This is a genomic window from Eubacterium sulci ATCC 35585, assembly GCA_001189495.1.
GTDB classification, from domain to species: Bacteria; Bacillota; Clostridia; order Peptostreptococcales; family Anaerovoracaceae; genus Eubacterium_B; species Eubacterium_B sulci.
The window spans coordinates 346,028-1,268,773 of the sequence record CP012068.1 but is presented as its reverse complement, the minus strand read 5'-3'; the positions used below and the strand labels follow the sequence as shown (position 1 = coordinate 1,268,773).

747 protein-coding genes, 34 tRNA genes, 3 rRNA genes, 1 other RNA gene, 62 pseudogenes and 1 other annotated feature are annotated in these 922,746 nt (G+C 39.4%); of the genes and pseudogenes, 353 read left to right on the top strand and 494 right to left on the bottom strand.

The genetic code is table 11. The annotated features are described in order from the left end of the window. The first annotated feature begins 139 nt into the window (after positions 1-139). The 56 genes and pseudogenes from ADJ67_05875 to ADJ67_05600 all read left to right on the top strand — a co-directional run bounded on the left by ADJ67_05875 (position 140) and on the right by ADJ67_05600 (position 58,201). Positions 140-1,039 (top strand): hypothetical protein, encoded by a 900-nt coding sequence (locus ADJ67_05875; GenBank protein AKT47210.1) that lies wholly within the window; start codon positions 140-142, stop codon positions 1,037-1,039. Between the two features lie 162 nt (positions 1,040-1,201). Next, positions 1,202-2,221, top strand: a complete 1,020-nt coding sequence (locus ADJ67_05870) for a hypothetical protein (protein ID AKT47209.1) — start codon at positions 1,202-1,204, stop codon at positions 2,219-2,221. 79 nt (positions 2,222-2,300) lie between these two features. Beyond that, the gene (locus tag ADJ67_05865; GenBank protein AKT47208.1) at positions 2,301-3,113 is read left to right on the top strand and encodes a DNA-binding protein; all 813 of its coding nucleotides are present in this window, start codon (positions 2,301-2,303) and stop codon (positions 3,111-3,113) included. 52 nt (positions 3,114-3,165) lie between these two features. Then, positions 3,166-3,280: a binding site (FMN riboswitch), on the top strand. 189 nt (positions 3,281-3,469) lie between these two features. Further along, positions 3,470-4,594, top strand: coding sequence for a riboflavin biosynthesis protein RibD (locus tag ADJ67_05860; protein AKT47207.1), 1,125 nt, complete (start codon positions 3,470-3,472; stop codon positions 4,592-4,594). Next, entirely contained in the window at positions 4,576-5,229 is a 654-nt protein-coding gene (locus ADJ67_05855) for a riboflavin synthase subunit alpha (GenBank protein ID AKT47206.1), read from the top strand. The genes ADJ67_05860 and ADJ67_05855 overlap by 19 nt, the downstream gene beginning before the upstream one ends. Positions 5,230-5,247: 18 nt before the next feature. Next, positions 5,248-6,465, top strand: a complete 1,218-nt coding sequence (locus ADJ67_05850; protein AKT47205.1) for a GTP cyclohydrolase — start codon at positions 5,248-5,250, stop codon at positions 6,463-6,465. A 29-nt stretch (positions 6,466-6,494) separates the two neighbouring features. Further along, positions 6,495-6,968 carry a 6,7-dimethyl-8-ribityllumazine synthase gene (ribH, locus tag ADJ67_05845; GenBank protein AKT47204.1) on the top strand — a complete coding sequence of 158 codons (474 nt, stop codon included), beginning with the start codon at positions 6,495-6,497 and terminating at the stop codon, positions 6,966-6,968. 28 nt (positions 6,969-6,996) lie between these two features. Next, entirely contained in the window at positions 6,997-7,647 is a 651-nt protein-coding gene (locus tag ADJ67_05840) for a haloacid dehalogenase (protein ID AKT47203.1), read from the top strand. Between the two features lie 162 nt (positions 7,648-7,809). After that, positions 7,810-8,790 (top strand): membrane protein, encoded by a 981-nt coding sequence (locus ADJ67_05835; protein ID AKT47202.1) that lies wholly within the window; start codon positions 7,810-7,812, stop codon positions 8,788-8,790. 163 nt (positions 8,791-8,953) lie between these two features. Beyond that, positions 8,954-10,231, top strand: a pseudogene (locus tag ADJ67_05830) (hypothetical protein). A gap of 236 nt (positions 10,232-10,467) precedes the next feature. Further along, complete coding sequence (locus ADJ67_05825; GenBank protein AKT47201.1) at positions 10,468-11,631, top strand: hypothetical protein; 1,164 nt, start codon at positions 10,468-10,470, stop codon at positions 11,629-11,631. 1 nt (position 11,632) lies between these two features. Beyond that, complete coding sequence (locus ADJ67_05820) at positions 11,633-12,970, top strand: hypothetical protein (protein AKT47200.1); 1,338 nt, start codon at positions 11,633-11,635, stop codon at positions 12,968-12,970. Further along, a complete protein-coding gene (locus ADJ67_05815; GenBank protein AKT47199.1) occupies positions 12,967-13,536 on the top strand; it encodes a nuclease in 570 nt (189 codons plus the stop codon). The genes ADJ67_05820 and ADJ67_05815 overlap by 4 nt, the downstream gene beginning before the upstream one ends. A 98-nt stretch (positions 13,537-13,634) precedes the next feature. After that, positions 13,635-14,360, top strand: coding sequence for a 2-C-methyl-D-erythritol 4-phosphate cytidylyltransferase (locus tag ADJ67_05810; protein ID AKT47198.1), 726 nt, complete (start codon positions 13,635-13,637; stop codon positions 14,358-14,360). Continuing rightward, positions 14,354-15,379, top strand: coding sequence for a ribitol-5-phosphate dehydrogenase (locus ADJ67_05805; protein AKT47197.1), 1,026 nt, complete (start codon positions 14,354-14,356; stop codon positions 15,377-15,379). Before ADJ67_05810 ends, ADJ67_05805 begins: the two co-directional genes overlap by 7 nt. 18 nt (positions 15,380-15,397) lie before the next feature. Further along, positions 15,398-15,970, top strand: a pseudogene (locus ADJ67_05800) (hypothetical protein). 1,159 nt (positions 15,971-17,129) lie between these two features. Further along, positions 17,130-18,188, top strand: a pseudogene (locus ADJ67_05795) (hypothetical protein). A gap of 156 nt (positions 18,189-18,344) precedes the next feature. Continuing rightward, positions 18,345-19,262, top strand: coding sequence for a thioredoxin reductase (locus ADJ67_05790; protein AKT47196.1), 918 nt, complete (start codon positions 18,345-18,347; stop codon positions 19,260-19,262). Positions 19,263-19,342: 80 nt separating this feature from the next. Continuing rightward, positions 19,343-20,047 carry a uridylate kinase gene (pyrH, locus tag ADJ67_05785; protein ID AKT47195.1) on the top strand — a complete coding sequence of 235 codons (705 nt, stop codon included), beginning with the start codon at positions 19,343-19,345 and terminating at the stop codon, positions 20,045-20,047. An 18-nt stretch (positions 20,048-20,065) separates the two neighbouring features. Next, a complete protein-coding gene (locus ADJ67_05780) occupies positions 20,066-20,614 on the top strand; it encodes a ribosome recycling factor (GenBank protein AKT47194.1) in 549 nt (182 codons plus the stop codon). Between the two features lie 56 nt (positions 20,615-20,670). After that, on the top strand, positions 20,671-21,408 hold the full coding sequence (locus ADJ67_05775; protein AKT47193.1) for a UDP pyrophosphate synthase: 738 nt from the start codon (positions 20,671-20,673) through the stop codon (positions 21,406-21,408). Positions 21,409-21,423: 15 nt separating this feature from the next. After that, positions 21,424-22,209 (top strand): phosphatidate cytidylyltransferase, encoded by a 786-nt coding sequence (locus ADJ67_05770; GenBank protein AKT47192.1) that lies wholly within the window; start codon positions 21,424-21,426, stop codon positions 22,207-22,209. 25 nt (positions 22,210-22,234) lie between these two features. After that, complete coding sequence (locus tag ADJ67_05765; protein AKT47191.1) at positions 22,235-23,398, top strand: 1-deoxy-D-xylulose 5-phosphate reductoisomerase; 1,164 nt, start codon at positions 22,235-22,237, stop codon at positions 23,396-23,398. Beyond that, positions 23,399-24,412 carry a hypothetical protein gene (locus ADJ67_05760; protein AKT47190.1) on the top strand — a complete coding sequence of 338 codons (1,014 nt, stop codon included), beginning with the start codon at positions 23,399-23,401 and terminating at the stop codon, positions 24,410-24,412. Further along, entirely contained in the window at positions 24,409-25,473 is a 1,065-nt protein-coding gene (locus ADJ67_05755; protein AKT47189.1) for a 4-hydroxy-3-methylbut-2-en-1-yl diphosphate synthase, read from the top strand. The genes ADJ67_05760 and ADJ67_05755 overlap by 4 nt, the downstream gene beginning before the upstream one ends. Then, a pseudogene (locus ADJ67_05750) lies at positions 25,470-29,260 on the top strand (DNA polymerase III subunit alpha). The gene ADJ67_05755 and the pseudogene ADJ67_05750 overlap by 4 nt, the downstream one beginning before the upstream one ends. A 243-nt stretch (positions 29,261-29,503) precedes the next feature. Beyond that, a complete protein-coding gene (locus ADJ67_05745; protein AKT47188.1) occupies positions 29,504-29,842 on the top strand; it encodes a hypothetical protein in 339 nt (112 codons plus the stop codon). Between the two features lie 124 nt (positions 29,843-29,966). Continuing rightward, positions 29,967-30,362: a mechanosensitive ion channel protein MscL gene (locus ADJ67_05740; protein ID AKT47187.1), complete on the top strand. Its 396-nt coding sequence runs from the start codon at positions 29,967-29,969 to the stop codon at positions 30,360-30,362. 127 nt (positions 30,363-30,489) lie between these two features. Next, positions 30,490-30,954 (top strand): hypothetical protein, encoded by a 465-nt coding sequence (locus ADJ67_05735; protein AKT47186.1) that lies wholly within the window; start codon positions 30,490-30,492, stop codon positions 30,952-30,954. A 28-nt stretch (positions 30,955-30,982) separates the two neighbouring features. Then, the gene (gene nusA, locus ADJ67_05730) at positions 30,983-32,122 is read left to right on the top strand and encodes a transcription elongation factor NusA (GenBank protein ID AKT47185.1); all 1,140 of its coding nucleotides are present in this window, start codon (positions 30,983-30,985) and stop codon (positions 32,120-32,122) included. Continuing rightward, positions 32,115-32,384, top strand: coding sequence for a hypothetical protein (locus ADJ67_05725; GenBank protein ID AKT47184.1), 270 nt, complete (start codon positions 32,115-32,117; stop codon positions 32,382-32,384). The genes nusA and ADJ67_05725 overlap by 8 nt, the downstream gene beginning before the upstream one ends. Beyond that, the gene (locus ADJ67_05720; protein ID AKT47183.1) at positions 32,365-32,712 is read left to right on the top strand and encodes a hypothetical protein; all 348 of its coding nucleotides are present in this window, start codon (positions 32,365-32,367) and stop codon (positions 32,710-32,712) included. The genes ADJ67_05725 and ADJ67_05720 overlap by 20 nt, the downstream gene beginning before the upstream one ends. Beyond that, positions 32,693-35,470 carry a translation initiation factor IF-2 gene (locus ADJ67_05715; protein ID AKT47182.1) on the top strand — a complete coding sequence of 926 codons (2,778 nt, stop codon included), beginning with the start codon at positions 32,693-32,695 and terminating at the stop codon, positions 35,468-35,470. Before ADJ67_05720 ends, ADJ67_05715 begins: the two co-directional genes overlap by 20 nt. Positions 35,471-35,521: 51 nt before the next feature. Continuing rightward, positions 35,522-35,929 (top strand): ribosome-binding factor A, encoded by a 408-nt coding sequence (locus ADJ67_05710; GenBank protein AKT47181.1) that lies wholly within the window; start codon positions 35,522-35,524, stop codon positions 35,927-35,929. Then, positions 35,919-36,881, top strand: coding sequence for a hypothetical protein (locus tag ADJ67_05705; protein ID AKT47180.1), 963 nt, complete (start codon positions 35,919-35,921; stop codon positions 36,879-36,881). Before ADJ67_05710 ends, ADJ67_05705 begins: the two co-directional genes overlap by 11 nt. 1 nt (position 36,882) lies before the next feature. After that, a complete protein-coding gene (locus ADJ67_05700; GenBank protein ID AKT47179.1) occupies positions 36,883-37,821 on the top strand; it encodes a hypothetical protein in 939 nt (312 codons plus the stop codon). Next, positions 37,808-38,743, top strand: coding sequence for a hypothetical protein (locus ADJ67_05695; protein ID AKT47178.1), 936 nt, complete (start codon positions 37,808-37,810; stop codon positions 38,741-38,743). The genes ADJ67_05700 and ADJ67_05695 overlap by 14 nt, the downstream gene beginning before the upstream one ends. A gap of 417 nt (positions 38,744-39,160) precedes the next feature. Next, positions 39,161-40,636, top strand: coding sequence for a hypothetical protein (locus ADJ67_05690; GenBank protein AKT47177.1), 1,476 nt, complete (start codon positions 39,161-39,163; stop codon positions 40,634-40,636). Beyond that, entirely contained in the window at positions 40,636-41,469 is an 834-nt protein-coding gene (locus ADJ67_05685) for a sortase (GenBank protein ID AKT47176.1), read from the top strand. The genes ADJ67_05690 and ADJ67_05685 overlap by 1 nt, the downstream gene beginning before the upstream one ends. Further along, positions 41,466-42,119 (top strand): hypothetical protein, encoded by a 654-nt coding sequence (locus tag ADJ67_05680; protein ID AKT47175.1) that lies wholly within the window; start codon positions 41,466-41,468, stop codon positions 42,117-42,119. Before ADJ67_05685 ends, ADJ67_05680 begins: the two co-directional genes overlap by 4 nt. Further along, complete coding sequence (locus ADJ67_05675) at positions 42,116-44,833, top strand: hypothetical protein (protein ID AKT47174.1); 2,718 nt, start codon at positions 42,116-42,118, stop codon at positions 44,831-44,833. Before ADJ67_05680 ends, ADJ67_05675 begins: the two co-directional genes overlap by 4 nt. Before the next feature lie 227 nt (positions 44,834-45,060). Continuing rightward, on the top strand, positions 45,061-45,630 hold the full coding sequence (locus ADJ67_05670; GenBank protein AKT47690.1) for a translation initiation factor IF-3: 570 nt from the start codon (positions 45,061-45,063) through the stop codon (positions 45,628-45,630). A gap of 77 nt (positions 45,631-45,707) precedes the next feature. Next, positions 45,708-45,908 carry a 50S ribosomal protein L35 gene (gene rpmI, locus ADJ67_05665; protein AKT47173.1) on the top strand — a complete coding sequence of 67 codons (201 nt, stop codon included), beginning with the start codon at positions 45,708-45,710 and terminating at the stop codon, positions 45,906-45,908. Between the two features lie 21 nt (positions 45,909-45,929). Further along, on the top strand, positions 45,930-46,289 hold the full coding sequence (locus ADJ67_05660; GenBank protein AKT47172.1) for a 50S ribosomal protein L20: 360 nt from the start codon (positions 45,930-45,932) through the stop codon (positions 46,287-46,289). Between the two features lie 65 nt (positions 46,290-46,354). Beyond that, positions 46,355-47,266, top strand: coding sequence for a hypothetical protein (locus tag ADJ67_05655; GenBank protein AKT47171.1), 912 nt, complete (start codon positions 46,355-46,357; stop codon positions 47,264-47,266). Between the two features lie 15 nt (positions 47,267-47,281). Further along, positions 47,282-48,472: a phosphopantothenoylcysteine decarboxylase gene (locus ADJ67_05650; protein ID AKT47170.1), complete on the top strand. Its 1,191-nt coding sequence runs from the start codon at positions 47,282-47,284 to the stop codon at positions 48,470-48,472. A 100-nt stretch (positions 48,473-48,572) separates the two neighbouring features. Continuing rightward, entirely contained in the window at positions 48,573-48,788 is a 216-nt protein-coding gene (locus ADJ67_05645; GenBank protein ID AKT47169.1) for a hypothetical protein, read from the top strand. A 199-nt stretch (positions 48,789-48,987) separates the two neighbouring features. Beyond that, on the top strand, positions 48,988-50,160 hold the full coding sequence (locus ADJ67_05640) for a hypothetical protein (protein AKT47168.1): 1,173 nt from the start codon (positions 48,988-48,990) through the stop codon (positions 50,158-50,160). 166 nt (positions 50,161-50,326) lie between these two features. Continuing rightward, a complete protein-coding gene (locus ADJ67_05635) occupies positions 50,327-50,788 on the top strand; it encodes an NrdR family transcriptional regulator (protein ID AKT47167.1) in 462 nt (153 codons plus the stop codon). Positions 50,789-50,817: 29 nt separating this feature from the next. Beyond that, on the top strand, positions 50,818-51,468 hold the full coding sequence (locus tag ADJ67_05630; GenBank protein ID AKT47166.1) for a cytidylate kinase: 651 nt from the start codon (positions 50,818-50,820) through the stop codon (positions 51,466-51,468). 160 nt (positions 51,469-51,628) lie between these two features. Continuing rightward, entirely contained in the window at positions 51,629-52,267 is a 639-nt protein-coding gene (locus ADJ67_05625; protein AKT47165.1) for a hypothetical protein, read from the top strand. Positions 52,268-52,310: 43 nt separating this feature from the next. Further along, positions 52,311-53,351: a rod shape-determining protein MreB gene (locus ADJ67_05620; protein AKT47164.1), complete on the top strand. Its 1,041-nt coding sequence runs from the start codon at positions 52,311-52,313 to the stop codon at positions 53,349-53,351. A gap of 20 nt (positions 53,352-53,371) precedes the next feature. Continuing rightward, on the top strand, positions 53,372-54,181 hold the full coding sequence (locus tag ADJ67_05615) for a hypothetical protein (protein ID AKT47163.1): 810 nt from the start codon (positions 53,372-53,374) through the stop codon (positions 54,179-54,181). Beyond that, positions 54,178-54,681 carry a hypothetical protein gene (locus ADJ67_05610; protein AKT47162.1) on the top strand — a complete coding sequence of 168 codons (504 nt, stop codon included), beginning with the start codon at positions 54,178-54,180 and terminating at the stop codon, positions 54,679-54,681. Before ADJ67_05615 ends, ADJ67_05610 begins: the two co-directional genes overlap by 4 nt. Then, complete coding sequence (locus ADJ67_05605) at positions 54,678-57,416, top strand: hypothetical protein (GenBank protein ID AKT47161.1); 2,739 nt, start codon at positions 54,678-54,680, stop codon at positions 57,414-57,416. The genes ADJ67_05610 and ADJ67_05605 overlap by 4 nt, the downstream gene beginning before the upstream one ends. A 29-nt stretch (positions 57,417-57,445) precedes the next feature. After that, the gene (locus ADJ67_05600) at positions 57,446-58,201 is read left to right on the top strand and encodes a hypothetical protein (protein ID AKT47160.1); all 756 of its coding nucleotides are present in this window, start codon (positions 57,446-57,448) and stop codon (positions 58,199-58,201) included. Positions 58,202-58,289: 88 nt separating this feature from the next. Here ADJ67_05600 and ADJ67_05595 read toward each other — a convergent pair whose 3' ends face one another. Then, positions 58,290-59,393, bottom strand: a complete 1,104-nt coding sequence (locus ADJ67_05595; GenBank protein AKT47159.1) for a hypothetical protein — start codon at positions 59,391-59,393, stop codon at positions 58,290-58,292. Between the two features lie 135 nt (positions 59,394-59,528). Between ADJ67_05595 and ADJ67_05590 the strand changes: the two genes are divergently transcribed. The 10 genes from ADJ67_05590 to ADJ67_05545 all read left to right on the top strand — a co-directional run bounded on the left by ADJ67_05590 (position 59,529) and on the right by ADJ67_05545 (position 70,820). Beyond that, entirely contained in the window at positions 59,529-61,079 is a 1,551-nt protein-coding gene (locus ADJ67_05590) for a ribonuclease (protein ID AKT47158.1), read from the top strand. A gap of 106 nt (positions 61,080-61,185) precedes the next feature. Beyond that, the gene (locus ADJ67_05585; GenBank protein AKT47157.1) at positions 61,186-62,547 is read left to right on the top strand and encodes a hypothetical protein; all 1,362 of its coding nucleotides are present in this window, start codon (positions 61,186-61,188) and stop codon (positions 62,545-62,547) included. Between the two features lie 21 nt (positions 62,548-62,568). Further along, the gene (locus ADJ67_05580; GenBank protein ID AKT47156.1) at positions 62,569-63,708 is read left to right on the top strand and encodes a hypothetical protein; all 1,140 of its coding nucleotides are present in this window, start codon (positions 62,569-62,571) and stop codon (positions 63,706-63,708) included. 21 nt (positions 63,709-63,729) lie between these two features. After that, complete coding sequence (locus tag ADJ67_05575; protein ID AKT47155.1) at positions 63,730-64,917, top strand: thiamine biosynthesis protein ThiI; 1,188 nt, start codon at positions 63,730-63,732, stop codon at positions 64,915-64,917. 219 nt (positions 64,918-65,136) lie between these two features. Then, positions 65,137-66,276: an acyl-CoA dehydrogenase gene (locus ADJ67_05570; protein AKT47154.1), complete on the top strand. Its 1,140-nt coding sequence runs from the start codon at positions 65,137-65,139 to the stop codon at positions 66,274-66,276. Between the two features lie 23 nt (positions 66,277-66,299). Next, positions 66,300-67,100, top strand: a complete 801-nt coding sequence (locus ADJ67_05565; protein ID AKT47153.1) for an electron transfer flavoprotein subunit beta — start codon at positions 66,300-66,302, stop codon at positions 67,098-67,100. Positions 67,101-67,113: 13 nt separating this feature from the next. Further along, positions 67,114-68,220 carry an electron transfer flavoprotein subunit alpha gene (locus ADJ67_05560; protein AKT47152.1) on the top strand — a complete coding sequence of 369 codons (1,107 nt, stop codon included), beginning with the start codon at positions 67,114-67,116 and terminating at the stop codon, positions 68,218-68,220. Positions 68,221-68,328: 108 nt separating this feature from the next. Then, positions 68,329-69,681 (top strand): hypothetical protein, encoded by a 1,353-nt coding sequence (locus ADJ67_05555; GenBank protein AKT47151.1) that lies wholly within the window; start codon positions 68,329-68,331, stop codon positions 69,679-69,681. Between the two features lie 48 nt (positions 69,682-69,729). Next, positions 69,730-70,263: a phosphopentomutase gene (locus ADJ67_05550; GenBank protein AKT47150.1), complete on the top strand. Its 534-nt coding sequence runs from the start codon at positions 69,730-69,732 to the stop codon at positions 70,261-70,263. Between the two features lie 50 nt (positions 70,264-70,313). Then, a complete protein-coding gene (locus tag ADJ67_05545) occupies positions 70,314-70,820 on the top strand; it encodes a hypothetical protein (protein AKT47149.1) in 507 nt (168 codons plus the stop codon). Between the two features lie 65 nt (positions 70,821-70,885). On the opposite strand, the gene ADJ67_05540 is transcribed toward ADJ67_05545, so the two are convergent. Both ADJ67_05540 and ADJ67_05535 read right to left on the bottom strand, forming a co-directional pair. Beyond that, entirely contained in the window at positions 70,886-71,239 is a 354-nt protein-coding gene (locus ADJ67_05540) for a hypothetical protein (protein ID AKT47148.1), read from the bottom strand. After that, a complete protein-coding gene (locus ADJ67_05535; GenBank protein AKT47147.1) occupies positions 71,233-71,838 on the bottom strand; it encodes a hypothetical protein in 606 nt (201 codons plus the stop codon). The genes ADJ67_05540 and ADJ67_05535 overlap by 7 nt, the downstream gene beginning before the upstream one ends. Positions 71,839-71,965: 127 nt before the next feature. On the opposite strand from ADJ67_05535, the gene ADJ67_05530 reads away from it, so the two are divergent. Beyond that, positions 71,966-73,318, top strand: coding sequence for a hypothetical protein (locus tag ADJ67_05530; GenBank protein AKT47146.1), 1,353 nt, complete (start codon positions 71,966-71,968; stop codon positions 73,316-73,318). 58 nt (positions 73,319-73,376) lie between these two features. Here ADJ67_05530 and ADJ67_05525 read toward each other — a convergent pair whose 3' ends face one another. Further along, on the bottom strand, positions 73,377-74,048 hold the full coding sequence (locus ADJ67_05525) for a deoxyribose-phosphate aldolase (GenBank protein ID AKT47145.1): 672 nt from the start codon (positions 74,046-74,048) through the stop codon (positions 73,377-73,379). Positions 74,049-74,164: 116 nt separating this feature from the next. On the opposite strand from ADJ67_05525, the gene ADJ67_05520 reads away from it, so the two are divergent. The 21 genes and pseudogenes from ADJ67_05520 to ADJ67_05420 all read left to right on the top strand — a co-directional run bounded on the left by ADJ67_05520 (position 74,165) and on the right by ADJ67_05420 (position 93,898). Beyond that, on the top strand, positions 74,165-74,797 hold the full coding sequence (locus tag ADJ67_05520; GenBank protein AKT47144.1) for a hypothetical protein: 633 nt from the start codon (positions 74,165-74,167) through the stop codon (positions 74,795-74,797). 116 nt (positions 74,798-74,913) lie between these two features. Further along, positions 74,914-76,263 carry a trigger factor gene (gene tig / locus ADJ67_05515; protein ID AKT47143.1) on the top strand — a complete coding sequence of 450 codons (1,350 nt, stop codon included), beginning with the start codon at positions 74,914-74,916 and terminating at the stop codon, positions 76,261-76,263. Between the two features lie 2 nt (positions 76,264-76,265). Beyond that, positions 76,266-76,844 carry a Clp protease gene (locus ADJ67_05510; GenBank protein AKT47142.1) on the top strand — a complete coding sequence of 193 codons (579 nt, stop codon included), beginning with the start codon at positions 76,266-76,268 and terminating at the stop codon, positions 76,842-76,844. A 12-nt stretch (positions 76,845-76,856) separates the two neighbouring features. Further along, positions 76,857-78,110: an ATP-dependent protease gene (locus ADJ67_05505; GenBank protein ID AKT47141.1), complete on the top strand. Its 1,254-nt coding sequence runs from the start codon at positions 76,857-76,859 to the stop codon at positions 78,108-78,110. A 137-nt stretch (positions 78,111-78,247) separates the two neighbouring features. Continuing rightward, entirely contained in the window at positions 78,248-80,581 is a 2,334-nt protein-coding gene (locus ADJ67_05500) for a peptidase (protein ID AKT47689.1), read from the top strand. Then, positions 80,581-81,171 (top strand): GTP-binding protein, encoded by a 591-nt coding sequence (locus ADJ67_05495; GenBank protein ID AKT47140.1) that lies wholly within the window; start codon positions 80,581-80,583, stop codon positions 81,169-81,171. Before ADJ67_05500 ends, ADJ67_05495 begins: the two co-directional genes overlap by 1 nt. A gap of 78 nt (positions 81,172-81,249) precedes the next feature. Beyond that, a complete protein-coding gene (locus tag ADJ67_05490) occupies positions 81,250-81,783 on the top strand; it encodes a hypoxanthine phosphoribosyltransferase (protein ID AKT47139.1) in 534 nt (177 codons plus the stop codon). Positions 81,784-81,842: 59 nt separating this feature from the next. Continuing rightward, positions 81,843-82,505, top strand: coding sequence for a hypothetical protein (locus tag ADJ67_05485; protein ID AKT47138.1), 663 nt, complete (start codon positions 81,843-81,845; stop codon positions 82,503-82,505). A gap of 9 nt (positions 82,506-82,514) precedes the next feature. Continuing rightward, positions 82,515-83,060: a hypothetical protein gene (locus tag ADJ67_05480; protein ID AKT47137.1), complete on the top strand. Its 546-nt coding sequence runs from the start codon at positions 82,515-82,517 to the stop codon at positions 83,058-83,060. 101 nt (positions 83,061-83,161) lie between these two features. Beyond that, the gene (locus ADJ67_05475; GenBank protein ID AKT47136.1) at positions 83,162-84,538 is read left to right on the top strand and encodes a hypothetical protein; all 1,377 of its coding nucleotides are present in this window, start codon (positions 83,162-83,164) and stop codon (positions 84,536-84,538) included. Positions 84,539-84,551: 13 nt separating this feature from the next. Beyond that, entirely contained in the window at positions 84,552-85,289 is a 738-nt protein-coding gene (locus ADJ67_05470; protein AKT47135.1) for a hypothetical protein, read from the top strand. Between the two features lie 12 nt (positions 85,290-85,301). After that, positions 85,302-86,057, top strand: a pseudogene (locus ADJ67_05465) (hypothetical protein). Positions 86,058-86,109: 52 nt separating this feature from the next. Beyond that, positions 86,110-86,667: a hypothetical protein gene (locus ADJ67_05460; protein ID AKT47134.1), complete on the top strand. Its 558-nt coding sequence runs from the start codon at positions 86,110-86,112 to the stop codon at positions 86,665-86,667. Between the two features lie 23 nt (positions 86,668-86,690). Then, entirely contained in the window at positions 86,691-88,361 is a 1,671-nt protein-coding gene (locus ADJ67_05455) for a metallo-beta-lactamase (GenBank protein ID AKT47133.1), read from the top strand. 230 nt (positions 88,362-88,591) lie between these two features. Beyond that, on the top strand, positions 88,592-88,996 hold the full coding sequence (locus ADJ67_05450) for a hypothetical protein (GenBank protein AKT47132.1): 405 nt from the start codon (positions 88,592-88,594) through the stop codon (positions 88,994-88,996). A gap of 6 nt (positions 88,997-89,002) precedes the next feature. Next, on the top strand, positions 89,003-89,545 hold the full coding sequence (locus ADJ67_05445) for a hypothetical protein (GenBank protein ID AKT47131.1): 543 nt from the start codon (positions 89,003-89,005) through the stop codon (positions 89,543-89,545). Beyond that, entirely contained in the window at positions 89,546-90,259 is a 714-nt protein-coding gene (locus ADJ67_05440; protein AKT47130.1) for a hypothetical protein, read from the top strand. Next, positions 90,249-91,682, top strand: coding sequence for a hypothetical protein (locus tag ADJ67_05435; GenBank protein ID AKT47129.1), 1,434 nt, complete (start codon positions 90,249-90,251; stop codon positions 91,680-91,682). Before ADJ67_05440 ends, ADJ67_05435 begins: the two co-directional genes overlap by 11 nt. Positions 91,683-91,688: 6 nt before the next feature. Next, positions 91,689-92,636, top strand: coding sequence for a hypothetical protein (locus ADJ67_05430; protein AKT47128.1), 948 nt, complete (start codon positions 91,689-91,691; stop codon positions 92,634-92,636). Positions 92,637-92,797: 161 nt separating this feature from the next. After that, on the top strand, positions 92,798-93,226 hold the full coding sequence (locus ADJ67_05425) for a hypothetical protein (protein AKT47127.1): 429 nt from the start codon (positions 92,798-92,800) through the stop codon (positions 93,224-93,226). A 384-nt stretch (positions 93,227-93,610) separates the two neighbouring features. Continuing rightward, complete coding sequence (locus ADJ67_05420; GenBank protein AKT47126.1) at positions 93,611-93,898, top strand: hypothetical protein; 288 nt, start codon at positions 93,611-93,613, stop codon at positions 93,896-93,898. A gap of 216 nt (positions 93,899-94,114) precedes the next feature. On the opposite strand, the gene ADJ67_05415 is transcribed toward ADJ67_05420, so the two are convergent. Both ADJ67_05415 and ADJ67_05410 read right to left on the bottom strand, forming a co-directional pair. Then, positions 94,115-95,209 carry a GTP-binding protein gene (locus tag ADJ67_05415; protein AKT47125.1) on the bottom strand — a complete coding sequence of 365 codons (1,095 nt, stop codon included), beginning with the start codon at positions 95,207-95,209 and terminating at the stop codon, positions 94,115-94,117. Positions 95,210-95,230: 21 nt separating this feature from the next. Beyond that, complete coding sequence (locus ADJ67_05410; GenBank protein ID AKT47124.1) at positions 95,231-95,974, bottom strand: diacylglyceryl transferase; 744 nt, start codon at positions 95,972-95,974, stop codon at positions 95,231-95,233. Positions 95,975-96,197: 223 nt separating this feature from the next. On the opposite strand from ADJ67_05410, the gene ADJ67_05405 reads away from it, so the two are divergent. The 6 genes from ADJ67_05405 to ADJ67_05380 all read left to right on the top strand — a co-directional run bounded on the left by ADJ67_05405 (position 96,198) and on the right by ADJ67_05380 (position 96,702). Then, positions 96,198-96,274, top strand: a tRNA-Met gene (locus tag ADJ67_05405). A 4-nt stretch (positions 96,275-96,278) separates the two neighbouring features. Continuing rightward, a tRNA-Val gene (locus ADJ67_05400) sits at positions 96,279-96,354 on the top strand. 7 nt (positions 96,355-96,361) lie between these two features. Beyond that, positions 96,362-96,438: transfer RNA gene (locus tag ADJ67_05395), tRNA-Asp, on the top strand. Between the two features lie 25 nt (positions 96,439-96,463). Next, positions 96,464-96,539, top strand: a tRNA-His gene (locus ADJ67_05390). Between the two features lie 8 nt (positions 96,540-96,547). Next, a tRNA-Cys gene (locus tag ADJ67_05385) sits at positions 96,548-96,622 on the top strand. 5 nt (positions 96,623-96,627) lie between these two features. Then, positions 96,628-96,702 (top strand) — tRNA-Gln (locus tag ADJ67_05380). A gap of 96 nt (positions 96,703-96,798) precedes the next feature. Here ADJ67_05380 and ADJ67_05375 read toward each other — a convergent pair. Further along, a complete protein-coding gene (locus tag ADJ67_05375; protein AKT47123.1) occupies positions 96,799-97,005 on the bottom strand; it encodes a hypothetical protein in 207 nt (68 codons plus the stop codon). Positions 97,006-97,206: 201 nt separating this feature from the next. Between ADJ67_05375 and ADJ67_05370 the strand changes: the two genes are divergently transcribed. Beyond that, complete coding sequence (locus ADJ67_05370) at positions 97,207-98,640, top strand: pyruvate kinase (protein ID AKT47122.1); 1,434 nt, start codon at positions 97,207-97,209, stop codon at positions 98,638-98,640. 152 nt (positions 98,641-98,792) lie between these two features. Here ADJ67_05370 and ADJ67_05365 read toward each other — a convergent pair whose 3' ends face one another. Beyond that, positions 98,793-99,074, bottom strand: a complete 282-nt coding sequence (locus ADJ67_05365) for a septation protein spoVG (GenBank protein ID AKT47121.1) — start codon at positions 99,072-99,074, stop codon at positions 98,793-98,795. 78 nt (positions 99,075-99,152) lie between these two features. Continuing rightward, the gene (locus tag ADJ67_05360; protein AKT47120.1) at positions 99,153-99,968 is read right to left on the bottom strand and encodes a pur operon repressor; all 816 of its coding nucleotides are present in this window, start codon (positions 99,966-99,968) and stop codon (positions 99,153-99,155) included. Positions 99,969-100,077: 109 nt separating this feature from the next. On the opposite strand from ADJ67_05360, the gene ADJ67_05355 reads away from it, so the two are divergent. From ADJ67_05355 to ADJ67_05230, 26 genes and pseudogenes are all read left to right on the top strand, one after another. Beyond that, positions 100,078-101,463, top strand: a complete 1,386-nt coding sequence (locus ADJ67_05355) for a UDP-N-acetylmuramate--alanine ligase (protein ID AKT47119.1) — start codon at positions 100,078-100,080, stop codon at positions 101,461-101,463. A 43-nt stretch (positions 101,464-101,506) separates the two neighbouring features. Continuing rightward, positions 101,507-102,157: pseudogene (locus tag ADJ67_05350) on the top strand (hypothetical protein). Positions 102,158-102,206: 49 nt separating this feature from the next. Continuing rightward, positions 102,207-103,175 carry a ribose-phosphate pyrophosphokinase gene (locus ADJ67_05345; GenBank protein ID AKT47118.1) on the top strand — a complete coding sequence of 323 codons (969 nt, stop codon included), beginning with the start codon at positions 102,207-102,209 and terminating at the stop codon, positions 103,173-103,175. A 16-nt stretch (positions 103,176-103,191) separates the two neighbouring features. Continuing rightward, positions 103,192-103,764 (top strand): peptidyl-tRNA hydrolase, encoded by a 573-nt coding sequence (locus tag ADJ67_05340; GenBank protein ID AKT47117.1) that lies wholly within the window; start codon positions 103,192-103,194, stop codon positions 103,762-103,764. Between the two features lie 11 nt (positions 103,765-103,775). Next, the gene (locus ADJ67_05335; GenBank protein AKT47116.1) at positions 103,776-107,210 is read left to right on the top strand and encodes a hypothetical protein; all 3,435 of its coding nucleotides are present in this window, start codon (positions 103,776-103,778) and stop codon (positions 107,208-107,210) included. 39 nt (positions 107,211-107,249) lie between these two features. Continuing rightward, positions 107,250-108,542, top strand: a complete 1,293-nt coding sequence (locus tag ADJ67_05330; GenBank protein AKT47688.1) for a hypothetical protein — start codon at positions 107,250-107,252, stop codon at positions 108,540-108,542. Between the two features lie 17 nt (positions 108,543-108,559). After that, on the top strand, positions 108,560-110,158 hold the full coding sequence (locus ADJ67_05325; protein ID AKT47115.1) for a hypothetical protein: 1,599 nt from the start codon (positions 108,560-108,562) through the stop codon (positions 110,156-110,158). Between the two features lie 36 nt (positions 110,159-110,194). Further along, on the top strand, positions 110,195-110,926 hold the full coding sequence (locus ADJ67_05320; protein AKT47687.1) for a hypothetical protein: 732 nt from the start codon (positions 110,195-110,197) through the stop codon (positions 110,924-110,926). A gap of 78 nt (positions 110,927-111,004) precedes the next feature. Next, positions 111,005-111,283, top strand: coding sequence for a DNA-binding protein (locus ADJ67_05315; GenBank protein AKT47114.1), 279 nt, complete (start codon positions 111,005-111,007; stop codon positions 111,281-111,283). A gap of 66 nt (positions 111,284-111,349) precedes the next feature. Further along, a complete protein-coding gene (locus tag ADJ67_05310; GenBank protein ID AKT47113.1) occupies positions 111,350-111,592 on the top strand; it encodes an RNA-binding protein S4 in 243 nt (80 codons plus the stop codon). Positions 111,593-112,051: 459 nt separating this feature from the next. Beyond that, positions 112,052-113,570, top strand: a 16S ribosomal RNA gene (locus tag ADJ67_05305). A 43-nt stretch (positions 113,571-113,613) separates the two neighbouring features. Continuing rightward, positions 113,614-113,690 (top strand) — tRNA-Ile (locus ADJ67_05300). 220 nt (positions 113,691-113,910) lie between these two features. After that, positions 113,911-116,799, top strand: a 23S ribosomal RNA gene (locus ADJ67_05295). A gap of 53 nt (positions 116,800-116,852) precedes the next feature. Continuing rightward, positions 116,853-116,969: ribosomal RNA gene (locus ADJ67_05290) — 5S ribosomal RNA — on the top strand. Together the 16S, 23S and 5S rRNA genes with 3 tRNA genes alongside form the textbook arrangement of a ribosomal RNA operon. Before the next feature lie 39 nt (positions 116,970-117,008). Next, positions 117,009-117,083: transfer RNA gene (locus ADJ67_05285), tRNA-Glu, on the top strand. 6 nt (positions 117,084-117,089) lie between these two features. Beyond that, positions 117,090-117,172 (top strand) — tRNA-Leu (locus tag ADJ67_05280). A 204-nt stretch (positions 117,173-117,376) separates the two neighbouring features. Then, a complete protein-coding gene (locus ADJ67_05275; GenBank protein AKT47112.1) occupies positions 117,377-118,786 on the top strand; it encodes an ACGS family amino acid carrier protein in 1,410 nt (469 codons plus the stop codon). Positions 118,787-118,910: 124 nt separating this feature from the next. Continuing rightward, positions 118,911-119,744, top strand: coding sequence for a hypothetical protein (locus ADJ67_05270; GenBank protein AKT47111.1), 834 nt, complete (start codon positions 118,911-118,913; stop codon positions 119,742-119,744). A 239-nt stretch (positions 119,745-119,983) separates the two neighbouring features. Beyond that, positions 119,984-123,211 carry a hypothetical protein gene (locus ADJ67_05265; protein AKT47110.1) on the top strand — a complete coding sequence of 1,076 codons (3,228 nt, stop codon included), beginning with the start codon at positions 119,984-119,986 and terminating at the stop codon, positions 123,209-123,211. A 95-nt stretch (positions 123,212-123,306) separates the two neighbouring features. Continuing rightward, positions 123,307-124,131 carry a hypothetical protein gene (locus tag ADJ67_05260; GenBank protein ID AKT47109.1) on the top strand — a complete coding sequence of 275 codons (825 nt, stop codon included), beginning with the start codon at positions 123,307-123,309 and terminating at the stop codon, positions 124,129-124,131. A gap of 12 nt (positions 124,132-124,143) precedes the next feature. Beyond that, positions 124,144-125,016, top strand: coding sequence for an ABC transporter substrate-binding protein (locus ADJ67_05255; GenBank protein ID AKT47108.1), 873 nt, complete (start codon positions 124,144-124,146; stop codon positions 125,014-125,016). A gap of 22 nt (positions 125,017-125,038) precedes the next feature. Beyond that, complete coding sequence (locus tag ADJ67_05250; GenBank protein ID AKT47107.1) at positions 125,039-126,037, top strand: ABC transporter permease; 999 nt, start codon at positions 125,039-125,041, stop codon at positions 126,035-126,037. Continuing rightward, the gene (locus ADJ67_05245) at positions 126,027-126,803 is read left to right on the top strand and encodes an iron ABC transporter ATP-binding protein (GenBank protein AKT47106.1); all 777 of its coding nucleotides are present in this window, start codon (positions 126,027-126,029) and stop codon (positions 126,801-126,803) included. Before ADJ67_05250 ends, ADJ67_05245 begins: the two co-directional genes overlap by 11 nt. A gap of 17 nt (positions 126,804-126,820) precedes the next feature. After that, positions 126,821-128,545, top strand: a complete 1,725-nt coding sequence (locus tag ADJ67_05240) for a cysteine ABC transporter ATP-binding protein (protein AKT47105.1) — start codon at positions 126,821-126,823, stop codon at positions 128,543-128,545. Positions 128,546-128,557: 12 nt separating this feature from the next. Then, positions 128,558-130,195 (top strand): ABC transporter ATP-binding protein, encoded by a 1,638-nt coding sequence (locus ADJ67_05235; GenBank protein AKT47686.1) that lies wholly within the window; start codon positions 128,558-128,560, stop codon positions 130,193-130,195. Positions 130,196-130,204: 9 nt separating this feature from the next. Further along, positions 130,205-130,576 (top strand): membrane protein, encoded by a 372-nt coding sequence (locus ADJ67_05230; protein AKT47104.1) that lies wholly within the window; start codon positions 130,205-130,207, stop codon positions 130,574-130,576. Between the two features lie 44 nt (positions 130,577-130,620). Here the strand turns inward: ADJ67_05230 and ADJ67_05225 are convergent, their stop codons facing one another. Continuing rightward, a complete protein-coding gene (locus tag ADJ67_05225; protein ID AKT47103.1) occupies positions 130,621-131,571 on the bottom strand; it encodes a hypothetical protein in 951 nt (316 codons plus the stop codon). A gap of 122 nt (positions 131,572-131,693) precedes the next feature. On the opposite strand from ADJ67_05225, the gene ADJ67_05220 reads away from it, so the two are divergent. From ADJ67_05220 to ADJ67_05165, 12 genes and pseudogenes are all read left to right on the top strand, one after another. After that, the gene (locus tag ADJ67_05220; protein AKT47685.1) at positions 131,694-132,317 is read left to right on the top strand and encodes a recombinase; all 624 of its coding nucleotides are present in this window, start codon (positions 131,694-131,696) and stop codon (positions 132,315-132,317) included. Between the two features lie 27 nt (positions 132,318-132,344). Beyond that, the gene (locus ADJ67_05215) at positions 132,345-133,355 is read left to right on the top strand and encodes an asparagine synthase (protein AKT47102.1); all 1,011 of its coding nucleotides are present in this window, start codon (positions 132,345-132,347) and stop codon (positions 133,353-133,355) included. Then, positions 133,355-135,364 carry a hypothetical protein gene (locus tag ADJ67_05210; protein ID AKT47101.1) on the top strand — a complete coding sequence of 670 codons (2,010 nt, stop codon included), beginning with the start codon at positions 133,355-133,357 and terminating at the stop codon, positions 135,362-135,364. Before ADJ67_05215 ends, ADJ67_05210 begins: the two co-directional genes overlap by 1 nt. Before the next feature lie 8 nt (positions 135,365-135,372). Then, a complete protein-coding gene (locus ADJ67_05205; protein ID AKT47100.1) occupies positions 135,373-135,849 on the top strand; it encodes a peptide deformylase in 477 nt (158 codons plus the stop codon). 5 nt (positions 135,850-135,854) lie between these two features. After that, entirely contained in the window at positions 135,855-136,796 is a 942-nt protein-coding gene (locus tag ADJ67_05200) for a hypothetical protein (protein ID AKT47099.1), read from the top strand. A 3-nt stretch (positions 136,797-136,799) separates the two neighbouring features. Continuing rightward, entirely contained in the window at positions 136,800-137,507 is a 708-nt protein-coding gene (locus ADJ67_05195) for a peptidase (protein ID AKT47098.1), read from the top strand. After that, positions 137,504-138,910: a hypothetical protein gene (locus ADJ67_05190; GenBank protein ID AKT47097.1), complete on the top strand. Its 1,407-nt coding sequence runs from the start codon at positions 137,504-137,506 to the stop codon at positions 138,908-138,910. The genes ADJ67_05195 and ADJ67_05190 overlap by 4 nt, the downstream gene beginning before the upstream one ends. Next, positions 138,894-139,628 carry a hypothetical protein gene (locus tag ADJ67_05185; protein AKT47096.1) on the top strand — a complete coding sequence of 245 codons (735 nt, stop codon included), beginning with the start codon at positions 138,894-138,896 and terminating at the stop codon, positions 139,626-139,628. The genes ADJ67_05190 and ADJ67_05185 overlap by 17 nt, the downstream gene beginning before the upstream one ends. Further along, positions 139,612-141,318: pseudogene (locus tag ADJ67_05180) on the top strand (hypothetical protein). The gene ADJ67_05185 and the pseudogene ADJ67_05180 overlap by 17 nt, the downstream one beginning before the upstream one ends. Positions 141,319-141,537: 219 nt before the next feature. Further along, the gene (locus tag ADJ67_05175; GenBank protein AKT47095.1) at positions 141,538-142,407 is read left to right on the top strand and encodes a hypothetical protein; all 870 of its coding nucleotides are present in this window, start codon (positions 141,538-141,540) and stop codon (positions 142,405-142,407) included. A gap of 14 nt (positions 142,408-142,421) precedes the next feature. After that, a complete protein-coding gene (locus ADJ67_05170) occupies positions 142,422-143,075 on the top strand; it encodes a ribulose-phosphate 3-epimerase (protein ID AKT47094.1) in 654 nt (217 codons plus the stop codon). 29 nt (positions 143,076-143,104) lie between these two features. Beyond that, positions 143,105-144,004 carry a hypothetical protein gene (locus ADJ67_05165; GenBank protein AKT47093.1) on the top strand — a complete coding sequence of 300 codons (900 nt, stop codon included), beginning with the start codon at positions 143,105-143,107 and terminating at the stop codon, positions 144,002-144,004. Positions 144,005-144,064: 60 nt separating this feature from the next. Here the strand turns inward: ADJ67_05165 and ADJ67_05160 are convergent, their stop codons facing one another. After that, positions 144,065-146,911: a hypothetical protein gene (locus ADJ67_05160; protein AKT47092.1), complete on the bottom strand. Its 2,847-nt coding sequence runs from the start codon at positions 146,909-146,911 to the stop codon at positions 144,065-144,067. 231 nt (positions 146,912-147,142) lie between these two features. Here ADJ67_05160 and ADJ67_05155 point away from each other — a divergent pair, with 231 nt between their 5' ends. Both ADJ67_05155 and ADJ67_05150 read left to right on the top strand, forming a co-directional pair. After that, a complete protein-coding gene (locus ADJ67_05155; GenBank protein AKT47091.1) occupies positions 147,143-148,636 on the top strand; it encodes a hypothetical protein in 1,494 nt (497 codons plus the stop codon). A 213-nt stretch (positions 148,637-148,849) separates the two neighbouring features. Next, positions 148,850-149,311, top strand: a complete 462-nt coding sequence (locus ADJ67_05150) for a transposase (GenBank protein ID AKT47090.1) — start codon at positions 148,850-148,852, stop codon at positions 149,309-149,311. 128 nt (positions 149,312-149,439) lie between these two features. On the opposite strand, the gene ADJ67_05145 is transcribed toward ADJ67_05150, so the two are convergent. Continuing rightward, positions 149,440-150,060, bottom strand: a complete 621-nt coding sequence (locus ADJ67_05145) for a hypothetical protein (GenBank protein AKT47089.1) — start codon at positions 150,058-150,060, stop codon at positions 149,440-149,442. Positions 150,061-150,266: 206 nt separating this feature from the next. On the opposite strand from ADJ67_05145, the gene ADJ67_05140 reads away from it, so the two are divergent. The 8 genes and pseudogenes from ADJ67_05140 to ADJ67_05105 all read left to right on the top strand — a co-directional run bounded on the left by ADJ67_05140 (position 150,267) and on the right by ADJ67_05105 (position 161,502). Next, positions 150,267-151,982 (top strand): hypothetical protein, encoded by a 1,716-nt coding sequence (locus ADJ67_05140; GenBank protein ID AKT47088.1) that lies wholly within the window; start codon positions 150,267-150,269, stop codon positions 151,980-151,982. 226 nt (positions 151,983-152,208) lie between these two features. After that, positions 152,209-152,916 (top strand): annotated as a pseudogene (locus tag ADJ67_05135) (hypothetical protein). 73 nt (positions 152,917-152,989) lie between these two features. Continuing rightward, on the top strand, positions 152,990-153,910 hold the full coding sequence (locus ADJ67_05130; protein ID AKT47684.1) for a hypothetical protein: 921 nt from the start codon (positions 152,990-152,992) through the stop codon (positions 153,908-153,910). 1 nt (position 153,911) lies between these two features. Continuing rightward, positions 153,912-154,364, top strand: a complete 453-nt coding sequence (locus tag ADJ67_05125; GenBank protein ID AKT47087.1) for a hypothetical protein — start codon at positions 153,912-153,914, stop codon at positions 154,362-154,364. An 83-nt stretch (positions 154,365-154,447) separates the two neighbouring features. After that, positions 154,448-155,500 (top strand): hypothetical protein, encoded by a 1,053-nt coding sequence (locus tag ADJ67_05120; GenBank protein ID AKT47086.1) that lies wholly within the window; start codon positions 154,448-154,450, stop codon positions 155,498-155,500. Positions 155,501-155,709: 209 nt separating this feature from the next. Then, on the top strand, positions 155,710-156,225 hold the full coding sequence (locus ADJ67_05115; protein AKT47085.1) for an NADH dehydrogenase: 516 nt from the start codon (positions 155,710-155,712) through the stop codon (positions 156,223-156,225). Next, positions 156,225-157,973, top strand: a complete 1,749-nt coding sequence (locus ADJ67_05110) for an NADH dehydrogenase (protein ID AKT47084.1) — start codon at positions 156,225-156,227, stop codon at positions 157,971-157,973. Before ADJ67_05115 ends, ADJ67_05110 begins: the two co-directional genes overlap by 1 nt. A gap of 16 nt (positions 157,974-157,989) precedes the next feature. Next, on the top strand, positions 157,990-161,502 hold the full coding sequence (locus tag ADJ67_05105; GenBank protein ID AKT47083.1) for a molybdopterin oxidoreductase: 3,513 nt from the start codon (positions 157,990-157,992) through the stop codon (positions 161,500-161,502). Between the two features lie 110 nt (positions 161,503-161,612). Here the strand turns inward: ADJ67_05105 and ADJ67_05100 are convergent, their stop codons facing one another. Both ADJ67_05100 and ADJ67_05095 read right to left on the bottom strand, forming a co-directional pair. Further along, entirely contained in the window at positions 161,613-163,235 is a 1,623-nt protein-coding gene (locus ADJ67_05100; GenBank protein ID AKT47082.1) for a hypothetical protein, read from the bottom strand. Beyond that, positions 163,235-163,699 carry an ArgR family transcriptional regulator gene (locus tag ADJ67_05095; GenBank protein ID AKT47683.1) on the bottom strand — a complete coding sequence of 155 codons (465 nt, stop codon included), beginning with the start codon at positions 163,697-163,699 and terminating at the stop codon, positions 163,235-163,237. The genes ADJ67_05100 and ADJ67_05095 overlap by 1 nt, the downstream gene beginning before the upstream one ends. A 176-nt stretch (positions 163,700-163,875) precedes the next feature. Between ADJ67_05095 and ADJ67_05090 the strand changes: the two genes are divergently transcribed. The 8 genes and pseudogenes from ADJ67_05090 (at position 163,876) to ADJ67_05055 (ending at position 170,739) form a co-directional block, all read left to right on the top strand. Beyond that, positions 163,876-164,361, top strand: coding sequence for a Holliday junction resolvase (locus tag ADJ67_05090; protein AKT47081.1), 486 nt, complete (start codon positions 163,876-163,878; stop codon positions 164,359-164,361). 32 nt (positions 164,362-164,393) lie between these two features. Next, complete coding sequence (locus ADJ67_05085; protein ID AKT47682.1) at positions 164,394-164,954, top strand: hypothetical protein; 561 nt, start codon at positions 164,394-164,396, stop codon at positions 164,952-164,954. 9 nt (positions 164,955-164,963) lie between these two features. Beyond that, positions 164,964-165,998, top strand: a complete 1,035-nt coding sequence (locus ADJ67_05080) for an ATP-dependent DNA helicase RuvB (protein AKT47080.1) — start codon at positions 164,964-164,966, stop codon at positions 165,996-165,998. 13 nt (positions 165,999-166,011) lie between these two features. Then, positions 166,012-167,067, top strand: a complete 1,056-nt coding sequence (locus tag ADJ67_05075; protein AKT47079.1) for an S-adenosylmethionine tRNA ribosyltransferase — start codon at positions 166,012-166,014, stop codon at positions 167,065-167,067. An 11-nt stretch (positions 167,068-167,078) separates the two neighbouring features. Next, entirely contained in the window at positions 167,079-167,684 is a 606-nt protein-coding gene (locus tag ADJ67_05070) for a hypothetical protein (protein AKT47078.1), read from the top strand. Between the two features lie 14 nt (positions 167,685-167,698). Next, on the top strand, positions 167,699-168,820 hold the full coding sequence (locus tag ADJ67_05065; GenBank protein ID AKT47077.1) for a queuine tRNA-ribosyltransferase: 1,122 nt from the start codon (positions 167,699-167,701) through the stop codon (positions 168,818-168,820). Positions 168,821-168,947: 127 nt separating this feature from the next. Continuing rightward, positions 168,948-169,976: pseudogene (locus tag ADJ67_05060) on the top strand (RNA methyltransferase). A gap of 316 nt (positions 169,977-170,292) precedes the next feature. After that, positions 170,293-170,739 (top strand): hypothetical protein, encoded by a 447-nt coding sequence (locus tag ADJ67_05055; protein AKT47076.1) that lies wholly within the window; start codon positions 170,293-170,295, stop codon positions 170,737-170,739. 19 nt (positions 170,740-170,758) lie between these two features. Here the strand turns inward: ADJ67_05055 and ADJ67_05050 are convergent, their stop codons facing one another. Continuing rightward, positions 170,759-171,679, bottom strand: a complete 921-nt coding sequence (locus ADJ67_05050) for a cell filamentation protein Fic (protein ID AKT47075.1) — start codon at positions 171,677-171,679, stop codon at positions 170,759-170,761. Between the two features lie 190 nt (positions 171,680-171,869). On the opposite strand from ADJ67_05050, the gene ADJ67_05045 reads away from it, so the two are divergent. The 10 genes from ADJ67_05045 (at position 171,870) to ADJ67_05000 (ending at position 179,017) form a co-directional block, all read left to right on the top strand. Continuing rightward, complete coding sequence (locus ADJ67_05045) at positions 171,870-172,316, top strand: hypothetical protein (GenBank protein AKT47074.1); 447 nt, start codon at positions 171,870-171,872, stop codon at positions 172,314-172,316. A 230-nt stretch (positions 172,317-172,546) separates the two neighbouring features. Beyond that, the gene (locus tag ADJ67_05040) at positions 172,547-172,756 is read left to right on the top strand and encodes a Cro/Cl family transcriptional regulator (GenBank protein ID AKT47073.1); all 210 of its coding nucleotides are present in this window, start codon (positions 172,547-172,549) and stop codon (positions 172,754-172,756) included. Between the two features lie 3 nt (positions 172,757-172,759). After that, positions 172,760-173,230: a hypothetical protein gene (locus ADJ67_05035; GenBank protein ID AKT47072.1), complete on the top strand. Its 471-nt coding sequence runs from the start codon at positions 172,760-172,762 to the stop codon at positions 173,228-173,230. 164 nt (positions 173,231-173,394) lie between these two features. Continuing rightward, positions 173,395-173,859 carry a phosphotyrosine protein phosphatase gene (locus ADJ67_05030; protein AKT47071.1) on the top strand — a complete coding sequence of 155 codons (465 nt, stop codon included), beginning with the start codon at positions 173,395-173,397 and terminating at the stop codon, positions 173,857-173,859. Between the two features lie 31 nt (positions 173,860-173,890). Continuing rightward, positions 173,891-174,742, top strand: coding sequence for a colicin E2 tolerance protein CbrC-like protein (locus ADJ67_05025; GenBank protein AKT47070.1), 852 nt, complete (start codon positions 173,891-173,893; stop codon positions 174,740-174,742). Positions 174,743-175,156: 414 nt separating this feature from the next. Beyond that, entirely contained in the window at positions 175,157-176,878 is a 1,722-nt protein-coding gene (locus ADJ67_05020; GenBank protein AKT47069.1) for a sortase, read from the top strand. A 189-nt stretch (positions 176,879-177,067) separates the two neighbouring features. Next, positions 177,068-177,289, top strand: coding sequence for a hypothetical protein (locus ADJ67_05015; protein ID AKT47068.1), 222 nt, complete (start codon positions 177,068-177,070; stop codon positions 177,287-177,289). Positions 177,290-177,309: 20 nt separating this feature from the next. Further along, complete coding sequence (locus tag ADJ67_05010) at positions 177,310-177,603, top strand: hypothetical protein (GenBank protein ID AKT47067.1); 294 nt, start codon at positions 177,310-177,312, stop codon at positions 177,601-177,603. A 27-nt stretch (positions 177,604-177,630) separates the two neighbouring features. Beyond that, complete coding sequence (locus ADJ67_05005; GenBank protein ID AKT47681.1) at positions 177,631-177,984, top strand: hypothetical protein; 354 nt, start codon at positions 177,631-177,633, stop codon at positions 177,982-177,984. Further along, positions 177,971-179,017 carry a carboxypeptidase gene (locus ADJ67_05000; protein ID AKT47066.1) on the top strand — a complete coding sequence of 349 codons (1,047 nt, stop codon included), beginning with the start codon at positions 177,971-177,973 and terminating at the stop codon, positions 179,015-179,017. Before ADJ67_05005 ends, ADJ67_05000 begins: the two co-directional genes overlap by 14 nt. A gap of 10 nt (positions 179,018-179,027) precedes the next feature. Here ADJ67_05000 and ADJ67_04995 read toward each other — a convergent pair whose 3' ends face one another. Continuing rightward, a complete protein-coding gene (locus tag ADJ67_04995; protein ID AKT47065.1) occupies positions 179,028-179,861 on the bottom strand; it encodes a CAAX protease in 834 nt (277 codons plus the stop codon). A 137-nt stretch (positions 179,862-179,998) separates the two neighbouring features. Here ADJ67_04995 and ADJ67_04990 point away from each other — a divergent pair, with 137 nt between their 5' ends. The 37 genes and pseudogenes from ADJ67_04990 (at position 179,999) to ADJ67_04810 (ending at position 221,711) form a co-directional block, all read left to right on the top strand. Continuing rightward, a complete protein-coding gene (locus tag ADJ67_04990; GenBank protein ID AKT47064.1) occupies positions 179,999-180,478 on the top strand; it encodes a methionine sulfoxide reductase A in 480 nt (159 codons plus the stop codon). A 252-nt stretch (positions 180,479-180,730) separates the two neighbouring features. Next, on the top strand, positions 180,731-184,516 hold the full coding sequence (locus ADJ67_04985; GenBank protein AKT47063.1) for a hypothetical protein: 3,786 nt from the start codon (positions 180,731-180,733) through the stop codon (positions 184,514-184,516). A gap of 1 nt (position 184,517) precedes the next feature. Continuing rightward, on the top strand, positions 184,518-185,012 hold the full coding sequence (locus ADJ67_04980; GenBank protein AKT47062.1) for a hypothetical protein: 495 nt from the start codon (positions 184,518-184,520) through the stop codon (positions 185,010-185,012). A gap of 129 nt (positions 185,013-185,141) precedes the next feature. After that, complete coding sequence (locus ADJ67_04975; GenBank protein AKT47061.1) at positions 185,142-185,582, top strand: transcriptional regulator; 441 nt, start codon at positions 185,142-185,144, stop codon at positions 185,580-185,582. A gap of 44 nt (positions 185,583-185,626) precedes the next feature. Continuing rightward, positions 185,627-186,433 carry a macro domain protein gene (locus tag ADJ67_04970; GenBank protein ID AKT47060.1) on the top strand — a complete coding sequence of 269 codons (807 nt, stop codon included), beginning with the start codon at positions 185,627-185,629 and terminating at the stop codon, positions 186,431-186,433. A 99-nt stretch (positions 186,434-186,532) separates the two neighbouring features. Next, a complete protein-coding gene (locus ADJ67_04965) occupies positions 186,533-187,399 on the top strand; it encodes a hypothetical protein (GenBank protein AKT47059.1) in 867 nt (288 codons plus the stop codon). 44 nt (positions 187,400-187,443) lie between these two features. Beyond that, on the top strand, positions 187,444-188,172 hold the full coding sequence (locus ADJ67_04960) for a glycine/betaine ABC transporter ATP-binding protein (protein ID AKT47058.1): 729 nt from the start codon (positions 187,444-187,446) through the stop codon (positions 188,170-188,172). Beyond that, positions 188,165-189,685, top strand: coding sequence for a glycine/betaine ABC transporter permease (locus tag ADJ67_04955; GenBank protein AKT47057.1), 1,521 nt, complete (start codon positions 188,165-188,167; stop codon positions 189,683-189,685). Before ADJ67_04960 ends, ADJ67_04955 begins: the two co-directional genes overlap by 8 nt. 132 nt (positions 189,686-189,817) lie before the next feature. Further along, entirely contained in the window at positions 189,818-190,564 is a 747-nt protein-coding gene (locus ADJ67_04950; GenBank protein ID AKT47056.1) for an alpha/beta hydrolase, read from the top strand. A gap of 41 nt (positions 190,565-190,605) precedes the next feature. Further along, positions 190,606-191,415 carry a metallo-beta-lactamase gene (locus ADJ67_04945; protein AKT47055.1) on the top strand — a complete coding sequence of 270 codons (810 nt, stop codon included), beginning with the start codon at positions 190,606-190,608 and terminating at the stop codon, positions 191,413-191,415. 117 nt (positions 191,416-191,532) lie between these two features. Continuing rightward, positions 191,533-191,874, top strand: a complete 342-nt coding sequence (locus ADJ67_04940) for a nitrous oxide-stimulated promoter (GenBank protein AKT47054.1) — start codon at positions 191,533-191,535, stop codon at positions 191,872-191,874. Between the two features lie 443 nt (positions 191,875-192,317). Continuing rightward, a pseudogene (locus ADJ67_04935) lies at positions 192,318-192,647 on the top strand (hypothetical protein). Positions 192,648-193,637: 990 nt separating this feature from the next. Beyond that, a pseudogene (locus ADJ67_04930) lies at positions 193,638-195,317 on the top strand (hypothetical protein). Between the two features lie 840 nt (positions 195,318-196,157). After that, the gene (locus ADJ67_04925) at positions 196,158-197,492 is read left to right on the top strand and encodes a hypothetical protein (protein ID AKT47053.1); all 1,335 of its coding nucleotides are present in this window, start codon (positions 196,158-196,160) and stop codon (positions 197,490-197,492) included. Between the two features lie 174 nt (positions 197,493-197,666). Further along, entirely contained in the window at positions 197,667-199,472 is a 1,806-nt protein-coding gene (locus ADJ67_04920) for a hypothetical protein (GenBank protein AKT47052.1), read from the top strand. A 277-nt stretch (positions 199,473-199,749) separates the two neighbouring features. After that, complete coding sequence (locus ADJ67_04915; protein ID AKT47051.1) at positions 199,750-200,931, top strand: seryl-tRNA synthetase; 1,182 nt, start codon at positions 199,750-199,752, stop codon at positions 200,929-200,931. Between the two features lie 14 nt (positions 200,932-200,945). Then, entirely contained in the window at positions 200,946-201,959 is a 1,014-nt protein-coding gene (locus ADJ67_04910; protein ID AKT47050.1) for a hypothetical protein, read from the top strand. Between the two features lie 20 nt (positions 201,960-201,979). Next, on the top strand, positions 201,980-203,809 hold the full coding sequence (locus ADJ67_04905; protein ID AKT47049.1) for a hypothetical protein: 1,830 nt from the start codon (positions 201,980-201,982) through the stop codon (positions 203,807-203,809). A 1-nt stretch (position 203,810) separates the two neighbouring features. Continuing rightward, positions 203,811-204,047 carry a hypothetical protein gene (locus ADJ67_04900; GenBank protein AKT47048.1) on the top strand — a complete coding sequence of 79 codons (237 nt, stop codon included), beginning with the start codon at positions 203,811-203,813 and terminating at the stop codon, positions 204,045-204,047. A 5-nt stretch (positions 204,048-204,052) separates the two neighbouring features. Next, on the top strand, positions 204,053-205,051 hold the full coding sequence (locus ADJ67_04895) for a hypothetical protein (protein AKT47047.1): 999 nt from the start codon (positions 204,053-204,055) through the stop codon (positions 205,049-205,051). Continuing rightward, on the top strand, positions 205,044-206,042 hold the full coding sequence (locus ADJ67_04890) for a hypothetical protein (GenBank protein AKT47046.1): 999 nt from the start codon (positions 205,044-205,046) through the stop codon (positions 206,040-206,042). Before ADJ67_04895 ends, ADJ67_04890 begins: the two co-directional genes overlap by 8 nt. 23 nt (positions 206,043-206,065) lie before the next feature. Then, positions 206,066-206,764, top strand: a complete 699-nt coding sequence (locus tag ADJ67_04885; GenBank protein ID AKT47045.1) for a macrolide ABC transporter ATP-binding protein — start codon at positions 206,066-206,068, stop codon at positions 206,762-206,764. Continuing rightward, complete coding sequence (locus tag ADJ67_04880; GenBank protein ID AKT47044.1) at positions 206,764-209,043, top strand: hypothetical protein; 2,280 nt, start codon at positions 206,764-206,766, stop codon at positions 209,041-209,043. The genes ADJ67_04885 and ADJ67_04880 overlap by 1 nt, the downstream gene beginning before the upstream one ends. 25 nt (positions 209,044-209,068) lie before the next feature. After that, complete coding sequence (locus tag ADJ67_04875; GenBank protein ID AKT47043.1) at positions 209,069-210,472, top strand: hypothetical protein; 1,404 nt, start codon at positions 209,069-209,071, stop codon at positions 210,470-210,472. Further along, the gene (locus ADJ67_04870) at positions 210,465-210,692 is read left to right on the top strand and encodes a hypothetical protein (protein ID AKT47042.1); all 228 of its coding nucleotides are present in this window, start codon (positions 210,465-210,467) and stop codon (positions 210,690-210,692) included. The genes ADJ67_04875 and ADJ67_04870 overlap by 8 nt, the downstream gene beginning before the upstream one ends. Positions 210,693-210,872: 180 nt before the next feature. Further along, complete coding sequence (locus tag ADJ67_04865) at positions 210,873-211,349, top strand: 5-nitroimidazole antibiotic resistance protein (protein AKT47041.1); 477 nt, start codon at positions 210,873-210,875, stop codon at positions 211,347-211,349. A 40-nt stretch (positions 211,350-211,389) separates the two neighbouring features. Further along, complete coding sequence (locus ADJ67_04860) at positions 211,390-211,809, top strand: hypothetical protein (protein AKT47040.1); 420 nt, start codon at positions 211,390-211,392, stop codon at positions 211,807-211,809. 6 nt (positions 211,810-211,815) lie between these two features. After that, positions 211,816-212,838 carry a hypothetical protein gene (locus tag ADJ67_04855; protein AKT47039.1) on the top strand — a complete coding sequence of 341 codons (1,023 nt, stop codon included), beginning with the start codon at positions 211,816-211,818 and terminating at the stop codon, positions 212,836-212,838. Positions 212,839-212,854: 16 nt separating this feature from the next. Continuing rightward, a complete protein-coding gene (locus tag ADJ67_04850) occupies positions 212,855-213,259 on the top strand; it encodes a hypothetical protein (protein ID AKT47038.1) in 405 nt (134 codons plus the stop codon). Beyond that, entirely contained in the window at positions 213,246-213,476 is a 231-nt protein-coding gene (locus ADJ67_04845; GenBank protein ID AKT47037.1) for a hypothetical protein, read from the top strand. Before ADJ67_04850 ends, ADJ67_04845 begins: the two co-directional genes overlap by 14 nt. After that, complete coding sequence (locus ADJ67_04840; GenBank protein ID AKT47036.1) at positions 213,473-214,321, top strand: hypothetical protein; 849 nt, start codon at positions 213,473-213,475, stop codon at positions 214,319-214,321. Before ADJ67_04845 ends, ADJ67_04840 begins: the two co-directional genes overlap by 4 nt. A gap of 14 nt (positions 214,322-214,335) precedes the next feature. Next, entirely contained in the window at positions 214,336-216,309 is a 1,974-nt protein-coding gene (locus ADJ67_04835) for a membrane protein (protein ID AKT47035.1), read from the top strand. 66 nt (positions 216,310-216,375) lie between these two features. Further along, positions 216,376-218,436, top strand: coding sequence for a hypothetical protein (locus ADJ67_04830; protein ID AKT47034.1), 2,061 nt, complete (start codon positions 216,376-216,378; stop codon positions 218,434-218,436). A gap of 117 nt (positions 218,437-218,553) precedes the next feature. Next, positions 218,554-219,105 (top strand): membrane protein, encoded by a 552-nt coding sequence (locus tag ADJ67_04825; protein ID AKT47033.1) that lies wholly within the window; start codon positions 218,554-218,556, stop codon positions 219,103-219,105. Positions 219,106-219,136: 31 nt separating this feature from the next. Then, positions 219,137-220,210 carry an ankyrin gene (locus ADJ67_04820; protein AKT47032.1) on the top strand — a complete coding sequence of 358 codons (1,074 nt, stop codon included), beginning with the start codon at positions 219,137-219,139 and terminating at the stop codon, positions 220,208-220,210. A 13-nt stretch (positions 220,211-220,223) separates the two neighbouring features. Then, positions 220,224-220,808, top strand: a complete 585-nt coding sequence (locus tag ADJ67_04815; protein AKT47031.1) for an SMI1 / KNR4 family protein — start codon at positions 220,224-220,226, stop codon at positions 220,806-220,808. 6 nt (positions 220,809-220,814) lie between these two features. Beyond that, entirely contained in the window at positions 220,815-221,711 is an 897-nt protein-coding gene (locus tag ADJ67_04810) for a hypothetical protein (protein ID AKT47030.1), read from the top strand. 22 nt (positions 221,712-221,733) lie between these two features. On the opposite strand, the gene ADJ67_04805 is transcribed toward ADJ67_04810, so the two are convergent. Then, positions 221,734-222,753, bottom strand: a complete 1,020-nt coding sequence (locus ADJ67_04805) for a hypothetical protein (protein ID AKT47029.1) — start codon at positions 222,751-222,753, stop codon at positions 221,734-221,736. A 430-nt stretch (positions 222,754-223,183) separates the two neighbouring features. Between ADJ67_04805 and ADJ67_04800 the strand changes: the two are divergent. The 11 genes and pseudogenes from ADJ67_04800 (at position 223,184) to ADJ67_04750 (ending at position 238,165) form a co-directional block, all read left to right on the top strand. Next, positions 223,184-224,860: pseudogene (locus ADJ67_04800) on the top strand (hypothetical protein). Positions 224,861-225,211: 351 nt separating this feature from the next. Further along, complete coding sequence (locus tag ADJ67_04795) at positions 225,212-225,655, top strand: hypothetical protein (GenBank protein AKT47028.1); 444 nt, start codon at positions 225,212-225,214, stop codon at positions 225,653-225,655. Positions 225,656-225,679: 24 nt separating this feature from the next. Beyond that, entirely contained in the window at positions 225,680-226,402 is a 723-nt protein-coding gene (locus tag ADJ67_04790; protein ID AKT47027.1) for a hypothetical protein, read from the top strand. Between the two features lie 10 nt (positions 226,403-226,412). Further along, positions 226,413-226,964, top strand: coding sequence for a 1,3-beta-glucan synthase regulator (locus tag ADJ67_04785; protein AKT47026.1), 552 nt, complete (start codon positions 226,413-226,415; stop codon positions 226,962-226,964). Between the two features lie 17 nt (positions 226,965-226,981). Further along, the gene (locus tag ADJ67_04780) at positions 226,982-227,806 is read left to right on the top strand and encodes a hypothetical protein (GenBank protein AKT47025.1); all 825 of its coding nucleotides are present in this window, start codon (positions 226,982-226,984) and stop codon (positions 227,804-227,806) included. A 90-nt stretch (positions 227,807-227,896) separates the two neighbouring features. Then, the gene (locus tag ADJ67_04775; protein ID AKT47680.1) at positions 227,897-228,619 is read left to right on the top strand and encodes a hypothetical protein; all 723 of its coding nucleotides are present in this window, start codon (positions 227,897-227,899) and stop codon (positions 228,617-228,619) included. Positions 228,620-228,675: 56 nt separating this feature from the next. After that, positions 228,676-229,482 carry a 4Fe-4S ferredoxin gene (locus ADJ67_04770; GenBank protein ID AKT47679.1) on the top strand — a complete coding sequence of 269 codons (807 nt, stop codon included), beginning with the start codon at positions 228,676-228,678 and terminating at the stop codon, positions 229,480-229,482. A gap of 173 nt (positions 229,483-229,655) precedes the next feature. Next, positions 229,656-236,483 (top strand): hypothetical protein, encoded by a 6,828-nt coding sequence (locus tag ADJ67_04765; protein ID AKT47024.1) that lies wholly within the window; start codon positions 229,656-229,658, stop codon positions 236,481-236,483. Between the two features lie 212 nt (positions 236,484-236,695). Beyond that, positions 236,696-237,007, top strand: coding sequence for a hypothetical protein (locus ADJ67_04760; GenBank protein ID AKT47023.1), 312 nt, complete (start codon positions 236,696-236,698; stop codon positions 237,005-237,007). 120 nt (positions 237,008-237,127) lie between these two features. Further along, the gene (locus ADJ67_04755) at positions 237,128-237,526 is read left to right on the top strand and encodes a NimC/NimA family protein (protein AKT47678.1); all 399 of its coding nucleotides are present in this window, start codon (positions 237,128-237,130) and stop codon (positions 237,524-237,526) included. A gap of 63 nt (positions 237,527-237,589) precedes the next feature. Then, positions 237,590-238,165: a uracil-DNA glycosylase gene (locus ADJ67_04750; GenBank protein AKT47022.1), complete on the top strand. Its 576-nt coding sequence runs from the start codon at positions 237,590-237,592 to the stop codon at positions 238,163-238,165. A gap of 44 nt (positions 238,166-238,209) precedes the next feature. Here the strand turns inward: ADJ67_04750 and ADJ67_04745 are convergent, their stop codons facing one another. Further along, positions 238,210-239,355 carry a hypothetical protein gene (locus tag ADJ67_04745; GenBank protein AKT47021.1) on the bottom strand — a complete coding sequence of 382 codons (1,146 nt, stop codon included), beginning with the start codon at positions 239,353-239,355 and terminating at the stop codon, positions 238,210-238,212. Between the two features lie 450 nt (positions 239,356-239,805). Here ADJ67_04745 and ADJ67_04740 point away from each other — a divergent pair, with 450 nt between their 5' ends. The 8 genes from ADJ67_04740 (at position 239,806) to ADJ67_04705 (ending at position 250,165) form a co-directional block, all read left to right on the top strand. Continuing rightward, the gene (locus tag ADJ67_04740; GenBank protein AKT47020.1) at positions 239,806-241,944 is read left to right on the top strand and encodes a hypothetical protein; all 2,139 of its coding nucleotides are present in this window, start codon (positions 239,806-239,808) and stop codon (positions 241,942-241,944) included. 126 nt (positions 241,945-242,070) lie between these two features. Continuing rightward, a complete protein-coding gene (locus tag ADJ67_04735) occupies positions 242,071-242,562 on the top strand; it encodes an MFS transporter (GenBank protein ID AKT47019.1) in 492 nt (163 codons plus the stop codon). Beyond that, positions 242,559-243,449, top strand: a complete 891-nt coding sequence (locus ADJ67_04730) for a hypothetical protein (GenBank protein ID AKT47018.1) — start codon at positions 242,559-242,561, stop codon at positions 243,447-243,449. Before ADJ67_04735 ends, ADJ67_04730 begins: the two co-directional genes overlap by 4 nt. Before the next feature lie 18 nt (positions 243,450-243,467). Next, positions 243,468-244,016, top strand: a complete 549-nt coding sequence (locus ADJ67_04725; GenBank protein AKT47017.1) for a chromate transporter — start codon at positions 243,468-243,470, stop codon at positions 244,014-244,016. Beyond that, positions 244,017-244,574, top strand: a complete 558-nt coding sequence (locus tag ADJ67_04720; protein ID AKT47016.1) for a chromate transporter — start codon at positions 244,017-244,019, stop codon at positions 244,572-244,574. 36 nt (positions 244,575-244,610) lie between these two features. After that, entirely contained in the window at positions 244,611-246,377 is a 1,767-nt protein-coding gene (locus tag ADJ67_04715) for a 1-deoxy-D-xylulose-5-phosphate synthase (protein ID AKT47015.1), read from the top strand. A gap of 176 nt (positions 246,378-246,553) precedes the next feature. Beyond that, positions 246,554-249,067 (top strand): response regulator SirA, encoded by a 2,514-nt coding sequence (locus ADJ67_04710; GenBank protein AKT47014.1) that lies wholly within the window; start codon positions 246,554-246,556, stop codon positions 249,065-249,067. A 51-nt stretch (positions 249,068-249,118) separates the two neighbouring features. Continuing rightward, positions 249,119-250,165 carry a ribonucleotide-diphosphate reductase subunit beta gene (locus ADJ67_04705; protein AKT47013.1) on the top strand — a complete coding sequence of 349 codons (1,047 nt, stop codon included), beginning with the start codon at positions 249,119-249,121 and terminating at the stop codon, positions 250,163-250,165. Between the two features lie 72 nt (positions 250,166-250,237). Here ADJ67_04705 and ADJ67_04700 read toward each other — a convergent pair whose 3' ends face one another. After that, positions 250,238-250,849, bottom strand: coding sequence for a flavin reductase (locus tag ADJ67_04700; protein AKT47012.1), 612 nt, complete (start codon positions 250,847-250,849; stop codon positions 250,238-250,240). A gap of 177 nt (positions 250,850-251,026) precedes the next feature. On the opposite strand from ADJ67_04700, the gene ADJ67_04695 reads away from it, so the two are divergent. From ADJ67_04695 to ADJ67_04680, 4 genes are all read left to right on the top strand, one after another. Beyond that, on the top strand, positions 251,027-252,097 hold the full coding sequence (locus tag ADJ67_04695) for a hypothetical protein (GenBank protein AKT47011.1): 1,071 nt from the start codon (positions 251,027-251,029) through the stop codon (positions 252,095-252,097). After that, complete coding sequence (locus tag ADJ67_04690; GenBank protein ID AKT47010.1) at positions 252,094-252,864, top strand: hypothetical protein; 771 nt, start codon at positions 252,094-252,096, stop codon at positions 252,862-252,864. The genes ADJ67_04695 and ADJ67_04690 overlap by 4 nt, the downstream gene beginning before the upstream one ends. A gap of 89 nt (positions 252,865-252,953) precedes the next feature. Next, entirely contained in the window at positions 252,954-253,793 is an 840-nt protein-coding gene (locus ADJ67_04685; protein ID AKT47009.1) for a pirin, read from the top strand. Between the two features lie 171 nt (positions 253,794-253,964). Further along, complete coding sequence (locus ADJ67_04680) at positions 253,965-254,447, top strand: hypothetical protein (GenBank protein AKT47008.1); 483 nt, start codon at positions 253,965-253,967, stop codon at positions 254,445-254,447. Here the strand turns inward: ADJ67_04680 and ADJ67_04675 are convergent. Further along, positions 254,431-254,931, bottom strand: coding sequence for a hypothetical protein (locus tag ADJ67_04675; protein ID AKT47007.1), 501 nt, complete (start codon positions 254,929-254,931; stop codon positions 254,431-254,433). The genes ADJ67_04680 and ADJ67_04675 overlap by 17 nt on opposite strands. 80 nt (positions 254,932-255,011) lie before the next feature. On the opposite strand from ADJ67_04675, the gene ADJ67_04670 reads away from it, so the two are divergent. Genes ADJ67_04670 through ADJ67_04660 form a run of 3 tightly spaced genes read left to right on the top strand, consistent with a single transcriptional unit; the run spans position 255,012 to position 258,225 of the window. Then, positions 255,012-255,887, top strand: a complete 876-nt coding sequence (locus tag ADJ67_04670) for a hypothetical protein (protein ID AKT47006.1) — start codon at positions 255,012-255,014, stop codon at positions 255,885-255,887. 39 nt (positions 255,888-255,926) lie between these two features. Continuing rightward, the gene (locus ADJ67_04665) at positions 255,927-256,640 is read left to right on the top strand and encodes an ABC transporter (protein AKT47005.1); all 714 of its coding nucleotides are present in this window, start codon (positions 255,927-255,929) and stop codon (positions 256,638-256,640) included. Continuing rightward, positions 256,633-258,225, top strand: coding sequence for a hypothetical protein (locus ADJ67_04660; GenBank protein AKT47004.1), 1,593 nt, complete (start codon positions 256,633-256,635; stop codon positions 258,223-258,225). Before ADJ67_04665 ends, ADJ67_04660 begins: the two co-directional genes overlap by 8 nt. Positions 258,226-258,303: 78 nt before the next feature. On the opposite strand, the gene ADJ67_04655 is transcribed toward ADJ67_04660, so the two are convergent. Further along, a complete protein-coding gene (locus ADJ67_04655; protein ID AKT47003.1) occupies positions 258,304-260,235 on the bottom strand; it encodes a chaperone protein HtpG in 1,932 nt (643 codons plus the stop codon). Positions 260,236-260,602: 367 nt separating this feature from the next. Here ADJ67_04655 and ADJ67_04650 point away from each other — a divergent pair. Next, positions 260,603-261,208 (top strand): annotated as a pseudogene (locus tag ADJ67_04650) (hypothetical protein). Between the two features lie 49 nt (positions 261,209-261,257). Here ADJ67_04650 and ADJ67_04645 read toward each other — a convergent pair. Further along, positions 261,258-262,706, bottom strand: a complete 1,449-nt coding sequence (locus ADJ67_04645; GenBank protein ID AKT47002.1) for a hypothetical protein — start codon at positions 262,704-262,706, stop codon at positions 261,258-261,260. Positions 262,707-262,807: 101 nt separating this feature from the next. Between ADJ67_04645 and ADJ67_04640 the strand changes: the two genes are divergently transcribed. From ADJ67_04640 to ADJ67_04365, 56 genes and pseudogenes are all read left to right on the top strand, one after another. Further along, the gene (locus ADJ67_04640; GenBank protein AKT47001.1) at positions 262,808-263,350 is read left to right on the top strand and encodes a hypothetical protein; all 543 of its coding nucleotides are present in this window, start codon (positions 262,808-262,810) and stop codon (positions 263,348-263,350) included. A 152-nt stretch (positions 263,351-263,502) separates the two neighbouring features. Further along, positions 263,503-263,694 (top strand): 50S ribosomal protein L28, encoded by a 192-nt coding sequence (locus ADJ67_04635; GenBank protein ID AKT47000.1) that lies wholly within the window; start codon positions 263,503-263,505, stop codon positions 263,692-263,694. A 63-nt stretch (positions 263,695-263,757) separates the two neighbouring features. Next, positions 263,758-264,168: a hypothetical protein gene (locus ADJ67_04630; GenBank protein AKT46999.1), complete on the top strand. Its 411-nt coding sequence runs from the start codon at positions 263,758-263,760 to the stop codon at positions 264,166-264,168. Next, positions 264,155-266,194, top strand: coding sequence for a hypothetical protein (locus tag ADJ67_04625; protein AKT46998.1), 2,040 nt, complete (start codon positions 264,155-264,157; stop codon positions 266,192-266,194). Before ADJ67_04630 ends, ADJ67_04625 begins: the two co-directional genes overlap by 14 nt. Before the next feature lie 8 nt (positions 266,195-266,202). Then, positions 266,203-266,787, top strand: coding sequence for a hypothetical protein (locus tag ADJ67_04620; protein AKT46997.1), 585 nt, complete (start codon positions 266,203-266,205; stop codon positions 266,785-266,787). A gap of 28 nt (positions 266,788-266,815) precedes the next feature. Then, positions 266,816-267,262 carry a phosphopantetheine adenylyltransferase gene (gene coaD, locus ADJ67_04615; GenBank protein AKT47677.1) on the top strand — a complete coding sequence of 149 codons (447 nt, stop codon included), beginning with the start codon at positions 266,816-266,818 and terminating at the stop codon, positions 267,260-267,262. Positions 267,263-267,278: 16 nt separating this feature from the next. Next, positions 267,279-267,857 carry a hypothetical protein gene (locus ADJ67_04610; GenBank protein ID AKT46996.1) on the top strand — a complete coding sequence of 193 codons (579 nt, stop codon included), beginning with the start codon at positions 267,279-267,281 and terminating at the stop codon, positions 267,855-267,857. A 5-nt stretch (positions 267,858-267,862) separates the two neighbouring features. Beyond that, on the top strand, positions 267,863-268,969 hold the full coding sequence (locus ADJ67_04605; protein ID AKT46995.1) for a hypothetical protein: 1,107 nt from the start codon (positions 267,863-267,865) through the stop codon (positions 268,967-268,969). A 136-nt stretch (positions 268,970-269,105) separates the two neighbouring features. Then, positions 269,106-270,311, top strand: coding sequence for an acetate kinase (locus ADJ67_04600; GenBank protein AKT46994.1), 1,206 nt, complete (start codon positions 269,106-269,108; stop codon positions 270,309-270,311). A 98-nt stretch (positions 270,312-270,409) separates the two neighbouring features. Next, entirely contained in the window at positions 270,410-270,595 is a 186-nt protein-coding gene (locus ADJ67_04595; protein ID AKT46993.1) for a 50S ribosomal protein L32, read from the top strand. A gap of 132 nt (positions 270,596-270,727) precedes the next feature. Then, positions 270,728-272,332 carry a peptide transporter gene (locus ADJ67_04590; GenBank protein ID AKT46992.1) on the top strand — a complete coding sequence of 535 codons (1,605 nt, stop codon included), beginning with the start codon at positions 270,728-270,730 and terminating at the stop codon, positions 272,330-272,332. Between the two features lie 32 nt (positions 272,333-272,364). Further along, the gene (locus tag ADJ67_04585) at positions 272,365-273,333 is read left to right on the top strand and encodes a peptidase (GenBank protein AKT47676.1); all 969 of its coding nucleotides are present in this window, start codon (positions 272,365-272,367) and stop codon (positions 273,331-273,333) included. 19 nt (positions 273,334-273,352) lie between these two features. Then, the gene (locus ADJ67_04580; GenBank protein AKT46991.1) at positions 273,353-274,201 is read left to right on the top strand and encodes an FdhC protein; all 849 of its coding nucleotides are present in this window, start codon (positions 273,353-273,355) and stop codon (positions 274,199-274,201) included. A gap of 442 nt (positions 274,202-274,643) precedes the next feature. Then, complete coding sequence (locus tag ADJ67_04575; protein ID AKT46990.1) at positions 274,644-278,102, top strand: hypothetical protein; 3,459 nt, start codon at positions 274,644-274,646, stop codon at positions 278,100-278,102. A gap of 213 nt (positions 278,103-278,315) precedes the next feature. Then, positions 278,316-279,410 carry an aspartate-semialdehyde dehydrogenase gene (locus tag ADJ67_04570; GenBank protein AKT46989.1) on the top strand — a complete coding sequence of 365 codons (1,095 nt, stop codon included), beginning with the start codon at positions 278,316-278,318 and terminating at the stop codon, positions 279,408-279,410. Positions 279,411-279,518: 108 nt separating this feature from the next. After that, positions 279,519-282,164 carry a hypothetical protein gene (locus ADJ67_04565; GenBank protein AKT47675.1) on the top strand — a complete coding sequence of 882 codons (2,646 nt, stop codon included), beginning with the start codon at positions 279,519-279,521 and terminating at the stop codon, positions 282,162-282,164. Continuing rightward, the gene (locus ADJ67_04560; protein AKT46988.1) at positions 282,154-283,470 is read left to right on the top strand and encodes a ribosomal protein S12 methylthiotransferase; all 1,317 of its coding nucleotides are present in this window, start codon (positions 282,154-282,156) and stop codon (positions 283,468-283,470) included. The genes ADJ67_04565 and ADJ67_04560 overlap by 11 nt, the downstream gene beginning before the upstream one ends. A 17-nt stretch (positions 283,471-283,487) precedes the next feature. Further along, a complete protein-coding gene (locus ADJ67_04555) occupies positions 283,488-286,142 on the top strand; it encodes a hypothetical protein (GenBank protein AKT46987.1) in 2,655 nt (884 codons plus the stop codon). An 8-nt stretch (positions 286,143-286,150) separates the two neighbouring features. Continuing rightward, positions 286,151-286,747, top strand: coding sequence for a hypothetical protein (locus tag ADJ67_04550; GenBank protein AKT46986.1), 597 nt, complete (start codon positions 286,151-286,153; stop codon positions 286,745-286,747). Continuing rightward, complete coding sequence (locus tag ADJ67_04545) at positions 286,734-288,362, top strand: hypothetical protein (protein AKT46985.1); 1,629 nt, start codon at positions 286,734-286,736, stop codon at positions 288,360-288,362. Before ADJ67_04550 ends, ADJ67_04545 begins: the two co-directional genes overlap by 14 nt. A 67-nt stretch (positions 288,363-288,429) precedes the next feature. Then, positions 288,430-288,511 (top strand) — tRNA-Leu (locus ADJ67_04540). An 86-nt stretch (positions 288,512-288,597) separates the two neighbouring features. After that, positions 288,598-288,684, top strand: a tRNA-Leu gene (locus ADJ67_04535). Positions 288,685-288,712: 28 nt separating this feature from the next. Beyond that, positions 288,713-288,982, top strand: a pseudogene (locus ADJ67_04530) (preprotein translocase subunit YajC). Positions 288,983-289,305: 323 nt separating this feature from the next. Further along, positions 289,306-291,528, top strand: a complete 2,223-nt coding sequence (locus ADJ67_04525) for an export membrane protein SecF (GenBank protein ID AKT46984.1) — start codon at positions 289,306-289,308, stop codon at positions 291,526-291,528. A 24-nt stretch (positions 291,529-291,552) separates the two neighbouring features. Further along, positions 291,553-293,754, top strand: a complete 2,202-nt coding sequence (locus tag ADJ67_04520) for a (p)ppGpp synthetase (protein AKT46983.1) — start codon at positions 291,553-291,555, stop codon at positions 293,752-293,754. A 42-nt stretch (positions 293,755-293,796) separates the two neighbouring features. Then, entirely contained in the window at positions 293,797-294,420 is a 624-nt protein-coding gene (locus ADJ67_04515; protein ID AKT46982.1) for a hypothetical protein, read from the top strand. Positions 294,421-294,526: 106 nt separating this feature from the next. Then, positions 294,527-295,789 (top strand): annotated as a pseudogene (locus ADJ67_04510) (hypothetical protein). Then, positions 295,783-297,036 (top strand): histidyl-tRNA synthetase, encoded by a 1,254-nt coding sequence (locus tag ADJ67_04505; protein AKT46981.1) that lies wholly within the window; start codon positions 295,783-295,785, stop codon positions 297,034-297,036. Before ADJ67_04510 ends, ADJ67_04505 begins: the two are co-directional and overlap by 7 nt. A gap of 9 nt (positions 297,037-297,045) precedes the next feature. Beyond that, a complete protein-coding gene (locus tag ADJ67_04500) occupies positions 297,046-298,821 on the top strand; it encodes an aspartyl-tRNA synthetase (protein ID AKT46980.1) in 1,776 nt (591 codons plus the stop codon). Continuing rightward, positions 298,821-299,423 carry a hypothetical protein gene (locus ADJ67_04495; protein AKT46979.1) on the top strand — a complete coding sequence of 201 codons (603 nt, stop codon included), beginning with the start codon at positions 298,821-298,823 and terminating at the stop codon, positions 299,421-299,423. Before ADJ67_04500 ends, ADJ67_04495 begins: the two co-directional genes overlap by 1 nt. Further along, positions 299,401-299,958: a hypothetical protein gene (locus ADJ67_04490; GenBank protein ID AKT46978.1), complete on the top strand. Its 558-nt coding sequence runs from the start codon at positions 299,401-299,403 to the stop codon at positions 299,956-299,958. The genes ADJ67_04495 and ADJ67_04490 overlap by 23 nt, the downstream gene beginning before the upstream one ends. 5 nt (positions 299,959-299,963) lie before the next feature. Continuing rightward, complete coding sequence (locus ADJ67_04485; GenBank protein AKT46977.1) at positions 299,964-300,308, top strand: ribosome-associated protein IOJAP; 345 nt, start codon at positions 299,964-299,966, stop codon at positions 300,306-300,308. Between the two features lies 1 nt (position 300,309). Beyond that, positions 300,310-302,787: a leucine--tRNA ligase gene (gene leuS, locus ADJ67_04480; GenBank protein AKT46976.1), complete on the top strand. Its 2,478-nt coding sequence runs from the start codon at positions 300,310-300,312 to the stop codon at positions 302,785-302,787. A 372-nt stretch (positions 302,788-303,159) separates the two neighbouring features. Beyond that, complete coding sequence (locus ADJ67_04475) at positions 303,160-304,797, top strand: ribonuclease J (protein ID AKT47674.1); 1,638 nt, start codon at positions 303,160-303,162, stop codon at positions 304,795-304,797. Between the two features lie 72 nt (positions 304,798-304,869). After that, on the top strand, positions 304,870-305,430 hold the full coding sequence (locus ADJ67_04470; GenBank protein ID AKT46975.1) for an elongation factor P: 561 nt from the start codon (positions 304,870-304,872) through the stop codon (positions 305,428-305,430). Between the two features lie 60 nt (positions 305,431-305,490). Continuing rightward, positions 305,491-306,525 (top strand): hypothetical protein, encoded by a 1,035-nt coding sequence (locus tag ADJ67_04465; protein ID AKT47673.1) that lies wholly within the window; start codon positions 305,491-305,493, stop codon positions 306,523-306,525. A 2-nt stretch (positions 306,526-306,527) separates the two neighbouring features. Then, a complete protein-coding gene (locus tag ADJ67_04460; protein AKT46974.1) occupies positions 306,528-307,199 on the top strand; it encodes a hypothetical protein in 672 nt (223 codons plus the stop codon). Next, positions 307,187-308,416: a peptidase U32 gene (locus tag ADJ67_04455; GenBank protein AKT46973.1), complete on the top strand. Its 1,230-nt coding sequence runs from the start codon at positions 307,187-307,189 to the stop codon at positions 308,414-308,416. Before ADJ67_04460 ends, ADJ67_04455 begins: the two co-directional genes overlap by 13 nt. Before the next feature lie 10 nt (positions 308,417-308,426). Next, positions 308,427-309,719: a hemolysin gene (locus tag ADJ67_04450; GenBank protein ID AKT46972.1), complete on the top strand. Its 1,293-nt coding sequence runs from the start codon at positions 308,427-308,429 to the stop codon at positions 309,717-309,719. Beyond that, positions 309,706-312,228 carry a hypothetical protein gene (locus tag ADJ67_04445; protein AKT46971.1) on the top strand — a complete coding sequence of 841 codons (2,523 nt, stop codon included), beginning with the start codon at positions 309,706-309,708 and terminating at the stop codon, positions 312,226-312,228. The genes ADJ67_04450 and ADJ67_04445 overlap by 14 nt, the downstream gene beginning before the upstream one ends. Positions 312,229-312,394: 166 nt before the next feature. Continuing rightward, positions 312,395-312,634 (top strand): annotated as a pseudogene (locus ADJ67_04440) (hypothetical protein). Then, on the top strand, positions 312,631-313,032 hold the full coding sequence (locus ADJ67_04435; GenBank protein ID AKT46970.1) for a hypothetical protein: 402 nt from the start codon (positions 312,631-312,633) through the stop codon (positions 313,030-313,032). The pseudogene ADJ67_04440 and the gene ADJ67_04435 overlap by 4 nt, the downstream one beginning before the upstream one ends. A gap of 6 nt (positions 313,033-313,038) precedes the next feature. Continuing rightward, on the top strand, positions 313,039-313,998 hold the full coding sequence (locus tag ADJ67_04430; protein AKT46969.1) for a hypothetical protein: 960 nt from the start codon (positions 313,039-313,041) through the stop codon (positions 313,996-313,998). Beyond that, positions 313,989-315,134, top strand: a complete 1,146-nt coding sequence (locus tag ADJ67_04425; protein ID AKT46968.1) for a hypothetical protein — start codon at positions 313,989-313,991, stop codon at positions 315,132-315,134. Before ADJ67_04430 ends, ADJ67_04425 begins: the two co-directional genes overlap by 10 nt. Position 315,135: 1 nt before the next feature. After that, positions 315,136-315,333, top strand: coding sequence for a hypothetical protein (locus tag ADJ67_04420; GenBank protein AKT46967.1), 198 nt, complete (start codon positions 315,136-315,138; stop codon positions 315,331-315,333). A 2-nt stretch (positions 315,334-315,335) separates the two neighbouring features. Further along, positions 315,336-316,229: a farnesyl-diphosphate synthase gene (locus ADJ67_04415; GenBank protein AKT46966.1), complete on the top strand. Its 894-nt coding sequence runs from the start codon at positions 315,336-315,338 to the stop codon at positions 316,227-316,229. Between the two features lie 12 nt (positions 316,230-316,241). Beyond that, a complete protein-coding gene (locus ADJ67_04410) occupies positions 316,242-318,086 on the top strand; it encodes a 1-deoxy-D-xylulose-5-phosphate synthase (protein AKT46965.1) in 1,845 nt (614 codons plus the stop codon). After that, positions 318,070-318,882: an RNA methyltransferase gene (locus ADJ67_04405; protein ID AKT46964.1), complete on the top strand. Its 813-nt coding sequence runs from the start codon at positions 318,070-318,072 to the stop codon at positions 318,880-318,882. Before ADJ67_04410 ends, ADJ67_04405 begins: the two co-directional genes overlap by 17 nt. A gap of 33 nt (positions 318,883-318,915) precedes the next feature. After that, a complete protein-coding gene (locus tag ADJ67_04400; GenBank protein AKT46963.1) occupies positions 318,916-320,115 on the top strand; it encodes an aspartate aminotransferase in 1,200 nt (399 codons plus the stop codon). 73 nt (positions 320,116-320,188) lie between these two features. Continuing rightward, the gene (locus tag ADJ67_04395; GenBank protein AKT46962.1) at positions 320,189-322,795 is read left to right on the top strand and encodes a DNA mismatch repair protein MutS; all 2,607 of its coding nucleotides are present in this window, start codon (positions 320,189-320,191) and stop codon (positions 322,793-322,795) included. 41 nt (positions 322,796-322,836) lie between these two features. Next, entirely contained in the window at positions 322,837-324,756 is a 1,920-nt protein-coding gene (locus ADJ67_04390) for a hypothetical protein (protein AKT46961.1), read from the top strand. Between the two features lie 9 nt (positions 324,757-324,765). Beyond that, positions 324,766-325,692 carry a tRNA delta(2)-isopentenylpyrophosphate transferase gene (locus tag ADJ67_04385; protein ID AKT46960.1) on the top strand — a complete coding sequence of 309 codons (927 nt, stop codon included), beginning with the start codon at positions 324,766-324,768 and terminating at the stop codon, positions 325,690-325,692. After that, the gene (locus ADJ67_04380; GenBank protein AKT46959.1) at positions 325,671-326,828 is read left to right on the top strand and encodes a recombinase; all 1,158 of its coding nucleotides are present in this window, start codon (positions 325,671-325,673) and stop codon (positions 326,826-326,828) included. The genes ADJ67_04385 and ADJ67_04380 overlap by 22 nt, the downstream gene beginning before the upstream one ends. An 18-nt stretch (positions 326,829-326,846) precedes the next feature. Beyond that, the gene (locus ADJ67_04375) at positions 326,847-328,142 is read left to right on the top strand and encodes a hypothetical protein (GenBank protein ID AKT46958.1); all 1,296 of its coding nucleotides are present in this window, start codon (positions 326,847-326,849) and stop codon (positions 328,140-328,142) included. Then, the gene (locus ADJ67_04370; protein AKT46957.1) at positions 328,142-328,855 is read left to right on the top strand and encodes a hypothetical protein; all 714 of its coding nucleotides are present in this window, start codon (positions 328,142-328,144) and stop codon (positions 328,853-328,855) included. Before ADJ67_04375 ends, ADJ67_04370 begins: the two co-directional genes overlap by 1 nt. A gap of 190 nt (positions 328,856-329,045) precedes the next feature. Beyond that, positions 329,046-329,252 (top strand): hypothetical protein, encoded by a 207-nt coding sequence (locus ADJ67_04365; GenBank protein AKT47672.1) that lies wholly within the window; start codon positions 329,046-329,048, stop codon positions 329,250-329,252. A 614-nt stretch (positions 329,253-329,866) separates the two neighbouring features. Here ADJ67_04365 and ADJ67_04360 read toward each other — a convergent pair. The 42 genes and pseudogenes from ADJ67_04360 to ADJ67_04160 form a co-directional block, all read right to left on the bottom strand. Further along, a complete protein-coding gene (locus ADJ67_04360; protein ID AKT46956.1) occupies positions 329,867-333,568 on the bottom strand; it encodes a phosphoribosylformylglycinamidine synthase in 3,702 nt (1,233 codons plus the stop codon). A gap of 1 nt (position 333,569) precedes the next feature. Next, on the bottom strand, positions 333,570-334,835 hold the full coding sequence (locus ADJ67_04355) for a phosphoribosylamine--glycine ligase (protein AKT46955.1): 1,266 nt from the start codon (positions 334,833-334,835) through the stop codon (positions 333,570-333,572). Positions 334,836-334,848: 13 nt separating this feature from the next. Further along, complete coding sequence (locus ADJ67_04350) at positions 334,849-336,033, bottom strand: 5-aminoimidazole-4-carboxamide ribonucleotide transformylase (protein ID AKT46954.1); 1,185 nt, start codon at positions 336,031-336,033, stop codon at positions 334,849-334,851. A gap of 3 nt (positions 336,034-336,036) precedes the next feature. Next, the gene (locus tag ADJ67_04345; protein ID AKT46953.1) at positions 336,037-336,747 is read right to left on the bottom strand and encodes an inosine monophosphate cyclohydrolase; all 711 of its coding nucleotides are present in this window, start codon (positions 336,745-336,747) and stop codon (positions 336,037-336,039) included. A 1-nt stretch (position 336,748) separates the two neighbouring features. Further along, positions 336,749-337,336 (bottom strand): phosphoribosylglycinamide formyltransferase, encoded by a 588-nt coding sequence (locus ADJ67_04340; protein AKT46952.1) that lies wholly within the window; start codon positions 337,334-337,336, stop codon positions 336,749-336,751. Beyond that, entirely contained in the window at positions 337,330-338,370 is a 1,041-nt protein-coding gene (locus ADJ67_04335) for a phosphoribosylaminoimidazole synthetase (protein AKT46951.1), read from the bottom strand. Before ADJ67_04335 ends, ADJ67_04340 begins: the two co-directional genes overlap by 7 nt. A gap of 24 nt (positions 338,371-338,394) precedes the next feature. Continuing rightward, the gene (locus ADJ67_04330) at positions 338,395-339,834 is read right to left on the bottom strand and encodes an amidophosphoribosyltransferase (protein AKT46950.1); all 1,440 of its coding nucleotides are present in this window, start codon (positions 339,832-339,834) and stop codon (positions 338,395-338,397) included. After that, entirely contained in the window at positions 339,835-340,332 is a 498-nt protein-coding gene (locus tag ADJ67_04325) for a N5-carboxyaminoimidazole ribonucleotide mutase (protein AKT46949.1), read from the bottom strand. Between the two features lie 201 nt (positions 340,333-340,533). After that, entirely contained in the window at positions 340,534-340,974 is a 441-nt protein-coding gene (locus ADJ67_04320; protein ID AKT46948.1) for a Holliday junction resolvase, read from the bottom strand. A gap of 60 nt (positions 340,975-341,034) precedes the next feature. After that, the gene (locus ADJ67_04315) at positions 341,035-341,280 is read right to left on the bottom strand and encodes a hypothetical protein (GenBank protein ID AKT46947.1); all 246 of its coding nucleotides are present in this window, start codon (positions 341,278-341,280) and stop codon (positions 341,035-341,037) included. Positions 341,281-341,321: 41 nt separating this feature from the next. Beyond that, positions 341,322-343,943 carry an alanyl-tRNA synthetase gene (locus tag ADJ67_04310; GenBank protein AKT46946.1) on the bottom strand — a complete coding sequence of 874 codons (2,622 nt, stop codon included), beginning with the start codon at positions 343,941-343,943 and terminating at the stop codon, positions 341,322-341,324. A gap of 52 nt (positions 343,944-343,995) precedes the next feature. Then, a complete protein-coding gene (locus tag ADJ67_04305; GenBank protein AKT46945.1) occupies positions 343,996-345,639 on the bottom strand; it encodes a hypothetical protein in 1,644 nt (547 codons plus the stop codon). Positions 345,640-345,700: 61 nt separating this feature from the next. Continuing rightward, complete coding sequence (locus tag ADJ67_04300) at positions 345,701-346,153, bottom strand: nitrogen fixation protein NifU (protein ID AKT46944.1); 453 nt, start codon at positions 346,151-346,153, stop codon at positions 345,701-345,703. Between the two features lie 2 nt (positions 346,154-346,155). After that, complete coding sequence (locus ADJ67_04295; protein ID AKT46943.1) at positions 346,156-347,325, bottom strand: cysteine desulfurase; 1,170 nt, start codon at positions 347,323-347,325, stop codon at positions 346,156-346,158. 110 nt (positions 347,326-347,435) lie between these two features. Further along, entirely contained in the window at positions 347,436-347,627 is a 192-nt protein-coding gene (locus tag ADJ67_04290) for a hypothetical protein (protein AKT46942.1), read from the bottom strand. A gap of 59 nt (positions 347,628-347,686) precedes the next feature. Further along, positions 347,687-348,136 (bottom strand): annotated as a pseudogene (locus tag ADJ67_04285) (hypothetical protein). 310 nt (positions 348,137-348,446) lie between these two features. Continuing rightward, positions 348,447-349,160: a hypothetical protein gene (locus ADJ67_04280; GenBank protein AKT46941.1), complete on the bottom strand. Its 714-nt coding sequence runs from the start codon at positions 349,158-349,160 to the stop codon at positions 348,447-348,449. After that, entirely contained in the window at positions 349,153-351,027 is a 1,875-nt protein-coding gene (locus ADJ67_04275) for a Fe-S oxidoreductase (protein ID AKT47671.1), read from the bottom strand. The genes ADJ67_04280 and ADJ67_04275 overlap by 8 nt, the downstream gene beginning before the upstream one ends. Positions 351,028-351,523: 496 nt before the next feature. Then, positions 351,524-352,825 carry a GTPase gene (locus tag ADJ67_04270; protein AKT46940.1) on the bottom strand — a complete coding sequence of 434 codons (1,302 nt, stop codon included), beginning with the start codon at positions 352,823-352,825 and terminating at the stop codon, positions 351,524-351,526. Between the two features lie 55 nt (positions 352,826-352,880). Continuing rightward, positions 352,881-353,141 (bottom strand): 50S ribosomal protein L27, encoded by a 261-nt coding sequence (locus tag ADJ67_04265; GenBank protein ID AKT46939.1) that lies wholly within the window; start codon positions 353,139-353,141, stop codon positions 352,881-352,883. A gap of 31 nt (positions 353,142-353,172) precedes the next feature. Further along, entirely contained in the window at positions 353,173-353,652 is a 480-nt protein-coding gene (locus ADJ67_04260; GenBank protein AKT46938.1) for a diaminopimelate epimerase, read from the bottom strand. A gap of 183 nt (positions 353,653-353,835) precedes the next feature. Beyond that, complete coding sequence (locus ADJ67_04255) at positions 353,836-354,927, bottom strand: recombinase RecA (GenBank protein ID AKT46937.1); 1,092 nt, start codon at positions 354,925-354,927, stop codon at positions 353,836-353,838. A 131-nt stretch (positions 354,928-355,058) separates the two neighbouring features. Next, positions 355,059-356,303, bottom strand: a complete 1,245-nt coding sequence (locus ADJ67_04250; protein ID AKT46936.1) for a hypothetical protein — start codon at positions 356,301-356,303, stop codon at positions 355,059-355,061. Between the two features lie 71 nt (positions 356,304-356,374). Continuing rightward, positions 356,375-356,914 (bottom strand): CDP-diacylglycerol--glycerol-3-phosphate 3-phosphatidyltransferase, encoded by a 540-nt coding sequence (locus tag ADJ67_04245; protein ID AKT46935.1) that lies wholly within the window; start codon positions 356,912-356,914, stop codon positions 356,375-356,377. Positions 356,915-357,177: 263 nt separating this feature from the next. Further along, the gene (locus ADJ67_04240; protein AKT46934.1) at positions 357,178-357,900 is read right to left on the bottom strand and encodes a transcriptional regulator; all 723 of its coding nucleotides are present in this window, start codon (positions 357,898-357,900) and stop codon (positions 357,178-357,180) included. Positions 357,901-357,966: 66 nt separating this feature from the next. Continuing rightward, the gene (locus tag ADJ67_04235) at positions 357,967-362,190 is read right to left on the bottom strand and encodes a 2-hydroxyglutaryl-CoA dehydratase (protein AKT46933.1); all 4,224 of its coding nucleotides are present in this window, start codon (positions 362,188-362,190) and stop codon (positions 357,967-357,969) included. Positions 362,191-362,238: 48 nt separating this feature from the next. Next, positions 362,239-363,615 (bottom strand): multidrug transporter MatE, encoded by a 1,377-nt coding sequence (locus tag ADJ67_04230; protein AKT46932.1) that lies wholly within the window; start codon positions 363,613-363,615, stop codon positions 362,239-362,241. 18 nt (positions 363,616-363,633) lie between these two features. Beyond that, an RNA gene (locus ADJ67_08210) (bacterial RNase P) lies at positions 363,634-363,979 on the bottom strand. A gap of 143 nt (positions 363,980-364,122) precedes the next feature. Further along, positions 364,123-364,497, bottom strand: a complete 375-nt coding sequence (locus tag ADJ67_04225; GenBank protein AKT46931.1) for an endoribonuclease L-PSP — start codon at positions 364,495-364,497, stop codon at positions 364,123-364,125. A gap of 381 nt (positions 364,498-364,878) precedes the next feature. Continuing rightward, positions 364,879-365,382, bottom strand: a pseudogene (locus ADJ67_04220) (hypothetical protein). A gap of 255 nt (positions 365,383-365,637) precedes the next feature. After that, complete coding sequence (locus ADJ67_04215; GenBank protein AKT46930.1) at positions 365,638-366,012, bottom strand: endoribonuclease L-PSP; 375 nt, start codon at positions 366,010-366,012, stop codon at positions 365,638-365,640. 56 nt (positions 366,013-366,068) lie between these two features. Next, positions 366,069-366,833, bottom strand: coding sequence for a hypothetical protein (locus ADJ67_04210; protein AKT46929.1), 765 nt, complete (start codon positions 366,831-366,833; stop codon positions 366,069-366,071). A 283-nt stretch (positions 366,834-367,116) separates the two neighbouring features. Continuing rightward, a pseudogene (locus ADJ67_04205) lies at positions 367,117-367,575 on the bottom strand (hypothetical protein). Positions 367,576-367,581: 6 nt separating this feature from the next. Then, positions 367,582-368,772: an RNA polymerase sigma factor RpoD gene (locus tag ADJ67_04200; protein ID AKT47670.1), complete on the bottom strand. Its 1,191-nt coding sequence runs from the start codon at positions 368,770-368,772 to the stop codon at positions 367,582-367,584. Between the two features lie 16 nt (positions 368,773-368,788). After that, on the bottom strand, positions 368,789-370,525 hold the full coding sequence (locus ADJ67_04195; protein AKT46928.1) for a hypothetical protein: 1,737 nt from the start codon (positions 370,523-370,525) through the stop codon (positions 368,789-368,791). Between the two features lie 60 nt (positions 370,526-370,585). Next, entirely contained in the window at positions 370,586-371,584 is a 999-nt protein-coding gene (locus ADJ67_04190; GenBank protein AKT46927.1) for a deoxyguanosinetriphosphate triphosphohydrolase, read from the bottom strand. 1 nt (position 371,585) lies between these two features. After that, on the bottom strand, positions 371,586-372,017 hold the full coding sequence (locus ADJ67_04185) for a deoxyuridine 5'-triphosphate nucleotidohydrolase (protein ID AKT46926.1): 432 nt from the start codon (positions 372,015-372,017) through the stop codon (positions 371,586-371,588). Further along, positions 372,014-373,270: a hypothetical protein gene (locus ADJ67_04180; protein ID AKT46925.1), complete on the bottom strand. Its 1,257-nt coding sequence runs from the start codon at positions 373,268-373,270 to the stop codon at positions 372,014-372,016. Before ADJ67_04180 ends, ADJ67_04185 begins: the two co-directional genes overlap by 4 nt. Position 373,271: 1 nt before the next feature. Beyond that, positions 373,272-374,219 carry a hypothetical protein gene (locus ADJ67_04175; protein ID AKT46924.1) on the bottom strand — a complete coding sequence of 316 codons (948 nt, stop codon included), beginning with the start codon at positions 374,217-374,219 and terminating at the stop codon, positions 373,272-373,274. 10 nt (positions 374,220-374,229) lie between these two features. Further along, complete coding sequence (locus ADJ67_04170; GenBank protein ID AKT46923.1) at positions 374,230-375,276, bottom strand: hypothetical protein; 1,047 nt, start codon at positions 375,274-375,276, stop codon at positions 374,230-374,232. Then, positions 375,273-375,794, bottom strand: a complete 522-nt coding sequence (locus ADJ67_04165) for a hypothetical protein (GenBank protein ID AKT46922.1) — start codon at positions 375,792-375,794, stop codon at positions 375,273-375,275. The genes ADJ67_04170 and ADJ67_04165 overlap by 4 nt, the downstream gene beginning before the upstream one ends. Positions 375,795-375,834: 40 nt before the next feature. Further along, a complete protein-coding gene (locus ADJ67_04160) occupies positions 375,835-376,647 on the bottom strand; it encodes a glutamate racemase (GenBank protein ID AKT46921.1) in 813 nt (270 codons plus the stop codon). A 68-nt stretch (positions 376,648-376,715) separates the two neighbouring features. Here ADJ67_04160 and ADJ67_04155 point away from each other — a divergent pair, with 68 nt between their 5' ends. From ADJ67_04155 to ADJ67_04145, 3 genes are read left to right on the top strand one after another with little or no spacing between them, the layout of a single operon-like run. Continuing rightward, complete coding sequence (locus tag ADJ67_04155) at positions 376,716-378,515, top strand: oligopeptidase PepB (protein ID AKT46920.1); 1,800 nt, start codon at positions 376,716-376,718, stop codon at positions 378,513-378,515. A 19-nt stretch (positions 378,516-378,534) separates the two neighbouring features. Further along, positions 378,535-379,344 (top strand): inorganic polyphosphate kinase, encoded by an 810-nt coding sequence (locus tag ADJ67_04150; protein ID AKT46919.1) that lies wholly within the window; start codon positions 378,535-378,537, stop codon positions 379,342-379,344. Between the two features lie 23 nt (positions 379,345-379,367). Beyond that, complete coding sequence (locus ADJ67_04145; GenBank protein ID AKT46918.1) at positions 379,368-380,276, top strand: pseudouridine synthase; 909 nt, start codon at positions 379,368-379,370, stop codon at positions 380,274-380,276. Positions 380,277-380,520: 244 nt separating this feature from the next. Here the strand turns inward: ADJ67_04145 and ADJ67_04140 are convergent. After that, positions 380,521-380,868: pseudogene (locus ADJ67_04140) on the bottom strand (hypothetical protein). A gap of 728 nt (positions 380,869-381,596) precedes the next feature. Then, positions 381,597-381,884: pseudogene (locus ADJ67_04135) on the bottom strand (membrane protein). A 561-nt stretch (positions 381,885-382,445) separates the two neighbouring features. On the opposite strand from ADJ67_04135, the pseudogene ADJ67_04130 reads away from it, so the two are divergent. After that, positions 382,446-382,895, top strand: a pseudogene (locus tag ADJ67_04130) (hypothetical protein). Positions 382,896-382,984: 89 nt separating this feature from the next. Then, a complete protein-coding gene (locus ADJ67_04125; protein ID AKT46917.1) occupies positions 382,985-383,761 on the top strand; it encodes a crotonase in 777 nt (258 codons plus the stop codon). Positions 383,762-383,911: 150 nt separating this feature from the next. Here the strand turns inward: ADJ67_04125 and ADJ67_04120 are convergent, their stop codons facing one another. From ADJ67_04120 to ADJ67_04085, 8 genes are all read right to left on the bottom strand, one after another. After that, complete coding sequence (locus tag ADJ67_04120; protein AKT46916.1) at positions 383,912-385,909, bottom strand: potassium transporter; 1,998 nt, start codon at positions 385,907-385,909, stop codon at positions 383,912-383,914. A 79-nt stretch (positions 385,910-385,988) separates the two neighbouring features. Next, a complete protein-coding gene (locus ADJ67_04115; GenBank protein AKT46915.1) occupies positions 385,989-386,222 on the bottom strand; it encodes a preprotein translocase subunit SecG in 234 nt (77 codons plus the stop codon). Positions 386,223-386,291: 69 nt separating this feature from the next. Next, positions 386,292-387,041: a triosephosphate isomerase gene (gene tpiA, locus ADJ67_04110; protein ID AKT47669.1), complete on the bottom strand. Its 750-nt coding sequence runs from the start codon at positions 387,039-387,041 to the stop codon at positions 386,292-386,294. A gap of 4 nt (positions 387,042-387,045) precedes the next feature. Then, positions 387,046-388,233 (bottom strand): phosphoglycerate kinase, encoded by a 1,188-nt coding sequence (gene pgk, locus ADJ67_04105; GenBank protein ID AKT46914.1) that lies wholly within the window; start codon positions 388,231-388,233, stop codon positions 387,046-387,048. 2 nt (positions 388,234-388,235) lie between these two features. Beyond that, a complete protein-coding gene (locus tag ADJ67_04100; GenBank protein ID AKT46913.1) occupies positions 388,236-389,255 on the bottom strand; it encodes a glyceraldehyde-3-phosphate dehydrogenase in 1,020 nt (339 codons plus the stop codon). 63 nt (positions 389,256-389,318) lie between these two features. Beyond that, positions 389,319-390,689 carry a hypothetical protein gene (locus ADJ67_04095; GenBank protein AKT46912.1) on the bottom strand — a complete coding sequence of 457 codons (1,371 nt, stop codon included), beginning with the start codon at positions 390,687-390,689 and terminating at the stop codon, positions 389,319-389,321. Between the two features lie 67 nt (positions 390,690-390,756). Beyond that, the gene (locus tag ADJ67_04090) at positions 390,757-391,227 is read right to left on the bottom strand and encodes a tRNA methyltransferase (protein AKT46911.1); all 471 of its coding nucleotides are present in this window, start codon (positions 391,225-391,227) and stop codon (positions 390,757-390,759) included. Then, entirely contained in the window at positions 391,227-392,174 is a 948-nt protein-coding gene (locus tag ADJ67_04085; GenBank protein AKT47668.1) for a hypothetical protein, read from the bottom strand. The genes ADJ67_04090 and ADJ67_04085 overlap by 1 nt, the downstream gene beginning before the upstream one ends. A gap of 157 nt (positions 392,175-392,331) precedes the next feature. Here ADJ67_04085 and ADJ67_04080 point away from each other — a divergent pair, with 157 nt between their 5' ends. After that, positions 392,332-393,297 (top strand): homoserine dehydrogenase, encoded by a 966-nt coding sequence (locus ADJ67_04080; GenBank protein ID AKT46910.1) that lies wholly within the window; start codon positions 392,332-392,334, stop codon positions 393,295-393,297. A gap of 31 nt (positions 393,298-393,328) precedes the next feature. Further along, positions 393,329-393,829, top strand: a complete 501-nt coding sequence (locus tag ADJ67_04075; GenBank protein AKT46909.1) for a hypothetical protein — start codon at positions 393,329-393,331, stop codon at positions 393,827-393,829. A gap of 106 nt (positions 393,830-393,935) precedes the next feature. On the opposite strand, the pseudogene ADJ67_04070 reads toward ADJ67_04075, so the two are convergent. Continuing rightward, positions 393,936-394,448, bottom strand: a pseudogene (locus tag ADJ67_04070) (hypothetical protein). A 19-nt stretch (positions 394,449-394,467) separates the two neighbouring features. Further along, on the bottom strand, positions 394,468-395,091 hold the full coding sequence (locus ADJ67_04065; protein ID AKT46908.1) for an endonuclease III: 624 nt from the start codon (positions 395,089-395,091) through the stop codon (positions 394,468-394,470). 48 nt (positions 395,092-395,139) lie between these two features. Between ADJ67_04065 and ADJ67_04060 the strand changes: the two genes are divergently transcribed. Then, a complete protein-coding gene (locus tag ADJ67_04060) occupies positions 395,140-395,829 on the top strand; it encodes a hypothetical protein (GenBank protein ID AKT46907.1) in 690 nt (229 codons plus the stop codon). A 67-nt stretch (positions 395,830-395,896) separates the two neighbouring features. Here the strand turns inward: ADJ67_04060 and ADJ67_04055 are convergent, their stop codons facing one another. The 17 genes and pseudogenes from ADJ67_04055 to ADJ67_03975 form a co-directional block, all read right to left on the bottom strand. Further along, on the bottom strand, positions 395,897-396,880 hold the full coding sequence (locus ADJ67_04055) for a hypothetical protein (protein AKT46906.1): 984 nt from the start codon (positions 396,878-396,880) through the stop codon (positions 395,897-395,899). A gap of 278 nt (positions 396,881-397,158) precedes the next feature. Further along, on the bottom strand, positions 397,159-397,953 hold the full coding sequence (locus ADJ67_04050) for a transposase (GenBank protein ID AKT47667.1): 795 nt from the start codon (positions 397,951-397,953) through the stop codon (positions 397,159-397,161). 23 nt (positions 397,954-397,976) lie between these two features. Beyond that, a complete protein-coding gene (locus tag ADJ67_04045; GenBank protein ID AKT46905.1) occupies positions 397,977-398,540 on the bottom strand; it encodes a transposase in 564 nt (187 codons plus the stop codon). Positions 398,541-398,619: 79 nt separating this feature from the next. Then, positions 398,620-401,205, bottom strand: a complete 2,586-nt coding sequence (locus ADJ67_04040; GenBank protein AKT46904.1) for a protein disaggregation chaperone — start codon at positions 401,203-401,205, stop codon at positions 398,620-398,622. A gap of 149 nt (positions 401,206-401,354) precedes the next feature. Next, positions 401,355-401,972: a hypothetical protein gene (locus ADJ67_04035; GenBank protein ID AKT47666.1), complete on the bottom strand. Its 618-nt coding sequence runs from the start codon at positions 401,970-401,972 to the stop codon at positions 401,355-401,357. A gap of 114 nt (positions 401,973-402,086) precedes the next feature. Then, on the bottom strand, positions 402,087-403,400 hold the full coding sequence (locus tag ADJ67_04030) for a (dimethylallyl)adenosine tRNA methylthiotransferase (GenBank protein AKT46903.1): 1,314 nt from the start codon (positions 403,398-403,400) through the stop codon (positions 402,087-402,089). A 13-nt stretch (positions 403,401-403,413) separates the two neighbouring features. After that, the gene (gene gpsA, locus ADJ67_04025; protein AKT47665.1) at positions 403,414-404,412 is read right to left on the bottom strand and encodes a glycerol-3-phosphate dehydrogenase; all 999 of its coding nucleotides are present in this window, start codon (positions 404,410-404,412) and stop codon (positions 403,414-403,416) included. Between the two features lie 4 nt (positions 404,413-404,416). Next, positions 404,417-405,022, bottom strand: a complete 606-nt coding sequence (locus ADJ67_04020; protein AKT46902.1) for a hypothetical protein — start codon at positions 405,020-405,022, stop codon at positions 404,417-404,419. A gap of 2 nt (positions 405,023-405,024) precedes the next feature. Then, a complete protein-coding gene (locus ADJ67_04015) occupies positions 405,025-406,344 on the bottom strand; it encodes a GTP-binding protein Der (protein ID AKT46901.1) in 1,320 nt (439 codons plus the stop codon). After that, the gene (locus tag ADJ67_04010; protein AKT46900.1) at positions 406,337-407,239 is read right to left on the bottom strand and encodes a cell division protein FtsY; all 903 of its coding nucleotides are present in this window, start codon (positions 407,237-407,239) and stop codon (positions 406,337-406,339) included. Before ADJ67_04010 ends, ADJ67_04015 begins: the two co-directional genes overlap by 8 nt. 9 nt (positions 407,240-407,248) lie before the next feature. Further along, positions 407,249-410,794: a hypothetical protein gene (locus ADJ67_04005; protein AKT46899.1), complete on the bottom strand. Its 3,546-nt coding sequence runs from the start codon at positions 410,792-410,794 to the stop codon at positions 407,249-407,251. Continuing rightward, positions 410,794-411,477, bottom strand: coding sequence for a hypothetical protein (locus tag ADJ67_04000; GenBank protein AKT46898.1), 684 nt, complete (start codon positions 411,475-411,477; stop codon positions 410,794-410,796). Before ADJ67_04000 ends, ADJ67_04005 begins: the two co-directional genes overlap by 1 nt. A gap of 3 nt (positions 411,478-411,480) precedes the next feature. Beyond that, a complete protein-coding gene (locus ADJ67_03995) occupies positions 411,481-412,494 on the bottom strand; it encodes a phosphate acyltransferase (protein AKT46897.1) in 1,014 nt (337 codons plus the stop codon). A 4-nt stretch (positions 412,495-412,498) separates the two neighbouring features. Next, complete coding sequence (glyA, locus tag ADJ67_03990; protein ID AKT46896.1) at positions 412,499-413,740, bottom strand: serine hydroxymethyltransferase; 1,242 nt, start codon at positions 413,738-413,740, stop codon at positions 412,499-412,501. Next, a pseudogene (locus ADJ67_03985) lies at positions 413,733-414,934 on the bottom strand (hypothetical protein). The gene glyA and the pseudogene ADJ67_03985 overlap by 8 nt, the downstream one beginning before the upstream one ends. A 49-nt stretch (positions 414,935-414,983) precedes the next feature. Continuing rightward, a complete protein-coding gene (locus ADJ67_03980) occupies positions 414,984-415,850 on the bottom strand; it encodes a hypothetical protein (protein AKT47664.1) in 867 nt (288 codons plus the stop codon). A gap of 83 nt (positions 415,851-415,933) precedes the next feature. Continuing rightward, entirely contained in the window at positions 415,934-418,624 is a 2,691-nt protein-coding gene (locus ADJ67_03975) for a valyl-tRNA synthetase (protein ID AKT46895.1), read from the bottom strand. 633 nt (positions 418,625-419,257) lie between these two features. Here ADJ67_03975 and ADJ67_03970 point away from each other — a divergent pair. The 4 genes and pseudogenes from ADJ67_03970 to ADJ67_03955 all read left to right on the top strand — a co-directional run bounded on the left by ADJ67_03970 (position 419,258) and on the right by ADJ67_03955 (position 422,651). Next, positions 419,258-419,641, top strand: a pseudogene (locus ADJ67_03970) (hypothetical protein). A gap of 1 nt (position 419,642) precedes the next feature. After that, positions 419,643-420,104, top strand: a complete 462-nt coding sequence (locus tag ADJ67_03965) for a hypothetical protein (protein ID AKT46894.1) — start codon at positions 419,643-419,645, stop codon at positions 420,102-420,104. After that, positions 420,091-421,476 (top strand): alginate regulatory protein, encoded by a 1,386-nt coding sequence (locus tag ADJ67_03960; GenBank protein AKT46893.1) that lies wholly within the window; start codon positions 420,091-420,093, stop codon positions 421,474-421,476. The genes ADJ67_03965 and ADJ67_03960 overlap by 14 nt, the downstream gene beginning before the upstream one ends. Before the next feature lie 11 nt (positions 421,477-421,487). Beyond that, positions 421,488-422,651 carry a DHHW domain protein gene (locus tag ADJ67_03955; protein ID AKT46892.1) on the top strand — a complete coding sequence of 388 codons (1,164 nt, stop codon included), beginning with the start codon at positions 421,488-421,490 and terminating at the stop codon, positions 422,649-422,651. Positions 422,652-422,683: 32 nt separating this feature from the next. Here the strand turns inward: ADJ67_03955 and ADJ67_03950 are convergent, their stop codons facing one another. The 9 genes from ADJ67_03950 to ADJ67_03910 form a co-directional block, all read right to left on the bottom strand. Beyond that, entirely contained in the window at positions 422,684-423,835 is a 1,152-nt protein-coding gene (locus ADJ67_03950) for an isocitrate dehydrogenase (GenBank protein AKT46891.1), read from the bottom strand. Positions 423,836-423,839: 4 nt separating this feature from the next. Further along, a complete protein-coding gene (locus tag ADJ67_03945; GenBank protein ID AKT46890.1) occupies positions 423,840-425,786 on the bottom strand; it encodes an aconitate hydratase in 1,947 nt (648 codons plus the stop codon). Beyond that, the gene (locus tag ADJ67_03940; protein ID AKT46889.1) at positions 425,755-426,429 is read right to left on the bottom strand and encodes a hypothetical protein; all 675 of its coding nucleotides are present in this window, start codon (positions 426,427-426,429) and stop codon (positions 425,755-425,757) included. Before ADJ67_03940 ends, ADJ67_03945 begins: the two co-directional genes overlap by 32 nt. After that, on the bottom strand, positions 426,416-427,783 hold the full coding sequence (locus tag ADJ67_03935; protein AKT46888.1) for a 2-isopropylmalate synthase: 1,368 nt from the start codon (positions 427,781-427,783) through the stop codon (positions 426,416-426,418). The genes ADJ67_03940 and ADJ67_03935 overlap by 14 nt, the downstream gene beginning before the upstream one ends. A 161-nt stretch (positions 427,784-427,944) precedes the next feature. Then, positions 427,945-428,613, bottom strand: coding sequence for a ribonuclease HII (locus ADJ67_03930; GenBank protein AKT46887.1), 669 nt, complete (start codon positions 428,611-428,613; stop codon positions 427,945-427,947). 1 nt (position 428,614) lies between these two features. After that, on the bottom strand, positions 428,615-429,457 hold the full coding sequence (locus ADJ67_03925) for a GTPase (protein AKT46886.1): 843 nt from the start codon (positions 429,455-429,457) through the stop codon (positions 428,615-428,617). 81 nt (positions 429,458-429,538) lie between these two features. Then, the gene (locus ADJ67_03920) at positions 429,539-429,877 is read right to left on the bottom strand and encodes a 50S ribosomal protein L19 (protein ID AKT46885.1); all 339 of its coding nucleotides are present in this window, start codon (positions 429,875-429,877) and stop codon (positions 429,539-429,541) included. A gap of 152 nt (positions 429,878-430,029) precedes the next feature. Further along, positions 430,030-430,917 carry a recombinase gene (locus ADJ67_03915; GenBank protein ID AKT46884.1) on the bottom strand — a complete coding sequence of 296 codons (888 nt, stop codon included), beginning with the start codon at positions 430,915-430,917 and terminating at the stop codon, positions 430,030-430,032. Next, positions 430,910-431,455, bottom strand: a complete 546-nt coding sequence (locus tag ADJ67_03910; GenBank protein ID AKT46883.1) for an ADP-ribose pyrophosphatase — start codon at positions 431,453-431,455, stop codon at positions 430,910-430,912. Before ADJ67_03910 ends, ADJ67_03915 begins: the two co-directional genes overlap by 8 nt. A gap of 430 nt (positions 431,456-431,885) precedes the next feature. Here ADJ67_03910 and ADJ67_03905 point away from each other — a divergent pair, with 430 nt between their 5' ends. Continuing rightward, positions 431,886-432,884, top strand: coding sequence for a hypothetical protein (locus tag ADJ67_03905; GenBank protein ID AKT46882.1), 999 nt, complete (start codon positions 431,886-431,888; stop codon positions 432,882-432,884). Between the two features lie 8 nt (positions 432,885-432,892). Next, on the top strand, positions 432,893-434,014 hold the full coding sequence (locus tag ADJ67_03900) for an alanine racemase (protein ID AKT46881.1): 1,122 nt from the start codon (positions 432,893-432,895) through the stop codon (positions 434,012-434,014). 53 nt (positions 434,015-434,067) lie between these two features. Here the strand turns inward: ADJ67_03900 and ADJ67_03895 are convergent, their stop codons facing one another. Next, positions 434,068-434,652 (bottom strand): thymidine kinase, encoded by a 585-nt coding sequence (locus ADJ67_03895; GenBank protein ID AKT46880.1) that lies wholly within the window; start codon positions 434,650-434,652, stop codon positions 434,068-434,070. 108 nt (positions 434,653-434,760) lie between these two features. On the opposite strand from ADJ67_03895, the gene ADJ67_03890 reads away from it, so the two are divergent. Next, entirely contained in the window at positions 434,761-434,988 is a 228-nt protein-coding gene (locus ADJ67_03890) for a hypothetical protein (protein ID AKT46879.1), read from the top strand. 141 nt (positions 434,989-435,129) lie between these two features. Here the strand turns inward: ADJ67_03890 and ADJ67_03885 are convergent. The 41 genes and pseudogenes from ADJ67_03885 to ADJ67_03685 form a co-directional block, all read right to left on the bottom strand. Continuing rightward, positions 435,130-435,205 (bottom strand) — tRNA-Phe (locus tag ADJ67_03885). A gap of 17 nt (positions 435,206-435,222) precedes the next feature. Beyond that, a tRNA-Met gene (locus tag ADJ67_03880) sits at positions 435,223-435,299 on the bottom strand. 13 nt (positions 435,300-435,312) lie between these two features. Next, a tRNA-Pro gene (locus tag ADJ67_03875) sits at positions 435,313-435,389 on the bottom strand. A 15-nt stretch (positions 435,390-435,404) separates the two neighbouring features. After that, a tRNA-Trp gene (locus ADJ67_03870) sits at positions 435,405-435,480 on the bottom strand. Positions 435,481-435,489: 9 nt separating this feature from the next. Next, positions 435,490-435,582: transfer RNA gene (locus ADJ67_03865), tRNA-Ser, on the bottom strand. A gap of 28 nt (positions 435,583-435,610) precedes the next feature. Next, a tRNA-Ser gene (locus ADJ67_03860) sits at positions 435,611-435,699 on the bottom strand. 36 nt (positions 435,700-435,735) lie between these two features. Further along, positions 435,736-435,811 (bottom strand) — tRNA-Lys (locus ADJ67_03855). A gap of 8 nt (positions 435,812-435,819) precedes the next feature. Next, positions 435,820-435,894: transfer RNA gene (locus tag ADJ67_03850), tRNA-Gln, on the bottom strand. 18 nt (positions 435,895-435,912) lie between these two features. Continuing rightward, positions 435,913-435,989: transfer RNA gene (locus tag ADJ67_03845), tRNA-Arg, on the bottom strand. Between the two features lie 18 nt (positions 435,990-436,007). Further along, positions 436,008-436,081 (bottom strand) — tRNA-Gly (locus ADJ67_03840). A 6-nt stretch (positions 436,082-436,087) separates the two neighbouring features. Then, positions 436,088-436,162 (bottom strand) — tRNA-Gly (locus ADJ67_03835). A gap of 17 nt (positions 436,163-436,179) precedes the next feature. Further along, positions 436,180-436,264: transfer RNA gene (locus ADJ67_03830), tRNA-Tyr, on the bottom strand. 81 nt (positions 436,265-436,345) lie between these two features. Further along, positions 436,346-436,420, bottom strand: a tRNA-Thr gene (locus ADJ67_03825). A 51-nt stretch (positions 436,421-436,471) separates the two neighbouring features. Beyond that, positions 436,472-436,548: transfer RNA gene (locus ADJ67_03820), tRNA-Asp, on the bottom strand. A gap of 7 nt (positions 436,549-436,555) precedes the next feature. Next, a tRNA-Val gene (locus tag ADJ67_03815) sits at positions 436,556-436,631 on the bottom strand. A gap of 216 nt (positions 436,632-436,847) precedes the next feature. Beyond that, positions 436,848-437,486: a hypothetical protein gene (locus tag ADJ67_03810; protein AKT46878.1), complete on the bottom strand. Its 639-nt coding sequence runs from the start codon at positions 437,484-437,486 to the stop codon at positions 436,848-436,850. Positions 437,487-437,554: 68 nt separating this feature from the next. Continuing rightward, entirely contained in the window at positions 437,555-438,331 is a 777-nt protein-coding gene (locus ADJ67_03805) for a hypothetical protein (protein ID AKT46877.1), read from the bottom strand. Between the two features lie 51 nt (positions 438,332-438,382). Then, on the bottom strand, positions 438,383-439,774 hold the full coding sequence (locus ADJ67_03800) for an ATP-dependent protease (GenBank protein AKT47663.1): 1,392 nt from the start codon (positions 439,772-439,774) through the stop codon (positions 438,383-438,385). Positions 439,775-439,804: 30 nt separating this feature from the next. Next, positions 439,805-440,350 (bottom strand): peptidase, encoded by a 546-nt coding sequence (locus tag ADJ67_03795; GenBank protein ID AKT46876.1) that lies wholly within the window; start codon positions 440,348-440,350, stop codon positions 439,805-439,807. Between the two features lie 15 nt (positions 440,351-440,365). Beyond that, the gene (locus ADJ67_03790) at positions 440,366-442,462 is read right to left on the bottom strand and encodes a DNA topoisomerase I (GenBank protein ID AKT46875.1); all 2,097 of its coding nucleotides are present in this window, start codon (positions 442,460-442,462) and stop codon (positions 440,366-440,368) included. A gap of 85 nt (positions 442,463-442,547) precedes the next feature. Beyond that, positions 442,548-443,333 (bottom strand): annotated as a pseudogene (locus tag ADJ67_03785) (hypothetical protein). A gap of 75 nt (positions 443,334-443,408) precedes the next feature. Beyond that, positions 443,409-444,914 carry a hypothetical protein gene (locus ADJ67_03780; GenBank protein AKT46874.1) on the bottom strand — a complete coding sequence of 502 codons (1,506 nt, stop codon included), beginning with the start codon at positions 444,912-444,914 and terminating at the stop codon, positions 443,409-443,411. Next, positions 444,911-445,240 carry a hypothetical protein gene (locus tag ADJ67_03775; GenBank protein AKT46873.1) on the bottom strand — a complete coding sequence of 110 codons (330 nt, stop codon included), beginning with the start codon at positions 445,238-445,240 and terminating at the stop codon, positions 444,911-444,913. Before ADJ67_03775 ends, ADJ67_03780 begins: the two co-directional genes overlap by 4 nt. 149 nt (positions 445,241-445,389) lie before the next feature. Then, complete coding sequence (locus ADJ67_03770) at positions 445,390-446,631, bottom strand: membrane protein (GenBank protein ID AKT46872.1); 1,242 nt, start codon at positions 446,629-446,631, stop codon at positions 445,390-445,392. Positions 446,632-446,707: 76 nt separating this feature from the next. Then, the gene (locus ADJ67_03765) at positions 446,708-447,325 is read right to left on the bottom strand and encodes a hypothetical protein (GenBank protein ID AKT47662.1); all 618 of its coding nucleotides are present in this window, start codon (positions 447,323-447,325) and stop codon (positions 446,708-446,710) included. Between the two features lie 357 nt (positions 447,326-447,682). Beyond that, a pseudogene (locus tag ADJ67_03760) lies at positions 447,683-447,967 on the bottom strand (hypothetical protein). A 535-nt stretch (positions 447,968-448,502) separates the two neighbouring features. Then, positions 448,503-449,111 carry a hypothetical protein gene (locus tag ADJ67_03755; protein ID AKT46871.1) on the bottom strand — a complete coding sequence of 203 codons (609 nt, stop codon included), beginning with the start codon at positions 449,109-449,111 and terminating at the stop codon, positions 448,503-448,505. A 70-nt stretch (positions 449,112-449,181) separates the two neighbouring features. Beyond that, complete coding sequence (locus tag ADJ67_03750) at positions 449,182-451,137, bottom strand: 4-hydroxy-3-methylbut-2-enyl diphosphate reductase (protein AKT46870.1); 1,956 nt, start codon at positions 451,135-451,137, stop codon at positions 449,182-449,184. Then, the gene (locus tag ADJ67_03745; GenBank protein AKT46869.1) at positions 451,124-452,407 is read right to left on the bottom strand and encodes an ATPase AAA; all 1,284 of its coding nucleotides are present in this window, start codon (positions 452,405-452,407) and stop codon (positions 451,124-451,126) included. Before ADJ67_03745 ends, ADJ67_03750 begins: the two co-directional genes overlap by 14 nt. Positions 452,408-452,431: 24 nt before the next feature. After that, the gene (locus ADJ67_03740; protein AKT46868.1) at positions 452,432-453,025 is read right to left on the bottom strand and encodes a hypothetical protein; all 594 of its coding nucleotides are present in this window, start codon (positions 453,023-453,025) and stop codon (positions 452,432-452,434) included. A 1-nt stretch (position 453,026) separates the two neighbouring features. Further along, entirely contained in the window at positions 453,027-453,836 is an 810-nt protein-coding gene (locus ADJ67_03735) for a hypothetical protein (GenBank protein AKT46867.1), read from the bottom strand. Then, on the bottom strand, positions 453,802-455,001 hold the full coding sequence (locus ADJ67_03730; protein AKT46866.1) for a hypothetical protein: 1,200 nt from the start codon (positions 454,999-455,001) through the stop codon (positions 453,802-453,804). The genes ADJ67_03735 and ADJ67_03730 overlap by 35 nt, the downstream gene beginning before the upstream one ends. Before the next feature lies 1 nt (position 455,002). Next, positions 455,003-455,332 (bottom strand): hypothetical protein, encoded by a 330-nt coding sequence (locus ADJ67_03725; protein ID AKT46865.1) that lies wholly within the window; start codon positions 455,330-455,332, stop codon positions 455,003-455,005. A 159-nt stretch (positions 455,333-455,491) separates the two neighbouring features. Continuing rightward, positions 455,492-456,487 carry a hypothetical protein gene (locus tag ADJ67_03720; protein AKT46864.1) on the bottom strand — a complete coding sequence of 332 codons (996 nt, stop codon included), beginning with the start codon at positions 456,485-456,487 and terminating at the stop codon, positions 455,492-455,494. After that, positions 456,477-457,223 carry a hypothetical protein gene (locus tag ADJ67_03715; protein ID AKT46863.1) on the bottom strand — a complete coding sequence of 249 codons (747 nt, stop codon included), beginning with the start codon at positions 457,221-457,223 and terminating at the stop codon, positions 456,477-456,479. Before ADJ67_03715 ends, ADJ67_03720 begins: the two co-directional genes overlap by 11 nt. Next, positions 457,186-458,418, bottom strand: coding sequence for a pilus assembly protein (locus tag ADJ67_03710; protein ID AKT46862.1), 1,233 nt, complete (start codon positions 458,416-458,418; stop codon positions 457,186-457,188). Before ADJ67_03710 ends, ADJ67_03715 begins: the two co-directional genes overlap by 38 nt. Next, positions 458,419-459,399 (bottom strand): hypothetical protein, encoded by a 981-nt coding sequence (locus ADJ67_03705; protein AKT46861.1) that lies wholly within the window; start codon positions 459,397-459,399, stop codon positions 458,419-458,421. Beyond that, the gene (locus ADJ67_03700) at positions 459,374-459,634 is read right to left on the bottom strand and encodes a hypothetical protein (GenBank protein ID AKT46860.1); all 261 of its coding nucleotides are present in this window, start codon (positions 459,632-459,634) and stop codon (positions 459,374-459,376) included. The genes ADJ67_03705 and ADJ67_03700 overlap by 26 nt, the downstream gene beginning before the upstream one ends. A 46-nt stretch (positions 459,635-459,680) precedes the next feature. Next, the gene (locus ADJ67_03695; GenBank protein AKT46859.1) at positions 459,681-460,616 is read right to left on the bottom strand and encodes a peptidase; all 936 of its coding nucleotides are present in this window, start codon (positions 460,614-460,616) and stop codon (positions 459,681-459,683) included. A gap of 9 nt (positions 460,617-460,625) precedes the next feature. Continuing rightward, a complete protein-coding gene (locus ADJ67_03690) occupies positions 460,626-461,084 on the bottom strand; it encodes a hypothetical protein (protein AKT46858.1) in 459 nt (152 codons plus the stop codon). A 15-nt stretch (positions 461,085-461,099) separates the two neighbouring features. Next, a complete protein-coding gene (locus ADJ67_03685; GenBank protein AKT47661.1) occupies positions 461,100-462,845 on the bottom strand; it encodes a hypothetical protein in 1,746 nt (581 codons plus the stop codon). A 158-nt stretch (positions 462,846-463,003) separates the two neighbouring features. On the opposite strand from ADJ67_03685, the gene ADJ67_03680 reads away from it, so the two are divergent. After that, positions 463,004-463,990 carry a tryptophanyl-tRNA synthetase gene (locus ADJ67_03680; GenBank protein AKT46857.1) on the top strand — a complete coding sequence of 329 codons (987 nt, stop codon included), beginning with the start codon at positions 463,004-463,006 and terminating at the stop codon, positions 463,988-463,990. A gap of 81 nt (positions 463,991-464,071) precedes the next feature. On the opposite strand, the gene ADJ67_03675 is transcribed toward ADJ67_03680, so the two are convergent. The 5 genes and pseudogenes from ADJ67_03675 to ADJ67_03655 all read right to left on the bottom strand — a co-directional run bounded on the left by ADJ67_03675 (position 464,072) and on the right by ADJ67_03655 (position 467,645). After that, a complete protein-coding gene (locus tag ADJ67_03675) occupies positions 464,072-464,404 on the bottom strand; it encodes a hypothetical protein (protein AKT46856.1) in 333 nt (110 codons plus the stop codon). Positions 464,405-464,424: 20 nt separating this feature from the next. Next, positions 464,425-464,499 (bottom strand) — tRNA-Arg (locus tag ADJ67_03670). Between the two features lie 496 nt (positions 464,500-464,995). Next, a pseudogene (locus ADJ67_03665) lies at positions 464,996-465,904 on the bottom strand (hypothetical protein). 21 nt (positions 465,905-465,925) lie between these two features. Continuing rightward, positions 465,926-467,044 carry a thiouridylase gene (locus ADJ67_03660; GenBank protein AKT46855.1) on the bottom strand — a complete coding sequence of 373 codons (1,119 nt, stop codon included), beginning with the start codon at positions 467,042-467,044 and terminating at the stop codon, positions 465,926-465,928. Beyond that, positions 467,016-467,645 carry a hypothetical protein gene (locus ADJ67_03655; GenBank protein ID AKT47660.1) on the bottom strand — a complete coding sequence of 210 codons (630 nt, stop codon included), beginning with the start codon at positions 467,643-467,645 and terminating at the stop codon, positions 467,016-467,018. The genes ADJ67_03660 and ADJ67_03655 overlap by 29 nt, the downstream gene beginning before the upstream one ends. Positions 467,646-467,881: 236 nt before the next feature. On the opposite strand from ADJ67_03655, the gene ADJ67_03650 reads away from it, so the two are divergent. Then, on the top strand, positions 467,882-469,318 hold the full coding sequence (locus ADJ67_03650; protein AKT46854.1) for a hypothetical protein: 1,437 nt from the start codon (positions 467,882-467,884) through the stop codon (positions 469,316-469,318). Between the two features lie 173 nt (positions 469,319-469,491). Here the strand turns inward: ADJ67_03650 and ADJ67_03645 are convergent, their stop codons facing one another. From ADJ67_03645 to ADJ67_03615, 7 genes are all read right to left on the bottom strand, one after another. Next, positions 469,492-469,914: a hypothetical protein gene (locus ADJ67_03645; GenBank protein ID AKT46853.1), complete on the bottom strand. Its 423-nt coding sequence runs from the start codon at positions 469,912-469,914 to the stop codon at positions 469,492-469,494. A 167-nt stretch (positions 469,915-470,081) separates the two neighbouring features. Next, positions 470,082-470,816, bottom strand: a complete 735-nt coding sequence (locus ADJ67_03640) for a hypothetical protein (protein AKT46852.1) — start codon at positions 470,814-470,816, stop codon at positions 470,082-470,084. Continuing rightward, complete coding sequence (locus ADJ67_03635) at positions 470,809-471,837, bottom strand: ribosomal RNA large subunit methyltransferase N (GenBank protein ID AKT46851.1); 1,029 nt, start codon at positions 471,835-471,837, stop codon at positions 470,809-470,811. The genes ADJ67_03640 and ADJ67_03635 overlap by 8 nt, the downstream gene beginning before the upstream one ends. A gap of 1 nt (position 471,838) precedes the next feature. Further along, positions 471,839-474,955 (bottom strand): isoleucyl-tRNA synthase, encoded by a 3,117-nt coding sequence (locus tag ADJ67_03630; GenBank protein ID AKT46850.1) that lies wholly within the window; start codon positions 474,953-474,955, stop codon positions 471,839-471,841. A gap of 400 nt (positions 474,956-475,355) precedes the next feature. After that, on the bottom strand, positions 475,356-477,458 hold the full coding sequence (locus ADJ67_03625; protein ID AKT46849.1) for a hypothetical protein: 2,103 nt from the start codon (positions 477,456-477,458) through the stop codon (positions 475,356-475,358). Between the two features lie 121 nt (positions 477,459-477,579). Continuing rightward, the gene (locus tag ADJ67_03620) at positions 477,580-477,846 is read right to left on the bottom strand and encodes a 30S ribosomal protein S15 (GenBank protein ID AKT46848.1); all 267 of its coding nucleotides are present in this window, start codon (positions 477,844-477,846) and stop codon (positions 477,580-477,582) included. 136 nt (positions 477,847-477,982) lie between these two features. Continuing rightward, positions 477,983-478,639 (bottom strand): hypothetical protein, encoded by a 657-nt coding sequence (locus tag ADJ67_03615; GenBank protein AKT46847.1) that lies wholly within the window; start codon positions 478,637-478,639, stop codon positions 477,983-477,985. 193 nt (positions 478,640-478,832) lie between these two features. Between ADJ67_03615 and ADJ67_03610 the strand changes: the two genes are divergently transcribed. Beyond that, positions 478,833-480,254, top strand: a complete 1,422-nt coding sequence (locus tag ADJ67_03610) for a hypothetical protein (GenBank protein ID AKT46846.1) — start codon at positions 478,833-478,835, stop codon at positions 480,252-480,254. A gap of 56 nt (positions 480,255-480,310) precedes the next feature. Here ADJ67_03610 and ADJ67_03605 read toward each other — a convergent pair whose 3' ends face one another. After that, on the bottom strand, positions 480,311-481,624 hold the full coding sequence (locus ADJ67_03605) for an ABC transporter permease (protein ID AKT46845.1): 1,314 nt from the start codon (positions 481,622-481,624) through the stop codon (positions 480,311-480,313). Positions 481,625-481,667: 43 nt separating this feature from the next. Then, positions 481,668-482,207 carry a bifunctional pyrimidine regulatory protein PyrR uracil phosphoribosyltransferase gene (locus ADJ67_03600; GenBank protein AKT46844.1) on the bottom strand — a complete coding sequence of 180 codons (540 nt, stop codon included), beginning with the start codon at positions 482,205-482,207 and terminating at the stop codon, positions 481,668-481,670. 716 nt (positions 482,208-482,923) lie between these two features. Here ADJ67_03600 and ADJ67_03595 point away from each other — a divergent pair. Further along, a pseudogene (locus ADJ67_03595) lies at positions 482,924-483,745 on the top strand (hypothetical protein). Positions 483,746-483,860: 115 nt separating this feature from the next. On the opposite strand, the gene ADJ67_03590 reads toward ADJ67_03595, so the two are convergent. The 11 genes from ADJ67_03590 to ADJ67_03540 all read right to left on the bottom strand — a co-directional run bounded on the left by ADJ67_03590 (position 483,861) and on the right by ADJ67_03540 (position 498,493). Further along, positions 483,861-484,577, bottom strand: coding sequence for an ABC transporter (locus ADJ67_03590; GenBank protein AKT46843.1), 717 nt, complete (start codon positions 484,575-484,577; stop codon positions 483,861-483,863). Between the two features lie 2 nt (positions 484,578-484,579). Next, on the bottom strand, positions 484,580-485,251 hold the full coding sequence (locus ADJ67_03585; protein ID AKT46842.1) for an ABC transporter: 672 nt from the start codon (positions 485,249-485,251) through the stop codon (positions 484,580-484,582). Between the two features lie 134 nt (positions 485,252-485,385). Beyond that, complete coding sequence (locus ADJ67_03580) at positions 485,386-486,705, bottom strand: histidine kinase (GenBank protein ID AKT46841.1); 1,320 nt, start codon at positions 486,703-486,705, stop codon at positions 485,386-485,388. Further along, on the bottom strand, positions 486,702-487,358 hold the full coding sequence (locus ADJ67_03575) for a transcriptional regulator (GenBank protein AKT46840.1): 657 nt from the start codon (positions 487,356-487,358) through the stop codon (positions 486,702-486,704). The genes ADJ67_03580 and ADJ67_03575 overlap by 4 nt, the downstream gene beginning before the upstream one ends. 96 nt (positions 487,359-487,454) lie before the next feature. Continuing rightward, entirely contained in the window at positions 487,455-488,831 is a 1,377-nt protein-coding gene (locus tag ADJ67_03570) for a peptide ABC transporter permease (protein AKT46839.1), read from the bottom strand. A 14-nt stretch (positions 488,832-488,845) separates the two neighbouring features. Further along, the gene (locus ADJ67_03565; GenBank protein AKT46838.1) at positions 488,846-489,478 is read right to left on the bottom strand and encodes a multidrug ABC transporter ATP-binding protein; all 633 of its coding nucleotides are present in this window, start codon (positions 489,476-489,478) and stop codon (positions 488,846-488,848) included. 8 nt (positions 489,479-489,486) lie between these two features. After that, positions 489,487-490,767 (bottom strand): ABC transporter permease, encoded by a 1,281-nt coding sequence (locus tag ADJ67_03560; GenBank protein AKT46837.1) that lies wholly within the window; start codon positions 490,765-490,767, stop codon positions 489,487-489,489. Between the two features lie 159 nt (positions 490,768-490,926). Beyond that, positions 490,927-493,254: a macrolide ABC transporter ATP-binding protein gene (locus tag ADJ67_03555; GenBank protein ID AKT46836.1), complete on the bottom strand. Its 2,328-nt coding sequence runs from the start codon at positions 493,252-493,254 to the stop codon at positions 490,927-490,929. A gap of 30 nt (positions 493,255-493,284) precedes the next feature. Next, on the bottom strand, positions 493,285-495,816 hold the full coding sequence (locus ADJ67_03550) for a membrane protein (protein ID AKT46835.1): 2,532 nt from the start codon (positions 495,814-495,816) through the stop codon (positions 493,285-493,287). A gap of 9 nt (positions 495,817-495,825) precedes the next feature. Further along, positions 495,826-496,773 (bottom strand): malate permease, encoded by a 948-nt coding sequence (locus tag ADJ67_03545; GenBank protein AKT46834.1) that lies wholly within the window; start codon positions 496,771-496,773, stop codon positions 495,826-495,828. Positions 496,774-496,867: 94 nt separating this feature from the next. Then, positions 496,868-498,493 (bottom strand): malate dehydrogenase, encoded by a 1,626-nt coding sequence (locus tag ADJ67_03540; GenBank protein ID AKT46833.1) that lies wholly within the window; start codon positions 498,491-498,493, stop codon positions 496,868-496,870. Positions 498,494-498,727: 234 nt separating this feature from the next. Here ADJ67_03540 and ADJ67_03535 point away from each other — a divergent pair, with 234 nt between their 5' ends. Beyond that, positions 498,728-499,756, top strand: coding sequence for a 1-aminocyclopropane-1-carboxylate deaminase (locus ADJ67_03535; protein ID AKT46832.1), 1,029 nt, complete (start codon positions 498,728-498,730; stop codon positions 499,754-499,756). Positions 499,757-499,835: 79 nt separating this feature from the next. Here the strand turns inward: ADJ67_03535 and ADJ67_03530 are convergent, their stop codons facing one another. From ADJ67_03530 to ADJ67_03500, 7 genes are all read right to left on the bottom strand, one after another. After that, on the bottom strand, positions 499,836-500,903 hold the full coding sequence (locus tag ADJ67_03530) for a hypothetical protein (GenBank protein AKT46831.1): 1,068 nt from the start codon (positions 500,901-500,903) through the stop codon (positions 499,836-499,838). After that, positions 500,900-501,679: a putrescine aminotransferase gene (locus ADJ67_03525; protein ID AKT46830.1), complete on the bottom strand. Its 780-nt coding sequence runs from the start codon at positions 501,677-501,679 to the stop codon at positions 500,900-500,902. Before ADJ67_03525 ends, ADJ67_03530 begins: the two co-directional genes overlap by 4 nt. Then, complete coding sequence (locus tag ADJ67_03520; GenBank protein AKT46829.1) at positions 501,676-502,488, bottom strand: ABC transporter permease; 813 nt, start codon at positions 502,486-502,488, stop codon at positions 501,676-501,678. The genes ADJ67_03525 and ADJ67_03520 overlap by 4 nt, the downstream gene beginning before the upstream one ends. Continuing rightward, the gene (locus ADJ67_03515) at positions 502,481-503,551 is read right to left on the bottom strand and encodes a spermidine/putrescine ABC transporter ATP-binding protein (protein ID AKT46828.1); all 1,071 of its coding nucleotides are present in this window, start codon (positions 503,549-503,551) and stop codon (positions 502,481-502,483) included. Before ADJ67_03515 ends, ADJ67_03520 begins: the two co-directional genes overlap by 8 nt. An 8-nt stretch (positions 503,552-503,559) precedes the next feature. Then, a complete protein-coding gene (locus ADJ67_03510; GenBank protein ID AKT47659.1) occupies positions 503,560-504,093 on the bottom strand; it encodes a Cro/Cl family transcriptional regulator in 534 nt (177 codons plus the stop codon). Between the two features lie 187 nt (positions 504,094-504,280). Further along, positions 504,281-504,793, bottom strand: a complete 513-nt coding sequence (locus tag ADJ67_03505; GenBank protein AKT46827.1) for a hypothetical protein — start codon at positions 504,791-504,793, stop codon at positions 504,281-504,283. A 162-nt stretch (positions 504,794-504,955) separates the two neighbouring features. Beyond that, the gene (locus ADJ67_03500) at positions 504,956-506,566 is read right to left on the bottom strand and encodes a sodium:proton antiporter (GenBank protein ID AKT46826.1); all 1,611 of its coding nucleotides are present in this window, start codon (positions 506,564-506,566) and stop codon (positions 504,956-504,958) included. Positions 506,567-506,783: 217 nt separating this feature from the next. Between ADJ67_03500 and ADJ67_03495 the strand changes: the two genes are divergently transcribed. Then, a tRNA-Ser gene (locus ADJ67_03495) sits at positions 506,784-506,871 on the top strand. Positions 506,872-507,151: 280 nt separating this feature from the next. Here ADJ67_03495 and ADJ67_03490 read toward each other — a convergent pair. Both ADJ67_03490 and ADJ67_03485 read right to left on the bottom strand, forming a co-directional pair. Next, a complete protein-coding gene (locus ADJ67_03490; GenBank protein ID AKT46825.1) occupies positions 507,152-507,712 on the bottom strand; it encodes a membrane protein in 561 nt (186 codons plus the stop codon). Then, a complete protein-coding gene (locus ADJ67_03485) occupies positions 507,703-509,187 on the bottom strand; it encodes a threonine synthase (GenBank protein ID AKT46824.1) in 1,485 nt (494 codons plus the stop codon). Before ADJ67_03485 ends, ADJ67_03490 begins: the two co-directional genes overlap by 10 nt. A gap of 105 nt (positions 509,188-509,292) precedes the next feature. Between ADJ67_03485 and ADJ67_03480 the strand changes: the two genes are divergently transcribed. Next, positions 509,293-509,367: transfer RNA gene (locus tag ADJ67_03480), tRNA-Glu, on the top strand. A 218-nt stretch (positions 509,368-509,585) separates the two neighbouring features. On the opposite strand, the gene ADJ67_03475 is transcribed toward ADJ67_03480, so the two are convergent. The 9 genes from ADJ67_03475 to ADJ67_03435 form a co-directional block, all read right to left on the bottom strand. Then, on the bottom strand, positions 509,586-509,834 hold the full coding sequence (locus ADJ67_03475) for a hypothetical protein (protein ID AKT46823.1): 249 nt from the start codon (positions 509,832-509,834) through the stop codon (positions 509,586-509,588). A gap of 461 nt (positions 509,835-510,295) precedes the next feature. Continuing rightward, the gene (locus tag ADJ67_03470; GenBank protein AKT46822.1) at positions 510,296-510,688 is read right to left on the bottom strand and encodes an antitoxin HicB; all 393 of its coding nucleotides are present in this window, start codon (positions 510,686-510,688) and stop codon (positions 510,296-510,298) included. 288 nt (positions 510,689-510,976) lie between these two features. Then, complete coding sequence (locus tag ADJ67_03465) at positions 510,977-511,738, bottom strand: nuclease (GenBank protein AKT47658.1); 762 nt, start codon at positions 511,736-511,738, stop codon at positions 510,977-510,979. A gap of 17 nt (positions 511,739-511,755) precedes the next feature. After that, positions 511,756-512,991: a peptidase T gene (locus tag ADJ67_03460; protein AKT46821.1), complete on the bottom strand. Its 1,236-nt coding sequence runs from the start codon at positions 512,989-512,991 to the stop codon at positions 511,756-511,758. Between the two features lie 55 nt (positions 512,992-513,046). Further along, positions 513,047-516,490 (bottom strand): pyruvate carboxylase, encoded by a 3,444-nt coding sequence (locus tag ADJ67_03455; protein ID AKT46820.1) that lies wholly within the window; start codon positions 516,488-516,490, stop codon positions 513,047-513,049. Positions 516,491-516,550: 60 nt separating this feature from the next. After that, positions 516,551-517,345 (bottom strand): hypothetical protein, encoded by a 795-nt coding sequence (locus ADJ67_03450; GenBank protein ID AKT46819.1) that lies wholly within the window; start codon positions 517,343-517,345, stop codon positions 516,551-516,553. 72 nt (positions 517,346-517,417) lie between these two features. Next, complete coding sequence (locus ADJ67_03445; GenBank protein ID AKT46818.1) at positions 517,418-519,286, bottom strand: GTP-binding protein TypA; 1,869 nt, start codon at positions 519,284-519,286, stop codon at positions 517,418-517,420. Positions 519,287-519,341: 55 nt separating this feature from the next. Next, complete coding sequence (locus tag ADJ67_03440; protein AKT46817.1) at positions 519,342-520,025, bottom strand: uracil-DNA glycosylase; 684 nt, start codon at positions 520,023-520,025, stop codon at positions 519,342-519,344. Positions 520,026-520,105: 80 nt separating this feature from the next. Continuing rightward, a complete protein-coding gene (locus ADJ67_03435; protein AKT46816.1) occupies positions 520,106-521,758 on the bottom strand; it encodes a glutamyl-tRNA synthetase in 1,653 nt (550 codons plus the stop codon). Positions 521,759-522,027: 269 nt separating this feature from the next. Between ADJ67_03435 and ADJ67_03430 the strand changes: the two are divergent. The 4 genes and pseudogenes from ADJ67_03430 to ADJ67_03415 all read left to right on the top strand — a co-directional run bounded on the left by ADJ67_03430 (position 522,028) and on the right by ADJ67_03415 (position 525,306). Then, positions 522,028-522,483, top strand: a pseudogene (locus ADJ67_03430) (hypothetical protein). Between the two features lie 32 nt (positions 522,484-522,515). Further along, positions 522,516-523,640, top strand: a complete 1,125-nt coding sequence (locus tag ADJ67_03425; protein ID AKT46815.1) for a radical SAM protein — start codon at positions 522,516-522,518, stop codon at positions 523,638-523,640. Positions 523,641-523,664: 24 nt separating this feature from the next. Beyond that, on the top strand, positions 523,665-523,931 hold the full coding sequence (locus ADJ67_03420) for a hypothetical protein (GenBank protein AKT47657.1): 267 nt from the start codon (positions 523,665-523,667) through the stop codon (positions 523,929-523,931). A gap of 16 nt (positions 523,932-523,947) precedes the next feature. Beyond that, positions 523,948-525,306, top strand: coding sequence for a hypothetical protein (locus tag ADJ67_03415; protein ID AKT46814.1), 1,359 nt, complete (start codon positions 523,948-523,950; stop codon positions 525,304-525,306). A 60-nt stretch (positions 525,307-525,366) separates the two neighbouring features. Here the strand turns inward: ADJ67_03415 and ADJ67_03410 are convergent, their stop codons facing one another. The 21 genes and pseudogenes from ADJ67_03410 to ADJ67_03310 all read right to left on the bottom strand — a co-directional run bounded on the left by ADJ67_03410 (position 525,367) and on the right by ADJ67_03310 (position 555,351). Beyond that, a complete protein-coding gene (locus ADJ67_03410; protein ID AKT46813.1) occupies positions 525,367-527,103 on the bottom strand; it encodes a thiamine ABC transporter permease in 1,737 nt (578 codons plus the stop codon). 140 nt (positions 527,104-527,243) lie between these two features. Next, positions 527,244-527,444 carry a hypothetical protein gene (locus tag ADJ67_03405; protein ID AKT46812.1) on the bottom strand — a complete coding sequence of 67 codons (201 nt, stop codon included), beginning with the start codon at positions 527,442-527,444 and terminating at the stop codon, positions 527,244-527,246. 27 nt (positions 527,445-527,471) lie between these two features. Then, positions 527,472-530,099: a pyruvate phosphate dikinase gene (locus ADJ67_03400; protein ID AKT46811.1), complete on the bottom strand. Its 2,628-nt coding sequence runs from the start codon at positions 530,097-530,099 to the stop codon at positions 527,472-527,474. 24 nt (positions 530,100-530,123) lie between these two features. Continuing rightward, positions 530,124-531,533 (bottom strand): glycyl-tRNA ligase, encoded by a 1,410-nt coding sequence (locus ADJ67_03395; GenBank protein AKT46810.1) that lies wholly within the window; start codon positions 531,531-531,533, stop codon positions 530,124-530,126. Between the two features lie 387 nt (positions 531,534-531,920). Then, positions 531,921-532,313 (bottom strand): annotated as a pseudogene (locus tag ADJ67_03390) (hypothetical protein). 10 nt (positions 532,314-532,323) lie between these two features. Continuing rightward, positions 532,324-533,118 (bottom strand): hypothetical protein, encoded by a 795-nt coding sequence (locus ADJ67_03385; GenBank protein AKT46809.1) that lies wholly within the window; start codon positions 533,116-533,118, stop codon positions 532,324-532,326. Between the two features lie 4 nt (positions 533,119-533,122). Next, complete coding sequence (era, locus tag ADJ67_03380; GenBank protein AKT46808.1) at positions 533,123-534,022, bottom strand: GTPase Era; 900 nt, start codon at positions 534,020-534,022, stop codon at positions 533,123-533,125. After that, entirely contained in the window at positions 534,019-534,399 is a 381-nt protein-coding gene (locus ADJ67_03375) for a cytidine deaminase (protein ID AKT47656.1), read from the bottom strand. Before ADJ67_03375 ends, era begins: the two co-directional genes overlap by 4 nt. A gap of 37 nt (positions 534,400-534,436) precedes the next feature. Beyond that, positions 534,437-534,892, bottom strand: a complete 456-nt coding sequence (locus ADJ67_03370; GenBank protein AKT46807.1) for a heat-shock protein — start codon at positions 534,890-534,892, stop codon at positions 534,437-534,439. Beyond that, complete coding sequence (locus tag ADJ67_03365) at positions 534,892-535,851, bottom strand: phosphate starvation protein PhoH (GenBank protein AKT47655.1); 960 nt, start codon at positions 535,849-535,851, stop codon at positions 534,892-534,894. The genes ADJ67_03370 and ADJ67_03365 overlap by 1 nt, the downstream gene beginning before the upstream one ends. Before the next feature lie 235 nt (positions 535,852-536,086). Continuing rightward, on the bottom strand, positions 536,087-540,286 hold the full coding sequence (locus ADJ67_03360) for a collagen-binding protein (protein AKT46806.1): 4,200 nt from the start codon (positions 540,284-540,286) through the stop codon (positions 536,087-536,089). Positions 540,287-540,658: 372 nt separating this feature from the next. Then, the gene (locus ADJ67_03355) at positions 540,659-540,928 is read right to left on the bottom strand and encodes a hypothetical protein (protein AKT46805.1); all 270 of its coding nucleotides are present in this window, start codon (positions 540,926-540,928) and stop codon (positions 540,659-540,661) included. Positions 540,929-540,940: 12 nt separating this feature from the next. Next, entirely contained in the window at positions 540,941-543,868 is a 2,928-nt protein-coding gene (locus ADJ67_03350) for a hypothetical protein (GenBank protein ID AKT46804.1), read from the bottom strand. Positions 543,869-544,091: 223 nt separating this feature from the next. Continuing rightward, positions 544,092-544,736, bottom strand: a complete 645-nt coding sequence (locus ADJ67_03345) for a hypothetical protein (protein ID AKT46803.1) — start codon at positions 544,734-544,736, stop codon at positions 544,092-544,094. A 39-nt stretch (positions 544,737-544,775) separates the two neighbouring features. Continuing rightward, entirely contained in the window at positions 544,776-546,080 is a 1,305-nt protein-coding gene (locus ADJ67_03340) for a diaminopimelate decarboxylase (GenBank protein AKT46802.1), read from the bottom strand. A 128-nt stretch (positions 546,081-546,208) separates the two neighbouring features. Beyond that, positions 546,209-547,075 carry a diaminopimelate epimerase gene (locus ADJ67_03335; GenBank protein AKT46801.1) on the bottom strand — a complete coding sequence of 289 codons (867 nt, stop codon included), beginning with the start codon at positions 547,073-547,075 and terminating at the stop codon, positions 546,209-546,211. A gap of 59 nt (positions 547,076-547,134) precedes the next feature. Then, positions 547,135-548,991 (bottom strand): hypothetical protein, encoded by a 1,857-nt coding sequence (locus ADJ67_03330; protein AKT46800.1) that lies wholly within the window; start codon positions 548,989-548,991, stop codon positions 547,135-547,137. A gap of 74 nt (positions 548,992-549,065) precedes the next feature. Beyond that, entirely contained in the window at positions 549,066-549,803 is a 738-nt protein-coding gene (locus ADJ67_03325; GenBank protein AKT47654.1) for a conjugal transfer protein TraX, read from the bottom strand. Between the two features lie 311 nt (positions 549,804-550,114). Next, positions 550,115-554,209 carry a restriction endonuclease Eco57I gene (locus tag ADJ67_03320; GenBank protein AKT46799.1) on the bottom strand — a complete coding sequence of 1,365 codons (4,095 nt, stop codon included), beginning with the start codon at positions 554,207-554,209 and terminating at the stop codon, positions 550,115-550,117. Between the two features lie 2 nt (positions 554,210-554,211). Continuing rightward, positions 554,212-555,132, bottom strand: a complete 921-nt coding sequence (locus tag ADJ67_03315) for a restriction endonuclease subunit M (GenBank protein AKT46798.1) — start codon at positions 555,130-555,132, stop codon at positions 554,212-554,214. After that, complete coding sequence (locus ADJ67_03310; protein AKT46797.1) at positions 555,133-555,351, bottom strand: XRE family transcriptional regulator; 219 nt, start codon at positions 555,349-555,351, stop codon at positions 555,133-555,135. Positions 555,352-555,842: 491 nt separating this feature from the next. Here ADJ67_03310 and ADJ67_03305 point away from each other — a divergent pair, with 491 nt between their 5' ends. Next, positions 555,843-556,385, top strand: a complete 543-nt coding sequence (locus ADJ67_03305; protein AKT46796.1) for a hypothetical protein — start codon at positions 555,843-555,845, stop codon at positions 556,383-556,385. A gap of 124 nt (positions 556,386-556,509) precedes the next feature. On the opposite strand, the gene ADJ67_03300 is transcribed toward ADJ67_03305, so the two are convergent. The 11 genes and pseudogenes from ADJ67_03300 to ADJ67_03250 all read right to left on the bottom strand — a co-directional run bounded on the left by ADJ67_03300 (position 556,510) and on the right by ADJ67_03250 (position 572,253). Beyond that, complete coding sequence (locus ADJ67_03300; GenBank protein AKT46795.1) at positions 556,510-557,598, bottom strand: hypothetical protein; 1,089 nt, start codon at positions 557,596-557,598, stop codon at positions 556,510-556,512. A 125-nt stretch (positions 557,599-557,723) separates the two neighbouring features. Then, on the bottom strand, positions 557,724-560,096 hold the full coding sequence (locus tag ADJ67_03295; protein ID AKT46794.1) for a hypothetical protein: 2,373 nt from the start codon (positions 560,094-560,096) through the stop codon (positions 557,724-557,726). 210 nt (positions 560,097-560,306) lie between these two features. Then, entirely contained in the window at positions 560,307-560,537 is a 231-nt protein-coding gene (locus ADJ67_03290; GenBank protein AKT46793.1) for a hypothetical protein, read from the bottom strand. Between the two features lie 20 nt (positions 560,538-560,557). Then, the gene (locus ADJ67_03285; GenBank protein ID AKT46792.1) at positions 560,558-561,778 is read right to left on the bottom strand and encodes a hypothetical protein; all 1,221 of its coding nucleotides are present in this window, start codon (positions 561,776-561,778) and stop codon (positions 560,558-560,560) included. A 13-nt stretch (positions 561,779-561,791) separates the two neighbouring features. Further along, complete coding sequence (locus tag ADJ67_03280) at positions 561,792-563,261, bottom strand: hypothetical protein (protein ID AKT46791.1); 1,470 nt, start codon at positions 563,259-563,261, stop codon at positions 561,792-561,794. 784 nt (positions 563,262-564,045) lie between these two features. Further along, positions 564,046-564,516 (bottom strand): annotated as a pseudogene (locus tag ADJ67_03275) (hypothetical protein). Positions 564,517-565,492: 976 nt separating this feature from the next. Then, positions 565,493-566,221 (bottom strand): hypothetical protein, encoded by a 729-nt coding sequence (locus tag ADJ67_03270; GenBank protein ID AKT46790.1) that lies wholly within the window; start codon positions 566,219-566,221, stop codon positions 565,493-565,495. A 256-nt stretch (positions 566,222-566,477) separates the two neighbouring features. After that, positions 566,478-567,395 (bottom strand): hypothetical protein, encoded by a 918-nt coding sequence (locus ADJ67_03265; protein AKT46789.1) that lies wholly within the window; start codon positions 567,393-567,395, stop codon positions 566,478-566,480. Between the two features lie 3 nt (positions 567,396-567,398). After that, entirely contained in the window at positions 567,399-568,760 is a 1,362-nt protein-coding gene (locus ADJ67_03260) for an ATP/GTP-binding protein (protein AKT47653.1), read from the bottom strand. A gap of 609 nt (positions 568,761-569,369) precedes the next feature. Continuing rightward, positions 569,370-570,287, bottom strand: a pseudogene (locus ADJ67_03255) (GMP synthase). 322 nt (positions 570,288-570,609) lie between these two features. Next, positions 570,610-572,253: a hydroxylamine reductase gene (locus ADJ67_03250; protein AKT46788.1), complete on the bottom strand. Its 1,644-nt coding sequence runs from the start codon at positions 572,251-572,253 to the stop codon at positions 570,610-570,612. Between the two features lie 230 nt (positions 572,254-572,483). Between ADJ67_03250 and ADJ67_03245 the strand changes: the two genes are divergently transcribed. The 5 genes and pseudogenes from ADJ67_03245 (at position 572,484) to ADJ67_03225 (ending at position 576,211) form a co-directional block, all read left to right on the top strand. After that, positions 572,484-572,900 carry a Fe2+/Zn2+ uptake regulation protein gene (locus tag ADJ67_03245; GenBank protein ID AKT46787.1) on the top strand — a complete coding sequence of 139 codons (417 nt, stop codon included), beginning with the start codon at positions 572,484-572,486 and terminating at the stop codon, positions 572,898-572,900. Between the two features lie 90 nt (positions 572,901-572,990). After that, positions 572,991-573,989, top strand: coding sequence for an ABC transporter substrate-binding protein (locus ADJ67_03240; GenBank protein ID AKT46786.1), 999 nt, complete (start codon positions 572,991-572,993; stop codon positions 573,987-573,989). An 18-nt stretch (positions 573,990-574,007) separates the two neighbouring features. Further along, complete coding sequence (locus tag ADJ67_03235; GenBank protein ID AKT46785.1) at positions 574,008-574,718, top strand: ABC transporter; 711 nt, start codon at positions 574,008-574,010, stop codon at positions 574,716-574,718. Then, a complete protein-coding gene (locus tag ADJ67_03230) occupies positions 574,711-575,562 on the top strand; it encodes an ABC transporter (protein AKT46784.1) in 852 nt (283 codons plus the stop codon). The genes ADJ67_03235 and ADJ67_03230 overlap by 8 nt, the downstream gene beginning before the upstream one ends. Positions 575,563-575,857: 295 nt before the next feature. Next, positions 575,858-576,211, top strand: a pseudogene (locus tag ADJ67_03225) (hypothetical protein). A gap of 98 nt (positions 576,212-576,309) precedes the next feature. On the opposite strand, the gene ADJ67_03220 reads toward ADJ67_03225, so the two are convergent. From ADJ67_03220 to ADJ67_03110, 23 genes are all read right to left on the bottom strand, one after another. Then, the gene (locus ADJ67_03220) at positions 576,310-578,391 is read right to left on the bottom strand and encodes a cation transporter (protein ID AKT46783.1); all 2,082 of its coding nucleotides are present in this window, start codon (positions 578,389-578,391) and stop codon (positions 576,310-576,312) included. Positions 578,392-578,424: 33 nt separating this feature from the next. Continuing rightward, positions 578,425-578,727: a hypothetical protein gene (locus ADJ67_03215; protein ID AKT46782.1), complete on the bottom strand. Its 303-nt coding sequence runs from the start codon at positions 578,725-578,727 to the stop codon at positions 578,425-578,427. A gap of 234 nt (positions 578,728-578,961) precedes the next feature. Continuing rightward, positions 578,962-579,474 carry a ferritin gene (locus ADJ67_03210; protein AKT46781.1) on the bottom strand — a complete coding sequence of 171 codons (513 nt, stop codon included), beginning with the start codon at positions 579,472-579,474 and terminating at the stop codon, positions 578,962-578,964. Between the two features lie 165 nt (positions 579,475-579,639). Continuing rightward, positions 579,640-581,565, bottom strand: coding sequence for a hypothetical protein (locus tag ADJ67_03205; protein ID AKT47652.1), 1,926 nt, complete (start codon positions 581,563-581,565; stop codon positions 579,640-579,642). 82 nt (positions 581,566-581,647) lie between these two features. After that, on the bottom strand, positions 581,648-582,415 hold the full coding sequence (locus ADJ67_03200) for a bacteriocin ABC transporter ATP-binding protein (GenBank protein ID AKT46780.1): 768 nt from the start codon (positions 582,413-582,415) through the stop codon (positions 581,648-581,650). A 74-nt stretch (positions 582,416-582,489) separates the two neighbouring features. Beyond that, positions 582,490-583,485, bottom strand: a complete 996-nt coding sequence (locus ADJ67_03195; protein AKT46779.1) for a hypothetical protein — start codon at positions 583,483-583,485, stop codon at positions 582,490-582,492. Then, the gene (locus ADJ67_03190) at positions 583,482-584,159 is read right to left on the bottom strand and encodes a PhoB family transcriptional regulator (GenBank protein AKT46778.1); all 678 of its coding nucleotides are present in this window, start codon (positions 584,157-584,159) and stop codon (positions 583,482-583,484) included. Before ADJ67_03190 ends, ADJ67_03195 begins: the two co-directional genes overlap by 4 nt. Before the next feature lie 9 nt (positions 584,160-584,168). Continuing rightward, on the bottom strand, positions 584,169-585,272 hold the full coding sequence (locus tag ADJ67_03185) for a cation diffusion facilitator family transporter (protein AKT46777.1): 1,104 nt from the start codon (positions 585,270-585,272) through the stop codon (positions 584,169-584,171). A 53-nt stretch (positions 585,273-585,325) separates the two neighbouring features. Next, positions 585,326-586,639, bottom strand: a complete 1,314-nt coding sequence (locus ADJ67_03180) for a thiamine biosynthesis protein ThiC (GenBank protein ID AKT46776.1) — start codon at positions 586,637-586,639, stop codon at positions 585,326-585,328. Between the two features lie 93 nt (positions 586,640-586,732). After that, positions 586,733-587,527 carry a phosphomethylpyrimidine kinase gene (locus ADJ67_03175; GenBank protein AKT46775.1) on the bottom strand — a complete coding sequence of 265 codons (795 nt, stop codon included), beginning with the start codon at positions 587,525-587,527 and terminating at the stop codon, positions 586,733-586,735. 9 nt (positions 587,528-587,536) lie between these two features. Then, positions 587,537-588,055 (bottom strand): thiW protein, encoded by a 519-nt coding sequence (locus tag ADJ67_03170; GenBank protein AKT47651.1) that lies wholly within the window; start codon positions 588,053-588,055, stop codon positions 587,537-587,539. 13 nt (positions 588,056-588,068) lie between these two features. After that, positions 588,069-588,710, bottom strand: coding sequence for a hypothetical protein (locus ADJ67_03165; protein AKT46774.1), 642 nt, complete (start codon positions 588,708-588,710; stop codon positions 588,069-588,071). Continuing rightward, positions 588,700-589,467, bottom strand: coding sequence for a hypothetical protein (locus tag ADJ67_03160; protein AKT46773.1), 768 nt, complete (start codon positions 589,465-589,467; stop codon positions 588,700-588,702). Before ADJ67_03160 ends, ADJ67_03165 begins: the two co-directional genes overlap by 11 nt. Before the next feature lie 258 nt (positions 589,468-589,725). Further along, a complete protein-coding gene (locus ADJ67_03155) occupies positions 589,726-590,043 on the bottom strand; it encodes a hypothetical protein (protein AKT46772.1) in 318 nt (105 codons plus the stop codon). Positions 590,044-590,061: 18 nt separating this feature from the next. Continuing rightward, positions 590,062-590,328, bottom strand: a complete 267-nt coding sequence (locus ADJ67_03150; protein ID AKT46771.1) for a hypothetical protein — start codon at positions 590,326-590,328, stop codon at positions 590,062-590,064. Between the two features lie 2 nt (positions 590,329-590,330). After that, a complete protein-coding gene (locus tag ADJ67_03145) occupies positions 590,331-592,967 on the bottom strand; it encodes an ATPase (GenBank protein AKT46770.1) in 2,637 nt (878 codons plus the stop codon). 51 nt (positions 592,968-593,018) lie between these two features. Further along, positions 593,019-593,687, bottom strand: coding sequence for a nitroreductase (locus ADJ67_03140; GenBank protein ID AKT46769.1), 669 nt, complete (start codon positions 593,685-593,687; stop codon positions 593,019-593,021). 91 nt (positions 593,688-593,778) lie between these two features. Beyond that, the gene (locus tag ADJ67_03135; GenBank protein ID AKT46768.1) at positions 593,779-594,837 is read right to left on the bottom strand and encodes a hypothetical protein; all 1,059 of its coding nucleotides are present in this window, start codon (positions 594,835-594,837) and stop codon (positions 593,779-593,781) included. A 23-nt stretch (positions 594,838-594,860) separates the two neighbouring features. Further along, the gene (locus tag ADJ67_03130; GenBank protein ID AKT47650.1) at positions 594,861-595,307 is read right to left on the bottom strand and encodes a hypothetical protein; all 447 of its coding nucleotides are present in this window, start codon (positions 595,305-595,307) and stop codon (positions 594,861-594,863) included. Between the two features lie 109 nt (positions 595,308-595,416). After that, a complete protein-coding gene (locus tag ADJ67_03125) occupies positions 595,417-595,863 on the bottom strand; it encodes an aspartyl-tRNA amidotransferase (GenBank protein ID AKT46767.1) in 447 nt (148 codons plus the stop codon). Positions 595,864-595,887: 24 nt separating this feature from the next. Then, complete coding sequence (locus ADJ67_03120; GenBank protein ID AKT46766.1) at positions 595,888-596,067, bottom strand: 30S ribosomal protein S21; 180 nt, start codon at positions 596,065-596,067, stop codon at positions 595,888-595,890. 100 nt (positions 596,068-596,167) lie between these two features. Beyond that, a complete protein-coding gene (locus tag ADJ67_03115) occupies positions 596,168-596,509 on the bottom strand; it encodes a zinc-binding protein (protein AKT46765.1) in 342 nt (113 codons plus the stop codon). Next, a complete protein-coding gene (locus ADJ67_03110) occupies positions 596,502-597,812 on the bottom strand; it encodes a hypothetical protein (protein ID AKT47649.1) in 1,311 nt (436 codons plus the stop codon). Before ADJ67_03110 ends, ADJ67_03115 begins: the two co-directional genes overlap by 8 nt. Before the next feature lie 198 nt (positions 597,813-598,010). On the opposite strand from ADJ67_03110, the gene ADJ67_03105 reads away from it, so the two are divergent. The 6 genes and pseudogenes from ADJ67_03105 (at position 598,011) to ADJ67_03080 (ending at position 601,362) form a co-directional block, all read left to right on the top strand. Then, positions 598,011-598,487, top strand: a complete 477-nt coding sequence (locus ADJ67_03105; GenBank protein AKT46764.1) for a glutathione peroxidase — start codon at positions 598,011-598,013, stop codon at positions 598,485-598,487. 9 nt (positions 598,488-598,496) lie between these two features. After that, positions 598,497-598,931 (top strand): MarR family transcriptional regulator, encoded by a 435-nt coding sequence (locus tag ADJ67_03100; protein AKT46763.1) that lies wholly within the window; start codon positions 598,497-598,499, stop codon positions 598,929-598,931. 48 nt (positions 598,932-598,979) lie between these two features. Continuing rightward, positions 598,980-599,288, top strand: a complete 309-nt coding sequence (locus tag ADJ67_03095) for a thiol-disulfide isomerase (protein AKT46762.1) — start codon at positions 598,980-598,982, stop codon at positions 599,286-599,288. Positions 599,289-599,395: 107 nt separating this feature from the next. Continuing rightward, on the top strand, positions 599,396-599,974 hold the full coding sequence (locus ADJ67_03090; GenBank protein ID AKT46761.1) for a transposase: 579 nt from the start codon (positions 599,396-599,398) through the stop codon (positions 599,972-599,974). A 41-nt stretch (positions 599,975-600,015) separates the two neighbouring features. Next, positions 600,016-600,816, top strand: a complete 801-nt coding sequence (locus tag ADJ67_03085; protein ID AKT47648.1) for an integrase — start codon at positions 600,016-600,018, stop codon at positions 600,814-600,816. Positions 600,817-600,963: 147 nt separating this feature from the next. Beyond that, positions 600,964-601,362 (top strand): annotated as a pseudogene (locus ADJ67_03080) (hypothetical protein). A 245-nt stretch (positions 601,363-601,607) separates the two neighbouring features. On the opposite strand, the gene ADJ67_03075 reads toward ADJ67_03080, so the two are convergent. The 14 genes and pseudogenes from ADJ67_03075 to ADJ67_03010 form a co-directional block, all read right to left on the bottom strand. Next, complete coding sequence (locus ADJ67_03075; protein ID AKT46760.1) at positions 601,608-602,051, bottom strand: hypothetical protein; 444 nt, start codon at positions 602,049-602,051, stop codon at positions 601,608-601,610. Between the two features lie 83 nt (positions 602,052-602,134). Then, a complete protein-coding gene (locus tag ADJ67_03070; GenBank protein AKT46759.1) occupies positions 602,135-604,435 on the bottom strand; it encodes a hypothetical protein in 2,301 nt (766 codons plus the stop codon). Positions 604,436-604,852: 417 nt separating this feature from the next. After that, positions 604,853-606,895: pseudogene (locus tag ADJ67_03065) on the bottom strand (hypothetical protein). A 162-nt stretch (positions 606,896-607,057) separates the two neighbouring features. Beyond that, positions 607,058-609,259: a hypothetical protein gene (locus tag ADJ67_03060; protein AKT46758.1), complete on the bottom strand. Its 2,202-nt coding sequence runs from the start codon at positions 609,257-609,259 to the stop codon at positions 607,058-607,060. Positions 609,260-609,484: 225 nt separating this feature from the next. After that, positions 609,485-610,075: a hypothetical protein gene (locus ADJ67_03055; GenBank protein AKT46757.1), complete on the bottom strand. Its 591-nt coding sequence runs from the start codon at positions 610,073-610,075 to the stop codon at positions 609,485-609,487. 22 nt (positions 610,076-610,097) lie between these two features. After that, positions 610,098-610,604 (bottom strand): DNA mismatch repair protein MutT, encoded by a 507-nt coding sequence (locus tag ADJ67_03050; protein ID AKT46756.1) that lies wholly within the window; start codon positions 610,602-610,604, stop codon positions 610,098-610,100. 41 nt (positions 610,605-610,645) lie between these two features. Continuing rightward, positions 610,646-611,113 (bottom strand): small multidrug export protein, encoded by a 468-nt coding sequence (locus ADJ67_03045; GenBank protein AKT46755.1) that lies wholly within the window; start codon positions 611,111-611,113, stop codon positions 610,646-610,648. A 57-nt stretch (positions 611,114-611,170) separates the two neighbouring features. Then, the gene (locus ADJ67_03040; GenBank protein ID AKT46754.1) at positions 611,171-612,298 is read right to left on the bottom strand and encodes a serine-pyruvate aminotransferase/archaeal aspartate aminotransferase; all 1,128 of its coding nucleotides are present in this window, start codon (positions 612,296-612,298) and stop codon (positions 611,171-611,173) included. After that, positions 612,286-612,831 (bottom strand): membrane protein, encoded by a 546-nt coding sequence (locus ADJ67_03035; protein AKT46753.1) that lies wholly within the window; start codon positions 612,829-612,831, stop codon positions 612,286-612,288. Before ADJ67_03035 ends, ADJ67_03040 begins: the two co-directional genes overlap by 13 nt. 280 nt (positions 612,832-613,111) lie before the next feature. After that, positions 613,112-613,306 carry an ABC transporter substrate-binding protein gene (locus ADJ67_03030; GenBank protein AKT46752.1) on the bottom strand — a complete coding sequence of 65 codons (195 nt, stop codon included), beginning with the start codon at positions 613,304-613,306 and terminating at the stop codon, positions 613,112-613,114. Further along, positions 613,303-613,635 carry a hypothetical protein gene (locus tag ADJ67_03025; protein AKT46751.1) on the bottom strand — a complete coding sequence of 111 codons (333 nt, stop codon included), beginning with the start codon at positions 613,633-613,635 and terminating at the stop codon, positions 613,303-613,305. Before ADJ67_03025 ends, ADJ67_03030 begins: the two co-directional genes overlap by 4 nt. Before the next feature lie 116 nt (positions 613,636-613,751). Then, positions 613,752-615,503: a hypothetical protein gene (locus ADJ67_03020; protein ID AKT46750.1), complete on the bottom strand. Its 1,752-nt coding sequence runs from the start codon at positions 615,501-615,503 to the stop codon at positions 613,752-613,754. A gap of 27 nt (positions 615,504-615,530) precedes the next feature. Further along, positions 615,531-617,096 (bottom strand): NAD(FAD)-utilizing dehydrogenase, encoded by a 1,566-nt coding sequence (locus tag ADJ67_03015; protein AKT46749.1) that lies wholly within the window; start codon positions 617,094-617,096, stop codon positions 615,531-615,533. A gap of 28 nt (positions 617,097-617,124) precedes the next feature. After that, on the bottom strand, positions 617,125-618,414 hold the full coding sequence (locus ADJ67_03010) for a hypothetical protein (GenBank protein ID AKT46748.1): 1,290 nt from the start codon (positions 618,412-618,414) through the stop codon (positions 617,125-617,127). Positions 618,415-618,784: 370 nt separating this feature from the next. Here ADJ67_03010 and ADJ67_03005 point away from each other — a divergent pair, with 370 nt between their 5' ends. After that, entirely contained in the window at positions 618,785-620,260 is a 1,476-nt protein-coding gene (locus tag ADJ67_03005) for a carbon starvation protein CstA (protein AKT46747.1), read from the top strand. Between the two features lie 214 nt (positions 620,261-620,474). On the opposite strand, the gene ADJ67_03000 is transcribed toward ADJ67_03005, so the two are convergent. The 27 genes from ADJ67_03000 to ADJ67_02870 form a co-directional block, all read right to left on the bottom strand. Then, complete coding sequence (locus tag ADJ67_03000; protein ID AKT46746.1) at positions 620,475-620,957, bottom strand: hypothetical protein; 483 nt, start codon at positions 620,955-620,957, stop codon at positions 620,475-620,477. Positions 620,958-620,969: 12 nt separating this feature from the next. Then, on the bottom strand, positions 620,970-621,395 hold the full coding sequence (locus ADJ67_02995; protein AKT46745.1) for a 3-hydroxyacyl-ACP dehydratase: 426 nt from the start codon (positions 621,393-621,395) through the stop codon (positions 620,970-620,972). Positions 621,396-621,416: 21 nt separating this feature from the next. Next, positions 621,417-622,652 (bottom strand): 3-oxoacyl-ACP synthase, encoded by a 1,236-nt coding sequence (locus tag ADJ67_02990; protein ID AKT46744.1) that lies wholly within the window; start codon positions 622,650-622,652, stop codon positions 621,417-621,419. A gap of 6 nt (positions 622,653-622,658) precedes the next feature. Continuing rightward, on the bottom strand, positions 622,659-623,402 hold the full coding sequence (locus ADJ67_02985; GenBank protein ID AKT46743.1) for a 3-ketoacyl-ACP reductase: 744 nt from the start codon (positions 623,400-623,402) through the stop codon (positions 622,659-622,661). Further along, positions 623,402-624,325: a malonyl-CoA--acyl carrier protein transacylase gene (locus ADJ67_02980; GenBank protein ID AKT46742.1), complete on the bottom strand. Its 924-nt coding sequence runs from the start codon at positions 624,323-624,325 to the stop codon at positions 623,402-623,404. Before ADJ67_02980 ends, ADJ67_02985 begins: the two co-directional genes overlap by 1 nt. A 21-nt stretch (positions 624,326-624,346) precedes the next feature. Beyond that, positions 624,347-625,402, bottom strand: a complete 1,056-nt coding sequence (locus ADJ67_02975) for a 2-nitropropane dioxygenase (protein AKT46741.1) — start codon at positions 625,400-625,402, stop codon at positions 624,347-624,349. Then, positions 625,386-626,312 carry a 2-nitropropane dioxygenase gene (locus ADJ67_02970; GenBank protein ID AKT46740.1) on the bottom strand — a complete coding sequence of 309 codons (927 nt, stop codon included), beginning with the start codon at positions 626,310-626,312 and terminating at the stop codon, positions 625,386-625,388. Before ADJ67_02970 ends, ADJ67_02975 begins: the two co-directional genes overlap by 17 nt. Positions 626,313-626,323: 11 nt before the next feature. Continuing rightward, positions 626,324-627,244, bottom strand: coding sequence for a hypothetical protein (locus ADJ67_02965; protein AKT47647.1), 921 nt, complete (start codon positions 627,242-627,244; stop codon positions 626,324-626,326). Positions 627,245-627,266: 22 nt separating this feature from the next. Further along, positions 627,267-628,910: an acetyl-CoA carboxyl transferase gene (locus ADJ67_02960; protein AKT47646.1), complete on the bottom strand. Its 1,644-nt coding sequence runs from the start codon at positions 628,908-628,910 to the stop codon at positions 627,267-627,269. Positions 628,911-628,990: 80 nt separating this feature from the next. Further along, positions 628,991-630,376, bottom strand: coding sequence for an acetyl-CoA carboxylase (locus tag ADJ67_02955; protein AKT46739.1), 1,386 nt, complete (start codon positions 630,374-630,376; stop codon positions 628,991-628,993). Next, positions 630,370-630,822, bottom strand: coding sequence for a hypothetical protein (locus ADJ67_02950; GenBank protein ID AKT46738.1), 453 nt, complete (start codon positions 630,820-630,822; stop codon positions 630,370-630,372). Before ADJ67_02950 ends, ADJ67_02955 begins: the two co-directional genes overlap by 7 nt. Positions 630,823-630,824: 2 nt before the next feature. Beyond that, a complete protein-coding gene (locus ADJ67_02945; GenBank protein ID AKT46737.1) occupies positions 630,825-631,055 on the bottom strand; it encodes an acyl carrier protein in 231 nt (76 codons plus the stop codon). Positions 631,056-631,390: 335 nt separating this feature from the next. After that, the gene (locus tag ADJ67_02940) at positions 631,391-632,362 is read right to left on the bottom strand and encodes a hypothetical protein (GenBank protein ID AKT46736.1); all 972 of its coding nucleotides are present in this window, start codon (positions 632,360-632,362) and stop codon (positions 631,391-631,393) included. A gap of 116 nt (positions 632,363-632,478) precedes the next feature. Continuing rightward, on the bottom strand, positions 632,479-633,045 hold the full coding sequence (locus ADJ67_02935; protein ID AKT46735.1) for a biotin biosynthesis protein BioY: 567 nt from the start codon (positions 633,043-633,045) through the stop codon (positions 632,479-632,481). A 137-nt stretch (positions 633,046-633,182) separates the two neighbouring features. Next, complete coding sequence (locus tag ADJ67_02930) at positions 633,183-634,313, bottom strand: molecular chaperone DnaJ (protein AKT46734.1); 1,131 nt, start codon at positions 634,311-634,313, stop codon at positions 633,183-633,185. 76 nt (positions 634,314-634,389) lie between these two features. Further along, on the bottom strand, positions 634,390-636,255 hold the full coding sequence (gene dnaK / locus ADJ67_02925; GenBank protein ID AKT46733.1) for a molecular chaperone DnaK: 1,866 nt from the start codon (positions 636,253-636,255) through the stop codon (positions 634,390-634,392). 43 nt (positions 636,256-636,298) lie between these two features. Further along, entirely contained in the window at positions 636,299-636,832 is a 534-nt protein-coding gene (locus tag ADJ67_02920; protein AKT47645.1) for a hypothetical protein, read from the bottom strand. Between the two features lie 7 nt (positions 636,833-636,839). Further along, a complete protein-coding gene (locus tag ADJ67_02915; protein ID AKT47644.1) occupies positions 636,840-637,889 on the bottom strand; it encodes an HrcA family transcriptional regulator in 1,050 nt (349 codons plus the stop codon). A gap of 287 nt (positions 637,890-638,176) precedes the next feature. Beyond that, a complete protein-coding gene (glpK, locus tag ADJ67_02910; protein ID AKT46732.1) occupies positions 638,177-639,670 on the bottom strand; it encodes a glycerol kinase in 1,494 nt (497 codons plus the stop codon). Between the two features lie 30 nt (positions 639,671-639,700). Further along, positions 639,701-640,924: a hypothetical protein gene (locus ADJ67_02905; GenBank protein ID AKT46731.1), complete on the bottom strand. Its 1,224-nt coding sequence runs from the start codon at positions 640,922-640,924 to the stop codon at positions 639,701-639,703. Further along, positions 640,908-642,725, bottom strand: coding sequence for a GTP-binding protein LepA (locus ADJ67_02900; GenBank protein AKT46730.1), 1,818 nt, complete (start codon positions 642,723-642,725; stop codon positions 640,908-640,910). Before ADJ67_02900 ends, ADJ67_02905 begins: the two co-directional genes overlap by 17 nt. A gap of 111 nt (positions 642,726-642,836) precedes the next feature. Then, the gene (locus tag ADJ67_02895; GenBank protein AKT46729.1) at positions 642,837-643,238 is read right to left on the bottom strand and encodes a hypothetical protein; all 402 of its coding nucleotides are present in this window, start codon (positions 643,236-643,238) and stop codon (positions 642,837-642,839) included. A 139-nt stretch (positions 643,239-643,377) separates the two neighbouring features. Beyond that, entirely contained in the window at positions 643,378-644,643 is a 1,266-nt protein-coding gene (locus tag ADJ67_02890) for an O-acetylhomoserine aminocarboxypropyltransferase (protein ID AKT46728.1), read from the bottom strand. 66 nt (positions 644,644-644,709) lie between these two features. Further along, positions 644,710-646,041 carry a hypothetical protein gene (locus tag ADJ67_02885; protein ID AKT46727.1) on the bottom strand — a complete coding sequence of 444 codons (1,332 nt, stop codon included), beginning with the start codon at positions 646,039-646,041 and terminating at the stop codon, positions 644,710-644,712. Continuing rightward, on the bottom strand, positions 646,038-647,747 hold the full coding sequence (locus tag ADJ67_02880; GenBank protein AKT47643.1) for a hypothetical protein: 1,710 nt from the start codon (positions 647,745-647,747) through the stop codon (positions 646,038-646,040). Before ADJ67_02880 ends, ADJ67_02885 begins: the two co-directional genes overlap by 4 nt. 86 nt (positions 647,748-647,833) lie before the next feature. Then, positions 647,834-648,559 carry a hypothetical protein gene (locus ADJ67_02875; protein AKT46726.1) on the bottom strand — a complete coding sequence of 242 codons (726 nt, stop codon included), beginning with the start codon at positions 648,557-648,559 and terminating at the stop codon, positions 647,834-647,836. Then, entirely contained in the window at positions 648,560-649,399 is an 840-nt protein-coding gene (locus ADJ67_02870; protein AKT46725.1) for a purine nucleoside phosphorylase, read from the bottom strand. It lies immediately after the preceding gene. A 154-nt stretch (positions 649,400-649,553) separates the two neighbouring features. Between ADJ67_02870 and ADJ67_02865 the strand changes: the two genes are divergently transcribed. Further along, positions 649,554-650,966 carry an aminopeptidase 1 gene (locus tag ADJ67_02865; protein ID AKT46724.1) on the top strand — a complete coding sequence of 471 codons (1,413 nt, stop codon included), beginning with the start codon at positions 649,554-649,556 and terminating at the stop codon, positions 650,964-650,966. 134 nt (positions 650,967-651,100) lie between these two features. Here the strand turns inward: ADJ67_02865 and ADJ67_02860 are convergent. Next, a pseudogene (locus ADJ67_02860) lies at positions 651,101-652,984 on the bottom strand (hypothetical protein). Positions 652,985-653,193: 209 nt separating this feature from the next. Here ADJ67_02860 and ADJ67_02855 point away from each other — a divergent pair. Both ADJ67_02855 and ADJ67_02850 read left to right on the top strand, forming a co-directional pair. Further along, positions 653,194-653,436, top strand: coding sequence for a prevent-host-death protein (locus tag ADJ67_02855; protein AKT46723.1), 243 nt, complete (start codon positions 653,194-653,196; stop codon positions 653,434-653,436). Continuing rightward, positions 653,433-653,609, top strand: a pseudogene (locus tag ADJ67_02850) (death-on-curing protein). Before ADJ67_02855 ends, ADJ67_02850 begins: the two are co-directional and overlap by 4 nt. Positions 653,610-653,681: 72 nt before the next feature. On the opposite strand, the gene ADJ67_02845 reads toward ADJ67_02850, so the two are convergent. Genes ADJ67_02845 through dnaE form a run of 5 tightly spaced genes read right to left on the bottom strand, consistent with a single transcriptional unit; the run spans position 653,682 to position 661,615 of the window. Then, entirely contained in the window at positions 653,682-654,686 is a 1,005-nt protein-coding gene (locus ADJ67_02845) for a lysophospholipase (GenBank protein ID AKT46722.1), read from the bottom strand. Then, positions 654,679-655,440: a glycerophosphodiester phosphodiesterase gene (locus tag ADJ67_02840; protein AKT46721.1), complete on the bottom strand. Its 762-nt coding sequence runs from the start codon at positions 655,438-655,440 to the stop codon at positions 654,679-654,681. Before ADJ67_02840 ends, ADJ67_02845 begins: the two co-directional genes overlap by 8 nt. A gap of 11 nt (positions 655,441-655,451) precedes the next feature. Next, a complete protein-coding gene (locus ADJ67_02835; GenBank protein ID AKT46720.1) occupies positions 655,452-656,921 on the bottom strand; it encodes an MFS transporter in 1,470 nt (489 codons plus the stop codon). 39 nt (positions 656,922-656,960) lie between these two features. Then, positions 656,961-657,920 (bottom strand): 6-phosphofructokinase, encoded by a 960-nt coding sequence (locus ADJ67_02830; GenBank protein AKT46719.1) that lies wholly within the window; start codon positions 657,918-657,920, stop codon positions 656,961-656,963. Between the two features lie 17 nt (positions 657,921-657,937). Next, the gene (gene dnaE / locus ADJ67_02825) at positions 657,938-661,615 is read right to left on the bottom strand and encodes a DNA polymerase III subunit alpha (protein ID AKT46718.1); all 3,678 of its coding nucleotides are present in this window, start codon (positions 661,613-661,615) and stop codon (positions 657,938-657,940) included. A gap of 75 nt (positions 661,616-661,690) precedes the next feature. Here dnaE and ADJ67_02820 point away from each other — a divergent pair, with 75 nt between their 5' ends. The 4 genes from ADJ67_02820 (at position 661,691) to ADJ67_02805 (ending at position 667,416) form a co-directional block, all read left to right on the top strand. Beyond that, positions 661,691-661,987: a metal-binding protein gene (locus tag ADJ67_02820; GenBank protein AKT46717.1), complete on the top strand. Its 297-nt coding sequence runs from the start codon at positions 661,691-661,693 to the stop codon at positions 661,985-661,987. A 66-nt stretch (positions 661,988-662,053) separates the two neighbouring features. Further along, on the top strand, positions 662,054-664,330 hold the full coding sequence (locus ADJ67_02815) for a NifH/frxC-family protein (GenBank protein ID AKT46716.1): 2,277 nt from the start codon (positions 662,054-662,056) through the stop codon (positions 664,328-664,330). Beyond that, positions 664,293-665,621 carry an oxidoreductase gene (locus ADJ67_02810; GenBank protein AKT46715.1) on the top strand — a complete coding sequence of 443 codons (1,329 nt, stop codon included), beginning with the start codon at positions 664,293-664,295 and terminating at the stop codon, positions 665,619-665,621. The genes ADJ67_02815 and ADJ67_02810 overlap by 38 nt, the downstream gene beginning before the upstream one ends. Before the next feature lie 406 nt (positions 665,622-666,027). After that, a complete protein-coding gene (locus ADJ67_02805) occupies positions 666,028-667,416 on the top strand; it encodes a tryptophan synthase subunit beta (protein ID AKT46714.1) in 1,389 nt (462 codons plus the stop codon). Positions 667,417-667,510: 94 nt separating this feature from the next. Here the strand turns inward: ADJ67_02805 and ADJ67_02800 are convergent, their stop codons facing one another. Continuing rightward, entirely contained in the window at positions 667,511-667,978 is a 468-nt protein-coding gene (locus tag ADJ67_02800) for a hypothetical protein (protein AKT46713.1), read from the bottom strand. A gap of 281 nt (positions 667,979-668,259) precedes the next feature. Here ADJ67_02800 and ADJ67_02795 point away from each other — a divergent pair, with 281 nt between their 5' ends. The 3 genes from ADJ67_02795 to ADJ67_02785 all read left to right on the top strand — a co-directional run bounded on the left by ADJ67_02795 (position 668,260) and on the right by ADJ67_02785 (position 671,274). Further along, a complete protein-coding gene (locus ADJ67_02795; GenBank protein ID AKT46712.1) occupies positions 668,260-669,798 on the top strand; it encodes an internalin in 1,539 nt (512 codons plus the stop codon). Between the two features lie 94 nt (positions 669,799-669,892). Then, positions 669,893-670,456, top strand: a complete 564-nt coding sequence (locus ADJ67_02790) for a transposase (GenBank protein ID AKT46711.1) — start codon at positions 669,893-669,895, stop codon at positions 670,454-670,456. A 23-nt stretch (positions 670,457-670,479) separates the two neighbouring features. Next, positions 670,480-671,274 carry a transposase gene (locus ADJ67_02785; protein AKT47642.1) on the top strand — a complete coding sequence of 265 codons (795 nt, stop codon included), beginning with the start codon at positions 670,480-670,482 and terminating at the stop codon, positions 671,272-671,274. Between the two features lie 73 nt (positions 671,275-671,347). Here ADJ67_02785 and ADJ67_02780 read toward each other — a convergent pair whose 3' ends face one another. The 17 genes and pseudogenes from ADJ67_02780 to ADJ67_02700 form a co-directional block, all read right to left on the bottom strand. Then, complete coding sequence (locus ADJ67_02780; protein AKT46710.1) at positions 671,348-672,478, bottom strand: hypothetical protein; 1,131 nt, start codon at positions 672,476-672,478, stop codon at positions 671,348-671,350. After that, on the bottom strand, positions 672,478-672,930 hold the full coding sequence (locus tag ADJ67_02775; GenBank protein AKT46709.1) for a hypothetical protein: 453 nt from the start codon (positions 672,928-672,930) through the stop codon (positions 672,478-672,480). Before ADJ67_02775 ends, ADJ67_02780 begins: the two co-directional genes overlap by 1 nt. 18 nt (positions 672,931-672,948) lie before the next feature. Then, positions 672,949-673,665: a hypothetical protein gene (locus ADJ67_02770; GenBank protein ID AKT46708.1), complete on the bottom strand. Its 717-nt coding sequence runs from the start codon at positions 673,663-673,665 to the stop codon at positions 672,949-672,951. A gap of 145 nt (positions 673,666-673,810) precedes the next feature. Continuing rightward, positions 673,811-673,899 (bottom strand) — tRNA-Ser (locus ADJ67_02765). Between the two features lie 62 nt (positions 673,900-673,961). Next, on the bottom strand, positions 673,962-674,909 hold the full coding sequence (locus ADJ67_02760) for a hypothetical protein (protein ID AKT46707.1): 948 nt from the start codon (positions 674,907-674,909) through the stop codon (positions 673,962-673,964). Between the two features lie 25 nt (positions 674,910-674,934). Further along, a complete protein-coding gene (gene deoA, locus ADJ67_02755; protein ID AKT46706.1) occupies positions 674,935-676,242 on the bottom strand; it encodes a thymidine phosphorylase in 1,308 nt (435 codons plus the stop codon). Between the two features lie 8 nt (positions 676,243-676,250). Continuing rightward, positions 676,251-677,435: a phosphopentomutase gene (locus ADJ67_02750; GenBank protein AKT46705.1), complete on the bottom strand. Its 1,185-nt coding sequence runs from the start codon at positions 677,433-677,435 to the stop codon at positions 676,251-676,253. 22 nt (positions 677,436-677,457) lie between these two features. Beyond that, positions 677,458-678,165: a serine/threonine protein phosphatase gene (locus tag ADJ67_02745; protein AKT46704.1), complete on the bottom strand. Its 708-nt coding sequence runs from the start codon at positions 678,163-678,165 to the stop codon at positions 677,458-677,460. A 3-nt stretch (positions 678,166-678,168) separates the two neighbouring features. After that, the gene (locus tag ADJ67_02740; GenBank protein ID AKT46703.1) at positions 678,169-679,452 is read right to left on the bottom strand and encodes a DNA recombination protein RmuC; all 1,284 of its coding nucleotides are present in this window, start codon (positions 679,450-679,452) and stop codon (positions 678,169-678,171) included. Positions 679,453-679,632: 180 nt separating this feature from the next. Then, positions 679,633-679,920: a hypothetical protein gene (locus ADJ67_02735; GenBank protein ID AKT46702.1), complete on the bottom strand. Its 288-nt coding sequence runs from the start codon at positions 679,918-679,920 to the stop codon at positions 679,633-679,635. Positions 679,921-680,005: 85 nt separating this feature from the next. Continuing rightward, a complete protein-coding gene (locus ADJ67_02730) occupies positions 680,006-680,431 on the bottom strand; it encodes a 3-dehydroquinate dehydratase (protein ID AKT46701.1) in 426 nt (141 codons plus the stop codon). 2 nt (positions 680,432-680,433) lie between these two features. Beyond that, positions 680,434-680,703: a hypothetical protein gene (locus ADJ67_02725; protein AKT46700.1), complete on the bottom strand. Its 270-nt coding sequence runs from the start codon at positions 680,701-680,703 to the stop codon at positions 680,434-680,436. Next, positions 680,696-681,718 carry a chorismate synthase gene (locus tag ADJ67_02720; protein AKT46699.1) on the bottom strand — a complete coding sequence of 341 codons (1,023 nt, stop codon included), beginning with the start codon at positions 681,716-681,718 and terminating at the stop codon, positions 680,696-680,698. The genes ADJ67_02725 and ADJ67_02720 overlap by 8 nt, the downstream gene beginning before the upstream one ends. Before the next feature lie 9 nt (positions 681,719-681,727). Beyond that, positions 681,728-682,789, bottom strand: a pseudogene (locus ADJ67_02715) (hypothetical protein). Positions 682,790-683,010: 221 nt separating this feature from the next. Further along, positions 683,011-684,048: a hypothetical protein gene (locus tag ADJ67_02710; GenBank protein ID AKT46698.1), complete on the bottom strand. Its 1,038-nt coding sequence runs from the start codon at positions 684,046-684,048 to the stop codon at positions 683,011-683,013. After that, positions 684,045-684,848 (bottom strand): annotated as a pseudogene (locus tag ADJ67_02705) (3-deoxy-7-phosphoheptulonate synthase). The gene ADJ67_02710 and the pseudogene ADJ67_02705 overlap by 4 nt, the downstream one beginning before the upstream one ends. Positions 684,849-684,901: 53 nt before the next feature. Beyond that, positions 684,902-685,663: a hypothetical protein gene (locus tag ADJ67_02700; GenBank protein ID AKT46697.1), complete on the bottom strand. Its 762-nt coding sequence runs from the start codon at positions 685,661-685,663 to the stop codon at positions 684,902-684,904. A gap of 101 nt (positions 685,664-685,764) precedes the next feature. Between ADJ67_02700 and ADJ67_02695 the strand changes: the two genes are divergently transcribed. The 3 genes from ADJ67_02695 (at position 685,765) to ADJ67_02685 (ending at position 689,010) form a co-directional block, all read left to right on the top strand. Continuing rightward, positions 685,765-686,538, top strand: coding sequence for an isoleucyl-tRNA synthetase (locus tag ADJ67_02695; protein ID AKT46696.1), 774 nt, complete (start codon positions 685,765-685,767; stop codon positions 686,536-686,538). 93 nt (positions 686,539-686,631) lie between these two features. Then, a complete protein-coding gene (locus tag ADJ67_02690) occupies positions 686,632-687,927 on the top strand; it encodes a sodium:proton antiporter (protein ID AKT46695.1) in 1,296 nt (431 codons plus the stop codon). Continuing rightward, on the top strand, positions 687,928-689,010 hold the full coding sequence (locus ADJ67_02685) for an oxidoreductase (protein ID AKT46694.1): 1,083 nt from the start codon (positions 687,928-687,930) through the stop codon (positions 689,008-689,010). 92 nt (positions 689,011-689,102) lie between these two features. Here ADJ67_02685 and ADJ67_02680 read toward each other — a convergent pair whose 3' ends face one another. The 12 genes and pseudogenes from ADJ67_02680 to ADJ67_02625 all read right to left on the bottom strand — a co-directional run bounded on the left by ADJ67_02680 (position 689,103) and on the right by ADJ67_02625 (position 705,595). Beyond that, a complete protein-coding gene (locus ADJ67_02680; protein ID AKT46693.1) occupies positions 689,103-692,642 on the bottom strand; it encodes a pyruvate-flavodoxin oxidoreductase in 3,540 nt (1,179 codons plus the stop codon). Positions 692,643-692,907: 265 nt separating this feature from the next. Next, positions 692,908-693,567 carry an acetate CoA-transferase gene (locus ADJ67_02675; protein ID AKT46692.1) on the bottom strand — a complete coding sequence of 220 codons (660 nt, stop codon included), beginning with the start codon at positions 693,565-693,567 and terminating at the stop codon, positions 692,908-692,910. Beyond that, positions 693,555-694,274 (bottom strand): branched-chain amino acid dehydrogenase, encoded by a 720-nt coding sequence (locus ADJ67_02670; GenBank protein AKT47641.1) that lies wholly within the window; start codon positions 694,272-694,274, stop codon positions 693,555-693,557. The genes ADJ67_02675 and ADJ67_02670 overlap by 13 nt, the downstream gene beginning before the upstream one ends. A 130-nt stretch (positions 694,275-694,404) precedes the next feature. Then, positions 694,405-695,772, bottom strand: coding sequence for a short-chain fatty acid transporter (locus tag ADJ67_02665; protein AKT46691.1), 1,368 nt, complete (start codon positions 695,770-695,772; stop codon positions 694,405-694,407). 284 nt (positions 695,773-696,056) lie between these two features. Beyond that, on the bottom strand, positions 696,057-696,518 hold the full coding sequence (locus tag ADJ67_02660) for a transposase (protein ID AKT46690.1): 462 nt from the start codon (positions 696,516-696,518) through the stop codon (positions 696,057-696,059). Between the two features lie 236 nt (positions 696,519-696,754). Further along, a complete protein-coding gene (locus ADJ67_02655; protein AKT46689.1) occupies positions 696,755-697,546 on the bottom strand; it encodes a dioxygenase in 792 nt (263 codons plus the stop codon). A gap of 19 nt (positions 697,547-697,565) precedes the next feature. Then, positions 697,566-699,119 (bottom strand): dioxygenase, encoded by a 1,554-nt coding sequence (locus ADJ67_02650; GenBank protein AKT46688.1) that lies wholly within the window; start codon positions 699,117-699,119, stop codon positions 697,566-697,568. Beyond that, positions 699,097-700,077, bottom strand: a pseudogene (locus ADJ67_02645) (hypothetical protein). Before ADJ67_02645 ends, ADJ67_02650 begins: the two are co-directional and overlap by 23 nt. Positions 700,078-700,880: 803 nt before the next feature. Continuing rightward, positions 700,881-701,900, bottom strand: coding sequence for a hypothetical protein (locus tag ADJ67_02640; GenBank protein AKT46687.1), 1,020 nt, complete (start codon positions 701,898-701,900; stop codon positions 700,881-700,883). 69 nt (positions 701,901-701,969) lie between these two features. Further along, positions 701,970-703,229, bottom strand: coding sequence for a lysine 2,3-aminomutase (locus ADJ67_02635; protein AKT46686.1), 1,260 nt, complete (start codon positions 703,227-703,229; stop codon positions 701,970-701,972). 152 nt (positions 703,230-703,381) lie between these two features. Further along, positions 703,382-704,443 (bottom strand): L-erythro-3,5-diaminohexanoate dehydrogenase, encoded by a 1,062-nt coding sequence (locus tag ADJ67_02630; GenBank protein ID AKT46685.1) that lies wholly within the window; start codon positions 704,441-704,443, stop codon positions 703,382-703,384. A 258-nt stretch (positions 704,444-704,701) separates the two neighbouring features. After that, a pseudogene (locus ADJ67_02625) lies at positions 704,702-705,595 on the bottom strand (hypothetical protein). Positions 705,596-706,913: 1,318 nt separating this feature from the next. Here ADJ67_02625 and ADJ67_02620 point away from each other — a divergent pair. Next, the gene (locus ADJ67_02620; protein AKT47640.1) at positions 706,914-707,333 is read left to right on the top strand and encodes a 3-aminobutyryl-CoA ammonia lyase; all 420 of its coding nucleotides are present in this window, start codon (positions 706,914-706,916) and stop codon (positions 707,331-707,333) included. Positions 707,334-707,440: 107 nt separating this feature from the next. On the opposite strand, the gene ADJ67_02615 is transcribed toward ADJ67_02620, so the two are convergent. From ADJ67_02615 to ADJ67_02455, 33 genes are all read right to left on the bottom strand, one after another. Beyond that, on the bottom strand, positions 707,441-708,283 hold the full coding sequence (locus ADJ67_02615) for a hypothetical protein (GenBank protein ID AKT46684.1): 843 nt from the start codon (positions 708,281-708,283) through the stop codon (positions 707,441-707,443). A gap of 162 nt (positions 708,284-708,445) precedes the next feature. Further along, positions 708,446-709,147, bottom strand: coding sequence for a pseudouridine synthase (locus ADJ67_02610; GenBank protein AKT46683.1), 702 nt, complete (start codon positions 709,145-709,147; stop codon positions 708,446-708,448). Positions 709,148-709,193: 46 nt separating this feature from the next. Then, positions 709,194-710,567: a radical SAM protein gene (locus ADJ67_02605; protein ID AKT46682.1), complete on the bottom strand. Its 1,374-nt coding sequence runs from the start codon at positions 710,565-710,567 to the stop codon at positions 709,194-709,196. A 1-nt stretch (position 710,568) separates the two neighbouring features. Next, positions 710,569-710,712 (bottom strand): rSAM-modified six-cysteine peptide SCIFF, encoded by a 144-nt coding sequence (locus tag ADJ67_02600; protein ID AKT46681.1) that lies wholly within the window; start codon positions 710,710-710,712, stop codon positions 710,569-710,571. Between the two features lie 142 nt (positions 710,713-710,854). Next, positions 710,855-712,498, bottom strand: a complete 1,644-nt coding sequence (locus tag ADJ67_02595; GenBank protein ID AKT46680.1) for a glutamate--tRNA ligase — start codon at positions 712,496-712,498, stop codon at positions 710,855-710,857. A 102-nt stretch (positions 712,499-712,600) separates the two neighbouring features. Beyond that, on the bottom strand, positions 712,601-712,966 hold the full coding sequence (locus ADJ67_02590; GenBank protein ID AKT46679.1) for a hypothetical protein: 366 nt from the start codon (positions 712,964-712,966) through the stop codon (positions 712,601-712,603). 10 nt (positions 712,967-712,976) lie between these two features. After that, entirely contained in the window at positions 712,977-714,224 is a 1,248-nt protein-coding gene (locus tag ADJ67_02585) for a pyridine nucleotide-disulfide oxidoreductase (GenBank protein AKT46678.1), read from the bottom strand. Position 714,225: 1 nt separating this feature from the next. Then, positions 714,226-715,656: an FAD-dependent oxidoreductase gene (locus tag ADJ67_02580; protein AKT46677.1), complete on the bottom strand. Its 1,431-nt coding sequence runs from the start codon at positions 715,654-715,656 to the stop codon at positions 714,226-714,228. A gap of 14 nt (positions 715,657-715,670) precedes the next feature. Continuing rightward, a complete protein-coding gene (locus ADJ67_02575) occupies positions 715,671-717,560 on the bottom strand; it encodes a hypothetical protein (protein ID AKT46676.1) in 1,890 nt (629 codons plus the stop codon). Beyond that, positions 717,550-718,584: a hypothetical protein gene (locus ADJ67_02570; GenBank protein AKT46675.1), complete on the bottom strand. Its 1,035-nt coding sequence runs from the start codon at positions 718,582-718,584 to the stop codon at positions 717,550-717,552. The genes ADJ67_02575 and ADJ67_02570 overlap by 11 nt, the downstream gene beginning before the upstream one ends. Before the next feature lie 159 nt (positions 718,585-718,743). Next, the gene (locus ADJ67_02565) at positions 718,744-721,386 is read right to left on the bottom strand and encodes a hypothetical protein (GenBank protein ID AKT46674.1); all 2,643 of its coding nucleotides are present in this window, start codon (positions 721,384-721,386) and stop codon (positions 718,744-718,746) included. 1 nt (position 721,387) lies between these two features. Further along, positions 721,388-722,830 (bottom strand): hypothetical protein, encoded by a 1,443-nt coding sequence (locus ADJ67_02560; protein AKT46673.1) that lies wholly within the window; start codon positions 722,828-722,830, stop codon positions 721,388-721,390. 2 nt (positions 722,831-722,832) lie between these two features. Beyond that, entirely contained in the window at positions 722,833-723,894 is a 1,062-nt protein-coding gene (locus ADJ67_02555) for a hypothetical protein (protein ID AKT46672.1), read from the bottom strand. A gap of 41 nt (positions 723,895-723,935) precedes the next feature. Then, positions 723,936-725,018: a hypothetical protein gene (locus tag ADJ67_02550; GenBank protein AKT46671.1), complete on the bottom strand. Its 1,083-nt coding sequence runs from the start codon at positions 725,016-725,018 to the stop codon at positions 723,936-723,938. Between the two features lie 8 nt (positions 725,019-725,026). After that, positions 725,027-725,932 (bottom strand): hypothetical protein, encoded by a 906-nt coding sequence (locus tag ADJ67_02545; GenBank protein ID AKT46670.1) that lies wholly within the window; start codon positions 725,930-725,932, stop codon positions 725,027-725,029. 39 nt (positions 725,933-725,971) lie between these two features. Then, positions 725,972-726,877, bottom strand: coding sequence for a hypothetical protein (locus ADJ67_02540; GenBank protein AKT46669.1), 906 nt, complete (start codon positions 726,875-726,877; stop codon positions 725,972-725,974). 30 nt (positions 726,878-726,907) lie between these two features. Beyond that, entirely contained in the window at positions 726,908-727,648 is a 741-nt protein-coding gene (locus ADJ67_02535; protein ID AKT46668.1) for a hypothetical protein, read from the bottom strand. A gap of 16 nt (positions 727,649-727,664) precedes the next feature. Further along, positions 727,665-728,900 carry a hypothetical protein gene (locus ADJ67_02530; GenBank protein ID AKT46667.1) on the bottom strand — a complete coding sequence of 412 codons (1,236 nt, stop codon included), beginning with the start codon at positions 728,898-728,900 and terminating at the stop codon, positions 727,665-727,667. Between the two features lie 5 nt (positions 728,901-728,905). Next, complete coding sequence (locus ADJ67_02525; GenBank protein AKT46666.1) at positions 728,906-730,024, bottom strand: aminotransferase DegT; 1,119 nt, start codon at positions 730,022-730,024, stop codon at positions 728,906-728,908. Between the two features lie 51 nt (positions 730,025-730,075). Further along, positions 730,076-731,062, bottom strand: a complete 987-nt coding sequence (locus tag ADJ67_02520) for a hypothetical protein (protein ID AKT46665.1) — start codon at positions 731,060-731,062, stop codon at positions 730,076-730,078. Positions 731,063-731,100: 38 nt separating this feature from the next. Further along, positions 731,101-732,003, bottom strand: coding sequence for a hypothetical protein (locus ADJ67_02515; protein AKT46664.1), 903 nt, complete (start codon positions 732,001-732,003; stop codon positions 731,101-731,103). Between the two features lie 9 nt (positions 732,004-732,012). Beyond that, positions 732,013-732,447, bottom strand: a complete 435-nt coding sequence (locus ADJ67_02510; protein ID AKT47639.1) for a pilin glycosylation protein — start codon at positions 732,445-732,447, stop codon at positions 732,013-732,015. A gap of 231 nt (positions 732,448-732,678) precedes the next feature. Beyond that, positions 732,679-733,305 carry a sugar transferase gene (locus ADJ67_02505; protein AKT46663.1) on the bottom strand — a complete coding sequence of 209 codons (627 nt, stop codon included), beginning with the start codon at positions 733,303-733,305 and terminating at the stop codon, positions 732,679-732,681. A 42-nt stretch (positions 733,306-733,347) separates the two neighbouring features. Beyond that, positions 733,348-734,403, bottom strand: coding sequence for a hypothetical protein (locus ADJ67_02500; protein ID AKT46662.1), 1,056 nt, complete (start codon positions 734,401-734,403; stop codon positions 733,348-733,350). A 51-nt stretch (positions 734,404-734,454) separates the two neighbouring features. Beyond that, on the bottom strand, positions 734,455-735,768 hold the full coding sequence (locus ADJ67_02495) for a UDP-N-acetyl-D-glucosamine dehydrogenase (GenBank protein AKT47638.1): 1,314 nt from the start codon (positions 735,766-735,768) through the stop codon (positions 734,455-734,457). A 149-nt stretch (positions 735,769-735,917) separates the two neighbouring features. Continuing rightward, a complete protein-coding gene (locus tag ADJ67_02490; GenBank protein ID AKT46661.1) occupies positions 735,918-737,192 on the bottom strand; it encodes an aminotransferase DegT in 1,275 nt (424 codons plus the stop codon). A 61-nt stretch (positions 737,193-737,253) separates the two neighbouring features. Beyond that, entirely contained in the window at positions 737,254-738,591 is a 1,338-nt protein-coding gene (locus tag ADJ67_02485) for a hypothetical protein (GenBank protein AKT46660.1), read from the bottom strand. A 60-nt stretch (positions 738,592-738,651) separates the two neighbouring features. Further along, on the bottom strand, positions 738,652-739,923 hold the full coding sequence (locus tag ADJ67_02480; protein AKT46659.1) for a hypothetical protein: 1,272 nt from the start codon (positions 739,921-739,923) through the stop codon (positions 738,652-738,654). A 19-nt stretch (positions 739,924-739,942) separates the two neighbouring features. Continuing rightward, the gene (locus ADJ67_02475; protein ID AKT46658.1) at positions 739,943-741,070 is read right to left on the bottom strand and encodes a hypothetical protein; all 1,128 of its coding nucleotides are present in this window, start codon (positions 741,068-741,070) and stop codon (positions 739,943-739,945) included. 13 nt (positions 741,071-741,083) lie between these two features. Then, positions 741,084-742,895, bottom strand: coding sequence for a UDP-N-acetylglucosamine 4,6-dehydratase (locus ADJ67_02470; protein AKT47637.1), 1,812 nt, complete (start codon positions 742,893-742,895; stop codon positions 741,084-741,086). A gap of 158 nt (positions 742,896-743,053) precedes the next feature. Further along, on the bottom strand, positions 743,054-744,127 hold the full coding sequence (locus ADJ67_02465; protein ID AKT46657.1) for an oxidoreductase: 1,074 nt from the start codon (positions 744,125-744,127) through the stop codon (positions 743,054-743,056). A 274-nt stretch (positions 744,128-744,401) separates the two neighbouring features. Then, positions 744,402-744,486: transfer RNA gene (locus tag ADJ67_02460), tRNA-Leu, on the bottom strand. 129 nt (positions 744,487-744,615) lie between these two features. Beyond that, positions 744,616-746,397, bottom strand: a complete 1,782-nt coding sequence (locus ADJ67_02455) for a hypothetical protein (GenBank protein AKT46656.1) — start codon at positions 746,395-746,397, stop codon at positions 744,616-744,618. Positions 746,398-746,572: 175 nt separating this feature from the next. Between ADJ67_02455 and ADJ67_02450 the strand changes: the two genes are divergently transcribed. Further along, complete coding sequence (locus tag ADJ67_02450) at positions 746,573-749,656, top strand: hypothetical protein (protein ID AKT46655.1); 3,084 nt, start codon at positions 746,573-746,575, stop codon at positions 749,654-749,656. 59 nt (positions 749,657-749,715) lie between these two features. On the opposite strand, the gene ADJ67_02445 is transcribed toward ADJ67_02450, so the two are convergent. From ADJ67_02445 to ADJ67_02380, 14 genes and pseudogenes are all read right to left on the bottom strand, one after another. After that, positions 749,716-750,846 carry a hypothetical protein gene (locus tag ADJ67_02445; GenBank protein AKT46654.1) on the bottom strand — a complete coding sequence of 377 codons (1,131 nt, stop codon included), beginning with the start codon at positions 750,844-750,846 and terminating at the stop codon, positions 749,716-749,718. A 2-nt stretch (positions 750,847-750,848) separates the two neighbouring features. Continuing rightward, positions 750,849-751,568, bottom strand: coding sequence for an RNA methyltransferase (locus ADJ67_02440; protein AKT46653.1), 720 nt, complete (start codon positions 751,566-751,568; stop codon positions 750,849-750,851). Next, positions 751,568-751,846: an acetyltransferase gene (locus tag ADJ67_02435; GenBank protein ID AKT46652.1), complete on the bottom strand. Its 279-nt coding sequence runs from the start codon at positions 751,844-751,846 to the stop codon at positions 751,568-751,570. Before ADJ67_02435 ends, ADJ67_02440 begins: the two co-directional genes overlap by 1 nt. Before the next feature lie 170 nt (positions 751,847-752,016). Further along, entirely contained in the window at positions 752,017-752,577 is a 561-nt protein-coding gene (locus tag ADJ67_02430) for a hypothetical protein (GenBank protein AKT46651.1), read from the bottom strand. Beyond that, a complete protein-coding gene (locus ADJ67_02425) occupies positions 752,558-753,742 on the bottom strand; it encodes a thiamine biosynthesis protein ThiH (GenBank protein AKT46650.1) in 1,185 nt (394 codons plus the stop codon). The genes ADJ67_02430 and ADJ67_02425 overlap by 20 nt, the downstream gene beginning before the upstream one ends. 16 nt (positions 753,743-753,758) lie before the next feature. Continuing rightward, positions 753,759-754,526, bottom strand: coding sequence for a thiazole synthase (locus ADJ67_02420; protein ID AKT47636.1), 768 nt, complete (start codon positions 754,524-754,526; stop codon positions 753,759-753,761). A gap of 26 nt (positions 754,527-754,552) precedes the next feature. Further along, positions 754,553-755,185 carry a thiamine biosynthesis protein ThiF gene (locus ADJ67_02415; GenBank protein ID AKT47635.1) on the bottom strand — a complete coding sequence of 211 codons (633 nt, stop codon included), beginning with the start codon at positions 755,183-755,185 and terminating at the stop codon, positions 754,553-754,555. Positions 755,186-755,235: 50 nt separating this feature from the next. Then, positions 755,236-755,430 (bottom strand): thiamine biosynthesis protein ThiS, encoded by a 195-nt coding sequence (locus tag ADJ67_02410; protein ID AKT46649.1) that lies wholly within the window; start codon positions 755,428-755,430, stop codon positions 755,236-755,238. A gap of 174 nt (positions 755,431-755,604) precedes the next feature. Continuing rightward, a pseudogene (locus ADJ67_02405) lies at positions 755,605-757,314 on the bottom strand (hypothetical protein). 188 nt (positions 757,315-757,502) lie between these two features. After that, the gene (locus ADJ67_02400) at positions 757,503-758,495 is read right to left on the bottom strand and encodes a peptide ABC transporter ATP-binding protein (GenBank protein AKT46648.1); all 993 of its coding nucleotides are present in this window, start codon (positions 758,493-758,495) and stop codon (positions 757,503-757,505) included. Next, a complete protein-coding gene (locus tag ADJ67_02395; GenBank protein ID AKT46647.1) occupies positions 758,488-759,531 on the bottom strand; it encodes a peptide ABC transporter ATP-binding protein in 1,044 nt (347 codons plus the stop codon). Before ADJ67_02395 ends, ADJ67_02400 begins: the two co-directional genes overlap by 8 nt. A 14-nt stretch (positions 759,532-759,545) precedes the next feature. Next, complete coding sequence (locus ADJ67_02390; protein AKT46646.1) at positions 759,546-760,610, bottom strand: peptide ABC transporter permease; 1,065 nt, start codon at positions 760,608-760,610, stop codon at positions 759,546-759,548. Positions 760,611-760,620: 10 nt separating this feature from the next. Next, positions 760,621-761,550 carry a peptide ABC transporter permease gene (locus ADJ67_02385; protein AKT46645.1) on the bottom strand — a complete coding sequence of 310 codons (930 nt, stop codon included), beginning with the start codon at positions 761,548-761,550 and terminating at the stop codon, positions 760,621-760,623. An 820-nt stretch (positions 761,551-762,370) separates the two neighbouring features. Beyond that, a pseudogene (locus ADJ67_02380) lies at positions 762,371-763,099 on the bottom strand (hypothetical protein). 168 nt (positions 763,100-763,267) lie between these two features. Between ADJ67_02380 and ADJ67_02375 the strand changes: the two are divergent. After that, the gene (locus tag ADJ67_02375) at positions 763,268-764,119 is read left to right on the top strand and encodes a hypothetical protein (GenBank protein AKT46644.1); all 852 of its coding nucleotides are present in this window, start codon (positions 763,268-763,270) and stop codon (positions 764,117-764,119) included. Between the two features lie 90 nt (positions 764,120-764,209). Here the strand turns inward: ADJ67_02375 and ADJ67_02370 are convergent, their stop codons facing one another. Next, positions 764,210-764,593, bottom strand: a complete 384-nt coding sequence (locus ADJ67_02370; protein ID AKT46643.1) for a thioesterase — start codon at positions 764,591-764,593, stop codon at positions 764,210-764,212. Positions 764,594-765,355: 762 nt separating this feature from the next. Between ADJ67_02370 and ADJ67_02365 the strand changes: the two are divergent. Further along, a pseudogene (locus tag ADJ67_02365) lies at positions 765,356-766,459 on the top strand (hypothetical protein). A gap of 75 nt (positions 766,460-766,534) precedes the next feature. Here the strand turns inward: ADJ67_02365 and ADJ67_02360 are convergent. The 7 genes and pseudogenes from ADJ67_02360 to ADJ67_02330 all read right to left on the bottom strand — a co-directional run bounded on the left by ADJ67_02360 (position 766,535) and on the right by ADJ67_02330 (position 774,607). Further along, positions 766,535-767,452 (bottom strand): hypothetical protein, encoded by a 918-nt coding sequence (locus ADJ67_02360; protein ID AKT46642.1) that lies wholly within the window; start codon positions 767,450-767,452, stop codon positions 766,535-766,537. A 1-nt stretch (position 767,453) separates the two neighbouring features. Further along, positions 767,454-768,269 (bottom strand): hypothetical protein, encoded by an 816-nt coding sequence (locus ADJ67_02355; protein ID AKT46641.1) that lies wholly within the window; start codon positions 768,267-768,269, stop codon positions 767,454-767,456. Positions 768,270-768,473: 204 nt separating this feature from the next. Then, positions 768,474-768,752 carry a hypothetical protein gene (locus ADJ67_02350; GenBank protein ID AKT46640.1) on the bottom strand — a complete coding sequence of 93 codons (279 nt, stop codon included), beginning with the start codon at positions 768,750-768,752 and terminating at the stop codon, positions 768,474-768,476. A gap of 119 nt (positions 768,753-768,871) precedes the next feature. Further along, the gene (locus ADJ67_02345) at positions 768,872-770,710 is read right to left on the bottom strand and encodes an excinuclease ABC subunit C (GenBank protein AKT46639.1); all 1,839 of its coding nucleotides are present in this window, start codon (positions 770,708-770,710) and stop codon (positions 768,872-768,874) included. 688 nt (positions 770,711-771,398) lie between these two features. After that, positions 771,399-772,043: pseudogene (locus ADJ67_02340) on the bottom strand (hypothetical protein). Positions 772,044-772,298: 255 nt separating this feature from the next. Next, positions 772,299-773,522: a phosphoglycerate mutase gene (locus ADJ67_02335; protein AKT46638.1), complete on the bottom strand. Its 1,224-nt coding sequence runs from the start codon at positions 773,520-773,522 to the stop codon at positions 772,299-772,301. Positions 773,523-773,524: 2 nt separating this feature from the next. Beyond that, entirely contained in the window at positions 773,525-774,607 is a 1,083-nt protein-coding gene (locus ADJ67_02330) for an MFS transporter (protein AKT46637.1), read from the bottom strand. A gap of 189 nt (positions 774,608-774,796) precedes the next feature. Here ADJ67_02330 and ADJ67_02325 point away from each other — a divergent pair, with 189 nt between their 5' ends. After that, a complete protein-coding gene (locus ADJ67_02325) occupies positions 774,797-775,960 on the top strand; it encodes a 3-phosphoglycerate dehydrogenase (GenBank protein AKT46636.1) in 1,164 nt (387 codons plus the stop codon). A 105-nt stretch (positions 775,961-776,065) separates the two neighbouring features. On the opposite strand, the gene ADJ67_02320 is transcribed toward ADJ67_02325, so the two are convergent. The 5 genes from ADJ67_02320 to ADJ67_02300 all read right to left on the bottom strand — a co-directional run bounded on the left by ADJ67_02320 (position 776,066) and on the right by ADJ67_02300 (position 780,518). Then, positions 776,066-777,478 carry a glutamate decarboxylase gene (locus ADJ67_02320; GenBank protein ID AKT47634.1) on the bottom strand — a complete coding sequence of 471 codons (1,413 nt, stop codon included), beginning with the start codon at positions 777,476-777,478 and terminating at the stop codon, positions 776,066-776,068. A 101-nt stretch (positions 777,479-777,579) separates the two neighbouring features. Next, complete coding sequence (locus ADJ67_02315; GenBank protein AKT46635.1) at positions 777,580-778,431, bottom strand: hypothetical protein; 852 nt, start codon at positions 778,429-778,431, stop codon at positions 777,580-777,582. Further along, positions 778,412-779,014, bottom strand: coding sequence for a nucleoside-triphosphate diphosphatase (locus ADJ67_02310; GenBank protein ID AKT46634.1), 603 nt, complete (start codon positions 779,012-779,014; stop codon positions 778,412-778,414). The genes ADJ67_02315 and ADJ67_02310 overlap by 20 nt, the downstream gene beginning before the upstream one ends. A 16-nt stretch (positions 779,015-779,030) precedes the next feature. Then, complete coding sequence (locus tag ADJ67_02305) at positions 779,031-780,014, bottom strand: (S)-2-hydroxy-acid oxidase (GenBank protein ID AKT46633.1); 984 nt, start codon at positions 780,012-780,014, stop codon at positions 779,031-779,033. Positions 780,015-780,077: 63 nt separating this feature from the next. Further along, on the bottom strand, positions 780,078-780,518 hold the full coding sequence (locus tag ADJ67_02300; GenBank protein ID AKT46632.1) for a hypothetical protein: 441 nt from the start codon (positions 780,516-780,518) through the stop codon (positions 780,078-780,080). Between the two features lie 112 nt (positions 780,519-780,630). Here ADJ67_02300 and ADJ67_02295 point away from each other — a divergent pair, with 112 nt between their 5' ends. Then, positions 780,631-780,933: a hypothetical protein gene (locus tag ADJ67_02295; GenBank protein ID AKT46631.1), complete on the top strand. Its 303-nt coding sequence runs from the start codon at positions 780,631-780,633 to the stop codon at positions 780,931-780,933. 36 nt (positions 780,934-780,969) lie between these two features. On the opposite strand, the gene ADJ67_02290 is transcribed toward ADJ67_02295, so the two are convergent. Beyond that, a complete protein-coding gene (locus ADJ67_02290) occupies positions 780,970-781,764 on the bottom strand; it encodes a transposase (GenBank protein AKT47633.1) in 795 nt (264 codons plus the stop codon). A gap of 23 nt (positions 781,765-781,787) precedes the next feature. Next, complete coding sequence (locus ADJ67_02285; GenBank protein ID AKT46630.1) at positions 781,788-782,351, bottom strand: transposase; 564 nt, start codon at positions 782,349-782,351, stop codon at positions 781,788-781,790. A 54-nt stretch (positions 782,352-782,405) separates the two neighbouring features. Between ADJ67_02285 and ADJ67_02280 the strand changes: the two genes are divergently transcribed. Beyond that, positions 782,406-783,047 (top strand): hypothetical protein, encoded by a 642-nt coding sequence (locus ADJ67_02280; protein ID AKT46629.1) that lies wholly within the window; start codon positions 782,406-782,408, stop codon positions 783,045-783,047. A 101-nt stretch (positions 783,048-783,148) separates the two neighbouring features. On the opposite strand, the gene ADJ67_02275 is transcribed toward ADJ67_02280, so the two are convergent. The 5 genes from ADJ67_02275 to ADJ67_02255 all read right to left on the bottom strand — a co-directional run bounded on the left by ADJ67_02275 (position 783,149) and on the right by ADJ67_02255 (position 788,332). Next, positions 783,149-783,430, bottom strand: a complete 282-nt coding sequence (locus tag ADJ67_02275; GenBank protein AKT46628.1) for a hypothetical protein — start codon at positions 783,428-783,430, stop codon at positions 783,149-783,151. Positions 783,431-783,668: 238 nt separating this feature from the next. Beyond that, a complete protein-coding gene (locus ADJ67_02270) occupies positions 783,669-784,490 on the bottom strand; it encodes an ATP-binding protein (protein AKT46627.1) in 822 nt (273 codons plus the stop codon). 53 nt (positions 784,491-784,543) lie between these two features. After that, complete coding sequence (locus ADJ67_02265) at positions 784,544-785,485, bottom strand: transporter (protein AKT46626.1); 942 nt, start codon at positions 785,483-785,485, stop codon at positions 784,544-784,546. A gap of 13 nt (positions 785,486-785,498) precedes the next feature. After that, positions 785,499-785,933 carry a hypothetical protein gene (locus tag ADJ67_02260; protein ID AKT46625.1) on the bottom strand — a complete coding sequence of 145 codons (435 nt, stop codon included), beginning with the start codon at positions 785,931-785,933 and terminating at the stop codon, positions 785,499-785,501. A 95-nt stretch (positions 785,934-786,028) separates the two neighbouring features. Next, positions 786,029-788,332: a homoserine O-succinyltransferase gene (locus ADJ67_02255; GenBank protein AKT46624.1), complete on the bottom strand. Its 2,304-nt coding sequence runs from the start codon at positions 788,330-788,332 to the stop codon at positions 786,029-786,031. A 221-nt stretch (positions 788,333-788,553) separates the two neighbouring features. Here ADJ67_02255 and ADJ67_02250 point away from each other — a divergent pair, with 221 nt between their 5' ends. Further along, positions 788,554-788,826 (top strand): 30S ribosomal protein S20, encoded by a 273-nt coding sequence (locus ADJ67_02250; protein AKT46623.1) that lies wholly within the window; start codon positions 788,554-788,556, stop codon positions 788,824-788,826. A 201-nt stretch (positions 788,827-789,027) separates the two neighbouring features. On the opposite strand, the gene ADJ67_02245 is transcribed toward ADJ67_02250, so the two are convergent. Next, positions 789,028-789,786 carry a hypothetical protein gene (locus ADJ67_02245; protein ID AKT46622.1) on the bottom strand — a complete coding sequence of 253 codons (759 nt, stop codon included), beginning with the start codon at positions 789,784-789,786 and terminating at the stop codon, positions 789,028-789,030. A gap of 232 nt (positions 789,787-790,018) precedes the next feature. Between ADJ67_02245 and ADJ67_02240 the strand changes: the two genes are divergently transcribed. Next, the gene (locus ADJ67_02240; protein AKT46621.1) at positions 790,019-791,125 is read left to right on the top strand and encodes an endonuclease; all 1,107 of its coding nucleotides are present in this window, start codon (positions 790,019-790,021) and stop codon (positions 791,123-791,125) included. 49 nt (positions 791,126-791,174) lie between these two features. Here ADJ67_02240 and ADJ67_02235 read toward each other — a convergent pair whose 3' ends face one another. The 16 genes from ADJ67_02235 to ADJ67_02160 all read right to left on the bottom strand — a co-directional run bounded on the left by ADJ67_02235 (position 791,175) and on the right by ADJ67_02160 (position 810,753). Then, a complete protein-coding gene (locus ADJ67_02235; protein ID AKT46620.1) occupies positions 791,175-792,659 on the bottom strand; it encodes a hypothetical protein in 1,485 nt (494 codons plus the stop codon). Positions 792,660-792,665: 6 nt separating this feature from the next. Beyond that, positions 792,666-793,439 (bottom strand): NAD synthetase, encoded by a 774-nt coding sequence (locus tag ADJ67_02230; protein ID AKT46619.1) that lies wholly within the window; start codon positions 793,437-793,439, stop codon positions 792,666-792,668. Positions 793,440-793,456: 17 nt separating this feature from the next. Beyond that, positions 793,457-794,026 carry a hypothetical protein gene (locus tag ADJ67_02225; GenBank protein AKT46618.1) on the bottom strand — a complete coding sequence of 190 codons (570 nt, stop codon included), beginning with the start codon at positions 794,024-794,026 and terminating at the stop codon, positions 793,457-793,459. A gap of 9 nt (positions 794,027-794,035) precedes the next feature. Next, the gene (locus ADJ67_02220; GenBank protein ID AKT46617.1) at positions 794,036-795,874 is read right to left on the bottom strand and encodes a glutamine--fructose-6-phosphate aminotransferase; all 1,839 of its coding nucleotides are present in this window, start codon (positions 795,872-795,874) and stop codon (positions 794,036-794,038) included. A 57-nt stretch (positions 795,875-795,931) separates the two neighbouring features. Next, entirely contained in the window at positions 795,932-797,284 is a 1,353-nt protein-coding gene (locus tag ADJ67_02215; protein AKT46616.1) for a phosphoglucosamine mutase, read from the bottom strand. A 32-nt stretch (positions 797,285-797,316) separates the two neighbouring features. Then, positions 797,317-798,519, bottom strand: coding sequence for a hypothetical protein (locus ADJ67_02210; GenBank protein AKT46615.1), 1,203 nt, complete (start codon positions 798,517-798,519; stop codon positions 797,317-797,319). Next, entirely contained in the window at positions 798,506-799,354 is an 849-nt protein-coding gene (locus tag ADJ67_02205) for a membrane protein (protein ID AKT46614.1), read from the bottom strand. Before ADJ67_02205 ends, ADJ67_02210 begins: the two co-directional genes overlap by 14 nt. Before the next feature lie 220 nt (positions 799,355-799,574). Beyond that, entirely contained in the window at positions 799,575-800,105 is a 531-nt protein-coding gene (locus ADJ67_02200; protein ID AKT46613.1) for a hypothetical protein, read from the bottom strand. A gap of 93 nt (positions 800,106-800,198) precedes the next feature. Continuing rightward, positions 800,199-800,396, bottom strand: a complete 198-nt coding sequence (locus tag ADJ67_02195) for a hypothetical protein (protein AKT46612.1) — start codon at positions 800,394-800,396, stop codon at positions 800,199-800,201. Positions 800,397-800,515: 119 nt separating this feature from the next. Further along, positions 800,516-803,176, bottom strand: coding sequence for a hypothetical protein (locus tag ADJ67_02190; protein ID AKT46611.1), 2,661 nt, complete (start codon positions 803,174-803,176; stop codon positions 800,516-800,518). A 320-nt stretch (positions 803,177-803,496) separates the two neighbouring features. Further along, the gene (locus ADJ67_02185; GenBank protein ID AKT46610.1) at positions 803,497-804,201 is read right to left on the bottom strand and encodes a hypothetical protein; all 705 of its coding nucleotides are present in this window, start codon (positions 804,199-804,201) and stop codon (positions 803,497-803,499) included. Then, positions 804,201-806,453, bottom strand: coding sequence for an ATPase AAA (locus tag ADJ67_02180; protein AKT46609.1), 2,253 nt, complete (start codon positions 806,451-806,453; stop codon positions 804,201-804,203). The genes ADJ67_02185 and ADJ67_02180 overlap by 1 nt, the downstream gene beginning before the upstream one ends. 51 nt (positions 806,454-806,504) lie before the next feature. Further along, a complete protein-coding gene (locus tag ADJ67_02175) occupies positions 806,505-807,479 on the bottom strand; it encodes a CMP-binding protein (GenBank protein AKT46608.1) in 975 nt (324 codons plus the stop codon). A gap of 182 nt (positions 807,480-807,661) precedes the next feature. Beyond that, the gene (locus tag ADJ67_02170; GenBank protein AKT46607.1) at positions 807,662-808,357 is read right to left on the bottom strand and encodes a PhoB family transcriptional regulator; all 696 of its coding nucleotides are present in this window, start codon (positions 808,355-808,357) and stop codon (positions 807,662-807,664) included. A 61-nt stretch (positions 808,358-808,418) separates the two neighbouring features. Further along, positions 808,419-810,038, bottom strand: a complete 1,620-nt coding sequence (locus ADJ67_02165) for a hypothetical protein (protein ID AKT46606.1) — start codon at positions 810,036-810,038, stop codon at positions 808,419-808,421. A gap of 1 nt (position 810,039) precedes the next feature. Further along, positions 810,040-810,753, bottom strand: a complete 714-nt coding sequence (locus ADJ67_02160; protein ID AKT46605.1) for an ABC transporter ATP-binding protein — start codon at positions 810,751-810,753, stop codon at positions 810,040-810,042. A gap of 232 nt (positions 810,754-810,985) precedes the next feature. Between ADJ67_02160 and ADJ67_02155 the strand changes: the two are divergent. Beyond that, positions 810,986-811,831, top strand: a pseudogene (locus ADJ67_02155) (hypothetical protein). Positions 811,832-811,989: 158 nt separating this feature from the next. Here the strand turns inward: ADJ67_02155 and ADJ67_02150 are convergent. The 3 genes and pseudogenes from ADJ67_02150 to ADJ67_02140 all read right to left on the bottom strand — a co-directional run bounded on the left by ADJ67_02150 (position 811,990) and on the right by ADJ67_02140 (position 814,560). Then, a complete protein-coding gene (locus ADJ67_02150) occupies positions 811,990-812,502 on the bottom strand; it encodes a hypothetical protein (protein ID AKT46604.1) in 513 nt (170 codons plus the stop codon). A 1,140-nt stretch (positions 812,503-813,642) separates the two neighbouring features. Continuing rightward, positions 813,643-814,137 (bottom strand): annotated as a pseudogene (locus ADJ67_02145) (hypothetical protein). Between the two features lie 9 nt (positions 814,138-814,146). Then, positions 814,147-814,560, bottom strand: a complete 414-nt coding sequence (locus ADJ67_02140; protein ID AKT46603.1) for a hypothetical protein — start codon at positions 814,558-814,560, stop codon at positions 814,147-814,149. Positions 814,561-814,644: 84 nt separating this feature from the next. On the opposite strand from ADJ67_02140, the gene ADJ67_02135 reads away from it, so the two are divergent. Together ADJ67_02135 and ADJ67_02130 are read left to right on the top strand one after the other, a co-directional pair. Further along, positions 814,645-814,917 (top strand): prevent-host-death protein, encoded by a 273-nt coding sequence (locus ADJ67_02135; GenBank protein AKT46602.1) that lies wholly within the window; start codon positions 814,645-814,647, stop codon positions 814,915-814,917. Beyond that, a complete protein-coding gene (locus ADJ67_02130) occupies positions 814,904-815,218 on the top strand; it encodes an addiction module toxin, RelE/StbE family protein (protein ID AKT46601.1) in 315 nt (104 codons plus the stop codon). The genes ADJ67_02135 and ADJ67_02130 overlap by 14 nt, the downstream gene beginning before the upstream one ends. On the opposite strand, the gene ADJ67_02125 is transcribed toward ADJ67_02130, so the two are convergent. The 5 genes from ADJ67_02125 to ADJ67_02105 are packed head-to-tail and all read right to left on the bottom strand — an operon-like array spanning position 815,211 to position 819,697. Then, a complete protein-coding gene (locus ADJ67_02125; protein AKT46600.1) occupies positions 815,211-815,864 on the bottom strand; it encodes a hypothetical protein in 654 nt (217 codons plus the stop codon). The genes ADJ67_02130 and ADJ67_02125 overlap by 8 nt on opposite strands. 30 nt (positions 815,865-815,894) lie before the next feature. After that, on the bottom strand, positions 815,895-817,301 hold the full coding sequence (locus tag ADJ67_02120; protein ID AKT46599.1) for an aldehyde dehydrogenase: 1,407 nt from the start codon (positions 817,299-817,301) through the stop codon (positions 815,895-815,897). 15 nt (positions 817,302-817,316) lie between these two features. After that, entirely contained in the window at positions 817,317-818,033 is a 717-nt protein-coding gene (locus ADJ67_02115) for a hypothetical protein (protein AKT46598.1), read from the bottom strand. Between the two features lie 2 nt (positions 818,034-818,035). Beyond that, positions 818,036-818,548 (bottom strand): hypothetical protein, encoded by a 513-nt coding sequence (locus ADJ67_02110; GenBank protein AKT46597.1) that lies wholly within the window; start codon positions 818,546-818,548, stop codon positions 818,036-818,038. 36 nt (positions 818,549-818,584) lie between these two features. Further along, on the bottom strand, positions 818,585-819,697 hold the full coding sequence (locus ADJ67_02105; protein AKT46596.1) for a hypothetical protein: 1,113 nt from the start codon (positions 819,695-819,697) through the stop codon (positions 818,585-818,587). Between the two features lie 370 nt (positions 819,698-820,067). Between ADJ67_02105 and ADJ67_02100 the strand changes: the two genes are divergently transcribed. The 4 genes from ADJ67_02100 (at position 820,068) to ADJ67_02085 (ending at position 821,147) form a co-directional block, all read left to right on the top strand. Next, positions 820,068-820,142: transfer RNA gene (locus ADJ67_02100), tRNA-Asn, on the top strand. An 8-nt stretch (positions 820,143-820,150) separates the two neighbouring features. Continuing rightward, positions 820,151-820,239: transfer RNA gene (locus tag ADJ67_02095), tRNA-Leu, on the top strand. A gap of 27 nt (positions 820,240-820,266) precedes the next feature. Then, positions 820,267-820,342, top strand: a tRNA-Met gene (locus ADJ67_02090). Between the two features lie 199 nt (positions 820,343-820,541). After that, the gene (locus ADJ67_02085; GenBank protein AKT46595.1) at positions 820,542-821,147 is read left to right on the top strand and encodes a hypothetical protein; all 606 of its coding nucleotides are present in this window, start codon (positions 820,542-820,544) and stop codon (positions 821,145-821,147) included. A gap of 331 nt (positions 821,148-821,478) precedes the next feature. Here the strand turns inward: ADJ67_02085 and ADJ67_02080 are convergent, their stop codons facing one another. The 40 genes and pseudogenes from ADJ67_02080 to ADJ67_01885 form a co-directional block, all read right to left on the bottom strand. Further along, positions 821,479-822,600: a transposase gene (locus tag ADJ67_02080; GenBank protein AKT46594.1), complete on the bottom strand. Its 1,122-nt coding sequence runs from the start codon at positions 822,598-822,600 to the stop codon at positions 821,479-821,481. Positions 822,601-823,447: 847 nt separating this feature from the next. After that, a complete protein-coding gene (locus tag ADJ67_02075) occupies positions 823,448-825,097 on the bottom strand; it encodes a hypothetical protein (GenBank protein AKT46593.1) in 1,650 nt (549 codons plus the stop codon). A gap of 131 nt (positions 825,098-825,228) precedes the next feature. After that, a pseudogene (locus ADJ67_02070) lies at positions 825,229-825,678 on the bottom strand (hypothetical protein). Between the two features lie 823 nt (positions 825,679-826,501). Continuing rightward, positions 826,502-827,716 (bottom strand): 5-methylcytosine methyltransferase, encoded by a 1,215-nt coding sequence (locus ADJ67_02065; protein ID AKT46592.1) that lies wholly within the window; start codon positions 827,714-827,716, stop codon positions 826,502-826,504. 129 nt (positions 827,717-827,845) lie between these two features. Beyond that, positions 827,846-829,252: a restriction endonuclease gene (locus ADJ67_02060; GenBank protein ID AKT46591.1), complete on the bottom strand. Its 1,407-nt coding sequence runs from the start codon at positions 829,250-829,252 to the stop codon at positions 827,846-827,848. Between the two features lie 108 nt (positions 829,253-829,360). Further along, positions 829,361-829,567: pseudogene (locus tag ADJ67_02055) on the bottom strand (hypothetical protein). A gap of 292 nt (positions 829,568-829,859) precedes the next feature. Continuing rightward, the gene (locus tag ADJ67_02050; GenBank protein ID AKT46590.1) at positions 829,860-830,438 is read right to left on the bottom strand and encodes a hypothetical protein; all 579 of its coding nucleotides are present in this window, start codon (positions 830,436-830,438) and stop codon (positions 829,860-829,862) included. Continuing rightward, complete coding sequence (locus tag ADJ67_02045) at positions 830,431-830,904, bottom strand: hypothetical protein (GenBank protein AKT46589.1); 474 nt, start codon at positions 830,902-830,904, stop codon at positions 830,431-830,433. Before ADJ67_02045 ends, ADJ67_02050 begins: the two co-directional genes overlap by 8 nt. A gap of 66 nt (positions 830,905-830,970) precedes the next feature. Then, positions 830,971-832,062, bottom strand: a complete 1,092-nt coding sequence (locus ADJ67_02040; GenBank protein ID AKT46588.1) for a hypothetical protein — start codon at positions 832,060-832,062, stop codon at positions 830,971-830,973. A gap of 103 nt (positions 832,063-832,165) precedes the next feature. Further along, positions 832,166-833,596 (bottom strand): annotated as a pseudogene (locus tag ADJ67_02035) (hypothetical protein). A 17-nt stretch (positions 833,597-833,613) separates the two neighbouring features. Continuing rightward, positions 833,614-834,486 (bottom strand): methyltransferase, encoded by an 873-nt coding sequence (locus tag ADJ67_02030; protein AKT46587.1) that lies wholly within the window; start codon positions 834,484-834,486, stop codon positions 833,614-833,616. Beyond that, a complete protein-coding gene (locus ADJ67_02025) occupies positions 834,487-836,208 on the bottom strand; it encodes an arginyl-tRNA synthetase (protein ID AKT46586.1) in 1,722 nt (573 codons plus the stop codon). A gap of 79 nt (positions 836,209-836,287) precedes the next feature. After that, on the bottom strand, positions 836,288-838,675 hold the full coding sequence (locus ADJ67_02020) for a hypothetical protein (protein AKT46585.1): 2,388 nt from the start codon (positions 838,673-838,675) through the stop codon (positions 836,288-836,290). A gap of 206 nt (positions 838,676-838,881) precedes the next feature. Next, positions 838,882-839,133 (bottom strand): annotated as a pseudogene (locus ADJ67_02015) (hypothetical protein). A gap of 30 nt (positions 839,134-839,163) precedes the next feature. Continuing rightward, a complete protein-coding gene (locus ADJ67_02010; GenBank protein AKT46584.1) occupies positions 839,164-841,617 on the bottom strand; it encodes a hypothetical protein in 2,454 nt (817 codons plus the stop codon). A gap of 9 nt (positions 841,618-841,626) precedes the next feature. Further along, positions 841,627-842,649 (bottom strand): phenylalanine--tRNA ligase, encoded by a 1,023-nt coding sequence (pheS, locus tag ADJ67_02005; GenBank protein ID AKT46583.1) that lies wholly within the window; start codon positions 842,647-842,649, stop codon positions 841,627-841,629. Between the two features lie 33 nt (positions 842,650-842,682). After that, a pseudogene (locus ADJ67_02000) lies at positions 842,683-843,135 on the bottom strand (hypothetical protein). A 502-nt stretch (positions 843,136-843,637) separates the two neighbouring features. After that, on the bottom strand, positions 843,638-844,771 hold the full coding sequence (locus ADJ67_01995) for a cell division protein FtsZ (GenBank protein AKT46582.1): 1,134 nt from the start codon (positions 844,769-844,771) through the stop codon (positions 843,638-843,640). Between the two features lie 104 nt (positions 844,772-844,875). Then, the gene (locus ADJ67_01990) at positions 844,876-845,916 is read right to left on the bottom strand and encodes a hypothetical protein (protein AKT46581.1); all 1,041 of its coding nucleotides are present in this window, start codon (positions 845,914-845,916) and stop codon (positions 844,876-844,878) included. Next, complete coding sequence (locus tag ADJ67_01985) at positions 845,916-847,067, bottom strand: hypothetical protein (GenBank protein AKT46580.1); 1,152 nt, start codon at positions 847,065-847,067, stop codon at positions 845,916-845,918. The genes ADJ67_01990 and ADJ67_01985 overlap by 1 nt, the downstream gene beginning before the upstream one ends. Beyond that, positions 847,067-848,164 carry a cell division protein FtsW gene (locus ADJ67_01980; protein ID AKT47632.1) on the bottom strand — a complete coding sequence of 366 codons (1,098 nt, stop codon included), beginning with the start codon at positions 848,162-848,164 and terminating at the stop codon, positions 847,067-847,069. Before ADJ67_01980 ends, ADJ67_01985 begins: the two co-directional genes overlap by 1 nt. A 46-nt stretch (positions 848,165-848,210) precedes the next feature. Then, on the bottom strand, positions 848,211-849,575 hold the full coding sequence (locus tag ADJ67_01975; GenBank protein ID AKT46579.1) for a UDP-N-acetylmuramoylalanine ligase: 1,365 nt from the start codon (positions 849,573-849,575) through the stop codon (positions 848,211-848,213). Positions 849,576-849,582: 7 nt separating this feature from the next. Beyond that, positions 849,583-850,539: a phospho-N-acetylmuramoyl-pentapeptide-transferase gene (locus tag ADJ67_01970; GenBank protein ID AKT46578.1), complete on the bottom strand. Its 957-nt coding sequence runs from the start codon at positions 850,537-850,539 to the stop codon at positions 849,583-849,585. 35 nt (positions 850,540-850,574) lie between these two features. Then, on the bottom strand, positions 850,575-851,957 hold the full coding sequence (locus ADJ67_01965) for a hypothetical protein (protein AKT46577.1): 1,383 nt from the start codon (positions 851,955-851,957) through the stop codon (positions 850,575-850,577). Positions 851,958-851,966: 9 nt separating this feature from the next. After that, a complete protein-coding gene (locus ADJ67_01960) occupies positions 851,967-853,910 on the bottom strand; it encodes a hypothetical protein (GenBank protein ID AKT47631.1) in 1,944 nt (647 codons plus the stop codon). Positions 853,911-854,060: 150 nt separating this feature from the next. Next, a complete protein-coding gene (locus ADJ67_01955; GenBank protein AKT46576.1) occupies positions 854,061-854,408 on the bottom strand; it encodes a hypothetical protein in 348 nt (115 codons plus the stop codon). A gap of 21 nt (positions 854,409-854,429) precedes the next feature. After that, positions 854,430-855,374, bottom strand: a complete 945-nt coding sequence (locus tag ADJ67_01950) for a 16S rRNA methyltransferase (GenBank protein AKT46575.1) — start codon at positions 855,372-855,374, stop codon at positions 854,430-854,432. An 8-nt stretch (positions 855,375-855,382) separates the two neighbouring features. Further along, entirely contained in the window at positions 855,383-855,814 is a 432-nt protein-coding gene (locus ADJ67_01945; GenBank protein ID AKT46574.1) for a protein MraZ, read from the bottom strand. A gap of 181 nt (positions 855,815-855,995) precedes the next feature. Next, on the bottom strand, positions 855,996-856,253 hold the full coding sequence (locus ADJ67_01940) for a hypothetical protein (protein AKT46573.1): 258 nt from the start codon (positions 856,251-856,253) through the stop codon (positions 855,996-855,998). Between the two features lie 48 nt (positions 856,254-856,301). Then, on the bottom strand, positions 856,302-856,754 hold the full coding sequence (locus ADJ67_01935) for a hypothetical protein (GenBank protein AKT46572.1): 453 nt from the start codon (positions 856,752-856,754) through the stop codon (positions 856,302-856,304). A 12-nt stretch (positions 856,755-856,766) separates the two neighbouring features. After that, positions 856,767-857,993 (bottom strand): membrane protein, encoded by a 1,227-nt coding sequence (locus ADJ67_01930; protein ID AKT47630.1) that lies wholly within the window; start codon positions 857,991-857,993, stop codon positions 856,767-856,769. 101 nt (positions 857,994-858,094) lie between these two features. After that, the gene (locus ADJ67_01925) at positions 858,095-859,357 is read right to left on the bottom strand and encodes a membrane protein (GenBank protein AKT46571.1); all 1,263 of its coding nucleotides are present in this window, start codon (positions 859,355-859,357) and stop codon (positions 858,095-858,097) included. Positions 859,358-859,588: 231 nt separating this feature from the next. Then, a complete protein-coding gene (locus ADJ67_01920) occupies positions 859,589-860,950 on the bottom strand; it encodes a hypothetical protein (protein AKT46570.1) in 1,362 nt (453 codons plus the stop codon). Positions 860,951-860,955: 5 nt separating this feature from the next. Continuing rightward, a complete protein-coding gene (locus ADJ67_01915; GenBank protein ID AKT46569.1) occupies positions 860,956-863,247 on the bottom strand; it encodes a hypothetical protein in 2,292 nt (763 codons plus the stop codon). 140 nt (positions 863,248-863,387) lie between these two features. Beyond that, complete coding sequence (locus tag ADJ67_01910) at positions 863,388-864,770, bottom strand: amino acid permease (GenBank protein AKT46568.1); 1,383 nt, start codon at positions 864,768-864,770, stop codon at positions 863,388-863,390. 14 nt (positions 864,771-864,784) lie between these two features. Then, the gene (locus tag ADJ67_01905; protein ID AKT46567.1) at positions 864,785-865,486 is read right to left on the bottom strand and encodes an isochorismatase; all 702 of its coding nucleotides are present in this window, start codon (positions 865,484-865,486) and stop codon (positions 864,785-864,787) included. 270 nt (positions 865,487-865,756) lie between these two features. Next, a complete protein-coding gene (locus tag ADJ67_01900; GenBank protein AKT46566.1) occupies positions 865,757-866,509 on the bottom strand; it encodes a hypothetical protein in 753 nt (250 codons plus the stop codon). A 41-nt stretch (positions 866,510-866,550) separates the two neighbouring features. After that, complete coding sequence (locus tag ADJ67_01895) at positions 866,551-867,492, bottom strand: hypothetical protein (protein ID AKT46565.1); 942 nt, start codon at positions 867,490-867,492, stop codon at positions 866,551-866,553. Between the two features lie 22 nt (positions 867,493-867,514). Further along, complete coding sequence (locus ADJ67_01890; protein AKT46564.1) at positions 867,515-868,708, bottom strand: cobalamin biosynthesis protein CobW; 1,194 nt, start codon at positions 868,706-868,708, stop codon at positions 867,515-867,517. Positions 868,709-868,832: 124 nt separating this feature from the next. Beyond that, positions 868,833-869,066, bottom strand: coding sequence for a hypothetical protein (locus ADJ67_01885; GenBank protein ID AKT46563.1), 234 nt, complete (start codon positions 869,064-869,066; stop codon positions 868,833-868,835). 54 nt (positions 869,067-869,120) lie between these two features. On the opposite strand from ADJ67_01885, the gene ADJ67_01880 reads away from it, so the two are divergent. Next, on the top strand, positions 869,121-870,011 hold the full coding sequence (locus ADJ67_01880; GenBank protein ID AKT46562.1) for a hypothetical protein: 891 nt from the start codon (positions 869,121-869,123) through the stop codon (positions 870,009-870,011). Between the two features lie 265 nt (positions 870,012-870,276). Here ADJ67_01880 and ADJ67_01875 read toward each other — a convergent pair. From ADJ67_01875 to ADJ67_01780, 20 genes and pseudogenes are all read right to left on the bottom strand, one after another. Next, positions 870,277-870,543: pseudogene (locus ADJ67_01875) on the bottom strand (hypothetical protein). Then, positions 870,540-871,121 (bottom strand): hypothetical protein, encoded by a 582-nt coding sequence (locus ADJ67_01870; GenBank protein AKT46561.1) that lies wholly within the window; start codon positions 871,119-871,121, stop codon positions 870,540-870,542. Before ADJ67_01870 ends, ADJ67_01875 begins: the two are co-directional and overlap by 4 nt. An 82-nt stretch (positions 871,122-871,203) precedes the next feature. Next, entirely contained in the window at positions 871,204-871,506 is a 303-nt protein-coding gene (locus tag ADJ67_01865) for a TrpR-like protein YerC/YecD (GenBank protein AKT46560.1), read from the bottom strand. 85 nt (positions 871,507-871,591) lie between these two features. Continuing rightward, positions 871,592-872,500, bottom strand: a pseudogene (locus tag ADJ67_01860) (hypothetical protein). A gap of 497 nt (positions 872,501-872,997) precedes the next feature. Next, positions 872,998-874,401: pseudogene (locus ADJ67_01855) on the bottom strand (hypothetical protein). Positions 874,402-874,406: 5 nt separating this feature from the next. Beyond that, a pseudogene (locus ADJ67_01850) lies at positions 874,407-874,865 on the bottom strand (hypothetical protein). Positions 874,866-875,597: 732 nt separating this feature from the next. Beyond that, positions 875,598-876,491, bottom strand: coding sequence for a cell division protein (locus ADJ67_01845; GenBank protein ID AKT46559.1), 894 nt, complete (start codon positions 876,489-876,491; stop codon positions 875,598-875,600). Beyond that, positions 876,472-877,185 (bottom strand): cell division protein FtsE, encoded by a 714-nt coding sequence (locus ADJ67_01840; GenBank protein ID AKT46558.1) that lies wholly within the window; start codon positions 877,183-877,185, stop codon positions 876,472-876,474. The genes ADJ67_01845 and ADJ67_01840 overlap by 20 nt, the downstream gene beginning before the upstream one ends. Before the next feature lie 89 nt (positions 877,186-877,274). After that, the gene (locus ADJ67_01835; protein AKT46557.1) at positions 877,275-878,147 is read right to left on the bottom strand and encodes a hypothetical protein; all 873 of its coding nucleotides are present in this window, start codon (positions 878,145-878,147) and stop codon (positions 877,275-877,277) included. A 752-nt stretch (positions 878,148-878,899) separates the two neighbouring features. Next, on the bottom strand, positions 878,900-879,523 hold the full coding sequence (locus ADJ67_01830; GenBank protein AKT46556.1) for a hypothetical protein: 624 nt from the start codon (positions 879,521-879,523) through the stop codon (positions 878,900-878,902). A gap of 2 nt (positions 879,524-879,525) precedes the next feature. Further along, a complete protein-coding gene (locus ADJ67_01825; protein ID AKT46555.1) occupies positions 879,526-881,511 on the bottom strand; it encodes a hypothetical protein in 1,986 nt (661 codons plus the stop codon). 88 nt (positions 881,512-881,599) lie between these two features. Further along, positions 881,600-881,926, bottom strand: coding sequence for a hypothetical protein (locus ADJ67_01820; GenBank protein AKT47629.1), 327 nt, complete (start codon positions 881,924-881,926; stop codon positions 881,600-881,602). A 197-nt stretch (positions 881,927-882,123) separates the two neighbouring features. Next, positions 882,124-882,357: a DNA-binding protein gene (locus ADJ67_01815; protein ID AKT46554.1), complete on the bottom strand. Its 234-nt coding sequence runs from the start codon at positions 882,355-882,357 to the stop codon at positions 882,124-882,126. 25 nt (positions 882,358-882,382) lie between these two features. Beyond that, positions 882,383-882,631 carry a hypothetical protein gene (locus tag ADJ67_01810; protein ID AKT46553.1) on the bottom strand — a complete coding sequence of 83 codons (249 nt, stop codon included), beginning with the start codon at positions 882,629-882,631 and terminating at the stop codon, positions 882,383-882,385. Positions 882,632-882,685: 54 nt separating this feature from the next. After that, positions 882,686-882,877: pseudogene (locus tag ADJ67_01805) on the bottom strand (transposase). A gap of 72 nt (positions 882,878-882,949) precedes the next feature. Further along, positions 882,950-883,882 carry a transketolase gene (locus ADJ67_01800; protein AKT46552.1) on the bottom strand — a complete coding sequence of 311 codons (933 nt, stop codon included), beginning with the start codon at positions 883,880-883,882 and terminating at the stop codon, positions 882,950-882,952. Next, positions 883,882-884,700, bottom strand: coding sequence for a transketolase (locus ADJ67_01795; GenBank protein ID AKT46551.1), 819 nt, complete (start codon positions 884,698-884,700; stop codon positions 883,882-883,884). The genes ADJ67_01800 and ADJ67_01795 overlap by 1 nt, the downstream gene beginning before the upstream one ends. Positions 884,701-884,757: 57 nt before the next feature. Then, a pseudogene (locus ADJ67_01790) lies at positions 884,758-885,570 on the bottom strand (hypothetical protein). A gap of 75 nt (positions 885,571-885,645) precedes the next feature. Beyond that, on the bottom strand, positions 885,646-887,043 hold the full coding sequence (locus ADJ67_01785; GenBank protein AKT46550.1) for a magnesium transporter: 1,398 nt from the start codon (positions 887,041-887,043) through the stop codon (positions 885,646-885,648). Positions 887,044-887,097: 54 nt separating this feature from the next. Further along, complete coding sequence (locus tag ADJ67_01780; protein AKT46549.1) at positions 887,098-888,303, bottom strand: hypothetical protein; 1,206 nt, start codon at positions 888,301-888,303, stop codon at positions 887,098-887,100. A gap of 305 nt (positions 888,304-888,608) precedes the next feature. On the opposite strand from ADJ67_01780, the gene ADJ67_01775 reads away from it, so the two are divergent. After that, on the top strand, positions 888,609-889,979 hold the full coding sequence (locus ADJ67_01775) for a glutamate dehydrogenase (protein AKT47628.1): 1,371 nt from the start codon (positions 888,609-888,611) through the stop codon (positions 889,977-889,979). Between the two features lie 192 nt (positions 889,980-890,171). Here the strand turns inward: ADJ67_01775 and ADJ67_01770 are convergent, their stop codons facing one another. The 4 genes and pseudogenes from ADJ67_01770 to ADJ67_01755 form a co-directional block, all read right to left on the bottom strand. Next, positions 890,172-892,112 (bottom strand): hypothetical protein, encoded by a 1,941-nt coding sequence (locus ADJ67_01770; protein ID AKT46548.1) that lies wholly within the window; start codon positions 892,110-892,112, stop codon positions 890,172-890,174. 529 nt (positions 892,113-892,641) lie between these two features. Next, positions 892,642-894,054, bottom strand: a pseudogene (locus ADJ67_01765) (hypothetical protein). A 368-nt stretch (positions 894,055-894,422) separates the two neighbouring features. Further along, positions 894,423-894,860: pseudogene (locus tag ADJ67_01760) on the bottom strand (hypothetical protein). Positions 894,861-896,054: 1,194 nt separating this feature from the next. After that, the gene (locus ADJ67_01755) at positions 896,055-899,636 is read right to left on the bottom strand and encodes a hypothetical protein (GenBank protein ID AKT46547.1); all 3,582 of its coding nucleotides are present in this window, start codon (positions 899,634-899,636) and stop codon (positions 896,055-896,057) included. Positions 899,637-899,735: 99 nt separating this feature from the next. Between ADJ67_01755 and ADJ67_01750 the strand changes: the two genes are divergently transcribed. Further along, positions 899,736-901,292, top strand: a complete 1,557-nt coding sequence (locus ADJ67_01750) for a phosphoglyceromutase (protein AKT46546.1) — start codon at positions 899,736-899,738, stop codon at positions 901,290-901,292. A gap of 295 nt (positions 901,293-901,587) precedes the next feature. On the opposite strand, the gene ADJ67_01745 is transcribed toward ADJ67_01750, so the two are convergent. From ADJ67_01745 to ADJ67_01685, 13 genes and pseudogenes are all read right to left on the bottom strand, one after another. Continuing rightward, complete coding sequence (locus tag ADJ67_01745; GenBank protein ID AKT46545.1) at positions 901,588-901,815, bottom strand: hypothetical protein; 228 nt, start codon at positions 901,813-901,815, stop codon at positions 901,588-901,590. 548 nt (positions 901,816-902,363) lie between these two features. After that, positions 902,364-903,050 (bottom strand): hypothetical protein, encoded by a 687-nt coding sequence (locus ADJ67_01740; protein AKT46544.1) that lies wholly within the window; start codon positions 903,048-903,050, stop codon positions 902,364-902,366. Positions 903,051-903,054: 4 nt separating this feature from the next. Next, positions 903,055-903,540 carry a hypothetical protein gene (locus ADJ67_01735; protein AKT46543.1) on the bottom strand — a complete coding sequence of 162 codons (486 nt, stop codon included), beginning with the start codon at positions 903,538-903,540 and terminating at the stop codon, positions 903,055-903,057. A 20-nt stretch (positions 903,541-903,560) separates the two neighbouring features. Continuing rightward, positions 903,561-904,787: a hypothetical protein gene (locus ADJ67_01730; protein ID AKT46542.1), complete on the bottom strand. Its 1,227-nt coding sequence runs from the start codon at positions 904,785-904,787 to the stop codon at positions 903,561-903,563. Between the two features lie 20 nt (positions 904,788-904,807). Further along, a complete protein-coding gene (locus ADJ67_01725; protein ID AKT46541.1) occupies positions 904,808-905,191 on the bottom strand; it encodes a hypothetical protein in 384 nt (127 codons plus the stop codon). A gap of 44 nt (positions 905,192-905,235) precedes the next feature. After that, positions 905,236-906,096: a phosphoribosylaminoimidazole-succinocarboxamide synthase gene (locus ADJ67_01720; GenBank protein AKT46540.1), complete on the bottom strand. Its 861-nt coding sequence runs from the start codon at positions 906,094-906,096 to the stop codon at positions 905,236-905,238. A 33-nt stretch (positions 906,097-906,129) separates the two neighbouring features. Then, a complete protein-coding gene (locus tag ADJ67_01715) occupies positions 906,130-906,411 on the bottom strand; it encodes a glutaredoxin (protein AKT46539.1) in 282 nt (93 codons plus the stop codon). 164 nt (positions 906,412-906,575) lie between these two features. Then, positions 906,576-906,893, bottom strand: a complete 318-nt coding sequence (locus ADJ67_01710; protein ID AKT46538.1) for a hypothetical protein — start codon at positions 906,891-906,893, stop codon at positions 906,576-906,578. 10 nt (positions 906,894-906,903) lie between these two features. Continuing rightward, on the bottom strand, positions 906,904-908,145 hold the full coding sequence (gene proA, locus ADJ67_01705) for a gamma-glutamyl phosphate reductase (protein ID AKT46537.1): 1,242 nt from the start codon (positions 908,143-908,145) through the stop codon (positions 906,904-906,906). 12 nt (positions 908,146-908,157) lie between these two features. Further along, positions 908,158-909,006 (bottom strand): gamma-glutamyl kinase, encoded by an 849-nt coding sequence (locus tag ADJ67_01700; GenBank protein ID AKT46536.1) that lies wholly within the window; start codon positions 909,004-909,006, stop codon positions 908,158-908,160. Between the two features lie 6 nt (positions 909,007-909,012). Continuing rightward, positions 909,013-909,714 (bottom strand): hypothetical protein, encoded by a 702-nt coding sequence (locus ADJ67_01695; GenBank protein ID AKT47627.1) that lies wholly within the window; start codon positions 909,712-909,714, stop codon positions 909,013-909,015. 300 nt (positions 909,715-910,014) lie between these two features. Next, complete coding sequence (locus ADJ67_01690) at positions 910,015-911,223, bottom strand: beta-lactamase (protein AKT46535.1); 1,209 nt, start codon at positions 911,221-911,223, stop codon at positions 910,015-910,017. 770 nt (positions 911,224-911,993) lie between these two features. Beyond that, positions 911,994-913,145: pseudogene (locus tag ADJ67_01685) on the bottom strand (acyl-CoA dehydrogenase). Positions 913,146-913,281: 136 nt separating this feature from the next. Between ADJ67_01685 and ADJ67_01680 the strand changes: the two are divergent. After that, on the top strand, positions 913,282-914,007 hold the full coding sequence (locus ADJ67_01680; protein AKT46534.1) for a hypothetical protein: 726 nt from the start codon (positions 913,282-913,284) through the stop codon (positions 914,005-914,007). Positions 914,008-914,043: 36 nt separating this feature from the next. Here ADJ67_01680 and ADJ67_01675 read toward each other — a convergent pair whose 3' ends face one another. The 6 genes from ADJ67_01675 to ADJ67_01650 all read right to left on the bottom strand — a co-directional run bounded on the left by ADJ67_01675 (position 914,044) and on the right by ADJ67_01650 (position 922,349). After that, positions 914,044-914,640 (bottom strand): segregation protein A, encoded by a 597-nt coding sequence (locus ADJ67_01675; GenBank protein ID AKT46533.1) that lies wholly within the window; start codon positions 914,638-914,640, stop codon positions 914,044-914,046. Continuing rightward, the gene (locus ADJ67_01670; protein ID AKT46532.1) at positions 914,609-915,385 is read right to left on the bottom strand and encodes a chromosome segregation protein ScpA; all 777 of its coding nucleotides are present in this window, start codon (positions 915,383-915,385) and stop codon (positions 914,609-914,611) included. The genes ADJ67_01675 and ADJ67_01670 overlap by 32 nt, the downstream gene beginning before the upstream one ends. Beyond that, the gene (locus ADJ67_01665; GenBank protein ID AKT46531.1) at positions 915,385-916,470 is read right to left on the bottom strand and encodes a methylthioribose-1-phosphate isomerase; all 1,086 of its coding nucleotides are present in this window, start codon (positions 916,468-916,470) and stop codon (positions 915,385-915,387) included. The genes ADJ67_01670 and ADJ67_01665 overlap by 1 nt, the downstream gene beginning before the upstream one ends. An 18-nt stretch (positions 916,471-916,488) precedes the next feature. Further along, on the bottom strand, positions 916,489-917,079 hold the full coding sequence (locus ADJ67_01660) for a hypothetical protein (protein AKT47626.1): 591 nt from the start codon (positions 917,077-917,079) through the stop codon (positions 916,489-916,491). A 1-nt stretch (position 917,080) separates the two neighbouring features. Beyond that, positions 917,081-917,602: a transporter gene (locus ADJ67_01655; GenBank protein ID AKT46530.1), complete on the bottom strand. Its 522-nt coding sequence runs from the start codon at positions 917,600-917,602 to the stop codon at positions 917,081-917,083. A gap of 157 nt (positions 917,603-917,759) precedes the next feature. Then, complete coding sequence (locus tag ADJ67_01650; protein ID AKT46529.1) at positions 917,760-922,349, bottom strand: hypothetical protein; 4,590 nt, start codon at positions 922,347-922,349, stop codon at positions 917,760-917,762. Between the last annotated feature and the right edge of the window lie 397 nt (positions 922,350-922,746).

Here is a 922,746-nt window from a genome sequence, read left to right as displayed (position 1 = left end):
GCTTTGAATTTTATCTATTGATTTGTTAAAGCAAAAGAATTATAATTTGGGATATACAATTAGTAAAGCACTGTTTTATTATCAAAATAATTAGCTTAACTAATTTAATTTAGAATTTAGCGTATATTTGGAGGTTTTAATGAGTATTTCGCAATATCAGGCTTTCTTGAAGACAATTGAACTCGGAAATCTTACTCGTGCAGCTGAGGATTTGGGATATACTCAGTCAGGAATAACACATCTGCTTAATTCACTTGAGTCAGACTGCAACCTTAAGCTTCTTGTAAGAGAGAAGAGCGGTGCATATGCAACTGCTGATGGAGAGGAGTTAATGCCTTATTTTGAGGAGATATGCCAGTCATACGACAATCTTTATCGCAAGCTTAATGACATACATAGACTTGAGTCAGGGCTAATTAGAATTTCAACTTTTACAAGCGTATCTGTTCAGTGGCTTCCTAGCATAATTGCTAAGTTTGAGAAGGATTATCCGCTAGTTCGCTTTGAGCTTCTTCATGGCTCAGATGTAGAGAGCGAGGACTGGGTTCGCAGTGGCAGGGTTGACTGTGCATTTATGAGCCTTTCAGAGGAAACTCCATTTGTTACATATCCGCTACACAAGGATCCTATGGTTGCTGTAGTTCCAGCAGACCATCCGCTTGCTTCAGAGGAGAAAATTGCTATTGATGATCTAGTTAAGTATGATTATATCAAGCTTAATGACAGTTCCTTCAGCGATGTTAGCGAGATTGCTGAGGTGTTCAACAAGCATAAGGTTAAGCCAAATGTAAGATTTGCTGAGATGAACGACTATGCTGTTGTAGCAATGGTTGAGAAGGGACTTGGCGTTACACTGCTTCCGCAGATGATAGTTGAGAAGACATCAAGAAACATTGCGATTAGACCTCTTGTTTCTGGAGAACAGAGAACTCTAGGAATTGCAGTTAAGAACCAAAATCACCTTACGGCGTCTACCAAGGAGTTCATCAAATACACTCAGGAGTGGGTTTCTGAGAAGTATCCAAAGGAAGAACTATAGAATAAGGTTAATACGGACCAATTTGCTTTGCAGATTGGTCTTTTTTGGTTATATTAGAAACTAATAATTTAACATGAGTAAAGGGAAATCACGACCGTCGTTGACTTAAACTTATATAAAAAGTATAATGGACAAAATATTAGTGGCTAATCGGAGAGCGAAATGGAACAGATAAAGCGCCTTATTAACCTTGGTGACGGAATATTAGACACAGTCAACTCAGCGGTACAGAGTGAAAACTATAGGACGCTGAGCAAGGATATAAAGGAACAAATCGATTTATCCCTTGGTAAGGAAACAACATACACAAACTATAGTAGAAGCTATAGTAATCTTGATAGGTCGAAAACAACATATTTCTGTATGAAGAAACCAAGTTCAGGACTTGTGACCATAGCAATAGCGGTTTTTCTTGTGATTGCAGTACTTTCATCAATTTCTTGTATCGCGATAGGTCTTACGGGTTTTCTTCTAGGCGTAATGATGCTGGTTGTACTTTCGATGCTTCTAATAGTTGTAGCAGCAGCTTGCCTCTATTTCTTCGCAGTCGGAATGAGGAAACTAAAGCTTATAGAAACCTTTGATAAGTATGCCAAAATAATAGGCCCAGAGGAGTATTACGGAGTCAATGAACTAGCTGAGTATGCAGGCGAAAGATACGAGGAGACCTTGCTGAATCTGCACAATATGATAGATGATGGAATGCTTCCTTATGCAAGGTTTGATGATGGGTTTAAAACTCTGATTTTGACGGATGAAATGTACAGCAGATACTCATATATCAAAAGGTATAGGAATAGCCCTAATGTATCAGTTGATGTCAAAGATGAGAAGCTACAGGCTCAGATGGCAGTAGCTATAAGAGAGGATGGAGAGGCATTTCTAAAGGATGTAGATATATGTAAAAATCTTGCTGGTGATGAATTCGATATTAAAACGGAGTGCTTTAATAGGATAATAGAAAAGATTTTCAATTATCTTGACGAAGTTCCATCTAGTGCAAACGAGTTATATATTTTGATGAATTCATATATCAAAGCTATTAGAAAGCTCCTGTTTGCATATACGAATTTAGAGAAGGATGATGCTTCGAATACATGGAGCATAAAGCTTGAAATTTCAGAGGCAATAGACGAAATTAACGATGTCTTTGAAACAAATATAGATAAACTTTATAAATAAATAGCGAATTTCAATATTGACATATGTCGAAAATAGTATATTATAGACATATGTCAATAATTATTTTTGGGAGAAAATCATGGCAAGACCAAGAAGAAGTAGAAAGATAGGCGTCATTCCAGAATATAGGTGCTTTGCACCAGAGGATGTTAGAAATGATGATAGTGTGGATATCACTCTAGATGAATACGAAGCTATGCGATTAATCGATAGCTGCGGACTAAATCAGGAGGAAGCTGCGAAACAAATGGATGTTTCTAGGACTACGGTAACAGCTATCTATGAATCTGTGCGTAAGAAGATTGCAGATTCCATAGTCTATGGAAAGACTGTTTATATAGTTTCAGACGATTCCTGCTGTAGTAAGGATGCTCGTTATTTAAACGAGGATGCGCACAGGGAAATTGCTCTTGCATATGAGAATTTTGATAAGAAAGGTGAAAATACAATGAGAATAGCAGTAACATTTGAGGATGGTAAGATTTTTAGACATTTTGGACACAGCAAAGCTTTTAAGGTTTACGATGTGAACGAGGGCAAGATTCAGGAGTCAAAGCTAGTTGAAGTAGCTGAGGGTGGACATGGTGCAATTGCTGGACTGCTAAAGGAATCAGAAGTAGATGCAGTCATCTGTAGTGGAATTGGAGAGGGCGCTCAGATTGCTCTAGCAGAAGCAGGAATTGAGCTATACGCAGGTGTAAGCGGTGACTGTGATGAGGCTGTAGAAAAGCTCCTAGCTAAAACACTAGAGTATAGCAAAGGCGCTAACTGTAGCCACCATGGCGGTGAACATAAGTGCGGACACCACAAGGGTGAGCACAGTGGCGAGCATAAGTGCGGACACCATAAGGGCGAGCATAGTGGTGAGCATAAGTGCAAGCACCACAAATAAATTTTTAACTAGTACTTTACAAACCAAAAATAAAGTATTATGATTAAAAAAAAGATATCTTCAGGGCAGGGTGTAATTCCCTACCGGCGGTAAAGCCCGCGAGCCGAAAGGCATGATCCGGTTAGATTCCGGAGCCGACAGTATAGTCTGGATGGAAGAAGATGATGGTACAATTATTTTTGTGATAATGATGTAGTATCTTTGCTCTGAGATGGGATTCCATTTCAGAGCTTTTATTTTACAAGATTATCATAGGTGTATGAGATTTTTGTTTGTACATTAGAGATTGCACTACCCCTGTAGATATATTGCAGGGGTTTTTGTTTGTCCCAAAACGAAAGAAAGAAGGCATATAGGTGATAGAACAAAAGTATATGCAAAGAGCAATTCAGCTAGCTAGGCAAGGCGAAGGCTGGACAAATCCAAATCCTATGGTAGGTGCAGTAATAGTAAAGGATGGTCAAATCATAGGAGAAGGATATCATGAAAAATGCGGTATGCTTCATGCTGAGCGCAATGCGATTGCTTCGCTTACAGAATCTGCAGATGGAGCGACTATGTATGTTACGCTTGAACCTTGCTGTCACCACGGCAAGACTCCGCCGTGCACAGAGGCTATCATAGAGCAAAAGATTGCAAGAGTAATCATAGGCTCAAGAGACCCAAATCCAAAGGTTGCAGGAAAGGGTGTAGCGATATTAAGAGCAGCAGGAATCGTTGTAGTCGAGGACTATATGAGGGATGAATGTGACAAGTTAAACCCAATATTCTTCCACTATATTAGAACTAAAAAACCATATGTGATTATGAAATACGCGATGACTTTAGATGGGAAGATTGCAACAAAGATAGGTGCATCAAAGTGGATTACAGGAGAAGAAGCAAGAAAAGAAGTTCAGTATATGCGGCATAGATATATGGGCATAATGGTCGGAATTGGAACTGTGCTTGCGGATGATCCGATGTTAAACACTAGGGTAGAAAATCTAAAAAGTCCAGTCAGAATAATATGTGACAGCAAGTTAAGAATTCCTCTCGATAGCCAGATTGTAAAGAGCGCAAAAAAGCAGCAAACAATAATTGCATATTCAGATATTACATATGCAGAAGAGAAACTGAAGATACTTCAGGATGCGGGTATAGAGACGGTTTGCTGCCTGGGTGATGATAAGCGAATAGACCTTAATAAGCTGATGTCATTCATTGGAGATAAAGGAATAGATAGCATACTCCTTGAGGGAGGAGGAACTTTGAACGACAGTGCTCTAAGGGCAGGCATAGTAAATGAAGTTCAAGCCTTTATTGCACCAAAGATATTTGGTGGAGCAAGTAGCAAGAGTCCAGTTGAAGGCATAGGAGTAGAAGTGCCAAGAGATGCATTTAAGCTAAGATGCTTAGAAGTTCAACAGATAGGCGAAGATATCAAAATAAGATATAAGGTATGCATGAAAGAGGAGGAGCAATGTTTACAGGGATTGTAGAAGAAAAAGGAAAAGTCTCTCACATGCAGCTTAGTGGTGAATCGGGAGTCATAGCGGTAAAAGCTAGGAAGGTTTTGGAAGGAACAAAAATCGGAGATAGCATTGCAGTAAATGGAGTGTGCCTAACGGTTACATCTCTTCAGCCTGACGGATTCACAGCAGATGTAATGGCAGAGACTATTAGGAGAAGCAGTCTGGGAAGCTGCAAGGCAGGAAGTCAGGTAAACCTAGAGCGTGCAATGGCTGCAGATGGAAGGTTTGGCGGACATATAGTAAGCGGACATATAGATGGAACTGGGGTTATTAAATCCATGATTCGCGAAGAAAATGCTATATGGGTAAGGATTGAAACCTCAAAGGACATCCTGCATTTGATAGTGGAAAAGGGCTCGATTTGCATAGATGGAATAAGCCTTACGGTTGCAAAATTAGATGAATCCAGCTTTGCTGTATCGGTCATACCACATACAGGAGAAGAAACTACGCTGCTTGGAAAAAATGCAGGGGATATAGTTAACTTAGAAAACGATGTTATAGGCAAGTATGTAGAGCGCTTACTAGGCATCAAAACGAGTAAACCCGAAAAACAGGAATCAAAAATTACTATGGAATTTCTTGAGACATTTGGATTTTAGAATAGGAGGATATGTCTTATGTCACAAAAATATAATTACAACACAATAGAAGAAGCACTTCAGGATTTGAGAGACGGAAAAGTAATTTTAGTTACCGATGACCCAGATAGAGAAAATGAAGGAGATTTCATATGTGCTGCAGAGTTTGCAACGCAAGAGAATATAAACTTCATGGCTGTACATGGAAAAGGTCTTATCTGCACGCCAATGAGTGAGGAACTTGCTGCAAGGTTAAATTTCCCTCCTATGGTAGCAGAAAACACCGATAACCATAGCACTGCATTTACAGTTGCAGTAGACCATGTCGACACGACTACTGGAATATCGGCAGCGGAGCGCTCGCATACAATAATGAAGTGTGTCGATGAAACATCAAAGCCAGAGGATTTTAGAAGGCCAGGACATGTATTTCCACTGGTTGCAAGAAGAGGTGGGGTTCTAGTTCGCAACGGTCATACAGAGGCAACGATAGACCTAATGAGGCTTGCAGGGCTAAAAGAATGTGGAGTTTGCTGTGAAATCATGAAGGAAGATGGAACCATGATGCGCACACCTCAGCTTTGGGAACTCGCAAAGGAGCATAAGCTTTGCTTCATCACAATAAGCGACTTACAGGACTATGTGAGAATTCACGAAAGACATGTGAGAGAGGAAGCAGTTGCAGACCTTCCAACACAGTATGGCGATTTCAAGGTACATGGATATATCAACGATATTACAGGAGAGCACCACGTGGCTTTAGTTAAAGGGGATATCGGAGATGGAGAGAATGTGCTTTGCAGAGTTCACTCAGAATGCCTCACAGGTGATGCATTTGGCTCGCTAAGATGTGACTGCGGTCTTCAGCTTCAGACAGCAATGCGCCAAGTTGAGGAAGAGGGTAGAGGAATAATCCTATATATGAGACAAGAAGGAAGAGGAATAGGGTTAATTAACAAAATCAAAGCTTATGCGCTTCAGCAGCAGGGCTATGACACAGTAGAAGCCAATGTAAGGCTTGGATTTGCGCCAGACCTTAGAGAGTACTGGGTAGGAGCACAGATATTATCTGACCTAGGTGTAAAGTCACTTAGACTTCTTACAAATAACCCTGAGAAGGTTTATGGACTAGGCGGTTTTGGACTGAAGATCAAAGAAAGAGTTCCGCTAGAAATTCAGCCGCAGAAATACGATTTTCTATATATGAAGACAAAGCAAGATAAGATGGGACATATTTTTAAGGAAATTAATTTATAAAAGAACATAATCAAAATAGGAGGATGAAAATGAAGCAGATCAATTTGGTAGAAGGAAAAGTTATAGCACCTGAGGGAATGAGAGTGGGCATAGTTGCTGCAAGATTCAATGAGATTATTGTAAATAAGTTATCTGGTGGAGCAATCGATGGTCTAGTTAGACATGGTGTAGAAGAGGATAATATCACAGTTGTTTGGGTGCCTGGAGCATTTGAAATTCCGCTTACAGCTCAGAAGATGGCTAAGTCAGGAAACTATGATGCAGTAATCTGTGTTGGCGCCGTTATACGCGGAGATACTTCTCACTACGACCTAGTTTGCAACGAGTCCGCAAAGGGAATTGCACAGGTTGAGCTAGCTACAGGAATCCCAGTACTATTTGGAATCATTACAACGGAAAACATTGAGCAGGCTATCACGAGAGCCGGAAGCAAGGCAGGAAACAAGGGCTATGACTGCGCACTGTCAGCAATTGAGATGGTAAACCTTCTAAAGCAGCTATAATGCATGTTTTGATAGATTAAAAGGTAATATGATGATAAAGACAATCATATTTGATTATGATGGTACCATACACAACACGCTGAGAATATATGAACCGGCATTTCGCAAGGCATATAAGTGGCTTGTAGATCAAAATCTTGCAGAAGAGAGAATCATAGAATCATCTGAAATTGCAAGCTGGCTAGGCCTAAATAGCAAGGAGATGTGGGATAAGTTTTTGCCTGAGCTTGCTCAAACTTATAAGGATGAGGCGAGTGCTATGATTGGAGCCATGATGGTTGAGCAAATCGAAAGACATGAGGCTCTTTGGTATGAAGGTGCAGGGGATGTACTGACAAAGTTAAAGCAAGCTGGATATAAGCTCTTAATCCTCAGCAATTGCAAGATATCTTACCGAAAAGCACATTGGAAAGAGTTTGAAATGCAGCGCTGGTTTGACCGTTTTTATGACTGCGAATCTTATGGATTTAAGCCAAAGACTGAGATAGTAAAGCAGATTACAGAGGAGTTTGAAGGACCTTATCTTGTAGTCGGTGATAGATATCATGATTTTGAGTGTGCAAAGTCATGTGGAGGAAGCTTTGCTGCCTGCCTTTATGGCTACGGACAAATGGCGGAATTTGAGGGCGCAGACTACCTTGTAAATGACATAAGAGATATTCTTGAAGTAGTCAAGTGATTATTAACCGGGGAAACCCGGTTTTTAATTGGATAATTTCCTATTTGCACCTTCCTTAAATTTGCTTTTAGCTTTATTAAAAGCTTCAAAAATGGTAGAATATATGGGATATTATTTTGATGAATTTAAGAATGAAAAGAAAGAACAGCTTAGGAGAATTCAATGCGTGATTTGATTATCTATGTCATTCTTGCAGCCATAGGATATTTTACCGGTAGCAAGCTTAGACATAAGAAGGAGAAACTTGCGTGGACGGGCAAGTTTCAGACGGTAGCTATAGTTCTACTTGTTTTAACTATGGGCTCAAGAATGGGCGCTAACGATGAGGTTATCGAAAATCTCGGAAGTATAGGTGTGTATTCGCTTGTAGTAACAGTGGTCATACTCGTATTTTCAATTATAGCTGTATTCCTTGCTAGGAAGGTTCTAAGAATAGATAGGCATGGTCTTCTTATTTCAGCTGATAAACCAATGGATGCTGTGAATAAGGAGGAAAATTCTAATGTTGATGGCGGAAAGATTGACAAGATGACTCTTATTATAATAGCTTCTGTCATCCTCGGTCTAATATGTGGATATGCTCTTGTAGATAAGGTATTTGATAGTTATGATACCTTTAATACAATGGCAGGACACGCTATTCAGATAGGGCTTTGCATACTGCTTTCACTAGTTGGACTAGATCTTGGCCTTGATGGTACAGTTATAGATAATTTCCGCAAGGTAGGACTTCGCGTTTTGATCTTCCCATTTGCAATTGCAATCGGAAGCCTTGCAGGAGCCTTCATATGCGGACTGATACTTCCGCTTTCAGTTAAAGAAATGCTCGCTGTTGGCGCTGGATTTGGTTGGTATTCACTGGCTCCAGGAATAATACTAGAGGCAGGGCTAGCTCAAGCAAGTGCAGTTGCTTTCATGCACAATGTTATGAGAGAAATACTAGGAATCATATTTATTCCACTTGTTGCTAAGAAAATTGGATATGTTGAGACTATTGCACTACCTGGCGCTGCAGCCATGGATGTATGCCTTCCAATCGTAGAAAAATCAACGAGTGGAAACATCGCGGTATACTCGTTTATATCAGGCCTTGTGCTTTCAGCATTAGTACCGATATTTGTTCCGCTAATCCTTGCACTTTAAATGCGTAAAATAGCTTTAACAGGCTGCCACATTTGACGCAAAAGTACAATTGAAATATAATTTAATAGATATTTGTGATGTTCGGAAAACACCCTTACATAGACGAAAATGAAGGCTTAACTATCTAGTCACATTTTCAAAATCAAGGTGATAAAGGAAAATCATGCGTATAGAAAAGTCGACCAAAAATATCAAGATAGCATGGATTTTACAACTGGTACACATCTTGTGCCAGTTTTTTTCCCGTACAGCAATTATTTATATACTATCAAATGAGTACGTCGGACTTTCAGGGCTTTTCAGCAATGTGTTAATGATTCTTTCACTAGCTGAACTAGGTATAGGTGAAGCTATAGTGTTTAGCCTTTATTCACCGATTGCCAAAAACGAGATAAGTAAGATCAAGTCAATAATGAGGTTCTACAAGAGGATCTACATCGGAGTAGGGGGATTTGTCCTATTCGCTGGCCTTTTGATGACACCTTTTATTGATTTTTTTATAAAGGAAAAACCAGATATTCCAAATCTACATTTGATATATGTTCTATATGTTGTTAATACTGCAGTTTCATATTTCTTCTCGTATAAGTCCGCCTATGTTTCAGCAAGGCAGAATAACTATATAGTTGCGCTAAATAACGGAATTTGCGAGATTCTCATGGTTATTGTGCAGGTGCTTATCCTAGTGATGAGTAGAAACTACATAGGCTTTATGCTGGTGGGAATATTATTTGTTTTGATACAGAACATATCAATCACACGCATTGCAGATAAGCGCTATCCTTACCTAAAGGAAAAGGATGTAATTGACCTTCCTAGAGATATCTTTGCTGAGATTAAGAAGAATACTCTAGCCATGGTATTCCACAAGATTGGAACCATTATAGTATTTGCAACTGACTATCTGATTATATCAAAGTTCATAGGCCTTGTTATATCAGGAATATACGCTAACTACACGATGATAGTTAACGCGGTTACTGTATTTATCAGCAAGTTCTTCACAGCGATTTCTGCAAGCGTTGGAAATCTTGCTGCTCTAGAGGATGTTGAAACTCAGGAGAAGGCACTTAAGAGAGTTTTCTTCATAAACTTCTGGCTATATAGCTTTGCATGCTGCTGCCTGTTTAACCTGCTAAATCCATTTATCAACGATATCTGGGTCAAAAAGGATACTGTATTTGGAACGGGTGTAGTTCTTCTCATAGTTATGAAGACATATTTTACTGGGATGCGTAGCAGTGCTCAAACCTTCAAAAACGCAAAGGGCCTATATTGGTATAACAAGTATATGCCAATATATGAGTCGCTCATAAATCTAGGTGTTTCGCTTGTGCTAGTTAAGCCGCTTGGGGTATCTGGAGTTTTGCTTGGAACCATAGTTAGCACGGTGACAACATGTGCTTGGATAGAGCCTTATGTGCTTTATAAATACGGATTCCATAAGAGTGTTATGCCTTATTACAAAAACTACCTAAAGCTCAGCCTGGTTTTCTTTGCAATACTAGGTGTTTGCTACGGAGCAGTGAGCCTAGTGCCAGGGCATAGTTTTATTGCATTCTTGATAAAGCTAGTTATTAGTGTGATACTACCTAATATCTTGCTATATATCATTTTCAGAGATAGTGACGAGTTTGCCTTCCTGAAGAGTATAATCAAAGAGAGGTTTTTACATAGATGAGCATGCGAAAGATTAGAAAAGCCTTAGCGCTGACATATTTTTATATATATAATCGCATAGCTTCTGCTTTTTTAAAGCTAGACGATAAGGGCGTAGTGTTTCTAACTGACGCACACGAAAGCCTAGATGGAAACCTAAAGGCGATTAAAGACTATATAGAAGCGGAAAAATTTGACCTTAGAATACAGAGTTTCTGCAGAGGAGATAGGAGAAAAGCAATCAGCTTTTCTGAATTTAAAGCTATCTGCAGGGCTATGAGTAGTTGCAAGTACATAATTTTAGATGATTTTTATGGACTTACAAGCACGATGAAGCTTAGAGATGGACAAAAGCTGATTCAGCTTTGGCATGGAAGCGGGGCTTTTAAGAAGTTTGGATATAGCAGGTTAGAGGCAGATATGAATCCTCGAGTAGTTCATAGCGGATATCGTAAGTATACGGGAGCACTCGTGAGTGCTGAGGGAGTTCGCAAGTGTTTTGCTGAGGCATTTGGAATTTCCGTAGATAAGGTTAAGGCTCTTGGAAGTCCGCGAAGCGATATGCTCTTTGATGATGAATTTAAGACTGAATCAAAATCAAAGCTAATAAGCGCATTTCCTGAGCTAAAAGGGAAGAAGATAATTCTCTTTGCGCCTACATATAGGGGGGACCGCATCGAAGCAGCAAATTATGATTTTGATAAGCTTTCGCCTAAGCAATTTATGAGTGAAATCGGAGATGAGTACAGAGTCCTACTAAGATGGCATCCTGCTTTGCTTGCGAATGTAAAAGCTGGAAGGCTTAACTTTGATCTTCCTGAAGGTATGATTGACGTATCAGAATACCCAGATGTGAACGAGCTAATTGCAGCTTCTGATATTTTGATAACAGATTATTCATCGATAATCTTTGACTGGTATATAACGGGAAGACCAGTGATTTTCTTCATGTATGATCTTGAAGAATATAAAGGCGGAAGAGGCCTTTATTTTGAACTAGATGAATATCTCTACGGAAGACTTGCAAGGAACAAGGACGAGCTTGTAACTGCAGTGCGTGAAGAAGACCTTTGCGCAGAGAAGCGAGCTGCTTTTGGAGAGAAGTTTATGTCGGCTTGCGATGGTCACTCGAGAGAAAAGGTAAGCAAGTGGATCTTTGACGAAGATGATGAGAGGAAATAAGATGGAAAATTTAAAGCTTACATCACCCTGTAAAGATAAGAGATTTTCGAGCATTGTAATTAGTGCTCTTGTTACTATATACTCCCTGCTTTTTATTCTGTTTAACACACTTGCAGCAAAGCCTTTTATCAACTGGTTTGAACGACTTGAGGTTGTAGTAGGAGGTCTTCTTCTAATTGCAGCATTGTATAAGTTCTTTGCCTGCAAGGCTGAGAGAGCATACCTTAAGCCAAGACCATTTATTATTATTGGGATATATCTTGCTTCAAGGCTTATAGGCTGGTGGAGCGTTGGCTTTGATTACAGCACAATAAGAACTGTTTTCTTTGAAGTAGTCTATCTAATTGCAATTAATGAGATGATTATATCAAAGAGCTATTTAAGACGATTTCTAGCTCCTATGATTATTTTGATAAACCTAGCGCTCAACCTGCTAGAAGCATTTTGCCATATTGTTTATAAGCTCTCGCCAGAAAGCGGAATTGCTGATTTTCTGATAAGACATAGCTACAATGACGGCAAGATGAACTTTACATATCTATATACAAATCCAAATACCATGGGAATTATGACGGCACTTTCATTGGTTTTACTTTTTATAATTATGCCTAAGCCTTTGTCTAAGGCTAAGCTTACTATGCTAAGCCTTTACAGTATCTTTTCCCTTGTTGTTGTATTTAAGTCCGAATGCAGAAGCGCTCAGCTTGCTTTGATTGTAATATTAATTTCGTACAGCATTGTAAGACTAATAAAGCCTATAACAGGTAAAAGATTGACTCTGCTTGCCCTTTTAGCATCGCTGTTTGCAACATGTGCGGTATATGGCCTTATGTATTCTCATCAAGATACAGGCGTTGCCTTTGAGTGGGAAAACAGCTACGGAAATATAGAATACAAGTTAAACAGAGCTAGTAGTGCAAGATATAATATCTGGAAGACTGCAATGCTTGCACATATGGATAAGAAAGCATTTGGCACGGGAAGTTTAAAGAATGAGATGGCTTCTAGAAATGAGTATATAAAAGGTTTCTGGGAGCAGCGATATCATGGAAGCTATCATTTTAGACCGACTATATTAGGACCTCATAGTGGCTACTTTGCTATGATATACACGACTGGATTTACAGGATTCTTCATATATATATCACTTTTGTTTTATATGATAAGAAGAGCAGACCTAATGCAAAGGGGAAACTGGTACCTAGCGATAATTTTTACATTAGTTGTCAGTCATTTAGAAAGCGTATTCATAGTCAGCAGATTTTTCCTATGTCTTGTGATGATGATGGTTTTGTCAGCTTATGACGATGAGGCTAATGAAGAGGGAATCAATATATGAAATTATTCACGATAGATGAGACTATATCCTCGATTCTCGAAGAAACAGAGGGTCTTGATGAGGAAATAACTGAAGGAATTATACTTAGAAAAAAAGAAATTTCTGCGATAGAAATTGAAAAGCTAAAGTCTAAACTTGAAATAGAGTATTTGGACTCTGTATTTACAGAGGATATTCTAAGCTATAACTGGGGTAATTTGGGTTTTCTCAGCTATCAGTTTGGATATGGAGATGAAACTAGCCTTAGCTGGCTAATAAATCGTAATCTAGAATACGAGGATTATCCGGTACTACACAAAAGAGATTTAATTATAATTGCAAATGGAGATCCATATACAATTTTATTAGAATGCAGGTCCGGAAAAATATACGCATTTACAAGTGATATGAGCTACGATGACATAATACCTATTGCATCGGATTTTAGAAAATTTGTAAGAGCGATGGGCACAGCTCAATATGCTGTATGGAAAAATGCAGAAAAAGAATTCGTGGAATTGATGAGTAAGGAGCTCACTGGTAGAAGCCTTGAGTTTTGGAAAGTGTTGGTATCAGAATTTAGCTGATAAAAATTCAGGATACGCAGCATCTGAATAATTATAACCAAAATTATAAAGAAAGGAATAATTGATAATTAGCTTGCTAATTGTCATACAGGAGTGAAATGGAATCTATGAATGTTTATGGAGTAATTTTAGCTGGTGGCGTAGGAAGTCGCATGGGTGATGCCAAGCTACCTAAGCAGTATATGAACATAGGTGGAAAGCCGATTATTATTCACACAATAGAAAAGTTTTGCCTATATGATAGCTTTGAGGAAATTGTAATAGCCTGCCCTAAACAGTGGCTACAGCATACTAAAGACCTTATCGCTAAATACATAGATGATAATGAAAAGATTACGGTTATTGAGGGTGGCAAGGTCAGAAATGAAACCATTGTAAACTCAATTGACTTTATAGACAAAAAATATGGAATAGATGAAAACACTATTGTGGTAACTCATGATGCAGTTAGACCTTTCGTAACATATAGGATGATAAGGGATAATATCGAGATGGCAAAACGCTTTGGTGCATGCGATACAGTGATTCCTGCTACAGACACCATAGTCGTAAGCGAGGATGGTGAGATAATCAGCGCTATTCCTGATAGAACAAAGGTATATCAGGGTCAAACACCACAGAGCTTTAAAGCTAAAAGCTTCATGGAGCTATATGAGGGACTTGACGAGGACACAAAGAAAATACTTACAGATGCTGCCAAGGTATTCTTGATAAATGGTGAAGAGGTTCACCTAGTAAAGGGTGAGAACTACAACATCAAGATAACCTATCCATACGATATTGCAGTTGCAGAAGCTCTATTAAAGGGAGAAGTAGAATGCTAAATACGGTTTATCGATTGACAGGGCCGCGCAAAATCGAGGTTCAGTTCAGCGATATAAATCTTGCGGATAATAAAATAATTGTAAGACCTGAGGCTCTCAGTATCTGCCATGCAGATCAAAGGTATTATCAGGGACTTAGACCTTCTGAGATAATGGAAAAGAAACTTCCTATGGCTCTTGTACACGAGTCTTGCGGACGAGTTGTATTCTCAAATTCAAAGAATATCCCAAAGGGAAGCAGGGTAGTTATGATTCCTAACACGCCTGTTGAAAAGGATGAGTTCATAGAGGAAAACTATCTCGGAAGCAGTATGTTCAGAGCAAGCGGAAGCGATGGCTTCATGCAGGACCTTATTGCTCTTGATGAGGATAGGGTTGTAGTTGCACCAGAGGATATCGATCTTGACGTGCTTGCATTTACAGAATTTGTGAGCATATCATACCATACGATTCAAAGATTCGAGAGGTTCAGTCACGGAAGAAGAAATGCGCTAGGCATATGGGGAGACGGAAATCTAGCATACTGCACGGCACTACTACTTAGATACGTGTATCCAGATTCAAAGATATATGTGTTTGGAACTCATGAAGGCAAGCTTTCGAGGTTTAGTTTTGTGGATGAGACTTACAAAATCCGTCACATTCCAGAAACACTTAAGCTTGACCACGCCTTTGAGTGCGTCGGTGGAGAAAACTCTGGAGATGCTATAAATCAAATCATCGATTACATAAACCCTGAAGGTGCAATTGCTTTGATGGGTGTAAGTGAAAGAAATGTCCCTATAAACACCAGAATGGTGCTTGAGAAAGGACTTAGAATATTTGGTAACAGCAGAAGTGGAAGAGCGGACTTCCTAGGTGTTCTTAAGATGTACGCAAAGCACCCTGAGATTCCACGCTACCTTGATACACTCATAGGAAATGTAGTCGAGATTTCGAGCCTTGATGACATGGCAGAGGCCTTTGATGTAGATGCAAAGAGTAGATGTGGAAAGACTATAATGCATTGGAACATTTAATTTTGATAGGAGTTATATATGGCACCTAAGGTTTCGGTAATTGTGCCAATTTATAATGTAAAACAGTATCTTGCAAACTCGCTTGACTCTATTGCAGGGCAGAAGTTTGATGAGCTTGAGGTACTTCTTATAGATGATGGCAGCAGCGACGGATCAGCTGAAATAGCAAAGGCTTATGCTGCAAAGGATAGAAGATATAGATATATAAGACAGGAAAATGCAGGTGTTTCGGCGGCAAGAAATCGCGGAATTGAAGAGGCAAAAGGAGATTACCTGGCCTTTTATGATGCAGATGATATAGTTCCAGAAAAAGCGCTTATCTCCATGTACAAGGTGGGAGAAACTCGCAAGGCAGATATTGTAATAGGCATTATGGAAGAGAAGAGCCTTGGAGAATCACTGCTTTATATGCATTCTGTAAAGCTTTCTTCTCAAAGAAATATCAGTCCGCTAGATAAGAATCTATTCGGAGCTTGGTCGATTTGCAATAAGCTGTTTAGGCGTGAATTCATAATAAAGAATAATTTAAGACTAGAACCACTCAAAAACGCAGAGGACGGTGTCTTCACTTTTTGTGCTTTGCAGAAGGCAAAGAGAATCTGTGGATGCAGGGTCGTAGCCTATAACTACATAAAAAGACCTTTCTGGGAGAGCGCATCTGCAACACAGACCATAAGTAGGAGCTATATGGAAAGCCTCCTAAAGTCGCATGAGAGGATTCTTGCAGAGGCGAACAAGCTTGCTGAAAGTAACATTAAGAGCAATAGATCAAAGATAAACATATATCTTAGACCTCTATATATCAGATTTATAGAAGGTGAACTGCTAAATGGATACTATAGAGGTATTTGGCGCGCTGATGAGGATTTGACTGAGAGAATCAACGAAAAGCTTGCAGAATACAAAAAGCATATACAGGTTTCTGACTGGAAGGCTCTATGCAAGAGACATAGAGACCTAAATTTAGAGGAGGGCCTAATTCCGCTAGATGAACTTGCTGGTAGGCCTTTGGTGTCTATTATTTTGACATCGGAGTCATCTCCAAAGTACCTGAATTTACAGGTGGCAAGCCTTTACAATCAGCTGTTTCCACGCTTTGAAATAATTCTATCAAAACGAATCAAGGATGATATCTCAGATAATTATGCAAGCAAAGCTAATATCAAAATATGCGACGATGAAGGACTTGGTAAGGATGAGTTTATAAAGAAGGCCTTTGATATGTCACTAGGCGAATATGTAATATTTGCAGATGAGAGGCTTCTCTTCACCAAGAACACCATTAGAAATATGTGGAGTATGCTAGAGACTAAGAAGACAGGATGTGCATCGGTGATGGTGAAGAGCTTTGATGGAGAAAGCTATTCTTACATAGATAGAATTAACTCTGCTTACGGTTACGGGACTTTTAGAAATATGTTTATTTCTAGAGACTACTTTGTATCAAACAAGATGATAAGAAAGTCTGTTTTGATGGCTGAACCTAAGTTTCCAATCGTATGCGATGAGAAGAGTGGGGCAGTTAAGCTGTTTGAGAGAAGCATTTCATGCTCAGGAACACGTAAATCTACAATGATTGCGCCGCTAGATGAGGCTCATATAAAGAGACTTATAGATGAAAATCCAGCAAGTGCATTTGACCTCTTTAGAGCGCGCGTGAACGCTATGCTAGATAGATTTATGAATCATCTAAAGAAGTATTTAACTAAAGACGATGTTAATAAGATAAGAAAAAGGTTTAAGAAATAGTATGACTTTTGCTATTGCGATATTTCGTGGATTTTTAAACTTAATATATGCATTATTTAAGCTTTTACCAGTTAGAGATAAGGTCACTTTGATAAGCAGGCAGTCCGACTCAGCAAGCGAGGATTTTTTGATGCTCAAATCAGAGATAGAAAAGCAAAGCCCTAAAACAGAGGTCAAGATCTTATCAAAGAAGCTTAGAAAAAGCCCTGGTGCATTGATTTCGTACATAGGACATATCTTTGTACAGATGTATCATATCGCAACAAGCAAAACTGTTGTAATCGATTCATACTGCATTGCAGTGAGCGTGCTAAAACAGAGAAGAAGTCTTAGAGTAGTTCAGATATGGCATGCCATGGGAGCACTCAAAAGATTTGGTCTAAGCATATGTGGCGAAGAAGAGGGTAGCAGCCCTAAACTAGCGAAGGCGATGAGAATGCACAGAAACTATACCCATGTCTTAGCGAGTGGAAAGGCGTGCGTTAAACCTTTTGCAGAGGCTTTTGGATGCATAGAGAAAAGGATTGTAATTGGCTCACTTCCAAGGGTTGATAGACTTATGTCTGAGGATATTAAGCAGCATACAATAGATAAAATCTTTGGCAAATATCAAGAGCTTAAGCAAGCTAAAGATTGCGATAAAAAGATTATCGTTTATGCACCGACATTTAGAAAACATAAGGATATTTCTGTTGAAATTGAAGATTTAATAAATAAAATAAGTTCAGAGGACCGTATAATAGTAATCAAAAAACATCCGCTGATGAAGCTTTGTATTGAAGATAGACCGGGTGTAATTTTAGACGATACCTTCTCTACTGAAGAGATGCTCTATATTGCAGACTGCGTTATAGCTGACTACTCAGCCATAGTGTTTGAGGCAGCACTTCTCAACAAGCCTATGTGCTTTTATGCATTTGACCTTGATGAGTATATGGCGAGTAGGAGTTTTTATCTTGATTATGAGAAAGATATGCCTGGAGCTATTTGCAAGGATGTCGATGAAGTTGAGACGGTGCTAAAAGATTTTCGCTTTGACCTTGAGGCAGTAAGAAATTTTGCACATAACTATGTCGAGAAGACTGAGGGCGTGACGAAGGAACTTGCTAATCTTGTTTTGATGGATAATTAATGAGAGTTTAATTTAGATTTAACAAAATCTAACAGGGTATATATAAAACTAACAAATTAGAAGATAAGTGGTAAGGAGGATATTATGTACGACATTATCATAGTAGGAGCAGGCCCTGCGGGATTGACTTCAGCAATTTACGGAGTGCGCGGTGGAAGAAGCGTTTTGATGATAGAAAAACTAAGCTATGGCGGACAGATTATAAATACACCAGAGGTTGAAAACTATCCTGGAACAGGAATCGTTTCAGGTTTTCAACTTGCGAGCGATATGTATGAGCAGGCAACAAAGCTAGGTGCGGAGATGGCATTTGGTGAGGTTGTTTCTCTCGAAAAGAATGCAGATGGAATCTTCAAGATTGCTACAGATGGTGGCGAGGAATTTGAGGCTAAGAGCGTTATACTTGCGACTGGTGTTAAGAGCAGACCTCTTGGAATAGATAGAGAGGAAGAGCTCACAGGCATGGGCGTTTCATACTGTGCAACCTGCGACGGAGCTTTCTTTAGAGGAAAAGATGTTGCAATAATGGGCGGTGGAAACACTGCACTTGAGGATGCTGAATATATGTCAACTATTGCCAATAAGGTTTACCTTGTTCACAGAAGAGATAAATTCAGAGGTGACCAAGTTACTGTTGATAGACTAAGCAAGAAGGAGAATGTTGAGTTCATTCTAAACAGTGTACCTAAGGAACTTAAGGGTAGCCCTAAGCTAGAGACTCTAGTAATCGAAAACACAGAAAATGGAGAGCTAAGAGAGCTTGAAGTTCAGGGAGTATTCGTTGCTTATGGACACATAGCTCAGAATGCTGCTTTTGATAAGCTAACAGAGCTAGATAAGGCTGGATTCTTCGCATCAGCTGAGGACTGCATGACAAAGACAGAGGGAATTTTTGTTGCTGGCGACTGCAGATCAAAGGCACGCAGACAGCTTGTTACAGCTACATCTGATGGTGCAACAGCTGCCATGAATGCAATAGACTATTTAAACGCTCAGGAATAGTTTTTCAGAGTAAAAATCAATTCCAATAGACCGCGTGATATGTTATAATAGTTGTAATAAAATTTAATAAGGAGCTATATATGGAACCAATTTATAAGCGCGTACTTCTAAAGATTAGCGGAGAAGCACTTGCCGGTGACCAAAAGTTTGGAATATCTGACGAGACTACTAATACTGTTGCAAAACAAATTAAAGAACTTTGTGACCTAGGTGTAGAGACTGCAATTGTAGTTGGCGGTGGAAACTTCTGGAGAGGCCGTAGCAGTGAGAATATGGACCGTGCGACAGCAGACTATATGGGAATGCTTGCAACGGTAATGAATGCTTTAGCTTTGGAATCCGCACTTAACATACATGGGGTAAAGGCGAGAGTACAGACTGCCATAGAGATGAGAGAAATAGCTGAGCCTTATGCAAGAATGAAGGCTATCAGCAGGCTCGAACGCAAGGAGGTAGTAATCTTCGGAGCAGGAACGGGTAATCCTTTCTTCTCAACTGATACTACTGCAGCACTCAGAGCAGCTGAGATGGATGCAGAGGTAATTCTTCTAGCAAAGAATGTTGACGCAGTTTACTCTGATGATCCAGAGACAAACCCAAATGCTGAGAGATATGATTCACTCACATTCAAGGAAGTCGTTGATCAGGACCTTAAGGTTATGGACCTTACAGCAGCAACTCTTTGTAGAGATAACGGTATAGCTATTCATGTATTTGGTGTTGCTGGAGAAGGCAATATCATGAAGGCAGTATGTGGCGAAAAAATTGGAACTATAATTAAATAGTCATTTTAGGAGGAAGAGATGAGCCATCTAAGTTTACAAGAAAGAATTGAGAAGAGTAAGCAGGTTTTGAAGTCAGATTTGAATACAGTAAGAGCAGGAAGAGCTAACGCTTCACTACTCGATAAGGTTTTGGTTGATTATTATGGAACACCATCACCACTAAAGAACCTTTCAAACATATCAACACCTGATCCTAGAACTCTTTTGATTGCACCATTTGACCCTTCTTCACTTCCTGAGATAGAGAAGGCAATCAATAAGTCAGAGCTAGGCATCACACCGTCAAACGATGGTAAGTGCATCAGACTGGTAGTTCCTCAGCTAACAGAGGAGCGCAGAAAAGAGCTCGCCAAGATCATCAAGAAGATGGGTGAGGATTGCAAGATTGCAGTAAGAAACATGAGACGTGACGAGAACGATCACTTAAAGAAGCAGCAGAAGGGCGGAGAGCTATCTGAGGATGAGCTAGCAAAGGAACTCGATAACGTACAGAAGACTATCGAAGCTGCAATTAAGGAAATTGACCAGATTATAGCGGAAAAAGACAAGGAACTTATGGAAGTTTAAGGCTTTCATAGATTGCAAACTATAGAAATTTATTACGGGCTGTTTCGCTTTGCGGGATAGCCCTATGTTATGAGGAAAATATGGGAGAAAATAAACTGCCAAGGCATGTTGCCATTATAATGGACGGAAACGGAAGATGGGCGAAAAAGAGGCTTCTTCCAAGAGTTGCAGGACACAATGCCGGAATGAAAAGCATGCAGGAGATAGTAAGACGAGCTTCTGATTTAGGAATAGAGCATTTAACTGTATACGCTTTTTCGACAGAGAATTGGAAGAGAACTAGTGAAGAAGTAAGCGGTATCTTTGGCCTTTTGGTTAAGTACGTTGCTTCTGAGCTTGCTGAAATCTGCGAAAAGAACGTAAAGATATGTGTCTTAGGAGACTATGAGGCTCTACCTGAGGCAGCAAGAAACAGTATGCAAAAGGCACTAGATGATACCAAAGACAATACGGGCATGCAGTTTAACATAGCCCTAAACTACGGCAGTAGAGCTGAGATTTTAAGAGCGGCAAATAGAATTGTGGCTGAGCATGGAGCTACAGTAGAATTTACTGAGGAGCTGCTTTCAAGGTATCTATATACAGGCGATGAGAACGGAAATATTCCAGATCCTGATTTGATTATCAGAACTAGTGGAGAGGAACGTCTTTCTAACTTCTTGCTATGGCAATGTGCTTATAGTGAATTCGCATTTACTGATACGCTTTGGCCAGATTTTTCACCGGAAGAGTTTCAGCAGATAGTGGAATCCTTTGGTACTCGTGAGAGAAGATTTGGCGGAAGACTGAAGTAAGAGGAGGAACGGTAAATGAAGGTAAGAATAATTTCAGGAATAGCAATGCTACCTCTAGTAGCATTAATAGTCATCGGAGGATATCCTCTTCTTGCAGCATGCTTTTTGATAGGTCTAGTGGGCGTAAAAGAGCTGTTTAACGGATTTAAGGCTATGGACATAAATCCTAACTACGGCGTTGCAGTTGCTTCACTAGTGGCTTTGTACACACTTCACTTAGTATTTCCATCAAAGGATGAATATCTTTTAGCATGGCTTGTTGCATCTGTTATGGCTTCTTGTATATCGATATTTAGAATAGATAAGCATAAGGTAGAGGATGCTCTTGCAACAATACTTGGAATTGTTTATGTAGAGTTCTTTTCCTTCCATGTAGCTATGGTTGATGGAATGGCTCATCATAGAATACTTATTTACTTGATTTTTATATCTGCTTTTGGAAGCGATATATGCGCGTATTTTACGGGATTTGCAATTGGAAAGCACAAGCTATGTCCTCATCTAAGTCCAAAGAAGACTATAGAGGGAGCGGTAGGAGGAGTTGTTGGAGCAGCGCTTCTTTGCCTTCTATTCTCAGTAATTTTTGCACCACAGTATATGCTTCATAGCTTTATAATAGGCGTGATAGGAGCAATTCTTTCTCAGTGTGGCGACCTAACTGCGTCAGCATTTAAGAGAAAGATGGGTATAAAGGACTATGGAAATCTAATCCCAGGACATGGCGGAATCATGGATAGATTCGATAGCATTTTGTTTACAGCACCTGTTGTATACCACTATATAACACTTGTTCTAATGTAATTTACTTTGATTTGGAGACTTTGAGATGAAGGGAATCAGCATCTTAGGAAGTACAGGGTCTATAGGAACTCAGGCACTTGATGTCATAAGGGAAAATCGTGATAAATTTGCAGTTAAGGCGCTAAGCTGCGGAAGAAACATAGAGCTTATGAAGGCGCAAATCTCAGAGTTTGAGCCAGAGCTTGTTGTGACTGAAACAGCTGATGATGCAAAGCTTCTTAGAGCGTACTTTAAGGACAAGACTAGGAATATAGAATTTGCATACGGAGAAGAAGGGCTTCTTGAGCTAGCTAGATACGATGCGGATTTGCTCCTGAATTCACTTAGTGGAATGAGGGGAATGCTTCCAACATATGAGGCAATCAAAGCAGGAAGAAATATTGCCCTTGCAAACAAGGAAAGTCTTGTTGCAGGCGGTGGGGTGATTATGAGTTCGGCTGCCGAAATGGGAGTAAAAATTCTTCCTGTAGACAGCGAGCACAGTGCAATATTTCAGTGTATGCAAGGGAACCTAAACCGTGAGATTAAGAAGATTTATCTTACTGCTTCGGGCGGTCCTTTTAGGGGATATAGCAGGGATGAACTTGCAGGTGTTAGTGTAGAGCAGGCCCTCAATCATCCTAAGTGGAGCATGGGGAAAAAGATAACTATAGATTCTGCAACATTGATGAATAAAGGCCTAGAGCTGATAGAAGCAAAGTGGCTTTTCAATATAAATGTTGACGATATAGAAATTCTCGTCCACCCACAGAGCATAGTGCATTCAGGAGTTGAATTTAAGGATACTGCGGTGATTGCACAACTAGGAATCCCAGATATGAGGATACCTATTGCAGTTGCCTTCTCATATCCAGATAGACTAAAGATGGATGTTCCATCGCTTAACTTCTTTGATGAAGGTGCAAAGCTGACATTTGAAAAACCTGATTTAGAAAGCTTCAAATGCCTAAAGCTTGCGATAGAGGCAGCAAAACTTGGCAAGCTTTACCCTGCTGCCATGAACGGTGCAAATGAGGTTCTTGTGGAGAGCTTCCTAAATGGTGAAATTGGATTTAATCAGATAGGTGACTTCATAGAGGAAATTCTAAACGAAGGAGATTTTTCTAAGAAACCTGAGCTTGATTCAATTTTAGAAACTGATAAAATTGCCAGAAGCATGGCATACGATTTAATAAAAGGAAATAAATAGATGACGATTTTTCTAGTAATACTACTTTTTGTAATACTTATTTTTCCACACGAACTTGGACATTTTGTTGCAGCAAAGCTATGTGGCGTACAGGTTAATGAGTTCGCTTTTGGTATGGGTCCAGTTATCCTAAAGAAGCAGGGCAAGGAAACCTTGTATTCTGTAAGAGCGTTTCCTATTGGTGGATTTTGCGCTATGGAAGGAGAAGATACCGAGGAGGCAACGGAAAATCCTAGAGCTTTTAATAACAAGAGCTGGTGGAAGAAAATCATAATTCTAGTTGCAGGGGCTGCTATGAATATATTAATCGCGTTTCTCGTGATGATATTTGCAGCAATTTATGCTGGAACACCTACTACGACGATAAATAATGTCACAGATGGTGGCGCAGCATCCTTATCTGGAATCCAAGCAGACGATAAGATCGTTAGGGTTTCTGACAGCAGGGTAGATAGCTGGGAAGAGTTTGCTAGCAGTTTGCAGAAAGAAATCAAAGCTGATAGGCCTATATCCATAACCATCGAAAGAAACGGCAAGGAGAAGACTTTTACCCTTAGTCCGCAAAAGCAAAAGGATGGAAGGTATGCAATAGGTGTAGTATCAAAGAAAAGCCATAATGTATTTACGGGAATCAAGAATGGAAGCATATCAACTGTCAAGATGACCAAAGCTCTGTTTGAATCCTTTAAAATGCTATTTACATCAAAGGGAGCAATAAATCAGGTTTCCGGTCCAGTTGGAATGGTGAAGATAGTTAGCGATGCTGCTGGACTTGGCATATTCTACTACTTATATCTTGTAGCACTGATAAGCCTTAACCTTGCGATTTTTAATCTTCTGCCGCTTCCGGCGCTAGATGGAGGAAGAATAATCTTTGTAATAATAAGGATGTTTACGGGCAAGGCGATAAGCGATAAGGTCGAAGCAAGAGTTCACATGATAGGCATGGCTCTTTTGCTGACGCTTACGGTATTTGTGACCTGGAATGACATTATGAGGTTGATAAGACGATGAGTTTAAAATCAGTAATGATAAGAAATATCAAAGTAGGAGGCGGTGCGCCAGTAAGCATTCAGTCTATGACTAATGTAGATGCACATGACGAGGGACTTTTGCTAAGTCAAATCTCAGAGTTAGAAAATGCTGGCTGCGAGATTGTAAGGCTTGCTATTCCGGATATTGAGGCTGCAAATACGTTAAAGAAGCTTAGGAATAAGACAAACATGCCTATAGTTGCTGATATTCACTTTGATTATAAGCTCGCTCTTGCAGCGATAGATGCTGGGGCAGATAAGATTAGAATTAACCCAGGAAATATAGGAAGTATAGAGAGAGTAAGAGCTGTCGTTAATGAAGCAAAGATGGCTCATATACCTATTAGAGTAGGTGTAAACTCAGGATCTTTAGAAAAGGATATCCTTGAGAAGTACGGCAAAGTTACAGCAAGAGGCCTTTGCGATAGCGCACTTAGGAATGTTGCTATCATAGAGGACATGGGCTTTGATGATATAGTCGTGTCGCTAAAATCATCTGATGTGAGGATGAACTATGAGGCACACAGGCTAATTGCACAAGAGACAGATCACCCTATACATATTGGAATTACAGAGGCTGGTACAGTCAAAAGAGGAAAGCTTAAGTCTGCAATAGGAATTGGAAGCCTGCTTCTTGACGGTGTTGGCGACACCATGAGAGTATCATTGACAGCAAATCCGGTAGAAGAGGTTCTGTTTGCTAGAGAAATTTTAGAGACCATTGGACTTAGAGAAGCTAACTATGATTTAGTATCATGTCCTACATGTGGACGAACATCTGTTAATCTCGAGGAACTTGCCGAAAAAATTGACAGAAGACTTGCTGATGAGAATGTCAGAGAAGGAATAAAGGTAGCGGTCATGGGCTGTGTCGTAAACGGACCAGGAGAAGCTAAGGGCGCTGATTATGGCGTTGCTGGCGGAATGCATAAGGGCGTTATATTCGAAAAAGGAGAGGTCGTAAAGACAGTAAAGGAAGAGGACATCATAGATGAGCTCTTCAATCTAATTTATGAGCGCGAGGGGAAAACTATTCGATGAAGGAGTTGTTTTACAACTATATAGATTGGGATAATGTTGGCGAAGAATATAGGGACAGAGCCGTTGCAAAGGTTGACGACGCTGTTATTTTGAGTGAGAAAAATATACTAAAGCTCTCTGTAAGGCTAAACTATGTTGTTCCAGCAAAAGATGAGGATAAGATAAAAGGTATCATCCTTAACTCGGTAGGTGACCTTAAGGATGTCGAATTTGAATACACATATGTAAATCTTATTCTTTCAGATGCTGATGCTCTTAGAATAATACTTCCTAAGGTTTTGCGAAAGCTTAACGAGAAAAACCACTATGTGGCAGGAAGCATAGACATTTCTTCGCTAAAGATAGAGGGAAAAAGAGTAATAATAAGCACAGTTGGTGAGCTAGCTTGTAAGAATCTAAACGGTAAGGCATCAAGCCAGATTGCTTTGATGATAAAAAATGAAATAGGTCTTGAATATGAAATCGTCTTCGAAAACGACGATAAGCTTTACGCAGAGGCCCATGAGTCCTTGCAGAAGAGAAGCGACGACGAAATAAAAGAGCTAAATGAGAAGACAAAGGAAGCTGCAAAGGCGGCAGCATCAAAACCTAAGGCTGAGGAACAGAAGTTCCAAGGCGGCGGAAACAGCGGATTTAGACGTAAGAAAAATACCAAGGATCTTCCGGCAAAGGGAAATATCATAATGGGTGAAAAAGCTATCACGCTTGAGATTACTCCTCTGGCAGAACTTTCACCGGAGCAGAAGCAGGTTGCGGTTGCGGGAATACTCTTTGATAAGAATGCGAGAACTGTAAGACACGAGAATGTTTTGATGTCTCTTTCAATTACAGACAGAAAAACTAGCACATGTCTAAAGACCTTTGTTAGCAAGCAGAAGTGGGATGAAATCAATAGCCTTCTGAAAGAAGGAACATATATCAAAGCAATAGGTGCACCTGAATGGGATACCTATGAAAATGCCATAACTGTGAGAATTGACGGCATAGAGAAGAGTAGTATCAAGCTTCGTGAGGATAACTACGACGGACAAAAGAGAGTCGAGCTTCATTGTCACACAAAGATGAGTGCTATGGACGGACTAAACGATGTCGAAACCATAGTTAAGACTGCAGCAAGATGGGGACATCCAGCCGTTGCAATTACAGACCACGGCGTAGTACAGAGTTTTCCAGATGCAGCGAGTGCTGCTGCAAAGCTTGCTAAGGACGATATAAATATCAAAATCATTTACGGTATGGAGGGCTATGTCTTTGATGATAGCGACTGCGTAAATGAGGACGGAAGCATAGACTACAAGAAGAAGGGAACTAACCACATAATTCTTCTTGCAGCAACTCAGGAGGGACTTAAAAACATATATAAGATGGTTTCTATGTCTCATATAGAGTATTTCTACAGAAAGCCTAGACTTCCTAAATCTGTAATCAGTAAGTATAGGGATGGTGTAATTATTGGCTCAGCCTGCGAGGCAGGTGAGGTATATAGAGCGGTCTCAAATAATTTAAGCGATGCGGAGCTTGATGAAATTGCAAGCTTCTATGACTATCTAGAGATTCAACCTTTGATTAACAATCAGTTCATGATAGAAAAGCGCATGGTCGAGTCAAGGGAAGATCTTAGAAACTTTAACCGCAGAGTTTTGGAATGCGGAAGAAGGCTAGGCAAGATGGTAGTTGCAACAACCGACGCGCACTATGATGAGCCAGAGTCAGCTATTTTTAGAAATATAATCATGGCAGGCATGGGATATAAGGATGCCGAAAATGGTCAGGGTCTATATATGAGAACAACCGAGGAGATGCTCGAAGAGTTTTCGTATCTTGGTGATGATACAGCTTACGAAATAGTTGTTGAAAACCCTAATAAGATTGCTGATATGATTTCTCCAGAAATTCTGCCAGTTCCTAAGGGCAAGTATCCTCCTAAGATTGAGGGGGCTGAAGAGACTCTTCGTAAGACCTGCATGGATAAGGTCCATGAGATGTACGGAGAGAATGTTCCGTCAGAAATAGAAGAAAGACTCAATAAGGAACTTGATTCCATCATAGGAAATGGCTATGCGGTCATGTATGTTTCTGCACAGATGCTAGTTAACAAGTCACTGGAGGATGGTTACCTTGTAGGATCGCGAGGTTCGGTAGGGTCTTCACTTGCTGCGACAATGGCTGGAATCACAGAGGTTAATCCACTTGAGCCACATTATGTATGCCCTAATTGCAAGCACCTAGAGTGGGGAGATATGAATCTCTACGACTGTGGAATAGATATGCCTGTAAAGGCATGCCCAAAGTGCGGTACTGAGATGAAGAGGGATGGCTTTACTATTCCGTTTGCAACCTTCCTCGGATTTAACGGAGATAAGGAGCCTGATATAGACCTTAACTTCGCTGGAGAATACCAGGCGAGAGCACACAGCTATGTCGGAGAAATCTTCGGTGAAAAAAACGTATACAAGGCTGGTACTGTAAGTACTGTGGCTGACAAGACTGCTTATGGATATGTACTTAAGTTTGCAGAGGAAAAGAACTTTCCGATAAACAAATTTGATACATTAAGGCTTGCGAAGGGATGTACAGGGGTTAAGAAGACGACGGGACAGCATCCAGGCGGAATTGTAATAGTTCCAGAAGATCACGAAATCTATGAGTTCTGTCCGGTTCAAAGACCCGCAAATGATGCTAAGTCAGATGTTGTAACAACGCACTTTGATTATCACAAGATAGATCAAAACCTACTAAAACTTGACATCCTAGGACACAACGTACCTTCGATGATAAGGCAACTTCAGGATATGACAGGAGTTGACCCGCTACAAATAGACCTGACAGATAGAAAAGTGCTCAGCATTTTCAACGGCACAGAAGCGCTAGATATAAAGGACGAAAACTATAAGTTCACGCATGGAAGCTATGCGATACCTGAGTTTGGCACATCTTTTGTACGTCAGATGCTCGATGATACTAAGCCTGACAAGTTCGCTGACCTAGTCAGAATATCAGGGTTTTCACACGGTACAGATGTTTGGCTAAACAATGCGCAGGACTACATCAAAGATGGAACTGCAACCATGAGAGAGGTAATATCTACTCGAGATGACATCATGAACTACCTCATTCCAAGGGTATCGAAAACAAGACATCCTTTGATATCATGGAGAAGGTAAGAAAGAATAAGCCGCTCAGTGACGAGCTTCTAGGAATCATGAAGGATCATGGAGTACCTGATTGGTATATTGATTCATGTATCAAAATTCAGTACATGTTCCCTAGAGCCCACGCTGTTGCTTATACAATGATGTCATTTAGAATGGCATGGTATAAGGTTTATTATCCGCAGGAGTTTTATGCAACGCACTTTACTTCAGTAGCTGCTGACTTTAATGCATCAGTAATCCTTCAGGGACCATCAGCTTGTCTCAACAAGATAGAGGAAACCATAACCAAGGGTAAGAATGCTTCACCTAAGGAAATGGCAGAAATTCTTGTCTACGAGGTTGCCTATGAGATGTATGCTAGGGGATTTAAGTTCCGCATGCCTAAACTTGGACACTCCAAGGCTCTTAAATTCTGGGTCGAGGATGGTGAGGTTCTGCTTCCATTTGTAGTCATAGATGGAATGGGAGGTTCTGCTGCAACATCATTTGTTGAGGCATACGAGGAGAAGCCTTTTGATACGGTAGAAGATGCTGTGATAAGATCAAAGGTAAATCGCACAGCTCTAGAGTCACTTAGAGCATACGGAATCTTTGATGGTCTTCCAGAGACAGATCAGCTAAGCTTCTTCTAAGGCTGTTTAAATATACGCATAAAGGGAGTTAATGCTGGATAAAGTCTAATTTTCATGTATAAATGACACAAAAACTGTATAAATGTATGAAATCCTGTCAAATTGACGGGATTTCATACATTATGTCTAAATTTACGTCAAAATGACGGAATTTTAGACAAAATGACGGAAAAACATACATATATTCTACTCGAAACCAATATATAATCTATTTAAAGATGTTATGTATTAGGGGAGAGTGTTATGGAAGGTAGATATATCGTTTATAAGACGAATAAGGTTGTAAGGCGTGTTAACTTTGATGAGATACTCTATGTAGAGAGCGATGGAAGGCAGATTAAACTTGAGACAGAATGCGGAACATTATCGTATTATGAGAAAATCTCAGCGATTGCACCTAGTTTTGATGATAGCTTTTGCAGGGCCATGTCATATTGCTATATCAACTTATCGAAAGTGAGACTCATGTCAGGCGGAATAGTTAACTTTGGCTGCGGCAAGGCGCTGGTTTTAGGAAGAGATAGTTTTTTGAGAACCAAAAGGGAATACTACAATTACCTACGTAGGAGCATACAATCCTAAAAATAATATTGCATTTCGAAAAATTTTTGGTAATATATACACAATCAGGGTATACCCATATAGACAATTTAATTTTATGATTTTAGTTTGTAAGGTAATTTTGGGGAATTGAAAGGAGAGCTTAATGAAGAGCTTTATTAAGGAATTTAAGGAGTTTATCAGCAACGGCAACGTTATGAGCATGGCAATTGGTATCATCATCGGTGGTGCATTTACTGCTATCGTTAACTCACTCGTAGCAGATATCATCACACCGCTAATCGGAATGATTCTAGGAGGAATCAACTTCTCAGGCATTTCTATCACAGTTGGAAGCGCTCAGCTAATGGTTGGTAACTTCATCCAGGCTGTAATCATGTTCGTACTAACTGCACTTGTAATCTTCGTAATGATGAAGGGACTAAATAAGCTAGCTGCTAAGAAGAAGGCAGCAGATGATGCAGAGGAAGCTGCTGCACCAGCTGAGCCATCAGATGAGGTTAAGCTTCTTATGGAAATTAGAGACGCTCTTAATAAGTAGTAGCGACATCTGAGTAAAGTGTCGATTATTTGACATTGTATAAAATTTATGGTACTATAATTGTAATCGATAATTCTTTTGTTAAAGAGTGGGCCTTCCCACTCTTTAAGTTTTGTATAGGGTGAAAATGGCAAAGAAAAAGATTACAGAAGTGACAGAGGAGCTTATCAGGGATTTCCTTGATGAGAGAAAGCTTAGTCTCTGGGCATGTGAATTTGTTAAAGAAGGACCTGATTACTTTCTTAGAGTATACATTGACAAAGAGGAAGGATATGTAGGTACTCAGGAATGCGAAGAGGTCAGCAGATTTCTTTCAGATAAGCTCGATGAGCAGGATTTGATAGAAAGGGAATACTACCTTGAGGTTAGCTCGCCAGGAATGGATAGAGAGCTTATTACTCAGGAGCATTTTGACAGATATGTTGGCAGTGAAATAGAAATCAAGCTTTACAAGGCTATTGATAAGAAGAAGCAGCTTGTTGGAACGCTTGTTTCGCTTAATGATGGTATTGTAAAGATTACAGTAGATGGTAAGGATATGGAACTACCTAGAGATCAGATTGCTAAGGCTAATCTAGCAGTTATATTCTAGGGACTAAATATAAATAGGAGGGTCAGAAATGAACAGAGAGTTTATAGACGCGCTCGAACAGCTTGAGGAAGAAAAACATATAGAAAAAGGAGTTCTTCTAGAGGCAATTGAGTCAGCATTGTTAGCTGCATATAGGCGCAACTATAGCACCACAGGTAATATCAATGTCGATAATGTAAGAGTTGACATCGATTCAGAGACGGGAGATATTTCCGTTTTATCAAGACTTGAGGTTGTCGAAGAAGTTATGGACGAAAATCGTGAAATAAGCCTTGATGATGCACGCGAGATTGATGCAAGATACGAAATCGGCGATGCGATAGAGTTTGCGGTTACACCAGAGGACTTTGGTAGAATCGCTGCACAGACAGCAAAGCAGGTAGTAGTGCAGAGAATCAGAGAAGCCGAGCGCTCAAAGGTATACGACGATTTCAAGAATCGCCTATATGAGATTGTTACAGGTGTTGTGCACAGAAAGAGCGGAGCAACACTCTTTGTTGACCTAGGACATACAGAGGCAATACTTCCACCTAGGGAGCAGGTACCAGGAGAACGTTTTGAGGTAAATGATAGACTAAAGGCTTACATCATGGATGTTAAGCACAGCCTAAAGGGACCTCAGATATATCTTTCAAGATCGCATCCAGGCCTTGTAAAGAAGCTATTTGAGCTAGAAGTCCCAGAACTTACAGATGGAACGGTTGAGATTAAGGCTATCGCAAGAGAAGCTGGTTCAAGAACAAAGATGACAGTTTACACTGAGTTTGAGAACGTTGACCCAGTAGGTTCATGCGTTGGTAACCGCGGAGCAAGAGTTCAGTCTGTGGTAAATGAGCTTGATGGAGAGAAGATTGACGTAATTCCATGGAGCGATGAACCAGAAGAACTTATCGCTAACGTACTTAGCCCAGCTAAGGTTGAGGACGTATTCATCGTTTCCGATAGCGATGAAGAAAAGGCTGCACTTGTAGTAGTACCTGATTACCAGCTTTCACTAGCAATAGGTAAGGAAGGTCAGAACGTAAGACTAGCAGCAAAGGTTAGCGGTTGGAAGATAGATATAAAGAGCCATAGCCAGTACTATCAGGATGAAGATGCTGATGGAGTTTGCGATGAGGATATGAGCTATGAAGATTCAGCTGATGCGGAGGTCGTAGAAGTTGAGTAAAGAAAAACCAATGCGCAGATGCATAGGTTGCATGGAATCAAAGTCTCAGGATGAGCTGTTTAGACTTGTAGACGAAGGTGATAACATCAGCTTTGACTTTACGCGAAGGAAGGATGGCAGGGGTGCCTATGTGTGCAAGAGCATTGAATGCTTTGATAATGCATGCAAGAAGAGGGCGTTTGCAAGAGTCTTCAGACGCAAGGTTGATCAAGAGAATATAGATAAGCTAAGAGGAGAATTTGATGGAAAAATCCAAGTTTAGAAGCTACATGGGTTTTGCCGCAAGGTCAAAGAATATCCAGGTTGGGTATAACACCGCACTTATGCTAATCGCAAAGAGGCGCGTAAAACTTTTGATAATAGCTACGGATGTTGGAGACAATACAAAGAGTAAATTGACGCAGAAATGTGTCACTAACAATATAAAATACAGGGTTTTCGGAGAAGCTAGTGAGCTTTCACACATGACCGGGAATGTGGATAAGGGTGTATTCGCAATCGTGGACAAGGGTTTTGCCGAAAGCATATGTAAGGAGATTGACCTGATTCAATCAGAAAGGGAGGTGTCTAATGGCAGTGAAAGTATTTGAACTTGCCCGTGAACTAGAAGTTCAAAGCAAGGAGCTACTCGAAAAGGCTTCAGGACTGGGTATAGAGCTAAAGAGTCATATGAGCACATTATCCGAGGGTGATATTGCAAAGCTTAAGTCGGCATACGGCAAAGGTGAGTCTAAGAGCAATGATAGTGAAACAACAAAGCCAGCAGCTGGTAGAAAGCGTTTGCCTATTGGAAGACCGATAGTTGACGATTCCTACTTTGCAAATAGAAATAAAGCAGAGGAAAGCGATAAGAAAGCAAAACCTGAAGTTAAGAAAGAAAAAGAAGAGAATAAAGCAGTGGCAAGCAGCAAAGACGTGACATCAAAGGAACACTCGAAGACTAAAGAGGCATCAAAGGCTAGCGAGATGCCAAAGGAAGAGTCAAAGAAGCCTGTTAAGAAGGAAGAGAAGAAGCCTGAACCAGCAAAGCAGGAAACTACAGCTGATCAGAACGCTTCAGGAAGAAGACCTATCGGTGTTAAGATTATAAAGACAGCTGATGAGGTTAAGGCAGAGGAAAAGAAGCGTGTAGAAAGAGCAGCAAAGCCTGCATCATCTGAGGCAAAGAAGTCTGACGACAGAAGAAATACAAGACCAAGCAGAGATGCAAAGTCAGGCGAGGCTAGAGGCGAAAGACGCGATAGAAACGACAGAAATAACAGAACCGATCGTAACGATAGAAACGACAGAAACAACTCTAGAAACGGCCGTGACTCCGAGAATAAGTTTAGCAAGGATGATCGCAGGCAGGGTGGAAACTCAAGATATCAGGACAAGGACAATAAGAGAACAACTTCTGCAGGTAGAATCGAAGGCAAGCCAGACTCAGCAAAGAGAGACGACAAGAAGAAGTCATTCGATAAGAAGGAGAAACACAGCAAGTTCGATAAGTTCGAGAGAAAGTCACTTGAGAAGCAGGTTAGAAATAAGCACACCAAGTATAAGAACAACAACGTAGACGTAGAGCCACAGATTGAAGAAGAAGTATTACCAGAAGGCACAATAGTTCTTACAGTACCTATCACAGTTGCAGGCTTCTGTGAGCAGACAGAGGTTTCAACATCAAAGGTTATCATGTCTTTGATGAAGCTAGGTATAATGGCAAATATCAACCAGAACATCGATGAGGACACAGTTATGATTCTTGCAGAAGAAATTGGAATCAGTGTTCATATCGGCAAGGTTGAGGAAGAAAATGAAGAGACAGGAATCGAAGTATTCGAGGACGATGATAAGGATCTAAAGCCAAGACCACCTATTATCACTGTAATGGGCCACGTTGACCACGGTAAGACATCGCTACTTGATGCAATCAGGAAGACTAACGTTACTTCAAGCGAGTCAGGTGGAATTACTCAGCACATCGGTGCATCTGAGGTTAAGGTAAATGGGCAGAAAATCGTATTCCTAGATACACCAGGACACGAAGCATTTACAGCGATGAGAGCAAGAGGTGCTCACGTTACTGATATAGCAGTTTTAGTTGTTGCTGCAGATGACGGTGTAATGCCACAGACGATAGAGTCAATAAGCCATGCTAAGGCAGCCGGAGTTCCTATCATAGTTGCAATCAACAAGATGGATAAGCCAGCAGCTAACCCTGATAGAGTTAAGCAGGAGCTTTCAGAGCACAATGTACTAGTCGAAGATTGGGGTGGAGATGTAATCACAGTTCCAGTTTCAGCAAAGTCAGGCGAAGGAATAATGAACCTGCTTGAGATGATTCTGCTTCAGGCAGAGGTTCTTGAGCTCAAGGCTAACCCAAGTAGACTAGCTATGGGTTCAGTAATAGAGGCTAGACTAGATAAGTCAAAGGGCCCTGTAGCTACACTTCTTGTTACAAATGGTACACTTGAGAGCGGACAGAGCATCGTTGCAGGTACATCTGCAGGTAGAATCCGTCTGATGACAGACTTCAGAGGAAAGACTATAAAGAAGGCTGGTCCAGCTACTGCTGTTGAAATTCTTGGACTTACAGACGTTCCTCAGGCAGGTGATGAGTTCAATGCAGTTAAGGAAGACAAGATTGCAAGAGACATCGCTGAGAAGCGTAAAGAGAAGCTAAGAGAAGAAGTTCTCGCAAAGAATTCAAGTACAACACTAGAGAAGCTATTTAGCCAGATTCAGGAGGGTGACGTTAAGGAACTCAACCTAATCATCAAGGGAGACGTTCAGGGTTCAATCGGTGCCCTAGTCGCTTCACTAGAAAAGCTAAATAATGACGAGGTTAAGGTTAATATCATCCACACAGGTGTAGGTACAGTTACTGAATCAGATATCATGCTTGCAGGTACATCAGGTGCCGTAATCATCGGATTTAATGTAAGACCAAGCACAGCTGTGCAGACTCTAGCAGATAGAGAGAGCATAGAAATCAGAACATATAGAGTAATCTACGACGTAATTGACGATGTAGAAAACGCTATGAAGGGTATGCTCGATCCAGAGTACAAGGAAGAAATCCTTGGTAAGGTTGAAATCAGAAATACCTTCAAGGTACCAAATGTTGGAATCATCGGTGGTGCTTACGTTATTGAGGGTAAGGTTCAGCGTAACGCAGAGGTTAGACTTGTAAGAGATGGAATTGTTATTCACGAAGGAAAGATTTCATCACTTAAGAGATTTAAGGATGATGCAAAGGAAGTTGCTCAGGGATATGAGTGCGGTATCGGAATCGAAAACTATAACGATATCAAAGATGGCGATTTGATCGAGTGCTTCCACATGGTAGAGATAGAGCGAAAGTAATATAAAAAGCTTAAGTCGCCTATGGCGGCTTAAGTGCTATCTGGAGAAAGTATGGGAAAAGGATATAGAACAAAGAGACTCGGTGAAGAAATCAAAAGAATAATAAGCCAGCTTTTGCTTACCGAGATTAAAGACCCACGTCTAGCCGGAAAGTTTATCAGCATCACAGATGTTGAAGTTACTTCAGACGGCAGCTATGCAACCTGCTATGTGACAGTTATGTCATGTACTCAGGGAGATAGGAATATAGATATAGACGATGAGCAGAAAAGCAAAGACGAAAAGACTGAAGTTATAGACGGTCTAAAGCATGCAGCTGGACTTATGCGAACTGAGATTAGCAAGAAGCTTAGCATAAGACACGTGCCAGAGCTTATTTTCAAGATTGATAGCTCGATGGAATATGGAAATCACATAGAAAAGGTGATAAGAGAGCTTGGAGAAAAGAATGGGAAATAATAGCTTTAGGGAAATCGCAGAAGCAATCAAAGCGAATCAAAGCTTTGCACTCTATCCACACACTAATATGGATGGAGATGCGATAGGCTCAAGTGCAGCTATTTGCCTAGCGCTTAGGCAGCTTGGTAAGGAAGCGTGGATAATCATAGATGAAGAAGTTCCAGATAATCTAATGTTTCTAGCTGAAGGCTTAGTTACAGAAGATAAGGAATTTGCATGCTCGGTAGACATGGCGTTTTGCGTGGATTCAGGAGCACTAGATAGAATAGGTGAAAGAGCTTCTTTATTTCAGGCAGCAAAGCTAAGTGTATGCATAGACCACCACTCGACGAGCACGCATTTCTGTGACTATAACTACATAGATCCTAAGTCTGCAGCTACGGGGCAGCTTGCCTTTCTTTTAATAAAGGAACTAGAAATAGTCCCTGATAAGAGAATTGCAAACTCGGTCTTTGCAGCGATTACAACGGACACAGGAAATTTTCAGTATTCTAACACTCAGAAAATTACACATGAGATAGTTGCTGAGCTATATGACTGGGGAGTTTCTGCAAATGAAGTTAGCATAGAGATATACGAAAGTGATAGATTCGAAAGACTTAAAGTTGAAGCCCTTGCAATAGCAAGGATGAGAAGTGAGTTTGATGGCAAGCTTTTGATAACTTATGTTAGTCAGGAAATGCTAAAAGAGAGCGGCGCCTTCATGTATGAGACAGATAGAATCGTAAATCTTATGAGAGCGATAAAGGGAACCGAGGTTTCCGTTCTTGTCAAGGAGTACGAAAAAGATGTAATCAAGCTCAGCATGAGGTCAAAGCAGTATTTTGATGTAGCAAAGCTATGTGCTAGTCTAGGCGGAGGCGGACATGCAAGAGCAGCTGGTGCCACACTTAGATGCAGCCTAGATGAAGCTATTGAAAGAGTAATTGAAGCCTTTGGCAGAGAAATGTAGTATGGATGGAATAATCAATATAAACAAGCCTAAGGACATGACTTCTTTTGATGTTGTAGCCATAGTAAGACGTGCTTGCTGCACTAAGCGAGTTGGACATCTTGGAACACTTGATCCAATGGCAGAGGGCGTACTTCCTGTAACCATTGGAAGAGCTGGAAGAGTCATGGATTATCTGGATGCGGATATCAAAGTTTACAGAGGTAGTGCAAGACTAGGTCTTGAGACAGATACGCTTGATATTTGGGGAAATACTGTCAGAACCTGTGAAGATTTTAGCATAGATAGAAAGATGCTTGAGAAGGCTGTAGAAGCTTTTAGAGGTGTGATTAGCCAGGTTCCACCTATGTATTCTGCGCTTAAGGTGGGTGGCAAAAAGCTATATGAATATGCACGTGAAGGCAAGACTATAGATGTAAAGAGTCGTAAGGCTTATATAGAAAAGGCTGATATTATATCTTTTGATGGATGTGAATTTGAGTTTGAAATCGCATGTTCAAAGGGTACTTACATAAGAAGCATATGTGCAGATATAGGAAGGGCGCTCGGCTGCGGAGCAGCAATGAGCAGTCTGACTAGGATTAAATCAGGATGCTTTGATATTGCAGATGCAATAGACATAGAAAAGATAAGGAATATGAGTCCAGAGGAAATAGGGAAAATGCTTACCCCTATAGATAAACCTCTGGAGCACTTTGGCTTAGCAGAGCTAGAGGACTGGGAAAAGCACCTTTTTGTAAACGGAGTTGAGCTAAGAGAGGACCAGTGGTCTCTTTTGGAAAAGCCTAAGTTCTCAGAGGAGAAGTTTCCACTCACGCTCAAGGATGATTTTGCAAGACTATATAGAGTTTACGGCAAGGCTGGAGAATTTTTGGGAACAGCCAAAGAAAATAAGGGCTTAATAAAAGCAGACAAGGTATTTTATAATGCAAATATTTGATAGTTTAGATGAAATAAAGAGCATAGAGGAGACATCGATTGCGCTTGGTAACTTTGATGGAGTACACCTAGGGCACCAGAAGCTTATCAAGAAGACGATTGAAATTGCGAAGGAACGCGGACTTAAATCTGCCGTGTTTACTTTTTCGAATCACCCTAGGGACCTTCTTCCAAATGTCCCTAAGATAAAGAACATACTTTATAAACATGAAAAAGAAGAACTCATGGAGGATTTGGGAGTTGACTACCTCATAAACATTCCATTTACAAGGGAAATCATGGAGATGCCGCCAGAAGAATACGTAAAGAAGATTATCGTAGATAAGCTTCGCGCAAAATCTGTTGTCTGTGGATTCAACCATAACTTCGGATACAAAGCAAGCGGAAATGTAGACACTCTTTACGAGCTGAGCCTTGAGCTGGGTTTCAGCCTTAAGGTAATAGATGCTTTTGTCATAAATGAGCAGGTAGTGAGTTCGACTTTGATTAGAAATCTAATTGCTACGGGCAAGGTCGATGAGTGTGAAACGTATATGGGACGTCCTTATGCTATATCAGGTGAAGTCGTTGTCGGTAATAGGCTAGGCAGAAAACTTGGATTCCCAACATCAAATCTTGTTATAGACGATAGCATGGTTACACCGCCAAACGGCGTTTATGTGACATTTTGTGTCTATAACGGAAAGAGATATCCTAGTGTAACAAATGTCGGGGTTAAGCCAACGATAGGTAATTACGGAAAAAATGTCGAAACACATATCTTTGACTTTGATAAAATCCTTTATGGAAAGGGCATTACAGTAGAGTTTTTGGAAATGCTAAGGGATGAAATAAAGTTTGATAATGTTGAAGAATTATCTGAGCAGATAATTAGCGACTGCGCTACGGCGAAAGAATTTCATAAAAAGAATGGATTTTTATAAATCGCGATTTAATGAGTGAAAAATTTGAGCACTTTTGGCTAGGCAAGCCAATGGTGCTTTTTTGATTGTACAATGTCTATAAATGGCTAAATATAGCCATTTTTGATGGATAAAGCAGAAGGCAAAAAGCTTGAAAAACACAGTTAATTGTGATAAAATGTACTACAATTAATTAATTTGCAATATCTTTACAAGTGTATAATTTTTTCTTATTGCTAAATTTTATACAGCATACAAATTTGTTCATGTGAACAAACAAATTAATCTATGGGGGCAAACTGGGATAAATCTAAAATCAAAAAGGGGGAAAAAATACAATAAATCGATTTATTTAAGAACAAATTTCTTTACCTAGTGCGCAATCATGTTTTGGTTTGTTCAAATATATTTATTTAACGTATTAACAAGGGGGTTAAAATGCGAAACTTAATTAACAAACAGAAGAACTGCCTAGTAGCAGTACTGATGCTCGTAGCTATGTCAGTTTCTCTAGTAATGCCAGCTAAGGTATTCGCTGCAGAAAACTACACACTTACACTCAAGAATGATGGTAAGACAGAGCATGAATTCGAAGTATATCAGATCTTTAAGGGAGAGCTTTCAGGAAGCACTCTTTCCAACATCCAGTGGGGTGACGGAATCAAGGCTTCATCAAAGGCAGGTCTAGGAGATGCAAATGCAAAGGCTAAGACTCTAACTGACACAGATAAGGCTCAGGCTTTTGCTAACACTCTTCAGGCACATCTAGATCCTGCAAAGAAAAAGACAAAGACGGTAGCTGCTGGTGCAACAGACACTCTAACAAATCTAGAGCCAGGTTACTACCTAATCAAGGATAAAGCAGGTTCACAGACTGGAAATAACTCAGCTTATACACTTTACATGCTAAAGATTGTTAAGAACACAGAAGCAAGAACAAAGCTCGATGTTCCAACAGTTGTAAAGAAGGTTCAGGAGAACAGCGACGGCGTATGGCAGGATGCTGCAGACTATGGAATTGGAGATACAATCCCATACAAGCTAACAGGTACACTTCCAGCAAACTATGACAAGTATGAGAAATACACATATAAGTTCCACGATGAGATGTCAGCTGGTCTAACACTAAAGGCTGATTCAATCAATGTTAAGATCGACGGAGTTCTAATTCCAGCTAGCAGATATACTGTAACAACAAATGCAGCAACTAACGGATTTACAGTTGCTTTTGATGACCTAAAGACAATTACAGAAACACCTGTAACTAAGGACAGCAAGATCGTTGTAGAGTATTCATGCACACTTAACAATAACGCAGTTATAGGTTCAGGTGGTAACCCAAATACAGTTTACCTTGAGTACTCAAACAACCCAAACAAGGGTGGCGAAGGTGACCACGGAACAACTCCTAAGGATAAGAACATCGTATTCACATACAAGGTTGTTGTAAACAAGAAGGACGATGCAAACAATCCACTTCAGGGAGCTGAGTTCGAACTTTACAAGAAGGTTGGAACTAACGAAGTTAAGATGGCAACATTCACACTAGATGGTACTAAGACAGTATTTACATTCAAGGGACTAGATGCTGGTTCATATGTACTTAAGGAGACAAAGACTCCAAGTGGATATAACACAATCAAGCCAATCGAATTCACAATCACTGCAACATATGACAAGGAATCAGATGACCCTAAGCTAACTAAGCTAGAAGGTACAACTGACCTTGGAACTATCACATTTACTGCAGATAAAACTGCTGGTTCAGTTGCAACAGATGTAATAAATAACAAGGGATTCGTTCTACCAGAGACAGGTGGTATGGGTAGAATACTCATCTACGGTCTAGGTTCAATCTTTGTATTAGGTGCTTTAGGATATTTAGGTTACAAGAAGCGCGAAGCTGCTAAATAATGAAAAAAGTAAAAAAAATCATACCAAATATATTGGTGGCTTTAATACTGATAACGGGAATAGGTTTTTTAGCCTACCCGACAATCAGCGATTTACTTAACGAACTGCACTCTTCAAAAGCAATAGCAAGCTATGTGGAAAGATCCAAGGACATGTCCAAGGAGGAGAAGGAGAGGCTCTTAACAGAAGCAAAGGAATACAATCAGAGCTTGGTTCATAGAAACAACAGGTATTCATTGAGCAAGGATGAGTTAAGCAGATACGAACAGATTATGGACGTGACAGACACCGGCATAATGGGATACATAGAGATTCCAAAGATAAATGTGTATATGCCTATTTATCACAATGTCGATGAGGGCACACTGCAAATTGCAGTAGGTCATATACCGGGATCATCGGTTCCAGTAGGTGGCGAAAGTACTCACAGTCTTTTGTCAGGTCATACAGGTCTGCCATCTGCGAAGCTATTCACAAACATAGATCAGCTAAAGGTCGGAGATATGTTTTTCATACATGTATTTGACGAAGTGCTGGCCTATAGAGTCGACCAGATCAACACAGTTCTACCAGATGAGGTAGAAAAGCTAGATATTGAAGAAGGTAAGGACTATGTGACTTTGATTACATGCACGCCTTATGGGGTTAATTCCCACAGACTTCTAATCCGTGGAGAGCGCACGCAGTACAACAAGCCAACAAAGAATATAGAAGAAGTTATAAACCACACATGGCTAAAATTCGTAGCAATTATAGCTGCTGGTGTAGGACTAATTCTAATCATAATATTGGTATACCTAATAAAGCGAAGAAAAAAGAAGGAAATTAAATGAAAAGTAATAGAATGAGTTTAATTCTAGTTTTATGCTTTAGCTTTGTATTTTTCATTCTACCTTCCAATTTCGTATATGCAGACGAAAGCCCAAGCTTAGATATAGTTTTCACTGACAATAACAAAGGTATCAGTGGCTCAGAGTTTTCAATTTATCAGGTTGCTGAGCTAAAAGCTGATAGGACAGGCTATACAGTAACATCACCATTCCAGTGGAGCGGAGATTTGATTACTATAAGGTCTTCTGAAGATCAGCTAAAACTAGCGCAGAACCTAGAAAGACAGAGCCTTGGTGCAAATCCAGTGATGACACAGACAACAGGAGCAGATGGGGTGGTACACTTCACAGGCCTAAATAACGGTATATATCTTGTTGTTCAAACTAAGCAGACAGGTGTAGCTGCAGAATATTCGACAATGCAACCATTTTTGGTTATGGTTCCACAGTGGCAAAACGGAGTTTGGAGAAACCACGTGAGCGCAAAACCAAAACCAGTGGTACGTAAACCTATCGTCCCACCGCACACACCACCAGATACTAGAGACAGTAACAATGCTTACTGGTGGAGCGGACTATGGATGATAAGCACAGGGATGCTAGTACTTCTTGTGATCAATAGAAAAAATAAGATAGGAGAGATGGTTAGATGACAAAGAAAAAACTATCAATCAAGCTTTTAACCTTGCTTATGCTCCTGTCTATGCTGATGCAGGTGATACCTGCTTATGCCTATGCGCAGGAAGATGAAGGCAAGATTCAAAAGCTTTCCGACTTTAAGACGGATAAAGAAATCCTAGAAGCAAAGCTTAACGAAGACCAATCTACAGATGAAAAGACGGTAATAGATATATCAAGTAAAAATGATATAAAGGAATTCATCGTCGTATATCAGAAGACTCTAGCCCTAAATGAAAAGAGCCTAAAGTCAGCTGAAATAGAAGTAGATAAGGAGTATCGTGACAGCGGGGTATACGGAGTAAACTATACTTCGGCACGCCTAAAGCTAAAGGATGCTAAAGAATCAGCACCAGAAAATAGCAACAAGGTGTTAGTAGAAAACAGTAACTCAAGCGATGGCAAAGATGCTAAGCTTAATAAGATTTCTATAACATTTGATGTAAAGGCTAAGCCTAAAAAGGGCGAGCTATTTGCAACTATCCTTGGTGAAAATGTATCAGTGCTTGAGGTTGCAAAGAAAGATGAAAGTACTAATATAAAAACTGCGAAAACTGAGAAAATCAATAATGTAGCAGAGAATGTACTGAAAGAACCTGAAAATCAGCCACGTACTAGAAGAACTAGAGCACTTGCGATAACCTACGCAAAGTTCAAAATTGTAGCAAATACTGGAAGTCCTATAACAGGGCCTATTGGATATAAGTTAGTTGAAGTAAATGGAACACGAGAAACTATCTTTAAGCAAGGTACTCTAAATACATCAGACAAAGAAGTAGAATTCACAGGCATGAAGCTCGGACCTAGATATAAGCTTTATATAACAAGTGTTCCTGGTGGATATGACAGACCAGTAACTCCAATTTCTGAATTTTACTTTGATGCTGCTGGAATCCATTATGTTCAAGGTGGAGGTGTGGTATATATCACACAGAATACTTTGACAGGCTTAACTTTCTTTGCAGAGGATTCTTCAGGGAAGGCTGTAAACCGCAGTGCAGTTAAATTTGAACTTAAAAGGGTCGTACCAGGTGGAGAGGTAAACATAAATATAAATCAGAAACTATCTGACTATTATCCAAGCGGTATCGCTATAGAAATGAATAAGCGAGATGTATATCTTGGTGATACTTATAGACTCTATATAACTCAGGTTCCTAATGGTTTTGTTAAGCCTACTAAACCGGTATCAGAGTTTAAGTTCTCATATGAGGATGGCAAACTATTTATGAGGTTTGACAGAGGTGGTACGGTAACTACGTTATTAAGAAATGGCGAAGCAGAAAAACCGCTAGGCGAAAACGAATACTATGGATTTGTGTCTGTTAATGGTAAGGTAAAGATATCAAAGGATGTTGACAATTCATCAGGTGTGGATGCCTTTTGTTTTAGGGCGGAGGACACGTTCCCATCATTTGGTGACAGAGCCGTTTATACAAAGCTAGAATCGAATGCAGATGCTTTATATAGTATGGCTCAGGAACCAAGAGTTGGTAAGAAGGAACTATACGACATAGTAAGAAAGATTTACTTCTACTGTGAAACTCATAAAAAAGAACTTCTAGAAAACTATGGACTCAATAATGAGCTGTTTTGGAAGGATACACAAGGCAATGACCCTGACCATGGATACTATGCAGCACTTCAGCAGGCTCTTTGGTACTATTCAAATACATTAAACTATATGAAGCAGTATCAGGGTGCACTTGTGGAAGGCGTTCTACAAACGGCAGTTAACCATATACTTGCAGAAAGTGCAAAGATATCCGAAAAGGACATGCAGTCTGTGAAAGTTAATGTGTTTAGACCACCTGCACGCAGAAATGGTAAACCATATCAGGCCCTTGTAAGCTTTGAACTAAAGCGTAGTACAGAGATCAATATAGTTAAGCTAGATGAGACTAATTCCTACCTAAACGGAGCTGTATTTAAGCTAGAAAAGCTAAACGATGCAGCATTTACACCTGTAACAGAAGGTAGAGGAAAGAATATATCACAGTTTAAATTCACTGATCTAGAGGCTGGAGAGTATCGTCTAACTGAGGTTGAGGCTCCGAAGAACCATGTAGGGCTAACAGCTCCTATAGACTTCAAAATTGAGGACAAAGCCGGTAAATTTACCGTGACAATGACTTCAAGTAACCCATTAGTAACACTAGATGGCTCAAGTTTGACTTTTACGGTTAAGAACAAGAGACCTAAGACTAATATCAATGTAACCAAGAAGTGGTTTGATGATAATGGGCAGGAAGTGCAGGTTCAAAACGGTTCAATCACCTACGATCTAATGCAGGTTGCTATAACTGATAACGGTAGAACTTCAGAGAAGGTTTACCTGGCAGGTGAAAGGCTGACGAAGGCAGATAACTGGACAAAAAGCTATGGCGACTTACCTTTGACGGGTAAAAACCAAAATGGCGAAGAAGTTACATTTAGTTACTATGTAGTGGAAAATCCAGTTTCAGACTATAAGATTAGCTACAGCAATAACAATGGTACAGAGTCAAAGACGGCTTCAGGTGTTGCGGTTTCTAAAGGTACACTTATAATTAAAAATACGAAAATAGCGAGATACACACTTCCGGAAACTGGTGGTACAGGCACAAAAGTTTTGTATTTCGCGGGAATGGCAATGATAGCAATTTCGATATCTACATTGATGATTAGAAGAGCTAAGAAATCAAAGTAAGTATTAAGCTAGAAAGCTAATTAAAAACGGCCAAAGGGAAGTAAGCGTGCTTACAAACCTAGGCCGTTTTGTTTTGATATAAAATATGCTAAAAGACTGGAATTTTAACAAAAATTATGTTGACATATGCTGGACATAATGGTAAAGTATATGGGTATCAAGAAGAAGTTGTCCGCTTCTCACCTAATGAATTTCGTTTCTATGGGTTAATAAAGACTATGTTTTTTATGACATATTTTGATGCGGGCTCTTCAGGTGTCCGTTTTTTATTTATATTTGGAGGTACTGACATCAAAGAGAACAGAATAAACGAGGAAATACGCGAAGAACAACTTAGAGTTATAGACGAGGATGGCAACATGCTTGGAGTCATGAGCAGAGAGGATGCTCTTAAGCTTGCTGACGAGCACAAGCTAGATTTGGTGAACATCTCACCTAATGCTGTGCCACCGGTTTGTAAGATTTTGGACTACGGTAAGTTCCGCTACGAAGCGCAGAAGCGCGAAAAAGAAGCGAAGAAGAAACAGAAGACCACACAGGTTAAGGAAATCAGATTGAGCACTTTCATTGAGGCTCACGACATACAGGTTAAGGCAAGCACAGCATCTAAGTTCCTTAAGGCTGGAGACAAGGTTAAGGTAAGCCTTCGTTTCAGAGGAAGAGAACTTGGACATACTTCACTGGGTAGAGAAGTTATGGACAAATTTGCAGAGCTATGCGAGGATGTAGCAGTGGTTGATAAGCGCCCTGTTATGGAAGGTCGTAGCTTGGTGATGTTCTTAGCACCAAAAAATTAGTATTCAATTTGATTGACATGTAAATTCAACACGAGTAGGGCACGCAGGGTGCTATTCATAATAAGGAGGTTCCAGCAATGGCAAAGAATAAGATGAAGTCTCACAGAGGAGCATGCAAGAGACTTAAACTTACAGGAAGCGGCAAGATAAAGAGAAATAAGGCATTTAAGGCGCACAAGCTTACAAAGAAGACAGCTAAGAGAAAGAGAGGCCTTCGTAAGGCTACTTTGGCATCAAGCGCTGATCTTAAGAGAATGCTAAGATCAATGGCTAAATAATCAGGATCGGGAGGAAGTAAAATGGCAAGAGTAAAAAAGGGTGTAACTGCACACCGCAGACATAAAAAAATCTTAAAGTTAGCTAAGGGATATTACGGTTCCAAGAGCAAGACATTTAGAGCAGCCAATCCTGCTGTAATGAGAGCTCTTAGATCTGCATATGTTGGTAGAAAGCTAAAGAAGAGACAGTATCGTCAGATGTGGATTGCAAGAATCAATGCAGCTGCTAGACAGAACGATCTTTCATACAGCCGTTTGATGGATGGTCTCAAGAAGAGCGGAATCGAAATCAATCGTAAGATGCTATCAGAGATGGCTATTTATGATGCAGCAGCATTCACACAGCTATGTGAAACAGCAAAGAAAGCTTGCGCAAAATAAATTTTTAATATCCAGATCCGGTGAGAATTCTCCCGGGTCTTTTTTGCAATTATCGAGGTAATTTTATGGCAAATATAATTGCGGTAGTATGGGACTTTGATAAGACGCTCCTAAATGGATACATGCAGGAGCCAATATTTAAGTACTACGGAATAGACGAAAAGAGCTTCTGGGGTGAGGTTGGATCGCTTCCAGCAAAGTATATGAGCGAGCAGGGAGTAAGGGTAAATCCTGAGACAATCTACCTCAACCAGTTTATCAGAGATGCAAGAGATGGCCGTATGCAGGGCCTAAATAACGAAAAGCTAAAGAGTTTCGGCAAGGAACTGAAGTTTTATCCAGGCATACCTGAACTATTTACAAAAACCAAAGACTTTATTGACCAGAATGAGGACTATCGAGAGTGCGGTATTAAGCTAGAGCACTATATAGTAAGTACGGGAATGGCAGCTATAATACAGGGTAGTGAAATTGCTGAATATGTTGACGGTATTTGGGGCTGTGAGTTCATAGAAGATGAGCAAAATGGCGTAAGACGAATCGCAGAAATAGGTTACACTGTTGATAATACGACAAAGACGAGAGCAATCTTTGAGATAAACAAGGGTGTTAACAAGCACCCAGAGATAGATGTAAATATCGCCATGCCAGAGGATGCTAGAAGAGTCAAACTAAAGAACATGATTTATATTGCAGATGGGCCAAGTGATATCCCTGCATTTTCTGTTGTAAGAGGGAACGGTGGATCGACGTATGCAATCTACCCTAAGGGCGATATAAATGCTTTTAAGCAGGTAGATATACTGCATAAGAACGATAGAATAGACGGTTACTCAGAAGCTGACTATAGCGAAGGTTCACAGACCTATCTTTGGATAATGAACAGAATTGGAAGCATTGCTGATAATATATGTGAGGATGAAAAATCAAAGTATAGCTTTGACAAAAACTCAGTACCAAAGCATCTTAATGAATAAGATTTAGGAGCAAAAATGTTTGAAAATAAGTCGATAATTATAGGAGTAAGCGGTGGAATTGCAGCGTATAAAACTGCATATCTAGTAAGTGCTTTGTCAAAGACAAAAGCAGATGTAAACGTAATAATGACTGAGAATGCATGTGAGTTTATTAGCCCGCTTGTCTTTGAGACGCTAACGGGAAATAAATGCTATGTGGATACTTTTGATAGGAATTTCAAATTTGATGTAGAGCATATATCGCTTGCGAAAAAGGCTGACATCTTTATGATTGCGCCTGCAACGGCAAATGTAATCGCCAAGATTGCAAACGGAATAGCAGATGATATGCTAACGACAACTTTCCTAGCATCAAAGTGCAAGAAGATAGTTTCGCCTGCCATGAACACTGCTATGTTTGAAAACCAGATAACGCAGGACAATATCGCTAAACTTAAGAAGTATGGAATTGGTGTAGTAGAGCCACAGAACGGTCTTTTGGCATGTGGAGATACGGGCGCCGGAAAGATGCCTGAGCCAGATTTTCTCTTTGATGTAATAGAAAGAGAAATAGCAAGGGAAAAGGACATGCTAGGCAAGAAGGTTCTCGTTACTGCAGGTGCTACGATGGAGTCGTTAGATCCAGTTAGGTTCCTAACAAATCACAGCAGTGGCAAGATGGGTTTTGCTATAGCAAAGGAAGCCATGCTAAGAGGAGCTGAAGTTACAGTTGTAAAGGCGAATACGACAGCAGAAATTCCAAACTTCGTAAAAATAGTTGAAGTCTCTTCAGCTAAAGATATGTTTGATGCAGTAACTGCTTTGTCAGATCAGCAGGATATAATTGTAAAGGCCGCAGCAGTAGCCGACTATACACCAGAAAGCTATGTGGACAGCAAGATTAAGAAAAAGGACGGAGAGCTATCTATACCTCTCAAGAGAACAAAGGATATTCTTAAGTATCTTGGAGAAAACAAAAAAGAGGGGCAGTTCTTATGTGGCTTCTCGATGGAAACTGACAATATGCTAGAAAACTCAAAGGCTAAGCTCAGCAAGAAGAACGCTGATATGATAGTGGCTAACAACCTAAAGGATGCAGGGAGTGGCTTTAAGACAGATACTAATGCGGTTACTTTGATTACAAGGAATGGCCATAGATCACTAGAATTGAAATCAAAGGCTGAGGTTGCTAAGGAAATATTTGACGAAATTCTAGGTCTTATTTAGAAATCTATATGAAATTCTTCAGGGCGTGGTGTAAAAGCTGATATTTGTGGTAGAATGTATATATAATTACATTTGATAGACTTGATGAGGAGATGATTGTATGGAATACTTTATGAGTCACTTATTATATATAGCAGTTGCATCTGTTGCTATTGCAGCACTCTGTTTTATAGCTGTCATTGTAGCTAGCAAGAACGCTGAAGATAGAAGCGATGATGAGCTTTCTAAGAGAAAAGAAGCGTGTTCTTCATGTGCCATGGCTTCAATGTGCATGAACATGGGGCAGAAAGAGAAGACAGAGGATACTTTGCAATAATGCAGTTTTTGGACAAGTGTGATTTATTTTAGAGATTAGCCCAAAAGGGTTCGTCTCTTTTTTTATAAAAGTATGTGGGATTGTGTATTTTCAGTGAATTATACGGCTTTTTAATTGAAAAAGATTGTACGAAATGGTAGAATCTGAGGGTAAGACTTTTATAATAATTAATTATATAAATTCAAGAGGAAGGTATGATATGAACAAGAAATTGCTTATAGGATCAGGCGTTGTTGTTGCAATCGTTGCTGTTATCGCTATTATACTAGTATTTGTTAACAATAAGCAGTCCAAAGAATACAACTACGATCTAAGCAAATACGTCAAGGTTGGCAACTATAAGGGACTAGAGTATGCTAGTCAGAAGGCCAGCGTTACTGATGAAGAGGTTGATGTAGAAATTCAGAGAAGACTTCAGAAAGCTGCAAAGACTGAGAACTTCAAGACGGGTAAGGTTGAAAATGGAGATACAATTAACATCTCATTTGTTGGCAAGATAGACGGCAAGGAGTTTGAAGGCGGAAGCAGTGAATCAACTGATATAACAGTTGGTACAACTCAGATGATAGACGGTTTTGTCGAGGGCCTGATTGGTAAGAATGTCGGAGAGTCTGTAACTTTAAACCTAAAATTCCCTGATGACTATGGTAAGACTGACCTTCAGGGCAAAGCTGTAGAATTCAAAGTAACAATTAACAGCAAGAAGAAGATTTCAGTTCCTAAACTAAATACAGAATTTGTAAAGAAGAATTCCAAGTTTACAACAGTCAAGGAATACAAAGAGGGTGTTAAGAAGGAACTTCTTAACCAGAAACAGAAGAGCCTAGACTCCACAGTTAAGCAGGAACTTTGGAGCAGAATAATAGACAAGTCTAAGGCTAAGAAGTATCCTGAGAAGGAACTCAATGAGGCTATGTCACAGGCTAATAAGCTAGAGGAATCATATAAGGCTCAGGCTCAGAACTATGGAATGGAGTGGGAAACATATCTCAAGACAGTAATGAGAACTGACAAGAAGGGTTTTGAGAAGCTAAAGCAAGAATATGCTAAGAACATAGTATTTAATAGAATGGTTATGTATAGCATCGCTCGCTCAGAGAATATTTCGCTCAGCAACAGAGAATACAAGAAGGAAATTCTGAAGATCCTTGAGGATAACGGATATGATGAGGAAAGCTTCAAGAAGGCTTTCGGTAAGGACATCGAAACATATGCTGACGAGCAGAATTGGCGTCAGAAGGTTCTCTTTGATAAGGTTCTTGACAAGGTAATGAAGGACGGTAAGAAGGTATCACAGAAGGAATACCAGAAGATCGTAGCTGAGGAGCAGGCTAAGAAGGCAAAGACATCAGAAAATAGCAGCTCTAAATAAATGAGATTATATCGGCACAGCCTATAGTGATATGGGCTGTGTTTTTCTTTGGACTTTAATAGCAGCAGTACATTTTGATGTAGAAAAAGAGGGGCATATAGTGTAAAATAAAAGTAATATTAACATAGTAAATAACAGTATTGAAGATATATACGGAGATAAACAAATGAGATGTCCATTTTGTGATAATGAAGATACAAAGGTAATTGATTCTAGGCCAATCGACGACGGTAAGGCGATTAGACGTAGAAGAGAATGCGAAAAGTGCGTAAAGCGCTTTACGACTTACGAGAAGGTTGAGACGACCATAATAATGATTATTAAGAAGGATGGTAGTCGCCAGGCCTTTGATAGAGACAAACTAATGAATGGCATTATAAAGGCATGTGAGAAGAGACCAGTTGCACTAGCTGATATTGAGCGCGTTGTCGACAGTATAGAGCGTGGCCTTAACAACATGATGGAAAAAGAAGTTAAGAGTACCTTCCTTGGCGAGCTTGTCATGGAACAGCTTAAGGACCTTGATGAGGTTGCATATGTTAGATTTGCATCAGTATATAGATCTTTTAAGGATGTGAATACCTTCATCAAAGAAATCGAGGCCCTTGTGGGAAAGAAGAACAAATAGTTGGTTTTGATGTATAGAATGGAGCAAATATGCTGAAGAGGATAGCTATAGATGGTCCTGGTGGCGCTGGCAAAAGCACACTAGCGAAGATTTTAGCAAGTGAATATGGGATCGATTATGTAGATACTGGCGCTATGTATAGAGCGGTTGGATATAAGATGATCAGAAGTGGCATAGGCTGTGATGACGAGGCTAGGCTTAATGAGATGCTTGATAAGACTAGTATTGACTTTAGAAACTCGCATATATACCTAGATGGAGAAGATGTTAGCAACTTTATTAGAACTCCAGAGGTTTCAATGATGGCATCTGACTGCTCCAAGATTGGAAGCGTAAGAAGTAAGCTCGTTGCAATCCAAAAGGAGATGGGCAGAAGCAAGAGCCTTGTAATGGACGGTAGAGATATATGTACTAACGTTATGCCAGATGCTGAGTTCAAGTTCTTTATAACTGCATCTGCAGAGGAAAGGGCAAATCGCAGATACAAGGAGCTTATAGAAAAGGGCGAGGAAGTGAGCTTTGATAAAGTCTTAAGCGATATCAATCAAAGGGACTATAACGATATGAACAGAGAACTAAATCCCCTAAGAGCGGCTGAAGATGCGCTTGTGTTAGATACTACAGGAATGAACATAGACGAGGTTATCGCTTGCCTTAAGTCATATATAGACGGTAAATAGCACATGAAATGTTCACATTTTGTATGTGAAACTTTAACAATAAACATGGTAAGAGCAATATATTAATGGTATAATATAGGGTGAATTTGAATTTAACTTAAGATTGTCGGTAAGAGAGGATTCATTGAAAATCAAATATTTACCACAATCGGAAAGACCCATGGAAAGGGCTTTTTCATATGGAGTTGGTTCTTTATCCAATACTGAGCTTATTGCTTTGATAATTAGAACTGGAACGAAGGAAAACTCAGCTCTTGAGCTTGCTGGCAAAATCATTAACGAGTTTGAGTCTGGTATTTATGGCATATCTTCTGCAAGTCCAAAGGAGCTTGTTAGCTTTTATGGGATAGGCAAGAGTAAGGCCTGTGCAATCGCTGCAGCAGCAGAGATAGGCAGAAGGCTTACCCAGAAGAAGAGCAGCATGGCTACTATAAACTCAGCAGATGATGTGGCAAGCTTCATGATGCCTGAGCTGAGACATCTTAAGAAGGAATGCTTTGTCAGCCTGCTTATGGATGTTAAGGGTAAGGTGTTTCACATCGATAGGGTATCCGTCGGTGAACTAAGCGGAGCTCCAGCACACCCTAGAGAGGTTTTTACTCTAGCTGTGAGGATGAGCGCTGCATCAGTTATCTTTGTTCACAATCATCCAAGTGGTGATTCAAGTCCGAGCAAAGAAGATGTAGTGACAACTAAGAGGCTCTGTGAATCGGGTAAAATACTGGGAATAAAGGTGCTCGATCATGTGATAATAGGTGATGGAGAGTACACTAGCATGGCGGATATGGGACTGATATAGAAGGTCATGCGGTTTACATTTGATATACTACGGAGGTAAAGTAATGTTGAATTTTTTATCAGCAAAGGATATGGGTATTGATCTAGGTACTGCAAATACGCTGATTTACATTAAGGATAATGGAATTGTCTTAAACGAACCATCTGTAATTGCGCTAGATAAGAGGCGCAATGTAACTTTAGCTGTCGGTGACGATGCTAAGGAGATGATTGGTAAGGCACCAGCAAATATAATGGTTGTAAGACCTCTTCAGGATGGAGTAATTTCTGATTTTGATAGAACTGGAGATATGCTTAGAGCATTTATCGACAAGGCTGTCGGAAATAAGATTAAGAACTTCAGAGTAGTTGTTGGCGTTCCAAGCGGAGTTACCGAAGTAGAAAAAAGAGCTGTTGAAGGTGTTGTAAGACAGATGGGCGCATCTGAGGTTTACATTCTAGAAGAGCCTATGGCTGCAGCGATAGGTGCTGGTCTTGATGTTGATAGTTCAACTGCCTGCATGATATGTGATATAGGTGGAGGAACAACTGATATTGCTATTATAGCGCTTGGTGGTATAGTAGCTAGCACATCTATAAGACATGCGGGAGATAAGTTCAACGAAGCTATAATTCAGTATGTGCGTAAGAGATATGCTCTTATGATAGGTGAGAAGACAGCTGAGATGCTTAAGATAGAGGCTGGTGCAGCTTGCCTAGATATTGACGAAAATGGCGACGAAATCATCAAGACGGTTCAGGCTAGCGGCCGTGACATCATATCAGGATTGCCAAAGAGCATAGAAGTAACAAACAGAGACATTATGCTTGGCTTACAGGAGTCTATAGATATAGTCATAGATGGAGTAAAAGCAACAATAGAAAAAGCACCACCTGAAATCGCAGCAGATATCGCTTCAAGTGGTATGGTTCTCTCAGGAGGCGGCGGAAGAATTTATAATCTAGACAAGCTTATAGAGAAGAGAACAAGCATCAAGGCGACAGTTGCCGAAAATACATTTGAGGCAGTTGCCCTTGGAACTGGAATGAGTCTAAACAATATAGAAACCCTTAAGATTCATGCTTCCAGTGTAAAACGTAGATAGGTAGGAAGTGAGAAACGCAAATGAAATTTATAAAGGGACATAAACTGATTAGCGTGTTGCTTTCATTATTATTTGCGGCGATCATAATTTTAGCACTTACCTTTTCAATCGGAAGTTCAGGTAGCGGCGTTTTTAATCGCTTATATATGGCTATAGAAAAACCTATGACATCCTTGGGCAGTACGCTCAGGGATAATTTAGGTGGAGCCTTCTCATATAGACAGTTAATGAAGGAAAACGAAAAGCTAAAAGAAGAAAATAGTAAGCTTAAGCAGCAGGTTAACCAGATGACATTGACTGCAAATGAGCTTCAGAAGCTCAAAGCCCTTGAAAAGGCGCTCAACTACGACTTTATCAAAGGAGAGTCAGATATTGTAACGGCAAAGATTACATCCTTTGACGGAACAAACTGGACAAATTCCTTTGTTATCGATAGAGGTAGTGAGAGTAAAATCCAAAAAGGAAATATAGTAATTTACGGACAAGGCCTTGTGGGCAGGGTTATTGCCACAGGCAAGGGCTGGTCTAAGATTTTGCCTATAATAGATGAGTCCAGCAAAATAAGCTTCTGCACCCAGGATAACAAGAAGTCTTTGGGAATTCTTGAGGCTTCAAGCAATGGAGCGCTAACTGGTTACATGCTAGATAGCAGATCAGATGTGGGTGAGGGAGATATTATAATAACATCGGGTATGGGTGAATATCCGGCTGGTATAATTATCGGTAAGGTATCTAAAACAAGATATGATAGCGATAAGCAGCTTCTCAAGGTCGAAATAAAACCAGAGACGGATTTTGCATCTATGGATAGAGTGAGCGTGATACTATGAAGCTAAAGACATATATCATTATTTGCTCTATAGTCTTTGTACTTCAGACCTTTATCACAAGTTTACTGCCTGTGTTTAGAGGAGTAGATCCACTGCTATGCCTAATGCTTGCAGTTGTATTTATATATCAGGAAGAGGATTTGCTGAAGCCAATAGTGGTTACAGCTTTCTTTACGCTAGCTAAGGATTTGTTCTTCAATCAATATATTGGAGTTAGCCTGATTAGTCTTGTTGTTATGGTAAGCTTTGTGCTTTTGATAAGAAGATCAATCAACACAGAGAGCCTTGTTACGGATGCGGGAATTAGCGCTTTAGCCATATTGATACATAGTAGTTGCTATTGGTTAATGTATAAGCTACTAGGCTCGCCATACACATATTTTTATATGCTCAAAAAGTTACCGCTTGTCCTAGCAATAGAAGTTGTTATAACAGAAGCTATTTTATACTTCTTTATAAACAAAGCTGTTCAGGCGCGTAGAGACGGATATTTTAAATGAATGATCATAACAGAAAAATCAATCTTAGATACAAGTACATAATAAGCCTGATTCTTTTGCTCATGCTCGCTTTGGTAGTGCGTCTTTTTGTTATAACCATTATTGAGCACAAGACATGGAATGAAGCTGCAACAAAGCAGTCAACGAAGACCATCTATACATCTGCACCTAGAGGAAATATATACGATAGAAATGGTAATTTACTTGCCGGAAACAAGCAGATTTTTACTGCTGTATTTAACGCTAGTGGACTTGACAGTGCTGAGATAAATAAATCTGCACTTAGACTTTTGAATAAACTAGAAGAAAACGGTGACGAATACACAGATGATTTTCCTATTTTGATGAGTGAAGATGGAAAGTTCAGCTATAAGTTTGACTCAGACTTAATTGTGTGGCTAGAGCAAAATGGATATGCAAAGGGTACAAGTGCACAGCAGGTATTTGATGCAGTCAGAACTGAGTATGGAATAGATAAAAAGCTAGATAGATATGAAGCCTCAAAGGTTCTTGAGAATAAGCATAATGTGAGTCTACCGATAAATGTCAGAAGTATGAAGTTTATCTATACTCTTCAGAAGGAAAACTTCCTTAGCAGATTTGGGTTTTCTGATGAGGATATAGAGAAAGGAATAAGTGCTTCAGAATGCTTTAAAGGCATGAGAAAGTACTTCGGAATAGAAAACTCACTAAGCGATGCTCAGGCTAGAAAAATATTTATCGTCAGAAACAAGATTGTAGACAGCGGTAGCCAAAAATATATGCCTGTCACAGTTGCTAAGAATATAAGCCACAAGAGCGTAATCTTCTTTGAAGAAAAAGGTATCAAGGGAGTATCTGTTTCATCAGAAACCCAAAGATATTATCCAAACGGAAGTCTTGGAGCTCATATCATAGGATATATGGGCTCAATATCAGAGGATAGTGCTGAAGCTTATTCTAAGAAGGGATATCTAAACACAGACCTTATAGGTCAGGACGGAATTGAGGCAGCCCTAGAGGATAAACTTCATGGCAAGGCAGGAATAAAGACTGTTGTTGTCGATAGCTCAGGTAACTATGTATCGACAATCAGTGAGACGAGCAGCCAAAAGGGTAAGGATGCTTATGCAACTATTGATAGAGATCTTCAGGCAGCTGTAGAGGCTAGTCTTGAGAATACAGTTAGAGGAATACCTACATGTAACAGTGGTGCAGCGATAGTGCTAGATGTAAAGACAGGTGATGTGCTTGCTATGGCGAGCTATCCTACCTTTGATCTAAACTCATTTGCTGATGGTATTAGCGCAAGTGAATGGGAATCTGTACAGGCAGCTAATCCTAGAGATCCATTTTCGGCAGCGCCTCTATATAACAATGCTACAAAGGCATCAGCTGCGCCTGGTTCTACATTTAAGCCTATAACAGGTCTTGTAGCTCTTGAGTGCGGGCTGAATCCAAATTTAAAGATATGGGATAAGGGTCATATAGATATAGGCGGAAGATCCTTCGGATGCTATACGTGGAACGAATATAAGAGAACAGATGGATACGAGGACCTTGAGTGGGGAATCGGTAACTCATGTAACTACTATTTCGCATGCATTGCAACGGGAAAAAACTGGGGCAATGGCGCGAGTCTTGGATATAGCAAAGAAATTACTATAGACGCAATACTTCAAAGAGCTAAGGATTTGGGTCTTGGAGAAAAGACGGGGATAGAAATTGGAGAGACCGTAAGAGAACCAGTTTCTAAGGAGAGCAAGATGAAGAGCTACAAGGTAGCTGTTTGGAATGCTATCTATAACAAAGCTCATGTGTATTTCCCTAAGAGCGTCTATGATAACGAGAAGAAACTATACAAAAATATAGATACAATCACATCATGGATAGAGGAAAATCCATCCTATGCAGATATCCAAAAGCGTATTGAGGAGCAGACTGATGTGAAAAAAGATCAGGTTGAGGACTGTGCTCAGATGGTTAAATTTGATTACTTTAACCAGGCTAGTTGGGGAACCTACGACGTATTCAACCTATCAATTGGACAGGGTGATAACAACTATACACCTATACAGCTAGCAAATTACACTGCAACGCTTGCAAATCACGGAAAGCGAAATAAAGTTAGTATAGTATATGGCGTTGAAGGTGAGGGAAGAACAGTAAAACCTGCTGCTAAAGATATCAACATAAGCGAAGAAAATCGCAAGGCTGTAATCAAGGGAATGAGAAGAGTTTGCCTTTCAGGTACACTTTCATCAGCGCTTAAGAATTATCCAGTAGAAGTTGCAGGAAAGACGGGTACAGCTCAATACCAGGCTATTAAGCAGCCAAAGGATGAGGGCGAATATGTAAGAGAGCATTTAGATCGCATAAATCAGCTTGCAGGCACAAACCTTACATATGAGCAGGTTGAGGCAAAAGCTAATGAACTTATGAAGACTGATGCTAAGAAGTATCCGACGGATTATGCAGCCATAGATGGGGCTTTGATAGAGCTAAGTGATCATAAGATTAACTATGGAATAATAAATAAATTTAAGGGTACATACGAGGATTTTGCGTGGTTTATAGCCATGGCACCTGCAGATGACCCTAAGATAGCGGTTGTTGTAATGCTTCCTGAGGGAGGTCTTGCATCAAATGCAGGCGACGGAATCAAGGATATTTTGGATGCTTACTTTAAAACTAATGATGAGTCGAGCTTGCCTTATTCAAACACAGACAATATAGGAAAAAATATCATTAAGTAAGTCTGATGTGATTATATTTGGAGGAAGAAATGGGAAAGGTGTATGTCGTTTCATCAGGTAAGGGTGGAACAGGAAAGACAATGTTTGCGGTCAACTTTGGCTCAATACTCGCAAAGAGGGGCAAGAGCGTTGTTTTGATTGACCTTGATATGGGACTTAGGAACCTTGATTTATACTTCGGTCTAGAAAACAATGTCGTTTACGACGTTCATGACGTTCTGACTGGAATGTGCAGAATCAAGCAGGCGCTTATCAGGGATAAGAGATTTGACGATTTATATATCATGGCATCATCACCTGAGAGGGACGATGGATATCTTACACCTCTTCATATGAAAGTGCTCTGCGAAAAGTTAAAGAATATCTACGACTATGTGATAATAGATGCTCCATCAGGAATAGATGATGGACTTGTAATAGCAAGCGCTGGTGCAGACGAAGCAATAATTATCTCAAGCCCGGATTACTCTGCTATAAGGGATGCAGATAACCTAGATAGACAGCTAGTTGGAATGGGAATAGATAAGAGACATCTTGTTATAAACAATGTCGAAGCCGAGCTAATGGCATCTGGTTATTCACCAAAGCTTAGGGAGATTACAGCGATGCTAAAGCCAAGACTTGCTGGAGTAATTCAGTCTGATGCAAATATCAGAATATCAACAAACCTAGGTATTCCTATCGTGCTTAAGGAAGGCACATACATTGAGGAAAACTTCAATAATATATGCGATCGCATACTAGGCATTGAAGATGTTTCAGAAGAGATAAGACCTTTGATTTAACTAGAATAGTAAGCTGATATTAAGAAACAAAATGGGGCAAGCGGAATTAACGCCTGCCCCATATTTAATTTGTATTGATCTAGCTATGCTAGAAGTTTATCTTCTTACTGCGCACTGCTATATTTAGTACAAGTGCGATGGCTAGCATATTGGATACTATGGATGATCCGCCGTAGCTTAGGAAAGGTAGTGTTATACCGGTTACAGGCATAAGCCCCATAGTCATTGCGATATTCTCGAAAATTTGGAATACGAACATACCGATTATTCCCGAGATTATCAAAGCACCATAGAAATCGACTGCGTTTTTTAGAATACTCATCATACGTAGAAGGAGCACAAGGTAGAGTGCGATAATAAAGAAGCCTCCGAGTAGCCCAAGCTCTTCACCAAGCACGGCGAAGAAGAAGTCACTTGTTTGAACAGGTATGAAATCTAAACTTTTCTGAGTTCCGCCGAAGAGCCCTTTGCCAAAGAATCCGCCTGAACCAATAGCAACCTTGGATTGCCATACCTGGTAGTTTCCTGGAAGTGAAAGATTGTCAGGATGCAGGAATGCTTCGATTCTATCTTTTTGGTACTGCGCCATGGATATATAGCCGAGAGGGATTAGAGCAAATATCAAAGCGAAGAACTTGCCTAGCGCCTTAAGCTCTATGCCTGAAAAGAACATCATGAAGAGCCAAATGGATGCAAATACTAGTGCGCTTCCGAGATCCTCTTTGAGTACGATTAGGATGATAGGTGAGGCGATTAGCACAGCTTTGACAAGGCATTTGAAATTATATAATTCATCCTTATGCTCATCTAGATATGATGCCATTATTAGGATAAATAGAATCTTAACTAGTTCAGATGGCTGAAGCGTTATAACTCTTAGGTTTATCCATGAACGTGCCGAGTTTATTTCTGTTCCTAGGCCAGGTATATAAACGGTTAATAGCATTAATATGGCTATAGGATAGAGGATTTTTCTCAAATTCTTGAATATGGTGTAGTTATACCTAAGGGTGAATAATATCATAAAAATGCCGATTAAATATGCAGCAAACTGTACTATTACACTTCTTGAAAAGAAATTAGTATCTACAGTGGTACTACCTATTATAAGAATACTGATAAGAGCAAAAATAGCAACTATCGTGCATATAATTTTATCAATATTTTTGTAAATATATGAAAAATAGTTCATTCAATACACCTCAAGTTTCTTGACATATTGTCGTATCAAACATTATAATATAATTTGTGTGAGAATATCAAGGCATATTCTTTTTTTGAGCATGCCGTTCGTACATAATAAAATATGAATAAAGGAGGTGCTTCAATGACTCCGACAGCCGTGATTTTAATTGTTGTAGTTGGTGCAGTTACCCTTATTGCGGGACTGTTAATCGGATATATTTACAGAAAAAGCGTTGGCGAAAAGATAATTGGAAACGCAGAACAGGTTGCACAGAATTTGATTCTAGATGCAGAGAAAAAATCCGAAACAATTGAGAAGGAAATTACGTTAGAAGCCAAAGAGGAAGCGCATCGTGTAAGAAACGATGTAGAAAAGGAAGTAAGAGAAAGAAGAAATGAGCTTACACGTTCAGAAAGACGAATAGCTCAGAAGGAAGAGACGGTAGATCGCAAGCTTAGCAGCATAGAGAGGAAAGAAGAAGATCTAGCGAAAAAGCAAATCGAGATATCGAAGCAAAAGGAAGAGCTAGACTCATTCCTTGAGAAGAGAATTGTTGAACTTGAGAGAATTTCAGGATTGACAGCCGAAGAGGCGAAGCAGCTATTGTTAACCGAGATAGAAAAGGACGTAAGACACGACGCATCTTTGATGATTAAAGACATCGAGATGAAGGCTAAGGAAGAAGCTGACATTAAGGCTAAAGATATCATAGTCGGCGCTATTCAAAGATGTGCAGCTGATCAGGTTGCAGAATCTACAGTATCTGTTGTCCAGCTACCTAACGATGAGATGAAGGGTAGAATTATTGGTAGAGAAGGAAGAAATATCAGAGCGATAGAGACTCAGACAGGTGTTGATCTAATCATTGACGATACACCAGAGGCCGTAATCGTCTCATGTTTTGACCCAGTGAGAAGAGAGATCGCAAGACTTGCGCTTGAGAAGCTAATCACTGACGGAAGAATCCATCCAGCTCGTATAGAGGAGATGGTAAACAAGGCAACTAAGGAAGTAAACAGCATAATTAAATCTGAAGGTGAGAGAGCTACTTTTGAGGTCGGTATACACAACCTTCATCCAGAGCTTGTAAAGCTTCTAGGACGTTTGAGATATAGAACATCATACGGACAGAACGTACTAAACCATTCAATTCAGGTTGCACACCTTGCAGGACTTATGGCTGGTGAGCTAGGACTAAATGTTAAGCTTGCAAAAAGAGCTGGTCTGCTTCACGACATAGGTAAGGCTTTAGACCATGAGTTTGAGGGTACACACGTAGATATCGGTATAACTGTACTTAAGAAGTACAAGGAGACTGATGCTGTTATCAACGGTATGGCTGCTCACCATGGTGATTATGAGCCACAGTCAGCAGAAGCAGTTTTGATAGCTGCAGCTGATGCTCTTTCAGCAGCTAGACCTGGTGCTCGTAGAGAAACTCTAGATGTATATATCAAGAGACTTGAGACACTTGAGAATATAGCAAATACAACTCCTGGAGTTGAGAAGTCATTTGCAATTCAGGCAGGAAGAGAAATTCGTATCATTGCAAATCCTAATGAGATAGGTGATGACAGCATCGCACTACTCGCAAGAGAAATCTCCAAGAAGATTGAATCTGAACTAGAATATCCAGGACAGATTAAGGTAAACGTTGTGAGAGAGACTCGTGCAATAGATTACGCAAAATAAGAATTGATATTGCTTAGGCTCCCCATAAAGGGGAGTCTTTTGTTCTAAATGAATCAGAAGATTGTTTTAAGATGTTAATGTTCGGCTTAAGCTAGATGGAAACAAGATGAATACATTATTAGAAGGTGAAAATAAAAGCTTTTTTTACAGAAGAATATTGACAGTTACCATACCTGTTGTCATACAGAACATGCTTAACATCGGGCTAAACCTAGCGGACACTATCATGATAGGTAGGTTAGGTGAACTTGAGCTTGCAGCAACAGGAGCAGCGAATCAGGTCTTTGGAATCTTTATTTCTGTGTGCTTTGGGTTCTACAGTGGAACAGCCGTATTTGTAGCACAGTACTATGGTGTAAAGGATATTAAAAGCATTAGGAAGCTCATTGGATTTGATATAGCACTTGGCGCATTAATTGGGCTTGCTTTCTTAAGCATAGCGCAACTTAAAGCAGAGAGCATAATCCATATATTTGCTAAGGATGAAATGGTTATAGCATACGGAAGCAGATATCTAAGAATAGTTTCGCTTTCGTATATTTTGATGGCTATTTCCTTTGCTTTAAGCTATAATTCGCGAGTTGTTGCTAGAATGAAAGTACCGACTATAATAAACGCAAGCGCGATGGTGATAAATATAGTTTTGAACTATTTATTGATTTACGGTGTAGGTGCTTTTCCACGCCTTGGTGTATCAGGAGCAGCTTTTGCAACTTTGATAGCGAGGGGACTTGAGCTTGTAGCACTAGTTATATACATTGCCGGTGATAAAACACATCCATTCCATGCGGCCTTTAAGGAATTATTCGTCAAGGATTTTGGTCTATACAATAGAGTTGTCAAAACAGGACTGCCTGTGGTATTTAGCGAAAGCGGTTGGTCAATAGGGCTTACGCTTGTATTTGCAACATATGGAATTATAGGCCCTTCAGCACTTGCAGTAATCCAGGTTGCAAGCCTCACGAGCATGATTTTTCAAAGCGTAATATTTGGCTTTGGTAATGGTGCATCAGTGGCTATAGGTGAGACTCTTGGAATAGGAAAGTTTGAGCTTGCTAAGCTTTATGCAAACAAGACAATAAAGATAGCTTTAGTTATGATAGCTTGTATGGTAGCAGGAATTATACTTATGATAAAGCCTATATCAGCAATATATAACTTCAGTCCAGAGACGACTGAGCTTCTTGGAAAGGTTTTGGTAGTATTTGCATTTACATTAATTCCTAGAATGCTATCGTATATTTTCCAGTGCGGGATACTGCGAGCAGGTGGTGACACGCTGTTTTGTATGGTGATTGAGCTTACGAGCAATCTAGTCATAGAACTTGCCATGGCATACACAGCTGTAGTATTCTTGAAGTGGCCACTTCAAATGTGTATTGCGCTAGCGTCGCTTGGAAATATTTTTAAGATGTCGGCATTCATATATAGATATAAGAGTGGCAAGTGGCAAAAGAAAGTGATTTAATTTGATTTTGAGGATAAATTAATGCAGGTATATTTGGATAACAGTGCGACTACAAAGGTTTGCAAGGAGGCTGCAGACAAGGCCTATGAGGTAATGACTGAGGGATACGGAAACCCATCTTCGCTTCATAGTCTTGGCAACAATGCGGCCAAGGAACTTAAAAACGCAAGAAACGCAATTTTAGATAGGTTTGGCGGTGGAAATAAGTCTCAGCTCATATTCACATCAAGCGGTACCGAAAGCGATAATATGGCGATAATAGGCACCTTTAATAGGCTTAAGCGTAGGGCTGATGAGATTATTACAACTGAGGTTGAACACCCAGCAGTACTAGAAGCCTGCAAGTATTTAGAGAGGCAGGGGGCCAAGGTTAAATATTTAAGTGTCGATTCAGAGTGTAAGATTAATTTAGACGAGCTCAGGTCTGAAATTAGTGAGAAGACCGCTTTAATCTCTGTTATGACTGTTAATAATGAGACCGGATCAATCATGCCTATATCAAAGATTGCAGAACTTAAGAGTAACGCAATTTTGCACACGGATGCCGTTCAGGCATTTGGAAAGCTTAGCATGGATAAGCTTAATGCAGATTTGATTAGCATCAGTTCTCATAAGATAAATGGTCCTAAGGGTACCGGAGCTCTGTATGCTAAAAGCGTAGAACTCCTTTCGCCTATTCTTCATGGTGGTGGACAGGAAAAGGGATATAGATCTGGTACGGAAAATCTTCCAGGAATAGCAGCCTTTGGAGTTGCAACGGAGAAGGCATACGCAAATCTAGATGAAAGAACTAAGAAAATCGAAGAATTGAATGGTTATTTTAGAAATGGAATAGAAGAGGAACTAGAAGATATTAGATTCAATAGCCCAGTAGATGCTTGCCCATCAGTTCTTAATGTATCTATTCTTGGTACTAGAGCTGAAGTTATACTCCATAGGCTTGAGCAGGATGGAATAATGGTTTCGACTGGTTCTGCTTGTTCATCAGGTAAGAAGGGCGATAGCCACGTTCTAAAAGCTATGGGACTTAGCCACAAAGATATTGAAGGCGCAATCAGATTCAGCTTTGGTGCAGATAATACAATAGAGGAGCTAGACTATGTGATAAGCAAATTGAAGGATGCAGTTACCGGATTTAGAAAGTTAGGTAGCTTTAGATAGAGTTTCTGAAAGGAAGTATAAATGAACGAAGAAAAGATTTTGATAGTAAGATGCGGTGAGGTTGCCCTTAAGGGAATGAACAAGCCGTATTTTGAAAGAATGCTTGCGGAGAGAATACACAAGAGACTAAAGGCTGCTGGATATGGCAAGGCAAGCGTAAAAAGACACGAAGGCCTAATCTTTGTTAGATTTGATAGAGAATGGGATACAGTACAGCTTGCTGGCGAGATATCAAAGGTATTTGGCGTTGCTTCAATAAGCCCTGCGGTAGAATCTGAGTCAAATATGGAAGCTATCGGGGTAGAGGCTGTAAGCTTTATGGAAAAACTATGTGAGGAGAGGTGTGTAAGAACTTTCAAAGTTGAAGCAAAGAGAGCTGACAAACAGTTTCCTATTAAATCTCCTGATATTGCAAGACAGATAGGTGGATATGTGCTAAAAGGACTTAAAGTCCTAAAGGTAGATGTTCATAGCCCAGATGTTAGACTCTTTGTTGATGTAAGACATGATAGATCTTATATATATGCGGATAAGATTGCAGGATTTGGTGGCCTTCCTCTAGGAACTAACGGTAAGGGACTTGTTCTCCTTTCTGGCGGAATAGATTCACCAGTTGCAGCTTGGATGATGGCAAAGCGTGGAATGATGATTGAAGCTGTTCACTTCCACTCATATCCATACACATCGCCTAGGGCGCAGGAGAAGGTAGAGGATTTAGCAAAGATAGTCGCTTCATACTGTGGAAGCTTCAAGATGCATGTTATAAACATTTTACCTATACAGGAGCAGATAGTTAAAAACTGTCCAGAAGCTGAGACCACAATACATGTAAGACGATTCATGATGAGAATTGCAGAGAAGATTGCAGAGAGAAATTCTGCGATGATGTTGATTACAGGCGAAAATCTAGGACAGGTGGCAAGTCAAACTGCAGAAGCATTAGTTGTAACGGATAACTGTGTTAATATGCCCGTTATGAGACCTTTGATAGCCATGGATAAGATAGATATAATCGCTAAGGCTCAGGAGATTGGTACGTTTGAGACTTCCATAGAGCCATACGAGGATTGCTGTACAGTATTTTTGCCAAAGCATCCTACAACAAAACCACAGCTAGACAAGATAGAAATATCAGACTCAAAGCTTGATATCGACGCACTTGTTGAAAGTGCAATAGCTGAAGAGGAAATAATCTACATAAGAGCATAACCCAAAAGTGAACCCTAAACTGTTCACTTATCGAAAGCACTTAGATATTGACAAATTCTTATCATATAATGGTCAAAAGGGCTTGCAAAAAAAGTGAAAAGGTGCTTTACTATATTTGTATGCTGTTATTTTTATAACAAGGTGTACAGCTTTAATAAGTATTGGCTTTTCTTCTAAATGTCAAGAAGAATCGTTATAATTTTTTAAGGAGGCAATTACATGAACTTTCAACTGACGAAGGAACAGGAATTCGTACAGAAAATGGTGAGAGAATTCGCTAAAACAGAAGTTGAACCTTTAGCTGCTGAAATCGATCAGGAGCACCGTTTTCCGGTAGAAACTGTAGAGAAGATGGCTAAGTATGGTTTGCTTGGCATTCCTTTCCCAACAAAGTACGGCGGAATGGGTGGAGACGAGGTGTCCTACTCAATTACAGTATCTGAGCTAGCAAAGGTTTGCGCATCAACCTCAGTTATCGTATCTGCACACACATCACTATGCTGCTGGCCAATTTATAAGTATGGTACAGAGGATCAGAAGATGAAGTATCTTCCAGAGCTACTATCTGGTAAGAAGCTAGGTGCTTTCGGTCTTACAGAACCAAATGCAGGTACAGACGCATCAGGACAGCAGACAAGAGCTGAACTTGACGGTGACGAGTGGGTACTAAACGGAGCTAAGTGCTTCATCACAAATGGTGGATACGCAGAGGTATTCGTAGTTATGGCTATGACAGATAAGTCAAAGGGTAACCACGGAATAAGCGCATTCATCGTAGAGAAGAACGATCCAGGATTCTCAATCGGTAAGACTGAGGACAAGATGGGTATCTGTGCTTCTTCAACAACAGAGCTTATTTTCCAGAACTGCCGCATTCCTAAGGACAGACTCCTCGGTGGACTTGGCAAGGGATTTAAGGTTGCTATGCAGACTCTTGATGGTGGACGTATCGGTATTGCTTCACAGGCTCTCGGAATTGCAGAGGGTGCTCTAGAAGTAACGATTGAATACATGAAGCAGAGAAAGCAGTTCGGCAAGAAGCTTGCTCAGATGCAGGCACTTCAGTTCGTAGTAGCTGATCTTGCTACAAAGGTAGAAGCTGCAAAGCTATTAGTTTTGAAATCAGCATTCTGTGAGGATGCAGGCCTACCTTACGGTGTTCCAGCTGCAATGGCTAAGCTATTTGCTGCAGAAACAGCTATGGAAGTAACTACAAAGTGCGTACAGCTACACGGCGGTTACGGATACACCAAGGATTACCCAGTAGAGAGAATGATGCGTGACGCTAAGATCACTGAGATCTATGAAGGAACTTCAGAAGTTCAGAGAATGGTTGTTGCAGCATCGCTTCTACGCTAATAGGATAAGGAGGATATGAAGTAATGGCATTTAAAATTGTTGTTTGCGCAAAACAAGTTCCAGATACAAACGAAATCAAGATCAATCCTGAAACGGGATCATTGATCAGAGATGGTGTACCTAGCATCCTAAATCCAGACGATGCTAACGCACTAGAAGAAGCGCTAAGAATTAAAGATACAGACCCAGAAAACATCAAGGTTACAGTTGTAAGCATGGGACCTCCACAGGCTCAGGAAATGCTTTTCGAGTGTATCGCTATGGGTGCTGACGATGCAGTTCTACTATCAGATAGAGCAGTTGGTGGTTCAGATACATGGGCTACATCAAACGCTATCACAGCTGCAATCGAGAAGATTGGCGAATTCGACATGATCATCGGTGGAAGACAGGCTATCGACGGAGACACAGCTCAGGTTGGACCTCAGATTGCTGAGAAGCTAAACCTTCCACAGGTAACATATGTTCAGAAATGCGAAATGAGTGCTGACAAAACAAAGGTTACAGTACAGAGACAGCTAGAAGACGGTTACGAAGTAATCGAAGTTCCAATTCCATGCATGCTAACATGCACAAAGGAGCTAAACACTCCAAGATACATGAACATTGCAGGAATCTTCAAGCCAGAGAAGGACATCAAGGTTTGGAGTGCAGCTGACGTAGAAGTTGACCTATCAACAGTAGGTCTAAAGGCTTCCCCAACAAACGTTTTCCGTTCATTCACACCTAAGCCAAAGGGAAAAGGAACAATGCTTGAGGGAGATTCCGAGAAGGAAGTTGCTCAGAAGCTAATCGTTGCTTTGAAGAAGAAGCACATCATTTAAGGAGGATATGAACATGTCAGAAGTAAATTTTGCTGAATACAAAAATGTATGGGTATTCGCTGAACAGCGTGACGGCAAGCTCATGAACGTTGCCCTCGAGTTGATTGGTGAAGGACACAGACTATCAAGAGATATCAGCGCTGATTCAAAGGTAGCTGCTCTATTGGTAGGTGACAAGGTTGAGCATCTTGCTCAGGAATGCTTCGAATATGGCGCAGACCTTGTATACATCATCGAAGACCCACTACTAAAGAACTACACAACAGATGCTTACACAAAGGTAATCACTGCTGCTCTTCGTGAATATAAGCCAGAGATCATCATGTATGGTGCTACACACATCGGACGTGACCTAGCTCCTCGTGTAGCTGGTCGTGCAAACGTTGGTCTAACAGCTGACTGTACTCACCTTGATATCAGAGTTGATAAGTACATCGACTTCACATCAAAGAACACAACACTTAACACATCATCACTAGATCCTAATGATCCAGATACAAAGCTAAAGATGACTCGTCCTGCTTTTGGTGGTAACCTAATGGCTACTATCGTCAGCCCTACATCAAGACCTCAGATGTCAACTGTAAGACCTGGCGTTATGTCAAAGCTAGAGAGAAAACCTGGAGCTACAGGCGAAATCATCAAGTGCAATGTTGATCTTGATGCTTCAGATATCAGAACAAAGATTATCGATATCGTTAAGTCAGCTAAGGAAATGGTATCACTAACAGATGCTGATATCATCTGCTCAGGCGGAAGAGGACTTGGCGATGCTAAGGGATTTGAGCTTATCCAGAAGCTAGCTGATAAGGTTGGCGGTGTTGTAGGTTCATCACGTGCTGCTGTAGATTCAGGTTGGATTGATCACAGCCACCAGGTTGGACAGACAGGTACAACAGTTAAGCCACAGATCTACTTCGCTTGCGGTATCTCAGGTGCTATCCAGCATCTAGCAGGTATGCAGGATTCAGACATCATCATTGCTATCAATAAGGATGCTGATGCTCCTATCTTCGAAGTTGCAGACTACGGAATCGTTGGAGACCTATATCAGGTAATTCCACAGATTATCGAAGAGTGGGACAACGCTGAAGCTCTTGCAGACGCAGTAGCTGAATAATCTATGGATTATAAATAAGTCTTATTCAGAAGTCGCTACAAATGTAGCGACTTCTGTTGTTTTTTGACTAGGGCTTGTGATACTATATCATTTATAACGGAGGATTAAATGGATATCATTGAGACAAGAAGGATATATTTTCATAAGGTACTAATGATTGGAATCCCAGTAGTACTCCAAAATCTGATTAGTATAAGCCTTAATTTGCTAGATACGATAATGATTGGCAGGCTCGGAGAGAACGAGGTCGCAGCAGTCGGGGCAGCAAATCAAGTTTATTTTGTTTTTACTGTGACGATGTTTGGGCTTTTTAGCGGAGCAGCTGTTTTTACTGCGCAATATTGGGGCGCTAAGAATCTAGATGGCGTGCATAAGATGGTTGGAATTGACTACTTTGTTGGAGCCTTGCTTGCTGTGCTTGTAAGTCTTGCAAGCTATATTTTTGCGCCACATATAATAAATGTATTTTCATCTAGTCCTAAGGTAATAGAGATAGGAGCTAGGTATCTTAGAATAGTATGCATTTCGTACTTATTTGGTACAATATCAATGGCCATTTCATATAACTGCAGAGCTGTCCAAAATCTCAAGTTTCCAACCTTTATAAGCTTTATTGCGTTTTTCATGAACGCAAGTCTTAACTATATTTTGATATTTGGCAAACTTGGTCTTCCGGCTCTAGGAGTTGAAGGTGCAGCTATTGCAACACTTATAGCAAGGGTCTCTGAATTTACTGTGCTTTTGGCATACTTGATTTTTGACAAGGCACATCCTTTACATGCGAGCATAGGAAATTTATTTTCTTTTGATAGGGCTCTTTTCTTTAGGGTTATGAGAACAGCTCTTCCCGTTGTTGCAACTGAGGGAAGCTGGGCTATGTCATTTGCACTAATTTTGGCTGCCTACGGAAAACTAGGAACTTCAGCACTTGCAGTAGCTCAGGTTGCAAATGTAATTGCAAGTGTTTTGCAATCGCTATATTTTGGACTTGGAAACTCAACTGCTGTGATAATTGGAGAGGGTCTTGGACAGAGAAATAAGGAAAAGGCTCAGTATTTTGGAAGGCTTTCACTTATTACAACAATAGTATTTAATATTGTAATAACTGCTTTTCTGATTTTGATAAGTAGTCGTATAGCAAGTATATATGCCTTCAATGCTGAAACCATGGATCTTTTGATTAAGACGATTATAGTTGAAGCGATTTTGATTACGCCAAAGATGACTGCATATATGTTTATTGTTGGCATTCTGAGAGCGGGTGGAGATACGGTATTTTGTATGAAGATAGAGATATTCTGTAATCTCCTAATAAGCCTTCCACTAGCTTATATAAGCGTAATGGCCTTTCATGTTAGTCTTCCTGTGGCTTTAATTTTCGTAGACTTAGGTGATGTAATTCGAATACTAGTTTGTTATCCAAGGTATAAGAGCCGTAAATGGATTAATATTTTGACATAGGCTGTAATATGGTTTATGTATATAAATAGAGTTAACGGAGGTAAGTGGTTGAGATATATACTTTTACTTCGCGGTGTAAATGTTGGTGGGAAGAATAAGGTTTCCATGAGTGAATTGAAAAACATGTTGCTTACATCAGGTTTTGAAGATATTGATTCATATATCAACAGTGGAAATCTTTTTTTTACGAGTTTTCAGAAGCGTGAAAGCTGCATATCAAAGATAAGACAAGTGTTAGATACTAATTATAACTTTTCTATTCCTTTTGCTTTAATGACTAAAGATGAGTATTTAGAAGAGAGGGCGAGTTTGCCTAATTGGTGGTATGAAAATCTAGCTAGAAGGGACGTTTTGTTCTTTTCGTGTGGCCTAGATACATCAAACATTATTGACTTTCTAAATAAAGAAAATTTCTATAATGAAATAATATATGTGGGTAAGAACGCGATATTTTGGGGAAAATACGATGAGTCAGAATATCTAAAAACTACCTACCATAAAAAACTAATCAAACAGGATTTTTACAAGGAAATCACGATTCGAAATGGGAAAACATTTGAAAAGATAGCAGAATTTATCTAAAATCTATGCATAGTTATATATTAGGTTTGTAATAAAACAAGGAGATTTAAATGAATTTAAAGAGCAATAATTATCCAGATATTGAGTACGAGAAAGGTGAAGAAATTTTTCTAGCACCAGAGGAATTTGGAGGTTCATTTTACTTTGATGTAGAGGAAGATTTGACTTTAGATGAAGAGGCTATGAATAATGTAGCCGAGGCCCTAGATGAAGTTGATACATTTGTAATATCAGCAAAAGACTTTTTAAAAAAGATTCTCGCGGGCGAGGAAAACGAGGATTACGGCACGGTATCATATTTCATGGAATATCATAGAGATGAGATGGATGAGGATACTCTATCAGAGATATTTCCGTCAAGTGATATAGACACAATGACATTTGCAGAGATGGTAGAATATTTAGAAGCTGTTCGTTTTGGAAGTATTATTGATAATAAAACAGAGGAACAGGCTTTTATTATGGATTTAAGTTTTGATACTGAATTAACAGATGAACTTATGGTTATTCGTTTTAATTTAGATAAACAGCCATACTATGTAGCCCATGAAAGTTAATTCACTTATAATTAATCATACAGCATTTAAAAGACAGTAGATCTAGTAGATTTTCTGTCTTTTCTTTATAAAAATAAAATGAAGGGATCATTCAATTTATAATTATCTTTTATACTATTTTCAAGTTCAAAGTATGCTTTCATGTCACTTGGCTGCGCCGGGATCCCTTTTTCCCAATACATGTTTCCGTAATAAAGCTTCATTGCCCAATAGTAAGGATATTCATGGCTTAGTAATACGGCTTCTATTGCATTTGAAACAGGTTTTGCAAGATGAGATTGAGATACAGTTTCAGATGCAATTTCGTATGAGATACCTACATAATGAGACAATAGGTGTTTAATCAATTCACAGAAGCTATACTGATTAACGACTATTCTATCACCACCATCTTTAAAGACAATGCCATCTTTTAGCATAAGTTAATACCTCCAAAATTGATGAGATGTTTGACGAGCTTTTGAGTTGGAAGACCGACGATATTTTCGTAGCTTCCGCTTATTGATTCTATATACTGCCCAAAAGCGCCCTGAATAGCGTATGAACCTGCTTTATCGTATGGTTCGTCACTTTGTATATATTTTTCAATCTGCGCCGCAGAAAGGCGTTTTACGGTCACATCCGACCTGTCGTAAAATACATCAAAGCGCTCTGAAATCGCATCGTAGATGGCAACTCCAGTGTAGACGCTGTGGATTCTTCCGGAGATTGATTCTATCATCTTGCGTGCGTCATCCTTGCTCTCAGGTTTTCCTAGAACCTTATCACAATATACGACAGTATCTGCACTGATAATAAGGCTGTTTTTGTCTATATCATTATGCTCAAGGCAGTACTGGCATTTCTTTAGGGCAAGAAACATTACAAGATCCTTTGCAGAGGAGATTCCGCTCGTATTTTCATCTGCATTAGTAGGAAGTATATCAAAGCTTGGAACTAGCTTTGATAGAAGCTCGACTCTTCGAGGAGAAGCCGATGCAAGTATGATTCTTTTATTAGCTTGCTCTTGATTTTTCATTTGTTCTCCATATAAAAGGAATTTATCTGTGTATCATATTATTATATATCATATCTGGCGTTTGGGGAATGATTTACATCATTTTGCATTTGTGATATAATGACTTATCGCTTTGGAGGAGTTAAATATGAGCAGAATGGACAAGAAAAGGCGACAGAAAGAAGCCGCTGCAGTTACAGATATTGCAGGCAAGGTTAAGAAAAAAGGTCGTCTCAAGCTTTACCATAAGATAATAATAGTAATTTTGATAATCGCTATGATCGTAGTCGGAGTAGGTTACGGTTATATATATAGCAAGCTGAACAAGATTAAGAGAGATAAGGTCGAGAACTATACAGATAAGGAACTATCGTGCGTTGATGTTGATGGATATGTAAACATCCTTCTCATTGGTATAGATTCAAGAGACATATCTGATTATAAGGATGCGAGAGCTGATGCTATAATCATAGCAAGTATAGAGGAAAAAACAGGTAAGGTTTACCTGACATCTATCTACAGAGACACTTATTTGAAGCTAGGTGATGAAAACTATTATGATAAGATAAATCACGCTTTTGCAAATGGTGGTCCTAAGGAGATGATGAAGACCGTTAATCAGGCGCTAGATTTGAATATCAAGAAGTATGTATTGTTCAATTTTAAGGCAGTTTCAGATGTTGTCGAGGAAGTCGATGGTATAAATATCGATGTTAAGGACTATGAGATAGATGAGCTGAATAAGTATACGTATGAGACTGCACTAATTATCGGAACTGAGAATTACAACATGGTTAGCGAGGCAGGACCTCAGAAGCTGACAGGACCTCAGGCTGTTGCCTACGGAAGAATCCGTAAGGGTGTAGGCGACGACTTTAAGAGAACTGAGCGAATGAGAACTGTTATCAAGAAGCTTTTGACCAAGGTTAAGAAGCAGAGCTTCCTCAAGATAGATAACCTCATCGATGCAACCATGCCACAGATTAGAACAAACCTCAGCAACTCAGATATTCTAACCTTTGGATATAAGCTAAAGGACTTCAACATTAAGGGTAGCAAGGGATTCCCATATACAATAACCACGGGATATCTAAATGGCGCTGCATATGTATTCCCGGCAGACCTTGAGAATGATGTAATAGAGCTGCATAAGAAGGTGTTTAAGAATAAGAAGTATAAGCCAAGCAAGAGCGTTCTTGAGATAAGCGCGCAGATTGCAAATGATGCTGGATTATCATCAGGACAGTCTGTTGTTGATCCGAATGCTGTTATTAACAATCCGACAAATAATACGGATATTCTTGAACCAGAATCCAATAATTCACAGCAGACACAGAACAATTATTCGCAAAATAGTGGAGAAAACCAAAGCGGAAATCAGAGTGGGAACGAGCAGAACACGCAGCCACAGCAGCCACAGCAGCCAGATCAAAATCAAGGACAGACTCAGCCAGTGCAACCAGTGCAACCAGTTCAGCCGGTACAGCCAACTAATCCATAAAGGCATGATAAAAGAGATTAGGAGAATACCTAATCTCTTTTTTATAAGCTTATATAGTTTACTGTCTTGCTCTATATTCTTGTATGATTTTGACACCACTGCTAGTGCCTAGTCTATCTGCACCAGCATCTATTAGAGCAAGGGCAAAGTCTAGGTCTCTAATTCCGCCAGAGGCTTTAATCTTTAGGTTCTTGCCTAAACGCAAGATGGTTTCCTTGATTATTTCTATGTCGTGTATATTTGCGCCTCTTGTTGAAAAACCAGTTGATGTCTTTATAAAGTCTGCGTTATTTTCGCAACAGATTTCGCTGACTTTGATGATTTCATCTTCTGTAAGTAGGGCAGTTTCAATGATAACCTTGAGTATGGCAGATTTTTCGTGGCATGCTTTTGCAAGTATGTAAATTTCTTTACTTACATAATCGTAGTTACTAGCCTTTAATTCACCGATATTTATGACCATATCGATTTCGGATGCGCCATTTTCTATGGCTTCTATACATTCTGCAAGCTTATTGTTACTAGTGGTCATTCCTAGAGGAAAGCCTACTACTGTAGCAATCTTTACATTACTGCCTTCAAGTGACTGTTTTGCTAGGCTTATATAGCAAGGATTTACACATACGCAGTAGAAATCATATTTTTTGGCTTGATCGCACAGTTCGCTGACTTTGATGCTTGTTGCATCAGCGGAAAGGATGGTGTGATCGATATATTCGTTTAAATTCATATTTGACTCCTAAACAATTACTCGTTTTGATTTATTATAACATGTTTAGGGTATCCACTGATATAAGTAATTTGGCACATGATGTATGTGCTAGATGTAGATTTGGAGTGATTACTATGGAAATAGAATTGAAATATAGACTTAACGATGCGTCAGAGGCTGAAGCCATATTTAGCGACGCAAGGATATTTGCTATGACAGATCCTGGATCAGAGAAGACTATCAAGATGCATGCTGCTTACTTTGATACCGAAGATGCTAGCCTTAGTTCAAAAGGAATAGTATTTAGGGTCAGGGAAGAGGGTGATAAGCTAATGGCTACGCTCAAGTGGGACGGAGTGAGTATAGATGGACTTCACGCACGTGAGGAGATAAATGTGCCACTTAGTGATAGAGGACATTTTGACAATCCAAATATCTGCGTATTTTCGGAAAGCGATATTTATGAGAAGCTTGAGTCTGCGGTCCTAGGTAAGGAACTTGTTTTGATGATGGAAATGAGCTTTGTGAGAAGGGCTGTGAGACTGGATACGGGTACAGGAATTTTTGAGCTTTCTGTAGATAATGGAAATATAAGCTGCAGGGGCAAAACTAAGCAAATTAATGAATTAGAAATAGAACTTTTTTCGGGTTCAAACGATGAACTTAAGGAATTAGGGGAATATATATCAAATAAATTCAAAATTTCACCAGAAAATCATAGTAAATTCAAGCAAGGCTTGGATTTAGTCGACAAAAATAGGGTATAATTGAGTGAAATGGCTTATAAACCTTTACTTTATGGCGCATAAATGATAAAATAAAATGCTAAATTAGTTAAATATTATAAGATAATAATGATGGTAATATTGGAGGACGCACTTAAATGAAAGCAACATTAATTTCAAAGGAAAACAACAGAGCAAAATTCACTATGGACTTCACAGCAGAGGAATTTGAAGCAGCTGTTGTAAAAGCATATCAGGATAGCAAGGATAAGTTCAATATCGATGGATTTAGAAAGGGTAAGGCTCCACGTAGCATTATCGAAAAGCACTTTGGAGAGGGAGTGTTCTTTGAGGATGCAATCAACAACCTATTCCAGACAGCTTATCCAGAAGCACTTAATGAGCTTGACCTAGAGGTAATCGATTCACCACAGGCTGATTTCAGCGAGATTGGTAAGGGTAAGCCTCTAACAGTTACAATCGATGTTGCTGTTTATCCAGTAGTTGAGGTTAAGGACTACAAGGGAATTGAAGTAGAACAGGTTGACCCTGAGGTTACAGAAGAGGACGTTGACAGAGATATCGAAGCTATGCGTAAGAGAAACTCACGTATGGTTGTAGCAGATAGACCTGTTGAGAATGGAGATACAGTAATTCTTGACTACGCTGGGTTCGTTGGTGATGAGCAGTTCCAGGGAGGAACAGCTGAGAACCAGGAACTAAAGATTGGATCAGGAATGTTCATTCCAGGATTTGAAGAGCAGTTAATTGGTGTTAAGGCTGGAGAATCTAAGGATGTAGTCGTTACATTCCCTGAAGAGTATCAGGCCAAGGAGCTTGCTGGTAAGGAAGCAACATTCAAGTGCACAGTTCACGAAGTTAAGTTTGAGGAACTACCAGAGCTTGATGATGAATTTGCTAAGGATGTAAGCGAGTTTGATACACTTGCTGAGCTTAGAGATGATGCAAGAGCAAGAATCCTAGAGTCAGTTAAGCTACAGTGCGAGAACGAAGCTAAGGATAAGGTAATCGCTCAGGTATATGAGAACAACAAGATTGAGGCTCCTGCAACAATGGTAGCTGACGAGATGGATAGAATGATCCAGGAACTTGAGCAGCAGATGAGATACCAGGGACTAAACATCCAGCAGTACCTACAGTTCACAGGTTCAACTCTAGATGATTTCCGTAATGAGATTAAGCCAGAAGCTGAGAAGCGTGTCGCTACAAGAATCGTTCTAAGATCTATCGGAGACGTTGAGAATGTAGAAGTTACAGACGAGGATCTAGATAAAGAACTACAGAGAATGTCTGAAGCATACAACACAGATCCAGAGAACATCAAGAAGATGCTTGGAGAAGAAAATCTAGCATTCTTCCGTAAGGACATCGCTTTGACAAAGGTTATGGATATGCTTTACAACGAAGCTAAGATCACTTTGGTTAAGGCAAAAGACCTTGAGGCAAAGAAGGCTGAAGAGAAGTCCGAAGAAGGAAAGGATAAATAAGAATGGCAATGATACCTTATGTTATTGAACAGACAAGTAGAGGCGAGAGAAGCTACGATATATACTCAAGAATGCTAAAGGACAGAATCATCTTTCTCGGAGACGAGATAGATGATCATGTTGCTAACCTTGTAGTAGCACAACTACTCTTTCTCGATGCTGAAGATAGCGAAAAGGATATCAACCTTTATATTAACTCGCCAGGTGGTTCAGTCACAGCAGGACTTGCTATACTCGATACCATGAACTATATTAAGGCAGATGTTTCAACAATTTGTGTTGGGCTAGCTGCAAGTATGGGAGCTGTACTTCTTTCTTCAGGAGCAAAGGGAAAGCGTTTCGCCCTTCCAAATGCAGAGATTATGATACACCAACCTCTTGGAGGAGCCAGAGGTCAGGCAAGCGATATCAGAATCCATGCGGATTGGATAACTAAGACCAAGACTAAGCTAAATAATATTCTTAGCGAAAACACAGGTCAGAGCTTCGAGAAAGTAGAAGAAGACACAGATAGGGATAATTTTATGACCGCTGATGAGGCAAAGCAATACGGCCTTGTTGATGAGGTTATAAGGAGATAGTAAGGAACAAAGATGACAGAGAAAAACGAACAGAATGGCGAATTGCATTGCTCGTTTTGTGGAAAGCCACAGAGCGAAGTAAGGCGCTTAGTAGCAGGACCAGGAGTATACATTTGTGATGAGTGTATACAAATGTGTTCAGAATTGATAGATGAAATGCCAATGGAAGATGTCTTCGGTGGAGATTCAAATATATCTTTTGATGAGCTTCCAAAGCCAAAGGAGATTTTTGAGTATCTATCGGATTACGTAGTTGGTCAGGATAGAGCAAAGAAGACACTTTCCGTTGCAGTTTATAATCACTATAAGAGAATCAATGCGCTTGGAAAGGCAGATGATTCGGAGGTAGAGCTACAGAAGAGCAACATCGTTATGATTGGACCTACGGGTTCTGGTAAGACTTTGATTGCTCAGTCTCTTGCAAAGGTATTAGATGTTCCATTTGCAATTGCAGACGCTACGGCGCTAACAGAGGCAGGCTATGTAGGAGAGGATGTTGAGAATATTCTACTGAGACTTCTTCAGGCAGCTGATTACGATACAAAGAAAGCCGAAAGAGGCATTATATATATAGATGAGATTGATAAAATCGCCAGAAAATCGGACAATCCATCTATTACAAGGGATGTAAGCGGAGAAGGGGTGCAGCAGGCACTTTTAAAGATTTTAGAGGGCACAGTTGCAAATATCCCTCCACAGGGAGGCCGTAAGCATCCACACCAAGAGTTTATACAGCTCGATACAACAAATATACTGTTTATATGTGGCGGAGCCTTTGATGGACTTAATGTAATGATCCAGAGAAGACTTGGCGAGAAAGTTATAGGTTTTAATTCTGGAGAAAAGGGAGTTGAGGTAGAAACCGAAAAGGCACTTGTACATCTTGAGCCAGAGGATTTACTGAAGTTTGGTCTAATTCCAGAATTCATTGGTAGACTTCCTGTTATAGTTACTCTTGATGAGCTTGATGTAGATGCTCTCAAGATGATTATGACAGAGCCTAAGAATGCACTTGTTAAACAGTACGAGAAGCTATTTGAGCTCGATGGCGTCGAATTAGAGATGACGGATGATGCAATAGACGCTATTGCACACAAGGCGATAGAGAGAAAGACGGGAGCGCGTGGTCTTAGAAGTATCTTTGAGAAGATAATGAATGAGGTTATGTATGAGATTCCGTCACGCGAAAATGTATCAAAATGTATAGTTACAGAGGAAACTGTCAATAATGGTAATGAGCCTAAGCTGATAGAAATGATTGACTAAAATCTCGTAAAATTCCAGGCGACTTCTTTGTCGCCTGATTTATTAGAAAGGAGAATTTTATGGAAGACAAGAAAAACACTGCAGCAGAGACCTTTGCTGAAAATATAGATACATATGAAAACGATAATGATGTGATAATGGATTTGGAAGAAGATGAGGTTGAGAAAGTATATCCTTGCATTCCTCTTAGAGGAGTTTCAATCTTCCCAAATACAGTTATTCACTTTGACATAGGTAGAGAAAAATCAATAAGAGCATTGGAAAAGGCTATGGCGGGAGACAGAATGATGTTCGTGTCATCTCAGAAGGATGATAATGTTTTGATTCCTACTTTTTCTGATGTTTACGATATGGGCTGTATCGTTAAGGTTAAGCAGATGCTTAAGATCAACGGCGATGCTGTCAGAGTTCTAGTTAGTGGAGTTTGCAGAGCAAAGCTAAGTAGAGTGGTTAGTGAGGATGTTTTAATGTCCTGCACAGTATTTGAGCTTCCCGAGGAGGTTGATCCTGATGTACTCAATGTTGAGGAAAAGGCACACCTTAGAATCCTAACTGAGAAGTTCATCGAGTACGCTGCTCTCTCAGAGCGACTTAACGAGGAATCAATTGATAAAGTGCTTTCAGAAACAAATCCATCAGCACTAGTTGATAATATAGCTAATGAGCTAGTACTTCCTGTTGCAAAGAAACAGCGCATACTTGAGGCTACACCTTTTGTACACCGCCTTGAGGTTTTGCTTGTTATCGTAAGTGAGGAAATCGAGATTGCTGCTGTTGAGAAGGAGCTTGCTCGTAAAGTTAAGGAAAATGTCGATAAGAATCAGAAGGACTACTTCCTTAAGGAAAGAATGAAGGTCATTCAGGAAGAGCTTGGCGAAGAAGAAAACGCAATAGAAGAAGCTGATGAATGGCTAAAGAAACTAGATGAACTCAAACTTGATGAGAAGATAGATGCTAAGGTTCGCAAGGAAATCAAACGATTTACAAAGATGGCACCATCATCTGCTGAGAGTGCAGTTATTAGAAACTATGTTGAGACAATTATTGAGCTTCCGTGGGATAAGGCATCTAAGGTTAACATTAACATAGCAAAGGCCGAAAAGACACTTGAGCAGGATCACTACGGACTGAAGTCTGTTAAGGAGAGGGTGCTAGAGTATCTAGCGGTAATTCATTTATCAAAAGGAATCAAAGGCCCTATCCTCTGCCTAGTAGGCCCTCCAGGAACAGGAAAGACATCAGTTGCAAGATCGATTGCTAAGGCTACAGGAAGAGAGTTTATTCGTATGTCACTTGGTGGAGTTAGAGACGAAGCTGAGATTCGTGGACATAGACGTACATACATTGGTGCAATTCCAGGAAGAATTATCACAAGTATCAAAGATAGTGGTGTTAATAATCCATTATTCCTCTTTGATGAAATCGATAAGCTAGGTGCGGATTATAAGGGTGATCCTTCGTCAGCACTTCTAGAGGTTCTTGATCCAGAGCAGAATAAGACATTTACAGACCACTTTCTAGACATACCTTTTGATTTATCAAAGGTGCTATTCGTAACTACAGCTAATTCGCTAGACACAATTCCAAGACCTCTACTAGACCGTATGGAGGTTATCCAGGTAAGCGGATATACTGAGGAAGAGAAGCTAAAAATCTCTGAGAAATACCTAATTCCTAAGCAAGAAAAGGAACATGGCCTACGTAGAAATAGCTTAAATATCTCAGAGAAGGCTATCAGAGATATAATAAACTACTATACAAGAGAGTCTGGTGTAAGAAACCTAGAGAGAAGAATTGCAGATGTTTGCCGTAAGGCAGCTATGCAGACAGTAACTCGCGGAAAGAAGACATACTCAGTAACTCCAAGAAACCTTGATAAGTATCTCGGACAGAGAAAGTTTAGATACGATATTATCGAAGGAGCTGGAGAAATCGGTGTAGTTAACGGTATGGCATGGACAGCTGTAGGTGGCGAGACGCTATCGATAGAGACTTTGATTCTCGATGGAACAGGTAAGATTTCTTTGACTGGTAAACTTGGAGATGTAATGCAGGAATCTGCAAAGACAGGGCTTAGCTATATCAGATCAATTGCAAAGGAATTTGATATTGAGGATGACTTCTATAAGAACAAAGATATTCACATTCACGTTCCAGAGGGCGCTGTGCCAAAGGATGGACCATCAGCAGGTGTAACTATGTTTACATCAGTTGTGTCTGCTTTGACAAAGGTAGCTGTACGCAAGGATGTTGCAATGACAGGTGAGATTACCCTGACAGGAAAGGTTCTTCCTGTTGGCGGAATCAAAGAAAAGGTTCTAGCTGCTTATAGAGCGGGAATAAGAACTATTTTGCTTCCTAAGGACAATGTAAAGGATCTTGAGGAAATACCACAGTCAGTGAGAAAGAACCTCAAGGTTGTGGGACTAGAATATGCTAAGGAAGCCTTACCGGAGGCGTTAGAAAAGTAATGAGAATTATCAGGTCAGAATTGGAAGCGGTCGCAGTAAGACCAAATCAGTATCCAGATGCAAGTCTTGATGAAATAGCATTTGTAGGGCGCTCAAATGTAGGAAAATCCTCGCTGCTCAACCTGTTAACAAACAGGAAGAGTCTGGCGAGGGTCAGCGGAAACCCAGGAAAAACAAGGACGATTAACTTCTATTTGATAAACGATGCATTTCGCTTTGTCGACCTGCCTGGATATGGCTATGCTAAGGTATCAAAGAGTATTACAGCTGACTGGGACAGAATGATGGATGATTTCTTTAAACAGAGAAAAAACCTTAAGAGGGTAGTTCAGCTTGTCGATATTAGACACGAGCCATCAAAACTAGATGTTCAGATGTATGAATACCTAAGAAGTTATGGACTTGATGGACTTGTTTGTGCCACAAAGGCAGACAAAATATCCGGAAATCAGAAGCAGAAAAATCTATCGATAATCAGAAAGAGTCTAAACCTTGGTAAGGAAGATAAGATTGTTCCAGTTTCTGCGCTCAAGAAGACTGGACATGATGTGTTACTTGACTATATTGCTGAGGAACTTGGCATAGAATAGTTAGTGACATATTGAGTCATTTAGTATAAAATTATATGTAGACGTAGATGTTATTTAAATATATATAATGAGGAAGCTATGAAAGCAAAACAGGATGCAATTGGAACAGTTCTCTTTACACAGAAAGAGATAACTAAGAGAGCCAAGGAAATAGGCGAACAGATAAACAAAGACTATAAGGGTGAGGAGGTTGTCCTAATAGGTACGCTTAAGGGCGCTATCATGTGGATGGCTGATATCATGAAGGAAATTAAGCTAGACACTAAGATTGACTTTGTTGCAGCAAGCAGCTATGGTTCAGCTACAACAAGTAGCGGTGTCGTTAAGATTACTAAGGATATCGGAATGAACCTCTTTGATAAAAACATCATCATAATCGAGGACATTGTTGATACTGGAACAACACTCAAGTATCTCAAGGAGTACATATCCGCAAGAAATCCAAAGACAATTAAGATTTGCACATTGCTAGATAAACCAGCAAGAAGAAAAGCTGATGTAGAGGCTGACTATGTTGGTTTTGAGGTCGAGGATTTGTTTGTGGTTGGTTATGGGCTCGACTATGACCAAAAGTATAGAAATCTTCCATATATTAGTTACTTAGAAGGTTAGGGAATGGAGGTCAGGGTAATTCCTGCCCTCTGTTTTTTAGTTTACGAATGGAGAGCATATTGAAAAAACTTAATTATATTTTATATGTTATTCTTGCCGTAAGTATTTCGTTTTTTATCGTGATTTTTAGCTATAATGCTATTCTTAGAGTGCCTGAAACCTATACCTACCATTTTAATGATTCGCAGGTGACATATAACCTAAACACAAAGACATCGGGTACAGAGTTTTCTAGTGAGATTTGTTCATATCTCAACTCACCGTTAAAAAGCGAATTCCAAGTATACGAAAAGAACGGCAAGTTTAATGATCCACTCTTTGAGAAAAAAGAAGTGGAGGTAATGAGAAAAGCAAAGAAAATACTGACTATAAGCGCAATCGCATGTTTCTTATTTGGAATTTCATCTATCTTTAGCTATGCTTATCTGCTAAAAAACGGTAGCAGAAGCAAGCTTAAAAGAACAAACAATGTTGCCATTGCACTAGCGGTGCTTATGCAGATTGTGATGGCAATTAGTCTAAATGTAGATGCGATAAGAAAAGTCATATATAGGCTACTCATTGGGGTAAGCCCTGGTAAGGAGTCACTTTTGATTGAGCTTATTGGAACGCCGTTTGAGGCGGTCGTATCGGTCTTTGCAACGATAATAATGGTAATTTTGATAGGCATATTTGTTTATATAAACAAGAAGCTAATCAAGGATGAGCGTATTTTTTATTAAGGAGAAATCATGACGTATATTTTTTTGGCGAATGGATTTGAGGAGATAGAGGCACTAACAACTGTCGATATGTTAAGACGCGCCGGAATACAGATAAAGATGGTATCGATAATGAGAGAAAAGATGGTATACGGCTCACATGGGATTGGAGTTGAGGCCGACATCGTCTTTGAGGAATGTAACTTCGAAAACTGTCAGATGCTCATAGTTCCAGGAGGCTACGAGGGTGTGGAAAATATCTGCAATCACTTTGATTGTAAAGCAGCACTAAGAAAGTTTGCTGAGAGTGGAAGATATGTAGCTGCAATATGTGCAGGACCTATGGCTCTTGCTAAGGCAAGGATTCTAGGAGGTCATGAAGCGACAATCTACGATGGCATGGAGAGTGAACTTATAGATGCAGAGTATGTAAAGAAGAATGTAGTTGTATCTGGCAACATCATTACAGGTCGCGGACCAGCCTATGCTAGCGATTTTGCAAGCGAACTCATCAGAATTTTAAAGAATGATGATGTAGCTAGTGAGGTAAGGGGCGATATGCTTTTCGAAGCCTAAAGCATTGATTAAAAGCATTAGAACTAAAATTCGAGGCCTAGGAGTTTCTAGGAGAAAGGAATAAGTCCAAGTTTTGTATTCCTTGGATTGCGAGAGATTTTATGAATAGAATCAGGTATTTTGTTGCACTTTGCGTAGCAAAGCTCGCTATAATTGCGCTAAAGGTATTTGGATATAAGGGAACTGACTTTCCAGGTATAGTTGCATTTAGAATATGCCCTGGTTTCTTGAGATATGCAAAAAAGCCGAAAACTATTATAGGAGTTACAGGCACTAACGGTAAGACAACGGCAACGAACCTTATTTCAGATATGTTAGCCACTCTAGGCACAGAGGTTATAACAAATAGAGATGGATCAAATACACATACGGGTATAGCGACTTCTTTGATAAAGTCTACTGGTATCTTCGGAAAGTGCAAATATGAGCTTGCTGTATTTGAGATGGATGAGCGTTCAATGAGATTTATTGGCTCACAGATGGATATAGATAAGCTTGTGGTTTGCAACTTGTCTAGAGATTCAATAATGAGAACTGGTCATCCTGAATTTGTAAGAAATGTTCTAACCACGTTTATACCAGAAACCACAGAGCTGATTTGCAATGCAGATGATTACAATGCTTATTCTGTATCACCTAAGAACAAAAGAACATATTTCGGTATCAAAAAGATGGAAGGTGACAGGCAAGATAGCAATAACATCATAAATGACGTGCAGATTTGTCCTGTATGTGGAGAGAAAATCAAGTTTGAGTATTATCGTTATAGTAACATAGGAAAAATCTATTGCGATGCCTGTGGATATAAATCGCCAGAATATGATTATTATCTAGATGAAGTTGATTTTGATAATAATGAAATGCTCTTTGTGGCAAAAGGAGAAAGTCAGAGAGTAGTAATATTAAATGATAGTGTATTCAATATCTACAATCAGTTATCTGCTATGACACTACTTCATGAGATGGGATATTCACTAGCAGAGATTGCAGAATGTCTAAAGACTATGGGACTTGCGAAAACGAGATATAACTCACAGGATGCTGGAGACATGAAGGTTATCACTATGCTGTCAAAGTGTCTGAACGGATATGCTACATCAAGAGTAATGGAGTATATTGCAAAGCAAAAGAAGCAGAAGCAGATTCTATTTATGGTTAACTCAATAGATGCTGAAATCCACTGGTCAGAAGATATTTGCTGGATTTACGACACCGATTTTGAGTTTATAGCAGATGATTATTTACATAGCATTATTGTTTACGGGACAAGGGCGTTGGACTATAAGGTGAGACTACTTCTTGCCGGAGTTCCAGAGGAAAAAATTAAAGTTGTTGAAAAGGCAGAAGACGCAATTGAGCTATTTGAGTATATTGATGACAGCTTGATTTATGTTTTATATGACCTTGATGTAATAGATAAGGGTCTAAAGATTGCAGATGCTATTAGAGAAAGATTTTCAGCTGGCAAAGTACAGTAGGGAGATAAGATTTATGAAGATAGAATATTTATTTCCAGAGATCACAGGTATTTTTGGAGACCATGCAAATATAGATATTTTAAAAAGATCGGTTATAAATGCTGAAGTTATCAGTACCTCTCTTAATAGTGAACCACGCTTTTTAAGCGAGGAAATAGACCTTGTTTACATGGGCTCTATGACTGAGTTAAGTCAGAAAATTGTAATCGAAAGACTAAAAAAATATAAAAATAAAATAATCGAGAAGATAGAAGCTGGTCAGAACTTACTTATTACCGGAAATGCTCTAGAGATTTTCGGTAATGGAATAAAGGATGTTGGTAAATTTGTATTTGAGGAAAATGGAGGACCTTTTCTAGAGGGACTTGGAATATTTAACTTTGATACAGAAAGAGACATGATTAACAAGTACAATTCTCTATGGCTAGGAGAGTACGAGGGCGAAAAGCTTACGGGGCTTAGAAGCCAGTTTACACGTAGCTTTTATAGAGAGGATATAGCGCCTTTATTTAAGGTTTTAAGAGGGCCGGGATTAAATGAGGACATTTCTATAGAAGGTATCAAACACAAGGGTTTTAGGGGTACATATACGCTAGGACCACTACTTATAATGAATCCTAATTACCTAGAAAAGGTTCTAGGAGAACTAGGTGTAGAAGATTACAGCATTCCGTTTAGAGATTCAATATTCCTAGCGCATGATGAACGTGTCAAGGAATATAGCAATCCAGATACAGGATATTTATATTAGCAAGGTGAAATAATGGAATTTAAAACTGATTACCATATACATTCGTTTTACTCAGATGGAGTTCTTTCTCCGACAGAAATAGTAAAGAGGTTTAGAGCGCTAGATTACGATATAATTTCCATAACCGATCACGATGGCTTTGAGGGTCTAAGAGAGGCAAGAGATGCAGTAAAAGACCTTGAGATGGAGGTCGTTCCTGGCATCGAGTTTTCAACAATTTATGATTTTGATGGAAAATCTATAGAACTTCATATACTAGGATATAACTTTGATACCGAAGATCCTAAGATGATAGCTACATGTGAGGAACTTAAGGAAAATCGCAAACAAAGAAATACAAAGCTTATAGAGAAGTTGATAGCAGATGACATTGATATATCTGAAGCTGATTTACCAAAGAAGCCAGGGGGATATATTGGAAAGCCTGATATAGCCAGAGTTTTGATAAATAAAGGATATGGAGACTTAGACCTTTATAAACTTCTTTCTGGAATACCAAAGAAAATGCTACGCACTGACGAGGCAATAGAGCTTTTAAGGGGAGCAAAGGGAACTGTGGTTCTTGCACATCCACTAGAAATTGAAGAATTCATCTCGGGTAGCAAGTATGATTTTGATAAGCTAGTTGAACTGCTCAAGGAACTTAAGAAGATAGGACTAAGGGGACTAGAGTGTTTCCATCCGTCTGCAAGCGAGGATGATTCAGCAAAGCTTATAGAGATAGCAGCAAAGTACCATTTGCATATAACAAGTGGGTCTGATTTTCATCACGAATAAACTGTGATTTGTTTGGATTATAATCTAAAAGGAGATAGTTCGTATGGTAGAAGATATTTTGAACAAGAAGATAGCCGCTGCGATAAGGACAGAAAAGGATTTTAGCAAGGCACTAAAATCACGCGTTGATGTAGTATTTTTGCTTCACTCAAATATAATCACAGTAAATCAAAGCGTAAAGGAAATTCATGGAGCCGGAAAGAAGGCTTTTGTTCACCTAGATTTCGCTGAGGGAATAGGTAAGGATAGAGCAGGGATAGAGTTTCTGGCAAAGAATGGAGTCGATGGTATTTTGACTACGAGAACAAATATCGTAAGGATTGCCAAGGAGTACAATTTGACGACTGTGCAGAGATTCTTCATTGTCGATTCGCACTCGCTAAACACATCAATGGAGTCTATCAAAATTTCAAAGCCTGACATAATAGAGATAATGCCGGGGATTGTCACAAAGAAGATCAAAGAATTCAGAGAGGAAATCACAACACCGATAATAGCAGGAGGAATAATCGAAACGGAGCAGGAGGTTATTGCTGCACTAGAAGCCGGAGCTGATATAGTTTCAACTGGTGAAGTGGAACTTTGGAATTTGAACATATAGTCTAGTTTTTTAAGGAGATGAATATGAAGATTAAGTTTTGTGGAGCATCAACAGGTGTAACAGGATCTTGTCATCTGCTGACAAGTGGAGAACATAAGATTCTGCTTGATTGCGGTCAATTTCAAGGAGGAAAAGCTCAGGACGCACTCAATTATGAGAAGTTTCCATTTGAGCCATCAGAGATAGAGTGCGTAGTTTTATCTCACGCTCATATAGACCACTGCGGAAGATTACCGCTTTTAACAAAGAGGGGGTTCGAGGGAAAAATCTACTGTACGGATGCTACAGCAGATTTACTTTCGGTAATGCTAAAGGACAGCGCCTATATTCACGAAAAAGAGACTGAGTGGAAGAATCGAAAGGCTGAGAGGGCAGGAAGAGAGCAAGTTGAACCTCTTTACACTATCGAAGATGCAGAGAAAGCTTTATCTTTAGTAAGTCCAATTCTCTATGATCAGCAGATAGAAATTAACTCTGACATGAAAATCGTGTTTAATGATGCTGGACATATTCTTGGATCTGCAATCACAGAACTATGGGTAACTGAGGACGATAAGGAATCAAAAATCGTATTCTCAGGCGACCTTGGTATGGAGGGAAGACCTATTTTGCGTGATCCAACCTATATCAAAAAAGCTGATTATGTGATTATGGAGACTACATATGGAAATAGAATCCATAAGGAGCTAGGATCTGGTGTCGATAAACTCATAGAGATAATTTTAAATACGACAAGACGCGGAGGAAACGTCGTCATTCCATCATTTGCTGTCGGTAGAACTCAGGAGTTGATCTACGAGTTAAACCGCTTCTATGACTCAAATAACGAGTATAGAAAAGAACTGGATAAGATATTCGTATACATTGATAGCCCTATGGCTACGACTGCAACTGAAATATTCAGGAGAAATGCTCAGGTATTTGACGAAGAAACCAGGGAATACATACTCAAGGGTGATAATCCGCTTGAGTTTAAGAACCTTAAGTTTACACGAAGCAGCAAGGAGTCTCAGGACCTAAATTTCAATAAGGAGCCTAAGATAATAATATCTGCAAGTGGCATGTGCGAAGCAGGAAGAATTAGACACCACCTAAAACACAATCTATGGAATCCAAAGAATAGTATTGTTTTCGTAGGATATCAGGGACAAGGAACGCTCGGCAGAAGCCTAGTCGAGGGGATAAAGATGGTAACTCTCTTTGGTGAGGAAATTCAGGTCAATGCAGAGATACATAATCTTGAAGGATTTTCTGGACATGCGGACCAAAACGGCCTATTTGCATGGCTTGCACATTTTGAGCAGAAACCTAAGCAGATATTCCTAGTACATGGTGAAGAGGAATCAAAGAAGGACTTTGCAAAACTTGTAAACGAAAAACTTTCATATGAGCCTATCGTAGTAATGGGTAACTCAGAATTTGAGCTTGACATGAACAAGTCTGAGATTGTAAATATGGATAGTGCAAGAGAGCAGGCAGCAGAAGCTGATAAAATTCAAAAGGTTAGAGATAAACTTTCAAGCATACATCTTGATCTGGAGCAAATTCTCTATAGTGCTAACCTTGCTGTAGAAGAAAACATATCTGACAAGAAGATTACACTGATAAATAATATTATACAGGAGCTCGAAAAATCGACTATAAATCTTGCGACAGCTGTCAATGAAGACGATGGACTTCGCGAAGAAAAATAATCAGAATTAGATAAAATCTCTAGGCGATAATTTAGTTTATTGCCTAGAGATTTTTGTTTTTTTGATGTAAATAGGGAATTAAAAAGAAAGTTTAAAACAAAAAAATACGGTTTTATTACATAAAAAGTCGAATTTATGACATAAATATGGGAAAATTTGTAAATGCCTTGACAGTAATTTGGGGAATTGATTAAAATCTGTTCAAACAAACAAAAAGGGGGAATTATGAGATGGCAAGAGAGTGGCAACAGACTAAATTAAGAGAGTATTTGATGCCTAACGCGGTATATTATCAGAGCCTGTGGGCAGTTAGAGACATCCAGAGGATGGAGATGCGCATCAACGAACTCTCAGCGGAAAAAGATGCTGTTGGAGATGGACGTAAGATGTGTGAGACTAGTAAATCATACAGTGTAAGCAAGCCGGTTGAGGCAAAGGCGATGGAGATTTTACTTCTTCAAGAGAGGGTAAATGCGATTAAAAGAGCACTAGCCACAGTACCTAAGGAGTATAGAAGATATATTCTTAGTAATATAATTATGCAAAATCCAGGTACAACATTTCCAAACAACACATGGAGGCAGTGGAAACAGAGGTTTCTCTTTGATGTAGCAAAGAACCTTTCCCTGATGTAGATGAGCATGGGTAGGAGGATAACAGGCCTTGTTATAATAATCTGCGCTTTAACTATGCTTGTAATATGGGAGAAATGGGCTAAGCCAGCACTTGTGTATGATAAAATACCAGTCCTTAAGATTGACCTTCAAAAGGGGGATGAGCTAAAGGATGGCATGATATCCTATGTAGAGTCAAGCTGCGGAGAGAAATATATTAGCAAGGCGGAAATCAATAAATATATAGGGACTAGGGCGAAGCAGTTCATACATAAGGGAGTGCCACTATTCAGCGAGTATCTTGGAAAGCCAGAAAGTTTAGTTGATATATCTAGGGATAGACTTGCTGTGGTCTTACCAAAGTCTGCAATACATAATTATTCTAGTCAGATTAAGAGGGAGGATATAGTTTTGATTTATGATGAGGCTGATTTGATTCTTAGAGCAAAGGTGTCTAGCGTAATGGATGACACACATGGATTTGAAGTGATAACAGGCCAAAGCGAAGCAGCAAAGCTTAGCGAAGCGATATCAAAGGGCAGAAAATTACTGATTGTGAGGGGAAGCTAGATGACTAGTATTGGATTCTTTTCAGGGTCTGCATCACCTGGATCTACCATGTTAGCAGTGTCAACATCTAAACTTTTAGCAGATATGGGAAAGAGAGTGCTTCATATTTTTACAGGAATAAGCAGTTTATATTCATATGTTGAAAAAAATAATGCAGGAAGTCTAGACGATATCAAGTCGTCACTTGTTGGTAGGAGCCTAACAGAAGAGGAGATAAAAGCTACAGCAAAGACCGTAGATGGAATAGAACTGATAGCATCAAATAAAAGTTTTCTTATGGCAAATACATTTCCTGTGGATAGTTTTGAACAGATATTGAATTCATCTAGGTGCTTTGATTACGTTGTTGTAGATGCAGGATCTGACTTTAGGACGGCTCTGACTATTTCTGCACTATGTTATTGCAATAAGAGAATAGTGTCAATTACTCAAGAACCAAATTCAATATCAAATTTCAAAGAATTAGATAATGACATATTAAGCAGTTTTGGAGATTTTGAGCTTGTTATAAATAAATATTTAAGGGATAAATCTTTATACAGCAAGGATGATATTGCTTATCTTCTGAAGAAGGATATTTCATGTGTAATTCCGTACTCTCAGTTTGGAAGCTATGCGCAGATAGAGAGAAAAACTCTTATAGGCGAAAAACGATATAGACGAGCAGTAGAATGCTTAATCAAAGAATGCTTGGGAAAAGACAATGGCAGTTAGAAATTTATTTTCGCTCGAGAACTTCTTGGATGAGTATTCCAATGAACCTGTAAAAACGAGGCAGGAGACAGATGCATATTTCGACTTTGAAGCTATCTGCAGTCTAGTCGAGAAGAAACTAGATATAGACTGGAACGATGCAGATGATGCTAGTAAACAGCTTAAGCTTGAGAGGGAAAAGAGTGCAATCATAGGATATGAGAAGGATGTTCTATTCTACAAAGATAAAATAAGGGAAATTCTAAGACAGAATAAACTAGAAGAGGCCAGCTTTCCTAGCTATTATCAGGATATCATAGAAGCCATATTCGCTGAGCTATATGGGCTTGCAGGAATTTCACCTTGGGCTTATGACACAGATGATAAATACAAAAGTTCATCATCAGCAAAAATCATAGGTGAGAGGATATATTTTCTTATAGATGGTAAATCACAGCTAATGCCACAGAGAATAAGCAAGGATCGTTTACTTAAGCTAAAGAGAGCTCTTCTGCTTGCAACGCCAAGCGAACGTCTAAGTGATGCATACCATGAGGTATATCTTAGAAATGGGATAAGAATAAGCATATATTCTGGTGATGTTGTAAAGCCAAATCAAGATGTAATAGTCTTTCGTAAATATGTTATGCAAAAGCTGTGCTTTGAAGCCCTGAGCGAGCGTAAGACATTTCCTAAGGAAGCAATAAGGATATTTGAACTTATGCGTAAGGTTGGTTTTAATGTGATATTCACAGGACAGGTGAGGTCTGGCAAGACGACATTTCTACAGACGTGGCAGAGCGGAGAAAATCCAAATCTTGAGGGACTAGCTATTTCAACTGACCCTGAGACGCCTTGGCAAGATATTATGCCAGGTACAGCTTTGATGCAGATAGTGACTGATGGTTTGGGGTTAGAAACTCTAAGTAAGTCACTTCTTAGGGCAGATAATGACTATGTTTTGATGGAGGAAATGAGGGATGCATCTGCATATAAACTCATTTTAGATATAATTACATCTGGGACAAGTAGGTGTAAGGCTACTGTACACGATGGAAGTGCGCTTGATCTACCGTATAGGATGGCAAGTGAGGTGGTTAATAAGTATGGCGGAAGCCTGATATACACAATAAAGAGAATATATACAGGTTTTGATTATGTATTTGAGATGACACAGGATAATAATAATCATGACCATAAAATACTTAAGGCGATTGTAGAATACAATTTTGATAGCGAAAGAGAATGCTGCATAGCAACATACCTATGTAAGTATGATTTTAGTAGAAAAGAATGGAGATGGAATTCTGACTGCATAATGAGTAAGTTGGAAAAATATCCCCAAGGGTCTAAGGAAATCATAGAAATAAAAGGGCTTGTTGATAAACTCTCCTGCAAAGATGTATTTGATGATTGGAGGTTTGAACCTAACTATAGGGATTAGAGACAAATGCTAGAAAGAATAATATATTTGATATTTGTAATTGGCATACTAGTAATGGAATCAGATGTTGTAGTTCAAATATACAAAGGCATGAAAAATAGTTTCTCCATAAAGAGAGATTTAAGACTAGTATCAAAACAAATCAATAAAAGAGAAGGTGGCAAGGTATACAAACATCTTATGCGTCTTATTTCTGCATCTGATATGGAGCATATATTTATTTCACCAGAACACTTTATATATCTAAGTGTATTCATATTTAGCTTCATGTTTATTGGGCTTATGATTTTTCTTGATTTTCGCGATGCTTTGATACTGGCTACTGGTTTTGCAGCTATTCCTTATGCAGTTTTAACTTTCAAGCTTAGTGGAAAAAGAGCTAAAGGAAGTCGTGAAGCTGTGGTTCTAGTACAGGAACTAACTAATAACTATAAGATCAATTCATGCAATATGAGGGAAGCAATTGAGGCTACAGCTATTTCAATTGAGGCTTCTGCAACAGTTAAGAGGGTAATGATAAATCTAGCAAAGAACTTGAACAATGCATCCTCGTCAAAGGAAATAGGGGAAGCGGTAGAAAACTTTAGATATGCATTTGGAACCGCATGGGCAGACATTCTATCCGCAAATATTTTTATAGCAGTGTACAGAGGGGTAAGGGTAGAAAACAGTCTTAGGGATTTAGGAAAAAGCATTGCAAATAGCAAGAAAATCGTTGAGCACTCAAGACGTCAGGGATATGAAGCGAGAATTATGATTAGATATATGATGCCAATATGCATGCTGATGACAATTATAAGTGCAAGAATGTTCTTTGACATGAGTATAGGTGAATATATGTTAAATCAGTTTTCCAATAAGAGTAGTATGTACTGGCTACTTACTTCGATATTTCTATACTTAGGTGCCTGTTTTACAGACATGTTTTTTGCAAGCAGAAAGATGGACTTATAGATTTGAGGATAAGTAGATTTTGGCGCAGGAAGTTAAGCGTAATTAGCATTAAGAAAAATCCGCTAGATAATACTAAAAATGTATTGAAATCGATTAAGGCTAAAATTATATCTATATTGAATTCAGATAGGATTGAGCAGGAGCTGCTAAATAGCTGTTTAATGGGGAAAAACCTTGCAATAATATATGCCGGAAAACCGATGTCAGCGGATTACATAATAGAGGAACTCATGAGAAGCAGCAAGCTACTTAAACCAGTTTATGCAGAAATACTCTCAGAGTATAGGAAGGGTAGAGATAAGGAGGCTTTTGACATATTGTACAAAAGAGTGCCTGTAAAAGCTGCAAAGAGTTTTTCAATGATTTTATCCAAGATAGATATGATAAATCCTGTAGAGCTTAGCGAATATATGGATTCATTTGAGGAAACGCTTGCAGATCAAAGGCTGACAAAAGGCATACAGAACGCAGAAAAACAAAGTCTCATAGTTAATATAACAGTGACTTTATCTATATTTGCTCTATTAATGAATTTTACTGTCACTGTTATATTTTCAAAGGCACAGGTATTGCTTTCGGATATATTTTAGGAGGGGTAATGAAGAATTTAATTATAATAATTGGAACCATGATACTGGGGGTTATAATAGTAAACACACTAGTTCTTGGAGATGGTAACTCTATGAAGGGAGCCGCACAAAACATACTTGATAGAGGTATCCATACAATAGACAATATGAAGATTGGTGATCCGAATTGAAGGAGATTATCGTAATAGCAGGGACCATAATACTAGGATGCATTATATTTGAGATGATGGTTGGTGGGGGAAATAGTCTAAAAACTAGTAGTGATAGCTATTTCTCAAATCTGCTTAGACAGTTATAATAATGAAGCAGATAATCACGGCGACAGCATCATTAATTCTTATTTTAAGTGTCTTTAGCAATATACTTTGCATCCAGGAAATAAAGATGAAGCAGACTGAACTTAAAGTAAGCTCAATAAGATATATTGAGCGAGTTAAGAGGGCTTCTGAACTAGACGATATAGTTAAAGATGCATGGAAAGAAAAGGCCGCAAAGATATTTAAATGCGATAAGTCAGACATAGAAATTATCTCTACAGACTATAAATATAATGGTATAAAACACATAGAAGTAGAGTTACATTTAAATATAGAAGAATTAAAAGATAGATTTGGAATAGTAAAAGGGCAGAAAGAGATGAAAGTGCATTTTGATATAAGGTGTGATGGATAGGCATGAAAAATTTGATAATAACGCTTGGAATAATTATATTCATAAGTTCATTGGCGCTTAACTTACTTGGTCTTGAGGATGCATATTTGAAGGCGATTTCATCAATGTTTAAATAAGTTCTTATAAAATAGTTTTAACAAATAATAAAAGCCCCTTGATATAGACTTGTAACTAATGAAGTCAATGCAAGGGGCGTTTTCAATTACTTAAATGTTTCTATACATTGAAGAGGAAGTTCATTACATCTCCGTCCTTAACGATGTATTCCTTACCCTCAGCGCGTATAAAGCCCTTTTCGCGAGCTGCGGCAAGGCTGCCGTTACATTCCATAAGTTTATCATAAGAAATGGTTTCGGCTCTGATAAAGCCTCTTTCAAAATCTGTATGAATCTTTCCTGCAGCCTGAGGTGCCTTTGTTCCTCTCTTGATAGTCCAAGCTCTAACTTCATCTTCACCAGCTGTGAGGAATGAAATAAGATTGAGGAGTTTATATGATGCTTTGATAAGTTTATCAAGACCTGACTCATCAATACCTAGCTCTGTAAGGAACATTTCTTTTTCTTCCTTATCTAGCTCGGAGATTTCTTCTTCTATACGGGCACAGATGCAGACAACTTCAGCATCTTCAGTCTTTGCAAATTCCTTAATCTGCTTAACACGCTCGTTATCATCTGTATCATTTATTTCGTCTTCTGAAAGATTTATCACGTAGATGATAGGTTTGTAAGATAGAAGGTCAAGTGACTTGACATATTCTGCATCATCATCTGATAGCTCCATGGCACGTGCAGATTTACCTTCTTCTAGAAAGGCAATAACCTTGTTTAGGAGTTCTAGTTCCTTAGCAAGACTCTTATCTCCCTTTAGGTTCTTCTGAGTCTTAGCTGCTCTCTTTTCTAGGACTTCAAGATCTGAGAGGATGAGCTCCATGTTAATTGTTTCAATATCGGAGAGAGGATCAATCTGTCCTGATACATGGACGATATTATCGTCATCAAAGCCACGAACAACGTGAATAATAGCAGCAACTTCTCTGATGTGACCAAGGAACTTGTTTCCGAGACCTTCACCCTTTGATGCACCTTTAACGAGACCTGCGATATCACAGAATTCAATTGAAGTATAAATTGTCTTCTTAGAGTTATATACCTCATGAAGTGTATCTATTCTGCTGTCTGGAACTGTAACTACACCAACGTTTGGCTCTATCGTGCAGAAGGGGTAATTTGCTGCTTCTGCTCCAGCTTTTGTAATTGCATTAAAAAGTGTACTTTTGCCTACGTTTGGAAGGCCAACTATACCTAGTTTCATTGTATTCTCCTCATAAAGTAATTATTGTTTTTTATATTTTTTCGCTTGATAGATGTAAGTTGCAAGTGCTAGTACAAAGACCATAAGGCTAAGTACCTGTGCTTGTCTAAACTGACCAATCATGAGACTATCGGTTCTCAATCCTTCAACCCAGAATCTTTCAAATGAGTAAAGCATTGCATAAAGCAGTGCAATCTGTCCATCAAATTTTCTTTTCTTTGATATCTTAACTAAGAAGATGAATATTAAAAGACACCATATAGATTCATAAAGGAATGTAGGATGTACTTTCTCACCGTATACAGTAATAGCCCAAGGAAGGTCTGTAGGACCACCGTGCGCTTCTGAGTTGAAGAAGTTTCCCCATCTGCCTATTGATTGGGCTAGTGCAACCTGTGGCATAATTAAATCAGCTAATTTAGGAAACTTGATTTTCTTGTGCCTAGCGACTATGTAAGAAACAATTACTCCTGCAATTATTCCGCCGTGAATAGCAAGTCCACCAGCGCGGATGTTAAGCATCTGTATAAAGTCGCCACGATAGTTATCATAGCTGAATATAACATAATATGCCCTTGCGCCTATGATGGATAAGGGGATTAGAAATATCGTTAGGTCAAGAATATCATCCTGCACGATATCAAATCTCGGTGCTCTACGGTAGCTTATATATATCGCTAGAAGAAAGGCGATACCTATCAAAATGCCGTACCATCTTACATCAATACCTGCGATTGTAAATGCAATGGGATTTGGTGCTTGCATAAAAACTCCTTTCATATATCTTTACTATTATATTAGAAATGCTAATTTAATTCAATTATTAGCTTGCTTTTATTTGATGTAATTATATCAAAGTATGTAAGTTTGGATTTTGTTCAAAGGACTGCAGGATGAGTAGATTTAATCATAAAATATATAATAAAAAGATATTGACATTTATGATGGTGTTTGATAATATATTCCTTGCAGTGATTTTGCACAATATGGCGGTGTAGCTTAGTTGGCTAGAGCGTCCGGTTCATACCCGGAAGGTCGGTGGTTCGACTCCACTCGCCGCTACCATTGTGGGCGTTTAGCTCAGCTGGGAGAGCACCTGCCTTACAAGCAGGGGGTCATAGGTTCGAGCCCTATAACGCCCACCATCATTGCGGCCTGGTAGTTCAGTTGGTTAGAATGCCAGCCTGTCACGCTGGAGGTCGACGGTTCGAGCCCGTTCCAGGTCGCCAATTTTTATATTTATAAGCTAATATGGTGGGTATCGTCAAGTGGTTAAGACCCAGGGTTGTGGCTCCTGTATGCGTGGGTTCGAATCCCACTATCCACCCCATATAATTCGGCGACATAGCCAAGTGGTAAGGCAGAGGTCTGCAAAACCTTTATTCCCCAGTTCAAATCTGGGTGTCGCCTCCAATCGTTGGGGTATCGCCAAGCGGTAAGGCAACGGATTCTGATTCCGTCATGCGCAGGTTCGAATCCTGCTACCCTAGCCAAATGAAAAACCGTTGATTTCAGCGGTTTTTTTATATGCAAAAAACTCCCTGTGCTTTGCACCAGGGAGTTTGTCTCGTTTTGATAGAAAATCTTTCTTAAACCTCACCGTTCAAAATTTCTTCGAGAACCATGTCAAGATCCTCTCGGCAGCCACCGCATACATTGCCGATGTCACCTACCTCACAGAGTTCCTTAAGAGTCTTGATGTTCTTTTCTTTAATTAGATCTTCTACATAGCCTCTGTTAAGTTTTTTGCAAAGGCAAATTTCGTAGTCGCGACTTGATTTATCTAGTGTGTCCATAATTTTCCTCATTTCATTTACTATATTATATATCTACCCATAAAATACAAATAGTAGCACATATTATAGCATAAAGCGGACTGTCTAAGTAAGAAAAAATTAAACAGGGTATAATAAACTGATATGGGATAGAGTTTGAAAAAGATGCCCATAGGTCATATAATAGATATATAGAATGTGATTAAGTGAAAGGTGTGTAAAATGAGAAAAACAAAGATTGTATGTACACTAGGACCTTCTTCGAGCAATGAAGAAACCATAAGGAAAATGTTACTTTCAGGCATGAATGTCGCAAGGGTGAATTTTTCACATGGCACGCACGAGCAGCACCACAAGACGATAGAAACCTTCAGGAAGGTTAGAGATGAGCTAGATATGCCAGCAGCTGTCATGCTTGATACAAAGGGACCAGAAATTAGACTAAAGGATTTCGTTAATGGAAAAGAGTTTTTAGAAGATGGTCAGGAGTTTACACTTACATCAAGAGATGTTGAAGGCACAAGTTCAATAGTTGCAACAACATATGAGAGACTTCCTAACATGGTCAAAGAAGGCGATAAGATTTTGATAGATGATGGGATGATTGTGCTCACTGTAATATCAAAGACAGAAACAGATATTTTAACTAAGGTAGTTCACGGTGGAAATGTAAGCAACCACAAGGGTGTAAACATTCCAGATGTTGATCTTGGGATGGAATATATAGGAGAGCAGGATAGAAGCGATATTCTTTTTGGAATAGAGGAGGATGTTGACTACATTGCGGCTTCATTTGTTAGAATGCAGGAGGACGTTGAGGAACTCAGAAAGCTTCTTAATGATAATGGCGGTAAAGATATCAAGATAATAGCAAAGATAGAGAGCACCCAGGGTGTTGATAACTTTGAGCACATTCTTCCTAAGGTTGATGGAATAATGATAGCAAGAGGTGACATGGGTGTAGAACTTGCTTTTGAGCGCCTTCCAGGAATCCAAAAGAGAATAATAAAGAGATGCTTAGAGAGTGGCAAAATAGCTATAACAGCTACACAGATGCTAGAGTCCATGGTCGAAAATCCAGTGCCAACGCGTGCAGAAATTACTGACGTTGCAAATGCAGTTTACGATGGAACTTCAGCTGTGATGCTTTCGGGAGAAACGGCAGCCGGTAAATATCCAGTTGAAGCTGTAGAAGTTATGGCAAAGGTTGCAGAACAGGCTGAGGCTGATAACGAAACAAACTATCACGAAGATAGAGTTTGGCACGAAATGAACAAAAGAGACGTAACAAATGCTGTAGCTCATGCTGCCTGCACTTTAGCTGAGGATATAAATGCAGCAGGAATAATGGCTGCAACAAACTCAGGATTTACAGCATCAAGAATGTCGAAGTTTAGACCAGCAAAGATGATAATAGGTGCAACGCCTTATACAAAGGCATACCATCAAATGGCGATGATGTGGGGAGTTGTTCCAATTAAAGCAAAGTATAATGCAGAAGTTGAGGAGCTGTTTGATTGGTTTGCGTCAGAAGCTGTAAGAAGTGGTCTTGTTGAAGAGGGCAGTAAGCTAGTTGTAACTGCTGGGCTTCCAGTAGAAAAGGGAAGTAAGTCTAATATGGTTAGAGTAATTGCTGCACATCAGGACTACAAATAAATGCATAAAGAAAACGACCATTTGAGAAAACTCATTTGGTCGTTTTTTTCATTACCCCTTCTAATGACACGTCTAAAATGAAGGATTTAAATGACGTGAAACACTCTTAAGAGGATCTTTTCCATTCGCTTAAGTAATGTGTTATGCTATGCCTAATACTCAGTTGTCATGCCTTCGCCTTCTGGTAATTTGTCATATGCCTCAAAGATTGCATCTTTAATTCTGTTACGAACGTCTGAAGCAAGAGGATGAGCTATGTCTCTGAAGTCTCCATCTCCCATCTTTCTACTTGGCATAGCAACGAATAACCCATTCTGTCCGTCAATGACCTTGATGTCGTGTACTACGAACTCATTGTCAAATGTTACGGATGCTACGGCTCTCATTTTGCCTTCTACATTGATCTTTCGAATGCGTACATCTGTAATTTGCATGTTACCACCTTCCTCAAATGACCCAAAAAGTATATATACTTATTATACTTCAAAGAATTCAGAAAGGCAATATCTTTTCTAAAACATCAGATAATTTGGTTCAACCCTTACAATTTGAGCATCTTGAGACACTTCACCTAGGTATACAATTGAGGAAAAATCTTCAATTCTCTTCTTTTTTGGTTCAAGCGAGGCAATGGCGATTCCGGTTCCACAAACACTCACATCAAATTCAGAAAGTATATCGCGAATCCCTTGGCTGCTTCCGCCACCACGCATGAAATCATCGATTACAAGAGCTTTTGAACCTGGAGTAACAGCTCGCTTTGATAGAGACATCTTCTGGACTCTGTCATATGATCCTGAGAAATAGTTAATGCTTACAGTTGATCCTTCTGAAACTTTTGCTTCGCGTCGAATTACAACAAGTGGTATATTTAGCTTTCTTGCTGTACTTGCAGCTAGGGGAATACCCTTGGTTTCTACAGTTGCTACATAGTCGGCACCTGAGTCCTTGAACTTTCGAACAAAAATAGATGCAAGCCTGTCCGTGAATGCTGCATCAAAGAATATATCTGAGGTGTATAGAAAATCACCTGCTAGGATTCTGCTATGGTCACAGAGTTTATCGCAAAGCTCGTTCTGAAGCTTAATTAATTCCTCGTCACTTATATCTGGAACAAAGCGTACGCCACCTTTTGCTCCTGCTATAGTTTCTATATATCCTGTACCTGTACTCATCACTGATGAAGAGGCAATGGATATGTCTTCGCTAACGCTAGATTTTGCTGTATTAAATAAATCGCAAAAGAATTGCAATGGGAAAACCTTACAAGGTGAATCGGTTAATATTTTAATGATTGCACCGACACGTTCTGTTCTTTTCATACGCACCTCCAAACTTTCTATATATAATATTTGTTTTTATATTTTTTGTCAATTAGAGCACATTTCAAACATAAATATGATATAATACAATTACCTAAATAGGGAGGTCTTTTTGATGATCGATTTAAGCAAATATAGAAAAATCCATTGTATCGGAATCGGTGGAATAGGGCTTTCTGCTATAGCAGAGATTCTGCTGTCAAGAGGATACAGTGTATCGGGTTCAGATATGAAGGAATCCGACATTACAGATAGATTGAGACAAACTGGAGCAGTAATATATTTAGAGCACGTGGCAGAGAATGTTGAGGGTGCTGATTTAGTAGTTTATTCCGCAGCAATTGCAGAGGAAAACCCAGAGATGGTTAGAGCAAAGGAACTAGGAATTCCTACAGCATCAAGAGCCGAAATTCTGGGATTGCTTATGGATGAATATCCAAATAGCATAGCAATAAGTGGAACTCATGGTAAAACTACTACCACCTCAATGGTTTCTGTTATATTAGAGAAGAATAAGCTGGAACCTACAATCCTTGTCGGAGGATACCTTAGTGAGATTGACGGAAACTACAAGGTAGGCGATGGCTCTTTTTTTGTGACGGAGGCTTGTGAGTATAGAGACAGCTTTTTGAGTCTGAGGCCTTATATCGAGGTTATTCTAAATATAGATTCTGACCATCTAGATTACTTTAAGGATATTGAACATATCGTCAGATCATTTGATAGCTTTACCAAGAATATCAAGCCAGGCGGAAACATCATAGCCTACGATGCAAATCCTTTTATAAACAGAATAATCAAGGATATAGAAGGTGCTATAACATACGGATATAATCCAAGCTGTACATATGCTATTTCAGATGTTAAGTTTGACACAAACGGAATGCCATCTTTTAACATCAGCTATAGAGGCAAGCCGCAAGGGACTATGGAACTTAGTGTTCCAGGAGAACATAATATCCTAAATGCTACAGCTGCATTTGCATGTTGTCATCAGCTAGGAGTTGCATCTGTGGATATTATCAGAGAGCTCAAGCTTTACACAGGAACTAAGAGACGCTTTGATATAATCGGAAAAGCCAAGGACAATATTACAGTAGTAGATGATTATGCACATCATCCAACTGAGATTAAGGCAACTCTATCAGCTGCTCAGAATTTGATGCACAATAGAATTTGGTGTCTATTCCAACCGCATACATATACGCGTACACTAGCACTATTTGATGATTTTATAGATTCATTCAAGGGTGCGGATATACTCGTTTTGACTGACATATATGCTGCTAGAGAAAAAGATATATATAACATATCTTCAGATAAGCTCGCAGAGAGAATCAAACTAGCACATCCAGAGATTGAGGTGGCTTATATTAAGGACTTTGATGAGATCGCATCCAAGGTTCTTGCAGAGGCTGAGTGCGATGACCTAGTCATCACTATGGGTGCTGGAGACATATACAAGGTTGGACAGATTATTTTAGAAAAAGGACAGGCTTGATATGAATATGAATGAGTATAAGCAGAGAAAAGATAAATGGCGCAAGATAGCCGAAAAGCATATTGAGGCAGGTGTAGATATATTTGATATCGATAATGTCTACATAGAGGAGGATGTCAGAATTGGCGAAGGTACTGTGATTGGACCATGTGTAAGACTTGAGGGAAGCACAGTTATTGGTAAGAACTGCAAGATAGAGCAGAATAGCAGAATTGCAAATGCCATAATCGGAGATGATGTAAGCATAGATAATTCAGTTATCCTAGATAGCTCAGTAGGAAGCAATACTAGTATAGGTCCGTTTGCATATATCAGACCAGGCAGCACTATAGGTGAGGCATGTAAGGTCGGAGACTTCGTAGAGGTCAAGAATGCAAGCATGGGTAATGGTAGCAAGTCTGCTCATCTCACATACATAGGTGATGCAGATATCGGTGAGAATGTAAACCTGGGTTGCGGTGTAGTATTTGTTAACTACGATGGTAAGAATAAGCATAGGTCTACAGTTGGGGATGGATGCTTTATAGGATGTAATGTAAATCTAGTTTCGCCAGTGGATGTAGGAGATGGAGCTTACATTGCTGCAGGAAGTACAGTGACCAAGGACATACCAAAGGATGCACTAAGTGTCGGCAGAGCTCGTCAGAAAAACATAGAGAATTGGGCGACCCAAAGAGGATTATACAGAAAGTAATTCATATAGATAGATCAAAGTAAAACATAGAAAGAATAGGAGAATACCAATGAGAAACGGCGCATTTTTAGATTTTAAGATTTTCACTTGTAACTCACACAACGAGCTTGCTGAAGAGATAGCTTCACTGATGGGTAAGCCACTAGGAAAAGCAGATGTTAAAAAATTCAGCGATGGTGAAATCTCAGTAAATATCGGAGAGACAGTAAGAGGTGTTGACGTCTATATCGTACAGTCAACATGTGCGCCAGTTAATGATAATCTGATGGAACTTCTAATAATGATAGATGCTATGAAGCGTGCTTCAGCTGGTAGAATTAATGCAGTTATTCCATACTATGGATATGCAAGACAGGATAGAAAGGCTAAGGCAAGAGATCCAATCACAGCAAAGCTAGTTGCTGATTTAATCGTGGCTGCAGGAGCTGACAGAGTGCTCACAATGGATCTTCATGCAAACCAGATTCAGGGATACTTCAATATACCAGTAGATCATCTCCTTGGACTGCCTATTCTTGCAAAGTACTTTGGAGATAAGAATTTGGAAGATGTGTGCGTTGTTTCTCCAGATCACGGAAGTGTTACAAGAGCGAGAAATCTCGCTGAATATTTGAACTGTCCAATCGCTATCATTGATAAGAGAAGACCTAGCCCAAATAAGAGTGAAATAATGAACATTGTCGGAGATATAAAGGATAAGAACTGTATCATTATCGATGATATGATAGATACAGCTGGAACACTGACAAACGCAGCTAATGCAATCAAGAACATGGGAGCTAAATCCGTTTATGCATGTGCAACTCACCCAGTATTGTCAGGACCAGCGATAGAAAGACTAAAGGAATCTGCAATAACAGAGCTTGTACTTCTAAATACAATTCCTATGCCAAAGGAGAAGCGCCTAGATAAGATGCGTTTCCTTTCAGTAGGAAATCTATTTGCAGAGGCTATGATGAGAGTTCATAATAACGGATCAATCAGTGAACTCTTTGATAAGGAAAGAAAATTAAAGTAAGAGGATAGAGGAAAGTATGTTTTTAATAGCAGGGCTTGGAAATCCCGGAAAGAAATATGAAAAGACAAGACATAATCTGGGATTTATGGTTATAGATGAGCTTGCAAGAAGAAACAGTGTTTCCGTAGATAAATCTAAGTTCAGAGCACTTATCGGTGAGTTTAATCTAGGTGGCGAGAAAGTAATTCTTATGAAGCCGCAAACCTATATGAATCTCAGTGGTGATGCACTTAAGGAGGCAGTCAATTTTTATAAAATTGATCTGAAGAATGTTTTAGTTATTTATGATGATTTGGATATTCCTATAGGTGCGCTTCGTATACGCACCTCAGGAAGTCCAGGTACACATAACGGGATGAAGTCTGTTGTTGCACAACTTGGTAGTCGTGATTTTCCTAGAGTTAGAATAGGAATAGGAAGCAATAAGGATGATAATCTTATTGATTTTGTCATTGGCAAACCAAGTAAATCTGAGGAAGGAGTCCTAGCGGATACGGTTTCTGAAGCGGCTCTTGCGGTAGAGTGCTACATAAAGGATGGAATTGATAAGGCGATGAATAGATTTAATTCAGGAAAAGTCGCTAAATAGAATAGGAGCTTATGCTGAATAGAAAAATTTGTTTAACAGGTGTATCAGACAGCCGTTCTGCAAAGGTAATTTCAGAGAGTATTGAAAAAGGGAAACAATGCTTGATTATCGTATCGGGTCATCGCAGAGCCGAAAAGCTTGCAATGGATTTCTCTTTTTTTAGTGAGCGAAAAGTTTATATCTTACCTGAGGATGGCCATATATTCCTAGACTACAGTGCACGAAATAGAGATCAGGACTTCGCAAGATTGAAGGTTATAAAGGCGCTTGCAACAGAGGATGAAGCTGTTGTAATTGCGCCTGTTTCTGCTGCAATTAAGAAGATGCCACCACATCGCTCTTATCAGAATTTAAACTTTAGCCTAAAGCTTGGTCAGGAAATAGAAGTAGATGAACTAAAAAGAAAGCTAGCAGAATTAGGCTACGAGAGAAATGACATTGTAGCAACTCAGGGACAGTTTTCTATCAGAGGTGGAATAGTTGATTTTTATCCGCCTGATGCTGATGAACCTGTAAGAATTGAATTCTTTGGGTCAGAAATTGATTCTATAAGAAGTTTTGATATAGAAACCCAAAGAAGCATTGATAATCTAAAAAATATAGATATCTACCCATCGAAGCAACTAACTCCAAGTGATGAGCTGATTGTAAAAGCAACTGAGACTGTGAAATCTCTATTTGATAAGCAAATTGCAAAGCTATCAAATGATGAAGAAAAAGAAGATGCGGCAAACTGTCTTACCGAAAAGAAGAATGAGCTAATTGAATATATATCTGAATTTGATAATGATAGCGTGCTAGAAAACTATGTACACTATTTCTATCCTGAGACAGAGTATATCTGGGATTACATGGGCGATGCTATGATTGTCTATGAAGATTTTCCACGCATAGAAGAGCACCTTGAACTTAGATCAGAAGAACTCCAAAATGATCTTTTTACAATGCTAGAAAGAGGTAAGGCAATACCTGAAGACAGTCAGCTTATCATGGGCATGGATGATCTCCAAAAGTCATTTGGAATAATGCCAGAAATTTTCATGTTTCCATTTGGACTTACGGGCAAAGTAAAAATAGATTTTGATGAGATAAGGAATATCGAGTGCAGGCAGATGACAAGCTATGCAGGGCATCTTGATGTACTCGAAAATGACCTTAAGCGTATAGCAGATGGGAAAAATAGAGTTGTTATTTCGGCATCATCTGACGAAAGACAACAGACGATAGATGACTTTGTTGCAAATATTGGACTGGCTGACAAAATTCAGGTTGTGCAGGGAAGCCTTAGCATGGGAATGGTATTCCCAGAAGAAAAGCTTTATATTATCAGTGATAAAGATATTTTTAACTCAACAAGGATAGGAAAGAAACGTCATAAAACAAATCGCAGTCAGAAGATGCAGTCCTTCTCGGATTTCAAAACAGGAGACTATGTTGTTCATGAAAACCATGGAATAGGAAAGTTCCTAGGAATTCAAGCGCTAGAAGTCCAGGGAGAACAAAAGGATTATCTAAAGATTAAGTATTCTGGTACAGATCTTCTTTATGTTCCTGTTGAGCAGATGGATATAGTCCAAAAATATATAGGATCAGAAGGAATTGCACCTAAAGTAAGCAAGCTTTCGGGAGATGAGTGGAAGGTCGCAAAGACAAGAGCAAAGCTTGCAATTGCTGAGATGACTGAGGAACTCATAAAGCTTTATGCTGACAGAAAGGCTAGCAAGGGTTATGCGTTCTCAAAGGATACTGTTTGGCAAAAGGAATTTGAAGCATATTTCAGCTACCAAGAGACGGATGATCAGCTCACATCCATAGAAGAGATAAAGAAGGATATGGAAAGCAATCTACCTATGGACAGGCTTCTTTGTGGAGATGTAGGATATGGAAAGACTGAAGTTGCAGCGCGAGCAATTTTTAAGTGTATTTCCGAAGGGAAACAGGCTGCTATGCTAGTTCCAACCACCATACTTGCAAATCAGCATTACAATTCTTTGAAGGATAGGTTTTCAAACTTTCCATTTAATATCGACATGCTTTCAAGATTTAGAACTGATAAGCAGCAAGAAAAAATAATTGATGGACTAAAGAAGGGAAGCGTCGACTTTGTTATAGGAACGCACAGGCTCTTATCTGATGATATCAAATATAAGGACCTAGGGCTTTTAGTTATAGATGAAGAGCAACGCTTTGGTGTAGCACATAAGGAAAAGTTAAAGCAGCTTAAGTCGAATATTGACGTTTTGACGCTTTCAGCAACACCGATACCAAGAACGCTAAATATGTCGCTTACCGGTATAAAGGACATGAGCCTAATAACAGAACCACCAAGCGATAGATATCCGGTACAGACTTATGTTCTAGAACAAGATGATATCGTAATGCGAGAGATAATAGCAAGAGAACTGGATAGAGACGGTCAGGTCTATATTGTATTTAACAGAGTTAAGGGTATAAACAGGCTCGCAGAAAAGGTACAGTCTCTTGTTCCAGATGCAAAAATAGTTGTTGGTCATGGACAGATGAATGAAAAAAGTCTAGAATCTGTTATGCAGACCTTTATTTCAGGGGAAGCAGACATTTTGGTTGCTACAACTATCATAGAATCAGGAATAGATATTCCAAATGCAAACACAATGATTGTTATAGATGCTGATAAATGTGGGCTTGCTCAGCTATACCAATTAAGAGGACGGGTAGGAAGAACAGATAAGATAGCATACGCATATCTAATGTACCAAAAAAACAAGGTTCTAACTGAAGTTGCCGAAAAACGTCTTAAGGCAATCAAAGAGTTTACAGAATTTGGTTCGGGCTTTAAAGTTGCTATGAGGGACCTTGAGATAAGAGGAGCCGGAAATGTTCTAGGTGCTGAACAAAGCGGTCACATGATGAATATAGGATATGAACTCTATTGCAAACTAGTGGATGATGCCGTGAGAAAGGCAAAGGGTGAAAGCGTCCCAGAACAGGTAGATGAGATTAATATTGAGCTAGATGTCGCAGCTAACATACCTAATTGGTACATAGATAACGAAACTCTTAAGCTACAGATGTACAAAAAGATTGCAACTGTATCTACTAGGGAAGATAGCGAAGAAATTATAGACGAGCTTCTCGATAGATTTGGAGATCTGCCAAAGGAAACACTCAACCTCATAGCCATATCAATGATAAGGGCGCTATCAGCTAATGTTGGTGTTTGCAACATACATGAGCAAGCAGGAAAGGTTGTTATTTACTTTGCTCAGGATAATGCACTCAAGGCATACGCACTTATGAAGGCAAGTGAAAAGTTCGGAAGTAAGATATTTTTCCATGGGGGAAACGAGCCATTTATCAGACTTTCTGTAGCTAGAAAAGAAAGGCTTGATTCCATTATTGATTTACTTGAAATAATAAGTGATAATAAGGATATAGATAATAGCGGATCAAAGACCGTTAGTTAATAAGAATATCATTTAGTAACAAGGAATATAGAGGAAATGATAGTATTTAAGAATATAGATATTTTAGATGAGAATTTTCAGCTCAAACAAAATGTATCTGTAAGAGTAGAAGGAAAGCTTATAAAGGAAATCTCAAGTGAGCCGATTGAGCAAAAAGAAGCTGATAGAGTTATTGATGGAAAAAATCGTGTTTTGATTCCTGGTTTTGTAAATGCTCATGCTCATTCGCCCATGTCACTCATGAGAGGATATGGAGAGAATATGAGTCTTCAGGACTGGCTCTTCAAAAGAATCTTTCCTTTTGAGGATAAACTAAACTCAGATGCTGTGTATTACGGAACTCTGCTTACTATGGCAGAGTCATTCAAATATGGAATAGTTTCGACTAGCGATATGTACTACTTTGTAGATGACATGGTCAGAGCAGCCCTGGAAAGTGGAGCAAAGGCAAATATTTCTAGATCAATAACAAATCCAGCAGGAGCACCTTTTGATAGCCTCGAATCCGTAAGGGAAGCTGTGGAAGTAGCATCAAAATATCACATGCTTGCAGATGGTAGAATAAGAATAGACCACAGTCTTCACGCTGAATATACATCAAATGAAGAAACGGCAACAAAACTTGCAGAAATTGCAAAGCAAGCAGGCCTTAATATGCATGTACACGTGTCAGAGACAAAGAGTGAGCACGAAGAATGTAAACTAAGACATGAAGGACGCACTCCGGTAAGATATCTCGCAGACTGCGGACTCTTTGACGTAAGAGCAACCGCTGCACACTGCGTTTGGATAGAAGGCGAAGATTTTGATATATTGAAAGAAAAAGGAGTTACTGTAGCGACAAACCCAGTAAGTAATCTAAAACTTGCAAGTGGAATATGTGACGTAACGAGCATTCTAAACCATGGAATAAATGTAGCGATTGGAACAGACAGTTCGGCAAGCAATAATAACCTCAATATGTTAGAAGAAATTAAGACCATGACGATTCTTGCAAAGGTTAAACAGAGTGATCCTACAGTTATATCACCATCTCAGGCACTTAAGATGGCAAGTCTTAATGGAGCAATTGCGCAGGGAAGGCAAGATTGCGGCTGCATAAAGGAAGGAAACCGTGCAGATCTAGTTATGATAAGAACGGATAGTCCTAATATGTTCCCAAGGCATAACATACTAAACAACCTTGTATTTTCAGCAACAGATAGCGATATAGCTATGACCATGGTAGATGGCAAGGTGGTATATGAAAATGGCGAGTTCAATACTATAGATATAGAGAAGACCGCTTTTGAAGTAGAAAAGAATGTGGCAAAAATAATGTCACAGCTGTAACAAATTGGAGTACTCATATGAATAGTAAAGTAATAAAGGGCGCTGCGATAATAGGTGTTGCAGGTGTAATAGTTAAGGTTCTAGGTGCCTTCTTCCGAATTCCACTGACAAACTGGCTCGGAGCAGATGGCATGGCATATTATGGTTATGCGTACACAATTTACGGAGCACTAGTAGTTCTTGCGACGGCAGGTCTTCCAGTAGCAATATCAAGGCTTGTTTCCGAAAACATTGCGGTAAAGCAGTACAGAAATGCACATAAGGTATTTCACATTTCGATGATAATGATGTTTTTGCTAGGAGCAGGACTGTTTTTAATATGCTTCCTTGGAGCAAAACCACTAACAACACTTTTGGGAAATGCGGATGCTGCACCTGCTGTTAGAGCTATAGCACCGGCACTTCTATTTGTTCCGCTACTCTCTGCTCTTAGAGGATATTTCCAAGGTCGACAAAACATGAATCCTACGGCAATATCAGAAATAACAGAGCAGCTTGTGAGAATTATAAGCGGACTATTGTTAGCATATATTCTACTACCTAAGGGACTTGTAAAAGCATCTGCTGGAGCAGCGTTTGGAGCAAGCATAGGATCATTAGCTGGACTACTTCTAGTTGCTTTGATATATCTTATTAATAAACCAGTAATTCAGTATAAAATCCAAAGATATGACCAATCTGTAGAAGAGACTAGAGCAATAGTTAAAAGCATAGTAGTTATAGCTATACCTATTATAATAGGTTCTGAAATCATGCCAATCATGAACATGGTTGATACTGGAGTTATCATGAGAAGGCTTCAGGCAACAGGTTTCGGTTTTGATGAATCAAAGCATCTTTACGGACTTATTAGCAGTTACTGCAGTACACTTATAGGTTTCCCGCAGATATTCACACAGGCTGTAGCCATAAGTTTAGTTCCAGCCATTGCAAGATATTTTACTCTTGAAGATAAAGAAGAAGTTCATAAGCATATATCACTCGGATATAGACTCACAATGCTATTAGCATTCCCGTGTGCAGTTGGTATCTTTGTTCTTGCAAAGCCAGTGCTACTCCTTCTCTATCCTGCTAAGCCTGCGGAGGTAGATGAAGCAAAAGTAACAATGATGATAATGGCTGTAGGAATAGTTGGACTTGCATTAAGCCAGACATCTACTGGAGTTCTTCAGGCTATAGGAAAGCAGATTGTTCCCGTAAAGCATATCGCGATAGGAATGGTTGTAAAAATAATCCTTACATATATATTAGTAGGCATAAATGTGCTAAATATAAATGGAGCAGCAATATCAACTATAGTTGCATATGTAATTTCGTTCACATTAAACAATATGGCTGTAAAGCGTTATAGCGGAACAAAAATTGACCATGTTCAGACATATGTAAAGCCATTCATAGCTTCGGCAGTTATGGGCATAGGAGTATTCCTAATGTACAAGCTCATGAGAATGGTAGTAGGAAATAGCATCTCAACGTTAGTAGCAATAATGATAGGCGTTTTAATCTACGGTGTGCTTATTATATTCTTAAAGGTTGTTACTCCAGATGAACTAGAAACATTACCTATGGGATCAAAGCTTAACAGATTAATTCGTAAGTTCATCAGATGGGAGTAGGTTATGAGCGGGGATAAATCATCAGTATATGAACCATTGTTTCATAGTGCCGAAAACGAAGCGAATGCTATTGAAAGACTTACTAATATAGTTCGTATTTTGAGGAAAGAATGCCCATGGGATAAAGTGCAAACTCACGAGAGTCTTAAACGATGCATGATTGAAGAAGCCTATGAATCAATAGAGGCAATAGATAATAATGACTTTATAAATCTGAGAGAGGAGCTTGGTGATGTACTTCTTCAAGTAGTATTTCACGCTGATTTAGCTCGCGAAGAGTCATATTTTGATCTAAAGGATGTAATAAATGATGAATGTGAGAAGATGATAAGGCGACATCCACACATTTTTTCAGAAGAAACGGCGAAAACAGTTGACAAAGTCGTTGAGAAATGGGAGAATGTAAAAAGTAAAGAGCACGGAAATACAACGCATACCCAACGGTTGAAAGATGTTCCAAAGGCACTTCCAGCTTTGCTAAGATCCGACAAGGTTCTCAAGCGAGCAGCTGATGCAAATGTCGAACAATCAGATTTTGATACTTCACTAAAGGATGCAGCTGATACGATAGACAAGATTCGTAATGCTGGTCCAGAAGTAGGGCAGAGTGAGTTATCCGATAGGATAGGCGATTTGCTACTATCGATAGTGAATGCTTCGAGGATTGCAGGAGTTAATTCAGAAGAATCGCTGAATTATGCAACTAAGAAGTTTATCAATAGGTTTGAATTGCAAGAACAGATGGCAAGTGTTAAGGATGCGGAATAAGAGTCTGTATTTCTAAAAACATCAGCTATCTAAAAGAGATTATTATAAGTCGTGCTTGGTATTGAAGGAGGATATACGATGAATAAGGCAGAACTAGTAGCTGCAGTAGCAGCAAAAACAAATTTCACTAAGAAGGATGCAGAAGTTGCTATCAATGCACTTCTACAGAGCGTACAGGAAGCTCTAGCAAAGGGTGAGAAAGTACAGCTAATCGGATTTGGTACATTTGAGACAAGAAACAGAAAAGCTAGAGAGGGCAGAAACCCAAGAAAGCCAGAAGAGACAATCAAGATTGCTGCTTCAAAGGCGCCTGTATTCAAGGCAGGTAAGGCTCTTAAGGATGCTGTAAACAAATAAGATTTATGAATGAAGGGCAGCTCGCATAAGTGAGCTGCTTTTTTCATACATCACAAGGGAGATATAATGAGGATAGATAAGTTTCTAAAGAACTCGCGTATAATAAAAAGGCGTTCGGTTGCTAAGGAAGCGTGCGACAGTCAAAGAGTCATGATAAATGGCAAGGTGGCGAAGGCCGGTTCAGAAGTTGCGGTAGGAGATAGAATAGATATTGAATTCGGCAATAATAGTATAAGTGTAATAGTAGACGCGCTTTTAGACTCAGCAAAGAAAGATGACGCAATAAATATGTATCACGCAATAAACTAAGCTTAAGATAATCAAAGCAATCGCATTTTATCTTTGTTAAAAATATATTTATATATTAGTATGAAAAAAACTCAAAAAAAGCGATTGACAAGGTATTTAAAGCTGTGGTAATATAATCAAGCTGTCGCGAAGAGCGGCAGAGAAAAACCATTTAGAAAAGTTAAAAAAAGAATGAAAAACTTCTTGACATAGCCTAGTAAAAATGGTAATATGATTAAGCTGTCAAATGCGACAGCAAGAACCTAGAAAACCTCATAGCATAGAAATAGTCAAATAAAATTTGACCATGTAACATGGTAAGAACTAATTATGGTTCTGCAATCTTAAATGATTGCATGTATCGAAAGATACAACGACAATTTCTCAAACAAAACAATGATTCTGAATAGAATATTGCAAACGCAATAGCGTTCTTAGAGAAATAGGATAGATATTCAAGCGAAAGCTTAATATACAAACTAATTGAGAGTTTGATCCTGGCTCAGGATGAACGCTGGCGGCGTGCCTAACACATGCAAGTCGAGCGAGAAATAAAGGAATGAAGCTTCGGTAGATTTTCTTTATGGAAAGCGGCGGACGGGTGAGTAACGCGTAGGCAACCTGCCCTGTACAGGGGGATAGCCACCCGAAAAGGTGATTAATACCCCATAACGCAAGAGATACACATGTATCACTTGTCAAAGATTTATCGGTATAGGATGGGCCTGCGTCTGATTAGCTAGTTGGTAGGGTAACGGCTTACCAAGGCAACGATCAGTAGCCGACCTGAGAGGGTGATCGGCCACATTGGAACTGAGACACGGTCCAAACTCCTACGGGAGGCAGCAGTGGGGAATATTGCACAATGGGCGCAAGCCTGATGCAGCAACGCCGCGTGAAGGATGAAGGCCTTCGGGTTGTAAACTTCTGTCCTAGGGGAAGAAACAAATGACATTACCCTTGGAGGAAGCCCCGGCTAACTACGTGCCAGCAGCCGCGGTAATACGTAGGGGGCGAGCGTTATCCGGAATTATTGGGCGTAAAGAGTGCGTAGGTGGCACCTTAAGCGCAGGGTTTAAGGCAATGGCTCAACCATTGTTCGCCTTGCGAACTGGGGTGCTTGAGTGCAGGAGGGGAAAGTGGAATTCCTAGTGTAGCGGTGAAATGCGTAGATATTAGGAGGAACACCAGTGGCGAAGGCGACTTTCTGGACTGTTACTGACACTGAGGCACGAAAGCGTGGGGAGCAAACAGGATTAGATACCCTGGTAGTCCACGCCGTAAACGATGAGCACTAGGTGTCGGGGTCGCAAGACTTCGGTGCCGCAGTTAACGCATTAAGTGCTCCGCCTGGGGAGTACGCACGCAAGTGTAAAACTCAAAGGAATTGACGGGGACCCGCACAAGCAGCGGAGCATGTGGTTTAATTCGAAGCAACGCGAAGAACCTTACCAGGACTTGACATCCTCTTGACAGATCCTTAATCGGATCCTTCTTCGGACAAGAGAGACAGGTGGTGCATGGTTGTCGTCAGCTCGTGTCGTGAGATGTTGGGTTAAGTCCCGCAACGAGCGCAACCCTTGCCATTAGTTGCCATCATTTAGTTGGGCACTCTAGTGGGACTGCCGGGGAAAACTCGGAGGAAGGTGGGGATGACGTCAAATCATCATGCCCCTTATGTTCTGGGCTACACACGTGCTACAATGGCCGGTACAACAGGCAGCGAACCCGTGAGGGGGAGCGAATCCCAAAAGCCGGTCCCAGTTCGGACTGTAGGCTGCAACTCGCCTACACGAAGTTGGAGTTGCTAGTAATCGCGGATCAGAATGCCGTGGTGAATGCGTTCCCGGGTCTTGTACACACCGCCCGTCACACCATGGAAGTTGGGGGTGCCCGAAGTCGGTTAGTTAATCTATCGCCTAAGGCAAAACCAATGACTGGGGTGAAGTCGTAACAAGGTAGCCGTATCGGAAGGTGCGGCTGGATCACCTCCTTTCTAAGGATAGACCATTTCATGCTATGAGAATTTTCTCTGGTATCATGGGCTTGTAGCTCAGGTGGTTAGAGCGCACGCCTGATAAGCGTGAGGTCGGAGGTTCGAGTCCTCCCAAGCCCACCATGAACCTTGAAAACTAAATAACGTGTATCACAAAAAACGAAAAGATTTGTAAACAACAAATCACAACGAAACGAAATCGAGAAATTTTTGCTAGAAACGTAAGTTTCTAAGATAATCGAAAGAGAGTCTAACGAATAGCAAGGGTAAACGATTTCAACCGAGAAACCAGAAAAGAGCAATTTACTGAAGTTAATTAATAATGGTAAAAGCTACACACTTGATGGTCAAGTGAATAAGAGCATAAGGCGGATGCCTTGGCACTGGGAGCCGACGAAGGACGTGACAAGCTGCGATAAGCTACGGGGAGGAGCACATATCCGTCAATCCGTAGATTTCCGAATGGGGGAACCCACCTATAGTAATGTGTAGGTATTTTCGTATGAATCTATAGTACGAATAAAGGCAACCCGGGGAACTGAAACATCTAAGTACCCGGAGGAAGAGAAAGAAAAATCGATTTCCTAAGTAGCGGCGAGCGAAAGGGAAAGAGGCCAAACCGTTAGTTTACTAACGGGGTTGTGGATCACAGCCGTGGTAGATACAAGTTTAGCAGAAGACAACTGGAAAGTTTGCGACATAGAGGGTAATATCCCCGTATGCGAAAAATGAGTATCACCTATGTGACACCAGAGTAGGACCGAACACGTGGAATTCGGTTTGAAGCCGGGGGGCCCACCCCCCAAGCCTAAATACTACCCAGTGACCGATAGTGAATAGTACCGTGAGGGAAAGGTGAAAAGGACCCCGGGAGGGGAGTGAAATAGAACCTGAAACCTTATGCTTACAAGCAGAGGGAGCGCAAGTGACCTCGTACTTTTTGTAGAACGGGCCAACGAGTTATGGTATGCAGCGAGGTTAAGGTGCTGGAGCACTGGAGCCGTAGAGAAATCGAGTCTGAAAGGGCGAAAGTTGCATGCTGTAGACCCGAAACCGGGTGATCTATCCATGTCCAGGTTGAAGTAACTGTAATAGGTTATGGAGGACCGAACTTATATCTGTTGAAAAAGGTTAGGATGAGGTGTGGATAGGGGTGAAATTCCAATCGAACTCGGATATAGCTGGTTCTCCTCGAAATAGCTTTAGGGCTAGCCTCGTAGTAAGATACCTGGGGGTAGAGCACTGAATGTTCTAGGGGCCTTCACCGGTTACCGAAAACTATCAAACTCCGAATACCAGAGTATCATCTACGGGAGTCAGACTATGTGAGATAAGTTTCATAGTCGAAAGGGAAACAGCCCAGACCGTCAGCTAAGGTCCCAAAATATAGGTTAAGTGGAAAAGGATGTGGGGTTGCACAGACAGCTAGGATGTTGGCTTAGAAGCAGCCATTCATTCAAAGAGTGCGTAATAGCTCACTAGTCGAGTGACCCTGCGCCGAAGATAAACGGGGCTAAAACCTATTACCGAAGCTACGGATACTTAATGTATGGTAGAGGAGCGTCGTATACGGGTTGAAGCAGTACTGTAAGGTATTGTGGACTTTATACGAGAGAGAATGTTGGCATGAGTAGCGCGAGGCAGGTGAGAATCCTGCCCACCGAAAATCTAAGGTTTCCTGAGGAAGGTTCGTCCACTCAGGGTTAGTCGGGGCCTAAGCCGAGGGCGAAAGCCATAGGCGATGGACAACAGGTAGAAATTCCTGTACCACCGAAGGTTGTTTGAATGATGTGGGGACACAGGAGGATAAGCTGAGCACGCCGTTGGTAGAGCGTGTCCAAGCGTCAAGGGAGTATGAATAGGCAAATCCGTTCATATATATTCTGAGGCGTGATGGGGTGGTCAATAGACCGGAAGCAGCTGATTTCACACTGTCAAGAAAAGCCGCTAATTAGACCTAAGGTGCCCGTACCGCAAACCGACACAGGTAGATGAGGAGAGAATCCTAAGGTGAGCGAGAGAACTATTGTTAAGGAACTCGGCAAAATAACCCCGTAACTTCGGGAGAAGGGGTGCCTGCTTCGGCAGGCCGCAGTGAAAAGGCCCAGGCAACTGTTTACCAAAAACACAGGTCTCTGCAAAAGCGAAAGCTGAAGTATAGGGGCTGACGCCTGCCCGGTGCTGGAAGGTTAAGGGGACGTGTCATCGCAAGAGAAGCACTGAACTTAAGCCCCAGTAAACGGCGGCCGTAACTATAACGGTCCTAAGGTAGCGAAATTCCTTGTCGGGTAAGTTCCGACCCGCACGAAAGGCGTAATGATCTGGGCACTGTCTCAACAATAGACTCGGTGAAATTGTAGTACCGGTAAAGATGCCGGTTACCCGCAGCAGGACGGAAAGACCCCGTGGAGCTTTACTGTAGCTTGATATTGAGTTTCGGCGTTGCATGTACAGGATAGGTGGGAGACTATGAAGCAAGTACGCCAGTATTTGCGGAGTCATCGTTGGGATACCACCCTTGTAACGCTGGAATTCTAACCATGTACCGTGAACCGGTGCTGAGACAGTGTCAGGTGGGCAGTTTGACTGGGGCGGTCGCCTCCTAAAGAGTAACGGAGGCGCCCAAAGGTTCCCTCAGCGCGGTCGGAAATCGCGCGTAGAGTGCAAAGGCAGAAGGGAGCTTGACTGCGAGACATACAAGTCGGGCAGGGACGAAAGTCGGGCTTAGTGATCCGGTGGTTCCGAGTGGAAGGGCCATCGCTCAACGGATAAAAGCTACCCCGGGGATAACAGGCTGATACCCCCCAAGAGTTCACATCGACGGGGGTGTTTGGCACCTCGATGTCGGCTCGTCTCATCCTGGGGCTGGAGTAGGTCCCAAGGGTTGGGCTGTTCGCCCATTAAAGAGGTACGCGAGCTGGGTTCAGAACGTCGTGAGACAGTTCGGTCCCTATCCGCTGTGGGCGTTGGAAATTTGAGTGGAGCTGTCCTTAGTACGAGAGGACCGGGATGGACATACCTCTGGTGCACCAGTTGTTCTGCCAAGGGCATAGCTGGGTAGCCACGTATGGACGGGATAAGCGCTGAAAGCATCTAAGTGCGAAGCCCCCCACAAGAATAGATTTCCTCCTTTAAGGTAAGACCCGTGGAAGACTACCACGTGATAGGTCAGAGGTGTAAGTGCAGTAATGTATTAAGCTGACTGATACTAATAGGTCGAGCACTTGACCAGTGGTTTCAAAGGAAAAGAAATGCTAGTGAGAAGCGTTATTTAGTAAGGTTTAATCCGGTGATTATAGCGAAGAGGTCACACCTGTTCCCATCTCGAACACAGTAGTTAAGCTCTTCAGCGCCGACAATACCTGGTGGGCGACTGCCCGGGAAGATAGGACATTGCCGGTTGACTGTGGCAGACTGTTAATGCAGTCTGCCTGTCTTTATGGCTCCATGGTCAAGCGGTCAAGACACCGCCCTTTCACGGCGGTAACACGAGTTCGATTCTCGTTGGAGTCACCATTATATGCGCGATTGGCGGAATTGGCAGACGCACTAGATTTAGGTTCTAGCGGGAGACCGTAGGGGTTCAAGTCCCTTATCGCGCACCACTAAAGGCTACGTATGTAGCCTTTTTTTATTACTGTTACTAATGTTATTATCTGAAATTTGTTAAATTTTTAATGTATACAAAATATCTTGAATATTGTTATTGAATATATGGGATTTAAATAGTATAATCACCTTAGAAGTGTTAGAAAATTTGCTTAAGTTAAAATTGCAATTATTTACGTTTTTAGTTATGGAGGTACAGTATGATTGACAGAATTGATGCACTTAATACTTTCGTCAATAACATTGTCTGGGGTGTTCCAGCTATTATTTGTGTACTAGGCGTAGGTATATTCCTTTCTTTCAGAACACAGCTTATTCAGTTTAGAAAACTAGGATATGCGCTCAAGATTGCCCTTGGAAAGTTATTTACAAAATCAGAATCCGCAGAAGGCGCAACAACTCCATTCCAGTCTCTAACCACTGCTCTTGCAGCTACTGTAGGAACAGGTAATATCGCCGGTGTTGCTGGTGCTATTGCAATCGGTGGACCTGGTGCAGTATTTTGGATGTGGATTGCAGCTATTTTAGGAATGTGTACTAAATTTGCCGAAGTAACTTTGGCAGTTAACTTCAGAGAAAGAAATGCGCATGGCGACTGGGTTGGTGGACCAATGTATTATATTAAGAATGGTCTATCAAAGAAATGGCTCTGGCTAAGCTATGCATATGCCTGTCTAGGTGTTCTAACTGTATTTGGTACAGGTAATGCTACACAGGTTAATACAATAACTACAGCAATTGACACAGCACTTCTAAACTTCAATGTTGTCTCAATAGGATCAATTAAGACTGTTAATCTAATTATAGGAATTATAATTACAATTCTTATTTTGATAATCTTACTTGGTGGTATCAAGAGAATTGGTGCGGTAACAGAGAAACTAGTTCCTTTTATGGCAGGTATCTATATTATACTAGGATTAGGCGTTGTTCTTATCAACATTAAGACTATTCCACACGTATTCCAGATGATATTTGAAGGAGCTTTCAGCCCATCAGCTGCAACAGGTGGTGTAGTAGGATCAATGTTCCTCTGCATGAAGAAGGGTGTTTCAAGAGGTATATTCTCAAATGAAGCTGGTCTTGGTACAGGGTCAATTTCACACGCATCAGCTGATACTGATGAACCTGTAAGACAGGGTCTATATGGTGTTTTCGAAGTATTCATTGACACTATTGTTATCTGCACACTTACTGCTCTTGTTATTCTTTGTGGAGTTGAGAGTATTAACTTTGGACAGAACGCAGGTGCTGATCTAACAATCGCTGGATTTATTAACACATACGGTGGTTGGGTATCAATTTTCACAGCAGTAGCTCTTGTATGCTTTGCATTCTCAACTGTACTTGGCTGGGGACTATATGGTTCAAGATGTATAGAATATCTATTTGGAAGCCATGTTCTAAAGCCTTTCACAGTAGTGTATGCGCTAGTAGCTATTCTAGGTGCGACACTTGATTTAGGTCTAATATGGGGCGTTGCTGATACATTCAACGGACTCATGCTAATTCCTAACTTGATTGGTGTATTCCTACTAAGCGGTACATTTGTAAAGCTCGTAAAGGATTATTTCAACAGATACCCTAAATACGACAAGGATAAGATGTAGGTTCAGATATATTACTCTCGTTGTAAAAATCCCCCTTATAGGGGGATTTTTATTTGATAAATATTTGTTATAGTGCTATACTTACGATATGATGTTAGTTAAAACTAACATAAGTGGAGGTAAAATGCATAACAATATAGAAATACTTAAGATGCGCATTTTAACGTGTTTTATTAAAATGTCTAAGTCTAATTGTAATGTTACAGGCTTAGCTAAATCATTATCTGAAGAAAAATATGCAGTAAGCAGGGCTATGAAATCACTTGAAAGTAGTGGACTTTTAGATAGAAGTGATAATAGGTGTCCAGTTTTGACGGAGAGAGGACAAAAGCTTGCATATGAATATGCAGAGAAGATTGATGTCGTAGCAAATCATCTGCTGGGGGAAGGCGTGAATCCTGTTGCAGCAAAGCAGGATGCTTTTTTATTGTCTATGTATTGCACAAATGAGACGCTTTCTGTAATTAAAGAGATTGAAGATAAGATGAGGATTAAGCAGGTAACTGATTCTTACTCTAATTTTACTGGGAAAAAGCTTTGTCATAAACTTGGAGATGGTACATTTGAGCTTCAATTTGTGATGTATAAAAACTCGGTGAAGAATAACACGAATATATCTATGGCTAATGAGGGTTTTCACCATCCTTGTACACTCACTGTTGAAAATGGTGAGGGACTTATAAGTTTAAAGGCTAAGAATATCAGTAGAAAATCAAGGCTCACTGGCAAGAAAATGAACGGTAAGGTGAGTGTGTTTAGGTATTTTGATGGAACTAGCTTTGTTGAAGCTGAAAGACAAGGCAATATAGTTACTTTTCCTATTGAAGCAATGGACTTTATATCTATGGGTGAGAGCAGGGACAGAATACTTCACGGAAGTCTTCCAGTAAGACTTGGTTGCAGTGTGGGATGCATGCATATGCCTGAGAGTCCAGCGATTTTTACACTTATAGTATAGTTTTATCAAATTTTTGTAGCAGTATTGCAACATATTTATTTGTTGGGAAAAGCATACTTTGATGGATTGCTCAAGTATATTTTGTAGCAAGCGTGCAACAAAATAAGACTTTATTTTGTTAAATTAGAGAGATAGAATTAAATTGTAAGGGGAAAGGAGCGTTTTAGCTCTTTATTTTAATCTATAATGTTAGTCTAAACTAATGCAAGTTAGCTACAAATAAATGAGGAGGAGCTTATATGAAGAAAAGCAAAATTGCAAAGGTTTTAGCAGTTTCATTATCATTTACAACTGTATTATCTATGTTTCCTGGTTTTGCGTTTGCAAATGGAGACACTAATACAAAGACAATATATGGAACTAAAGCCGTGGTAGAGGATGACGGAACCTACCGAGATTATAATACTCACATCAGGGTCAAAATCGATCAAAATGGCACTATAATATCTGTTGAAGATATAGATACTGCTTCAAACATCGATAGATTTGCGCCTGAGAGCAAAGAGTATTGGCAGAAGTTTGTAAACGGTAAGGGGTTTGATCTTTTCAAGGGAAAGACAAAGGATACTCTTAATGATGTTGACGTAAATGCAATTTCACAGGCGACTACAAGTACAAAGAGTGTGAGAGACACTATAATGTATGCTTTTGAGGTTGATGAAGAGAAGAATGAACTTCTTGCAGAGGTTGATGAGTACGGCCCAGCTAGCAGATATATTGCAAAGGATAGAGATGAAGCTGAGAAACTTATCAAAGAAGTCAAAGAAAAGATTAACTCAGAGGAGCTTGCATCAAATGCAAGAAGACATTTCTTGAATTTCCAAAACAAGATTACAAAGCTAAAAACATCTGACCAGGTTGTAGAGGAAGAAAATAGCAAGGATGCTGGTGAGAGAACTAAGGATGCAATTGAAAACCTTGGAACAATTACTGCAGACAAGAAGGATGCAGTTGAAAGTGCAAGACAGATGTATAATGCACTTGATCGAAAGGGAAAGAAGACTGTAACTGCTGCAGTATACCAGAAGCTAGTTAAGGCTGAAGATGAAATCTTTGATCTTGTATATAAGAACAACCATAAGAAACTTTCAGGATCATATCCTATTGATAACTACGGATATGATGTTAGCCTAACAGTATATCTAAGCGGTGATAAGATTGTAAAGATAGAAGACAATGGAACCGTAAAAAACATTAAAGCTAATGAGAATCTCGCAGCAAGAAACATGTTTTACTGGGAGGATACATTTATTCCAAATGGAGGCCTCTACAACTACATAGGTAAAACAACTTCAAACTATCAGAATGTAGATGCTATATCAAATGCAACATACACAAGTGATGCAGCAAAGGGTGCAATTAGAGAGGCGCTTAAGAAAGCTGATGAAAACAACCTCATTGAGCAGATTAAGACAGATGTAATAAAACTTGAGGAAAAGCTTGATAAAAATTCAGGTAGTGCACTAGATAAATTAGAGAAGGATTTTGAAAGCCTAAGCCCAGAATCAAAAACTAAGCTAAATGATGCTGGATACGGTGCTAGAATAAAGGCTCTAAGAGCAAAATTTGCTGCTTTATCATTACAGCCGGCAGAAGATGAAAAGGATGATCCTGCTGCAAAGCACTATACAAGAGAAGGTTCACTTCTATATCCAAATGGAACATCTTCAATGGTATTTACAAAAGCGTTCAATCCTGAAGTTAAGATTGCTGAAAAGGATGGTAAGACAACATATACAGTTTCCTTTAAGGAAAGTGGCATGATGGGAGTTACCGAAAAGCTTCAGAAGCTTACAGTAGACGGCAAGGTTTACACAGCAAAAGAGGGCAAGGATCCATATGTATCAGTTTTCAAATTTACAAGAGATGCTGTAGATGAAGAAAAAATACCTGTAACAGTTTACTCAAATATGATGAAAACTTCATATGACATGAATATTGTTCTAAAGCCTGGTAAGACAGAGGCTAAGGCACCTGAAACGGAAAAACCAGATCCTGGTAAAGAGAATCCTGGAACAGAAAAGCCAAACCCTGGCAAGAATGATAACGCAGATAGCTCAGTTGCAAGGAAGTACACTAGATTAGCAGATCTTCTATATCCAAACGGTGGAACTTCAATGGTATTCTCAAATGCATTCAATCCTGTAGTAAACTTTGTTGAAAAAGATGGCAAAGCTACATATACTGTTTCCTTCAAGGAAGGCGGTATGATGGGAATGACAGAGAAAATCAATAAGCTGTCAGTTGATGGTAAGACCTATACTGCAACTGAAGGCAAGGAACCATATATTTCAGTATTTGAGTTTACAAGAGATACTGTAAATGAAGACAAGATTCCTGTAAAGGTTTACTCAAGTATGATGGGTAGATTCTATGACATGAAAATAGTTTTCGTAGACGAGAAGACTGAAGTCAAGGACGAGGAGAAGCCAGATCCAGGCAAGGATAATCCTGGTACAGAGAAACCAAATCCAGGCAAGGATAATCCTGGTACAGAAAAACCAGATCCAGGCAAGGATAATCCTGGTACAGAAAAACCAGATCCAGGCAAGGATAATCCTGGCACAGAGAAGCCAGATCCAGGCAAAGATAATCCTAATACAGGAAATCAAAACGCAAAGAAGCACTATACAGTTAAGGGTAGCAAGTTCTTAAAGCCAAACGGATCAGATATGAAGCTCATGACAGAAGCTTTCAATCCTGATGTTAAACTTGTTGAAGAGAATGGCAAGGCAACATACACAATTTCATTTAAGAAGACTGGAATGATGGGAATCACCGCAGAACTTAAGAAAATTAGTGTCGATGGCAAAGAAATTAGTGCAACTAAGGGTGAGGGCGAATATGTTTCAGCTTTCACATTCACAAGAGATAGCCTAAACGAGAAGGAAATCCCAGTAAAGATTTACATAGATGTAATGAATGCTTGGATTGATGGAAAGCTTGTTCTTTCAGATAACAAGGTTGAAGCACAGCCAAAAGATAATGAAAATGGAAACAAGCAGAACCCTGAGAATCCAGCAAATCCTGTAAATCCTTCAAATCCATCTGACAATGGTAGTGCACAGGCAGGTCCTAGCATCAAATCAGGACTAAACCAGACATGGGTTAGAGGAAGCCAGCATGGACTAGTAATCGTATCAGATGCTGATATAAGCACATTTGTAAAGGTACTAGTTGATGGTAAGGAACTTGTAAAGGATAAGGATTACCAGGTTGTTTCAGGAAGTACAAAGGTTACATTACCTCCAACAGCACTAAATAGACTTTCAACTGGATCTCATAATGTAGAAATCGTTTCAACAAATGGAACAGCAGTTGCTAGATTTACAATCGCAAATGGATTTGGTACAGCAGCTCAGCGTCCAAATACAGGCGATACAAACACGGAGATGCCAATTGCTTTAGCAGGACTTTTCGGAAGTGCTTTCATAGCTTTGATGCTTAAGAGGAAATTTGAGAAATAATTTTTCGAAATAGCTATGTTTAACAGACGGCAGGATCGTTGCAAAGGCAATGACCTGCTGTTTGTTATTAAGAATTAAATATGTTTGGAGGAAAGATGTTAAAATCTAAGAATTTAAGACGAACTTGGATATGCCTCGTATCGGTGTTTATGGTGATGGCCTTAAGCCTTTCATTTAGCTTTGCAGAGAGTGCTGGGACCTATACGACAAGCGTTAGCCCGCAGTATAGAAATCCGCTTACAGGCGCAATTGAGGACTCTGGTGGTGAGGAAAAGGAAGCATTAGGACAGGGAATGGCTCAGAGTACTGTCAGCGGTGTTGGGCTTGTAGAGATTGATGCTTCAGGCAATGTATATGCGACATATAGAATAAACAATGCTAGTGCTATGTCTAGCATAAGCTTTAGTACATCTGCAGGTGGTGGATTTTATGGAGTAAGCGCTGTAAATACAAACACAGTCGGAAATTCTGCAGACTATAGAATCAAGGTTCCATATGCAGGAGCACCTGTGAAATGCGCTTTATATGTAGCGCCTATGGGAAGAGAGGTTATTTTCTTTATGACATCTGCTGGTCTTACACCTGGGCAGGGAGATTTTGTTAGTACAATAGATACATCTGTGCAGGCACAGTCATCTCAGGGAAGCGAAAGCGCGAAGGCTGAGGAAGCCAAGAAAACTGATGACAAGAAAACTGAAGAGGCTAAGAAGGCTGAAGATAAGAAAAAAGATAGTACAAAGAAGAATAGCAAGAACGCAAAAGCATCTGATTCTAAAGATAAGAAGGGTTCAAAGGCAAAGGTCTCAAACAAAACTCAAAGTACTCAAAACAAGAGATATGTTGTTTATGGTGCCCTTGTAGTTGTGATTATCCTTGCAGCAGCAGGTACATTTGGATATAAGAAATTCATAAAGAAATAGTGGAGTAGAGTAATGCATAAGAGAATATTTGCTTTAATTTGTACACTAATTATTGCTTTCTCCCTTTGTTCATGCGTTGATCAACACGCGGGGAAAAAGGAAGATAGTGGAGAAAATAAGAAAGTAATAGCTACGTCGCCGGCAACTGTTCAGATATGTAACAAGCTTAATATAAAGCTTATTGCTGTTCCAGAATCGGACTTTACCATGGCAGATGAATACAAGGATCTTCCAAGGATTGGAAGTCCTATGTCACCTGATATCGAGAAGATTAAGTCACTTAATCCAGATTGTGTTCTTTCTCCAGTAAGCCTTAAGAACGAGCTTGAAAAGAAGTATAAAAACGCTGAACTAAAATATGAGTTTATAAATTTAAGCAGTGTAGATGGTATGTTTGAGTCTATCAAAAAACTCGGAGATGAGTTTGGTAGAGAGAAGGAAGCAAAGGCTTTGATAGATGAGCATAAGCAGTACATGAAGAAATTTAATAGCAGTGTAGAGGGTAAGAAACGCCCTAAGGTTCTAGTTTTGATGGGACTACCTGGCTCATATGTTATCGCAACAAACAAAAGCTATGTAGGAAGCCTCGTAGAGCTTGCTGGTGGAGAAAACGTGTATAATGATGATTCTAAGGATTTTCTCACGGTGAATACTGAGGATATGAAGACTAAGAACCCAGATATAATACTTAGGGCTTCTCACGCGATGCCTGATGATGTAAAAAACATGTTTGCAAAGGAATTCGCAGAGAATGATATCTGGAAGCATTTTGATGCTGTGCAAAACGGCAAGGTATATGACCTTGACAATACGCTATTTAATATGAGCGCAAATTTCAACTATAGGGATGCTTTAGAGGAGCTTAAGAAGCTGCTTTATGAGTAGGCGATAGGAAGTAGGAGACCTTATGGTAATTAGCAGAACAAGAAAGCTTTTAGCCTTTGTAATTACAGCACTAGCACTTTTATGCATATTCTACTGGGCTGTAAATACGGGAAGCCTTAGAGTAGGCTTTAGGGCATTAATGCGAGGACTCTTTGTTGCATACAATGAGAATGTAGCAACCATATATGATCTTAGATTTCCAAGGATACTCATTGCAATGGTAGGTGGGGCAGCTGTTGCTGTTTCAGGCGTGATGCTTCAGGCAGTTATGAAAAATCCATTAGCAGATCCAGGAATACTTGGAATTAGTTCAGGTGCAAGCTTTGTTGCTGTGGTAATAACTGCATTCTTTCCACAGCTATACTTCTTTATTCCAGGTCTAGCTTTTTGTGGTGGAGTGTTTGCCTGCATTTTGATATATATGCTATCGTGGGCAGGAAATGACCTTTCGCCTCTAAGACTTATCCTTGTTGGAATAGCTATAAATGCTATGTTTATGGGCATGATAAGTGCAATAAATTCTATGACTGGTGGAAGTTATTCTTCAACAGCTAGCCTTGCTACTGCAAATATAAGCATGAAGACATGGACAGATTTTAGAACGCTAGTAATCTATGCAGTGCCTGGGCTTATCATAGCGCTTATACTTTCAAAGCCGTGCAATCTTCTTGGACTTGATGATAAAACAGTAAGGTCACTAGGTATTAATGTAGGCAGGATGAGAATAGGAATTTCTGCTATAGCAGTTTTGCTTGTTTCAATAAGTACGGCAATCATGGGGCCTATTAGCTTTTTGGGATTAATAGTTCCTCACATAGCAAGGCTTCTTGTTGGTGGAGATCACAAGGTCTTGATACCGTATAGTGCTATACTAGGTGCATTTTGTCTGCTTCTTGCAGATACGCTCGGAAGGGCTTTGGTACCACCATATGAAATAAGTCCTGGCATAATAATGTCAGTTGTTGGCGGACCATTCTTTATTATCTTACTGAGGAGGACAGGAAAAACATATGGCAGATAATCTATTTGAGATAAAGAACCTGTCTTTCAGCTATGATAAGGACAAGGTTATAGACGATCTATCTTTGACGATTAAGCCGGGTGGAGTAACAACGATAATTGGGGCAAATGGATGTGGAAAGTCAACACTTTTCAATTTGATGACCAAGAATCTTAGATACGATAGCGGTGAAATTAAGTTCCTAGGTGAAGATTTATCAAAGATAAAGCTCAGAGAGCTTGCTAAAAAACTTGCGATAGTGCATCAACAAAATACGATTCCCTTTGATGTAACAGTGGAAAAGCTAGTTGGCTACGGCAGGGTTCCATATGAAAATTTATATATTCCATCAAAGAGGGATGAGGATGAGGACAAAATAAATTGGGCCATGTCTGTTACGGGAGTGTATGACATAAAGGGAGAGTTATTATCTCAGCTTTCTGGAGGACAGAGACAGCGCGCATGGATAGCTATGTCTTTAGCGCAGGATACAGACACCTTACTTCTTGATGAGCCAACAACTTTTCTAGATATAAAGCATCAGATTGAGGTGTTGAAATTGATAGAAAGTCTGAACAAAGAGCACGGTATATCTATAATTATGGTATTACACGACATGAATCAGGCGATGAGATATAGCACGGAGGTAATAGCTTTAAAGGCTGGTAAGTCAATAGCGCAAGGAGCACCGGAAAGCGTTATAAATGAGGCGCTTCTGAAGGAACTATATGGTGTGGAATTAGATATAGTAGAGGTCAAGGGAAAGCCGTTTGTGTATATGGCTTAGTAAAGGAAAAATAGTTTATGATTAATAAGAGACTTGTCAGGCTCTTATCTGATGGGAAGAAATATATATACGGAAATATATTCTTTCAGTGGATAAACCTGATTGCCAATATAGTTGCGATATTTTTAATATCCGGTTTTATCAGCGATACATATTACGGAAATGTTACGGATGTGAAGCTGGTTAGACTAATAGTAATTCTTGCAATTGCTGTACTGACTAGGGTGATTTGTAATGTAGCATCAAGTAAAATGAGCTATCTTTCATCAAAGAAGGTAAAGCAGGTTCTTAGACACAAGATAATGGAGAAAATGCTTACACTTGGAAGCAGCTACAACGAGAAAGTGAGAACATCTGAGGTTGTTCAGGTTTCAGTAGAAGGTGTCGAGCAGATCGAGACTTATTTTGGTCTATATCTGCCACAGCTGTTTTATTCGCTGCTTGCACCGCTCACGCTGTTTGCTGTAATAGTATTTATGAGCTTTACACCTGCGATAGTTCTGCTTCTTTGCGTTCCGCTAATTCCAATTTCAATTGCAGCGGTTCAAACCTTTGCAAAGAAACTTTTAGCAAAGTATTGGGGAAAATATACAGGTCTTGGAGATACATTTTTAGAGAATCTCCAGGGGCTTACTACGCTTAAGATTTATCAAGCCGATGAATACAAAAACAAGAAGATGAACGAGGAGGCTGAGGAATTCAGAAAGATTACAATGAAGGTCCTCACAATGCAGCTTAACTCTATAACTATTATGGATATTGTTGCATATGGCGGAGCAGCACTTGGAATAATACTGACCGTTAAACAGTTTGTCGCAGGAAACATAAGGCTTGATCAGGCTATAGCAATAATACTTCTTTCTGCTGATTTCTTTATTCCTATGAGACAGCTTGGAAGCTTCTTCCACATTGCAATGAACGGTATGGCGGCGATAGATAAGATTTTCAAGATTTTAGACCTAGAAGTTCCAGAGGAAAAAACAATGAGCCTTCCGGGAAAAGGATCAATCAAGGTGGAGAATCTAAGTTTTGCATATGACGAAAGCCACAATGTTCTTAACGATATTTCAATCGAGTTATTAGAGCAAGGGATGGTTTCACTCGTAGGCGCAAGCGGAAGCGGAAAGTCTACTATGGCTTCACTTCTCATGAAGAGGAGCAAGAACTATAGCGGTAAGATATTCGTTGGAGAAGTAGATTTCAATGAGATTTCCGAGAAATCTGTAATGGAAAACATTACATATATTAGCCATAGCAGTTATATATTTAAGGGATCGGTTAGGGATAATCTTTTGATGGCTAAAGCAGATGCCAAGGATAAAGAACTTTGGGATGTGCTTAAAAAGACCAATCTAGCTGATTTCTTTGAGGCTGACAATGGTCTTGATTTTGAAATTGCAGAGGCTGGTGGAAACCTTTCAGGAGGACAGAAGCAGAGACTTGCCCTAGCAAGAGGTCTTCTGCATGACAGCAGGTTCTATATCTTTGATGAATCGACATCGAATATCGATGTGGAAAGTGAAGAAGTTATTCTAGAGCAAATCAAGGAGCTTGCAAAGCACAAAGGCGTTTTGATGATTTCTCATAGGCTTGCAAATGTCGTAAGTTCAGATAAGATATTTGTCTTGGAGAAGGGCCAGCTAAAGGAAGAGGGAACTCACGAAGAGCTCTTAGCTATGCATGGGACATATAGCACTCTGTGGGAAACTCAGCAAAGCTTAGAAAATATGAGAGGGGTGTAGGATATGAAAGTAATGATAAGACTGCTTAAAATGATAAATCCCCTCAAGTATGTGATGCTTTTAGGAATATTCCTAGGAACTCTTGGTCATCTTGCTGCGGCATTTATTACCATCCTTGGAGGATTTGGAATAGTTAGTTTTGTAAATGGTGATATAGATGGTTTGACTTTTATATTCATAATCATGGGTGTTTCAGCGCTCGCTAGAGGTTTTCTCAGATATGGAGAGCAGACATGCAATCACTACATTGCTTTTAAGATACTAGCTATAATTAGAGATAAGGTATTTGTAGCACTTAGAAGACTTTGCCCAGCAAAGCTTGACGGTCACGGAAAAGGAAATCTAATTTCAATTATTACAGCTGATATCGAGCTTCTAGAGGTGTTCTTTGCACATACCATTTCACCAGTTGCGATAGCGACAATTTTTTCGATTATAATGATTGCTTTCATTGGAAGCTACGGATGGATTCTAGGACTATGGGCTGCAGTGGCTTATATATGTGTAGGTCTTGTAATTCCAGTGATTATGTCAAAGCTCAGCGCTGGTATAGGCGATGAGATGAGAGAAAAATCTGGAGATATGAGTAGTAATATGCTTGATAACCTTAGAGGATTAAAGGAAATAATCCAGTTTTCTTACGGTGATGAGCGCATTGAGCAAATGGCTGAGAAATCACTTCAGCTAAGTGAAACAGAGAAAAAGCTCAAAGCAAATCTTGGAGCGAATATAGCTCTCACAAGTGGAGTTATAATGTTCTTTGACTTTGGAATGCTGTTTATTGCAAGCTACCTAAGCAAGGGTACAGGGAACCTCGAAGGAGTTGTAATACCTGTATTTGCCATGTTTTCATCATTTGGACCAGTAATCGCCTTAGCAAACCTAGGAAGCTCTCTAAACAATACTTTAGCTTCAGCAAGAAGAGTGTTTGGTATCTTAGATGAGAAACCTGTGGTAGAGGACATTGCCGGAAATGAAAGTGTTGATTTTACTGGGGCAAGGGTTGAAAATTTGAATTTCTCATACACGGAAAATGATCAGGAGAATATGATTCTTGAAGGCATCAATGTCGAAATCAAGAAGAATGAAATCCTAGGAATCATAGGTAAGAGCGGTAGTGGTAAATCAACATTACTCAAGCTTCTAATGAGATTTTGGAAGGTAGATAGCGGACATATCTATATTTCAGATAGGGATATTGACAAGATTAATACATCAAACTTAAGAGAACTTGAAAGCTTTGTAACTCAGGAAACAGAGCTATTTAGGGATACGATAGAAAACAATATTAAGATTGCAAAGCTTGATGCTACGCGTGAAGAAGTTATCGAAGCCTGCAAGAAGGCATCAGTTCACGACTTTATCATGACTTTACCAAATGGATACGATTCAGAGGTAGGAGAGCTAGGAGAAACACTATCTGGTGGAGAGCGTCAGAGACTAGGTGTGGCAAGAGCATTCCTTCATGATTCACCGCTCATTCTTATGGATGAGCCTACATCAAATCTAGATAGCCTAAACGAAGGTGCCATACTCAAGGTGCTCAAAAATGAGGCGAACGGCAAAAGTGTAGTGCTTGTATCACACAGAGAATCAACGATGAAGATAGCAGATAGAATTTATAAAATTGATAATGGCAGAGTAAGCTAGGAGGATAAAATGACTATAAAAAAGATATTCCTCATTATAGTTGGATGTATTAGCCTTGGAATAGGTGCAATAGGTGCTGTTTTACCGTTTCTACCGACATTTCCATTTTTGATGCTGACAATGGTTTGCTTTACGGCAAGTTCAGAGAGACTAAATAGCTGGTTTAAGTCAACAAAGCTATATAAGAATAATCTAGAGTCATTCGTGGAAAAACGTGGTATGACAAAGGCTACAAAGATAAGAATCATGGTTATTATAACGCTTCTTATGGGCTTTGGCTTTTACATGATGCACGCAGTTCCAGTCGGAAGGATTGTTTTAGCAATAGTATGGCTTGGACATATGCTTTACTTCGCATTTAGGGTTAAGACAATAGAATAGCATTTATATCAAAACAGACGGGCAAGCGCACTTCACTTGCCTGTCTATTTTTTATCTGAGAATTTTCCTTGCCAGGAATCTCTTTCCCTCAATTTTTGATTTATGGTGTTTAGGACAAGTCTTTTGCGATATGCCCATTTTGGCGCTATTAAAGTCTCGGCTTTAGAATCTGCGGAAAGCCTATGCATAACGATCTTATAAGGGATTATTTCTAGCAAGTCGCAAACGAGCTCTGCATATTCGTCCATTGATTCAAATGGAATATAATCAGGGTATTCTTTAGCTAGTTTAGTTCCAGAAATCATATTAAGAAGATGTAGCTTAAGACCCCATGTATTGCTCTTTACTGCGTGTTTTACACTCATTTTCATATCTTGCTTTGATTCACCTGGGAGTCCTAAAATAAGATGAGTAACAGTCCTTATATTAAGTGCATTTAACTTTGAGATCGTATCGTTATAGTCATGCAAGCTGTGGCAGAGATTAAGATTTCTTGCACTATCTTCGTGTATGGTTTGTAGTCCTAGTTCAACCCAGAGAAAATGCTTCTTGTTTATCTCGTCTAAAAGAGCAAGGCAATCATCATCTATGCAGTCGCTCCTCGTTGCAATTGCAAGACCCAATATGCGAGGGTCATCTAAAGCACCATAATAAAGCTCTCGAAGTTTTGACACAGGAGCGTAGGTTCCTGAATAGTTTTGGAAATAGGCTATATACTTTGCGTTTGGCCATTTTTCGGATAGCAAATTTATCTGTTCATCTATGTTTGATGCGTTATCTCCGCTACCACTTGACGAACAAAAAGTACAACCACCAAAGCCCTTGCTTCCGTCTCTATTTGGGCATGTAAAACCGGCGTCAATCGAAAGCTTGACGACTTTTTCTCCAAACTCCTTTTTTAGCGCTTGATTAAGTGTGTTTATTCTCAATAGGCCTTCTGAGAAATTGTCAGAAGAACGTGTAAAATCAACATTATTTGGGGTGTAGCTGTTCATGGTTAATCCTTTTATTTGAGCTATCTATATGCTATAATATACTAATATACATTGACTGAAATGTGAAGACAAATTTATCAGGAAGATTGGCAATGAATAAGAATAAATGCAGGCAGGAAAGTATGGATAACTGCTGTTGTAAGAATGATGAGCTTTGCGGAGAAATAGTCAAGCTCGGCAAAGAAAATATCAAGCCAAAGGTTTTACTACATAGTTGCTGTGGACCTTGCAGTACGGCAGTAATTGAGAGGCTGTTTGGTGACTATAGAATAACAGTTTTTTACTATAATCCATGCATTACAGAAAATGACGAGTATGAGAAGCGTAAGCATGAGCAAATTCGCTTTATAGATGAGTTCAATAAGGATTTAGATGAGGATCAGAGAGTAAGATATATTGAGGGTGCATATAAACCTGAGGAATATCTTGAGCTAGTAACTGGTCTAGAGTCCGAACCAGAAGGCGGAGCAAGATGCACAGTTTGCTTTAGGCAGAGACTTGAGGAGACAGCAAGAATTGCTAAGGAATATGACTTTGATTTCTTTGCTAGCACTTTGACTGTAAGCCCACATAAGAATTATGCTTTGATAGCTGAGATAGGTAGGGATTGCGAGAAGAAGTATGGAGTTTCATTCTTAGATATGGATTTTAAAAAGAAGGCGGGATTTCAGAGAAGTATTCAACTTTCCAAGGAACACCATCTATATAGACAGAACTACTGTGGATGTAAATTTTCTAAGAGATAGACAAACAATTTGAAAGGGTATAGATATATGTCAAAATTGATTAAACCAAAGAACTATGCGCCTACTATTCCGCCAATGGAAACGCAGCGCGCAATAAAGAAGATAAAGGACTATTTTCAGCAGGAACTAGCTTATGGTCTAAACCTAAGAAGAGTTTCAGCACCACTTTTTGTTGCACCAGAAACAGGTCTTAACGATAACTTAAACGGTGTGGAAAGAAGAGTAAGCTTTACCATCCTAGACATGGACGAGAAGACCGTAGAAATCGTACAGTCACTTGCAAAGTGGAAGAGAATGGCTCTAGGTAAATACGGAATTAAGCCAGGTCACGGAATCTATACAGACATGAACGCTATAAGACGTGATGAAGAGCTGGATAATATTCACTCACTTTACGTTGACCAGTGGGACTGGGAGAAGGTTATTACTAAGGAGCAGAGAACCACAGAGTACCTCCATGAGACTGTAACGACCATATATAATGCGGTGAAGAACTTAGGTGACTATGTAAATAGACTTTACAGAGATATACAGACAGAGCTCCCTAATGAGATTTATTTTATAACATCTCAGGAGCTAGAGGATCTATATCCTGATAAGACACCAAAGGAAAGAGAAAACCTGATAACCAAGGCTCATGGAGCAGTTTTTATAGAGAAGATAGGTGGAACTCTTAAATCTGGAGAAAAGCACGATGGAAGATCTCCTGACTACGATGATTGGGAGCTGAACGGAGACATACTTCTCTGGAACGATGTATTAGATATCGCATTTGAGATAACTTCAATGGGAATAAGAGTAGATAGTGATGCTATGGAAAGACAGCTTAAGCTTGCAGGAGCAGAGGACAGAAAGAACCTATCGTTTCAGAGTGCTGTCCTAAATGGTGAATTACCGCTTTCTATAGGCGGAGGAATTGGACAGAGCAGACTCTGCATGTTCTTCCTTCGCAAGGCTCACATTGGAGAGGTTCAGGTAAGCGTTTGGCCAAAGGAAATGGATGAGGAATGTCGTAAGGCAAATATATTCTTGTTGTAATGAAATATGCGAAGCTTGTTATAGAAAATAGGAGCAGACATACCGATAGGCTCTACACATATAGATGCGCTGATGACATTAGGATTGGTCAGGTCGTAAAGGTTCCTTTTAGCAAAGGAGATACCAAGAGGCGAGGCTTTGTCTTTGAAATCATGGATGACTGTGATCTCGATGAGTCTAAGCTTAAGGAGATTAGCGAGACTGAAGATGATATATCTTTGTCTGAAGAGATGATTGAAACTGCTATCTGGATGAGACAGAGATATGGTATCAAATACCTTGATGCAGTGAACTGCTTTATTCCAAGAGGAAAAGCAGCAAAGAAAGGCAAGGAGAAGAATCCACTAAGCGATACAGAGGGCGAGAGACAGGATATAGATAATCTTACTGATGAGCAGAAAGCAGCATGCGAAGAGATAAACGCAGCTATAGATTCAGGATTACAGACGAACTTTCTTCTCAAGGGTGTTACAGGAAGCGGTAAGACTGAGGTTTATATGCAGGCTGCTGCAAGGGCTATATCTAAGGGAAAGACGGTTATAATGCTGTTACCTGAGATAGCTTTGACAAAGCAGATTACCGAAAGGTTCATAGGAAGATTCGGAAAGGAAAGCTGTGCGATACTTCATAGCCACCTCACAGGTAGGGAGCGTTTTGATGAGTGGAGCAGGGTAAGGAGTGGAGAAGCTAAGATTGTAATTGGAGCGAGAATGGCGGTCTTTGCACCACTCGAAAACATTGGGCTTATAATATTAGATGAGGAACACGAGTCGACATATAAGTCTGATATGACGCCTAAGTATGAGACTGTAGATATAGCTTTTAAGCGCCTAATGCACTATAGCGGAGTGCTTTTGCTAGGAAGTGCAACACCTTCAGTGGTATCGTACCAAAGGGCTAAGGAAGGTATATATAAGCTCATTGAGATGAATACGAGATACAATGCAGTTGAACTTCCAGAAATGTCCATAGTCGATATGAGACAGGAGCTGAGAAAAGGAAATCGCAGTATATTCAGTGATAAGCTTTATCAAAGCATGGAGAAACATCTTGAGAGCGGACAGCAGGTAATACTCTTTCTTAACAGGCGTGGATATTCGAGCAGCATAAGCTGTAAAGACTGCGGAAACACTTTGATGTGTCCAGACTGCGGCATAAGTCTAACATATCACAAAAAAGAGAATGCAGCAGTTTGTCACTACTGCGGAAGGCATTTTGATATACCTAAGGAATGTCCAGAGTGCTCGAGTAAGTTTATTAAGTTCATAGGCGTTGGAACTGAGCAAGTCGAGGAATTCGTCAAGAAAGAGTTTAAGGACTACGAGACAGAGCGTTTTGACCTTGATACTGCCAAAAATAGCAGGGAGGTTTCGGCGATACTTAATAGATTTGCGTCGGGAAAGACTAAGATTTTGGTTGGAACCCAGCTTGTTGCAAAGGGACTGGATTTTAGGAATGTAGGGCTTGCATGTGTAGTATCTGCTGATACTACTCTCAATATACCTGACTATAGGTCGGCGGAAAGAACATTTCAGCTGATTACGCAGGTTGCAGGACGTGCGGGCAGAGGATTAAAGAAGGGTGAGGTTATAATTCAAACATATAACCCAGAAAGCCTAGCGATAACTGCAGCATCCAAATATGACTATGAGGGTTTCTTTGCTGAAGAGATAGGCTTTAGAAAGTTAATGAAGTATCCTCCTTTCAGCGACCTTATACAGGTACAGTTTATAGGGGAAAATGAGTCAGAAGCCGAAAAGCTTGCTCTAGAATGCAAGGATTATCTTAGCAAGAAGGAAATAGACAAAAGTGAAAATGAGATATTTGGGCCTAAGGGAAGCCACCAAATATCAAAGGAGAAGGATGTATTTAGATACTCAATCCTAATTAAGGCTTCTAAGGGCAGTAGAAATAAGTATATATATTATATAAGCAAATATGGAGAATATGTTACATCTAAGACCAAGCTAAGCTTTGTAATAGATGTTAATCCGTACAGTGGATTTTAGGAGGAAAGATGGCACTGAGAAAGGTTGTTGTTAGAGGCGACGAGATTTTATCAAAGAGATGTAGAGAAGTCAGCGAAATTACAGATAGAATAAGAGAAACACTTGATGATATGGTCGACACAATGAGAGAGGAGCTAGGTGTTGGTCTTGCTGCACCTCAGGTAGGCGTCATGAGAAGAATGTTTGTAGCTGAGCCTGAGCCAGGTAGAGTTTATTATATGATTAATCCTGAGATTTATTTTGAAGAGGGAAGTGAAGAGGAATATGAGGGATGTCTTTCGGTCCCAGGCCTTATAGGAATAGTGGAAAGACCTCAGAAAATCAAGATTAGAGCTCTGGATAGAGATGGAGTTGAGCAAGATTACGAGTTTGAAGGTTTTGATGCTAGAGTTATGTGTCACGAGAACGATCACCTAAACGGCGTTCTATATACAGATAAAGCACATGATATCAGATCTGCAGAACCACAAAGTGACGAGGAATAAGATTTATGAAGATAGTTTTTATGGGTACACCAGAATTTGCAGCACCTTCCTTAAGAGCACTTGCAAAATCAAAGCATGAGGTTTGTCTTGTAATTTCACAGCCAGATAGAGCAGGAAATAGAGGAAAGATGACCATGCCTATAATCAAGGAGATTGCCCTTGCCGAAAATCTTCCGGTAATGCAACCTGAGAGGATTAAGCAAAATGAGAAGCTCATGGATACTCTAAGAGAGATAAATCCAGATATGATTATTGTGGCAGCGTACGGCAAGATACTTCCAAAAGAACTTTTAGATTTACCAAGGTTTGGATGTATTAACGTTCATGCGTCGCTACTCCCTAAATTCAGAGGTGCATCTCCAATTCAACACGCAATTTTGACAGGTGAAACACATGCAGGTGTCACTATAATGAAGATGGCAGAAGGTTTAGATACGGGAGATATGTACTCTCAGGCATCGTTAGAAATTGCAGGATCTGATTATCCAAAGCTTAGTGAAAGACTCGCAGAGCTTGGAGCAAAGCTTCTGCTGGAGACCATGGACGAGATAGAAAGTGGTAAGGCACGTGCAGAGGTTCAGGATGAATCAAAGGTCACACACACCGGAATCATCAAAAAAGATGAAGGCAGGGTAAGCTTCATAGATGAAAGCGCAGATGAGATAGAGAGAAAGCTTAGGGCATTTACACCTTGGCCTGGCATATATTTTGAACTAGGAGAGCTTAAGATTAAAATTAAGGCTGTAGAGGTTTTAGATGATGAGGAGCTAGTTAAGGGTAAATCCCCTGCGGAGGTCATAGCTGCAAATAATGATGGCATAGACGTTATCTGTCGTGAAGGAATTTTAAGAATTAAGGAGCTACAGGCGCCAGGAAAGAAAAGTATGAAATCTGGAGACTATCTCAGAGGAAATAAGTTAGAGATTGGAACCATACTTGGGAGGTAATTTATGTATTGGGACAGCACGATAATAATACTTATACCTGCTATAATATTTTCTATGATAGCATCGGCAGGAGTAAAGAATACATTTGCGAAATTCTCATATATAAGAAACAGTCGAAACATGACAGGTGCAGAGGCTGCACAGAGAATGCTTAGAGCAAATGGACTAACAAATGTTGGAATTAATCATATTCCAGGGAACCTAACTGATAACTTTGATCCTAGAACTAACACGCTAAATCTATCAGATTCAGTATATGATAAGACTACAATCGGTGCGGTTGCAGTTGCCTGTCACGAGGCTGGCCACGCACTTCAGCATGCATACGGATACAAGGCTATAACGGCAAGAAATGCAATAGTTCCAGCTGCGAATTTCGCATCTCACACTTCATGGATTCTGATTATTATAGGTTTATTCCTAGGAGCTCAGGGTGCAGGTAATATGGGCTATATTGGAGATACGATTTTCAACATCGGTGTAGTTGCATTTGTACTTGTACTTGCATTCCACATTATCACGCTTCCAGTTGAGTTCAATGCCAGCTCAAGAGCGCTTGCAAATATTCAAGAGCTAGGGCTTGTAGATGAGAATGAATATCAGGGTGCAAAGAGGGTTCTAAGGGCAGCAGCTATGACATATGTTGCCGCTACTGCTGTTGCAGCAGCAAACCTAATCAGAGTACTCGCTATCAGAGGAAGGCGAAATTGAAGATAGATTTAGATAGGGAAGCAGCATTTAAGGCGCTTTTAGCAATCGAAAGAGATGGTTCTTATTCGAACCTTGAACTTTCTAAAATGCTAGCAAGTGATGAGCTTTCAAACAAGGGCTTCATAAGGGAAATAGTTTATGGAGTGACCGAAAACAAAATATGCCTGGACTATATCCTAGATAAATTCATCAAAAAAGGTGCAGCTAAGACTAAGCTTCAAGCTCTCATAATACTGCGTATGGGTGTTTACCAGATTCTCTTTATGAACTCGGTTCCAAACTACGCAGCAGTGAATGAATCTGTTGCGCTAGCTCGTAGGTTTGCTAGGGGCACGGACGGATTCATCAACGGGGTGCTAAGAAATTTTATTAGAAATATGGACAGTGCATCTGAGATTGATGTAAAGGGACAGCTTGAGTACCTTAGTATTCGATATTCATGCCAGCTAAAGCTTGTAGAGGAACTTGTGAGCATGCTTGGATTTGAACATGCTAAGGTGCTTCTAGAGCACGCAGGTCATAGGCCACCTCTGAGCATCAGGGTAAATGTAGCGAAAATTTCAGTAAAGGAGCTAGCTGATAGGCTTAGAGCAAATGGCTTTGAAATTGAAGGTTCAAAGCTGAGCGACAGGGTCTTGCTAGTGAAGGGCGGAGCCCTTACCGAAGCGATTGAATATAAAGAAGGGCTATTTTCGATTCAGAGCGAGGAGTCGTGTGCCATTGCGGATTTTGCGGACGCAAAATCCACGGAGCTGGTTATCGACCTTTGCGCAGCTCCGGGCGGCAAGGCCGCCGCAATGGCCGAACAAATGCTAAAGCCAAGCACTTCGACGGAGCCTCTGACCGAGACAGAGCCATGCAAGAAGCCAAGCACTTCGACGGAGCCTCTGACCGAGACAGAGCCAGGCATCGCAGGCGGTAAGGTTGTAGCACTTGAACTTTATGAGCATAGGGCGGCTTTGATAGAAGCAACAGCTAGGAGACTTGGACTAGAAAACATAGAGGTTAGATGTCAGAATGCGGTAGAGCAGATAGATGCGCTAGTTGGAAAGGCAGATTTAGTTCTTGCAGATGTTCCTTGTAGCGGGCTTGGAGTCATCAGAAGAAAGCCCGAAATGAAGTATCGAGACGAATTTGATTTTGATGAATTAGTAGAAATTCAGACAGGTATTCTTGAGACAGGTTCAAGCTATCTAAAGCCAGGAGGGAGACTCATATATAGTACATGCACTATAAATCCTAGAGAAAATGAACTTATGGTTAAGGATTTTTTAGAGAGGCATGAGGAGTTTATCTCAGAAAAAGAAGTGAAGTTGTCACCATTTGATAATGGATATGACGGATTTTATATGAACAAATTAAAAAAGATAGAAGGGAGATGCCCTAATGGATGTGGGGTTTAGGACCGATAAAGGTCGACGCAGATTTAATAATGAAGACGCATTCTTTGTAATGAAAAACGACAGGGTCTTTGTTGTGGCAGATGGAGTTGGTGGAAATAACTCAGGAGAAATTGCCAGCAGGACTGCAGCAAATCAGATAGCGAACTTCGTAAAAGAAAATGACATAGAGAGCATGGATCCGGTAGATTTTCTGCTAAAAGCTATAGTTCAGGCTAATAGCAAGGTTTATGACCTATCGCAAAAGTATGCAGAAAACAACGGTATGGCGACAACAACTGTAATCGGTTACCTCAAGGATTCGTGGCTATATATACTAAATGTCGGTGATAGTCGAGCATATATATATGAGCAAGGCTACCTAAGGCAGTTAACAGAAGATCATACATATGTGAATACCTTAGTTAAACTTGGAATAATAACTAGGGAAGAAGCTGAGGTGCATGAAGAGCGTTACAAGATAACAAAGGCTGTCGGCGCAGAAGCCGAAATCGAGCCAGATATATCTCGAATAAAGATAAGCAAGGGAGATAAGATAATCCTTTGCAGTGACGGCCTAAGTGGCGAACTAGGCGATGAGCAGATGGAGGAGATTCTTGCTAGGGGAGAATCCATGACAGAAACTTGCAGACTTCTAGTTGATGCTGCTAATGAACACGGTGGAAATGATAACATAACTGTTATATGCATAGAATTTACGGAGGATGATTTCGATGAGTAAGTTGTTGGCGGGAAGATACGAATTAATTGAAAAAATCGGCGAAGGCGGAATGGCCGTCGTATATAAAGCTAAGGATAGATTGCTAAACAGATACGTAGCTATCAAAATTTTGAGACCGGAATTTACTCAGGATGAGCAGTTCCTAGATAGTTTTAAGCGTGAATCACAGGCGGCAGCTGGCCTTCAGCACCCTAATATCGTTTCAATCTATGATGTAGGTAGAACAGGAAATATTAACTTTATAGTAATGGAACTAGTAGACGGAAGACCACTTTCGGATTTTATAAAGGAAAATGGACACTTAGACTACAAGACGACTATAGATATTGCAAAGCAGGTGGCTTCAGCTCTAGCAATTGCGCATAAGCATCAGATTATACATAGAGATGTAAAGCCACATAACATTATGATTACATCAGATGGTGTAGCAAAGCTGACTGACTTTGGTATAGCAAGAGCGGTTAGCAAAGCAACCATGGTAGCAGATACGAGCAAGATTATCGGTTCAGTTCACTACTTCTCACCTGAACAGGCAAGAGGTGCTTATGTAGATGAGCGTTCAGATATTTATTCGCTCGGTATTGTTATGTTTGAGATGCTTACAGGACGAGTTCCTTTTGATGGAGAAACTCCTGTAGAGGTCGCGCTAAAACACATAAACGAGGATGTACCTTCACCAGCTAAACTAGTTCCAGGAATTCCACCTGCACTAGACAAGGTTGTGCTCAAGGCTACAGATAAGTACCAGACAGAGAGATATAAGTCTGCTGATGAGATGCTCGAAGCGCTAAAGAACGTTGAGTTTGTAACTCAGATGGTAGGCGATAGAGTATTTGCTGGAGAAACAGATAACAAGCCTAGACGAGATGAAAACCTTGTGGCACCTGTTATGAGCAGCAGAAGAGAAGATAGGGAGCAGGAAATGGTTATAGCACCAGCAAATCCAAGAAAACCTAAGGCAAAGTCAGATGACAAAAAGAAGAAAAAGAGAGCAATTATTATAGGCGTTGCAGCTGCTGTTATACTAGCACTCTTTGGAATCCTATATGTTTCTGGCATTATAGGTGGAGGCGGTAAGGAAGTTACAGTTCCTGATGTAAAGGGAATGAGCTATAGCGAAGCAAAGGAAGTTCTTGAGGCAAAGGGGCTTAAGATAGAGAAGGCAGACGAACCAATAGCAAGCCAGAAGATAGAAAAAGGCAAGATTGTTTCACAGACTCCATCAAAGAACTCCAAGGTTAAGAAGGGTAGAACTGTTAGGGTTATCCTAAGTGCAGGCAATACAGAGCTTAAGGTTCCTGATCTAAAGGGACTTTCATATAAGGAAGCAAAGACTTTGCTATCAGAAATGGGACTTCAGATATCAAAGGGTGATGAAGTCGACAGTGATTCAGTAGCAGAAGGTCTAATCGCAAGCCAGTATCCATCAGCTAAAACCAAGGTAGATAAGGGTGATATAATCACGGTTAATATCAGTAAGGGAAAGAAGGATGCTGTAATTCCAAAGCTAGTAGGAACTACATTTACATCAGAAAGCGATGTAAGCGATATACTATCAAAGTATGGCTACAAGCTCGGAAAGGTTAGCTACGAAGAAAGCTACGAGACTCCAGGAACAATTATAAAGCAGTCTCCTGATGCTGGAACAACAGCAGAGAAGAAGACTTCAGTAGATATCGTTATCAGTAAGGCTAAGTCAAAGGCAACTGTTCCAAATCTAAATGGAATGACATATGACCAGGCAGAATCTGCACTGCAGTCTCTAGGTTTTAGTGTCGGAAGAGTAACAGAAGAAGAAAACAATGGATTCACAGCAGGAACTGTATTTAAGCAGTATCCAGCAGCAAACTCAGAATATCAGACAGGTTCAACAGTTGATATCTGGATTGCTAAGTCAGGTGAGTAAAATATGAGAGGACTTGTTGTCAAAGGCATCGGAGGCTTCTACTTTGTGAAGACTGAAGACGGTGTATATAGAGCAAAGGGCAGGGGTCTTTTCAAGAAATCAAAGAACACACTAATGGTAGGCGATGAGGTGGAGCTTAATGTATCAAAGGATGGAGAAAGTGACTCTCTAATAGAGAAAATCTATCCACGAAAAAACTACTTCATCAGACCTGCTATAGCAAATGTGGACCAAATCATCGTGGTGACAGCTCTTTCAGAGCCTGCGCCAAGCTTTGAGATAATCGACAAGATGCTTGTAAATGCTGAGATGAATTCAATAGAACCTATGCTTTGCATAACCAAGCCAGACCTTGATAAAAAGGGGCTACTTGAGCAAATTCTTTCAACCTACAAACCGATATATAGGTGTTTTGTTGTAAACGGAAGAACAGGGGAAGGCGTAGATGATCTTAAGGCTTCTCTAAAAGACAAGAAGACAGCTCTTATGGGTCCATCTGGTGTAGGTAAGTCGACTATTACAAACCTCATTTCGCCTTGCGCTTTGATGGAGACTGGAGATATAAGTGATAAGACTAGGCGAGGCAAGCATACGACTAGGCATATAGAGATTTTTTCATGTCAAGGCGGGTATATATACGATACACCTGGATTTACATCGCTCTACACCGAAGGAGTGGAGGAAGCTAGACTTTCATCATTATTCCCAGAGTTTGTAGATAAAAGCCGTGGATGTAGATTTGATAATTGCAGGCATATAAATGAGCCTGAATGCGAGATAAAGAGCGCTGTCGAAAGTGGAGAAATCGCAAGAACAAGATATAATTCATATCTTAGCATGATAGATGAAATAAAAAGAAATAAGAGATTTTAATTAAGGAGAACGAAATGAAAGAATTGGCACCATCCCTATTATCTGCAGATTTTGCTAGGCTTGGCGAGCAGGCTGAATTGGTTAGCAAGCACGGTGCAGATTACCTTCACATAGATGTAATGGATGGACATTTTGTACCTAATATAAGCTATGGGGCTTCTGTTATGAAATCGCTAAACAATTGCGATACAGTAAAGTATGATGTTCATCTCATGATAGAAAATGCGGATGATTATGTTGCAGATTTCGTTACAGATAAGACTGAATACATAGTTGTTCATCAGGAGGCTTGTGTACATCTTTATAGAAGCCTTCAGAATATCAAGAGTCTTGGAGTTAAGGCCGGAGTAGCGCTTAATCCAGCAACTTCTCTCTGCATGATTGAGGAGGTACTTTCAGATGTGGACCTTGTTCTCATTATGTCAGTAGAGCCGGGCTTCGGTGGGCAGAAATTCATTGAAGCTTCACTTGATAAGATTGAAAGACTAGCTAAAATAAGGGCAGAGAAGGACTTTAACTTCAAAATCGAAGTAGATGGTGGAGTTAGTACGAAAAACGCTAAGAAACTAATTGAGGCTGGTGCAGATATACTCGTTGCAGGATCTGCAGTATTTGGAGCAAAAGATATCCCTGCTAGAATGGATGAATTCAGAAAAGAAATGGAATAGCTAATAGGTATATATGAAGGCAGATTTAGATGGGAGCATTTGAAAAAGTAAATGTGATATATTGTGACTTTCAAAGTCCAATTTCAGATGAAGATATATCAGATCTAATATCTAATAAAGACCTTGAGTGCATTAGACCATGTGGTGGGTATGTCCCAAGTGAAAAGGATCTTTATTTGCTAAATGATTTCTTTAGGAAGCGTCCAGATGTGGCTTTTAGAGTGACCTGTAAAGGGCAACTAAGACATATTCCGTATGTACAAAACATTTCAGAACCTATAGAGGGATGTTTAGGTGAGGAACTAGAAGATTTAAAGTATATAAAATGCCTTAAATCCGTAAGTCTAGTGGAAAAGAATATTAAACCACTGCTGGCACATAAGGATGAACTTATAGGTTTAGGACTTGAAGGAACCATAAACAAGAGTTCACATGAAATATTGCCGAAGCTTGGGAATTTAAAGGCTCTTTATTTGGATTCTACAACGCTCAAAAACTTTACGTATATTTCTGAGCTCCCCATAGAAAAGCTTAGTCTATATGGACGTCAGCCATCTGACGCTTTAGAGCTAGAAAAACTAAGTGAACTAAGAGAAATTAATATCAAGAATAATTCTAACTGGATTGATTTTAGTTTTCTGTCAAAGTTAGATAAGCTGGAGCGAATAAAGCTTAGCTACTGTGCAAAAATCGAATTTGTTCCATCACTGGATGAGCTTGTAAGGCTAAAATATATAGAGCTAAGCAACTGCAATAGATTGAAAGATGTGAAGGCATTATGGAAGCTGGGAAAAGGGTGTAGTGTACTTGCAACGGGCAAACAGCTATCAAAAGAGAGATTAGCATATCAATTTGATAAAGATACAGGTATTTCCGATTGGTGCAAGGAGTATTCCGTAAATATTCCAGATGATATATTAAACCGATAAAATATATAGACGAAAAAAGAGAATGCTTTTGAAGTGCATTCTCTTTTGCTTTTGTTTGATTTATGGTGAGCTTGGTGTAGTTGGTGAAGAAGGTGTACTTGTACTAGAATCCTTCTTTTGCTCTACCAAGGTTTCCTCTGGCGAAATAGGGTATTTCTCCGGATTGCTGTTATGTATGTTACAGTAATATTCTGGGATCTGATCCTCAGAAAATGCATCATATGTCTTTGTTTTTTTGTGCTTACAGTCAGGAGTTGCTAGATATCCAGATTCTTCACAAATCTCTACCTCTCGACTCTTTAAATCGCTTACACTCTTTGCACCGCTCTGAGTTCCATTAATGTAGTATTCACCGTTATATGAGATAACATTTGCAGGTCTTGCAGCTCTCGAACCGTCATAAACCTTATTGATGTTTCTCATGATATTACCCCACATATATGTGGCGATGATACTGTGATCAGAAAGTGATATGCCGTAGTCACTACCTATCCAAAGTGAAGCAGAGTAGGTAGGTGTAAACCCATTGAACCAGTCATCAAATGCATCATCTGTTGTACCAGTTTTTCCTCCGACAAATACCCCAGATATCTGTGCGTAGTTTGCTGCTGCGCTGTTTACAACGCTGCTGAGCATGTCTGCCATAATCCAAGCAACACCTTCATCTAGGACCTTATGTTCCTTAGGTTTATTCTCTAAGATTACATTTCCTTGCTTGTCTACAACCTTTGTAAATGATGATGTATCATATCTAACACCATTGTTAGGGAAGGTGCTGAATGCACTTGCCATCTCAAGCGTTGTTGTTCCCTTAGTCATACCGCCTAGAGCTAGAGCTGAAGCGTTGAGATCGTTTGCATCTCCTTCTTCAACCAAGGTTGTAATTCCAAACTTTTTCAGCATTTCTACTGAGTAGTCCTTGCCAACCTGGAGCCATATCTTAACTGCACATGTATTAAGTGAGTTGACCATGGCAGATCTCATAGTCTGGGTACCAGAGTATGTTCTAGAGAAGTTGAGCGGCCATACCTGACCATTTATAGTTGTCTTCTCGTCGATTACAATTGAGCCTGCCGTTAGGTAGTCTCCGTAAAGTTTAGTTCCTTGTTTATCGATTCCAAAATCTGTGAACTTATGCTTTCGTCCAGTTGCATATTCCTCAGCACTTTGCTGAAGAGCAGGGGCATAAACACCCAAAGGCTTTATTGATGAACCTGGCTGACGAGGGGCATCAGATGCACGGTTTAGAATCTGTCTTCCAGTAGTATTTCTTCCACCGACCATTGCTTTGATATGACCAGTCTTGTTTTCGACTATTGTCATTGCAGCCTGTGGCTGTATTGTCTTTGGTCTGAGAGAATAGGATGATGGAGGAATAGTTACACTACCATCATCATTAACTGTCATGAAATTCTTGTATTCATTCGACTTAAAGAATTTAGCTGAGATAATCAGGTTGTTATCCTTATCTACCGACTTGTATTCAGAAGGGATATTTATATATCCACCCTGAATGGAGTAGAGGGCTCCTGATTCATCAGTCGTATACATATTCTTAAACTCAAGGCTATAATCGGTTTTGCCATTTACCTTAGTTGTATAGATGTTCAAATCATTACCATAGTAGATAATCATCGAACCATCCTTTTGCATTTTGGCATTTCCGGTTGGAAGGATAAAGTTACCGTTTTCGTCAAAGTAGTTATCGTATGCAAACAGAACAACCTGGCCGTTTCTTCCAACTATATTTCCGTAGCGATCATAGTTAGGGGAGATATTAGGATAGTTATTGCTATTTGCAAACTGTTCTAGAACTGTCTTCTGAGCTTGAGAATCCATTGTTGAGTATATCTTAAGACCGCCATTATATACCGCATTCCAAGCTGTGCTATAATCCCAGTTCTTCTCTTTCTTGAGCTTAGTGATTACTTCGTCAATAACATAATCAGAGAAGTAGGCTGATTTACTATCAAACTTGTTGTAATCAGGCTTTAGCATATCCTTTAGTGGTGTGTTGATAGCTTCTTTGTACTCCTTCTCGGTGATGTATCCTTGCTCCTTCATAAGCTTTAGACATATCTCTCTACGAGGCTTACTTATATCGTTATAGATATATACACCATCTGGTGTCTCAGCTAATAATACACCTTTGTATTCTGCTGCTGTTCCGCCCTCAATGAACTGAACAAGCTCGTACTTACTAGGTGACTGAGGCAGTGCAGCAAGTGCAGCTGATTCAGCTACTGTAAGTTCACTAACATCCTTAGAAAAGTAAGCTTTAGAAGCAGTCTGAACACCATAAGAGCTATATCCTAGATAAATGTAGTTTAGGTAAGCCTCTAAAATCTCATCCTTAGATAGGTATTTCTCAAGTTTAGTTGCATAGTATGCCTCAAGTACCTTTCGGCTTATTGTTCTGTCAAATTGCTGATCTGGAAGGTACATGTTACGAGCTAATTGTTGCGTAATAGTGCTTGTTCCGCTTATCTTTCCGCCTGAGAAGATGGAGTCTTTGACAGCACCAAACATTCTTATAACATTAAAGCCATGGTGCTTACGGAAGGATTTATCTTCCAAAGCGATAAATGCATTGGTTAGATGTTTAGGCATCTTCTTGATGCTGACAGTCTCTCTGTTGCTACTTGCAAAGACTGTATCAAGCTCCTTGCCTTGGTCGTCGTATATTGTTGTACTTTCGGAGAGCAGAGAGTTAATCTTGGATGGATCAATCTTAGGTGCCTTAGAAATTATAGAATATACATATCCAAACACTGCGAGTGCTGATATTACAAATATAATAAGAAGAGCAATCAAAACAATCTTAAGTCTAGGATGTTTGCTTTTCTTAGTCGCACTTCTACGTCGCTTTGCAACTACTGCAGTATCGTTCTTTACATTTGCTTGCATTTTGCAGAAATTCCTTTCTATTAAATACATAAAGATTAAACCTAATTATACCATATCAATACTTTAAAGTATAGTATTTGCCGTTAATTAGAATACTTACAAGGAGTAGAGAAACTATGAAACTTTTGAATAGATTATATGGTGAAAATCAAAATATGTAAGTAAATACAAGTTTAGCAATCTTGTCAATCTATGGGGAAGAAAGTATATTAAACTCGAGGAGGAAGTGTTTTGAGGCGTAAATTAGCGTTTGCAATTTTAAATTTTTTGATTGGACTTCTTTTGATGTACTTCAGTATAGATTATGGTGTTGTTTCAACGCTGGTATATTTAGGAATTCTAGTGCTTATATACAAGTTGTTTTTAGATATAGATATAAGATATTGTTTATTTGTGATTGCTGGATGTATTTGGATGCTAATATCTATTTTGGGACATTATAATGCCGAGAATATGCCATTTGTATCTAAAGAGGCAATATGTAGGGGATACGTATCTACAGAGAGTGTAGATAAATTTGGATTACCAGTCTATGTATGCGAGATTGATGAGATTATTTTTAACGGTATGACTTACAATAAATATAAAGTCAGGCTTACAAGCAAGGATAAGCAAAATTTTTCTCTTGTCGGAGAACGTATTGAATTTAGAGCTAAGCTAGATGTTCAGGAAGTTAGAGATAATGGAATAGATTATCGTAGATATCTATATGGCAAGGGGATTGACTATAGCTCAACTTGCAGAAGGATTAAGAATCTAAAAGATGGAGGACCTAGACTTTCGAAAATACGCTTTACTATTATCAAAGCTATAAATAGCAAGAAAATCCTTTTTCTTTCAAGGATTTCGCCTAGTGCAAGAGGATATTTTTCAGGGATAATATTCGGTGAAAAAAACTTGATCAGCTCCGATGTTATCGAGGAGTTCCAAGATACTGGAACTGCACATATTCTTGCAGTAAGTGGCCTTCATATAGGTATAATTTACATGATTTTCAAGAAACTGACGACTCGTTTTAATTTAGGAAATAGAGTGGATTTCGTCCTGATTTTGATGCTTGGTATATATATTGTTTTGGCCTCGTTTAGTATTTCTATTATTAGAGCAGTTTTAATTATACTTTTAAAAATTATTGCTGATAAACTGATGATGCGATTTGATTTTTTGACTGCAATTTCAATAGCATTTTTGATTTCGTTAATAAATAATCCATATAGCATATTTGATATTGGACTGCAGCTTTCGTTTCTTTCCGCATTGATAATTGTATTTATATTTCCTCACATTAGAAGGACAAGGCATAGAAAGTTATTAGAAATAATGGTGCTTCCAATTGGTCTTTGTGCCTACAATATAGTGAGCTTTGGTCAGTTTAGTTTAATAGCAGTTTTAGCAAACCCTCCTGTAATCTTACTTATATCAATTTATGTACCGATAGGAATCACAAGTTTCTTTATATATCTTGTTAGCAGTCACTATTCTAGTATTCTTGGGTACTTAATATCTGCAATTGGGGAACTTACATATACAGTTAATCATAGTTTTAGTCTATTTCAGAAGGGAACATTAGAGATTGAGTATAGCGATAGCAGGCTAGCGATTTTGCTTTATACATTCATTTTTATTGTGTCATCAGAATATTTCTATGTTAAGCTTGTCAGCCGGCATGATCTAAAACAGTGTATTGGTTTTATACTGATAGGTATTACAATATTTATGTTTTGAATAATATAAAAGGAATTAGATAAAAGGAATTAGACCAAAGGCCTAATTCCTTTTAGTTGTATTGCTTTAGCAGCGGTTCATCGAACGAATGTGAGATGAACAATTAACCACCGGCTATGCCGGTGAGGTTAGGAAGCTTTAGCGAAAAAAGACCTCCTATGTTAAGATAAATATGGTCACCAACCACATATCAAAACAAGGAGGTAATCCAAAATGGATAAGAATAGTTTATCACATACATCGTGGAATTGTAAGTATCACATAGTGTTTGCACCAAAGTACAGAAGAAAAGCGATTTATGGAAAGATAAGAGTAGACATAGGGAAAATATTAAGGCTTCTCTGTGAAAGAAAAGGAATACACATAATCGAAGCAGAATGTTGTCCTGATCATATCCATATGCTTGTAGAGATACCACCAAAATACAGTGTGTCCCAAATTGTTGGATATCTCAAAGGGAAAAGTTCATTGATGATTTTCGATAAACATTCAAATTTAAAATACAAATATGGGAATAGACATTTTTGGTGTCGAGGCTATTTTGTTGATACAGTAGGGAAGAATAAGAAAAGAATAGAGGAGTACATACGTACACAACTTCAGGAAGATATAGCAGAGGACCAGATAAGTCTAAAAGAGTATATAGATCCTTTCACAGGAAATAAAAATAAATAGCCCTTTAGGGCTTGTAGAAAAAGATGTGCGGTTGGTGAACAATTCAGTACATCTTGAGATGTTGCTGGCAAAAGCCCCTTATAGGGGCAGTACAAACCACCGGCTAAGCCGGTGGTTATGATTTACATTTATAGATTTTCCTCAGTAGATACAGGGTCGTTCTGAACTGGTTCTTGAGCTACTTCTGGCTGAGCAGGAGCTTCTGGTGCAACAGGCTGAACCGAAAATTCACTCTGAACTGGCTGTGACTGAAAAGGTGTAGCTGCTGTCTCATCTAGATGACTTCCAATTGTTGTGAAGCTTATAGCTGAAGGAGTGTTTCTGACCTTTTTCTTTGTTACAAAATAGCAAATGCAAGCACCGATTACTGCAAGAGATGCTATACGTACAAGGTAGAAACCAATCTTGAAGTGGAGCACATCTCCATACGTGTTCTTAACATCAAGAGCGTGTACAAGCTCATAGATGAATATCAGCAGGAGTAAGATTGCTATTATTAGCAAAGGTATTTTTTTCTGAATAGCAGCAAATAGAATTGCTAGCGTTCCTAGAACTACGAAAAATATTCCATCTCCAAACTGTCCTTCAATGATAAGAAAGTTAAATGTATATTCCTGACCGAAAAGTTCAACTCTAGCATATGGTAGAATTGTTGAAATCATCATCACTGCTGAAGAAATAATAATTACTAAACGAGCAATTGATGGGATATCCCTTTCTTCTTGAATATCAAAATTCATATCTTGCATTATTGTCCCTCTTTCCTAAATAACTAAAAATTAAACATTAAAGAAATTATAGACTATAATGCTCTGCTTGGCTAGTAAATTTTGATTACCTTATATTTATATTGAAAAAGCTTTTTAGTGGACGATTTTAAGAATTATATGATAATATAATTGTAAATAGAGTCATTTGATTTCTCATGGAGTTTAAATGCGAAAAGAGGTACAAAATGAACGAAAACGATACTCAAAAGAGAGATGAGAGAACTATTAAGATAATGATTATTGCGATAGCATCATTTTTTGTTGTGCTTACATTAATTGCAGTAGCTGGAGTATTTTTATACTTTAAGTTCTTTGCAGTAGACCATGACATTGATTCAGACACACAGCCTACGGTTACAGAAGCAAGGCTTGCTGATATGGTGCTTGATGAAGGAACTTGCTTTGGTGAAGATATTCCTAGCATGTTCGAAGGCTTTTATAGAATGAACCGAAAAATAGATGATGTTGAGGAAGGTATAGTAGCCACAAATGTATTTGATGTAAAAGATATCGAGCAGCTTGGTATAGTTAGCAGATACAAAAGGGATGGGAATACACCGGCACTTAACACACAAATATATAGGTATGATAAGAATACTGATGAGCTAAAAGCCTTAAAAACAAAAGCTAAATACAAAAATGAAATGTGGCCCATTGATTTGAGCCTTTTTAATTCTGTTTCAGAACATGTATATAAATTCGAATGCAAGGGTGAGCTATATATAGTCGAGAATGTTACAACGACACAGGGAATAAATGGTATTTCATACCTTCATAAGATTTGGCAGGTCAAAGGAGATGAACTTGTTGAAGTTATCGATTTGCAGTTCAACACAAGTATTATTGCTTCAAGGAGAGTGGGAAGCTATAAGCTGAATGGTAAAGAGATTCAGAAGCAGAAAATTGATGATGCAATTGATTTTTTATTCGAGAAACATGACAACGCAAATGATGCTGAAACAAATGCGAAACAATTGCTTAATAATTATTATAGTTCATGTATTAAAGAGATAAATAATGTATTATCAAAATATGAAATAGCTTATGCTACTAAGGATGGAACTGAAGATGGGGGCTATGATTTTCAGTATCTGGAGGGGAAGTATGAGCTAATGTGTGCGATAGATTATGATTCTAGTAAGGATCTTAAAATCGTATCCAATAACTTATACCTAGTACCATCAAAAAATGTAAAAGAATTTAGAAACATAAAAGATAATTACGATGAGAAACTTAACAAAGCTAAAAATTCAGCACGAGAAAACTTTAAAGGAATATTAACGGCTGATAAGGGTGCAGATATAAACTCACAAGACCAAGTGATTATAAGAAAAGATGGTGAAGCTTCTGATAAATCAGTCGTGATTTATGATTTGAATGGTGATGGGGTAGAGGAAATGTTCTACCTTAGTAGACTGGGAAGAAGTGATACAAGCTATAACATAATTTACGCTTCTTCCGATAAGGAAAATAATGGTTTAATTTCATATGCGATAGCAGATGGATTGAGCATGGCAGCAAATAAAGAGTTTTCCAGCGCATTTGTAATATATATGAGTAAAAATGAAAAGAATACTTTTTATATTGCTATCGCTTCGCCTTTTAATGGAGGAGAATTTGGTAATTTCTCAGTCTTAAAGTATAAGGCTAGCGAGTACGGAAGGCTTGAGCTACAGAATAAGCTTGAGAATATTTTTAGAAAGAATATCAGAGACGATTACTATATAGACGATAAGGAGGTTTCGGCTAAGGAAGGTGCTACCAAGTTTGCCAGCATATCTAACGATGCAGGTCAGCTTTTGATGTACTCAGGAGATAGCCAGATAATTCCTGTATTTGCTTCATTTGGTAAGGATGAAGATAAGGCAATCGGTTATCAAGAGGCGATGGAAAATCTTTAGAGCGTTCTAAAATCAGATATTAATATAGTTTGTTCGATATATATTTGCCGCAGACTGAATATTGACAATGACAGTATCTTCCTTTAGACTTGTCCGTAATACTTTGTAAAAGGGATTAGATATGGATAAATTTAAGAAAAATAAAGGTAAGAATAAGAAACTAATATATATCGCTTTATTAGTTATTGTAGTATTTGTAGCGTTGCTAATAGCTTTTAAGATTTATAATTCGCAGCTAAAGAATGCGGAAGATGAAAGCTTTGAACAAAAAGATTCAAACATTAATAAAAACAATGAAGTAAGTGTAAAGTCACTTTTAAAGAAATATCCAGTTGAGGTTAAGGGCTATAATGGATATGGGGTATTGTCATTTTATAAGTCAATAGATACAACTCGTAAGGAGCCTATACAAGTATTTAATGTTGCTGGTGATTTTTCACCTTTAAAGAATGGTGATAAAGTAACTTTAAGGGTTTCAGAAAGCTATGTTGATGAACTGAAAAGCGATGGGCTAAAGCTTGATAAAGAAAAAATTGAGATAAAAGTATCTGGACTAAAGGATATTTCGGAAATAAAGAATTTAAATGTTCTTGTTAAAGAAAATGATAATGTGGCTGAGTATAATAACGAGAGCAACAGCTATAAAAAATATAAAATAGAAAGGCAGAGTGATTTCATAAAATATATTACTGATCCAGATAGTAGTTCTCGAGGTCAGATTTCATTAGTAAGCGTATATAAAGTTACAGAGGTAAGCTCAGGTGAAACAAAAACAGAGTACTACTACTATGGAAACATAGCCGATATTAAAAAGAATGGTAATCTAGATCTTGAAACGGTCGATGCTGTTGTGAGCTTAGGAAGAAAGGATCTAGAAACTATATTGGCAGATTTAGAGGAAAGTGATTACAAGGAAATCAAGCTGAAAAAATAGGAAATATAGATTTTTAATCGTTATAGTTAATAGTTTATTTTGATGTGGTTTTAGAATGAAAAATTTTGAAAAAATGCTTTATCCTAAGCAGTTAAAAAAAGGAGACACTGTAGGTATTATCTGCCCAAGCTCTGCGCTTCCAACAGATAAGATTGAACTCGTTAAGAACACCATAGAAAATATGGGGTATAAGACTAAGCTTGCTGATAATCTCGACAAGGTTTTCGCTGGATATATGGCAGGCGATGGTGAGGAGAGAGCAAAGTGGGTCAATCAGATGTTCGCAGATCCAGAGGTCGACGCCATATTCTGCGTTAGGGGAGGAGATGGAAGTTCAAGGCTCATGCCTTATCTCGATTACGAAACCATCAAGGCAAACCCTAAGATTTTCGTTGGATATAGCGATGTGACAAATCTTCACATGGCGCTAAATCAAACCTGTGGTATGGTTAGCTTTCATGGACCAATGATTTCATCAAATATGATAAATGGGCTTACAGATGAGGAAACTGCTTCTTTCTTTGATACTATAAATGCTGAATCTGACTTTGATTATCAAAATCCAAAGGGCTTTGATATCAAAACACTCAAGGGTGGAAAGGCTACAGGAAATCTCGTTGGAGGAAACCTTTCGCTCTTATCTGCTAGCATAGGTACACCATTTGAGATTGAGAGTGAGGACAATATACTCTTTATTGAAGAGGTGTGCGAACCAATGAGCAAGATAGAAAAGTGGATTTTCCATCTTAAAAATGCAGGCAAGCTAGAAAAGTGTAGAGGAATAATTCTAGGACAGTTCACCAAGGTTGAGAATAAGGAGGACCCAAGCTATGACGAGAACCAGATTGTTCTTGCAGCGCTAAAGGACCTTGATATTCCTGTAGTGTACAATGTGCAGTCAGGACACGGAAAACCTATGATGACACTTCCTATGGGTGCTCTATGCACTCTTGATGCAGATGAGAAAAGGATAAGCTTTAAGGTCGAAAGATAAGATGAAGTTCAGAAGAAACGAAATCGATATTAAGAAATTCACTATAGATAAGGAAAAGATTGAGAAGTTCAAGGATGATATGTCATACATGAATATAATCCCAAAAGACTTTTCAAAGAAGAGGCTTAAGAGCTGCCCAATTTGTGGTGGAGAGGTCGAAAACTGGACTATCAAAAGCCGCTGGACCTTACTTGATAAGATGTATGATTTTACCTGTCCTAAATGTCAAAGCACTTTGACTATAGGTGAGAGCGATATAACAGGACTTTCGTATACTGGAGCATCGATATGCGGACAGGTCAAAAAGATGCACAACAAGGAGATGCGTGAAGTCTATGTAAAGTGCAAACGCATTAATAAGGAAACTGGCAAGCAATATCTACAGGGTGATGAATTTACACTTAAGGAGCTCTTTGAGGAAATGCTTCCAATCAAAGACGACAAAAACGAATAATATATTAAAGGGACAAACACTCATAAGTAATTGAGTGTTTGCTCTTTTTTTGATAGAATTTGATTAATAAGAAAGGTGGCAAGATGTACAAAGAGAAAATCCACGCATATAAAGTCTTTGCTGAAGATTTGAGTAAAGCAAAGCTGAAGAATGTCATGCTGATACACGGTGAAGAGGAATACCTTATCAAGTGGGCTGTAGATAGTGTTATAAATAAATATGTGAGTTCTGCAACAAAGCAGATGAATATTTCAGTTTTTGATGAGACAGAAATGAGCTCGACTGACTTAGTGTCAGCTGTATGCGAGGCTTGTGAAACCCTTCCTCTTTTTTCGGACAAAAGGGTGATTGTTGTAAAGGAAATGAAGGCGCTTTCATCCGATTCGTCGCAGGCAATAAAGGATGCAGACCTTCAGCTTTTGTGCTCATCTATAGATAAACTTCAAGATGAGGCTATTTTGATATTCACTGCTAGAAATGTAGATAAGGGTAAGAAGCTACCTAAGGAAATCATAAAAGCAGGTAAGGAATATAACTTTGATAGATTAGATAGAAAAGACCTGGCATCCTTTGCAAACAAGAGGTTTAAGCAGGCCAAGAAGACCATTTCAAATGCTAATATGCATCTTTTGTTAGATGAGACAGGGTATTTTAACAGAGAGAGCGACTATGATCTCTACACATTCATGAACGACATATCAAAGCTGATAGCTGCAAGCGGTGATGTAATAGAGGAAAAGGCTATAAGAGAGCTTGTAATCAGAGATGAAGATACTTTTGTCTTCAACTTACTCGATAGCATAGCAGCAGGACGAAAAGATAGAGCGCTTGCTCAGCTACACAATATTTTGGGTGATGGAGGAGATGAATTTCAGCTTATCGGCAGTATAGTGTCACAGTTTGAACTCATGTACTGCACAAAGCAGATGCTTGATGAGGGAATGCAGGTGCGCGAAATAGCATCAAAACTAAAAGCCAACGAATACAGAATCAAAAATATCACAAAGTATACTCAAAGCTTTTCTGCAGAAAAACTATCAAACGTTCTTTCCTCTGCATACGAGCTAAGCTCACAGATTACTACGGGGTTATTAAAATCATCGATGGCACTAGAGCTTTTTATCGCAGGAGTTTAATTATATAAGATGCAAAGTGAACCGAAAATGTGTTCGCTTAAACTAACTGAACCACAAATGAATCGAATTTGTGGTTTATTTTATTATCAGAATAAAAAAATTTTTCAAAACGACTTATACAAATTGATTTTAGCGATTTGCTTTTGTATAATTATTATAGGTTGATTATATATTGATAATGATATATCAAAAAGAGGAGGTAATACATTATGTGTACTAATTGCAAGATAGAACCGGATGCAAGATTTGAGGATTTAGCTCCGGTTTTAGAGAAGTATGCCAAAGTGCCAGGAAGTTTAATTACCATATTGCAAAAGACACAGGCAATTTATGGATACCTTTCACTAGATGCAATAAACTATATTGCTGCAGTGACTGGAATCGCGCCTGCAAAGATATATGGAGTAGCGACTTTTTATGCTCAGTTTAGGCTACAACCAGTTGGAAAGTATCTGCTAATGATTTGTCAGGGTACAGCCTGTCACGTTAACGGATCAGAGTCCATAGGTGAGGCAGTAAGCGAACACTTGAACATAAAGGATGGAGAGACTACAGAGGATGGATTGTTTACGCTAAATTACGTAGCCTGTCTAGGATGCTGCTCTCTTGCACCTGTTATGATGGTTCAGACAAGCGAAGGTGATGAAACATACAGTGAGCTTACTAAGGCAAAGGTAGTAAAGATTATCGATGAACTTAGAGATAAAGCTCAGGAGGTGCAGTAATGAAGATTGTAATCGGACAGGGAAGCTGCGGAATCGCATCCGGAGCAAAGAAGACCGAAGAGGAATTCAGAAAAGTATTAGCTGCCGAGAATCTAGATGTTAAGGTTGACTTTACAGGTTGTGTAGGAACATGTTACCTAGAGCCAATCGTAGACATTTACGATGACAACGGCGAGATGACAAGATATGTCAAAGTTCAGCCAGATAAGGTTCAGGCAATCGTTGACGGACACGTTAAGGGCGGAAAGCCTGTCGAAGAACTCGCAATAGGAGCTGACGACGAAACATTTATTGGAAAGCAGCAGAGAGTCGTACTAAATAAATGCGGAATTATCAATCCTGAAAATATAGATGATTACATTGCAGTTGGCGGATATGATGCTACAAGAAAGGTTGTTACATCTATGACAGCTGATGAGGTAATCGATGTTATTAAGGTTTCAGGACTAAGAGGTCGTGGTGGTGCAGGCTTCCCAACATGGTTCAAATGGGATGCTGCTAAGAACAACTCAGCAGATGAGAAGTTCATAGTATGTAATGCCGACGAAGGAGATCCAGGTGCGTTCATGGATAGAGCTGTCCTTGAGGGTGACCCACATTCAGTTCTAGAAGGTATGACAATAGGTGGCTTTGCTATGGGCGCTACAGAAGGTATCATTTACTGTCGTGCTGAGTATCCACTTGCAATCAAACGTCTAGAAATTGCTATGGAGCAGGCTAGAGAAAAAGGATTCCTAGGTAAGAACATCTTTGGATCAGGATACGACTTTGATATCAGAATCAAAGCTGGCGCTGGTGCGTTTGTTTGCGGTGAAGAAACTGCACTTATCGCTTCTCTAGAAGGCGAAAGAGGAATGCCTAGACTAAAGCCACCATTCCCAGCTCAAAAGGGATACTGGCAGAAGCCAACAAATATCAACAACGTAGAGACATATGCTAACGTTGCTTGGATAATTATTAACGGCGGTGAGGCATTTGCTGCAATGGGTAGCGAAAAGTCAAACGGTACTAAGGTATTCGCACTTGCTGGTAAGATTAAGAAGGCTGGACTTGCAGAAGTACCAATGGGTCTTACAATCAGAGAGATTATTAATGGTATAGGTGGCGGAATCAAGAATGACAGAGAGTTCAAGGCTGTTCAGCTAGGTGGACCATCAGGTGGTTGTGTACCTGAGTCACTTGCAGACACACCTGTAACATATGAAGATATCGTTAAGACAGGAGCTATCGTTGGATCAGGTGGTATGATCGTAATGGACGAGGATACCTGTATGGTAGATATGGCTAGATACTTCCTAGACTTTACTCGTAAGGAATCATGCGGTAAGTGTAACTACTGCCGTCTAGGTACTAAGAGAATGCTTGAGATTCTAGAGAGAATCACAGAAGGCAAGGGTAAGGATGGAGATATCGAGCTTCTTGAAGAACTAGCTGACAAGATTAAGAACGGTTCGCTCTGCGGACTTGGTCAGACAGCACCAAACCCTGTTCTTACAACACTAAAGTACTTCAGAAACGAGTATGAGGACCATATTTACAACCACAAGTGTACAGCAAGATCATGTAAGGCTTTGATTAAGTTTAACATTACAGATAGATGCGTAGGATGTACAGCATGTGCAAGAAATTGTCCTGTAAGCGCAATTACTGGTGAAGTAAAGAAACAGCATACGATAGATCAGACAATATGCATCAAGTGTGGTAAGTGTGAAGAATCATGTCGCTTCGGTGCAATAGATAGACTGTAGGAAGGGGGTTATTTCGATGAATAAATTCAGAATGAATATAGATGGCAAGGAAGTTCAGGCTGTTAACGGACAGACAATTTTAGAAGTTGCTCGTGAGAACGACATATTCATCCCAACACTTTGCTATGACGAGAGAACTGAGATTTACGGTTCATGCGGACTATGTATGGTTGAGATAGAAGGCAGCCCTAAGCTTGCAAAGGCATGTGCAACTGCAGCAGCTCCTAACATGGTTATTTCAACAAACTCAGAGAGAGTTAACGAAATCAGAAAGACAAACCTAGAGCTTTTGATTAGTAACCACTATGGTGACTGTATTGGACCATGTATGAAGGCATGTCCAGGACACACTGACTGTCAGGGTTATGTAGGTCTTGTAGCAAACGGTGAGTTTGAAAAAGCAAATGAACTAATAAAGGATAAGATTCCACTACCTGCATGTATTGGACGTGTATGTCCACATCCATGTGAGGACGCATGTAGAAGAGGACTTGTAGATGAGCCAATCAGCATTGCTATGATTAAGCGCTTTGCTGGAGATATGGATATCGCTGCAGAAGAGAGATTCATTCCAGATATGGAAGAAGATACAGGAAAGACAGTTGCTATCATCGGTGGTGGTCCTATGGGTCTATCAGCAGCTTACTTCCTAAGACAGAGAGGACACGAGGTAACAATCTTCGACTCAATGCCTAAGCTTGGTGGTATGCTTAGATATGGTATTCCTGAGTACAGACTTCCAAAGGAAGTTCTTGACGCAGAAATCGCTATCATGGAAGCAATGGGAATTCAGATCGTTCCAAATACAAAGGTTGGAGTTGATATTCCACTAGATACAATCAGAAACGACTTTGATGCAGTAGTACTCGGAATCGGTGCATGGCTCTCAACAGGAGTAGGCTGCCCAGGTGAGGATGCAGAAGGTGTTATCGGTGGTATAGACTTCCTACGTAGAGTAGTTAGAAACGAGCACATCAGTCTAGGCAAGAATGTTGCAATCGTAGGTGGCGGTAACACGGCTATGGACGCATGTCGTACAGCTGTAAGACTTGGTGCTGAGAACGTTTACAATATCTATCGTAGAACAAAGAACGAGATGCCTGCTGATATGATTGAAATCGAAGAGGGTGAAGAGGAAGGCGTAATCTTCAAGAACCTAACTAACCCAATCGAGATCATTAAGGATGAGAACGGTCATGTTAAGCAGATTGTTCTTCAGGTTATGGAGCTTGGCGAAGCAGATGCTTCAGGAAGACGTAAGCCAGTACCTGTAGAAGGAAAGACAGAAACTATTGATGTAGATACAGTGCTTCTAGCTATCGGTCAGAAGGTAGATGCATCAATGTTCGAAATCGATAAGACAAAGAAGGGCGGAATTTCATACGACCCTAAGACAATGATGACAAGCATCCCTGGCGTATTTGCTGGTGGTGACTGCGGTAACGATAAGATTTCTATCGCTATCGAATCAATAGCAGATGCTAAGAAGGTTGCTGAGTCAGTAGATGCTTACCTAAATGGTGAGATTTACGAGTATGAGCCAAGATTCCATGTAGAGAAAGATGATATCACAGAGAAGACATTTGAGGATAGAGAAAGACTTTGCAGAGAAAAGGCTGATCAGCTAAACGCTCTAGAAAGAAAAGATAACTTCACAGAGATTATCTATGGTGGTCTTACAGTAGAACAGGCAATGAAGGAAGCTTCACGTTGTCTAGAATGCGGATGTCACGACTACTTCGAGTGTAAGCTCGTTGATTTTGCAAACCAATACGATGTTAAGCCAGAAAGATTTGCTGGTGAGATGACAAAGATTGACTTTAACGATGATCATCCATTCATCCTTAGAGATCCTAACAAGTGTATCCTTTGTGGACTTTGCGTAAGAGTCTGCGACGAGGTTATGGGAATCGGAGCACTTGGTCTTGTAAACAGAGGTTTTGACACAGTTGTTAAGCCATCACTAGAGATGCCACTTATGACAACTGCATGTGATAGCTGTGGACAGTGCGTATCTGTTTGCCCAGTTGGTGCTATTCAGGAGAGACAGACAGTAGTTAAGGAGATTCCATTAGATACTGAAATTACAACAACAACATGTGCAAATTGTGCAGTTGGATGTACTATGGACCTAGAAAACTACGGAGATATGCTAATCAAAGCAAATCCTGATAAGGAAGGCTACGTAAATAAGGGACTATGCTGCGCTAAGGGTAAATGGGGATTTGATGCTTCAGTGCTCGAAGGCAAGATTGTAGATCCAATGATTAAGCGTCTAAACGGCGAGATGGAAGAAGCAGATTACCATGAAGCTTTGATTCTGGCTGCTAAGAACCTAGAGTCAGTCAAGGCAAGACATGGTGTAGGCTCAATCGCAGTTTGTATATCAGATAGATATACAAACGAGGAAGCTTACACAATGAAGAAGTTTGCAGAAGTTATTGGAGCAAAGGTATTTAGCTTCAACCACAGACACAATGCGCTTCTAGATGTACTTGGATTTGATGCTTCACCTAACACAATCGATGAACTTCTTTCAACAGAGGTAATCCTAGTTCCTGCATTCATAAAGAGCAAGGCTGCTGTAATCTGGAACAAGATTAAGCAGGCTGCCGCAGCTGGAGCAAAGGTAGTTGTTATCAACACACCTGAAGCAAGCACAGAGATTCCAGGAGCATATAAGACTGTTGAGACAGAAGACAGCACAGCATTCCTAAAGGCTCTTGCAAATGCAGTAATTGCAAACAAGGGTGAGTGCGCAGCAGAAGGTTTTGATGAATTCAAGGCATCTGTAGCTGGAGCAAAGGTGAGCGATGAAGTTAAGGAAATCGCTGATCTATACACAAATGCTAAGAAGGCTATGATTGTATTCGAACAGAATGTAATCAGCATCGCAGCAGCAGAGATTCTAGCTGGCATTGCAGTAGTTTCAGGACATATCGGAAGCCCAAGAGACGGTATCCTAGAAGTTAAGGCTAAGAACAACTCACAGGGACTTGTAGATATGGGAATCCGTGCAGGAGCTGAGGCTATGGAAGGTGTTAAGGGACTTATCATCTTCGGTGAGGATCCAGCTGGCGTAGATCTAAGTGGACTAGAATTCCTAGTAGTATCAGATATCTACATGACTGATACAGCACTTCAGGCTAATGTATTCCTACCAGGAACAGGCTCAGCAAGTACAAATGGTACATTCACAAATACAGAGAGAAGACTTCTTCCTGTAGAGTCAGCAATCGAAGAGGATGTTGACTTCAACAACTGGGAGCTTGCAACAGAGCTAGCACACGTATTCGAGGTTGATTTCGGATTCGAAGACGAAGAGGATATCAGCAAGGCTATGGACGATGAAGTTGCTCTTTACAAGTATGCAGAAGTTGGTGAGGTATTCGGTGGCGTTCTAGAACCAATTGAGGTTAAGCTAGTAGCTGCAAAGGATGACAAGCTTGTAGATGTACTAGAGTGCACAGATGCGCTTATGAATCTAAACGAAAGCAGAATTCCAAAGCCATTTTCAGTAGTTGAGTAATAGTGATAAGCAAAGCTTAAACTAAAATAATGAATCCCGCATTCAGATATAAACTGAGTGCGGGATTTTTCGTACTAAAAATCCCCACTTCTGGAGTGGGGATGTATGAGCTATATGTTCTTTGCCGATTCGATGAGCTCCTCAGCATTTTTTCGCGTTGCATCCGTGATTGTTTCACCACCGATTAGCCTTGCAATTTCATCAATCTGTGCACCCGAATCCAGCTTTTCTATGTGAGTATAGGTACTGCTGTCATCTGAATGCTTGAAAATTCTATATGCAGTATCGGCCATAGCTGCAATTTGGGGCAGGTGGGTGATACATAGAATTTGTTTTTCGCGAGATATTTCCCTTAGCTTCTTACCGACTACATGAGCTGCCTGTCCGCTTATTCCTTGATCTATTTCATCAAAGATGAGCGTTGGGATAGCGTCGCTACTTGCTGTAATCTTTTTGATAGCGAGCATTATTCTTGATATTTCTCCGCCAGAGGCTGTCTTTACAAGTGGCTTTAGTGGCTCACCTTTATTTGTAGAGATTAGGATTTCTACATCATCAAGGCCGTTTTCGTCAGGACTTGACTTGGATTCGAATCGTATCTCTAGTGCAGCACCTGAAAAATTAAGGTCGTTTAGCTCTATCAATATCTTTTCGGAAAGTTCTTGAGCAACAGCTTTACGAGTTTCGCTCAGCTTGTTTCCGGCTGATATCAAAGCTTCATAACTCTTTGATAAAGATGCCTCAAGGTTTAGTTTCTCATCGTCAAAGTTCTCTATGGTCAAGAGCTCACCCTCAATATTATCGCAGTAAGCGAGAATATCCTCTATGGTACTACCGTATTTCTTTTTAAGAGACTTTATGAGCTCTAGACGCTCAATTGCTTCATCTAGCTCTGATGGATCAAATGTCATTTCGTCGACAGTGTCTCTTAGAACAGATACGGCTTCCTCAAGCCTATAGTATGCATCATTACATGATTCTAAAAGTTCACTAAGCTTTCCTGAATACTCAGCAAGCGATTCGATGTATGAAAGGGCAGAACCTAAAGTACTATATGCACCATGTTCACCATCTATGAGATCGTAGGCGTGGCTTGCATCACTTGTAATCTTCTCTGAGTTTTTGAGCATGTCAAGGCGTTCCTCTAGCTCGGTGTCTTCTCCTGGGACAAGCTTTGCGGATTTAATCTCGCTGATTTCAAACTTGTAAAAATCAAGTTTTCTTGCATTCTCAGAAGAGAGTGAGAGAAGTTTGTTTAGCTTCGCTTTCTTTTCTATATAGCTTTGATATTCATTAGAATAAGAACTCTTAAGCTTGTTTATTTGTTCAAAACCATAGGTGTCGACAAGTGTCAGGTGATTTTCGGTGTTTAGTAGTGATTGATTGTCGTACTGCCCGTGAATATCTGCAAGCTTTTGGCAGGTGAGCTGAAGCTCTGACAATGTTACGAGTCTACCATTCAGTTTGCAAAGGTTTTTCCCGTTAGAATTTATTTCTCTAGAAATGATTACTTCTTCGCCGTCAATTTCACCCGAAAGCTCAATAATTGCCTTATCTGTCCCAAAACGAACAAACGACGAATCAGCCCTGCTTCCAAGTGCAAGGCTTATCGCCGTTACTACTATTGATTTTCCGCTTCCGGTTTCTCCGGTAATGATATTCAGTCCTGAGTAAAAGTCAACATCGGTGTTTTTGATAATAGCAAAATCTCTGATACTGATGTGGTTTATCATTACTTGTGATTCCTTAAAATAAGCATGTTGTTAAAAATGGATAGGATTTCTTCTACATGATCTTCGTGGTCGATGATGAGTAGAAGGGTATTGTCTCCTGCAATGGAGCCGACAACATGAGGCAAGCCAATGTTGTCAATAGCCTCGCCGGCTGCGGCGCCGCAACCTGAAAGAGTTTTAATGATTATTAAGTTGTGTGCAGATGCAAATGAAGTAATCGTTTCTCTAAAGATTTTTACAAATCGATCTGAGATAGGTGCATTCTGCTGCGTGCTTACTGCATATTTATACTTGCCTGTTGATGACAGTACCTTGATTAGCTGTAGCTCTTTGATGTCGCGAGATATAGTCGCCTGTGTAACATCAAAGCCTTCGCTCTTTAGCATAGCCGCTAGTTTCTCTTGAGTTTCAATTTCGTTGTTTGAGATAATCTCAAGTATCTTGTTTTGTCTCGAGTAACGCATAATAATAACCTCTCCTGGCAAAGATGCCTCCCTATTTTGATAATTATAACACATGTATAGTTATAATTAAAGATAATTTGAATGGGGATTTACAAATATTGACATATAAGCTCTCTGGTTAGACAAACATCTGTTCATATGTTATAATATCAAGCGAAAATTAGGAGAGATAAAGTATGAGAATCATAGGTATAGACCCTGGTTATGCCATTATGGGCTGGGGAATTTTAGACCTAAAGGGAAATAAGTTCAGCGTTGTAGATTACGGTTCGATTACAACTGATGCAGGCGTAGAGGCACCTAAGAGACTTCAGCATATATATGCCGAGCTTGGAGCTATTATTGCAAAATATCAGCCTGAGGAAGCTGCGATAGAAGAACTGTTTTTTAATAACAATGCAAAGACGGTAATTCTTGTAGGAGAAGCAAGAGGTATCGCAGTTTTAGCATGTGCAAATGCAGGACTTGAGATATCAGAATATACACCTTTACAGATAAAGCAGGCTCTTGTCGGATACGGAAGGGCTGATAAGAAGCAGGTACAGGCTATGGTTAAGGCAATCCTAAACCTTAAGGAAGTACCTAAGCCTGACGATACTGCAGATGCAGTTGCAGCAGCTATTTGCCACGGACACAGTCGTGGTAGGAGGGTAATTAAGTGATAAGATACATTAAGGGAACTATATACCATCAAATGGATGGCTCTATCATAGTCGAGAATAGCTCAGGAATGGGTTTTCATATAATGATTCCAGCAGGATCTAGTTTTTATAAGCTTATAGATGGAGAAGATGTCAAGGTTCATACCTCAATGATAGTTAAGGAGGATGATATAAGCCTCTATGGTTTTTCTGATAGGGAAGAGCTTGAACTCTTTGAGCTTTTGATAACCGTAAGCGGTATAGGTGCAAAGGGCGCTATGTCAATAATGAGTGTACTCAGTCCTAACGCACTAAAGTTTGCGATTGCATCAGGAGATAGCAAATCCATAGCAAAGGCAAATGGTGTCGGAAAGAAGACAGCAGAGAGAATCATCATAGATCTTAAGGATAAGGTGGGAAGCTTTGATGAAGCAAAGCTAGATGGTCCTATAGATGATAAGATATTTGTTAATGACGATACTCGCTCGGAGGCTAAGATAGCTTTGATTAGCCTTGGCTATTCACAGCAGGAGGCAGAGAATGCAATAAGCAAGATTAAGGGTGAGAACTTGACAATAGAGGATTATATCAAGCTTGCGCTCAAGCAGATGTAGGTAATAGGAATGGAAGATAGAATTACAAAAACAAGTGCCAATGAATTTGAGGAGAGACAGGAGGTCGGTCTTAGACCGCAGCGTCTTGATGATTTCATCGGTCAGAGCCATGTCAAAGAGAATCTAAAGATATTTATAGAGGCTGCAAAGCTAAGAGGTGAGCCACTGGACCATGTTTTGTTCTACGGCCCTCCAGGACTTGGTAAGACAACACTTGCGGGAATTATTGCAAATGAGCTTGGTGTTGATATTAAGATTACTTCTGGCCCTGCCATTGGAAGAGCTGCAGATCTTGCCGCCATTTTGACTAATCTAAACGAAAACGATGTTCTTTTTATAGATGAGATACATAGACTTAATAGATCTGTTGAGGAAGTCCTTTATTCTGCAATGGAGGACTATGCTCTTGATATAGTTATAGGAAAAGGACCGTCTGCAAGGTCGATAAGACTCGATATAGCAAGGTTTACTTTGATAGGTGCAACTACGAGGGCCGGTAGTCTGTCTGCACCTCTAAGAGATAGATTTGGCGTCATAGACAAGTTCGAAGTATATGGAAGCGATGAGCTTATCAATATTATTGGTAGGTCTGCATCCTTGCTTGGGGTGACGACAGATGAAGATGCACTTTATGAGATGGCGAGATGTTCAAGAGGAACTCCTCGTGTTGCAAATAGGATACTTAAGCGCGTAAGGGACTTTGCTCAGGTTAGCGGAAAATCACATATTGACTTTGAAACGGCTCAGCGGTCACTTGCTGCTCTTGGTGTTGATGCTCTTGGTCTTGAGAAGCTAGATAGAGAGATTTTAGATGCGATTATAACAAGGTTTAACGGTGGTCCAGTGGGTATAGATACAATTGCTGCGTCGATTGGTGAGGAGAGAATTACCATCGAAGACGCCTACGAGCCATATTTGATACAGCAAGGATTGCTTTATAGAACGCAGAAGGGCAGAATGGCTACTGAGCTTGCCTATAAGCACCTTGGAATCGCCTATAGCGGTGACAAAAACATCGATGCACAAGAAGATAGTGCAGAGTAATTTGGAGAAATAGATGCATATAAACGATTTTGATTATGAGCTTCCAGAGGAGCTGATTGCACAAAAGCCACAGAAGGACAGGGACAAATGTCGTCTGATGGTTTTGAGACGAAGCGATAACAGCATAGAGCATAGGCATTTCTTTGATATACTAGAATACCTAAAGGAAGGCGACTGCCTATTGTTAAATGACAGCAAAGTTATTCCAGCAAGGCTTTACGGTATCAAAGAAGGAACTGGTGCAAGAGTTGAGTTCCTTTTGATAAAAAGAATAGAGGGCGATACCTGGGAGACAATGGTAAGACCAGGAAAGAGGCTTAAGCCTGGTGATAGTGTTTTGTTTTCTGATGAGGAAGGCAAGAAACTTAGGGCTGAAATATTGGACTACGGTGAGGATGGTACAAGAATCGTCAAAATGGAGTACGATGGTATTTTGATGGAAAGGCTTGAGGAAATTGGCTCAATGCCACTTCCGCCATATATTTCAAGACCTAGCAACGATGAGGATAAGGATGATTATCAGACTGTTTACTGCCACGAGGAGGGCTCTGTAGCAGCTCCTACGGCGGGACTTCACTTTACGACGGAGCTTTTAGAGAAGGCTAGAGAAAAGGGCGTCAAAATCGCATTTGTGACACTTCATGTAGGTATTGGTACATTTAGACCGGTTAAATGTGAGACTATAGAAAATCATCACATGCATTTTGAGGAGTATTCTGTAAGTGAGGAGACTGCCGAGATTGTTAATCAGACAATTTTGAGCGGTGGAAGAGTTATATCTGTTGGAACGACATCTACAAGAACTGCAGAAAGTGCAGCTTGCTTTAATGAAAAGAGTGGTAAATATCTTCTTAAGGCAGGTTCAGGAAGTACGGATATTTTCATATATCCTGGATATGAGTTTAAGATTATAGAGTCTTTAATTACGAACTTTCATTTACCAAAATCGACTTTGATGATGCTTGTTTCCGCGCTTTATGACCGCGAGCATATTCTGAAGGCATATGACGAGGCAGTTAGGGAAGAGTATAGATTTTTTAGCTATGGCGATGCCATGTTTATAGAATAGGAGGATTAGATATGAATGAACTTTTAAAATCAATGAAGTGGGGAATGATGCTCACAGGTCTTTTGACAATAATAATAGGTATCATGATTTGTGCAAACCCAAGTGGGGCAATTATCTCAATTATACGTTTCATCGGATGGGTTTTGATTATAGCGGGAGGCGTTTCTGCTATTGGGGAATTCATGCAAAGGACTACAACTTATAGAACATACTCAACAATGACGTTCGCACTTATAAGCCTTGTCTTCGGTATAGTGCTTGCAATTAGACCGGCTTCATTTGTAAATTTTGTTGGAACTGTAGTTGCCTTGATTTTGTTTGTACATGGAATAAATGCAATAGTTTCAGCGCTTAATTCGAGAAAGTATGGATACAATCAGTGGAAGATTGCTTGCCTTTCTGGAGTTATATTTGCTGTAGTAGCATTTATAATACTAATCAATCCGTTCTCATCAGCTAGTGCGCTCATGCTGTTTATAGGAATTGTTCTTATAGGTGATGGAATTTCTAACATTGCCATGGCATTTAGCATAGGTAGAACAATGCACACATATCATAAAAATGCAATGGGCGATAGATACATTGATGTAGATTACAAAGAAGTTGACGATAAATAAATTGAGGTTTATTGATGAAACATGCAGTCAGCTATGAGCTGAAGAAGAAAGATAAGAATAGCGGGGCACGTAGAGGTGTGCTTCATACTCCGCACGGTGATATCCAAACACCAGTGTTTATGCCAGTCGGAACCCAGGCAACAGTAAAAGCAATGACGCCTGAGCAGGTAGAAGCCACTGGTGCTAGACTAATTTTGGGTAATACATATCATCTTTTCCTAAGACCTGGACATGAGATTGTAAGGGAAGCTGGCGGTCTTCACAAGTTTATGAACTGGAACCATGCTATCTTGACAGATAGCGGTGGATTTCAGGTATTTTCTTTAGGTAAGCTTAGAAAGATTTCTGAGGAAGGCGTAACCTTCAGAAGCCATATAGACGGATCAAAGAAGTTCATCTCACCAGAGATTGCTATTGAGATTCAAAATGCACTCGGTGCTGACATAATAATGGCCTTTGATGAATGTGCACCTTATCCAGCAGATAGGCGCTATGTTGAAGCTTCCCTAAATAGGACAACAAGATGGCTAAAGCGCTGCAAGGATGCTCATAAAGATATTGAAAAACAGTCCCTATTTGGAATCATGCAGGGCGGAATGTACAGTGATTTACGTAAGATGAGCGCAGAGCAGATAGTTGAGCTTGATTTGCCAGGATATGCGATAGGTGGTCTTTCTGTTGGAGAACCTAAGGAACTTATGATAGAAGTGCTCGATAGCTGCGTTGATTATCTTCCAAAAGAGAAGGCTAGATATTTGATGGGTGTTGGTACTGTTGACTACATCTTTGAGGGTGTTGAGCGTGGAATAGATATGTTTGACTGCGTTCAGCCTACCAGAATAGCAAGACATGGAATGGCGACAACGGCGAACGGTAAGGTAAACATCAAAAATGCTAAGTATGAGAGAGACTTCTCACCACTCGATAATGAATGTGATTGCTATACATGTAGAAACTTCTCAAAAGCATACTTGCGTCACCTTTTTAAGGCAAATGAGATGCTTTGTAGCACACTTTTGTCAATCCATAATATTCACTTCCTAGAGAAGATGATGGAGGGCATACAGAAGGCAATAGAAGAAGATAGATTTTTAGAATACAAGAAAGAGTTTTACGATAAATATGGAGAATTTTAGTCCCTGTCCACATCGCGAATTTTGTGGCGGATGCAAGTACAACGGAGAAGATTATGAGACAGTTTTAGCAGAAAAAAACTCGCTAGTTTTGTCATATCTTGAAAACAACGGCATAGATACATCACTTTATGTGGGTATAGAAGGACAGCCTGAAGAAGCAAGATATAGGTACAGAAATAAGATGGAGTATACCTTTGGAGATCTAGTCAAGGACGGGGAAATCACCCTAGGTATGCATAAGTCAGGACAGTTCATGTCAATAGTTACCGTTGATCATTGCCAGCTTGTCGACGAGGACTTTAATAAAATTTTGAGATGTACGCTCGACTTTGCAATAGAAAAGGGCTACAAGAAGTATCATAAGCGCACGCACACGGGACTTTTGCGCAATCTCTTAGTCAGAAAAGGCGTTAGAACAAAGGAACTTGTAGTAGATATTGTAACAAGCTCGGAAAGTGAATTTGATGATAAGGGCTGGGCAGAAAGACTTAAAGCACTAGAACTAAATAACAAGCTAGTTGGCATAGCACGAACCATAAACGATGGCCTAGCCGATGCAGTAAACTGCGATGAGCAGCATATAATTGAGGGTAGAGACTATTACTTTGAGAACCTTCTAGGACTTGAGTTTAGAGTAAACCTCTTTTCATTCTTCCAAACTAATGTAAATGCCGTTGAAAAGCTATATACGGAGGCGATAAACCTCTTTGATGATATAGAAGGGAAGACTGTATTTGACCTATACTGTGGCACAGGTACTATCTCACAGGTCGTAGCATCAAAGGCAAAGCACGTAGTTGGAGTTGATATAGTGCCAGACTCAATACATGCAGCTGAAGAAAATGCGAAAATAAATGGAATAGAAAACTGCGAGTTCATCTGCGGAGATGTGTTTGAGGTGCTAGATTCAGTAGAAAAATTACCAGATGCGATAATAGTTGATCCACCAAGAGTTGGTATCCAAACAAAGGCTGTAAACAAGATAGCAGGCTATGGCGTAGACGAAATCGTTTATATATCCTGCAATCCAAAGACCATGGCAATAGACCTAGTAGACTTCCAGAATATGGGCTACGAAATAAAATATATCAAAGCATACGACAATTTCGTGTGGGCTAAACATACTGAGGCTGTAGTCCTTTTGGTTAAGGCCTAAAGGCCGTAAACCAAAAGATGGCACTGCCCATGCGACAGCTGTCCAAGAGCAAGGAACGAAGTGACGATGCGATTGGAAACAGCGAACCGCTGAAGCCGTAACCCTATTAGTTAAGTCACGAAGTGACGCATCACCACTTTACTATTTACATTAAATTCATTGCATGATATATTATTTATAAGTAAAAACGTTCTGTTTTTTAGGGCGACCCCCCGACCCCTTTAGGTTGGGGAGCGAGTCGCCTTTTTTTATTCAATATAATTTTACCGTAATATATAAATCAAAAAACTTTTATTAAAATGTAGGTACAAAAGGTATGAATAAATTAAGTAACAAAGCAAAATTATGTATTTTATTTATTTCAATAGTCGTTACAAGTATTTGCTTAATTACATTACTATTGCATCATGATAATAAAACTTCTTGTATTCAAGTTGATAGTAAGGACATAATATCTACATATAAGTCTAAGTACTCCCAATTAGACTTGTATAAGCAAAATGATAAATTAATCATTAATGCGTATTCAAATAGTAAGTTTGATGAACCCAACCAACTAATCATTCCATTTAAAGGAGAAATAACAAAGGATGATATCTTAGTAAAGTGGAAAACCATAGGTGGCATGACTGTTGATGAAGACAGTGATGGTATTATTGTAGTAAATGTAATAATAAAAAAAGATGGTAAAACGATATGTAATGAAAATATAAGTCTTTGTGAAAAAGGTTGGGAAATATTTAATGATTATATAGGTAAATGATAGATAATTTCCTTACTACTTATTCAGGAGAACACTCCACTTTAAAGTATTCAAGTAATTTCATCATTGTCTCTTGTCCATCATAACAAGTATCAATTAAATAGCCAGGCTCATTTATATATTCACTTAATCCACGATAATAAAAGGACTTCTTTTTGTCCTCAATGATAAAAGGGACTAAATTATGTTTAAGGCACTCTTTGAACGCAATTAGTCTGCCAACTCGACCATTTCCGTCTTGAAATGGATGTATACATTCAAATCGGAAATGAAATTCTACGATGTCTTCAAAACTTATGTGAGTTTTCTCGGTATAAGAAAAAAGTAGATGTTGCATATCAGTTGCCACATCTTTTGGTTCTGATGTTTCCATACCACCTACAATGTTTGGACGAGCTTTATAATCTCCAACATTAAACCAAGACAGTGTTTCATCTTTTGTTCTACTTTTTAATATATAGTGAAGGTGTTTGATGCTTGACTCTGTCAAAGGTTCATCTGCGATATCAATGCAGTAGTCAATGGCTCTGAAATGGTTGATTGTCTCGATTATATCATCTACAGATAGGCTTTCTTCACTGTCTATAGTGTTGGTTTCGAATATGCGCCTTGTTTGGTCTTCGCTTAAAGCGCTGCCCTCCATGTGATTGGAATTATAGGTCATACGGATTTGAAGTTCGTGGTATAGACCACCGGATATCTTATAATCCTTTTCTTCTCTTAGCTGTCTGAGAAGGGGATTGTCACAAATAATTGTGTAAAGATCCTCTTCGGAGCAATGAAAGAAATCACATAATTTCCGTATAACAGAGGAAGAAAGCTTTTCGCCCCTTGAAATCTTCGCAATAGTTCTTGATGAAATATGAAGCAATTTCGTTAAATCGGATTTACATAGCTTATTTTGTTTTAATAATTTTAGTAAACCATTGTAATTATACATAATATGACCTCAACTCAATTTCTTTACTTATTATATCAAAAATGGAGCCAAAAGTAAAGATTATTAGAACTTAGGGTAAAGACTGAGGTTTTATATATAGTTAAAATATAGTTGGTTTATAAGTGAATTTAACATATAATTTAAAAGGTAAACTGTTATATATAATTAGACATATAGTCAGGAGATTAATATGCATGAACTAGTAACATTTGAATCTGCAAGTAAATATATTACAGAAATAATAACAGATTTTAAGGATTTGATTGTATCAAAGTACAAAGAATTACAAGATGCAGAATGGACATTTGATAAGGGGTCAACAAAAGTATGCACGGCTGATGAAAAGGGCAAGAAGAAACGATGCAAGGTCGGAATAGGATATATGTCAAAAGTAGCACTGACAGATGATATTGCAGTGGAAATTTGGGAATTGTTTATGTCATATTTTGATGATAGCTATGTACCTAAGCTAGAAAGAATCACAGGGAATGAAGAAATGGGAAGATTTGCGTTTTCAGCAAAGAACAATTATGGAGATATGATTGAATGTACAGTTAATACGCCAGGCGAATGGAACATTCCGCTCATTAGTATAACTGGGTATACTACTGCAAGATATAGAAATATTGATCTATAAATACTAATTTTATCAATAACACATGGCCAGCTTTGCTGGTCTTTTTCTTTGTCGCAGAACAACTCAACCACTTTAATTGTGATTTCTAATCTGTAACGAAGATTAGAACTACAATCTGCAAATGATTTTGCAAAGTATACTTGACAATAAATGCAAAGTGAACTATGCTAAAAATGCAAAGTGAACTTTGCTGAGGATATCTTTGACTAAAGGATAACAGAGGATGGAAAATGAGAAATAGAATTAAGGAACTGCGTAAGGAGCATAGACTCTCGCAGATGGACCTTGCTGATATCGTTGGAACAACTAGACAAACTATAACATCAATAGAGGTGGGAAAGTATACGGCATCACTACCGCTAGCATATAAGATAGCTAGGTATTTTGGGCTAAAGATAGAAGATGTATTCGATTTTACAGATATAGACGAGGAGGTCTAAATCATGGATAAGAGACTAGAAAAAGCAAAGAAAGAAATACAAAGACAAAATTTAATGATGTCATTTATTACTATAGGTTCGTTACTAAGTCTTATAAATGTGGATAGACTGACAAGGGGATATGAAAACCATGATCTCGCTAGCTTTATGACGTTTTTCTATCTTGGACTTTTAATAATAAGTAATATGATAATTCTATTTTACCTAGTGAGAAATCAAATGTATGCTAAAGACGAAAAGGCTCTACTTCGTATTTATAACGAAATGCATGACGAAAGAACTGCAAAGATAAAAGGAATAGTTGCCCAAAACACACTTGCCATATCTATTTTACCTATGGTAGCAGTTTCAATTTTACTTAGTTACATCAATGTATATATGTTTATAGGCGCGGTAATTATGCTTATACTTTTAGCTTTGATATTTTTAACCTGCAAAATTTATTATTACAGAAACTACTCCGACAAAGCTTAGATACATATTAATAGTTGAATTAATTCAATGACATTACCCTACTTACTGGGTGTCCAGTAAAGAGGGTACATATCAATTGCAGGGGATTTTTATGTGGATAAAGGACCTTATACATAATATAATAAGACATAAATACTTTTGCATGACGCATAAGGAGACAAGTTATGACTAAAATCCTATTCATCTGCCACGGCAATATCTGCCGCTCACCAATGGCAGAGTTCATATTTAAGAAAATGATTGCTGAAGCTGGGCTTGAAAATGAATATATAGTAGATTCAGCAGCGACAAGCACTGAGGAAATCTGGAATGGAGTTGGCAATCTAGTGTATCCGCCAGCACGAGAAAAATTAAAGGAACACGGAATATCGTGCGATGGTAAGAGAGCTCGCCAGATAACAAAGGAAGATGCATCAAAGTATGACCTTCTAATAGCAATGGACACGCGTAATCTAAAGAACATGGAGAAAGTGTTTGGAAATGAGGCTAAGCACAAGACACATCTTTTGCTAGAGTATACTGGAGATGCAAGAAGCATTTCAGATCCTTGGTATAGCAATGATTTTGATACAGCATATAATGAGATAGAGCAAGGTTGTAAGGCACTCTTTGAGTCGTTAGAAAGATAGCATAATTGAGTAGAGCGAGGAATTTAAAAGCATGAACGAATATCTAAAGGAATACATAAAGCTTAAGAAAAATTTTGTTGAACAGGATGAAGATAAGGCGAGTGTCTTAGCTCTTTATCAGTTTGCTGATAGGCTTGCTTTGATTGAAGATAAGGACGCAAAGGAAGTGCTTGTTGACGTATATCAGCAGCTTTATTTGATGGAAAGTGCATTTAAGCTTTTCGTAAATATATGTGATAAGAATGATAGAAAGCAGATTAAGAAGCTAGCAAATCTACAGAACCTATCACAAAGTCATGGAGATAGATTTGCATTAGCTAGACCTTTGACAGATGCTGAGAGAAATGCAAGAAGGGAGCGACTAAAGGACCTTCCGTTTTTTAAATATCACCCAGATCCACTTGAGACAGGTTCTTTTGAAGAGGGTGAGGAAAAGATTTGTCCTTGCTGTGGAAATAAAAGTAAGGTCTACTATTCATCATTTCCGTATTGCTCTGAGAATGTGGAGTATATCTGTCCAACATGCATATCAAATGGAGAAGCAGCAAGGACGTTTGATGCAAACTTTGTACAAAATGCTGAGTGGCATGGCGAGCCTGATATGGAAAAGGATGATGAGCTTTTTCATCGTACGCCTGGTTACATGAGCTGGCAGGGTGAGTACTGGCTTTCATGCTGTGATGATTACTGTGCATATATGGGAACAGTTGGAACTCGTGAACTCAAAGCCATGAATATAGCAGATGAGGTAATCGCAGAGTATGTCCAGAGGGGAGCCTTTGAAGATATTGAGGAATATCTTGTCAAAGATGGACCCATGTGTGGCTACCTGTTCAAGTGCCTCCATTGCGGTAAATATCACCTCTGGGTTGATGCAGATTAGCAAGGATAAGACGACGATTTTACCCATGCATAATTAAATATATAAGAGCGAAATCCTGCCAAGATTGGCAGGATTTTTGATGTGCATACTTCGTTTTGATATATCAAAATACATCGTAATCAGGTCTTTTCTTTAGATAATATAAAACGAATGCTCCAGTCTGGCATGTACTCATGATGCTTGTAATCAAAATGACTGCATTATGATTGTCAGAAAGTAAAAGACTTAAAGCTAGTCCGCTATATTCTACACGTTTATGTGTAATTGTTAAAATAACATATTGTTTTTCTCTTATGTAGAAATGAAGAATAAAATTACAATTTGTTAATAAATTTAGTGAATTTTGATTAGATAAGTATTATAATTATATTATTAAAAATATGAGGCATTGATTTTTACTAAGGAGGGACAAAAATGAAAGCTTCAACTCACTATAGCAAAGGGGCAGTGCTTGTTCTGTCATTTTTGCTTGCTTTTTTGATGCTGATGCCAGTAAATACAGTATATGCAGCTAGTTCGTATACTGTTACAGGCACTGAAACATCAGATGAATTAACAAAAGTTATCGACGGAACGACAGTCGATGCATCAGGCAATCCATACGATGAAATCATCTTCCCAGCAGGAACATATACATTTAATATGACATCTCCTGTGCACGTTAGAAGAACTGTGATAATCAAAGCTGATGCGGGGGCACAGGTTACACTTAACGGTGGAGATTTTAGAGGATATGCTAACTCAAATATCACTTTTACAGGTACAGGTAGCTTTCTTTTGATGAATCCAAACACCTATGGCATATGGTCAAATGATGCATCTGCAGTATTTAACTTTGATAACACTAACTTTACTATTGATGGAGCTCCAGGCTTTGGCTTCTATGCTTTGCTTGGTGGAAACACAACAAACATCAAAGGTGGAACATTCACAATCAGAAACTGTGCACAGAATGGAAATGAAGGCGGACTTGAATTAGATGGTGGTGCACTTAATATATCAGATGGTGCTCAGGTTACTTTCGAAAATAATGGAAACGGAACCTTTGGCGATATGTACATGAATGGACAAATGACTGTTTCGGGTGTAAACACTAAGCTTACAATAAATGAGAGCAGAGGTGGAACAACTGGATATGCTATGGTAATACCTAGCTCTGGCCATTTAACAGTTGATGGAGCTACAGTAGAAATTAATACAACTGCAGCACCTAGAGGGATAAATGCAGCAGGCAACGCAAATGAAGTAATCAAACTAATAAACGGTGCAAAGCTCAATGTAAAGGCATCTAGTGGTGTAGCAAGAAGCGGAATAAGAAGGGCAAAAATCGTGGTAGATCAGAATAGTTCTTTGAATGTAGAAGGCTATGCGTACGCACTTGATGGAAGCATTCTAGTAGCAAACGATTTAGCTCACGTTACACTAAAGGGAACTACAAGTGATAATGGCTCTGCAGTTGGCTTCACTGGAGGAACAAATGGATCTATAATCATGGGCGGTTCAGTTTTAGAAAATGCAGCTACTCATATAGTAAACGGAGTTGAGGAAGCAATAACAACAAATACAGCTGTTGAGACTAAGCCGGTTAATGCTGCAGGAGAGGAACTGACTCGCTTTGATATAACAGGTATTGCAAACGGCACAATAAATATTGCATCTGATCCTGATAATCCTAGTCATTCAGGATATACATATAGAGTAGGAGAGGTACATGATGGAACTGCATATGTTTGGGCTCCTGCATCAAAGGTAAACTTCTGGGAAAGCAAAGAAGCCTTTGATAATGCTGATGCAACAAAGCTTATAAAAACGCTTCTTACCATACGTGGAAATAATTTGGAGCTCGTAGGCGCTACGCTTCCTACAACAAATGCCCCAGCAGGAAAAGTATTCTCACATTGGCAGGATGTTGCAACTGGCCAGAGTTTTGATTCTACAACAGCTATATCAAAGACGGTAGCCAATGTATATGCTGTCTATAAGGACAAACCAGCTCAACCTGTAAAACCACCAGTAAAACCTGTTAAAGCAAAAGCACCAAATACTGGTGACAATTCTTCAATTATCTATGGAGCTATTCTAACAAGCTCATTTTTAGCACTTATGCTAGCTGGAAAATTAAGAAGAAGAGCCTAATCTAAATATAACAAGCAAAGTATTTAGGTCTAAAGTGTTTAACTAGCATTAGATTCAGAAGTATGTATAGGCAAATGTTAATTATGGCATTTGCCTTTTTTTATTAGATAAAATCTTGCAAATTTTTAAAATAGTTATATACTTAAAGTGTAAAAAATAATATCGTTTATGTCTTAAGAGAGGTGTATTATGTTAATATTAAAAGTAATCGCTATTTCGCTAGGATTGACATTTACATTGTTTGGCTATTTGATTCACTTTAAGAAGAGGTATGGTCTCGTCAATGGATTTGAGGCAGATTTTAGGGCGGGACGTAAGACAGAGAGCTATGCTAGTCAAATTGGACTAATTGAATTTGTAATAGGGGTAGTAATTTCTGTTGCAGCGATAGCATTAATTATATTTGAATAATTGACATAGAAAGGAATGCCATGCCAGCTATAGAAAAAAACGAAATCAATAATAAAGAGCTTAAGGAAAGAATCGCAGATGTTGCAGTTAGCCTTTTGGAGGAGGGCATAGATTATACAGAACTTGCCTATACAACTGTTGAATTTGGTTATCTGTTTGATATTGAAGATCACGGATTAGAGGCAATTCTTAAGGTTATTACCGATAAGCTCACTGCGTATTTTGCAGTTCAGGGTACAAGTATGATGAGACTTAATTTCTCCGATGAACTGTTCGAAACAACAGTTGCTGGATTTTTAGATTTACATAGTTAATTTGGGAGAATTCATATGGGATTAAATATGGGCTTTTGGATATTTATGTTTATAATGACATTGCTAATACCACTATCATTAATTATGATCTGGTATATTTGTCCGAGAATTAAATCGCGTAATAGCTGGATGGGTTATAGAACCTCGCGTTCTATGAGAAATCAGAAGACTTGGGAATTTGCTCAAAGAGCTTGCTCTAGTATTTCTTTAAAGATGTTTTTTCCTACTGTAATTTTAGCGATTGCAATCATGCCACTATGCATGACAAAGGATATTAATGTAATAGGGTGGGTAGGTCTTGGAATTACGGTAGCGCAACTTATAAGCTATTTAATAATTATTTACTTAACAGAAAGAGCACTAAAAAATGAATTCAAATAATAACTATGTAAAAACTGTAGGAATTGTCAGCTTGTCGTCTGGAATTATTGGTGAAGACTCAGTTCAACATGAAGTCAAAATAGGAATTGAACGTCTAAAAAAGTTTGGACTTAATGTAAAGTTTATGGAACATTCACGTAAGGGACTATCATATATAAGCGAGCATCCTGAAAAAAGAGCTGAGGATCTGATAAATGCATTTAAAGATGATTCGATAGATATGATTTTGTGCGCAATAGGCGGAGATGATACCTATAAACTATTACCATATCTATTTGACAATGATGAATTAAAAAAAGTCGTTAAGCAAAAGATTTTTCTAGGATTCTCAGATACTACGATGAATCACTTGATGCTTCATAAACTAGGTATAAAAACATTTTATGGACAGTCATTCTTTGCAGACTTATGTGAGCTTGATGAATGTATGCTACCATATACGGAAAAATATTTTGTTGAGCTAATTAGAACTGGTAAAATAAAAAAAATAGAGCCAAGCGATGTATGGTATGAAGAACGTAAGGACTTTGGAATAGATGCAGTAGGTACCAAAAGAGTTGAACATCATGATTCTGGGTTTATTTTGCTGCAAGGAAGTGAAGTTTTTAGTGGTGAAATACTAGGAGGTTGTATAGAAAGTATATATGATATCTTCGATTCTAGTTATCATAGTGACTCTGTTGAGGTATGTCAAAAGTATCAGTTGTTTCCAAAACTTGATGATTGGAAAGATAAGATACTTCTTATTGAGACAGCTGAAGGGGCATCAGCTCCAGATGAATATAGAAAGATGGTTAAAGCACTCAAAAAAAGTGGAATATTTGATGTGCTCAGTGGCGTTATTGTAGGTAAGCCTATAGACAATTTATATGCTGAGGAATATAAACAGATTCTTATTGAGGTAATTGATGATCCGAATCTGCCAATTGTATTCAATATCAATATAGGGCATGCAACACCAAGAGCAATCATTCCTTTCGGAGTTAAAGCAACTGTAGATACTGACAGACAAGTAATTGAATTTGATGTATAAGAAAACACCGTTATATAACGGTGTTTTCTACTTGTTTTTTACTTTTGCGATGTATATATACAAATATTGCAATCATTGGTCCCATGCATAGGTATGAAATTCCTAGGATTAGCGAATAGCTAAAGTCAGTATCCCATGCTGGAGGCAAGGTGCTTAGGAAGTTGTTAATTATGTGTACCATGATTACCAGGAATAGCGACCTTGTCTTCTTGTAGTAGTAGGCGAGTATAATTCCTAGAATTGCGGTGTAGACCCCTTGAATGAAACTACCATGCCATGCACCGAACATCACGCCTGATATCACGATTGGAATCCAAGGTGTTTCAATAGCCTTTTCTAAACTTCTATATATAAGCCCTCTAAACATTATCTCTTCAACAATAGGTCCTACAATGGCAATTGCTAGAAGTGTCCATAGATATGGACTTTGTTCCATATCATCGTAGAGAGTTGAGAAGTTTTGTACTTGATCGTTTAACGATTGGAAATGTCTAGATATATACTCAAATAATTCAAGCCAAATTGTTGAAACTCCACCAACACCAAATGAAATAATAATGGTGAATAAGGTCGATTGTGGCTTTGATAGCCGTACCTCTGGTTCAAGCTTTTCTCTAAACATAAGCTTGTAGAGTATTAGATAAACTATAATTAGTGATATTGAAATGCTAGCGTCAATAAAGCTTGCGCTTCTATTTACAAAGTCATCACTAAGTGGAAGGTAAGTTAATAGCATTTTAGGGATTATATAAAATATATTAGTTAGATACTCATTTGCTATCCAGAGTGCGATTGGAAAAAGCAAAAAGAGGATTTTTTTCTTGTCAAATGGTTTTCTTTCCAATTAAATCTCCTTTATTAAAATAGTTACATGAAATATTTTATATTATAGCACAAATTATTGATGTCCAAACATCGACTTACTTTATATAAATATAAGCATTTCCTTTATTAATTATCTCTTTTTGATATAATATTATCATGGAAAGAATATATATAGCTGGTGGATGCCTTTGGGGCGTACAGCATTTTTTTAAAAGTATACCAGGTGTTTTGAACACAGAGGCCGGAAGGGCAAATGGTTGTACAAACTCTTTAGATGGTGAATACGATGGATATGCAGAGTGCGTAAGAGTGGATTTTGATGAGGAGGTTTGCAGTGTAGACGCTTTGATGCAATATTTATTTGAGATTATTGATCCATATAGCATTAATAAACAGGGTGTAGATGAGGGACCAAAGTATAGGACGGGGATTTATAGTACTTTGGATAAGCATCTTGAGGAAGCTAGGAATTTCATCGCCTCTAGAGATGACTGCGACAGGATAGCTGTTGAGGTTAAGCCTTTGACTAATTATGTAAGGAGTGCTGATGAGCATCAGGATAGACTAGAGCACTATCCGAAGGATTATAGTTACTGCCATATTCCACTTGAGGTTATGAATAAGTACCGGATATAACAGGTGCTGGATACTAATTACGAGACGTAAATCACAAAATAAACGCTCTGATTTGCAAGAAAAGGACTATTCTTAAAATTAGATAGTATTGCAATTTGTGTATGATTGTTATACTATTAATTTACAGAATAATGTATTCAAAATTACAGAATTGTACTGATGGATACAAGCTTGTGATTCTATATACGATATCATGATTTATCTGTATAGTTCACATTTGGGGGAGAATTTAAATAGATAGGGGATAACAACATGAGATTTAAGAAACTAATGGCTATGTCATTTGCAGCTGTTATGGTTTTTACCAGTGCAATGGCTAATATTATTCCTGCATATGCCGAATCGGGTAGCCAAAGTGGTATGGCAGCAATAAGTTCAATGAATTCAAATATTGACTTCGGTGCAAGTGGCACGCTAAAAATAAATTTAAAGCCTACATCTCAGACAGAGGTAAAGACAGAGGCAAATATTACTACAGGTATAGAAATCGATGCAACAGGGCTGACCAAGCCAGTTGATGGCCTATATCTTGAAATCGAAGTACCTACAAAGCAGACTTCTAAGAACCAAAATGATAGTACAAATATCGAAGCAGGAACATATTTAGATAATTTTTCTACACCTGCAGCAAATACACAACCTATTATAAAGTCTGAGCAGACAATCGTTACTCCAGACGGAAAGACGATTAAACGTATTTATCTAAACAAAGTTGATACAACAGTTAAGCTAGAACTACCTTATGTAATGAGTTTTGCTGATAAAACTACACCTAAGGATTTTAAGTTGAATCCAGTTGTTCGCGTATACGATGCGAACGGAAACACGCTTGCAACACTAAATGATAATATATATGGTGTAATTTATGACAAGCCTTGGCTTATGAAGCAAGTTGCTGGTGAAGAAACTAATGACCAGCTTGTTTATGGTGGGGTTAGCAGTAATACTGATCCAAAATCTCTATCAACAGATAAAACATCAGATGTAATTTTTAATTTCAATCTATATCAGTCTTCAAGAGCCTATCGCTCAATTGTTATTACAGATACTTTGCCAACATATAAGGATGAAGCGGGTAACACTTTGACTGCTCATTTTGATCAGGCGAAGAATCCTAATTGGACACTAAGCGCAGATGGAAAATCTGTTACGCTCAAATTTGATTTGCCAGCAGGTGTAAGGGATATAAGGGACTATATCAGAGATAATCTGCCAAGTAACTCGATTTTGAAGTTATCATTCCCAGGTGCAAAATATATGAATGGTACAAATCGTGTAAACTTCAGTAATACAGCAAGCCTTCAGGGAATTCCATATAATCCAAGCGTAGCGGAAGATACAATAGGACAGGTACCAGGAAATGAACATAACTTCGGAAGCAACACCAAGAATTTCCGTCTAGCTGGTGATGAGTATACTGGCGATGGTATGCTAGGTAAGAAGGGCCCTAGAACAATTCAATATGATAAGAACAGTCTCGCAGTTAAGGAAATAGAATATGCCATCAAGCTCGTAAATAAGCTTGATAAACCAATGACAGATATTGAAATCATAGAGGATGTAGCAAATACAGGTAATAGACTCTTTATGACAGGTTTAAATGGAAACCTTGTGGGAGTCGGATCTAGAGTTCCCCTAAATATGTCAAAAATTGAGCTAAGAGGATATAAAGTAGACGGAACTTACGATGTGCTGGCACTGCAAAATAATGGTGCGAGCTGGCTATATAAGGCTGACATTAATTCAGAGGGAAAGGCTAAGCTCCAGGAATACTTAGATAATATAAATCAGGGAACTATGAACGCAGATGACGCAGTCGCTATAGACCCTAAGTATAAGAAGGTTGGAATCTACTTCAAGGATTTAACTCTTGATCCAACAAAGAACATAGAGTTTAGTATCAAGATGATGTTTATAGATCCATTTAGAGAAAAGTATAGTGCAGACCCTCTAACAAATGTGATTAAAGCAAATGTTAACAGAGTTAATGAAGATGGAAGTAAAGACCCGCTTAAGCTATCAGGTGATTGGAATACTTTCTATACACCATTTAGTGAAAAGGTTTGGCTATCAAAGGAATCACGCTATCAAAGAGTGGGAATGCCAAATGAACGCTTCACAGCTAGAGTTGGTTTCAGATTAGATACTTTATCAAGTGCGCGCTATCTCAAAAATCCAACGTTCATAGATCTTCTTCCTACTGGCGTTTCCTATGATAATCTAACAAATGTTGCACCTGTGCTTTCGAATATGCAACCACAGTCGGTAGAGTTCATTAAAAACTATAATGACACGGGACGCGATGCTGTTAAAATTGTTGCACCATCGGGATATGTATATCAGTATCAAAGTTTGACGTTTGATATTGCAGATCTAATCATCAATGACAACATAATACCAAGCAAAGCTGAAAATGATGAAATAAATAATGATAATGTTGTCTACTTTTATGCAGACAATTGGACAAAGGGAACACCAGAGGAATTTTCAGGTCTTTACAATGAGAATAACTTTGTAAAGGATGATTTAGATATTAACAAAAATGGTATCGTTGATGAGACAATTCTTAAGGCGGTAGCTAAGGTATTAGGTAATAATGTAGAGAGCATTCAGTCAGATAAACATATTAGGAGTCTTGAACCAAGTGTTGCTGGTGGAGCTGCTGTTTTGAGCAGAACATTTACAAAGAATACCATAACTACCGATTTCTCAGGAGATGGTGAAAATGGTGGCCTATTCCAGTATCGCATGAGCGTTCGTAACTATTACAATACGCCTATGGACAGAATTTTGATGTATGATGTTCTTCCTCATGTTGGTGATGGAAGAGGCTCTAGCTTTAGCAATACTCTTCAGGGACCTATTGAACTTAAAATAGGAGCAAATGATGTTAGTGGAGATTATTATATTTACTATCGCACTGACAGGTATCCTAATAAAGATGATGCTAATGAACTTAATAGCAGTGCTTGGAAGGAAAACCCTGGTGATTACACCAAGGTTAAAGCTATCAAAATTGTAGGTAAGAATGGAACAATTCTAGAGCCATATAAGGTCCTTTCCGCATATTTAACTATGAAGAGTCCTGAATATAATCCAATGCTTTCGGAAACATTTGCACATAATACTCTTAGTGTCATATATAATAACGAGACAAGATTGCGTGAGACTGATAAGGTTTCAAATCAACTTATCGATACAATGTCAATTGAAGCAACAAAGAAATGGCTAGATTCTGATGGTAACGCGATTAATGCACCAGAAGTTAACGAAATTACTGTTAAGCTTTTTGCTGATGGAGTAAATACTGAGAAGACCTTAAAAATTACAGCAGCAAATAATTGGAAGGCAACTTTTACGCATCTACGTAAGTATAATGTTGAGCAACATAACGATGGAACAGTAACTAAGACTGCTATCGTATACACGATTAAGGAAGCTAACCAAGACGAAAACAATATTAGCGTATATAACGGTAAGAGCTACGAAGTTACATCAACCAGCACCGAGGCTAATCAAGCAACTGTTGAAAACCAAGCTACTTTGACAATTACAAATAAACTTGTTCAAGAAAAGGTGTCCATACCGGTTAAGAAGAATTGGGTAAACGATGAAAACTCGCTTTCGAGTCGTCCAAACCAGATACATGTGAGACTCTTTGCAGATGGTGTAGAACTTACAGATGTCTATGTGAAAGCTACAGATAACTGGGAGTATACTTTTACAAATCTTCCAAAGTATAATGGGCTTGATGAAATTAAATATACAATCAAGGAAGATGTAGTTTCTGGTTATAAGACGAAAATAACAGATGGTGCACAAGGATATGAGATTACAAATAGCTTTGAGCCTGTAATTCCACCTCCACCAAATGTGCCACCTACAAATAACAAGCCAACACCAAAGACACCGCCTAAAACACCGAATACGGGTGATATTGCAAATACTATGATATATATATCTATGATGTTTATGTCACTTGCAGCGATTATACTTATTGTAGTACGACTTAAAATTACTCATATGAATAGGAGATAATATGAGGCTTTTTCTTAACACATTACCTAAATATGAGAGCAGGGCTGAGGAAATACTTATGCCACTTCTAGATTTACTAAAGAAGTTGACACTACTTGAAGAAGAAATCTTCGAAAGAGATGAATCTTTAGAAGCAGAGAAGAAGGAACTTAATATTCCTGAATATCAGGTTCACCCTAGATGGGAAGATTTGATGGACGAATACTATGATAGATACACTGATCTAATCGAGGGTAGGGTAAGTAATAAACTTCTTTCAAAGGGGTATGCTAGTTCATGTGGATTTCCAAGCAATTACTCATATGCTAAAGGCGATGATTTTGATGCCACGTTCACAATGAAAAGAGAAAAACTTGCAACTGTGGTTATAGATTATATAGATGTCACAGAGATGAGGCATAAGTTTGTTCTTAGATTAGACGAAAATAATTGGCTTATCGACGAGAAGTATTATGGCTTTGCTGGTGAAAATAAGTGGTATTCAGATAGAATTTAATTTAGAGGGTCATCCTAGGAATCGTAAATTGTGATTTTCTAAGGATGGCTCTTTTTTTTATAAAATATTAATGTAACTGTTTAGGTTACATCAAAGAGGGTATAATTTAAGCAAGAAGGAGGAAAGCATATGCAAATTTCTAGTAAATTTACAGTTGCATTACATATTCTTACATGTGTGGATGCCTTTAAGAATGAATACAAGGTAACGAGCGATTTTCTAGCAGGAAGTATAAATACAAATCCTGTCATAGTTCGAAGGCTTCTGACAAAGCTGAAAAATGCTGGACTAATAAAAGTAGCAAGAGGTACTGGAGGAATCGAGTTGACTAGACCTCTAAATAAGATTAGTTTCCTTGATGTATACGCAGCAACTGAACCAGAGAATAAGGCAGATTTATTTAGATTTCACGAATCACCAAATCCAAACTGTCCAGTTGGTAGAAACATACACAATTTGCTTGATGGAAAGCTTGCAGCGATACAGGAAGCAATGGAAAGTGAAATGAAAAGATATACAATTGCTGATCTAAGTTCTGAACTACATGAACTGTTAAGGGAACAAGAATAGATATAGTAAGATATTGCATTTGAACTGATGATGGGGGTATGGATATGAGAGAATTTAATAAACAAAATGACAGGCTCAACTATCTTCTAGAGGCTTTTAAGGACGATTCAAAGAGTTATAAAGATATAAATGTACCAAGTGGTGTGCAAGAAAAAGTACGTATGATACGATCTTTGATGAATATTCGTATGCCAGGGAAAATGCCAGATGCGATAATCAAAGTTCAAGATGAGTATCTCAAGGAGTGTGCTAAGAAAAAAGGTATTGTTGAAGTATCTGATATTGAAATAATAAAGGAAAATATCTCAATATGGCAGGGGGATATAACAAGGCTAAAATTAGATGCCATAGTTAATGCGGCAAACTCTCAGATGCTTGGTTGCTTTATACCTATGCATACTTGTATTGATAACCAGATACATACCTTTGCAGGGGTACAGCTTAGGGATGAGTGTAATCGTAAGATGAATGAGCTTAGAAAAATATATGGAAGAAATTACGAGCAGCCTACTGCAATTCCAATGCTGACAGATGCATATAATCTTCCTGCAAAGAAAGTAATACATATAGTAGGTCCTATTGTTGATTCTAGACTTACATCAAAGAAAGAAGAAGAGCTTTCTTTATGTTATGAGAATATACTTAATATGTGTCAAGCAAATGACCTAAGAAGCGTAGCCTTTTGCTGCATTTCAACAGGAGTTTTTCATTTTCCAAATAGGAAAGCAGCAGAAATTGCAACAGCAACTGTACAAAAATGGAATACAGAGCATCCTGGTGCGATGGATAGAATAGTATTTAATGTATTTAAGGATGAGGATAGGGGGTACTATGAGGAGTTTCTACGATAAAAAGACGGTTATAGAGATACTATCCAGAAAGGTCTTGCGACAACTAGAAATATAGGAAATGGCATATATTTTCCTGACAAGTCAAAAGAAGAACTTGATATGCTAAAGGACGCCCTAGAAAATTCGGACTCTGTTGTAATCGGAGCTGGAGCAGGGCTCTCAACTTCAGCAGGATTCACATATAGTGGTGAGCGCTTTGATAGATATTTTTTTGACTTTGCGAGAAAATATGGAATCAAAGATATGTATTCAGGTGGATTTTATCCATTTCCCGACGATGAAACTAGATGGGCTTGGTGGGCTAGACATATCTATTTCAATCGTTATGTAAAGGCGTCTAAGCCTGTATATGAGAATTTACTTGCTTTGATAGAAGACAAAGATTATTTTGTTATAACAACAAATGTTGATCATCAATTTCAAAAAGCTGGTTTTGATAAAAATAGATTGTTTTACACACAGGGGGACTACGGACTATTTCAAAGTTTAAATAAGAGAAACCAAAAAACATATGACAATGAAAAGTGGGTCATGAAAGCTATGGAGGCTCAGGGATTTGTCAAGAACGAGAATGGAGAGTTTGATATACCTCAAGATAGAAAGATTTCTATGAGAATACCAAGTGGTCTAATTCCTAGATGTATAGATGATAATTCAGATGTGACGATGAACCTACGTGCTGATAATAGCTTTGTTGAAGATGAGGGCTGGCATGCTGCATCAGAGAGATACTATAATTTTCTCAAGGAGCATAAACACAGTAAGGCTTTATACCTTGAACTAGGTGTTGGAGCAAACACGCCAGTTATTATAAAATATCCATTTTGGCACATGGTTAGTAATAACAAAAATGCTAAGTATGCATGCATAAATTATGGAGAATCATTTGCTCCCATGCAAATAGAGGACAGAAGCATATGTATAGATGGGGATATTGGTGAAGTTATAAAAAAACTACTTTTATAACGTAAACCAATTTCATTAAAGGATAATATTTAGGTAGGTAATTTATGATTGAATATAAACATGTAGCACTGCGCTATGGAGAAAAATCAGTTCTAGAAGATGTAAATCTAAAAATAAAGGATGGCGAGTTCATGGTTCTAGTTGGCCCTTCGGGTTCTGGTAAGACGACTATGCTTAAGATGATAAATCGCTTACTTGAGCCGACAGATGGGAACATATACATGGATGATAAGCGCATCAAAGACTATAACCAGAGAGACTTACGTCTATCCACAGGCTATGTACTTCAGCAGATAGCTCTTTTTCCAAACCTTACAGTTGCAGAAAATATCGCAATAATCCCGGAGATGAAGGGATGGAGTAAGGATAAAATCAAACAAAATACGGCTGAACTATTAGAAATGGTGGGACTTCCTGCAAAAGAATATGCAGGCCGTTTACCAAGCATGCTTTCAGGAGGAGAGCAACAGAGAGTTGGAATAGTAAGGGCTATAATCGGCGAGCCGAGAATTTTACTTATGGATGAACCATTTTCAGCGCTTGACGCAATATCGCGAAAGCAGCTTCAGGTTTTGACAAAAAAACTGCACAATGAGTTTGGTGTTACGATTATATTCGTGACTCACGATACGGATGAAGCATTGCTTCTTGCAGATAGAATTGCAGTACTTCAGAACGGGCAGATTTGTCAAATTGATAAGCCAAATGCGATTTTAGAAAATCCTGCGAATGATTTTGTTGCAAATTTATTTGGAGGTGTAAAACATGAATAATTTGATTTTTACATTTCAAGATAGATTTGGGGAATGGCTCAAGGCACTTGGACAGCATCTTCAGCTATCACTTTTGACGCTACTTATCGCCATACTTTTGACAATTCCGCTAGCGATTTATCTTAACACGCATAAACGGGCATCAAAATGGGTACTTCAGGTAGCTGGAATCTTTCAAACAGTACCATCAATGGCACTTCTTGGTCTCTTCATTCCGCTTATGGGAATTGGAACCATGCCTGCACTATCTGCTCTTGTAATATATGCGATATTTCCGATATTGGAAAACACTATTACAGCACTTAATGGCATTGACCCAAGTCTTGAAGAGGCAGGCGTTGCTTTTGGAATGAATAAATGGGAGAGACTTAAGACCTTTGAACTTCCTCTTGCTATGCCAGTTATTGTATCAGGAATTAGAACAGCAACTGTTATGATAATCGGTACAGCAACCTTAGCTGCACTAGTGGGAGCAGGAGGACTAGGTTCATTCATTTTGCTAGGTATAGACAGGAGAAATGCTAGTTTGATTTTAATAGGGGCCATATCTTCAGCAGTGCTCGCTATAGTATTTAATATAGTGCTTAAATGGATGGAAAAGGCAAAGCTACGCGTTGTATTTCTTGCATTTTCTTTGATGTTCCTAGGAGTGGGTGCATCTTATGTTCCAAGGCTCATTCCAAAGCAAGAGAAAGCTCATATTGTCATTGCAGGAAAGCTAGGACCAGAGCCTGAGATTTTGATGAATATGTATAAGATACTTATCGAGGAAAACAGCGATATATCTGTAGATATTAAACCGAACTTCGGTAAGACGGATTTTCTCTATCAGGCGCTCAAAAAAGGAGATATAGACATATATCCTGAATTTACTGGTACTATTACAGGTAGCTTGTTAAAACCAGCTCCAAAGCTCAGTAATGACTCTAAAAAGGTATTTGAAGCGGCAAGAGATGGAATAAAAAAGCAGGATAATCTAGTTTTGCTTAAGCCGATGGCATATCAAAACACATATGCTATCGCTGTCCCAGAAAATATTGCAAAGGAATATGGCTTTGAAACAATATCGGATCTTAAGAAAGTCGAGGATAAGCTCAAAGCTGGATTTACTTTAGAATTTAATGATAGAGACGATGGAAACAGAGGACTGAAGTCAGTGTATGGCCTTAATCTAAATGTTGCAACTATGGAGCCTGCACTTCGCTACAGTGCTATACAGTCAGGCGATATACAGATTATGGAGGTTTATTCAACAGATCCAGAAATTACAAAATATAAGCTTAAGATTTTAAAGGATGATAAGCATTTATTCCCACCTTACCAAGGAGCACCGCTTATGAAGGCTGAGCTTCTCAAGAAGTATCCAGAGCTTGAGAAAATACTAAACAAGCTTTCAGGTAAGATTACAGAAGAACAGATGAGTAAGATGAACTATGCGGTAGGAATAGAAGGAAAATCTGCAGAAACTGTAGCTAGAGATTTTCTTAAACAGCATGGATTTATAAGTGAATAAATAAGAATCAGAGGAGTGGATAAATGTGTCTACTCCTCATTTCGATTAAGTTAAGGTATTGAATTTTTATAAGCACAGTGTTAGGATGTTAGTGTAAACTAACGCTTTGATAGATTACACTTTGGAGGCAAAATGAAGGCTCTCGATCTAAATTCAGAAAACAAAAGGACGGTTTTATTTATTCATCCTATGCTATCTTCAGCAGAGGGAATGAAAGTTCAACTAGCAGATAACTTAGGTAGTGATTTGAGATATATAATTCCAGATCTTTCAGCTCACGGTAAGTCGATAGATAAAACATACCATACATCTAAAGAGGAAGCTGAAGAAATTTACAAATATTTAAAATCACATGGAATAAAAGAACTCGAACTTGCGTACGGAGCATCTCTAGGAGGCGTAATACTCTTGCAACTACTTAGATACAAAGATCTTAAGATTAAAAAAGTAATATTTGAGGGATGCAGCCTCTGGCAAAATTCATGGATTCAGGAGTTTTTTATAAAAAAGGTGTTTATAAAAAAACATAGAAAGGCAGTTGAAAATAGAGAGCTTGCAGTAAAAAAGATGACGAAGCTATACGGTGAAAAAGCATCGGTTATGGCAGATACATTCATTGCAATGAATGAAGAAAGTATTTTAAATATAATTCATGACTGTGCATTTGTTGAACTTCCAGTTTTGACAGAAGCAGAACAGAGAAAGTGCCTCTTCACATATGGATCAAAAGAGTTTGATTTAAAGAGTGCAAAGAAATTCCTACCGAAGAACTATCCACATGCCATTTTAAAATTATGGGATGGATATGGACACTGCACCAAGATTACTAGGGATAACGCAGCATATTGCGATTTTATAAGAAAGGAAATTGATTCTTAGTAGAGCTTTGATTAGCTTGATTTATCAATAAGGAGCATTTTGTGGGAACCATATATTTCTTTGATAAGCATGTAAAGAAACACCTAATGAAGGGAACAAGAGCTGTAAATCCATCAAATTCAGATGTTTTTTCTGATGGTGTGTCATGTATAAGGGAAGAAGATGTTAACCTTTGGTTTTATACAAAGGCGGGGATGACTATTGCGTTTGATTCTGGTCACAGGAATTTTCCAAATGTTAAGAGGGAGTTTGAAAAGATAGGCATAAACGCAAATGATATTGAACATGTATTCATAACTCATGTTGATGTCGACCACGCTGGTGGTATTGACAAAAATGGAAATAACATATTCCCAAACGCTCAAGTATATATTGGCAAGGATGAAGAACAGTATATTACTGGTAAGATGCACAGAATGACAAAGCTAGGCTTCGTAAAGCTTAGTGTTGGAGTGAGTCTAAAACAAGGCTACATTTTACTTTCAGATAAGCAAGTTACCGATGTGAATGGAATAAAGGTTGAAGCTATTCACGTGCCAGGTCACACTTTAGGTCATATGTGCTACCTTGTAGATGAAAGCATTTTGATTAGTGGAGACTGCCTTGCTATTAATAAAAATGGGGGATATCCTTTCTTTGATTTCTTTACTCAGTTTCCAGATATGAATAAGAAATCTTTGGTAAAGCTTAGAGAGACTCTTAAAAATAAGCCTGTTAAAGCTGTGTGCACAGGACATAGTGGATATAGGGAATATGGGCAAAGCACGTTTGCACATATAGATGAAACGGCTGTTTTTGATAAGAAAATCCATTTTGATGAGTATGCACCCGAGGATTACACTAAGTACTAGGACAATCTATATTATCTGTTTTTATTATAGCAACAGTATGTAAAATAGCATAATAAAGAAGTCTGCAGCTAAGGCAAGGCACTCAGCATCAAATAAACATATAATATAGGACAGAATATGAGTAATAATAAGCTTGAATTAAAAAGAAAAAGAGAGCAGAATATGGTCAATCAGATGATTCGGCTATATTGTAAGAAGAATCATAAGGATCAAAGTACAGATGGATTATGCGAGGAATGCAAGGCTTTACTTGAGTACTCCAAGAAGCGAAGCGAAAGATGTCCTTTTATGGAAACGAAAACCTTTTGTAATAACTGTACTGTGCATTGTTATTCACCTGAAATGAAGGAAAAGATTCGTAATGTCATGAGATTTAGCGGACCACGCATGCTTATTTATCATCCGGTTACATGTATATGGCATGGGATAACTGGAATAATAAACAAACAAAATAAATAAAAAAGCAATATTTGCAAGCCTGTAAAGCAAAGAATTTACAAGGCTTGTTTTGTTTTATATGGGCTTAAAAATCTATATTCATACACGAGATATACACATTTTATTGCTTCTTTCTGTATGCTTACTTCACTTTTTCGCCAATCCTTCTACATTTGTATGGTGCATAATGCAGGTAAGTTAAATCACAAAGTTAAATGCAGAAAGGAAGTGATGTCTTGAAAAAAGACGTATTAAATAAAAGATTAGCAGCATCGCTTTTAGCAGGTGTTCTAACTGTAACAAGTATTGGAGGAGCGTCGATATTGACAAGTACCTCATACGCTGATGATTCAAATAAAGAAACCACACAGTTAAGTTCATCCAAAGAGGCTTCAACAAGCAAGTCAACCACTAAATCATCAAAATCAAGTAAGAGCAATAAATCCACCGAAAAATCTAAAACTACAAATGATAGATCGAAGGCTTCTAAGAATAAACAGAACGGAAGCCAAGGAGGTCAAAATGGACAAGGTGGCCCGGGCGGTCAGCCGCCACAGGGAGGACCGGGAGAACATAATGGACAAGGTGGTCCAGGTGGTCAGCCACCACAGGGAGGACCGAGCGGAAATAATGGACCGGGAAATTCACAGGGTCAGCTGCCGCAGGGAGGACCGGGCGGACATAATGGACCGGGAAATTCACAGGGTCAGCCGCCACAGGGAGGACCGGGCGGCCAGAACGGACCAGGAAATTCACAGGGTCAGCTGCCGCAGGGAGGACCGGGCGGACAGAACGAACTGGAAAATTCACAGGGCCAGCCACCACAGGGAGGTCCGGGTGAGCAAAATGAATCAAGAAATTCCACCTCAAAAAATGCAAACCAAGATACTAAAGCACTTGAACAGGCATTACAGAAACTTGGACAGATGATTCAAAACCTTACAAAGCAGCTGAAACAGGTAGAAGCGAAAGTGTCAAAGTAAATAAATTAGTTATTTTAAATTTTAGTAAAGTTTAATAGCAGGTGCAAGAGCACCTTTTAATCACCCAAAGATATAAGTTAAATAATAATACCCCCTTATAAATAGTGACCATGAGCTGCGTTATTCATAAGCTTAGGTCACTTTTTCAATGCTATATATATATTGACAAATAAGTTAGTCTTTGCTAATCTGAATTAGTTAATGTTTATTATTAAGAATTTTGAATTTTAAGGTGATAAAATGAGAAAAATTAAGAATGTATCAAGCGTAATTTTGATTGCAATGCTCTTAGTATTGACACCTTTCAATGCTAGTTTTATTGCACAGGCTGAGGAAGGAACATCAGCACAGCAAAATGAACAGGAATTAAAGTTAAAGGACGCTTCTTTCCTAGGACAATTCGAAGTAGAAGTGGAACCAAAGGGAACTGTAGCTAACATCGAAAAAATTAAGATAAATGATGTTGAGCAAGAAGCCAAGACAAGCAAATGGCTTGCTTTTAATGGCGGATATTATTTAGATAAAGATAACAACAAAATAATAATGAATGAGCCTAGCGATGGAGCATCTTTTACTGTTGTTATGAAGAGCGGAAGCATATACAACTATGAGTACAAAAGAAATGCTGCAAAAGGCAAGAAATTTGAACTAAAGACTTCAGAAAACAAAGGCGATGATTCATCAAAGCCTGACACAGGAAACAAGGATCAGGAAACAACAAATAATGATGTAAATAATCTAAAAGTAACTGATTATAGTACATTTGGTGATTTTATGCTAAACCTTGAGCCAAAGGAAGCTATAAACCAGATTAAGGAAATCCAGTTTAACCGTGCAGTTCAGGAAGCCAAGACTAGTAAGTGGCTAGCTTTTAATGGTGGTTATTATTTAGATAAAGAAAAAAGTGCAATCATCATGAATGAACCACGTGACGGTGCACTCATTTCAATCACGCTAAATAGCGGTAAGACATATAACTATAAATATGTGAGATCAAACAAAGTAGGTCAGAGGATGGTTGAGCAGACAGATGAAACTGTAAACTCGACTAAGACTATAAAAATTAGGCTTGTAGGCTCATTTGAAGGTGCTATCCAGGGTCAGCAGAAGTACGATGCAGTATCAGGTGCAAGCATGTCTGCTTCTATAAATAAGAATAGCAATGTTCAGGTACAGGCAGCTGAGGTTGAAAGCCCAGATTCAGTCGTACCAGAATCAGCATGGAAGCCACTTAACGAGATGCAAAATCTATATGTTGATCGCAAGCAGTTTAATATCGAGCTATCAGCGGACTCAGGAATGACAGCTTCATATAATGTGCACGACAGTGCAATTACGTTAGCTGGAGTACCTAAGAAAGTAGGTAAGTATCCAGTAAAGGTAAATGTTAAGGATGCTGCAGGAAGAACAGCAACTTCAAATATTCTATACTTTGAGGTATTTGGAACTGATGAGAAGCTTGTTGATTATCTAAAGATAGAGAACTCAAGAAAGATGCATGATGGAAAGTATATCTGGGATATGAATCCTTGGTTAATCAAGCATTTCACTCATGATTCATCACAGACTGTAACTCTTCCAAAGGATATCAAAGCTTGGTATGGCTCAAACACAAGTGGTGTATACGGAAAGCTTGGAGAAGCAGTAGAACAGGGTACTCAAACTAAGCATACTTTGATTATTCCATCCGGTGCTGATTTAACAATGGTAAATATGATTGTTAACAGCAGTGTTCGTATTGTCGTAAAGGATGGAGCAAAGTTAAATCTTAAGGATACCTCCATCTACGGAGAAATCGTTGTCGAAAATGGTGGTACATTCAGCATGAACCATGAGACAGACCATAAGGGTAATTCAAAGTTCACAAATGGTGCAATGATAAATGGTCAGCTTATCCTCGAGGATGGAGCTACAATCACAAATTCAAAGGTATACTCAAATGCCAACTTCCTAACAGACGGAACAAAGGCAAAGAAAATAGATACTCCTGTAGTTGTTGCAAAGGGTAATGTGAATATCGTTGGAGAAGTCTATATCCGTGGCGACGAGTCAGCAACTGGTGAGTATAACGGTAAGAAGGTTGGAGGACAGCCAGCGCTAAAGGTTGAGAATGGTAAGCTAAACATCACAAGTTGTTCAACTCTTGGACTATACGGTGGAGGAAGAATGGCTACCACATCAATAGGCGGAAATGCCCTTGAGCTAAGCAATGGTGAAATAAGTGGTGAAGGTAAGCTAGTTGCAATCGGAGGAGCTTCAACATGGGGTACTGCTGGTAATGCAGTTTCAGGAAACGGTAAGATTAGTGTTGCAAATGCAGTTCTAAACGGCGGAAACTCATACGGAAAGGGTTCGACACATGGTAAGGCATATACAGAGGGTGTAGAAATTTCAAACAACACTATTGGAAAGGCAAACGATGGTAAGCTTTTAAATGGATCAAGCGAAAGTGACCAGCCACTTTACTGGAATGATATTACATCTGTACCTCAGGCAGCAGATTTTGGCACAGAGAAGATAAACAATACTACTGAGCCGGTAAAGCCAGAAGAAAAGAAGGATTCAAAGGATAATACAGCAGAAGAAAAGAAACCTGATACACCTGTAGAGAAGAAGGATGATTCTAAACCAGCTGTTGATCCATCAAAAAAGAATAGTGCAGATGAGTACTATTTTGAAGTAGGAGCTAACGCAGTTTGGAAAGATGCAAACAAGGATCTATTGCTCGTTGTTAAATCAAAGACAAATGATGCTAAGACTTTTGATAATTTCACAGGAGTTGAGGTTGATGGTAAGAAACTTGACCCATCAAATTATAAAGCAGTACGTGGAAGTGTAAGAATTAGCATTCGTTCTTCATACATAAGAAGTTTAAGCAATGGAAATCACACTATTACAGTAAGCTTCAATAATGGATCCGCAAGCACAAGCTTTTATGTTGCAAATGCATCAAGACCTGTTAATACAGGCGATACAGGAAGCCTAGGATATGTATTTGCATTCCTAATTGCAGGTTCAATCTTTGTAACTATAATGGCTAAAAAAAGAAGAGCATAATAAAATCTTTATAGATTAATTTAAACCCGTAATTCGAGGAGAAGGTAATTCATTAATTTGCCAATCTCCTCGTTTTATTTTGATTTAATATATGTAAATTGTTGGTAAAATATTTATCAAAAATAAATTGGGCGCAATATACACAATTGACCAAAAATATTGCAATTCTAACGAAAATATGATTTAATTAATTATATTGGTATACAAGACATGGTGTCAAAAAACAAAGGGGGAACGAATATGCAAAGGAGACATGCTAAACGTATGACTAGCTTGATGCTGCTCATCGTTTTCATTGCAATTCTAATTATTGGTCAGAGCGCTAAATCAACTTATGCTGAAACAGCGACATCATCTAATATTAACATTCCAGTAGAGGTGGATTGGAAAGGAAACTATAGAGTGCCCGTTAATGTTAATCTTATGGCAGACGGCGAACTCAAACAGACTATTACTATAACATACGATACATACTGGAAATCTAAGTTTCTAAATCTACCTAAGTATAATTCTCTTGGTACAGAAATCAATTATACAATTACATATGAGGCAGCAGATTATGGTGTAAAATACAAATATAGCCTAAGTGGAAATGCTACAAATGGCTTTGTAATTAAGATTGTACCACTTAGAGATATCTATGTAGGAAAGGTATGGAACGTTATGCCTAACATAGTTATTCCAGGAACACCGTCTCCTGCAGAACCACCTACAATGACTGGGATGATAGCTACAAGTTTAGTTTCAGGAACACCTGCTGCGGCTCCAGAACCTTTGTCTGAAGCTCCAGCAGTACATGCTAGGGAAGCAAGGATAACTGAAGAAGTTATTGAAGATGATAATCCGGATTTTGATGCTTTGATATCAGCGCCAAAAGAGGTATCGAGCGTACCTATTCCAGATGCTATCACAGTACATCTACTTGCAGATGGGGTAGTTGTCGGAACGATGCAGTTAACAAAGGATGATAACTGGGAAGGTAGATTTGTTGATTATCCTAGATATGATGAGAATGATGGACACGAAATTAATTATACAACTAAAGAAGACCCATTAGCTGGATACGAAACTAGTTATTTTAATGGAAATATCATTCTGAATAGATCCTTAATCGATGTATCTGTCGAAAAGAAATGGATAGGTAATAGTCAATCAAAGGCTGAACTTACATTACACAGGGCATGTGACTATATGAAATTTGACTACACATTAAATAAGCATGTGAGGGTTAAAGTGGATGAGGAAGTAGCTACAGTAGAGCTTAATGCTGCAAATAACTGGAAGCATACATTTTCTAGCTTATATGAATTCTACACTCCAGAAGGAGAAGATGGGGTTAAGTATAAGTACTACGTAACAGAGAAAAGTATCCCAGGTTATGATACACAAATTACTGGTAATCAGGACAGCGGTTTTGTTGTTACAAATAAGGAAATCAATCCAAAAACTCCTGCTCCAAAAACTCCTGTTCCAAAGAATCCGCCACAGCCTAAGACACCAAACACTGGTGATGACAGTAATTTCAAGCTATATGCTTTATTGTTTTTAAGCACAGCAGCGCTTATACCTGCGATGGCTTATAGACGCAAGAAAATCTAATTTTGATTTATAACTCCTTGTTTAATATAGCGAGGAGTTTTTATTTGTAATAAATCAAGCCTTATATAAAATTTCACATAAAATAAAACAAAAATATGTTTTATTTTCAGACTTTTTGGGTTAAAATATAAAAAATATATTTGGGGAATTAGAGATTATTATTAGGGGAATATAATGAGAGAGAGACAAGATAAAAGAAGGGCTAGCTTATTTTTGCTAGTCGTATTAACGGTAGTTTTAGTATTTGGACAAGCTATACAGTCTGCTTATGCAGATTCAGAGCTGGATTTAAATAAAACGGATGTACAGATTTCAACACCGAATACATCTAAAGCAGATAATACGAATAAGGATGAATTAAATCAAGATAATGAAGATCAGCTAAAAGAAAAAGATGTCCAGCTTGACCTTTCAAATTCTAGAGTAGTAAAAGATAGTTCAGACATAAGTCTCAACAATACATCTAGAAAAAGAGTAACAAGGGCAATAGCTGAGATAGAGAAAATTGATATCAGCGTCAAAGCAGAATGGAATGCTCCGTACTATCCACCAATAACTGTTAATCTTATGGCAAATGGTGAGCAGAAAGACAGTGTAGTTCTTCGATATGGGGAAATACAGAATGATGAATCCGACTGGAGACATGTTTTTAGAAATTTTCCTAAGTACGATGATGATGGTAACGAAATCGAATATACTATAACATATAGCATCAACGACTATTGGACAAAGTACAAGACAGTTGTATTAGGGAATGCTCAGGAAGGGTTTATTATAAAATCTGTTCAGCTTAGAGATGTTAATGTAAATAAAGCATGGAATATGATTATCGTTAGAATTACACCAGGAAGACCTAGTCCAGCATCACTAGATTTTCATGGACTTGCACTAAACGTAATGGATCATGCAGCTTTAAATACTAATGATAACGAAAATGCTATTGGAAATGTTGATGAAGGCGATGAGTCAATGAAGTCCAAAAGGGAGATTCCAGACTTTATAACAGTTCATCTATATGCAGATGGACAGGAAATAGCATCAAAGAAAATATATAAATCTGATGACTGGGAAGGCAAGTTTGAGGATGTTCCTCAGTATGCAGAAGATGGGCATATCATTGATTATACAGTCAAGGAAGAACCACTTCCAGGTTATATCGCAGAGTATCGCGATGATGGAATAATAATAAATAGATCAATAATAGATGTACCAGTTGAGAAGAAATGGATTGGTAAGAGAAAAGATAAGATAGACGTAACGCTTTACAGAACTTATCAAACTGAGAACTGGGATGATGAGGGTAATCTTGTTCGAGAGACTATAGACGAAGCTGTTGAGACAGTAGAACTTAATCCTGCAAACAACTGGAAGCATACATTTAAAGATGTTTATGAGTTCTATATTTCAGACAGTGGTCAACCATCAAAATACAAGTATTATGTAAAAGAGACTGAAATCACAGGATACACATCTACTGTTACAGGTAATCAAGATGATGGTTATGTAATCACTAATGAAAATAATGTAGATAGAGTCTCTATTCCTGTAGAGAAGAAGTGGAATGGGGATTCTTTAGAAAGTGTAAGAGTAAAGCTCTTTGCAGATGGTGAGGAAGTTCAGGAAATAGAACTAAACAAGGCAAATAACTGGAAACATATATTTGCAAACTTACAGAAGTACGATAATAACAACAATGAAATTAAATACACTGTAAAGGAAGTCGGTGAAGATAATGGCTATTTAGAATCTGGAGACAAGCGCTTTAAGGTTTTGTATGATGGTAGTGCAGATAGTGGATTTACCATATTAAATGATAAGTTTATTCCACCAGCACCTAAGCTGCCAGAGCCTAAGACTGAAAAGCCACCAGTACCAAAGCCGAACACAGGTGATGAAAATGATTTTAAGATGTTGATAGCATTAATGTTCAGTTCTGCAGCCCTCAGGCTAAGTATAAAGTATAGATATAAAAATAAATAGTTAAGGCTTAACTCCTTGTCATGTAGTGGCAGGGAGTTTTTTCTACATAATTTTTTCATCTGAGCAAATTATAAAGTGTAATTGTGAATTTTGTTATATTTTCCAATAATTTCTGTATAAAAAATATATTGAAAAAATAATTAAAGAGTGCTATCCTTTTAGTTAGTGGTAACTAACTAAAGATACCGATGACTAACAATTTTTACAATCGAAAGAGGCTATCCATGTTTGTACGCTAAAAATACTTAATAATGAGAACAGACTAAAGGAGTGTAAAATGTTTGACTTTACTGTGGACAATCTAAAAAAAGATGATCTAAGGGTGTTTTTCGACATGATACCCTATATTTCTTCAAAGGTTAAAAGCTTTGATAAAAGTGAAAACCAGGTGACTATCTACTGCGAAGATGAGCACAATGAAGAAGTAAAAAAAGAATTATTTAGACTTGTGAGTATCATAGATACTATGCAAGGCTCAGAACTTGAAAACGTCGTAATAGAGGACTTTACTGACAGAATGCCTTTGAACAAGGACAGTGTATATGGAGATTTGATTAAAGAAAAGATAGTAAGAGAACTATCTCCAGGTGCATTTGCCTATTCAGGGCTTTTTTTGAGAATATATGAGTATTTTGATAAGAAAATTAATGAACATGCATATAATGCATTTGATGATGTATATGAGGAAGTATATCCTGTTTTATTTCCAGTAGCTGAGTATGTAAAAGGGGGTTACTTTGAGAATTTTCCACATTACATGATGTTTCAAACCAAGCTAAACAATGATATTGATACATATGAAAAGTTTGCTTCTTGCAATGCTTCAAGTGAAGGTATGGATGAGGTACTAAAGAAGACATTTATTCCAAGAAATGTTTTGAGGCATGCAACCTGTGCAGCGGTATATCCATCTATGGAGAATGATATCTTTGACGAGAATGAGGTTAGATGTTTTCTTGTATCTGGTAAATGCTTCAGAAACGAAGAATCAAATATCAAAGAGCTTAGCAGACTAAACGAATTTTATATGAAGGAGTATGTGTTTGTTGGTGAAGGAGATAAAATGCAGTCATATATTGATGAATCAAAGAAACTTGTTGAGTTTTGGATAGACAAATTTTCTCTGAATTCAAAATGTGAAACTGCAAATGATTCATTTTTCGCTAGTAACTACAAGAAACTAAAGTATTTCCAGATGATAGGAAATTCAAAACTAGAATACAAGTTTTTAATTCCAAATAATGATGAGTACATATCATGCGCATCTGTGAACTATCATAGAACGCATTTTACAAAGCCATACAATATCAAAAAAGCAAATGGAGAGTATTGCTACACATCCTGCTTTGCATTTGGTGTAGAAAGACTAGTATATGCATTCCTATCACAGAAGGGGCTAGATGTAAGTAAGTGGGATGTAGATACAATTGAAGAGATAAGAAAATATGTAAGCCTATAGGTATGGAGGAATATATGAAATATCAAGCAAAGATAATTGGCGCAGGCCATGCACTACCAAGCAGAATAGTTACATCTGATGAACTAGAGGCAAAGATGAACTTTGATAAGTTTAATATTAGAAAAGGAATGTCAACACTTCTAAGTGGAGTAAGGGAGAGAAGATTCGCAGAAGATCATGAGAACTCCTCCGACTATGCTATTAAAGCAGGTAAAATGGCGCTTGAAAAAGCAAATATTACAGCAGATGATGTAGATTTACTCCTGTTTTGTTCTATTACTCAGGATTTTATGGAACCTGCGACAGCCATGAAAATTCAAAATGAGCTTGGATGCAAAAATGCAAATTGCTATGATGTGAAAAATGCTTGCAATGGATTTTTAACTGGAATTGAAATAGCAAATATGTATATAGAGACTGAGAGAGCAAACACAGTTCTTATTGTTGCGGGGGAAGTTTTGAGCAGATTCCTTCAAACAAACTATAAGACAGCAGAAGAGATACAAAATGCTAATGCAACCTTTGCAATTGGAGATGGTGGTGGTGCAATTGTACTTAGAGCAGAAAAATGCTGCGAAGATATATATAAATCAAAATTTAAGTCAGTAGGATGCTATTGGGATGATGGTGTTCTTTGGGGTGGAGGAACAATGCATGCTCATGATGTTGATATGTTCTACTTCCAAAATGAAACAAAGGAGATGATTAAGACAAATTTTGCAAGATCAATAGAGTTTTATAGTTCTACATTTACTGAGCTAGACATTGATAAGGATAAAGTATCATTGTTTATACCTCATCAGATAACTAAGTACCTTACAGTAAAGGCTTGCGAGATGCTTGAACTACCTAAGGAAAAAATGGTTGATCAGGTTGAGTTTCTTGGCAACAATGGCTGTGCATCAATTCCTATTGCAATATCTATGGCACTTGAAGAAAAGAGAATCTCTCTAAATAGCGGTCAACAGATTGTTCTGTTCGGTTTCGGAAATGGAATCAGTATGGCAACACTGACGATGAAATTATAAGGGTTTTATGGTGAACGAAGATGAATGTAGTAACAGAAAGACAAGTTATAAAGTTCCTAAATGAAAAAATTGTTCCTGGTGTAGAAATACCTGCAACGATACCTTTTGTTCAAAGTGGTGTACTTGACTCACTTCAGCTAGTAAATATGATCTTTGAACTCGAAAAATATTTTAATGTTAAATTTAACCTAGCTAATCTTGATTTGAAGTTAATTGAAAGTCCAATTGCCATTGCTGATACAATTAATAATTTAAGGGGTGTAGGGGATTATACACTTAGGACTTTGATAGATACCATATGTACAGAAAACAGCGTTAAAAACGCAATTTTATTCGATACAGAGCTAATTAACTATAATCAGCTATTAAACCATATCAAAAGTATTTCAGCTAGTTTTTTGAAGATGGGAATCGGTAAGGGTACGAAGGTAGCGATACTTTTGAATAACAGAATAGAGTACATCTATTCGTATTTTGCACTCTTTTATGTAGGAGCACTCCCTGTGCCGATAAATAATAGATGGAAGTCTGGCGAGATAGAAAATATTTTGAGAGATTGCCAAGCAAAAGTTTTGATAACCGAAGAACTTGTTGGAACTATGGCTCCGCATGAGGTTGTTGATGAAATAGAAGATCATGATTACAAACTTGATAAGGTAATTTATATGGGTGAAAACCATTATGGACATAAAGGTTTATGTTTTGATGAACTTCTTAAATCAGACTTTGATTGTATAGAAAATCTTGAAGAAATAGATGCAAATGATGATGCAATGATTTCGTACACTTCTGGAACAACTGGAATGCCTAAGGGAGTAGTTCTAAAGAACAATGATATAGTTAAGATTTCACTATATAGTACGAAGCTTTGGTCAGAGGATGTGGATAGACCATTTTCCATTGCACCATTGTACTCAGCTCAGGGATTCTTGAGTCTTTTGATAAACTTTTGCACAGAGGAAAGGTTTAAGATGATTTCAAGCTTCAATCCTAACGATATTCTAAGAGAAGTATCAAAAGCTGAAGATACGATATTGCATACCCAGCCGACTATGTGGACCTTACTATTAAACTGTAGAATAATTAATTTTACAAAGTTTAGTGGATTAAAGAAACTTGTAGTTTCTGGATCCCTATGCAGTCCTGAGCTTGCGCAGAGAATTGAGGAAAAGTTAAACTGTGAACTTTTAAATGCCTATGGACTTATAGAAGGAACAAGTGTTGTAACAATGACAAGAATTGGCGACCCGTTAGATGTGAGAATGAATACGGTGGGAAGAGCTATTCCTGGTGTTGAAATAAAAATTGTAGATCAAAATACAAGAAAGAGTGTGCCACACGGCGAAATAGGTGAGCTTGCCGTAAGAGGTTATAACATGAGGGAGTATTACAATCAGCCTGAAAAAACTGCTGCCGTAATTGATGATGAAGGATGGTTATACACTGGTGATTTAGCAAGATATTATGATAGAGAAAATATTAGTATTGTTGGAAGATGCAAGGACATGATAATAAGAGGCGGTTTCAATGTATATCCTAGTGACATTGAAGAAAAAATCTTGCAAATTCCGAATGTGCAGACAGTGGCAGTTGTTGGTAGAGACCACGAGGTTCTTGGAGAAGAAATTATAGCCTTTGTTGTTCCAGTAGCTGGAAAAAGTATCGAGAAGAGTGAGATCACACAGTATTTATTTAAAAATCTATCTAATTATAAACAACCAGATAAGATTGAGTTCATTTCTGAAATGCCTATAATTCTTGCAGGAAAAATAGATAAAAAACTCTTAAAGGAATGGTGCATTGAGGGAATTCCTGAAGATAAGAGAGTTTTATATAAGGAGAATAAATGATATGGAATATAAGGATAAGCTAGTAGAGCTACTTTCTGATAAATACGGATGGACAGAGGAAAAGATAATGTCTGCAGAGGACTTCCAAGAACTTGGAATGGACTCGTTAAGTGTATATTCTTTGATAACGGATATTGAAGATATGACAGGGTTTAAGTTTGAGACAAATGATATTACCGAGGTTAGTAGCCCAATGAAAATACTTGAGTATATGGATAAAAATTTCAAAAAGGATTGATTAGCATGGAAAGCAATTTTGAGATAGGAAGGGATATAGAAAACTACGATGATATTTTAGGTCTGATTTCAGAAACAAATCTCAAGGATGTATCTTGTAAGAGAATCTTTGGATTTAAAATATCCGAGTCTGAGACAACTTCGACATTGCTTTGTTGGCAGTGCAATCTTGCTGATATCAATGGTTTTGATACAAAGCTTCCTACTACAGTTATCCTTGAAATTGAAAATGCAAACAGAACTATAAAGTCAGTTGAGCTAAAGGAAAACTTTAAAGGGTCTCAAGGTATGCCTTGTGCAAGACTTTTTCTTAATAGAAAACTTAAGGAGGTTCTTATAGGAGAAAAGCTAAGCATTGAAAATAAAAAAATTCAAGATCCACTAATTTTATGTTGCAGGCATACGCATGAGTTAGTTGTAGGAGCCATAAGTTTTTATGAGAATTACATGAAGACTGGGGCAAAACTATATAATGAAAGTACATTTGCAAAGATTGATGATGATGGAATAGATCTCTTTGATGTTACTAATCTAAATAATAAAAAGCTAAGGTATAATGTAAGATTTAACTTTAAAAAAAATGACATTTGCATGAACGAAGACGGCGAAATTTACGAATTAAGTAATATTAAAGTAACAAGTCACATGCTTGAGAATGGCGAAAGAACATTGCTAAGGGAAGACTTTATTGAGAATGCGAAAGGAGCAGGTGAAATAGCTCTAATACTTATGAAAGTTTTTTCTAAGTTATGGAAACACGCTGGTAAAAGTTTTGATGTGAAAAGAAACTTCTATTTTTCAAATCTATGGCCACCTTCAATATACGGTGTATTCGTACAGTCGATTGCTCTAGCTATACATGGTGGAAACTATGCGTATTTTCAACATGCTCTTTCAGGCCTGCAAAAGGGTTGTGGAAGTCCAAAATGCGTCGGTATTGTAAGCGACATAGATGAGGCTCTTAAGTATTTCCCTGATTTTAGAATCGAGGACATGTATGAATAAGCGCCTTTGGAAGTTGAAACTCGGAGAGAAAGAAAATAGTCATAGATACGAGCGGAAAGGAAATGCTATTGCTATGCATAAACTATATTTAAAAAATATAGATGTGAGATTTGGAGAATTTTACGACTTAAAAATGCTTAAATCAAATAATCTTGTATTTTCTGAGGAATGCAATCTTGAAAATTTTGGATATGTGGGATGCTATGTATCAAATAAGGATAAGGAATGCTATGAAAAGAGTATTCAAGATAACTTTATAGAAGAGTATGAGATTGAGAATATAGATTATATTTTGTATAACAGCACATTTATAGAATATAAGAACTTTAATTTAAACGAAAAAAGGTTCATGGAATATTTTCTAGATTATCCACTGAATAGGTGTCTTGATAAACTAAATAAATCGGTTCCGCATATAGGCATAACTCAGCAGGCTTGCAATGGATTATTTAGCTGTATTGAACACGCAAATAGATTACTAAGGAATAACGAAAAATTAAACAATGTTCTTTGTATAAGCGATGATATACTCCCAAAGAATTGTTATTATGATAGACCAGAGCAACGCATGTTGTTTTCGGATAACATTTCAGGGGTGACAATAAGTAGGGAAAAGTCTTGTTATGAACTAGTAGACATAAAGAATATCCATATAGCAAATGATAATTATTTTTTGTTCATACATTCGGTAAATTGTCTAATTGATGATTTATGCAAGGCTAACCTAATACAAAGAAGCAAGATAAGAAACTTTTTTGTTCCAAATTTTTGGGGAGATGCTTGGTCAAGTATTATTAAAGCTGGTTCAAATGATGAAATATGTTTCTATAATAATATGAAAAAATATGCTCATGGATTATCAGCAGATTTCCTGGTAAACATAAGTGAATACAAGGATTTGAATAGGTTTGAACAGGATGGATACTACATAGGAATTAGTTATGGATATGGAGGAAATATCTCCTGTTTACTGTTTAAATACTGTAGTTAATGAATGAAAGGAGTTAAATTCAAATGTTAATTGAGTTTGATAAGGTTTCAAAAATATACAAAATGGGAAGCGATGAAATTCGTGCTCTTGATAAGGTAGATCTTGCCATAGATGAAGCAGAGTTCACTGTAATATTAGGTCCATCAGGTTCGGGAAAATCTACATTGCTAAATTTGCTAGGAGGAATGGATAGACCTACTGAAGGAAATATCATATTCAATGGTCAAAATGTAGCAGGTTTCAGTGAGAAGAAGCTTGAGTTATACAGAAGGGAATCGATAGGATTTGTGTTTCAGTTTTATAACCTGATACCTTCATTGACAGCTAGGGAGAATGTTGCTATAGCAGCAAAGCTAAGCAAAAATCCCCTAGATGTTGATGAGGTAATTGAGGCTGTAGGTTTAACTAAGAGAAAGTCACTTTTTCCATCAAATCTTTCAGGGGGAGAACTACAGAGGCTCTCAATTGCAAGGGCACTTGTAAAAAATCCTAAGATTTTACTGTGCGATGAACCGACAGGAGCATTAGATAGTGCGACTGGAACTAAAGTTCTATCCCTTCTAAAGAATACAGCCAAGGAAAACAAGATAGCTCTTATCATAGTTACTCATAATTCCAAACTTGAGGAAATATCAGATAACCTAGTAAGGCTTAAGGATGGCAAGATTCTAAGTGTAGAAAAAAATGAGCATCCAAAGAGCATAATGGAGGTTGAGTGGTAATGGGATATCTGATAATAAAAATGTTGAGAGATATAAAGAAGTACTGGATGCAGTTCATTTCGGTTTTCTTTATGGCCCTTATATCAATAATGATATTCTCTGGCATGGCTTCAGTTTGGAATGGGGCGAGTATATCGGCAAAGAATTATGCAAATAGAACAAATTTAGCAGATCAATGGGTTTACACAAAAGGCTTTAATGAAAATATTAAAGATGAACTTAAAGATATTAAGGGTGTGAGAAAAGTAACTTTAGCTTCATCATTGCAAACAACGCTTTCTGGAACGGAAAATAATGTGAAATTAAATGCAATGGATAATACTGATTGCCTAAAACCTGAGCTTATTGAAGGAGAAAAGTATGATGTAAACTCAGATGGAATATGGCTTGATAGTAAGTTTGCAAAGAAAAATAAGATAAAAATAGGAGATGAGATAAGTCTAGAATTTAAGATGAAGCACCAAAGCTTCAAAGTTAAGGGTTTTGTGCTGGATTCAGAGTATATTTACTATACAGGCTCGTTTTCTGAAACTATACCTAATCATAAAAAATATGGTTATGCGTTTGTTAGCAAGGAAAATTTTAACAAATTAAGTCCGTATCCATTTTATACAGAAATAAGATTAAAAACAGATGCTAAGATAAGTGAAAGCAAATTAAAGAATGTAGTAGGTGAAAGCTATATAAAGACATCTACAAGAGAGAATTTAGATTCATATAACACACTTAAGAAAGAGACAGATCAGATGAAGAAAATGTCAGTTCTGTTTTCAATGATATTTATATTACTATCTCTACTTACAATGTACACATCCATGGTAAGGCTGATTGGAAAGCAGAAAATTATTATAGGAACCATGAAGGCTATAGGTATAAATAAATCTACGATAAGACTTCACTATGCGTTCTACGGTTTCTTCATTTCGGCTCTAGGATCTGTAGTTGGACTAATTCTTGGACGAAAGGTGACATCACCATCGCTTCTAAAAGTTAAGCAGACCGTTTTGACGATGCCACACTGGGATTTAATTCAAGCACATGCTAGCTATCTACTTATTGCACTCATGATTTTAATTTGCATGTCTGCAGCTTTATTTGCTACAAACAAAGCCCTTAAAGGAATGCCAGCTGAAACTATGAGAAATGCAAACAACATGGACATAGTAGCAAAGCAACCTTTGATAGAAAAATCGAATTTTATTTGGTCAAAAATCTCATATTACTGGAGATGGGTTCTAAGAGATATTTCCAGAAATAAGATTCGTTTTGTCATGGGAATAGTTGGAGTTATGGGTGGTATGGTTCTATTAGTAGCAGGACTTGGAATAAAGCAATCAATAGATTATTCTAATGACTATGTGTTTGACAAGCAGTATAACTACGAAGTTAGAGCAGTTATAGTTGACCCTCGTAGCGTATCTAAGGTGAATACAGAAAAACAGCTTAACTACGAGACAGAAATGGATTTGAAGTTCGGTGGTCAAACAAAAAAGGAAATTTTTGTTGCATCAGAAAATAAGAATCTCATTAGATATGAGGATATGTCTGGAAAGTTAATAAACCTTGACAATGAATCTGCAGTAATAACTCACAAACTTGCAACAAAGCTTAATATTAAAAAAGGTGATTACGTAAAGATAAGGCTTTTAGGTGAGAATGACTGGGTTAATGTAAAGCTCAGCAATATTACAAAGACTCTTAGTCCTCAGGGAATAGCAGTTTCAAAGAAATACTACGAAGAGAATTTTGGAGAATTTAATCCTAATGTAATTCTAGCTAACAATATTTCAGAAAGTGAATTAAAGGATATCGGAGGATTTAACTCAATAATTACTAAAGATAGACAGAGAAGTAATCTTAATGAGCTAGTTGAAAGTGTGAACTCAATCGTTAGACTTTTGATAATGGCATCATTCCTTTTGACTATAATAATACTATATAACTTAGGTACACTTAACTTTATAGAAAAGACTAGAGAGTATGCTACACTCAAAGTCTTGGGCTTTATGCAAAAAGAAATAAGGGGAATAGTTATAAAAGATTGCATTCTTGTAATTGCAATTGGATGGATTATAGGAATCTTTGTATCAACAGCTTTCTTAAAGGTCTATGTCAAAATAGTTTGCTTTGACAATTTTGAATGGATTGCATTTATTAATTTCAAATTACTTGCAATATGTTCTCTAACTGTAATTGCAACATCCTTGATAATTAATTTAATAATGAGTGCAAAGGTTAGAAAAATTGATATGGTAGAATCGTTAAAATCCGTTGAATAATCAAGTTTTGCTTGTAGGAGGACCTATGAATATACTTAATTTTATGGATCAGATAATGCAATATGATGGAGTTGCAGTAGAATGTGATGACATCAAAATTGACTACAAAAAATTGATAAGAGATATATATGATAAGGCAAATATCATCTATCAAAACGATATGAATGGAAAAAATATATTCATATCTAACAAATTAAGCTATCAGTGGATAGTGGAATATCTTGCAACTATACTTGCAGGCGCAACTGTAGTTATTGCAGAAGAATATATTAGACCTAAGATAAGAGAGGAAATTGAAGTATATGATATAGAGGCTATTGAAAAAGTTAGCGAAGAAACAAAGACTGACTTTAGTGATATAGAGTACAAGATTTCGACAATCATATATACATCAGGCACTACATCACTTCCAAAGCCTGTATTGCTTTCTTGTGACAGTATTTTTTCTGATATTGCTCATTGCTCCAATGTCATAGATAGTGAAGTTATTGAAAATGCATATAATACAATTCCTATATTACCAATCTTCCATATGTTTGGAATCACTGCAAATGTTCTTACACCGCTTTATTTGGGGATAAGGCTTTGTCTTGTTGATGATATAAAGAATCTTGATAAAGCTTTTATAAAATATAAACCTGGTATTATGTTTTTCGTGCCAATGATAGCAAAGGGAATACTGAAGAAAATTAATTTTATATCAAAGACACAGGGGTTAGATAATAGACAAGTTGCTGCAAAAATTTTCGGAGGAAATCTTAGAAATATTATCTGTGGTGGTGCAAGCTTAGGTGGTGATGTAATAGAAAGCTATAGAAACTTAGGTATAAATCTTTTAAACGGATATGGAATAACGGAATGCTCTCCTGTTGTTTCTTGTGCAAGTAAGAGAAGTCCATTAGGATCTGTGGGAAAGGTTAATGTCGATGAGTACTGCAAAGTTAAGATTGAGGACGGCTTAATTAAAATCAAAGGCAATATAGTTATGAATGGTTATGGCAGAGATAATGTAGAATCTCAGATAGATTCAGAGGGTTGGTTTAATACCATGGATAACGGATATATTGATGATGATAGCAATCTTTTTATTACCGGAAGAGATAGTAATCTAATTGTGCTAGATGATGGAAATAATATTTCACCCGAAGAACTTGAATTAATGCTAGAGTCTTTTGAAGAGGTTAAAGAAGCTTTAATACACGATGAAAAATTAGGTAAGAACCAAGTTCTTGTAGCTGAACTAGTTCTAGAAGAATCATATCAAAACATCGATAAAATGAATTTGAAAGACATAATAGGACACGAAATCGAGGAACTTAACAGTAAATTACCTAACTATAAGAAAATAAGGAAATTTAACCTTAGATTAGATGATTTTAAGAAGAATAGACTAGGTAAGATTATAAGGAAAGAGGTAGTACATGGATAAACTAATTACATACCTCGCTGAATACACAGATATAGATGAGGGCGAGATAAAAGGAACATCAGAGTTGGTTATCGATCTTGGGCTGACATCCTATGATATTGTTGAGATACTTTGCGATATAGAGGAGTTATACGATGTAGAAATCGACAATGAACAGATAGTGCAAATGAAGACTGTAGATGATATGTATTCTGAGATAATGAGACAGAAAACTGCATAATTTAGAATGATTTATTTTGTAAAACCTAAGTTTTTCAACTTAGGTTTTATTTTGTGCCTGAGTAAATAAGCAGGATTAATTTTTAATGTGTAGGAAAGTATGATAAAATAAACTAAATATATAAAAGTGATTTTAATAGTGCGAAGGTGCACATATAGGAAATAAGGTTAGGAGAAACATATGTTTAGAGAGCTTAGAAGAAAGAAAAATGCTGTCACTGATGAAACTGCAAAGGAACTTTTAAAAAACGCAAGAAGAGGCGTTTTAGCAGTTATAGGAGATATGGAATATCCATATGCTGTACCTGTCAACTACCTATACGATGAAGAAAATAATAAGATATACTTTCATGGAGCGAGAAGTGGACATAAGTATGATTCAATCAAAGCTAATGATAAGGTGTGCTTTACAGTTTACGGTAATGAAATAGTAAAGGATGAGGAATGGGCACCTTACTTACAGAGTGTAGTTGTATTTGGAAGATGTCATTTGCTTAATAACGATGATGAATCGATGGAAATACTAAAAAAGCTTGCAAGAAAATATTACCCAAGCGAGGATATCATTACCGATGCTATAGCATCTTCCGGAAGAGCTGTACAGATGTTCGAAATAGATATAGAGCATTTCAGTGGAAAAGAAGTACAGGAAAAGTAGATTATACAAATTCTTAAATTAACGTAACAAGAGGAAAATAATGGGTTTAAAATATTTGTTAACTGGCTTTAACGATATATTTCAAGTTGGATTTATTAGGAATATTACCATAGTATTAGCGCTCACATCTTTGATTATCATATATAGAAGACTTTCAATAAGCAAGAAAAGCGGAGGAAAGTTTTCATCATCATATAATATCAAAGATGGATATCTATATATACATAGCGGTTTAATGCCAGGCAAGAGGAAATTTCTCATAAAAAACATTGAAAGTGTTACTATTAATTTGGTACGAGCACCAAGATGTAACGGAGATAGATATTTTATTTCAATCTCTATGCGTGTTGGACGAAACACAGCTTTTTTCGTAGGCAAATCAAAGGGTAAAGAAGTAGAGATCGCAGAGCTAAGGAAAAAACTAAAAAAGAATTGTGTAAGGGTGTATTATTACGATTAAGGAAAAATGAGCATGAAGTTAAAAATAATTAAAAGTTTTAAATTTGAAGGGACTAAGTTAATTGATAAATCATTTAAGTACAGTCCAGCTGCAGCAAAAAACATGATAGCACACGGGGAAAATGAAATCGTGTTTTTTTCATCAGATATAGAAGACATTGGTTGTGGTTTAGTATGGATAAAAGAAGATACATTTAGATATATATCAAGTCCGGAAGCGAAGGATGAGAGAGATATCTGGAATGAACCTGTGATTTTATCGTGTAACGAAGGCGTTATGCTTTTATGCCCTGCAACAAAGAAGTTATGGATGTTGACTGATATAAATGCGGAGTGGAAAGAAATAGAAGTCGAAGATTGGCCTGTAAATGCAATACCTATGAAAATAGCTGTATGTGGCGAAAATGGTAGATTTCCAATCGTGTGTAGGTGTGGAAATTCGCTAGAAGCTACAAATAGCTTTGCTATTTTAAGTGTTGATTTTGCTAGTAAAAAGGCTCAGTGGTTAGCTGATGCAGCCTGTGTATATGCTAATGAAAGTATAAGACAAAAACATCTAGATGCAATAGAGCGTGCAGATGGTAAGTTTGATAAGGTAGATTTTAACTATCAGCCCCCAATGATAGGATCGATAATGGAAAAAGAGGGGAAAATATATGGTTTTCTTGAAGGAAACATTATTAATCCTGCAGGAATGGGAGTTATAGGATATTACTGGTTCCTTGAGATTTCTAAAACAGGAGTATTTATAGAAAAGATATGGGGAAGAGATAATTTGAGTAGGCTCAAGGGAAAACATGGTGTAAGAGGAAAGATATCAAGCGATAGAAAATGGCTGATAATATCACCTATATTTAAAACAGATGAATGGAAAGGTAAACAGAAACTTATCAAGATTGAAGATAATGAGGTTATAGATTTTACTATGCCACGAGGATGTTCTTCATACAGGCTAATTGATATATGGGGAAATCATGCGTTCATATGCGATGGGAATGATAGTTTAGCAATATGCAACTTAGAATCATAACAAAGAAAGGTGATTTATGTATAAAGATGAACTACTAACTTTGTTTAATGGCATAAACTGGGAAGAAACCTCAGGAGGCATATATTTTACTAGCCACATGCTTTCAAAAAAAGTACAATTTAGCTTTACAGGTTACAATGAAGATAGCTTAAGTAATATCAAAGAAAGCCTAATGACAAAACTATCTGCAGAGCTTGAGACTCTTGATAATTTTGCTCTTCAAACCATAAAAGAAAAGCTTGATGATGATAAAACGAAAAAACTTGAACTTACAGATGTAATGTTTGATATTAGTGGGTGTTATGGCGCCTTTGCTTTAGGATACTATGCAGGTGAATCTCACGCAGGAGAGTTATATTTGCTAGTTAAATTTGATGATGAACTTAATGCTGATAAAGACTTGATATATGAGGTTTATTAGGATTAATTTGGTGATTTGGATGATTAAAGAAAAAACACTTGTTACGATAAAGGAAGATATACAAATTGAATATCCTTTTTCCGATGATTTACCTATGATTTTCTTAGGTGAAATCACTAATATGCCTGAGCATGGAATTTTTATTGGAAAATCCGGAAAAAGCTATTTCGGATATCATATAGATAACTTTAGAAAGCTTGGGGAAGAAGAAATATGAATCATTTAATAGCATATCCTTTGACTTGGGATGACATTGAACTAAGAGCAAATAATACTATAGGAATATATAAGATAAAGAATAAAATCGCAGTGCTTAGCTGTGTATCTTATACTGCTCAGGTAGATGATACAAAAGACTATATGCATGGATTTATACTTACCAATTTTTCCACTAATTTTACGAATCATGGACAGATTCGTCTTATGGATCTAGACGATATTTCGGCTCTGGATTGCGAGCTTTACGAGAAAGATGGGAGATTCATAATTAATACAAAGAAATATAAGGGGTATAGAAAGTCATTAGAGAAATTGATAGAGGTGACTGATACGCAGTTCAAAGTTATAGGAGATGCACCTGAACCTTTAGATAATTTATACAGTGACAGTAAGGTATATAAATTTGGAAATCTAGAGGTTTATATGCATTCAGCTTTTATAATGGCATGTAGAGAGGCTGATTCAGGAAAAGTCATGTGGAAGACTAAACTTGGTGCATATCTTTATACAGATGTTGATGAGAAAGACGGCATATTGTATTTTGGAACGGATGGAAAAGGCGGAAAGTTCTTTGCACTGAATCTGGCTGATGGGAGCATAAAATATAGCTATAATACCAAGGGAACATCTAACTTTCTATATTACAAGAATTATGTGCTTTTGTCCGATGAGAAAAATAAACCGATTTTGATAGATCGGAAAGACGGAAGCCTATATAAAAGACTTGAGTTTGATAAATTTGAAATGTCAGTATATCAACAAATGTTGATTGATGGTAACAAGCTTTACGTTATTGCAGGAAAAGAAAATATCCCATATGCAGTTTGTACAGATATTGAATAAATTAAGGAGAAAATATGCATATGTTAAAGATTAATATGAAAAGACACATTAGCATTATTGGAATTTTGGTTATGATTTTCATTGCTTTTGCTGTAGTTCCTACATTCGCAGAGGGTGAATCAACAGAAGAGCTAAAAAACATCATTTACCAAGTCCCAAACAGCGAATATGCTGTTGATGAATTTATCACTCAGGGAGCAACGACTAGATATTTCAATGTTGAAATCAAGGTCAACAAGGATTATAGCTATGAGGTTACGGAGACTATTGATGCTTTGTTTAATTGGGGTAAGCATGGAATTGTAAGATATATACCTATCTCGGGAAACTATAAGATTGATAATATAAGTGTCGAAGGTGACGAATACGAAGTAAGAAAAAAAGAAGGTAACTACGTAATCAAAATCGGAAATGCAGATAGAGAAGTCAAAGGCGAGAAAAGCTACAGAATCAAGTATACCATTCATAACTACCTTCAATCGAATGCAAAAAATCATGTATATATTGACGTAATCCCAACAAACTGGGAAATGATTATCATGAGCGCGAATGTCAAAGTACAGCTGCCAGATGACTTTAAATACACAGATATGAAGAGCTATACCGGAGGCTACGGAAGCACAAGTGACTTCGGAAGATGGGTATACGATGAGAAAAATAAGACACTTTATTTTTCTGCGAACATGATCCCATCAAAATACGGCATTACCTTACTAGCGTATGCTCCAGAAGGCTATTGGCAAGGCGCACCAAGCAAAGGCTGGACAAATCCACTAAATGTTGGAATCATCATTACCTGTTTAGCGGCTATAATTGTCATCAAACTTAGAAGTAAAAAGGATAAGGAAATTGTTGTTCCGGTAATGTTTAATCCACCTGAGGGCATTACGCCTGCAGAACTTGGATATCTAGTAGATGAGCATGTTGATAGAGAAGATATAGTTTCACTTTATCTTTATCTTGCATCAAAGGAATACATAAAGATAATAGAGGGAGATAGCAGGAAGGATACTATCATAAGGGCTCTAAACACACCTTTGAATGAGCCAGAATACGTTAATGAATTTTATGAAGCACTATTTGGATCAACTAAACATAATACAATTGGCAAAGAAGTAGATATAGAGACGGCTGGTGAAAATATAGGTGAATCATATAAACAGATAAAAAGCCAGATTGAATGGAAATTTGAAGGGGAAAAGAGTATATATTCTAAGAAGAGTAAAAACCTCGAATTTACGTCAATAATAATTGGATATATTGGATTTGTTACAACACTATTATTTACCATATACAAGTCACATTTAGTTTTTTACGATAATCTAGTAACAGGAATATCGCTAATAGTGATGAGTATACTAATTGCTACCATGTGGGGTTCACTACTTGAAAGCTTGAGAATGAAAATATTCTATAGAAAGTCAAATAAAGCATCGAAGAGTATGTTTGGTGTGCTATTTTCTGCTATTGCATATGTATTATTCATAATAGGACTAAATGTATTAATCTTATTTTTAAGCAAAAGTGATACACCTATTTATGTAAATATAGCAATCACAGTATATTCGCTAGTTTTGCCATTCTTTATAATAGGAATAAAGAGTAGAAGTGCATATAATCGTAAAATCTATGGAGAGATCATCGGATTTAGAAACTTCATTGAACTAGCCGAGGTAGACAAGATAAATGAGCTTGTGGAGCAAAATCCATCGTATTTCTATGATGTACTGCCATATGCATACGTATTTAAACTAACCAAAAAATGGGTCAAAAAGTTCGAAAATATAAAGCTACCATCTCATAAAGGTTACGCTGAATACGACAGGACTGCCTTTAATTACATGAATGTACACTGGATGATGCATGGCATTGAAAGAACTACCTTTGATGGAATCTCTGTATCAAATCCAGATGCCGGTGGTGGTATCTTCTCAGGCGGTGGTTTCTCAGGCGGCGGTGCCGGTGGTGGCGGTGGCGGTGCCTGGTAAACTGTAAACTACCTGCACGTGTTGTGAAGTGATTCAATTATTTTAAAAAGTGATATTAAAGGAGGTATGTATGTGCATAATATAAATAAGAAACGGCATGTAAAGATAGTTATAGCATTACTTATGTTACTTATAGCTTTGAGCATCGTACCGGCATTTGCAGAAGAAGCAGAAGAAAGCGATATTTGGAACAGTGAATACTATGATTATAATAAATTATATTACGATGAAACCAATGAAACCAATGAAATCAATGAAATATTTGATAAAACACCAAACAGCGAAGCTGCAAGAGATGAGTTCAAGACTTATGGAGCAACGACAAACTATTTTAATGTTGAAATCACGGTAAATAAGGACTATAGCTATAATGTTAAAGAGGAAATCGGTGTAATTTTAGATCGAAATAAACATGGTATTATAAGGTCTATTCCACTTACGGGCAATTACAAAATAAATGATATACAAGTCCCATTTGAGACTTACAATGTGAATATTGTGAAAGGTAATAAGGTAATTACAATCGGAAGTCCCGATAGAACTGTATTTGGAAGAAAAAGATATGAAATTGAATACAAAATAGAAAATTACGTTACAACAAATGCAGATAAGCAGATAAATATCAATGTAATACCAACAAACTGGGAAATGATCATCATGAATGCAAATGTAACGGTTAAGTTACCTGATGACTTTCCGTATTCAAAGATGAAAAGCTATGTAGGCAAATTTGGAAGTACTAAGCAAACTACTAAGTGGAAATACGATAAGAAAAGCAATACGCTGAATTACAAGGCAACTATGCTTCCGGCAAATTACGGAGTGACACTTCAAGTAGATACACCTAAAAACTACTGGGTTGATGTTCCAAGTAATAGATTGAATATCAATTTTAACATGGCTTTACTTTTAATAATTATAATTATTATTGCAGTATTTAAGTATGCAAACCACAAAAATAAAGATCTTATAATACCTGTGATGTTTAATCCGCCGGATGGAATTACATCGGCAGAGCTCGGATATCTGGCAGACGAAGTAATCGATAATGAAGATATTGTTTCACTTTACTTATATTTAGCATCAAAAGGATACATAAAAATAGAGGATAACAAAGATAAACACAAGATTATGATTACATCTTTAAAGACTCCTGAGAATGAAGAAAATTATGTAAATGATTTCTACGTAGCTTTATTTGATTCGACATATGAAAGAAGCGTAGGCATACAGATTAGCATAGACGATGCCGGTAAAAAATTAGGAAAATCTATTGATAAAATTTGCACAAGTATTATAGAAAAATTTGAAGGAGATAAATCATTCTACTCTGAGAAATCTAAGGAACGTGAACTGACTGCTAAGATATTAGGAGGTGTCGGAATTGTATCAACCTTGCTATTTTACTTATATAGATTGCACACCGAAATTTGGGATATTCCTCCACGTGGAATTATTCTAATTACAGCTATCTGCATTTTATCGATTGGTTATATAGTAAAGAAAATATCATACAGAAAAATGAGTAATGCATCAAAAAATATACGTAATATAATATTGTTTGGTATACTTTATGGAATATGTGCAATTGCACTAAATGTTTATTTTTTTTCAATCTCCAGATACCTAACACCAATATATCTGTATTTAGCTTTTATAATATATTTGATACTTCTTCCTTTTTTAATAAACGGGATAAAAGTCAGAAGCGATTATAACCGAAATATATTTGGTCAAATTGTCGGATTTAAGAACTTTATAGAAACTGTAGAGCTCGATAGGCTCAATGAGCTTGTAGATGAAAATCCATCGTATTTCTATGATGTTTTACCTTATGCATATGTGTTTAAGTTAACAGATAAATGGATTTCAAAGTTTAATAATATATCGGTGCCTAACCATTGCTCTTACACTTCATTTGGACAAAATGCTTTAAACCCTATGATAGTTAATACGATGATAAGTAATATTGAACTAAGAACAGAAATTGAAGTGTCAAAGACATACCCTGGAAGATTTATGGGTCGCAGTAGAGGCAGCGGATTCACCGGTGGCGGTGGAGGATTCAGAGGTGGCGGCGGATTCTCAGGCGGCGGTGTCGGCGGTGGCGGTGGCGGTGCCTGGTAAGCGAAAGTAGCAAAATAAAAGCCCAATATATTTGTACAAGCATCAATATGGTGCTATGATATATCAAAGATAGCAATAAGTTATTGCATTATATTAATAAGAAAATGAGGTGTTGATATGTTACTTTATGTAATTATAGGAATAGTTGTATTGCTACTACTATGGTTAATTGTAAGTTACAATGGTTTTATTAAGTTGTCTGCAAACTGCGAAGAAGGTTTTGCAACCATGGACGTATATCTAAAGAAAAGATATGACTTGATTCCAAATCTTGTTGAGACAGTTAAGGGTTATGCTGCTCATGAATCAAAGACTCTAGAAGCTGTAGTAGCTGCAAGATCTGCCGTAGCAAGTTCATCAACAACAGAAGAAAAACTACAAAATGAAAATATTCTTACTGGAACCTTAAGAAGCCTATTTGCAGTAGCTGAGGCTTACCCTGAGCTAAAGGCAAATGAAAACTTTAAGGAACTTATGAACCAGCTAAATCATGTTGAAGAAGACATTGCAAACTCACGTAAGTACTACAATGCTGTTGTTAAGAGATTTAATATCAAATGCAGAACCTTCCCATCAGCAATTGTAGCTAAGATATTTAATTTCTCTGCTAAGCCAATGTTTGAGGTGCAAAACGAAGCCGAGCGCGAAAATGTAAAGGTTAGTTTCTAGTTAGAGAATAGCAAGGATTAAAAGATATACTATGATAGAAATAAAAGACATAGGTAGTTATGATAGCATACCAGAGCTTGCTAATTATGTAATAGATGAGAATATTAATATGCTTGATGAAGAACTATCAAAGGGTTTAGACCTAGATGAAGAAATCAAGTTTTCTAAATATGCAAGTCTTTCACCACTTGCTCTTGCTTTGATTATGAACAAGGCTAGATCAGTTGAATGGCTTGTGGAAAAAGGAGCAAATCTAAATGATGAGGATAATCCTTCATTTCTTCTAGCTGCACGCTATTGCGACGAGCCTTTGATCAGATATTTGGTTTCACATGGCGCGAAAATTAATGTTCTAAACAGAGTCGATTCAGATGCATTTGAGCAGGCTTTGTATGGAGGTAAAATTGAAAATCTGGCTTTGATAGACGAGCTAGGGCATAGTGTTAAAAAGTATGGCGGACCGGCTTTTAGGAAAGCTGTAAGTGAAGGTAATTATGAGGCCGTTGATTTCTTTATTGATAGAGGTGTAGATATCAACTTCAATCGTCCTGATGATGTCTACTCTTTTTGTCCAACTCCGCTATGTGTTGCAGCTAGATACGTTGATTTAAAAATGTGTAAATATCTAGTAGAGCATGGCGCAGATGTTACAATAACCGAAAAGGATGGAATGAGGCCTTACACTATTGCCGTAGAAAAGGGCGATGTTGAGATGGCCGAATATTTCAAATCACTTGAGCCAGAGGAATTCTATAGCCTACAAAATAAGCTAGATGAGCTTAAGGCATATAAGCTCCCAAAATCATTGCTTGAGTTTTTACAAGGGGACAAGCTTCGCTTTGAACTTGATGACTGTGATTTTGATTATATTGAGTTTTTTCCTTTGATAGAAACTATTCCAATGAAAATCGGAAGAAAAAAGCTTCTTAGAATTTCAAAGTCAACTGGTGATTATGATCACTTTTATATAGTTTGGAATCCTAAGAGCAAGAAGATTGCTGCATATGACCTTGAGCATGAGGAACTTTATGATCTTTGTAGCTTCAAGGATTTTATGGAAGATATATCAACATACCTTCAGAAAGTTATAGACGGAGACATATAAGGAGATAAGCGCAATGGGAATGATTGAAAACATAAAGCTAATTGAGAAGTATATCTGCGAGAACTTTGATGAATGGGATTTAGATGATCCTATTGAAGAAGAATATTATGATGAGTATCTTGAACTAGAAGGAGCTTCTGATGATGAACTTTCTAAATTTGAAGAAAGCTTTGGAATCAGCCTACCAGATGGATTCAAGGAGCTGTATAAGTACAAAAATGGAAGCAAGTACATGGGCATTTTGCCTTGTGAGATTGACGAACGCTATATGTGCTTTAATCTAATGAGCCTTTCAGAAATTGAAAACTGCAAGAGCTATTTTCAAAATAAGAATGCTTTGCTAACAGATTATCCTGAATATTTTTCTGACGAAGATATTGAGGAGATGCGCGATACGAGAATAAAGCCATATCTTTTCAACGAGAAGTGGATTCCGTTTGCGCAGTACTGTGATAGCTGTTATTTAATGCTAGACTTTGATCCTGACGAGGATGGCGACATGGCGCAAGTAATCTGTTATATCCATGATCCAGATGAAATTCTCTATGCCTCAAAGGATATCACTGAGCTTGTAGAAAACATAGTAGGGAGCTTATAGAACAGAATGGCGATTGATGGAGTAAAGATTATAGATAGCGACGATGGCTATGACATCTATAATTTTATAGTCGAAAGATATAAGGACGGTGAAAATATAGATAATATAATTGCTGATATCTTAGATGAGGAGAGCAATTATTGCACGGATGATTTTTACACAGAAATTTATTGGACTGCGCTTGCTTATTCACTTTGGAAGATAGGACATCTTCCGGAAGATATAAAGACTAAGGCGCTTGAGCTAATTGAGAATGGGGCTGATGACTTTTGGCTTGAAATTGACAGCAAGGCGAAGTCACAAAGGCAAAGGGCCCTTGATAAATTAGCTATACAGCTTCAAAGCGAAAATCCCAGACCTATCAAGGTGCCTAAGTTGAGAGTAAAGCGCGAGCCTTACTTTACGCAGGGAGATGTAATTAGCGTTGAATTTGAAGACGAATACGGTTTGCTATTTGTATCCGAAATAAATCAAACGCCGAGAAAAATCGAATATCACTTAGCATGTACTCGTTTATTGCAAAAAGATAAGCCGAGCGTGGATGACTTTTTAAATAGCGAGATTGCATGTTCACACTTATCTAAAAATGTCGGGGTAAATTTAGATGATAATTTCAGTCTTGATGATATTTTTGATATCAAAATTTCACATAACTCCGATGGTAAGGAGTTTGCTGTCGATACGGACTGTTGGTTTAACCATAAGGATTTAGGTCTAATACTCGATAAATTAGAAAAAATAGCTGAAATCGAGCTTAATCCATATTCTCTTTGGACTCTCGCGCCGGCTAAAACGCTCAATGATATATATGAAGAGATAACGAGGGATAAAGAGGCTTTTCATCTCAAGTTTATGGAAACATATAAGCTTGTTAAGGATATAATCTGGGAAAAAAGTGAATGAAAAAATGGGAGTGGCTATAAGCTTACTCCCATATTTCATATTGTGCTCCAACGCTATAACTATCGAGTTTTCCGTCACCGTAGAACTTAGCTTCTATCCTGTATCTCTTCCATAGAGAATATTCGTTGGTTTGCATAACCAGAGTGTAGTCATCTTCAAGTCGAATTTCTTCTGAATTTAAAGGATCTAGAGAATAGATATTCTTTAAATCTTTGCTCTTAAAATCACTAAGATTTAGTTTTGATATATCAATATTGTTTATCTTAACCTCAGATAGCTGACTATTATCACCAGATATGCGGTAGTGGGTAATGACACAGTCTTTTAGCTTATCAGTATCATTCCACTTTGGAGTTAAGTAAACATAGCCATAGGATTTTCCGTTGCGAATTAGCTGAACGCGCTCGCCGTAAAAGAAATGATCGTTACGTGAGTTTGTGATCTTGCTATCTGCTGTATTTCCTTCAAAGCTAAAGCCATTTGCCAAAAGCTCAGAGGCTTGCGTGCTTCCAATGGTCACATTAACATTTGATATCTGTACATTAACAGGTTTTTCTGGATACCCTGAAAGACCTAGGCAAAGCATGATGACAAAGGCTGTTATGAAGAATCCGCCGAGTATTGCATTTACTGGAGAATATAGGTGGATGTTCTTGTTAGATGACAGCTTTACATAAATTAATTTAATTATAAACATCACAATGCGGTGTACCAATACAATAAAGAACTGTAATTTTAGACATTTAAATATTGCAAAATCCAGACTACCTGAGCTTTGATAAAAAAAATATCCTAATACAAGGTTTGTCAGTATCAAAGTAATGATAGCAAAACTTGCTTCGGCAAGAGCACCTAGATCAGTCACATTATCATATTTGATTGGCATTCGTCCCTGTAAAGCTTGTCCAAGTTTGTAAATCCATCTTGGAACTTCTTTATGTCTTATAACGGAAAATGCTAATCTAAAATACATGAAAAGCGTAACTGAAAGTGTCATAATGCCTATAAAATAAAAAAATAAAACAAATACGAATGAAGCCATTAAAACCCTCTCAACAAATAGAATTGATTAAATATCTAAATAGCATTATACCACTTTATTCTATATCAATGCATATTTTAAATTAAATGTATTGGTAATGAATGAGAACTATGTTATATTATAATTAGAAAATTTTATGAAAAATGATTTTTAGATACAAGTGAAACGATGGGACTACAATTCAGTGTATTTAATGCAAAGGTCATTTTTTGATAGAGTTTTGGTTTAAGGGGGGACAAATATGAGAAAAACAAACTCAGGGCTTATTTTTGATTCAGCAAAACTTAGGATTTTGGCAGCAATAATAAGCTCTATTTTAGTTGTTACGCTTGGGTTTAGTACATTTAATGCTTATGCAGGCGAGGGCGTGAATAATAGGCTAGTTACAGGAAGGCTTTCACTTGCTGCTTTGCCAAGCTCGGCTACTGAAATCTACCTAAATGGTGATACAGGTGATGATACAAAGGATGCTAGCACGGCAGAAAATGCTGTTCAAACATTTGAGAAAGCTAAGGAGATTGCTGCGGCAAATCCGGGAGTAAAGACAATATGGGTTACAGGTACTGTTTTTGTTAGCGGGGATGTTTCATTAAGCGGAACTAATGCAATTCTTAAAAGAGATCCATCTTTCAGAGGTGATGTTCTTAGAATTGATAATGATGCTACACTTCATGATATAACTATCGACGGAAATAAGGCTGCTATGCAAAGCAGTAATTCTAACGTAGGAAATCTTGTATATATTAGAGGTGCCAATGTAGATATCAAAGATGGCACTGTTTTGCAAAATAACATCGTAAAAGACAACAACATAGCTGTTGGAGGAGCTGTTTACATAGATTTATCCACAGTTAATATGACGGGCGGAACAATCAAAAATAATCAGGCTACATGGGGTGGAGGAGTTTACCTAAGTGGAAGTGCAAACTTCAACATGTCAGGTGGAGTTATTGAAAATAATAGTGCTCTGTCAAGTCCTGGTACATTTGCATCTGGAGGCGGTATTGCTACATGGTCTGGTCGTACGACGTTCAACAATCTGAATATAAGTGACAATGCGGTTATTCGCAATAACTATTCAGAAGAAGTAGGTGGTGGAATTTCTGTAGGAACTTACACTAAGTCAAACGCACCAGAGAACCTGACTATGACAGGTGGAACTATCAGTGGTAATAAGTCTGGAGCATCAGGTGGTGGTATTTTTATACAGGCTGGTATTGGAGATGCACATGGTACAGCAACAATCTCAGGTGGTTCAATTATAAATAACGAAATGCTAGGATCAGGACTTGGAAGCAGCGCTTTTGGAGGCGGTGGAATATACGTAAACGGCTTTGCAGAGAGTACTGGCTTTAATAATGGTGTTCTAAAGATAAAAAATGCCCTTATAACTGAAAATACCGCGCAGCTCGAAGGAGGAGGCTATGCTTCTTGCCCAAGCTCAGATACGCATATTTACGTTAAAAGCGGTGTAGCACTATATAATAACAGTGCTGCTTCTGCAAATGAGGTGTACATTCTAGCAAGTACTGCCTTTGGTACACATAGCGGCGATCCAGCATATGAAATTTCACCATTTATGATGGGTGGAACAGCATATCTATGGAAGGACGAAAACGGTGATCCCGTGCCACTAAATAAATTATCTGGACGTCTGATGGCAATAAATAATGATTATATCTCGCTAACTACAGATGTTAAGGATGACGCAAATGCAAAAGCGCTTGCAAGAGTCAAAATCTCAGGAAACAAGTCTGCAACAAGAGGTGCTGGCATAGGATCAAATGGCACAGTTATCATGGGAGATAGCGACTTAACCTCAGTTGATGTAACAAAGAGATGGCAGGTATCATCAGCTACTGCTATTCCTACAAGCATTGAAATAGAGCTTTATCGTGCAACTGAAGATAGTAGAGATAATCCTTTATACATTGGATATGAAACAATGAGACCTAATCCTGCAGGAGAATGGAAGATAACTTTTAGTAATCTCCCTAAATATGATGAGAGTGGTAAGCTTTACATTTACACTGTAAAAGAAAGATTAACTGGAGATTTTATCGTGCAGATAACAGGCAGTCAGGATAGTGGCTACGTGATTACAAATAAGGATAAGCCGAAACTACCACCTCCACCAAAGACTCCACCAAAACCTAAGACACCTCCTAAGACAGGTGACAGTTCAAATGCTTTTCTGTATATGATGATTATAATTCTATCAGGCTCAACGATTGCTACAGCAGGAGCTATAAAGAGAAGAAAATAGTTTTTTACCAACCCAAAATAATATTTAAGCTGTGACCCTTGGATTTAGTTTAATCTATTTTTCAAGGGTTATTTTTGATGCATATAATTATAAATTTATATTGAAAATATAATCAAAATAGCTGATAATTTACTTATATCTTAAACGCTCTAAATGCATTAAATTAACTTATTTATTATGGGGGTCTGATACATGGATAATATGATTTTTATTGAAGGTAACAAGTTTAAACTGCAAGAGGATGGTATCTATAGCGGTGCATATCTTGGAAAAATGAATATATGGGGTAGAGAAACTGATGTTATCTTCGAAAATGTAGATAAAAGCGAAGAAGCAATAGAAAAGTTCATAGAAAAGGTTTCATGGTTAAATGATAATAAGCTAAATGTAATCGATGCGTTCATGGAGGAAAACTATGAATGCATAGAATTTGCCAGTGAAGAATTCGATACCGAAATTACTGAAGATGATTTTAGAGATGCTTTATTTGTAGGAAATATATACATTTTCATTAATGGAAGAGATAGTGAATTCTCATTTGATCTAGATACAGAACCTGATTATCTATGCGGACATCTTGCAAATATGATAGTGAGCGGTAAATACGAAATTGAATGTGATGGAATTAACGGATAAGTTTATCTAAACAAAGGAGTATATATGGAAAAGCTACAGCCATCAAAGGAGTGGAATGCAAAATATGAAGAAGTTAAGGAACTTCTTACTTCGCCGGTAAATTATGCAGAATGCTTTGAGATGAAAGAAATTCAAGGCAAGGAAATATTTGTATTAGATATGGGAGAAATAAAGTTTCCTACGGGAGAAATCCTTGTAAGAGACCCATTAGTATGGCTAAACAGGAATGAGAAGCCTTATTTAACATCTGTACCTAAGGGAACTTTTCGCATTGAGACTTTGGTTGCAAAGATAAGCGAGGATAACTATAGGTATGTTCTCAGTAGAGTGAGATTCTCAGATAATGCTCCTATCAAATATTATGAGGCCCTAAAGGGCGATGAAAATCTTGATGATGTTGATGAGGATAGTATATTCGGATTTAATGTGGATGCTGGACTTGCAACAATTGTTGATGTTGAAACAAGAAATGCGTACTGTGATTTTGAAGAAAAGTGGAATGCAGCAAATCCAGGAAAGAATATATATGACGATTTCTTTGCAGAAATCTTTGCTAAGAGCGCTAAGGAACATCCACTGTACCAAAGAGATGGTGGTGACTGGATTAACTTTAAGATTCCAAATTCTGAACTGTCAATTCCAATGATACAATCAGGCTTTGGGGATGGAAGGTATCCTGTTTATTTTGGTTATGATGCAAATGGCGGACTATGCGACATAGTTTGCGAGTATATTTATTTAGGATAGTGAGGTATATATGTCTATCGAAAAAGTTTATGATTATTTTAGAAACTATGACCGTGATACATATCAGGTATTCGCATGTGGAGGCAATTCACCATCAGAAGAAGATATAAAGGCATATGAGGATGAGTTCAAGGTAAAGTTACCTGAAGACTTTAAGGAGTTTACTATGTCTCCTCTAGGCGGTCTATATATGGAGGTTAGAGAAGAAATCTGGCCAATGGCAAAAGAGTACGAAGTTGCTCCGTTTTGGGAGTTTTGCCGTGGAATCATGGTTTATGGTATATCAAATGAAGTACCTGAATTTCTAGATATACGCGTCAAGACGAAACAAATTCATGATGAAGGATTTACGGACTACATTCCTTTCTTTTCGGTAATAGGAGATGGAGATCAAATTTTTTGCTTTGATAGAGAAGGAAAGATAGTTATTTTCAATTGGTATGAAACAATAGATGTTGAAGGTGACTTTGAGAGCTTCCTCCTAAATCAAATCTCAGAGTTAGAAGAACGCAAGAATGATAAAGTAGAAAAGCTAAGGGAAAGAAATAACAAAGATAAGTAGAAACAGGAGGCTTGCAAATGGGTTTTGATATAACATATCATCCAGTTAGAATTGATGAGATGAACAGCTGGTTCTTTGAGCCAGTAAAGGCAATGAAAGATGGAGATGAAAGTATACTAAAGAGTGTAATTGAAGCTCAGGGAGGGGGTTTCTTTGATGAAAAATATGAATTTATTATCAAAGATATCGCATCAAGATACACAGAGTTTCCTAGCGAAAAAGGCATTCTCTACGCGATGGCAGCATGTATCGGCCTGTTTCGCAAGTATCAATATGTGAGAGGATCCGCTTTTTCATTTTTGATTGAAAGAGCCCCAGAGATGGATAAATATCGCACGCCGTGGGCAGAGGTGATTCCAAGCTGGGTGCCAATACCTGGAAGCGATACAATTACTGAGAATTATTCATCAGGTGTTTTTATCGGTCCTGATAAGGTAAAGGAACTCCTAGCTGATATTGAGAATGATGAAAAAGTTCATAGCGCTATTTTAGATGCCTTCGGTGAAGCAAATCTTGGGGTATTTATTAAGGCTCTTCAAGATGCTGCTAGCACAGACAGTGGAGTCATGGAAGCTACTGAAATCATGGAGGTTAATCCATTTGATTTAAATAATTCAAGTTGTAATTCAGATATCATGAATTGCGATCCTGAAGGTGCGCTCATATATCAAGAAGTAGCTATGGAACAGGTGAAAGAAGCCACAGGAATGAATGAAAACGAAATTGCTGAGAATGTAGTTTATCAGAAGACAAATACTGAATTGCCAAGTGGTAATTCAAATGATGAAAATGTAGACAAACCTAAGAAGGGGCTCTTGTCACGTTTACTTAAGCGTAAATAACTATAATTGAGAGGACTTTATATGGGAATTTTTAGCAAGAAAAATAAAGAAAATAACAAAGTGAGTGAAGAAAAAAAGCTTGTTCTTTCTATGCCGCTTTTTAAGGGTGAGGAAGGCTACTCATTAGATGCTATAGTTGATGATCTTAAAAATTACTGGAAGCTTGATGTTAAAGATGTGGATGGAAACGATGAGGTCGCTACCTTCAGTATAGACGGTGAGCTTGTTGCACTTGCATTTATGCCTGCACCAGTCCCATCTGAAGAACTTGAGAGTCTTTGCCAGTTCTCATATATGTGGGATAAGGCTGAGACAGAAGTTATGGAGCATACTCATCATGCAATTTTATCTGTTATGAGCGGTGATGCTTCTACAGTAGATAAGTATTCTTTGCTTACAAAAATTAATGCTTCATTACTTAGAACTTGCGATACTGCAATAGGCATATATCAAGGCTCTGCAACACTTTTAGTACCAAAGTCAGTTTACATAGACTTTGCTGATATGTTAAACGAAGAGATGCTGCCTATACAGCTTTGGATATACATTGGCCTAGTTCAAGAAAATGGTAAAACTAGCATGTACTCCTATGGACTTGCAGAATTTGGAAAACTTGAAATGGAAATCATAAATAGTGATATCGATGTCAATTATTTGTTTGATTTTCTAAGCAATATCCTTTATTATATTATAGATCAAGATGTTACACTTCTTGATGGAGAAACTATAGGAATGTCTGAAGAACAAAAGCTTACAATTAGAGAGTCTAAGGCAGTCTATTTAGAAGGCGATTCTCTTAAGATAGAGATTTAGTAGGGGCATTTTAATACAAATATTGAGGATTAGGATATAAGTTGAACAAGAAATTTATGCCAATAGCTACGCTTATTTTATTTGAGATAATTGCATTTAGCTTATGGTTAATAAAAGACAATCTATTTTACTTAATAAATTTCAGCTATATAGGCCTGTCCATTAGTATGGGACAAGCCTTATTTATTGCTAAGTATAAACATGCCAGGCGTGTAGTACAACTTTTGGTAGGTATATACATGCTTGTATACCTGGGGATTATTAATCAGGAGAACATGCAGATAGAGGGTTTCTGGTACTATCTATTTATGGGTGTGTTTCAGGCTGCAACTATTCACTACGCGGTAGCAAAAATATTTGGACCTTTGCTATTTGGTAGAGGGTGGTGTGGATATGCATGCTGGACTGCCATGATTTTAGACTTTTTACCATACAAGGTGCCAGAAAATCATGTAAGAAGCAAGATAGGCTGGATTCGATACATAATGTTTCTATTGTCTTTAGGCTTTGTTATAACGCTATTCCTCGCACACGTAGCAAATATAGAAAGAATAATGTTCATATCTTTTATAGTTGGGAACATAATTTACTATATAGTTGGAATTGCCTTGGCATTCATATTCAAAGACAATCGTGCATTTTGTAAATACTTATGTCCAATCACAGTGTTTTTAAAACCAACAAGCTATTTTTCAGTAGTAAGAATTAAGTGTGATACATCAAAGTGTATATCATGCGGAAAATGTAAGCGTGTATGTCCTATGGACGTAGATGTAACAGATAATTCAAGAGGACGAAAGAATGGTACTGAATGCATACTATGCATGGAATGTGTAAAAAGTTGTCCGGTAGATGCACTTTAAACACAAATAATCAATAATTGTAAAATATTTACAGTGTCAATTTAGTGATTAATGTGTATAATAATTGAGCAATATTTAATTGCGCAAGATTAATATATGAATGTTTTGTCAGTTTACTCAGATGTATATATTGCAGTATGTGAGTTTAGAGATATTTTATTAGGAGGGTTTAGATGGATCGTTTTGAGATTTTTAGACAGGTAATTGAGAAAAAGAAACGAAAAGGCGAAGAGAAGAAGCCACGTTATGGAACGAGAAAGCTATCTGTAGGGCTAGTATCATGTGTGCTAGGCTTTATGATGTTTTTAACTCCAATTACGGCTAATGCAGATGGTGGTCAGCCTAGATCACTTATTAATGAAACTAACTACACTATTAGTGGAGAAACTGATGGTGTCTTGGATTATGCAAGAACAGATTACACAAAAGAAGATAGCAATGGAATACATCTAACAGTAACAAAGTGGGCAAAGCTTGCACACAGCTGGGGTGATACTAATAAAGGCCCATATAATGGAAGATATCTACTTAATTTTTTTGATGATGAATTCTATACACAGATAGAATCAATAACAGTGAACGGCGTTCAGTTTGAGAAGGAAGCTAATGGAGCGCTATGGAAGGTTCCTATTAATAACCAAACTCTTCATTCAGGATTAATTGGAGTTGTTACAAATAGTGATATTGTAATTAAGCTTAAGAATGGTGCTACTCTTGATAGTCTAGGCATGGCATCAAAGAGAATTGACTTTACAACTGTTTGGGTAAGAGGAGATGGTAAGGCAGATAAGGCAGGATATGACAATGGATTTATCCTAAAGAACAATACTAATGTGCCAACACTTCCAAGTAATCCTAGCAACGGAAACGAGTACTACCTAGGTACAGGGTTGAATCTACTTACTAATGATGGAACCCAGTCAAAGGACGGAAACTTTTCAGGTGGAAATACTGGCAAGGCAGTAAGTTATGATGCTAAGAACAAGCTTATCAAGTCAACTGTATCATTTAAACCTGACCAGAACTTCCTTCAGGCAAACTCTGGATGGGTTCTATATATAAACGAAGTTATTCCTAAAGAACTTCTAAAGTATATTGATACTGATAACGTTAGACTTGGCGTATCAACACCTACAGGAAATATAACAGCATCTAATCCAATTAAGCTTGTAGTTGATCCTAACGGAAATGGTGTTATTTCAACTAAGGATACTCCATCGCTTAGCATAGTAGGCGGAGATTGGGATAAAGTTACTCAGGTAAGAAACACTCTAGACTCACAGGTTTTCTATGGAGCCCTAGGTCAGAGAAGATCTTATACTATTGAATACAAGCTTAAGAGCAATGTTTCTAATCAGGAATTTGCAAAGGCTCTTAATGAATATATCACTAATAATAATCAGCAGCTTAACTTTGAGTCATGGCTCACAGCTGACTTTGTTGACTCTACAAGTGCCTTTAAGGGAATCAGAAAGCCAGACGGTGGAAAGCCTAACAAGATTGTTCAGAACACATATTCAAATGCATTCCTAGAGGTACTAGATACTGATAAGGACGGTCTATATGACTTCCTAGAGGATGAAATTGACTCAGATAAGTTTAATGTTGATACAGATGGTGACGGAGTTCCTGATGCACAGGAATATCTAACAGATAAGACAGACATCCTAAATCCAAAGTCATATCTAGTTGCAAAGCCAAATGTAACTACAACAGAAATTGAATCGAATCAAGCAGAGGTAATACAGGGAACAGTACCTAAAACAATATATGATAACCCTGCAGATACAACAAAGAAAATAAACGCAACAAATCCAAACGCTGGCAATGTAATTGTAAAAGCATATAAGTATATTGCTGATGATACTGATTATACAACGCAACCAGTCAAAGCACAGACCACTATACCATTTTCTGATTTGACAGATGGTAATTTTACTGTAAATATTCCAGCAGGAACATTCCAGGATGGGGATAAAGTAATTCTTGTTGCATATTCTCCAGATGGTAAGAATCCAAAAGTTTCAAGTACCAAGGTTAACGTAGGCGCAACCAAGGTTACTTTTGATACCAATGGTGGTAAGTGGGCTGATGGGACAAACACTGATAAGATAGTTAACGCAGTGGCGGGTACTGCAACACAGCCAGAAGAACCTACAAGAGATGGATATCAGTTTATGGGTTGGGCAGCGTCTGCTAATGCAACAGAAGCTGATGCAAATATCCTAACAAACATAACTGATGCGAAAGAAGTATATGCAGTATGGAAAGATATTAAAGCTCCTGAAATCAATGCAATTGGCGATCAGACAGTAGTTGAGGGTAATGCAATTTCTGAAATTACTGTAACAACAGATGATCCAACAGCTACAGTAACTGTTTCAGGTCTTCCAAATGGAGTTACATATAGCAATGGAAAGATCAGCGGAACACCTGCTGTAAATAACTGGGGTCCAAATGAAGAAACAAGAGATATTACAGTAACAGTTGAGGCTAAGGATCCTACAGGTAATACAACAACTAAGACATTTAAGATTACCGTACAGAGAGACACTGATAGAGATGGAACACCTGATATAACAGATACAGATGATGATGGAGATGGTTACACAGATGCTGAGGAAACAACAAAGGGTTCAGATCCTAAGAACTCAGGTTCAATTCCTGCGACTATAATTGGATATGTTGATCCACTTGATATCTACAATCAAAGTCAGACTGTTGTAGAAGGAAATCCTATTTCACAAATCATGATTTCACCAGGAAACATAGACTCAGAGCTTACAGTTGGTACAATATACCTTCCAGCAGGAGTAAGTTTTAATTCTAGTGCATATACTATAGATGGAACACCAAGAGTAACTAACTGGGCACCTAATGAGGAATCTAGAAAGTTTGAGATCCCAGTAGAGGCTAAAAATCCTAACGGTTCCAAAGTTAATAAGGTCATTGAAATCATTGTTCAAAGAGATACTGATAGAGACGGAAATCCTGATGTAACAGATACAGATGATGATGGAGATGGATATACAGATGCAGAGGAAACTGCAAAGGGCTCAGATCCTAAGGATGCTAACTCAATTCCTTCTATAGGAATTAATCCTATTGCAGATCAGACTGTGGTAGAGGGCAATCCTATTACTGAAATTGCAGTAACAACAGATACACCTAGTGCAACTGTAACAGTTAAGGATCTTCCGACAGGTGTAACTTATAGCAATGGAAAGATTAATGGAACACCAGCTGTAAATGACTGGGGTTCAAATGAGGAAACAAGAGAGTTTACAGTAACTGTCGAAGCTAAGGATGCTACTGGAAGAACTACAACAAAGACATTTAAGATTACTGTTCAGAGAGATACTGATAGAGATGGAACACCTGATGTAACAGATACAGATGATGATGGAGATGGATATACAGATGCTGAAGAAATTGCAAAGGGCTCAAATCCTAAGAATGCAAATTCAAGACCTGCAGCTGTAATTACACCTGTTCTTCCAACAACAGTATCAAATCCAACACAGACAATCGTTGAAGGAAATCCAATCTCAAACGTAGTGATTACACCAGGTAACAGCAATGCTACAGTAACAGTGGATACATCTAAGCTACCAAATGGAGTTACATATGACCCAACTTCAAAGACTATTAGCGGAACACCAGCAGTAACAAACTGGGGTCCAAACGAAGAGACTAAAACATTTGAAGTACCAGTAGTAGTAACAAATCCAGATGGATCAAAGGTCACAAAGACAGTTGAAATCACTGTCCAGAGAGATACTGATAGAGATGGAATACCTGATGTAACAGATACAGATGATGATGGAGATGGATACACAGATGCTGAAGAAGTTGCAAAGGGTTCAGATCCTAAGAATGCTAACTCAAGACCAGCAGCTGTAATTACACCAGTTGCACCAACAACAGTATCAAACCCAACACAGACAATCGTTGAAGGAAATCCAATCTCAAACGTAGTAATTACACCTGGTAACAGCAACGCTACTGTAACAGTTGATACATCTAAGCTTCCAAACGGAGTTACATATGACCCAACTTCAAAGACAATTAGCGGTACACCAGCTGTAACTAACTGGGGTCCAAACGAAGAGACAAAAACATTTGAAGTACCAGTAGTAGTAACAAACCCAGATGGATCAAAGGTAACAAAGACTGTTGAAATCACTGTCCAGAGAGATACTGATAGAGATGGAACACCTGATGTAACAGATACAGATGATGATGGCGATGGATATACAGATGCTGAAGAAATTGCAAAGGGCTCAGATCCTAAGAATGCTAACTCAAGACCAGCAGCTGTAATTACACCAGTTGCCCCAACAACAATTTCAAACCCAACTCAGACTATTGTTGAAGGAAATCCAGTTACAAATGTTGTAATAACACCAGGTAACAGCAATGCTACAGTAACAGTGGATACATCTAAGCTACCAAACGGAGTTACATATGACCCAACTTCAAAGACTATTAGCGGAACACCAGTAGTAAGCAACTGGGGTCCGAACGAAGAGACAAAAACATTTGAAGTACCAGTAGTAGTAACAAATCCAGATGGATCAAAGGTCACAAAGACAGTTGAAATCACTGTCCAGAGAGATACTGATAGAGATGGAATACCTGATGTAACAGATACAGATGATGATGGAGATGGATACACAGATGCTGAAGAAGTTGCAAAGGGTTCAGATCCTAAGAATGCTAACTCAAGACCAGCAGCTGTAATTACACCAGTTGCCCCAACAACAATTTCAAACCCAACTCAGACTATTGTTGAAGGAAATCCAGTTACAAATGTTGTAATTACACCAGGTAACAGCAATGCTACAGTAACAGTTGATACATCTAAGCTACCAAATGGAGTTACATATGACCCAACAACAAAGACAATTAGCGGTACACCAGCTGTAACTAACTGGGGTCCAAACGAAGAGACTAAAACATTTGAAGTACCAGTAGTAGTAACAAACCCAGATGGATCAAAGGTTACAAAGACAGTTGAAATCACTGTTCAGAGAGATACTGATAGAGATGGAACACCAGATGTAACAGATACAGATGATGATGGCGATGGATACACAGACGCTGAGGAAATTGCAAAGGGTTCAGATCCTAAGAATGCTAACTCAAGACCAGCAGCTGTAATTACACCAGTTGCCCCAACGACAGTGTCAAATCCAACACAGACTATCGTTGAAGGAAATCCAATCTCAAACGTAGTGATTACACCAGGTAACAGCAACGCTACTGTAACTGTTGATACATCTAAGCTACCAAATGGAGTTACATATGACCCAACTTCAAAGACTATTAGCGGTACACCAGCTGTAACTAACTGGGGTCCAAACGAAGAGACAAAAACATTTGAAGTACCAGTAGTAGTAACAAATCCAGATGGATCAAAGGTTACAAAGACAGTTGAAATCACTGTTCAGAGAGATACTGATAGAGATGGAACACCTGATGTAACAGATACAGATGATGATGGAGATGGATATACAGATGCTGAAGAAATTGCAAAGGGCTCAGATCCTAAGAATGCTAATTCAAGACCAGCAGCTGTAATTACACCAGTTGCACCTACTACAATTTCAAACCCAACACAGACTGTTGTTGAAGGAAATCCAGTTACAAATATTGTAATCACGCCAGGAAACAGCAACGCTACAGTAACAGTGGATACATCTAAGCTTCCTAACGGAGTTACATATGACCCAACTTCAAAGACAATTAGCGGAACACCAGCTGTAACAAACTGGGGTCCAAACGAAGAGACTAAAACATTTGAAGTACCAGTAGTAGTAACAAACCCAGATGGATCAAAGGTTACAAAGACTGTTGAAATCACTGTCCAGAGAGATACTGATAGAGATGGAACACCTGATGTAACAGATACAGATGATGATGGAGATGGATATACAGATGCTGAAGAAATTGCAAAGGGCTCAGATCCTAAGAATGCTAACTCAAGACCAGCAGCTATAATCGTTCCTGTAGAGCCTGTAACTATTTCAAACAAGAATCAGACTGTAATCGATGAGAATCCAATAACACCAATCCTAATTGGAACTGGAAATATCGATTCTACTGTAACAGTTGATACAACCAAGCTTCCAAATGGAGTTACATATAACCCAGGAACATTTACCATCAGTGGAACACCTGACGTAACAAACTGGGGTCCAAATGAGGAAACTAGAAAGTTCGAGATTCCTGTAGTAGTTACAAATCCAGATGGATCAAAAGTTACAAAGACTATCGAAATCACTGTCCAGAGAGATACAGATGGAGATGGAATCCCTGATGTAACAGACCCAGATGATGATAATGATGGATACACAGATGTAGAAGAAGCAGCTAAGGGATCAAATCCTAAGGATGCTAACTCAATTCCAGCAGCTGTAATTACTCCAATCGCACCTACAACAATCTCAAATCCAACACAGACTGTTGTAGATGGAAAGCCAGTAACAAATGTTGTAATAACACCTGGAAACAATAATGCTACTGTAACAGTAGATGAGACTAAGCTACCAAATGGAGTAACTTATGACCCAACTACAAAGACAGTAAGCGGAACACCTAATGTAACTGACTGGGGTCCAAACGAGGAAACTAGAACATTCGAGATCCCAGTTGTAGTAACAAATCCTGATGGATCAAAGGTTACAAAGACTATCGAAATCACTGTCCAGAGAGATACAGATGGAGATGGAGATCCTGATGTAACAGATCCAGATGATGATAACGATGGAGTTACAGATGTTGAAGAGATAGCAAAGGGATCAAATCCTAAGGATGCTAATTCAAAACCTGCAGTTGCTCCACCAGCAAACAATGGTGGTACTAATGGATCAAGAGGAAGAGGACCTAACACAGGTGATGATTCAAATCTACTTGGATATGCAGGATTTACAGCAATGTCTGGAGCAGCTCTAACACTTCTAGCTCTTAAGAAGAAAAAAGAAGAGGAAGAGGAATAAGCTCTAGCTCAAAGCAACTATCTAAAACTAAATAGTATCAAGAGAAGACCTTTGCAAATGCAAGGGTCTTCTTTATCTGGATGAAAAAAATAATCTTTTGATTCAATAATTTTCATCAAAATAAATTAAACAAAATATCGATTTATTTATAAAAATGGGGTATAATCATTGTGTAAAATTAAATGACACATCCAATAGGGTTAGGAGATAAAATGGAAAAGAAAGATTTCACAGAAATTGAACAAAAGCAAATAGAGAAAGGACTTTCATACGCTGTTATAAGTGATAAAGAAGCAGCAAAGAAAATTCTTGCGCTTGTACCAGAGGCTTGGATGAAGAAAATCCCATTCTTTGTTAGAAGACACGCAGCAACTAAAACAATAGAGTTTATGTCTAAAGAGTATCCTGAGCTTTTTGCAGTTGCAAAGAGAGAGGGAGAACTTCCAGAAAAAGAAAAAAATGAGATCCGCCAGATTATAAATAATATCTATGAAGAAAGAATGAAAAAACATAATATAAAATAAATCAAAGTAGTTGATTTTATGTATAATTTGGTGGATAATGCAAATAGTAGATTTATTGCACTGAGAAGTGCTAAGTAAGATTGAATAATAATCTATGGAGGTAGAAACATGACAGAGAAGATGAAAGAAATAATGGAATATTTACAGGAGTGTAATAATTTTTTCCTCGCAACAGTTGAAGATGGAAAACCTTTTGTTCGTCCTATTAGTGTTTTATGTGAGCATGATAATAAGATTTACTTCATTTCAAGCAATCACAAGCTTGTATATGACCAGATTAAGCAGAATGGTAATGTTGAGATTTGTGGTATGAATACACATGGTTCATGGGTAAGAATAAATGGTAAGGTTGAAGAGGATGAAAGTCGTGAGGCAAGAATAGCACTTATGGATTCAGATATTGATGTTATAAGCTCAGTTTACTCAAAGGAAGACGATATAATGCCAGCGTTCTATTTTGAAAGTGGAACAGTTAGACTTTGCTCTTCTAAGGGAGAAAACAAGGTTATAGAACTATAATGATTTTACCTCACCACTGATGATGGTGAGGTATTTAATTTATAGTCAAATGGAGGAGAGAATATGTCACTAAATGATATAATTAGTCAAATTGAAAATGATAGTAGAAATTACGAATATACTAAGAGAAATATTCCACCTATACTTCAAGTGAACAGTAAAGCAAAAGTTTTAATTATAGGACAAGCACCTGGAAAGAAAGTTGAGGAATCACTTATCCCATTTAATGATAAGTCGGGTGATACTCTTATTTCTTGGATGGGAATAGATAGGGATACATTTTACTCAGATAAAATTGCAATACTGCCAATGGATTTTTATTATCCAGGAAAGGGTAAAACAGGTGATTTACCTCCAAGAAAATTTATCGCAAATGAATATCATGAGTCAATTCTTAATGAGTTAAAAAATATTGAGCTGACTATCTTGATAGGAAAGTACTCTATGGATTATTATTTAAAAGGACAAATGAAAAAAAATCTTACAGAAACTGTCAGATGTTTCGACGAATATCTGCCTAGATATTTTCCAATTGTTCATCCAAGTCCATTGAACTTCAGATGGCAGGCAAAGAATCCGTGGTTTATAGAAAATGTTGTTCCAGTGCTACAAAAAACAGTTAAGAATATCTTGAAATAGATTAAAAGACCTTGCATTATGCAAGGCCTTTTTGATATACATGTCTACTTGTTTAAGTTTGATGTGCGTCTTCTTGAATAAATTAATGTTGCCATAGCAAGTCCCGACATAATAACTACAGAAATAGCTACTAGCATATTATTTGAATCACCAGTATTTGGAGCAGATGTTTTAATTGACTGTGATGATATATTTGTAGTTGAAGGTGAAGCAGCATTATTTGATGGAGATGCTGGGTTGCTTGGATTCACTACAGGATTAGTTGGATTTACTACTGGATTTACAGGAGTCACAGGACTAGGCTGTGCAGCTGCAATATTGACATAGTATGGAATATTAAAACTGAATCCGCCATTTGCTGCATTTCCATATACAAGAGCAACATTTACAATTCCGTTTGTAACCTCAGCAGTTGGCGTGCCTTCAACAACTACACTATAACTACCGTTGCCATTATCGATAAGTCTTGCAGTAAGGCCAGCTATATCTGTATTCACAACTGCCTGTGTAGGGTCTAGCTGAATGCTTGATGCATTGTTTGTTGCAAGAGACTTGTTGAAATTAATTGTAGAACTATATGCTGTTCCTACTGTACCATTATCGAGTCTGTTAGTGCTAATCTCTAGCTTTGCTCCTGAATTAAGATTACCAAATTTACTATTGTCTATAAATAGGTTTCCACCATTGTTTGTCATTGCTGCATATATTTCGCTGTTTGTAAGATTAAGAGTTGATCCAGAGCTTATTGTAATAGGGCCTTCAAAAACGGAATTTTTTACAGTTGTATTTGAGTTATCACCTGTTTTAAGCTTTACTGTATAGCCATTATTATCCTTGTTGAAATAAAGATTATCAAGAGTTGTACTTGAGTTATTAGCAGTTTTTATAGTAATGGAATTGTTGTTATAGTAATATGGATTTAAAACTGTTCCTTCTGTTTCATCACCATATCCCTTTACCGATGTTATATTAGATGGGATTTCGAATTCGGGATCTGAATTATTTGATGTTCCGACATTAATCTGTCTTTTTCCAAACTGCCACTCATTAGAGCTATCCATTGCAGTCTTGTTAGCATTGTAATAACTTTGAAGTGACTGATATGATGCATTGTTTATAGTGTGTGACTCATCTGCAAAGGCAAGAGTAGTTCCTCCAATTACAAGAGTTGTTGCAAGTGCAGTGGACAATGCAAAAGATAATATTTTGTTTTTTAGCGTGGATTTTTCATTTTTCCTCCTATGTGCGATTCAATACAATTTTTTAAAAAACATATAGTTCGTATCCACTAACTGTGAGTTTTAAACAATTTCATAACAATAATAGTCTAAATGCAATTAAATCTATGTGAATTATAAGTAGTTTTATGTAAGAGGAATGTTTTGATTATTTTTTTTATATGGTATAATTAGTCTGTCAATATTAAAATGGAAATTGATATTCTGACTAATTTTATGCAATATAATATGTTTATTTATTTTAACAAAGTGTATAAATATATTGGCTCGATTTTAGAAGTAAATGAGTCGCTATATCGTTTAAATTAGCCGGAAATACATTTTGCTACACTGTTTAATATAGATATATGTAGCATTTTTTTATGGATGAAGATAAAACTAAAAATTAAATGGAGGATTATTATGAGAACAGAAACGCATGGTAAAAAACTCTTTGTGCTTGCAATTGCATTTGTTATGATTGTAAGCCAGTTAGTAACGGCTATACCAGCTAGTGCCGCAACAGTACTACCTATAGCTCAGTATGTAAGATCAGAAGGAACGGTAGAAAATGTAGCCGCAAATAAAGCTAAGTACAATGGAAAGGTAACAATAAATGTACCTATGACTAGAGTGCTAGGGGCACTTGAAAGCGAGATGCAAACTGCTGCTAATGCTGGACTTTATCCTCATGGTAAGGATGGAAAGAATCAGATTGCATACATAGAATATAATGTGACTTTTCCAGAGAATGTCGATATTGGTACTATCACAAAGACAAACACTGCATCAATGATAGACGGAAATCGCATTGATTCAACTGTTAATGGAAGAACAGTTAACTTTAAGATACATCTAAAGGACGTTAACTGGGCAGGAATCTTAAATTTCTATAATGCGGATAAGGCTGACCCAGATGCTCATACAGTAAAACTTGAGATACCATATTCAATTACTGCAAATAGCAAGGCAGAAGCTGAAAAATTTGAAAGTGAGAAAATAACAGCAAATGGCGATTTTTCAACATATCCAAATGGGATTGCAGCTACGCTTAAGTTTGGTCTTCAGACATATGTAACAGACATTGCAAATGTACCATTTACAGGTGGACTTCCAGATTCACCAAGCTTTCCTGAAGATCACGGTACAAATAGTCTTCTAGAGGGTGACCTTACAATAGGTACCGATACAGAGCATGACAGTGTAATGACAACATCTAAGGATGCAGTTTTTGATATGACAGGCGTACTTAATATTAAGCCTGTTAAAGATGAGATGAGACGTCTTGAGACTACATTCCAGACAGCATATGCAGCAGGGGTAACGATTGAGAATCTTGATACAGAGTTTGAAGCTTCGTTAACTCTTCCAAATGGACTAGAGTTTAAAGATGCTAATCCTACAGTTGAACTCACAGGTGCTAACGGAATATTTGAAATAAAGTCTCAGAATGTAAATAACGATAAGATCAAAATAAAGCTAGGACTCAAGAATTCTGCAAGCTATACTACATATAACATGCTTTCAACAGCGATTAACAGTGTGGATGACAATCTAACTGTTACAGTTAAGGGAATTAAGTTCTCTGATTCTGCTACACCTAATACCAATTATACTATGACAGGTTATTTAGGCGGAACATTTAAAGCTAAGGCTACAAATGCCGCTAATAAGACAATTAACTTTGATTATAAATGGACTGCAAAGCAGTCAGCAAATGGAGCTGATGCTATTGCACCAAACGATTTGGATCAGATTACATATACAGTTAAGTATTCACTTCCAGCAGAAGTTGTAATGCAGTCAGAAGAAGATTTGATGGGAGATATTCTCATCGGAAACGAAACAGAACACGATGCAGTTTATGTGAGCAAAAAGAATGTAAAACATGAGTTTACAGGACTTCTTGATGTAAAGCCTATTAAGGATAAAATGACAGCTATAGAAAATTTCTACAATAATCCTTTAGGAAATCAAGTAACGCTTAGCGATATCGACACAACATTTGTATCAAGTCTTGAACTGCCTGCAGAGATGGAATTTACTTCATCAACACCAAGAGCTACTCTAGAGGGAGATAAGGGTGTATTCAAGATTACAAATGTACAGAAAACCGGAAATAAGGTTACTGTAACAATCAAACTGGCAAAGACTTATGTTAACTACGATGATCTGTCACGTGATATAAAGTCAGTTGATGATAATCTAAAAGTTAAGCTTGATGGTGCTGTATTTACTTCAGCTGCAAAACCAAATACTAACTATACAGTAAAGGGTGAAGTTAGTGGAGCATTTTCTGGTAAGGCTATCATGAACTCAAATGGCAAGGCTGTAAGATTTGATTTTAAATGGAATGGAAAGCAGTTACCAGAGGGAGCAGATGCAATTGCGCCAACTGATTACAACAATATTACTTTCACACTAAAGTATACAGATAGTGTAAAACCAAATAAGCCTAACACAGGTGATACTTCTAACCTTCCGCTATACCTTGCAGCAGCAGGACTTGCTGGACTTGGAATCGTAGCTGGGATGATATATAGAAGAAAGAAACAGAAATAGTTCCAAAAACGCTGACTTAGTTCAGCGTTTTTTTATGTAATAATTTGATTTTATATTACTTTAGAGTAGAATATATGTTATAGAGTAATTCAATGATAAATATATATAGCTAGGAATGGAGAAATTATGAGACGTAAAGATAGACAAATAAATGATTTTATGGAAATATATGATATAATCAAACGCTGTGATATATGTCGAATTGCATTAAATAATGACGGATATCCATATATTTTACCTCTAAATTTTGGAGTAAGTGTGGAAGACGAAAAGCTGACTTTTTACTTTCACAGTGCGCTAGAAGGTCAGAAGCTTCAGCTTATAGAAAAAGATAATAGAGCAAGCTTTGAAATGGACTGCAATCATGAGCTTCAGTATTTTGAGGAAAGAGGTTATTGTACTTATGCATATGAGAGCGTAATGGGAAAAGGTCATATTTTGATGATAGAGGACGAGAAAGAAAAATTCGAAGCACTTGAAATTTTGATGGATCACTATCATCCTGGCAAGAAAGCTTGGTTTAATCCAGCTGCAATTCCGCGTACAGCCGTATATAAGCTTGTAGTAGAGGAATTTACTGCTAAGAGAAAAGAAGTAAAGAAGAGGGAAGACCATTGAGTAAACAGAAGAGAGCCGATTTACTTTTTGTAATAATAACAGGATTTTGGGGCTCAACATATTATCTTACTGATTTGTGCATGAAAGAAATGCCACCTATGTTTCTAAATGCGTTTCGCTTTATTTCTGCATTTTTGATTTTAGGAGTAGTGTTCTTCAAAAAAATAATTAAGGTTAACTTAGTCACGATTAAATACAGCATTTTAATAGGCATTGCTTTGACGGGAACATATATTTCATATGCATATGGAATATCAAGAACTTCGCTTTCTAACGCAGCGTTCATTTGTGCACTTCCAGTTGCTTTTACACCTTTGCTTGAATTTGTATTCAAGGGGATAAAACCATCTAAGAAGCTATTAGCCTGTCTTATCCTATGTGTTTTTGGACTTGCGCTTCTGACACTTAGCGATACACTTAAACCTAGATCAGGAGATATAATTTCTCTTGGTGTACCTTTATGCTATGCTATAGATTTAATTATTACTGAGAAGGCTGTGAAAACGGAAGGGGTAGATGCCCTTAATATGGGTGTTTTTGAGCTTGCCTTTGTTGCTATTGTAACTTTGATTTTATCATTTATTATTGAGAAACCTCGCTTGCCTCAGTCAACGTCAGTATGGGTAGCAGCACTTTTTCTAGGCCTATTTTGCACAGGTATTGCATTTGTTGTCCAGGCTATACAGCAGAAGTATACAACAGCTAGTCATGTAGGTCTTATTTTTACTCTAGAGCCAGTATTTGCCTCTGTAATTGCATTTGTGTTTGCAAATGAGATACTTAGACCTAGAAGCTATGTTGGTATGGTTTTGATGGTTATAAGTCTTATTTTGATGGAAGTGGATATTCCTTTTTTTAAATCTAAATCAAAGGATGTACAGGACTAAATTGAGGTGATACATACATTGAAGATTTTGGTAGAGCTTTTTACATCATTTATGCGAATAGGTGGCTTTACATTTGGCGGTGGATATGCAATGCTACCACTTATACAAAAAGAAATAGTCGATAGAAGAGGATGGGCTAGCGACGAGGAAGTTTTAGATTATTTTACTATTGGTCAAATTACCCCAGGTGTTATTGCAGTTAATACCGCGACTTTTATAGGATATAAAAAGGCAGGTATTTTAGGAGGAATGGTCGCTACACTTGGAGTTATTTTTCCTTCAATAGTAATAATAAGTATAATTGCAGCTTTTTTGACAAATTTTGCGGATTTACCAGTCGTTATACATGCATTTAATGGAATTAGAGCCTGTGTATGCGTTCTGATTTTGATTGCTGTGTATAATATGGGTAAGAAGTCAGTTATAGATGTTTTTACAGCAATAATCTTTGTTGCGACAGCTGTTTTAGCCATTCTTAAGATAACTTCACCAGTAATACTAGTTATTGCAGCTGGGCTTATAGGGGTTGTTTTTCAGCTCATCAAAGCCAAAAGGCAGGTGAAGTAGATGAAACAGTTACCACTACTAATTTACTATTTCTTTACAACAGGCTTGTTTTCAATAGGCGGAGGACTTGCAACTCTTCCGTTTCTATATGAAATAGGGCGAAAAACTGGATGGTACACTGCAGGGGATGTTGCTAATATGGTGGCTATTGCACAAAGTACTCCAGGACCTACTGGAATAAATATGTCAACCTATGTAGGCTACATGCAATTTGGTATTTTAGGCGCTGTTCTTGGTCCTATAGCAATAGTTGCACCTTCGTTTATAGTTATAATAATTGTATCAAAGCTATTAAATAAATTTAAGGAATCAAAGCTTGTTCAGGATTCTATGTATGGACTTAGAGCTGCTTCAACGGGGCTTATATTTGCAGCAGCTTTCAGCGTCATAGAAATTTCAATATTTAACTTTGGTAATACAGGAGCGATTACCGAATTTGTAAGGTGGCCATCTCTTGCATTAGCAGGATTTGTGCTTGCGCTTCACCTTTGGAAGAAACCACATCCAATAGTGCTTATAGTATTATCAGGTTTTATAGGGGTTATATTTGAGTTATAGGGTTTAGAGCAAAACCTTTGATTGAGAGGGGAAATAATGTACGAAATACTAAATAAAATAAATGGACCAGAGGATGTCAAAAAATTAAACATCAAGGAGCTAGAGAATCTTGCAGAAGATATAAGAGAAGCTCTTTTTAATAGGCTAACAAAGATAGGCGGACATTGCGGACCTAATTTCGGTATGGTTGAAGCTGAAATTGCCCTACACTATGTCTTTAATTCGCCTAAGGATAAGATTGTTTTTGACGTATCTCACCAGTCGTATCCACATAAGATGTTAACTGGAAGAAAAGAAGGCTATATTTGTGATGAGCATTTTGGTGATGACTCTGGCTATACTAATCCAGAAGAGAGCGAGCATGACCTGTTTAATATAGGGCATACGTCGACTTCTATTTCACTTGCCACAGGGCTTGCTAAGGCTAGAGACATCCTCGGAAGGAAGGAAAATGTTATAGCTATTATTGGAGATGGTTCTTTATCTGGAGGAGAAGCTCTAGAAGGTCTAAATGTTGCTGGCTCAGAAATTGAATCAAATCTAATAATTGTTGTGAATGATAATCAGCAGTCGATTTCTGAAACACATGGTGGAATATATAAAAGTCTTTCAGAGCTTAGGAAGACACAAGGAGAGTCAGAAAATAATATATTTAGAGCTTTCGGTCTAGACTATGTTTATGTCGAGGACGGTAATGACATAGCAAAAATGATAGAAGCATTTGAGAAACTAAAGGATATAGATCATCCAATAGTTATGCATATAAATACTATCAAAGGAAAGGGTTATGAGATTGCCGAAAAAGACCGCGAAAATTGGCACTGGACACTTCCTTTTGATAGAGAGACAGGAAAGCTTAAAGTTGAATGGAGCGATGAACCAGAATATAGCGATTTAGCTAGAGAATACGTGATTAATAAGGCAAAGGCTGACAGTTCATTTATGGTTATTACACCTAATATGCCTGGTTGTTTAGATTTATCTAAGGAAGATAGAATTGCACTAGGAGATCAGTTTGTCGATGTTGGAATTGCTGAAGAGCAGTCTATAGCAATGGCTGGAGGTGCAGCAAAGGCAGGCGCTAAGCCTTTGGTATTTACTAGTGTAACCTTTATGCAAAGAGCATATGACCAGATATCTCACGATATTTGTATAAATAGCTTACCTATAACAATTCTCCTTACATCAGCTTCATTTGCTAGCATGAGAGATGTGACTCATCTAGGGATCTTCGGAATTGCTGAGTTTTCAAATATTCCTAACCTAGTAATAATCTCACCGTCATCAAAGGAAGAGCTACTTTCGGCTCTTGATTGGTCGGTAGATCAAAGAGAGCATCCTGTAATGATTTTGATGCCAGGAAATGAAGTAAACAGTAGAGAACAGATTCTTAGCATTGGAGAACTGGATAAATTCGAGCTTACTCAAAAGGGTGAAAAGCTTGCAATCATAGGGCTAGGGGGTTTCTACCAAAAGGGCGAAGGACTTGCTAAGGCTGTAGAAGAGAAATACGGATTTAGACCTACTTTGATAAATCCGAGATTTGCATCTGGTATTGATAAAGAACTATTAGACTCATTAGCAGAGACTCACAAGCTAGTTATAACGCTTGAAGATGGTATTCTTGCTGGTGGTTTTGGACAGAAGATAGCTTCGCATTTAGGAACCAGTAATCTTAAGGTTAAAAACTATGGACTAGAGAAAAAGTTCTACGATAGATACAATGCTAAAGCACTTTTGAAGGAGCTTGGCATGGATGATGAGTCAATTTTAAATGACATAAAAGAGATGCTATCGCTTTAACGCTTGTATTTTCAACAACGAGATTTTTGAGCCAAGTTTATTGCAAAAAAACATTGCAAAAACTTGGCTTTTATTTAAAATAATAGGCGACATTTTAGCATATATAGGGTATACTATTACGGTAACAACAATATATGTTGTATTTTTATGTATTCAATAGTCAGGAGATTTTTTTGATGAAAACAATAATTAAAAGGAGTATGGCAGAGGAACGCTATTCAGGGGATAAGATTGTTAAGGCAATGGAAAAAGCGTTTATATCTGTCGGAGTTGAGCACGATGCTGATCTAATTGCAGATTTACTTAGACAGGTTGAAGCAGAGTTTGCAGATAGAGAGCAGGCTGGCGTTGAGGAAATCCAGGACGCAGTTGAGCGTGTAATGATGGCTAATGGTTGCTTTGATGCAGCTAAGAGCTACATTCTTTATAGAGAGAAGAGAGCTGAGATGCGTAAGATCAGAGAAGCTCTTGTAGCAGAGATTGGTGACGAGAACCTTCTTCCAGTTCTTGCTTCAATTCAGTCAAGCTATGAGCATTATGACCTTACAAGACTTGAGGCTAAGTATATTGCTATGCAGAAGCCTGATAGCACTATAGATGCTAGACTAGAGCTTTTGACAAAGTCAGCAGCTGAGCTTACAACACAGGAGGAGCCTAATTGGGAGAAAATTGCAGGTAGACTTCTTTACTACACATTTAGCAGAGAGCTTAAGAAGACCGAGGAAAACTACGGTCTAACTTCATTCTATGAGAAGCTTCGCTATTTGACATCAGAGGGACTTTACGGAAAATATATCCTAGATAGCTACAGCAAGAAAGAAATAGAAGAGGCATTTGAGTTCATCGATGATGAGCGCAATAACCTATATACATATGCAGGACTAGACCTTCTAATAAGCAGATACTTGATTCATAACCGTTCACATGTTGTTTTGGAATCACCACAGGAGATGTACCTAGGTATAGCTCTTCACCTTGCTCTGAAGGAAGGCGAGGATAGAATGACATGGGTTAGAAAGTTCTACGACATTATGAGCCTTCAGAAGGTCACAATGGCTACACCTACCCAGTCAAATGCAAGAAAGCCATATCATCAGCTTTCAAGCTGCTTTATTGATACAGTACCTGATTCACTTGATGGAATTTACAGCAGTGTATCCAAGTTCGCCGATGTTTCCAAGTTTGGCGGCGGCATGGGAATGTACTTTGGTAAGGTAAGATCTAGAGGTGGAAGCATCAGAGGCTTCGAAGGAGCAAGCGGTGGAGTTATTCGCTGGATCAGAGTTGTTAACGACACAGCTGTTGCAGTAGATCAGCTAGGTATGAGACAGGGTGCTGTTGCAGTTTACCTAGATGCATGGCATAAGGATCTTCCTGAATTCTTGCAGCTAAGAACAAACAACGGTGATGACAGAATGAAGGCTCACGATGTATTTCCAGCTGTTTGCTATCCAGACCTTTTCTGGAGACTTGCTAAGGAAAACCTAAACCAGGATTGGTACCTAATGGACCCACATGATATCATGCAGATAAAGGGTTACTGCCTAGAGGATTCCTTTGGTGAAGAATGGGAGAAGCGTTATTGGGATTGTGTAAATGACGTTAGAATATCCAAGAGAGTAATCGGGCTTAAGGAACTTGTAAAGCTAATTCTTAAGTCAGCGGTTGAGACTGGAACACCATTTGCTTTCTATCGTGATACAGTAAATAGAATGAATCCTAACAAGCACAAGGGTATGATTTACTGTTCAAACCTCTGTACTGAGATTGCTCAGAACATGAGTGAAGCTGAGATTGTAAGCACAACAGTAGAAACTCACGAGGGCGATGAGGTAATTGTAACAAGAACCAAGCCAGGAGACTTCGTCGTGTGCAATCTCGCATCACTTTGCTTAGGAAATATAAACGTTCACGACAATAAGGAGCTAGAGGACATTACTTCAACTGTAATCAGAGCTCTTGATAATGTAATCGATTTGAACTTCTATCCTATAAACGATGCTAAGCTTACAAACCAGAAATACAGAGCTATAGGTCTTGGAGTTTCAGGTTACCATCACATGCTAGCTAAGAATAGAATTAAGTGGGAATCAGAGGAACACCTCGCATTTGCAGATAAGGTATTTGAGGACATAGGATATGCTGCAGTAAAGGCGAGCAATGAGCTTGCCAAGGAGAGGGGTTCATATAGCTTATTTGAGGGAAGTGAGTGGCAAGACGGAAAGTACTTTGATCGCAGAGAATATAACTCAGAGAGATGGCAAAAGCTAAAGGCTAGTGTTGCTGAGAATGGAATCAGAAATGCTTGGATAATGGCAACTGCACCTACAAGCTCAACTTCAATTTTGATAGGTACAACAGCTGGACTTGACCCAGTTATGAATAGATTCTTCCTTGAAGAAAAGAAGGGTGCTATCTTACCTAGAGTTGCTCCAGAACTTTCAATGGCTACATACTGGTACTACAAGCAGGCTCACTACATTGACCAGACATGGTCAGTAAGAGCTGCAGGTATACGCCAGAGACATATTGATCAGGCGCAGAGCTTTAACTTCTGGATAACTAATGACTACAAGATGAGTCAGCTTCTGAACCTATATATACTAGCATGGGAAGAGGGCGTTAAGACTGTTTACTACGTAAGATCTAAAGCGCTTGATCCAGAGGATTGCGATAGCTGTTCAGCATAATATAGAGAAATCTAAAAGAAGTCTATTATAGAATGAGATTAGGAGAATCAAATGAGCGATATGATAATGAAAAAGCCTCTATTTAATCCAGAGGGCGATATTGATGTAAGAAATAGAAGTCTTATTAACTTTGATACAACAAATATCAATGACTTCAACAACATGAAATACGAGTGGGTTTCTGACTGGTACAGACAGGCTATGAACAACTTCTGGATTCCTGAGGAAATCAACATGCACCAGGATAAGAGCGATTATCCAAAGCTTCTGCCTGCGGAGAGAACTGCATATGATAAAATTCTGAGCTTTCTAGTTTACCTAGACTCAGTTCAGTCAGCAAATCTACCTAATATCTCACAGTATGTTACAGCAAATGAGATAAACCTATGCCTCTCAATCCAGACTTTTCAGGAGTGCATACACAGCCAGAGCTATAGCTATATGCTAGATACAATCTGTAATCCTACTGAGAGGAACGATATTCTATACCAGTGGAAGACTGATGAACATTTACTTAACAGAAACCGTTTTATCGGTGACCTATATAATGAATTCGTTGATAATCCAAACAAGGATAGCTTCCTAAGAGTTTGTATAGCTAACTTCATTTTAGAGGGTATCTATTTCTACTCAGGATTCATGTTCTTCTATAACCTTGGAAGAAACGGCAAGATGCCAGGAAGTGTTCAGGAAATCAGATACATCAACAGAGATGAGAATACACATCTATGGTTATTCAGAAATATGCTCATGGAGCTTCGTAAAGAAGAGCCAGGTTTATTCAATGATGAGAACCTAGCTGTTCTCCGTGAAATGATTATGGAAGGCGTAGATCAAGAAATCGCTTGGGGTAAGTATGTAATCGGAAATGAAATACCAGGTCTCAACGAGAAGATGGTAGAGGATTACATCAAGTACCTCGGAAACCAGAGGTATTCATCACTTGGACTTGGAACTCTATATGAGGGTTATGAAGAAGAGCCAGAAAGCATGAGATGGGTATCACAGTACGCTGATGCTAACATGGTTAAGACAGACTTCTTTGAGGCTAAGTCTACAGCTTATGCTAAGAGCAGTGCTATCGAAGACGATCTCTAAAAACAAAATTCCTCGCGTTTATGCGCGAGGAATTTTTTATCAAAGAATGAAACGTGTAGTTTCCTTCTTTTATTACATTTTCTCAAAATCTGAAGCTGGATGCTTGCAAAGAGGGCAGATATAGTCTTCTGGAAGTTCTTCTCCTTCGTACTTATATCCACAAACCTTACATACCCAAACTGTCTTGTCAGACTCAGCAGGCTTTTCTGGCTTAGGCTTGATGTTGCTCTGGTAATAATCATATGTAGTAGATGGAACATCTGAAAGAATCTCTGCATCTGTAACCTTTGCAATGAATAGGGTGTGGCTACCGCTATCTAGAGTTTCTTCAACCTCAGCGCTAATAAATGCGTTTGTACCCTTTGTTACGTAAGCAAGACCATTTTCGCTAATCTTGTATGAATCATAGCCTGCAAACTTATCAACATCTCTACCGCTCTGGAATCCAAAGTGTTTGAATGTATCAAAATCTGCTTCCTGACTTAGGGCAGAAATATTGAATTTCTTGCTCTTCATAACAAGGTCATGAGTATAGTTAGCCTTGTTGATTGAAATACAGACTCTTAAAGGAGTTTCACTTATCTGCATTGCTGTATTGATGATACATCCACTGTGCTTGTCGCCATCCTTTGATGTAAGAACATACAAGCCGTATGAAATCTTAAATAGTGCGTTTTTATTCATTTTTAAACCTTTTACCTTCTAATCCTTATTATTTTATATAAAGAAACTTATAGTCTATTAATACCACGAATTATGATTTTTAAAAATAAAAAACATTATAGCGAAAAATTTAATTCCTACACATTTTGATAACAAAATTAGATTATAATATAGATAATATGAATCGAAAGGAAAGTCATGTATATAAGTGAGAAACTACAGAAAAGCTATTTACTAAGAACGGTGCTTATGTTAATCGTAAGTCTTACCATATGTATACTTGTTTACAATAATTTTTCTATCTATCAAAAGCCTATAGCAAAGGTAGCAAGTGTAAGCGAAGAAAAGTATAAGGATAAGCAGCTTCAAAACATAGAGCTTAAACTCATGAACACCAGTGATAAAGGTAAAAGTGTAAGTGTCCATAATAAATACGATGTATCTCATGTCTATGATGAGAAGTACAGCAAGGGAGATATAGTTTTTCTTAATGCCAAGCACACAGAAATTATAGGACTAAAAAGGGATTATTTCATAGCCATCACATTTATGATATTGATGAGCCTTCTTGTTATATTCGGAAATAAGAAGGGGCTTCTTGCTTCGCTATGCCTTATTGTCAATGTTATATTCTTTTATTTAATCATACTTGCTTATATGAAGGGAATGAACATACTTCTCCTTACGGTTCTTGGAAGCCTTGGTTTTACAATTATTGTTTTGAGTCTTATTAATGGAATAAATAAAAATATGTTAGTTTCACTTGCAGCTACTGTGGCTGTAAGCCTTATTGTTCTCGGACTAGCGTCTGCTTTGGTATATATGTCAAAGATAGATTATGATTTCCTTGACTTCATACCTGAGCCTTATACAAGAAATCAAGCTAATCAGTTTTTCCTTGCTCAGATTATCATAGGCTGTCTAGGTGCAGTTATAGATGTAGCGGTTACAATTACTGTTGCAAGTTCAGAAGTAATAAATAAGAATCCTCACATACAAATAAATGAACTTATGAGGTCAGCAAAGGCCGTAGCTGATGATATAACGGGAACGATGATAAGCGTTGTACTTTTCACAAATATAGCTGCTATAATTCCGACGTTTATAATTTCAGTAGCAAACGATATAGAATATAAGACGGTTATGCGTTTTGATGCTTATTTTGATATAGTGAGATTTCTCATGGCTGCTGTTGCAATTCTAATTGCTATTCCAGTATCTGTTTTGGTTTCTTCAATAATGTTAAAAAGAGGGGGTAAGGAGATATGATGATAATTATTCTTGCATTAGTTTTTCTTACATTGTCCCTTCTAACAGGAGGAGATAAAACAGCAAAATCGCTTATAACAGTGTGTATTGACTTTGTTGTATTGCTTATTTCCATAAAGCTTATGAACATGGGAATTTCGCCTATAGGAATTTCAGTTATAGCAGTTATTTTGATAACAGCTATAACCGTGTATTATCAAAATGAGGTGAATTTAAAGACTCACGCTGCATTTATTTCGGTTCTGCTAACTGTGCTTGCGATGTTTGGTCTAATATGTCTTATAGTTAAATTAGCTCATCTTCAAGGATTCACTGCTATTGGCGGTGAGCATATAAATGAGACCAATGGATATAAGGGTAACATCGGAAGAAATATGTTCGCAGTACAGGTTGCAGTAGTAGTGTTTGCTCTTGCTGGATCTATAATCGATACAGCAGTTGCTATAAGTTCGGGCATGTATGAGGTTTATAGACATGAGCAAAAACTCAGCTCGAGAGAACTTTTTGATTCAGGCATTAACATAGGAAAAGAGATATTAAATTCAACTGTTAATACACTGGTATTTATCTTCTTTGGTGAGTATATGCTTTTGATGGTAAATTACCTTATGTTTTATTCGTTTTCAACAATGATAAATTCTAAGGATTTTGCTCAAGGTGTGACGACTATAAGCGTATGCGTAATCGGATGCGTTTTGATAATACCTATAATATCTTTTATTTCTGCCTATGCTTATACAGCATTTTCAAAGGAAAAGAGAATTTAGTGATTAAATACACCCAAAAAGTGAATAAGTTCTAAGAGGGATATTCAGATTAGAGAATATAGAGAACAAATTTACTTTTAGGAGATGTAATGAATAGAAGCGTAGTTAAGAAGGTAAAGGGCTTTAGAACTGAAGATGGAGCAGGGGTTAGTCTCGTGAGAGTTTTGAGTCATAAGGATATAGAGGCATTTGATCCAATTTTGATGCTAGATTCCTTTGATAGTGTGAATCCTGAGGATTACATTGCTGGCTTTCCTATGCACCCACATAGGGGTATTGAGACGGTAAGCTATGTATATAAGGGAGGAATGCAGCACAAGGACTCAATGGGAAATGAAGATACCATTTCTGATGGTGAAGTTCAGTGGATGACAGCCGGATCAGGAATTCTCCACGAAGAAGCTCTTCCTGCAAGTGAGAGGATGCTAGGGGTTCAGCTCTGGCTTAATCTTCCAGCTAAGGATAAGATGTGCAAGCCTGAATATCATAGCATTAAGAATGCTGACATCAAGGAATTTAATATAGAGGGTGGAAAGCTTAGGCTTTTAGCAGGGCAATTTGGTGAGCACATGGGTCACAAAGGAAATTATCTACCTTTTGATTATTATGATATACACATTGCTTCCGGTAAATCTGTAGAGTTAGATATGGAAGAAGATAGTTCCGTTATGATATTTACTCTTTTAGGCAGTGTTTCTATTGAAGGTGAGCATGTAGAAGAAAAGACTGCTGCAAAGCTTTCTGATGGTGATAAACTTAAGATTACAGCTAATAATGGAGATGCACAGGTCCTATTTATGAGTTCTAAGAAGCTTGAAGAGCCTGTTGTATGGGGTGGTCCTATTGTTATGAATACTAGGGATGAACTACTAGAAGCTTTTGATGAGCTGGATAAGGGCACTTTCCTAAAGGAAAAAATAGATTATTAGTATTTGATTTTTTCATACATATATAGCATAATTAGATAAAGATTATTATTTCATGAATTTTTAGGAGGAAAGAGATGAAGTATCACAGATTTTTCGCATGGGCTGCAGTTGGATGTTTTGCTGCTGCAATGATTACAGGATATAAGAGAAAGTAGTAACTATCGAGGTATTATGGCAAGGACATACGAAATCCAAAAAATATCCATAGATGAGGTTATCAATGATGGCCAAAAGGAACAGATTAGAAAGAGCATTGTAATAAATAAAATTCAGACTATCTGTATTGCCTTTTTTGGCATATCGTTTGCAATCGTAGCAGGAGCTTCTGTTTTTTTTAAAGCAAGAGATACCAAGTTCATTGAGACTGGTGCTGGTAAGATTTGTGGATTAATTTTGGCGCTCAGCATTATCGCCTATATAATAGTTCATTTCCTTGCTGGTGCAATTCCAAAGAAAAATTGGAAGTGTCCGCACTGTAATGAGAGCTTATCTTACTTTGTACCTAGTGGAACAAAGGCTTCAGCAGGCAATAGGAGAGCTCAGATAATCTCAGAGAGAAAGGGACTTCGCATCGGAAGAGTTGACAAAAGTTTTCTGATGGTTCCGGAGAAATGTCCTTACTGTGATCAGAAACTGCTTACAGATAAGGAATAAGCTTTTCGGCTATTTCTTTTGTCGATAATTTATTGGAATCTATGCTGATATCAGCTATGGATTCGTAGATTTTAACACGTTCATTAAGCATAATGGATATTTCCTTTATGCTTTTTTTATTTCTTAGAAGAGGTCGGGATTCATCTTTTTCAAGCCTAAATATAACTGTTTCAGGACTTACTTTTAGATAAATGCATCTGCCACTTGCTTTGATGAGTTCTCTATTTAGGGGATTTAATGGAAGGCCGCCGCCGCAATCTATGATTTGTCCGTCGTTCTTTGATATATCACAAAGAAGCATATGCTCTTGCTTTCTGAAAAAAGCTTCGCCATGCCTATCAAAAATATCAGATATACTCATGCCAATACGATTTTCTATTAGTTCATCTGTGCTAATTAGTTTTCTGATATTAATTCTATCTAGCTCTAATGAAAGACTAGACTTGCCACTTCCCATGAACCCGATAATATATAAGTTATCCATTTATCCATACCTATTTTCAATATAATTACTTTAGATTATAATGGTTATGTAATATTGCTTCAATAGTATGGAGAATTTAGATGAGAAATCTTGATGGTAGATCAAAGCTTTACGCATTATTTGCAAGCCCGTGTGAGCATTCGCTTTCACCGCTTATACAAAACAGTGCCTTTGAACAATTGAATATAAATGCTGCTTACATGGCTTTTGATGTAGATGAAGAGCATATTGGCGACGCTGTTTCATCTATGAGAACTTTAGGAATAGCAGGTGCAAACATTTCAATGCCTAATAAAACTGCTATTATAGAGTATCTTGACTATGTCTCAGAAGAGGCAAGATTTTGCAATGCAGTCAATACTGTTGTAAATAAGGAGGGAAGACTATATGGCTATAATACAGACATCTTTGGTGTTGAAATGGCAATAAAAGACTTAGGTGTCGATGTTTCTACAAGCAAGGTGTGTATTCTTGGTCTTGGCGGTGCTGGGCAGGCAGTTTTATACGCTCTTGCAAGAAATAATGTCAAGAAGGTCAGTGTATTTGTGAGAAAGCAAAGCATGGAAACCAGAAAAGCTTATATAGATAAAATAAGAAATAGTTTTAACATAGATGTGAAGATATATATTGCCGAAGATAAAGCACTTCTATCAAAGCTAGTAAATGAGGCTGATCTGCTAATAAACGCAACAAAACTTGGAATGGGGCAAGACATAGATAAAAATCCATTAGATGACAAAATAAAGCTTCCTAAGCATATATGCGTTTTAGACTTAATATATAATCCTGGTGAGACTAAACTTTTGGAAAGGGCAAAGAGAGAGGATTGCACTAAATATTCAAATGGTCTTCCTATGCTTGTATATCAAGGAGTAAAGGCATTTGAGTATTTTACTGATAAGCAAATAGATAATTCTTATATTTTTGCTAGGCTTGAAAATGCTTTTAAAATTTGATATATTTTTGTGTATAAAAATTACTAAAGGGAGATAAACATGCTAAAAATAAATAATCTAAGCAAAATATACGGCGACAAAAAGGCTGTAGATAACTTGACATTACATATACAGAAGGGTGAGATTTATGGCTTTATAGGGCATAACGGTGCAGGTAAGACAACTACTATCAAGTCATGTTGTGGAATTTTAGAATTTGATGAAGGCGAAATCTTCATCGATGGAGTATCAATCAAAGAGAATCCTATGCTATGTAAGGAAAAAATTGCATATATCCCTGATAATCCAGATCTATATGAATTTCTATCCGGAATCAAGTATATCAATCTTATAGCAGACATTTTTGGAGTTTCAGAAGAGGATAGAGCAGAGAGAACACGTAAATTTGCAGATTTATTTGGTCTTACATCTGATCTAGCACAGCCAATTAGCTCATACTCACATGGCATGAAGCAGAAGCTTGCCTTGATTTCTGCCTTTGTTCATGCACCTAAGCTTATTATCATGGATGAGCCTTTTGTTGGACTTGATCCTAAGGCGGCATTCCTGCTTAAGGAAGAGATGCGAAAGCACTGCGATAATGGTGGTGCAATATTCTTCTCAACCCATGTGCTTGAAGTGGCAGAAAAGCTCTGTGATAAGGTTGCTATTATAAAGCAGGGTAAGCTAATTGCATGTGGAACCATGGAAGAAGTTAAGGGAAATACTTCACTTGAGAATGTATTCCTCAATTTGGAGGGAAGCGATGCTTAAGATATTGATGAAGCTGCGCTTTCTGGAAATAATGAACCAGATGCAAGGCAGCAAAAAGAAAAAGAAGAATGCAAATATTTTAGGTCTTATTGCCCTATATCTAGTTGCATTCATAGCAGTAGGATTTTTGTTTACGCAAATATTTCATTCTATCTGCGTGCCATATAATGTGATAGGACTTGACTGGTTATATTTTGCTTTTTGCGGAATAGTTGTTTTTTCACTATGTTTCTTAGGAAGTATTTTCCTAACGCAAAAACAAATATATGATGCAAACGATAATGAAATACTACTGTCCATGCCAATAAAGCCAATACATATAATTTTATCACGTATACTATCACTGCTTGGACTAAATTATATATATGCAATTGCAACAACTGCACCTGCGATAATTGTGTATATCTATGATATTGGATTTAACTTAGGAATATTCATTGTATTTATATTGATGTTACTATTTTTGCCAGTTCTTTCAATGACATTTTCCATGATGTTTGGTTGGCTTATTGCTTGGATATCTAGCAAGGTTGCAAAACCAAAGATTATAATCGTTGCATTTTCACTTATTTTCATGCTTGCATATTTTTATCTCTGCTTTGCATGGCAAAATTTGATGTCAGAAATGGCTAAATCTGGAGCTGCTGTAGCTGAGATATTCCAAAAATATTTAGCTATCTTCTATGTATATGGAAGGGCAATTGCTGATACTGATATTCTTTTCGTATTACTATTTATACTAATATGTTGCGTTCCATTTGCGCTCGTATGCTATTTCCTCAGTAAGAGTTTTATATCAATTGCTACGAGATCAAAGGGAGGAAAGAAGATTGTATATCGTGAAAAGAAGGTTAAGGCAAAGAGTATTAAATCAGCCCTCATAAGTAAGGAATTTGCAATGTTTATTGGTTCGCCAACATATATACTGAATGCAGGTGTTGGTGTGGTATTTATGCCACTAATATGCATATACCTTCTATTTGGAGGGGAAAGCCTAAATAACTATGTAGGAATGCTAGGCATTGATGTAGTAGGATTATTCATCTGCATGGGTCTTGGCTTAAGTACAGGAATGGTGACTATTTCTAGTCCAAGTTTTTCACTAGAAGCAAAAACTCTTTGGATTTTGAAATCACTTCCTATAAAGGAAAAGGATATTATATTCGCAAAGCTAATACCACATCTTTTGTTCAGCTTGCCATTCATAGTTATAAGCGGTACAATCATCCAGTTTGCAATTGATTTAAATCCTGTTGACAGAGTAATGGTATTTCTAATTCCAATGACAACAACTTTGCTAAATGCTATGATTGGACTTCTCCTAGGCATGTGTTTTCCAAAGTTTAATTGGACGAATGAGGCTGTTGCAATCAAACAGTCTAGTGCACCACTTCTTTCACTTCTATGTGGATTTGCAATAGAAGGTGGAGTTATAGGTCTGCTATTATTGTTTGTAAAAGAAGAAATATTTAAGCTTAACCAGCTCACAAGTGTTGTACTCGTACTTTATCTCATAGTTTGTTTAATTATGGCTATAATATTAAAGCTAAAAGGCGAGTCATTATTTAAAAAAATGCAGGTATAGGAAGGGCTAGGGCTATAGGACAATGAAAAGGTGGTACCTCGTATGAGTTGCCACCTTTGTGATTTATGCGTATTCTATTTAGTTTGCATCAACTATGAGCTTACATATTGATTTGCTAAATTCAACTGGATCATCAATCTGTATTCCAGAAATGAGGAGAGCCTGATCGTATAGAAGGTTTGCGTAAACTTCTAGTTTTTTACCACCAGCATCATCACTCTTAATTTTATTTAGTGCTTTAAATACGCTATGCTCAGGGTTTAGTTCAAGAACTCTTTCAGCCTTGATACCTTGGTCCATAGGCATTGCACTTAGAATTTTTTCCATTTCTAGTGATATATCTCCCTTAGTAGTTAGGCATACTGCAGATGATTTTAGACGAGGGGAGAGCTTTACTTCGCTAACCTTATCACCAAGAGCATTCTTGATATCCTCAAGAAGTTCTTTGTTGTCCTCCTCAAGCTTTTTCATATTTTCCTTAGCTTCTTCAGTATCGTCTTCAGCAATGTCCTCAGCAGACACAGACTTGAAAGGCTTATCCTTATACTGACCTAGGATATTGAAAACGAATTCATCCATTTCATCTGTTAGATAGAGGATTTCATATCCCTTTGATTTAACAAATTCAGTCTGAGGTAGAAGGTCTATCTTTTTGATGGATTCACCAGCTGCATAGTATATTGCATTTTGGTCATCTTTCATTCTTTCAAGATATTCTGCAAGGGTTACATTTTTCTGCTCAGTAGAGGAATAGAATAGAACTAAGTCCTCAAGAACCTCTCTATTCATACCATAAGATTCATAGAGCCCATACTTAAGTTGTTTACCGAAGTTTTCAAAGAACTTTTCATATCCATCTCTATCGTTCTTTAGGAAGTCCTCAAGGTCTCTTTTAATCTTTTTTTCAACATTTTTTGCAATGTTCTTAAGCTGTCTATCTTGTTGCAACATTTCTCTTGAAATATTGAGAGAAAGGTCCTGGCTATCTACAAGTCCTTTGACAAAGTTGAAGTAATCAGGTAGTAGGTCCTTGCATTTATCCATAATCATTACGCCACTAGAGTAGAGCTGAAGTCCTTTTTCGTATTCCTTAGTGTAATAATCAAAAGGTGCATGTCCTGGAATGAACATCAAAGCCGTAAAGCTTGAAACACCTTCAACATTTGTTCTAATCACTCTTGCAGGATCCATATAGTCCATGTACTTGCTCTTATAGTAATCGTTATATTCTTCAGGCTTTACTTTGCTCTTTTGGCGCTTCCAAATAGGCTCCATTGAGTTTAGAGTCTCTAGCTCATTATACTTTTCAAATTCAGGTGCTTTGCCTTCCTCTGTCTCTCCTACAGGTCTTGATTTTTCAACCATCATACGAATAGGGTATCTGATGTAGTCGGAGTACTTTTTAATTAGATTTCTAATTGTGTATTCCTCAAGGAAGCTAGAGTAGTTTTCACCATCTGTATCTTCTTTGATAGTCAGTACTATTTCTGTACCATGTCCATCCAGGCTTGCCTCTTCAATAGTATATCCATCTGCACCACGTGAAACCCAGCGATATGCCTCATCACTGCCAAAAGCCTTTGATGTAACGCTTACGATATCAGATACCATGAAAGCAGAATAGAATCCAACACCAAATTGTCCAATGATGTCGATATTCTTTGCTTTAGTATTCTCGTCTTTATTCTTTTCCTGTTCTTCCTTGAAGCCTAGCGAGCCACTCTTTGCAATAGTACCGAGATTATTTTCAAGCTCATCTTTACTCATTCCGATACCGTTATCTCTAATTGTAAGTGTCCTAAGCTCCTTATCAGGTGTTATCCGGATATAGAAGTCATTTCTTTTGATTCCGAGCTCTCCAGATGTCAAGCTTTTGTAATATAGTTTATCTAAGGCGTCGCTTGAATTGCTGATAAGCTCTCGCAAAAATATCTCCTTATTGGTGTATATAGAGTGAATCATCAAATCAAGCAATTTCTTAGATTCTGCTTTAAATTGTTTTTTAGCCATGTTTGTCCTCCATAATATTTATTAGCACTCGGTATACTAGAGTGCTAAGTATAATTTAGCACTAATGATTGTCTTTGTAAAGTGATAATCAAATATTTATTTTATGTATAGGAAAAAATGGTATAATACCGTTATGAATAAGGTAGCAAAAAAGAAAAATAGAAGGAAAAATAAAATAGATAAGCAGAGACTAATAATAGTTTTGAGCGCAATTCTTCTAGTATTAGCTATTTTTATTTGGGTTAAGGCATATAGATATATAAATACTTATGATGGACTAGGAGGGACTAAGGAGTATCCGAAAATGGAATACAGCAGTGAAGGATTCTATAGGGATGAATATAATTTCCTCAACTATAATTACAATGGTATCAAAGCCAAGAGAGGTATAGATGTATCTGTTCACCAGGGAGAAATAGATTGGGCCAGTGTAAAGAAATCTGGAGTTGAGTTCGCATATATTAGGCTTGGATTCAGCTCTTATGCAGATGGTAAAATCTATATGGATGATTACTTCGAAAAGAACATAGAAGAAGCCCAAGAGAACGGAATAGATGTAGGTGTATACTTCTTTTCGCAAGCAGTAACTACAGAAGAAGCTGTCAAGGAAGCAAAGTATGTGCTCTCAAATATCAAAGGAAGAAATGTATCACTACCAATAGGATTTGATATGGAGCCAGTAACTGAAAATGACAGGATAAAAGCTCTGACCGTAGAGCAAAAAACTGAAGTTGCAGATGCCTTTGGGTGCATTATGAAAAAGCATGGAAGGGAAACACTAATCTACGGAAACCCGGATTGGATAGCTAACAATATTGATTTAACTCTTTTAAGTGATTATGAGATATGGCTTGCGCACTATACTTCCATGAGCAGCTTCGAGTATGACTACGCAATGTGGCAGTATTCTTCAACAGGAAGAGTGGATGGCATAAATACAAATGTTGATTTAAATATAATGTTCGTCAAATAGTTTATAACAAATTCAAGAATCAAAAAACCCGCTCTAGGCGGGTTTTGTCTTAGTTATCATCATCTAGGCTTTTTATTTCCTTGTGAGTTTGATTCTTCAAAAGTGTGACTATTGCACCTGTATATACTTCTAGTTTATCCTTGTTTATAACAACATTGACAAGATTTACTTTTGAGTTTTTCTTAGCAATAAACACTGCTGGAGTCGTCTGCACACTGTTTTTGAACTCTAGGTTAGAGCGATCATATTCCTTATAAGCATCCATGACTTCCTTTTGAAATTTAGAAACATTATTCTCATCAAATTTAGTCGAAAGTGGTTGAACTCTAGATATTCTATTGTATGATATTCCTGCAAGGGAACATGTAGTAGCGTACTGATTGTCAAGCTCTGTTAGATTTGCTTTATCAAGGCTATAACCCTGTGCTGAAATTGTAAAGGCTTCCTCGCTTGTTGCAATAGTACCGATGTTTGAAATAGTAACTATTTCATCGTCTGCATCTCTATAGAAGACACCGTCTGAAAGTGTATAGAGAGAGCTTACAAGCGTGTTCTGGCTTTCTTTAGTATAAACTGTTGCCGGTAGGCTAACTGCCTCGTACTTGTAAGTAGCCTTTGGATAGTCTTCCTTATATTTCTTGTCAAACTTTTCTATTGCTTTATCAAGCTTTGTTGTAAATTTTTCAACATCATCTTCACTTATAACAATAATCATCTCAGCATTCTTCGGATATGAGCTTGAGCTATTTCCACCTGATATACTTGAAAGCTCAAATATCAAAGAGTTCGTCTTAAAAGATGCTAGTAAATCGCCGAGCATTTTAACAGGATTTGGATATGATGAAATTTTTCCATCAGGTGTTCCGCCTGTTAATCCACTTATCGATATCTTATATGCTGTGCTTAGTGTTGGAGCTTCAGTAGTCAAGCTACCTGAGAAGAGGTAGTTGCTGTTTCCGCCTGAGTTAACAGACCAAAGAGCTTTGCGTCCACCAGAAAGACTTATAACTTTGGTGTTATCCTTAAAATACTCTTTGCTCAGATTATCAAGTGCACTGTAGTTGCCATTAGATATGGGTGAGAAGATAACATTTAGCTCACCAGAATCCTCATTGTTCTTGATTATATAGAGGGCAGATGCAATGGCATCCATACTGTCAGCAAAGCTATCTGCATCGTAGCTACATACAACTGTAACTGGAGCTGCATCTATATATGCCTCAGAAGCAGCCATCGACATTATAATGTTACCGTGGTCGTCTTTTACGTATTTTAGGTTCTTAGATTTAGCCCAGTTGAGGAGATATTCCTGTATCTTATTATTATCTGTCAAAGTTTCGGCTGAATCGAGCAAATCAGTTCTATATGCAAATGCTTTTGATTCTATTTTTTCATTCAATGGAATCTCGGTATTTGAAGATTTTTTTCCACATGCTGTTAATGCTAAGATTAAAATTAGCATTGAAGAAATTAGCGTAATATATATTCTTTTTTTCAAATTTTCACCTCCATATAACAATCGTGAAAAACTTTGTAAATTACCCTTTGATTTAAGTTAAAAATACTTTATAATAATAGCATATCAAAGGAGATACCGCAATGGAAACGAAGAACTTGATTATTAGGGAAAGTACATTTAATGATTGCTCATATTTTGCTGATTGGGAATCCGATCCAGCAGTAACTGAGTTCTTTTCAATTGACGAAAGCAGGGACTACGAAGAGGTTGTTACTGAATTCATAGAGAATAGTAATGATGATACTAAGAGACAGTTTACCATCCTGCAGAAGCCAAGTGATATTCCTATTGGCAGAATTTATCTTTCAAGACTTGATAGTCATAGTGACTCAGTAGATGTAACAAGAATATATATAGCTGATCCAAAGCTTAGAAATCAAGGGCTAGGCAGGGAAGCACTGCTTTCAATTCTTGAATATGCATTTATAAGTTTGCATATGGAGAGAGTGACTATTGACCACTTTGTTAAGAATGACGTAGCAGCTCATCTATATGATAAGCTTGGGTTTAAATCAGAGGGTATACTCAGAAGTGCTACAAAGAAGAATGGTAAGTACTATGATTTACATCTGAAATCAATGATCAGAGCAGAATATATTGGTCTTGACCGTACGCTTGTATAAATCGCGGAATTCAAGCAAAAAAGTACTTGTATTATACTTATTGGCTATGGTATAATGCTACTTGCGGTTATTCAATCTATAGCCTGCAAACATTTTAAGAGGTAATAAACCCGATATCGGGATATACAATTTTTAGCAAGGAGGTGCGGCAAATGTCAAGAAAGTGTGAGATTTGTGGAAAAGGTCAGGTTTCCGGAAATAATGTTTCCCATTCAATGAGACATACAAGAAGAAAATGGAATGCTAACATTCAGACCGTAAGAATCAATGACAACGGTACAGTAAGAAGAGCGAATGTATGCACAAGGTGCATGAGATCAAACAAGATTGACCGCGCCCTCTAATCAATAGGGACTAACTCCGCGAAGGCTTTTGCTTTCGCGGTTTTTTTATCGGAGAATATGGATATGTCTGTATATAAATATACTAATCAAGGCAGAATAAGCTTTTCGGACAGAGTTATCGCTACAGAAATCATAGATGTAATTGATACTAAGGAATATGATGAATTAATATGGTTATCTACAACTAAAGGTAGGTTTCTTCTAGAAGAAGATGTTATACCGTCAAGCGATAGCCTTAAGAATATAGAGATTAGCTTTGATAATAAGCAATTTAGAATTAAGTATTATGCTATAGTAAAATTCGGCGAGAGCATCAAAAGTCTACTAAAAAAACTAAATCAAGAGATTGTAAATCATTTACAAGAAAGACTTACTGTAAGTCCTAGAGAAATTACGGTAGTTATAACAGGTGTTAAGTCTGAAAATGTGTCAGCAAGAAACATGGAGTTTAAGTTCAAATATGCAGATAAATGACAGCATAAGTGTGCTCAAGGGCGTAGGTCCTAAAAAAGTAGAAATCTTTCATGATATGGGAATTAAAACCATAGAAGATTTGGCTCTTTATTTTCCAAAATCATATGAAGATAGACGCACTGTAACCCATATATCTGAACTTAAAGCTGGTAGTGACTTTCTAATTCAGGCAAGGCTTGTGAACAAGAGGATTGGTGCGAATAGATTTAACAAAAAGACTCCGCTAGTACTAAATGTAAGTGATGATAGCGGGATGCTTGAAGTTGTCTTTTTTAATGGATATTTTTTGAATAAACTCTTTGATATTGGAAAAGAATATGTTTTTTACGGCAGAGTAACCGAAAACCTAGATAGACTCCAAATAGTACATCCAGAGTTTACAATTGCAGGAAGTAATGACGATGTTAGAGAAATTATTCCCGTGTATTCATTGAGACAGGGCTTATCTCAAAAAGAAATGAGACGAATGCAAAGAGATATAAAGGTTGTTTATTCAAGTATCAAAGAATGGATACCTGAGGATATAGTCGAGAAGAATAAACTTGCGTCGCTAGACTTTGCTATTTCAAATATGCATTTCCCAAGCAATGCAAAAAAAGTTTTACAAAGCAGATATAGGCTTATCTTTGATGAATTATTTACTCTTGAAACTGGTCTTATGTACATGAAGAGCGATGACAGCGATGTTACAGGAATCTCAATAGATGTAAGTAAAGGAGATGAATTCATATCAAAGCTTCCATTCGAGCTTACAAGTGGACAAAGAGAGTCCTGGAATGAAATAAAAGATGACTTACAAAAACCAAAGAAGATGAATAGACTCCTGCAAGGAGATGTTGGATCTGGTAAGACGATAATTGCTGAAGCTGCAATGCTTTCAGCTGCTGCTTCTGGATTTCAAAGCGTGATCATGGCGCCTACGGAGCTTCTTGCAAGGCAACACTTTGATACCTTTGTTAAGGACTTATCTGATCATGAAATCAGTCCGGTGATTTTGATAAGTTCTATGAAAGCCTCCGATAAGAGAATGGCAATGGAAAGCATAAGCTCTGGCAAAGCTAAGGTGATAATAGCAACACATGCTGTTTTAGAGGAAAACATTGTATTTAAGAATCTAGGTCTTGTCATTACTGATGAGCAGCATAGATTTGGTGTAAATCAAAGGAGAAAACTTTCGGGTAAAGGTGAGGGTGTTAATATACTTGTAATGACTGCTACACCTATACCGAGGACGATTGCAGCCATATTATATGGTGATTTAGATATATCGCAGATAAGAACCATGCCTAAGGGTCGTAAGGGAATCCATACATATAAATGTTCTCAGGGAGAAAGAAACAGGGTCTTTAACTTTGTCGAAAAAGAGATGAAGGCAGGACGGCAAGCATATGTTGTTGCACCTCTTATAGAGGATTCTGAGAGCATAGATGCAAAATCAGCAAATGCTATATTTGATGAACTTCAGGATAGATTTGATGACTTTAATATCAAACTTGTCCACGGTGCAATGAAAAGTGCAGATAAAGACGAAATAATGCAGGATTTTGCAAGTGGCAAGGTTGATTTACTTGTTTCTACTACAGTGATAGAGGTTGGAATAAATGTACCAAACGCAAGCGTTATGGTGATAGAAAACGCTGAAAGATTTGGACTTGCCCAGCTTCACCAGCTCAGAGGTAGAGTCGGTAGAGGAAGTGATGACGCCTATTGCTTTTTGATGTGCTATACAGATAGCGAGCTTGCTAATGCGAGGATGGACATTATGACAGGATCGATGAGCGGCTTTGATATAGCAGAGGAAGATCTTAAGCTTAGAGGACCTGGTGAAATCTTTGGCACGAGACAGCATGGACTTCCGCAGCTAAAAATAAGTGACCTCTTAAGACATAGAGATGTGCTAGAAGCAGCTATGAACTCAGCTAGGGAGCTTATTGAGCGAGATAGCAAGCTAGAAAAACCAGAGAGCGTCATGGTAAAGCAAAAGGTAAAGAAGATGTTCGGCAGTGATATAAGTATTGATTTATAGGAGATAAGATGAGAATTATAACTGGAAAATACAGGGGGAGAAAGCTAGAAACACCTTTTGGTAATGAAATAAGACCAACAAGCGATAAGGTTAAGGAATCGATTTTTAATATTTTGATGTGCGATATTGAGGATGCTGTTTGCGTGGATCTATTTGCAGGAACAGGTAATCTTGGTCTAGAAGCTCTATCTAGGGGTGCATCAAAATGCTGGTTCTGTGATAACGAGAGAAACAGCGTTGATATTATCAAGCGTAACATTAAATATTGTAAGGCGGAAAATGAATCAATTGTTCTTGCTGGAGATTACAAGAAGGCTCTTAAACGAATTGATGAAAAAGTTGATATCGTTTTTCTTGATCCACCATACCATGATGGGCTCTATGAAAAAGCCATTGAACAGATAGATATGCTTGATTTATTAACAGATGTAGGTATAATAGTAGCAGAACACGAAAAAATGACGGATTTGCCTGAACATATTGGCGGACTGAAACTTTTTAAACATAAAAAGTATGGAAAAATATGCTTGTCTCTATACAAGAGGGCAGATTCAGATGATTTCTTTGACGATGAGGAGAAGATAAGTGACTAAGGCTCTATATTCAGGATCTTTTGATCCTATGACAAATGGACATCTTGATGTCATAGAACGTGCATCTAAGATGTTTGATCAGATCGTTGTGGGGGTCGTTTCGAATCCAAACAAGGTGCCACTTTTTGGACTTAAGGAGAGAAAGGAACTAATTAAGACTGCAATAGCGCATCTGCCTAATGTTACAGTAGACGACTTTGATGGACTGCTAGCAAATTACGTCAATCAGAATGGATTTAATGCTGTTATAAGAGGTCTAAGAGCTACATCTGATTTCGAATACGAGATTCAGATGGCACAAATGAACGCAAGGCTATTTAATGAGGGAATTGAGTCCATATTTTTGATGACAAGCCCTAAATATTCATTTATAAGCTCAAGTATGATTAAAGAAGTTGTTTCATTAAATGGAAATATAGATGGTTTAGTACCAGAGAATATCTTAAACGAGATTAAGAAGAAATACTCATTATAGGCATAGGAGGATTAGGATGACAATCTACGAACTATTAGAAGAATTGGAAGAAATTATTAATGTAGCACCAAAGCTACCTCTCACAGGCAAAATCATGGTCGATGCAAACGAGATTTTGGATATAGCAAAGGACATTAGACTAAGCTTCCCAGATGACGTTCAGCAGGCTGAATGGATTAGAAGAGAAAAAAATACTATCTTGGATAATGCCAGAAATGAGTATGAGAAGATTATCATCGAGGCTAAGAAGCAGGCCGACATGATGGTCGAAAAGGATGTAATCACTGAGAGAGCAGTAGATGTTTCAGGTGAGATTTACAGAAGAGCTGATGAGTATTCTAAGAACATGAGACTTAGAACATATGCATACATGGATGATGTTTTGAATAACTTCCGTGTCAAGATGGATGAGCTTAATAGCAAGTATTTTGATGCTATGTATAATGACATAAATGCCCACTTCAATGATATTTCAAAGAAGCTTGAGTCTGATATCAAGGACATCAGAAGCATAGCTGAGGAGACACAGAATACTGAGATAGAGAAGCACAGAATAGATATTCCTATTGGAGAATCCAAATCTGAGGAAGAATAGTACTGATGAAGACTATAGGAATAGTAACTGAATTTAATCCGTTTCACGATGGTCACAAGCATCTAATAGATAACGCCAGACAAAATCTGGATGCTGATTTTGTGATTGCAATAATGAGCGGTAATTTTATGCAGCGGGGATACCCCGCTCTTTTTGATAAGTGGCAAAGGGCGGAAAGAGCTGTAGAAGGCGGAGTGAATCTAGTTTTAGAGCTTCCACTTGTATTTTCGTGCGCCAGTGCAGGGCAGTTTGCATATGGTGGAGTTAACATACTAGAAAATCTTGGAGTAGTCGATGTGCTTGCTTTTGGCAGCGAGTCAGGCAATATAAAGCAGCTCAAGAATGCGGTTGAGCTATTAACCAAGATAGATATTGATTATTCGGATGAACTAAAGGACATTTTATCAAAGGGATATTCATATCCTGCAGCAAGAAGTATGCTAATATCATCTATGTCCCCTGATTTCGATGAAAAAATTCTAACTGAGCCGAATAATATTCTAGCTTTGGAATATCTTAGACACATAGATAGTTTGGATGCTTATACGATAAAAAGGATAGGTAAGGGACATCTAGAGACCGCTAGTGATATTCGCAGAATTTGGAAAGAGGATAATCCCCAAAAATCAGCTGAATTTGAGCAAAGATATTTTGATGTTGTTAGAAGTAAGTTGCTTTTGATGAGTGCAGAAGAAATTGATAAAATAGCATCCGCAGGTGAGGGACTCGGAAATAAAATTAAGGCCGAGATTAGATATGCCCATAGTCTTGAAGACTTAGTAATGCGTGTAAAATCAAAGAGATACACATATAGTCGTATAAATAGGCTATTTGTTCAGGCTTTGTTTGGATTGAATAACGAAATAATCAACGAAGCTAGTCTATATGCTAGACCTCTTGCTTTTGACAAAAAGGGTGCAAGCTTGTTAAGGGCGATAAAAGAACTAGATCAGATACCTGTAATAGACAGTATTCCTAAGGCGTTAATTGACAAGAGAATAGCAGAAACTATAAAGTACGACGTTTTAGCGAGCGATATGTATAACATAATTTACGGTAATGACTTGTATAAAAATAGTGATTTTGTGCAAAAACCAATTGCTCTTATATAACCACTAAGAGTTTATTGTTTTGGTTTAGATCCATAAAATTTCACTAAATATAGTCAATGTCTTGATTTTAAGGCATCCATATAGTATTATTTTATGGTAAAGTTTAATAAATATATGTACAGACATGGAGGAATATATGAAAGTATTAGTTATCAACTGTGGTAGTTCATCACTTAAGTATCAGGTTCTTGATATGACAGATGAAACTCTTCTTGCAAAGGGATTAGTTGAGAGAATTGGTATGGATGGATCAGTTATCAACCATACTAAGACAGGATGTGACAAGGTTGTAATGGAAGTTCCTATGAAGGACCACAAGGATGCAATCGCTCAGGTTCTGGCAGCAGTTCAGGATAAGGGACATGGCGTTGTAAAGAACATGGACGAAATCGGTGCTGTAGGACACAGAGTTGTACACGCTGGAGAAATGTATGCAGAATCAGTTCTAATTACAGAGTCAGTTATCCAGGCTCTTGAGGATTGTATCGAGCTTGCTCCACTTCACAACCCACCAAACCTACTTGGTATAGCTGCATGCAAGGAACTTATGCCTAAGACTCCGATGGTAGCGGTATTTGATACAGCTTTCCATCAGACAATGCCACCACAGTCATACCTATATGCTCTTCCATATGAATATTATGAGAAGTATCGTGTAAGAAGATACGGATTCCACGGAACATCACATAAGTATGTTGCTCAGAAGGCTGCACAGATGATGAGCGTTAACATTAACGATCTAAAGCTTATCACATGCCACCTTGGTAATGGTGCTTCAGTTACAGCTATCAAGCACGGTAGAGTAATCAATACATCAATGGGATTCACACCACTTGAGGGTCTAGTAATGGGAACACGAAGCGGTGACATTGACCCAGCTATCGTTAACTACATCAAGGAGAAGGAAGGCCTAACAGATGCACAGGTAAACGATGTACTTAACAAGAAGTCAGGTGTATATGGTATTTCAGGCGTTTCAAGTGACTTCAGAGACCTTGAGACTGCTGTTAATGACGGAAACGAAAGAGCAGCTCTTGCTCTAAGAATCTTTGCTCAGAAGGTTAGATTCTACATCGGCGCTTACATTGCAGAGATGAACGGTGTTGATGCTATCATCTTTACAGCTGGTGTAGGTGAGAACGATATCTCAATGAGAGAAATCATTTGTACAGACCTTGGTAACCTAGGAATCAAGCTAGATCCAATTAAGAACAAGGTAAGAGGTCATGAGACAAAGATCTCAACAGATGACTCTAAGGTTCAGCTTCTACTTATCCCAACAAACGAAGAGCTGATGATTGCAAGAGATACATACAGCATCGCAAGAAAAATTAATAGATAATAGTTGACAAGATAGCTAGATATAGATATACTTTAATAGTTATTGCGTAATATTATATATTTTATATATAATTAGACTTCGAACGAGGAGGTGTAGAAATGGCAGTTCCAAAGAGGAAAACATCAAAGGCCAAAAGAGATATGAGAAGATCACCGAATATGAAGAAATCATTACCGGGAATTTCGATCTGCCCTCAATGTCATCAGCCAAAGCTTCCACACAGAGTTTGCCCAACATGTAACTATTATGATGGCAAAGAAATAGTGGCAACAGAAGAAGCTTAATAAGCGAATATATGGATTCAAAAGAGTAGTTTTTGACTACTCTTTTGTTGTCTTTATGTTTTTCTAATTGGATAAAATCAAAACGCAAGTTATTGTAATACGTGTATTTGAATTAATTTAGGAGAATGTAAAATGAATGGTAAACAACTAACCGTAAGGGGTATGGTTATCGGTGCTATAGGTTCAGTAATTATTACTTGCAGCTCTATGTTCATCGCACTGAAGCTAAGCTCGCTTCCATGGCCAATAATGTTTGTGGCTCTGTTTTCAATGGTTTGCCTTAAGGCGCTAGGTAACACAAGTCTCAATGAGATAAATGTTACACATACTGCTATGTCAGCAGGTGCAATGGTTGCAGGTGGTGTGGCTTTCACCATACCAGGAATATTTATTCTTAATCCAAATGCGGAGATTTCCCTTGTGCAACTTCTTGTAATCGCACTTGGAGGTACAGCCTTAGGCTTGATATTTACAGCTTTGATGCGTAAATATTTCATAGAGACTCAGGAACTCCCATATGCTATGGGACAAGCTGCTGCAGACTTATTAGAAGTAGGAGATAAGGGAGGCAAAAAATCGGTACTGCTCTTCACATCATTTGGCATAGCTGGCCTATTTGCTGTGTTAAGAGATTGGTTTACTAAGATACCTCAGACCTGGTTTAGTAAGGGAATGATGAAGTATGGATCTGTCGGAGGATTCTATATTTCACCTATGCTAGTTGCTATTGGATATATTGTAGGTCCTTTATTTATAGGTGTATGGTTCTTAGGCGCTGTTGTAGGTGATTTTGGAATTCTAATCTTTGGACAAAAGTTTGGATTTTTTACTTTACAGCAAGCCACTGACATCAAACAGTCACTAGGACTTGGAATGATGGTCGGAACAGGAATAGGTATTTTAATTAAGGGAATACTCCCTAATTTGAAAAAGATATTTGGAGCTATGTTTAGCAAGGAAAACACAGGTGATTCAGTTCTTCCAATGAGATGGGCGCCTATATTTCTTGTTTTGCTCGTATTTGTACTTACATACGTTTGCAATCTAGGCATAATAGCTTCGGTAATTACTATAATAGGTGTTTGGCTAACAACATCTATGTCATCACAGTGCGTGGGACAATCAGGAATAAATCCAATGGAAATCTTCGGTATATTTGTTCTACTGGTTGTTAAGACAATAAGTTCAATCGGCCAAAATGAGGCGCTATTTGTAGCAGCAATTGTTGCAATTGCATGCGGTCTCACAGGCGATGTAATGAACGATTTTAAGGCCGGACACATACTTAAGACAAATGCTAAGGCTCAGTGGATTGCTGAGGTTATTGGTGGTTTTATAGGTGCAATTGTATCTGTTTTTGTTTTCTACTTCATGCTAAAGGCATACGGAGGGAATGCATTCAATGATGGTACATTTGCTGCAGCGCAGGCTCACGCAGTTTCTGCTATGATTACGGGTATATCGAACTATCCTGTATTTATGTTCGGACTAGTTGCAGCGGCGATTCTGTATTGTCTAAAGCTTCCAGTTATGACATTTGGTCTTGGTGTATATCTACCGTTTTATCTATCTGCTACTGCATTCATAGGTGGAGCGCTTAGATTTATAGTAGATAAATTCCTTCCAAACTTTGAGAAGGAGAGCAAGGGACAGATCATCGCTTCCGGCGTCTTAGGAGGCGAAGGTGTAGTTGGTGTAGTAATCGCAATTATCGTTGCGGTTAAGGCTATAGCATAGCTTTGATGGTGATTGATATGTCAAATTTGGATATAAAGCAAATAGATGTATGCGATATGAAGGATTTTCATATCGGATCAGCCGAAGACTTTGATAAGCTAACTGGCGTGACTGTTATTTCATCAAAGGATGGCGCCACAGCTTCAGTAGATGTGAGAGGTGGAGGCCCTGCAACTAGGGAAACTGATCTTTTAAGTCCCGAAAACATGGTACAAGCTATTCATGCTGTTGTTCTCTCAGGAGGAAGCGCATATGGGCTTGAAGCCTCTAGCGGAGTCATGGACTATCTTGCATCAAAGGATATTGGCTTTGATGTAGGCGTAGGAAAGGTGCCAATTGTTTGCGGAGCTTCATTATTTGATCTTCAGATTGGTCAAAACTCATATCCAAATAAAGATATGGGCTATAGTGCAGCTCACAATGCCTATGAAGGAGAAAATATCGGATTTAAGCAGGGAAACTTCGGTGCTGGAACTGGAGCTACAGTTGGTAAATATAACGGCATAGAAGGCATGATGAAGAGCGGTATCGGTTCTTCTGCTGTACAGGTAGGCGAACTTCAAGTTGGAGCAATATCAGCTGTAAATGCAATGGGTGATGTATTTGACTTTGATGGCAAAGAGATAGCAGGACTTATGTCATCTGATGGAAAGCTCTTATCAACTTGCCAGGCAATGAAGGACAATATCTACCAGTCAAAGAATGTTTTTTCGGGTAATACAACTATAAGTTGCATTATGACAAATGCCGTTTTAACAAAGGCACAGTGTAAAAAACTTGCATCTATATGTCACGATGCGTATGCTAGGCGTATAATGCCTGTGCATACAAGCGTAGATGGTGATACAATCTTTGTTATGTCATCTGGAACACTAAAGCTTGATGATAATAGCTTTGATGCACTAGCTGTAATTGCAACTGAGGAGCTTGAGAAGGCTATAGTTTCAGGGGTAAAATCAGCGAAGGGTATATTAGGAACAAAATCATATTCAGATTTATGACCTTAATTGAGGAATAAAAATGATTGAAAGAAACTTTTTAACACCTAATGAGGTGGCAGGCGAACTAGTTACAGTCGCAGAGAATAAGGCTAATTTAAACCTACTTCAGAAGATAGTTTTGGGAATAATAGCAGGTGCTTACATCGCTTTTGCAGCAGTAGCATCTAATACGGCAGCTTTTCAGCTAATGAATAATCCAAGTACACTTGGAATATCAAAGCTCATAAGTGCTTTTGTATTCTCGGGAGGACTCATTCTTGTAGTAGTATGTGGATCTGAACTTTTCACAGGAAACAATCTCATGCTTATGGGAGTTTATGAGAAGAGAATAAGCTTACAGAAGCTTCTTACAAGCTGGATCATTGTTTATGTAGCTAACTTTGTTGGATCAATAATCATAGCATTTTTGGTAGTTAAAGCAGGGCAACCTGATTTTGCGAATTCTATGCTAGGAGGAGCAACAATTAAGATAGCTTGCGCTAAGGTTTCTCTTTCAACATCAAATGCTATATTGCTTGGTCTTATGTGTAACTGGCTTGTATGTCTTGCTGTATGGGGATCTACAGCGGCTAGAGACATTGGTAGTAAAATAATGGCAATCTTTTTCCCAATAATGATGTTTGTCACGGCTGGATTTGAGCATAGCATCGCAAATATGTATTATATATCAGCGGGTCTTTTCGCTAAAGAAAATAGTCAATATGTTGATGCAGCTTTGCAACTAGGAGTAAAACAGAGCGATATTGCAAATCTTGATTGGAGCAGTTTCTTCCTAGGAAACCTACTACCTGTAACTCTAGGAAATATAATTGGAGGAACAATATTTGTTGGAACTGCATACTGGCTTGCATTTATGAGAAAAAAATAAATTATAAAACTGGGGTGCACTTCAAGCTCAAATGCTTGAAGTGCTTTTTAAATGCTTTATCTTTAATTTTCTTGTATGTACAACACGCAGGTAAAAATCACCCACATGATAATTTAGAGTGCACTTAAAAATACTTGTAGTAATACAGCAACATGTATATATAGCTTGATTTTATGCCAATTATTTTACTAAAAATAATGAATTTAGGGTTATTTGTAGCGTTTGTGCAATAAAAATATATTTGCTACTAATATCTAGTGGTGCTAAGGTATATATGTAGCTAAATGCAGTGTACATATCATGATGTACTTTTTTTATTGCATGTTGGTTAGATGAAACTAACTGACTTTTATTGAGATAGATTAGCCTTGCTAATCTAAAATTTTCTCATTACACGAATGGATGGGAAAAATGGATTTATGTTTTTAGGAGGAAAGACAAAATGCAAAGAAAAACATTTCAAAAGTCGATTTTATCTCTTTTGATTATGGCTTTGCTCGTGACGGGCATACCTGTTTCGTCCTTTGCTGAGGACAGAGATGAAAACAGTAGAGAAAACCTAATGAGGCAGGTTGAACAAAAGGCAGATAAACTTCTTGCCATGGATGATTTGTCAAGTAGAAACAGACTGACAGATTACGAAATGAATACTGATTTAGATGAAACAAATTGGTATCAGGTATGGGAAGAAGCTCAAAGATATAAGGATAAGGCACGGTTTTGCACAGTCAACGAGCTAAAGAACGCTTTGAATGATATGTCGTATACAGAAAAGCTATATGCTTATCCTGTATCACATGATTTAAGTAAGGATGGCTTTTACAGTGGCTCATATGAGATACGTAACCTTGTAAAGATAGGTGGTGGTCATAATCAAAATCTTTATACTAAGGGAGATGTTAACAATGAAATTAAATCCTTATTTGATGGTAAGGTTAGAATTATCAAATCAGGAAATCAATATGATGTCAGACTCGATGTAGATAGAACAAAGGTGAAATCTATTGAATATGTTTACATGAACTATATAATGGCAAAACCTGTGAATCTAGACTATCAACAAGCTGATCCTACTCAAAGCGAGGCTAATGCTAGAATTGCATTTACTGTATCAGTGCCTGGCGAATTAACAGGTGAAGAACTTGCTGTTACAAGCCTTAAATACACTGACAATGCAGGTGTAGAGCATGAGATAGGACCATTTGGTATATTTATTAAGTATGGTAATTTGGTTCAAGATGAAAGTTACGTTTTACCAGACTATTATAATTCAATCAGAAGTAACGCAATGATGATGCAGACGAATTTGCAACCTTTGCTTAGTGCAGATGAGGATGCAAAGTATGTCAATGATGAGCAAAAGGCTACGATAAAAAAAGTTCTGGATGACCTAGATACATTCATGAATCTACCTGAAAAGGAACTTACATATTCAAAGTATCTTGAAATTGTTAATCCGGCTATGGATATTGAAGATTCAATTACTCTTAAGAAAGCATTGGAAAGAAAGTTAAACTTTGAAATTTCAGATTTGAGTAATGGAATATATACCCCAGAAAGATATACAGAAAAAAGTATCAAGGATTTGGAAAATTATTACAAAGAAGCAAAGGCAAAACTACCTAATCTATCTCTTAAAGAAACTGTAGCGGAAACAACAAAGTACAAATTTGCAACAGCTTTTTACTTAAGACACAATATGACTGATCTTGAAGAAACAATTAAACTTGCAAGAGAAAAAATGAAGTCAGGCGATAGCTATACGACAGGAAGCTATGGAAGACTTTTAACCGCACTTTCTAATGCTGAAGATTGGGTAAAGAAAAATCAGGACTATTGTTATACTGAGGATTCTAAGGATAGTACCAAGACATATAATAAAGCCTTGAAGGATGCAATTAACAAGCTTGAAAAAGATAATACTGCTAAGCCTACAAAAAAAGAGTACACGGTAAATGTAAGATTCTTAGACAATAATAATCATGAAAAAGAATCAATGGCAAATGTATGCTTAATAGGAAGAGCTAAGCTTACAGAAGAAAATGGTACGAGCAAGCTTGTTTTAAACCTAAAACCAATGTATAGAAATGGCAATGCAGCTGGTGTAATTAGTCAGTTATATACATATAAGAATGATGGTGATAAGGTTAAAGGTAATGTTTTAGAAAAAGATAATGTTAGCATAAATGGTACTGAGGTTAAATTTCCTACTGCTATTGAAATAGGTGTTGACGGAAAGACAAAGAGAATAAAGATAAACCTAAATATAGATGCAGCTGGACAGGGTGCACATGATCATGACGTTATTTTAGAAATCGATTATGATAATAAAACAGATGGATTTAATCCAGTTGAATCAGTAAATAAGGATGATCTTAATAATGCTATAAACTTCTACAATAGTAATGCTTGGATGGAATCTATCTCGGTAATTAAAGCAAAGAATCTAGAAAAATTCAATAGTGCTTTAGAAGAAGCAATACAAATTAAAACGGATAATGAAGCCACTCAGAAACAAGTGAATTCTGCTTTAAAAAATCTTATAAAAGAGGGAGATAGAGTTAATACTATAGTTATTCAGTTTAGAGCATGCGAGCAGGCGGCTGGAGATTATAGATCAGACCTTGCATCAAAAAAGTTTACAGATGAAAGCATGAATGCTATCAAAGAAAAAATAGTTGAAGGTCAGGCTATTTTAGCAAAAGAAGACATTACTGATAAGGATATCGATAGATTGATTTCTATAGATTTCATCAATCTATACGAAATGCGCAGATATAATACTTCTGGAATAAAGGAAGCTATTGAAAATGCAAACAAAAAGCTAGCAGATGGCAAGGAATTTACTGTAGATTCGGTGAAGGCTTTAAAGGATGCTATAAAGTCTGCTGAAGAATACATCAAAAAGGCTTCGGAGACTGCCTTCATTGCAGATGAAAGAGCAGATCACATTAAGAGCATAAATGAGAAAATATCTGCTTTAATAGCAAAGGAAAATGATCCTGAACCAAATTTAAAGCAGAAAAAAACAAGAATTGCAGGAAGTGATAGATATGAGACATCAACTAAGATAGCTGATAAGCTAAAGGAAAAATTAAATGTTGAGAAGTTTGATAGTATTGTAATTGCTAATGGTGATAATTTCGCTGATGCGCTTTCTGCAACATATCTTGCAAAGGTTAAAAAAGCACCTATTTTGATTGTTAACAAATGGAGTGCTGATTATATCAGTAACTATGTAAAAAACAATACATCAAAAAATCCTGACATCTATATCATAGGTGGTGAAGATGTTGTCTCAAAGGAAATAGCTGACATGATGCCAGGAAAGAAGCATAGACTTGAAGGGGATACAAGATTTGAGACAAATTTGGAGGTGCTTAAAGCTTCAGGTGTTAAAAATGAAGATATTGCACTATGCAATGCATATAGCTTTGCAGACGCACTATCTGCTTCAGCAGCAGGAAAGCCTATAATGCTTGTCGATAAAAAATTAAGCGATGCTCAGATGACATATCTTAAGAAATTAAACTTCAAGAAATTCTATTTAATCGGTGGTAGTGATGTAGTCAGCAGGAATGTTGAAAATGCAGTTTCAAAACTTGGAGATATTGAACGACTTGCCGGCGATGATAGATATGGAACATCAAAAGCAATAGCGGAAAAATTCTTTGCAGGAAAGCATAAGAACGCTTATGTAACTTATGGATTAAATTTCCCTGATGGACTCTGTGCAGGTGTTTTATGCGATGCAGATAAAAGCGCTCTTCTATTAGCAAGCAATAAGAACATGAATGAAGCAAGTGAATATGTCAGCAAAGCGGGAGTTTTAAATTGCACAATTCTAGGTGGAGACGATTTAATTTCAGAAAGTGCAGCTGACATGCTTTTTAAAAAGTAAGATATCACTTTTTAATATAAGAGCTGATTATATAAGTGAATGTTTTATAGTTAAGGATGATTTAATCTGATAAATTTAAGGGGGACTGAAGAAAACTTCGGTCCTCTTTTGTTGGGATTTTATAAAGGGTAAAAACACTGAAATCCTTGTATTTACAACTAAAAAATGGTAAAATATTTTATTAGCTTTAATAGATAGTTGAGGTGTAATGATATGAAAAAATTAGAAAAGAAATTAAGAGTAGGAATTCTAGGTGGAACAGGAATGGTTGGACAGAGATTTATAACTCTGTTAGAAAACCATCCATGGTTTGAGGTAACTACAATCGCAGCAAGCTCAAGAAGCGCTGGTAAAACATATGAAGAAGCTATGAGTGGAAGATGGAAGCTCGAGGACAAGATGCCAGAAGATGTTAAGAATATCGTAGTTAAAGACGTTAAGGATATTGAGGAAATTTCAAACTCGGTAGACTTTGTTTTCAGTGCAGTTGATATGACTAAGGAAGAAATCAAGGCTATAGAGGACGAGTATGCAAAGTCAGAGACTCCTGTTGTTTCAAACAACAGTGCACATAGATGGACAGAGGATGTTCCTATGGTTGTTCCAGAAATTAATATTGATCATTTTGATATTATCGAGACTCAGAAAAAGAGACTTGGAACAAAGAGAGGTTTTGTTGCAGTTAAGCCAAACTGCTCAATCCAGGGATATGTACCAGCACTTGCAGCATGGCAGGAATTTGAACCATACGAAGTATGCGTTACAACATATCAGGCTATTTCAGGTGCCGGAAAGAACTTCTCAGATTGGCCAGAAATGGTTGGAAACATCATCCCTTACATTGGTGGAGAAGAAGAAAAGAGTGAAATCGAACCACTTAAGATTTTGGGATCAATCAAGGACGGTAAATTTGTAAAGGCGGATAATCTACTTATCACATCACAGTGCGTAAGAGTTCCTGTACTAGAGGGACATACTGCAGCTGTATTTGTTAAGTTCCGCAAGAACCCAAGCAAGGAAGAGCTTATCGATAGACTCAAAAACTTCTCAGGTTTCCCACAAGAAAATGACCTTCCTAGTGCACCTAAGCCATTCATCAACTACCTTAGCGAAGATGATCGTCCACAGGTTGCTAAGGACGTATACTATGAGAATGGTTTTGGCGTATCAGTTGGAAGGCTTCGTGAGGACACTTTGTTTGATTATAAGTTCATAGGTCTTGCTCATAACACTGTAAGAGGTGCAGCAGGTGGAGCTATCCTATGTGCAGAGAGCCTTGTAGAAAAGGGATACATCGCTCACAAGTAGTTTATTGAAAGGATGAGATAATTGGCAGGTAAAGCTAAGAAAAAACCAAGTAATAAGAATACTAAGGCGAAAAAATCAGCTTCTGCTGAAAGAGGAGTCATTGACAACATCTGGGGGATAGTCTATATAATTGCAGGTATATTTTTGATAGCTGCTGTATCTTTTCATGCGGCAGGTGAGTTTGGAAATATACTTGGCGATTTTCTCAAGGGTATATTCGGCCATGTTGGTGTAATATTACCAATCTACCTAATAGCATTTGGAATTGTACTCATGGCAAATAAAGCTGTTAAGGTGACTAAACTAAGCATTTCTATGTGCTTTGTCATTTTAGTTATGCTATGCCTTTTGAACTCGGGAAGATTCATACCACAAAATGGTATGGTATTTGATGTATCTGAATTCTATAAGAACGGCGTAAGTCTAAGTGGCGGTGGCGTTATTGGAATGAGCATAGATATGTTCCTTATCAAGTATATTGGAAGAGTTGGTCTATACGGCATTGCTATCGCAGTTATATTGATTTGTGGAATGCTTGTCGTTAACACACCACTTTCAAGAGCATATTCTTCATACAAACAGAAGAAGCTTGATAAGCAAGCCGAGATAAAGGCAAAGCGTGCTGAGGAAATGGCTTTACATCAAATGGAGCTTGAGACTAGAGAAAAGGAAAGAGCTAAGTTCCTAAAGGAACAAGAAAAACTCCAGAAAGAACGCTTGAGATACGAAAAAGCAAAGTATAAGGAAGAGCTCTATGCAACTCCTGAGCTTCTATTTGAGACCGACAAAATGAAGATAGATAGAAATCCAGTTAGTTCCGCTCAAAATCCAAATGAACAACATTTTGTATCTCTGATGAAGGATGATTCAATGTTTGAGCAGAGGGAGGAAAGAGCTCCAGAACCTGCCCCTATGGTTAAGACTTTTGGATTAGAGGAGGAACGTAAAGCTGAGGATGGATTTGGTCTTGACGGAGGACTTAGCTATGCACAGGGCGCAACTGGACTTCAGCACGAAACAGAACTTGATAATCAAGTTGATTCAAATAACTTTAACAATACCTTTGATAACAAAAATGTTGAGCCTTCTATCAAAGTTAGCACAATAAAGACAGCCCCAGCGCTAGATGATGTTCCTAAGGAAGATTATCATCTTAGTACAGACATAGATTCTGATTTTGACACTCAAGATACAGCAGCAAATACTATGGAAAAACCTGAAGAAGAGCCTGTCAAAATGAGTAACAAAGAAGCAAGAGAAGCAAAGCTTGAGCTTACAGATTTTGCCAATACTCCAAAGTCAATTCAGTATAAGAAACCTAGTATTTCATTGCTAAAATCAGTCAGAAATACAACAAATCCTGCCCAGGTTAATGCTGAACTAAAGTCTAAAGCAGCTCTTCTTGAAAATACGCTTCAAAACTTTAAGGTTGATGCTAAGGTTGTTGAGGTAACTCAAGGACCTGCCGTAACACGATACGAAATTCAGCCTAATACAGGTGTTAAAGTAAATAGCATTAAGGCTCTTGCAGATGATATTGCACTTAACTTAAGAGCAAAGAGCATTAGAATTGAAGCTCCAATTCCAGGTAAGGCCGCAGTAGGTATTGAAGTAGAAAACGAAAAGATTAACATGGTCACGCTTCGCGAAATCATTGATAGCGATGAATTCAAGCAGGCTAAATCGAAGATTTCTTTTGCAGTTGGTAGAGATATCTCTGGCAAAAGCATTGTGGCTGACCTAAAGAGCATGCCTCATCTTTTAATTGCTGGATCAACTGGTTCCGGAAAGAGCGTATGCATAAATAGTATAATCACAAGCATTTTATATAAGGCTAATCCAGATGAGGTTAAACTTGTTCTTATTGACCCTAAGGTTGTTGAACTTGGAAATTACAATGGTATCCCACATCTTTTGATACCTGTAGTTACTGAGCCAACAAAGGCAGCAGCTGCTCTTAACTGGGCTGTTGCCGAAATGACAGATAGATATAAGAAGTTTGCCGAAACTGGTGTTAGAGATTTAGAAGGATACAATAATTATCTAAAGGCAGAAGACGAAAATGCTGAAACCATGCCTCAGGTTGTAATTATTATAGATGAGCTTGCCGATCTTATGATGGCAGCACCATCTCAGGTTGAGGATTCAATTTGCCGTCTTGCTCAGATGGCTAGAGCAGCGGGAATGCACTTGATTGTTGCTACTCAGAGACCTTCTGTAGATATCATCACAGGCGTAATCAAGGCAAATATTCCTTCAAGAATTGCTTTTGCGGTTTCTTCGCAGTTCGACTCAAGAACTATACTTGATATGTCAGGTGCCGAAAAACTAGTGGGTAAGGGAGATATGCTCTTTAATCCGCTTGGAATGGGAAAACCGGTTAGAGTGCAGGGCTGCTTTGTTTCAGATGAAGAAGTACATAGCATCATTGAGTTTGTTAAGTCACAGGCTGAGGATGTTGAGTACGCAGGCGAAGTAATAGAAAGCATTGAGAAGGGAAATGTTTCAACTTCAAAAGCAGACGATGTTGATGAGCTTCTTGAGGAAGCTATCGAATGCGTAGTTTCTGCGGGTCAAGCTTCGGTATCCATGCTCCAAAGACGTTTCAGAATTGGATATAATCGAGCAGCAAGAATTGTCGATGAGATGGAGGCAAGGGGTATTGTCAGTGCCCAAGACGGTGCAAGACCAAGACAGGTTCTTTTAACGGAAGAAGAACTAAATGAAATGAAAGAGAATTTAGATGAGCAATAAAAAAGTATTTATAGATACGCTAGGATGTCCAAAGAACTTTAACGACAGTGAGTTTGCTGCGGGCATTCTAGAGGAAAATGGATATGAAATTATAGATTCACCAGAGGATGCTGACATTATAATGGTCAATACCTGTGGGTTTATTAATGATGCAAAAAAAGAATCTATAGAGCATATTTTCGATATGAACGAAAGACGTAAGGACGGAGGAAAGCTCGTAGTATCAGGTTGTCTTTCGCAGAGATATTCTGAGGAGCTCAGTAAGGAAATACCAGAGGCTGATTGTATCATAGGAGTCAACCAGTATAACAAGCTACCGGAGATACTATCAGATATCGATAATAACCACGTTGCAGCTAATAGCTGCGACCTTGACTATCTAGAAAAAACAGTAAGAAAGCTATCAGATAATCCTTATACTGCTACACTAAAAATTGCTGAGGGCTGTAATAACACATGTACATACTGCATAATTCCTATGATTAGAGGAAAATTCCGCAGTAAGAAGATGGAGGACATTATTACAGAAGCCAAGGAGCTAGCAAATGCTGGTTGCAAAGAGTTAATTTTGATAGCTCAAGATGTTACATACTACGGCAAGGATCTGTATGGCAAATTTGTTTTACCTGAGCTTTTGAGAGAGCTATGTAAGATAGATGGCATTGAGTGGATAAGACTTATGTATTGCTATGATGAGAGAATAACTGATGAGCTTATTCAGGTTATGGCTGAGGAAGATAAAATATGTAAATATATTGATATACCGCTTCAGCATGCATCAGATAATATTCTCAGATTAATGAGAAGGCAAACAACAAGAAAGTCTATCAAAGAAACTTTAGCTAAACTTAAGGCAGCTATGCCTGATATTCATGTTAGAACAACATTGATTGTTGGTTTCCCTGGCGAAACAGAAGATGACTATGATCAGCTTTTAGAACTAGTTGAAAGCGAAAGATTCTCAAGACTAGGCGTCTTTACATATTCACAGGAAGAAAATACTGTAGCTGCGGAGATGGATAATCAGATCGATGAGGATATCAAACAGATTAGATTTGATGGTGTAATGAGAAGACAGATGCTTATTTCTTCTGAACTAAATCAAGAGAAGATAGGCAAGGTCTTTGATGTTATTGTTGATAGCATGGATGAGGATGGAAGCTTCATTGGAAGAACAAGATTTGATGCACCTGAGATAGATAACTCTGTTATTTTTACATCAAAGAATGAACTACAGCCTGGAGATATAGTCAAAGTTAAAATTAACGATGCCTTTGATTACGATATTATAGGTGAAGAGCTTTAAGCTAGGAAAGGGATATTATGGCTGATAGAATCATTATAATAGATGGAAATAGCCTTATTAACAGGGCCTATTTTGCTATGCAGCGTCCGATGATTACATCAGAGGGAATATATACGCAAGGTATATACGGTTTCTTAAACATGCTGAATAAGATACTTGATGACTATACGCCTGAATATATTGCAGTTTGTTGGGACAAGAAATCACCAACATTTAGACACCTTGAATATAAAGATTACAAGGCCGGAAGACGAAAGATGCCACCAGAGCTAGCTATGCAGATGCCTTTGATGAAAGAAATCTTAGAGGCAATGAATATTGCCAACTACGAAATTGATGGATTCGAAGCCGATGATATCATAGGAACAATATCTAGACTCGGTGAAGAAAAAGGTCTTGAACCTTTGATTATTACCGGGGATAAGGATGCTCTTCAACTAGCTTCAGATGTAACAAAGGTAATTATTACCAAAAAGGGAATTACCGATTTTGAGATATATGACAGGGCAAAGATGCTCGAAAGATATGAGCTTACACCTGAGGAATTTATTGACCTAAAAGGTCTTATGGGAGATAAATCAGATAATATTCCCGGTATTCCAGGAGTTGGAGAAAAGACCGGAATTAAGTTGCTCAAACAATTTGGAAGCATAGCTAATATGGTCCAAAATGTCGATGAAATTGAAAATGCAAAGCTAAGGGAGAAGGTCTCTGAAAATGTTAATATGGCTCTCATGAGTAGAAAGCTTGCTGAGATAAATAGAAACGTTCCTTTAGACTTTGATTTTTCTTCAATGAAGCTAGGAAAAGCTGATGACAAAAGACTTATAGATCTTTACGTTAAGCTAGAGTTCAATTCATTCCTAAAGAAGCTAAATATAGAAAATGATGTTAAAGAAGAGGTTCATTTATTTGAGCCTGAGAACAGCTACGAAATTTCCGATGGCTCAGATTTTAGCATGCTCGAGAATATAGAAGAAGGTTGTGAAATCATTGTTAAGGTGTTCTCTGATTTTTCACACTTAGCAAAGCCTTATATCTCTGGTATTTCAATGATTTCTGGTAAGAATTACTATTTTATAAGCGGAAGCGAAGAGTCTATAGAAGCATTTTGTAACAAAATCAAAGAAAAGAATTGTAAGATTATCGGTCACGACTTAATTAAGGATGTATACGCTTTGATGTATTATGGAATGTCTGATTTTGATATTTCATTTGATACTGCAGTAGCTGAGTATGTAATAGATCCATCAAGATCAAGTTATGATATAAAAACTCAGGTACTAGAAAATTTCCATATACAGATAGAAAGTGAAGAAGAATTTGCCAAGAGAACAGCGCAGGTTGATCTTTTAGGAGATAACAAAGCTGAGGAGAGGGAGTTTGGTCTTTCAATTTGCAAATATATATTCGAGCTATATAGAACTCAGAAAGCAAAGATTGATGAACAGAATCTTGGCAAGGTACTATATGATGTTGAATTACCTCTTATCGAGGTTCTTGCCGGCATGGAAAAAGAGGGTTTTAAGGTTGATAAATCTGTACTTTTAAGCTATGGAGAAGATCTATCTAAAGAAATAGATTCTTTGACAAATGCAATCTATGAAGCTGCTGGAATGGAATTTAATATAAATTCACCTGTTCAACTTGGAGAGGTTCTATTTACTAAGCTAGAATTGCCTTCAGGTAAGAAGACAAAGAGGGGCTATAGTACAAGTGCAGATGTATTAGAAAAGCTCAAGGACAAGCACCCTATAGTTTCTGACGTTCTAAAATACAGAACCTTAACTAAGCTAAAGAGCACATATGTTGATGGGCTAAGCACTTTGATTGCTTCAGATGGTAGAATCAGACCACATTTTCAGCAAACAGTTGCTGCAACGGGAAGAATATCATGTACTGAGCCGAACCTACAGAACATTCCAATCCGAAATGAATATGGAAGATTACTTAGAAAAGCATTTATGCCTACAGATGGAAATCTGCTCGTAGGAGCTGACTATTCACAGATTGAGCTAAGAGTATTAGCACATCTATCTGGTGATGCGGCTTTGCTTGAAGCATTTAATAACAACGATGACATCCATAGAGCCACTGCTTCTAGAGTGTTTGGAATAGAATATGATAAGGTTAGTGATCTTGATAGAAGTAGAGCTAAGGCTGTTAATTTTGGTGTGATTTATGGTATGAGTGGATTTGGTTTATCAGATGAGCTTCATATCAGCATTAAAGAAGCCGAAAGCTACATAGCTGATTACTTTGATAAACATCAGGCAGTTAAAGAATATATGGATAATCAGGTTGAATTTTGTAAAGCAAATGGCTACACAGAGACAATCGTCGGAAGAAGAAGGTATATCAAAGAGATTAATTCATCTAATTTCATGACCAGAAAACTCGGTGAAAGACTTGCTATGAATAGTCCAATTCAGGGAAGTGCAGCTGATATTATTAAGCTTGCTATGATTTCTGTATATAAAGCTCTTAAAGATTGCAATCTGAAGTCTAAGCTTATACTTCAGATTCATGATGAACTAATAATAGATACCGAAATTGGCGAAGAAAATCAGGTTAGTGAGCTTTTGGTTAACTGCATGCAAAATGCTATGGATCTAAAAGTTAAACTACTAAGCCAGCTAAACACAGGAAGAAATTGGTACGAACTTAAGTAGGTAATGTGATGAAGGTTATCGGTATTACGGGAGGTATTGGAAGCGGTAAATCAACAGTTTCTGATATCATAAAAAAACATAAATATCCACTAATAGATTGTGACGAGATATCGCGTGAGCTAACTCAAAAGGATGAAACTGTCTTAAAAGAGATAAGGGAATGCTTTGGAGATGATATTTTTGATGCTAATGGCATGCTAATTAGGCAGGACCTTGCAAACATAATCTTCTCGGATAAATCAAAGAAAAAGATACTAGAAGACATTGTTATTACAAGGATATTTGAGATAGTTGAGGATGATCTATCAAAGCATAGAAGCGCAGGAACTAACATTGTTTTTATAGATGCACCACTTCTCATAGAAACGGGACTGAATCGCTTGTGCGATGTTTGTGTTTTAGTAACTGCAGACACCGAAACCAGACTTGATAGAGTCGAAAAACGTGATGGAATAAGCCGAAATAGAATACTCGAAAGAATAAATAATCAAATTCCTGAGTCGGAAAAAGAATTACTTGCTGACGATATTATTGATAATAGCGGATCAATAGAAGAGTTAAACACAAAAGTTGAAAGGTTAATCAATAAGTATGTTGAATACTAAAAAGAACAAGAAAATAAGAAGGAACAGAATCATATATCTTATTCAAGAAAACTTTTTAGTTTCGGTTATAATTGCCGTAGCTATCCTTGCTATGGTTATTTCTGGTATTGTTGTAACTGTAAATTCAAGAGATAAAAATAAAGATGAAGAATCAAAAACAACTCTTGTAAAGGCAGATGTGATTAATCTAGCTATGTTTGAACCAAGGAAGTTTAATGTATATGAGTCAGCTGATGAAGATGTTTTTTATATTAACCAGCTTGTCTATAGCAGTCTATTTAAACTAGATAAAAACTTAAACATAAGTCCTGATGTTGTTTCGGAATATAGCGTTGATACATCTAGTGGAGAAGTAAATATAACGCTTAAAGACAATGTTAAGTTTTCAGATGGGTCAAAGCTTGATTCATCTGATGTAAAGGCTTCAGTTGAAAGAATTATTGCAGCAGAAAGCGGATCACCTTACTTTATATATGCGAGCAAAATAAATCGTATTCGTATAAATGATAGCAGAAGCTTTACTGTCGTTTTTGATAGTGCAAGTGACGCATCTTTAGATAATTTAACATTTCCAATAACATCAGCAGGAGAATACAAGAAGGGTGAGAACTTTGCAATTGGCAGCGGTCCATATGCATATGCTGGACATGAGAGTGGCAAAACTCTAACGCTTGCTGCTAATAAATATTACTATGGTGGGGTTGCAAAGCTTCCTATCGTATTTAATATTGTTAAGGATAAATCAGTAATTCCAGGACTTATGACAATGGATGTTGTCACAGCCTATCTAAATAAAACTGTTGACGCAGATGCGATAGCTCAAGATAAGAAACTTAAATACAAGAAGATTGCAAGTGGTGAACTAGAATACCTAGGATTTAATCACGAAAACAAATATTGTAGCAATAGTAAGTTTAGAATTGCTATAGCAAAAGCAATCGATTCAAATAAAATAATAAAATATAACTATGCAGATGCAGGAGTAACATCTGATTCTATTTATTATCCCAATTTTTTAGGTGCAAAAAAAGATGGCACATTTAACTACGAACCGAAAAAAGCAACTCAGTTACTAAAAGAACTGAAATTAAAGGATAGGGATGAGGACGGAATCATAGAAGATGAAAATAAGAATCCTGTTACCCTAAGAATTCTTGTTTTAAATACTAATAAACAGAGGCTCGAAGCGGCTGAGACTATTATCGAAAATTTAAAAGAAATAGGTATCAATGCAGATTTAATTAGTGCTGATGCAGACGATTATGCCAAAATGCTTGATTCGAAAGAATACGATATCTATTTTGGTGGAATAAAGTTAGACAAACAATTTAATCTCACAGATTTATATACTACATATAACAAGATTGGATTTTCTGATTCAAAGCTTCTAGCTCAAATTTATTCGCTTGAGCAATCTCTAAGCAGAGAGGATCAGGCCAAGCAGTTTGCTGCACTTAAAAAGGCGATAAACCAGGACGCAAGTTATATTCCTATATGCTATAGAGCTTACTGGTTTCTTACAGTTGAAACTCTAAAAAACGCTGATAAAGTAAGCTTCTTCAGTCCGTATGAAGGGGCAGAAGCTTGGGAGTGGTCAAAGCGTAAGACAGAATAAAAAATACTTGCATTTTGCCGAATTTATGATAATATAGTGAAGTGTAGTCGAAAGGCTACCAATACTTGCGGCCGTGGCGGAATGGCAGACGCGCACGTTTGAGGGGCGTGTGGGCAACCGTGCTGGTTCAAGTCCAGTCGGCCGCACCATTTCAGCTTACACTTGATGTAAGCTGTTTTTTATATAGTTCCTTGACGATAAATATCGTCTATGATAAAATTAAATCGTTGTGTATGCCGGCGTGATGGAATTGGCAGACGTGCGGGATTCAAAATCCCGTGGTGGCAACACCGTATGGGTTCGACCCCCATCGCCGGCACCATATTTTTTGAGTTAATTAGGAGGCCCAAATGAAGAATTTTCCTTTTCAGATGATTATGATCGTAGTATTCATCGGTTTGATGTATTTCCTACTAATCAAGCCACAGAAGAAGAAAGAGAAAGAAATCAAGAGCATGAGAGATAGCATCAGCGTAGGTGATGAGATCGTTACAATAGGCGGTATCTGTGGTAAAGTTGTAAAGACCAAGGAAGATACAATTGTAATCCAGGTTGGAGCAGACAAGGTTAAGTTTGAGATGAAGCGTTGGTCAGTTTCAACAATCGAAAGCAAGAAGAGCGATGCTAAAGTTAAGGATGCTGATACAGAAGAAGCACCAAGAAAGCCAAAGCGTCTTGTTAAGAAGAGTGTAGATGAGGCTGATGAAGCACCTGTTTCAGTAAATGAGGGTGATGAAGTAGTCAAGGATGAAGAATAATAATTAACAAAAATTCACTAAAGAACTTTGCTAAGTGCAGAGTTCTTTTTTTAATTCAAAAATCGGCTATAAATCAGTGTTTATCTGTATTTTTTTATTGAAGAAATTGGCAAAAAGTAGTAAGATAGTAGGTAGAATGCCATATTTGTATACATTTATTTTGAGTTATATCTACGGAGGAAAAAATGAGCTCTAGATTAAGAAAGATTTTATCACTTTTGATCATTCTAACAGTCATTGTTGGATGGTATGTAACTATCTTTGGTATAGGTAAGATTCACTCTATCAAAGATTTAATGAAGTTCGGTTTGGACATTAACGGCGGTGTATATGTCGTTATGGAAGCCGAGACTAAACAGGATGGTGAAGAACTCGCTAAGACCATGGATCAGACAAGGCAAGTTTTGAACAAGCGTGTTAACGAGATGGGAACATCCGAGGCTACTGTTTCACTTGAAGGTAAGAAGAGAATTCGAGTTGAACTTCCAGGTGTCGAAGATGCTGATGAAGCTATTGAGAAGGTTGGACAGACAGCAAAACTAAGCTTCCTGCTTTCAGACGGAACTAAGGTGCTAGATGGTAAAGATGTTAAAAACGCAAGCATAGATACAGATAGCGAACACGGTGGATATAAAATTAAGCTTGAGTTCACATCAGAAGGAACAAAGAAATTTACAGCAGCTACGTCTAAGGCAGCATCAGGAAGTGTTAAGTCATCTAATAAGGATGTTCAGGACAATGCAATCATGATCGTTCTTGATAAAGAGGTTATCTCAGCTCCAACAGTTAATAGCACTATCAATTCAAGCTCATGCGAGATAACAAGAGGTGGCGGCTTTGATAGAGAAGAAGCATCTAATCTTGCTGCTCTTATCAGAGGTGGTGCACTACCTGTAGAGCTTAAGGAAGTTACTTCGTCAGTACAGACAGCCACAATAGGTGAGAATGCGCTTAAGATGAGCATCATCGCTGGTGCAATCGGACTTCTATGTGTATTCATACTGATGATACTTATGTATAACATTTTAGGTCTTATGGCAGATATCGCTTTACTGCTATATGTACTCTTAGAACTTTGGGCTATTTCGGCTATGGGAATAGTACTAACTTTACCAGGTATTGCAGCTATTATCTTGTCCATAGGTATGGCAGTAGACGCCAATGTAATTATCTTCTCACGTATTAAGGAGGAGATTTCAAACGGTAAGACTATAAGAGTTGCTGTTTCTGAAGGCTTTAGACATGCAGTTGTAACTGTACTAGATGCTCAAATAACAACACTAATTGCCTCTGTAGTTCTGTATCAAATTGGATCAACAACAGTTAAGGGATTTGCTATTACTTTGATGCTAGGTATCATTGTAAGTATATTCACAGCTGTAGTTATATCGCAGATACTAATTGGACTGATTGCAAACAGCAGAAAGTTCGCTAAGAATAAGTACTTTGGAGTTAACGAAGATGGAACACCAAAGAATCTTATCAAGAAAAGCTTTGGATTCATCAAAAATCGTAAGATATTCTACGTAATCAGCATTTGTGTGATTGTTGTGGGTCTATCTGTAGGTCTTATCAGAGGATATAACTACGGTATCGACTTTACAGGTGGAACAATGCTCCAGATTGATATGGGTAAGACTGTGGATACTGCAGAGCTTGCTGATACAATCAAGGAGTACAAGTTAAATCCGTCGATTGTCCTAGCTGGTAAGAACCAGGATCAGGTTATCATCAAGACTATCAAAGCTTTAGATAACGAAAAGCGTGAAGAAGTAATTAAGACAATTAGCAAAAAGTATAAAATCACCGATAAAGACGTTTTAGCATCTGAGCAGTTTGGACCAACAGTAGGTAAGGAGCTAAAGAGTAACGCAATCAAGTCTGTTATCATAGCTTCAATAGGAATGCTAATCTATATCATTTTCCGATTCAAATCATGGAAGTATGGTATATCTTCAGTAGCAGGACTATTGCATGACGTACTGGTAATACTGTCTGTATATGGACTATTTAATATTACAATTAACAACCCATTTATCGCCGGAATTCTAACGGTTGTCGGATACTCTATCAATGATACCATCGTTATCTTTGATAGAATCAGAGAAAATAGAGCTCTATATAAGAGAGAGCCACTTGGTGAAACCATCGATAAGAGTATCAATCAGACACTAAACCGTTCAGTTATGACATCTCTTACAACTCTAATTTGTATGGTACCGCTTACAATTATGGTATCATCATCAATCAGAGAGTTCGTAATTCCGCTAATGGTCGGTGTACTTGTGGGTACATATTCATCGATATTCTTGTGCAGTCCAGTTCTATACGATTTGAGCAAGAACGACAATAAATCAAAATATCAGCTCAGCAAAGAGCAAAAAGAGAAAAGAAAGGCATCAAAGTAATTAACTTTGATTAGTAAATAGCTAATGGAAACTAAAGCGCAGTTTTTAGAAGATCTAAAAAAATATAATGAAAATTACGACCTAGAAATAATAGGCGCTGCTTTTGATATGGCCTATAAACTTCATGAGGGTCAACTGCGCAAAAGTGGAGAACCATACTTCATCCATCCTATTGCTGTATCTAAGATATTGGCGCAGCTTGGGATGGATGAGGCAACTATAGTTGGTGGCCTGCTTCACGATGTAGTAGAGGATACTGAATATACTCGTGAAATGCTAGTGAAAGACTTTGGAGAAGAGGTTGCTGTACTAGTTGACGGAGTGACAAAGCTTGGTTCTATTAAGTTTGATACCAAAGAAGAGGCTCAGGCTGAAAACCTAAGAAAGATGTTCTTTGCTATGTCAAAGGACATTCGTGTTTTAATCATTAAGTTGGCCGATAGGCTCCACAATATGCGCACAGCTGAATACTGGAGCGAGAGCAAGCAGAAGGAAAAGGCGCGAGAGACTTTAGATATCTACGCACCTTTAGCTAGTAGGCTTGGTATTTTTACGGTCAAATTTGAGCTTGAGGATACAGCACTTAAATACCTTCATCCTCAGGAATATGAGACACTTAAGAGTGAAGTAAGCGAGAAAAGAGAGCAGCGTGAGAAGGTAATTAACTCTGTTATAGAAAAAATAAGCGCAACTCTAGAACAACTAGATTTACACTTTGATATTGCAGGTCGCTCTAAGCATCTATATAGCATCTATAAGAAGATGGTTTTACAGAACAAGCAGCTTGATGAGATTTTTGATCTTACAGCAGTTAGAGTTATTGTTGACTCCGTTAAGGATTGCTATGCAGTTCTAGGTCTTGTGCATACGATGTGGAAACCTATCCCAAGACGTTTTAAGGACTATATTGCAATGCCTAAGCCTAATATGTATCAGTCGCTACATACGACTGTTATAGGTGATAATGGCGAACCATTTGAAATCCAAATTAGAACATTTGAGATGCATAAGGTTGCTGAATACGGTATCGCAGCTCATTGGAAATATAAGGAAGGTAAGCACGATGCTAAGCAAAACAACGAAGATCTGAAGCTTGCTTGGCTAAGGCAAACACTAGAATGGCAACAAGAGCTAAATGATCCTAAGGAGTTCATGGAGACTCTCAAAATGGACTTGTTTTCTAGCCAGGTATTCGTATTTACTCCTAAGGGTGAGGTTATTGACCTTCCTGCAGGCTCTACGCCGCTTGATTTTGCCTTTAAGATTCATACAGATGTAGGTTGTAAATGTGTGGGTGCAAAGGTTAATGGCAAGATGGTTACAATAGATCATCAGCTAAATAATGGTGATATAGTGGAGATTGTAACATCGTCAAATTCAAGTGGACCTAGTGTTGACTGGCTTAAGATTGCAAAGAGCTCAACTGCAAGGACAAAGATTAGACAGTTCCTTCGTAAAGCAAACAAGCCTGATGACATAGCAAAAGGCAAGGAAGCCCTCGATAGATACGTTAGAAAGAAGGGCTATGATCCTCATGAGGTATGCAAGTCTGCATTCCTAAATAGAGCGCTCAAAGACTCAACCATAGCATCTAATTTAGATGAAATGTATATACAAATATGCAACAATCAGGTTTTGAGCAAATTTGCTAGTCTTTTGTTTAAATACTATGATGAAGAGCAGAGACTTGCAGCTCAGAAGGAAGAAGAAAAGTTCAAGGCTATAATAGCTGATGAGAACAAAAAAGCTAAGAACAATCAAACTAGAAGAGATAACCCTGGCATCGTGGTCAAAGGTTCAGACAACCTTATGATAAGAATTTCAAGGTGTTGTAACCCAGTGCCTGGCGATGAAATTATTGGATTCATAACCAAAGGAAGAGGAATATCTGTTCACCGTAAGGATTGTTCTAATATGACATCGCTACCAGAGAATGAACATGCTAGATTTATAGATGTTGAATGGGAAGACCTAAAGGTAGGAAAGTCATATGATGCTGATATTTGCATGGTAACTATCGACAGAAGACATATGTTTTCTGATATTTCTAGGGCCTGTGAGGACATGGATGTTCATATATCAGGTGTAAATGCAAAGAGTGGCAAAAACGAAGAAGTAAACATTGTGCTTACTCTTTCAATCTCAAGTACTCAGCAGATGCAGAAGGTGCTTAGAACACTAAGAAATATAGAAGGCGTCTTGCATGTTTACAGAGCTAAGTCATAAATACATATAAATTATAGTTATAAATAAATAAGGATATATATTTTGAAAGTTAAACATTATTTTACAGGACCATATGAAGTTAATGCATATATTGTCTACGATGATACAAAGAACGCTTATATAGTCGATCCAGGTGGATATAAGCCTGAATTAAACAGCTTCATCGTAGAAAACGAACTCAACCTAGAGTACATAGTATTAACACATGGACATGGTGACCATATAGGTGGTGTTGAGCAGCTCAAGGACCTTTATCCACAGGCAAAAGTTGTAGCTCACAGAAACGAGAAAGAAATGCTTGAGAGCCCATATCAGAACACATCTATTGAAATTTATGGTAGACCTATAAGCATAACTGCTGATATCTGGGTAGAGGATGGTCAGGAACTTCAGTGTGGTGATATGACTATGAAATTCATCTACACTCCAGGCCATACAAAGGGTGGTATGTGCATACTATGTGGAAATATTCTATTCAGCGGAGATACACTATTTCAGATGTCGATTGGCAGAACAGATTTTTATGGCGGTGATTTTGATGAACTTATTAATTCCATCAAAACAAAGCTATTTGTACTCCCAGATGATACTATAGTTTGCCCTGGTCATATGGGGGAAACATCTATAATGGCCGAAAAGAGGTACAATCCATTTGTACGCGTTTAAGGCATATAACTATCCAAAACCAGAGCTTTTATATGAGCTTATAGATCAATTCATAATGCCTACTCAATATAAGCTTTTCGAAGACGGGCTCGATAATGATAAGGAGATAATTGATCTTAAGAGTGCTTTGATGGGAGAATCAAAGGACGCTATTAAAAGAGAAATATTTCATAAGCTATCTACTTCTACTGGACTTAGGCCTGAATGGGGAATACTTACAGGAATAAGACCTGTAAAGCTATGCGGTGAACTTATTGATGCCCATGGACTTGATGAAGCTAGGCGAGTACTAAAAAATGAATATCTGATTGATGATAACAAGATAGATGTGATTGTCAAAATGTATGGCTACCAAATAGCTTCATTTGGTAAGGCAAAAGACAACTCAGTTGGAATGTATATTGGGATTCCATTTTGTCCGACTAGATGTCTATACTGCTCATTCATCTCAAGTCAAGCCGAAAACGAAAAGCTCGAGGCCTATGTTGATACTTTGATAGAAGAAATAAAGGCAATTGGGTTAAGACTTGATAACTCAGAGTTTCATATAGAATCGCTATATATTGGTGGAGGAACACCGACCACATTAAATGAAAATCAGTTAAATAGACTTCTCGATGCTATAAATAAATATCTTGATATACATAGTATCAAAGAATATACGATAGAAGCTGGAAGGCCTGATACCATTAATCTAGAAAAACTAAAGATAATCAAAGCTCATGGATGTGAGAGAATAAGCATTAATCCTCAGTCTATGAAGTCAGAGACTCTTGTTACTATAGGACGCTCACACACGCCATTAGAGATTGAGAAAGCTTTTGAACTTGCTCATAGTCTTGATTTTAACAGCATAAATGCTGATTTGATAGCTGGACTACCAGGTGAAAAATTATCTGATTTTGATGCTTCACTAGAGAAAATTATTGGCTTAGGAGCTGATAATATTACAATTCATTCCTTGTCTGTAAAGCGTGCTTCAAGGCTTAAGGATGAAGATCCTGCTTTTCATTATAAGCAGTCTAGCATAACTAATTCAATGACCGCTAAAGGCTTTGAAACTCTTTGTAATAGAGGATTTGAACCATATTATCTATATAGACAAAAGCACATGGCAGGAGCTGGTGAAAATATTGGTTATTGTAAACCTGAAAAAGCTGGACTCTATAATATCAGAATTATGGATGAACACCAGAGCATTTTGGCATTAGGTGCAGGTGCCATAAGCAAAAGATTTTATCCCGAGGAGAATAGACTCGAGAGAATTCCAAATGTATCAAACGTAGGACACTATATAAATAGATTAGATGAGATGATTGAAAGAAAAGACAAGATGTTCTTCAATCAGAAGGGAGATGACATATGCTGACAAAGGCACCGAGAGGGACTAAAGATATAATGCCAGATCAAATTTATAAGTGGCATTTTATTGAGAGCAAATTTGCAGCTATATGCAGAAAATATGGCTTTGAGGAGATTAGAACTCCTATATTTGAGCATACAGAGCTCTTTCAGAGAGGTGTGGGTGATACTACAGACATCGTACAGAAAGAGATGTATACCTTTGAGGATAACGGACACAGAAGCATAACTCTTAAACCAGAGGGCACTTCACCAACAGTTAGAGCCTTCCTCGAGAGCAAGCAGTATGCAGAATCGCAGCCTACTAAATATTACTATGAAACTCAGTGTTTCAGATATGAAAAGCCACAATCAGGTAGACTTAGAGAGTTTCATCAGTTTGGAATCGAAGTTTTCGGAAGCAAGAGTATGCTTGCCGATGCTGAAGTAATTGCACTGGCAAACGACTTCCTTACAGATATGGGCATTGAGGAAATCGAACTTAGAATCAACAGTGTTGGATGTCCTACATGTAGAGAAACCTATCGCAAGGCACTTCAGGATTTCCTTAAGCCAAATTATGAGAATCTCTGTGACACATGTAAGGATAGATACGATAGAAATCCTATGAGAATTCTCGACTGTAAGAACGAAAACTGTCAGGAGATAGTTAAGGGTGCGCCTATGATGCTTGATTATCTATGTGACGATTGCAAGGAATCGTTTGAGCAGGTAAAAAGCTATCTAACTGCATCAGAAATAGAGTATACCATAGATCCTAAGATAGTTAGAGGCCTTGATTATTATACTAAGACGGCATTTGAGTTTGTATCAAAGAATATTGGTGCTCAAGGAACAGTTTGTGGTGGCGGAAGATATGATAACCTCATCAAAGAGGTCGGTGATATAGATGTACCAGGTGTAGGATTTGGTCTAGGTATTGAAAGACTCATTTTATTGTTAGATGCGCTAGGTATTGAAATTCCAAAGCCATCAAATGATAGCGTTTTAGTTGCTGTAATGGGCGATAGAGCAAAGCTATTTGGCCTTAAACTCGTTAGCGAGCTGAGGAAAAATGGCATAAATGCACAAATGGATTTGATGGAAAGAAACATCAAAGGACAGTTTAAATACGCTAATAAAATTAATGCAAAATACACCGTTGTCATCGGTGATAATGAACTTGAAACTGAGATGGCATCTGTTAAGAACATGGCAGATTCCAGCCAGAGACAGGTCAAATTTGACGATTTAGTACAGGAACTAAGTCACTAAGGAGGAAGAATGTCAAAGCTAATTAAAAGAACTCACTTTTGCGGAGTACTAAATAAGAATAATATTGGGGAAGAGGTTTCATTAAACGGTTGGGTTGCTAAGCAAAGAAGCCTAGGAAGTCTAATATTTGTTGACCTTAGAGATAAAACAGGTATTGTACAAATCGTCTTTGATGATTCAATCCCACAGGAAATCTTTGATGTAGCTGACAGGCTTAGAAGTGAATTTGTAATAGGTCTTACAGGTGTAGTTAGAGAAAGAAGTTCTAAAAATCCTGACCTTGCAACTGGAGAAATTGAAGTTGTGGCAAATAATCTAGTACTTTATTCAGAATCTGAGACACCTCCAATCTATGTTAAAGATGACGATAATGTAGACTACAATCTTCGTATGAAGTATAGGTATCTCGAGCTCAGAAAGAATAAAATGCAGAGAATACTCAAGATGCGCCATGATATTACAAATGTTACAAGACAGTATTTCTATGGCGAAGGATTTACAGAGGTTGAGACACCAAATCTAATTAAATCGACACCTGAAGGTGCAAGAGACTATCTTGTTCCAAGTAGAGTAAACCCAGGAATGTTCTATGCGCTTCCACAGTCACCGCAGCTCTTTAAGCAGCTTCTTATGGTCAGTGGACTTGATAGATATATTCAGATTGCTAGATGCTTCAGAGATGAAGATTTGAGATCAGATAGACAGCCTGAATTTACTCAGATAGACCTTGAAATGTCATTTGTGGATATGGATGATGTTTTGGCTATTCAGGAAGGATATCTCAAGAAACTGTTCCATGATATTAAAGGCGTTGATATTAAACTTCCACTCAGAAGAATGAGTTATCAAGATGCAATGGAAAGATTTGGCTCTGATAAGCCAGACCTGCGCTTTGGATTTGAACTAAAAGATATAAGCGAGCTTGTGAATGGTACAGAATTCCAAGTATTTAGCAATGCTTTATCAAGTGGCGGAAGCGTAAGAGGTATTTGCATTGACAACGCTTCTGATAAGTTTAGCCGTAAGGATATTGATAAGCTTACTGAGAACGCAAAGCATTACGGAGCTAAAGGTCTTGTATGGATTCGTATTGAAGCAGATGAAATTAAGTCATCTGTTAATAAATTCTTCTCGCAGGAAGAACTTGCAGAAATAGCTAAAGCTTTTGATGCAAAAGCAAATGATTTAATCCTCATAGCTGCAGACAAAAACAAGGTTGTATTTGATACACTTGGCTTCCTAAGAAGACATGTAGCAGATATTTTGGGTCTGCTCGATGATAGCAAGTATGAACTCCTTTGGGTGACAGACTTCCCAATGTTTGAGAAAGATGAGGATACTGGCGCGTTAAAGCCAATGCATCATCCATTTACACATCCTAAGACAGATGAAATTCCAATGTTAGACGAGGATCCATCGAAGGTTAATGCTTATGCATACGACATCGTTATAAACGGATATGAAGCAGGTGGCGGAAGCATCAGAATTCACGAAGCAGACCTCCAGAATAAAATGTTTAAAATCCTAGGTCTAAGCGAAGAAGATTGCCAGCAGAAGTTTGGCTTCCTAATGGATGCGTTTAAATACGGTGCACCACCTCATGGCGGAATTGCATACGGTCTTGATAGACTAGTTATGCTTCTAACTGAGGATCTTGATATTAGAGATGTTGTTGCATTCCCTAAGAATCAGAAAGCACAGTGTCTACTAAGCGGAGCACCTGCTGAAGTCGATTTCGAGCAGCTGAAGGAACTGAGCATAGCTACAGATATAGAAGAACAGTAATGAAAAAAATAGGTATACTTGGCGGGACATTTGATCCTGTACATCTAGGGCATATAGGACTTGCACAGGCAGCATTACATGAGCTTATGCTCGATGAGGTTTTGCTAATGCCTGCCAATAAACAGCCCTTTAAGAAAAACAAACATGTAGAAGATGCATCAAAGCGCCTTAGAATGATTGAACTTGCAACATCAAATTGTGAGCGCATTGGTGTTACGGACATCGAACTACAAAGCGAAGGGCTATCGTATACTTACGACACCTTGATGAAGTTAATGAAAATATACCCAGATACTGAAATCTGTTTCATCTTGGGAAGCGATTCACTCCTTAGAATTGAATCATGGTATAAAGGAAAGGAACTTCTCAAGCTTTGTTCGTTTGCAGTTGGCTTAAGACCAGGCGATGATAGAACAATGCTAAGAGATGAAGCTGATAGATTAATGCATGATTATGGTTGTAAAATCGCTCTTTTAGAGGATTTAATGAAACCTATAAGCTCTACAGCTATTAGAGAACATGTACATAATAAGGAAAGCATTTCTGGACTGGTTGGTTCGGAGGTAGAAGAATATATATATGAACAAGGATTATATACTTAAGTTTGTAGATGAAACCTTAACAGATAAGCGTAAAATTCATACAGCAGGTGTGAGGGATATGGCGCTAAAACTCTGTGACATATATGGAGCAGATAAGGAAAAGGTAGAAATAGCTGCTCTTTGCCACGATTTATACAGGGGAAAGAGTATAGAAGAGCTTAATAATCTTGTTAGAAAGTATAATCTAGGTGATGAATATATAGATAATCCTAATCTCGCACATGGAAAAATTGCAGCTGCGGTTATGAAGGATATTTTAAAGATTGACGATGATGATATTTTAAATGCTGTAAGCTTTCATACGACTGGAAGACCAGCGATGTCTCAGATAGAGAAAATCATTTATATATCTGATGCGATAGAGATTAATAGAAAGCCATATCCAAATCTGGAAAAGATAAGAGAACTCGCACTCACAGACCTTAATAAGGCATGTGAGATGTCTCTCAAAAATACGATTAATTTTCTGAATGAATTAAATAAAAATATAGATGAAGATACTTTAGATGCATATAGGTATTTTCAAGAAAGGTAGAAAATATGAGCAGTAAAGATATTGCAATTAAACTAGCTGAACTGTTGGACAGTAAGAAGGCTGAGGATATTGTCGTAATAGACATAGCAGAAAAGTCTTCTTTTGCTGATTTTCTTGTAGTTGCGAGCGGAACTTCTGATAGACATATAGAATCTTTGATTGATGACGTTGAAGATCTTGCGGCACAGGATGGTGTTCCAACAAAGGGAATAGAAGGAAAGAATGGTACAGGCTGGATATTACTAGACCTTGGCGATGTTATCGTCAATATTTTCAGTCGTGAAATGAGATCTAAATATAATATAGAGAAAGTTTGGGCCGACTGTGAAATGACCCATGTGGAGGAATAGTATGGAACAAAGATATGATTTTAAAAATATAGAAAAGAAGTGGCAGAAATACTGGGATGAGAACAAATCTTTTAAGGTAGTAGAAGACAAAAATAAGGAAAAATATTATGTTCTTGAAATGTTTCCATACCCATCTGGCAAGCTTCATATGGGACATGTAAGAAACTATTCAATAGGTGATGTAATCGCTAGAACCAAGAAAATGCAAGGATTTAACGTTCTTCATCCAATTGGATTTGACTCTTTTGGTCTTCCAGCAGAAAACGCTGCAATCAAGCATGGCGTTGCCCCTGATAAATGGACATGGGAAAACATCCATGAAATGGAAGATAACCTAAAATCACTAGGACTATCATATGACTGGGATAGAGAGGTACAGACATGTAGTCCGGATTACTATAAGTGGATGCAGTGGATTTTCATTCAGTTCTACAAAAAAGGGCTAGCATACAAGAAGGATAATCCAGTTAACTGGTGTCCTAGTTGCCAAACAGTACTTGCAAACGAGCAGGTAGTTGACGGATGCTGTGAAAGATGTGGAACTGTTGTAGGTAAGAAAAATCTATCACAGTGGTATCTAAAGATAACAGAATACGCTGATAAGCTTCTAGCTAACCTAGATGAACTAGAAGGATGGCCTGAAAAAGTTAAAGTAATGCAGAAGAACTGGATTGGACGTTCAGAAGGTGCTTTAATTAGCTTTCCAATAAAGGATTCCGATAAAGTTCTTGATGTTTTCACAACTCGTGCAGATACTGTTTTTGGTGTAACATCAATGGTTGTTGCACCTGAACACCCATACTTGCTAGAGCTTGTTGAGGGAACGGAACAGGAAGAAGCTGTCAAGGCCTATATTGAAGAAGTTTCACATAAGAACGATATTGAGAGAACTTCAACAACTAATGAAAAGACAGGTGTTTTCACCGGTAGATATACAATTAATCCACTAAATGGCAAAGAAGTTCCAATCTATGTATCTGACTATGTTCTCATCGGATATGGTACTGGTGCAATCATGGTTGTGCCAGCTCACGATCAGAGGGACTTTGATTTTGCAAAGAAATTTGGAATAGAGATTATTCCTGTAGTTGAACCAGCTGATAAGGATGTAGATGTAAACAATCTAAAAGAAGCCTTCGCAGCAGAAGGAAAAATGATCAACTCGGGTAAATTTGATGGTCTAGACAATAAAGAAGCAATAGCTGCGGTTATAGATTACCTAGAAAGCGAAAACAAAGGTCACAAGACTATAAACTTTAGGCTAAGAGACTGGCTTATTTCACGTCAGCGCTACTGGGGAACTCCTATACCAATGGTATACTGCGATAGCTGTGGATGGGTTCCAGAAAATGAAGAAAACCTTCCAATACTTCTTCCTAAAGACGTTGAGTTTACAGGTAAGGGAGAATCACCTCTATCAACATCAAAGACCTTTGCTGACTGCAAGTGCCCTAAGTGTGGAAAAGCCGCTAAGAGAGAGCTTGATACAATGGACACCTTCCTTGATTCATCATGGTATTTCTTAAGATATTGTGATGCAAAGAACGACAAAGCTGCATTTGATAAGGATAAAACAGATTACTGGATGAATGTTGATCAGTATATCGGTGGTGTTGAGCATGCAATTCTTCACCTTATGTACGCTCGTTTCTTCCAGATGGCACTACATGACCTAGGTCTTGTAAAAGACGAAGAACCGTTCAAGAACCTTCTAACTCAAGGAATGGTTAACAAGGACGGATCAAAGATGAGTAAATCAAAGGGAAATGTTGTCAGCCCTGAGGAGATTATCAATAAATACGGAGCTGACACAGCTAGATTATTCATCCTGTTTGCTGCACCTCCTGAGAAAGAACTTGAATGGTCAGATCAGGGTGTAGAAGGCAGCTATAGGTTCCTAAACCGTGTATATAGACTTGTAAGTGAGTTTGTCGAAAAATATGGTACAGACATTGACACATCAAAGGTTGAAGCAATTACAGATGAAGATAAGCAGCTTAACTTTGTTCTTAATTCAGCAATCAGCAAGGTAACAGAGGATACAAATGGTCGCTTTAATTTCAATACAGATATAAGTGCTATTATGGAGCTTGTTAATGAGCTTTATAAGTATAAGGAACTTAACAATATAAACAAAGAACTTTTAGCATTTACTATTGAAAAAACAGTAACTATACTTTCACCATTTGCACCGCACCTATGCGAAGAGCTTTGGGAGGCTCTTGGACATGAAGGCTCAGTAGGCGACGAGACATGGCCAAGCTTTGATGAGTCAGCACTTGTAAAATCAACAGTTGAAATAGTTGTTCAGGTTAATGGAAAACTCAAAACAAAGATGGATATACCTGGAGATTTCGGCAAAGCTGAGATGGAAAAGCTTGTTTCAGAGTCTGCTGAAATCAAAGAGTTTATTGCAGATAAAAATGTTGTAAAGATAATTGCTGTACCGGGAAGACTTATCAACATCGTTGTTAAGTAGAGGTTTTATATGAAAAATACAAACATATCAAAATCTAACGGAAATAGCAAGGCAGGTTCTACTACATCAAAGAAACGCACTGGCGAGAGAAGAGACGGTCAAAAGAAAAAGGCTAACCTAGGCTCACATAAGCCTAAGAAAAATCAGCAAGCAGCTGCAAGTGCTAAACCAAAGAAATCTCAGGGTAAACAGAGCACGCCAGCTAAAACCCAAAATAATAAAACTCAGCATCCGGCTAAAAAAACAACTAACAGATCAAATTCTGCTGTTACTAAGCCATCTACTAGGTCAAATAGACCTAGTACAAATGCTGTAAAAAAATCTAGCAAACCAGCTGGTACAAAAACAAGAAAAACTAATGATTTTCTTAAAATCATACCTCTTGGTGGATTAAATGAAATCGGAAAGAATATTACTATTTTGGAGTACCGAGATCAAATTTTGATTATCGACTGCGGAATGTCATTTCCTGAAGACGATATGTACGGAATCGATGTAGTTATTCCTGATTTTAGCTATCTTGAGAAAAATGCAAATAAGATTGTTGGACTTGTAATTACACATGGTCACGAAGACCATATAGGTGCAATACCTTATTTTCTAAGAAAAGTTAACGTGCCTATCTTCGCAACAAGAATCACTCTTGGACTTATTGAAAATAAGCTAAAGGAAAGAGGAATTTCAGGAAATCTACATGTAATAACTGCTGGGGATAAATTCCGAGTAGGTGAGTTTACAGTTCAAACTATACGAACAACTCATTCAGTTGCTGATGCTATAAGCCTTAATATATCAACACCAGCAGCCACACTGTTCCATACAGGTGACTTTAAGATAGACTATACTCCTATTGATGGAGAGCCTATTGACCTTCAGAAGTTTGCTGAAATTGGAATGCAGGGCGTAGATATCATGCTTGCAGATAGTACAAATGCTACTAGAAAAGGCTTTACAAAATCCGAGAAATTTGTAGGTGAAGCTCTTGATAAAATATTTAGCAGAGCCAAAGGCCGTATCATTATTGCCACATTCTCTTCTAATGTACATCGTGTGCAAAAGATAATAGAACTCGCAATCAAATACGGTAGAAAGTTTACTGTTTCTGGAAGAAGCATGGATAATGTTGTGAATCTTGCACAGGAGCTAGGATATATCAAATTTCCTAAGGGAAGCTATGTTGAGCTAAACAAAGCAAATAATATTCCTGATAACGAGATGGTAATCATCACTACGGGAAGCCAGGGTGAGCCTATGTCAGCCTTGACACGTATGGCAAACGATGAACACAAAAATGTAAAGCTCAAGAAGGGCGATATGGTAATTCTTTCATCTTCGCCTGTTCCAGGAAACGAGAAGAGCGTATCAAATGTTGTAAACCGAATATACGACAAGGAAGTCGATGTAATTTACAATGATATCGCAGACATCCATGTATCTGGACACGCTTGCCAGGAGGAGCTAAAGCTAATACAGTCACTTATTAAGCCGAAGTTCTTCATGCCTGTGCACGGTGAATCTAGACATCTAAAGGAGCACGCTAAACTTGCCGAAAGCCTAGGGCAAAAGCCTGAGAATATCTTTATTCTATCAAATGGAGATCAGCTCAGCGTAAACAAGGAACGTGCTATAAAGTTTGAAAATGTTGTAAGCGCAGATGATATACTTGTTGATGGACTAGGAGTTGGAGATGTTGGAAACATCGTTCTAAAAGATAGAAAACTACTTTCAGAATCAGGACTTATTATCGTAGTTGCATCTGTAGATATAAAGGCAGGAATTTTAGTTTCAGGGCCAGAGATAGTATCTAGAGGTTTCATATACGTAAAGGAAAACGAAGATATTATCAATAAAGCTAAGGAAATTGCAGAAAGAAGCATAAACGACAGCCTAAGCTATAGAAATGTAGATTGGAATGAAATGAAGACTTCTGTAATTGAAGATCTGAGAAAGTTTATCTACAAAAATACACATAGAAGCCCGCTAATACTTCCAATTTTTATGGATGTATAAAAATATTGTTAAATAGGCATAAATTTGCTATAATATACGGTATCGAAATCAGTATAAGAAAGAGAGAAAAACATGATTACAGCAGGAGATTTTAGAAAAGGTATAACTTTTGAGATCAATGGTGAACCATATGTAATACTTGACTTCCAGCATGTAAAGCCAGGTAAGGGTGCTGCTTTTGTAAGAACAAAATATAAGAACATCATCACAGGAGCAACAAGAGAAGAAGCTTTCAACCCAAGTGATAAGTTTGAGAACGCTCGTATAGATACAAAGACAATGCAGTATCTATATAACGATGGAGATCTATATTACTTCATGGACAATGAGTCATATGAGCAGATTCCTATCGGTAAGGACCAGGTAGAAGAAGCTATGAAGTACCTAAGAGAAAACGATGAAGCTACAATTAAGTTCTATAACGAAAAGCCGTTCCTAGTAGAGGCTCCAAACTTCGTTAACCTGACTGTAATTGAGACAGAGCCTGGCGTAAAAGGCGATACTGCTACAAACGTAACAAAGGCAGCTACAGTTGAAACAGGTGCTGTAATACAAGTTCCAATTTTCATAAACGAAGGCGAAAAGATTCAGATAGATACAAGAAGTGGCGAGTATCTAGGTAGAGCAAAATAATAACTATGAGAAGAGGGGGAACGCATATTGCGTTCCCCTTACATACATATAAAGGATAATATGAAAAGTAAATTTAAAAAATTCATTTTGTCTGTAGTAATCTTGCTTGTTATAGCTTTAGGATGCTCATTTTACTATGTGCATTCAGCTGGTAAGCCATTTGATGCTAAGTCAGACAAGAGAATAAACATAGAGGTAGTTCAGGGAGCTACTGTAAAAACAATATCAGATGAGCTTGAGAAAAAGGGTGTAATTAAGTCATCCTTTGCGTTTAGGCTATATTGTAAGGTACATGGGCTGGATAATGGATTTCAGGCCGGAAGCTATTTGTTCTCACCGTCAATGAGTGCAGAAGATATAGCAAAAGACCTTAAAACCGGAAATGTAGATAATACAACTTTCACCATTCCAGAAGGATATACTACAAAGCAAATCGCCAAAAAATTATCCAAAGATGGTGTAGTTGATTACGATAAATTTATGAATGCTGTTGCTAACGAAAAATTTGACTATAGCTTTTTAGATGATTCTGTGCAAGGTGAAAGCAGACTAGAAGGCTTCTTGTTTCCAGATACTTATTCTGTTCCAAAGGGATCAAGCGAGAAGTTTATAATAAACGAGATGCTTAAACGCTTTGATGAGGTATACACACCTGACATGCGTAAAAAAGCTAAGAAGATGGGATATACAGATAGAGAGATAGTCACAGTAGCTTCTATTATCGAAAGAGAGACTGTTTTAGACGATGAGAGGGCAAAGGTTGCCAGTGTAATCTATAACAGATTAAATAAGAATATGAAGCTTCAGATGTGCTCTTGCGTGCAGTTTCTGCTTGGAAAACAGAAGCATTTCCTAGACGAAAATGATATATCAATTGAATCACCATATAATACATATATATATGAAGGGCTTCCACCTGGACCTATAGCTTGCCCAGGTAAAGCTTCACTTGAAGCAGCCCTAAATCCAGCAAAGACAGATTATATTTACTTTGTTGTGAGCGATAAGGGTGATGGCTCTATGAAATTCTCTAAGGACTATGACGAATTCTTAAAAAACAAGGAAGATTATTATGCTTCAGTTGAGGGTAAATAAGTATGGCAAATCTTAGAGATGATATTAGAGACTATATAAACAGCTTTTACGAGCCTATATGCGATGAGCTTATGGGTCTTAGACTGATGTCAGAAGAGGAATATATTCCAGTTATCAGAAGAGATACTGAGATGTTTCTTAGAACTGTTTTAGAGAGCAAGAGACCTAAGAAAATACTAGAGATAGGTACTGCTATTGGGTATTCTGCAATGTATTTTTCTAGAATATGTAAAGATGCAGAGATATATTCTATAGAAAAGGATGAAGAAATACTTGAGATAGCAAAGAAAAATGTGGCTTCATTTGATAACTCGGGTAGAATTCATTTTATGCTCGGCGATGGTCAGGAGCAATGCGATAAGCTCTTTGATATGGGAATATCAGACTTTGATTTTGTATTAATAGATGCGGCAAAGAGTCATTACAGACGTTTCTTTGATGCAGCAGTTAGAGTCTGTGCAAATAATGCAATCATAATTTCTGATGATATTTGGCAAAGAGGTGTCACTGTTTCAGAGAAATACGATTGTAAAGCTAAACATCGTACAAATGGAAGAAGAATGAATGAGTTTTTGAGTTTTCTAACTCATTGCCCATATCTTCATACTACTTTGCTTGACATAGGTGATGGATTAGCATTAAGTGTTTATAAGGGGAATACATGCAAAGAATAGAATTATTAGCACCTGCGGGTGATTTAGAAAAGCTAAAAATAGCTATTGAATACGGTGCAGATGCCGTATATTTTGGTGGTCAGATGTTCAGCCTTAGAGCTGGAGCTGGTGGCTTCACCAAGGAAGACATGATTGAGGGACTTGAGTTTGCTCATGAGAGAGGTAAGAAGTGCTACATGACGCTTAATATCTTTGCTCATAATGAAGACATCAAGCCTTTGACAGAATATCTTCATTCAATAAAGGAGCTTCCAATAGATGCATTCTTAATTTCTGATCCAGGAATCATGGCACTCATCAAGGATATTATTCCAAATGCTGAGATACATCTTTCAACTCAGGCTAACATGACAAACTATGCAACCGCAAATTTTTGGTACAATATGGGGCTTAAGCGCCTTGTTTTAGCTAGAGAATTGTCTCTTGCAGAGATTGAAGAACTGATGAAAAACATTCCAGAAGATCTAGAAATTGAGGCTTTCGTACACGGTGCAATGTGCATTTCATATTCAGGAAGATGCTTGCTCAGTAATTTCATGGCTGATAGAGATTCAAATAGAGGAAGATGTGCACATCCTTGTCGCTGGAAATATGCACTTCAGGAGGAGAAGAGACCTGGAGAATATTATCCAATAGAAGAGGATGAGCGCGGTACATACATAATGAATTCCAAGGATCTATGTATGATAGAGCATATTGAAGACCTTGCTAAGTCAAACATTGCTTCAGCTAAGATTGAAGGCAGAAATAAGAGCATTTTTTATCTTGCTATTGTAATTGGTGCATATAGAAGAGCTATTGATGCATACTATGAAGGCAGATACGATGATGCCGAAAAAGAGCAGTGTCTAATTGAGCTAAGTAAGGCGAGCCATAGGGAGTTTACAACTGGATTCTACTATGAAAAAGCTGATGAGGATGCACAAAACTACAAGTCATCTTCATATGTCAGAGAATATTCCTTTGTCGGTATGATTAAGGGATATGACGAAGAAACATCTATGGCGATCGTACAGCAGAGAAATAAGATGCTAATTGGCGATACCGTGGAGATATTTGGACCTGATTGCAGAGCATTTGAACAAACCATCACAGAGATGTACGACCTAGAAACGGGGGAAGCACTAAAGAGCGCTCCTCATCCACAGCAAATGCTTAAGATTAAAGTAGATAGACCGGTTAAAGTCAATTATATGATGCGTAAGGAAACGAAATAAAGGAGATAACATGTCAAGTGACCCCATTAGCCCAAGTTTAGGAATATCGATAATAGCAGCATTGATGTTGCTTCACGCTTTGATAATACTCTGCAACACTGCATTTAGCAATGTTAGCTTTAATAGGGTTCTAATCCCAAATTCAGCAGGAAAAGACAAAAAGGGAATCCTTGTTGAGAAGATTCTTCAGAAACCTTTTAGATGCAGATATACAAATAGAATTGTGAATTACGCCTGTATAATAGCAGGTGCTGTTATCGTTTTGTTAATGCCTTGCAGAATCTACGTGGGATTGCCTGTATACTTTGCAGTGCTACTAATTTTAGGCGAGCTCTTTCCAAGAAAGCTCGCAATTCAGCATAGCGATATAATCGTATATAAATTTTCAGGCTTTCAGAATTTCATTTTGATAGTATTTTATCCAATCGTTATAATTTCTAAGTTTTTTACCGATATAGTACTTAAGATTTTCCGTCAAAATACGAAGATTGAAATAAATAGATTCTCTGAGGAAGATGTAATGTCCATGCTTGAAGCTGGACAGCAAAGCGGTGACATCAAAGAAGAAGGCAAGAAGATGATCAACAGTATCTTCGAATTCGATGATGAGCTAGCATATGAAATTATGACACCGAGAACTGATGTTTTCCTCATAGATCTAGACGATCCAGCAGAAGAATACATGGATCAGCTCATGGAGCTTAGATATTCAAGAATTCCAGTATGTGAAGGTGAATCTGACAATATCATAGGTATTCTTCATATCAAAGATTATCTTATTAAGGCAAGAGAAGACGGCTTTGAAAATGTAGATATCAAATCAATACTAAGAAAGCCTTACCTAGTTCCAGAAACTAAGAACATAGACTCTCTTTTCTTTGAATTACAAAAGGAGAGACAGCACATAGCCATTTTGATAGATGAATATGGTGGATTTAGTGGAATCGTTACCATGGAAGATATTATCGAAGAGGTAATGGGTGAAATTGACGACGAGTACGACGAAGAGGAATTCTCACTACATAAGGTAGATGATTCCACATATATTATCAACGGTAAGGCAAATCTAGATGACCTTAACGAAGAACTCAATATAGAGCTTGAGTCGGATAATAGTGAGACCTTGGGCGGATTTCTCATCGATTTACTTGGAGAAATTCCAACAGAGGATGAGACTGACCGCGTAATTAAATTTAAGAACTTTGAATTTACAATTCTATCTGTTAAGGATAGACGAATAGAAAGCATCAAAATGAGTATCTTGCCTGAGCAAGAGGAAGATATGGAAGATGAAGAGCAATAAACTCACTCTTGGCATATTTGCTTCAGCAGATGCAGGTAAAACAACACTTTCAGAGAATATTCTATTTAGCTCAGGTGTTACAAGACGCCTAGGCCATGTAGATGATGGTGACACTTTGCTAGATAGCGATATCATGGAAAGAAAACGTGGTATAACTATTTTTTCAAAGGAAGCAAGATTCAGTGCAGGTGATATGGATGTCGTGCTTATCGACACTCCAGGTCACATTGACTTTGCTGCGGAAGCCGAAAGGAGCCTAAACGTACTTGATGCTGCTATTTTAATTATATCGTCTGAGGGCGTAAATAAACGTACAAGACAGATTTGGAGCAAGCTAGATAGATATGCTATTCCTAGAATTATCTTTGTTAATAAGTGTGATCTAGCATCTTTTGATAAGGAGAAGATAAGCACGCAGCTTCAAAGCCTATCATCAGCTGTTTTTGATGCAGTTAAGTTACAGAACATTGATGAAGCTATTAACGAAAAAATTGCTTTTAGCAGTGATTATGCACTTGATATCTTTGAACAAAAAGCATGCTTTGATCAGCAAGACCTAAAGATGCTTGTAAATAAAGCTGCTCTTTTTCCATGCGTTTATGGTTCTGCACTAAGGGGCGATGGCGTAAAAGAGCTTATTAGCTTGCTTTCATATTTTGATGTGAAGCGGGAATACGATGATGCTTTCAGCTGTTTTGTATATAAGATTACAAGAGACAAAAGCGGAAGCAGGCTTTCGCATGTAAAAATTACTGGCGGGAGTGTTTCACTAAAGCAAAGCATTAATGACGAGAAAATAAACGATATAAGATTTTATAACGGAGACAAGTTTATATCAAAGCAAGAAGCCTCTGCAGGTGAAATTTGCGTACTTACAGGCCTGGAAAAAACGCTTTCAGGTCAGCTTATTGACAGAAATAAGATAGCCATCATGCCTAAAAGCGATGCCTCTGCAGTAAGTAGAAAATTAATATTACCAAATGGAGCTGATTTTCATAGTGCAGCTAAAGAACTGAATAAGATATTTGAAGAGCTACCTGAGATACAACTAGAAATTGAAAACTCAGAGGATATAAGAGTTTCACTCTCTGGCGAACTACAGCTTCAGACACTTTCTCAGATTATCGAAAGAAGGCTAGGATATTCAGTTGAATTTGGGGATGAATCCATAACATATTTAGAGACTATATCAAAGAGTGTTGAAGGCTATGGACATTTTGAGCCATTAAAGCACTATGCTGAGGTTCATGTTAGATTAATTCCTCTGCCACATGGTTCAGGAATAAAAGTAAGCTCTTTGTGTAGTGAGACAGAGCTTCCGCTTGGAAAGCAAAACAAAATTCTTAATATACTTCAGAATTATGATCATAAGGGCGCTCTCATAGGTGCAAGGCTTACCGATGTCGAAATCGTTTTGCTTCATGCACGTGAACATGCAAGACATACAGAAGGCGGAGATTTTCTAGAAGCTTCAAGGCGCGCGGTAAGACAAGCGCTCATGAAAGCAAACTCTTTGCTTTTAGAACCAGTTTATAGCTTTGAAATATCCGTCTCAAGTGATGACTTTGGCAAAGTAAACTCTGAACTTGCTAAATTAGGTGCTACCATAGATTCACATGTATTAAATGGCGATATAATCGAGCTAAAAGGGAGTGCTCCTGTAGTTAGTTTAAAACCTCATTTAGAGGAATTTTCGACATTTAGTCATGATGGCTCAAGCTTTGATATAAGCAGTGGTGGATATCTCCCATGTAGAAATAGTGAAGAAGTTATAATTAGCCATAGATATAATCCTGATGAAGACCTTGATAATCCATCTTCTTCAATTTTTACAAGAAACGGCAGCGGTGTATCTATTAGCTGGCAGGAATGTGAAGAGTTCATGCATATTAAACCTTATGTGAAGCGATCATCCTCTGGTTCTGAAAGAAATAGTGATTATCCTAGGCGAAGTCTAGATGAAATATTCGAACAGACCTATGGCAAAAAGGACATAAGTCATGTCAAATATAAGAAAGTCATAAGACCTGAGCCTGATGAACATAAACATCCATCAAAACCACTTCGAAACAAAGTAAATGCAAAGCATGTTCTCTTAGTAGATGCATACAATCTCATACATGCAAATACAGAACTAAAAGAGCTAGCAAGACTTGATCTAGGAGCTGCTAGAGAAAAACTATCGGAAACTGTTGCAGAATACGCAGCTGTGAAGGGATTTGAACCGATAATTGTCTTTGATGCATATAAAAACAAAGACAAACTTGCAAGCAAGGAAGAGACCCTGGGTGTTTCACTCATATTCACAGCAAGTAATGAAACGGCTGATAGCTATATAGAAAGATATGTATTTGAGCACATCAAAAGTGAAAACATCACAGTTGTGACATCTGATAGGCTCGAACAGATGACAATATTTCAAATGGGTGCAAACCGGCAGTCGGCAAGCGATTTCTTTAAGGAATTTGATTTGTTAAAAGCCCAGCTGATGCCTCGCTTATTGCACTGAATAAGTAAAAATGATATAATTTCAGTGTCTATGGAGGTAGTCTATAGTGAGTAACGAAAGCATATATGGAGTTCGCTTATCCAATGATTTCATAGCAATTTGCATAGCTTCTTGCGTCAGATCAATTGAAGGCGTAATTGATTTTGATGATAGCATTCCTCAGAATTTGAGCATAAACATGCTTAAGCGTGAGGCAAAAGCAAGCAGGGGAGTTAAGCTATACAAAAAAAACGATGCATTAGGCATAGACCTATACATAATCGTATCATACGGCGTGCAAATTCCACAGCTAGCTTGGCAGATACAGAAAACTGTAAAAAGCTATGTCAAGGATGTTATTGGAATAAATACAGAAGAGATAAATGTACATGTACAAGGTGTACGCATATTAGGAGAGAACTTATGACAAGACAGAATGCGCGTGAGATTATTATGCAAATCCTTTATCAACTCGATGTGAACAATGAATTCGATATTGATGAACAAGGAAAGTATTTAGAAAATCTCGAGATGGGGAAACAAGAGGAGTATTGCAGAAACCTGCTCTCACTTGTTTGCAATAAGAAGTCAGAAATCGACGAGAAGATTTCTGCTAACTGTCGTAACTGGACTGTAAGTAGAATGCCAAAGACAGATCTTGCAGTTCTAAGACTTGCTGTATGTGAGATTCTCTTTTTAGACGAAATGCCTGATTCAGTTTCAATTAACGAGGCTGTAGAGCTCGCAAAGAAGTATGGAGAGGAAAAATCATCTTCATATATCAATGGAATCTTAGGTTCCATTTCAAGATCAAAGGAAAATTAGAACTAAATGAAGTATTCACTTGGCATAGATACAAGCAATTATAAGACTTCGATAGCGCTTACTAATATCGACGGTGATATAGTCTATGATAAGAGAATTCTGCTAAATGTGGATAAAGGAAAGCGCGGACTAAGACAGCAGGAAGCGCTTTTTCAGCATATCAACAATTTGCCCATTATTTTTGATGATATGTTTAGAAACTTTGATGCATGTGATATAGCATGTGTATCCGTCTCTGATAAGCCAAGGAACATATCTGGCTCATACATGCCAGCATTTCTAGCTGGAGTATCACAGGCAAATGTACTTGCTAGCAGTCTTAAATGCCCTTTATATAGGTTTTCACACCAAGATGGACATGTACGCGCAGCATCAAGATTTACCGAGCTTAGCGATTCAAAGCACTACGTGAGTTTGCATTTTTCAGGAGGAACTACAGAGGTTCTTTTATATGAAGATGGAGAGCTTAGCATTATAGGTGGAACAAAGGATATTTCATTTGGGCAGTTACTTGACCGTATAGGGACAGAGCTAGGCCTGATTTTTCCATGTGGAGAAGAGCTTGATAACATTGCTTATGACCGCTTAAACCAGTCTAATTTATCAAAGAAAATTAATCTTCCAAAGATAAAATCTAAATCAGGATATATCAATCTTTCTGGTATAGAATCTGCGGTTTTTAGATATATTGACGGAAGAACATTAGACAAAGATGATTTAAATCATCTTATACTAGGTGTTTTTTCTAGCATTAGTTCAGCTATTTTGGATATGCTAGAAGACGTATATGACGGATATAGAATTAATGATTTCTTGTTTGCAGGAGGGGTATCCTCGAGCAAGACATTAAGAAAAATGCTTGATGAAGCAGATGCAAAGCATAATTTTGTATTTTGCGAGCCAAGGCTTTCATCAGATAATGCAATAGGAATATCTTTGCTTGGAGGTGAAAAAATATGGCAATAAAACCTGTTTCAGTTTCCATGCTGAACGAGTATATAGGCAAGGTTATTGCTACAGATCCTCTTCTTTGTAATGTAGTAGTCAAAGGAGAGATAACCTCAATCAAATATCACGGAACAGGACATGTTTATTTCAGCATTTCTGACCATAAGAGTAAAATCAACTGCTTTTTGGCTAAGCAAAGAGCAATGCTACTCACCGAGATGCTAAGTGATGGTGATGAAGTAATTCTCACTGGACAAGTAAGTGTTTATCAAAAAGGTGGATACTACTCACTTAATGTCACTAGCGTAGAGATAGAAGGCGAGGGTGCTTTAGCTGCTGAATTTGCAAAGATAAAGGCAAGACTAGAAAAAGAAGGACTCTTTGATCCAAAGCACAAGAAACCACTTCCTGCATTTCCAAAGCATATTGGAGTAGTTACATCTGAGACGGGTGCTGCTGTAAAGGATATACTAGCAATAATTCAATCAAGAACAAGACTTACGGATGTCAGCATATTCCCAGTCGCGGTTCAGGGCGATAGAGCCCCATCAGAAATAAGTCAAATGATTAAATTCCTTTCTGATACTAGAAGTGACGACCTAGATCTTTTGATAGTCGGTAGAGGTGGAGGCTCACCTGAAGACCTGATGGTTTTTAACAGTGAAGAGTTAGCAAGAAGCATATTCGACTGCAAGATACCTGTAATATCTTCAGTAGGACATGAGATTGACTTTACTATATCCGATTTTGTTGCCGATGTAAGGGCAGAGACCCCTACAGCTGCTGCTGAACTTGCAGTACCAGACATGAAACTTTTATATGAGAAAATCAATAAATTGCACGAGGATATTTCCCTTAATCTAAGCAATAGACTCATGTACGATGAGATAAGGATAAAAAACATCCATGACAGCATTTCTCACATTTTGACTAATAAAATTCAAAGCTATGAAAACACGCTCAATCAGCTCGCTATTTTGCTGAGCGAAAATAATCCTAAGGCAATACTTGAGCGAGGATATAGCATACTTTCAGACGAAAATGGCATGCCGATAGCTAGTGTAAGCAGGCTCCAAAACGAAGCAAGCTACAAGCTCAATCTTTCCGATGGAAGTGCAAATTGCAGGATTTATGACATATTGGAGGACGTATAATATGGCAGATAATAAGCAGGATATAAGTTTTGAGGAAGCTCTTGCAAAACTTAATGATATAGCAACGAAACTAAAGGCAAAGGACATATCCCTAGAGGATACAATAAAGTACTTCGAAGAAGGAAACGAATGCTATAAGCTTTGTAAGGATATCTTAGATAATGCAAAGCAGAAAATAGAGGTTTATCAAGGAGAGTAGGAATGAGAGAAGACTATAACGAATATAAATCGCTAGTTAATGACTATTTGCTAGACTATCTACCACGTGTAGATGCTATGAGTAACACTTTATATGAGTCCATGGTCTATTCGCTTACCGCTGGAGGAAAGCGTCTCAGGCCTGTTTTACTACTTGCTGCTTGTGAGTTTGCAGGTGGAAATTCTATGGAGGCGCTACCATTTGCATGTGCAATGGAATACATACACACATATTCCTTGATTCATGATGATCTACCAGCTATGGATGATGACGATCTTAGAAGGGGAAGACCAACAAACCATAAGGTTTATGGAGATGGAATGGCAACACTTGCAGGCGATGGACTTTTAAATACTGCATTTGAAGTTATGAATAAGAATCTTCTAATGTATTTTGATAAACCAGAGGAGCTAAAGAAACGCATAAATGCAATGTACTGCATTGCAAAGGCTGCAGGGGTAGGCGGAATGATAGCAGGTCAAGCATCTGATATAGAAAATGAAAACACAGACTGTACTAATGAGATGCTAGAATATATTCACATAAATAAAACTGGTGCACTCCTTACCGCTGCTGTTAGAGCTGGGCTTTACCTAGGAAACGCTGATGATGAGATGGTAAAGAACATGACAAAGTATGCAGAGTGTCTTGGTCTAGCTTTCCAAATTGCCGATGATATTTTAGATGTAAAAGGTAACCCTGAAATGCTAGGTAAGAACACTGGTACAGACGCAGCTAAGGCTAAGACAACATATATTTCAGTAAATGGGTTAGAGAACTCAATTAAACGCCTTGATGAGCTTACTAATGAAGCAGTTGAGGCTATTGCACCTTACTACGATAATGCAGAGTTTTTCCGTAATCTTGTCAGAAAGCTAGCATCTAGAAACGATTAATCGAGGAATGAAATGTCGAATCATATTAAAGATTACAAGCTACCCGAGGATATAAAGTCAATGGATGAAAATTCCCTTGAGCTTTTAAGTACAGGAATAAGGGCATTTTTGATAGACACAATATCAAAGACAGGAGGACATCTTGCCTCAAATCTTGGCGTTGTTGAAATCAGTGTCGGATTACATAGGATTTTTGATTTTCCAAAGGATAAGCTTATCTGGGATGTCGGACATCAATCGTACATACATAAAATTTTGACAGGAAGAGCTGATCAGTTCAGTACTCTAAGACAAAACGATGGAATGTCAGGATTTCCAAAGCGTTCGGAAAGCGAGTACGATGTCTATGATACAGGACATTCGAGTACCTCTATTTCTGCAGCCATGGGACTTGCAGTAGCTAGAGATCTTAACAAGAGCGATGAAGAAGTTATCGCAGTAATTGGGGATGGTGCAATGACCGGAGGACCTTCTTTTGAGGCACTAAATAACCTTGGGAGCCTAGGGTCAAAAGTTATAATCGTTTTAAACGATAATGGAATGTCAATATCAGAGATAAACGGTGGACTTTCAGAGCACCTAAGTAAACTAAGAACCTCTTCAGAGTATCAAAATACAAAGAACAACATAAAGAAAGCTATAAACAAAATCCCTGATCTAGGAAAGCCACTAAGCAAGGGCATAGCTGGTCTCAAAAGAGCTGTTAAGTATGCTATTTTCTCAGGTGGAGTTATATTCGAGGAGCTAGGAATTACTTATCTAGGTCCTTTTGATGGCAACAATATGTCAGATGTTCTCAGAGGCCTAAATCAAGCGAAAAATGCTCCAGGACCCGTTTTAGTGCACTTCAAAACAAAGAAGGGCAAGGGGTACAAGCAGGCAGAACAAAATCCGGATAAATTCCATGGAATAGGTGCTTTTGATAAGGAGACAGGAGTTACTCTATCAAAGTCACAGACTAGCTATTCAGAAATCTTTGGAAAAAAGATGTTTGAACTTGCAGAGAAAAACGATAAACTCGTTGCGCTTACTGCTGCAATGTGTACGGCAACCGGTCTTGACCAAATGAGAGACAAGTATCCTAAAAGAGTATTTGATGTAGGCATAGCAGAAGCCCATGCATGCATCTTTGCCGCAGGACTTGCCCTAGGCGGTATGCATCCAGTGGTTGCAATATATTCATCGTTTTTACAGAGAGCATATGACGAAATCATTGAGGATGTCTGTCTGCAGAAACTTCCAGTTACTTTCGCAATAGATAGAGCAGGTATAGTTGGTGCTGACGGCGAAACTCATCACGGTATCTTTGATTTATCGTATTTGCTTCCACTACCTAATATGACAGTGCTGGCACCTTGCGATGCACATCAACTAGAAGACATGCTCGAATATGCTATATCAAAGGATGCACCTTTTGCTATCAGATACCCAAGAGGAAGTGCTGATATGACAAGTCACATCGAATGTTCTTTTGAACTCAAAAACAATGTGATTTCAGAAGGTAAGGATGTAAATATAATAGCTGTTGGAACTATGTTAAATAAAGCTATTAAAGCTTCAGAGATTTTAAAAGAACAGGGAATAGATGCTAAGGTGTGCAGTGCGTCTGTGCTAAAACCTTTTGATGATAGCATCATTGACTCAAGTGATAAACTTATTGTGACATTAGAGGACAATCTGATTCGTGGTGGTTTTGGCGAATATATAGCTGCAAATTACACAAATAGGGTTGTTAAATTAGGATGGCCTGACAAGTTTATTGAACACGGCGACTGCGAATACTTATATAAAAAGTATGGTCTTGATGCTGAATCGATAGCGGAAAGGATAAGGCAAGAACTTGAAGGAAAGGCTTGATGTACTTCTTGTAAAGAAGGGATTTTACCCATCACGAGAAAAGGCAAAGACCGCTATAATGGCGGGACTTGTATTTGTTGACGGTCAAATAAGCGACAAAGCTGGTATGTCTATAAATACCGACTGTGATATTACCGTTAAGCAAGATTTATGTCCATATGTAAGCAGAGGTGGTCTTAAGCTTGAGAAGGCTATAGACTTATTTGATATAGACCTAAAAGATAAGGTATGCATGGACATAGGTGCATCAACTGGTGGTTTTACAGACTGCATGCTTATAAATGGAGCAAGAAAGGTTTATGCTATTGATGTTGGTTATGGACAGCTTGCATGGAAGCTTAGAAGCGATAGCAGAGTTGTAAATATTGAGAAGTGTAATTTTAGGTATTTTGATCCGTCTCAAGTCGATGAAGAAATCGATTTTATGAGTATGGATGTATCATTTATTTCACTTAAACTTATCTTTCCTGTTGCTGCAAAACTACTTAAAGATGGAGGCTCAATCCTATGCCTAGTTAAGCCTCAGTTTGAGGCCGGAAGGGAACAGGTGGGAAAAAATGGTATTGTAAGAGATACCAAAGTCCACGAAGAAGTTATAGAAAAAGTAATTTCTTATGCGCATGAAAATAATTTAATTGCCAAAAACTTAACATTTTCTCCAATTACAGGTGCAAAAGGCAATATAGAGTATCTTTTACATCTTAACAAACAGAAAAATATAGGTTATAATAAGTCATATACAGACAATTTTAATGTCTCAGAAGTAGTCCAAATCTCTCATGCAGAGTTGGTATAAATTATCTTATATTATTAAAAGGAGCTGTGAGTTATGAAATTTTCTAACAGAGTGCAGGAGATGCAATTTTCACCAATAAGAAAATTCAATCCTGTTGCCGCAAAGGTAAAAGAGCAGGGCAAGAAAGTTTATCACTTTAACATCGGACAACCTGATGTAGCAACACCAGAGTGCTTTATGCAGGCAATCAAGAGCTTTGATGAGGCAGTAATCAAATATGCTGAGTCTGGCGGATTGACTTCACTACAGGATTCAGTAATCGATTATTTCAAGCAGTACGACATGCATTACGACAGAAAAGACATGATCGTTACAAACGGTGGTTCAGAAGCGCTAACAATGGCATTCCTTGCACTTGTTAACCCAGGTGAAGAAGTTCTTATTGCAGAACCATTCTACACAAACTACCATTCATTCTTGACAACAGCTGGTGGTAAGGTTGTACCTATCACAACAAAGGCTGAGGATGGATTCACCTATGCAACAAGAGAGCAGATTGAGCCATTGATCAACGATAAGACAAGAGCTATCTGCTGTATCAGCCCAGGTAACCCAACAGGTAACGTTCTAACACTAGAAGAAATGAAGCTAATCGGCGAAATCGCTAAGGAACACGACCTATTTATAATCGCAGACGAAGTATATAGAGAGTTTGCATACGATGATCGTGAAGTAACATCATTTGGTATGATTCCTGAAATTGCTGACAGAGTTATCATCATCGACTCAGTATCAAAGAGATTCTCTGCATGTGGAGCAAGAATTGGTCTACTTATCTCCAAGAACGAAGAGTTCATGGGCAACGTAATGAAGATTGCACAGGCAAGACTTTGCGTTTCAACTGTAGATCAGGTTGGTTCAGCTGAGCTATTCAAGCTTCCAATGTCATACTATGACGAGGTTAAGGCTGAGTACTGCGGAAGAAGAGATGCTGCATACGAAGAGATCATGAAGATTCCAGGCGCTGTATGCCAGGTTCCAGGCGGAGCTTTCTACATGACAGTTAAGCTTCCAGTAGCAGATGTTGAAGACTTCCTAATGTTCATGCTAGAAGAGTTCGAAGACAACGGTGAGACAACAATGTTTGCACCAGCTGAAGGATTCTACGCTACACCAGGACTAGGTAAGGACGAAATCCGTATCGCTTACGTACTAAACAAGGACGATATGAGAAGAGGTGCTGAACTTATTAGGCTCGGTATCGAAGCTTACAACAAGAAGCTTGGTAAATAATGATTACAGAGGGCAGCGAATCTTAGGTTCGCTGCCTAATTTGCTTATTAGACTATTTTGAGAAAGGTAATATATGCCGAAGAAACTATCTCCGATGATGGAGCAATATTTTCAAATAAAGGACCAATATCAGGATTGTATACTTTTTTATAGAGTTGGCGATTTTTACGAAATGTTTTACGACGATGCTCTCGAGGCTTCGAGGGTGCTAGAAATTGCGCTCACAGGTAAGAACTGCGGACAAGAAGAACGTGCTCCCATGTGTGGAGTTCCTTTTCATTCTGCAGAAACTTACATTCACAAACTAGTCGATAAAGGATATAAAGTAGGTATTTGTGAGCAGGTTGAGGACCCAGCTACAGCAAAGGGTATAGTTAAACGCGACGTTATTAAAATTATAACTCCGGGAACTCTAACCTCACAGATGATGCTAAACGAGAACGAAAACAACTACCTAGCAGCTATATATTGCGATAAGGCTGGAATTTCAATTTCCTATTGCGATATATCAACAGGTGAGCTTAGGACAACTGAGATGACTGCAGGTAATGACATATATAACGACATGATTAATGAAGTCAGTCGTATTGGATGCAAGGAAATCATTGTAAATGAGGGCTTTGAGGAGATTTTTTCTAAAGAAAAACTCGCAGATGCTAGCGGTGCATATGTCCAGATAAAATCCGATAAATACTATTCATCAAAGGCAGCAAAAGACATACTAGAAGAACTCTTAGGCAAGGGAGCATTTCTCGTTTCAGGAATTGCGGATAGAGAGCTTTGCCAAAAGAACTTAGGTGCTCTTTTAAGCTATTTGATGGAAACGCAGAGGCAAGGATTAAACCAGATAACAAGCTGTGTTTATTTTGAGCTAAACGACCAAATGTCACTTGATAAGGCAAGTCTTAGAAATCTAGAAATAACAGAAACTCTCTACGATAAGAATATCAAAGGTTCATTGCTAGGCGTTTTAGATAAGACAAAGACAGCCATGGGCGCAAGACTTATCAAAAAAATGCTGAGAGAACCCCTAAATGATACAGAGAAAATCAATGATAGACTTGATGCAGTAGAGGAAATATATCTAGATCCACTTCTTGAGAATGACTTAGTAGAATCACTCAAGAAAATCTATGACTTCGAAAGATTAGCTGCAAGAATTGCAACAGGAACAGCAAACGGCAAAGACCTAATAGCACTTAGAAATTCAATAGCAGTCCTTCCAAATATCAAAGCCGACTTATCAAGCTCTGGTTCTAATCTTCTAAAATATATACACGATGGAATATCAAATTTAGAAGATATAGCAGATTTAATAACTGAGTCCATATCCGAAAATGCAGGCTTTACAATCAAAGAAGGTGGGCTTATTATCGATGGTTACTCTGAGGACCTAGATAATCTAAAAGCATCTATCAAAGATGCAAAGACTTGGATAGCAGGGCTAGAAGCACACGAGAGAGAAAGAACAGGCATAAAAACCCTCAAAGTAGGCTATAACAAGGTATTCGGTTATTACATAGATGTAACGCGTGCAAATTCAGATTTAGTCCCAGAAGACTATATCCGTAAACAAACACTTGTTAATAACGAAAGATATATAACTCCTGAACTTAAGGAGACTGAAAATCTAGTTTTTAATGCCGAAACCAAAATAAATAAACTAGAGTATGAAATATTCGTTTCTATTCGTACGCAGATAGAGGCAAGAATTAAAGAAATACAGGACACATCAAAAGCAATCGCAATCTTGGACGTAATTTGCTCTTTCGCCGCTGTAAGCCGAAATTATGGCTATACAAAGCCTATTGTAGATAACAGTAAGGAACTTGTCATAGAAGCAGGACGCCATCCTGTCGTAGAGAGGATGGAAGGCGGTGAGCAGTTCGTATCAAATGATACATATCTCAATGATACAGATTCTAGTCTAATGATAATCACAGGTCCTAATATGTCGGGTAAATCCACATATATGAGACAAAATGCTTTGATAGTTCTTATGGCTCAGGCCGGCTGCTTTGTTCCATGTGAAAGGGCAAGGATAGGTGTAGTAGATAGAATATTTACTAGAATTGGAGCATCTGATAATCTCTCAGGTGGTCAGTCTACATTCTTTGTTGAAATGAGCGAGCTATCATACATTCTAAACTGTGCAAGCGACAGAAGCCTTATAATCCTTGATGAGATAGGTAGGGGAACAAGTACATATGACGGACTTTCAATAGCTTGGTCTTGTGTAGAATACCTCTGCAATGATAAAACTCATATACGCACTCTCTTTGCAACACACTACCATGAGCTAACAGCACTAGAAGATCAAATCGATGGCGTCAAGAACCTTAATGTAGATGTTTCAGAAGATGATGGTGATATCGTATTCCTGCATAAGATTGTGCCTGGAGCAGCAAGCCGAAGCTACGGAATCCATGTTGCAAAGCTGGCAGGAGTTCCAAAGATTCTTCTAGATAATGCCGAAAATAAGTTAGCTGAACTAGAAGAATCAGCTAGTGAAATAAACATATCAACAAAAACTGCTACAGTTAGTGAAGATCAATTATCGCTATTTATGCCTGGTCCATACGATGAACTAGCTCAGAAAATAAAAGAAATTGATATCATGCATTTGACGCCAGCAAAAGCCATAGAAATAATTATGAAACTCAAGGATTCAATTAACTAATATATTTATTGATCAATAAAGTAATAAATTCAGAGGCGAATATGATAAATATACTCACTAAAAATGTTGCCGATAAGATAGCAGCAGGCGAGGTTGTAGATAGACCCGTCTCCATAATCAAAGAGCTCACCGAAAACTCTATAGATGCCGGTGCCTCTTCAATTACCGTAGAAATACGTAGTGGCGGCAAGGAATACATTAGAGTTACCGATAACGGCTCAGGAATTGATTTTGAAGATACCGAAAAAGCATTTCTCAGGCATGCTACTAGCAAAATATGTACAGCAGATGATTTAAGACACATAGAAACACTCGGATTTAGAGGAGAAGCCCTGGCAAGCATTGCAGCTGTAACAAGAACGGAAATGCTTACAAAAACTAGAGATTCCAAAACTGGAACAAAGGTAGTTATACATGGTGGTGATATAGTAACAAGAACAGCTGTAGGTTGCCCTGAAGGCACTAGCATAGTTGTAACTGATTTGTTCTATAATACGCCAGCTAGAGCCAAGTTCTTGAAGAGTGAATCTGCTGAGACTTCACTAGTCGTAGACCTCATATCTAGGATGGCTCTCACGCGCCCAGAAATACGCTTTAGCCTTATTAGTAATGGAAAATCGATATTTGTATCACCTGGACTAGGAGAAAGGCTCAAAACGATTATTTCCGTCTATAAAGAGAGAGATTTTAGGGATTTACTAGAACTTCACTTTGAAAGAGATGGAATTTCCGTAGAAGGATACATTTCTAAACCTTCACTATCAAAGAATAACAGAAGAAGCCAGTTCTTCTTTGTAAACGGCAGAGTTGTAAAGAGCAACACTATAGAAAAGGGACTTAGTGCAGGGTATAAAGAGAGATTATTTGAGGGACGCTATCCTGTAGCATTCATCTTTGTTCAAGTTGATCCCGAAAAACTTGATGTAAACATACATCCTAATAAGAAAGAAGTTAGATTTGATGACGAAGTAGCTGTCAGCAGTGCAGTTTGTGAAGCAGTCATTCATGCTCTTGCAAGCAATCAGGCCATGAGCGAGCCAAAAGATAGCCTTGTCAAGCTAGCAGAGAAAAAAATAAATACTCCAGAAGAAGAATTCAAAACAAGTCAAAAGGCAAAGAAAACAGATGATGACTCCGAACAAATAAACATAAGAAGTTTATTGCAAACCAAAAGAGACTTTGAGTCAAAGTTCATTATTCCAAACGAAGTTTCAGATACAGTTATCAAAGATGGAGAAGATGAGTATCAAAAGAAAGCAAGTGATGAATCAATTTTTCCAGCAGAAATAAAACCTATATCAGCCGAGCTGAAATCCTCTTCAGATAGTTCTAAGATCAGCTTTGGCACGCCAGATTTGAACTACAGTGCGAAGGCACCTTTTGATTTTGACAATCTTAAACTTGGAGACATAATCTTTGGTACCTACATAAGTGCAAGCGATGATGACAATTTCTATTTGATTGACCAGCACGCTGCTCATGAGCGTGTAAACTACGAGAAATTTATAAACACATATTTTAGTAGTGAAAAAAACAGTCAAATTTTACTACTACCTTTTACCTTTGATGCCCCTAACATTTTGACTACAGATGATGAGGAATGGCTAGGTGCACTAAGTGCCATGGGCTATCTTATCGAAAGCTTTGGTGAAAACACCTACATAGTAAAGGAAATACCTGAATTTGTAACTATTTCTGAAGCTGAAAGCTTTGTTAATGACTTTATAGATAGCTTTGCAGAAGGAGTAAAGCTTAATAACACGATTGTAATTGATAAGCTAATTACAAAATCTTGCAAAAGTGCTATCAAAGCCCATGACATGATATCGCAAGAGGAGGCTGAAGAACTTCTAAGGTCACTCAAGCAATGTCGCAATCCGTTTTCATGCCCGCATGGAAGACCTACTTTTGTGAGATTTAGCATTAGGGAAATAGAACGCATGTTCAAGAGGATAGTTTAACGAGGAAATATGAACAAGATAGTTGCAATTTGTGGGCCTACAGCCGTTGGAAAAACAGCATATTCGATTGAAATCGCAAAGAAATTTGATGGCGAGATTGTTTCGTGCGACTCCATGCAGCTATATAAATACATGGACATAGGTAGTGCAAAGCCTAGTCCTGACGAGCTAAATCAAGTCAAACATCATCTTATTGGCATCGTTGACCCTAGCGAGATGTTTAGCGTAGCTAAATATAAGGAGCTTGCAAGCAGCTCTATAGACGATATTCTGAGCAGAGGAAAGCTTCCTATAATAGCTGGAGGAACAGGGCTATATCTTGACGCCTTGCTCTTTGATCTTGACTTTGCAGCAGCACCAAGTGATGATAGCCTAAGAGACGAACTATATAAAATAGCTGAAGAAAAGGGAAATCTAGAGCTTCATGCAATATTAAATGAATGCGATCCAGATTCAGCAAAGCGCATACATCCTAACAATGTTAGAAGGGTAGTAAGGGCTATAGAAAGCGCAAAGTCAGGAAATAAGCTTAAGGATTTTGCTAAAGACCTAAGCCTAAATGACAAATATGAATTTATACTTATTGGCCTTAGAAGAGACAGGGAAGAGCTATATGATCGAATTAACAGGAGAGTTGACGTTCTTGTAAAAGAGGGGTTATTTGAAGAGGTTAAGATGCTTCGTGAGATGGGACTTTCTGAGTCAGACATATCTATGAAGGGCATAGGCTATAAGGAAGTATTAGCTTATTTTGATGGGGAATACGATTTAGAGACAGCAATAGACACTATCAAGAAAAACACGCGTCACTTTGCTAAAAGGCAAATCACATGGCTTAAGCGCTACGATGATATGAAGTGGTTTGATCTATCAGAATCAAAGGATGATAAAGATTCTATCAGGGAGATAATTACATGGTTGGAAAAAAACTTATAATCAGCAATAAGAGCAATAAACCAGATAACATAGTAATGCACGAGGCCGAAATCTACAGCAAATGCGAGGAATTTGAGGCTTTGATGCCTAGGTTTATGCGCAGTTTTTTCATCTACCTAAGAGGAAATGTTCTTCCTATGACAAGACTCGCTTATCTGAGAGACATTAACTTCTTCTTTGAGTATCTTATCAATCAGACCGATTTAACTAGTGCAAAAAAAGTCTCCGATATCAAAGCAAGTGAGCTTGCCGAGCTAAAAGCCATGGATATCAATCTGTTCATTGACTACTGCCGCCATTATTCTATCTTTGATGAAGAAAGCGGGAATACATATGTTTACGAAAATAGCAACAAGACCTTGGCTAGAAAAAAATCTTCATTATCGGTTATGTTTAAACAGCTTTATAGAGATGAAATACTCCCAAAGAATATCACAGATGGATTCGATCCTATAAGGGTGCAAAAAGCCGGAGAAAAGGAGATTAAGGCCCTTCAGGACGATGAGGTAATGCTAATGCTAGATGCTGTTACAAACGGTACTGGTCTAACAAAACAAGAATATAATTTTTGGAAGAAAACTAAGAAGAGAGATAAGGCAATACTGATGCTTTTCATAACTTATGGCCTCAGACTTTCTGAGCTTTGGCAACTCAACATCGATTCTTTTAATTTCAATAGAGGTGAGTTCATAATTTACCGTAAGCGTGGTAAGGAAAGCACCATGCCACTGAACAAGTCGGTAAGCGAGTGCCTTCATGACTACATAGATAATGAAAGACCAAAAGAAGATACTCTTATGCCTGAGCACAAAAACGCTCTATTTCTATCGCTACAAGGAAAGCGTATGACGGAAAGGCAGCTAAGGCAGCTTGTAAAGAAGTACACATCCATAGCTCTTCATACATCAAGAGACGGGGGATACAGTCCTCACAAACTTAGAGCGACAACTGCAACTAGTCTGATTGGAAGAGGAAATTCAATCTACGATGTAGCCGCGCTTTTAGATCACGAGCAGGTAACAACTACACAGCTTTACGCTCAGCATAAGAAGAACGTTAAGCGAAACCTTGTAAACGAAATGGAATGGGAAGAAGAGCGAAAAGAAGGCAGCATAGATCAAAACGAAAACGAATAAGGACAATATTGTAAGAAAATGAACACAAAAACAACAAAAGATTTTCTAATAGATAACTTTAAAATAAGCGAAAATATAATTGAATTCGTGCAAGAATGTGAGAATGAGCTTAAGGATCAATTTAACGAACTAGATCAGATAACAGAATACAACCAGCTCAAAGTTCTTAACGCCTTCCAAAACAACAGAATATCTGATAATCACTTCAATTGGAACACCGGATATGGATATGATGATATAGGCCGTGATGCGGTCGAAAGAGTCTATGCAGATATCTTCCACACAGAGAGTGCTCTTGTTAGAACCCAGATGGTTAACGGAACTCATGCTCTTGCAGTTACATTGTTTGGCATCCTAAGACCTGGAGATGAGATGATTTACTGCACAGGAGGTCCTTACGATACACTAGAAGAGGTAATTGGAATAAGAGGCTCCGGAATGGGCTCCTTAATTGAATATGGAATCAAATATAAGCAGGTTGAGTTAGATGTTGACAATAATATTGATATGGAAACTCTTCGTTCTGCAATCACAGAAAAAACAAAGCTTGTATGCATGCAGCGATCAACTGGATATAGCTGGAGAAAATCTATAGAGCTTGATCAAATGAAGGAAGTTGCTGATTTAGTTCATAGCATAAACCCTGAAATTCTAGTTATGGCTGACAATTGCTATGGTGAGTTTGTAAAAGAATTTGAACCTACAGATGTTGGTGTTGATGTAATCGCTGGCTCTTTGATAAAAAATCCAGGTGGCGGTTTAGCACTCTCTGGTGGTTATGTGTGCGCTAGTAAAGAAATTATAGATAGAATTGCATATAGGCTCACATGCCCAGGAATTGGCTCAGAATGTGGTCTTACTTTTGGCCAAACAAGAAGTGTACTTCAGGGTATATTTCTAGCTCCAAGGACTGTGAATTCTGCTGTAAAGGCCGCTATGCTTTGTGCAAAGGTATTCGAAAAGCTAGGCTTTGATGTATGCCCAGACTCAAATGTAAAAAGAAACGATATAATACAGGCTATCTGCCTCAGAGATGAAGCTTCAGTTGTGGCATTCTGTCAAGGAATTCAGGCGGCTGCACCAATTGATTCTCATGTTGTTCCGCTTCCATGGGACATGCCTGGATATGAGGATAAGGTCGTTATGGCTGCAGGTGCCTTTGTTCAGGGATCTTCTATAGAGCTCAGCGCAGATGCTCCTATAAGAGAGCCATTTAATGTGTATTTTCAGGGCGGACTTACATATGAACATGCCAAGTTTGGAGTTCTAAAGGCTGCAGATAGCATGTATAAAAAGGGATTAATTAACTTATAATGAACAAAAAAGAGAAGATAAACAAATTAATAGCTATACTAAAGCTTATATTACTATTTGGAATTATGATTGCTATTCCACTATATCTTTTTATATTTCAAAAGGATATGATGAAGAGCTTCAAAAGTCTAGACGATGTAACTGCATTTCTCAATGCTCATCGCTCTAAAACTGTGTTTATGTACATAGGAATTCAGATTGCCCAAATAGTCATAAGCGTAATACCTGGGCAGTTTTTTCAAATAGGAGCTGGCTATCTATTCGGCTTCCCTAAAACGCTTATTTTCTCTGTTATAGGAGCCTTTATAGGCACATTTATATCATTTTATCTCGCCAAAATATTGGGCAGAGAATCTATCAAAGTTCTATTCAAAAACCATAAAATCGATAACTATCTCGACCACCTAAACAGTCAAAAGGGATATACTATCGTATTTCTAATCTATTTGATCCCAGGATTCCCTAAGGATATAGTAGGGTATATAGGTGGATTATCAAATATGAATTTCAAAGCATTTGTTCTTTTTTCTTTATTAGGTAGAACTCCAGCCATGAGCGTAAGTATATTGGTAGGGACCTTGTATTATTCTAAAAATTATACAGCACTTGCAATAGTAGTCGCTGTAGTCCTTGTAATTACAGGAATCTGCATTCTAAAGCGAAAAAAAATCTCCGGATATATGGAGAAACTTTATAAGAAAGTATCGAAATAAAAACATATAAACATTTGTTCTTTTTATGTTGACAACGAACATTCATTCTGATATTATATAGAAAACAAACAAATATTCGTTTTCTATGGAGGTATAGATGATGTTTAACAAATATAGAGTAAAGCATAAGAGCAGATTTATAATTTTTACAGTAGTATTTATTTTATTAGTTATGAGTGCATTTAGCACAATTACTGGTGCTATTAATGCTAGCGGTTCATCAGCAAATGTATATGAGACAGTTACCGTTCAACCTGGAGACACACTTTGGAGCATCGCTGAGAGACATATGGATGATTCTAAAGATATTCGTAAATTCATATATGAGATCAAGAAATTAAACAATGTTTCTGCTGATACTCTTACTGCTGGCCAGAAACTGATGATTCCTGCATAAGACTAAATATGCACAAAATAACGAGACTCTAATTTGCGTTTTAAGCGATTTTAATTAATAAGGGTATATCTTTATACCATAAGAAAATCGCCTAAAATCGCGTATATTCCTTAAATGCAGTATAAGCAGGATATACAGCTACAATTCTATAAATCTAAAGCTAATAAGTAGCCTTGACTAGAATTGCTCAGAATATTTTCAAGCTAAGATATAGTAAAGATATGTATATAGATAAATATATCGCATTATTATAGAACAGAACACTGGCGTTAATAAACTTAGGTAGAGAACCACACTTGCAAATATATTTCTTTACAATGAAGTGAGATACAGTAATGTATCTCATTTTAATTATAAATTATATAAGCTTAGAATATTGGCTCATGGGCTTTATCAAGCTCAAAGCTGTCCATATTGAAACCTTATCTTAATCTATTCCGTAAATTATGATTTTAGGAATAGATATATCAAATCCCTTTTACATATATTCCACTATAGCGCCTTTTAGGTTTTCTGCAAAATAAGGAAAGCCCTATCGCTAAGGCTTTCTCTTTGGTTGAAATTTATATGTTTTTGATTAGATATGAAGTGAATTTATTTGTTTCATAAAAGTTTTATTTAAAGTATTCAACTGCTGATTCAAACATTCTCATATCGAAGTTTCCTGAAACATTCTTATATAGATCTTTTCCGATACGCTCTGAATGAGCCATCTTTCCAAGTACCCTACCATCTGGAGATGTTATACCTTCAATTGACTGATATGAGCCGTTAGGATTGAACTGAATGTCTGCACTAACATTTCCGTCTAAATCAACATACTGCGTTAATATTTGTCCGTTTTCAGCAAGCTGCTTTATCAGTTCATCACTAGCTATAAATCTTCCTTCTCCGTGTGAAATTGGAGTTGTGAATATATCGCCAGGCTTTGTTTTTGACATCCAAGGAGACTTATTTGATGCAACTCTTGTGCGTATTAGCTTTGACTGATGTCTAGCTATCTCATTGAATGTAAGCGTTGGAAAATCAGCATCTACATCGCATATTTTGCCATATGGAACGAGTCCAAGTTTAATCAGTGCCTGAAATCCATTGCAGATACCCGCCATTAAACCTTCTCTTTTATCTAGTAGTTCAGTAACGGCATCTTTAATTTCAGGGTTTCTGAAGAATGCAGTTATAAACTTACCTGAGCCATCAGGTTCATCACCGCCGGAGAATCCTCCAGGTATAAATATCATCTGTGACTTCTTTACTTTCTCAGCGAAATCTTCTACTGAACGCATTACATGCTTAGCACTTAGATTCTTTATTATAAAGATTTCAGGTTCTGCTCCTGCAGCTTCAAATGCCTTTGCTGTGTCATATTCACAGTTTGTTCCAGGAAATACCGGAATAAGAACCTTAGGTTTTGCTATTCCCATATTTTTGTGAGTTCTCTCACCTACTGAGTAGTTAAATGTCTCAAGCTTTTGTGCCTTTGGTTCAATATTGCAAGGATAAATCGGCTCTAGCTTTCCTTCGTATATGCTTTCTAATTCATCAAAAGTTAAGACTTTGTCTTTCCAAGAAAGCTTATTTTCTGCAGTTGTTTCACCTATCAAAACTGCATTTTCTGGGATTTTCACTCCATCTGCAAGCTCTAGTACAAAGCTTCCATATTTATATGAGAACATCTGTTCTAGTTCATATGTGTCTTCGTATTTAAATCCTAGGCCATTACCTATACACATTTTGAAGATAGCTTCAGCAACACCGCCCATGCAAGGAGTGTATGCACTTAGCACTTTTCCCTCTCTCATCAAAGCATTTACCTTTGAATAGATTGACTTAAGTGATTCTCCATTTGGAAGTGCGTTATATCCACAGCATGGTGAAAGTAGCACAACCTTATGGCCTGCACCCTTAAATTCAGGGCTTATTATCTTATCAGTGTTCTCAGTTGTTACAGCAAATGAAACAAGCGTTGGAGGTACATCTAGGTCTTCAAAGCTTCCACTCATTGAATCCTTACCTCCTATAGCTGCAATTCCAAGGTTCTTCTGAGCTGCAAATGAACCTAATAGAGCTGCAAGTGGTTTACCCCATCTGCTACCATCTAGTCCAAGTTTCTCAAAGTATTCTTGGAAGCTTAGATATGTGTCATCTAGGCTTGCACCTGTAGCAATGAGTTTTGATACAGACTCTACAACAGCTAGGTATGCACCCTTATATGGGCTTGCTTCAGATATCTTAGGATTAAAGCCCCACGACATTAGCGAGCAAGTATTACTGAATGACTTCTCTGTAGATATAAGATTTACCATTGCCTGAATAGGTGTTCTCTGTCTCTTTCCACCGAAAGGCATGAGCACGCTTCCAGCTCCGATTGTGGAGTCAAAGCGCTCTGATAGTCCTCTCTTTGAGCAGATATTTAAATCTCCAAGAAGGTCCTTATATGCTGTTTCGAAGTCATCTGCATGCTCGAATACTATCTTTTTCTGAGGTGGAACAGTAATATCGATGTGTTTTTCTGCACCATTTGTATCTAGGAACTCGCGTGAGATGTTTACTATGCTCTTGCCATTCCAATTTATCTTTAGATATGGCTCTTCTGTAACTTCTGCAACTATACTCGCTTCGAGGTTTTCTTGCTCTGCAAGCTCACAGAATCTCTTAGCATCTGCCTTATCAACTACTACAGCCATTCTCTCTTGAGATTCACTTATAGCTAGCTCAGTTCCGTCAAGTCCATCGTATTTTTTAGGTACATTATTTAGATTTATATCAAGTCCATCAGCAAGTTCACCGATAGCAACGGATACACCGCCTGCACCAAAGTCGTTACAGCGCTTGATAAGCTTTGATGCCTCAGCATTTCTAAATAATCTCTGAAGCTTTCTCTCCTCTGGAGCATTACCCTTTTGAACTTCAGCACCGCATGACTCAAGTGAGTTTTCGGTGTGAGATTTTGATGATCCAGTAGCACCACCGCAGCCATCTCTTCCTGTTTTTCCACCAAGAAGAATTACAAGGTCACCAGGAGCTGGCCTTTCTCTTCTAACATTTTCTGCAGGAGCCGCAGCTATAACTGCACCTATTTCCATTCTCTTAGCAGCATATCCAGGGTGATAAAGCTCGTCTACCATGCCTGTTGCAAGGCCTATCTGATTTCCGTATGAACTATAACCAGCAGCTGCTGTTGTAACGATTTTTCGCTGAGGGAGCTTACCCTTTATGGTCTTTTCTATAGGCTGAAGAGGATCAGCTGCACCAGTTACTCTCATTGCAGAGTAAACATAGCTTCTACCTGAAAGTGGATCTCTTATAGCACCACCAATACATGTTGCTGCGCCACCAAATGGTTCAATTTCTGTTGGATGGTTATGTGTTTCGTTCTTAAAAAGAAGTAGCCATTTTTCTGTTCTTCCATCGATTTCAACGTCCATCTTAACTGTGCAAGCGTTGATTTCTTCGGATTCATCAAGCTTTGATAAAAGCCCCTTTGACTTTAGGTACTTAGCAGCGATGGTGCCCATATCCATTAATGTAATAGGCTTTGTTCTGCCAAGTTCCTTTCTTGTCTCTATATAGTCTGCATATGTCGTCTCCGCATCTCCGTCTTCAAACTTAATGCTATCAATTGTTGTGTTAAATGTTGTATGACGGCAGTGATCTGACCAGTATGTATCGATTACCTTAATCTCAGTTACAGTAGGATTTCTCTTCTCTGATTCAAAGTACTTGCGGCACATTTCAAGGTCAGCGATGTCCATGGCTAGACCGTTTTGACGAATAAAATCCATAAGATCATTTCTGTTCATGTCTATGAAACCATCTAAAACTTCAACCTCTGTTGGTATCTCGTAAACTACCTTAAGAGTTTCGAATTCATCCATAGATGCAAGTCTTGATTCCACTGGATTTATTACATATGACTTGATTTTATCTAGCTCTGCTTCACTTAGCTTTCCTTTGATGATATATACTTTTGCTGAGCGAACTAGAGGTCTTTCGCCCTTGCTTGTAATCTGTATGCACTCAGATGCAGAGTTTGCTCTCTGATCAAATTGTCCTGGGAGAAATTCTACAGCAAATACGCTCTCGTCTTCACCATAGCATAGCTTGCTTGACGCAGTATCAACCTGAGGCTCTGAGAATACTGTATTAATCGCTCCATCAAAGATTTCCTTGCTGCAGCCTTCAACATCATAGCGATTAACAACTCTTACCTGCTCTACTGATTTTAGCTGAAGAATATCAACTAGCTCGCTACGCAAGCTTTCTGCTTCGTGTGCGAATTCGTTTTTCTTTTCGACATATATTCTATATACCATCTTATTCCTCCAATGCTTTGAGCGCTCTTGCTCCAATGTCCTTGCGATAGTATGCGTCTTTAAAATCAACATGCTTTGCTTGCTCGTATGCCTTATCAATTGCACCTTTGAGACTGTCATCTATTGCTGTGATTCCAAGCACTCTGCCTCCAGATGTAAGAAGCTTACCATCCTTTAAAGCTGCACCTGCAAAGTATAAATTGTCGATATCACCTTTTATTTCGATTTCATAGCCCTTGCTATATCTTACTGGATATCCGCCTGAAGCGATTACTAAGCAGCATGCGTTTTGATCTGCAAATTCTACCTTACAATCCTCAAGTCTCTCCTCGGTAACAGCCTGCATGACCTCTAGCAAATCTGACTTTAGAAGAGGAAGAACTACCTGTGTTTCTGGATCTCCGAATCTACAGTTATATTCGATAACCTTAGGTCCATCCTCTGTTAGCATGAGCCCAAAATACAGGCAGCCTTTGAAGCTTCTTCCCTCTGAATTCATGGCTTCAATGCTTGGTATAAATATTTCCTTCATGCATCTATCTGCTATTTCATCTGTATAGTATGGATTTGGAGCAATTGTTCCCATTCCACCTGTATTCAGCCCTAAATCACCATCTAAGGCTCTCTTATGATCCATTGAGGAAATCATTGGCTTTACAGTCTTTCCATCTGTAAAGCTCAAAACAGACACCTCTGGGCCTGTGAGAAACTCTTCAATGACAATATGATTTCCGCTATCTCCAAAGACCTTATCTTCCATCATGGATTTTATTGCAATTTTTGCTTCATCATATGTTTCAGCAATGATTACACCCTTTCCAAGAGCAAGACCATCAGCCTTAATAACTATAGGCATTTTCTGCTTGCTAACGTACTCGAATGCCTTGTTCATATCACTGAATATCTCGTATTTTGCTGTAGGGATATTGTACTTTTTCATTAATTCCTTAGAAAAAGCCTTGCTTCCTTCGATTATTGCAGCAGCTTTATTTGGGCCAAAGCATGGAATTCCAAGGTCTGAAAGCAAATCAACAAGACCTAGCACAAGAGGATCATCAGGCGCAACAACAGCATAGTCAATTTTGTTTTCTTTCGCAAATTTCACTACACCATCAAGGTCAGTAGCTGCGATATCAACACAGGTTGCATCCTTTGCAATTCCACCGTTTCCAGGTAGTGCAAATATTTCTTCTACTGCTGGATTTTCTTTTAGTTTTTTGATGATGGCATGTTCTCTGCCACCTCCACCTACAACTAACAGCTTCATTTCTATCTCCTTATTAGTGATGGAACAATCTCATTCCTGTAAATACTGTTACCATATTATATTTATTGCAAACTTCTATGACATTATCATCTCTGACAGATCCACCTGGTTCAGCAACATACTTAACACCGCTCTTTGCTGCTCTTTCGATATTATCTCCAAATGGGAAGAAGGCATCGCTTGCAAGTGAAACATCTTTGATGCTGTCAAGATACTCTCTCTGCTCTTCAAATGTAAATACCTCTGGTTTTTCTGTGAAAATGTCTTCCCATATGCCATCAGCTAGTACATCTTCTGGATATTTACCAAGGTAAATGTCAATACTGTTATCGCGCTCAGGTCTTCCTATATCATCTCTGAAAGGAAGGTTTATAACCTTTGGTGACTGGCGTAAATGCCAGAAATCAGCCTTTTCTCCAGCCAGTCTTGTGCAGTGAATTCTAGACTGCTGGCCAGCTCCTATACCAATTGCCTGTCCATCCTTAGCAAAGGCAACTGAATTTGACTGAGTATATTTTAGACAAATCAAAGCAACTGTAAGATCGCGCTTTGCTTCATCACTTAGAACCTTGTTTTCGGTAACAATCTTCTCAAAGCAGGAGTCATCAACCTTATAGTTATTTCTATTCTGGACGAAGCTGATTCCGTAAACCTGCTTAGTTTCTCTTTCCTGTGGTACGTAGTTTGGATCTATTTTGATGATGTTATAGTTACCATTCTTCTTTGTCTTTAGTATTTCAAGAGCCTCTTCTGAATATGAAGGTGCAATAATTCCATCTGAAACCTCTCTCTTTAAAATACGTGCAGTAACTGCGTCACATTCATCAGAAAGTGCAACAAAATCTCCGAAAGAACACATTCTTTCTGTTCCTCTTGCACGTGCATAAGCTGTAGCTATAGGAGAATCATCAAGTCCCTCTATATCATCAACAAAACAGGCTTTCTTTAGCACATCGTCCATCTTTACTGCAACAGCTGCAGAGGTTGGGCTTACATGCTTAAATGAAGTTGCTGCTGGAAGTCCTATCGCTTCCTTTAGCTCTTTTACAAGCTGATAGCTATTAAACGCATCTAGAAAGTTTATATATCCTGGTCTTCCGTTTAGTATTTCTATAGGAAGATCACTTCCATCTTCCATGAAGATGCTAGCATCTGACTGATTTGGATTGCATCCGTATTTTAGCTGAAAAGACTTCATTGCTTACCTCCCAAGCTTGTTGATTATGCGTTCTTCAACATTTCCACCATCAAAATCGGAATACCTTACATAAAGTGAAATCTTATTTTCGCTATCTAGGCTTTCCCAAATTGAACTAGCAAAAGTATCGATATCATTTTCTATTTCTATCTTTGTTGGCTCTCCCTCAAAGCTTGGAAGCGGATTACCATCCTGCACATATGTGTGAATCAAGTGACCGATTCCTGGAACTGATGAATACTCAAAGAAGTTTCTTTGGCAAGTTTCATTATCTGCGTCTTCTCGCTTCAAAATGCTTAGCTTATACTTGAAACCATCCTTTGCATGCTCAACAATACCGCTGATTCTAGGAGTATAGTTTGGTGCATCTGGCTCGTATTCCCTTGTTCTTAGTGCATCCTCAAAGCTCTTTCCATCAGCTAGGAAATCATAAATAGTATCAGTCTGATCACCATTTGTAACGATGAGATTCTGTCCGTGCTTTCTTACAGGATAGTATATTATCAAAGATGGATCAGTAACCTTGCTCTCATCAAAAGGTTTGATCATTAAATTCTCTCCGTCCTTGACAAATACTCTGTTACGACTGTTATCAGAACGTCCCATTATAAAGTATGCACTTGCGCATTTTTGATTGCCCGTAGTGCCGATTATTATGCCTCTTCCACAGTAGGAGTTTCCGCTAATAGCTTGCTTTACTCCGATTTTATTCATTTTATATTTCTCCATTTTTTATCATGAGCGCAACATTCTCAACTGCCTGAGGTAGTATTATATGTTCCGCCTCTGCCATAACTCTCTTTTGTAAATCTTCAGCCGTATCGCCTTCGTGAACTCTTACAGCTTTTTGATCTATAATCTTTCCACCATCTGGGATTTCATTAACAAAATGAACAGTAGCCCCACTGACTTTAACTCCGTATTCAAGAGCTTTTTCGTGAACCTTAAGCCCATAGAAGCCCTTGCCACAAAATGATGGAATCAAAGAAGGATGAACATTTATCATTCTATTGCTATATAGCTTACAAAAGTCTTCACTCAAAATCCTTAGATATCCTGCCAAAACAATAAAATCAATTTCTAGGCTTTTTAGCTTTTCAACAAGTCTTTGCTCATCTTCTATGATAAAAGTCTCTATATCATGCTTTTTTGCCCTCTCAAGTGCATATGCATCCTTGTTATTAGATGCAACTAGACATATCTCTGCGTTCTTAATGATTTCACCGCGACTATCAAGTATTGCCTGAAGATTGGTTCCTCCTCCGGATACAAAGACTGCCACCTTGCATTTTTCGGCTAGCATATCTCTACACCTTCATCCGATTTTGATATAGTTCCAAGAACATAGGCATCTTCACCGTTTTCTTTTAGGACTTTGATGGTTTTATCAATATCGTCTTTTGATACTATGATTGTCATGCCAACACCCATATTGAAAGTATTGAACATATCGCGCTCAGGAATATTTCCTTCCTTTGCGATTAAATCAAAGATAGGAAGCACTTTGATGTCTTCTCTCTTTATTACTGCACCAAGTCCCTCTGGAAGGCTTCTTGGAATATTTTCATAAAACCCACCACCTGTTATGTGTGCTATTGACTTAACCTTAACTTCCTTGAGAAGTGCGAGAACTGGCTTAACATAGATTTTTGTTGGTGTCAAAAGTACCTCGCCTATTGACTTTCCTCCAAGCTCGGAAGCAGGCTTTGATATATCTGCACTTTCTACATCAAAAACCTTTCTCACAAGAGAAAAACCATTTGAATGAACTCCGGATGAAGGAAGTGCAATTATTACATCCCCTTCTTTAACATTGTTCTTATCTAGTACATTTTTCTTATCTACAATGCCTACTGCAAATCCAGCAAGGTCATACTCATCTTCTGGATAAAAACCTGGCATTTCAGCTGTCTCTCCTCCAACAAGAGCTGACTCAGATTGAACACATCCATCAGCCACACCCTTAACAATCATAGCTATCTTTTCAGGATTGTTCTTTCCACAAGCTATGTAATCGAGAAAGCAAAGAGGCTTTGCACCAACGCATATAATATCGTTTACACACATAGCTACGCAGTCGATTCCAACTGTGTCGTGCTTATCTAGAAGAAAGGCCATCTTTAGCTTTGTTCCAACTCCATCGGTTCCGCTAACCAAAACAGGCTTTTCCATTCCTTCTGTATCTAGCTCCATAAGTCCGCCAAATCCACCAACATCAGATGTATTACCGAATACCATTGTTTTAGCTATATGCTGCTTCATCATTTCAACTGAACGATACCCTGCAGTTATATCTACGCCAGCTTCCTTATAGCTATTGCTGAAACTCTTTGACATATCACACACTCCTATTGTTTGACCCTAAATATGTTCTTCATTATCGCTTATATGCTTTTCAAATATAAACTTTTCATCTCCATCTGGAGTTTTTGTTGGATAATCTCCCGTGAAACAGCTATAGCAATAACCAGTATTTTTCTGACTTCCTATCAGCATATTAAGGTGATTAACATCAAGATATCCAACGCTATCAGCACCAACTACTGATGCAATCTCATCTAAACTGTGCTGACATGCTATCAGGTTTTCCTTTGAACTTACATCTGTTCCGTAGTAGCATGGATCTGTGAATGGAGGTGCAGAGGATCTAACATGAATTTCCTTTGCTCCTGCTTCACGAAGAAGTCCTATGATTCTAGCTATTGTAGTTCCTCTAACAATAGAGTCATCAACTAGAACAACTCTCTTGCCATCAACTGTATCCTTTACTACATTTAGCTTTATTCTAACCTTATCCTCTCGGTTCTTTTGACCAGGAGCAATAAAGGTTCTTCCTATATATTTGTTTTTGATAAATCCTATTCCATATGGAATTCCAGACTGCTGTGCATATCCAATAGCAGCATCTAATCCTGAATCGGGAACACCTATTACAACATCTGCCTGAACTGGATGTTCCATCGCAAGACATGCTCCTGCACGCTTACGAGCTTCGTGAACGCTAACACCTTCGATTACTGAATCTGGTCTTGCAAAGTATATGTATTCAAAAATGCATATTTTATGGGGTTCTTTGTTGCAGTGATCTTTGATGGATCTTATTCCATCCTTATCAAATACTAGGATTTCACCTGGCTCTATATCCCTGATATACTCAGCGTTTACAGTATTTAGCGCACATGTTTCTGAAGCAACTACATATGAACCATCGCTTCTCTGTCCGTAACAAAGAGGTCTGAATCCAAATGGGTCACGAACAGCAATTAGCTTGCCCGCAGACATGACAATTAAGGAGTAGGCTCCCTCTAGCTTATCCATAGTTCTATCTATCGCAGTTTCTATGGAATCGCAAGCGATTCTCTCCTTGGTTATTAGATATGCAATTACTTCTGTATCTGTTGTAGTGTGGAAAATAGAACCCTGTGTCTCAAGAGCTTTACGTAGCTCAAAAGAATTTACAAGGTTTCCGTTGTGAGCAAGAGCCATACAGCCCTTGTGATGATTTATAACTATAGGCTGAGAGTTAAGTCTCTCATTTCCTCCTGTAGTACCATAGCGTACATGTCCAACTGCCATGTTTCCTTCGCCTAGGTCCTCTAGGATACTTTGAGTAAAGACATCGTTTACAAGACCGGTATCCTTATATGTCTTAAGAACACCGTCGTCATTAACTACAATTCCGCAGTTTTCCTGTCCTCTGTGTTGAAGGGCAAAAAGTCCGTAATATGTGGTCTTTGCAAGGTCACTTTTTTCTGGCGAATATACACCGAAAACCCCGCATTCTTCCCTTAATCCACTCATTTATCTTCCTCCGAATTTGGCTTCTATTGCAGCATTTTTCTTAAGTACCTTTTCCTTATCCTCTTCTCTCTTTTGGATGAGCATTTTGCTTAGATTATCATCGCTAAGGGCAAGGATTTCTATTGCTAGCAAAGCGGCGTTCTTTGAACCATCAATTGCAACTGTTGCAACCGGTATTCCACTAGGCATCTGTACTGTAGAAAATAGAGCATCTATTCCGTCTAAAGTACCTGATTTTACAGGAATTCCGATTACAGGAAGCGTAGTATTTGCGGCAATAGCTCCTGCTAGATGAGCTGCCTTTCCTGCAGCAGCGATAACTACTCCAAAATTGTTATCGATTGCATTCTTTGTAAAATCGTGAACTACCTCAGGTGTTCTGTGTGCTGACCAAACGTGAACCTCAAAAGGTACATTGAACTCGTTAAGTGTTGAAATTGCTGATTCGACTACTGGCAAATCGCTGTCAGAGCCCATGATTACTGCTACTTTTTTCATTTAAACCACCTCATGCATAAAATATCAAATTCATCTTTATAATAAAAATTTAGCACATTAAAAAAGAGGCTTCAAGATTCGTTCAGATAATATGAAGTTTTTTCTTAGTTTTTTTGAAGTTTTAGGCCTTAAAACCCTAAATACACGAACATTAATATCAATAAAACTATATTGTATTCGTTTTTGATATGATTATCAAAGCTAGAGCATGCTTCCTTTACTATCTAGATAGCTCTGCATGATGATAACGGCAGCTTGTTTATCCACATATTTCTTTCTATCTTCTCTTCTTACATTTCCTGCTATCAAAACATTCTCTGCAAGTTTTGTTGTAAATCTCTCATCCTGCCATACGATTTCAACATCTGCAAGAGCGCTGCTTCTCATCTTATTCTCTAACTTTGTTCGAAACTCTCTAACTTTCTCGGTCTGGATGCTATCAGTTCCATTTAAATTCAGAGGAAGTCCAATTACTACAGTGTCACAGTCATATTCCTTTATTAGTTCAACAACTTTTCCTGTATCTTTCTTTATTCCTATTCTTTCTATTGTCATAAGTCCCTGGCCTGTGATTCCTAGCTCGTCGCTTAAAGCTACTCCAATTGTCTTATCACCTACATCGAGCGCAATTTTTCTTCTCATTCTTTTCTCCTAACTCTTATGTCAAAAAAATACGGCGGGACAAAACCCGCCGAAACATTATTATTTGTTTAGATACTCTTTTAGGATTTCTTCAACCAAATCGTCTCTATCGATACGGCTTATCATCATACGAGCATTGTTGTAGCTTGTTATATATGAAGGATCACCCGAAAGAATGTAACCAACCATCTGGTCGATTCCATTATATCCTCTTTCTTCTAATGCTTCATAGACATCTTTCAAAACTTCCTTGGTAGTTTTTTCCTGTGCCTTATTTGTATCAAACATTATAGTCTTTCTTTCCATCGTGTGCCCTCCTATACTCCAATATCGTTATATTTATTATACTACTTGAATAAATTTTCTGCAAGCACGAAAGCTTCGTCAAGCTTTGATATATCCTTTGCTCCAGCCTGAGCCATATTAGCTTTACCGCCGCCACCACCGCCACAAGCAGCTGCCACTTCCTTAACTATCTTACCAGCATGGAATCCAGCCTCTACAAGGTCATCGCTAAGTGAAACTAAAAGCGCTGCCTTTTCGCCATCTACTGCAGCAAATATCATAGCCACATTATTTGATTCCTTCTTTATGTCATCTGCTAGAGTTCTAAGCTCTCCTGCATCCATAGAATCGAATTTTTTTGTGATCACTTTGATTCCATTTACATCCTTTGCTTCTGCAAGAAGTGATGTTGCTGCATTTCCGAGCTGTGCCTTTTTAAACTCGGCAAGCTCATGCCTTAGATTCTTTAGCTCCTCAGATAATGAAACTATCTTGTTCTTTAGCTGATCCTTATTGCACTTTAGTTCAGCCGAGCAGTCCTCTATAACCTCAGCCTGCTTATTTGCAATATCATACACTGCATAGGCACTTACAGCCTCTATTCTTCTAACGCCTGATGCAACACCTGACTCAGATAGAAGCTTAAGGCATCCGATTTCTCCAGTGTTATGTACGTGTGTGCCTCCACAAAGCTCAACGCTGAAATTACCACAGCTTACCATGCGAACTGTATCACCATACTTTTCACCAAAGAGTGCCATAGCGCCCTTGCTCTTAGCTGTCTCTATATCAGTCTCTAGTGTTTCAACATCTTCAAATCTATTGATTTCTTCGTTTACTATTGCCTCGACTTCCTTGAGCTGTTCCTTTGTTAGGCCCTCAAAGTGGGTGAAGTCAAATCTTAGACTGTTCTCATTTACAAATGAACCTGCCTGCTGAATGTGCTCTCCGACAACCATACGAAGTGCCTTATGTAGCAAGTGAGTTGCCGTATGGTTTCTTGCAACCATGTTCCTTCTCACTCTATCAACAAAGCATGATACGTTATCGCCTACTGAGATCTTACCATTAAGAATCTCCACCTCATGGCAAAATGCTCCGTTCTGCTTACTAACAGATTTAACACTAGCCTTAAAACCATCTGCTTCAATCACACCAGTATCGTAAATCTGTCCACCGCCTTCAGCGTAGAATGGTGTCTGGTCGAGGTAAATTCTAACGGTTTCACCCTGATCAGCAAAATCAGCCATATCACCTGACTTAAGTATAGCTAAAACCTTAGATTCACTAGTCAAAGTATGATATCCAACAAACTTTGTCTCAGGAACATCTACTGCTGTAACAGCTTCCTTCCAGCCTTCTTCATCTTCAGACTTACGGCCAGCTCTTGCCTGTTCCTTCTGCTTTTCCATATTAGCCTTGAAGCCATCTTTGTCAGCTGTGAAATCATTCTCTAAGAGTATTTCTTCTGTAAGTTCTGGTGGAAATCCGTACGTGTCATAGAGCTTAAACATCTTCTCTCCGTCAAGTACAGTCTTACCCTCCTGCTTCATCTCATCGACATAGCCTTGAATAATATCTATACCCTGCTGAATTGTAGAAGCGAACTTCTCTTCTTCAACAGCTATAATCTTCTTAATGAACTGCTGCTTCTCAACTAGTTCAGGATAAGCTTCACCCGATACAGCGATAACTCTGTCAGCCATATCCGAAAGGAATCTACCGTTAATACCGATTAGATTACCGTGTCTTGCAGCTCTTCTTATGATTCTTCTTAGAACGTAACCGCGTCCTTCATTGGATGGAATGATACCATCAGCAATCATAAATACCATCGAGCGGAGGTGATCAGTAATAATTCTAACTGATATGTCTGTTTTCTCAGTACCAGCTTCCTCGTATTTGATTCCTGAAAGCTCAAGAACTCCCTGAAGGATATACTGAATAGTATCTATATCAAATATGGATGTAACACCCTGCATAATACATGCAATTCTCTCAAGACCCATTCCTGTATCGATGTTTGGATGCTCAAGATTGCTGTAGCTACCATCCTCTTCCTTAGAGAACTGTGTGAACACATGGTTCCAAAACTCAACATATCTATCGCATTCACAACCCGGCTTACAATCTTCTCTATCGCATCCATATTCTTCACCTCTATCAAAATAGATTTCTGAACATGGACCGCATGGACCAAGACCGATTTCCCAGAAGTTATCTTCCTTGCCTAGTCTTACTATTCTCTCAGCAGGCATTCCAAGCTTTTCCCAGATTTTCTCAGCTTCTGTATCATCTTCATATACAGTTGCCCAGATTTTATCAGTTGGGAGTTCCAGAACTTTTGTTATGAATTCCCATCCCCATGTTAGAGACTGCTCCTTGAAATAGTCACCAAAGGAGAAGTTACCTAGCATCTCAAAAAATGTACCATGTCTTGATGTGATACCAACATTTTCAATATCACCTGTTCTAATACACTTCTGACATGTAGTCATTCTCTTAGCCGGTGGTGTATCAAGTCCTGCAAAGTATCTCTTCAGAGGTGCCATACCTGAGTTTATAATAAGCAATGATTTATCGTTTTGGGGAACTAATGAAGCGCTCTTTGCTGCATAGTGTCCCTTACTAACATAAAAATCCCTAAAAGATTTTCTTATCTCGTTGAGTCCTTTTTTCTGCAAGGTTCATTCCTCCTATCAAATCTATCCTTAAAGTATATCACTTTTTTACATCTTAGTACACTGTAAAACTATTTATGAGCCTTTCAAATTTCTTAGCTATTTTTAGATCCTTAGGCTCTAGATACATATACAGCTTAATCTTAGGTTCTGTGCCAGAAGGTCTAACAATGAAAGTGCTCTTAGATTCAGTTCTCATAAGCAAAACATCAGCCTTAGGCATTCCAGTCTCATCCTTCAAGAAATCTATACGCTCCTCAAAACTAGCTATCTCAGAAAGCTCATTTGTTCTAAAATAGTCCATTATTCTTGCAATCTGCTTTTCACCTTCTATGCCCTCAAAAACAAAGTTTTCTATACGCTCTATTAGCCTTCCATAGACAGTATTTATCTGATTTAGCCTTTCAAATAGATCAATGCCCTCAGCCTTGTACTGAGCAGCCATGCAAGCGATAAGTAAAGCTGTACTTACTCCATCCTTATCACATATAAATGGCGATACAAGAAATCCGTTACTCTCCTCGTAACCGAAGAAATACTTGCTCTCTACACCATCTTCTCTTAGTCCTGCAATAATCTCACCGATATATTTGAATCCAGTTAGAGTATGCACAACCTCTATACCATTTTCGTCAGCAATTTTATCTATTAAAGGTGAAGATACTATGCTTCTTATACAAATTGAATCTGCATGTTTTTCCTTGAATCTGCAGAGGAAATCAAAGAGTAAAATTCCTATTTGATTACCAGTTAGATTAACCTTCATTCCATCGCTTACAAGCGCGCATCCAATTCTATCGCAATCAGGATCTGTTGCAATAATTATGTCCGCCTTGCACTCATCTAAAGTCTCAAAAGCCTCTGTATATGCGCTCATCTTCTCAGGATTTGGAGATTTGCAAGTAGGAAAGTTAGAATCCGGTTTTTCCTGCGATTTAACAATGCTTATATTATCAAAACCACTATCAGAAAGTACCTTGCTTACATATTTAAGTCCTGCTCCATTTAACGGAGTATAGACTATATGAAGATTCGATTTAGCATCCTTGCTTATTCCTTTAGGTTCAAGTGAATTAACCTTTGATAAAAAATCGTTTTTAATCTCATCATCAAGCATGGTTATGTTTGAATCATCTACATCTACTTCATCAAAGTAATCAAAGCGCTCCTGCTCCTTTAGAATAGAGTCAAGCTCGCTTCCAATTATCTGATATCCATGCTTTCCGTAAACCTTATAACCATTGTAAACTGCTGGATTATGACTCGCCGTAATCATAATTCCATAGTCACATGAAAGCTTAGTAATCGCATATACAAGTACAGGAACGGGCGTTAATTCACTAAATAAGTATGCCTTTATTCCCATTGCTGACATCAAATCAGCTGTCTCACGTGCAAATCTAGATGAATTTTTTCGGCTATCATAGGAAATGACAACTGACTTACTAGCACAATTTTTATTGATATGGCTAGCTAAAGCAAGATTGCTTCTACGCAAAACATAGGTGTTTAAACGATTTGTTCCAGCACCTAAAATGCCACGCATTCCAGATGTTCCAAAATCAAGTTCCTTGTAAAAGCTTTCATTAATTTCTTCGAAATTATCCTTCATCAAAGCGAGTTCTTGCTTTATCTCTTCATCGCTTGCGCAGTCAATCCATCTTTTATATTCATTTAGAATATCAACTTGAATTTCCATTTTCCTACCCATACAAAATCACGGCAGTGCACCTGCACTGCCGCTAAATTATACTAAAATTTTATTCTTCTTCGATCTCGTGATCGTGCTCATCTTCATCAGCATTAGGATCAAATCCCTCTAGTCCAGCGTATGTCTTATTATTCTTCTGTGCATAATCATAGATAGCTGACTTAATAGCATGGTCAGCAAGAACAGAACAGTGAACCTTAACTGCTGGAAGACCGCCTAGCTCATCAACTACATCCTTGTTTGTAATCTTAAGAGCTTCTTCTACTGTCTTACCAATAATCATCTGTGTAGCCATGCTTGATGAAGCGATAGCGCTTCCGCATCCAAAGGTCTTGAACTTGCAATCTGTAATTACATCGTTCTCATCAACCTTAATCTGCATCTGCATCATATCTCCACATACAGGGCTTCCGTAAATACCTGTTCCTGATGGATTTTCTATTTCTCCAACATTCTGTGGATTCATAAAGTTATTCATAACTGTATCGTTATATAGTGCCATAACTATTCTCCTTTCTTAGGGCTTAGAGGTGATAAATCTCTTAGCCATGCAACTACTTTCTTAGTGCATTCTACAGTGTAATCTATATCTTCCTTAGTGGTGAAATCTCCTACTGAAAACCTTACTGTTCCGTGTATCAGCTCTACTGGTACGCCCAAAGCTGAAAGAACATGTGAAGGCTTTAGTGATTTTGATGAACATGCAGATCCAGTTGAAATGCAAATTCCACAAGCATCAAGCTGGATTAGGATTGATTCTCCCTCGATGTACTTAAATGTCACATTTAGGTTTCCTGGATGTCTGTTATCCATTGAACCATTGATGATAACATCTGGAATCTCAGCTGTTAGCTTCTCTGCAAGATAATTTCTTATCTCTGTGCTATGCTTGATATGCTCATCAAGACTATTCAACGCAAGCTCAGCAGCCTTACCGAAGCCAACTATGCCAGCTACATTCTCTGTTCCTGCTCTCTTGCCACTTTCCTGTCCGCCTCCGAAAATCAAAGTGCCTAGCTTAGCGCCACGTCTGATATAAAGTCCGCCAACGCCCTTAGGTCCATATATTTTGTGTGCTGACATCGATAGGAAGTCAACACCAAGATCTTTAACATCGATAGGAACATTTCCTAATGCCTGAACTGCATCTGTATGGAACAAAACGCCATGCTTCTTTGCAATAGCTGCAAGCTCCTTAATAGGATGAATAGTTCCAATCTCATTGTTAACCATCATTATGCTAACCAGGATAGTTGTATCCTTAATAGCTGCCTCAAGCTCTGCTGGATTAAGTCTTCCCTGATCATCTATGCCTAGATATGTTACTTCATATCCGTTCTTCTCTAAATACTCACATGTACGAAGCATAGCTGGATGCTCAGTAACTGTTGTGATTATATGGTTTCCCTTATTCTTAAGTGAACTTGCTACGCCCTTAAGCACCCAGTTATCGGACTCAGAACCGCATCCTGTAAAGTAAACCTCATTAGCCTTTGCATTTATCAATGCTGCTACCTTTTCTCTAGCCTCATCTAGTGCACGTCTTGCTACTAGGCCTGGTGTATATAAGCTAGATGCATTTCCGAAGTGCTCTGTAAGGAATGGTAGCATTTCCTTAAGAACATCTCCCTTAATAGGAGTAGTTGCGGAATTATCAAGATATACCTGTCTCATATATTTCAGCTCCTTCTGTCTGTTTTATCATTATCATTTACGATTTATTTATACCTATATCTTTTGAATTTTAAACAGCATACAATCTAATTAAAATATGATAATCGACATTAGGATTCCTTATTATTCTTAGCATCTGGTTTAATCATATCCAGATGTGAACGTAGGTTATTCTTAAATGAATCGATATACTTGCGTCTTAGCTTATGTTGTTCTTTTTTTTCATCTTCGCTGAGTCCTTCATCAGTTTTTGATTTTTGGGCTAGCTCATTAATGCGTTTAATTTCATCTTCTGTAATCATTGTAATTCTCCTAATATTCAACTCTAATATTATAGCAAAGCACAACGATTCAATCAAGATTATATAGTCACATAAGCTTTAATTTTATCAAATTTTTTAGTGCCTATGCCTTTTACATTCATAAGTTCATCGATTGAACCAAAATAGCCATTTGAACTGCGATATTCTATTATACGTTTTGCCATAGATGGACCTATTCCTGCTATGCTCTCTAATTGATTTTGGTCAGCTTGATTTATATTTACTAATCCACTTACATTACTTGAGATATCAGTATTATCTGTGGCCTGAGAGCCTTGTCCTCCCGTGATTTTGCTTGGAATTACAATCTTTTGCCCATCAGAAACCATAGATGCTCTGTTAATCACATCAGTATTTGCATTTTCACTAAGACCACCCGCCTGCTCTATGAGTTCATAAATCCTAGTTCCTGGTCTAATCTTATATACACCTGGTTTATTTATTTCACCACTTATATCTACAATTAGAATCTCACCAGCTTCAGAATCTTTACCTAGCTTATTTTGTGATTTGTCCTTAGATGAAATCTTTGATTTAGAAGATTTATTAGTAATACTTGTTTTTTTACTTTGTGATTCCTTTAGGCTACTTATAGACGGTGCTTTATCATTATCTACCTTAGGGGATTTTTCCCCATTCATCACAAAAAACAGCAAAGCGGCTATGATTGCAATAATCGTAACCGCTATTTGGACATATTTATTATTTCTTTTAACAAAAGCTTTAGCTGACTGCACATAGCATTCTATATTGTTTGGCACAAATTTTCCTCTTTGCAAAATTTCCCTCCGTTTAAACTTAATTTTCGTATATCAAGTCTAAACCCATTGTTTGGGGAATACAAGAGTCAAATCTCAAAAAATCCCTGCTCACTTCTATATCATATCTTTGGATATCAAGTCCGCTATGCTCTATGAATGTGGTGATAACGAGTTCTGGACTGAGATTTGATGCACTTCCGCAGTCAAGATCAAGCTTTAAAACTATATTTCCGTTTACTTCTTCAGCATCTATTTTACGGATTTTTGATCTAATATCAACCTCGCCTAGCTTCTTTGTCTTCTTCATTCGCTTTAGTGCTATGATGGATTCTCTAGCAATATATGATTTTACATCATCTTTTATCTCGTCAAGCGACTTTTCTAGTGTATCAGGTAAGAAAACGCTATAAACTGCTGAACTTACGGCTGCAGCAAGCGAACCTTGTGTTCCATCAATATAACCACATGCCAAGATACTAATTCCTTCAGGGAACTGCTCGTTTAACTTTAGCAAAATATCATCCTGAGTTGTTTCCTCATATGTGAAGAACTCTATCAGCTCCTGCTTTGATGTATATCCTAGTGAAAGTGGCTGAGCAAAGCTCATTCTAGGATGTGGATTAAAGCCCTTGGAATAGTCTAGCGGAATTCCTGCTCTTTTGAAAGTACGCTTAAAAAGCCTCAGCATATCAAGATGTGAGATATATTTGATGTATCCCTGCTTGCTGAATTCTAAAACAAATCTATTCATAGATACCACCTAACTTACAAACTGTTCTTTTGTTGATTCCACAGCCTGTACAGCCATTTCTGCAGTCTGGTGTAATTTGAGCAACATTAGCACGCTTCCATTCTAGCTTTAGATATTCGTCGCTTACAGAACTATCGATGATGTACCATGGCAAGACTTCGTCGATGTCTCTTTCTCTTTGAGTGTAGAACTCGATGTCAAGACCGCTCTTTTCAATTGCAGTCCTCCATTTTTGTTCATTAAAACACTCAGACCAGCTATCGCGAACGCAGCCTTCCTCATATGCCTTTAGAAGAAGCTTGCCTGTTCTCCTATCTCCGCGAGCAAATGCAGCCTCTAGCACGCTAGTAAAATCGTCATGGTAGTTAAATGTTATGCCTTTGACATATAGAAGTCCTCTAAGGAAGTCATGCTTACGCCTGAATTCTTCTAGGCTATTTTGTCCCATCCACTGAAAAGGAGTAAATGCCTTTGGAACAAAGTTAGAAACGCTGACAGTAACGTTGAATCTACCACCTCTGCCAACTTCCTTCTTTATCTGTAAAATTTTCTTTGCTATATTTGCAATACCCTCTAGATCCTCATCAGTCTCCGTCGGATGACCTATCATAAAGTAAAGCTTGATATTGTTCCAACCAAGCTCTATGGCCTGACGCACTGCTGAGAAAATATCTTCCTCAGTAATACCTTTGTTTATTACATCTCTGAGCCTTTGCGTTCCAGCTTCTGGTGCAAAGGTTAGACCTGATTTTCTGTATTTCTGTATTTCCTGAAGCACGTTAAACGAGAAGCTATCAAGTCTTAGTGATGGAAGTGAAAGTGCAACATTTCTATCTGCACACTTATCCATTACTGATGTAGCTAATGCCTCAAAATCAGAGTAATCACTTGTAGAAAGCGATAGAAGCGAAAGTTCATCATGTCCAGTTGTCTCTAGCTGTCTTTCTACGATACGTTCTATAGTTTCTTTTGATCTTTCTCTGATAGGCCTATAAATCATGCCAGCCTGGCAGAATCTGCATCCTCTAGTACAGCCTCTAAACGTTTCAACAACAGCTCTATCGTGTACTGTATCGATAAACGGAACCATGGGTCTTTCTGGGAATGGAATGTCTTCGATTTCACTTATCAAAGCTCTCTTAACGCGCTTTGGGGCATCTTCTATCAAAGGGACATACTCTTTGACTGTATTGTCCTTGTTATAAACAACATCATAAAATGATGGAATGTAAACTCCATCTGTTTTAACTATTGATTTTAGAAATTCTCTCTTGCTTACGCCCTTCTCTAGGGATTTCTTGTATTCCTTTAGGAAGTAAGGCAAAAGCTCCTCTCCATCACCAATCAAAAATACATCGACAAAATCACTTAGCGGTTCAGGATTATATGCACATGGACCTCCTGCAATAATGAGCGGTTCATCTTCTGCCCTATCCTTTGATTTAAATGTAATCCCTGCAAGACTTAACATATCGAGTATGTTCGTGTATGACATCTCGTACTGAAGCGTAAAGCCTAGAACATCCATATCTCTTACACTTGTCTTTGTCTCAAGAGTGAATAAATCTAGCTTTTCTTCACGCATCAAAGCAGACATATCCTGAGCAGGCGCAAAAACCCTCTCACAATAAATCTCATCTTCCTTATTTAAAATGTTATACAAAATCTGAAGTCCCATATATGACATGCCGATTTCATATAAATCTGGAAAAGCAAAAGCAAACCTAAGCTTATTTTGAGGTTTTTTCTTGCAAATATTCTTCTCCGATCCTATATATCTTGCCGGTTTTTCTACTCGCTTTAGAAGTCTATCGATCTTCTTTGCGCTATCATCATTCCTGAAGAGGCTATCAATTTTTACGCCCATTCTTATCTCTAAAGCCTTGATAAATATCTTGGTCTCTTCCCTTTTTTCTATTAGGATTTTAGTTCTCTCAGCTGTTTTGCCTGGCTTATTTATAAGGTAATCAACACGCTCATCAATTCCAACATATTCATCTTCCTTGACAAGTCTATCAGCTAGGCAGAAAATATCAGTCTCGATTATATTTTCAGGCGCGTTAAACTCATACCTCATATGGTTTCTCACTGCCTTTGCTTCCTGTACATAACCAAGTGATTCAAGTAAATCAGCTGCAGCCTCTCCATGATTATCAGATATTCTCATCAAATCGTGGATAAGACCTGCAGCTCTTACTAAAGACACATCAAAATTATAGCCAGCTTTATTTAGAGCGCTTGCTATCCTTGCTCCTGTCTCACCAACTGCTCTGCAGTGTTTAATTACACGCTCTGGAGTTTCATATTTAGCATAAAGCTCCTTGCAGACTTCTTCGCTGAGACGCTTTTGTTTTTTTGATTCACTACTCATCGTATTCATCATAATATTCAAGCTCAAAGTCGCCAATCTTTACAATATCGCCTTCCTCAAGCCCCATCTTTCGAAGTTTCTTAAGTGCTCCGCTCTTCTCTATATACTTATATAGATATCTCAGAGAACCCATATCATTAAAGTTTGTTGAATCAAATATCTTCTGAAGCTGCTGACCTTCCATAATGTACTGTCCGTTTTCACAGCGAACATCAACTCTTCTATAATCAGCATCGCTAAGCTTTTCTGATTCAAAATCAAAGTACTCATATTCCTCTTCTGGTGGTGGATTTAGCTCTGCCTTTGCCAGTTCCTCAGCAGCAGCTGAAAGCAGTTCCTTAACACCAAGATTTAGAGGTGCAGAAATAGGGAACACCCTATAGCCCTTGCCTTCTACATAAGCCTTGAACTTAAGGTAATTCTCATCATCTTCATCTATCATATCTATCTTGTTAGCAGCTACAAGCATAGGCTTTTGTGTAATCTTATCGCTATATGATTCTAGCTCCTTCATTATCTTATCAAAGTCATCTATAGGATTTCTGCCCTCACAGCCTGAAACATCGACAACATGAATCAGGACTTTGGTTCTCTCGATGTGTTTTAGGAACTTAAAACCTAGTCCAAGCCCCTGATGAGCACCCTCGATGATTCCAGCGATATCAGCCATTACATAGTCTGTATCGTATAGCCTTACTACACCGAGATTAGGATCTATAGTTGTAAAGTGATAGTTTTCTATCTTAGGTCTAGCATTAGTAGCAACAGCAAGAAGACTTGACTTTCCTACATTAGGAAATCCAACAAGACCTACGTCAGCAAGCATCTTAAGTTCAAGAATCACATCTCTTTCCTTAGCCTTATCTCCTGCTTCAGCAAAGTTTGGTGCCTGTCTTATTGAGTTTTTGAAGTGGATATTACCCTTACCGCCTCGTCCGCCTTGAGCAGCAACAAAGCAATCTCCATCCTCCTTAAGATCGTGCATCAAAAGACCAGACTCAGCATCAAAAACCATAGTTCCAACAGGAACCTTTATAACTAAATCTTCTCCTTTTTTGCCATAGCACTTTTTCTTCATGCCGTTTTGACCATTCTCGGCTTCGTATTTTTTCTTGTATCTAAAGTCCATCAAAGTTCTAAGGTTTCTATCAGCAAGGAAAACTACATTTCCTCCGTTTCCACCATCTCCACCATCTGGACCACCTTCAGGAACAAAGGGTTCTCTTCTAAAAGAAACGGCACCGTTTCCTCCCTTGCCTGAAACTATTGTTATTCTTGCTTTATCTACAAGCATATTAACCTCATATCAATTAAATTAACAAAAAAGAGCCTCTTATGAGGCCCTATAGTTAAGCTTCTCTTGAATAAACACTGACCTGTTTTCTGGTTTTGTCGTATCTTTCGAACTTTACATTACCATCAATCTTAGCAAACAAAGTGTCATCTCCACCGATACCTACATTGTTACCTGGGTGGAACTTAGTACCTCTCTGTCTAACTAGGATACTGCCGGCGCTTACAAACTGTCCGTCACCAATCTTGACACCAAGTCTTTTCGATTCGGATTCGCGGCCATTCTTGGAGCTTCCTACACCTTTCTTACTTGCCATGTAAAGACACCTCCTCGTCGGTTAAACTTTATTACTTAGTTGCAGCTTCGATTTTCTCGATGATAACTGCCTTAGTAGCCTTAGCGTCGATCTCAACGCCCTTAGCTTCTGCATATGCAATCAATTCATCCTTCTTCATCGATGCTAGGTTTTTTACTTCTTCTTTTGCTTCAGCAGCCTTAGCTACCTTAGCTGGAGCCTTGCCATCCAATGATGTAATCTTGATCATTGTGTATGGCTGTCTGTGACCCTGTTTCTTTCTGTAGTCCTTCTTAGCCTTGTACTTGAAGATAATAACCTTCTTTCCCTTGCCACTCTCAACTACTTCACCAAAGACCTTAGCGCCTTCGATGTATGGTGCGCCAACCTGAACATCACCATCTTTGCTTAGAAGCAATACTTTGTCTAGTTCAACCTGAGCTCCGTCTTCAACTGCTAGCTTTTCAACAGTTAGGACATCTCCTTCAGCAACTCTGTACTGCTTTCCGCCTGTTTCGATAATTGCGTACATGTTTTTCTACCTCCTCTATCCAGTCTCGCCTATTACAGGTAGCTTACGCTTTATAACCCGTTTCGTGCGGTCTAACCATGTAATAATAACATCAACGCATGATAATGTCAACAATTACATATTAAAATCTTTGAAAATAGAGAAAACCGGCGCATTGCACCGGCTTAAATTATTATTTATAAATTAATCCTCTAAAATTACTCCATCTTCATCGACTCTAAAATCAGCTACATCTCCTGGAACCTCTTCAGCAGAGTTGTTTGACTGCAATGCCACGAGAAGCTTTTGCTCTATCTCCTGAGATATATCGCTATGTTCATCGAGATAAACCTTAACATTCTCACGACCCTGTCCAATCTTCTCACCATTGTAGCTATACCATGAACCAGCCTTCTCAATAATGTTCTGTTCAACAGCACTATCTAAGATATCTCCTGACTTAGAAATACCCTCACCGAACATTATGTCAAATTCAGCGCGCTTGAATGGTGGGGCAACCTTGTTCTTAACAATCTTAACCTTGGTTCTGTTACCTAGGATATCGTCACCCTTCTTGATGCTCTCGCCCTTTCTTACATCAAATCTCATAGTTGAATAGAACTTAAGAGCACGTCCACCTGTAGTTGTCTCTGGGCTTCCGTACATTACGCCAATCTTCTCTCTAAGCTGGTTGATGAATATAACGCATGTTTTGGAACGGCTAACAGTACCAGCTAGCTTACGAAGTGCCTGTGACATCATTCTCGCCTGTAGTCCTACGTGTGAATCTCCCATCTCGCCCTCAATCTCAGAGCTTGGTACAAGCGCTGCTACAGAGTCGATAACGATTACATCCAAAGCTCCACTTCTTGCAAGTGTATCGCAAATCTCAAGACCCTGCTCTCCTGTATCAGGCTGTGAAACTAATAGTGAATCTACATCTACACCTATGCTCTTAGCATAAACAGGATCTAGAGCGTGCTCTGCATCAATAAATGCTGCTCTTCCTCCCTGCTTCTGAGCTTCTGCTACTATGTGAAGCGTCAGCGTTGTCTTACCTGAGGATTCAGGTCCAAATATCTCAATTATTCTTCCCCTTGGTACTCCACCAACTCCAGATGCTATATCTAGACTAATTGATCCAGTTGATATAACTGAAAGATCCTTGTTCTGTGCGTTCTCACCGAGTCTCATGATAGACCCGTCACCAAATTTCTTATGTATATGCTTCAGAGCTTCTTCTAAAGCTCTATCCCTATCATCGGGATTAGAAGCTGCAAATTTCTTCGTTGCCATCCTTACCTCCAAAATGAACATTCGTTCTTATTTTTATTCTACATTAGCTGTTAACAAAAATCAAGCATAAGTTTTACTGTATTTTTTATATTTACAGTTTTACATTTTCCCCTTATCAATGTCAACGATTTCTAGATTTTCCCCTTATAATCGATCGCTTTTTTTATTTGGTTAAACATCTCTAGACAGCAGAAGTTTCTATTCCAGTTTCTATCATTGCGATGGGTCTTTACCTCATGTACATGCTCATAGTCTCCAAATACTATTCCTATATACATGGTCCCAGCATCTAGGCCATGATATGCATCAGGTCCTGCTACACCAGTTGATGAAATACAGAGCTTGCTTCCGGTCTTTTCTCTTAGCCCCTTTGCCATTTCCAGTGCGACTTGTGGACTTTCTGCTGAGTATTTTTCTAAGCTTTCCTTGTTTACACCTAATTCGTCTTGCTTTGCTATCTCAGAATATGTGACAAGTCCTCTGTCAAATACCTTTGATATTCCCGCAACGCTAACAAGCATCTGTGAAAAAGCACCTCCAGTGCATGACTCGCATGCAGAAATGCTTATATTCCTATTTATTAGAGCATTACCTATGGCATCGCAAAATTCTTCGCCATCAAAACTATATATATAGTCGCCTATTATATTTTCTATTTCCTTGCAAACCTTATCAACTGCATTCTTCGCCTCATCAAAATTCTTACGCTTTGATGCAACCCTTATCATGCACTCGCCTTCCTTTGCATAGGTTGCAATAGTTGGATCAGTTTGGACATCTATCAGAGGAAGAAGTTCGGTTTCTAGAAGTGATTCACCAATTCCAAAGGTCCTTATCATTCTATATACTATGCTTTCATCTTGCTTTGATAGAAGAAATGGTTTTGCCTCATGCTCCCACACATAATGCACTTCTCTAGGCGGTCCTGGCAGGCTTATGACAATTTTACCATCTTTTTCTAGTGCAAAGGCTGGAGCTGTTCCTGCCTCATTATCCAAAACAACTGCATGCTGTGGCATCATTGCCTGTTTGTAGTTATTTTCGGTGAGCTTGCGACCGCGTTTTTTTGCATACCTTTCGAGCGCTGCAAAGCTTTCTGCATGCATTACAAGCTCTTCATCAAAGACATCTGCAATTGTCTCCTTTGTGATATCATCCTCTGTCGGCCCAAGGCCTCCAGTTGTAATTATAAGATCACATTTTTCAAGTGCAGATTTTAGTGTTTCGCTTAGCCTTCCATCATTATCACCTACAACAAAATGGTACATAACATCAAAACCAAGAAGGTTCAGTTCCTTTGATAGATAGGCAGCATTTGTGTTTATTGTGTGTCCAAATAAAAGCTCCGTACCGACTGATAAAATACAACAACGCATAATTTCACTCCTAAAAAAAACCGGCAAAGCTGCCGGCGAAAATTCAAATCATCTTTGCAAGATAATATAGATTACATTGAGAATACTTTTCTGTTCTTGAGAACATATTCTATTCCTGACCATACAGTCATAATTAGTGAAGCCCATAGGAAAATATTAGCAAGTAGCTCAAAAGGTCCTAATAGCTTTTCGTTTGAAATGGTCTCAACTAGTAGAAGAAGCGGAACTGCTATCATCTGAAGAACTGTCTTAATCTTACCTGTAAGACCTGCTGCTATTACAATTCCTTCTGCTGCTGCAACCATTCTCATACCACTTATTGTAAATTCTCTTGCTAGAATTATAATCAGCATCCACGCTGGAACTGCACCTGTTGTAATCAGCAAGCAAAATGCTGAATAAACGAGAATCTTATCCGCTAGTGGATCCATGATTTTTCCAAAGTTTGTAACCAAATTATATTTACGAGCAATCTTACCATCTAGCATATCTGTAAGAGAAGCTAAAATGAATATAACAAATGCTATAAGAAAGTGGTTAGTCATAAATGCCAAAATGAAGAAAGGTACTGCTATCACTCTGGCAACTGTGAGTTTATTAGGTAAATTCATATATAATCTCCTTAAAATTGCCCGAAACTCCGTCAAGGTATAATTGACGCCCTATCATTAGATAGGTGGGCATTCTATCATCCATTCTGTCTTCCACTCGAGGGAGGCTTGACATAGCGAATGAGCTCAAATTCCCTTGCAATTAGTGTAGGTTCAATTATGAACACTCAACGCAAGCTTCAGGCAACTCCATTATACTATAAACATACTAGCATTTCACTTATATTATAAATAAAGTTAAATGCAAAAGATTCTATATGGAATTATTCGTATAGATCGATTGCACAGTTTGTGTGCACCTTCTGAATATCATCGTTATCTTCAAGGACATCGATTAGCTTTCTTAGCTTTGGAATGTCGTTTTCTGATGGGGTTGAATCAACTGATGGTACAAATTCTACATCAGACTCAATGAATGTATAACCTGCATCTGTCAAAGCCTTATGAACATCTGGATATACTGATGGATCTGTATATACAGTGAAGGATTCCTCATCAGAAACAATGTCATCTGCACCAGCCTCAAGTGCTGCTTCCATGATATCATCTTCGCTTATTTCGTCTGTTCTCTCGATTAAAAGAACGCCCTTACGCGAGAACATGTATGAAACACATCCCGGAGTTCCTACGTTTCCACCGTGCTTATCAAAGCTAGACTTAACAAATGATGTTGTTCTGTTTGTGTTGTCTGTCAAGCAGTCTACGATGAAAGCAACTCCACCAGCACCGTATCCCTCAAATGAAAGTTCCTCGTAAGATACGCCTTCTAGTTCTCCTGTACCCTTCTTGATAGCTCTAGTAATGTTGTCATTAGGCATACTGATAGCCTTAGCTTTTTCTATTGCTACTCTTAGTCCTGCGTTATATTCTGGATCTCCGCCGTCCTTTGCTGCAACAGTGATAGCCTTTGCATACTTTGTGAAAAGTGCAGCTCTCTTAGAGTCTTGTGCAGCCTTTCTACCGGCAATTGTACCGTGTCTTCCCATGGAGACACCTCCTTCTGATTTATATGATTTTCTGCGATAATAGTATACACCATTTAATTGCTAATTTCAATTTGCGTCTTTGAAATTCTTCCTAGCAGTAGTCATCATCAGCTTGATACGATTTAGCTGATTAACGTCACTTGCACCTGGATCGTAATCGATAGCCGCAATATTTGCATATGGATTCATCTCTCTAAGTGATTTCATAACACCCTTACCTGTTACATGGTTAGGTAGACATGCAAAAGGCTGAAGGCAGACAATATTAGGCGCTCCACCATGTATAAGTTCTATCATCTCTCCAGTCAAAAGCCATCCCTCACCACACTGGTTACCAAGCGATATAACCTTTGTTGCAGCTTCAGCTGTTTCATGGATATAGCCAGGCTCTGTATAATGCTTACTCTCTCTTAGTGCTTTTCTCATAGGCTTTCTCAGCATCTCTATCACTTTGATAGCAAGCTGATTTATCTTTGCCTCAGTAAACTTACCAGATAGGTACTTTAGGTTATACTGCTTACTGTACATGCCGTATAGGAAGAAATCTAGTAGATCAAGCACAACTGCTTCTCCACCTTCGTCCTCAATAATATCAACGATTCCATTATTTGCGTTAGGATGATATTTTACAAGAATCTCACCAACAACACCAACCTTTGGTTTTTTGATATCAACTCGCTCAAGATTATCGAATTCTTCTACTATCTTTTTGAGATTAGCCTCATAGTCCTTCTTTTTGAAGTTGAGTATATTATCAATTATTCTATCATGCCAGCTCTCTAGTAAAGCCTCTGTACTTCCCTTCTTTGCTTCATAAGGTCTTGTTGCATAAAGAAGCCTCATCATAAGGTCTCCATAGATTGCACCTAATAGAAGTTTGAAGCCCATGTTAAATGTAATCTTGAATCCCGGGTTCTTCTCTAGGCCTACCATATTGAATGATACAACCGGAACCTGTGGCATATCAAGGTCAGTCAAAGCCTTTCTAAGAAGCGATACATAGTTACTTGCTCTGCATCCTCCACCTGTCTGTGACATGAATACAGCAGTCTTATTTAGGTCATATTTACCTGATTTAAGCGCAGAAATTATCTGTCCTAAAGTAACAATGGTTGGATAGCAAGCATCGTTATTTATATATCTAAGTCCTTCATTTACAGCGTTTTCGTCAACGGCTGGGAGAAGATCTACATTGTAACCACATGACTTCATAGCTTCAGAGAAGTAAGTGAAGTGAATTGGTGACATCTGAGGTACGAGAATTGTGTAGTTCTCACGCATTTCCTCGGTGAACAAAACTCTCTCATAAGGCTCAAACTTAGCATCTGAGCGAACACCGTTCTTCTCACGCTCTTCCATAGCCGCTTTAAGTGATCTAATTCTAATTTTGATAGCACCAAGATTTGATACTTCATCAATCTTAAGTACTGTGTATATCTTGTTGTTGCTATTACAGATTTCTTCTATCTGATCTGTAGTAACTGCGTCAAGTCCACATCCAAATGAATTAAGCTGGATAAGCTCGATATCATCGTTCTTTCCAACAAAATCAGCCGCCTTATATAGACGTGAATGGTAAACCCACTGGTCAAGAACTCTCAGAGGTCTTGGTAATTCTCCAAGATCTGATACAGAATCCTCCGTGATTACAACGAAATCAAAGCCAGTGATCAATCTATTTATTCCATGATTAATTTCAGGGTCAAGATGATATGGTCTTCCTGCAAGACAAATTATCTTTTTACCATGCTCTCTAGCATAATTTATTGCTCTTTGTCCTTCTGCACGAACATCTTCCTTAAACTGCTCTTGCTCCTGTCTAGCAAGGCGAAGCGCATTCTTAATTTCAGAACGTGAGATATTGTATTCCTTAAATGTTTCAACCAAGGCATTAAGCAGTCTCTTGTCATTATCATATGGAAGGAATGGATGCATTAGCTTTGCTCCTGCTTCCTCAAACTGCTCAGTCATGTTGTTTGCGATTACTTCAGCATAGGTTGCAACTATTGGGCAGTTATAGTTTGACGGTGCGTTTTTGTCTTCCTTAACCTCGTAGTTTATACAAGGATAGAAAACTGTTTTAATATCATGCTTTAGAAGCCATTTGATATGTCCATGTACTATCTTTGCTGGATAACATGCTGTATCTGATGAAATAGTGTCCATTCCATCCTCGTATAGCTTTTTGCCAGACTGAGGTGATACTAGAACTCTAAAGCCCATCTCAGTAAGCAAGGTGAACCAGAATGGGAAGTCCTCGTACATATTGAGAACTCTTGGAATACCTATGGTTCCTCTACTTGCTTCAGCCTCGCTCAAAGGAAGATATCCGAAAAGTCTCTGGGTTTTGTATTCGTAAAGGTCTGGAATCTCAGACTTTGTAACTTCAATACCCGCACCTCTTTCGCAGCGGTTACCAGTTATGAACTTTGATCCATCACCAAACTTGTTTATAGTCAAAATACAACGGTTTTCACATCGATTACATCTACCGTTGGTATGAACAACGTGGAAGTTTCTGAGTTCATCAGCCTTCATAATAGCTGATACATCACCTTCCTTGAAATTGCTTTGTGATATCAAAGCGCATCCATATGCTCCCATAAGTCCTGCAATATCAGGTCTTACAACATTTTTGCCCATTATTAACTCAAGGCTTCTGAGAACTGCATCATTAAGGAACGTACCACCCTGAACTACGATGTTTTCACCAGCTTCACTTGCATTTCTAAGTTTTATAACCTTATAAAGCGCATTCTTTATAACTGAATATGAAAGACCTGCAGATATATCTCCTATACCTGCACCCTCCTTCTGAGCCTGCTTAACCTTGGAGTTCATGAAAACTGTGCATCTAGTACCAAGATCAACCGGATTTTTGGCAAATAGCGCCTCCTTGGCAAACTGTCTAGTATCTAGATTTACTGACTTAGCATATGTCTCTAGGAATGAGCCACAACCCGATGAACATGCCTCATTAAGCATGATGTTATAGATAGCATTATCCTTGATTTTCATGCACTTCATATCCTGACCACCTATGTCTAGGATGAAGTCTACATTTGGCAGGAAGTGCTGTGTTGCACGAAAATGAGCCATGGTTTCAATCTCACCATGGTCAGCATGGAAGGCAAACTTAATTAACTGCTCACCGTATCCTGTAGTTGTAGTTCCAGCAATATATGCAGTCTCAGGCAATAAATCATATAACTCAAGAAGCATGTTTCTTGTTGTCTCTGTAGGATTACCACCGTTACCTTGATAAAATGAGTAAAGTAAATTACCCTCATTATCTATCAAAGCAGCTTTAGTCGTAGTAGAACCTGCATCAATTCCAAGGAATACTGGTCCACTTGCTTCCTTAATATCCTTGCGATTTACCTTGTCTTTATCGTGTCTAGCCTTGAATTCGTCATATTCTTCCTGGCTATGGAACAAAGCATCTATATGCTTGCTATCTGCCATCAAAGATGGATTAAGCTTTTCTATCTTTCTTAGCAGTGTTGTAAGTGAAACAGCTTCCACCTCTTCTGCTAGCATCTCAGCACCTATAGCAACAAAAAACTTAGAGTCATCAGGGAATATTACCTGACTCTCATCAAGACCAAGAGTTTCAACAAATCTCTTACGAAGCTCAGACATAAATGATAGAGGCCCGCCCAAGAATGCTACATTTCCCCTGATTGTACGACCACATGCTAGCCCGCTTATTGTCTGATTTACGACAGCCTGAAATATCGATGCTGCAAGATCTCCTATAGCTGCACCGTCATTTATCAAAGGCTGTATATCTGTTTTAGCAAATACTCCACATCTAGCCGCAATCGGATAGATGATATTATAGTTCTTTGCTGCCTCATTTAGACCATTTGCATCTGTATTCAACAGAATAGCCATCTGATCTATAAATGCACCTGTACCACCAGCACAAGAGCTGTTCATACGTTGCTCAACAGTTTTGCCGTAATATGTAATCTTGGCATCCTCACCGCCAAGCTCAATTGCTACATCTGTCTGAGGAATAAGCTCCTCGACAGCTCTACTACATGCTATTACCTCTTGCTCAAACTTTATTCCTAAAAGATTAGCTAGAGCAAGTCCTCCAGATCCTGTAATTACAGGTTTAATGTCGATTTCTCCAAACTGCTTATACAAATCAAGCATAAGCTCCTTAAGCTTATCCATTACATCAGACATATGTCTTTCGTAACGTGAATACAAGATTCTACCATCATTATCAGCTAGTATAAGCTTGACGGTTGTAGAACCTATATCAATACCTAATTTCATTGTTATACCCCATGCATCTGATACAAATTCAGATACTTAATGTCTTAACTATAGTTGTTTAATCTGCTTGTTATACAAGTGTGTTAGCATGATTGCTGAATACGATAATCCAAGTATTTCTGCAAGTGGAAATGAAAACCAAGATGCAGATACACCATAGAAATGATAAAGCAAATATGCTAAAGGTAAAATGCCAAAAAGCTGTCTTATCAAAGACGCAAAAAGGCTGTAAATCCCATGTCCTGTGCCCTGAAAGAGCGTTGCAGTTATGATACCAAAGGCCGCCGGCAAGAAACATATGCTTATTCTCCTTAGTGCCGGTACACCGATGCTCATCATACTGTCATCAGCATTGAACATTCTGAGGAAAAACTCTGGAATAACCTGAAACAGGATAAAACCAATTCCCATTATAATCAATGCTACAATTAGTGCTAACTTATATGTTTTCATCAACCTAGCTTTGTTCCTTGCACCAAAGTTATACCCAAAAAGTGGCATAGCACCTTGGTTAAGTCCAAAAACTGGCATGAAGATAAATGACTGTATTTTAAAGTAGATACCTAAGACAGCTACAGCTATTGGTTCTGCTGATAGAATATTATTATATCCAAGCAACATTACAGAGCCTATAGCCTGCATTATGATAGAAGGAAGACCAACCGCATATATATCCCTAAAGATTTTCCAATCCATCTTAAAGCCGAAAAGCTTAATATTTACTGCATGCTCCTTCTTCTTAATAAATGTAGCTGAAACAATAAGGCTACACGCCTGTCCAATAACCGTAGCAATAGCAGCACCAGCAACTCCTAGCTTAGGTGCACCAAGAAGTCCAAAGATCAAAATAGGATCTAGGATTAAATTAACTATCGCACCTGTAAGAGAGCAAATCATCGGTATTATCATATTACCGGTGGACTGCAAAACCTTCTCTAAAAGAATCTCAACTGACATGAACATGCTGAAGCACATTACTATCCTCATATAGGTAGTACCTGCGCTTAAAATATCAGGATTGCTCGTATAGTGAGACATAAAAGGAACTGTCAAGAACACCCCTATGAAGAGGAATATCAAATAATTTAGTATTCCTATCCTGATACTCGTACATGCAGCTAAATCAGCTTCCTTTTGCCTCTTAGCCCCGAGTCTTCTCGCTATCAAAGAGTTTACTCCAACACCTGTTCCAACTGTAATTGCAATAACAAGAAGCTGTATAGGCATTACAAATGAAACCGCAGTCAGTGCCTCCTGGCTTATCTGCGCTACAAAAATGCTATCTACGATATTGTAGAGCGCATTTATCGTCATGGATAATATTGCAGGCCAAGCCATAGACATTAGAAGCTTGCCAACAGGCATGGTTCCCATCTTATCAGCTTCTGATATGCTATTGTCTTTGATTTCTACTGTATTTTCCATATATTCTCCAAATAAAAACTAAGGGGCAGATCTATAAGCCGGGTTCTGTATTAGACGATCATCTATCTGAGGCGTAACATTACTGCACGCTCATGCGGTCCACCTCCTGAGCTGCAACGGGCCGCTGCATTTGGTGCTCAATTTCGACCTTGCTCCGAATGGGGTTTACACGGCAGCCATGTCTCCATGACTCCGGTGAGCTCTTACCTCACCATTTCAACCTTACCACAGCCTAACTGTTTCGGCGGAATGTTTCTGTTGCACTTTCCCTATAGTTACCTACGCCGGACGTTATCCGGCATTCTTGCCCTATGGAGCCCGGACTTTCCTCATGCCTATGGCACGCGACCGTCTGATCTTCCCTTAGCTAAGTAATTATACCACATTCAAAATTAAATAAAACCCTCGTATACCCACAAAAAACTAATAGATGGCCCTTTGGACCATCCATTGTTTCATCTTATACATAAGTCAAAATAATGACTTGTCAGCATGTTTTTGTTTGCTTTATTTTGATGCAATGCACTCGATTTCTACAAGTCCACCCTTTGGAAGCTTAGCAACTTCTACGCATGATCTTGCAGGCTTACAATCATCAAAATACTTAGCATAAATCTCATTAACCTTAACAAAGTCATTCATATCATCGATAAAAACAGTTGTCTTTACTACATCTGTAAGCTCGTATCCAGCTTCGCTCAAAACTGCCTTCATATTCTCAAGAGCCTGAACAGCTTGCGCTTCTAGGCCTTCCTTAAGCTCACCACTTACCGGATCAAGTCCTAGCTGTCCTGAAACGAAAAGTAGACTACCTGCCTGAACTGCATGTACATATGGTCCAACTGCTGCTGGCGCATTCTTTGCTATTATTGCTTTGTTCATTTCTTCCTCCCTCAATCATGTGTGATAGTTTCTGATTTTCTTAATACATTTATTATCTATGACATTTCACATTCGCTAAAAATCCTTAGCTATCTGAGCTTTGAATATACTCTTTGAACTAAGGATGTGTCAAGTTGTGTACTTTCCCCTTGTTCATAGATAATAAATTTAAGACAAAGTATCAAGGTCAAATTCAGTTAGTTATTTTTTATCAGTTAACTGTCCTGGACATATATGCTTAAATTCAACAGGAAAATCAATATCACAGCTACAAATTGAAATTTTATAATCACCTATTGTATATGTCCAGAGCTTTGGTACTATGTCATACAGGCTATGTGGATTTAATATTTCTGCATGCATTCCTTTCGGTAAAACAGTATATGATGACAGTTTTCTATGAAATCCTGTGCCACGCCATTTGACATAGCTTTCTTTAAGAGTCCAAATCGAAAAAAATAGTTCCTTTTTCTTTTCTGCACTCTCTAATGAAATTCTTCTTATCTCTTCATCGCTAAATACATCGCATGCAAAGCCAAAATCTATATCCTGCATTTTCTCAATATCAACACCTATATTTATATCCGATACACCACAGATTATATAATCACCTGAGTGTGAAATATTGAAGTAATATGGAATACCAACAATATATGGTTTACCAAATTCTGAAACATTAAAGCTAAGTTTTGATGCATCAATTCCGAAACAATGACAAATTCCATACCTTGCAAGAAGCTCCCCTATTATTGTTCTCAACCTATCTGCCTCAAACCTAAAGCATTTGGCTTTGGATTTACAATTTTCTGAAACCATACTGTAGCTTTTGTCTATAAATTCTAAATCGTTAACTTCACTGATTCTAGAAAAAAATACTTCTATCATAGTTTATCTCACATAATCTAATCAAAACTTTATATTCTAACGCCGGACGTTATCCGGCATTCTTGCCCTATGGAGCCCGGACTTTCCTCATGCCTATGGCACGCGACCGTCTGATCTTCCCTTAGCTAAGTAATTATACCACATTCGAAACCCTCGTATACCCACAAAAAACTAATAGATGGCCCTTTGGACCATCCATTGTTTCATCTTATACATAAGTCAAAATAATGACTTGTCAGCATGTTTTTGTTTGCTTTATTTTGATGCAATGCACTCGATTTCTACAAGTCCACCCTTTGGAAGCTTAGCAACTTCTACGCATGATCTTGCAGGCTTACAATCATCAAAATACTTAGCATAAATATCGTTAACCTTAACAAAATCATTCATGTTATCAATGAACACAGTTGTCTTCACAACATCTGTAAGCTCATATCCTGCTTCGTTCAATACCGCCTTCATATTCTCTAAAGCCTGAACTGCCTGTGCCTCTAGACCTTCCTTAAGGTCTCCACTCACTGGATCAAGTCCCAGCTGTCCTGAAACGAAAAGTAAATTACCTGCCTGAACTGCATGTACATATGGTCCAACTGCTGCAGGTGCATTCTTTGCTATTATTGCTTTGTTCATATCTTTCTCCTTTTGATACATCTCAGTATATAAATTCATACTAACCTATAAAATATTTATAAAACCTTAAACGGGTTCTTGCATGTTTTGCTACGAATAATTTCAATTTTATCCTTTAGCCTTTCTACAACTAGATCAGCAAATATATACTCGCTTCCATAGTGGCTTACATCAATTAAATTAAAACCTGCAAGTTCAGCATCTCTAGCGCTATGATGCTTAACATCTCCTGTGATATATGCATCTATCTCTGCTTTATATGCATCAAAGACAAAGTCAGCCCCTGAGCCGGTACACCAAGCTATTTTGTGAACCATATGTTTATCTTCCCCAGTATACCTTACAATTTCTCTTGGAATAGATAATTTAATAGATAGGTACTCGCATAGTTCACTCAAAGTCATTGCATGAGGAAGTTTTCCAAAGCGACAGTACTTGTTTATCTCAGGGGTGGATACTACATCTTCGGCTTCGATGGCTCTACCAAAGTAATCGTTAAGCCCTCCATCAGCTAGATCACAAGAAGTATGCGCCGAATAAACACTGATATTATTTTGGATGAGCTTAATAATTATTCTTCCCATAGGGTCATCCTTTGATAGCGACTTTAGGTTTGAGAAGAACAAAGGATGATGCGTAATAATAAGATCAACATCACTTTCTATCGCTTCATCAACAAGGCTTTCGGTTATCTCAATAACAGCCATAACCTTCTTACATTCATCACTCAAAGCAAGCTGAGTTCCTGAATTATCCCATTCCTCAGCTGCTTCTATTGGAAAAATATCATCTAGGTATGTAAATATTTCTTTAAGCTTCATCAGTCACCTCTAGCAACCTAGCCTTAAGCTCCTCAAGTCTTTTCTTTCTCTCAAGACGTCTCTTAAGATTAGGATTGTTCTCACAATCACTGCTCATCTTTATATTATCTAAAATAAAATTTTCCTTCTGCAGGTGTAAGTCGATATATTCTAAGCTATATTTATTTTTGTGCTCAAGTAAAAGATCAGGAAAATCATATTCTGCGCTGTCTAATTCTAATTCATGATCAGCATTGCAAGAGCTTTGATAAAAATCTTCACCCGCAGATTCTATGCATACAGTAAGAATTTCACAAATACGCTTTCCTTCTTTTACAAGGTCATAATTAGTGATATTAAAGTTATTATCTTTGAGCCATTTAACTAATTCGCCTAGATTATTTCTTGGCTGCAGTATGAATTTCTTGTAGGTTCTCGTTTTGATGATATCCCACTCGAGCATTTCTATTATTAGAAGAGCCCCCATTCCTGCCATTACAACAGTATCAACCTCGGATGGCTGTAATACCTCAAGACCATCTCCAAGCCTGCAATCAAAATCGAAATCAGGCTGACTGAGCTTGCAGTTATCCTTTGCTTTCTGGAGTGAGCCTTTGCTTATATCTGCCATAATAACCTTAGGAGAAATTTTATTCTCCCAAAGGTATATAGGAAGATAGCCGTGATCAGTTCCGATGTCTGCAACAGTCTCACCCTTATCTATCCTATTTGCAATACACTCAAGCCTTTCACTTAGCTTAATCATAGCTTACTCCAAATAATCCTTTAGCTTCTTGCTTCTGCTAGGATGTCTAAGTTTACGAAGTGCTTTAGCCTCTATCTGTCTGATACGCTCACGTGTAACGTCAAATTCCTTACCAACCTCTTCTAGAGTTCTTGAACGACCATCATCTAGACCAAATCTAAGCTTTAGGACCTTCTGCTCTCTATCTGTCAGAGTGTCGAGAACCTCAACGAGTTGCTCCTTTAGCATTGAAAATGCAGCAGCCTCTGCTGGTGCTGGAACATCATCGTCTGGAATAAAGTCTCCAAGATGGCTATCCTCTTCCTCACCTATAGGTGTTTCTAGCGAAACTGGCTCCTGTGCTATCTTTTGGATTTCTCTTACTTTATCAACCGTGATTCCCATTTCCTTTGCAATTTCCTCTGGAGATGGTTCTCTTCCGTATGTCTGAAGTAGCTGTCTTGATACTCTTATGAGCTTGTTTATAGTCTCAACCATGTGAACTGGTATTCTGATTGTTCTTGCCTGGTCTGCGATTGATCTTGTTATAGCCTGACGAATCCACCATGTTGCATATGTTGAGAACTTATAGCCCTTGCGGTAGTCAAATTTATCGACTGCTTTGATGAGTCCAAGATTGCCTTCCTGAATCAAATCTAGAAATAGCATACCTCTACCAACATATCTCTTTGCTATGCTTACAACAAGTCTAAGGTTTGCCTCACAAAGCTTCATCTTAGCATATTCGTCGCCTTCTTCCATTCGCTTAGCAAGCTCAATCTCCTCATCAGCTGTAAGTAGCGGAACCTTACCTATTTCCTTAAGATACATACGCACAGGGTCATCAACTGAAATTCCCTTAGGAACTGTTGCATCAACGTCAATGCTTCCATCCTTATCGAGGACAACGCCATCATCTTCATCTTCTGCATCATCTTCAATATTCATTAGCATAGAAAAATCCTCGGTGAAATTTTCTATCTCAATGTCATTTGTAAGCAAAGTATCGTAGATTTCATCGATTACAGTCTTATCTAGATCAAAGTGTTCAAGATAGTCGGAAACATCTATGTATGTCAAACGATTATCGTTTGATTTGCCCTTTTCCTCAAGACGCTTAATAAGTTCAATTTTTAGTTGTTCTGGTGGAAGATTGCTTAGCTCTTCTGCTTTGAATTCTTGTACTTTAGTATCTTCGATTTCTTTAACGCTCATGTGCTTCTTGGTCCTTTCAAATTTCACTGATTTCGTCTTGAATTTGTTTTAGTCTTAGCATCAGCTCATGTTGCCTTTTCTGAGAGTTCTCCTCTTCATCTAGCATGCTGAGCATAGCAATAACCTGTTCCTGCTCACTTCGCAGTCTTTCTTGCTTATAACGTCGCTTGCAGTCCTCAAATATCATCTCTTCCTCGCCATCTATTGGAATCGTTTCTATAACATCCACTAGTGCTTTTGTTTCATTTTCATCGAGTGAGTCGATAAGTGAGTTGACATCTAGCTGTCCATTCTCAGCAAATTGTTGTTTAATAGCCGAGAAAATATTTAATGCCAAAGTAGTAGTTAACATCTCAATGTTATCGTCTACTCTTTGGATATAGCTTTCATTTCGGGTGATCAATCTAAGACAATTCTTCTCTATAGAGCTTAGCGCCTCAAGTGGTTCTGTATTGTTTTCGCTCCTGCGCTGCAGCTGCTCTGCATTACTCGTAGAGTTGTTTATCTCCATTCGTAGTGCCGCCTCAGATACAGATAGTTCTTTTGATACCTTTTTGATATATATGTCCTGTTCTACAGCACCAAGCTTTGATAGACTATCTGCAATTTCTTTGATGCATTCTATACGCGAGTCATCGTCATTAAGATTGTATTTGGATTTTATATAGTTTAACTTGTAGTCTCCAAAGGAAAGTGCATTTTCTACAAGCTTTCTAAAGGCATCCCTGCCTTCGTTTCTGATTAGCTCATCAGGGTCTTTACCACCAGTAATTTTTATGATTCTCACCTTGAGACCATCGTTATGAAGTATCTCCATTCCTCTTAGTGCTGCTGCAACGCCTGCGCTATCTGAGTCATATGAGAGAACAACGTCCTTAGTATATCTCTTTATTAGGTGTGATTGATTCTCTGTCAAAGCGGTTCCTAGCGATGCAACTACATTTGTTATTCCGCCTTGATAAAGACTTATAGTATCCATATACCCTTCTACAAGTATTATAAACCCTTCTTTGCCCACTGAAGCCCTTGACAAATTGAGCCCGTAGAGATTGTTCTTTTTGCGAAAAACCTTACTCTCAGGTGAGTTTAGATACTTAGGATTGTCACTTGGATCTATGGCACGCCCTCCGAAGCCTATTACCTTGCCTGCCGTATTGATTATCGGAAAAATAACTCTGTTTCTAAACTTATCGTAATATCTTCCCTTAGATTCTGAAACAAGCCCGACTTCTATTAGTTTATCAACAGGATAACCCTTTTGGGCAAGATGCTCGTAAAGGCTATTCCATGACTCATCAGCATAACCTATTCCAAATTTCTTGAGTATCTCAGGCCTTATCCCTCGCCTCTTCATGTATGAATAACCTTTGTTAGCCTTCTCGGTAAAAGCCTTGTAGAAGAATAGTGCCGCATCTCTATTGATATTATAATAAATCTCTAGATCCTCGCCGTAACCTCTATTTTCTTCCATTTCAATTCCGTATTCACTAGCAAGCTGCCTTATAGCATCGTTGAACTCAAGATTATTATATCTTTTGACAAACTCTATCGCATCTCCTGAAGCCCCGCATCCAAAGCAGGTAAAAATCTGCTTTGCTTCTGAGACAACAAAAGAAGGCGTCTTTTCATTGTGAAATGGACAAACGCCTTTATAATTGCTTCCTGCCCGTTTCAGACTGATACGCCTTGAAATTACATCAACAATATCAATGGAATCTTTTAGATTTGCTATAGACCTTGCTGTAAAGGACATCTTCTGCCTCCAAAAACTTGCTCTACTAGTTATATTCTACATAAAAGCAAAATTTCCTTTTTATTTTTCAAAAATATTTTCATAAGTATTTATTGCGAACCTGTCGGTCATTCCTGCTATGTAGTCTTTAACTACAGTTTCTATGCCAAATTCTTCAATCAAAACTTGCTCGCCTGTAGGGAGCATATCTGGATGATCTGTAAAATACTTATATAAGGATGTGATAATCTTCTCTACCATTACAAGGTCCTCTTCATGCTTTACAAGTGGACTTAAGTAGACATTTTGGAACATATACTTTCTTAATGTATTAAGTGCATGCATATGCTCTTCATCCATAGATATATGCTTGCTATCTTCACTGTTTAAGATAACATTTAAAACCATGTTATTTATACGCTCACTGTGTTTTTGGCCGAATACATCGATGCCTTCTTTAGGTAAATCGCTCAGACTGATAACTCCGCTTCTTAGAGCATCATCAATATCGTGATTGATATATGCAATTCGGTCTGAAAGCCTTACGACCTCAGCTTCAGGTGTAAGTGGCATAGTGTCACCAGAGTGATTTCTTATGCCATCTCTAACTTCAAAAGTTAGATTTAGACCTCGTCCTGTTGGGCGAGTTTCTAATACATCAACTACTCTTAGACTTTGGATATTATGTTTGAATCCTGACCTATGTACGCTGTCTAAAATATACTCTCCATTGTGACCAAATGGAGTGTGTCCAAGATCATGGCCGAGTGCAATTGCCTCAGCTAAATCTTCATTTAGGCAAAGTGCTCTACAGATAGTTCTAGAAATCTGACTTACTTCAAGAGTGTGCGTTAGCCTAGTTCTGTAATGATCTCCCTCGCTACCGAGAAAAACCTGAGTCTTATGCATTAAACGCCTAAAGGCCTTTGAATGTATTATTCGATCTCTATCCCTTTGAAATTCGGTTCTAAGCTCGCACTTGGGCTCAAAGACAGCCCTGCCTTTGCTATCTGCTGACTTAGTTGCATGCTCTGAAAGCCAAATTTTCTCTCTGTTCTCCTGCTCTATACGATTTAGCATCTTATACTCCTGTATGACCGAAGCCTCCTGATCCTCTTTCCGTTTCACCTAGTTCTTCACATAGTTCAAACTCTGCTCTTTCGTGCTTTGCAATTACAACTTGAGCAATCCTATCTCCATCATTTATAGTGAAATCTTCATCACCCCAGTTAATCATAGGTATCTTGAGTTCACCGCGATAGTCCGCATCCACAGTCCCTATTCCATTTACAAGGCCTATTCCGTTTTTGATTGCAAGTCCAGACCTTGCGCGAACCTGAGCCTCATATCCACATGGTAGCTCTATGAATATGCCTGTTGGAACAAGCATTCTCTTTCCCTTTTCTAAAACTATGCTTCCTTCAGGCAAGTATGCAGGAAGATCAAATCCTGCTGACTGTGACGTACCATATATAGGAATTCTTCCTGATTTGCTAACTATCTTTATTTTCATATGCGGTTCTCCATCAATCTTCTTACATCAACTCTTTTATTTGAAACGAGTGCCATGCTGTAATTTGAGAAATCACTTATTAGCTTCTTTACCTCATTTATGTCATCGTGACTGACTTTATCAAAAGATGCAATTATCTCATCCTGCTCATAAGTTCTACCCAAAAGTAACTGATCTTTTCCGTTTTTAAACATTCTGCCGAGACTGCTTTCCTGGGAGAAGATGTAGCTGGCCTTAAGCTGCTCTCTTGAAGATTCTAGTTCTTCACTAGTGAGCCCGCCATCCTTAAGCTTATCTAGTTCTTCTTTGATTGCTGAAACTGCTCGCGTTAGATTTTCTTGTCCAACTCCGGCATAAATTGCAAACACGCCGTCACTGCTCAAGCTTGAATTTGTAGCATAAACTGAGTAAGCAAGCCCCTTTTGCTCTCTAACATTTTGGAAAAGCCTTGAGCTCATGCTTCCACCAAAGGAATTAACAAGAATTGAAAATGCAAATGATCTATCATCATCAAGTGAAATTGACTTTGTTGCAAGGCATATATGACTTTGCTCAATGTCTTTCTTTATAGATCTGTACTTTGCCTTGTATTCTCCCTGCCTTTTCTCTGTGTAGACTTGTTTTTTCTGCATGGAAACAAATGCATTTTCAAAGAAGTCTCTGACCTTTTCCTCATCAAATTTACCGGCCACTGAAACAACCATTCTATCAAGTGTGTACTTGTCTCTAACATAATTATGCATCACATTACTTGTAATTCTCTTAAGCGATGATGGGGTACCAAGTATTGAATTTCCAAGGCTTGAGCTCTCAAGAACAAGATGAAGTCCCTCATCTATAGCAAGATCATCTGGTGTATCGCTTGTCATTTTTATCTCTTCACATATTACAAGTCTCTCCCTGTCCATCTCCTCCTTATCAAAACGAGAAGAAGTTATCATGTCAACAAGGACATCAGCTGCCTTAAGCAGGTTGTTTTCCGTAGTTTTAACGTAGTAGCAAGTAGCCTCCTTGCCTGTAAATGCATTTATCTGGCCACCTAGCTTATCTATATCTGAAGCAATCTCCTTGGCACTTCTCTTGTCAGTGCCCTTAAACATCATATGCTCTGTAAAATGCGAAACACCTGAATGCTTAGCTATTTCCTCAGAAGAGCCAGTCCCAACCCATATTCCTACTGCAGCAGACTCAACATAAGGTATGTATTCAGTTACAAGTGTTATTCCGCAGTTTAGCTTACTTGTCTTTATCAAATTAATTCTCCTTCTTATCCCCAAATTTCTCTACAAGGTGTCTTATTATATAATTTGCATTTTCTAAAAATGCCTCATATGGCTGAACCTTGCTCCTAGCAACAGTCCAGTTCATATCCTTGTAGCACTCTAATAGTTCATCAAAGCTTGCCCCTTTATTATAGAGGCTCACTATAGTTTCTTTTTCCTTTTCGGCAGTCTCAAGAAATAAATCGTAATATCTATCGTTGTAGTACTCAGGTATTATTCCAAAGTGACTGCCTATCAAAGTCTTAGCTCCTATTTTTTTGCATTTATATGCAGATTCAATCGACTGATTATAGTCCTTTAGGATTGCAGTAGTTAGATATTCTGGTCCCCTAAGAACGCCTGTTGTCTCAGATAAAAACATAATGCTGTCCGGCAAAATGAGGTAGCAAACAGAACAATCCGTATGACCCGGAGTGAAAACGACTCTGACCGTTTTTTTGCCGATTTTTATATCTTGCATATCGGATGCGGCTATATCAACTCTAAGAGGTGAAACTAGAATTTCCTGAGATTTTTGGTACTCGCTTCCATAGTCATCTCTTGCTGCTTCGCCAAGCCTCTTCATGGTTTTCTTTGCTCCTTCGCTTAGGAAAACCTTCTCTGCCTTAGGTGCTGCAATAACTTTAATATTTGGATAAGCCTTAATCACATAAGGAAGCGCTCCAATATGGTCATAATGAGTATGAGAAAGCAAAGCGTAATCGAGCTTATCATAGCCCCATTCGTCAAGCTTTTTACTTATATTGCTAAGAAGCTCGTTGTGGCAATAAGCCATGCCACAATCATACAGAGCTGTCTTTCCTTTACAATCTATGAGATATGCTTCTCCTCCACTTCCGGCAGTCACTCTGGCAATTCCATCCGGCATGGAAAATCTATCGTAATCTTTAAATTCTTCATAATGATCCAAGTTCTGCATATTAAACCTTCTACTTCTTCTTGCTACTTATAAATACCCTAAAAAAGTTAATTGTTATCATGCTTATAACAATAAAACCGAAATAACCTTCAATAGGATACATATAAGCTACAAGGAATTTGAATCCAAGCAGACCCACGCAGAAAGCAATAATTGCAAGTACCATAGCGATATTAACCTTGTTAACACCTTTGATGTTGATTCTAGAGTATAATCCATAGAACCCCGAAGTTGCAGCTGCATAAATTGCAATCATCAAAGCAATTGAAATCAAAAGCTGAGCCCATGGTGCAATCTTGCCTGCAAATGCTAGCATAGGAAGATCGGACTTGTCAGAAAGCTTAGGGTCTGTCAACATCGCAAATATCAATACAACACCTAGAAGTGCAAGAAAGGATCCTCCCATAAAGCTTCCCATCAAAGCATGCTTCTTGCTCTTTGCCCTGAGGGCTGACTGTGAAACAAATGGAATCGTTGCCATGACATTATATGAAACATAAATAGCTGCCGCAATTGGCCAAGATGAAGCCATCAAAGATGGCTTAGTCTCTATGTTTAGATTCGCTGGAGTTTCGTAGCTAAATCCTATGTAAAGGCTCAAAGCCACAACCATGCACAGAAGAATTGGCATTATGTATTTGAATACACCTAGGATTCTCTCAAAATCTCCTATAACTGTAAAAAACGATAGAAGTACTATTATTGCACCACCTACCGCTCTATGAATTCCAAATAGCTGATTCAAAAGTGATCCGCCTGCTGCCGACATAGAAATTGCAGCTGAGAAAACAAAGATGGAAACTATATTTCCTATAAGAGTTTCTAAAAACTTACTTTCGAATGGAATGATTATCTTACCAATATCTGTCGTTTCTTTTTTGATTGCTATATATGAGGTCATAAGGCCTACAGCTACGAAAAGAAAAGCCTCAATAGCTACGCCGAAATATGCCTGTTCTCCAAATATGCCAAAGTACTGCCATGCTTCCCTTCCTGAAGCAAATCCAGCACCCATAACCGCTCCAATGAACATAAATCCGATTGATATAAAACTCATGAAAGTTCTCCTACATTTATGATATATTCGCTGATTTCAAGCTGGTCACAATCCGAAAAATCAAACACCCAGTCTGTTTTAGTTATACCAGCCAGCTTGTTTTCGTATATTGCATCTCTAATGCTAATCAGATTTTCTTTACCACTACTGAGATCTGTAGCATAGCACGACTGCGCATTAGAGTACCAATTGCGGAAGTTATATATCTCTCTACAAAGCTTGTGACTTTGCTCCTCACCCTTTGCAATTGCAGTAGAAATTGAAACAATGTTTCTCTTAACTGCCTCCATAGTATTATAAATATCTATAGCATTGTCAGGAAGATTCTCCATTACGTCATAAAAGTAACTTTCTGCCAGCTCAGAAAATGTAATACAGTCAAGTTCCCTAAGGAGCATACCGATGTCTTCTTCAGTCAAGTATTCATCCGCTTCCATTAGGTTAGCAAAGTTCTCAAAATACGTGAAATCCTCGCCAGTCTCTATATCTACAAGTTCAAAAAGTTCTTCTTTAGTCATTTTTCCACTACCTTATTTTCTCATGTCTATCAAAAAACAGTTATATATCTAAGTTCTTAAACTTAATATTAAGTTCGTCGCTATCTCGCCCTAATATTCTCTCAATCATATTTACGAAGTTCTCTGAAAGGTCACTTGCATAAAAAATGCTCTTTGCATTCTCGTTTTGCGAGAGCATATCTGCAGCCTCAAGCTCCATCTTGACTGCTGTAGCAACCTCCTTTGACGAACTGAATATCTTGATATTAGGATAAAGTCTCTTGAGATTCTTGGATATCAGCGGATAGTGAGTACAGCCCAAAATCAAAGTATTGATATCGTTTTCCCTTATGAAATCATCAAGGTAATACTTAAGAGTTAGATCCATTATCTCATTGTCGATAATTCCTTCTTCTATCAAAGGTACCAGCGCCGGGCACGCTATGGATTCTATAAAAAGCTCCTCGTTTAGCGACTTAATCTTGTCCTCATACACTCCTGATTTAACTGTCGCCTTTGTTGCCATTATTCCTATCCTGCTATCCTTATCACATATCTTGACAACTTCTTTTGCTGTTGGGGTGATGCAACCAACGATAGGAATATCAGGATAAGTCTCTCTCAACAGCTCTAGAGCTGTTGAACTAACAGTGTTACAGGCTATGACAATCATCTTGACATCGTTCTTTTTAAGAAATTCACCTATCTGAAGTGTGAACTGTCTTATTGTCTTTGCTGACTTTGAACCATATGGAGTCCTTGCCGTATCTCCAAAAAAGATAATGCTCTCATTTGGTAGCATTCTCATTATGTGCGGAATCGTCGTTACACCGCCAACTCCTGAATCAAAAAAACCTATCGGTCTATTGTCCATTTATGTTAATCCTTTCTGAAGTGTGATATACTGTCAATATTAAATATTATACTACAGCGGAGGAATATATGGAACGCAAAAAAGTCAAAGACAGGTCTGAAATAGATCTTAAATATAAATGGGATTTAAGCACAATGTACGCAAGCGACGAGCTTTGGGAAGATGACTACAAGAAGGCTTCAGAGCTAGCAGATAAATTCACAAAATACCAAGGTAATGTAACAAGTTCAAGCAGCACCCTTCTATCAGCGCTTCGCGATATTGACAGCATAGATTTACTTCTTGGCAAAATGATTTGCTACGCAAAGATGAAACAAGACGAAGACAATACAAATAGCAAGTATCAGGAACTATTTGGAAGAGGCATGACACTGGCTACCGAAGTCTCATCAAAGATGAGTTTCTTTACTCCTGAGCTTCTCAGCTCATCCGAAGAAACCATTCTTGGATTTTTAGAGGAGAACAAAGACCTCGCTCTTTATGAGTTCACCCTAAAAAATACTCTTCGTATGAAAAAGCATGTTCTATCTGCTGAAGAGGAAGGTATACTCGCTAAATTAAGTGCGGTTACACATGCACCTGACACGATTTTCTCCATGCTAAACGACGCTGATATGAGTTTTGGTGAGATTACAGGAGAAGATGGTGAAAGCTTTGAACTCACCCACGGCAACTATATTAATGCTATGGAATCAAGTGATAGAACGCTTAGGAAAAACGCATTTGAGGCAATGTACAAACAGTACAAGGAGCATATAAATACTATTACTGCTATATATAACACCAATGTAAAGGCAGACTGCACCAAGGCAAGTATCCGTAAATATGAATCGGCAAGGCAAGCTGAACTTTACGGTCACGATATTCCTGAATCAGTTTACGATAATCTTATTTCTGTTGTGCATGAGTATCTCCCAGTTTTACATAAGTACACAGAGATACGCAAGAAAATTTTAGGTGTTGACGAACTAAAGATGTACGATATTTACACACCTTTGGTTGATGTTCCTAACAATAAGATAAGCTTTGATGAAGCAGTTGAAATAATGAAAAGCGCCCTATCTGTACTTGGAGACGACTATATAGAAACAGTTGACCAAGGCATAAATAATAGATGGATTGACATCTACGAGAATAAAGGTAAGACGAGTGGCGCGTACAGTTTTGGATCATACGATAGCAATCCTTTTATACTGCTAAACTATGGTGATAAGCTTCAGGATGTTTTGACGCTTGTTCACGAGATGGGGCACTCCATGCACTCCTACTATACAAGAAAGAATCAGCCACCTGTATACGGTGACTATTCCATCTTTGTTGCAGAAGTTGCATCAACAGTTAACGAGTCTCTCCTTCTCAACTATCTTCTTGAGAATGAAAACGATAAGACATCAAAGATGTACATCCTAAACAAGTTCATCGAGGAATTCAGAGCTACTGTATTTCGTCAGACAATGTTTGCAGAATTTGAGAACTGGACTCACAAATATGTTGAAGAAGGTGGAAGTCTCACTGCAGAAAGACTTTGTGAAGAATATGAAAAGCTCAATTCAATGTACTTTGGCGATGCCCTATCAAAGGATGACTACATTAAATATGAATGGGCTAGAATTCCTCACTTCTATCGCTCCTTCTATGTATATCAGTATGCTACAGGATTTTCAGCTGCAACAGCTATATCAAAGAAAATTCTTAAAGAAGGCGAAAAAGCAGTTAAGGATTATAGACGCTTCCTAACACTAGGTTCAAGCATGTTCCCTGTTGATGAACTCAAAGTTGCAGGTGTAGATATGAGCAAGCCAGAGCCTATCAGAGATGCAATGGAAATGTTTAGTTCCTTAGTAGATGAATTTGAAGCGATGATATAGTTTCACACGGAGAGATGAAATGCAAAGAAAGATTTTGATCTACAACAGTCAAACAGAAAACTCAATTTCAACAAAAAAACTCCTTAGCGAAAAGCTTATAGCAAAGGAGTTCACAATAGTTAGCGAGCTCGACAGCGAGGTTGAGCTCATAGTATGCATAGGCGGAGATGGAACTTTTTTGGATCTAATTCATGAATTTGATTTTCCGATGATCCCTATTATTGGAATTAATACAGGTCATCTAGGGTTTTTCCAAGAGATTATGCCAGATAGACTCGATGAATTCATCGATAACTACATCAATCAGAAGTACTCTATTCAGAGCATGCAGACTGTTATGGCCCATGTCTACCACGACGGTATCTGCGAAGAACTTAAAGGCTTAAACGAGATAATAATAGCAAGCAATGCCAACTATGCATATTCGGTGCATTTTGATATATCAATTGCCGGAAGCTTTATTGAAAGATTCAGCGGTGACGGCCTTTTGGTTTCTACCCCAGCAGGAAGTACAGCTTATAACTACTCTCTCGGCGGAAGCATTGTTGACCCAAGGCTTAGACTGCTTCAAGCAACTCCAATCGCACCAATGAATACGACTGCATATAGATCATTTACATCAAGCATCCTTCTGCCACCTGATCTCAGCATGGAGGTGAAACCAGTTGACAATAGCAGTAAAGTCAAAATAACCATAGCCTTTGATGGATTTTCTAAATTCTTTGATAATGTGAGCAATATTGAAGTATGTCTCTCTGAGACAAATGTTAAACTGCTCAGGCTTGAATCTTACGACTTCTGGTCAAAGGTAAAGAGCAAGTTCCTATAAATTACGTGGAGGACATCCCATAGATGCCAGATAAATATCAGTTTACCATCTCCCCTGAGGAAGCCGGTCAGCAGCTAAAAAGAATAATCAAGCAGAAGTACCATTTTTCTTCAAGGTTAATGACGAAAATTAAATTCGGAAATCTCCTAATTTGCAACGGTGAGTCAGTTCCTGGCTGGACAACAGCAAATGAAGGCGACAAAATAACCGTTTTGATGCCAGAAGAGCAAAGCCACTTCCCTGCTGAAGACATACCCATTTATCCAGTCTACGAAGACGATGATTTACTTTTTATTGATAAGCAGGCTGAGGTCACAGTACACCCTACAAAGGGACATCCTGACCACACTATTGCAAACGGGCTCATGAACTATATGAACCAAACAGGCCAAAGCTTTAAGATTAGATTTATAAACAGGCTCGACATGGACACAACTGGGATTTTGATAATTGGAAAAAACTCCTATGCACAGGCTGAACTCAACAAACAAATGACCGCAAATACTACAGTCAAAAAATACTATGCTGTAGTAGATGGAATTATAGAAGAAGATGAAATAGAAATCGATCTTCCTATCGGTAGACCTATTGAGGGAAATATAGCTCGCAGAGTTTTACCTGTGTCAGAAGGCGGTTACCCTTCTAAGACATCTGTCAAAGTCCTTCAGAGGTATAAAACAGCCACTCTCGTCGATTTAAGATTGTATACCGGAAGAACACACCAAATTAGAGTTCATATGGCTCATATCGGACATCCTCTTCTTGGAGACTGGCTATATAAAGGCCCTTGCGATATTTTTGATAAAAGACAAGCTTTACACTCCTATTACTTTGAGTGTGACCACCCGGTCAAAAAGACAAGACTAAAAATCAAAACGGATATTCCAGCAGATATTAAAGAACTAATATCAAAGCTAGAATCTGAGATATAGTAAAAAAATTAACCTTGCAAAGCTACTCAGCAATGCAAGGCTGTTTTTATTATCAGTATTAATACATTTGATTATCTATTTGCCTTAGATGCCCAGAAGCAATTTCATAAAACAGTCCATTTGCTGTATTTATGTAAGACATAAGTATGTAGGTTGGTATTAAAAGAAAAATTTGCATTATGGATGTGATATAGATATTCACATACGGCACAAATAAAATTACTGTATCAGTCATAAGTACTACTGCTAATATAGCTAGCAAAGCCCATCCAAAGAATGATAAGTTTAGTCCAAATAAATATCCCTTGTTTCCCCTCATCATTATCTTAGAGCGTCTTAGGCATTCCATAGCACTTAGCTCAGGATTATCTGCAAGTATGTAAAATGCCAATGAATATCTAAAATAAGCTATAACTCCTGGTATAAAGAACAGCATTGACCAAAGGAATGCAAATACATTCATCAAAAGAAAAAGCGTAAAGGCCTTGAAAAATCTTTCGAATCCGCAAAAGAATAGATCATAAGCTGTCTTAGCTGTTCTTATAAAGTTAAGTACAAACATTGAAAATCCCAGAGTAAATGAACCCTGAATAGCTACCATATATAGAAATGGAAAGCGAGAATACTCATAATACTCATCTTGAGATTCGATGTAAATCGATGCGTCAAATACATGTATAATCCTTCCTAAAAACGAAGGAATCAGCGCGCTAAGAAGCATGAATATGAACATACCGAAAGAAAAAATCATCCATTTACCAGATAGAACTTTTCTTGCCATAGCACGCATATTTGTATATGATTCTGTAACGATTATGTTGTTATACATGTTTACCTTTCTGTGTCAAAATTTTCATCAGAATCCACTTGGGTTTCACTTGAATTAACAGCATCCTGGTGCACATTCTGAGCTTCTTGTATCTCCGATTCGCCAAAGCTAGCCTGATTTTTATCTACTCCATGGTTAAAATCAGTCTGATCCTGTATGTCATATCCCTGATTGTCATTAGGCATATTCTGGTTATATCCCTGATTGCTATTAGGCATATTCTGACCATATCCCTGATTGCTATCATATGTATTCTGATTGAAGCCTTGGTTATCGTTAAATCCATTCTGATTCAGAGTTCCATACATATTTGCGTATGTAGGATTAACGACTGGGCGAATATGTCCTGATGCAAGCTCATAAAATATACCATTCGTTACCTGAAGATATGCAAGCACAAAATACATAGGAATCTCCATTACAGTATGTACAAGCAACTTAACTACTGGCGATGTAATTATCATGTCCTGCAAAATATATTCCCCAACCACAATTGATATTGCTGCAAGCAGTGCCCATCCAATGAAGGAAAGCCTTAGGCCAAATAGATAACCCTTGTTTTCGATCATCATGATTCTTGATCTTCTTAGGCACTCAATTGCTCCAAGTTCAGGATTATCAGCTAAGATGTAGTATGCCTGTGAATACATGAGTCCAAAAATGATTCCTGGAACTATAAATAATACTAGACCTACAAATATAATTATGGACATTATAAAGTTTATCAAAAATGCTTTAATGAACTTTTCAAATCCAGAAAATAGTAGCTCCAAAGACACCTTACCTGCTCTTATAAAGTTAAGAACAAACATAGCAAGTCCTAGAGTAAAAGCAGCTTCAATAACAAAGCTATATAGCCCTGGGAATGTAGAATACTCATAATATCTATCCACAAAATTAAGGTATATAGTTCTTTTAAAAGCTGGGATCATAGCGCCTAGCATATTAGGAAGATTTGAACTCAAAAAAGTGTAAATCAACAAAGCTAGAGCAGACATAAACCACTTACGCCTCATCACATTGCGAGCCATAGCACGTACATCACTATACGCTTCAGACACTACTATATTATTATACATAACTACCTCCGTATAAATCGTTTCACTTTTACACTAGATATTATATAATATATTCAAATATATGAACAGAGGTTTATAATGAAAAAGGCTATTATAGTAACAGCATATGTAGATAACATTGAGGCAGTCAAAGGCCTCAAGGATTTCACCTCATGTATAGCAGCAGATGGTGGCTATCTTAATGCTAGCAAAATAGGACTTACTCCCGATATAATAATTGGCGATTTTGACTCATCAAAAACACCATGTACATCAAAAGCCGAAATCATCTCCCTTCCAAAGGAGAAAGATTTGACAGATACAGAGGCAGCTCTCGAGCTTGCAATAGAGCGTGGAATTGATGAGGTAGTAATCATAGGTGGCCTAGGCCGAAGATTTGATCATACACTAGCAAATCTAGGCATCCTAGCAAAATACTATAAGAGGCTCTCTCATCTTGCTTTCATGGATGGTTATAATTATGTATATATGCTGGCACCGGGCTTACACAAACTATCCAAAAATATACTCGGAACCGAATATAAATACCTTGGTGTAAATAGCTATAGTGACTGCTGCGAAAATCTTTTCATCAAAGGTTGTAAGTACCCTCTCGATAGCTTCACGCTCCCAAAAGCAACAAGCCTTGGAGCAAGCAATGAAGTAATATCAGATGATGCTGATATAAGCTTCAGCAAAGGCGAATTAATCATTACACATTCTAATGATTGATAAATGTCGTGCTTATTCACTTGAAATAAATTAGTGAAAATGTTATATTATTAACAAATAGTTTATTGCATAGTCGAAAGGACGAAGTTATGTACGAAAATATTAAATACGAAGTAAATGAAGGTTTAGCTATTGTTACTATCAACAGACCTAAGGCTATGAACGCACTCAACATGGATGTGCTTTCAGAGCTACTTGATGCTTTCACAGCTATCGAAAAGGACGATGCAGTTAAGGGTGTTTTGCTAACAGGTGAAGGCCGCGCATTCGTTGCAGGTGCTGACATCGCTCAGATGTGCGGACTCAATGCTCTTGAGGGTCGTGAGATGATGATAGCAGGACATAATGTTATGAATAAGATTGAACAGCTTCCAAAGCCAGTAGTTGCTGCTGTTAACGGATTCGCACTAGGTGGCGGATGCGAGCTAGCTATGGCTTGTGACATCAGAATCGCTTCTGATAAGGCAAAATTTGGTCAGCCAGAAGTTGGTCTAGGAATTATTCCTGGATTCGGTGGAACTCAGAGACTTTCCCGACTTGTAGGAAAAGGAATGGCTGAGTACTTAGTTCTTACAGCAGAGATTATCGATGCTGCTGAAGCACACAGAATCGGTCTTGTAGAGAGACTAGTTCCAGCTGAAGAGCTTATGGAAGTTGCTGAAAAGACAATCAGAACAATCATGTCAAAGGCTCCTATCGCTGTTGCAACTGCAATTAGTGCAATCAACAATGGATTCGATATGGATATGAAGTCAGCTTCAATGTTTGAAATTGAGACATTTACAGCTGCATTTGCTTCAGAAGATAAGAAGGAAGGCATGACAGCATTCCTAGAGAAGCGACCAGCAGAGTTCAAGAACAGATAAATCTGAAGGAACTATTACACTCCTTAGCAAGCTAAGGAGTGTTTTTTTTGCGTAGTTACTCATTTACTACATATAAAAACTGAGGGCTATATGACAAAAACTCCCCTTCACTTATGTGAAGAGGAGTTTATTTTGCTTATTTACTTTATCTTATAGGATTCCGCTTCCGAATAGTGGAGCAAATACAAGTGATACAATTGTCATAAGCTTGATAAGGATGTTGATTGATGGTCCTGATGTATCCTTGAATGGATCACCTACTGTGTCACCAACAACTGCAGCCTTATGTGGCTCTGAACCCTTGCCACCGAAGTGACCTGCTTCAATATACTTCTTAGCGTTATCCCAAGCACCACCAGCGTTTGCCATCATGATAGCAAGTAGTACACCTGATGAAAGCGCACCAGCAAGAGCACCTGCTAGAGCTTCCTTACCTAGGATGAATCCAACTAGTAGTGGAACTATGATAGCCATAACAGCTGGGATTACCATTTCCCTAAGAGCGGCACTTGTTGAAATGCTTACGCATCTTGCATAGTCTGGCTTAGAAGTTCCTTCCATGATTCCCTTATCTTCTCTGAACTGACGTCTAACCTCTTCGATCATCTGGTTAGCTGCCTTACCTACTGAGTTCATTGTCATAGCTGAGAAGATAAATGGAAGCATAGCTCCTATGAATAGTCCGATAATTACGATTGGATCTAGCAAGCTTACGATCTCGATCTTAGCAACCTCAGCATATGCTACGAATAGAGCAAGAGCTGTAAGTGCAGCAGAACCGATAGCAAATCCCTTACCGATAGCAGCTGTTGTGTTTCCTACTGAGTCAAGTGTATCTGTGATGTCTCTTACTTCGTGTGGAAGCTCTGACATCTCTGCAATACCACCAGCATTGTCAGATACAGGACCATAAGCGTCAACTGCAACTGTCATACCTGTTGTTGAAAGCATACCTACTGCTGAAAGCGCGATTCCGTATACTCCACCGAACTTGAAGGCTACGAAGATGCCTATTGCGATGAAGATGATTGGCATTAGAGTTGACATCATACCAACACCAAGACCTGAAATGATTGTTGTTGCAGCACCTGTCTGTGACTGATCTGCAATCTTCTTTACAAAGCCATAGTCTGCTGAAGTATAAATCTCAGTAAGCTTACCAATCAAGATACCGCAGAGTAGACCTGCTATAATAGCCCACGCATAGTCATATGTGTGAAGCATGTACTTACTTAGTAGAATTGAAGAAACGATTACAATGATACCACTTACATAAGTACCCATGTTGAGTGCCTTAGCTGGGTTAACATTGTCTCCACCTCTTACCATCAAAATTCCTAGAATTGAAGCAACTATACCAATTGCTGATAGAATTAGTGGGAAGAGAGCAGCTTCTAACTCTGAGAATGGAGCATTAACTGCTGCAACTGTTGCAAGTGTAATAGCTGAAATGATTGAACCAACATATGATTCAAATAGGTCTGATCCCATTCCTGCAACGTCACCTACGTTGTCACCTACATTATCAGCGATAACTGCAGGGTTACGTGGATCGTCCTCAGGGATGCCTGCTTCTACCTTACCTACAAGGTCAGCACCTACGTCAGCAGCCTTTGTGTAGATACCACCACCAACTCTTCCGAAGAGAGCCATTGATGAAGCACCTAGACCAAAGCCTGTCAAGCACTGCTGTACTGTTGCGAAGTCTAGAAGACAGAAAACAATTCCAAGACCTAGTAGTCCAAGACCTGATACGCAAAGTCCCATAACAGCACCGCTTCGGAAAGCGATCTTTAGGGCCTTAGGCATACCTGAATTCATAGCTGCGTTAGCAGTTCTTACGTTACCTCTTGTAGCAACGTTCATGCCGAAATATCCAGCTAAAACTGATAGACACGCACCAACTAGGTAAAGAATAGCTGTTGTCCAGCTATTTAGACCAAAGCCAAGTGCTAGGAACAAAACAGCGACTACGAAGACCATTGTCTTGTACTCTCTTGTTAGGAACGCCATCGCACCTTCTCTGATGTAGCTGGCAATTTCCCTCATTCTGTCTGTGCCCTCGTCTTCTTTTTTGATCCAGCTAGCAAGGCCAAAAGCTACTAGTAGGCCAAATGCTGCTGCAACGGGAGCGATATAGCTCATCATAAATAATACCTCCTACTCACAAAACAACAACTTGAGAGGTACCGAATTAGCACCTCTCATATTTTGCGAAAATAATAAACTACTTATTAACTGTGACTAGTACAAGCGACAACACAATAAATGCAATCGCTGCAATAACAGTCATTCTCTTGAGAAGCAAGTCATATCCTGAACTCTTCTTCTTTCCGAAAAGCTGCTCTGCGCCACCTGCGATAGATCCTGACAATCCATCACTATTTCCTGACTGCAATAGTACACTTATTATCAGAAACACACTGACAATAGCTAGTATAACCATCAAAGCTGTATGCATAGTTAATCCTCCTTGCAATTTAACTATTAAACTCTACCATAAGAAGAGTGCAAAATCAAGTAAATTGCATTAGAAATTGACAATTTTAATGAATTTTGATGCATCTAGACTAGCTCCACCTACAAGTGCGCCATCTATCTCGTCCATATTCATTATTTCGCTTGCATTTTCTGGCTTAACACTACCACCATACTGGATAATTACACTGTCACATGTATCTTCATCATATAATTTCTCTACGATGTTTCTGATGTGGGCACACATCTCTCCTGCCTGCTCTGGTGTAGCAGTCTTTCCAGTACCTATGGCCCAGATTGGCTCGTATGCAATTACAAGCTTTGATACATCTGCTTTATCGATTCCTTCTAGATCTGCCTTAAGCTGTCCTTCAACTACATCAAAGGCATTTCCTGCCTCTCTTTCGCTTAGGTTTTCGCCTACGCAGAGAATAGGAATGATCTCACTTGATGAAAAAAGTTTCTTTAGCTTGAGATTAACTGTTTCATCTGTCTCAGCAAAGTATTCTCTTCTCTCTGAATGTCCGATAATGCAGTAGTCAACACCAATTTCCTTAAGCATCTCTACTGAAATCTCACCTGTGAAAGCTCCCTCATCCTCGAAGTGAACGTTCTGTGCGCCAAGCTTGACATTTGTTCCAGCAAATGCCTCTTTGAGTGCTACAAGCTGAGTAAATGGAGCACATATAGCTGCTCTAACATCAGTATCCTTGTATAGCTTAGAAAACTCCTCAGCAAAAGCCTTGGCCTCAGCTGTGGTTTTATACATCTTCCAGTTACCTGCAATCAAAGGTATCCTAATCATTTTATTTCTCCTCTATGATGCTTATGCCTGGAAGAATCTTACCTTCCAAGAACTCGAGCGAAGCTCCTCCGCCCGTAGAAATATGACTCATCTTGTCTGCAAGTCCAAACTGCTCTACCGCAGCAGCTGAATCACCACCGCCTATAATTGTGGTCGCATCTGATTTTGCAAGTGCCTCTGCTATTGCCTTTGTGCCCTTTGCAAAGTTTTCCATCTCAAATACGCCCATAGGTCCATTCCAAACAACAGTCTTTGCCTTTGCAATTTCCTCGCTATAAAGTTTAACTGTTTCCTCGCCTATATCAAGCCCCATCATATCGCTTGGAATCTGATCTCTGCTATATGTCTGGTACTTAGCGTCGTTGCTAAACTCATCTGCACATACTATGTCTACAGGTAGCAAGAGCTTTACATTTAGGGAAGTTGCCTTCTCAAGGAGCATTTTAGCTAGGTCTATATTATCAGCATCTAGTATAGATTTTCCAATTTCTAGTCCCATTGCCTTGTAGAATGTATATGACATTCCTCCTCCTATTATCAAAGTATCAACCTTTGTTAGAAGATTTTCTATAACCTTAATCTTATCTCCAACCTTTGCGCCACCCATAATGGCAACGAAAGGTCTCTGAGGATTCTGTAAGGCTGAACCTAGGAACTTAACTTCCTTCTCGATAAGGAATCCTGAAACACATGGAAGATAATCTGCAACACCAGCAGTTGATGCATGTGCTCTATGCGCAGTACCGAAAGCTTCCTGAACAAATACATCTCCTAGAGATGCTAGCTCCTTAGCAAAGCCAGGCTCATTGTCTGTCTCCTCTTTGCGGAATCTAACGTTCTGAAGAAGTAGCACATCTCCATCCTTTAGTGCAGCTACCTTTTCCTTAACTGAATCGTCTACAACGACATCACTGTCTGCAAATTCAACTTGCTTACCTAAAAGCTCAGCAAGTCTTACAGCTACTGGAGCTAGGCTGAATTCAGCAGCAGCCTTGCCCTTAGGTCTACCAAGGTGAGACATTACAACAACCTTAGCACCCTGCGTAAGCATGTACTCTAGAGTAGGAAGCGCAGCTCTTATTCTGGTGTCATCTGTTATGTTTTGATTGCTATCAAGAGGCACGTTGAAATCACATCTGATTAGAACTCTTTTGCCCTTTAAATCTATATCTCTTATTGTCTTTTTCATATCTATTTATTGTCGACAGCGCTCATATGCTCTATCAAATTGAGAATCTTGGAGGAATAACCGAATTCGTTGTCATAGTAAGCTAGGAACTTAAAGAACTTTTCATCAAGCTGGATTCCCTGGCGTGCATCAAAGATTGATGTGTTTGCATCACCGATGAAATCGCTTGTTACGCACTCGTCATCCATGTACTCTAGGATGCCCTTCATGTATGTCTCTGAAGCCTCCTTAACAGCCGCCTTTACTTCTTCTAGGGTTGTAGCTGTCTTAAGAACAACGTTTAGGTCAACAACAGATACGTCTGCTGTAGGAACACGGAATGCAAGACCAGTAAGTTTTCCTGCAACTTCAGGAATAACTAGTCCAACAGCCTTAGCTGCTCCTGTTGATGTAGGAATGATGTTTCCGAATACACTTCTGCCTATACGCCAATCCTTTGTTGACTTTCCATCAACTGTTTTCTGCTTGGATGTAGCTGCGTGGATTGTTGACATAAGACCCTTTTCGATACCGAACTTATCTTCTAGAACCTTGCAAAGTGGAGCTAGACAGTTTGTTGTGCAAGATGCATTTGAAACAACTAGCATGTCCTTTGTGTACTTGTCTGTGTTAACTCCGCAAACGAATGTTGGAGTATCCTTGTCCTTTGCAGGAGCTGAGATAACAACCTTCTTGGCACCAGCTTCTATATGTCCTAGAGCCTTTTCGGTAGTTGTGTATGCACCTGTTGACTCGACAACATACTCTGCACCGCATTCTCTCCATGGAATATTTTTGATATCGGATTCCTTATAAACAGGTATCTTCTTGCCTCCGATGATGATACCTCCGTCATAATATCCTACCTCAGCAGGGAATCTTCCAAATGTGGAATCGTATTTCAGAAGATATGCGAGATATTCCATATCCTCTGCACTTCTGTAGTTGATTCCTACAATTTCGATCTCCGGATGTTCTAGTGACGCTCTTAGTACAAGACGTCCGATTCTTCCGTATCCACTGATACCAACTTTAATTGACATAATAACCCTCCATGTCTCTTTATTTCTTAATTAAAGCTATATTGTATGTTAAAAGGTGTAAACCTAAAAACGTCTTCTTTTGGACGAAGGCAGTATGCCTATATCATCTCTATATTTTGCAACTGTTCTTCTTGAAATATCTATGCCCTTCTCGTGAAGCATCTCTGAAATCTTAGAATCGCTTAAGGGTTTCTTATCATCCTCAGCGTCTACAAATTCCTTAATCATAGATTTAATGCTATTTGATGAAACTCCGCTACCATCTTCATTAAGGATTCCGCCTGTAAAGAAATACTTAAGCTCAAAAACTCCTCTAGGGCATTGCATATATTTGCCATTTATTGCACGACTCACAGTTGACTCATGAACTCCGACAGTTTCAGCAATTTGCTTGAGTGTCAAAGGCTTAAGGAACCTCTCTCCTTTAGCAAAGAAGTCATTCTGAAACTGAACTATTGCGCTGGCAACATTATAAATAGTCTTCTTCCTCTGCTCAATGCTCTTCATAAGCCACATCGCAGAATTAAATCTATTATTTAGATAGTTAGAAAGCTCCTTGTCGGACTTTGCCTCTTCTGTAAGTGAATTATAGTATGAGCTAATATGTAAACTTGGAGTACTTCCATCATTGGCGCTTACTATATACTCACCATTTGTTTCTTCCACGTATATATCCGGAAGTATGTACTTGATGCTATTGTCAGAATCAAAGCCTCTGCCTGGTTTAGGCTCAAGCGTCTTTATCAAATCAGCTATTCCCTGAACCTCTGTAAGACTTATGCCTACTTCTTTAGAAATAAGGGCATATTTATTATCAGCTAAGTCCTTAAGTCTATTTGATATGATAAATTCAATCTCATCGGTTAGCTCTCCTAAAGATGCAAGCTGAATGATGAGGCATTCGTTTAAGTCTCTTGCTCCTACTCCTGAAGGTTCAAAGGTATGAATAAGATCTAAAACTCTTTCGCAGCTATCTAGATCAACATCTAAAACACTGCAAATCTCTTCTAATGACATAGAAAGATAGCCGTTATCATCGATATTCTCAATTATGTAACGACCTATCTCGGCATCCTGACCCTTAAGACTCGAAAAATGTAATTGCTCTATCAGAAATTCCGTCAAGGTATAGTTAAAAGCAACAAAATTCTCGTATGAGTACTCATCGCTTGTGCTATGACTTTCCCACTGCTTATACGCTTCTACATTCTCGTCTGCCTGAATTAACTGATCTCTCAGGCTGTCTATATCTATCTCTGTATCGGACTCCTTGTGATATTCCGACTCAAGTATCGGATTCTCAAGAAGCTCCTTGTCTATATATTCATTAAGTTCCTGATTATTGTATTGCAAAATCTGTATCGCCTGAATAAGCTCTGGTGTCATCGACAGCTTTTGGGTCTGTTCAATTGTCAGTTCGTATCCTATCTTCAAAGCAAAATCTCCAGCAATTCAACAATATTATGCAATTATTATACCATATTGAAAAAACTATAGCAAATTATTTAAGCTCAGGAAAACCTAGTTGACGCAAGGCCTCAAACAAAATAATATTGGCAGAATTTGATAGATTAAATGACCTTAACCTAGTGTTTTCACTCATAGGAATTCTTATAGCCATTTCTTCGTTTTTGGCTATGAAATCACGAGGAAGCCCCTTTGTTTCCCTTCCGAACAAAAACATATCGTCGTCCATATATTCAAAATCTGTATATATGCGCCCACCTTTAGTCGTTGCAAGAAATTTGCGCTTATCCTTATATTTCTCCATGAAATCATCTAGTGACTCGTGAATCTCAAGGTCCACATAAGGCCAGTAATCTAGACCTGCCCTCTTAACAGCCTTCTCACTTATATCAAATCCAAGCGGCTTCACAAGATGAAGCTTTGTATTAGTTGCTGCACATGTCCTTGCTATATTTCCGGTATTTGGTGGTATCTCTGGTTCAACAAAAACTATATGTAATGCCATTATCTGCCTATATTCTCCCTAAATACTCTCATAGCATTTAAATGACTGATTTTCTCAATTTCGTCATCGCTAAAATGCTTGCTCATTTTGTCCATCAAAGGCACATAGCCAGTGAAATCAACAAGTTCTCCATTATCATCTATTCCATCAAAGTCAGAACCTAAAGCAATTGCATCGATACCTGCTTTATCCTTCATGTACTTTAGATGATCTATTATTCTATCAAAGCTTGCTGCATCTCCACTTTTATTCAAAAATGCTCCGTAGAAGTTAATTCCAACTACACCGCCCTTTTCTCCAAGCATGTGAAGCTGCTCATCGCTGAGATTTCTAGGATGGTCGCATAGAGCCCTTGCACATGAGTGCGAAGCCATAAACGGCTTTTTGCTAAGCTTTGCTACATCAAAGAATCCACCCTCGTTTAGGTGCGAGCAATCTATTACAATGCCAAGCTCGTTCATTCTCTCAATAACATCCATACCAAAGACCTTGAGTCCTCTCTCGTGAGCCACTGCGTCTCTATTATTTGGGTATGCCAAGCAGTTTTCGTGATTCCAAATGAGTCCTATCATTCTAACGCCCATCTCATAGGCTTCATCAAGCCTCTCAATTTTGTTCTCTAAAAATGCCCCATCCTCTATGGTCAATATGGATGAAAGCATTCCATCTGCAGCATTTTGCTCTATATCTGAAACACATAGGGCTGGTCTTATAGCATCTTTATTTAGTTCCATCTGCTCTTTATATGTCTCATAGACACCCTTAAGTATCTCATATGGTCCTATGTTCATGCTCTTCCATGGAAGATACATGGCAAAGCACTGAGCAAGGCTTCCGCCTTCTCTAAGCTTTTCTATATTTATTGCAGTAGGACCATCTTTTAGTCCTTGCTCCTTGTGTTTCCAACATTCCAAAAGTGTATCGCAATGTAGATCTATAATCTTCATACTGTTTTTCATCTAGCGTTCCTCCTTAGCTTATAAATATATATTAAACTTTTTACTGTAGAAAACAAGATGGAAAGAGCTAATTATTTTAATTTAATCAAAGACAAAACGAAAATTTTCGTTTATAATATTTTCTAATAAATTAAGGAGGCAGATTATGAAGAAGGTAAAGATTGGACTCTTAGGTTTCGGTACTGTTGCCGGAGGAACTTTTGATATATTGAAGAAAAACGCTGAGCTAATTTCAAAGCGCAGCGGTTGTGAAATAGAAGTAGCTAAGGTTTTCGCAAGAAATACAGAGAAAGCTTTGTCAAAGGGCCTTCCTGCAGAGATAGCTACTGCAAATGTAGATGATGTTTTAACTAACGATAATATAGATATAGTCGTTGAAGCCATTGGTGGAATTGAACCAGCAACCGAATATATGCTAAAGGCTATGAAGGCTGGCAAGCATGTTGTAACACCTAACAAGGCTGCTGTTGCTGCAAACTACAAGGAGCTAACAGAAACAGCTAAGGCAAACAATGTAAGCTTTAGATTTGAAGCTAGCGTAGGAGGAGGAATACCTGCCCTTACTGCAATTCAGGAAGCTTTGAGCGGAAATGAATTCCTAGAAGTTATGGGAATTGTAAACGGAACAACAAATTATATCCTAAGCTGCATGCAGGCTGATGGAATGGAATATAAGGATGCTCTTAAGGATGCACAGATTAAGGGATTTGCTGAAGCTGATCCTACTGCTGACGTTGAAGGCATTGATGCCGCAAACAAGCTTTCCATTTTGATGACTCTATGCTTTGACAAGTATGTTAAGCCAGGTGATATTCCAACGACTGGAATCAGCAAGATTACAATGAAGGATATTGAAGACGCAGAAGCAAAGGATAGCAAGATTAAGCTAATCGCATCTGCTAAACTTTCTGGAGATCAGGTCGAGTACAGTGTTAAGCCAGTTCTAATGCCTAACAGTCACCCACTTGCTTCAGTTTCAAGAGAGTATAACGCAATTTACGTTACAGGTGATGCAGTTGGCGAGCTTATGTTCTACGGTGCAGGCGCTGGCGCCTTCCCTACAGGAAGCGCAGTTGTAGGCGATGTAATTGCAATTGCAAAGACAGTATAATAAATGATAATTATTTGATGGAGGAATCAGAATGAGTTTATACAAAGATTGGGACAAGCTTCTCAACGGACAGACTAAGGAGACAATTGACGAGTTTTGGAAGGAGTATTCAGAGGCAGAAGCAAGAATTTATGCTTACATCCTTTCAAACCATAATGAGCATCTTAAGGGTAAGGTTTCAGATCTTGCAGAGAAGTTCGAATGTGATAAAGTTATCTTCACTGGCTTTCTTGATGGAGTTACAACTAGCCTAAAAAATGAGTTAGATGTAACTAAAATTACACTAGATAGTGAGATAGACCTTGACATTGACTTTGAAAAGCTGTATTTTAATATGCATAAGGCTGATGCCGATTATCTCTGGGGACTTGAGGAATGGAACGATGTTCTCAGCGAAGAGAGAAGAATAGAAATCTACAACGAATATAGACGTTCAAGAACAGTACATGTAGAGAAGAAGCCAGGCAGAAATGAACCATGTCCATGTGGTAGTGGTAAGAAGTACAAGAACTGCTGCGGTAAAAGAGCCTAAAATAAGAATTTTAATAAGGCCAGAATACTATAATTAACATGCTAACAAGACAAATGACCTTTAGAAAGCAAACCCCTTGGGTGATTATATCACCTGAGGGGTTTGCTCATTTTTGTAGTTCAAAGTATTTAAATGTTTTATCCTCGCCTATCTGCTTCATTTCTCTACTTAACATAAAGTATGATGGCGTATTTTCGTGAAAGCATTTAGCTACGACCTTTGATACAAGTCCGCTCTCAAGTGCCCAGTGAAGAACACCATAAAAAGCCTCGGCTCCATACCCATAGCCAGATTCACTTCGCAAAACCCTGCATCCAAGTTCAGCAATATCGATATCCCCTTCTTTTCTAAAATCAAAGAGAACGGCTTCTCCTATCATCTTACCATCTTTTCTAACGGCAAAATTGATAGCCTCATGCGCATCAAAATCCATGCGAGCAACCTTATAAAAACTATCGTATTCAGGTTCCCCGTCTATGCTGAGCATATCATCGTATCCCCAATATACGTTTCTATCTTTATCAAAGATAATCTCGTTATATATATCAAGGTCAGAGTATTTGATTTCATCTAAGATAAGTCTTGCAGTTTCAATAACTGGCATGCTCTCCCAGTTCCATTTTTTGGTATCTTTCATCTTATATTCTCTTCTTGCACATTGACTCTATAGGACATTCTTCGCAGTTTGGCTTTCTAGCACTACAGCACTGTCTTCCATGGAAAATCAAAAGATGATGAGCCTTTGACCACCTATCCTTTGGAATCTTCTTCATCAGCGCCTTCTCAGTTGCTAGCTCGTTCTTTTCTTTACAGATACCTATACGGTTTGCAACCCTGAAAACATGAGTATCTACTGCAATATGTGGCTCGCCAAAACCAACTGAAAGGACTACATTTGCAGTCTTTCTTCCAACTCCAGAAAGCTTTGTTAGCGCATCAAAATCTTGCGGAACAATACCATCGTGCTCAGCAACTAAAGATTTTGCCATATTGATTATATTCTTTGATTTTGTGCGATACATTCCTATCTTCTTAAGATACTCTTCTACATCAGCTTGATCTGCCTTTGCCAGAGACTTGGCATCTGGGTAGGCCTCAAAAAGCTCAGGTGTAACCTTATTCACGCTCTTATCTGTTGTCTGCGCAGATAATGCCACAGCAACAATAAGCTCAAAAACATTATTATGATTGAGCGCACAGTCCGCATCTGGATATGCTTCCTCTAATCTATCTAAAATGCTGTTAACAGTTTTCCTATCCATAACTTTCCTTTCTTGACAATATATACTCGAAAAAAGTATAATTCACACATGGATATTATACAGCAACTAAGAAAAGAAACAAATAAAGAACTTCCACTTACTGATAGGATTTATGAGGAGCTTCTGAGGGATATCCTGACCGGTAAACTAGCTCGTGATTCTTGGCTCACAGAGACCAAGGTTTGCTCTATGTATGGAGCTAGCAGAACTCCTGTTAGAGAGGCTTTTAGGCGCCTTGAGATGGATGGGCTTTTGGAGTACATACCTAAGAGAGGCGAATATGTGCGTGGTTTTAGCTATGATGAATTAATCGATATGCTTAATATACGCGCAGACCTTGAAGTTAGAGCTGTCAGCTGGAGTATAGAGCGCATCACAGATGATGAGATGGAGCAATTTGACGATATATTCCGCTATATGGAGTTTTATACAAAGAAGAATGATATTCACATGATGATGTATGCAAATTCAGCCTTCCACAGACATATTTACAAGACATCGCATGACAGAATGCTTGATAAGACTCTGACAACATACTTTAATTACTGTAAATACTCCTGCCCTCCTAACTACTTTGCTCCAAAGTTTTTAGACAAGACACTTGAGGAAAGACGCAGAATCTATAGTGCCTATCTAAAAAAGGATGTAACAAGTGGCGCAAGAGCTATGAAGCTTCATATGAGTAATACTATTAAGCGAGCTATTGCAAACATAAATCTAAATATATACGAAAAATAAATCCCGTATCTATCAAATGCTTTCTGCACATTGCCATACGGGATTTTTTCTTTTAATTAACTATTACTTATTTACTTTCATTTTCAAAAATAAGCTTTATGATTCCTGCTAAAATACCTCCAATTACCCAGATTATCCATGTTATTCCCCATGCATTTGTAAAGAAAGATACAATGAAGTATATAGCGGTAATCACTAGCCAGTAGATTTGTTCAAAGACACCTAATCTGTCGCGACTTCTCTTTTTCCTTATAGAATAATCATTGTTTTGAAGTAGCATATCATAGCTATCTTTGATTAGGATAGTACGTACAATCATATTTACAGCTATACCCACTATAAAAAGTAGAAGTGCAACCATTGCGATCATGACTACATCTCTTTCTGTAAAGCAAAGCGCTATAAACATTGGCATAATCGACAAAATGCATAAAACAACTCCAGCTATAAGAAATGAAGTATGGCTTGATGCATAAGCTTCTTTCTTTTCTTTTACCATTCCATCAACACCATAGGCTGTTTCAATCTCTTCATTCTCAAGAAATTTAAATTTATCGAGCTTGCTACTTGAATTTATAAATAGTGCTACAGCTGCAGCAATCATCAAAATAAGTACGCTTACTCCTATGCCACCTACGGCATTTTCTGATATCTTAATTGTCTTTTCCTCGTACAAGCCTCCAAGCATAATTATAGCTATAGGAGACCAAATACACAGCATTACTCCAAGAGCAAATTTGGGTGCGTAGCTTTTACGTAGCCTCAAGAATTCTGAAGCCTCCTCAAGGCTAAGCTTCCTTGCATTTCTTGGATGCTCTGCACTTTCTTTAACAGAATCACCTGAATCACGCATGGCATCATCCTTTAATAGGTAATCTGTTGTTACCCCAAAGATTTCTGCAAGCATTATTATTCTATTTATATCTGGGATTGACTGTGCGCCCTCCCATTTTGATACAGACTGTCTAGAAACATTCAGCTTCTCGGCAAGTTCCTCTTGACTTAGTCCGATTCGCTTTCTTTCTTCAATAATCTTATCTGCTAATATCATCTTATTCCTCCTATGAAAATTGCGTATCTGGTTTTCTTGTTCGAACAACTGTATTCTATGAAAAAAATAAGTTGCAAGCTATAAAGTTCGTTTGGCAATTTGTCAACTGGCGGTTGCGATATCTCCAAACCGTTGAAATTTCACTGTTTGTATTTTAATAGTATTTTGATTTTTAGTCAAGTGGATCCGAATTTGAAGTTGTATTTTAAATGAAATACCCCTAAACTCCTATGGTTTAGTGATATGTACCCAGAATCCTGGACACATTCATTAGCGAATTAAGCTGAACACATGGATGCGATCCTGTACTTTACAGGTGGCATCCATTTTGTTTTTGCTTGGATTCTTTTGTTATTATAATAATCTATATATTCATCAATAGCTTTTGAAAACTCTTCGAAGGAGGAATAATCTTTCTCATAGCCATAATACATCTCATTCTTTAGTCTTCCGAAGAAGGTTTCCATTATACAGTTATCATAACAATTACCTTTTCGCGACATAGACTGTACAATACCGTGTTTCTGTAAGGTATTTCTAAAATGGGCATGCATATACTGCCAACCTTGATCCGAATGAAATACTAAGCCTTCAACAGAAGGAAACTTATCAAAAGCTTTATCAAGCATTCTTTCTATCTGCTCAAGATTAGGGCTTTTGGACAAATCATATGAGATAATTTCATTTGTATTCATATCCAATACAGGCGATATGTAACATTTCCCCCATGAAAAGTTAAACTGAGATATATCTGTTGTCCATTTCTGCAATGGTGCTGTTGTACTGAAATCCCTATTTATTACATTATCAGCAATCTTACCTACTTCGCCTTTATAAGAATGATATTTTTCCTTTGGACGCTTACCAGCTAATCCTGCTTCATGCATAAGGCGTTGAACTCGCTTATGATTTACATGATATCCACGATTTAGTAATTCATGATAAATTCTACGAACACCATATCTATGCTTGTTTTCTTCAAATATTTCTCTAATAACAATCAGTAATTCTTCATTGCGATCAGCAACTACATCTGATTTGTTAATCTCGAAATAATAAGTTGATTTAGACAGGCCAATAGCTTTTAAGAGATATTTTAATTGGTATCCTTTTTCTCGGAGTTCTTTGATGATTGCTGCTTTTTCGCCTTGAGTTCCGCAGCCCATCTTTCGTGTCTCAAGGCGATTAATTTTTTTATTGCTTCATTCTCCGTTTTTAAGTATTCAGTTTCTGCTCTAAGACGAATTAATTCTTCACGTTCTGATGGGGTTAAATCAGTGGGTTTGGATTTCTTGCTCATGTTTGCTTCCTTCTTACTTTTTCTGCCTTTTTTGAGATTTAATCCTTCATACCCTTTAATTTTATATGTCTGAACCCATTTAGACAATAATCCACCCTCAATTCCTGCACTAATAGCAACAGATTTTTGTGATTCACCAGCAAGTACACGAGCTACTAACTGATATCTACATTCAGCCGAACGTTCTTTACATGTAGTTGGATGCCGAAGAGAATCAAGACCATATATATCTGCAATTCTTGACCATTGTACAATTCTTTTTCTAAAATTTTTTTGGCTTATACCTTCTGGTGTTTCAATCCACTGACCAGAGCGATATAGTTCTACAGCATTAAGTTTAAAAGCATAATTGTATTTCATACAAAAACCCCTTTCACTGGTTTTGTCCAGTAAAAGGGGTACATATCATTAGAGGGTATAACCAGCTTTCGCTGTTTAGTTATTTGATTTCAAGCTCAATGCCTTCACCATTTGATGTAATCTCAACTGTGTTTCCATCAGCGATTTCACCCTTAATAAGTGCTTCTGCAAGCTTAGTCTCAACATACTTTTGCATGAATCTCTTTACAGGTCTTGCACCAAACTCAGGACTGTATGCATTGTCACAGATATAGTCCTTACCTGCTTCGCTTAGAACAAGCTTGATATTTCTCTCTGAAAGCCTCTTCTGAATAGATCCAAGAGCAATTTCTATGATTCTTCCAATCTGATCCTTATTTAGTGGAGTGAATACGATTGTATCATCGATTCTGTTGATAAACTCAGGTCTGAAGAAGCTATGAAGCTTGCTTATAACTTCTTCCTTTACTTCCTCAGAAATCTGACCACCTTCCTCTATTCTATCAATGAGCTCACGGCTACCGATATTTGATGTAAGGATGATGATTGTATTCTTGAAGTCTACAGTTCTTCCCTGATTATCAGTCAATCTTCCGTCATCTAGAAGCTGAAGCAAGATGTTAAATACGTCTGGATGCGCTTTTTCTATCTCATCAAAGAGTATTACGCTGTAAGGTCTTCTTCTAACTGCTTCAGTTAGCTGTCCGCCTTCATCATATCCTACATATCCTGGAGGCGCTCCGACAAGTCTAGAAACGCTGTGTTTTTCCATGTACTCAGACATATCAATTCTTATCATATTTTTTTCGGTATCAAAGAGGGCTTCTGAAAGTGCCTTTGCAAGCTCAGTCTTACCAACACCTGTAGGACCCATAAAGATAAATGAACCTATAGGTCTATTTTCATCCTTAAGACCAGCACGTGCTCTTAGTATAGCATCAGAAACTGCAACTACTGCTTCATCCTGACCTATAACTCTCTTGTGAAGTATTTCAGGAAGCTTTAGAAGTTTTTCTCTTTCGCTTTCAACTAGCTTTGATACAGGAATTCCTGTCCACTGTGATACGACTTCTGCTATTTCCTCAACGTCGACCTCTTCCTTTAGGAGTCTATCCTCACTCTTATCTGCAAGAGCCTGCTTTTCCTCCTCCAGCTTCTTCTCGAGTGCTGGAAGTTCGCCGTATTTCAGCTTTGCAAGTGTCTCAAGATCATATGCTCGCTCAGCTTCCTCTATGCGGTGCTTCAATTCCTCGATATCCTGCTTTGTTTGCTTAGAATCAGTGATTTTCTTCTTCTCAGTCTCCCACTGAGTTCTAAGTGTTGCACTTTCACTGTTGAGCTCACTTAATTCTTTTTCTAATGCCTCAAGTCTTGCCTTTGATGCCTTATCAGTTTCCTTTAGAAGCGCCTGCTTTTCAATCTGAAGCTGCATTATCTTTCTCGAAATCTGATCAAGTTCTGATGGCATGCTATCAATTTCCGTTCTGATACGTGAAGCAGCCTCATCCATCAAATCTATCGCCTTATCTGGCAAGAATCTATCTGTGATATACCTATCTGATAGCGTTGCACAAGCAATAAGAGCATTGTCTGTAATTCTAACGCCGTGGTGAATTTCAAAGCGTTCCTTAAGTCCTCTCAAAATAGAGATGGTATCATTGATATCTGGCTGATCAACCATAACTTTTTGGAATCTTCTCTCAAGAGCAGCATCCTTTTCTATGTACTTTCTGTACTCTGTCAAAGTAGTAGCACCTATGCAGTGAAGCTCGCCTCTTGCAAGCTTTGGCTTTAGAAGATTTCCGGCATCCATAGAGCCTTCAGTTTTTCCTGCGCCAACAATTGTATGAATCTCGTCTATAAATAGGATGATTCTTCCTTCTGATTTTTCTACCTCGTTTAGAACTGCCTTGAGTCTTTCCTCAAATTCACCTCTAAACTTAGCACCGGCAATAAGCGCACCCATATCAAGTGCAAATATTGTCTTGTCTTTTAGACCTTCTGGAACATCTCCCTTAAGGATTCTCTGTGCAAGTCCCTCGACAACTGCGGTCTTACCAACACCAGGCTCACCTATCAAAACAGGATTGTTCTTAGTACGGCGAGATAGAATCTGTATAGCATGTCTAATCTCACTATCTCTTCCGATTACTGGATCAAGCTTACCCTTTCTGGCTAGCTCAACTAGATCCTGACCATATTTCTCTAGAGCTTCATAATTGTCCTCAGGATTTTGGCTAGTAACTCGCTGATTCCCTCTGACCTTGGTCAAAGCCTCTAGGAAGCCCTCCTTACTTATACCAAATCTTTTACATACTTCAATAAATGGACTCTTTCTTTCATTTAAAAGAGCAAGATATATGTGTTCGACGCTTACATAATCATCCTTAAAACGCTCTGCTTCCTTTTCACTTTCAGCTAGTAGTAAATTTAGACGCTGTGAGGCATAAATCTGTCCTCCACTAACCTTTGGTAGCTTATCAACAAGCTCAGAAACAGCTTTCTCAACTGAATTAGCGTCTATCTCCATGTATTTTAGAAGCCTTGGGATTAGGCCATCGCTCTGCTGTAGCAAAGCTAGATTTATATGCTCAGGCTCAAGACTTGGATTACCATTTTCGATTGCAATGCGCTGTCCTTCAACAATAGCAGCCTGCGCGTTCTGTGTGTATTTTTCTATATTCATGGTTATACCTCCTTGATTCTCATCTTCATTACTTATATTATATACCCCTTTATTTCAAAAAACAACAAAAATATTAGCACTCTTTTACGATGAGTGCTAATATTTTTCTTCTATTTTATTTTGCTTTGAAATTACAGGCCTTTTGCGATTTACACTATGCCCATTATTGCATTAAACAATCCGTATATTAGTGGATTAATTACTATATCAAGTACATTTAGTAAAATTAGTCCTAGCAAAATAAATGTACCAAGACGGTAGAACTGATACCACCATGAGTATTTATCAAGTCTAAATATCTGTGTTACAAAATTAAATCCATCTAGTGGCGGAATTGGAAGCAAGTTGAATACCATGAGAATTATATTTACTAAAATGCCATACTGCAATATCATAGCTATTACATGTAAAGGCTCATTAGTACTTACAGCAATTCCACTTGAATACATAAGCTTAAGTATAAGTGCAAATACAAATGCAATTATTAGATTCATAGTTACACCTGCAACCGCTACAAGTGCCTCACCTAATCTTCTGTTCTTATAGTAGTTAGGATTTATCTGTACTGGCACTCCCCATCCAAATCCTGCCATGATAAGTGCTACGAATCCAATTGGATCAATATGCTTAAGTGGATTTACAGTTACTCTTCCCTGTTCCTTTGGAGTTGGATCGCCAAGCTTATATGATACCATTGCATGAGAAAACTCATGTAGCGTAAGTCCTATGATTATTCCAGGAAGCATATATAGCTTTGTTATAATCATATCAATGCTGAATGTGTCGTGTCCTTGCAAAAGGTTAAGTACTACGACAAGTGCAACTAGCAGAATCGCTGAATTTAACTGGTTTTGATTTATCTTCATCTTTTTCTCCATTTACTATTCTATAACTTCGCCAAAGAGACTGAAGGTCTTGGCATCCGTAATCTTAACATCAACTATGCTTCCTATCAGTTCCTTCTTACCAGCAAAGTTCACTAGCTTAAATCCATCCGTTCTTCCTGTAAGCGTTGACTTATCATTCTTACTTACGCCATCTACTAGAACTTTTTCTACCCTATCCTGATAAGCTTTGTTCTTCTTCTCGCTTATTTCGTTTACAGCATTTACAAGAAGGTCAAATCTCCTATGCTTTTCGCTTTCCTCAATCTGATCCTCAAACTTCTCTGCAGGGGTTCCCTTTCTTATAGAATAAATAAAGGTGAATGCTGAATCGTACTCAACTTCTTTGACAATGCTTAAAGTTTCCTCAAAGTCTTCGTTTGTCTCTCCAGGAAAACCTACTATTATATCTGTAGAAAGCGTAATATCAGGAACTGTCTTTCTAAGCTTTTCTATGAGCTTAAGATAATCTTCTCTGGTATACTTTCTGTTCATTCGCTTAAGAACTCTATTACTTCCTGACTGAATAGGCAGATGCAAGTTACGGCAAAGCTTATCACAGACTGCAAAAGCTTCAATAAGCTCATCTGAAAGGTCTTTTGGGTTTGATGTCATAAAGCGTATGCGCTCAAGCCCATCTACATCGTTTAGCATTTTGAGAAGTTCAGCAAAGCTAGTTCCATTACCATCATATGAGTTAACATTTTGACCAAGGAGCATAATTTCCTTAACTCCATCTGCTACTAGGCCTTTAACCTCAGCTACTATAGCCTCTGGCGCTCTGCTCTTTTCACGTCCCCTTGTGTATGGAACTATGCAGTAGGTGCAGAAGTTATTACATCCAAACATGATGTTTACTAGTGCTTTGTGATCAAATAGTCTCTTAGCTGGGAGCCCCTCGACTATTTCCTCTGTGTTTTCAATAATATCAACAACCTTCTCCTTCTCGATTGCAACCTTTTCGATTAACTCTGGAATATGGTGAATGCTGTTTGTACCAAAAATTACATCTACCCAGGGGTACTTAGCTTTTATAGTATCGACAACCCTCTGCTGCTGCATCATGCATCCACAGACACATACGATAAAAGAAGGGTCGCTTTCTTTTCGTTTCTTAAGCTGTCCTAGCGTTCCAAAGAAGCGCTTATCAGCATTATCTCTGACGCTACATGTATTTATAATTACTATAGAGGCATCTTTTCGCTCTTTGACGCTTGAAAAGCCTCTTTCTGTTAGAAGACCGTCGATAACCTCAGAGTCATGCTCGTTCATCTGACAGCCAAATGTTGTTATATGAAATGTTCTGGACATCTGTCCTCCTAAGTTATTTTCTTTCGTCTTTTGGGCTACGTGTCATTAGGACATCTATAGCTTCCTTTGCATTGATTTCGCCGCTTAAGCAGGCATGAATCATCTCAGTAATAGGCATATCTACACCCAGAGATTTAGCAAGCTTATATGCAGCTTCGCATGTGCTTATTCCTTCAACAACCATTCCTATACTATCAGCAGCCTCTGTTGGACTCATTCCCTGGCCAATCAAAAGACCACAACGTCTATTTCTTGAGTGATTACTTGTGCAGGTTACTATAAGATCGCCTATGCCACTAAGTCCTGCAAAAGTTTCCTTCTTTGCACCAAGACTAACTCCAAGTCTTGCAATTTCTGCAATCCCCCTAGTCATCAATGCTGCCTTTGCACTATCTCCATATCCTAGACCATCAGATATTCCTGCACCGATAGCCATAATATTCTTAAGTGCACCGCCAAGCTCAACACCGATAATATCATCGTGTGTATAAACTCTAAATCTATCGTTCATGAATACTTCCTGAACCTTAAGCGCAGCCTCATTGTCCTTAGATGCTGCAACAACGCCAGCTGGCATATTTCTGCCAACCTCCTCTGCGTGTGATGGACCAGATAGAGCAACATAACTATTATTTGGTGCAATCTCTTCAGCAAGCTCTGAAAGCCTCTTGAGGCTCTTCATATCTATACCCTTTGCAACATTAACAAGTATTGTATCCTCAGAAATTGAACTAATAGCCTTTCTTAGCGTGTTAGCAAAATGCTGAGCCGGAACTGCAAATAGAATTATGTCTGCATCTTCAACTGCTGTATTTAGCACGCTCTCAAACTTTACGCTGTCCGGTATTCTAACCTGTGGCAAATATCTAATATTTGATCTAAGATACTCTACCTCTGCAATGTGGTCAATATTTCTTGCCGTAACTTTGACATCATAGCCTTTATTTGCTAAAAGAACTGTTAGCGCTGTTCCCCAGCTTCCGAATCCGACTACTGTAATCTTTGTATCGATTGTCTTATTCACCTTTATTCTCCTTTTTCTTAAAGCTTAGCTTACTTTCGTTTCCAGATAGAATTCTAGCTATATTAGCTCTATGCTTGAATATCAAAATCAGAGCCATGCAAATGCCAGCAGGAAGAAACTCTTTCTCCATAAAGTACGCTAAAAATGGAAATGCAAGAGCTGCCGTTACAGAACCTAGTGAAACCATCCTTGTAACAAGTACTACTAGTACTACTATACCTAGGCATATCAAAGCGAGCTGCCAATTGAGTGCCAGTAGCGCTCCAAATGCTGTAGCAACGCCTTTTCCTCCCTTGAATTTTAGCAACAAAGGCCAAACGTGTCCTAGAAATACTGCTAGTGCACAGAAAGATACCTGCATAGGGTTAAGAAACATACCTGCAAAAAAAACAGCGAGAAATCCCTTACCAATATCTATTACTAGAGTTATAACTGCTGCCTTTGCACCGAGAACTCTAAGAGCATTCGTTGTACCTGCGTTTCCACTTCCCGCCTTTTTGATGTCTATACCCTTTGCCTTAGCAAGGATTGTAGACGGTGAAATATTACCTAGCATGTAAGCTATCAAAAGTAAGATAACAAATTTTATGCTGATCATCCCTACTCCTTTTCTCCTCTTTCTCTAAACAGGAACTTTATAGATGTTCCCTCAAAACCAAAGGCTGCCCTTATCTTATTCTCAAGATATCTAGCATATGAGAAGTGCATAAGTTCTCTATCGTTTATTGAAAATGCAAATAGCGGTGGTTTTACACCAATCTGGCTCGCATAGTAGACCTTAAGTCTTCTACCCTTGTCAGCTGGTGGCTGGTTCATCAAAACAGCGTCTGCAATCAAGCTATTAAGCTGTCCTGTAGGAACTCTGAGAGCGCGTTTTTCGGCAACAAACTTAACCATTGCCATAACCTCACTGAGCCTTTCCCTCTTAAGTGCGGAAATAAATACAACTGGCGCATAGGACATGAAAAGAAGCTCTGCCTCTATCTTACGCCTATAATCGCGCATCGTATTTGTTTCCTTGTGAATAAGGTCCCACTTATTTACTACAACAACTATTCCCTTACCAGCCTCGTGAGCCTCACCTGCAATTTTCTTATCTTGCTCTGTAAGGCCTTCCTCCGCGTCTATCAAAAGAAGACATACATCACATCTTTCTATCGCTGCTATGGATCTAATTACGCTGTATCGCTCTATATCCTCATTTACTTTGCTCTTTCTTCTGATACCTGCAGTATCGATAAGAAGGTATTTGTCGCCTTCCCACTCAAAAGGAGTATCTATAGCATCTCTAGTTGTTCCTGCAATTGGAGAAACTATAACTCTATTATCGTCAACTAGAGCATTTATTAACGAAGACTTGCCTACATTCGGTTTTCCTATCACGGAAACCTTGATATCATCAGTTTCTTCGTATTTATTATCTGGGAATGATTTAACTATATCGTCAAGAACATCACCTAGATTAAGCATATTTACTGAAGAAATAGGAATTGGCTCGCCAAGTCCTAAGGTATAGAAATCATAGAAGTTATCAGGAATCTTGCGAGGGTTATCTATCTTGTTTACGAGCAAAATAATCTTCTTTCCGGTTCTGCGAAGCATGGTTGCGACTTCTTCATCTGCTGTAGTAATTCCATCCTTACCATCTACGATAAAGAGAATTACATCTGCCATATCCATAGCCATCTGCGCCTGCTCACGCATCTGGGAAAGGATTATATCCTTGCTATCTGGTTCTATACCTCCAGTATCGATAAGATCAAATCCAATTCCGTTCCATTCAGCTTCAGCGTATATACGGTCACGTGTTACGCCTGGAGTGTCTTCAACAATTGAAACTCTTCTTCCTACTATCTTATTAAAAAATGTTGATTTTCCAACATTTGGTCTGCCAACAACGGCAACGATAGGTCTACTCATCAAAAATACCTCCTGCAAACTCTCTAGCATCAAAAGGCTTAAGATCATTTAGACCTTCACCTACTCCAATAAACTTTATAGGCATGTTGAATTCATCTGTAATGCTTATAGCTATACCGCCCTTTGCTGTTCCGTCAAGCTTTGTTAGAATGAGTCCTGTAATTTCAGCAACTTCATTGAATTCCTTGGCCTGAGAAATAGCATTCTTGCCATTTGTGGCATCAAGTACAAGCAAAGTCTCCCTGTTTGCTTCTGGAAACTCTCTCGAAATAACCTTATTCATCTTCTCAAGTTCATTCATGAGGTTCTTTTTAGTCTGTAGTCTTCCAGCTGTATCGCAGATAAGTACATCTATGTTTCTTGCCTTTGCTGACTGAATAGCATCATAAATTACTGCAGAAGGATCTGCTCCTTCCTGATGCATAACAGTATTTACACCGATTCTGTCTCCCCAAATTTTTAGTTGTTCAGATGCTGCAGCTCTAAAAGTATCTGCTGCTGCAAACATTACGCTCTTACCTTGAGCCTTTAGCATATTTCCAAGCTTTGCAATTGAAGTTGTTTTTCCGCCACCATTTATTCCGATTACAAGGATTATAAGCGGTGTCTTATCGCAAAGCTTACATCTATCTCCCTTGTTCAAAATCAGCGTCATTACATTTGTAAGCGCGTCTTTGACTCTCTCTGGTTTTGTTATGTGGTTAATCTGGATATGGTCACGGAGGTCTTGCATTATCCTCATAGTCGTATCCATTCCGATATCTGAGGTTATAAGAATCTCTTCTAGCTCATCGAGCATCTCCTCATCTACCGTTGCGCGCGACATCAGAGTATCGCTTATTCTCTCGGATAGTTTTCCGAAAAAACCTTTTTTCTTTCCTCCTAAGATTGCCATCTTTCCTCCTTACTCTATCTCAAAATCATCGCCCAGTCTCAGACTTAGCACTTTAGATATTCCGTGCTCTGGCATGGTTACACCGTATAGTACGTCCGCATGCTCCATCGTTGCTTTTTGGTGAGTTACTAGTGTAAACTGTATTTCTTTAAAGTTCTTCAGATACTCTGCAAATCTATCTATATTGCTATCGTCAAGTGCGGCTTCTACCTCATCAAGTATGCAAAATGGTGTAGGTTTTGTCTTGAGTACCGCAAACATCAGTGCAATTGCTGTCATGGTCTTCTCACCACCTGACATTAAGTTGATGTTCTGAAGTTTCTTTCCTGGTGGCTGTGCGATAATCTCAATTCCACTTGTCAGTGGATTGTTCTCATCTTCTAGCCTTAACTCTGCATATCCACCGCCAAACAGAGACTTGAATATCTCCTCAAAGTTAACAACCACCTTATCAAAGTTATCTTTAAATCTCCTCCTTATGGTCTTATCCATATCTGAGATGATTTTTAGAAGTTCTTCTTTAGCTGCATTTATATCGTTTCTCTGAGATGTCAGGAATTCATAACGCTCTGAAACCTGTTCGTATTCGGCTATGGCACCAATGTTTACATCGCCTAGCTCTCTCATACGACTTTTGATTCTGCGTTCTTCCTTGGCTGCTTGTGAGTAAACAAAATCTTCTTTTTTGAAGTCCATGGCCTGAGCATAGCTTATCTCAAACTCATCCCATAGTTTTTCCTTCAGTGATTCTAGCTGAGCCTCACTCTTGCTAATCTTTAGATCTAGCTGATACTTGTTATCTCTTAGTCCATTGAGCTTATCTAAAGCGCCTTTCTGTTTCTCGTCAAACTCCTGAAGCTGGGTGATTACAGTCTGTCTATCCTCGCTTACCTCTGCTAGGTTTGATTCAAGTTCTAGCTTTTCTCTTTCAAAAATCTCAAGAACTTCCTTATTGTCTCTGCTATTCAAAAGCAGATCCTTCTCTAACTTAAGCTTATCAAGAGCCTCCATCTTATCATTTAGCTGGCTTTCCATAGACTCAAGCTGTCTTTTTATCCTGCTCTTTTCAGATTCGCTGTTTTCTAGCCTTGTCTCAAGCTCATTTAGTATGATTCTGTGCTTTGTTACGCCTTCGCTTGCCTTATCGGTTTCATCTTTGATAGAATCAATTTCCTGAAGGACTGATTCGGTATTTGCCTGAATTATATCGATTTCATTCTGCAGCTCTAAAGCTTGATTATTAAGCTTTAGAATTAATTCATCAGCTTCCTTGGTCTGCTTATCAATCTCAGCAAGCTCTGATTCTACACGCTTTAGGTTCTTTGACTGCTCCTCAGCTCTGATTTTTTCTGACTCTACAAGGCTTTTCAATCTGTTAAGATTTAGGTCTGCATCTCTATGGTCAGAACTTAAATCATTGAACATCTCTCTTTCGTCAGTCTGCTTAGCTTTGAGTTTTGATAACTCCTCGCCCATCTTCTCTATGCTGAGTTTGTATGCCTTAAGGCCCTTCTCTAGGTCGCTTATCTCAGCCTTACGCTCAAGCAGATTTGCCGATTTATTCTTATATGCACCACCTGTGATAGCACCTGATGCATTTACAATTTCTCCTTCTGGAGTAACAAATCTTAGTCCCTGTGACACCTTTGATAGTCTAATAGCACTATCCATGTCTTTAACAATAGCAACTCTGCCTAACAGATAGCTATAGATATTTGCTAGCTCTTTATCAAAGCTTATAATATAAACAGCCATACCCAAAAAGCCCTTATCGTCTTTTAGTTTATCGCTTATAGCTTGCTTGCTAGCTCTAATTGATGCTATAGGAAGGAAGGTTATTCTTCCTACGCGATTTTCTTTTAGGAACTTTACAGCACGCTTTGCATCATCATCATTTTCACAAATTACATTCTGAAGCGATGCTCCCATTGCAGTTTCAATAGCAAGCTCATAGCCCTTTGGTACATCCATAAGCTCAGCTGTTACGCCTCTAATTCCGCTTAGGTTCTGCTTCATCAAAGCTCTAACGCCTAGGTTATAGCCTTCATAATTGCTCTCCATCTCCTCTATGGTATGGAGCCTAGTCTGTATTCTTCCAGCTTCTAGACGCTCTCTAGCAAGCTGTTCTTCCTTATCTTTAATGTTTGCAGATGTCTTTGCTATGCTAGTCTCTAACTCTGAAAGCTTTAATTTTAGCTTCTCAACCCTTGCCTCACACTCTTCGATTTCTTGAAGATTACCACTTAGACTATCGCTTATCTGCCTATCTGCTTCGCTATTTTCATCTCTAAGTTCTTCTAGTTCTTCTCTTCTTCTTAGAAGCGTCTTCTTGAGGTTCTCGTAACCCTTAGATTCACTTTCGCTTGCGCTAACTCTATTATGAAGCTCAAATACCTTACGTTTTCCATCATCAGCCTCTGCAAGTTTTTCTGCCTGACGTGATGCCAGCTCATTATACTTTGCAATTTTCTCATTTAAAATTAGCTTTGCATTTTCGAGTTCTTTGCTTAAATAGTCAAATTCCTCGCTAGCGCTAGAAAGCAATTCCTCTTCTGCAAGCTTTCTCTCGTTAATTGAAACAATATCTGAGTTTATAATATTGCTTTCGTTTTCAATTCCGACTAGTCTTTGCTCGCTGAGTTTGCCCTCGCTTATAGCAGAGTTAATTCTCTGGACCGCATCCATAATCTTATCGCGAGTCTCATCTGAAAGCTTGTCTAAAAGTTCTCTTCTACTTGTTAGCTCCTCATATCTATTTATTAGAGCCTCGCTCTCTTCTTTTACCTTTGATATCTCAGACTCAAATCCTGCAATATCTGCCCTATATGTTTCGCTATTTTTTTCGATATTAGCGATGTTTCTTAAAATAAGATTTATCTCTAAATCCTTATACTTATCTCTAAGCTCTACAAATTCCTTGGCTTTTTCGCTATCTTCCTTAAGCTGGCCTATACGAGACTCGATTTCAGAAACAATGTCATCCACACGTTCGAGATTAGCCGATGTCGATTCTAGCTTTTTCTCAGCATCGCTTCGTCTGTTTTTGTACATTACAACACCAGCCGCTTCCTCAAAGATTTCTCTTCTACTCTCCGGCTTGGTGCTCACGATATCTGCAATCTTACCCTGTCCAATCAAAGAGTACCCATCTACTCCTATACCTGTATCCATGATAAGCTCACGTATATCCCTTAGTCTGCAAGGATTGTTGTTGATAAGGTATTCACTCTCACCTGAGCGATACATCCTTCTTGTTATTGCTACCTCGTTGTAGTCAACATTTAGGATTCCACTAGAATTATCTATGACAAGAACAACCTCTGCCATACCGCGCGATTTTCTACTTGCAGTACCAGCAAAGATAACTTCTTCCATCTTGCCACCTCTCAGCGCTTTCGGACTTTGTTCTCCGAGTACCCATCTGATGGCATCACTTATATTGCTCTTGCCGCTTCCGTTAGGACCGACAACGCATGTTATTCCCTCATGAAACTCAATAACAACAGGATCTGCAAATGATTTGAATCCATGCATTTCTAATCTTTTGAAGTACATTAAATCTCGCCTTTCTGAAGGGCATACTTTGCAGCCGCCTTTTCTGCTTCTTTTTTTGTATTACCCGTACCTATACCGTATATAAGATCGTTGATTTCCACCTGAACGCAAAACTCCTTGCAATGCTCAGGACCTCTTTCTGAAACAACGATGTATCTTATCGGCACGCTACCATATTTCTTCTGAACTACTTCCTGCAGCCTTGTCTTATAATCAAAGTTAAGCTGCCCTGAAACCGCCTTATCAATAGTATCCTTAAATAAAGCTAAAATTAGCTTCTTTGCCTCTTCAAAGCCACCATCTATATAAACAGCACCTATTATCGCTTCTACTGCATCAGCAATTATATGCTTATTGCCTCTTCCCCTGTTTAGCTCCTCGCCGTTTCCAAGCAAAATTTCCTTGTCAATGCCTAGTTTTAGACCAATTTCTGCAAGGCTATCTGAGCAGACAATCTGCGCTCTTCTCTTTGACAAAGTGCCTTCGCTATTATCCGCTAGTCTTGTGAAAAGATCAAATCCAATTACAGCATCGAGAAACCCGTCCCCAATAAATTCGAGTCTCTCGTTACTTTGCTTGTTAAATTGTCCTGCGTATGAGCTGTGCGTAAGTGCTGTGGCTAGAAGATTCTTGTCTTTAAATTCGTATGAAATTTTCGCCTCTATATCCCCTATCAAGTGAATCTCCTATTCTGCCGTTACAATGTCTTCGATTTCTAGCACTGAACTTTCTATAATTTCTACAACCTTACCTTCTACATAAGGAATAGCTTTCATAATCGTCTGCTTAACAGCAAGTGCATCTGAGCTTCCATGCATCTTAAGTAGTGCGCCCTTAACTCCAAGAATTGGCGCGCCGCCATATTCGGAATAATTCATTTCAGTCTTTATTCCCATGAGCTGTCTCTTTAACAAAAGTGCACCAAGCTTGCTCTTTGTATCAGCGAAAAATCTCTTCTTAAGCTCTCTGAGGAACATAAGTCCCATACCTTCTGTAAGCTTAAGAATAGCGTTACCTGTGAATCCATCTGCAACTATTACATCGCAGGCACCGTTTGGAAGTTCTCTAGCCTCTACATTGCCTATAAAGTTTAGGTGGCTCTTCTTTAGCATCTCGTAAGCTGCCTTTGTTAGAGTCGTTCCCTTCTTCTCTTCGCTTCCGTTATTTACAAGACCAACAGTTGGGTTTTCTCTACCCATAACCTTTTCCATATACACTGAGCCCATGATACCGAACTCTAGAAGATTATTAGGTTTGCACTCTGCGTTTGCTCCTGCATCTGTCAAAAGTGAAGGTTCGCTTCCTATGACCGGATAAACAGTAGCAAGAGATGGTCTATCTATTCCTTGGATTCTTCCTAGAATGAAAAGTCCTCCTGCGAGGAGAGCTCCAGTGCTTCCTGCTGAGATAAATACATCTCCTTCACCAGCTTTAACCATGTTTATGCCCTTAACCATAGAAGAGTCTTTCTTTGATCTAACAGCTCTTACAGGTGCTTCTTCATTAGTGATAACTTCAGTTGCGTTTACCACGCTTATCTTATCACCTGTATAACCTGTGTTCTTAAGGCATTCGTTAATTGCCTCTTCCTGACCCACAATGATTATCTCATGTGGCATTTCTTTAGTGGCTGCAACAGCCCCCTCAACTACTACCTGAGGTGCGTTATCTCCACCCATTCCATCTAAAACAATTCTCATGTTGTTACTCCTGAATCATTTCTTTAACTATTTTATCTATCTTACGTGCAACCTCACGGAAGTCCTCTTCCTTATATCCGCGAGATGTCATAGGTGCAGTACCTACACGCACACCACTAGCTTCCTGTGGTGGTCGCTTATCCCCTGGCACGCAGTTCTTGTTTAGGGTAATATGATTTTCGTCTAGTCTATCCTGAAGATCCTTTCCGCTAAATGGCATATCCGAAAGATCTATGAGGAATACATGATTTTCTGTGCCGCCTGTAACCACCTTGTATCCAAGCTTGATGAACTCATCAGCAAAAGCTGCACAGTTTAGAACAACCTGGTGCTGGTATTCCTTAAACTCTGGTGTCAAAGCTTCCTCAGCACAAACTGCCTTAGCTGCAATTATATGCTCTAGTGGTCCGCCCTGAGCATATGGGAATACAGCGCTATCAACCTTCTTGGCAAACTCAGGTTTACAGAAGATAAGTCCTCCACGTGGTCCTCTTAGCGTCTTATGAGTTGTTGTAGTTACAATATCAGCATGTCCAAACGGAGTGTCATGCTCGCCTGCTGCTACAAGTCCTGCAATGTGAGCCATATCTACCATGAAATATGCACCTACAGACTTTGCTATATCTGCAAAAGCCTTAAAATCAATCCTTCTTGCATACGCAGATGCACCTGCGAGAATCATCTTAGGCTTAAACTCTTCAGCCTTCTTGCGTACGTCATCCATATCGATGATTCCGTTTTCATCAACATCGTAGAAAACGACATTGTAAAGCTTACCACTGAAGTTTACAGATGCACCGTGAGTTAGGTGTCCGCCATTGTCAAGTGACATAGCAAGTACTGTGTCTCCTGGTGAAACGAGTACCTTATATGATGAGAAATTTGCCTGAGATCCGCTATGTGGCTGTACGTTAACGTGATAGTCTGTATTGAATACTTCACGCCACTTGTCACAGCAGTATTCCTCTAGTTCATCTACGAACTTTGTTCCACCGTAGTATCTACCTTTGTTTCCGCTTGTTCTCTCGTATGGATATCCCTCAGCATACTTCCAAGATAGGCAGCTTCCACAAGCTGCTAGAACTGCTTCAGAACAGTAGTTTTCTGATGCGATGAGCTCAATGTTATCTCTTTGGCGCTCATACTCTCCTTTGATTAACTCAGCCACCTTAGGCGATGTTTTAGCTATGAACTCAAAGTTGTCTATGTTATATCTATTGCTATCGTTTCCAAATTTATCAAACATTTCTTTTGTTCCTCCTGCTATTATAGCGATTTATAAACTTAAAAATAACTGTTATGAACACTATGCCAAGCCCTATTGCTAAAGCTATTGCGACTGCTGTCATTCCATTTATCCTAGCATTTACATAGTCCTCTGTAACTATGCCGTACATGCTTAGATATAGGTTTCTGCCTGGTATCAAAGGTATGGCAGCCGCAGTCAAAAATATCGTAGCTGGCGCTCTATTAACTCTAGCCATTATCTCTGCATAAAGTGCAACAAAAACTGCTGCAACAAAGTTTGCTATGAAATAGCTTTCGGTAAACTGATATCCTAAAAGGTAGATTCCCCAGCTTATTATTCCGCCTATTCCTGCATATGCTACCTGCTTTCCTCTCATGTTAAGAAGCATTGCGAATCCGACAGAACCGACTAAGGCAGCTAGAAGTTGTATAATCATAAAAATCTGCCTCCCAAGATAATCGAAAGTGCAAAGCCTGAAGCTATAGAAATAGCTATCATCACTGAGTTAAGAAGTCTCAGTGTACCAGTAGCAATATCGCCAGTTAGCATATCCCTAATTGAATTAGTCATAGCAATTCCTGGAATCAAAATCATTATGCCTGCAATCATTATGATATTCACATTGGAGCCTATTCGCGTAAGTACAAGTGCAAATGCCGATACTCCTGATATAAAAGATACTGCAAAGCTGCTGACAAAGAGGTTCTTTTCCTTCTTAAACACGATATTATTTAGGAGAGAAATTATAACTCCTATTATTGCCGAGGAAATCACATCTCTAAAACTACCACTGAAAAATACAGCAAAGCCAGCACTAACTAAAATACTAGCAAATATATTTCTTCCAAGGCCTCCTGAAGGTCTACTCATGACTTTCTCAAGCTCTACGTAAATTTGATCTACTGGATATTTCTCCCTGCAAATCTTTCTAGACAAATCATTTAGATAGTCAAGTCTATCAAAGTTAACTCCGTAATCATAAACTCGTCTTATCTGAGTACAGATTTTCCCTTGCGGAGTAATCATAGTCACCTGCATGTTAGAGGTAATTATAAATACATTGACCTTGTAGCAATCGTAGCTTTGGCACAGTCTTATAATGCTGTCTTCTACTCTGCTTACCTCTGCACCAGCAATAAGCATCTGTTCACCTATCTCAAGAATTGCTTGCAAGAGCTTGTCGTAATCTATATCTTGTGCAGGCTGTACATCAACTTTTTCTTTGATTGAATTATCCATTCTACTTATTACCCATATCCTCTTCAGCTGTCATTATTCTCAGCTTCTTATGAAGAATGCTAAATGTGAGTGGAAGCTTTTGACCATGCTCTCCATCTATATCCGTAGGTATGTCAATGTCTGATTCTATCTTTAGGTACGATGTCTTAAAGTGTAGAACCTTTCTGCTAAGGCTATGCTTGCCCTGCAGAATCTTCATAAATACCTTTGGCATTTCGAAAACATTCATAGGTCTAAAGAGAATTACATCAAGAAGTCCGTCATTGATTTCGGAAGTAGGCGAAATCATTTTAAATCCACCTGCAGATTTTCCGTTCATTACAACCATGAAGTACATCTTCTCATCATAAACCTTATTATCGGTTGTGAGCTTAACCTTAATCGGCTTTAGATCTGTAAGTTCTGAGATTCCCTTTAGGTAGTAAGCTAATACACCTATTGAGTTTTTTAGAACTGGATCTGTCTTTTGGCTTACATCAACAACCTGTCCCATAGCAGCTACATTGATGAAGTATCTTCCGTTTACTACACCAACATCCGCATATGTTGACTTGCCACCAAGTGTAATGTCTAGCATCTTATCTATATTGCTAGGTATCTCAAAGTAGTAAGCAAAGTCATTTGCTGTACCAGCCGGAAGGATTCCTAGCGGAAGGTCAATTTCGTTATTTATCATCGCATTGACGCAAATGTTTATAGTTCCATCTCCGCCAGCTACAAGAACCTGACAATACTCTTCTAGGTAAGTCTCCTTGTTCATACTCTCAAAGAAATTTGTAAGGCTGTTGTCAGCTGCTCTAATAGGAATAACTAGCTTGCCGTCAGCCTGGTACCTTGCGATTATCTTATCAAGATTATTCTTGAACATTCCATTACCGGAGCGATGATTGTAAAACAGAATTACTTTATTCTTAATTGGCACTTAAAGCACCCCCTCACTGTAATTTATAATTACTTTAATTTGCTCATAACTATCTCTAGATTTGACTTAACCTTTGCAAGCTGCTGCTCATAATCAGCTAGCTTTGCCTTCTCAGCATCTATTAGTGCTGCTGGCGCCTTAGCCACAAAGCCTTCGTTTGATAGCTTTGATGAAGCTCTCTTAACCTCGCCCTCTAGCCTCTTTACTTCTTTCTTAAGTCTCTCAGCCTCAACGTTATAGTCAATCAAGTCAGCCATAGGTATCAGAATCTCTACACCTGTAATAATTGCACTCATTGCATCACTTGGTGCTTCAGCCTTGTTTGAAACAAATGCAATCTCAGTTATGTTGGCAAGCTCTTTGATGTATCTTTCGCAAGACTTTATGTTCTCAAGTGCTTCACCTTCAGCAACCATAACAGCTGTAAGCTTACGACTAGGGGCTGCCTCTACCTCGGCTCTTACATTTCTGATTGCCTTAATAGCTTCCATTGCAAGCTCTACTCTTGTAGTTGCTTCTTCGTACTTAGGCTCATCTTCACTAGGCCAAGGGGCACTAATTAGCATTGATTTTCCTTCAGAGTCACATTCTCCATCTGTATGTGGCAAATATCCCCAAATTTCCTCTGTAATAAATGGCATAAATGGATGAAGAAGCTTGAGCATGTCCTTCATTGCCTTAACCAGTACTGCTCTTACAAGCATCTTGTCAGCTTCGTCATCAGCCCATAGCCTTCTCTTAACAAGCTCTATATACCAGTCACAGTATTCACTCCAAATTAGGTCATATACTCTCTGGCCAGCTAGCGCAAGATCAAATCTATCAAAAGCATTGTTCACATAAGCAGTAGCTTCTACGAGCTTATCTAGTATCCACTTGTCTTCATCCTTTAGCTCAACTTTTTCTAGATCAGCCATAGGCAGGAAATTACCTTCATCATCTTTAATATTCATGATAACAAAGCGAGATGCGTTCCAAAGCTTATTAGCAAAGTTTCTTGCTGCCTCGATCTTGTCGTCCTTAAATCTCATATCATTACCTGGTGTTATACCGGTTGAAAGCATGAATCTTAGGGCATCTGCACCATACTCATCAATCTTCTCTAGCGGATCGATTCCGTTACCTAGTGACTTACTCATCTTGCGGCCTTCAGCATCTCTAACAAGTCCATGGATGTAAACATACTTGAATGGACTATTTCCCATAGCTTCGCATGCTGAGAACACCATTCTGATAACCCAGAAGAATATTATGTCGTATCCCGTTACAAGAACGCTTGTTGGATAGAAGGTCTTTATATCCTCTGTTTCATCAGGCCATCCAAGTGTTGAGAAAGGCCAAAGCGCAGATGAGAACCATGTATCAAGTACATCCTCATCCTGTACTAGATTATTGCTTCCGCACTTAGGGCAGCTGCAAACATCATCTTCGCTAACTACAATTTCTCCGCATTCCTGACAGTACCATGCAGGTATTCTATGACCCCACCATAGCTGTCTTGATATACACCAGTCTCTGATTCCCTCTAGCCAGTGCATATAAATCTTATCGAATCTATCTGGTACTAGGTTTAGCTCACCGCTCTTTAGAATATCGATGGCTGGTTTTGCTAGTTCATCCATCTTGACGAACCACTGATCTGATAGCATAGGCTCTATAGGCGTATGACATCTGTAGCATTCTCCTACCGGAATCTTTATATCTTCAGTCTTAACAAGGAAGCCTGCCTCATCTAGATCCTTAACCCACTGCTTTCTGCACTCATATCTATCCATGCCAGCATACTTGCCTGCAGTCTCAGTCATGCAAGCCTTACTGTCCATACATTCAATGATTTCTAGATTAGCACGCTCTCCAACCTCAAAGTCATTAGGGTCATGAGCTGGTGTAATCTTAACTGCACCAGTTCCTTTTTCTGGATCTGGATATGGATCTGCGATGATAGGAATTTCTCTGTTTACAAGCGGTAATAGAACCTTCTGTCCTATAACATCCTTGTATCTTTCGTCTTCTGGGTTTACTGCAATTGCAACATCGCCAAACATTGTCTCTGGTCTTGATGTAGCTACTGTAATATCCATTCCGCCCTCATTTGCTGCAGGGTAACGGAAATACCAATACTTGCCGTCTCTATCAACATGCTCAACTTCTGCGTCGGAAAGCGATGTTCCGCACTGAGGACACCAGTTGATGAGTCTATGTCCACGATAGATCATCCCTTTGTTATATAGCTCAACGAAGAAGTGTTTAACAGCCTTATTACATCCATCATCCATTGTAAAGCGTTCTCTTGACCAGTCACATGAATCACCTAGCCTACGACATTGCTGAGTAATGCGTCCACCGTACTCTTCCTTCCATGCCCATGCGCGCTTTAGGAACTCTTCTCTGCCTAGTTCTTCCTTCTCCTTGTGTTCTTCCTCGCGAATCTTGTTCACAACTTTAACCTCAGTAGCAATGCTAGCGTGGTCAGAACCAGGAAGCCAAAGAGTATTAAACCCCTGCATTCGCTTATATCTAATCAAAACATCCTGAAGCGTATGATCAAGTGCATGCCCCATATGTAGCTGTCCAGTAATATTTGGTGGTGGCATAACTATAGTGAACGACTCCTTGCTCTTGTCCTCACTTGGTTTAAATGCACCACTATTTTCCCACATATCGTAGATGCGCTTTTCAAACGATTTTGGGTCGTAAGTTTTCGATAAATTATGTTCCATATATTTAGAAATCCTTTCGTAAAATAAAGATTAAAATAGCTACAAAAATACATATATAATAATACAGCAAAAAGCTCATTTCTTCAAGCATATTTAAGCATTTTCAAGCACTTTTAGCTTCATGAAAAACTGAATATTTTATCAACTAATTTATATCAAATTAACATTGATTTTATATCTCATTTTGATATGATATATTATGTATAATAATGAAAAAATCGAATGGAAATGGTGTAATAAATGAACAATAGATCAACCAGAAATAAGTTAAATTTGCGAGCTATTATCGTACTACTCGCAGTTCTAATACTAGCCTTCATGTTTGTTTTTAATCTTTTAAAAACAAATCGCAATGCAAAAATATCTAAAGAAAAGGTCAAGGCAAACATCACAAAGGTTTCTAAGTTTAACTTTTCTACTGTTGTAGATGTTGAAGCTGAGCTTCAGAAAATGAAAGAAGCCGAAAACGGTGGCTCAGAGGACGGCAAGAACTATAGAACAATTTTTGCAAACTGTGCAATTGTCGGAGACTCTATCACAGAAGGGCTCACCGTTTATGGTTTCCTTGGCGAAGAGCAAGTTTTCTCTGCTGTCGGTGGTGCAGTTAGCAAGGATGAGGCAATGTTTGATAAAGCTGCTGCAACCTACCCTAAGGCTGCTTTCTTCTCGTATGGAATGAATGACATGGGTAACTTTAATGGAGATGCAGATAGTTTCATAGAGCAATATTCTAATCTTATAAATAAATTTAAGAAAAAATCACCTAAGACAAAGATTTTTGTTAACGGCATCAGCACTCCTGATGAATCTGCAATAAGTGCAAATAAAGTTCTAGGTAATTACAAGAATTTTAATAATAAGATCAAAGCCATGTGTAAGAAGCTTAAGGTTACATATATCGATACAGCTCACATTTTAGTAGATGATCCATCGCTTTACGCTGGTGACGGCATACATGTTCAGCCTGCCTATTATGTTATTTGGCTTGATTTGATGCAGAAGAAAGCAGGTCTATAAAGTGAAGAAGAAATTAATCTTTCTGCTCATTTTAGTTGCTTTCCTTGGAATCGCCTATAGAATTCAAAGTGCTAAGGATGTTCCGGTTGAATCTATAGAGAAATCTATGGCAAAAGAATTGAAATCGCAGAAACTTAACAAGTGCGTCGATCAGGATTTAGTCCATTTTATTGAGATAGATCCGTCTAGCACTAAAGGATATATTTATTATAAAAGCCCTGAGGCCCTCAGCGTCGACGAACTTTTGATTGTAAAAGCAAGTGATAGAAACAAGCTAAATAACTTCAGAGATAGCGTCGATAAGAGGATTCAGTCACAGCTAAAGATTTTTGAGGGCTATGGTCCTAAGCAGGTAGCTGCTCTAAAGAACGCTTTAATCATCCAAAAAGGCACATATTTACTGTATTATGTCGGTGATGATGGACAAAAGATAGAGGAGGTATTCAGAAATGCTGTTCAGTAGCATCTTCTTTCTGTTCACATTCTTACCAGTTTTATTAATTCTATACTTCGCTGTGCCTTTTAAGTACAAGAACTACGTTCTACTTGCTGCCAGCTTGCTTTTTTATGCTTGGGGCGAGCCAATATACGTATTTTTGATGATATTCAGCATTGTCTTTAATTGGGCGATGGCGCTTGATATAGAGAAGGAACGAATAATTGGCAAAAAAGTAACTTTGATATTCACTGTTGTTGTAAATCTGTTAATCCTCTCCTTCTTCAAATACTATGGTTTTGCACTTGACAGCGTAAATGCTTTACTAGGCACAAACATCTCCTACACAGCATTGCCGCTTCCTATAGGTATATCATTTTATACCTTCCAGGCAATGTCGTACATAATAGATGTTTACAGAGGTGATACAGAACCTCAGAAAAGTCCGCTAAAGTTTGGGCTATATTTATCGCTCTTTCCTCAGCTTATCGCAGGTCCTATTGTAAAATATAAGGACATTGCGGCTGAACTAGATAACAGGGAGATTTCACCAGAGCTAATCGGTGAAGGAAGTGCAAGATTTATAATTGGACTTGGAAAAAAAGTAATAGTTGCAAACAATATGGGTGCTCTACATACTTTGATTTTGTCGGATGGATCAAATGCATCGGTTCTCACCTACTGGCTAGGAGCTATTGCTTATACTTTACAGATCTACTTTGATTTCAGTGGATATTCGGATATGGCAATAGGCCTCGGCAAGGTCTTCGGCTTCAATTTTATGGAGAACTTCAACTACCCATACATATCTAAATCTGTTACTGAGTTTTGGCGTAGATGGCATATATCACTCAGCACTTGGTTTAAGGAATACCTGTATATTCCACTAGGTGGTAACCGAGTAAATGCTAAAAGGCATATAATCAATCTTCTCGTAGTATGGACGCTTACTGGACTTTGGCACGGAGCAAGCTGGAACTTTGTCGTTTGGGGATTATACTATGGAGTTTTCCTGATAGCCGAGAAATACTTTTTTGCAGAGCGTATGGAGAAGCTACCCAGTGTCCTTCAGCATATAATTACTATGTTGATAGTTATAATAGCTTGGGTATTTTTCTTTAGTGATGACCTAGCAAGCGCTATGCACTATATCGGTAACATGTTCTTTATAGGCAAGCTACCATTTGCAAACATGCAGTTCCTATACCTACTAAAGTCAAATTTGATTTTGATGGTTATTGCCTGCGTACTATCTCATCCAAAACCTTACAAGATGTACACACTTCTCAGTAAGAGTAGCACAGCATTTTCGATTGCAAGTCTGCTGATTATATTTATGGTTTCGGTTTCATACCTGATATTCAGCACCTACAATCCTTTTTTATACTTTAGATTTTAGATGGAGGAAAGATGAATCATAAGACAGCGAAAATATTCGGATTTGTATTTCCAGCCATATTGATTGCGGTAATGTTTTTTAATATTTTCTTGCCAGACAAGAATTTTTCTGCTGAGGAAAATCGTCTGCTTCAAACCATGCCAAAGCCAAGTATTAGCAGCATTTTTAGCGGAAGATTTGAAACAAAGGCAGAATCATATGCTGCAGATCAGTTTATGCTAAGGAATATGTTTATCAAAATAAAATCATCTTTTGATACCAGTCTTGGTTCCACTGAATCAAACAATGTATTTATGTGCAAGGATAACTATTTGATGGAAAATATAAGCAAGGCTGACGCCAAAAAGATGGAGAATAATTATAACTCTCTTGCCAAACTCAAGCAGCTCTACCCTAACATAAATATGGATTTCATGCTCGTTCCAAATGCAGCAAATATAATGTCTGACAAACTTCCTCTGTTTGCAGTAACCGAGGACCAAAACAAACAGATGGATGATTTCTTCAAGAAGATACAGTCAATCGGAATTAACCCAGTAGATGTCAGAGCTACGTTCAAAAAGAATAAGGAAAAAATTGAGCTCTATTATCATACGGACCATCACTGGACAACGGATGGCGCATATCTAGCATATCAAGACTTTGCTAAGAAGAATAAACTGAATAGCAATATAAAGTATGATGCCCTAGCGGTCAAAAACGACTTCCGTGGAACACTAGCATCTAAGAGTGGCTTCACCAACGGACTTAACGATATGATAAAGATTTACCTTCCTAAAGAAGGTCAAAATTACAAGAACAGCGTTATCTTCTACTCTGATACAAAGGAGAAGACAACCGAGTTCTATAAGCTAAATAACCTCAAGAAGAAGGATACATATACAGTATTTGGTGGAAGCAACCACCCAATTTACTCAATTAAAACGCCTGTAAGCTCACAGCGAAAACTTCTTCTCATCAAAGACTCCTATGCCAATAGCTTCATCCCATTCCTATCGCAGGATTATAGGGAGATTATAGTCATAGACCCAAGATACTTCTTTGATGATATCAGCGAAATCATTAAAGCAAATGGCATAACAGACATACTTTTCTTGTATAACGCAAATACATTCTTTAATGACAATTCATTAGACATGATGATTAGCGCATCAAAGGATATAAGCACAAAATAGAAAATGCAGCAGACTAAATCTGCTGCATTTTTTTACATATTCTCAAGTACTATATCTGTAAACACACTTGCTTTGATTTCATCTGGTCTAACTCTAATAGCCTTCTCAAGTGCACTTCTTAGATGATCAGCTTTTTCAGTATAACCTATATGCGTAAGCATCATGCAAACTGCTGTAAAAATACTAGTAGGATTTGCATATTCAGCAATTCCCATCTCAATAAGAAATGGTGCCGAACCATGCACAGCTTCAAACATAGCATACTCACTTCCAATATTTGCTGATCCAGCCGTGCCTACTCCACCTTGAATTTGTGCAGCTTCATCAGTAATGATATCTCCGTATAGATTAGGCAAAATAAATACTTCAAAATCAGACCTTATGCTCATGTTTATTAGATTTGCGGCCATGATATCGATATACCAATCTTTAAGTTCAAGCTCGGGGTAATCAGCTCCAACTTCATGACACACTCTTGTGAACATACCATCAGTCTTTTTCATTATGTTTGCCTTAGTTACAATCGCAATCTTGCGCTTTCCAGCCTTTCTAGCAAAATCCATAGCTGCCTTTGCTATTCTTCTCGTTCCGGATTCCGTTGTAATCTTAAAATCTACAGCGAGCGAGGCATCCTCACCATTAATCAAGCATCCTTTACTTCCGAGTACATACTCTCCCTCAGTGTTTTCTCTAAAGAAGGTCCAATCGATTTTTTTCCCTTCGTCCTTAATCGGTCTTACATTTGCATAAAGATCTAGCTCTCTTCTGAGGGCAACATTGGCACTTTCAAGGCCATCACCCTTAGGAGTCGTTGTAGGACCCTTTAGGAATACATCACAAGTCTTGATTTCTTCTAGAACATCTTTTGGTACTGCCTCCCCTTTTTCCATACGATTCTCAATTGTAAGACCTTCAATTTTTTTAAGTTTTACTTCTCCGCGCTCAAGCTCACCTGCCAAAATCACCTTAAGTAGTCTTTCAGCTTCGCTAGTTATTATTGGCCCTATACCATCTCCATAGGCAATTCCAATTACAATAGCTTCATTATTTTTATATCTTGATTTACCAGGACTATCTATCCTTACAGCTCTCTGATATTGCTCTTCAAAAAGTTCTTTTAGGTGCTCGCAAGCTTTTTCTATTTCTAGCTTGATATCTTTATTAATACTATCATTCTTTGACATACATCTACCTCCTAGCTATGTATTTAAGAAGTCCACCGGCAAGCAGAATGTCCTTTTGTCTTTCTGTAAAATCACCAGAAAGTGTGTATTTCTTGCCAGTTCTTTCATCTATCAAAGAGAAGCATCCTGATTTAAGGCCATTCATTACACCTTTGAGGACTAGCTTATCACCTTGCTCAATTTCCTTGTAATCTTCCCTGTTTTCTAGGGTCAACGGCAGTATTCCAACATTAATCAAATTAGCCATATGAATTCTTGCAAAGCTCTTTGCTATTACTGCTCTAATACCAAGATAAAGGGGTACAAGGGCTGCATGCTCTCTTGATGATCCCTGTCCATAGTTTTCTCCTCCGAGAATAATTCCCTCGCCCGCCTTAATTGCTCTTTCAGGAAACTTCTTGTCACAGGTTTCAAAGCAGAATTTTGATAGATATGGAATATTTGACCTATAGGGTAAAATCTTTGATCCTGCAGGCATTATATGGTCGGTAGTTATATTATTCCCAAGCTTAATAACAAGCTCTGCCTCTATCTCATCACTAAGTGGTTTGCTAACTGGTAATGGCTTAATATTAGGGCCCCTGAGGATTTCAAAATTGAGCCTTTTTTCTTCTTCTAGTGGCGCAATAATTGAACTATCGTCAACCTTGAATTCATCTGGGACTACTACATTCATGTATGCTTTATATAAATTTGTATCATCTGCCATATCCATCGGATTTGTAATTACACCCTTTATTGCTGATATTGCAGCAGTTTCAGGTGATACAAGAAATACCTTGGCATCAGCAGTACCACTTCTTCCCTCAAAGTTACGGTTAAATGTTCTTAGGCTTATGCCTGATGAATTTGGTGAGAAGCCCATTCCTATACATGGACCACAGGCACATTCCAAAAGTCTTGCACCTGAAGCTAGTATATCAGTTAATGCACCAGATTCTGAAAGCTGCATGAGTACCTGCTTTGATCCTGGTGAAACGGACATGCTGACTCTACTGTCAACAGTTTTACCAGACAATATGCTAGATATCTTAAGCATATCAAATAGACTTGAATTTGTGCACGAGCCAACACAAACCTGATTAACTTCAGTTCCTGCTAGCTCCGAAACCTTCTTGATATTATCAGGGCTGTGAGGACATGCAATAAGTGGCTCTAACTTTGATAAATCAATATCTATAAGCTTATCATACCTAGCGTCTTCATCGCTTTTTAGGGGTCTAAATACATCCTCTCTTCCCTGTGCTTTCAGGAACTCTCTTGTTACTTCATCTGAAGGGAATATGGAAGTTGTGGCACCAAGCTCTGCTCCCATATTTGTTATGGTTGCTCTTTCTGGAACCGATAGTGTTTTGATGCCTTCTCCGCCCCATTCTATGATGGCACCTACTCCACCTTTAACAGTGAGAATTCTTAGTATTTCTAAGCTTATATCTTTTGCACTTACAAAAGGTCTGAGCTTTCCTGTGAGGTTGACCTTGTACATTTTAGGCATGGTGATATGATATGCACCTCCGCCCATGGCCACTGCGACATCCATACCTCCTGCACCCATTGCTAGCATTCCCATTCCTCCACAAGTTGGAGTATGGCTATCTGAACCAATCAAAGTCTTTCCTGGAACAGCAAATCGCTCGAGATGAACCTGATGGCAGATTCCGTTTCCTGGTCTAGAAAAATATAGTCCATATTTTGCTGCTGCTGACTGAATAAATCTGTGGTCATCTGCATTCTCAAAGCCCGACTGCAGTGTATTATGATCTATATATGCAATGGAAAGATCTGTTCTTACGCTTGGAATTTCCATTGTTTCAAACTCTAAATATGCCATGGTTCCTGTAGCATCCTGGGTCAAAGTTTGATCTATTCTTAGACCTATTTCCTCGCCACATTTCATTTCACCAGAAACTAGGTGTTCCTTAATTATCTTCTCTGCTATTGTCAGTCCCATCTGTTGCTCCTTTCATTATGCTATTATATGCATGGTCAACATGGAGAAGAAGTAGTTCCTCTACCTTTGATGCATTACCTTCTGAAAGCGCGGAAACTATGAGTTTATGCTCTCCTGTCGATTCTCTTATTCTCTTCTCATCCTTTAGCGATGCAAGTCTATACTTCAAAAGTTTATGGTGTACTTGAGATAGCACAGTCTCAAAAACGATGCTACCGCTTATCTGATACATTGCATCATGAAATTCCGTATCAAGTCGCATCACCTTCTCATAGTCGTCTTTACTGCTATAGAACTCCTGCTGATCCACTATATCCTTGAGCCTATTTAGCTCTTTTTCTGTCATATTTTCGGTGAGTGAAACTGCAATAAGTGGCTCGATTCTTTGCTTTATGATTATTAGATCCCTAAGATCCTTTGGCTGTATTCCTAGAATTATACTGCCGTTAACCGTGTCCTTTATGAGTCTATCCTGAGATAGTCTTGTCATAGCTTCTCTTACAGGAGTTCTGCTAACACCTAGCTTTTCGGCTAATTTTTTTTCGCTAACAAGCTCTCCATATTCAAATTCACCTCTTAGAATCGCGCTCTGCAAGGCCTCAAATACTTGATTAGCTAGCGAAACGCTCTTATACTCTATCATCTTCAAGCTCCTTTATCTTCTCTTCCAGCTCAACTGTAGAAATACTTATGGTTCTATTATCAGAATATATCTCATCTACCCAATCCTTTAGCTTGATAACTAGGGGATGGTCCTTATTAACAATATCATCACCAGTGAGTTTATAGTGCTGATTAATCCAGTAGGCAATGCCTGCAAGCCCTGAAGTCTTGCTTATTGTGACTCCCGGCTCTCTGCCAAGAATTTCTCTCGTATTGAAAATATTATATATTTCTTCATCCTTCATTAGACCGTCAGCATGTATTCCCGCTCTTGTTACATTGAAATTTTCTCCAACAAAAGGTGTCATTGGTGGAATATCATATTTCATCTCTGCTTTAAAATAATCAGCAATCTCTGTTATTGCATGAGGATCCATTCCGTCAAGAGAGCCCCTGAGACTTGCATATTCAAACACCATTGCTTCTAGGGGAATGTTACCGGTTCTCTCTCCTATTCCAAGCAATGAGCAGTTTACTGCCGAAGCTCCATACATCCACGCACATGAGGCATTTACAACGGCTTTATAGAAGTCATTATGTCCATGCCACTCAAGAAGGTCACTAGGCACATTGGAGTAATGTTGAAGTCCATATATCAAGCCTGGTACTGATCTTGGAAGAGCTACTCCTGGATATGGAACGCCGTATCCCATAGTATCACAGGCTCTAATTTTGACAGGAATTTCCGCCTCCTCAGATAGCTCCATTAGCCTATTTACAAAAGGTACTACAAATCCATAAAAGTCCGCTCTTGTTATATCCTCAAGATGGCACCTAGGTACAACTCCCGCATCAAAAGCATCCCTTATCGTTCCAATATAGTAATCTATGGCCTGAGCTCTGGTCATATTCATCTTCTTAAAGATATGATAATCACTACATGAAACTAAAATTCCTGTTTCTTTGATTCCCATGCTCTTAACAAGCTTAAAATCTTCTTTATTAGCTCTTATCCAAGTTGTAATCTCCGGGAACTTAAGGTCGAGACTCATGCATTTTTCCACAGCTTCTCTATCTTTCTTGGTGTAGATAAAGAACTCTGACTGTCTAATAAGCCCAAAAGGTCCACCTAGTTTATTTAGCAGCTTATACAAGTCAACAGTCTGATTAACTGTATACGGAGCCATGGATTGTTGTCCATCTCTAAAGGAAGTATCAGTAATCCAAATATCATCAGGCATGTTCATCGGTACTCTTCTGTGGTTAAACACAACCTTCGGCACCTGATCATAGCTGTACATATCTCTATATAAATTAGGGTTCTTAACATCCTGAAGTGAATATTTATAGTTTTTCTGCTCGAGCAGATTACTTTTTTTAGAAAGCTTTAACATAGTTTCTTCTCCATTTCGTCCGTAGTTTATTATACTTGTAGACCTGTATACAAGTATAATGCTATTTAAATTTGATGTCAAACGACTTCGAAAAATTTCTCAAAAAAACACACAAAACCGGATGCATAATTAAATGCACCCGGTCCGTATAAATCTTATATTTAGTGTGTATCGAGATTTTTTAGAAAGCTTTTTCTATGGATTTCTGTAATTCCAGCCTTCTTGATTCCCTCATAATGAGCCTTTGTTCCATATCCCTTATTGGATGCAAATCCGTATTCAGGATAAACTTTGTCATATTCCTTCATCAAATTATCTCTCGTTACCTTTGCAAGAATAGATGCTGCTGCAACAGAGAAATATGTCTGATCACCTTTGATTACCGACATTTGTTCCTTCTTTAAATCATTGATCTTTACAGCGTCAAAGATTACAATTTGAATCCTATCTCTTCCCTTAGATTCCAGCATTTTATCAGCTTCATCTATCGCCCTTTTCATGGCAAGTTTAGTTGCTTCTAAAATATTAATTTCATCGATGACTTCACACGAAGCTTCTCCAATACCATATGCTAGAGCCTTATCTTTAATTTCATCAAAGAACTGCTCCCTCTTCTTTTCGCTTAGTTTCTTGGAGTCATCTATACCAACTATGTCTACATCTCTATCAAAAATGCAAGCGGCTGCAACTACCGGACCAGCAAGAGGGCCTCGGCCAACCTCATCGACACCAGCAATTAGACTATATCCCTTGTCCATGAGCTCTATTTCCGGCCTTCTAAGCTCCTCAGTCCTTTTGATAGCAAGCTCAAGTCTTTCAGCTTTAGTCATATTACTTGGCCCTTTCTAAAGTGATTCTACCAATCTGAGCAGACCTAAATTCATCTAGGACAGTCTTTGCACATCTGCTATAGTCTATTCTACCTTTTGATAGAATAAATCCTCTATTTAGCGCAATATTATCCATGTTCACAAGCCCCTCGTCAGAAATTTCCTCAAGCTTATATCTATTTGCTAAGAGCTTAGGATACTCCTCCTGAAGAAGCTCAATTAGCCTAAGCGCAAGTGTCTCTAAATCAAGAATTTCATCCTTGATAGAGCCACAGAAAGCAAGTTTAATTCCTACATTTTCATCTTCAAACTTAGGCCACAGGATGCCTGGAGTATCGAGAAGCTGCATTCCGTTTGAAAGGGTCAGCCACTGCTTTCCCTTAGTCACACCTGGCTTATCCCCAGTCTTTGCACTCTTCTTTCCCGTCAGACGATTAATCAAAGATGACTTGCCAACATTGGGAACACCGACAATCATTAGTCTTAGGTTCTTCTTACGAACCCTATCTTTATTGATATCGTCCTCAATTTTAGACATCAAATTTATAAGTTCCTTAATTCCAACGCCGTGCATAGAATCAAGAGTCATAACCTTGCTTCCATCCTTGCTAAGTTTTTCTATCCAGCGCTTATTTTCCTGACCGTCTGATAGATCGCTCTTGTTTAGGATAATTATTCTCTGCTTACCTGCTGTAAGCTCATCGATTACTGGATTTCTGCTCGAAATAGGAATTCTAGCGTCTATAACTTCTATTACTATATCAACAAGCTTGAGATTGCTAGCAATAAGCTCTCTCGTCTTTTTCATATGACCTGGATACCAGTTTATGTTTTGCAATGACATCTTGAACCTCTTTCAATTTCAACGCAACTACGCAACTATTAGTAAAAAGGACACCCATGCGGATGTCCTTTGTGACCGTTATTATTTAGTCTTAATCTTAGCAGCCTTACCGGTTCTGCCACGCATGTAGTGAAGTCTAGCTCTTCTAACCTTACCTTCTCTAACAACTTCGATTTTCTCGACCCATGGAGAATGAAGTGGAAATGTCTTCTCAACACCTACACCAGAAGCAATCTTTCTAACTGTAAATGTAGCACCGATTCCACCGTTCTGCTTCTTAAGAACAAAACCTTCAAAAATCTGAATTCTTTCTCTTGCGCCTTCCTTAATTTTAACGTGGACCTTTACCTGGTCACCTACGTTAAATGCAGGGACATCCTTCTTGAGATAATCCTGAGCAACTGAATCTAAAATATTCATTGATTGGGTTCCTCCTTTCCCTCCAAGGTGTTCTTGCCACTACTGTATGCAGAGGACCACCCGTACTAACTTAAATATATTATCATCTCAAAGAGACAAATGCAAGCAAAATTGTGCATTTTTGATAATTTATCGCCAATTATATACCAAATCTAGGCTCTTGGATGAGTTCTATCGTAAACATCCTTGATTCTACTCTTTGAAAGCTGCATGAAAACCTGAAGTGCCTGCATGTCATCATAACCTAAAAGTTCCTGCAAAGTCTTTAGATCTGCACCGTTTTGTATCATATGAACAGTAAATGAATTTCTGAGTATATGAGGAGTAATTCTCTCCTCCATTCCAACAGCCTTGCCATACTGCTTCATAAGCTTCCAAAGGCCCTGCCTAGTGAATCTCTCACCCATGTAATTTAGGAACAAAGGTGCACTTCCATCCTGATAGTTCTTGTTCTTTGCTAGGCTTGGCATACTGCTATCAAAGTATTTCTTAATAGCATCCTTCGCATAACTTCCTAAAGGTACAATTCTTCCCTTGCCATTACCCTGACAGGTTATGAATCCCATGCGAAGATTTACATCATCAAGGTTTAGCTCAATCAGCTCATTAACTCTTATTCCAGTTCCATATAGAACCTCAAAAATGGCTCTATCTCTATAGCCCTTAACGCTTTCACCAGGCTGCTTTAGAAGTTCCTCTACCTCTGCTATGCTTAGAAAATCAACTTCCTTACGCTCGGCTCTAGGAGTTTTAATATCATCTGCAGGGTTTGTCTTTAGCTCATTTTCCTTAATCTTAAATGTATAAAAAGCTCTGATTGAAGCAAGTTTTCTATTTGTTGTAGATGTAGACTTCCCTGCCTTGCTAAGTTCCATAATGTATGAAAGTACATCTGTCTGAGTAGCCTCTAGAAGTTCTTTTCCCTTCTTGTCTAAGTACTTTTCGAAAGCTAGGATGTCTCTGCTATATGCGAGTATTGTATTTTCTGATGTATTTTTGCTATCTCTTAGATAATCTGAAAAACTACGAATATTATCCATCGCTTCTCCTTCTCAGTACTTCTGCTGTCATCATAATAGCCACTATGCTCTTTGCATCTTCAATCTTTCCCGCCATAATCATGTCAACGAGCTCCTCAAGCGGAATCTCAAGGATGTCTATGGCTTCGTTATCATCAAAATCAGTCTCCCCAGCTGCAAGATCTTCAGCAAGGTATATATCCAAGACCTCCTCCGAATAGCCTATTGCTGGGAATATTGAAGTCAGGTATGTCATGGACTTCGCAGAGTATCCAGTCTCCTCTTTTAGCTCTCGCCTTGCTACATCAAGTCCTGCTTCTTTACCGTCTCTTTTACCTGCTGGTACCTCTAGCATGACGCGATCAGATGGCTTTCTGAACTGCTTAACCATAACTAGTTTTCTATCGTCTGTCAAAGCAGCTATCGCTGCCCCTCCATTATGCTCAATTATCTCACGATGTGAAGTTCCATTGACTGTTGTAACCTCATCACATCTCAAATTAAGTATTCTACCTTCGTAAATACGCTCTGAATTAAGCGTTTTTTCTTCAAATGTCATAACAAAACCTCCTCGCGGATTTTAATATATTATATCATATTTTATCTAAGCATTATTAAATTAATTACATATGTTTTTTATATGTATTATTTATACATTTTATATGAATATATAAAAACTCCGTCAATTTCCTCACAAAAATGTTACTAAATTTCAGACATTTTTTGATGAATTAAACAAATTTCTAATTTTTTAAGCATTTTTTTGCTATTTATTACCAAAAGTTAAAAAAATAACAGTATATTTATGCAATTAGTACTTGCAATTCTAAGGATTAGTAACTATAATATAAATGAGGGTTATCCCCTGATAACCTCTTAATCTCTAATCCCAATACCCCTTTTAACAAAAGAAACCTTTTCAGGTTTCTTTTGTTTTTGTGTTATAATACTTTCGTATATGGATACATATATATTAACGTGAGGTTAGTATGATAAATATAAAAGAAAAATTAGATATAAGTTGCGATTTTCCTGCGTTCTTTAACATGTTCTTCGCTGGTAAAAGCTTTGCAGTTTTAGATATTGAGACAACTGGCCTATCGCCAAACTTCAGTGCTGTCATTTTGATAGGTCTTGTTATCTTTGATGGAAATGAAGCTCGTCTTGAGCAGTTCTTTGCAGAAACACCTGCTGAAGAAAAGGAAATCATCGCTTTAGCAAACAAATCCCTTGAGTATGTCGACTATGTCGTAACATATAATGGAAAACTCTTTGATATTCCATTTTTGAATAAACGCTCTGAGAAATACGGTATCAAGTTCAGAGCTCTTTGCAACCTCGACCTTTTCATGATTATGAAGCACTACTCTGACCTTCCTAAACTACTTGGAAGCATGAGTCAAAAGTCGCTTGAAGTTTTTGCTGGTCTATCTACAGATAGGAGCGATAAAATCAGTGGTAAGGAGAGCGTAGAACTCTATTCTCAATATCAAACGACGGGTTCCAAGGATATGCTTTCTCAGATTTTGCTTCATAATAGCGATGATATAAAGCAGCTATTTCAACTTGTTAGTGTCATTAAACACGCAGATTTTTCGAGAGCTATATGTCATCAGGGCATGCCTCATGAAGGCGGTTTTATTGAAAAAATTGACTTTAAGCATAGCACACTTTTTATAAAAGGGCATATGGAAGATGCTATTGACTACATCTCCTTCCCTTCCTTTGAGGCACCATACAGCGTGAATATAAGCAAGATAGATTCTAAATATGTTATAGAGATTCCCGCAGAAACTATAACTGGATCAGCTTTCATAGATATAAAGAATATGGTAAGCATGGATGAACTCGGAGATAATAGGCTTCCAGGCTTTGACAACAAATACCTGATAATCAAAGAAAATAACCGCTTCAATTACACCGAGATTGCTATCTTTGCTCAGACATTTACATCAAAGATAATCTCAGAAATACAGAACAAGCTTTAGGAGGAAAAATGCAGACTGACCAGATTTATAGAGACACTAGAATTATTGTAGACTTAGATCAAATAGCTGCCAACATGCGTGCAATTAAGGAAATGGTTGGCGATGAGGTTTCAGTAATGGCTGTAGTTAAGGCTAATGCATATGGACTAGGCTCACTTGCAATTGCGCCTACTCTCATGGAAAATGGTGCTAGCCATCTTGCTGTTGCAACTTTGACAGAAGCAATAGACCTTAGAGAAAAATACCAAGACTATCCCTTATTTATCTTAGGACATACTCCTGACAGATATCTGCATAAGGTAGCAGAACTAAACATCACTCAAACTGTCTTTTCGCTCCATCAGGCGAGACTTTTATCAGATATCTCAAAAGAGCTTAGTACAAGGACTAAAATCCATGTAAAGCTCGATACGGGCTTCCACAGGCTAGGTTCAGAGCCTACAGAGGACTTTGCACGCGATGTAGAAGAAATGTTTGGTCTTGAAGGAATCGAGGTTGAAGGTATCTTTTCACATCTTGCACTCGCTAGTGAAAAAGATGATGCAAAACAGTATGAACTTTTGACTGGCTTCATAAACCGCATTGAGGAAAAAGGCTTTAAGTTCAAATATAAGCACATAGCCGATAGCATAGCCTGCGTTGATAGTCCAGAGCTTAGAATGAATATGATTAGACCAGGTGCTTTAATCTACGGAATGAGGGGCTTTCACAAAGGAAGCATAGACGTAGAAAGCGCTATAACATTTGAGACTGCAATTTCACAGATTCACAAAATAAACAAGGGCGATGGTGTTGGTTACGATTTCCTTTGGAGGGCCGAAAGAGATAGCATTGTCGCTACTCTACCTTTCGGATATGCAGATGGCTACCCACGTCAGATGCGTGACAAGGGTTATGTTATCATCAAAGGTCAAAAAGCAAACATTGTCGGAGTCCTATGCATGGACCAGGTTGTTGCAGACGTAACAGATATCAAAGATGTAGCTGAGGGCGATAAGGCAATCATCTATGGTAACGGTAAAGATGGATCTATGACAATCCAGGAAGCTAGTGAACTTGTAGGAACAAATAAGAACGACATTATTTGCAGGCTCTCTGCAAGACCACCGAGAGTATATATCAGTAAATAATGGGGCTATATGACAAACGCTGTAAGCAATTGCCTACAGCGTCTTTATTTATATTAATTTTTGTCACTAAGCCGTCCATCGTTATAGTGCTTCCTGCAAAGCGAAACATACATCTCATTTCCACCAACCATAACCTGTCTGCCATGCTTAACTATTTTGCCATCTACGACTCTGGCAACCATTGTCGCCTTGCGTCCACACCAACAAATAGTCTTAATTTCCTCTATCTTGTCTGCGTATATTAGTAAATAATATGATCCTTCAAACATCTCGTTTCTGAAATCATTCTTTAGTCCATATGCAAGTACTGGTACATCAAAGCTATCCACTATCTCAACGAGCTCTAGTACATGATGTTTCTTCAAAAACTGACACTCATCAATAAGAACACAGTCTATCTTATGTTTCTCATTTTCTGATATGAAAAGTTCCAAGATATTTGTATCATCATTAACAATTGTCGCTTCTCTCTGTACACCAATCCTCGAAGTGATAACGCCCTGTCCATATCTATCATCTACTGATGGAACAAGAGTCATTACATTCTTTCCGCGCTCATCGTAGTTATATGCAACTTTGATAAGTTCAATCGATTTGCCTGCATTCATGGTGCTATATCTATAATATAATTGTGCCATAATTCACCTTTCTATATATAAGTTACTAATGAAATTATATCATATTGATCTATCAAAATGTGATATTTTGCACATGGTTTGAAAAGATAATTGGATTGGAGATGAAACGTGTTTGGTGCTGCAGTAGCCTATGATGAAGTCAAATATAAATACACTGATTTGCAGTCACTTGTTGCCAGTTGCTTTGCAACTGGACAAGTGTTGCATAAAGCCTACGACGAAATCAAAGATTTCTGTAGGCTATTAAGTCACTCGTTGCCAATAGCTTCGCTCTTGGGCGAGTGTTGCATAAAGCCTACGACGAAATCAGAGACATTTATATTTAGTTCACAGTAGTTTGCAGCCAACAGCGTGGCTGTTGGGCAAACCTTGTGTAAAGCCTACGACGAAATTATATACAAATACATAATATATAATTTCTGTAGGCTATTAAAAAACAGCTCTCCGAGCGCGAAGCATCGAAAAACTGCTTATTAATGGTGCTCAGACTCGGAATCGAACCAAGGACACGGGGATTTTCAGTCCCCTGCTCTACCAACTGAGCTATCTGAGCACATCATAATTTAATTTTGGTGGGCCATCGGGGACTTGAACCCAGGACCTGCCGGTTATGAGCCGGACGCTCTGACCAACTGAGCTAATGGCCCACGCCTTAAAAAATGGTCGGGGTGGCAGGATTTGAACCCGCGGCCCACTGGTCCCAAACCAGTTGCGCTACCAAACTGCGCTACACCCCGATATATGTATTAAATTGGCAGGGGCAGTAGGATTCGAACCCACGGCACGCGGTTTTGGAGACCGCTGCTCTACCAACTGAGCTATACCCCTATATTAATGTGGCGGAGAAGATGGGATTCGAACCCATGCGGCCCTAATACGAACCCTAACGGTTTAGCAAACCGTCCTCTTCAGCCTCTTGAGTACTTCTCCAGGCTTGATCTACTACCTATAAATTATGTGGCGGAGAGGGTGGGATTCGAACCCACGGTCCCTTTCGGAATCACTGGTTTTCAAGACCAGCTCCTTAAACCACTCGGACACCTCTCCATAAATGTGGATTCTTTTAGTTATTAAATAATCAAATGGTGACCCATCGGAGATTCGAACTCCGGACACCTTGATTAAAAGTCAAGTGCTCTGCCGACTGAGCTAATGGGTCATCTCTACTGGCTGGGGTAGCAGGACTCGAACCTACGAATGACGGAGTCAAAGTCCGTTGCCTTACCACTTGGCGATACCCCATCGTTCACCAAATAACAATGGTGAGTCCATAGGGATTCGAACCCCAGACACACGGCTTAGAAGGCCGTTGCTCTATCCAACTGAGCTATGGACCCACGCTTATCTGAAAAAAATGGAGCGGATGATGAGAATCGAACTCACGCCATCAGCTTGGAAGGCTGAGGTTCTACCATTGAACTACATCCGCATAAATTGGAGCGGAAGACGAGATTCGAACTCGCGACCCTCGCCTTGGCAAGGCGATGCTCTACCCCTGAGCCACTTCCGCATATATATTTGTAAAATTGGTCGAGGGAGATGGATTCGAACCATCGAAAGCTCAGCTAACGGATTTACAGTCCGCCCCCTTTGGCCACTCGGGAATCCCTCGACGACCTCATTCAAATTAAGCATATCCCAGCGCCAATATTCACCTGGATACCATATTATTGACTTGTATAGTTTCTTAAAATGGAGCTGGCGGAGGGAATCGAACCCCCAACCTGCTGATTACAAATCAGCTGCTCTACCGTTGAGCCACGCCAGCATATTATATATATTTATTGTTATTATGTCTTAATTATGTCCTAAAAATCGATGGCGACCTGGAACGGGCTCGAACCGTCGACCTCCAGCGTGACAGGCTGGCATTCTAACCAACTGAACTACCAGGCCGCAATAATGGTGGGCGTTATAGGGCTCGAACCTATGACCCCCTGCTTGTAAGGCAGGTGCTCTCCCAGCTGAGCTAAACGCCCTCAATTGCTTCCATCGTTGTCCGACGCACTTACATATTATAGAGTGTCGTCTTGACATTGTCAAGAACTTTTTCTCTTGAGTGCTAATTCGGATATTTCCTTGGATAACTCAGCTATATGAATTTACCATATTTTATTATGCTTGTCAATAATAAAAACGACATTAATCGAATTTTATCCATAATATATGCAATTTAATGTTCTAAGCCTATTATTTTACTCCTCAATCGGAATTGCTTTGATTTTGTCCTCACATATTTTGATTGAAGCTTGTCCCCTGCTCAGGTTGTCTATCGCATCTTTTAGCTCTTCGAGCCTTTCTGGATCAAAGTCTATTTCTACTAACACTGCATCTTGAAATTCAGTTGATACAATCTCCGTATAAAATGGAAGACTTAGTTTTATTAGCTTGCTATATGATGAATAGTCAATCCTAGCTTTGATGCTAGCAATCTTATACACCTCACAAAGTCCAGAAGCCTTGATTGCCTCAAGTGTACTATCAGTGTATGCTCTTACAAGTCCGCCAGTACCAAGTTTTTTTCCACCAAAATAGCGAGTAACAACGACAACTGTATTAGTTATACCTTGCTCCTCTAAAACCTTTAGAATCGGCATTCCAGCCGTTCCCTGAGGTTCTCCATCATCAGTTGCCCATTTGAGTTCCATCTTTGGTCCTATGACAAAGGAGGATACGTTATGCGTCGCATCCTTATATTCAGCTTTTATCATTTGAATAAAGGCTTCCGCCTCTTCCCTATTGTTTGCATGGGAAATGTGCGAAATAAACTTTGATTTTTCTATATTTAGCTCAGCCTTTGCTGCGTCTTTGATGGTTTTATACTCTGCTTCCATTTACAATAAGTTCCTTATAGTAGAAAGACCGCAGATTAAAACCTGCGGTCCTTGAAATATCTAGTAAATTAAATTTCTACCTTCTCAATTTCTTCTCTCAAGAACTCGTTTGTGATCTTGATTCTTGTTCCCTTCATTCCGAGAGATCTTGACTCAATAACACCAGCACTCTCTAGCTTACGAAGAGCGTTTACAATTACTGAACGTGTGATTCCTGACATGTCAGCAATCTTGCTTGCAACAAGAAGTCCTTCGTTTCCATTGAGTTCCTCAAAGATCTTAATAACAGCCTCAAGCTCGGAGTATGACAATGTCTCAAGTGCTACGCTTACTGCAGCCTTTAGTCTATTGTCTTCCTCTTCCTCAAGTGCAATTCCTCTTGTTACCTCAATACCAACTACTGTTGCACCATATTCGCAGATAGCTAGATCCTCGTCTGTAAATGCCTCACTTGCTCTTACATATAAAAGTGTAGCAACTCTCTTACCACCAAAGATAACTGGTACGATTGTGTGATACTTAGATGATAGTGAGTATTCTTCTCCATAGATGTTCTTGATAGCATCGTTTGTTAGGTTCTCACAAGCCTCTTTGCGCTCAAGGAACTTGTCGTTGAACTCCTTAGGTAGCTCGAAGTGTCCTCCCTCTACCTTTACTAGTGGTGCTTCTTCACCGTCGTCAAATTTTGCTGCTAGCACCTTACCTCTCTTGTTCAGGATATATACATTTGCATTTAGCATGTCGTACAGTATATTGCATAGTTCATCAAAAGATACAAATCCTGATGTACTCTCTGATAGTACATTGTTAAGTCTTCTGACTTTTGATAATAAATTACCCTTCATTTTTGAATCCACCTTTTCCTTTTCATTCAAAATTCTATTACATTATAATATTTATAATATATATTTATCAATATCATCTTTATGAACTGTATCATTAAACTTACTTATGACATAATTCTTATCTATCACAATTGGCTCACCGTTAGTTTCTGGAATATCGAATGAAATGTCCTCTAAAAGCTTCTCCATTACTGTATATAGTCGTCTGGCACCAATATTTTCTGCCTGTTCATTCATAAGATACGACATTTCGGCGATTTCGTCAATAGCATCTTCTGAAAATTCCAATTTTATTTTCTCGGTTGCCATTAATTCTTGATTTTGTTTAATGATAGCATTTTCCGGTACAGTTAGAATTTTTCTGAAGATTTCTGTGGTCAAGTTCTCTAACTCCACTCTGATTGGGAAACGTCCCTGTAGTTCTGGAATTAGATCAGTTGGCTTTGATACATGGAAGGCACCTGCCCCTATGAACAAAATGTGATCCGTCTTAACCGGTCCGTACTTTGTATTTACTACGCTTCCTTCTACAATTGGAAGTATATCTCTCTGAACACCTTCTCTTGAAACAGATGCTCCACTTGTAAACTCAGCTCCAGAAGCTATCTTATCAATTTCATCGATAAATATTATTCCGTTTTGCTCAGCATTTTCTATAGCGTCATCTGTTACCTGTTCCATATCAAGCAGGTTCTGAGCTTCCTGCTCTCTGAGAATCTTGCGTGCTTCACTGACACGTACATGTTTTGTTCTCGTCTTATTAGGCATCATATCCCCAAAGATATTTCCGATTGCAATGCTCATGCCTTCGTTACTCATGTCAAGCTGATTTCCCTTTGGAGCATCAATTACTTCTATGTCGACATACTGATCTTCGAGAAGTCCCTGTCTTAGCTGATGTCTAACCTGCTCTCTAGCCATTGCTACATCTGTAGTAGCTTCCTGCTCAGGCTCATCTTCCTTCTTCTGTCCGTATGCTGTATTCATTAGCATCTCAAAAGGATTCTGAGGTTGCTTTGTTGCTTCTTTCTTTTTCTTGCCAGGAACCATAGCCTCAACTATCTTATCTTCGGCAATTTTATCTGCAATGTCGTACTTTTCCTTAAGTCTTGACTGCTTAGTAATTCTGATGGAGCTCTCTACGAGATCTCTCACCATGGAATCGACATCTCTTCCTACATATCCGACTTCGGTGAACTTTGTTGCCTCTACCTTTACAAAAGGTGCATCCATGAGCTTAGCAAGTCTTCTTGCTATCTCTGTCTTACCACAGCCTGTAGGTCCTATCATCAAAATGTTCTTAGGTGTAATTTCTTCTCTCATTTCTTCGGAAAGAAGATTTCTTCTATATCTATTTCTCAGCGCAATCGCTACAGAGCGCTTTGCTCTATCCTGACCGATTATATACTTATCGAGTTCTGCAACGATTTCCTTCGGAGTCATTTGTTGAAATTTGTTTGCCATAATAACCTCCTAAAGTCTCTCAACACTAATATTGTCATTAGTGTATACACAAATCGAAGAAGCAATCTTCAGCGATTCCTCAACAACCTCTGCTGCGCTCATATCTGTATGATTGAACAAAGCATTTGCTGCTGAATACGCAAAGTTGCCACCAGATCCGATAGCTACAAAATCTTGATCAGGTGCAATAACTTCACCCGTGCCGGAAATTACCAACATGTCATCCTTATCAACGACAATCATAAGAGCCTCAAGATTACGCATACCTCTGTCAGAACGCCACATCTGAGCGAGGTCTACAGCTGCTCTTTTTAGGTTTCCACTGTGCTCCTCAAGCTTCTTCTCAAACTTCTCAGTTAATGAAAAAGCATCGGCAACAGAACCTGCAAATCCTGTTAAAACCTGGTTGTTATATATTTTCTTTACCTTCTTAGCACCGTTCTTCATTATCGCTGTTTGGCCCATAGTAACCTGTCCATCTCCACCGATGGCTATGTCATCTGGACCTCTTCTTACTGCGCAAATTGTTGTTGCGTGGAATTCGACCATGTCAATAACCTCCTAATGTTACTATTCTGTATACCCACACTTTTCGTTCGAACAAACAAAATTTTTATTCTTTGTCTTTTTTTCTAATAATATGCTATTGCATTCAGGACATCTTTTATCTGTTGGTTTGTTCCAAAATACAGTTTTGCAATCAGGGTATCCGCTGCATCCGTAGAAAAGTCTACCTCTCTTACTTTTGCGCGCTACTATATCTTTACCACAATTTGGACACTTTACACCAATTGTCTTAATAATTGGCTTGGTGTTCTTACATTCTGGATATCCGCTACATGCGATAAAGTCTCCGAATCTTCCCGCCTTTATAACCATAGGTTTTCCGCAAAGCTCGCATAGTTCACCTGTTGGGACATCTTCTACTACTATCTTTTCAATTGCACTATCTGCAATATCAAGTTCCTTTTTGAATGGACCATAGAATTCAGAAATAAGATCCTTCCACTTCTGACTGCCAACTTCAACATCATCTAGACGATTTTCCATATTAGCAGTGAAGCCTGCATCGACGATATCCTTGAAATATTCCTCCATCAAATCGTTTACGAGGAATCCTAGTTCAGTTGGTTTAAGAGCCTTCTTTTCTCTTCCTACATACTTACGCTCCGTCAAAGTGCTTACTATAGGTGCATATGTACTTGGACGTCCGATATCTTTATCTTCTAGTTCTTTTACAAGGCTGGCTTCAGTATATCTTGCAGGTGGCTGGGTAAACGACTGTTCTCCCTTTAGGCTTTCTGCATTAAGCTTTTCGTCCTTCTCTAAGCTTGGGAGGAGCTTTGCTCCCTCATCATCTGCAGTATTATATAGTCTTCTGAAACCATCAAAGAGTAGTTCAGATCCATTAGCCTTGAATCCGTAGATTCCGTTTGCAATGTTTACCTGCATGCTGTTTGACTTTGACTGTGACATCTGGCTTGCCATGAATCTATTCCAGATTAGCTTGTATAGCTTAAACTGATCTGCTGTAAGTGAATCTTTGATAAGTTCTGGTTCAAGCTCTATGATTGCTGGTCTAATTGCTTCGTGTGCATCCTGTATGTCTTTCTTCTTATTTGAGAAAACATTGTTTGCGCTGTATTCAGCACCAAACTTTGATACTATTAGATCCTTTGCTGCCTGTTTTGCTGCATCAGAAACACGCACAGAGTCTGTTCTAAGGTAAGTGATAAGACCAGTAGTTCCTCTACCTTTTACATCTACACCCTCATATAGCTGCTGTGCTATCATCATAGTTTTCTTTGCATTGAAATTCAATTTGTTTCCTGCATCCTGCTGTAAGCTACTTGTTGTAAAAGGAGGATAAGGTTTTTGCATTCTTATCTTTTCCTTTACATCAGATACAATAAACTCACCCGAATTAAGTTCCTTTATTATATTGTCATTTTGTGCTTTGTTTTCTACAACGATTTTCTTACCGTTTGCCTCTGCAAGCTTTGCCTGAAACTTCTTGCTCTTCTTGAACTCAGCTGTAATGTTCCAGAATTCCTTTGGCTCAAATTTCTCTATCTCGCGTTCTCTATCACAGATTATCTTAAGGGCTGCAGACTGAACTCTTCCGGCGGAAAGTCCCTTTCTTACCTTCCTCCAAAGAAGCGGGCTAATCTGATATCCCACAAGTCTATCTAGAACACGTCTTGCCTGCTGCGCATCAACAAGACCCATGTTTATCTTACGTGGGTGTTTAATTGCTTCCTTTATAGTGTCTTTTGTGATCTCATTGAATTCTATCCTGCAAGCTTCCTCTGGATCTAAACCCAAAAGGAATGCTAAATGCCAAGATATAGCTTCTCCCTCTCTATCAGGGTCAGTTGCAAGATAAACCTTGCTCGCCTTAGAAGCCTCTTTCTTAAGACTCTTGATGAGGTCACCCTTTCCTCTTATAGAAATGTACTGAGGCTCAAAGTTATCATCTATATCTATTCCAAGCTTGCTCTTTGGCAAATCTCTTACATGGCCAACCGAGGCAATTACGTTATACCTGCTGCCTAAATATTTTCCTATTGTCTTCGCCTTGGACGGGGATTCCACGATTACTAGAGTCTTGTTGCTCTTTGAACTCGGTGATTTCGCTTTGCTCTTTCCTGATTTGACAGCTGCCATTTAACTCTCCTAAAACTATCCCTATCTTTTCTAAATATATTACAATTATCGCAATAAACTATGTTTACAAATTCCTATTGTATAGTTATTTCCATAAATTTGCAATGCTTACTTTTCCCATTTCACAAAAAATAAGCCCTTTCATCTCAAGAATCGTAATTATAGCATTGATTTCTGCTAGATCTATGTCAATTATGTGACGGATTTGTTCAATTGAGAGTTCTGAACTGCTTTTGACTACCTCAAGTACCCTTGATTCTGTTTTACTTAGAAAAATTTGATTTATTTTCTTGTTTGATTTGCTTAATCCAAGGTCTTCAAATAATTCATCAAAATTTATAAGTGGAACTGCACCATCTCTGATAAGCTTATTTGTACCAAGACTTCCTGGGCTTGTTATATTACCAGGTATTGAGTAGACCTCCTTACCTTGCTCCTGCGCACACTCAGCTGTTATAAGTGAACCACTGCGCGATCCTGCTTCAACAATGACAATTGCATCAGATATTGCACTTATTATTCTATTTCTTACGGGAAATGTATATCTTTGTGCTCTTGTTCCATCCTCATATTCACTAAGAAGAAGTCCTGTTTCTTCTATTCTTTTTTGCAGTGCTTGATTTCTCTTTGGATAGAAGACATCAACTCCATTAGCAAGTACAGCAATTGTCTCTCCTCCATTTTCTAGACATGCACTATGAGCTTCAGAATCTATCCCTAAAGCAAGGCCACTAACTACTACGGCACCATACTCTACCGCACATTTTGCTAAAGCTCTTGCACAGCTCTTTCCATATGCTGAAGCCTTTCTACTTCCAACAATAGCAATGGAAGGTTTATCTAAAAGTGATAAATTCCCTCTATAATAAATCGGCTTGTAATCCGAAAGACATTCCTTAATCTTGATTGGATAATTTTCATTTTTTTCTTCTATCACATTAGTCATCTACCACCTCTGTCTGAATTGTATTGCTTCAGATATATGTTTAAGTTTAATTTCCTTGCTTTCGTCTAAATCTGCTATAGTTCTTGAAATCTTTCTGATTTTCACCATACTTCTTGGGCTTAGATTTAGCGCCTTATATGCTTTCTCTATAAATGCCTCGCCCTCTCTATCAAAGCTACAGTATTTAGCAATTTTATTATCATAAATACTAGAATTCAGCTTAAATTCCTCCCTTGTATAACGCTCTGATTGAAGTTTTCTAACCTTTAATACCATACTTCTCATATCTGCACTACTTAGACCCTCACTAGATATAAATTCGTCAAAATTAGGCTCGGTCACAAAAACATGGATATCTATTCTATCGCTTATGGGACCTGAAAGTCTTGCCTTATATGTAGCTAATTCGCTAGCTGTACAGGTGCACTCTTTTTTGGGACTATGAAGATAACCACATTTACATGGATTAGCGCAAGATATCAAAAGAAAATCAGCTGGATAATTAAAAATCTCTCCTCGTTTGTTTAAACAGACACTCTTTCTATCTAGTGGAACTCTAAGAGTATCAACAGCAAGCCTGTTCATTTCATTTATCTCTTCAAGAAAAAGAACGCCTTTATGTGCCATAGTAATCTCTCCCGGTCTTGGTGGATATCCAGAACCTAAAAGACTTGGAATACTTATATTTACCGATGGTCTTCTAAAAGGCGGAGTGCTTGTAAACTCCTCATTTAATGATTCTCTTGAAACAGAGCGAATTACACCTGACTCTATAATTTCGTCCTGTTCTAAAGGTGGCATTATACCAGGAACTCGCTCAGCTAGCATGCTCTTTCCTACACCTGGGCTACCAACCATCAAAATAGGATGACCTCCAGCTACCGCAATTAGAATAGCCCTCTTTGCCGCTTCCTGTCCTTTAATGTCGCTGAAATCTTTGCTGAAATTATTGCCACTTAAAAAACTGCTTTTGTGTTTGATTTTGTCTGGTATTTGCTTTTTGTTCACGAAATTTACTACGTCGGCTAACTTTCCAAACGTGTAGATATTTATGCCATCAACGAGCTCTGCTTCATGCATATTAGCCTTTGGAATTATCACGTTCTTGAACTTCTTCTCTTTTGCCTCAAGGAGAATTGCTAAAATACCTTTGCATGGATTAATCTTACCATCCAAAGATAACTCACCAACAAAGCATGTGTTCTCTAATTCCCCATCAAATACCTGACCACTTGCTGCAAGAAGTGAAATAGCCATAGCAAGCTCTAGCTGACTCCCCCTCTTAGGTATATCCGCCGGAGCAAGATTTATGGTTATTCTTGACATTGGATATTCTAGACCTGAGCTTTCTATGGCCGATCTAACTCTGAGAATAGCTTCCTTAACGATGGTATTTCCATAACCAATTACATTGCAGTGAGGTATGCCTCTAGAAATACTACTCTCTACCTCTATCTTTATAGCCTTAAGTCCGTGCACTATCATTCCATAGGCTTTCATCATCAAAGTACCCCCTCTATATGGTTTAGCTTTACTTCAATTACATCAAAAGAGTATCTGTAAAACTCGCACTTATTCTCTTTGATAAATACCTGCGCAAGTCTTAGCATCTTAGACATTTTCTCGCTATTTACAGCTTCTGCTGGCTTTCCAAATCTGTCCGTTGAACGAGTTTTCACCTCGATAAAATGAAGCGTTCCCTTGTGAAGTGCAACAATATCTATCTCCCCATATTTTTTCCTATAATTTCGTGTTAAAACCTCAAACTGCTTATTCTCTAAATAGGTGTAGGCAAGATCCTCACCTAGTTTCCCAAACTTTTGCTTATACAATGCTCCTCCATCAAAAATGTAATATATTTCCAATTTATCATCGCGCGGTATAAATGTCAAATTTTCCCATACAGGATTTTGATTTTGAGCATCAAAAAACCTGAGCTTCATCAAGCCCAGGTTTGTCTAATTTAATTCTTGTAAATCTATTACGCTCCGAGGATTCCTCCAATGATAACACCAAGATATGTGCCGATAACATAACCGAATGTACCTATGAGCATTACAGGTCCTACAAGCTTGCTCCAGCCCTGTGAAATAGCCATTCCAGCCGCTGTTGTTGGACCTCCAATATTTGCATTTGATGCGAGGATGCAGTCTTCTAAATTAAACTTGAGAAGCTTACCGCCAACAAAGCAGAATATCATATTTACAAGCACCATTATCGCTGTAAATAGCAGCAGCGCTGGTGTATTTGTAATAATCTCTACGATTGATGCTGGAACACCGATTACAAAGAGGAACATGTAGATAAAATATGTACCGATTTCCTGTGCACCATTCATCTTTTCAACCTTCTTTTCACCGTAGGTAGCAACTATCATTGAGAGTGTTGTAATCCAAACATACTGTGATCCAAAGAATATATTGCACATCTTTAGAACTGCATTATCTGTTGGAATTGCACCTGCAATAGCATGTGAAATTAGATTTGATAGGAAGACAATTGTAACTGCATATGCAATATTAAATGCGATGTCTTTGAGCGAGATATCCTTGCGGCTCCAATAAGCTGCTGCCTGTGTCTTTGAGTCATCTAGCCCATTTTGTTCAACCTCATCGATGTGTGGATGAGCAAAGTGCTTACGGAAGAAATTAAGTCCCGCAAACATGATTAATGCAAAGAAATACAATGCCATCAGTAGATTGTCTGCAACGGTTACTGCTCCTATTGTCTGTCCTGTAACCTTAAACTGAGTTGCAAGCGCTGCAAAGTTAACGCCTCCGCCTATGTACGAACCCGTCATCATAGCCGCAACCCCAGATGCCTCTGGAATGTAATTATGCAAAAGTGTGTAAGCTAGCAAGGCACCTACGCATGTTCCCACAGCACCTATTAGAAATACGACCATCATTCGGCCAGTTTCTTTCCAGATTTTCTTCATATTGCACTGAAGAAGTAATAGCGGAATTCCTATTGGAACTGCATAGCCCCAGATGATATCATCGTACAGAGTACTATGAATAGGAATAACTCCTAGATTTGATAGCACAAGTGCCATAATAAGTGCAATGATTGCTCCTGAAATTTTAGAAGCCCAAGCGTACTTCTGCTCTAAAAAAATTGCTGTAGCAACTGATGCAACAAGGATGAATAATAGTGTCCACGTATCATCTGCTGCCACAAGAGTATCTCTACCTAGAGCACTCTTGAAGAATGAACTTAACATAATCAGGTCTCCTTTCTGATGCTAGAATGAATAGTTAAAATAATTATACATCTTCTTTTTTGAATTAACAATGCAGTTAATATTTAAAAATCCCTTTATATAATGCAGATTTTCCTTGGATATCAGCCCAATTTTTATCTCCGTATTCATAGTGCCACCATTCAGATGGTAGATTTCCAAAGCCAGCGTCCATCATCAAATTGTATAAAAACCTTCGATTATTGCGTATTTCCTTTGCTTTAGAATCACCCTCAACATCTATGGTCTCGTAGTAGGCTGCTCTCGTTTTTTCAGTAAATGCATCAAAGGCAGTTCCAAAATCTAGACATTTACCATCAGGTCCCATGATTGTCAAATCAATCGCTCCACCGGTCGTGTGAGCTGGCGGAAGCTCTTCATTTGGAATTGGATCAGCTATAAATTTAGCGATTTCGTGTTCCTGTTCCTCAGAGGTCAAATTTTCTAAATGGAATTCTTTGATTATTTTACTACTATACGAAATGAAAAGTTCCTTTTGTAAGGCAAATGGTCTCCATGCATCCCAAATTACAAATTTATACCCTGGAGGAAGATTCTCTGCTGCTCTATACAGCATTTCTACAACTTCCTTCCTTGCCATACAACGCTTTTCAGCATTTTCGAATCCTAGAATTGGATACTGCATCTCTATCAAAAGCTTGTCGTTAGGCTCTATATCAACTAGTGGAGAGTCGATAAAAGCCCTTCTTTCACAATTCCCTGGATCTGCGATTACAGGGATAGGATTATCAAGGTATTTATTCATATAGGCCTCCTTAAAACTGTTATATATTAATTACTTATATCTGAATTCATCCTATCTTTCTATAAATATAGCAAAAATAAGGCTGTTTAAATTTATAAGTAACTATGTATATTATATCACTATGAAATTCATATGCTAGATATAATCCGAAAATTCTTATATATAATTTATAATATTTGATATTAGATTTTTCTAAGTCCTTGCAAATAAAAAACTTCCTCGCTTGATTTAAGCAAAGAAGCTTTATTTATGTACTTTAGCTGTTAATTATATAGATTTTAATGCGTATTTTTCTATTGCATAGGCTACGCCATCTTCCTCATTTGATAGAGTTGTAATATCTGCAGCATCCTTTACACAGTCATCTGCGTTTTCCATAGCTATGCCTAGTCCTGCATGTTCAATCATTGCAATGTCGTTTCTACTGTCTCCACAAACCATTAGATTATCCTTGTGAAGTCCAAAGCTTTGAAGTAGGAATTCTAGTGCATCCGCCTTGCTCGTAGTCGCACCACCGATTTCATTATTTAGTGGAAATGATGATGTAACTGTAATTCCTTCAATCCCAGCTAACTTCTTTTCACAAGCACGCTTTGCCTCATCATTTGGATAGTTCACACTAATATTTTCTATGTGATCCTCCCAGTCGATCATATGTGTAAATATATCGTCTATCGGTTTTCTTGTGGCAATTACATATCCCCTACTTCTTGTCAAAATATCACCAGAAACAATGGCATCGTATTCACTTCTGCTTATATATGCCTTGCCGTTTGCAAACATTTCAGCCCTAGCATTTTGTGATTTTAGAACTTCTATAACCTCACGAACTTTGTGTGGCTTAATGAAATTTTTATACACTACAAATCCATCGCTCAGCCTTAGGACTCTAGCTCCATTTGATGTAATCACATATTCTAGACCTTCAATTTCTGCGATATTTTTGGGTAGTGAAAACTCAGCTCTACCTGTTGCAATCACAACATGTATGCCATGTTCATGTGCTCTTTTAAAAGCCTGCCTTGTTCTCTTTGAAAACTCGCCGCTATCATTTAGTGCCGTACCATCAAGGTCAAGACCTATCATCTTAATTTCCATCGCCAGCCCCTTGCATTATAGCCAGATATTCTGTGTTATATTTTCTTACCTGCTTCATTGTTGCACTAACATCATGACCTGGGTAAATTGTGATGGAATTGTCCCACTTGCTGATTACATTTCTTATGCTGTCTTCCATTTCTTTCTGGCTTCCGCAGTTTAAATCTGTACGTCCAAGGTCGATATCAAAAATAGTATCACCTGTGAAGCAGGCCTTACTTTCCTCACACATTATGCATATTGAGCCATGGCTATGTCCTGGAGTATGAAGAATTTTTATAGTCTCACCTTCTAAGTCCAGTTCTTCTCCACCATACAATAGCACATCAATGTGCCCTTTATATTCCTGTGCATCCTGTGCATGCATATAAGTAGGTACATCAAATTTTGCCTTTATTCCATGGACTGCTCCAACATGGTCATGGTGCATGTGCGTCAAAAGAATTCCCTTTGGCTTTAAATCCTTGCTTTCTATATGCTTTATAATTTTTGCTGCATTATATCCTGGATCTATGATATAGCACTCGCCGCCCTCATTATGGTAAATAATGTAGCAATTGCTCTCAAGGCTTCCCTGAACAATTCTCTCTATCTTCATATCTTACCTCATCAAATATATAAAAAACCGCAGAAAGCATAGCTTCCTGCGATTATAAATTCATCTGCGATTAAGCTTCTTCAGTAGCTTCAACTTCCTCTTCTACTACTTCTGGAGCTGGAGCAGCTGCCTTAATGCTTAGGCTGATACGCTTTCTATCTACATCGATATCAAGAATCTTTGTATCAACAAGCTGTCCAAGCTGAAGTTCTTCAGCAATGTCAGAAACTCTCTTGTGAGCAACTTCTGAAATGTGAACAAGTCCGTCTAGACCAGGTTCCAGCTCAACGAATGCGCCGTATTCCTTGATCTGAACTACCTTACCGCTTACAATCTCACCTACCTGGTACTTATCGTTGATAACGCTCCATGGCTCTGGGGTGATCTGCTTTAGTCCAAGTGAAATCTTGCCCTTCTCCTGGTTCATTGAAAGTACCTTAACCTGAACAGTCTGTCCTGTCTCAAGTACTTCCTGTGGGTGCTTTAGCTTACCCCATGAAATCTCTGAGATGTGGAGTAGTCCGTCGATTCCGCCGATGTCTACGAATGCACCGTAGTCAGTGAATCTCATTACTGTACCCTCAACGATGTCACCTACGCTGATGCTATCCCAGATACCTGAGATTAGCTTCTGCTTCTCAGCAAGAAGAATAGCCTTGTGTGAGAATAGTGCTCTGTTTCTCTTAGCATCAACTCTTGTTACAAGAACATCTAGTGTCTGTCCGATGAATTCATCTGCATTCTCAACATATCTATCTGAGAGCTGAGACATAGGAATAAATCCTGTAACTTCCTTGTATGCTGCGATTACACCGCCGTTTACGGCTCTTAGCACCTTAACTGTTATTACCGTCTTATTCTCATGAGCTTCGTTGATCTCTGCCCAATGCTTGCTAATTTCTAATTTCTTCTTGGACAGTAGGATGCTTCCGTCACCGTCATCAGTCTTTACGACCTTTGCCTGGATCTCGTCGCCCGGCTGAAATAGATCAGTCAGTTTTTCTCCTTCCTCAAGTGTGACTTCTTCTACGGGAAGAATTCCGTCTTTCTTGCAGCCTAGGTTTACAATCACTTCTCTATCAGAAACCTGATGTACCTTTCCGTCTACAATTTCGCCGTTATGTGGGAGTCTCAAAGATGCATCAATTTCATCCATGAAATCCGCCATTGTGGTTTTTTCTGTTTCGCTCATGTTGGCAATAACCTCCTTAATTACGCTTTCAGGTGTTGAAGCACCTGCCGCAACTCCTATTTTATTATATTTTTGAATTTCTTTCAATGGTAAATCACTAATATTTTCGGCAAAAAACGAATTATTGCAATGTTTTTTTGCAATTTCATATAATTTCTTCGTATTCGAGCTCTGCTTGTCACCAATAATAATCATCGCATCGACTTCCTTGGCTAGTCTCTGGCATGCATCCTGTCTGAGACTTGTAGCATTGCAGATAGTATTTTTTATCTCTAGCTTACAGCCCTTTGCTTCTAGCGCATCGATTATTGACTCAAAAAGCTCTTTTCTTATAGTCGTTTGGCAGACCACAAGATACTCTCCACTTTCTACTTTTTCGACCTCGTCAGGGCTGTTAATAATATATGCAGAGTTATCGCACCATCCATTGGTTGCAATAACCTCCTGATGATTTTCATCCCCTATAATTATTATCTTCTTTCCTTCTTTACAAGCACTATTTACTATGGTGTGTATCTTTGAAACAAAGGGACAAGTAGTATCTACATAGTTTAGGTTAAGCTCATCCATTCTGTCATAGAAAGCCTTTGGCTCACCATGAGACCTTACGATTATTGTATCGCCCTCTTTTGCCTCATCTGGCGTTTTAATAATGCGAACGCCATCATTCTCAAGCTGGCTTGTAACAATTTTGTTATGAATCAAAGGTCCACAAGTAAATAAACTTCCCTTGCTACTGTTAGCTTTGCTCTCTTTTATCTGGTCCTGTGTTGTCTCCAGGGCCTTCTTTACTCCGAAACAAAATCCGGAATTATCTGCTCTAATTATCTCCATATTTTTTTCTTAACTCTTCTAAAAACCTTTTGAAATTTGCTTCCGAGCCATTTTCAGATGGCTCATAATATCTCACGCCTTCTGCATGAAGATTATCAGGCAAGTACTGCTGCTTTACATATCCGCCAAAATCATGTGGATACTTGTAATCCTTGCCTAGGCCCTTATCTCTTGCACCCTTGTAATGTGAGTCTCTAAGATGATCAGGTACCATATCTGTCTCCTTGTGCTTAATATCGCTCATAGCTTTATAATATGCCATTACAGAGCGATTTGATTTAGGAGATGAAGCTAGCATTATTACAGCTTCCGCTAAGTTTATCGCAGCTTCAGGGAATCCTACCATAAGCGCAGCACTTACACATGCATGAGTTATACTTATCGCTGAAGGATATGCCATACCTATATCTTCACTAGCTATGACAAGGAGCCTTCTACCAATCATCTGTACATCTGCACCCCCATCTACAAGTCTAGCAAAGTAATATATTGCCGCATCAGGGTCACTTCCCCTTATCGATTTTTGAAGTGCTGAAAGCAGATCATACTTATCGTCTCCACGGTCGTAAAAACCTATTTTTCTCTGCATTGCTTCAGATATATCCTCTGCAGTTACAGTTTTACCGTCTTGATGATTTTCAAAGACGAAGCCAAGTGTATCAAGTGCAACTCTTGCATCTCCATTTGATAGTTCTGCCAAAACATCTATGGCCTTGTCATCGTATTTAACATCAAGATTTCCTAATCCTCGCTCCTTATCATTTGCAGCACGCAAAAGAAGCGTTTTGATTACCTCTTTATCAAGACGCTTGAACTCGTAAATATTTCTAACCCTGCTCAATATCGCGTTGTTTATTGCAAAATACGGATTTTCGGTTGTACTTGCAATGAACTTAATTACGCCTTCTTCTAATGCCTTTAGGAGCGAATCCTGCTGAAGCTTATTCCAGCGATGAAACTCATCAATATAGATATAACTTGATTTTGCCTCTAAACCATAAAATCTAAGGCGTGCTCTATCTAGTATCTCCTTTAGCTCCTTGGTTCCAGTAGTACTTGCATTTATCTCATGAAAATCACTATCGAGCTCTGCAGCAATTAGTCTGGCAAGAGTAGTCTTACCCGTACCTGAAGGTCCGTGAAATATTGCTGAACCGAATGTTTTGTTCTTTATTGAATTGTATAGCAACGATCCTTTATACAAAAAGTGCTGCTGACCCATGAATTCGTCTAAATTCTGCGGTCTCATCTTTGTTGAAATTGGAATCATAGCTTAATCGTACACGAAATCATGCTATAAAGCAATAGTGCGACTTATTTTACCCTGCTCGCTTCTCCATATATTTCTTTTATGTGCGTTTATCTTAGCCGTAAAATCATTTACTGTGTCAGACTTACAAATTAAGCTTTTTAGAGATTTTATTTCTGTATCGGCCACTATACCTATGAACTGTTTAAACTCGTCTAGCAAAGCATTTAAACTCTCTAGGACTATCTTATTTAGGCTATTCATGTCATCTAGATGCTCTGTACTTGGTATGAACATGAGTTTAAACTTCTTTTGACTTTTGCTATAGTAGATATAATCTAGGCTGATTCTATATTCATACGGAAATACATATCTATACATCGATTCATTTATGCCCTCAGTTAGCTGTATCATCATATCCGCTATATCCCATGCCTCTAGTGAAGAATCCCTTAGATATTCTTTTAGGTTTACATATCCATCAATATTTACAAAATACTCCTTGACTTTAACTTTGCTATCATCTCTAATAAACTGAAATTTCATTGGCAGAAAAAGTCTATGTATCCCTGACGATAAAATTAAAGCCCTATAATAATCTATCTCTGTTATTGGCTTTATCAAAATATTACTCTTCACATTATCCTCCACATATTGAGCAGGCTGAGTACCCTCTGCTAATTGCCTCTCGCTTTTGTATCTTCTCGTAGTATTTATCTACGCTTGGACAATCACCGCGGTGATAGACCTCACCGCTATTGAAAAAACAAAATACTGCTTGATTTCCCTTGTATCCCTTCTTTTTGCATATATCACACTGCTTAAACCGCGATTTTATTGCCGGTGTAATATACACCTTTTCACAGGCTGGATTAAGACATTGACAAGATTTATTGTGGTACTTTCTACCTGACTCTGGAAATATATATACTTCCTTGGAATCCTCTTTTTTATTAAAACTATCCTTGTCGCTATCCTCATCTAGACTAGCTCCCGTAAACGCCCTTGACCTTATTTTCATATCCATATCAAGGCTTCTAATTGCAAGCGGAACTCGCTTAGAAAAACTAGCATCTATGCGAACTGTTATTAGGTCGTTAAATTTACCATCGCTATGCCTATATTTATATTGAGTCACTTGAATAGGATCTATGAAGTGGCTTTCTTTATTTAACCTATTATTAAGTCTAACTTGGCCAATTAGCTTGTCATTATAAAAGTGCGCTCTTATATCACTTGACCTTAGCTCATCACAGGCTGAATATACGGCATTTTCCCATTCCGCCATCACGGGTATCAAAGATAATAGCATTATTATTGCGATTATAAATGGTGGAAACACTATGCATGCTTCTAGAATATATGCACCCCTTTTATTACTTATCATAGATTTATTTTGTTTTGGTAAAGCTAGTCTAATATTCTGCACTGAAATTATGCGTCCTCCCATTTACATCCATGCTGTAATCAATACCCGTGTAATGACTTGAAATACTGAAATTTCCATAATAACAGTATTTCATATTTATCTCTATCAAATCCATCATCCTTAGAAGTCTATTATCCTTATTTGTTAAAAATATCATCGCCTGAAGATATTCGTTATATGTGTTCCCTTTTTCATTATCTTTGTCTATATATTCAGGATTTGGATTTGTTATTATCGATTTTAAATTGACTGCCCATGAATCATCATCCTTCATCAGAGGCACCTTCTTGCCATGAACAAGCAGTCTATAGTCGTTTACGCTTTCAGCATATGCCCACGCAGCTATTAGTGCCTGCTGAGTTGCTGGCGCTGCAGCTGGCGATGAGATAAGCTCAGCAATTGTTAGAGCAAGATCCCTCATCTGTGGATTTTGATTTATATAAGCTATGTTCATCGCTTCTCTTATTGCAATTATCCTGTTCCTAGTGCTTTTTAGATTTCCTTCGTCTGAAGCTTTACCTGCGAGTATATACTCTAGCTCATACTTAAAGAAACTATCATCATCTTCACTTTGTGAAACTGCACTTTGGAAGTGATTTTTCATGTATTTCATTTGTAGAAGTTCATCTTTGCCGCCCTTTAGCACATCTTTGATATCATCTACCTCTTTAATCTTATTTATAAAGTTACTTAGCGAGAAGCTGCTCAGTCTTCCTTTTGATGGAAGTCCTGCCACTATAGCATCATTTGAAATCGTTCTGTCTGACGGAGTATAAACATCTAGCTCGATATCCTTAAATTTCTTTTGTTTATCTGCTACAGCAGCCTTATTAACTTGCTTCTGAAAATTATCAAGCTCTGCTAGGGAGTATCTATATAGACTGCTATTGCACCCCTCACAGTCTATATATCTCTTCCCCTTGAAGGTAATTTCGCTAAGCTGGTTAAGCTTATCGTCGACTTCGGCAGGTGACTTGGCTTTATATGCGAATATTCCATATCGCTCATAAAGCTTGTCTGTATATTCACCTAGGATCGATTTAGCCCATAGGTGTCCCAAGCTTTCTACACTTGAACTTATAGCCTTTGCCCTTGTCCCTCCAATAAAAAGCATGGCTAATGATATTATTGAAACCGAAAAAATCATTACGAATACGCTAACCATACCTCGCTTGTTTCTTACCATCTCACTCTTTTAACCCCTTTACAAAATTCCCTGCCCTAACCAAATCTGCTTCATTTATCAAATATATATCCGCATAAATATCCTTTCTCAGCAAAACTCTTGCAGCTCCACTTATTAAGGATGAGTCTTCTACTTTATATTTTTCTTTTTTAAACAGTGAAGAGCTCGTTTTTGCCTTATCAAGCGATACCTTATGTAGCTTCATTTGCCTATCGGCATGACCGTAAAAAAACATCATCGCATAAATCATGCTTACAATCAGAAGTACCAATAGCGGAAGCACGATTGAGGCTTCTACATACTCACCTCCTTTTTTATTCATTAGCATCATAAGTGCCTCCCTAAGCGTTTAGATCTGCAAAAGTTGTATTGATAAACTCTGTAATTTGCGATCTAAAAATGATGCCTAGTGAAATTGCTAGCGCAATCAATATTGCTACCTGTACCATCTCCATTCCCTTTTTGTTTCTTAACATTTTGTCCCCCTAATTTAGAATTGTATTACAGCAGGTGCAGCTGTGATGATTATAAGTGATAGTAACTGTAAGGCTAGAGGTAGTGAGAGTTTCAGCTCTGCAAGCTTAGCATTCTCTTCTGCAGTTTTAATCCTTCTCTGCCAAAGATACTCACCTTCTCTAGAAAGCTTTTCTCCTAGCTCAGTACCTTTATATTTACTATCAGCAATCATTGCTGTAATACGCGTTAGTTCTTTGATTTTTAATGACCTAGATTTTTCTCCGAGTATTTCCATCTCATCTCTTCCGCTAATCAACGAAAGTTCCTTTGCATCACTAATTAACTTAGATAACTCATTAGGAAATTCTTTGCTATATCCGTCTATCACCTTGCTCATCGCATCCTCGTACACCATTCCGCAATTTAGAAATAGCTCAAGCTTTGTTCCAAAGGCTGGTAAATTTCGGATTATATCATTTCTTTTATGCTGAGTCTCTTTCTTTTCCTTGTCCTTTTCACTCCTGTAGGCAAAGAGCATCACCATTGGTGCTGCTGCCATTACAATAGCGTAGTTTGTCTGCTTTGATCTAATGCTCCAATTAAGCCTAGTTCCATCATCTAACTGTTTAGGTAAGCTTATCATCTTGTTTGCCTTTGTATTATTTTTTAGCTTTCTTATGATGTCTGATAGTTTAAGCTCAAGGCTATTGTCAACAGCTTTATCCTTTTTAGAATCCTTCTTATTTTTAACCGCCTTAAGATATACTGTTTTGCTTGCTTTATCGCTACCATTTGTCGCTGAAACCCTTATCTCCTCGCCTTCATTATTGCTATTTAGAGTTATTCCACTCAGGTTATCTCTGCTTCCTCTTATGCTGACAGCCTTCCTAGATCCAAATACAAATGACATCATGCTTATCCCAACGGAAATAGCTATAACTAAAATCAAGAGCCTTTTCTTTCTCAGACAAAATTTGGTAAATTCAAATCCATAAATTTGTGATTTTATTTTGCCTGTACTAAACTTCAATTTTACATATCCTTTCTGATAAAAAAATAGCTGTAACTGATATAGAAAGTGCTAGTAGCATTATTATTTTTCCGCCTACGCCTTCGTACATAGGCTTTATATAACTAGGAGAGCATATCCTGAGAAACAGTATTATTATCACTGGAATTACTGCTATTACTCTGCCTTCTATAATCTTTTGTTTGGCTAAAAGCTTAATATTATTTTCCATCTCTATCTTCTCACCAATAGTTTTTGCTGCGGCTTCAATAGCGACTATCATATCTCCGCCACTTGATGTACAGCCTCTGTATACCTCTGAAAACAGCTTTATGTCTTCTACTACACATCTTGCTGCAAGATCTTCCCAGAGAAAAACTGGATCACTAGCTGTACTCTCTAACTTGCTACACATACCCTCAAGCTCTCCTAACATTATGGAGTCCTCATCAAAAATCTCTCTTAGCTTTTTGCACCCATCCTTCATTGCTGACTGCATACTTGAACCTATTGCAAATGAAGCACTGAAGCTGTACAATAACTCCTTAAATTCATTTCTTAGTCTTGTCCTTCGTTTTGCTATCATATAGCTCATATATCTTTGCGATGCAAAGCCATAAGCTATTGGACTTATTACTACGGTTATAATTGAATTTATATAAAGTGTTCCTGCAAGTAATAAAAACCCTACTGATACCATAACCAAAGTAAGTCTCTCCTTATTGCTTAGCTTGTACTCGTTGTAATCCTGTATCATTTATCCCTCTTAATCTAAGCTTAATATCGTCGCTGAGCAAATTCTCAGTTCTAACAAGACTCATCTCATCAGATAGTTCATACAGCGGATTTAGAACATATTCTCCATCCCTATATCCTGTTAGCTCATTTACCTCTATAATCTTTCTTCTTCCACTTGGAAGTCTCTCCATATGTATCAAAATATCAATGGCTTCACAGATTTGCATTCTTATGGCATCAACCGGAATTTCAACAGCTGATAGATACATAGCCTCTATTCTTCTAAGCATTCCACATGATGAATTTCCGTGTCCAGTTGAAAAACCACAATGTCCTGTGTTTAGTGCCTGAAGCATGTCAAGAACTTCTCCACCTCTTACCTCTCCAACCACTATTCTATCTGGCCTCATTCTAAGACTTGACCTAATGAGGTCTGCCATATTTATTGCGCCCTTTCCTGCACTATTTGCGTTTCTACACTCCAGTCTGACAATGTTTGCTATGTTGTTTAGCTTAAGCTCTAGTGAATCCTCTATTACAATTACTCTTTCGTTTTCTGGAATATAGTCACTTATAGCGTTAAGTAATGTCGTCTTACCAGAAGAAGTACCACCGCTCACAAATATATTAAGACCTCCTCTGACCATAGTCCTTATATCATCTGCACATTCAGCACTAAGTCCGCCTCCCTTTACCATCTCATCTAGAGAAATCTTGTTGTTACCAAACTTTCTTATGCTTAGGCTCGGCCCTCCTATTGCTATATTTTTCATAACAGCATTAACCCTAGAGCCGTCCTCAAGCCTAGCATCAAGTATCGGCTTAAACTCATTAATTTCTCTGTGAACTGAGGCAGCTATCCTCCTTATAACATGCTCTAATTCTTCTGTACTATCAAAGCAGTCATCTACCTTCTCAATACGTGAATCCACTTCTATAAAGATGGTATCAAAACCATTTACCATTATCTCATTCACATTGAGGTCAGAAAGATAGCTTAAGCTTCCGATATCACCTCTAAGCCTTCCAAATATGCGATTTATAAGAAAAATGATATTGTCTATGGGTAGATCTTTAGCATCCTCTAAAACAATTTTCTCAATGCATTCCTTTGCCCTGTTATCATCTTCAATTCTGTGCTCCATCAAAGTATTGGTTGCCTTTGCCAAAAGCTCCTCATACTGCTTTCTATCAAACTTAGTATTAATATTCATCTATGCTCTAAGTATCTCCTCTAGAATGCTCTCTATCTCAAATCCATATTCATGGTCAAAACTTCTAAATGATAAATCCCTACAAAATGGAACCATAATAGTCTTATATTCATCGGTATTTTTCCCTGTCATATCGATGCCAATTTTATGTATTTTAGCTCTTGGCTTTATATATTCAGATAGGAAATCGCAATTTACAAATATTGCATTATCAGAGCTCTCTGCAATTTCTATCGCCTGCCTACTAAGGCTTGTCCCTATATCGATAATCAAATATTCATAGCCCTTCTCATGAAGCCTTTTCCTTATCTCATCTATCAGCGAGGCATCAAAATCATCAAGCCTTCCGTTTATCAAAGCAAGATTAAAATGACTTATACCGTGACTTTGATTTAAAAAAGAATCTATATCTAAATCCTTCCTCTGCTTAAGAGCATACATAAACTTAATAGCAGAAGAATCATCAAAATCTACGCATTTCTCACTCTTATCTAGACTTCCTCTAAGAAATTCTATAGCTCTATAATTACTGTGAGAGAGACTCAAGTATGCAGTCTTAATCCCAAACCTCACATCCATGATATAGCTAAAGGCCAGGGCGCTTGTGCTAGTACCGCAATAGCTCTTTTCGGATACAAAACTCATTAGTTTGCATTTGTTAAGTTCCTCAGTCCCAGGATTTTCCTTATATCCAAAAATAAATCTAAGCTTCTCAATGATTACTACAGAGCTTGAAAAGATATATAAAGTGCAGGTATCTGCTAAAAGAATCTCATCATCAGAATTCATGCTAAGCGCTACATGTCTTGTGTATTTATCTCTATCATATACATCAAAAGACAAAACAATACATCCCAGTAAAACATGCTCTGATGGTTCCTCAATATATACATTAACTCCATCACAAAGGCAGAAACTCTTAGCTAGTCTGCTACTAAACTCCCTGTCACTATGTTTAATATATAACTGCATGTTTTCCATATTTTCCCATCTCCCTTACTGAAAGTCTAACTGCTTCCCCATAGATGGTCAATACCATTTTTTGGTAAATCTCAGTTTGTATTTTCAGCTTGATATTTGAATGGCACTCTGAATTATCGTGTGGGTGGACTATAAATTTTTGCACGAAAAAACTCCACTGCATTGCAGTGGAGCGTGGTTTATACTTGTTTGTCTGCTTATTTATAGCTTGATAAATATCTGAGCTTTGATACAAATAAAACCCCTGTTAGCTAAAATGCTCTATACAAATACTCTGCTGTCTAATCCTGTTTTGTCAATTCCTTAACTGATGCTGCAAGACCCGCAATTCCCGCTATCTCTGAAGGAATGATAATCTTGGTAGCCTGACCATCTGCAGCCTTAACAAATGAATCTAAGCTCTTAAGAGCGATAACCTCTTGGTTAGGCTGCGCTTCAACGAGCATTCTGATACCATCAGCAGTAGCCTGCTGTACCATTTTGATTGCTTGCGCTTCACCTTCAGCGGCGCAAATTGCAGCCTGCTTCTGAGCTTCTGCTTCCAAGATTGTTGCCTGCTTCTTAGCCTCAGCCTCAAGGATTGTAGCCTGCTTGTTACCCTCTGCTGTGAGGACTGCAGACTTTTTCTCACCCTCAGCTCTAATGATCGCTTCACGACGTTCACGCTCAGCTCTCATCTGCTTTTCCATGGCTCTCTGGATATCTCCAGGAGGCGTAATATTCTTAACTTCTACACGGTTAATCTTGATTCCCCAAGGGTCTGTAGCTTCGTCTAGGACTACTCTGATTTTGGAGTTGATTGTTTCTCTACTTGTGAGAGATTCATCAAGCTCAAGGTCACCGATAATGTTTCTTAGTGTTGTAGCTGTTAGATTTTCGATAGCGTCCATTGGGCTTTCTACACCGTAAGCATATAGCTTAGGATCTGTAATCTGGAAGTAGATAACTGTATCGATTTCCATGGTTACATTATCCTTAGTGATTACCGGCTGTGGTGGGAAGTCGATAACTTTCTCCTTCAGTGAAACCTTCCTTGCAATCTTGTCGATTAGTGGAATTTTGAAGTGAAGTCCTACCTGCCATGTCTGGTGATAAGCTCCTAGTCTCTCAATTACATATGACTTTGCCTGAGGCACGATTCTTACATTGCTTGCGATTACTGCTACAGCGATCACAATGAATATAAGTCCAATAAAAATTTTTAGTATCTCTTCCATTGCAAACTCCTATTTAACTAACTCTCTTACAATAACTTTAACACCTTTTATTTCAAGAACTTCGACCTCCGCTCCTGCTTTGATAACATCGTCATCGTTTTCGGGCATAGCACTCCATTCCTGTGTACCTACTCTAACGCGTCCATTTCCATCAAAATATATATCCGATATAGCTTTGCCACGCTCACCTATCAATGTCATGGTATTTGTCTTGTATTCACCTGTCTTTAGCTTTTTGACAAATATCTTTCTCGTAAATGCGAGAAGGACTACTGAAACGCATAGGAATATGACAAATTGTAGCCAAAACTCTGCACCTAGGATTCCTGCAATCAAAGCAGCTACGCTTCCTCCTGCAAACCAAATGGTTGTAAGACCAAGTGTTATGGCCTCTATAATCACAAATGCTAGTGCAAGCACAAGCCAAAATACGACTTGGCATACGGTTGATTCAAATATAAAATTCATACTCACCTCCGCAAGCTATGCTTGAATGCCTCTTTCGCTAAGTTCCTTCTCAATCTGCTCAAGCTCGAGTGGTCTCTTAGTCTTCTGAGTTGTAGTCTTGATTGTTGGCCTATCTGATAAGAAGAAGCGCTTAACCATCTTGTAAGCAGGCATACCCTCATTAATCTTATCTAGGTCTTTATCAAACTGCTTTTCTAACTGTTCAACAGTTAAATTATTCTCACTTAGGTACTCTTTATTATATACTACTTTCATCCACAAAACCACATCGTTTTGGCGGTTTCTAGAGAATAACATGCACTCATCTACATAAGGAAGTAGCCCCACTAGATTCTCTATTTCTTCAGGGAAAACATTCTTTCCGTTCTTCATTACGATTACGTTCTTCTTACGTCCCATGAGCCATAGGAAATCATCATTATCAAAGCGAGCAAGGTCGCCTGTGTGGAACCATCCATCGACGATAACTTCTTTGGTTGCAGCCTCGTCATTGTAGTAGCCGAGCATTACATTTTCTCCACGAACTACAAGCTCTCCGATTCCGTTTTCGTCTGGACTATCGATTCTACCCTCAACAAAAGGCATTAGCTTTCCGACTGAACCATGTCTTATATTAAACTGAGATTCACTGGCAATTGTTGGCGCAGTTTCTGTAAGTCCATACCCCTGAACTGTTAGAATCCCAAAATCGTTCATACCTTTTGCTACGACTGGATCAAGCGCTGCCGCACCATTGATAATAAATCTTATTTTGCCTCCGAGCTGGTCGATTATAGACTTAAATACCTTGCGTCTAATATTGATACCAAATTTCTCTGAAATAGCACAGATTTTGAGGGCTTTTTCTATCTTTCCACCCATTCCTTGCTTTTCTGCGGCTTTGATAATCTTGCGATACATGTTCTCAAGGAGTAGTGGAACTGTCATCAAAACAGAAACCTCGTATTCCTTCATGTTAATCAAAATATATTTTAGACCATCAAAGAAGGCATTCTTCATTCCCTGAGATATGAAAGTAATCATGCCCATCATTCCGTAGATATGATGAAGTGGCAAAATCATGAGGTTTACATCATCTGGGAAGAATTCCTCTTCGAGGTTCATGCTGTAGTTTACAGACATGATGTTGCTGTGCGATAGCATAACTGCCTTTGATGCAGATGTCGTTCCCGATGTAAATAGAAGGAATGACATAGCTTCTGGATCTATAGGCGCCTCAGTATACTCAGTATAGCCAGATTCTACAAGTTCCTTACCTCTATCTAAAAGGTCATGTATACAAAGACCTCCCTCAGGTGCAAAGTCCATACCTATTGCAACCTTAAGTGAAGTATTACCCTCGTCCATGATTTCCTTGACAGTCTTGTAGCTCTTCTTGTCGCAGAAGATAGCTGTGCATTCACTTCTCTGAAGAAGTCCGATAAGTTCATCCTTCTGAAGCATTTTATCAAGTGGAACAACTACGCCAAGTCCACATGCTGTCGCAAAATATGATAGACACCAGTGATAGCTATTATCTCCCAAAACTGCAAGTCTTGAGTTGTTATATCCAAGTTCCCAAAGAGCTGAACCTAGATAGTTCATCTCATCTAAAAGCATCTTATATGTTGTATTTATATAGCTAACCTCTTTGTTGCTTCCTCTTACTTTTGTTACATACGCAACTCTATCTGCATACTTTTCGGCAGAGGTTTTTAGTAGCTCCCTAAGATTCTCAAATCTATGGAATTTCTGCTCTAGACGCAGCTTTCTTTTATTCATCATTATTGGCTTTCTCCTTATTTCATTTAAAAGATTCCATTTGGTTTAAGATTATCATTATTAACAGCCTATGTCAAATTGACTACATAAGTTTGATGTGATAAAGTTAATATAACTGATGTAAAAATCAAAAGAACAGAAACGAGGCGTTTTATAATATGAAAAGAGTTTTTTCCGGCGTACAACCTACAGGCAATATTCACTTAGGAAACTATCTAGGTGCACTGCGTCAGTTTGTTGAATTACAGGAGGACCACGAGTGTCTTTACTGCATAGTTGACCAGCATGCAATCACCGTAAATCAGGATCCTAAGGAGCTTAGAGAGCATATACTTGACGTTGCAGCTTTATACCTTGCAATCGGAGTGGATCCTAAGCGCTCAATAGTATTTGTTCAGTCAGACGTTCCTGCTCACACGGAGCTTTCTTGGATTTTGACATGTAACTCATACACCGGCGAGCTCTATCGCATGACGCAGTTTAAGTCAAAGAGCCAAAACAAGGAATCTGCGCCAGCGGGACTTTTGATGTACCCTGTCCTCATGGCAGCTGACATTCTTTTATATGATACAGATGTGGTTCCTGTCGGAAACGACCAGAAACAGCACATTGAGCTTTGCAGAAACATCGCGACAAGAATTAATAATACAAGAAAGAAAACCTTTGTGATTCCAGACGGAAGATTTATGAAGGAAGGCGCACGAGTTATGGCTCTTGATGACCCTACTCAGAAGATGAGTAAATCTGCACCAAATGTTCACAGTCGTATTTCTCTACTAGATGATGCTAACAAGATTAAGAAATCAATAATGAAGGCTACTACGGATTCTGAAGGAATCATCAAATTCGACATAGAGAATAAGCCGGGTGTAAGCAATCTTCTCAATATTTATAGCGTTCTTTCAGGCGAGACGATCTCCGATATAGAAGCAAAGTATGAAGGTAAAGGCTATGGCGATTTTAAGAAGGACCTCGTAGAAATAACTGTAAACGCCCTTGCACCTATCAAAGAAAGATATGAGCAGATTAGACATTCAGATGAGCTTATCGAAATTCTAAAAGATGGTGCTGAAAGAGCGAATGCGATTGCAGACAAAACTATGAGAAGAGTCAAGGATAACTTTGGTCTTGGACTAAAAAAATAGATATATTTTATATCAAAAATAAATAGCAAAATAAAACCTCTACATGCTGTAATCAGCGCCGTAGAGGTCTTTTTTGGTATTTTATTTTCCGCTCGTATGCTTGGTTACGTGAACCGACTTTATCTCGTAGTGACCATCTTTTTCCTCTGGATTTCCGAAGTGAAAGATTGTCATAGTATCACCCTTCTTGAGTTCTACTTTCTGAGTAGTCTTTACATAAAACACATCCTTGGAGCTATATTCATCCTCGTCACCGTTATAGTTGCACTTTAGGATAGTCTCTTCTCCCTTGCTCTCCTGAGATACATATTTCACCTCTGTCTGATGAAGCAGCTGAGCAAAAATGAAAAGCCCTAGTGAAATTGAAAACACTACAACTGCAGTTACTATTCTTACCTTTGATCCTCTATCCATCGCGTTCTCCCTAAATTCTATGGTGCGCTCAGAGGGGATCGAACCCTCGCCACCACATTCGGAGTGTGGTACTCTATCCACTGAGCTATGAGCGCAAGCCTCTACTCCGAGTATAATAAACGTTCCTGTCTATATTACCACAGCAAAAGCTAATTTTAAATATTAAACTTCATATACCTTGTGCTCCACATTTCCAAAAATATCTAAAATGTTTATAGAAATTGGCGTCTTATCAGTCTTAAAACTGCTGAAGCATGTCTTAAGCTTTCCACCCTCACTCACTTCGATAATTTCAGGCCTATGCACGCTTCCATCATAGTCAAAGTCTATACTCCACGCAAGGATAAGGCTTAATGGATTCTCATCTATGAGAGTTTTTATCTTCTCTATTTCATCTGCTTCAAGCTTACTCTCTGCCCTGTTAAGCTTTATGCTCTCGAGCTCAACCATAATCTCATATATTCCTGATACATCGTTCTTATCTGAACAAATATTTACTTTTGACTTTAGAGATGAAGTCTTTGGCTTTTTCGTATCAAGTATGGTAAAGCTAGCGTTTTCTTTGAAAAGCCTTGCCGTTGAAGTTGCAATTGCAAGCTTTCCGATGTCGGCTATAACAAAGCGTCTATCTAGCTTTGATGCTGCAGCGCCAACAGTTCCGCTTCCGCAGAAAAAGTCAGCAACTATATCGCCCTCATCTGTGAATGCCTCGATGATCCTATTTATGAGCTGCTCCGGCTTTTGTGTTGCATAACCCGTGCGCTCAGCCGAAGTTCTTCCAACCATATCGATGCTCCAGACATCCTTCATGTTAACCATGGTGTACCATCCGATGTCGTCCTGAAATTCCTCAACACCTTTAAATCTATATGGCTTGAAGCCTCTGTTATATGACTTTTCCTTTTGCGGTCTAAACTTGAATTTCTTTGTCTTTGAATAGATCAAAATATTATCGTGTTTGCGCGAAAATCTTTTGTTAGTGCTACCGCCAGACTTATAGTTCCAAATTATCTCGTTTACGAAGTTTTCACTGCCAAAAATTTCATCGAGCAGTACTCTCGCATAATGAGACGCGTGCCAGTCTAGATGAAGGCAAAGCACACCATCATCACTTAAAAGTTCTCTCATCAAAAGGAGCCTTGACGCAAGCATTTTTAGATACTCGGACATTCCATACGACCAGCTATCCTTATATGCTGTGTGCTTAAAGCTCTTTTCTCCGGCCTGAAGCACTGCATCGTAATCAGCCATTGAAAAGAATGGCGGATCGACATATATAAGGTTTATCTTTTGATTGAAGTTTTCATCAGCTATAAGACTTCTGATTACTGTCCTATTGTCGCCTTGAATCAGAAGATTGTCGCTAGGACTCTTGCTCAAAAGTCCCTCTGGCTTAATCTCTGCTCTAAGGTAAAGCTTCTTTGGCGAAGACTTCATACTCCTTTGATACATCTGACTTCCAGACCTATATATTCTGTTGATTTTAGCTAATAGTCCCATAGGATTCCCCCTGCACTATAATCAAATCACCTTGCAGATCACTCCGCCGCCGTAAACAATGTCACCATCGTACATTACAGCTGATTGACCAACTGTTATAGCCCTCTGCGGTTCATCAAAGATTACTCTCACCCTGTCATCTGAAAGCGGTATAACCTTTGCCTTGTTTTCCTTCTGGCTGTATCTAACCTTTACATATAAAGTCATTTCTTCAGTAGGTGGCTCGCAGGCTATCCAGTTGAAGTCACAGGCTTCAAACTCTTTCTTGAACAGGTCTTCATTTCTTCCAAGAATAACTTTGTTGTCGATAATATTCTTTTCGCAAACATACATAGGTTCCTTTAGTGCAAGTCCAAGACCCTTGCGTTGACCTATAGTATACTTGATAATTCCCTTATGTTCACCGAGTACCTCGCCGTCCTTATCTATAAACTCACCATGAGGATACTCCTTGCCTCTATATCTTGTTATGAAGCTAGCATAATCGCCATCTGGAACAAAGCAAATGTCCTGACTGTCGCGTTTTCTTGCATTGATAAAGCCATGCTCCTCAGCTATACGTCTCACTTCTTCCTTGTCATCCATCTCGCCTAGTGGGAAAATTGTATGTGCTAGTTGCTCTTGAGTTATGGAATATAGAACATAGCTTTGGTCCTTATTCTTATCTACAGCCTTGAGAAGCTGATATCTTCCCGTTTCTTCATCAAATCGCACTCGTGCATAGTGACCCGTTACGATGTAATCCTGACCTAGCTCCTTAGCTCTCTGATAGAGTCTTTTGAACTTAATGTATCTATTGCAATCTATACAAGGATTAGGAGTCATACCTTCTTCGTAGGCATTTACAAATCTCTCAATAACCTCGTTTTCAAAGTCATCCTCAAAGTTAAAGACATAATACTTAATCCCGAGCTTATTTGCGACATTTCTCGCATCTTCAACATCGTCAAGACTGCAACATGTATTACAGGCCTTTTCGCCTATCATCTCGTTGTCATAGAGCTTCATAGTAACTCCTATGGTTTCATATCCCATATTCTTTATGAGAAAGGCTGAAACACTGCTGTCTACACCTCCACTCATGGCAATCATAGCTCTCTTGTTTTCTCTATTATCTATTAATGGTGTTATCTGATTCATAAGCTTCCTCTCTAAGCTTGGTCGACAGCCTGTTAAGGAATTGTGCTGTCATTCCCCATATCACTATGCCCTCATACTCATAAATCGGTATTCTCATAGTGCCTCTCCTCCACTCGTAATCTGGAGGTATTCCCACCTTATCGTATGGGAATTCTCTTATATTTGTCTCATATTTTTCTCTATAGAATTCAGGATCATTTTCGACAAAATATGAAAGCGGTATCAAATATAATTTTTCTACTTCATCCTTTTCTATCTTTATCCTTTCATAGCTTGCCTCACTTATCTCCGCTATGAAGGAATAAATGGTGAAATCGGCCTGTCCATAGAGCGTATCTCCTTGTGCCAGTAGCTTGATTTCGCTGACAGGAACGCCGATTTCTTCATTGCACTCGCGCAGCGCCGCCGCCTGCGGCGGCTCCCCGGCCTCAATGCGTCCGCCGGGGAAGCATATTTCGCCTGGCTGCGAAATATGCGCGGCGCGCTTCTCCAGGAGCACATGCATCTTACCCTCTCGCTCCACGAGAGGTATTAAAACCGAGTAAAAGCGATGCTCCTTGACAACGGCCTCGCTTTTATATTCTTTAAAAAAATCTCTTATATCCTCTGAACTATACATATATATTCTCCTGCGATAAATATCTAAATCGCATTATTTTTCACTTCATAATGTACACATAAGTGCTCTATTATTAACAGTAATAAGTATATCATATTTTGATATGTAAAGTGTAAAAATTCCGTTCTCATCTCATTTCAGGGTGTTTTAGATAGCTCGTAATTTGACAAGCCCATTTTGATGGGTTATATTTTATCTATTCAATTCGGAGGTACATCATGAATAACTTAGACCTTTTAACAAAACACCTAAATAAAATTTTTGAAGAGAAAAACTTTCCCGGAGTCAGCGTATGCATTCGCGGTCCTGAGGGAATCGTATATGAACACGGCTTTGGCCACATCGATATGGCAAAGAGCAGAGAAATTAACAAGGACACGATAATGGGCATAGCTTCCATGAGTAAGTCCATGACCTCACTCGCCTGTGCAGTACTTCAGGCAGAAGGAAAGCTCAACTTCTCAGATCCTGTGACTGACTACTTTCCTCAGTTTCGTATTCCTGGAACGCCAAGAGAAAGCGTTACACTGAGACATCTTGCTATGCATACTGCTGGAGTTCCACCTATTGCACCACTTGAATGGTCAATTGTAATGAATACTCCAGGAAGAGATTCCGAATACGAAAGAGAGCTAAAAAAGAGCGCTCCTAATAAGATGGATACGATAGAAGATATCATCGATTTCATTGCAAATAGCGGAGCTTACGAACCACTTGGTGCTCCTGGAGAATATATGAGCTACTCCAATGATGCCTATGCTATTTTGTCTTATGTAGTGGATAAGGCTGCAGGACAGAGCCTTGAGAACTTTCTTGAGGAACGTATATTTAGGCCTCTTGGCATGACTAGAACCGTGCTAGACCTAGATGGTAGCGAAGCTAATAAGCTTGGAAGTGACGGTAATATTACGGAGCTATTTGAAAAGGACGAAGACGGCAACCTCTACTCCGATAGAGTATGGTCAGTTTTACCGCCATTTAGAGGCTGTGCCTGCGTAAAATCCACAGCAGATGATATGGCTAAATACTATCTTATGATTGCGCAAAACGGCGTTTACGAAGGAAAACAAATAATCCCTGCTGAAGCAGTTGAAATCCTTATCGGAAGAGAGTTTCCTGAGAGACAAAGACCTTTCTACTGCTTTGGTCTAAATAAGAGACTTATGGCTGACCGCGTTCTCTGTGAACATGCAGGTGGCCTTCATGGAGTTTCCACAAATGGTGGCCTAGTAAGAGCTGAAGCTAATCTTCCTGGCTATGGACTTGCAGTTTTGTGTAATGAGAGCGAAGTATCTACAGAGAATATGTTCTACGCATGCTATAACCTAGTTTTAGGGCTAGAGCTAGACCTTATTCATCGCTGGTTCATTCCTTCAGGCAAGAAATTCCTCGATCCTGAAATGATAGTTGGAAAATACATATGTAGAGAGGCAAATCCTGCATATAACATAGTTACACTTACAGAAGACTTTGAGCTTCACGCAGAATATCAAGGCGAGCCACTTGAGCTTCACCTATGCTACGGCACCCTTTTCAGTGCAAGAACAAAAGATGACCCAGATACTCATTACACATCAATGGAATTCTTTGTCAGAAATGGTAAGGCCTGGGGCGTTAGATGCGGAACCCGTATCTATCAGAGAATCGAAGAATAAATATACTGAGTTTGCTTAAGTGTGCATGAAGTTTGCGACAAGTCACATTTAATATGATTAGCTACTTTTGACAAATCAAAATTAATACAATTAGCAGTTTGCGACATGCATTTACAAACAAAAAAATGAGAGGAGGTCTTACCTCCTCTTTCATTTTATAACCTTCTATCAAATTAGTTCAAAACCTCGTAATCTGCGAAGTCTACACCAATCATCTCTTCCTTCTCTGCGCTCAGGCTTACAACGAAGTCCATACCGTAGTCCTTAGAGATGTTCTTTAGTCTTTTCAAGAACTCCGGTAGATCTCCAAGTGAGAAATCAGCATGCTTAAGTATGCTGTCTATGTAAATAGTCTTGATATCGTGATCAGAACTTATGATTCCATATAAAAATCCGATGTATTCGTCGCTATTTGTTACATGCTCATAATCCTCCATGCAAACGACTCTGATCTTATACTTAAGGTCATACATCAGACGGGCATTCTTGTTGATAAAAATGATGTTGCCATCACTCTTTTCAGCTTCAGTATTTGCAAGTTCAATCATCATTTTGGTCTTTCCTGTTCCCTTGTGACCAATCAATAGTTTAACCATAATGCAGTCCTCCTATCATTTTATTATCGCTATTATACACTAAGTATCATAAGTATTCAACGACAATTTTGTAAAACAATTTTGTAAATTTAATAATATTTTTTCATATAATCAAAGATAGTCATTATGTTTTGATATGCTGCCTAAAAACATTTGGTTTTACTTACTTATAACTTGCTCAAAAATCTTAAAGCGGATTTTCTACCCTTTTCTATTTTTGCTTCATCGACATCATCTACTGCAGATGAGCTCACCCACTTTTTACCGTATAGTGTCTGCACTGATTCCAAGATGAGTCCGCAGGCCTGAATATCCTTTTCATCTGCTAAGACCTTTGCAAATGCATCCTTTGATGCTTCACATATCTCTTCCTTTCCTATCCCATGAAATGATAACTGCATGAGACTTGAAGCAGACCAAACCCTGCAAAGCACATCATCTTCGCTGAGCATCTGTCTAGTCAGAAAGCTTATTTCATTTGATGTGCCAACCCAGCCAAGAGCTATGATTAGTTTTCTTCTTAGAATTTCATCGCAAATTTTGATGTCAGATATGAGAATAGGAATCAGTCTTTCGCAAAATCCTGTATAAAATTCCCTATGTCTTGATTTTGATAGAATCTCAGCTATCAAGTATTCTGTTAGAACTTTGATAACTTCATCTTCGGCTTCGGAAATCTTTGTAAATAGAAATTCAAGTCCATCAGGTCCGTGCCTATCAAAGCTATTTTCTAGGTAGAGTCTTCTGCCTGACTTCCATGAATCACAAATCAGCTTGTAGTGGTAGTCTATCTCACCACTTGCTCCTAGAGCGGCGATGAATTTAATTCTATCTCCGTCTGGAAAGTCTTTGATAGCTAATTCATTATATGCTTTTTCTAAAACTTCTCTTACATCACTCATTATTAAGCCTCAGCTGTCCGCAAGCAGCGTCTATATCATCACCTAGTTCTCGTCTTATGGTTGCAGGGATTCCTGCCTCTTCCAAAGCCTTTTGAAACTCAAAGGCCTTGCTCTTGCTAACTGTGACAAAACCGCTATCCTTGACCTCGTTAAGAGGAATTAAATTGACATGACAGAGTTTTCCCTTTAGCAGCCCAGCAAGTCTCTTTGCACTCTGCACGCTGTCATTTACCCCACTTACAAGAGTATACTCGTAGGTTATTCTGCGATTTGTCTTTTCGGTGTACTCGTCGCAGGCCTTTAAGACGTCTTTAATGCTGTACCTGTTATTAATTGGCATGATAGCACTTCTATCTTCATCGCTAGATGCGTGGAGTGAAATTGCAAGATTAACCTGATTGAAGTCTTCTGCAAACCTTAAAATCATAGGAACTATACCACATGTTGAAACAGTTATATTTCTCATGCCTATGCCTAGGCCCTTTGGTTCATTGACTATCCTGAGAAACTTTGATAGGTTCTCATAGTTATCAAATGGCTCTCCACTGCCCATAACGACGATATGACCAATTTTTTCACCGGTATCCTCCTGAGCAGCCATGATCTGCGAAACCATCTCTCCAGCTGTCAAATTTCTTGCTAGTCCCTTAATCGTGGACGCACAAAATCTGCAGCCCATCCGGCATCCTGCCTGCGATGAGACGCAGATTGAGTTTCCGAACTTATATTTCATGAAAACGCATTCTATGGTGTTTCCATCTGAAAGCTCAAGTAGATACTTGCGAGTTCCGTCAAGCTTTGATTTTTGGACAGTTCGTATATTAAGTTTTTCGAGGTATGCCTTGTCTTCGAGCTCATAGCGCAAAGCTTCCGGAAGATTATTCATCTCCCGAAAGCTTTTTTTGCCCTTATATATCCAGTCAAATATCTGCGCGCCTCTAAATGCAGGCACGCCTATACCGCTGGCGAAGTCCTTCAGCTCATTTAAGGTCATACTCCTCAAATCAACTCGTTCAGACATTCTATTTCCTCACTACGCAGATTCCTGTCTTGTGACCATTGATGTCAAAGCTCTCCTCTGTCTTTGCAAATTCAACTGTATCTGCTAGAGTTTCGTCCTTGATGTAGTCAGCAAACTCCTTAACAGCCTCGCAAACCTCTTCGTCTGCTTCAAGAACAATATCGATTCTATCCATCATCTCAAAGTCGTTCTGCTTACGTAGCTGCTGTACCTTTGATACAACTTCTCTTGCAAGTCCTTCCTTAACTAGCTCTGGTGTTAGAACTGTGTCAAGTATTGTAAATACGTTGTTTTCCATAGCTACTGCAAATCCATCCTTAGCGCTGATTCTTACATCAACAAAGTCCTTAGGAACATTTACAACTTCGCCAGCTACAGTCATCTCTACTTCGCCCTTTGCTTCTAGCTCAGCCACAAACTCAGCAGCGTCTAGCTTTGCTAGCTCATCTCCAAACTGCTTGATGTTCTTTCCTAGAACTGGTCCAGCAACCTTGAAGTTTGGCTTTAGAGATAGGTTCATGTACTCACCTAGCTCATCAGCAAATACAACATTTTTGACGTTAAGCTCTTCCATTACTAGGTCTGTAAGGTCAGCAACAAGTGGTTTGTACTTACCATCTACGAGTATCTCGTTAAGTGGCTGTCTAACCTTGATTCTCTCTTTTTCACGAGCACCACGTCCAAGAGTTACGAAACTTCTTACTAGGTCCATACGCTCCTCAACCTTGTTATCTATGAGAGCTTCATTGCATTCAGGAAGATATGCTGTGTGAACAGTTTCCTCTCCTGTTAGCTTTGTATAAATTTCGTCAGAGATGAACGGAGCAAATGGCGCAATCATGAGTGATACACCTACCAATACCTCGAAGGTTGTTGCATATACGCTCATCTTATCTTCTGTCATTTCGCTTCCGTAGAATCTTCTTCTAGCACGTCTAATGTACCAGTTTGAGAAGTCCTCGCTGACAAATTCAGTAAGTGCTCTAACAGTCTTCATATGGTCGTAGTTATCCATATGCTCTCTAACTTCTTTTACAAGCTTGTTATATCTTGAGAGTATCCATCTATCTAGCTCCGGTCTCATGTCGTATGCTAGCTCTAGATTTGCTACATCAAGATCATCCTGATTTGAATATAGTACAAAGAAGTTATATACGTTTCTAAGTGTTCCAAAGAACTTGCTTACAACGTCCTTAAGTCCATCTTCGTCAAACTTTGTTGGTGTCCAAGCTGGCGATACTGAAAGCAAGTACCATCTTGTAGCATCTGCTCCGTACTGGTCAAAGAGTTCAAATGGCGAAACTGTATTTCCCTTGGACTTACTCATCTTCTTGCCATTCTTATCAAGGATGAGGTCGTTAACTAGAACATTCTTATATGGTGACTTACCCATGATGAATGTCGAGATTGCCATTAGTGAATAGAACCAACCTCTTGTCTGGTCGATACCTTCACAGATAAAGTCAGCCGGGAAGAGTTTCTCTTCGAAGTGCTCTGTATTCTCAAACGGATAGTGCCACTGTGCAAATGGCATTGCTCCTGAGTCGAACCAGCAGTCCATAACTTCTACTATTCTTGTCATTTCCTTTCCGCAGTGTGGGCACTTTAAGTGTACATCATCAACATACGGACGGTGTAGCTCTATGCTCTCATCGATATTTTCTACAGCCTTCTCAACTAGCTCTGCACGGCTTCCTACGCACTCAAGGTGACCGCAGTCGCACTTCCAGATTGGGATTGGAGTTCCCCAGTATCTAGATCTTGAGATTGCCCAGTCCTTAACATCTGCTAGCCAGTTTCCGAATCTCTTCTCACCTACGAAAGGTGGATACCAGTTTACTGTATTGTTATTAGCAACAAGCTGATCTTTAAGATCGCTCATCTTGATGTACCAGCTCTGTCTAGCATAGTAAACTAGAGGTGTTCCGCATCTCCAGCAGTGTGGATAGTTATGTTCTATCTTCTGCTTAGCAAATACCTTATCATCTAGGTACTTGATGATTTCTACATCAAGACCATCCTCCATTATGAAGTGACCCTTCCATGGAGTTTCAGTATAGCAACCCTGCTCGTCGACAGGCTGAAGGAACGCCGCTCCATACTTCTTACCACACTGGTAGTCGTCCTCACCAAATGCAGGAGCTGTATGTACGATACCTGTACCATCCTCGATAGATACATAGTCCATGCATGTAACAAAGAAAGCCTTGTCACCTTCCTTAACCTGACAGAAAGGCATTAGCTGCTCGTACTCCATGTACTCAAGGTCTTTACCCTTCATACGCTCAACTACCTCATAGTTGCCTTCGCCAAGAACTCTATCGGCAAGAGCCTCTACTAGGTAGAAGTAATTTCCTTCATCATTACCATTTAGCATCTTAACCTTGACATAATCAAAGTCAGGACCTACTGTAAGCATTGTGTTTGCTGCAAGTGTCCAAGCAGTTGTTGTCCAAGCTAGGAAATACTCGTTATCAGTTCCCTTCTTCTTGAACTTAACAACAAGAGTATTTACCTTAACCTCCTTATATCCCTGAGCTACTTCGTGTGAAGCAAGACCAGTTCCACATCTTGGGCAGTAAGGAAGAATCTTGTGTCCTTCATAGATGAGTCCTTTATCAAAGAACTTCTTTAGGATCCACCATCCGCTCTCGATATAGTCGTTGTTAAGTGTGATATATGGATCATCAAGGTCAACTAGATATGCCATTCTCTCTGTCATCTCTCTCCACTTATCTGTATAAGTAAAAACAGACTCACGGCACTTTTCGTTAAACTCCTTGATTCCGTACTTTTCTATATCCTGCTTGCCGTTCATGTTGAGCTGCTTCTCAACTTCGATTTCTACAGGAAGTCCGTGTGTATCCCAACCAGCCTTACGATTAACCTGGTAACCCTTCATTGTCCAGTATCTACAAACGGAATCCTTAAGTGTTCTTGCCATTACATGGTGTATTCCTGGCATTCCGTTAGCCGTTGGAGGTCCCTCGTAAAAGACATATTTTGGTTTCCCCTCGCGTGCTGTTACGCACTTCTTTAGTAAATCCTCTCTTTTCCACTTCTCAACCTGTTCCTGCTGAACTTCAGCTACAGGCTGTTCGGATAATCTCTCAAACATACTTCTCTCCTTCAAAAAATTAATCCCTATACAGAAAAAACTGCATAGGGACGATTATCAAACCGCGGTACCACCCTAGTTGCTTACCTCTGACAAGGTGCCTCTCATTAAAGTGTCAGGCTCCAGAGTGATATTCGTATTTAGGTTCACCGCAAATCTCTCAGCAATTGATCTACTCTCTGTAAGGGTCTTAGCCTAAACCTACTTTGTCTCCTTCATAGCCTAAATATTAAGCTTTAGCCGAGCTCAAACTCGACTATATGCTATATTAACATCTCGCAGATAAGATTTCAAGTTATTTTTGTAAAAAAAACTAAGATATTATAAGATAATTTGTATACTCCATATAATCCCCATAAACAAAGCAAAAGCCCTGTGATGTACAGGGCTTAGTACTTATTTATTTTGCTCTCTCAAGATTGATACGGTTCTGCTTGTCGATTTCGTAAACTCTTACCTTTACTTCATCTCCAACATTCATAACATCCTCAACCTTCTCTACGCGGTGGTCTGCCATCTTTGAGATATGCAACAGACCTTCCTTACCAGGAAGAATCTCGATGAAAGCACCAAAGCTCATAATCTTGGTTACCTTACCCTCGTATGTTTGGCCAACTTCTGCGTCCTTAGTTAGAAGCTCAATCTCGCGCTTAGCAGCCTCTGCTCCAGCCATGTCTGAGCTGTAGATGCTGATAAGTCCTGATGCATCTTCTGCGATGTCAATCTTAACACCAGTCTCATCGATGATTCTGTTGATTGTCTTTCCACCAGGTCCGATAACTATTCTGATCTTATCAGGATCAATCATCATATTGATGCTTCTTGGAGCGTACTTAGACATCTCCTTGCGTGGCTCAGGAATTTCCTCGAGCATTACATCTAGGATATGAGCTCTACCTTCCTTAGCCTGTGCAAGAGCCTTCTCTAGGATTTCTCTTGAAAGACCGTGAATCTTGATATCCATCTGTATAGCTGTTACACCGACTTCTGTACCTGTAACCTTAAAGTCCATATCACCAAGGAAATCTTCCATTCCCTGAATATCACTTAGGACAGCGATTTTCTGGCTGCCGTCTTCTTCTGTTCTTGAAATAAGTCCCATAGCGATACCTGAAACAGGTCTCTTAATTGGAACACCAGCATCCATAAGTGCTAGAGTTGATCCGCATGTTGAACCCATCGAGCTTGAACCGTTTGATGAAAGTACATCTGAAACGACTCTTAGTGCATATGGGAACTCTTCTACCGGTGGAATTACTGGAAGAAGCGCTCTCTCAGCAAGTGCTCCGTGTCCAATCTCTCTTCTGCCTGGGCTTCTTGGTGATTTAGCTTCACCTGTACAGTAGCCTGGGAAGTTATAGTGGTGCATATATCTCTTCTCTGTCTGCTCTGTGATACCATCAATCATCTGAGCTTCGCTAGAAGGTGCAAGTGTGCATGTTGACATTACCTGAGTCTGCCCTCTTGTGAAAAGTCCGCTTCCGTGTACTCTTGGAAGAAGTCCTGTCTCACACCATACAGGTCTAATCTCCGTGGTCTTACGATTGTCAGGTCTAATACCTTCATCAAGAATCATATTTCTTACGGATTCCTTAGTTATATTGTAAAGAACAGCTGCGATATCCTTCTCGTTGTCAGGATAGATCTCAGCGAAGTGTTCCTTTGTCTCTACTTCTACAGCATCCATGTTATCTAGACGCTCAAGCTTATCAAATGTATGAATAGCCTCCTGCATTCTGCCGGTAGCATATGCTCTTACTGCAGCATCGATATCCTCTGGAATCTGCTTTATTACGAGTTCCTTCTTAGGCTTACCAACCTCTGCTACAATCTCATCGATAAACTCAACGAGTTTCTTGATTTCTTCGTGTCCGAAGAAGATAGCATCAAGCATTACTTCTTCTGAAACTTCGTCAGCTCCGGCTTCTACCATCATGATAGCATCCTTGGTTCCTGCAACTGTTAGGTTGATGTCTGACTGCTCTCTCTGCTCAAGTGTAGGGTTGATGATGAATCTTCCATCAACTCTGCCGACTCTTACTGCAGCGATAGGTCCTTCCCATGGAATGTCAGATGTAGCGATAGCAACCGATGCACCTACCATAGCCATGATATCAGTCTCGCAGTCAAGGTCAACTGACATTACTGTTGCAACAACTACTACGTCGTTGTGGTATCCCTTAGGGAAAAGTGGACGAAGAGGTCTGTCCATAAGTCTTGAGCTTAGGATTGCCTTCTCGCTAGGTCTTCCCTCTCTTCTGATAAATCCTCCAGGAATCTTACCTGAAGCATACATCTTCTCTTCGTAATCGCATGATAGAGGCAAAAAGTCGATATCCTCTCTTGCCTCCTTAGAAGCGCATACTGTAACGCTGACAACGGACTCACCGTACTTAACCATAACCTGGCCGTTTGCCTGCTCACAAATCTTTCCGAGTTCGAACTCTAAAAGTCTTCCTCCAACTGCGGTCTTAAATGTTCTGTAATCTGTAAATCTTGCCATTAATAAACAACTCCTTCCTGTTTATCCTATTCCAAGGCAATAACTTCTGGCATCTCAGTCACTTTATCTGATTTGCCTAAAAAAAGCGAGGTCTTAGACCTCGCTAACATACTTAGTATAACTACTTTCTCAAGCCTAGACGAGCAATAAGATTTCTATATCTTTCTATATCTACGTTCTTGAGGTAGTTAAGAAGGTTTCTTCTCTGGCCGACCATCTTAAGTAGTCCGCGTCTTGAGTGGTGGTCCTTCTTATGAACCTTAAGGTGCTCGTTCAAATCGTTGATTCTTGCTGTTAGTACAGCTACCTGAACCTCTGGAGAACCTGTATCTCCTTCTTTAGTTGCGTATTCGCTGATGATTGCAGCTTTCTGATCTTTAGTTATCATGTCTTTTCTCCTTTTTATTAAATACGCTTTTGTCGAGAATGCGTTGGAGTGTCGCAAAACCAAACAAAAGTAAATTACTAAACAATGTTATCACGTTATGCGTTAAATTGCAAGTGATTTATTTAGCCCTAGCTTATTAGCTGTAATAGCGGAAAACTCCCTTAACCTTACCGAGAATCTTAACATCTCTAACGATTATTGGGCTCATATCATCGTTCTCAGGCTGAAGTCTGATGTGATCCTTCTCCTTGTAGAAAGTCTTGACTGTAGCCTCGCTCTCAAAACCATCTACCATAGCTACGACAATCTCTCCATTGCGGGCAGTCTGTCTCTGTTCAACCAAAATAAGATCGCCATCAAATATACCAGCATTAATCATGCTCTCGCCCTTAACCTTAAGCATGAAGTTGTTACCAGATACATATCTAGCTGGAACTGGGAAGCAGTCATCTACATGTTGCTCTGCAGTTATAGGTGTACCTGCAGCTATAGTTCCAACAACTGGTACATTGATTATCTCTTCGTTGACTGGTTCTAGCTCTGGCTCCTTGACAGGCTTATGTGTTTCTCTACCCACTATTACAAGAGTTCTAGGCTTAGCTGGGTCCTTCTTAACATAACCCTGCTGCGCGAGACTCTCAAGATCGTTATGCACTGTTGATGTAGACTTAATATCTAGGGCTGCGCCTATCTCTCTAACCGTAGGTGCATATCCTTTCTCATCGAATTCCTTGCGCATAAAGTCAAGGATTCTCATCTGCCTTGCCTTTGCTTTTTCCTTTGCTTTGGACATATCAAACTCTCCTTTTTATCTATCCAATTGATAATATCATATTTCAAACAAAAAGTAAACATTAGTTCTTTATTTTTGATATGCAAATATTTATTCTTTTTCTGTTCATTTTCATGCTCACGCGATTTTCACATAAGTATTGACAGAATTATGATATAATATAGGAGCTATTTTTGATAGAGAGGAGAATTTTATGCTTAGACACAGGATATCCACCGCACACAAAGAGAAAGTAATTTCCATCCAAAGCATTCTTATAATTCTATCCATATTTATATTATTATTTACAAGTATTCCATCCCCTAGCTATGCCAAGAGCGCTAAAACACTACCGCTCAGCAAAGAATCTGTCGACGGAAGCCCTGCAACAGGCAGTTCATTGGCTGTGGCAAATAGCAAGGGATATTCAATAGACCAAAGATATTCACCAGCTGGTACGATAATAACTGAAATCAAAACTGGACAAATTCTATGGGACGAAAACAGTACGGTAGAATGGACCCCAGCGAGCATGTCCAAGCTCATGACAATAGCGCTAACCTACGACGCAATTAAAGAAGGAAAGCTATCTATTGACACAGTTGTTCCAGTTAAGGAAAGACATGCAAGAGTTTCTGCAAATTCAAATCTCAGCAATAACAAGATGCAGGTCGGAGCCTCATATACTGTCGGTGAGTTAATGGAGCTAATTGCAGTTCCCTCTTCAGCAGCAGCTACCTACATGCTCATGGACCTTCTGGCACCAGATATTGATACCTTTGTTACAATGATGAATAACAAAGCTAAGGAACTTGGAATGGTCAATACCAAGTATGTAAATCCTATCGGCGTCCTAAATGTTCTCCTAGGTCAAGATGGCCCTTCAGGAGACCCTTATGCTGATAACTACACTTCAGCAAGAGACTACGCATGTCTTTGCACCTACCTGGTAACCAACTATCCTGACCTTTTAAACCACACGATAAATGCAAATCTCGTATCAAAGCCTGGAACTATATACGAGGAGCGCTTTGAAGGTCATAACTACTCCCTTCCTGGAGAAAAATATGCATTTCCTGGTGCTGATGGCATCAAAACTGGCTCTGCTAGAAAGGGATATAACTACAGCCTCACGGCAAAGCAAGGAAATACGAGAATGATAGAGATTGTCCTAGGCGTAAGCGTTTGGGGCGATAGCTCTGCAGAATCCATGAGACACTTAATCGGTAACTCAATACTTGAAGATGCCTTTGCTAAATATGAATATCGCAAGGTTTTATCTGCGGGTAAATATTCAGTCAAAGGCAAGATAATAGATGTAAAAGAAGACTTCTACGACTGCGTTCCAAAGGACTATAAACCGAAGTTCATCTGTGACTTTAAGAACAAGAAGTTAAAGCTCAATATTTCAAATAGACAGTATCTCAATGGCTTTGCCGAGCCGAGTGCAAGTTTTGAACTTGTGAAGACCGTAGCATCTAAGAATGCAGTTGAAAAATCAAAACCTATCAGCATCGGATCGACTTTGATGTCCATACTCGTTATAAGCTTAGCTGCCGCTATTTTAGCTTTAATATACGTTAAGAAAAGAAACAAAAAAGCACCTGAAAGCAGACGCAGACATAGGCGCAGATAATAAAAATTCACATAAAAAAGCCTGCATTGAGCAGGCTTTTATAGTTTCTAAAATTCTTATATCTTGAATGTCTGGAACTTCTCTTCTGTTCCGTCATCCTCACCGAACTCGTAATCGTTGCCTGGCAAAATTGCATTTACTAGGATACCAACGATAGCTGCGATAGCAAGTCCTGAAAGTGTGATTGTTACACCTTTGATTGTGAAGCTTGCTCCACCAACTGAGTTAAATCCAAGTGCACAAACGAGTATCAAAGCTGCGATGATTGTGTTTCTTGACTTTGTGAAGTCAACCTGGTTCTCAACTACGTTTCTGATACCGATTGCTGAAATCATTCCGTAAAGGATGAATGAAACTCCTCCGATTGTTGAAGCTGGAATGCTCTCGATTAGGAAGCTCACCTTAGGAATGAATGAAAGTCCTACTGCAAAGAATGCTGCGATTCTGATTACTCTAGGATCGTAGATCTTTGTTAGAGCAAGAACTCCAGTGTTTTCTCCGTATGTTGTGTTTGCAGGACCACCGAATGCTGAAGCTAGGCAAGTTGCAAGTCCATCTCCAAGAAGAGTTCTGTGAAGACCTGGGTCTGCAATGTAGTTTCTCTTTGTTGTAGCACCGATTGCTGTGATATCTCCTATGTGCTCCATCATTGTTGCAAGAGCAATAGGCATAATTGTAAGTATTGATGATACATCAAACTTCATCATCTGAATTGGCGGAAGACCTATCCACGACCTTGAGGCTGCTGCACTAAAATCAATTTCTCCCATGCAAGCTGCTACAGTGTATGATGCTGCCACACCTAGGATGATAGGTATAATCTTGAGCATGCCCTTTCCCCAGATATTGAAGATGATAATTGTTACAACTGCTACTAGCGCAACCACCCAGTTTGTCTTACAGTTAGCGATAGCCGAAGGTGCAAGGATAAGACCGATAGCAATAATGATAGGTCCTGTCACAACTGGAGGGAAGAACTTCATTACGCGCTTAACACCAAAGCCCTTAATCAGAGCTGACATTACTAGGTATACAAGTCCCGCACAGAAAACTCCTCCGCAAGCATATGGAAGCATTTCCTTGTTTGGTGCACCGTTTACCATAGGTGCTACAGCTCCATAGCCACCTAGAAAAGCAAATGATGAACCGAGGAATGCAGGAACCTTTCCCTTAGTTAGAAAATGGAAAAGCAAAGTTCCAAGACCTGCCATGAGAAGTGTTGTGCTTACGCTTAGTCCTGTCAAAATAGGCACTAGTATGGTAGCTCCAAACATGGCAAATGTGTGCTGCAAGCCTAGGATTATCATCTTAGGGACACCTAGCTGTCTGGCATCATAAATGCCAATTTCATTAACATTTTTGTCTGACATATATTTCTCCTTCTTAATAATAAAATAACTTATAGAACACTTATTAACGATTATAGATGTTTACTACGGGCTGTGTTCCCGTCTCATCAAAGTCAATCCTTATTGTCTCAACATGTGATGTAGGAATGTTCTTTCCTACATAGTCAGCTCTTATCGGTAGCTCCCTGTGTCCCCTATCTATCAAAACTGCAAGCTGTATGGTGCCAGCCCTTCCAAAATCTGAAAGTGCATCAAAGGCCGCTCTTGCGGTTCTGCCTGTATATAGCACATCATCAACTAAGACAACTTGCTTTCCGTTGATATCGCAAGGAATCACAGATTCACTAATCTTGGCATCATCAACCTGATTTGGCTCAATATCATCCCTATGACCACTTATATCTAGTACGCCAGTTGGAATATTGCGCTGCTCTATTGTTTTCAGAAACTCGCTGAGCTGATTTGCAATGGGAACACCACCTTTGGCAATTCCAACAATTACAACATCTTCAGTACCGTTATTTCTCTCGGTAATCTGATGTGCGATTCTGCGAAGCGCTCTCATAATTTCATCTGTTGTCATTAGCTGTGATTTGAATTCCATGCTCTCACCCTTACTTTGGACACAAAAAAATCCTGTCAAGACATGCTGACAAGATGCGCAAAAATCGTATGATCTATCACTACCTTATCGGCATCTCTGTACCGACTTAAAGATGTTCTTTTCACATAGAATAATATAATATCTATAGACTTATGTCAAGCAGGTGTATATAATAATTCGTATCTAAATAAGCTAGAAAAAGGAGAATTACCATGGATTTGAGCTATGTAAAATCCCTTTCTTTTCCACTCCCAGAGGAGCTTGAGAAACTAAAGGGCGCAGGATATTTTGACGAGTTTAAAGAGAGAGCAAAGTATCACCTTGATAGAGAAAACCTTCCAGAGGAAGTCAAGAAGAGAATCATTTTAGAGATGCACAATGCCGATGTCAAGCTCAGGGAGTACACCCTAACAGAGAGCGAGCTTATCGAGCAGATTGCTGAGTATGCGCCGGGATTTTCTAGCGAAGATTTCAAGAAGCTTGCCGGAGATACAGACTATATCTTCGTTAATGGTGAGAAGCGATATGTTGACTTTAGCGTTGCTTCACTCTTCATCACAAGCATGCTTTTGACAAACTGGCCAGGAAGCACATATCCTGACGATAAGAGCCCAGAAGTATCTGAATCAAGAGACCACATGAGAAGTACAGGCTCAGCAGAGGTAGCTATCGACCTAGAATTTATCGCAGATGTGGATCCTGAGGCAGCAAAGAACAAGAAACTTTCTGTTCACCTACCTTATCCTTCACCTAATGGGATAGGTATGAGCGATATAGAGCTTGTAAGTACATCAAAGGAATGCGAAATCGCACCTGAGAGCGCACTTCAAAGAACAGTTCACTTCAGCGCAGACGGAAATGAAGAGCAAAGCTTTAAGGTAAGATGCAAGGCAAAGATGACTCAGACATATATGAGCTTTGATGATATTGTTTCTGCTGGAGCAAAGGTAAGCGAAGCTGAGGAAGCTGAGCTCAAGAAGCAGATTCTAGAGAGCGACCTTTCCGAGAAAGCACCTCACTATGTATTCACACCTTTCATAAAAGAACTTTCTGCTTTGATAGTTGGTGATGAGACTGATAAGACTGTAATTGCAAAGAAGATTTTCGACTTTATCACTCACAAATATAGATATGCTTATGTTCGCGATTATGCTGCTATTGACTGGCTTCCAGGCTACTTTGCACTGAGAGGCAGAGGCGACTGCGGACTTCAGGCATCTCTTTTGATTACACTTTGCAGATATAATGGCATCCCTGCTAGATGGCAGTCTGGTGTTGTAACTGATGGAGAATGCGGTGGTGCTCACGACTGGGCTGCTGTTTACTTTAGAGGCGTAGGTTTTAGACCTGTTGATCCATCATTTGGTGGCGGTGCTGTTCGCAGAGGTTCAGAAGAAGATTGTCAGTTCTACTTTGGAAATATCGATCCTTATAGACTTATTTTCAACACTGACATTCAGGAAGAATTCACTGTTCCTAAGAAGTTTTATCGCTATGACCCATACGACAACCAGTATGGAGAAGCAGAAACTGAAGATGCAATGGTAAAGAGAAGCGATGTTAAGCTTTATAGAGTAATTCACTCAAAGACATTTAAATAAGGAATCACAAAACCCTGTTAATTGACTTAACAGGGTTTGATTATCTTATATACTAGTTTGATTTTATGATTTTTGTCTTAGGTACTAGGAAGTAAAGTGGAATTAAATTTAATATGAACGTTCCAACAAACAGAGCTAGGTCTTTAAGCTCTACAGCCTTTGAAGCTGAAATTGCATTTATTATCTCGCTATAGTAATAGCCTGGAAATATCATCTGTATCTTACTTATAATTGTCATGAAGCTTCCTTCAGCTCCAAAGCTTGCAAACGGTATAACAGTCATTGCAGCTAATATTATAAGTGGAAAACTAACTGTATCTATAATCTTAGGCTCGAGTCTAACACCAACTACGAATCCAATCATGCTGAAATAAATCCCCATAATTGTTAACAAGAAGAACTGAATTGCAAGTTCTCCAGTTATTTGAAATTTAAACAAGGCAACTGCTACTGCAAGCACTACTAGAAAAATCAATGTGTTCAGAACTACCTGCACTATGGTCTGGTCTAATAGATATCTCTTAACACTGTACTTTGTGAACTTTGATTCAAATGAGAAAAAATCTATGTTAGATGAAATTCTTTTACTGAATGTAGCCATGCTGTTTCCGATAATACCGATGAAAACTGCAATACCAAACATGATGTTTGGAACTATTCCCTTCTGCACATTGTAGATAAAAATATACCATATAACAGGAACAAAGATTGTAAATATTAGAAATCTCTTATTTCTAAGGACTTGCCTTAGCTGTATTTTCATAATCATGATTATGCCTCCTTTTCTACATTTTCTCTATAATACTGCTCTATGGTCTTACCATCTGCATGAATCTTATCGACTGCATCACTTGCTGCAATTCTGCCATCTTTCAAAATCAAAACCTTTGTAAAGAAATGGTCAATTTGATTGAAGTCATGTGTTACAATTACCGATGTAAACTTCTGCTCATCAAGCAGTTTCCAAAAATTATCGACTGACTCTAAATCCATTCCTGTTGTAGGTTCATCTAGGAATATAAGTTTAGGTGAATTTAAGATTGTTAGTAAAAGAGAAAGCCTTCTTTTCTGACCACCTGATAAGCCACCTACATTCTGATTTCTATGCTCCCCCAGGTCCACCATAGCAAGTAAGGCGTCATAGTCTACATTATTGAGCTTATTCATCTGTGTTTTTAAGATAACTAAATCTAAAACCGTAAGATCATCAATCAAAATATCACCTTGTGGCATCATGCCAATCTCGGTCTGGAAATCTAGCTTTGTGCTTACACTTCCAGAATTTGCTATGAGTTGTCCGGATATTATCTTAAATAAAGTACTTTTTCCAGCACCATTGTTACCGAGCAAAGCAATTCTATCACCTTCTTCTACAGAAAAGCTTACCCCCTTCAGAACTTCTTTATCTTTAAAGGATTTCTTTATTTCTTCAATCTTAAACATATATCCCTCCACTTCAAAATTTTTAACTATTTTATTATATACACAGGTTTATGATTGTCAACAAAAAAAGGCAGACTTTTCTTTGCGAGCCCGCCTTAACAATTTTAATATGCTTTATAAATATTTCTTATTTTCTACGCATTTAGCTTGATTAAGAAAATGAATCTATCTCCATTCATTTCAATCTTATGTTCGATTCCGTAGTTTATGAGGATGTTTGAAACAACATAAAGTCCTATGCCGTTTCCATTCTCCTTGTCCAGGCTAAAACCGATTTCAAAGATTCTATCTAGATTAAGTTCACCTAGATTTTCTCCAGTGTTTTCTACATAGAGCCAGCCATCTTTAACACCAATATTTATCTTACCATCATTTACATTGTACTTTGTTGCATTGCTCATAAGGTTTGATAAAACTATCTTTAGCGCCGTTCTGCCTATGTACAGCTTTTCATCGCCAAGTTTGATATCAAGATGTAAGTTTTTCTTTTCTATTTGCGCCAAATACTTCTTCTCTACATCAGAAATCATATCCTTTAGGACTAAGATTTCTTCATCATTTCTTAACTGGTCGTAGCTAGAAATAGAGAGGGTCTGAGATATGCTGTGATTTAACTCATCTACCATGTTTATGCACTCGCCTATGTAGAAATCCTTGTCCTTGTACTTGCCGATGTTGTACTTCATGTTTTCGAGAACTATCTTAAGTGAAGCTAGCGGTGTCTTTAGCTCGTGAGAACGTCCCCTAAAGAAGTCATACCTCAATTTGCTCAGTCTAGTTATCTCTTCATTCTTCTCTTCTAGGTCATCTATGAGTCCTAGCAAGGTTTCGTAGAGCATGTTTAGCTGTCTTTTGAGGTGTCCAATTTCATCCTCGCTTTTTATTTCTAGGCGTGCATCTCTATCTAGATTTGCCATCCTTTCTGAGACGGCTACAATTTCGTTTACATTCTTACTTATGGATTTGGCAAAAATATATGAAACTATCATTGAGAAAAGCACCGATACTAAAATTGAATAAGGAAGAAAGCTTAATGTGAGGTGTTTTGCATCTTCCTGCATGTTCTCAGAGGAAACAAACTGTAGGGTTATTTTTTTGCCATCCTTAAGCTTAATATCTCGTTCCTCTAATATAACAGAGTTCTCATCGCTATAATAATCTACGTCTATATCTTCCTCTACCTTGATACTGTTATCGCTTTTTATGCCTTTGATATAAGCCTTAATCTCACTGTTATTTGAGTAAAATTCAAGTGCCTGCATGACAAATTTAAGGTCTTTTCCGTTCATACTAAGAGCAATTTCGTCTGCCTTAATATCGACCTCGTGCTTACGGGTTTCTAGATACGACTTTGGAAAAATCAAATACACCGACAGATGAATCACGATTATCAGTATATTAATGATGATAAATATCTGCAAAAATATTTTTGGGAGTATCTTTAAATTTCTCATTTTCTCTCTAATTTATATCCTACATTTCTAATTGTAACTATGCAGTCTAACTCGAGCTTCTTTCTGAGTTCCTTGACATATACATCGATGACTCTATCAAAAGGAATTTCCTCTGACTCCTTCCAAACATTATCGATAATCTGCATTCTCGTCAGAGCCTGACCCTCGTTATTGAGAAGAAACTTAAGGATTTCGAGTTCCTTAGCCTTGATATCGACTGGCTCACCGTTTAGTTTGGCCGTATAGCCTATGAAGTCAACCTCAGCATTTCCGTATTTGAAGCTTTCTGACTGAGACGAGTACCTTTTGATCATAGACTCTAGCCTTGCCTTTAGCACAGGAAGAGAACAAGGCTTTTCCATGTATCCATCAGCTAGGTTTGAAAAAGCATCTATCACGTACTCCTCATCGCCGAAGGCAGTTAGCATCAAAACAGGAACCATGCTCCTAGTTCTTATCTCTCTGAGAACCTCAAGTCCGCTCATAAAAGGAATCTGTATATCTAGCACCACAAGTCCTATATCATTAGTATCAAAACGCTCTAGTGCCATTTTTCCGTCCTCTGCCTGAACCATCTCATAGCCAAACTCAGACATGTATTCGCAGATACCTTCCCTTATCATCTTGTCATCTTCAACAACCAGTATTTTCATACTATTACCTCATTGTCACAAATTCATATATTTAGATTATAATACAAAATGACGAACATCGATAGAATAAACATCGGCATTCGTCATTTTTGTTCCTTACTTAATGTCTGTTAGCAAATCCTTTGGCTTTTTCCTTAGGACGTTAAATGAAGATATCAAAAGTGAAATTGCTAGAATCACCACCATGAATATAACAACATGGATGAAGATTTTCATGCCTACCTCTATGTCTAGGCTAGTGAGCGTCTTATTGAATCCATCTACTTCGGCACCGCCACCAAGCTGGGTTCCAGATGATTCTCCTGCAAGTCTCTTTGATACATCCCCGGTAACCTTCTTGAGAATTCTGTTTCCCATCTCCTTGCCTAGGTATGATGCTTCAAAATATGAGCAGGCAAATGCCGGAATCGAGATAAATACTAGCTCAGAAGCAAACTGAAGGAAAATTTTGCCCTTTGATATACCTATTGAAAGCAATACTGCAATCTCTTTTTTTCTCGCATTTATCCATAGGAATAGAAGAAGCGAAACTACAAGTCCTGCAAATATCAAAGCGCCGGCAAACAGCTTATTGGCAAGTCCATATACACCTGAAATCGACTCCTGAAGCGCTGGATAGTTAGATGAATTCTTGACTAGAGTGAAATAGCTCCAGTCAATATCTAGCTCCTGAACCTTTTCCATGACCTTATCTAAGTCCTTATCTCCCTTTACAAAGAATGTTGCATCCATGTAAACTGCTGTATCCTCAGTGTTTCCATAGACCTTAGCTGCTGTGTGAAGATCTGATACTATATTGTTCTCATAAAGCTCCTGCGCTGCGCTTACGCCTCCATTGTTGTGTCCATCAAAGAGTCCCTTGATTTCAACCTCTACAGTCTCATTAGCTTTTTTTTCATTATCTGCATCAAAGAGATTTGATTTAAGTTTTATCTTATCTCCCACCTTGAGATTGTTCTTAGCGGCAAGGTCCTTGTGCATCAAAATCTTATACTTGTCATCCTGAACTAAAGGCTTACCCTCTACAAGTGTAAACGCCCCTGATACGAACTTCGTTTCGCGTGTTGAATCATTTACGCCAGTTATCATCACCGCGCGTCCAAAGTTCTTTGCTCTTTCAGGAGAAGAATTTGCCTTGGTTTCATCTGTTTCGATTATGTCGTAGTCTACTAGGTCTGCTACGCTTCCAATTCTTTTGACATAGCCATCTATTTCATCCATTTCAGAGATTTTTTTGATATCCTGTCCCCTAACATTTCCGCCACCTCGCGGGGTTCCAGGATTTGTGGATCTATTGATTTCCATACTAAAGCTATTTGTTATGTTCTTAAAGGTTTCGTTTGAAGCCTTATCCGTTGCATCTTTGATAGATAGTCCAATCATCGATAGTGTCGACATCGATAGAATTACAAGGAAGATGACAATGGTTCTAAGCGGCTTTCTCCATACATATGTAAAAGCATTCTTAATCACAGCTAACCTCCAAACTACTTTCTCTTAAGCTTCTTATTGCTGATTTCTAGCACGACATCTGCTGCATCTGCAATATCCTTGCTATGAGTAACGACAATAACGCATTTGTTTCTCTCTTTTGCAAGTCTCTTGAAGAGATCAATAATTTCCTTTGAGCTAGCCTGGTCGAGATTTCCCGTAGGTTCATCTGCAAGTATTACTGGTGCTTCAGATACCAAAGCTCTTGCAATCGCAACTCTCTGCTGCTGACCGCCCGATAGCTTAAGAACGTTTCTCTTTATTTGGTTTCTGTCTAGACCAAGCTCAAGCAGTATATCTTCGCTTGCATGCTTATTTACAAGCCTGATGTTTTCAAGCGGTGTAAGATACTCAATGAGATTGTAGTTCTGAAATACTAGCGAGATGTTATCTCTCCTATGTTTGCTATATCCTTCTTTCTCAATATTTTCACCACGGAATAGGATTTCTCCTCCCTGCGGCGAGTCAAGCCCAGCAAGTAGTGACAAAAATGTCGATTTCCCTGCGCCTGACTTTCCAATAATCGCGTAAAACTCTCCCTCCTCAAAGCCCTGGTTTACTGATGATAAAACCTTTTCCTTTGAGTTTGCATAATTGTAGCTTAAATTTTTTGCTTCTAAAATATTCATCATTGCTCCTAACTAACTTTTGATAGAATATCCTTCGGTTTTTTAACCAGTATCGTAGCCGAAGCTGCGACAACAGATATAACGATTATTCCTATTAGTACTGCATAGCACTGTAATAGACTTGTAATATTATCGAGTCCAAATCCCTGCTGGTAAATTCCTCCTTGAACAAAGGCGCTCTCATCTGTGACAATAGCTCCTAGAAGCTGTGATATCAAAATGCTTCCTGAAAGCAAGGCCACTATCAAAGCAGGAATAGATATGAACACTAGCTCAAGTATGAACTGGCTCATTATCCTAATCTTACTATATCCAATCGAAAGCAGAATTCCTATCTCATAGGTTCGCTCTCTTATCCACAGAATCAGTATCAAAGTGAGAACGACTATGGCACCAACAACTATCAAAGTAGATATCAGTCTTATGATGTGCTTCATGCTTCCAACTGCAGCCGAGGCCTGCTCAAAAGCCTTGGAATCCTTGATTATCTCATATTTTGACCAGTCGATATCAAGAGCTTTGATATCTTCCTTGACCTTGTCTAGCTGCTGTGCATCTTTTACATAAAGCCTTAGGCTTGTTGCAATTTCATCATCCTTTGATAGGCCAAGAGCCCTCTGGCTTCCATAATAATCGGTAAATACCATGTTTTCACTCAGGTCAGATGAAAGTCCTGTATACTGCTCTGTCGTCTTACCGCTGAAGATACCAACTATCTCAAAAGTCTTAGCTTCAGAGGAAGCACTATACGCCTCGTCCTTAAATATGGATAAGCTTACCTTATCGTGTAGCTTCCAGCTATTCTTCTTTGCTAGCTCTTTGTGTACGAGAATCTTATACTTATCGCCTTCCTTTAGAGCGCGTCCATCTTCAACAAAAAAAGCACCGCTACGAAATAGTAGATTTCTTCTACTTTCCGTAACGGCATGGATGGACACGAGATTATTTAGCTCCTGCGGCAAATCGTCTCGCTGGATTTTTTGCGCACCGTCAAAAATGCTGCCACTTGTCAGCTTTGCAGTGCCTGCATATTCTGCTGTAATTTCTTCGATATTGCTGATAGAATCTAAAGAACTTAGATCCTTTATATGAAATGTTCCCTTAGCATTCTTACTAGCTATGGAAATAGATGAATTCGATAATTTATAGATAGATTTTTCTACGGCGCCAATTGATTTTGCGACATAGAAACAGGAATAAAGAGATGACAGCACCAAAGCTATGAGAATAAATGCAATCAAGCTTCTGTTTCTCTTTCGGCTGATATATGCTAAAGCATTCTTAGTCATGATTGCCTCCACTTAGTCGCCGTCCCCACGGCTCTGGTACTGTCTAGATTCCAACCCCTCGGAACCTATAATTCTAGCCTAATCTCCCAAGTAAATATCCCTCTTATCTACCATATTAAGTTGTATTTATGAATTCTTTATGAAATGGTTTGAAAAAATTTATTCTGTTCTCAAAGCCTCCACAGGATTCTTCTTTGCTGCTATTCTCGATGGAATAAATCCAGCTATCAAAGTGAGCACAACGCTAAGTATTATCAAAGATATAGCAGTGCTAGGGCTAACGCTAGCATTGAATCCACTTATATCAAGTGACTTTGCCACAAGCTTATTAATTGGAACTGTAAGCGCTGTAGCTACAGCAACACCTAGAACGCCCGATGTAAATCCGAGAATTCCAGCTTCTGCATTGAATATTCTCGACACGTCCTTCTTTCGGCTTCCTAGAGCGCGCAGAATTCCTATTTCTTTTGTTCTTTCTACAACTGAAACGTATATCAAAATTCCTATCATAACAGATGATACTAGCAGAGAAATAGCAGAAAACGCAATCAAGATGAAGGTTATTGAGTTAATAATATCCCCAAATGCCTTGGTTATCATCTTTGCTGTATCAGTATATGAAATAGCATATCTTTGATAGTCATTGCTATTTTTTTCATACTTCTTCTCAAGATCCTTGTTGAACTTTGATATGGTGTTAATTATATTTTCTCTATCATCAAAGGTCTTAGCATAGAAACTTATGCTCTTAGGCGTTCTATCACCACCAAGCTGCTGCATAATCTCTTGATATCTCTCGTCTGTCAGTGAGTCTCCGCTTCCACCTATTACACTTTTGCTCTTGCTATTTTCTTGAGCCTTAACTATATCAGAATTCTTTTCTGAGTTTAGCATAGTATCTAGGAACTTTCTGTTATACCCAATTAGACCATTAAAGGAGTTTTTTGAGCTATCATTAAGCCTCATAACTGCAATAATCTCTAGATCCTTACCCTCCTCGTATAGGCTGTCTGTAATTTCATTTGGAACGAAAACATCACCAAACTGACGGAAGTACTGGTTGTTTGTCAAAACCTTAAATTTCTTGCCTATAAGCTCCTCAGGCTTGATGCTCTTTCTTCCGCTGTAGCCTAGAAGCTCAAGCTGTGTCTCGCTAAGCGTTCCCTCTGCACCAACAAAGATAATGGCTTCGTTTTCTGCTGGATATTTAAATTTTCCCGATTTGCTAGCCAGCAAGTCGTAGTCATTTGTTATAGTCTTCTCGTCAGCTGGAAGAACGGCGAAGTTACTTATGGTATTGAAGATTGTCTTTACTTCATTTTCCTGAACAGACTGTATCTTGCCATTTTCATCCTTAGTCAGAGCCTTGAGCATGTATCCTGTACTGTACTCTAGACTCTTATAGTACTTGCCCGCATGCTTTTTCATGTATGATATGAAGTCTCCGTTATCTCCCCCTAGAGCATTTTCTGTATATCTATTTAGGTGGAGGCTTCCCATTTCAGCTAGTTTGATTTCCTTGCTTTGATTTACTTTTGGAGGTGCTGTTCTGAGAACCTTCTTTGAATCAACAGCTGAGATTATGACAGGCATGGTCGCGATAGTATCTTCCTGAGTTGTTTTGATATAGCTGTTCATTCCAGATGATATAGCCATTACGGTTGCAATACTTATAATTCCAATGCTTGCTGCAATTGTCGTAAGAACTGTTCTGACCTTCTTTGTGAGCAGGTTCTTAAAGCTAGAATTTATCGCCTGAGCAAAGGACATAGATGTCTTAGGCGAATTGTACTCGCTATCTTCAGTCTCAGTATTTGGCGCTGTGTCCTCAATAACAACACCATCTGAAAGTCGAATAATACGGTCGCTGTATTTTTCTGCTATCTCAGGGTTATGAGTAACCATGATTACAAGCTTGTCCTTGCTTATCTCCTTGATCAAATTCATAATTTGGGCACTTGTACTGCTGTCGAGTGCGCCTGTTGGCTCATCTGCAAGTATAATCTTAGGGTCTGTAACAAGGGCACGGGCAATGGCAACCCTCTGCATCTGCCCGCCAGATAGCTGATTAGGCTTCTTATTCATGTGGTCAGCAAGTCCGACCTGCTTCAGTACCTCAGTCGCCTTCTCCTTACTTTCCCTACTTGATATCCCAGAAATCGACATCGCAAGCTTTACATTTTCAAGCACGGAAAGATGGCTAATCAAGTTATAGCTTTGGAAGACAAATCCGATTGTTCCATTTCTATAGCTATCCCAGTCCTTGTCCCTAAAGGATTTTGTCGATGTGCCGTCGACTATCATATCTCCTTCATCGTAGCCGTCAAGCCCACCTATCAAATTGAGAAGCGTCGTTTTTCCACTACCGCTTGCTCCTAGTATGGAAACAAACTCGTGACCAGCAAATGATATGGAAACATTGTCTAGCGCCTTTTGCGCACCAGCCCCACTGTTATATATCTTTGTTATGTTTTTTAACTCTAGCATATTACCCCCGTATTATCTAGTTCTATTAAGCTATGATATCCTTTTAACCTTTCTATTGTCTACTCTATATATACCAATCATGTCGATGAGCAACCATGTGTTCTTTGGATAGGCGACATATCTAGGCTCCCATACAGGTCCGAACTTTTGCTTATACTGCCTTAGACCATTAAATGAATAGAACCTATTTGTAAAGGCATATATTAGGTAGGCTATTTTTTCATGCATGAAGCTATGCTTTGCTCTTCCTACATTTGATAAAGGTGCCATGCCTAGGTCAAAATTACAAGCTCCCTGCTCCTTAAAATAACTCATAATCTTTATAAAAAGATAGTCCATTATGCCATTTTGCGATTTATGTAAATCATATCTCATCAAATCTATACCAGAAATCGTTTTATTATTTACTACGATAAATGTCACAAAGGCTTGTATTTCCCCATTCTCATCCTTTGCGATAGCAACAGGTGCAAGCTTTATATATTCTTCATCAAAATATCCTAGAGAAAAGCCTTTTTCTTGACGTCCATCTAGCCAACTATCTGATATTTTTCTAAGATTATCCATTAATTTATCATCAAAAGGAGGCTCTACCACCTCAAATGTATAACCTTTGTTCTCTAGTTTGTTAACAGCTGTTCTGAACTTTCTGCCTGCCTTCCCCTCTAAAGTGAAACGCTCTAATGGAACATGTGCCATCTCTCCGAATTTCATGAAATCGTATCCGTAATCATGAAGTACGAGCGTTGTTTCTTGATTTACTTCGTAGAAAACTACTGATATATTTGCAAGTTCAGCGTCAGCTAGTATTTTGGATATTGCCTGATCTAGATATCCTGGTTGCGATATTGGATCGGACATTACAACACATTTGTTGTTTTCCATTGCGAATTGAAAAACTGCTCTATCCACTCCATCCTCTTGATACCAATATAGATATTTATCACCTAAAAATGCAAGTGCAGCGTTTGGATTTATATTATCAATTGTAGCTAGGAAATTTATATACCTTTGCTTATCAAATTCGCATCCTAAAACAGCATCATCTCTTCTTATTAGGCGTAAAATCGTGCGATAAACTACAACTATAATAAGAGCCATAATTAAAAGACCTAGCCAATGTGATACAAAGTATTTCGTATGATAAAAGCTTCCTAGGTGATGTGAGTCAATTCGAGCAAGCAAAACAATCGTAGTGATTAATACTATACCTATTGCACCAAAATCCTTTACTATATCCTCCCATGCATAGATATAGCTTATACGATCAAACTCCCTCCTGTTCCACCAGGTAAGTGCTATCAAAGCCAAAAGAAGTATACTACTTGGTATAGAGTAGACCCCTATATTTAGGTAAATCAAAGTTAATACCCCTATTATTGTGGTAATAACTGGCACTATCTTCAAGTTGCGAGCAATCAATCTTGCTACTAGAAAATACACTATACCTAAAAGTATACATGGGTATTGCCAGATAAACTGCCCCTCTACAGGCTTAAGTTCCTTTAATATTGGTATATGACTTAATTCCTGTGGAACGATTGCAGATATTATGAGGAATATAGCAAAAATCCTAAATCCCCAAACTAACATTTTAATGGATAGAGACTCCAGAACTTTTTTAGGGATTCCAAGATATTTTTCATTTATCTTTCCACCCATATTTTTGATAAATAATATCACCCCTACTGCAAATGGACACATATAATAAAACAGTCTGTATACGAATATCCAGCTAAGTGCCTGCACCTTGTCAAGTCCAAGACTAACAAGGCCTGTTACCATTACTAAATCAAAACTTCCTAAACTTCCTGGAATCATTGACATGATGCCAACAGTTATGGAAATCATAAATAATGGGACTAACTCAGAGATTGGTAGTGAATAACCTAAACATCTGCCCGATAATATGAAAAAACTGCTTACACAAATCCAATCTATCGCTGATGACAGAAATAAAGCTATTGCAGTCTTTCCTTTCATTTGCCCAAAGTAAGTCAAGCTTTTTCTATTTGAAATAAAAAGAATGAAAGGAAGATAAAGTCCTGCTGCAAGTAGTGCAGGCCAGTAGCGATGTATATCTGATGAGCTAGGAAAAACTGTAATCAAAACTAGCGCTATGAGTGACATAAATGAAAAACCACTCATAAAATATGGTATAACGCGAGATATTGCCTGCATGCTTGCATCTGGTTTTTCCTCATCTGCATAAAATGAATATCTTAGTCCAACATCAACCAGTCCTGCAAATCCAATCATATTATTCAGCGTGTTGATTGTCCAACTTGTCTCGATGAGATATGAAAGCCTTGGACTTTGCTTTAGTTCCTTGTTCAGAATATAGTCATAAAGTATCATTGGTGATACAGCAGCAAATCCCAGCACAAATAGGAATAGCACCTTCTCAGGTGCTATAGTTCCTATCGTACTTGTTACTTCATCGATAGAAATGGACCTAAACATCCTAATTATTTCTATGATGACGAGGCTTCCTATTGACATGAACAAGACAAGCTTAATCGGGTTTTTCCATTTTTTTAGAATTCCAATAATCTTATTCATAAATATCCTCTATCCTAATATCATATCAACAATAGGTACAACGATTACAAATAGAATTGTACTAATAGTTACAACATTTGTCGAGAACTCTACATCTCCATCGCCTTGATGAGCAAGGATTGGTAGTACTGCAAGTGCTGGAGCGGCAGACTGGATTACAAAAGTTCTATACTCAGCTGTAGGCATTCCTTTTGCAGTCAAAGTTAGAAGTGCAATCATAACAGCAGGTCCAAGTATAAACCTTCCAATTAATGTTATGATTGTATCTCTATCTAAAGTAATGGTTTTTAGTCCTGCCTTTGATAGAACTATACCAATGTATAGGAGAGACAGTGGCGTTACCAGATTACCTATATATGTTAGAGTGCTAGTTGCAAAGCTAGGTACCGGGATTTTAATAACCAAAAATACTAGAGCAATCAAAAATCCAACTAGTGGAGCAGGAAGAAGTTTCTTCCAATCAAACTTACTTGCGCCCTCATTCTTACCAGTCTTGCTATCGCTTGTCATTAGGTAGACACCTAGGGTCCAAGTCGAAACAGTATTTGTAATATAGTAGATCAAGAAATAAGGAAGTGCCTCATTTCCAAATAAAGCTATGTTTAATGGTAATCCAATAAATATAGTATTTGCATTTACAAAAGTATTAATCATAGTGCCTCTTCGACCAGGCCTAACTTTGAACACCTTTACGGTGATAAAGGCTACTATATAACCTAATATGAATGCTCCAAATGTATATATCAAACCACCTGAAAGACTTATCAGCTTGTCTAGTGTGAGATACTTCATAACCGAAACAAAGATTGATGCAGGAAGCGCTACATTCATAATTAGGCGTGATAAATTAGCTCCAAAGCTATCCTCAAACCATCCACGACACTGAAGTACATATCCTAATACGATTATAATTATAATCGGAATTATACTCTCTATAGATGTTAGTAATATATTCATAAAAAACCTTTCTTTACTTCATACCGAGAATATTAAGCATGCGTGCCAAGAGACAAGGTCTCATTGGCACACTTTATAAGCAAACTATAAATTATTAACGATACTTAGGGTACCACTTAAGTTCATGTACTGCCTTTGCCATATCCTTTTCCTCGCAGCGTGCAAGTCCTTGCTCCTGAGCCTTATTAGCAACTGCTTCAGCTACCTTTATTGAAACCTCAGCAACATACTTAAATGGAGGTAATACAGGAGCACCTGGTTTTTTCATATCTATAATTCCACCTAAGGCGCGAGCTGCAGCACCTATCATCTCATCTGTCAAAAGACTTGCCTCTGATGCTAACATTCCTAGTCCTAGACCTGGATATATCAAAGCATTATTTGCCTGACCAATTACATGTTCCACACCTTTATATGAAACATTATCAGCTGGTATTCCTGTTGCAACAAAAGCCTTTCCATCCGACCATTTGATAAGATTTTCAGCACTTGCTTCAGCAAGCTTTGTTGGATTAGAAAGTGGGAAAATCATTGGATGAGCAGAGTTCTCACACATAGCCTCCACTATTTCTTTAGTGAAAGAATTAGGATTTGTCGATGTTCCTACCAAAATAGTTGCCTTTACGGTTTTAACTACTTCTAGAAGGTCTGTGAGCTTTTCAGCATTTGTAAAATCAGAACGCTTCTTTGCAAAAGGTCTCTGCTCATGAGTTAGATCATCCATGTCGTCAAATAGGAGCCCTTGCTTATCTACCATGAAGAAATGTTTATAAGCCTCCTCTTCCGAAAGTCCTTCATTTACCATCTCTCTAAGTACACGTGATGCAATACCAGCTCCAGCCGTACCACCACCGTAGCACACATATACCTGATCAGTCAGCTTCTCACCTGATATTTCCAGAGCTCCGTATAGACCACCTAGAGTTACTATTCCAGTTCCCTGAATATCATCGTTAAATGTAGGGATTTTCTTGCGATATTTTTCTAGTATGTTTGCTGCATTTGATCGTCCAAAATCTTCCCAGTGTAGATATAGCTTAGGGAATAACTTTTCTGCAGTCTGAACAAACTCATCTATAAAATTATAGTATTTGTCTCCCGTAATACGCTCATGGCGATTTCCTAGGTAGTTAGGATTTTCAAGAAGTGCTTTACGGTTAGTTCCAGCATCTATTACCAAAGGAAGCACCATAGACGGATCAATACCAGCAGCTCCTGAGTAAACCATAAGCTTGCCTACTGAGATATCCACACCATTTGTTCCCCAATCACCTATTCCAAGAATTTCCTCAGCATCTGTAACAACTATGAGGCGTATATTACGATTACCTGCTGCATTTCTAAGCGTCTCCTCAATATATTCAGGATGGTTTATATCTAGATATCCAGCATACTGAGGATCTACGAAGAGGTCACTATAGTTTTCTATGGTCTCAGCAATTGTTGGATCATATACAATAGGGTTAAACTCCTCTAGGTGCTGTGAAAATAGATAATAGAAAAGAGTACGATTTGTATTGAAGATTTCCATTAGGAATAGACGCTTCTCCAACATACTCTCCTTCTTTTCCATATGTGCATAAGTTTGTGCAGCCTGCTCCTCTATAGTCTGAACATATGGTGGAAGTAGCCCAATAAGACCTAGTTTCTTACGTTCTTCCATGGTAAAAGCAGTTCCCTTATTTAGAAATGGGTTGTTTAGGATTTCGCGTGATTTCATAGTACACCTCCACACTTGTGTAATCCCATGATTACATTATAAAAATACGATTTGAACTTCATGTTCATTTTTTTAGCAAAAATACTCATCTATACAGCTATTGTATCACATTATACCCTAATTGTATTATTATACATACCTGTAGAACAAATATTTTCTATGTATTATATTATTCATCAAAGTATGATATTATTTATTTAATTATATAGTTATTATCTGAAAGGAGCTTATGCTATGCTTTACGGACATGATAAGGTTAATATTTTGATGCAGCCTTCACAGATCACATATCTCAAGAACGTTTCCGAGGATCTAGGAATAAATCTATATCTCAAGAGAGACGATATAACAGCGCTTGGAACTGGCGGAAACAAGCTTCGTAAACTTGAGTACCTAGTTAAGGATGCTTTGGATAAAGGAGCTACAATGCTTCTTACAACTGGTGGTGCTCAGACTAACCACGGAAGACTTACTGCCGCATCAGCAGCTCGCTTTGGACTAAAATCTGCTATTGTAGCCGTAGATGAATATCCAGGTGAGATTTCTGCTAATCTTATACTAGACGGCATCATGAACTGCAATGTCTACCTCGTTCACAACGATGGCACAAGAACCAAGCAGGAAGTTGCTGAAGAAGCTTTTGCGAAGATTACTAAGGAATGGGAAGACAAAGGCGAAAAGGTTTACTTCATCTGCACTGGTGGTTCAAACAATATAGGTATGCTCGGTTACTATGACTGCGCTCTTGAACTAGATAAGCAGCTTAAGGAAATGAAGTTAGAAGATCCACGTGTAATCACAACCGTTGGAAGCATGGGAACATATATGGGACTCTTTGCAGGACAGAAGAACGAAGACCTTGGATTTAGACTCACAGGTATTGCGATTGAGCCATTCCCAGATGGAATAGAAAAGACAGCTATCGAGTACTACAATAGCTGTAAGAATCAGTTTGGTATGAAGTTTGACGCCAAGGAAAGTGACTTTGACCTAACCTGCGACTACCACAGAGGTGCATATAACAACCCTTGCAAGGAAGTTCGCGATGCAATCTACTACCTAGGAAGCAAGGAAGGTATAATCATGGATCCATGCTACACAGGTAAGACATTTGCAGGAATTCTAGAGATGGTAGAAAAAGGCGAAATAGCAAAGGGCGAAAATGTTGTTATGATTCACACTGGCGGAATTCCAGGAATCTACACAAAGCACCATCGCCTAGAGTTCGAAAAAGAGCTAGAAAAATACATTCATATAATCTAAAATCTGAAATACAAACCGCCTGCGGATAGTAGCTCGCATAGAGCATTCCGAGGCGGATTTTTAATGCTTATTTACGGAATCAATTTGATTTGAATTTCTTCCAGTACTTGTTATACATATCGTCGTACTTGGTGCCGAGGTCCGTCAAGGACTCACATTTTGATATGATGCTCTCATCGGGGAAGATGTACTTCTTGCTCTCCGTATCCTTTGATACCTTCTCTATTACTGCCTTATTAGGGATGGTGTATGTTAGGTATTCATAGTTTTTAAGCGCGGTATCCTTTCTCATCATGAAGTCAATCCACTTCTCAGCATTCTTCTTGTGCTCTGCATTTGCAGGTATAGCCCACATGTCAAGAAACTCCTCGCTTCCCTCCTTTGGCACTACGAAATCTAAATCGCTGTTCTCCTCCCTAGAATAAAGAACCTCACCGTTCCAAACAATAGCAATATCCGTAGATCCTCCTATGGCTAGGTCTCTTGCTGCGTCGTTTGAGTACTTGTAGACAAGAGGACTTTGATCTTGGAGGAACTTTGTTGCCTCCTTGAGCTCAGACTCCTTTTTGGTGTTTATAGAATACCCCCTAGCCTTAAGCGCAATCGCAAAGTTGTCACGCACGCTATCAGGCATGACAATCTGCTGGTCATACTTCTTCTTGAGAAGATCATTCCAAGATTTTATCTCGCCCTCGCGTACCTTCTTGGTATTGTACATGACGCCTAGCACTCCCCATGTATGAGGAACCGCATATTCGTTATTTTTATCAAACTTTGATGCAATCTGCATATACCTTTGGTCGATGTTTTCAAAGTTTGGAAGGTTTGCATAATCAAGCTTTGCTAAAAGCTTCTTCTTGATGAGCCTTTCAATCATATAATCAGATGCACAAATTACATCATACTTTACAGTTCCCTTTGAAATAACCGGATACATCTCTTCGTTTGTATCAAAGTTATCTAAAATCACCTTGATGCCAGTCTCTTTTTCAAATTCATCTATCAAAGCAGGATCAAAGTAGTCGCCAAGGCTATAAACCTTGAGGACTTTGGAGTTATTTTCTTTCTCTTCACCCTTTCCTCCGCAGGCTGCAAGTCCTAGGCATAGAGCGAAAATAAGAAGCATCGAAACTATTCTTTTCTTCATCTGTCCTTGCCCTCCTTTATTCCTGAAAGGATGTTAGTTATTATAAGTATAACAAGCACGAGAATAAAGATTACCGTCGAAAGCGCAAATAGCGTAGGCTTAATTCCAACCTTGACCTGACTATATATCAAAGTTGAAATCGTATTTATTCCCGCACCTCTTGTAAAGTGCGTTATAACAAAGTCGTCTACTGACATCGTAAAAGCAAGCAGAAATCCCGAGAAAATTCCCGGCCAAATCTCAGGCATGACAATCTTATAAAAAGCGTACTGCGGACTTGCTCCAAGGTCTAGCGCCGCCTCATAGGCACTAGGACTCAGCTGCTTTATCTTCGGTAGTACCGAAAGTATTACATAAGGTATGCAAAAGGTAATGTGTGATAAAAGCACCGTCGTCCACGAAAGGTCAATTTTGAATGCTAGGAAGGTCATCATCAAGGATATTCCGATAACGATATCTGCATTTAAAAGCGGAATGTTATTTAGACCCATCAAAACATTCTGCGACTTCTTTCTCATTTTGTTCATGCCAAGGCAGGCAAAGGTTCCTATAAATGTTGAAACAAGAGCTGCCACAAAGGCGATTGAAAAGGTATTTCTTATAGCCTCGATTATCTGGTCGTTTTCTAGCATGGCTCTGTACCATTTGAGCGAAAATCCTGACCAAACTGCCATAGTCTTAGCTTTGTTAAATGAAAAAACGGCTAGTGTCAAAATCGGTAGGTACAGGAACATGACGATAAGCGCAAGGTAAATGTTACTTCCAATCTTTCTCATATCAAAGCACCATCCCCATCCTTATCGAGCCTCGACATCAGCTCCATAGTAACCAAAATGAATACCATCATTACAAGCGAAAGTCCTGAGCCGAGATTCCAGTTCGAAGTTGTCGTAAACTCCTGCTCGATGATATTACCTATCAAATATATCTTTCCTCCACCCAGCATATTCGAAATAGCAAAGGTTGTCAGCGCAGGTACGAATACCATGGTTATGCCACTAGCTATTCCTGGAACGGAAAGCGGAAGAATGACATCCTTGAAAACCTTGGCCTTGGTTGCGCCTAAATCATACGCAGCTTCGATAACTGCATTTTCGATCTTAATCATTGAATTATATATAGGCAGTATCATAAAAGGCAGATAGTCGTAGACCATGCCTAGTACAACTGCTACCGGTGTATTTATAATCTGAAGTCCTGGCATTCCAATATTCTCAAAGAAGCTGTTAATCAGACCACCTCTCTCGAGAAGAACTTGCCAAGCCATGGTTCTAAGCAGGAAGTTCATCCACATAGGAAGTATAAAAATAAACACCAAAAAACCCTTGCTGCTCAGCTTACTGTTTCTGAGAATCAAAGCGAGTGGCAGAGAGATTATTAAACATATCAGGCTGCTGATAAAAGCGAGTAGTAGCGACATCCAAAGTGCCTTAGCATGCTCAGGTGCGAGAATGCTAGTCACATTATCCATCGTAAAAGACCCGCTCCTATCCGTAAATCCATAGAAAGCGATAACTAGTCCCGGAACAATAGTACCGATGAGTATCCAGCCTATGAATGGAATTGCAAAAGGCTTTTTATACATCTATCTCTATTGCCTCCTCTTCCTTGGTCTGAGGCTTGTGCATGATCTGTATGTTGAAAGGAATTACATCAATGCTTACATGCTCACCTACTGCAAAGCTAGTTGTGTTCTGAGCAAGCCAAGTGAATCCACCTGCCTCTATCTCCATCTCATAGTAAACACCAATAAAGATATTGTGTGTAACCACTCCGTCTATCTTACCCTTACCAGGCTCTCTGATGATAATATCCTCAGGTCTTATCATTACATCGACTGGCTTGTTCTTGCCAAATCCAGTATCCACACAATCAAAGACAGTCTCACCTATCTTTACATATTTATCCTCTAGCATTACAGCGTCAATGATATTGCTATCGCCAATAAAGTCAGCAACAAACGCGTTCTCAGGCTCGTTATATATCTCCTCAGGAGTTCCCATCTGCTGTATGTAGCCACCATTCATAACTATGACCTTATCGCTCATGGTAAGAGCTTCTTCTTGGTCGTGAGTTACATATAGGAAGGTAATCCCAAGCTCGTTCTTAAGTCTAATAAGTTCGTACTGCATGTCCTGCCTTAGCTTTAGATCAAGAGCTCCAAGAGGCTCATCAAGGAGAAGAACCTTAGGCTCGTTAACTATAGCTCTTGCAATAGCAATTCTCTGCTGCTGTCCACCTGATAGTGAATCTATTCTTCTTCTCTCGTATCCGCTTAGGTTTACGAGGTTTAGTGCATACTTTATCTTATCTCGGATATACTGGTCGCTCTTTCCTTTGATCTTTAGACCAAATGCAATATTGTCTCCTACATTCATATGTGGAAACAGAGCATACTTCTGAAATACAGTATTGATATGTCTCTTATTTGGCGCAAGGTCTGTAATATCCCTGCCCTCAAAAAACACCTTACCCTTATCAGGCGTCTCAAAGCCACCTACTATTCTGAGCGTTGTAGTCTTTCCGCAGCCTGAAGGTCCTAGCAAAGTGATAAACTCATTCTCATTTACACTCAAATTGAAGTTATCCAGCACCGTCGTATCGCCAAATGCTTTGCTTATGTTCTTAAGTTCTATTAATGATTGCATTTTCCCTCCTAAAAGCTTGGCGGCGTGCTAACCCATATCAAAAGGGCTCCGCTCTTCGACATGAAATAATGTGTTTTATCTGCTTTATAATAAAAGGCTTCTCCAGCCTTGGCTTCGTACTTCTTACTGCCTAAATGGATGCATATGCTTCCCTTAAGTATGTATCCAAATTCCTCTCCCTCGTGAGGGTTATCCGGATAGGTTCTTCCATTAGGTTCTATCTTTAGCCTTATAGGCTCCATCTCGTTCTTCTGAGCATTAGGAATGATCCACTCGATGATATTTCCCTCAGTAGCATCTTCCTTCTCAAAATAGTCCTCTTCTCCGAAAACTATCTGCTCATCCTCTTCGCTAGCAAAGAATTCAGATACGCTTATTCCAAGGCACTGCAAAATATCCTCAAGCGTCGAAATCGACGGTGAGGTAAGGTCTCGCTCAAGCTGGGAAATGAATCCCTTGGAGAGCTCTGCTCTATCTGCTAGCTCCTCCTGAGTTAGCCCATTTCTTATTCTAAGCTCCTTAATCTTTTCACCGATTTGAATAGACATTAGGCATATCCTTTCTAAACTATTTGTTTAGTATTGCTAAACCAACAAAAAAGATTATATCGTATTTTGATTAAAAGTCAAGCAAATAAAATGGATGCTTCTAGAAATTCTAAAAGCATCCGAGCATTTAAGATTAGTTTAGGATTAGCATAAGATTAGTTGGAAAATCTACTACTCTGATTTAGATAATGTATTTTCCTAGCTTGTCCTTAATATACCTTTCGACATCTTCTCTATTGGTATCGAGTGCGACTGCGATTTCGCTATAAATCAAGTCCTCCGCGCGCTTCATATACCGTTTGTCTATCTGCCCTAGGTGTTTCTTATTCCTACCAGCTACCATAGATTTAATATAAATAGACTTGGTCATGGCAAGTAAATCTGCACAGCAGTGATTTTCTATTATGCTCTGATAGTGCTGCGATAGCTGCTGAGAGCTCTTGCACTTGTAATCATCAACCTCAATCTCATCAAAATGATCAAGTAGCTGCGAGGCACTCTCTGCTGAAATTACTGCTCTGATAGGAATCTTATCATTGTCAATAGGTGCATAGATGACACCGCTCTGAAAAACTGGCTCTAAGAGGTAGTAGATACGCTCGTCGTCCTTGTCAACAAAACTTGGCCTGCCAATCTCCTTTACGCGACAAACGCCGGTAGAACCGTACATTACCAATTCGTTTTCTTTGAACATTTGTAACTCTCCTCTTACCATATTTAACTTACAATAATAGTATACACCATCTGCGTATAAAATGTAAGGGGAAAAGCAATTGAAAAAGCCCCTTAGTAACTAAAGGGCTTTTCGTGTTGAATCATTGTCAATTGAATATAAATTTATACACCTTAGTGTAATTTATTCAGATTCTTTTCCGTAAATCTTAACTAGTACAGCTAGTACTGCAACCATCATAGCAAATGCAACTGGAAGTGCGATGAATACATTCTTTACAAATCCAGCAACTATGTATCCTACAAATGATACTGCTGCTACTGTCATAGCGTAAGGCAGCTGTGTATTTACGTGGTTGATGTGATTGCTCTGAGCGCCTGCTGATGCCATTATTGTTGTATCTGATATTGGTGAGCAGTGGTCTCCGCATACAGCACCTGCCATACAAGCTGACATTGCTATTACCATCATCTCCTTATCGTTAGAGAATACTGATACAACGATAGGAATTAGGATACCAAATGTTCCCCATGATGTTCCTGTAGCAAATGCGATTACGCATCCGATTAAGAATACTACAGCTGGTAGCAAGTTTACAAGGTTACCTGCGAGTCCACCTACGAACTCTTGAACAAATTCCTTGCTGCCTAGGCTATCTGTCATAGCCTTTAGTGTCCATGCAAGTGTTAGGATCATGTTAGCAGGAATCATAGCCTTGAATCCTTCTGGGAAGCAATCCATGATATCCTTAAATGAGATAAGTCTTCTTCCTAGGAACCAAGCAACGCATACTAGGATAGCTAGAAGTGATCCTGTTGATAGACCAACTGATGCATCTGTGCTTGAGAATGATTTTACGAATCCTGTTCCCTTGAAGAATCCACCAGCATAAAGGATTCCGCCGATGCAGAATGCGATTAGAATAAGTACTGGTAGAATCATGTCGATAACCTTACCCTTACCTTCGATAGCATCGCTCTGAGCGTTCTCATAAGGTCTATCTGGTGTTGTGTAGATATCGCCATTGATAGCATTGTCCTCGTGAACTCTCATTGGACCATAGTCGAAATGGAAAGCTACGATGCAAACCATCATGAGAATTGTTAGAAGCGCATAGAAGTTGTAAGGTATGCAACGTACGAATAGTGAGAAACCATCTTCTCCAGGAACAAAGCCTGCTACCGCAGCCGCCCATGATGAAATAGGAGCGATGATGCAAACAGGAGCTGCTGTTGCGTCAATTAGGTATGCTAGCTTAGCTCTTGAAACGTGGTGCTTGTCTGTAATAGGTCTCATAACAGCACCAACTGTTAGACAGTTGAAATAGTCATCTACGAAGATAAGACATCCTAGAAGAATTGTGCTGTACTGAGCACCTTCTCTTGTCTTAATGCGTTCTTCCGCCCATGCTCCGAAAGCTGCTGAAGCACCTGTCTTGTTCATCATAGCTACTAGTGAACCGAGTATAATAAGGAATACTAGGATACCAACGTTGTAGCTATCTGAAAGTCTTGAAATAATTCCGTCATGAAGTACGTGATGAACTGTCTGTTCGAAGTGTCCACCTGACCAAAGTATTCCACCACATACAATACCGATGAATAATGAGCTATATGCTTCCTTTGTAATAAGTGCAAGTATAATAGCCACAAATGGTGGTAGTAATGACCAAACTGATCCAAATAAAGCAGGTACATACTCTGCTTCTTTAGCCATAGCGAGAATTGGCATACACATAATTAGTAGTGCCGCAAATCCTATGATCCAGATGGCCCTTGATTTGAGATTTTTCATTAATAAGTCCTCCCTAAACCATTGAGCAATAAATCCAACAAATGTAATTTAGCACTTTTTGATTAAAATGTCAATTAAATATGATGGCAATGTGAACGATTTGTGTTTGGAACAATATAATATTCCTCCTTGCATATGCAGGTTCACTATGTTAAACTTAAATAGCTGTTTTGAGCAGATATTGTATACTTGCCAAGCGTATAATGATACATAATGTGGAGGATTGACCGAGTGGCTAAGGAGCTCGCCTGGAAAGCGAGTAGGGTGTAACAGCCTCGTGGGTTCGAGTCCCATGTCCTCCGCCAATGCAAAAGAAAGCCTTTAGGGGCTTTCTTTTTTACTATCTAATATTCTATTTGTCTCTTTACTGCTAAAAAGCGTTTTGATACACCTTACAAAATAACTTAGGCCATACAGTTTTGATTAATAATTATTTACAAGTAGCAATAATTATCGTGAGCCCTCTATTTTAGTACTATGTATACATTGAATCTCTTCATCAAAACGATTGCATTGTTTTATGAACAAAACTCTTTTTTTTGTACTTTTGTACAAAGCTTTTGTAAGTTCTTTTATCTATTTTAGCTATATGCTCAATATTCCAAGGTGCTCAAGTAATATTTTTGTTCCTATCAAAATGAGAATTACTCCACCTACCCTCTCTGCGCCTGATTTAAACCTAGTTCCGCAAAGGTTTCCGAGCTTTACTCCCGCAAAACCAAATGCAAAGGTCGTCGCACCTATAAGAGTTACTGCAAGAACAATGTTTACCTTAAGTACAGCAAAGCTTATACCTACAGCGAGCGCATCTATGCTAGTTGCAATAGCCAAAAGGAGCATGGTCTTCACATCAAAGTTAGCATCTTCCTTTTCCTCATCCCCTGCCTCTTTGATCATTTTAAGCCCGATTATGAGGAGAAGAACAAAGGCTATCCAGTGGTCAAAATCTGCTATGATTGCAATGAACCTTGCCCCTAGAAAATACCCGATGCTAGGCATTAAGGCCTGAAAGATACCGAAATAAAGTCCGCAAACTATAGCGTATCTCCACTTCATATCTCTAAGCGCAAGCCCCTTGCATATAGAAACGGCAAAGGCGTCCATCGAGAGTCCTACTGCAATTAGCAGAATCTCAATTATAGACATAGAGCATCCTCTATCGCATCGAGCATTTTATCCTTTGCAAATACCTTATCGTGCTTAACTTCCCTGCTTTCTAGTCCATCTATAGCCTTAGGTACTTTAACTCCTGTAAATTCCTTGAGCTTATCTACGCACTCAAAGTCACTCATTCCTTCAGGATTAAGTCCAATTGATGATGCAACGCTTCTTGGGAACTTGTATGGTGAGGCTGTTGAAGCTATGACATTCGCTTTTTCGTCACCCGTCTCCTTCTTGTACTGCTCGAAAACTGCATAAGCTACGGCTGTATGAGTGTCTACAAGATAGCTTTCTTTCTTGTATAGTTCTCCTATTGTCTCGCAGGTCAAATCCATATCCGCAAAACCTGCGTAGAAGCAGTCTAGTCCCGCTTTGATAGAATCAGAAACCTTGTACTCCCCCTTGCTATCTAAAGATTCCATAAGTTTCCTAAGCTCATCAGCACTGCTTAGGTGGTATAGAAGTCTTTCTAGGTTGCTTGAGATCAAAATATCCATGGATGGTGAGTTCGTCAAAACAAAATCTCTCTTTATATCGTACTTGCCACTTACAAAGAAGTCGGTCAAAACCTTGTTCTCATTGGAAGCACATATAAACTTTGATACTGGAATTCCCATCTTCATTGCATAGTAGGCTGCGAGGATATTTCCGAAGTTTCCTGTTGGAACTGTGATGTTTATTGCATCGCTAGCTTCAATATCCCCTGCTGCTACAAGTCTTGAATACGCATAAACGTAGTATGCAACCTGAGGAATTAGTCTTCCTATATTAATTGAGTTTGCAGATGAGAAAACGTATCCCTTTGATGCAAGCTCCTCCTTGAGCGCATTGTCAGTAAAAAGTTTTTTAACTCCCGTCTGCGCATCATCAAAGTTTCCTTCTATTGCATATACGTGAACATTCTTTCCCTCCTGAGTTACCATCTGGCGTCTTTGCACCTCACTAACTCCATCCTTAGGATAGAACACGATTATCTCTGTATTTTCTACATCGGCAAAGCCCTCCAAAGCTGCCTTTCCAGTGTCTCCAGATGTGGCTGTCAAAATGCAAACCTTCTTATCTACACCGAGCTTCTTCATAGATGTAGTCATAAGATAAGGAAGAATTGAAAGCGCCATGTCCTTAAAAGCTGCAGTCTTTCCGTGATATAGCTCTAGGAAGTTTGCTCCGTCAGCCTTTGTTATCTTTGCGATCTCAGGAACCTCAAACTTCTCATCATAAGCATTGTCTACGCAGTAGTCAATCTCCTCACTTGTGAAATCTGAGAAGAATGATCCAATCACTAGCTTGGCAACCTGCTGATAAGTCATCTTAGCTAGCTCATCAAAGCTAACTGAGAGCGCCGGTATCTTGGTCGGTACGAACAGACCCTTGTCGTCAGCGATTCCTTTAACTATTGCTTCAGCTGCGCTAAAGCTACCTTCCATGCCTCTTGTACTTACATAATTTATCATATGAATTCTCCCGAAATTATTTAAATAAAAAACTTTACAAGTCGATTATCTTAGTATATAATATCCCTTGTAGCATTTCAATAAATGATTTGTGATTTAACAATTTAATTTGTCGCCTTGGTCAAGTGGTCAAGACGTAGCCCTCTCACGGCTGAATCAGGGGTTCGACTCCCCTAGGCGATACCAGTTAAGAAAAGCCCTGAAATTCAATATTCAGGGCTTTTTATCTTGTTTATATTTGGTAATTATTTAGATTTCTACATCAAAAGACATCAATTAAAACCATTTAAAGTGTGCCATTTGGTGTGCCACTTTTCCACAAGTCACTGTAAAGATGTACGCGATCGAATTGCTTTTATAAACCCATTCTTAAACATCTTATTACTTTCCCTTTGCTTTTTATTTTATTTATTTTTAAAATCACACCTTACCTTAAACTCGAGCAGATTCAAAACATATTTCGGAGGTATTCGCTCTCCCATTTCCCAACTTTTTATTGTGCGGACTGGTATCTCATAAGCATCTGCAAATTTGTTTTGTGTTAAGCCTGTCATTTCTCTTATTTTTCTTAACTTGTCACTTGCAGTTTTTGTTCCCTTGTTCCACAAAATAATGAGATGTATGTATCTTCTTTTAAATAGTTCTCTACCCATATTTTTGCTTCCTCTTTTGTAAGAGGCTTTATGCCAATTTTTGTGTCAAGCTTGAAGAATTCTCCCGTTTTTTTCTGAAAAGTTCTTCCTCCCCAAACTTTCCTATTGTAATTGCTGTGTCTGTATCATAGAATTTGCCTTTTATGATGGTCTTCATATGTTGCACCTCCTTATTTTATAGCTAAGTAAACAATGCATCCAATCAGTATTCCCCACACGATGCCGCCAATAATCTTTTCTTTTGCTGTTGTTTTTCTATTCTTAACTGTGATTCTCATTCTCTTCTTGCCTTTCATATTTTATTATGGTATGATGTCCATAGAGGAGCTTACGCTCTCTCTATGGTGATTTCTAAGGTGAAGATGAGGAAATTTAACTTTATTGTTAATTTCTTTATCTTCATTTTTTCTTTTTCATACCTTTTAGGAAAAGCCCTGAATTTCAATATTCAGGGCTTTTTACTATTTCAAATTTAGTTCTGCTTTAAGAGCTGCTTGTAATATAGCCGAGAAATTTATTCCTGCTTTTTCCGCCTCAAAGTTAAGCCATGAAGGAATCGTACAGTTTTTCCTAATTGCTCTCATATCATTCTTTCTTCTGTATTCATCAAAGTCCACATCCACGAGACTTATAAACTCATCTTTATTTGTTTCTATTGATGTCATTGCTGATGGTTTAGGCAAAACCTCGTGTTCATCCTCCATATCAATTCCCACTATTCCTATCGCATCTCTTGCCATTTCAATAGCTGTAGCCATGTCTTCACCTTCTGTATTAATATTGAAATCTGGAACAAATACAATGTAATTATCCTTACTTCCTTTTTTTAATACTATTGGATATACATTTTTCATTTTCTCCTCCTTTTTTTCATTTATACCCTCTTTTATATCATTATACGCATTAAATACGCATGATTTAAGTTGTATTCAAAATTCCCCATAAAAAAAGCACCTTACGGTGCTTCTTTTATTATGATTTTTTAGCAAGCTCAAGCAACAATGCTATTGGGAATAGAATTATTGCAAGTAGAATAATCATATATCTTTGCCTCCAAAACTATTAAACATAAAAGTTAATTTCAGTATTGTGCAACTTTTTTCTCTTGTGCTAATTATATCATCTATTTATCATTAGTAAAGCTATTTTTTTATGCTTACAAATACTCTCTTGTCTATTCTTTCGATTTCTAGACCGCGAAGGTCTGCAACGAACTCTCTAAGGAATTTGTACTTTCCGCCACCTTTTTTGTCGTAGTATCTTACGTCAAAGTTTCTGTAAAGTCTGCTCAGCTCATTTCCAATCTGCCCAAGGTCTGTTGGCTTTCCTAGATCCTCATTTGCCATGATAATCTGCTTAATCTTGCTGCTTATTAGCTTCTTGCTTGGAATGTTTCCTGTTTGGTCAGACTTTCTTTCCTGTCTTGGCTTTATGCCAGCTGCAGCCTCAGCGTCAGCCTCCTTCTTCTTTTCGGCCTCGGCTTCCTTTGCTAGAACATCTATGTAGACAAACTTATCAAAGGCATTTTCTAGAGCCTCAGTTGCCTTGTCGGACTCACCCATGCCGATTACGAGAAGTCCGGATTCTGCAAGCCTTCTAGCTAGTGAAGTAAAGTCACTGTCCGAGGAAACTATGCAAAATCCGTCGACATTTCCACGATAGAGAATATCCATCGCATCGATTATCAATGCAGAATCCGAGGCATTCTTTCCCCTCGTGTTGTTAAACTGCATCATAGGCTTTAGGGAGTTTTTGTTTATCTGACCCTCCCATTTTGTTTGGACAATCTTGTCCCAGCTTCCGTAAATTCTCTTGTATGAGCACTCACCGTAGTTTGTTATTTCATCTATAATATAGTCAGCATACTGTGCTGAAATATTTTCTGCATCTATCAGCAGCGCCATCTTTCTCTCTTTGTTCACTATCTCACCTCTTTTGCGTATTTTGATATAACGCTTAGCATGATATCAACGAGCATTACCATCTCCTCGACAACGGCGTATTCTCTATTACCGTGATGGTTATAGGAACCCGTTCCAAGGTTAGGACAAGGAACTCCCATGCGTGAAATTCCGGCACCATCTGTGCCACCTCTCATTGGAGCTGGCCTTGCATCAAGCCCCTGCTCTCTTATGGCTTCCATTGCATATTCTATATGCTCCTCGTGACCCTTCATGCATTCAGCCATGTTTCTATATGAATCCTTAAAGGAAATTTCGACAGTATCAGCACCGTACTTTTCGTTTAGGAACTCTGCACATTTTGACATCAAAGCCTTCCTCTGTTCAAGCTTATCAATGTCGTGGTCTCTAATTATGTACTCTAAGATAGCCTCTTCACAGTTTCCGTTCATCTCCATCAAATGGTAGAAACCCTCGTAGCCCTCGGTGTGCTCAGGTCTTTCGCTAGCCGGGAGCGCCTCTGCAAACTCGCACGCCACGTGAAGAGCATTTTTCATCTTGTTCTTTGCTTCACCAGGATGTGTCACTATGCCATGAATCTTTATGCTAGCAGAAGCCGCATTGAAGTTCTCATATGAGATTTCATCTGGTGCTGCGCCGTCTAGTGTATAGGCTCTATCTGCCGCAAGCTTCTTGACATCAAAGTGGTCAACGCTAGTTCCAATCTCCTCATCTGGAGTAAATGAAAATGCGATATCTCCATGCTTAAACTCAGGAGTCTTAACCATGTATTCAAGCGCTGTCATTATTTCTGCAACGCCAGCCTTATCATCTCCTCCTAGAAGAGTTTTTCCATTTGTAACTACGATGGTTTTTCCCTTTGCATTCATCAAAGCTTCATTACATGCTGGATCTAAAACCACACCTTCACAGAGAGTTACTGGCTCTCCATCGTAGTTATCTATAACCCTAGCCTCATCTCCTGGATATGGGAATTCTAGTGCCGTATCCATATGAGCTATGAAGCCTATTGTAGGAACCTTTGCATCGATATTTCCTCTGAGCTTTCCGTAGATATAGCCCTTGTCATCTAGCTCTACCTCTGTGATTCCAAGAGCCTTGATTTCTTCTATCAAAACCTTGGCTAGATTCAGCTGCTTTGCTGTACTAGGAACAGTCTCGCTAGTGTCGTCAGACTGCGTATCTATTTTGATGTATGTTAAAAAGTTTTTTAGTACACTTTGTTTTTTGTCCACTGCCTTCTCCTTAAAAATAAGCAGGGCATGCAATACACGCCCCGCTTTTTGTTAGTTATTTGAGTACTGCAATCATCTCGCCAGCCTTAACCTGCTGACCTTCCTTAACGAATACCGTATCAACGATACCATCAGTAGTTGAAATGATATTTGTCTCCATCTTCATTGCTTCAAGTACAGCGATAGCCTGATTTGCTTCGACCTTATCGCCTTCCTTAATGAGAATCTTGATAACAGCACCAGGGATGTTTGCACCGATTTCCATTGGGTTTTCTTCGTCTGCATATCTTGTAACAGCTACAGCTACTGAGTCCTTGATGTCCTCATCCTTAACCTTTGCAACTCTGCGGTTACCGTTGATTTCGAATACAACCTCACAGATGCCTTCGTTATTTGTAGCTCTTCTCTCGATAAGTCTTACGATGAATGTCTTACCCTCATCGATCTTGATTTCGCAAGTTTCACCCTCAGATAGTCCGTGGAAGAAGATGTCAGAACCCATGTGTCTGAAATCACCGTTCTTGCGAACATATTTGATATAGTCATCAAATACCTTAGGGTAGATAGCAGCACTGATGACATCCTGCTCACTTGCCTCTATTCCTAGCTCATCAACTAGGTGCTTTTTGATTGCGTCAAAATCCTCATCCTCTAGGAGCTCACCTGCACGGCATGTGATTGGCTTCTTATCCTTGAGAACTAGCTTCTGAAGATCCTTTGGGAATCCTCCAAGTGGCTGACCGATCATTCCCTCAAAGAATGAAACTAGTGAATCTGGGAAGTCTACATTCTTACCCTTCTCATAGATGTTCTCTGGTGTCATGTCATTCTGAACCATGAAAATTGCAGTGTCACCGACAACCTTTGATGTAGGTGTAACCTTGATGATGTCTCCAAGCATCAAGTTAACCTTGCGATACATCTCCTTAACCTCATTGAACTTATAGCCCAGTCCAAATGAATCTACCTGAGCCTTTAGGTTTGAATACTGTCCGCCAGGCATCTCATACTTGTAGATTTCTGCAGATGGTGTACGTAGTCCAGACTCAAAGCTTGCATATACTGGTCTTACATCTCTCCAGTACTCTGAGAGCTGCTGGATTCCCTCGTAAGCGATTTCTGTATCTCTTGATGAGTGCTCAAGAGCTGCAACGATTGAGTTTAGACCAGGCTGTGATGTTAGACCTGCCATGCTGTTAAATGCAGCATCGACGATGTCTACACCTGCCTGAGCAGCCATGAGAACTGTTGCGATACCGTTACCACTTGTGTCATGTGTATGTAGATGTACTGGAATCTTAAGAACCTGCTTGAGTTCTCCGATGAGCTCTCTTGCAGCCATTGGCTTTAGAAGTCCAGACATGTCCTTGATACCGATGATGTGAGCACCCTCAGCCTCAAGTTCCTTAGCAAGCTTGATGTAGTATTCTAGATTATACTTTGTTCTTGACTTATCGAGAATATCGCCTGTGTAGCACATGCATGCCTCAGCAAGCTTACCCTGCTTGAGCGTCTCGTCAAGTGCAATCTTCATTCCCTCTGTCCAGTTTAGTGAGTCAAAGATACGGAATACATCGATTCCAGCCTTAGCTGACTGCTTAATGAACTCTCTGATAACGTTATCAGGGTAGTTCTTGTATCCTACAGCATTAGCACCTCTAACGAGCATCTGGAACATCACGTTTGGAATGAGCTTTCTTAGTGTTGCAAGTCTCTCCCATGGATTTTCGTGAAGGAATCTAAAAGCTGTATCAAATGTAGCTCCACCCCACATCTCAAGTGAGAAGAAATCCTTACCGTAGAGCGCTGTACCAGGAGCGATTTTCTCCATATCTATTGTACGAACTCTAGTAGCCATAAGTGACTGCTGAGCATCTCTCATTGTTGTATCTGTGATCAAAAGTCTCTTCTGATCAAGAACCCACTTGCTTACTGCCTCAGGTCCCTGCTCATCAAGTAACTGCTTTGTCCCTCTTAACTTAGCAATTTCCTCAGGGCTAACGCGTGGGAATACAGGTACGTCAAAGGTTGGCTTTCTTCCCTTTGTCTCATTAACAATCTTGTTTCCGAGGAAGTTAATAATCTTTAGCTCTTCATCTTCCTTGGTTCTGATATCCATAAGCTCTGGATGAGCTGAAATAAAGCCAGTGTTACAGTTTCCTTCAGCGAAGGTCTCGTGGTTTAGAACGTTTAGGATGAAGCCGATGTTTGTTTTAACGCCCTTGATCTGAGTCTCTCTAAGAGCTCTGATAGCCTTGCGTCTTGCTGCATCAAATGTAAGTGCCGTTGCTGTAACCTTAACTAGAAGACTGTCGTAATATGGACTGATTGTTGAACCAGTAAATCCATTACCGCCATCAAGTCTGATGCCGTAACCTGAAGCACTTCGGTAAAGCTCGATAGTTCCTGTGTCAGGAGCAAATCCGTTGCTAGGGTCTTCTGTTGTGATTCTGCACTGGATAGCATAACCTCTTGTGTGAATATCATCCTGAGATTCTATTCCGATTTCTGGATCTGCAAGAGCATATCCCTCAGCAACTAAAATCTGAGTCTGAACGATATCTATACCTGTCACCATCTCAGTAACTGTATGTTCTACCTGAATACGAGGGTTCATCTCAATGAAATAGTGTCTTCCGTCTGAGTCTAGAAGGAACTCAACTGTACCAGCACTGCGATAATCAACTGCTCTTGCAATCTTGAGCGCGTCGTTACATATAGCCTTTCTCTGCTCATCTGTTAGACAAAGTGAAGGTGTAAACTCGATAACCTTCTGATGTCTTCTCTGAATGGAGCAGTCTCTGTCGTAGAGGTGTACGATGTTACCGTACTTATCTCCGACAATCTGAACCTCGATGTGCTTAGGGTTTTCGAGGTACTTCTCAATAAATATATCATCGATACCAAATGCTGCCTGAGCTTCACTCTTTGCTCTTCTATACTCATTTACGATATCATCTTTGCTTCTTACGATTCTCATACCACGGCCGCCGCCACCAGCTGCTGCCTTAAGCATAACTGGGTATCCACATCTGTCTGCGAATTCAACCGCCTCGTCCTCGTCCTTGATAGCTGAGTCAACACCTGGGATAGTAGGAACCTCAACTCTAGCAGCTACAATCTTGGATTTGATCTTGTCGCCAAGCTGATCCATCATGTAGTGGTTAGGTCCGATAAATTCAATTCCTGCGTCCTCGCAAGCCTTTGCAAATTCTGTATTCTCTGATAGGAATCCATATCCTGGGTGAATAGCATCAACACCCTTAGCCTTTGCAAGCTCAATAATTTCCTCAATTGATAGGTATGCCGCAACAGGAGTCTTTCCCTTTCCTATCTGGTAGGATTCATCTGCCTTAAATCTGAATAAGCTGTTCTTGTCTTCCTCAGAGTAAATTGCAACTGTTCTAATTCCAAGCTCTTGACATGCTCTGAATACTCTAATTGCAATCTCGCCACGATTGGCAACCAGAACACGCTTGAACTTCTTAATTTCTCTCATTGTTTTTCTCCCATTCTCTATAATAAAAAATTAAACGTGTCAAATCTATATATCACTGCATTACTGCATGTGGATATCAATATTCTTGTAAGATAGATCGAGTTCAGCAGACCTGAGAGCCTCAGTAACATCCTCTTCTATCTTGTATGATAAGTTGTAGTAGTCATCTGCATTGCACCAAAGCTTAAAGTCTACAGAAAGTGCATATGCATCTATGGAGCCAACTCCAATTATCGGTTCAGGCGTGCTTAGCACGAGAGGATTGCTCCTTGCTACTGCAAGAAGAATCTCCTTAACTTTAGCTATATCTGTATCCTTAGCAAACTTATATACCTTGTCTATTCGTCTTATCCCAGACTCAGTGAAGTTAGTCAAAACCGAAGCTGACATCACTCCGTTTGGCACTGTAACAACCTTGTTATCACCAGTATGCATCTTGGTGTACATAAGGTCAATCTCATCGACAATTCCCGTCGCATCAACATTTCCGTTTACTGCTATCAAATCACCACACTTGAAGGGCTTGTTGATCAAAATGAGAAAGCCTCCAGCGACATTGCCAAGACTATCCTTTAGGGCTAGCGCAATCGCCGCACCTCCAGCACCGAGGACTGTCAAAAGAGATGAAGTATTCAGTCCTAGCTCCTGCAAAATTATAATAGCAAGTACTATCAAAAATATTACCCTTATGCCATTAGTTATAAACGCGTGTAGTGATTTATCGATATTTGACTTCACAAGTATCTTGCGAAGCAATTTAATCAAAATCGTTATCACTACCCAGCCAACTATGAAGGATAGTAAAGCGATTCCAGTCTCCGTCATTAATTTTGTAAAACGCTCTGTGTTTATCATCCTCTACCTCTGCCCTCTCACGGCTGCACCAGGGGCTTGCCGTAAGACCTATCTACATAGCAAAACGCCTTCTTAGCGTCCTGCTCTTCTTCTCTCTATTTCCTTAAGTAGCTTCTTTCTGAGCCTGATATCATCTGGGACGATTTCAACTAGCTCATCATCAGCTATGAACTCCAGTGCTTCCTCAAGAGTGAAGTGACGAGCCGGTGAGAGCTTAACATTCTCATCGCTTCCTGCCGCACGCATATTTGTCGCCTTCTTAGCCTTACATGGATTAACCTCCATGTCGTTTCCTCTCGAGTTCATTCCGACAATCATGCCCTCATAAACTCTAGTCTGAGGCTCTACGAACATCTGAACTCTTTCGCTGATATTGAAAAGCGCATAAGGTGTGCAAACACCTTCTTCTATCGCAATAGCTACTCCGTTATTTCTGCCCGGAATCTCGCCCTTGTACTCTTCGAATGCAAAGAATCTTCTCTCCATGTTTCCTTCGCCACGAGTATCGTTAATGAACTCAGATCTATATCCCAAAAGACCTCTAGTTGGTGCATGGTACTCTAGCTTAGTGTATCCGTTGTCACCAGACATCTGAACCATGATTCCCTTTCTGAGGTTTAGCTTGGAGATTACCGTTCCTGAATACTCATCTGGAACCGTAATTATAACTTCTTCGATTGGTTCAAGCCTAGCGCCGTTTTCGTCCTTGTGGTAGATAACCTCTGGCTTTGATACAGCTAGCTCATAGCCTTCTCTTCTCATATTCTCTATCAAAATAGAAAGATGGAGTTCGCCTCTTCCTGAAACCTTGAAGCAGTCTGTTGAATCTGTGTCCTCAACAGTGAGTCCAACATTGACCTCTAGCTCCTTGTTCAGTCTTTCTCTAATATGCCTTGATGTCACATACTTACCCACCTGACCAGCAAAAGGAGATGAGTTAACCATGAAGTTCATCGAAAGCGTTGGCTCCTCAATCATGATGCTGCCAAGACCCTCTGGTGCTGACGGATCGCAGATTGTCTCACCGATTGAGATATCTGAGATACCTGAAACGACAACTATGTCTCCGCACTGAGCTTCCTCAACAGGCATCCTCTTAAGACCTCTGTAAACGAAAATCTGACCAATTTTGCGAGTTTCTACGCTGTTTTCTTTGACCACAGAAACCTGACTGCCCTGTTTGAGTACGCCTCTTGTAATTCTTCCGATTCCTAGTCTTCCGATATAGTCATCGTAGGCAAGTGTTGAAATCTGCATCTGCAAAGGCTCTTCTCTTCTATCTGGATAAACCTCGCAGTGCTCAATTATTGTATCAAAGAGCGGCGTAATATCGAATCCGCCGTAGCCCTCTGGTGTGTGCTTTAGCTTGCTATCTCCCTGTCTAAACTCTAGGCCATCTATATCTGATGGGTCCTTAACAGCTATACCCTGCCTTGCAACTCCGTATAGAATTGGGAAGTTCAGCTGATCATCGTTTGAATCTAGGTCCATGAATAGCTCGTATACCTCGTCGACAACCTCGTCGATTCTGGCATCCTTCTTATCGATCTTGTTAATGAACAAAATAGGATTTAGCCCCTGCTCTAGCGACTTGCTAAGAACAAAGCGAGTCTGTGGCATAGGTCCCTCACTTGAGTCAACAAGCAGAATAACTGTATCTACAGTCTTCATGATACGCTCTACCTCAGATGAAAAATCCGCGTGGCCTGGTGTATCTACGATGTTTATCTTAACGTCATTATGCATTACTGAGCAGTTCTTAGAGTAAATTGTTATACCTCTCTCACGCTCTATATCGTCGCTATCCATGACGCAATCTGCCATCGCTTCGTTGTCTCTAAATATACCGCTCTGCTTTAAAAAAGCATCTACGAGCGTCGACTTACCAGCGTCTACATGGGCTATAACGGCAATGTTAATTATTTTTTGTCTTTCAGACATAATTTTACCTTCTTTATTCATTGATTTAACGATAAATTATACCACAAAATGCTCATTATTTCAAATCTGTAATATCCCAGTTTATCGCTTTTTTACCATTCTTTTCTAGAAATTCATTAGTCCTCGTAAAGTAGGCTCCGCCATAAAAACCATTATATGCTGATAGTGGGCTTGGATGTGCACCCTCGAGTATCAAATGTCTTTCGTTTGTAATTAGGGACTTCTTAGCTCTTGCATTCGCACCCCAGAGAATAAAGACAACAGGCTCTGCTCTATCGTTTAGCTTAGAAATTACAGCATCAGTAAGTCTTTCCCAGCCCTTTCCCTTGTGTGAGTTTGGCTTTCCTTCCCTCACAGTAAGGCAGGTGTTCAGAAGCAGAACTCCCTGCTTGGCCCAGCTGAGTAGATAACCGTTATCAGAGCTTGGCATAGGCGCTCCTAGTTCCTCGCGAAGCTCCTTAAAAATATTTACAAGCGACGGTGGCTGCTTAACTCCCGGCTTTACAGAAAAAGCCATGCCGTGTGCCTGCCCTGCTCCGTGATAAGGATCCTGACCCAGTATCAAAACCCTTGTATCATCAAAGTCGGTTTCCTTTAGTGCATTGAAAATATCGTGCATATCAGGGTAGATAGTCTGAGTGCGATATTCCTCTATCAAAAATTGTCTAAGCTTCTTATAGTACTCGCTATTAAACTCGCCAGCGAGCACCTCATCCCAGTGATTTCCTATGTTTACCATATTTCTCCTAAATGTATCAAGCCCGCAGCTTAGCGTAGTTTACGCGAGATGCGAGCTTGTTATTGAGCATATAGCCCGTATTATATCTCGTAGCTTGTGATTCTTCTGCGAGTCATATCCTCGCCCATAATCTGCTGTATGCACCAAACATCAGGTGACTGAGCTCTTCCCATAAGCGCAATTCTAATAACTGTGCTCACATGTCCTACATGCCCCTTATAATCCTCTGGATTCTTCTTGTAATCCTTAGGCTTTGCAGCATATCCAAGCTCAACAGCTATGTTTCTAATCTTGTCAAACCACTGGCTCTGGTCGTCTGCATGGTCATAGCTTTCCATGTATTTCTTTAGAATTTCTCTTGCATCCTCAGCTGAAACCTCTGCAGGAATCTCATCCTCTCTTGCAAACATATCGTCAAAGAAATAGCTTATAAATTCGACAATCTGCTCTGCGTAAACAAGGTCCTTTCTTGGCTTCTTATCATTTCTACCAAGGTCTATAATCTTCTTAAGGTATTCCTCATCATCAAAGATGTACATAATCTCAGGCCTAAATTCCTCAGCCCAACCCTTTAGAAACTCTATGATTTCCTCTGCCGGGATTCTAAGAAGAACATCCTTGCTGATGTCGTTTAGCTTATTCAAATCAAAAAGCGCACCAGAGTTACTCATCTTCTCTGTTGTAAATGTGAACTCGTCAATATCTGCATCCTGATGCTCTGCTCTCCACTCCTCAAAATTTGAGTTTAGGATGGTTAGCAGATATTCTCTTACCGCAGCCGGATGGTATCCTAGGTTGCGATAGTAATCAAGCGATAGCTCTGGGTCTTCTCTCTTGGAGAGTTTTCGCTTGTTTCCGTTTTCGTCTAGCTTCATTAGCTGCGCTGTGTGGCAGTAGATTGGAAGCTCTAGGCCGAGCTTTTCGAAGAGCTCAACGTGGATTGGCAGTGAAGGAAGCCACTCTGCGCCTCTTACGACGTGAGTCGTTCTCATCAGGTGGTCGTCAACCACGTGTGCGAAGTGGTAGGTTGGGATTCCTGTGGTCTTGAGGATGACGACGTCCTGAAAGTTTTCCGGCATTTCGAGAGTTCCTCTTATAGCGTCTTCAACCTTGATTCTGCGTGCCTTTTCTGGGTCTGGATTTCCATCAGACTTAAGTCTTAAAACATAAGGTTTTCCGGCTTTAATATTAGCTTCTATTTCCTCTAGGCTTAGGTTTCTGTGCGCTGCAAACTCACCGTAGATTCCAGGGTTTTGCTTCTCTGCTTCTTGCTTTGTTCTAATAGCAGTGATTTCTTCTTCTGTCAAAAAGCATGGATACGCCTTTCCTTCTCTCACTAGCTTCTTAGCAAACGAAGCATAGACTTTGCCTCTCTTGCTCTGAGTGTAGTTACCATAAGCGCCTGTATCTCCATCTAGTCCTGCCCCCTCGTCAAAGTTTATTCCAAAGAATCTGAGAGAATCGATGATAATCTTAACTGCACCATCGACAAAACGCTTATCATCAGTGTCCTCGATTCTTAGATAGAATACTCCGCCTGACTGATGAGCAAGTCTTTCGTCTACAAAGGCTCCGTAAAGGTTTCCGAGATGAATAAAACCAGTTGGTGATGGTCCTAGTCTTGTAACCTTGGCTCCTTCTGGCAGATTTCTCTTAGGATAGATTTTCTCATAATCCTCAGGGCTTTTATCTATATTTGGAAACAGCAGTTCTGCTAATATGTTGTAATCCATTTCATCCTCCACAAATTTAATCTCATATATCATTAATTATATAATATTTTTGCCCGTATTTGTAGTATAATGTCATCATGAGTAAAATATATATAGCAAAAGATGCACACTATCATCTTAAAGAGTATTTAACAGGGCTTGGGCATGTGCTTGAGCCAATTTCATCAAACGGAATTGTTGATCGCGGGATTTCTAATCATCCCGATATTTTCCTATGCAAAATGGGAATCGGGGACAAGGCTCCCGTCTACATGGCGGCGCCTGAGGACCTCGGCAGGTACTATCCTCAGGATGCTGCATTCAATGCAGCATGTACAGGAAAGTACTTCATACACAACCTTTCCTGTACGGCGCCGCGCCTACTCAAGGTCGCTGAGGAAATGGGAATGTACCTCATCGACGTCAAACAAGGATATACAAAGTGCAGCATCGCTATCGTTGACGAAAACTCAATCATCACCTACGATGCTGGAATTGCAAAAGCCTGTGAAGGCATAGAAGATCTTTCAGTTCTTCTAGTGCAGCCAGGCTTTGTTCGCCTCGACGGCTATGACACAGGATTCATCGGTGGAACCTGTGGCAGAGTTGGAGATGAACTTGTATTTAACGGAGACCTCTCCTCTCATCCTGATTTTCCAAGGATTTTAGAGTTCACTGAGGAGCGCGGAATAAGATGTAAGTGGTTCCCAGAGTATCAGCTCACTGACATAGGCTCAATTCTTTAGTATATGAAGCTATAAAGCAGGGAGCATAGAGTATGAAGAAACATGCGATAATACCCATATTCATCCCCCATCTCGGCTGCCCCTGCCAGTGTGTTTTCTGCAATCAGCAGAAGATAACAGCAAGGACTAAGGCCGTTAGCACAGATGAAGTCAGAGAAACCGTAGAAAGATACCTGTCGACGCTCGGAGACCTTGACACAAGCGAGATAGAAATCGCTTTTTATGGAGGAAGTTTTACAGCGATTCCAATAGATGCGCAGACCGCATATCTTGAGGTCGCAAACGAATATATAGATCAGGGAAGAGTTTCATCCCTACACATATCGACAAGGCCAGACTGCATAGACGAAGAGATTTTGGAAAATCTCAAACGCTATAATGTAAGCACCATAGAGCTAGGTGTTCAGTCCTTTAGCGACGAAGTGCTTAGACTATCCAAGCGAGGGCACGATAGCGACATCGCAAGAAAGGCAGCTAGGCTAGTTAAGGAGCGAGGGTTTAAGCTTGGTATTCAGCTCATGATCGGGCTTCCAGGAGATAGCCTAGAGAGCTGCATTTATTCAGCAAGAGAAACTGTGGCACTTTCCCCAGAGCTAGCAAGGCTCTACCCTACTTTGGTCATAGATGGCACAGAGCTTTATGACATGTATGAGGACGGAAGCTACGAGGCTTTGAGCAAGGAAGAAGCACTACTCCGCACCAAGGAGATGTATAAGATTCTGCATAAGGCAGGAATAAATATAATGAGGGTCGGGCTTAAGAGCACAGATATAATCGGCGGAAGCGATTTATCTGCAATCAACGGCGGACCCTATCATCCAGCCTTTAGGCAGCTCGTCGAAGGCGAGATAGCATATGAGGCACTTAAGGGACAGCTTGATGCTTTGATGAAAAAGACAGACGGCATGAGTCCTGCACATGCGCTAAATATAGATGGCACAAGACTTGCGAGAGCTGAAGGCTCTGACGAGGCAAGTAACCCACCAAAGCCAAAACTCAAGGTCGACCTATTTTCAAATCCTCAGTCTTTCTCCAATATGATTGGAAACTGCGGAATTAATAAGGATAGGCTTGGTGCTGAATATCCTAATTTTGATATAAAATATAGAACAGACAATAATTTAGCAAGAGATATTTACATAGCAGAACTAAAATAACTGGAGGAAAAAATGGACAAAATTATGGAAAAAGCAGTTGTAACTGTTGTCGGCAAGGACACTGTCGGCATACTCGCAAAGGTATCCAAGGCCTGCGCAGAGGCAAATGCAAATGTTATCGATGTAAGTCAGTCAGTTTTGACAGAAATATTCTGTATGATCATGGTCATCGACATCTCAGAGCTTTCAATTCCGCTTGACGAGCTCAAAAAGAATATCGAAGCAGAGGCTACTGGCATGACAATTCACGTTATGCATGAGAACATCTTTAACGCAATGCACAGGATTTAGTCTGCTGGAGGGATACATGATAAACACAAACGACATCTTAGAAACCATAGGCATGATACAGGACGAATCCCTTGATATTAGAACGATAACCATGGGAATTTCCCTGCTCGATTCCGCCGATAGCGACATCGATAAATCATGTCAAAAGATATACGACAAGATTTGCCGCAAGGCAGAAAAGCTAGTTTCAACTGGTGAAAGCATAGAGAAGAAATACGATATTCCAATCGTAAATAAGAGAATTTCTGTAACTCCGATAGCTATGCTTGCGGGTGTTTCTGGCGGAGACCCAATCAAATACGCAAGGATTCTTGACAAGGCTGCAAAGGAATGCGGAGTTAACTTCATCGGTGGCTACTCTGCCCTAGTTCACAAAGGTTTTAGCGCAGGTGACCTTGAGCTGATAAATTCTATCCCTCAGGCTCTTGCAGAGACAGAGCTCGTTTGCTCATCAGTAAATGTTGGCTCAACAAAGGCCGGAATCAACATGGACGCTGCCTCTTTGATGGGAAAGCAGGTTCTCGAATCTGCAAAGCTCACAAAGGACAAGCAGTGCATAGGCGCAGCAAAGCTAGTTGTTTTCTGTAATGCTGTAGAAGACAACCCATTCATGGCTGGTGCATTTCATGGTGTCGGCGAGTCTGATACTGTCCTAAGCGTTGGTGTTTCAGGCCCTGGCGTAGTTAGATCAGCTCTATCAAAGATGGACCCTTGCGCAAGTCTAAACGAGGTTTCAGAGCAGATTAAGAGAACTGCTTTTAAGATTACAAGAGTAGGTCAGCTAGTCGGAAGCGAAGCAGCTGAAGTACTAAATGTTCCATTTGGAATCGTAGACCTTTCGCTTGCTCCAACTCCAGCTGTCGGTGACTCAGTTGCTCACATACTTGAGGAAATAGGCCTTGAGCAGTGCGGTACACACGGTACTACAGCTGCGCTTGCAATGCTAAATGACGCTGTCAAGAAAGGCGGAGTTATGGCTTCATCAAGCGTTGGCGGACTTTCAGGAGCTTTCATCCCAGTCAGTGAGGATGCTGGCATGATCAAGGCTGCAAGAGAAGGAACACTAAGCATAGAAAAGCTAGAGGCTATGACAGCTGTTTGCTCAGTAGGTCTAGACATGATAGTAATTCCTGGAGATACGCCTGCTGAAACCATCTCAGCTATAATTGCTGATGAAGCGGCTATCGGAATGGTAAACTCCAAGACTACAGCAGTTAGAGTTATCCCTGCTATTGGACTTTCCGAGGGCGAGGAGCTGAACTTTGGCGGCCTTTTAGGCTACGGTCCAGTTATGAAGCTTCGCGATAAGTCCCCAGCAAAGATGATACTTCGCGGCGGCAGAATCCCTGCTCCACTTCAGAGCCTAAAAAACTAATCGTTCATAAAAGCAAATCAAAGCCTGTGGAAATCCACAGGCTTCTTCGTCTCTTATATTCTAATTTCCCTCGTCACTTGAGTAGTCGAGTCTCTGAGTATTAAACAGCTTTGCATATCTGCCGTCAAGCTTCATGAGCTCAGCATGAGTTCCCTCTTCTGCAATTCTTCCATCGTCAACTAAGATTATTCTATCCGCGTTTTGAACGGTTGCGAGTCTATGTGCTATGATTAGGCAGGTTCTATCCTTTGATAGCTCGTCAAAGGACTTTTGAATCGACCTTTCCGTAATCGTATCAAGTGCCGATGTCGCCTCATCTAGAATCAAAATTCTAGGATTTTTTAGGAAGATTCTGGCTATGGAAAGTCTCTGTTTTTGGCCTCCTGAAAGCCCTGTTCCCCTCTCCCCTACATAGGTATCAAACTGATCAGGCATCTCCATGATGTCATCAAATATCTCAGCCTTCTTTGCTGCAATAACAACTTCTTCGTAGCTTGCTGATGGCTTACCATATCTGATGTTTTCTAGGATTGTGTCCGCAAAGATGAATACATCCTGCTGAACAATTCCGATATTCTCACGCAGAGAATTCTTAGTCACGTCTCTAACATCAACTCCATCTATTTTGATGCTTCCGCTGCTCACATCGTAAAACCTCGGAATTAGCTGGCAGACCGTAGTCTTACCGCCTCCAGAAGCTCCGACAACTGCTAGAGTTTCTCCAGCCTTAACATGAAGGTTCATGTTATTTACAACATCGTGTACTCCGTCGTATGCAAATGTAACATCATCAAAGTCGATATTTCCCTCTTTGACATCAAAATCAATAGCATCTGGCTTCTCCTCTACCTGAGGCTTAAGCGCCATGATTTCGCTGAATCTCCTAAGCCCAGCCATACCGTTTGCAAAAATCTCAGCAAAATTTGCCATCTTTCTAACTGGCGTAATAAATGCTGAAACATAAAGAGTAAATGTGATCAAATCTATGTAGTTAAGCTGCCCGTCCATTATGAGCTTTCCACCTATGGCGATAACTGCAGCCGGCATGATGCACATAAAAAATTCCTGCGATGCGTTGAAGGTTCCCATCGCTTTATAGAACTCACTCTTTGATGTCCTATACACATAGTTTGAATCCATGAATCTGTCGTTATCGACATCCTCGTTGGCAAAGGCCTTTGATGTCTTAATTCCTGAAATACATGACTCTATCTCTGTGTTTATATCAGCAATTTTCTTCTTTACATTAACCGAAGCTCTCGACATCTGCTTTCTTGTCAGCACGACAATCAAAAGGAAAATAGGTACAAGCACAGCTACAACAAGTGCAAGTCTCCACTCTATGCTAAACATAACTATCAGCGCACCTGATATCGACAGTATCGCAATTACAAGGTCCTCAGGGCCATGGTGTGCAAGCTCTGTAATCTCAAAGAGGTCGCTTGTCAGCCTGCTCATCAAAGTACCAGTCCTATTCTTATCGTAAAACTCAAAGTCTAGACTCTGCAGTTTATTGAAAAGGTCCGCCCTTATATCGGTCTCAACTCTGATACCGAAGGTATGTCCCCAGTAAGTCATAATGTAGTAGCAAATCGACCTAAGCACGTATGCAACGGCAACTATAGCCATTACAACAAAGAAGGTCCTGTACTTGCTCTGCGGAAGCATATCGTACATCGCAGTCCTTGAAACTAGCGGAAACGCAAGGTCGATAAATGCAATCATAATGGCACAAAACATATCGAGCGCAAATATCTTTCTATGTGGTTTAAAATACCTAAATAAATCTCTTAGCATCCTGTCTCCTTCCAAATATACTTATTTATATATTTCCATAAAAATGGATATAACACTTAATATAACAAAAAATCTTCTGTGATATATTCTACCACAGAAGACCTTTTTATAATGAGTATTTAAAGAAAATCTTAATTTAATTATTTATCTTTGCTTACAGCATTCTTTAGACCTTCAACTGCTCCTTCTACAGAGTCCTTTACGCTTTCGCCTACCTCTTTAACCTTAGCAGCTGCCTTTTCTACTGCACCTTCAAATTCAGTCTTTTTGTCTCCACCTACTTTTCCTAGACCTTCTTTTACAGCACCCTTAGCCTGATCGATTTTGTTTTCTATTGACATGATATTAACTCCTTTCAGTTAACTTGTCTATTCCTGATTACACTTAATTGCTGCCTGTGCCGCTGCTATTCTTGCAATTGGAACTCTGTATGGTGAACATGAAACGTAGTTTAGTCCTAGCTTATGGCAGAACTCTATACTTCTTGGGTCACCACCGTGCTCTCCGCAGATACCTATCTTGAGGTCGTTTCTTGTCTGTCTTCCGAGCTTAACTGCGATATCGAGTAGCTTACCTACACCCTTTTCGTCAATTGAGCGGAAGATATCTTCCTCAAAGATGTTCTTCTCGATATATGTCTCGATAATTTTAGCAGTATCGTCTCTTGAGAAGCCGTATGTCATCTGAGTCATGTCATTTGTACCGAATGAAAAGAACTCAGCACTTTCTGCGATTTCGTCTGCTGTAAGTGCAGCTCTTGGAGTCTCAATCATTGTTCCTATCACGTACTTGATGTCTGATGACTTCTCCTCCTTACATCTCTCAGCTTCCTTAGCAACGATATCCTTGATATATGCCATTTCCTTATCGCTTGATGTTAGAGGAATCATGATTTCGGGTACGATGCTGTATCCCTTCTCTTCGCTTACCTCTATGGCAGCTTCCATGATAGCTCTTGTCTGCATCTCTGCGATTTCAGGATAGCTTATAGCAAGTCTACATCCTCTGTGACCAAGCATTGGGTTGTTCTCGTGAAGCTCATCAGTTCTTCTTACAAGCTTTTCGTATGGAACGCCAATCTTTTCTGCAAGGCTTCTAATCTCAGCATCTGTGTGAGGTAAGAACTCATGTAGTGGAGGATCTAGAAGTCTAATAGTTACTGGATTCTCCTTCATAACCTCGTAAATTCCCCTGAAGTCGTTCTTCTGGTATGGAAGAAGTGCATCAAGAGCCTCACGTCTTTCGCTTTCTGTATCTGCAACTATCATTCTTCTGATAGCTGGGATTCTATTCTCCTCAAAGAACATGTGCTCAGTTCTGCAAAGGCCAATTCCCTCTGCACCAAACTCTAAAGCCTTAAGCGCATCCTCTGGCTTATCTGCATTTGTTCTAATCTTGAGGCTTCTGATTCCGTCAGCCCATGACATGATAACGCCAAAGTCACCTGATAGGTTTGGCTCTACAGTGTGGATTTCACCCTCGTAAACCTTTCCATCATAACCGTCAAGTGAGATAACATCTCCCTCTCTGTAAACCTTGTCCTTTGTCTTCAGTTCTTTCTTATCCTCTGAAACTAGGATTTCTGAACATCCTGCTACGCAGCACTTACCCATCTGTCTTGCAACTACAGCAGCGTGGGATGTAACTCCTCCCTTTGCTGTAAGGATTCCGCCTGCTGCGATCATTCCTGCAAGGTCCTCTGGTGAAGTTGTCTCTCTTACGAGGATAGCCTTCTCGCCCTTCTTTACTGCAGCTTCAGCTTCTAGAGCGTTGAAATATATCTTACCGCTAACTGCACCTGGTGATGCTGGAAGTCCCTTTGCAATAACTGAAACTCCCTTTAGCTCCTCCTCGTCAAATCTTGGGTGGAGAAGCTGGTCAATCTGACCTGGCTCTATTCTCATAACAGCTGTTTCTCTGTCGATGAGACCTTCTCTTTCCATATCTACAGCAATCTTAACCGCTGACTGAGCTGTACGCTTTCCGGCTCTTGTCTGAAGCATGTAAAGCTTGTTACGCTCAACAGTAAACTCCATGTCCTGAGCATCCTTATAGTGCTGCTCAAGCACCTTTGCGATGTTCATGAAATCCTCATATACCTCAGGGAAAGACTCTGCCATCTCGCTTATAGGCTTAGGTGTTCTAATACCAGCTACAACGTCCTCACCCTGTGCATTTACAAGGAATTCACCGTACACGTGGTTGTCTCCGTTTACAGGGCTTCTAGTAAATGCTACACCTGTTCCAGATGTATTACCCATATTACCAAATACCATGGACTGAACGTTTACGGCAGTTCCTAGTGAATCAGGAATTCTCTCCATTCTTCTATATCTAATCGCTCTGTCGTTATTCCATGAGCGGAATACTGCCTTTACGGCTTCGATTAGCTGAACCTTAGGATCTGATGGGAAACCACCTTCCTGTCCATATCTAACAACCTTCTTGTAATCATCGATAATTTCGCAAAGAGCCTCTTCATCAAGATCGATATCATACATGATTCCGCGGTCGTGCTTTGCTTTTTCTATGATGTCTTCAAAATTCTTGCCGTCTATCTCCATAACTACGTTTCCGTACATCTGTATAAATCTACGGAAGCTGTCTAGAGCAAATCTTCTATTCTCCGTAAGGTCTGCAAGTCCCTTAGTTGACTCGTCGTTTAGGCCTAAATTGAGAATGGTATCCATCATTCCCGGCATAGAAAATACCGATCCTGATCTTACAGAAACAAGAAGTGGATTTGTTGTGCTTCCAAAAGTCTTGCCTGTTACATTCTCAAGTTCACTCAGCTTTTCTTTGATCTCGGAAATTAGTTCCTCGCCAAGCTTTCCTCCATTGCGATAGTACTCGTTACAGGCCTCGGTTGTAATTGTAAATCCGAAAGGTACTGGAAGTCCTATCTTTGTCATCTCTGCAAGGTTAGCGCCCTTTCCGCCTAGTAGGCTGCGCATATCCTTTGATCCTTCGTTAAACGAGTAAACAAAATGCTTCATGCTGTTGTTCTCCTATTTTTTTGCTTAAAATACAAGCTTTTCTTCGATATAGCTTCTTACTTCTGAAATTGGAATTCTTATCTGCTCCATAGTGTCTCTATCTCTGATAGTTACGCAGCCGTCTGTCTCAGTATCAAAGTCCACGCAGATGCTAAATGGAGTTCCGATTTCGTCCTCTCTGCGGTAGCGTTTACCGATAGATCCTGATGCGTCGTAGTCTACGTTAAAGTACTTTGATAGTTCTTCAAATATAGGCTCTGCAACGACTGAAAGCTTCTTTGATAGAGGTAGTACAGCCGCCTTAAATGGTGCAAGTGCTGGGTGAAGCCTTAGGACAATTCTCGTATCCTCTTTGCCGTTATCGTCAGTTGATAGAACCTCTTCATCGTATGCATCAACTAGGAATGCAAGCGCAACTCTATCAGCTCCAAGCGATGGCTCTATGCAGTATGGAACATATCTCTCATTTGTATCTGGGTCAAGATATGTCATGTCCTGACCTGAAAACTCTGCATGCTTGCTAAGGTCGAAGTCAGTTCTATCTGCGATACCCCATAGCTCTCCCCATCCGAATGGGAATAGGAACTCGATATCTGTTGTCGCGTTGCTGTAGTGTGATAGCTCTTCCTTTTCGTGGTCTCTTGTTCTGATGTTTTCCATCGTCATTCCAAGTGACTTTAGGAAGTCAACGCAGTATGTTCTCCAGTAGTTAAACCACTCTAGGTCCTCACCTGGCTTACAGAAGAACTCAAGCTCCATCTGCTCAAACTCTCTTGTTCTGAATGTGAAGTTACCAGGAGTAATCTCGTTTCTGAACGACTTACCAATCTGTGCTATTCCGAATGGAATCTTCTTACGTGAAGTTCTCTGCACATTCTTGAAGTTTACGAAAATTCCCTGCGCTGTCTCTGGGCGAAGGTAAATCTGTGACTGTGAGTCCTCAGTTACACCCTGGAAGGTCTTAAACATCAAATTAAACTGTCTGATGTTTGTGTAGTTGCTCTTACCACACTCAGGACAAGCGATCTGCTCATCTCTGATGTACTCCTCTAGTTTCTCATTTGACCAGCCGTCGACAGCTTCTTCTGGAAGACCTTTTTCGCTGCGGTAGTCCTCAATTAGCTTATCAGCACGAAATCTTGATCTACATTCCTTGCAGTCGATAAGAGGATCAGCAAAGCCTCCGATGTGCCCAGATGCCTCCCATGTGCGTGGGTTCATCAAAATAGCTGCGTCGAGCCCGACATTGTACTTGGATTCCTGTACGAACTTCTTCCACCAAGCCTTCTTAACATTGTTCTTAAACTCTACGCCCAAAGGACCGTAGTCCCATGTGTTAGCCAAACCGCCGTAAATCTCAGAACCCGGATACACATATCCTCTGTTCTTTGCTAATGCGACAATTTTTTCCATCGTTGCTTTACTGTTTTCCATCTGTAAAAATAACCTGCTTCCCTTGTATTTCAAATTAATTCAAATTGAATTCGGATTTGATTCCGATTATTCTTCTACCTTTTCCTTAACTGTGTCTGCAGCGTCCTTAACAGCATCTGCTGCTTTATCAACTGCTTCCTTTGCAGTCTCTTCTACTGCTTCCTCAGCCTCTTCAATATCGTCTAGATTGATATCATCAGCAAAATCGTTCTTAACAACCTTGCTCTTAGCCTTAGCTGCTACATCAGCTGCAACATCCTTAGCCTTGTTGAGAGCTTCTCCACCCTTGTTAACTAGGTCTGAGTAAACTTCTGGAGCCTTCTCCTTCATGTCAGCATAGAAGTCAGTTCCTTTCTCCTTAGCTGTATCATAGAAGTCATTAGCCTTCTCCGATAGGTCTATAACTGATCCGTCGTCCTTAACAAACTCGATCTTGCATCTAAATCCTAGCGCAGCAACAACACCAGCGATCATTCCCCATGGTGCGATTACTGTTCCTACGATACCTACATTTAGCGGAATGTTTAGGAATGTGTGGTCGTCTCTTGATACTACGATTTTTGAAACATTACCCTTGTCAAACATCTCCTTCATTCTGCCTATCAAAGCATCCTTCTTAGCCTTAGTGCTGTTCTTCTCTGAGCAGTCTATTGTCTCTTCGATTGCAATTATCGCATCTACAACGTTTCCGTTTGCTGCTTCTAAAGCTTCCTTAGCTTCCTTGTAGGTTACCCCTGTGCGATCCCTTACTAATTCAATTTTTTCTAATGTAATTTCCATTGTAAACCTCCTATACAATGCTCGGATATAGCTCGCTCTTTAGCGTTCCCACATCCATATGATATGAAATATATTCTCTTAAAATCTTATAAAGTTCCTCCTCAGTTTCGGCATCAAGCATGATGTTTCCGAAGGCTGAGATTGGTCTTTTGGAGAAATATTTAATTATATTAACTATATCAAATTTAGGGCTATAAATCAATCTCGGCTTTGCCCTAGACTTAGAATTTTGTGCGATTTCCTGCTCTATTTCTCTCATGCATTCATCGCATATCATTCCTCCGTCTTCGACGCTGAAATACCTGAGCCTTTTCCCATCATCTGGCTTTGATCCGCAGACCACGCATTCATCTAGATTTGGCAGCATTCCCACGGCATCAAGCAGCTTGATTTCATAGGCTATGACAAGAGTTATGAAGCCCTTGCTTCTATCCTCTAGCGTTCCAAGAAAATCCACAAGCTCGTTCAAAAGCTTTGGCTGGGGAAGCTCCTCCGGAAGCGCCTTGTCCGTAAGCTCTAGCGCAAACGACGCCGCAAAGTACTTGTCTGGATCCTCTCCTATTCGGAAAAAGCTCTTCACTACCTCTCCGCTGTTGACATTGTAGAAGTCACGGCTCCTAAAAATCTCATAGCGCCCGTAGGTAAAGCGGTTTAGACTCAGCGTCGCCTTGCCCTTGCTGCTCTTTTCTGAGATGCTAGTTCCCGCGCTTATCTTTCCGTATTTCTGAGTGAATATGGAGAGCATCTTCCTGCCCGAGGTTGCATTTATTCGCCTTAAAATGATTCCTGTAGAATCGGCAAGCATGCTATCACCTGTCCTCGCTGTATCCGAAGTTTGAGATAGCAAAGTCTGAGTCACGCCAGTTCTCTTTGACCTTTACAAATAGCTGTAGGTAAACTCTAACTCCTAGGAGCGCTTCTATTTCTAGCCTTGCACTCTTTCCTATGCCCTTTAGCTTCTTACCCTGTTTTCCGATGATGATGCCCTTGTGCGACTTTCTCTCGCAGTAGATGACAGCACCGATTTCGGTTAGCTTAGGGTCTTCCTTATAGCTTTCTATCTCAACGGCAACGCCATGTGGCACCTCTTCGTTTAGGTACATCAAAAGCTTCTCACGAATTATCTCACTCACGATAAAACGCTCTGGATGGTCAGTTACCATATCCTCTGGGAAGAACATTGGTCCCTCCTCAAGATATCCCTGAATCGCCTTGACTAGCCTTTGTACATGAGTTCCCTTGAGAGCTGAAATGCCAAATATCTCATCAAAGATGCCCATCTTTTCATAGACATCATAGGTCTTTTTGAACTCCTCTGGGTCCATGGTATCAACCTTGTTAATAACTAGGAACTTTGGAGTTTCAACATCCTTAATCATCTCTAGGATATAGGTATCGCCTCTTCCCTTATCCGGACTTCCATCTACAAGAAATAGTATTACGTCAACTTCCTTATATGTCTTAATAGCTATGTCATCCATAGCTGCTCCAAGCTTATTATGAGCCTTGTGAATTCCTGGAGTATCGATAAAAACTATCTGGCTTGAGTCTCCATCTTCCGCATGCTCTGTATAAATACCTCTAATGCTGTTTCTAGTTGTCTGCGGTTTATCTGTTGTAATTGCGATTTTCTCGCCCAAAATGGAGTTCAGCAATGTCGACTTTCCGACATTTGGTCTTCCTATAATTCCTGCAAATCCCGACTTCATAATCTAAATCCTTTCGGTAATAGTTCATCGAGACTTGTCACCTCGATATTTTCTTCATCTCTTCCGGTTATAACCTTGAGATTTGGTGCAAACTCAAAGAGAAACTGCCTGCACATTCCGCACGGAATTGCTTGATCTCCTGAATATGTCGCAACAGCAATCGCCTCAAAGTTTCTAAATCCCTCTGAAATAGCCTTTGCACATGCAACGCGCTCAGCGCATATCGTAGCGCCATAGCTTGAGTTTTCGACATTTACACCTGTAAAAATCTCACCTGTAGTCGTCAAAATTGCTGCTCCAACCCTAAAGCCCGAAAACGGTGCATAGGCATTTCTTGCAGCTTTTCTTGCGAGCTTATATAGCTCGACATCTGTTATATTACTCATGACTTCCTCCTCTAAGAAGTATCTTGCTCTAAATTCTCTTAAGCTTAAGCTCAGTCATTACTTCTTCTTCACGCTCTCTCATCTCAGCCTTCTCTTCCTCATCCATGTGGTCATATCCAAGAAGATGAAGAACGCTGTGCGTAAATAGATATATTATCTCACGCTCATATGAATGCCCAAATTCCTCAGCCTGCTCCTTTGCCCTGTCCTCGCAGATTACGATATCGCCAAGGCAGATTATCTGATTCTCAGGAAGCTCGTTAAAATTCTCAAACTGAGGAAATGAAAGCACATCTGTGACCTTATCAACGCCTCTATATGTGCTGTTTAACTCTTTGATTTCTTCCCTGTCCACAAAGCTGACCGAAAACTCGCAGTTCTCCTCAGGAATTCCTTCCTTTTCTAGGCAAAGCCTTGCGCTTTCTTCCATCAAAGCTAGTAACTCCTCGCTGACCACCTGTTCATTCTCAAAATAGATTTCCATTATTTCTCTTCCTTCTTTGGATGATGCTTATAATACCTATCGTAGGCGCTGATTACGCGCTTAACCATCTCATGTCTAACGACGTCCATCTCCCTCAGATAGCAGAATTCTATGCCCTTTACGCCCTTTAGGACTCTCTCGGCATCTATAAGTCCGCTCTTCTTTCCGGCTGGAAGGTCTATCTGCGTCACGTCACCTGTAACCACAATCTTGGAACCAAAGCCCATACGTGTCAAAAACATCTTCATCTGCTCGCAGGTCGTGTTCTGAGCCTCATCAAGTATGATAAAGGCATTATCTAAAGTTCTACCTCTCATGTACGCTAGTGGAACAACCTCTATAAGCTCACGCTCCTTAAGTCTCAGAGCATTATCTCTTCCGAGAAGATCATAGAGCGCATCGTAGACTGGCCTAAGATATGGGTCTACTTTATCCTGAAGGTCTCCCGGCAAAAATCCTAGCTTTTCGCCCGCTTCAACAGCTGGTCTTGTCAGGATAATCTTCTCAACCTCTTTGTTCTTATATGCGCTTACTGCAAGTGCTACTGCAAGATAGGTTTTACCCGTTCCAGCTGGTCCTATGCCAAAGACCATGTCACTCTTTCTCACAGCATTGACATAGCGCTTTTGTCCGACTGTCTTGGCCTTAAGAGGCTTTCCCTTTGCTGTAAAGCAGATAACATCTTTTCCGACGCCACTTTCGCTGTATGAACCGCCCTCAGCCTTGAGCTGAATTACATAGTTCACCTTTTGCTCGTCGAGGAACTCTCCGCTATGCATTATGTCTATGAGTTCCCTCAGCATCTCAATGGCTAGTTCAGGTTTTTCTCCGCGTATCAAAAGCGAGTTGTCTCTTTGCACAATCTGAACGCCTGCTGCATCGCTGATTAGGTTCAGGTTAATATCTAGGTTTCCAAACAGCGCGACTCTATCCACTGTCTCATCTATATCAAAACTTATAAATGCGTTTTCTCTCGCATCGTTTTTGGCTTCTTGTATTGTCAAACAAAGACCTCCATAGCTTGAAAAATAAATTATTATCCAGTGTAATTATATAATTTTTCCTATGTTTAAGCAAGTTTAGGCTGGCAATATCTCCTATTTTGTTATAAGTAATTTTAGTCACTTATGGCGAATGCAAAAATCCACTAAAAAAGGACCGGCGCCCCCTTGACTACCGGCCCATAAACATAGGCTATCTGCTATATTTTCTCTTTTTGGATACGGCTATGAAGAGTAGACCCGAAAGTCCTGCCATCACGCTGTATAGCGCCATTCCGCCATCATCGAAGGTATTAGGCTTTCCGCCCTTCTTACCACCGTTTGGCTTTACTGGCTCCTTGTACGTATTTGTCACTTGGAACTCAGTCTCATCGCCCGTGATCTTGCTCTCGTAGCTTGCTACCGCGTCCTCCTTGACTGTGTACTTAATTAGCTTTCCATCTTTGAACTTAGGCATATTCGCAAATGTGTGCGCCCAGTTATCACCTGCGTTCAAATCTACTTCATCAGCCTTTACACCATCGGCAAATAGCGTGATGTGTACGCTCTGCGGACGCTTTCCCTTAGTATCGTTATCGTCATTCCAGATTTTCTTTACTGGGATATCGATTTTTGCTGGATCATGAGTATTTGTAACCCTTGTTCCATTAACATGAGACGTATATCCTGGAACACCTATCTCCACAACACTATAGACTATTTCGTCACCGTTTTCATCGTATTTTGCTAGGTTTTCGAACTTATATTCCCAGTTTCCTGCCCTTGTTGCCTTGGCAGTCTTTCCTGTGTCTATACCATTTGCGATTAGCTTTACAGTGACTTCATCAGGTCTTATGCCGTCCTGATTATTTGCGTCATTCCAAACTTTATCGCCTTCGAGTTTAATCTTAGGATTAACAAGAGTGTTCTTTACCTTTGCTCCGTCATAGCTTACGACAAACTCCTTATCTCCAAGCTTAATCTTATCGCCTGCATTCAGTGCATTTCCGTCAGCATCAACTTCCTTAACTGTGTAAACGTTCTTTGTATTCACTCCGTTTACTGCGTCAGTATCTGGCAAGTTATCAAATGTAGCCTTAAAGTTATTATCCTTATCAAGAATCTTTTCCTGCGTTGTTGCTACGCCATTCTTGAACAGTCTAACTCTTACGCTTTGCTCATTTGCGTTAGCCTGCGATAGGCCGCTCCACTCCTTTGATACGGTCAGCTTTGTTGTAGCTGGAATCATAGGTGTGAAGGTCAAAGACTTCTTATTTGTAACTGTGAAGCCTGCATCCATGCTTCCGCTTGTCGTCGCTCTGTACCAAGCTCCATCAAGCTTAATGTCATTTGATGCATCTAGCCCCTTTTCTCTTACGGTGTATGCGTAGTCAACTCCTGCTGCATTTGCCTTTTCGAGATTATCAAATGTAACCGTCCAGCCATTTGCTGCTGTAAGCTGCTTTTCTTCTACTACAGCTCCATCTTTTAGGAGCTCTACATCAACGCTTGTAACTGGCGCTGTAATTGCTGTGCCTGCGTGATCCTTCCAAAGCTTCTTAACTGTGATATCTCTTGTTACTGGAGCATCAACATGGAAGCTAACTGCTGCTGGCTCCCTTGTGAGCGTGGATGTATTTCCGCCGATGTTGTAATCTAGTACTGGCGTAATTACGTCCTTTTTCTCGTTATATAGATGAGTTACATCATTTCCAACCTTGTATGTGATATCAACTCGTCCGCCGTCTCCTGGAGCAACTGCAGATCTTGATACTAACATAATCATATTAGCATCTGCAGGGTCTGTAACTATGTCATAGTCTGCTGGCTGCGGTGCCTCATTTATCGGATATGTCTTTCCGGCCTTGAGCTTTATATACTTCACCTCAAAATTAGGTGTCGTCTCAACATTTCTAAGTTCTAGCGGAAGTTCGGTTTTGCCTTCTGGCATAAAGCCTGCTCCGAAGTTCAAATCCTTCTTTAGCAGTGGAACAAAGAGACTAACGCGATCTAGCTGTGATGTCATATTGTTTCTCACAGTGATACGGAGGGTTGCATCGCCTCCTGGTTTTAGAACTGGAGTAGTTGCTTCTTTTGCTGTCTCTGATGTATTGTCGTATACATAGGACTTTCCTGTATCAGGTATCAAAAGTTCAGACTTAGCGCTTACATCATAGGCCTGCGTAATCTTGATTCCTGGACCCTCTGAAAGCGATACCATGTCTTTTCCGGAGTTAACCTTCTCACCAAATGTAGCTGTGTACTTATTAGTGTTCCAGTTGCTTGCATCCCACTTCTCACGCTTTATAACTGCGTCTATGTCCTTGAAGTCCTTTGTTGTAATTCCAAGGAAATCATTGATGTGATATGTCTTGACTCTCGCAGTCTTATCAGTCTTTACATCAAAGGAAATATTCATGCTCTTGATTGAGAAGTCTGTCTGGTATTGACCTCTAGTCTCTTGTCCAACGTCTATTGAATACTTCCAAACTTTGAGTTTGACTCCGTCCTTTTCAAATTCACCAACATAGCTTGGCGAGCTGAGAGTTCCATTTGTCACGGCTAAATTGGAGTACTCAAATCCTTCTGGCATAATCATGTAGATTACTGGCTCCTGGAGTGGATTCCAGTCCCAGTTAGCATCGTTAATTCTTCCCGAAACCTTGAAGCTATCTCCACCGTTTATTTGGGTCTTATTTATTGTTCCGACACCGTTTACGACTCTTGGCTTATCTGCCTTACCTACAACCTTAACTGCATCAGTGCTTGATGGTGTCTGGCCTGTCGTGTAGAACTTAATCGTTGAAACTACGTCTGCATTTGTTCCCTTCTTCCATGATCCGTAGATTCCTGCAGGAATGTATGACCATCCGTAGTATTCGTCTGATACATGAATATTATTTGGATTCCAAGTATCAAGTAGGTCCTGCATAGGTCTTATTCCGTCATATGATGCAGGGATTGAACCAAGGTCTACCTTTAGGGTTTTGATTGAGTCGTTTATACCAAGTCCTAGTGCTTCATTAGTGATTAGAGCTGAAACACTTCCCGATGGCTTAATTACACTTGGGGATGCTGTTCCGCTTCTGCCATCAGCAGTTGTCCAGTAGATATTTCCATATGTCATACCAGCTGCGTAAGGAATTGTCACTCCTCGAATAATTGCAGTGTCTGCATTATCGATATTAAACTCAAGTGTCTTTGGGAGTGTTGGCGTTGTAAGCTCATTCTTTATCAAAAAGCTTCCGAGACGCACATTGTATGTGTCATATTTCTTTAGCGCCCAGTTTGGCATTGTATCAACAAGTCCATAACCCTTGGTTCGCTCGGATGTACTTCCATCCATGATTGTAACTGTCATCCTGGCTTCTTGCGCGTTTGATGTTCTTCCCACGTTAGGATTATCGTTCCAAATCGTTTTGCTGAAGTTTTTGATTACCACATCAAATGTTGAACCATTGGCTCTAGTGCTGTTTGCTGGAACCTTTAGGTGTGGGAAAAATGAAAGTCCACCCGAGTATGAGCCTGGCTCATTCCACTCGACAGTAGCCGTCTTAAAGCCTCCACTTTCTGTTGTTGATACTACTGTTCCGTTTGTATTATATAGTCCTCGTTCCTCTAGGCCAACTAGCTCGATATCACTTGGGTATACAATCTGTACCGTAGTCTTACTTCCGGCTCTAGTTAGTGACTTACCACCTGTGTTATATACGTTTAGCGCACTTGTGGTCTGTCCCTTTGAGACAGCTTCTGTTGGCTGGTTGTTCCAAAATCCATAGTTAAATGTCTCAGTAGAAATAGCATTAAAAGACTTAGCATCAATATCATTTGTAGCATCGGTGCTTAGGCTAAACTTAAACAAATTAGATAGAATTTGGTTTGGATCCTGGTTCAGATAGGCATCATCCAAGGCAAAGCATATCTCACCGACTGATGAAACGTTTGTCAATGAAACCTTGCTCTTGTATTTTAGATCACCACTTCTGGATTTTTCGGAGCCTGCACCCGGGTAACCATAAGGCGATGTGCCCGTTCCTGTCGGTGTCTTTACGAGAGACTCAAAACCTGTCGATGAAATTGGTCCCTCAGCAAATGTTGCTCCTGGAAGTGTCTTAACATATACACCATCCCCAAATCTCAGGTTGAGGTAGGTGTTAGAAAACTGCAGATTCAATGGAACCGAATAGCTCACATTTAGCGCATAGGTTACACCAGTCTTTAGCTTAGGTGTTTCCCCATTTAGCAAGTCTGCTACTACGGTACCTGTTTCAGATTCTACTATCTTAATACTAGTAAACTGAAGTCCTGTGGTCGTTTCTGCATTAACCACTGAGTTTGTCATAGGCGTTATGCCCACAACTACAATTAGAATGGAAAGCAAGCACGCAAAGACCTGCTTCACTCTATTTTTCATAGATATCCCCCCTTACTTATCTATAGTCCCATTAATTGCTTATCTAAGGGTGCCTAATCCAAGATTGGCGCCTACATATCAAGCCTGTCATTCTCCCGTCTGACCACAGCCTGGAAAAGCTATTAATACATACCTTACTATTATATACTTGTTTATGACAGCATGCAATATGTTGACTGAAAACTTGTTAGTTTAGAAAGTGGTTTTTTTATCAAAGAAAGACGCCCTGATTAGTGGGCGTCATAGTGTTGGTATTACTCCAAATATCTTTCTTCTTCGTGATGAATATATCTACTACTTATATAGCTTCACTCCGCTCTGTCACATAGGCTCCATTTCAACATAAAACCATATTACCTATTACATTATCAATTACATTGTTTCAGTCACTTTTATTATAGTAATTTTTGTTTTTTTATACAATAATTTTATTAGCCATACATTTACATCAATAAGCTGCCTGATATACTCATCCCAAGCTGGTGTATCGACTATCCAATGTTTTGTTTTATTGGTTGATAATTTTGTTTGAAAAGTTCTTTGTATAAGTCCTATTTGAGTTAGGCTTTGCTCTTTGAAATTTTGACTTTCATACTTTAATACTGATATTTTTGTACTTTTGTCATCACATGGTTTTGCCACAAGCTAGAGTCTTTATTTGAGTTTACTCCCTAACTCGTTTAGTCGCACGATAAATTCTAATCCATCACTACAATCATAAAATGTTTTATCTGAAAAAACAGTATTTTGATTTATACATACTTCTCTTAAATTTTTACATGATACAAATGCATTTACCTTAACCTTTATCACACTATCTGGAATAAACACAGATTCTAACGAATCACAAGATTCGAATGCTGAATGTTCTATATATTGTACATCATAAGGTATATCGAAATTCTTTTCTATCTTTCCTTGAGGATAATATATTAAATGTGTTCCATCCTTGCTATATAGAACTCCATCTATATCCATATAATTTTGATTTGAACAATCAACATTGATATCAATCAAGTTCTCACATCCTATAAATATATTATTTCCAAGTCCTTCAACACTATCTGGAATAAACACAGATTCTAACGAATCACAAGATTCGAATGCTGATTGTTCTATATATTGTACATCATAAGGTATATCGAAAGTCGTTTCTTTTTTTCCTTGTGGATAACATATTAAACGTGTTTTATTCTTGTCATATAGAACTCCATCTATATCCATATAATTTTGATTTGAACAATCAACATTGATATCAATCAAGTTCTCACATCCTCTAAATATATTATTTCCAAGTTCTTTAACACTTTCAGGAATTCTCATTCTGATTAAATTCTCACAGCCATAAAATGCAGAATCTCCAATATATGTAACACCATTAGGTATTTCTATATTTTCAAGAAATCCACATGATTCAAAAGCATCATTGAGAATCACCTTCGTTGTAATAGGAATTTTGAAGTCACGTATTTTTCTACTAGGAGGATAGCAAATTAGCTTAGTTACATCTTTGTTATATAAGACACCATCAATATCTTTAAAGCATTCATTTGAATCATCAACAATTATATTACTTAGATTTATGCATTTATAAAAAATAGATTCACCGATATCTGTTATACTACTAGGAAACTTAAACTCTGTTAAATTACAACAGTATGCGAAAGCACCATCACCAATTGAGGTTACATTATCTGTGATTTTTATTTCAGTCAGATTTGTACACGACATAAAAGTATTATCATCGATACTATTTATACTTTTGGGAATCACTATTCTAGTTAAACTCTCACAGCCATAAAATGCAGAATCTCCAATATATGTAACACCATTAGGTATTTCTATTTTTTTAATTTTTTTACACTCATAAAATGCACCTATCCCAATTTCCGTTGTATCTTTTGGAATTTCAAATTCAGTTAGATTATGACATTTACGAAAAGAATAATCTCCAATACTAGTAACACCACTCGGAATTTCAATCTTGGTCAGATTATGACACATGCAGAATGTTTCAATTTCAATATTTTCTAACATTTTAGATAAAACAACTTTTGTTAATCTATTACAATTTCTAAAAGCACCATATCCAATATTTTCTACGCTATCTGGTATAATTACATTCTCTATATAAATATTAGATTCAAATGCAGTTGCATTAATAAATTCAATTTTATCTGGTATTATAAATTCTTTGCACCGTCTACCAGTTGGGTAGTATACAAGCTCAGTTTTATTTTTATTGTACATTATGCCATTTGAATCACAATAATCTTGATTAAAACTATGCACAAATATATTCTCAAGAGTTTGACATCCAAAAAAAACCGAATTACCAATATGATTAACACTGCTTGGAATATTAATTTCTTTAAGATTTTTACATTCATAAAAAGCTTGATCACCAATATATGTAACACTTTTAGGTATAGAAATCTCTGTTAATGAATCGCATCCTAAAAAGGCAGATTTACCTATATTAGAAACTCCTTCTTTTATTGAATATTTTCCTTCAATATTTGTATTCTTATATTTATCAGATTTTCTAATGTAATCGAGTTCTTTATCATTATTTAATTCATTTACAAGCGATTCTAGATTTTTATAGTCTTTTATAAATTTTGGTTGCGTCAATTTAAATCTATGTGATAATCTAGCACAGTAGTCATCAATGTCATTTCCAATATGATATGGTGTTCCAGTACTAGGGAATACGAAATTTTTACCAAGTTTAGATGCATAGTTTGATGCACAGGAAAAATATTTTATCCCAACTACTGTTTCCTCATTTTCAGAGCGCACCCATTGAGTGAATAGCTGTGGCATTATGTACTCAGGTGAGTAAGGATCATCATGCATAGCACGAATATACGAACACGCTGACAGTAGCGGGTACCATTTTATGTATTTAATATATTCATCATAAGAAAAATCTTTAACTATTATTTCATCCGGCTTTAAAGACAAATCAAATATTTTCAGTTGACCATTATCAAATTTTAGGGGTTGATCTGAATTTCCAAAAATAGAATTTATTAAAGGGTCAACTTCCATTTCAATTTCAAATCTTGATACACAAAGATAGTCTTGTTTTGGTTCCTTATCAAGTTCCATACAACATAGCTCAATTGATGTCCCAAGATACAGACTCGGAAATCCTGGTATGCTATATCTTTGTGTTGACATTTTAGAACGCATCTTAAAAGGAACATGAAAAATTCGTTCACGTTCTGGCAAACTTGCATTTCCATTATTTACTACTCGATATATTTTTTCATTTTTAAATTCAAAATTATCAACAAGTAAAGGAATTTTATTAAGGATATCCATTACACTTTTGAAACTTTTATATGACTCTATTGGGTACCCTCTGAAACTGTAATCCAAAGCTGTACATATTTTTATACATATATGCTCAATATCGTTACATATGTCTACTTCGTCTTTCAAAATTTCAGTAATATCTTCACAATATGTTTTAAAATGATTGTAAAGTCTCCCATAAAAATCTCTACCTTCCCAGCGAATTGGTAATTGATAAATGTCCTTTGAAAACAATTCTTTAAACTTCTCATTACACATTATACTACCCACCTTTAATTTGATTGTTCCATTATATGAGTATTAATTCTAATCTCAATTAATAATAACACATCTTTCTGAATTGTTATATACTTCATATGTAACAATTCTTTTAAATCTCATATATGATATCTCCAATACTTGTATTTAAATAATAAAAAACACCTTAGTTATGCACTAAAGTGTTTCTTACCTATTATATGAATAATACAATTACATCAAATCAATCAATTTCTTCCGAATCAGACAGATCATAGACCCCAGTTAGCACTTCCCCATCATAGTTCACCGATATACCAAACGGCTCACCTATGCCTAAATCGTTTTCGAGGAATACTATTGCCCATTCCTTGTTTTCATAGAAGGTAAACTGTGGACAGTTGAATGGTAAATCTTTTAGCTTTGACAAGCTATCTGCGTCTTCTTTTGATATACCGAAAAATTCGGGTTCTGAAGTCAGCTTTTCGCGAATGTCTTCTATGGCTTTTGCTCCGTAAGTTTTCCAGTTTTGAGTGATTTCGGCTATGAAGTCAGCGTCTGCTTGGTCTAGTTTTGATGTCTCTAGGATTATGTCAAAGCCTAGCTCGCTTCCTTCTAGCTCACCGTGCCAGCAGTGGATTTGCTCTGGGCTTTCTAGGTATTTTAGTTTGCCTAGTTTTGGGTGATTTAGCGTTTCATCCATGTCTAAATCCTCGTTACATTCTGGTTTAAAGCCGATTCCATTATTACATTCTTTTACTTCCTTAGGGTTCCCGCTAAGATACCATTCTCGAGGTATGCCATCGGGGTATGCCTCACAACAACACTTGTGTGAGGCCCTGTCGTTGTAGCAGTGTTCACATTCCATACAATCTGAAAAAACTACCATCCTATAACTCCTTTGTATGCAAAAGTCTTCTATATCCTTTTACACGTCATTTCTTATAACGTCTTCGAAGGTTTCGCCTTTGACTGCTATGTAGCTTTCGTTTCCGCCTTTGAGCATGATTACTGGTGGCTTTGGCAGTCTGTTATAGTGCGATGCCATGGAGTAGTGATAAGCTCCTGCTGTGCATAGGGCTAGTGTGTCGTAGCGACCTACCGATGCTGGAAGCATTACGTCCTCCTGTATGATGTCACCTGACTCGCAGAGACGGCCTACTACTGAGGCTTTGAAGTCATTTGCTTCGTCCATCTTGTTTGCGAGAAGGCAGGTGTAGTCAGCTTTGTAGAGCGCGTATCTTGGGGAGTCGGTCATTCCGCCGTCTATGGAAACGTAGTTCTTGTAACCAGGGATTTTCTTTACTGTACCTACTGTGTATAGCACCATGCCTGCGTCTGCGACTATGGATCTGCCCGGCTCCATGTGGATTTCTGGCATTTCAATTCCAAAGTCTTTGCAAGCCTTTTTGACTGCTTCTGCTACTTGGCCTACCTTTGTTTCTATGTCAAGGTATGGGTCTGTGTCTACGTATCTTACGCCGTAACCTCCGCCGAGGTCGAGCTCTGGTGTGATGAAACTGTACTTTTCCTTCATCTCCGCTACGAACTTTAGCATTACGACTGCTGCACGCTCAAATACATCCTCTTCAAATACCTGTGAGCCCACGTGGCAGTGGAAACCCATCAGCTCTATGTTTGGCTGCTTGAGGGTGAATGCAGTGATTTCTTCTGCCTGGCCTGTTTCTATTGGGCTTCCGAACTTGGAGTCAACCTTACCTGTGGAGATTGCCTCATAGGTGTGTGGATCGATTCCTGGTGTTAGCCTTAGGAGTATCTTTTGCTTTAGGCCTCTGCGCTCTGCTTCCTTTTCGACTGCGATTACTTCCTCTACATTATCTGCGACGAAGTAGCCGATGCCGTGTTCCATGGCATAGCTGATGTCTTTGTCTGTTTTGTTGTTTGAGTGGAAGTAGGCTTTTGATAGATCAAAACCTGCTTGGAGCGCTGTGTAGATTTCGCCTGAGGAAACCACGTCGATGCCCATCTCCTCTTCTCTCATAATCTCGTACATGCGCTTGAAGCAGTTTGCCTTTGATGCGTAGAGTGGTACTGCCTTTTCGCCGAAGTGCTTTTGGAAGGCAGCCTTATATATTCTACACTTTTCCCTTATTCTATCCTCGTCTAGGAGATAGACCGGTGTGCCGTATTTCTTTGCTAGTTCAACTGTGTCCTGTCCTGCAAACAGTAGGTGTTTGCCATCCTTTGAAACCGAAATGTTTTCGCAGATCATTGTTTATCCTCTCATTTTTAGATTCTATCTAATTTCTTCGTAAATTATACCATAGCTTTTGGAATTTATAGCATTAATATGCGCGTCTTGTCTAGTTTTTCGTTCTGGGAGTCCTGTTTTTTGGACTGCTATATTTCACATGTGCTTACTAGGCCTTTGATGTTTTCATCTGTTACCTCACCTTTGCAGACTACATTTGTCCCTCCTCTTAGGTAGAGGTTTTCTATTTTACCATCCTTTTTCTCTGCATTTACGATTAGTCTTCCGCCCTGCATGTCTACTTTGATGTCTTTTCCATCGCTATCGCCTTTTAGACTTAGGATGCTTACAAGCGAGCCAGTTCCGGTGCCACAGGCTAGGGTGAAGCCTTCTACTCCTCTTTCGAAGGTTCTCTCGTAGTAGTGGCCATCTTCTAGTTTTTCGTAGAAGTTTACATTTGCTCCCTTTGGGTAGTTTTTGTGACTTCTTAGATATGCTCCTATGCGATATAGCTTGCCTTCATCAAAGCTTTTTAGGTTTTGGATTTCTACAACTAGGTGCGGGATTCCTGGGTTTCCAAGCTCTATGTAGGAGCAGTTTAGGATTTCGCCTTCGCATTCTATCTGCTCGTCTAGCCTGATATTGCAGGGTGTGTTTAGCCTGATTTCGTATTCGCTTTTGTTTATGCGTCTTCCTATGACTATTCCGGCTTCAGTTTCTATCCTTTGCTCTTCACCAGCTAAGCCGTTTTCGTAGGCATAGCGACAGATACACCTTGCTCCGTTGCCACACATTTCGCTGGTTGAACCGTCGTTATTGAAAAAGTGCATTTTTAGGTCTGCACCTGAGCCCTCGCTTGCATTTTCGGCTATCATAAGGCCGTCTGCTCCAATGCTGTGGTGCCTTTCGCAGAGAGTTTTAGCAAGGAATGGAAGATCCTTTTGCGTGATTTTTAGCAGGCTGTTATCTATGATTAGAAAATCATTGCCTGTTCCGTTCATTTTCCAAAATTTCATATTGCGCCTTTTCTTGCTTTTATTTCCTTCGATAGTTAAAGCATAAATCGTGCCAGTTTTTATTCGAGCTCTATGCCGTAGCGTTTTATCTTGTCGTAGAAGACGGATTTTGACAGCTCAAGCTCCTGCATTGCCTTCTTTCGGTTTCCGTTATGCTTTATGAGGACTTCCTCAATTATCTTCTTCTCGCCTGCTTCGACGCGGGCTCTGAGGGATATGCCTTGTACTTCTGGCTTTGTTATCATGAGATGCTCTGCGTAGATGTTTGTTCCGTCGCAGAGGGTTATGGCTCTTTCGATTATGTTTTCGAGCTCTCTGACGTTTCCTGGCCAGTCATAGGCTGTGATGAGGTCCATTGCTTCCTGCGAGAATTTCTTTTCGTCCATGCCGTAGGCTGATAGGAGGTTTTTGAGTATGGATTCTGCGAGGAGATTAAGATCCTTTTTTCGCTCGCGTAGTGGTGGCAGTGCGATTGGGAATACATTTATTCTGTAATATAGATCCTGTCTGAAGCTTCCCTTCTTTACTTCTTCTTCAAGGTCTCTATTTGATGCCGTAATGACTCTGACGTCAATATCTATTGGCTTGGTTGATCCCACGCGATATATCCTCTTATCCTGAAGGACGTTGAGGAGCTTTATCTGCATTTCTGGCGGGATTTCTCCTATCTCATCTAGGAATATTGTTCCGCCGTTTGCCTCCTCGAAAAAGCCCTTTTTGCCCTTGGAATCTGCGCCTGTGAATGCGCCTGGAACATAGCCAAAGAGTTCTGACTCTATGAGGCTTGGGGCGATGGCGTTGCAGGCTACTGTTACAAATGGTGTATTTTCGCCTTTGATACTGTGAATCTCGCGGGCTAGCTTGGTTTTACCTGTGCCTGATTCTCCCGTTATGATTACGTTGAATCTTGTGTTTGCTGCCTTGTAGGCAAGCTGCTTGACCTTTTGCATTTTGATGGAGTTTCCGACTATGTTCTTAAGGAATTCTATCTCCTGCATTTCGTCTCTATATGCTGTGAGTCTTGATGCGTTTTCTATCTTTTCTTTTAGGACTGCACCTGCTTTTGCTGCCTTTTGGGCTAGCTCTCTATCACGTATGAAGATATATACGCCGTCGTCTTTTGTGTTCTTCTTTATGCGTATCATTTTGACTAGCATCCAGCGTCTATATATCTCAAGCACCTTTTGGGTTTCGGCTCCGTCTTCTGAGTTTAGAAGTGCTTCTAGTTCTTCTTGGAATTCCTCGCCTCTCAGCACGCGTCTTGCGCTCATGCCTACTGTTGGAACGAGCTCGCTGTTTTCGTCATTAAGGTTCTTTGCTTGGTAGCTCTTGCCTCTTAAGAGTTCTCCTGCTTCTTCCCCTCTATATCCGTAGCCCTTTGCCTGAAAGAATTTGACTTCCTTGGTTTTTCCGTCTAGTACTACTAGGTGTCCTACGCTTTCGAGGTAGTCCATGCAGTAGGATTCGCCTGCTACAGTGATTTTGATATTTCTGCTTTCGCAGTCTAGGGATACTGCGATTTCGAGGCTGTCTAGCTTTGTTTGGAGGGTGATTAGTGGCTCTGGGACATAGGCTCCGAAGGTCTTGTAGACGGGCTTTGATGACTTATCCTTATAGCGTCCTATGGCTAGGACTATGTCGCCTTGGCTGATCCCCTTGTCTTTGATGTTTAGGCACTCGAGGTCCTCTGGTCTCATCATATCATCGTTTCCGAGGTCGTTATCTGCGAATATGACTATGTCGCCTGGCTCGATTTGGCCTGCGTCATGCTTTTGGTGTCCGAGGGTTTTGATACCTAGTATTTCCTTGGCGAGCTCGCTGAAATCGCCGATGATTCCATCCTTATCCACGTAGATGTATCCGGCGTTCATTCCCTTTGCTATGGTTTTTAGTGTTTCTGCTCCGATGCTTTTCATTAGTCTCTCCTTGTATGCGCGTGACGCTTTGCTTTGGCCTTCGGCCTTGACCTTGGCAGGCGTTTTTATTTTGATTAGATGTTCAGGTAGAATCTTAGGATTCCTAGTATAAGTAGGTGGACTGGGTAAAAGGCGTAGTTTAGCCATTTGTACTGCATTCCCCTCTCTCCGTTGTATGTGAGTGTCAGTCCGAAGCCGAGTATGGACCAGAGTTCTTTGATGATTGAGATATACCCGAGTCCTGCCCCGATGATTGGCTTTTGGCGGAAGATATAGAATATGTATGCGACGAGTATTGCGTGGTAGTCATAGTCTAGGCTTAGCCAGGTTGCTATGAAGCATGAAATTCCTAGAATTGGCAGGCTTGTTATGAACCAAAGTAGCGTGCTTTTTAGTTTCGCTCTTAGGCTATCGATTAGCCAGATTACGCCTAGGCACAAGGATAGCGTGAACATCATGTTGTTCCAGTTTGGCTCAAAGAATGTCCTCGAGACGAACATATCAAATGGTACTTCGGAGATAAGTCCGAAGATCAAAAGGCTTGCGAGGTATTTCTTGCGACTTCGTGTTTTGAAGAAGCCTTCGATAAGGAAAAACATGAAGATTGGGAAGGCTATTCTTCCGATTATGGAAAACGCGTTCGATATGTATAGCAGCGCGCCTTTGCCGTTTAGCATGGGCGTGATTAGTGCGTTATTTGTGTGGTCTATGAGCATTGAGATAAATGCGATGTATTTTAGCTTAGCTCCGCTTAGGATTTGGTAGGGTTTTAGTGGGTTTTGGCTTGGCGCGGTGGGTTTGGTTTGGGGCACTGCGTGCTGTGGTGCGATTGCGTTTGTTTTTGTTGTTTTGTTTTGGGGCATAGGGGCTCCTTTTAGACTGTATTAGTTTTAGCAGTCTGAGTTTTCTACTCAAACCAGGCGATTGCTCTGATTGGCGAGTGGCTAAAGTTTTCTAGTTTAAGTGGAAACAGCTATGTAAGACAATCTGTTTTCTTTGATTGCATGTTATATATATTAATTTCATGGTGATGTCCTTAGGGAGATTATAGCATAAAAAATCCTATTTACTTTGGGTAAATAGGATTTTGTGAAAATGTAGACTTTCTTATATATGAATTGTTCTACATATCCTTTATAGTTTTCTTAATATGCTCTTTCTCTTCTGCTGATAGCTTATATTTATTGAAAAGTTGCTCATCAATTTCTGCAACGGTCTTGCTCCAGTCTAATTCTGAATCATATTTAAAATTCTGCATCGGAACAAATTTATAGGTTCCTCTTGTCCCATTCTGATTAGCTTTAGATATTCTGATTAAGTATCTAACAAATTTGGTTTTTAAATATTTCTCGATTCTTTTGCATGACTCAATATCTAAATTTAGATTTCCACCAATAACTAGATATGTTTCCGAAACAATAGATTTAGGTTCACTAATCATTGTATTTAAATTATCGTCTGGTAAATTTGTACCTATATTATTTGCAAAAGGTGTAATAACTTTCCATTTAAAAATCATATCCCTATTTTTTTTAATCGAATCGTTCTCAACATAGCCAAAATTTCCCTTGCTTGCATACATTTTAACAGGATTCACAAGTAGATTCTTATCTCTTTTTAAATTCTCTTTTGCAAATTTTGTACTGAATCCAAAAGGGTTTCTTGCAGAAATAAATGTTATTAACATATCTTGATTATTATCGGATATTGAAATATCTCCATTTTTCAACATTTTTTTAATTATATTGTATGCAATATTGTCAGTGATGAAAATATCCACATTTTCAATTTTCTTGCTTCTAATTTGATCACTTGTCACTTTTCCATATTCAATATTTTTTATTCTTATTCCAGAGATATCGTTGTCATAATTCCTATCAAAAAGAAAATAGTTTACGCCACCTCTTAAATTAACCTGTGGAAACACATCTTGTGATGTTATATAATTCGTTATTAGTTTTATGCCTTTTACATTTAACATATATTCTCTAAAATCATCCAGTCCTTTTCCACCAGTAAACCAAACGCTTGGAACTATCATAGTTACAAACATTGGATTGAGTTTTATTGAAAGCATAGCAAATTTATTATATAAAGGCATGGCACTCCCTTTTCCACTATCGTTATCACTGACTTGATACGGCGGATTGCCAATTACTGCCCCAAATCTCACTGTTTCCTCACCTACCTTAACTTCATCTTCTAACGTTATTTTACTAAATGGCTTTTTCTGTTTTAAAATCCCACTTATTTTCTTATAATCTACTTCGTCTTTATCATCTTTTATATTAATCAAGTCATAAGCATTGAATTCCATCGCAATATTTTCGACATTCAAATCTAATATTTCATAGAACCTTCTCGTAAATTCATATGCGATAGAAGACGTTGGAATAGAATAGATAATATCCCTTATATCTTCGTGTGAATAACCAAGTTCAAATGTCAGTCTCTTATATAAAGAAACTGCGTACTCTCCAGATTTACTTGCAATGTCGAGCAATTTATCTTGATTAGACACAATCTCCTTTAATCCCTCTTCAGGTAATAATCCAACCATTTCATCGCAGATATTCGATGGTGTGATAACCTCTGACTCTGACATTCGATTAAATTTTTTTATTGATGTCATTGCTCTTGTCAGCGGTTCAATGCTTTCATCTGATGCAAGCATCGATATATTCTGTATTTTGTAATCTAATCCACTTCTTTTAAAAGGATCCATCTTTTCACTGATATTAACAATAGCCTTCTTATCTAAATTTAAATTTATCGAAAGTCTTTGGTTCTCATCACTATCTATAACTTTTATGATATCGTCTAATGATGCAACTTTATCTTTGGTTAAAAATGAAAAGAACAGTAACCTCTGATAGTATGTTTTTATCTTGCTCTCAAGTTTCTTTATTTCATTATCATTTATTTTTTTAATATAGTCTTCTGTTTTGTCTTTTACATTATGGCTACCGTCATTAAGTTCACCATCTTCTCGCTCATTTAAATCCAAATCATCTCCACTACCCTTATAAGGATCAATTGATAATCCTTGTTTTGAATTAAACTCACCCTGGCTTTCCATTATTTTTCTGATATCTTCATCATTTAATATTGATAAATCTACCGGAATATCCAATACTTCGTCAGATATACTCCTTTGATTGTTGTACTCGCTGATTGCCTCTAATATATTAGTAGCATCTACCTCTTTAATCTTATTATGATTCATCGTAATAACAGGAGATATTTTAAGCTCTTCAACAATTCTTTCCTTTAGTTTACTATTTCCATTTTCTTCTGTGTTGACATTATAAATTAACGATTTTTGTTCCTGCATTCTAAACAACCTGTCAGGATCAAAATCAACAAGTAGTGTTTGAGGCTTTAAATTTTCTTTAATAAATCCTTTTTCACTTGATAATGTCCTTATATATTGATTTTGCAATCTAAAAATCGATTGGTCATATTCTTGTGGAGATGATGTATCTTTAAAATATAGCATAGTATCCCACTGCTCAACAGTAGATCCAGTAAGCATTCTGTTAACCGTTAATGTTATAGTCTTCTTGTTTAAGTCTTCACACTCCTTCACTTTATTCTTAATATCACTTGGTTTTTTATATATCTTTCCTGCATCAACGCCAGATATGTTTATAATTTCATACTCATTGAGATTTTTAAAAATATCTTTTCGATCCCTTAAAAGTTCTTCCATCGCATCACAGGAAGCACAATATGGAAGCACCATTACCATGTGTCGGCACATTTTCCCTTCTTTGATTTTGTCATAATCCAAGAAACCAAGTAAATTTTCATCTTCTTTTGAACCATCTATAACCTGAAGTAAATCTAATATTTCTTCCTTATTTTTAAACTTTTTATGTCCATTATTTATGGCATCTTTCTTTATAGACTCAGGCTCAAATAATTTGGAGAATGCAAATGTAACTCCACTTTTTTTAAGGGAGTCCATTTTTTCACGTGAAGATTTGTTTGGATTAAATGCAAATCTAACCATTTGGGGAAATCCATAATATGGATTATCCCATTCGTTTATATTATCCTTATAAAGATTATTTTTATCCCATTCTTCCTGTTCCTTCACTATATCTGTGAATTGTACAAACGAGATAATATCATCTTTTTCAAACTCACTCCCCATTAAGATACGGTATGGTGTGCCAGATAGATGTAGTCTAATCCTTGCATTTATTTGTTTTAGTTCCTCTTCTGCTATATTTACGTCAATATTATCATCATCAAGTTTATTAATATTGGATTTATCAGATTTTTCATATCCTGCTTTTTCTAAAATTTTTCCAAAAGATTCAGCTCTTGCTCCGAAATGAGTTTCATCAATTATTAGCAAATCAATTTGTTCTTTAAAAAGTTCTGCATGCTTCTCTTTGATTTCATCACCCTGTAAGTCTTGCAATGTCAAGAATATTACAACCTTATTATGTTCATCTCTATTTGTCTTAATGATGTTTTCGCTTGAAGCTAAATCATAGGATTCTAAAAACACATACTCTGAAAAGTTTCCTGCTCCTTCAACAGTTTTCTTCCACTCATCTTTTACATCAGCTTTCGCCGATACAACTAAAACGATATTAGCTGAAATTTCTAATGCGCAGCAGAGCGAAGTGAAAGATTTTCCAAAACGCATAACAGCATACATCAAAAGATTTTTTCGTCCGTTATTTACAGCATTTATAAAACTATCTACTGCAGCTTTCTGATTTGGTCGTAAATCCCATGCATCTCCACGTTCATAGTGATATGTTTGTGGTAGCCTATTATTAGAACTATAGTATTCGTACTTACCAGAATTTGATATATAGCTACTTTCTATGTCTTTTATAGCATTATCTATATCATTAATATCAGCATCTTTAAAGAATTCATTGCTGTAAACGACTCCGCTGTTCAGCTCTTCACGACGCAGTCTTTCTCTTGACAGATCGTTCTCTAAGTATTTATGAACTGAATAATCTCTGAAATATGTATCTTCATCAATTATAGCTTTACTATCATATTGTTTTTTTAGATTGGGATAAGCATGTCTCCATTCATTTAGTCTTTTAGATACTGGTCTATATGTATCACCAACCTTTAAATAATTTGGAACTTCTTCTGTTGTGAATGCATAGATGTGTGGTTCAACTCTACCTACAATAATTCCGTCCAATACCTCTGTACCTTTTGTTTTAGTATCGTCCATGATTATTCTCCTCTTAATAAATCCTTAAAGGCGATAATTCTCTTTGCTCTCCAGTCCTTTATAATGCAATATGCCTGTTTAGCCTCTTCATTATTAAATATTGAAATCTGCTCGTCAGGATTAACAGGATTGCTATATGGGATTGTATATGTTATACCATCCATCTGCCAAAGATTCCACGATATAATCCTTGCAATTTTTATTAGCTCATTTTCATATGGAGCTCTGCTCATCATATCCTCCATGTAATCACAATATGATGCTAAAAGGTTTTCCCTGGCAATCAACAAACTATCTCCATGGAATTCAAATCCATACACGCTTTGAAATGCTCTTTCCGTCCACTTATGCCATTCTTCATCAGAATCAACATTCTCTTTTACAACTCTCATTTTTCTATCTAAAATACCTATTCGTTCGTATAAATCCAGAGTATTTCCTGTGACAGTATCATACCGACTGACTAAGTAAGGAGCCTCACCGCATGTGATTTCTAATCGCCTATCATCTATGTATTTCTGCCATGACTTACTTTTACTATCAGGAAACTCTATCTTGCCTTTATTGGGTATCCATGTTTTTTCTTTTTCAATATTGAAAACATCGTCTCTTTCAAACCATGAATTATCTACTAAGTTATTTTGAGCATTGCATATCCAGCTAGGAGTGAAAACCTCTGCTTTTTCTTTAGTTCTAGTCCCCTGACTTTCCTTTGTTTTCATGATTCTAGGTTGAATCACATTTGAATTATCACCGGTAATTAATCTAGCTAAAATAGGATAATGCGAATAATATTCTTCACCTAAAACTTCATAGTCATCCGTTCCCCATATAATATTTCTTTTGGTAGTTCTATCTATAAGCAAGGTATCTAAAACTTCCTTACTCCACATCCCTTCATCAACGTCTATTGTAAATGCCATTTATTTATCCACCTTAATATTTTTTTCAACACAGACCAATTCCCCTACATCAACATCTAGAACATTACATATTTTTCCTATGACTGTTAATGAAATGGCTTCTCCTTTTACCATCTTGGATATAGTCGCCGGAGATATACCTGTTAAATTTATAAGATCCTTCTTTTTCATATTATGATCTATTAAGTTTTTCCACAATCCATTATAGTTGAACTTCATAATTATCACCTTAAATTTCATAAAAGTGAATTTTACACTTATTTATTATATCACATTACTCTTACATTAGCGTATTGCTTTCATTTTCTATTATGTTATGAACTGTAGATTAAACGCTCAAGTCATTTTTAAACAGCAAATGTAAATTAATACGGTATTTCATAAACTTGATTACATTTATCATTTTTTTATTTATAAATAAGTCATAAAATCGTCCTTTTTGCTTTTATAAAATTCTTTATGGTAATTGCAATTACTTTACATATACTATAGACTATTTATATCGTTAGAACCTACGAATACTTACACCTATGTTTTGCAGGTAGCATACCGCAATTATGTACTAAAATACATGTGATTTAACATCTACAAAACTATATCAGAAAATAATCAATTAACTTTTTCAATAGATTAAAAACGGATTTCAGTTTAATATATTAAAAAACGGTAGTTAATTAAATATATCGACATATTATTAAGAGGTGAATGATATGACTGTAGCTTATAGTGACGCATTACTACGGTTCAAAACTTTAATAAAATCTGATTATAAAAATCATGACTCAAAAAAGAAAAAAGAAGAAAGGATGAATCTATTAGAGTGGTATGTTCATAATTGTCCATCTAATAGAGGTCCTGAAAAATCAAAAAAATTTGCAGACTATGGTATTAAATCTGGTGCAGATTATAAGGAGTTAAAGAGTCAAATAATTAGTAGTATTGGTCTTAAAAAAAATGATACTTATATATATTGTAGTAATGGAAAAGAAATGGAAAATTTGATTGACAAAATAGAAAATGTTTATTCTTCAAGACGTAAAGCAATTATTTATTTTTCAAATGGTGAATACAAAGAAATGGATTCACTTTATATCAGAATTAGAAATTCATTTGCCCACGGAAATCATTTTAAAATTAGGGATTACTATTATTTGTGGAATGAAACTGGTTCCAAACAGAAAAAGCTTGGCTCCTTCATGGTTCTAAAATATGAACATCTTAAATCAATATATAATGCTCTGGATAATCATTAGCTTGTATTAAATACTAGCATATATAAGTTATACTCCCATCTCATATTTTAGTTAAAGATATTATATATTGGACGCAAATTGTAATAACAAGTTGAACATTGATAACTAAAAATCCATATCATAATTATATGATATAATCATCAAGAATTGAATATTTTGTTTTGTTTGCTTTTATTCTATTGAAAATAAATTTTCTAAATTCTACCGCTTTGTCAATGGCATCTTCAGTTTCATTAAAAGACGGATAATATCCACCATGAACAATTTTATTCCTCATCTTATATGTAGTAGTGTACCAACTATTAACTTCAGTACCCTCTTTAGTTAAATCCCATGTTCCACCAATATATCTTGGTAATTGACGTTTAACAATACTTATAAGGCTTTCATTCTCCAGTTTTTTTTCGATGTCTGTTGCTGTAAAATCTAAAGCAATCAAAACCTCTTTATATACAATTTTAATTATGATTTCGATATTAGTTTGGATGCTGATGATTGCATCATCATAAAAGCCTTCCTTAAATTTTCTAAACGCTTTTAACGCATATGTCTCTGCATGTATAAATGGATTTTTATTCTCATTATAGATGGAATATAGTCTAGAACATTCCCTTACATTTTTAATATTTATAGGATTTTTTTTAGTAGAAAAATTTAAATGGAGATTAAATAAGCTTTTTTCACTTTTAAATTCCCTTAGGTTGACTGAATTCATCAGTATTATAGGGGAAAACATTTCTTTGGTTACTTTGTAACACATTTCATCCTTTGTTTGAGATATATATGCAATAATTTGCTTATTTAGTTCTTCTAGCGCATAATCAAAAAAATAACTTTCCAAGGTTTCTACTGAAGTATCTGAATTGTAGCTTATAGCCATAATAACTGAAGTATGATATTTTTCAATTGGGATATTATCAAGTCCATGTATGGGTTCTTTTATTATTTCCGTTCTATACAAATAATGTAAAATACAGTCACTCATTTTGAAGCTGCATAAAAATTTATCTTCTAAAGCCATTTGGAAAGGTAAATCTATCTTAAATTCTATTACGCTATTAATTTGATTTTTAAATGTATCGTATAACGGTCTAATATCTTTTTCAAATATGTCTTTACCAATAATAAAATTGTATTCCAAATTTTTTAGACAGCAATTTTTGAATTTTTTACCACTACCACATGGACATTTTTCGTTTCTACCAGTTTTCATGAAATTTACCTATAGTGCAAATATTATTTTCTTATCTGCTTTTATATTCGTATCCACCTAAGATTATAGATTCTGAAACACTACAACAATTTCTTTATTATCATTATATATTCATTTAGTATGCTCTACTTATGCCTCTCATACCATTCAATTATCGAATCTCTACCCGAATCAAAGAATTGAGTCGATATATAGATATCTTCACCTTTGAAATTTAGTGGCACAGCACGATATCGAAAAGTCTTCGAACTACCCATATATGCGTTCCTGTCTTCCGAAACTGCAGGATAACTTGTATTTTTGAATACATCTTTTGAATATTCTTTAGTCTTTAGTTTTTCTATTTCTTCCTTATCAATTTCATCGTTTTTGATTAAATCTTCGACAAAATAATAAAACAGTTGTGCTACTTTTGTTCCCTTTCCTGTCCATGTTTTTTTATCATTAATATTAAAGGGTAAGTCCATTAAGTAGACATTGAAATCTTCTGGATTTAATTTCATATATATTATTAGACTCTTAATAAATGAAATTATATTTTCTGCAGACAAATTCGTTTCATAAAATATTCCACTCTTTCCAATTTCCTTAGGCCTTCTCAAAATACGCTGATCATTTGTAATATATATGCGTTTCGCCTTATCTAGCTTATAATTTTCGTTTGCTAATGTCACTAACGCCTCACTATTTAAATCATATACAAGCTCAACAAATTTGCTTAGTAATTCAGCCCAATTATTCGCTTTGATATATTCTCCCATAAATGTGAATCCATTTGGTTTTGTGTCTGTAAAGTCAATACCATCTAGAATTCCAAAACATAATTCATTTGGCTCCTTTGGAATTTCGACATCTTCATATGGAAATTTTTCAATTAAAATGTCTACAAGCTTATTTGCACGCAGTAATATAGATTCTTCATTCCATTTTTCACTATCGATAACATCTTTATTTAAAATATTAGCTTTTGAATTTTCTTTAATGATTTTCTTTTTTTCATTAAATGATTTTGTTCCTAGTTCGCTGTTGTATCCAGTAAATGTTAAATTACCTAGTGTGTGTAAGTATAATTCGTACACCTTATCATAGTCATTTCCTATCTCTTTTTTCCATACTGCTGCATTTTCTTTTTGTGGAAGTATGTGCTCTATTGTAAGATTATCAATATCTATATGCTCTTTTGAAGAGTTTTCAATTACCGATAATACATATTTACATATGTTTTTCGTGTAAAGCGGCTTATATAAAAGTGCATCCCTAAACTCTTTATCAGATGGCATCCTATTATTTGATTTATTTGTATTTAGAAAAACAATAAATCGCTCATAGTATCTATCGTATTTATCCGTTATAACCCTGCCATACATTGATTTCATGAACTTAGCTAGATTTTTATTTATATCACAAGCGTTAATTCTGACAAAGTATGTTAGGAGATATTCTAATACCTTACATAATTCTTCTTCCGTAATTATATTTTCTTCGAAATCATCAAAAATCCTAAATAATAAAGGTATTATTGTTGTCTGCTTAATCGTATTAAAAGCTTTTAAATATGCCATAACCGATTGACTATAAAAAATATTTACACCTACAAACGAACCATAATACTTTGAGGTTCGTTTTAGATTATTCAAAACCTGCTCATGTGATAATGAATTTACGTCACAATACTCTTTGAATAAAGCATATGCATTCTTACTTTTAACATTTTTGCTCACCTGTGAGTTTAGATAATTTATAACGAAATCCCCTAAGTTTGCATATCCTACATTTTTTTCAATCTCAAGCCAGTATTCGTTATATAGTTCATCCTGGTTGTCATCGTCCATTAACAAATAGTTTCTAATTAAATCAGCTAAGCTCAAATCCAATCCTGTTGAATTAATAGATTCAAAGATTTTCTGCGCCTCATCTCCCTGATGTTTATCTAGTATTATTTCTACAAGTTCAAGCTTTTTAATTCCGTTGAGAATATCCCCTAGCTCATTATCTTTTGATATAGTTTCATCGATTAAGTTTTTGAAAATGATATAGTTCTTATATACATTAGAGTTTCTATCCATTTTCTCGATTTTATCATTAACTAAAAGGAGTAATTGTTCATTATCTGACTTGACAGGCTTAAGCTTAACCTTATACTTTTCATCACAATTTCTATTGAACATTACATCTGTAAGTTCATTTTCTATTCGAACTGAAACCCCTTTTGATGCATCATACAAAGCTTTTAAAAGAATATACATGGTTGTAATTCTCTGTTGACCATCTATTATCAGAACTTCATTTAGTCCACTTCCTCCGTTAACATCTTCTATATAAACTACTGTTCCAGTAAAGTGCTGTTTATCGAATTTACTTGCTAACATGATGTCTTCAAATAATTTTTCGCATTGAACACTTGTCCAATCATAATTTCTTTGGTATACAGGAACTTTAAAAACTCGTTTGTTTTTCTCAAGTAAATCTGAGAAAAACCACATTCTGTTTGCTTTCATTTAATTACACCTTAGATGAACATAAAAATAGTTAATTTAAATATAATCACTGTCATACTATTCAATTTTACCATATTTGTATTTGAGCTTAAAGATGAACAAATATAAATTTTATAAATTTCGCACTAATTTTCTTTTAATATAAAATGCACTTCGTCCAATAGTTATTCAACTTGACATAACTTATGTAAACAAAGTGCATTATTAAATTTAATATTTAGAACGTATCTTTCTAATTATTCTAGCGATCTTAACACCTGGATCTTTCATAACATCCAAGCATTTTTCATTTATTATTGAATCTTTTACTGCAATTAAGTCTATATGGTTTGCTATAGCATAGTCATACGCTTTTTTAGTGATTACAGTATTTCCATTGATTCTGATGGAATCAATCCCTTTATCACTCATTTTTATTATCTTTTTTAGAGTTATAAACATATCCGTTGCTCCAGTATTATCTAATGTTTAAGCATAGGTAGCAGAATTGTTACTGTAAATAACAGACCAAATAAGAATCCAGTATTACCCATGATATACATCGATGGTGCAATTTTACCATAGATGAATTTTCTCTCTTCTTCATCTCTAGCAGCACGAGCAGATACTTCAGTCGATACAATACTTATACCTGGGAACAAGAACATAATTCCTACACCCGCAGCAGCTGATAAAATCGGATCATATCCAAAGAATTTACCTGAAATATATCCACCTAGTCCAAGCCCTAATGCAGACAATATAATTAGAGCTACTATTGATGGAAGTACAGATAATACTGCATGAGGCGTTAATCCATTCATTGATGTGAGCAAATATCCTATAATAAGTACTGTTAAAAAGCCCGATGAATTTGCTCTTTCATCAAATAAGTAAAGCCTAAATACACCTAATAAACATCCTAAGATTCCTAATACGAAGCACCATAAGAACGCTGACATTCCAGTAACAGTTTCTAGTGCAACTGCTGCCCATACTGCTAGTGCCATTTCTAAAAGTACTACTCCGTTGCGATCTAGCTCACTTGGAAGTAAAGCTGGTAGGAATGGACTTGGGTTTTCTGCTGAACCATAGGCATCACCACGCTTTGTCAATCTCTCCTCATGCTTCTCATCTACTTTTGCTACTTTTTGTAGCAAGTATGCATCCTCAGCATTTAGTTTCTTAGCATATTTTCTTAATATAAATGAGGCTATCGGTTGTCCTATAGGGTCTACTGTCACAATCATTATGGTTGGTACACCAATAAGAGCAACTAATCCTAGATCATTTAGTTTTGATATCGCAGCGATTCCTGAAATAGCTCCGCCACCACAGCAAGCTCCCGCACCCGCTAGCATGGTATCAAATCCAAAGATTAGACCACCAATTCCTACAGCAAATAGCAGTGCAAAGACTACAGAAAACAACGCCATTACAACACTTTTAAGATTTTTTACATACTCTGCTGGTGCAACGCCTGTTCCAACTCCAACACAAAGCATATAAAAAGCCATATCTCCCATCGTCGTAAATCCGGCTTTTTCTGGATATGTTTGTGGCATGCCACACCAAATCAAAATAAGATAAAGAATTAAAGCTCCTGCCATTGATGGAACAACTGCCTTGGTTAAATATGAAATAACCTCACCAATAGCAACTAATCCAAACACAACACATGCTGCTAACATATAACTAGTCATTTTGTACTCCTTTCTAAAGTGCAATTACTTTACGAGTAAATAAGATAGGTGAAACAGATGGTTCAAATGGAACACTAAAGCTATCTATACTACCATCATATGCATTTGTATGGAATGTAACTGGTGCTGTCACCACTAGCGTATCCATTTTGATATCTTTCATCTTAAAAATATCATAATGATAATGCTCCATATCTTGATCCATTCCTCGGAACATAGCCTTCAATTTATTGCCTTCCCTATGGATAGCGATTTTTCCATAACCAGGATTCCAATACTCTCCAATATAATCGTCTAGTGAATGTGATGGTTTTGTGCCTGTAACAGGCTCATTTGGCATAAGATTGATAACTTCGTCAAGATAAAAACCTCCCCATTTACCTTTCTGCGATTCGAAGAAGGCAGACCAATCGCGTGTTTTTTCGAGGCCTAAAACATTATCTAAGATTGTATATAAGATTGATTGTTCAATTAAAATAGCTGAATTATGGTTATTAATCATAATCATAACTCCTATATTTTTCTTTGGTAAGAAACACATTAATGAGCAGTATCCCTCTATTTCACCTACATGGTAAACCAAGTCATTGCCCCTATAGTAATCCTCTATCCAGCCCATGCTATATCCCTGCATAGGTGGAATTTCATCAATTTGAACACTCCACATTTGGAAAGGCACGGCCCATTTATGCATTTCAGCCATACATTCTTTTGATATCAACTGCTTACCATTCCACTCTCCCATATTTAGATGAAACTGTATCCATTTCATCATATCAGTTATACAAGAGTTAATTGCTGCACAAGGTTCACCTGGGCTAACCGACCAATTCTTGATTTTCTTTATAGAACCATCTTCTTGTCTCCAGTGAGGTTCAGCAATGTTGTTACTCTTTCTTAATTCTGAAATTGATGTATTACTGTTATTCATTCCAAGCGGCTTGAATATCCAATCACGAATCATATCATCCCATTTAAGGCCACTTAATCTCTCAGCGATGTGTCCCGCCAATGTATAAATAACATTATTATATTGCGTGACTGTACGCAGTGGGGCATTTGGCTCAATGTATCTAATACGCTTAAATAACTCTGCTCTATCAATCTCATCTGTATATAATGAATCATGTCCTGGAATACCAGTTCTATGGTTCAACATATCTCGGATTGTGCATTCTCTTGTTGCATATTCATCATACATTCTAAAATCCGGAAGATACTCTCTAATTGGCGTATCAAAATCCAACTTACCCTGATCTACAAGCATGGCAATAAGTGCTGCTGTAAATGATTTTGTGCAAGATGCTATACCAAATAATGAGTCTGAATCTATCTTTGATTTATTTTCAACATCTGCAACTCCATATCCTTCTGATAAAATAATTTTGTCATCTTTAATTACTCCGATTGCCATACCCGGTATATTATGGATTTTCAATTCTTTTTCTACATATTCCCTTGATATTACATCTACATCACGCATTTCGTTACCTCCCTCTGTAATGTCTTTTTATAAGAACATTATAGTACTACCTTGTATTTATTTCAATACTCCTATTAATGCAAAGACATCTTTTATTATTTCTTTTTCTACGTATGTATATTAATTTTATTTTTATGTTCAAGGTTCATTGTGTGAATGATAAATGGATTTTCAAATGTTTACGACATAGATTATAAAAATATCTAGATAATATATTTTCGTATTAATTGTATATAGTAACTTTATACTAGTATTTAAGCCTAATAAATTAGATAATCAAAAATTACTTCAGACTTTTAAACACTCATGTGCTTGAAGCTTTGAAAACATAAGTAATCCAACAGTTTAATTAGTTTGCTTGGTTCTTCATTAACTGGAGGGACAAAATCCTAAACTCGTATCTCAGACCCTATGATGATAGAAAACTATCTAACTCATTCACTGAAAATGTTAACGGAAAACTGCGTACTTATCTGGCAGTATCTAGAGGAATTAGTAATTTTCATCGCTTCAGAAAAAGAGTTATCTATTCGCTTTCTAAAGATGTTCAATATTTCCTAAACAATAGCTTGCACAGTGATAGTGTTCCTAAAAGAAAGAGAGGTACATACAAGAAAATTAGAGAGTGAGCATTCAAAAAGCACTTCAAGCATTTGAGCTTGAAGCGCTCTTGATTTCATTGGTACCCACACGATAATTTAGAGTTCACTTTTTCAAACCCACACGGTAATTTAAAGTCCCTTTGATTTTTTACATGAATTGCTTTTAGTTAATTCAGTAAAGATTATTTAAATTTAATTAAATTTAATGGTTCCAATATAACTTCACAAATAGACAATCTATTTTCTAAAAGTAGTTTGTGAACAAGATTTTCTCCTCTCGCTCTATCAAACATTTTCTCGCCATAAGTCTTTAGTAATTCCATTATTTTTTGAATATTATTATGCTTGCATTTGCTTTTATCTTTATGCAGACTATACTTAAAACATAACTTTATTTCAGAACCATATATATTATAGTAATCAAATAAGCTGTGGAAATAAGAATAATCCGGGTTTGATAGCGAATGTCCATAAAATACTATTTCACTAATATATTTAGGCTCTGGCAGTTGAATAGTCGGTATTTCATCAGCACACTCCATTTTTCTATATGTTTTTGTGAATTGATAAAAACTCTTTTCATTTTGATCAGTTTGATCAATTCCAAATATGATTTTGGATTGATGTGTACCATGAACATTTATTTGCTTAATATCAATATTCACTTTATTATATGACATAGTAACAGTATCTATTTTTGTTGCTCCTGCATTCGAAAATTCGGTGTAGTTAAAATTTAAAAGATATAATTTTTTTGATGTAAAATCATCAGCAATTTCTAGAAGGTGACTCCTATAAATTCTCTTATTTTTATCAATGATTTCTTTAGATATTTTACTTATGTATTGCCTGAACCCTTCTTCAAAAATTTCTAGTTCTTTTTTTAAAACATCTAGATAGTAAATACCTTCATTACCTTTGGGTTTTCGATATCTTTTTAAAACGATTGAGTCACAAATAAATCTAAACCTATCATCTAAACTGAATGATACATATATATCTTCTTTATATATAATATCATAACTAGAAATTTTATTTTTTGTATTTTCGATGTTATAATTGTAGAAATCATCAATTAAATCACTGATGTTGTTAATACACTTTTCTGAACCTAATAGTGTTAAACTAGAAAAATCATTTATAACTTCAGCTATTTGTCCTTCTACATCAGACCAATTATTCATTTTTAAATTTTCTTTTGCATGCCAAAAGTATAAATTCCAAATCGAAATATATGGATTTTTTACAATCGTATTTGTAATATTAAAATCCTTTTTTATACCTTTTCTTAATTCGTCTTCTATTCTCGAATAAGTTTCATTTGGTATTACCCCGCTTAGACTATCATTGATCTTAGATTTCTTCTCCTTATGTAGCAACCCGTATATATAATCAAACTCTATACTATATTTATCATTATAGTAATCAAAGAAATCTTTATATTTAGTAGGTAAATTATTAGCTAAATCAAATCCATTTCCTAAAACAACTAGTTTCATTTTAATATTCTCCATTCATAGAAAATTTATTAGTTGTTATTACATTTGAGATTCTTTATTATAAAAAATCATAACACTCGTATTATATTTATATCTATCAATAATGGAATCATCTTTATATAGAAACTCATTATCTAATCCAAATAAGTAGATTATTTTCTTCGCATGAAATATCGTTAAAGCGTAATATTTCTTTTCCATTTTCAATATAGGCACATTTTAATGTTTTATATTCGTTATTACATATCTTATGATAATCAAATCCCTCTCTACAAAACCCATACGACAGTCCCTTTGATAAGTTTACATTTATATTAACTGAATATTTGTCATTCCATCTAATCCGACTTTCTCCATTTTGAGGATAAAAAACTTTTATTATATCAGGTCCATTTTCTTCTTCAAATAATTTAAAATAGCTACTATACAATATCTCACGGTCACTTATAACCCTATCAAGTTCCCTAATATTGTAACTTTCACTTTTTATTAATAGTTTATTTTTATCAAGCCACTTATCAAGTACTGCAGTTCCCAAAGAAATCGAAAAATCTTTTTCTTTATCGAACTTACATAATTCCATCGCTAAGGACAATATAAAAGTTCTATACATATTATCTTGTATATTGGCAAATAATTGATTTTTAAAATTTATGATAGATAATCGACTAAAAATGTATTTGCCTGTTTCTTCATCGATGCCTTCGGTAGCTTTAATAACTTCTTGGACAATATTGTTCCAAGAAACATCTTTGTTATGTTCAATAATGAATCTTTCAAGTTTCAGACTTAATTTATCAGTAATATTACCAACTGCGCGATTAATAACCTGTGAACCAATAATTTGATTTATAATCATTTTATCCTTCTCGTATATGTTTTCTTAATTGGACAATTTTCTTATATTATTTATAACAATATACTGTTATTCTTTTTTTCTAATAAATCCTTACGACGGTATAATCTAAGTACTTTTAAAGCATCACATATTTTTTTACAATCACATCATCATAATACAATTTAATTCAAGATTTTATAAATTTAAGGGTTTGATTTTGATATTTTTCTTCCTTAATAATTATTTCTCAATTACTATATTCAGCATATAAATTTGACTATATAGCTAAATTAGTTTTATTATTTATATATTTAATTAAACATTGTGGTGTTTCTGCATAATTTGATAAATCCGAAATTAATGTTGCTGTAGATGGATTTAAGCGCATTTTTCTTTTTTTTACAAACATTCTATCATTACATTCAATATTTTTATTTGATTCTACATATATTTTGTTTATCGATGTAGGCATTTTCTCTATAAAATACTTACCTCGTAAAATATTAACTGGATCAGCCATCATACGCTTACATTCTTCCTCTACTTCATATTCTGTAATTTCGATAAACCCTTTAATTTTCGATTTTATATCTGCAATGTTAGAAATATTTATAATATCCTCATATTTTTTTATGGTACTGAGATTGGGTTTTTCCATACCTAATTTATAGGCTTTTTTTATCTGAAGTGAATAACATGCATTACCATATAACATTTCTCTAATTAAATTGTCCCTAAATTCTGTTATATATTTAAATCCTGTATCAAAATCCTTTTTATCATCATCACAATGGTCTGATAGACCCATTTCTCCTTTTAACATATTTTCAATTGCTATATCTGTGAAATATAAATTTTCGATTGAATAAGTCGGTGTAACATAAATATCTTTATCCACATTTTTATTATCATCAAAATCAGCATCAACAAAAAACATTTTAATAATATTGAGATTAGTTGATGTTTGTATTTTTATCATTCTGTGCAAATTTATTACATTTTCTTTTCCATTACAGTCGAATTTTTCATACTTTCTGTTACCTATGACAGTCTGTACTCTTGGACAATAATATTTAAAATCATCTTTTCCTTCGAAAAACAAAAAAATGCAATCCGATGATTTACTTGTAATATAGCTCATAAAAATTGCCTGTATACAGTCTGATTCCTCATTCATTCTATTTATTAATGACATTGTTTATCTCCTATGAATTTCTAATTCCTTGACATATTCCATATATTCATTCTTAAATATAAATGGAGAATGAGTTGTTGCAATTAATAAAGCTACTCTACCCGAGTCATATATATCTTTTAAAAACTCCTTTTGCCATTTAATTGACAATGAGATTTCTGGTTCATCAATAATAAAAATACATTGAGAAGTGACATCCAAATATACCTTTGAAAAGATAGACACTATTTGTTTTTCGCCTGATGATAGGTCATCAAAGTCTATTTTTAATCCATCAGAGTCCAAAACATCAACCGTTAGCATCGTTTCATCATATTCAATTTTTTTCCCAGATAAATATTTTGTACATACTGAAGAAAAACTACTTATTTTACGATCCATAGCTTCCTGTGAATTGTAAATATCCGCTAATTTTTGTAAATAGTAAATTAAAAAATCGATATTTTGATTATTTTCATTTAAGTATGTTTTTCGAGGAAAACTTCTCAATTTATCAATATTGTTTATCCTTTCTTCCCCAATTCTTTTTATAACTACATCGACTTTATGTAAATCAATTTTACCATAATCATTTAAATATGTGTCTATTGGAGCATCTAATAACTCACTTATAATGTTCCCATTCATCTTAATATATGCGGTATTTGCATCCATTCTCATTTTATCTAGTAAATTTTTTATCCTATTTTTTACATCTCCCATCCCAAAACCCATATATTTTGTTTTTAAATCAATATCAACAGGCTTATTTAGTTTATTTGTAAAAACTCTTTCTATTCCCACCTCAACGCGTCTATATGTAGGATAAAAAACAACTTCTTCATTCAGTACAACATCTCTAATTTTATAAAGTACATCATTTATTGCACTGTATCTAATAGATTTAATTCTGTGAACAGTTTGTTCCAATCTATTATTATGAATGCAATCTTCACTAGGCAATTTGTTTAATACTTCATCTAAAATATCAGATGAAACACCTTCATTTTGAATAATATCGTTTTGCATTTTTATAATAAAATTTCTAGGCAAATACTCATCCAAATCATCCAATAAAAACATGATTTTCCTGTCTAGATATTCTATGCTTTCACCTTTAAATATATTTCTATTATGTTTGTCTATACTATATTTTTTCCCTGAAATAACAACCTCAATTCTGTCAAATTGAATATCATATAATACACTTGCATCACATGTTAAAATTGCTACTATAATATTCAAAATTGTGGTTTTACCAATACCATTTTCTGAAACCCAAATTGAAATATCGCGTTCAAAATTGAACTTATAATTGTACTTTCCAAATAATCCTTTAATATATATTGATTCTAATCCAGATTTATTTTTATGATTCTTCTTTATATTAACTTCAAGTTTTTCTAAAAGATTTTTTGTTTTTTTATCATTCAAATCAACAAATTCTCCAAATAAACCTATATTATTCATATAAATATAATTTTTGAGTTGTTCATCTGTTAAAGCATATTGTTTAGATAATTCATCAATCCTAATTATATTATTATTTTTTATTTTATTATCCATAAAACCATACATTCTTTCCGTTTTATTTTATATTTCCTAATTTGTTATTAGATAATACGCATTAAAAGACAACAGTGTATGCATCTCACATTTGAGTTTATTACATACTAACTTTAGTCTTCAAATTCTTGTAAATGAACTGCCTATATCTTTCCTATCGATATTCATAATATTACACCTATACCCAAACCACACATCTTTGTCTTCACGTGTTGTTCAGGTTTACTAGCTTGTCCTGAATCACAAAGCTAACCATTTCACGAAACATACACTCCCACTCGCAGTAGCTCAGGGATTCAAGCTTCGCGCCTCACGCTCGCTTTCGTCTCCTGACCCTTGCTGAGGGGCTACCAGCAGCTCACTCGTCGCTCCGCCTTGCTGTGCTTGAGTTCGCTGGGTAGTCGTAGTTCGAGAGCTAAATCGCTCGAACTACTCCCACTCAATTGTTCCTGTTGGTTTTGGGGTGAAGTCATAGAGGACGCGGTTTACGCCTTTGACTTCGCTTGTGATTCTTTCTACGATATGCTGCATCAGTTCGAATGGGATATTCTCTACTGTTGCTGTCATTGCATCTACTGTGTTTACGGCTCTGATGATTACTGGCCACTCAAAGCTTCTTGCTCCTTCTTTGATGCCTGTTGATTTGAAGTCTGGTACGACTGTGAAGTACTGCCATACTTTGCCTTCGAGTCCGTTCTTTGCGAATTCTTCTCTTAGGATGGCGTCGGATTCTCTTACGGCTTCGAGTCTATCTCTTGTGATTGCGCCTGTGCAGCGTACGCCTAGGCCTGGTCCTGGGAATGGCTGTCTATCTACCATGGCTGATGGGAGGCCGAGTGCTCTTCCGACTACTCTTACTTCGTCTTTGAAGAGGAGTTTGATTGGCTCTACGAGTTCAAACTGGAGGTCTTCTGGGAGTCCGCCTACGTTATGGTGGGCTTTGACGTTACCGCTTTCGAGGATGTCTGGATAGATTGTGCCCTGTGCGAGGAAGTCGATTCCGGAGAGTTTGCGTGCTTCTTCTTCGAATACGCGGATGAACTCGCCTCCGATGATCTTTCTCTTTTCTTCTGGCTCTTCGATGCCTGCGAGTTTATCTAGGAATCTATCGGTTGCGTCTACGTATACGAGGTTTGCATCCATTTCATCGCGGAATACCTGTACTACCTGTTCTGGTTCTCCTTTTCTGAGGAGTCCGTGATTTACGTGTACGCACACTAGCTGCTTTCCTACTGCTTTGATGAGGAGTGCTGCTACTACTGATGAGTCTACTCCGCCTGAGAGTGCAAGGAGTACTTTTCTGTCTCCGATCTGCTCACGCATGGCTTTTAGTTGCTCTTCGATGAAGGCTTCTGCTAGCACCGTTGTTGTGATTCTCTCCATGTTTTCTGGTCTCTTATTGCTATCCATTTATTCCTCCTAATAAGCTTTATTTTTGCTTTTTGTTTCCTGTTTTGTTCCTTAGTGTTTCAATATATAATATCTTGTAAATATTATAACATTTATTTAATTATTTTCGCTATATTTTTTTGACAATCATAAGTACCGGCTTTGTGACGCTTATTTCTTCATCTGATGAAGCACTGCTAAAGCAACGCAAACAAAAGAGGAGCACGCTTGATGCGTTACTCCTCTTTTGATATTTATGTGATTTGTCATCCTGTATGCTTTAGCCGAAGAATAGCTCCATGTCTTCTTCTACTGTTCCGATTCCTGCGATTCCGAAGTTATCTACGAGAACCTTTGTCACGTTTGGTGATAGGAATGCTGGTAGTGTTGGTCCAACGTGGATATTCTTTACGCCTAGGTATAGGAGCGCTAGGAGTACGATTACTGCCTTCTGCTCATACCATGCGATGTTGTATATGATTGGAAGATCGTTGATGTCGTCTAGTCCGAATACTTCCTTTAGCTTTAGTGCGATTAGTGCTAGTGAGTATGAGTCGTTGCACTGTCCTGCGTCTAGTACTCTTGGAATTCCACCGATGTCTCCTAGGTTTAGCTTGTTGTACTTATACTTTGCACAGCCTGCTGTTAGGATTACTGTATCTGGTGCTAGTGCCTTTGCGAACTCTGTGTAGTAGTCTCTTGACTTCATTCTTCCGTCGCATCCGCCCATTACTACGAACTTCTTGATTGCGCCGCTCTTTACTGCGTCAACTACCTTGTCTGCTAGTGCAAATACCTGCTCGTGTGCGAATCCGCCGACAATGCTTCCTGTCTCGATTTCTGTTGGAGGTGGGCACTGCTTTGCCTGCTCAATGATTGCGCTGAAGTCCTTTGTTTCGCCGTACTTACCGTCGATGTGCTTGCATCCTGGGAAGCCTGCTGCTCCTGTTGTCCATAGTCTATCCTTGTAGCTGTCCTTAGGTGGCACGATGCAGTTTGTTGTCATTAGGATAGGTCCGTTGAAGCTCTCGAACTCTTCCTTCTGCTTCCACCAAGCGTTACCGTAGTTACCTGCTAGGTTGTCGTACTTCTTGAATGCTGGGTAGTAGTTTGCTGGTAGCATCTCTGAGTGTGTGTAAACGTCTACGCCTGTTCCCTTTGTCTGCTCTAGTAGCATCTCTAGGTCGCGAAGGTCGTGTCCTGAAATCAAGATAGCTGGGTTCTTTCTAACGCCAATCTGTACTTCTGTGATTTCTGGGTTTCCGTATGCTCCTGTGTTTGCTCTGTCTAGTAGTGCCATGCCTGAAACGCCGTACTTACCTGTCTCTAGTGTTAGGGCAACTAGATCGTCTGCTGAAAGTGTGTCGTCTAGTGTCTTTGCTAGTGCTTCCTGCATGAATGCGTCAACTTCTGGGTCAGCCTCTAGTAGTGCGTTTGCGTGCTTGCTGTATGCTGCAAGTCCCTTTAGTCCGTATGTGATGAGCTCTCTTAGTGAACGAACGTCCTCGTTTTCTGTTGCAAGTACACCAACTCCTGTTGCTGTTGCCATGATTGCGTACTGAGCTCTATCCTCTGTGTACCACTTTGCTGCGTGTGGAAGTACTGAAGCGTCGTCTAGCTGTGCAAGTAGTTCCTGCTTTGTCTTTAGAGTCAAAGCGATTCTATCCTCGATGTACTTATCATCAAAGTTAGCGTTTGTGATTGTTACAAATAGGTTGAATGTAACCATCTGATCTACTTCTGCTGCAATCTTCTTGCCTTCCTTACGAAGTGCTGTTGTTACTGCTGAAAGTCCCTTTGTTGCATATATTAGTACATCCTGAAGCCCTGAAACCTCTGCAGTCTTTCCACAGACACCCTGAACTGTACAGCCCTTACCGCCGGCTGTCTCCTGACACTGATAACAAAACATCTTGTTTTCCATTTTTATCTCCTCTTTTCTATATCTCAAAAGATTTATAAACGATTTCCTTATGTGCCCATTATATGTGCTCCTACATCAAAACTCGGTAACATATGTTACGGTTTGAAAAAAACATATATTTTTATCAAAAATTTTTTCGTGTCTTTTCAATTTGAAAATGAATTTCATATTGACGGTCTTACCGCATGGGTATAAAATGAAAATGGTTTTCAAATTAAGGAGATTTGCATATGAAAGCGAAAGGACAATACAATACGAATCAGCGCAAGGAGCTTCAGAGCTATCTTGAGACAATCGCTGGCGAGCACACCACGGTTGCCGAAATCTGCGGACACTTTAGCGCTCTCGGCAAAAGCATTGGAACCTCTACCGTCTACCGTCAACTTGAGAGAATGGTTGACGAGGGTCTTGTCGAAAAGTACATCGTTGACGCATCTAGTCCTGCCTGCTTTGTCTATGTAGGCGAGCACATGCATGCTCATAACAGACGCCACTATCACTGCAAGTGTGAGAAGTGTGGCGAGCTTTTCCACATTACCTGTGACGCACTTGATTCCTTGGAGGAGCACCTTCTTGCGGATCATAACTTTGCTTTTGATAACATGCGTACCGTTTTCTACGGTATCTGCGGGAATTGCCGTAACTAGTCAGTGCTAAAACTTAATTGATCAAGCCTTGATTGCACGCTTTGATGTGCAATTTATTACGTTTTACTGTTATTTTTGATGGAGGAAATAATGAAAAAAATTATCACTTTAATGCTTGTTGCAGTACTCGCTGTTTTCGCGCTTAGTGGCTGTGGCACTTCCAAATCCGGCGAAGATAAAAATGATAAGAAGATCAAGATTGTTACTACAATCTTCCCAGAGTACGACTGGGTTATGCAGATTTTAGGAGACAAGGCTGACAAGGCTGATGTGACTATGCTTTTAGACAAGGGCGTTGACCTTCACAGCTACCAGCCATCTACTGCTGATATCGCAAAGATTTCAGAGGCTGATGTTTTCATCTATGTTGGCGGCGAGTCCGACGAGTGGGTTGAAGATGTTCTTAAGGAAGCTAAGAATAAGAATCTTAAGGTTATCAATCTCATGGACGTAATGGGCGATAAGGCTAAGGAAGAAGAAGTTAAGGAAGGCATGCAGCCTGAGGAAGAAGAGGCTGAGGAAGCTAAGGACGGCAAGGAAGAGGAAGAAGTCGAGTACGATGAGCACGTTTGGCTATCCCTCAAGAATGCAAAGATTTTCACTAAGAAGATTGCTGATGTTCTATCAGAGGTTGATAAGGACGACGCTAAGACCTACCAGGCTAACTACGAAAGCTATGCTAAGAAGCTAGACGATCTAGACAAGAAGTACGCTGATGCTGTTGCTTCTGCAAAGAACAAGACTTTGGTATTCGGTGACCGCTTCCCATTCAGATATCTCGTAAACGACTACGGTCTAGATTACTACGCTGCCTTCGTTGGCTGCTCAGCTGAGTCAGAGGCAAGCTTTGAGACTGTCACCTTCCTAGCTAAGAAGATTGACGAACTTGGACTAGGCAATGTACTTACTATAGAAGGTAAGAATCACAAGATTGCTAAAACAGTTGTAGACAACACTAAGAATAAAGATCAAAAGGTACTAACTATGGACTCAATGCAGTCCACTACAGCAAAGGATGTCAAAGACGGCGCTACCTACCTCGGTATCATGGAAAAGAATCTCGAGGTTCTAAAAGAGGCGCTCAAATAGGCATCTATAGGAGGAAAAATGGCTCAAATCATCTGTCAAAATCTATCGGTTGGATATGATTCCAAGGTAATATTAGAAAATCTAAGCTTCGAGGTAAACAAAGGCGACTACCTTTGCATCGTCGGAGAAAACGGCTCGGGAAAGACCACGCTCATCAAGAGCATCCTAGGGCTTATTCCGACTATCTCCGGAAAGCTCAAGACGGGTGATGGGCTGAAATCTAACGAAATCGGCTACCTGCCGCAGCAAACTGTCGTTCAGCGCGACTTTCCTGCTTCTGTTAGGGAGATTGTTCTCTCTGGTTGTCAGGGGCGCGTGGGACTTCGTCCATTCTACTCTAAATCCGATAAGCTTTTAGCCGAGGAAAATATGAGGAAGATGGAGATAACTGATCTATCAAAGCGCTGCTACCGCGAGCTTTCGGGCGGACAGCAGCAGCGCGTTTTGCTCGCTAGAGCTCTTTGCGCTACGCAAAAGCTCCTGCTCCTAGACGAGCCTGTTTCTGGCCTTGATCCTAGGGTTACTACGGGCATGTATCAAACTATTAAGTCTTTGAACGAGGAAGGAATCAGCATTATTATGATTTCTCACGATGTGAACGCTGCGGTGAAGTACGCAAGCCATATTCTCCACATCGGACACACTATATTTTACGGAACTACTGAGGAATATATCAACAGTCCTATTGGACAAATATTCCTAGAAAGAGAGGGGCAATCTAATGACTAGCCTTTTTAACGACTTCATGCATTATTTAGAATATCCCTTTGTCAGATATGCGATTATTGTCGGAATCCTGATTGCCCTCTGTTCTTCCCTGCTAGGTGTAACCCTGGTGCTTAAGCGCTTTTCCTACATAGGAGATGGGCTTTCACATGTTGCCTTTGGCGCTATGGCTATCGCTGGAGTGCTCAAGGTGACAAATCAGACTTTGATAATACTTCCAATCACTGTAATATCGGCAATTTTGATTCTTAGGGCTGGACAGAACACAAAGATCAAAGGTGATGCTACCATCGCGATGATTTCCGTCGGCTCCCTAGCCTTTGGTTATCTGCTTTTAAACATCTTTTCGACCTCGTCGAATCTCTCGGGCGATGTTTGCGTTACCCTCTTTGGTTCGACTTCGATTTTGACACTTAAAAGCAGCGATGTTCTCCTATGCGTGGTGCTTTCCATCATAGTTGTAGCGATTTTCATCTTTTTATATAACAAGATCTTTGCAGTTACCTTTGATGAGAACTTTGCGATGTCTGCTGGCACAAATGTCAAGCTTTACAATTTCTTGATTGCAGTTATGATTGCTGTTATAATTGTTCTAGCTATGAACCTAGTTGGTTCTCTGCTAATTTCGGCGCTCGTAATTTTCCCTGCGCTCTCGAGCATGAGGGTATATAACAGTTTCAAGTCTGTTACCATTTGCTCTGCCATCCTATCAGTCGTATGTGCAGTCCTTGGTATGGCTATTTCCATCCTCGGAAATACTCCAGTGGGCTCAACCATCGTCGCAGTTGATGCGTTCTTCTTTGGCGTATTCACTTTGATAGGTAGGATTTCAGCAAGGAGGGCTTAGCTCGGTAGATTACAGCCAAGACTAGCTAGGATAGTAAAATATAGAGAAAAGAGGCAAGGATATGAAGAAGATTTTAGCATGCATCATCTGCCTCACCCTCGCATTTGGCGTAACTGCGTGTGGAAAGGCAAGCGATAAGGATTCTAACGGAGATACCAAGATCATCTCCGATGCTAAGAACAAGCAGGAGAATTCTAAGAGTGATACTAAGAAAGAAGTAAGTAAGAAAGAGGTCGCCGGCGACGCCGGAAAAGGCAAATCCAGCAAGAGCAAGTCTAAGACCAATAGCAATAAGATAGATGTTGACCTAAATAATTTGAACGCTAATGTCGTCTACTCTCAGGTTTTTCTGATGATGACAGAGCCTGATAAGTTCATCGGTAAGCGCATCAGAATGTCAGGTCAGTTCAATGTCTACGCTGCTCAGGAGGGAAACCCAAGCGGTGTTACTGAGTACTATGCGATTATAATTGCAGATGCTCAGGCATGTTGCCAGCAAGGTATAGAGTTCGTATGGCCTGGTCATACTTATCCAGAAGGGTTCCCTGAGGTAAAATCAAACGCCTCTGTGACAGGCATATTTGAGGTTTACGAAGAGAACGGCAAGAAGTACTGTCGTCTAGTTGCTGATTCTGTTGAGCAGCTCTAAGTGGCAATTTGAGGCTCTCGTGCAAATTCATACATTTTGATGAAAAAACACCTATGAGGCGCATCGCTGTGATGCTACTTCATAGGTGTTTTGTATTGCTATTTCTTCTCGAGCAAGTCTGTCATGTTGCGAAGGCTTATCGCAAGCGTTGACGAGTTGTGAAGCAGGGCTGTTGTAGTCGGTGTAAACATACCAAACATTCCCATTCCGATTAGGAAGGAATTGAAGCCCAAAATCTGACGATAGCTTAGCTTGATTCTCTTCATAAGCTTCATGCTTATCTCTCTGAGTTTTACTAGCTCGTCGAGCTCGTCGCTTCCAATCATGATGTCAGCAACCTCTCTTGCGATTGCTGCACCGCTGTTGATTGCGATACCTGCATCCGCCTCTGAAAGTGCTGGTGAGTCGTTAACTCCGTCTCCTACCATGATTACCTTGTGGCCTTTGCTTCGTTCTTCTTTGATGAAATTAGCCTTGTCTTCTGGAAGTACTTCTGAATAGTAGCTGTCCACTCCGACCTTTGCCGCGATAACTCTTGCTGTTCTCTCGTTGTCACCAGTCATCATAACTGCATTCTTGATTCCGAGAGCCTTAAGCTGCTTGATTGCCTTTGCTACGCCTGGCTTGATAGGATCGTCTATCAAAATTACCGCTACGAGCTTCTTATCTATAGCTAGGTATAGATGTGAGTACTCGTTTGGCAGCTCTTCGAAGGCCTGTTTCTTATCTTCGTCTATTGTGCAGCCCTCATCCTCAAATATGAAGTGGTGGCTTCCAATGCAAACCTTCTGTCCATCAAGCATACTTGCAATTCCGTGAGCTACGATGTACTCTACCTTGCTGTGCTTTTCCTCGTGGTCAAGTCCCTTTACCATAGCTTCCTTAACGACAGCGTTTGCTATCGAGTGAGGATAATGTTCCTCTAGACAAGCTGCGATTCTGAGGCACTCATCCTCATTGATATCGCTGAAAGGCACAACCTTGTGAACTTTTGGAACTGCTTCTGTTAGCGTTCCTGTCTTATCAAATACTATAGTGTCTGCCTCAGCTACTGCCTCTAGAAACTTTCCGCCCTTGACAGTCATGCGGTACTCGCCCGCCTCTCTCATCGCTGAAAGAACTGCGATAGGAATTGAAAGCTTAAGTGCACAGCAGAAGTCTACCATCAATATCGATGTCGCCCTTGTTATATCTCTTGTAATGAGATACTGAAGCGCTGTCGCACCGAATGTGTATGGAACAAGTCTATCTGCAAGCTTTGATGCCTTATCTTCTGTCGAAGACTTTAGCTTCTCAGAATCCTCAATCATGGTGATGATTCTGTCGTACTTGCTGTTTCCAAGTGAACCCTCTGCCTCGATGACAATCTCGCCCTCTTCGACTACAGTTCCTGCATATACAAGGCTTCCCTCATACTTACGCACTGGCATTGACTCTCCAGTCATAGAAGCCTGGCTTACGTGAGCCTCACCGCTGATGACCTTACCGTCTACTGCTATGACATTTCCGGTTCTTACAATTACTATATCACCGGCATTAATTGTATTTGCATCTACGAGAAGCTCTGTTCCATCCTCAGCCCTTGTCCATACCTTCTCAACATTGAGAGCCATGGCCTTAGCTAGGTCGCTGATTGACTTGCGATGCGTCCAGTCTTCCATTATCTCACCAACTCCAAGCATGAACATTATGCTTCCTGCGGTTGAGAAATCTCCTCTGAGCATTGAGACTGTAATGCTTGTCGCGTCAAGCACAGATACCTCAAGTTTACCATGTATCAGTGACTTTAATCCCTTTACTATAAACGGAATTGATTTGATAACTATTATTCCAGCTGCTAATGGCATCGGTATAAATAGCTTAGAAAAAACACGTCTGCCTACGTGTAGGCAGAGCTTGTTTTCGAATTCGTATTGTAGCTGTCTATCAGCTATTGTCGTGAGAAGCTCCTGGTTGGATTCATAATCAAAATTAGATAAAGCATCTATGATGTCATCTCTAACATCTCCTGAAAACTCTATGATCGCAACCTTAGTTCTCTCGTGAACCTTTACGCTCTTTACACCGGAAAGCCCGCTGAGGTAGTTATCTAGGATATCCGCTTCTTCAAAGGTCATGCGGTACTGCACTAGCTGCACGCGCATCCTGCCCTTGCTCTCGTGTAATATTCTACACCTCATCCAAATGCCTCCTATATGAAAACTGAAGCACTATTATGCTTCAGCTCCCTCTGCCTTCTCTTCTGCAGCTCTAAGAACTTCCTTAGCGTCCTCAATCATCTTAGCTTCTGCTTCCTGGCAACGCTTCTCGTTGATTTCGTCAGCATCTGCACTGATGTCCTGGCAGTTCTCTCTGATGTTTGTTACAGTCTTCATAACTTCGTCTACTCCGCGCTTTACAGCTGCTGTAGCGTGTGTGTATACCTTCTTAGCGTCTGCAGAAGCAAGTACCTTAAGTCCTGCTGTACCTACCAAAACTCCGCAGCCCAATGTTCTTAGTGTCTTCCATACGTTCATTTTTCTAATCTCCTTTTCTTAAAACTTATAAATTAGGAATATAAATTTTACAAAACATATTCCCCTCAAAACTATCATTTAAAGCCATTTTAATAGTCAATGACTATGTTAGTCAAGTATAAAATTTGTTATACTTATGCAACATTGATTAGTCCCATAAATCTTCGGTTTCAATAGAAGAACCTGCGATTCATTTGCACAAAAAGCAGGTCCTTTATATATGAGTGATTTAGATTACTCTGCTACAGTAGGCGCTGTGTACTGTCTGCCTAGAAGCTCCTGGTTAAGAGCGTATAGTCCCTTAGGATCTCTTCCGAAAAGCTCAAACTTCTTTACTAAATCATCAGCATTCTTCTCTTCCTCTAGCTGCTCTTTAACGAACCAGTCAAAGAACTGCATTGTTCTGTAGTCATCAACATCGTGTGATTCCTTATAGATTTTGTTGATAAGATCTGTGATAAATCTCTCGTGCTGAAGAGCTAGGCGAAGTGGTGCATCCATTCCATCGTATTCCTGAGTTGGATTTTCGATTGCATCAAAGATCATTCTCTCGCCATTGTCTAGAATATAAGTTCTGATTAGCATAGCGTGGTCACGCTCTTCCTTTGCCTGAACCTCATACCAATTAGCAAATCCATCAAGGCCCTGCTCATGGTAGTAGTTAGCAAAATCCAAATAAAGATATGCTGAGTAAAATTCTGCGTTAACCTGCTTGTTTAGTAAATCTGTTACCTTCTTATCTAACATTTCATCTTCCTCCAAAATTTCAAAACGCTTACAGAATATTTATATCCGATTTAATTGTATACTAACATATTATATCGAAAATTTTATGTTTTTATTTTAGAGCATTAGCCCTGCAAAGCTTTTGTTGTTTTACAGGGCTAATATATTTTCTATATTTTCTTCTTGCTATATCTTTCTTCTTACTATCCTGTAGTATTCTCTTGCCGTGAATGCGAAGATTACTGCGTATAGAATTGCGAATGCTAGTGTGCATATAACTGTGCATTCAATTAGAAGTCCGATGTTGAATATGCTAAATATTTCTAGGATAAGCCTTATCATGTTGAAGGCTCCTGCCACATGCAAAACTGCAACTATGAGCGGTGCAAAGAAGACAAAGGTTATTTGCTTTCTTATTGTCTGTCTTACATCTTTTTCCGACATTCCCACCTTCTGCATCATGTCAAACTTGTCCTTATCGTAGTATCCTTCTGAAATCTGCTTGTAGTAGATTATCAAAGCAGCTGCAAAGGCAAAGACAACTCCTAGAAATGCTCCAAGGAACAGGAAGCTATTAGTTAGACCTCCGAGTATTTTATCTGCTTCATATCTTGTTACATTATACGCATTGGTTATTCCTAGGCTTTCTTTCCTATCATTCCAATACTCTGTAACACATTTAGATAGCGCAGCGTACTTTTGTTCTCCTACCTCATCTCTGTTCTCGATGTTTGCTGTCATGAGGAGCGTATTTCCCATTGAGCTGGAATATTTATTTGCTTCGCCTGCAATTGTATCTGCGATTTCATCATCATGAACAATTATTACATACTGACCATAGACAGCTGAGACAGTTGATGCTGGAACCTTAAGATTCATCTGCTTTACATCAAGATTAATTCCAGAGATATCAAGCTTTCCATTTAGCTTTGTTCCTATTGATACAGCTTCGTTCTTTGATACACTTATTTTCTTACCGCTGAATTTCTCATATTGATCTGCTGTTATTACGGTTAGAAATTGCTTATTAGCCGCTTGGATAAAGTTGATTTTTTGATTACTTTCATCAAATTCCACCTTATAGCTTTGGAGTACATATGCATTTGAATCTACTAGCTTGATATCCTGCTTCTTAACCTTTTCTTCGAATAAATTCAGCTCCTCATCTATACGTGCATTAGAAGCCTTACCATCCTCCTTAAGCTGCTCACCGTCTAGTGACACGCTGACGATGACATCTGAAGGTGTTATCTTTTTGATAACATCATTAATTCCAACTCTAAGCGATACAGTAACAGATACCATAACTATAACCATGGTTGAAAGAATGCAGATGTTTGCCATACCTACTGCGTTTTGCTTCATTCTGAATAAAATACCTGAAACACTTGTGAAGTTGGCCTTCTTGTAATAAAATCTTTTGTTCTTCTTAAGTGCCTTTAGAACAGCCACGCTAACTGTCGTAAAAAGTAGATATGTTCCGATGATTACTAGAATTACCGCTCCAAAGAACAGTATTATTGCTGCTAGAGGATCTTTTATGCTGATGGAAATCACATATCCTGCAACTAGGCATGCTGCTCCAATTAGGCTTAGAATAATCTTCGCCTTTGGCTCACGCTCAGGTGCCGATGCTCCTTTTAGCATTTCTATAGGCTTTGATATTCTTATAGATAATATGTTCTTTATCAAAACGAGTGCGAAAACTATAGCAAAGAATACTGCTGTATGCGTAACCGCATGCATATTTACTTCAAAAGCAATTATATATCCAGCACCTATCATCTTCGTTATTACCATTAGAGCTAGCTTGCTGAACAAGATGCCAACGCCTAGACCCATTATGATGGATATACTGGAGCTTATCATGCTCTCTGCTACAAGAACTCTACCTAGATGGCGCTTTTCCATGCCCAGAATATTATATAGTCCAAACTCCTTACTTCTCTGCTTCATCAAAAAGCTATTGATGTAGAAAGAAAATATTATTGCAAAGCCTGATACAATTATATTTCCTAAAAGCATGCTCAGTGTAACGTAGTTTGCGCCTCTAAAGTTTTCTATATCCTTGCTATTACTAAGAAAACTCATTATGTATATAACGGCAATCATGATTATAGATGCTATGATATACGGCATGTAAAGCTTTCTATTCTTTTTCAAATTCGATACGGCGAGTTTTAGTGTGAAGTTTCTAGGCATTTCTCTTACCTCCCACAGATAGGGCTGTCAATGTGTCTGAGATGCTTGCAAACATCTCATCATTTGTCATGTCTCCTCTATATATCTGATGGAAGAGTTCTCCGTCCTTTATGAACAAAACGCGTCCTGCTGTGCTCGCTGCCTTCACGCTGTGCGTTACCATTATAATGGTTTGTCCACCTTGGTTAATTGAGCTGAATAAGTTTAATAGATCGTCTGCTGAGTTTGAGTCTAGGGCTCCGGTTGGTTCATCTGCAAGTATCAGCCTTGGGTTTGTGATTAAGGCCCTTGCAACTGCTGCTCTCTGCTTTTGACCACCCGACACCTCGTAAGGAAATTTATCAAGTATATGCGTGATTCCTAGATACTCAGCTATTAGCTTTAGCTCTGCCTCCATTTGGCTTGGCTTTGCTCCTGCAAGCACCCTTGGCAGGTAGATATTATCTCTTAGGGTGAATGTATCTAAAAGGTTAAAGTCCTGGAATACAAATCCTAGATTGTCACGTCTAAACGCCGAAATTTCTCCATCTCTTATGGCTGAAAGATTCATTCCATCTAAAATAACTTCTCCCGAGCTAGCTCTGTCTAAAGCCGCAAGTATATTTAGGAGCGTTGTTTTTCCTGAGCCTGACTCGCCCATGACAGCGACATATTCTCCTCTTTCCACACTGAAGTTAACGTCGCGTAGTGCAACTACTCCGTTTGTTCCAAGCTTTGATGTATAAACTTTTTTAAGATTTTTTACTTCTACTAATGACATATTGTTCATCTCCCTTCTTGGAACTATTCTATCTAAAAATAAAAGGCAATGCATATACACTACCTTTCAAAATCCTATTCGTATCTTACATTGCTGTAAGGTATATGTATATTTATTTTCGTGCCTTCACCTAGCTTTGATTCAGCCGAAAGTCTATACCCTAGCTTATCAGCGATTTTACGACAAAGATATAGGCCAATGCCCGATGACTTACTGCTAGTTCTTCCGTTATATCCCGTGAAACCGTCCTCAAATATCCTGCTAATATCACTAGCTCTTATTCCTATACCACTATCTGCTATGGATATTATTTTTTCGGAATTCGTGCTCTTAAGACTTACTACAACTCCGCCCTCATTTGTGTACTTTAGGGCATTTGAAAGCACTTGGTCGATTATGAAGCCAAGCCACATCTTATCAGTTACTATATTTTCATCTAGATCATTAAGCTCTATTGAGAGCTTCTTTTTGATAAAGACAATAGACTGAGACTTTACGACTTCCCTTACGAGTTCTTGTATATTATAGCTTTGAAAAACAAAATCTGTATTATCGCTAGCTAGCTTTATGAATTTTAGGAGCATATCGAGATATCCATCTATCCTTGCTAGCTGCATCCACATTTCGTTTTTTTCTTCGATGCTGCTGTTTTGGACTATTAGATATAGCGCTGAAAGGGGCGTTTTTATCTGATGTACCCACATTTTGTAGTAGTCATTAAGTCCGCTTTCTAGGCTTTCTCTTTCCTTTATCGCTTCAATTAGCATGTCGTGGACTTCAGCATACAATCTTTGATATTCCTCATCTATCAAATCTCGTGGTGGCAAATCAGTCCTAGCTGTGTACATTAAGTTTTTCTCACAATCCTTGAGAATATTTATGTATCTCAAAAATCTAGAGTAATCTATAGCGCCTATTATCAAAGCGAGGAATAACTGCAATAGTCCTGCGTAAAGGCTTACTGTCCAAGGAATTCCTGCAAGCATGGTAATGATTGCAAAAATTAAAAGCATGAATATGAAAAAGATGATTACCTTTATTCGACTCTTAATATATTTAGAGAAAATCATTCCACTATATACCCTAGTCCCTTCTTTGTCTTTATCAAATCACTTATTCCATGTTCTGCAAGTTTCTTCCTAAGCCTTGTCATATTCACTGTCAAGGTGTTCTCATCTACAAAGCTATCCGTATTCCAAAGCCCCATCATGAGATTTTCCCGGCTAGTCATCTTGCCCTTGTTCTTGAGCAGAATTTCCAAAATTTTGTACTCGTTTTTTGTAAGCTCAATATTTTCGCCATCAAAGTAAAGGCTTGCGTTTTTCATATTTAAAATTATGCCATCATGCTCTATCACATCAGCCGTTTCTCCCTCACTGAAATCATATGCACGTCTCAGTAAAGCCTGTATCTTTGCCGTTAGCACATTAAGATCAAAAGGCTTACATATGAAGTCATCAGCTCCCATATTCATCGCCATTACAATATTTAAATTATCGCCGGCTCCTGATATGAATACTATCGGAAGCTTTGATATCTGTCTTATGTGACGACACCAATAAAAGCCATCAAAAAAAGGCAGAGAAATATCTAGGAGCACAAGGTCTGCTTCTGACTTTGCGAAATCACTCATGATATCGTGAAAGTCCTTAGCAATTATAACTTCGTAATTCCAGCTCCTAAGATGTTTCTCTACTTGATTAGCAATTACATTATCGTCTTCAACTAAAAATATTTTGTACATAAGCTTCCCTTAGTCGCTCACATCAAGGTCGAGCGTTATTCCTATGGCAAAGTCTGGGAAGGCCGCTTGTACATCCGATAATATGTGCATGTACTCTTCGTTTCTGTTTGGTGAATCAAAGTCGAGGATGATATCAAAATTCATAATCTTCTCCTCGTAGTTGATATAAAAGCCGTGCATCTGAAGTACATATTCGTGTGACATAACTAGATGTCTTACCTTCTCAAAGTCCTTCTTTGCTCTATCGTCCTTGCTATTTCTTGCATAGACACTGATTCCAGCTAAGATTACATTGTTCTTGTCATAGGCAGCCTTCATAATCTTGCGCTCAAGCTCATCAAGTTCTCCTGCTGTGTATGTATCTAGCACTTCTATGTGAAGAGAGCCAATCAAAGTATCGGGCCCATAGTTATGAAGCACCACATCGTATACCCCAAAGACATCATCAAACTCCATGACTGTAGCCTTTAGTTTCTCAATAACTGCCTTATCCATTCTCTTTCCTATAATCTGAGAGAGAGTTTCGCTAATCATCTCATAACCAGCTTTGATAATTACAAGAGATATCAAAGCAGCAAGATATGCCTCAAGGCTAATGCCTGAGAAAATGTATATCAAAGCAGCTACGACAGTTGATGCTGAAATAACTGCATCTAGTCTAGCATCTTCTCCAGAAGCTATAAGTGAATCTGAGTTTAGCTTCTTTCCTTTGCTCTTTACATAGCTTCCGAGCAGGAGCTTGACTACAACAGCTACAGCTACGATTATCAGCGCTATATTCGTGTACTCAGGCTCGCTCGGATCTATAATTTTCTTTACTGACTCTACAAGAGAAGTAATTCCTGCATATAGGACTATCATAGCAATCAAGCCTGCACTTAGGTACTCAACCCTGCCGTGACCTAGCGGATGCTCCTTGTCTGGCTTTCGACCTGCTATTCTCGTTCCGATAATGGTTATTATCGATGATAACACGTCGCTTAGGTTGTTTACTGCATCGAGCGTGATCGCGATGGAATTAGTTAAGGTTCCTATGGCCGCCTTAAATGCAGCGAGGAATAGATTGGCTATTATTCCTATTATACTGACCTTAATTATCTCTTTTTCTCTCATAGAAATCTCCTAGTTCTATGTCTCAAAAGTTATCTAAAATTATTTTATCAGTATTATAGTATATCTATGACCTCTCCCGCAAGAGCTTTGTTCATGCTTCTAACCGCACAGAACTTACCACACATGCTACATGTATCTGAGTGATCCTCTTCAGGCATTCTGCTCTTTCTGATTTCCTTTGCAACCTCAGGGTCTAGAGCCTCTAGCCACTGAGCATCCCAGTCAAGAGCCTTTCTTGCGTCAGCCATTCTGTCGTCTTGATCTCTTGCTCCAGGTATTCCCTTTGCAATGTCTGCTGCGTGTGCTGCAATCTTACTTGCAATGATTCCCTGATGAACATCGTCGACATTTGGAAGTGCTAAGTGTTCTGCCGGTGTTACATAGCAAAGGAAGGCTGCTCCTTGCCATGCAGCTATAGCTCCGCCGATAGCTGCTGTGATATGGTCATATCCAGGTGCGATATCTGTTACTAGAGGTCCTAGTACGTAGAAAGGTGCTCCCTTGCAGATTGTCTGCTGAATCTTCATGTTTGCTGCAATCTGATCCATTGGCACATGCCCTGGTCCCTCTACCATTACCTGTACGTCGCGCTTCCAAGCTCTCTCTGTTAGCTCTCCTAGCATGATGAGTTCCTCAATCTGGCATCCATCTGTTGCATCAGCAAGACATCCTGGACGGCAAGCATCTCCAAGGCTTATTGTTACGTCATATTCTCTGCAGATTTCAACGATTTCATCGTAGTATTCATAGAAAGGATTCTCGTTTCCTGTCATGGACATCCATGCAAATACAAGGCTTCCGCCACGACTTACGATATTCATTTTTCTGCCACCGTTTTTGATCTGATCTATTGTCTTTCTTGTAATTCCACAGTGAAGTGTGACAAAGTCAACACCATCCTGAGCATGGAGTCTTATAACATCTATGAAGTCCTGAGCAGTAAGTGTACCAAGGTCTCTCTGATAGTGAATAACTGAGTCGTAAATTGGAACTGTTCCTATCATTGCTGGACACTCTGCACATAGCTTCTGTCTAAACGGCTGTGTATTTCCGTGGCTCGAAAGGTCCATGATTGCCTCTGCACCTAGGTCAACTGCTCTCATTACCTTCTTCATCTCTATATCGTAGTCCTTGCAGTCACGGCTGATTCCAAGGTTTACATTTATCTTTGTCTTTAGCATGCTGCCCACGCCGTTAGGATCTAGCGACTTGTGGTTCACATTTGCTGGTATAACCATCTTTCCCGAAGCCATCAAAGGTAGCAGTTCCTCTACGCTGCGGTTCTCCTTCTTTGCTACTGCCTCAAGCTCTGGAGTTACAATCCCCATGCGCGCTGCTTCCATCTGAGTTGAATACTTTCTTTCCATGATTATTCCTTCTACCTTTCTTGAAATGAAATCTCTATTTATCTTTGAAAATAAATACTTGTTTGTTTGCCTAGGCACCGGCCTAGCTTTGCTCTATATAAACATGCTCTTTAGGTCAAAGCCGTGATCTAGCGGTCCACTTCCTGCTCCCAGATCCAGTCCTGAAGCAAGGGCTCCGCTTATATATTCCTTCGCTCTTACAATCGCATCTTCAAGCTCCATTCCCTTAGCAAGATTTGATGCAATCGCGCTCGATAGCACGCAGCCTGTTCCGTGAGTATTGCTTGTATCTATTCTCTCGCCCTTGAACCACCTGAAATTGCCATTATCATAAAGCACATCATCCGCATCGCTGATGCTATGTCCACCCTTTAGGAGAACTGCAACTCCATGCTTATCGCCGATTAGCTTAGCAACTCTTTCCATATCCTCTGTCGATTTAATCGTCTCGCCTGATATGTACTCTGCCTCTGGAATGTTTGGAGTTATGACCCTTGCAAGTGGAATAAGCTTTTCTATCAAAACCTCGCAGGCCTCATCTGAAATAAGCTTTGCTCCGCTAGTTGCAACCATAACTGGGTCAACCACAAGATTCTTTGCCTTCCACATGTAAAGTTCTTCTACTATTGTCATTGTAAGAGCCGCATCGCTCACCATTCCTATCTTAACCGCATCTGGGTAGATGTCTTCAAATACTGAGCTTATCTGGTCCTTCAAAAACTTGCTGTCCACATTTAGAATCGATCTGACTCCGACAGTATTTTGTGCCGTCAAAGCTGTGAGAACCGACATTCCGTAGACACCGTTTGCAAGCATGGTTTTAAGGTCTGCCTGAATACCTGCACCACCGCTCGAATCACTTCCTGCTATCGTCAATGCTGTCTTCATAATATCCTCCTATCTTATCTGACGCTTCAGATAATCCAAAACCTTGGTTTTGTCCATTATACCGATCAAAATCGCTGCAATCAGCGTACCACCACAGGTGCTAATCAAAAATGGAAGAACAAATGTAAATGTCGCAACCTTGGCATTGCCCATAAGAAGCAGTGCAACTGGATATGCGAGAAGTCCTCCTATTATTCCTGTTCCGATGATCTCGCCTATGTAGCAGGCCCAAAGCTTCTTGCTCTTCTGGTATATTAAAGCACATAAAAGTGCTCCGACCATGCTTCCTGGAAATGCTAATAGCGATCCAGTTCCCATAATATTTCTAATTACCGAAGTCACAAATGCAGAAAGCACCGCATAGACTGGTCCAAGAAATACCGCAGCAATTACGTTCATCATATGCTGCACCGGAAAGCACTTAGCTGTTCCCACAGGTATTGAAAAGCCTGAAAGCGACACTGTCAGCGCTACAAACATCGCAGCAACCACCATCTTCTTTAGTTCTAATTTTCCCCTATTATTCATAAGTTCACCTTTCTTAATTTCCAAATAGGCTTCTGCTCTTAGTCATCAAAGCATCCGCAGCCGCCCTAACATCTTCCTTTGCAAATAGAGCCGATATAACAGCAACGCCGTCCGCTCCTGAGTCAGAAAGCTTATCCATATTCTCTAGATTTATCCCGCCTATGGCTACCATAGGAATCGAAATATTGTCGCTTATTCTCTTATACTCATCTAGCTCTATTGGCCTTGCATCTAGCTTGGAGCTTGAGCCAAAGGCTGCGCCGACTCCAACATAGTCAGCACCCTCCTCGCAAGCCCTCTTTGCTTCAGCTAGGTTATGCGCTGTCGCACCGATTATGTAGTCATCTCCAAGAAGCCTTCTCGCATCAGTTATAGGCATATCATCCTGACCGAGGTGAACACCATCTGCACCCGCCTCTATGCAGGTTCTCGCATCGTCGTTTACTATGAGCTTTGCTCCGTGCTCATGGCATATCTCAGCAAGCTTTCTCGCTAGGCTCACAAATTCATCTCGCGATGCATGTTTTTCTCTTAGCTGGAGTATCCTTATACCTGCTTCAAACATAGGAATTAGGATTTTCCCCCACGCTTCTTCGCTTCGCCTAACTTCATCCGTTATGGCGTAGACTAACAGATCTTCCTTATTAAATTTCATCAAATATCTCCCCTAGTGTAGCTATGCTCATCGCATCTATCAGACACTGCCTAAAACTTGCTGTTCCAAGAGCGCCTCGCTCCTTCATAAGCTTTATCGCCTTGACAGTATTTAGCTTATAGTCAGCTGCTGCCTTTCTCACGACCTTGACCGCTGGCTCATCCTTGTGCTCTGCAAGTCTTGTGGCAATAAATGCGCTATACATGCAGCCACTTCCTGTGAGCTTTTTCATCAAAGGACTTCCGCCACATATCTCAAACTTTTCGCTCTCGTCAAAGACTAAATCGCTTTCGCCAGTCATGAGAATTACTGAGCCTGTTTTTTCGGCAAGTCCGTGAACTGCTTCATCTGCAAGCTCAAGACTTACGGTTTCTACCCCCTTTGATCTAAACGGAATGCCAAGAAGTGCTGCTATCTCTGACTTATTTCCTCTGATGCAGTCAAAGCTCACATCCTCAAGTAGCTCTCCCAGAATCTGCCTGCGAAACCCCGATGCACCAGCACCGACAGGATCGAGCACGACGGGTATTCCCATCTCGTTTGCCCTTCTTCCTGCAATCAGCATGGCTGTAAGCTTCTTCTCACTAGGCGTCCCTATATTTATCATCAGCGCATCGCAAAGCGATACGACTTCAGCCACTTCCCTCGGTGAATCTGCACATATGGCTGCTCCACCTGCTGCAAGCACAAGGTTTACCGTATCGTTTATGGTCACGCTGTTTGTGATTATGTGAACTAGAGGCTCTTTTTTGTCCATCTCTACCTCCACGGTCTAAAAAAGAAAAAGAGTAGCACCCCTCTGGATACTACTCGTCAAAATACATCCCTACGCTGGCATTATCCAATCAGGTTTAGGGTCTTAACGCATCTCAGCGCTAACTCTCAGCAATTCCGCTCCCCTTGATTCTTTATATTTACTTGTAAAAATTATATCATAGTGCGCATGCTTTGTCCACCAGCCTGTGACTTAGTTAACAGCTCTTTCTCTCGCACTTTATCACTGATTCAATACACGCTAGAAAATCGTAATGCCTTTTGTTGCAAAGATTATTGCTGCAGCTACTGCGCCAGCAATCAAAATGATATTTACTACTATATCGATTCTGACTACCCATATAAGTATCTCGGTTAGGACATTTACGGGCTTACGCTCATCGTTTAGCCCCGTGTCATATACATTATGCTTGATAAATATGTATCTTAGGAGCAGGCCAATTAATAGCCAAAATAGCGATGTTGCCATAACAATATACGGAATGAATGGCAAAATCACATAAAACAATCCCGATACTAGTAGCAGTGGCCAAAGCATCAAAAAGAATACTGCGCCCATATTACCCTCCTTAAAAAACTAGAAAGCGACTAGCCCTTTCATTGCAAACACTCCGTAGATAGCCAGTTGCAGAATTATGGCTATAGCGTTTCCTATGATATCAAATTTGACAAGAACTACAAATAGCTTTGTCAATTTATTTATTGTCACACTAGGTACTTCCCGCCCCATTTTAAATATACCATATTTGATACATAAATGCCTTAAAACTAGTCCGACAATGAGCGAAATCACATTGATTACTAATCGTTTATACGGAAATGTCAATAAATATATTTCAGCCATATTTATCCTCTTAAGCGTCTCTGCACGAATTTGATGCACTCTACAATTGGAATTACAAGTACTGAAAGTCCAAGTGCGATAGCGTATTCTGTAAGACTTACCGATGTAAAGCCAAACATATTAGCAATGAAAGGAACCTCGATTACTAAAGTTACAAATACAAGGCTCATAACCATTGTGCCAAATAGTGCCTTGTTCTGGTAATTTAGTCTAAAGATACTTGCCCTCTGCGAGCGCATGTTGAGACTTTGGAATATCTCGCACATGTTCATCGTCATGAAGGCCATGGTCATTCCATCCGGTGAAAGTCCCTTTGGCATTTCGAAGTAGCCGACCTCCATTGAGTGTCCGATAATATATGATGCTATTGTAAGCACTGTTATCATCAGTCCCTGATAAACTATATCAAAGACCATTCCCCCAGCAAAGATAGAATCCTTGGAATCTCTTGGTGGTCTTCTCATCGTATCAGGCTCTTCCTTCTCTAGTCCTAGGGCAAGAGCTGGGAAGGCATCTGTAATCAGATTGATGAATAGAAGATGTACAGGCTTTAGAAGCGTAAATCCAAGCAGGGTTGCAAAGAATATACCTAAAACCTCACTCATGTTGGAGCTCAAAAGGAACTGTATAGCCTTACGAATATTATCGTAGATTCTTCTTCCCTCTTCTACTGCATTTACGATTGTTGCAAAGTTATCGTCTGCAAGGATCATGTCTGATACGTTCTTTGTTACATCAGTACCTGTGATTCCCATGCCAATTCCTATGTCAGCAGTCTTAATTGATGGAGCATCGTTAACGCCATCACCTGTCATAGCTGTTATAGCACCACGCTTCTTCCAAGCACTTACTATTCTAACCTTATGCTCTGGCTGAACTCTCGCATAAACCGAAAACTCAACTACTCTGCTTTCAAAATCCTCATCGCTTATTTCGTCAAGCTGTGCACCAGTTATTGCAGCCGAAGCATCTTCGATTATTCCAAGGTCCTTGGCAATAGCAACCGCAGTATCCTTGTGGTCACCAGTTATCATTATAGGTCTTATGCCAGCCTTGCGGCACTCTACTATCGCATCCTTAACCTCTGGTCTTATCGGATCGATCATACCCGTAAGTCCAATTAGACAAAGGTCGTGTTCTAGGTTTTCTGAACTGTTATTCTCAGGATTTTCGCTCCAGTCTCTCTTTGATACTGCAAGCACTCTGAGTGCCTTATCAGCCATCGCCTTGTTATCCGCTAGGAACTTAGCCTTTAGCTCATCTGTGAACGGAACTTCTTTTTCGCCATCAAAATAGCTTGTGCACCTGCTCAAGATCACATCAGGCGCACCCTTGGTGAACTGAACAAAGCCCTCTTCAGTCTTATGAATTGTACTCATCATCTTTCTTGATGAATCAAATGGGCACTCGTTCACTCTAGGATATGCTATCTCTAGCTCGTATTTCTTAAGTCCTTGCTTTACAGCAAAGTTCACAAGTGCAGCCTCTGTAGGCTCGCCTTCTGCTTCATCCTTATCGTTAAGGACTGCATCGCAGCACAAAGCCATAGCAGTAGCTATCTGCCTGCCATCACCCACATGCTCTGTTACAGTCATCTTGTTCTGTGTAAGCGTTCCTGTCTTATCTGAGCAGATAATCTGAGTACATCCTAGGGTTTCTACTGCTGTCAGCCTTCTAACAACAGCATTCTCTTTGGACATCTTGGTTACGCCAATTGACAAAACTACTGTAACTACTGTAGCTAGTCCCTCTGGTATTGCTGCAACCGCAAGCGATACAGCTACCATAAATATTTCTAGTATCGATTTAAGGCTCATATCCTTTGATACGAATAAATCAAAAACAAATATGAATACACATATCAAAAGAACTAAATACGAAAGCTTCTTACCAAGCTCGTTAAGTTTAATCTGAAGTGGAGTAAGCTCTTCCTGTGTCTGGTTCAGGGCATCTGCGATCTTGCCCATCTCTGTATCCATACCAGTTGCTGTTATTACTGCAATTCCGCGTCCATACACAACAGTTGAACCCATGTAGCACATGTTCACTCTATCTCCTAGAGGAACATCCTTGCCATCGCTGAGGTTTAGGATATCAATCAGCTTATTTACTGGCACGCTCTCCCCTGTGAGCGCAGATTCTTCAATCTTTAGGCTCGCTGCACTTATTAGTCTTCCATCTGCTGGTACGGCATCGCCTGCTTCGAGAACGACTATGTCACCAGGCACTAGCTCTGCACTAGGTATAACCTGCTGCTTACCATCTCTGATAACCTTGCAGGTTGCTGCAGTCATAGTCTGCAGGGCCTCTATGGCTTCCTCAGCCTTGCTCTCTTGAAGAACTCCAAGTATAGCGTTAATAAGAACTACTACGATGATGATGAAAACCTCTACCATCGATTCGCCAGAAATGATGTTTGTAACTGCTGAAACACCTGCTGCTATAATCAGCATGATTAACATAGGGTCCTTCAGCTGCTCCAAAAATCTCTGTAGCTTAGTCTTCTTATTCCCCTCTGCAAGTTTATTTGCTCCATATTGAGCCTGTCTTCTTGCGACCTCCTCAGATGTAAGCCCGCTCTCTCCGGTATTAAGATCCTCTAGGACCTTCCTCGGATCATGTAGGTATTCTTTTCCCATAATATCCTCTCTTTATTTAAAATAAAGGTATAGCGCTGCTATACCTAAGGTTTATTCACTCCAGTAGAAGTTTTCCCTGCCTGCGCCAAGCTCAAAATGGTATTTTACAATACCCATATCCATCTTTGTAAAGAAACCGACTCCTGGTCTCAGCTTTACTCGTCTTTCGTTATGAACTATGTTGAACCTCTGCTGATTAAGTGCAGTAGGTGCAAGCATGGCCGCTTCTAGGCCTCTTTTGTACCAATCAGGGTCGCTCTCCTTATAATCGCTCACCGACCTAAGCTTCTTGCTCTTATGCGGCGTCCCTTGAGTCTTACCATATCCTATGGTTATAACTGCAGCAAGCTTTTCATTGAGCTCTGCATGATATACTGTTTTGCTCTTCTTAAATGTCTGTCCAACCCAGCATGTGTTTAGTCCAAGGCTCTGAGCAATCATCACTAAATGCTCACCGTAGTATCCACATTTAAATTCTAGGTCTGGAGCCTTAGGGCCAACTAGCGCGATGTAGTTCTTCACACCTTCAAACTTGCCATATTTAGCCATTAGGCAGTCAAAAGCATTCTCGTCATTTTCGATAAACTGCATCCTTAGTCCGCTGATTTTGTTGTATCTATCTATGGCCTTTTGCATTATCAAAACATGCTCTGAGTCGATATCCTTATCAAGATAAAATCTCACAGAATGTCTCTGTCTCATTAAGTCAAACTTGTCCAAGAAAGTACCATCCTTAAAATATTATATGCATTACTATAACATTTTTTCGGCTATTATGCTCGCTTTTTTTCAAAATATTACTAGGCTTTTTCTACATTCTTCCATCAGGGAAAAGCAATGCTCTAACTTCCTGAAAATTGTGTTCGCATAGCTTCCCGTTTTGCTTAATAAGTTCCTCAAATTCTCGGTTTTTCTTGCTGCTTGACGTGAAAAATGCACATCTTTCTATTACTTCATTTCTCATCACCGGAAGAAGCTGCTCAAGTAGCCTGTGTGATGGGCAAACCATTTCCGTAATTGTCTTAAGACATGGTGCATGCTCTACTCCATCTAAGTTTACAAGTCCCTTCATGTTTTCAAGGAATAGGTGCTCGAGTTTTGATTTTGATAGATCTGGTAGTTCTTTAACTCTAGCCATCTGTGACACTTCAGCAACCTTGAGTTCAGTTAGCTTTGCCAGTATGTCTAGATTCTCCATCTTGGTCTGCTTGAATAGATAAAGCTCGCTTATCCTATCATTTCCATATAGTTCAAAGAGATTCTCCGTGTTTCCTCCACTAAGCCCCAGCATTCTCAGGCTCTTAATTTCGTTTATGAAAGCGCATGATTCAAGGCTAATTCCATGTAGTTTGAGTCTCTGTAACTTATTTAGACCTGCTACACACTCTACATTCTTAGAACACCTATGAAGACTTAGAATCTTAAGCTGCGAAAAACGCGTGATATCTTTTAGATCAAAACTTTTGTTCGCAAGGTCTAGTCCAAAGGACTCAAGTCCAATAGGCAAGCTTTCTAAAAACGCCTTATCAGCTATGCTCTTTGCCTCTAAATTGAGACTTTTAAGATTTTCTAGCGAATAAATTTCCTCTATGTTTAAGATTGAAGCTGAGGTTTCGACACTAAGCTTTCTAAGATTAGTCATCAAAGAAATACCGTCAATATCGCAGTCGCCACATGTGTAAATACGAAGCTCTACATCAGGAAAGCTTGCAAAATATTTATCATTTAGTTTTTTGAGCGTAGCTCTGTCAAGTGCCTCAATATTTGTCTGAATACGGTCAATTTGTCCAGCCTTTACAAGTTCCTTAATATCATTATCGCTAAGCTCACCTGTAAATGAGATGTAGTCCTCACAAAATGAAATGCTCATATACCCACCTATACTGACCTTCCTTACATTCTAGAAAAATGTATCATTATATTATCAGAGATAAAATCCATTCCTGCAACCAGTACTCCCATTACAATAAAGAGCACGCCTATGATTCTAAAACCAATGCTTGAATTTGCCATGGTCTTAGCCTCTTTTAACTCTTCAATATAATGCTGGTTCGGAGATTCACCATTGTAAATTACGCTAACAGGAATTTCTCCCTTGCCCTTACATTTGCTAAGGAACCTTGCGCTACTTCCGGACGAAAACTTCGTCTCTGTATATCGATATTCCCTTCCCTTTGGAGTTTTGAATACAAGTTCGATATCACATTCGAATGACCATCTGCTCTTTCTGATGTCAAGAACCCTGATAGTTCCACTTACGGTTTTCTTCTTTCTCTCATTTTCGAAAAGCTCATTGAACTCTCTAAGGTTATTTGACTGAAACGCTCCTACGCGTATCATAAAATAACCAAATACGCATAGCAATATTCCTATTACATACTCCATTTTATCTCCTGTTAAATACAAAAAAGAGAAACTCAAAATGAATTTCTCCTGCTTTGCTTGACTTCTATCCTAAGAACGCCATTACTTGCTTGCGCACTTCGTTGCCATCTGCAAGACCCTTAGTCTTACCCATGACAGCTCCCATGAGCTTACCCATATTCTCCTTGCCGCCTTCGATTCCCATGGATGCTGCGGTCTCTCTTACGATCTCCGCAATCTTCTCAGGGGATAGCTGCTCAGGTAGATACTTCTTTAGTACTGCGATTTCGGACTTATATGCATCGATTAGATCCTGTCTACCTGCCTTCTCAAAGTCAGATAAGGCGTCATTACGCATCTTTACCTGCTTCTGTAGCAATTTTTGGATCCCTGCATCATCAAGTTCTTCTCTGTTGTCTACCTCGTACTGCTTAACAGCTGCACGAGCCAAACTAATTGTATTTTTGGCTGTCTCGTCGCGATCCTTGAGGGCCTGCTTGAAATCAGCCATCAGTTGCTCTTTTAGATTCATGTAAATCACTTCGCTTCCGATATATTAATACTTTCTTGCTTTTTTTCTGGCTGCCTCAGATTTCTTCTTTCTCTTTACACTTGGCTTTTCGTAGTGCTCTCTCTTTCTTACCTCAGCCATTACGCCATCTCTAGCGCAAAGTCTCTTGAATCTCTTAAGAGCGCTTTCCAAGCTTTCGTTTTCTCTGACGATTACCTGTGCCATATCTAATCACCTCCTGCCTCTTCGTAAATTCAGCAGTGTTCAGATTTAACTGTAACGCAAATATTATACTATCTTTTCAATAAACAAGCAAGGAATATTTTTAGCCTGGTGGCCAAAGCATTTTTCTCTTTCCAAGCACGTGGAAATGAAGATGCTTAACCGTCTGGAAGGCATCCTCACCGTTGTTGCTAACTACACGATATCCGCCCTCAAGTCCAAGGCTCTCAGCTATTTCATGTATCTTGAACATGATGTACCCGAGAAGTTCCTTGTCTTCCTCCGAAACATCATCAAGAGATGTAAGATGCTTCTTTGGAATTACGAGAACGTGAACCGGTGCCTGTGGTTCTAGGTCGTGGAAGCAGATAAGTTTATCGTCCTCATATACCACATTTGATGGAATATCGTGCGTTCCTATCTTGCAAAAAATACAATCACTCATCTATTATCACTCCTTTCATTCCGTCCTTATATACCTTATCAAGCTTGACCTTGCAAAACTCATTGAGCTTGCTCTCGTCAGCCTGCGTATAAACTCTAATATAGTTATCAGTGTATCCACACATCAAAGCATCGCCTTCAAACTCCTCAAAAAGCACTGTCCTTATGCTTCCTTCACAGCTTCTCCTAAAGTCTTCAGAAACCTTCTCAGCATGAGCTATCAAAGCCTGGCTCCTCTGGTTCTTAAGTTCACCATGAATTTGATTTTTCATCTCGGCTGCCTTTGTTCCCCTTCTTGGAGAATATTTAAAAGCGTGAACCTTGACAAACTGCGCCTCATCGCATACGGAAATGCTTTCTGCAAAGTCCTCATCACTTTCCCCAGGAAAGCCTACGATTATATCTGTAGTTATACCATAGTGAGGATCAAAACTTCTAAGTTCCTTTACAATATCAAGGTATTCCTGTCTAGTATACCTTCTTGACATAGTTGAAAGCGTATTATCAGAACCGCTCTGTATGGAAAGGTGTAGGTGCGGACAAAGCTTCTTGTACTTAAGAAGGCTTCTTACCTGCTCTTTATTTATAACTGTCGGTTCTAGCGAGCTAAGTCTTATTCTGAAATTCTCCGGCATCGCATCTAGCTCTTCAATGAGAGGCTCTATGCCATCAAATCCTATGTCCTTGCCGTATAGCGCCGTGTTAATTCCTGTGAGAACTATCTCCTTAAAGCCTCTGTCGATAAGTCCCTTCGTCTCAGCCTTAATTTCTGCTAATGACCTACTTCTTACCTTGCCTCTAGCATACGGAATTATGCAGTAGCTGCAGAATCTATCACAGCCTTCCTCGATTTTAATATATGCTCTAGTTCTAGAGTCCATGCCAGTAATAATGCCATCTGAATGGTAGCTATCAAGTCTTTCCCTATCACCAGCACCTTCGACCACTACACCCTTCTCGCTCATGTACTCTTCTATGTACTTAGGGAGCTCAGCCTTTTCGCCAGTACCACAGACAAGACTTACGCCCTCTATGCTTGAAACCTCATCAGGATCAGTCTCTGCATAGCAGCCTGTTACAGCAATCACAGCATCTTCATTCAGGCGCTTTGCCTTTCTTATGAACTGCCTAGACTTTCTGTCCGCCAGGTTGGTAACCGTGCACGTGTTGATTACATATATATCTGCCCTATCTTCGTCGGAAACGATTTCGTAGCCTTTTTGCACGAATTTTTCCTTCAGCGCCTCTGTCTCATATTGATTCACCTTGCAACCCAAGGTGTGAAATGCTATTTTAATACTCATGCTTGAAATTATATCACAGCTTTGTGCAAATATCTCCCATTTTGATATCAAAATAAGCTCATTTTGTACATCAAAGAGCAGTCTTCACCATTTTTTCACAATATATATGGGAAATTTTAAATTTTACTTGTTTAAATTGGCTCTAGTAGTGTATAATCAAATTGTAAACAATTGATGTTTATGAAAAGAGGTATTGATATGGATAAGATTTATGATATAAGAGTTATTGATCGCTTAGGCGAAGAACATAGCATGAGCGAGTACAGGGGAAAAACTCTTTTGATAGTAAATACAGCTACTGGCTGTGGATTTACACCACAGTATGAGGGCCTAGAGAAGCTCTACCGCAAGTACAAGGATAAGGGATTTGAGATTTTGGATTTTCCTTGCAATCAGTTTGGAAAACAGGCACCAGGAACTGCTGAAGAAATTCATGAGTTTTGTCAGCTAAAGTACGATACAAGTTTTCCACAGTTTGCTAAGATTGAGGTAAACGGTGCAAACGAGCATCCTCTTTATACATTCCTGAAGTCGCAGAAGGGCGGCCTTCTAGGAAAGAAAATTAAATGGAATTTCACAAAGTTTTTGATTGACAAAGACGGAAATGTAATCGAACGTTTTGCTCCTACAGTTAAGCCTGAGGACATCGACGATAAGATTTCCGCAATAATATAAGGAGTTAGTATGGATAAGTACGATAATTTAAAGCTAGATAATCAGTTATGTTTTCCGCTTTACGCTGCGGCTAAGGAGATTGTTAGAAAATACAAGCCTATGCTTGATGATCTGAATCTCACCTACACTCAATACATCACCATGATGGTTCTGTGGGAAAGAAAATCAGCAAATGTAAAGGAGCTTGGTTCGTACCTTTATCTCGATTCTGGAACACTAACGCCACTCCTAAAGAAGCTAGAGTCCAAGGGATATATCAAGAGAACTAGGATGGCAAGCGATGAGCGTAACCTTTTGGTCGAGATTACACCTGAGGGTGAAAAACTGAGAGACAAAGCTGTTTATGTCCCTATTCAAATGGGTAATTGCATAAATATGGAACCTGAAGAGATGGCAACTTTATATAAGCTTCTTCACAAGGTTTTAGAAAACACATCAAAGTAATTTAATAGAATATCAACATTATAAATGGAAAATCAGGAGGATATAATTATGTCAGTATTAACAATCACAAACGAAAACTTCGAGCAGGAAGTAATTAAGTCAGATAAGCCAGTTATCGTAGATTTTTGGGCAGCTTGGTGCGGACCATGCAAGATGCTCTCACCTGTTGTAGATCAGCTTGCCGAAGAGCTTGATGGCGTTAAGGTTGGAAAGATCAACATCGACGAGCAGATGGATCTTGCAGAGAAATTCAACGTTAGCTCAATTCCATGCGTAGTTGCATTCAAGAATGGCGAAGAAGTAGGCCGCTCAGTAGGACTTGCACCTAAGCAGAAACTAGTAGACCTTCTTAAATAATAAAATATATAATCACACTATAATACGCAAAATTTAAAGGTTAAGCACGGGTGTACCGACCCCAAAAAGTTAGACCAAAATCTAACGATTAGGAGGTCGGTATTTTTATGGCAAAACATAGTTTTGAATTCAAGAAGAAAGTTGTTTTAGAATATTTGGATGGCAAAGGGGGAACGCAATATCTTTCTAAAAAATATGGACTTGGTTCTAACTCACAGTTACGCAAATGGATTAATGCATATAGTGCGTTCGGTGATGAAGGATTAAGGCGTTCTCGTAATCAAATAAAATACTCTTTCAAAAAGAAGATTTCTGTTGTAGAGTTATATCTATCAAGTGAGATTTCATATCAAGACTTGGCGATTCGAGAAGGGATAAGCAATCCAAGTATGATTGTGAACTGGGTTAACCGATTTCGTGCTGCCGGTCCTGATGCTTTGAGACCTCGCAAGAAAGGTCGAAAGAAAACATTGGATAAACCTAAGATAGATAATAAACCAATAATTCAAGAAAACAGCGTTATCGACACCAGTGCCGAACACGTAAAAGAACTAGAGGATGAACTGCTTAAGCTAAGAATTGAGAATGCCTTTTTAAAAGAACTGAGGAGGTTGCGTTTAGAGGACGAGGCAAAAATGAGAGAACGGCACTCGTCATCAACAGCCTCCGAGGAGAATTCAAACTAAAAGACCTTCTCTCTTATATAGGCATGCCTAAGGCAACATATATGTATTGGCAAAAAAGAATTAATAGAGAAAATCCTGACAAAGAAATCGAGGAAAAGATACTTGAGATTCGAGAACTTAATAAGGATTATGGATATCGTCGAATGTTAGCAGAATTAAGAAATCAAGGCTATAGCATTAATAAAAAGAAAGTACAACGTATAATGCAGAAGCTAGGTTTACAGGTTACATCGTTCACTCGCAAAAGTCGGAAATACAGTTCTTACAAGGGAAAAGTCGGAACTGTTGCTCCTAATCGAATAAAGAGACGGTTTAACACACATATCCCACATCAGAAGATTACAACAGATACTACAGAGTTTAAGTACTATGAAGTAGATTCTAAAGGACATATGACAATGCATAAACTTTACTTGGATCCATTTATGGATATGTGCAATGGAGAAATCCTAAGTTATGGAATTGATAAACATCCTTCAGCTAAGAACATCATGGATGCCTTGGAACATGCAATTGCAATAACTTCTGATTGCCCATATCGAAGAACATTCCACTCTGATCAAGGTTGGGCATATCAGATGAAGGCATACTCGCATCGTCTTAATGAAGAAAGAATTTTCCAAAGTATGTCACGCAAAGGAAACTGTCGTGACAACTCTGTTATGGAAAACTTCTTTGGTCTCCTTAAGCAAGAAATCTATTATGGTGTTGTTTATTATAGTTATGAAGAATTAAAGTTAGAAATAAAACGATACATTAAGTATTACAACGAGCAAAGAATAAAAGAAAAACTAGGATGGATGAGTCCTGTACAATACAGGCAAAGTCTCTTAGCTGCATAAAAAATGCGTAACAGATATTAGAATCTGTTACGCAATAAAAGTCTAACTTTTTGGGGTCACATCACGGGCTTGGCCTTTATTTTTTTCTTGAATTTTGATGCTTGCTGTACTAAGATAGTCTAAAAGAATGAAAACCTAGGAGGAGTTATGCTATATCTAAATCAATTAGAATACCCAGACATAAAGTATCCAACAAATGTTAAGGAGCCAGGTTGTGACCTTGATGTAAACGGAAATATCAAAGACGCTGGCTGCGGAATCTGCTCAGCTTGCATGATGGTAGATAGACTTTGTACAGAGAGCCTAAGCATGGAGGAATGTATTAAGATGTCCATAGATGCAAAGGCTAACCTCGATCCAGGCACTGAGATGAAGTTCCTTGCCCCACCTCTTGCAGAGAGATTTAATCTTGACCTTGTGGAGTCTGATAACTATCACGACATGATTGACGGTCTAAGAAACGGTGGCTGTGCTATCGTAAATGTTGGCGGAGACTACGAGGGACACCACGGTCTATTTACACGCGGTGGCCACTTTATCGTTGCCGTAAGCTATAGAGATGGCGAATTCCTAATCCTAGATCCTTCATGGAGCGAGGATAAGTTCCAGGAAGAAGGTCGTAAGGGTCAGGTTCGCGAAGAAGGATTTTTAATCTATGCAAAGCCAGAGGTTGTAGATGCTGACGCTGCAAATCGTAGCCCACGCTACTACATCTTCACTCGTAAGGAAGATAAGGCTAGCAAATAATAGAGAAAAAAGGGATTTCTGCATGGAAATCCCTTTTTAACATCTTATATATTTTTTATCATAAATTTAGGATTACAGGTTACATTTAATTGTTTGCAGTCGAGACAACTAAATATATCTGGCACATCTTTTTCATCTAGGTATTCGTAACCATATCTAGAGAAAAAATCTGGTGCTTTTGCTGTAATATATATGTACTTTCCTCCAAGTTTTTTTATTTCTTTTTCAGTCACAGACAATAAATTTACACCTATATTAATAGATCTAAACTCTTCCAAGACAGCAATATCATTAAGAATATATTTCCCTTTTCTATAAGTTATGCTACTACCAGCAATAATATTGCCATCAACATCTTTGCAACAAAAAGCTTTAATAAAGCCCCATGGGTGTAAACTATTTTTCTCTAAATTAAATTCAAGTCCTGATTCTTTGAACAGTTTTTCAAATATTATATAGTCTTGAGTTTCTAATATTTCATATTCCATATTGTCTATTCATCTCCTGATAAATAGTTTACATGCTATTATTTAAGTTATCAAGTGATTCTCCAGTAGCTCTATATTGGCAATCAGTCTTTTTTCTTCTTAGTAACAACTATAAATATTATACCTAGCACTGAAGCACCAAGTATTATGCCGTAAAGCTTAATATTTGAACTATCGCCTGTATTTGGTACATACTTTCTGTATATGTGGAAGGTATCTCCATTTGATGCCGTATTTGTCTTAACAAATGTGTATCCAGCAAATTTTTCTGGTCCCTTGGTTCCGTACTCTGGATCCTTGAGATTCTGATTGTCTTCCGTTATCCAGTATGTTCTCACCTTGCTATATACGAAGGTCAAGACATTGGTATCTGTATCTGTTTCTAGGGTCAAGTTCTTGTGTGCATAATCAGCTGCATAGTCAGGAATGCCTCGCGCAGTTGCAAAGAGCACAGAGTATAGATTGTCCTCCCCTTGCGTCGCGTTTGCAAGAACTCTACCTGCTTCATCAACATATCTGATTTCCCACTTGGCCTGAGGTCTACCTATCCACTTCGCATAGATTGTTGTATCCTGAGCTAGGCTTTCGTTTACATCAAAATGCTGTGTGAAGGCTGCATCCTTGAACCAGCCTGCGAACCAGTAGCCAGTCTTTGATGGAATTGTTGGAAGCTCCTTGTGAACGCTTCCCATCATAGGAATATCTATGACACTTGGTAATGCAGATGTCGCGCCGTTTCCTTCTACTGTAACCTTAATATGAGGTTCTTCCCATTTTGCGTATATGAAGATATCCTCTTCACCCATCTTCTGGTTAGGGTCAAGCTTTGTTGCTTCATCCATTCTTGCTGTTGTGTACCATCCTGCAAATACATAGTGCGAAGATATATTTGCTGGCTTTATTGGATTGCTGAGCTCTGTATTAGCATATGATAGTGGTGCTCCGTAGTGGAGTGAAACAGGATTATTGTCCGCATTTATAAAATGAAGCTTATACTGCAATGATGTAACATAAACATGTAAATATGTTTCTCCGTCTCCATCATAGTCGTTGATAGGCTGTTCATTTTTGAGAACGTCTATATGTGCCTCATTAGTATAGGCATTAAGGTTTGGATTTGATGCACTAACATCTGTGGTAAAATCCTCAGCACTATTTGTCCAGTAGTAGAACTTTGCTTCATGTGCATTGTTCTTACTGAAGTATATATAGAAGTTTTTGTAATCATAGGTAGAAAACTGCTTTTTCTCTGTTTGCATGTCTCTAGTCCATGTGCCATCTGGATTCTGGTAATGGTAAACCGTAAAAATTTTCGTCTTAGGTGGCTTGGCCAGAATTCTAGCGTGATATTCCTGATTATAATCGTCAATCATAAATGATGGAATTTTTATAAATTCCCCTGGTATATTTACTCTGCCACTATGTGGATTTGTAGGCGTTGTCCATCTATATTTTCTATCCAGTGAAACTATGCCGTCAGTAGAATGTCCATAAATTCCCCTATAATCTTCTCTATGGTCTTCTATTCCAGTTGTCGTGTCATAGTAAACAAGAGTTATTGTCATAACAGGTCTATCGTAGTAAACATTTACAACCGTAGATCCATCTCCTGCAACTGTCTTACCCATGTTAGCTGCAGTTGTTTTTGCGCTATTGTATTTTCTATAGGTTGTATCTCTATTTGTTGTATCGTATAAAACGGCAGTATTTACATTCTGAACCTTTGTCTCTACATCAAAAAGTGAATAAGTCTTTTGATCATCGGTAAATGTAAGCTCGTCTGTCGCATTTTGATACCAATAGTTTACTGTATAGCTAGCCTGAAATGGGATATCGTACTGCGCGTAAACTGTCATATCCTTTCCTGGCTGAACACCTGGTGTCCAAGTATGTGAAACTCCAGCTTCATCAGCGTACTCCCAGTGAGTAAAAATCTTACCAGGAATATTTGGATTCGCTGGCGTAGACTGATTTGTTCCGTATAAGAATGTCTCATAGAAATCCTGATTTGGATCACCAGTCTTAAAATATGTTGTGAATTCCTTTCTCGCATAATACACAGTTACAGTGATATCACCGCTAGGTGCGATTTCGACCTGTTCTGGTGTAAGCGCCTGAAAGCCTTCATAAGTCTTATTGCCACTAGCTTCGGTCATCTGACCAACGTTTCCTGTTAGAGTCTCATACTCCATCATAGCTGGGTCTTTGTAGCTACCGTCAAGGCTCTGTCTAACATGCCTCACCTTATAAGTCCTCGTAGCTGGAACTGGCTGAGTACTAGGCACTGACTCAGTTGCAAAAACCTCTGCTGGTAAAGCTGTAATCATCATGCCACATATCAAAGTCAGCATGAGCAAACACTTTAGTCTCTTGATCTTCTTCATTTTCCTACTCCCCTTTTTTACAAACCTATAAATATATTTTACTAAAACACAACATAGTTTTCAATACGTACTTGTCTGATAAATGTATATTTACATACAATTTATTGCCTAGTATCAAATAGACAAAAAAAGAGACTCGCTTGGAGTCTCTCGTATATCAAATTAGCTGTGCTTTCTCTTTGCAATTGCAAGAGCCGCTAGACCAAGCGCTGACATAGCAAGCATTGCCTCAAATAGAGCAATGTTTGCGCTATCTCCTGTGTTTGGAACATTCTTTCTATATAGGTGAATAATATCACCGTTCTTTGCTGTATAAGTTCTTATTAGCGTGTAGCCCTCAAACTTCTCTGCTGGCTTTGTTCCATACTCTGGGTCCTTTAGATTATGATTGTCCTCAGTCACCCAGTAAGTTCTAATCTTGCTATATACGAAGGTCAAGACATTTGTGTTGTTAGCCGATGATAATGTTAGGTTCTTACTTGCAAAGTCTGGAGCGTAATCCCTGATGCTTAGTGCATTTTCAAATAGAACTGAATACAGGTTTCCTATACCAGTTACAGAACTTGCTAGCACTCTTCCTGCCTCGTCAACATATCTGATTTCCCAGTTTGTCTGTTGTCTTCCAACCCACTTAGCATAGATTGTCATGTCGTGAGGAACGCTCTCATTTACATCAAAAGGCTGTGTGAAATTTGCATCCTTGAACCAGCCTGCAAACCAGTAGCCGTCCTTTGATGGGATATTTGGAATATCCTTGTGAACGCTGCCAAACTTTGGAATGTCGACAACTGATGGCAGCTCCGATGTAGCACCGTTTCCTTCAACAGTTACCTTGACATGTGGTTCTTCCCACTTTGCATAAATAACTAAGTCGTGATCTGGCATTTTCGCATCTGGACTTAGCTTTGTCTCATCATACATAGAGCCTACAGTATACCAGCCTGCAAAAACATAGTGCGCTGGCACATTAGATGGCTTGATTGGATTATCGAGTTCGTTATGTGCATTTGACAAAGGTGCATCATAGTAAAGCTTAACCAAGTTATTATCTGCGTTTGCGAACCTCAGATTAAACTGGTTTCGGCTAGTATACACATGCAGGTACGACTTTCCGTCTCCATCAAAGTCGTTCTGTAATGTATTATTCCTAATTACATATATTCTATCCCCTTGGTTGTACTTTGTAAGCGCTGGGTTTGTTGCACTTACGTTATCTGTAAACTCTTGTTCTCCGTTAGTCCACTGGTAGTAATCATATGTATATGCAGTGGTATTATTAAAGTAGGCATAGAAGCTGCTGTATGAGTAGGTCTCTAGCTTACCCATATATTTTTCCATATCCATTGACCATGAACCATCTTTATTCTGATAATGAATAACTATGAAGACATCTTTGACACTTGGCGCAGCTAGTACTCTTGCATGATATTCAATATGGTAATCATCTTTCATAAAACGATTATCCTTTACATAAGTCCTAGCTAAATTCATAGTGTTGCTATCTGGATTGTTATATGCTGTCCACCTATACTTCTTCTCTAGTGCTGGAACATCCTTTGTAGAATGTCCGTATATACCTCTATATGACTCCCTGTGATCCTCTACTCCAGTATCTGTATTGTAATATACCTTAGTTATAGTCATAACAGGTCTATCATAGTATACGTTTACAACAGTCTCACCATCTCCGCTTACGGTTTTACCTGTATTTGCTGCAACGGTCTTAGCGCTGTTATACTTCATGTATGTAGATTCACGTGATGTAGTATCATATACAACAGGTGTATTTACGTTTTGGGTCTTTGTCTCTGTATCTACAAGGTCATAAGTTTTTTGGTCATCTGGCAAATCCACTTCATCTGTTGGCTTCTGATACCAGTAGTTAACCCTATACATAGCCTGAAATGGTATGTCGTACTTAGCTGATACAATCATGTCCTTACCAGGCTGCACTCCTGGTGTCCATACATGAGCTACTCCATTCTCATCCACATACTCCCAATTTTGGAAAATCTTGCCAGGAATATTTGGCTGTGCTGGCGTAGACTGATTTGTTCCATAAAGGAAGGTCTCATAAAAGTCCTGATTTGGATCGCCAGTCTTAAAATATGTTGTAAATTCTTTTCTCGCATAGTACACAGAAACCGTTATGTCACCGCTAGGTGCTATTTCTACCTGCTCCGGAACTAGTGCCTGAAAACCTTCATAGTTTCTGTTTGCAGTAGCCTCAGTCTTCTGCCCTACTTTTCCAGTTAGAGTTTCATACTCTGCCATAGATTCGTCATTGTAGGTACCGTCAAGACTCTGTCTGACATGTCTTACCTTGTACGTTCTTGTCGCTGGTGCTGTCTGTATGCTTGGAGCCGAATCAGTTGCATAAACAGCTGCTGGCAGAGCTGTAGCAAGCATGCTGCAAATCAAAGCAAAAGATAGCAATAGCCTAAAACCTTTCTTCTTCATTATTGTCCCCCCTTTAGGTAATAATACATCATAATTATACTAAATTACTATCTCACAATCAACACAAGCTATCTGATAAATTATTCCGTCAATTCAATTTGATGAACTTTTTGAGGCTTATCAAAAAAGGACCTGCTGTCGCAAGTCCTTTGATTGATTATATTAGCTGTGCTTTCTCTTTGCAATTGCAAGAGCCGCTAGAGCAAGCACTGACATAGCCATTACTGCTCCGTAAAGTGCTGCATTTGAACTATCGCCTGTGTTTGGAACGTTTGACTTAGCAGTCTTTGGCGCTTCGATAGTCTCAGCTGGCTTCTGCTTGCTATATACGAATGTCACCGTGTTTACATCATCTGCGCTCAAAAGGCTCAGGTTCTTATTAGCGAAATCCACTGCATATCCCGGGATGTTTAAAGCACTTGTGTAGAGTACTGCATATAGATTATCGAATCCATTTTTTGAATCGGCTAGCGGATTTCCATCCTCATCGACATATCTGATTTCCCAGTTTGCCTGCTGCCTTCCTACCCACTTTGCGTATACTGTAATATCCTGAGTTAGGCTTTCGTTTACATCAAATGGCTGCGTGAAAGCTGCATCCCTAAACCAGCCTGCAAACCAGTTGCCGTCCTTTGATGGAATCATAGAAAGATCTCTGTGGACGCTACCGAGCATCGGAACATCAATTACACTTGGAAGCTCTGAAATCGCTCCATTACCTTCCACTGTCACCTTAACTTTAGGCTGAACCCACTTTGCATATAGGAACATGTCCTGAGTACCCATCTTCATCTCAGGGTTATACTCTGTGCCGTCCTGAAGTCCTGGCGATGTGTACCATCCATCAAATACATATTCTGCTGGGATGTTTGCCGGCTTAATAGGATTGTTAAATTCGGCATTTGCAGATGATAAAGCTTCGCCGTAGTGTAGCTTCACAGGAGTGTTTCCTGCATTTTCAAAGCGAAGGTCATACTGCCTTAGCTCTACATAAACATGCATATATCCTACGCCGTCATTATCATAGTCACCTACAATCTTTCCATTTTGCAAAGTTTGTATCTTCTGTCCAGATGTATATGGCTTGAGCTCAGAATTTGATGGCCCTACATCAGTAGTGAATTCATCCTCTGCATTAGTCCAGTAATAGTAAGCATAATTATGTGCTACATTTGACGTAAAATATGTCGAGAAGTTTAGAAAGTTATAAGTAGAGCTCTGAAGCTTCTTAGACTTCATATCCCTTGTCCAAGTTCCATCCGTGTTCTGGTGGTGGAAAACTACATATATCTCTGAATTTGACGGCGGTGCAAGGATTCTAGCATGAAACTCTATGTGATAATCATCAATCATGAATAATGGTAGTATAGTGAAAATAGTCGGCATTTGCCTTCTACCATTGCTCGCACTTCCTGCAGCTGACCATCTGTACTTAGGATCAAGTCCACCGGTTTCTTCAGTCGAATGTCCGTAAAGCCCCTTTAAATCAACTCTATGGTCCTCGACTCCTGTATCAGTGTTATAGTATACCAAAGTGATTGTCATTACTGGACGGTCGTAGTAAACATTTATGACTGTTGATCCGTCAGCATTTACTAGCTTATTTGCATTTGCAATTCTTGTCTTATTAGCATTAAACTTTTTGTATGTCGTCTCTCGAGTAGTTGCATCAAAGTTAGGTACCGTATTGATATCCTGCACCTTCTTCTCTGTATCGAAGAGTGAATATGTTTTTTTATCATCTGTGTAAGAAACCTCATCAGTCGCATTTTGGTACCAATAGTTTATGGTGTACGAAGCCTGAGTTGGAACATCGTACTTAGCGTAAACCGTCATATCCTTAGCTGGCTGAAGTCCCGGTTGCCAGTTTTTAATCACTCCGTTTTCGTCCACATATTCCCAGTACATGAACATATTACCATTAATATCAAGCGCAGGTGGTGCAGGCTGGCTTTCTTCATAACGGTTTGTCTGGCTGAAGTCCTTAGTAGAATCTGCAGTCTTAAAATATGTTGTATAGCTTTTTCTTGCATAGTAAACGGTAACCGTTATATCACCGCTAGCTGCTATCTGAACCTGCTCTGGAACAAGCGCCTGAAATCCCTCATAGCTTTTGCTTGCCTTTGCCTCAGTCTTATCGCCCACATTTCCTGTGAGAGTTTCGTACTCAGCTAGTGACTCGTCGTTATAGCTGCCATCTAGTGACTGTCTTACATGTCTTACCTTATATGTTCTTGTAGCTGGCGCAGTCTGTGTAGTTGATATGTCATCTGCTGCAAATGACGCAAGCGGCATAGCCGTCACAAGGACACTACATATCAAAGCGAGTACTACTGTAAGCCTTAATCCTTTCTTTTTTTTCATTTCTAATCTCCCCATATATTTCAAATTTTTTCAAATAAAAAAGACAAAATGCACATCCTCTTGGGTGTAGGTTTTGTCTTTTATGTTCCCCCTTAAAAAAAGGACATTGCTGCCCTTTCATTTATATAGATTTAAATCTCAATCTCTATTCCCAAGCTCCCTTTAAATTGTGCACTACTTATATACACTTTGAGAACTAAATTTAATCAAAGTTTTTCAAAAAAATCATTTTATAACTACGCTTATTGCACAGATTACTAGAGCTATTGCCATGACGATATTAACTGCCTTTTGATGATTGATGAATAGATTTCTCAGCTTTGCTCCAGTGAGTAGCCAAATCATATTGCACACAGGTCCAGTGAACGGCAAGAAGCATCCTACGAGAAATAAGCTCATGAATGAATCGCTGTAAGGTGCAACATAGGTTCCTAGTGCTGTGAAGCAAAAGAGTATTACCTTGGCATTTGTCAGCTGGACTATGAGTCCAGTTTTGATGCTATAGTTCACCTGCTTGCTCGTTTCTGGAGACACTGTACTCCTCAGTATATGTATTGCAAGCCAGATTATATATGCTGCTCCGACATAGGCAAAATATGAGATATACTTTCCGAGAACTTCACCGACAAAGTAGATAAGGAAAACTGCTATCATGGCATCTATGAAAAAGCCAATGAAAATTCCCCACCATTGTCTCAAAGCCACCTTTTTGCCCGCGTTAAGACTTGCCGATAGGCTGCATAGGTTTGCTGGACCCGGCGTTATTCCGTTTATATAGCAGTAAAATAGAAATGATGGTATTAGTGCAACTGGCATTAGCCTTCTCCTTTGGTCATACTTAGTTTAGCGCTTTTCCGTCAAGCACGCACTCGATAAGCTTATCCTCTTCATTATAAACTAGCTTGAGCGAAAAGAAATCCTCTCTTTCATCTAAGAGCCTTAAGAAAATCTTATCGCCTTCCCAGAGCTCAAGTTCCATAAGCTTTGATTTAGGCACCCACTCTAGAACGCCCTCGTCGCAGGCCTTTGGTTCTCCTATCACGTTCTGTGCAGTGAAAAGATGCATGTACTCTATGGTTTCCTTACCCTTCTTACCATAAACAAAGGTGATAATCCCCCTAAATCTATAGTCGCAAAGTCTATATCCCGTCTCCTCATATACCTCACGAAGCAGGCATTCTTCTGGACTTTCTGCATGCTCAAAATGTCCGCCGACACCTATCCACTTGTCCTTATTTACATCGTTTTCCTTGAGGACCCTATGCATCATCAGATATTTTTCATCTCGCTCTATGTAGCACAAAGTGCTCATCTTTGATCTTATCTCATCAAAACTTGCTGTCATATTTCCACCTTATCAAAGTAAAAAGGCCGCGATGGGCCCTATTAGTTAAAAATATTTACTCCAACGACGCTTGCAATCATCATAATTACACCTGCAAGCGCAACGCCTAGCGTAACTGAAAGCACCGTCTTCTTAAAATCTATATCAAGTATGCTTGCTGCAAGTGTTCCTGTCCAAGCACCTGTTCCCGGAATAGGAATGCCTACAAACAACAAAAGCGCGATAAATACACCTCTATCGCTCTTCTGCGTAAGCTTGTGTCCAGCCTTCTCTCCTTTGCTCAGGAAGAAACGACACGGCTTCCATATAAAAGGTCTTTCGCATCCCCAGGTTAGAATCTTTCTGGCAAATAGGTAGATAAATGGAACTGGTATCATGTTACCTATCATGCATATGAGTAAAGACTCTATGACTGGCAGGTCGCGCGCCTGAGAAAATGGCACTGCAACTCTAAGTTCAGCCATGGGGAGCATAGACATAAAAAACAAATAAACGTAGTTTTTTAGCATCTTCACTCTCACTGATCTAAATAATACTTAAGAGTATTTTACTTGAATCAGTCGATATTAGCAAGCCAATAAAAATTCATCCCTCATATTGCATGCAAGCTTGATACCACGTGCCTCAAGAACCTTCTGTAGCGCTTCGAGCGTCTGTGCAAGGTCTTCCTTGTTTGCATTTTCGCCCATGTGACCGATTCTAACAACCTTGCCTTTGAGCACATCAAAGCATCCGCTTATCAAAATGCCAAACTCATCTCTAAGCCCGCTCAAAATCTCATCCTCTGTAATTCCTTCAGGAATTTCGATTACTGTCACATTGTTAGAATATCCGCTTTCTAGATAGAGCTTAAGCCCCGCCTTTTCTACTGCATTTCTTGTTGCCTTTGCAAGCTGCTTATGTCTATTCTGAAAATCTGCATCCTCAAGATAATTATCTATCGCAACTCTTAGTCCCATGATGTCGCTTGCCGGCATCGTATATGGGAACCACTGGTTTTCGTAGTAGTCCTTGATAAAAAGGAGGTTTGCATAGAAAGCTTTGATAGGAGTTTTACGGTTTTGCATTGCCTCAAAAGCCCTGTCACTAACCCAAACCATAGTAAGTCCTGGAGGAGCTGAAAGCGCCTTCTGCGAACCCCCACATAGTATATCTATCTTAGAATTACTAAGATCTAGTGGCTCTCCAAACATTCCTGCTACTGAGTCACAGACTGTCAAAATTCCAAACTCATCAAAGAGCTTACTTATGCTTTCGACATCGTTCATAACTCCGCTTGGCGTGTCGCAGTGAACCACGGTTGCATACTTAAAGTTACTATCCTTTGATAGGAAATCTCTAAGCTCATCTACATTAACTGGATTTCTATAGTCACTGCTAAATAGCACTGGCTCTCCGCCGTACATGCTAACAAAATCAGCAAAGCCCTTGCCAAAAATTCCATTATCTATTACGAGTACTCTGTCGCCTTCTTCAGTTAAAGAAGCACAGGCAGCCTCTAGGCCTAGTATTCCTTCTCCACCTAGGATGAAGGCTTTGGTATCAGTGTGCATTGCCTTTGATAGAAGCTCACAAGTTTCCTTATAGAAGTCAAAGAACTTAGGGTCTATATCTGGATTCGTAAACTCCTTGCTTCTTTCTAATCTTACATTTTCTCTGACCTGTGTAGGTCCTGCTGTCATTATCTTGTACATTCTATGCTACCAGGTACCTTCCTTGTTGCTAGCTTCAAAACTGGTGCCACTAGAAGTGCTACAACTATAGCAAATCCAACCTGTGCGATATTGCCAGGCACCGATCCAAATGGGGCTATCCAGTTTCCGGTTAATATAACCTCTGCAAAGTAGTAGCCAACTAGTTTGATAACTAGCGCTAAAACTAGGGAAACAAGGCTATTCGCAAATGCGTTCTTGATTGGCTTTTTCTCTGCGAAATATCCAACTGTATATCCCATGAGTCCAACGATTACGAATGTGAATGGCGCCCATGCACCCCATCCGCTCATTATGTCAAAGAGTCCCATTCCGCAAGCACCTGCTAATGCTCCTGTCCTTCTACCAAAGAGCATAGCTCCAATGAATAGAGGTACGTTGCCAAGGTGGATTAGTCCGCCACTTCCTGCAAGTGGAAGTCTGATATTAATTAGCCATGTTGCAACATAGACCATTGCGATGAAAAGTGCTGTAATTACGAGCTCTTGTGTTGTTATTTTTTTTCTATTTTCCATGTGTATAACTCCTATATATTATATTTAAATCTATTACAATATTATTCTAGCACTAATCTAGATTTATTAAATATGCAATATTTTATTTTTTATAATATACAGTTTAGGATTATATTGGGTTTTGTTCCTACTGTACTTGTTGAAATGTGTTATTTATATATATACAGTTTAGATTATGTACTTAAGTTTTATTAAAATAAAAACAGTAAGCCCTTTATTTGGACCTACTGCTCTTCATTTTTATCTGTCTATTTTATGGTTTGCTTTGCCTTATTATTTTCTAATCATCTAAAAAGAATACATCCTCTACATGGAGCTTGAGAAATTTCGCTATTTTCATTGCGAGCTCAAGTGTAGGATTGTATTTGTCATTTTCAATAGCAACTATGGTCTGTCTGCTGACTCCTAGTTCATTAGCCATATCCTCTTGCCTGAGCCCTGCTTCTTTTCTTAACTGTTTTATTATATTTTTCATAAAGATAAGGTAATCAAAAACACAATCAGTAAACAAGTTAAGGCTGCAATAACAATGGTTGTAATTATTATTTGTATAAATTTATTTGGTTCTTTATATTCATCATCGCCAGCAACCATTTTTCTTTTTATCATACTCATCGAGATATTATGTGCACTAACACCCAATAAAAGAATAAGAACAGGGATCGTTTCCGACTTTGCTCCGTGTACAATTGTCTTATAAGAATTGTACATTATCCATATACTTAGTGATGTCATGGCAACCCTATATCCCCAGCTCTCAGAACGCATACGGATGTTTCTATCCATTTCATCCATCTTTTTCACAGCGTTTCTCCTTTCAGAAATACTAATGCCAGTAATTGAATGTAAAAAGCTCTTTACATTTTTATCTTAATACTTTTAACAAAAATGTCAATAACTTTTTACATTTTGCTTTCACTCTATTCCTGATCAAAGATTCTATATAGCTTATCGTTAGGGTCGCTTATCATTTTAATTTTACTACCTAGCTCAAGCACTTTGCCACTGTTATACGGCTCCCACTCAGGAAGACCCTTGCCATTTGGATTTCCAGTCTTTACAAAGTTAATCCAGTAAGACGTCATAGTTTCGCAAAGCTTCTTGTCACTGCTGTCATATAGATATGGTGCTTTTCCTATGTTTCCATAGGCGTATGGAAGTTCTCCTGTATGGTTAGAGCCAATCGACTTGTTTTCCTTGGTGAAGTAATATCTATATACAGGCTCTCTTTCGCTTGCTAACCTGCTCCATACATCATGCCCATAACCGAAGGTTCCAGCGTTATAGATAATTTTGAAGTTCTTTGCTGCCTCTTCATCCGTCTTTGCTGGGTAAAGCTTTAGGATTTCCTCATAGCCCTTAGGATAGCTTTTCTTAATCTTATCAGCATAGTTATCCTTATCTGTCTTTGATTCAAGGAGCAAGAAGAAGTCGCCATCCTCCTTGTTATATCCAGTCAGCAAGGCCTTCTCATTATTTTCACCGGCCATATAGCTCTCATATGGGGATTTTGTCAAAGCGTACCCATCGTTTGTCATCGCATTAAGCGTTCCATACTTGGTATTTGTGTTTGCAATGTCCTCAGCAGAAAGCTTTCTGAGATCCTTAGGCTTCTTTGCGCCTAGCTCATCGCGAAGAGATTTGCCCTGCTTTATTGCCGTTTTGATATCCATATATGAATGAGGCGGGTTCTTTGCTGTAATCGAGGAGCTCTCAGAGATTGCGTATTTGAACTTGCCTTTTGCCAGTGGTGAAGTGCACATTGCATTTACCGAGGATGAGCCTGCAGACTCACCTGCAATTGTGATATTGTCAGGATCGCCACCGAACTTTTCGATGTTTGCTCTCACCCAATCAAGAGCCTTAAGCTGGTCGAGGAAACCGTACATTCCTGTAGTTCCGTTAGGAGACTCAGAAGCTAGATTTTCATCAGCATAAAACCCGAGCGCACCAAGTCTATAGCTAAAGTTTACAAATATAACGTCATTCTTCGCATAGGATTCACCGTTATAGTCCTCCCACCAAGCCTGACCAGTTGTGAGCGAACCTCCGTGGATATAGAAGACAACAGGGAGCTTTTTTTGCTGTCCTCTAGGCTTCCAAATATTGAGATAAAGACAGTCCTCGCTCATCTTTGGAACATATCTATTCTTTATTGTTCTAGTCACATTGCGGTAGAAGAAAATATCAGTTGCAGATGAAACGACTCTGTTAGTGCGCTTTTGCATGGCCATGGGCTGAAAGTGATCTGCCCTGAGAACACCTTTGTACTTCTCAGGATTTTTCGGTTCCTTCCATCTCAAATCTCCAACTGGAGCCTTAGCATATGGAATGCCTGCATAGACCTCAACTGAGCCATCTTTGTTATATACACCTGTGAGCCTACCCTCTTTTACCTCGATTTTGCCCGTGCGCTTTGCTCCATCATAGGTAGCTGGGACGAGCTTTTCCTTAGGAAGGCTTATGAATGAAATTAAAGCAAAGAGAATAAACATTGCAATTACAGCCCTGCCGCCTTTTCTTGTCTTCTTCCAATAAAGACTTATTATAAAGGCTGTAACCAAAACAAGAATTAGTCCAGACCAAGCGTTTCTGTTCAAAAACATATAGAGTTCAAATACTATTGTCACCAGTATCAAAAAGCTATAAAAAGCAAATTTTTCTTTTCTCATTCCCTTACTCCTTTCAGGACATCAAAGCTAGGCCTTGAAACAAAATTCCTCGATAATTTTCTCAGCAACCTTTATACCATCGCAGGCTGCACTCGTTATGCCGCCAGCATATCCTGCGCCCTCACCTGCAGGGTAAAGCCCTTTGATGCTTCCCTGAAGCCTATCGTCTCTAAAAAATCTAACTGGCGAAGAGCTTCTCGTCTCTACCGCCTTCATCACTGCATTATCATCGTCAAAGCCCTTTAGCTTTCTTCCTAGATATGGCATGGCCTCTCTAATAGACTCAACAGCAAAGCTAGGGAGCGAGTCAATCACAGCCTTCGCATCTTTATCTCCATCTCTGAACTTTGACCAGCAGGTCTTAGGGAAGGCATATCTTCCGCCACTGTTTTTGTAAGCGAGCCTCTCGTACTTTTCCTGAAACTCTACTCCAGCCAGTGCATTATCACTATCAAAATCAGAAACCCTAACATCAACAAGAAGTCCGCTGTTAGCTGTTCCACTGTCACGCTTGTGATTACTCATGCCGTTTGTTACAACACCACCCTCTTGAGAAGAAGACATTATGACCTCACCACCTGGGCACATGCAAAATGTATAAACACCCCTTCCGTTTTCACAGCGATGAGATAGCTTATACTCTGCAGGTGGAAGACCCTTGGTTTTGCCATACTGAGCCTCATCTACCATCTTCTGTGGGTGCTCTATTCTCACTCCTATGGAAAACGGCTTCGCTGACATCTCAATGCCTAGCTCGTGCGCATACCTAAAGGTGTCCCTTGCGCTGTGGCCTATGGCAAGTACTAGATTTTCTGTTTCTAGTGTGTAGCTTTCCCCAGTCAAAACATCCTCAGCTTTGATGGCTTTGATTTTCCCCGATGGCGCGTCTATGCCGACTAGCTTACTCGAAAATCTAATCTCACCGCCGAGTCGAATTATCTCCTCGCGTATATTTGCGACCACATCTCTGAGAAGGTCTGTTCCTATGTGCGGCTTATTCTTGTAAAGTATTTCCTCTGGTGCACCGGCGCTTACAAATTCACTTAGGACTTTATGGATTCTCGGGTCCTTGATTCCGGTCGTAAGCTTGCCGTCAGAAAAAGTTCCAGCACCACCCTCGCCAAACTGAACATTTGACTCTGTGTTTAGCGCTCCGCCATTCCAGAAGTTTTGCACATCCTCAGCTCTTTCGCTCACGCACTTTCCTCTCTCGAGAACTATCGGTCTATATCCCTGCTGAGCAAGTATCAAAGCACAAAAGATTCCGCATGGCCCAAAGCCTGCAATAACTGGCCTATGCTTTAGCTCACGCACGCCAGGCTCAGGTGCTTTATAGCTCATGTCAGGCGCTATAGAAAGAATCTTCTTATGGTCAGGCTTTAGCGTTATTTTCCTTGCGCCCTGCCTTTGCTCTACATCAAAGTCGACCGTATAGACAAATCTGATATCGCTCTTGTCTCTAGCGTCTATCGACTCCTTTACAATCTTATATTCCTTTATCTTTACATTGTTTGAAAGCTTCTTCTCTATTTTCTTTACGAGAAGCTCCTTAGGCTCGTTTAGCGCGAGCTTTATCTGGCTAATTCTATACACACTTAGCTCCTATCAAATTAATTCTATATTATTCGCCTAGCGCCTTTTCTGCAGCAGCACTACCTGCCGTATGACCTGTCGAAAAAGCAATGGTTAGGTTATATCCGCCCGTGTATCCACTTACATCGAGCACCTCTCCACAGGCATAGACACCTGAGATTAGCTTAGATTCCATGGTCTTAGGGTTTATCTCCTTAACTGAGACACCACCAGCTGTAACAAAGGCTTTGTCTAGCGATAGCGTTCCCTCTGCCTGAAACTCCACATTTTTTAAAAGCCCCGCAAACTCCTCAAGCTTTTTCTCTGGTATTTGCTTTAGCTTCTCTCCATCCGAAATTACTGCAAGCTTCAAAATATAGTCAGCGAGCCTCTTTGGGATTTCTGCCCTTAAATAAGTTTTTGGCTCCTTTTCTCCGTTAGTTCTTGCCATGCTTCTAAGCTCATCCAGGATTTCTCCCTTTGATTTTTGCGGAAGTAGGTCGAGGCTAAGTCTTACGGTTTCTAGCCTATCCTTTCGCATTATGCTGTTAACAAAGCCTGAGCACCTGAGCGCAATAGGTCCTGATAGGCCAAAATGCGTGAAAATCAAATCTCCTTCGTGGCTTGATACAAGTTTATTCTTTTTGTTATATACACTGAGCTTTACGTCTTGAAGCGATATCCCACTAAGCTCAGAGAGAAAATCACCATAATTTCTGCAAACTATGGGAACCTCAGCTGGATAAAGCGGACTTATGCTGTGCCCTAAAACCTCCATGAGTGCATAGCCATCTCCATTTGATCCAGTTGAAGAAAATGACTTTCCTCCGCAGGAAACTATTACGCATGGGGAGTAAAACTCCTCACCATGCTTTGTTCTAATGCCAAGAGCTTTCCCTTCTCTCTGCAGAATCTCTGTTACGGCACTTCCTGTCTTTATCTTTACACCATGCTTTTTTAACTTGGCTTCAAAGAGCTCAACTATGCTCTTTGATGAGTCAGTAACTGGGAAAACCCTGCCCTTGTCTTCTACCTTCAGCTTAAGCCCTCCCGATGTGAAGAAATCCATTATATCCTTGTTGTCAAAGCTGGCCATGCTGCTATATAGGAACTTTGAATTTACGGGAATCTTCGCAAGGAGTTCATCCCTGTCTTCTGCATTTGTGAGATTGCACCTGCCGCCTCCTGTTAGAAGAAGTTTCTTACCAAGAGAATCGTTTTTCTCCACCAAAAGAGTCCTAGCGCCGAGGCTCGCAGCCGAAACTGCTGCCATCATGCCAGATGCTCCTGCTCCTATTACTATTACATCAAATCCTTTGACTTTGCTCATTTCTGTCATTTCATCTCCGAATTCAATTTTTCCGTTAACTTTGTTATTTTTTTGACTAGAATGTGATTGAAATATGGTGTCATGGGTACAAAAAATATAGGCTTTTTGCCAAATACATCATAACTTTTTCTAATGTGATACGCAATATGTTTTGATCTAGTAACTACGGAATTATGCACTTTGTATGGTATATTAGATTCTCCAATGCAGAATGTGATATGTGATTAGTCTTTTTAATACTAGTTATAAGAAATCAGATTATTAACATTGTCCTATCACAATTGAAACTGTTTTGATAAACATTTATAATCTAATGTGTAGATTATGTATGTGATTTTGTTCATATAACTTATGTTTTATGTAAAGAAGGAGGAAATTTATGATTTCATTTATCATGGGTGTAGTACTGCTTATTGCGGGTTACTTTACCTACGGAAAGGTTGTCGAAAGACTCATCGGACCAGATGATAGAAGAACACCTGCGTACACTAAGGAAGATGGCGTTGACTACATTCCAATGAAGACTGGTACGTCATTCCTTATTCAGCTCCTTAACATCGCAGGACTTGGTCCTATCTTCGGAGCTCTATCAGGTGCTCTTTGGGGACCAGTAGTATATCTATGGATTGTATTTGGTACAATCTTTGCTGGTGGTGTTCACGACTACCTATCAGGAATGCTTTCAGAAAGAAACAATGGTGCTTCAATCTCTGAGATTGTCGGAAAGTACCTCGGACCAGTAATGAAGACTATCATGAGAATATTCTCAGTTGTACTTCTAGTCATGATTGGTGTAGTATTCATGGTTGGACCTGCACAGCTAATTGCACTTCTAACACCAGATGCATTTGGCGTTCAGTTCTGGACAATCGTAGTTCTTATTTACTACTTCCTAGCAACTCTACTTCCAATCGACAAGATTATTGGTAAGATTTACCCAATCTTCGGTCTTGCTCTTATCGTAATGGCTCTTGGAATCGGTGGTGCAACACTTCTACATTCAGGTGAAAGACCAATGCTTGAGATATGGGATCACTTTGAGAACATGTATCCTGCAAAGGACAAGCTTCCAATTTGGCCTCTAATGTTCATCACTGTTGCTTGCGGTGCTATCTCAGGTTTCCATGCAACACAGTCACCAATGATGGCTCGTTGCCTAACAAAAGAGAAGAACGGCCGTAAGATCTTCTACGGAGCAATGGTTGCTGAAGGTATTATCGCTCTTATCTGGGCATCAGCTGGCGTTGCATTCTACTACAACAGAGGTGGAGATGGTACTGGACTACAGGCTCTTCTAGATATGCAGGGTGGTAACTCAAACACTGTATATCAGATGTCAAGAGCACTTCTCGGTGGTGTTGGTAGCATCCTAGCTATGATAGGTGTTATTGCATGTCCTATTACATCAGGTGATACGGCATTCCGTTCAGCAAGACTTACAATCGCAGACTGGTTCAAGATTGACCAGCAGGATAAGAAGAAGAGACTTCTTCTTTCACTTCCACTACTTCTTGTAGGTTATGGAATTTCTAAGCTAAACTATGCAGTTATCTGGAGATACTTCTCATGGTCAAACCAGACACTTGCTATGATGGTACTTTGGGCTATCGCAGTTTACCTATGCCGTTACAGAAGCAAGATTAGCAGCTGGATGGCATCAATTCCAGCAACATATATGTCAGCTGTAACAGTAGCATATATCTTGCAGGCTAAGGAAGGTTTCAGAATCAATCCAACAATCGCTGATGGTATTGGTATCGCATTTGCAGCTGTAGTATTTGCTTTCTATATGATTAAAGTTTATACAAAGGCTGGAGATACACCACTTGTGGATACTCCACTAGAGGTTAAATAGTAATCTCTAATCAAATTAAATACATAGTGTATAAAGCCCCGTATTGTCTGATACGGGGTTTTCTTATTCATATCGATTAAACGGTTTCAGTTCCTTTTGTGCTTTATTACAGGCTAAATAACCGCACAAAGGTAAGTGAACTTTTGTACATGCAAAATAGCAGCTCTGGCAATATGCCAAGGCTGCTACTTTGGTTTACATATTCTACATTTATCTAAGCTTTTACGCCTTTTAGCTTGCGTTTTCTAATCGCAACGCTATGGAAGCTATCTGCCTCGTGGGTCAGTTCCTTTGCAACTACTTCGAGAATTTCGTCGAGTTTTTCGACATCCTCCTCTGAGAATCTCTCCTTGATGCGGTCGCAAACGATTCCGATATAGTCGTAGACCATACCGTAGTTTTTGGTGTACTTCTCGGTCGCTTCGAGGTAGTACTCTCTGCGGTCGGTTTCACCGCGCTTCTTGTTGATATATCCCTTTTTGATAAGGCTGTTTACTCTGTATGTCGCATTCGGCGAAGACATATGTGCTGCGTCGGCAAATGCGTTTACAGTTGGCTCTTTTAGGGCTGTGATTATCTCCATGCAAATAACCTCAAATGCAGATAGTGCATCATCGTCACTATCATCATTGAATGCCTTATCGTACAAGAGCAGTTTGAATTTGTCATAAACATGCGAAAAATTTTCTTTCAGCATATATCTCTCCCATCATCCTATTGCGAATGAAATCTCCCCACTGCAAGCTACTTCACCATCTACGGTCGCAACTACATTTCCGAAGCCTACGTTACCGCGGCTCTTAATGATTTCGCATTCCAGCGTCAAAACATCCCCCGGAACTACCTGTCTCTTAAATCGGCAGTTTTTGACTCCGCCGAAGAAGGCTAGCTTTCCTTTGTTCTCCTCGGCGCATAAAAGTGCGCAAGCACCAGTCTGAGCCAAAGCCTCGAGGATTAAAACCCCTGGCATGACAGCCTTCTGTGGAAAGTGGCCTAGGAAGTGCATTTCGTTCTGAGATACGCACTTAATTCCCTTGGCAAACTTACCTGGCTCCATATCCGTAATCCTGTCGACAAGAAGGAAAGGATATCTGTGAGGAAGAATTTCTTTTATCTGTTCTGAATTAAGAGTCATCTTAATCTCCTTTATTTTACACTAAACTCTCTTGAAAATCAAAGACGCATTATGTCCACCAAACCCGAGTGAATTTGACATAGCGTATTCGCTGTCAAAAGCTACTCCTTCGTTAGGACAAATCTTTAAATCACACTCATCGTCAGGCACTTTATATCCTACTGTAGGAGGTGCAAATTGGTCTTCTAGAGCCTTAATTGCCATTACAGCTTCAATTGCTCCACTCGCACCAAGAAGGTGTCCTGTCATGGACTTTGTTGATGAGATCAAAAGTTCCTTGCTGTGCTCACCGAAGGCAAGCTTTACTGCCTTGGTCTCACCCTTATCGTTAAGCGGTGTTCCTGTTCCATGAGCATTGATGTATCCAACTTCACAAGGCTCAATTCCGGCATCTCTAATAGCTAAGGTCATGCAGTCAGCAGCTCCACTACCATCCTCAAGCGGTGCAGTCATATGGTTCGCATCGCAGCTAGCTCCATATCCAGCAACTTCGCCAAGAATCTTTGCTCCTCTCTTAACAGCATGCTCATACTCTTCAAGGATTAGGATTCCGCTTCCCTCACCCATAACAAAGCCACTTCTCTCCTTATCAAAAGGAATTGATGCACGTGCTGGATTGTCTGAGTCAGAAAGTGCCTTCATAGAAGCAAATCCACCTATTCCTAGCTCGCAGATACAGCTTTCTGCACCTCCACAAGCCATTACATCCGAGTATCCATCTCTGATATAGTGGAAGGCTGCTCCTATTGAATCTGAAGCTGAAGCGCAGGCTGTAACAACGCAGGTACAGCTTCCCTTAAATCCGAGCTTGATTGCAATCATTCCTGCTGCCATGTTAGTTATGCTTGATGGAACAAATAGAGGTGAAACTCTATCATATCCGTGCTTATCCCCTCTTAGGCATTCACGCTGAATTACTGGAAGTCCACCGATTCCACTAGCAACATTTACACCGCATCTCAGCGCATCCTCTTTTGACATATCAAGACCGCTCTGCTTGAAAGCCTCCTCTGCAGCATAGAGAGCAAACTGCGTGAATCTAGCTGTTCTTCTAGCTTCCATCTTGTCCATGATTTCGCAAGGGTCAAAGTCCTTAACCTCGCCTGCGATTTTTACCTTTGATTCCTCAGTGTCAAACTGAGTAATGAAATCTATACCTAGCTTTCCAGTCTTGGCATTTTCCCACATATTTGAGCTTCCAATTCCTATAGGGGAAACTGCTCCGATACCTGTAACAACAACTCTTCTCTTCATAATTTCCTCCTACATGGCCATTCCGCCATCGACCTTGAGAACCTCTCCAGTGATATATCCTGACTCTTCAGTCGTCAAAAATAGAATTGCACTTGCGACATCTGCTGTAGTTCCAGCTCTTCCCATAGGAATGTTACTCTGGAGCTTTTCTGCTGCCTCTTCTGGGATAGCATCTGTCATTGCAGTGCTAATAAATCCTGGTGCAACAGCATTTACAGTAACGCCTCTGCCTGCCAGCTCTCTAGCAAAGCTCTTTGTCATTCCGATGATTCCAGCCTTTGCTGCAGCATAGTTTACCTGGCCTGCATTTCCAACGATTCCTGTGACAGATGAAACGTTTACTATTCTTCCGAATCTTTTTCTCATCATCACAGACGCAGCTGCTTTGATCATATAGAAAGGTCCGTAGAGATTGGTCTTTACGACGCTATCAAAGTCCTCTGCACTCATTCTCACGCCAAGTCCATCCCTTGTGATACCAGCGTTGTTTACAAGTATATCAAGTCTTCCTAGCTCGCTTATAGCAAGATCTACGATAGCCTTGCACTCCTCTTCATTTGAGACATCACCCTTTGCTAGGATAGCCTTAGCTCCTGCCTCCTCACAGAGTCTCTTTGTCTCTAGAGCAGCATCCTCACTTCTGCTGTAGTTGATTACGACATCAACACCGCTTTGAGCTAGCTTTACCGCAGCCTCTCTTCCGATACCTCTTCCGGCACCTGTAACTATTGCAACTCTATTTCCCATATCGATTACCTTCCTAACTCTTCAATGGCCTGGCGAAGCTCATCAGCTGTAGTAATGCTAATTGTCTTCACCGAGCGATCTACTTTTTTGACAAATCCAGACAGTGCATTTCCTGGGCCTATCTCAACAAAGTTTGTAACCCCAAGCTCTATTAGCTTTCTGATTATCTTCTCCATCAGTACACCAGACTGAACCTGTTTTGATAGAAGCTCTGAGATTGACTCATCTGCCTGCTTCACATCTCCTGTGTAGTTGAACAAAACAGGAAACTCTGCTTTGCCTAGCTTAAATTCCTTGGTCTTCTCAAGAAGAGCATCTCCGACTGGCTTCATGTATGATGTGTGGAACGGTCCTGAAACTGATAGTGGCATAACCCTTCTTGCACCCTTTTCTAGAGCGAGCTCAGATGCCTTAGCTACTGCTGAAGCCTCACCCGAAATTACAATCTGACCAGGACAGTTGACATTGGTTATCTCTGCCTTTTTGTCCCCATTTGATGCCTGCTTGCAGCACTCAGCAAGCGGCTCCTGCTCAAGTCCAAGGACAGCTGCCATGCTTGAATCTACGTCCTTTGATGCCTTAACCATCTCGTTTGCTCTAAACTGAACGAGCTTTAGCGCATCCTCGTATTCAAAAACGCCCGCACTGCATAAAGCTGTGTATTCTCCAAGACTTAGACCTGCTGCAAAATCAGGTTTAACTCCGTTCTCTTTTAGTACGCTGTAAATTCCCATACCGAAAGCCAAGAGAATGACTTGCGTATTTTGGGTCTGAGAAAGTTCCTCCATGCTTCCATCAAATGCGATGCTTCTCTGCTCAGCTGGCAGTTTGTCAAAGCAATTTTTAAATCCTTCAAACTCAGCGTACAAATCTCTGCCCATCCCTGGCTTCTGACTTCCCTGTCCAGCAAATAAAAAAGCTGTTTTCATTTTGTTCTCCTCGCTTAATATTTATTCAAATCCCTTTGACAGTTCATCCATAAGGTCCTTGACTTTAACTATTTTATCTATTCTTCCGCAGTTTTCACCGCTGAAGAAAAGTCCATTTTCTTCGTCTCCATTAAATCCTGCTATCAAAGCTGCGCTTATGCAGTACGGCGTCGTCTTAGGATCGCATGTACTTATGCAATTTATGCAGCGACTTGGCGCTTTTCTACCTTCCTTTTCGACCTGCTTGTGAAGAGCTGATTTAAGTGCTCTTCCTGGAAGCCCTACAGGACTTTGTATGATTTTTAAATCCTCGGCCTTCGCTTTCACGATTTTATCCTTAAATCCCTGACTTGCATCGCACTCTTCACAGGCGATGAATCTTGTTCCTATCTGCACGCCGTAAGCACCACACTTAAGTACCTTTTTGATGTCATCTGCATCAAAGATGCCTCCTGCAGCAAAGACAGGTATATCTCCACAGACATTCACGACATCTGAGACTATCTCAGTTAGAGGCTTATAGCTTTTCTCGAGCAATTCCTCCTTCTTAAAGCCTAGATGTCCGCCTGCTCCCGAACCTTCAACAACTATGAAGTCGGGTTTTCTTTCACATTTTTTATTCCAGCTTCTCATGATCAAAGCTGCCGCCTTGGCACTCGAGACAATCGGAGCTATTAGGACATCTTTGCCATCAACTAGTTCAGGTAGGGCAAGGGGGAGCCCAGCACCTGATATGATCGCATCTATTCCTTCCCTGACAGCAGCCTCGATACATTCCCTATAGTCAGTAGTTACAGTCATAGCATTTATGGCTATCATTCCTCTACCATTAGCAATTTCCTTAGCGATTTGTATCTCTTTTCTAAGGGCACGCACATCAGCCTCTACATGATTCTGATAGAAATCTTCCTCACGAAAGCCGATCAAAGCAGTTGAAATAACACCCATACCACCGCAAGCTGCGACGCTTCCGGCGAGCTTTCCCATGGATATACCAACTCCCATACCGCCCTGAATAACTGGAATTTCGAGCTTATCCCTAAAAACTTTAGCAGACGCTCTATTTGCAAAACTCATTCTTACATTCCTCATATTCTCTCATCATTTGCTCGAAAATACTGCGAAGTGGTTTCACTTCTTTGACGAGCGCTGACACCTGCCCAGCCATCAGTGAGCCTCTCTTGACATCACCTTCGTGGACAGCTCTTCTAAGTGCGCCGAGCGTATATTTTTCGAGCTCCATAAGGTCTGCACCCGCCTTTTCACGCTCTAGGTACTCCTGAGCCATTGGATTTTTAATGACTCTAACAGGGGCTCCTGAGTTTCTGCCAGTAACGATAGTGCTTCTATCCTTTGCCTTGATAACGGCATCCTTATAGTTTTGGTGGATAGGACACTCCTCGCTTGCAAGCAGTACAGTGCCGACCTGAATTCCCGTAGCTCCAAGGATCTCAGAAGCCGCCATCTGACGTCCGCCAGCTATACCACCAGCAGCTACAACTGGAACGCTCACTGCATCTACAATCTGCGGAACCAAAACCATGGTTGTGATTTCGCCGATGTGTCCGCCGCTTTCGCAGCCTTCAGCTATCATGCCATCAGCACCCATAGATTCAAGTCTCTTAGCAAGTGCAACCGATGAAACAACAGGGAACACTTTGATGCCCTTGCTCTTCCAAAGTTCGATATACTTGCCAGGATTTCCTGCACCAGTTGTTACAAGTGATGCGCCAGACTCAGCGATGACATCTGCCATTCTTTCAACATCGGGATTCATCATCATTAGGTTGATGCCAAATGGTCTATCCGTCTTTGCTCTAACAGCATCGATTTCGGCCTTTAACATCTCGGCATTCATAGCTCCAGTACCGATGATCCCCATGGCACCTGCATTTGATACATCGGCTGCAAAAGAACCCGTAGCAACCTGAGCCATTCCTCCCTGAAAAATAGGAAATTCTATATCAAAAATTTTATTTAAATTCATATTCAATCCCCTTATGCCCTAAAAAGCATTCCTCCATAAGTTAGTCCTGCGCCAAATCCAACGCTTACTGCTAGCATTCCGGGCTTAAGAAGGCCCTTGTCCCTCATGTCAGCCATTGCAATTGCAACGCTGGCTGCCGAGGTGTTTCCATATTCCTCTAAATCCATGAAGCATTTTTCAATAGGAACGCCTAGCTTTGAGGCAATACTTCTGATAATGCGCTTGTTAGCTTGATGGAAGATGAAGAAGTCAACATCATCCTTATGCACACCGTTTTGATCTAGTAGCTCCTGAGTTACCTCCGGAATCTTATTTACTGCAAATCTATAGACCTCTTGACCCTGCATGCTGATTCTCTGCTCAAATCTCTCGCAGTATAGGACCTCAGAATCTGAAATTACACCTTCTAGGTGTGCAAAGAAGGCATCCTCTCTCAATGTACATACGGCAGCGCCAGCACCGTCTCCAAAGAGCACATCTGTCCCTCTGTCCTTCATGCTCATGAAGCTGCTTATAGTTTCACTTCCGACCAGCAAAATGTTCTGGTAGCTTCCTGTATGAAGAAGTGCATTTGCTACAATTGCTCCGTATATGAAGCCTGAGCAAGCACCGTTTACATCTGTAGCAAGCACATCCTCTCTTAGCCCGAGCATACCGCAAAGTTCTGTAGCAACTCCTGGAGTTGCCTTATCTGCTGTAAATGTGCATACGATTACCGCATCTATATCGCGAGCAGAAAGCCCTGATTCCTCTATAGCCTTAAGAGATGCTTCGCAAGCGATATCTGCATTGCTTTGCCCATCTGCAAACCATCTGCTTTCGATACCGCTCTTTTCTCTAATCCACTCGTCACTTGTGTCCATGATCTTAGCCAGGTCGTCGTTTAGAACCTTTTTCTTGCCGTGAGCAAGACCAGTTCCTATAAATTTCATAGCAAGCTTTTCTTTCATCATCCTAAATAAGTTCCTTTCCGACCTTACGCAGCCTGTGATATCTCTGCTTTACGATATCCTCGCCACTTATCTTCATAAGTCTTGCGAGATTTCCTGCAAGTGCAGCATCTAGTCTCTTAAATACTGGCTCACTATTTTCGTGTGCACCTTCACCATCCTCTTTGATAACGCAGTCGCAGATTCCCATTTTCTTGAGTTCTGGCGCTGTCATCTTCATGTTCTCGCAGGCTTCCTTCCATCTTGAGGAGTCCTTGTACAAAATCGAGGCAAATCCCTCTGGTGATAGTATTGAAAATACGCTGTTCTCTAGCATTATCATACAGTCGCCAAAGCCTATAGCAAGGGCGCCTCCACTTCCACCTTCACCGATGAATACATTTACAACCGGCACTCTAAGTCTGCTAAGAGTTAGCAAGCAATGAGCAATCGCACTGCCTTGACCGTTTTCCTCGGCTTCCTTTCCAGGATATGCTCCAGGAGTATCAACAAAAGTAATGATGGGAAGTCCGAATCTCTCCGCGTGTTTCATGAGCCTTTCTGCCTTGCGATAACCTTCAGGATTTGGCATTCCGAATCTGTGACTTATCTTCTCATCAAGGCTCTTTCCACGCTCCTGAGCTATAACTACTACAGGTACTCCGTGAAATCTTCCGACGCCTCCAACAATTGAGACATCCTCTCCATGAAGTCTATCTCCTCCAAACTCACAGAAGTCAGAAATTAGTCTATCAATATAATCTCTGCCTGTAGGCCTAGTCTCGATTCTCGCTATCAAAACACGTTCATCTGCACTGCGACTTGAAAGCGTTTCATCCAGTTCTCTAGCTAATTCTTTTTTGTCTGAAGAAGCGAGCTGAGCCTTCTTTCCTTTTTGGTGGAGCGAAATGAGTTTAGCGATGTAGCTTTTCAGCTCTGCTCTTGGAACTACCCTGTCCAAGAGACCGTGCTCATAGAGGAATTCCGCGCTCTGGAAACCCTCAGGGAGCTTTTCGCCGATAGTTTGACTAATGACCCTAGGACCCGCAAAGCCAATAAGCGCTCCAGGCTCTGCAAGCTGAATATCGCCGAGGGAAGCAAAGCTCGCCGTGACGCCACCCGTTGTCGGATTTGTCATAACCGAAATGAATAGCCCTCCCGCCTCGCGTAGCTTACCAATAGCGGCTGAGGTTTTTGCCATCTGCATCAGAGATAGCATTCCCTCCTGCATTCTTGCGCCTCCAGAAGCTGAAAAAATTACCAGTGGAAGTTTTTTCTTGGTCGCATATTCAACAGCCCTTGTAACCTTCTCACCTACAGCCATGCCCATGCTGGCCATCATAAACCTCGAATCCATGACACAGATAACTGCTTTGTGTCCGTCTATCTTGCAGGTTCCGGTGACCACAGCCTCAGGCATATCAGTCTTCTTTTCCATCTCTGAAAGCTTGTTATCGTATTCAGGAAAATCGAGCGGATTATACCCCTTTATCCATCTTCCGAACTCTCTGAAGCTGTCCTCATCGCAGATGTACTTGATGCGCACTCTAGCTGCGATATTCTTATACTTACCGCACTCAGGACATTCGTATAGATTGTCTCTCCACTCGTTCTTTGGCGCCTGAAATCCGCAGCCCTTGCATTCCACTATTTCGTTTTCACTGCGTATCTCCTCAAGCGTCGCTGATGATTTGCTGATTTTCTTAACAAATCTAAGCAGCTTTATCTTGTCGCCTAAAATCTTTTCCATTATTTTCCTCTTATATCAGTAGCAGTCCTCAAAAGTTCTAATAGTGATTCCTGCTCTTTTTCAATAAATGAAGTGTTGTAATTTCCTCTAAGAAATACTCGATTAAATAGAATTAGATACTGTAACAAAAGCGTTGTATCTATTCCCTCGATGATGGTCTCCTCAAGAGCCCTTCTCATCCTTCTCACCGCCTCAACTCTAGTGTCGCCGTAGACGATGATTTTAGCTGCCATAGAATCGTAGTAAGGACTGATGTCGCAACCACTATAAAGCGCGCTCTCGACTCTTACACCGTTCCCTCCTGGGAAGTGAACCATGTTCACATGTCCTGGAGAAGCAGCAAAATCCCTGACCGGATTCTCAGCACAAATTCTGCACTCTATTGCATGACCTTTAATCTTTACATCGCTTTGGTCTATATCAAGCGGCAAGCCCGAAGCGATTCTGATCTGCTGAGCAACAATATTTACCCCTGTTACCATCTCTGTTACAGGATGTTCAACCTGAATTCTCGTGTTCATCTCGATAAAATAGAAGTTATTCTCAGTGTCGAGCACGAATTCAACAGTACCTGCACCCTCGTAGTTACAAGCCTCGGCAGCCTTAACCGCCGCTTCACACATCCTATCTCTAAGTCCCTGATCAAAGGCAAATGCTGGAGCTTCCTCTAGCATCTTCTGATTCTTCCTCTGTATTGAGCAGTTTCTCTCACCTAGGTGAATCGTCTTCCCATAGGAGTCAGAAAGTACCTGTACCTCTATGTGCTTAGGGCTCAAAATAAGCTTTTCGATATATACTGTATCATCACCAAATGCTGCTCTTGCCTCGGCTCTTGCCTCATCAAAGGCTCTTTCTATATCCTCAAGTGAGTTTGCCTTTCGCATGCCTCTGCCACCGCCACCTGCGGAGGCTTTGATCAAAATAGGAAAGCCTATCTTCTCAGCTATGCTCTTTGCCGTCTCGATATCCATAACCGCCCCATCTGAGCCTGGAACCGTTGGTACTTTAGCCTTCATCATAAGCTCACGCGCAGCAGACTTATTTCCCATCTGCTCTATGACACTAGATGATGGACCTATGAATTTGATACCGTTCTCTTCGCAAAGTGCAGCGAATGCTGGATTTTCTGATAGAAAGCCGAAGCCCGGATGGACTGCATCACAGCCCGTTCCGAGCGCCGCCTCTATAATATTATCCATCTTCAAATAGCTTTCCGAGGGTGGTGCAGCGCCGACACAAACAGATTCATTTGCGAGCAGGACGTGCAGCGAATCCTTGTCAGCTGACGAATATATCGCTACGGTTTCTATATTTTTATCCAAGCACTCTCTGATTATTCTCAGAGCAATCTCTCCTCTGTTTGCAACTAGGACACGCTTTAGCATCTGTCTACCTCGTAAATATTTTGATCGAACTCGACCATGTCTCCATTGTTTTGCAGTACATTCTTTACTACTAAATCATATGGCGCCTTGATCTCATTCATCATCTTCATAGCCTCAATTATGCACATAGGCTCTCCAGCTTTGACCTTGCTACCTACCTTAACGAATGGCTCGCTCTCTGGGTTTGCTGCAAGATAAAGAGTTCCGACAAGCGGACTTTTGATGTACTCCTTGTCATTCTCATCTTCCCTAGTCTTTGGTGCTACCTTTACCGCCTTGCTTACTAGATCTGGCTGGCTAGGCTGAATGGCATATACATCAAAGCTTGGATTTGCGTTTGCCTTCTTCAGCTTAAGCTTAAGGCCATCAGCATCAAATTCCATCTCCGAAAGGCCAGAGGTCTCGAATATCTCTATTAATTCCTTGACCCTGTTCTTAACTTCCATGACTATGCCTTATACTGGTCAACGCACTTAACTACGTCTTCTACTGTCTTTAGCTGCTTTAGTACATCGTCAGGTAGCTTGATGTCAAACTCTTCCTCAAGAGTCATAACTAGCTCAACTGCATCTAGTGAGTCAATCTTTAGATCCTCTGCTAGGTTTGATTCTAGCTTAATCTTGTCCTCATCTACGCTAAGTGTTTCAACGATTAGTTCCTTTACCTTCTCAAAAGTCATTATAAATACCTCTCTCTTCTTTAATAATCAAAATTAAACTATTGCTTTTCCCACTCACGTGGCGGGTTTGAAGTAAGTAAAATATTTTATCTAAAAGAATTTAGTTAAAATATTTTATATAATTCTTTGTTAGAATACCATTTTGATATATCTATGTCAAAGGTTTTTTCGTGTAAAAATGTGTTGTTTTTGTGAAATCGTAAATCCTTGCAAATAAAAAAAGCCTGACATTTGAGGCTTTAAACCCTCAAATACTAGGCTTTGATTATCATAATAAATCATATATATAATTTTGCCATCATATATTCATAGGCAAATTACCTTCTTATAACTTACTAGACAGCTTTATTCACAGCTACTATGCTGCACCACTCGCCCAAAATAGCTTTTTCTACTATCTCAAATCCGCATTCTATCATACATTTTTCTACAGCTTCAGATTTCTCTGTTAGTATTCCTGATGTAATAAATATGCCCTTTTCTCCTAGATGCCTTTTGGCATCCTTTGATAGCCTCATGACAATATCTGCAAGTAAATTTGCAACTACGATATTTGCTTTATAGTCAACTCCTGTTGTTAGGTCTCCGACTATAGCCTTTGCCCTATCGCTGACCTTATTTAGCTCGTAGTTTTCATTGGATACTCTAACAGCATCTTCATCGATATCTATGCCAAGAACATCTGATGCACCTAGCTTTGCAGCAGCTATGGAAAGTATTCCAGATCCACTTCCTACATCTAATACCTTATATCCATCAGACATATATTTTTCTATCATTCTTATGCAGAGCATTGTTGTCTCATGAGTTCCCGTTCCAAAGGCCATGCCCGGATCTATCTCTATGACAATGTCCTCCTCATTAGGCTCATACTCGCACCACGTAGGCTTTACTACGATATTATTAGAAAGCTTCGTTGGCTTGAAATACTCCTTCCACTTATCGCGCCAGAGCACATCGTCTTCAACCTTAGCACTAACTGAAAGCTCTCCTAGATTTGCTTCAGCACCATATCTTCCCTCGGCTGCAGATTTAGCTAACTCCTCTATAGCCTTTCTTACATCGTTTGACTTGCTGCGTCCTTCCTCATCATCAGCAAAGAAAACAGTAACTGCAGGCTCAATCATGCTAACGTCCGGTATCTGACTTTCGTCGTACCATTCGCTTGGACCAGGAGTTGCTATCATTGCAAGTATCTCATCTGGATCATCTATCATCGCATCGTTAATTCCTATGTTCATAAGCGCTGCAAGGACTGGATCAATTCCGCTCTTGCTCGTCTTAATCTTCACTTCTATATATTTCATGCCTATGGCTCCTTTTGTTCAAAAACTAAAATAGCTCCGCTTAAAATATATCATTTGCGAAGCTAATTAGCAATAAATATGTCAGGTTCCTTTTGATGTGTATCTAGTCAAAGTTCTTAGAATGACATCTTTGAAATCGCCTTCTTAAGCTGAAGTCCTACTGTTGCTGCTAAGAAACATTTTACAACATCGACAGGCATCTGAATTGAAATTGATGAGAGAAGAAGTACTGAAACTGCCTTATCAGTTTTGATGTAGCAAAGCATGATGATCAGCTTGTAGGTGATTCCTATGGCATAAATCAGAACAAAGCCAACCATCGATGCGAAGAAATATCTTTTAATGCTAGGCGTTCCTCTCTCTGAGATATATCCAACTGCATACGATGCAAAGATGAAGGAGATGATATATCCAAATGTCGGCATTAGCACATAGTTGAAGCCTCCGCCACCAGCGAAAACTGGAACTCCGCATATTCCGAGGACCAGATATATTGTAAGGGAAAGTGCACCTAGCTTGCTACCTAGTACAAATCCCGATAGGATAACGAAGAAGAGTTGCATGGTTACATAGTCCATAAACGGCATCGGTATTTTGATGAATGCACCAACTGATACCAGTGCTGTAAATAGAGCTACAATTGCTAGTCTGCTTGTCTTGTTTTGAAACTTGTCTGTAATCATAATAATAACCTCCGTAGTAAATTACGAAGGTTATTATATCACTATGGATTTCATTGGTAAACTATTTTATAATTTGGTTTACAATACGCTGCTCATGACTAAAAATAAGTCCAGATGCCATGTCAACAGCTTATTTATTAAAAACCAAAGATTTCTTTTACCTTTTGTGCAAAGCCATTTTTCTTCTGATAGCAGTTCTTATCTAGAGCCGCATCCATATCTTCTATGGCCTTGCGCTGCTTTGCGTTAAGCTTTGTTGGAACCTCGAGCTGGACCTTTACATAAAGATCTCCCATTCTACCATTTCTAACATTCTTAACGCCCTTGCCTTTGAGTCTGAAAACAGTCTCTGGCTGAGTTCCTGCTGGAATCTTATATGAAACCTTACCGTCAAGCGTTGGCACTATAATCTCATCTCCTAGCGCTGCCTGAACAAAAGTAATCGGCATGTCTAGGTAAAGGTCATCTCCAGTACGCTTAAAAAGCTTATGCGGTTTTACATCTAGCACGATGTAGAGGTCTCCTGCCGGACCTCCGTTCACACCTGGCTCACCCTGTCCTCTTAGTGGAATAACTGTATCTGTATCGACACCTGCTGGTATCTTAACATCTATTGTTATCGTCTTGCGAACGCTTCCCGTACCGTTACAGTCTGGACATGGAGTATCTATCTTATATCCTGTTCCATTACATTCTGGGCATGTGCTCTGGCTATGGAACTGTCCAAAAGGTGTTCTCTGAACGCTATCTACAACACCTTTTCCGTTACACCTTGAGCATGTGTGCTTTTCTGTTCCAGGTGCATTACCTTCACCACCACATTTTTCGCACTTAACCATCTTGGTAAGTCTTATCTTCTTATTTGTACCGAAAGCAGCTTCTTCAAATTCAATCGTAACATGCTTCTGAAGGTCTCTTCCCTTCTGAGGGCCGTTTCTTCTTCCGCCTCCGAAGCCACCACTAAACATGCCACCAAACATATCAAAGATATCCTCAAAGCCACCGCCAGAGAAACCTCCCTGACCAAATCCAGCGTTTGGATCTACACCTGCATGTCCGAAGCGATCATACTTTTCCTTCTTCTCAGCATCTGAAAGAACAGCGTATGCTTCGTTTATTTCCTTGAATTTTTCTTCTGCAGCCTTATCGTCAGGATTTCTATCAGGATGATACTTCATTGCCAGCTTTCGGAATGCTTTTTTTATCTCATCATCTGAGGCTCCCTTTTGTAGCCCCAGGACCTCATAGTAATCTCTTTTTTCTGCCATATTCTCACCTATATTAACCGCAAACGAGGATTTGCTCTGAAGCAAATCCTCTTGCGAGTCAAGCTAAATCTTTCCTTTATTTATTCTCATCATCTACAACAGTGTAATCTGCATCAACTACATTGTCGTCTGCTGCGCTTCCTGCATCTGCACCTGCGCTCTGACCTGCTCCACCCATGCCTGACATGTCTGGGCCAGCTTCAGCACCTGCCTGCTGATATAGCTTTGTTGAAACCTCAGTGAACTTAGCTGAAAGTGCTTCTGACTTAGCCTTGATGTCCTCTTCATTGTTAGCCTCAAGAGCCTTCTTTAGCTCCTCGTTAGCTTCCTTGATAGCTGATTCATCTGCTGCATCAATCTTTCCTTCTAGATCCTTTAGAGACTTCTCTGTCTGGTATACAAGAGCCTCAGCCTGGTTTCTATTCTCGATAGCTTCCTTCTTCTTCTTGTCCTCAGCAGCATAAGCTTCTGCTTCTCTTACCTTAGCCTGGATTTCTTCCTCTGAAAGCTTTGTTGATGATGTGATTGTAATCTTCTGCTCCTTACCTGTTCCAAGGTCCTTAGCGCTTACATTTACAATGCCGTTAGCATCGATATCAAATGTAACCTCAATCTGTGGAATTCCACGTGGAGCTGGAGCGATTCCTGTAAGCTGGAACTGTCCTAGTGAGATATTATCTGCTGCCATTTCTCTTTCACCCTGCATTACGTGGATATCTACAGCTGTCTGGTTGTCTGCAGCTGTTGAGAATACCTGGCTCTTCTTTGTTGGGATTGTTGTATTTCTCTCGATTAGCTTTGTTGCAACCCCGCCAAGTGTCTCGATTGAAAGTGAAAGTGGTGTTACGTCTAGTAGAAGAACGTCGTTAACCTCACCTGTCAAAACACCAGCCTGGATAGCAGCACCGATTGCTACGCACTCATCAGGGTTGATTCCCTTGAATGGCTCCTTACCTGTAACCTTCTTAACTGCTTCTTGAACAGCCGGGATTCTTGTTGAACCACCTACCAGGATTACCTTCTCGATGTCGCTGTTTGAAACGCCGGCATCTTCCATTGCCTTCTTCATAGGTGCGATTGATCTCTCTACCAGGTCAGCAGTTAGCTGCTCGAACTTAGCTCTTGAAAGATCCATATTCAAGTGAAGAGGGCCATCAGCTGTAACTGTTATAAATGGAAGGTTAATGTTTGTTGTCTGAGCGCTTGAAAGCTCCTTCTTTGCCTTCTCAGCTGCTTCCTTTAGTCTCTGAAGAGCCATCTTATCAGCTCTAAGGTCCACACCGTTTTCCTGTGCGAATGTATCTGCAAGATATGTAACAATCTTGTTATCAAAGTCGTCACCACCGAGCATTGTGTCACCATTTGTTGCTAGTACTTCGAATACGCCATCACCTAGTTCTAGAATTGATACGTCGAATGTACCACCACCCAAGTCATATACTAGAATCTTGTGTGTTCCTTCTTCCTTATCTAGACCATATGCTAAAGATGCTGCTGTTGGCTCGTTAATGATTCTCTTTACATCAAGACCAGCAATCTTACCAGCATCCTTTGTTGCCTGCTTCTGAGCATCTGAGAAGTAAGCTGGAACTGTGATTACAGCTTCATTAACCTTCTCACCTAGATAGCTCTCAGCATCAGCCTTTAGCTTAGCGAGAATCATAGCACTGATGTCCTGTGGTGTGTACTTTTTGTCATCGATTGTAACTGTATAGTCCTCACCCATGTGTCTTTTGATTGAAGTAATTGTTCTTTCTGGGTTTGTTACAGCCTGTCTCTTAGCTGTCTCACCTACAAGTCTTTCGCCGTTCTTTGCGAAGCCTACAATAGATGGTGTAGTTCTGTTACCCTCTGCATTTGCAATTACTACTGGTTCGCCACCTTCCATTACAGCAACGCAGCTATTTGTTGTTCCTAAATCTATTCCTATTACCTTTGCCATATCAAATTCCTCCTAAATATACTTAATTTATTTGCACTAATTACTAGTTATTTACCTTTACCATTGCAGCTCTAATAACCTTACCGTTAAGCGTGTATCCCTTCTGCATTACATCCGTAACCTTGCCGCTCTCATACTGTGGATCATCACCAGTCAAAACAGCATTGTGAAAGTTCGGATCAAAATCCGCTCCTAGAGCCTTTATCTCCTCAAGTCCAGCCTTGTTTAGCTTATCTAGCATCTGCTTGAAAATCATCTGCATTCCGGTCACAAAGCCTTCGTCATCTGTATCATGCTGAAGCGCTCTCTCAAAGTTATCCAAAACCTCCAGAAGGCTTAAAACAAGATTCTCATTAGCGTAGCTTCTGAGGTCATCTTTCTCTTTGGAGACTCTCTTTTTATAGTTCTGAAACTCTGCCATGAGTCTGACATATTTGTTTGCCATATCATCGTCAGCATTTTCTTCTTCCTTAGCTACAAGCTCTTCCTCAGCTTCTTCTGGCTTATCTAGATCCTCAGCCTTATCCTCGCAAGCCTTGCATTCCTCATCCTTGAGCTCGCAAGCCTCTGCGTTCATCTTCTCCTTATTCGCCACTATCGTGTCCTCCCTCTTCTAACTGAAAGCTCTGATTCAAATTATCGGTCAGATACTCCATTATCGAAGTTATTTTGTCATATCTCATTCGCTTAGGGCCGATTACACCAATCTTACCCACCTGCTTACCGTCCACACTATATGTGGCTGTTATCATAGAGTAATCATTCATCTGCTCATCCATATTCTCTTCACCTATGGTTACTATCATACCCTTATCACGGTTTATGACAGTCTTGATAAACTCATCCTTATGACTAAATAAATTGAAGAAGCTCTTAGCACGCTCTATATCGTTATACTCTGGAAGGTCAAATATATTGGTCATACCATCCATGTATAGCTGAACATTTAGCATCTCCTCAAGAGTCTTAAGGAAGTCTGGCATGATATCCTGCTCGAGCTTATCCATAGCTTCGACATCGTTGTGGAAGCACTCGATTATGTTACCTGTCAGTACATCCGTAAGTGTTCTTCCTCTATACTTGTATGTCATCGACTTAGCTAGCAGCTGCAAATTATCATTGCTGCATGGCGAATCTAGCTTGAGCGCCGTATTGCTAACCTTGCCTGTATCTGAAACTATCATCATTACAACCGTGCGTTCATCGACTGGCAAGAGATTTACGAACTTGATTGTGTCATCAGCCGCCGTAGGCGTTACTGCAAATGATGTCAAATTCGTAATCTTAGAAAGAATCTTTGCCGCATGCTCTATAGTCCTATCAAACTCTCTGATATTAGCCTGAAGCTCGCGTGAGATTTCTCTCTTCTCATCTAATGTAAGTTCCTGTCTCTCCATCATCTGGTTTACGTAAAGGCGATATGCCTTATCCGAAGGAACTCTACCTGCCGATGTATGTGGATGCGTCAAATAACCCATCTCCTCAAGATCACTCATCTCGTTTCTGATTGTCGCAGGACTGATGCCAAGTTCAAACTTACGAGATAGAGCTCTTGATCCAACAGGTTCAGCAGATTTAACATAATCGTTGATAATAGCATGTAAAATCTTTAGCTTTCTCTCTGTCATCTCCATCTGCATCATCTCCATTCAGTAACAAGCACCTTCTGTGCCTGCTGCCTTAACTCTAACCAATCTTTGTTATTAGCACTCATTGTGTTCGAGTGCTAATCACTATATATAATTTACTCCTTATCCCATAGATTGTCAACACCTATTTGCAAATAAATTTATTTTTTTCTTGTGTTTTTTTAGTATGCTGAATTTGTTGAATTTGTGTTGGATCATGCTAATCAAGCCAGCACTTTTAGTATAAAAATAAGCAGATATGTAGTCGTATCTGCTTATCCTCTCTGTAAATCCTATCTGTTCCAGCCCATGGTTCTATTGACTGCATCGTGCCAGCCTTCAAGTCTGTAATCACGGCCTTCCTTGTCCATCTTAGGCGAGAATACCTTGTCTATCTTCCAATTGTTTCTAATATCCTCTGTATCCTTCCAATATCCTGTTGCAAGTCCTGCAAGGTACGCAGCTCCAAGAGAGGTAGTCTCTATACCCTTAGGTCTTACAACATCTGCTACGAGAATATCTGACTGAAACTGCAGTAGGAAGTCATTTGCCGATGCTCCACCATCAACTCTGAGGACATGAATATCGCGACCTAGATCAGAAGACATCGCAGCTATAAGATCGTAGCACTGATATGCAATAGACTCAAGTGCTGCGCGCACTATGTGATATTTGTTTGCACCTCTAGTAAGTCCGAAGATTGTGCCCTTTGCCCTAGCGTCCCAGTAAGGAGCTCCAAGTCCAACAAAGGCAGGAACTATGTAAACGCCGTTGCAGTTTTCGACCTTGCGAGCCATTTTTTCGCTGTCTGATGCTTTTTTGAGAAGCCCTAGTTCATCCCTCAGCCACTGAATAACCGCGCCACAGATGAAAACTGAGCCTTCTAGAGCATAAGTAATCTTACCATCTATGCCATAGGCTATAGTAGTGAGGAGGCCGTTCTTTGATTTAATCGGCTCATCTCCCGTGTTCATAAGAAGGAAGCATCCTGTTCCATATGTACTCTTAACAGTTCCCTTCTCAAAACAAATCTGTCCAAATAGAGCTGCCTGCTGGTCTCCTGCTGCACCAGCTATTTTGATAGGTCCACCCCCAAAGAGCTCATCTGTGGTTTCTCCATAAACCTTACTCGAATCACAGACCTCAGGAAGCATAGACTTAGGTATATTGAGAATCTCAAGGATTTCATCGTCCCACTCAAGAGTGTGTATGTTGAACATCATGGTTCTTGAAGCATTTGAGTAGTCAGTGACATGAGCCTTTCCGCCCGTCATCTTCCAGATAAGCCATGTATCCACTGTTCCAAATAAGAGCTTGCCCTGCTCTGCTAAATCTCTTGCGCCTTCAACATTTTCTAATATCCAGCGAAGCTTTGTCGCGCTGAAATAAGGATCGATAAGAAGTCCAGTTTTATCTCTAAACATCTCATCAAGTCCCTGCGCCTTTAGGCTCTCGCAGTAGTCTGCCGTTCTACGGCACTGCCAAACTATGGCATTATATATAGGCTCACCCGTTTCTTTGTTCCAGACGATAGTGGTCTCTCTTTGATTGGTAATACCTATAGCATCGATATCCTTGTGCGTGAGTCTTGCCTTAAGCATGGCCTCGTAGGCGACTGTCATCTGCGATGACCAGATTTCGTTTGCTTCATGCTCAACCCAGCCCTGCTTAGGGTAATGCTGTTTAAATTCTAGCTGTGCAGAACTCATCTGCTTGCCAGTTCTATCATATATGATGCAGCGCGAGCTCGTTGTTCCCTGGTCTAGCGCCATAATAAACTTTTCCATTATTACCTCCACACAAGTAGATTAAAGGATCTACACAAATATCGCCATTATTTTGTTCGAAATATCAAAGCCTCTCTCACTGAGCCTAAGGCCGTTTTCGTCCTCTATCAAATCGCCACTTTCTATGAATGGCTCTATCTCGTCTCTTCTGCCAGCGTAGACATCTGCAAAACGCTTACCAAATAACTGCTCAAATTCATCAAAGCTTATACCAGCAGTGCGTCTTAGCCCAAGAAACACAAATTCTGAAGCCGTATCCATAAAGTCATTCACATGAAACTCGCTGTATTTGTAGTTTGCAAATTCAGCATCAGAAGACTCTATCATATTCCTCGTCTTGCTGTTCTTTAGAAAATCTCTTTCCATCAAAACGCCCTTGCCATAGCCTTCATCAGTTGCATTTGTAAATCTCACACCATCTATATAAGATGAAGCACTTTTCCCAAAACCTATGTAGTCTGATAAGGACCAGTACTTGAGATTGTGTCTGCACTCAAAGCCCGGCTTTGCTGCATTTGATATCTCGTAGTGCTCATATCCAGAAGACTTCAGGCACTCTATTGCCCTGTGATACATCTTCCTATCTGCTTCATCTGTGACCTCTGCAAATACACCATTCTTATACATATCATAAAGCGGAGTTTCCTCCTCTATCTGAAGACTGTAAAAAGATATGTGCTCAGGTGAAAGCTCAAGCATCTGATCTAGCGTGTCCTGCCAGACGTCCTCGTCTGCACCAGGTACAGAGAACATCAAATCGAGATTTATATTATCAAAGCCTGCTGCCCTTGCAGCTGCAAAGCTTTCGCGTGCATCCTTTGATCTATGAATCCTGCCAAGCGTCTTAAGCACATCGTCTGAAAAAGACTGACATCCCATGGAAAGCCTGTTAAAGCCTGCGTCGTGAAGCTTTGATAAATATGCCTCGCTTACCGCTCCAGGATTTGCCTCGAGTGTTATTTCGCAGTCATCTGTCACATCAAAGAAACTTCTTATTGCATCTAGTACTTCTATCAGACTCTCTGCCTTTAGCGTGCTTGGAGTTCCCCCACCAAAGAAAATGCTATCCACCTTGCGATCAGGCCTTTTGGCACTTTCTATCTCCTGCACGAGAAGATTTACGTAGGAACTTTCCTCTTCAGTGCTGGGCCTTCCTGCTGCAGAATAAAATCCGCAGTATATGCACTTACTTATACAGAAAGGGATATGTACATATATCCCTAGTCCTGCATCTATTTTATTTGTCGTCATCATATTTTAGAACCGCTGTGAAGGCTTCCTGAGGCACCTCTACCTTACCGAACTGGCGCATTCTCTTCTTACCTTCCTTCTGCTTCTCGAGGAGCTTCTTCTTACGCGATATGTCTCCGCCGTAGCACTTTGCGATTACGTCCTTACGGTAGGCTCTTACCGTCTCTCTTGCGATAACCTTCTGACCTATGGCAGCCTGAATAGGAACTTCAAACTGGTGCATAGGAATAACTTCCTTGAGCTTCTTGCAAACGAATCTTCCTCTATCGTAGGCAGCACTCTCGTGAACTATCATGGAGAAGGCATCTACCAAATCCTTGTTTAGTAGAACATCCATCTTAACAAGCGAGGACTTCTGATACTTGATGAACTCGTAGTCAAGCGAGCCGTAGCCCCTTGTCTTTGATTTTAGGGCATCAAAGAAATCATATATAACCTCATTGAGCGGTAGCTCATAGTGAAGCTGAACTCTATCCTGAGCTATATATTCCATATGTAGCATAGTACCACGCTTCTTCTGGCAAAGTTCCATGATTGTGCCAACATATTCCTTAGGCGTCATAATGTCAGCCTTAACTATCGGTTCCTCTATATGGTCTATCTCCGTCTGAGGCGGTAGGTTCGTCGGATTCTGTATCATCTGAACGCTACCGTCGTTCATAACAACCTTATATACTACGCTAGGCGAAGTCGTGATTACTCCAAGGTCAAACTCTCTCTCGAGTCTTTCTACGATTATCTCCATGTGGAGAAGTCCAAGGAATCCGCATCTGAATCCAAAGCCCAAAGCAGTAGATGTCTCTGGCTCAAAAACAAAGGCAGCATCGTTTACCTGAAGCTTCTCAAGTGCATCCTTGACGCTCTCGTACTTCTCTCCCTCTGCAGGATAGATACCGCAGTAAACCATGGACTGAACCTTCTTATATCCTGGAAGTACTTCGTCAGCAGGATCCTGAGCAAGCGTCACAGTATCACCTACTCTAGCGTCCTTAACCTGCTTGATGCTCGCGCAGATATATCCTACCTCGCCAGCTCTCAAATACTTAGTTGGAACGTGAGAAGGCGCCATAATGCCAACTTCTGTTACCTCATACTTCTTCTTTGTATTCATCAAAAGGATATTGTCTCCAACTCCAACCTGACCATCAACTATACGAGTGTAGATAACAACACCCTTATAGTTATCGTATACGGAGTCAAAAATCAAAGCCTTAAGCTTACCATCTGGATTACCGCTAGGTGCCGGAATAGACCTAACCACAGCCTCAAGAAGGTCGGTGATACCAATGCCTTCCTTTGCAGATACAAGCGGAGCCTCTGAAGCATCTATGCCTATCATCTCCTCTATCTCTTCCTTAACCTCATCAGGTCTTGAACTAGCTAGGTCTATCTTATTTAGGACAGGAACTATCTCAAGGTCCTCATCAAGTGCAAGATAAACATTTGCCATGGTCTGAGCCTCAACACCCTGAGTTGAGTCTACGACAAGAACCGCACCTTCACAAGCCGCAAGGCTTCTTGAAACCTCGTAGTTAAAGTCGACGTGACCTGGTGTATCTATCAAATTGAATATGTACTCATTGCCATCTTCTGCCTTGTAAACTAGCCTCGTTGTCTGAAGCTTGATAGTTATACCACGCTCCCTCTCAAGATCCATGTTATCAAGGAACTGCTCCTTCATGTCTCTATGAGCGACAAGACCTGTGTTTTCTATAATTCTATCTGCTAGAGTAGACTTACCATGATCTATATGAGCTATAATGCTAAAATTTCTAATATACTTCTGATAATCTTTATTTTCCATGCTTACCTCACGCATCATTAATACCTATATTTTACAGTAAAAGCAGATGCTGTTCAATAAAAAAACATAGCCGAGTTATCGGCTATGTTTAAAAACATTTTTGGCTAGTTCTTACTTAGAAGTGAATTCCTTCTTTGTGATTACCTTACCTGATGCATCCTGGTACTCAACAGCAACTGTGATTCCCTTGATCTTTGTCTTTGTCTCCATCTCAGCTGCTAGGTTCTGGAATGTAGCCTTTGCACTCTCTAGAGCTGTGTCTAGCTGAGTACCCATCTGCTTAATCTGGTCATCTGTCATTGTCTCCTTGTACTTGTAGATGTATGTTAGAGTATTATCCTTAACTGTGATCTCTAGACCATTCTGCTGTGCAACATTCTTAATCTCTGAGTCTAGCTTTGAATCGCTCTTAACATACTCTTCTAGTGTCTTGCTTCCGCAAGCAGCTAGTGCTAGTGCTGAAATTGTCATAACAGCTACCATTAGCAATGCAAAAAATCTCTTATTTTTCATATCTTTCCTCTTTCCTCTCTAAAATTCTTGTGAGTTTATGAAAATAAAAATCCACCTAGATTATTCTACATTATGAAAGCCAAGTCGTCAATTATATTTCTTCATAAATCTCGAAAATAGTTAAAAATATTGAAATTTACTACTTTATAGCATCAAAGCCCTTCTGTAAATCCTCAAGAATATCGTCTATGCTTTCTAGTCCAACTGAGAGTCTAACCATGCCTGGATTGATTCCAGCTTCGGCAAGCTGCTCGTCAGAAAGCTGTCTGTGAGTTTCGCTTGCTGGATGAAGCACGCAGGTTCTGATATCAGCTACATGAACCTCATTTGATGCTAGCTCTAGAGAATCCATGAACTTCATTGCAGTGTCTCTTCCACCTTTGATTACGAATGAAATTACACCGCTTGCACCCTTTAGATACTTCTTGTATAGCTCGTGATATTTATCGCTCTCTAGCGCTGGGTAGCTTACGCTCTCAACTAGATTGTTCTTTTCTAGATACTTTGCAACTGCTAAAGCATTCTCGCAGTATCTTTCCATTCTGAGGTGAAGTGTCTCAAGTCCTAGGTTTAGAAGGAAGGCTGAGTGAGCTGCTGGATATGCACCAAAGTCACGCATTAGCTGCATTCTTGCCTTTAGTATGTATGCTAGATTTCCATATTTCTCCACATATCTTAATCCGTGATATGAGTCGTCGGGCTCTGTCAAATCAGGGAAGTTTCCGTTAGCCCAGTCGAATTTACCGCTGTCTACGATGATTCCTCCGCCCTGTACTGCATGTCCGTCCATGTACTTTGTTGTCGAATGAGTAACGATGTCTGCACCAAACTCAATAGGCTTGCAGAGCATAGGTGTAGCAAAGGTGTTATCGATTACAAGAGGAATCTTGTGTTTATGAGCAATATTCGCAAATCTTTCGATATCAAATACGCTGATTGCTGGGTTTGCAATAGTCTCACCGAATACTAGCTTTGTATTTGGCTGGATCTTAGCTTCGATTTCCTCATCGCTAGCATCTGTAGATACAAATGTGCAGTCTATTCCTAGCTTCTTAAGCGTTACATTGAAAAGATTATATGTTCCTCCGTAGATCTGAGCAACGCTGAGAATGTGATCTCCTGCCTTGCAGATATTCATTACAGCAAACATATTTGCTGCCTGTCCAGAGCTTGTGCACATAGCTGCAATTCCGCCCTCTAGGTCAGCTATCTTTTCTTCAACTGCCATTACAGTTGGGTTTGCAAATCTTGAGTAAATTAGAGCCTTAGTTGGATCATCAAATACGTCTGCAACATCCTGTGTTGAATCAAATACATAGGTTGTGCTCTGCACGATAGGAAGTACGCGCGGCTCTGAATTCTTTGGTTTATAGCCTGAGTGCAGGCATTTTGTTTCGTCTTTCATAAAAGTCCCCTTTTGTTTTTCATCTTGCGATGTTCTTAGTTATATCATATCTTTTCTATTACAAAATTATTTGCTTACTGCGACCTGTAAAACACTATTTGCAACTGGAAGCGCCGTATAGTAAGCTTCACCAGAGTTTTCTAGGCAAACTATAAATGCATAAGGATGATTCTCATCCTTTAGGAATCCAGCAAACCATCCGTAAGGCTTCTTTCCTGCAGACTCTGCAGTTCCAGTCTTAGCATATACATCTAGATTTGGCAGGTTAGAATCTCCAAGATAGGCTTTTTCTACAGTTTTCTTCATCATATCAGAAAGAATTTCGGATGTAGATTCATCTATCATCTGATTTGTCATCTTGGTTATTCTGAAGTCACTCATCAAAATATGAGGAATGGCAGCCTTTCCACCATTTGCAATAGCTCCCATATATACCATCATAGAGCATGGGTTCACAAGGTCATGATACTGACCTACCCCAGACCATCCTAGGTTTAGCTCAGAATCCTTAGGAAAATCAAAGCTTCCCTTTACATTTCTGATTCCATCAATATTGTATGATTTGGTAAGTCCAAGCCTGTTTACATAGTCTTTCATGACTTCTGGTCCCATTTCATCAGCTAGGACCGAAAATGCACCGTTACACGACTGAAGTAGCGCACCACCAAGGTCAACATGTCCGTGTGGGTATGCACAGTTTAAATCTTCACCGTGGATGACTCTAGTTCCATCGCACTCGTAGCTGAAGTTTTGATAGTCTGTGTTTTCAATTGCTGCTGCCGCAGTTACCGTTTTGAAAATCGAGCCTGGCGGTAGCTTTGATGAAAGAAATCTATTCATATATAGACCAGACTGGTCGTCTGCTGAAACGCTTGGCTCATTTTCGGGATCAAATGTAGGTGTGCTCACCATACATATAATTTCACCCGTTTTATAGTTGTAAATTCCTATGCATCCAGCATCGTATTTGGATAGCTGTCTATAGGCCTCCTTGCACACATCGGCATCTAGAGTGAGCTTAAGGTCCTCGTTTTTGCCCTTTAGCTTATATGTACCCGTCAAAAGATTATATCCTATGAGCTTATCCTTATATGCGCTGAGTGCAGATGTTGAAATTTTACCGTTCACATCGCCTACAGCATGGACTGTTGCCTCTCTTATTTCGGGATCGTCGTTGTATTTTATTTCGCCGCCCCCACTCTTTGCTAGGAGAACATCATTTCTATCATAGATGGCTCCACTTTTGAGGACACCGTTTTCATATATGCTTCTATTTCCGTAAAATGTCGCCCACTTGCTTCCGTATTTGACAAAGCGGAACACAAATACTCCTGTACCGATTATCAAAATAGCTGCAAGTGCTAAACAGATTATCGATCTAACTTCTAGTTTTCTCATGCAATCGCCTCCTCACTTGATACCGCAATGCTCGCATTTGCTCTAGTGTCTGAAGCCTTCAGGAAGGCTAAAAGTCCCCAAGATGCAACCATGCTCGTTCCTCCATTTGATAGGAATGGGAAGGTAACACCAGTAAGCGGGAATAGATCCACTGAGCCAAATACATTTAGCATTGTCTGGAATATGAATAGCGACATCGCAGAGCAGGCAGCTATCGTATAGAAGGTTGACCTGCCACTCCAAATAGAGCGAATCGCAAATAGCGAAAGCGTTACTATAGCAAGGATTGCAAGTACAGCGATTATGAGTCCCCATTCCTCGGTAATGAATCCAAAGACTAGGTCAGTTTCAGAAGCTGGTATGGTTTTAAGCCATCCATCTCCGGCACCTACTCCTATGAGTCCTCCGCTTGATGCAGCTGACATAGTTCTAGTCTGCTGGTAGCCCATCTCATCCGCGAATTCCCAAACATGACCCCATGCAGCAAATCTTGCGGCAACATATGCCTTAAACTTGAGAACCATAAGTCCTCCAACAAAGGCAACGCCAACAATCAAAATGAGCTTTGTGAAGTCACCGCTTCGCAGAAATGATATAACCAAAAAGCTAACAAAGAATATCAAAGCTGTACCAAAGTCACCCATCAGCGCAAGACAGATGAAGCAGAATCCTGAAAACAGCATGAATATCAAAGAGTTCCTCTTCTCCATCAGCTCATCTAGTGACGCCGCACCTACCCAGATGAAGGCTAGCTTTACTATCTCCGATGGCTGCACCGAAAGCCCTCCTATGCTTACCCAGTTGGCAGCACCGAACTTTGTTGTACCTAAAAGCAGGTTGAAAATCAGCATGGCTGCAGCTCCTGCGTAGAGGTATTTTTTGATAGCCTTACTTCTATCTAGATTTCTTAGAACCGTGCACATTCCAACAAATAGGAGCACTCCAAAGACTATAGCTATGAACTGCTTGAGCACTGAGTGCGGGAATTTGCTGGCCGTAACCGCAAGGCTTAGAGTTGACAAGAAAAACGCTATCGTCTCCATCTCAAAACTCTTTCTCTTGAGCATTCTCATGGAGATAACATAGACCCACATAAGTATGCATAGACCAGCAAATGCTACTGCAATTTGGCTTGTATATGATTCTCCTAGCGATATATCTAGCTGAATCACTGTCATTAGCTGAAATAGTGTCAGCATCAAAAGCGATGACCATGGTGATAGAAGGAAGGTTTCTTCCTTTCTGAGTTTCTCGTTGTTTCTCTTCTCCTCAAGGCTTATTGGAAGAAGTGTGCATGTGCTTTGGCCGATGAGAATGCTGTCACCTGGCTCTATAGGATACTTCTTGCCCTTGGTGAGTCTTTTTCCGGCACAGATACTGCCGTTGCTCGATCCAAGATCCATATATGACCACCTTCCCTCAGCGTCTCTGCTGAGCGTACCGTGGCTTCGTGAAGCTGCACCGTCTTTTAGTACAAGGTCGCAGCTCTTTGATCTTCCTATTAGGTTTTCCCAGTGAGTTATCGGATAGGCTATGCGATCGTTGACATTGAAATATGCCCACACCTCATTTGGACTCCTGCTTCGCAATAGCGAAACTATGGATTTAACCAGGATGAAGAGCGAGAGAATTATGAACACCCACCTTGCGATGGCCGTGTAAAGCAGGCCGTAACCGTCTGAGAGCGTAAAAAGCTCTTTAAACAGGTCGAATATGCCTATGAAAAACTCTCCTATTTTCGATAAAATGTTTTGTATAACTGACATTTTAATCCCTCAAAATTCGACTATAACTAAACGGCGAATCCGCCATCTACTCCGAGCACCTGCCCGTTTATGAAACTAGCCTTATCGCTAGCTAGGTAATAGACTGCCTCTGCAACCTCTTCAGGAAGCCCTATTCTTCCTAGCGGAGTTTCCTCTGCTAAGGCAGACATATCGGCCTCGCTATATTCGCTGTTCATTTCGGTTGCAATAACTCCTGGCGATACGACATTCACCCTTATTCCCGAAGGTCCAAGCTCTGCTGCAAGGCTCCTAGCAAATCCAATTATTCCTGCCTTTGTAGCCGCATAGACGCTCTCGCAGGAAGCTGCTCTCTGACCCCACATAGATGAGATCATGACAATGCTTCCCTTCTTTGCCTCGACCATGTGTGCTACAGCTTTACGACTCACATTTATGGTTCCAACTAGGTTAATACCTATGAGATTATCTACATCCTCATCGCTCATATCTGTTATGAGTCCCGAAGCTGAAATTCCTGCGTTGCAGACCACTACATCAAAGCTAGGTATTCCAAAATATGTTCTAGCCTGATCAAAGGTCTTTTCTATTTGCTTAGCATCTGAAACATCAGCTTTAATTGCAAGAGCTGAAGTCTTAGCTGCAAGCTTTTGCGCCGCCTTATCATCGCTTCCGTATGCGAAGGCTACAGAAAATCCATTCTTAGAAAAGAGCTCTACGCAGGCTGCTCCGATTCCCCTTGATCCTCCTGTGATAAAAACACTTTTTCTCATCTATACCTCCTTTAGCTTGCTAATCTCTTTAATCAGGCCACTTACAAGCCTTTCAAACTTGTGAGCTACCTTATCTGCGGTAATCTGCACCTCTGAGTGAGTTAGCGGCTGGTCCAGTATTCCTGCTGCCATATTGCTTATGCACGAAATTCCGCAGACCCTAAGACCCATGTGATGAGCTGCAATTGCCTCAACTACTGTGCTCATTCCCACAGCTGATGCTCCAAGCGTTCTAAACATCTTAATCTCTGTTGGTGTCTCAAACTGAGGACCGCTAGTCTGAAGGTATGTTCCCTCTTTGATGTCTATGCCTTCGCTAGAAGCTGCTCTTCTTATGCATTCGCAAAGCTTCAAATCGTAGACTCTGCTCATATCGGGAAATCTAACACCGAGTTCCTCTATGTTTCCGCCAATCAAAGGGCTTCTGATGAAACTTGAGATATGGTCTTCAATCAGCATTAGGTCACCTGGCTCAAAATCTAAATCAATTCCTCCAGCGGCGTTTGTCAAAAGAATATACTTAGCGCCTAGAATTCCCATCGTCCTTATCGGAAGAACGACATCGTCTATTGCATAGCCCTCGTAAAAATGCACCCTGCCCTTCATTGCAACTATTGGAACGCCTTCAACATATCCAAATAAAAACCTTCCGTCATGTCCTTGAACAGTGGACACGGGAAAACCATCAATTTCGCTATATGGAATTTCACAAACGACTTCCATCTTTGATGCATAGCCTCCGAGTCCAGAACCCAAAACCACAGCCATAAGTGGCTCAAAATCCGTTTTGCTTCTAATCTGCTCTAGGCAATGATTTATCTTCTCAAATTCTTTGTTCATGATATACGCCTCCATATTGAATTATACCCCCAAGACATAGTTTTTTAAATAGCTAGATTGAAAAGCTCATCAAATTTACATATAATGTGTATAGCATATATTTATATTAAAATATAGAACATACACAAATAATGGATATAGGAAAGGAAGAAACATGGAAACCAAAAACTTATGGCCAACATATACAGAAAGTGACCTGAAGAAGCTTAACGAGCTTTCAGAGGAATATAAGGACTTCATATCTAGAGCAAAGACAGAGCGCCTCTGCGTTTCAGAAGCTATCAAAATGGCAGAAGCAAGAGGATATGTAGATATTAAAACTTTGATCCAAGAAGGAAAGAAGCTAAAGACTGGTGACAAGTTCTATGCACAGCATATGAACAAAACTATGATTCTTGGAATCATCGGTAAGGATAGCATTGAGAGCGGTACAAATATTCTCGGCGCACACATCGACTCACCACGCCTTGACATCAAGCAGAATCCTCTTTATGAGAGTTCAGAATTCGTATACCTAGACACTCACTACTACGGTGGAATCAAGAAATATCAGTGGGTTACAATTCCACTAGCTCTATACGGAGTTGTAGCAAAGAAGGATGGCACTGTTATCGATATCGCAGTTGGTGATGATGAAAACGATCCAGTCTTCTCAGTTACAGACCTTCTCGTTCACCTTTCATCACAGCAGATGACAAAGAAGGCAAATGTTGTTATCGAAGGCGAAGCGCTAGACGTGCTCCTCGGAAGCAAGCCTTTAGATGCTGGAGATTCAGATGACAAGGAAGCAACAAAGGACAGAGTTAAGGCTGGCATCCTTGCAATACTAAAAGAGAAATATAACTTCGAAGAAGACGACTTCCTATCTGCTGAGATTGAAGTTGTTCCTGCCGGAAAAGCTAGAGACCTAGGCTTTGATAGAGCTATGGTTATAGGCTACGGACACGATGACCGTATCTGCGCATACACATCGCTTGCTGCAATCTTAGACAGTGAAGCTCAGGACAGAACATCTCTTTGCATCCTTTCAGATAAGGAAGAGATTGGAAGCGTAGGCGCAACAGGAATGAAGTCACACTTCTTTGAGGATACATTTGCTGAGATGATGGAGCTTTGCGGAGAGTTCTCAGGGCTTAAGCTTCGCCGCGCACTTAAGAATTCATGTGCGCTTTCATCTGATGTAAGCGCAGGATTTGACCCTACATACGAGAGCGTTTTCGAGCGCAAGAACACTGCTTACTGCGGACATGGTATCACATTCAATAAGTACACAGGCTCAGGCGGAAAGTACGATTCTAACGATGCTAGCGCTGAGTTCATGGCAAAGATTCGCCAGATTCTCGACGATGCAAAGGTAGGTTTTCAGACTGCTGAGCTTGGAAAGGTTGACGCTGGTGGCGGTGGAACAATTGCCTACATTCTAGCAAACTACGGAATGAACGTAATTGACAGCGGTGTTGCCGTTCTTTGCATGCACAGTCCATGGGAAATCGCAAGCAAGGCAGACATCTACGAAGCGTATAAATGCTACAAGGTATTCCTTAAGGACATGACAGTTATTGGCTAAGCATCAAAAGTGGATTGAGCTATGCTAAGTTGAAATATGGCATTAGCTAAATCAGGTAAACTAAAATCGTTGCAGTGTCTCAGTTTAAAGAGATTCTGCAACGATATTTTTGTTTTTGTATTTTGATTAGTGATTTAGCAAAGCCTAAAATCAATCGTTCCAATAAGCGTATCAACCCTTGTACAAACGACATTTACGCTATCGCCAAGCCTTAATTCCCTGCCGTGATTACATCCAACGAGCCTATAGTTTTCCTGATCAAACTCGTAGTAATCATCTATCAAAGTGTCTAGCCTTACAAGACCTTCAACAGTGTTAGGCAGCTGAACAAAGATGCCAAAGCTTGTAATTCCACTGATTATGCCCTGCTCCTCGTAGCCAATCCAGCGCTCCATATACTGAGCCTTCTTGAGCTTTTCTAGCTCACGCTCCATAGAAATAGCTTTGCGCTCAGTCTCTGAAACTATGTCTGAAACCTTCTTCGCCTTCTCGCGATATTTTGACAGCTGCTCATCGCTGAATTCCTCGTGCATTTGATGCTTAATCATCCTGTGAATCCATAGGTCTGCATATCTTCTTATCGGCGAGGTAAAATGGCAGTACTGCTTGAAAGCAAGCCCGTAGTGTCCAAGACACTCTGGTGAATAGAAGGCCTTTTGCATGCTTCTGACCATGACTGCACTGACAAGTGAAAGCTTTCCGTCCTTGTCTGCCTCATCAAGCAAATTCCTCAAAGCTAGAGGATGAATATTCCCCTCGTTTAGTGGAAGCGATAGCCCTATGCCCTTTAGGAAGGCTTTTAGCTCCATCACCTTCTCCGGCAGCGGTTTTTCGTGTACACGGTAGATAAATGGGTACTCCATCCAGAAATAGTGCTCGGCAACCGTTCTATTTGCAATGAGCATGAACTCCTCTATAAGTCTATTTGCCGTACGTCTTTCACTTAGGAATATATCTATCGGAACTCCGTCCTTATCGATTTCAAACTCGGCCTCATCTATATCAAAGTCGATACTTCCAAGTTCTTCCCTTGCCTTTCTTAGGATTTCTGCAAGCTCCTGCATATCCCTAAGCATATCTCCGTGGGCACTTACCTTTGCAGAGCCCCTTCCGTTTTCTAGGAAGTTAGAAACATCATCGTATACAAACCTTGCGCTAGATTTGATTACGGATTCGCTTATTTTGTATTCGATAACTTTACCGCTCTTATCGATTTCCATTATACAGCTCAGCGTAAGCCTATCTTCACCCTCATTTAAACTGCAAAGCTTATTAGAGAGCAAAACGGGAAGCATAGGGACAACATGATCTATCAGGTATATGCTGTTACCCCTGCTCAAAGCCTCTGCATCAAGAGCCATACCCTCTCTTACAAACTCGCTGACATCAGCTATATGAACTCCAAGAACGTAGTTTCCTTTTTCGTTTTTCTTAAGTGAAACGGCATCATCAAGGTCCTTGGAATACGCACCATCAATGGTTACTATTTCCTCTTTTCTAAGATCTAGTCTTTGTCTTTTATCTGTGTACTCAAGCACGAGGTTTGCAACCTTCTTCGTCTCGTTCTCTATTTCCTTGCTAAATTCTGCATTAACTCCGTGTTCAAATATTAAAGCTTTGATGTCCCTATCTGAGTCATTTTTTCTTGCAATGATCTTGAGAACATCTCCCTCGGCAAGTCTATCATCCTGCGGATATTTTCTGATTCTAACGAGGAGCTTATCTCCATCCTTTGCGCCATTAAGCCATTTGCTTGGGATAAAAACATCCTCCTTGATACGCTTTTCCATAGGGATTAGAAAGCCATTTTTTCCACTCTTATCGAGCGTTCCTACAAGCTCTGTGATTGCTCTTTCTTTGATGTTTACGACAAAGCCCTCAGGTCCGTTTTCCCAAAGTGGCATGGGAATCAAAGCAACCTCAGCTATATCACCATCCATGGCATCCTTCATGTGCTTTCTCGCTATGAAAACATCTTTATCAAAAGCATCGCTTTTAAGGAAACCAAAGCCTCCCTTTGCTCTATGTATCTCACCAGTAATTACTTTTTTCTTTGTTTTTGATTTTTTACTCATTTTCTTACCCAAGGCCAGGCCTTAAATTATGGTTATATCTTTAGATATACCATACTAACATTTATTATCTAATTTTGTAAAGCCATTGTATTTTAGGTTGAATTTATCCTAACTATGTGTTATTATAATCTAAAAGAAAGGTAGTGATATATATGAATATAAATACTAATAGTTTGGTTTCTATAACAGAGGCAAACCAAAATTTTTCAAAGGTAGCAAGAAAGGTTGACGAAAATGGCTCTGTAATAATTTTAAAGAATAATCGACCAAGATATCTTCTAGTAGAATTTAACGAGGCAATGGAGTACCAGCTTGCACCTGACGAGGATGTCATGGAAGTTTCTAACAGACTTATAAGCGAAAATCGTGTAGCTTATGAGGTATTATCTAAATGATTCGCTTATCGAAATCTCAAGTATTAAAGCTTCATCTGAGTCTTGTGGAGATAACGGGAGGGGCAGTGGGTATCTGCGACGATAGCATGCTTGATTCTGCACTTAACGCTCCGTTCCAGATATTTGATGATGTTGCACTATTTCCTAGCATCATAGAGAAGGCAGCCCGCTTGTGATTTAAAAAGGAGGATTTCTGCACTCATGCAAAGCATCCTCCAATCTAATTATTTACTTTTAATTAATGCTCAGTTTACAGCATAATTCATAATAAAGGTAAATATATCGTTAAAATATTTCTCCCTCACCTCATCTACATCGTTATAGATTTCGTGTTTGGAATCTTCGTAGTTTATATGCTTAACATTTGATGCCCTCTTAGCAAACTTCTCGTGTCCACTCATATTTACGAGTGCGTCGTTACCAGCCGTCAAAAGAAGAACTGGAGTCTTTACCTTAGAAGCCCTTCTCAAAAGTCTAGCTGTAGCTTTAAAGCTTGCAGCGCCCCAGCCATTTGACATCATATAGGTGTGGTAGTGCTCGTCTGCCAGCCTTTGATTGAAAATATAGTTATATCTCTTCTCAGATCTTGCACTGCTAGTCTCAAAGCTTGGAATGCCATCAAAGCGCTTTCCTCCTGGGAAAGGCAAGTTTTCTTGGTGCAGGAGCCTAATCTTTGCACATAGCAATTTAACGGCTATACTTGGTGTGCTTCCTGTTTTGATGCTGAACATTGGTGAGCTCAAAACCGCCGCATCAAAATACTCAGGATGCTCTTCTAGGAAAAGTGCAGCGATAGCACCTCCCATGGAGTGTGCGTATATTATTTTCGGAAGCTTTCCTGCGCTAGGCATAACAATTTTGTCCATGAATGTCTTTACGTCTGCAATATAGTCCGCATAATCAATAACATGAACCCTGTCCTTGTCATCAATCTGCCTGCCCGAATATCCGTGCCCGCGCTGCTCAAGGAAGAAAACATCAAAGCCAGCCTGCCAGAAGAAATGTGCGACCTCATGAAACTTTCCCCAAAAGCCACAGTAGCCGTGGAGCATGACTATACAGCCCTTAGGCTCTTTCCCCTCGCCCTGGCTAGCGTGGTAGTACCTTAGATTTAGACCATCAAAGGAAGAAAAATCACCTTGCTTTACATATTCACTGCGCCACCTAGAGTTTTCATTTTCCATGTACTCATCATAGTCCGCTTCTTTGATGAGCTTGATACCTAGGTTTTCTAATTTAATATTATTCATTTTTGCTACCTGCCATGCCCTCTATTACTGCAAAGACCTTGTCTGGGCAGTTTGTGATTATTGAGTCAACACCTAGCATGCAGCAAAATTTGACATATTCCTCTTCATCGACAGTCCAGACATTGACCTCAATGTTTTTTTCCTTGCACTCCTTCATGAAACCCTCGTACTGTAAATTGTAGAGTGCTGGATGTAGTGCTTCCATACCGTGAAGCTTTGCATAATCAGGCATGCCAATAGTTCCGTCTGCGTATAAGAAGCCACATTTTGCATCAGGTCTAAGCTCTTTGATTTTTTTAACCGAAAGGTGGTTAAACGAAGAGAAAATAACGCGGTTCATAAAACCGTATTCCTCAGTCAACGCGATGGTCTTTTCCTCTATTCCGCTGTAAAACATTATGCCTGTCTTAAGCTCGATATTTATCGTCATATCTGTATCAGCAAAGAGTTCAAAAACCTCTCTAAGCGTTGGAATCTTAGCACCCTTAAATGCCTCATCTCCATACGAGAAATCAAACTCCCTTAGCTCTGCCAAAGTGAAATCCTTTAGCCAGCCCTTGCCATCAGAAGTTCTATCAATCTTCTCATCGTGGCAAACAACAAGCTCGCCGTCCTTTGTCATCTGTACATCTAGCTCTATTCCATCAGCTCCTAGCTCTATCGCCTTAGCAAAGGCAGTAAGCGTATTTTCTGGGCAGTATGCACTCGCGCCGCGATGCGCCCAAACAAAAGGTCTATTCATCTGTCCATTCATTGCAAATTCTCCTATTTATTTCCCCAAAGCTGCTCGTATTCGATACCAGTTACTCGCTTTAGGACCTTCTTTTCCTCTTCAGTAGCTTCTGAATCGTCCTCGCCCTTTCTTCTTGCGATTTCCTTGTGCACTAGTTCAAATTCCTTCTTAGTAATCGGGAACATGTATCCGAAGATCAAAAGTAGTGTAACGAGAATCACTGGCAAGAATATGAAAATCATCGCTATGCCGTTTTGGGTGTGAAGACTCTGTCTGAGACCAGCCTTTGCAATACCAGCATCGTAGCCGGCAAATGAAATCAGAAGACCGATAACCCAAGCTGAAAGACCTGCTGAGATTTTTCTTGCAAAGGTTGCCATTCCTGAAACAATTCCCGGTCTGCTCACCGAAGTAATCAGCTCATCCACATCTGCCATATCTGCAAGTATAGCGAATATGCTTGTTAAGGTTGCTGCGTTTCCTATGCCCACACCTGCTGAAAGTGCAAGGATTGGAGCAATTGGCGCACCCTCGTATGAGAATGCCAAAAGGCCTAGCGTACAAACTATTCTTATAGGCGCACCTATCAAAATCGTCGCCTTCTTTGATGTCTTAGTCATTATAGGGCCAAACACGAGCATGCCGAGTAGCTGAGAAATTAGAAGAACGCCCATGAGCATCGTTAGATAGCCCTTAGAATATCCGTTTAGCACCTCATCAACATAGTAGATTGCCATGCCTGAGACGAAATCCATGCCGCACTGTCCCGATAGGTAGATTCCGACAAAGATTCTAAAGGATCTGCTTTTGAATACCGAACCAGCCTGAGAGAAGCTATCTCCAATGCTGCTTTTAACAGGTTCCTTGAGCTTTTCCCATGTTCCGGCAAAGCTTATGAGCGAGCTCATGCAGAATAGAATTCCAAAGAGAATACCCACCTTGAGATACATATCAACATGAAGAGTATCTTTGATCATTAGAGTTGGAATGATCCCGGCAGCGATAGCTCCAAGAGTAGACCATATCATACGCATGGTTGAAAACTTTGATCTTATCGCATAGTCATCTATCATGTCAGGAAGAAGTCCGTTATATGGAACCATCAAAATCGTAAATCCCGTAGAGAACAGGCAGTATATCACGATGTAATATACAAAGAGCGCCACCTTGCTCTCGCTTGGAATCGTCGTCCAAAGAAGAACAAATGTCGCTGCTGAAACTATTCCACCAATTAAAATGTAAAAACGCTTAGGCCCAAACCTTGAAGTCGTTCTATCAGTGATGTTTCCCATTATCGGATCTGTCACCGCATCCCAGACCTTGCCGGCAAGAGGAATTGCACCAGCCCAAGCCGCTGGAATTCCGAGAGCCTTCGTCAAAAATACCATGAAGAAGGTATTGATGATTACAAAGGCACCACCTCCGTAAAACTCCGCCATTCCGTAAACCAGTCCCGTAAGCGCACTGGTGCCACGGTACTTTCCCGCTATTTTTTCACCCATATTTATATTCCTTACTTAATAATTTTATTTAACATCATACTATTTGCTCAGCACATCGATAAGCTCATAGAGCTCATGGTCAAACTCTGGCTTCTCTGAGAGCGCACCTTCGATTTCAAAGGCCTGTATCTTGCCATTTACGGTTCCAATTGCCCTGTTTTTGATTCCGTTTTGGATTAGCTCAATTGCCTTAGCTCCGCTTTGACTTGCTAAAAGTCTATCATCTAGCGTTGGAACACCTCCGCGCTGCAGGTATGATAGCACTACTATTCTAGTCTCGCGGCCTGTTACATCAGCAATTTCCTTAGCTAGCTCATCTGAGCTTACGCCAGATCCCTCTGCATTTATAATTATGCTGTTAAGCTTGCCACGACCTGCACCCTGAAGAATCTTTCGGCAAACCCTGTTTACATCTGCCTCAACCTCAGGAATCAAAACGGCTTCAGCACCACCGCCCACACCTGCGTAAAGAGCAATGTCTCCGCAGTGCCTTCCCATAACTTCGATTATGGTGTTTCGCTCGTGAGCAGAGCTTGTGTCTCTGACCTTTGATATAGCATCGAGGACAGTATTTACGGCAGTATCAAAGCCTATGGTGTAATCTGTATAGGCTAGGTCGTTATCTATGGTTCCAGGCAGGCACATAACATTTGCACCGAGCTTTGATAGCTCAAGCGCGCCTCTCATGGAGCCGTCTCCACCTATTACAATCAGTGCATCTATACCAAATGTGTCGAGAATCACCTTGGCTCTCTTAACGCCCTCTTCAGTGCTGAATCTTTCGCTTCTTGCAGTCTTAAGTATGGTTCCGCCGCGGTGAAGAATATCTCCGACACTGCTGAGGTTCATCTGCTCGATTTCTCCATCTAGCAGACCTTCGTAACCTCTCTTTATTCCGTAAACATCCATGCCTGCATCTATACCGCATCTAACCACAGCTCTAATCGCTGCATTCATACCAGGTGCATCTCCGCCACTGGTCAAAACTCCAATCTTCATAGTAACTCCTACGCCAATTAGCTATTTGCAATATGTTTTATCTTGACATTCGCATGGCCTAAAAGCTCAGCCATTTCCTCGGCGAACTCTAGGCTAGGCCTAACTAAAGCCTGCTGCGATAACATTATCTTTCCGTTTCTGAGATATACTAGCACCTGATTATCTCCAGGGTACCTTGCCATTATCCTGCTGATTTCGCTAAGAACCTCTTTTTCCTCTAGCTTAGCAGCCTCTGATATACCCTCACCGCTTTGCGGTATTCTCAGCTTTACAGCATCCGTCAAAGCGCTAGCGCTCGAAATTGCCTTTACTCCCTCATGGGAGGAAGTAGCTTGTGAGTTAGGGCTAGCATTTGCAGAATCATCTTGAGCTCTTGATGTTCTTTGCCCACCTGACTGCCTTCCATTTGACCTTCCAGACTTAACAAGCTCAATTATCCTGTCCGCTTCATCTATTCCGACGATGTGCTCAGCTATTATCTTCGCCTGACCGCTTTCTGCCACATCGGCATGACCGCTCAAAACTATGATATTGTCTTGAGCTAAAAGCTCTGCACAGTTCTCAAATGTCTTAGGGAAAACTATGACCTCAACATCTCCATAAAGATCCTCAAGCTGCACAAAGGCCATCATCTGCCCCTTCTTTGTGACAAGATTTCTGTGTCCCACGATAAGACCTATGATCACAAGCTCCTTACCGTCCTGAATCTCGCTGATCCCGTCCATATTGCCATCTTCCTCAGACTGGCTCTTGCTTCCGAGCTGAGTTGTATTTACGGTCGCTAGCCTATCAATCACATCCTTATACTGGTTTAGCGGATGGTCGCTTATGTAGACGCCCGTCATCTCTTTTTCAAGACTTAGAAGCGTAGCCTTATCAAAGTTAGCAATATCAGGAAGCCTTCCCGAAACACTGCCACTTCCCATCTCTTCGCTATTAAGTTGAAATAGAGACATCTGTCCAGCAATGTTCTTACGCGCATTCTGCTGTGCAGACTCCATCACATCCTCGTAAACGGCTAGAAGTACCGCTCTATTAGGATCTATGCAGTCAAGGGCACCTGCCTTAATAAGGCTCTCCATCGCCTTCTTATTAACCTCTTTGATGTCTAGGTTATTTACAAATTCGAAGATATCCTTAGGCGCCTCGCGTCCAGCTCTTGCCTTTATTATCGCATTTACGACACCCTCGCCGACATTTTTGACAGCCATGAGGCCGAAACGGATTTTGCCTTCTTTTGTTGAGAAGCTATGCTCACTCTCAAGCACTGAAGGTGGAAGAACCTCGATACCGATTTCCCTGCAGTTTGCTATGTACTTTGATATAGCTGCTGAATCGCCCATTACACTGGTCATCAAGGCCGCCATGAACTCAACAGGATAATACCTCTTGAGGTAGGCAGTCTCAAAGGCAAGCACTGCATAAGCCGCTGCATGAGATTTGTTGAAGGCGTACTCAGCAAATGAAACCATGTCATCAAAGATGGCCTCTGCAGCTTCCTTTGATACACCATTTCTGATACATCCAGGAATTTCAATGCTTCCATCCTCTGCAAGCTTACCGTTTATGAACCACTCCTTCTCCTCCATCATAACGTCGGCTTTCTTCTTACTCATGGCACGACGAACGAGGTCAGATCTTCCGTAGCTGTAGCCTGCAAGGTCACGAACTATCTGCATTACCTGCTCCTGATAGACGAGGCAGCCGTAGCTGACATCTAAAATCTCTGCAACCTTTGGCGTTACATACTGAATCTTATCTGGATTTTTCTTGTTCTCTATATACTTTGGAATCGAGTCCATTGGACCTGGTCTAAACAGTGAAATTCCGGCAACTACATCCTCAAAGCAGTTCGGCTTTAGTCTCTTCATGAATGAGGTCATTCCCGAGCTCTCAAGCTGAAATACACCGAGCGTATTTCCGTCAGCAATCATTGAATATACCTTAGGATCTTCATAGCCAATCTTGCTAAAATCTATGTCTACTCCGTGGTTTTCCTTTATCAAGGACTTTGCATTTCGGATCATCGTAAGGTTACGAAGGCCAAGAAAGTCCATTTTGAGAAGGCCAAGCTCTTCTATGGTTGTCATGTTGAACTGAGTCGCAAGGCCCTTATCTGACATGTAGAGCGGCACATACTCGTTCAGCGGAAGCTTAGATATTACTACACCAGCTGCGTGAGTTGAGGCATTTCTAGGCATGCCTTCGATTCTCATCGCCATATCTATAACCTTCTTGACGCTTGGGTCCTCGTCGTACATTCTGCGAAGGTCTGGACTTATGTTCAAAGCCTTCTCAAGAGTCATATTAAGTTCAAATGGTATCGCCTTTGCAATTCTGTCAGCCTCTGCATATGTGAGATTAAGCGCCCTTCCGACATCTCTTACTGCGGCCTTTGCCTTAAGTCTACCGAATGTTATAATCTGAGAAACATTCTCTCTGCCATACTTTTGCTTAACATACTCGATTACCTCACCTCGTCTTTCGATACAGAAGTCTATATCTATATCAGGCATGCTGACACGCTCAGGGTTTAGGAATCGCTCAAAAATCAAAGTATACTTAATCGGATCTATATCCGTTATCTTTAGGCAGTATGAAACAAGGCTTCCTGCAGCTGAGCCTCTGCCTGGACCAACAGCGATATTGTTATTTCTCGCATAATTAATGAAGTCCCAAACTATCAAAAAATACTCTACATAGCCCATATTCTCAATGACATCTAGCTCGTAGTTCATTCTCTCAACTAGCTCAGGTTCGATATTTTCGTATCTATCTCTAAGGCCAGCCTCTACAATCTCACGCAAATACTCTGCACAGGTCTTTCCCTCAGGTGGAACAAACTCTGGCAGATGATACTCACCAAAGGTGAACTCGACATTGCATCTTTCGGCAATCTTTGCAGTGTTATCTACAGCTTGAGGAGCAAAGGAAAAGATTGTCCTCATCTCAGACTCGCTCTTTAGATAAAACTGGTCGTTAGGAAAACGCATTCTCCTCTCATCATCGATACTTGTAGCCGTCTGAATAGCAAGAAGAACATCATGTGCCTCGGCATCTTCCTGCCTAATATAGTGCACATCGTTTGTTGCAACTAGAGGAATGTCAAGTTCCTCAGATAGCTTGAGAAGCTGTTGATTTACGAGGTATTCCTCCTCAAGACCCTGGTCCTGCATCTCTAAGAAGAAATTGCCATGGCCGAAAATCTCGTCTAGCTCAAGTGCCTCTGCACGAGCACCCTCGTAGTCCTTGTTCAAAAGTCTCTGCTGAACCTTGCCCGCAAGACATGCCGATAAAGCTATTATTCCGTCGCTATACTTTCTCAGGACATCCTTGTCAACTCTCGGTTTATAGTAGTATCCGTTTATGTATCCCTCTGATACAATCTTAATCAAATTTCGGTATCCATCGTTGTTTTCGGCAATCAAAACAAGATGATTCTGGTATCTATCTAAATCTGGATCTTTATCCTTCATACTGCGAACAGCCACATAAATTTCGCAGCCTATAAGGGGTTTAACGCCCTGCTTCTTACACTCCTTGTAGAAGTCGATAACGCCGAACATGTTTCCGTGGTCGGTTATGGCAAGGGAGTCCATTCCTAATTCCTTGGCACGCTTAACAACGCCGTCAATTCTTGCGGCGCCGTCCAAAAGGCTATATTCTGTATGTAGGTGAAGATGTGTAAATGACATTTCTATGTCTCCTTGACAGCTTTATTACTTACTAATAAAATTATACCATAGGCGGGTTATTTTTGATAATGAAATATGGAGGTTAATATGGTTAATACCACTACCGAAAACTATAAGTTTTTTCAGCACAAGGATTGTGAATTCTTCCCATGTCACAAGACTAATAAACCGGAGGATTTCAACTGCTTGTTCTGCTATTGTCCTCTGTATGCGCTCGGCGACAAATGCGGCGGAAACTTTCAGTACACTGAAAATGGATTCAAGGATTGTACAAACTGCATGTTCCCACACGTGAGAAGTAACTACGAGAAAATTTTGGAGCGCTATCAGGACATAATCGCTGTAGCTGCAAGAAACAGTGAAAAAAAATAAATTGCTTACATTTCCCGAGCGCTAAGGTTATTGACCTTGGTCTCGGGTTACTTTTTAGGAATAAATATGAAACAAATTGCTGTATACGGTAAGGGAGGCATAGGAAAATCGACCTTGAGTGCGAATATCTCCGCAGCCCTTTCATTAAATAATAAAAGAATACTCCAGATTGGCTGTGACCCTAAGCACGACTCGACAAAGCTTTTGATGCGAGGCCTTTCCATCCCTACGGTTTTGGACTATATAAAGACAAAATCTCCTTTGGAGTACCGCAAAAGCGATATACTCTTTGAGGGCTTTGGAAAAATCGGCTGCATAGAAGCAGGTGGTCCAAAGCCAGGTGTCGGCTGCGCTGGAAGGGGCATAATAACTGCCTTTGAGCTCCTCGAAACCCTTCACATCAAAGATAACTACGACATGATAGTCTACGACGTTTTGGGAGATGTGGTATGCGGCGGCTTTGCAGTTCCGATACGCAGGGAGTATTCCGATAGTATTTTTATTGTCACCTCTGGTGAATACATGTCGCTCTACGCAGCCAACAATATACTGCGCGGCATCCAAAACTATGACGAAAGTCGCCCAAGACTCTTGGGAATACTATATAACAGCCGAAATGTCAAAAATGAAGACGATAGAGTTTACAAGTTTGCAGAAGCAGTTAAGCTTCCCGTATTTGCGCGAATCCCTCGAGACGATATCTTCGCACGCGCAGAAAAAGCTAATGTTACTGTGCTTGAGCTCACCCAAAACGAGGAAAATCCTGTAGCAGATATCTTTAAGGATATTGCGAAAAGGATATGCGAAGGTACTGAGCACTTTGCCGCAAATCCTTTGACAGATGATGATCTAGAGGCTTTGATTCTGTCAAATGAAGGTGCAATTACTAAGGCTAGCCACAGCGCATCTTCTTCGCCAAATCAAGAAGAGGAAGACACTCCTTCCTGTAGCTGTGAGTCCGCAGAGCCTTGCGAAGCATGCACGGGCATCAGCTCTGGCCAAGAAGAAAGCACTAGCGACTATGATGCTCCCTATCTATCAAAGAATGTAATCAGGGATGAGCCTCTTCACGGCTGCGCTTTTAATGGCGCCATGACCATGAGCTCAAATCTCAAGGATGCAGTAATTCTCGCACACTCCCCAAAGAGCTGTACCTATCTTTCCATACAGACGATAAGCTCTGCCGGAAGAAGAACGCTCTTTGAACGCGGAAATATACTGCCTTCATCTTTGATTCCAAATGTGCTATCGACAGATATGACTGAGACAGACATGGTCTTTGGTGGAAGTGAAAATCTTTTAGCTACGGTCAAGAAAATCCTTGATTCACCTGAGCCACCACCAGCCATTGTCATAGTAAGCTCCTGCCCTTCTGGCATAATTGGAGATGATATAGACGATGCACTCAGCCTTTCGACCGAAAGAACTAAGATAGTAACGGTAAAAGCTGAAGGTAACCTCACAGGAGATTACCTTCAGGGAATGCTGATGGCGTACACCTCGCTTGCAAAGCAGATAATAGATAGGAGTGTAGAAAAAAGAGAAAGGACCGTAAACATAGTCTTCGAAAAGGTCGTTGCCCGAAACACGGAGATGAACTTTCAAAGACTTAAAACCTTCCTTGCTCGCATGAACATCTCGGTAAACTGCCGCTTCCTATGTAACACAAGCTACGCTTCGCTGCGTGATTTCTGCTCAGCAAAGCTAAACCTGCTCGCATATCGCGACTATACTGGCAAAATACTCGAAGACTTCTTCATCAAAGAATACGGCGCAAGCTTCTTTGAAAAGCAGTTCCCTATCGGCTTTAAGGAAACCTCCGATTGGCTTCTTGCCCTAGGTAAGCACTTTGATGCAAGCGATGAAGCAAAGAGCATAATATCGGAAAACGAGATCATATATCAAAATAGGATGAAATTAGTAAGGCCCAAGCTCGAAGGCAAAAAACTCATGATTATCACATACAATCACGAGCTCGACTGGATACTGAACGCTGCCCTAGACTGCGGTATGAAAATAGTAAAGATATGCGTTTTAAACTTCTCTCAGGATGAAGGATTCCGCTCCTCTCTTTCCGAAATAGACGGTATCGAGGTTGTAGAAAACTACGATAGAGATGAGAGAAGCTCTGATATCAAAAGGCTAAAGCCTGACATCATCCTCTCAAACTACGAGCCTGTAAGCGAGCAAAGCTATATCACAGACACGATTCCAATGTGTCCAGATAACGGTTTCTTTACAGGGCTTGAAATGGTCGAGCGTTGGTCGAGGCTTTTCAGTAAATCAAAGGAAGGAGAATGGCTCAATGACAGAAAACTATTTGACAAGTATTACTCCAGATAGCATGTCTGGGCTAGTCTTTGCTTTTGAGGGAATATCAAATGGTCTAGTCCTTATGAACGGTCCAACGGGCTGCAAGTTCTATCACTCAGCCACATCTGATAATCAGATGATAAGGCAGCCGGAGTTTGATCCGCTCGAATACCCTGAATTTTGGTATTTCGGACAGCCACGCGTTCCTTCAACCTTCCTAGATAGACGCGATTACGTCTATGGCAGCGAGGATAAGCTTTCTGAGGTAATAGCCTTTCTTGAAAAGGAAATTGACTTTGATCTACTTGCCATCGTAAACACGCCTGGAGCTGCGCTTATCGGTGACGATATAGAAAGAATCGTAAGAGAGTCAAGCAGGGACGAGAAAAAAATCATCTCCATAGGAAGCCCTGGCTACTCCCTCCCTATTTGGGATGGCTACATCAAAGCCTGCCGCATCCTGCTAGAAAAATTCGCAAGGAATGGCAAAAAACTAGCTGGTAAAACCGTAAACATACTTGGACTTTCCATATTTCACAGAGACTTTGCCGGAGATAAGGAAGAGCTAAAAAGAGCTTTTTCTCTCTGCGGTATAGATGTGAACTGTTTCCTATGTGCAGGCTCCAGCATAAGTGAGATAGAAAACATACCTCGTGCAGATCTCAATATAGTCATCGATAGTCTCTACGGACTTGATTCTGCAGAGTTTCTATCTGCGCGCTTTGATATGCCCTATATTGTATGCGATGGTCTCCCCGTTGGATTTAGGGCCATGGAAGATCTTGTAAGTAAGGTTTGCGACATTCTCAGAAGTGATATGAGTTCATATATAGAACAAAGCGAAAGAGCAAGAGCGAAGTGTTTTTCCCACCTCTCTAGGATTCATACTTTAACTGGGCGACCAAAAGGAGTTAAATTTGCCGTACACGGCACGCTTTCCCAGTGCCTTGGATATACGGATTTTATTACAAGCTATTTTGGGATGAGCCCAGATTCCATATCTATTACTGAAACAGATGCACTCAAAGATAAGATTCTAAGTTCCTCTGAGCTTTCGGCGCAGGAAACCAAGCTTAAGGATATTCTAAAGGAGTATGGCTCTAGCGAAGCGCTCGAAAAGAATATTTTTGATACCGATGCTGAGCTTGTCTTTGCAGATGGACAGACCATTGCCATGCTTAGAGCTAAGGGAAAAAGATTCAGCGGAATTGAAATTGCACTCCCATCACTAGGCTATATAGATGTAATTGAAAAATCACATTTAGGTATGGGCGGTGGACTTCTTTTATGTGAGCAAATCCTAAACGGCATGCTCTATTAGAAAGATTTCATAAAAAATAAATCAAAAATATGTTGACACACACATTTTTTGGTGTTAGTATTTATCTAATTTAACAAACCTTTGATGGAGAATAGTAGGCTTAGATGCAGCAGAAGAGAGATTTGCAGATGGTGTGATTGCAGACTGTATGCGCTTTGTTGAATGGCCTCCTGAGGGCAAACTGAACGAATCATCTTTGAGGATTCTAGTAGGGGCGACGGAGAAGATACTTCGTTAACAATATCTGCATATGTTAGTATGCGAAGGAGTGGGCGTTTTACGCCAAGCCGGGTGGCACCGCAGGAGATTTTAACTCTTGTCCCAGCGAATATGGGATGAGAGTTTTTTGTTTTATACATCCTTTCACACTTCGCAAGTTTTGATGAAAAGACAGAAGGAGAAAAAAATGTCAAACAACACAAATAACAAGGCAATACCTTACAAGATTTATCTGCACGAGAGCGAAATGCCAACGCACTATTACAATGTCAGAGCGGATATGAAGAAAAAGCCAGCTCCACTTGTAAATCCAGCTACAGGTAAACCAGTTACATTTGATGACCTAAAGCCAGTTTTCTGTGATGAGCTTATCGAGCAGGAGCTAAATGATACTGATAGATACATCGAGATTCCTCAGGAAATCAGAGACTTCTATAAGATGTATAGACCATCACCTCTCGTTCGTGCATACTGCCTAGAGGAAAAGCTTCAGACTCCGGCTAAGATCTACTACAAGTTTGAGGGAAACAACACAAGCGGAAGCCACAAGCTAAACTCTGCTATCGCTCAGGCCTACTATGCTAAGAAGGAGGGTCTCAAGGGCGTCACAACCGAGACCGGTGCTGGTCAGTGGGGTACTGCCCTCTCGATGGCATGCTCATACTTTGGGCTAGACTGCAATGTCTATATGGTTAAGGTTTCATATGAGCAGAAGCCTTTCCGTCGTGAGGTTATGAGAACATATGGTGCGTCTGTAACACCTTCCCCATCTGAGACTACAGAAATCGGTAAGAAGATTCTCAGCGAGCATCCAGGCACAACAGGAAGCCTTGGCTGCGCTATTTCAGAAGCTGTAGAAGCTGCTACAACTACTGAGGGCTACAAGTACGTTCTAGGTAGCGTGCTAAACCAGGTACTTCTCCACCAGAGCATTATTGGTGAGGAGGCTATGGCTGCAATGAAGAAATACGACATCAAGCCTGATATTATTATCGGCTGTGCTGGTGGCGGAAGCAATGTCGGTGGACTAATGTCACCTTTTATGGGAGAAAAGCTCAGAGGCGAAGCTGACTACCGTTTCATCGCTGTTGAGCCGGCATCATGCCCAAGCCTTACAAGAGGTCGCTACGCTTATGACTTCTGCGATACAGGACGTGTTTGCCCTATGGCAAAGATGTACACTCTCGGAAGTGGCTACATCCCTGCTCCTAACCACGCAGGTGGACTTCGCTACCACGGCATGAGCCCTATCGTATCTGAGCTTTACCACCAGGGAGAGATGGAAGCTGTAAGCTATACACAGACTGAAGTCTTTGAAGCAGCTCGTGACTTTGCTAGGGTTGAGGGCATACTTCCTGCTCCAGAAAGCAGCCACGCTATCAAGGCAGCAATCGACGAGGCCCTTAAGTGCAAAGAGACAGGCGAAGAAAAGACAATTCTATTTGGCCTAACTGGTACAGGATACTTTGACCTATATGCTTACGAAAAGTTCAATGATGGCGTTATGACTGACTACGTACCAAGCGACGAAGAGATTGAAGCAAGCCTTGCTACACTACCAAACATCGAAGGATAACAAGATAAACACTATAATATAAATTTAGCCCCGAGAGCCTAGGCTTTCGGGGCGTTTTTATGCGTATATGATACTATGTGCTCGATGTCTTCCGTTAATTATATTCAAGTATCATAAAGAATAATACTACTGCAATAAAGAGCGCTAGCAGAATCGTTCCTAAGATTCCACTGCTACAGGATGAATTACTGTTTTTACCATAAGATGATGTATCCATTCCATATCTAGATGCATTATTAATACTATTTCTTGCGCGAACAATTTTGTAATATCTACTCAGAGGATCTTCACCGTCAATAATCCTATAATAAAAATCTTCTAGCCATTCTACATCTTCTGTATCACACAGTTCCTCTTCATAAGCATCCGGTTCATGTACTAGCTTATTCCGTATCCTCCTGTAATACTTAAGGTTTTTTAAATCACTTTCCCATCCAGGTACTAGATCCCACCCTTTATCATTTTCATACATTTTATCTATATATGCTGAAATCCGCCTCTCATCTTCAAGCATATCACCGCAGAGTTTTTCTAAACGTTTATATGAGTCCATAAATCCCATAGTGTATTCCGTCCTTTGATGTGTTCACAATATACTACGATTATTAAATATAAAATCAATCCATTCAACCTATAAAGATTAGCATAATCTCCTACTAATACGCAAGAAAAATTTTAAAAGAATTGATAGTTAATTAAGAATTGAATTTTTGTTACATATAATATAAAATATAAGATAGTATGAATCATAGGCAAATTTGATATATTTACTTTTAATTATTATTTAGATACTATTGCAGAATAAGTTACATACTTATTTTAAAATTATTAAGGAGAACGGTAATGAAAAAAACATCTAAACGATTTTTGTGCGTCGCACTAAGCCTTGTCATGGTATTGATAGCAATACCTAGCGCCGTATTCGCTGAGGAAATGCCAAGCGAATACAAAGAGCAGACAAAAGATAATTATTGGGCAGAACTTGTTTGGTACAAAGACAGCGGCTTTCGTGCTGTCATCCCTTCCTACTTGGCAGATTATTTTGCCGGCAGCAGAGTTAAATGGGTTAATACCTTAAATTATGATTATGTTACAGGCTTCCCTAATGCCGGAATTTCCAGTGATCCTAATCTTTCTGAGGAAGTTTCGGAGACCTTGAATAATTTGGATATGTATGCGCAGGATTTACCACATAGGGAACCTCGCGATCCTGCACTTAACAGATGGCAAGGTGGTAAGCAATGGAACCCGTACAACTTTAACTACTCGACTGATCTTTTAACTAAGAATATAACTGATTATAATGTTCGTGGGGATATTACCGAAAGAGGACTATCAAGCACAGAAGTGGCTAAGCACAACATAGGTGATGATATTAACCTTGATTTCAATCTTGATATGTCTCTATTCAAAAAAATGATGAACACAATCCTCATAGCTTATATAAATTCGGAATTCCCTGCGTATTACATGATGAAGGACAATATGCCTGAGACAGCTATAACGCAATCAGACGGACAGTTAGTATTTGTTTTAGATCTTCCTAAAGGTCTAGAATCAACAGATGCTACAGAATATAAGCTGAGTGGAATTGATGGCTTTGATCTTTCCGTTACAAAAGAGAACGGTGGCAGAAGAATTGTTGTCAAAGCAAGACTTAGGGCCCCTGCTAACTATGAAATGTTAAAAGATGTATTCGCAAACATTCAGAAGGTTAATTCCGTTACTTTAAACATAAATGGTTTAAAAGTCACTTCCGAAGTTGAAACGAACAAGAACAGCACTGTAACCGGATACGCTTATGGCGCTTACGAAAACATATTTACCACAGATAATAATGCAATTATAAACCAAGATGCTTCAGCTATTGAAAATGACGACCATCATTCATTTTCTAGAATATCAACCGTTTTTGCTGCAAAGCAGCTTGCTAGTGGTAAAGACGAGGCAGGAGATCCTAATAAGCCTGAGCTAATTACCTACTCACTTAGAGTAAATCAGAACAAGGTTACATTCATAGACGATGGTAATACTCATGCAGTAGTTAATGTGGCATCAGGCAAAGCTATAGACACGGATAGCCTCACAGATCAGTCTATGCCGGCTGACCCAAGCAAAGCAGGATACACATTCAAGGAGTGGAACACTGCAATGGATGGTAGTGGAACAAAGTTTACAGGAAGCACAGTCGTAAACTATGATACGACAGTATATGCTATCTACACCAAGAATGCTGCTCCTAATAAGGACAAAAAGCCTAACAAACCAGTAAATCCAAATACAGGTGATTCATCAAGCTTACCACCTTACATCATGCTCATGGGACTAGCTGCAGGACTTGCAATCTCAGTTCATATGAGAAATAAAATAAAAGAGAGCTAATCAAACTTCGCAATAATCGACCCAAAGAGTAGACCCCTAAGCTTCCTGATATGTACCCCTTTTACTGGACAAAACCAGTGAAAGGGGTTTTTGTATGAAATACAATTATGCTTTTAAACTTAATGCTGTAGAACTATATCGCTCTGGTCAGTGGATTGAAACACCAGAAGGTATAAGCCAAAAAAATTTTAGAAAAAGAATTGTACAATGGTCAAGAATTGCAGATATATATGGTCTTGATTCTCTTCGGCATCCAACTACATGTAAAGAACGTTCGGCTGAATGTAGATATCAGTTAGTAGCTCGTGTACTTGCTGGTGAATCACAAAAATCTGTTGCTATTAGTGCAGGAATTGAGGGTGGATTATTGTCTAAATGGGTTCAGACATATAAAATTAAAGGGTATGAAGGATTAAATCTCAAAAAAGGCAGAAAAAGTAAGAAGGAAGCAAACATGAGCAAGAAATCCAAACCCACTGATTTAACCCCATCAGAACGTGAAGAATTAATTCGTCTTAGAGCAGAAACTGAATACTTAAAAACGGAGAATGAAGCAATAAAAAAATTAATCGCCTTGAGACACGAAAGATGGGCTGCGGAACTCAAGGCGAAAAAGCAGCAATCATCAAAGAACTCCGAGAAAAAGGATACCAATTAAAATATCTCTTAAAAGCTATTGGCCTGTCTAAATCAACTTATTATTTCGAGATTAACAAATCAGATGTAGTTGCTGATCGCAATGAAGAATTACTGATTGTTATTAGAGAAATATTTGAAGAAAACAAGCATAGATATGGTGTTCGTAGAATTTATCATGAATTACTAAATCGTGGATATCATGTAAATCATAAGCGAGTTCAACGCCTTATGCATGAAGCAGGATTAGCTGGTAAGCGTCCAAAGGAAAAATATCATTCTTATAAAGGCGAAGTAGGTAAGATTGCTGATAATGTAATAAATAGGGATTTCAGTACAACAGCACCATTGCAGAAATGGACAACAGATATATCTCAGTTTAACTTTTCATGGGGGAAATGTTACATATCGCCTGTATTGGATATGAATACAAATGAAATTATCTCATATGATTTGTCCAAAAGCCCTAATCTTGAGCAGATAGAAAGAATGCTTGATAAAGCTTTTGATAAGTTTCCTTCTGTTGAAGGCTTAGTATTTCATTCGGATCAAGGTTGGCAGTATATGCATGCCCATTTTAGAAATACCTTACAGAAACACGGTATTGTACAGTCTATGTCGCGAAAAGGTAATTGTTATGATAACTGTATAATGGAAACCTTCTTCGGAAGACTAAAGAATGAGATGTATTATGGCTATGAGAAAGATTATTCCTCCTTCGAAGAGTTTTCAAAAGCTATTGATGAATATATAGATTATTATAATAACAAAAGAATCCAAGCAAAAACAAAATGGATGCCACCTGTAAAGTACAGGATCGCATCCATGTGTTCAGCTTAATTCGCTAATGAATGTGTCCAGGATTCTGGGTACATATCATCCTCATTGAACTTAGGGGTCATTTTTTTGATATTTACTTGCCAGGATTTGACTCTGTTTTATCCTTATTAGTATCTTTATTTACGTCCTTATCTTTGGACTTTGCTTCTCTCTTTGCATTCTCAAAAGCTTTGATGATTGCCTGCTTAACACCATCCGTAGTTGCTGTTGCATTTGTAACTGCATCAACATCTTTAATCTCAGCCTCAGTCTTTCCTTCAAATCTATCAAAGCCATTAGCATCTAGGAAGATGTTCCAGAAGGTGAGATTTGCTCCTGCAAATTTTGATTTATCAAGTTCCTCTCTTGTCTTGTGGTCAGTAAGCTTGACAACCTTTCCATCCTTGATTTCTACTTTTACAACAACATCGTAATCGTAGTCTTTTCCATGGAAGATAACATCCCCTCTGAAGATATTTTGCTTGTTTTCAGCAATCTCCTCTTCAGTTCTATTATCTTTTTCCTCGTCTTTGTTGTCTTTGTTCTTGTCCTTGTCGTCGTCCTTATTTTTGTTCTTATCATCACCAGGCTTTACATCCTCGCTAGGATCCTTTTCTTCTGGTACTACTGGTGCGACGATAGGCGGAGCTTCTGTCTCGTAGGCATCCTTGATAGCGTTATATACGGCAGTCTTTATCGCATTGCTCGTATATGTAGCTCCTGTAACCTTATCTACATTAGGTGTCTGGGCACTTAGAATTCTGCTTATAACTGATGCACCATTTGCAAAGTAGTTTATTGGGCTTAGAGTCTCGCTGTGGGATGTCACCTGAATATCAGCTATCTTGTTACCACTTACAACTACCTTAACGCTCAGTCTTCCACCAAAACCTGTTCCGCTTCCATAGTAAACACCATCTTTTAGCTTGGCATTGCTTGGAGCTTGGATGCTTAAATTCAAGTTTTGTGCTGGTGCGCTTGGGCCAGTCGCAGCACTCTTCTTTGCAACAGCCTTAGGCTTTTCTATCTTCTTCTTTTGCTTCTTCTGTTTGCTTGGCTCAGTCTGTTTCTTAGCCTGAGTCTTCTGCTGAACATGCTGTGATTTACTGGTTTCGATATCCTTATTATCCTTGTTCATTGTCTTTGCCACACTGAATCCTGTAATTCCAGCGAAGACCACGAATATCAAAAGTGATGCGATTATCTTATTTGCTCTTTTCTTCATTAATTACCTCCGTTCTCCAGTGCGTTATAGATGGCGTCTAGGATTCCAACTGAGCTGAATGTAGCTCCGCTCACAGTATCAACATTAGGTGTCTGCTGCTCTATAACTGATGAAATAACTCCTTTTGCATTGTTAAAGTAGGCTGCATCATCCACATTTGATAGAATATCGACTGCAGTTATCTTGCCGTCCTTGACCGTAACGCGAACCTTAACCTCGCCCTTGTAGCCGTTTCCTGTTCCTTCCCAGCTACCGTCCTTATATCCATCAGCTTCCCCATTTGAAGCTGAATCATTAGCCTTCTTGCTGTTATCAGCCTTAGCTTCTGTCTTCCTAGGCTGCACCTTTCTTGCTTCTACCTTCTTTGTTGTAGTACCAAAGCTTATTCCCACAGCCACTAGAACGCAGATCAGTGCCGTAATGAGAATTCTTAATATCGACTTATTTTTCATATCTATCCTCCTCCGTCACTAGACTGCCTGTGCTAGCTTTCTTTTGCGTGCATTTAGGGCTTTTCTAACTCTGAGAATTGTGTATGAGATGAAAATTACAGAGTAGAACACTATGTTTAATGTCACCGTATTTGATGCTGGTCTTCCGATGTAAACCATCATTACCTGCACATATACCATTGCATAGAAGATGTATGCAAATTCCTGCAAATTCTTCCATTTGCTTGCCTGCATCTTCTTGTGAACAAAGTTAAACGAGGTCACAAGTAGCGGAAGCATAACTGCTATGGCAAAGACACCTGCTGCAAACATCATTAGATTTGTCCAAAGCGCAATTCCATTCATTTTATTCACATTAGGAAGCGTGAATAGAAGCGCCTGAAATAGATAAAATGTGTTATGTGGTAAAATCATCAGACCGCCTATGATGGAAAGCTCTGCACGATTCTTACGAAGCTGTTTAAATACCTTGTACTTCATGCTGAAGGTACCCATATACATTACGAGTATGAAAAAGGCTCCTCCTAGAGCGCCCGAGGATATAGACCTCATAAATGGCTCAAGACCATCAACATATTGGACATTATATCCGTTCAGTCTCAAAATCGCGTGATATATTGAGATTATAGAAATCACACCTGCGATGGCATAAATCTCCTTAGAATATTTTTTGATAATGTCGCTAAAGAAATAACTTAAGACAACTACTGTTATAAGACAGTACATACCTAACATCAGTATAGTTCCTCCTTTAAATTATTATTGCTTCCCCCTGTAGCTCGCAGGCAAAGTAAGTATACGGATTTTTTATGAGCTATGCTGAAAAGTTAGTAATCACTAACCCCACTGTAAAATATAAGTCCTCAAAAGAGGACAAAATTGGCGGAGAAGGTGGGATTCGAACCCACGTGCCCTTGCGAGCAACCGCATTTCGAGTGCGGCTCGTTATGACCACTTCGATACTTCTCCAAATAAGGTTTGCAAATAGATATACCCCGTTCACAAACCACCGTAACATTATATCATACTGTTTATTTCACATCAACAGGAACAATGAAGCTTAGGGCTTTCTCACAGATTTCAATATCTATACCCTCAGTGCGGGCAAGCTCGCCATCTATGCAGATGCCAAAGTCCTTTGTACCCTTTGGTTTTAGACTGAGCTGCTTACTCTTCTTCACATATATAATTTTATCTATCCCATCAACTTCAAGATGTGTTCCTTCCTTGTACTTAGGCAATAGCTTTAGGAACTTTAGCCTTGGAAGATCGTTTATTATATTAAGATCAAAGAAACCATCGTCAATTATCGCCTGTGGCGATGACTTTATTCCACCTCCACAATAAGATCCATTTGATATGGCACAGAGAAGCATTTTTCCTTCTCTGATTTGCTCGCCATCCTCGTAGATGTCAAGACAGGCACCTCTCTTTTTGATGAAGTTAAACAGTATGGCCGACTGGTAAGCCGTAGCCCCTGCAAAGAACTTTTTCTTTCTAAGCTTAAAAGCCGTTTCAACAACATTACAATCAAAGCCTATGTTGAACATATTAAGGCAATATCCCGTTTGTTCTTCATTCCCAAGCTTGCTTGTGTACTTCATCACATCGACTTTTCTACTCTTTCCATTTAGCTGAGAGCGCACGCTCATGAAATCTCCAGCATCCTGAAAATTCCTAATCATGTCGTTGCCAGAACCTATAGGAATAATTCCTAGCTCAATTCCATCAAAGCCTATTACCGCCGATGCGATTTCATTAGCTGTACCATCGCCTCCACAGGCATAAAATCTTGCAGGCTCACCATTTAGTCCCTCTGCAATAGCTCTTACTATCGCTTCACTCCCTCTATTTGGCTCAGTCATAATTATCACGGATTCACTTTTCGTGTCCTTCAACGCGATTTTTATTTCCTCAATCAGCTCTTTGCTCTGATTGCCCTTACCCGCGACAGGGTTAACAAAAAAATAATGCTTCATATACGCAGTTACTGTTCCTTCTAATCTATAATCCAATCATCGTTTTTATCAGAGGCTCTGCCTTCGGCTCACTATCTGATATCGCATAAGCACCGAGAACCTCTTCACAGGCTTGCTTTAGCTTTCCTTCATCACTTGAGTAGACGATGGCAATCGTATCCGAAAGTTCAACCCTATCGCCTCTCTTTGCGACTAGTTTTATGCCTGCACTGTGATCTATTTCATCCTCCTTGCTAGCTCTTCCTGCACCTGAGTGCTGCGAAGAAAGTCCAATTCCTTCGGCATCAATAGACTCTATATACCCAGAGCGCAAAGCCTTAATCTCAGCACTAAGCTTAGCTTCTGGAAATAGTGAATAATCATCGATTACAGCCTTGTTTCCGCCCTGATATTCTATCATTTCAGCGAGCTTTTGTAGCGCTCTTCCGCTTGAAATTGCACTTTCTGCTAGCGCAATTCCCTCATCTATGCTAGAGGCCTTACCTCCAATATATATCATTGCTCCTGAGATATTAAGGCAAAGCTTAAGCAAGTCACCTTCAATATTAGCTTTGAGAAGCTCTATAGCTTCTATCACCTCAAGGCTATTTCCTACAGCATGACCTAGTGGCTCGCTCATATCTGAAATTATTGCTGCAGTTTTCTTACCCTGAGAGCTTCCGATTTTGCACATCAGCTCAGCTAGTGCCTTGGCATCATCCTCGGACTTCATAAAAGCGCCCTTGCCACATTTAACATCTAAGAGAATCGCATCACTTCCTGCGGCGAGCTTCTTACTCATTATGCTCGATGCTATGAGGCTGAGATTTTCGACTGTTGCAGTTACATCTCTAAGCGCGTAAAGCTTCTTATCTGCTGGCGCGATATGCCCACTTTGACCGATTACGGCAATTCCGATTTCGTTAACCTGCTTGTGAAAATCCGCAGGCTCAAGTGTAGTTTTAAATCCTGGGATTGACTCAAGCTTATCTATGGTTCCACCTGTGAATCCAAGACCTCTTCCGCTCATCTTGGCGATAGGAACTCCACATGATGCAGCAATTGGCGCTACTATTAAAGTCACCTTGTCACCGACTCCTCCCGTCGAATGCTTATCCACCTTTGTTCCGTGAATGTCCGATAGATCGACTATATCTCCGGAATGAAGCATTACCCTGGTTAGGTCAAAAGTCTCCTTCTCGCTCATATGTCTGAAATATATGGCCATCAAAAGAGCCGAAGCCTGATAGTCAGGTATATCGCCATTAAGATAAGCTTTGATGAAGAACTCGATTTCTGAAGTACTGAGCTCTTTACCGTCCCTCTTTTTGCTTATAATATCAACTGCATTCATATCTATTCCTACTTTAAAATCTCACTTAAAAAGCTTTCGCCTATTGCCGGTTCATCCACATCAAGGTAGTCGCAGATTGTAGCTCCTATATCTGCAAAGCACTCCCTAGTTCCAATGTTTGCTGATTTAATTGGCTCGCCGAAGGCTACAAAAGGAATGTGTTCCCTAGTATGATCAAAGCCGCTGTGCGTAGGATCGTTTCCGTGGTCTGCACATAGAATCACAATATCCTTAGGCCCTAGCTTCTTCTCTATCTCAGGGATTCTTGCATCAAAATCCATTATCGCCTTTCCGTAGCCGATAGGATTTCTTCTGTGCCCGTAAAGCGAGTCAAAGTCAACGAGATTTGTGAAAATGAAACCGCTTTCTACCTTATCTAGAGCCTCAAGAGTTTTGTCAACTCCATCCATATTACCGTCTGTATGAACCCAGTCCGTAACGCCACTGGCATTGAAAATATCGTGGATTTTCCCTACGGCATAGACTTCTTGCCCTGCTTCATCAATCAGGTTTAGGATTGTCTTTTCTGGTGGTGAAACCGCATAGTCACGGCGGTCTGTCGTCCTCTCACGCTTGCCATCTACAAGCTTATATGGTCTTGCAATTACTCTTCCACAGGCCCATTCTCCCTGAAGAAGCTCTCTTGCAGCCTCACAAATCTTGTATAGCTCCTCAAGAGGTATAACATCTACATTTGCAGCGATTTGAAATACGCTGTCAGCTGATGTATATACGATAGGATAGCCTGTCCTCTCGTGCTCTGCTCCGAGCTTTTCTATGATTACTGTACCAGACTCTGCGTAGTTACCTATACAGCGCCTGCCTATTTTTTCCTCAAACTTTGCGATGAACTCAGCAGGAAAACCATCAGGGTAGGTTTTGAACGGTGTTAGGCTTTCTATGCCCGCAATTTCCCAGTGACCTGTTATGGTATCCTTTCCCTTTGATTTTTCCTTAAGCTTACCATAGGCACCCGAAGGATTAGAAATAGCAAAGCTTCCGTCTCCGTTACAAAGTCCGTCTATATTTCCAAATCCTAGCCTTCTCAGGTTAGGAATCTTAAGCTCATCGCCCATGGTCTTTGCAATATGACCAAAGGTATCGCTACCAGCATCGCCGTAGCTTCCTGCATCGGGCAGTTCTCCAACTCCTAGACTGTCCATCACAATTAAAATCACTCTGTTTTTGTCCATAGCTACCTCCTCAAGCCTCATTCTAAAGAATCTTTATAGGATTAGCCTCGATATAATCTAGGGAGACTAGTTTGTACTCTACTCCATTTAATATACCCTGAAAACCGTTCTTAAAAGCGTCCTTACCGTGCAGATGCCCATAAATACAAGTCTTAACTCCGTATCTCGAAAGCATTTTCGTAAACTCTGAAGGCTGAAACTTATCGTTGCAAGGTGGATAATGAAGCATTGCAATTATCAAATCTGGCTCCTGCTTCTTAGCCTCCTTAAGCGACATCTCAAGTCTAATCAGCTCACGCTTAAAAATCTTCTCGTCGTGCTCATCAAAGCCTTCTGTACCAGGGCAAATCCATCCCCTCGTTCCGCATACACATATGCGTCTATCTTCATCAAAAATAAGTGCCGCATCGTTTTGCAGAAAGCGAATATTTTCGCTTATACTATTCAATTTCTTGACAGATCCCCACCAAAGGTCGTGATTTCCTTTGGTTATAATCTTGCGCCCAGGCAAGCTCTCAATCCACCTAAAGTCAGCCATTGCTTCCTCTAGTCTAAGGCCCCATGAGATATCACCGCATACTAGTACAGTATCATCTTCTCCGATGTTTTTCTCCCAGTTCTGCTTGAGCCTTTCTGCGTGGTTTTCCCATCTGCTACCGAAGATGTCCATGGGCTTTGATATTCTCTCATCAAAAGATAGATGTAAGTCTCCTATTGCGAAAATGCTCAAATTCTACACCTCATCACTGTCATCTAGCTCAAGAACCTTACTCGCTCTAGCCTGATCTATCTTCTCTATATTGCGAAGCTTTCTATTGATACTTCTCGTTCTCACGCCAATAAGCTTATCAAGCTCTACATTAGCCTGATCTATTCTCTTCTTTGTCGCCTCAAGGACGTTACCAAAGCTGTCAAACTCGGTCTTAACCGCACCGAGAATCTCCCAAACCTCGCTTGAATGCTTCTGAATCGCAAGAGTTCTGAAGCCCATCTGAAGGCTGTTCAAAAGACCTGTCATAGTCGTAGGTCCTGCGATATTTACCTTGTAATCTCTCTGCAAAGTCTCAACAAGCCCGCGCCTTATAACCTCGGCATAAAGCCCCTCAAAAGGAAGGAACATTATCGCAAAGTCAGTCGTGTAAGGTGGCTTAATATACTTGCTAGAAATATCCTTTGCCTCCTGCTTGATTACCTGTTCAAGCTGCTTGCCAGCCTTTTCTATCTCAGCAGAATCGGCTAAATCGTAGGCATCAAGAAGCTTGGCATATGCATCACCTGGGAACTTTGCATCTATTGGAAGATAGATAAATCCATCCTCAGAGCCATCCACTCCAGGAAGTTTGATAGCAAACTCAACTCTCTTTGGACTGCCATCTACACTCACATTCTCGTCGTACTGCTCAGGCGACAAAATCTGCTCCAAGATACCAGCAAGCTGCACCTCTCCAAGAATACCCCTTGTCTTTACATTGGTCAAAACCCTCTTAAGGTCACCAACACCTGAAGCGAGATTTTGCATCTCTCCAAGACCCTTGTAAACCTGCTCAAGCCTATCATTAACCAGATTGAATGACTGAGTGATTCTGTCGTTCAGTGTCTTCTGAAGTCTCTCATCTACAGTACTTCTGATTTCTGAAATCTGCTTGTTGTTATCCTCCTTGATCTCACTGAGCTGAGTTCTCACAGTCTGCCTGATGTTCTCAAGTTTCTGCTCACTCTCCATACTGAAGTTTGATAGAGTTTCATTGATTCTTCTCAGGCTCTCGTTCTGCGTCTTAAAATGCTCGCTCTGAGCCCCAGCGATTAAGTCACCATAGTTTCTGAAGCTGCTGTTTATGTGCTCCATGGTGTCACGCCTTGTAGCATCAATATCGGCCTTTAGCTCATCCTTAAGCTTGCGAAGTTCTTCGTCCTTGGTGCCATCCTCTATGCTCTTGCTGAGTTTAAGCACTAGCCCAACTGATACAAGCGCCACAATCAAAGTTATAACGGATAAAATTACTATGATTAAGTTCATCTTTTTCCCTTTATTTATACCTTATTGAAACAATATTTCCTAAAATAATTTTACTATCTAAAAGCCTTTTCGTCTACATCAAAATAGCCCTAGGCGGATCAAGCTGCTTAGGGCTCCTTGGGTTTAAAACCTAATTTTTAAGCAAAGGTTTTTGCCTTAATATCGACTTATTTCGACTTCCTACAGACCGTAGATGCAGTAAGCAGGATAGTGCTCTCCCATGAATAGCCATGGGTTTTCTCCCATCTCGATATGCTCATCAAAGCTAACATCTGGGATAAATATCTTAACCGCAGTTCTCTTAGTTCCAGTTATAGTTTTGCCATCTGCAGTTGGATTTGCCACGAATTCCTCAATTGCCTGACGAAGCTTGCTTATGCCAGCCTCTTTCTCAAAGTTATCAATAAATTCATTTGCATCAACATATGCTACATTGTTGCCATCTTTTAGCCAGTCCAATTTTAACATCTTCTACCTCCACTTAGGCTCGTTAATTACACATAGAAATATTAATCATGAAAAATCATAATTCTATTTCAATTATAATAAGGCTTTATACTTCTGTCAATATATCGAGAGCCTCCACATAGCCATCAAAGCCATGACCTAAGATGCATGCACAGGCAGCTTCGCTGATAAATGAATGTCTCCTGTAGTCCTCACGCTTTGATATATCTGAGATGTGAACCTCTACCGTCCTTATTCCCACAGCCTTTATCGCATCTGCAAGTGCAATGCTCGTATGAGTGTAGCCTGCTGGGTTAAAGACGATTCCATCAAAGTTACCATAGGCCTCCTGTATCTTGTCTATCAAAACACCCTCGTGATTTGACTGAAAGAACTCCACCTCTATGCCTCGCTCAAGGGCAGCCTTTGAAATTAAAGCAATCAGGTTCTCATAGCTTTCCTTACCATAAATCTCAGGCTCCCTGATTCCAAGAAAGTTAATATTTGGACCGTTTAGCACTAGAATCTTCATTTCTACTCCTCCAAACACCTGCTTTGATATAGCTTTGATAGCTCCATAATTTTCTCAAAGAGCGCCTTGTCATATTCTGAAAGCCCGTCCTCGCTCATATCCTTAATAGCTGCAATCAGCTCATCTTCTCTGCTAGAGTCACAGATGCTGATGCCATTTGCTTTTTTGATGCCAGCAACTTCCTTTACTACATGCATTCTCTCTTCAAAAAACCTTAGAATCTCGCGGTCTAATGCATCTATTTTATCCCTACATTTTTTTAGCTCAATCATTGAAAACAAACCTACCCGAAAAATTAATATCGCCAAGCATTAAATCCAAAACTGCAATTGCAGCTGCTGCCTCAACACAAGGCACTGCACGAAGTGCAATGCAAGGATCATGCCTTCCGCTAATCTTAAGCTCCACATTCTCGCCCCTGCTATAGCTTACACTCTTTGATGGGATGGAAATAGAAGGTGTTGGCTTAATGCAAACCCTGAAATTCACAGCTTCCCCCGTGCTTATTCCACCGAGTATTCCACCGTTATGATTGCTAGTAAGGGCGATTTTACCATCGCTCGCTACATATTCGTCGCGAGCTTCGCTACCTTTGAGCTCGCTTAGCTTAAAACCATCGCCAAACTCTATACCTTTGACCGCTGGGATGGCGAAGACTGCCTGAGAAATTCTGTTCTCAAGCCCATCAAACATAGGCTCTCCAACTCCGCAAGGAAGCCCTTCGATAGTGCATGCTATGGTTCCGCCAAGCGAATCCCCCTCTGATATTGCCTCTGCGATAAGTTCATCTATTGCAGATTCCTGCCCACAGACTGACTCAAGCACAGCCTTAACTTTAATTCCATTTCGCTCAAGCATCTGGATTGCAATTCCTCCAGCTACGCAAAGAGCAGCTGTAAGCCTTCCCGAAAAATGACCGCCACCTCTATAATCCTGATATCCTCTGAACTTTCCCTCAGCAGTAAAATCTGCGTGTGAAGGTCTTGGGGAATCCTTTATATTCTCGTAGTCAGCACTTCTTACATCTTCGTTATATATCAAAGCAGCAAGTGGCGCACCACATGTCTTACCATCAAAGAGGCCGCTGACAAATTCAGGCACATCCTTCTCAGAGCGCTTGCTTGTCAGCTCGCTTCTTCCTGGAGCCCTTCTACTTAGGAAAAGCTGAAGCTCATCCATGTCTATTTTAAAACCGCATGGAAGCCCATCAAAGCTCATCCCTATCGCCTCAGAGTGCGACTGCCCGAATATGGATAGCTTTATATTATTTCCAAAAACCGAGGCCATATAACCCTCCTATTTCCTTATACATTTGCTTGAAAGCCCTAGCCTATCAAGTTCATCAAAGAAACCCAAATATGATTTATTCACAGCAAAAGCATTGTCTATCAAAACATCTTCCCTGCATCTCAAAGACGAAACAGCTGCGCTCATCACAATTCTGTGGTCATCAAAGCATCTGACTTCTCCACCTCTCAGCATTGCTCCTGCACCTAGGCCACTTATCTCTATGGCATCCTCATGGATTTTGAAACTTCCTCCAAGCCCATCGATAAGCTCCTCTGTTGCAATAAGTCTATCGCTTTCCTTGAGTCTAAGCCTTTTGATGCCCGAAATTTGGGTTTTACCATCTGTAAAGCATGTTAAAATCGCTATTAAAGGAACTAGATCAGGAATGTTTTCTGCATCTAAAACTATAGCCTTTAGAGCTTTATCTCCAAGCGGATATGCTTCAAATACTGCCTTATCATTATCTATTTCAGTGCGAACATCTGCGCCCATTTTCTTAAGAATATCAAATATTCTTCTATCACCCTGAAGAGAGTTAGGGTTTAGCCCCTCGATAGCAAGAGGCTCATTTCCGAGAACTCCTATAGCAAACCAGAAAGCTGCATTTGACCAGTCCCCTTCGACGATGTATTTTTCGGGCAATATGTATCTTTGCCCGCCTTTAATTCTATAAATATATTCAGTATCTGAGTTTTCCTCCGTAACTGAGATTGAAAACTTGCGCATCACATCTAAAGTCACATCTATATATCCAGCTGAAACAAGTGGCCTTCGCACATGTATTTCGCTGTCAGATGAAAGAAGTGGCAGTGCCATCAAAAGCCCGCTGACATACTGCGAGCTAATGTCTCCTGGCAGATTAAACACTCCATGCTCTAGCTTTCCACTAGTGCATATAGCATCATCTTCAGTGTCTATTTTACACCCGTGGGCTTTGAGCTCGTTAATCAACTCATCCATAGGTCTTTTTGCAAGTCTTCCGCGCATTAGAAATCTCGCTTTTAGCCCTAATGCGCAGGCAACAGGAAGGAGAAATCTTAATGTCGATCCGCTTTGATTACAGTCTAAAACTGTCTCTTGCTTTCCATCCTTGAGCGATAACTGTATCTTAGAAATACTGTCTATGGTAGCCATTATATCCTCAGATTCTCTAGTTACTGCCCTACTTCGCGCAGTTTTCCTGAGTCTTCCTTGAGCATCTAGTGTATCTGCTTCGCCAAGTTTTGATAGAAGCTCACATATCAAAATTCTGTGCTCATATGACTTTGATTTTGGTGCTACTACCCTCTTCATCTGAGATACCTCTTTAGGAGGCTTGCAAGCTCTGTCACTAAAAGTCTTTTGATTTTGCATTCGTTCATTTTACAAGGGATTACGATGTCTATGTAATCGCCACTTCGTTTTTTATCCGCTTTGACATATTCAATCAGCTCATCCGCGCCGCAATCTATGCTCGCATCGTAGTCGTATTCATCTATCAAAGCGAGAAATGCTTCTTCTATACTCTCATCACACCAGCCCTCGCCTGCTGAAATCCGAAACATTAAAGCCATTCCCTTGACCACCGCCATGCCGTGGCTCACTTCATATCTAGAAGCCTTTTCCATCGCATGACCTAGCGTGTGTCCGAAATTTAAAATCTTTCGAAGTCCTCTATCCTCAAAGTCCTCCCTTATCACCTCATACTTAAACCTTGCACACTCTGAAATTACTGCTTCAAGATCTAAGCCCGTGTCAGCCTTTCCTGCAACTAGATCATAAACTGGCTTTGATAGCATGGCAGACTTTATAACCTCGCCAAAACCATCCCAAAAAACTGCTGGATCAAGTGAGCGAAGTAGCTTTATATCTCTAAAAACAAGTCTAGGCATATGGAATGCCCCTATCAGATTCTTGCCCTTATCTATGTTTATTCCTGTCTTTCCTCCAATGGATGAATCTACCATTGCAAGGAGGGTGCTAGGAATTTGGATATAATCTATACCTCTTAGATAGCTTGCAGCTACAAAACCGGCTAAATCGCAGAGCGCTCCTCCACCCATGACAACAATCATGTCATCTCGGCTTATTTCCTCTTCTACTAGAAAGCTTATTAGCATCTGGTATTTCTCAATGTTCTTACAGCCTTCCCCACCAGCGATTTTAATTTTTGCAACATCAAAACCTGCCTCAAGCATACTGCTTTGGCAGTCTTTTACGGCTTCCTCAGGAATATTAGCATCATAGATGAAGGCAAGTTTAACTCCTGTTTTAATAGAGGAAAGCTCCCTTCCTATATCTCTGATTAAGCCTGCTTTGATATTTGTATCGCTGGATAATTTACTCATTTAATCGCTTCTCTAATCCTTAGAATTCCCTTCATTATCTCATTAAATTCACTCGGCGTCACCGACTGTTTTCCGTCGCTTAAGGCTCTTGCCGGATTGTCATGCACCTCTATCATCACGCCATCTGCTCCGCAGGCAACTGCTGCAAAAGCCATAGGTTTAACGAGGCTAGCCTGTCCTGTTGCGTGGCTTGGATCAACAATTATCGGAAGATGTGTTAGGCTTCTCAAAACTGGAACTGCTGAGAGGTCAAGCGTATCCCTTGTGTAGTCCTCAAAGGTTCTAATTCCTCTCTCGCAAAGGATTACATTCTCATTTCCACCGTCCAAAATGTATTCAGCGCTAAGCAGGAGTTCCTCAAGCCTGCAGCCCGTTCCTCTCTTTAGCAAAATAGGTTTATTGAGCTTACCAAGAGCCTTGAGAAGCTCGTAGTTTTGCATATTTCTTGCACCTACCTGAATTATGTCAACATCCTCGTAAAGCGATAGATGTTTTTCGCTCATTATCTCTGAGACTATGGGCATTCCTGTTGCCTTCTTTGCCTCAGAAAGAAGCTCTATGCCTTCTGCCCTCATACCCTGAAAAGAGTATGGCGAGGTTCTCGGCTTAAAGGCTCCACCTCTAAGAATTCCTGCGCCTGAAGCCTTGACTGAGCTTGCGATATCGATTATCTGTTTCGGCGATTCCACTGAGCATGGGCCTGCAATTACTGCAAAATTTCCTCCGCCGATTTTGGTACCTGCCACATCGATAACGGTATTTGGCTTATTTTCGTCCCTTGCCGCCTTCTTGAATATTTGGTTGCTTGTGCCATTTGATACTGAAGAATTCCACATTATATCAAAACCTCACTCTAAACATATCTCTCAAACTCCATAAAGATTCTATCCTTACGAGTCCTATTTCCTATCTCTTTGACGAGCACCTTACCTTTGCCTCTGAGAACAATCTTATCACCCTCATCTATTTGGACATCGACCTTGGTCTGCTCTAGGCTGTTGACAAAAACTATTCCTCTTTTGATTGCCTCCTGCGCCTTCGCTCTCGAGAGTCCAAATGCGCTAGATACAATATTATCAAGCCTTAGCGAGGCCACCGTATCCTTTACCGTAAGCCTACTGTTTTCTGGGAGCTCAAGCTCCGAAAGCTCATGTTCCGAAAGCGAAAGATAGTTTCTTCCCGCCTTTGCATAATTAGTCATCAAAAATTCTACTATCTCCGACGACACGATTATATCTGCTCCACCTTCATTTACAAGGATATCTCCAATCTTGCTCCTGCTCACGCCAAGTCCTGTAAGTGAACCGAGGTAATCACCATGCCTTAGCGTCCTGCTGCCCTCCTTGGTCTTAACCCTGATGACCTTTAGAGCATCCTTTGATGCATCCTCGAGGCTCGCATAGGCTGGCAGACAGAACATTAACACTCTCTCTGCATCCTCATAACCACCAAAAAATACAATTTCTACATCAAATCTCCCTTTTCCCCTGATATAATTACTCGCAACAGAATGTTCGTGGGGGTCAAGAAAATCGCTATAGGTCAGCATGTACTTTTCGCTAGCGCCTTTGATTTTGTCTTCAATTTTACCTAAAAAAATTCGATCCTCTTTCATATATATTATTATATACAATATTGTGATATATGCCTACTGTTTTAGAAAACTTATATTCTCGGCTCAATTTGTGGTATAATGAGTCTTTAAGGAGTAAGGTAATGAAATTTGATTTACACTGCCACATCAAAGGTGGTTCCATAGATTCAAGTATAGATATAGACGAATATGTAAACATCCTTAGGAGTAAGGGCTTTGGTGGAATGCTGGTCACAGACCACGATTCCTACAAGGGCTTTAATGCCTGGGAAAGCGAAGGCCAGAAATATGACGACTTCACAGTTCTCAAAGGCATTGAGTACGATACAAGGGACGCTGGTCACTTCATTGTCATCATGCCAGATGGCGTTGAGAATAAGCTTCTCACAATTCGCGGAATGTCGCTCAAGCAGCTCATTAAAGTCGTTCACTCTGGTGGCGGTATACTCGGTGCTGCCCATCCTTTCGGGGCAAAGGCCGCAAGTGCTATGTTTTGCCGCAAGGTAAGGCGAAATCCCGGCATTTTCAAGAACTTAGATTTTCTCGAGGGCTTTAATACATGTGAAGCTAAGGAGGCAAATGAGAAGGCCGTTGCCTTAGCAAAGCAATATTCACTTCCATGTACGGGAGGTTCCGACTCCCACAATAAGGCGCATGTGGGCAAGGGATTTACAGATTTTTCATCCCCTATCAAAAGCAATAACGACTTGATCAAAAGCATCAAGGCCAACGAAATTACAAGCTTTGGTGGTGTTGAGCGCGAGTTTCTCATGAGGCATATTCTCAAGCATAGCTTTCCAGCGACCTGGGGATTCAGAGCTTTCAACCGCAGTATTGGGCTTGCCTATGTTTTTCGCAGAAGGCCTTATCTTTCAAAGCTAAAGTCTAACAAATAGGCATTGAAATTAACTCGCATCCGGTGTAATCCGCTTGTGAGTTTTCTCTTTTTTTGATACAATTATGGAGATTACTATTATTTGGAGACTATTATGAACGTGAACAAAGTAAAACCAAACGGATTGGCGCTCCTGCCTATCATTGTCTTTCTGATTCTCTTCATCGGTATAGGTGTTGTTCAGAAGGATTTCTACTCGATGCCAGCAGTCATTGGATTTTTGATTGCACTTGCGGTCGCTTTTTTACAGACTAGAGGCATCAGCTTTAATGAAAAAATATCCATCATAGCTAAGGGCGTAGGCGATGACAACATCATCACCATGTGTCTTATCTTCCTCGTTGCAGGTGCTTTTTCTGGAAGTGTTTCTGCCGCGGGCGGAGTAAGTAGCACAGTTAACCTTGGTCTATCCTTGCTACCTCCCGGAATTGCCGTCATTGGTCTTTTCGTCATCGGCTGCTTCATATCCATTTCTATGGGAACTTCCATGGGTACGATAGCTGCTCTTGCTCCTATTGCAATGGGTATCAGCGAAAAGACGGACTTTCCTATCGCTATTTGTATAGGTGCCGTAGTTTCTGGCGCTATGTTTGGTGATAACCTTTCAATGATTTCTGATACTACTATTGCAGCGGTAAGAACTCAAGGCTGCGACATGAGAGACAAGTTCCGTAAGAACTTTTTGATTGTCCTACCTGCTGCTATTGCAACTATTGTCATTCTATTCTTTATGACAAGTGGAGCACACTTCACAGTATCTAAGGATCTTGACTACAATATATTTCAGGTAATTCCATACATTCTTGTACTAGTTACTGCACTCATAGGACTCAATGTTTTCATAGTTCTTATAGGTGGTATTGCCTTCTCAGTAATTGCAGGTCTTGCTACTGGTGCAATGAAGGTCTCCCAGATTTTCACTTCTATGGGAAAGGGTGCTACAGGAATGTACGATATCACAGTTATTTCCATTTTAGTTGCTTGCATAAGCGCTCTTGTTAAATATAATGGTGGCTTTGCTTTCATTCTCGAAAACATTCATAAGCACATACATTCATATAAAGGAGCCGAATTTGGTGTTGCTGCTCTTGTTGGTCTCATTGACTGCGCTACTGCAAATAACACTGTAGCTATCGTAATCGCAGGTCCTATCGCTAAGGAAATCTCCGATGACTATGGCATTGAAGCTGCTAGAACAGCTTCTCTTCTTGATATGTTTGCTTCCGTATTTCAGGGTATAATACCTTATGGAGCTCAGCTGCTTTCAGCAGCCAGCCTGACGGGGCTATCGAGCTTTGATATAATGCCATACCTGTTCTATCCATATTTGATGGCAGTTTGTGGCATTGTGAGTATTATCATATCAAAGAAGAAGTTAGGAAAAGAATAGATGCTCAATTTTACGGATCATCCAAAAAATAAATACGATATTGTCATTGTTGGCGCTGGCCCTGCTGGCGCCACTTTTGCACGTGAAGTCTCAGGAAGTGGATACTCGATTTTACTTATCGACGGTCAAGATTTGATAGGCAATAAACCATGTGGCGGGCTCCTTGCTCCTGACGCCCAAAAATTGATGGCTCACAGGGATTTTGTTCTCCCAAAAGACATTCTTGTCGATCCACAGATTTTCTCGGTTAAAACGATAGATCTTGGCTCAGGACTCATTTGTAATTATCAGAGATACTATCTCAATATGGATAGACGTGCCTTTGACAACTTTCTGCTAACTCTAATTCCTGATGATGTGACTAGAATAAACGCAAAGCTCATCAAAGCCGAAAGAAACACTGGCGGGTTCAGCCTAAGCATCTCAGATGCAGATAAAGCCAGACACGAGATAGATTGCAGATTCCTCGTAGGTGCCGATGGAGCTTCTTCAATCATTAGACGCAAATTCTTTGATAAAAAGATATATAAATACACAGCCATACAGCAATGGTTTAAAGGCAACGGTAAGGAAAGTCCCTACTACTCCTGCATTTTCGACAAGAAGACAAGCAGTGGTTGCTCATGGACCATCCACAAGGACGGCTATGTGATATTTGGTGGGTCCTTCGAATTGCATAATTGCAGACAGGCTTTTGAGGAGCAAAAAAAGAGATTTGAGGAGTTTATGGAAGTAAGCTTTGGCGAGCCACTAAAAACTGAAGCCTGCCTCGTTTGTAGCCCTAAACATCTATCAGATTTCGTAACTGGCACAGACAATGTCTTCCTCATAGGTGAAGCTGCGGGGTTTATCAGTGCCAGCTCACTTGAGGGCTTCAGTTCAGCCTTTACAAGCGGAACCATGCTTGCTAAGGCCTTTCTCAAAGGTGACGAAAACAAGATTGCCAAAACATATAGAAAGCTGACACGTTCACTGAGATTTAAACTAAGACGCAAGGTTTTTAAACACGATATCATATTTAATCCAGCCCTGCGCAAACTCATAATGAAAACAGGCATTACAGCAATAAAAGATCGAAATTAATTCGGTCTTTTATTTTGTGCTTAGATAGCAAAAGAGCTCCGCTTTCGCGGAGCTCTTTGATTATCTGCTATTAGTCAGCTTAAAACTAGAGTTTATTTCTCTGGCTCGTAGCTTTCCTTTAGTGCCTGGAAGTGTTCGTATCTTTCCTTAGCTAGCTTCTCAGCATCTTCGAATAGCTGCTCAGCTCTCTCTGGGAATCTCTTTGTTAGAGAATCGTAACGAACTTCGCTCATGATGAAGTCTCTGTAGCTTTCTGTTGCAGGCTTGCTGTCGATCATAAGTGGGTTCTTGCCTTCCTTAGCTAGATCAGGGTTGAATCTGATTAGGTTCCAGTAACCTGAGTTTACAGCACGCTTCATCTCATCCTGCGCCTTGTTCATACCATTCTTTAGACCTTGGTTGATACATGGAGCGTATGCGATGATGAGTGATGGTCCATCATATGCCTCAGCCTCTCTGATTGCATCTAGAGTCTGCTTCTGGCTAGCACCCATAGCAATCTGAGCTACGTAGATGTAGCCGTAAGCCATAGCGATCTGAACCATATCCTTCTTCTTTACTGCCTTACCTGAAGCAGCAAACTTAGCTACAGCACCAAGTGGTGTTGACTTTGATGCCTGTCCACCAGTGTTTGAGTATACCTCAGTATCAAATACCATGATATTGATGTTCTCTCCACTTGCTAGAACGTGGTCTACACCGCCGTAACCGATATCGTATGCCCATCCGTCACCACCGAAGATCCACATTGATGGCTTGATTAGCATTTCTTTGTTATCTACAACGTACTGAGCATCTTCGTTGTTAGCTGCGATCTTCTCGCAAGCTGCTAGAAGAGCCTTACCTGTTGTCTCTGCACCTTCAGCATCTTCCATTGCATCAACCCATGCTGTTGCAACGTCACCAAGCTCTGCAGCTAGTCTTGTAGCAACTGTCTTAAGCTCGTTACGTCTAGCCTTCATTGAAATTGCCATACCGAATCCGAACTCAGCGTTGTCCTCGAATAAGGAGTTAGCCCATGCTGGACCTCTTCCTTCAGCGTTTACTGTGTAAGGTGTGCTTGGTAGTGAGTTACCCCAAATTGATGAGCAGCCTGTAGCATTTGCAATGAACATTCTGTCACCGAATAGCTGTGTAATCAGCTTAGCATATGGAGTCTCTCCGCATCCTGGGCAAGCTCCTGAGAACTCGAGAAGTGGCTGCTTGAACTCAACGCCCTTAACTGTGTTCTCCTTGAATGGAACTTCCTTAGGTGTAACATTATTGAATAGGTGGTTGTACTTCTCCTGTGAAACTGAAACGTTCTCGTCGTTAACAGCGTTCATAACAAGAGCCTTGTTAGGAGCTGGACAAGTCTGAGCACATGATCCGCAGCCTGTGCAGTCTAGTGCTGAAATACCCATTGTGTACTTCTTGTTCTCGTCCTTGCCACCCTTGAACTCAGCGTAGTCACCGTTTGTTCCTGCTAGCTCAGCTTCTCCTTCGATTACGAAAGGTCTGATTACGCCGTGAGGACATACGTATGCGCACTGGTTACACTGGATACAGTTATCCTTATTCCATACAGGAATATCAGTAGCGATACCTCTCTTCTCGAATGCAGCTGTTCCGTTAGGTACAAGTCCTGTTGGAGTGTCGAGGAATGTTGATACTGGGATTGAATCTCCATCCATATGTGCATATGGTGAAAGAACCTTGTTGAGGTAGTCTGTCTGTAGCTGGTCGCGTCCAACGAATGGGACAGGTGCAACATCAGCTTCGCATGTAGCCCATGAAGCAGGTACGTCAACCTTATGAACTCTCTCGATACCTGCGTCAACAGCAGCGATGTTCATGTTAACAATGTTTTCGCCCTTCTTGCCATATGTCTTTCTGATAGCGTCCTTCATGTAGTTTGCTGCTTCCTCGATAGGAATAATGTTAGCAATCTTGAAGAATGCTGCCTGAAGTACTGAGTTAGTTCTTCTTGCACCAAGACCGATTTCCTTAGCAATTGATACAGCATCGCATGTGTATAGGTTGATGTTGTTCTTTGCAATGTACTGCTTCATTGATGCTGGAAGATGTGTATCTAGTTCAGCATCTGACCATGTGCAGTTTAGTAGGAAGTTTCCGCCTGGTTTAACGTCCTCAACCATCTTGTATAGGTTTACATATGCTTCATTATGACATGCAACAAAGTTAGCCTGCTTTACATAGTAAGTTGACTTGATTGGCTTATCACCGAAACGTAGGTGAGAAATTGTTACACCACCTGACTTCTTGGAGTCATACTGGAAGTAAGCCTGTACCTTCTTATCTGTGTGGTCACCGATAATCTTTACGCTGTTCTTGTTAGCACCAACTGTACCGTCTGCACCAAGTCCCCAGAACTTACATGCAACTGTTCCTTCAGGTACTGTGTCAGGATAGCGTGATGGTGTGAGTGATAGATGTGTAACATCGTCGTTGATTGACAATGTGAACTCTTCTTTTCTGTTGTCTGCCCAAAGGTTCTCGTATGCAGCAAGGATGTCTCCTGGCTGAACGTCCTTTGAACCTAGTCCGTAACGACCACGTGTCATTACGCAGTTTTCGAACTTAGATCCCTTAAGAGCTGCTACCATATCTAGGTATAGAGGCTCTGCAAGTGCTCCTGGTTCCTTTGTTCTGTCGAGAACTGCAATCTTCTCAACTGTCTCTGGCATTACTGCAAGAAGGTGCTTAGCTGAGAAAGGTCTGTATAGGTGAACCTCGATGATACCAACCTTCTTACCTTCTGCTGTAAGCAAATCTACTACTTCTTCAGCAGCATCACAAACTGAACCCATAGCTACTAGAATTTCTGTTGCATCTGGAGCACCATAGTAGTTGAATAGCTTGTAATCTGTTCCAAGCTTCTCGTTAACCATGTTCATGTACTTCTCTACGATAGCTGGTGTCTCGTTGTAAACTCCATTGCTAGCTTCTCTGTGCTGGAAGTATGTCTCTGGCTGCTCAGCTGAACCCATGCTGTGTGGATGTGCTGGGTGAAGTGCGCTAGCTCTGTAACGCTTAACAGCTTCCCAGTCTACCATTGACTTAAGGTCATCGTAATCCCACATCTCGATCTTCTGGTTCTCGTGTGATGTTCTGAAACCATCGAAGAAGTGAAGAACTGGAAGGCTTCCGCCTATAGCTGCAAGGTGAGCAACAGCTGCAAGGTCCATTACCTGCTGTACGCTGTTTGACGCTAGTAGTACGAAACCTGTCTGACGTACTGCCATAACGTCTGCCTGATCACCAAAGATTGACAGAGCATGTGTTGCAAGAGCTCTTGCTGATACATGGAATACTGCAGGAGTATGCTCACCTGCTAGCTTGTACATGTTTGGAATCATGAGCAAAAGTCCCTGTGAAGCAGTGAATGTTGTTGTGTAAGAACCTGCTGCAACTGCACCGTGAACGGCACCTGCTGCACCACCTTCTGACTGCATCTCTACGATGTGCACCTTTTCACCAAAGATGTTCTCTCTTGCGTCAGAAACCCACTCATCCATACTTTCTGCCATAGGTGAAGATGGAGTAATTGGATAGATAGCAGCAACTTCTGTAAACGCATATGCTACGTGAGCAGCAGCTGTGTTACCATCCATTGTCTTAAGTTTTCTCATGTGGATATCTCCCTCCTAAATTATATAAACACTATAATACAATTAACTTTGTATACACTTTTATATTACTCTCTGATTCAATCAAAGTCAACAAGCCAGATAAAGATTAGTTTTCACTAACCGTGTTTTTTTAAAGATACCTTTTTGCCTAGATAGATAAGTATCTATATGCCGAAATATAAAAATCGGCACGCTTGAACGGATTGTCAAGTATGCCGATTATTTCAACTAATTCTATATGCTTAGACTATGGTGAAGATTCGCTTTACTCTTCTTCCATCGCCTTCATATCAGGTGCGAAGATTAACTTGCATCCTGTTGCAGCCTGGATGTCTTCCTTGGTGAAGTCAGGGTGAAGTTCTGTTACTACAAGTCCCTCTGGTCTAACTTCCATAACGCCCATCTCTGTGATGATCATGTCAACAACCTTCTCTGCTGTTAGAGGAAGGGTGCACTTCTCAAGAATCTTATGGTTACCCTTCTGAGTGTGTGTCATTGCAATGATAACCTTCTTGGCTCCAACTACGAGGTCCATAGCTCCGCCCATTCCTGCAACCTTCTTGCCAGGAACAATCCAGTTAGCTAGGTCTCCGTTAGGTGCTACTTGCATAGCTCCAAGAACTGTAGCGTCAACATGTCCGCCACGAATTATTCCAAAGCTAGTAGCTGAGTCAAAATAGCTTACCCATGGAACTACTGTAACATATGTTCCACCTGAGTCTATGTTATCTACATCTGCTTCTGCGATATCTGTAATAACTGAATTAAGTCCTGCAAATCCGTTCTCTGAGTGAAGTGTTACTGTAACATCTTCTGGTACAAACTGTGGAACCATTGTTGGAAGACCGATACCGAGGTTTACAACGTCTCCATCGTGAAGTTCTTTTGCTACTCTCTTAGCAATTCTTGCTTTTATATCTGCCATTTTGGTTCTCCTTCCACTACATAATCAACCGGAACTCCGGAAGCCTGGAATGTATCAGGATCTACTTCTCCGATTTCAACAAGCTTTTCTGTTGCTACAATTACTTTATCTGCAGCACCTGCCATTACATAGTTGTAATTCTTAGTAGCCTTGTGGCACATAAAGTTGCCAAATCTATCGCATATGGAAGCTCTGCATAGTGCGTAATCAGCATGAAGAGGTCTCTCTAGAAGATACTTCTTGCCATCAATCTCTACTACCATCTTGTCTCTGCCAAGTTCATCCTTCTCTGTCTCCATTGGTGTACCAAGTCCTGTTGGTGTAAGTACGCCACCGAGTCCAAAGTTAGCTGCTCTGATTTTCTCTGCAAGTGTTCCCTGTGGAACAAGTGTGTAAGTTAGAGTACCCGCTGCGAACTGTTCATTAAGTCTTGGGTTAACACCTAGATGGGAAGCTATGATGTGGTCAACCATACCATGCTCTAAAAGCTTACCAATTCCTCTTGGTGTCTTACCAGGTCCATTTGCTGGCTGTCCCTCTGCAAGTCCGCCGTCGTTACCGATTACTGTAAGATGCTTAACGCCCTTTCTTACGAGCGCGTCCATAAGTATCTCAGGTGAACCGGTTCCCAGGAATCCTGAGACCATAATCGTCATACCGTCTTCAATTCCGGCTACTGCTTCGTCAGCAGTTATTACTTTGTTAATTGACATTTCTAAATCACCTTTCTTTATAATGTTCACTTTGAATATTATAGCACAAAATCAGCCACAATTCAATGAAGTTCACGGATTGTGGCCAATATTTGCGTTCTATTTTGTGATGAAAATCATTAGACTATATCAGTCCTACAATTAAGAATCCACCGCATACTACCAGCGCTGTAAAGAGCAATGTAATTATGCAATATCCCATGATATCACGAGCTGATAGTCCTGCGATTCCTAGAGCTGGAAGAGCCCAGAATGGCTGGATCATGTTTGTCCAAGCATCACCCCATGCGATAGCCATACCTGTGATAGCTGGATCTACACCAAGAGCCTTTCCTGCTGGCATCATGATAGGACCCTGAACTGCCCACTGTCCGCCACCTGATGGAACAAAGAAGTTAACTATGCCAGCTGATAGGAACGTGAATAGTGGGAATGTAACCTCTGTTGCGATTGAAACGAAGAAGTTACTGATTACTGAAGCTAGCGACTGTCCTGTTCCACCTTCAGCAAGCTTGAATACCATCATGCCCATGATACCTGCATAGAATGGAAACTGTAGAATGATTCCTGCGGCTCCCTGAGTTGCAGAAGTAATTGCATTGACATAAGCGATTGGTGTCTTATGGCAAGCAATACCTAAGATTAGGAATATGAAGTTTACTGTGTTTAGTGTGATATTGAATCCATTATGTGCAAAGTAAAGCACTAGATAAACAACTCCTGCGAGAACTATTATAGCTGATGGTATAACGCTCTGCTCAATCTTTTCAGCGGGTGTTTCAGGTTTCTTAAACACTGTTACATCATCTACTAAAAGGTTAGGATCAACTGTGATTGTCTCATCTGGAGATGGATGCATCTTTGCATTTATAAAAGGCAAGCAAAGGATAATTATACCAACCATAATCAAGTTATATGGAGCAAAAATCGTGTGTGAAGTAGAAATAGCCTCGGAAACAGCACCACCCGTTGCAAGCTGTAGTGCATCTTTTCCTGGTGTTGCAAGTGCTAGAGGAATTGATCCTGAGAAACCTGCGTGCCAGATAACAAATCCTGAATAAGCTGATGCAATCAAAAGTCTGTAATCTACTCCCTTAACCTGTCTTGCTATTTCTTTGGCTAGGATTGCACCAACTACAAGACCAAAGCCCCAGTTAATCCAGCAAGCAATAAGTGAAAAGAATGTTACTACAACGATACCCTGTGCAGGTGACTTCGCAATGCTGGCTATGGTTGCAACAATTCTCTTAACTACTGGTGCATTTGCAAGTGCACTTCCAAGTACGAGTACCAAAGCCATCTGCATTGAAAATGCAAGCAGGTTCCAAACGCCCACACCCCATCCTAGCTCAAGCACTTGAAATGGCGTTGCTCCAGTGGCAGGGATAGCTGCGACAAAAACGATAATAGTTAGGACAATACAGAAGATAAATGGATCTGGTAGAAATCTGTTTACCAAGTGTACGCATCCGTTAGTAAATTTCTTAAACATCTTGTCCTCCTATGATTTAAGAATTAGATAAAAACGATTATATATAATATTATATTCCCACAATTCTGTACAGTCAAGATTTTGCCTTATTTGAAACTTTTGCATTTATTTAATTACAACACGTAATGAACATGGTTATAATCCAAGCTAACCCTCATGGTAATCATAACCACCGGCTTAGCCGGTGGTTTGTACTGCCCCTATAAGGGGCTTTTGCCAGCAACATCTCAAGATGTACTGAATTGTTCACCAACCGCACATCTTTTTCTACAAGCCCTAAAGGGCTATTTATTTTTATTTCCTGTGAAAGGATCTATATACTCTTTTAGACTTATCTGGTCCTCTGCTATATCTTCCTGAAGTTGTGTACGTATGTACTCCTCTATTCTTTTCTTATTCTTCCCTACTGTATCAACAAAATAGCCTCGACACCAAAAATGTCTATTCCCATATTTGTATTTTAAATTTGCATGTTTATCGAAAATCACCAATGAACTTTTTCCTTTGAGATATCCAACAATTTGAGACACACTGTATTTTGGTGGTATCTCTACAAGCATATGTATATGATCAGGACAACATTCTGCTTCGATTATGTGTATTCCTTTTCTTTCACAGAGAAGCCTTAATATTTTCCCTATGTCTACTCTTATCTTTCCATAAATCGCTTTTCTTCTGTACTTTGGTGCAAACACTATGTGATACTTACAATTCCACGATGTATGTGATAAACTATTCTTATCCATTTTGGATTACCTCCTTGTTTTGATATGTGGTTGGTGACCATATTTATCTTAACATAGGAGGTCTTTTTTCACTAAAGCTTCCTAACCTCACCGGCATAGCCGGTGGTTAATTGTTCATCTCTCTATCGTTCGATGAACCGCTGCTAAAGCAATACAAACCAAAAAAATATCCCGAGGACGAGCCTCGGGACATCTTAGGGGTTAATGTAATTATATTATAGGTTTAAATTACTAAATTATCTAGAAGCAATTTCAGGCTTATCCTGCCATCCTCTCCTCTGTACTTCCTGCATGATGTATGACATTACATGCTCTGCATACTTTCCTGGTCCGAATCCTGCATCGTAGCCTAGCTCCTGTGCAAGCTCGTGAGAAATACGTGGTCCACCACATGTCATGATGATCTTATCTCTGAGACCTTCAGCTTCAACAAGCTCAATCATCTTTGTCAGATTCATGATGTGGATATCCTTCTGGGTTACAGTCTGTGAAACGAGAATTGCATCTGCATTTACTTCCTTTGCCTTTGCGATAAGCTCTTCGCAAGGAACCTGTGAACCCATGTTGTATGCTACAACGTTCTTAAATCTCTCAAGACCGAAGTGTCCGTGGAAGCCCTTCATCTGGATGATAGCATCGATACCTACTGTGTGAGCATCTGATTCGATTGATGCACCAACCACTACGATGTCTCTTCCGATGTTTTCTGCAATCCATTCACCACACTCAACTCTGTCAAGAACATTACCCTCAACCTTAGGAACTTTGATTGCTGTGTAGTCAATTGTCTGCTGAGCTGAACCGTAAACTACGAAGAATGTAAATCCAGGTGCAAGCTCGTGATAATATGTTACACTAGGCTCGTCAAATCCTAGTTTCTTTACATACTGCTTTGCGCATTCCTCAGCTTCTTCACCATAAGGTACAGGAAGTGTGAATGCCATTTCTACTTTACCGTCGTTTAGGGTATCACCATAAGGCTTTACCTTTGTTAGATCGCCAGTTGTCTGTACTGTCTTTTCTGCCATTTTCATAACCTCCTTATCCTTACTCATGATCCATAAATAAATCTATGAATGGGTTGAAGTAGTTTTCACCTCTTGTAGTTACACCTGCAAGACCGTGTCCACCGTCTTTTGGACGCTTAACTCCACCGAAAATACCTTTTTCGATAGTTGTGAAAAGTCCTTCCTGTTCAACTTCTGCAAGTAGCTTGTCAGCCTTCTTGAGAACTTCCTGAGCACGAGTCTGGATAATTCCGTCCTTCTTGAACTCAACTTCCTCTCCGATATCCTTACAGTTGTTGAAAATGTACTGAGCATTTTCGATTGAAAGATATCTATCGTGCATGTGAGGTGTATGAATAGCCTCTGTAAGCATTCCCTGCAAGAGCAGTGACTGGTGTGACCAAATTGCAACTAGGTTAAAGAGTGCATCCTGAATGTGTCCCATGAAGATGTTACCTGTCATGAACTTTGTAGGTGGCATGTACTTAAGTCTTGCCTTAGGGAAGATTTCTCTTGCCATGATAGCCTGTGAAAGTTCAAGAAGGAATCCATTCTCTGTCTTAGGATCCATCTCAAATGCGTGACCAAGACCCATCTGCTCTTCTCGAATATTTGCAAGTACAGCAAACTGTTCATTTATAAACTGTGATGCGGTTACTGTGTGTGCCGCCTCAATAGCGTCGTCTGTAGTTAAATAGTTATCCTCACCTGAGTTAAAGATGATTCCGCAGTATCCGATGATAACTCTGGACATGAACTGGTCAACTAGTGTTCTCTGCATGTTGATGTCACGGAATAGGATACCGTAAATAGCGTCGTTAAGCATTACATCAAGTCTTTCTAGCGCACCCATAGCTGCGATTTCTGGCATGCACATACCTGATGAATAGTTACACAATCTAATATATCTGCCAACTTCTTCTCCAACTTCATCAAGAGCTTTTCTCATGATTCTGAAGTTTTCCTGTGTAGCGTATGTTCCACCGAATCCCTCAGTTGTTGCTCCGTATGGAACGTAGTCGAGAAGTGACTGAGCTGTTGTTCTGATTACAGCGATAATGTCTGCACCCTGTCTAGCAGCAGCCTGTGCCTGAAGAACGTCCTCGTAGATATTACCAGTAGCTACGATAACATATAGGAAAGGCTCTGGACCTGATCCAATTCTGTCAAGGTATTCCTGACGCTTTGCCTTCTGCATATCGATTCTCTCGAATGTCTTTTTGATTGATGGCTTGAGTGCTTCAGCAGCCTCCTCAACTGTACAGGTAGGAAGTTTTGTTACGTCTAGCTTACCCTCTGACATCTCTTCAGCGATTGTCTGAGGATCCTTGCCTGTCTGTACTATTGCATTACCAATCCAATATGCCACACCTGTCGATAGAACGCCTGCGTCCTTAAGCTGATCTACTACGACATTAGGTAGTGGAGTGTCAACATCATCAACGCCGTCTACTCCCAAAAGTCTGAGGATTGTTCTCTCAGTTGACACAGTTGTGTGTCTTGAGATAAATTCCTGCATATCCTTGGCAATGTTAGCAGCATGATTTCTGGCACTTGCAACAACATCAAAGTCAAGATTTAGTTTGCTTTTCATCTTTTTTCTCCTTATTGATATATTTCTTCGCTCCATCTATTATCTCCGCGCTGATTCCCAGCATCTTTGCAATATTTAGAGCGTCCTTAGGAACTGAACCGTTTTTGCCGACCTCAAAGAGTCGGTAATCCATGTACTTGGATATAATATTTATCCTGTCTTTTCTCTTTGCATACTTTATCTCTCTATCGAGAAGATCAAAGTCCACATCTGCAAGTCCTCTGACCTGCATATTTATAACACCCTCTCTCTCGCTCACAGTCTCAAAATGAGTCGTTATAAGCGATATATAAGGTTTTGTTATCAAATAATCTACAACTGATTTAGTGAGTGCAAGTCCCTCTATTGGGTTTGTTCCACTCGCTATCTCATCTATCAAAATGAGAGTCCTGTCTTTACTGTGATCAAAGATTTCCTTGAGTTCCTCCATTTCGGAGCCAAATGAGGAAAGTCCTCTTTCTACTGACTGGCTGTCTCCTATGAGCATCTGCATGTAGTTTGAAAGTCCGATTTTTGCTCTCTTTGCCGGAACGAAGAACCCATACTGTGATAGGATTGCTACCTGTCCAGAAAGCTTCAGAGAAATTGTCTTTCCACCCATGTTAGCGCCTGTTATACAAGTTACGCCGTCTTTAAGTGAAATTGATACGGGGCAGTATTCCTTGCCCTTGTTCATCAAAATTTCCTCAACCTGCAGGTTCCTGCCTTCATCGAACTCTATTACGTGCTCCATAACAATTTCTGGTCTTACGAGATTTCTCTTAATTGAGAATAGTCCCTTGGCAAGCGCCAGTTCAAACTCTCCCATTATGTCACAGTTCTTGAGAAGAATGTTTCTGTACTCTCCGATCTTCTTCGATAGTATTTCTGCTATTCTTTCCTCTTCAGCCTCAATCTTGTCGTTGAGCTCTTCCATGCTCTGGGTTATCTTGAACACCTCTTCACTAGGTCTTAGCTTAAAAGTTATGCTCATGTAATCCTGGTCGACCTCTTCGAGTTCCTTGAGACCTTTAATCTTTTCTAAGTCCGGATGGGATCTCGCTACGACTATATCGAACTTCGGTGTAAGCTGAACGCCGTGTTCTCTGCGTAGCTCTTCCCTTGATTTCTTCTGTACTCTTCTAATTTCTAGCTCAAGCTCGCGCTTCTCTTTTCGGTATGACGCCAGCTCTTCACTGAACTCGTCGTATATGTAGAAAGTATTCATCCTGTCTTTTCTAGGATCGAGTATATCTAAAAGTTCCTCTGTATCCTCAAGAAAATACTTCTCTGGAATCTGTACTTCTCTATTAGCTTCATTATCTGCGGGGCTCGTCTCAGCACCCTCATCTTCACGCCCTGCCATGGCCTGTGAAACACATCCGCAAGCTGGCTTATACGCTACAATTTCTCTCTCCTTGGTTATCTTAAGGAGCCTTCTCATCTGCAAGAGTAAGGACTTAACCTCGAATATTTCTACCACTGACAGAACGCTGTTTTCGCTTCTTTCTATGGTTCCCGTGGAATCCTTGAGCTCCATGTAAATTTCTTGAATCTTATCCTTTAGCATAGGATAGGCCTTGATGAAGTCAACTATATCCTGAATCCTGTCTAGCTCCTCGTTGAGCAGCTGTTCATCTCCCGGATAAAACGGTCTCATCGCCTTTAGCTTCTTCTTTCCGAAGGGTGAGATTACATCGAGCTTCAGCATCACATAATCGAGACCCGTCTCAGCCTTGGTCTTCAGATTTGCTAATCTTTTATTTGCTCCGTTTTGCATATCTACATCCTCACATCAATCACCGGAATGTCTGGTATAGCTTCCTTCATCGCCTCTAATAGGCTTCTGTTATCAAAGGTATATCCCGCCGGTGCCCACGGATTGACAGTTATAAGGGCAATTTCTATCTTCTTTAGGACAGATACCCTAAAGCCCCTCTTGCGGAGCCTTCCCCAGTCCATAGGATTTATGAATATCTTGGTCGGATCCTTGAGTACGAATCTGACCTGTTTAAGTTTCTTAGTGCTTATATCTGAAATTACGCTATTTGTAAAAGCACCTGGGATAAAAACAAACTCGGTATCCTCTTCGATAGCCTCGTCTATGTGTCTTGCTGCCCCAAGTCCAGTGAGCAGGTCAAGCTTCTTAACCTCTCCGCTCTTACTTATGGTCATAATCTTGTCTTCGTGTTTATATGATTCTATTGCATCCCTGTAAATTCCATCCTCTAACTCATCTATAGAGTAAAGGTTTACAACGTGCGCAGTTTCCTCAACAACCTTGTTCATCTTTCTTGAGATGACAGCTCCTGTCGCAAGGATTATCGCATCAGATGTATCTGGTGATGCTATGGTCTTTCTATCGATTGCGCCATCTATCAAAACCATATCACAGCCTTCGTTTAGCATATCCTGACAAAGCAGTTTTTGCTCGGCATTGATAACAGGTCCTGCTACCTGAACATATCCCGCAGATTTTACCCTGCAAATCAAAAGTGTTCCGATTGCTGTCGAATACTTGGTTTCTCTGACTACTTCTAGTCCGGCGTCTGACATGTCGTATAAAAACGACGGTACTGCTACGAGCGTATCCTCATCGAGATAAACTCTAGGCTTTTCGGTTCCGGTCACAAGATCCTCAGTCTCTCCATCACGTCCAGTAGACGTAATGCCTAGCATGACTCCCTCGTCCATCGCCTCTTCAATCAAGTAATTGAGGGCAGTGGTCTTGCCAGCATTCTTGGACATTCCCACTATGGATAAAGTCTTATATTTTTGTGATAAGTCATATATCAATCCCATATCAATTCCTTAATATCTAATGTATGGGGGACCGGAGTCCCCCATATTAAATTTAACCTATTGCGAGAACTAGTGCTTGTTTCTCTCGTGTCTTGCAAGGTGAGCTGGCTCCATAGACTTAATCTGCAAGCCTTCTCCAAGTGCCGATACACCTGAAACCTTGATGCCTTCCTTACCATTTCTGTAGTTGAAGTTGCACTTAACTTCTGGCAAATGTGGCTGTGTGTAAGTTGTGATAACACCCTCGTAGTTTCTGAGAATGATCTTGTCTGGTGTCTCTGAAATTACGTACTGTGGCATTACCGGTGTCTTTCCACCACCACCTGGAGCGTCGATTACAAATGTTGGAACACAGTATCCTGAAGTATGTCCTCTTAGACCTTCCATGATTTCTAGTCCCTTAGCCATTGTAGTTCTGAAGTGCTCGATACCAACTGATAGGTCACAGATGTAGATGTAGTAAGGTCTTACTCTGTTCAAAACTAGCTCATGAACAAGGTCCATCATTAGTGACTTATCGTCGTTAATTCCTCTTAGAAGTACGCTCTGGTTTCCTAGTGGAACACCTGCATCAGCAAGCTTTCTCAATGCTTCCTTAGCATCAGGTGTAATTTCCTGTGGGTGATTGAAGTGTGTGTTCAGCCAAATTGGATGATATTTCTTAAGCATGTTTACGAGCTTGTCTGTTATTCTCATTGGCATAACAACTGGTGTTCTTGAACCAATTCTAACAATCTCAACATGGTCAATCTTTCTAAGTTCGCTGATGATGTATTCTAGTGTGTCATCCTCAACAAGAAGAGCATCTCCGCCTGATAGAAGTACGTCTCTAACTTCTGGAGTCTTCTTGATGTATGCAATACATGCATCTATATCTTCTCTTGATCTAGCACCGTCAGTCTCTCCTGCAAGTCTTCTTCTTGTGCAGTGTCTGCAGTACATTGAGCACTGGTCTGTGATGAGGAATAGAACTCTGTCTGGATATCTGTGTGTTAATCCAGGAGCTGGTGAGTCTGCGTCCTCGTGAAGTGGGTCAGCATCGTCAGCAGGTGATCTGTGCATCTCCAAAAGTGTTGGAACAGCCTGCATTCTTACTGGATCTGTTGGATCATCTGGATCCATAAGTGAAGCATAGTAAGGTGTAATACCTACTCTGAAACCACCGATAACCTTTTCGATCTCAGCTCTTTCCTTTTCTGTTAGGTTAACAACCTTAGCAATATCATCTACTGTTGAGAGTCTATGTGAAACCTGCCAGTGCCAGTCGTTCCACTGCTCATCTGTTACATCCTTAAATAATGGAATGTCTTTCCAATTTCTAAGTGCCATGATTTTCTCCTTTTCATTCATAGGTTAGCCCGTGAAATTTTTTATTAGAGATGGGGTAGTCATCACCCCATCTCGCAATAGTCTTTTTGTCCATCAAAGCGCTAGCGCTCTGATAGTTTGATATTATTCTTAAGTACTTATATTATTTGCTATTAAGCGTACATCTCGTTGAATAGCTTTCTTAGTCCTTCGTGCTCTCTTAGAACCTGAAGTGTGATCTCAGCGTGTCCAGCTGTGTAGCCATTACCGATGATCATATCAACGTCCTTACCAACACCCTCAGCACCAAGAGCAGCCTTTGTGAAGCTTGTAGCCATTGAGAAGAAGTAAACTAGACCCTTGTCCTTTGTGCAAAGGATTGAAGCCATCTCTGTGTTCTCGATGTTTACGCAGTTTATAACAACATCGCAAAGCTCTCCATCTGTAAGCTCCATAACCTTCTCGTACATTCCAACTGCATCTGTAGCATCATGATGGAAGTATGCATCAGCAAGGTCTAGATCGCGAGCTCTATCCTCTGATCTCTGTGAACCAGCAGCGCAGATAACCTGACCTGTAACACCAGCTCTCTTCTTTGCCTCGTATAGGCACATTAGGCCTGACTTTCCGCCACCACCGATAACAAGAACTCTCATTCCTGGCTTAACTAGCTTAGCAGCCTGTGCTGGAGCACCAGCAACGTCAAGAGCTGAAAGAGCAAGTCCTTCTGGCATATCCTCAGGTAGCTTAGCATAGATACCGCTCTGGAAAAGAATAGCGTGTCCCTTGATGTCAACCTGGTCGATAGCTGGTCTCATAGCTACGATTTCGTCGATTACAAGTGGTGTAAGTGAAAGTGAAACTAGTGTAGCAATCTTATCGCCAACCTTTAGGTCACCCTTCCACTCTGGTCCGATTTCTTCAACTGTTCCGATTAGCATTCCGCCTGAACCTGTCCATGGGTTCTTGTGCTTACCAGCCTTAGCAACGATACCAAGCATTGTTTCCTTTATCTTCTCGATATCTTCAGCAGTTAGATCATCTCCAGGCTTCTTTCCACAAGCGTGGTCACAAACTGATGTGAATGAAGCTGAGTCGATGTTTAGTGTCTGAACATTGATCTTAACTTCGTTGTCATAGATCTCCATATCGTTATCGATAACGTCAGCTGGCTGTGGTAGAACACCCTTTGGTGAAATTACTCTGTGAGTACCGTATGGATTACCCTTTTTCATATTAGCTTCCTCCTAAAAATTATAAAAATTTAAACTAATTTATTTGGCGTATATAATGTAATATACATTCTTCATATATTATAAATCAGTCTCTATTTTTTTCTATATGCTTGACTGCGTGTATACATGGATTTAACAAAAAAATAACAAGCGATTTGATTTCGGTTCGCATAAAATACTATATGAACCATTTTGCAATCAGTTATAATTAACGCTCGTTATTCTCTTGATTAGTAAGTATAATTATTCAATGCGTAATTATATGTTGTATTTGTTTTTCTTGCGAACGAGCTGAGTCTGACTTATGCCTATAGCCTTTGCTGCCTTACGTGTTGAACCATATTTTTCTATGGCATGCTTGATTATATTCTTCTCAAAGTTCTCAACCATGACCTGCATGTTGACCTCTTCCATGGCAATTGCCTCATCACCCGAGTTCATCACATTCATATCAAAGACATCAGCGTGAAGTTCTCTCATGACATCAAGCAATGTTATTTCCTCACTCCTTGCTGCAATCATCAGCCTCTGAACTATGTTTTCAAGCTCTCTTGTATTGCCTGGCCACTCACACTGTCCTAGGTAGTCTAGAGCATCTGTGTTTATCGTCCTTTTAATTGAGAAAACCTTTCCGTAGGCATCGAGGAAGTGCTCGACCAAAACAGGAATATCTGAAGGTCTATCCCTCAAAGCCGGAACCCTAATTCTAACAACATTTAGCCTGTAGTACAGGTCTCTTCTAAATCCACCTGCATCTATCAAATCCTCTAGCTCCCTATTGCTTGCAGAAATGATTCTAACATTGAACTTAATCGGTACCTGACCTCCGACTCTGAAGAACTCTCCATCCTGTATCACCCTCAAAAGTTTAGCCTGCATATCAGGTGGCAAATCGGCGATTTCATCGAGGAAAAGCGAGCCGTTGTCTGCAAACTCAAAGAATCCCTTTTTGCTCGTCTCAAGACCTTTTGATTCGTCCTTTTCAACTCCGAAAAACTCAGCCTCAAGCATGGATGGTGCAATTGAAGCGCAGTTCACCTTGATGAATGGCTGCATCTTTCTATTGCTGTTCTTGTGAATGAGATTAGCAACCTTTTCCTTGCCGACACCAGTTTCTCCGGTAATCAAAACATTACAGTCGTACTTTGCAACAGTCAAAACCTCATCGATGACAACCGACATCGCATGACTCGTAAATACGAAGTCCTCCATTATGGTCTGGTTCACACCACTAGCATTCACGAATCTGCTCTTGGTTCCTCCATAGGAAGAATCATCCTTTAGTCTTATGGTCGTCTCCTCTGCGTTTTCTATATATGGAGCTAAGTCTTTTACAATCTCAATGTCGAACTTATCGTAGGCCTCGAGATAACCGTCAGCACACCTGATGTCTAGCTGTCTAGATATTGCTTCTGTTATGTAAAGTGCGATGTTATAGTTATTTATCAGGTTAGCAAAGATGACTGTTCCACCACTCTTTGTTGCAAGAATGTTGATGGTCTCTGCGCCCTGAATATCTGCGCAGTTGACCGAAAGATCAAAAGCAGAATCGCCGTCAATATCAGCTATGCACTCCAGCGGTTTTAGGATATCCACATAGTGGACCTCGGTAAAAACCTTCTTTATCAGCTGGTTGATACCTTCTCCCTTAAGCACCATATCAGTTTTATGGTCGAGCAAGCAAATAACCTCTGCATCTTCTCTTGCTACCTTGCGTATCGCAAAGCCAAAAAGAAGATTTGATAGAAGGTTATTACCAACAACGAGGAACTTTCTCTTGCCGACAGCTGTACTGCTGATTCTGTAGATGGTTCCAGATTCATTGAAGGTGAACATCAAAAGCTTTAGCGGCAGCCCCTGAGGCCTTCTTATTATCGGCACATCATTTGGCAAAATGCAGTAGCCCTCTGCCTCTATCTGTCCGAACGACTTATCTATGGAAGTAATCTTATCTATATATAATGGAAGTGATGTCAGCGAAGCATTACATATAACCTCGTCACCAACCTTAAATCCTTTGAGATTCTCGTGTTCAGAGCCTATCTCACTGACCACACCATAGAGCATTCCACCAGTATCCGTTACAGGATTGTGGAGCTTACCCCTTCTGATGACTATGTCCATTATCTTCTGCTTAATCTTCTGATCGTTGTCATTTGCCTCAAGGCAGATTTCCTTGAAGCTGGTTCCCTCTATATGAATTCTCCTTATATCTATACGAATCTCATCAGGAAATATATTGTGGTTATTGTCAAGTTGCCAAGCCGAAGTCGGAAGCACATGCTTTGGCTCTAGAACCCTATTGATGCCATAATTATTATTCATTTAATGTTCACTCCATTTGTCGAACCTTTTTCGGTTCATTTTGCTTATTTCCAATATTAACGCATTAAGTGCCTTTTTGCAACCGTTTTTATGTGGACAGCCTCGCAGCCTAAAGCTATAATTTATTTATAAAGTATTATCAATGATGTATATATGCAAAAGGAGAACAGTAATGGACGAGAAAATCACTTCAATGATTAGAGTTAGAATGTCAGCTAAGGACGCTCACTACGGCGGAAACCTTGTAGACGGAGCTCACATGGTACACCTATTTGGAGATGTTGCTACAGAGCTTCTTATCAAGTGTGACGGAGACGAAGGTCTTTTCTGTGCTTATGATAACGTTGAATTCCTTGCTCCAACATATGCAGGTGACTATATTGAAGCAGTTGGCGAAATCACAAAGATCGGAAACACATCAAGAAAGATGTCATTTGAAGCTCGTAAGGTAATCGTAGCTAGAACAGACGTAAGTGCTTCAGCAGCAGACTTCCTTGAGGAGCCAATCGTTGTAGCTAGAGCTACAGGAACTTGCGTAACACCAAAGGAAAGCAAGAGAAAGTAGTTAAATACAGATTTCAATAAAAGCTAAGGCACCGAACTTCGGTGCCTTTTTGTCTGCAAATTATAAAATTAAGTCCCAGTATCTCACTTTGATGAAATGCATTAAAACTAATCGTCCAGCAATTTTGACCTTAACTCCTTAACATCTTCTTTTGTCCAATATCTTATCTCTGCCCCCGGATTAATTTCACCTATTATCTGAGTTCCTTCATCGACCTGAATAAACCTTAGCTTATGATTCTTAGATATATCCAGGACCTTCACATTTGTACCATATACTTCTAAACTTTCTAAATCAGGATTATTCGATATGTCAAGCTCTTCAAGCGGTCCAGAAACATACTTAAAAAAAGTGAGTTTCTTCAACTTACTTAAGTCCAGTTTCTTTACATCGCTGTAGTAAAACGATAAGTAGTCAAGTTTTTTATTACTAGAAAACTCGATACTATGAAGAGGGCCATTGAAATAGCTAAAAAGAGAAAGGTTTTTTAGGGATTTTAAATTCATATTATCTACAGATGTATCCCTTAAAGTAATCGATTCACAGTTTTTGTTAAAAACGATTTTCTCTAAGGCTGTTGCGTTATCAATAAATATATCTTTAAGTTTTTCATTTCTACTAAAATCAAGAGTTTTAAGCTTTGATTCTTTCACTTCATAAGGTATATCTAGTTTGAATTTTTCTAACTCAGATACCTTGCTGACATCTAGGGATTCAATTTTTGAAAAATATGCATCACTAATATAGATATTATTTATAACTTTATCTACAACTTTTTCTGGAATAATAACATTTGGACCAGTTTTATCCAAATTTATTTTCGTGAGACAGTTATTTTCATCTATATTAAACTTTTCCTCATCTTTATTAATTAAATCACAGCTACACAACACAACAATCATTATGCCTATTATTAAGCTCCCTGTAATTAGTAAATGTCTTCTTTTCACTTCTTTCCCCCAAATTTTATTCTAAGCCAAATTAATTTATAAACATCATTATTTCAATTCTTGCCAAAATTATATCATATATTATCGCTTTTCATATATTAATTTCCCCCCTAAAACTAAAACACCGAGTCAAAGTTACTAAACTTTGCTCGGTGTTTTTGATTATCCTTGTAATTTGTTTATCTCTTCTCTTGTAAGCTTACGGTAGTGGCCTAGTGAAAGCCTTCCGATTTTTATGTCTCCTATAGCTATGCGCTGAAGCTCCTGAACCTGGTTTCCGACAGATGCAAACATCTTTCTGACCTGTCTATTCTTGCCCTCGTGAATAGTAATATCCACAATTGTCGACTTAGGCAAATCCTTTACTATCTCAACTGAATCGGCTTTGACCTTATATCCTCCGATATCCACTCCGTTTATCAGGCGGTGGCACTTCTGCTTTGATAGATATCCTGCAACATGTGCTCTATAGGTCTTAGGCAGTTCGTGTTTTGGATGCGCAAGCTTATAGGCAAACTCTCCGTCGTTTGTGAGAATTATCATGCCTGAAGTGTTGTAGTCAAGCCTTCCCACAGGAAAGAGCCTCTCCTCAAAATCCGTCACCAGCTCCATGACCGTAGCTCTTCCGAGCTCATCGCTCACAGTCGTAACGTATCCGATAGGCTTGTTCAGAAGAATATATACTTTTTTGTGTTCAGCATCGATGGGTTTACCATTTACTGTGACCTTATCACCCTCGCAGACCTCGTAGCCTGGGCTTGTCAAAACAGCTCCGTTAACCTTGACATTTCCGTTAGTAATAAGCTCATCAGCCTTACGCCTACTGCAGATTCCTGCCGATGCTATATACTTATTTATTCTCATCTCTCTCCCTCTTTGTAAAGGTTTGATCAAATTTGCTCTTGGCAAGCTATAGCTCGCTGATAGCAATCTCCTTCATTATCGCGCATTCCATACGCTTCTTGAAGAGCTCACAACCGAACTCGTAAACGCCTCTGATATCGCCGGAAGACTTAAAGCCATTAGCTGCACAGCCACCGCTACAATATAGCTTAGCCCAGCAATCACGGCAGTCCTCTCTAGCGTAGACATTACACATTTTGAACTCATCCTTGATATCTTCTCTTTTGATTCCATCAAAGATATTACCCATCAAATATTCAGGCTCACCAACAAACTGATGACACGGGTAGAGGTCTCCCTGAGGCGTCACCGCAAAGTACTCTGTACCCGATCCGCAGCCCGAAATCCTCTTATATATGCAAGGTCCATGGTTTAAATCTATCATATAGTGATAGAAGGTGAAATCCTTGCCCTGCTTGTGCCTCTCAATCATTTCCTTAGCAAGCTTCTCATACTGTTCAAAAATCACAGGAAGGTCTTCATTGCTAAGCGCAAACTCGCTATCCGGCTCACAGACAACAGGCTCAAGCGACAGCTCATCAAAGCCTAGATCTAGCATCTGCTTGATATCCTCGGTAAAGTCCGTATTGTACTTGGTATATGTGCCTCTGATATAGTAACCCTTACCACCTCGTGACTCAACGAGCTTCTGAAACTTAGGCACTATGACATCATAGCTACCCTTGCCGTCTGCGGTCGTTCTCTCACGGTCATGGATTTCCTTACGTCCATCTAGGCTCAAAACAACATTATGACATTCCTTATTGGCAAAATCGATGACTTCATCGTTTATGCCCATGCCATTAGTCGTAAGCGTAAACCTAAAGTTCTTTCCGTGTTCCTTCTCAATCGACCTTGCGTAAGCAACCGTGTCCTTAACCACATCAAAGTTAAGAAGCGGCTCCCCGCCAAAGAAATCGACCTCAAGATTACGTCTTGAACCTGAGTTCTCTATCAAAAAGTCAATGGCCCTGCGAGCAATTTCCTTGCTCATGAGAGCGCTCTTTCCCTTAAATCTTCCCTGTCCTGCAAAGCAGTATGAACATGTCAAATCACATGTATGCGCAACATGAAGACATAGTGCCTTGATGTCTGTATGTCTGTTTTTTAGAACGCTTGCCTTAGGCTCGTAGATGTCCTCGGTAAACAGCTTACCCGCTTTCTTTAGTGAAACAACATCTTCATAGGTCTCGATTACCTCAGCCTCTGTCACATCCTCAAGATGCCCGTAGGTCTTCATGATGTAAGCGACAATCTCGTCCTTAGTCTTCTCACAAAAAAGACGGATGATGTCATAAGCAACATCATCCACCACATGTACTGCTCCGCTATAAACGTCGATTACAATATTGTAACCATTTAGCTTATACTGATGTACCATACTAGTTCTTCTTCTCGCACTCCTGGTTAGCTACACCACATGAAGTCTTGCAAGCTGACTGGCATGATGTCTGGCACTCACCACAGCCGCCATCCTTTAGGCTGTCCTTAAGATCTCTTGTCTCTATAGTCTTGATTCTCTTCATTATCGTACCTCTTTCGTAAAAATCTGAATAAGTTCGCATGTAAATCACCCATCAAAAGGTGAATTTACACACTGATATATTATCTTTTTGGGCCTAACTTGTCAAGCTACATAAAACCCTAGGTCCCATCTGAAATGTATTTCTACTTGTTTGGCTTGTAGCTGCTCTTTAGCCCTACAATCTTATTGAATACCTTTTCATCTTCTGTGTTTAGCTTGCTATCAGCGATGTAGTATCCATGTCTAAAGAACTGGAATCTCTCTCCTGCCTTTGCCTCAGCAAGTGCAGGCTCTGCATATGCAATCTTCTCTACCTTAGATGCTTCATTAGGAACTAGATTTCCGTTCTCATCTTCTATCAAAAGCTGATCGTACTCTCTAATCTTAATCTGAACAGCAGTCTTAGCATCAACGAAGTGAATTGTACCCTTAACCTTACGCTCTGTGAAGTCAAGTCCGCTTCTTGTTGCTGGGTCATATGTACAGTGAAGCTCTTTGATGCTTCCATCTTCGTTTTTGATGACTTCCTCGCATTTGATGAAGTATGCGCCCTTGAATCTCACCTCATTACCAGGGAAGAGTCTGAAATACTTCTTTGCAGGAACCTCCATGAAGTCCTCACCGTCAACATAAAGCTCATTTGAGAAAGGAATTTCTCTCATGCCCATTTCTGGTACATTCTTGTTGTTCTCAACCTCAACCATCTCTGTCTTGTCCTCAGGATAGTTTGTGATTACAACTTTGATAGGATCTTCAACTACATTTCTGCTCTCAACCTTGTCCTGAAGGTCTTCTCTGACGCAGTGCTCAAGAAGTGATGATTCAACAGTGCTGTTAGCCTTGGCCACGCCTATTCTCTCGCAGAAATCTCTTATAGCCTCAGGAGTATAGCCCCTGCGTCTAAGTCCTGCAATAGTCGGCATGCGCGGATCATCCCAGCCCTCAACAACGCCATCGTCAACAAGTCCCTTGAGAAGTCTCTTGCTCATAACCGTTCCTGTTAGGTTAAGTCTTGCAAACTCAATCTGGCGAGGCGGATTTTCCCAAAAGCCAACTTCATCCAAAACCCAGTTGTATAGCGGTCTGTGGTCCTCAAACTCTAGCGAACAAAGGGAGTGTGTGATTCCTTCAATCGCATCCTCAATAGGGTGAGCAAAGTCATACATCGGATAGATGCACCACTTGTCTCCGGTATTGTGGTGTGTAACATGCGCAATCCTGTAAATTACAGGGTCTCTCATGTTTATATTAGGAGATGACATATCTATCTTTGCTCTTAGGACCTTTTCGCCATCGGCAAACTTGCCAGCTCTCATATCCTCGAACAAAGCGAGATTCTCCTCTACACTTCTATTTCTGTATGGGCTTTCCTTACCAGGCTCCTTAAGTGTTCCTCTGTACTCTTTAATCTGCTCTGCAGTAAGGTCATCTACAAAGGCCTTTCCCTTTTTGATTAAGGCAACAGCAGCATCGTACATTGTCTCAAAATATGAAGATGCCCACAGCTTTTTCTCCCACTTAAAACCAAGCCACTTGATGTCCTCTTCGATTGCATCGACATACTCTACATCCTCCTTGACAGGGTTTGTGTCGTCATATCTGAGATTGCACTTTCCATTGTACTTTAGCGCAGTTGTGAAGTTGACGCAAATTGCCTTAGCATGTCCGATGTGTAGATAGCCATTTGGCTCAGGCGGAAAACGAGTATATACCTCTTTGTATACTCCGTCCTCCAAGTCCTTATCTATGAAATTATGTATAAAGTTATTTGAAATAGGTTCGCTCATCTTTGCCTCCTACCGTTTATTAGCATCTTGTAGTATATCATAAAATCTACTTATTTTAAACAAGTATGGGAAATTCATAAAGCCTGTATTTATCAAGTGCGTTTAGGCTTTTCTCATCGTCCTGCTCGATACAAGATTTACACCCGTTCCCAAAAAATCCGCAACAATAATTTGGTTTACTGCAATCGGTGCCTGTACTTTGATAGTCTTTATTTTCGCCATTGCCTCCTGCCACATGTCGAGGGGTATTTCACCATCCGTTATGACTGGGATAACTCTGCTCAAAGCGCCCTCTATCCTAACCGTTGATGTAAGAATTCGCATTGGTCTTATTACCTCTTGGCGCGCGTAATTTAGACCTTCCTTACAGCCATATCCCTGTACATCTTTGACCTCATCTCCCTCGAGCTGCACTGTTACATTGCAGCCCTTTGGACAATTGACACAAACTAATTCCTCTTGTCTCATTTCAATTCCTTTAGCTTTCTTTTATTTGAACTAGCAGATCCCCTTCGGCATCCTCTAGCATGCTATTTGCAATAATTACTTGCTCCATCTCAGAAGGTATCAGGTGATCTTTATGGATTGACCTTATCACCTTGCCACCCTTGCTGATTTCTATTGTAACATCTGTCAAAGGCTTTCTAACCCTGAAATAGAGAGTTACAGTCTTAGGCAAGTTTTCCTTGTGCAGCTTTGCTGGAACCACGTAGCCGATGAGATTTCCTGCTTTGATACTGCTGTAATCACCGCCCGAGCCGTTTAGGTATCTGAGTGCACCTAGCGCAGCTTCTCCTGCCTGCTTTGTTACAAAGTCTGCTAGGTCGTGTACGTGAAGTCCGTTTCCGCATGCGAAAATTCCTGGCACTGACGTCATGTAGTTTTCGTCTACTATAGGTCCGCGAGTGCTCATGTCCATGTCTATTCCAGCTTCCTCTGCAAGGCTGTTTTCTGGAATCAGTCCTACGCTTAGTAGCAGTGTATCTACATCAAAATACATCTCGCTTCCTGGGATAGGGTTTCTATTTTCGTCCACCTTTGCTAGTTCAATTTTTTCTAGTCTATCTTCACCGTAAACATTGGTTACTGTGTGTGAAAGATATAGCGGAATCCCAAAGTCATCAAGGCACTGCTTCATATTTCTTGGGAGTCCGTTGCTGTAAGGCATAAGCTCTGCTACGCCTAAAACCTTTGCTCCCTCAAGGCTCATTCTTCTTGCCATGATGAGTCCTATATCACCTGAGCCCAGGATGAACACGCTCTTTCCTACCATGTAGCCGTCTATGTTTAGATATCTCTGAGCCTGACCTGCTGTGTAGACTCCTGTCGGGCGCTCTCCAGAAATAGCTAGAGCACCTCGGCTTCTTTCGTAGCAACCAACAGATAGGATGATGATGTCTGCCTGTAGCTTTTGATATCCTTCTTCTTGGTTTACATACTCGATAATTCTATCGCTACTCATGTGCGTAACCATGGTGTTCAGTTTGACTTCGACACCGGCTTCAACTACCTGATCTTCGTATCTTTCCGCAAAACTTGGCCCGCTGAGCTGCTCCTTAAAAGTTGTTAGACCAAAGCCATTATGTATGCACTGGTTGAGAACGCCGCCTAGCTCAGCATCCTTTTCGATGAGAACTACATCTTTGAGACCTTCCTGCTTTAGCTTTGCTGCCGCGGCAAGACCACCACAGCCTCCACCTATAACTACTGCCTGACAATGTCTCATACTAGCGATTCTCCCTTCCTAATATCTTTGATTTCTTTCTATCAAGCACGACATCAACTGGCGAGCAGTTTAACTCTCGTGCTAAGATTTCAACAACCTTAGGTTCGCAGAATCCTCCTTGGCATTTACCCATTCCTGGGCGAACGCGCTTCTTTACGCCTTTGACGCTACGCGCACCGCATACCGCATTTATAGCTGCAACGATTTCTCCCTCTGAAATCTGCTCGCAGCGACAGACTATATTTCCATACTGTGGGTTTTCTTTTATGACAGCATTCTTCTCTTCATCTGTGAGCTTTGCCATTACGATATCGCCCTTTCTTGTCATTACTGCATCAGGGTCTAGCTCAAGCTCAAGTCTATCTTTGATGTACTTATCAATTACGTATTCTGTGATTCCTGGAGAACTTGCAAGGCCTGGTGACTCGATTGATGCAATATTGATGAAGTTAGGATTGTCTTCTCCTAGTGGCTCTATAATGAAGTCCTTTGATGTTGAGCTTGGTCTTACGCCGGCAAATGTACGAATCGCCTTGTTCAGTGGAACCTCTTTTAGGATTCTTGTAATATTATCTTTAATGTACTTTATTCCATCGTCGCTTGTTGCAATGCTAACCTCGTCTATTGGCTCGCTATTTGGACCAATCAAAGTATTTCCATAAACTGTAGGCACTGCAAGAACGCCCTTTCCCTTCTCCGTAGGTACTGGGAAAATGACATTATCTGCGATGTGAACATTCTTTTCTATGACAAAGTATTCTCCGCGTCTTGGCTTAATCTGAAAACCAACTTGGTCTGTTATCATCTTGCAGATTTCTTCTGCACCGGTGCCCGAGGCATTTACAACTACTTTTGCACTAAATTCCTTGTCACCTGCTTTGACTGTGTATCCATGTCCTGATTTTGATATGCTCTTAACCTCATGGTTTAGGAAAAGCTCTGCACCATTTCCTATTGCAACCTGCATGCAAGCGATTGCAACTTCCCATGGGTAGATTACGGCTGTCGTAGGGAAGGAAAGGACCTTAGTAATGTTATCGACTAGGTTTGGCTCGCGCTTTCTCGCCTCATCACCTGTCAAAAACTCATGCGGTATTTCTCTTCTCAAAGCCCTTTCAGCTAAAACATCAAGCTGCTTCTCCTCATCGCCATTACAAGCAACAACATAGGCACCCGTTGTTTTGATGAGGCAGTTTAGATCCTCACAAAGCTTAGGATAAAGGCGTGCACCTCTTACGTTTAACTCAGCCTTAAGCGTTCCATCTTCAGGGTCGTATCCTGTATGAACGATAGCCGAGTTTGCCATTGTCGCGCCGTTTGCAATGTCGTTTTCCTTGTCGACCACCGCAATCTTAAGCTTGTAGCGAGAGAGTTCTCTAGCGAGCATGGTGCCGCTGATTCCCGCGCCAATTATCAAAATATCAAAATTCATTTTTCCTCCGAATATTACTTATTATAGTAGGTTTCGGCTAGCTGCGTAAGCTCTGCAAACCTTGTATAGTATTTGCCTGGGCAAGCTGTTGGAATTATGTCCCTATGACCAATTATAGGCTTCTTTCCATACATCTTCCAAAGATTTGCGATGAGCCTTGCTGTGGTGTCAAAGTCACCATCTGTCATTTCAGGTCTGCACTCGATTCCTATGGTTCTGAGGTTGTAGTTCCAATTTCCTGCATGCCAAGCTGTATCGTTTGGATTTACTATGCACTCAACTCTACCGCCCTGCACAACATAATGAGCTGAGGAATCTCCATTCATTCTGCAAAGCCAGCAAACGACTCCTGAGAAAGACTGCCCCTCATGTCCCCAGTGATGAATAACTATATAGTCTATTGGTTTTTCTGCTCTTCCGATGTTATAGTTAGGACTCTGCCTTATGCCAAAGTCTATTCCATCAAAGTTAATATCGTCTCTAACTGCCCCATCAGGTCCAACAAAGTATTTTGTTGTTCCAAAATATAGAAACTGGTTTGTGTAAATTTCCCCATCCTCATTAGAGAAATACCTCTTACCATTTTGCTCTATCCACTGCGCTTTTCTGATAAGCTCTCCAGTTTCATCAGCATTATAGCTGTGATTGTTTGGCGCTTTGAAAACTCCAGTCATGGCTGCTCCATCTTTACCCATATAGTATCTATATGGACCAAAGCTGATCAGCATATTAACATATAGCTCTCCGGTATTATCGCAAAAATATCTCTTGCCGTTTTGCTCAGCCCACTGTGCTTTTCTTACAATCTCTCCAGTATTATCAGCATAGTACATGTTGCCATTCTTTGCTTTAAACACGCCTGTCATAGCTGCACCGTCAGCTCCCATATAGAACCTATATGGTCCGAAGCTTATGAACTGGTTGCGATACATGTGGCCTTCAGCACTTATAAAATATCTTTTCCCGTCACGAACAACCCACTGCGCTGTATTTGTGATCAATTCACCTTTGTCATCTGCATTATAGTCCTTACCGTCATTTGCAGTAAATCTACCTGTCATAGCTGCCCCATCAGTACCCATATAGTATCTGCGAGGACCAAAGCTTATGAATTGATTTCTATATAGTTTGCCCTCTGCATTAGCAAAATATCTCTTGCCATCTTTTTCTATCCACTGGGCTTTTCTAACTACCTCACCTGTATCGTCAGCATAGTACATGCTTCCATCATTTGCTGCAAAAATACCTGTTTGGGCTGAACCATCAGCTCCCATATAGTATCTATGTGGACCAAAGCTTATGAACTGATTTCTATATAATCTGCCCTCTGCATTAGCAAAATATCTCTTGCCATTTTGCGTTATCCACTGAGCTTTTCTAATTACCTCGCCTGTATCGTCGGCATAGTACATGCTTCCATCTATAGTAGCATAAATACCTGTCATAACAGCACCATCAGCTCCCATATAGAATTTATATGGTCCAAATGATATGAACTGATTTCTGTAAGCTATACCTTCAGAATTAGTAAAATATCTCTTACCATTCCAAATTCTCCAAGCTGCAGATTTTACAAGGGCACCGCTCTCAGTATCAAAGTAATATATTACGTTATCTACCTCGTAGATACCTTTAACATAATTTCCATCCGCATCTACATAGAATTTTTGTCCGCTAGTCTCAATCCACTGATTGGTTTGTGCTAATGCTAGTGGCTCGGATCTTACTTCATTGCTATCTTCTGCTACCTGATTGTTTGTTTGCTCGTCATTTGCCTGCGTACTGAACTGGGTTTCATTTATGGTGTTATGATTTTGTTGTTCTGTCTCATCTGCATACGAAATTATCATTCCCACGGTCAAAATAATAAAAAGTGCTAGACAAAATCTCAATTTAAATCTCATAAATCCCTCCATTTGCCTGAATAACTTCAGCATATAGCTCGCTATAACGTCTTCCAATTTTCTTCCAGTCAAACTTACTTGCACCTTCGAGAGCTCTTTTTGAAAATCCCTCATAATCTTTTAAAATGCTTTCTAGCTTTTGAACAAAATCACCATTCTTTGATAAATCGACAGCATGACCAACAACACCGTCATCAAACTGAGTATCAAAGCCTTCACCCTTAGTATATAGAATTGGGAGCCCTTGGCTTATTGCCTCTGCATAGACGATTCCAAAACTTTCTGTCTTTGATAGCAAAGCAAAAATATCGGCCTTACGGTACTCTTCTATTAGTTCCATATGACTCTTTGGCTCACAACGCTCTGCAAAAGGATATTTATTTAGCAAAGCCGCATATTTTTTATCCCTTTCAAATCTAATTATTCCAAAATTCTTATATGAGACTATGATGTCGGGATTGTCCTTTTGGTATTTTTCTAGCTGGTCGCATATATACGTCTGATTCTTATTTTTGTTTACCATTCCAACGGTAATGACATTTAGCTTGTTCTCTGAAACCCTACTTCTTGGCTGTGCCATATTGTTTAGAAATAGACTGTCTATACCATTTGGTATTATAACAATTTTGCTTTTCAGCTCATCTCTAAACTTTTTGGGTATATATTTGTCAAAAAGTTTCTGCTCATATACTGATGTCAGAAATATAATCCTATCTGCATTCTTAAGAATCTCACAGCCAAGACCATGTAGATATTTCCTATATTTAAAGAACACATTTATATCCGTGTTTCTTACTGCGACTATGTATGGTATTCCACTTTCCTTATGTAGCTTATATGCAAGATAACCCTCTGAAAACAGAGTGTGCGCATGTATCATATTGAATGATTTTCCAGATAGACGATTTTTTAGAGCCCTCATCACCTTTTTCTCTTTATTGAAGAAGAACCATCTATCAATATTGCTAAAAGGAAGCGAAGTATCTATGTACTCTTTGTCATAGATGCTACCTGGCTCTGGCATGCCCACTCTCTTATTACTGAAGTGAAACACACTTAAATCTATTCTATTTTCAATTAGCTCATCCCACAGATTCACGTATATTGGGTTTCTGTTTGAGCAAACATGTAAAACTTTATTATTCACTTTGAATCACTTCTATCTAAATATTAAAATATAACTTTACTTATGTATTAGTTCATCACTCTGCTTGTAAAATTTGTCCTTTGTGAAGCTACTATACTTCTCATATGCCTTTGTTATTTCATCATTTCCGCTGATTTCAGAAACCGCTTTCAGCATAGGAATAATCTTAACGAATTTATCGTCTACATCTAAACCTATAAGCTTACGATCTGAAATATGCATTAAATCACCTGACAGATAGCCATTTAAATCGTATAGTGCTACAGTTCTACTTAGCATAGAAACTTCCTCATCAAATTTCTTTGATGCAAGCTCCTTATTGCTGTCATCAGCATCTATCATCTTCCAATCATATAAACCTATTAAAACATAGAGCTGAGTATCTAGTCTAAAGTGCGCCTCCTGACCTGAAACATCCTCATAATATGAGAAATTACCTTCCTCTGTCAGGTAGCTTAGGAGCCTTGAATTCCTATTCGTATCAGCATCATATTCCTTTAGGCAATTATCTGTCATATATTTTAAGGCCTTATCACCTGCTTTGATATATGACTCATCGCCCGTCACAGCATAAGCTCTTGAGAATACGCTAAGCACCATACCTTGAACACTAGCAGATATCCATCCTTTATTTATAGTTTCTTCTCTATACCTTCTACCAAGGAGCATAGGTATGCTTCCATCAGACTTTTGATTGTCCATAAGCCATTTACTACAACTGATAAAATTCTTTTCAGAATCTGCATTCTTGTTAAGTAGCGAATCACTATACCACATCAAGGCATAGCTAGCTACCAACTCCGGATCGTATTCAAAACGGTTCTCTCCTGAAACAATCTTTGGAACTCCATTCTTATCCAGCTTAACCACTTCATCAACATTCTTACGTGTCATCTCATTAGGCATCCAATATGCGCCGAGTGCTGAATAAGGTTTATTTGCTGCCTTCTTGTCAGGGTAGAAATCTAACGGTTCCACCATGGCTGTTCTGTTGGAATATCTAGCCTTAATTGCATCCTCTTCAGGAATCAAAACAGATGCCTTACTATTTACCTTATTGACGAGTATGACCTCGTGTCCTGCATCTTTACCATCACCTGTATAATATTCGTATCTATATTGGTGCCATCCTTCACTTAGTCCCGCTAAATCCATTTGGTAGCTGAACTCACCATTCTTCACATCAAAGCACTCGACTTCCTTACCATCAATTATAATTTTTACTTTGTCAACATGCTTTTCAGTAAGTCGGTTAAAAATATACTTCTCCTCCGTTTCAAAACTAGACTTGAGAGGTTCCTGGAATTTGAACATTATACTACTTGAGCTCAGCAATTTATATGACACTGCTATCAAACAAAGGAGAGATACTACTGAAGCTATTACATATTTCTTTTTAATCTTAATTCCACTTCTTATTAAAAGCTTTGATGAATATCCAACCGATAAAGCTATGAGAATCCACCAGTATGCGATTCCAATATAGTTACTAGATGCAAATCCAACTATAACAAAAATTACATCCATAGATATAAGTACTGCTCTAATTGGATCCTTTCTATCTCCACATACAATCAGTACCCCTAACGAAAGCAAGCAGATTGTAACGAAAAACACAAATATCAAAACACCATAGTTAGCTATAAGTTCTAGCCATAGCGAATGCGGATTGCTCAAAACATAGTCGTGATCAAATGGTGTCAAGAATTTATTAACCCCATAAGGACCAAATCCAAGTCCTTTGGCCTCGCTTATTGAGTGTGTGAACTCTTTGATATAAGTGTGCATTCTAACATATGCAGAACCTGTCTGGGTGTTTACACCAGAAAACTGTTCCTTGACTTCTGAGCTAAGCCCTTTACCCGCTCCCCTCTTAAGAGAAAACGCCATTATCGTTTTTTCTAGTACAAAAGCATAAATTCCACCTGCGATAAGCCATCTATACTTAACAGTTGCAAAAACAGAGTAGAATATAAGTCCAAGAAATATACCAAATAGACATATAATCGCATCATCCTTTAGAAGTATGAATTCCATCAAAGAAAGTTCAATCATCCTTAAGATGTTTACAGATAAGTTCTTTCCAACCTGTGGGAAAAACAACGGTGAAAACAGTGCAAGACATGCGCAATAATCGTTTTCATTAAAGAAGATTCCTGTTGCTACTGATGGCGGATTGCTCGTTGAATTTGCCATAGCTGAAACATTGAAGTAACTAGAAGTCGGCAGGTGAATTCCTGTCATTATCTCAAAAATTCCTATAGCACTAAGCACCACGATAGAAAACTTACAAATTTGTATAATCTTTTCTTCCATGCCCTCTACTTTGATTGCAAGAAGCACTGAGGCAGCTACAAAAAACTGCAAAACAAGTTGTAATAATTCCCTAATTGCATCCTTATCGCTTACAAATCCTCGGAAGAACATTAAAAATATAGCGTATAAAAACCAGATAAGTAGCAATAGCAAAAATGATTTTTCTAACGACTCAAAGCTTAGTCTTTTTTTGTTATATGCGCGATAAACAAATGCTGCAAAAAGTAGCGGTATAGCAAATCTAAACAGAGTTATGACAATACCCATAACTCTGAAACCAAAGCTGATACTTGCACCAAAAAAGACTGATAGAACCAGTGCAGTTACCAGTATGTAATCCGTCTTTTGCTTAATTTGATTCATCTTAACCCCTTATTTTTCTCTTGACTCTCACAAGAATCATAAATATATCTTTGATCGCATCCCTATATAAAATAAATATCAAAGCTAGGCTAGCCGCTGTGAGCAAAGCTCTGATTCCCAAAGCCATCTCATAGTGATTCATGAATGTAGCTAGCGCAATTATAATAACATTGCTGATTATAACCTTTGATATTGCATAGTCACATGGATAAAACTTTTGCGCAAATACATATAAAAGTATCGCCATGACAAAGTAGCCTACATATGTTGTATAAGCAGCTGCCTCAACACCAAAGCTTGGTATAAATGCAAAATTTAGTACTATGTTAAGGACTGCACCAATGACGTTTGCTGCGAAAATATAGTTTGTCTTTTTTTCAAATGAAAGACCATATCCAACTATGACAGAAACGCCGTACATCACCTGTCCAAACAGTAGCCCCGGAAGAAGCAAGTATGCCGCACCGTATGCTGAATTCGACATCAAAGCGATTATCTCCTTGCCCCACATTGTCACGAAAATACATGTGAGCATCAAAATCATATAATAAAAGCCAAGCACTCGCTTATACTGATACTTTGCGTCCTCATCATCTTTCTTATCAAAGGCAAATGTCGTATATGCGGTAAATACTGCATTTGATAGAATTGATAGCACTGAGCTAAATCTAGCGCCTATACCATAGATTCCCACCTCTGCAGCAGAAAAGTAATGCAATATGATGTATCTGTCTGAAAGGTTCAAAAACCAAGCTGCAATAGCAGTCGGAATTATAGGAATTGAATACTTTAGCATTTGGTTTAGAAGCTGCTTATCGTACTCTTGGTACTTAAATAGCTTCGGCATAAAGACTAGATATGCGAGCATCTGAAATAGCTGGACTATAGCAGAACTCAGTATCAAAGCAAACGCACCAAGATGCATTACCGATACAAATACTATATTTGAACCTATCATCAAAAGCGATGCGCTCACATTTACCATTGCAAAGAGGAACATGCGATTTTCCATCCTCGCATATAGCGCATATGGTGTATACCAAAGGTTAAAGCTTATCGTTATGAGCGCCACTGCAACTAGAATCTGATGCTTTTCGGTACCGAATAGCCATAGTGAAATGTCCCTACTAAATATAGCTATTATAAACGGTACAATTCCCGCAATTATAAGAGTTACCAGCGATGTATTGAATACTTTGCGCTTATGTTCTTCCGTTCTCTCATCGAAGTAAAAGGCACTAAAGGCGGAATCAAGTCCTAACATAAGAATAGGCAAAAGTATAGCTGTCACATTGGTTATAGCATCGGAAATACCAAGTTCTGTAGGTGTCAAATATTTAGTATAAAGCGGTAAAAGAAAGAAATTTATCGCCTTAATCATCATATTTGCAAGTACTAGTATCGCACTTCCTTTTATGAAATTGCCAAACTTGCTATCACTCATAGTTAAAGCTCTTTTACTTCCTCAAAAGCATCCTTTCCCTTTGTTTTATTTGCAGTCCCCTCATAGATCTTAGCTATCACTTTTGCGTTTTTCTTGCAATCATGGTAGGTTTCGATATATTTTCGACCTTTGACACCTAAGTCGTGCCTTATTTGTCCGTCGTTAATCAGTTTCTCTATTTCTTCTTGTATATTTAAAGGTGATGCACTTACTATCGGAAGCTCATCTGGAAAAGTCTTAATCATTTCATCTGTAATGTATGTGATTACTGGCTTTCCCATAGCCATGGCTTCTATTGAGAACACACCATAGCTTCCTCCAAGTATTTGATCGACAATAATATCAGCTTTCTGATACTCCTTGAAAGCTTCATTTTGAGTCATATTTTCGACTAAAATATATTCAATATCGTATTTCTTTTTTAGATTTTCTACAGCACTATGTATGTATTTTGTTCCCTTGACACCTCTGTTTGATGGTGCGTGTACTATAGTTACTTTACCCTTTGCAGGATCTGGATATTCTGGAGTAAATCTCTCTGGCTCTATTCTTAATGGAACTATATATGGTTTTAGCTCCTGTGAAAAATGAGGAAGCAGTTCATCATCGTGAACAATAAAAGCTTTAGCATACTTTCCCAGCTTAAGCATTCTTGTTCTCAGCTTTTCTTCGTTTGTTAGCCCAACCTCTCTCCAGTAGTGGTTCATCCTATAGGCAATTGATTCTTGCCTCACATCTGAGCCATGAAACTCGAAGAAAATATTTTTCTTCAATAACTTCAAAAAAGGCAGGTCTAAATTCCAAGGTAAAAGACTATGCCCGAAATGAAAATGATATGTATCGTATTTAAAAGCACATTTAACAAAGTTTGCGAATGTTTTTAGTGCATATATTGGGTACATATATTTTTTCCCTTGTACCATCATCAAACATTCATCATACGGATACTTAAGAGGTGATTCATCCCACAATATGAGCTTTGCATCGTATCCATTACTTCGTAGACCCTTTACTGAATAGTATGCTTGACCTGCAACCTCTCGCATTCCATGCATTATCTTCATAGTTTATTTGATAATACCTTATGGTATCATTTCTCCTTTTTTTAATTAGTTTTTTCATTAAGTAGATCCGAAACTACCTGTTCAATTCTCTTTTCCCAAGTGTTATTAAGAGCCGCTTTTTTTACATTCTCGATTAAGCGCTTATAAAGTTCTTCGTCTGTATAATACTTACGAATAGCTTCTTCTATACTTTCTGAACCTTCTTTGCAAATAATACCGCTTTCGTTTTGCTCTATGAATCTTGCCATGGCTGGACAGTCAGTAGATATCATGGGTAGTCCGTGGCTCATGCACTCTAGAACCTTTACCGATATTGCCATATCCATATAGAAATGTCTTTTTTTTGGCAGTATTCCTAGGTCGCATTTTGCATATATAGGTTCTAGCGCCTCTCCCGAAGCTTCCATTACCTCTATCCAATCACTATCTAGTAGACTGCTATTTTTGATATGAACTAGTTCTTCTTTTTTGGTTATAAGATTTAGCTTCACATCTAGTCCACTTTTGTTAATTCTATCTAGGGCAATAAGAAGATCATCCATACCGTCAGCTTCTCTGACACCTCCAGCATAAAATATTTCCCTTGCTCCTAGCTTGACTCCGCCTTTAGGTTCATTGCAGCCCGGCGGTAATATTCCAATTTCTTTAAACTTCACATCAGCAAGAACTTTTGTACATTCCTGTGAAGGGAAATAGACTACATCGCAATATTTCTTAAATGCTGCAAGATCTCTTCTATGCATCATTTTAAGAATGCTTTGCTTCCAAAGAGGTGTTCCCTTCCATGCCCACTTTGAGAATCTCCAATAGAAATCTCTGTAGAACAATCCAATAGGAACGCCCATATTATGTACCTTCTTTAAAAGGCTTATATCTATTTGATTAAAAAAAGGACCAGAAGGTGGCTCAACATAACAAATATCCGGCTTGTTTTCGTCAAGCCAGTTTATTATTTCTTTTACCTTTGCTTGCCTTTCTTTTCTTCTATTTTGCTGTCCTTCTAAGAGCTTTACATCGTAGCCTAGATTTACGAGTGCATTGTACATTCTAAACGGTCTAACTGAAGAACCTGATGAAAGTTCTCCAAAGTCAGTAAATGTTATATATAAAACTTTTAAACTCATAGACTATCCTATTTTCTCTTTATCTCCGCTATAAGTTCTTCATGATTTCTCGCAAAGTTGCCACTCACAGCTTCTCCCTCGCCTACTGATTTAGTCACAACAGCGCCCATATTTGCTCTGCTACCCGCTCCTAAATCTATGCCATTTCTAATTATTGCCCCAAGTCCTATCCAAACATTGTCACCGATATTACAACGTCCACCTATTGTAGCACCTGATGCAACAAGGCTAAGCTTTCCTATTTTTACTCCATGGGCGATATATACAAGATTATCTATATTGCTATGGTCATCTACAACTGTGTCATCCCATGGATAGATTGCTCTATCTAGACACACATTGTGCTGAATTTCAACATTTTTTCCTATTCTTACACCGCCGACATGCTCAACCAAAAAGCTCTCATCACCACTACCATTTTTCTTGAATTCAAATCCAGTTCCACCTATTATAGTGCCAGCTCTAATTACTGAATTATCACCTATAACGGTATTTTCTTTGATTGAAACAAACTCTTCTATAGTTACATTATTACCAATAACAACATTGTTTTCGGCAATACATGACATTTTGCTTATATTACAATTCTCACCTATAACAGTTGGGCTTAAGCCTCTTCTATACTCTTCTGTCCTAGTGAGAAAGTTGTGAAGCAAAAAGAATGCAACGCGAGGATGTTCTGTAATTATAAATCCATAATTTCGTGTTTCTTTTTTTAGAACTTCTGCTATTTCTACCTTTGTTATCAGCATTGATACGCCCTTTGGTACTGATTCTAAAAAAGAAATATTCTCTGCAAAAGTACATACGGCATCTCCATTGTTATAGTTCACTAAACCAAGTGATTTTACAGGCTTCTCGTCAATCACCTCAAATGGAATGCCCATCTTTTCCATAATGTCACTTAAAAACATACTTACCTTCTTTCGAAAGAAAACTAATCTTCATCCATTCTATTTCGCATTTAAAATTGATTTTAGGTGTTCTATATAAATCTTATGATCTATTGCAAAGTTACCTGACACCTGTGAGTTATCAGGAACATCCTTAGTTACCACTGCACCCATGGATATCTTGCAATTCTTTCCTACAACAACTTTTGGAGCTAGACAAGATTGCACACCGACAAAGGTGTTATCCTTAACTTCAGACCAGCCACCAAATGTAATATTTGCAGCAGCTATAACCCCTTCTCCTATCCAGGTATCGTGCCCAATCATTATACAATTATCTATGGATGAAAATCTTCCGATTTTTGTTTCTCCTCCGATTACACCTTTCTGAATTGTAACATTGGTATGAATCGTTGCTCCCTCATATATGTGTACTGTTCCTGAACTATAAACTAGCTTCTTTTTCTCTCCTTCGCCATAGTAATAAAAAGCAGGAGATCCAATCACCGTTCCACTCATGATCCTAACATTGTCATCAATTACAACACCATCGTAAATTACAACCTGTGGATCTATTACTACATTGTTTCCTATTTTTACATTCGTTGGTGAAATAATCGCAGACTCTGCTATGCTACAATTTTCTCCTATAATCGTATCAAACTTCTCAACCGTCTTCTTTGATATCGCCTCATGAGCCTGGAAAAATACCGTCTTAGGATCATCTGATATGCATATTCCACCATTGAACTCATTCTTAACTTCTTCAGCTATAGCACTAGGACATATTATACAGTTTACACCCACATCCTTTATCTCCTGGAAGAAAGCTTTTGATAATATGTATGCTATAGTTTTTGAGTTTTTATTGTATCTAAGTCCAGAAAGCATAACTGATTCAAATTCGCCATCACAGATGACCTCTACCTTTTCATCAATTAAGTTATTTAACTCCGATAATTTCATAATTCCCTCCTTGAGAAATCTCTCAAAACCCTATATATAATCTTTTTCATTTAATATTTCATCAGTATTGCTTATATTCTCTTTTATTGCTAGGAACCTATCGTGTACGCTTGATTCAATTATCTTCTTAAGTGCATCTCCAATTGAGATTTCTTTTTCATAATACCATAGAGGATGAACGAGCATCTGAATTTTATCATATGTCTTATTTGCTATTATGCTATCTATGTCCTCTCTCCAGCGTCTTCTGCTATCCGATACATATTTGATTTCTCCATCAAAAAAGACCTTGTCATAGGCATTTATTATTCCCTCGGTATTAATATTCATATCGAGAGTGATTTTATCTGGTCTATGCATTGACATGAATTTTACTTTCTCGCCGATTATGTCAGAAAGTATTCTGGCTTCCTGTGTAATTGCCTTGCTATAGTCAAAACTTCTTCTATCCTTCTCTGAGCAATATACCGTATCATCAAAGTGCAAGCCGACATTATGGCCTAGTTCAACAAGTTCTTTAATCAAATGACGTTCTCTATTTCCTCCAACATTATAGAAGTTTGTAAACATCAGAATAAAATAGGTTGACGAAACACCAAGTTCATTTTCAATTTTAGCCATTTCAACAGCTTTTTCTAGCGACATATCTACATCATGCCTTAGGATTATTTCCTGATCATATCTATTATAGTTAGAGTAATCACAGAAAGAATATCCTTGCTTCTTTGCTAGCTCTATTATGTTTTTATACCAAGAATGGGTGAATTGCATTATTTTTTCCGCCTATTTATTTTTCAATTATCTCTATTAATTTATCTGTAAGTCTCTTGAAATCAAACTCAAGTGTAAGAGCCTTTGCATTCTCACACCAAAGTTCATATCTTTTTTCGTCTCCATTAATCATATCGGCTATCGTCTCAGCCATTGCCTTTGGATTTTCAAAGTTCTTAGCTATTCCTATTTGGTTTGAGTTTATTATACCAAACTCGTTTTCTTCGCAGTCCATAATTATTGGTTTTCCACTTGCAATATAATCAAATAGCTTATTTCCACTAATTCCGTATTTAGAAAGTCCGCCAATATCTCCATCCATCATATTAAGATCGCCTTTACTTAGTATGAAAGGAATGTATTCCTTATCTACTCGGCCCTTGAATACTATGTTATTTAGACCCTTTTCGGCAACCTTTGCCCTTAGAACCTCAAGCTGGTCTCCTCCACCGTAAACTATTATTTTGATATTGTCTGAAACCTCTGCTAGGCATTCCGCTAGTTTTATAAAGTTTTCTGGTTTGTTTGCAGCTCTTAGAGAGCCCGTGTATAAAACCTTCTTGAAATTCTTATCTTCTAGGTCACTATCCTCAACAGTCTTATTAAGTTTGTTCTCGTTATAAACTTCTAAATCAATGCCGTTGTTGATATTATATATCTTGCTCTTTGGCACGTCTTTTCCCCAGCCTCTATCCTCAATATATTTCACTGCCCCAGGCATTGTGAATATAAGGGATTCAGCCTTCTTATATAGACTTCTTTCCCCTCTATACATGAGCTTTGTAACTATATGGTTTCGGGAGATTATATCATACTCCACTAGGCTTTCTGGCCAAAGATCCCTTACCTCACAGATACACTTAACACCTAGTTTCTTAGCAATTTTAATACCTGCTAGCAAGGTCAAAGGGTGTACTGAGGATGCAAATATTACATCTGGTTTTTCGTAATTTTTAACCACACGAAATATACGCCTATAGAACTGGTACATGTTCTTTACTCGGCTCTTTCCATTACCGACGTAATTAGATGTCTGTATAAGCGTGTATTTGAGTCCGTCTACCATCTTTTCGCAGTATCCAGACTCTCCTACATCAAAATTTATATCTGTATCATGCACTGTCGATGCGCAAAATATCCTCACGTCATAACCGGCTCTAGTCAAATACTTTGCAAACCAGTAGTGTCTTCCGCCGTGATCTAGCATCGTATCAGTTGCATAGTGATTAAAAATCCAAACTTTTTTCTTCATAAATTCTAGTATGTACTCTTTACAACATCACAAATCATCTTTAGCTCATCGTCTGTTAGATATGGATGCATAGGAAGGCTCATAACCGTCTTGCTGAGCTTTTCACACTCTTCTAGTACTACTCCTTCATTTGCACTTGCATATGCAGTTGACTTGTGCATTGGAATAGGATAGTAGACCATGGCTGGAATACCATTGTCATTAAGTGTCTTAATTAGCTTTTCTCTCTCCTCAGTTGACTTTAGTTTAATTGTGAACTGAGCCCATGATGAGCCGTAACCTTCAGGTACTACTGGTGTCTCTACTATATCCTTTAGTTCCCTTGTGTAGTAATCAGCTACATGGTTTCTCTTAACTAGCTCATCATCAAAGATATTTAACTTTTCGATAAGCACTGCTCCCTGAATGGTATCAAGTCTGCTGTTTAGACCAATCTGAATGTTATCATACTTGTCTGATCCCTGTCCGTGGACATGGATGGACTTCATCTTTGCATAAAGCTCATCTGAGTTTGTGAATATAGCACCACCATCACCGTAGCATCCTAGTGGCTTAGCTGGGAAGAATGATGTACCTGCAACATCACCGAATGAGCAAGACTTCTTTCCACCGATAGTTCCACCGAATCCTTGTGCAGCATCCTCTAGTACAAACAAGTTATACTTGTCAGCAATTCTTCTTATCTCATTAAAATCAGCAGGAAGTCCAAATAGATCAACAGCAATAATGCCCTTAGGTGTAAGTTTTCCTTCAGCAAGAGTCTTTTCTATGGTCTCTTCGAGAGCCTTAGGATTAATATTAAATGTATCCCTATATGAATCTACAAATACTGGTGTTCCTCCAGCAAGGCTTACGCTTTCACCACTTGCAAAGAATGTGAACGATGGTACGAAAACCGCATCAGTCTTCTTTATTCCATATGCCATTAGCGGAATTGTCAAAGCGTCTGTACCACTTGCGCAAGCGATTACATGCTTAACTCCAACATATTCTGCAAGTCTTTTCTCAAGCTCTGCAACTTCAGCTCCTCCTATGAAATGCTTGTGTGCAAGAATCTCCTGAATTCTCTCGTTTACCTTTGCCTCTATAACATCGTACTGTCTGTGTAGATCAATAAATTGCATAACTACATCCCCTCCAATATCTAAATATCAAAATGAAATATTTTTTTAAAACTATATTAGCTGCTTGTCTGCTTCTTCTAAAATCTTGAGCATTCTAATTGCTGAGTCTGGACCTGTTACAGACTCATGATTATTCTCTATGCAGTCTCTGAAGTGGTCAAGACTGTTGAACAGAGCATCACCTTGATTGAGTGAAGGAATGATGCCGTCCCCAATTCTTGTTTTTACAACAAAGTCTTCGTATTCCATATTCTCAACGATTTTTACATCAAAACCCTTGTCATAAACAATTAACTTGTTCAATGCATCAACATCATCGTATACTATCATCTTTTTAGTTCCTGCGATGATAATTCTTCTCTCCTTGATTGGAGATAGCCAACTTGAGCGTAAGTTAGCTAGGAACTTATCGAATTTGATGTTAAGGAATGTTATCGATTCTCTCTTAGTATAGATTTTCTCACCCATCGCACTTACTGCAACAGGCTCTGCTCCATCAGATAGGTAATCTATGATAGAAAGATCGTGAACACTTAAATCCCACATTGAGCTCACATCATTTTTAAGCTGACCAAGATTTATTCTTGAGCAATCGAAATATAGTAAATCTCCAAGATCTCCACCATCAATTATTTCCTTAATTTTTTTGATTACTGGGTGGTATACCATGATGTGGTCAACATGGATCTTGAGATTCTTTTCCTTTGCAAGGTCCCTCAAAATAACAGCCTGCTCTACAGAATCTGTGAAAGGCTTTTCTACATACACATTTTTCCCTGCAAGTAGTGCCTCTTTTGCCAGCTGAAAGTGTGCGCTAGTCTCTACTGCAAGTGCTACTGCCTCTAGCTCAGGATCCTCTAGTAGGTCTCTAAAATTCTCTGTGTATGTAACGGACTCAGCATAAGTATTCTTTGCAAGCTCAATTCTCTCAGGCTTTTTATCGCAAAGATATTTAAAATCAAAGTTCTTATTTCTGTAAATATTTCTCGCTACATTCGGTCCCCAGTATCCAAATCCAACTAAACCGATTTTAACCATTTCTTACTCCTTATTGCTAAATTATATCCTTGAATTAATTATTTACTCTTTTGGTGTGCCTTAGCCGGCGTGCCAAATACTGTTAGTCCTGTATCAACATCAGACATCACAACACTATTCATGCCGACTGTGACATTATCTCCTAGCTTAATCTGATTCATAATAACAGACGAAGCTATATATACATTATCACCCGTCTCAACAGAACCATATAAATACGTCCCTGAAACAAGTGTATTCTTCTTTCCGAGGATGCAGTTGTGACTCACCTGACAAAGCGCATCAATCGATGTCTCATCTCCAATAACGGTATCATCGATGGTTCCCCTAGAAACTGTTGTTCCAGTTCCTATGTAAACGGATTTACCAATCTCAACACCACCATAGTGGCTCAGCATTTTTCTGTGTCCATCAGCACCTTCTACATATCCAAGGTCTGCATCACCTATGCAAACGCCTGATTCTATGATGGCGTTTTCTCCGATTTTGACATTTCCCTTTATGGAAACATTATTTCCAATAATGCTATTTATGCCAACTTTGATATTTCCATCTAGACTGCAGTTGTGTCCGATTTTTACGCCTTCTCCAATCACGCATTCGTCTGAAATATAGGTGTTATGTCCTATGCTTTTTGACTGGTCAACTTCATTACTTGTCTCTGCAAAGTACTCAACTAATGAGAAAAATACTCTCTTTGAGCTATCAGTATAAATTATGTTTGGACAGCCAATGTTCTCACCATTTTGCGTAACAACAAGTTTGCACCCGCCTATATCCATACCCTTAGGAATTGATTCTATTTTTTTAATCCAGGTGAAGGTTCCTTCCTTGTAGTTCTTAAGCGATGAAAAACCGTCTACCTCACAGTTTTCATCTCCATTGAACTCGAAGCTCTCTCCACTTTCTTTTAGATATTCTAGAAGTTCTTTAATCTTCATTTTTCTCTCTTATTTTCCGATGTTTAGATTTTCTCGTATCTCTTTTGCTGGATTACCATAAGCTACTATCTTATCTGAAGTGTCTTTAGTTATTACAGCGCCAGCTCCAATAATGCAATCCGAACCAACGGTTCTTCCGAGTGTTACAATTACACCATCATCGAGAAGTGTATTCGATTTTATTCTGACACCTCCCGAAAGAACTACTCCAGACGCAATGTAGACATGATCCTCAATGACATTGTCGTGATTTACCTGTGAACCCGTATTTACCACAACATTGTCACCGATTGTAGGATTAGGTGTTATCAAGCACCCACACTCTATTAGTATGCCTTTGCCAAGCTTGGCATCTGGTGCAACTACAGCATTTGGATGTATTATGTTCACAGCCTCCCAACCCTTTGCTACGAAGCTGTTATATACCTCTCTTCTATACTTCATACTGCCGAACGAGATGAAGAATTTATTTGTATTGTATTTTTCTTTGAGAGCATCGAGATCTTCATATATTTCATCTATGTAGACGCCGTTTATGGTCTTACCTCTGTTTTCTGGATTTCCGTCGATTGCGCAAGCAACCTCGTATTTATCTTGCTCTCTTAAATTGTAAAGAACAACATTAAAATGCTGTCCTGTTCCAACTAGGATTATCTTTTCTTTCATGGCAATCCTCTAATTATTTCCTGTAAAATCTTCCATAGTTGCTGCTGAGTCTGAGTTTATTCCTTCTTTCTTAAGCACGCAGTATATGGTTTTAAAAAATATTGATATATCTAGTCCAAGTGAGACATTATCAACATATTCGATATCCTTATTGAACTTCTCAGTCCAAGTTATCGCATTTCTTCCTGACACCTGTGCAAGCCCTGTAAGCCCAGGTCTTACATCGTGCCTTCTTTTTTGCTCATCATTATATAATGGCAGGTATTTAACTAATAGAGGCCTCGGTCCAACAATGGACATATCGCCCTTTAGTATATTGTAAAGCTCAGGTAGTTCATCTAGGCTTGTTGATCTAAGCTTCTTGCCAAAGCTAGTCAGTCTATACTCGTCATCAAGCAGATTCCCATTCTCATCTTTGGCATCAGTCATGGTTCTAAACTTATATAGCTTAAACACCTTACCATTTAGCCCAGGTCTTTCCTGCTTAAATATTACAGGCCCTCCAAGCTTTACTCTTACAAGTATTGCAAGAATTATAAGTAGTGGGCTAAAGATTATTATGCTTAGTGCCGCTATGAGAAAATCCATGAACCTCTTTATTAACTTGCAGTACAATCCATTTGATTTTGATTTCATTCTTTACCTTAATTTCGTTTCTCTATATACTTATATATTCATCTATTTCTTTAGAAGTTTATTCTTTAGGTACTTTTGTGCATGCTTATCAAAGAGTTCTTTGCAAATTATTGACAGTGCTACACAAAGCACAAAAGAGACTAGCAGCTTACCCTTATTAGACCCAAGTCCAGTGAGTCCACAAACTTTAGCTGAAAGTCTCCACAGGAACACCTGCAATATGAAGAAGTAAAATGTAAGACTTCCTGCATACTTTATAAGCTTGCTTTTTGTCAGCAAACGAGGCTTAAACTTAATCGAAATTAGCATAGCAAAAGCTATTAGATAATAGTAAATAGGTGTCGTTACATATTCTATTCCCATCTTATAGTGCAGTGCAAAAACTGTTAACAATCCAGTGATAATCAGATTTGCCACCATCATAATGGCAGCTTTCTTATTATTCCCCTTATCATCTTCGGTAAATGCCATGCAAAGCGCTGCTCCAAATGCAACCTGCATTGCACGAAATACTGGGTTTACATATCCAGGCTGCACGCCAAATATCTGCAGCATGACAACTTCCGAGTATACTAGAACAAAGAATATAACTGATGTTGCGATATATATGCAGCTTCGGTTCATCTTAAACAACTCTTGAACTAACGGATATATGAAATATCCTAGAAGCAAAGAACTTATGAACCATGTTGCACCACTGTGAGATATTCCAAAGAGTCCCCCGTACATGGATTGCAATCCAAGAAGCTCTACTGGTGTTGAGTATATCTTCTGCTGAAGCGTATTTTCTACAAGTACATATGAGAGCATATGCACCAAAATGTAGATTGGGAAAAGAGTTATGAACCTCTTCTTATAGAAGGTTCTGAGTTCTCCCGCATCAAGCAGGTTTCTATTGCTATTGTTATAGTATATGGAAAAACCAGATACAACAAAGAAGCAAACCATTATAGGTGATGTGGTCGCACATATCAAGCCATCTACTAAGCTACTTCCATATGTGCATCCGAACATCGTTATTGAATGCCTCATATATATAAGAACTGCACAGCAAATCTTAATTATATCCAGTATCGCTAGATGTTCTCGTTTTTCCATAAACATATATCCTTATAAATAAACTTAATCTATATGCACTCACATTCTGAATTAAAGAACCTCAATCTTTTCTCTGTTCTTAACATCCTTCATTGCATTCTTTGAATCAAAAATTGCCTGTGCATTCTGCTCAATCATGTCATAGTCAACATTTGTATGAGCTGCTGCAACAAATACTATGTCGTAGTTTGAGATGACTTCAGGGCTAATATCAGCTATTCCCACATACTCCTTACCATGTGCTCTGAACTTTGGAATATAAGGGTCAAAGAAGTCTACATTAGCGCCCTCGCGCTGAAGAATCTCTATTACATCGATAGCTGGGCTCTCTCTATAGTCATCGATATCAGCCTTATAGGCAACACCTAGAACTAGTACCTTTGATCCGTTCAAAGCTTTCTTTGCACGATTCAATACCTTAGCTGCTCTATCTACACAGTACTCAGGCATCTTATCGTTAATCATCATCGATGCTTCTATCATAGATGTATGGAAACCATACTCTCTAGCCTTCCATGTTAGGTAGTATGGGTCAAGTGGTATGCAGTGTCCGCCTAGACCAGGACCTGGATAAAAAGCCTGGAATCCATATGGCTTTGTCTTCGCTGCATCTACAACTTCCCAAAGACTGATATTCATTCTATCGCAAAGAATAGCAAGTTCATTAACAAGTCCTATATTAATATTTCTGTAAGTGTTCTCAAGGATTTTCTCCATCTCAGCTACTGCTGGTGATGAAACCTCGTGTACATCGCCGACGAGAACCTCGCGGTACATCTTAGCAATAACCTCTGTTGCATCTTTGCCAATAGCTCCAACAACCTTAGGAGTATTCTTTGTCTTAAACTGCTTGTTACCTGGGTCAACTCTCTCAGGTGAGAAACCAAGGTAGAAGTCTTCCCCGCATGTTAGTCCTGAACCTTCTTCTAGGATAGGTTTGATAAGTTCCTCTGTTGTTCCCGGGTATGTTGTTGACTCTAGAACAACCATTGTGCCTGGCTTTAGGTGCTTAGAAATAGCTATTGTTGAATCCTTAACATAGCTGATATCTGGCTGCTGATGTGAATCTAACGGTGTTGGAACACAGATAGCAATAAAGTCAACATCCTTCACAAAGGAAAAATCACTCGTTGCAGAAAGCTGTTTTGCGTTTACAAGCTCAACTAGGTCGTCATCAACTACGTCTCCTATGTAGTTGTGTCCCTGATTAACAAGGTCAACCTTCTCCTGCTGTACATCAAAACCTATTGTCTTAAATCCAGCCTTTGCCTTTTCTACTGCAAGCGGAAGACCTACATAACCAAGACCTACAACACCTACAACTATCTCATGATTTTCAATTTTTTTAATAAGGGTTTCTTTAATATTTTTCACTTCTATACCTCTAAAGAATTACATATAAAATCTTACAAAAGTCTCTAATTAATTAACCTTAATTTTAACGCAAATGCCGTTTATGTGCAAGTTTTTGCAAGCTCCCATAGACTTATCTGCGGCTCAAAATTTCGATTGTTTTATTCAAAGCAGTTTCGAATCGTTTCGATAATTATTTCCTGCTCTTCTGCCGTCATCTTATTGTCGCTTGGAAGGCAAAGTCCTCTGTGGAATATATCCATAGATACATCTAAAGGACTTCCATCTTTACCTATTGTACCACCTGATATATACGCATTTGTAGCACCTCTGCCACTTCCTTCTCTAGTTATGAAAGGATTCATTCTAAAGATTGGTTGCGCATGCATTGGTTTCCATATTGGACGTCCCTCTGCATTTATCTCTGCTAGGTGCTCGAGAATTTCTGTTGGGCAGGTCTTTCCTTGCTCGCTTATATAGAGTGCTTCAGAATCGCTTCTCACCTGTTTGCACATCGCAGACTCGTCAATGATTGCACATGAGAGCCAGTAGTTAGGCTCACTGTTCTTCTCATCAAAAGGATTCATCGAAATAGGAAGGCCTTTGAACCCTTCTTTGTATCTTTCGTAGATTGCCTTTTTTTGCTCGATATGCTTTTCAAGATATGGCATCTGACCTCTTGCAACACCAGCAATCACATTACTCATTCTGTAATTGTAGCCTACTTCCTCATGTTGATACCAAGCTGCCGATTCTCTAGCCTGAGTTGACCACTTTCTCACTTTTTCACCAGCCTTCTTATCGTCTGTAAGAAGCATACCACCTGAAGAACCAGTGATTATCTTGTTACCATTAAAGCTGATTGCGTTATAACTTCCTAAACTTCCCGTTTGCTTACCCTTGTAGGTTGCTCCAAATGATTCCGCAGCATCTTCAACAATTATCGCACCATGTCTTTTGCAGATTGCTCTGATTTCGTCCATCTTTGCTGGGGTTCCATATAGGTGCGCTATGACAACAATCTTAACCTCAGGATATAGTTCAAAGGCTTTCTCAAGAGCAACTGGATCCATATTCCATGTATCGTACTCAGAGTCAATGAAAACCGGAACTCCGCCCTCATAGAGCACAGGATTTACTGTAGCTGAGAAAGTCATATCAGAGCAGAAAACTTTATCGCCCTGCTTTACCCCTGCTAGTTTGATTGCTAGATGAAGTGCCGATGTTCCCGATGCTAGAGCAACAGCATCCTTGGTCTTCACCTTTTCTGCAACTAGACGCTCAAGCTCATTTATATTTGCTCCAACTGTTGACATCCAGTTCGTTTCATAGGCTTCTCTCATGTAATCCATTGATTCCTGATAGATTGTAGGACTTGATAGCCATACCTTCTTCTCTAACTTATGTGGTATTTCCTTTGACATAAAATCCTGCATGGTTTTAGGCCATGCGCTCCTTTCTTCTAAACGAGTTTAGTAACTCATCTCCTATCGTGTATTAGTTTTTTAGCCTCTCTATTTCTTTCTTTAGGTAGAATGGCTGAATTATACAGAACGGTAATATTACAAAAATGTTTGACAGAACCACTATTATCCACGCATTTGGGTATATCATAGTTCCGAAATATACAAGGCTATATTTTACAATAACACCAATGCTATAGCAGACACAAAGCACCATGACCTTACCAAATCCATAGGCAAAGGTTTCTTGTACTGACTGGAATAGCACAATACTTCCATATACTGCAAATATCAACGCGTATGTATAGTCAACCTTAATAGCATGATCACCCAGCCAAATGTTTATTACAAACTGCAACACAATAATTATGAATAATTCACCTGCGACTCCAAGAATTACCGCACGATTTGCAGTTCTATATATCTTCTTGACCCAAAGATAGTCTCTCTCCTCTTGCGCTTTGGTTACAGCTGACCAGACTGGCGTGAGGGCAAGAGTAAATAAGGTGCCTGCCAGTGAAAAAAGTCTATTATATATCGAATAGTAAACCTCATATTTAGGTGAAGTAAACTTCGTGACTAAATAGTCATCGGTTAGAGATATCAAAAGGTGAAGCACCTGAGTCCAAAGAAATAGGACGCCTATGTTTACTGTCTTTAGCGCTGCATCCTTATCAAAGTATTTAAGGCTTACACCACATCCCTTGATTTGTTCATTTCTAAAAGCAAATACTGTCACAACTACGTATAGGATATTTGAACTTACAATGAACACAACAGCTAATCTGATAAGGTTCTCGCTTATAGATGCCGATGGTAACAGTAAAACTGCCATGAACTGAAATAGCGATGTAAGGAATGCAATCATATTATTGACTGCTGACTTTTGCAATGCATATAGTATATAAACCACTATCTTAAATATGAACTGCAGTATTATCCCTATATATATTATTCTTACCGTTGTATTGAGAGTACTCTTGCTTATAACTACTTCAGATATATTGAAAAAATCATTCCAATTAACATAACTGAGCATAAGGCATCCCATAATCATCATAGCAATTGCTATTACTGTAATCATAATATATGCAGATGAAATATAGGTTTTTACGCGATTCTTATCGCCTCTTACGAGCTCTCTTGTAAGACAGTTTCTCAGTCCGTTTCCTATTCCGATATCGAACATGAATATCCAGTTTGAGGTGGACAGTATCGTGAACCATACGCCTAAAACCAGTTTATTATCGAAAAAATCCATGTATATTGGCATAGAAAAAAAGGATAGCAACATACCGAGTCCTTTGAAAACAAAGGCTCCTGAAATATTCTTAAATAGGGTTTTATCGCTGCTATTCTTAAGTATCTTCAAATGATTTCTCCACCAAATTTATTTCTATAGTTTTCGATATTTCATTTTATGTAAATTCAATTATTTGCCTTGTTTATAATCTTCAATTGCTATCTCCATTATATCCATGAGTCTATCAGCAAGGATTTTATAGTCAAAATCGTGTGCTGCTTTGCATGCATTTTGTGCATATTTATCATAGCTAGGTTTATCTAGATTTGACACTTCCTCTATCTCATCACACATAAGCTCTAGATTGTCATAAACCTTTGCTATACCAAAGTTGTATTCTGCTATAGGGTTGTATTTCCCTAAATTAAAGTTTGTTATAATCGGTCTTCCGCATGCCATATACTCGTAAATCTTGTTCCAGCTTATGCCGTATTTCCCAAGATTTGTCTGTTCTATAGTCACTATAGTCAAATCTGCTTTCGATAAGACATAAGGCACATATTTCTTGTCTATCTTACCCATGAAGTGGATATTATTTAGCGATGCTTCCCTGCATTTGCTCTCGAGTTCTTCTTTCTGGTTGCCCCCACCATAAACTAAAATATCTATGTCATTGTTTCCTCTGTTTTGGAGGATTTCTGCTATTGAAACAAGTTCATCAACCTTGTTAACCCTGCGGATTGACCCAGCATACACTATTTTAAACTTATTCGTATTTAGGAGTTCTTCACTCATTGTATTGTTTTCAACATCAAATCTAAACTTATCTAGATCAACGCCATTACTTATGTGATATACCTTATCTAAAGGTACATCATTTTGCCAGCCTTTATCCTTTATGTAATCCTTGCCTCCAGGCATCGTGAATATAACACCCTGAGATTTTCTATATATGGAATGTTCTCCCCTGTACATTAGCCTTGTTAAGAGCTTCTTCTCACTTAGGTATCCTAGCTCTACAAGGGTTTCAGGCCAAAGGTCCCTGATTTCACATAAGCAAGGAATGTGATGTTTCTTTGCAAACTTCTCACCTGCTATCAAAGCAAGTGGGTGAACTGAAGAAGCCAATATAATATCTGGAGTTCCCTCCTTTTTTGCTATTTCATTCGCTACCTTGCGCACTCTAAAATAGTAATCAATCATATTTTTGATACGTGACAATCCGTTATTCTTATATGCAGTTGTCTTTATTATTACGTATTCAACGCCATCTTCACTAGTTTTACAGGTATATTTGCCGTCTTCTATTTCGATAGCTTCATCTACACCATGTAAGAAATCTGCACAAAAAATTTTCACCTTTACACCTTTTGGTATAAGATATTTAGCCAGACCATGATGTCTTCCATCCCCATCTACATACATAAGTGCTGCATAGTGATTAAAAATCCACAAGTTCATAAAATAACATCCCCCATTATTATTTAATGCTCGCATATGCATTGATAATTTCTTTTGATATCATCTCTGCACAAAATCTCTCGGAAATATCCATAGATATCTTCTTGTGGTCATAATATCTTGCATTTTCGTACATGAATAGCATAGCTTTTACAAGTTCTTCCAAATTATCCTTCTCTATTAGAACTCCGTTTTCCTCGTTAACAAAATCCTCTGGTCCTCCGCATTTAGATGCTATAACCGGAAGGCCTGAGGCAATTGCTTCTATGTATGACACTCCAAAAGTTTCGCTCTGTGAGGCAAGTACAAAGCAGTCCGAATCAGAAAGTTGCTTACAGATTTCTTCTCTGTCAACCTTTCCAATCATTCTTACGTGCTTGCCTAAACCTAGCTCTTCAATCTGTGCCTCGATACTAGCTCGCATCTGTCCATCACCAACTATTATCAAATTAGCTGGTTTACCAGCTTTAACAAGTTCGCTTAAGGCTGAAACAACTAAATCGATCCTCTTTTGGGGCACTAAGTTAGATACGCTTACAAACCTAAATGGTTTTTGTGATTCATTCACTGATGATGCCTTCACCTTGAATACATCTGTATCTACTATATTGTTTATGCATAAGGGGCTTATTCCAAAGATCTCATCCATCCTCTTACATAGAGACCTGCTAACAGCGATAACAAGGTCTGCTTTTCTATACATTTCTCCGTATTTATAAATTTCCTTATCACTGAGATCTGAATTGATATACGATGAATGTTCCGTTATCGCATGCTTATATTTTCCGTCAAGTGCATTCAAGGTCATATAGCTTATATCATAGAAATGCGAGTGCACAATGTCAGGCTCTCCAAACTTTGATATAGCTCGTTTAAGGAGTTTTCGTAGCGCAGAGGTCCCAATTCTTATCATAAGTGGCTTAGGAACTGCTCCTACTGGAATATTAATTTCCTCGACCCTTATACCATCTCTTTCGTAGCTTCTGAGGCCCCACTTTCTTCTGCGCCTAATCGATCTTAAATCAACTGAAAGTACTACAACATCGTGACCTGCCGCTACCAAAGCTTTGGCTTGATCAAATTCAAATATTCCTAATGTCAAATTTCTATCGCTAGGTACACCCCTTGATACTATAAATATTCTCATAGCGTTCTTTCGTCTAAAACTGAGTTTTCTTATTTTCAGTTATCGTGTAAGTCTTGCAAACGCCTTCTACAAGCCCTTTGATATTTCCGTCGTTCTTCTCAGATTCCCTAATAAGAGTATCTAAACTAGTCAAAAACTCATCGTCGTCCATCTTGATTGGCTGTCCAACAAAAATCATATTATTTTCTGTCTTGTTTAGTCCTTCTTCATCCATCAAAACTTCTTCGTAGAGTTTTTCGCCAGGTCTCAGGCCAACGACCTCTATCTCAATGTCCTGATGAGGCCTGAATCCCTTCATTTTGATAAGGTTCTCAGCAAGCTCATATATCTTGACTGGTTCACCCATATCAAGAACAAAAATTTCTCCACCCTTCGCAAATAGACTTGCCTGAAGAACCAGAGAAACCGCCTCAGGTATTGTCATGAAAAATCTTCTGATGTCCTTATGGGTGACTGTAACTGGACCGCCTTCCTCGATTTGCTTGAGAAATAGCGGGATTACTGAACCGTTACTTCCAAGTACGTTTCCAAACCTTACTGCAGAATATCTTGTATGCTCTGATTTACGCGCGTAAACCTGAACTATCATCTCGCAAATTCTCTTGGATGCACCCATGATATTCGTAGGTCTAACCGCTTTATCTGTCGAAATCAAAGTAAAGTTATCTACAAGATACTTATCCGCTAGCTTAACTACATTGAGCGTGCCAAGGCAGTTATTCTTAATCGCCTCGTTTGGAGAATCCTCCATCAAAGGCACATGTTTATGTGCAGCAGCGTGATATACGATTTGCGGCCTGTACTCAGCGAACATTGCCTCGAGTCTGTCATAGTCTCTAATAGAGCCTATCAAAGTTATAATCTCTGCATATGGACAATGTCTCTCGAGTTCCATCTGAATTTCGTAGGCATTGTTCTCATATATATCAAAGATAATAAGCTTCTTTGGCTCATATCTAATCACCTGTCTGCATAGCTCAGATCCAATAGAACCACCACCGCCAGTGATAAGAATAGTCTTATCTTTGATGAAATTATTGATTCCTGTAGCATCGACCTCTATCGCATCTCTTCCGAGGAGGTCTTCGTAGCTTATTGCTCTCAGCTCTCTAACAATTGATGATGATAGACTCTTAGCTACGGATGGAAGGATTTTGACAGGAAGCTTGGTCTCTTGGCAAATCGCGATTATCTTTTTGATATCCTCAGAAGCTGCAGATGGCATAGCAATGATGATTTCATTCACGTTGTACTTCTTCACAGCGCGTTTAACATCATCTCTAGTTCCTACAATTGGAACGCCCATCAGCATTTTGCCCTTCTTGTTTACATTGTCATCTACAGCGCAAACAATCTTGGATGTTGATCCTGTTTTGTTGATGTCCTTAATCAAAATTGAAGCAGCTGACCCTGCGCCAATTACAAGAATAAACTTGTTTATCTTACTCTCTCCGTAGGTTCCTCTGATACTTCTATAAAGTTGCTTACTAAACCTAAGCACTGCAAACATAAATACGATTGCAATAAAGTGCATCGGGTAGTAACTTCTCGGCATATCATACTGCATGAGTACATGGAATGATATAATCAAAGCCTCTATTACAAAAGACGCCTTAAATATATCCATCAGTTCCTTCATGGATGCGTAGCTCCAAACTCTGTTATATAGCCTAAACACAAGCATTATAGCTATGGTTATGGCAATATATACTGGTGTAGATTTAAGCACATTATCCATGTATTCAGCCGGAAGCTCGCTGATGTCAAATCGCAGCGCTATGGCGAAAAAGGCGCCGAGCACAATGATGACGGCATCCAAAATCATTAGTACTGCAATTCTTAAATTCTTGCTATTCAAAGCTGTTATTCCTCTCTTTGCCTTATTCCCCTGTAATTTGTTCAGGGTATAGGTTTAAATAACACAGACTATGGTCATTTAGGCACCTATCATCTAGAATCTATAGGGTTCTAAGTTCAGTTCTCCTAGAACTCGCCTTTCATATCTGTTGAAGCAAAATCTGTAAGTGGGAACTTAACAGGTGCAGCTGTTTTCTGGCTCTTGTAGATTGAAAGCACAACCTCAAGTGCATTTCTTCCTGCAACAGCATCAACATATGGCTTTCTGTCATTTTCTATAGCGTCCATCACATCAGCAAAAAGACTAGTGTGACCGTTTCCGTAAACATTGCTTGTCTCTTCCTCAAGACCCTTGTTCTCCTGATCCTCTTCAGTCTCAACAGCAAAGTCCCAAACATCGATATTGTTTGTTGAAGTTCCACCAATCTTAACAGTTCCATTCTCGCCGAAGATGTACAGAGTCTCTTCTAGATTCTTAGGAAATACATTTGTTGTTCCCTCGATGGTTCCAATTGCACCATTCTTAAACTTGATTACGGCCATTCCAACATCCTCCGCCTCTAGGTAGTCGTGGAACTGCTGTCTTGTCGCTCCGTAGATTTCTTCAATCTCATCGCCCATCATCCATCTTAAAAGATCGATCCCGTGGATGCACTGGTTCATAAGAGCTCCTCCGTCCTGTTCCCATGTTCCTCTCCATGGAGCCTGCTCATAGTATCCAGCGTTTCTATTCCATCTTACATGGATTGATCCGTGTGAAAGCTTGCCAAATCTACCTGATTCAACAGCCTTGCGAAGCTTCTGAATAGCTACATTAAATCTGTTCTGGTGGCATGCACTAACCTTAACATTCTTTTCCTCTGCAAGGTCAATAATCTTGTTAGCATCTTCTATACTCATAGCCATAGGCTTCTCAATTATAAGGTTAACGCCCTTCTCTATGCAGTACAGAGCAATCTCAGCGTGAATTCCGCTTTCGGTTGCAATACTAACAAGCTCAGGTTGCAATTCTTCGATCATCTTCTTGTAGTCAGTGTATCTCTTAATTGACTCATCCTTCTCAAGTCCGTACTTTGCAAGAAGCTCTTCCATCTTCTCTTCTAGTACGTCGCAAACCGCAACGATTTCTAGTTCGTTGTTGATTGCTGCCTTCATGTGATTAACTGCAATTCTTCCGCATCCTATGAGCGCGTATTTCATAATCAAATCCTCCTGAAATCATATATAAAATTCTTGTACTAACACTTACTATCCTAGCTTTGGTCCATCAAAATAACCAAAAATTAATCCTATCTATTATACCATATAGATGTTCTAAATAAAAGGGTACACAGCCTTGTCAGGCATAATTGTTTTTGCAGTTTTATAGCAGTTTTTGTGCTATACATATCAACGCATGAATCTTTATTTTTTTCTTTGATATTTAATCAAAAATAAAAAAATAACCGTCGGAAATTCAACGGTTATAAATATATGGTGCGGTCTAAGGGATTTGAACCCCCATGAGTTTCCTCACACGGACCTGAACCGTGCGCGTCTGCCAATTCCGCCAAGACCGCATATACACTTCATCTCACCCATATAATTATACATAATATATATTGATTTTCAAGAAGCAAGATTTAGAAAAACTTGATTTTGTTTAAAAAGATAGAGCTTCTCAAATCGAAATTTAAGAAGCTCGTATTTTACTTGTATTTATAGCAATAGCTGCATCCTTCTTCCTGTAAAATTTTCCAGTAGATTGGAACACTGAGAGAGCCTATTCCATATCGTCCTTCAGCATAATTTATGTAAAAATAACTATCTACTGCCTGTTTGAGCTTTGTTTTTTCTACTTCCTCGAGCCCATTAATCGGCAATTTTTTTAATCTAATCCCTTTGATGCCATAATAATGCTTGTAGTTATATGAATCTGGAAATAGATATAGCTCGCTTATATTCTTTTTGTTATATAGGTATACGGCAGCGCGACCTATTGAAGCGTGGTCATCATGTGGTGAGAAATCTTCTAAATTAGGAGCATGTGCACGTACTGCAGCGCCTTCATATTTATTCACCCACTCTAGCATGTACTGACGAAGTGCCTTCGTGTTATCTTTGAGACTTCCGTCAACAAATCTGCCTTCTGTATGTATATTATTTTCGTCTACTCCAAGTGCAGTTAGTGCCGACCTAAACTCCTTGTTGCGACTTTCAGTAAACTGAGCCTTATTCTCTATTAAACCACTCTTAATCATAAGATCGCATGCGCCAGATGAAGATCCATCCGTTATCAAAACAACGTGAACCTCTCGCCCATCTCTGAGATCTTGTATTATACCACCAAAGTGAGAAAGCGTTTCATCATCTTGATGTGCAATGAAGTAAATAGCAACATTTGACTTTGCTTCTTTGCCGAAATCTATAGCGTATTCGCTTACCTCTTCATCATTTACCGTTACAGAAACATCTTCCTCAAAGATCCTCACAAGCTCTGAAGCCCTAAGCTCTCTTTTACTTCCAATTGCTATACATTTTTTAATATCCTTCAGATTCGAGTATACATGTGCGTCCTCAAATTCCTTTCGTCCCGTTACAAAGTCTGGCAGATTAAGATTTTTGCCCAATGTCCCCCCTATAGCACATTTAGCAGGGCTTGTAGCCGGATTACATATAAATCTATCGACCTTTCCCTTAAAAAAATACTCTGCGATTAAGCGATCATTTACCGGAGTTTCATCGTTATCAAATCTGAAACATGATTTAGTGTATTCACGAAGAACAAGTTCTGTCTCTGTACTAATCGTTCTAGCATCGCCTATAAGATAAATGTTATTTAGGGAGATTCCCTTCAAAAAATCCCTTTGCTCCTTAGATATCTTCTCATCAAAGAAAAAAATCGGCCTTCCTGTCGCTAAAGCAGAGAAGGCATTCTCTGCATTTTGCGTTTCACATATAAAGAGTTCCTTTATCCCACCATCGCTATTTTTCAAAATTTGCACAAGTACACTTTGGTTTATCTCGCTAGAGTCTTTCCCCATTATACTATTTACCTTGTAGTCTTTTGATAACTTAGCTTCTAGATTTTTCAAACTCTCTTTGTCTGTTTTTTTATCACCAACAAAGTAGATTAATCCATCTTTCTTGACATATTCTGATATATATTTTTGGATATCATCAAAGTTTCCATCTTCTTCAATGATAAGTGGAACATTCTCTGCATTTGCAAGGCAAGCAGCTGATATTAAAGTTGAAGTATTGCCATCGCTAGCTATGACAATCTTATCAAAGCGGTCTATTGATTTTTGCTTCCTTATTTTTTCTGCGATTTTAAGTGAAGACTCTGTAGGACTAGCTTCGCTTATTCTATCAACTCCATCTGGATCAGAATCGAATATCCCACTCAGCTTAAGCCCAAGAGCTATAATAACTAGACTCAAAATTAAGATTACTATTATTATCTTGTTAGGATTAATTTTTCGATTCATTTTCTCCTCCTGAAACAAAATCTATAACTATAACAAATAATACTATGAAAATATTAGCAATGCAATCTTATGTGAACTATCACCCATGCTAGTTGAAATTAAATATGAAGTGATGTATTATGATGGGTAAACCATTAGTTATACATGTGATAAATAATGGTCACGGAGGATAAATATGAGATTAAAGTTTAAAATATACCTTGCCTTAGGGCTGGTCTTTTTATTTAGTGCAGGTCTTGTCTATGCGGACGAAAATCAGCCTGCATTTCCAGATTCTCAAACTGAAGAAACGGAACAACATGTCGATAAAAATACACAAAATCCAAATGATGCGCAATCACAAAACGGTGATGCTACAGGTAAACAAAACCAGGATAATAATGTAAATACAAACAATTTACTAAGATCTTCACAGAATGCTAACCTTAATTCTAACGCTAACAAGAGTAATGAATGGGTTTACATAAATAGTAATATCTACTACCTTGGTAGCGATGGTAATTATGTCAAAGGTATATATGAAATAAACAAAGTAATCTACTATTTTGATCCTACAACTGGTGCTCTAAAGAAAGAGGCCGGCTGGAGAACCTGGAACGGTAAGAGGTATTTTACTAACTCAGACGGAATAGCTTATAGAAACCAGTTTATCAGCTTTGGTCCTCACAGATTCTATATGGGAGCTGACGGTTCTGTTCAAACTGGTGTATATAGAACTGCAGATGGAAGTCTCTACTATTCTGACGATAGCGGCGAACTTGTACAAAAGGCTCAGTGGATTACACTAAATGGCAAAAGATACTTTTCTAATGCAGATGGAAAACTCTATATGAATCAGTTCATCAGCTTTGGCCCTCATAGATTCTACATGAGTTACGATGGCTCAGCTAGCACAGGTATTTTTGCAGCAAATGACGGCAATCTATACCACGCAGATGCTAGTGGTGAAATTGTACAAAAGGCTCAGTGGATTAACCTCAACGGCAAAAGATACTTTTCTAATGCAGATGGAGAACTATATAGAAATCAGTTTATATCCTTCGGACCTCACAGGTTCTACATGGGTGCCGATGGCGCAGCTATGACCGGTACTTTTACAGCAAGTGACGGCAAAGTCTACTCATCAGACGATACAGGTGAGATACTAGGCAGTAAAGCACAGTGGGTTGTGCGTAACGGCAAAAGGTATTTTGTAAGTGCTGATGGCCAGTTATACAAAAATCAGTTCATCACCTTTGGTCCACGGAGATTCTACATGGGACCTGACGGTGCAGTTATGACCGGAATAGTAACAGCAAGTGATGGCAGAATGTACAATGCTGACGATGAGACTGGCGAGATAATTCAGAAGGCTCAATGGATAGAAAAAAACGGCAAAAGATATTTTTCTAAAGATGATGGTGAACTATATAGAAATCAGTTCATCTCATTTGGTTATCATAGATATTATATGGGTAAAGATGCCGCTGCAATGACTGGAGTATTCACCGCAAACGATGGAAAAAAATATGCTGCAAATTCAGATGGCGAACTTTACCGAAGCCAGTTCATAAACGCTGACGGCCTGAGCTACTACATTGATGAAGACGGTGCTGTAAGCACTGGAATATTCACAGCAAGCGATGGTAATAAATACTACGCTGATGAAAAGACAGGTGCAATAGTAAAAAAAGCTCAATGGATTGAGAAAAACGGAAAGAGATACTTTTCTAATGCTGATGGAATGCTTTATAGAAATCAGTTCATTTCATTTGGCTCACTTAGATATTTTATGGGACCTGATGGTGCGGTTATAACTGGAATATACGAGGCAAATGACGGCAAACTATATCATGCAGATGCTACTGGTGAAGTCGTACAGAAGGCTCAGTGGATTGAGATAAATGGCAAGAGATATTTCTCTAACTCTGAAGGTGTTCTTTATAGAAACCAGTTCATTTCATTTGGCTCACTTAGATATTTTATGGGACCTGATGGTGCACTTGTAATTGGAAACTTTATATTCGAAGGCAAAAAATATAAAACTGACGCAAATGGCGTTGCCACTGAGATAGGTTCAGCAGAACCAGAAAGCAAGGTTCTTATTGGATATATTGCAGCTGATAGCGTCAATGTAAGACCGACTGCAGGAACAGATAAGCCTGTTAAATTCCAGCTCAAGTATAATACAAAGGTTACAATTTTGAGCTCAGAAACAGGTAGTGATGGATACAAGTGGTACTACATTTCGCATGCTGATGGAACTGGATTTGTTCGCTCTGACCTAATATACAATATCGGAGAGAGCGTACCTGACAACACAACACCTAACATAATGACAGATGAAGAATTTGAACAATATATGATAACTCAGGGCTTCCCAGATAGCTACAAATCTTTGCTAAGAGCTATGCATAAGACTCACCCTACTTGGATACTCAAAGCTGCACAGACAGGTCTTGACTGGAATTATGTAATAACTAAAGAAAGTGCACTGGGTGTAAATACAGTCCATCTGACATCCCCTGACTCATTTAAATCAAAAGATCCTAACGCAAAAAATGCTGATGGTTCATATAAGGTTTATGATAGTGGCGGATATATTGCGGCATCAAGAGAAGCAATTGAATACTATATGGATCCACGTAACTCATTTGATGATACTTTCTTCCAGTTCTTATCAAATAGCTACGATGGAAATACTCAGACGCTATCTGGAATAAACACAATTGTTAAGGGTACATTCCTAGGTAAAGCCTTCCCAGAAGGAGGATACACATCATATGCTGATCTTCTTTTGAACGCAGGCAAGAGATATGGTGTAAACCCATTTATACTTGCATCAAAGCTAATAAACGAGCATGGCAGCGATGGTAACTCAGGCTCTGTTTCAGGAAAAGTTGAAGGCTATGAAGGATACTACAACTACTTCAACATCGGAGCTTATGCACACAGTGGTAGGTCTGCGATTGAGAACGGTCTAATCTACGCAAAAGAACACGGCTGGGATTCTAGAGAGAAATCCATAATGGCAGGAACTGAGTTCTTTGCTAAGGACTATATTAGAAGCAACAAAACTACAGCATATTTCCAGAAATTCAATGTTATGAACGGAGCTTCAGCAGTAGCAAGAGGCCAGTACATGACGGCACTCTGGGGTGCAAATAGTACAGGAGTAACACTTGGCAAGGGATATGCTTCGGCATATTCATCGGCACTGACCTTTGAGATTCCAGTATATCTCAGCATGCCTACTCTTCCAGCTCCTTACCCAAGATAAACAACGAAGGCTGAATACCAATAATATGGTAATCAGCCTTTTATTTATATATTATTTGTCTATACTATATACTTTTTCAAAACTGGTATCTGATTTAGCAAAGCCGATACACTCATCGAGATTACAAATGTAATTAAGGTAATCACAGGAACAGCAAGTATAGGATTAAGTATGCTTATAGTACTTATTCCATGGTCTGCTAGCTTTTGTATTACCAAAGCATGGACAAAATATGCGCCGAAGCTCCATTTTGACAGCTTCTGACAAATACGATTTATCTTCTCTTTGTCAAATTTTCTATTCTTAAAAAATACAAATACTGCTATTGACTCAAATACGACATTCACATTCGGATAGCTATAGTAGTCACCGACTGGCTTTTGCAATTTTAAGGATATAGCCATGCTCACAAATATCGTAAACAAAAATCCTGCAATCCCAAGGGCGTAAATTACTCCCCTCTGCCTCTTAGAAAAACTTAAATTGGACACTACATATCCGAGTACAAAGTAGAAGGCAAAACTCATTAATAGCTTGAGATCTGTTTTGCTGAGAGCATCATTTATCGCATTTACGATTACTGCAAAGCTTCCGCCTATGAAGTCATTCGACAGCTTAACGAGCTCCGGGATTAGAGACCAAAATGTAAATGATATAAGCAAAAAGTACTTGGTCGCTTGCTCATTTTTGACAATCTGCTTGAGTATAGGCAAACAAATGTAAAGACCTGCTATCATTGGAACAAACCAAAGATGATAGTAGCCACCTGAAAGGCTAACCCAGTTTTCTAACTTGCCGCGTGATACGAGGCCGAGTATCTTAGCTTCTATAGACTTTCCAGAAAGTAAATAATAGAGAAAACTCCAAGCACAGTAGCCTGTGAGCATTCTAAGAACATATTTACTGTAAATATCCTTAATTCTTATGTCATTTCTACCAAGAAACAGCGCACCGCTTATCATAACAAATATAGGCACACTCCACTGAACTAAGCTGTCATAGAAGTTAAAAACCTTCCACGTCCCTCCATTTACATCTGCGCCATACCAGTTTATTGCAGCTGTATGAAGAAATATCACAGCTATTGTTGCTGCAACTCTGAGATAATCAAAATATATAACTCTATTAACTAAGTTCGAATTAACAGCACTGCCACCTGTATTTTTCGCATCAAAAATATCTTTATCCATAGCTACTTCCTCGCTAGTACCTCGCCTGCCACGCTACACGCGTACATGGCTGCAGTTTCTGCACGAAGTATTCTAGGTCCAAGGGTAACAGTCTCAAAACCCATTCCCTTAAGCATATCAACCTCATCATCGCTAAATCCACCCTCAGGTCCAATAGCAATGGTTATGGATTCTTTCTTATCAAGGACTTCTCCGATATACTTTGCCCCGCCATATGCGTTCTCATACGGAAGAAGGTTTTTCTCCGAACAATAATCCTTTAAATCCGCAATCTTAACAGGTTCAACAATCTCAGGCACGATATTCCTCTTGCACTGCTCACTAGCCTCTAGCAAAATATCTTGATAGCGGCTAAGAACCTTATCACCCTTCTCTTTCTTGTATTTCACAACACATCTAGATGAAACATAAGGTATGATTTTGGTCACACCAAGCTCAGTCGCCTTCTGAAGAACAAGTTCAAACTTCTCCTTGCGAATAAGAGCAACTGCTAAAGTAAGCTCTATCCCAATCTCGTTTACTTTCTCATCCTTCTCCTCGATTTTGGCAACAAAATCCTTACCACTGCTATAGCAAGTGGCAAAATATCCGGTGCCATCATAAACTATCCTAACTCTCTCGTTCTCAAGTCTTACAACATCCTTTGCATGGTGAGCCTGATTCTTATTGAAAATGTATTCATCGCCGATTTCAATTGGCACGTCGCTAAAATATTGCTGCATTACTTAGCCCACACATCAGCATATTCTGCATTTTTCTCAAATGTCTTAAGCGCATATGAACAAGTAGGTATAATTTTAACACCACGCTCTCTAGCTTTTGACACAAGTTCCTGAACAAGCTTTCCTGCGAGTCCCTGACCGCCGTATACTGGGTCAACTATTGTATGCTCAAGGTCCCAAAAGCCATCTCTCACCACATATGTGCACTGTCCTGCTAGCTTATCCCCATCGTAGGCAGCAGTTCTAAGGTTCTGCTCCTCGTATACTATCTTAATCATAATACATACTCCTCATACATATTTAACTCTCAACTAATTTAGTATATTATACTACAAACCTGCAAGACATATATAGGGGAAATATCTGTGATTTTGCATCAAAACTAGGTTCCTATGATATTAGTATCAAAAGAAGAACTTCAGTAGTCGTGCAAATCAAGCAACCAGAATTAATACTTCATATACCATGACATTCGGCATTCGCCCTGTGCACCTGCTAGCCTTACAAGATCAGAATTACTATCATCTATTCCACCTATTGCAAATACAGGAATAGAAACCGCATCACATACTTCTTTTAGAAAATCTAGACCGCGTGGAGCAAGCCCCTTCTTGCAATCAGTAACAAAGATATGACCAGCTATAAGTCCGTCAGCACCGAGCCTTTCTGCATTTCTTGCTTCTTCTACGGTATGAACCGAAACCCAGGTTATTTGGCCGCTCTTCCATTTTTGATCTAGAAAGCTTTGATATGAAAGCTGAAGATTGCATCCTAGCTTTTCTGCTACACTAGGCATATTGTTGCAAAAGAAGTCTATTCTATGCTTGTCGCAAATTAATTTTATAGACATTGCTAAGCTCATATAGTCCTGCTCAGCTAAGTCTTTTTCTCTCAGTATCAAAGCATCACAAATACCTGCATTGCATATCTTTTCGACCTGTTCTTTGAGACTTGCACTGCAGAGGCTTCGGTTTGTAACCGCGATTTTCTTAAACGTAGACATAGTCATTCATCACCGGTTGAATCCCGCGTTTTTTGAGGCTTTCATAAATCTCTTCAAGACCTCTAGTATCTGCAATTTCAAACTGCGCATCACCCTTGTCTTCACTTTCACTGTGACTTCCTATGCCTGTGCTTACGCCAGCAGAAATCTTTGTTGCAGCAAGTCCTACGACATTATCTCTAAACTCAGCACGCTCCCTTGTTGAAATCGTCATACCTGCAAATGGTAAGAATATTCTATATGCACACATGATCTGAAGAAGCTGCTTTTCGTGAACATCCTTTGGATTTATGCTAGCATTGTTTATGATAGGACGAAGTCTAGGACATGAGATTGAAATCTCAGCCCATGGATATTTTCTTTGAATAAGGTAAGCATGCATACCCGTTCCAAGCGCATCCTTTCTGAAGTCATCAAGGCCGAGAAGTGCAGCAAAGGCAACACCTCTCATTCCGCCCATCAAAGCGCGCTCCTGCGCATTAAATCTGTACGGAAATATCCTCTTATGACCTGCAAGGTGCAAGGTCTCATATTTATCAGAGTTATATGTCTCCTGAAAAACAGTAACGTAGTCAGCTCCGCACTCGCGAAGGTATCTATACTCATCGCTGTTCATAGGATAGACCTCTATACCTATGTTCTTAAAGTACTTCTTCGCGATCTTACAAGCTTCGCCTATATACTTAACATCAGAAGCCTTACGGCTCTCACCCGTTAAAATGAGAATTTCCTCAAGACCGGTCTCTGCAATTGCCTTCATCTCCTCATGGATTTCCTCCATGGAAAGCTTTGCTCTTTTGATTTTGTTATGGCAGTTAAATCCGCAGTAAATACAGTAGTTCTCACAGTAGTTCGATATGTATATAGGCGTAAAGAAGTAGGCACTGTTTCCGAAGTGCTTTCTTGTTTCTAGCCTTGCTTTTCTAGCAATTTGCTCTAGAAAAGGCTCAGCAGCAGGTGAAAGTAGTGCCTTAAAATCCTCTAAGCTGCATCGGTCTGACTCTATTGCGCGAATCACGTCACTAGCTGTGTAATCCTCAGCCCTATAGCTATTTATCTCAGCAACGACCTTATCCAAAATCTCATGAGGAATCTGCTCCATATCATCCATATATGTCATGTGGTCGCATCTCTCATCTGCATTATGTTCCTTTATTACATCAAAACTCATCCTTGATTGCCTCCTACTACTCTGCCAAGAATCCTGTAAGTGGAGATGATGCCGAAGCACCCTTGTCTAAAACTCTGCCTAGTCCAGCAAGGTATGCGAGCCTTCCAGCTTCTATCGCCTTAGCAAATGCCGAGGCCATAGCTGGAACATTTCCTGAAGTAGCTATCGCTGTATTTGCCATAATCGCAGCTGCTCCCATCTCCATAGCTTCACATGCCTGAGAAGGGCTGCCAATTCCCGCATCAACAATAATCGGAAGGTCTATCTCCTCTATCAAAATCCTGATGAACTCCTTTGTCGCTAGACCTCGATTTGATCCTATCGGTGAAGCAAGTGGCATAACTGCTGAAGCTCCAGCCTTAACCAAGTCTCTAGCCACGTTAAGGTCAGGATACATATAAGGCATAACCACAAAGCCCTCATTTGCAAGAATCTCAGTCGCCTTTATCGTCTCGTGGTTATCAGGCAATAAGTACTTGCTATCCCTAATAACCTCAATCTTAACAAAGTCACCACATCCCAGTTCGCGCGCAAGCCTTGCTATCCTCACAGCCTCCTCCGCATTCCTCGCCCCCGAAGTGTTAGGCAGCAAGGTCACATTCTTCGGAATATACTCAAGAATGTTCTCACTGCTTGAGTTTGCGCGCCTAAGTGCCAGCGTTATAATCTCAGCACCTGCATCTTCAATCGCTGCCTTAATAAGCTCTACATCATACTTTCCTGAGCCTAAAATAAATCTAGAATTGAATTCATGACCACCAATAATCAACTTGTCATCATCCATATTTTTGTTCATAATTCCTGTCCTTCCTACTCTTCGCCTAAAATAAGTCTAATTATCATATTCGCCTGATGCCCAGCGCATATCATGACGCGTGGTGCCATAAGTCCAATGCCCTCAAAAGCATCGCTTTTACCATCGCCACATACATAAAGCCTCGACATTTTTTTCACTGTTTTTATCTCATTTGCATCCCCATAACCTGCCATGCCGCTTCCCGAAACGATTATTGTCTCAGCATCTCTAGAAAGGAGTTCACTAACAAGCATAGCCTTAGATTTCGGATTATCAAAAGCCTCGCATACAAGGTTAAACCCATCAAATAGCGTTTTTACGTTGTCATTGTTAACCTCGATACTTTCAAAGCTTACATTTATATATGGGTTGATTTCAAGCAAGATTTCCTTTAGTGCCTCCGTCTTTAGCTCACCAAGTTCATTCACTCCATAGACCTGCCTGTTAAGATTGCTGAGATCAACCCTATCAAAATCCACAAGGTGCAGATGTCCGACTCCACTTCTCGCGAGCATGACAGCTATGTGCGATCCAAGACCGCCAAGTCCAGCAATCGCCACTTTAGCTCTTTTTAACTTCTCATAGATTTGAGGGGAAAAACGCTCGTCCTTCACCGCATCAAACTCTGCTTCACTTGGAGTTCTCATCTCTCTTTCCTGAGGTCCTCTTTCGCGAGGCTCAAAAACAGTTTTATCCATCAGCCACCTCCGACAAATCTAACGACCTCTATGCAGTCGTTTTCTTTGAGTACAGTTGATGAAAAACTATCCCTAGGCAAGATATCAAGATTTAACTCAACTGCCACCATAGCTTCAGAAAAGCCCATCTCAGCGATAAGATTGCTCACTGTCATGCCTTCCCTAAATTCAAATATTTCTCCGTTAACCTTCATAATGTCTCCTATTTAGCTATAAAGTAAAAACCACACGAAGATATACACCCAAGGTGGTGCACCCCTTCGTGTGGTCTTTCACACTCTAGATAAATTCTATCAAACCACGCATTTTATGTCAATACGAAAAAAGAGCCGGTAAAAACCGACTCTTTAAACACTACTTATTATAGCTTATTTGTATTTGCAGTGCCAGAAGAATGAGAATCCTAGTGGGCTCTTGTAGAATCCTTCTACATCGCTAGCTAGTAGATAAGGATCTGTGTAGTGGTATAGAGGTGTGATACAACCTGTGCTCATGATCATATCCTCTGCCATGTGCATCATCTCATAACGAGCCTTGTCGTCTGGTGTTGTCTTGATTGTATCAATCAAAACGTCATAAGTCTGAGCCCATGTACCATTCTTAACATTTACGTCCTTACCAAACTTAGTTAGGTCTAGGTCATACATAGCAAGATTCTGGTGCTCACCCTTACCGAACTGCATGTCGTTATTTCCTGAATGTGTCTGCCACATCTCAAGGAATGTTGTAGGATCGTTGTAGTCTGCTACCCAACCGTTACGAGCGATTGTGAAGTCACCAGCCTTACGTGTTGTTAGGAATGTAGCCCACTCCTGGTTCTCAAGCTGTAGTTTGATTCCAGCGTTTGCTAGTGTTGACTGTACGTATTCGCCGATTGCCTTGTGAGCATCGTCTGTGTTGTATAGGTATGTAAGTGTTGGGAAGTTAGTGAACTTACCTGTCTTGTCATCATACTTATAGTACTTTTTCAGAATATCTACAGCCTTCTTGTAGTTTGACTTGACTGCCTTTGAAGATACATCGTAGTAGCCTTCGTAGTCCTTGCTATTTCCAGCGTGTGAAGCGAAGCTCTTTCCATCAGAATCCTTTAGTGCCTTAGCAACGAATGATGATGCTGGAATCTGATCAGCCTTACCGATTTCGTTTACGATATAGTTACGGTCGATCATTAGGCCGATTGCCTTACGAATTTCAGCCTGAGCCTTCTCAGCTTCTACTCCTGTTAGAGTTGAATCCTCAGGTAGAATTCTCTTATTGATGTTCCATCCCATGTAGTATGTACCTAGCTGGTCAGCTACATGGTATTCATCCTTATACTCCTTCTTTAGGCTATCCATTTCATTTGAAGGCATTGAGTCAATCATCTGCCAATCGCCATTCTTGAAGTTTGTAAGCATGTTGTTTGTGTCATCTGACAAGTAGAACTTGATTGTCTTCATTGTAATGTCCTTCTTGTCGATGTAGTTTTCGTTCTTCTCTAGTACGATCAAGCTGTTGTGCTTCCACTCTTTTAGCTTATAAGCACCATTTGATACATACTTTTCTGGTGATGTTGCCCATGACTCATCGCTTACAACATCTTCTCTTACTGGAAGATATGTAGGGAATGCAAGAAGCTCGTTCCAATATGAAACTTTGTTCTTAACAACAACCTGAAGTGTGTTGTCGTCAACTGCTGTAACATCAAGCTTAGCGCCTGCTACTGGTTCCTTACCCTCGCCTGGCCAGATGTCATCATAACCCTTGATAAGCTGGAACATATTTGAATAGTCAGCTGCAAGTTCTCTTGATACTGCACGATTCCATGCGAATACGAAGTCGTGAGCTGTTACAGGCTTTCCATCTGACCACTTAGCACCTTTTCTAATCTTATAAGTATAAGTGTATGTGCCGTCTTCATTTGCTACTGGGTCAACTAACTTTTCTGCTAGATCTGCCTTAAGAACTGCTTTGCCGTCCTTATCTGAGTCCCACTTTGCAAGTCCTGAGAATAAGTGCAAAGTCATGGTTCCGCCGTCAACTGTTGAGTTTCTTGCTGGATCCATTGTTTCCGGTTCTGAAGCTATGCAGACCGAAATTGTGTCAGCATCGTGCTTAGACTTATTGCTGGATTTGCCACCGCAAGCTGCGAGTCCAAATACCATTACAAAAGCTAGAGCCGATACAAGGGCTTTTTTCATGTGTTGCTTCTTCATGATTTTTCTCCTTTTCAATGAAATGTTTTATAGCAAGGACCTTTGTCCTAAGCCAACAAATGATTCACAGACTAGTTAATCTCCTTAACTCTGTGACATGCGACAAAATGTCCCTTCTCGACTTCCTGGAATTCAGGAACCTGCTCAGCACATATTGGCTTTGCATACTGACACCTTGTTCGGAATGGGCATCCTGAAGGTGCGTTGAGTGGACTTGGAATATCGCCCTTAAGAACTATACGCTTGTTAGCCCTAGCAATCTTAGGATCCGGTACTGGAACTGCCGAAAGCAAGGACTGTGAATATGGATGGAGCGGCCTTGTGTAAATTGTCTCAGCGTCGGCAAGTTCTACCATCTTTCCTATATACATCACTGCGATTCTATCGCTTATATGTCTAACAACGAGTAGGTCGTGCGCTATGAACAGATATGTTAGTCCTAGCTTTTCCTGTAGCTCATCGAACATATTTATTACCTGTGCCTGAATCGATACGTCTAGAGCTGAAACTGGCTCGTCACAGACAATAAAGTCAGGGTTTACGGCTAGAGATCTAGCGATACCTATACGCTGTCTCTGTCCACCAGAGAACTCATGAGCATATCTAGCAGCATGTTCACTATTAAGTCCAACATGGTCCATTAGCTCAAGAATCTTCTCTTCTCTTTCTTTCTTGTTCTCGTACATCTTGTGTACGTCTAAAGGCTCTCCGATGATATCAGATACCGTCATTCTTGGATTCAGTGAAGAGTATGGATCCTGAAATACCATGGTTGCCTTTTCTCTGAACTTCTTAATATCTGCCTTTGTCTTAATCGGATTTCCGTTATATATAACTTCTCCTGATGTAGGCTTGTAAAGGTGTAATATTGTTCTACCTACAGTAGTCTTACCGCATCCAGATTCACCAACAAGTCCTAGTGTTTCACCTTTATTTATGTTGAAGCTTACATCGTCAACCGCCTTGAGTGGTTTATTTTTGAACCATCCCATGTTTATGTCAAAGTACTGCTTTAGGTTCTTTACCTGAATAAGCGGCTGTTCTGTTTTGATATTATCACTCATTATCTGCACCGCCTTTCTCTTCAGCTTCTGCTGCAGCCTCACCTAGGCTTACAGGCTCACCCTTCTCTAGCTTCTCTTTGACATTCATCCAACATGAAGCCTTATGTTCGGCATTTATATCCATGCTCTCAGGTGCCTCTGATATGCAAATCTTCATTGCATTATCGCATCTTGGAGCGAATGGACATCCCTTAGGAAGATTTAACAGGTCTATCGGTGTACCCGAGATAGGCTGTAGTTTCTGGCCAAGGTTACTTACGTTTGGAATGGATCTCAGTAGACCCTTAGTGTATTCGTGCTTAGGATTGTAGAAAATCTCTTCAGCAGTTCCTCTCTCACAGTATGAACCAGCATACATTACTACCACCTCATCGCACATCTGAGCTACAACACCTAGATCGTGAGTAATCATGATGATTGCCATTCCTAGATGCTCTTGAAGGTCCTTCATGAGCTCAAGAATCTGGGCCTGGATTGTAACATCAAGCGCTGTTGTAGGTTCGTCTGCTATGAGAATATCTGGCTCACAAGCAAGCGCCATAGCTATCATTACACGCTGACGCATTCCGCCCGAAAACTCAAACGGATACTGCTTCATACGCTTTTCAGGATCGTTTACGTTTACGAGCTTGAGCATCTCAACAGCCCTCTCGTAAGCCTGCTTCTTATCTCTGTCAGTATGGAGAAGTATAGCCTCCATTAGCTGATGTCCTACTGTATATGTTGGGTTAAGTGAGGTCATAGGATCCTGGAATATAATCGAAATCTTATTACCTCTTATATGCTTCATTACCTTTTCGCCAGCGCCTACAAGCTCCTGTCCATCAAACTTGACTGATCCACCGACAATCTTGCCTGCTGATGCCAAAATCTGAAGCACCGAGTAAACTGTTACCGACTTACCTGAGCCTGATTCTCCAACGATTCCCAAAACCTTACCGCGTTCCAAGTTAAATGAAACACCGTTTACTGCCTTGACTTCGCCTGCATCTGTAAAAAAGGATGTATGTAAATCTTTTACTTCTAATAAAGCCATTTTACACTCCTCTCTTAAGCGTTAAGCTTAGGATCAAATGCGTCGCGCAATCCATCACCGAATAGGTTTAGAGAAAGTACGATTAGAGAAATAACGATTGCTGGAATTATCAAATGTGACGGATATGATGATATTCCGTTAAGAGCATCCGATGCTAGTGAACCAAGTGATGGCAATGGTGCATTAACACCAAGCCCTAGGAATGATAGGAAGCTCTCTGTGAATATAGCACTTGGAATCTGTAGTGCCGTTGATATGATGATAACACTGATACAGTTAGGTATCAGATGTTTCTTTATAATCCAGCCTGCCTTAGCTCCTGTTGCCTGAGCTGCAAGAACATATTCCTGCTCTCTTAGCGATAGAATCTGTCCTCTGATAAGTCTTGCCATCGATACCCAGTATAGCAAAGCGAATACGACGAAAAGACTGACGATATTGCTTCCGATTCTCTCTAATATTGTGCCATCTAAAACGTTACCTAGCGCTGCCTTGAGGACTGATGCTAAGAGTATAACCATAAGCATGTCAGGAAGCGAGTAAATGACATCGACTATTCTCATCAGAACCATGTCGACCTTACCACCGATATATCCTGCTATCGAACCGATTGTCATACCGATTACCAATACTATGATACTTGCGAAGAAACCTACTGCTAATGAAATTCTCGTTCCATATACCACACGTATGAAATAGTCTCTTCCACGTTCATCTGTACCGAAGATATGTGGAAACACCTTATCTCCCTGACTAATCTTCATCTTCTCGGTCATACCGTATTGCATAGGAGCAATATTGTTGAAGCTTGCGTCTACAGGCTCTCCTCTCTTTACTCCAAGCTGCTGGTCATAGCCATATGGCCAAAATGCAGGAATTATTAGAGCTGCTAAGGTTATAACTACGATTATAATCAGACTGACAAGTGCAACCTTATTCTTAACCAGACGCTTAACACCGTCCTTGAAGAATGTTGATGACTCTCGCATCTGCACCATATATGCTTTTTCTTCAGGCGTTGCAGGTATGAAATTGTCCATATCTACATGCATGCTTAGTTTATTTGTAATATTATCCATTGTGCCCTCTCTATTCTAAAGTGATACGTGGATCTGCAATCTTGTATAGTATATCGCTGACAAGGTTCATTATTACAATGAGTGTCGCTAGTATGATTGTTGTTCCCATAATCAAAGGATAGTCACGACCTATGATACTGTTTACAAATGCTCGTCCGAGACCCGGCACTGCGAATATCTTCTCAACTACAAGTGAACCTGTAATTATGTATGCTAGCATAGGTCCAAAGTATGTTATTACAGGAATGAGTGAATTCTTAAGCGCGTGGTGCAAAATTATATCACGGCTTGAGACACCCTTAGCCTTCGCTGTACGAATGTAATCCTGACCTAGAACATCTAGCATAGACGAACGTGTCAGACGAGTTATATATGCCATAGGATATAGCATCAAAGTAACAACTGGAAGGATCAAGCCTCCTTCTGCATCTCCGTTTGCCGGAAGCACTCCAAGCTTGATAGAAAATAGCATGAGTAGGAAAATACCCATTATGAACGATGGCATAGATACCATAGCCGTCGACAAAACCATGATAAATTTGTCCACAAACTTGTTTCTCTTAAGAGCCGCCACAGCTCCAAGCCCAACGCCAAATATCAACGCAAAAATAGCTGCTGTTACACCTAGCTTTGCTGATACCGCAAATCCGTCTGATAATACATCAATAACCTGACGGCCTCTCTGCTTTAGCGAAGGTCCAAAGTCAAACTGAGTAACTATACCTTTCAGATATGTTGTGTACTGTTGCATGACTGGCTTATCAAGCCCGTATTTAGCCTCTAACTGAGCTCTTACTTCTGCCGAAGCTGCCTTCTCTCCTATGAATGGTCCGCCTGGTACTAATCTCATTACAAAAAATGTAATAGTGATTACAACCCAAACGGTCACAATTGCGATTAATATTCTCTTCAGAATATAGAGCAAAGTCCTTGAATCCATTATTTCATCACCTTTTCCTTTTGGTTTGCCACATTTTTCACATCATTTGGTTAACTTTTATAATAAACTATTTTGCCTTGATTCGCAATAAAAACTCGTCACTTTATGAGCTTTTCCAACAAAATTTAATCACAATTTCATCACATATCACGCTCAAAACTATTGAAAAATAAAAGCGAATTTTATTCTACCACAAAACGCTTTACTTTGCAAAAGTTTTTGTTATCGATTTGTGGATTTTTCCAATTAAAGTCGTCTTTTGTTGTGTCAATCGTTAATATTTAAGAACAGATCTTTCAACCCTATTCTTTAGCGAGCGCAGTCTACGAGTAAGTTTATTTGTATCCTCTATCCTTCGAATGACTGCATAGGCATTATCTTCTCTATACAAAAGAACTGCTGAAAGCTTAGCCTTCATGTCGTCGCAAATCTCTTTGACCTGCTCTAGGTACTCGTCCTTTGACATATTGTTAAGTCCTGCTGGAAGCTCCTCTATATCAAAAGTATATTCTATATCAAAGAGTTCAAATATCTTCTTTGATAGGCGAAGCTTAAGCTCATTTGCTCTAACTGCAAACATTCCTGTGTGCTCCTGTGCTTCAGTCATCTGCTGCGACATAAAGCTTTCTAGTGCTGCAAACTTCTCATCTAGCTCATCGTAAGGCATGCTCATCGCACTTCTGTAGAACTGAAGTTCTTTGAGCGCTGAACTTATGATATCCGTTAGCTTCTTTCTCGTCGACTCTTGCATTATCTCCTTTATGGAAGCACTGCTGTCTCTTAGAATAGTAGACTTCAGCTCTTCAACGCCTTCGCCAGTCTTTGCACTTACGGGCATCAGCTTTATCTCACTAGTCTCCATAATCTCGCTCAAAAGCCCTGCACAGTAGCTAGTGTAGGCTTCTAAATCCTCCGCGCTAACCGTATCCATTTTGTTCACAGCAAAGTAGAATTTCCCCGCGTATTCCTTGGTGCTCTGCAAGAAGTCTATCTCTATTTGATTGATAGGGCTGTCTACAGAAAGAAGGAAGATTACGGCATCGCTTTCCTTCATGTAGTCGTATGCAACCTCGGTATTGTTCTTATGGAAGGAACCAACGCCTGGCGTATCAACATATGTGATTCCGTTCTTAAGAAAATCAGACTCGCTGTGAATGACAACTTCCTTAACACCAAGCTCATTTTTTGCATTCTCCTGCTCGCTTATATATGCGGAAAGTTCATCTATTTCGACGGGCCTAATTTCTCCGTTTTCAAAGCAAACCTCTGCAGATTGCTTTCCGTAAACGACCTTGGTCACCGCCGAGGTAATCGGGACTATCCCGACGGGCATGTAATTTTGCCCCAGTATGCAGTTGCTCAGGGTGCTCTTTCCCCTCTTGAACTGTCCTATGACTGCAATTGTCATATTGCTATTGCTTAGCTTATCTATCAAAAGCTTGCACTGACGCCTCTGGATGCTGCACGCAGCCTCGCCACCAGAAAACAGTTCATCTGCTTCCTTTGCAAGTTCCAAAATGTCGATAGCTTCAACCTTTAATTCATTCATCAAATATTTCTCTCCTGATAAAAATCGTGATAAATAGACATGAATATAATACCATTTTTGAGCATACAAATAAATATTCCTTTAGTTCTACCAATGCTGCTTTAAGCAAATTTTTACAGTGAACCGATTTTGTGTTATGCTTTATGAAATATTATTTAGGAGGATATCATGCCAGAATTACCAGAGGTCGAATCGATAAGAAGCATGCTCGAAAAACGAGTTTTAAACAAGAAAATATCTAAGCTAGAAATCCTTGATAACAAAGCTATAGCAAGACCTGAACCAGATGGCTTTTGCAGCGCTATTCTCGGCAGGAAAATCCTCGGCATGAGGCGAGAGGCCAAGTATCTTATCTTTGATTTTGATGATACATCAAAGATGGTAGTCCACCTTCGTATGACTGGCAACTTGCTCTACATGGATGAAAGCTCAAAGATAAATATTAAGTCAGACGAAAATGGCCTCCCAAGGCACACGCGCGTTATTTTTACCTTGAATGACGGTAGCTTGCTCTGCTTCTGCGACCAAAGAAAGTTCGGCAGGCTGTGGCTTTACTCAAGTGACGAAGATTACAAAGATTGCGGAATAGATAGGCTTGGCCCAGAACCTTTAACTGCGGATTTCAGCAAAGAATATCTTTGCAAATGTCTTGCAAAAACCCAGAGACAAATCAAAACCGTCCTTTTAGACCAAAGCATAGTTTCAGGCATAGGTAACATCTACTCTGATGAAATTCTCTTTGAAGCGGGAATACTTCCTCAGACTAGAGCCTGTGACATAAGTAAATCCCGTGCCCTTTCCTTGCACGATGCAATAAACAATGTCATTTCTAAGGGAATTAAGGCAAATCGACGTTCAATCGAAGCCTATATGCTAGGCGCAAGTGAGCAGTACTCGGATCTCGAAAAGATGAAAGTCTATCAAAAGTCAGGCATGAAATGCAAGGTCTGTGGTACTAAAATAGAAAAATTGACAATAGGTGGGCGAAGTTCTTGCTTTTGCCCTAACTGCCAGCGCTAGATTACTAGTTTATGACAGATACCTTTTACAGAAAATAAAAGCCGCCACATAAACTACTGTGGCGGTTTTGCTTTAGCCTATTCGATAAATCTACTTGAGTTTGGCATTAGTCTTTGCTAGGAACTTTTCGTTTTCGATGATGAAGCGCTCATGCCTTGCCTCACCTATTAGACCAGCTTCGTCCATGGCTTTGATTTCAAATACCAGCTTTCTTCCGTCTACTTCAACAAGCTCGCTTTCACATGTAACCTCCATGCCAACTGGTGTTGCTGCAATGTGTGATACTGTCATAGATGTTCCCACAGTTCCCTGCCCCTCCTCTAGCTCAGCTTCAACTGATGTGTGAGCAGCCTCCTCCATCATAGCTACCATAGCTGGTGTTGCGAAAACATCAAGTCTTCCGCTTCCCATCACCTTTGCTGTAAGTTCCTCAACAACAGTTTTCTTTATCTGATTCTTTATTCCTACCTTCATTTCGCCCTCAATTCCTTTCGAAAAAACTTTCTTTGATTATAACATCAAAATCAGAATATAAAAGTAATAAATTCTTTATAATTATGTTTATAGTTTTGTAATAAAAATGTACTATAGTTTTATTATACCGAATTATATTTTTTAAAATTGGAGTTTTTGATGGGGAAGGAACACATATCGGATATCAGCACGCTCAGTGCCGAGAATCTGAACGATTTAAATAGAAGAAGACGCATAACATATATAGCCTCTACGGCAGGCTTTATGATTACGATTTTGATAGCATTTGTACTGACGGTATATATACTGTCAGTTTCATCCGTTTTTAGTGCAGCCTACTATTCCGATGAAATCGAAATGAAAAGTGTAGATGTCGCACGTATTCGTACAGGAAAATATCTTGGTATCCCGTGGATAGTCCTAATTCCTGCACTTGTTCTTGTGCCAATTACTTTTGTAATTTCGATAATGAGAGCTGGTGAATTTGGCCAAAATGGCAAGATCAAGCTTAATTGGTTCGACAAAATCTTCTCTGATATTCAGATTTTAGTTGCAATGATTGCAAGCGCAGGTATCGTACTTTCAGATGAGCTCATTCGCACCTGGATATATAGAAGCCATCTACTAGATAGCCCTATTGCTGCTGTATTCAAGCAAGCATACAACTCAGTGCCAAACAATGAGGCTATCAGAGGCTTCATTGAAGAAAATTTAAGTTCCTTTAGCAGCTCTGGCATATTCATTGAGCCACACTGGGTTCAGCTGGTTTTGAGCCTGACAATAGCTTTTGTCATTTTCTTTTTGGATATCATGACAATTCATTCGCTATCAAAGAAAATCAAAAGTGGCGAGCTCCTAAAAAGAACCATCTTAGGCTATATCCTAACACATACATTTAAACTCGCAGGCGGTGAGAAATACCTCTTTGCTAAGATAATAGGATGCTTCATCTTCTGCACCCTTCTTGCCGCAACTGGATGGGGCGCGTTCATAGTTCTTATTTTGATCTTCATATTCGTTCCCGTTCAGCTAAGAAAATATGCTGAGCTAAAGCGCGGTATACGAGAGGTCAAAGCTGGAAACTACGACTACAACATCCCTGTTTACTCAAATGGCGAGCTAGATAGGCTGTCCATGGATATAAACTCAATAGCGGATGCTCAGGAAATTGTAGTGGCAAACGAGCTTCATAATCAGAGACTAAAATCCGAACTCATATCACACGTATCGCACGATCTCAGAACTCCGCTCACATCTATGATATCTTATCTAGATTTGCTCAGATTTGAGGGTCTAGACAGCGAAAAGGCCCCTGAGTATTTAGATATAATAACAGACAAGACTAACAGGCTATCTAAGCTCACGGATGACCTCTTTGAGGCCGCTAAGATTTCTAGCGGAGACATACCTGTTGAGCTCACTAAAATCGAGATGGTTTCACTCGTAAGACAGGCCATTGCTGAAGAAGCAGATGCATTCAAAAATAAAGACATAACTCCGGTTATGAATACAAATTTGGATAGTGCCTTTGTCTATGCAGACGGTCAGCAGCTTTGGAGAGTTATTGACAATCTCTTTACAAATGTTTGCAAGTACTCCGTTACCGGAAGCAGAGCATATATCAATTTATACGATGTTGATACCTACTACGCTTTGGAGATCAAAAATGTTTCAAATTCTCCACTAAACATCAATCCAGATGAGCTTATGGAAAGATTTAGACGTGGCGACCGTTCAAGAAATACCGATGGAAGTGGTCTTGGTCTAAGCATCGCAAAAGACCTTGTAAAGCTAATGCACGGTAAGTTTGAAATCGAGATAGACGGTGACCTCTTCAAGGCAAGTGTCTATATGAAGAAGGCATAGCGCTTAATAAAGCTCAAAGCTATAAATTGCAATAAAAAAGTTGGGGTTTTGTTCCCAACTTTTTTCTTTTTTGTTTTACTTTTTTGTTTCTATCTTTGATTTATCAAAATCTGAAAACGGCTTAACCTCGGTATCATTGATGTTTTTGTAATAAATCTCGAAGTGATCTTCGTTATTCATCTTCCAGTTTTCCTTAGTAGACTCTAGCTTAGTATCTGTGCTAATTATGGCTTCACAAGGAATGAGCTTCCCAAAGGATCCTTCCTTCTTCATTACTAGCGTAATTTTTATATCGATAGACTTAACAAGACTCTTTTCTTTATATAGATTACTCTTTACAAATGAGCCCTGAAGTTTTTTGATATCATCGATATCCTTAGTTACATCACCCTTGAATTCGAGGAATACATAATCATTTTTCTCCGTCCTAACAAACTTATCTGCGTATTTTTCGTAAAGTTTTAGTACGGCTTCTTTATTTCCTATTTCTGGTACTGTATGCTCTTTTGGATCTGCGACCTTCCAGTTCCATTTACCAGATTTATAATCAGAGCTTGCTTTGTAAAGTTCCTTATCATTTGGCGCATAATATTTATCCTTGTTAAAAAGTGAATCACTGCTACCATAGGTTGTTAAAGCCTCTTCAATACGCCTTTTATCTGCTAATGCATACTCACCTGTTCCACCGAAGTAATCGTATTTAGAGTCACCATCTACATAGAATTCACTATAGCTTAATGGATCAAGCTGTATTTTTCCTTGTCTAGCCTTTGTCTCTGACCTAAAAATTTGTTCCCGATCATTATACATATGATTTTTTCTATATATCTTTATTGTATATTCTAAGTTCTTTGCTTCGCCGATTGACTTTACATAAGACTTAACATTAGATTCTGGCTTATTTCCACAGCTCGCAAGAGCCACACATAACATAAGCACAAGTAGTGCAAGTGCTAAAAATCTTTTATTCTTCATTATTATCTCACACTCCATTCTACTTTACTTCTGCTTTATCAACTCCGTCAGGAGTCTCAACTACAATACCTTTATTCTGGTCTGAATAAGTAACCTTGCTTGTCATTTTTGCTGACGCATATTCTGAGTCGTACTCACTCGTATAGGTTATTCCCATAGGTGTAAAGTCTTCCTTGGATACCTTAAATACAATTTTTGCACTTCCACTATAGTAGAAATCATATAGACCATATGCAGTATCTAGAGCACCAAATATCAGATAGTTGTTTGGGTCTGCAAGTTTTAAATCACTTGTCTCATATGTAAATGTATAGCTATCCTTCTCCTCTGAAAGCTTAACATCCTTCTTGTGTTCTCTAAGGAATTCAATGAAATCATAATTGAAGCCAAGTGGCTGTCCGTAAAATTCATCCGAATACTGGTTTGTAGTCCAAACCTTACTTTTCTCAGGCACCTGAGGTAATTCATAGCTTAGCATCGAGTCACCATAATATTTGTATTCTATCTTCTTATGTGCCATTGTAGTTCCTGTGACTGTAACCTCGCCTGAAACACGGTTTGGTCTTAGCTCAAAACTTCCCTTGAACTTTCTCTCACGCCAGTATTCAGGCGCCTCCCCCTCCTTAGGCTCATGTTTTACACCATTATGTTTAGTAGTAATACTAATCTTACCGTTCTTTAGCTGCTCAAAACCCTGAAAACTCTTCTCAAGGATTTCGTCCTTGCTGAGATTTTTGTTGTCAGTATTGCTGCTGCCACCTTGGCATCCAACCAGTGCAACTACCGCTATCAAGCTTACTGCTAGTAACATTGTTCTTTTAAAGTAACGTCTCATGTTTTACCCCCTGAATTTTAGTTAAACTCTGAAAGCTTATTTAAAATATTATAAGATTTATTAGAATCCAATGCAAGTGATTTAAGACTTTCTTAATATCCCAAAAAATTGAACTTTTTATATTCGCACAGGCTGGCTGAACTAAATCAGCAAAATTTAGCATAGAAAAAACCCCATCTTACGATGAGGTCTTCACTTACTTAATTATTCCTGGTTTGCATCCATAATGGTGTCGAACTCTTCAACTACCTTGGCAAACAATGCGTCGTCTTCGATATCAACGAGCTCAAACTCGTCATCTCCAACTTCCTTGTATCCATAAATATATACATCATCACTGCCATCTAGTGGAATAAGTGCGATGTAGTCCTTGCCGTCGTAATCGAAAATTCCCATCTCTTCACATTCAATAACTTCACCGTCATCAAATTCTAAAGTGATTATTGCGGCTTCGTCCTGAACGGTCTGCTTCTTATCTGACATTTTTACCTCCGGTTATTAACATCCTTAGTGTCCAATTGACACCTCTGATTAACTATATCACCAAACATATTTTAAAGCAACTGCATAAGGGCATTTATTCGTCAAAATCCCCTATTTGTCTATTTAAAAAACTCAATTACATTTCTTGCTGATTCTTCGCTCATCCCCTCGACTTCGGTAAGCTCAGCAAGACTTGCCTTTTTGATTGAATCAATCGATCCAAAGTGGGCAAGAAGTGCATTTCTTCTTCTTGGACCTATTCCCTTAATTTCATCGAGAATGGAACTTATGGTCTTCTTCCCGCGAAGGTTTCTGTGGTACTCAATGGCAAACCTATGTACCTCCTCCTGAATTGTACCAGCATAAGCAAATAACAAAGGCCTATCCTTTAGGCTTATCTCTCTTCCGTCCTCAAACATTATGCCCCTAGTCCTGTGGCTATCATCCTTGACAAGACCTACGACAGGAACATCGAGCATCAGTGCATCGAGAACCTTCTTAGCTGCAGTAACCTGACCTCTACCTCCGTCCATGAATATACAGTCTGGGAGTATTGCAAAGGCAGGATCACCCTTTTGGGCCCTGCTAAAGCGCCTGTAAATCATCTCCTGAAGACTTCCGTAATCATCTGGCCCTTCAATTGTCTTTATCTTAAACCTTCGGTAGTCCTTTCGAATTTTGTTTGTTCCCTCAAAGACAACCATAGCTCCAACAGAATCGATTCCATTGGTGTTAGATATATCGTAGGACTCAATGCGGTAGCTCTCTCCCCTAGGTTCTATGTCAATATTCCCTTCTAGCAAAGCAGCCTTTATTTCCTTCCTTAGCTGAAGCTGCTTTTCTGCCTTTGACCTATTCTTTTCACTTATGGTCTTGCTCATCTCAAGTCTATCCTGCTGCGCAAGCTTTAGCATACTCAGCTTATCGCCACGCTTTGGCACACTTATCCTCACCTTATGCCTGCCCTGGGATAAGAATTCTTCTATCAAAGCGGACTCCTCCGGAAGCTCCTCCACTATAATTTCATGAGGAACCTCAGCCCACCTGCTGTAGTACTGCTTAATGAACTCGGCCGTCATCTCCCTGCGATTTTCGCTAATGCCCTCCTGAACCTGGAATGATTCTCTTCCAACGAGCTTTCCATTTCTGACCGTAAACAAAACGATAAAGGCATTCTCAAGATCCTTAACCGGAAGAACTATATCCATATCGTTATCGCCTGCCATGGTAACTCTCTGAGTTTCTGAAAGCTCCTCAGCAGCTGCAATTGCATCACGATATCTTGCTGCATCCTCAAACCTAAGCTCTTCTGAGGCTTCCTCCATTTTTTTTCTTAGGCTTTCTACAAGCTTTGATTTCTTGCCCGATAGAAATTCTAGCACATCGTCAATGGATTTGCGATACTCCGCTTCGCTGATGTTCCCTGTGCATATTCCCTTGCACTGCTCTATATGATAGTTCAGACACGGCCTAAATCCTGGCGGAAAATCCTGTGCCGAACAACGCTTTAGACCGTAGACATTATTTAAAAGTTCTATCATCAAATTCACTGCACCCACATCGCTGTAAGGTCCAAAATACTTGTTGCCGTCCTTTTTGATGATTCTGGTTTTCATAACCCTAGGGTATTTTTCACTAAGTGTAACCACAATGTATGGATAGGTCTTATCATCCCGAAGCAGGACATTATACTTAGGCATGTATTTTTTGATTAAATTGCACTCTAAGATAAGGGCCTCCATCTCAGTTGCGCAGGTGATATAGTCAAACTCCGCTATATTCGCCGTTAACGCCCTGAGCTTTGCAGTCGACTTGCCGTAGCTTTGGAAGTACTGACGAACCCTGTTCCTCAGTGAAATAGCCTTTCCGACATAGATGACCTGCCCTAATTTATCCTTATGCATATAAACTCCCGGGGTGTCCGGGAGTTTTTTGAGATTCTCTTTAATATCAAACATTGTATCGCCTAATCCTCTATCTATAGCGATTATATCTATTGTTTCGTTCGTGCTCTCTCATCAGCTCTTCCATGGCAAGTTGCTTAATTCGCTCCTTGCGAAGCTTGCGCCTTCGCGCCTTAGTCTTGGCTTTGTTGACCGTTCTAAGCATCAAAAGTGATACTATCAAAAATATTACAAAAAGAACTATTATAGTCGTTTTGTTTGAGATTCCTATATATGAAGGAATCCAGCCTGTTCCAACAGATTCTGTGGAAACTAGGTCTATCTCATTGACCTGCTCATCAGAAACGTAGATGCGGTAGCTACCCATTACGTCTCCCTTTTTGATAGGTGCTTCGACATCGCTCTTTAAAACGACTTCAGTCTTAATCAAATCCTTGGAGCCCTGAGCTGGCAGGTAGGCCATTGCTGAGCTCGCAGATTCCACCTCAACTCTAGTCTTGACGCCGTGCTTAACTCGCGCCTTTCCTAAAATCTTACCCTTTGGAACGACCTCTATGCCCTTGATTTTAGTCTTGGCATAATCAACCATCTTTTCGCAAATCGTGTAGCGTGTATTCTTGCCTACGCCGAGTGAAACCATGATAAGCTCCATACCATTTTGCTTATAGACCATGGTTATCGATGTACTGTTTTCGCTGATATATCCCAGTTTACCTGATACATACCCAGATTTACTTCCCGATAAAAGCTTATTGCTATTTTTCAAAAAACGGACGTCGCTCATCTCGTTCTTAGGTATCCTATAGTTCTTAGTTCCTGACACCTTTAAAATCGTCTTGTTTCCGAAGGCTACCTTAGCTATCTCAAGAAAATCTGAAGCTGTAGTGTGCTCTGCTGAAACATCATCGATCAAACCGTTAGGAGTTGCAAACAGTGTGTCCTTGCAGCCGATGTTCTTTGATGTCTCATTCATGAGCTTGATAAACTCATCCATGCTTCCTGAAACTGCTTCTCCTAGAGCATATGCTGCGCCATTATCTGACATGATTAGCATAGCGTGAAGCAACTGGTCGACTGTGAGGATCTCGCCTTCTTTAAGCTGAATCCCCTTCTCCTGGTTGCTTAGCTTTGCAGCCTCTGCAGATATGGTTACCTTAGCATCCAGTGAAAGCTTCTGAGTAACCAAAATAGCTGTCATGAGCTTGGTCAAGCTATATGGTGCAAACTTTTTCTTCTCAGACTTAGCATAAACCTTTTCTCCAGTATTCTTGCAGTAGATTATCGCAGAACCAGATTTAAGTTCAGGCTTTCCATTCTTATCTACTTTTACAACACCTTTATCTACTTTGTTCGTTGATCCAAAATTAGCTTCACTCGCCTTATCAATATCAAATTCGGTGGCTTTCTGTTCCTCGCCTTGCTGATTTTGTGATTGGTTTTCTTCAGCTTCATTTGTCTGTTCCGTCTCTTTTTCGGCAGGCGGAGCGACCTCATCCTCTGCGAAGGAAAAGCAATATGTGAACAGCATCATCAAAATGAGCAATACACTTAGGTATACCTTTATTCTTTTGTTTCTACTCATTTATTCTTAATATCTCCATCATGTTACCCCTGTGCATGCAGAGGCCATACCACATCAAAACTAATACTTCATCTTTTCAAAAAGCATGTCCGTTAGCTTAAATGCTTCATCAACATAGACACCTGTAGCTATAGCTGCACGCTCATTAAACTGCTTGCGCTCATCATCTGGAAGCTCATTTCTGCTATCGTAGATAACAAATGGAACAGGGTCACTAGAGTGCGTGCGAATTGCAAGAGGCGTCCTGTGGTCAGGTGCAATGAGAACTCTGAAATCCTCACCTCTTTCTCTAAGTCCCTCAACTATAGGCTTTACTATTCTTGAATCTATGTTCTCTATGCATGCAATTTTGTCCTCGAGCGATCCTGCATGAGATGACTCATCAGGTCCCTCAACATGTACATAGACAAAGTCATTTCCTTCATCAAAGAGATCTAGCGCTGCCTGAGCCTTACCCTCATAGTTTGTATCAAGGCTTCCCGTCGCACCTGGAACGATAACGGTTCCAAGTCCAGCGTACATAGCGATACCTCTGATAAGGTCAATTGCGCTTATAACACTTCCTTTTACTGAGTACTTATCCTCAAAGTTAACGAGATTAGGTCTCTTTCCCTGTCCCCATATCCAAATTGAGTTTGCTGGCATAAGACCTTGCTCTCTACGCTTCTGATTAACCGGATGCTCGTTCATTATCTCGTAGCTTCTTCTCATCATATCGGTGAGAAATTCTGCATCCTCACCCTTAGGAAGCCAATCTCCAACCCTCTTATCTAAATGGTCATGTGGAGGTACCGTCTCATAGTCCGTTCTTCCATCGTGCACAAGAAGGCAATGTCTATACTGAGTTCCTGTGTAATATCTTAGCTTATCTGAGCCAAACTCTTTGTTCAAAGCCTCAATAAGCTCAGCTGATTCCTCTGATGAAATACAGCCTGCATCGTGGTTTACTATGGTCATATCATCGTAACTTCCATCACCACTTACCGTGATGAAGTTTGTACGAAAGGCAACATCATCAGGCTCCATATCTATGCCGATGCTGATAACCTCAAGTGGTGATCTACCTGCAAGGTCAGTCCTTGCGTCATATCCCATGAGTCCTAAATTTGCTGCATCACTTCCTGGTGGAATTCCTGGCGGAATTGTCCTAACCATCCCAACGAGTGCCTTACTTGCTAGTTTATTAATGTTAGGTATGTTAGATACTTCAAGCGGTGTCTTGCCTCCCAATGACGCAATTTCGTCATCTCCTGAGCCGTCTGGCACTACAATCAGATACTTCATACTTAATTAGCCTCCTTAAATTCTTTCATGAATTCTATCAAAGCTTCTACGCCCTCAATAGGCATAGCATTATATATACTTGCACGCATTCCACCAAGGATTCTATGACCTGAAAGGTTAATAAGTCCTCTCTCCTTAGCCTCTGCGATGAACTTCTTATCTAATGCCTCATCTCCTGTAACAAAGACTACGTTCATTAGTGAACGATCTTCCTTGCGAACTGGTGCTTTGTAAAAATTGCTCGAATCGATGTAGTCGTAGAGCATATTTGCCTTCCTAACATTAATCTCGTGAATCTTCTTGATTCCGCCTATTCTGTCAAGATACTTAAAAACCTCTCCTGCAATGTAAATCGTAAAGCAAGGCGGTGTATTGTACATCGAATCCTTATCTGCATGTGTCTTATAATCTAGATAAATTGGAGTGTTCTCAGGTGCAAATCCAAGAAGATCTTCCCTGATAATAACAATGGTAACTCCCGCTGGTGCAATGTTCTTCTGAGCTCCAGCATAAATTAATCCATACTTAGTCACATCAACTTCCTCTGAAAGTATGCAGCTCGACATATCTGCAACTAGCGGAATATCTCCCGTCTCAGGGATATATGGGAAGTGTGATCCAAAGATAGTGTTGTTGAAACAGATGTAAACATAGTCTGCATCCTCTCTGATATCCTCTTTCTTTACCTTAGGAATATATGTGTAGTTCTCGTCCTTGGAGCTTGCAATAACCTTGATATCACCGAATTTCTCAGCCTCTTCAGCCGCCTTCTTCGCCCAGTTTCCGGTTACTATGTAGTCTGCCTTCTTTGATTTTCTCAAAAGGTTAATCGGAACCATCGAAAACTGAAGCGTTCCACCACCCTGAAGGAATAGAACCTTGTAATTGTCAGGTATGTTCATAAGCTTTCTGAGATTTGCCTCAGCATCATCTATAATCTGCTGAAAATCCTTTGATCTATGGCTCATCTCCATAACGGACTGTCCACAGCCCTTGTAATTAGTTAAATTTGCTGCTGCATCCTCCATCACCTCAAGTGGTAATACGGATGGTCCTGCTGAGAAGTTAAAAACCCTTTTGTCCATGTTATTTCTCCTTTAGCTTATATTATATAAATTGAATTAAGTTTCTAGTTGTAGACCCTTCTTATTTTATCACTATATTGAAAGCTACGCAATCCAGTGCTATAATAATTTGAATGACTTTAGTGCTATATTTCAGTGAAGCTTCAATCGGAGTTTTAGGATTAAATATAAATGCTTAGGAGGCTATAAATGTATAAGATTTCAACGCTCAACAAAATTTCCCCGGTGGGTCTAGCCCGCTTTACAGATGCCTACGAGATAGTAGACGGCGCAAACGGAATAGATGGTTCTGCAGGTGTTCTCGTGCGCAGTCAGGCTATGCACGATATGCAGTTTGATGAATCACTTCTTGCTATTGCAAGAGCTGGTGCAGGAGTAAACAATATTCCTTTAGAATCATGCGCTGATCAGGGAATCGTAGTTTTCAATACCCCTGGTGCAAATGCAAACGCGGTTAAAGAGCTCATAATCGGAGCCTTGGTTTTAGCTGCAAGAAATCTAGACAAGGCCATCGCTTGGACAAATGCATTTGCTGGCAAAGAAAGCGACAACATCGGCAAAGAGGTTGAGAAAGGCAAGAGCAAGTTCGCAGGAAGTGAGCTAAAGGGAAAGACAATCTCTGTATTCGGTCTTGGTGCAATCGGAATCCTTGTGTGTAATGCTGCATCAGATCTCGGTATGGATGTAATAGGATATGACCCTTATTTAGGAGTACACTCAGCTCTCCGTCTAAACGCATCAGTTAAGATAGAGACTAAGCCTGAAGCTGCTCTAGCAAAAGCTGACTATGTCAGCCTTCACCTTCCATCACTTCCAAGTACAAATGGAATGTTTAATGCTGAGCTTCTTTCATGCATCAAGCCAGGCGCTATATTCCTAAACTTCTCAAGAGATAAGCTCGTTGACGAAGACGCTATGATAGAAGCTTTAGAGTCAGGAAAGATTTCTAAGTACATCACTGACTTTGCAACAAACGGCATTATCGGAAGAGAGGATGTTGTTTGCATGCCTCATCTTGGAGCTTCTACAGAGGAAGCAGAAGATAACTGTGCAATGATGGCTGCAGAAGAAATCATGGACTACCTAGAGAACGGAAATATTAGAAACTCAGTTAACTTCCCTGCCGTAGACCTTGGTCCTATCGGAACTCAGACTAGAGTTGCACTCATAACGAAGAACGAGCCATACCCAGCAAAGCTTGCTGCCGCAATGTTCGCAGATAAGAATATCACGGCTATCGCAGGTGCTACACGCGGTGAATACGGCTACGCACTAGTTGCAACAGATGATGAGATTACAGAGATTCCAAAGGTTCCAGAAGTCCTACGCGTTCGCGTTTTGACGACAGACTGATAGTTTTATTTAACATCAGGTTTTGACTTTGGCATCAAATTTTGATAAAAAAATTCCGCTATACATGCAATCTTGCATGCATAGCGGTTTTTTCTTTTTGTTGGCCTATCTGCCACTATGGTCAAAGCACTTGCCTGGTTTTCCTTCATCGGTATCATCGCGAATCACGATTCTTGATCCATTTAGAATTTCAATCTGTTTTTTCATCTCGCTTATGCAAAGAACAGCTAACTGCATTCCAAAGTCCTGGCGAATAACAAGCCTTTGCACGTCTATATCCTCTATATTCTCAGGCATAGGGTATGCTGGAATCATCCAGCCATGCATACGCAAACGGTCTTCAAGATCATAGAGATTCCAGTCAACACATGCTTCATCTTTTAGCTTCCAGCATACAATCGGAATCTGTTTTGCATCTTCTATGACTTCAAAGATACCCATCTTTTCTATCTCTTCTGCCATGTAGCGTGCCACATTTATGGTTCGCTGATGAATCTCTCTATACCCACTAAATCCATTGCGCATTAACATGTAATATTGACCTACAATTTGAGATGCACTTCGTGAAAAGTTAATAGCAATTGTAGCTTCCTCACCTCCAAGGTAGCTTACCCAAAATATTAGTTCCTCTGGCAGTGCCTCTTTACCCCTCCATATTATCCAGCCTACTCCAGGATATACAAGTCCGTATTTATGGCCAGAGGTGCTAATGGACCATACATTTTTTAGTCTAAAATCCCATTCAAGTTCTGGCTCGATAAAAGGTGTAACCATTCCCCCCGATGCTCCATCAACATGTATACGGATAGGTAGATTTTTGTGATTTTGATTATACTCTTCAACTAGCTTATCTAAAGCTTTGACATCATCATATTTACCTGTATAAGTAATGCCTAAGATTGCGACTACACCTATTGTATAATCATCGATATAGTCCATTACTGTATCCATATTAAGAGATAGGTGTTCCATATCTATAGGCACCGTTCTCATTTCAATATCCCAATATCTACAAAACTTCTCCCAGCAAACCTGATATCCTGCTGAAATTACAAGATTAGGTCGTCTTTTACACCTATCAATTCCTGCTTTGTCTGCAAGCTTCTTCCATCTGAATAACATAGCTAAACCACCTAGCATACAAGCCTCAGACGACCCAACTGTAGATGTACCTATTGGTTCTTCATTTTGATTGACATTCCATAGATTCCCTATAATTTCCACACAGCGATTTTCCAAATCTGCTGTCATTGGATATTCATCCTTATCAATCGCATTTTTCTCAAAGTTTTCAGCCATTAGCTCTGCGGCTACTGGGTCCATATAAGTTTGACAGAAGGTTGCAAGATTCTGCGTTGCATTTCCTTCCGTTTTGAGATATCCCCTAATCATTTCGGCAGCAAGCTGTGGAGGAACAGGATCCATATTGATTTTTTTGTTTGGCATCTCGATATTACTAGCTTCTGTTCCAAAAATTGGTGTAAGATATTTTTCACCTCTATTCATAGATTCAAGCATATCACTTATGCGACCAGCACACTTCCTACTTACATTTGAGTGCTTCCGTTTCATATCTTATTTCCTTTCATTAACTCAGCTTTAGAATACCAAAACGCTGATTATTCCTTCATATCAGCCCAAACCTTGTTTAGAATGATTCCTAGAACAAACACCCATGAAACAAAGTATAGCCAAAACATCGAAATCGATAAGCTGGCCATAGATCCGTAAAGGATGTTGTTTGTCACTGCCCTTGTTGTATATCTTGAATAAAAGATTGTAACTAGTAGCATTCCAACTGCGCAGAAAATGGTTCCTGGAACAACACTTCTTGCTTTTAGCTTACACTTTGGCAGCATGTAGTAGTTCATGAATATAAGGAAAAAATATAGCGCTCCTGCAATAGGCCAGCGAAGGAAGGTCCATATCCAGTCGAGCCTGCTGTTTATCTGCAAGTGAGTTGCCAAAAATTCTAGGACTAGCTCTCCGTATCCGAGAACTATGAATATGAATACCATCGCTATTACTGTAACTACTACAGCCATCATCGAGCGAAGTCTATCAAGCCAAAAGTTTCCGAAATCCTGCCCATCAGAATAGCTGTAATTCAGCACTCTCAGCAGCGTAAACTGTATCCTTGAGGCCGCCCAAATGGCCATTATAATTAGGAAAAAGTTTGTTGTCGTCTGTGGCCTGAACTCAAAAATTTTGTTCAGAAATACCATAGCTTCACTAGAAAAATTCTTCTCAAACCAGTTCTGCAGCAAATCTATAGACAGATTAAAAACGCCTAGTAGCTGCGTGAGCAGAACTATGCTTGGGAAAATTGATAATATGAAATAGAAGGCTATCTGTTCTGGAATTCCTTGATAATATGGATCCTGATACTCTTTGATGCCTAGGTAGATCATTCGGAAAAACTTTTTCTTGAGAGTCATGTGCTCACTGTTTCTAAATCCCGCCTCTTTCACTCAGCAATCTCTCCATTTCTTCAAGCGCCTTTGCTCTATGGCTGATTTTGTTCTTTGTCTCTGCATCCATTTGAGCAAATGTCCTCTGATATCCGTTAGGGATAAACAGTGGATCATAGCCAAAACCAAACTCTCCTTCTTCTCTATCTATTATGTGGCCAGGGCACTCTCCCCTTGCCACAAGAGTCTCCCCATCAGGAAAAACTATGGTTATAACAGAAACAAACTTCGCGCGTCTATCTGTGTAGGTCACGCCATCTAACATGCAAAGGAGCTTCTCGTTATTCTTCTTATCATCAGCATTATCCCCTGCATATCTTGCCGAGTAGACGCCTGGCTCTCCATTGAGATAATCAACCTCTAGCCCTGAATCATCGGCTATCGTTATCTCATTGGAATACTTCATTATCTCATACGCCTTTTTGTAGGAGTTTTCCTCAAAGGTGTCACCGTCTTCCTCTATCTCAAAATGAGGTATTCCAGCATCATCCCTTGAAATAACCTTCATGCCGTACTTCTCAGTAATTGCAGTTATCTCCTTTATCTTGTGCTCGTTTCTCGACGCAGCGATTATAGTTTTCATTCTTTCTCCATCTCAATTATTTAAAAACACTTACCATGTCACGACTAATGTCCTCAAGCGAATAGGCTCCGCACATAGCCATGGTATCCTCTAGTTCGTGCTTCAGCTTTTCGGCAAGTTCCTTTACGGCTTCGCCTGCTCCTGCATATACAGAGCTTACAAAAGGTCTTGCTATGATAACGGCATCTGCTCCAAGCGCTAGTGCTTTGAAAACATCAACACCTGTTCTAATACCGCCATCAACGAAAATCTTCATCGAGCCGTCAACTGCCTTAACTATATCCTCTAAAACCTCTGCTGTCGCTGGACACTGATCAAGGACTCTGCCACCGTGATTGCTCACAACTATGGCACTGGCCCCCGCTTCCTTTGCCTTTAACGCAGCTTTAGGTGTCATTATTCCCTTTACTATGAAAGGTACGTCGAGAAGTTCAACGATTTCTCTAAGTTGCTCAACTGATTTACTTCCTGCTGGAGGAGTAAAATTCTTCAAAAATGGAAGTCCTGCAGCATCTATATCCATCGCTACCGCAAAGGCATTAGCCTCCTTAGTAAGCTCAATTTTCTTCTTAATCATCTCGAGATTCCACGGCTTAATCGTTGGAATTCCGCGTCCGTCAGCTTCTTTAACCGCCTCACATCCTGAAACCATCTGGTCGTCATCCATTCCATCTCCTGTGAAGGCTGCAATGCCTGCTTCATTACAGGCTTTAATCAAAACCTTGTTAAAGCTTCTGTCGTCGTATTCATCACTATAGTGCATCCTTACTGCGCCTATTGGACCTGCGAAAATTGGGGCAGAAAACTCTTTCCCAAAAAGCTTAAAATCAGTACTTATCTGCTTTTTCTCCACTAAAGTGTCCATATTTACGCGTATATCGCGCCACTTATCAAAGTTTCTAATTGCGACATCGCCAGTTCCCTTTGCCCCTGGACCAGGAATGGTATTTCTACAGGCCCTGCCGTCGCAAACCTTGCATAGCTTACATAAATTCCCCATATATTTCGTCCTCCGATTCAAATTTACCAAACTTAGATACTTATGTCAAATCACACAGTTTCTCTATTCGTCAAGGTCTCCAAAATGCTCCCTCAGTTCCTTATTAAGCTCAATGTCTGTAATGAGAAGTATCAAAATAAAAAGCGGTCCTGCAATTATTAAAATCACCGGAATTAGCAATATCAACATGCTTAATATGTTTGCTCTACTATATAGCCTGCCGTATTGGGTAAGTGGCATCACGGATTCAAAACGATCTATATACCATGTAACAAACGGACTGCTGTAAGGATACATTACAGCAAGCATATTTAGCACGCTCATCAAAATAAAATATATAATACCAATTACTATGGCAATGCTTCGCACTCTTTTTGCCACAGTCTTGCATATTTTCACCTTTTGCTCATCACTTACACGGCTTAATTCGGGTTTAAGCGAGCACTTCTTCTTCAGTCTTCTCATTGCGTACTTATATATGTAATGGTTCTTTATATTTCCCATATACCACCTCTTAATTAGATTTTCTCAGTAAAAACATGTTGTATCAAAACTTTTTCTTATAAATATTTTATGCTATAATACATATCATTACAATGAAAATTTAAGGAGAATCATGCTTACAATCTTAATAAAAATCATGGTCATCTTTGCAATGATCTTCGTTGGCTTATTTGCAAATAAGCGTGGTATACTGCCCGCCGAATCCAACAAATATCTCGTTGACCTTTTAATCCTGATTACATCGCCTGCGATGATTCTTCACGCTATGGCAACAGGAACACTTAACCACGAGTTATTTAAGGATACTATAACCGTACTTATTGGAGCAGGTCTTTTCTTTACTATTATGCCAATTATCGCCTACTTTTTGAGCAAACTGCTAAAAAGTACACCATCTGCAGATGTCGGAGTTTGATATGTACCCAGAATCCTGGACACATTCATTAGCGAATTAAGCTGAACACATGGATGCGATCCTGTACTTTACAGGTGGCATCCATTTTGTTTTTGCTTGGATTCTTTTGTTATTATAATAATCTATATATTCATCAATAGCTTTTGAAAACTCTTCGAAGGAGGAATAATCTTTCTCATAGCCATAATACATCTCATTCTTTAGTCTTCCGAAGAAGGTTTCCATTATACAGTTATCATAACAATTACCTTTTCGCGACATAGACTGTACAATACCGTGTTTCTGTAAGGTATTTCTAAAATGGGCATGCATATACTGCCAACCTTGATCCGAATGAAATACTAAGCCTTCAACAGAAGGAAACTTATCAAAAGCTTTATCAAGCATTCTTTCTATCTGCTCAAGATTAGGGCTTTTGGACAAATCATATGAGATAATTTCATTTGTATTCATATCCAATACAGGCGATATGTAACATTTCCCCCATGAAAAGTTAAACTGAGATATATCTGTTGTCCATTTCTGCAATGGTGCTGTTGTACTGAAATCCCTATTTATTACATTATCAGCAATCTTACCTACTTCGCCTTTATAAGAATGATATTTTTCCTTTGGACGCTTACCAGCTAATCCTGCTTCATGCATAAGGCGTTGAACTCGCTTATGATTTACATGATATCCACGATTTAGTAATTCATGATAAATTCTACGAACACCATATCTATGCTTGTTTTCTTCAAATATTTCTCTAATAACAATCAGTAATTCTTCATTGCGATCAGCAACTACATCTGATTTGTTAATCTCGAAATAATAAGTTGATTTAGACAGGCCAATAGCTTTTAAGAGATATTTTAATTGGTATCCTTTTTCTCGGAGTTCTTTGATGATTGCTGCTTTTTCGCCTTGAGTTCCGCAGCCCATCTTTCGTGTCTCAAGGCGATTAATTTTTTTATTGCTTCATTCTCCGTTTTTAAGTATTCAGTTTCTGCTCTAAGACGAATTAATTCTTCACGTTCTGATGGGGTTAAATCAGTGGGTTTGGATTTCTTGCTCATGTTTGCTTCCTTCTTACTTTTTCTGCCTTTTTTGAGATTTAATCCTTCATACCCTTTAATTTTATATGTCTGAACCCATTTAGACAATAATCCACCCTCAATTCCTGCACTAATAGCAACAGATTTTTGTGATTCACCAGCAAGTACACGAGCTACTAACTGATATCTACATTCAGCCGAACGTTCTTTACATGTAGTTGGATGCCGAAGAGAATCAAGACCATATATATCTGCAATTCTTGACCATTGTACAATTCTTTTTCTAAAATTTTTTTGGCTTATACCTTCTGGTGTTTCAATCCACTGACCAGAGCGATATAGTTCTACAGCATTAAGTTTAAAAGCATAATTGTATTTCATACAAAAACCCCTTTCACTGGTTTTGTCCAGTAAAAGGGGTACATATCAGTTCTAATGGTAGTAATGACAGCCGTAAATACTGGTTTTATGGGATTCCCAATCACAAAGGCAATATTCGGAGATTATATTTTCTTTCTGATTGTTATCGCTAACATTCCTCTTAATATCTACCTATATATGATAGCAATATTCCAAATGAACATCGGACGCGATAGCAACTACGACCTAAAGCAGACCATAAAGTCAGCGCTCAATCCATGTATAGTTTCAGCACTCCTTGGTGCGGTCATACTCTTTGGAGGAATACATCTGCCAGCACCAGTTATAGACTTTTTCGATTTGATAGGTGATGCGACAATTCCGCTTTCGATGTTCATCGTAGGAATACAGCTTGCCGGAAGCAATGTGATGTCGATACTAAAGAACAAGGATCTTATCATAGCTTCAACGATAAACCTAATCGTGGTACCTGTAATTACCTTCCTAGCAGTACACTGGCTGCCTATCTCACCAGGAGCAAAGCTTACACTTGTGTTCTCATCATGTTTCCCTTGCGCAGTCGCATCAGTTGGTGTTGCAGCAAAAGAGGGGCACAATGCAGACCTCGTTGCCGAAGGCGTAGCGCTTACAACAACATTCTCATTGATAACACTACCAATTGCAGCGACAATATTAAGTAGCATATATGGAATTTAACACAAATAAAAAAACGCACTGGCTAGATGCGTTTTTTTATTGTGTGAATTGTAAAGCCAAAAGGAAAAATTATTTCTACCGTTTGACGCATATAAAATATGCTATTGCGTTAACTCCTTGAGTAACTCTGCTAAAGCCGAAGCACTGCTACTATGACAGTGTGCTACAGGAATGCCCTCTTTCTTTGCTGCCGATTTTGCAGCGTTAACCATCTTATGTGACACAGTTCCCGTAAAACATATGAGCATATCTGGAGAGCCAATTTTCTTCTTTATAGCGCCCTTCTCTTTGGTATAAACCTTAGCGCTACATCCATACTCCCCACAAATTTGCTCGTATCTATGGCTCATGCACTCATTACCCCCAATTATTACGACACTCACCTCACGCCCTCCAATCGAGAATTAAAAGTGATATATAATCCGAGTTAATTGTGATCGAAGCTATATATAAGAAGTAGCTCCACTCATATTAACTTGACAGTCAGTTTTAGTTAGTTATAACTAACTGTATGTCTATGTTAGCAGAAACTAACCCTGCTGTCAACAACTTTTTCAAAAAAAGAACAGAACCTCTTAAAATGGCTCTGTTCTCAAATTTTAAATCTTTATGCGATTAGCATTAGTCCTCTACGAGAACCTTTGCTAGCGGCTCGATATCCTCGCACTTATACTCTTCGATTCTTCCCTCGTCACAAGCCTTAGCTAGCTCTGGATCAATGCGAAGCTTTGCTACATTTGTGATACCGTGCTTTGCTGCAATCTCATCGATGTGACTGTCACCAAAGATCTTGTGTTCTCCACCACAGTCAGGACACTTGAAATACGACATGTTCTCAACTAGTCCTAGAATTGGAATGCTCATCATATCAGCCATCTTTGTGGCCTTCTCAACTATCATTCCAACGAGCTGCTGTGGTGATGTTACAACTACGATACCGTCAACTGGAAGTGACTGGTATACTGTCAGCGCAACGTCTCCTGTTCCAGGTGGCATGTCGACAAACATTACATCAACATCCCCCCAGATAACATCGCTCCAGAACTGAGTGATAACTCCACCAAGAACTGGACCTCTCCATACAACAGGGTCTGTCTTGTTCTCTAAAAGAAGGTTAACTGACATAACCTTGATACCTTCCTTTGTCATTACAGGGAAGAGTGTCTTTCCATCTCCCTCTGCACGCTGATCAAGACCAAATGTGTTAGGAATAGAAGGTCCTGTGATATCGCCATCTAGGATAGCAACGCTCTTACCAGCACGTGCCGCTGCAACTGCAAGCATCGAAGTAACCGATGACTTACCAACGCCTCCCTTACCGCTGACAACACCTATAACCTTTCTAACATCGCTGTTAACATTCATCTCAGCGATTGGAACTCCTGAATCTCTACTTCCGCAGCTCTTTCCGCATGAACCGCAATCACTATTACAACTTGACATAAATTTCTCCTTTCTGTCTACAGTTACTCTATATTGTCTACTAAATTCATTTCCTAAAACATGCCTAAGCTTTTGAATAGGAAAATCCAAAAAAACATCGTTATGCTTGAAAACAATGACGAAACAATGAGCGAATTCCCCGCCAAAACTCCGTCGCAGTTCATGTTCTCAGCCATAGTATATGAGGCTATCGCAGATGGCGATGCAAATATTGCAATTAAAGTTACAAAATCTGCATCTCTAAAGCCAATCAAAGCAGCTACGCCAAGCACTATCGCCGGCACCACTATGAGTCTTCCAACTACGGCGTAGATCAAATTACGACCGCACTCCTTTATCTGTGAAAACTCAAACGATATTCCTAGAATGACAAGCGTCAAAGGAGTTGCTACCGCAGCCATATCCGATACTAGCTTCTCTAGGAAGAAAGGTAGTTTAACTCCTAGCACTAGGCTCAAAATTCCGAGCACCGCTCCCTCGAGCATAGGATTCTTTGCAAGTTTGATTAGCATGTCCTTTAGCTTTGCCTTGCCACCACCGTAATACTCCAAGGTAAGAATCGCTAGGATGTTATTAATCGGTATAACCACCGCAATCATAAGTGCCGTAGATGCAAGCTCACTTGCACCACTTATGCTCGAAACTATTGGAAGCCCCATCAGCACAAAATTACTTCGGTATATCGCCTGAATAAGAGAACCCCTAGTCGGATTTGACGGCTCTACTCTAAGCACGAATATCGTCGTCAGAATGTACACAATCAGCACAGCTATTATACCATAAAGCATAAGTCTGTAGTTAATCGCTTTGTCCACTCCATTGCTATATATGCTATTGAACATCAAAGCAGAAAAGAACACCTTAAATGCCATCTTATTCAGCTTGCGATTTTCTTCCTTTGATATCAGGCTCGACCTTCTGACCAGCATTCCAATGCCAACAAGAATGAACATAGGCACCACGGCTTCGAAGGCAATTACAAAACTGTTTAACATCTCTAAACCTATTCTAATACTGCTGACCTATGAACTCGCATGACCTGCACTCTTCCCTCTCAGGATTTTCTGGATCACAGTAGAGCGGCTTTAGGCTCAAATTCTCATGGAGCCTGTCGCCCATCAAAGACTTCAGTCCCGCAATCTGACAAAGCGTTCCAGCAAAGTCAACCTGCTTACCATCTCTTAAGTCGCGCATGGTCTGTCTATATATCTTTGGCATATCCCTATGATAAAAATCGCTATTATACTCGTAGAACTCCTCTAGCTTAGGCAGCTCAACTGGCATATATAGCGGGCAATATAGCACGCAGTTATTGCACTTGCTACAAGCCCCCTCATTTATCAAAGGAAACTTCTTTTCGCCCTTATACTCCATTTTGATTGCTGAATCCTTACAGCCTACTATGCAGGCTGAGCATCCATTGCAATCCTTGATTTTATCCATTATTTGCATGATTTTAGTCCTAAATTTTCTCTTATATTATTTCATTTATACTATTTTTGCATGTTTTAATCACATAATTTCGCATCAAAGCGAGATTATACAAATCTGCCATAAATCGACCTGATAGCCTCTGCATAGTCATTTGCCGCTATGGCTATGAGAATGCTTATCTGTCCCTGACCGTGGTCTATTAGTTTGACATCTATTCGCCTTCCTGCGAGTGCAGAAAGTGTCTTGATAACGACTGTCGGCGAGCTGCCGAGTTCTCTTCCAACAACGCCGATAACCGCGATATCCTTGGTTATATCTATCCTGATTCCGCCAGCCATCTTGCGAATGTTAGCCTCCATCTCAAAGAAGCTGAGACTAGTTTTCTCAAAGCTGTCCTTAGGCACAAGGAGAATCAGCGAATCTATACCCGCTATGATATTTGTAATCTTAACTGAGTTCTCAGCAAAGAAATCCAAAATGCTTTGGCGAAGCTTTGTATCATCATTAAGCCCCGTCTTCTCTAGCTTGATTACAACAAAGCCACGCTTTCCCGAAATACCAGCGATTTCCATGCTCTCCTTGTAGTATTTCTTATCCTTAACTACTAGAGTTCCCGCAGCCTCTGGATCCATTGTGTTCTTTATGATGATAGGAATTCCAAGCTTAACCACAGGCTCAACTACATCAGGGTGCATAACTGTCGCACCTAGATATGAAAGTTCTCTAAGCTCCTTATATGTCATAACAGGAACGGTGACAGGGTTTCTGACAATGCTAGGATCAGCCATCAAAATTCCTGAAACATCTGTCCAGTTCTCATATAGGTCAGCGTGAAGTGCTGCAGCAACAAGAGATGCCGAAATATCCGAACCGCCCCTGCTGAAAGTTTCAACGCTTCCGTCCTCTGCAAATCGTCCATAAAAACCTGGTATAACCGCTCTAGGTAGTTTAGCGCATCTATCTGAAATAGCCTTTAGGGTTTCCTCCATGAGAAGCTTTCCGTCATTATCAAATAAGACGATATCCTTTGCATCAACAAACTGCCAAGGCTCGCCAAGATATGCCGCCATAAGCTTTCCGTTCAGGTACTCGCCTCGGCTTGTAATATATGCCTTGCCTTGTCCATCCTCAAATATATCATGCTCTATCTTTGCAAATTCAGCCTCTATGTCAACTCCGGTGCGAAGTTCTTCCTCTATCTCTACAAAACGCTCTTTTATCTCATCAAGAAGATTCCTTGCGTGATTTATATCAAGATTTATACCTCCGCCCACGCATGTACTATCTGCAAGTTCGACAAGAAGGTCCGTCACCTTAGTGTCGCGTGCATCACGCTTACCCGGTGCAGATACCACGACAAACTTGCGGTTTTCGTCAGCTTCAATTATTTCCTTTGCGACTTTGAACCTGTCAGCTCCTGCAAGTGAGGTTCCGCCAAACTTTGATACTATAAGGTCGGATTTTTCTAAATCCATGGCTTCGCTCGCCTCTTGCTGGATGCTGTTGATGTCGTAAGGAGTCGACTGGTAAACAAAGTAGTTTAGCCAGTTCGAGAACAAAAGGTTAGCGCATGAGCGCCAAGTCACCTCTGGCTCCTTGCTAGGATCATCATCAGGGTAGTAGTTACAAGGCACATTAGGATTCTTGCCCTGCTTTAGGTCTCTCTCATACTCCTTATGAAGCGTATCAGCATCGTACTCGGAGTGTCCCATTATGAAAATCTGTTTGTCATCATTTGATTTAATCGCAAAGATTCCTGCCTCATCTGACTCTGCCACGATCTTAATATCCTTGCAGGCCTCAACAGCCTCCACATCAACATCCGTATTCCTGGAGTGTGGCACGTAAAAAACATCATCAAAGCCTCTAAAGAGCATCCCCGTCTTATATCTCAAGCGGTGCTTGTAGACGCCCGAAAGCTTCTCCGGAAGCACACACTTCTTGATTCCGTAGTGGTAGTAGAGTCCAGCCTGAGCACCCCAACAAATGTAGAAAGTGCTGTGAACGTGTGACTTTGACCACTCCATTATCTCGCAAAGCTCATCCCAGTACTCGACCTCCTCAAACTCCATGAGCTCAACAGGAGCACCTGTGACTATCATTCCATCATAGTAGTTCTGTTTAATCTGCTCAAAATTCTTATAGAAGGTGAGCATATGCTCCTCTGGTGTATTCTGTGATTTGTGACTTGCGGTTTGAAGCAGCTCAAGTTCTACCTGAAGTGGCGAGTTTCCCAAAAGTCTTGTAAGCTGCGTTTCTGTATCTATCTTTGTTGGCATCAGATTGAGAATCAAAATCTGCAAAGGTCTGATGTCCTGAGTCATAGCACGGCTATCTGTCATTACAAATACATTTTCGTTTGTTAGTGTTTCGACAGCCGGTAGATTGTTCGGAACTCTAATTGGCATGCTATACTCCTCCTGATCAAATTTATGTATACATTTCATTATACCCTAAAATCAGCATCTCTGCACATAAATTCCCATAACAAAGTCAAAGGAAATTCAAGGCAGAATGAGAAAATAATGTGAAATCGCTTGCACTTAATCAATTAATCGTATATAATACTTTGCGTATATGCGAATTATATTAGTATTGCTAAAGATTAAAGAATAGTGGGGTAAAAATTATGGCAAATATCAAATCCGCAAAAAAAAGAATCAAAGTTATTGACAAGAAAACTGCAAGAAACAAGCGTGTAAAGGACCATGTCAAGGAAGCTCTTCGTCAGTTTGACGATGCAGTTGTATCAGGTGACATGAATGTAGCAGCAGAGAAGCTTACTTTAGCAGAGAAGAAGCTTATGCAAGCAGCAGCAAAGGGTTCTATCAACAAGCACGCAGCTTCAAGAAAGGTTTCCCGTATAACAAAGAGATTCAACGCTGCAAAGTCAGCAAAATAAGTCTCACCCGTCCCCACCAGTGTATAAGTTAAATACACAAGCAAATGAGCAAATGCGATGGATGTGTCTCCCATCGCCACGTAAATAACGCCAAGGCGTAGAATATAGAAAAGACTTTAACCGAAGTTAAAGTCTTTTTTAGTATTATTGAAAGTGTCTATTACACAAATTCACATTTCAGTTTCACATATTGTGATCAAACTATGAAAAATATTTGTCTATGAATTCTTTTAGTGATTCATACTTTCCGCTGTCATTATTCTTCAGCTTTAACTCATCCTTATCCAAAGCATTCATAGAAATCTTGTCGTCTCCATCGTTTGCTCCACCACTACTTATTTCCCTGCTTCCGTATTGAGCACCAAGTATATTGTAGTATCCCGTTTCCTCATTATACATTGCGAAGAAGATATATGTTTTTCCAACTTCAATATCTATATCGCCATCTTCTTTCCATTCATAGAAATTAGCATTTTTATCGATATTTTCGTTTCCTGATTCCTTACGGTGTTTCTCTTCATTCGCAATCATCTCTGTAGGGGCATCCTTCTCATATTCAGCTATGGAAATAACTCCTCCCGCTCTGTAATAACTTATGCTATCACCATCTACACTACCTTTTATGCTTTTAAGCACTCTCATTTTCCCATACTCAGCTGGTATTGGTGAGAATCTTCCGTTTCCTACTGTAGTACTGCAACCATCTAGGCTCTCAACCTTTGCTATAAATACATGAGAGACAAAATCACGAAGCGCGGGAACATCACTTATATCGATAACATTATCTGAATCTATCCTTACATGTTTCAGATTTTTTCCGCCTATGCTAAGCTTATCACGATAACTTACATTTACATTGCTTTCTTGGTTATTATTTAGCTTTGCATCTTTTTTACCACAGCCTGAAAGTACAATCAAAAGACACAGCAGCAACAAAACCATGCTATATATTCTTTTCATTTTATCTTCCTCCTATATGTGGACTATAGTAATTATTATTTAGTATACCACAATTACATGCGAATCGTACTTTTTTTCTAAATATTGAAAATTTATTTGGGCATGGCTTAATGATTGCAAAAAATATACCTAACATGGTATCATTTTATTTGCATTAGTTATTCAAAATGCTATAGAACATAGTAAAGAACGAAAGAGGTTATGGCACTTTGCTTTGTGCCGATTTAGTATTATGACAAAAGAAAAAACAATTAAGCAGAAAAAACTGTGGCAGAGAATTCTTAAGTATTTGCTTTGCCTAATTCTAATATTGGGTTTAAGCTTCGCTGCACTCATAGGATATCTAACTTTGACAGAATTCAATCCTGATAAGGAAGTTCCTGTTCCGCTCATAGGAAAAGGTCAAACGGATTCTGTTGATAAATCAAAGGAAATGACTGCGGTTTCTTGGAACATCGGTTACGGTGCTCTAGGCAAGGATGCAGACTTCTTCATGGACGGAGGTAAAAGTGTTAAAACAGCTGATGCGGATGGTGTAAACAAAAATTTAAAAGCAATTTCATCTGAGCTAAACTCGCTTGATCCTGATTTCATCTTGCTTCAGGAGGTAGATGAGAACTCAAGCCGAAGCAGTAATATAAATGAAGTATCCGAAATTCAAAATAAGCTACTCAAGCAAAAGTATCAGTCAAGCTTTGCTAAGAACTTCAGTGTTAAATTCATTCCTTACCCTATTCCACCTATTGGAAAGGTTAATTCAGGTATACAGACGCTAAGCAAGGTGAACATTAAGGACTCGACAAGAGTTCAGCTACCTTGCCCATTTGAGTGGCCTACTAGAGTAGCTAACCTCAAGAGATGTTTGACCATAAATCGCTTGCCTATAAATGGCTCGGATAAGGAATTAGTCATTGTAAACCTTCATTTAGAAGCCTATGACAATGGTGCCGGAAAGAAGGCACAGACTGATATGCTTAGAACTTATCTTCAGACTGAAGCTGACAAAGGAAACTATGTTATCGCTGGTGGAGATTTCAATCAGACTTTCTCAGGAACTGACACATCTATAATTAAACAATTCGACGGAACATGGAAACCTCCTGTTCTAGATACGGATAAGTTCGATAGCTCATGGCAGTTTTTGATGGATACTAAGACAGCAAGTTGCAGAAGTCTTGATAAACCACTTACAAGCCTAGACACAAATAAGTTTCAGTTCTACATCATCGATGGATTCATCGTTTCATCAAATGTAGAGGTAACATCGCTTGAGACAAAGCAGATGGGTTTTGAGAATACTGATCATAATCCAGTCGTTCTGAAGTTCAAACTTAAATAACAAAAAAGGGCTTTTAGGTCGCTTGACCTAGATGCCCTTATTTTTTACTTTATTTACTTGCAAGATTAGCAGCAATTTCTGCTGCAGCCTTTTCGTCGCCCATCCAGCTTTCCTTGCCCTTTGAGCGCTCGAGATATTTCTCATCACCTTTGCCGAGTACCAAGACCATATCGCCAGGCTTTGCCATAGCTATGGCCTTTGATATAGCTTCATATCTGTTATCGATAAACTCGTAAGCTTCCTTAGGCATCTTCAAAGCTATCTGCTTTGCGATATCGCAGGCAGCCTCGTCCCTAGGGTCTTCTTCCGTCAAAATTATGTAATCGCAGTTTTCGCTCGCAATTTTGCCAAGAACCTCGCGTTTTTCCTTGTCTCGCTTTCCTGCAGATCCAAAGACTGCATAAAGCTTGCCTCTATCCTTCTTGACCCTACGTGCAAACTCAAACATCTTATCAAAGCCATCAGGTGTATGAGCATAATCGACAATCAAGTCTATACCAAGCTCGTTTTCTACGCGCTCCATGCGTCCATCGACCTGCTTAACATCTAAACATGCTTCGATTAACTTTTCCATTTCAAAGCCTTGACAATGAAGACCCGCAATAGCTGCAGTTAAATTCAAAATATTATACTCTGCTACGATATTAGTCTTTATGTGATAGCATGCGCCTTCATGCTTTCCGCAAGCCTTTTCTGAAAGCACAAGGTCAAATTCAGAGCCACCAGAACTCATAATTAGTCCCTTTATTCGGTAGTCAGCACGAGCATTTGTTCCGTAGCTTAGCACCTTGCACTTGCATGCTTCTTTTAGCTTATCAAAGCTATCGTCATCTAGATTTAGTAGAGCTATCGCTTCAGGCTTAAGCCCTACAAACAGACTCTTTTTTGCCTCAAAATACGCTTCCATAGTCTTATGAAAATCTAGGTGATCCCATGTAAAATTCGTAAATATGGCTACATCAAAGTCAAGCCCTTCAGTTCTTCTAAGTGCAAGTCCGTGAGAGCTCACTTCCATGGAAACGCTCTTCATGCCTGCTTTTTCCATCTTTGATAGATAGTCGTTTATTTCAATTGCATCTGGAGTCGTAAGGCTCGGCTTTTCGTCTACATCGCCGTATCTAACAGCAATGGTTCCCATATATCCACAGCCCTCTCCGCAGGCCTTCTCGTGAAGGTCTTTGATAATGCAGGTTGTTGTACTCTTTCCATTAGTTCCTGTCACGCCGTACATGGTCATCTTAGTGCTAGGGTTTCCGTAAAATACACTGCTGCATCTTCCGATTTCACCAATCACATCATCTCTATATATGTAAGTGATGCCCTCGCGTTCATCCTGCTTATCACTGCAAACTATTGCAACTGCACCCTTTTCTATGGCCATTGGTATGTAGGCATGTCCATCAGCCTCAAGGCCCTTTACGGCAAAGAAAAGGCATCCTTCACTTGCCTTCCTGGAATCTATAACAAGGGAAGCAATATTCTGCTCCCCCTGCTCGCTTCCCATATATTCATTAAAAAGCTTTTCTAATTTCATCTTTCCCTACCTACTGCTCTCATCATCTGCAAGTATAGGTGCATCGTATTCAAAAGCTGGCATAAGTTCAATTTTGAACTTGTTCATCTTGCGTTTTCTATCTATCAAAGCCTTGATTTCGGCATCCTCACAAACTCCTGTGCGCAAATACTTGTCCAAGGTCTCGTAGCTAAATCCAAGATTCTGCTCATCTGTCAGCCCAGAAAGTCCATCAATTGGAACCTTATCGACTAAAACCTCTGGAAGCCCTAGCTCTCTTCCGACAGCCTTAACCTCCTGAACTGTTAGTCTAGAAAGCGGACTGAAGTCTCCAGCTGCATCGCCGTAGCGAGTCGAATATCCAACCCAGTCCTCTGAAAGATTACAGGTATTTGCGACTCTTCCATTAAGCGATTGAGAAACCGCATACGTCGCAGCCATTCTCAGTCTTGCAGGAAGGTTAGTCAAAGTCTGCTTACTTACCTCTACTGGAAGCTTCTCCTTAAGCTCTCCCGTCAGTCCTTCAAAAGAATCCTTGATATTTATAACCGCATGCTCTATGCCAAGATGGTTTACAAGAAGCATGGACATATCTATGTCAGCCTGAACACCGTTTGGGAGCAAAACTCCAAACACTCTGTCCTTGCCAAGTGCTTCAACACATAGCGCTGCAGTCACAGAGCTGTCCTTTCCTCCACTAATTGCAACTACTGCCTTGCAGGCTTTGCCATTTGCATCAAAGAAAGCCCTTATCCAATCAACAATTCTGTCCTTTGTTTTCTGTGCATCAAATTCGTACATTATTTCCTCCACGCCTTCTATCTAGGAATGTCTCCACCTGATAGATGCTCATCATAGACAGCTCTTTCTCCGCCTATGAACTTAGGTCTTGTTCTAGCGCAAACAAGATGTGCCTCTCCAATCTGCTTAACAGATATGCGCACAGGAACAGCAACTGCTCTCAGATGCATTCCAATCAAAGTATCGCCTATATCCATGCCGGCATCTGCTTTGATGTATTCGACAGCAACTGGGTCCTTAAAATTCTTGTAGCAAGTAACCGAAAAAGATCCGCCTGCGTGAAGCTGAGGTACAACATTTACGATTTCTTCATTTCCTCGCAAAGCTTCCCTCTCCACTATGATGGCGCGGTTTAGGTGCTCGCAGCACTGGGCAGCAAGGTAAACGCCTCTTTCTTGTAGCGCTGGATATATGGCTTCATAAACTGCCTCTGCAGCATTGATGTCTGAGCCTCTACCTATGCTCTCACCCTTTATTTCACTGGACGAACAGCCAACAACAAAGATGTCGCCCGCCTTCAAATGCGTTTTTTCTAACAGCTCTTTGATAGCCTCTTCAGCTTGTTTCTTTATCTGTTCGTATGTCATTTCTATCTCCTATTCTACTGTAACACTCTTTGCTAGGTTTCTTGGCTTGTCTATGCTTTCGCCCTTCTCCTTAGCTACATAGTACGCAAAGATCTGCAGTGGTACTACTGTAAGAAGTGGTGAAACCTCATCATCACAGCGCGGAATGTAGATTACCTCTGAGCTTGCATCCTTGATTTGCTCGTTGCCTGCTTTAGCAATCGAAACAACATGTGCAAGACGAGCCTTAACCTCGATAATGTTTGAGTACATCTTCTCAAAGAGTCTATCCTGTGTCGCCATAGCAACAACTACTGTATCTGGTTCCATCAAAGCGATGGTTCCGTGCTTTAGCTCACCTGCGGCAATCGCAAATGAATTGATGTATGAAATCTCCTTGAGCTTTAGTGAGCCTTCGTATGCGACTGCAGAGTCTAATCCTCTTCCGATGAAGAACACCTGAGTCTTGTTGTAAAGTCTCTTTGCAAGCTTTTCGATATATGGAGCTTCCTCAAGGATTTCCTGAATCTTCTCCGGAATCTGCTGGAGCTCTTCAAGAATGAACTTACGATACTCATCTGTAAGTGTTCCACGTATATCTCCAAGGTAAAGCGCGATTAAATACATGCAAACGAGCTGAGTTGTGTATGCCTTTGTTGATGCAACTGCAATCTCAGGTCCTGCCCATGTATAGAACACATCGTCTGATTCTCTAGCAATTGAGCTTCCCACTACATTGACAACGGAAAGAACTCTAGCCCCCTTTTCCTTTGCTAATCTAAGCGACATCAAAGTATCTAGGGTCTCTCCCGACTGACTTATTGCGATGAAAAGAGTCTTCTCATCGATGAAAGGATCGCGGTATCTAAATTCTGAGGCTACATCAACCTCAACAGCAATGCCCGCCATCTTTTCAATCACATACTTACCCACTAGACCTGCATGATAAGCAGTTCCGCAAGCAACGATGTATATCTTATTGTACTTGTCGAGTTCTTCCTTTGTTAGGTTGATTCCGTCAAGCTTAATCTTTCCGTCTTCGTCGATACGGCGGTTTAGAGTCTCTGCGACAACCTTAGGCTGCTCGTTTATCTCCTTAAGCATGAAGTGCTCGTATCCGCCCTTCTCAGCGTCCTCTACGCTCCATGTAATCTTCATGGCCTCACGCTTAACTTCCTTGCCATCCTTGTCCTTGATAGTTATAGAATCAGGAGTGCAAATTACCATCTCATCGTTTTCAATCAAAAATATATCATTTGTGTACTTCAGCAAAGCTGGAATATCTGAAGCGATGAAATTACTCTTCTTGCCGAGACCTGCAATCAAAGGTGCTTCCTTGCGGTAAGCAACTATCTTGTTAGGAGTATCCTCTGCGATAACGCCTATAGCATAGGTTCCGCGCATTTCCTTTGTTGCGTCGTAAACGGCCTTCTCAAGATCGCCGCCGTTTGCATTATACTTAACGCCAACAAGCTGAGCGATAACTTCACTATCTGTCTCTGACTTAAACTTGATTCCATGCTCGTTAACAAGAGTTTCCTTGAGTTCTACATAGTTTTCTACGATTCCGTTGTGAACAAGAGCAACTCTTCCACTCTGATCCATGTGTGGATGAGAATTTACATCTGATGGGGCTCCATGCGTTGCCCATCTTGTGTGTCCGATACCGCAGGTTCCACTAGGAACTCTTCCCGCTATCATGTTCTCAAGGTTTTTGATCTCGCCCTTGCACTTGTTTAGCTCTATTCCCTTATCGCTTAGAATGGCTATTCCTGATGAGTCATAACCTCTATATTCCAATTTCTTTAGACCTTCTATGATTTTGCCAGCGGCTTCATCATATCCTACATAGCCTACTATTCCGCACATAATATATTCCTTCCTTATCTCCTAGGCTGTCTTTCGGTTTGCCTATTGCGACTTTGATTAGTGAAACTTCCTGCTAATTAGAGCAGCAAGGTCTTCAGCTAATTCGTTTATCACTTCTGTGTCCTTACCTTCAATCATGACTCTAACGAGAGGCTCTGTACCTGATGGCCTGATAAGAACGCGTCCGTCTTCTCCAATTTTTGCCTCTACATCAGCAATCTTCTGCTTAACTTCTTCGTCATTCATGAAGATTTTCTTATTGTCATTGTTTACTCTTGCATTTACCAAAACCTGTGGGAAGAGCTCGATTTCCTCAGACAGCTCCGAGGCCTTCTTTCCACTAGCCACTAGTGCCTTGACAAACTGAAGTGATGAAAGAGTACCATCACCAGTCGTAGTGTAATTCTTAAAAATTATATGTCCTGACTGCTCACCACCGATTACGCTACCAGTTTTTAGCATTGACTCCAGAACATATCTATCTCCAACACCTGTAACTTCTATATCAGCTCCTATAACTTCCTTGACATATTTGTGGAAGCCTAGGTTGCTCATTACCGTTGTTGTAACCTTGTTAACTCCTAGCTCGCCAGCATCCTTGAGCATCTTTGCACAGATACATATGGTTCTATCTCCGTCAATTACATTGCCCTTCTCGTCGACCACTATGAGTCTATCTGCATCTCCATCATAGGCAAGTCCAAGGTCAGCCTGACAGCTTATAACTTCTCTCTGAAGCTTCTCTGGATGAGTTGACCCTATAGCCTCATTGATGTTGATTCCGTTAGGTTCATCACCTATTACTGTAACATCTGCTCCGAGCTTTCTATAAACCTTAGGTGCTATCTCAAAAGCAGCTCCATTTGCACAGTCTAAAACTATCTTCATTCCCTCAAGGCTTATATCTATTGTCTCAAGAAGGGAATTGCAGTAGAGTTCTGTCGCTGATTCTTCTGCTTCTAGACATCTGCCGATTTGGTCGCCTGTAACGTGAGCATTGGCATCGATACCTCTCATAATTATATCCTCGATTTTTTCTTCTATCGAGTCATCGAGCTTATATCCTTGCCCATTAAAGAATTTGATTCCGTTATATTCAAATGGGTTATGAGATGCTGATATAACTATACCTGCATCTGCACGATAATATCTTGTTAGATAGGCAACCGCAGGAGTTGGTATTACTCCGACTTTAATTACATTTCCGCCGACTGCGAGTATTCCAGCTGCTAAAGCATTTTCGAGCATATCTCCCGAAAGCCTTGTATCCTTACCTATAACGATTACGGGCCTTTTGTTACCTTGGCTCAATACAGCTGCACCAGCCTTACCCAGGTTAAACGCAAGCTCCGGTGTCAGTTCGGAGTTTGCCACACCTCTTACACCGTCGGTGCCGAATAATCTACCCATATTTCTTCCTTCCTAGCTATTCCTAAAGCCTATTACTTGTTGCTCACCTTAACGTTTACAAACTGCGGATCTAAAGTAACGGAGAAATTCTTAGTATCACCGCTTACGCTGAGCTGAATCTGATTATCACCTCTTTGGGCATTTGATACATCTATTACGAGCTCAAAATCACTTGACTTTAGCTTTTCTACCGCATCCTCATCTCCTGTAACGGTTAGATTTACAAAGGACAACTCCTGAATCTCATACTTGAGATCACTTTGTTCGCCTGTTATCTTAATCTCGCTTTTACCAATCTTTAAAACTTTTTCTCCAAGCTGACTCACAGTCACCTTTACCACGAGATTTGCGTTCTTCTCAGAGATTGTAACTCCCTCTGGAAGCGATGAGAATTCGAGTTGGATATCCGTGCTCTTAGAGATATTCGAAATATCAACATCATCTGCACTTACACTGCTTATTGATTTTATGACATCTGCTCTTCCGGCTATGATAACCTTCTTTGGAACTGTCGTTTTACGAGTTGCTCCATCTGATGAATAATCACTTATCGAAACTTTTAGGTTTACGGTCTTGGTCTTTGATAGTATCGATATTACCGATGTTGATTTCTTAGAAAGCGTTACATTCTCAACCTTATTACCCTCTTTGCTAACTGGTATGAGCTTGCATGTGTTTGCACTCTCCACATCCTTAACTCTAGATGCGTCGACCGTTCCCCTTGCATAGCTTACAAGCTTAACGATTGATTCTGCCCCTGTTACCTCAACTTCACTATTCTGTATCGAGACTGTTGTTCCCTCCTCGTCATCACTGAACGAACCGTTGTAAACGATCTTTACAGGCACATTCTTGCTAACTAGAGATTCTACCATTACCTTGATACTGTTGATGCTCTTGCTGTCTATGGTTATTCCACTAGGAACCCTAACAGATATATTAACTTCATTTTCGCCCTTTGATGCAGAAGCAAGGTCCACAGAAGCTGTGATATCTCCAGCCTTTAGCTTTGCTATTGCAGTTCTAGAGCCACTAACCTCTACATCTAGCATTTGTGATGTCATAGAGCTAATTGCTAGCCCTCTATCTGTGAGAACATCTGTATGAAGAGTTGTTATAGGCACATTGTGAACCGTCTTAACCGCTGAAGGATCAATTTCTCCAACTACATATATCCAAAGTGCTATCGCTATCGCTATTGCTATTGCGACATTTAGACGCTTATTTCTTGTCATTCTGCTTGCCTCCTACCACATTCTTGAGAAATGATATAGGTCTCTTCTCAACAGTTTCGTTAGAAAGATAAAGATTGAGAAGTAGCTTCTCAAGTCCTTTGCCATCTAGGAATCTAGTGAGTCTTCCTCCCTGAGCAACAGAGATTACTCCGTTCTCCTCGCTGACGATGATAGTCACCGCATCGGAGTTTTCGGTTATTCCTATACCTGCCCTATGCCTTGTTCCGAGGTCCTTGTTTAGGTCCTTGTTATCTGTGAGTGGCAAAACGCAACCTGCTGCATATATTCTGTCTCCGCGCACAATAGCTGCACCATCGTGAAGAGGTGCACCCTTATAGAAGATGTTTCCTATCATCTGCGCAGATATTTCTGCATCTATAACTGTTCCTGTATCTGCTATGTCTCCAAGGGAAACTTCTCGCTCGATAACAATCAAAACTCCTGTCATAGTTGCAGAGCATTCATCTGCAGCTTTGACAAACTCGTCTATTATCTCTTTGGATTTATCGCTGTTTAGTCTATTGAGTTTATTAGGCATGAACCTTCCGCGGCCTACGTACTCGAGTCCACGTCTGAGTTCTGGTTGGAACAAAATGATTAGGGCTACAACTCCGATAGTCATAGTTCCCCTGAGAATCCAATTAAGTGTGTATAGGTGTAAGACATCGGAAATTAAAAATGCTACTACTAAAACAAAGATACCCTTGACGAGCTGCTGAGCTCTAGTTTCTCTGATAAAATCAAGCACTTTATATACGATTAGAGCTACGATCAGGATGTCGAGTACATCTTTGATTCCGAATCCAGTCGTGAGGTTAATAATAAAATCCTTCATGCCTTTGTCCCCTTTGATATTTTATACAATTTTACTAAAAAACTTGCCAAAATTCAATAGTTTAGCCCAATAAAAAGACCGCCCAGCAATCGATTTTTCGATTATGACACGGTCTTTTCACAACTATTTCACAGCAGGCTCATTGCCAAATCAAACATCTAGATTTTGACACTGCCAAGCTTATTAAATCATCTATTGAAATCGCAAGGATTATAATGCTCTAATGCTTTGTCTCAAGCAAGCCGTAGTTGCCATCTTTTCTCTTGTAAACAACATTCACCTTGTCTGTCTTGTCGTTTAGGAAAACGAAGAAATCATGATCGATCATCTCCATCTCAAGAGCCGCTTCTTTCTCATCCATTGGCATAAGTTCAAGAACTTTGGTCTTAACAATGTGCCTGTCTACTATGCTGTCCTTAGCTAGGTCTGGAATTGCCTCAAACTTAACCGACCTATTATCGTGATATCGCTTCTGCAATTTACCCTTGAGCCTTGACATCTGCGAAGCAAGCTTATCAGTAGCTTTATCAATGCCCTCGTAAATGTCATCGCAAACCTGTTCTGTTCTAAATCTTGCTCCCTTAGCATTTATATTAACCTCAATCTTGTCCTTACCTCTCTCCTGCGAAAGAACAATATTGACATCAATATCGTCGGAAAAATACTTGCCTAGTTTCTCGAATTTTTTGTCGATAGTTTCTTCCAAATGCTTGTAGGTGTTGAAGTTTTTCCCTGTAATTCTGATATTCATAAATGCCTCCTTTACCGCTTTGCTATAAGGATGTACAGTTATGCATCATAGCAAAGCTACGATTTTCTTTATTATACCACTTTTTTTATAAAACTACGCTATAAATTGTGAAAAGATTTTAATTTTTATGTGAAAAAATGCAACAAAAACAGCACCTGTTTGCCTGACCTGGTCTTTGCCCCCACACTTGCCTTGACCGGAGTTTCTCCGAGGACTTACTTCTAAACTATGCCATGATCGCCGCGAGCTCTTCTCACGGTTTACGTGGATCCTTTCGCCCATAGCTGGCATGGATCTTCCTCCACAGACGCAAACAAAATGCTGTATCTAATTATTATCAAAATCCTGGCGCTTTGTCAACGAAAAGAGGATGGCTAAATAGCCACCCCTTTTCATTGGACTTATTAAGATTACCTTTGCTTTGCTGCCATGATTATTTTATATAGAGCGGCTAAGCCTGCGATTGCAAATACAGCTATGAAGATCAGATAATTTGGAAGCTTATCTGTTTCTTTTTTATCCTTGCTTTCATCACCGTTATTTAAAACCGCCATGTTCTTTGCATTTTTATCAGCAGCCTTTAGCTCTGTATTTTTCTGATTTTCATCAGGCTTCTTGACTGTATCAGTATCCGTCTTCTTCTCAGACGCTATAGACTTATCTAGATTCTGACTCACTTTGCTAGCCTCACTTCTAGGAGCGACAAGGCTATTATTTGTTCTTGTTGCTACAGCTGGCTTGACTGGCTCAGTCTTACTTGTATCTGGCTTCTGAGGTTCTACTGGCTTGGTTGTCTCGGTCTTGCCTGAGTCTGGTTTCTCAGGCTCTGCAGGCTTAACCGGCTCAGTTTTTCCTGGCTCTGGCTTCTCAGGCTCTGCAGGCTTAACCGGCTCTGTCTTGCCTGGCTCTGGCTTCTCAGGTTCTACTGGCTTAGCTTCTTCCTTCATTCCTTGTTTGAAACTTGCTTCAAAGCTATTCATTGCTTCCTGCAAATCAGCCTTTGCCTTGTCGACTGCTTCTTGTCTTACTCTTGCATTTTCATCTACAGACTTTGCCGCCGCAATCGCACTATCGAGTGCTTCTACAGCCATAGACGTAGTCCACTTGTCCTTTGGCTCTATGTCCTTACCATCAGAGCTAATTTTGATATCCTTCTTTGATTCCTCTGCTGACCTTATTGTATTTTGAAGCTCTGTCTTATCGACAACTATTTTTTCTTTTGTCTGGTATACAAATTCAACTACATTGTCTGTGCTTGTTATCGTCTTATGCACATCTTCCTGAGGTCTGATATGTCCCTCTATGTATGGCGCGCTGTTCTTGCTGAAAACATACTCCTTGCCATCTCTAAAGAAGTTTTCTCCGATGATAGCATTAGCGAGCTTTTCCTGCTTGAAAATCTCAGTTGCGGTGTTTCCTGTATTTGTGCCGTTTGAACCTCTATAGCTATTTAGGAAGCTCTTGTCTCCAGCTCCTAGACTCACCTTTCCATACTGCTCGTATGTAGTGTTGAAATTACATCCATAAACCACATCATCTTCGCGTATGCTCTCACCGAACTGATTTACATATTTGATTGTAACAGGTACAGGATTTACAACACCACCCGTGTTGAAGGTGGTTGCGATTCCGCTCTTATCTATCACCTGGACATATCTAAGCTGGCCCTTGTATGCAGAGCCCTTTGCTTTCTCGCTGAAGTTCTTGTAGAATACTCCGTTTGCTGTCTTAGGCAAATCTTTGAGAGTACTTGGTAGTGTAGCCTTCTCTATCAAATTGCATCCGAATGCGCCTCTACCTAGTTTTTCTAGACCTTCTGGAAGCCTTAGTGCTTTGATGTTATTCATACTAAAGGCATCGTCATCAATCTCCCTTACGCTAGCTGGCAAGCTCAGCTCATCAAGACTTGCTGACATAAAGGCTGAATCACCGATTTTCTCAAGCTGCGAGCCATCTTCAATGCTCAGTTTTGTAAGTGTTTTATGACCTTTGAAAGCTTCTGCTTCTATAATCTTTACACTAGCTGGAATATAAAGCTCTGTTATGGAGTTTTTTACATTCGATCCCCAAAGTGCATATTTAAATGCATTCTTGTCTATTTTTTCGACAGCTACTCCGTCTATGCTTGCCGGAATTTCTAGAACAGATGGGTTATTGTAGTTTTCTCCCGCCTTATATCCCTTTAGCGTCTTCGTATCCTTATCAAAGTTCCATATCGAACTTTCCTTAGAGCCATCGTCCTTCTTTGTTAGAAGAACTCTATGCTCCCCGCGCTCCTTTGGTACGAATGCCTCAAAGAAATCTTCGTAGCCATCAGCCCTTGCACTTATGTAATAAGTCTTGTTTTTCTCAAGATTGTAGTCATACTTGGCGTCGAGATTGTATACGATTTTCTTTCCTGCCTGGTCCTCATACACATTTAGAGCTAAATTGCTTGTTCCTTTCAAAATTTCCTGACTGCTTTCCTTGTCAAATACTTTGACTGAAACCCTTACAGGTGCATTCTCAGATTTTGGTGCTTTTAATATGATTTTGATATTTCTCTCAGCAATCGGATCTACCTTACCCTGCTGAACGTGGGTACTTACAGAGCTCTTTCTAAACAAAGCAAGCCTTGCATTTACAACGATATCCTGCGTCTTCGGTCTTCTTTTTATCTTAATCGTGTTCTGACTTCCATTAGGAGCAGTCTTTGCATCGAGTGCACTTCCCTCAAAGAAGACCGTCGCTCTATACTTATCAAACCTGTTGAAGTTGAAGTTTAGACTTGTAAAATCCGCCTCATTTCCTACCGACATCTTATAGCCTATGGTGTAGGTTAGACCATCGTCACTCTTCATTTTTCCATATTCCTTTTCAGGATTCCATGTACCCCCATTTGTAATCAGGTAGCTATTTCTACCCGCCATGAATTCATCCAGTGCCTTATTAGCCTCGGATATTTCTGTCTCGGAATATTTTTCACCATTAGCATATGCGAAGTCCCTAGTCATGCTTGCAGTCAAAACGAGCATAAGCGTTAGAAATACTACTGCAAACCTAGCAAAATTCCTTTTTCTTACTGTAAACACCTTTTCCTCCCATTTTCTATCTACAAGCGCATAAAAAAAGCAACCTTACGAGGTTGCAAAATAATCGGCATCATAATAGCAATCTGCACAAATCCTTTCCATCGCTCGTAGAATAAGACTTAAACAAACAATACAGGTAATCTGACTCTGAGAACGCAGGCTTCTCATTACAGTGGCGGGACCGTTTGAGATTTTCACTCAATTCCCCTGAAATTGTTTTAAATTAACAGATAAATTATAACATTTCTGCTTGGATGATTCAATAAAAAAATCGCTCTAAACTTCTCTTAGAGCGACTTTCTTTTAAATTATTTATCCGCTTAGCGACTTGCAAAAGCAATAAATATAATCTCTTCTGCCCCTGTTACCTTAAGAGCACGAATGCATTCCCTTGCCGTACTTCCCGTAGTGTAAAAGTCATCGAGTACCGCTACTCTTGCTTTCTTGTTAAATCCATCAAAATCTGAAGCAACAGCGATGCTTCCCTTGATATTTTCTGCACGCTGCTCCTCACTAAGCCCTCGCATAGGCCTTGTTGCTCTTGTGCGCACAAGGCAGTCAGCCACATTACAAGAAAGTTCCTTTGAAAGAAAATCAGCAATGAGTCTTGTCTGATTAAATCCTCGATTTTTCTCTTTTTCCTTAAACATCGGGACGGGTACGATATAGTCGACTTCAAGCTCCAGTGACAAAATCTTATCTGCCATTATCTCTGCAATGACTCTAGCAACATGCTTCTTTCCCCTATACTTTAAATCAAAGATAAGACTTCTCTCATATATACCATAGCTCACGCATCTAATTAAGCGTACATTTCCGTTGCAAGCGCCTTCTTCAGTGTCCCATCTAAAGTGGTCCATGCAGTGATCGCAAAGAGAATAAGTTCTCGTAGAATCAATGATGTTTCCACAACATACACAGTAGAGACTTGGTGGAAAGGCTAGCTCTGCTACCATCTTTATTGCATTCCTAATTCCTGACTTAGACCTTTGCTTTGATATATCTATATATTCAGTTTCTCCCATTAAATCTCATTTCCCAAAGTTTCTTCGTTTGAGCCAATTATACTCCTTCCAATAAGAGCTCTGAGTCTATGCTTAAGTCCCGAAAATCTGAGCTTTATTCGATTGTTGTCAACCATAGCTTCCATGCGCCTTTGCATTCCGCAAAGAATGACGACCTTCTTACCTCTAGTTACTGCAGTGTAAAGCAGGTTACGTGTTGCAAGCATAGGTGGAAACCAAGACACAGGCATAACTACTATAGGAAATTCACTGCCCTGACTCTTATGCACCGTCATAGCATAAGCAAGCTCTATTTCATCTAGCTGTCCAAACTCGTAGCTAACAAACCTATCTTCATCAAAGATAACTGTCATCTGCCCGGCATCGTTATCTATGCTGTGTATATATCCGATGTCTCCATTAAAAACGCCCTGACCCTCGCTGAAATCACGCCTTTTCTTCCATCCAATCTGGTAGTTATTTCTGGTTTGCATAACCTTGTCGCCTTCTCTAAAAAGCCTGTCTCCAAGTTTCTTTTCGGTCTTCAAAGGATCTGGTGGATTTAGCATTTTCTGAAGTTCAGCATTTAGACTAGCAGTACCAAGAGCCCCTTTTCGCACAGGTGTCAAAACCTGTATATCCTTGATAGGGTCTATACCATCGTAGTATGCCGACAGTCTAGTTGTCGCAAGCTCGCTAATTAGCGCTACGATGCTCTGCTCATCGGTTCGTTCCATAAAGAAAAAATCCTTTTCCTTCTCATTCACATAAGGGTATTCACCCGAGTTTATCCTATGAGCATTGACAATTATGAGGCTCTCCTCAGCCTGCCTGAATATGGAGCTGAGCTTTGTTGTAAATACAAACTCACTCTCAATTAGATCACGAAGAATATCCCCAGCACCCACTGGAGGTAGCTGGTCGCAGTCACCAATCAAAATAAGTCTTGTTCCAGTCTGAAGCGCATCTGTAAGGGCCTTCATCAAAAGTAAATCTATCATTGAAGACTCATCGACTATCACAACATCGTAATCGAGTCTATCATCATCGCACTTACCGAATACCGTCTCTCCAGTTTCATCCGAAAAATAGTATTCTAAGAGTCTATGAATCGTAGAAGCATAGTGACCACTAGTTTCAGTTATACGCTTTGCTGCTCTACCAGTTGGCGCAGCTATTGCAGTCTTTAGGCCACTCGCCTCAAAAATTCTAATAATCGCATTTATGATAGTGGTCTTGCCCGTACCAGGTCCACCAGTTATCACTGAAATACCGTGGTTTACAGAGTTGATTACTGCATTCTTCTGCTGATCTGAAAGCTCAATTCCACTGCTTACTTCGCTGTCCCTGATAAGGTTATCTATATTTGTAGAAAGAGGTTTTAATCTACCTTCGCTGAGTCTAAGCAGGTTCCTGCAAACCTTTTGCTCTGCACTGAAAAAGCTGTATAGATATACAACCTCCTGAGTATCAAGTCTATCTATCTTGAGCATGCCTTCAAAGGCCATCTCTATTAGACTTTCCTCAATAAGTTCCTCAGGAACATCTAGCAGTTCGCAAACCCTGTCGCAAAGCTCTATTCTAGGCATATAAGTATTGCCTTCTCCTGCAAAAAAGGAAAGAGCGTATTTGATTCCGCTCTTAATTCTTATATCACTATCACGGCTAACGCCCATCTTCTCTGCGATTAGATCAGCCTTGCGAAAGCCAAAGCCCCTGACCTCATCGATAAGTCTGTATGGATTCTCCTCGATAATATCGACAGAATAAACACCAAACTGCTTAAATAGCTTAAGAGCCTGTGCCGATGAAATCCCATACTTCTGAAATGCCATAGATATCTCAGCAAACTGCCTATGTGCAGAAAAAGACTCCGTAATCTTAGCCGCAGTCTTCTCACCTATTCCATTAACCTCGATAAGTCTATCTGGATTTTCCTCCATTATTGTAAGAGCATCTTCACCGAACTTATCGATTATCGCTGCAGCGGTAGAAGGCCCGATACCCTTGATTACTCCTGAAGACAAAAAATCAAATATAGCCCTTACGCCCTGAGGCAATACCTCCTCAAATTCATCAAAGGCAAATTGCTCACCGTAAACTGGATGAGCCTTTTCGCTACCCACAAGCTTGAATCTGCTTCCCTTGTTGCAGCTCGGCAGATTGCCAACTACAGTGCAGTACTCATCCTCTAGCTCTAGGATAGCGACAGTATATCCGTTTTCTTCATTTCTAAAAATAATCTCGGCAATATTGCCTTCAATCATCTGCATGTATTAAATCACCGTTAATTTTGTATTTATATACAAACTTATATTTGTAAACTATTCTTCTTCGCTAGTAAACAAAGGTCTATATATTCTTCTATTATCAAGCACTCTAACTCTTTCACTGAAGCCACCAGGACCAACGCCGTCAAGCGCCTCTTCCATGTCGAACATTCTAGCATCCATCACATCTAGATAATGAAGAATCTCAGCCTCGGGGAACATCGGCTTCTTAGGGCTTCCGAACTCAGGCTCATAGTGATGAGTCAAAATCATATGCTCAAGGACAATAGCCTTCTCCTCATCAATACCAAGTTCTTTGCACAGTTCATCTATCATAGTAACGCCCTGAACTATATGTCCAAGCAACTGACCTTTCATAGAGTATCCTGATGCGATTCCGTTTTCGCTCGCATCAATCTCGTTGAGCTTCTCCATATCATGGATAATTACACCTGTAACTACAAGGTCCTCATTGAGGAAATCATAAATCTTGCAAAGGGCCTTGCCAGACATAATCATTCTCTTCATATGCCATAAGAGCCCTGCATACTCTGCATGGTGGTTTCTCGATGCAGCAGGATAGTACCAGAGTCTATCCTTGTTATCAACTAAAAGCTTAGTTGTCAGCCTTCTTAAATCGTCGTCCTTGATCTCATTAGCGCAGTCAGTTATGAATCTATACATATCCTCTGGTTGCTCTGGTGCTGCCTTGATAAAATCAGACAGCTCAAGCACATCCGCCTCTGTGGACTTGCGTATTCTTAGAACTCTAAGCTGCTTCATTCCATTCCATTCAGTAACCTGAGCCTTTACCTTGACAATGTTTCCCTCTTTAATCGCAGACAGTGCAGGCTGCTCTCCTTCTGAGACATCCCACTTCTTGGCACTGACCTCGCCAGTGTTATCAGCAAGGTGTAAATCAAGGTACTGCTTGTTGTTAGATCCCACCTTGATTCCTATCGACTTAACCATGAAAAAGTCGATGATTTCCATATTGCTCTTCAGCTCGTTAATGTAAAATTCTTTCATATCTTCTGCAATGCCCTAAGGCATCTTATACCTCCAAATTTGTCTTATTTAATTATATACACTTCCTCATACAAAGTAAATAATATAAGCAAGACCCTAAAGCCATATTCCCCTTTGATCTAAAACCACTCAGTAAAAAAGAGCGATTAATTCATATAATCGCCCTCTCATTCACATATATGTTACAGCTTCTCAACCTTGTATCCTATGCCCCAAACCACCTTGAGGTACTTAGGGTTCTTAGGGTTAATCTCTATCTTCTCACGTATTCTTCGGATATGCACGGCAACCGTATTCTCAGGGTTATATGCAGACTCGTTCCATACGCTTTCATAGATTTGCTCTATGGAGAATACCTTGCCAGCATTCTGAGTAAGAAGCTTAAGAATTCCAAACTCAGTTGGAGTCACTGGAATCAGCTCACCGTCGACTGTGATTTTCTTCTCATTGTCATCGACCTCTAGCCCTCCACTGGTATAGATGCCTTCCTTGCTCTCAGCATCCATGCTGCCAAGCCTTGTAAACCTTCTCAGGTGTGACTTGACTCTAGCAATTAGCTCAAGGGGATTGAATGGCTTGGTAATGTAATCATCTGCACCGACATTAAGTCCGATTATCTTATCGTAGTCCTCACTCTTAGCAGATAGCATGATGATAGGAATATTATTCTCCTCGCGAATCTTCATAGTCGCCTGGATTCCGTCGAGATTTGGCATCATTACATCCATCAGAATCAGATGAATCTGGTTCTGCTTGACGATGTTCAGTGCTTCCATTCCATCGTATGCCTTAAATACATTGTAGCCTTCGTTACGCAGATATATCTCTAGTGCGCCCGCAATTTCCTTGTCGTCATCGCATACAAGAATATTTACCATCACTACCTCCATTTCTGTGAAATACACAAATAACTATACCATAAATCGGCTAGTAAGTAAATTACTCCTTGCGCTTAAAGGTCCTTGGTGCAATCCTTTTCATCAAAGAAATCGACACCGTTAGGTAAACGAGCACAAACACACAAATCAGTATATATAGCCAACTCGGAACGCTTTTCATCTGCATCATTGCAAAGCTGAATACATAGATAAGCGTGCTCGATATCGAGTATATTGGATTTTTTATCTTTGATTGGTCAGTGTACGGCTGAAGTAAATAATACATAGTCAGGTAGTGCGCAGAGTAAAACAGCGTGAGCACCAGTAGCATTACCGCAAGCATCAAAATAGTTTTAGCATTCACCGATGCTATTACTCCACCGATTGTAAGCCCCACAATAAGCGGAAGCGTCATTAAACCATTCATCAAAAAGCTTGATTTGAGTCTGATAAAATAGCTGCCCAAAATAGCTTCTGGCTTTCTGTACCACTTGTAGCAAAGCAGGTACTTATCTATGTTATTAAATAGAGCTTTTGTATAATTTTCTCTAAAAGCTATAACATATATAATAAATATCCATATTCCAATAGGTCCCATGATATCAGCCATTAAGCCCTTTCCTAAATACTTGCTAATGACTCCTATAGCAATTGGAACTATGAGGGCTACAATTGCAGTCCTAACCGTTCTTTTAAAGAATATCTTTCTATGTCTCTGCATGAACATGGCATTAAGGTATGCGTAGCCTTTCTTCTTTGACGCGCTTTTGCTTTCGTGCATGTCAAGCTCTTCCTCTTTGAGAACCATAGCCTTGGCGTTTGTTCCAACTTTGATTTCCTCAACTGTTTCAAGTTCCTTAATCTCGCGTCTTGCAAGCTCAGGGTAATCATCAAAGCGTCTTATCAAAAGAAGTCCACATGCCGCGATCAAAAGATAAACAGGTATCGCAAGCGGACTTACAATATACGGGATATATGCATGTTCAATCCTTCTTATGCTTTCAAGGAAAAACTGTGCATAAGCTCCGGCAAGGCAAAGCACGGTAAAAGTCATGTGTTTCGTAACCATAGTCACGTTCTTTTCGTTGATCCACATATTTAGCGGCAGAAGTTCCCAGCCATCTATAAATATTCTCACCGAAATCATACCAATCAAAAGGATGGGCACGTTTAGGAGCGGAATACCAGCTAGTTTTGTTCCTATGAGCATAGGTATTAGCATTATCAAAGGCTTGGTTACATAATCTACAATGGTCTGAGAAATATAGTAATTCTTTGGATTTAGCTTCAGATACCTGAGCATCATCATGGTTCTATCATCTGAATCTGGCCTAAGCTTATGCGCGAATAGACCTCCACATAAATAGTTCATGAAGAAGAATATTGTAAGGCAGTATAGCCGAACATCTTCGCCACTGATATCAATATCATTGCTTTTCACAAAGATAAATGGCACATAAAAGAACATTCCTAGGTATATAACTGTACCAAATAGCGACTTTATGAAGCTGAGCAGGATTGCAAAGACTTTGATGACATCCTTTGCACCATATGCTGCATAAAGATGTTCACCTATGATATTTTTTATAATAGGAATCCTTCTGAGAAAGTAAATCAGATTATTGCATAGTACCGCTGCATTTACACTCAGAATGATTTTGTAGGTATTTATCAATCCCATCTTAAACCTCGCTGTCCCTAGCCTCATCGCTAACTAGACTTGAAATTATTGCCTGTTCGTAGTCAGCCGAATTCTTGTCGAGCTCTGCCAGCTCCTTGAGTTTTCCATCTTTTAGTAGCACGATTTCATCGCACATATCCTTAGCGAGCTGCATAATATGAGTAGATAGAATTATGATGTGATCAGACTTAAAGCTAAGAAGTATATTCTTGATTTCCTCAGCTACAACAACATCAAGTGAAGTCAAAGGTTCATCGAGCAACATGATTTTTGGCTTTGATATGAGCAGAGTCATAATGTGCAGTTTGCTCTTCATTCCAGATGAATAACCTTTGATGATTCTGTCTGCATCATTTATATCAAAACTGAGGCTTGCAAAAAGCTCAGGAATATTAATATTGCGGTCCTTTGCATGCACATCGCAGTAGAACTTAATAAACTCGTAGCCCGTTAGAAACTCTGGAAGCATAGGCTGTGCATAAATCAGTTCAACATCATCGCTCTGAAGCATGCGCTGTCCTTCTTCGTCCTCTATCAAATCCTGACCCTTAACATCCTTATACTCTCCGTATATTGAATTAAATAGAGTTGTCTTTCCTGCACCATTTCTACCGAGAAGCCCATAAATCTTTCCCTGCTCAAAAGTGCAGCTGCAACCTGCTAGAACATTTTTTTCACCGAAGCTCTTTTCTATATCTTGTAAAATCAGTTTCATTTTGTATACCTTTGAATAATATTACTTAAAAAATTATACCTATATACATATATTATCATATAGATATCCCATAAGCAATTGTACTTAACTAAGTATAAATTGTTCTAATGACCCAATTCAAAAAACTTAATATGCTTTTGTATAGATATTTGTGTAATTTACTGAAATATTCTCCCGTTTAACACATTTTAGTGATAAAATATGCAATGTAGTAAATTTTTTGGAGGTGAGTATGGTTTTTTCTAAATACACGATGTTTCTAAAAGTAATCGAATTAGGTAGCATGTCCAAGGCTGCTGCCGAATGTAACTACTCCCAGTCTGCGGTAAGTCAGATTATCAGTTCTCTAGAAAAGGAACTTCAGCTGACCCTTTTAAACCGTAGCCAGACAGGTATTTGGCTGACCTCCGATGGTAAATATATGCTTCCATATATCGAAGCACTCAGCAACGCAGAGCAAAATATTTATAAACAGGCATCTAAGCTCAAGGGTATAGAGTCTGGTCGCATAGTACTTGGTACATTTTCGAGTGTTTCATGCCATATCCTCATGCCTATAATCAAAGCTTTTAAAGATGCATATCCTAACATAAATATAGAAATTCGCGAGGGAGATAATCTTGCGATTGAATCATGGCTAGCCAAGGGCTCAATCGATTTTGGGTTCATCGATTCGCCTACACTTCCTGGTTTTGAGACAATTCATGTGTGCCGTGATCCTTTTGTTGCAGTCATGAGCGAAGAAGGAGTATATGCAAATAGAGACGATATTCCTGTCGAGATATTTGAGGAAACACCTATGATAATTGTCGATGAGGGTTCCCCAAAAGAAGCAGGTGGAATTTTAAGACAGCTAAATATTACTCCAAATATAGTACATTCAAGCAAGGACAATTCCTTAATACTATCAATGATTGAAAACAGGCTTTGCCTCGGATATATGGGCAAGCTCGTGCTCACAAAGACTCCGTATAAGATTATTAGCAAACCAACAGTTCCTCAATTCTACAGAGACATAGTGCTAACTATCAAAGATAGAAATGCAGCTTCGGTTGCAACACAGAAATTCCTAGAGTTCTTTGAGGAAAATCTAGAATCTGTACTCGCTGAAATTGGATATGCCGATGCCAAGAGCGAAGAAGAAGAAAATTAAATTGATATAATCAGCCACTTTACTTTTAAGCTGGACACAAAAAAGGAACTTCATAATGAAGTTCCTCTTACTTTATCTGTTTACTAGAGAATTGTTACGACAACGTTGCCTTCTGCCTCGAGCACCATCGTATAGAAAGTAACCAGTCCATTATAGCAGGCCTCGATTTCATCAAGAAGTGCATCGGCCAATCCTTCATCATCCTTATCCCAGATGTTAGGGTAAAGTCCTGCCTCTTTGCACGCCTCCATATCAAACTTATCTAGAGCTTCTTCTATATTAAAGCTCTTAAGTGCAGACAGAATCTCAGCCACCCTATCCTTTTCGGTGACAGCTACATAATCATCCATGTCTTCTGCAGATATTACCCCCACAATAGCCTCGCTAAGAGGATTATCAGCTGGTGGTTCATCTGAACTCACACCAGTTAAAACAAAGTGCAGTACATCCCACATCTTATCGATATCTAAAAATACCTCTTGTTCTTCGGCTAGCTCCTCCAGATCCTCGAGCAGTTCCTCTGGATCCAGGTCCGGGTCCATTATCTTTTCCAATTCTTGATCATTTACAAGCTGATAATTAGCTATCAATCCCATCTTGAATTCTCCTTATTCTATCATGTAATAACTACACAAATTATAGCCAAAGTATATATCTCCGTCAAGACTTCCCATAGGCTTTACTATATCAAAATCAAACCATCAGCTACCGCAGCATACTAATATTGTCGGCAGTCCGTTTGCTCTATCCTCTTTTCCTGTTTTCTTATCGAAAAAACCGATATTGTCAAATCCCTCAAAGCTTACATTGCCTCGAAGTTCCTTATTGGCCATGAGATTGTGGATTTTGAACATCAATTCCTCTAAGCTGAAGCTGATTCCATCGTCAGGTTTTAGATAAGCCATTATCTCTACCTGCCACATTCCGTTATCACGCTCTTCTTCTATGAGCTCTCCATTACTAAAAAGCATTTCATTCTCATGAAGCTGATCCTTGCTCTTTATCCATGCCCTATATACTACAAGTAACTCATCTGCATTTATAGGAGTATTTATGTCGTGCACATGCCAGTCTTCACCGAAACGCTCTATCATGGCATCATCAAATTCCACAGAAAAAGCATATCTGGAATACTTGTGCTGATCAAAGATCCAGTTTACACCATAGTGACCCGCTATCTTCTTTGATACCCTTGTGGTATATTGCCACCTCTTCTCATATTCAGCATCATACTCGTCAGACTTGTCAAGCTTTGATTTTTTATAATTTACATATTCTGCATAAATCTTAGGAAACTCGGCTTTGTGTTCCATGAGAAAACCTTCGATACTGCTGCATTCTATAGGCTCCATACACCAGTCTATGACTTCTTTGTCCTTGGCAATATCAACTGCCTTATCAAACATTTCAAGTGCTTTCAGCATATACTTTTCAGTATTTGGGAATCGCCTGTATGTATAGGTAAATCCGTATCTATAGTACCAAATTGCATCTCTGTCTGATTCCGGAATAAGGTCCATGATTTCAATGGCTTTCTTGTACTTTCTATCATTGTTGTATGCACGAGCCAGCGCTCCAAGAAGTCTGCTGCTCAAGTTTTGGGCTCCTATGGCACTTAGATACTCGACTATTCGTTTTGTCTCAAACTCATCGTTTAGTCTTTCTATAAAGAAAGCCTTTTCATCTTCACTCAAAGCCTTAAACTCATCAATAGTTACCATAGTTAGGTATTTGCGGAGACTTTTTATAAAGGTCTCAAAGTTTTCTGCAAGCAAAATTTTCTTATAGTCCTTTTCCTTTTCTATCAATACCACCTTAGGCTCTCCCTTTGATCCACATTCGCTGTAATCGAGGAATACCATCGCATGTCCATCTCTTGTAGTGAATGCAATTGGAAGTCCGATGTTTGGATAAGCCCATTTATTATATATCATCTTTGCTCCACTATCTCCGCAGATAGAATACTCTAATTTAGGGTCCACACCGTAAATAGCAGTTAAATAAACTGGTGTAAATTCACCATCCTCTTCATAGTAGCAAAGAGTGTAAAAAGGCGCTCCTCCATTTTGACTCCTTAGTAGTTCTATATATGAGTCAGGAAGCTTATATCCAAATTCCTTCTCAACACGCTCTATATCTTCTTCTTTGAGCTTTCCACCCTTAAAGTGGATTAACTTATTGCTATCATTTTGCCAAAATGAATTCCAATCAAAGTTTTCAAATGCTGTCATACATCCTCCTCAGAGCTCTATCCATTCGAGCTTATCTAAATCTTTGAGCCTTAGCGAATTACCATCAAAGCTGTTCTTCAGTTTGACGCCTCTATGTTTCATTTCTATATCTGTATACCAGTTTCCGAGACTTGCATAACTTCCGGTATGTATATTAATCATCATGCTAGTGATAGGCGACCACGTGCCTACTTCAACAGTTTCTGCAATCAGGTAGTAGGCGTCTAGAAACACTAAATTTCTCCCATATATGCAAAATGGCAGGTTTTTATTAAGAATAGGTAGCCTTGCCGAATATATTCTGTCGCCATGTGGCGGCTCGGTTTTGAAGCGTAGCTCAATTTCGCTACCATAGTAGGCTAGAAGAATTTCATCTTCTCCTACATAAACGGCTTTGCCCTCTTCAGGAATACGTAGTTCCATAACTTTCTCCTTGGTTATTTATAATACAAAATTGACTTGCTAAAGAAATAAATGTATAATTTCTTTAGACAGAGGAGGTTTATTATGCCAAATATAAAATCAAGCACAGACTTACGAAATAATTATAACGACATATCTTCATACTGCCGTGAAACAGGTGAACCAGTTTACATTACCAAAAATGGCCGAGGCGACTTAGCTGTTATGAATATAGATTCATTCAACAAGCTTATGGATAGATATGAACTATATCGCCTTTTAGAGCAGAGTGAATTCGATTTTACCAGTGGTAACACTATGGACTTTAATGAATCCATAGAAAAACTTAGAGCGGAGATAAAAAATGGATCGCTATAAGATAATCGTCTCTAAGAAATACCATAATGATTTAAGAAATATAATCACATATATATCTAGAGACTTAGATTCACCATATACTGCAGACCATCTACTTGATAAAATTGAAGCTTCAGTTGAGGGTCTTGCTACTTTTCCATATAGGTTTGCACTTGTCAATGATCCGTATCTTCGCTGCAGAGGTTTTCGAAAATGTCTAGTCAACAAATATATTATCTTCTATCAAATAATTGAGGATAAAAAACTCGTCTATATACATAGGATATTACATACAAAACAAAGTTTACTAAACATTATTTAGTCATTGCCAAGATCTCTTCCTCGCTCATTCCAACGAGTTCTTTTGTCCAAAGTCCGATGATGTCAGACATTATGCCATCGCATACATATGCATCATCGTCACTTCCAAATCTACATGTAAATAGTGGCTCTCTTGTCGCCGATTTATAAAAGTCCATGGCAAGCTCATGGAAGCTATTCGGACTAAAGTCTAGCGAAAGTTCCTTTGCCAAGGAAGCTCTGCTTTCGTCCCAGCTAAATCCCTCGATTTGACAATTCGTCCTTTGCTTTTCTATATACTTTTCACAGAATATCTTTATAAGCTTATCATTGCAATATAAGTATTTACAATTGAAATCTGATATACATCCAGCACAGATCAAAAACTCAAGAAGTTTATCTAGACTTTCGGAAACTCTGCCCACAGAGCCCTCACTGCTTATAAGTCCAATGCTTCCATCTTCAAGGAAAAGAAATTCGCCACCACTACCGTCACGCGCAAATACCTCTCCCTCCATAGAAAATATCTCTCCATGACCCTGAAACTCCGTGTCCTGATTTTGCTCTAAAAAATAAATATCGCAGTCACACATGAGCCTGTGATTTAACTCAGCATTATTTCTTATCAAGTTTAGAAGTTCTTCTCTGCTTGGCTTTCCCTTACTCATCTCTAAATTGTCCTTCCTTCCCTCGCACTATTACTTAAACAACTTTCTCAAAAATTCAAAGGCCTTTTCATTATATGGTGGGGCAATCTGCTTGATGTTAAATCTTGCCTTATTCCTATAAACGCCACGTCTATGTGAAAAGGTCTCTATGCTGTATTTACCGTGATAGGAACCCATACCAGAATGGCCTACTCCGCCGAAAGGCAGGCTATCTATAGAAACATGCTTAACAGTGTCGTTAATTGTAATATTCCCACTTGATATTCTGCTCTTTACACTCTCTGTATATTCTTTATTCTTTGAGAAAATATACATTGCAAGAGGCTTTTCCCCATATCTGACCCTATCAACAGCTTCATCTAAACTTTCGTATGAAACTATAGGAAGTATCGGTCCAAATATTTCATCTGCCATAGCTGCACTGTCACTTACGCTGGCATCCCCAAGTTTTCCTAGATCAAGAATGGCAGGTGCTATATACCTTTTTTCTACATCAAAGTCCCCACCGAAGACCACTAAATCCTTATCGCTTTCTAGTATTTTTGCAAGTCTTTCCGTCTGTTTCTCGTTTATTATGCGTCCGTAGTCAGGATTTTCTTTGATATTTTCGCCGTAGTGCTCGTGTATTACGGCTTTTAGTTCCTCTATCAAAGCAAGCTTTCTGCTCTCATGAACCAGCACATAATCTGGCGCTATGCAGGTTTGTCCATTGTTTAGGAACTTTCCCCAAGCTATTCGCTTTGCTGCAAGCCTTACATCAAAGTTTTCATCCACAAATACCGGGCTCTTTCCTCCTAGCTCAAGAGTAACAGGAGTTAGGTTCTTTGATGCTGCCTCCATGACGATTTTTCCAACGCGTACGCTTCCTGTGAAGAAGATATAATCAAAGCGCTGGCTTAGAAGCTTTGTGATAAGATCTACGCCGCCGCATACAGATGCGACATAGTTTTCATCAAAGGCATCCCTTATTATATCCGTGATAACTTTTTCGGTTTCTGGCGCAAGTTCGCTCGGCTTTACAACCGCAGTGTTTCCTGACGCAATCGCTCCAATCAGTGGCTCCATTGCAAGCTGAAACGGATAGTTAAAGGGAACGATTATAAGAACGCTTCCATAAGGCTCATACTCTATATAGCTTTCACCATACTGAACCATTGGCGTGTTAACGGCCCTTGCCTTAGCCCACTTTACTAGGTTCTTTACAAATAGGTCTATACTTGCATATATTCCCCCTACTTCACTAAAGAAGGACTCTTGCTCAGGCTTTCCGAGGTCCTTTCGGAGCGCATCAAGTATCTTTTGCTCGTAGATTTTAATGGCCTTCTTTAGGCGCTTTAACTTTGATATACGAAACTCAATATCCCTGGTTTCACCAGTTCTAAAGTAATCCTTTTGTTTCTGAAGAAGCTCATCTAATCTGATGTTCATATCTTCCATGTCTATCTCCTTTTGCTACACGTTTATAGCCTTTGTTCTATCCCTTTTCTGTATACTGTCATGAAAAATCACCTTGCCGTGAATTGCGTTTTGGTGTGCTGCAAGAACTAGTGGCACAATTAGTGCTTTTATGGCATAAACTGCAATAAATGCAAGTAATACTCCTATACTTTTGATATCGTAGTGCAAAACTAAACCTGCATAAATTAAGGCTACATTCATCAAAATATTGAAAAGGCTTGCCATGCTTGCAATCAAAATATTACTGCGTATCTGCGGTCTAAATAGTTTTATCAAAAAGATACTTAGCAGAGAAATGTTATAAACACATATAGGTAGTCCATTTTTTCGGTAGATAATCAGGCTCTTTCTATTATAAAGTGATTTCGGATATCCTCCTCCAGAAACTGCATTTATCCATACATGAGCAACTGCATCAACTTCCTCCCACGGCACGCTGATATTTATCTTTTTGATGTATATGCCCGATTTTCCGATTGAAAACTTCCAGCTTGTAAAATGCAAAACAAGGCTTATTACTATCAAAATAGCAAAGCCTCTACATGCAAACTGATATGGACTCATGTGCATTTCGTATTTACCAAAGCCTATTTCTAAGGGTTTGTCCCCTACTTGATTAAATGCGATTGCGTAAAAACTTGTAAGCCCAAACATCAAAATGAATATGAAGTACCTGTAATAAATGCTGTGAAATTTTATTCCTCTTGCCATCTCTACATCCTTATCTTTTGCGCAAGAGAATAAATCTCCTCCATATCGCTCATCTCACTTGTTCCCAGAGGGTTACTGGTTTTAACTCCAGTTATCTTCCTGAACTCTTTAGCACGAGCCCTAAATTTAACATTTCCACTATCAGTATATATATCTAGATTAACTGATTTGGCATTCATTTCGTCCATCTTGATACTAGCCTTGCAATCTATGATTTTTCCAGACAAAAGTTCTTCGCTCCCCTGCCAAACCCTTATTCTATCACTGTAAATTTCTACTATGTAATCCTTTATCAGGCTTTGCTGTATTTTCTTGATTAGAGCAAAGGCTCCTGCTAAGCAGGTTGCGACTATTATAAATAGGCTTACTTGATTTTCTTTGATAAAATCCTTTGCTCCAAGATAAAATATTGCAAGATTTATGCCTAGTATAGGAAGCATAAAAAGTGCCGGAGAGGCTAATCCTATAATAATATCTGATTTTGATGTTGTTACTGTAAATTTGTATTTTTCCATAGTTTTCCTACTAAATAATCCGTCTCTGATGGCTTACTACTGATTAAATGTTACGATGACAGTCCTTATGCCCTTTGAACTTTGCGACTCTAAGAATAGAACCTTAATATTCTTGAAAGGGACACCTTCGGTTCTCTCCTGCTCAGTCTTTGGCTTTGATATATTCAGATCCTTATATAGATCAACCCATTCATTGTTCTCGTCATAATATAGCTCTATCAATTTATCTTTAATGAATACAGTTTCAGAGTTTGAGATTACCATTTTGTACAGTGTTGCATCGTAGAGCGAGCAAGGTGAGTCTGTCATATTCTTCACCTGAATATCTATTTTGGCACTTCTATAATCGTCTTTCTTTTCTAGTGTATATGTTTCGCTGATTTCTCCTGGCTGCAAAACTATGCTGCTTAAATCTTCCCCATTTGGATTATTTACATCCATAGCCTTGTAAAGACAGTCCTCAAAAGTATCTCCTCCAAGCATAAATGTACGTCCCGAACTTGCACGAATCAGCACTCCATTTGGGTTTACAGCATGTGTCTGAATCTGTGGCGAAAGCTCTGCATATAGCTCTTCAAAGCTCTTCATTGTAACCTTGCCATGCTCTGCTCTTCCAACATCTACATATTTGCTCTCATCGCTAACATCACCCTTGAATCTGATGCCCCTAATATCAAATCTCAAAGGCATGGACTCTACATCAATCAAAGCAGTATACTTCTCGCGAACCATGTCGATAAATGCTAAAAATCTTTCGTAGGAAGCCTTCAGTTCATCTATGGATTTGACCTTAGCAGAATATGCGAGATCTGGGTCCAAAAACTCAATCTTATCCTTTCCCATATCCGTTGAAGATTTGAACGTCTTTATTACATGCTTGGTAAAAACCTCGTCAAAATTATCCCATACATACGAGTCCATAAGAGGCTGGTGCGAAACAGTAACATCAAACTTCAGGCCCGGATATTTCTTAAGGCTTACAATATAGTAACGCTTATGCTTTGGGTTTTGCTCAAGTGTATATTCATTTTCCCCATAAACTCTATCAAGATATTTATCAATTCTTGCCTTATCCTCCTTAGGATTAGAGCATCCCATCAAAAGGAGAACCGCGATTCCTATAATAAACAAAACGACGTACTTTTTCATAGATGTTACCGTCCCAATTCAGCTTAATTTTCGCAATAGATTTATACCAATATTATACCATATTTTAAAATTCTTCATAGCTTTGAGTTTGAGTAAGCCCTTGCTTTGATGCATCAAAAAAGATAGAGACAGGGCACTCACCCTGCTCTATCTTTGATATAAATATTTATTTTACTACATAGGCCTCGTGATCATATTCTGCCCTCATCTCTGGCGAAAGCTTGTCCATGAAGTCCTTTCTTCCGAGCTTAAAGATGACAGTGCTTACTAAATAAAATTATCAGAATTGGATTCGTGTGCATTTTTTTGTTGACAAATATATACACTTCCCTTATAATATGTATTGTTGCTAACGCAATTTGTTAGGTATTCCGAGATAGCTCAATGGTGGAGCAACCGGCTGTTAACCGGTAGGCTGTGGGTTCGAGCCCCACTCTCGGAGCCATTTTTTTCGCCGGTGTGGCGGAATTGGCAGACGCCCGGGACTTAAAATCCCGTGATCCTCACGGATCGTACCGGTTCGACCCCGGTCACCGGCACCACTTTCTGTAAGATCACAAACTTAATATCGCGGGGTAGAGCAGCTGGTAGCTCGTCGGGCTCATAACCCGGAGGTCGCAGGTTCAAGTCCTGTCCCCGCAACCACACAAAAGATATCCCTAGCCATGAGGCTAGGGATTTTTTAATCTGATTGGATTAGGGCTATAGGTTTGATTAAGGTTAAAACTAAGGGCTATAGAACAAAACTAAACTTTTAGGAAATTTGTATCTGTGATAAAATACAGTTGATTAAATAAATAAGTGTTATTCATTTTTTGATTTATATGCATTGGAGAAGTTATATATGACATCAATAGATTTTTTAAACAAACTATATAAAAACCTAGATTTACAAGAATATAGTCTTTCTTTTTCTCCAGCTAAGTCTAAGGACTATATGCTGTACTGCAACGGTAACTTTATCGGAGGATTGTTTGACGACAAGTTGTGCTTTGTCTATGCAGACAGCTTGAATGACTTGCTTGGACACCCAGAACCTGTCTACCATGGCTACTCAAGCACAGCCTTACATAAGATGTTGATAATACCAGAGGAACACTGGAAAACAGCTTTAAAACTACTCTATGCGGAGAAATTCGACCATAAGCGATTGGTTTACGACATTACATATACCAGCATTGGAGCAGCTGTAGTGGAGGATTTCTATGACAAAAACATTGTGTTCTTGCAGTTCTGCTTCGAAAGAAAGCTACTTGTAAAGAACCCTCTAGATCAGCAGAACCGTATCCTTCAAATGGTATATCTAAACAAAGACCTGACCGAAACAGGCAAATATATATTCCCAAAACTGCTACAAAAATTTCTCATTTATACAGATAGTAATGGGAAAACCAGTTTGGAATCCATGTTGAAACGTTGGTACAATAAGCTTAATCTACAAAAGAAGTAACTAATAATGATTTGATATTATTTACGATTTTTGTCCTATAGCACTCGATTTTTCTCTTCCATACAATTCAGATAGTCTATAGGGATATTTGACCACTTCAATAATCCATTCAGTGATATTTTTGATTTTCATTCAGTGATATTTTTATGTTCTATCAAGTTCATACACGATAATGAAAAAAATATACCTAGATTTCTTATCTGTACATTAAATTAAGTAGTTATTGAGATTGTAACTAAAAGTATCTAAATACAAGAAAAATAGAAAGCAAGCACTTAAAAAGCACTTCAGAAAATGAAATTCTGGGCTATAGGACAAAAAGTGTTGATGACTAATCCCAATAAACCGGATAGTTACTTGAATGATGTAGCTCGCTCCATACAACTGCATCTCCCCACATAGGGATAGTATTTTCTAGTTGTTTCTTAGCAGTCATCTTCTTGTAAATATCATCTATGCTCTTGTTTGTAGGCATTGTTTTTAATATCTCAGAAGCAGAAAGCGGTTTTGGTGAGTGCATATAGCACCACCAAAAGACCGCTTTAATTCTTATCTCAACAGACAAACCTCTATGGTTATGTAGCATCTCCCTAAGACAAGCATTTACGCCACCTTCTATTCGATTGTTTGTCGATGGTATCTTAAACTCAGCTCTTAATTCTTTATCAAGATATGTGAATAGAGTATTATCATTAAGCAGTCTTATTATTGATTTTTCAGCCTTTATCAGTCTTTCATGCTTAGGTCTTGATTTGCCATTTTCATCATATGTTACTTCGCTTAAAAAACGCTTATGCTTCACAATCCAAGCTGTAAAACGATCAACCCATATCTTTGAATCTTCAACACTTTTAACATCAAACAGATCCTTAGCCAATGCATAAAGCTCTAGACCTGCTAAAGTATTTGGTCTACTCGTCGTATATCTTTTAACCTGTGAAAACACGTGAAATACACATCTTTGATGCTTTGCCTTAGGCCACTTTCTCTTAAGGGCTTTTCTAAACCCCGTTCCACCATCTGATACAACCACTTTAGGTTCTGCTATACGGCTCATTAGAGCCTCCCAGGCTCCTGAATGCTCATACCTGCATAGATACCACCCTAACACATAATCTTTGTCACAGCATATCAAAATACACGATTTACGTGATAGATATATGCCATCTAAATACAGCACATCTTTTGGTTCTTCTATCTTTGGTGACATAACCCATATATCCCAAAACTTGGAGGTCTTTCTTCTAAAAGTTCTTCCACCACCTGACATATTACTTTGTACTTCTTTACTGAATAGCCAATTTAAGAACTGCTGAAGCTGTTTAGTATCATTATCTATCTTTGGCGTAAATACCAACTTACAAGACTTACATAGCCATCTTTGGTTTCCCGATTTTAGTTTGCCATTTTTGACACATTTAGATCCACAAATGGGACAATTAACCTGCTTCATAATATATTCCTCCAAGAACATTAATTCTAAGGAAGATATACCACGTTTTAACGTTGAAATTTGAATAGATTAGAAACTTTTCATCAACACTTTTTGTCCACCCTTAATCTTCTTTCAAAAAAGATTGAATCGCCACAGACATTGAATTATCAATGTGTATGGCGATTTTTATCAACACTTTTTGTCCTATAGCCCAAATTCTAAGTGCTTTTAATTGCAGTGAAACGGTAATCTAGAGTATAAATCAGTTTACAATACACCCTTTTTTGTATTCACGCTCTTTATAGGCTTTTACTTTCAGGTAATACTCAACCCATTCCTTAGACCCATGGTTCAGTAAATACTCTTCAAAGTCTTCATCCGAATCAGAAGATACAATTCCTATTGATTCAGATAATCGCTTTATTCCAAGCAATTTGATTTGAATAAATCCAAACAGTCTCAGAGGTGATTTTTAATTCGGATTAAAGATTGTAAGTTTATTTCTTTTTAGATAGTATCTGTATGCAAGACCCGAAACTACGGTATCAAACGCGTTGCCGAAACCGAACATTATTGCTATTCCTATAAGTGTCGGACTCCAAATCCCATTCAGATACAGTATGAAGAAAGTTAAACTACTACCTATAAAGCGGTAAAATCGTTTTATCGGTCGTTTCGGGGCTAAAAGGTGCCGATTTCGGGCGTTTCTCCGAACGTTTATTTGGAGTGCGCCGATAAAAGTTCGAAAAAAACGCCGCACACAAAATGAGTGTGCGATTTTATAAGCCAGATCGGCTTACGCGCCACACCCTCACTTCGGTAAAATTCGATCTTTTACAGGATCATATCGTCTTATTTTATTCGCTTAATTCTTATATGACCTTCCGCCTCTTTTTTTGCCGTAAAACACATACATGCCTGCAAGGGCGGCAACGGCGAGCACCGAGTAGAGACCGATGCTGTTCGCGTCACCTGTAGAAGGTCCGCTTTTTACGACCGCGACTTCGGACTTATTCGCAGACTTTCCTGCGTTGTCGGCCGGCTTCGTCTGGTCACCCGTGGCCTGATTGTCGCCCGTATTGACTTCTTCCGCCGGGTCTCCCCAAACTATCGCCCACTCCGAAAAATCGGCGGTCTCGAACACGACATATCCGCCGTCTTCCTCGAGTGCGAACTTCTCTTCGGTCCTTTTGCCGTTCACGATGTGGTAAACGTGATCCGGTGCGCCTGAACCTTTCGGTATACGTATGCAAACTTTTACCGGCTTGTTCGGCTTTACTTTGTTCCCCTGAAGATCGCGGAGGAAAATATCGTACGCGAGAACTTTTTCAGTCCCTTTTATCGAAATATCAACTTTCGTAAAATCCGCTCTGACCGACTCCGGCGACGTGAAAGCACCCGGAGCGGCGATGATGCTTTTTTCGCCCACGGCACCCTCGCCGAAGAGCTCGATAAAATCTTCGTACTTAGGCGATTTTATTATCAAATTGCGCAGTTCGTCCTTATCTGTGATGATGTCCATGTAGTGGAAGCCGAAAGGTCCGAGGTCATCGTCGAAGAACGAATTAACAGCGAACTTTACTTTCTCACCGTTGGCGTAGACTTCTTTCACGCTTTCCATCCACTTCTCGGTCGGCTGCCAGTCTTTGCCCTTGAACACCTGGACGCACGGATTTTTATCGTTCGACACGGTCACTGTGTGAAAGTCTCCGAGCGCTTTTTTTACCGCCGGAGTTTCTCCGGGATTGTCGCCCGTGTCGCTGTGATTGTCACTATCCGTGTAATCTTTCGACGGCAGCTCTTTGCCCTGCCAAACGAAGTCGAAATAACCTTTTGCTTTTATTACGTATTTAGCCGTCGGATCGTATGCGCTCGGTATATCGATGTAAGGATCGAGTCCGAGATAGCTGAAATCGTCATATGAAAATTTGCTGCTCTCCCCGTTTATCGTGACCGATACGATATTTTTGAGCCACGCCTCGAACTCTTTGGACTTCGACTGATCCGTAAGGAATGTCTGTGTCGATTTTGAATCCGCTTTATCGAGTTTGATCGCCGAAGGCTTCAATATGTTGCTCGGCCCCGACGGTTCTTCCGAAGGAGTGGATCCTGCCTCATCCTTCTGCTCTCCCTGCCAAACAAAATCTTTGTAGCCCTTAGATTTTATTACATATTTCTTAACGGCACCGTAATCCGTATAGATCGCAACAGTCGGCTCATATATGCCGAAATCCTCTTTTTCGTAGCCGCCCGGCTTATCGGAATCCTTTGTAAAAGGGACACCGTCGACCTCTACGGATACGATGTTGTCGAACCAGTTCTGATAGTCGGCGAAATCTCCCGTGCGCTCCACCTTCGTGCTGCCCTTGTTGTACTCGCTCACCAAAACACCCTTCACTTCTTTTGCGGTGTCGGCAAAAGCGGTCATCCCGCAGCAAAGTTGCGAAACGATCATAAGCGCGGCGATAAAAGCCCCCAACAGGCTGCGCCCGCTTTGTTTTGCTGTTTTCCTCATAATGATTTTTTAACGACCTCTCATCCTTTGTTTTCTGTTGGTTAGTTATGTCTAACTTATATCGTGTCTTGATTCTACCACAAAGGATTTTTAATTGCAAACAAAAAATATTGCTGTTAGACTCATGTTTCTTAGTTGTCAACACATATGTTACACTTTGAGAAGTATTCCGATACAACTTCGTTTGGGCTCTTGAAATCAAGAACTGTCTTTGCTGTCTTATTATATCTAGCCTCATGCTTTGACACTTATTTTCTTAGGTCTTTTTCACTTGTAAATACTTTTCTTCCATAGAGAATCTTTCCATCCTCTCTATGGCTTCTTTCGACTTTACCGTTTTGCCAAGGTGAATATGGTCTTATCCTTCTTAACTCCATATTCAATGCTTTTGCAGCCTTCTCAAATGCGCTCTCACGTTCTGTCCTATCTCCATCATTTACAAATTCACTGCCATTATCAACTTGAATCATTCGAATAGGAAAGCCCATTCTTTTTTCTAATTCATGCAAATACTTACAGGTTTCGTATGTACTCTTCTCTTTTACTATTTTTAGTACTCTTTTTCTGCTGTATTCATCTATTCCTGTAATTTGATAGTATCTATTTCCGTAGCTTGGAAATCGTATACGTTCAGCCGGCACATACTTTATATCTATTTGTACCTTATCACCTGGATATTTACCTTCCATGTGCTCATACTTACAATAACTCTTTTTATGTATTATTGGCTTTCTATACCCTTTTTTTCGTATTTGCCGGCACATGCTTGCAAAGCTTCTTGTATAGCCTTTCTCTTTGCATCTGATAAAAACCTCTGCCAATCCATATACGCCATTACGTTTAAGCATTCTGCGTATTAAGGCAAGTTCTTCTTTTATGTGAGCGTTAGGACTATTATGGGGTCTTCTTGATTTAAGCGCTAGGCTTCTGACATCTCCATTGTATTTTTCTAACTGGCGATAGACAAACTGTCTATTAGTATGATATCGCATTGCAGCACGTGTTACACCATGTTTAATTGCATATTCACATAAACGCTGGCGGAAACGCATTTCTTCGGTTATACTTTTCATGAGAGGACTCCTTTAGTACTTGAAAGTTTGTGGTAAAACCTATTGTACCAAAGTTCCTCTCTTTTTTTATTTATTTCTGTAACATATGTCTTATCACATTACACCATAAAAGTCACCTTCCTTTCGTTACAATGTAGCTTGAACAACCACATTATGACGCGAAGGTAATTTTTTTGTGTAACATTCGTTGCGCACCCACATAGCGGGTGGATTATACTTCGCACACATTGTGTGCTCAGCACGGACTATGCGCCCTACATTAAATCGCCACAGACATTGAATTCTCAATGTGTATGGCGATTTTTATCAACACTTTTTGTCCTATAGTCCTTTATTCGTTTTCAATAATTTTATCTAGCACTTTTCCCATTCTAGTTACCATAGGTACTACTAGTGCATTTCCCATACAGAACCTCCGCATTCTGTCAGGCATTCCTTCAGTCCAATTGTCATCAAATCCTTGCAATCTTTCACATTCAACGGGAGTCAATATCCTAATAGTCCCCGTGCCTGGATCTGCAACAATATGTGTGCTCCTGTTCTTTGTCCCTTCGCTGGTTAGCATTGTTCTACCCGGTTTGTTATGGTAGTCTAAGAACGGAATTGCTCCTTCAGAGAATGTGTATTTGTGTCCATCTGCAGTAGTTCGTTCTTTTTTCTTAGCGCCCTTCATTGTAACCCATGATGGTAAGTCAGAGCTGCTAACAAAATAATCCTCATTTTCGCATGGCTCTAGTATGCTTCCAAGTGTGATAGGTGGTTCTTCTTGCTCAACTACTTTACCTGTAATGATGTTTCCCTCTCTCATGACACCAGCATTTTCAAAACAAAAACTAAACTTATCTGATACATCCACAACATCATCGTATAGTTTGACTTCGCTAAATTTAGTAAGTTCCATTGATATTGGAAATGCATTTGCCATGAATCCATCTCTGTTTATTATATCTATCATTGGGATCTTAGCTTGTTTTTCTCCATACTTAGTATCATTCAAATATGCAAATATAAATGTACGTCTACGGCGCTGTGGTCCACCGTAATGAGCAGCATTGACTACACGCCATTCAACACTATAGTTCAATTCATTTAAGCACGCAAGTATAACACCAAAGTCACGTCCCCTTTGTTTTGCCGGTGATTTTATAAGTCTATCGACATTTTCTAGTAATATAAATGGCGGTTTCTTAGCTATTATTGTATCTCTTATTTGCCACCAGAGAACGCCTTTCTTGCCTTCTAGCCCCTTTGATGTTGATAAACTGTGTGCCACAGAATAATCTTGACAAGGAAATCCCCCAACTAAAAGTGTATGACTTGGTATGGAAGATTTATCAACTTCCGATATGTCAATTCCCGTTGTGACTTCACCATTAATATCCTTAGATTCACCGAAATGCTCAATGTAACAGTCGTGTGCCCATTGAGTTCTTGCCCCAGGCTCCCACTGGGAAAACCAAACAGTCTCCCATCCAGAATTTAGCCTTTCAAATCCAAGTCTGAACCCTCCTACGCCTGCAAATAGCTCTACTATTGTCTTATTCATATAAGCCCTCCAATTTCGCTTGTAAGACAGACCGAACTTTAAAGTTCTTACCTTTGGCAAATGCCAAACCATATGTCTGTGCAATAATAGAATTATACCATTTTATAATATTGTGATCAAGGGGCAGAGTTAATTATTTTCAATAACTGAAAGTATATATGAATTGTTTAGCCAAAAACACTGCTTTGGATATTCTCTGCCATCAATCAAAGGTAATGTGTCCTTTGAATCTTTTCCATGTGGTCTAACATGGCATACTGGATTATCTGTTTTCTTAGGAAATATTCCCTTATATTTACCATTAACTTGCTTTAATACAGAAGGCGGGTTTAGAGCTATCTGCTTTGTTTCCTCCCATACCTCTTTTACTTCTCCGTTAAGTGTTTTATATGGAATATTCCAAAATTGTGCATGATCAAAATTATATAGTCCATCTTCTCTCTCATGATATACAATAAATAAAAACTTAGTGCTACTTAGTAGTTCGTAGAATTCAGATTCCTCCCAATCCTGCTTAGTAATACTTATGAAATCAAAAGTAGGAAAAGACATATTTTCTTTGATTGTATTGTTCTTATCTATACGGATAGTCTTAACCTTTATATTAGCCTTTACGAATTCCTCAGCATTATTACTAGTTATCCCTAGCATTCTATATGCTAACATCGCATATAAATTCTTTGGGATTTTGTCGAATTCAATATCATAGTCTGCACATAATTCTGTTACAGACTTCCCCTTATGCTTGTTAATTTTATCCGTTATATAAGCCTCAATATCTTTTATATTGTCATTTTTTATTATCGATTCATATTTAGGCTTAGCCCCATGTATGTAGTGGTTTAGTACATACGTCATATATGAACTCTTGTACGCAAAAGCTCTTGGTTTCGCTGGTATATCACTATTAGGTTGAGCCCTAACAACTGATGAATCAGAGCTTTTAGTGCATGCTGAAAGGTACATTGTATCTGACTCAGAGAGTTCATGTGCGTATCCTGCTTCTATCTTTTCAATGATTTTAAAGTAATCATTTCGTATTACTTCGAGGTCTTCTTCAGATGGTGTGAATAAACGTGCATAGTCGATACGATAATCCAGTCTATCTTTAATCTCTTTTTGCCATAAATAATACACTAATAAAAGCCATTGAGATTTATACCAAAAATGACTACTATCAAATTCTTTTTCATTTATTACAGAATTATAGTCTATCATCGTAAGTACTAATCTTTCTTTTGCCGAAATAGATTTGTTCTTATTAATCTTATATGGTGTTACCTTAAGCTCAACTCCAGCTTCTTTAAAATCAGGCCTAGAATCACTATTTGCTTTATATTGAAAGAATCGTTCTTCAACAATTTCTCCTAATCCGCCTTTTCTTTTCTTATTCCCATGGGCAAGTGCATAAGTATTCTCTGACTCAATAACAATTGTGTCATTTAAGTCCTCTTTACAAATATCATTAAATGTTTTTCCGACTAATTTTTGTGCATATTTTTCTATGCTGTATTTATCTGTTTTATCATATAACATAATCAAACACTTTCCCTTGAATAATATAACTTAGCTTTATTATATCAAAATATTATTATCATATAAATAACTAAGTCTATTCGCTATAAATACAGCATTTTTGATCTACATATTTTCTCTTGATTCAACAATCAAATAATCAAACTCATCATTAAGGAGTCCCATAGAGTCATTATCCATATAAACTTGATATATTTTGTCTAATGATTCCTTATCATTAATTCCTTTTTCAAAGCTAATCAAAGCCTTTGTAAAATCCTCAAAATTATCATTTGCCATTTTCTCAAGTGTATTTCTCATTTCTTTGAAATCCATTATTCTACCTCCTTTATTTTCCTGATTGATCTATATAGTATAACTTCCCCACACAGATGTCTATAATAATTTCTGTTCTAGTTAAACGGATTCTGCTTATAAAAAACAGATATCCGAAGATATCTGTTTTTCTCTCTAATAAGCTTAGGCGGGACCGCCTTTGGTCGCCCGCATTTCTCGACCCACCATTTCGGTGGCGCGTTGGAGACGGATACTTTTCAACCTCTAAGCTTGTTACACTATTTGTACACCTATACTAGCTAATTGTCAAGTTTATTTTAGATGCTTTCGTCTATAGGGAATCGTTATGGATTAGTGTGCTCATATATGCACCCTTTTTGAAGAAGGATGTGCTTACGCCCCATGCGACTGCTGAGCAAGCCAGTTCGCCAGCGTGCTTTGCTTTGATACTTCTGATGTCAATAACTATTCCGTGTGGATATAGCTCTGCATCTAGGTGCTGCTTTAGGCTGTCTGCACTGCCGGACTCTACCGCTTTGATTGAGCGCTTTGGATTTGAATCCCACCACTCATCTGGCTTGCAGAATGAGCCGTCCGCTCTCATCTCACCAGATGACAGGCTTTGTGCGCAGATTTCTCTGATTCTCTCTAGCATTTCGTCATCGATTATGCCATCTTTGATTGAGTATGCATAGCATGCGCAAGCTACTCCGTCATCGTCTAGTTCTTTGATTAGATATAGGTTTGAAACTCCTCTTTCTGCGAACTTCTTCCACTTTGATGCCACCTTATTTAGGCGTGGATTTGTGTATATTGATGAGTTTCCACTCTCTAGAGCTGATTCGAGCTCAGCTAAATTTACATCTTTCTTTTCCCAGTTGTCGATAAAGTTAATTCTTAAATCACTCATTTGCTTTCCATCCTTCGTAATCTTCTTGCCAGCAGGCTAATGTATCATCATCAAACACGAGCATCGTGTCTCTGAACGGCTTTACATTTATCTCTGCAAAGAAAGGTCCTTTCTTGCTGTGATATGCAGAGACTCCTTTTCTTGATTTAATCGAAAACTGCACCTTGTAGATTCCTGCTGAGGCGAGAATCGATGGTGTTATGCGCTCTTCTGAGAAATATGCATCGTCCCATTTTTCGCCGTCAGTGCTGATCTTAACATCATAAAAGTCTCCGTATCCGTTGTTTATCTTTAGATATATTTTGGATAAGATCCTATCGCTTCTCATGCTTTTGATGGCCTTAAATGATTTCTTATACTGCCACTGCTTATAGCCTAGCCTTATCATGCTTAGGAAGAACAAAGCAGTGAAGACCGCAAAGATTATCCACGGCTTTTCTTTTATAAAGCTTAAAATATTCTCCAATCCAGTTCCCTTTCTTACTTAGCACTTGTATTTTATAGTGAATGTGCCCTAGTGTCAAACACTAGTCTAGGAGTAGCTTTTGTTCTTTTCGGCACGCTCTTCCTCGATATTTCTCTTAACGAGCTTTATCTTATTTGCGTACTTTTCCTCTAGTTCCTTTTCACCTGTTTTCTTGTATATTTCAACAAGTTCAGTCATTGCTTCGATGTTGCTTGGAGATAGCTTCAGTACCTTGCGAAATGACTCTTCTGCGCTATCGATATCATCGATATTCTTGTATGCAATGCCGAGGTAGTACCAGAGAGGCCACCAGTTTTTGAACCTTTCGCTGTCCTCGTAGGACGAAAGGATTTTGATGCCGTCAACAAACCTATTTGATAGGATACAGTTATATCCAGTCTCTATCAAAACGGGTTCCTCTAGGTCAGCGAGTCTTTCCTCGATTTCCTCCCTCATTGCCTTCTTTTCTTCGCTCTCGTCTCCCTCTATTAGCGCAAGGAAGTCCTTCCAGGTCAGCTGAGCTTTGATGTAAAGACCCATGTTTAGGTATGCGTATCCAAGGAAGTAGAATCCCATATCAAAGTCAGGCTTATCCATGGTCAAACGCTCAAACGACTCTAGAGCCTCAGCCTTGTATCTTCCAACATAGTCCTCGCCCTCGCCGATTTCGTAGGAGTCCTTGCAGGCTCTTGCGTAGCAGTAGAGCGCATCTGATGAATTTGGATCAATCAGGAGCGCCGCGCGAAAGAGTATGCAGGCGTAGTCGAAATCGTTTTTTGATGCAGCTTCAACACCCTCATTTATCAAAGGTTTAGCGAAGTCTGTGCCGAATGAACGCTTTATGTACTCGACATAGTTATCGCGGAATTTGAAGTTGATATCGCATCCGATGATAACTGCCATGTTATGTGCGATTTTGACATTTGTAAGGTTTGTCAAATCGTCCTTGCGAATAGGTACAGGCACGTTTGAAAGAATGTCGTAGAAGTTGTTTTTCTTCAGGTAGTTCTCGGATAGCTCATCAAAGATATAGTCCTTTGTATGGGGAAATAGAAATTCTCCTATTCTATCCTGAAGCTCCTGTGGCTCGCCATTTGCACTGGCCTTAGCCTTCGCCTTAGCGTCCTTTGCCGCTTTATCTTTTTGTTTATCAGTCATGGTTTAACTCCCATCCTTTTTTCTTAAATTTTTTAACTGCATCTGGATTCATCGTTCTGATTAAATCCTCTTCAATCAGGTGCTTTGCCTCGCCCGCCGGAAGCCTATCCTTGTTTTCGCAGACGAAGGCATAGAGAATTCTGTAGATATCCTCCTTGCTGTGCGACTGCTTTTGGAATCCCTTCATGTAGTAGAAATCTGCAAGCATTTCGTAAAAGTCGAAGGAGCTATTTGATATCGAGCGCTCTATAAACTCAATCGACCAAGTGAATCCCCCGCGGTTATAGTAGAGGTCTAGAACCTTTTCTATCATCTTAAGCCGCGCTAGCTCCTTAGCCGAGATATAGCTATTGCTTATTACCTCGTAAGGCGCCCTGTCTCTCCATACATATCCGTGCTGCTTGCGCTCATCGTAGGCCCTTGTTCCTTTAAGAAGCTTTAGGAAGCCGAGCTGAAGCATATCAGGTCTTAAGCTGTAAACACGGTTAAACGACCTTGCAAAAGAATGGTAATTCTCAAGCGGAAGTCCAGCTATCAAATCGAGGTGAATATGAATATTCCTTCCCTCCTGTAGCTTTTGTACATTTGACATTAGCAAATCTATATCCGTGTCACGTCCTATAGCCTTAAGTGTTACAGGGTTTGTAGTCTGCACGCCTATCTCAAACTGAAACTGTCCCTTTCGAGCTTTTTTGAGCAGATAAATCTGCCTGTCTGTCAGAAGTTCACCACATATCTCAAAGTGAAAGTTAGTGATACCATTATCGTTTTCTATGAGAAATTTCCAGATTTCATACGACCTAGCTTCGCTGAAGTTAAAGGTTCTATCAAGGAACTTAACCTGCTTAACCTTATTTACAAGAAAGTATCTGAGCTGTCTTTCGACCTTTTCGGTGTCTAGGATGCGAAGTCCCTTTTCGACCGATGAAAGACAGTAGCTACAGCGGTATGGACATCCCCTAACGCTTTCATAATATATGACTTTGTCGCTCTCAAGCTCAAGGTACTCGTATGGAAACGGAAGCTGGTTGAGGTTCATAGGCTTTGACAATTCGTTACATACGATTTCTTCGCCAGACCTGTAGCATAGTGATTTTACCTCCGCAAGTCCGCTTGCTTTCAAATCAAAGCTAGGCTCTCCATCCTGCATGACAAGCGCCTTACAGAATTCAAAGAATCCGTTTTCTCCCTCGCCTCGAATGACAAAATCTATCCAAGGGTTTACTCTCATGAGTTCCTGCGTCTCAAAGCTCACCTCTGGTCCTCCGAGTAAAATCTTCGTATCTGGACAGGCCTTCTTTACCTCACTTGCGAGGATTTTGATTTCCTCAATGTTCCAGATATAGCATGAGAAGCAGATTAAATCATATCCGCCTCTTACGATTTCCCCATAGACATAGTCACTATCGTTGTTAATGGTAAACTCCTGAAGGCTGATATCAAGCCCCGAGCCTACTGAAACGCCGTAAAGGTATTTCAGTGCTAGGTTGGAATGAACATATTTAGAATTTAGGGTTGTAAGCAAAATTCTCATCTTATTCCTCATCAAAGCTAGAGCAGCCTGAAGCGCTCATCCTTGAGCATTCCTCTATCCTTCATTGCTCTCTCAAGCTGAGCGAGCATCAAATCCCTATCCTCTGGCAAATTACCGCGAAGCGATACATAGTTTGAAGCGTGGTTGCTTCTGAAAACGCAGCTCTTCTTTGGGTTTGCGTGCTGCATTAGAAGGTATGTTTCTTCGACCACCTCTTCACCGCTCAAAACCTCAAATTCGCCTCTTGCTATCTCATCTGTTATCGAAGCCGACGGATCTAGCATCAATGTCAAAAGGCTCACATACGATGCGTCCATCTCGCTAATCATCTCGCCTGTCTCTATCGCGTGCTCTCTCCAAAGCTCCTTACCTCCAAGTCCAGAGATAAATGTAACCGATGTACGTATGCCGTTTTCCTCTGCCTTATGAACGGCAGCCACGGTGTCCGCGCGCCCAGCGCCCTTGTTCACCCTCTCAAGCACAAGGTCGCTGCCTGACTCGGCGCCAATGTACGCAATCCCAAGGCCCGCCGCCGCAAGCCGAGCCAGGTCCTCAGGACTTTTGCGAAGGATGTCCTGAGCGCGCGCGTAAATGCCTACGCGGCTTACCTCCGGGAACAAAGCCTTGATATTCTCTAAAATGAACATCAGCTTGTCCGTTGATAAGCACATCGCATCTCCATCGCAAAGGAAGATTTTTTCTACATGCGAGTAGACGCTTCGCGCCTCAATCAAATCCTCTATTACTTCTCTAACGTCTCTAACCCTGAACTGCTTGTCCTTGAACATGCTGCAAAAAGTGCATTTGTTGTAGGCGCAGCCTATTGTAACCTGAACGAGCAAGCTGTAAGCCTCGCTCGGCGGTCTATAGATATTCCCCTCGTATCTCATCTACATACGCTCCGGCGCTTTCATTCCAAGCAAACCAATTCCTGTAGCAATAACTCTCTTTGTTGCGATTACAAGCGCTATCTTTGATGTCTTCTCAACCTCATCATCTACGATGATGTGCTCATCATGATAGAACTTATTGAAGCACTGAGCGATATCGATTATGTGCCTTGTGATGATTGAAGGCTCATACTTTTCACCAGCCTGCTCAACAACTCCTGGGAAGGCATAGATGAGCTTTGTTAGCTCATATGCGCTATCCGACTTTGCTAGAAGAGCAAAGTCAACATTCTTAGGATCCTGCGCCTTAGCTACGATATCCTCTCCAGCCTTGCGAAGTAGACTTGCACATCTTGCGTGAGTGTACTGAACATATGGTCCAGTTTCTCCATCAAAGTTAAGAATCTGGTCCCACTTAAATGTGTAGTCCTTTATTCTGTTGTTTGAAAGCTCATTGAAAACAACAGCACCGATTCCAACCTGTGAAGTAATCTCCTCTAGGTTTTCGATATTTGGATTCTTCTCTTCGATAATTTCTCTCGTTTTTTCGATTGCACCGTTTAGAACGTCCTCAAGGAATACTACGCGGCCGTGTCTTGTCGACATAGTTCCTTCCTCGAGTCTAACCATTCCAAATGGCACGTGAACGCACTGGTTAGCCCAGTCGTATCCCATTAGCTCTATAATCTTAAATAACTGCTGGAAGTGAAGGTTCTGCTGAGTTGCAACAACATAAATATTCTTATAGAAATCGTAGTTTTCCTTACGGTAAACAGCCGCCGCTATATCTCTTGTAATATATAGCGATGAACCATCTGACTTCTTAATCAAAGCTGTTCCTAGCTTATACTCTTCGAGATCTACAACCTGAGCTCCATTTGATTCATGAAGAAGTCCCTTGTCTGAAAGTTCCTTCTCAAACCTAGGCATCTTATCAGAATAAAAGCTCTCGCCATTGTATGAGTCAAACTCTATGCCTAGCATATCGTAAACTCTCTGGAATTCCTTGAGGCTCTCCTCACGGAACCACTGCCATAGTTCAACCTCTTCCTTGCTGCCCTGCTCAAGCTTTGTGAATATTGCTCTAGCCTCATCCTCTAGCTCTGGATGCTCCTCAACCTCAACATGGAACTTCGTGTAGTATCCTAACAATGTCTTGATAGGTGAGTTTATAACATCTTCGCGGTTTCCCCATCTTCTGTATGCACAAATCATCTTACCAAACTGCGTTCCATAGTCACCGAGATGATTGATTTTGAAAACATCATATCCAAGTGCATCGTAGATCTTGCTTAGTGAATTTCCGATAACTGTCGACCTGATGTGACCGATGTGAAAAGGCTTTGCAATGTTAGGTGATGAAAATTCTACAATTACCTTCTTGTTTCCACCGATGTCGCTTCTTCCGAAGTTTTCCTTTTCTTCTAGAACCTCTGAAACAGTTGACTTCATCATCTCTTCTCTAGAAACGAACATATTCACATATGCGTTTACTGGACTAACTTCTGAGAAAAGCTTCTCTCCCTGAAGCTTTTCTGCAAGTTCAGCAGCAATTAGATTAGGAGCCTTTCTCATCGTCTTAGCGAGTCTAAAGCAAGGAAATGCGTAGTCACCCATGGACTGGTCCTGCGGAATTTCAATCATTGATTTGATTTCATCCTCAGTAAGCCCCTCTAGATTCTTAGCTATTATTTCTGCTATCTCTTTCTTAAAATCTATCATTTTACACCTCAATATTTCACTAATATCATTCATATTACTGCACTAGCACATAGCAAGTATCCTTTGCTACTGCTATGCCTTACTTCTTTTTCATGCGCACAAGGGTTACGCCTTCTCCACCATCATTATATGAAGCAGCGCCGTATGAATCGACATACTTCTTTTTCTTCAGCATCTGCCTTATTCCATCTTTGAGTATTCCTCCGCCCCTGCCGTGGATTATAGAAACCATATCTAGTCCTGCCATGTAGACATCGTCGAGATATTTCTCTACATCCGCAAGCGCGTCCTCTAGGTTCTTACCCATGACATTTATGCTAGCAGAAACGCTTGATGACTTTGATCTCAAAAGTGAACCGTACTTGCTTGAGCTCTTAGCCTGTGGCTTTCTGTCCTTACCCTCGTTGATGAGCATAAGGTCTTGCAGTCTCGCCTTTACCTTGAGTGCTCCGATGTTTATCATCAGATTTCCCTTCTCATCTGGCAGGCTCAAAATAGTTCCATTTTGCCCGATGGTTAACAGCTTAACCCTATCTCCAATCTTTAGTGTATCAGCCGAAACCGGTTCACTGTTCACCTGCTTTACGACTTTCTCTGAAACCAGATCCTCTGCCTCATTTATCTTGCGCCTACTCTTTTCTAAAGCTCCAGTGTTAAGGTTTGTATGAGCACCTGACTTTTGCAACCTTCTAAGGTCTTTTTGCACGTCCTTGACAGCGCTCTTTGTCTCCCTCAAAAGTTCCCTGGCCTCGCGCTTAGCTTCTGCGATTATGTCTGCACGCTTTTCGCTAATAGCCTTTTCCTTCTCCTCGAGCTTTTTAAGTCTTTCCTCAATTTCAGCTCGCATGCTCTCTGCATCTAGTCTATCAGCAGCAGCCTTGCGTTTATCGTCTTCAATAGAGCTTATGACATTTTCAAACTCCATATCGCCGTGTTTGATATGCTCAGATGCTCTTTCGATTACGGACTCAGAAAGACCGAGCTTCTTTGATATCTCAAAGGCATTTGACTTTCCTGGCACGCCTATCAAGAGTCTATATGTTGGCGTCAGCGTCTCTACATCAAACTCCATCGCAGCGTTCTCAACACCGCTTGTTGCAAGAGCATACTTCTTTAGCTCGTTATAGTGAGTTGTTGCCATGGTCAAAGCACCGCTGTCATAGAAACGCTCAAGTATTGCTATTGCAAGAGCCGCACCCTCTGTAGGATCTGTTCCTGCACCTAGCTCGTCCACGAGAACGAGGCTGTCGTAGCTCGCCTTATCTATTATGCTAACTATGTTCTTCATGTGTGATGAGAAGGTCGAAAGACTCTGCTCTATACTCTGCTCATCGCCTATGTCAGCAAAGACCTCTCCAAAAATTGGAAGTGTGCTAGCATGCGACGCCGGAATATGAAGTCCGCTTTGTGCCATCATTACAAGAAGCCCCGCCGTCTTTAGACTCACAGTCTTACCACCAGTATTTGGTCCTGTAATTATCAGAGTTCTATAGTCTCCACCTATTCTGATGTCAACTGGAACCGCCTTCTTATATTCTATCAAAGGATGCCTTGCCGATATCAGTCTAAGCTCTCCATCTGCATCTATCTTAGGCTCGCTTGCATGCATCTTACATGAAAGCTTTCCCTTTGCCATGATAAAATCTAGCTTGGTTAGAAGCTCTAAATTGCTTCTTATCTCCCTATAGTGTTCTGCCACTCTTGAGCTGAGCTCCGCTAGAATTCTTGCAATCTCTAACTGCTCTTCAACCTCAAGCTCACGTAGCTTGTTGTTAAGTTCGACAACGCCCTGCGGCTCTATGAAAAGAGTTGCCCCACCCTTTGATTGATCATGCACCATACCTGGAAAGAAGGAGCGATACTCCTGCTTAACTGGAATTACGTACCTTCCATCTCTCATGGTTACAATCGTATCCTGAAGGTAGGTCTTGTTGCTCGATGAGGTGATGATTCTCGACAGCTTGTTCTTTATCGCCTGATTTTGCTGGTGAATGCTTCTTCTTATATCCTTGAGCTTTGGCGATGCATTATCAGCCATCTCATCCTCAGTCAAAATGCACCTTGAAATCTCTTTTTCGAGCGCAGTAAACTCAACGATTAGATCAGCCATCTCGCCTATATACTTTAGCTCAGGGAGCGCATCATCGTGCATAAAAGCAACAACCTCAGAGCTTATACCAAGCACGTTTTGTACCTCAAGGAGCTGTCTCATTGTTAGACTTCCGCCCTTTTTGGCTAGCAAAAGTGCTTCTCGAATATCATAAAGTCCCCCCGTAGGAAGCGGGCCTTTACGCACAATAAGGTCAACCGCTTCCGTGGTCGACCTTAATTCCTCTTTTATTATTTTTTCGCTAGTAAGAGGAGTCAGTTCATCCGCTAGCTTTGCAGACGCGGCAGATCCCATCTCACGCTTCAATTGCGCAATTATTTTTTTGTATTCTAATGTTTCTAGCGCCTTTTGATTCATTTCTTTGCCTTAAGTTTATCGAGCTCGTTCTTGAGCTTTATATTCTCCATCTGAAGATCAAAGAAGCTGTTCTCGTACTCGCTGCACTTGTCACGTAGCTCCTTCATTCTTGCTGCATCATCTTTGATTCTGCCCTGAAGCTCGCTCACATTTTCCTTATTGTTCTGTGAGCTCTTCTTTGACTGTTCCCACATCTGCATGTAGTACTTCATCTCTTCCTTGAGCTTTTCATTATCAGCTCTGAGTCTTTCTACCTCGTCCCTTGCAAGCATAAGCTCTTCCGTAATATTTACGGCTGCAAGAAGTGCCACTGAGCCATTTGCATTGTCAAGACCAGCCTTGCCTATGATGTTCATCTGCTCATCAACATGCCCCGCAATTTTCTGGATGACTTCTTCACTGTAGTCTCCGGCAATCGTATAAACCTGATTATAAATTTTTACATCTACCTTGCTCATTTTGACCTCCTCGGGCAGAACTCAGGATTTCTAATTATCTCTGATGCTCGCACCCAGATTATTCTTTAGTGCTTCTACAACCTTTGCGTGCGCTTCTTCTGTCTCAACATCGGTAAGAGTTCTATCGTCATGCCTATATGTCAAGCTATATGCGACGCTCTTCTTACCAGCTCCTACCTGTATTCCTCTATAAATATCAAAGAGCTTAACACTTCTTAGAATCTCAGTGCCCGCTTCCTTGATTACCTTTTCTATCTCGGCAACCGGAGTGCTTTCACTAACTACCATAGCGATATCTCTTGATGTTGATGGATACTTAGGTGGCTTAGAGTACTGAATTTCTCTACTTGAGAACTCAATCAGTCTGTCTAGGAAGAACTCTCCGCAGTAAACCTTATCACCGATTCCGTAGTTTGATGCAACATCAGGATGAACCTCACCCATGATTCCAAGCTCAACTTCTTCGCCCTTTTCTGTCACTTTGACAACTCTTGCGCATCTGCCCGGGTGGTAAATTCCATACTCTGACTCTGCTATATAGCTAACATCCTTGATACCCATCATATCAAACATGCACTCTACCATTCCTTTGAGAGTGAAGAAGCTCTCGTCCTTACCGTAAACTCCAATTGAAAGATCAAAGCTCTCATCTGGAAGTCCCTCTGACTGAATGTAGTTCTTGCTGAAAACCTTGCCTATCTCAAAGGCTCTAACGCCCTCTACACTTCTGCTATAGTTTCTTGCTAGAACCTCAAGCATGCCCGGTGTAAGTATGGTTCTCATAGCAGCTGTATCTTCTCCCATAGGATTGATGATATCTACTGTATCTCTCTCCCATGACTCTTCGTCTATTCTGCACGCATCAAAGATCTTCTGATTGATAAATGAGAATGTCTGAATTTCATCAGCACCCATTGCACAAAGTAGATCTCTAAGCTTTCTTCTTGTCTCCCAGCTCAAGCTGTTCTCAGCCTTAACATCTAGCTTAGGAAGTGTATTTGGAAGGTTATCGTAGCCGTACATTCTAGCGATTTCCTCTACAAAGTCAACTTCCTTAAGGATATCTTGACGAACTGTTGGAGCTGTAACTATCATATCGTCTCCAGTTCCCTGAACCTTCATCTCTAGAGACTCTAGTATAGCTACCATCTCTTCTCTAGAAAGATCAGTTCCAAGAACCTTGTTGATTCTGCTAACTCTAGCGCTTACCACCTGTGGGTGCTCTGGACTCTTATAGATATCGACTGAACCCTCTAGCACCTTACCGTAGCCAAGCTCATCTATCAAAGCGCAAACTCTGTCAGCTGCTTCCTCACAGAGGTTAGGGTCTATGCCCTTCTCATATCTTGCTGAAGCCTCAGTTCTAAGTCCTAGCTTCTTGGATGTCTGCCTTACTGAAGAGCCAACAAAGTTAGCTGATTCAAGAACAACAGTCTCAGTATCAGGCTTGATTTCTGAATCAAGCCCTCCCATAACACCTGCAACAGCTACAGGTCCATTTGCATCGTTTATCATAAGCATGCTGTCATCAAAAGTTCTCTCAACTCCGTCAAGTGTTGTGAACTTTGATCCATCCTCTGCGACATCTACAACGATTTTTCCACCTGCTAGACTTCTGATATCAAAAGCGTGTAGCGGCTGTCCGTACTCCATCATTACGAAGTTTGTGATGTCGACGATGTTGTTGATAGGTCTCATTCCTGCTGCAATGAGCTTCTTCTGAAGCCACCAAGGTGACTGCTCTATCTTCACGTCTTTGATTACTCTTGTTGTGTAGCGCTTACAAAGATCACTCTTAACCTCAACCTGTATGTAGTCTGATGACTTCTCTGTCAAAGTGTTGCATTCTGTCTTAGGATATACAAGTTCTCCGCCGAATGTAGCTGCAGCTTCCCTTGCCATACCTATCATTGAAAGACAGTCAGGTCTGTTAGGTGTTATCTCAAAATCTACAACTGCATCCTTAAGACCTAAAACCTCATCGATATTCTCTCCGAGCTTATCTTCATAGTTTCCTGAAAGGAGCCAGATTCCATCCTTTGATACAAGAGGTGCACACTTATCAGCTATTCCAAGCTCCTGTGGTCCGCACATCATACCATCAGACTTAACTCCTCTAAGCTCACCTGCGCTTATCTTTACGCCACCCTCCTGCTTTGGCTGTCCGTGAAGAGGTCCTGGAACCACGCTTCCGTCAACTGCCACTGGGACATAAGCCCCAACATAGAGATTGCTTGCACCTGTTACAATCTGAAGTTTTCCAAGCTTGCCTAAATCCATCTGGCAAACTACTAGCTTATCAGCATCTGGGTGCTTATCTATGCTCAAAACCTTAGCAATCTTGACATTTTCAATGCCCTCACCAAGGTATGAGATTGTTTCTATATTCGATCCGCTCATGATCATGCGGTCACAGAACTCCTTGTCCTTCGGCCACTTGTCGAGCTTAACATAATCCTTTATCCAATCTATTGAAACTAGCATCTGCGCCTCCTATTTGAACTGCTCAATGAATCTTGTATCGTTCTCATAGAGCAATCTTATATCGTCAATTCCATACTTCAGCATAGCGATTCTCTCTACGCCCATTCCGACAGCAAAGCCTGTGTACTTGTTTGTATCAATGCCGCCCGCCTCATGTACATGCGGATGTGTCATACCGCATCCAAGAATCTCAATCCAGCCGCTTCCCTTGCACACATTGCAGCCTTTTCCGCCACACTTAAAGCAAGATACGTCCATCTCAGCACTCGGCTCTGTAAATGGAAAGTGATGTGGTCTGAACTTCGTCATGGTCTTAGGTCCAAAGAGCTTCTTTGCCATAAGGTCAAGAGTACCCTTTAGGTCAGCCATGGTGATATCCTCTCCGACAACCATCATCTCTATCTGGTGGAAGGTATGTGAATGCGTTGCATCTGGTGTGTCGCATCTATAACATCTTCCTGGAATAACAATCATGTATGGAGGTGTTAACTCCTTCTCAGCTCTAATCTCTGCTGAAGAGGTATGAGGTCTGATAACGATGTCCTTGCTAATGTAGAAGGTGTCGCTCATATCCCTTGCTGGGTGAGTGGCTGGAGCATTTAGCCCATCAAAAGTATTAAATACCGTATCAATGTCTGGTCCCTCGTAAACCGAATATCCCATGCTGCGGAAGATATCAGTAATCTCCTCTATAACCTGAGTTACTGGGTGCTTAACACCGATTTTCTCCTTTACGCCTGGTTCGGTCACGTCTATAGTCTCAGCCGCAAGTTTCTCCTGCTTCACTCTCTCTTTGATTGCATTTGCTCTCTCCTCAAGCGCAGCAGCAATCTTCTCTTTTACTTCATTTGCAGCCTTACCGAGTTCCTTCTTCTCCTCTGGAGCAAGCTTGCCCATCGAACGCAGTACTTCTGTAATTTGACCCTTTTTGCCCAAAAATCGAATTCTGATTTCCTCAGCTTCTTTTTCTGTGTTTGCAGCGCTAAGCTGCTCACGCGCTTCTTCGAGCATTTTCTTTAGTCTTTCCTGCATAGTTTAAACCTCTTTCATAATTTATTACACTGATTACTCAGCTTGTTTTCTCTGTCTCATGCTCTCGTACATGATTATTCCTGCAGATACTGCTGCATTGAGAGAGTCTATCTCTCCGCACATCGGTATCTTCACAATTTTGTCTGCGGCATCAAAGATTTCCTCTGAAACTCCGCCTCCCTCGTTTCCGATAACGAGAGCTAAATCGCTATCTAGCTTCTCATCAAAGTAGTAGCTATCCGTATCAAAGCCAGTTGCTACGAGCGAGAGCTTATTATCTCTCACGAGCCTTAAAAGTTCCTCATTGCTATCTAGCCTAATGATAGGAACCCTGAATAACGAGCCTGCAGCAGACCTTATGACCTTGGCAGAATATACATCGGCCGTTCCCTTCATGACTATTGCTGCCATGAATCCTGCCCCATCGCAGGTACGAATTATGGTTCCGATGTTACCAGGATCCTGAAGCCTATCTAGGACAACAATGTTGCTACTCCTATCACTTTGGATATTGCACGCATCACCTACACGTTCATTGGCGAAGCCAGACCTTTCCAAAGTGCACTTCTCATGAAACGACCTAGCGTCTCCCAGTGTCTCAAAGCCCTGCATCTTAACTACTGCAATTATGTCTCTTCCGTTCTCTGTATCCTGAAGTTTATCAAAAAGAATTTCGTTTAAGAAGAAAATCTTAGCGCCTGTCTTCTGTAAGGCCTCAGCTAACTCTTGCGAAATATATGAGCTAAGCTCATATCCCTTCTCATCGCTATAGCAGATTAGAAGTTCTTTAATCTTCGCGTTTGCCCCAAGAGCATCTCTCAAAATATTGCTACCCTCGATTAAATATTCCTGCTGCTTCTCCCTATATTTGTGCCTGAGAAGCTTCAACCATGCCTTGAATCTTTGGTTATCCGGCGATTCTATATAGTTTGACATAATTATCCTTAAATCACGAAAAAGCCGGCAAGGCCGGCTTTATATATTTTTTCTATTTCTTGAGAAAAGATGGAATTCCGAACAATGAATCCTCTTCTTCGTCTACAGATGGGCCTCTATCAAAGATATCTCCAAGAGTTACTTCTCTTCCTGTGAGTCCCTCTTCTGTAGTAACGCGCTTTTCGTCAAGACCAACGGTATTGCTTGCCGGTCTGAAGTCTACCTTATCCTGGCTCTTAGCAAAGCCTGTTGCAATTACCGTTATTGAAAGTTCATCTTCCATATCGTCGCAAACAGCAGCACCGAAGATGAAGATTGCATCCTCGTCTACCTTCTCCTGAACCATCGATGTCATCTCGTTAATCTCGAGCATTCCGAGGTTCTCTCTACCAGCGATGTATAGAAGAACGGCGCCAGCACCTGAGATTGTTGTCTCAAGCAGTGGGCTCTCGATAGCCTGAGTTACTGCCTCAACAGCTCTGTTCTCACCGTTACCACGGCCAACACCCATGTGAGCTATGCCTCTATCTGTCATAACCGACTTAACGTCAGCAAAGTCAGTATTGATGATTGCGAAGTCAGAGATGATATCTGTGATACCCTGAACACCCTGACGAAGTACATCGTCTGCCTTGCCGAAAGCCTCAATCATTGTTGTGCTCTTGTCGCTTATGTCGAGAAGCTTGTCGTTAGGAACTACTACTAGTGAGTCTACGAACTCCTTTAGGTAGCCTAGGCCCTGCTCAGCTTGCTTCATTCTCTTGCGACCCTCAAAGGTAAAAGGCTTAGTTACAACTGCAACTGTAAGAATTCCCATGTCCTTGGAAACCTTAGCGATAATAGGTGCAGCACCAGTTCCTGTTCCGCCACCCATACCAGCTGTGATGAATACCATATCGGCACCTTCTACAGCATTTGAAATAGCCTCTATAGTCTCCTGTGCAGACTCCTGACCCATTCTAGGGTTTCCTCCTGCACCAAGACCTCTAGTAAGCTTCTCACCTATCTGGATCTTATTCTCAGCAGCACACTTATTAAGAGCCTGTCTATCTGTGTTTACTGCGATAAACTGAACTCCCTTTAGCCCTGCTTCTATCATACGATTAACAGCGTTACAGCCGCCGCCACCGACTCCGATTACTTTGATTACAGCGGAATTATCCTTTTCCGTTTCGAACTGCAGCATCTCAATGCCTCCTTACCTTGCAAATATACTCTAATTTTACCATATACGCCGCCCTTTTGCACTCTTTTTCTTTGATAGAAAAGTGAATTTATGTAAATATTTTCTTAAGCGTCAATTTCTGGCGTGAAGGACATATAATCACTGCCTCCAACCTTGATTGTTCCCCTGTTTATCTTATCGTTGAAGAGGTTATTTACGACCTTCTGTAGCTCCCCTCTTTGAATGGTTTGCATGAGCTCCTTAGGAGTTCCTTTGACAGAAAGAGTGTCATAAATATATGCTCTTATGAGAACCTTTGATACATCAATTTTTTTGAAGAAAAGATCGCCCTTATTCATTGCCGAAAGCATCCTCAAAGTCATCTTCAGCGCATCTGATTCCTCAACCTCAACCTTCTCTCCGATGTTCATCTTGCTTATTGTAAGACCTGTCAAAAGTGTCACCTGAGGATCTACGGTTGCCTTTCTCAAAACCGTTCCATCTTCATCGATTACAACAAAGCTTTCGCCGTACACTATGGCCGCCGTCTGCCGTCTCTCCTTAACGCTTATGATAAGCTTGTCCGGGAGGCTTCTCTTTACGTAAATATCCTCAAAATATGGATTCCCCTTCAGGTTCTTTTTGATGTCAGAAAGTCCCGCATCAAAGATTAGATTAACACCCTTTTTTGCCTTTGCCATGGAAATGACCTCGGCATCTGTGTAATAGCTATTTCCTTCGACCGAGAAGCTCTTTATGTTGAAGTAGTTTGATTTTAGAAATAAAAACACGCCAGTTCCTATACATAGGAGCACGACAAATCTCAGGAAGTAATGTTTCTTCCTGTGCTTTTTGCGTTGCCTTTCCACATGTTTGAGAGCGATTCTGCGATATATCTCTTCGTCGAGTTCTTCTTCTGTAGTAATTTGCTTTTTCTCGCCATTATCACTCGCATTTTCACTAGGCTCAGGCTCAGTTTCAGCTTTTGCACTTTCAGAGACCTCTGTCTCCTCCTCTGCCTCATCTGAATTTTCTACTTGAGCTTCGGCATCTGCAGCGCCATCCTCTTTGTGCTCTTCCTCAAGCATTTCAAGTGCATCGTCACTTACATCTTCCCTCTTTTTTCCCTTGAATGCCTTGAGCTTACCCAATAAACCTTTTTTCATTAATTCTTTTCCATTATCTCATCAACTATTTTTTCACTTGCTCGCATTTGGCCAAGCTTCTTGCTGGCCGCTTCCATTTTTGCAATTCTATCCTTGTCTTTTGATAATTCTTCTATCAAATCACTTAGCTTTTCTACATCGACATCAGCCTGCTCAAACAGCAGTCCGCCTCCGCAATCTGCGACAACCTTGGCATTATAATACTGATGGTTGTCTGCCGCCCATGGATAAGGAATTATAATCGAAGCCCTGCCACATGCTGTTATTTCAGCAAGAGATAGTGCACCTGCACGGCAAATCACAAGGTCTGAAGCCGATATGGCATCAGCCATACCATCTATATACGGAAAAAGTCTAATTTGCCCATCTATAAACGACGTACCTGCTTCACCGATCAGTTTTCCTTCTTCCCTGGTAGCCTTTGATAGTCTATCCTTTGTATCATCAAAGAACCTAGTTCCCGTTCCGAAGATCAAAGTTCTCTTATCGCCTTTTTTTATTCTACGCGCGTAGGCCTCCGCCACGCCGTTTATCTCATTTGATCCGAGGCTTCCTCCAAAGGAGAATACTACAAAATCCTCATCTGCTATGCCTAGTTTCTTTCTCGATTCAGTTCTATCGAGATTCGTAAACTCAGCCCTTACAGGGTTTCCTGTATATGAGGTTTTTATCTTTTGCTTGAATACTTTTTCCGCTCCCTCAAAGCCAAGGAAAACCTTTTTGCAGTACTTTGATGTAAATCTATTTCCTATGCCGGGGTAGGCGTTTTGCTCGTGGATATAGCAGTTTGCTCCGCAAATTTTACCTGCAATTATGACAGGCACGCTGACAAATCCACCAGTTCCGATAACAGCATCTGGCTTAAATTTTCTTATCAGCTTTATGGACTTAAAAATGCCCGCAATCGTAAAGCTACACGCTTTGACAAACTCGCGCATATCGCTAAAAAATCCATTGCCTCTGTAAAACCATCTAGATGGAACTGCATGAAATTCATAGCCGTTCTTAGGCACAACTTCAGCTTCTATGCTGTCCTTACTACCCAAAAAAATGATTTCACTATCAGGCTGGACCTTCTTTATTTGCTCCGCGATTGCTATCGCTGGATATAGATGTCCCCCAGTACCTCCACCGGTCATCACAAATTTCATTAGATATCCTCTCTCTGCTGTCTCGAAACATTTAGCACTACGCCGATAAGGAACATGAAAATCCACAGTGCGTTACCACCGTAGCTTATGAACGGAAGTGCAACTCCTGTAGGTGGCATAGACGATGTTACAACTGCAACATTAAGAACTACCTGAGCCCCTATCATTATCGCAACACCCGAAGCAAGAAGGGTTCCAAAGCTATCCTTTGCATTTAGGCCAATACAGAATATTCTCCAAACGACAACTACAAATATCATAAGAAGGGCCGCAACGCCAACAAAGCCAAGCTCCTCACCTATGATAGCGAGTATAAAGTCATTTTGTGGTTCCGGTAAGTATAGATTCTTCTGCACGCTGTTTCCAAGTCCTCTACCTCTAAGTCCTCCCGTAGCAAGCGCAAGTAAAGACTGAACTACCTGAAATCCCCCTTCTAGGGAGTATTTAAACGGATTCAAAAAGCTTACAACTCTATCGTGCTGATAGCCTGAGCTAAAGAAGCCTAAATATATGCTTCCCAGCGATAGTCCACCAACTAAAAGTCCTATGTATCCCCAGTGCATTCCAGAGATAAAGGCTATCCCTGCCGAGATCAAAAATACCGTTATCGCAGTCGAAAGGTTTGGCTGAAGCACAATCATTCCGCACACAAATAGAGTGTAGGCAACTATAGGCGCAAGACCCATCATGCTCTTTGCTCTTTCCTTGCTCGCCGAAAAATATGCAGAGCCAAGGATAATGATGGTTGGCTTTGCTAGTTCTCCAGGCATGATGGTTATTCCAAGTTTTACCCATCTTCGAGCATTATTGACAGTTACGCCAAGAGGCGTAAATATCATAAATAGCATCAAAACCTCAATGATGGCAATTAGAACAGCAAACCGCCTATACTTATGATAGTCTATTAGTGAAGTAAACATCATTATGCCAAATCCACTGACCGCAAAGAATCCTTGCTTCCAAAGAAAAGCATATGGCGTTCCTGAAGTGTTTATTGCACTGTAGTAGCTGGCACTGAAAACCATAACCACGCCAAACACCGTCAATATGGTAATAAGGACGACAAGCACAGGGTCACAGTGTTTTAAATTATTCAGTTTTCCTAGCTTTAGCAATTTTTTCATTCCAATACCCTAATTTAATTCATTTGAGTTTCTCAACGCAGCGCTTAAAGTGTTCACCGCGTCTTTCATAGCTTTCGTACATATCCCAGCTTGCGCATGCAGGTGAAAGCAAAACAGTATCACCGCTTCTCGCAAGCGCATGAGCTCTTTCAACACATTCATCCAAATTGCTGAAGTTCTCGTATTCTGTAAATCCACATTTATCTGCAGACTCAGCTATTATATGAGCATCTCTTCCAAATAGAAGAAGTTTCTTTACAGCTCCATCAAAGTTTGATGTAAACACATCAAAGTCCTGCTGCTTTCCATCACCGCCAGCAATCAAAAGAACATTTTTCTTTATTGCTCTTAGTGCGGTTAGCGATGCATCTACATTTGTGCCCTTCGAGTCATTATAGTATTTAACGCCATCAATCTCTGCACAGAACTCTATTCTATGCTCAACACCGCCAAAATTTCTTATCGCTTCGGCTATGACTTCCTTATCTATTCCTGCAAAGTAGCATATGCCGACTGCCGCCAAAACATTTTCGACATTATGATCGCCTATTATCCTAATATCGCTCTTATCACATATGTAAACCTTGTCATTTCTATCATTTACATATATCTTTTCATCATCTAAAATTACGCCATAGTTAAGTTTTTCTTTTCTGCTAAAAGGCACGACTGTGCACTTAGCACTCTTTGCCAAATCAAAGCAAAGCTTGTCATCATAATTTATGATTAAATACTGACCTTCATCCTGATTTGCAAAGATTTTAGCCTTAGCTGCACCGTAGGCCTGCATGGTATGATGCCTGTTTAAGTGGTCAGGTGTCAGATTTAATATTGCAGAAACTAGCGGTCTAAATTCTTTAGTTGTCTCTAGCTGAAAACTGCTTACTTCCGTTACAAGCCAGTCATCTTTTGTTGCTTCGATAGCGGCACCGATTACAGCCTTACCAATGTTTCCGACAACCGAAGTCCTTCTCTTTGATTTCTCAAAGATTTCTCCAACTAGACTTGTGGTAGTTGTCTTACCATTAGTTCCAGTTATGGCAACGAAGGTTCCGTCACAAAGTCTATACGCAAGCTCTAGCTCTCCAATTACTTCAGCTCCAGTTTTCTCAGCCCTATGAATAAATTCTAGTTCAGGGCTTACTCCAGGGCTCATAATCACGTAGTCAAACTTTGTATCATCTGGATCCTGCCCTAGAAAGGCATGTTTACATGTCCTATCTATCAGCGCTACAAGAGCCTCATCCATGTCATTTCTAGCCTTGCTATCCTGAGCATAGAGCTCGCAGCCCTTTCCTCCTAGCATTTCGAGAGTCGCCTTTCCAGTTCTTCCAAGACCTACAACCAATATTTTCTTATTCTGTATCTTATCCAAAAAATTCATTTTACACCTAAATCATATATATTAGGTAAGCCAGCAAGCAGCAAAGCGCACTGACTAGCCAAAATATTAGAACTACAACTCTCTCGTGCAATCCGCACATTTCAAAGTGATGGTGGATTGGAGCCATCTTGAAGACTCTCTTTCCTGTTGATTTAAAGGAAACAACCTGAATGATTACAGATAGCGATTCCATCACATATATGAAGCCAGAGACTATGAGCAAAAATTCCATCTTAAGCATAATAGCAGCCGCTGCAAGCGCTCCGCCCAAAGCCATAGAACCTGTATCACCCATGAAAAGTTTCGCTGGATTTTTATTGAAAATCAGGAATCCGAGACAGACACCACTTAGCGCCGTGCAGAACACGAACGGTGAGTTTTGACCCATCTGCATTGCTATGATAGCAAAGAATATGGATACAATAGCTGTTACTCCACTGCAAAGTCCATCTAGTCCATCCGTTAGGTTTACACTGTTTGCCATAGCTACAACAACTAAAATTACAAATGGAATATAGAAAACTCCAAATTCTATGTACTGGCCGTAGAAAGGAATGAAAACCTTGGTTCCATAATCTGAGAACATGGAAATGTATATGCCTAAGACCGCTGCAAATCCAACCTGAAGAACTATCTTCTGCCAAGCCCTAAGACCTAGGTTGTGCTTTTTTGCAACCTTAATGAAATCATCAAAGAAGCCGATAGCTCCAAAGAGTAGCATGACGCAGATCATCATTAGGTTTTCTGCACCGAAGCCTCCAAAGATTAAAACTACCACAAGCTGCGCAAGAATCATGGCGATTCCGCCCATCGTTGGCGTTCCTGACTTCTTTTGATGCGACTCAGGTCCTTCCTCACGTATATACTGCTTAAATTGTTTTTTCTTAAGTAACGGTATTTCTACTGCCGTAAGAACCGCAGACATCGCAAGTCCTACTAGCAGAACCAGAAAAAATCGTTCCATAATATCAAGTTCCCTTCTTATAAATGCATCGGCATTTACTTATTTATGCTGTCAATCAGCTTCTCAAGCTCATAGCTTCTCGATGCCTTCAAAAGCACAAGATCGCCCGCTTTAAGATAATCGTTAATAACATCTGCTAGAGCGTCTCTGCTATCAAAATGAAGCATTTTACTCTTATCCATTCCCTCAGAAGCTGCTTCTTCTGCAATAAGTGAAGCATCGCTTCCTACGGTAATCATCAAATCTAGATCAAGCTTTGCCGCCTCTCTTCCCACTCTGCGATGAGATTCCTCGCGCACAGCCCCAAGCTCATTCATGCCTGCAAGAACTGCAAGCTTTCTTTTTCCTTCACTCTTAACTAAGGTTTTGAGCGCTGAAATCATCGACTCCGGTGCCGCATTATATGCATCGTCTATTATGTTAACCTCGCCAGCCTCAACAAATCTCAAACGACTTCCCGTCATCTCTATGTCCTGAAGTCCATCAATTATATCATCAAAATTCATACCTATGGATCTACAAGCTGCTGCTGCAAGCGCTGCATTTAGAGCGTTATGTTCTCCCATAATGCCAAGCTTCACATGATGCTTCTCACCTTCGCATACTAAATCAAAAGCGATTCCATCATAACCGAGGTTTTCCACAGCCGAAACGCGAACATAAGCATTTTCGGCCTTGCCTGCTCTAATAATCCTATATGGAACTTTATCCTCATCAATAGTCTCAAGCATGTCATCATCTGCATTTACAACGAGAATTTTTGATTCGTCAAAGCCCTCGACAATTTCCATCTTTGCTTTGAAAATATTCTCGCGTGTTCCAAGTTTTTCAAGATGCGAGTATCCGATGTTAGTTATAACTGCGACATCTGGTTTTGCAATCTCTGTGAGCCTGCTTATCTGACCTAAAGCATCCATTCCCATCTCAACAACAACTACATCCATACTGCCATCAAAGCTCAAAAGCGTAATCGGAAGGCCCGTCTCGCTATTTAGATTAGCCTTGCTAGTTCCGGCATTAAAGCCTTTTTTTAGAATGGCATAAATCATGTCTCTGGTCGTTGTTTTTCCAACGCTTCCAGTTACTGCAAGCTTCTTCATATCAAAACGAGCTATGTACCACGCAGATAATTCCTGAAGCGCGTACATCGCATCATCCGTAAGGATTAAAGCGCAATCCTCTGGTACTGTCTCAGCTGTTTCTTCTTTTGATATGAGCATCATCCTGCAACCATTATCGTAGGCAGATTTCATGAACCTATGTCCGTCATTAAATTCGCCCACCATGGCACAAAATAGGTCTCCGCTCTTTGCATTCCTTGAATCTATGCAGATATCAGTAGCTGCTTCATCTCCGTTTCCACGAATCAGCTTTCCTTTAACTGCATCTGCAATTTGTCTAGCTCTTAACTCTTCCATTGATTTTTCCTAGCTTCTGTACAAATAAATGATTTCTTTTTTATCTATCTTTTTTCCACCCTTAGGGTATTGGTCCACAATTGTGAAGTCTAGATCTTTATCCTTCTTCTCATCGTCTGTAAGTGCAGGTCTAACTTCATACTTTAGTCCATACTCATCTAGTATAGCTTTTGCATCCTTATATGAAGCATTTGTAAGATCAGGCACATAGGCTGTCTTCTGCTTCTCAGAGTCCTCCTTAAGATCGTCTGCTGCATTGACATTAAGATAAGGTAGCGCCTTTGTCAAAAAGTCCTTTGCGATAGGAATAGCTGTTATATCTGCATAATACTGATTTGGTGAGTTACAAACAATTAGTACTACAATCTTAGGATTGTCTATAGGTGCCATACATATAAATGAAGTATCCGTCTTTGATTGTGAGTATGATCCATTAACAGCCTTTGATGATGTACCAGTCTTACCGCCTATTCGGTAACCTGGCATTTTTGCAGTTTTACCACCGTACTTGTCAACCTGCTGCTCCATTATATTTAACATTTCCTCGCAGGTCTTTGAAGACAGAACCTTTCTCACCTTTGTTGGCTTAAATTCTACAACTGTCTTTCCGTCTTTATCAGTGAGCTTTCTAACAAAATGAGGCTTCATCATAACACCATCGTTTCCTATTGAAGAAACCGCAGTTATGAGCTGCATTGGCGTTATAGCTATACCCTGTCCAAATCCCATAGAGGCTAGCTCAAGCGGACCAACCTTTTCTAAATCTGTAACTATAGGATTGCTCTCTCCAGGATAGTCAATTCCCGTCTTTTCTGTTATTCCAAATAGCTCAAGATGCTTGTAGAATGTATCCTTGCCCATGTTCAGCGCAAGCTGCATGTGCACCGGGTTACAAGACTGTCCTACAGCCTGAGTCAATGTCTCTGCGCCGTGAGGCTTTCTATCAGCGTCAAAGATTTTGAGCCCTGAAACCTCATAAAATCCCTTACAATAGAACGGTGTATCTGGTGTAACAAGACCCTCTTCTAGTGAAGAAGACGATGTCAAAAGCTTAAATGTTGATCCCGGCTCATACACATCGCTGACAAGTGCATTTCCCCACATTCTATTTAGATATTCCGATTTCTTGGAGTTACTAAGCTTGTTGTAAACTTTTAGCGCATCCTCGCCAACTGGCTTTGTTGGATCGTTTGGATCAAAGGTAGGATTCGTAGCCATAGCTAGAATTTCTCCAGTCTTAGGGTCCATCACGATTCCGCTAACACGCTCAGCTCCAGTTTTTTTCATTCCCGTTGCAACAGCATTTTCTAGATAGTGCTGCAGCACTTCATCTATAGTTAGCTCTACATTAAGGCCATCCTTAGCCTCATAGTACTTGCTGTTTCCATTTGATAGCTGATTTCCGTTTACATCGGCTTCGATTACCGCACGTCCAGTCGTTCCGCTAAGATACTCGTTATACTGGTATTCTATTCCGCTTCTTCCTTCACCCTCGTCATTTACACTGCCCAGAAGATTTGCCGCGAAGCTCTTCATAGGATAAAAACGCTTTGTATCCTCTGTAATTTCGATTCCCGAGATATCTAGATCTGAAAGTTTATCTGCCGTATCCTTCTCAAGGTATTTTGCCGCCTTTATTAAAACCTGGTCCGACTTGAGCAAGTTCAAAACTTCTTCGCTTTCCATTCCTAGCACTACAGAAATTCTATTTGCTACTTCTGTGAGCTTATCACCAGGATAATTTTCTCTAATCTGCGAAGGTCTAAACCAAAGCGTATAGCAAGTTGCACTCGACGCGAGTTCCTCTCCGTTTCTGTCGTAGATAGAACCACGCTTTGCCTGGATTGGAATATCTCTCTTCTGCTGATCCTTTGCCATATCGCTGTATTCGCTTCCTCTTACAACTTGTATCCAAGCCATTCTAAATAGAAGCAGAATCAAAAGAAGTGCCATGGTTCCGAATACGAATATTATCCTTTTTTTGCTCTTTAAATTAGTTTTGGTTCTCTCTGCCATTTAGCAATCCCTTTACCCTTTATTATGAAAAAACCGACAAACTGCGATATTCAGTTGTCGGCTGTTTTATGCAAGCTGATAACGCCTTTATTTATATGCGTTTTCCTTTATTATACTCGCTAGATTTCCCTTTGGAGCAGCGGTCTTTGATAGATATATGCACTCGTTCTCGTTTGCGTACACCATGCCGAGTTTGCTTGTTGCCACAGTCTCTATGTGTTCTAGGCTATTGGCAGCTTTAATCTTTACATCTAGCGTATCTATCTCGTCCTGCAAAATCCTGTTGTTTCGGTCGAGCTGGTTATTAGTCATCTTAAGCTCTGCGCTATAAGCGGACAAAACAACCAAAAATATGCAAATCATTCCCACCAAAACTATACTAAACACAGTTTTATTTCTTATAAGATTGATCTTTTGTCTCTGACTCTTAACCATTTCCCATCCTCAATAACTTCTTTATCTCTTCCCAAGTTTTTCGCAAACTCTCAGTTTTGCACTCCTCGCTCTCGGATTTTCATCCTCCTGCGATTCGCTTGGCACTATAGGTTTCTTATTTACCTTCCTTATTTCAGGCTTCTTTCCACATATGCAGATTGGAATCTCAGGTGGGCATACACAAGGATTTTCCTTTTCTTTATACGCATCCTTTACAATTCTATCCTCTAGCGAGTGGAATGATATTATCGCAAGCCTCCCCTTAGGTGCCAATACATCTATGAAGTCATCTACTGCTCTCTTTACTCCTCCGAGCTCATCGTTAACTTCTATCCTTATCGCCTGAAACGTTCTCTTTGCTGGGTGCGGTCCATTTCTTCTTGCTGATGCTGGAACCGCCGCCTTTATTATTTCTACTAGCTCAAAAGTCGTTTCTATCGGTTTTTCGCGTCTTGCTTTGACTATGAAGTCTGCAATCCTACTCGCCCAACGTTCCTCACCGTAGCTTTTGATTATTCTATATAACTCATCCTTGGAATACTCATTAACTATATCGTAAGCTGTCATACCCTCGCTTCTATCCATTCTCATGTCTAGAGCAGCGTCGTTCATATATGAAAACCCACGCTCTGGATTATCTAGCTGATACGATGAAACTCCTAAGTCTAGAAGTGCTCCATCAATTTCCTCTATATCCAGTTCCCTTAGGATATTCTTGATATCCGAATAGTTTCCGTGAACAAAAGCCTTCTTGCAATCAAATCCCTCAAGTCTTTTCGAAGAAACTCTGAGAGCTTCTTCGTCTCTATCGATTCCAATCAGCATTCCATTTGGCGATAGTCTCTTGCAAATTTCGCTTGAGTGCCCCGCTCCTCCGAGCGTGCCGTCAACATAGATGCCATCTGGATTGATATTGAGACCGTCTATGCATTCTTCTAGAAGCACTGGTACATGTGAAAATTCCATATGCCCTCCTAGAAATTATATGCTGCCAAAGTCTGGTTGAACTCCTCTGTATCCATACGATTTTCGTTATCTGGAGCATTCCACTGTTCCTTAGCCCAAACCTCTATTTTTCTCATCGCACCTATCGTAACTAGTTCTTTATCGATATGTGCATACTCCTTGAGTTCAGCTGGAATAATTATTCTACCCTGTTTATCAAAGCCACATGAAACAGCATTACCACAGATATGCCTTACAAAAGCTCTGACCTTAGGGTCTGATTCTGGAAGCTTGTCTATCTTCTCAAGCAAATTCTCCCAGTCACTAATGTCATAGATATATAGGCATCTATCGATTCCCTTAGTAAGAATGCACTCCTTACCAAGCCTATCTCTATACTTAGAAGGCACGATCATGCGATTCTTAACATCTATGGAATTATTGTATGTTCCGATAAACAAATCCTGCCTCCTTTCGCCACTTCACCTATTATCAAATATTAACACTGTAATTATATACCACTTTCCCCCACCTATCAAGGCTAGTCCCCCACTTAATGGGTATAAAAATAGGCTATTTTTGCTTTTTTCTACATTGAAATAAAAAAAAATCAAGCTTCCACTATATTTTGTGGTCGCTTGATTAATTGTTATCAATATATTGTTTTAAAATTAGCTTTTCTTTAGCTGTTTTTTTGAGCTTTTTGATACTGAATTCACGCGATAGAGCCTCTCCCTTTTCTTCGTATTCTTCGTAGTAAACAAGCTCAACCGGAAGCCTCGTTTTGGTATACTTTGCTCCCTTGCCAGCATTATGTGTTTTCACCCTCTTTTCGAGGTCATTCGTCCAGCCTGTATAAAGACTCCCATCCGCACAGCGAAGTATGTAGACGTAGTTCATAATTCTCCACCCTACCAAATACATTCCTCTAAAGTCGATCGAGTAGGCCTATCCGTCAAGCCTTGTACTGCTCTTCTCAGCTTCAGCAAGATCAAGCTTGACTCTGTCTATATCATCGAGCAGATTCTTTAGGCTATCTGCATCCACGTGATTGTTCAAAAAGAGCTTCTCCAATTGTCTACTTGCCTTTGTTATCTCGTTTACAAAAGCGAGATAATCCTCGAATTTATGGCTACTTTGAGCTCTCTTGAATTTTTCAAGATCATTTCTTATATAGTCTATTACATCCTGTTCTCCAAAGAATCTTCCTAGAAGAAGTGGATATGGAGAAACACGAGATAGGTAGATGCTACCATCTTCACGAGCCTCATACATATAGCTCATCTTGTAGTCTTCTATCTCAAATTTTGCCACTGTGATATTCGCATGCACAGTCTTAACACTCGTCGCACCTAGCTGCTTGAGCATCATGTTTATAATGTCGTTAATTGTCCAATCCATATTAGCCTCCTGTTATATATATGCCTTAATAAGAAGTACTATAGTTGATACAAGTATTGAAAGTATCATAAAAGGAAATCCTACCTTCAGATAGCTTGCAAATGTAATAGGGTACCCATGCTTGTTACTGATATCTGATAGCACTACATTAGCCGAAGCGCCGATCAAAGTTCCGTTTCCACCTAGGCATGCACCTAGTGATAGCGCCCACCATAGAAGCTCTACATCCATACCCTGATTTTTCATTGAGATAATCAAAGGTATCATCGCAGCCACAAAAGGTATGTTATTTAGTACCGATGAAACAAGCGCCGAAGCCCAGAGTATTACTAGTATTGTAATTATTTCATGTCCTTCTGTAAAGCTGATTATTCCCTTTGATATAGCCGATATAACACCAGTCTTTTCCATTCCACCTACGATAACAAAAAGCGCTATGAAAAAGAGTATCGTCGACCACTCCACATCTTCTATTACATGCTCAGCTTTCTTTCCGCTAAGTAGCATTATAATTGTAGCTGCTGAAAGCGCAATTACAGCTGGCTGAACTCCTAGCTTATCATGAGCGAGAAATCCTATTATTATGAGTCCTATAAGAACTATACCTATCTTCATAAGTCTAGCATCTGTTATAGACTTATTCTCATCTAGTGCCATTACCTTTGCTCTTGCTTCTTCAGTTGCCACCGTAGATTTCTTGTAAAGAAACTTCATCATGATGATCTGAACTGCGATTACTAACACAACAGCAAGTCCCGTGTTCATCATAAAGTCCATAAAGGATAGTCCTGCAGCACTTCCAATCATTATATTTGGTGGGTCACCTATCAAAGTAGCTGTACCTCCAACATTTGATGAGAAGATAAGCATTAAAAGGTATGGTACTGGATTCACCTCTAGCATTCTTGCAATAGCAATCGTCATAGGTCCAACTAGAAGAACCGTCGTAACATTGTCTAGGCAAGAAGATAAAACTGCTGTAATAATCACAAAGATTATCATGATTTTCCAAGGGTCAGCATTTACCTTCTTAGCCGCTTTGATAGCTATGTATTCAAACATTCCAGACTGCTTTAGCACTGCTATGAATAGCATCATGCCAACAAGCACGCCTATCGTGTCAAAATCAACATACTTAATTGCTTCATCAAAGCTAAGCACCTTGGTGAGCAAAATCACTGCCGCACCGATAAGCGCTGAAAGTGTGCTATCTATCTTTCCCGTCGTTATCAAAACCATAACGCCAAGAAAGACAAGTATTGATATTATTTCCATTATTCCTCCTCCTGACAAAGCAATTATATACCTTTTTTATCAAAATGCAATAAATCAAACTAGCCCTATATATACGCTTTTATAATAAGTACGATCATCGAAACAAATACCGATGCAATCATGAAAGGAAATCCAACCTTGAAGTAGCTTTTAAATGTGATTGGATGTCCGTGTTTGTTACTGATATCAGATAAAACAACGTTTGCTGATGCACCTACAAGAGTTCCGTTACCGCCTAGGCAAGCACCTAGTGACAGAGCCCACCAGAGAAGCTCAACGTCCATGCCCTGAGCCTTCATCGCAAGAATCAAAGGTATCATGGTCGCAACAAAAGGTATGTTATCAAGTATCGACGAAATGATTGCTGACGCCCAAAGGATTACGAGAATTGTAAGAAGCTCATGCCCCTCTGTGAAATCAATCAAAGCCTCTGACATCGCTTTTATGATACCCGTCTTTTGCATTCCGCCAACGATTATAAATAGCGATATGAAGAACAAAATCGTAGGCCACTCAACATCTTCTATCAAAGACTCTACTTTCTTACCTTTCACAATCAGCATAAAGGCCGCTGCTGAAAGTGCAATTACCGCAGACTGTATTCCAAGCTTATCATGTAGCAAAAAACCTACGATTATGTATATGATTACGCCTATTCCTATCTTCATTAACCTTAGGTCGGTTATCGCCTTTTTCTCATCGAGAGCCATAACCTTAGCCTTAGCCTCTTCGGTAGCTGTAATCGACTTCTTATACATGAACTTCATCATAATAATCTGTACGATTAGAACTAGAACAACTGCACCACCTGTGTTCTTGACGAAGTCAAGGAAGGTAAGTCCCGTTGCACTTCCGATCATTATATTAGGTGGGTCACCAATCAAAGTAGCCGTACCTCCGACATTGGATGCAAGAATTTGCATGAGAAGGTAAGGCACTGGGTTTACCTCAAGCAGATTGGATATAGCAATTGTCATTGGTCCAACTAAGAGAACCGTAGTAACATTGTCAAGGCATGACGATAGCACAGCTGTAATTATGACAAATATAACCATCATCTTCCAAGGATCAGCATTTACAAGCTTCGCCGACTTGATAGCAACGTATTCAAACATCCCCGATTCCTTGATAACTGCGACAAACAGCATCATTCCAACCAGTACGCCTATGGTATTAAAATCTACATACTCAAGAGCTTCATCAAAGCTAAAAACCTTTGCAAGCATGAGCACTGCCGCACCAACAAGGGCAGCTGCAGTTCGGTGCACTCTTTCGGTTGTTATCAAAACCATTACACCCAAAAAAACTAAAACTGTTAAAAGTCCCATATATTACTCTCCTAATAAAGCATTAGTATATACCTAATACGCTAAAATTCAACCCCTTATATATGTTTATTTTTCAATGCATACACGCATTTAATTTTTTTATATCATTGTTGCAAATTGCACCAAAATATAATTAAAAAAGCCACACCTAACTTACAGTCTAAAATGGGTTCTACGCATCAAAGAAAAGAACGTTAAGTGTGGCATAAAGTTGTTAGCAAAACACCACTATCATCTGTATTTTATTCCGTAGTCATTTAATTTTTTGTATAGAGTTTTTCTAGCTATATTCATCTCGCGTGAAGCTTTAGTAACATTCCAGCTGTTACGACGCATAATTTCCATAATATATTCCTTCTCGAAGTCTTGGGTAGCTCCTTTTAGGTCTTCACTAAAAACTCTATTCATATCAGAATCTATCTCTTGAATTTCTAACGGAAGGTCATCTCCACTAATTTTTCCGTCTTGCGCCATAACCACAAGTCGCTCAATTATATTTCTAAGCTCACGTATGTTTCCTGGCCACGAATATTTCTTCAGCATTTGCATAACACTTACTTCTATAGAATCAATTTTACGTCCCATTTCTTTTGATATAGTCTCGATAAAATAGTTTGCAAGCAAAGGAATATCTTGTCTCCTTTCCCTAAGAGGGGGAATTTCAATAGGCAGTATGTTAAGCCTATAGTATAGATCTAGCCGGAACCTGCCTGCTTCTATTTCCTGTTTTAAATCAGCATTTGTTGCAGAAATAAGCCTAAAATTACTTTGAATAGTTTCGCTTCCTCCTACTCGCTCGAAGGTTTTTTCCTGTAAAACTCGTAGTAATTTTGTTTGCATGTTTAAGCTCAATTCACCTATCTCATCAAAGAAAATGGTTCCGCCATCCGCTAGTTCAAATCTTCCTTTTCTACGTTTTTCAGCACCAGTATATGCACCCTTTTCACTGCCAAAAAGTTCACTTTCTATTAGATTTTCATTAAATGCTGCACAATTAACAGAAACAAACGGTTTATCAGCTCTTTCACTACATTGATGAATTAGATGAGCCATTACCTCCTTACCAGTTCCACTCTCTCCCGTGATAAGGACCGATGCCATCGTTCTTCCAATCGTTATAGCCTCTTCTCTCATTTTTCTGGCTGCGTCGCTTTCTCCAATCAATTTATTGGTGGCTGATATTGAGCAGATATGTTGTTTTAGCTGACTATTTTCCATACGCACATTAGCAAGTTCCTGTGCTTTTATTACAGTTACTATCAACTCGTCAATATCTACTGGCTTAATGAAATAGGTATATGCACCTTTCTTTACAGCTTCAACTGCTCCTGGAATAGTGCCCTCCGCTGTAAGCATAATAACCTCTGTCATCGGCCACCTTTTCTTGATTTGCACGAGTGCTTCCATTCCATCCATTTTTGGCATTATAATGTCAAGAACAACAACTGTGATTTCGTGTTTTTCCATTATCTCTAATGCATAAAAACCGTTTTCTGCCGTCTTAACCGAAAATCCCTTTAGCTCAAATATCTTACGGTAGACTTTCAACAATTCTTGATCGTCATCCACCAATAAAATTGAATTTCTGATCATTCTTTTCACCTCATGTCTGTTCTACCACATTTAACTGGTAAAACGATTTCAAATTCCGTCATATTTTGATCATCTTCCAATACCTTAACACTTCCACCGAGTGCGTCCGTCAAGCGCCTCGTAATCCATAGTCCTATGCCATTTCCATCAGCTTTTGTAGTATAGAAAGGATCAAATATTTTTTCCCTGAGTTCGCTAGGAATAGGTTCTCCATTATTTTTAACAATCACTACTATGGTTTCATCTTTTCTGCCACAGAATATATCAATTAGTCCGTCCTCACTAATTGCTTGTATTGCATTTATGATAATATTTTGCAGTATTACCTTTAACGCTTCTGGACTTCCCATATTTATATAGCAATCGTCATCAATCATCTCCTTTACTTCAATGTTTTGCCTTATAAGTGTTTTTCTTGATAACAATAGAATTTGTTTTATTACTGTTCCAACATGGACCATTTCCATTTTTTCATCATCCCTGCTGTAGTCAAGCAGTGTATATATTACTTTTTCAGCTTCATCCGCTGCTCTTTCAATTCTATCAACCTCCTCTTTGATATCTCTACTTTGATTTGACATTGACAAAATATACACTGCGCCTTTTATTACAGCTAGATGATTTTTCAATTCATGAACTATAGCGGCAGCAAACTGGCCTATCCCTGCCATTTTTTCCATTTGCTGAACTTCTTTTTCTAAAAGTACACTTTGCGTTACACAGTTACTACTTACAACCATTTCCGTAAGCTTTCCTGCGCTATCACATATTGGATAGTATGTATTTCTATACACTTCTGTACCAGATACAATTTGTTCACTTTTAATTTGAGGATGTGCTTTTAGCCCCTTTAAGGTTTTCTCTATTATCTCAGGTGTAACCGCTACAGATTCTCTTGTCGCAACTACAATGGATCCATCACTCTTAACTATAAGGAGCGCTCCTTCAATTGTTTCTAATATCGTATTTATTTCCTGGTTTTTCTCAGATAATGACTTTGTATAACTGCCTATACTTGCATTCATTGCAGTAAACGCACGATTCAGTTCTCTCACTTCCAGTAAATCACTTTTAGTTTCTATTTCACATAAGCTATAATCCCCATTTGATATCTTATTAGCACGAGCAACAAGCCCCTGCATAGGTATTGAAAAGCTATGTTTAAGCCATGTTAGAAATCCAACTCCCATTAGAATTGCCGTTAGCAATAAAATCAAAAGCAAATTTGCATCTAGTGATTTCCCTGGTATAAATTCGCTCCTATCAACTTCAAATAATAAAACTGTATCCGTATCGTTTACTTTTGATGAGAATAGTATTTTCTGACTACCTTTAACCGTATACATATAAGTTGTAGAATCACCTTTTAATGCACTTTTCATAGCAGTTCTTTTGTCAGAACCCATCTTCTCTTCATCAAATATATTTTTTGAGTATAAACGCCCCTGATGTTCGTCGCCAGTCATCCCAGATTGATAATATATGTTTCCTTCCTTTGTTAGCCAGTATATTTTACCGGTTTTACCTATTGAAAAATCCTTAAAGTATTGCTCTCCTAATTTAAGTAACGATAAATCAATACAAACAACACCATAAAATTCGTCGTCTTTATTATAAATTGGATATGAACATGTAATTGTCCAACCAGTTCTCAGGTAATCAGAATATGGAGCTGTCCAGACTGCCTCACGTCTTGGATTATTCTTTTCATTTGCATCTATATAAAAAGGATCTTTTCTTTGGTCATGATCACTTGTAAATTGTGCTGTTAAATCACTATATGGCAAACACCTTAGTACATTATTTTTATCAATCAAATATGCCCATGTAACCATTCTATTTTCAACAACCTTGGCGAATGCATCATCCAATTCCTCAGAAATTGCAATATCACGGTATAGAGAAGAGTCCTCTTTTATGTTACTTGCAACATATAGGGCGCTTTGTTCTCCTTTACTTAAAGCTCCATTTTTTAATCTACTTATTGTTCCATTTTCATTCCTTATATATCCTTTTGGGAGTTCTTTATATTTTTCTTCATCAGAATTGATATATATTTTTTGATACCATATTCCTAAAGAAATGGTATTATCCTCTATTTGAGTAAAGCCTTCAGATATTAACTGGCTTTTTTCCTTTATAATCTCCTCTAAATTATTTATTGCATATTGTTCCGACTTGTTGCGTGTTTGATACGACGACAAAATAGCAAACAACGCCACATAAAAGATATTGCCTACTAGGAAAACTAAAATCAGTCTTGTAACCATCGAGTCCTTAAAATTCCGTCTTCCCATCTTGCACCTCCTCTATGTGGCGTATTTATTTATACAATATACTACCATACATTTGATGTAATAGTAGTAATATTGAACTAATTATAGTTACCAAAAATATAATGTTGTTACTGTGTTTTACTTACTTTGTTTATATCCAGCTAATTCAATACGTCTGTTTCATGCCCTACTGTATCAGGCGATATTGTAACTGGTTTCCATCCTTCAGGATCAGCTTTTTGCATATGTTTCATATATCCCCAGAATGCAAGTCCAAGAAGAACATATACTAGCATTACAATCCAAGCGCCAAGATTCATCTCTTTGATAGATACATACAGAACCCAGAAGCAGAAGCAAATTGACCATATTCCAAAGAATTTACCAAACTTTAATCTGAAAGGTCTTTCCCACTCATGGTGTTTCTGTCTTGTCTTTAAGAATGATATTGTTACTAGTAAGTATACTGCGCCAGCAGCTACTCCATATATTGTATAGATATAATTGATCCATGCATCTGGTGCAAATACAGTAAAGAATATTGATAGGATTCCAACAATCAAGTTTGCGAACTGTGGTTGCCCAAATTTGTTTAGATTAGTGAATCTTTGTGTTACTTGGTGTTGTTTTGCTGCACCGTATAGAATACGTGATGCGCTAAGCCAAAAGGATGATAGTGTAGTTATACATGTACCAGTACCCATAATAACAATCAAAAGACCTAACCAATGTGCCCCACAAATATCTGCGACTCTAGGATCAACGATATCTGTATTTGCAACCCATTCACTAGACACAACACCACCAACTGCTATTACAGCTAGTCCGTAAACTAAAACTGTACAACCTATAGAGCCAACAAATGCCTTCCATAAGTCCTTTTTAGGAAAATCGGATTCCTCTGAAAGCTGTGGAATGATGTCAAAGCCTACAAATTTCATTACTAAAAGTCCAACCGCTGCTGCCCAACCTGAAACTCCATGGGTAAACATAGGAGTTATAGTTGAGAGGTGCCATTTACCGCTAAGAATAAAGTATATATCTGCGGACAGAGATATAATTAAAGTACTCCAAAATAATATTGATTGTAATTTTGCTAGCACCTTAATTTCCCTGTTCGTAAGGAAAAACCAAAATATTATTATTGCAGCTGCGAGTATTTTTACTTGAAGTGTAGTAATTGGGAATATATATCCCATCATGCTCGCAATACCATATGCTACTGTAGGCATTGCCATAATATACAGTAGCATTATCATCCAAAATGCTGCAAATCCAGAGTTTTTACCGAGCGCATTCGATACCCATATATTCTGTCCTCCAGCATAAGGCATCATACTTGACATTTCTGAATATATAAAGCAGAGTGGTAAAATCAAAATTGCCAAAGTAAGTAAGGCAAACACAGATCCTGGGCCACTTAACTCATACCAAAGTTTTATCTCGACCATCCATGCTGCAATCATTCCACCTGCAGCCATCGTTATCATATTCGATAATTTCAGTTCTTTCCTTAATCCGCTAGGGCTATTATTATCTGACATTACTCTAGACCTCCTTACTGAAGATTCTTGCTGATGATATTAATTGTTTCGTCAGTACTTAATACATCACAGTAAATCACGTTCATTATTTTAAGTTCTGCATCATGAAGTTCCTGACTTCCTGCTGCACATGCATCTTCTACACAGATTACCTTTAGCCCCGCATCTGCAAGGTCTCTAACTGTGCAAGCAACACACTGGTCTGTAACTATGCCCGTAACAACTACCGTATCAATTCCCATAAACCTTAATAGCGTTAGATAGTTGGTACCATTGCACACGCTATCTGTCGTCTTATTTACAATAATTTCATTTTTTAGTGGAGCTAATTCGTCTATCATTTGAGCTGAATAACTATCAACCGGCATCAACATATTGTTCCAGCCTTCCGATTTTTGTACTGGGGATCTGTCTTCACCATCATCTCGCAGGCAGGCAATTCTACCATATGTAACAGCCATATTGTTAGCTCTAAAGAAATCCAACAATTTCTTATTATTAGGAATAACGATGTCATCCAATCTATCATGGAAAGGAATCCATCTTTCCCACTCGCCAGACGCTTTAAACTGCAATGCCTCACCAAAGTCTCTTAATACAAACTCATTTTGAAGGTCTACAAGAAGTAGAGCAGTTTTCTTTGGATTGATGACAGGTTCTTCGATTTCACCAATTGTTTCATAATAGAAATTTAGATACTTGTCTTTAATGTTCATTTTTTTACCTCCATTTATAAAACAGATATTTGATATTTGAACATATTTATTGCGATATCCGTGCCAACATTTAAGCGCGCACAAAACAAACTCTATCTTCTTTGATATTTCAACGATAATTTAGTTTGAAGTTTTATTAGTTGTTACCTTTCATTAATTGAGGTGTTACCTTTATGTAACGTTACCTTATGTGAAACCGTTACCTTTTAGTAACACTTTCACACACGAAAAAACCCAGACCGGAGTCTGGGTTTGATATCAACTATATCGTTATAAATCTGCAAAAGAGATTACTACCTCTATATTTGTCTTGCCATTTACTGTAGTTTTAAAGATGTAGCTTTCTGTTGCTCCACCCGCTACATCTATCGGCTCTTTAGCCTTTGCTCTTTTGATCTCTATTTCTGATCCAAGTGGCGCTTCTGCCCTGTGCCTGATTAGGAATGATGTCATTTTCTTCTTATCGACATCTGGAACATGATTCCATACCATATCAAGATAGTAGGTATTGTTCATGTGCATGTTTCTGTCGACCTCGCTGAACATAACTTGGTGCTTTCCACATAGCTCATAATCAAGGTCCTTTGGCAAGGTAAATCTCAAAGGAATATTCATCTCTAATGGCTCGTCAAACTCGTAGTCTGAAAGGTCAATCTCGTCAGTTCTGATGAGTTTGCCTGTATGAATATTTACTACAGCCCACTCACTATAGCCCCTAGCAACAATCTCCTCTCCTCGCTTAACTAAAAAACATCTGACAAAGGTTGCCGCCTTTCCTGTCGTCGCCCAGGTATGTACATCGATTTCATCATAACTATGAATCTGATCTACAACCTCATAGAGAATTCGCGTTGCAATAAAGCTTTGACCATTATCAAATAGCTCCTCATATGTAGGTCTTCTATCCCTCATGTTGTGATTTCCGGTTTCCTGCATAAGTCTCGCAAAGCTTGAAGGCTTTATATTGTTGTTTATATCCACATCATGTGATGATATGGAATAGTGCTCTATGTAAGTGCTCATTTCAGCTCCTTTGTCATCTGTAAATTAAATAGTCTTGGCTCCTAGAAGGTTGCCACCTCCTGTTCAGGTGGAAGACTCGCTACCACCTTGCTGCAGTAGAGGATAGGTCCCTCTTCACCATAAATATCTGTATACTCTAGCCTCACCTCAGCTACGATTTCTGCCCAGCTTCCGTTTTTGATCTTTGATGCATTCTTCCAAACGCATAAAAGTCCGGCAAACTGAATATCATCTGCACAGCATGTCATAACATGTCTTCCAAAGACTAGATTATCTTTTGGCAAACCTCCACCGGTCGCAAGTCTACCGAGAACTCTTACTTTTTTCTTATCGTATTTCTCAGGATTATCGTTTACATCACGGTACCACTCAGCAAAACAATCTTCCTCAATTTCGATGATTTCTGCATTCATATCAAAAGGCAGTTCATCGACTATGGTGTCTGGTTCTACATCGTCTGGGCCGTACTCGTAAACTATTTGACTTTTTCGGTTTGCAACCCTTACGATTTTGTGGAATTCTAGCTTATCAAAGCCATGCACGCACCTGTTGAAGACAACTAGGTCAGCTGTCTTTAGTTTATCAAAAACAAGCTGTCTCATATTCTCATTGTGGTTTATAAAAACACTCGCATCTGCAAATGTAACCTCCTGAGATATGATCCATTCTGGTGGCATATTACGGAACAAGTCCTGCATCATCCACATGCCATTATATTCAACTACAACTCTCTCAACACGGTGCTTTTTCTGTAGCTCCGACAGATGCTCTGGGTTTAGCTCATCCAAACTTTCTATATATTCGCAGAAGATATTATCCTTTGTAAAGAACTTGCTTTCATCAAGTTCCACCTCTCCCTGCTCACACATTAAAAGCAGAGTTCTCTCACCTGCATTGAAATCACTACCCTCGAGAATATCTTGAATGAATGTCGTTTTACCACTTTCTAAAAAACCTGTAAATAAATATACTGGAATTTCCATTTTGTCCTCTTTTACTTTTATCCTATAAAGCTAGTGCTTCCCTGATATTAGCTTCCTCGATATCAACACCGATTACGCATATCATTCCTGTAGTTGCGGCGCTTCCTGTTCTAACATCGGGCTCTCCTGGAACATAGTCAAAGTGAATCCATCCACCTTCTGCATTTTCAACAACACCCTTAGCTCTTAGTATTGTTCCAAACTCTGTAAAGTTTCCGAGCTTACCTAGGAAGTCATTAATCTCAGCCTCACTAAACTTATGACTTGTCTCCATTCCTATGCTCTGGAATACTTCGTCTGCATGGTGATGTCCGTGCTCGTGGTGATGTCCACATCCACAGCTTTCGCCATGCTCGTGGTCGTGATGGTGGTGCTCGTGCTCTTCATGCTCATGGTCATGTCCACAGCAGCAGCCTTCACCATGTTCATGGTCGTGATGGTGCTCATGCCCTTCATGCTCATGATGGTGATGGTGCTCGTGCTCTTCATGTCCGTGATCATGTCCACAGCAGCAGCCTTCGCCATGTTCGTGGTCGTGATGGTGCTCATGCTCTTCATGCTCATGATGGTGATGATGCTCATGCATTTCCGCTTTTAGATGCTCAAGTTCCGCATCGATTCCAGCTCTCTTTTCCATGGTCTGAAGTATTAGCTTGCCATCTAGCTCATCCCAGTCTGTTGTAACAATTTCCGCAGTTTCGTTATGCTCACGTAGAAGGGCAACGCAGGCATCTAGCTTGTCCTGGGCAAGACCAGCTGTATGGCTTAAAATAATAGCACTTGCGTTCTCAATCTGATTATTGAAGAATTCACCAAAGTTCTTCATATACATCTTGCACTTCTTAGCATCAACAACCGTTGTAAATCCATTTAGTACAAGCTCTTCATTATGCAGATTTTCTACTGCCATGATAACATCGCTAAGCTTACCAACACCAGATGGCTCAATCAGGATTCTGTCAGGATTGTATTTCTGAACTACCTCAGCAAGAGCCTTGCCAAAATCTCCAACAAGACTACAGCAAATGCATCCAGAGTTCATTTCATTAACCTGAATTCCTGAGTCCTTTAGGAACTCACCGTCTACTCCTATATCACCAAACTCGTTCTCAATAAGCACAAGCTTTTCGTCCTTATATGCTTCGGAAATAAGCTTTTTAATCAAAGTTGTCTTTCCTGCTCCTAAAAATCCTGAAAATATGTCTACCTTTGTCATATTACACTCCCTTCAATATATATTAAGTTCTATTTAATTTAAATTCTACATATCTATATATACCACTTTGATGTGTAAACAAAATGAAAATCATAGATATTCTTTGCAATATTATTGTACTTCACTATTCATCTTCTTCTACGATAAAGCTTCTAAAGATTGCCTTTTCGTCCTCGCTTAATTTCATTGTTACGCAAAGAGTTTCAATTACTTCAGCTGGTGGCACATGACCTTCCGTAGTACATAGCATGGTAAAATCATTGTGCGGCATGCCGAGGTTTTTGAAGACGATTTCTCCGCAGCTCACCTTTCTATCGTAGATTCTAAAAAATTCTCTCGCAAAATTCTTATTTGACATTTTTCTCCTTTTATATCACTATAGAAGTTACGAATATTTTGATTGGAGGACTATATGAAGGATAGATTCAAACAAGGCATGGTCATGACAATTTTCGCAGGAATAGCATGGGGCTTTTCGGGCAACTGTGCCGAAATTCTGTTTAAGAACTTCGGGATAACTCCTGTTTATCTATCTTCAATGCGCATGGTTTTTTCTGGTCTAATACTCACCATTGCAGCCCTACTAACAAATAGAGAAAACCTGATTTCTATGCTTAAAGATAAGCGTTCTGTACTTCAGCTAGTTCTATTTGCACTGTTTGGCATTTTGTTCAATCAAGTTTCTTATCTTGAGGCAATCAATAATTCAAACTCAGGAACCGCAACCATACTCCAGTATATAGGGCCTGTCTTCTGCATGATTACCGAATGCATACTTATCAAAAGACTCCCAACAAAGAAGGAAGTCAGCGCCATCATGCTTGCCATGATAGGCACATTTATACTTGCAACTCACGGCGATATTCACCGCATCTACATAACACCTCTTGGTCTAATGTGGGGACTATTTTCTGCATTTGCTATCGTATTCTACACCTTCATCCCTATCAAGCTGATAGAGAAGTACGGTGCGATTCCGGTAACTGGATGCGCTATGCTCATCGGAGGAGCTGTAACAAGCACCTATAGCAAAGCATTCTTACAGCCATTTAATACAGATCCTAAGTTCATCGCGCTTCTTGTTCTAATTATACTACTTGGAACTATAGTATCATATACTCTATATCTAATGGGAATAGACAGATGCGGTCCTGTCGTAGCCAGCATGCTAGCTAGCATAGAGCCAGTATCAGCCACAGTGTTTATGGTAATTTTACTAAATGTTCCATTCACTGGAATAGAAGCAGTAGGATTTGCATGTATATTTGTAACAGTCTTCATCCTCGCAAGGAGTAAGACATAAAATAGCAATAAATAGGCTAGACTTCATAATCGAATAAAATCTCATCTCTAGCTAGCTCATCGAGTTTGCTGAGTGTAGAAAATACTATTGAAGAACCATATCCGTAGGTTGATAACCTGCGGATTATTCTATTTCTAAGCTTTTCTGGTAGCCTGCCTTCTATATCCATTCCGCTTTGCCTTACAACTTTTAGAGCTACCGTAAGCGCTCTAGCTGCTTCGCTATTTACATCTTCAGCTTCTGCATTCTCAGCCTTCTCATCAAAAGCAATCGATATATCATCAGTGCTGAGCTCTCGCTTTCGGAGTTCTCTCTTGATTCTAAGCTCTCCCCAGCCTTTTCCCTCTCCATGAGCGATAAAGTCCCTGCAGTACTGAAGATCATCTAGATATCCGTATTCTATAAAACTTTCAATTACCGGCTCTATTTCCTCACTAGAGAAGTCCTTGTCCTTAAGATATTTTCTTAAAACTGAGGCGCTACATCTTGAGCGAAGCACCCTTGCTGCTGCAAGTTCACTTATTGACTTCATAGAAGCACCACCTTGGCATCTTCATTAGTCTCAAGACAATATGTGCACTTTATTTCAGGAAGAATATCTATTCTCTTTATATAGACCTTCTTTCCTTCATACACAAGGCTCTGTTTTAGCTCGTGGTTTTCACCAACCACAGATTCATTTGATGCAAAAAGTCCCTTCCCTGTATATTTTCCAAAAGCTTCCTTGGCTGTCCAAATATCAAAAAAGCCTTCTTCTCCCCAGAGCTTCACATACTCAAATTCTGCCTTGCTGAAATGCCTGCCAGCTATAGATTCGTGCTTGCAGGATTTTACCTCCTGTATATCGATTCCGCACGGCTTTCTATCAAATAGGCACATCCACATAGGGCCTGTATTTGATACTGAAAACTCTACATCTAAATTTGCAAAATATGGCTTTCCTTCTTTGTAAACTTCTATCTTAACACCATTTACAATATCGTCTATTTCGCCTATATTCAGTGATTCGCATTCTTGATTTTTTAGATAGCTTGCTAGTGCAGTTCTTATTAAGCCATGACTTTTCTCTCCATGCAAAACTGTTCCTTCTCTTAAATATATCTCTGGCAAAATAACCTCCATTATACTTATCCCAAGACAAACTATGGGGATTTTTAGCTATTAAAACAATAGGGTGCTAATGCACCCTAAACTATTTTTTCTCATTGTTAAGGCGATCCAAAACCCTGCGATATCCGTCCGCACCATAAACAATGCACTTGTTAATTCTGCTTATAGTCGCTGTCGAAGCCTTAGTCACCTTCTCTATTTCGTTGTATGTTTTCTTCTCCGAAAGGAGCTTAGCTACCTGCAATCTCTGAGCGATTGAGTGTATCTCGTTGATAGTACATATATCCTCAAAGAATCTATAGCAATCCTCTCTATCGCGCAATGTCAAAATCCCATCGAATAGTTCGTCAATATCTTCTCTTCTGTACTTTGATTCGTAAGCCATGGTCTCTTCCTTTCGCCTTAATAGTAAAGCATAAAACATCGAAATATTGCGTTAGAATTATATCATTTTACCGTGCTAAAGTCAATTAGCCTGCAAGTTCTATAGCCTTCTCTAGTTGTAAATCCTTGCCATCGCTATTCGTCACAAGATACTGAGGAGTAACTCCCACACCATGTATTTTTGTACCCTTAGGTGAGAAGTATTCCTTTACAGTAAGACTTACTGCTGTTTCATCCTTAAACAAGCGTGTTTCCTGAACGATACCCTTACCGAAAGTTTTCTGACCCACAGAAATCGCAGCATTATTATCTATGAGGGCTGACGCAACAATTTCTGATGCACTGGCAGAATTCTCATCTATCAAAAGTACTACCTTGAGTTTTGTATGCTTCTCATCGGAGTTAAAGTTTTTGACATTACCCTTCTTATCCTTTGTATAGGTAATCTTGCACTTAGGAAGAATTCTATCCGCTACCTCTGTTCCCTCATCAAAATATCCACCTGGATTTGAGCGCAAATCTATAATCACACTCTCCTTACCACTAGATTCAAAGGAATTTATAGCCTCATTAAAATGCTTAGCAGTATTGCTTCCAAATGAGTGTATCTTTACATAGCCTATCTTATCCGAAATTGAAGATTGCTCAACAGTAGATTCTTCAATCTCACCTCTGATAACCTTGATGTCCTTTTTCTCTGTTCCGCGCTTTATCTTAAGCACAACAGGATCTCCAACTTTACCAGTTATTGCCTTCCTTACAGAGTTTGTAGTGGTATATGTCTTTCCGTTAATCTCTAGAATTATATCGCCCGTCTTGATTCCGGCAGCTTCTGCTGGAGCGTCTTTCATGACATCCTTGACAACGATTCCTTCCTTTGTAATCTCAAAGCTTATACCTATTCCTGTAAAGCTATTATTTAGATTTCTCTTAAGTAGTGCAAGTTCTTCTTTGTTTAGATATCTTGAGTATTTATCTCCAAGGGAATCAAACATCGCATTGTATATGGCTTGCTCCTGCTTATCCTTATCATACTTAAAAAGAAAGTCTGACGATATAAATTCCTCTACACTTATAAGCTTACTATATTTTTCTAGAAGCTTGTTTTGCTCATCTAGTTCACTCCTATTTACCATAGCTGTGTCACTGATCTTTAGGTAGGAGAAAAATCCTGCCACTAAAATTGCCGATGTGATAAATACGGTGAATATTACTATCCCAAATCTTTGTTTTTTCATTAGTTCTCCATCTTTGCTGACTTCAAAACAAAATTCATATATTGTTTTCCGTTCCAGCTTGATAAATCCAGATTTCCAATCAAAGCTATCCTTTGCTTTGTCTTCACTGCTTCTTCTAAAAGCACTTCATTTGCATCAGCATTTGCAAAATCTACACCTCTAATTTGCTTTCCATCAAAGTTTGCTGTAAACTGCAGAAACTCAGGTCTCCTCTGCATCCTTGAAACGAAATCAATATTCGTATCAATTCTTATTAGCGGTACTTCATTGCATCTGCCAAATGGCTCAAGCATACTCTGCTGAGAGAAGAAATCTGCATTTAGATTAGCGCTCTGTAATTGAACGTCATAATCTGACATACTGTTTTCTTCTGCCTTAGCTCTGCTCTTTTGCTCTATCAAACCCTCTTCTAAGGACTGTCTTAAAAGCGGAATGTTTTCGTCTAAAATTGTGAATCCACAGGCTGCCGCGTGTCCACCAAACTTAACAAATAGCTCAGGTTTTCGATTTAATAGTTCAAACAGGCTTATTCCATCTACGCTTCGTCCTGTTCCCTTACTACATCCCTCGCCTATCTTTGTAACGATAAGACTTGGGACATTATATTTTTCCTTAAGCTTTCCTGCTACAATTCCTGTAACGCCTTCGTGCGCATCATCTAGCTCTACTAGAAGATATCCTTTATCTACATCTTCCTTTGATATATCGGTCAAGCAGCTCTTAAAAAGCTTTTCCTGGACACTTCTTCTAGTACTGTTAGCTTCTTTTATCTGCCCTGCAAGTTCCTTTGCTCTCTGCTCATCATCGCAGAGTATGAGCCTTGACGCTAGAGATGCACTTCCCATTCTTCCAGCAGCATTTATATGAGGAGCAATCACAAATGAAATGTTTTGTGAGCTTATCTCGCCCTGCTTTAGTCCAATTTCTGATAATAAAGCCTTAAGACCCACTCTCTTGCTTAGGTTTAGCGCTCTAAGTCCAAACTTTACAAGAGTTCTATTCTCATCGATAAGTGGTACTACATCTCCGACTGTACCTATTGCGACAAGATCAAGGTTTCTTGTCAAAACCTCCTTAGGAAGATTTGCCGTCTCACACAAGGCTTGAGCAAGCTTAAATGCAACTCCAACTCCAGCTAGCGCCTTAAATGGGTAGTTACAATCAGCTTGGCTAGGGTTGATAATTAAGCAGTCTGGCACTTCATCTCTAATCGTATGGTGGTCTGTTACAAGAATCTCAAGCCCTATTTCCTGAGCATGCATTACCTCATCCACAGAAGTTGAACCACAGTCTACAGTTACAATTAGGTCAGCTCCTGCTGCCTTAATCTTGTCAATAGCATCTGAATTTAGTCCGTAACCCTCATCAAAACGCGAAGGAATATAATAACTGACATCTGCACCCATTCTTCTTAGAACATCCATCATAAGAGAAACCGATGTCACTCCATCCGCATCATAGTCTCCATAGATACAGATTTTCTGTCCAGTCTCAACGGACATCATAATAAGATCAACACCTTCATACATATCCTTAAGCAAAAAAGGATCATATGTAAGGCTTGGCTTATCAGATAAGAACTCCGCGACATCATCTGCCGCGGAGATTCCTCTTTTATTTAATATTGTCTCTATTGCGCTGTTTAAATTCATTACTTCACTTTCTAGAAGGCAACATAATTACGAGGATTTACAAGTGTTCCGTTTACTCTAACTTCGAAATGTACGTGTGGACCTGTTGCCCAACCTGTCATTCCTGAGTAAGCGATAATCTGTCCCTTCTGCACATACTGACCTGGAGAAACAACAAGTGCGCTGTTATGTCCGTATGCAGTTACTATTCCATTTCCGTGGTCAATGAACACTCCCCATCCATATCCCTGCTGATACCAACCTGTTAGGTTCATTACTCTACCTGAGTCTGATGCAACTACTGGAGTATTCATTGGGCATGCAAGGTCGATAGCTCCATGGAATGTACCATATTGCTCAAGACCAACTCTGTTACCGAACTCTGATGTTACAACATAGTTTGATACTGGGCTTATCATTCCACCAGTTCCTACATAGCTTGCTCCACCACCGGAACTTCCACCACTGGAACTTCCACCAGCTGAACCACCACCGTTATTAACCGCTGCCTGCTGTTGCTGTGCTGCTAGCTCTGCTGCAATCTGTGATGAAAGAGATTCAGCTTGCTGATTAAATATTGCTAGATTCTCGTCTATCTTAGCTGCCTTAGCCTCAAGCTGTGCAGACACCTTGTCAAGCTCGCCCTTCTTATCCTTAAGTTCACTCTGTGAACTTGCCATTGCCTGCTGAGCAGCACTGAGTTCCTTCTTTGTATGGTTTAGCTCTTTGCTTATCTTCTCCAGACTATTTAGGGTGCTTCTATCGCTCTTATAGATTTTCTGAAGCATAGATAGATTGGATAGAAGTTCAGAGAAGTTCCTTGAATCTAGGATTATATCGATAAATCCAACAGAGCCATTCTTGTACATAGTGCGAAGTCTCTTAGACATTCCGCTTTTTCTATCGTCAATCTTAGCCTGCATCTCATCGATTTTGCCGTTTAGCTCATCAATTTCTGCCTGCTTCTTGTCTATCTCACTCTGTGCATTTGTGATTTCGGTGTTAAGGCTTACAATCTTAGTATTATATTGTTCTAGTTCGTTTACTATTTCGCCTTTTTCTGCCTCTGCAGCCTTCTGCTTTTCCTTTACGCTATTTAGCTCAGACTTCTTGTCTGTCGCATATATGCTTCCCGTATATGCAAGGCTAAGACTCAAAGCCATCATCAGCGATAATGATAATGCTATAACTCTATTTTTTCTCATCAATAACCTCCAAATCCTCTACTTCGTATCAAGGAATTTACGCATTGAAACTATGCTTCCACACGCACCTATGCTTACTCCGATTGCTAGGAATATCAAAATCAGATTGACTGATAGATATCCTGCCGGAACAAGCGGGGAACTCATAATAGTCATAAACTGCTTACCTACGAGCGATATGATTTCTCGATAGATGAAGAATGTTGCCACAGCAGAAACTGCTGATGAAATAACACCTATCAATATTCCCTCTATCAGGAACGGACCTCGTATAAACCAGTTGGTCGCTCCTATATACTTCATAATCTCTATTTCCTTCGCCCTTGCAAATACTGTGAGCTTTATCGTATTTGATACGACAACTATAGAAACTATGATTAAAAACACCATTATTATCATTGCAGCTAGCTTGAGGAAGTTTGTTATCTTGGTAAGTTTCTTAACTGTCTCCTGATAGTACTTGACGTCCTCAACGCCATCTGCTCCCTTAACCATCTTGATAACATTGTCTGCTGTTGACATAGAGTCAACAGTTACAACGATGGAGCTTGGCAAAGGATTATCGCCTAAGCTGTCGAGCAAATAGCTATTTTCTCCCCAACGAGCCTTCATTATCTTCATCGCCTCAGTCTTGCTGCGATATGCTGAAGACTTAACTCCTGGCTCTGCATTGATTTTTTTCATGATGTCTTCAGCATCTGACTTCTTGACATCATCATTTAGGAAGACCTCAACCTCGTTGTAGTTATTCTTTAGCATCTCCGTAAAGAGATTTATATTTACTGTAATTACGAAGAACAGTCCTAGTATGAGAAGCATGGCTGTTATCGCAAATACTGAAGCAGTTGACATACCCTTGTTACGCCATATCTGCTGGAGTGCCTGTCTGATATTATAGCCTATCCTCAGCATTCTGAACCTCCTCACTATCACTATATCCATAATCTCCGTATTCGTCTCTTACAATATGACCAGAGTCAATTGCAACTACACGCTTACGCATACGATCAACTATATCTTTAGCATGTGTAACCATTACGATTGTAGTACCTGTCTCATTAATCTCAGCTAAAAGATCCATTATTCCATTAGCTGTGTCTGGATCAAGATTACCTGTAGGCTCGTCACAGATCAAAAGGTCAGGATTGTTAATGATCGCTCTTGCAATAGCAACACGCTGCTGCTCACCTGCTGAAAGCTCATCAGGATACTTGCTTGCCTTATCTCCAATACCAACCATATCAAGCGCTACAGGGACACGGTTCTTAACACGCCTTGAACTCTTGTGAACAGTCTCAAGGGCAAAAGCAACGTTCTCAAATACAGTCTTCTTTGGAAGAAGTCTAAAGTCCTGGAAAACTATGCCTATCTTACGTCTAAGCATAGGAATTTCTCTGTTGCTTAGCTTAGTGACCTCTTGTCCGTCTACAACAATGCTTCCGGAGTCTGCGTTGACTTCCTTAAGGATAAGCTTGATAAATGTCGACTTACCCGCGCCACTTGGTCCTACCAAAAATACAAACTCTCCATCATTAATCTGGATGCTAGCATTTTCCAAGCCAACATTGTCGTTATATATTTTGGTAACATTATCGAATGTTATCATGATAAAACCTCTGTATCAAAAAATAATTTACCCAAATAGTATACTACAAAATAGCCATTTTGAAAACCGTTACAGAGCATTCTATCGCTTTATCTAAGTGAAACTTTTGTGAAAATTCCCCAAAACTGCTTGCGACACTCCTCATCTGCCCATGGATATGTGCATTTGTATTCGCAGGCATACAAATTTTGCACTCCTAGCTCATCTATAAACAACATATTGTCGTTTCTAAACACTCTCTTAATTTCTCTTTTGGATACTCCGCTATTCATGTGATTTATAACCCAAACTATCTTCATATGATCTGCCAAAAGTTTGAATTCCTTTATTCTCTCAGCCTCTCTTATCATCCTCGATGGTAATGGTGAAGCCACAACAAACAGTGCATCCATATCCTTAAGCATAAAATCAAAATCAGACGAGGAATCAATATCAAAAATATTGTAATCCCCTCGAGCAATGCTCTGAAGCCTTACAAAACCTTTTTCATCAAGCGTCATCCCTTCTTGTATATTTGTCGGAGATATAAGCCTCCAGTCAATGGATCCAGAGCCCAGCTTGTTCCCCTTGCCTGCGAGCACATCTCTTTTCTGTATATTTTCACCAAAAGCTAAACTTTCCACATTCGATATTCCAATCACTCTTTCGCTCTTAGAAATCAATTCATAAAAATCGACAAATCCCTTTGCAGAAAATCTTTGGTCCATTGCAAAGCTGTCATACAAAAGAGCAGTTTTTTCTCTCGGTACTCCGACCTCTGTATAACATATATCAAAACCTAGGCTAGCCAAAAACCCAGTCAGCATAACAGCGAAAAGACTTGCTCCAACTTGCCTTCCTGTGCCAGTCACTCCAATATTACTACCAAGTTTAATTCCAAATCGTTTCTCAAAATCAACTTTACTATATTTATTTGCGCCAGCATCCTCGCGAATCCGCTTTCCGCCCAGTCTGATTGCCATGTTAATCCCCTTTTCAAAGCCTAGTATCAGTAGACTAAGCCCAAAGTATGGGGAAATCAAGCCTATTTATATGGGGAATTTACTTTGACACAGCAATAAAAAATCCCCTTTCTTTGAGGTTGACGGACTCTAAAATATCGGGTTGGTAAAAAATAACCCTTCTCATATAATGTATTTAACCACAATACTCTAATTACGAAGGGGGGACAACATGATTCCTCATACTGAGTTTATCACAACTTTTCTCAATATCCGAGATTCCGATCTGGAATATTTCTTTGTTTCTACAGAAATATGATGAATTTGCATCCATATTAGTAAAATGGAAAACTGAGATACTTAATTCTTTCAGAAGACCATATGAAAACAGAAAACTTTCCAATGCTTATTCTGAGAATATCAACGGAAATCTCCGAACATAAATAACTGTATCCAGAGGGCTTGGCAGCTTTAAACGGTTTAGATGTAGAACGCTCTTCGCTTTAAATCCAAAAATATACTTTGCAATATCGGACAACCTTAAAACAAACAAAAGGATTGGACGAAAAAGAGGTCCATACAACAAAGAATAGCAATAAAAAAAGGACATTTTCACATGAATTTCATACGAAAATTGTCCTTTTTTATTCATAGTCACCAACCCGATAGTTTAGAGATGGATTTTTCTGACCAACCCGATAATTTATACTATCTAAATAATCTTCTTTCTACATTTTTATTAAATTTTAGTTCGAAGGATATGGATAATGATATTATAATCTAAATATATCATCACACTCTTTTAACAACTCTTCATCATGCGTAGCAACTATAACCATTACGCCCTTACTTGCCCTTTCCTTCAAAAGATTTACGACAATTGTTCTATTTTCAATATCTAACGAGGCTGTTGGCTCATCTGCATAAATAATATCTGACTTTTTATAGATTGCACGTGCAACACCAAGTCTTTGTTTTTCTCCGCCCGACAGTACTTCTGCATTATCTTTAAATCTATTTGCAAGCCCCACATGTGACAATATCTTTTCGATTGTATTTTTCTCTTCCTTAGAAACATTACTTTTTAGCGATACATTATAGCCAACACTTTCTTCTCCTATAACTCCATAGTCTTGAAATATAAATGACGCTTGATTTTTCCAAAAGTTAGCTCTTTTATTTTCTGTCCAATTATTAGTTACTTCTTGATCCCAATATAGCTTTCCCGATGTCGGATCCGTTATCAAACCCAAAATATTCAGCAATGAGCTTTTCCCTGAACCACTAACACCTGTTATAGCAGTAACTTTATAAGGCTCAAATTCATAGTTAATACCATCAAATATAGTCCTATCACCGATTTTATATCCTATAGAAGAACACCTTAGTACATTCATGCCTATTCCTCCCTTAACGCAGCCTTTTCAAACTCTTTTCTTACTCCTTTTCTAAAAAATAAGTACATGCTTGTAGCATAGATTACTTCTGTTATAAATACAGCAAATGTAGCATTTTTAATATCGCTATATTTACTTATTACTAATGTTAAGACTGCTCCAAGTATAACTATAATACAAGACATCATCATATTTTTTTTAAGGACTTTCCCATACAATTTATCAAAGGAATTACCATTAATAGCCAATATGTAATTTCTTTTTTTATTTGCTTTAGCCCAAACATTGACATTTTGTCTTGTGGCGAACATTATCATAAATAGTACTATGATACTTGATAAGAGATATTGCAAACCTGTCAAGGCTAAATTTTGACCGGCAGTCATAGCACTGTTCGTTACAGAATCAATTGATAAAATACCACCATATATTGAAGAGGATTCCAATTCATTTTTTATTGCATTTGAATCCATAAAAAACAAATTACCTGTTGACGTGACAGGGAATAAGAAACCTGAAACATTTAATACTTCAACTGGATTATCTATTTTTATTACAATAGCAGAACTAGGATATGATATTTCGCCCCCCATAAAAGCATTTTGTTCTAGAGCCATTAATTCATTACCCTTATAAGTATAGAGACTCATACTTTGTTCTATATTTGAATCTTCATTAAAAATAACATCTAACTGATTTCTCAAGAATTCACTACAGCTTTCCGGCAATTGCTTCAGGGTTGTTTTTTTTAACGAACCATCTTTTAAGTCCATTTTGTCCATGAAGTTATCATTTACTATCAAAATTTTCTCATATCCACCTAAATCGCTTGAAGATAATTCTATTACAGAACCCAAATCCAAATTAAGAATTAAAGAATTTATTGGTTGATTTCTTAACACCTTTTCAAATTCTTTTAACCCTTCTTTTGATTCTACTAAGTCACTTGCATTAAAAGAAACTGAAACCGCACCATTAAATGCTTGTAACAACTTCGCCTGATTATAGTTTCTATATGAATTTCCCATTAGTTTTATTGATGGAGTAAGTGTTAAAACTGCCAATAAGATTGCTACAAAGCACACCATTATATTTGAACGATAGTATTTTCTTGCCGAAAACTCTCTTTTGCTTATTAAATCTCTCGTTGGTTTAAATATGACTGACAATGCTAATGTTCCAATTAGAATTAAAGCTAGGATTGTTATCAGTATGACAAGTGATACCTTTGAAACTAGTACAATATTCTTGAAATTCATTGTAAAATACATATAGATGAGAGAAAGAAATGCACCAAAGAAGACACCACTAAAGATATATCTGCCCACTCTTTGCAACAATTCCAAATGAATGCTTAATACGCTCTTGCCATTTAATAATTGTATACAGCGAGTTCTACTTCTATATATAACCCAAGATAAAACTAAAGATATTGCTAATAGTATACTTGTTATAAGTCCAACCATCGCTCCATTTCCAGATAATTGTAACATCCAAAAGCTTAGAGCTGTTTTAGACTCATAGTAATTAACATTTACACCACTCTTATTAGACCATTCAATCAAATCATTTTCTACCGCTTTATTGTCATTGACATAGTAATTACCAGATAAAGGTGTTTCTTTTATATTATCTGATGGTATTAACTTGCCCTCCAATTGATTAAAGAGCCAATAAATTTTATCTCCTTTAACTGCCATTAGCTTTGATTCTATTTTTTTATCACCAAAAACATAAATGTTTCTTTGTTCGTTTATATCATCGGCGGTCGATGATTGTAAAAAAAATAAGGAATCATTTTTATTCGCAATGTTATTTAAGTCGGAAATTATTTTTTCTTTACTGTATTCGCTATCTCCAAGTGATATATGGAACATTGCATTTGTACCAAGTGGATTATTAAACTGATTGTAATTGATATAACCAATCGAAAAAAGAACGCAAAGCACAACCACTATAACACCTGATAATCTTATTAGTTTTGACACGTTTCATCCCCATCCTTTATTTTAATTTTTAAAAAGCAGGAGAGTTTAGTCCTCTCCCGCTTTTAAATTTATAAAATATGCTATTTTATTAGTTGCATACTCTGTAATAGTAATGAGGATCAGCACCCGGATTGTTAATTCCCCAAAGTTCAGCAATAGAAGTTTTTCCAGACGCAGTATCAATACTGCGCGATTTTCTATCGCCACTTATAACAGTACTGCCATGGCATTTCTTAACCGTATAGTATGAACGATACTTAGCATCCCAAGAACCATATACCCACGTTCCACCTTGACTAGGATATTGAAAATTCATTCCTGGTGATACCCAAGTTGGCTTCATCATTGAACTTTCAATTCCCTCTAATGTTACTTTTAGAGTTTGCATATCATTTTCTGCGGCAAATACATTCATTGGCAATAACGCACTCACTGATAACAAAGTGGCAAGTCCTACTCCTAAAATTTTCTTTTTTAACATATTACTTCCTCACTTTCTAAAAAATTTTGCTATATTCCCTTTCAAAAGGAAATCAATCTCCATTCTTATACCTCTGAGGATTATTATATTTCATAACTTTCACCTCCTATTACTCAATGTAATCCTACATATTATTGACAACAATTGCGACTATAACACTTATATGTTTCTTCTCCGTCCAAATCGAAAATCTTATATACGCAAACACCTAAAGCATTTGCAATATCATTTGCAGTTTTCATACTTGGCATTGTTTTTCCTGTTTCTATTTGGTTTATACTTATTCTTGATATCCCAATTTTTTTACCTAATCTATGTTGTGATAACCCTAATGGTTTTCTATATTCTTCAATTCTATTCTTCATTATTTAGCCTTCTTCATTTGGTTAATTATAGTTTACCATATCTTTTGTGAATGTCAATAATATAAATCGCAATTTTCCGTCTATTATTGTTTTTTGATGTATCTTTCCTATAGATATAATATTGTTTACCTATAGAGCTCCTTCTAGTAAGATGAATTTTAACTGTCTTTATTTTATCCCAAACCTTCGAATCAATAATAAAGGTTCTTCCGTTTTGAAGTTTACCATAAGCCACTGTTCTATCATCTGAAAAGTTAATTACTGTTTTAATCACCAGCAGTCACATCCATCATATTTTGGGCTTGTTCATAGGTGTACTCTTTCCCATCTCTTCAGGTGTCCACACTTTGTTATTACCTGAATGTTTTAAAGCGTCTGGTCCATTTTGTTCTTCGATACAAACCCAGTATCGAATCATTTTACGAAAATTTGTTGTTTTTATTCCTTCTGGTGTTTCAGTCCATATTCCTTGTCTATATAGCTCAATACACTCTAACTTATACTCATGACTGTAACGCATAAAAATACCCTCCTTACTAGGTGTCCAGTAAAGAGGGTACATATCAGATGTAAGGGGAAATTTGAACTTTACTTATTTGCAGATTTTCTTAACAGCTTCTACGATATGTTTCGCCGTCATTCCATATTTTTCTTTTAGTTCGTCTGGCTTTCCTGACTCACCGAAAGTATCCTGCTGGCCAACCATAGCCATCTTTGTTGGAAGCTCTCTCGAAAGAAGTTCTGCCACAGCACCGCCGAGACCGCCTATAACTGAATGCTCCTCAGCTGTTACAACTAGACCAGTCTTCTTAGCACTTTCGATAATTGCCTTTTCATCAAGCGGCTTGATTGTGTGGATATCGATTACCTCGGCATCTACTCCATCATCCGCAAGGCTCTTCGCTGCATCCATAGCCTCTGAAACCATGATGCCAGTCGCAAAGATTGTAACATCCTTACCCTCTTTAAGAACCTTAGCTTTTCCAAGCTCAATCTCGTCGTTTTCGCTATAGAAAACAGGAACCGATGCTCTTCCAAGTCTAATATATGCAGGTCCATCAAAGGCAACTGCCTGTCTTATCAGCTTCTCAGCGCTTACACCGTCGCATGGATTGATAACTGTCATCCCTGGAATAGTTCTCATCAAAGCAAGATCCTCAAAGGTCTGGTGACTCGCTCCATCCTCACCTACAGTTATACCTGCATGAGTTGCACAAATCTTAACATTAGCTGATGTATATCCGATTGAATTTCTGATAATCTCAAAAGCTCTTCCTGCTGCAAACATCGCAAAAGTAGATGCGCAAACAACCTTTCCTGAAAGCGCTATTCCCGCTGCTGAGGCGTATAGATTCTGCTCTGCTATTCCCATATTAAAGAATCTTTCAGGATAAACCTTAGCAAATTCTCCTGTCTTAGTTGATCCTGAAAGGTCTGCGTCCATGACAATAAGGTTTGGATTTTCTTTTCCTAGCTCAACCAGAACCTTTCCGTATGCCTCTCTTGTCGCCTGTTTATTTCCCATTACCACTGACCTCCAAGTTCTTCAACTGCTTGCTTTGCCTGCTCCTCGTTAGGTGCCTTGCCATGCCATCCGGCATTGTCCTTCATAAATGAAACACCCTGCCCCTTATGAGTGTGAGCTATGATTACCGATGGCTTATCAGAAACCTTCTTAGTCTCATCCAAAGCAGCAAATATTTCATCAAAATTATGTCCGTCAATGACCTGAACATGCCAGCCAAAAGCTTTGAACTTCTCATCAATTGGCTTTACCGTCATTACCTTGTCATTTTCACCGTCTATCTGAAGCCCATTCCAGTCAACAAAAGCGACTAGATTGTTTAGCTTGTAGTGACCTGCAGCCATAGCAGCTTCCCAAACTAGACCCTCCTGAAGCTCTCCATCTCCAAGGAGAGTGAACACTCTGCTACCGTCATCATCCAGCTTTGATGCTAGAGCCATACCCACGCATACAGAAAAGCCCTGTCCTAGTGAACCTGTTGACATCTCAACGCCTGGTACCTTATGCATATTAGGATGACCCTGGAATTCGCTTCCGAGCTTTCTCAAAGTCATTATATCTTCAACAGGGAAATATCCTCTTTCTGCTAAAGCTGCATACTGTACTGGAGCAGCGTGCCCCTTTGATAGAACAAATCTATCTCTTCCCTTTAGCTTAGGATTCTTTGGATCTATATTCATCTCTCTGAAATATAGAGCTGTAAGAATATCTGCTGCCGATAGACTTCCTCCGGGATGTCCTGATCCCGCATTGTACACAGCCTTGATTACGTCAACCCTAATCCTAGCTGCAATTTCCCCATAGTTGATGTTTTCCATTCTTTCCCTCCATATATGACAAAACAATAGTTTTGTAAACCTATTTATTTTAATACTTTACAATGACTCAATGGCCTTTGGTATGTGTTCAATTATATCTCTAGCCATCATGCTTATTTGACCAAGTTCAAAAGCAGCTTCATCGCCAGCCTTTCCGTGCAAAAACGCTCCGAGACATGTCGCGTCAAAGAGCTTAAGCCCCTGTCCTGCAAAAGCAGTAATCATTCCTGTAAGCACATCACCTGAGCCAGCAGTAGCCATACCTGGATTTCCGCTCGTGTTTATCGCAAGTCTTCCATCAGGGCTAGCCACACATGTATTCTTACCCTTTAATAGGCAGATTGCATTATACTTCATCGATATAGTCTTGCAAAATTCCATGCGATTTTCTACTCTTATCTCGCTTGGCTCACACTCTAAAAGTCTAGCCGCTTCACCCTTATGAGGTGTCAAGCAGACATTCTTTGCATCTTTAATTACATCAGTCAAGTCAAATCTTTCATCAGCCAAGGTGTTTAGCCCATCTGCATCAATTACTATAGGTCCCGAAAATTCCTCACATACTCGCCTGATCAGACTTGCGGTCTTATCGCTGACACCCATTCCTGGTCCTATTGCAACAGCGTCAAAAGAAGCAAGATGACTAAAAGCTTCATCCTCGCTCACGCATATAGCCTCTGGCAAAAGACACTGCATAGGTATAGTTCCTAAATCAGTCGTCAATACTCTGACTAGACCTACGCCGCTTCTCAGAGCCGAAAAGCTGGCCATATATGCTGCCCCAACCATACCAGAAAAGCCCGCAATAATCAGCACATTCCCGCAGTCAGACTTCGAAAAGTCCTCTTCTCTCACCGGAAGCAAGCACTTGCAGTATTTTGAATCAAGCATTATCGCATTAGTGTCTTTATCCTCAAAACTCATAGGACACGTCCTTATAAACAATTAAAATACGAAGATTCCTGCCATCAAGAAGTAAATTGATAGAGCAACGGCATCCGATACAGATGAAATTGCTGGATTTGCGATAAGTGCAGGGTCAAGATTCAGCTTCTTAACGATAAGTGGAATCATACTTCCCAAAATCTTAGCAAACATAACTATACCAATCATTGAAGTACATACAGTAATTGTCTGTGAGAAAGGCACTCCCTCTAGGAAATAAATTCTTGCGAAGTTGATAATGCTCAAAATCGTACCGAGAATAATTCCTACTCTTATTTCCTTCCAAAGTATCTTTAGGAAATCCTGTGGCTCAACCTCATCGGTCGCAAGTCCACGAATAATCAAAGTCGCAGCCTGCGAACCTGTATTTCCTCCTGTACCCATAAGCATAGGCATATATGTTATCAAATTAGTATAATCCGAAAGCTGTCCCTCGAAGTTACTTATGATCTTACCCGTGAACACATATGCCACCATCAAAATCAAAAGCCAAGGCAGTCTGTTAATCACATGCTGCCAAGGTGACATATCAAGATAGGTTCTGTCGGATTTATCAAAGTCGATGACACCGTTCATACGCTCGATATCCTCAGTAGCTTCTTCTTCGATGACATCGAGAATGTCGTCAAAGGTTATGATTCCGACAAGTCTAAACTCATTGTCTACTACTGGAATAGCCATGAAACCATATTTCTTAAAATCTGCCGCAACATCTTCCTGGTCATCGTATACATTCTCATATACGAATTCCGTATGCATTATATCGTTTATCTTGGTATTGTCATCTGAAACAACCAATGTCGAAAGCGAAACTATACCTATGAGCTTACGCCCTCTATCCTTTACATAACAAGTATAGATGGTCTCGGCATCTATGCCCTCTCTCTTAATGTGGTCAAGCGCCTCTCTAACAGTCCAGTCCTTTTGCAAACTTATATAGTCAGGAGTCATCAGACTTCCGGCACAGTTATCTGGATAGTTAAGGAAGGTATTGATTAGCCTTCTCTCGCTCTTAGGCGTCTTTTCGAGTATCTTGTCAACAATGTTAGCTGGAAGTTCCTCGAGAATATCGATTTTATCGTCGAAGTCCATCTCATGAACGATGTAGTGAATTTCTCTATCGGTAATACTGCTTACAATCTCAACCTGATCATCTGATGGAAGCTCAGAGAAAACATCTACAGAAACATCCTTTGGCAAGAGCCTAAAAAGAATAACGGCAGCCTGAATACCAACATCCTCCATGACTTCTTCTAGAAGCTCAGCAATATCAACAGCGTTATATTTGAGGAGCTCATCACGTGCTAAGAAGTATTTTTTCTCCAATACTAGCTCGATAATTTTCTCGAGACTTTCCTCCATAGCTAAATCTCTATCCGCTATTGTTAGGTTTTCCATTGCACCCTCCTCTCTCTATCAAAAGTAATAACATCTGTACTCTTAAATTCCATACTAAACGCCCTTGCGCTTATCAAACATCCATCTGCTCGGTTTATACAGCAGCTTAGAAACAGGCAGATCAAATTCACCTAAGTACTCATGAATATATGGATTGAATGAGCTCTTAAATTCCTGTAACCCATCATCTTTGTAACCCGATATGCCGCCAAGGTTTACATAATTGCATCCTCTTTCGAAGCTTGTCTCCATAGCCGAAAACCAAGTCTTATACGGAGCCATAAGTCTTCTAAAGTCATTGTCTGCACCAGCATATAAAAGTTCTGCCGTCTCACCAAATATTATGCTGAGAGCACCTGCTATACACTGCTTGTCCCCATACTTTGCTAAATTAGCCTCTCCTTCGTTAACTCTACGAGTGTATGAAGCGAGATTTTCCTCGAGCTTAAACCTCTTCTTTGGTGCAGTCTCTGGACATGCCTCAAGATCAGCAAGGCATTTGTCATGGAGCAAAGCAGCCTCCTCGTACTCACCTTTAATATCCATATAAGTAAGTGTCAAAAAAGCACCTTCCCCATATGTATCTAGCAATAGCTCATAGTACTCTCTATCTCTTAGAGAAACGCCCTGACGATCAGCCGTGCAGTTCATTACCCTCTCAAAATCATCAAGTCCCGATTTATCAACATATACTGTCTGTAAAAACTTATTTTTTACTGCAGTTTTATAATTCTTTTTTCCCTTTTTGCTCAGATAGTCTTCGCCGAATTCATCCTTGCAGCAAACCATGTTAAATCTAGGCTGTATCGTTGCTGACATACCTACTGTAAAGCCAATATGTTTAAGTCCTGCCGCCTCTAGATGCTCTAACGCCTCAGAGCCTGCATCGAATATCACAGGAACACCTAGCTGCTGATAGCGACCTCGTAACACAGGCGGATCTACTTTAACAAAAAGACATCTATGCTTCTTGGACCACTGCTTTAGTTCTTTGAAAAAAAACTCAACTAGTTCATCATTGCTATAGTCAAGTATAGGTCCTCTAGGAATGTACATCATCGTAAAGCCAAGAGGTAAATGCTTAATCAAAACAAGACAAGCTGCAATCTGATCATCTCCATCAAAAACTCCAACTCTAGCATGGCCCCAGTTACTCTTAATCTGACTCCATCTGCTTGACTGAAGAAGATTTCCTAGCTCTGACTGCGATATGAAATTGTCATGCGTATTAGCATCTACATTATCTCTGAAAATATACATTTCTACCGCCTATTTATAATCATATTCCATAACATTATAAGCCACCTAAAGGCTCTGTGTCAAACTGCAAGATGGCTTAGGTGTCCAATAAATTTAATATCAAAATCTATAGCTTTGATTATAAAAATATATCCCTATAACACAAGGATTTTGCATCAAATTTGTGCTGGCGAACTATCAGAAAAATTAAATTAAATTAGTTCCCCTTTTGTCCCATTTCATATTGACGAAAAAATATCAAAGTGGTATATTTAGGTTAGATGCTTGTGTATACACAGCATTGCATAAAAAAACTAAAGCACAGTATGTATTTAAGAAAAGAGGAGATCGAAATGGCAAATTTAGTTCAGAAGTACATCGACATAGCTATCGCTAAGAATCCAGGCGAACCTGAATTCCATCAGACAATAGAAGAAGTTCTTACTTCTATCGAGCCTGTTCTAGAAGCACATCCTGAATATGTCGAGGCTGGACTGCTTGAGAGACTTATTGAGCCAGAAAGAACTGTAAGCTTCAGAGTTCCATGGGTAGACGACAGCGGCAAAGTACAGGTAAACAGAGGATACAGAGTTGAGTTCAACAGCGCTCTTGGACCTTACAAGGGTGGTTTGAGATTTGCACCAAGCGTATATCCTGGAATCCTTAAATTCCTAGGATTTGAGCAGATTTTCAAGAACAGCCTTACAGGCCTTCCAATCGGTGGTGGTAAGGGTGGTTCAGACTTTGATCCTAACGGAAAGTCAGACGCTGAAATCATGAGATTCTGTCAGTCATTCATCACAGAGCTTTACAGACACATCGGACCTGACACAGACGTTCCAGCTGGAGACCTTGGTGTAGGTGGAAGAGAAATCGGATTCATGATGGGTCAGTACAAGAGAATCACAAACCGTTACGACGGAACTTGGACTGGTAAGGGAACAACAAACGGTGGTCTTGCTGGAAGAACAGAAGCTACAGGATACGGAATCGTATTCTTTGCTAGAGAGATGCTGAAACACTGTGGCGAAGAGCTAAAGGGTAAGACAGTAGCAGTTTCCGGATTCGGTAACGTATCATGGGGAACAGTTCAGAAGCTAAACCAGCTTGGCGCTAAAGTTATCACAATCTCAGGACCAGATGGATACATCCTTGATGAGGATGGAGTATCAGGCGAAAAGGAAGATTTCCTTCTTGAGCTAAGAAATTCAGGAAAGAACATCTGCTCACCTTATGCTGAGAAGTATCCAAATGCTAAGTTCTTTGCTGGAAAGAAGCCTTGGGAAGTTAAGGCTGATCTATATATCCCATGCGCAACACAGAACGAAATCCGCATCGAAGATGCTAAGGCAATGGTTGCTAATGGTTGTAAGTACCTATGCGAAGGTGCAAACATGCCTACAACTAACGAAGCTATCGAATATCTACAGGAAAACGGCGTAGTTATTGGACCATCAAAGGCTGCTAACGCAGGTGGTGTAGCATGCTCATGCCTAGAGATGAGCCAGAACGCTCAGCACATCGTATTCTCTGAGGAAGATGTTTACAGACAGCTAGAGGGAATCATGGTTAATATCTTCAGACTATCAGCTGATGCTTGCGCAAGATACAACCTAGGATTCAACCTAATCGCTGGTGCTAACATCGCTGGATTCGAGAGAGTTGCAGAAGCTATGATGCTTCAGGGTATTGTATAAACGATACTAAAAGTGAATATTAAGCGATAAGCTTATACATGACAAAGCCCCTATGTTACCATAGGGGCTTTGCTATATCTCGAATTCTGTCTAAACCGATACTTAGCCTAAAAGGGGTTTCGTTTGATTAAGGATGATTTACATCATCCCTAGGCTTGGGAGAGTAGGCCTAGACATAGTTACGAGCACTATTTAGTTAGCTCTTCTCTTACGCATTGCAGTTAAAGCTGCGCATGCTCCGATCAGAGTAATTGTGTAAAGCGCGAAGTTTGCTACATCGCCTGTGTTAACAGGTTTCTGTACCGCAGCACTAGCTGGGCCATTAGCACTTCCGCTTCCTGTAGCAGGCTGGCCACCATTTGCATCTGAGCCAGGTAAGCCTGTATTCTGAGCAGCAACACTAAATACATACTCACCAAATCCAGCTGTAGTATTTATTCTCAGCGTGTGGCTTCCTGATCTTAGTGTTCTCAGATATCTTGTTGCTAGAGAAAGCTTTATGCTTCCTCTCTCTATTGTAAAGTCAGCATAGTCTATTTCCTTCCCGTCTATAGTTACTGATAGGAACTTATCAAAATCAGCATCCTTTGCGTATAGGACTAGACCCTTTGTCTTACTTGCATCAATTACTAGACCTGATGGTCCAAATGTGTTTCCGAAGCCTCTATTCATATCTTCTATGTAGACGATATCAAAAGCAGCTACATTCTGAAGCTTGTCTAAAGCCGCAAGCTTCTCATCAAGTACTTTCTTGATTTCCTTAGCCAGTTCTTTCTGTGCCTCAGTCAGCTTATCAAACTCAGCCTTAGCCTTTTCTATAGCCGCTTTACTTTCTGTAGTAACCTCAGCTATAGCTTTTACTTTATCTTCGAAGTTCTTGACTGCATCATTGTTCTTTATATTTTCGTACTCTGCAAGTGAATCATCAATTTTATCTGTTTTTACTATATCTGCAGCATAAAATACTGGGATTCTATGGAACCACTTGCTTGAGGCTCTCTGAGCTAAATCAAATGTCTTCTCAAGGTATGGAAGAGGATATTCAAATGCATATGCCTGCTTTCCTTCAGGATTTGTTCCCTCAAATAGTGGCTTGATAAGCAAATCTTTCTTATCAGCTTTTTCAGCCTTATCGGCTTCATCAGCAGATCCCATGAATATGAGGTACTGTCCCTTGCCTGGTAGATATGCTACGACGCTCATTTTACCGTCTTTTGCTATGATGTTCATGCTAACCATTCTAAATGTGCTGAACTTAACGTTGCCAGTGTACTTATATATTCCATCCTTCAAAACAAGCTGGCTCAAAGCAGTCTTTAGTTTTCTTGCCATCTTTGTCTTCGCAACTTCACTCTTGCTTGAATCTGCGTTTACAGCCTCAGCTTCTTTTTTAACCTCTTTCAGCGCCTTTACACTATCATCGGTAAATATGCTTAAGTCGCTAGGAACAGCTGCTATAGCCTGATCTAGAGTGTAAGGATATAGGTCTCCATCATCCTCTATCTGTTCCTCTTCCGGTTTTTCTACAACTTTTCCGCTGTCAATTTCTTTAATAGCATCATTAACAATCTTGTCCAGATTTGCAATATTCCTCTCTTGATTGATAGCCATAATGCAGTTTTTCTTTGCGGTCTTAATAACATCTTGATCAATATTCTTGCTAGGCACATAGGCATTTATCTTAGCGATAGCTGCTCTCTTTGCCGGTAGTTGTTTAAATGACTCCTTAACTGCCACCTTTACAGCATTCCAAGAGAATGTTGCAGAGGTAATAGTATCAACCCCATCTATTTTGGATTCATCAAGTCCATTAAATGCTTCTACAAAACCCTTCTTACCGTTAAGGCCATTCTTTGCATTATTCCAGTAGGTTATGTTCTGGGCCCCATCATAATCTGTCTTATCATCTGCAACCGAAACAATCTTATTATTCTTGTCTACTGTTACTGATAGCCTTGCCGTATAGTCAAAATATTCACCTTTAACAGGTGCTTGACCATATACAGTGACATTCTCAGATCCACTTTCTGTATTCGTCTCTCCTGCATATACATTCATAGTAGGAATTACCACTCCGGCTGCTACTATTAGACTCAAAACTCCTACAGAGATTTTTCTCAATAACTTGCTCATTTTTCCTCCTCTTTGATTAAAATTGAAATAAAAAAGCTCATCGAAAAGATGAGTCTTGCCGCATCATTCGGCTCGCATAATCGTCATCACTCGTAACAAATAGCTTTTCTGTGGGTAGTTATCTGGCTAGGCATTGCCTTACAGTTGCGGGACAGCGGAGTTTGGCTCACTTCCCTACCTCTTGATAGCTATAATTTAGGACCATCAGTCACAGAATCAATATAAAGTTTAAGAGTAAAACTATTATATCACAAGTACTTAGTATTTGTCATTATTTAATCTAAATACATAACAAAAAATAATTAATACATATATATCAAAATAGGCAGACGAATTGTTTCGTCTGCCTGTACATGCTTTTATGCATTGTTATATTCAATTATTTAGCGTTTTTCTTTCTTGCTAGACCAAAGCTTACTACAGTTCCAAGAAGCAGTATTCCTGCATATAAAGCCATATCATTTGCATCATATGTGTTAGGAACCTTTGGTGTAGGAGGTGTCTTAGGAGGCTGCGGCGGAATATCCTGTGTATTCGTAATCACATAGCCATTAGCACTATCCCCACTTATTGCGGTGCTGTAACCGGAAACGCGTTCTTCCTTTACTTTATATTTAATTTCATCAGCACCCTTATACTTGCGAAGGTTAGTAAAGCTTGCAGTCCATGCATTTGCTTCGTTTAGAGTAAGCTCCTTGCCTGTGTCAACGCCATCTGCATATAGATGAACCTTGACCGAAGGTTTCTTCTCTCCAACCCATAGCTTCTTAACATTTACAGAAACCTTCATAGGTGCATTTTCTATTGTCTGAAGGCTTACAACTCCGTCCTGAACAGTAACAAGTCTTTCTTGTGTATCAGCTTCATAGCCAGCAGGAGCCTTTGTTTCAACTAGTTTGTACTGTCCTGCACGAAGCCAGCTGCTCACTGCTTCACCATTAGCATCCGTTTTTAGAGTATATTCTCTGCCATCAGATACACGGGTAATTTTGAACTCTGCGTCTGCGAGTTTAACCTGGTTATCATCTGCATCAACCTTAACGATTTTGATTTTGTTTGCTAGCGTACCTGTTCCCTGTCCACCTGAATCAGCAAACATATGAATTGCGTAAGCTCTTTGAACTTTCTCTGTTGCTGTTAAAACAACATCGTTCTTAAGAACTGTACCCGGCGTATATGTTGAGCGATATGAAAAGTCGTACTGATCACCATTCATATCAGGAAGGTTTAGTGTAAAGCTACTTCCATCTGGTGAAATAGTTAGACGACCTGTCAAATCTAGTTCTTCTAATACATTAGTAACATATCCGTATGCATCATAGACAACCCTGCGTACCTTGAAGCTTCCTGGTACGTATTTCTCGCCTGGTTGATCAAGCTTGTCTGTCATAACGACATTGTGAAGAGTATCTCCCTTGTGATTGATACGACCTCCCCACTCAACGAGATCCACATGTCCAGTTACCTTGGATTCCCATTTCTTTATACCTTCATCTGTGACTAAAGTCGGACCTTCTACATAAACACTTGATGAAACTCTCTGACCGTTAATTTCTGATTCAAAAGTGTTCTGAGAGTCTCTTGTTACAGTATTGATATTAAAGTTAGCGCTCATGTATAGGTTACCCTTGATATTGTATCTACCATTTACGTAGTTAGTGAACGTAACCTTAACCTTGCCACCACTTGGTGAGGCAGGCGTAACATGTGCGTTTGCAATTACTGCACTTGGATTATCCTTATCTACAATCTGAAAATCTACATTGTGGGAATCGCTTGGAAAAACCATTTTCTCTGGTAAATCCACATAAAAGTAATCTCCCTCATTTAGGCTAACTCCATTTCCACCAGCATCCCAATCCATGCTTATAAAGAAACGACTTCCCAGACTAATTGATACAGCCTTTTGATTTAGCCAGTTGTAAATTTCGAACTTTGTAATGCGAGTGTCTACCTCTCTTGGCGTACCACCAGCTGCATAAACCTTTGCTGGAGCACTTTGGAAAAAACATCCTAGTACCAAAAAAAGGCACAAGAACAACCCTGTTATACTCTTCTTCTTCATTTTCTCCCCCTTTTACACAGTTTGATTAAAGCGACATATTCCTTAAAAGCGGGTAATATGCGAGAATTAAATCTCTACTGTGAACAAACGATGTTTTCATTTTTAAGTATAGCAGTACTAGATGTAAATGTCTACTGAATAAATTATATTATTTTATAATATTTATACCTTGTAATATTTTTTTGTATATTAACAGACATAAAAAAAGGATGCTCATTTGAGCATCCTCTAATAATATGCAATTCTTAGCCGATGTGTATGTAACCCATTAGGTTTGCGCTACAGTATACTGGACCAACTCCTGTTGTTCCACCATTCCATCCACCGTGAACAGCTGTTCCACCACCTGCATAGATAGCTACGTGTGTATCGTAGATTACTATGTCTCCTGGCACTGGGTTTGAAGTCCATGAGCCAAGTGAAGCGTACTGCTGTGGCCATCCGTGGAAGTAGATTCCTGCTGCTGCAAGTGAATTACTTACAAGGCTTGTGCAGTCCTGTCCAACTCCAAGCTGTGAATAAGCTGCAGAAAGAACTGTGTTTCCGTTTGCTGAATATCCACTTGAACTTGATCCTGCGTAGCTTCTTGAGCTTGAAGATCTGCTTGAGTTTGAGCTTGAGTTTGAACTTGAGTTTGAACTCTGAGCTGCTGGTGTTTCCTTAGCCTTAGTTCCTCTTAGAACCACTGCACTCTCAGGAGCCTTAACAGTCTTAGCTGATAGAACCTTAGTTGAAACTACTGCTCCATTAGACTTTGTTACAACTTCTGTAACCTTTTCTGTTCCCTGAACACCTTCAGTCTTTACTTCTTCTTCACCTTCGTAAAGTGCATCAGTATCTTCGTATACTGTGTCGAACTCTACTGCTCTCTCAGATGTAACCTTCTCCTTAACTGTTACAGTTAGAAGTGAGCTCTTGCTTGAGAACTTGATTACGTCTCCTGGCATTAGGCTTTCTAGACTTACATTAGGATTAGCTGCCAATATAGTATCTACATCTGTTCCGAAAGCTGCTGCTATATCCCATAGCGTGTCGCCATCCTGAACTGTGTATGTTTTGCTAGCTTTTTCGTCACCTAGTAGCTTATCAACAAGCTTCTTTGTGTCTTTTTCCACCTTTGGCTGTTCATCTGACGCCTTTACTGTGATCTGATCAACTGTCAAAGCCGGATCAATTTCAACTGCCTCAACATTAGCACCCTTAGCAACATACTTTGCCTTAACCTGCTCGATTACATTCTTAGCGTCTGACTCGTTATCGAAAACTGCTACAGTCTTCTTGCCGAGCTTTAGCTGCCAGTAATCTACTGTATTGCTGCTAGCGGTCATTGCCGACGAAATAATCGTAGTTGATAGAACTAAGGTTACTATCAAAGCTAATATCAGCACTGAATCCTTTCTTGATTTAATTTCCTTGATGATACTCATGTGTTGTACTGTTCCTTTCCGTACTGATTAATCTATCAGCACTCGGTCAAGGGACCGAAGTATTCCCGTGAGTTAATCCATCTTAGATGAATCATGAACTCTTGTGGTTTAGTTTGTTTATGTGTATTTCTTAACCACAATACGTATATTAGATTATATACATCACTTCGTCAACCCTTTTTTGAAACTTTCACAAGACTATCACTTAAGCTTTTCGAGATGATGTTGATATTTCAACATTTTATATTCTTAAGTTTTCTTAATTTTTCTTAAGAAAATAGGTTTGTGTTGTGTATTTTTATGCTTTTATATTGTATATTCGCCTTTTTATATGCATTTTCTATACATTTTATGCAATTGTATGGTCATTTTATGGTAAATTCTTTGCTTTTCTTAAGAAATGGGTTAAGAATTAGCTTAAGAATTAGCTTTGCTCATATATATAGTTGTTCAATCATTCATTTTAATGAAGTGACCGCTAGATAGTAGGTATATATAAGCTTCACATGAACCAGATTCGCCCGATTTTGATAATGCATCGGCATATATATCCACCTGTTTTCTATATTGTTCTGCTATGCGCTCCTCATTTTCTGCAAGAGCTATTTCAGATACATAGCTGCTCTTATAGTCTATCAAAACCGTCTTGCCTGGCTCCCTAAAGTAGCAGTCGATAATACCCTGCACGAGAATATCGCTTCCTCTATATAACATTTTGAGCGTGAAAGGCTTTTCCTTAAATAGCTCGCCCCTCTTTGATGCTTCAGCTGCCCTTGTGCCTATTTCAGTATCAAAGAAAGCACATATTTTGTTTAGATCTATCTGCGCAAGTTCCTCTGCAGTGAAGAAATGCTTTTCCACACATTCATTTGCGATTTTTTCTACATATATATAGCCCTCGGTTTTAGCTATATTAAAATCTATAACCTCCATTATCTTATGGTATATGGTTCCTAGCTTTGCAGCCGAGACCTTACCCTTAGGTTTTGGAGACTCTTCCAAACCTTTGCTAAGCTCCTTAAGTTCGTTCTGAAGCTTTCCTATATTATATGTAGCTTTTGAACTAATTTCTAATTCGCCACCCTTGTTGATTTCAGAAACGGAGTACTTTGATTTCAAATCTGTGGCAAGCCTATGCGGATATTTGTAAGCTAGTCTAGCTTCTATACTCTTTCTTTCGTCTTCAGAGATATCGCTTGTATCAAGCGCGTCATTCCACGAAAGACTTTTCTTTCTCTCAGCCTCTGCATGATTTATATTAGGCACTACAATTTTGGCATCTACATAAGGAGCAACCATGTCTAGGTAACTTCCGGCCTTCTTAACCTTGCTAGCACTCTTGCTCTCATAAGCACTTTCTTTATCGACAGTTCCGACTAAATAGAGGATGTCACGGGCTCTTGTTAGCGCAACGTAAAGTATTCTTTCCTCCTCATCCCTTTCCTTTTGCCTAATCTTTCTTCCTATGAGCTTCTGCACAAGCGTCGTCTTCTTCCAGTGCCCCTCTAGGCTCTTTAGAGTAAGCCCCACACCAATATCCTTGTGAATCATGAGGTCTTCCTGATTTGAATACTGAAGCCTTCCATTCATGCCCGCAACTATGACCATCGGAAATTCAAGACCCTTACTTTTGTGTATGGTCATAATCTTAACTACATCGTCAGCCTCTCCGAGCATTTTTACCTCGGAAAGCTTAACATCTCGCTTTTTAAGAGAATCTACATATCTAACAAAGCCGTATAGGCTAGATTGCTTGTCATCTGAGAATTTATCAGCATACTCGACCAAAGCTCTCAAATTCGCTTGCTTTTGTGTTCCTGCAGGCTGCGTTCCCATTATCAAATAGTATCCGCTATCTATCATGAGTTCCCAGATAAACTCCGGCAGGTTCATTATGCGCGCACGAAGTCTCCAGCTGCGCAGAGTTTCCAAAATTTCAAAACTTCTATCTCTTAAGTAAGCCGGTTCGCTTTCTTCACACTCAGCAAAGCTCTTAAGCGATTCATAGAAAGATCCCTTTCTGTAATCAGCTCTTATTCTCGCAAGCTCCTCTGCTGAAAGCCCAAAGATTTCACTGTGAAGAATATTTATCAGAGCAACATCCTGCTGCATATTGTCTATAACAGAGAGCAGACTCATGAATACATTGATTTCTATAGTATCAAAATATCCCTCGCTATCATTGATAAAGCTGTCAACCCCCTCAGACTGCAAAATATCTCTTAGAGTGCCTCCACGACTTTTAACGCCTCTCATCAAAATAACTATATCTGATTTTTTAAGTTCTCTAACCTTGCCCTGCTTGCTATCAAAGAACGGAGTTCCAATGCTTTTTTTGATTAGTTCAGCTATGTACCTGGCCTCAACCTCCGACTTCTTTAGCCTTTGGATAGCCTTATCAGATTCATCCTCCTGCTCTGCAAGATCCATGGCAAGAACGTGAAGCTCCGGCTTATATTTAAGCTCTCCGTCATAATCAAGCCCCTTGTGAAGTGCGGCTCTATCGTCGTAGCCCCTCATAATAGGCTCGAAAATCTGATTTACATAGTTTAGGATTTCCTCCTTGCTTCGGTAGTTTTTATTTAGGTCAACCACCTTTGATTGCTCGGATTTACCCTCGCTATAGCTTTGGTACTTGTCCTCGAAAATCTGTGGTTCAGCCAGTCTGAAGCTGTATATGCTCTGCTTGACATCACCAACCATGAAGACATTACTCTCTCTTCTTATCTTCCCTATGATTTCCTCTTGGATGAAGTTAGTATCCTGATATTCATCAATGAAAATATGAGCGAACTTGTCTCTAAAGAACTTTCTCGCTTCCTCGTGCTCTAAAACCGCAAGGCACTTATGCTCTATGTCGTTAAAATCTATATATCTCTTTGCAGCCTTTGCCTCACTATATCTTCTATCAAAATCCTGAACCAGTCTAAATAGCGTCTTTACGCATCCTTTTGTCGCGTTAATATCAGCGATTTTGTCTTTAAGGCTTATATCTAAAAGCTCAGACTGAAGTTCCTTTATCTCCGCCTTTGCAGACTCACGCAAATCCTTAATCATTCCCTTAATTGGGTCGTAGGCATCCTTTTCGTCCTTTTTCGCCCTTAGCTGAGCATTATCAAGGGCTATGCAAGGAGCAAGTTCCTCTATAATAATGCTAAGAGGTGTAGCTTCGGCCTTAAGTTCTGCTAGTTTTTCTCTTGCGCTTCTAACCTTTGCAAGCTCTGCATCTTCTATCAAAGTCGCCATGCGCTCAAGGCCTTCAGCCTTCAGGTTTTCTACAGCAGAATCAAGGCATGTATATGCATTTTCTAGGGACTCAGAGATGTAGTCTAGGTATTCTCTAGCAAGCACGCTGTTTTCGAATTCTGCATCCGAAAGGCTTAGGTTTTCTAAAACTCCATCCATCCATGCCTTTGGATAAGGCATAGCCATGAGATGGGTATATAGCTTAAAGATTAAATCTCTTACCTTGTTAGGATTCCTATCACTGCTTTGCGCATCCATAAGAACCTTGAAATCATCCTGAAAATTTTCAAATTCATCATCGATAAGTTCATCCATCATATCCTGCTGGATCAGTGTCGCACTAACCTCATCACAAATTGCAAGACCTGGCTCAATATCTATTAAATAGAAGAATCTTCTTATAACCGTTAGGGCAAAAGCATGGAAGGTGCAGATGTCAGCCTGTGGAAGGTCTGAAAGCTGGGCTTTGATGTATTTAATCTTTTCTCTTGCTTCATCATCAAAACCTGATGCGCCTTGGCCACTCTTTGATAGACCTCTTTGCTCCTCCTGAAGAGCCTTGAGTTCCTGGCTTAGTGACTTTCTTATCTTTTCCTTCATTTCTGCTGCAGCAGCCTTTGTAAAAGTAACGACAAGAAGACTGCTTACAGGAACATTTTCCTCGCAGACAAGTTTTCGAATTCGCTCAACTAAAACCGCCGTCTTTCCGGAGCCTGCCGCCGCCGCAACGAGCACGTTTTTGTTTCTTATATTTATCGCTTCGCTTTGCTCTTTCGTCCAGTTCATCAAAATTCTCCTACATTTATATCTTCCAAGCTCAGATATGTTGATTATACCAAATTTCTTGTTATAATTGAATAAGAGGACTGTAATAAGGAGATATATATGGAGATAAAACACAGACCGACAATGCTGATGATTTTAGACGGCTTTGGTCTAAATTCTAATAAAGAGGTAAATGCTATTGCAAAGGCTAGGACGCCTCATTTTGATGAGATATTCAAAAGCTACCCACACACCGAGCTTGCAGCAAGCGGACTTGCAGTTGGGCTTCCAGAAGGTCAGATGGGTAACTCCGAGGTTGGACACACCAATATAGGTGCCGGAAGAGTTGTTTTTCAGGAGCTTACTCGCATAAGCCAGCAGGCAAGGAGTGGAGAGATTTTAAGAAATTCTGAGCTTGTGAAAGCAATGGATAATGCCCTCAATAATGGCAAAAGCCTTCATCTAATGGGACTACTTTCTGACGGTGGAGTTCACAGCCACATAGAGCATCTTAAGGCTCTGCTTTCGATGGCAAAATCAAAGGGACTTGACACCGTTTTCGTGCACTGTTTCCTCGACGGAAGAGACGTTCCACCAAAGAGCGCACAAAAGTATATAAGCGAGCTTGAGGACTTCATGGCAGAGCTTGGACTTGGTGAAATCGCAACAGTATCAGGAAGATACTATGCCATGGATAGAGATAATCGCTTTGATAGAGTGCAAAAGGCTTATGATGCTATTGTAAATCGTAAGGCAGAGCTCTTTGACACTGCAAAGCTTGCCCTTGATACTGCATATGATAAAGATGAGACCGATGAGTTTGTATTGCCATGCTGCATCAAAACAAAAAGCTCTGAAAACGGCAAAAGCCAAGGCAATATTTGCGATGGCGACAGCGTAATAATGTTCAACTTTAGACCTGACAGAGCAAGAGAGATAACAAGAGCAATAGTAGACCCTAACTTTGATGGATTCGATAGAGGTGCGGTTAGAAATAATATCACATATATCTGTATGACTCAGTATGATGCTTCGATTCCTAATGTTGGAATTGCCTTCCCACCTCAGTCGCTTTCTAACACATTTGGAGAGTACATCTCTGCACTTGGACTTAAGCAGCTACGCATAGCCGAAACAGAAAAGTATGCACATGTTACTTTCTTCTTTAATGGAGGAATAGAGGAAGCTTATCCAGGCGAGGACAGAATCCTAGTGCCATCACCTAAGGTTGCGACATATGATTTACAGCCTGAGATGAGCGCTTTTGAGGTAACGGACAAGGTGGTAGAGGCGGTAGAAAGTGCCAAGTATGACTGTATAATTCTAAACTTTGCAAATGCAGATATGGTCGGACACACGGGAGTTATGGATGCTGCAATCAAAGCCATTGAGGCTCTTGACACATGTGTAGGCAGAATTTCAGACGCTATACTTAAGGCCGATGGTCAGATTCTCATGACTGCAGACCACGGAAACGCAGACGAAATGCTTGACGAAAACGGAAACGTGATGACAGCTCACTCGCTAAATCCAGTGCCACTAGTACATATAGCAAGAGAGCCTCTAGCCCTAAAGGATGGCGGAAAGCTCTGCGACCTAGCACCAAGCCTTCTTGATCTTATGGGAATTGCAATTCCAGAGGAGATGACCGGAGAGAGTTTGATAAAAAGAGATTAGGTTAATGGTATGGGGAATTCTCTATCTTGTACTTCTTGTAATTGAATGGCCGATTTACCTTTTAACTAGACGTAAACACTAGTTCAGAGGGCGAAATATACTTTAGAGCTACAGATTATAGCAAGATATGTTACATGAATATTGCAAAATCATGGGATGTAATTATAGAAAAAAATAAAGCGATTTTGGCCGGCGCTGTATGCACTCACCAAAATCGTTTTTAATTTTTGATATTAAAACAATGCCTAAAAACATCATATAGTATTGAATTTATTATATGATATGGCATGATATATCATTTACTTTTCTTATCTTTTCTTAACATATATATTCCTATGCCTGTCATTATAATACCAACTGAAACATCAATTAAATATATCAAGGAGAACGAGACATTAGGAATACGTCTCTCCTTTAAAAATAGATTTATTATATCTGCGAGACCATTTCTTATTAGAAAGTTTAAAATATATCCAACCCCAAAGAATACTAGTATCCTTCCTATTCTTTTTTTATCTGACATATTTGTTCATCCCTCATCTTTGCATTATGATAGTTAGTTTTTTATTTATTAACTGTTCCAATCATAGTATTAGATACAAACAACTTCATGAAATCGATACATTTGTATTAGCGATTGAACTTACTTACGCTTTTATAATAACTCACAATTCTTAATAATCAAGTCTTTTGTTTTATCTGATTATATGATATAATGAAACAATTACATGTATATGAACATTTTGGATCTAATTAAGTTCATCTTGCCAATTGATATGGTGTTCAAATGAAGTACATTATTTAAAAATAAACCTATATAGTATGTACTCTTACACTAATTTGTGTAATTAAAGAAAAAAATGAAGCAATCGGTTTACGCGGGAGCCATGTTCCTCCAAGGACACTAATTCTAAGGAAGATATACCACGTTTTAACATTGAAATTCCAATATTTTAAGGAGTTTTCACACACACTTTTTGTCCACCCTTAATATTCTTTCAAAAAAAGATTAAATCGCCACAGACATTGAATTTTCAATGTGTATGACGATTTTTATCAACACTTTTTGTCCTATAGCCCGAATTTGAGGTTTATATTATGCTCAAAGACCACTTCAGCATAATATTTTTCACCATTGTTAGTTACTTCCCTATTTTCCTTGAGCAAATCAAGGGCTTTTTTCATGTTTGTTTTGACATATGGTAGCTCATGATTATCTATATAGTTTTGAAATGCCGTAGTAAGTTGTTCATGCGTTCCATATCTAAGCAAAAAATTAATCGGTACTATGAATCCTGCGTCATATACAGCTTCGTCCGAAAATACACAAAATCCCTTCTCTGCAACTTCCTGTATAACAAGCTCCAGTTCAGAGTCCATTCTTCGGATAAAAGGTAAAAAATGATGTGATACAAGCTCTTTTATTTTCTCAATCGAATTTCCGTATGACTCCTCCCCGTAAAAATCCCACCATGAAAGAAAATCTTGATTCTGGTTTGAATGAGGAATTCCCTTAGACCAAAAGCATTCTTTTCCTTCCTTGTCGAAAATAGAACAGGTCAATATAGCTTGTACCGTTTCTCCCGCTTGATTATTACGGTTGAACTGAGTTGATATAGAAAATGTAAAGTCAGAGCGCTTACGAATTTCCAGTTTGCTTTTGTAGAAACGAAAGCCGTCCGGTTTCAGAAATTCGGCCAGTTCTGTCATTGCAAAGACAATGATTTCTTTTGGTGATGTATCAGTCTTAATATCCATAGCTTTATTCCTTAGGCATGCTTCTTATGTAAATTTTACTAACTAGCAATTTACCGTTATTTTCCTCGATGCTTACCTGCCCTGCAACATTTATCCTTTCCCCGCTAGTCTTTTCCTTCAAAATCATCTTGAATTCGTAGCTTCCGCTTACATCTGCCTCATCTCCAGACTTAGTAAGCTCTATGTCAGTAGGCTGATACGCTAGCCCATCCTCAACGCACTTCTTATCGTACTTTAGAGGGTTTCTGCTGGCCATCATATCATCAAGGCATTCCTTGCTTGCCATTTCCTCAAAAGCTTTGTAATACTTTTTCTGATCCTTGTCCTTAACAAAGTCAGTATAGCGGTTTTTGTAGTCTGTCTCAAAGAAAATCTGACAGAACTTAGTCATTAGCTTCTTGCCTTCTGCTGGATCTGTAGCTTTCTTGCTGCCACAACCCGCACATAGCACTAGAGAAACTAATGCGATTACGCAAAAGAGTTTTTTCATGGCTACCTCCAATCATAAAACTAAAGCCTAGCTACTATATCCTGTCCGCACTTCATACCTGTTTCCCATGCGTGCTGCAGGTTAAATCCTCCGCATGCTCCGTCAAAGTCCACAATTTCGCCTGTAAAGTACAGTCCTTTAAGTTTCTTAGACTCCATGGTATCAGGGTCAAATTCGCTTACCTTTACTCCGCCCCTAGTCACCTGTGCTTTGTCCCAGTCGCAGAGCCCTGCTATATCAAAACTGGTGCATTTAAGCGCACATGCAAGGTCTAGAGTTTTCCCAGATATGACCTTTATATAGCCTGCAAGCTGTGGCTTAAGTATTGAGCAAAGACTTCCCTGTGATTGCTCTAAAAAGCCCTCCACTTGCTTTTCATCAAACTCAGGAAGGAAGTCGAGTTTGATGCTGTAATCTGAAAATCTGCCCTTTATGACATCTTCATAGTCTATGAATCTTGTCATATTGAATATGCAGATTCCCGACAGCCCGTAGTCAGTAAACTGAACTTCGCCTGACTCCTGCGCGAGCAGATCGCTGCGGCGGGTGAGGCTGACTAGTGCTTTCTGCCTCACCCCGGAGAGACCGAGCTTTTTCATGTTTTGCTCGGTCTTTATGCCGCAGAGCGCCGGAACCGGCTCGCGCACTGCGTGCGCGAGCTGCTTTGCCAAGGCAAAGCCATCGCCGCGGGTCCCGAGCTGCGGCGCTGCGGTTCCGCCGCAGGCTAAGACTAGACGCCTTGCTTTGATGCTAAAACTCTTGGGCTTTTGTTCCTTTAGAGCATGTTTTGATTTTGCCCCCTTGCCCTTTGATTTTACACTAGGCGCGTCCTGTCTTGCTGCGGCTAGAAAAACGTCCTTGGCGTATTTGACAGATGTCAGTCTGCACGAAAGAAGCCAGTCTGCAGACTCAAGTTTACTTGTCAGCGCCTCTACAACATCTGGCGCATATTCTGAATAGGGATAAATTCTTCCCTCTTCATCGCTCTTTGTCAATACTCCCAGATATCCAAAAAAGGCTGAAGCAATGCTCCAGCCCTCGCTTTTGATATTCGATAGATTGCATTTTCCATTTCCGGAAGCCGCAATCTTTCTGCCAGGTCTGTCCTTGGCATCGACTATGAGAAGCTTGCAATCAGGCTTTTCTCTTAGGATTACATTGGCCGCCATAAGACCAGATGCACCTGCGCCTACAATGCAAACATCATAAAGCTCTTTCTCTATATTGGGATTAAATTTAAAATCCAATCTCTTCTCCTATATTACAATCAGTGTTCCGAAGGGACTATGATTAGCTCAACCTCCTTATCAAGCTTAGCTCTAAGCTCTGCAAGAAAGTTGCTAGCATTATCGACAGCTTCTCCTGATGCACCTACTACCATCTTTGTAATCTCGTTATCCTTTGCTAGTGAACAAAGGGTGAAAATCGTATCATCTGATTTTAGTACAGTCAGGTCAGCTCCTGCTTCCCTCGCCTTTTCGTATAGAAATTCTAAGGCTTTGTTTTCCTCGGAATCACCTAAAAAATTATAATCTGAGCCCGTTACATGTATTATATGTATCGTATCATCGCTACCCATCAGCGTCTTGCCATAGTCAATAAGGCGCTGGCATGTACGCTGCTTAGTTACGCAAACCATTATATTTTCCATATGTTCCTCTTCCACAAAACTATTATTTATACGAGTATAACATCCTATTTTGTTAGTTTATCAAAGGCTTCTTGATATTTGGATATAGTTTTGTCTATGACATCCTGAGGAAGAAGATAATCGCTATCTGGATTTGCCTTTAGCCAGTCACGAACGAACTGCTTGTCAAATGAAGGCTGTGATTTTCCTGCCTCGTAGCCTTCTGCAGGCCAGAAGCGTGAGCTATCTGGAGTTAGCATCTCATCGCCGATTACGATATTGCCATCTTCATCTACACCAAATTCAAACTTAGTGTCTGCGATGATGATTCCGCGCTCAAGAGCATAATCTGCGCACTTTCTATAAAGCGCAATAGTGCAGTCCTTAATCTTCTCAGCGTACTCTCTTCCGTGTCCAGGGAATTCGCGTTCGATTACATCTATGCTCTGCTCAAAGGATATATTCTCGTCGTGATCTCCGATTTCTGCCTTGGTGCTAGGTGTGTAAATAGGTTCACTTAGCTTCTGTGACTCCTTGAGTCCTTCCTCTAGCTTAATACCGCAAACCTCGCCTGTCTTCTGATAGCTGCTCCAACCACTACCTGTGATATATCCTCTTACGATGCACTCTACTGGAAGCATATTAAGCTTCTTGCACATCATAGATCTTCCCTCAAATTTTTCATTTTGGAAGAACTCTGGCATATCCTTGGTATCAACCGAAAGCATATGGTTTGGAACTATGTCCTTTGTCAGATCAAACCAGAACTTTGACATCTTAGTCAAAACTTCTCCCTTGCCGACGATGAGGTTCTTTAGAATCACATCAAAAGCTGATATTCTATCGCTTGCGACCAAAATCAGACTGTCACCAATATCGTAAATCTCGCGTACCTTACCCTCTTTAACAGGCTTAAACTCCTTCATAAAAATCTTTCGCACTCCTTATATTATCATGTACTACTCTGATAAAGCAGCTTCTAGAGCTTTCTTAGTTGCTGCCTCAATAACCTCATAGGAATCCCCAGGTGATGCCTCAAATAGCTTCTCATCTCCAATGTAATATGTTGGCACATGATAGTAGTTGAGACTTGCAATTCTATCTGGATTTTCGCTCTCCTCTACTGCATCTATCTCTACCTTCTTGTACTCCTCATTAGCGTCTAAAAGTGCATCAAAAGCTTTCTTCGCCTTCATACAATATGGGCATCCTTTTAAATATATAAATGTCAACTTTTTCATAACATACCTCCTCTTTATTATCTAAATTTTACCACATTTGACCGCTTCTCTCAATCCAAAACTCAAAATTCGCATTGCTCTAAGCATCATCTTTAGCATCAAAGCGAGAATAAGCATAAAAAATAGCAGGTACGCTCGCGCATACCTGCCACCTATTAGGTTATTTATTTCTTTCTTACCTTAACAGCTGTTCCGTAAGCCATAACCTCTGATGCACCCTGCATGATTGCTGATGATGCATATCTAAGTCCTACTACAGCATCTGCTCCAAGAGCAGCTGCTTCCTCAGCCATTCTTCTTGTCGCAAGGTCTCTAGCTTCATTCATCATATCTGTATAAGCTTTGATTTCGCCACCTACGATTGTCTTAAGACCTGCACCGAAGTCACGAATTGCGTTCTTTGACTGAACTATACCACCCTTTACTACTCCTAGCATTTCGAGCTCGTAACCCTCGATGTATTCTGTGTTTACTACTAGCATGGTTTCCTCCTTATCTAATCTGACCATTACCATAAATTATATACTTAGTGGTCGTTAGAGCTTCTAGACCCATAGGACCACGAGTATGCAGTTTCTGTGTACTGATGCCGATTTCGGCTCCAAATCCGAACTCAAAACCATCAGTAAATCTCGTCGATGCGTTTACGTATACTGCGGCCGCATCTACCTCATCAAGGAATTTCTGTGAATTCTCATAGCTATCTGTAACTATGCTCTCAGAGTGTCCCGTATTGTACTTGTTAATGTGAGCTATAGCTTCATCAACTCCTGAAACGACTTTGATTGACACCTTAAGATCTAGGTATTCTCTTCCCCAGTCATCTTCTGTGGCAGGAACTGCCCCATCTATCAGCGAGCAAGCCTTACCATCTGCATGCATCTCAATACTATGTTCTGCAAGCTTTTTACCTAGCAAAGGTAATAGCTCATCGGCTACTGCCTCGTGCACAAGAACTGACTCGCAGGCATTGCAAACGCCTATTCTCTGAGTCTTTGCATTCTCAATTATATCAACTGCCATATTTAGGTCAGCCGATTCATCAACAAAGACGTGGCAGTTTCCGGTTCCTGTCTCAATTACCGGTACGGTTGCATTCTGCACTACGCTTTGAATTAGCCCTGCGCCACCTCTTGGAATCAGCACATCAAGATAGCCATTCATCTTCATGAACTCAGTTCCAACCTCATGCGAAGTATCCTCAATTAGCTGAACTGCATCTTCCGTGATTCCACAAGCCTTAAGTGTATCCTGCAAAACCTTAACGATAGCGATATTAGAGTTTATCGCATCGCTTCCACCCCTCAAAATAACTGCGTTACCCGACTTAAAGCAAAGTGCAAAAGCATCAGGTGTCACATTAGGTCTAGCCTCATATATCATTCCGACTACGCCTAGCGGTACGCGTTTCTTACCTATCAAAAGTCCATTAGGGCGCTTCTTCATGTCGAGTACCTCGCCCACTGGATCATCTAGCGCAGCAACTTGCTCTAGACCTTCAGCTATCCCCTTGATTCTCTCCTCGGTTAGCATCAGCCTATCTACAAGTCCTTCGTTCATACCCTTTTCGCGGCCTATCAAAACATCCTTTGCGTTTGCCTCAAGTATACTATTGCTCTCCTTTACTAGTGCGTCTGCACATGCAATAAGGGTCTTATTCTTAGTTTCTACATTCATCTTTGCAAGGAGTACCGAAGCAGCCCTTGCTTTTATTCCAAGCTCTGATAAATTCATATCTTCTCCCATCTATTTGCTCAGATATTCCTGAAGATCAAAGTTAGCATCGTGCTTACCTAGGAACAAGGTTCCAAACTCCTGCCCCTCAAGAATCCTGTGAATTACATGAAAATCACTGCCGCTGGCTATTATCATATCTATGCCGGAGTTTACGGCAATCTCGGCAGCTGCAATCTTTGTCGCCATGCCACCAGTCCCTACTCCAGTTCCCGTCGTCGCCTTGCCCATTGAAACAAACTTATCGCTTAGCGATTCCACAGTGTCTATGAACTTAGCATCTGGGTTTCTGTGCGGGTCATCTGTGTAAAGTCCCTCGACATCCGAAAGGAGTATCAAAAGGTCTGCACCTATCAAATTAGCAACGACCGCCGAAAGTCTATCATTATCTCCAAATACAGGAACTTCATCAATCTCCGATGTGGCTACGCTGTCGTTTTCGTTTACGATTGGAATTACGCCAAGCTTCAGAAGTTCCTCAAATGTATTGCAGACATTCTCACGGCTTTCACTATGTAAAACCGTGTTCTTTGTCATCAAAATCTGACCAGCAATCTGATTGTACTCAGAAAATAGCTTCTGGTAAATCATCATAAGCCTTGCCTGTCCTACAGATGCACAAGCCTGCTTGAGCTGTATCTTCTCAGGCCTTTCCTCAAGTCTTAGAGCGCTTCTTCCCGCTGCAATAGCAGCTGATGTAACAAGCACCACATCGACATTGCGGTTTCTAAGGTATGATAGCTCTCTTGTCAAAATCTCCATCTTAACAAGATCAAGCCTTCCGCTCTCCGCATGTGTGAGCGAAGAAGATCCAACTTTGATGACTATTCTCTTTTTCTTACTTAATTCTGGTCTTCCCATATATTCCTACTTCTTCTTACTATTTCCGTTCTTATAGTTTATCTCAATGTCTGGCTGTACATTATATATAAATACATTAAAGCTAATCTCATCGTCCTCTACCGACTGAGCCTCCATCTGCACTCCTCTAGCTACAAGGTCCTTCTTGTAGAAGATAGGCCTTACTCTGTAAAGCACGTGATGGTCTGTAGCTTTGATATAGTTTGCTACCATATCCTCAAAAGGAAGCATTCCCTCAACATTTAGATATCTTGTTCCCGTTATCAGGTTCTTTCTATTTGCATTCTCTCCGCTAAGTTGATACCCAATCAAATGGCAACGATTGTAAAGGTACTTATCTGCGATGAGTTTATCATATCTCTTGGTATGCCAGCCGCTAGGCTTTATCATACCTATGCTGCCTCTCTTTTCGGTCGGCATAAGATTCTTCCCTAGCATAGCCGTAGCTGGTCTACATCTCCCTAGGTGGTCTAATTCTCCATAGCTTTCAAATTCGGGGCTTGAAAGTTCCTCCTCAGTGAAGCTCGGCATATTATCATTCACTACGGCAAAGCTATACTCTGCATTATTTGGAAATGTATGTATGACATCGCTTGCTACTAGCTTTTTCCCTTTGCTCCTTATCTGCTTGCTATTAGCTACTTTGAGTCCATCGGGAAGCTCGCCAGGCTTCGCTGGATTAACTTTCGCATTTACGCGTCTATGTATGCTTTCCCTGCCTGATGGCTCCATGCCGAGATATTCTCTCAGCGGCTGCGGTAAATCAGCTTTAAAAAAGCTTAAGCTGGCTATGAGCAACGACAGGACTAAGCCTGCAATCATCTTGCTATTTTTCTTGCTATTTTTCATATAAGTATATAATAAATTATTCCCTTTGTTTTGTAAATGACTTGATTTCTTAGATAAAAACGCGGCATAACTCTAAGATTAGAATTATGCCGCTAAATTTAAGTTAGCTAATTACATTTACCCTTGGTGCATTCTCTTTGATGAATACACGAGCAGCTATTAGTAGCTCTGTGACATCGATTCGATGATGCTATCTGCTAGTGAATCTAGCTCGCTTTCTGTCATCTTTGATACTGATGATAGTACAGAAACTTCTTCGTTTAGAACTGTCATCTGCTTCATCTCGTCAAGTGTTTCGTTGATCAAAACGCTTGCCTGTGGAGCCCATGAACCGTTCTCAACTACTGCAACTACTCTCTTCTGCAAGTTAAGTCTCTTCATGTCCTGAACGAAGTTCTCCATTGCTGGGAATACGTTTAGGTTATATGTTACTGAAAGAAGCGCTAGGTGGCTGTACTTGAAAGCCTCTCCGATTAGGTATGATACGTGTGTCTTTGATACATCGTACATGTGCACGTTATGCATTCCTTTTTCGTGTAGCTTTGTAGCTAGGATGTGAGCTGCATTCTCTGTATTTCCGTACATTGAAGCGTAGCATAGTAGCACGCCCTTCTCCTCTGGTGTGTATGTAGCCCAGTGGATGTACTTGTCTAGAATGTATCCGATGTCCTTACGCCATACTGGTCCGTGAAGTGGGCAGATAATCTTGATATCGATTGTCTGCGCCTTCTTTAGAAGATCCATAACCTCTGGTCCGTACTTACCTACAATGTTTGTGTAGTAGCGTCTTGCTTCGTTAATCCACTCTCCATCAAAGTCAACTTCGTCAGCAAATAGTGCGCCGTCAAGTGACTTAAATGAACCGAATGCGTCTGCACTGAAAAGCACTCCGTCTGTTGTATCAAAGGTTACCATTGCCTCTGGCCAGTGAACCATAGGTGCCTCTACGAAGACAACATTATGCTTACCAAAGCTCATTGTATCTCCCTCAGCAACCTGAATGAAGTTCTCGTCAACTGTGTAGTTAAACTGGTGCATTAGCATTAGCGCCTTCTCTGTTGATACAATCTTTACATCTGGATATCTGAGAATAATCTCTTCCATTGATGCACAGTGATCTGGCTCCATGTGGTTGATTACCATGTAGTCGAGCTTTCTTCCGTTAAGAACATACTCTACATTTTCGATAAACTGACGTCCTACTGACCAGTCTGCTGTATCAAAAAGAACTGTCTTTTCATCTAGCAATAGATATGAGTTATATGAGACTCCATCTTCGATAGGATGAATGTTTTCAAAGAGGTGAAGCCTTTTGTCATTTCCACCGACCCAAAATAGATCTTCGGTTACTTTTCTAACACAATGCATTATTTTTCCTCCTTCTTAGGCTTTTCTACTTTGATAAAGCCTGTCTTCTCTTCTCCGCAAAGTGGGCAAATCCACTCTTCTGGTAGTGATTCAAATGTTGTTCCTATGCTTACTCCACCTTCTTCGTCTCCCTTTGCCGGGTCGTATTCATATCCACATCCCTTACAAACATATAGATCCCATGGTGAAGGCTCCTTGAGTACTGTTGCCTTTCTCATCTTAACACGTGGTGGCGCTGGCTTCTTCTCCTCGCCATTATCTAGTGCCTTTGTGAGTAGTGGCAGAATCTCCATTACATCTCCTACGATTCCGTAGTCAGCGTTCTTGAAGATAGGTGCATTCTTGCTCTTATTGATTGCTACGATTGTTGTAGCTTCCTTAATTCCCTTTAGGTGCTGTCCAGCTCCTGAGATACCACAAGCGATGTATAGGTTTCCTGAGAACTTCTGTCCTGACATACCTACGTATCTATCTAGTGGAACATACTTAAGTGTCTCAGCTACTGGTCTTGATGAACCTATTGCTGCTCCTGCCTGCTTAGCAAGATCCTCAATAAGCTTCATATTCTTCTTTTCTCCGATACCCTTACCTGCTGATACTACTCTGTCTGCATCAACGATTGGTGTATTAGGATCGATACCTACTGTGAAGTCAAATCCGTCTGACTTAAGTGCTGAAACAAGCTGATCTACCTGTTCCTGAGCACTTCCTGAGAACATAATCTTCTTTCTCTGTCCTGTGATAGGGCCCTTCTGAGCTGCTGGTGCCGCCTGCTGTGGTGCCTTACCTAGGATATGTGCTGCAATTACGACTCTCTGAATTTCGTTTGTTCCTTCATAGATAGTTGTAATTTTAGCATCTCTGTAAGCTCTCTCAACTTCCATACCCTTGAGGTATCCTGTACCACCAAAGATCTGAAGTGAATCGTTACAAATCTCAAGTGCTGCGTCTGAAGCATACTGCTTAGCCATAGCTGATTCCATTCCGAATGGCTCGTGGTGTTCCTTTAGCTCAGCTGCTGAGTAGATAAGGAATCTTGACATTCTTAGCTTTGTAGCCATGTCAGCAATCTTGAATGAGTTAATCTGCTGGTGTGCGATTGGAATACCGAACTGGATTCTCTCAAGCGCATACTCTACAGCAGCCTCGTAAGCGCCCTGTGCAATACCTAGCGCCTGTGAAGCGATACCGATTCTTCCACCATCTAGTGTTGAAAGCGCAATCTTGAATCCCTGACCTTCCTTACCTAGTAGGTTTTCCTTTGGAACCTTTACATCGTTGAAGATGAGCTCAGCTGTTGATGATGATCTGATACCCATCTTGTCGTAGTGGTCACCGAACTCAAAGCCTTCCCAGCCCTTCTCTACTATGAATGCGCTGATACCCTTTGCTCCGATGTTTGGTGTAGTAACCGCAAATACAACATATGTGTCTGCAATTGGAGCGTTTGTGATAAAGATTTTGTTACCGTTTAGTAGGTAGTAGTCTCCCTTTAGCTCGGCTGTTGTCTCTGTTCCACTTGCATCTGATCCTGCGTTAGGCTCTGTAAGACCGAAAGCACCAAGCTTCTCACCCTTTGCTAGTGGAACTAGATACTTCTGCTTCTGTTCCTCTGTACCATATGCAAAGATAGGATATGAACCTAGTGAAACGTGTGCTGATAGAATTACACCTGTACCACCGTCAACCCTTGAAAGTTCCTCAACTGCAATCGCATAGCTTATTGCGTCAAGTCCTGCTCCGCCGTACTTCTTTGGATATGGTGTTCCCATAATTCCAAGTTTCGCCATTTTCTTTACGATGTCGTGCGGAAATTCATTTTTCTGATCTAGCATGAATGCAATAGGCTTTACTTCTTCCTCTGCAAATTTTCTAATTTTAGCTCTAAACTCTTCATGAGCTTCAGTTGTCTTAAAAAGCATGTTAATTACCTCCTTGCTCTAAAACATTTACCTTAATTCTTATTGTACCCAATTTATTTTTAGTCAGTAGTGACATTTGCAACTTTTTGTAATATAATTTGATTAAATAGTGAAAAAATATTTCAGGAGTTAATTTATGGCCAAGACACAAATCCTCGATAACATTTCGGAGAAATCCCTAGCAAGCATATTTCCATGCTTTAATCCTATATATAGAAACTATAAGCGCGGTGAGTTAATCATGATGTATCAAAGCTCTCAGGCAGAGCCAAGGCAAGTAGCCATCGTGAAATCAGGTCAAGCAAGACTTGAGTTTCTCAACGAGTACGGAGACCTTTATGTGCTTGAGCGCTATAAGAGCGGGGATTTATTTGGCGAGCCATTTTCCTTGCCACTTTCGGATTTTGAGTACATGGTTACTGCAGAAGAAGATTGCAGAGTTGTTTACTTAGATTACAAGCATATAATAACGCCTTGTGAAAAGCTATGTGAGCATCATAGCCAGCTAATCAGCAATCTCTTTGTTATGTCTGCCCAAAGAGCTCAGGAGTTATCTTTTCATCTTTCTATAGTTAAGCAGGGCAGCATCAGAAATAAGCTTCTTGCTTATCTTCAGTATGCGCGTATGGCAAATAGAGTCGTTTCAGAAGCTAAACCTCCTACATCGACCAAGGAAGTACGTGACCTCAAAGCCTCGCTTAAAGATAAATCTAACAATGAATTCTTCGAAATTCCGATGAGCCTAGCCGAGCTTGCAGAATACATCGCAGTCGACCGCTCTGCAATGATGCGAGAAATAAAGGCAATGAAAAACGACGGCATCATAGATAGCCGTCGCCGTGAATTTAAACTTTTGATATAGTATATTTAGACGCCACGCACATCTTGCGTGGTGTTTTTATACATCTATCTTCATCTGAAGATATGAAGAATCCTCATCTCTGTCGATCACAAAATCCTCGTGCTCCTCAAACTCCGGAAGTTCTTTGATATTCGTAAGTCCAAACTGCTTAAGGAAATTGTCTGTCGTTGCATAAAGAATTGGTCTTCCAATTCCTTCTGACCTTCCCTTTTCGCAAATCAAGTCCTTTTTCATAAGGCCTTCTATAATTCTATCGCTCTTGATTCCCCTGATTGAGTCGATTTCTGACCTGGTTACAGGCTGCTTATATGCCACAATGGCAAGTGTCTCTAGCGCGGCCTGAGTCAATTTCTTAGTCTTAACCGGCCTGCAAAGCCTTTCTATTGCATCTGCATTTTCAGCTCTAGTTGCAAACTGGAAGGAATTTTTCACGCGTCTAATCATAATCCCGCGTCCCTCCTGCTCATACTCTTCCATGAGCTCCAGAAAGCACTCTAGTGCCTCTTCTTTTGTTATCTCTGCTGCATCAGCAGCATCCTTTACATCAAGAGGCTCTCCCCATATATACATTAATGATTCAAGCGTTGACTTTGCTCTTTTTTTACTGTACATCGATTGCCTCCTTACTCTCATCTGTTCCCTCGGTACTGATCGAAATCTCTCCATACATCTTATCTTGCTCAGCTCTTATCTGCCTATCCTTCATCATTTGAAGCACTGACGCAAAGGTCACAATCACATCGTACCTGCTCTTTTTGTTCGGTACTAAGTCTTTTAGCGATAGCTTTTTGATACCGCCTTTTATCGCATTTTTTATCTTATCCTTGATGAAGCTTATACGGCTTTCGATAGAAGCCTTCTCGCGCTCCACCTTTTGATAGTGAGACTTAACTACAGCTACGCGTTTTTCTCTCTCGAGGAATAGCTTAAATGTACTAATGAAGCTTTCCATTGATAGATTGAGCACTTCGTCTGGATTCTCAGTGTATATTGAAATATCCTCAGTAGGCTTTTCATAAATCAAGCAGTTTTCCTCAAACCTTCTGCCAAGTTCATCTGACATCTGTCTGAAGCGCTTGTACTCTAGGAGTCTTTCGACGAGCTCATTCCTTGGATCTTCTATCGTAGCATCTATACCCTCCTCGCTCATGCGCGGAAGAATCATTCTTGATTTTATCTCTATCAAAGTTGCCGCAAGCACCATAAACTCAGCCGATACAGCAATATCAGCTTCTTTCATGTCATTCAGATATCTAACATACTGCTCTGTAATTTCAGAAATCTGAATATCATATATGCTCATTTTGGCGCTTTCTATGAGGTAGACCAAAAGGTCAAAAGGTCCCTCAAAGCTCGATAATACTACTTTATAACTCATTACCCTCTCATAAGCCTCGCTAGGTTCTCCTTGTACGGAGGTCTAACTATACCCTTTTCGGTTACTATGGCAGTTATATATTCTGCCTTTGTCACATCAAATGACGGATTATATGTCTTGATTCCGCTTGGTGCCATATCCTTTTCGTACCACATCTTGTAAATCTCATCACCCTTGCGAAGCTCTATTGGAATATCCTCGCCTGTCTCCGTCTCAAGATCTATGGTTGATGTAGGAACAAACATGTAAAACGGTATGCCGTATTCCTTGGCGAGAATTGCAACTGCCGATGTTCCGATTTTGTTGGCCCCATCGCCATTTGCTGCAAGCCTGTCGCAACCTACTACAACAGCATCTATCCAGCCGTTTTTCATGACTATTGATGCCATGTTATCGCAGATTAAAGTCACATCTATGCCGGCCTTATCTAGCTCCCAAGCTGTAAGCCTAGCCCCTTGAAGAAGCGGTCTAGTCTCATCAGCGAATACCTTAAAATCATATCCCCTCTCATGTCCTAGATAAAGTGGCGCAAGGCAGGTTCCATACATGGCTGTTGCTATGGTTCCGGCATTACAGTGGGTCAAAATTCCCATGTTCTTATCTAGCAGACTGAGTCCATGCTCACCCATGGCCTTACAGGATGCAATGTCCTCATCCATGATAGCCTTTGCTTCTTCCGTCAAAGCTTCCTCTAGTTCTGATAGAGCAGTATCGCAAAGCGGAGATTCTCCGTCAAAATCATTTAGCTTTCCCTCTAGCCTTTTCTGCATTCTTTTGATCGCCCACTCTAGGTTTACTGCCGTAGGCCTTGAAGAAATCAGGTAATCGCCTATTTCCTTTGATACTCCTAGGTACTCAGCTGCGCTACCATTAAAGTTCTGCGTCTCTAGCTCTGCTCTTAGCGAAACCAAAAAACCAAAAGCTGCAGCAACGCCTATCGCAGGTGCTCCTCTAACTCTGAGCGAGTGAATAGCCTCCCAGACATCCTCCTTGCATTTTAGCTCTATGTAGCGTTCTTCTGCCGGAAGCAGGGTCTGGTCAAGTATATAAAATTTTTTCTCCTTATATTCTATAGGTGAAATCATAAGGCTCTATCTCCAAAATTATATTCTGTAGTCAAGATATCTCGGATGTGGATTTTTGTTATCGTAGAAATGCCACCATTCTGTAGGCGATGCGCCAAAACCGGCAGATTCCATCACCCTGCACATATATGCAGCGTTCTTATATTCTTCAGTTTCTGGGTCGTTGTTCTTTAGGGCCGCAATTTCTCTGAAATCATCAAAGCATGTCGGCATCTTAAGCTCGTTTCCCTCCATGTCGGTAAGCGTTATATCGACGCACTGCCCATTCATATGAGTTGATCTGAAGCTAGTCATAGTCTCCATATCAGGAGGTCTTGCCACGAAATTATCGTCAGGATAAATCTCCCAGAAGCGCTTCTGCGCACTTATAGGTCTGTAGGCATCCCAAATTTTGACACGGTAGCCGTCTTTCTTGAATACATCCCTTGCTTCTATGAGCATCTTTAGAGTTTCTCTATCTATGTAGCACTCTGCCGATTCGTAGACTCTTTTGCCTGTGAAATTATCTTCTGTGGCATATCTTAGCTCGATGATAAAGTCATCGTCTACATCTAAAAGCTTAACTAGATTGCCCGAATCACAGTCCTCTTTGGGGCTGTTAAAAGTCATATCAGCCCTGTTCATTTCCTTCTGGTTTTCTCTCAAGTGACTCATCTCCCAAAATGAATTTATTCTTCTGAAGAAGCTTACCAAGTCCAACGCCTAGGATGCAGCATGATACTACTTCACCTGCACCAACTGTGAGCATCATAAACGGAATTGGTAGCGGAACAGAATACGCATATTTTAAAACAAAAGGCACTACTAGCATGTTCACCACAACTGGTGGAATGGATGCTATCAAAAGCCCCTTGCCTCTAAGCTTATAGCTTATTACTGCTGCTACAAGCGTAGCTAGGCTACCGAAGATGATATCTGGAAGCACTGCGCCTCCCAAGATGTTACCTATCAAGCAACCGATGAATACTCCAGGAATCGCTGCCGCTGTAAAAACCGGCATGATTGTTAGGGCTTCCGATACCCTAAGCTGAACCTGACCAAAGGATATAGGGGCAAGCACAATGGTTAAAACCACATACACCGCAGCTATCATCGCAGCCTTTGTCACGAATAGTACTGTTTTGTTTTTCATATTAAGTTCTCCTTAGTTTTGTTTTACGAGTGGATGGTTTCGAACACTCGGGCTATATTATATCATTTCTTGCCTAATCAGTAAAGAAGACGCAAAAGCGAGCCTGCATGTGCAGGCTCGCTCTTTAATTTTAATTGATTTTGATATGATTTTAGTATTATCTACCCATCATTACCTTTACAGCTTCATTTGAAATTACATCAGCACCGCCCATTACTATGCTTCTCTTTGCTCCTGTTTCCTTTACAAATTCTGCAACACCTTTGATGTTATTTCTATTTGCAAGGAGTAAAGGTGCATTGTTTGCTATTGCTGTTACGCTTCCTACAAGGCCGTCTGCAAAACCATCACCTGTAGCAATTACTACTGTGCTTGATGTCATGTCAAAGAACTTCTTTGCAACATTTAATGCCGTCTCGTATCTGTCTTCTCCTGAAATTCTCTCAACGCTTCTCATCGTTTCTAGCTCAGCTTTGACTCTATCAGAAACAACATCGCTTCCGCCAACTATATAGAACTTAGCTGGATTGATTCCTGCAAGATATGCCTTTTGCTCCTTTGTGAGTGCCTTTCCCACTAGCATTACAGGTTTTCCTGTTGCAGCAGCTGAAAGCGCATCCGCATATCCAAGTCCTGAGCAAATCATTACCTCTTCGTTATTTACATTTGCTTCCTTTAAAACTGCTAGGTTTGTTAGGAATCTATCCTCACCTTCTAGACGCTTTACATCGTAGTCTGACCCGAGTATTGTTTTAATTTGCTCTGGAAGGACATCTGCTCCACCTACTAGGTAAACCGTCTTACCCTTTGTTACATTCTTTCTGATATAATCAACAGTTCCATTAACCTCTCTTGCCTCTGAGAGTAGTAGTGGTGCATTCTTAACCTTTGCAAGATATGCTGCAGAAAGTGCATCTGGATAGTTTGTTCCACAAGCTACAACTGCAGAATCGAACATCTCTAGTCCAAGCTGCTTCTTGAGTGCATCTGCGTTCTTATATGCTGTATCGTATCTAGTATCTCCAGATATTCTTACATCCTCTTCTTTAACTGCAGGCTTTTCTTCGCCTTTTACATTAATCTCTGCGTAAGGTGCGATGAAGAAAGCGTGTGTATCTCCCTCTGCGAGAGATTCCATAACCGCAACATATTTGCCTGGCTTGCTTACTTTGAACTTCAGGATTCCGTTTACATCGCTCTTTGCTTCGGAAACCACCTTGTTATTCTCGTCCTTGAGAACTACCTTTCCGCCCTCATATGGCTCACCCTCTTCGCTTGGTGGAACAAATGTGCTCATTCCATTTAGCTTAAGTGTGAACTCTTTGTCAGTTTCAGCTTCTAGCTTAACCTTATCAAAGCTCATGAATAGAGCATAGTAGTCTTTATCAAAGTACTTAAATATATTTAGTCTATCGCCATTTTCAAGAACGCTATCGTTTGAAAGAGTTGTTGTAGATCTGTTGTTTATAAAGTATCCAACATCTGATGTCTTTTCACCGAACATCGCAAGAATCCATCCATTAGGGGCAGCCTCGAGATATTTCATTGGATCTGCCTCAAAATTAGCTCCATACATGTCGCGGTGAATCGCTACCATAGCATCTAGAATTGTAACCTTATCTGCATAATCAGGTCCCTTTGTATAGCCATACTTTTCAGCTTCATAAGGGCTTACCTCTAGCTCCATATAAGCCTTTGTATATGCATTTCTATCAGCCTGAGCTAGTGCGAATATCTTAATGCTAGGAGCTGCAGGCTTAATGTTTACCTCTGCGTAAGGTGCGATAAACTGTTTGCTTGAAGTTTCGTCTTCAGCTAGAGCAGTAACTGTTGCACTGTACTTTCCAGCCTTTTCAACAGTAAGCTTAGCTACTCCGTCCTTATCAGTAACAGCCTCTGCTACAACATTACCCTCTGCATCTTTAACAGCTACCTTTGCACCAGCATAAGCATCTTTCTTCTTGCTCCAGTCAGCGAGAGTCTTTTCACCCTTAAGAGATAGAGTGAACTCCTGAGCTGTTCTAGCCTCGACCTTCTTCTGATCAAAGCTCATGTAAATAGCTTTGTAATCCTGGTTAAAGTACCTGAATATATTTAGAACATCGCCATTGTTTAGAACTGTTGTATTTGCTACAGTTCCCATTCCTGTACCATCTACAGGATACACATTGTTTACATAATATCCTAAATCACTTGTAGTAACGCCGAAAATCTTTGATATAAATCCATTTTCTGGAACTACGAGATAATTTTCTGGATTTGCATCAAAATCAGCACCGTACATCTCGTGGTGAATTGCTACAAGAGCATCTAATACTGTAGTTTTGTTTGCAAAAGCCTCTGCCTTGAAATATCCGTGCTCTGTAGCTTCCTTAGGGCTGACCTTTAGGCCATCGAAGACATTTGTATATGTATTGCTCTCATTCTGAACTATAGCTGAGATTGCGATAGGGTTTTGTGCATCATTTGCTTCCTTCATCGCAGCCTCAAGTGCCTTGATTGCAGCCTGAATTTTATCAGCATCTGCACTAGCATCACTGCTTACTGCTTCTGCATCAGCGATAGCCTTCTGTAGCTTAACCTTTGTTCCCTTAGCATATTCACCGGCCTTATCACCTTCGCTAATCGCAGATACAAGGTTCTTTGCTTCGCTTATCTTAGCATTTAGAGCATCCTTATTGCTGCTCTTTCCAAGAACAGTAAGCTCCACTGAAACTTCCTGCTTTGACAGCTTCTGAAGCTTAGCATTGTTTGGATATTTCTTTGCAAGGTTTCCATATTTAGCACTGCTTAGCCATGCTGTAACTGTAACCTTTGTATTTTGCGCAGGTCTTGTAACTATCAGGTTTTGATGTGTAATGACATTTGTATTTGATGATTTAAAAGTATCATAGCCGTTTGTTTCAGCATGCCAACTTGAATCGAAAAAGCTTACTGGAACGATACCTCTTCCAGTCTTCTCATCCATTCTGTAAACCCATACAGGATTTTCGCCATCAAAATGGAATTCAAAGAATGCGTGTAGGTCTTCCTTTACGGAGTCCTTGGATGCATTTGCTCTATCGTTGATTCCGTCAAAGAAATGTGCCTTAGCATACTCCATTTCCTTGATTTCTGCATCAAGCTCTGCATCTGTTATCACAGCAATCTTTAGCGGAATCTTCTTTGTTACAGTAACATCATCTCTCTTGAATGTAACAATAAGATTTACTGTTTTTTCGCCTGTCTGGAAGCGATCCACATTTGCTGCGTATCCGTTTACCTTGATTGCGTCATCGTCAGTGCTGTATGTAATTTCTTTGTTTGCAAATACTAGCTTGTTGTCATCACCTTTGATCTTTGTATATCTTGGAAGCAGGATATTTCCAATTACATGATTAGGATCAAATTCACCATCTTCCTTGCTTGCATATTTCAAAAGTTCTGGCGTGATGTACTTGTCTAGCAAAGCCTGAAGTTCCTCTGCAGTAGGACCAACTTTACCACTTCCCTTTACAGTCAAAGTGAACTGCTTTGTTATAGTATCAAAGTCATCTTGCTTTTGAATATTTGGATTTAAAATACTAGTATTTACCTTTGTCTTAGCAGTTAGAGTAACTACTGTATCCTGTTTAGGCTGCTTAACTTCTGCCTTTTTAGGAGTATTTAGACCAGCGTACTGATTTGCATCTTTAATGCTCAAAACATCTGGATTTGATGATTCCCATACTGTATTTGTCCATGCTGTTGAAACACTAGTTCCATCAATCTGAGGAAGAGTTAAATCAGAAACGATATTGTCTTCTGCAGTGTTTGAGCCCTTAATGGTATCAAATGTTATTCCATCAGCCACAGCCTTTATCTTTTTATTGATATGTGGAACATCCCATCCAACCATTACAGTTCTTGTAGCAGTCTGCTTCTGTCCGTTATAGCTGAACTCAAATGTACATGTTACATTTTCATGATTTATTCCGTAAGCTGCTGTCTTATCTTTATTTACATAACTTACGCTTCCATCATTTGTAATTACAGACTCTTTACTTGATTTTATAACCTTAACAGTAATTCCATCTGAGTCAAGATCATGATATGATTTGATTTTCTCAAGAGCTAGGTCAGCTGCATTGTTTGTAGTACCATATTTTGCAATGAGTGCACCAAACTCGCTTTTAAACTTATTTACAACGGGTGTAAGCTTATCCACAGGTGCTGGTGGAGGTGTTACCTCAGCATTCTTCTTAAGAGTTATCACCTTTTCGAAGTCTTCCTTTGAACCATCTGGCGTAAACTCCTCTGTCTTTGGCTCATATCCATCCTTTGACACCTTTACTGTTGTCTTTCTGTTCACATAGAGTTTATACTTGCCACTTGCATCTGGCGTTACCTTAACAACCTCTTTAACAGTTTCCTCTGCAAGGTCATCGTAGCTTTCATCCAAATACGACACCTCAACCTTTGGGTTTTCAACAGTTGTTCCGCTCTCATCCACAACCTTTACAGTCATCTTTGGATAAAGCACCGCTGCATGTGAATTCATAGGCAAAGCCATGCTAGTCATAAGCATTGCCATAGTCAGTACGATTACGAGCAATTTACTGCTCAGTCTCTTCACACTTTCCATTTTCTCTCCCTTCAATAAAATAAAATTTGCCTCAAAAAATGGGCTGTGAAATATCACAGCCCGTTTTTCCATGATTGATTGCCTGATTCCGTCTCTCGCAGTATCAGGACCTTCCTTGTAGCTACCTGACTCATGCTCTAGCATTCACAGTGGCGGGACCGTCCAGGAGTTTAACCTGATTGGCATACAAAGAATCATATATTGTCACCTAAATTATATCTAAATCAACTGTATTTTGTCAATAATCAAAGTCGTATTTTCGGCTATTTTTCAATGTATACATTGATTTACACATTAATAAATAACTCGTATATATTTATCAAATATTCTGCATGGGAGATTTCTACCCTCTGCATATTCTTTTGATACTGACTCGTTGAAGTTAAGCATAAGCTCCCTATCGTCTTCACCTATCACTTCATCATCTGAAGCATATACAGCTCTATCGTTTACTGCTATGGCTTCAAATAGTAATCCTGCTGAATTAGGGAAAGCTTCTTTGATTTCACTTACGCTTTCTTTTATGAAAGATGTATCAAAG

Coding starts and splice junctions, on each gene's coding strand:
- ADJ67_01700 (AKT46536.1), bottom strand. CDS start 909,006: ATGGGAAGACCAGAATTAAGTAAGAAAAAGAGAATAGTCATCAAAGTT.
- ADJ67_02750 (AKT46705.1), bottom strand. CDS start 677,435: ATGGACAAAAACAGAGTGATTTTAATTGTGATGGACAGTCTAGGAGTT.
- ADJ67_01655 (AKT46530.1), bottom strand. CDS start 917,602: ATGAAAAACAAAACAGTACTATTCGTGACAAAGGCTGCGATGATAGCT.
- ADJ67_04415 (AKT46966.1), top strand. CDS start 315,336: ATGAGAGAAGACTATAACGAATATAAATCGCTAGTTAATGACTATTTG.
- ADJ67_03195 (AKT46779.1), bottom strand. CDS start 583,485: ATGATTTTCTCTAAATATATTAAGAGTCGAATAAAGGTAATCATCTTT.
- ADJ67_04335 (AKT46951.1), bottom strand. CDS start 338,370: ATGTCAAAGAGTTTCAGCAATAGCTATAAGGAAGCTGGCGTAGATATA.
- ADJ67_04430 (AKT46969.1), top strand. CDS start 313,039: ATGAAGTATTCACTTGGCATAGATACAAGCAATTATAAGACTTCGATA.
- ADJ67_03330 (AKT46800.1), bottom strand. CDS start 548,991: ATGAAAAGCATCGGAGCAGAAACACTAAAAACCATAGCAAAGGGAATG.
- ADJ67_05240 (AKT47105.1), top strand. CDS start 126,821: ATGATTAATAAGAGACTTGTCAGGCTCTTATCTGATGGGAAGAAATAT.
- ADJ67_03090 (AKT46761.1), top strand. CDS start 599,396: ATGGCAAAACATAGTTTTGAATTCAAGAAGAAAGTTGTTTTAGAATAT.
- ADJ67_04710 (AKT47014.1), top strand. CDS start 246,554: ATGAAAACAATAATTAAAAGGAGTATGGCAGAGGAACGCTATTCAGGG.
- ADJ67_03410 (AKT46813.1), bottom strand. CDS start 527,103: ATGCTAAGAGATTTATTTAGGTATTTTAAACCACATAGAAAGATATTT.
- ADJ67_03660 (AKT46855.1), bottom strand. CDS start 467,044: ATGAATCAGATAACACCATTAATAGATAATAGAGAAAACAAGAGAGCT.
- ADJ67_02795 (AKT46712.1), top strand. CDS start 668,260: ATGAAAAAAACATCTAAACGATTTTTGTGCGTCGCACTAAGCCTTGTC.
- ADJ67_04875 (AKT47043.1), top strand. CDS start 209,069: ATGAATATACTTAATTTTATGGATCAGATAATGCAATATGATGGAGTT.
- ADJ67_04355 (AKT46955.1), bottom strand. CDS start 334,835: ATGAAGCTGTTAGTTGTAGGTGGAGGTGGCAGAGAACATGCCATCATC.
- ADJ67_02535 (AKT46668.1), bottom strand. CDS start 727,648: ATGCAATTCACCCATTCTTGGTATAAAAACATAATAGAGCTAGCAAAG.
- ADJ67_04255 (AKT46937.1), bottom strand. CDS start 354,927: ATGGCAACGAAGAAATTTGCAGCTTCTAATCCCGATGATAGGGATAGA.
- ADJ67_02775 (AKT46709.1), bottom strand. CDS start 672,930: ATGAAAAATAAGTCGATATTAAGAATTCTCATTACGGCACTGATCTGC.
- ADJ67_02245 (AKT46622.1), bottom strand. CDS start 789,786: ATGAAAAGAATATATAGCATGGTTTTGTTGCTGCTGTGTCTTTTGATT.
- ADJ67_05535 (AKT47147.1), bottom strand. CDS start 71,838: ATGAAAAATCAAGAGCAAGCTAATAAAAGAATCATACTTGCATCGGCT.
- ADJ67_03470 (AKT46822.1), bottom strand. CDS start 510,688: ATGAAAAATGTATATCCAATAGTATTAAAAAAAGGAAGTAAGGATAAT.
- ADJ67_02250 (AKT46623.1), top strand. CDS start 788,554: ATGGCAAATATCAAATCCGCAAAAAAAAGAATCAAAGTTATTGACAAG.
- ADJ67_02305 (AKT46633.1), bottom strand. CDS start 780,014: ATGGGGAATTTATGTAAGCTATGCAAGGTTTGCGACGGCAGGGCCTGT.
- ADJ67_04145 (AKT46918.1), top strand. CDS start 379,368: ATGCCAGATAAATATCAGTTTACCATCTCCCCTGAGGAAGCCGGTCAG.
- ADJ67_02450 (AKT46655.1), top strand. CDS start 746,573: ATGAGATTAAAGTTTAAAATATACCTTGCCTTAGGGCTGGTCTTTTTA.
- ADJ67_02865 (AKT46724.1), top strand. CDS start 649,554: ATGGAAACCAAAAACTTATGGCCAACATATACAGAAAGTGACCTGAAG.
- ADJ67_03580 (AKT46841.1), bottom strand. CDS start 486,705: ATGAGAAATTTAAAGATACTCCCAAAAATATTTTTGCAGATATTTATC.
- ADJ67_04810 (AKT47030.1), top strand. CDS start 220,815: ATGGCGATTGATGGAGTAAAGATTATAGATAGCGACGATGGCTATGAC.
- ADJ67_02920 (AKT47645.1), bottom strand. CDS start 636,832: ATGAACGCAGAGGCTTGCGAGCTCAAGGATGAGGAATGCAAGGCTTGC.
- ADJ67_01770 (AKT46548.1), bottom strand. CDS start 892,112: ATGAGCAAGTTATTGAGAAAAATCTCTGTAGGAGTTTTGAGTCTAATA.
- ADJ67_04820 (AKT47032.1), top strand. CDS start 219,137: ATGATAGAAATAAAAGACATAGGTAGTTATGATAGCATACCAGAGCTT.
- ADJ67_04695 (AKT47011.1), top strand. CDS start 251,027: ATGTATATAAGTGAGAAACTACAGAAAAGCTATTTACTAAGAACGGTG.
- ADJ67_04665 (AKT47005.1), top strand. CDS start 255,927: ATGCTAAAAATAAATAATCTAAGCAAAATATACGGCGACAAAAAGGCT.
- ADJ67_04520 (AKT46983.1), top strand. CDS start 291,553: ATGGAAACTAAAGCGCAGTTTTTAGAAGATCTAAAAAAATATAATGAA.
- ADJ67_02595 (AKT46680.1), bottom strand. CDS start 712,498: ATGAGCGAACCTATTTCAAATAACTTTATACATAATTTCATAGATAAG.
- ADJ67_03050 (AKT46756.1), bottom strand. CDS start 610,604: ATGACAGCAAGTTTTGATGAGATAAGATCAAAGATGAGCACTTTGTGC.
- ADJ67_03445 (AKT46818.1), bottom strand. CDS start 519,286: ATGTCTGAAAGACAAAAAATAATTAACATTGCCGTTATAGCCCATGTA.
- ADJ67_04215 (AKT46930.1), bottom strand. CDS start 366,012: ATGAACAAAGCAATAATAGCAAAGAATGCACCTGCAGCAGTTGGACCA.
- ADJ67_03335 (AKT46801.1), bottom strand. CDS start 547,075: ATGAAATTTTGGAAAATGAACGGAACAGGCAATGATTTTCTAATCATA.
- ADJ67_04270 (AKT46940.1), bottom strand. CDS start 352,825: ATGCTTGTAGATAAAGCAAGAATAACAATAGTTTCAGGCAAGGGAGGA.
- ADJ67_05165 (AKT47093.1), top strand. CDS start 143,105: ATGGGAGCATTTGAAAAAGTAAATGTGATATATTGTGACTTTCAAAGT.
- ADJ67_03170 (AKT47651.1), bottom strand. CDS start 588,055: ATGAATAATAGGGGAAAATTAGAACTAAAGAAGATGGTGGTTGCTGCG.
- ADJ67_04420 (AKT46967.1), top strand. CDS start 315,136: ATGGCAGATAATAAGCAGGATATAAGTTTTGAGGAAGCTCTTGCAAAA.
- ADJ67_03630 (AKT46850.1), bottom strand. CDS start 474,955: ATGTTTGAGAGATTATCCGAACAGCCTGTAGCTGAAGTTCAGCAGGAA.
- ADJ67_03035 (AKT46753.1), bottom strand. CDS start 612,831: ATGGAAAATAGAAAAAAAATAACAACACAAGAGCTCGTAATTACAGCA.
- ADJ67_05345 (AKT47118.1), top strand. CDS start 102,207: ATGAGAAACGGCGCATTTTTAGATTTTAAGATTTTCACTTGTAACTCA.
- ADJ67_04635 (AKT47000.1), top strand. CDS start 263,503: ATGTCAAGAAAGTGTGAGATTTGTGGAAAAGGTCAGGTTTCCGGAAAT.
- ADJ67_05015 (AKT47068.1), top strand. CDS start 177,068: ATGTTAATATTAAAAGTAATCGCTATTTCGCTAGGATTGACATTTACA.
- ADJ67_02465 (AKT46657.1), bottom strand. CDS start 744,127: ATGAAATACGCGCTCATAGGATGCGGAAGAATTGCAGTTAATCACATG.
- ADJ67_03435 (AKT46816.1), bottom strand. CDS start 521,758: ATGGATTACAACATATTAGCAGAACTGCTGTTTCCAAATATAGATAAA.
- ADJ67_04835 (AKT47035.1), top strand. CDS start 214,336: ATGCATATGTTAAAGATTAATATGAAAAGACACATTAGCATTATTGGA.
- ADJ67_02080 (AKT46594.1), bottom strand. CDS start 822,600: ATGAAGCAGGTTAATTGTCCCATTTGTGGATCTAAATGTGTCAAAAAT.
- ADJ67_04065 (AKT46908.1), bottom strand. CDS start 395,091: ATGGATAGGAAAACTGTTAACAGCATTTTAGATAGATTAGAGGAAGCA.
- ADJ67_05450 (AKT47132.1), top strand. CDS start 88,592: ATGGCAAGAGAGTGGCAACAGACTAAATTAAGAGAGTATTTGATGCCT.
- ADJ67_05410 (AKT47124.1), bottom strand. CDS start 95,974: ATGCAAGCACCAAATCCCATTGCATTTACAATCGCAGGTATTGATGTA.
- ADJ67_02650 (AKT46688.1), bottom strand. CDS start 699,119: ATGAAAAGCAAACTAAATCTTGACTTTGATGTTGTTGCAAGTGCCAGA.
- ADJ67_04395 (AKT46962.1), top strand. CDS start 320,189: ATGCCGAAGAAACTATCTCCGATGATGGAGCAATATTTTCAAATAAAG.
- ADJ67_04805 (AKT47029.1), bottom strand. CDS start 222,753: ATGGCTTCATTCGTATTTGTTTTATTTTTTTATTTTATAGGCATTATG.
- ADJ67_04300 (AKT46944.1), bottom strand. CDS start 346,153: ATGGCACTATATAACGATACAGTTATGAATAACTTTATGAATCCACAG.
- ADJ67_02760 (AKT46707.1), bottom strand. CDS start 674,909: ATGAAGCATTATTTTTTTGTTAACCCTGTCGCGGGTAAGGGCAATCAG.
- dnaK (AKT46733.1), bottom strand. CDS start 636,255: ATGGCAAAGGTAATAGGAATAGATTTAGGAACAACAAATAGCTGCGTT.
- ADJ67_05570 (AKT47154.1), top strand. CDS start 65,137: ATGAACTTTCAACTGACGAAGGAACAGGAATTCGTACAGAAAATGGTG.
- ADJ67_04125 (AKT46917.1), top strand. CDS start 382,985: ATGTACGAAAATATTAAATACGAAGTAAATGAAGGTTTAGCTATTGTT.
- ADJ67_02455 (AKT46656.1), bottom strand. CDS start 746,397: ATGAATCGAAAAATTAATCCTAACAAGATAATAATAGTAATCTTAATT.
- ADJ67_02285 (AKT46630.1), bottom strand. CDS start 782,351: ATGAAATACAATTATGCTTTTAAACTTAATGCTGTAGAACTATATCGC.
- ADJ67_05195 (AKT47098.1), top strand. CDS start 136,800: ATGTATTGGGACAGCACGATAATAATACTTATACCTGCTATAATATTT.
- ADJ67_04700 (AKT47012.1), bottom strand. CDS start 250,849: ATGAATAAAAACGCACTATTTAAGATTTCATACGGCTTGTATGTTCTT.
- ADJ67_03070 (AKT46759.1), bottom strand. CDS start 604,435: ATGAAGAAGATCAAGAGACTAAAGTGTTTGCTCATGCTGACTTTGATA.
- ADJ67_02165 (AKT46606.1), bottom strand. CDS start 810,038: ATGGGATTGATAAATACCTACAAAATCATTCTGAGTGTAAATGCAGCG.
- ADJ67_04470 (AKT46975.1), top strand. CDS start 304,870: ATGATTACAGCAGGAGATTTTAGAAAAGGTATAACTTTTGAGATCAAT.
- ADJ67_03705 (AKT46861.1), bottom strand. CDS start 459,399: ATGGAAAACATGCAGTTATATATTAAACATAGTGACAGGGAGTTTAGT.
- ADJ67_02725 (AKT46700.1), bottom strand. CDS start 680,703: ATGATTGAGCTAAAAAAATGTAGGGATAAAATAGATGCATTAGACCGC.
- ADJ67_02685 (AKT46694.1), top strand. CDS start 687,928: ATGCTCAATTTTACGGATCATCCAAAAAATAAATACGATATTGTCATT.
- ADJ67_04750 (AKT47022.1), top strand. CDS start 237,590: ATGTCACTAAATGATATAATTAGTCAAATTGAAAATGATAGTAGAAAT.
- ADJ67_04150 (AKT46919.1), top strand. CDS start 378,535: ATGCAAAGAAAGATTTTGATCTACAACAGTCAAACAGAAAACTCAATT.
- ADJ67_01995 (AKT46582.1), bottom strand. CDS start 844,771: ATGCTGCAGTTCGAAACGGAAAAGGATAATTCCGCTGTAATCAAAGTA.
- ADJ67_05810 (AKT47198.1), top strand. CDS start 13,635: ATGGAATCTATGAATGTTTATGGAGTAATTTTAGCTGGTGGCGTAGGA.
- ADJ67_02735 (AKT46702.1), bottom strand. CDS start 679,920: ATGTTAAAATTGGACTGGCTAAAAGATGGCAACAATGTAGCATATGTT.
- ADJ67_04200 (AKT47670.1), bottom strand. CDS start 368,772: ATGAGCGTTAAAGAAATCGAAGATACTAAAGTACAAGAATTCAAAGCA.
- ADJ67_01660 (AKT47626.1), bottom strand. CDS start 917,079: ATGACTTTTAACAGCCCCAAAGAGGACTGTGATTCGGGCAATCTAGTT.
- ADJ67_02180 (AKT46609.1), bottom strand. CDS start 806,453: ATGCAGATGATTGAAGGCAATATTGCCGAGATTATTTTTAGAAATGAA.
- ADJ67_02295 (AKT46631.1), top strand. CDS start 780,631: ATGCTTACAATCTTAATAAAAATCATGGTCATCTTTGCAATGATCTTC.
- ADJ67_05375 (AKT47123.1), bottom strand. CDS start 97,005: ATGGACACACTAGATAAATCAAGTCGCGACTACGAAATTTGCCTTTGC.
- ADJ67_03695 (AKT46859.1), bottom strand. CDS start 460,616: ATGGAAGAGATACTAAAAATTTTTATTGGACTTATATTCATTGTGATC.
- ADJ67_02375 (AKT46644.1), top strand. CDS start 763,268: ATGCCAGAATTACCAGAGGTCGAATCGATAAGAAGCATGCTCGAAAAA.
- ADJ67_01940 (AKT46573.1), bottom strand. CDS start 856,253: ATGAACTACGTCTACATACTTCGCTGTGCGGATGGGAGTCTTTATACA.
- ADJ67_01735 (AKT46543.1), bottom strand. CDS start 903,540: ATGAAAAAACTCTTTTGCGTAATCGCATTAGTTTCTCTAGTGCTATGT.
- ADJ67_03290 (AKT46793.1), bottom strand. CDS start 560,537: ATGTTTATAACTCTAAAAAAGATAATAAAAATGAGTGATAAAGGGATT.
- ADJ67_04190 (AKT46927.1), bottom strand. CDS start 371,584: ATGCTAAATCGTATAGAGCAGGAGAACAGAGAGAAAATTTGGCTTTCA.
- ADJ67_01880 (AKT46562.1), top strand. CDS start 869,121: ATGAAGGATAGATTCAAACAAGGCATGGTCATGACAATTTTCGCAGGA.
- ADJ67_03770 (AKT46872.1), bottom strand. CDS start 446,631: ATGTTAAGTTCATTCTTCAAGAGTGCTCTAGGTAGAGATACTCTTGTG.
- ADJ67_03910 (AKT46883.1), bottom strand. CDS start 431,455: ATGACATTTGAAGAAAAAACGCTTAATTCAGAGCGTATTTACGAAGGT.
- ADJ67_01675 (AKT46533.1), bottom strand. CDS start 914,640: ATGAGAGTAAGGAGGCAATCGATGTACAGTAAAAAAAGAGCAAAGTCA.
- ADJ67_02195 (AKT46612.1), bottom strand. CDS start 800,396: ATGCCAGCTATGGGCGAAAGGATCCACGTAAACCGTGAGAAGAGCTCG.
- ADJ67_05770 (AKT47192.1), top strand. CDS start 21,424: ATGAAGGTAAGAATAATTTCAGGAATAGCAATGCTACCTCTAGTAGCA.
- ADJ67_04210 (AKT46929.1), bottom strand. CDS start 366,833: ATGAAGCTTAAAGAAATATTTACATACCTAGATGATATTTTTCCAATA.
- ADJ67_05250 (AKT47107.1), top strand. CDS start 125,039: ATGGTAATTAGCAGAACAAGAAAGCTTTTAGCCTTTGTAATTACAGCA.
- ADJ67_04060 (AKT46907.1), top strand. CDS start 395,140: ATGGATATTATACAGCAACTAAGAAAAGAAACAAATAAAGAACTTCCA.
- ADJ67_02630 (AKT46685.1), bottom strand. CDS start 704,443: ATGAAAAAGGGTAATCCATACGGTACTCACAGAGTAATTTCACCAAAG.
- ADJ67_02235 (AKT46620.1), bottom strand. CDS start 792,659: ATGAAATTAGAAAAGCTTTTTAATGAATATATGGGAAGCGAGCAGGGG.
- ADJ67_05470 (AKT47135.1), top strand. CDS start 84,552: ATGAAGATAGAATATTTATTTCCAGAGATCACAGGTATTTTTGGAGAC.
- ADJ67_04855 (AKT47039.1), top strand. CDS start 211,816: ATGAGCATGAAGTTAAAAATAATTAAAAGTTTTAAATTTGAAGGGACT.
- ADJ67_04620 (AKT46997.1), top strand. CDS start 266,203: ATGAGAATTATAACTGGAAAATACAGGGGGAGAAAGCTAGAAACACCT.
- ADJ67_04715 (AKT47015.1), top strand. CDS start 244,611: ATGTACGAAATACTAAATAAAATAAATGGACCAGAGGATGTCAAAAAA.
- ADJ67_04605 (AKT46995.1), top strand. CDS start 267,863: ATGAAGACTATAGGAATAGTAACTGAATTTAATCCGTTTCACGATGGT.
- ADJ67_04315 (AKT46947.1), bottom strand. CDS start 341,280: ATGGAAAGAAAGACTATAATGTTTGATACAAATAAGGCACAGGAAAAA.
- ADJ67_04610 (AKT46996.1), top strand. CDS start 267,279: ATGACAATCTACGAACTATTAGAAGAATTGGAAGAAATTATTAATGTA.
- ADJ67_01910 (AKT46568.1), bottom strand. CDS start 864,770: ATGTCAGATAATAATAGCCCTAGCGGATTAAGGAAAGAACTGAAATTA.
- ADJ67_04670 (AKT47006.1), top strand. CDS start 255,012: ATGAGAAATCTTGATGGTAGATCAAAGCTTTACGCATTATTTGCAAGC.
- ADJ67_05510 (AKT47142.1), top strand. CDS start 76,266: ATGGCAATGATACCTTATGTTATTGAACAGACAAGTAGAGGCGAGAGA.
- ADJ67_02810 (AKT46715.1), top strand. CDS start 664,293: ATGACAGAAAACTATTTGACAAGTATTACTCCAGATAGCATGTCTGGG.
- nusA (AKT47185.1), top strand. CDS start 30,983: ATGAACAGAGAGTTTATAGACGCGCTCGAACAGCTTGAGGAAGAAAAA.
- ADJ67_03640 (AKT46852.1), bottom strand. CDS start 470,816: ATGAGTGATGTAAGAGAAGTTTTAGAAAAAGCATATAATGAATTAGCT.
- ADJ67_05260 (AKT47109.1), top strand. CDS start 123,307: ATGTTAAAATCTAAGAATTTAAGACGAACTTGGATATGCCTCGTATCG.
- ADJ67_01970 (AKT46578.1), bottom strand. CDS start 850,539: ATGGAACGATTTTTTCTGGTTCTGCTAGTAGGACTTGCGATGTCTGCG.
- ADJ67_02905 (AKT46731.1), bottom strand. CDS start 640,924: ATGATGACGACAAATAAAATAGATGCAGGACTAGGGATATATGTACAT.
- ADJ67_05035 (AKT47072.1), top strand. CDS start 172,760: ATGGATAAGAGACTAGAAAAAGCAAAGAAAGAAATACAAAGACAAAAT.
- ADJ67_04925 (AKT47053.1), top strand. CDS start 196,158: ATGACTAGCTTGATGCTGCTCATCGTTTTCATTGCAATTCTAATTATT.
- ADJ67_03165 (AKT46774.1), bottom strand. CDS start 588,710: ATGAAATTTAATAAGGAAGATCTGTTAGTCTACGCCATAACGGATGAA.
- ADJ67_04685 (AKT47009.1), top strand. CDS start 252,954: ATGAATAGAAGCGTAGTTAAGAAGGTAAAGGGCTTTAGAACTGAAGAT.
- ADJ67_04880 (AKT47044.1), top strand. CDS start 206,764: ATGGGATATCTGATAATAAAAATGTTGAGAGATATAAAGAAGTACTGG.
- ADJ67_03060 (AKT46758.1), bottom strand. CDS start 609,259: ATGAAAAAAAAGAAAGGATTAAGGCTTACAGTAGTACTCGCTTTGATA.
- ADJ67_03075 (AKT46760.1), bottom strand. CDS start 602,051: ATGGAATATGAAATATTAGAAACTCAAGACTATATAATATTTGAAAAA.
- ADJ67_04905 (AKT47049.1), top strand. CDS start 201,980: ATGAATGTAGTAACAGAAAGACAAGTTATAAAGTTCCTAAATGAAAAA.
- ADJ67_02585 (AKT46678.1), bottom strand. CDS start 714,224: ATGAGACATTGTCAGGCAGTAGTTATAGGTGGAGGCTGTGGTGGTCTT.
- ADJ67_01905 (AKT46567.1), bottom strand. CDS start 865,486: ATGAACATTAAAGACAAGTATCTAAATTTCTATTATGAAACAATTGGT.
- ADJ67_01915 (AKT46569.1), bottom strand. CDS start 863,247: ATGGGAAGACGGAATTTTAAGGACTCGATGGTTACAAGACTGATTTTA.
- ADJ67_03425 (AKT46815.1), top strand. CDS start 522,516: ATGAAGAAACATGCGATAATACCCATATTCATCCCCCATCTCGGCTGC.
- ADJ67_05835 (AKT47202.1), top strand. CDS start 7,810: ATGCGTGATTTGATTATCTATGTCATTCTTGCAGCCATAGGATATTTT.
- ADJ67_04250 (AKT46936.1), bottom strand. CDS start 356,303: ATGCGTTGTTGTATTTTATCAGTCGGTACGGAGCTTTTATTTGGACAC.
- glpK (AKT46732.1), bottom strand. CDS start 639,670: ATGGAAAAGTTTATTATGGCGCTAGACCAGGGAACAACGAGCTCGCGC.
- ADJ67_02515 (AKT46664.1), bottom strand. CDS start 732,003: ATGAAGATTAAAGAACTTCTAGAATATCTAAAAGAAAGTGGAGAGAGC.
- ADJ67_02555 (AKT46672.1), bottom strand. CDS start 723,894: ATGAAGATAATGCATGGAATGCGAGAGGTTGCAGGTCAAGCATACTAT.
- ADJ67_05840 (AKT47203.1), top strand. CDS start 6,997: ATGATGATAAAGACAATCATATTTGATTATGATGGTACCATACACAAC.
- ADJ67_05525 (AKT47145.1), bottom strand. CDS start 74,048: ATGAATTTAAACGAATATATCGATCACACCATCCTTTCCGCTGATGCA.
- ADJ67_05580 (AKT47156.1), top strand. CDS start 62,569: ATGCAGGTATATTTGGATAACAGTGCGACTACAAAGGTTTGCAAGGAG.
- ADJ67_02125 (AKT46600.1), bottom strand. CDS start 815,864: ATGAGTAAGGGAAAGCCAAGCAGAGAAGAACTTCTAAACTTGATAAGA.
- ADJ67_04990 (AKT47064.1), top strand. CDS start 179,999: ATGGAAAGAATATATATAGCTGGTGGATGCCTTTGGGGCGTACAGCAT.
- dnaE (AKT46718.1), bottom strand. CDS start 661,615: ATGTCATTTACACATCTTCACCTACATACAGAATATAGCCTTTTGGAC.
- ADJ67_05760 (AKT47190.1), top strand. CDS start 23,399: ATGACGATTTTTCTAGTAATACTACTTTTTGTAATACTTATTTTTCCA.
- ADJ67_04435 (AKT46970.1), top strand. CDS start 312,631: ATGACAAGACAGAATGCGCGTGAGATTATTATGCAAATCCTTTATCAA.
- ADJ67_02140 (AKT46603.1), bottom strand. CDS start 814,560: ATGGAACTACGTATTCCTGAAGAGGGCAAAGCCGTTTATGTAGGAGAA.
- ADJ67_05715 (AKT47182.1), top strand. CDS start 32,693: ATGGCAGTGAAAGTATTTGAACTTGCCCGTGAACTAGAAGTTCAAAGC.
- ADJ67_03395 (AKT46810.1), bottom strand. CDS start 531,533: ATGGAAAACAGTAAAGCAACGATGGAAAAAATTGTCGCATTAGCAAAG.
- proA (AKT46537.1), bottom strand. CDS start 908,145: ATGAATTTATCAGAGCTTGGAATAAAAGCAAGGGCTGCTTCGGTACTC.
- ADJ67_03265 (AKT46789.1), bottom strand. CDS start 567,395: ATGTCATTAATAAATAGAATGAATGAGGAATCAGACTGTATACAGGCA.
- ADJ67_05790 (AKT47196.1), top strand. CDS start 18,345: ATGTACGACATTATCATAGTAGGAGCAGGCCCTGCGGGATTGACTTCA.
- ADJ67_03690 (AKT46858.1), bottom strand. CDS start 461,084: ATGAATTTTATATTTGAATCAACCGTATGCCAAGTCGTATTTTGGCTT.
- ADJ67_03790 (AKT46875.1), bottom strand. CDS start 442,462: ATGGCAGCTGTCAAATCAGGAAAGAGCAAAGCGAAATCACCGAGTTCA.
- ADJ67_05210 (AKT47101.1), top strand. CDS start 133,355: ATGAAATATGCGAAGCTTGTTATAGAAAATAGGAGCAGACATACCGAT.
- ADJ67_04765 (AKT47024.1), top strand. CDS start 229,656: ATGGATCGTTTTGAGATTTTTAGACAGGTAATTGAGAAAAAGAAACGA.
- ADJ67_05310 (AKT47113.1), top strand. CDS start 111,350: ATGAGGATAGATAAGTTTCTAAAGAACTCGCGTATAATAAAAAGGCGT.
- ADJ67_04970 (AKT47060.1), top strand. CDS start 185,627: ATGAGAGAATTTAATAAACAAAATGACAGGCTCAACTATCTTCTAGAG.
- rpmI (AKT47173.1), top strand. CDS start 45,708: ATGGCAAAGAATAAGATGAAGTCTCACAGAGGAGCATGCAAGAGACTT.
- ADJ67_05370 (AKT47122.1), top strand. CDS start 97,207: ATGAGAAAAACAAAGATTGTATGTACACTAGGACCTTCTTCGAGCAAT.
- ADJ67_04550 (AKT46986.1), top strand. CDS start 286,151: ATGAAGGTTATCGGTATTACGGGAGGTATTGGAAGCGGTAAATCAACA.
- ADJ67_02160 (AKT46605.1), bottom strand. CDS start 810,753: ATGAAACTGATTTTACAAGATATAGAAAAGAGCTTCGGTGAAAAAAAT.
- ADJ67_04345 (AKT46953.1), bottom strand. CDS start 336,747: ATGAATAAAATCGGAGTAAAGCAAGCTATTAGCGGAAACTCCTACTGT.
- ADJ67_02640 (AKT46687.1), bottom strand. CDS start 701,900: ATGGGATTGATATATGACTTATCACAAAAATATAAGACTTTATCCATA.
- ADJ67_01815 (AKT46554.1), bottom strand. CDS start 882,357: ATGAAGAATAGAATTGAAGAATATAGAAAACCATTAGGGTTATCACAA.
- ADJ67_02800 (AKT46713.1), bottom strand. CDS start 667,978: ATGGGATTTATGGACTCATATAAACGTTTAGAAAAACTCTGCGGTGAT.
- ADJ67_02065 (AKT46592.1), bottom strand. CDS start 827,716: ATGAATAAGACAATAGTAGAGCTATTTGCAGGCGTAGGAGGGTTCAGA.
- ADJ67_04580 (AKT46991.1), top strand. CDS start 273,353: ATGATTGAAAGAAACTTTTTAACACCTAATGAGGTGGCAGGCGAACTA.
- ADJ67_02025 (AKT46586.1), bottom strand. CDS start 836,208: ATGATAGATTTTAAGAAAGAGATAGCAGAAATAATAGCTAAGAATCTA.
- ADJ67_05090 (AKT47081.1), top strand. CDS start 163,876: ATGAGAATCATAGGTATAGACCCTGGTTATGCCATTATGGGCTGGGGA.
- ADJ67_03200 (AKT46780.1), bottom strand. CDS start 582,415: ATGTCATTAGTAGAAGTAAAAAATCTTAAAAAAGTTTATACATCAAAG.
- ADJ67_04860 (AKT47040.1), top strand. CDS start 211,390: ATGGGTTTAAAATATTTGTTAACTGGCTTTAACGATATATTTCAAGTT.
- ADJ67_05505 (AKT47141.1), top strand. CDS start 76,857: ATGACAGAGAAAAACGAACAGAATGGCGAATTGCATTGCTCGTTTTGT.
- ADJ67_04640 (AKT47001.1), top strand. CDS start 262,808: ATGGAAACGAAGAACTTGATTATTAGGGAAAGTACATTTAATGATTGC.
- ADJ67_05200 (AKT47099.1), top strand. CDS start 135,855: ATGAAGATAGTTTTTATGGGTACACCAGAATTTGCAGCACCTTCCTTA.
- ADJ67_04010 (AKT46900.1), bottom strand. CDS start 407,239: ATGGCAATCTTAGGAGGAAAGAAAAAAGGTTTTTTCGGAAAACTATCC.
- ADJ67_03360 (AKT46806.1), bottom strand. CDS start 540,286: ATGAAAAATAGAGTGAAGCAGGTCTTTGCGTGCTTGCTTTCCATTCTA.
- ADJ67_02280 (AKT46629.1), top strand. CDS start 782,406: ATGGTAGTAATGACAGCCGTAAATACTGGTTTTATGGGATTCCCAATC.
- ADJ67_03590 (AKT46843.1), bottom strand. CDS start 484,577: ATGATTATGAAAATACAGCTAAGGCAAGTCCTTAGAAATAAGAGATTT.
- ADJ67_02260 (AKT46625.1), bottom strand. CDS start 785,933: ATGGATAAAATCAAGGATTGCAATGGATGCTCAGCCTGCATAGTAGGC.
- ADJ67_05700 (AKT47179.1), top strand. CDS start 36,883: ATGGATGGAATAATCAATATAAACAAGCCTAAGGACATGACTTCTTTT.
- ADJ67_01885 (AKT46563.1), bottom strand. CDS start 869,066: ATGTCAAATAAGAATTTTGCGAGAGAATTTTTTAGAATCTACGATAGA.
- ADJ67_04505 (AKT46981.1), top strand. CDS start 295,783: ATGCTGACAAAGGCACCGAGAGGGACTAAAGATATAATGCCAGATCAA.
- ADJ67_05610 (AKT47162.1), top strand. CDS start 54,178: ATGAAGCTAAAGACATATATCATTATTTGCTCTATAGTCTTTGTACTT.
- ADJ67_01665 (AKT46531.1), bottom strand. CDS start 916,470: ATGATTTCACCTATAGAATATAAGGAGAAAAAATTTTATATACTTGAC.
- ADJ67_02345 (AKT46639.1), bottom strand. CDS start 770,710: ATGTTTGATATTAAAGAGAATCTCAAAAAACTCCCGGACACCCCGGGA.
- ADJ67_03500 (AKT46826.1), bottom strand. CDS start 506,566: ATGAAAAATCTCAAATCAAGGGCCATCTGGATCATAGGATTTGCGGCA.
- ADJ67_04370 (AKT46957.1), top strand. CDS start 328,142: ATGAACAAAAAAGAGAAGATAAACAAATTAATAGCTATACTAAAGCTT.
- ADJ67_03475 (AKT46823.1), bottom strand. CDS start 509,834: ATGGGTAGAGAACTATTTAAAAGAAGATACATACATCTCATTATTTTG.
- ADJ67_04545 (AKT46985.1), top strand. CDS start 286,734: ATGTTGAATACTAAAAAGAACAAGAAAATAAGAAGGAACAGAATCATA.
- ADJ67_01840 (AKT46558.1), bottom strand. CDS start 877,185: ATGATAACATTCGATAATGTTACCAAAATATATAACGACAATGTTGGC.
- ADJ67_03635 (AKT46851.1), bottom strand. CDS start 471,837: ATGTCTGAACGAGTTGATTTGAGGAGTATGACCTTAAATGAGCTGAAG.
- ADJ67_03010 (AKT46748.1), bottom strand. CDS start 618,414: ATGACAGAAATGAGCAAAGTCAAAGGATTTGATGTAATAGTAATAGGA.
- ADJ67_03215 (AKT46782.1), bottom strand. CDS start 578,727: ATGAACGTATGGAAGACACTAAGAACATTGGGCTGCGGAGTTTTGGTA.
- ADJ67_05095 (AKT47683.1), bottom strand. CDS start 163,699: ATGCGTTACTCGAGACAAAACAAGATACTTGAGATTATCTCAAACAAC.
- ADJ67_01925 (AKT46571.1), bottom strand. CDS start 859,357: ATGGGACTTTTAACAGTTTTAGTTTTTTTGGGTGTAATGGTTTTGATA.
- ADJ67_05545 (AKT47149.1), top strand. CDS start 70,314: ATGAATTTAAAGAGCAATAATTATCCAGATATTGAGTACGAGAAAGGT.
- ADJ67_05055 (AKT47076.1), top strand. CDS start 170,293: ATGAATAAATTAAGTAACAAAGCAAAATTATGTATTTTATTTATTTCA.
- ADJ67_04450 (AKT46972.1), top strand. CDS start 308,427: ATGTCAAGTGACCCCATTAGCCCAAGTTTAGGAATATCGATAATAGCA.
- ADJ67_04775 (AKT47680.1), top strand. CDS start 227,897: ATGCCGCTTTTTAAGGGTGAGGAAGGCTACTCATTAGATGCTATAGTT.
- ADJ67_05100 (AKT47082.1), bottom strand. CDS start 163,235: ATGATAAACCACATCAGTATCAGAGATTTTGCTATTATCAAAAACACC.
- ADJ67_04885 (AKT47045.1), top strand. CDS start 206,066: ATGTTAATTGAGTTTGATAAGGTTTCAAAAATATACAAAATGGGAAGC.
- ADJ67_04155 (AKT46920.1), top strand. CDS start 376,716: ATGGAACGCAAAAAAGTCAAAGACAGGTCTGAAATAGATCTTAAATAT.
- ADJ67_02350 (AKT46640.1), bottom strand. CDS start 768,752: ATGTCAGATAAGAAGCAGACCGTTCAGGACGAAGCCGCAATAATCACT.
- ADJ67_03950 (AKT46891.1), bottom strand. CDS start 423,835: ATGTCAAAGAATGATAGTATTAATAAAGATATCAAGCTAGAAATAGAA.
- ADJ67_03250 (AKT46788.1), bottom strand. CDS start 572,253: ATGGAAAACAAGATGTTTTGTTATCAGTGTCAGGAGACAGCCGGCGGT.
- ADJ67_05875 (AKT47210.1), top strand. CDS start 140: ATGAGTATTTCGCAATATCAGGCTTTCTTGAAGACAATTGAACTCGGA.
- ADJ67_01930 (AKT47630.1), bottom strand. CDS start 857,993: ATGGTTTTGATAACGACGGGAAAGATAGATAGCACACTTTCAGCGCTT.
- ADJ67_03520 (AKT46829.1), bottom strand. CDS start 502,488: ATGTATAAAAAGCCTTTTGCAATTCCATTCATAGGCTGGATACTCATC.
- ADJ67_05685 (AKT47176.1), top strand. CDS start 40,636: ATGAAAAAAGTAAAAAAAATCATACCAAATATATTGGTGGCTTTAATA.
- ADJ67_05765 (AKT47191.1), top strand. CDS start 22,235: ATGAAGGGAATCAGCATCTTAGGAAGTACAGGGTCTATAGGAACTCAG.
- ADJ67_02040 (AKT46588.1), bottom strand. CDS start 832,062: ATGACTGATAAACAAAAAGATAAAGCGGCAAAGGACGCTAAGGCGAAG.
- ADJ67_01740 (AKT46544.1), bottom strand. CDS start 903,050: ATGGATATTAAGACTGATACATCACCAAAAGAAATCATTGTCTTTGCA.
- ADJ67_04985 (AKT47063.1), top strand. CDS start 180,731: ATGAGATTTAAGAAACTAATGGCTATGTCATTTGCAGCTGTTATGGTT.
- ADJ67_02415 (AKT47635.1), bottom strand. CDS start 755,185: ATGAGAACTCCAAGTGAAGCAGAGTTTGATGCGGTGAAGGACGAGCGT.
- ADJ67_02835 (AKT46720.1), bottom strand. CDS start 656,921: ATGGGTGAAAAAATAGCGGGAAAGTACCGTGGCACCAGTGCGCTTACG.
- ADJ67_05265 (AKT47110.1), top strand. CDS start 119,984: ATGAAGAAAAGCAAAATTGCAAAGGTTTTAGCAGTTTCATTATCATTT.
- ADJ67_01710 (AKT46538.1), bottom strand. CDS start 906,893: ATGCTAGTAGTAAACACAGAATACATCGAGGGTTACGAGCTCGAAATG.
- ADJ67_05455 (AKT47133.1), top strand. CDS start 86,691: ATGAAGATTAAGTTTTGTGGAGCATCAACAGGTGTAACAGGATCTTGT.
- ADJ67_03895 (AKT46880.1), bottom strand. CDS start 434,652: ATGGCACAATTATATTATAGATATAGCACCATGAATGCAGGCAAATCG.
- ADJ67_04980 (AKT47062.1), top strand. CDS start 184,518: ATGAGGCTTTTTCTTAACACATTACCTAAATATGAGAGCAGGGCTGAG.
- ADJ67_03310 (AKT46797.1), bottom strand. CDS start 555,351: ATGAAGTTCAACTATAATGGATTGTGGAAAAACTTAATAGATCATAAT.
- ADJ67_04840 (AKT47036.1), top strand. CDS start 213,473: ATGAATCATTTAATAGCATATCCTTTGACTTGGGATGACATTGAACTA.
- ADJ67_02020 (AKT46585.1), bottom strand. CDS start 838,675: ATGAATCAAAAGGCGCTAGAAACATTAGAATACAAAAAAATAATTGCG.
- ADJ67_04760 (AKT47023.1), top strand. CDS start 236,696: ATGGAAAAGAAAGATTTCACAGAAATTGAACAAAAGCAAATAGAGAAA.
- ADJ67_04740 (AKT47020.1), top strand. CDS start 239,806: ATGAGAACAGAAACGCATGGTAAAAAACTCTTTGTGCTTGCAATTGCA.
- ADJ67_02185 (AKT46610.1), bottom strand. CDS start 804,201: ATGGGAGAAACTGAATATATAGATATATCAAAGCAAAGGTCTAAGTCA.
- ADJ67_05105 (AKT47083.1), top strand. CDS start 157,990: ATGAATAAATTCAGAATGAATATAGATGGCAAGGAAGTTCAGGCTGTT.
- ADJ67_03160 (AKT46773.1), bottom strand. CDS start 589,467: ATGGACAAAAAAGAGCCTCTAGTTCACATAATCACAAACAGCGTGACC.
- ADJ67_05635 (AKT47167.1), top strand. CDS start 50,327: ATGAGATGTCCATTTTGTGATAATGAAGATACAAAGGTAATTGATTCT.
- ADJ67_04325 (AKT46949.1), bottom strand. CDS start 340,332: ATGAAAAAAGTAGCAGTAATCATGGGCTCTGACAGCGATTTGCCAGTA.
- ADJ67_04795 (AKT47028.1), top strand. CDS start 225,212: ATGGATAATATGATTTTTATTGAAGGTAACAAGTTTAAACTGCAAGAG.
- ADJ67_03975 (AKT46895.1), bottom strand. CDS start 418,624: ATGGAACATAATTTATCGAAAACTTACGACCCAAAATCGTTTGAAAAG.
- ADJ67_04705 (AKT47013.1), top strand. CDS start 249,119: ATGAGCGATATGATAATGAAAAAGCCTCTATTTAATCCAGAGGGCGAT.
- ADJ67_02660 (AKT46690.1), bottom strand. CDS start 696,518: ATGGATAAGAATAGTTTATCACATACATCGTGGAATTGTAAGTATCAC.
- ADJ67_04785 (AKT47026.1), top strand. CDS start 226,413: ATGTCTATCGAAAAAGTTTATGATTATTTTAGAAACTATGACCGTGAT.
- ADJ67_02700 (AKT46697.1), bottom strand. CDS start 685,663: ATGAAAGAGGATCGAATTTTTTTAGGTAAAATTGAAGACAAAATCAAA.
- ADJ67_02010 (AKT46584.1), bottom strand. CDS start 841,617: ATGCTAGTTTCAATAGATTGGATAAAGGATTATGTTAAGCTCGACAAG.
- ADJ67_03905 (AKT46882.1), top strand. CDS start 431,886: ATGATAAATATAAAAGAAAAATTAGATATAAGTTGCGATTTTCCTGCG.
- ADJ67_02205 (AKT46614.1), bottom strand. CDS start 799,354: ATGAAGGATTTTATTATTAACCTCACGACTGGATTCGGAATCAAAGAT.
- ADJ67_05000 (AKT47066.1), top strand. CDS start 177,971: ATGAATTCAAATAATAACTATGTAAAAACTGTAGGAATTGTCAGCTTG.
- ADJ67_04290 (AKT46942.1), bottom strand. CDS start 347,627: ATGATTACAGAAGATGAAATTAAACGCATTAATGAGCTAGCCCAAAAA.
- ADJ67_03755 (AKT46871.1), bottom strand. CDS start 449,111: ATGAAGATAGAGAGAATTGTTCAGGGAAGCCTTGAGAGCAATTGCTAC.
- ADJ67_05585 (AKT47157.1), top strand. CDS start 61,186: ATGAATACATTATTAGAAGGTGAAAATAAAAGCTTTTTTTACAGAAGA.
- ADJ67_02240 (AKT46621.1), top strand. CDS start 790,019: ATGACAAAAGAAAAAACAATTAAGCAGAAAAAACTGTGGCAGAGAATT.
- ADJ67_05705 (AKT47180.1), top strand. CDS start 35,919: ATGGGAAATAATAGCTTTAGGGAAATCGCAGAAGCAATCAAAGCGAAT.
- ADJ67_05430 (AKT47128.1), top strand. CDS start 91,689: ATGCTAGAAAGAATAATATATTTGATATTTGTAATTGGCATACTAGTA.
- ADJ67_05825 (AKT47201.1), top strand. CDS start 10,468: ATGAGCATGCGAAAGATTAGAAAAGCCTTAGCGCTGACATATTTTTAT.
- ADJ67_01920 (AKT46570.1), bottom strand. CDS start 860,950: ATGATCAGAAATTCAATTTTATTGGTGGATGACGATCAAGAATTGTTG.
- ADJ67_02805 (AKT46714.1), top strand. CDS start 666,028: ATGTCAAACAACACAAATAACAAGGCAATACCTTACAAGATTTATCTG.
- ADJ67_02580 (AKT46677.1), bottom strand. CDS start 715,656: ATGAATTTTGATATTTTGATAATTGGCGCGGGAATCAGCGGCACCATG.
- ADJ67_03415 (AKT46814.1), top strand. CDS start 523,948: ATGATAAACACAAACGACATCTTAGAAACCATAGGCATGATACAGGAC.
- ADJ67_04185 (AKT46926.1), bottom strand. CDS start 372,017: ATGAAAATAAAGATAGTTAGCAAATCAGGAAGAATTCCTATATATGGT.
- ADJ67_02300 (AKT46632.1), bottom strand. CDS start 780,518: ATGGGAAATATAAAGAACCATTACATATATAAGTACGCAATGAGAAGA.
- ADJ67_03245 (AKT46787.1), top strand. CDS start 572,484: ATGAAAGCGAAAGGACAATACAATACGAATCAGCGCAAGGAGCTTCAG.
- ADJ67_05270 (AKT47111.1), top strand. CDS start 118,911: ATGCATAACAATATAGAAATACTTAAGATGCGCATTTTAACGTGTTTT.
- ADJ67_05420 (AKT47126.1), top strand. CDS start 93,611: ATGAAGCAGACTGAACTTAAAGTAAGCTCAATAAGATATATTGAGCGA.
- ADJ67_04865 (AKT47041.1), top strand. CDS start 210,873: ATGTTTAGAGAGCTTAGAAGAAAGAAAAATGCTGTCACTGATGAAACT.
- ADJ67_02200 (AKT46613.1), bottom strand. CDS start 800,105: ATGAATATCAGAATTACAGGGAAAAACTTCAACACCTACAAGCATTTG.
- ADJ67_02540 (AKT46669.1), bottom strand. CDS start 726,877: ATGAAATTATCGGAGTTAAATAACTTAATTGATGAAAAGGTAGAGGTC.
- ADJ67_05355 (AKT47119.1), top strand. CDS start 100,078: ATGATCGATTTAAGCAAATATAGAAAAATCCATTGTATCGGAATCGGT.
- ADJ67_05160 (AKT47092.1), bottom strand. CDS start 146,911: ATGCAAGCAAATGTAAAGAACGATACTGCAGTAGTTGCAAAGCGACGT.
- ADJ67_02895 (AKT46729.1), bottom strand. CDS start 643,238: ATGAAAAATAAGAGATTTTTTGCATTGCTAATGGTAGCTGTTATGACA.
- ADJ67_04165 (AKT46922.1), bottom strand. CDS start 375,794: ATGACTAAAGAAGAACTTTTTGAACTTGTAGATATAGAGACTGGCGAG.
- ADJ67_04690 (AKT47010.1), top strand. CDS start 252,094: ATGATGATAATTATTCTTGCATTAGTTTTTCTTACATTGTCCCTTCTA.
- ADJ67_05675 (AKT47174.1), top strand. CDS start 42,116: ATGACAAAGAAAAAACTATCAATCAAGCTTTTAACCTTGCTTATGCTC.
- ADJ67_03960 (AKT46893.1), top strand. CDS start 420,091: ATGCTGTTCAGTAGCATCTTCTTTCTGTTCACATTCTTACCAGTTTTA.
- ADJ67_03230 (AKT46784.1), top strand. CDS start 574,711: ATGACTAGCCTTTTTAACGACTTCATGCATTATTTAGAATATCCCTTT.
- ADJ67_05655 (AKT47171.1), top strand. CDS start 46,355: ATGGCAAATATAATTGCGGTAGTATGGGACTTTGATAAGACGCTCCTA.
- ADJ67_04120 (AKT46916.1), bottom strand. CDS start 385,909: ATGATGAGCTATATCGCTCCCGTTGCAGCAGCATTTGGCCTACTAGTA.
- ADJ67_02900 (AKT46730.1), bottom strand. CDS start 642,725: ATGGAAAATAAAGATTATCAGAAGTATATTAGAAATTTTAGCATTATA.
- ADJ67_05660 (AKT47172.1), top strand. CDS start 45,930: ATGGCAAGAGTAAAAAAGGGTGTAACTGCACACCGCAGACATAAAAAA.
- ADJ67_02120 (AKT46599.1), bottom strand. CDS start 817,301: ATGGAAGATATGAACATCAGATTAGATGAGCTTCTTCAGAAACAAAAG.
- ADJ67_04770 (AKT47679.1), top strand. CDS start 228,676: ATGCCAATAGCTACGCTTATTTTATTTGAGATAATTGCATTTAGCTTA.
- ADJ67_04960 (AKT47058.1), top strand. CDS start 187,444: ATGATTGAATATAAACATGTAGCACTGCGCTATGGAGAAAAATCAGTT.
- ADJ67_03710 (AKT46862.1), bottom strand. CDS start 458,418: ATGAATATTAATACTAAGTTTGATAGAAAGCAGTATGAGGAGCTTTTG.
- ADJ67_05080 (AKT47080.1), top strand. CDS start 164,964: ATGGAAGATAGAATTACAAAAACAAGTGCCAATGAATTTGAGGAGAGA.
- ADJ67_05125 (AKT47087.1), top strand. CDS start 153,912: ATGAAGTTCAGAAGAAACGAAATCGATATTAAGAAATTCACTATAGAT.
- ADJ67_05555 (AKT47151.1), top strand. CDS start 68,329: ATGGATATCATTGAGACAAGAAGGATATATTTTCATAAGGTACTAATG.
- ADJ67_03145 (AKT46770.1), bottom strand. CDS start 592,967: ATGGGAAAAGAATACCTACATGATCCGAGGAAGGTCCTAGAGGATCTT.
- ADJ67_03115 (AKT46765.1), bottom strand. CDS start 596,509: ATGAGTGATTGTATTTTTTGCAAGATAGGAACGCACGATATTCCATCA.
- ADJ67_05275 (AKT47112.1), top strand. CDS start 117,377: ATGATTGACAGAATTGATGCACTTAATACTTTCGTCAATAACATTGTC.
- ADJ67_02855 (AKT46723.1), top strand. CDS start 653,194: ATGAATATAAATACTAATAGTTTGGTTTCTATAACAGAGGCAAACCAA.
- ADJ67_04625 (AKT46998.1), top strand. CDS start 264,155: ATGCAGATAAATGACAGCATAAGTGTGCTCAAGGGCGTAGGTCCTAAA.
- ADJ67_03735 (AKT46867.1), bottom strand. CDS start 453,836: ATGGGAGGACGCATAATTTCAGTGCAGAATATTAGACTAGCTTTACCA.
- ADJ67_02790 (AKT46711.1), top strand. CDS start 669,893: ATGAAATACAATTATGCTTTTAAACTTAATGCTGTAGAACTATATCGC.
- ADJ67_05565 (AKT47153.1), top strand. CDS start 66,300: ATGGCATTTAAAATTGTTGTTTGCGCAAAACAAGTTCCAGATACAAAC.
- ADJ67_02220 (AKT46617.1), bottom strand. CDS start 795,874: ATGTGCGGAATAGTAGGCTATGTAGGATATGATGAAGCCGCTGGCAAA.
- ADJ67_04920 (AKT47052.1), top strand. CDS start 197,667: ATGAGAGAGAGACAAGATAAAAGAAGGGCTAGCTTATTTTTGCTAGTC.
- ADJ67_03715 (AKT46863.1), bottom strand. CDS start 457,223: ATGATACAGGATTACAACGAGTACAAGCTAAGCAATAAGGAGAGACTT.
- ADJ67_03685 (AKT47661.1), bottom strand. CDS start 462,845: ATGAATAAAAGAAAGCTGCGTCTAGAGCAGAAATTCCATAGATTTGAG.
- ADJ67_04630 (AKT46999.1), top strand. CDS start 263,758: ATGTCTGTATATAAATATACTAATCAAGGCAGAATAAGCTTTTCGGAC.
- ribH (AKT47204.1), top strand. CDS start 6,495: ATGAAGCAGATCAATTTGGTAGAAGGAAAAGTTATAGCACCTGAGGGA.
- ADJ67_05480 (AKT47137.1), top strand. CDS start 82,515: ATGACGTATATTTTTTTGGCGAATGGATTTGAGGAGATAGAGGCACTA.
- ADJ67_02915 (AKT47644.1), bottom strand. CDS start 637,889: ATGGAGATGACAGAGAGAAAGCTAAAGATTTTACATGCTATTATCAAC.
- ADJ67_05220 (AKT47685.1), top strand. CDS start 131,694: ATGGATAACTGCTGTTGTAAGAATGATGAGCTTTGCGGAGAAATAGTC.
- ADJ67_05530 (AKT47146.1), top strand. CDS start 71,966: ATGAGCAGAATGGACAAGAAAAGGCGACAGAAAGAAGCCGCTGCAGTT.
- ADJ67_03455 (AKT46820.1), bottom strand. CDS start 516,490: ATGAGAGAAATTAAGAAGTTCAAGCGTGTTCTGGTTGCCAATCGTGGC.
- ADJ67_04160 (AKT46921.1), bottom strand. CDS start 376,647: ATGGACAATAGACCGATAGGTTTTTTTGATTCAGGAGTTGGCGGTGTA.
- ADJ67_05325 (AKT47115.1), top strand. CDS start 108,560: ATGAATAGTAAAGTAATAAAGGGCGCTGCGATAATAGGTGTTGCAGGT.
- ADJ67_05445 (AKT47131.1), top strand. CDS start 89,003: ATGGGTAGGAGGATAACAGGCCTTGTTATAATAATCTGCGCTTTAACT.
- ADJ67_02505 (AKT46663.1), bottom strand. CDS start 733,305: ATGAAATCAAAATCAAATGGATTGTACTGCAAGTTAATAAAGAGGTTC.
- ADJ67_05435 (AKT47129.1), top strand. CDS start 90,249: ATGGCAGTTAGAAATTTATTTTCGCTCGAGAACTTCTTGGATGAGTAT.
- ADJ67_04100 (AKT46913.1), bottom strand. CDS start 389,255: ATGTCAATTAAAGTTGGTATCAGTGGATACGGAAGAATCGGACGTCTT.
- ADJ67_05460 (AKT47134.1), top strand. CDS start 86,110: ATGGTAGAAGATATTTTGAACAAGAAGATAGCCGCTGCGATAAGGACA.
- ADJ67_05075 (AKT47079.1), top strand. CDS start 166,012: ATGCATATAAACGATTTTGATTATGAGCTTCCAGAGGAGCTGATTGCA.
- ADJ67_03920 (AKT46885.1), bottom strand. CDS start 429,877: ATGAATATTTTAGATTCAGTTGCTCAGGATTATCTCAAGAAGGATGTC.
- ADJ67_03945 (AKT46890.1), bottom strand. CDS start 425,786: ATGGGACTGACAATAGCAGAGAAGATAATTAAGGAACACCTAGTTTCT.
- ADJ67_04570 (AKT46989.1), top strand. CDS start 278,316: ATGAAAAAATTAGAAAAGAAATTAAGAGTAGGAATTCTAGGTGGAACA.
- ADJ67_01715 (AKT46539.1), bottom strand. CDS start 906,411: ATGAAAAAGTTGACATTTATATATTTAAAAGGATGCCCATATTGTATG.
- ADJ67_03935 (AKT46888.1), bottom strand. CDS start 427,783: ATGTTAAAGCTTTCTAAAAAAAGTAATCTGCTCGAGCAGAAAAACTAT.
- ADJ67_04225 (AKT46931.1), bottom strand. CDS start 364,497: ATGAACAAAGCAATAATAGCAAAGAATGCGCCAGCAGCAGTTGGACCA.
- ADJ67_04020 (AKT46902.1), bottom strand. CDS start 405,022: ATGATCAGCATAAAATTTGTTATCTTACTTTTGATAGCTTACATGCTA.
- ADJ67_02265 (AKT46626.1), bottom strand. CDS start 785,485: ATGTTAAACAGTTTTGTAATTGCCTTCGAAGCCGTGGTGCCTATGTTC.
- ADJ67_05870 (AKT47209.1), top strand. CDS start 1,202: ATGGAACAGATAAAGCGCCTTATTAACCTTGGTGACGGAATATTAGAC.
- ADJ67_02710 (AKT46698.1), bottom strand. CDS start 684,048: ATGAGTAAATTATCCAGCGATACAAATATCAAAGCAGGCTTAATCAGA.
- ADJ67_03900 (AKT46881.1), top strand. CDS start 432,893: ATGCAGACTGACCAGATTTATAGAGACACTAGAATTATTGTAGACTTA.
- ADJ67_05755 (AKT47189.1), top strand. CDS start 24,409: ATGAGTTTAAAATCAGTAATGATAAGAAATATCAAAGTAGGAGGCGGT.
- deoA (AKT46706.1), bottom strand. CDS start 676,242: ATGAATGCAGTTGATATTATAAGCAAAAAGAGGGACGGTAAAGAGCTC.
- ADJ67_02955 (AKT46739.1), bottom strand. CDS start 630,376: ATGCTAAAGCGTGTCCTAGTTGCAAACAGAGGAGAGATTGCTCTGAGA.
- ADJ67_02995 (AKT46745.1), bottom strand. CDS start 621,395: ATGACTCTTAATTCAGAACAGATAAAAGAAATTCTTCCTCACAGATAT.
- ADJ67_01750 (AKT46546.1), top strand. CDS start 899,736: ATGGAGATAAAACACAGACCGACAATGCTGATGATTTTAGACGGCTTT.
- ADJ67_01785 (AKT46550.1), bottom strand. CDS start 887,043: ATGGAAAACCTAACAATAGCGGATAGAGATTTAGCTATGGAGGAAAGT.
- ADJ67_05175 (AKT47095.1), top strand. CDS start 141,538: ATGAGAGGACTTGTTGTCAAAGGCATCGGAGGCTTCTACTTTGTGAAG.
- ADJ67_02980 (AKT46742.1), bottom strand. CDS start 624,325: ATGAAAACAGCTTTTTTATTTGCTGGACAGGGAAGTCAGAAGCCAGGG.
- ADJ67_05495 (AKT47140.1), top strand. CDS start 80,581: ATGAGAATTATCAGGTCAGAATTGGAAGCGGTCGCAGTAAGACCAAAT.
- ADJ67_03135 (AKT46768.1), bottom strand. CDS start 594,837: ATGAGCATTTCATTTTGTGAGGACTACATCTCATTTACAGGTGAGCTT.
- ADJ67_03220 (AKT46783.1), bottom strand. CDS start 578,391: ATGAGGTGTAGAATATTACACGAGAGCAAGGGCAGGATGCGCGTGCAG.
- ADJ67_01895 (AKT46565.1), bottom strand. CDS start 867,492: ATGGAAATTCCAGTATATTTATTTACAGGTTTTTTAGAAAGTGGTAAA.
- ADJ67_03020 (AKT46750.1), bottom strand. CDS start 615,503: ATGAGAAAAGAAAAATTTGCTTTTTATAGCTTTTTGATACTGGTGACA.
- ADJ67_05130 (AKT47684.1), top strand. CDS start 152,990: ATGCTTTATCCTAAGCAGTTAAAAAAAGGAGACACTGTAGGTATTATC.
- ADJ67_04735 (AKT47019.1), top strand. CDS start 242,071: ATGAGACGTAAAGATAGACAAATAAATGATTTTATGGAAATATATGAT.
- ADJ67_04320 (AKT46948.1), bottom strand. CDS start 340,974: ATGAGAAGAAAAATTGCGCTCGATGTAGGTGATAAGACAATTGGAGTA.
- ADJ67_03210 (AKT46781.1), bottom strand. CDS start 579,474: ATGTTAGATAAGAAGGTAACAGATTTACTAAACAAGCAGGTTAACGCA.
- pheS (AKT46583.1), bottom strand. CDS start 842,649: ATGCAGGAAAGACTAAAGAAAATGCTCGAAGAAGCGCGTGAGCAGCTT.
- ADJ67_04675 (AKT47007.1), bottom strand. CDS start 254,931: ATGGATAACTTATATATTATCGGGTTCATGGGAAGTGGCAAGTCTAGT.
- ADJ67_03725 (AKT46865.1), bottom strand. CDS start 455,332: ATGATGCTAATGAATAAAAAAGGAGGTGAGTATGTAGAAGCCTCAATC.
- ADJ67_02330 (AKT46637.1), bottom strand. CDS start 774,607: ATGGACAAAAGGGTTTTTAACTTCTCAGCAGGACCATCCGTATTACCA.
- ADJ67_05575 (AKT47155.1), top strand. CDS start 63,730: ATGAACGAAGAAAAGATTTTGATAGTAAGATGCGGTGAGGTTGCCCTT.
- ADJ67_02565 (AKT46674.1), bottom strand. CDS start 721,386: ATGAATCAAATTAAGCAAAAGACGGATTACATACTGGTAACTGCACTG.
- ADJ67_02060 (AKT46591.1), bottom strand. CDS start 829,252: ATGTTATATGATAAAACAGATAAATACAGCATAGAAAAATATGCACAA.
- pgk (AKT46914.1), bottom strand. CDS start 388,233: ATGAAAAAGACAATAAGAGATATAGATTTAAAGGGCAAAAGAGTTCTA.
- ADJ67_05230 (AKT47104.1), top strand. CDS start 130,205: ATGACTATAAAAAAGATATTCCTCATTATAGTTGGATGTATTAGCCTT.
- ADJ67_02075 (AKT46593.1), bottom strand. CDS start 825,097: ATGAGGAAAACAGCAAAACAAAGCGGGCGCAGCCTGTTGGGGGCTTTT.
- ADJ67_03100 (AKT46763.1), top strand. CDS start 598,497: ATGGATAAGTACGATAATTTAAAGCTAGATAATCAGTTATGTTTTCCG.
- ADJ67_02085 (AKT46595.1), top strand. CDS start 820,542: ATGACATCAATAGATTTTTTAAACAAACTATATAAAAACCTAGATTTA.
- ADJ67_04720 (AKT47016.1), top strand. CDS start 244,017: ATGAAACAGTTACCACTACTAATTTACTATTTCTTTACAACAGGCTTG.
- ADJ67_02600 (AKT46681.1), bottom strand. CDS start 710,712: ATGAAGAGAATCAAGACTATAGAGACAAGAGATCTTAAGGACAGCCTA.
- ADJ67_03420 (AKT47657.1), top strand. CDS start 523,665: ATGGAAAAAGCAGTTGTAACTGTTGTCGGCAAGGACACTGTCGGCATA.
- ADJ67_03205 (AKT47652.1), bottom strand. CDS start 581,565: ATGATTGCCGTTATATACATAATGAGTTTTCTTAGTAATAGCAAGGAT.
- ADJ67_02830 (AKT46719.1), bottom strand. CDS start 657,920: ATGAAGATTGGAGTTTTGACCAGTGGCGGAGATGCACCTGGTATGAAT.
- ADJ67_02680 (AKT46693.1), bottom strand. CDS start 692,642: ATGAGAAAACTTAAGACAATGGATGGTAACACAGCTGCTGCTCACGTA.
- ADJ67_05005 (AKT47681.1), top strand. CDS start 177,631: ATGGGCTTTTGGATATTTATGTTTATAATGACATTGCTAATACCACTA.
- ADJ67_03940 (AKT46889.1), bottom strand. CDS start 426,429: ATGATAGAGTATAAGAGCGTTTCGCTAGCTAATCAAGTATTTGAGGCC.
- ADJ67_01670 (AKT46532.1), bottom strand. CDS start 915,385: ATGAGTTATAAAGTAGTATTATCGAGCTTTGAGGGACCTTTTGACCTT.
- ADJ67_03620 (AKT46848.1), bottom strand. CDS start 477,846: ATGATAACTAAAGATCAGAAAGCTGCAATCATCAGCGAATACGCAACT.
- ADJ67_03315 (AKT46798.1), bottom strand. CDS start 555,132: ATGGCATTTACAATAGACGTTGATGAAGGGATGTGGAGTAAGGAAGTT.
- ADJ67_03515 (AKT46828.1), bottom strand. CDS start 503,551: ATGCAATCATTAATAGAACTTAAGAACATAAGCAAAGCATTTGGCGAT.
- ADJ67_03345 (AKT46803.1), bottom strand. CDS start 544,736: ATGGTAGTTTTTTCAGATTGTATGGAATGTGAACACTGCTACAACGAC.
- ADJ67_04495 (AKT46979.1), top strand. CDS start 298,821: ATGAAAAAAATAGGTATACTTGGCGGGACATTTGATCCTGTACATCTA.
- ADJ67_02570 (AKT46675.1), bottom strand. CDS start 718,584: ATGCCAGAGCCAGGTAGCATCTATGACAAAGAGTACATAGATACTTCG.
- ADJ67_02110 (AKT46597.1), bottom strand. CDS start 818,548: ATGGAAAAATACAAATTTACAGTAACAACATCAAAATCAGATATTATT.
- ADJ67_03120 (AKT46766.1), bottom strand. CDS start 596,067: ATGGCACAGGTAATCGTCAGAGAAAACGAAAGCTTGGAAAGCGCTCTT.
- ADJ67_04900 (AKT47048.1), top strand. CDS start 203,811: ATGGAATATAAGGATAAGCTAGTAGAGCTACTTTCTGATAAATACGGA.
- ADJ67_03805 (AKT46877.1), bottom strand. CDS start 438,331: ATGAAGGGTAATTTATTATCAAAAGTCAGAAGACTTAACAATGTACTA.
- ADJ67_03925 (AKT46886.1), bottom strand. CDS start 429,457: ATGTCATTGCAAAACATAAACTGGTATCCAGGTCATATGAAAAAGACG.
- ADJ67_01725 (AKT46541.1), bottom strand. CDS start 905,191: ATGGAAAATATAATGGTTTGCGTAACTAAGCAGCGTACATGCCAGCGC.
- ADJ67_02770 (AKT46708.1), bottom strand. CDS start 673,665: ATGTTAGGTATGTACTGTCTTATAACAGTAGTTGTCTTAAGTTATTTC.
- ADJ67_03055 (AKT46757.1), bottom strand. CDS start 610,075: ATGCCAGTTGCACTAATACCATCATTTCTATTTTACTGCTATATAAAC.
- ADJ67_04870 (AKT47042.1), top strand. CDS start 210,465: ATGGATAAACTAATTACATACCTCGCTGAATACACAGATATAGATGAG.
- ADJ67_04005 (AKT46899.1), bottom strand. CDS start 410,794: ATGTACTTCAAAAGATTAGAAATGCATGGATTCAAATCATTTGCAGAT.
- ADJ67_03450 (AKT46819.1), bottom strand. CDS start 517,345: ATGATAAACACAGAGCGTTTTACAAAATTAATGACGGAGACTGGAATC.
- ADJ67_02470 (AKT47637.1), bottom strand. CDS start 742,895: ATGATTTTGGATGCCGTCATCATTGTGCTCGGCGCCTTTTTCGCCATA.
- ADJ67_04425 (AKT46968.1), top strand. CDS start 313,989: ATGGCAATAAAACCTGTTTCAGTTTCCATGCTGAACGAGTATATAGGC.
- ADJ67_01865 (AKT46560.1), bottom strand. CDS start 871,506: ATGGCTTACGAATCAAAGTACAGAAGAGAAGATATTGACGAACTATTC.
- ADJ67_05815 (AKT47199.1), top strand. CDS start 12,967: ATGAAATTATTCACGATAGATGAGACTATATCCTCGATTCTCGAAGAA.
- ADJ67_05720 (AKT47183.1), top strand. CDS start 32,365: ATGGAAAAATCCAAGTTTAGAAGCTACATGGGTTTTGCCGCAAGGTCA.
- ADJ67_03585 (AKT46842.1), bottom strand. CDS start 485,251: ATGTTTAAGATTGAAGAAATAAAGAAATCCTTTAAAGATAAAGAAGTT.
- ADJ67_03305 (AKT46796.1), top strand. CDS start 555,843: ATGACTGTAGCTTATAGTGACGCATTACTACGGTTCAAAACTTTAATA.
- ADJ67_01775 (AKT47628.1), top strand. CDS start 888,609: ATGTATTTAAGAAAAGAGGAGATCGAAATGGCAAATTTAGTTCAGAAG.
- ADJ67_02510 (AKT47639.1), bottom strand. CDS start 732,447: ATGAAGTATAGAAGAGAGGTATATAACAGCTTCGTAGCAAAGGGTTGG.
- ADJ67_03565 (AKT46838.1), bottom strand. CDS start 489,478: ATGAATATTTTAGAAGCAAAAAATTTAAGCTACAATTATGCAAACTCA.
- ADJ67_05225 (AKT47103.1), bottom strand. CDS start 131,571: ATGAACAGCTACACCCCAAATAATGTTGATTTTACACGTTCTTCTGAC.
- ADJ67_02335 (AKT46638.1), bottom strand. CDS start 773,522: ATGAAGTATCTGATTGTAGTGCCAGACGGCTCAGGAGATGACGAAATT.
- ADJ67_05855 (AKT47206.1), top strand. CDS start 4,576: ATGTTTACAGGGATTGTAGAAGAAAAAGGAAAAGTCTCTCACATGCAG.
- ADJ67_05690 (AKT47177.1), top strand. CDS start 39,161: ATGCGAAACTTAATTAACAAACAGAAGAACTGCCTAGTAGCAGTACTG.
- ADJ67_05620 (AKT47164.1), top strand. CDS start 52,311: ATGTTGAATTTTTTATCAGCAAAGGATATGGGTATTGATCTAGGTACT.
- ADJ67_01935 (AKT46572.1), bottom strand. CDS start 856,754: ATGGATTGGACAATTAACGACATTATAAACATGATGCTCAAGCAGCTA.
- ADJ67_02940 (AKT46736.1), bottom strand. CDS start 632,362: ATGAAATATATAGAAGTGAAGATTAAGACGAGCAAGAGCGGAATTGAT.
- ADJ67_02845 (AKT46722.1), bottom strand. CDS start 654,686: ATGAATAATATTAAATTAGAAAACCTAGGTATCAAGCTCATCAAAGAA.
- ADJ67_05215 (AKT47102.1), top strand. CDS start 132,345: ATGTCAAAATTGATTAAACCAAAGAACTATGCGCCTACTATTCCGCCA.
- ADJ67_03150 (AKT46771.1), bottom strand. CDS start 590,328: ATGGCTGAAATATATTTATTGACATTTCCGTATAAACGATTAGTAATC.
- ADJ67_02320 (AKT47634.1), bottom strand. CDS start 777,478: ATGCTTGAATCTATGAATAGAGGTGAAAAATATCTTACACCAATTTTT.
- ADJ67_05245 (AKT47106.1), top strand. CDS start 126,027: ATGGCAGATAATCTATTTGAGATAAAGAACCTGTCTTTCAGCTATGAT.
- ADJ67_01780 (AKT46549.1), bottom strand. CDS start 888,303: ATGTATATTTTCAGAGATAATGTAGATGCTAATACGCATGACAATTTC.
- ADJ67_02870 (AKT46725.1), bottom strand. CDS start 649,399: ATGAACAAAGAATTTGAGAAGATAAATCATTGCCTAGAGCAGATTAGA.
- pyrH (AKT47195.1), top strand. CDS start 19,343: ATGGAACCAATTTATAAGCGCGTACTTCTAAAGATTAGCGGAGAAGCA.
- ADJ67_05145 (AKT47089.1), bottom strand. CDS start 150,060: ATGCAAGATATGAATTTTGATATTCAAGAAGAAAGGGATATCCCATCA.
- ADJ67_02445 (AKT46654.1), bottom strand. CDS start 750,846: ATGGATAAAGATATTTTTGATGCGAAAAATACAGGTGGCAGTGCTGTT.
- ADJ67_01820 (AKT47629.1), bottom strand. CDS start 881,926: ATGAATGTATTTGCCGCAGAAAATGATATGCAAACTCTAAAAGTAACA.
- ADJ67_04030 (AKT46903.1), bottom strand. CDS start 403,400: ATGTCCAGAACATTTCATATAACAACATTTGGCTGTCAGATGAACGAG.
- ADJ67_04090 (AKT46911.1), bottom strand. CDS start 391,227: ATGGCATTACATATAGTTTTTGTTGAACCAGAGATACCACCAAATACC.
- ADJ67_02620 (AKT47640.1), top strand. CDS start 706,914: ATGTATATATGCAAAAGGAGAACAGTAATGGACGAGAAAATCACTTCA.
- ADJ67_02590 (AKT46679.1), bottom strand. CDS start 712,966: ATGAGACAAGAGGAATTAGTTTGTGTCAATTGTCCAAAGGGCTGCAAT.
- ADJ67_03465 (AKT47658.1), bottom strand. CDS start 511,738: ATGGCGCTGCTGATAGATGCAGAAAATATTTCAGCACAGTATGCTGAC.
- ADJ67_03505 (AKT46827.1), bottom strand. CDS start 504,793: ATGTTCAAAGAAAACGAATTGGTAATGTACGGTTCTACCGGCGTTTGT.
- ADJ67_03235 (AKT46785.1), top strand. CDS start 574,008: ATGGCTCAAATCATCTGTCAAAATCTATCGGTTGGATATGATTCCAAG.
- ADJ67_02490 (AKT46661.1), bottom strand. CDS start 737,192: ATGCAGGATTTTATGTCAAAGGAAATACCACATAAGTTAGAGAAGAAG.
- ADJ67_05440 (AKT47130.1), top strand. CDS start 89,546: ATGACTAGTATTGGATTCTTTTCAGGGTCTGCATCACCTGGATCTACC.
- ADJ67_04390 (AKT46961.1), top strand. CDS start 322,837: ATGATAAATATACTCACTAAAAATGTTGCCGATAAGATAGCAGCAGGC.
- ADJ67_04595 (AKT46993.1), top strand. CDS start 270,410: ATGGCAGTTCCAAAGAGGAAAACATCAAAGGCCAAAAGAGATATGAGA.
- ADJ67_02225 (AKT46618.1), bottom strand. CDS start 794,026: ATGACATACGAACAGATAAAGAAACAAGCTGAAGAGGCTATCAAAGAG.
- ADJ67_01960 (AKT47631.1), bottom strand. CDS start 853,910: ATGGCACTTCTTTTGATTCTGCTTCTATTTAGAATGGCTTGGATACAA.
- ADJ67_01755 (AKT46547.1), bottom strand. CDS start 899,636: ATGAACTGGACGAAAGAGCAAAGCGAAGCGATAAATATAAGAAACAAA.
- ADJ67_04350 (AKT46954.1), bottom strand. CDS start 336,033: ATGAAGTCTTTTCAGCTAAAATACGGATGCAATCCAAATCAGTCAGAT.
- ADJ67_03005 (AKT46747.1), top strand. CDS start 618,785: ATGATTTCATTTATCATGGGTGTAGTACTGCTTATTGCGGGTTACTTT.
- ADJ67_02410 (AKT46649.1), bottom strand. CDS start 755,430: ATGAAGGTTAACGGAGAAATATTTGAATTTAGGGAAGGCATGACAGTG.
- ADJ67_02355 (AKT46641.1), bottom strand. CDS start 768,269: ATGAGACGTTACTTTAAAAGAACAATGTTACTAGCAGTAAGCTTGATA.
- ADJ67_05070 (AKT47078.1), top strand. CDS start 167,079: ATGAATGAACTTTTAAAATCAATGAAGTGGGGAATGATGCTCACAGGT.
- ADJ67_02550 (AKT46671.1), bottom strand. CDS start 725,018: ATGAGTTTAAAAGTTTTATATATAACATTTACTGACTTTGGAGAACTT.
- ADJ67_02325 (AKT46636.1), top strand. CDS start 774,797: ATGTATAAGATTTCAACGCTCAACAAAATTTCCCCGGTGGGTCTAGCC.
- ADJ67_04560 (AKT46988.1), top strand. CDS start 282,154: ATGAGCAATAAAAAAGTATTTATAGATACGCTAGGATGTCCAAAGAAC.
- ADJ67_02545 (AKT46670.1), bottom strand. CDS start 725,932: ATGTTTTTAAGTGACATTATGGAAAAGATGGGCATTCCATTTGAGGTG.
- ADJ67_05625 (AKT47165.1), top strand. CDS start 51,629: ATGGAAAGGGCTTTTTCATATGGAGTTGGTTCTTTATCCAATACTGAG.
- ADJ67_02970 (AKT46740.1), bottom strand. CDS start 626,312: ATGAATTTAAATAAAATTTTTGATATAGAATTTCCTATTTTTCAGGGA.
- ADJ67_05150 (AKT47090.1), top strand. CDS start 148,850: ATGGATAAGAATAGTTTATCACATACATCGTGGAATTGTAAGTATCAC.
- ADJ67_04500 (AKT46980.1), top strand. CDS start 297,046: ATGTCAAAGCTAATTAAAAGAACTCACTTTTGCGGAGTACTAAATAAG.
- ADJ67_04600 (AKT46994.1), top strand. CDS start 269,106: ATGAAAGTATTAGTTATCAACTGTGGTAGTTCATCACTTAAGTATCAG.
- ADJ67_05315 (AKT47114.1), top strand. CDS start 111,005: ATGAATAAGGCAGAACTAGTAGCTGCAGTAGCAGCAAAAACAAATTTC.
- ADJ67_05500 (AKT47689.1), top strand. CDS start 78,248: ATGGATTTGGAAGAAGATGAGGTTGAGAAAGTATATCCTTGCATTCCT.
- ADJ67_02440 (AKT46653.1), bottom strand. CDS start 751,568: ATGCAGCAATATTTTAGCGACGTGCCAATTGAAATCGGCGATGAATAC.
- ADJ67_03530 (AKT46831.1), bottom strand. CDS start 500,903: ATGAAGAAAAGAATAGTTTCGATGCTTCTTATTTTCGCTCTATGCCTA.
- ADJ67_02425 (AKT46650.1), bottom strand. CDS start 753,742: ATGAGTTTTGATGTAATAAAGGAACATAATGCAGATGAGAGATGCGAC.
- glyA (AKT46896.1), bottom strand. CDS start 413,740: ATGTTTGATAAATTTGGAAACGATAGCAATAGATATAACATAGACAAC.
- ADJ67_03980 (AKT47664.1), bottom strand. CDS start 415,850: ATGTTCAAGAATAATCTTGATAAGATAATCGCAAGGTACCAGGCTGAC.
- ADJ67_02950 (AKT46738.1), bottom strand. CDS start 630,822: ATGGAAGTTAAGAACAGGGTCAAGGAATTAATAGAGATATTCGAGACC.
- ADJ67_05850 (AKT47205.1), top strand. CDS start 5,248: ATGTCACAAAAATATAATTACAACACAATAGAAGAAGCACTTCAGGAT.
- ADJ67_02105 (AKT46596.1), bottom strand. CDS start 819,697: ATGAAAAAGTACGTCGTTTTGTTTATTATAGGAATCGCGGTTCTCCTT.
- ADJ67_03560 (AKT46837.1), bottom strand. CDS start 490,767: ATGACTAAGAATGCTTTAGCATATATCAGCCGAAAGAGAAACAGAAGC.
- ADJ67_02575 (AKT46676.1), bottom strand. CDS start 717,560: ATGAGATTTAAATTGAGATTTTGTCTAGCACTTTTTATTATTTTGACC.
- ADJ67_05335 (AKT47116.1), top strand. CDS start 103,776: ATGCTGAATAGAAAAATTTGTTTAACAGGTGTATCAGACAGCCGTTCT.
- ADJ67_05025 (AKT47070.1), top strand. CDS start 173,891: ATGAACGAATATCTAAAGGAATACATAAAGCTTAAGAAAAATTTTGTT.
- ADJ67_04400 (AKT46963.1), top strand. CDS start 318,916: ATGAAATTTTCTAACAGAGTGCAGGAGATGCAATTTTCACCAATAAGA.
- ADJ67_02525 (AKT46666.1), bottom strand. CDS start 730,024: ATGCAATTTATTGATCTACACAGACAGTACGATGTTATAGAGGCAAAG.
- era (AKT46808.1), bottom strand. CDS start 534,022: ATGAAGTCGGGATTTGCAGGAATTATAGGAAGACCAAATGTCGGAAAG.
- ADJ67_05340 (AKT47117.1), top strand. CDS start 103,192: ATGTTTTTAATAGCAGGGCTTGGAAATCCCGGAAAGAAATATGAAAAG.
- ADJ67_04245 (AKT46935.1), bottom strand. CDS start 356,914: ATGAATTTACCTAATAAACTCACAGTTGCCAGAGTGATAGCAGTACCT.
- ADJ67_04230 (AKT46932.1), bottom strand. CDS start 363,615: ATGGAAAATACAGTAGAAATCAAAGACAATAGCATATCAGAAGCTGAT.
- ADJ67_04485 (AKT46977.1), top strand. CDS start 299,964: ATGAGCAGTAAAGATATTGCAATTAAACTAGCTGAACTGTTGGACAGT.
- ADJ67_05615 (AKT47163.1), top strand. CDS start 53,372: ATGAAATTTATAAAGGGACATAAACTGATTAGCGTGTTGCTTTCATTA.
- ADJ67_04330 (AKT46950.1), bottom strand. CDS start 339,834: ATGAGTGGATTAAGGGAAGAATGCGGGGTTTTCGGTGTATATTCGCCA.
- ADJ67_01955 (AKT46576.1), bottom strand. CDS start 854,408: ATGGTTAAGAGTCAGAGACAAAAGATCAATCTTATAAGAAATAAAACT.
- ADJ67_05415 (AKT47125.1), bottom strand. CDS start 95,209: ATGAAACTAGGTATAGTTGGCCTTCCAAACGTAGGCAAAAGTACACTT.
- ADJ67_05425 (AKT47127.1), top strand. CDS start 92,798: ATGGGGAAAAACCTTGCAATAATATATGCCGGAAAACCGATGTCAGCG.
- ADJ67_02385 (AKT46645.1), bottom strand. CDS start 761,550: ATGGATTCAAGGACTTTGCTCTATATTCTGAAGAGAATATTAATCGCA.
- ADJ67_05645 (AKT47169.1), top strand. CDS start 48,573: ATGGAATACTTTATGAGTCACTTATTATATATAGCAGTTGCATCTGTT.
- ADJ67_05740 (AKT47187.1), top strand. CDS start 29,967: ATGAAGAGCTTTATTAAGGAATTTAAGGAGTTTATCAGCAACGGCAAC.
- ADJ67_02610 (AKT46683.1), bottom strand. CDS start 709,147: ATGAGAATAAATAAGTATATAGCATCGGCAGGAATCTGCAGTAGGCGT.
- ADJ67_04575 (AKT46990.1), top strand. CDS start 274,644: ATGCAAAGAAAAACATTTCAAAAGTCGATTTTATCTCTTTTGATTATG.
- ADJ67_05115 (AKT47085.1), top strand. CDS start 155,710: ATGTGTACTAATTGCAAGATAGAACCGGATGCAAGATTTGAGGATTTA.
- ADJ67_03675 (AKT46856.1), bottom strand. CDS start 464,404: ATGGATAGAGGATCAAAGGTAAGAATAGTAACTGCAGTTGTAGTGTTT.
- ADJ67_02135 (AKT46602.1), top strand. CDS start 814,645: ATGCCAAATATAAAATCAAGCACAGACTTACGAAATAATTATAACGAC.
- ADJ67_01845 (AKT46559.1), bottom strand. CDS start 876,491: ATGCTGAGGATAGGCTATAATATCAGACAGGCACTCCAGCAGATATGG.
- ADJ67_04815 (AKT47031.1), top strand. CDS start 220,224: ATGGGAATGATTGAAAACATAAAGCTAATTGAGAAGTATATCTGCGAG.
- ADJ67_03295 (AKT46794.1), bottom strand. CDS start 560,096: ATGAAAGCAAACAGAATGTGGTTTTTCTCAGATTTACTTGAGAAAAAC.
- ADJ67_03175 (AKT46775.1), bottom strand. CDS start 587,527: ATGAAGACAGCATTGACGATAGCAGGAAGTGATTCGAGCGGTGGTGCA.
- ADJ67_01690 (AKT46535.1), bottom strand. CDS start 911,223: ATGCATTGTGTTAGAAAAGTAACCGAAGATCTATTTTGGGTCGGTGGA.
- ADJ67_02675 (AKT46692.1), bottom strand. CDS start 693,567: ATGGCAGATATAAAAGCAAGAATTGCTAAGAGAGTAGCAAAAGAACTT.
- ADJ67_05010 (AKT47067.1), top strand. CDS start 177,310: ATGCCAGCTATAGAAAAAAACGAAATCAATAATAAAGAGCTTAAGGAA.
- ADJ67_04955 (AKT47057.1), top strand. CDS start 188,165: ATGAATAATTTGATTTTTACATTTCAAGATAGATTTGGGGAATGGCTC.
- ADJ67_02420 (AKT47636.1), bottom strand. CDS start 754,526: ATGGATGATGACAAGTTGATTATTGGTGGTCATGAATTCAATTCTAGA.
- ADJ67_05110 (AKT47084.1), top strand. CDS start 156,225: ATGAAGATTGTAATCGGACAGGGAAGCTGCGGAATCGCATCCGGAGCA.
- ADJ67_04115 (AKT46915.1), bottom strand. CDS start 386,222: ATGCATACAGCTTTGATGGTTATACTAGCTATTGTCAGTGTGTTTCTG.
- ADJ67_02655 (AKT46689.1), bottom strand. CDS start 697,546: ATGGCAGAAAAGACAGTACAGACAACTGGCGATCTAACAAAGGTAAAG.
- ADJ67_02665 (AKT46691.1), bottom strand. CDS start 695,772: ATGTTTAAGAAATTTACTAACGGATGCGTACACTTGGTAAACAGATTT.
- ADJ67_05020 (AKT47069.1), top strand. CDS start 175,157: ATGAAAGCTTCAACTCACTATAGCAAAGGGGCAGTGCTTGTTCTGTCA.
- ADJ67_03605 (AKT46845.1), bottom strand. CDS start 481,624: ATGTCAGACAAAAATGTTAATGAAATTGGCATTTATGATGCCAGACAG.
- tig (AKT47143.1), top strand. CDS start 74,914: ATGAAAGCAACATTAATTTCAAAGGAAAACAACAGAGCAAAATTCACT.
- ADJ67_05030 (AKT47071.1), top strand. CDS start 173,395: ATGACTAAAATCCTATTCATCTGCCACGGCAATATCTGCCGCTCACCA.
- ADJ67_04295 (AKT46943.1), bottom strand. CDS start 347,325: ATGAGACAGGTATATCTTGATAATTCCGCAACTACTCCTATTAAGGGA.
- ADJ67_04950 (AKT47056.1), top strand. CDS start 189,818: ATGAAGGCTCTCGATCTAAATTCAGAAAACAAAAGGACGGTTTTATTT.
- ADJ67_04085 (AKT47668.1), bottom strand. CDS start 392,174: ATGAAGATTATAGATCTACATTGCGATACACTTTTGGAATGTTGGAAA.
- ADJ67_05040 (AKT47073.1), top strand. CDS start 172,547: ATGAGAAATAGAATTAAGGAACTGCGTAAGGAGCATAGACTCTCGCAG.
- ADJ67_04240 (AKT46934.1), bottom strand. CDS start 357,900: ATGGGAAGACACGGTACAATTGCCGGTAGAAAGGCTGCACAAGACTCT.
- ADJ67_02695 (AKT46696.1), top strand. CDS start 685,765: ATGAAATTTGATTTACACTGCCACATCAAAGGTGGTTCCATAGATTCA.
- ADJ67_05085 (AKT47682.1), top strand. CDS start 164,394: ATGGATGGCTCTATCATAGTCGAGAATAGCTCAGGAATGGGTTTTCAT.
- ADJ67_03110 (AKT47649.1), bottom strand. CDS start 597,812: ATGAGTATTAAAATAGCATTTCACACCTTGGGTTGCAAGGTGAATCAA.
- ADJ67_04265 (AKT46939.1), bottom strand. CDS start 353,141: ATGGCAAGTAAGAAAGGTGTAGGAAGCTCCAAGAATGGCCGCGAATCC.
- ADJ67_01800 (AKT46552.1), bottom strand. CDS start 883,882: ATGGGAAATAAACAGGCGACAAGAGAGGCATACGGAAAGGTTCTGGTT.
- ADJ67_03955 (AKT46892.1), top strand. CDS start 421,488: ATGAATCATAAGACAGCGAAAATATTCGGATTTGTATTTCCAGCCATA.
- ADJ67_05605 (AKT47161.1), top strand. CDS start 54,678: ATGAATGATCATAACAGAAAAATCAATCTTAGATACAAGTACATAATA.
- ADJ67_03915 (AKT46884.1), bottom strand. CDS start 430,917: ATGGATAATATTCGTAGTTTTTCAGATTATCTAAGAGATAGCAAAAAT.
- ADJ67_05520 (AKT47144.1), top strand. CDS start 74,165: ATGGAAATAGAATTGAAATATAGACTTAACGATGCGTCAGAGGCTGAA.
- ADJ67_05235 (AKT47686.1), top strand. CDS start 128,558: ATGATAAGACTGCTTAAAATGATAAATCCCCTCAAGTATGTGATGCTT.
- ADJ67_05050 (AKT47075.1), bottom strand. CDS start 171,679: ATGTATAATTACAATGGTTTACTAAAATTATTAAAACAAAATAAGCTA.
- ADJ67_03800 (AKT47663.1), bottom strand. CDS start 439,774: ATGACTCCGAAGGAAATCGTTGCAGAACTCGATAAGTATATAATCGGT.
- ADJ67_05865 (AKT47208.1), top strand. CDS start 2,301: ATGGCAAGACCAAGAAGAAGTAGAAAGATAGGCGTCATTCCAGAATAT.
- ADJ67_05590 (AKT47158.1), top strand. CDS start 59,529: ATGACTCCGACAGCCGTGATTTTAATTGTTGTAGTTGGTGCAGTTACC.
- ADJ67_03490 (AKT46825.1), bottom strand. CDS start 507,712: ATGTCTATAATTGAGATTCTGCTAATTGCAGTAGGACTCTCGATGGAC.
- ADJ67_04075 (AKT46909.1), top strand. CDS start 393,329: ATGAGTTTATACAAAGATTGGGACAAGCTTCTCAACGGACAGACTAAG.
- ADJ67_03105 (AKT46764.1), top strand. CDS start 598,011: ATGGATAAGATTTATGATATAAGAGTTATTGATCGCTTAGGCGAAGAA.
- ADJ67_04045 (AKT46905.1), bottom strand. CDS start 398,540: ATGAAATACAATTATGCTTTTAAACTTAATGCTGTAGAACTATATCGC.
- ADJ67_02370 (AKT46643.1), bottom strand. CDS start 764,593: ATGAAGGTAGGAATAAAGAATCAGATAAAGAAAACTGTTGTTGAGGAA.
- ADJ67_03615 (AKT46847.1), bottom strand. CDS start 478,639: ATGTCCAAAGCAAAGGAAAAAGCAAAGGCAAGGCAGATGAGAATCCTT.
- ADJ67_01990 (AKT46581.1), bottom strand. CDS start 845,916: ATGAAAAAAGGTTTATTGGGTAAGCTCAAGGCATTCAAGGGAAAAAAG.
- ADJ67_02945 (AKT46737.1), bottom strand. CDS start 631,055: ATGACTTTTGAGAAGGTAAAGGAACTAATCGTTGAAACACTTAGCGTA.
- ADJ67_02605 (AKT46682.1), bottom strand. CDS start 710,567: ATGGTACATCAGTATAAGCTAAATGGTTACAATATTGTAATCGACGTT.
- ADJ67_02210 (AKT46615.1), bottom strand. CDS start 798,519: ATGACAAGAAATAAGCGTCTAAATGTCGCAATAGCAATAGCGATAGCG.
- ADJ67_01745 (AKT46545.1), bottom strand. CDS start 901,815: ATGTCAGATAAAAAAAGAATAGGAAGGATACTAGTATTCTTTGGGGTT.
- ADJ67_03190 (AKT46778.1), bottom strand. CDS start 584,159: ATGTACAAAATATTTTTAGTTGAAGACGATAATGTAATTGCTAATCAA.
- ADJ67_02965 (AKT47647.1), bottom strand. CDS start 627,244: ATGAAATTTATAGGAACTGGTCTTGCTCACGGCAAGAAAAAGGTTCTA.
- ADJ67_03000 (AKT46746.1), bottom strand. CDS start 620,957: ATGCTGAAAGAAAATTTTTCGCATGTTTATGACAAATTCAAACTGCTC.
- ADJ67_04015 (AKT46901.1), bottom strand. CDS start 406,344: ATGAGTAGACCTATCGTTGCCGTTGTTGGCAGACCAAATGTTGGAAAA.
- ADJ67_03385 (AKT46809.1), bottom strand. CDS start 533,118: ATGCTTGCCGATTCTACAGGAATCATTTTAAGGCGAATAAATGCAACC.
- ADJ67_03730 (AKT46866.1), bottom strand. CDS start 455,001: ATGGTAAGAAACAAGCGAGGTATGGTTAGCGTATTCGTAATGATTTTT.
- ADJ67_03155 (AKT46772.1), bottom strand. CDS start 590,043: ATGGGCGCAGTATTCTTTTTGATGCTTTGGCCACTGCTACTAGTATCG.
- ADJ67_04830 (AKT47034.1), top strand. CDS start 216,376: ATGTATGTGCATAATATAAATAAGAAACGGCATGTAAAGATAGTTATA.
- ADJ67_03300 (AKT46795.1), bottom strand. CDS start 557,598: ATGAAAACTGGTAGAAACGAAAAATGTCCATGTGGTAGTGGTAAAAAA.
- ADJ67_02635 (AKT46686.1), bottom strand. CDS start 703,229: ATGGCACTTAGAAATTGGAAAGACATTCCATTATTTAAGGATGTAACA.
- ADJ67_04915 (AKT47051.1), top strand. CDS start 199,750: ATGTTTGACTTTACTGTGGACAATCTAAAAAAAGATGATCTAAGGGTG.
- ADJ67_03750 (AKT46870.1), bottom strand. CDS start 451,137: ATGGAGATAATTAGAGCAGATAATTCCGGATTTTGTTTCGGAGTAAAG.
- ADJ67_03095 (AKT46762.1), top strand. CDS start 598,980: ATGTCAGTATTAACAATCACAAACGAAAACTTCGAGCAGGAAGTAATT.
- ADJ67_03320 (AKT46799.1), bottom strand. CDS start 554,209: ATGGACGATACTAAAACAAAAGGTACAGAGGTATTGGACGGAATTATT.
- ADJ67_03995 (AKT46897.1), bottom strand. CDS start 412,494: ATGAGAATTGTTTTAGATGGAATGGGTGGAGATAACGCACCTCAGGTA.
- ADJ67_04780 (AKT47025.1), top strand. CDS start 226,982: ATGGGTTTTGATATAACATATCATCCAGTTAGAATTGATGAGATGAAC.
- ADJ67_05140 (AKT47088.1), top strand. CDS start 150,267: ATGAACGAAAACGATACTCAAAAGAGAGATGAGAGAACTATTAAGATA.
- ADJ67_05805 (AKT47197.1), top strand. CDS start 14,354: ATGCTAAATACGGTTTATCGATTGACAGGGCCGCGCAAAATCGAGGTT.
- ADJ67_05120 (AKT47086.1), top strand. CDS start 154,448: ATGTACAAAGAGAAAATCCACGCATATAAAGTCTTTGCTGAAGATTTG.
- ADJ67_04590 (AKT46992.1), top strand. CDS start 270,728: ATGAATGGTAAACAACTAACCGTAAGGGGTATGGTTATCGGTGCTATA.
- ADJ67_03625 (AKT46849.1), bottom strand. CDS start 477,458: ATGGCAAGATTTACAGATTACAGAACATTTAAGACCGCAGTTGGAGGA.
- leuS (AKT46976.1), top strand. CDS start 300,310: ATGGAACAAAGATATGATTTTAAAAATATAGAAAAGAAGTGGCAGAAA.
- ADJ67_04375 (AKT46958.1), top strand. CDS start 326,847: ATGAACACAAAAACAACAAAAGATTTTCTAATAGATAACTTTAAAATA.
- ADJ67_03645 (AKT46853.1), bottom strand. CDS start 469,914: ATGGTTAAACTATTGATTGGTCACAAGGGAACAGGAAAGACCAAAATG.
- ADJ67_04490 (AKT46978.1), top strand. CDS start 299,401: ATGAACAAGGATTATATACTTAAGTTTGTAGATGAAACCTTAACAGAT.
- ADJ67_04890 (AKT47046.1), top strand. CDS start 205,044: ATGAATAAGCGCCTTTGGAAGTTGAAACTCGGAGAGAAAGAAAATAGT.
- ADJ67_03400 (AKT46811.1), bottom strand. CDS start 530,099: ATGAAGCATTTTGTTTACTCGTTTAACGAAGGATCAAAGGATATGCGC.
- ADJ67_02930 (AKT46734.1), bottom strand. CDS start 634,313: ATGGCAGAAAAAAGAGATTACTATGAGGTCCTGGGGCTACAAAAGGGA.
- ADJ67_02500 (AKT46662.1), bottom strand. CDS start 734,403: ATGGAAAAACGAGAACATCTAGCGATACTGGATATAATTAAGATTTGC.
- ADJ67_04525 (AKT46984.1), top strand. CDS start 289,306: ATGAGCTCTAGATTAAGAAAGATTTTATCACTTTTGATCATTCTAACA.
- ADJ67_03180 (AKT46776.1), bottom strand. CDS start 586,639: ATGGAAAGAAAGTATTCAACTCAGATGGAAGCAGCGCGCATGGGGATT.
- ADJ67_02520 (AKT46665.1), bottom strand. CDS start 731,062: ATGGTTAAAATCGGTTTAGTTGGATTTGGATACTGGGGACCGAATGTA.
- ADJ67_01950 (AKT46575.1), bottom strand. CDS start 855,374: ATGGAATTTTCACATGTACCAGTGCTTCTAGAAGAATGCATAGACGGT.
- ADJ67_01975 (AKT46579.1), bottom strand. CDS start 849,575: ATGAATTTTTTGGATAAGATACAGAATAAGAAAATATTGGTTGTAGGT.
- ADJ67_03280 (AKT46791.1), bottom strand. CDS start 563,261: ATGCGTGATGTAGATGTAATATCAAGGGAATATGTAGAAAAAGAATTG.
- ADJ67_02890 (AKT46728.1), bottom strand. CDS start 644,643: ATGAAAGACGAAACAAAATGCCTGCACTCAGGCTATAAACCAAAGAAT.
- ADJ67_05670 (AKT47690.1), top strand. CDS start 45,061: ATGACATATTTTGATGCGGGCTCTTCAGGTGTCCGTTTTTTATTTATA.
- ADJ67_03125 (AKT46767.1), bottom strand. CDS start 595,863: ATGAATCTAAAAGAGCAACTGATGGCTGATTTCAAGCAGGCCCTCAAG.
- coaD (AKT47677.1), top strand. CDS start 266,816: ATGACAAATGGACATCTTGATGTCATAGAACGTGCATCTAAGATGTTT.
- ADJ67_03270 (AKT46790.1), bottom strand. CDS start 566,221: ATGATTATAAATCAAATTATTGGTTCACAGGTTATTAATCGCGCAGTT.
- ADJ67_03240 (AKT46786.1), top strand. CDS start 572,991: ATGAAAAAAATTATCACTTTAATGCTTGTTGCAGTACTCGCTGTTTTC.
- ADJ67_03185 (AKT46777.1), bottom strand. CDS start 585,272: ATGAGAGAAAAAGAGATAATTAAGGTCAGTATAATAGGAATAATAGCC.
- ADJ67_04305 (AKT46945.1), bottom strand. CDS start 345,639: ATGGAAATTCAAGTTGATATTCTAAATGAATATAAAAGATGGATTGAC.
- ADJ67_01900 (AKT46566.1), bottom strand. CDS start 866,509: ATGAGCACTTACATAGAGCACTATTCCATATCATCACATGATGTGGAT.
- ADJ67_01835 (AKT46557.1), bottom strand. CDS start 878,147: ATGGCAATCAGACTGGGCGGAAAGCGGATTCGCGAGGATGCTGGCGCA.
- ADJ67_04410 (AKT46965.1), top strand. CDS start 316,242: ATGTCGAATCATATTAAAGATTACAAGCTACCCGAGGATATAAAGTCA.
- ADJ67_03525 (AKT46830.1), bottom strand. CDS start 501,679: ATGAGAAAGATTGGAAGTAACATTTACCTTGCGCTTATCGTCATGTTC.
- ADJ67_04035 (AKT47666.1), bottom strand. CDS start 401,972: ATGATTATAACAAAGCTATATATGCTTCCTGGAATAATCATAGGACTT.
- ADJ67_03540 (AKT46833.1), bottom strand. CDS start 498,493: ATGAAATCACGCGAAATCCTAAACAACCCATTTCTAAATAAGGGAACT.
- ADJ67_02130 (AKT46601.1), top strand. CDS start 814,904: ATGGATCGCTATAAGATAATCGTCTCTAAGAAATACCATAATGATTTA.
- ADJ67_04275 (AKT47671.1), bottom strand. CDS start 351,027: ATGGGCGTAAAAATTGATAGCCTCTTCAGGAATGATGATAGCGCAAAG.
- ADJ67_01965 (AKT46577.1), bottom strand. CDS start 851,957: ATGGAAGAGTTAAGAGCTAGACAAATTGCAGATGCAGTTAAAGGAAAG.
- ADJ67_04445 (AKT46971.1), top strand. CDS start 309,706: ATGAAGAGCAATAAACTCACTCTTGGCATATTTGCTTCAGCAGATGCA.
- ADJ67_04975 (AKT47061.1), top strand. CDS start 185,142: ATGCAAATTTCTAGTAAATTTACAGTTGCATTACATATTCTTACATGT.
- ADJ67_02690 (AKT46695.1), top strand. CDS start 686,632: ATGAACGTGAACAAAGTAAAACCAAACGGATTGGCGCTCCTGCCTATC.
- ADJ67_03600 (AKT46844.1), bottom strand. CDS start 482,207: ATGGAATTCAAATCACAGCTAATGACAACAGATGAAATTATGAGAGCG.
- ADJ67_02150 (AKT46604.1), bottom strand. CDS start 812,502: ATGGGATTGATAGCTAATTATCAGCTTGTAAATGATCAAGAATTGGAA.
- ADJ67_04940 (AKT47054.1), top strand. CDS start 191,533: ATGAGTAATAATAAGCTTGAATTAAAAAGAAAAAGAGAGCAGAATATG.
- ADJ67_04235 (AKT46933.1), bottom strand. CDS start 362,190: ATGAAATTAGGTATTGATATAGGTTCTACAACCGTCAAGCTTATACTA.
- ADJ67_01650 (AKT46529.1), bottom strand. CDS start 922,349: ATGCTAGAGCATGAGTCAGGTAGCTACAAGGAAGGTCCTGATACTGCG.
- ADJ67_05595 (AKT47159.1), bottom strand. CDS start 59,393: ATGAACTATTTTTCATATATTTACAAAAATATTGATAAAATTATATGC.
- ADJ67_02480 (AKT46659.1), bottom strand. CDS start 739,923: ATGAACTTGTGGATTTTTAATCACTATGCAGCACTTATGTATGTAGAT.
- ADJ67_04055 (AKT46906.1), bottom strand. CDS start 396,880: ATGATATTAGCAGATAAGATTATTGAAGAAAGAAAGCGAATCGGACTA.
- ADJ67_04465 (AKT47673.1), top strand. CDS start 305,491: ATGAAAAGTAAATTTAAAAAATTCATTTTGTCTGTAGTAATCTTGCTT.
- ADJ67_02310 (AKT46634.1), bottom strand. CDS start 779,014: ATGAAAACTATAATCGCTGCGTCGAGAAACGAGCACAAGATAAAGGAG.
- ADJ67_02215 (AKT46616.1), bottom strand. CDS start 797,284: ATGGGTAGATTATTCGGCACCGACGGTGTAAGAGGTGTGGCAAACTCC.
- ADJ67_02720 (AKT46699.1), bottom strand. CDS start 681,718: ATGGCCTCGGTTTTTGGAAATAATATAAAGCTATCCATATTCGGGCAG.
- ADJ67_05255 (AKT47108.1), top strand. CDS start 124,144: ATGCATAAGAGAATATTTGCTTTAATTTGTACACTAATTATTGCTTTC.
- ADJ67_02170 (AKT46607.1), bottom strand. CDS start 808,357: ATGGTAAATATTCTTGTATGCGATGACGACAAGGAAATTGCGGGCGCA.
- ADJ67_02780 (AKT46710.1), bottom strand. CDS start 672,478: ATGAAGAAAAGAGCAAATAAGATAATCGCATCACTTTTGATATTCGTG.
- ADJ67_02740 (AKT46703.1), bottom strand. CDS start 679,452: ATGAACTTAATCATAGTAATTTTATCCGTTATAACTTTGATTGTGGCG.
- ADJ67_04555 (AKT46987.1), top strand. CDS start 283,488: ATGGCTGATAGAATCATTATAATAGATGGAAATAGCCTTATTAACAGG.
- ADJ67_04280 (AKT46941.1), bottom strand. CDS start 349,160: ATGAATAGATTTGTTTTAGAATTCAGCAAGCAGGGATACATCAAATAT.
- ADJ67_03040 (AKT46754.1), bottom strand. CDS start 612,298: ATGTACAAGATAATGACAGCAGGACCTACACAGGTCAGAGAAAATGTA.
- ADJ67_04385 (AKT46960.1), top strand. CDS start 324,766: ATGAACAAGATAGTTGCAATTTGTGGGCCTACAGCCGTTGGAAAAACA.
- ADJ67_04380 (AKT46959.1), top strand. CDS start 325,671: ATGGTTGGAAAAAAACTTATAATCAGCAATAAGAGCAATAAACCAGAT.
- ADJ67_01720 (AKT46540.1), bottom strand. CDS start 906,096: ATGAAGGAGTTTAAGCCTGTTAAAGAGGGTAAGGTACGCGAGATTTAC.
- ADJ67_03745 (AKT46869.1), bottom strand. CDS start 452,407: ATGATTCCAATTTCAACAAAGATGAGACCGCAGAATTTAGACGAATTC.
- ADJ67_02255 (AKT46624.1), bottom strand. CDS start 788,332: ATGCCAATTAGAGTTCCGAACAATCTACCGGCTGTCGAAACACTAACA.
- ADJ67_05365 (AKT47121.1), bottom strand. CDS start 99,074: ATGCAAATTACAGATGTACGCATTCGAAAGATCAATGTAGAAGGCAAA.
- ADJ67_03340 (AKT46802.1), bottom strand. CDS start 546,080: ATGATCTGCGAAAACATTTCGGTTTCAAAGGATGGCAAACACCTACTG.
- ADJ67_03555 (AKT46836.1), bottom strand. CDS start 493,254: ATGCTAGAGTTAAAAAACATAACAAAGATATATAACAGTGGGGCTGGT.
- ADJ67_02475 (AKT46658.1), bottom strand. CDS start 741,070: ATGAGAATATTTATAGTATCAAGGGGTGTACCTAGCGATAGAAATTTG.
- ADJ67_01890 (AKT46564.1), bottom strand. CDS start 868,708: ATGACAAAGGTAGACATATTTTCAGGATTTTTAGGAGCAGGAAAGACA.
- ADJ67_04080 (AKT46910.1), top strand. CDS start 392,332: ATGAAGAAGGTAAAGATTGGACTCTTAGGTTTCGGTACTGTTGCCGGA.
- ADJ67_03810 (AKT46878.1), bottom strand. CDS start 437,486: ATGGAAGCAGAGTATAAAACCATCAAAGACGCAGCAAAGGCTGAGCTA.
- ADJ67_02730 (AKT46701.1), bottom strand. CDS start 680,431: ATGAAGATTCTAGTGCTAAACGGTCCAAATATTAACTTTCTTGGAATC.
- ADJ67_02875 (AKT46726.1), bottom strand. CDS start 648,559: ATGAGAAAAAGTGTTTTTATCACAGGAGGATCAAGGGGAATCGGAGCA.
- ADJ67_02560 (AKT46673.1), bottom strand. CDS start 722,830: ATGAGTGATAGCAAGTTTGGCAATTTCATAAAAGGAAGTGCGATACTA.
- ADJ67_03535 (AKT46832.1), top strand. CDS start 498,728: ATGCTTTACGGACATGATAAGGTTAATATTTTGATGCAGCCTTCACAG.
- ADJ67_01795 (AKT46551.1), bottom strand. CDS start 884,700: ATGGAAAACATCAACTATGGGGAAATTGCAGCTAGGATTAGGGTTGAC.
- ADJ67_05640 (AKT47168.1), top strand. CDS start 48,988: ATGAACAAGAAATTGCTTATAGGATCAGGCGTTGTTGTTGCAATCGTT.
- ADJ67_05735 (AKT47186.1), top strand. CDS start 30,490: ATGGCAAAGAAAAAGATTACAGAAGTGACAGAGGAGCTTATCAGGGAT.
- ADJ67_05650 (AKT47170.1), top strand. CDS start 47,282: ATGTTTGAAAATAAGTCGATAATTATAGGAGTAAGCGGTGGAATTGCA.
- ADJ67_05600 (AKT47160.1), top strand. CDS start 57,446: ATGGGAAAGGTGTATGTCGTTTCATCAGGTAAGGGTGGAACAGGAAAG.
- ADJ67_03610 (AKT46846.1), top strand. CDS start 478,833: ATGCTTAGACACAGGATATCCACCGCACACAAAGAGAAAGTAATTTCC.
- ADJ67_04175 (AKT46924.1), bottom strand. CDS start 374,219: ATGCAGAACTTGGATCATTATGAAGAATTTAAAGATTACGATAGATTT.
- ADJ67_04170 (AKT46923.1), bottom strand. CDS start 375,276: ATGAGTTTTATATCAATCGGATTTATGTTCATTGGAGCGGTTATGGGT.
- ADJ67_03030 (AKT46752.1), bottom strand. CDS start 613,306: ATGAAAAATATAATAAAACAGTTAAGAAAAGAAGCAGGGCTCAGGCAA.
- ADJ67_05170 (AKT47094.1), top strand. CDS start 142,422: ATGAAAGAATTGGCACCATCCCTATTATCTGCAGATTTTGCTAGGCTT.
- ADJ67_02530 (AKT46667.1), bottom strand. CDS start 728,900: ATGAAGAAAAAAGTTTGGATTTTTAATCACTATGCAACTGATACGATG.
- ADJ67_04680 (AKT47008.1), top strand. CDS start 253,965: ATGGCAAGGACATACGAAATCCAAAAAATATCCATAGATGAGGTTATC.
- ADJ67_04755 (AKT47678.1), top strand. CDS start 237,128: ATGAAAGAAATAATGGAATATTTACAGGAGTGTAATAATTTTTTCCTC.
- ADJ67_05490 (AKT47139.1), top strand. CDS start 81,250: ATGAAAGCAAAACAGGATGCAATTGGAACAGTTCTCTTTACACAGAAA.
- ADJ67_02815 (AKT46716.1), top strand. CDS start 662,054: ATGAAACAAATTGCTGTATACGGTAAGGGAGGCATAGGAAAATCGACC.
- ADJ67_02115 (AKT46598.1), bottom strand. CDS start 818,033: ATGGCAAGAGGAATAAAATTTCACAGCATTTATTACAGGTACTTCATA.
- ADJ67_02395 (AKT46647.1), bottom strand. CDS start 759,531: ATGGCTTTATTAGAAGTAAAAGATTTACATACATCCTTTTTTACAGAT.
- ADJ67_03550 (AKT46835.1), bottom strand. CDS start 495,816: ATGAATAAGATTATTGGAATTCTAAAAAAATGGAAAAACCCGATTAAG.
- ADJ67_05540 (AKT47148.1), bottom strand. CDS start 71,239: ATGCTAAAAGATGGCATTGTCTTTAAAGATGGTGGTGATAGAATAGTC.
- ADJ67_03405 (AKT46812.1), bottom strand. CDS start 527,444: ATGTCAATAGAAAACAAAATCGATCAGGCTAAGGGTGCTGTAAAAGAA.
- ADJ67_03370 (AKT46807.1), bottom strand. CDS start 534,892: ATGGAAATCTATTTTGAGAATGAACAGGTGGTCAGCGAGGAGTTACTA.
- ADJ67_03930 (AKT46887.1), bottom strand. CDS start 428,613: ATGACTAAAGCTGAAAGACTTGAGCTTGCTATCAAAAGGACTGAGGAG.
- ADJ67_04910 (AKT47050.1), top strand. CDS start 200,946: ATGAAATATCAAGCAAAGATAATTGGCGCAGGCCATGCACTACCAAGC.
- ADJ67_02400 (AKT46648.1), bottom strand. CDS start 758,495: ATGAGTGATAATATCAAAACAGAACAGCCGCTTATTCAGGTAAAGAAC.
- ADJ67_03650 (AKT46854.1), top strand. CDS start 467,882: ATGAATAACTTAGACCTTTTAACAAAACACCTAAATAAAATTTTTGAA.
- ADJ67_03440 (AKT46817.1), bottom strand. CDS start 520,025: ATGGTAAACATAGGAAATCACTGGGATGAGGTGCTCGCTGGCGAGTTT.
- ADJ67_05205 (AKT47100.1), top strand. CDS start 135,373: ATGGCACTGAGAAAGGTTGTTGTTAGAGGCGACGAGATTTTATCAAAG.
- ADJ67_04360 (AKT46956.1), bottom strand. CDS start 333,568: ATGGTATATAGAATATATGTCGAAAAGAAAAACGAATTCGCACACGAA.
- ADJ67_04655 (AKT47003.1), bottom strand. CDS start 260,235: ATGGCTAAAAAACAATTTAAAGCAGAATCTAAGAAATTGCTTGATTTG.
- ADJ67_05710 (AKT47181.1), top strand. CDS start 35,522: ATGGGAAAAGGATATAGAACAAAGAGACTCGGTGAAGAAATCAAAAGA.
- ADJ67_02820 (AKT46717.1), top strand. CDS start 661,691: ATGGAGGTTAATATGGTTAATACCACTACCGAAAACTATAAGTTTTTT.
- ADJ67_03545 (AKT46834.1), bottom strand. CDS start 496,773: ATGAATATATTACTAACATCTATAGAGAGTATAATTCCGATTATAATT.
- ADJ67_05780 (AKT47194.1), top strand. CDS start 20,066: ATGAGCCATCTAAGTTTACAAGAAAGAATTGAGAAGAGTAAGCAGGTT.
- ADJ67_04340 (AKT46952.1), bottom strand. CDS start 337,336: ATGCTAGCCGAAAAATGCAAGGTGGCAGTCTTTGTATCCGGAGGAGGA.
- ADJ67_03285 (AKT46792.1), bottom strand. CDS start 561,778: ATGACTAGTTATATGTTAGCAGCATGTGTTGTGTTTGGATTAGTTGCT.
- ADJ67_03680 (AKT46857.1), top strand. CDS start 463,004: ATGAAAAGAGTTTTTTCCGGCGTACAACCTACAGGCAATATTCACTTA.
- ADJ67_02050 (AKT46590.1), bottom strand. CDS start 830,438: ATGAGTGATTTAAGAATTAACTTTATCGACAACTGGGAAAAGAAAGAT.
- ADJ67_01680 (AKT46534.1), top strand. CDS start 913,282: ATGGCCAAGACACAAATCCTCGATAACATTTCGGAGAAATCCCTAGCA.
- ADJ67_02885 (AKT46727.1), bottom strand. CDS start 646,041: ATGAGAAAACTAGAAGTTAGATCGATAATCTGTTTAGCACTTGCAGCT.
- ADJ67_04895 (AKT47047.1), top strand. CDS start 204,053: ATGGAAAGCAATTTTGAGATAGGAAGGGATATAGAAAACTACGATGAT.
- ADJ67_04040 (AKT46904.1), bottom strand. CDS start 401,205: ATGAATATAGAAAAATACACACAGAACGCGCAGGCTGCTATTGTTGAA.
- ADJ67_03575 (AKT46840.1), bottom strand. CDS start 487,358: ATGAAAATACTGGTTGTTGAAGATGACAAGATGATAAGGGAAGGTATC.
- ADJ67_02270 (AKT46627.1), bottom strand. CDS start 784,490: ATGTCAAGTTGTAATAGTGATTGCGGTTCATGCGGAAAGAGCTGCGGA.
- ADJ67_04850 (AKT47038.1), top strand. CDS start 212,855: ATGTATAAAGATGAACTACTAACTTTGTTTAATGGCATAAACTGGGAA.
- ADJ67_03085 (AKT47648.1), top strand. CDS start 600,016: ATGTATTGGCAAAAAAGAATTAATAGAGAAAATCCTGACAAAGAAATC.
- ADJ67_05695 (AKT47178.1), top strand. CDS start 37,808: ATGCAAATATTTGATAGTTTAGATGAAATAAAGAGCATAGAGGAGACA.
- ADJ67_04965 (AKT47059.1), top strand. CDS start 186,533: ATGCTAAAGGACGCCCTAGAAAATTCGGACTCTGTTGTAATCGGAGCT.
- ADJ67_04825 (AKT47033.1), top strand. CDS start 218,554: ATGTTACTTTATGTAATTATAGGAATAGTTGTATTGCTACTACTATGG.
- ADJ67_02390 (AKT46646.1), bottom strand. CDS start 760,610: ATGGATAATATTACAAATAAACTAAGCATGCATGTAGATATGGACAAT.
- ADJ67_04260 (AKT46938.1), bottom strand. CDS start 353,652: ATGTACGCAATTATCGAAACAGGCGGAAAGCAGTACAGAGTTGCTGAA.
- ADJ67_05560 (AKT47152.1), top strand. CDS start 67,114: ATGTCAGAAGTAAATTTTGCTGAATACAAAAATGTATGGGTATTCGCT.
- ADJ67_05745 (AKT47188.1), top strand. CDS start 29,504: ATGGAAGGTAGATATATCGTTTATAAGACGAATAAGGTTGTAAGGCGT.
- ADJ67_04660 (AKT47004.1), top strand. CDS start 256,633: ATGCTTAAGATATTGATGAAGCTGCGCTTTCTGGAAATAATGAACCAG.
- ADJ67_03350 (AKT46804.1), bottom strand. CDS start 543,868: ATGTGTAATGAGAAGTTTAAAGAATTGTTTTCAAAGGACATTTATCAA.
- ADJ67_02840 (AKT46721.1), bottom strand. CDS start 655,440: ATGAATGGACAGATGAATAGACCTTTTGTTTGGGCGCATCGCGGCGCG.
- ADJ67_04845 (AKT47037.1), top strand. CDS start 213,246: ATGAGGTTTATTAGGATTAATTTGGTGATTTGGATGATTAAAGAAAAA.
- ADJ67_02935 (AKT46735.1), bottom strand. CDS start 633,045: ATGATTACAGACAAGTTTCAAAACAAGACAAGCAGACTAGCAATTGTA.
- ADJ67_05630 (AKT47166.1), top strand. CDS start 50,818: ATGCTGAAGAGGATAGCTATAGATGGTCCTGGTGGCGCTGGCAAAAGC.
- ADJ67_02430 (AKT46651.1), bottom strand. CDS start 752,577: ATGACTATGTCTACGTTTAAGAAAATCGCGGTTACAAACCGAAGCCTC.
- ADJ67_03045 (AKT46755.1), bottom strand. CDS start 611,113: ATGCTAAAAAACTACGTTTATTTGTTTTTTATGTCTATGCTCCCCATG.
- ADJ67_01830 (AKT46556.1), bottom strand. CDS start 879,523: ATGAATGTACTAAGGTGTTCTTCTATAGGATATAAAATCGGTGATAGG.
- ADJ67_04790 (AKT47027.1), top strand. CDS start 225,680: ATGGAAAAGCTACAGCCATCAAAGGAGTGGAATGCAAAATATGAAGAA.
- ADJ67_04460 (AKT46974.1), top strand. CDS start 306,528: ATGGCAAATCTTAGAGATGATATTAGAGACTATATAAACAGCTTTTAC.
- ADJ67_02230 (AKT46619.1), bottom strand. CDS start 793,439: ATGTACGAATTTGATGCACAGAAAACAAAGGACAGAATTGTTGATTGG.
- ADJ67_02975 (AKT46741.1), bottom strand. CDS start 625,402: ATGAGTTTTGCAAATAGAGCGTCTGCTAAAGTTTTTAGGGATAAGCTC.
- ADJ67_03130 (AKT47650.1), bottom strand. CDS start 595,307: ATGATACGCGTAGGAGCGTTTCAGTCAAATAACCTTAGAGAGTTCAAT.
- ADJ67_02435 (AKT46652.1), bottom strand. CDS start 751,846: ATGATTAAGATAGTATACGAGGAGCAGAACCTTAGAACTGCTGCCTAC.
- ADJ67_05065 (AKT47077.1), top strand. CDS start 167,699: ATGAAACATGCAGTCAGCTATGAGCTGAAGAAGAAAGATAAGAATAGC.
- ADJ67_04195 (AKT46928.1), bottom strand. CDS start 370,525: ATGTCCTTTACAGCAAGGTCTATAGCAAATCTAAAAGATTCCATTGAT.
- ADJ67_02030 (AKT46587.1), bottom strand. CDS start 834,486: ATGAGATACGAGGGGAATATCTATAGACCGCCGAGCGAGGCTTACAGC.
- ADJ67_02175 (AKT46608.1), bottom strand. CDS start 807,479: ATGAAAGAATTTTACATTAACGAGCTGAAGAGCAATATGGAAATCATC.
- ADJ67_05475 (AKT47136.1), top strand. CDS start 83,162: ATGAATAGAATCAGGTATTTTGTTGCACTTTGCGTAGCAAAGCTCGCT.
- ADJ67_04455 (AKT46973.1), top strand. CDS start 307,187: ATGCAAAGAATAGAATTATTAGCACCTGCGGGTGATTTAGAAAAGCTA.
- ADJ67_01985 (AKT46580.1), bottom strand. CDS start 847,067: ATGAAATTTGTGATGACCGGTGGAGGTACTGGGGGACATCTATATCCA.
- ADJ67_05185 (AKT47096.1), top strand. CDS start 138,894: ATGGATGTGGGGTTTAGGACCGATAAAGGTCGACGCAGATTTAATAAT.
- ADJ67_05820 (AKT47200.1), top strand. CDS start 11,633: ATGGAAAATTTAAAGCTTACATCACCCTGTAAAGATAAGAGATTTTCG.
- ADJ67_05045 (AKT47074.1), top strand. CDS start 171,870: ATGCATGAACTAGTAACATTTGAATCTGCAAGTAAATATATTACAGAA.
- ADJ67_02360 (AKT46642.1), bottom strand. CDS start 767,452: ATGGAGTGTGAGATAATAATGAAGAATAAAAGATTTTTAGCACTTGCA.
- ADJ67_05680 (AKT47175.1), top strand. CDS start 41,466: ATGAAAAGTAATAGAATGAGTTTAATTCTAGTTTTATGCTTTAGCTTT.